Consider the following 922,746-nt stretch of genomic DNA (forward strand, 5'->3'; position numbering starts at 1 on the left):
AATTGTTAAAGAACCGCGAATCCTAAAATTCTTTTCCGCTTCACTCTTCCGAGTTTCGCTTCGCATCGTTGTGTGCGTCAGCAGCAGAGAAACGAGATTATGAAGCACTTCGCATTCACTGTCAACTCCCTTCACCCTTTCGCTTCGCTTTTTCTTCTCAGCTTCCGCATTTTGTTGTGCGGACACCAATCGGATCACTTGGCATGACTTCGGCCTGTTGACTGTGTCTTGCTGCATTCTTAACTGCAGCGCTTCACTTTCTACCTCCGCTTCTCAGCGGGAGCCGAACTATAGCAAAACCACTCCGTATTCGCAAGAAATACGGATAATTATTTTAATGAATAAGGGTTTAATGTTTAAGACACGGAAACCGAAGGCTGTTCAGCCAGCTTGCTTCTCAAGTATTTCAGCCGATTTAAGTACAGCCTGAACGGCTCGGTCTATCAGAGGGGCATTTTCAACAAACGTCAGTGCTCCATTGCCAGAATAATGGGAGAAACTTTCGTCGCTGATAATAACGGGCTCAGCTTGTTGATTCAGACTCAATATCAGGTTGCTCATATTTGGGTTGACCCAGGCAATGCAGCCTCGCTTAATGAGGTTATCAATTGCGAGTTCTATTGGCGCCCCACTGTATAAGCGTTGCTGTATTTCCGAAGATTTACTTTCTTCCTGCGTCATTAGTACCGGCAAAGCATCTTCATTTGTCAGGGGAGCTTGTGTTTTGCTGGCTTCGACGAAGACAACGTTCAACTGCAATTCTGCGAGCACCTCATGCAGATGCTTTTCAACCTCGTGATACTTATTTTTCTCGATGGAATCAGACAAAACTACCGCTGGCTGCTCCAAAAAATTTAAAAATATCTCTCGAATCTGCGCTAACGTCTTAGCTGTTGAAAATTCCTGCGCGGGCAGCAATACCCCACGATGCCTTTCATGCAACCAGTTCAATAAGGCATTCTGTTTAAACTGAGTCCAATCCAACATTGCAATACCGCGCCTGAGATCAGTCAACATCCCAGGCAGCAGCGCGGAAAGCTGACTTTGTTCGTCTTGAGAATTTTTTGGCTGAATGCTCCATATCAGGTCCGGCACAAGTGCGCGCAAATGGGAAGCCAGTGATGGCTCAGTTCGCTCGGCGATGTTAATTGCCCGCACCCACTCCGTCGCCAGGAAATTAGCGAAATGCTGGGGCACATCCAGCTTCGCCAAGCCGCCCATCAGCAGCGAGGAAGTTTGTTCCGCGCGCAGATAACGGATTTGCGCTTCTTCTATTGACTTCACCGTACGCCTGATGAACTTATCCTGCGTTCTTAATTCTGTAGAAATAAACGTATCAAATCGGTTATATATCCGCTCAAATAGTTCTGGCACACGACAATCATGTCGGGATAAGGTTTTAAATACCCTGGAAATTTCTTCTTCAATTTTGCGCTGAGTCGCAGGTAAATGCTGCGTTCCAAGCAATACCGATGCGATCCGGTTCAGCAGCAACCGGGCAGCTTGATGCTGGTTACTCAAAAACGTATGGTCACTCAAAGCCAACTGCAACAATAGAAACTGAAGGCGTCCCAACTGCTCTCGTAATTCTTTCGAAAGCAAATCATCGAATAGTATCGACTCGAACAACATCGCCAGCACATCAATAATCATGAGCTCCTCTGTCGAGCGAGCTAATGCTGAAAATGCCTCACGTTGTTCACGAATCAGATTACGCACATCGCCGCGGTCATTCAGAATACTCAGATCCGGTTTCATCGACAGGTGCAAATAACCTAGCGTACGAATCAAATCCTTTTCAATCAATAACTCATCTAACTCAGAAGGCGCAGCGTTAATTTGTACGGGAACAGGTAAATGACTAAAGCGCTCGACCAAACCCCGAATCGCAGATTGCGCCATCTCTGCGCTTGGTAAAGGTGCCTCCGGTTGCGCTTGCTGGCTTGCAAGATCAAAATCCCTTCCGCGTTGTGAAGGACGTGATTGCCCAAAAGTTTTTCGCAACAGCTCAGGCAAATCGGATGTATTGGCAAGCCATGCGGGTGACGAAGAGTTGTCTTGCGGCGCAACACTCGGGCTATACCCGGAAAATGCGGTTTTTTCTCTACCGCGCAAAACCTGAAACAACTGGTCTATGTTAATGGACGGATTACCGATCGAAGATGGCGGCAGCGATCTGGCATCCTCCACCGCAGGAAAATCGAACTGATTAAATGCCGGAAAAGCGTTATTGATCTGTTGGCTAGCAACAATATTCTGCGGCGTCCCGACGCTGCTACTTCTGGGATACAACGTTTCTGCTGATTTATTTATTTTTAAGGAAAGATGCGCATGCACACCGTGCTTCTCTAATTCGGCGTTGGTTTGCTGATAAATACCCGGAATATCCACCGTCAGGGTTTCGCCCAGCTGCATCGCCAGTATCGAAAACATTTCCTGAGTGAGGCGCAAACTTTCTACGGCGAGAAAAATGCAACGGGTTATCAGGTAAGGCCGGAAAGGATTTTCCCGCTCGCGTATATCGTCCTGACCAAACAAAACAGCGATACGGATATTCAGATCAATCAACTCTTGCTCTGCGACATTCCGGAACAGCTGTGTGACTTCATTAAAGCGCAACGAACTCTCAAATGCCGATGAATCAAGCAGACTCAGATTATCGGCAGAGATGGAAAGCGCGGATAAATTGGGGCGAAAGTTCTGATAGGTCGTTTCCATGCTCCTATCAAGCAACTGTTGCATATTTTTCGTCAGTTGCAGTTCAATTTCGTGGCGATGCTCCTGCAACAACAGTTGAGCACGGACGACGTCAGCCTGTTCTATCGGGCTATTTTCTGAATTTACCTTAGAAAACAAAGCCTCCACTGTACGTGGAACCAGAGTTGTGGCGGCATTTTGAAAGGCATTAAAAAATTCTCTGCGTGCGCTCGACAGTATTTCAACCAATGCCATATATACCTTATTGCAAGAAAATCATTTCATACAATATACCGAAGGAATGGCATCTGCCGCAACTTAAAGCGGAACAGATAAACACAGTAATAGCTGACTTCGCGCAATATCAGGCGGTTTTTTTCTTCCTGACCGCTGCTTTTTTAACGGGTTTTACCGCCTCATCAGCAGGTGCCGCCACTTTTGCTTTGCTAGCGGCAGGTGCCTTGGCTTTGCGTTCCTCAAATTCGAAACTCACTTTACCGTCTTTCGCCTTGACCAGGAATGCTTTAAACGGACGACGTGTACGCTGAGAAATAAAGCCTGGCAATAAATCAGTTTTGCCATCCACCAATAATTTAGTCATCTGTTCAGGCAAAATCTCTTGCTGCAAGATGATGCGGCCACTACGGAAATCACATGCTTTAGGCTTGGCAACAGTCTTTTCACAGACATAAGCGAGGCCCATTTCAAAAACGCCGCTGCCACATTTCGGGCAAGGGCCTAATGCAGTCTGACCAGTGAAATCAACGCCCTCACCATCCTCGCCGTCGTCCTGATTCTGACCAAAATCAAATTCAAGTTTTAAATTATTGTGTTCGGTGTCTGGAACAATCTTCAAAATAGCGGCAAACGGTCTGCCCATTTTTGAGCGGAACCCTTGCAGAGGGCCAATTTCGCGCTTGCTTAATAATTCTTCGACCTCTGCCACTTCAAACTGACGGCTACCAGGCGTTTTGCTCATAGAGAATTCACACTTAGTACAGGCAAAACGACGGTAATTCTCTTTGACTACACCGCCGCAATGCGGACAAGGTGTGTGTAGCGTCGCATAATCGCCAGGAATCGTGTCGTTGTCGTACTCTTTAGCGCGTTTGACGATGATTTGCGTCATCTGGGCAATTTCGCGCATGAATTCTTCACGACTGATTTTGCCCTTCTCCATTTGCGATAACTTGTATTCCCATTCGCCAGTTAATTCCGGTGACGTCAGTTCGTCCACGCCTAAACCACGCAACAAGGTCATTAATTGGAATGCTTTGGCCGTCGGCATCAGCTCCCGACCTTCGCGCAGCAAGTATTTCTCGGTGAGTAAGCCCTCAATAATCGCCGCCCGTGTTGCAGGCGTACCAAGCCCCTTACCCGCCATCGCTTCGCGCAATTCTCCGTCATCCACCAATTTGCCGGCACCTTCCATCGCCGACAATAACGTCGCCTCGCTGTAGCGAGCCGGTGGTTTTGTCACCAGGCCATGCGCTTCAATTTTATCGGCCAGCACTTTTTCACCTTTAGCAACCGGAACCAGCGTGCCTTTGCCTTCGGTATCTTTCTCTTCCAGTGCTTCTTTACCGTAAATGGCCAGCCAACCAGCATTGGTCATGACTTTGCCTTCGGTTTTGAAGTGGTGCCCTGTCACTTCCGTGATACGCGTTGTCACCTGAAATTCAGCTGCAGGGAAAAATACGGCCATGAAACGACGCGTCACGAGGTCGTAGAGTTTTTGCTCGGGCTCAGACAAATTTTTTGGTGCCTGACCAGTAGGAATGATCGCAAAGTGATCGCTGATTTTCGTATTATCGAAAATACGCTTGTTCGGCTTGACCCAGTTATTTTTCAGAATCTGGCTGGCAAACTGATGATAATTATTACTTTCCGAAACCGTTTCCAATGTCTGCTTGACCGTGTCGAGATAATCTTCCGGCAAATGGCGGGAATCCGTACGTGGATAAGTCAGCACTTTGTGTTTTTCGTACAAAGCCTGGGCAAGGCCTAAGGTATTTTTGGCAGAAAAGCCAAATTTGGCATTCGCCTCACGTTGCAGACTGGTCAAATCAAACAATGCAGGTGCCATCTGAGTCGCAGGCTTAGACTCTTCGGTGACATTGCCCTGACGTCCGCGGCATGCCGCGACGATGGACTCGGCGGCAAGCTTACTCCACAGTCGTTCCGCTTTCTTCTCAGGATCATGTTCATCTTTTTTGAACTGCTGATCCATCCAGCGTCCTTCGTAAATGCCTGCAGCACAAACGAATTCGGCGCGAACCTCCCAAAAATCACGGGAAACAAATTTCTTTATTTTTTCTTCACGCTCGACGACGATAGACAACGTCGGTGTCTGTACCCGTCCGACGGTCGTCAGATAAAATCCGCCTTCTTTGGAGTTGAACGCCGTCATGGCGCGGGTACCGTTGATACCTATCAGCCAATCTGATTCTGAACGGCAACGTGCAGCGTCTGCCAAAGGCATCATTTCTGCATCACTGCGAAGCTTTTTGAAGCCGTCACGGATCGCTGCCGGCGTCATCGATTGCAACCACAAACGTTGTACCGGTTGCTTGGCTTTGGCGTTTTGCGCAATCAGACGGAAAATAAGCTCACCTTCACGGCCCGCGTCACATGCATTAATCAATGCAGAAACATCTTTACGCTTGATCAGTTTATTCAGCACCTTCAGGCGTGTTTCGGTTTTGGCGATAGGATTCAGTGCAAAATGCGGCGGTATCATCGGCAAATGCGCAAAGCTCCATTTACCGCGTTTGACGTCATATTCCTCAGGAACGGTGATTTCCAGCAAATGACCTACTGCGGAAGATAATACATACTCATCCGACTCGAAATAGTCATCATGCTTAGTGAAACCTCCAAGCGCTTTCGCGATGTCAGCGGCGACAGAAGGTTTTTCGGCAATGATGAGCGTTTTTGTCATTTCGGAATTCTCGAATGTTTTTTGCACAAAAAATGATTAACAAGCAACATTTTTTGCTAAATAAGCGTAAGACTAACCTAAGTTAGTGCGGAATGATAAACGTGCAAACGCAAAACCCGCAACCAAGCTGCGATTTTTGCCAGAAATCTTCTGTTTATGAAACGATTAATGCAAAAGACGGGGCCTATTGTCGTCATCTGACAACAACAGTTCGTCAAACATCAGCATATCTGGCTCAGCGCCCTGGCTCCACAGCATCATCAGGACAATGATGCGCAGTTTATTAAGAGGCAGCGGTGACTCGTTCACAGCCAACGCACGTTCGATAACGATTTCACGTTGCAAAGAGGACAATAACCCTGCTGACTCAAGAAACTGAACAAAACCAACCGCCTCTGTACCGAGGGCGGCAAGCTCAACTCCAGCATAGACCCGGAAACCACTTGAACTTAATGGTGATGGCAACGACTGATCCGTTGTATTTGCCAAACCGGTGAGCCAATCCAGCGCCTCAGAAATTTCGTCTTCAGGGAAACCAACAGCGGAAAGTTTTTTGACCAGAGCGGCGGTATCCGGACAGGCGTCAGGACGATAATAAGTTTCGTAGAGGTAAACAAGAATATCAAACATGTCGGTACTCTATCTGCTGAAACAGTTTCAAACAAGTCCCGTCCTGAGATATCCCCGCGGTTTTTTGAGATTTTTAACTATTTCGGGGCAGTATCTGCATTTTTTGCCAGAAAGTCTCTGTCAATACTGGGCTTTTAAATATACTCCCCCCGAGTATATTTAAAGCCAACACCAGGTTGAGCACATGATTTTTGCATCGCCTAATGAAGACGGCGAAACATTCCACCCGGCAAAGACTCAATCTGCCCGCACAACTCAAGTTCGAGTAACTGCCCGGTTAAACTTGCGACATCCAGAGCAGCACGTAATGCCAACACATCGAGCGGAACCGGATCATAGCCCATCAGCGCCAGCAAGCCTGCGGATGCATCAGCCGTCGCTGCTAGTGGAGGCGAACTCGCTGCAATAGCTGCTTGCGGTAAGCTGAGTTGCAACTCCTCTAATATATCCTGCGCAGACTCGACCAGTTTCGCGCCTTGCCTGATCAGCTGATGGCAACCTTTTGCTAACGGCGAATGGATGGAGCCGGGAATCGCGAACACTTCCCGCCCCTGATCAGCCGCCATCCTTGCCGTAATTAACGAGCCAGACTGAGCAGCGGCCTCTACCACTAACACTCCTTTCGTCAACCCAGAAATAATCCGGTTGCGACGCGGGAAGTTAGATGCAATCGCCGGCGTTCCAAGTGAGTATTCACTGACAATGCAACCCTCTGCAGCAATCTGATGTGCCAGAAGGCGATTTCTGGCGGGATAAACAATATCCGCACCTGTGCCGATCACAGCGATTGTCGAACCGATACCGCGAAGTGCGCCTTGATGTGCCGCGGTATCAATACCTGCGGCCAGACCGGAGCTAATCGTCAATCCGGCATGACTTAAAACTTCAGAAAATTGTTCCGCATTTCGTATCCCCTGAGCCGTCGCGTTCCGGCTACCCACCACGCCTATCCCTGCTTGTCGCAGTATTTCCGGCCGCCCTTTCACATACAACATCAGCGGTGGGTCAGGAATTTCCAGCAATGCCGGTGGATACAGCGTATCGGCAAGCGTGACAACATAGTTGCCTGGCTGCATAGCCCAGTTCTGAGTAATCTCAACCAACCTGAGAAAATCTTCTTGCGGCGGGAGTAATAAAGCGCGGGCGATTTTTGGCGAGACGACAGGACACAATGCCTCGTAGCTTGCTGTAAAGATATGCTCAGGTAAACCAAAGCCAGCAAGCAACTTACAGGCAGTGCCAGAACCAACGCCCGGCGTTTGTTCCAGCCTTAACCAAGAGAAGAAGTCCGGCAACAATTCCAGACCTCCATTTGATTATTGAGGTGATCTGGCGACGTCGCCAACTTTGACAAAATCAGTGACCTGCATCACCAAGCCATAAGAGATATTGTCAAACAAACGGAAAATAAACACATGACCATATTGCTCATCCGGTAATTTTATCTTGCGGTTACCATCAGTGCGATCCGTGATCACTTCACCGTAGCGTTGCAGAGACAACACCGTACCAAGATCAAGGCCGTGCTCTTTGCCGCGGTTAATCGTAATGATCTGATTTTGTCCGGCAACCGACACACCGCCGTAAACACTGACGACACGCGCACGGATCTCATCTTCCGGCGGATGAGGCACATAGCTGAGAATCGGAGTCGGCGTTACTGGTAACAACCTGTCACCGACAGACATTTCCAGTTTTGAATTAACAACGTTGAAAGTATAAACGTCGTTATTATCATCTGGCTCGCGCGCCAGCTTTACTGTGCCGACAAAAGCAGCTTCGTAGCCAATGATGTTGCCATTATCAGGGTCTTTCAATGGAACGCCAGGACGAAATACTTGAAATGAGGTACCACCATCAAGATCACCGCGAACATAGGTTTTTTCGCCCTGCCCCATATTCACTTTACTTTCCGGTGCCGCGACGATGCGCGGAGTACGCTCCAGTGTATTGACCTCAACGATCATCGGATGTACGAGGAAAGGCTCAATCGCTGATGCAGGAATAGCCGGAATTGCATTCGCCCCTAATCCCTCAACACGGGATCTAGGTGACAATTTGACAGTAGGAACACCACCGACAACACCGTTACCGGAAACATTCCCGAGGCGCAGGCGCTGATTCGCACGGTCAAAATAAACAATCTGCCCTGGATAAATCCAGTGCGGATTACGAATTTCTTCTTTGTTCATGCCCCACACTTGTGGCCAGCACCAGGGATTTTGCAGAAATTTAGAAGAAATTCCCCACAAGGTATCACCGCTGACAACGACATGCTTATCCGGAGCATCTGGCAGAAAAGCACATTTGCTGCTGCGAGCCACAGCCTGAGCCTGCGCAATCGTCGCTTCTCCCGGAGCTGCAAACGCAGAGCTGGAAGCGAATGGCAGACTGCCAACGAGGATGGCAGCGATTGTGCTAAACTTTTTCATAAACAATATCCGATACGAGATGCTGTCATACAGCAAACAGGCAAGCAAGCATGCAATCTGCTTATAATAATTGCCAAATTGGATCAAATTCTGCCCATAAATCCTTGAACTAGCAAGAAAAACAGCGCAAAAGCTAAACCAGCTTGTTGCGAAATGTAATATGCCCATACTAAATATACTGCGTTATCCCGACCCGCGCCTCCACAAAGTGGCAAAACCGGTAACTTCCTTTGATGCACGTCTTAAGCAACTGATTGCGGACATGGCTGAAACAATGTACGACGCGCCAGGCGTCGGTTTGGCGGCGTCACAGGTTGATGTACATGAACAACTGGTTGTCATCGACATCTCCGAAACCAACGATCAGTTACAAGTATTCATTAATCCCGAAATTATCTGGGCCAGTGAAGAAAAAAAAGTCTACGACGAAGGTTGCCTGTCGGTACCGGGTATTTATGACGGTGTCGAACGACCTGCCGAAGTCAAAGTCAAAGCACTGGACGCCAATGGCAAAGAATTCGAAATTCATGCCAAAGATTTACTTGCGGTCTGCATACAACACGAAATGGATCACTTAAAAGGTAAAGTCTTCGTTGAATATCTGTCGCCGCTGAAGCGAAACCGCATCAAAACGAAACTGGTTAAGGAAGAACGTGAAATGCAACGCCATTCCGGGAATCGCAAATGAAAGTCATATTTGCCGGGACGCCAGAATTCGCCGCCACCGCCTTAGCAGCCATACATAAGGCAGGCTTTGACATTCCTCTGGTGCTCACGCAACCAGACCGGCCTGCCGGCAGAGGCATGCATTTGCATGCATCCGCAGTGAAGCAATACGCACAGGAACACAACATTCCCGTTGCACAGCCCATCTCATTGAGATTAAACGGCAAATATCCGGATGTTGCGGCAGAAGCGCACGACTTGCTGCACAACACGGAACACGATGTCATGGTGGTCGCTGCTTACGGCCTGATATTGCCAATGTCTGTGCTGGAAATTCCACGTTTAGGCTGCCTGAATATTCACGGCTCGCTCTTGCCTCGCTGGCGTGGAGCAGCGCCTATTCACCGAGCCATTGAGGCTGGCGATACCGAAACAGGCATCACGATCATGCAGATGGAAGAAGGTTTAGATACCGGCGCGATGCTGTTAAAACAGAGCATCAGCATTAACAGCACCGAGACCACAGGCAGCCTTCACGACAAATTGGCAGCGATGGGCGGCGAGATGATCGTGCAAGCTTTACACCAGTTAGAGCAAGGCCCCCTGACCGCGACAGTGCAGCCGGAACAAGGTACGACGTACGCCGCCAAAATCAGCAAAGAAGAAGCTGCTCTCGACTTTCACCAGCCTGCAGAGGTACTGGCAAGAAAAATCCGCGCCTTCAATCCGTTTCCCGGTACACATGCTCAGTACGGCAACAGCACGATCAAAATCTGGGCTGCACAAACGGTCACAACGAATAAAACCGGCGCAGCTCCGGGGCAAATTCTGACGGCATCCGCTCAGGAAGGCATTCTGGTTGCCAGTGGGGAAGGCGTACTGAAACTGACCGAACTACAAAAGCCAGGAGGAAAACGTTTACCTGCTGCAGAATTCCTGCAAGGCTTTCCCCTGACTCCGGATATGCAATTCAATCGAACCTGAACCGATTGAATGTGAAGCAAAAAAACGACAAATCGGGGGACTTTTATACACAATTCCCACATTAAGCAGGAATTATTCCGATTCACTGTTGGTTACAAGTAAATTCTTTGTTGCTCTGCGAGACTTGTTGTATTCTCTTACGCTAACTAATGGTGTGCGCTGGATTTTGCCGCCCAAATCCCTGACCCGAACGCTAGAAAAGGAAGTGCATGAAACAAATCGTTCCCGTTGCTGTTACCGTCATGCTGATGGCCGGTTGCTCAACCCCATTGAATAACACTAACGCGTCATACAATAACAACACTAAGACCGCTGCTACTGAACTTCAAGTCGTCTCAAATTGGTTATTGATCGCCAAGGATGTTGCTGACCAGATCAAATCAGGCACCGATAAAATTGGTGCTCCAGTATTTGTCACTCCGCCGCAAAATTCTAGTAAATTCAGTCAGGCGTTTTACACTCAGGTAGTAACGTCGCTGGTCAATCAAGGTGTGACCGTCAGAAAATTCAATGATGGTACAGCGCAAATCGTCGATATCGATACTCAATTAGTGCGCTTCTCAACTGATCGTCAAGTCAACCGCCGTTTTGTTTTCGGCCCGTCAACGACTAGCACAACATCGGTTTATGAAGTAATTGTGACGACGTCACTGATAAAAAACGCACAATACGTAGCACGAAGGACTGATGCGTATCCCGTCAATGAATATGACGCGTCTTTATACAATAAAGAAACTGAATTTAATTTTAAAGTGATCGGGGGCTAATCATGGTAAAGAAAATTGCACTTGCAGTAAGTTGTGGTCTGTTATTCAGCGCTTGCTCAAATATGAATCTCACCGGAGCCAGCACATCGACATCGACAGCCGCCTTGTCCTGGAAAGAAGCTGAAACGAACGAATTTATCCCGACTAATCAGAAAGCAGCAACAGCCCTGATCGCTGCGGCCGGTAATTCTCTGGATAAATCGCGCCCGCTGATCGTTGCCACGCTGGCGAATATCAATGTGCTGGAAGAGTCCTCTCCATTCGGACGTATTGTTGCTGAGCAAGTTTCCGGTCAGTTTTCCCGCGCTGGATATCAAATGCTGGAAATGAAATTCCGTGACAAAGTACTGATCAAGCAAAATGTCGGTGAACTGCTGCTGACGCGCGAAATTAAGGAAGTTGCACAAAATCATCAGGCACAAGCCGTCATCGTCGGCACGTATGCGGAAAGTGAAAAACTGGTTTTCGTTAACCTGAAACTGATACGCCCGGTCGACAATATTGTCCTCAGTACGTATGACTACGCTGTCCCTATGGATCGTACTGTCAAATCGCTGCTGGGTCGTCGCTGATCAAACATCAGTGTAAAGTATTAGTAACACAGCCTTAAAAAAGCACCTGATTTCTCAGGTGCTTTTTTTCTCGTTGCTATAGCAAACCCCATATGAGTTCAAGGCACCGTTTGCTTCCGGATTATTTTCCTGGTGAAAATGCTTGCACCCAGTTCTGCTGCGCAGCCTGACTGATGGCCAGCACTGCTGGATGAGTCAATTTACGCTGCACAGATATCGCGTAAAACTGCTCCTGAATGGCCTGCGTCTGACCAATCAGCTCAACGTCATACTGACGTATCACACGGTCAACGATGACAGTCGGCGCAGCAAACACACCGGCACCGGCCTGACCGAATGCGCTCATCAGCGCGCTGTCGTCAAACTCACCGGTAATCTTTGGATGCAATTGTTGCTGATCCAGCCATTGCAACAAACGTCCGCGCAGCGCAGCATCTTCGCCCGGCAATAACAGTGGCGCACCATCCAGCAGTTCAGGAAATGCGCCAGTCAAGCGAGCTCGCAATTCGCGCGTTGCAAAAAAACTGATGCCGGATTCGGCCAGCAAATGACTATAGCCACGAACATTCGCTGTCACCGGCATGGGGCTATCGGATAACACGACGTCCAGTTTATGCATCGCCAGCTCCGCTAACAGCAATTCGAGTTTACCCTCGCGACAATTAATTCTTAAGGTCTGCGGCAGAGTCATCGCGGGCTCCAGTAATTGATACGCGACTGTCTTCGGCACTGCATCCGACACCCCGACACGCAGTTGCACCGTGCGCGCCGTCGGCCGGTGATGCAGCACTTCTTCCAGCTCCCGCCCCAGTGCGAATATATCCTCTGCATAACTGAGCACCAAGCGGCCAGCCTCTGTCAGTTCCAGATTTCGCCCCTGCTTACGGAACAAAGTCTCGCCCTGCATTTCTTCAAACAGCGCGAGCTGTCCGCTGATAGTTTGCGGTGTCAGATGCAATTGTTCACTGGCACGCGCAATACTGCCTGACTTGGCGACCATCCAGAAATAATGCAGGTGTTTGTAATTCAGTGCGGGCATAAAAGAAAGATCGACTATAAAACATCGGTTTTTACGAAGTATTCATCAATTATATTCGACTTTTCTTTCAATTCTCTTGCCACTAGACTGTTTCCACCTTCTGTTGAGAAGGGGAGGTCCTGTGTCTTTTCATCAGACTTCAACATTTCAGGAGAAAAGCATGAAAATCTTGAGTCGCTCTACTGCACATGATGTGCAAACCGTTGACTATATCGACACCACAGCCAGTGACAGTCAGAAAGTCTTACGCAACACATATATGTTGTTGTCGATGACTTTATTGTTTTCTGCATTGACCGCTGGTGCGACCATCGCTTTCGCGATTCCGGGTCCGGGTATCTTTCTGACCCTGATCGGCTATTTTGGATTGCTGTTTGCCACCAACAAACTGCGTAACAGCGCCTGGGGTATTGCCAGTGTGTTTGCACTGACTGGTTTCATGGGTTACACCCTCGATCCTATCCTCTCTCATTATCTGAAAATGCCAGGCGGCACTTCCATCGTGATGACAGCAATGGGGATGACTGGTCTGATTTTCATGGGTTTATCTGCATACGTACTGGTCAGCAAACGTAATTTCAGCTTCATGGGCGGTTTCCTGATGGTCGGCATGATCGTCGCACTGGTAGCAAGTCTGGGCGCGATTTTCTTCCAGATTCCAGCCCTGTCGATGACGATTTCTGCAGTCATGGTATTGCTGATGTCCGGCATGATTTTGTTTGAAACCAGCAATATCATCCACGGTGGCGAGACCAACTACATCATGGCGACCGTGAATCTGTACGTCACGATCTTTAATCTGTTCACCAGCCTGCTGCAATTGCTGGGATTTATCGAAAAAGAGTAAATCATGTTGCATACCGTCGCTCAACCCTGGATGTGGGTCGCGTTTATCGCATTTGTCTTAGCGATGTTAGCCATAGACGTCGTGGCGCTGGGTGGTTCGCGCGCCCACAAAGTCAGCGTCAGGGAAGCGGCGGCCTGGTCCGTTGTCTGGGTCAGCCTGGCGCTGGCATTTGATTTTGGTCTGTGGATGTATCTGACGGAAACCGTCGGGCGTGAGATCGCTACCGCCAAAGCCATGGAATTCCTGACCGGTTATGTCATCGAGAAATCTCTGTCGGTCGATAACATCTTTATCTTCCTGCTGATTTTCGGCCATTTTGCAGTACCGCCGCAATATCAGCGCAAAGTTTTGCTGTACGGCGTTCTGGGTGCGATCGTCATGCGCGTCATAATGATTCTCGCCGGTAGCTGGGTTGTCACGCAGTTTGCATGGGTGTTGTATCTGTTTGGCGTATTCCTGCTGATCACCGGTTTCCGCATGTTGGTGTCGACAGAAGCAGAGCCGGATCTGGATGCCAATCCGGTATTGAAACTGGCCAAGAAATTACTGCCATTTACCAAAGAGTTTCACAAAGAAAAATTCAGTATCAAGGTCGATGGTAAGCGCGTCTTTACGCCGTTGCTGCTGGTCCTGATCCTGATTGAAGTATCCGACGTGATCTTTGCGGTCGATTCGATTCCGGCGATTTTTGCCGTGACAACCGATCCGTTCATCGTGTTCACCTCTAACATTTTCGCGATTATGGGTTTGCGGGCATTGTATTTCCTGCTGGCCGATATGGCAGACCGTTTCCACTTACTGAAATTCGGTCTTGCGTTTGTGCTGATGTTTGTCGGTATCAAGATGCTGATCGTGAAATGGATGCATGTACCGACCGATGTTTCACTGATGGTGATTGGACTGATTCTTGGCGGTTCTATTATTGCCAGCCTGATCGCCACCCGCCATAAAAAGCATTAATCGCACACGTTTCAACACTGTAAATTTAATCGTTACACGTATTCCCTTTGTATTCCCTTTGGGCATATCTCTCATTTGAGGATATGCCCTTTTTTGTTAACACTTACGCAAAAAAGTGTCGTCCTCAGACGGTCAGCATATATCGATCTAACCACAATGTATAAGCAAAACCCGGTAAAAAGCGGCAACCACGGCGCCAAGTCCTTGATCTGACGTATAATTTCACTTCCCAGCGCCGATTTGAGATTCAGATTGCGGGCGCGTAATAAGTGCTGCTAAAAGGACGTCGCCCGATCCGCCTGCATGCATGAGCCGATCGGGTTTTGTTTTTCTGGACTGATGCAACATCGCCCCGGCGGCGTAATGGCTTCTGGTCGTACTAATGTACTGCCTGCGTCGCCATGCCTTGCCGGAACAATGTTGCATCAGTCCTATTGATACGACGATGCGAGTAAAGATCATGACCAGAACCCTGCCTGTTTCCGCCACCGAAACCCGTTTGCGCGAATTGCTGCAACAACGCATCCTGATCCTGGATGGCGCGATGGGCACCATGATCCAGCGTTACAAGCTGACGGAAGAAGATTATCGTGGCGAGCGTTTCAAGGATTTTGCGGTTCCGGGTAAGGAATTATTCGTCAAAGGCAACAATGAATTACTGACCCTGACACAACCGCACATCATTCAGGAAATTCACGAACAATATCTGGCCGCCGGTGCCGATCTGATCGAAACCAATACCTTTGGTGCGACGACCGTCGCACAAGACGATTACCACATGGCGCATCTGGCCTATGAGATGAACGTGCAGGCGGCAAAAATCGCCCGCGCTGCCTGTGATAAATACAGCAGCGCCGACAAACCGCGCTTCGTCGCCGGTGCGCTGGGGCCAACGCCAAAAACCGCCTCGATTTCACCCGATGTGAATGATCCGGCAGCGCGCAATGTCACGTTCGATCAACTGGTGGCTGCCTACCATGAGCAAACCCGTGGTCTGGTAGAAGGCGGCGCCGACGTGCTGCTGGTCGAAACGATTTTCGATACGCTGAATTGCAAAGCGGCGTTGTTCGCGATTGATCAGTATTTTGAAGAAACTGGCAAAACCTTACCAATCATGATTTCCGGTACGGTAACGGATGCATCGGGCCGTATTTTGTCAGGGCAAACCGTACCTGCATTCTGGAATTCCGTGCGTCACGCCAAGCCGCTGACCATCGGTCTGAACTGCGCACTCGGTGCGGCGCTGATGCGGCCGTATGCAGAAGAACTGTCCAAAATCGCCGACACCTTCGTCTGTATTTATCCGAATGCCGGTTTGCCGAATCCTATGAGCGATACCGGTTTTGATGAGCTGCCAGCCGACACTTCCGCCTTGCTGAAAGAATTTGCTGAAGCCGGTTTCATCAACATCGCCGGTGGTTGCTGCGGCACCACGCCGCCGCACATCAAAGCGATTGCCGATATCTTGCAAACCCAGGCGCCACGCGTCGTTCCTGAGATTGCGCCGGCCTGTCGTTTATCTGGTTTAGAGCCTTTCACCATCGATGAACAATCTCTGTTTGTGAATGTCGGTGAACGCACCAATGTCACGGGTTCGAAAGCCTTTGCCCGTTTAATTTTGAACGAGCAATACGATGACGCTTTAGCCGTCGCCCGCCAGCAAGTGGAAAACGGCGCACAAGTCATCGACATCAATATGGATGAAGCGATGCTCGATTCGCTGGCAGCCATGACACGCTTCCTGAATCTGATCGCGTCGGAACCGGATATTGCCCGTGTACCGCTGATGATCGATTCGTCGAAATGGAGTGTGATCGAAGCTGGTTTGAAATGCGTGCAAGGCAAAGCCATCGTCAATTCGATTTCGATGAAAGAAGGCGAAGCAGAATTTCTGCGTCAGGCTAACTTGTGCAAGCGTTATGGCGCAGCGGTGATCGTGATGGCGTTTGATGAAAAAGGCCAGGCAGACACCTATCAACGCAAAATCGAAATCTGCGAACGCGCTTATCGCCTGCTGGTTGATCAACTTGATTTTGATCCGCAGGACATTATTTTCGATCCGAATATTTTCGCGGTCGCCACCGGTATTGAAGAACACAATAACTACGCGGTCGATTTCATTGAAGCGACACGCTGGATACATCAAAACTTACCCGGCGCAAAAATCAGCGGTGGTGTCTCGAATGTGAGTTTCTCTTTCCGTGGCAATGATCCGGCACGCGAAGCGATCCACACCGTCTTCCTGTATCACGCGATTCAGGCTGGTATGACGATGGGTATCGTGAATGCCGGTATGGTCGGCGTGTACAGCGAGCTTGATCCCGAATTGCGTGAACGCGTGGAAGACGTGGTGCTGAACCGTCGGGAAGATGCCACCGAACGCATGATCGAATTTGCAGCGACACTGAAAGCGGGCGGCAAGAAAGAAGAAGCCACACTGGAATGGCGCAGCGAGCCGGTTGAAAAACGCCTCGCGCACGCGATGGTGCATGGCATCACGCAATGGATCGTTGAAGATACCGAAGAAGCGCGCGCCACGATTATGAACAATGGCGGCCGCCCGATACAAGTGATCGAAGGCCCGCTGATGGATGGCATGAATATCGTCGGTGATTTATTCGGTCAGGGCAAAATGTTCCTGCCGCAAGTGGTCAAATCGGCGCGTGTGATGAAGCAGGCGGTCGCTCATCTGGTGCCGTTTATTGAAGAAGAAAAAAAACGCAGCGGCGACAATAAACCGAAAGGCAAGATCGTCATCGCCACCGTCAAAGGCGACGTGCATGACATCGGTAAAAATATCGTTACCGTCGTGCTGCAATGTAATAACTTTGAAGTCGTGAACATGGGTGTGATGGTGCCGTGTTCGGAAATTCTGGCGAAAGCCAAAGCCGAAAACGCCGACATCATCGGTCTCTCCGGTCTGATCACGCCATCACTCGAAGAAATGGCGTATGTCGCAAAAGAGATGCAGCGCGATCCGCATTTCCGCATGATGAAGATTCCGCTGCTGATCGGCGGCGCCACCACCAGCCGCGCGCATACTGCGGTGAAAATTGCACCGAATTATGAAGGCCCGGTCGTGTATGTGCCGGATGCTTCGCGCTCGGTATCGGTCGCGCAATCACTGCTGACGCCGGAAAGCCGTGATCAGTACATTGGTGAGCTGGCGACGGATTACGAACGTATCCGCGTGCAACATGCAAACAAAAAAACCACACCATTGCTGACGCTGGCGCAAGCGCGTGCCAATAAAATGAAGCTCAGTTTTGATGGTGCGAACGCGCCGGTCAAACCAAAATTCATTGGTCGTCGTGTATTTAAAAACGTCGATCTGGCAACGATTGCGCAGTACATCGACTGGGGTCCGTTCTTCCAGACCTGGGATCTGGCCGGCCCGTATCCCGCGATTCTGACCGACAGCGTCGTTGGTGAAGCTGCCAGCAAAGTGTTTGCCGAAGGTCAGGCGATGCTGAAGAAAATCATCGATGGCCGCTGGCTGACAGCGAACGGCGTCGTCTCTTTGCTGCCTGCGAATAGCGTGCATGACGACGACATCGAAATTTATACCGACGACAGCCGCAGCCAGGTCGCATTCACCTATTACGGCACGCGCCAGCAAACTGAGAAGCCGCTGGTCGATGGCATACAGCGTCCGAATCAATGCCTCGCTGATTTCATCGCGCCGAAAGACAGCGGCATAGCGGACTACATCGGCATGTTCGCTGTCACAGCCGGTCTGGGAATCGAAAAATACGAAAAACGTTTTGAAGACGCGCATGACGATTACAGCAGCATCATGCTGAAATCGCTGGCAGACCGTCTGGCCGAAGCCTTCGCTGAATATCTGCACGAACGCATCCGCACCGATCTGTGGGGCTATGCCGCCGATGAAAAACTCAGCAATCAAGAGCTGATCAAAGAATCCTACCAGGGCATACGCCCGGCACCAGGCTATCCGGCCTGCCCGGAACACACGGTTAAAACCGCGATGTTCACGCAAATGCAATGCGAAGAAATCGATATGCATATCACCGAATCATGGGCGATGATTCCGGGTGCCGCGGTCTCCGGTTTCTATTTTGCGCATCCAGAATCCAAATACTTCAGCGTCGGCAAAATCGGCGACGATCAGGTCATGGATATGGCGACACGACGCGGCGTGGCGAAGGAAGAAGTCGAACGCTGGTTAGCACCGAATTTGTAGCCATTTATCAGAAAAATGGGGGGTATATGGCGTTTTATATCAATTCTCAGCGTATTTACTGGCCTTGTAAAAATACTCCCCCCAGTATATTTAGCCACTGGGAAGCACTCTGTGGCCTTTGCATGCGCCTGCTTCCAGTTTCACCGACATAAGTGCGAGGCGTCAGGGATTGTGACGCCCGCATGAAATCTGATCGGCTGCGCAGTAAAAATGTCGGTATCGGTACAGGTGCTGTCTTACAATAGCGGCTCTATCGTTGCGCAGGAAATCAGATGGTGCTGGATAATTTATCGTATGGCTCAGATCAGTCTGGTTTAATCTGCGGCTACCTGTTTTCCCATGGTCAGGCAGGAAAAACGCTGCACACCAACGAAGCGCTGGCCTGGCTGCAAACGACGCGTGCCGCGAATGACAACAGCTTTATCTGGCTGCATTTCAATCTGACCAATGTCGCAGCTGAAAAATGGCTGCATGAACACGTGCAACTGCCGGAAGAATTCTACGAAACCCTGCACGAAGGTTCGCGTTCAACCCGGATTGAACATGCGGATCATAATCTGATTGCCGTCATCAACGATGTGCTGCACGACTTTGCATTTGAAGCATCGGATATTGCCACCTTGTGGCTGAGTGTGACCAATAACATCATGATCAGCGCGCGCCGCAAGCCTTTGCAGTCGGTTGATCGCTTGCGCAATGCCGTCAATCACGGTGAAATTTTCCATTCTCCCAGCGAGTTGCTGACGCACCTGTTACGCGATCAGGCCGATGTGCTGATCGGCATCGTGCGCAATGTCATCAAAAAAATTGATGACATCGAAGACCATTTACTGGCGGATAGGCTGAACAAAAAACGCGCCAATCTGGGTGAAATCCGGCGCGTGCTGGTGCGCCTGCAACGTCTGCTGGCACCGGAACCTGCGGCCTTATTCCGCTTGCTGCAAAAACCGCCGGTATGGCTGGCAGAAAGTGACGTGCAGGAACTACGCCAATCCACGGAGGAGTTTGCGGTCGTGCTGAGCGACATGGCGTCGTTGCAGGAACGTATCAAGCTGTTGCAGGAAGAAATTGCCGCCAGCGAAAATGAACAAAACAACCGCTCGCTGTTTGTGCTGACTGTCGTCACGGTACTGGCCTTGCCTATCAATATGATCGCCGGTCTGCTCGGCATGAATGTCGGCGGCATTCCACTCGCGCAACACGAATACGGCTTCTGGATCGTGGTGGCGATCGTGCTGACATTTACGGTCATTGCCGGCTGGCTGGCGTTCCGCAAACGGGATGGCGATTAAAAAAAACAGCGCTCTTCTGCTACCATACAACACTCTACAGTTGAGTCGTGTATTCGATAACAACATCGACAAAGAATTAAACCCGCACATGTCATTTTTCGGGAAGATTTCAGTTAGTATTGGAAAAAAATAACGTGGTATTTTTTACAAAAAGCTGTTTTCCGTTAAAAATTTCGCTTTTTAAATGATTAAAATTGAAAATACCACGGGGCTATCCCCTTCCATCTTGCCGGTCTTTTGTCAGCAAACGCGATGACTGACATTCATACCCAATTTATCGAACTATCCGAACTGCGGATAGGAATGTACGTCTATCTGGACGTGGGCTGGATGGATCATCCGTTTCCGATCAGCAATTTCAAAATCAGCACGCAGGAACAGATAGAAACGATACGCTCGTTGGGAATAGAGCGCGTCCGTTATGCTCCCGATAAAAGTTCTGCTGCCGATGCAGCCGCGGATAACACACCGCCTGCCGATACCATTGTCTCTAACGTGACAGAAACACCGGCAGAACACGCTTTACGACGACGCCGGGCCTTGCTTGCCAGTCAGGCCGCCAGTCTGCAGGTCTGTGAGCGGCAATTCAATCACGCTGCGCAGACTTTTAAACAAGTTTCCGAGCATGTGCATGCGCAACCGGGGTTGGCGAAGCAACTGGTCGAACAACTGATTCAAGGCTTTCTCGGGCAGATACTCAGCGAAGATGAGGCTGCCATCCGCCTGTTGTCAGAAAAAGCCGGCGAAAAGACTTCTCTGCATTCAATCAACGTCACCGTCATTTCGCTGTTGCTGGGTAAAGCTCTGGATCTGAATAAGACCGACATGCTCAATCTGGGCGTCGGTGCGCTCATGCACGACATCGGTAAAATCGAATTGCCGGACCGGGTGCGCTGGATCGATGAACATTTCAGTGCCCCTGAGAAACTCGCGTATCAGGAACATGTGATGCACAGTGTGAATCTGGCACGCAAAATGGATCTGGCCCCCAACGCTATGCTGTTGATGGCACAGCATCACGAACACCACGACAGCAGCGGCTACCCGAGTCGTATTCCGGGTGAAAAAATGTCGCCATTGAGCCGCATCGTCGCGCTGGTGAATCAGTACGACAATCTGTGCAATCCGGCGAATCCGGCACTGGCGTTGACGCCACATGAAGCCTTGTCGCAGATATTTACCAAATACAAAACCCGCTTCCACGAACTGACGCTGACGACCTTCATCCGCATGATGGGAATATATCCGCCGGGCTCAGTGGTGCAGTTAAGCGATGACAGATATGCGCTGGTGGTATCCGTCAATTCTGCCCGTCCGATCAAACCAAAAATCATTATTCATGATCCGACGATAGACCGCGACGAAGCGCTGGTGATCAACCTCGAACACGAACAGCTACTTTGCATACACCGCAGCCTGAAGCCATTGCAGTTACCCAAGGCCGCATACGACTACCTGTCGCCACGCAAGCGTTTATGTTATTTCTTTGAGCGCGGACTGGAAGCCCGGACAGGCAAGTCAAACGAAGGTCAGCTATGAAATCGCACCAGCTACAGGCGCTGATTGAGGGCATGCTGGAAGCCGTCATTCTGGTCGATCCGATTACCTTACGCATACTGGCAGCCAATCGCACCGTTCATGGATTGTTAAAAGTGCCGGAAGAAAGTCTGCGTGGCAAAGGTATTGTGGAATTGGCTGCGGCGCCTGAAGATATATTTTTCTGGGAAGATGTTGCGGCGGGTTTGTCGGAAAATATTTACTCTGAAACCCTGCTCGAATGCTCCGATAAAACGGTGGTGCAGGTCGAACGCCGGGTCAGTCTGGTCAGAGTTGGGATGGATAACTCCATTTTTGTGGTTGCGGTAAGAGACCGCACCAGCCAGAAACAGACCGAAAATGAACTGGAAAAACTGATCGCCGAATTGCGGGCGACCCTGGAATCCACCGCTGATGGCATCCTCGTCACCGATCTCGACGGTGCTATCCGCAGCTATAACCATTTGTTCGCCGATCTCTGGGGCTTGCCCGATGAACTGATGACGCAGAGAGACGATGCGGCGATTTATGCATGGATGGATAAATGCATGATAGACGCAGATCGTTATACCGAGCGCCTCGGCACGATCAGCCGTTCACCCTTGATGGAAGCCAGTGATGTGCTGGTACTGCGTTCCGGGAAAATTCTGGAACGCGTGACCTTACCGCAATACGCCCGCGGACGCCCTATCGGCAGGGTATATTCGTATCGGGACATTACGCAAAAACTCGCTGATGAAGCGCGCTTGCAACTGGCGGCAAAAGTGTTTGAATCCAGTACGGACGCGATTTTCATCACCGACCGGGATCAACGCATCATCACCACCAACCCCAGTTTTGAACGTCTGAGTGGCTACACCGAAAGCGAAATGCAGCGAAAGACGCCGCGCGATTTTTTTGCAGCTGAAAGTAACGTTGATCTGATTGATCAGTTACTGGCAAAGCTGGAAAAAGAGGGCTGCTGGGAGGGCGAACTCTGGAATCGTCGCAAAAACGGACATGCCTATCTGTGCATGATCACACTGGTCAAAGTACAGGACGATCACAACAAAACTTTGCACTACATCGGCTTTTTTAAAGACAGAACAGAAACGCACGTCGCCAAACAAAAAATCGAGGAACTCGCCTTTTCCGATGCGCTGACAGGCTTGCCGAATCGTCTGCTGTTATCCGAGCGGATCAAACAATCGATTATGATTTCAGGACGGGACAACAGCAATTTTGCCGTACTGTTTCTGGATCTGGATCACTTCAAACAAATCAATGACTCACTCGGACATCAATTCGGCGACCGGGTGCTGCTGGAAGTAACTGAACGCCTTAAAAAGTGTATACGTCAGGTCGATACCGCCGCCCGTCTCGGTGGCGATGAATTTGTGTTATTGCTGCATGAGGCCGATGCAGCCGGCGCTGAAGTCTGTGCACAGCGCGTGCTGGAAGAATTATCCGTACCGATCAATCTGGAGGGAATGAGCTTTACCGTGACCTCCAGTATCGGTATTGCGCTGTTCCCTGATGACGGCACTAACATGGATGATCTGATCAAAAATGCCGACAGCGCGATGTATCACGTCAAGGAACGTGGACGCTCGGATTTCCGCTTCTATCAGCGCCAGATGAACATCGGTTTGTTATCGCGGATGAAGCTCGATCACGCCATGCGTCAGGCACTGGAACATCATCGCTTCCGTTTGCATTACCAGCCGCAGATCAATCTGAGTACCGGTGAAATCTTTGGTGTTGAAGCCTTATTGCGCTGGAATGATAAAGATCTCGGCGAAATCGGCCCGGCACAGTTTATTCCGATTGCCGAAGAAACCGGCGTCATTGTTCCTATCGGTAACTGGGTCATGCAAACGGCGATCAGTCAGGCCGCACAATGGAATCGCGCTGGTTATTCGCTGCGGATGGGTTTCAATGTCTCCGCACTGCAATTTCAACAGGCGAATTTCGTTGAATCGATTGCAGCGACGCTGGAAGAACATCAGCTAAGCCCAGATAAAATTGAATTGGAACTGACTGAATCCGTGCTGATCCGCGACGTCGAAGAGAATTTAAAGAAACTGGAATCGCTGGCAAAACTAGGCGTGAAATTATCGATTGATGATTTCGGAACCGGCTACTCCAGCCTCAGTTATCTGAAGCGTTTTCCAATTCATAAATTGAAAATTGACCGTTCTTTCATCGATGAATTACCAACTGACGAGAGTGATGTCGCAATTGTGACGGCGATTATTCATCTGGCCCATGCAATGAAGCTGCAAGTCATTGCCGAAGGCGTAGAAACTGAGGAACAGAAAAATTTTCTACTGAATATGCACTGCGATGAATTTCAGGGCTATCTGTTTTCACCAGCGATATCTGCCAGTGAATTTGAAGAAAAATTTCTGTAAGCAATACAGGATTTAAAAATTCAGGATTTGAATTGCCAGTGACGGCTATCTTCCTGAATGGTGGCAATTTGTTCGGCTGTCAGCCCGGTATTCACCAGATCCCGGCTATCGATCGCTTTACTGCCGACATTGATGCTGGCCTTGAGTAAATACTGATATGCCAGCAGAATATCTTTGGGCACACCAGCGCCATACAAATACTGACGACCCAGTTCAAATTCAGCGGACGATAATTCCTGAACAGCGGCAAGTTTGAGCCACGATGCCGCCTGCTTTTCATCTTTCGGCACCCCCCACCCATTGAGATACAACATCGCCAGGTGATACTGTGCGCTCGCATTGCCCTGCTCGGCAGCATCCTGATACCAGGCCGCAGCTTCGCTGTAACTATGCGGCACCAGTGTTCCGGATTCATGTAACGAGCCCAATACTAACTGAGCCGCAGCAAAATCCTGCTCGGCAGCCTGATACAAAAGATCCACCGCCTGCTGCATTTCTTCTGCATTAGTATGACTGGATAAGTACAGCAGACCGAGATTGGTCTGCGCACCGGGATGCCCCTGTTCGGCTGCGCGCTTCAGCCAGAAGCGGGCCTCGTCCACATTCTTATAGCCAAAGTCGCCATTCAGATACGACAACGCCAGAGTATTTTGTGCCTGCATATCGCCGAGTACAGCCCAACGCTGAACCTGTAGTTCATCGTCGTCAAAATCATCATCGCCTGATGCCGTCGCACACGAAGACATGATCGCGAGCGCGCAAAACAAATGTCGCCACTTTTTCATGATTTTCTTCCACTATTGTCGGTAATCGTGATGTTACGTCTTGACCTGATGGAAACATATTTCGCTTCTGTCGATTAAGGTAACAAAATGTAGTCATCCTTGATGACGTGTTCCTGTGCCGGAGTTACACTGGTGGTCTGCCCTTAAGAAAAGGATGAACCGTGAGCTTTACCGTCGCTAAAAAATTGCGTATTGGCCTGATTGCAAACCGCTCTCATCAGGATGCGCAGGATTCCGCCTTAGTTCAACTGCTGCGCGGTTCACGTCAGGCTATCACATTCCTGCAACCGGAGTTTGTCGTCGTCGGCAGAACGCTGGATGCGATGGTGATGCATGGTCTGCTGGATATTTGCCAGCATGTTGAACGTTTTCCCTATGGTCGTGACGGCGGTCTGATGAAGCTGGTCTCACGCGTAGTTGACAGTGATCCGGCTAAAGCGGTGGATGCGGTGATTTATCTGATTGACCCGGTCGATCCATCGTCTGTTTTTCCCGAGGCCGTTGCATTAAAACGGCAATGTGTGATTCACAGGAAGCCATTTCTGGCCACGCTCGCCGGTGCCCGCGAATGGCTGGAACTAGAGGCGACCATCAATGGCGCGCCCGCCGACCCCGCGCTCAACGCCAGCTTTGCATTGAACAACGAAGGTATTGCGCTGATTGCGCACGACGCCATGAAAGAAAAAATGCTGGCACTGGCAGAAAAACATTTCAGCGTGCTGGATAAGTTTGCCTACCGCTATGCAACCGGCACCACTGGCGGTCTGCTGAATCAGTTAGCGAAAAAAATCAAAGGTGAAGCGGCGGGATGTGACTGGGTTCAGCCCTTTCTTTCCGGCCCGCTGGGTGGCGATGCCCAATTGGCGGAACTAGTGCTCGACAGAAAAATACGGCGCATCCTGTTTCTGGAAGACCCGCATGTCGCCCGTCAGCATGAAGCCGATATCCAGTTACTCGAACGTGCCGCCCGCACCGTGACCGATTTCGCGCAGGTCTTCAGCGAAGTGGAAGGTGCCGATCGCTGGCTGACCTTCCTCAGTGAGCGTTCCTCCCTGTGAGCGATGAAAGAGGCCGCCACCGATATTTCCTGCGGTGGGCAACACCTTGATTGCAACTGATTGATAAGCAGATATTGAATCAGTACAATCGCGTACCACTATGCTGCGCCATACGGCCTGGTCACGATCAATCTCCCGGTAATCAAGGACGCACGATGACACGTAAATATTCAGATATGAACCAGCACGATGCACTGTATAAAGTGGCGCGTGCATATCCGGGTGGGCTGGAAGCGCTGGCGCTGCGCATGGATATTTCCGTCAACGTGCTCAGGAACAAACTGGCGCCGGGCATAGACTCGCACTATCCTTCGTTTGAAGAACTGTCGATCATCATCGAACACTGTCATAACGCCGGGGTGAAAGAAGCGCATCTGCCATTGCATGCCTTGCTCGGACGCCACGGCATGGCCGCATTTGTCGTACCGGAACCGGATGAAGTGTTGAAAGATGATCTGTCACAAACAGTGTGCCGCGTCATGAGTCAGGTTGGCGATGTGGCAGAAGCCGTCTCCACGGCGCTGCTAGATGGCGTCATCACCGATGCCGAAGCTGATCTGATTGAGCGCGAATTTCAGGGAGCGTTAACCGCGCTTGGTGAATGGCGCGCCCGCATCCGCGCCCACCGCAAGTCTCAGGAGTGAGTCTCTGCGTTCGCTGCAGCTCTGTTTTACAATAGTGCTCCTGCTGACATTTCCAATACCATGTCCACCGAGCCTCAACCTGCACGTGCACGTCCAACATCTTTAGCAGACATCTTCTTTTCGTTCACCGTGCTGGCGTTGCAGGGCTTTGGCGGCGTTGTCGCGATCGTGCAAAGAGAAATGGTGGAACGCAAACGCTGGCTGACCAACGAAGAATTTGTGGAGGACTGGGCGGTTGCGCAAATCATGCCCGGCCCGAACGTCCTCAATCTTTGTCTGATGATAGGCAATCGCTACTTTGGCCTGCCGGGGGCATTAATGGCGCTGGCCGGCTTATTGATTATTCCCTTGATCATCGTGTTGCTGATGGCCGTGGCATACGCTCAGTTCGCACAACACCCCGGCGTCGCAGGTGCCTTGCGCGGCATGAGTGCCGTCACCTCAGGGCTGATTTTTGCGACCGGTCTGAAACTCGTTCCTGCACTTCACAATCACCCGCTGACCCGGCGTCTGGCCTTGTTGTTCAGTGCGCTGTGTTTTGTCTGCGTTGCCCTTCTTAAACTCCCACTGGTTTATGTATTGCTGGGGCTGGGTGCCATCAGCTGGGCGCTGGTATTCAGGAAGCTGAAATAATGAGCGAAGCAATCCATCCGGTGTTACACATCAGCATGAATTGGGGCGACTGGTTTCATCTGTGGCTGCATTATCTGATGCTGTCCTTGCTGTCGATCGGCGGCGCAGTATCAACACTGCCGGATATGCACCGTTATCTGGTCGATCAGCAACACTGGCTTACGGATGCGCAATTCAATGCCTCGATCGCAATTGCACAAGCCGCACCAGGGCCGAATGTCTTGTTTATTGCTCTGATGGGTTGGAATGTCGGCCTCAACAGCGGCAGCATGTGGGCCGGCTTACTCGGTGTGCTGATGACGATGTCCGGCATCCTGCTACCAAGTACCACGCTCACGTATATGGCTGCCCGCTGGGGTCATGAAAACCGCGATCTGCTCGGTGTGCGCAGTTTTAAACTCGCAATGACGCCTATCGTGATCGGCCTGCTGCTTGCAACAGGTTGGATCATGGCGAGTTCACACAATATTGTGGCGCGTGACTGGCCACTGTGGCTGCTCTCCGCAGCATGTGCCTTCATGGTCTGGCGCACCAGCCTGCATTTGTTGTGGCTGCTGGCAGCGGGTGCGCTTTTGGGTTGGTTCGGGCTGGTTTAAACAAAGCCCAGAGTACGGTTGCTGACGTTGTAATTCGCCAGATTCGGTAACAACATCAGTAAATTACTGTCGGATACACCCAGCCATTTCCCCAATGTTGCGGCGTACTGATCTACCGAAGTGGTCGGCAATAAACGTCCCTGACCGACATCGTCAGGACCATTCGACGCAACGACGGGCGGTGTGCCGAAATAACGCTGACCGTTCACCGCGCCACCCATCACAAAATGCATGCTGCCCCAGCCATGATCTGAACCGTCATTGTTACCACTGAGCGTACGGCCAAAATCAGATGCGGTGAATGTCGTTACCCTATCCGCCACGCCTAACTCCACTGTTGCGTTATAAAACGCAGCCATGCCATCTGCCAGCGTTTTCATCAGACCGGGATGATTCGCCACCAGACCGTCATGCGTATCAAAACCGCCCATAGAAACAAAAAACACCTGACGTTTCGCACCAAGCGTCGTCGCGCTGGAAATCATACGAGCCACTAATTTCAGTTGATCACCCAGACTGTTTTTCGTCGGGAAAGGTGTATTCAGTACAGGTGTGCTGGCCAAAGCCGAAGACAAAATGACGTTCGCATCAATTGCCCGTTTCGTCACGCGGTTATATTCATTTTCAAATAAATGTGTGCGGCTTTGGGTGATTAAATTTTGTAAGGCAGCAGAGCATTCTTTTGAGCCAAACATCGAAGTCTGCAAGGCCGATAACGGCACGGATCCGCTGGTTGATACCTGATACTGCACCGCTGTATTTCCGGATAAATACACCGCGTTTCCGGAGACGTTGATACAGGTAAAGGTGGAATTAGTATTCGCAGCCTGAAACAAATCTCCCATACGACCGCCCCAGCCGGTACGTGCGCCTTCCGCAGAACTCGACTGCCAGACAGATTGCTGATCGTTATGCGAAAACAGTTTCGGTGGTAAAGGTACGCTCTTGTTTGTGTACTGCAATTTAGTGGTCGGTTGTACCAATGTACCCGCATTCAGGATCACGCCCAATTTACCGGCATTGAAGATCGGCATCAGCGGTGCCAGATTCGGTGCCAGCGCATACTGATGGCTGGCACCGGCGCTGTCTTTCGGGTCATTGAGCGAGGTCAGCGCCGTCGCGGTCAGCGCATCCCGCGCATACGCCAGAGTCGGGCGTAAGCTTGAATACGCATTGTAGGAGCTGGTATCGTAAGGCACCAAGGTATTGCCGTAATCGTTACCGCCGTATAAAAATACGCAGACGATGGCTTTGTAATCCGTTGCCGTGGCCGCAGCAGCCTCAGACATCGCCGCCAGATTTAGGGCCCAAGGTGTCGCCACACCGGCCACCGATAAAGCGGAGGCGCGCTGTAAAAATGCCCGGCGGGATGCATTCATCCTGGTTTGATCGGTCATGATGAATTCCTTATTTGATAACAACAAATTCTGGTGCAGCCAGAACCAGGGTCAGTGCGGCATAAATGCGATTATTTTTGCGCGCATCCGTCCCTGTCGGCATAGTGTTAACCGCGCTGGCAATGCTGTTCAGCGTTTCATCGCTGATTTGCCCTGCTGCCAGCACAATATTGATTTCTTTCAGCAGCGCCGATGCGTTTTCAGCTAAGGGCAGCAAGCTGCTGTAATCGGGGATTAAATCGGTGTTACCAAGACTGACCAGGCGCTGCATAAAATTCACATAGCCCACCACAGTTGATTCATTGGTAATCTGAAATTCCGGCGCGACCAGAGATGCCGCGCCTATCGCGCTATTCGGCGGTAAGTAGCCGGGACGGAAAAAATTAAAGACCGATGAAGAACGCGAAGGACTTTGCCCAAGCCGGGTCGCCGGGTCACTGGTATTACCGATACTCCAGTTACCACTGACTGACGATAACTTATATGCCCGTGCCCATGCCAGCAGGCGCAACACCGGTTCGCGCAATTTGCCGGATTGCGGATTACTGAGATTCGCTGCGTTGCGCGCTTCATCATCCAGCAACAAAGCTTTGACCACAGCACCCAGATTGCCTTTCACTCCTTTGCCATCATTCATGAAGACACTCGCAACACGCTGCACATAAGCTGGCGTCGGGTTGCTGGTCACCAGTCGCTGTATCAGCTGACGGCAAATAAATGGGGCAACATTCGGATGCGCAAAAATAATATCCAAGGCCGCTTTTAAACTTTGCGCCCCGTTTAAACCGGCAGGTACTGTTGCTCCCAGAAATGTCGAAGCACCTGTTTCGTGGCGACTATCGACCTGCGTCATCGGACGCCGTAAAAAATCGGGCGTGTCGGTTTTGCTAGTGGATAAATCGAAATCCCAGCCAGTAAAAATTCTGGCAAGACCGGTGATGTCATCAAGGGTATACGTTTCCTGCTGCACGCCATTCACGGTCAGCGGCGTTCCATCTGGATTGAGCTTTAGCAGTCCGATAGAAAACAATTGCATCAGTTCACGGGCGTAATTTTCATCAGGTAAGGCACCGGTTTTGGCGTTGTATTTGGTGTTGCCACGATAGGTCAGGTATTGTCCCATCGCCGCGCTGGTAGAGACGTTCTCCAGCAAAGTACGGAAATTGCCAAAACATTGCGCTTCCAGCAAATCCAGAAACTGGGCCGCAGAAAATGCCTGCCAGCCAGCGCCCACCAGACCATCAATGCCGACCACGATGATTTCTGACAAAGCCAACGTGACGCGCTGACGTAATGTATCGGGCGCGTTAATCAGCTTGTACCAGACCACAGAATCAAAACCGTTCTGGGTAAAAATATTCGCTGCCGCATTAAAGCCTTTGGCCACCAGCCAGTCCCAGCGGGTCTGGGAAGGCACCATCGCTATCTGCTCATCAATCCACGCCGCATAGCCTATCGCGCTGACGCGGGCAATCTGTTCGCGGGTCGCACCGGTCGACGCCTGTGCCAAAAACCGCGATGCCTGAATTTCGGTGACGGGTGGAGCATTGATAACGGGAGCGGTGCTGCCAGTGCCCCCCGTGCTTCCGCCGCCACCGCCACAGGCGCTCAACAGGGTGGCCGATGCCAGCACCGCAGCAGGTAAGCCCACGCCGGAATTTTCATGCAGGCGGGAAGGATCATCCCCGAGAACGATCTCATCTTCAGTTTGAACCAGCATGTATTTCTCCTTCTGTATGCATGCGATGCCAGACACCGTTGGCGAATCCGGAACAGCATAGAAGACAGCCGCTGGATTCGCATACTGAATTTGTATGCGCTCTTCACAAAATGAACGCATAAAACCGCTACAAAAGCAGCGATTTCATAGGAGAATAGCGCAGTCGCTGAAAACCACGACATTAATTCTTGTTACATATTCGTTTCCGAAAACAACTTCATGTAGAGGATGCCTGCTACCAAATCATCAATCTTTGTTACAGTCCGTGCCACAGATTAAGGTATCCTTGCCAACCTGCCATCCAGAAATTCTTGACCGCCATCCATGAAGTTGAGTATCGAAGCACCAGAAAATGACCTTGCCAAGTCTGGCGAAATTCATCTGCATATCCGGTTTCGACCCGCCAATTTCGTAGGTATCGTGATTGTTTTAATCATTCACGCCTTGCTGCTGTACTTCTTACTGAATATGCATCCGGTCAAGAAAAAGAAGCAGGGCGATGACGCCGCCTCACAAAACGCCATCGTTCTGATGCTGGATAAGGCAACCGTCGCAAAAATGGCGGCGCCTGAGCCCAAAAAGCCAGTTGCCAAACCTGTAGTCATTCCGCGACCGAAAAAATCCATCGTCTCACCGGTAACGCCGCCGGTAGCACCGGTTCCGATGGCGCAAACAACTGTCACCCAGCCCACGCCCATCGTTCAGGCACCACCTGAGCAAGATATGATGAGTATGCTGAATGCTGCGCGTGAACGACGCCGTGCACAGGAACAGTCCAGTCAGGAAAATGCGGCAAATCAGCCGGGACGCGGCATGAGCCCACAAGAAGTCGCCGAAGCCAATGTCCGTCGCAGTATGCAGCAAGCAAATGGCCGCGAAGGTACTGGCGGGGTATTCCAGATCACGAGCAAAAGCTTACGCATGGCGACCTTCACTTTCCGCGGCTGGAAGCCAGACAGACAAAACAGCTTCAAGAAGACGATAGAAGTGGATGCAGGTCTTGGCGGCGACATTGAGATCGCCATCATCCGCCGCATGATTGTGTTAATCCGTGAGGAATATCAGGGCGATTTCAGTTGGGAGTCACATCGCCTTGGCCGGGTCGTCACCTTGTCAGCCAGACCGCAGGACACCGCAGAGCTGGAAAATTTTATGATGAAAGAGTTTTTCGGCAGCGGCCGTTAAACCCTACAGACACCGTTGCGCGATCAACCTGGTACACGCCTGCGCAAACTGCGGTGCCACTGGCGAAGAACAAAGGTTTTGAGTGCACGCCAGAATCGAACAACCATACTGGGCTCTGGTAATTGTGTCAGAATCTCGCTGCGCTGCCGGGCCGATATCTGTATCCACCCGCTATGTTCAACAGCATAGACAGCACCTTCCGGCATGTAAATTTGCGTTGTGTAAGCATAGGCATCAACACCGGATGAGGGAATCCGAATAACGACCTGTCCCACACTTAAGTGCAATAAAGTACCGGCAGTAACATATACCTGATACGACTGCGCGGATTGCAAGGTAGTGATATGCATGCTGAGCTCTCATCTGAAGATATGCACACAGAATAGGTCAGCGCCAATATCCGTAACAGACACAAAAACACACAGACTGCATCGGTGCAAACCATAATTCCGGCATCTGTTATTGTGTCTATTCACGCTAACTGTATCTGTTCATCCTGTATGGCGGAGAGGATCATCGTCGTATGCCCAAACACAGCACATTTCAACTGTACAACCCGAATCACGAGCATGATTTGCCTCTGCCTCTATACCGACGGCTGGCCAATCATTATTTATCGGCGATCAAGGCGGGAACGCTGGTGGTTGGCGATCGTATGCCGTCTGTACGCAAGCTGATGCAATTGCATACGGTGAGCTTATCGACCGCTTTACAGATGTGCCGCCAGCTGGAAACCGAGGGATGGCTGGAAGCGCGCCCACGCTCGGGTTATTTTGTGCGTCAGCCAAGGCGCATTAATCTGGTGCCGGCAACTGAGCCCCCCGTCAATGCGCCGATTGACCCGGCGCAGTTCGTCGGTATTCACGAACGAGTGTCAGCCATCATCGCTCAGGGGCAGCGTCCGGTGAACATCAATTTCGCCAGAGCCAACGGTGAGCCGGATATGTATCCACAGGAAGAGTTAAAAAATCTGGCCATACGCTTGCTGCGACAGCGGCCGCAATTACTAACCAAAGCGATCTCGCCGGGTGGTAATAAGGAGCTGAAAGCAGCATTGGCAAAGCGTGCGCTGGGCATAGGCATGAGCATCAAGCCCGATGATGTCGTTGTTACTATGGGTTGTATCGAGGCTTTAAATCTGGCCTTACGCGCAGTGGCGCAAGCCGGTGACATCATCGCGGTAGAGTCGCCGACGTTTTATGGTCTGCTGCAAGTGCTCGAAAGTCTGGGCATGAAGGCGCTGGAAATTCCGACCAGCCCGCAAACCGGGATCTCAATAGAGGCGCTGGAGTTGGCAATGCGAACCTACGACAATATTAAAGCCGTCGTTGTCGTGCCGCATTTGCAAAATCCTTTGGGCAGCATCATGCCGGATAGCCATAAACAAAGACTGGTGGCTCTGTGCGAAACGCAGCAGATTCCCTTGATTGAAGATGATTCGTACAGCGCCTTAGTGAATGCCGACGCGACACCGGTCAGCGCCAAACACTGGGATAAAACTGGCAATGTGATTTATTGTGCTTCGCTGCATAAAATTCTGGCACCGGGCTTGCGCGTCGGCTGGATGGTTGCCGGACGCTGGCACGCCAGAATCAGCATGCTGAAATATGCCCAAACCCGGTATAACGAAGAATGGTCGCAAATCGTGCTGGCCGAATTTATCAACTCCAGCGCCTACGACCGCCACCTGCGGCGGCTGCGCCATAGTCTGACGCAGCAACGCGAGCGCACCGCAGAAGCCATTGCCGCCTATTTTCCTGCCGGTACGCGCCTGACGATACCGGATGGCGGGGTGTCACTCTGGATAGAAATGCCGCATCAGCTTTCGTCGCAAGCCGTGTTTGAGGCCGCGTTAGAACAGGGGATATTAGTGTCGCCCGGCTTACTGTATTCAAACTCGAACCGGTTTGATCATTTTCTGCGTTTAAATTGCGGCAAGCATTTCACGCCGGAATTGGATAATGCGCTGCGCCAGCTGGGACACATCATCACGGCCATGGCACAACAACGTCAGCAACGGCACATCGCTGCTTAACATCATCCGGCCTGAAAATCTGCTCAGGATTCAGCGCCGGTTTTCTGCTCTCCACTACCCGCTTGGCAGATTGGCAATCGTGTGGAAACCCACAATTGCCCGGACTTGCCTATTTTTTGATAATACTTCCGGTTAGAAATCATTGTGATTGTTATGGCGCATGCATTCTCGCCATCAAATTTCACAAAATTATCGGAGACGGCAAATGAATAAGCCACCAATTTACAAATCCCTGTATTTTCAGGTGATCAGCGCCATCATCATCGGCGTTTTATTAGGTCACTATTACCCTGATTCCGGCGCGGCAATGAAACCGCTGGGTGACGGCTTCATCAAGCTGATCAAGATGATGATTGCACCGATTATTTTCTGTACCGTGGTGGTTGGTATCGCCGGTATGGAAGATATGAAAAAAGTAGGTAAAACTGGCGGTATGGCACTGCTGTACTTTGAAGTTGTCAGTACGCTGGCGCTGATTGTCGGGCTGGTCATGATCAATCTCGTACAACCCGGTGCCGGTATGCATATCGATGTGAATGCGCTCGATACCAAAGGAATCGCAGCCTTCACTGCTCCGGGAAAAATGCAGACAACGACCGAGTTTCTGATGGCCATTATTCCGACAACCATTGTCGATGCATTTGCCAAAGGTGAAATTCTGCAAGTCTTGCTGATCTCGGTATTTTTTGGTTTTGCATTGCATCGTTTCGGTGGTCGTGGCACGCTGGTTTTTGACTTTATCGAAAAATTCTCTCACGTCTTATTCGTCATCGTTGGCTACATCATGAAAGCAGCGCCAATTGGTGCGTTCGGTGCGATGGCATTTACTATCGGTAAATTCGGTGTTTCCTCACTGCTGTCACTCGGTTATCTGATGGCGACTTTTTATGGAACCTGCCTGATTTTCATTTTCGTCGTTCTCGGCACGATTGCTAAGTTCCACGGTTTCAGCATCTGGAAATTCGTCAAATACATCAAAGAAGAATTGCTGATCGTGCTCGGTACATCATCGTCAGAATCCGCATTGCCGGGGATTATCGCGAAGCTGGAAAAACTGGGCGTCAAAAAATCAGTCGTTGGTCTGGTTGTTCCAACCGGTTATTCATTTAACCTCGATGGCACTTCGATTTATCTGACCATGGCCGCGGTATTCATTGCGCAAGCAACCGATACACCGATGAGCCTGATGCAGCAAATTACTTTGCTGGCCGTCTTATTGCTGACCTCCAAAGGCGCGGCTGGTATCACCGGCAGCGGCTTTATCGTGCTGGCTGCCACCTTGTCTGCGGTAGGCCACGTCCCGGTTGCAGGTCTCGCTCTGATACTCGGTATTGACCGCTTCATGTCAGAAGCCCGCGCATTGACGAATCTGATCGGGAACGGCGTTGCAACTATCGTCGTGGCGAAGTGGGGAAATGACGTCAACATGCAACAACTGGAAAATGGTCTGAATTCAATCAGCCCGGCAGACAATGATGATTACGAAGCGATGATGGATGTACCACGGCATCGCTGATCGGTTGATGATCATAAAAAAAAGCGGACATCAGTCCGCTTTTTTTATAGGTGCAAATTTTCGTATGCAAATGATAGCGCGCTATTTTTTCAAGTGTCGCGTCGCCAGCAAAAGCGCAAATAATTGTACTGTTGCCGCCATAAAGAACGGCGCACCAAGCATCCAACTACCGCGCGGAAAATGACTCACCTGTGCCAGCAACGCCGTGCCAGTGAGTGTCGCGGCAACGCTCATGATACTCGCCAGTGCGCTTAGTGAGCCCATGGCTAAACCTTGCGAACGCGCATTCACAGCACGCGAAAAAAAAGCCTGTAAAGCTGGCCCGGAAGCAAATGCCAGCATATTGCACAGGATCAGGACATACATCATCCAACCCTGCGTAGCCACGCCGTACAGACTCAGCGCAATACACGAAGACGTGAGGCCAAACAAAACAGCATTCGCATCACCGACACGCTGAATATAACGCGTCAGAAAAACACCTTGCATCAGCACACTGGAAATACCGACCATAAACAGGGAAAACCCATTTTGCATCGGCGTCCAGCCAAAACGTAATTCTGTCGATAAAACCCAGGTCGTTTGCAAAATAAACTGGGCAAACATCGACAACGCATACACCCATACCAATGGTCCCACGCTCTGTAAATGCGCAAGCCCGTTCAGTCCGGCAAATGGGTTGGCCGATAACAGTGAAAAGGCTTTACGGTGTTCCGGCGATAAGGATTCAGGCAAAGAGAAATAGCCGTAGACCACGTTTGCCAGCGACACAACGGCCGCCAGATAAAACGGGTAATGAATATTGGCTTCACCGAGCAGCCCGCCGATCACAGGTCCGCAGATAAAGCCAAGACCAAACATCGCGCCAATTTTTCCCAGCGCCTTGCTGCGATTTTCCGGAGCGCTGACATCCGCAATATAGGCCGTTGCAACTGACAGATTACCCGCCGTCACACCGCCCAAAGCCCGGATAAACAGCAGCCAGTATATGGATGTCGCCTGAGTCAGTAAAATAAAATTCAGCCCCAGTCCGAACACACAGGTCAGCAACACCGGACGGCGACCAAAGCGGTCACTCAGTGCGCCGATCACCGGTGCAAAGAAAAACTGCATCACGCCATAGATGGCGACAATCGCACCATACCAGTATGCCTGCATATCACTCTGCAGAGTGAACGACGCCACCAGCCGGGGCAGAACAGGAATGATCAGACCGATGCCGAGAATATCCAGAAAGACAGTAATCAGCACAAAACGCACATTCGTCGACAAAGACGTTTGCTCAGAAGAATCCGGTGGAGGCATCGGCACTCTCTTTCGATACAATAAAAATTCAGGGATCAATTTGCGGTGTCGCCGTCTTACACGCATTATCAGGCGAGTGTTTGCATAGTATATGATTAACCCTGACAACATGCTTCACGGGAGTTAACATGGCCTTATTTGATCACTTTCTGGTCATTGCTTTGCTGGTTGCGATCAGTGCATTTTTCTCGATGGCAGAAATTTCTCTTGCTGCGGCGAGAAAAATGAAATTGCAGGTACTGGAATCAGAAGGGGAATTGCGCGCAACGAAAGTACTGGAGCTGCAACAGGCACCCGGTCATTTTTTTACCGTTGTACAAATCGGCCTGAACGCAGTCGCCATACTCGGCGGTATTCTGGGTGAACAGGCACTGACGCCGTATTTTTCTGCAGTATTCCACGCATTATTCGGAGATCACAGTTGGGTCGATACTGCGAGTTTTCTGACCTCATTTGTCTTTGTTACTTCCATTTTTATTCTTTTCGCTGATCTGATTCCAAAAAAACTGGCGATGATCGCACCTGAGTCCGTAGCGATGGTAGTGATTACCCCGATGCGTTTATGTGCCGGCGTGTTTAAGCCACTGGTATGGATATTCAATGGTTTATCCAATCTGATTTTCAAGTTACTGAATTTGCCGACGGTTCGCGACGAACAGATCACTTCGGATGAGATTTATGCGATGGTCGATGCCGGTGCTGAAGCAGGGGTATTGCAGGCACGTGAACACCATATGATAGGCAATGTGTTTGAGCTGGAAAGCCGCACCGTCCCGAGTGCCATGTCGCAACGCGACAGCATCGTATTTTTCACCTTGCAGGATACCGATGCCGTCATACGTCAGAAAATTGCAGATAATGCGCACAGCAAGTTTCTGGTCTGCGATGGCCACATCGATAATGTCGTCGGTTACGTCGAGTCTAAGGATATTCTCAAGCGCGTGCTGACCAATCAGGCATTTTCCAAAGTACAGGAACTGTCGATCAGAACTGCGCTGGCGGTACCGGATTCACTGACTTTGTCGGAAATGCTTGAGCAATTTAAAGGGACGCGCGAGGATTTTGCCGTGATCCTCAATGAATACGCGCTGGTTGTCGGTGTCATCACGCTCAATGATGTCCTGAGTACACTGATGGGAAATCTGGTACATCCGTTTCTGGAAGACCAGATCGTCCAGCGCGACACAAACTCGTGGTTGATTGACGGCGCGACAACGATAGAAGACGTATGTCGTGCACTGAACATAGATTCCTTGCCCGGGCAGGGCAGCTATGAGACTATTGCGGGCTTCATGATGACGATGCTCAAAAAGATACCGAAGCGTACCGATTTCGTCATGGTGGACCGGTATAAGTTTGAAGTGGTCGATATCGACCATTACCGTATCGATCAGCTGCTGGTCGTTCTTCAGCAAGAACCGCCGGCAACACCGGAATAACGGCTTCTGTACAGAAGTCACTCATTTTCAGCGCCGCCAGCATCAGGTTGACGGCGTTTTCGTTTTTTTATCAGGATGTTTCATGTCGCAAGCTTGTGGAGTAGATTTTGGTACCTCAAACTCAACTGTGGGTTGGCATCGTGGCGCGCAATCCGTTTTGCTGGCGCTGGAACAAGATAAGCTGACTTTACCGTCGGTCATTTTCTTTAATGCCGAAGAACACGAGGTCAGCTACGGACGTGCAGCGCTGGCAAACTATCTGGCGGGGTATGAAGGGCGCCTGATGCGCTCGATGAAAAGCTTGCTGGGTACCAGCCTGATCGATGGCCAAACGGAAGTGATGGGCAAACCACTCGCATTTCGCGATTTGTTATCGCAATTTATCGGTGAACTGAAAAAACGTGCCGAACTATCCGCCGGACAAGCGTTTGAACATGCGGTATTCGGTCGTCCCGTCCATTTCATCGACGATAACCGCCAGGCCGATCAGATCGCCCAGAACACGCTGGAAGACATTGCCCGCGCAGTTGGTTTCAAAGAAGTGCATTTTCAGTTTGAACCTATCGCGGCCGCCTTCGATTATGAATCGCGCATAGAAAAAGAAGAGTTGGTTCTGATTGCCGATATCGGCGGTGGTACTTCCGATTTTTCTCTGGTGCGTCTGGCACCTGAACGCGCTCATTTACTGGATAGGCATGACGATATTCTGGGTAATGGCGGCATCCATATCGGTGGTACGGATTTCGATAAATATCTGAGCCTGACCCACATCATGCCCTTGCTGGGATTAGGCGGCAGACTGGCGAATCAGACCGATGTGCCATCGAGTTATTATTTTAATCTGGCGACATGGCACACGATCAATCTGGCCTACACGCAAAAAGTCTGGCGGGAATTACAGGATGTATATCGCGACATACAAAGCAGCGATGTGCGTCAGCGCTTTGAACGCTTATTGAATCTGGTCGAAGACCGGGATGGGCACTGGCTGGCGATCAAATCAGAAGAAGCCAAGATTTTATTGTCGGATCAGGATGCCATCAATCTGCCGCTGGAACGTCTGCGCAGCAAACCGGTATCTGTGCCCTGTTCACTGATACTGGAACAAGAAGGCTTGCAATCAGCTATCGGCCATCTGAGCCGCGATATTGCGCAAGCAGTCGCCAACGTATTGCAGCAGGCCGGTATTCGCCCCGATCAGGTGGACACAGTCTTCTTTACCGGCGGGTCCAGTGGCGTGCGCGGTTTGCGTCAGCAAATTGCGGCAATCGTGCCGAACGCACGTAAGGTGGAAGGCGATTTATTCGGCAGTATCGGAGCAGGTCTGGGCTTAGACGCAGCACGGCGATTCGCCTGACGATAGAAAAAATATCGCTTAAAAAATAAAACGGGCACCCGATGAAGGTGCCCGTTTTATTTTGCTTCTGAATGTTTTATGGCTTGTCCATCATACCCGGCGCATCGCCGCGTTTATGCATTTGCCGCGCCATGTGACCCTGCATTTTGTGCTGCAGGCGACGATGACTTTCATCAAAAATCTTTTGCTGTTCAGGCGTCAATGTCGCATAGAAAGTCTTCGTAGCAGCCAGACGATCCTGTAACGCCGATTGATGCTCTTTCATTTTTTCCAGCATTTTTTCCATGCGTTGCGGTGTGGTCAGCTTATCCAGCTCTTTAAAATCTTCGCGCGGCGGCATGGCTTTAGGCGTGACCGATTGTATGAATGTTTTCCACGCGGGCTCCTGTGCTGCCGTAATCTTTAAAGTATCGTGCAGCTCTGCCTGATGCTTGGCAAAACGTTCTTTCATCTGCTCTGGATTTTTACCAGGCTCTCCCATAGGATGTTGCGGACGGGGAGGGACGTCCGGTGCAGTTTGTGCTAACGCTATCGCACTGACGCCACAACAGGAAGTAAGGACAACTGCCAGCAAAGTTTGTTTGAAATTTTTCATCATTAATCTTTCTGAATGCACGGAAAAAGCTCAGACTTTGCAGATACTTTTTCTTTAAACAGGACTGACGCAAAATTGCTCCGGTCAGGAGCCATAACGCCGATGGGGCGGTTTTGCGTCAGTCCTATAAAATAAAACAACTGCAGTTGAGCAACATTGATCTGTCCACATCTTGCCGGGATAACAGTCAACAGTCTCATTGTGCTTGCGTCTTGTATCCGGTAAATATCAATTACGTTCAGGTTTGTATCTCTGTGTAACAACGCCGGAACGAGTGTCCGTCTGATGTTTCGTACTATGTCGGCAAAGCGTTATCATAACAAGACGATACAAACCCACGATGCCTTTCACGGAGACCCGGTTCATAATGAAGACCATGGATACCTCAAATAAAATACTCATTGTTGACGACGACCGCGATATCCGCAGTTTACTGGCGGAATATCTGGATCAGAACGGCTATTCCGCTGTCATGGCGGCGGATGGTACCGCGATGTGGGCGGCATTACAGGAACACCAATTTGAACTGATCGTCCTCGACCTGAATTTACCGGGAGACGACGGTCTGACTTTATGCCGGAATCTTCGCAGCAAATCGACGATTCCCGTCATTATGCTGACCGCGCGTGGTGAACCTTTAGACCGGATACTCGGGCTGGAAATGGGTGCTGACGACTATCTGCCGAAACCATTCGAGCCACGCGAATTACTGGCACGCATACGCAGTGTGTTAAGGCGAACACAAAATAATCAACTGGGTGCCAATAATGACGGTTTACAAAAACTGAAATTTGCCGGCTGGGTGCTGGATATGACTGCCCGTCATCTGATCGCCCCGGACGATATGATTGTTTCCTTGTCCGGTGCCGAATACAGGATGCTGAATATTTTTCTCGAACACCCGAATCGCGTCCTGAACCGGGATCAGTTATTGAATATGACACACGGCCGCGATGCCGATCCTTTTGATCGTTCTATCGATATCCAGATCAGCCGTCTGCGCCAGAAACTGCGGGAAGATGCGCGCTCTCCACAAATCATTAAAACAGTTCGTAACGGTGGCTATGTGCTGGCGGTGACAGTAACGGCAGAGAAGCACTGATGGCGATGTTGTCGTCAATGTGGGGACGGGTTTTTGGCGCGCTTCTGATCGGCGTTTTATTATCCGCTACCCTGACAGTATGGCTGGCTTTTGGCGAGCGCGAAAAAACACTGATGCAATATCGCGAGTCACATTCTATCGACAGGATAGAACAGTTAATCAGTGCGCTCGATACCTTGCCCACAGCGAATCGCGAGAGTTTTCTGGCGACGGCGCCGCGGTTGGGGTTACAGGTCACCACATTACCCGAAAATATCAGCGATACCGGCCCGCGCTCAGAATACGCGCGAGCTGTCAGCGAACGGCTGGGTAGGAATTTCCGCGTACTGTCTCTGCCGACTGATCCGTCAACCTGCCCGCGTCCGCCCAAAAATGCCGTGCTGATGCGAGTGCCATGTGAGGCGCTCAGTATTACCTTGCACGATGGCACCGTGTTACGTCTGACAGTGATGCCACCAAAAACACCAGCGCCACCGCTGCGTGATGATTTCATACAATATTTCTTTTTATTTCTGACCTTCATTGCAGTATTGGCGTTGATTATTGCCAGAATGACGATGCGTCCTCTGCGCCATATGGCAGAAGCGGCCACGGCACTGGGGCAAGACATTAATCGTCCGCCCTTACCTGAAAAAGGTGCCAGCGAGATCGTGACTGCGACACGGGCATTCAATGCGATGCAGGCACGGATACGCCACCATATTTCACAGCGCACACATATGCTGGCGGCGATTACTCACGATTTACAAACACCCTTAACCCGTTTGCGTCTGCGCCTGGAAAAAGTCAGTGATGCTGAATTACGCGAAAAATTGATCGGTGATTTATCCGCTATGCAGATGATGATCAGGGAAGGATTGGATCTGGCACGCAGTATAGAAAGCAGTGAAACCCGCCGACCGCTGGATATTGATTCACTGCTCGACAGCGTTTGCAGTGATGCCACCGAGGCGGGGCAAGACGTCAGCTTTTCAGGATTGCCAGGAATTACGGTCTTAGCCAAACCTCAGGCGCTGCGGCGCTGTCTGACGAATCTGATTGATAATGCTGTTAAATACGGACACTACGCAAAAGTCAGTATGTCAAAAGAAAAAGACGGTGGCAAAGACGTTTTACAGATTTTCATACGGGACGGCGGCACTGGCATCCCAACAGAACTGCAAGAAAAAGTATTCGAGCCGTTTTATCGCATGGAGACGTCACGCTCACGCGAATCCGGTGGTTCTGGTCTCGGGCTGACCATTGCGCAAAATATCGCGCAACAACATGACGGACAACTGCAACTGCGCAACTTGCCCGAGGGCGGTCTGGAAGTACGCCTGACCCTGCCGATTCAGAATCTGCAATAAGCCTCTGCCAGAAAGCCCTATAGTCACATAGTAGCGGGCTTTCCGGCACGCGCCTCAGGATATGAGAACAGTCATCATACTGATGGCACCAAGATCCATACCATCCACAACGATCTCGGTCTTGTCATCACCATTTTTACTTCCCATCACATACAGCAACGGCAAAAAATGTTCAGAGGTCGGCACGGAGAGTGCAGCATCCTCACCGAATTGCTGGTAATTCACCAGCTTTTCGGTGTCATCTTCGAGAATAGCTTTACGCATGGCATTATTGAAGCGGTGCGCCCAGTCAAAGCCGGGTGACTGAAAAGCCATACGGCGTAAATTGTGCACCACATTACCGCTCGCCATCAGCATGATGCCCTCATCCCGCAAAGCCGCCAGCCGCCGTCCTAATTCGAAATGCCAACTGGCCGGCTGGGTCAGATCCAGGCTCAGTTGTAACACCGGGATTTGCGCCTGTGGATACATCTTCACCAGTACCGACCAGGTGCCGTGATCCAGCCCCCATTGCTGATCGAGTACCACAGGTAACGGTGCAAGATGTTCAGCAATGTGCTGTGCCAGCGCCGGATCACCGGGAGCCGGATATTGAATGTCAAACAAGGCTTGCGGAAAACCACCGAAGTCATGAATCGTCTGCGGCTGCTTCATTGCCGTTATCGCCACACCACGCGTCATCCAGTGTGCCGATATCATCAGTATCGCTTTTGGCGTTGGAGAACGTTGCCCCAATGCCTCCCAGGCCTGGGTATAAATATTATTTTCGATGGCATTCATGGGGCTGCCATGTCCGACGAAAATAGCTGGCATGCGCTGTGTCTGAGTCATAAATAAGTCCTGATGTGATCTGGTTTGAATCTATCAACAATATATGCAACCTGAGCTCAATTATTGCAAGCACAAACCGGTATAAGGCAGGCTCACAAGCGACAGATAGTTAACAGTAACGGGCTCTAGGATAGAATATTTTTGAAAAGCAGGTAGGCAAGAACATCAATGCAATTCAGCTACAAGGTAGAATCACGCAAAAATTAGAAAGGAATTTCATGATCAGTCTTCAGCTTGGCGACGTCAGCCATATTATCCAACTCGCGATTGCGCCCGTTTTTCTGCTGACTGGTGTCGGCACGAAACTCGCCGTATTGACCAGCCGTCTGGCAAGGATTATCGACAGAGCGAGAGTGGTGGAAAATTTACTGCAGACAAACGCAACAGTGGGTCTCGAAGAGGAACTGGTTGAATTGTTTCAACGCTCACATCTGATCAATCGTGCAATTACGCTGAGCACAACCTGCGGCTTATTGATCTGTCTCGTGATTGCTGCGCTTTTTGTCGGTGACGCGGTTGGTTTGAATCTTGATAAATTAATTGCAGGTCTGTTCGTGGGCGGTATTTTGTCGCTGATCGGCAGCTTTGTTTATTTTATGAGTGAAATCATCGTTGCAACTAGAACGCTGGATCGCCAACATCAACGCGACAGAATCAGACATTTGCAACGCTGATTCTGTCGACGGAATATCGCTTTCAGTTCTTGGGCTGTACTTGCACCAGTAAATCGACACTGGCACTTCCGGGATTGGCCACCGTAATTGGAAAATAATCTGCCGACACCCGGAAACTCAGGGTTGTCGCGACAGATACGGTCGGCGCGATAAAACCAGCAATCTGCGAATTTGTGCCTACCAGTGTTACCAACGGAGTATTTGTCTGCGTCCAGCTGAAATACAGAGGCGATGATCCGGTGTAATTCGGTGTTTCTGCTTTCAACTGTACGCTGGCTCCGCTCTGTACTACCTGCACCAGATTGTATGAAGTTAATGTAATCGGCGGCAGGGCGCTGACAAAAAACACGACATCTTTTTGTTTAACGGTATCTGCCGAAGTCCCATCCGCCGCAATCGGTGCAGTAGAGGCGTTCAGCGTAAATACATAAGTTGATGTGGTCGTGACGACACTGGGAAAGACAACGCTGGCAACGCTGCTGGTCGGGTTGTAGATCGTCAGCGGAGTAGTGCCCGCCGGGCCGGATTTGAATTTCCACAGATAATAAATCGTACCGCTGACTTCTTTACCAAAGACGTCATACATCGTGGTTTTGCTGCCATCCAGCGCCACCGCAGCGCCAGGTTGCACAGTGCCGCCACTGTAAGAAATGGGGACAATTGTCGGCTTAAGAACAGGTGTGATCGTGATTTTCTGTGTCGCCGTACCAGTCTTTTGTTTATCGTCAGTGACACGGCATTGCAACTTGACGGTTGTGGCATCTTTCACTACGGGTGCGACAAAACTGCTGCTAGCACCGGTCGTGCTCGCCAGAGAAATCGTCAGACCAGCTGCATCTTCGACCACCCATTGATAGGCATAGGCGGTGCCACTGGTGGCAGGCGTACCGCCACTACCAGCGCAACTCAGGCTGACCTTATCACCGGATGTCACGCTCGCGTCAGCACCAGTCTGCGCCACAGGATTATTGGTCACCGAAGCGGATTGCAACACCTTTAATGTCGTCGAAGTGCTGGACGTGTTTCCCTTTGCATCCGTTGCCAGCAAGGTCAGCTTATAAGTGTAGTCGGCGGTCAGTTTTGTGGGAGGTGTCAGTTGCAAGGTGCAACTCGCCGAATTACCTGAGGTCAGCATCGTTTTGCAATCGGCATTCGTGATCGCAGTCAGCGGGTTGGCGCCCAGCGTCAGGGCTTCGGTCTGCCAGGACATTTGCGTTATCTGTCCCGCAGAACTGCTGGCCTGCCCGATAAAGCTGAGTGCATCGCCAACGGATACCGTGGATGCAGAGGGCACGCTGACAGCAACCGGGGTGCTGCCAGTGCTACTGCTGCTAGTACCACCGCCGCCACAAGCGGACAACAGAATGCTGATGGCACTGAAAGTAATTAATCTGCTGAAAACCACGGTAACTCCGATATGAAAATTGAGACTGACAGCACATTGTAACGTCAGCAGTAAAACAGAATATGTTCAAAATTACAAAACTCAGAAATTAGTTCCAATTTTACGAACGATCATGCAATTCCAGCTGAAATATGGCACTCTAAATAAAACACTATTCCAAGGAGACTCTGAATGAATACTGCTCACTACGTCCATTGGCCAAAAGGGCTGCCGCACCATCTGATCGTCCCCTCCATCAGTGTGCATGAAAATCTGCAGATTTCTGCGCAACGTTACCCGGATAAAGCAGCGATCATATTTTACGACTCCGTGCTGACTTATCGTCAGCTACATCAGGAGGTGCTAGCTTTAGCCGGATATCTGCAACAGGTTTGCGGTATTCAGCGCGGCGACCGGGTGCTGCTGGATATGCAGAACAGCCCGCAGTTCGTCATTGGTTTCTACGCGATTCTGCGGGCAGATGCGATGGTTGTGCCGGTCAACCCGATGCTGATGACAGACGAACTTGATTACTACATTAAAGACAGTGGCGCCAAAGCCGCACTGGTGTCGCAAGATGTATTTCCACGGCTAGCGCCACTCGTCGGTTGCGCGGCATTTCAACATGCAGTGGTGGCGACATACTCAGATCATCTGACCTGCGACACCACACTGAAAGTGCCCGACTTCGTTAAAGCCGCAGCCGACGTACCGGCATCACCTCAGATCACTCCGTGGAAAACAGCGATTGCTGCCGGTCTGTCACCCACGGCACATCAGGCAACACCGGATGATCTGGCCTGCATGCCATATACATCGGGCACAACAGGGCATCCGAAAGGCTGCATTCATACCCATCGCTCAGTCATGTTCAACATTGTCGCCAGTCCGACGTGGTCCGGCCCTATCGTGCCGAATAACGTCGCGCTTGCGGTACTGCCATTCTTTCATGTCACCGGTATGCAATCCGTCATGAATGCCTCGCTTTACTGTGGCGGCACGCTGGTGATTTTGCCACGCTGGGATAGAGATGTTGCGGGGCAACTGATTACCCGCTACCACGTCACCAACTGGACGCTGGTGCCATCGATGATGATCGATTTTTTATCGAATCCACGTCTTCCGGAATATGATATTTCCAAGCTGACGCGCGTGTCCGGTGGCGGTGCTGCGATGCCAGCGGCAATCGCACAAAAATTACTGGATCTGTCGGGTCAGGTTTACATGGAAGGTTACGGTTTGTCTGAAACGATGGCACCATCGCATCTGAACCCGCCACAAAGAATGAAACAGCAATGTCTGGGCATTCCCTTTTTCAATGTCGATTCCCGCGTTGTTGACCCCATTACGATGCAGGAAGTCAGACAAGGTGAGAGCGGTGAGATCTGGATACACGGCCCGCAATTATTTCAAGGTTATTGGAATGATCCGGAAAAAACGGCCGATGCTTTTGCTGAACTCGACGGTAAAAAATTTTTCCGCTCCGGCGATCTCGGCTATATCGATGAGGAAGGTTTTTTCTTTTTCACGGACAGGCTGAAACGCATGATCAATGCCAGCGGATTTAAAGTCTGGCCGGCCGAAGTCGAATCCATGATGTATCAGCATCCGGCGATACAGGAATGCTGCATCATCGCAGCACGGGATACGTATCGTGGTGAAACGGTGAAAGCACTGATCGTCAGAAAACCTGGTGCAGTGATTCACCCAGAAGAAATCATCACCTGGGCGCACGAGAAAATGGCTGCGTATAAAGTGCCGCGTCTGATTGAGTTTGTCGAGACACTACCCAAATCCGGTTCGGGCAAAATCATGTGGCGCTTGCTACAAGAAAAAGAAGCCGCCAATAACGCGGCTTAACAGGCTGAGAAACATACGCAGAGATGGTGCACAGACTTAGGCTGTATGCACCATCTGCAAGCCCGCCTCATTTTGGATAAAGTATCATTTGCGTGCATCGGAATAAAGCGATCGTCTTTCCCTCGTATGTCACTTCGGCATCCCATAACTGGGTCGTGCGCCCAAGGTGCGAAGCACTCGCCACAACTTCGATTTTGCCGCTACGGGCCGTCCCGAGATGATTCGATTTTAATTCTATGGTTGTAAAGCTGTGCGCGCCTTCTGGCAAGCTTGCCATGCAAGCGTAGCCACATGCAGTATCCGCCAGCGTGATCACGCTACCAGCATGTAAGAAACCATTCGGTGCCAGTAAATGCGGAAGCACTTCCAGCTCACCATGCGAGCGACCTTTTTCTACCGACAACATCCGTACACCAAGATGACCAGGTAAAAAATTACTGCCCAGCTGATTCAGTTTTTCGGCATGTTCTGCCTGATTTGATAACACTTGTTCCATTGTCGTCTTTCTGTTTTTCGTTTACTGGCAAAGAATTATTAATCGCCGCCACATCCACCACTGCATGATGAGCTGTCACCACCACTATCAGCAACATCGCCAAAAGAAGTGGAATCGCCAAAATCAATACTGTCTCCTGTACTGCCACCAGAATAAAAATCTCCACCGCAGTACACCGTGCCGTCGCCATTTCTGCGTAAGGCGCTGCAATCTGGCTCATAACGAAAACCATCTGCAATATTCCATTTCGCATCCAGCGCAAACAGCAAAGGTAAGCGTGTGGCGCGGCGTGGATTAATGTTTTCTTCAAGGCAGGCAAACCACCAGGTGCGACGCAAACCAATATTACTACGCTGGCTCTCACCTAACACAGCCGCCGGTGTGTGGTGCATGTAACGGCCAAAAGCTTTTTGACAAAAAGCATCGTAGTTTTTTGTGTACAAAATGAATTCGTGCCACAAATCATCCACCACTTGTGACGGCATAGAGATATGCTTGTATCCAGACTTCAGATACACCAAAAAGAATTGTCGCAGCGCTCTGGCCACCAGTTGTCTATCCTTCAAAGATAAGTCTGGACGACGTTGCTGCAAGCGTTCCAACAGGCCCGGCGGGAACATATAACTACGGATATAGTCGGCGCGCATGACCCGTCGTGTACGCAACCAGACAATGAGCAATGCCGCGGCAAGAGCGGATATCAATACGAAAATAACAATCAGGATCATTCTGACAAATTCCTATCTTAGAGGATATGCAACAAAGTGAATGACGGATTCAGAAGCTGAAAGGCTGATATGAACAACACGATGCTTCTGGCATTGCATTTGCTTAAAAGATTGAACGGCATTGAGTGAACGATAAAGTGCGGTTACAGGCAAGACCTGAACCGGATCGATTATTTCACGGACGTTATTTTAGATGCAATCATTTGATTAAAATTACTCAAAGGACGCCAAAATGAATCTCCGCCAACTTCATATAGGAACACGTCTCGCAACTGGTTTCGGCGTTATCCTGGTTTCTTTGATTGCAATGCTCGTTATCAGCAGCGCGCTCAGCGCACGCAACCGGCAACAGATGCTGACAGGCATAGAACTGTCGTATAGCAAAACAGCACTGGCAGCCAAGATGAGAAGCAGTATGCTGGAAGGCGGCATGGCAATCCGGAATATAGGATTGCAGACCGACCTGGCCGAAATCGACAAACAAAAACTAATCGTCAAAAACCAGCAAAACGCATTTAACGAGGCGCGTCAGAAATTGATTGCACTCGGGCTCAACGATGCAGAGAAAAAAATTCTCGATAGCGTGCTCAGCTTAGATCAACAAGTCGATGGCCCGACCAAGGAAGCATTCAAAATGCTGCTGTCGTTTAATGGTGAAGAAGCCGTCAAAGTTATCTCGACACAGATCGATCCTTTGCAACAGAAAGCACTGCAGGAGATCAACAAGCTGGTTGCATTGCAAGATGCCGCCTCGGCGGAACTGGCAGCGCAATCGGAAAGTTCTGCAAATAAAACCATAGGAACACTGGTGCTCATGGCATTGCTTGTTTTATGCGCTGGCATCGCTTTTTCTGTGTTACTCACACGCAGTATCACGTCACCATTACGCGAAGCCGTGGCAATTGCGAAGCAGGTTGCCGCTGGTGAATTATCTTTTCATGCAGAACCTGAAGGCAATGATGAAATCAGCGAACTGCTGCAAGCTCTGAAAGAAATGAACGACAATCTTTATCACATAGTCAGCGAAGTCAGACAAGGCACGGATGCCATTGCGATTGCGTCAGGCGAAATTTCAACTGGCAATGCGGATCTTTCATCACGCACAGAAACGCAGGCAGGCGCGTTGGAAGAAACAGCAAGCTCCATGGAAGAGATCACCGCCACCGTGCGCCAGAACGCCGACAATGCCCGCCAGGCAAACGCGTTGGTGACTTCGGCATCGAATTTTGCGGTCAAAGGCGGCGAGGAAGTCGGCAAAGTTGTGAACACCATGAATTCGATTAAAGAAAGTTCGCGTAAAATAGTCGATATCATCAGTGTGATTGATGGAATTGCATTTCAGACCAACATTCTGGCGCTCAATGCTGCAGTAGAAGCTGCTCGTGCCGGAGAACAAGGGCGCGGGTTTGCCGTGGTGGCAAGCGAAGTCCGGAATCTGGCACAACGCAGTGCCAACGCTGCCAAAGAAATCAAAACCCTGATCGGTGATTCAGTAGAAAAAGTCGGGACTGGCGACAAACTAGTCGAAGCAGCAGGCAAAACCATGAATGAAATTGTCCGTTCCGTCAAACATGTGGCGGACATCATGGCTGAAATCACCGCTGCAGGTCAGGAACAAAGTTCCGGTATTGAAGAAGTCAATCGTGCAATCACACAGATGGACGAAATGACCCAGCAAAATGCGGCACTGGTAGAACAAGCCGCTGCCGCAGCAGAAAGTATGGAAGAACAGGCAGGCAACCTTGCGCGTGCGGTATCTGCATTTAAACTCGACACAGACGGACGTCATCAACGTCCCGTACAGCGGGTGCAGAAAGAAATCACCGACACGCCTACACCCATGTCTCTGCTTTCTGCGACAGCTGGAGCAATTGTAAAAACTCTAGGGATGAAAACGTGACTCCCGCCATCAGAAGTCTGGAAAAACAGACGATAGTCAACAGATATGAAGAAGTCAGCAGTTATAAAGTCAGAAGCATTACGTAATATCGTTGCACAGATCAGCTCGGGCGAACTGGTTTTTCCTGCCAACGTCCGGGCAACTTTAAAAATTCAGGAAGCGCTTGATGAACCGAAATATGGGACAGACGAGATCGCCAAACTGATTATTCAGGAACCCTTGGTCGCCGCCCGCGTTATTGCCGTCGCCAATTCCGTCGCCTACAGCCGTTTCGGCGGTGGCATTACCAATGTCCGCATGGCGATTTCCATTCTCGGATTCAGTACCTTACGTTCTGTTGTCGCCGCCGTCATCATGCGCCAGATATGTCTGGCAATTTCCGATAATGCCATCCGGGAAAAGATGGAATATCTGTGGGTGCATTCCGCAACCGTCGCAGCAATGGCGCATCTGTTAGCACGTAAAGTCAGCAAAATTGATCCTGAAACTGCGCTGTTTGCCGGTGTTGTCCATGAAGTTGGCGGTTTCTATTTACTGTCGCGCGCAGAAGAATTTCCTGCATTATTAGAAAGCGGAACAGAGATCGATTATCCGTCGGCAGACCAATCTCACGAGCTGGAAATCACCCGCGCAGTGCTGCAAAAATTAATGATTCCCAAACGGGTTATGAGCAGCATAGAAAGCTGCTGGCATGGTGCCCCGGTATTTCCACCCGTCAGTCTGGGCGACACTTTATTGCTGGCGAATCACCTGACCGATACGGTCTCTCCGCTGAAACAACCTCATCACACGAAGCAGACAGTGAATACAGGCAAAATCGACTTCATGGTCGGGAACAAGTCTTTACAAGAGATTCTGGATGAGTCGCAAGAAGACCTTGGGTCCCTGACAGAGGCACTGATTCACTGATTTTTTATATCACCAGCCCAGTCAATCATAGCAACTGGCTAAAAATAGACTGGTCGTCTGCACGCTTTGCATTTATTCGGCATAATCAGCTTCGCATGTTTGCCCGACCAATGACTTGAAGGAAGAACAAATGAAAGCATCACATCTGTTATATGCAGGAATCCTTGCTACTGCCAGCGTATTTACGCTCTCCGTCAGTACAGCCTATGCCGCCGCACCTATGGTAAAAACTGCTGCACCTGGCTATTACCGAACCATGTTGGGTGACTTTGAAGTCACCGCCATTTCAGACGGCACGGTACAACTTCCTGTGGATAAGTTACTGACCAACACAACGCCAGCGAAAGTCAACAAAGCGCTGGGTAAATTACACCAGCACAGCCCGTTGGATACCTCCGTCAACACTTACCTGATCAACACCGGCAGCAAATTAATACTGATCGATACCGGCGCTGGCGCTTTATTTGGCCCGACTCTGGGAAAAATGCAGGCCAATCTGAAAGCTGCGGGTTATCAGCCCGAACAAGTCGATGAGATTTACATCACGCACATGCATCCCGACCATGTCGGCGGCCTGATGAACGGCGACAAAATGGTCTTTCCGAACGCCGTGGTACGCGCTGATCAGCATGATGTTGACTTCTGGCTGAGCCAGGCCAATCTGGACAAAGCGCCACAAGAAAGTAAAGGCTACTTTCAAGGCGCAATGGCATCACTGAACCCTTATGTCAAAGCAGGTCAATTCAAATCCTTCGACGGTGCCACAGAACTGGTTCCTGGCATCAAGACAATACCGGCGCACGGTCACACCGCTGGCCACAGTATTTATAAAATCGAAAGCAAAGGTCAGACACTGGTACTGTGGGGTGATCTGATGCATGTGGCTGCGATGCAGTTTGAGAATCCATCCGTCACAATACAATTCGACTCTGATTCTAAAGCAGCGGCTGTTGAACGCAAAAAAGGCTATGCCGATGCAGCACAACAGTCTTATCTGGTCGGCGCGGCACATCTGGCATTCCCGGGTCTGGGCTATGTGCGTAAAGAAGGTAAAGGCTATGCCTGGGCACCTTTGAATTACGCACCACAGCCATAATCAGCTTTGTGCCTGCACCATCGCGGGTCATAACAAAAAAGGACGAATCGCCTCGCGGCTTTCGTCCTTTTTTCCATCTGCGGTATTTTCAGCAACCAGCAATGCTGAGTGAAAATTTAATAATGCGGTGGCCTTTCGTCGACGACGGTATTTTTCTGGCTCGCCATCACCGCCAGTTCACGGATACGGCCTGCCATCGCAGCACACAAAGCTTCCAGCTCATCAATTTTTTTCTGTTGACGATACACCTGCGTATTCAGGGTATCGACCAGATCATCCTGTCGTGACAAACGGATTTCCAGATCAATCAGACGTTCTTCGGTATTCATCATGCGACCACATTATTTGAAAGAGATCGCAGTATGCCATACCCCGGCGACGTTAAAAGAATTCAGTTCCCGGCATGTTTTCAAAGCAAAGTAATCCACTACAAAAATCAGGCGCATCACTTTGTTTTAAAAACGCACCCGCGCTAGTCAGTCGCAACCCCTGATTGCCCGCCATTTTTTAAGAATGCATACATCATCTGTGTTCATCCTCAGATCGCAGTGCGATGACTGTTTTTCTCAGCGACAGATTGTTGCTTGAATTGATTTTGCTGATCTTGCTGATCCATCGCGAGTTTTTGCTCTGTCGTCAGACGTTTCGCAGAAATCACGACAGTTTGTATCCCGTTTTGTTCAGCATCGTAAGCCAGTTTTTGCGCTTCCGTCATTGCCTTCGCAGTGATGGTAACGGTCTGGATTTTATCCTGAGTACCATGATTAACAGTGTGGAAAGCGCTGCTGCTGATAAAGACTGCAGCACACATCGCGACTGCAAAAATGCTGGTGTTTTTCAGTGATGATTTCATTTTATTTCTCCTTCAGTGGTTGGTTGATGTGTGTACTTTAGAAGAACGTTTGTCCAGCTGCGAGCGATATGCGACGAACTGCAGAAACGCGGGATTGAAATTACAAATATCCGGAGTAAAGAATGCATCCTGTGCTTGCCAACACCTGCGTTTCACTGCGGCTACGGGTATGAATCCGCATCAACCGCGCCCAGCGTACAATAGCGGCTTTCTACCTGCTTTCCGCTCCATGACTATCCTGCTGACGACCCTGAATGCCCGCTATGCCCACGCTTCCCTGGGGCTGCGCTATCTACTCGCCAATATGGGAGAATTACAGGAGCAGACAAAGATTCATGAATTCGTCATCGGCGCGCGCAGTACTGACGTAGTGGAAAAAATTCTTGCCTATCGCCAACCTGAACAAAAATTCATCGTCGGTTTTGGCGTCTATATCTGGAATGTGGTTGAAATTACCCAGATCGTTGCGATTCTGAAACGGGTAGCGCCTGAGGTCATTATCATTCTTGGCGGACCAGAGGTATCGCACGAAACTGGCGATCAGGAAATTATCCGTCTTGCAGACTACGTGATTACTGGCTGGGGCGATATCAGCTTTGCGAATTTGTGTCAGCAGATTTTGCGCGGTCCGCAACCTTTAATGAAAATCCATGCGGGGCTGCAGCCGCCGATGAATGACATCCGTCTGCCGTATCAGCTCTACAGCGACCAGGATATCCGCCACCGCACTTTGTACGTCGAAGCCTCACGCGGTTGCCCGTTCAAATGCGAATTCTGTTTATCCTCGCTCGATAAAACCGCCTGGCCGTTTGATATCGATGTTTTTCTGGCAGAGATGGAAAGCCTGTATCAGCGCGGTGCTCGCTTATTCAAATTTGTTGACCGTACATTTAATCTGAATATCAAGACCAGCCTGAAAATCATGCAGTTTTTTCTGGATAAGCTGGCCGCCGCACCGGATGATCCAGTGTTTGCTCATTTTGAAGTGGTTCCCGATCATTTGCCCGACGCCCTGAAAGAAGGAATACAAAAATTCCCCGCAGGCACGCTGCAATTTGAAATCGGTATTCAGAGTTTTAATCCTGAAGTGCAAAGCCTGATCAGCCGCAAGCAAAATAACGACAAAGCGGCCGAAAACATACGCTGGTTATGCGAACACTCGCACGCCCATTTGCATGTCGATCTGATTGCTGGTCTGCCGGGTGAAACGATGCAAAGTTTTGCTGCTGGTTTTAACAAACTGGTTGCGCTCGGGCCGCATGAAATTCAATTCGGCATTTTGAAACGCTTGCGTGGCACACCTGTGATACGCCATACCGACGCATTCGGCTTAGTATTCGATCCGCAACCACCATACACAATATTGGCGAATAAAGATGTGCCCTTCGCCGACATGCAAAAACTGGTGCGCTTTGCCCGCTACTGGGACATGGTGGCGAACTCGGGACGCTTTGCAAACACCCTGCCTGTCATTCTGGCCGACGCGCCGTTTGAAAATTTCCTGGCTTTCTCAGACTGGATTTACACCAGCACCGATGCCACCCACAGAATTGCCCTTGACCGTCTGGCGGGGCTGGTCAGCAAATGGTTACAGGAAGAACGTGGCATGGAAAGAGAAGCTGCGCTGGCACTGGTATCCAGCGATTATGCGGGCGACGCCAAGCACAAACAAAGCAGCAGCAAACCCGCAGCAGAAAAAACGACAGCCAAAGCCACTCCGCAACGTCAGAGCAGACATATCGCTGCCTGAATACGACTCACAGACGCTGATGCTTCAGGCAAACAGCGTCTGTGGCGTTGGTGGGCAACATCAGGCGAATTTTTCTAACAGCGCGGCGAGGCGCTTGCTGCCTTCAATCGCCTCTGCCGTCGTCTTCGCTTTTTCAGCCTGAGTGACGACAGAATCCGTCAGCAAAGTCACAAAAGAACGGTCCAGCGCCTTGCGTGCTGCCGACATCTGTTGCGCGATACCTTCACAATCATCCGCCGTATCCGCCTTCGCAATCAATTTCTGCACACCGCGCAACTGACCTTCGATACGCGCCAGTCTGTGCATCAGATCTTTTTTCTGTGCATCGCTTAACGCATTCCCTGGAACTATCTTTAATGGGGGAGTATCTGCCATCTTCGTTCTCCTGAGTAGTGTTTATATGAGTTATACGGGCATGATTCCCTATACTCTACCGAGTATGCTAACAGCATTCAAGCCAGACAAGGAAACTGTGTCACCTCACGCGACACACGCAAAAATACCGGGCAGCGCTCTGCACAGAAGAACTGATCAGGCTCAGACCAGAGCCGCGGTATCAATGTATCAATTTATTAGAATGATTCATTTTGCGAAGAAAGAGATACATCAAAAGAGAGACATAAGCTCTTTGTGCCGGAATCTAAAATTCCGGCAATGTCCCAACTCAATTCATTGACGTTATACCGCATAATAGTCAGGCTTAGTCATCATTCAATTTTCATGTTAAAGACGCAGAACCCCAGCCTGTTTGCCCGTTTCAGATCAAAGCAGCCGCTTTCCCGGATACTGTCAGTGATACTGATCTATTTTCTCGCTTGCAGCCTGGCAATCTCCATTACTTATCGCGATTCGAATCTCAGCCTGCTCTGGTTGCCTGCAGGTGTTGCGATTGCCGTTATTTTTCGCTATGGCAAAGTGATGATTCCCGCAATTTTCATCGCTATCCTGCTCACGGAGTTATGGTGGAAATTATCCATTTATCAAGCAATCTTACTTGCCATCGGTTCCACGACCGGGCCTGCCGCAACCTGCTGGATGCTTCATAAAAAAAATTTCGACCTGCACTTTACAGCGCGCCGCGATGTACTGTGGTTTACGATGTCTGCGCTCGCCGGCTCGATGATTTCTGCGACATTTGGCATACTGGCTTTAAGCATTCTGTCTGGCAAACCGTTCACCGGCAGCACCTGGTGCATCTGGGTTGCCGGTGACACCGTGGGCGCTTTACTGGCCAGCCCGGTATTACTTGCGATATCGCGACGTTCTTTACATGCACTTGAGCATAAAAAAGAAACTTTGATTTTTCTGATTCTGCTGGCGGCGGCGAACTGGTTCGTTTTTTTGTCACCGTATAACTATCTGCGTCTCAGTTTCGTGATTGTCGCCATGATGATCTGGGCTGCGATGCGATTCAGCCTGCTGGCGGTCAGCAGTATCACTCTGGCATTGGCCATATTTTCGACCTGGGCCGCTTCGAATAATCTCGGCAGGTTTTCCAGTTTTGAAGCGTCCGGCCTGGTTGTGGTCTGGGCGTATGTCACCACGATTGCCTTGATTGCTCTGATGATCAACGCCATGCGATCAGAAAACGCGATCGCCAGTAAAAAAATAAACGAAACCTATCAGCGGCTCAATAAAGTGACGTCCCGTCTGCCTGGTCTGGCAATACAATACCGGGTACGCTCTGACAAGACCACGAGTATTCCTTACGCCAGTATCGGCATCTTGCAGATGTTAGAAGTGACTCATCAAGACGTCAAAGATAACGCGCAACAGCTCGTAGACAGAATCGATCCTCGTGATGTCGAGACAGCCAGACAACAACTCGCACAGGCAACCCGGGAGCTATCACCATGGCAAACGGAATTTCGCTTTTATCGCCTGGATGGCAGTGTGCGCTGGTTGTTTGTCGATGGCCTGCCTGAGCGCGAAGCCGATGGCGCTATGCTCTGGCATTGCTTCCTCAGTGATATTACAGAGCGCAAACAAGCAGAAAAAGATTTGCATATCGCTGCCTGCACCTTTGAATCACAAGAAGGTATTTTCATCACTGATGCCAATTGGAAAATTCTGAAAGTTAATCAGGCATTCACCCGGATCACCGGGTTCACCTCAGAAGACATGCTGGGAAAACGTCCCCCGGTTTACAGAAGCGATGAGCAGGACAGCGCTTTTTTCCAGAGAATTTTTGACTCATTGAAAGAGAAACATTTCTGGAACGGCGAATTATGGAGCCTGCGCCGCAATGGCGAGGCATTTCCGCAAATGCTGACACTGACAGCCATCATGGAAGGTCAGGAAATCAGTAACTACGTTGCGTCATTCACCGACATCAGCCTTTCCAAAAGTTATGAAGCAGATATCCGCAAACTCGCATTTTACGATTCGCTGACGCAGTTGCCGAATCGCCGCCTGCTGATGGATCGCCTCGAACATCTGATTTCTGTACGTCAACGCAACAGCAGTCACAGCGCCATTTTTTTCATCGATCTGGATAACTTCAAAAATCTGAATGACACACGTGGGCACGATGCGGGCGATTTGTTATTGATAGAAACGGCAAAGCGTTTAAGTAGTTGCGTACGCGAAAGCGACACCGTTGGCCGCTTAGGTGGCGACGAGTTTGTTGTCATCCTTGAAGAACTCAGTGCAGACAGAAAAGAAGCGATTATTCAGGCAGATAGAATTTCAGAAAAAGTCCGCCAAGTTTTGAGTGAACCATACCAGATTGCTGATTTTGAACATCATGGTTCCAGCAGCGTCGGCGTGTGCTTATTTCAAGGTGACGAGATCACGGTCAAAGACCTATTCAAGCGAGCCGATACCGCCATGTATGAAGCCAAGACAGCCGGGCGCAATACCGTTCGCTTCTTCGATCCGGCAATGCAGGCGATATTACTGGTGCGCATGCTGCTGGAATCGAATCTGCGCCTGGCATTATCACAGAACCAGTTCCAGCTTTACTATCAGGTGCAGGTGAATGCTGACGGCAAATTCCTGGGCGCTGAAGCGTTGATACGCTGGTGGCATCCGGATCGCGGCTTCATCTCACCGGCTGAATTTATTCCCCTGGCAGAAGAAACTGGCCTGATCATTCCTATCGGTCAGTGGGTGTTAGAAACCGCTTGTGCGCAATTGAAGCAATGGGAAAAATCGGCCGCCACCGCAAATCTGAGCCTGGCAGTGAATGTCAGTGCCAAACAATTTCAACTCACATCGTTTGTCGAAACACTGAGTGAGATCGTTGCTCGGCATCAGATTAATCCCGCGCTGCTTAAAATTGAACTGACCGAGAGTGCCATTCTCGACAACATCGATGCCACCACAGAAAAAATGCGCGAACTGAAAAAACTCGGCATCGCTTTTTCTATGGATGACTTTGGTACCGGGTATTCTTCATTAGCCTATCTGCAGCGACTACCGCTGAATCAGCTGAAAATCGATCAGTCCTTTGTGCGGGATCTGAGCCACGATGAAAATGACGCGACCATCGTTCGCGCCATCATCGCACTGGGCATCAATCTCGGTCTGAATGTGATTGCGGAAGGTGTGGAAACCAGCGCCCAGCGTGCATTTCTGATTAAACACAGCTGCACGGCATTTCAGGGCTATCTGTTTTCCAAACCTTTGCCGATGGAAGAATTTATGTCCTTGTTAGAACAGGAACATTCAGCTCACACCGAGCAAGCGCAAATCGGCTTTACCGGATAACAGCGGCGGACACCAGAAATAACTGCCGGTTTGCGGCTGCGTGAATTGAAACAACGCATCGGTCATGCCATCTTCAGCACCGGACATACGACGCAGCTGCGCTTCAAACGCAGCATAAGAAGTGGCAAAGGCGACGAAATACAAGCCACCATTGGCGCCATCCGACCACGGCATAGAGCGGCGCATCACGAAGGCTTCCGGCTCGAAATTTTCCTGCGCGGTACGTTTCACATGCGCTGATTCCGGTGCATCGTCGAGCTCTTCATTGTCGTCTTTACGCCGCCCTATCATATCGTCCTGTTCCGCTTGCGGCATCGCCTGCAAACGGTCAAAACGGTGTTCCCATTGCTGTATTGCGACGTAGCTGCTGCCATCGGCTGCAATCGCGACCGCCAGCGCCTCATCGCCTTGCGGATTTTCTGTACCATCTTCGTAGCCACTGAGATCGCGACCACCGGCATATTTAAATGCATCGGTTTTTTGCTGCAAAACAAACGCGCCTGCCAGTGCCTGTTGCAGACGGATTTGCTGATGCAACAGCTCGCCGCGTTCATCTTCACGCAACCAGCACCACAAGGCCGCTGGCGTTGCAGGCAAGCGTACTTTGCTGCCCGCTATGCCGGAGAATTCACGCAAGCCAGGTATGCTGGCTTGTAAAAAACCGGCCAGCGAAGCACCGATACCAATCACCAGACGTTCGCCGTCAGCGAGCGTTTGTAATTGCTGCAAAGCCTTGCGTACCGCGCTTTGGCTGACGTTTTCCTGTAAATCAAAACTCAGATACACCGCGTGCAAAGGTAAAGCCTGCACGATTGCTGCCTGATGCTGCGACATAATTTTCCCCGTCTTTCTGTCAAAACCGATCAATGTTCACAGCATAACGCATGCCTCTTTTTTTGACAGTCATCGGCTTACAAAAGCCTTGTGAACATATTGATTTGGTGGGTACAATGAAAAAGGAAGTTCGCGCTTCCACGTCGCTCGGACGGTTCCGGGCGCTACGTTACTCACACACAAACTGATCATGACAAACACACTTACTCCGCCGGGCCGGGGTTCAACGGGTGAAAATACACCTGCATCCACGCCTGCTTCCTCCCCAAAATTTTCGTTCTCCCGCATCAATCGTCTGCCGCCTTACGTGTTTAATATCACGGCAGAACTCAAGATGGCCGCCCGTCGCCGTGGCGAAGACATCATCGATATGTCGATGGGTAATCCGGATGGAGCGACACCAAAACACATCGTCGATAAACTCGTCGAAGTCGCGCAACGGCCCGACACGCATGGCTATTCCGCGTCCAAAGGCATACCGCGCCTGCGTCGTGCAATTGCGCGCTGGTATAAAGACCGTTACGCGGTCGATCTGAATCCCGATTCCGAAGCCATCGTCACCATAGGTTCGAAAGAAGGTCTGGCGCATCTGATGCTGGCGACGCTGGACAAAGGCGACACCGTACTGGTGCCGAATCCAAGCTACCCGATTCACATCTATGGCGCAGTGATTGCGGGGGCAGATATCCGTTCGATACGCATGAGCCCAGACGTGGATTTTTTCAGCGAACTGGAACGCGCGATACGCGAAACTTATCCGAAACCGAAGATGATGATTTTCGGTTTCCCATCGAACCCGACCGCGCAATGTGTGGAACTGGAATTTTTCGAGCGCGTCGTGAAACTCGCCAGAGAACACAATATTCTGGTCGTGCATGATCTGGCGTATGCCGACATCGTGTATGACGGCTGGAAAGCGCCATCCATCATGCAGGTGCCGGGAGCGCGTGACGTCGCCGTCGAATTTTTCACGCTGTCGAAAAGCTATAACATGGCGGGCTGGCGCATCGGTTTCATGGTCGGCAACAAAGAATTAGTCGCCGCACTGGCCCGCATCAAGAGCTATCACGATTACGGCAGTTTCACGCCGGTGCAGGTGGCCGCAATCGCCGCACTCGAAGGCGATCAGACTTGTGTGCATGAGATTCGCGATCAGTATCAGAGCCGGCGCGATGTGCTGGTCAAAGGCTTGCACGACATAGGCTGGATGGTCGATAAGCCGAAAGCGTCGATGTATATCTGGGCACATATTCCTGAACATTACCGCCATCTTGGCTCACTCGAATTTGCGCGGCAAGTGCTGGATAAAGCCAAACTCTGCGTCTCGCCGGGCATAGGTTTCGGTGAATATGGTGACGACTATGTGCGTTTTGCGCTGATCGAAAACGAATCGCGCATCCGTCAGGCTTTACGCGGTCTGAAGCACATGTTCAAAGAAGATGGCCTGATCAGCTAAACTATGATTGATCTGTGACGGATAAAAAAGTAAGAGCAGAGTGCTCTTACTTTTTTTTCAGACAACATCACGAACACCAGCAATTTTTATCTTCACCCGATCAGCGCCCTGTATATCATTTTATGGATAACGCGCGGTCCCACATGAAAAATCATCATGAGCCAATACTGGAGCAAGCTTGTACACACCCTGACACCGTATGTGCCGGGCGAACAACCCAAGCTGCAAAATCTGATCAAACTTAATACCAACGAAAACCCGTATCCGCCTTCGCCGAAAGTACTGGCGGCGATTACGCAAGCGACGTCCGCCGATCTGCGTCTGTATCCTGATCCGGGCTCAGACCGTCTGCGCGAAGTGATTGCTGATTATTACGCTGTCACACCATCGCAGGTCTTTGTTGGCAACAGTTCTGATGAAGTGCTGGCGCATACGTTTCAGGCATTGCTGAAACACGATCAGGCTTTGCTGTTTCCCGATATTACTTACAGTTTCTATCCGGTCTATTGCGGCCTGTATGACATCGCTTACAAAACGATTCCGCTGAATGCACAATTTCAGATTGATATCGAGGATTATGCACAGGCAGATGGCGGCGCGATTATTTTTCCGAATCCGAATGCACCAACCGGCTGCGCGCTCGGTCTGGCAAAAATCACTGAGTTGCTGAAGCAGAACCCGCACTCGGTTGTGGTGGTCGATGAAGCCTACATCGATTTCGGCGGCACCTCGGCGATCAGCCTGGTATCGCAGTTACCGAATCTGCTGGTGGTGCAGACCTTATCCAAATCACGTTCGCTGGCGGGCTTGCGGGTCGGGTTGGCGGTCGGTCATCCTGATCTGATCGAAGCGCTGAACCGCGTCAAAAACAGTTTCAACTCTTATCCATTAGACAGACTTGCCGTCGCCGGCGCGATTGCGGCGTTTGAAGATCAGGCGTATTTCAAGCTGACCTGTGATGCCGTTATCAACACGCGGCAAAAGCTCACGGGACGTTTGCAGGAACTCGGGTTTGAAGTCTTGCCTTCGTCCGCCAATTTTGTGTTTGTGCGCCATCCTGAGCAAGATGCCGCAACGCTGGCGCAACGCCTGCGTGAACGGCATATCATCGTGCGCCATTTCCGGCTGCCGCGCATAGAACAATTCCTGCGGATTTCGATTGGCACCGATGCCGAATCGCAATTGCTGGTTGAAGCGCTGGAAGCATTGCTGGCGTAATCATTCGCTACCGCATTTACTGCAGCAAGCCAACAACAAACGATACAAAAAAGCGGCGTGATTTCCTTATGCAGAAATCACGCCGCTTTTTTTGCAATGACGAACATGATGCCCGCCACTGCTGATTTTTAATCCGGCCACAGCGACATCACCAGTTCTTCGATGTTATCCGGGTTACTGATTTTCTTTCTGGCGGCTGGCCAGTCTGCCGGTTCCGGTACGGCTTTTCTGGTGAAGACTGGCGTATCAATCGCCATCTTCATTGCAAACACAAAGATGCCGGATTTCACCTCTGGTGGCGGCAGTTTCTGCACGATATCGTAAATCTGATTATCAAAATATTCGTGCACCGTTGGCGTCATATCCAGCCATGAATAGGTCGCACCATCGGAGCGGATCGCGATCACGACATAACCGCTGCTGGGTGCGACTTTTGTTTTCTTAAATGCCTTGTAAATCTGTGACTGCAACGCCCGCGTGTAACGGCCAAGGCTATCGACATTGATACCTTTTTGCTGCAGCACACTTTCAGACTGAAAGAAATAAAACGCATCAAAACGCACATCTGCGGCCGACGCCAGCGTCGACAAACTCAGCAATACCGCTGCCAGCAGCCATCTCATGATGTCATCCTCATTTATTCACAAACACACCCGCTGTGCGGTTTTTTTGCACATCGTTCCATGGAAACACTTTGCCGTTCATCGCCACATGCACGCCGGGCGGCAGCAACTGCGCGGCGGCACAGGCAAACCCCAGATTAAACAAAGCGTCGGAATTCGCAATTTCATACGGAATCATCGCGCCGGTAAACACGATAGTTTTTCCCAGATTCGCCGCGCCCAGTACTTCGGCGGTTTCGCGCATGGTGTCGGTGCCGTGAATAATCACGATCGCTTTTTCGGGCGACGCCTGGCAAGCCGCTAATATCGTCTGGCGGTGGCTGTCATCCATATCCAATGAATCCATCAGCATGCAGATGTCCAGCTCGACTGGTACCGTCAGCCGCGCGCGGCGTATCACTTCCGGCAAATGGCTGTCGGCAAAACTCAGCTTGCCCGCGATTTCGTCATAATGTTTATCAAAAGTGCCGCCGGTGGCGAGGATACGCAAGCTCATGGTGTGCCGGAAAATGGTAGTGTCAGAGACAGCCATTGTAACGCGCCAGGCTGCGCGCTGAAAGCTGCTACACTTGCGCCTCATCATCGCTGACCTGTTTTTTCTGTCCCACGCACCATCATGAAAACGATCGCCCCCGGCACTGTTATTTTTCACCGTCATCGCGGCTACGGCGTGCTGACCACGGTGAATCTGCTGACCGGCTGGGTCGCCGCCCGTTTTGGCGATGAAAAGCGCACGCTTGATCTGAACTTATCCACAGACGACATTCAGCATGCCGATGGCAGCGCGATCCTGTTTCGGCGCGATCCGCCGGAACGCATGCCGCAAGCGCGCCTGATGGCGATGGTGCGCGAATTGCACGCCGCCGGTTATCAAAAACTGTATCTGTATATCTGGCCGAAAGCCTCTGGTCTGCACTGGCGCTGGCAGTTATTCACAGGCACCCGCAACTGGATGCAACGCCCCTGCCGCGAAGGCTGGTATGGTTCCGGCGCTGACTATATTTTTAATCCAGTGATGGGCTGGGGCGATGCGCCCGGTGCCAGCAGCGCTGAACTAATTCAGGCGCTGGCCCAGTTCGACCCCGCCGGACTGGCGCAGGCATTAGGCCGCGACGAAGATCACAGCGCCTGGTTTGCCAGCGTCTGCGATGCGCTGTTGCCGGACTACGCCTACAGTCTCGGTGCCGACACCGCCGATAACCCACTGCCGCTGTATCTGCCGGTGATCGGTGTGCGCCAGCGCCAGCCCGCGCTGGAACGGCAATTACCGTATCCGCCCGGCTGGGAACGCACCTGGAGCCCCGACAGCCTCGCGCGCCGCCACCAGCAACGCGCCATCGTGCGCCATGATGTGATACCGTCCGGCTGGAGCCTGCCCATCGATATTTAAACAGCGTTGTAGATATACTCCCCCCTGTTTTTAGTAAAACACCCTTAATCTCAGCGTCAATGCTGGGCTTTAAAATATACCCGGGGGAGTATTTTTCGGTGCTGTTTCTTGCTTTAGTTTCTTGCTTTATTTACTGCCTCACCAACACGTCAGGCCAGCACGCAGAAAAAAGCAGCCGCCCGCAAGTGCCGGAAACGCCAAATTCAGCAGCATCCCCGCCAGAGGACGACCTCTGCGGTTTCTATTTTTTGCAGGGACGACCCTGCCACCGCACAAGGAACACAATATGAACTGGCTCATCCTCATCGCCGCAGGCTTGTTTGAAATCGTCTGGGCCATCGGCCTCAAATACACTGAAGGATTTTCACGCTTCTGGCCGAGCGTCATCACGCTGGCGGCAATGGCAGTGAGCGTGGGCTTACTCGGCATTGCCATGAAAGGCCTGCCAGTCGGCACCGCCTACGCAATCTGGGTCGGCGTCGGCGCCGTCGGCACCACGATTTTTGGCATCATCCTGTTCGGCGAACCCGCAAACCCGGCACGCCTATTCAGCCTCGCCCTGATCGTCTGCGGCATCATTGGCCTGAAACTCTCCACGCCTGCCTGAGTTTGTTTCGTTGCAATGCGCCTGTGCATAACGCCGGATTTACGCACAGGCGCATTAAACCCATCTGGCAAGATGATCGGTGCGTGATAAGGATGCACCTACCCCTAATTGCGTATCAGGCGTAGGAGCTAGCGGGGTATGTTGTGTGAATTAACGTGCGGCCGAATGACGTAAGCACGGAGAGAAGCCAAAATACAGCTTTGAGTCGTCACGTATGACTAAAAGTTTATGCCTTCGTTGGTTTAATATAAATATTAACCATTTCATATAAAAGATGGCTATAAGACATAAGAAACTCTATCAACATTCCAAAGCGGCACACGTAAGTTCGAAAAGATGGATCTGAATTTATAGGGATTTCAAGCAATGCGATAAGATTTCTGTACTTATCTTTGCCGAAGAATTGCTCTACTAACTGTTTGTGTCCGATGAGGATTTTCCCGTTGTTGAAGACACCCGCTTCTTTAGCTACTAAGTCGGTAAAATCTTCGATACTTATGGTTCTGCCACAGTTATGAACTATTAAGTGTCTCAGCTTTTCAATTAAAACAATTGCAAACTCTAAATTTACGTCAAAATAATTTTTCGATTCAATATACTGAAGCTGTGGAAATGATTTTCGAAAAGTCTCTAAGATGCTCTTTGGGGCGCCTTTCTTTTTATTTGCCTGCTGCAAGTGCCAATTGAAATCTAATTTATCTCGCTCGGAGAGTTTTATATTCCCGTAGTCACATAGTGGCCAGAAGTTGGCATCATTGAGGCCGCAGTAGGCATAAACCTTAAACAGATAGTCTTCAAATTCTTCATAAGCTTCGGCGAGCAGCCATTGATACTGCCTATTTTTTCTAAATAGGGCCTCACTCTCTCGATCATCTGCGGACATTGTTCTGTAATGATATGAACTGACCTGACCAGAACGGGCATCGCGAAAGGTCATATTATGTGACGATAAACGCACGCCTTTTAGTTCAGGATATGCCCCTTCATTTTCTGCGTATTGGAGTAGAGCCTTTAGTTCCGCACTAGAAGCACTCTTTACTGCGCGTTGAAACAGCTCGATTTCTGCGATCCGCTCCGAGTAATTCAACCAAATATCTTTGATATTCATAGCTACCTTTAAGTAATCAAGAAAGCTCAAATTGTTTTAAAGCCCAATAACCGATAACTGCTTCTGTGCAGCTGCTTTGAGCAAAATGTGCGTAACACCACGGACTTGTTTGCATCAAGCAAGCAACGTATATCCAACCGTTTGGTTCGCTCTATAACGCTGAAATTCTTCTTAAAGAGGATTATTAAAGGATAACGTTCGACCTCAGATAACTACCGCCAGATTTCACTTTGGCATGCTAACCTCTGTAGACGATAGCTTCATTGAGAGCGGAAACAACTTGATCCAGATATTCTTTCTGATAGGTTGTCAGTGCTTTCGTTTCTCCGCCTGAAGTGCGAAGCATGATGTGAAACATCGTCTTTTGCTTAGACAAGTAATAGATCGAAATTGCTACGAGCGGGATACCGAAGAACGCATTCTGGCTAATAGTGGCAAGACCGAGCAAAAGAAAAAGGATACCTCCAACCCGGTTTGGAACCTGAGTGACTGGATTGACCGAAGTGATATTACTCATAGCAAACGTCTGGCCATCGACAACAAACCTTGCGCTGGAGACTTTCACTCCGTCGTGTTCAAAGAACGTCTTTTCTTCCATTGTTGCTCCCGTTTAAAGTACAGCGTCTGGATAAAACAGATACCTTGCAAAATGTCGAATGCCTGATGTAAGTGGAAAGGGCAAGACCATAGCGCCCTTCCAGCGCAATATCTCTGCAACTCTCTACCTACAGACAAAATTTGCCAGATCGCTCTTGCTTGAGCCGGGTTGCAGCTCAAACCACGTTGTCGGTTTTTCTTTGATGCTGGATGGTGATTGTTCGCTGTAACCCAACTCGCGCATTTGCATGGTGGTGCAATTTGTTTCTGTTAACGTGTAGCCAACGCTGTCGATGCCGACTCGCTTATGCAACGCACGCACAATGTTTCCAAATTTTTTCGATTCAAGAAGAAAGTATTTCCCCTTATCGCCCGCAACACTGCGCGGAATAGTAATTTCAGACTGAGCAGCAGTCAACGCGGTGGTGACAAAAGCAGCAGCAAGCAGTGCCGTGATTTTTAAAATACGCATGAACATTTCCTGTCTGGCTAAGGTAACTGAATTTGCAAAAATAAAGCTTGCCTGTACATTCTCAAAATTTATGCTCGACTGCGGTAAACACACCCATATTCCGCATACTCCCCCCAGTTTTTAACAAAACCCCCTTCTTCTCAGCATCAACACTGGGCTCGCAGAGATACCCGGGGGAGTATATTTCGGTGCTTTGCAGTGTCGGCGTCAGGCAGGTCGCAGCGCCTGCAGCATGGCGATGCGGTTGCCTTCGGTGTCGAGGAAGGAGACGTAGCTGCCGACGCCGGGGATGTGCATGGGTTCGCCGAGGATGCTGCAGTCGGCGCTGATGACTTTGGCGATGGCGGCTTGCATATTGTCGACCGCGATGACGACCGATGGCTGTTGTGCCGGGCTGTCCGGTGTTTGCTCGAAAAAGCCGCCGTTGATGGTGCCGGGCTGCGTAGGTCGTCCATCGGCGGTGTCGCAGGTGTTGACGACCACGTAATTGCTCATCGCGGGGCCGAGCGCCTGTGTCTGCCAGCCAAAGGCGGTGCTGTAAAACTCCGCCGCGCGGGTCGCGTCCTGATATGGCATTTCAAAGTGGATCACCGGATTCATCTTTCACTCCTTCACTCAAAAAACATTTGTGATCTTGATGTTTTTACCGCGTCGCATTTGGCATGAAGCCTGAGCTGCAAATTCAGCGGATGGCAAAAAGTAGCTATTTAGTGATCCGCTGGAATGATTGCTCGGGTTTGTTTCAGAACGGGCTGCGGCTGTTAATCAGGCAGGCGGACAACCAGTTCCAGTTCCACCTGCAGATCCGGTGCTGCCAGCGCTGCCACACCGATGCCGGTCACACAGGGTTGCGCACCTTCAAAGGTGGCCAGAAACGGTGGCATCAGTTCTTCCATGCGTTCTGGCGTCAGGTTGACCAGATAAACACGTGCCAGCACCACATCGTGTGGTGTGGCGCCGACGGCATCCAGTGCGGCTTTGGCATTCAGCGCGACGAGCTGCATTTGCTCGGCCAGCCCGGCTGGCACCGGCTGACCATCTGCCCGCCACGCGACCTGGCCGGATATGTACGCCATGCGCCCCGGCGTAACGATGGATATTTGTGAATAGCCCATATCGCCGGCGTTTGGCAAGGTCGGTGGGTTCAGGCGGACGATGGATTGCGTCATGGTTGCTCCGGAGGGTAAATTTCAGAGGGTGTCGGGCGCATCGCTGCGCCCCGTGTGTGGCGCACGCGCAGTGGATAACCGGGCGCGCGCACAGTGCTGCCATTACTTCATTTGCGCTAATGCGCCGTGCAGATCAGCGTTGCCCCAGTGCTCGGCGTACTGGCCGTTACTGATGCGAACGATGTCGGTCACGTTGATGCGGATGCGGCGCCCGGTCGCCGGAACCCCGAGAAACATGCCCTGGTGCGTGCCGGAAATCGTCTTGCGGGTAACAACTTTGTCGCCTTCGGCGATCTGATCGTGTAATTCGACCGTCAGATCGGGCAGGGCTGGCCGCAGGACGTTTGTAAAAAATGCAGCGAAGCCTTCGCGCCCGTTGGGTGTGCCGGGTGGCGCAGTGTGGTTGATGAAGCTGGCAGCCACCAGCGCATCAAAGGTCTGCATATTGCCTTGTTCTATGACTTCGCGATTGAAACGTGCAACGATTTGTTTGTTTTCAGACAGTGTATTCATGGCAAAATTGAAATTGGTCAGCTAGAACGTTGATTGAATGTAACAAAAGTGAAGCTTATTCAGGGGTATTAAAAAAAGACACTTTTCTTCCAATGCCTTCATAGCGATATAGAAGCTTATGGCAAACAATTATACTGTATTTATATACAGCTCTATTGTATGTAAAAAATCATCATCACATTGTGGATGAACAAGCCGATTTCTACATACTCCCCCCTGTTTTTTACAAAACACCCTTTATCCCGGCGTAAACATTGGGCTTGTAAACATACCCCTGGGAGTATATTTTTACGTTTTGAAGGTGTGGGGCGCGCTGAATTCGATTAACGAGGGTGGACGCGATGATTGTTGAAGTAGGCCAGGGAATTTGGGAGTAACGTCAAAATTCAGCGGCCTCCGTTTGCGGAGGTTCGCTGAGATGCCGTATCAGGCTTTGGGTAGCTCTTCATATATTTGAATAACGTGCTCTGGCCGAAATTCTACGCGTGCACCGCAACGAAGCTCAGTGGTGCAATAGGGATCATTATTCAGCTCTCCAACATATCCATCTGTGAGACGTTCATTGACAATTACCCACATTCGCTCGACGTGCTGACCATCAATGAGCGAGATGCGAAATATTAGTTTTACTAATTCACCGGGGAGTAGATTGTCACGCTCATCTCGCGGCGGTATCCAGAACGTGTCTGGATATTCTCGGTTTAGTTTTTCTCCATCTTCAAGTACGTATTCCATTAAGAAACCTGACGTTAGGGCTGGTGGATGGGTTAGGCTCGCGTTTCAACATGCTCTCGTTTGGAGTCGAGGCTTGCCTTCACTACAGAAAGAAAACTCGATACTTCCATAAGGATGGTCTGCCCGTTCAATTTGATATTGTCAGCCTGTAAAGGATCAACAAATTTCTCAAGCAGCGGGGTAACTTTTAATACGAAGACATCAACTTCCCCCTTCAGAAATACCCCTTTACTTTTGTTTGCCTCAAGGATCAGGTTTTGAACTTCGTCAGCATCTGACTTTGAACGAACACCTCTTACGCTCGTTGAGGCGGAGCTCGGGCCATACTTCTCCATGCACTTGATGGCCTTTTCACAGTGAACCTTGAGTTCGGCCAACTCTGAGGTTTTTCGCTGATTAATGAGTTGCCCTTGAACACGGCTAGCCTCATCAGCAGAAGTTTTAGCAGCTTTAGCTTGCTTCAAAGAGATTGCAGCCCCCCATATCGATGCACCTGTTCCAATTACAGTAATGACTAACCCCCAAAAAGTAGGCGCGTCCATCATGCCTCCAGGAGGTGCTTGATATTTTCAGCCGCGAGATCATATGACTTTCCAAATTCCAACCATTTAGTAAGCATTCGGTCGTATTTGTCCAGCATTGGGCAGTGACTATTGAAGTCAGGATATTCGACGTCTTTGCGAAGCTCGTCGTACCTATCGAGATCAACGATGAAATATCGAGCATATGAAAGATGATGGGATTCGTTGTTTCCGTCGTAGCCGGGAAATTCAACTTGGTGTTCTCCTATGCCGTCTTTGTCTTTCAGTCGTTCATATGAGTATTTGATTGCTCGGTACATCTCCAATGTATCCAGTACTCGTCGGCACTCGGATTCGTCAAGTTCTTCCCAGAGATTTTCAACAATCCAAGGATAGTGAAGTTTGTACCCTTGCTGAAGAGCGATTCGGTGCTTCTCGTAGTAATCGGCGTCATCAGGGTATAGCTTCTCAAGGATGAGGAACTGATTGATGAGAATTAGCCGATCTTTCTTCGTAAGTTCCATGAGGGTTTTCCTGAAGGTAAGTGCCTAACGTTTGAATTAATAAGGGGCGTCGTTAGGCGTTCCGCTTGAATGACGGGTTAGGCATTTAAAGCCCCAAGGCCGCAACAATTAGAGGGATGGTTTCACCACGAGCGATTCTTGATTTAATGTCTTCGATTTGAGCGTTGTCTTTGATAAATGGGAATTTATTGCCCGTGGAGGTAGTAAAAAACAAACGATAGCCACCGTCTTCTGGCTTAGTGTTTCCAATACGATAAAAACCTTCTTCGTTTACTGTTGACTGATAATCTCCATAGGTTCCGTCTGCTGACTTTTTAACCAGAACTTTTGGTAAAAAAGACTGAGTGGTTTTCCCTTTACCATCAGAAATAATCTTTGCGACATAAGGTTGGTTTTGATTTTTATAGTGATGTAAATTAAGTGTGGGCACTATTTTTCCTTATTATTTATAGGTGAATTTGCATTTGCCTAACTTGTTTTAAAGCGTAAAAATCAACATTAACACAATGATGCATATATAACAATTTAGTTTCTATCGCCTTAAAACGCTCGTGAATACTGATTCTGCTTTGTTCTGCTGGGCGTAAATACAGTTTAACGACAGGAATCTGCCTGCATCGCGCTTGCGTTTGTCGCAGCCTCAAATAACCACGGGAAAACATCGTCCTTATGCACAGGTGCATCCAATTACGTGGTATTGGCCTTTGATAACGGCGCGGTCATGGCACGGGTTCTCATTGGCGCGCCTGTCTTCGTCCTCTTCGCCATAGCGAATGCGTTGTTGCTCTGCGCCAGCAATCAGATCTGTGCCGCAACGGCGGCTCTTCGATTCATTGCGGCCAGCCAGCGACGGCCTGGGTGCCGTGATAGCCGATCGATTGCTTTTCTGTCTGCTTCGCTGATCAGTGTCTGAATCAAGCGTCAGCGTGCCAGTGAAGCTGCGTGGTTATGGCTATCATAAAAAGCATCGATTTCTCTGGCGATTCTGCCGATGGCTAACCATACGATGCTTTCCGGGTTGTACGGCAGCAGAGGCTCAACCCGGATACTGGTTTGTTCCAGCCTGAACAGAATATTCCTTCGTTGATCTCCCGGCAGAATCGCAACATGCGCGCACTGTTTGCGAAATGCATTGAAGGGCAAGGTCGGATCGGTGGTGGTGATGTGCTGAGGCACAGCTTCAATTGACGCAGCTCGCCAGGACAACGCTGAAAAAACAGGATCAATACTCTCCGTCAATTCTTTGTAGCCAACCAGAATAAGTAGTGCCGCATTACCGCTCGGCAAAGCTAAGGAAAAAACCGAACCGATCGGTGCCGTGGTACGCACTTTTTGCGGTTTCGGCGGCGCGAATTTAACAGGTAATTCCGGAGGTTGAACGCGATTCAAGCGTGCCTCCAGTGCTTTCAGAACCTTGATTCGTGCGGCAACGTTTGCCGGCGCATCACGTTGCCACACAAAGACATCACCACCTGATTGCAGTAAGGGCAGCGCTTTCGCCTTGAGCGATGCCGACAAACGACCATATTTCCAGGCGGTGTCTGCCAAAGCAAAATAAACACAGCAGGCAATTTCTGGCTGCGCCAAAAGCTGGCCGTAACCATCAAGAATTTTTTGTTCAGCCTCTTCGCTTGCACACCCCTGCGACAAATGCGTGACGTATTCATCGCGCACATCACAGCTTGTGTCGTCCGAATAAAGCCCCGTCCCCCACGCGCCCATCATCGCCCCTAAAGTTAATTGAAATTAACGAAGGTGAAGCTTAATCAGGATTGTTCAAAAAGACAATTTGTTGCTCCTGCTTAAAACGCCTCAGCAGCTTGTGACCATGACGGATGCCTGATGCCGATGCAGTTGAAGCACCACGTTAAAAAGTCGTCGCGCCAAACGCCCACCAACAACCCACATTCTGCATACTCCCCCCAGTTTTTCACAAAATACCCTTTATCCCGGCGTCAACATTGGGCTTGTGGAGATACCCGGGGGAGTATATTTTTGGCGTTTTGAGGGTGTGGGAGGTGCCTCAGATTGCCTGACACCGACGTAAGCACCAACACATCACGCGAATGAAGCTAAGGCGATTATTGCGCGGAGAAGGAAAAATCAGGACGAGAAGCAGATTGGCCTTGAAGATAAACCGGTCCCAATCACCTGTCAGCTTGTTTGCTGACGCTCGCGGGGGTTTTGTGGAAACGTTTGAGTTTACCGACATGCGACAGAGTAGTGTAGCCAACCAAAATAAAATGACGACCGGCGCAGCTACGCCGGAGCATTTCTAGGTGAACGACTGGTTAGGCGTCAGACTTTTCCTTGCCCGTGTCACCCCTTTCCACTACATCGGTACCCGAATCTTGCTTAGATCTTGTGCCGAAGTAGAAGCCAATCACGATGAGGACTACATCCTTGAGGTACGAGAGCCCTGGCAGATTTCCGAGCGCAGCCAGACAGAAGCTAAATACGATGGCGATTGCAATAAAGGTCTGAATATTTATTGAACCCAAGGCAATAGTTGATACCTTGAGCCCTAGTCGAGAAACAAACCATTCACCAAGTGCAAGGACGACAACAAGCTGGAGTAACGGTTGACCAAATTGCCAAGCACCAGTTGAAATCGAGTCAACGACTTCTTGCGCCTGCTTAAGACCGGAGTTCGCCTGCATTGCATCAATGCCCATCAAGGATAGGCCGACTTTTAGAGCAATCAAAAGTGCAGCAAATACAAGTGATAAGGAAAGTAGTGTTCTCATCGAATACCTCTGATATATGTAGGTGTAACGATAAAGGTGGGGTTGATTCTGCCTAACGCAGAAACTCAGCCTCCAGCCTGCCGTAGCGAAGTGTAAACAAAGCGGTCAGCTGGAATGCTTTGTTAGGCCAGTTTTGCGATCAACGAGGCCGCTATTTCTGCGAAGCCGTTTATGTTTTTTATGGCTTGTGCTTTCTGCTGATTGGTTTTGGTCACATCACTAACTAAAACCATTAAGCTAGCTAACGTCTCTTTGCCAACAGCCGCTTCAGCAATTATGTCTGAGACCTGTTGCCTAGTCAGTCGAGCGATGTCCGAAGCTTCCGAGGCAAATTGATCATTTGCAAGTTGATTGGCCTTAGCCCGAAGTGCTGCCCATTCGACGTTATCCATGTTTATCTCCTAAGTTGCTCACTCAGTTGTTAATGAAATTCTGAATTTTATTATTGAGATCAATTGCCTTACCCGCGTCTACGCCGCCTTTTTGAACAAATGAATCAATTTCAGAAAAGACCTTATCAAGCTGTATTTTTCCACCAGTAGCGGACGATACCAATTGAATGCTTTTGTTTGTGGAATCTTTTACGGAAACAGCAGATTGAAGTAAACCGGTAATTGTTGTATTTGCTTGATTAAGAACTAGATAGTTATCTTCGATCTTTGAGACCAGCCCAACTCTCACTTTTTCAAGGGCCTCTTTTGCAGCATCATTTTTGCCATTCAGTGCAATAACGTCACTCGATATATCTGCTAGTTGACTGGCTGTAAGCGTAACGCTCCCTCCGGGAGTGATGGTAGAAAAATATTTGGTAAGCGCTTTCTGTAAAGCGGCATCTAGCTCTTTGCGCTTGGCTTCAAAATATAGATTAATTAAATTTATTTGAGCGTCACTTTGCTTTTTGATTCCATTCCCGATTTCGCTACTTAAGCTCACGGACTCTGGGGGAACGGTAGCACACGCGGAAAGCGCGACCACAAAAATGACAGTGCATATTTTAAAATTCTTCACATCAATCTCCATACTAGTTATGCAAAATATCCTAAGACAACAGGCAGGCCTAACGTGATTTGAGTTTACAAAATTACATATTAACTCAGTATTAAAAAATTAACTAAAATTTATCGAACCACGTTCTTCTTACCTTGCCTGACTGTGCATAGTTATACCGATTAAAGATAGAGCATAACCAGATAGACAAAAACATCGATTCACCAGCATCGTCAAACCTCTGTTTATTGAGTCAGATCTACGACCATTCACATCGTCACCACTTCGCACACAGCCGCTGATTGTGGACATATCCAACCTTACCCACAGCCCTCCTTCACCCCTGCAACAAATTCGTCGGTGTTCCGGCGGCGAAATTCAGGATGTTTTGGAAAGCGGCGGCGAAATAGAGTTCGTAGCTGTCTTGCTCCACGTAGCCGATGTGCGGTGTCACGAGGACGTTTTCACGGTGCAACAGCGGGTGGTTTTGCGGTATGGGTTCGGTTTCAAAGACGTCGATGGCGGCAAAGCCGGGGCGGCCAGCATCGAGTGCGTGGACGAGGGCGTCTGGTGCCAGCAATTCGGCGCGGCTGGTGTTGACGAACAGAGCATCGGGTTTCATGCGGGCCAGGTCGTCTGCCTGCACGATGCCGCGCGTGGCGTCGTTCAGACGCAGGTGCAGGGTGACAATATCACTTTCTGCAAAAAATGCCTCGCGCGAAGCGGCGGCCCGATAGCCGTCTTGCATCGCTTGTGCGCGGCTGCTTTCACTGCCCCAGATGGTAACGTGCATGCCAAACGCGGTGGCGTAACTGGCGATGCGTTTGCCGATTTTGCCGTAACCCCAGATGCCGAGGCGGCGTTGATGTAAGACTCTGCCGAGGCGATTCTGTGCGGGCTGGACGGAGGATGCCTGCCAGGTTCCCTGTTGCAGTAAAGACGCGTAATTGGTGAGGCGGCGCGAGGCGGCCATGATCAGCGCCCAGGTCAGCTCGGCGGGGGCGGTAGCGTCGCCGACACCTTCGGCAATGGCGATGTTTTTTTCTCTGGCGGCGGCGAGGTCGATGTGTCCGGCGACTTTGCCGGTTTGTGAGATGAGTTTTAAATTCGGCAGACGTTGCAGCAGGGCGCGCGGAAAGCGGGTGCGCTCGCGGATCAGCACGAGGGCATCAAACGGGGCGAGGCGTATCGCCAGTTGGCCAATGCCGACAGCGCTGCTGTTGAATACTTTGACGTCATGGTCTTTGAGCATGGCAAAGCACTGGCAATGCCGCACGACATCCTGGTAATCATCGAGGATGGCAATCTTCATGATTTTTTTTCCTTATGCGGTGAAACTGCTGAAACAGTTTCACTTTCAAAAACAGTACTACTGTGATAATAAATCTGATGTGATCTGCACCCAAATGGGCGCGTCCGTGTAGAATATCCGGTTACGTAGCTTTTTGATTCTTCCGTCCGCCTACCGCGCCGACGCAAGCTGGTATCGGGATCATCGTCCCGGTGGCCTATTATCCGACAGAACCGCCGCCATCGTGTTCGCCTTGCTGGAGCTGGGAAATTCCCCATTCATGCTCGCATCGCCTGACTTTCTAATGACGACCCTGCCGCGCTGCTACCCCGGTTTTTTTATTGCAATCTTATTGGAGTCAGTATGAGTCAAACAACCGCCAACGACATCGCGGCAACCGGCGCAACAATTAATGCGCCCGCTTATGTCAAACATCCTAAGCTGATCAGCTGGATCGCTGATATTGCTGCGCTGACGAAGCCAGACAATATCGTCTGGTGCGATGGTTCACAGGAAGAATATGATCGCCTGTGCGCACAAATGGTCGCTTCCGGCACCATGAAAAAGCTGAATGAAGCAAAACGCCCGAACAGTTATCTGGCGTGTTCTGATCCTACCGATGTGGCGCGCGTCGAAGACCGCACTTTCATCTGTTCTGAGAAAAAAGAAGACGCAGGCCCGACCAATAACTGGATGGCACCGGCAGAAATGCGCGCGACGCTGAACCCGCTGTTTGATGGCTGCATGAAAGGCCGCACGATGTATGTGGTGCCTTTCTCTATGGGCCCGCTGGGTTCACCGATTGCGCATATCGGCGTTGAATTGTCTGATTCGCCATATGTGGCGGTGAACATGCGCATCATGACGCGTATGGGCAAAGCGGTGTATGACGTGCTGGGTAGCGATGGTGATTTCGTTCCTTGCGTGCATACGGTCGGTGCACCGCTGGCCGCTGGTCAGCAAGACGTGGCATGGCCATGCAATGCGACTAAATACATCGTGCATTACCCTGAAAGCCGCGAAATCTGGTCGTTTGGTTCTGGTTACGGTGGCAATGCGCTGCTGGGTAAAAAATGCTTTGCGCTGCGTATCGCGTCCACGATGGGTCGTGATCAGGGCTGGCTGGCAGAACACATGCTGATTCTGGGCGTGGAATCACCGGAAGGTAAAAAACATTACGTTGCAGCGGCGTTCCCATCGGCTTGCGGCAAAACCAACTTTGCGATGCTGATTCCAGCAATCAAAGGCTGGAAAGTGACGACGATCGGCGACGATATTGCGTGGATCAAGCCAGGTAAAGATGGCCGCTTGTATGCGATCAACCCGGAAGCAGGTTATTTCGGCGTGGCACCGGGCACCAACACGGCAACGAATTCAAATTGCATGGCATCGCTGACAGCCAACACGATTTTCACTAACGTCGCACTGACTGACGACGGCGATGTCTGGTGGGAAGGCATGACGAAAGAAGCGCCAGCGCATCTGATCGACTGGCAAGGTAAAGACTGGACGCCAGCCATCGGCAAAGAAACTGGCCGTAAAGCAGCCCATCCAAATGCGCGCTTCACCGTCGCTGCAACACAAAACCCTGTGATCGATGCCGCATGGGATGATCCTGCTGGTGTGCCGATTTCTGCGTTCATCTTTGGTGGCCGTCGTTCAACGACAGTACCGCTGGTAACGGAAGCGCGTAACTGGATCGAAGGTGTTTACATGGCGGCCACCATGGGCTCTGAAACCACTGCGGCAGCGGCTGGTCAGCAAGGCGTGGTACGTCGTGATCCGTTCGCGATGTTGCCATTCATGGGTTACAACATGAGCGACTATTTCCAGCACTGGCTGGATATGGGTAAGAAAATCGACGCGATCGGCGCGACTTTGCCTTCGATTTACTGCGTGAACTGGTTCCGTACGGATGAAAACGGCAAGTTCGTCTGGCCAGGTTTCGGCGACAATATGCGCGTGCTGAAATGGATGCTGGAACGTATCGAAGGCAAAGCGAACGGCATCGAAAACGTGTTTGGTGTGACGCCAACGTTTGATGATCTGAGCTGGGATGGTCTGGAATTCACTGAAGAACAATTCCACACGATCACATCGATAGACGTTGCAGCCTGGGAAGAAGAGCTGGTCTTACATACCGAGTTGTTTGAAAAACTGGCCTACCGTTTGCCAGCAGAACTGGAAGCTACCCGCGTGGCCTTGAAAAACCGCCTGAGCATGTAAGTTTCTCAGTGTAATAATCAGCTTGTTATAAAAGCGCGACGTTGTCGCGCTTTTTTTATATCGATGCAAATCAGGCTGTGAGCAGTGTTTATCGGTTCTGATCTGACCAGCGCAGCGTAGCGAATATAGTTGACGCTAACACTGACACTAACGCTGAAGTCGATGGCAGCGAAGCACGTAAAAAAAGCCGCTACGAATAGCGGCTTTTTTCAGACAAAATCGGTTTGGTCAACGTGCGATTAACGTACAATTTTCGGCAGTTGTGGTGCTTTGACTGTTAAGCCATTCTGCACGGTGACTTCATCAGACACTTGCTGTATCGCTGCAATACTGATGCCCTGTGTGCGACGTTTCAACACCGCTGGTTTGCTCAGGCTGCGTGAGATTTTCTGAATCACAGGCAAGGCCATGTAAGCCAGTGGAAAAGCGATAGGCCAGGTTGTCAGCCATGCTTCCATCCACGATGCGAAAAAGTCGCTGGTCAGACCAACCCACAACAGACGCAAAACGGCGGTGACGATCAAAGTCAGCAAACCTGTCATCAGCAGACTTGGCAGCATGGATGCCAGACTTCTGGAACCAGCGACTTCACGCGGTGTTGTACGCTGGTAAGCTGGGGTATAGGCAGACATGGTTAACTCGCTGTACACTGGGCTATGTTGCATTGCAAAATTGTTGATTAACCGCGAGCCGCAAGTGCGCGCAGCTCAGCGGCCATGTTTGGCGAAGTGCTGTCGAGCTCGTTGGCGATATTGCGAACCGCCAGCATGCTGCGCAAATTGCGCATGGCAGATTTTTCTTCGCGTGTTTTGTTTGGGAATACAGCGAGCTTCAATGCGCGCAACATGCCTGTAATCAATGGCTTAAAGACCAATAACATTGTGGTCAGAATGCTCAGGCCGATCAAAGGACGGGCAGCAGCAACCAAAGCGCTGATGGCAACTTCGGCAACAGGGAGTGCGCTGGTGGCAGGGAAAGCGATATTGAGGAAAGTCATGATGATCTCTACTTTTATTTACATTTGGGAATAATCAGATCATATTGCATCGCAACATATAATTCTAATTTCGATTTCCTATAATCAATATATTGTTTGTGAATAATTGCAGATAACGATATTAACGGAGGCAAACAACATGAACTTTTTGACACTGGATCTGAATTTATTGCGGGTGTTTGATGCGGTAATGATTGAGCAAAACCTGACCCGCGCAGCGGATAAACTCGCAATGACCCAGCCCGCCGTGTCAAATGCATTGAAACGCCTGCGCCATTCGCTGAACGATGAATTATTGATACGCACTGCGTATGGTGTGAAGCCGACCCCGCGCGCTGAGGCATTGTGGCCCACCATACGGCAGGCCTTATCCAGCCTGGAATCCGCCATTGCGCCCGGCGCCTTTGATGTCTCGCAAGCGCAGCTGACGTTTCGCATGGCGATGGCAGATGCGACTGCAGCACTGTGGATGCCAACGCTGGTGCGCTCAATACAGAATGATGCGCCCGGTATTAATGTACGCATGATGCCGCTGACTACGCGCGAACCCCGCCCGATGCTGCTGCATGGCGATATTGATATTGCGGTCGGTTTTTTCCCCGGTGTTGTCGCCCAGCTTTCCGGAAGCCAGACTGCTGGTAACAGCGCCATCCGCCATGAACGGCTGTATTCGGGTCACTATGTCTGCGTGATGCGGCAGAATCATCCACTGGCGGGAAAAACCCTGACGGTCGATGATTATTGCGGTGCCAATCACTTACTGGTAAGTTTCTCAGGGCGGGCACATGGGCTGATTGATGAAACTTTAAGCAAAATGGGGCGTGAACGACGCATATTGCTGACCATTAATCAGTTTTTTACAGCAGGCCGCGTGGTTGCGAATTCTGACTTGCTGACGGTCTTGCCAAGACACCTGATTTCAGCCACCGGTATGACCGACGCGCTGATCTGGACAGAGTTGCCGTTTGAAACACCGGCGGTGCATATCGATATGCTGTGGCATGAACGCGATGCCCGCAATCCCGCGCATCAATGGCTGAGAAACAATCTGATCACGATGACGCACTCCAACCTGATTCCGGAATTGCAGCATGACAAACCGGAATAGCTGAAAAGTATCTTATTGTTCTTTCTGATTGCTAAGCGGATTGAAACTTGTTAGGCTGCTTCATCTGTTTAACAGTTTTTTACATTCCGCGTTGATTTTTCGCTTCGTTTCCGTATAGCGACTTACCCGCCCAGAAAGATGCATACAGCCCGCTATCGCCGATTTTTTATTTTCGCCTTGTTGCTGTTATCTTTTTTACTCAAAGGATTAACAGCGCAGGCGGCAGTGACTTTGCTCGAAAAAGGCGAACAGAAAATACCCCTGCATAATAATTTTCAATTATTTGAAGACACCACTGGCAAGCTTGATATTCAGGATATTCTGTCACCGGAAATCGCGCGCCAATTCAAACCGTTGTCAAAAAATCTGAGCGCAGGTTACTCCGAATCGGCATTCTGGCTACGTCTGGATTTACAAAGAAGCAGCGCTGACAGTAATAAGATGTGGTTGCTGGAAATGATGCCCATCATGCTTGACGATATCCGCATGTATCGTCGTGGCAAAGACGGCAGTATGGAAATTCAACGGGCGGGCGATCACATTGCTTTCTCGCAGCAGCAAATCCGGCACCACTATCCTATTTTCAAACTTTATCTGCAGGATACAGAAACAACGACGGTGTATTTACGGATACAAAGCACCAGCTCTGTTTTTTTCCGCGCAATATTGTGGACACCGAATAAATTCACAGAAACCTCTGACTACATCGCCAGCCTGATGGGTATTTATTACGGCGTGATGCTGGCCATGATTATCTACAACGCGATATTACTGATCACTTATCGCGATATTTCCATGTTCTATTACCTGCTGCTGTCATTCGGAACCTTGGCTGCCGGTATGAGTATCAACGGTCACATAGGCATGTTTATCGCCCCCGACTGGCCTTGGCTGGTCGACATCATGCCGGCACTGTTACCGCAATTAATTATTCTCGTCTCATCGTTATTTATCACCAGTTTTCTGCAGCTCAAAGAAACGATGCCATTTTTTTACAAGGCATTCAAAGTCATGCAGGTCATGGTGCTGATTTTTATTGCCCTTATTCTGGCCGGATACAACGCGACCATTGCAGAATTTGTGCAATTAGTCAGCTTGGTTCAGGTCATCTGTTTCTTACCAATCTGCTTTTTGGCAGGTTTGCGTGGCTACCCACCAGGCTATATCGTTTGTGTTGCGTCTGTTTCCTGGGTTGTCAGTATTTTTCTCCTGCCTTTACGCAATCTCGGTATTCTGGAATCCAGCTGGATCACGGATTACGGTTTCCAGATCGGCTCTGCAATGGAAGCCATCTTGCTGGCATTAGCACAGGCTTACAGAATCAGTCTGATTAAAAAAGAAAGCGTCGATATTCAGCGGCAGTTGCTGAAAATTTCGCAGCAGGCTGAATATGAGCTGGAAGCCAAAGTGCAGTTGCGAACCGCAGAACTCGATGATGCGGTTCAACGCATGAAACTGCTGGATAAAGAGAAAGACGACATACTCGGGATAGCGGCACATGATCTCAAAAACCCGCTGACCAGCATTATCGGCATGAGCGATCTGCTGCGTAAAATGCGCCATCAGATTTCCGAAGAACAGCAGCAGCAGTATCTTGAGCGTATCAGTAACAGCGGTCAGCGGATGATGCATATCGTCACCAATCTGCTGGATGTGAATGCGCTGGAATCGGGGCACTTTCATCTGTCGGCACAAACCGTCGATTTCGGTCAATTGTTACGAGACATCATTCAGCAATACGAATCGGCTCTGAAAGCGAAAAATCTGCATACCGTTGTGGATATTGACAGCAGTGTTTTCGTTACCGCCGATCTGAATGCCTGTATCCGTATTTTTGATAACCTGCTATCAAACGCGATTAAATTTTCTACAGCAGAAAAAACAATCTGGCTCACAATCAGTCAGCACAATGGCATGGGCCGGTTCGAAGTGCGCGATGAAGGGCCGGGTTTGTCCAGTGAAGATCAGCAACATTTGTTCACGAAGTTTTCAAAATTGTCGCCGACACCGACGGCTGGCGAACATTCCAGCGGGCTGGGTTTATCTATCGTTAAAAAACTCAGTGAAGCACAAGATGGCTGCGTCCGTTGCGTCAGTACACTGGGTGCTGGCACCAGTTTCATGGTGGAATTGCCGCTAGCGACGGTATCCCCGACACAGATGCAAGTTCTGACCGGCACTTGAACCAGTGGATTAACTAATGGATTAGCTAGCGGATTAAATATGCGACTATCCGTGTAGCTGCATCTGTACTTGCAATTCGCCTTACAATCACGGCTGCTCGCCAATTTTCTATTTACTAAGGACTTACACAAAATTGTCCCTGCAAGGCGCGGCGCCGAAGACAGTACTTTAGTACGGCCAGGTGCCACAACGCTGCAGGGGCGGTTTTGCGTAAGTCCTATTACTTTCGATTGTTATCATCATGTTTACAGGCATCGTACAAGGCATCGCCCGCATCGCAAGCATCAACGATAAACCGGGCTTGCGCACATTTCAGATTGAGTTTCCCGATGGCTTTGCAAACGCACTGGAAATCGGCGCCAGCGTTGCTGTTGATGGTGTTTGCCTGACCGTCACGCAATTGCATGGTGAGCGTGCCGCAGACTTCGATGTGATGCAGCAAAGTCTGGCAATCACCACTCTCGGCAGTTATGCCGAAAACAGCCGTGTCAACGTTGAACGTGCGGCCAAAGACGGTGCTGAAATCGGCGGACATCCTTTATCCGGGCACGTTGATTTCACAGCGCACGTCGCCCAGATCCGTGAACTGGAAAATAACTATGTGATCCGTATCGCGGTTCCGCCAGTCTGGTTACGTTATATCTTCGCGAAAGGCTATATCGCCATCAATGGTGCCAGCCTGACGATTGCTGAAGTCAACCGCGATGAAGCCTGGTTTGAAGTGTGGCTGATCCCGGAAACATTACGCATGACGGTATTTGCAGAGAAAAAAGTGGGTGCTGCACTGAATATAGAAATTGAGCGCAGCACTCAGGTGATCGTCGATACCGTACGCAATATGCTGAGTGAAACGCTGGGCCCTTTGCTGCCAGCGCTCGAATCACTGCTGCAACAACAAGGTGTCAGCAGCGCACATTTGTTGAACAGTATCAAAGCAGAAAAATGACACGCCAAACGCATTTCATCTGTGGCGGTGAAATGCGTTCTTTCCGTTCATGAGGAAGCTGTTGATGAAGCTGTTCTACAGAAAATCCACCATCACACTAATTGCGGGAAAAGTAGAACAAACGCAGAGCAAACACGACTATCCCTTTTTTTTCGGCGCTGCAGGCTTACTCAGCCATTGCACTGCAAGGATGCTGAACAGCACCATCAATAATCCGGCCAACGATAAGCCGCGTATTGTTTGTCCAAGAAAAATCCACCCCAGTAATACTGCAGTCAAAGGACTAAACAGTCCCAGCGAAGATATGGCCACTGCCGGTAAGCGCGCAACACCGCGGAACCACAGAACATACGCCAACAAAGCACCAATTACACACAGATACGCATACCCGGCGATATTCACGGGCATCAGTACCGGTAATGGCGGATCAAACACACAGGCAAGTGGCAGCAAGATTAAGCCACCCAGAAGCAATTGCCATCCGGTGAATGCCAGCACTGGCAAAGCAATGTTCCAGCGCCGCGATAAATAAGTTCCCACTGCCATACAGGCCGTACCTGACAGCGCAGCTGCAATGCCAACCGGATCCCAAACGGAGCCTGGCCCCAGTAATAATGCAGCCATGCCGAGAACGCCGGTGATCGCGGCGAAAATCACTGCTATCGCCGGTTTGCGCTGATCAAACACCCATACCAGCACGATCATCAGCAATGGTTGCAAGGCACCGACAACAGCCGCTAAACCACCGGGTAAGCGATATGCAGCAACAAATAATAAAGCCTGGAAAAATCCTATATTCAGTGCGGCCAATATCAGTAATCTTGGCCACTCAGAAAATTGCGGAAGACGACGCGTCATCAGCAATAGCAAAATACCGGCGGGTAGCACCCGTATCAGCGCTGCGGTAAATGGGCGATCCGGTGGTAAAAATTGCGTAGTGATGATGTACGTACTGCCCCAGATCACCGGCGCGAGTGCAGTAATTAATATGTCGCTCCATGCGACAGCGTTCACGGAAAATTTTTTCATTATTTATCTTGAATTGAAGATAAATAATCTTATCATAAAGAAGATGATCATAAGATATATAATCTTGATATCAAGATAAAAGGAGAATATCAATGAGCAGAATTCAGTCAGATGCTGTCGACATCCTATTAGAACAATGGCACCAGGAAAGACCCGATCTGGATGTCAGCCCAATGGCAATTATTGGCCGACTCGGACGTTGTACAGCGCTGCTACGACCGCAGCTGGACGCGACCTTTGCAGAATTTAAGCTCAGCGCCTGGGAGTTTGATGTGCTGGCGACACTGCGGCGTTCAGGTAAGCCATTTCGCCTGACGCCAACGGCCTTATTTTCCAGCATGATGATTACCTCCGGGACGATGACGCACCGCCTGCAAAGTCTGGAAAACCGTGCGCTGATCAAGCGTCTGCCAAACCCGGCCGATGCCCGCAGTATGCTGGTGCAATTATCCGCCAGTGGCCTGAAGCTGATTGATCGCGCTGTCGCTGCGCATGTGGAAAATGAAAGACGGATACTGGCACCGCTGAAAGCGAGCAGTCAGGCGGCGCTGAACGCGCGTCTGACGGAATTACTTGCAGTGCTTGAAGAACTTAATCAGCAATAACAACCCAGCATGAAAATTGGCCACCTGATGCAGGTGGCCAATATTTTTTACAGCGTTTGTATGTAGCGGGTGTTACTACCGTTGTGACCTCATTACCGGCGTAATACCGGCAACAGCAAGCCACTTATTTGATCGGCAAACAGCTGGTATTTTTTACTTCTTCCATCACGGCGTAGGTATGCGTTTCACGTACACCATTTAATTGCAGCAAGGATTTACCGAGAAAGTCGCGGTAGGCGTTCATGTCTTTTACGCGGGCTTTGACCAGATAATCAAAACCACCGGCAACCATGTGACATTCCAGTACTTCGGGAATTGCCTGCACGCCGCGGCGGAACGCATCAAATACATCGGGAGTGGTTCTGTCGAGCACAACTTCGATGAACACCAGCAAAGCCACATCCAGCAGATGCGGATTGAGTTGTGCTGTGTAACCAAGAATGTAGCCGGACTCCTGCAATTTACGCACGCGTTCGAGGCAGGCAGCCGGGGATAGGTTAACCCGCGTCGCCAGTTCTACATTACTGATACGGCCATCGTTTTGTAATTCGGCCAGAATTCTTTTACTGATTTTGTCTAGCATAAGAAGTCAAAAATTGATCAGAGTGGTGATTAATAATATTCGGGAATATTTTCTCACAAAAAAGAAAATTTCGATATGAGTTCTATTTTCCAGAATTAATCATTGGGCAGCGTCGATACAATGAAATCATATTTGTTTTTATTATTTCTATATGACTGCGACCTCTGTGACTACATCTACACCCCCGTTTGCGGCACTGCATGCCGAGCTGTTAGTGAATATCAGCCCACTCAGAAATGCAATTACCAAGGCTTACCGTCGCAATGAAAGCGAGGCTGTGCAGTATCTGCTGTCACAAGTTAATTCTTACCCCTCGTTACAAAATAATGTTGCAGAACTTGCGCAAAAATTAGTCAGCTCGGTACGCCAGCAACGTACTCGTGCTTCCGGTGTCGATGCGCTGATGCATGAATTTTCTTTGTCTTCCGAAGAAGGTGTCGCACTGATGTGTCTGGCCGAAGCGCTGCTGCGCATTCCTGACCATCAAACCGCAGATCGCCTGATTGCAGACAAAATCAGCAAAGGCGACTGGGCAAAACATCTGGGCGAATCGCCGTCGATGTTCGTCAATGCAGCAACCTGGGGTTTGCTGGTCACAGGCAAGCTGGTAGCAACTAATAGCGAACAAGGCCTGGGTGCGGCGTTGACGCGTCTGATTGCCAAAGGCGGCGAACCTTTGATTCGTAAAGGTGTGGATCTCGCTATGCGCATGCTCGGTAATCAGTTTGTCACCGGGCAAACCATAGAAGAAGCGCTGAAAAACAGTCAGGAAAATGAAAAACGCGGTTACCGCTATTCGTACGACATGCTGGGCGAGGCCGCTCTGACCGCCAAAGATGCAGCCTATTATTATCAGTCTTACGAAACCGCGATCCACGCGATCGGTAAAGCCTCGAATGGCCGTGGCATTAAAGATGGCCCGGGCATTTCTGTGAAATTATCGGCCTTGCATCCGCGTTACTCACGCGCACAACGCGAGCGCACGATGACGGAATTATTGCCGCTGCTAAAAAATTTATTGCTGCTGGCAAAGCACTACAACATCGGTCTGAACATCGACGCGGAAGAAACTGACAGGCTGGAGTTATCGCTCGATCTGATGGAAGCACTGGCGTTCGATCCCGACCTGAAAGGATTTGAAGGCATAGGCTACGTAGTGCAGGGTTATCAGAAACGCTGCCCGTATGCGATTGATTATCTGATTGATCTGGCGCGCCGCAGCGGCAGCAAATTTATGGTGCGTCTGGTGAAAGGCGCATACTGGGATGCGGAAATCAAACGTGCGCAAGTCGATGGCATGAGTGATTTTCCGGTCTACACACGTAAGGTCTATACCGATTTATCGTATCTGACCTGTGCGCAACACTTGCTGGCCGCGACTGATGTGATTTATCCACAGTTCGCCACACATAACGCGCTGACGCTGGCAACGATTTATACCTGGGCAAAAGAAGCAGGTGTCACGGATTATGAATTCCAGTGTCTGCACGGCATGGGCGAAACTTTATACGATCAGGTGGTCGGTAAAGATAAACTGAATAAGCCTTGCCGTATCTATGCGCCGGTCGGTTCGCATCAGACTTTGCTTGCCTACCTGGTGCGTCGCCTACTGGAAAACGGCGCCAACTCGTCGTTTGTGAATCAGATCGTCGATGAAAGCGTCTCTATCGACACACTGATCGCGGATCCGATTGCGATTGCGCGCGAACTCGGTGGTAAACCGCATGCCGGCATCGCTTTGCCACGCGAATTGTTTGGTCATGAACGTCAGAATTCTGCCGGTCTGGATTTTTCGAATGAAAGCACACTGCAGGAATTATCGGCACAGTTCACCGCCGCTGCTAATCAATTCATCGTTGCCACGCCATTATTGGCGAATGATAGCAGCGCCAGCGAACAGCGCGATGTACGCAACCCGGCCTGTCTGTCCGACATTGTGGGCGCAGTGATTGAAGCCAATACGCAAGACGTGCAACAAGCCTTGTACACGGCCGAACACTACGCACTGGAATGGCAAACGACTGCCCCATCAGTACGTGCGGCATGCCTGAAAAAAGCGGCTGATTTACTGGAAGCAAACACAGCAGAATTCATGGCACTGGCCATACGCGAAGCGGGGAAATCGCTGCCGAATGCGATTGCAGAGGTCCGTGAAGCGGTCGACTTTTTACGTTATTACGCAGCACAGGTTGAATCACACGCCGATACCAAAGCACTCGGTCCGGTAGTTTGTATCAGCCCGTGGAATTTCCCGCTGGCGATTTTTATCGGCGAAGTCAGCGCAGCGCTGGCGGCAGGTAATGTGGTGTTGGCGAAGCCAGCAGAACAAACGCCTTTGATTGCTTATCGCGCGATACAGCTGTTACATGAAGCGGGCATTCCGCGTGCTGCTTTACAGTTTTTGCCCGGAACCGGCGAAGTCGTCGGTGCGCAACTGGTGGCAGATGCGCGCGTCAAAGGTGTGATTTTTACTGGCTCGACTGAAGTTGCGCAGATCATTAACCGCACCCTCAGCAAACGTGCGGTTGCAGAAGGTATCGATATACCGCTGATCGCCGAAACCGGCGGGCAAAATGCAATGATCGTCGATAGCAGCGCCCTGCCCGAACAAGTCGTCAACGATGTCTTGACCTCTGCGTTTGACAGCGCAGGTCAGCGTTGTTCTGCACTGCGTATTTTGTGTCTGCAGGAAGATATCGCTGACAAAACGAGAGAAATGCTGCACGGTGCGATGCAGGAATTGCGTATCGGTCAGACCGATAGGCTGGTAACGGATATCGGCCCGGTGATTGATGCAGAAGCACAAAACAATTTACAACGGCACATCAACGCGATGCGCGACCTGGGTAAATCGGTATTCAGCCTGCCCTTGCCGGAAAGCTGCCAGCAAGGCACCTTTATTGCACCGACCGTCATCGAAATCAGCAATCTGGCCGAACTGCAAAAAGAGGTATTCGGTCCGGTACTGCATATTTTGCGCTTCCGCCGCGACCAGTTGCCTGAACTGATTGATCAGATTAACGGCACAGGCTTTGGCCTGACGCTGGGCGTGCATTCACGAATCGATGAAACGATCAATTTCATCACCAGCCGCGCGCATGTTGGCAATATTTATGTGAATCGTAATATCGTCGGTGCGGTCGTCGGTGTGCAACCGTTTGGTGGTGAAGGTAAATCTGGCACTGGCCCGAAAGCGGGCGGTCCGTTGTATCTGAAACGTCTGCAACGCACACCGGATATCAGCCTTGGCGGTCACACTGTTTATGAGCGACAAGAACCGGCTGCGCTGAGCACCTTACTCGTGTGGGCAAAAAACCAGCACATGCAGGAACTGGGCAATCTTGGTGAACAATACAGCCACCAGACGCCGTATAAGATCACGCAGGTGCTGCCTGGTCCGACAGGCGAACGCAATACTTTATCGTTTGTACCGCGTGGCCGTATCTATTGCGCGGCCAGCAGCCTGCCGTGCCTGTTGAATCAGCTTGCAGCGACACTGGCAACCGGTAACACTGCGGTGCTGCCACAACAGGCATTGATGCTGTTGCCAGCCAGTTTTCCGGCTGAACTGCGGCAGCAAATCATCAGTGCTGAGGTGCAGGATTGCGGTGCGCAGATCGCATTGGTCGAAAGCAGCTTGCTGAATATTTACAAACCGGTGTTTGCGGCGCTTGATGGGGCGATTGCATCCGTGATCGAAACTACGCATGCGACTGAGATTCCACTCTGGCGTCTGGTCACAGAACGGGCTTTATGCGTCAACACGACAGCTGCGGGCGGCAATGCCAGCCTGATGGCGATGGCAAGCTGATTACGGCCTGTTCATATGTAAAAAAGCCCGCTGATGTGCGGGCTTTTTTTTCGCTGCATTTGTTCAGAATGTTGTGCAGTGCTTTGATCTTTACTTTGCTTTCTACTTCTCTGCTTTTTCTCTGCTTTGCAAATACGTCGCCTGAGCCGTTTTTAGCGCCGCTGGCAGCCTCAGGACAAGCGATAGCGTCCACGTACCAGAAACTGTCCAAATCCCTGGCTAAGCCAGAATGCAGATGCCTGTGCATCTTTGCTGAGCCAGTTGACTTCGATACTGCCAAGTTTCTGCGTTTCTGCATACGATCTGGCCGCAGCAATCAGTTTTGCGCCCAGTCCGCGCCGCCGCTGTTGCGGATGCACATCCAGATCCAGCAGGTATAAATACGGTGTTTGCTTAAATTCTGGTTCGGGGATCGCGATTTTTGCGGTCAGATAGGCCAGTAAGTTTGCTGTGCTGGCATCGAAAATCCCCCAGCCTACACAAGCTTCAGAGGCCAGATCGGCCCCAATGATCGTCACGTAGGCTTGTTGCGACACTTGCGGTAAATAAGCGGCTTCTGTTTTTCCACTTTCAACCGCGCCCATCAGCCAGAGACCGGCAATATGTAGCGCGTCGGCGGCATCAAGTGGTCGTAAATACATAAATTCTCAGAAAAATAAACCTATGCAACCGTTCAGAAGCAGTGCTCAGCAGGTAAAAAATACTGGGGGGAGTATATTTTAAAGCCCAGTATTGACGCTGAGATTAGGGCTGAAATCAATGATACTCCCCTGAAATGCATAAAAAAATGAAATAAATCAGGTGTTTTTTTTGACGAAGATTTTCGCCGATATCAGCAGAAAAAAAACGAATCAATAAAACAAAGTTAGCTATATTTAAATAGAATTAAACAAATTTTAAACAAAGATAAATCATTTTGATGATTTTTTCTTTTTGTCGATATTCGCAAATTCTTCGTTTAATTCTTTTTGAGCCTGTTTCACTTTTTCAGCCATCGGCTTTAATTTCGCCTGCATTTGCGTCATGGTTTGCTGCATGATTGCCGGAATTTTTTGCACATAGGCTTTGCCGGCAGGCGATTTATAAAATGCGGTAATACCGTCAACGTCTTCCTGTGTCAGCGAATTGGCATAGATGCTGATCAGCATCGGTTCCATTTTTTCCCAGGACAGTTCTTCTTTTTGAATGACAATCATTTTTTCGCGGAATTTATCCAGCGCTTTTTGCTTTTCTTCATCGATTTTCGTACTGCTGGCAGCGTCTCGCATGATGCCGGCAGTCATATTGTCAATTTGTGATTGAACCGATTGCAGTAATTCCTTGCTTTGCGTTGCCTGCAATAACTCTTTGATCGACGCATCGGTCGGTGCAGCAGCGTGCGCTGTTGCGACAAAAAGACTGAACGACAGGCTAAGCGACAAGGTATGCCAAAGTTTCATGAATATCCCCAGAAAAAAAACGAAGCACCTGCAGGAATGCGGTGCTGGATTTCTAAGTAACGGATTCTAAAGGAAATTTTTGCTTGTGGGGGTTTCGGTTTTTTTGCCTGTGGATACCTTTAAAGATAATAACTTTGTATATAAATAGTAGTAGTTGTTAACGCTCTTCATCGGCTGTGGATAAGTCAGTAAACGTCCACAGAATCAATTGTTTAAGCAATTGATAAGGCGGTGCAAAAAGTCTGTATATCCACAGGACAAAATTGGGATAGAAAAGTATCCGGTCTGCATTTACTTGTTTACGCACAATGTATGCAGTGGATATCAGTGCGCTTATCCACAAAAATATTTTCAAAAATCGTGGCTTTTCTGTCTTTTTGCGCCTGTTTTGATAAAAAAATGGTTAGCAAGAATCGTGTTTTACATTGGCATACGGTTTTTGTGGGCAAAAGAACTGACTTTTCAACATGCGCTTATTCATTTTTGCGACGTACAAAAAAAATCAGCTGTTCTTTCAACATGGATGGCTGTTTTTTTAAGTCATTTGGAAACAGGATCAGATTTATAAAATTTTTATATTTAAATCTGTTTGTGGTTTGCGATGAGCTGGAATTTTGAAAAAGATTCAAAACCGGTTTACTTATATAACTTAGTTTATATATACATAGTAGTGATAGTTAACGACGCGATATTTTGTGGATAAGTCCTTATTTATTCACATAAACAAAGACTTAGTGGCTGTATATCTGTTCTGATAAGCCTTGTATCGTTTGATGATAGTTTTGGGATAAATAAAAACCTGGGGAAAAGTCTGACGGTTTTCCCCAAACGATACTGTGGATATGCATAGCCTTATCCACAGGGTTTTAACTCTGATTTTGCATTAATTCTGCGTTGATTTTTGCGCTTGTTGCTGTTTTAGCGGATCTGCATTGAGCTTTATTGCTCGTAATTGTTGTCTTTATTTTTATTCCGGTCTTCAGTAAAACGGCGATGGTGCGTTGTTGATTGATGTCGATTGCTTATGAAGAACGATAAACACATTGCTGAAACAGCGCAGAGAACCATCGGTTGGCGATTTTCTGATGAGCTTGCAGGTGTTGATCGTAAATGGCGGTATATTCAATGGCGCTATGACTGCAGTCGGGAGCGATTTCCAGCTCAGCACTGCAGTGCATGCGCAATTGTTTTTGCTGCGCTTCCCGTACGAATAAGTCATGCAGCAGGCGTTCCGGCTTTACTGACAAGGGCAAGTGTTGATCCCACGCCATTAATGGGGCAGTCAGCCAGCCGCTGTCTGTTTGCGTATAGGTTCCGAGGAGGCCAACCCAGCGTCCTTGCCAACGCAGGCCAGTCAGTTCGACAAAGCCGGTTTCCAGACATAACTCAAAAAATGCGAAACTAAAATCTGTTTGCAGGTGATGGCTTTGCTTCGCTTTGTGCTGCAGATACAGCGCATACAGTTCAAGCAGATCGCTGTTTGTGAGCTGATCCTGATGAACAACCTCAATGTCAGGCTCTGACCATACACCGGCCTGCAGACTTTGCTGCGGGTCTGACAGGACAACGCGACGTGTCGCTATCATTTTCCAGCCCTGATTGCGCAGATGCTGCATCAGTTGCGGGCAAACTTCAGCGCTGAGATGCGGCATCATCAACGGACGCTGCGGATGTGCTGTCTGCAATCGCGTTGTCATTTGCTGGATATCATCGGCATCCCATGCGGGATACAAATTGGTCGGCAGCAGATAATTGGCAACAACGGCGGCCTGATCCAGTTTGCCGGTGTGCATGAGCGCCGATAGCGGGCCATACACCAGGCAGGACAAGGCATCTGCGATGCGGGCGGTGGCTGACGTCGATAGCTTCAGGCGCTGACGATAGGCGCGCAGTAAAGCAGAACGCGGGCTGGACGCGGCGCATTCATGCCAATCGCTGTGTTCAAGCAGGCTGACGGGATGGCTATGGCCGCCAAATTCTATGGTCTGGATCTGGCAATGGGCATTACTGACCCAATGATTGCCGCCGCGCGAACGTGCGGTCAGCAACCAGAGAGCATCAGCCACCAGACGCGGTGGGATGGAAGTATTCAAATCAGGAAAAGACTCAGTTTTTTTGATAAAGATGCATGCCGCCGTATATGGCCGAACGGTCAATCGCGTGCAAAGCACGGTTATGTCCGGTATCGGTATGCCATGTGGATAACAATGCTGTTGGTAATGCCGGTTCCAATGGCGATGACTGTCCAGCGGTACGGAACACGACTCTGGCACCGGGGGCGGCAGTGCGGTTGACTTCTTCCCACAGACTGATGAGTTGCGATTGATCCATCCAGTCTTGTGCATCGAGGAAAATATAGGCATCCATCGAAGCACGTGGCTGAGTGCGCAGGAAATCAGTCAGCGTCAGATGGTGTGCATGCAGGCGGTCGATATTACGGCGCAGGCTGAAAAAATGGGCCTGTTGCAGATACATGGGCAAGGCGGCCTGACGCCGTATGTCATAACGTCGGCCAAACGCCTGTTGCGCGAAACAATTCTGATCGAGTGGAAAATCGCAGGACAGGTGCCGCATTCTTTCTTTGAATAAGACATGCAAGCCTTCTCCGGCATCTTTTTTCAGTGCCGCGAATTGTGAAAGTGGCACACCGAGGCTATACAGCGCCAGGGGTTGTTGCGCCAGCAGTTTAAACAGACTGCTGTCAAATACCGGGGCAATATAATGGTCAAAGATTTCGCGTTGTTCCTGCATGTTGCGAGCTTCCAGCATTTTGCTCATGTCGCCGCCCAGCAATCTGACAAAGTTGTGGGCAACGCTGATGAAGCGGCCAAGCAAACCGTGTTGATATGCCTGATCGGTAAAGTAGTGATAGCGAGGCTTGCCAGTGATCGTGCGGCTTTCCCAGAAGTGACTCGCATCTTCGGATAAATGCTGACGGATATGACGTTTATACCGTTTCAGATTATCCGGATGATTCGCGTCTCCGAGATACGCCAGCACGGCATCATAATCGGGCAGATGTTTGATCGCGGTCTGTTTGATGTTGAGCATCGCCAGGTGCGCGCCATTCAGATCAACGGCATGCACAGCGGCCGGTTCGGCGGATAAATACGCCAGCGCATTACAACCGCCGGAAGAAATCGTGACGATGTTGGCACCGGGATGTAATTGCAGCGCCTGCAGATCAGCTTGCGGGTCTTCCCAGATCTGCGCATGAACCAGGCGGCTGAACCAGTGCGCGAACAGTTTGTCAGCGATGCCTTTCCGACCCTGGGTCGTCGAGTTAAACACCGCGCTGGCGATCAGTGCTTTGCTGGACATATTGTTCTCCGATTATCGTTATGGATAAAGGAGACTGTAGGCTGGGCAGGTGACAGGCTGGTGACAAGCAGATGAAGTTTTGGTGAAAAACGAACAGCGATAGCGGCGTTTCACCAACGGTGAGCTCAGTTTTCTTTGCTATGCCGTATAGATAAACGACGGCGGCGGGCAACGATGAACAGATACAACTGATACGCAAAATAGAGCGAGGCTAAGACGGGCATCGATGCGACCAGAAAAAACAAACCACCTGACAGCGGCACCGGGCCAGACCAGACTTGTGCGGCAGTGATCGGGGCAGATTCTTTTTTCTTTTCCGGTTCCGGCATTTTCGGCGTATCGATCACTACACCGGTCGTTTGCTTTGGTAAATCTTCCGGCGCAACGACGAACACCGATTGCGAGACGGATGGCGCGACTGATTGTGACGTTGGTGCAGCTGGCGCTGATGGAGCGGTATCAGCAGCAAAGACTGAGACGCTGAATAATTGCATTGCCAGAACCAGAGCGCACTTGAGTTTCATGAGTGGGGAGCAGTAAAAAATACAGAGAAATATTAAATGGCGAGCATCAAATGCCGCATTAATCGCAGGTGAAACTTTGCTGCATTCCGCAAAACGAAAGCAGGTCCGGTTCGTTCATCGTCATTGCCGATGACGAACCAGCCTGCATTTTATCCATAAACCGTGTTGACGGTGATGTTATCGACGGCTTGCTGGTTGAGACGGTGATGCTCAGCGTACCCGACCGACAGCGACTTCCCATTCAGCCATCAGCGCTTGTGCCTGCATGCGGCTCATGGTCGGGATAAATTGTCTGTCCATGGTCCAGGTTGCTGCACATTCATCCTGATTCGCAAAAATACCGACACCGAGTCCGGCCAGATACGCTGCGCCCAGGGCGGTGGTTTCCGTTACCTTTGGTCGGATGACGGGAATGCCGAGTAAATTTGCCTGAAATTGCAGCAACAGATTATTGGCAGCCGCGCCACCGTCAACGCGCAATTCTGTGATTGGTGATACCGCATCTTTCACCATTGCCAGCAACACGGCGGTACTTTGAAACGCAATCGATTCAAGCGCTGCCCTGGCGATATGGGCAACTGTGCTGCCGCGGCTCAGACCGACAATGGCGGCTTTGGCGTCGGCCACCCAGTATGGTGCGCCAAGTCCCGTGAATGAAGGTACAAAAACCACGCCGCCGGAATCCGGCACGCTGCTGGCGAGTTGTTCTACATCGGTGGAACGTTGTATCGCCTGCAGCCCGTCGCGCAGCCATTGGACAACGGCTCCCCCAATAAAGACGCTGCCTTCAAGCGCATATTGGCTGGTGACGCCCGTCTGACAAGCACTTGTGCTGATTAAACCATTGTGCGATGTCGCCACTTGCGCACCCGTGTGCATCAGCATGAAACAACCGGTGCCATAGGTGTTTTTTGCCATGCCTGGAGTAAAACACGCCTGCCCGAACAGCGCTGCTTGCTGATCACCGGCAATACCGGCGATGGGAATGGCGCTGCCGAGTAAACCGCAAGTGCCAAATACATGGCTCGATGGCGACACTTCGGGCAATACCGCAGCCGGAATATCAAACAGATCAAGTAATTCCTGATCCCACTGACCCTGATGAATATTCAGTAGCATGGTGCGCGAAGCATTTGTGATATCGGTCACATGCAGTTTGCCTTCGCTGAGTTGCCACGCCAGCCAGGTATCTATCGTGCCGAATGCCAGTTCGCCGCGTGCCGCCCGCTGGCGTGCGCCGGGAATATGATCGAGCAGCCATTTGAGTTTGCTCGCCGAAAAATAGGGGTCGAGTATCAGCCCGGTTTTTGCCTGAATTTTTTCCGCATAACCCTGCGCGCGCAGTTCTTCACAATACGCGGCAGTGCGGCGGTCTTGCCAGACGATCGCATTGTACAAAGGCTGGCCGGTTTTTCTGTCCCATAACACCGTGGTTTCGCGCTGATTCGTGATGCCGATGGCGGCGATGTCATTCGCCTGCAAACGAGCATTGCGCATCGCTTGCTGACAAGTCGCAAACTGACTTTGCCAGATCTCGTTGGCATCATGTTCGACCCAGCCCGGTTGTGGAAATATCTGACGGAATTCTTGTTGTGCCGAGGCGACTATCTGACCCTGTTCATCGAAAATAATACTGCGTGAACTGGAGGTTCCCTGATCAAGTGCGAGCAAATAAGCCATTGATGATCCTGCCGTAAGGAAATTGAAAAAAGATGTAAAACTTTAGCTGAGACAAAACCATTATGTTATTTTGCTAATAATATAAAAAACAAAAGGTCAGATTGTGGCGGGAATCATCAGCTTTTCATTATCTTTATTGGTGATGCTGTTATTTGCGGTGGCGACTTTGCGTCGGTCACGTTTGCTAATGAATTTTTCTTTTGCCGTGATGGTATTGTCTGGCCTGGTTAACTGGTACCAGTTTGTGTTTCCCCAGGGTTTGGAACCCTTGTTTTTTATCGGCACACTGGTCACCGTGCTGGTGGTTTCTTGTTTTTTTTATGCGGTGTATACGTTCGATCCACCGCAGTCGGAACCCCGACAAACCAGCGACCGGGAATAAACGTGTTCAGCCAGGAAAAACGCCAGCAGAGCTGGCGTTTTTTACTTGATTCCGACTAATTCCACGTCAAAAATCAGGGTGGCATTCGGTGGTATGACGCCACCAGCGCCGCGCGCACCGTAAGCCAGTTCCGGCGGAATAATCAAGGTACGTTTGCCGCCGACTTTCATGCCGACAACGCCCTGATCCCAGCCTTTAATGACCTTGCCGGCACCGAGAGTAAAACTGAATGGTGGTCTGCCGGATGAGCTGTCAAACTGGGTTCCATGTTCTTTCGCCGCGAGAGGATCGTGCAGCCAGCCGGTGTAATGGACGAGGGCGGTATTTCCCGCCGCAATTTCTTGTCCTGTACCGGTTTTTACGTCGATTTTTTGCAGGCTGCTACTGACTGTGCTGGTATCACTTTGCATCTGTGCCGTGGCAATATTACCCGTGAAAAGAACAGACAAGCCGAATGCGGCAACTAACAGACGAGATTTCATCACTAAAACATCCTTTTAGAGTAAGCCAGGACAGCAATCGAGACAAACGACAGCCTCTCGATATGCACATCGCGGCGATTAATTATTTTTTTGAATTTTGTAATTTCTGTTCAAACGCCAGATCGAGCTTACTGACTTTTTTCGGCGCCTGTTTTTCGAGAGAATTGACGTAAGCGACGAAGGCATCGATTTCCAGCGGCTCATGTAATACGTCCGGCGTGTTGGTGCCATTCGAACGCGTCAGGAAAAAACGACCATCGGCCATGCTGACCATAGAATAGGCGGCGCCGTTGCTACGGTTTTTCAGTCTTTGTACCGCATTACCGGCTTTTGTCGAGCGTGCCATCAGCGGGTTCCATATTTACGCATCAGTTTTTCCATCGTGCCGTCGTTATCTAATTCGCGATTGATTTTATTAAAGAGATCAATGCGTTGTTTATCCATGCGGATATTACACAACATATTGAGTTCGATGTTTTTGTAGCGGGCAACGCGTACGATGTCTTCGGCAAAACCCAGTTGTTGTGCCAACGACATGCCATGCAATTCAGAAACCACCCAGTAATCGATGCGTTTGTTGACGAGTAAACGCGGGTTGTCATCGTCTTCGCTGGCGAAAGCGACGTGATAACCTTGCTCTGTCAGCTGTATACCGGTCGCTGCATTTTTGTAGGAACCAATAGAGTAAGGTTTGGCATCTTCAAATTTTTTTAATACGCGGCTATCGTTTTTCCGGCCGTACAGTACCCAGTTATCGTTGGTGAGCGGGCCTACCCACTTGAATGAATTTTCTCGTTCCGGCGTGCGGCGAAAAGCAAACAGGCAAGTGTTATCGTCATTCAGCGTCGCGTTCAGCCCGCGTGCGAGTGAGGTACTGCTGATGTCCGGGGTTTCGCCTGCCCGTCGCATAATTTCCATAATTTTATCGGTGACAAAACCACGGATTTCTCCCGTTTTAGGTTCAGTATACGAGAACGGTGCGTATTCTTGTATCAGCAAATGCAGAGTCTCAGCCAGTGCAATCGAGGGCAGAGTAATAAGACCGGCGGAGAGAATAATAAGAGTCTGGGCTTTCAAAACATTTACTTTCAGTGCCGCTTACAGGAGCTACCGGCGTAGGGAATTATTTTTATTCGGGGTAGTCCGGATTGTATACGTCTGCGATAAAAAATTGATGTTGAGAATGACAATAAACGCAGCAAATACAACGTGAATTTGATTTAGAAAAAAGAAAGGGTGACCGCAAATTTTTTTACTGCTTTCTGTCGTCATCTGTTCTGTTGAAATAGCTAAATCAATAATTGCCAGCACTGTTTGATCAGTTCAAAACTGGCGGCGATCATCGCTTCGTTTTTTCGTTTTTCCTGACAAATAATACACAGCTGCGTTTCAACGCTGACGGCATCGGCGATGACTAAACCATGTGCGTGCGCTTCGCGTATCGCAATCGCATCGCGGATCAGGCTCAGACCAACACCTGATTTCACCAGATCCAGCATCGACGGTTCCTGATCGACCAGCGCGACTTTATTCGGCGTCAGATTGTGTTCGGCAAAGATTTTCGTCAACAGCCGGTTGTGGGCGGATTCTGCAGGTGTCCATATCCACGGTAATTGCGCGAGACTTTGCCAGTCCTGACCGAGTACACGCTTATTCCAGCCGCTGGGGGCGACCACGCGATAGGTAAAATTAGTCAGCACCAGACTGAAAACCGGCGTTTTACCATCGTCGGGGGCTTCGCCTATGTAAAAGCCGACATCCAGACTGCCAGCGCGGATTTGCTGTAACACGGAACCAGACATCCCCTGTTGCAGCCGTGTGGATAACTGTGGATAAGTTTCCACCAGTCGTTTCAGAAAAGCACCGAGGCGGGTAAATTCAGGGTCAAGTATCGTTCCTATCGCCAGTTCACCGCTCAGTGTGGAGTGCAAGGAATTCGAGGCCTGACGAAATTCAACGAGACAACTTAAGACGCGTTCTGCATATGGTAGTAATTTGGCGCCGTCATTGGTCAGTGTCATGCCGCTGGCGCTGCGGCTGAATAGCTGTAGATGCAGGCTTTCCTGTAATGCTTTGATTTGCAGACTGACGGCGGGTTGCGTGACATGCAGACGCTCGGCGGCGCGGGTCAGATTGCCTTCTCTGGCGACAGTCACAAAGGCGCGTAATTGGGTGAAATCCATGTTGTCTCCATCAGCGTGGTATATCAACTGGTCAACAGGTGTTGATCACACTGGCACGCAGAATCTTTTGAATATTATAAGCACCTCTTATATTGCTATTGAAAATAATTAATTGGATTTGCTATGAGTAGTCTATTAATCTGCGATTGAACTTCCATTTCTGACTAAGGGTTTCTTATGACATCGTTGATACAGCATTTTATGAATGGCCAGGTAGTAAGCTCAGCCAGTGGCCGTCAGCAGGACGTGTTTAATCCGGCGACCGGCGCGGTGGTGGCGCAAGTGGTGCTGGCGAATCTGGACGAGGTGAATGCGGTGGTGGCGGCGGCGAAAGCGGCAGCACCGGCGTGGGCGGATACCGCGCCGCTCAAACGTGCGCGCATTATGTTCAAGTTCAAAGAACTGCTGGATCAGCATCATAAGGAAATCGCCGAGCTGATCACGCGTGAACATGGCAAGGTCTTGTCGGATGCGATGGGTGAAGTCACCCGCGGTATTGAAATCGTTGAATTTGCCTGCGGCATGCCGCAACTGTTGAAAACCCAGTTTTCCGACAACATCGGCGGCGGTATTGATAACTACAATCTGCGTCAGCCGCTGGGTGTGACTGCCGGTATTACGCCATTTAATTTCCCTTTCATGGTGCCGATGTGGATGGCACCGCTGGCGATTGCGACTGGTAATACGTTTATTCTGAAGCCGTCTGAGCGCGATCCTTCCTGCGCATTGCTGATTGCCGATTTGTTGAAAAAAGCCGGTTTGCCGGACGGTGTGTTTGGCGTATTGCAAGGCGATAAAGTCGCGGTGGATGGCTTGCTGCAGCATCCGGATGTGTCCGCGGTTTCATTCGTTGGCTCGACGCCGATTGCCGAATATATTTACAGCGAAGGCACCCGTCTGGGCAAACGCGTACAGGCGCTTGGCGGTGCGAAAAATCATCTGGTTGTGATGCCGGATGCGAATCTGGATCAGGCCGTCGACGCTTTGATGGGCGCGGCGTACGGCTCTGCCGGTGAACGTTGTATGGCAATTTCTGTCGCGGTGGCGGTGGGTGATGTGGCCGATAAGCTGGTCGCTGCGCTGGTGCCACGCGTAAAAACGCTGATCATTAAAAATGGCATGGAAGCCGATGCCGAAATGGGCCCGGTCGTCACCGCCGTGCACAAGGCAAAAATCGAAGGCTATATTGCCGATGGCATCGCTGAAGGCGCGCAATTACTGGTCGATGGACGCGGCTTTTCAGTGCCTGGCCATGAAGCTGGTTTCTTCCTCGGTGGCACACTGTTTGACCACGTTAAAGAAGGCATGAAAATTCATCGCGAAGAAATTTTCGGGCCGGTGTTATGCATCATCCGCGTGCCGGATTTTGCATCGGCCGTTGAGCTGATTAACCGCCATGAGTTTGGGAATGGCGTGTCTTTGTTTACTTCCGATGGCAACACGGCGCGCGAATTTTCACGTCGTATTCAGGTGGGGATGGTCGGTATTAATGTACCGATTCCAGTGCCTATGGCGTGGCATTCATTCGGCGGCTGGAAACGTTCTTTGTTTGGCGACCAGCATGCCTACGGCGAAGAAGGCATACGCTTCTACACCCGCTACAAATCCGTGATGCAGCGCTGGCCGGACAGCATAGGAAAAGGTGCTGAATTTACGATGCCGGTCGCGAAGTAATTTCCTCTGCTCCCGGAGGCTGATGTTGTAAATTGATGTTGTAAAGAGGTGCCGGGAGCAGCCCGAATCACACTCCGCACCCCGATTGCCTCTGCGGGATGGGGGAGTATCTGTCAGTTCGCATCTGATGTCCTTATAAATAAAGGGGATGACGGGTGCTGTAACTCATACTCCTCCCCAGTATATGAAAGAACCACGATGTTGACGATGAACTCTTTGTGCCCGTATCCGATTATTCAGGCGCCGATGGCAGGTGGTGCGACAACGCCGGAACTGGTGGCGGCAGTATCAGAAGCCGGTGCGCTGGGCTCCCTCGCAGCGCCTTTGCTGACGCCGCTGGCGATCATAGAGCAGGCCGAACATATCCGTCGCCTGACAGATAAACCGTTTGCCATCAATCTGTTTGTACAGACCCGTCCGCAAGTCGATTTTGCCCAGATAGAGGCGGCCAAATTATTGCTGCAACCAGTGTGCGCCGAATTAGGCTGGACGACCCTGCCGACGCCGACGCGTTGGTGCGAGGATTTTGAAGCGCAGTTCGATGCCCTGATTACAGCGCGTCCAGCGGTTGCCAGTTTTACCTTTGATGTTTTGCATGGCAGCCAGGTACAGCGTCTGCACGAGGCCGGAATACTGGTGATTGGCACCGCGACGAATCTGGCGGAAGCGATTGTCTGGCAAGCGATCGGTGCCGACGCGATTTGCCTGCAGGGCACTGAGGCTGGCGGGCATCGCGGCACCTTCATCGGCGCGCAGCAGGATGCAACGCTGAGCACCGCAGAATTGCTGGCAGTTTGCCGCCCGCAGATACAGATCCCGCTGATCGTTGCGGGTGGCATCATGGACGGTGCGGATATCGCCACCGCCCTTGCTGCCGGTGCGCAATGGGTGCAGATGGGCACGGCATTTCTGACCACGAAAGAGTCTGGCATTCATCCGGCTTACAAGCAGCGCTTACTTGATGCCCGCACTGATGGCAGAGATACCACGCGCCAGACCCGCGCATTTTCCGGTCGGTTTGCGCGTGGTCTGGATAACCGTTTCATGCAATTGATGGAATCCGTGGCAGATCAGGTGCCGGCCTATCCTGTGCAAAATGCCCTGACCGGAGCGATACGCTCGGCGGCGGCGGCGAAAGAAAGCAAGACGGAATTCATGTCGCTGTGGTGTGGGCAAGGTGTTGCCCGCGCCCGTGATGTTCATGCTGCGACACTGGTCGCCACGCTGGTGCAGGAAATGCAGGCAGCGACTCGTAAAAGCTAAGGAAAAAATACATGGGATCAACATTACAATCATCTGCAGAATCCGCAGGACAGTTTGATTACATCGTGATCGGTGCCGGCACGGCCGGGTGTGTATTAGCAAATCGTTTGTCGAAGAACCCAGACAAGCGCGTGCTGTTGCTCGAAGCTGGTGGTAAAGACGATTATGTCTGGATCCATATTCCGGTTGGCTATCTGTATTGCATCAATAATCCACGCACAGACTGGATGCTGCGTACCGAAGCAGAGCCGGGGCTGAACGGACGTAGCCTGATTTATCCGCGCGGTAAAGTGCTGGGTGGTTGCTCGTCGATCAACGGCATGATTTATATGCGCGGTCAGCAACGTGATTACGATGAATGGGCGGCATTGACAGGGGACGACAGCTGGCGCTGGGATCAGGTATTGCCGCTGTTTAAAAAGAGCGAAGACCATTACAGCGGTGATGCGGAATTTCATGGTCAGGGCGGTGAGTGGCGCGTAGAAAAGCAGCGCTTGTCGTGGGAAATTCTGGATGCATTTCGCGATGCGGCAGCAGAGGTCGGTATTCCGAAAACCGACGACTTCAATCGCGGCAATAACGAAGGCTGCGGCTATTTTGATGTGAACCAGAAACGCGGCATACGCTGGAATGCATCGAAAGCCTTTCTGAAGCCAGCAGCAATACGCGGCAATCTGACGATCATGACTGGTTGTCAGGTACGGCGTCTGCGTATTGTTGATGGCGAACACGGTAAACGTTGCACTGGTGTGGAATTTATTGGCGGCGGCCGCGAGTGGTTTGCTGATGCGGTTCAGGAGACCGTGCTGGCGGCAGGTGCAATAGGATCACCCGCGATTTTGCAGTATTCCGGAATCGGCGATGGCCGCCATTTGCAGCAAGCTGGTGTGTCGGTGGTGCATGATTTGGCGGGGGTTGGCGCGAATTTACAGGATCATTTGCAGATACGTTCTGCCTTCAAAATTTCGGGTGCAAAAACACTGAACAAGATGGCCAACAGTTTGCTTGGCAAGGCGCGTATCGGTCTCGAATACGCTTTATTCCAGAGTGGCCCGATGTCGATGGCGCCGTCGCAGCTGGGCGCTTTTACCCGCTCTGATGCATCGCAGGCGACACCGAATCTGCAATACCATGTGCAACCTTTGTCGCTGGAAAAATTCGGCGATCCTTTGCATGATTTTCCTGCGTTCACCGCAAGTGTCTGCAACCTGCGCCCAACGTCGCGCGGCTATGTCAGAATCACCGGAGCCGATCCTTTGGCGGCACCAAAAATCGTGCCGAATTATCTGAGTACGAATGAAGACCGTAAGATTGCGGCAGACTCGCTGACGCTGACACGTAAGATTGTTGCGGCACCTGCGTTGAAAAAATATCAGCCGGAAGAAATGAAACCCGGTGCGCAATTCCGCACGGAAGAAGAATTAGCGAAAGCAGCCGGTGATATCGGCACGACAATTTTTCATCCGGTCGGTACGTGCAAGATGGGTCGACGGGATGATACCAGTGCCGTTGTCGACAGCGATTTACGCGTCATAGGCATCGCCGGGCTGCGGGTCGCAGATGCTTCTGTGATGCCGACAATCACTTCAGGTAATACCAATTCACCGACGGTCATGATCGCTGAAAAAGCGGCGCGGTCTATTTTGTCCGGAGAGCGATAAACAAACTTTATTTTTATGTCAGCTTGCGTGAAACTACGTACAGTAGTTATACCGTATTGTTGAAAAATCTGTTTGATAGGTACTATCAAAAATTCAAAGAGACGCTGGTGCTGTATTTGCCGGAAGTCGCATGGCATAACGCTGCAACGCGTTGAACTGCGGCAACATCAGAGATAGCGACTGCCGCTTTTTGAATAAAAAATAATAAATACTTACTGCACGAACAGTAAGTTTGTCATGTTAAAAAACTGGATCCCCAAAGAGGGCCTGAAGCAAGACAATAAGGAGACGCGATGACCAATGTCATCCTCGAGACTAAGCGCTTGACCAAAGAGTTCAAGGGCTTCACTGCCGTAAGCGAAGTGAATTTGCAGGTGCAGCGTGGGCATATCCACGCGCTGATCGGGCCGAATGGTGCCGGTAAAACCACCTGTTTTAATTTACTGACTAAATTCCTGGTACCGACATCCGGTGAAATACTGTTTAACGGGCGTGATATCACGTCTGCCAAACCGGCACAGATTTCACGCCAGGGCATCATCCGTTCATTTCAGATTTCTGCTGTTTTCCCGCACATGACCGTGCTGGAAAATGTACGCATAGGTTTGCAACGCAGCCTCGGCACTTCGTTTCATTTCTGGAAAAGCGCGAAAAGCCTCAGTAACCTGAATGACCGTGCGATGCAGCTATTGGCAGAAGTCGATCTGACAGAATTTGCCGACACCATGACCGTGGATCTGCCGTATGGCCGCAAACGTGCGCTGGAAATTGCCACCACGCTGGCGATGGAGCCGGAGATGATGTTGCTGGATGAACCGACGCAAGGGATGGGGCATGAAGACGTACATCGTGTGACTGAACTGATCAAGAAAGTATCCGCAGGACGCACCATTCTGATGGTCGAGCACAATATGAGCGTGGTGTCCGGTATCTGCGACAAAATTTCTGTGTTGCAGCGTGGTGCAATGCTGGCCGAAGGCACTTACGCTGAAGTATCGAAAAATCCTAAAGTCATGGAAGCCTACATGGGATGCACCAGCGGCGAACTGGAAGGGGCGCACGCATGAGTGGCTCAACGAAACAATCCGGAACAACACCTGCGCTGGAGATCACGCATCTGCAAGCCTGGTATGGTGAGTCGCATATTTTGCATGATGTGAACCTGGTGGTGAATCAGGGTGAGGTCGTGACTTTGCTTGGTCGGAATGGCGCAGGCCGCACGACAACGATGCGCGCGATCATGGGGCTGACAGGCGCCCGCAAAGGCTCGATCAAAATCAATGGTGTCGAAGCGATTCATTTAGCTACGCATAAAGTTGCGCATCTTGGCGTTGGCTATTGCCCCGAGGAACGCGGGATATTTTCTTCCTTATCCACAGAAGAAAATCTGATGTTGCCGCCGCTGGTGTCGCGTGATGCGCAAGGCATGTCGGTGGAAGAAATTTACGACATGTTTCCGAATCTCGCCGAGCGTAAAAATAGCCAGGGTACGCGTCTGTCCGGTGGTGAACAACAAATGCTGGCAGTCGCGCGCATTCTGCGTACCGGCGCGCGTTTGTTATTGCTGGATGAAATTTCCGAAGGTCTGGCACCAGTCATTGTGCATGCTTTGGCACGCATGATTACCACCCTGAAAGCGAAGGGTTACACCATTGTGATGGTAGAACAGAATTTCCGTTTCGCGGCACCGTTGGCGGACCGGTTTTATGTGATGGAACATGGACAGATTGTCGAGACTTTTGCAGCCTCGCAATTGCAGGAAAAAATGCCTGTGTTGAATGAGTTGTTGGGCGTGTAAATTGATGGTGGTGGTTCCTGCAGCCATAGCAATGGCGCGGGCGTTTATAAAAACGATAGGAGAAGACAAATGAACACAAAATTTAAAATTGCCAGTCTGGCTGTCAGTGCGGCACTCGCAGCTTTCGCAGGTACAGCGAGCGCTCAGGTATCGGGCGATGTCGTCAAGATTGGTTTTGTCACAGATATTTCCGGCTTGTATTCTGATATCGACGGTAACGGCGGTGCAGAAGCAATCAGAATGGCGATTGCTGATTTCGGCGGCACGGTGCTCGGTAAAAAGATTGTGCTGGTGACGGCTGATCATCAGAACAAAGCGGATATCGCCGCAAGCCGCGCCCGTGAATGGTTTGACCGCGATGGTGTGGACATGCTGATCGGCGGCACCAATTCCGGCACTTCTTTATCAATGTCGAAAGTGGCGGCAGAGAAGAAAAAAGTATTCATTTCTATCGGTGCTGGCACAGCACGTCTGACCAACGAAGAATGCACACCGAACACCATTCACTATGCTTACGATACGGTCGCGCTGGCGAAGGGCACAGGTTCAGCGGTTGTTAAACAGGGCGGTAAAAGCTGGTATTTCCTGACAGCCGATTATGCGTTTGGTGCATCGCTGGAAAGTGATACGTCCAGTGTTGTGAAAGCCGCTGGTGGCAGTGTTTCCGGATCGGTAAAACATCCGTTATCCGCGTCTGATTTTTCTTCCTTCCTGTTGCAGGCGCAGGCATCAAAAGCCCAGATTCTGGGATTGGCGAATGCCGGTGGCGATACGATCAATGCGATTAAAGCAGCGAATGAATTCGGTGTCACCAAAACTATGAAGCTCGCTGGTCTGCTGATGTTTATTAACGATATTCACTCTCTGGGACTGAACCTGACGAGTGGCATGTATCTGACGGACAGCTGGTACTGGAATCAGAATGACGAGGCGCGTAAATGGTCGCGTCGTTATTTCGAAAAAATGAAAAAGATGCCATCCAGTTTGCAGGCGGCTGATTACTCCGCAACCTTGCAATATCTGAATGCAGTCAAAGCAGCGGGTTCCGACGATACAGATAAAGTGATGGCGAAACTGAAGGCTGCCAAGATCAACGATATCTATGCGAAAAACGGCTACATCCGCGCTGACGGCAGCATGATTCACGATATGTATCTGATGCAGGTGAAGTCACCAGCGGAATCGAAAGAGCCTTGGGATTACTACAAAGTCGCGCAGACGATACCAGGCGACCAGGCTTTCACGACAAAAGCTGAATCGAAGTGCGCTTTGTGGAAATAATGCCGTAGTTTCCCTGCTCCTGTCATTGGAGCAGGGAAGTGCACGCGACTTGTATTGACACATAAATTGATACATGAGTTGATACATGAATCGATACATAAGCCGGATGTTCGTTGGCGTTGCCTGGTAATGATTGAGCGACGCGAAAGTACATCCTTTCCCTGACATCTGCCCGCCGGTTTTGCGGGTTATTTTCTAAAGAGTGCCATGGAAATATTTGGTATTCCGCTTCAGGCGATGCTGAGCCAGCTGTTGCTGGGCTTGGTCAATGGCTCGTTTTACGCGATGCTGTCTCTCGGACTGGCCGTCATTTTTGGCTTGCTGAATGTGATTAATTTTGCGCATGGTGCGCTGTACATGATGGGCGCATTTCTGGCCTGGATGGGCATGAATTATTTTGGCATCAATTATTGGGCGATGCTGATTCTGGCGCCGGTGTTGGTCGGCTTATTTGGCATCGTCATAGAAAAGACGATGTTGCGCTGGCTGTATAAGCTCGATCATCTGTATGGATTGTTGCTGACCTTCGGTATCACGCTGATGCTGGAAGGAATCTTTCGTTCGGTGTATGGCGTTTCCGGGCAACCCTACTCGGTGCCGGATGCCTTGATGGGTGCAACGAATCTCGGTTTTATGATCCTGCCTAACTATCGCGCATGGGTGGTGATTGCTTCGCTGACCGTATGTTTTGCGACCTGGTTTGTGATTGAGAAAACCAAGCTTGGCGCTTATTTGCGTGCCGGTACGGAAAACCCGAAACTGGTCGAAGCTTTTGGTGTGAATGTACCGCTCATGGTGACGCTGACTTACGGTTTCGGCGTCGCGCTCGCCGCATTTGCCGGTGTGCTGGCAGCACCCGTGATTCAGGTATCGCCGTTGATGGGTTCTAACCTGATCATCACCGTTTTTGCGGTTGTGGTGATTGGTGGTATGGGCTCGATACTCGGTTCCATCCTGACGGGCCTCGCGCTTGGCATTATCGAAGGTCTGACACGCGTGTTTTACCCTGAATTATCAGCGACCGTTGTCTTCATTGTGATGGCGATCGTGCTGATGATTCGTCCCGCTGGCCTGTTCGGTAAAGAAAAATAATCGGAGCTTCTATGAATAAGAAAATTGGCTATGGCATTGCACTTGCCGTATTGCTGTCAGCACCGTTTTTTGTCTATCCCGTGTTTCTGATGAAGTTGCTGTGTTTCGCCTTGTTTGCCTGCGCATTTAATTTGCTGATCGGCTTTACCGGTTTGCTGTCGTTTGGTCATGCGGCTTTCTTCGGTGGTGCTGGCTACGTCGCTGGCTGGGCGATCCGTGATGCTGGTTTACCGATGGAACTGGGTATCTTGCTTGGTGTACTCGCCGCTGCCTTGATTGGGCTGGTGATGGGCGCTCTGGCGATACGGCGGCAGGGGATTTACTTCACGATGATCACACTGGCACTCGCTCAGATGTTGTACTTCGTGTTTCTGCAAGCGAAGTTCACTGGTGGTGAGGATGGCTTGCAAGGTGTTCCACGCGGAAAATTGCTGGGGAGCCTGGATCTGACATCAGATCTGACTTTGTATTACGTGGTGCTGGCGATTGCGATTATCGGCTTTGCAGTTGTGGTGCGGGCGATTCATTCTCCTTTTGGTCATGTATTGAAAGCTGTGAAAGAAAACGAACCACGTGCCGTATCGCTTGGTTACGATGTGGATAAGTACAAACTTGTTGCCTTCGTCTTGTCTGCCGCACTTGCCGGATTAGCTGGTGCGACTAAAACGCTGGTGCTGGGTTTTGAGACGTTGACGGACGTGCACTGGACCATGTCAGGCCTCGTCGTGTTAATGACCCTGGTGGGCGGTTTGGGTACCTTGGTGGGGCCGATTGTTGGCGCCATCATTATTATCGCGTTGGAGAATAAACTCGGCGACTTTGGTAATCTGCTGGCGGACTGGACAACGGTTGACTGGTTCCGTAGCCTCGGTGATTCCGTCACGATCGTCACCGGACTGATCTTTATTGTCTGCGTACTGGCGTTCCGGAAGGGAATTGTCGGTGAGTTGAGTGATCGGCTGCAGCGTGTACGTAAAGCGAAACTGAGTTGAGATCGTTCAGATTTTGTCGTCCCGTAAAAAAACACCCCGCAAACGCGGGGTGTTTCATTTATGACATCAATTTTAATTAAATGTAAAAATAATAACGAAATTTATCTTAAACCGAGCCTACACTTGCTTATTTCACGTGGAACATCGATGTTATCCACTCGCCGGATCAACACAAACGTCACTGTAAAAAACGTATGTCTAATATTTATCGGCCTCGCAGCAGGATAATGTGGTGAAACCCGCGTCGTTATTCAGTCTTGTCTTCGCCAATAATTTAATATCAACAACCTACAGCGCCGCAGCATAGATGGCTCTTGCATCGGCGAGGCTGACTTCTCTGGGGTTATTTCTCAGCAAACGCGTCTGCAGCATCGCGTCCGCCGCCAGACGGTCGAGATCGGTCTCAGTAACGCCAACCTGCGTAAGACGAGTTTCTATGCCGGTACGCTCAGCGAGGTCTTCCATCGCGGTAATAAGGGCATTGCTGCGTGCTTCTGCGCTACCCATGGCCTCGGGTGCGATAATCTCCGCGAGTTCTGCATACAGTTCTGCCGCAGCGGGTGCGTTGAACCGTAATACGTGCGGTAAAACCAGAGAATTCGATAAACCGTGTGGAACATGGAATATGCCGCCTATCGGATAGGCCAGCGCATGAACTGCCGCACACGGCGCATTGGCGAATGACTGACCTGCCATCATTGCACCGACCAGCATGGCCTGGCGTGCGGCTAAATTACTGCCATTGTTGCAGGCCTGATCAACGTTATTCCATAATAATTTCAGTGCCTGACGTGCCAGCATGTCAGAAATTGGATTTTTTTTATGGCGTGTTGTGTAGGCTTCAATCGCATGTACCATCGCGTCAATTCCGGTTGCTGCGGTTACTTTCGCCGGCAGCCCTGTCGTCAGTGTTGCATCAAGGATGGCGATGTCGGCGTAGAGCTGTGGTGCGACAACGCCCATTTTGGTGGTTGTACCGGTGGTGACGATAGAGATCGGTGTTACTTCTGAGCCCGTGCCAGCCGTTGTCGGAATTTGTATTAAGGGTAATCGTTCGCCTTTTACATTACCTATTCCATACATTGTCGATAATGGCTGTTCGCTGCCAGCCAGAACGGCGATTAGTTTGGCCACGTCCATGGAACTGCCACCCCCGAGGCCGACCACGAGATCGATACCAAGTTCACGTGCGTTGGCAACAGCCTGCAGGACAACAGCTTCCGGTGGATCTGCAATCACATCCGAAAACACACTGACCCGGATTTGCTGGTTTTTTATGCTCTCGATAGCTGGTTGCACTAATCCGGTTTTTAGAAATCCTGCATCGGTGACGATCAATACATGGCGGGCTTCAGGATAGTATTTACGTATGATGTCGCCACAACGACTGGCCGCCCCGGATTCACTGATGAGGTGGGGAACGGTCTGGAATTCAAAATTATTCATGGCACATGCCTTTCTTGAAGGGCAAAAGATAATTGTGTCGGTGTTACCAAAGACTGCGAAGAATTGTTATTCTCCCTAGCTTGCCAGATGTTGTCTGTATTTTGATTAAGGTTAATAAATTTCATGATGGATATGTTTTTGTTGGGTGTCGCTGCATTTTTTGCAGGATTTGTTGATTCTATTGTTGGTGGAGGTGGATTGGTACAAGTCCCGGCATTGTTTTCTTTCTTTCCGGGCACGCCACCAGCGACCTTATTGGGAACGAACAAATTTGCAGGAGTGTGGGGAACAACCGTCGCGGCACGGAATTATTTGCGTCAGGTGAGGGTGCGATGGCCCATGTTGCTACCTGCTGCACTCATGGCATTCTTTTTTTCTTTTGCTGGCGCGTATCTGGTTACACATATTCCACCTACCCATTTGCGTAAGGCATTGCCGTTTGTGTTGGTTGCAGTTGCTATCTATACCTTTAAGAAAAAAGATTTTGGTTCGGCAGACAAGCCTCTGTTTTCTGGAAACAAAGAAATTTTTCTGGCAATGCTGGTGGGTGCCGGCATAGGTTTTTATGATGGTTTTTTTGGCCCGGGAACGGGTAGTTTTTTCATGTTTCTGTTCGTCAGATTTTTTGGCTACGATTTTTTAAGAGCTTCAGCGGTAGCGAAAGTGTTAAACGTTGCATGTAATGCTGCCGCCTTATCGTGGTTCGGATTTAGTGGGCATGTTTTGTGGATGCTTGGTGGTTTAATGGCGGTTTGCGGTATTGGTGGGTCTTTGCTTGGAACCCATCTCGCCATTAAACATGGCACTGGGTTTGTCAGAAAAATGTTTTTGTTCGTCGTTATCTGCCTGATTTGCAAAACCAGTTACGACGGATTTTTGAGATGATTGTTTCACGTGAAACATAACTTCTGAAGTAAAAATAGACGTTTAATTATTTGGTCCGGTGTTTCACGTGAAACAATCGGGCTAATTTTTTGGCTGTTTTGCTTTGTTGAAAGTGAGTGAGGCGTAAAACAAACTATAATCGAGCCTCGTGCAATCCTTGTTTGTCAGAAGCTAGCTATGTTTTATCCTAAAGAATTCGACGTAATTGTTGTTGGCGGTGGTCACGCCGGTACCGAGGCCGCGCTTGCATCGGCTCGTATGGGACAGTCCACTCTGCTACTAAGTCACAATATTGAGACGCTTGGTCAGATGTCCTGTAATCCATCTATTGGTGGTATTGGTAAGGGGCATCTGGTGAAAGAGGTTGATGCCATGGGCGGTGCTATGGCGATTGCGACAGACGAGGCGGGCATCCAATTCCGTATTTTGAATTCATCGAAGGGTCCTGCGGTACGAGCGACGCGGGCGCAAGCCGACAGGATTTTATACAAACAAGCAATACGCAGTCGTCTGGAAAATCAGCCTAATCTGTGGCTGTTTCAGCAGGCAGTAGATGATCTGTTGGTGGAAGGTAATCGTGTCGTCGGTGCAGTAACGCAGGTAGGTATTCAATTCCGCGCCCGTGCAGTAGTGCTGACCGCAGGTACTTTCTTAGACGGCAAAATTCACGTTGGTCTGAATAATTACTCGGCGGGCAGAGCGGGTGACCCACCTGCGATTTCTTTGTCCGCGCGGTTGAAAGAGCTGGCCTTGCCGCAAGGTCGTCTGAAGACAGGAACCCCACCGCGTATCGATGGGCGAAGTATCGATTTCTCAGTGATGCAGGAGCAACCGGGTGATCTGGATCCAGTGCCGGTATTTTCGTATATGGGTAATGCGAGTATGCATCCGAAGCAGATGCCGTGCTGGATCACGCATACCAATGAGAAAACGCACGATATCATCCGCGCGGGTTTAGATCGCAGCCCGATGTACACAGGGGTTATTGAGGGCGTGGGTCCGCGCTATTGCCCATCGATCGAAGATAAAATCCATCGCTTCGCCAGCAAAGAGTCGCATCAGATTTTCCTTGAGCCAGAAGGATTGACGACAAACGAGTTCTATCCGAATGGTATCTCCACCAGCTTGCCGTTTGATGTGCAGTTGGATCTGGTGCGATCTATGCGCGGAATGGAAAATGCCTATATTCTGCGTCCGGGCTATGCGATTGAATATGATTATTTCGACCCCCGTGGTTTGAAGTCTTCGCTGGAGACCCGGCAAATTCAGGGGTTGTTCTTTGCTGGACAAATTAACGGTACAACCGGATATGAAGAGGCTGCTGCACAAGGCATGCTGGCAGGCTTGAATGCTGCCTTGCAAACGCAGGGCAAGGAGGCGTGGGTGCCACGCCGTGATGAAGCCTACCTCGGCGTGTTGGTGGATGATCTGATTACCAAAGGTGTACAGGAACCATACCGGATGTTCACCAGCCGAGCGGAATTCCGGTTAAGTCTGCGCGAAGATAATGCGGATATGCGGCTGACGGAAATCGGTCGTCAGCTTGGTTGTGTCAGTGATGCGCAATGGCAGATGTTTGAGCAAAAGCGTGAAAGTGTTTCACGTGAATTGGAGCGCCTGCGCTCGACTTGGGTGAATCCGCGTATTCTGGCGGATGTTGAAGCTGAGCGTGTTATCGGTAAGGCTTTAGAGCGTGAGTATTCATTGGCAGATTTGCTGCGCCGTCCCCAAGTGACGTATGAAAGTCTGATGAGTCTGCAAGGCGTGGAAGGGCAGGCGCTGGCTGGCCCCGGCGTTGACGAAGAGGCTGTACGTGAGCAGGTTGAGATTCAGATTAAATACGCAGGCTATATTGATCGGCAGGCAAAAGAAGTGGAGCGCCATGCCCATTTTGAAAACCTGAAAATGCCTGTTGGTTTTGATTATATGGAAGTCAGTGGTTTATCGATTGAGGTTCGCCAGAAGCTCAATAAACATCAGCCCGAAACCTTGGGGCAATGTGGGCGTATCTCAGGTGTGACGCCGGCCGCCATTTCGCTGTTGCTTGTACATTTGAAGAAGCGTGGCTTCAAAGAGTTCGCAGCAACGCTGGATATTGCTGCTGAGACTGCAACAGGGGAAGACGCATAATGAGTGGTGATATTTCAGCATTGCGCAATATGCTTATCAACGGTGTGCAGGAATTACATCTCCCTCTGAGTGATGCACAAATTGATAAAATGATTGCCTATTTGTTATTGTTGTCGAAATGGAATTCTGTTTATAATCTGACCGCCATTCGTGATCCTAAAGAGATGGTGAAGCAACACTTGTTAGATTCCCTGTCTGCGGCACCTGCTTTTAAAGACGCAAAAAACGTATTGGATGTCGGCGCAGGCGGCGGTTTACCTGGGATGATGCTGGCGATTGCGTATCCCGATACCCGCATTTCCATGATCGATACCGTCAGTAAAAAAACGGCTTTTCTGACGCAGGCAAAAACCGAGCTTGGCTTAAGTAACGTGACCGTCTACACAGGACGGGTCGAATCTTTGCAAGTGAAGGAACAATTCGACGTTATTACTTCACGTGCTTTTTCCGAGTTGTGTAACTTCATTAACTGGTCTGGACATTTATTGGCTGATGGTGGCCAGTTTATTGCGATGAAAGGCGTCGCTCCTGCACAGGAGATTGAGCGTCTGCCGGAGGGGTGGCTTGTGACGGGTGTACAAGCGCTGTCCGTGCCTGGTCTGCAGGCAGAACGTCACCTGGTCTTTGTCAAGAAAATTGCAGTCTGAAATTTACACGGAACCTCTATGGCAAAAATATTTTGTGTCGCAAATCAAAAAGGTGGAGTCGGCAAAACGACGACCACCGTTAATCTTGCCGCCGGTCTGGCAAAACTTGAGCAGCGTGTGCTGCTGGTCGATCTCGATCCGCAAGGCAATGCCACCATGGGCGCGGGGATCAATAAGGCAAAGCTGACGGCGTCTGTGTATGAAGTGTTGCTTGGCATGTCCGATGTCGCTACTGCTCGTCAGCGTTCTGAATCGGGTAAGTTTGACGTGTTGCCAGCGAACCGCGAGCTGGCCGGTGCCGAAGTTGAAATGGTCGAGCTCGACAACCGTGACAAACGTCTGCGTGACGCGCTGTCAGCGGTTGCTGATGAGTATGATTTTATATTGATCGATTGCCCTCCGGCATTGTCTATGCTGACGCTGAATGGCTTGTGTGCCGCGCATGGCGTGATTATTCCTATGCAATGCGAATACTATGCGCTCGAAGGCTTATCCGACCTGGCAAATACCATTAAGAAGGTTTCCGCCAATCTGAACCCTGATCTGAAAATCGTCGGTTTACTGCGCGTGATGTTTGATCCGCGCATGACCTTGTCACAGCAGGTGTCCGATCAATTGGAACAACATTTTGGTGACAAGGTTTTCAAAACGCTGATTCCGCGTAATGTGCGCCTGGCTGAAGCGCCATCGTATGGCATTCCGGGTGTGGTATTTGACCCTTCGTCGAAGGGGGCGCAGGCGTATATCGCGTTCGGTGCAGAAATGGTTGAAAGAATTAAACAATTGGATAAATAAGCATGGTCACAAAAAAACAAAAAGGCTTAGGCCGTGGCTTGGACGCATTATTAGGTGGTGCAGGGGATTTTGCAGAAGCAGTACCCACAGTCAGTGGCGCGCCAACCAGCTTGCCGGTAACGCAAATGCAAGCGGGTAAATATCAGCCGCGCACACGCATGGACGAAGGTGCTCTGACCGAGCTGGCAGCCTCAATCAAGGCGCAAGGGTTGATGCAACCGATACTGGTGCGTCCGGTAGGGCAAAGCAACGGAGTGATTCGCTACGAAATTATTGCAGGTGAACGCCGTTTCCGCGCCTCACAAATGGCGGGGCTGGACGAAGTTCCGGTGCTCGTCAAAGACGTTGACGATCAGGCCGCCGCCGCAATGGCATTGATTGAAAACATCCAGCGTGAAGATCTGAATCCTCTCGAGGAAGCGCAAGGTATTCACCGTTTGATTACTGACTTTTCGTTTACGCATGAACAGGCGGCAACCGCAGTCGGGCGGTCGCGCAGTGCAGTGTCGAATTTATTGCGTTTGTTGAATCTGGCAAAACCGGTGCAGACGATGTTGATGGCTGGCGATATTGATATGGGCCATGCACGTTCGTTGTTGGCGACTGACGCGGCGACGCAAATACAACTGGCCAATCAGATTGTCGCAAAGCGCATGTCTGTGCGGGAAGCAGAAAAATTAGTTGCAAAAACAACACTGGAAATGAGCTCTGGCGCAAAGCCGCGCGATAAAGCTGAAAAATCACGCGATATCACGCGTCTGGAGGAAGAGCTGTCGGATGTGTTAGCGACACAGGTCACTCTGAAGATGGGAAGCAAAGGGCGTGGTCAGATGTTGATTGATTTCGCCGATCTGGATTCTCTGGATGGCATTATTTTGAAAATCCGCGGGCAATAAATTCAAAATGAAAATTTTCCTCCTGCCGGGCTTGTACAATTCTGGACCTGGACATTGGCAAAGTTTATGGGAAACATCTTTGCCGGATGTTGAGCGTGTCCAGCAAGCGAATTGGGAGAACCCTGACCGCGACTTATGGCTGCAGACTTTATCTGCAGCAATCAACGCCTGTAATGATGATATTGTTCTGGTTGCCCATAGCCTGGGTTGTGCATTGACGGCATGGTGGGTCGCACAGAATTGCCCCGGTGTTCAGGATAAAAGTAAAGTTAAGGCAGCTCTATTGGTCGCTCCACCAGGTGTGAACCGGGAAAACTTTCCTGCACCCAGTTTCGCACCGATGCCGACGACGAGTTTTCCATTTCCAGTCAAAGTTGTTGCTTCTGAAGATGATCCCTGGTGTGAAATCGACGTCGCTGAAAACTGGGCTCGACTCTGGGGAGCAACATTTCACAATATTGGTGCTTACGGTCACATCAATGGTGACTCAGGGCTGGGAGTCTGGAAGCAAGGCCAAGACTATCTTTCCAGCTTGTTGAGTGAAACAAGGGCAGGGCGGGGAAATAAAAATGTCTCATTCTGATGCATTGCATCAAACGTTTGACGATGTTACGCACTACCACGTATAATTCCGTGGTTTTGATTGGCGAGGATTCGCGCTGCCTGATAATATTTTGTGGCAACTGCTTGAATATCAACAGTCATTTGTAAATAAGTGAGGAAAGCATGGCCCGTATCGTACTGTTGCAGATGGCAACAGCGTTGGTTGTGGCTCTGTTAGCCGGAATTTTTGGTAATACTTCCCTCGCTTTTTCTGCCTTTATTGGTGGAATGTGTTGCTCACTGCCAAATGCGTTTTTTGCGTTACGCCTGTTCATGGGCACCAAAAAACCTGGTGGTGCGAACCCGATGACATTTTTCATCGGTGAATTTATCAAGATTGCACTGACAATTGCGCTGATGGCGGCGGTTGTCTACTGGTACCGCGATGTCAACTGGCCGGCATTTTTGATCGCCTTCATCGTAGTACTGAAAAGTTATTTTATTTTACTATTTAGACAACGACCATGAGCGCAACTGAGCACGCACCAACAGCGTCAGAATATATTGTCCATCACTTAGGACATTTCTCGACCCATCACCAAGATAAAATCGTTGATTTTTCTATTTTCAATATGGACACGATTTTTTGGTCCATATTTTCCGGTATCGTTGGTAGCCTGATTTTGTGGCTTGCTGCGCGTAAGGCGACCTCCGGTGTGCCTGGCCGTTTTCAGGCTGCCGTCGAGATTCTGGTCGAGATGGTAGAAGAACAATCGAAGGGTATCGTTCATGGTGACCGTAGTTTCATCGCCCCTCTCGCGCTGACCGTGTTTGTTTGGGTTGCACTGATGAACTCGCTGGATTTCCTGCCTGTTGATTTGTTCTCTGGCTTGTTTTCCTTGCTGGGCGTAGAACATATTTTTACTCATCACCGTGTTGTTCCGACTGCTGACTTAAATGGCACCTTAGGTATTTCTCTCGGCGTATTGGCTTTGATGCTGTATTACAGTGTCAAGATCAAGGGTCTTGGTGGTTTCCTGCATGAATTGGTGTCTGCTCCGTTCGGTATCAAAATGGCGCCATTTAATCTGATTTTGCAACTGATCGAATTTGCTGCTAAAACCGTTTCTCTGGGTATGCGACTGTTCGGTAACATGTTTGCTGGTGAATTGTTGTTCTTGTTGATCGCTTTGTTGGGTTCGATGGCAACAGTATTTGGTGTGTTTGGTCATCTGGTGGCTGGTTCTATCTGGGCGATCTTCCATATTCTGATTGTGTTCTTACAAGCGTTTATCTTCATGATGCTGACTCTGGTCTACATCGGTCAGGCGCATGAACATCATTAATTGAGTTTTGCAGTAATTGTTTCGATTTGTTTTTTTAGTTTTAGTCTTTTATTATTTTTAACTTTTAAGGAAATGTCATGACTGATTTATCTTTTGTTGCTTTGGCTTGCGGTTTGATCATCGGCTTGGGCGCGATCGGTGCTTGTATCGGTATCGCTATCATGGGTGGTAAGTACCTCGAAGCGTCTGCTCGTCAACCAGAATTGATGAACACATTGCAAACTAAGATGTTCCTGTTGGCTGGTCTGATCGATGCGGCGTTCCTGATTGGTGTTGGTATCGCAATGTTGTTCGCATTTGCTAACCCATTCAAATAATCAGTTTTTCCTTCTACTGCCGGAAGCAATGTGCTTTCGGCTTGATCCATTTAGATAAGGAATTACCGTGAACTTAAACGCAACATTGTTCGTTCAGTTTGGGGTTTTCTTCATCTTGGCAATGTTCACAATGAAGTTTGTGTGGCCGCCACTGATGAACGCGCTCGACGAGCGTGCGAAGAAAATCGCAGACGGACTGGCTGCAGCCGACAAAGCGCGTCAGACTTTGCAAGATGGCGCAAAAGAAGCGCAAGCTGCATTGAATAGCGCCCGTGAAGAAGGCCAGAAACAGATCATCAACGCTGAAAAACGCGCTGCCCTGATCGTGGATGAAGCCAAAAATACTGCCGCCGCTGAAGCTGCCCGCATTATTGCTGCTGCAAAAGCTGATGCTGAAAACCAGGTAACTAAAGCACGCGAAGAACTGCGTGATCAGGTTGCTACGTTGGCAGTGAAAGGCGCAGAGCAAATTCTGAAACGTGAAGTCAATGCATCCGCTCACGCAGATCTGTTGAATCAACTGAAAACCGAGCTGTAATCATGGCCGAACTCGCAACGATCGCTCGTCCTTACGCAGAAGCGCTGTTTCGTGTTGCCCAAACCGGTAACCTGTCCGCCTGGTCGGATCTGGTTGCCGAAATGGCACAGGCTGGTGCGCATCCCGATGTACAAGCTCTTGCACACAACCCAAAAGTCTCGGCTTCGCAAAAAGCTGAGATTTTCCTGTCTGCGCTCAAATCTCCAGTGACTGCTGAAGCGAAAAACTTCATCAATACACTCGCTGACTATGATCGTCTGACTTTGCTGCCCGAAATCGCTTTCCAATTTCATGCATTAAAAAACGCCCACGAAGGTGCGGCAGATGCAGAAGTGACCAGCGCATTTGAATTGTCGGCAGCTCAGTTGAGCGACTTGGCGGTGACATTGGAAAAGAAATTTGGCCGCAAATTGCATCCTACCGTCAAAGTGGATTCTGCTTTGATCGGTGGTGTGCGCATCGTGGTTGGTGATCAGGTGCTTGACACGTCGGTTCGCGCTAAGCTGCAAAAAATGCACTCAGCCCTGACCGCGTAAGAACGTATAAATATTAGGAGTTAGTATGCAACTCAACCCATCTGAAATCAGCGAGCTGATCAAGAGCCGGATTCAAGGCCTTGGTGAAACTGCTGAGATTCGTAATCAAGGTACGGTTATTTCCGTTACCGACGGTATCTGCCGCATCCACGGTCTGTCTGACGCGATGCAAGGTGAGATGCTGGAATTTCCAGGCAACACATTTGGTCTGGCATTGAATCTGGAACGTGATTCTGTTGGTGCCGTTATTCTTGGTGACTACGAGCACATTTCCGAAGGCGACACCGTCAAATGTACTGGTCGTATTCTGGAAGTACCTATTGGTCCTGAACTGCGTGGTCGTGTTGTCAATGCGCTGGGTCAGCCTATCGATGGCAAAGGTCCGATCAATGCGAAATTGTCTGCGCCTATCGAAAAAATCGCGCCTGGCGTTATCGCACGTCAATCTGTTTCCGAGCCAATGCAAACCGGTATCAAGTCAATTGATGCAATGGTTCCTGTTGGTCGCGGTCAGCGTGAATTGATCATTGGCGATCGTCAAACTGGTAAAACAGCGGTTGCGATTGATGCCGTGATCAACCAAAAAGGTCAGAACGTTACTTGTATTTATGTAGCGATCGGTCAAAAAGCGTCTTCCGTTAAAAACGTTGTGCGTGCTCTCGAAGCTCACGGCGCGATGGAATACACCATTGTTGTTGCAGCGACTGCGGCTGAATCTGCAGCGATGCAATACGTCTCCGCTTACTCCGGTTGCGCCATGGGCGAATACTTCCGTGACCGCGGTGAAGATGCATTGATCATCTATGATGACTTGTCTAAACAAGCGGTTGCTTACCGTCAGGTTTCCCTGTTGCTGCGCCGCCCACCAGGCCGTGAAGCTTATCCAGGTGACGTGTTCTACCTGCACTCCCGTTTGCTGGAACGTGCAGCACGCGTGAACCCTGATTACGTTGAAGCATTCACTAAAGGTGAAGTCAAAGGCAAAACAGGTTCATTGACAGCATTGCCTATCATTGAAACTCAAGCTGGTGACGTTTCTGCTTTCGTTCCTACCAACGTGATTTCGATTACTGACGGTCAGATCTTCTTGGAAACATCCTTGTTTAACTCTGGTATTCGTCCAGCGATTAACGCGGGTATTTCCGTGTCTCGCGTGGGTGGTGCTGCTCAGACTAAAGTTATCAAAAACTTGTCCGGCGGTATCCGTACCGATTTGGCTCAGTACCGTGAGTTGGCAGCGTTCGCGCAGTTTGCTTCTGATCTGGATGAATCCACACGTAAGCAGTTGGATCGTGGTGCGCGCGTTACAGAGTTGCTCAAGCAAGCACAGTATGCTCCATTGCCGATTTCTCTGATGGCGGCTTCTTTGTTCGCAGTGAACAAGGGCTATCTGGATGATGTCGAAGTGAAGAAAGTATTGTCTTTCGAAGCTGGTCTGCATAATTACCTGAAGACTAGCCAGGCAGCATTGCTCGCTAAGATTGAAGAAACCAAGCAACTTGATAAAGATGGCGAAGCCACTTTGTCAGCAGCTGTTGCTGATTTCAAAAAATCTGGCGCGTACTGATCTTAACTGGAGCTAAACATGGCCTCAGGCAAAGAGATACGTGGCAAGATCAAAAGTGTAGAAAACACGAAAAAGATCACTAAGGCGATGGAAATGGTCGCCGCATCCAAAATGCGTAAAGCGCAAGACCGGATGCGTGCGGCTCGTCCTTACAGTGAAAAAATTCGTAATATCACCGCGAACTTGTCACAAGCGAATCCTGAGTACACGCATCCTTTCATGGTTCAGCAAGATCAGTCCAAGAAGGTTGGACTGATCGTTGTGACGACAGATAAGGGTTTGTGCGGTGGCCTGAATACGAACGTATTGCGTTTGGTCACCAACAAACTGCGTGAACTAGAAGCTAAGGGTTCAAAGATAGAAGCGGTCGCAATTGGTAATAAAGGTCTTGGTTTCCTGAATCGTATTGGGGCTCCAGTCGTATCGCATGCGGTACAGCTGGGAGATACACCTCATCTCGATAAATTGATCGGTCCGGTCAAAGTTTTGCTGGACGCGTATCAGGAAGGCAAACTGGATGCGGTTTATCTGAGTTATACCAAATTCATCAACACCATGAAGCAAGAACCGGTCATTGAGCAATTATTGCCTCTGACATCGGACAAGCTGGCGACAGATAAAAACGCCCATTCCTGGGATTATCTGTATGAGCCAGATGCAGCGACGGTCATTGATGAATTGCTGATACGCTATGTTGAAGCGCTGATTTTCCAGGCAGTAGCGGAAAACATGGCGTCAGAACAGTCGGCCCGTATGGTGGCGATGAAGTCGGCAAGTGATAACGCAGGTAACGTGATTGGCGAACTGAAACTGGTTTACAACAAAACCCGTCAAGCCGCTATTACCAAAGAGCTCTCCGAGATCGTCGCCGGCGCGGCAGCGGTCTAAACTGAATACTAATTATTGAAGGAACGAACATGGCTAATGGCAAAATCGTTCAGTGTATCGGCGCTGTTGTGGACGTTGAGTTTCCACGCGACGCGATGCCTAAAGTTTACGATGCCTTGAAAATGGAAGGCTCCGACCTGACTCTGGAAGTTCAGCAGCAATTGGGTGACGGCATTGTCCGTACGATTGCGCTGGGTACTTCTGACGGTCTGCGTCGCGGCATGATGATTTCCAACACCGGCAACCCTATCATGGTTCCGACTGGCAAAGCAACGCTGGGTCGTATCATGGACGTATTGGGTAACCCAATTGATGAATGTGGTCCTGTCAGCCATGAGCAGACAGCTTCCATTCACCGTAAGGCACCTGCTTACGACGAACTCTCACCATCGCAAGAATTGCTGGAAACCGGTATCAAAGTTATTGATCTGGTTTGCCCGTTCGCGAAAGGTGGTAAGGTCGGTCTGTTCGGTGGTGCGGGTGTGGGTAAAACCGTCAACATGATGGAACTGATCAACAACATCGCTAAAGCACACAGCGGCTTGTCCGTATTTGCGGGTGTTGGTGAACGTACTCGTGAAGGTAATGACTTCTATCACGAAATGGCTGACGCTAAAGTGGTTGATCTGGAAAATCCAGAAAACTCCAAAGTAGCGATGGTGTACGGTCAAATGAATGAGCCACCAGGCAACCGTCTGCGCGTTGCTCTGACAGGTCTGACAATCGCTGAAGGTTTCCGTGACGAAGGTAAAGATGTGTTGTTCTTCGTGGATAACATCTACCGTTACACACTGGCCGGTACCGAAGTATCCGCGTTGCTGGGTCGTATGCCTTCTGCTGTGGGTTACCAACCTACACTGGCTGAAGAAATGGGGCGTTTGCAAGAGCGTATTACGTCGACTAAAACTGGTTCTATTACGTCCATTCAGGCCGTGTACGTTCCAGCCGATGACTTGACTGATCCGTCTCCAGCGACCACATTTGCTCACTTGGATTCCACCGTTGTTCTGTCCCGTGACATCGCCTCTCTGGGTATTTACCCAGCGGTTGATCCACTGGATTCAACATCCCGTCAGCTGGACCCACAAGTAGTTGGTGCAGAACACTACGAAACAGCGCGCGCTGTTCAGGGTACGCTGCAACGCTACAAAGAATTGCGTGACATTATCGCGATTCTGGGTATGGATGAATTGGCACCTGAAGACAAACTGATCGTTGCCCGTGCACGTAAAATGCAACGTTTCCTGTCTCAGCCTTTCCACGTTGCTGAAGTATTTACCGGTGCTCCAGGTAAATATGTTTCACTGAAAGATACGATCAAGGGCTTCAAAATGATCGCTTCCGGTGAACTCGATCACCTGCCAGAACAAGCGTTCTACATGGTAGGTACTATCGACGAAGCAATCGAAAAAGCGAAAAAACTGGCTGCTGCTTAATTGTCAGCATCGTGGTGCGGCAGAGTTGAATCAACTGGGTCGCACCCCAGCTTTTAGCGAATAAAAAGGGTCGAACATGGCACACACTATTCACGTTGACGTTGTTTCTGCGGAAGAGTTGATCTTTTCCGGTGAGGCTGAATTCGTCGCGTTGCCGGGTGAGGCTGGTGAATTGGGTATTTACCCAAAACATACGCCACTGATTACCCGTATCAAACCGGGCGCAGTGCGCATCAAGGTTCCGGGCAAGACTGAAGACGAATTTGTATTCGTTGCCGGTGGCCTGCTTGAAGTGCAACCAGATACAGTGACTGTTCTGGCAGATACTGCGATTCGCGGTCATGATCTGGACGAAGCCAAAGCCGTAGAAGCCAAAAAACTGGCGGAAGAAGCATTGGTTAATCGTGATTCCAAAATTGACTATGCGCAAGCACAGGCAGAGTTGGCTACAGCGATTGCACAGTTGGCAGCGATACAGAAATTGCGTCAAAAGCGTTAATTCGTTTGCGTTATTAACTATCGCGACGAAGGCAATACAACAAAAAGGCAGCTCTGGCTGCCTTTTTGTTTTACAGGAGCACGGATGAATTCAGTCATGATCAACGACCCCGACGCAATTTCCACATTACTTAAATCAAGCAAAAATATTGCTGTTGTTGGCCTGTCTCCAAAGCAACATCGTGCCAGCTATATGGTCGCGGCGTATATGCAAGCGCATGGCTACCGGATTATTCCCATCAACCCGGGTTATGCGGGGGACTTGATCCTTGGTGAATTTTGCTATCCAGATCTGCTTGAGGCGAGCCGTGAACATTCCATCGATATCGTTGATTGTTTCAGGAATGCCGACGATATTCCGCCGATCGCCGAACAAGCGATGACAATAGCTGCGACATATCTGTGGATGCAATCGGGTATAGTCAATGTCGCCGCAGCGGCAGCATTACAATCGGCGGGCGTATTTGTGGTGATGGACCGGTGTTTAAAAATTGAACACCAAATTCGTCCCAAGCTTTTCTCTGAAACATCAAACAGGTAATTTATGACGGTTGCAGATCAATTCCGGGTGAAATCAGATTTTGTTTTAAAAGAGACCGACGCTAATCGTAAGGTGCTGGGTGCGGCAGTGACCGCGCAACCTGATGCGAAATCTGTCGACAAACTTCAGACCTTTAATCTTGCTGAAAAGATTGCAGATTTGCAAAATGTCTTTGTCGCTTCCAAAGGGCCGAAATTACTAGTCATTTTGCAAGGAATGGATACTTCCGGGAAAGATGGCACAGTCAAAGGCGTATTCGGACAGATTAATCCGCTGGGTGCGAGAACGGTGGCATTTAAAGCACCGAGTCAGGCCGAAAAAGACCGTGACTATTTGTGGCGCATACATCAGGAGGTTCCGGCGAAAGGTGAAATTGTCATTTTTAACCGCAGTCACTATGAAGACGTGTTGATCAGCAAGGTGCACGGCTGGATTGATGACGCAGAATGTGTCAGACGCTATGCGCATATCCGGGACTTTGAACGCATGCTTGCAGAGACGGGAACGATCATTCTGAAGTTTTTTTTGCACATCTCTAAAGCGGAACAAAAGCGCAGATTGGAAGAACGCTTGGCTGATCCTGACAAGCACTGGAAGTTTGACATGCAGGATCTGGCTGAACGCAAGTACTGGGACGCCTATCAGCGTGCTTACGAAACAGCAATCTGTGCCACTGATAGTGAAACTGCGCCCTGGTACGTCATTCCTTCTGATTCCAAGACGCAGCGTAATCTGGCTATCGCCAGTATTGTTCTGGAAAAACTGGAAAGTATGAAACTCAAATTTCCACCGGCTAATCCGGATTACGCAAAAATTAAGGTCGAATAATCCATGCCAGGGTAATAACTTCCTTTTGCTCTGAACCCAGAAAAACAAGCGTAGCAACGAGCTGGAATGCATGCAGTGTACGGGGAAGTAATTATTTTAAAATCTCGTTGACAAGCGGACTTATGCACAAGCTATTAGAAACATGTTTTCGAAGAAATTTTTCTTTATAGCAAGCGATTAAAAATAAATTCAATGAAATCAATAGGTTGAAGGCATATTTTGTTAACTGTATTTAACAATCAAAGCTAAATACTAAAATAGATAAAGCTATCCACAAAGTTATCCACAATTTATATTCATGGTATTACGCTCCTGTTGAGTCAATTGCGCAAGATCAGATGCCGTTCGATGCAGCTTAGGCGATAATGTAAGCTATTCCGAGATTTGCAATGTTTTCCGCATCTTCACAAAATTAAAACAGTGTTCTGAAAGTCAACATGTCCCACAATTTTGCTCCACTCAAAAACGATACCTTCATCAAAGCTCTGCTGCGCCAGGAGACTGAATATACGCCATTGTGGCTGATGCGCCAGGCGGGACGCTATCTGCCTGAATACCGCGCTACGCGCAAAGGCGCAGGTTCGTTTATGAGTCTGGCAAAGAATCCACAGTTCGCGACGGAAGTCACTTTGCAGCCGATAGATCGCTTTGCGTTGGATGCGGCTATCCTGTTTTCCGATATCCTGACCGTACCGGACGCGATGGGGCTGGGTCTTTATTTTGAAGAGGGCGAGGGACCGAAATTTGAACGGCCTTTAAAAGAAGAAAAAGACGTTCTGGCATTAAAAGTCCCTGAAGAAGGTAGCCTGCAATATGTATTTGATGCCGTGACGCAGATCCGCACCGCGCTTGATGGTCGCGTGCCACTGATAGGCTTCTCGGGCAGCCCGTGGACACTGGCTTGCTACATGGTGGAAGGGCAGGGCTCACGTGAGTTCCACACGGTAAAAACCATGCTGTATAAGCGCCCTGATCTGATGCACCACATTTTGCGGGTCAACGCGGATGCGGTTGCCAGCTATTTAAACGCACAAATCGATGCCGGGGCGCAGGCAGTGATGATTTTCGATAGCTGGGGCGGCGCGTTGGCGGATGCAGCTTATCAGGAGTTCTCGCTGAGCTACATGCAGGACATCGTCAATAAATTGCAAAAAGAAAAAGATGGAAAACGTATCCCGGCTATTGTCTTTACCAAGGGTGGTGGCTTGTGGCTGGAAAAGATTGCAGCCATCGGTGCGGATGCTGTTGGTCTGGATTGGACCGTCAATCTTGGACAAGCGCGCGCCCGGGTCGGTGATAAAGTCGCGCTGCAGGGCAATCTTGATCCCGCGATTTTATTTGCGGAACCAGAGCAAATTCGTCAGCAGGTGATACAAACACTGGATAGTTACGGTACCCCTGCGGTGGGTCACGGGCATGTATTTAATCTTGGCCATGGAATTTCACAATTTACCTCACCGGATTCCGTGAGTGTCCTGGTCGATACTGTGCACGAATACAGTCGTAGCCAGCGCCAAAAAGTAGCATAAGTGCTGGATCTTGATACTCAGATTTTGACTTTGCACTTCGAATAGGCATAACAAAATGGATAGAAAAGCAGGCATTTAAAACGTCAATCAATTGACGTTGCCTGTTTTTGCTGATCAGCCCAGCATGTTGCTTTGCAAAACCTTGTATACATGCCCTTTTCAAGCCCAAAAACGATGGAAAACCAAGCCGTATAACGAGATATTGTGTAAAGACAAGCATAATTTATCTTACTTATGCACAAATTCAGGGCAATTGAAAAAAACTTTAAAAAATATTTTTAAGTAAGCAAATGATTTTCCTAACTCATTGATTTTAAATGATAAATTAATTTGCCTTCAGAATAAGCATTCTGTTGAAACCCGCGTAAACCTTAGCAAAAAGCGATGTCAATAGACCTTTACCCACAAAGTTATTCACAGAAATTGTGGATAACTGGCAAACTACTCATAAAATCAATGCTTAACGTTATTTTTTACGACAAAAACTAGACACGTGAACGCCATTTTCCTGCGTGTCGCGTTAGATACACCGCTTGACACTTTCTTTGATTACCGCTGGGTTTCCTCGTCAGAAGAGACGAATGCATACGAGCCGCCACGCGTAGGGCAATTGGTATTGGTACCGTTTGGTCGCCAGGAAATCGTGGGCATTATTGTTGATATAGTAGAAACAACAACAGTGCCCGCAGATAAGTTGCGCGATGTGATCGCTGTACGCGATGCGCTTCCTGCTTTGAACGCTGAATGGCTGGCGTTGATTAAGTTTGCGGCAGACTATTATCAGCGCCCTCTGGGTGAAGTCGCATTACCCGCCTTACCTAAAAATTTAAAAGTCGCCAAAACCGTTTCTCTGGACAGGGCGCTGAAGAAATTAGGTAAATTATCTCTTTCGCAAGATGCCACTGTGCAAGCCGCTCCGGCACTCAATGCTGAGCAACAGGCGGCAGTCAACGCAATAACTCAGACCCGGAAATTCACTCCTTATCTCTTGTTTGGCGTCACAGGAAGCGGAAAAACAGAGGTGTACCTGCAGTCTGCCGCCAAAATTCTCGCGGAGTCGGCAACTGGGCAGATATTGATTCTGGTACCGGAAATTAATCTGACACCGCAATTTGAGGCGCGCATACGCGATCGCTTTCCCGGCTTACACTTGTCAACCTTGCATAGTGGTATGGCCGAGGGCGAACGTTTGCTCCACTGGCTGGCGGCGCATCAGGGACAGGCTCGCATCGTATTAGGGACGCGTTTGGCAATGCTGGCGTCAATGCCCGATTTAAGACTGATCATCGTTGATGAAGAGCACGATCCGTCATATAAGCAACAGGAAGGCTTGCGTTATTCCGCGCGTGATCTGGCGATCTGGCGCGCACATCAATTGCGGATCCCGGTTGTGCTCGGGTCGGCGACACCATCTCTGGAGAGCTGGCATGGCGCACAAAGCAGACGCTATCGCTTGTTAGAGTTGCATGAGCGTGCGGTCAAAGATGCGGTGTTACCGGTTGTTAAAATCGTCAATCTGGAGCGGGAAAAACCCAGTGAAGGTTTAACTCCGCGATTAATTTCCGCGATACGTCGGCGTTTAGAGAAGGGTGAGCAGTCACTACTATTTCTGAATCGGCGCGGCTATGCACCAGTTCTGGCCTGTGATGCCTGTGGCTGGATCAGCAATTGCACGCGTTGTACCGCCAATCTGGTGTTGCACAAAGGTGATCATCGTTTGCGTTGTCATCACTGTGGGCTGGAGCAACGTATCCCGCGTTCTTGCCCGACGTGTGGCAATATTGATTTACAACCGCTGGGTCGCGGCACGCAAAGACTGGAAGAAACGCTGGCAAACATTTTCCCGGAAGCAAGGGTATTTCGCATCGATGCTGATTCGACCCGTCTGAAAGGCAGTGCAGCCGCCGCCTTTGAACGCGTCCACGATGGCGAGGTCGATATTCTGATCGGAACGCAGATGGTTGCGAAGGGACACGACTTCAAGCGCCTGACCCTGGTCGCAGCATTGAATCCGGACGCCGCTTTGTTTTCCCAGGATTATCGCGCCAGCGAGCGCTTGTTTGCACAACTGATGCAAGTATCGGGGCGCGCCGGCAGAACTGCGCAGAAAGAGGGCGGCAGTATCTCTGAGGTGCTGGTTCAGACCCGTTACCCTGATCATCCTTTGTATCACGCGTTGATGGCGCACAACTATCAGAGTTTCGCGACCGATTTATTGCAGGAACGCCAGCAGGCGCAACTGCCGCCGTTTATGTATCAGGCTTTGTTACGTGCAGAGGCGCGGGAATTAGTGACGGCGATAGAATTTTTGCAGCAGGCTGCAAGTTGTACCTTACATACCGGCATCACGATCAATGATCCGATTCCCATGACCATGACCAGAGTCGCGAATGTCGATCGGGCGCAATTATTGGTTGAATCGGTCTCGCGCCCGGCATTGCAGGCGTTCGTTAAAGAATGGATAGCGACTTTGCGGGCAATGAAGAGCCGCGTGAAGTGGTCGGTAGAAATTGATCCTGTGGATATCTGAAGCGGACTTTCCCCGACGATGATGCGATTGAAAATCGATCGCCAGTGTTTCATCAGATTACCGCTGAGCAGGCGTTCATGTTCAGCCGCCACAAAGAAAAAGCCCCCGTTATTGCTAACGGGGGCTTTTATTTAAAATACGCTTAACTCAATGCATCAGAAGCCGAAGCGTAAATCCAGTCGGAAGCTGTTGTTACGATAAGCGTTTGCGCCCATCGAACCCAGCCACGCGAAGTTTGCCTGGAAACCCCGGCGGTTTTTGAAATTCAGCCCTAATCCTAAAGACTGAACATCTTCCGGAATACCTGTCACGATCGCGTTATACGTTGGACCATTCACGCCCATGTCAGTGTAGTACACGGCTTGATTCACATCGCCGCTGGTACGGTGTGACAGTTGCAGCTTCAGTGAAGGCGTTACCTGACCGCTGGCAAAGAAATAGTCTTTAAAGATATCCAGGCCACCAGTGACGGTGGAATTGGTAAAGCTGCTATCTTTAAAGGTTAATGCCATCGGACTGCCTTGTTCTGAATAGCTGTCCAGTTTTACATTGATCACATCAACGCGGCCAAACGGATGCACACGGAACTGTTGCAGAATCAATTCGCGTGTCAGGCTAAGTGAACCGTAAATGACCTTACCTTTGCGGTCACCAGACAACATGACATTATTGTCACCGTCCCAACGGCGATTGTCGTAGCTCACATGACCGGCACCAAGTACGCCATCAATAAACCAATGTTTCTCTGGTTTGTAAGTTGCATACAGCGAGCCAGACCATTGTTTTGCTTTACTTTCACTACCAAGATTATCAAAAGTAGCGTTGTCTTTAGCGTAGCCTAACGAGCCACCGGCAATCAACTTAGAATTGACCATTACGTCCATACCCAGCGTTAAACCTGCACTGGAGAATTTAGTACGAGAGCCATCCTGTGCATCCAGAGAGCCGACGTCGATATTACCCGCAGTCCAGAAACCTGCCGGCATACCGGCAATCCGTGGAACATCATCGCTGATGACCGGTTCCTGATCTGCTTCCTCGTCTTTCGCAATGCGTTTTTCTTTCTGATGGGCCGTACCGTCCTGAGCAAATGGCGCTCTTGCGCGGCGTTGATTTTCCGCAGTTTTCACTGTTCCGAATTCTCCGGCAAGAACATCTTTCTCTTGAGTGCCACTGAAATTATCCAGAATTTTTCCACCGACCAGGCGCAAAGTATCCAGATACGGCACATTCAGACCCGCCCCGAAACGGTTACGGATATTAAAGTCACTATGCAGAATCTGTACGTGGTTATAGATGTTGCTCATCTGAGCCACAGTAAAGCGTTGTGTTGTCGTTGCTTGCGAAACGATATTTTGTTTCACCAGCGGATTGCTTACCGGATCAGGTCGGGCATTGACGTTCACAACAATGGCACCACTGGTGGAGCTGGCCAGATTGGCATCACCAGAATACACCACGGTCAGATTGTGGCTGCCGACGGCGAGAGTACTGGTCGTCAGACTTGCAGCGCCCGCACTGAGATTCACTTTCGCGATCAGAGTCGTGCCATCCATAAAACTGGCGGTTCCCGTTGCCGCGCCTGGATTAACCGTCGCGGTCAGATTAACGCTTTGTCCTAACATAGGATTCAGCGAGGAACTGGCCAGCGTGACGCTGGATGTCGCCATACTCAGTATCTGGATACTGACCGTTGCCGTTGCTGCACTGTAGTTGGCATCTGCTGCCTTAGTCACTGTGACGACGCAGGTTTCTGCAACACTGCCTGCAGTAACCACATTGCCAGCGACTGAGCAAGTACCCGTTGTGACTGCAGTACTGATGGCGCCGGTACCAGAGCCGCCAGTTGTGGTCAGTGTTGCTGTACCTGTCACCTTAAAGATGCTTGATTTATCGCTGACGACTCTGAGTGTCGCTTGCGCATTTTTACCAACCGTCAGCACGTAAGTCTGCGTTGCCTGAGCATTCACCCCTGCGACTGCTGCTTGCGTCGCCGTGATCGTACTCGTACCGGCGCTGACAGTAGTGATTGCGCCATTTGCACTCACGGTAGCCACGGCAGTGTTTGAACTGCTGTAACTGATCGCTCCGTAACTACCACCCGTCAGGGTTGATGTTGCAGGATTAGTCAGCGTACCTCCCATCACGACCGTTGCTGCATTTGGTGTGGTGAAACTCAGGATACCAACCGGCAGAGGTGCAACTGTCAGTGTATAGGTTTGTGTCGCCTGGTCGTTCACACCAGGCACAGCAGCTTGCGTTGCCGTTATGGTGCTTGAGCCGGGGCTGACCGGTGTCACGACACCGGCCGCATTCACCGTTGCCACTGCATTATTCGAACTGCTGTAACTGATGGCACCAAAGCCGCCACCGCTCAAAGTTGAGGTTGCAACGTTTGTGAAGCTCGAACCCATCGTGACGAGTGCTGCGCCCGGTTTGGCAAACGTCAGCACGCCAACTGGCAAAGGACTGATGGTGAACGATTGAGTCGCCGTTGCCGCTGCTGCGAAGTTCGTGTTACCAGCTTGATTAACATTGATGGTACAGACACCCGCAGAGATAGAGGACACAACACCTCCCGGGGTTACTGAGCAAACACCGGGTGTTGATGATGTGAATGTGACCGTTAAACCGGAAGAGGCGCTGGCTGTCAACGTCAATGCCGTACCGAGAGTCTGTGTACCGGGATTGCCAAACGTGATGGTCTGAGGTGCTTTTGGCGTGACTGCGGTAGATGCCGTCGATGCCGCGCCAGTACCTGCCAGATTGGTTGCCGTCACTGTGAAAGTGTATGGCGTTCCGTTTGTCAGGCCAGTGACGACCAATGGGCTGGTCGCACCGCTAACAGACGCACCACCGGGGCTCGCAGTGACCGTGTAACCTGTGATCGCGCTACCACCATTAAATACCGGTGCAGTAAAGGCGACAGACACTTGGGCGGCTCCGGCAGTGCCTACGGCACCGGTAGGCGCACCAGGTACAACAGGATTTACGGCAAATGTTCTGCTGATCGTCGTTGCTACCCCATAAGTGCCATCTCCGGCCTGATCCGCATTAATTATACAAGTGCCAGTCGTGACGAACGTCAACGCACCACCGGAAGTAATAGTACAGACACCGGTTGTTGAGGAGGTGAATGTTGGTATCAGACCGGAAGAAGCCGTAGCGGACAAGGTTGGTGTTGTACCAAAAGCCTGACCACCGGGAGGGTTAAAGGTAATGGTTTGCGCTGCCTTAGGCGTCACTGCCGTGGATGCGGTAGACGCCGTGCCAGTACCTGCCAGATTGGTTGCCGTCACTGTGAAAGTGTATGGCGTTCCGTTTGTCAGGCCGGTGACGACCAATGGGCTGGTCGCGCCGCTGACATTCGCACCACCGGGGCTCGCAGTGACCGTGTAGCCCGTGACGGCGCTGCCGCCGTTGTAAGCTGGCGCTGTAAAGGCCACGGATACTTGTCCACCTCCGGCTGTACCAACGGCACCGGTTGGGGCACCTGGAACAGTCGCATTAACCGCAAATGTTCTGCCGACGGTAGTCGCTGCCAGGTATGTGCCGTTACCAGCCTGATCGGCGTTAATCGTACAAGAGCCTGCCGTGACAAACGTCAACGCACCACCGGAAGTGACTGTACAGACCCCTGTTGTTGTGGAGGTGAAACTCACAGCTAAGGTGGAACTGGCGGTTGCCGTCAAGGTCGGTGTCGTGCCAAAAGTCTGTGCACCGGGAGGGTTAAAGGTAATGGTTTGTGCAGCTTTAGGCGTGACTGCAGAAGACGCCGTGGATGCCGAACCGGAGCCAGCCGAGTTTCTGGCGGTCACAGTAAAAGTATAAGCAGTTCCGTTTAACAGACCAGTGACGTTCAGCGGACTGGCTGCACCGGTAGCCGTGGCTCCGCCGGGGCTGGCAGTGACTGTATAGTCAAGAATAGCGCTGCCGCCATTGGAAGCTGGTGCGGTGAAGGCGACGGAGACCTGAGTGTCTCCTGGTGTACCCACCGCAGCCGTTGGTGCTCCCGGAACAATGGCGTTGACAGTAAAAGTTTGTGGAACCGTTGCTGCTGCTGAAAAGGCAGCATTACCAGCCTGATCGGCATTAATCGTACAAGAGCCTGCTGTAACAAACGTCAACGCGCCACCGGAAGTGATCGTACAGACGCCGGTTGTCGTTGATGTGAATGTCGGTGTCAGACCAGAAGAAGCCGTAGCTGTCAAGGTCGGTGTCGTGCCAAAAGTCTGTGCCCCGGGAGGGTTAAAGGTAATGGTTTGCGGTGCCTTAGGCGTGACTGCAGAGGACGCCGTGGATGCCGAACCGGAGCCAGCCGAGTTTCTGGCGGTCACAGTAAAAGTATAAGCAGTTCCGTTTAACAGACCAGTGACGTTCAGCGGACTGGCTGCACCGGTAGCCGTGGCTCCGCCGGGGCTGGCCGTGACCGTATAGTCAAGAATAGCACTGCCGCCATTGGAAGCTGGTGCGGTGAAGGCGACGGAGACCTGAGTGTCCCCGGCGGTGCCGGCCGCTGCCGTTGGTGCTCCCGGAGCAATGGCGTTGACAGTAAAGGTTTGCGGAACCGTTGCTGCTGCTGAAAAGGCAGCATTACCAGCCTGATCGGCGTTAATCGTGCAAGAGCCTGCCGTGACAAACGTCAACGCACCACCGGAAGTGATCGTACAGACGCCGGTTGTCGTTGATGTGAATGTCGGCGTCAGACCAGAAGAAGCCGTAGCCGTCAAGGTCGGTGTCGTGCCAAAAGTCTGTGCGCCGGGAGGGTTAAAGGTAATGGTTTGCGTTGCCTTAGGCGTGACCGCCGTGGATGCGGAAGACGCAGTACCAGAGCCATTGGCATTTCTTGCCGTGACCGTGAAAGTGTAAGCCTGCCCATTGGTCAGACCAGTGACGTTCAGCGGACTGGCCGCGCCGGTAGCAGTAAAGCCGCCGGGACTTGATGTGACGGTATAGTCAAGAATGGCACTACCACCATCGGAGGCGGGGGCCGTAAAGGCAACCGACGCCTGCGCATTTCCTGCTGTAGCGGTAACACCTGTTGGTGCGCCGGGAGTTGCAGCCGGAATGGTGACAGTTGCAGTTTGCAAAACCACATTGCCATCATAAAACTGGAAGGTATCAGTGGTATTCGATAAGCCAGCGGGAATGGAATAATAAAAAGCGCTGAAATCGTTGGGGCCACCATTGTTTGTCGAGTGAACAAACATATTGTTCGACCCTTTGGCGCTGGATTGAAGCATGATCCCCGCGCTGGTTGTGACGCCGGTGTTATTACTATTACTGGAGCCGTCGGCGTTCGACAGACCAAATACGTCGGCATTGCCGCAATTGGTGCTATCTGCTGCCGAAAATGAGTACTTGTACCTTGCAGGCTGTCCGGCGTATTGACTGTTTGCAGCCTCAAAAGTGACCTGTCCCCCAGCCGCAGCGGTAAAACTGATATTACAAGCGGCAGACGCTTGCCCATAGGCCAGCAAGGAAAAAATCAGCAGCATCAGTTGGACTAAGCTGCGCAGCATCTGTTTTTGTAAGGTGAATAAAAGCAGGCTGCACCATGCGGGATAGCGCATTCTTTCTGCCTGGCTGGCGGGATCATGGCTGGGATATATCGTCATTTTTTCCTCGGGGATGTTCCGTGTTGATTGACTGGTAATAGGTGATGCCGATTGGGATTGAAATATGCTGAAGCAGAGAATCGGATTGCTGATAGTTGCCCAAAATAAACTTTTTCTTGACAAAAAGTGATTTATTAGGCAATTATCAGCGACGGTAATATTTTAGCCACATTGCACAAAAAAAAGGCAAATTAAAAAATGAATTGCCTATAAGTGTGTTCTTTTCGCCTCCTTAGTCTGAATAGATGATTGACGAAAATTTATTTTGAGCGAATTATGGTTGTTGTAAAAAAATAAAAATTGCCAATAGTGGTCAGTGTCAGCACTTTTTTAACCGTCAGCACCTCTTTAAGGAGAAAACTGTGGAGCCGTTTTTAGGTGAGATTAAGATTTGCGCTTTTCCATTTGCGCCGAAAGGCTGGGCATTCTGCAATGGTGCCTTAATGAGCGTGCAACAGAATAATGCGCTGTTTGCATTGCTGGGTGTGCAATATGGCGGGGATGGACAGAATACTTTCGGATTACCGGATTTACGCGGGCGCGTCGCGGTGCATAGGGATGGCAGCACCTATATACAAGGTCAAACCGGTGGTCAGGAAACGGTTGCTCTGCAGGCCGCGAATTTACCGCCGCACAATCATAATGTGGTGGTGGCCAGTTCGCCTGCGACTACCCCGCGTGTCGGTAGTGCAGCGCTGAATGTATTGGCGGCAACGGCGACCAACATCTACGGTACCCCCACTAATCTGGTCGCAATGGAAGCTGGCATGACCTCGACAATAGGTGCCGGCGCTGCGCATGAAAACATGCAGCCATCACTCGTCATCAATTACATCATTGCCACTTCCGGCATTTTCCCATCCAGAAATTAAGGAGAACAGAATGGCAGATCCTTTTGTTGGCGAAATTCGTTTGTTTGCAGGCACCTACGCGCCACAGGGCTGGCTAGCGTGTGATGGTAGTCAGATTCAGATTTCAGAGAACGAGATCCTGTTTACATTATTGGGCACCACCTACGGCGGCGACGGCGTCCGCACATTTGCTTTGCCCGATCTGCGCAATCGCCTGCCCGTCGGGCAGGGTACCGGTCCGGCTCTGTCGCCACGCACCATGGGGCAGACATTTGGGGTGGCAAGTGTGTCACTGACACAAGCGCAACTCCCTGCGCATAGCCACACGATACAAGGCAGTGCGGATAATGCCACTATTGGTGTTCCCGGACCGACGACGGTGTTGGCAACGCTGGCCAGCGGTACTTTGTACGACTCTGGCGTGCCAAATCCCACGCTGGAACGCAAGCTCAGTCCACAATCGATCCCTGTTGTTGGCGGTAGTCTCCCGCATAGCAATCTGATGCCCACAACGGCACTGAATTACATCATCGCAACGGTCGGCATTTACCCGCAGCAAGCTTAAGGAGAACAGAATGGCAGATCCATTTATCGGAGAAATCCGCGCGTTTGGTTTCAACTTTGCCCCTTATCAATGGGCATTCTGTGACGGCGCGCTGGTACCTATCCAGCAAAATTCAACCTTGTTCTCGATTCTTGGCGTCAATTATGGCGGGAATGGCACCTCGACTTTTGGCTTGCCAAATTTAATGGGGCAGGCCGTGATTGGCGCGCAAAATAATCTGGTAGGTGAGCAGCAAGGCGAGAATGCAGTGAGTTTGACCTTGAGCGAAATGACCACGCATACGCATGATATGGTTGTCAATGCAAGCCAATCCGCATCGGCAGGCCCGGGCGGTCATTTAGTTTCCAAGCTGGCAAGCGGCAATTTGTATGCTGCCACGACCGATACGTCTGCACCGACGCTGACAATGCTGTCACCACAGGGCATCAGTGTTGTCGGTCAGGGGACTGCGCATGAAAATCGTCAGCCTTTCAGCGTGCTGAATTTCTGCATTTCATTGTACGGCGTGTTTCCGCAGCGTCCTTAAATTCTGGCCAGAGCTTGCTCTGGCATTTTTTTGTCTGAACATTTCACGATATGACTTTTACCGCTGCACAATTTTTACCGCATGTTGGTTCTCAGTTTTCTATTCCGTTTGGCGATGGTCTGAGCCTGACCCTGACACTGGATGATGTCAAAGACAGCACGACAGCATCTTCCCCGTATCACTTTTTTTCTCTGAATTTTTCCAGCAATGCCAGCACGGCTTTGCCACAGGGAATCTACGCCTTGCAGCATGCCAGCTTAGCGACGCAGGAAATTTTTCTGGTGCCGTTTTCGAAAACAGAACGTGGCGTTTCTTATTCCGCGACGTTCAGTGTGGAGAAATAAGCAGTGCCGTCGGCGATGATTTTCCGGCATCCGCAACTGGCCTTGCGTGCGGTCAGCGACGCCGATCAGGAGTTTTTGCAACGCTTGTATGCGTCTGTGCGCGAGGAAGAGCTGCGCCCCACAGGCTGGCCTGAAGCACAGAAAGCCGCTTTTCTGGCGATGCAGTTTCAGGCGCAACACCGTGCGTATGCGGCTTATTCCGATACTGAGTATTTTATTGTTCAGCGCGGGCAGCAAGACATTGGCCGTTTGTATCTGCAACACCAGCCTGAGACGATATCGATAGTCGATATCTCGCTGATGGCCGACACGTGCGGCCAGGGCATAGGCACCGATCTGTTGCAGGCAGTTTTTGCCCAGGCGCGGGCAGCGCACAAAGCGGTGCAGATTCATGTCGAAAAATTTAATCCAGCGTTACGCCTGTATCAGCGGCTGGGTTTTCTGGAAGTCGAAGATAAAGGCGTGTATCTGCTGATGCGGCGTCCCGCTGAAACGGACTGAGCAGTGCTGAACGGTGCGATGCCTGCGGCCTGAATTCGCAACGCGTTTTGCTGCTTGCACTGCACGGAAATCATCACTACAGGTGTTTTTCAGGCATTTTGGGCTGTAAATATACTCCCCAGAGTATATTTACAAGCCCTTTGTTTATGCCGACATAAAGGCCAAAACGCCAGATACTCCCCCTAAAACAGCAAATAACAGCAAATTTCAGGGTTCAATCTCGTTGGTATTGTGGTCTCATGGCGATCTGATGGAGTCGCTCTGTGGCAAGCTCAGGTGACCGGATTACACCACGCCGTATCACACCACACCGCGCCGCATCACACGCTGTTGATCAGGCGCATTTTGAACTGGCGGCCTTTGATATTCGTGAAGCTGAGTTTCTCTACCGTTTTGGCGGCGATGTGGCGGTCGAGTGCAACATAGGTCACAAACTCAGACACATTGATTTTGCCGACCTGTTCTTTTTTCAGGCCGATATCAGCGGTCAGCGCACCGAGTAAATCACCGGGACGCAGTTTGTCTTTTTTGCCGCCCATGATGCACACCGTCATCATCGGTGCCGCCAGGGTTTGTTCCGGCGCGGCTTCGAGTTCGTTGATATCGGCCCAGGTGACGGCTTCACCCTGATATTCCTCGATCAGCCTGACCCATTTTTTTTCATTCGGTGTTGCCAGGCTGAGTGCCAGCCCTTTTTCACCAGCGCGACCAGTACGACCGATGCGATGAATATGCACTTCGGTATCTTTCGAGACATCGACATTAATCACCGCGCCCAGCGTCTGAATATCGAGTCCGCGCGCCGCCACATCGGTTGCCACCAGCACCGAACAGCTTTGATTCGCAAAGCGGATCAGCACTTCATCGCGGTCGCGTTGTTCCAGATCACCGTGCAAGGCCAGCGCGCTGATGCCCTGCGCCTGCAATTCTTCGGTCAGCTCGCGACAGTGAATTTTGGTATTACAAAACGCAATCGTTGATACCGGCTGATAGTGGTGCAGCAAACGCGCGACGGCTTCATTGCGTTCTTCCGGCGATACCAGATAAAACTTTTGCTCGATGTGATTGGCCGCATGTTGCGATTCGACTTTGATTTCGACCGGATCGCGCAGCAATTGCTCGCTGGCTTTGCGGATATCGTCTGGGTAGGTCGCAGAGAATAACAAGGTCTGGCGGCGCGGCGAGCAGGCCGCAACGATGGTGTAGATATCATCGTAAAAGCCCATGTCCACCATGCGATCTGCCTCGTCCAGCACCAGCGTCTGCACCGTATGCAGATTGATGGTGCCGCGGCTGACGTGATCAATCAATCGCCCCGGCGTGCCAACGACAATATGCGCGCCATGTTCGAGCGAGGCAATTTGCGGGCGCATCGCGGTGCCGCCGCATAAGGTCAGAATTTTGACGTTTTCAATCGCGCGCGCCAGACGGCGTAATTCATTCGCCACCTGATCTGCCAGTTCACGCGTCGGGCAAATCACCAGACCTTGCACCGCAAAATACGTGGGATTCAGTTTCGCCAGTATGCCAAGCCCGAAAGCCGCAGTTTTGCCGCTGCCGGTTTTTGCCTGCGCGATCAGGTCACGTTGCTGCAATACGACCGGCAGGCTTTCCGCCTGTATCGCTGTCATGGTGGAGTAACCGAGACTCTCCAGATTGGCGAGCATGGCGGCCGAGAGAGGAAGCGTATTGAAAGCAGTAGCGTCAGACATGGGAATTTTTTCTTGGAACAGGTAAAAACAGGGGCGAATCGACAACAAAAAACAGGCGCGATGCCAGCGTGGGTGCAGGTTCACGGCCTGATCGGGCAGGCGCGTGAAGGAATGACGCTATTGTAGGCGATAAGCACGGCGGCCGCCTGTTTGTCGCGTCGTTACAATTTTTTTGATCTGATGACGTGAATGCAGATGACGGCATTATACGCAGTGGTCGCCGTACGCATTTGTCTGTGCCAATGCTGCGTTGCAGACCCGGATTGAGGCTGGTTTCAGCACTACGTGGTTTCCACAAAATTTCCATAAAGCAACAAAATAATACTGAAAAATGTTGCGATAGGTTAAAATTTGTTTCATTTTTCATGATGAATTGATCACAGCCACAAGGAATTCATCTCCTGAACTTCTCCTCTTCGCTATGAGAATCTGTGCGCCCTTTTGAATCTCTAATCCAAGCGTGGTTAGCTCTCGGAGCTTACACGCGATTATTTGTTCCCATTACATTGTTGATATTCGTGGTCAGCGGGCTGCGTTACGACCTGTTGATTCATGCGGAAGTCGCCGGGGCAAAACAGCAGATTCTCACGCATGCCGAAAACATGGAACATCTGCTGGGGCCAACGCTGCTGAAATTAAGCAAATCACAGGATCAGGCAGAGATCACCAACACCTTGCGGCGGCAACTGGCAAACGATCCCGATCTGACCCGTCTGACCTGGAGCTATCCTCAAAATAATGTGGACATGACAGGCACATTCACCGTACCCATGCTCGCACCGCACTGGTTTCAGGTGATCTTGCAGATGCCGGCGACGCTGAGTAAGACTATCACGACCGCGGATAAAAATGCCGCCAGAGTCACCGTAGAAATCAGTACGAACAGTGCCGTCAACCGTATCTGGCAGAAAGTGGTCGTGCAGTTGCAGATTTCTGCCATGGCGATCTTTTTTATCTATTTTTTGCTGGGCCTGATATTGCGTGTCAATGAGCGCAGCTGGAAGCGACTGGCGCTGGCAACGAACCGGTTCAAGACCGGTGATCATGGCGTTAGAATGGAAGCCCGCGGTAGTCATGAAGAACGTTTGCTGGCAACGACTTTCAATGGCATGGCCGAAGAAATCGAAAGCATTTTGTTGACGCTGCAGAAAAGTCAGCGCGAACAAAGCGAGCAAATGCATTTCACATTACAACTGCTCAATGCGCTGCCGGTATCGACATTTTTTCAGGATAGCCAGGGCATCTGTCGCGGCGTCAACCCAGCCTGGTGCAAGATGTTTGGCATACAGCAGAAAGACGCCGTCGGTCAGCCCATGTACAAGTTACTGCCTTTCTTAGCGACACTCGATACACGTCATATTTCTTCCGCCGGCTTAGCCATCTATTCTCACAAAACCACTCCTGATATCCCCCGCCAAGTGAATGGCGAACATATTTCTGCGCTGTATTATCAGGCGACATATACCAGCGTTGACGGCAAAGCCTCAGGCATCATCGGCGCGCTGGTCGATATCAGCGAGCGCAAAAAAATTCAGGCTGCACTGGAAGAACAAAAAGAACGTGTGGAAACGACGCTGGATTCAATCGACGACGCGGTCATCAGCGCCGATATTGATGGCCGTATCCTGACTCTGAACCGCTCCGCACAAAAGCTGACTGGCTGGCGCCTCGACGAAGCCTTGTCGCAAGAACTGGCGACCGTCTTTACGCTGGGTGAGCGCAGAAAACAAACGGCATTGAACACTTATCTGGCGAATGTCGCCAGCACCGGTGCGACGTTTCAGGAACACAATCTGGCTTTGTTGTCCCGCGCTGGCAGACAGCTCGAAGTCGATCTCAGCGCGGCGCCAATCCGTCAGCCCGACGGTACTGTCACCGGCAGCGTACTGGTCTTTCGCGATCTCAGTGAAACGCATTATCTGATGCGGCAAATCGCATGGCAGGCCGGGCATGATTTACTGACAGGATTAGCAAATCGCCAGTCTTTATCGGCCCATTTTTCACAAGCCATAGAATATGCGCGCGAACATCAGAAACTGCTGGCGGTGTGTCTGCTCGATCTTGATCATTTTCAGGAAGTGAACGACAAACACGGTAATGAAGTGGCCGACAAATTATTGCAGCAAGTGGCGCGCCGGTTAGAAAGTTGTGTCGGTAAAAATAATCCGGTTGCCCGTCTTGGTGGTGATGAATTTGTCGTATTGCTGCAGAATCAAAGTGATCTGAACGAAGTAGAGTTAAACATTGCTTTGTTGTTGGGGCAACTGGCGCAACCCTATGAATTCGAAAATAAAAAAATGACCATGCGCGCCAGCATCGGCGTTGCGATGTATCCGAATGATGAGCTCAGCCCCGATGTGTTGTTACGCTACGCCGATCAGGCGATGTACCAGGCCAAACTCAGCGGACGCAATCAGTACCACTTGTTTGACCTGCAAAAAGATGAAGAAGTGCGCACCCGCCACAATCAGCGTGCACGGATTCGCGAAGCGTTACTGAAGGACGAATTTGAACTGTACTTCCAACCCAAAGTCGATATGCGGCATGGCCGTATTACCGGCATGGAAGCGCTGATACGCTGGAATCATCCGCAGCGTGGCATCGTCGGTCCTATGGAATTTTTACCGCTGGTGGAAAACACCAACATCATCATCGACATCGGCAACTGGGTGATACATCAGACCTTGCAGCAGATGAGTAACTGGGTTGCCAATGGCTATAACTGGATTGTCAGTGTGAACATCGCGGCGCGCCATTTTCAGCATGCCGATTTTTTAGAAAATCTGCGCAGTTATCTTGCGCAATTCCCTGATGTGCCGCCTGAATATCTGGAAATAGAAATTCTGGAATCAGCCGCCTTGCAAGACGTGCAGCAGGTGCGCGAAGTGATGAGCGCCTGCCAGCAACTGGGTGTGCGTTTTGCGCTTGATGATTTCGGCACCGGCTATTCCTCTTTATCGTATCTGAAACGTCTGCCCGCCAATATTCTGAAAATCGATCAGAGCTTTGTGCGCGATATGCTGGAAGATTCCGATGATCTGGCGCTGATCAGCGCGATTGTCGGTCTGGCAAATGCATTTAAACGTGAAGTGATTGCCGAAGGCGTGGAAACCATAGAACACGGCGTTGCGCTGATGCGTCTGGGCTGTAACTTTGCGCAGGGCTATGGCGTTTCCCGCCCCATGCCTGCATCGAGGGTAGAAAAATGGGCAGAGAGTTATGTACAGCCCGAGCAGTGGTTGCAACAAGCCTGAGGCTGCACTTTTCGGTAAATATATATCTTGTTGTTGGCGGAAACGCTGATGCAATGACATAAAAAAACGGCGGCCATCATTGCAGATGTGCGCCGTTTTTTATTGCTTCACTTGCTGATGCGGTTTATTTTGCCGGGTAGCGTATCGTCATTTCTTTCAGCAGATTATCTGCATGATCGACTTCTTTCATCACCCACAGCATGTAACGAATATCGACATGAATCGCGCGTGTGATGGCGCTGTCGAAGTACCAGTCTTTGGTGATCGATTCATAAGTCGAATCAAAATTCAGCCCAACCAATTCGCTGTTTTTATTCATCACTGCCGAGCCAGAATTACCGCCAGTGGTATCCGCACTGGATAAGAAATTCACCGGCACTGTGCCCAACGCAGTGTCTTTGAAAACACCGTAACGTTTTTCTTTAACAGCGGCCAGCAAGCTTTCCGGCGCATCGAATGGTGTTTTACCAGTGTGTTTCTCAACGATGCCTTCTACCGTTGTGAATGGGCCTTTGCTGACGCCATCACGTGGGCTGTATGGTGCAACAGTGCCGTAAGTCACGCGCAGCGTGGAATTCGCATCCGGATACACAGGTTTGCCCTGCGATTTTTTCCATGCAATCACTGCCTGCATATATTGCGGAATCACCCGTTCCAGATTGCCATCGACTTCTTTGCGGCGCTCTTCCAGAGACAGGCCGATATCATGCAGCTTCACTGCCAGACGGATAAACGCATCGTCTGATTGCTGGAATGCCGCCACATCTTTTTTCAGCCATGCCAGACGCGTCGCCGTGTTGCCGAGTTCTGACTGACGGTACAGCGCCGCGACCGATTCCGGTGTCGGCAGCAAAATATCTAAACCTTGCGGGCGGAATTTGCTATCGAGTTTGTTATACCGTTGCAGTGCTGCGGTATACCGCGCCTGATCCACATTGCTCACATACGACTGTTCCAGACGAGCGAGTCGCGCTGAAATAAACGAGATATCACGTTGCTGATAACCCGCTTTGCGCTCGGCATCTGGCTTGGTGCTTTCCAGCGCAAGGCGATACAAGGTGCGCGCATTTTTCAGCAAATCACTGTTGGTCGCGACGCTCCAGGCGAACTCTTCTTCATTCAATGCCATGTCGCTGGCGATCACCGCATCCAGCTCTTTCAGCAAACTCTGATCGGCATTGTGCTGGCTGAACCAGCTGCGGAATTCAGCGTCCTGCGCGTCTTTAATGGCCGCGATATCTTTACGCGCAAATCCCGCCAGCAAACCCTCGGTTTTCTTCAGACGGTTGTTGATGCTTTTTGCTACGCTCGCATAACGCACTTCGGCATTCGCATTCCCTTGCGTTGCCGCCGCGATGACTGACAGATCCGATTTGTATTCCGCCACGCGTGCCGGGTAGCTCGCGTCCCGCGCAAAGCGGATTTCTTCCGGCAATTTATAACGGCTGGTCGTGCCCGGATAACCTGCCAACAAAATCGGGTCGCCATTTTTCAGACCCTGTGCCGACACCACCAGAAAATCTTTAGAGTGATACGGCACGTTATCCGCCGAAGGATCAGCCGGGCGGCCATCTTTACCGACATACGCGCGCAGGAAAGAAAAATCGCCGGTATGACGCGGCCATTCAAAGTTATCAACATCGCCGCCATAATTACCGATCTTGTCCGATGGCGCATACACCAGGCGCACATCGCGGATCATCATCTGACGTATCCGGTAATATTCCATCCCGCGATGAAAACTCGGCACCGAGCAACGATACGCTTTATCTTGCTCACATTCCGCGATCAGCGCTTTGATGCGGTTCTGCACATGCTCATGGCGCTGCTTGCCCGACATCGCTGGCGTGATACCGCTCAACACCTGCGTCGTCACGTTCTCCACTTTATCGGTGATATACATACGCGAATCCGGCCCGGCAGGTAATTCCTCAGCGCGGGTTTTCGCCAGAAAGCCATTGCTGATGTAATTTTTTTCGGCTGTCGAATTACGTTGCACCGCGCCGTAAGCACAGTGATGATTCGTCACCACCAGCCCGCTGTCAGACACAAACGACGCCGAGCAACCGCCCAGCGATACCATCGCGCTCATCGGATGCTTAGACAAATCCGCGAGCTTTTCTGCCGGAATCGTGATGCCTATGCGTTTCAGCTCCGCTTTTAATTGCGGCAACTGATGCGGCTGCCATTGGCCTTCATCGGCATAGCTCAGCGGGCTGCTGGCCAGACTCAGCCCGGCCAGTGCCAGACTCCATGCATACGATTGTTTCAACTTACTCTCCGTCTATGGTCAAAAGCGCTGGCACAGTGTGCGGCCAGCGCGTTGCAGGTGGGGGCGGGTAACAAACGCCAGAAAATCTGCTGTGTCATGCGTCAGCAATTCCGGGGCAGCAGCAAACTCGCTACCGGAAAAGCCAGTCATCACATCAGAACAGCGCCGTACTCCGCTCATTATTATCGAATCGCGACTCCAGAACCAGACCTGCCGCCGCAGGAAAAGTTCCGGCAAAGAAGGAAATTTGACAGATATCTTTACGACCGTAAAGAAAAATAAGAAAAATTATTTACATTTATGCGGCGTGGCGTTGGTCAGGCAGATGATTGCGGCGATGGCGATGTTGGCGGACGAAAGCTAAGGTGCTTGCTACGAGAGCAGTTCTTCCGTGACTAAGCACAAATTCCGATAAAGCAATCTTCCTGCGTCTGATCGGGTAAACGGGGTTTTATCGATGTCGGTGATGTTTTTGGCAGTTTATTTATACTGTATTTTTAAACAGTATAACCAAATACCGCTAATATCCATGCGGTTTTCAAGGGGATTTGAGCGTGTTGACAGTTTGATCATTGACGGTTAATGTTGCAAAATGAAAATTAAAACACGTTATGCATCAGGAAGCAGCAATGGAATATAGCGAAGTCATTGAAAATTGGAAACATTTCGCAGAAAGAATCAAACTACTTGGTGGCAGTGTTCAGGCGTTCGCTATCGAGGAGCCTGCTACTCAGGATGAAGTAGCAGATCTCGAAAAACAACTTGGTTTAGATTTGCCGACATCTCTTAAGGAAGTACTTCTTGAATTTTCTAAGAAGGTCGAATTTCGTTGGTTTATGGCAGATGATTTTGAGCTAGGTAGTCCGTTTTCTCAAATTTTTTCTGGTGATCGACATTGGTCTTTAGAATGGCTCGTTCAATTCAATAATGCTAAAGACAATTGGAAGAATGAGGTTTTCCCGAACAAAGATGACTCTTACGATGTCATTTGGCATAATAAATTAGCATTCCACGAAGTAGGTAACGGCGATTATTTGGCGATTGATTTATCGGAACCTGATAAAGAACCGATAGTTTATTTAAGCCATGATGATGGCGAAGGGCATGGGGTCGAACTTGCTAGAAATTTTAAAGACTTCCTATTTTTAACGAGTCGTCTAGGTTGTGTTGGTGGTGAGGATTGGCAGTGGCTTCCTTTCATTGAAAATGGCAGGCAGTACCTAAATCCAGATTGTCAAAATGCCGCAAACTTTAGAGAGGCTTTGGGTTTGGATGCATAACAAGACAATCGATCGGACTGGCCGTTATGCGGCTGTGTTCTTTTCTAATTTGTGGACGGCCATCCGTTCATTTCTGCGTTAGACCTCACAACCTATGCACCGCACCCAATTCCTCCTTGTCGCTCTCTTCGTCCTGCTCGGCCTGTTGGCCTGGTCTGGCTGGCATCCTTATGACCGCGGCACGTGGCTGATGGAGGTGCTGCCGATATTCATTGTCGTGCCTGTGCTGATCGCAAGCTACACGCGTTTTCCGCTGACTCAGTTGCTTTACATTTGTATTTTCGTGCATGCTGTTATTTTGTTGGTCGGCGGCGCGTATACTTATGCCAGAGTACCTTTTGGTTTCCAGATCGCCGAGGCGCTTGGTCTGCATCGCAATCCATACGACAAGATCGGCCACTTTGCCCAGGGCTTTGTTCCGGCGCTGGCGGCGCGGGAAATTTTGCTGCGCGGTGGATATGTGCGTGCGGGAAAAATGCTGAGCTTTCTGGTGACCTGTGTTGTGCTCGCCATCAGCGCATCGTATGAACTCATCGAGTGGGCCGCTGCCGTCGCGTTCGGGCAGGGGGCGGACGAATTTCTTGGTACTCAGGGCGACCCTTGGGATACACAATCCGACATGCTGTTCGCGCTCATCGGGGCAGTTGTCGCACAGGCGTTGCTGGCACGAACGCAAGACCGCCAGATCAATCGACTGCAAAACGCTGCATGATCTTCTGAGGTGAACAATGACTAAGAACAGTGCATCTGAAAAAATTCTATGGCTGCCCGATGTTGAGGAGCATGACTATCCGGCAGCGGATTCTTATCTGCGAATTATCTACAACGATAAGAAGGTCGCTGACATGGTCGCTCGTCTCAGAAAGGCGGCGATCGTCGAGTTTAAATCCAAGGATATTTTCAGGGCGTCGCAATTGTCTTTGCTCGGCATCAGCAATTCGCACGTAGAGAAAGACAGAAAGAAAATCGCGAACCGCGTTGCGCTGTCGCCGCTGCTGCTGGTCAGAGATGAAATAAACGGCAAAGTGATTATTGCCGATGGCTACCACAGGCTGTGCGCGATTTATGGATTTGATGAGGATGCGATTATCCGTTGCAAGATCATCTGACGTGTGTGGCGTGTTTCGCATGCACCATTCTGACTGATCACTTTTCCACGTAGACATCACAATGACGTCCTACATTTCAAAGCTAATTCTTGGACGACATGGGGTCGCCTGAATACACATCGGACCTATCATGACTCCAGCACTCAGCGTCATCATTATCTATGCGAAAGAGATGCAAAAAACGGCTGAGTTTTATCAGAAGTATTTTGATTTCGTTTCAACAGGAAAGGTCGTCGATGGCCTGATAGAGTTGACCGCACAGCACGGTGGCGCAAGTATTTTGATTCATCAGGCGGCAAAAAGCGTCAAGCTTGGGCAGGCTGGCGTCAAGCTCATGTTCGATGTGGAAGACGTCGAAGCGTTCAAGAAAAAATCGCTGGAATTGGGTCTGCAGTTTGGAAGTACGCATATTGCGAACGGCTATTCCTTCTCGAATGCGAAAGACCCGGACAACAATTCCGTGTGTATTTCCAGTCGCGCTTTTCGTCGGGGGCAGTAATTTTGCAAAGCACGCCATTCAACACGGTCAGACCATGTGAAGGCGATTCATGTCAGTCTCTTGAGGAAACATCATGCGCAATTTTTCCACTATTCTTGCCACCATTTTTGCAACAGCCTCATGCATTTGTTTGACTGCCTGTGTGGGTTCCCACGTGCCGACGGAACGAACAGAGGTGATATTGCCGCTGAACCGCGCCTGGGTCGATGCACAAAAAGTTGAATACGTCACCACCGACATCTCGGATGCGCAGATGGCAAAAATGGCTGGTGTGAATTATGTTCCCCGTTTGGCGGATGCCGTTTCGCGCAATGGTGCAAAGTCTTTATTGGAGCGTGTGTACAAATTTCCGGGTGACGAGCAAATCAGTATTTTTCAGTCGACGCCACTCCCAACCGGCGCGGCGAATGCCGATATCAATTACAGCCCGCTTTGGCGTATTGTGCTGGTCCGCTGGCTGAAGCGGGATAAGCTGCGTGAGTTGACATCGGAAGCAGACGTACACGCAGCCGAGGACGCGGGCGAAGTGTCTCTGCAGGTCACCGATATCGTCGCTAATTGCCCTGTTGTCCGCGGCACAGACGGGCAGTCACTCAAGGGTGCGCGATAAGGTGTTTCTGTGGGTTTTCGATTGAGAGCATCAGGTTTTCGTACCGGCGTCTGCCGGGGTAGCGTACGTATCGCCCCTATCGCCCCTATCGCACGCTTCGCATACACCAGCAGCTTTCTCAGCGATCCTGTTTCAGCGATATTTTGTAACGCAATATGAATACCCGAACTAATTCATATCGGCACAGTCCATTCCTGTGAACTGAGTTTTCCGGAAAGGTGTTGTCATGCAAAGAAAATGGGACAGACATGAAATTCTGCAGCTACTGACGCTGTCTGCCACGCTGGCGGGTTTGAGCATCACGGCGTTAACGATCTTTAAGAAACATGACGTCGATAAATTCGCCGTCACGATTGCCGACGATATTCTGGCTGCGGTGGCATTGTGTTTTTTGCTGGCGACTTATTTATTTTTCTTTTCTTTGCGCACCAGACATTCATCGCTGGCCGCGAAGCTGGAGTTAGTTGGTGACGTGATATTTCTGGTCGCGCTAACCGGTATGGTCGCCACAGGTTTCATTATTATGTACACCGTCTGGTAGCGCTGTTGGTACGAGTACGCGTCGCGTTTGTCCGTTGTGCCGGTTTATTGTGTCTGCTGTTTTTCATTTGTTTTCCCCCGTTGATGTCCGTGGCCTTCGTGCCACATCAGAAAAAGGAGTAACAAAAATGAGCAACGAAAATCTTTTCCTTCAATTCAATAACGGCACCGCTGCGAGTTATGAGATTGAAATCAGATCGGCGTTACAGAATTTCCAGAATGATTTTCTGACCTACCTGTCAACTGGAAAGCAACCACCGTCTGCGCTCAAACGGTATGAAGTAAAGCAAAACGGCGTGAAGCTTTTTCTGGCGATTGATTTGTCTAAGATCACATCTGTGGCGATCAAAGATGACGGCGGTCGGCCTGCGTAATGGCATAGCGGTCAGGATGTAAAAAAGCGGGCGCCTCAGATGCACCCGCTTTTTCAGAACTCTTCCTACGGATGAGATGCGTTCCGGTTTTACTCCGACAGCAAGCGTAGTCGAGCGACGCATAGCGCATAAATGCCTGTGTTGATTTGTTTAGCTGTTTGTTTTTCACCATTGGTGCGCATGGCGCACCCTACTCCACTGACTCCTTTGGTTCAACTTTTCCACTCTGCATTCAGGTCGTGATAATCGACGGAGCCGCGAACACCTAAAAGAAAGACTGCGATTTGCGTGACATAACCGCCCTATCACTTGTCGCCGCTGCCCAACTACAGCGCGGGGTTCACCAGCCCTACTTGGCTTCTCTTGCTTTCTTTAGAAGCCAACTTCGCCTCCACTTCCGGTACGGTAGGTATATAAGTCCGCTTATTTCCACTTCTAAAATCAATTAAAACTGGATGTGAAACACAATGACTCAAATCATTGTCTAACAACTTTGTTTCAAAAATACTGAGTGTGACAAGCTTCGGCATTTTCTCAATAAATGAAATCGACTTCAAATCCGAACTGTTTGAAATGATTAAATATGAAAGGTTCACAAGCTTTTCTATCGCATCATATGATCCAATTTTTTTACAACCGTCAATCTCTAGCTTAGTCAGAGTTTGGGCACAATGAATCAAGGCATCGATCTTTTCCAGTTTCCGAGCCATCGTTAATCGCAGGTCGACTAGACAGCTCGCAATCTCAAGACCATCCAAAGAGCTAAAACCAGGTTGGATAAGCATAATATTCTTTAGCTTTGCCAAGTTAGGTAATGATCGGATAGGTTTGGAAAATTTTGAACATCCAAATGTATGTAGTAATGAACAATTTTCCAAATTGGTCCAGTATTTCGACCACACTCCGCCGATTTCCTTTAAATTTCTCATTTTGGAAAAATTAAACTCCGTGTTCTCCTCGCCAAAATTAATTTTTTCCAACCATTCAAACGATTCAAATAGTTGAATATTTTCAATATGGCACATGAGATGCAAATACCGAATCTTTATTCGATCAGGATGTGTGGTTATAGCCTCAATCAAATCTTCACTGTAATTTTTACGGCTTAAATAAAGACTTCGCATAGACGAATCGTCAGATATATACGAGAGACATTCGTCAATATTATCTATAGACACGACAATAAATTGATAACCTTTTGCACCTCTAATGATTTCAATCATTTTTCATCCTTCTTTTTTGGAGGCCGGGGCGGAAGCTCACCGTCCTCAACTCGCTTTTTTGTTCCTGGTGTATCGATTTTATTATATAAATTTGACTCTTTGCTTTGCGTAAGGGATCCACCATGGTGGCGTGAACTCAACGTTGACCAGGCGCATGGTTGTAGAGCATGAAAGTTTTTTTCAGCAAGCGTAGGGTGCACCGAACGCACCATCCAATGAGCGACCACAATAGAAAAAGCGTGGACATCAGATGCCCACGCTTTATTGGAATTCATCAGTGTTGACAAAGCGCGTTCGGGTTTTACTCTGCCAGCATTTCGCGTTTCACGCGGCGGGCGATTTCCCAGTCGAGTTCTTTGTCGCGCTTTTTTTCCAGTGCGTCGATGTGGCGCAGTTTTTTGCCTTCGACAAATTCACCCGACAAAATCAGGCGTGGTTTGCTGTCGGCAGAGATCATGCCTTGCTTGGCCCATGCCGAACGCGGCAGGGTGGAGCCAGCGAAAATGCCGTAGTCTTTACCGCAGTGGATGCCTTTTTCACCGATCACCGATTCACCGGCTTTGATATATTTGGCCGCGTATAAGGTGGCGGCGGTGGCGATCCAGCGCCCGGCGTGAATTTCGCCAAACAAGCTGCTGAGTTCGCCTTTGGCGCGGATGCTGCCCCACGCGCTGATGTCGCCCTGACAGCCGATTGCACCGGCGGCGACATTGCCCTGACAGACGATTTCACCGGCAAACAGGCTGCCTTCGACTTCGATATTGGTTTCGCTGAACACTTCGCCCTGGCAATTGCAATCACCGGCAACGTGGATCGCGCTGACCGCCAGATGGCCGCCAACGAATTGCACTTCGCTGGCTTCGAGGTCGTCATCGAGTTGCAGGTTGCCCTGGCAATCAAGGTCGGCGCAGGACAAATAACCCAGGCCCTGAATATCGCCAAAGCCGCCGAACACATCGTTGTGTTGCTGGCGGTCGAGGATCGCCGGATGCACCAGCAGATCGATAAAGTTTTCACCTTCTTTGAGTTTGCGCTGATCGAGTTCGAGCACGCGCGCCATCCATTCGGCATTGCAGCCGGTTTTCACGAGAAATTCGACATCGATATTGCCGCCCGCATCGAGCGTCTGGCCGATGTACAGCGATTGCACCTGAATGTCGCCGGTGACGGTCAGTTTGCCGAGGCAAAACACTTCTTCGGCAATCAGATCGCCATCCACCAGCAGATCACCGCCGACGATGAGTTGCGTCGTGATCGTGGCATCGCCCTGAATATGCACGTCGCCAGTGCTGGCGAATTGCTTGCGCTTGAGCGTTTTGGCCTGAAACGGTTCGGGCGCGGCTGGAATCTCAGCAACAGGTTGAGCGGCAGACTTGGCGGCACGTTTAATCATGATGAACCTTAGAAGGTGAGGGTGGAAACAGAATTGGCGCCATTATCCCAGAATCCGGCGTGCAGACGAAGAAATCCCGCCTGACACGCGCAGGCGAGGCAACAAAGGGGATGATAATTTTGTCGTTGCTGTGTGCCTGATGGGTCATTGCGACGTTGATGCGGAGTCGCTGCATTACGCTGTTTTAGCGTTGCTTAGTCCGCGTCTGGTGCTGGTGGCTATGCTGGTTGTGACCTTGTTGATAGTGGCCTGTTTTGCCTGTTTATACCCAGCAAAAATGAAAAAAGGGGGAGTATCTGCCATTTTACCCATTCATTTCCTTATAAACATTGGGCTTTAAAATATACTCCCCCCAGTATTATTTGGCCTTGCAGCCGCGTTTTGGGGCATCGTGCTGGCTGGCGCTGTCCAATGCCAGCGCTGCGGCGCTTAACTTGGTAAGGCGTCGAGGCGACCGGCTTCGGCGAATTCGCGTATCTGCCGTATCGTGTCGATATCGGCGGCCTGATAGGCAGAGCGGCGATAGTCGTTATACATTTCGTTTTCTTTGTCCTGCGCTTCGTCGGCGCCATCGTCGTATTGAAAGCGCACAAACAGCGAGTCTGGCTGTGGCTCTTCTATCGTCATACGCAATGATGACTGGCGAATTTCACCTTGTGCGGCGATGTCGTAATGCACATGTTCCAGATGCACAAAACGCACGGTGTCGGTGACGCTCAGCTCGCCGTATTTGAGGGTGCGCGTCATGCTGGCTTCGGTGCGGTCTTCGATCAGCGCATCGTCAAGGTAAGACACAAACAGTTTCGGTGACTCGGCACGCAGCACCAGCCCGCGCCACAGTTGTTCGCGGGTGATGACTTCGGCTAAGGGATTCAGGATGTCGTTAATCTCGATTAAATGTTCGAATTTCATGGCAATGCTTTCATGTGGAATGCCCGCTAGTTTACTCTTGTTGTTTGTGGCGGGGTAAAACCGTCGTGGCACTTATATTGTCATCGTATATGTGGCCACATGTGGCGATACATAGGGCTACAATAGCGCCTGATTTGCTTTTCTTCTGACTATGTCCCACGGCCTGAATACTCCCCAACGCAATGCAGTGAACTACATGGACGGCCCTTGTCTGGTGCTGGCCGGGGCGGGTTCGGGTAAAACGCGGGTGATCACGCAGAAAATCGTGAATCTGATCGAGCTGCACGGCTACGAGCCTAAGCATATTGCGGCGCTGACCTTTACCAACAAGGCCGCGCATGAAATGCAGGAACGTATCGCCAAATTATTGGCCGAGCCGCGCCAGGCCAAGCAATTGACGGTCTCGACGTTTCACTCGCTGGGTGTCAAAATTTTACGGCAGGAAGCGCAGGCGCTGGGGCTGAAAGACCGGTTTTCGATTATGGACAGCGACGATTGTTTTTCGCTGGTGCAGGATCTGGCGATCACCACCGATAAGCAATTAATCCGCCGCATACAGACTGCGATGTCGCTGTGGAAAAATGCGCTGATCACGCCTGAGCTGGCGCTGAAACAGGCAAAAGATGATGACGAAGCGACGGCGGCGCGCATCTATGCAAGCTATGTCGCCACGCTGTCGGCGTATCAGGCGGTGGATTTCGATGATCTGATCCGGCTGCCGGTCGAGCTGTTCCGCAGCAACGAGCAGGTGCGCGACAAATGGCAGCGCCGTCTGCGTTATCTGCTGGTCGATGAATATCAGGACACCAATACCTGTCAGTATGAGCTGGTGAAATTACTCGTCACCGGCATCGGTAAAAAGCCGATGTTTACTGCCGTTGGCGACGATGATCAGGCGATTTACGCGTGGCGCGGTGCGACCATAGAAAATCTGAAAACGCTGCAAGTCGATTTTCCTGATCTGGAAATCATCAAGCTCGAACAGAATTACCGTTCCAGCACCCGCATATTGCAAGCGGCAAATGCCGTGATCGGCAATAACCCCAAGCTGTTTGAAAAATCGCTGTGGTCGGAACATGGCCTCGGTGACGCGGTCAAAGTGCTGGGCATGCAGGATGACGAACAAGAGGCCGAACAAGTCGCCATCATGATCTCGGCGCACCGTTTTGAGCGGCGTGCCAACTATTCCGATTACGCGATTTTGTATCGCGGCAATCATCAATCGCGCGTGATCGAACAGGCACTGCGGCGCGAACGGATTCCGTACACCATTTCCGGCGGCCAGAGTTTTTTTGACCGCGCCGAAATCAAAGACATCATTTCGTATCTGCGCCTGATTGCGAATGAAGATGATGATCCGGCATTCATCCGCGCAATCACCACACCGAAACGCGGGGTTGGTCAGGCGACGCTGGAAGTGCTGGGCGCATTCGCCGGGCAATGGCAATGTTCGCTGTTCGCCGCCGTATTCAAAGGTGGCATCGAAGCGAAACTCACAGACCGCCAATTGCGCCCGCTGCGCGAATTCTGCACCTTCATTAATCAGGTTGAAGCGCATGCCCACCGCGAAGGTCATGCCAGCGAATTGCTGGACGATCTGATGAAGGAAATTAATTACGAAGGCTATCTGTACGACAGCTTCGATGACCGCGCCGCGCAAAACAAATGGCAGAACGTGCTTGATTTTACGCAGTGGCTAAAGACCAAAGGCAGCGGCGGTAAAGACGGCACTGACGATCATCGCAGTCTGCTCGATCTGACGCAGATGGTGGCGCTGATGTCGATGATGGAAGGCAAGGACGAAGAGCCTGATGCCGTGCGCATGTCCACCTTGCACGCGTCGAAAGGGCTGGAATATCCGCACGTGTTTCTGGTCGGTGTCGAAGAAGGCATTTTGCCGCATAAAGGCGACCCCGATACGCCGATAGAAATTCTGGCGGCACGCATAGAAGAAGAACGTCGCCTGATGTATGTCGGCATCACGCGCGCGCAACGCAGCCTGCACATCACCTGGTGCAAAAAGCGCAAGCGCGCAGGTGTGCCCGTACATTGCGATCCATCACGCTTTATTAAAGAAATGAAACTCGACGAAGGCGACGCCGTCCCCACAGAAGCCGAAGCCCTGACCCCAAAAGAACGGCTGGCGAATCTGAAAGCTTTACTGAGCCAGCCTAAATCTGAATAAGAGAAAATCTATCATGTCCCTTTTTCATCTCCCGCACCCCTTACTCAAACGCGTCATTGGCGTACTGGCAGGTGCTGCTGTTGCACTTCACGGTCTCGCGCAGGCAGCGGATGATACGCCTGCGAATGGCATTATGTGGGAAGTGAAATCGGCGACGAATACAGCGTATTTATTTGGTTCATTTCACCTCGCCAAAGCCAGCTTTTATCCTTTGCCTGCCGCAGTACAAAGCGCGTATCAACAAGCCGATACCGTTGCGGTGGAGGTGGATGCCAGCGATCCGCAATTCAGCCGCAAGATGATGCCTTTGCTGTCTTATACCGCGCCGGATAAGCTGGAAAATCATGTGCAGAAAGCGACCTGGGAAAGCATGCAGAAATTGTTAGGGGCTTCTGCCGCGCAGTTTCAGAGCCTGAAACCGGCGATGGTGGCGACTGGTCTGATGATAGGTATCGTGGCGCAGCAGGGCTATGATCCGGCGCAGGGCGTTGATCTGCATTTCATCAAAAGAGCAAAGAAAGATGGCAAGCAACTGGTGGAATTAGAAAGCCTGGAATTTCAGGCGCGCATGTTGGGTGGTCTCAGTGATGAAGATGGCGATGCGATGCTGTCTATGACTTTACAAAGCCTGAGTAATGGCGATGCCGTGCGGGATACGGCGCAGATGGTGCAGGCATGGAAAGCCGGTGACGCCGAGGCGTTGGCAACGATGCTGGAAGAAACGGCAAATAAGGATGCCGGTTCGCGTAAGCTCATGAAGCTCTTGCTCGATGACCGCAACCCGGCAATGGCAGAGCAGATCGTGGCCTTGATGAACGCGGGTAAAAAAGTGATGATCGTCGTCGGTGCCGGGCACGTCACCGGCAAAAACAGTATTACGGATCTGCTCAGGCAGCGTGGTTTGCAGGTACGTCAGATGAAGCCCGAAACCGGCGTATCGACGGTTTCATCCGCAACGACAGCACCAAAAAAGTAAGGCATGACATTGAACGCTATTTCTACAGAAAAAAATTATCCTGATCTGCCGTGGATTTCACTGGAATCGGTCAACGATGTCGAGGCCTGGCTGGATTTGTATGATCGCGAATTGCAGCAGCTGGCAGGCAAAAATCCGCAGGCCGGTTATGGTGTGTGTTTTACCTTATTGCATGGTGGCGAAGTCTATCTGCACACCAATAGCGACGGCGATATTTTGCTGGATGTGACACCGGATGCAGCATGGGTGACGCCGGTACTGACCGCTGTAACACAAGTGTCGCCGCCGCGTGGGCAGATCTGGCTGGTGCCGGGGCAGGTGCTGATGCAACTGATACTGGGCTTGAATAGTCTGATCGCTACCAGCCGTCTGGTGGTGCAGCATGAATACCGGATTGTGAAGCGCTGAACTTGTCATGTGGCGTAAAAAAAGCCTGATCTGATGCGATCAGGCTTTTTCATTTCTGCGTCACTAGCATCACTATCGTCGCTATCGTCACTATAACAATCAGCTGACAACGCCGTTGCGATCCACTTTCACGACGCGTGAGCCGCCTGCTTTTTTGACATTCACCTGCGCTTCACAATTACCGGTAACTTTGACGCTGGCGGTATCGAGTAATAAGTCCTGCGCGCGCAGATCACCTGTGCCACTGAGTCTGGCAATCAGTTTTTTTGCGGTGCCGTCGATAGTGACATCACCGCTGCGGGACATCATCAGCTCAGCGAGTGTCGCGTTCTCCAGCGAGGTATGCAGATTGCCTGAGCCTGACAGGTCTGCCTTCAGACTTTGGCGTATGCTGTGTATGCGCAGGTCGCCGCTGCCATGGCTTTCAATGCGTACATTATCGGCACTAAGCTGGTTGGCTTTGACCTCGCCGGAACCGCGCAGATTAAGATTGAGCGCGGCAATATGTCCATGCAAGGCCAGATCGCCGGAGCCATTGAGCTGGATATTTGCCAGCGGTAATTGCGGGCTGTCGACATCGAGATCACCGGAGCCGGACGCATCGACCTGCAACTGTTGCATATCCCCGTGCAGACTGATGTCGCCGGAACTATTGCGATGAATGTTGGCGGAGGCATTTTGCAGCGCATCGACTTTCAGGCTGCCGCTGCCATGCACTTCGGCGACGAGGGCACCGGTCAACTGATGCATCCGGACATCGCCGGAACTACGCATATTGACGTTGGCGCTGCCTAACTGTAATTGCCGCAGATCGATATCACCGCTGCCGCTGACGCTGAGATCGAGTTGTTTGATTTGTCCGCTGACTTTGATGTCGCCGGATGAATTTTGCGTCAGTTCAAATTTATCGGTCTGGATATTGTTCAGCTCGATATCGCCGCTGCCAGATTGCAGCAATTGTTGCAGCTGATTGGCACTGATGCGGATATTGCCTTGCGGGCTGCCGCCTATCGTGACCGTCACATTTTTTTTACGGATGATCAGGCGCTGGTTTTCGACCACGGTTTCTATGTCCGGCAGCAGTTTTTCATCGGCGGTGATTTCCAGCTCCGGTTGTCCGGGCGTAATCACGAGATCGAGAAAACTGCGGTTTTCTATACTGGTAAAGGCGGTCAGCGTCCGTTTTTCGGTGATCGCTTTACCACTGCCGATGGATTTTCCGCTGCTGATATGTTTGCCATCAATCTGGATGTCGCATCCGGCGAGCATCAGAATGAACAGGCTGGTCCAGGTGATAGATTTGAGCATGATATGAATGTGATCAGTAATAGGTCGTACACAGGACATACGCAAAACTACCCGCTGGCGTGACGGTTTGTCGTTGTGCACCAGCGTTTCCGGTGCTGGTTTCATCGCCACATATAGTCGGATCAATTTTGCAACAGGATGCAGTGTAATCTGAAAACTCCAGAGCGCATCAGCTGTTTGCGACAGAATGCAGAATCAGGATTATCAACGGTAAATTTTACAGATAGATTCACATCTGCCAGCCAGAGAAGTACACTATCCGCATAAGAACTTCACCAACGGATTTATCAGGCTCATGACAACCCGCCGCCACATACTCAAAAGTAGTTTAGTTCTGACCACACTTGGTTTATTTCGTGAAACCGCCTTCGCAAACGGCAACGACAGCAACGCCGGAAAATCGACGCAATTAGCACCGCCGCCGGATTTATTCGATTCACAGGCACTCGATCTGGATTTCTGGGTCAAGCCGCGCACCCTCGATCTGGTGCGGCCACAATCCGGCGAACGCAGTAAATTACTGTACTGGAAAGACGGCGAGATGATTGATTCCGCGTATCAGGAATTGTGCCATTTACTGCGCGATGTGAATGGTAAAAAATCGGCACCTATGGATCCGAAATTACTCGAAACCCTGTGGGCGACGCAAGCCTATATCGCGCGTTTCGGGATGACCAAGCCACTCGAAATTTTGTCCGGCTACCGCACGCCGGAATCAAATAAGCGCCTGATAGAGCAGGGTGTGCCGGCTGCACGTAAATCCTTGCACATGGATGGCAAAGCAGCCGATATCCGCATTTCTCAGTTGCATGAAGAAGTGCTGGGCGGTCTGATCAGCAGCTTCCGCCAGGGCGGTGTCGGTTTTTATTATCGTGCAACAGCGAACGGCGGTTGGATACATACCGACACCGGTTTGCAGCGCAGCTGGAAAGGCTGATATAAAAAAATCCCGGTGCAGTGACCGGGATTTTTAATGTGCCATTCGTCTTGCTGTTACCTCGCTGTTACTTCGCCGCTGCTTTTGCTTTGGCTTCATCCAGCGCAATAAACACGCTGATTTTTGAGGGATCAATATAACGGCGGAATGCGGCATTCACCTGTTCCAGCGTCAGCGCCTGGATTTTGTCATCCATCGCCTGCGAGTAAGACCAGTCACGCTGGCGATACAGATAGTGATTCCAGCCACCGGCAATACCACTGTCGCTGGTACGGCTTTGCTGACGTTTTTGCAGTATGCCGGATTTTGCCTTGGCGAGTTCTTCCGCAGTGAAACCGTCTTTCAGTGCTTTACTGAGTTCTTCCTGTATCGCCTTTTCCAGTTTTTCCATATTCTGCGGCGCTGCGGTGGCGCTGATGCCGAAACTACCGACCGGGTCGATATCACCCGCACTCAGGCCGGAACCGCCACCATACGATAAACCGTCTTTCTGGCGGATACGCTCCATCAATCGGGAATTCAGACCGGCACCGCCGAAGATATAGTTGGCGATACTCAGGGCTGGATAGTCTGCATCATCCTCGCGCAAAGCCAGCGTCATTTTGCTGCTGTAAACCGCATTTTCCTTGTCCGGTGTGTTGAACACTTTGCGTATCGCCGGTGGATCAAGGCGTTTGCTGACCATGCGGGTGTAAGGCGCTTTGCTTAGCCAGCCGTCAAACATCTGTGCGATCACGGCTTTAGTACTGTCGGCATCGAAATCACCGACCACGGACAACTCGCCTTTGGACGCACCGTAGAATTCTTTGTAATAGGCTTTCACATCGTCGAGTTTCACTGCCTTGAAATCAGCGATGGCCTCATCGAGTGTTTTTGCTTCGCGGTAATCGCCTTTCGGATACGGATTGAAATATTGCGACATCTCACGCGAGAGTATGCTGCCAGGCTCTTTGCGTGAGGCTTCCAGACCCACCAGACCGCGCTCTTTGGCCTGAGTAAATTCGATTTCCGGGAAACTGGCTTCGCGCAGCACATGCGCTACCAGCGCCAGTGCCGCAGGCAGATTCGCTTTGGTGGTCTGAAATGAGAAAATGCCGCCGCTCATTTTGAGTTTGGACATTTCATCAGAGAGCTGGGCGCGGCTGTATTTGCTGGTGCCCGTGCCTAACAAGCCAGCGGTGATGCCGCTGACAATGGCTTTGCCGCGCAAGCTGGTTTCATCGCCCCAATGCAGGTTCAGCGCGACATTCACGGTTTCACCGCGGGTCTTTTTCGGTAACAGGGCGATTTGCAGATTCCCTGCTTTGCCAACTTGCGTGCGCTGATTAATATTCGCCGGAGAAGAATCAAACGCCTCGCCACTCAGCGTGGACGGCTTGGGTTTGAAATCTTTCATGACCTCGGCCATATCCGGTGCTACCGGAATCTCGGCGCGCTGTGGCTTGTCTTCCGGAATGAACATGCCGATGGTGCGGTTGTCGCGCACCAGATAACGTTTCGCCGCAGCAGCGACGCGCTCGGATGTGATCGCATCAACCGAATCACGCACTTTGAACAGATAGCGCCAGTCGCCGATGGCGATGAATTCCGACATACTGATACCGATGGCTTCGTGGTTGTTCAGCATTTTTTCAAACGCATTGGCCGTATCGCGTTTGATCCTGTCGATTTCTTCCTTGGTCGGCGGATTGTTTTTAAAATCCTCGATGCCTGCCAATAAAGCCTCTTTGGCGGCATCGACGGATTCACCTTTTTTGACGATCGCGCCGATGGTTTGCAAGCCTGTTGCCACCGTTCCGACACCGCCGGAAAATACCTGCACCACTTTGCCGGTTTCCACCAATTGTTTATGCAGACGGCCATGCGGTGCGCTGGTCAGAATACTGCCCGCAAAACTGATATCGTTACGGTCGCCGTGCAGACTGGCAGGGACTTTATAGCCGAGCAAGACGATCTGAATATCACCGCTGCGGCGCACGACAAAACTGCGTTCGCCATCCTGCGTCGGTTCGGTAGTCCAGAATTGCGGCAGTGTACGCGTTGGCTTGGCGATTTTGCCGAACGCAGCGCTGATCCATTGCAACACTTTATCGGTATCGAATTTACCGGCGACCAGCAGCACGGCGTTATCCGGCTGGTAGTACATGCGATAAAACGCCTGCAGGTTTTCTATCTTGACGTTTTCGATATCGCTGCGATTACCTATCGTCGAATTGCCGTAGTTGTGCCAGTCGTAGGCCACGCTTTGCATGCGTTTTTGCAAGACATTGCCGGGCGAATTTTCGCCGCGCTCATATTCATTGCGCACGACGCTCATTTCGGTATCGAGATCTTTTTTCGCGATGAAGGAATTGACCATGCGGTCGGCTTCCATTGTCAGCGCCCATTTCAGATTGTCGTCGTCGGCTTTGAACAATTCAAAATAATTGGTGCGGTCGAGCGAGGTCGTGCCGTTCGAGCGCATGCCGCGCTTGTTGAATTCATCATCGATTTTTGGATTCGACGGCGTGCCTTTGAAAAGCAGATGTTCGAGCAAATGCGCCATCCCGGTTTCGCCATAGTTTTCATGACGTGAGCCAACCAGATAAGTCATGTTAACGGTGACGGTGGGCTTGGTCGCATCCGGCATCAGCAAGACCCGCAGGCCATTCGGCAGACGATATTCGGTCAGACCTTCGACGCTGGTGATCTGGCTCACGCCTTTCGGCAGCGCATCGGCCAGTACGGCCGGCGTGGTGAACAGAATGGCGCCGCCCAGAACCAGCGCGCGCAGTACCGGCGTGAGTGAAAACGGAAATGCAGCAGAACGAGATGACATAGTGATCCTGATAGCAGAAACAACAAAACAGGTGTGAAATATACTGGGTGGAGTATGTTTCACACGTCCTTTAAATGTGCTGACAATAGAGCGATTTCATTTAATCAGAGGGGGAGTATCCTGATTAAATGATAATAATAGCAATAAATTGCAATAATAATCGGCGTAATGATGTCCGCAAGCAAAATTATTTTGCGGCTGACGGTGTGTCGATATTCACTTAACTCTGAATTTTGTTTATCTAATTCTGAACTTTTGGGCGGCTTAGATGACATCTCCCGGCAAGCAGCTATGCCATCCACAAGCATCACTTGTGGGCGGTCCCTCGACGGAATTGTTGGGAGCTCACGGCTTGGCCCCCGGAACCTGAAGAATTCTCTGTGTTGAGAACATGGCTTCACGTACGGCAAAGCAGAAGCTACTGCCACACGAAAACTTCTTGCCAGCCAACGCTCTAGAGCGCAATCACAAGGCCCGCGGCGCGCTTGCGAACTGGTGCATAGCATCAGCGATGCCCTCAGCAACATAATCATCCAGGCATTCTTGCGGCCATTGTGTTTCGGATTTTTAGGAGGCGAGCTCGCTACCTCCGCTGACGCTCAGCACTACTTCTCCGGCCACAATACGAGCCCCCAAACCTTACCAATACGAGAAGCTGACACTGAGCGCACCACGCACTTGCACTGCGGTGGTGATCGGGTACTTCCTGGCTCAAGCGTCCGAAAGAGTGATGCTTATGACGCCTAACGTAGAGCTAACCGGCGCTGCGCAGCTTCATCGCGCAGCGTCCAGCGACTGAAAGGAGCGAGGTTGAGCGCCGGGTTAGCCCTCGACTTCATTTCTTTGCGTCCAATGCAGGACCAACGTCCATTCCGTCATAGCTAGCGATGTCATGTTTCTCAGCGAGTTGTTCCAGTTCTTGATTTCGTTGGTATAGCGTCTTCGGGGTGTGGGTTTCAACCTTCTCTACGTGTAGAACATAGGTTGTTTTGTCGTCAGATGGATAAAGGTTCACGAAGCGATACCCGGACTTCTGCAACTCCGTGGCGATAACCCTGAGTTTTTCAGCGTGTGGGTCGAAGAAGAAGTAACCCCATAGCAAATTACTATCAACGTTCCATTTGGTTTTAGCTCGCATGTTGTTGAACATCGATTCCAGATCTGCGAGAGAAATCATGTTTCGCTTCCTAGTTGGCGATTCCGCCCAAACTGATAGCGGTGCCACAACAACAGTCAATACAAAACCAATGAAACGGCGGCGTGTAGTCATAAGAGGGCTAACGTGATTTAATTTTCATTTTGCAACATTAACTGTCAATGATTAAAATGTCAACGTATTGCAATCCTCTTGAAAGCCGCATGGATATTGGCCATATTTGGTTATACTGTTTAAATATACAGTATAACTAAATGGACAAAAACATCACCCCACAAAAACCGCGTTTGCGGGATCAGGTGCGCGAACGCTGGCGTTATAAATATGGAGGCTGGCTGCCTTTATGCCTTGTTACGTGATATCAGGCGACGCTCAGCCGCGCAATCCGGCCTTGATCATGTCGGCTGCTTTCTCGCCTATCATCATGGTCGGGGCATTGGTGTTACCACCCAGCAGGGTAGGCATGACCGAGGCATCGACGATGCGCAGACCATCGACGCCGATCACCTTCAGTGCAGGATCGACCACCGCCATGCTGTCTATACCCATTTTGCAGGTGCCGACGGGGTGATACACGGTGTCGGCGGTCTGGCGGATGACGGCGCGGATGTCGTCATCGGTATGCACGTTGGCAGTCTGGTAGTCACTGCTGCGGGCATTTGCCAGTGCCGGTGCATCCATCAGTTTGCGGGTCAGCTTAAAGCCTTTCAGCATGACTTCCATGTCGTCCGGATGTTCCAGAAAGCGCGGGTTAATCAGCGGCGTCGCCATAGGATCGGGGCTGGCGAGTGTCACTTCACCTATGCTTTTCGGGCGTAACAGGCAGACGTGGCACGAGTAGCCATGACCAAGATGCAATTTGCGCGCGTGATCGTCTAGCATCGCCATGACGAAATGCAATTGAATATCTGGCGCAGACAAAGACGGATCGGTTTTAAGAAAACCGCCGCCTTCGGCACCGTTTGAGGTCAGCATGCCGCGCCGTTGTGCGCGGTAACGCCCCAGTTCGCGCAGCAGACGCAGGCTGCCAGCGGCAGAAACGCCAAGCAGATCCAGGCTTTTCGCGCGATATTTGAACACGAAATCCGGATGATCCTGCAAATTCTGACCAACGCCGGGCAGGTCGTGGACCACAGGGATTCCCATGCTTTGCAGCGCATTCGCATTGCCGACGCCGGACAGCATCAGCAGTTGCGGCGTTTGCAGGGCACCGCCTGCGAGCAAGACTTCATGCCGTGCGCGCAGGGTTTTTTTCTGACCGTTCTGCAGCATTTCGACGCCGATGGCGCGCTTGCCTTCAAACAGAATTCTGGTGACATAGCAGCCGGTTTCCACGCGCAGATTTGGCCGCTTGCCCATGTGTGGCCGCAGATACGCACGCGATGCACTCCAGCGTTCGCCATTGTGCTGGGTCAGCTGATACAGGCCTATGCCTTCCTGCTCGGCACCGTTGAAATCGGTATTGATGCGAAAGCCAGCTTGTTTGCCTGCTTCGATCAGCAATTGCTGATACGGGTTATCGCTGCGCAACTCGCTGACATGCAGCGGCCCGGCGTTGCCGTGATAGTCGTCGTGATGGGTTTCATTGTTTTCTGAACGTTTGAAATACGGTAAAACCTCGTCATACGACCAGCCGGTGTTGCCCAGTGCTGCCCAGTGATCGTAATCCTGCCGGTGTCCACGCACGTAAATCATTGCATTCAGACCGGAAGACCCGCCCAGCATTTTGCCGCGCGGCTGATAGCCACGGCGGCCATTCAGGCCGGGTTGCGGCACGGTTTCAAACGCCCAGTTATTCAATTTGCCCGGCAGCATGGCAACCACGCCAGCCGGTGTATTCACCACCAGGCTGTCGCCACCGCCACCGGCTTCCAGTACGGTTACGCTGAGATCCGGGTTTTCAGTCAGGCGTCCGGCTACGGCACAGCCGCCGGAACCACCGCCGACCACAATATAGTCGCTGATATGATTCATGTGTCTCTCTCTTTGGATGAGGCTGTACGCAATGGCATCATCAACGTCAGCGTGTTGTTTTATTTTTCCGGTATACGGTACGGCGATATTAGTATGCCGTTTCGGTTAAAGTAAGGACATTTACTGCCACGTTGTCAGACCATCACAGATGAATCAGCCTGCGCCCACCATATCCGCACTCTTGTCGGTACAAGATGCGGTCTTTCCCGCTCATCCGTTCAGCGGAGTGCTGGCGATCGCGCGTGAGCAGGATTGGCGTTGGCAGGAGATGTTTCCGGCATTTGCCGATCATCACGATAACCGCATCAGTTATGCCCAGGCACGCGAAGGCTTGTTGCAGGCGCGGCACCGTGGTGGCGCGGATCTGGGGCTGCGATCCGGTACGCGCAAAGCTTTACCGCAACTGGGTCAGATGGCTACCGGTATGCGTGCGCAGGAAACGCTGGCGCAGGCTTTGCAATTCGGTCTCGACTTTCAGCTGATCGCCGGATCTATGGTGCATCTCCAATGGGAAGCGGGCCCGCAACAATCGGCATTGTTAGCCTCGCCCTTATTCGACGATGCGGAATTGCAGGATTTTCTGGAAGTCGATCATCTGGTCACCGCCATCAATGCGGCGCGCCAATTGTGTGGACATCGCTTTCCGCTGGTCAGGGTGGAACTGCGGTCGCAGTCAGGCGCGAGTCTGAGCGCGTATGAAAAATTCTTTGCCTGCCCGGTGATCGCCGGTGCTGATGTCAGCCGTATCGTGATCGACAACTCGGTGTTGCAGATGGCGTTACCGCAACCGGATGCTCAGCTGGCACACGCGTCGCACAATGCTTGTCAGGCCGAACTGGCGGCGGTTGGTGTCCTTGGGCGACAAAGCCTGCTGCGCACCCTGACGGCGCTTCAGTGTGAATTACACAGCGTCGCACAGACGGCATCTGTTTTAGGTACGAGCGAACGTTCCTTGCATCGTTTGCTGGCGCGCGAAGGAACCTCGTATTTCCAGATTACCGAAACCATCCGCATCGGACGGGCGCGGCAATTACTGCAAACCGGCCTGAGTCTGGAACGCATTGCGGAAGAACTCGGCTATTCCGACAGTCGCAGTTTCCGGCGGGCGTTCAGACGCTGGACGACGCAGACCCCGGCTGAATTCCGTCAGAGTCAGGCGCAGATACATCTGCGTTGAATACCAGGGTTCAGCTGATGGCAGACGCTGGCGGTACGCACGCCGGTAAGCTGAACCAGAATGTTGAGCCTTCGCCGGGGCAACTCAGGAAAAAAATTTCGCCATGCATTTTTTCGACCAGCGCTTTGGTGATGGCGAGTCCTAAACCGGTTCCTCCCTGGCGACGGGTATTGGTGCCGTCAGCCTGCGTAAACGGTTCAAATAATTGCGTCTGAAAATCGAGTGGAATACCGGGGCCGCGATCACTGACGGCAATATGATAATGGCTTTGCTCCCGGTAAATTCTGACGGTCACGCTTTCACCCTCGGGGGAAAATTTAGCCGCGTTCGAGATCAGATTTGCCATTACCTGCATCAGTCTGTCGTGGTCACCGAGGCTCCACGCCTGCATCACTTGCTGTTCCATGATCAGCCCGACGCGCAACGAGCTGGTGTAGGCTTCGTTGGCTTCCATCGCATTGTGCAGCATCTCGATCAGATCGACGGGCTCTGAACGGATATGCATTTTGCCGTTGTTCAGTTTATCGATGTCGAGAATATCGTTGACCAGATTCACCAGGCGCTTGCTGTTATTGTGCGCGATCCGTATCAATTGCCGGGCCGCGTCGGGTAAGGTGCCGCCGACGCCGGATTCCAGCAAACCGAGTGAGCCGCGGATTGAGGTCAGCGGTGTGCGCAGTTCGTGACTGACCATCGACACGAATTCTGTTTTGAGTTGATTAATACGCAAGCGTTCGCTGATGTCCATGACGAAGACGACCCACTCGCGCGGCGAATTTTCCAGATAGCCCAGACCTACCAGCACCGGTATTGCCGAGCCATCCGCACGTCGCAGCATGACTTCGAACGGCGCCGTGGTACCGGTGCTGAGCATTTCTGTATATGCCTGATGTACCAGATACTGATCCGGCTCTGACAACACGACTCGCCACAGAAATTGTTCTGCCAGCAGTTGTTCGCGCGTGTAGCCCGACAACTGACAAAACATGCGGTTCACATCCGTCAGACGGGAGCCGTCACTGCCATACAAAATACCGATCAGGCTGGAATTCATGATGCGCTGTAAGCGGCTCTCGCTTTCGCGTAGCGCATCCAGCGTTTTTCTTTGTCCGGTGATATCTTCTATCATCCAGACCGCCCCTTTTTCATAGGTTTCAGCGGGCAGGGCGCGACCAGCGACGCGCGCCATAAACGACTCGCCATTGGCGCGCCGCAGATACCATTCGAGTTCCACCAGTTCGTCGGCTTCCAGGCTCGGGATTACCGCCTGACCGAAGGCGCGGTAGTCTTCATCGTTGTGGTAAAGAAAAGTGGTTTTTACGCCGATCATGGATTTCGCATCCGGGAAGCGGCACAAATCGGCCAGAGCCTCATTGGCGCGGATGATGACACCATTACTGACGAACATAATTCCCACCGGCGCGTTGGCGATCAGAATTTCCAGCTCACGTGCCAGTTCTTTATAACGGACATTATTCGAGCGCAGCAATTCCTGATTCAACTGCAATTGTTCTTCTGTGCGTTTGCGTTCTGTAATGTCGATGTGGGTGCCGACGATACGCACGGCGCGCTGATTTTCATCCCATTCGACAGCCGCCCCCAGCGACATAATCCAGCGCCATTCGCCTGCCCGGTTTTTCTGTCGGAACTCGGCGTGGTAATCGGTTTTGCCTTTTGAGGCAAAATGGATGCGATAGGCTTCTTTTATTCCGGCAACATCATCCGGATGCACGCTGTGTTTCCAGAAGTAATCCCAGAATGCAAACGGATCGGCAAATTCTTCGATCGAGTGTTCGATCATATTGCTATATTCGGGACTGAAGGTGGCCGCGCCGGTATTGAGATTGATGTCGTACAAACCCTGATTGGAGGCCTGCATGACCAGTCGCCGCTGTTGTTCCGCCGTAATTAAACTGCGCTCGGTCTGTTTGCTGCGGGTCTGATCCATAAAGCAGCCATGCCATAGCAGGCTGCCGTCGGCCTGCAGTTCCGGGCTGGCCTCACCTGCCATCCAGCGTTCTTCGCCACTTCTGAGAACGATGCGGAATTCATGCGTCCAGACGTGCAGATGTTCAGCTGCGGTGCGGACGCTGAGCAGGAATGCAGATAAATCTGCCGGATGTACTTTGCTGAACAGAATATTGATATCTGCGCACAGTTCCGCCGCAGTAAATTCAAACAAGCGTTCGACCGCCTGGCTTACATAATTGAAACAAAAGCGTTCGGCGGAAAAACGTTGATACTGAAAAAAAACGGCTGGCAGAAAGCGCGAGAAATTATTCAGCAAGGCCTGGCTGACTTTCAGTGCGTTCAGCTCTGCTGCCGTGATCTCTGCAGCAGCCGGGTTTGGTGGCGTTGGTGTGACAGACATCAGCTTGCTTAAAAAACAGAAAAAATGGGCAGAAAAATTGGGTGATCAACGCACTACCGATATCATGCCCGTGACCGGCAGCGAGCCGCTGCTGCCGTTGGCGCGTATCTCAGATGACAGCAGTAAGCCTGATGTTATGGGTGCTGCGTGATGATTTGATTGAAGAAATCATACACGCCTTGCTCACTCATTTTGCGTGCATCCGATAATTCACCGCCTTTCGATGCAAACAAGACACTGTTATCTGCTTTTAAAACGACAGCGGCCGGAATGCCTTTCTTAATCGGGTTGCCGTAGCTGTTTGCCAGCACCAGATTTTTATCAAACTGACCAACATCGACTTTGACCAGCACGAATTTGCTGGCGATCAGGGCAGCGCTTTGTCCTTGCATAGAACGATCGAGCTCTAGACAATCTTTGCACCAGTTCGCGCCGAAAATCACCAGCACTTTTTTGTTAGTGGCCTGTGCCTGCGTCAGCGCCTTGGCAACTGCAGCAGGGGCATCGGCCGTTTCGTCATATGGTCTGGCAACATCGGCGTGCGCGACGTTGAGTGCAAGACCAAGAGTGCATGCGGAAATGAGTCTGAAGATAAAGGAGAAAGTTTTTTTCATGCTGAAGCCCGAGGAAAGGAAAACTTTCAGATAGTGACGTAATTTTTGTGCTTTGTCATCGCTGATCTGGCGCAAAACAGGTGTAATTAACTGTATGTTTATACAGTTTTGTGACAGAAAACAGATAAAATAGACAGATTCAGGACAGTGATACGTGGGCTTAACAATTCATTCATTGTGATTCCTGCAAATGTATCCGGCACATGAAAATCAGATGACCAGGATATTGATGTCTTGTCTATCGCAGATGAAATTTTCTTACTGATATTGTCAATATGACGCTGACTCCAACGTTGAATCCTGAGTTGATTCATACGCGCCGCATTGCGCATTTAGATATGGATGCATTTTATGCATCCGTAGAGCTGTTGCGTTATCCGGAACTGAAAGGGCATCCGGTTGTGATCGGCGGGCGTCAGGAGTATGCGCCCATCGTTGATGAAGATGGCAGTCGCCGGTTTTTTTATCTGAAAAATTATGCGGGTCGCGGCGTCGCGACGACTTCCACATATGAGGCGCGCGCACTTGGGGTTTTTTCTGCGATGGGTCTGATGAAAGCGGCGCAATTAGCGCCGGATGCATTTTTATTGCCGGCGAATTTTGATGCGTATCGCCATTATTCAAGGTTGTTCAAAAATGCCGTTGCCAGTATCGCACCTGAGATTGAAGACCGGGGCATCGATGAAATCTATATTGATTTGAGCAGCATTCCTGAAGAGTCGGCGACGCTCGCTGCAAGAATTAAACAAGCGGTTGTCGCGGTAACGGGCTTGTCCTGCTCAATTTGCGTCGCGCCGAACAAGTTATTGGCCAAGATCGGTTCCGAGTTAGATAAACCCAATGGCTTGACGATTTTAAATGCGGCCGATATCCCGCAGCGGATATGGCCTTTACCTGTAAAGAAAATAAATGGCATCGGCCCAAAAGCAGCGGAACAGTTGCTGCGCCTGAATATCGTCACTATCGGGCAATTGGCCGAGGCTGATCCTGAAATGCTACAGAATACCTTCGGGCGAAATTATGCGTTATGGCTGTATAACAGTGCACGCGGTATCGACGAGCGGGAAATCACAACAAGTTCAGACCCTAAAGTGATTAGTCGTGAGACGACTTTTGAGCGTGACTTGCATGCACATCGTGATCGCGAAACGTTGTCGGTCATCTTTACCGATCTCTGTAAACGCTTGAGCAATGATCTCAGAAATAAAGGCTATGTCTGTCGCACGATAGGGATCAAGGTCCGGTACGCGGATTTCCGTATTGCGACCCGGGACATCCGATTGCCAGCGACAACGGCAAGCGCAGAAGTGATCCGCCGGTATGCCGGTGAGTGTGTACGCCGCTTACCTTTGGATCAAAAACTGCGCTTGCTCGGTGTGAAGGCCAGCAGTTTGTCTAAAGCAGGAGCTGATGAAGACAAAACAAAGCAATTGCAAATTGATTTGTTCAACTGATCATCGTCACCTATTCGGATGTATACGCATCAGACGGCCTGACGAAAGCGCTGTATTGCGGCATTGACCATCCCTTCGGTACTGCCACTTTCATCATATTGATGACGAAGATAATGGGCGTCGTTGCCTACATGCGCAATTTGTTCTAAATGCGAGAGCGCTTCCTGGCTGCCGAGCGTTGCAGCATAAGGTTCCATGCGTCGCAGACTGGTTAAAATGTCTTCGCGTAATGAACAACCGACATAAGTCTTGGGATGTACCACGGTTCCATCAAGGCCGAAGCGGCATGCCTGAAAGCGGTTATAGTTGTAGACAAGGTAGTCGTCTTCTTCTGGTGCTGCTTCGCGTTTTTCTAACAAATAGGCACATAGCATTTGCAGATAGGCGGCCAATGCTGCCGCCCGTTCCACTGTCAGTGGCGTATCGCAGACGCGGAGTTCTATCGTTCCGTATTCAGGTTTTGGCCGGATATCCCAATAAAAATCTTTCATGCTTTTGACGACACCGGTCTTTTCCATTTTCGCGAAATACTGATGTTCAAAATCGTCCCACTTCAATAGAAATGGTGCGCGGCCCGATAAGGGAAACGCAAACACCGAGTTCAGCCTGGCGGAATTGAACAGGGTATCGCCGCCCTGAACGTAGGGCGATGACGCCGATAACGCGATGAAATGCGGAACATAGCGGCTCAGTGCATGCAACAGGAACAAAGCGTTGTCGCCAGAAGTGCAACCGATATGAACGTGCTGCCCGAAAATCGTGAATTGTTTGGCCAGATAGCCATACAGTTGCGAAACCTCTTTAAAGCGTGGCTTGGAATAAATTTTCCGGTCGGTCCATTTTTGAAACGGATGTGTACCGCCACCGCAGATACCGATATTGAGCCGGTCTGCTGCCGTTACGAGTGTGTCGCGTATCTCTTGCAGTTGCTTTTCTATGCCGTTGTGATTGCGTTGAACATCGGTACAAATCTCTATCATGCTTTCCGTAATTTCGGGCGTGACGTTTCCCGGAAACGGCGCGCGTTTCAGGAGATGCAATAAATCAGGGCTGGCGGGTGTTAAATCAAAACTCGATAAGCTGATCAATTGCAACTCAAGTTCCACACCGACCGACAAGGCTTCTGAATCGTTGAATATTTCTAATGGCATGTTATTTCTCCGAATGTTCAGGGGTTTCCTGCGCCCAGATCAGTGCGCGTTGTGTTAACAGCGGGCCGATAATTTCCAGCAGTAAGGTCATCGCGGCCAAAGCTGTCAATTCATCGACTAAAGCGATACCCAGATAGCGTGTTTGTTCCAGCATCAGAATGACAAAAACCGAAATGGGTGACAGCGCCAGACCCGTCAGCAGACCTTTGCGATAGGTGATTCCGCTGATGCGGGCAAACGCCGTACTGGCTGCGGCTTTCGTGAGCAGGCGGGCACAAACCAGCAGAATACCCAGACCTGCGCCTGCCCAGACGCGTGACCATTCCAGTGTTGATGCTGCATAAAAAAACAGCATGACTGTCAGCATATCTCCCAGCGCGCCGAAATTGCGCTGCGCCTGATTCAGCGTTACGCGCCGGTGACGCGCCATTAAGCCAAAACTCAGCGTGGCCAGGATAGGTGAAAGTTTCGCGACATGAGTCAGTGCCACCAATGCGATGACGGCAAAGGCAAATGCAATCGTTGCATCGCGCGCCAGACTGCCAAGCTCACGCAACACCAGCGGCAGTAAAATGCCAAACGCTGCACCCAGCAAAGCGGATAAAACTAATACCTGAAGGCTGCCGGTGATCGCTTGCAAGATACTGCCGGAGCTCTGGAATATCCAGAAGGCGACAACCACCTTGAACGTGAATACGGCGAGCACACAATTTATCGCGGTCAAATGCAATATCCGCTCTGTCACCTGACCCGCGCTGCGCTGTTCGTTGATGACGCGCAGAATCCCGGCGGGAGAGGTCGACATCGCCAAGGCGGCAAGCAATAATGCGGTGAAGTTAGTGCTCCCGTACCATTGTGCGATAGCAAACACGACGATAAAGCTCACGCCTGATTCGAGCACTCCGGTAATGCCTATCCACGGATTGGTGCGCAACCAGCGTAAATTAATCCGGTAGCCAAATTCAAACAGAATCAAGCCGAAGGCAACATTGGCCATCAGCAGTAGGGAGCTATTATCCGGCAGCGTTAAGATGCCCCATTGCACATTCGCCAGAGCAAAGCCACATAAGCCATAGCTGCTGATGCGGGGTAAGCCAGTCCATCGATACAGAAATTCCCCAGCCAGCCACGTCAGGGCAATTGCTAAAGGCCACATGAGTTCGGGGGTCATAAAATTGATGTCGGGCATGCTTCCGCCTTTCTTAGGTTTTATGTTGATCGCATCACATCGTTGAACAAATGTTCAGGTATGGATGCAGAGAAAGTCGCCATGTTTCCAGCAACAAGATGTGGGCGGATCACCTTGTCGCTGAAGCCGCAGATGTTCAGTGCCTGTTGACCTGAACCTTACCTGGGCCGGTTCAGATTTGTATCGGATGTCCAGCCAGTGTTGCAGGTGTAGTTGTTGTCGTTTAGCCCGTTAAATTGAGATGCTCAGGCGGGTACCACTGAATTTAAATTAATGGATGACAGCAGATTGCGATGCGGTCGGATGCACGTTGCGCTGACGATTCCCGTCGCTGAGGAGGCAGAGATGCCGGAACAGACGCAAAAGCATCAAATACATTCAAGCAAATTATATTTGCGTAAATATATATATGATACACTTTAAATCGTTGGAGGTTCTTAATGACGAAAAAAGCCATCTCAAAAAAGGCAAAAGTTTTAGTGGTAGAGGAGAGCGATAGCGATGCGCAGGCGCGTCTTGAAATATTAAAAAAAATGCGCATCGTGATTCGTGCTGCTCAACAGCATTCCTTATGGATAGAAAAGCAATGCGGTGTGAATGGCGCGCAGTTATGGCTGATGCAGGAGCTGCATGAAGAACCTGATTCGCGCGTAGGAGAGCTGGCGAAAAAGCTGGCGATTCATCAAACCACGGCGAGCAATTTGCTCGATGGTCTGGAGAAGCGTGGCTATGTGAGCAAGATGCGTGATCCGAAAGATCAGCGGGTGGTCAGAGTCAGTTTGACGGAAGAAGGAATGAATGTATTTTTACGTTCCCCCAGACCGGCACGTGGTTTATTGCCAGAAGCATTGCGGCAGCTGGACACCGAAAAAATCCAGGAATTGAACAGCGGGCTGCAGGGCTTGCTCGACAGCATCGATGCCCTGGATGAAGGATTCGCATTGTTGCCGCTGCCCTTTACGATGTAGTGGAGTAAAAAAGAACAGCCGAAAGCCGAATTTTGCTTTCTGTGATCGCCTCCCCGTTGGGAGGATTTTTTTAGCTTTTTGAAAAATTTGTTAAGCATGGCGCCGGAAAATCAGGGGATGCCGGAGAACATGCTCATTACCCAAAAGCCCCGAATTTACTTCCGAAGGAGATTCAAATGCGCGTTCTTACTCTGGCAAGCAGTTTTACCATCGCGACTGCATTACTTGCCGGTTGCAGCACACCACCGAAAGTGGCAGAAAAACCGGCGGAAGCGCCAGCAACGCCTGTGGTGCAAGACAATCGTGCGGTCGCGACAGTCACGGCGCCCGTGATTGATCCCTTAAATGATCCAAAAAATATCCTGTCCAAGCGCAGCGTTTATTTTGATTTTGATGCGTATGTGGTGAAACCTGAGTATGCGAATATTGTCTCCGCGCACTCAACTTATATCCGCGACGGCAAAAGTCGTAAAGTCCTGATTCAAGGCAATACCGATGAGCGCGGTGGCAGCGAATACAATCTCGCACTGGGTCAGAAACGTGCGGAAGCCTTGCGCAAGGCGATGGTGATGTTGGGTACACCGGACGGCCAGATTGAGGCCGTGTCATACGGTAAAGAAAAACCTAAGGCCACTGGCCACGACGAAGCATCCTGGGCAGAAAATCGCCGTGATGACATCGTGTACACCAGCCGCTAATTCATCATCGTCTGTGTTTCTCATTGGTCCCTACTGCACCAGCGGCAGTGGGGACTTTGATCTTTAAGAATGTGCGTTAACGTGTGTGTTAAAAGTGAGCGTTAAGAGTGAACTACATGTCGCACACTGCAGCAAATATAAAATGATGCGACTACGATATCTGGTATGGATTTTCTTTTTTTGTGCAAGCAGTGCTTACGCGAAGTCATTTGATTCGGAACATATTCTGGTGGTCGATGATGCCAGTGGAAAAGTGATACTGGAAAAAAATGCGAATAACATTACACCCATTGCGTCACTTACCAAGCTGATGACGGCGATGCTGGTGATTGACAGCCATGCCGCCATGGATGAAAAAATCACGGTGGAAGAAGCTGATGTTGATAAGGTCAAGCACAGTTCCTCACGCTTGCCTGTTGGCAGCACTTTAACGCGCGGTGAAATGCTGCAAATTGCATTGATGTCGTCAGAAAACCGGGCGGCTTCCGCGCTGGCTCGTCATTATCCGGGCGGCTATCCGGCGTTTGTGGCCGCCGCTGCGGCCAAGATGAAAGCGCTTGGAATGACGCAGACGGTGATCGTCGAGCCGACTGGTTTGTCGCCGCAAAACGTGTCCACCGCCGCAGATTTAATGAAACTGGCAAAGGCGGCATCTCAATACAAACTGATCCGCGAAGTGACCTCGGATGAGGCTGAGCAACTGCATGTCAGGCGCAGGGATATCGAATTTCATAATACCAACAGCCTGGTCGGCAAAAATGGCTGGAAGATTTTGCTGTCCAAAACCGGATTTACGAATGAGGCGGGCAGTTGCCTGATCATGCAGATACTTATCGCAAAAAAGAAGGCAACGATGGTCATATTGAAGGCCAGAGCCAAATCGACCCGGTTGAGAGATATCGTCAATATTCGTCGCCTGCTGGAAGCCCGTTTTGATGACTGATATTCGCCTCAATGCAATCCTTGCGTGATTCAGAGGCAGGAGTTCAGAACCAGCCAGCCCGTTGCAACGGCATTGCCGGGCTGATTTAGCGGTGATTTGACCGGAAATATACTGGGGGGGAGTATTATTTAAAGCCCTTTAAACATAAGGACATGAAGCCTATTTCATGAAAAAGCAGGGGGAGTATATAGAAATGCCCGCTCTTGCAGCATCGATATAAGCACAAATATCTGTGTAGATATCAGTACAGACATCAGCGCAGATATTTGAGCCGCAGCTTATCAAACAAGCCTGATTGCTGCACTTTTTCAAATGCTTTGCGTAGTTTTTTGACCAGCGCTGGGTCGCTGTTTTTACTCATCGCCAGATAATAATTGCTGCTGCCATCAAGTAAGAGCAAGGGTTCAAGTTCATCCATCGTACGGTTCTGCGATTTCATTAAAAACGCGGCACTCCAGTTCTGAAAAATGGCCAGATCAACGCGTCCCATCAGAAATTTTTTCATATTGGATTCATCGGTGGGAGCGTAGTCGACCGCGCTGTCAGGAAACTGTCCTTTACGCATGAATTCCTTCGCTGACGCCATTTCCCGTACCAGCCCGGTTTTATACGCACTGGCATCGCTCAGTGTTTTGATTTGTATATCGGTGCGGGATTTCAATTTGTAGAGATAAATCTGGCGGTTGCTGAGCACGCCTATCCACTCAAACTGCGCATCACGCTCGGGCGTGCGGGTCATGGAATAAATCAGGGTATTCGGTTGTTGCAGCGCCCGTTGATACGCGCGTGCCCACGGTATCAGTTCTATCGGCGCTGTCAGCCGCGCTTCCTGCAGAACTGCCTGGACGATTTCGGTGGAATAGCCAGTGACGCTGCCGCGCTCTTCGTAATTCAGCGGCGGCAAACTTTCGGTGACCACCGATAACTGACTGGTGCTGGCGTATGCGGGTGCCAGACTGCAAGCGCAGAACAACCAACAACCGGATAACAAAAAATAAGCAATGCGAGGCATACCTGATTTTAACAGTTGGATATGCGTGACGGTGAGTATCCGGCCATCGTTGACGGCTATTATTCACATAGTTACATAGTTACATAGTCACATACTCACATCACAGCGCGTCACATCGTATTTCCTCAGATGGAAATACGATGATATGCATTATGCCGCGGTCACTTTTTGCATCGCTGCGAGCAAGGCATCAATATGTGATTCAGGAGTAAAAATTCCCGGCGTGACTCTGATGCAGCTGCCCGATACCAGGCCGTTACGGGGAACCGTAAAAACACCGTGTTGCAAGGCGAGCTGTGTTGCTAATCCAGTGGTGTCTTCAGCCCTGGTTTTTCCTTTCAGACGGAATGCGCTGATGGCGCTGCTGAGTCGCGCATCAGATGATGCCAGCACAGCTACGCCCTTGATCTGGCGCGCACCTTCGACCCAGCGATTACGCAAATACTGCAGCCGCGCCTGTTTGTTTGCCACGCCGATCGCTGCGTGCAGATCAAGCGCTTTCGGCAGGCTCAGGTAAGCGGCAAAATTCAGTGTGCCGGTGTGTACGCGTGTGCTGATGTCGTCGCCATCTGGCTCACCCAAATACGGGGCAATATCGCGCACGCGTCCACGCTTGATGTACACCGCACCGACGCCGACCGGTGCTCCTATCCATTTGTGTAGATTAATCCCGACGAAATCTGCCTGCAAATCGGGGATGCGCATGTCGAGCTGACCAAAGCCGTGGGCGGTATCGACGATCACATCAATACCGCGTTCGCGCGCCAGCCGGGCAATGTGGGCGACCGGTAAGACCATGCCGTTGCGGTGATTAACATGCGTGAGCAACATCAATTTAAGGCGTGGATGCTGATCCATCGCTGCCACATAGGCGGCGACCACGGCATCGTAAGTGAATGGCTCGGGCATATTGATCTCCACAACATTGACGCCACGGCGTTGCTTTAACCAGCGCATGGTGGTGATCATATTGTCGTAATCGATATCGGCATACAGCACGCTGTCACCCGGATTCAGGCGCTGATAACCTGCAATCAATACCTGTAAGGCTTCGGTTGCTCCGCGCGTCAATACGATTTCATCGTGGTGAACGCCGAGTGCTTCCGCGGTACGTTTACGCGCAGTTTCGAACTCGGCCGGAAAGCGCACCCGTCCGTACCAGGCGTTGCCACGGTTCACCATTGCCAGTTGCTGCTGATAATCGGCCAGCACTAACTTTGACATCGAACCCCAGTATGCGTTGTCGAGCAATATCACTTCGTCCGTGATGTCGTATTGGGCCGCGACTGCATTCCAGTAAGCGTTATCCCGCGCTAGCGCCGCTGGTGTTACGCCCACCGGAGCGACCGGCAAGGCTGTTGAAACCTGTGATGCTGGTGATGTCTGGCTTGCCGCACCTGCGCTACCGGATGCCAGCGGCAGTGCTCCCAGCAGGGCTCCTGAACATAATAAGTGACGGCGTCTGGCATCGACTATTTCTTTGTTTTCCATACTGTGACCACTCAAAATTTCACCTTGTATTCAACGTAAAGGCTGCGACCATCCGTATCATAAGGCGCATTACGTGAGTAAATCAGACCTCGGCTGGCCTGGAAGCTGGCTTCGTCGGGGTATTTGTTAAGCAGATTATCGATACCGGCGCGTATCGATTGCTTCTGACTGAGTTTGTAACTGACAGCGATATCGAGAAACTGAATGCCGCCAAAGCGCTGGAAAATATCGCCGGTCGCATTGCCGGAATTATCGGTCCAGGCACCGTAATAACGGACGCGCGCCAGTGCATCCCAGTTGCCGCTTTCATAGTTACCGCTGATCGTTGCTTTATGGCGTGGCAGACGTTCTTCGAACACCTTGCGCTGTGCCGCATTGGTCGCGACGCTGGATTTTCCGCTGTCAACCGTGGTTGTATTGTAGTTATACGCCAGTGTCAGATTCAGTTTTCCGTCACCCAGCTTACTCAGATGACTACCGACGATATCGATACCGCGTGTCGTGGTGTCGAAGTCATTCGTGAAATAGCTGACCGAGGTGTAACGCAGCGGATTCGCAATGCCTGCTGGCACCGCAAATGAAGCCGAGGTGCTGAAGCGGTCTGTCACTTTAATGTTGTACACATCGACAGAACCGGAAAAGCCCAGCGTATTTTTCCATGTCAGACCGAGCGACAGATTTTGTGATTTTTCTGGCTTCAATGGCTGTGCACCGAGCAGAATCGCGAGCGGATCATTATTCGCCAGACGTCCGCTGGTGAACAGCAAGAGCGTCTTGGTATCCAGACCCTGGCCGGTGCTGTTGGTATTCGATTGCCCCGGTGTCGGTGCGCGGAAACCAGTGGAGTAAGAACCACGCAAGGCCATATCGGGATTCAATGTATAGCGCGCCGACAGCTTGCCGTTGACGGTATTGCCGAACTCTGAAAAATGTTCATAACGTACTGCCGCACCCAGATTCAGCGCTTTGCTGACCGGCGCTTCGACGTCAAGGTAGGCGGCATAACTATCCTGACCCCAGCTACCGGCTTGCCTGTCGCTGAAACCCGGTGCGCCGTTAGAATTCGCGTCCAGCCCTACAGCAGCACCGGGGCCGACGGTATAAGAGGCGACCTCACCGGCTTTGACGCCATAGGTTTCATTCCGGACTTCGGTACCAAACGCGATATTGACTGGTTGCGCCATGGATGCGACGGGTAACTCATAGTTGACGTTCGCATTCAGAATTTTTTCTTCCTGCGACAGACGTCCGAGGTAAAACGCCGTCGGGCTGGCAGGTCCCATCGATGCATTAATGGAATTTGCCAGCTTATAGTCGATGCGGTTGCGACCGTAGGAGGCACTGACATCCCAATTCATGCGTTCACTTGCCTGACCACGCAGGCCAGCAACGAACTGCACATCATCCTGCTCATTCGAATAGCTGGGGCTGAAACCGACAGGGTACAAACGACGCAAATCCCAGCCGGGGAATACGTTGCTGGTCTTGTAAGCACCGGTGCTGGTGTCCGGATTGCGCCAGTTAAAATCAGAAGTGCCGTCACCGCTGCTGTATAAGCCGTAGCTGTACAGCGTCATCGTGTCGCTGAGGTTCATGCTGGCGTTGAAACCGATACGTTTGTTGTCAAGTTCCGGCTGGCCCCAGCGCTGTACCGGATTCGGTACATTCAGTTCCGGGTGCGCTGCCTGAAACGCAATCGCATCTGCCCGCTGGCGGGTGCGTGAGGTTGGATCAGACTTCGCCAGCGCGCCGAAGATCGTCGCTTTTCCGGCGTCGCCAAAGGTGAAGCCCGTTTTCAGATTCACTTCATTACTTTTCCCATCTCCTTCGGAATATTGTGAATGGCGAACCGAGATTTCCGTACCCGGCGTATCGTCAAGAATGATGTTGATCACGCCGGCAATCGCGTCTGAGCCATATTGTGCAGAAGCGCCATCGCGCAGAACTTCTATGCGTTTGATTGCGCTGACGGGAATCTGCGCCAGATCTGCGGCTTGCGCGCCGCGCGACCCGAGCAGTGCACTGCGATGAAAGCGTTTGCCGTTAATTAATACCAGCGTCTGATCAGGTGATAAGCCGCGCAAAGTGGCAGGTCGCACAAACACCTGACCGTCCGCCATCGGCAGACGCTGCACCACATACGATGGCACCAGTTGTGCCAGCACGTTATTCAGATCAGATGAATCGACAGAGCGGATATCTTCCCGGTTAAACACATCGACCGGTGCCATGGTGTCAAACTGGGTACGATTGCTGCCGCGCGTACCGGTGACGATCACCGCCTGCGCCCCTGCATCTTCATTGCTGGTCATGGCTGGTGTCGTCAGATTATTTTGCGCTTGCGCTTGCGGAATCAACAATGCATTCAGGCTGCACAGTAATGCCACGGCTTGTGCGATGCGGGTACGGGATAAAGTCATTGGATACGTTCTCTGAGTTTAAGTCTGTCAGGCAACTCCGTATTTCGCAAAAAATGTTAACAAATTGCAGTAATCATCACGAAGTTAATTTTACTCACATTAAAAGCATTTAAATCTTGCGAATGATGCGAAGCAGTCAGATACTAAGAACGAAATGTTTCTCTGGCGTGACATCTATTATCTATCTCTTTGCGGATATCACGGATAGACAAATCAGATGTGAAATGTTGATGTTTGGCAACAGCGAGGTAAGTGATTTGCCCTCGGAGCACATGTTCCGAGCGGCCAGCGGTATCGCAGAGAGCGGATGCAGTTACTCAGGAAGATCACCTGTGATCAGCACGTTACAGTATTTTTTGAGGCAAAGCCTTCAACTGGCGAATGCAGAAAATAATGCCGGAGAATGAGAGAAAGGAAGTGTGGTGCGCCAGACACGAATCGAACGTGCGACCCCAGCCTTCGGAGGGCTGTACTCTATCCAACTGAGCTACTGGCGCGATGAGGATGTTGCAAGGCCAGCATTTTAACCTAATTTCCGGCGTTTCTTGTAAATCACTTCGCGCTTTTTGTCGCAGATGATCAGCAGATTCGCTGATACTGATCAGAGAAACGCCGCTTTTCGTTCCAAACCCTTATCTTTCGCTCTATAATCAAAAACTTTGATACCAGCCACTTCCAGTCGCTGGCGGGCAACCGGAACGACCATTTCATTTGCAACGAGGAAACCATGAGCGACGCGCACGACGAACACGAATCAGCGATTAAGACACCAAAGCAACTTATCGTTGCGATTCTCGCCGGATTTTTGGTCCCCATTATCGCTATTGTTTTATTGGTTCAATACGTAGCCAATGATAAAAAAGTTGGCGCTGGATCATCTGCGCAAACGCCGGAAGCGATTGCCGCACGTATTCTCCCGGTCGCTGATCAGGGTTTTACGTTCAAAGACAATACCGGTCCTAAACAATTACAGTCGGGCGAAGCCGTCTATAAAATGGTTTGCTCCGCATGCCATGACTCCGGTGCTGCCGGCGCGCCCAAGTTTGCCGATGCTGCAGCCTGGGCGCCACGAATTGCTCAAGGCTACGATACAGTGTTAACGCACGCGCTTGGTGGTTTGCGCGCAATGCCAGCCAAAGGCGGCAACCCAGATCTGGACGATGTCGAAGTTGCCCGCGCTATGGTGCATCTGGCAAATGCTGGCGGTGCTAAATTTAAAGAGCCAGAAGTTAAAGCGGCAGCAGAGGCGGATGCTTCAGCGAAATAAACACTGCAGCGTCATTGGTACGATCAATGATGCGACTAATTAAATGTAATAAAAAAAGCCCTCGTTTTTACGAGGGCTTTTTTGTTTGTTGCCTGGCGCAAAATAAGTCTCTGATGCCAATAGATACGTAAAACATTCATGCTGCGTAAGCGCAGGTCTTAAATATGCAGCTGCTTTTACCTCATTGCTTGCATGCTGATTTATACGAGGTTCATGCTGCAACATTCCGAAAAATATGTTTACTCCGCTTGAATTGCAAATTTCCATAAAATGGTGCAAAAATATTTTTTGCCACAAAATGGTGCAAATAAGTCAAATTTCTTCTCCCCTAGATCTTTTCTCCTCATAAAAGCAACCCTTTCCAGACGTAAATAAAAGTAAATCTATTTGCTATTTTTTAGCTCTCAGCAGGCATTCTTCAGGCATTTGCGATGATTTGATAAATAAAATGCAGATTGAACAAAAAACGACAATCGATCAAATAATTTATATTGCTTTGCACAAAAAAGAAGCGAGAGTCTGACAGACGTTTTTTTATTGAAAAATCGATGTTGTTTTTTTGCGAAGGCAAAAGAAACCGTGATTGACACCATATGTGTCCAGATGTTTTTATGACGAATAATATTTTTTTGACAGAATTATTTACATAAATAGGTTCGTATGAATGGGCTTATTTACACAAAACAAAAGCTATCGCAACGTGTAAAAATCTGCAAAAAATATTTAACGGGGTGTTGGACATTGTGTATTGAAACAAGATTGATTCATTTTTGATCGTAAAACATACACAAAAATAACAAGCGGCAGAGAATGGTGTTTTCCATCGTTTCTTGTTGCTTATTGTTTAATTGGATACTTAGGAACTCACATGTCAAAAAATATAGTATTTAAAAAAACGCTGGTTGCCCATGCGTTGACGATCGCGTTTGGTGTCGCAGCATTACCTGGTATGGCGATGGCGCAAGAAGGTCTGCAAAAAGTAGAAATTACCGGTTCGAGTATCAAACGTACTGAATCAGAAGGTGTTGCAACGACCCAGATACTGAGCCGTAAAGACATCGAGCAAACAGGCAAGACTTCTATCGCTGATGTTGTTCGCAGTATCTCTGCTGACAACAACGGTAGTATCAGTGGCTCTTTCACTAACGGTTTCGCTGGTAGTGCTTCTGGCGTTTCTCTGCGTGGTCTGAGTGTCAGCTCCACTCTGGTGCTGATCAATGGCCGCCGCACGGCACCGTATGGTTTCGGTGATGACGGTCAACGCAGCTTCGTCGATCTGAACTCCATCCCGCTGGATGCAGTTGACCGTATAGAGATCCTGAAAGACGGCGCATCCGCGATTTACGGCTCTGACGCTATTGCTGGCGTGGTTAACGTGATTCTGCGCCAAAACTACGTTGGTCAATCTGTGGCTGCCAATGTCGGCCAGTCTTCCCGTGGTGATGGCCGCAATCTGAGCGCTTCCGCTGCGATCGGTTTCGGTAATCTGCAAGAAGACAAGTACAACGTCTTCATGACGATTGACGCGAAGAAACAGGAAAAAATCTGGCAAAAAGACCGTAGTGACTACATCGGCCAGGCTGATGCACGTCCATGGGGTGGTCGTGATCAACGTGGTGGTTTCATCACTTCAGGTAATGGCGGTGGTTCCAACACGCTGGGTACTGTACGTCCTGTGAATGCTACTGGTGGCACTATTGCTGGCCGTGGCGTTCGGCAATTACCAGGCACTTGCTCCGCTGTAAATCTGGATCCAGTCGGTGGTACATCTCTGGACAATGCAGGCGGTGGTTGCTTGTTTGACCCAGTCGCCTACCAAACTATTCAGCCTGAAACACAAAACTTGAATCTGTATGCACGCGGTACTTTTGCCATCAATGAAAATACCACAGCTTACACAGAACTCGGTTTGTTTAACAGCAAGGCAAAAACCCAGACCACTCCATCCGGCCTGACCGGCGCTGGTTTCGATTTGGTCAATGCCCGTGTCAACAATACTGGTACAGGTCCTGACCAGTTGTTGCTGCCTATCGGCCATCCAGACAATCCATTCACTGATGCACGCGCACGTCCGCGCTGGATTGACGCTTCACGTCCACGTACTGCTGATATGGAAACTACTGTTACCCGTTTCCTGGCTGGCGTAAAAGGTACAGTTGCTGAGTGGGATTACGATGCTGGCTTCCTGTATGCTGAAAGCAAAACAGACAAGACACAAAACGGTTACTACCGTCAATCCGCATTAAAAACAGCGATCAACAACGGTACTTTCCGCATCGGTCAAGGCCGCGTCAATACACCTGAAGTGCTGGCACTTGTATCGCCAACACTGTTTAACTCCGGCGTGACCAAGAACACATCGGTGGATTTCAAAGCCACACGTGAGCTGATGCAGTTGCCAGGTGGTGCTATGGGTATTGCGGTTGGTGCAGAATATCGCAAAGAAGAAACTAACAGCGATGCAACGCCTTACACCAATACCAATGATATCGCTGGTCTGGGTTATTCGGCTGCCAAAGGTTCACGTAACGTCAGTGCGATCTATACAGAGTTGGCTATCCCTGTGCTGAAATCGCTGGAATTCCAGTTGGCTGCGCGTTCAGACAAATACTCTGACTATGGTCGTTCAACAACACCAAAAGTTGGCTTCAAATTCACACCGACCAATACCATCGCGTTCCGTGGTACCTATGCTGAAGGTTTCCGTGCTCCTAGCGCGGCAGAGAACGGTGATTCAGCTGTAGCAGCATTTACCAACATTGCTAGTGACCCAGTTCGTTGCGCTGTGACAAAATTGGCAGCTGATTGCTCTTCACAAAGCGTTGGTGCGATCACGATCGGCAATAAAAACATCAAACCTGAAACATCCAAGAGCTACAGTCTTGGTCTGGTTGTAGAACCGATCAAGAACTTCAGTATCTCCCTGGACTGGTGGAAAATTGTTCGTGATGGCGAAATCGGTGGTTCTGACCCAGGTGCGATTGTTAACAATCCAGCTGGTTACCCAGATGCACAAATCGTCCGCGGTGAGCCAACAACCAACTTCCCTGGCTTGGTAGGTCCTATCCTGATGGTAAAAGCGCCTTACCTGAATGCTGGTAAGACACAAACTTCCGGTCTGGATCTGGATATGCGTGCGAAGTACGACATGGGCTCTAGCGGCAAGTTGAATGCCGGCTTGGTTGTGACTTACATGAACGAGTTTAAGAGAACTGATGCCGATGGTACTACGCATGAATTTGCTGGTACTCATGGTGATGTGAACCTGTCTGGTGATGGCGGTACTCCACGTACTAAAGTCAGCGTCAGCATGGGTTGGGAACGTGGTCCATGGACATTGTCGGGCAACGTCAATTATGTATCGAGCATCAGCGACACCAATGAAATCGGCGGTGACTGCCTAGACGTTGATGCCAACGGTAAGCCTTACCTCGGTTGCCGTGTAGCTTCTTTCACGACAGTTGATGTGTTCGGTAAATGGAAATACTCCAAAAACCTGGAGTTCACAGCATCGATCACTAACTTGTTTGACAAGATGGCACCTTTGGACGTCCAAACTTATGGCCGTATCAACTACAACCCATCCCTGCATCAGTCCGGCGCAGTTGGCCGTTACTTCAATGTTGGCGCACGTTATACATTCTGATAAGGATGTAGACGGCGGATATCTGTAAAAAACTGCCCATGGCTGTTGCTACGACGGACAGCATGGAGAGCGGTGAAGTGCAGTATGTTGTCATTGAAAAATCCCGCAAGCTTGCTTGCGGGATTTTTTTATTATGGCTTCTCAAAAACAGTCAGCCCTTGCTTCATATTGAAGAAGCATTAATTATGCGAGCGACGTCTCCCCTCATTTGAGTAGCACACGGAATTAGATTCTAATCCCATCCAGTAAGGAGATTAGACATGAAGAAGCCTTTTTCAGAAGAACAGATCAACGGTTTTTTGCGCGAAGCGGAAGCTGGATTACCACTCAAAGAGCTATGCCGACTGCATGGATTCTCAGAGGCAAGTTTCTATTTTTGGCGCAGCAAGTTTGGCGGCATGAGCGTATCCGACGCCAAGCGACTCAAGGAATTGGAAGCCGAGAACGCGAGACTTAAGCGCATGCTGGCGCATTCCTTGCTGGAAAATGAAATCACGAAAGAGGCACTGCAAAAAAAGTGGTGACCGCACCAGCACGACGTGATCTGGTGCGGCATATGGTTCAACGAGGGCTAAGCGAACGCCATGCTCTGCGCATTGCAGACATGAGTGCCAGCGCGTTGCGTTACGAGCTTCGTCCGGATAAAAATGGTGCTCTGAGAGATCGCATCATCGGACTCGTCCACCGCCATCGCCGTTACGGCTCCGGGATGATCTATTTGAAGCTTCGTCAGGCGGGCTTGCAAATCAATCACAAGCGTGTTGAGCGACTCTATGCGCAATGCGGCCTCCAGGTAAAACGTCGCAAGCGCAAGAAGGTGCCGGTATCTGATCGGCAACCATTGATTCGGTCGGATGCTGCCAATCAAGTCTGGTCAACGGACTTTGTCTTCGATCGGACTGCCGAAGGCCGTGCGATCAAGTGTTTGACCATCGTGGATGATGCTACGCATGAGTCGATTGCTGTCGTGGCAGAACGCGCTATCGGAGGATATCCTTTGACACGGATGTTGGATCGGTTAGGTTTCAAGCGAGGTCTTCCCAAGATCATTCGAACTGACAACGGCACAGAATTCTGTGGTCGTGCCATGTTGACCTGGGCACACCGTAGAGGAGTGCAACTTCGACAGATTGAGCCGGGCAAACCGAATCAAAACGCGTACATCGAGTCATTTAATGGAAGATGACGGGATGAATGTCTCAACGAACACTGGTTCGTCAGCTTAGCCCATGCCCGCACTGTAATTGAACGCTGGCGGAGGGAATACAAAGAGGAACGACCGAAGAAATCCTTGGGTAGGCTGACGCCGTCAGCCTACGCTAGGCAACTGGCCACGAAAGCGGCTATATTAACCCCTGACTCTAAAGCCGGTTGCTACTGAATACGGGGAGACGTCGATTTGAGCCCTATCTATCCAAAAGCCCTGACCCATATCGGACAGGGCTTTTTTTTTGGGGGGGGGATATAGCTGATACTCAGGTTAAATCTTATAGATTCTCTTTAACGCGGTTGCTTGCTTCGTAAGTCGCCGCAATACTGCGCTCATCTCCCAATAACGCCAATGCAAACAGCAATTCTTCCAATGAATCACAGCTGGCAGTACGACGTTTCAGAAGTGGTGTGGCTTGCGGGTCGAGTAGGATAAAGTCTGCTTCTGCACCGGCCACGAAATTACCGATACAGCCTTCCAGTTGCATGCTGCGTGCGCCGCCTAAGGTGGCGAGATAAAACATCCTTGTTGCGGGCAGATAGGTGTTGCCCATACGGGCCACTTTGTATGCGGCGTTCATCGTTTGCAGCATAGAAAACGAGGTGCCGCCACCGACGTCGGTGGCTAGTGACAGTGGGACGTTTTGGGCTTCGGCTCGCTGAAAATCAAATAAACCGCTGCCCAGAAACAGATTGGACGTTGGTATCAGAGGCGTGTACCAATCCATTTGAGTTGTATTTAGAATATGTACTGAACGATTAAATGAAATAAAACTAATGCAAAACACGTTGTACTTAATTCTGCGAGTAGCCGTTGTGAACGGCTAACAACCGTTCGTTACGGGGATGCATTGATTCATAATGATGCAATGATTTGTAAATGCAGATGAGTCCACAAGTCAACGGACACCTTGCTCGTGGACTCATCCTTTGAACACAGCATAATCAAACATCAATCCGACCAATTGAGGTTTCAGTTTGCTATTTGCAGCTTAAGGATTCTTACCTATATATTTATCAAGGAAGCGAACCACTGTTTCACCCCATAAGATGCGGTTACTTTCTTTGGCCCAACCGTGACCCTCGCCGGTAAATACCATCCATTCGACTTCATTACCCTGAGCTTTCAGCTTATCGCGCATTTTTTCACCGTGTATCAGAGGCACACGTCTATCTTCACTGCCATAAGCCATCAATACCGGAGCTTTGATTTTATCTGCATTGCCGATCGCCGAAACCTTTTTGAAGTACTCTTCATCCGTTTTAGGATCACCGTGCATTTTTGTGCCGATATTATCCATCACTGGGCCACTCATATCTGACCAGGTCACGGTGAACAGCATTTTTACATCGGTCACCCCAACCCAGTTAATTCCGCATTTATATTGATCAGGATCTTTAATCAAACCATACATCGTTGCGTATCCACCGTAACTGGCTCCAATAATGCAAACCCGATTTTTATCGACGATGCCTTGCTTGATCAAATGTTGTACGCCATCCGAAACATCATCCTGCATCGCCAGGCCCCATTGTTTCCAACCCGCCGTATGATGTTTCCAGCCAAAGCCGGTAGACATACGGAACTGCGGTTGCAACACTGCGTAACCGCGTGATGCCATCAATTGCAATAGCGGATCAAAGCCTTGAGAGTCTCGGGCATGTGGTCCGCCATGTACATATGCCACTAATGGCAGATTTTTCGCTGGTACACCCTCTGGTAAAGTCAGATACGCAGGTATATTTAAACCGTCGCGCGCGGTGTAATTGATGACTTGCTGTGCAGAGAGTTTTTTACCTTCCAGCTCAGGTTTCAGGCTGTAAATTGGCTCAAGACTTTTCTTCGTTATATCGTAGAGATACACTTTACCGACATTTTGATCGCCTGAAACAAAGACAACAATATTATTGCCTGACCAAGAAAAATTCACTTTTTGTCCTGGGAAACTGGCTTTTAAAGTAGCGTCGATTTTGGCATAGTCTTCATCGAAGTAAATCATTTCTGAAGTCATACCTTCCGCCAGAGTACCGACGATCTTTTTGCGTTTTTCATCAACGATGACGCCATTCAAGTCAGCCACCGGATGATCTGCGATCATTTCTCCCGCAGTCTGTTTTGCAAAATCCCAAGTGTAAATCGCTTCTTTGTCCTGTCCATTAAAACGTCCGGCGACTAATAGATTTTTATTATCAAAATCAAAAGTCAGAGGATTAATGGTATTTCCCTCGTCATGATAAGCCTGGTAAATTTGCTTCCAAGGCTGGCCTTCGCCGTCGCGATAGTGAACGGTTTGTTTAATCCGCTTATTATCTGGGTCTACGCTATTTGAGGAAGCGACTCGCACCACTAAATCATGATCGACTACCCAAGAACCCACTTTGCCAGGGTTGTCAAAGGTTAATAATTTAGTGCGTCCCGTTGTAGTGTCCAGTCGGAACAAATCGCTGGCGCCCAAAGCAGCATCGTTACCACGCTCGTTATTTACAACGATTAAATCATTACTTTCATTACTGACGCGTTTGACTACACTAAATGGCTTGTAGGCTTTTTGCCCCGTTTTTGCTTCCTTAATTGTCATCAACAATTTACGGAAGTTTGTGCCGTCAATATTTACTGCGAACAAGCCGCCACCATCCTGATCTTCCATGACGACATCGCTGCCACGCGTGACACTAAATGCCAAACGTGAATTATTAACCCAGAAGGGTCTGCCAATATCCCAATCCGGATCAGAGGCAATCACTTTTGATTGACGACTCTCTAAATTAATTACGGCAAGTACGAAGCGTCCATTGCGCGGGGTTAGCACTGCGATGTTTTTACCGTCAGGGGACAGTATCGGAGCACCGCCATATTGTGGTTTCTTAAAAAAATCTGCGACCGGAATCGACTTATCTGCGTACGCAGGAAAACATACTCCCCCAAGTGCAGCAATAGCGGCAGAAATTAATGCCAAACTTATCTGTTTTCTCATGACTTTTGTCCTCTTTCTAGTAACCTTTTTATTTCATCATTAGTAACGAAATAAAAAATGCCGGAACCCTGAGATTCCGGCATTCAGTCTGCGCGCTATTATTTAAATTTGTAGTCAACAGTTAATTGGAAGTAGCGCCCCATGCGATCATGCAAAGGATGTACCGCCAGGTTCTGCGCACTACTTGGGCTAGGTGCAAACGGAGGCATGCGATCAAATACGTTGCGGACCGCGAAACTGAGCTTCAGGTTTTTGTACAAACCAGAATAGCTACCACCCAGATTCACTGTCGTGAATGAAGGAATATCACGGCATAAAGCTTCATAGCCTTGAGTTTTGAATTCGCAAGGCTGAGTGAAGTCGCCAATTGCCGAGAAGTGACCGATGTAATCAGTATCCAGCGATGCTTTCCATGCGGCTTTTTCCCATCCCAGACCAATGTTTGCAATTACACGAGGCTGACCACGACTGCCAGCGTACTCGATCAAATCAGCTTCTGGTGAAGGAGCAGATTTGTACGACTGGTTGTAAGTCATCGTCATTTGTGGCTTGATTTTTCCGTATTCACCGAGGTTGAAATTAGTCTTGATGTCAAGGTCAATACCACTCACCTGTGTTGTTGCGACGTTAGTCAGTAACATTTTGAGTAGAGTAATTTCTCCAGCTGTTGCTCCGGCAGTTCTATCCGCATCAGTCAATGCAGCACGAGTGATTGCAACAGCAGGGTTCCCCGCATAGCGAGCTGGATTCGACAATACGGTTTTGACGTCAAAGGTACTGATTTCGTCGTTACGTTTGATTCTCCAATAGTCCAGAGACATATTGAACCAGTTGCTTGGCTCCCAGACGACACCCAATGTATAGCTCTTCGCTGTCTCAGGTTTCAGGTCAGGGTTCGAACCGCTGATATATGCGCTGTTCCATTGGCAGCCACCTTTGAATTTATCGTTACAACGCGCTGGATCTTGGTAGCTGAGGAACGCATTTTGGTTCGAGCTGGAGTTTTCAACCAAAGTCGGAGCACGGAAGCCCGATGCATAAGTACCACGCACGAGGAACTGTGGTGTCACGTTCCATTTCAAACCAACTTTTGGTGTTGTTGAGCTACCGTAGTCGGAATAGCGATCATGACGCACAGCCATCGAGGCTTCAACCGTTTTGAAAACCGGAATAGCCAATTCTGCGTATGCCGATTTGATATCGCGCGAACGTTTGTACCCGGGTTGCGATTGCGCACGATGATAGAGTTCACCTTCGACCGATAAAGGATCAGGATTGATATCCAGAGTTTCACGACGCAATTCAGCGCCAAACGCTGCAGTTACTGCGCCTGCGGGCAATTGGAATAATTCACCAGATACTTTGGCATCCCACAACATCATTTCAGACTTGAACTGATCGTAAGATGGAGCCATCAGTGAGTTGACCAATGCTGAATTGCTGCCAATCTGACCAAAAATGAGCTGACCTTTTTTATAAGCGTCAACCAAGGGAGTCACTAACAGGCCAGAAGTTGCGCGTGAGTCAACTTTGCTGGAGTTGTACATCATCGCGGATTCCCAGTCCCAGTCTTTGAACGTTCCTTTCAAACCAGCGAGATAACGACCAAAAGTCACTGTATTGTCTAAACCCTGGCCAGGTAAATCAGTTAACGACGCACGTACACGCACGGTGCCATTGCCACCGGCTAAGGTTTTGCCAGTAACTGGATCAATCAAATCCTTAGGATACTGTGGATGTGTGATAGGTAAAGCACCGGTAATCTGACCATTCTGACCAGCGAACCAATGCGGCACACCTTGCAGATTGGCTTTAGTTTGATTGATCATCACTTCAGCAAATGCAGTCGTATCGGCATTGATTTGCCATGTACCTTTGCTGGTTATGCCAATACGATCAGATTTTGCACTGGAGTTATATGTTGAATCCTGGAAATCATCGTGCACACAAGCCTGTCCTTGAGTACCTGCGCCAAATAAGTTTGATGCTGGCACTAAACGATCTGGACGGCAGTTACCTCCTAATGGACGTACCACGAATAAATTTGTCGCTTTATCCGTCCAATAAATATTGCCAGGATAGGTGTACAGTGTGCGGCCGTCTGCATAGCCCCAGGCACGCAAATCCTGAGTTGACATGTAACCATCACGGTTTTTGATCAGCGTTGGTTTGCGTTGACGAACGTCCAAAGTTGCATAGACGTTATATTTATCTTCAGCCAGATTACCGAAACCGTAGCTACCAGTGACACGCGTTTGTTCACCATCATTTCTTTGGGATTGTGCGTAAGAAGACGAAATCTCAGCGCCTTCAAAGCTGTTGCGCAAAATGATATTGACCACACCGGCAATCGCTTCTGAACCGTAAATTGCAGAAGCGCCATCTTTCAAAATTTCGATACGTTCCACTGCGCCAACTGGAACTGAATTCAAATCGACAAAAGTAGTTTGATATTCAGGTTGCGCGTAAGGAGCCAGGCGGCGGCCATTGATCAGCACCAATGTTGCCTGACTGCCGATGCCACGCAAATTCAGCCCCGATGCACCAGCGGTAAAGCCACCAGTGCGGTTTTCATCAACACCACCCAGATTGGAGGACACATTACGCAAGACTTCAGTCAGCGAGGTTGCACCTCCACGAGTCATTTCTTCGCGAGTAATCACCTGTACTGGTGATGCAGTCTCATAATTCACGCGCTTGATTGAAGAACCAGTCACGATGACTTTTTGTACCTCTTGTTTTTTATCTTCTTCCTTTTTCACGGCTTCTTGTGCAAAGCCTTGCTGCGCAAGTGTCAGCAAGCCAACGCCGGATAATGCAATCGCCAGTCGATTCAACTTCATAAATTACCCCTGTATTTTTATTTAAATGGCAGCTTCCCACTCACTAAGTTGCATACAACTGCGCGCAGTTTTGGTTATCTTCTTTCATAAACCGATATGGCATATAGCAACTCAATAGTGGTTTGGTAATTATGTTATGAGTCAATTTGTTATGACTAGAAATTTTATACATTTCGATACAATGCTAAAGACAAACCTATTGACCTGAAAATATATTATTTTGGTAATTCTTAATTTGTAAAAAATTTATTCATTTTTTATGATGGAAATCAAAACATAAACTTATTGTGATGCATTTTATGCAAAATAATTTTTATTATCTGCTTTGTTGCATTTTGATTACAAAGGTCAGATTTATGACTTTTTCAATGAATATTTTTTTAATTTTTTATGAAATTAACAAAACTAAAAAATACTAAAATGCGCTCTTTACATGTCAGAATGAATTCATTGCTGCAACATACAGAGTTGAAATAATTTGATTAATAGACAAAAGACAGGGATTACCTTCAGACTTGGCTCAATTCAAACACAATCCCAGATTTCACTGAGGGCTGCATCTTAGATTACGGGCGATACACATTAGGTTAAACGTGTATGTTTTTGATCTGGTTGTGATCGCAGGTTTCTTTATTTCGTAGAGATCTTTGGCGATACCGAAGGCTCGCTCGCAATTGCTTCAGTGTTGAGTTGATCTTGTTTTACTCGACATTAAATATTAAAAAATACTCGCTTCGCTCGGTACTTTCATTCCGGATACCCGTTTACCCGCCGCATAAGTCGCCGCAATACTGCGGTCATCTCCCAATAACGCCAATGCAAATAGCAATTCTTCTAATGAATCACAGCTGGCAGTACGACGTTTCAGAAGTGGTGTCGCTTGCGGGTCGAGTACGTTAAAGTCTGCTTCTGCGCCGGCCACGAAATTACCGATACAGCCTTCCAGTTGCATACTGCGTGCGCCGCCTAATGTGGCGAGATAAAACATCCTTGTTGCGGGCAGATAGGTGCCTCCCATACGGGCAACTTTGTATGCGGCGTTCATTGTTTGCAGCATAGAAAACGAGGTGCCGCCACCGACGTCGGTGGCTAGTGACAGCGGGACGTTTTGGGCTTCTGCGCGTTGAAAATCAAATAAACCGCTGCCCAGAAACAGATTGGATGTTGGGCATAAGGCGACTGCGGATCGGGTGGCAGCCATACGCGCGCGGTCTTCATCGTTGAGCCAGATACAGTGGGCAAACATCGCACGCTCCCGCATCAGCCCGTAGCGATCATAAATATCAAGATAACTGCGTGCTTCAGGAAACAGTGAGCGCGCCCACGCGCATTCATCCTGATTTTCTGCCACGTGTGTCTGAATAAAGGTATCTGGGTAGGCACGCGCTAACTCACCCGCAAGCTGCATTTGTGCCGGGCTGGAAGTCGGCGCAAAACGTGGGGTGATGGCGTAGAGCTGGCGACCGTGCTTATGCCATTTTTTGATCAGGGTTTCGCTGTCGCGGATGCCATCTTCTGCGGTGTCGCGTAAAAACTCGGGGCAGTTTCTGTCCATCAGCACTTTCCCCGCGACCATGCGCAAATTGCGTGCGGTGCTTGCCTCAAAAAAAGCATCGACTGATTCCGGATGTACGGTGCAATACACCATCGCAGTGGTGGTGCCACAACGGACTAATTCATCCAGAAAAAAATCAGCCACTTCCCGCGCGTGCAGAGGGTTTTCAAACTGTCTTTCGGCTGGAAACGTATATTGCTCCAGCCAGGGCAACAGCCCAGGTGCCGGTGAAGCAATGATGTCGGTTTGCGGATAATGAATATGCGTATCGATGAACCCGGGAGTAATGATTTTGCCGGGAAAGTGTTCGATAACGACATCGGCAGGCAGCGTCGATTTTAACTGTTGATAGTCCCCCGCAGCCTGCACCAGGCCATCATTGACGATCAGCAGCCCATCTTCGTGCCGATGTGTTCCGTCCGGATTATGCAGAGGGTCATCGGTAAAGTGCAATAAGCTCGCACGGTAGGCTTGTATTTTGTGAATAGTCATCTGTTTCTGTCGGACAGAGATTTGATGCGGCCTGCAGGGCTAATTCGCCCGGGAACCCGCATCAATATTGGGTGATTGTTTGAAAAAATGTACTCTTAATGCGCGTATCTTAATCGCGAATCGCATTTACTGCGCGCAGAATTGCTTCACTGGTTGCTGGCGCTGGTAAGGGTGGATGCCGCTGATGATCAGCAACGCTGGCAATCGCATCACGGATCGCAAAAAACACCGAAAACGGCAATAACAGCGGTGGCTCACCAACGGCTTTTGATCTGTGTATGCTGTCAGCGACGTTCTTATTCTTAAACAGGCTGACTCGGAAATCTTCCGGGCAATCTGATATTGCCGGTATCTTATACGTCGATGGTGCATGCGTGGTTAATTTGCCGCTGGCATTCCAAACCAGTTCTTCCGTTGTCAGCCAGCCCATACCTTGTATGAATGCGCCTTCTACCTGACCTTTGTCGATCGCCGGATTGAGCGAATTACCTGCATCGTACAACACATCGGCACGTAGTAATTTCCATTCGCCCGTCAGGGTATCGACGACCACTTCTGATACCGCCGCACCGTAGGCGTAATACGAAAACGGATTACCCTTCATGGACTTGCCATCCCAATGTAAATCCGGTGTCGCGTAAAAACCGTCAGACCACAATTGCACCCGCGCCAGATAGGCTTTTTGCACCAGTTCAGAAAACAAAACCGTGTTGCCGCCTGAACTGATGTTGCCATCTGAGAAGCTCACTTCGCTGGCAACGCCACCCAAGGTGGTTGCCGCATATGTGGCTAGCCGATCGCGTATCTGGCGTGCAGCAGCCTGCGCCGCCTTGCCGTTCAGATCGGTGCCGGTCGATGCTGCGGTGGCTGATGTATTGGCGACCTTCGTGGTATCGGTTGCCGTGATTCTTACTGCGCTTAGCGGCACCCCTAGTTCGTGCGCCACCACCTGTGCGACTTTGGTGTTGAGTCCCTGGCCCATTTCTGTGCCGCCATGATTGACCAGCACAGAACCATCCAGATACACGTGCACTAAGGCACCAGCCTGATTCAGATGTGTCACGTTGAAGGCAATACCGAATTTGTGTGGCGTCAGTGCCAGCCCTTTTTTCAGTACTGGGCTGGTTGCGTTGAATTTTGCAATTGCAGCCCGGCGCGCCCGATAGTCGCTGCTTTGCTCTAATTCCGCAACCAGCTCGTGTATCACGTTATCGACGACTTTCTGACCATAGTGGGTAACGTTTCTGCCTTCGTCGTCGTTGCGTCCGTAAAAATTCAGCCGCCGTACGTCCAACGCATCTTTACCAAGATGGCGGGCGATATCGTCGATGATATGTTCTATCAGTATTGCCCCTTGCGGACCACCGAAACCACGAAACGCGGTATTCGATTGCGTATTCGTTTTGCAGCACATGGCGCGGATATCGACATCGGACAGAAAATAAGCGTTATCGAGATGACAGACCGCACGGGTCGCGACAGGCCCGGACAGATCAGCGGAAAATCCAGCGCGCGAAAGCATCTGTACTTTGACGCCGAGAATCAGCCCTTCATCGTTATACCCGGCTTCATAGTCATAATGAAATTCGTGGCGTTTTCCCGTGACCAGCATATCGTCGTCGCGATCTGCACGGAGCTTGACCGGTCGCTGCAGTTTGAACGCGCACAGAGCGGCAACGCCAGCCCATAACGCTGATTGCGATTCTTTACCGCCGAAGCCACCGCCCATACGTCTGCATTCAACCTGCACACTGTGCAATGGAATGGCCAGCGCATGTGCGACAACATGCTGCATTTCACTCGGATGCTGAGTAGAGCAGGCCACGTACATGCCGTCAGCTTCTTGAGGAATCGCATAGGCGATCTGGCCTTCAAGATAAAACTGTTCCTGACCGCCGACCTGCCACTCGCCGCTAATGCGATGCGGCGCATTAGCGATGGCATGCTGTGCATCGCCACGCGTCAGTGACATCGGTGGCAGCACGTATGATTGTTGCTCGTGCGCGGCGCGTGGATGCAAGATAGCAGGTAGTGTTTCGTAATCGATTTTTGCCAGCCTAGCGGCGCGGCGTGCCAGTTCATGGCTGCGCGCGACCACGGCGAATAACGGTTGCCCGACATACTCGACCACGCCATCCGCCAGTATCGGGTCATCTTTGATGATGGGGCCGCATTGGTTGCTGCCGGGGAAATCACGCGCAGTGAACACAGCAATCACACCCTGCGCTTGACGCACGGCATTCAGATCCATATGGCGTATCAGTGCATGCGCTTGCGTTGATAAGCCGAGTGCTGCATGCAGCGTGCCCTGCGTTTCCGGCATGTCGTCGGTGTAATTTGCCCTGCCACTGACGTGTAATACCGCAGATTCATGCGGATGTGATTTACCCACTTCCGCCCACGATGTTTCGTTTTGTTTGGTCATATGGACTCCTCTGCTGAGCTTGTGCCTGCCGCAGCAAATGGATTGAGCCAGGCTGCCGGCAGCGGGCTGTCTGCCCGGGTTTCCAGCCAGAAGCGGCGCAATAGATTTTGCGCCGTCTGCAAGCGATATTCTGACGATGCGCGCATGTCGCTGAGCGGTGCGTAATCATCGGATAAGGCGAGCATCGCCGCTTGCAATGTCGCTTCATTCCAGACTTGTTGCTCCAGTGCGGCTTCGGCACGTGTCGCCCGTTTCGGTGTCGCCGCCATCCCGCCGAAGGCGATTCTGACTTCTGACAAGATCCCGCTTTCTAATTGTGCTGAAAAGGCCGCACAAACAGCTGAAATATCCTGATCAAAACGTTTCGCCAGCTTATAGGTACGGAAAATTTTCCCGGTGCGCGGCAAAGGAATTCGTATCGCAGCGACAATCTCGTGCGGACGTAAATCTTTTTGCTGATAACCGAGATAGAAATCTTCGAGAGCCAGCTCGCGTTCGCCATCAGCGCTTTTCAAGACGATGCGACTACCCAGCGCAATCAGCCACGGCATAGAGTCGCCTATCGGTGAGCCATTGGCGACATTGCCACCCAGTGTGCCCGCGTGGCGTATCGGTAATGAGGCAAAACGCTGCCACAACTCGCTTAATTCCTGCGGATAATATTCACACAATACGCGGTAGGCGTCGTCCAGCGTGACTGCGGCGCCGATCTCTAGGGTGTCATTCTGTGCGGTCACCGTGCGCAGTTCTTTGACTTGTCCGAGATAAATGATATTGCCCAGTTCGCGGAATTGTTTGGTGATCCACAAGCCAATATCTGTGCCGCCTGCGAGCAGACATGCCTGCGGATGGGCGGCCCGCAAGCGGACTAATTCCGTTATTGTTCGTGGCGCAAAAAAGTGTTGTCCCTGATAGATATATTCCAGTGTTTCGTTGCGAGCCAAGCTGACCAGTATGGCTGCTAACCCGGCCTGATCGAAATCCTGACGCGGTAATTCTTCCATACGATGCGCGGCGTCAATGATGGGGCGGTAACCGGTACAGCGGCACAGATTACCGGACAGGGCAATATCAATCTGTTTGCGTTGCAGTGGCGCTGACGCTGGGCTTCTTTGCAAATACAGATCCCATAAAGACATCACAAATCCCGGCGTACAGAAGCCACATTGTGATGCGTGGCATTCCACCATCGCTTGCTGCACCGGATGCAAAGACGCCCCCTGGTTCAGATCTTCCACCGTGAAAATAGCCTTGCCATCGAGCGTAGGCATGAGCTGCAGACAGGCATTGACGGATTTCATTTCGACTTTGCCATCCCGCAGTTCGCCGGTGACAACGGTGCAGGCGCCGCAATCACCTTCGGCGCAGCCTTCTTTGGTACCGGTGCAATGCAGGTCTTCGCGCAAATGCTGGAGCAGGGTACGGGTGGGCGGCAAATGATCTGCCTCGTGAATTTGTCCCTGGAAAAAATAACGTATCAGTCCAGACATGAGAATCCCGTGTAGAAGTGTTGTGAAATTGCACGCAGCAGTCGAGAGTGACGTGAACCGTGAAGGTTAGCATTCAGATAAATTAAATTTATATCGAAATGATGATGCTGACTATCAACAGCAGAATTTATGCCAGCGAATCGATAAAAAGAAGGGGAATAGCAAAGAAAGTTCTGAGCACGGTGGCTCTCACAAAAGCATAATTAGTTTGCACAAAAATAGTGCGGGCTGCATTAGTTGCCAACGAATAAATGGAAACTATTTATTTCGCAATAGTTATTGAACGTGCGTGAAAAAAAAGTGTAAAAAAATGTTTCCATCTGGAAAAATTACAGTATATTTCCTAACTGAATGTTACAAAGTGCGAGTTGATTCTAAACAAAATCAGGACTTGCAAACAGGGGACAGGCACATAAGTTGCTGAAATTTTAGCGCTTTTGAATGTTTTAATTCTTTTTCAAAGTAGTGGCGTAAATGAATCTATCAAAAATGACTGTTGGTAAACGCCTGGGGCTGGGATTTGCTCTGGTTTTAATATTTTTGATCGCACTGACGATCGTCGGTGTTTTCCGGATGTCGCAAATTCAGGGGCGTCTCGAAAAAATCGTGAATGTCAGTAACGTCGAAACCCGTCTGGCGCTTGATATGCGCGCGATCGTCTATGACCGTATGGTGGCTTTACGCAACCTGACCTTGCTCAACGACGAAGCGGACATGGAAAAGGATCTGAAGAACATCGCCGAACAGTCAAAAAAATACGCGGAAGCGAGTGAAAAACTGATCAAGCTCGCGCAATCGGCCGATGTCGTTTCGGGTGAAAAGAAAGCCATATTCGACAAATTGAAAGAGCGCGAAACAGCCGCGGCTTCTTTGCCTGACAAAGCCAAGGCACTTGGTCTGGCGAACGATCAGGAAATGGCGACCATCACCCTGATTAAAAAACTGCGTCCGGTACAGCAAGGCTGGCTCGATACCCTGGATGAATTGGTTGCATTGGAAGACAAACTGAATTCTGAAGTCGCCAGCGAAGCAAACTCAGCATTTAAATCGGCGACCAGCCTGATGATGATTCTTGGCCTGATGGCATTAGCAGGCGGTATTGCGGCGGCGTTTTATATCAGTCGCAGCCTGATCCGGCAACTCGGTGGCGAGCCTGATTATGCGGCGCAGATTGCTGGTCAGATTGCTGCCGGTGAACTGAGCGCACCGATCGATGTCAGAAATGGTGATCAGTCCAGTCTGATATTTGAAATGAAAAACATGCGTGACAGTCTGGTCAATATCGTTGCGCAAGTGCGCTCCGGTACCGACACAATCGCCACGGCCTCCAGTGAAATTGCGACTGGTAACCTGGACCTTTCTTCCCGTACTGAGCAACAGGCAAGTTCGCTGGAAAAAACGACGTCGTCCATGCGTGAGCTGACTATCACCGTCAAGCAAAATGCCGACAATGCACGTGAAGCAAATCAACTGGCTGCCTCTGCTTCGGAAGTCGCTCGTCAGGGTGGCGCAGTGGTTGCTCAAGTGGTTGAAACCATGGGTGACATCAACACGTCCTCAAACAAGATCGTTGACATTATCAGCGTCATTGATGGCATCGCATTCCAGACGAATATTCTGGCGCTGAATGCTGCGGTAGAAGCCGCGCGTGCTGGTGAACAAGGTCGTGGTTTTGCTGTCGTGGCGGCAGAGGTTCGCAATTTGGCGCAGCGTAGTGCTGCTGCTGCAAAAGAAATCAAAACCCTGATTGACAATTCCGTCGAAAAAGTTGAAATCGGTGCGCGGCTGGTGGGTCAGGCTGGCGTGACGATCGATCAGGTTGTTACCAGTGTTAAACATGTGACCGAGATCATGACCGAAATTACGGCGGCAAGTCAGGAACAGAGTGCCGGAATTGAGCGTGTGAATCACGCGATTATCGAAATGGACGGCGTGACACAGCAAAATGCAGCGCTCGTAGAGCAAGCTGCAGCGGCAGCTCAAAGCTTGCAGGATCAGGCTGCTGAATTGGCAAATGTGGTGGGCGTTTTCAAACTCGACAAAAATGAAGGTCTCTTATCATTTCAGTCAGCACCAGCGAAACCAGCAGCACCGGTTGTGAAACGCATAGAGCCAGCGATGAGAGCGGCAAAATCCAAGGCGAAAGCCAGTCCGGTGAAGTCTTTACCCGCCGCAAAACCTGCTGTGAAAAAAGCTGCATCCGCTGCCAGCGATGACGGTTGGGAAGAGTTTTAATCTTCAGACTAAGCACCAGAATCAGCAGTAATAAGGTACAAGCACCACATTTTTATATTGATCAGAAATGAAAAGAAATACCATGATGAAATCCTCCCGTTCTTTCCTCCTCTCAGCCATGTTGTGCGTGGCTGCTTCTTCGGTGATGGCTGCTGAAACAGCACCTGTAATGGATAATAAATCCTGCGACCCACCGAAGTATCCGAAAGCTGCTTTGATGAACGAAGAGAGCGGCACGGTGACGATGGGATTTCTGATTTCTGCCGACGGTAAAGTCGTCGAATCGAAAGTAGAGAAATCCAGCGGTTCCCGTAGTCTGGATAAGGCAGCCATCGGTGCTTTGAGTCAATGCAAATTCAAGCCTGGTACAAAAGACGGCAAAGCTGAGCAGGCATGGGTGAAAACCGATTTTGTCTGGAAACTGGAATAAGTCAGCGATAAATAAAAAAGGGGGAAGACGCGATGTCTTCCCCCTTTTTTTATCTACTGGTAAGACCCGCAGGTCTTACCGGTTGCTGGCTTTATTTTAAGCCGCGACGTATCAGCAATGGGTCGATTTTTGGATCGCGCCCGCGGAAGTTCCGGAATGATTCCATAGGATCGATACTGCCGCCGCGTGACAGTAATTGCTGACGGAACCAATCGCCATTTTTCCGCGTCAGGCCGCCATTTTCCTTAAACCATTCAACGGTATCAGCGTCCAGCACTTCACTCCACAGGTAAGCGTAGTAACCAGCTGAGTAGCCGCCGCCGAATATGTGTGAGAAATACGTAGAGCGATAACGCGGCGGTACCGGTGCAAAATCAACGCCAGCTTCTTGCAAGGCAGTTTTTTCAAACGCAATCGCATCGCTTGGTATTTGCGCTGGTGTCAGCTGATGCCAGCGCTGATCAAGCAAAGAGGCCGCCAGATATTCTGTGGTCGCAAAGCCTTGATTGAACTTGTTGCTGGCGGTGATTTTATCGACCAGTGCCTGAGGAATCACTTCCCCTGTTTTGTAATGCTTAGCGTAGTTTTTCAGGACTTCAGGCCAGGTTGCCCACATCTCGTTGACTTGCGAAGGATATTCAACAAAATCGCGCGGCACATTGGTACCGGAAAAACGTGGATAGTGTACTTGTGAGAACAGACCGTGCAGCGCATGGCCGAATTCATGGAATGCTGTTTTTACTTCGTCGGCCGTCAGCAAGGTGGGTTCACCTTTGGGTGGCTGAGGAATATTGAGGTGATTCGCAATGACCGGTTTTTTGTTGAACAGCGTCGATTGTTCGACATACGAGTTCATCCACGCGCCGCCACGTTTGCTGTCGCGGGCGTACATATCGGCGATAAACAAGGCCATCGATTTACCGTCGGCATCAAAGACTTCGAAAACCCGTACGCTTGGGTGATAGACAGGCAAATCTTTACGTTCTTTAAAGCTGATGCCGTACAACTGATGCGCGGCAAAGAACACGCCGTTTTGCAATACGCTGTCGAGTTCAAAATACGGGCGTAACTGGGTATCGTCAAACGCATATTTTGCGGTACGCAATTGCTCCGTGTAGTAGGCCCAGTCCCATGCCGCCAGCTTAAAGTCGCCATGATTGGCATCGATGATTTTTTGCAATTCAGCGGCTTCATTTTTCGCATTGGCGACTGCAGCCGGTGCCAGCTCGCTCAGCATTTTATTGACGGCTGTGGTGGTTTTGGCTGTTTCGTCTTCGAGGCCGTAGGCGGCGTAATTCGGATAACCCAGCAATTGCGCACGTTCTGCGCGCAGACGGGCTAATTGCAGCGCTGTATCGCGGTTATCGAAATCACCGCCGTGGCTGCCACGATTGACCGAGGCTTCTTGTAAACGCTGACGCACAGCACGGTCTTCGAGGCTCGCCAGATAAGGTTGCCCGGAGGTATTCATCAATGGAATCAGATATTTTCCATCCAGGCCTTTGGCTTTTGCCGCTGCGGCTGCGGTACTGATTTCACCTTCAGACAAACCTTTTAACTGCTCTTTATGTTCAACGATGACGGCCGATGCATTGGTTTCTTTCAATACATTCTGGCTGAATTTCGTGCCTAACGATGCCAGCTGGGCATTGATCGTTTTGAGTTTAGCTTTATCGCTGTCGGATAATTTTGCACCGGCCCGCACGAAATCGGTGTAGTAGCGATCCAGCAGGCGATTAGATTCGGCGTCGAGTTTCAGTTTATCGCGCTGACTGATGATGGCGTTGATGCGTTTAAACAGTTTCGCATTCATCAGAATCACGTCCTGATGAGCAGACAATTTCGGTGCCAGATCGGTGGACAGTGCTTCCAGTGTCGGGTTGGTGTTGGTGGCGATCTGATTGAAAAAGATCGTGCTGACGCGGTTCAGCGTCTGCCCGGCGCGTTCCAGCGCGACTACCGTATTCTCAAAAGTTGGTTTGGCGGCGTTGTTGGCAATCGCATTGATTTCGGCCAGATGCAAACGCATGCCCTCTGCAAACGCTGGCGCATAGTGTTCGTTTCTGATCTGATCGAAGGCTGGATATTCATACGCCAGAGTACTGGCTGCCAACAGGGGGGTGGCTGCAAGCGCTTTATTCATAAGGGGTTTGCTGGTCGGTGCTGAAGTGACGGAGGTATCTGCGGCAACGCTGGATTGTATTGCCAGCGCAGAACACAGCAGCATGAGCATGGATTTGTTCATGGGAATCAGATCTGAAAAATAGGAGTTGAAAAGAATAACATCAGACTCCGTACGCAGAAAATAATTCCTTAAAATTATCTAAATCAATCAGCAGAACCGATCAGCTGAGCCGATCGGCTCTAATGAATAGTCAATGAGTCAGCAAAGCACAAAACGATTGGCGAGATCAAGCACAAACCCAGGCTGCAGATAGGCCAGAAACGCCACTGCCAGCACGAGTAGCAGCAACAGGAACAGAGACAGCTTCCACAATGTCTGGCGCAGTTTCATTATCGTTATGCCGTTGCCGTCTGACGTTCAACCGGGCTTTCATTCACCGGCAGGTTGATCAGTGCCGCAAAAATACCGAGTGCCAGCGTAATGCCCCAGACGAGGTTGTAATTGCCCATCAGCGTGTAGATATAGCCGCCGAGCCAGACACCCATAAAACTGCCGACCTGATGCGAGAAAAATACAAAGCCAGACAACATGGAGAGATATTTCAGTCCAAAGATGCTCGCGATGACGCCATTAGTCAGTGGTACTGTCGATAACCATATCAAGCCCATAGCCGCGGCGAATATGTACACCGAATAGGACGACAGTGGTGCCAGTAGAAACAGGCTGATCACAACCGTGCGGGACAGATAGATGGACGACAGCAGGTAACGTTTCTGGAACATGCCACCGAGCTTACCGGCGTAATACGAGCCGAAAATATTGAACAAGCCTATGAGGGCGAGTGCCAACACCGCCACGTTAGGGTCGAGTATGCCTTTGTCTTTCAGATAGGCCGGCATGTGTACGCCGATAAAAACCACCTGAAAACCACAGACAAAATAACCTGCGACTAAAAATAAGAAAGGCTTATGAGAGAACGCTTCGTGGATAGCCTCTTTGATACTTTGCTGCGGGCCATGACTATGATCAACCGGAGGTTCGCGCAGTTTCCAGGCCATCGGTAACATGACAGCGATCAGTAAGCCCGCCAGCAGATAAAACGCCGTCTGCCAGCCGCTGTGGGTAATTAATTGCTGCTCGACCGGCATCATCACAAACTGACCAAAAGAACTCGCGGCGGAAGAAATGCCGAATGCCCATGAACGTTTATTCGCCGGTGCGGTGCGCCCGATAATGCTGCTGACGGCACCAAAAGCGGTACAGGCGAGCGCCGCCCCTAATAACGCGCCGGAACCGATAACAAACAGCAGCGGATGACTGACCGTTGCCATCCACAGCAAACCCGCCGCATACATCAGCGCGCCGAAGATGACAACCCGTGTAGTACCGAATTTATCGACAGCCATACCGGCGAATGGCCCGAATACGCCCCATAACAAATTCTGGATTGCCATCGCCATCGAATAGGTTTCGCGGGTCCAGCCATGCGCTTGTGAAATCGGCTGCAACCAGAAGCCAAAGCCATGACGCACGCCCATGGCGAGCGTTAATACAAAGCCGCTGGCGATGAGGACGGTTTTCAGATCGGGAGATTGCTTGATGGTCATGGCTTATGCTTTCTGCACATATATTTATAAGATCAGCTAGGGCCTGTTAACATTTAAATTACGAGATGCGTTCAAGCCAAAACGTGGGCTGGCAAGGCGTGTGTCGCAGTCAGGGCTGGTGCCCCTGACAAGACGCGCAACGCAGTCCAGCGCGCGTTTTGGCTTGAACCCAGAGGGAAAGGGGTAAAACAGCCGCATGGCGTTGTTGCATCCCGCTGACAGTGATCACACTGCTGCGCGGGCTGCGCCTAGCCCTGCAACTGTTTTACCCCTTTCGCACACGTAATTTAAATGTTAACAGGCCCTAGTGTAGTGGAAACGTCTAATTCATGTGGCCTGCCGGTTTTACCATGACGCCTGTGCTGGCCATGGAACAGGGATAAGTGGCGTCGGCAATAATTCGCATGTCCGGAAATGGCTAGATCTGGCGCCGGTCAACGCGTATAAAGAGCACATACGTACCGATAACGACATCACGATGAATACACCAGAGACCAACCCGGGCAGGCTGACGCGCGAGGCACATCATTACTATCGTGCGCTCGCCGCAAAAGACAGCCGCTTTGACGGCGTCTTTTTTACCGGCGTAAAAACAACAGGGATATATTGCCGCCCGGTTTGCGCGGTCAGGACACCGCGTGAAAGTTCCTGCGAGTTTTTTTCGACGGCAGCAGCTGCAGAAGCGGCGGGCTATCGTCCTTGTCTGCGCTGTCGTCCTGAGCTGGCACCGTATGCGATACAACAGAATCTCGCGCATGCAATCTGGAAAAAAATTGCTGACGGCGCTTTGAATGCAATGAGTGTCGAAGTTTTCTCGCAACAGATAGGTTTGTCGTCCCGCCAGCTCAGGCGCGTGTTATTGCAGGAATTCGGTGCCAGCCCGGTCGAACTCGCGCAAACCCAGCGGTTGTTATTTGCCAAAAAACTGCTGCAAGAAACCAGCCTGCCCATGACAGATATCGCGTTTGCCGCTGGTTTTGGCAGCGTCCGACGTTTCAACGCTCTTTTTTTGCAACGTTATCAGATGGCACCAGGCTCGGTGCGACGTGCGGCAGATGGGCGTGGCGAAAGTATTTCTTTGCGCCTCGCGTATCGTCCGCCGTATGCGTGGGATGCAGTCATCAGCTATTTACGCGGACGTGCTATGCCGGGAATGGAAGCCGTCATTCATGAAGGTCAGGAAGGTGATCAGGCCACCTACGTGCGCAGCGTACGCATACAAGGCATTTCAGGCTGGCTGAAGGTCAGTCATTTGCCGCAGAAAAACCAGTTATTACTACAACTCGCGCCGCAACTGACGCCGGTATTGATGCCAGTGCTGGCACGCGTGCGGCAGCAATTTGATCTGGAAGCGAATCCCGCATTTATTCAAAGCCACTTGCAACAAGATGCGCTGCTGGCCGCGCAGATACAGGCAACACCGGGCTTGCGTGTGCCGGGGGCGTTTGACAGCTTTGAACTGGCGATCCGTGCGGTGCTGGGGCAGCAGGTCAGCGTGGCGGGTGCGACGACCGTTGCCGGTCGTCTGGTGCAGCGCTTCGGCGATACGGTCGATACGCCGTTGGCGGCGATTACGCGTCATTTTCCGAAGCCGGAAACGATTATCGCGCTACCCATCAATGAATTGGCGGGGATAGGGATTCCAGCAACGCGTGCCCAGACCTTGCAGAATGTCGCCCGCTTCGCACTGGCGGGTGGTTTTGAACGCTTACTGGATAGCACGCAGGTGACGATGCTGGACAACATGAAAAGCGTGCGCGGTATCGGTGAATGGACGGCGCAATATATCGCGATGCGTGCTCTGCGTTTTCCCGATGCTTTTCCTGCCGGTGATCTCGGTTTGCAAAAGGCAGCGGCACAATTATCACCACTGGCGGCGTCCCCTGCCCAGATGCGCTGGACGGAAAAGCAGTTGCTGTTGCAGGCACAAGCGTGGTCACCCTGGCGCGCTTATGCCGCGATGTTGTTGTGGCAGTCGCTGACCACGATGGACCGCCCTGGTGAGTGCAATGCAGCGAGCAAAGCGACAGAAAAATAAGGGGAAGTGATGAAATATACAGAATTCAACAGCCCACTCGGCGTGCTTTGTGTGGCTACGAGCGACATGGGGCTGAGCGGTGTCTACTTTGAACAGCACCAGCATTTCAAGGGCATACAGGGCTGGCAAGCCGCACCGGCGCATCCGCTATTGCAACTGGCAACGCAACAACTGCGAGAATATTTTGCCGGTCAGCGCCAGCATTTTGATCTTCCGCTCGACATGTCGTCGGGCACACCATTTCAGCAAAGTGTGTGGCGGGCGTTGCAGCAGATCCCTTTCGGTCAGACCTGCAGTTACGGTACTCTTGCCGCCAGCATCGACAAACTATCGGCGGTCAGAGCGGTTGGCGCGGCTAACGGGCGCAATCCCTTGTCAATTATTGTTCCTTGTCACCGGGTGATCGCGGCGAACGGTGCGCTGACCGGCTATGCTGGCGGCTTAAAAAATAAGCAGGCTTTGCTACAATTAGAGGCATATCAATCGCTGCATCAAGCCCCGCTATTTACCTGAGTCTCAGCCCGAAACAGGCTGGAAAGCCTGATGGGTATTAGGGGTTGCATTTTTTAAATGATATCATTTACATCATTTTGTTGCGATGCACAAAAAAAAGCTTGACGTATGAAATATGCCGTGTAGAATTGAACTTGTTGCGGTGCACCATTTAAAGAAGTTGTGGAAGGCGCTGCCGATTATTAATCCCCTTTAACGGAGAATGCCATGTCTACATCACCAGAACAATTTATTGCTGCAACTAAAGCCAACCTCGAAGCGCAGTTTGCTTCCCTGACGGCATTGAACAAAAAAGCGTTTGAAGGTCTGGAGCAATTGTTTGCCCTGAACGTGAACGCTGCTAAAGCCAGTATCGAAGAAGGCACTGCTGCTGCGAAACAACTGTTGAGCGCAAAAGATCCTCAGGAATTTTTCACACTGACAACAGCGCAAGCACAGCCAACTGCAGAAAAAGCACTGGCATACGGTCGTCATCTGGCCAGTATCACTTCTGCTACTCAGCAAGAGTTCACAAAAGCAGTGGAAGCGCATATCGCTGAAACAAATACTAAAGTGATTTCCCTGATCGATGAAGTTACCAAAAATGCACCAGCGGGTTCAGAACAAGCTGTGACAGCCTTGAAATCTGTGGTTGGTAACATCAACGCCGGTTACGAGCAATTGTCCAAAACGACCAAGCAAGCGGTAGAAACATTGGAAGAAAATCTGGCAAAAGCAACACAACAGTTCACCCAAGCTGCTGAAAAAGCGACGCCAAAGAAAAAATAAGTAACTTAAGTTACTTAAGTAAAGCAAGGACAAGTTCGCTATGAACTTCGCCTGAATCAAAAAGCTCCCAGCAATCGGGAGCTTTTTTTTTGCTCAAAATTTATGCTGGATGAACATCAACAGGCAAGCTGGTGTAATCTGACCACTACCGGATCAGACAGAATAGGCATTTTGTCTGACGCACCTTTTTTTATAACAGGAGATTCAACATGCAAGACGTCGTCATTGTTGCTGCTGGTCGTACAGCGGTAGGTAAATTTGGTGGTTCCCTGGCTAAAATCCCGGCCGCCGAATTGGGTGCGATAGTGATTAAAGGCTTGCTCGCCAAAACGGGTTTGAGCGGCGACCAGATCAACGAAGTTTTGCTTGGTCAGGTGTTGACGGCAGGCGTTGGGCAGAATGCAGCACGTCAGGCCGTCATCAAAGCGGGTTTGCCTGTGATGGTGCCAGCGATGACGATCAATAAAGTCTGCGGCAGCGGTTTGAAAGCAACGCATCTGGCGGCGCAGGCCATTAAAGTCGGTGACGCGGACATTATCATCGCTGGTGGTCAGGAAAATATGAGCGCTTCGCCGCATGTGCTGAATGGCTCGCGCGATGGTTTCCGTATGGGTGACACGAAACTGGTCGACACCATGATCGTGGATGGTTTGTGGGATGTCTATAACCAATACCACATGGGTATTACCGCTGAAAACGTCGCTAAGAAATACAGTATCAGCCGTGAAGAGCAGGACATATTCGCGCTTGCCTCACAAAACAAAGCGGAAGCGGCACAAAAAGCTGGCAAGTTCAAAGATGAAATCATACCGGTAGAAATCGTGTCGAAAAAAGGCACGGTCGTCTTCGATACTGATGAATTCATCAAACATGGCGCTACTCTGGAATCCTTGTCTGCACTCCGTCCTGCCTTCGACAAAAGCGGTACCGTCACCGCAGGTAATGCTTCCGGTCTCAACGATGGTGCGGCGGCGGTAATCATGATGTCGGCAAAGAAAGCGGAAGAGCTGGGATTGCCAGTGCTGGCGCGGATCAAGGCGTATTCGTCGGCAGGCGTAGACCCATCCATCATGGGCATGGGCCCTGTGCCCGCTGCACAACTGTGCCTGAAAAAAGCTGGCTGGACGCATGCTGATCTGGATTTAATGGAGATCAACGAAGCGTTTGCCGCGCAGGCCATCGGTGTGAATAAAGAAATGGGCTGGGACACCAGCAAGATCAACGTGAATGGCGGTGCGATTGCGATTGGCCATCCTATCGGGGCCTCTGGTTGCCGTATTCTGGTCAGCCTGATTCATGAAATGATACGCCGCGATGCTAAAAAAGGTCTGGCGAGTTTGTGTATCGGTGGTGGTATGGGCGTGGCGCTGGCAATCGAACGTTCTTAATAAATCTGAGACAGAATCTTGCTAAGATTTGTCGGAAATAGTTAAAAAAAATCCCCGCTTTTGGCGGGGATTTTTGTTGGGGCGGATACTCTAGATTAGTTGATCCCGTGCATTTTCTTTGCCATCCATTTATTCATCAGCATCAGAACAATGCCGGCAGAAATCGGGATGATGGTGAAGATCAGGAAGAAAGTCGACATCGAATACGTGTTCGAAATCTCGTCAATATAACTACCCGTCAGACCCGCCAATTTATTGGCGATGGCGGTATTCAGGAACCACAAACCGAACATTAGACCGAGCAAACGCGGAGGTGCGAGCTTACTGATGTAAGACAAGCCGACTGGTGACAGGCAGAGCTCACCCATCGTATGGAAGAAATACGCCAGAATCAGATAGACCATGCTGATCGAGGCAGTCTTCGCACCGGCTGGAATAGTGGACGAGCCATAGGCCAGTGCCGCAAATCCGATACCAAGCAGAACCAGACCCGTACCGAATTTAACCGGGCCGCTAGGATCCCAGTATTTGTCCCACATTTTGGAAAACATCGGTGCCAGAATCACCAGGAAAAACGAGTTCAGCACACCAAACCAGGTCGCTGGAACGCTGGACTGATCCAGCGCAAATTCACGCTGCAGCATCCACAGAACTAACGCCCAGATCGTACCCAGACAGACGACCAACAACAGATTGGATACCAGATAGTTCTTAGCGGTACCGGCGAACAGCTTCACCAGCAGCCAGCTGAGAATCATGGTCGGAATCACCGTCATCAGGCTGTTGATAATTTTAAAGGTGGTACCTGCGGTGCCCACCAGATTACGGTCGGTGTAGTCGGCCGCGAAGATCGTCATTGAGCCACCGGCTTGTTCAAATGCGAACCAGAAGAAAATCGTGAAGAAAGAGAAAACGGCAATTGCTTTAATACGATCAGCAACGATGTTGGCCGCTGGTTCTTCGACGACGACTTCAACAGTGTTGGTCGCCGCTCTCTGATCTTTCGATAAACCGATGTTACCGAAAATGCCTTGTCCCAGATAAAACTGGATCGCGCCTAACAGCATAAATATACCGGCGAGTCCAAAACCATAAGACCAGGAGATTTTTTCACCGATATAACCGCACAGCAAAATACCGAAAAACGCGCCGGAATTGACGCCCATATAAAACAGGGTGTAGCCGGAATCGCGCAAGTGTTCGTTATCTTTGGTGTACAACTGACCGACAATCGCAGAAATATTCGGCTTGAACATCCCGGTACCGGCAACGATCAGTGACAGACCAACGTAGAACATGGTTGGCGTATCAAACAGCAATGATGCATGACCTGCCGCGATGATGAAACCGCCGAGTACGACTGCGCGACGGCTGCCGAGGAATTTATCGGCAATATAGCCGCCGATGATCGGTGTCAGATAGACGAGACCGGTGTACCAGCCATACAGATTGGCGGCATCTGCGCGGGTCCAGCCCCAGCCGCCTTTGGCTGTTTCTGTGACCAGAAACAAGACCAGCAATGCACGCATACCATAATAAGAAAATCGTTCCCACATTTCTGTGAAAAACAGAACAAATAAGCTATCGGGGTGTCCGAGGATAGTGTTCACCCCTGGATTTTGAATTTTGTTCAAATTGCTCTCCGTTGTTGGTTTAATTGGATGATGATTCGCCAGCAAATAAATTTTCAAGCCTGAGGCAAGAATGATTTGAATTGAATCAATTCGGCGCGTAGCTTACCACGATGAAAAACTCATATAGAAAGACATATTGTGCGTTGCAGCAAATGTTGTGCCAACGCAGCGAATGAGTGTGGATAAGCCTTTGCGACGCCATCCGCGAGGCATCCGACAGGCAATCGGGACGTGGTTCTGAGAATGGCAGGTTTGCCCAAGCGTGAATTTGTGCGATCCTGATGCGCATTTTCGATAAAAATGCAGGCGATGCTGCTCGTTTTGGTGCGGCTTTTTAATATAGTGATGAATATACGAATGATGTTTTTTACTTCCCGATTTCCTTCCACGGTGATCATTGCAGGCGCGGTGGCACTGTTGTCCGGCATCCACATCCCGGCCGTTGCCACCTCAGGCACAGCGCTTCCTGTCACTGCCGCAGAAGGCAATTATCGTTTGCCGCCGGCGGAATTACAGGCCATCGTTGACGCACCGCGTGGGCCGGTGTTTAAACTCGGGCCACAGCGCAAAACAGCATTGCTGGTCGGCTTGCCGGGTTTGCCGGGTATCGCCGAAGTCGCGCAGCCTGAACTCAAACTGGCGGGTTTGCGTATCAATCCCCGTACCCACGCTGCCAGCCATTTTGATTTTGGTAACAGCCTGAGTCTGCTGGACGTGGCAAGCGGGAAAATCCGCGAAGTCAGCGGTTTGCCAGCGAAGCCACGGATTGCTGAAACACTGTGGTCGCCGGATGAAAAATGGTTGGCGTTCAGTCGCTGGACCGATGATGGCGTAGAACTCTGGTTGCTGGACGTGAAGAAAGCACATGCACAACGGCTGATCGACGAAAAACTGAATGCCGTCGCCAGCGCCGGATTCGCCTGGAGCAATGGCTCCGAGCAATTGCTGGTGCGCTTACTGCCTGCCCGCCAGAAACCAGCACCGAATCTGACGCAAAAGCCGCTGGGGCCCAATATGCTGGAAAGTAAGGGCGGCAAGCTGACGCAAAACCGTACTTATCCCGACATGCTGAAAACAGCAGCGGACGCCGATATGCTGGATTGGCAATTGCAAACACAACTGGCATTTGTCAGCATCAGCGGCGATCTGCGCCGTGTCGGCCCTGTCATGACGCTGACCAAAGCGCAGGCTTCGCCCGATGGCAATCTGATTCTGACGACACAATTACGCCGCCCTTATTCGACGATGCTTCCGGTGGATCGTTTTCCACAATTGATCGAATTGTGGGATGAGAATGGCAAGAAAGTGAAAACCATCGCCGAACGTCCTATGCGTGAGCGTTTGCCCACCGGGAATGATGCGGTACAGGCTGGGCCGCGTGATTTTGCCTGGCGTAATGATAAGCCCGCTACCTTGTATTGGCTGGAAGCACAGGCCGGTGGTGACCCTGAAGCGCCTGTGAAAGTACACGACGTCCTGATGCAACAGGCCGCACCGTTTGATGCGCCACCACAAAAACTGATGGATCTGGCGTGGCGCTTCAATAATATTCAATGGGGTAATGACGGCCTGGCGCTGTTGACGGAAAGCTGGTGGAAAACCCGTGATACCCGCATTTGGCGGATACGTCCCGGCGTCGTCGACAGTAAACCGGAACTCTTGTTTGCCCGTAAATCGGAAGATCAGTATGCGCATCCAGGGCAGCCCGTGATGACGCAAAATCAGTATGGCCGCGCAGTGCTGCGCGTGGCACCGGATGGTAAGTCGATTTTCATGACCGGCAATGGTGCCAGCCCGGACGGTGATCGCCCGTTTCTGGACCGGTTTGATCTGAATAGTAAGCAAGCGGTACGCATGTTCCGCTCGCAGGCGCCGTATTACGAAGAAGTGCTGGGTTTGTTGAATGATAAAGGTACCAGCATCGTCACCAGCCGCGAATCAAACGAAGAACGCCCTAATTATTTCGTCCGCGATCTGGCACACAATGAAGTAGCGCGGGCGTTGACGCAGTTCCCCCATCCTTTGCCGCAATTCAAGGGCGTGAAAAAGCAGCAACTGCGTTATGAACGTGAAGATGGTGTTGATCTGACTGCGACCCTGTATTTGCCGCCAGGCTACGACCCGAAACGGGATGGCCCGCGTCCCATGATTATGTGGGCGTATCCACGGGAATTTAAAACAGCGGAGGCAGCCGGTCAGGTGAATGGTTCACCGTATAAATTCAACCGGATTTCCTATAACGGTCCGCAAGTCATGCTGGCACGTGGTTATACCGTGCTGGATGGCCCGACCATGCCGATTATCGGTGAAGGGAAGAAAGAGCCAAACGACACTTACCTCGAACAACTCAAAATGAGTGCCGAAGCCGCGATCGACGAAGTCGTGCGGCTTGGTGTTGCCGACCGCAACCGCATCGCGATCGGCGGTCATAGCTATGGCGCTTTCATGACGGCCAATCTGCTGACGCACACGCGTTTGTTCCGCGCCGGTATTGCCCGTTCCGGTGCTTATAATCGCACCCTGACACCGTTTGGTTTTCAGTCAGAAGAACGCAATTTCTGGCAGGCACGCAAGACGTATCAGGAAATGTCACCGTTTAATTTCGCGAATCAGATCAAAGATCCGATACTCTTTATTCACGGTGAACAAGATAATAACCCCGGCACTTTCCCTATCCAAAGTGAACGCATGTATCAGGCTTTGCAAGGTCTGGGCGCGGTGACGCGTCTGGTGATGTTGCCGAATGAAAGCCATAGCTATCGTGCGCGGGAATCGGTCCTGCACATGCTGTGGGAACAGGATCGCTGGCTGGAAACCTATGTGAAAAATGCGAAAGGTGAAGCCGGAGAGAAAGACTGAATATCTGCCATTGAGGGCATCTGACGATACTTAGATTGCATGGTGCCCACATAGCCGGATGTGGCTTTTTCCGCCTTTTTCCCCTTACTTAATGTTTTACATTAAAGTTTTGCATTAAGATGCAAATTGCTTTTATCTTGTCAGGTTTTCTATGCTCAAAGCCGTTATTCTGGACGCGAATGCGATTGCCCGCAATTTACTGACTTCCGTACTCAATAACGGCGGCCACGAAGTGATTGCTGACGCTAATCTCGCCCCCGCCAGCCTCGCACGCGTGATCCGGCTCAGGCCGCAGATTGTTTGCATCGATCTTGGCGAAACAGATGAAGCTGGTTGGGCCATCGTCACCCAGCTACGCACCGAGCTGCCAAAGTCGCTGCTGTTTCTGGTGTCTTCCGGCATTAACGCCGGGTTGATTCAGGAAGCGCAGCAGCGCGGCGTCCATGGTTTTATCGTGAAACCTTTCAATTCCGTCGCCGTTCTGACTTCCATCCGCAACACCATCCTGCGTATTGCCAAACAACAGCGTGCGAATGCCGAAGCCGCCGGCAGCGGTGGCACTGAACCGGCCTGAACAGTTTCATCCGGTACGACAGCTGTTTTATCCGCCCTGATCTGCATTCGTCGCATGCTCACGCAATCCCATGATGCCCGCGTAGACTGCATTCGTCTGTGAAAAGGAAGATCATGTCAGCCACACCTGCAAGCCATATGCCGCCATCAGCGAATGAAGAAATATTGCCACCGGAAGTCTCCGCCCGAAGCGAATCCTGGCTGACCCGGGCGCGCAATTACCCGGTGTTTTCACGCACCTGGTATCGCTATCGTGCCCGTGCCTGGGTAGGGACACTGATTCCCGCGCTGCTGCTGATTTTTCTGATCGATGCGGCGCGCGGCGCTGACTGGCGCACCCTTTTTGTTGTCTGGATACCGCTGTCTCTTGCCGGTACCGCGATGCATCTTGGTGGTGCTGCGCTGGCGGTCTGGATGCGACAACGCGGCTACGCAGAAAAAAAAGAATGGCGTTGTCTGATCACGGTTTTATGTGCCGGATTATTGTGCAGTCTGTTGCTATTTTTTGCAGCGAGGCAGGCGACACAGCAATTATTGCATTACGAGGCACCGATGCTGACCGCGCTGAAATTGCATTATTCTGGTTCGCCGGATTCTGCAAAAACAACCGCGGCCACGCCTGCGGGAAACTGGTTATCTGAATTCAAAGCCGGATTTGAGCAGGGCTTGCAGGATGGCAAACAAAACCGCACGCCACATCCACCTGATATGTCAGGCGCGGATTTCTGGAAAGGCTTTTATATCGGTTTGGTATTGTCTTCAGTCTGTATTTACCTCAGCGGTGGTTACGATCTCTGGCTGTTTTCTCGTCAGCGCAATATGTTGAAAGTCGCTCAGAGTAAGCGCGCATCAGAACAGGCGCAGGCGATGCAAAGAGAAACCGAATTACGCTTGTCGGTATTGGCTGCGCAGGTGGAACCGCATTTTCTGTTCAACACGCTGGCCGGTGTGCGTTCGGCGATCAGCACTGAGCCAGCGCGGGCGGTCGCGATTGTCGATCATCTGGTCGATTATCTGCGGGCGACCATACCGCAGATGCGCGACGACGGCGGCTCGGTGCAGTCGCGTTTAAGCAAGCAACTTGACGCCGCACATGCGTATCTGAGCCTGATGCAGGCGCGCATTCCGCGCCTGAGTTTCAGTGTCGAGTCACAGATTGCTGACGCCGCAGTGCCGCCGCTGATGCTGATTTCGCTGGTGGAAAATGCGATCAAACACGGCATAGAACCCAAGGTCGGCGCGGCGCACATCGCCGTGACAGTGCGTGTCATCGAAACACAAGAAACGCAAGAAACTCCAGAGCCGCGCATGTTGGAAATGCGCGTTGAAGATGATGGCGTCGGCTTCGGCGGTCACAACAGCGGCTCTGGCATTGGCCTGGCGAATATCCATCAGCGGTTAGCGGCGATGTACGGCGACCGCGCCAGCCTGCTGTTGAAAGCCCGTCCCGAGGGCGGGGTTGCTGCCATCATCACGATTCCTTTAGAAAAACAGACGGAGGCTGCATGATCACCGCCATCATCGCTGAAGATGAAGATTTACCACGTAAGGAATTGCGCCGCATGCTCAATGAGTTATGGCCGGAACTGCAGATTATCGCCGAGTGCGAGCATGGCGCTGATGCGCTCGATGCAATTTATACCCACCAGCCCGACATCGCATTTCTGGATATTCGCATGCCGGGCATGTCGGGGCTGGATGTCGCAAATGCCGTCAAAGGGCGTTGTCATGCGGTGTTCACCACTGCGTATGACAATCATGCACTCGATGCGTTTGCCGCCGGTGCAATCGATTATCTGTTGAAGCCAGTGGCGCAGGCGCGGCTGGCGGAAGCAATTGCGCGTCTGAAAGCGCGTCTTGCCAGCAAACAAGTCGCACCCGATCTGAGCCAGTTGATGTCGGAACTCGACAAGCGCATCCGTGGCAATGCGGCCGAGCGCATACGCTGGATCAGCGCCAGCGTCGGCGATACGATCAAGATGTTCCCGATAGAAAAAATTCTGTTTTTCAGTTCCGATGAAAAATATACCCGTGTCGTGTGCGGGCATGACGAAGCGCATGTGCGCAAGCCGCTGAAAGAATTGATGGAAGGACTCGACCCCGATATCTTCTGGCAGATCCATCGCGGCACGGTGGTGCGCGCCGATGCGATTGCACGCGCGCAGCGTGACGACATGGGGCGCTATCTGGTGGAGCTGCACGGCAGCCCGGAAAAACTCAAAGTCAGTCAGGCCTATGCATGGCGCTTTAAGCCGATGTAGACACCGATTAAATGCCGATTTGACGATGAACGTTGACACCGCGTCGGCACGTGATGACCGGAAATAGCCAGCGGCGCTGACGCTAATTTGTTAAGCTGGGCGTTTTTCATCGATACGGAAAACCGCATGCGCAGTGTTGATCTTCTTCGCCTTTTATCGCTGGCTGCGATCTGGGGTGCTTCGTTTCTGTTCATGCGGGTGCTGGCACCTGTCCTGGGCGCATTATGGACCGCAGAAATCCGCGTTGGTCTGGCGGGGCTTGCCTTAACTTTATTGATGCTGGCGACGCAAAAGCCGATCGATATCCGGCGTCACTGGCGGCAATATCTGCTGCTGGGTCTGGTGAATTCGGCGCTGCCTTTTGCCTTGTATTCGTTTGCCGCGATGCGTATGCCTGCTGGTTATTCTGCGATTGTGAATGCCACCAGCCCCTTATGGGGCGCAGTGATGGGCGCGATTTTTCTGAGTGAACGTTTCACCGGCCGCAAAATGCTGGGCATGTTGTGCGGCGTGGTCGGCGTCGGTTTTCTTGTGCGTCTGGGGCCTGTCGCATTCACCAGTGATTTGTTGCTCGGTGTGCTGGCTTGCGTCGGCGCGACGATCTGTTATGCGCTGGCAGGCATCTATTCCAAAAAAGTATCCGGCGCGATGAATTCCATGCAAATGGCGACCGGCTCGCAAGTCGGTGCCGCTTTCGTGTTGCTGCCGTTTCTGCCGCTGGCGCCGGTACAAGGTGAAATCACCAGCCAGATTCTGCTGCTGGGCGCAGCGCTGGCGCTGTTATGCAGCGCAGTCGCCTATCTGATTTACTTCCGCCTGATGACAGATGTGGGGCCGACCAAAGCGCTGACGGTGACTTTTCTGATACCGCTGTTTGCCTTGTTGTGGGGACATTTGTTTTTGCATGAAGCCATCACCATGAGCACATTGATCGGTTGCGCGGGCGTGGTACTGGCGACGTGGCTGGTGGTGTTTGCACCTAAAAGCTCTTGAAAACGCCTCAAAAGCACGAAAATATACTGGGGGGGAGTATTTTTTAACGCCCTTTGTTTATAAGGAGATTAAGCATTTTTTGACACATACTCCCTATAAAATGGAAAAAAGCCCGGAAATTCCGGGCTTTTTTTATTGTCATTTCTGTCGGTAATTATCGCTGCCCGTGTCATTCGCCCGGCGCAGGCAAGACCTTCACCCGCAGCGCACTCGCCTGATTGCTGCTGTGATAAACGCGATGCGTGGCTTTAACGAAATCGCTGTCTTTGGCCGCGTAAATATTCGGCACAAAAGTTTGCGGATTGCGGTCGATGAACGGGAACCAGCTTGACTGCACCTGCACCATGATGCGGTGACCGCGCTGAAACGTATGCAGTACATCGTTGATATTGAACGCGACCTTCGTCACTGCGTTTGGCGTGAAGGGTTTCGGCGTTTCAAAGCCATCGCGGAAGCGCGCGCGGAAAGGTTCACCGCGCACCAGCGTTTGCTGATTGCCGCGATTGATCTGCCCGTCCCGCGCATCGGGCGGCGACACGTCGATCAGCTTGACCACGAAATCGGCATCAGTGCCGGTGACGCTGACAAATAAATCGGCATTCAGCGGCCCCGCCAGCGTCACATCTTTATCCAGCACCTCGGTTTGCCAGGTCAGCACATCCGGGCGGCGGCTGGCAAAACGTTGGTCGGCGGCGATATATTGTTTGCTCCAGCCGTTCAGAATCTCGGTTGTATACGGCACAGGCTTGGCCGGATCGCTGACGTATTCATCAAAGCCACTTTCGTTTGCTGTGTTTGCTGTTGGCGCTGTGAAACTCAGCTTGCCGTTTGCATGGAAATACAAAGCCTGTTCTTTGCTTTCTTTCGGCGGCCAGGCATCGAAACCACGCCAGCGATTCGCGCCGGTTTCAAACATCCAGGCTTCCGGCAACGCTGGTTTCTCGCCGCCTTTCAGATGGTGTTTAAAGAACGCGAATTCGACCGGCTGATAATTGCGCACCGTCTTGAAACCGAAATTCGCATCGCCAACCTTGTCGCCATCGCCACGCGTCCAGCCGCCGTGTGTCCATGGGCCGATCACCAGCGTATTTTGTATGCCCGGATTTTGCTTTTCTATCGCGCGATAGGTTTGCAGCGGGCCGTATAAATCTTCGGTGTCATACCAGCCACCAACCGTCAGCACGGCGGCTTTAATATTTTTCAGATGTGGCAGCAGATTGCGGCTTTGCCAGAACTGATCGTAATCGGGATGCGCAACGATCTCATTCCAGAACGGAATCCCGTTTTTAAAATATTTGTCGTTTGCATTCGCAACCGAACCGAGTTCGAGAAAAAACTGATAGCCGTCAGGCGTGCCGTAATTGAATTCTTTCCAGCCGCGTTTGTCGGTCGGTTGCGGGCGCGGCTGTCCAAAGCTGTTAAAGAAACCGAAAGCCATCTGCAGATTGAACGCGCCGTTTCTGTGCATATCGTCGCCACGGAACCAGTCCGCAATCGGTGCCTGCGGCGAAATCGCCTTCAGCGCCGGATGCGAATCAATCGCGCCAGCCGAAGTGTAAAAGCCAGGATAAGAAATACCCCACTGACCAACCTTGCCGTTATTGTGTGGCAGATGTTTGATCAGCCAGTCTATGCTGTCATAGGTGTCGCTGCTTTCATCAATATCCGCCGACGTTTTTTTGACATCCAGATGCGGCCGCATATTGACGAATTCGCCCTCCGACATATGCGCGCCGCGCACATCCTGAAACACGAAAATGAAGCCTTCTTTTTCATACTCGGCCGTCGGCCCCAGACTGCTTCTGTAATTGTCCGCGCCATACGGTGCGACCGAATACGGCGTGCGCACCAGCAGTATCGGATAGGTTTTTTTCGCACTCGCGTCGTTCGGCACATACACCGACGTGAACAAGGCCTTACCATCGCGCATCGGAATCCGGTATTCAAATTTGCTGTAATGCTCGCGGATATAGTCGGCATGCTGCTTCATCGCATCGGCGCGGTTGTCCAGACTGACGACGGATTGCTGCGCAGCAGACACCGGCAACGCCGTACCGGTCAATACAAATGCGGCCAACAGACTGGCCAGCAGGGGAGAGAGTTTCATGGAGAATCCTGAGTGGGCTGAGGCATGAACAAGGTAAGTGCAACTGCGTTCGAAACACGACGCAGCTGGTACAGGTTTAGTACGCGATATTTGTCAGAAGTTCCGCGAACTGATGGGAAATGTTTCCAAATAATCTGAGTTTCAGAAAACAAGCTTATTCATCGTCTTCCGGGTTGTATTCCGGTAGTGGTAATTCGGCTTCCGCAATACTGTCGCTGCCTTTGGCTTTGGCGGTGTTTAAAGCAGAGGTGGCGCGTGCCAGCATGATGTCGGCAGTGTCTTTGATGGCGTTGGTGGTCAGGCCGGTTGAAAACGTCACTTGTAGGCCGGGGGCTACGGCATTCCAGTCGCAGTCCGCGACGCGTTTTTTGAGGCGGGCGATGGCTTTCAGGCTTTGATCCAGCCAGGTCGTTGGCATCACGATCGCAAATTCATTGGCGGCGACGCGACCGAAAGAATCGAGTGTGCGCAGCATATCGAGCGCTTCTTTGGCGACCATTTGCAATACCTGACGGGCAACGGCCTGACCGTGTTGCTCCAGAATTTTTTCGAGATGATCGACGCTGATCACGGCAAATGAAAAAGTGTGGCCGGTGCGATATGAGCGCGCTAATTCGCTGTCGAGCATATTCAGCAAAGTGCGGCGATTCAGTGCGCCAGTCAGCTGGTCGTGCTTGGTCAGACTTTCTAACTGCGTCAATACGGTTTGCAGAGTCGGCAGCAGATTGTCTTGCTTGCCGTTTTCTTTAATTTGTTTGATTAACTGTGTCAGCTGTTGTCTGGCATTCGCCAGTGGCTGATCTCCATCTGCAGGCATGTACTCTCCAACTTCATTGAATATTCAGTGCGGCCAGTGTGACCCACGCGGCAATTGCTTGTTGTGACATAAGTCAGCCCGGATGCTGACAACCGGCGATACAATACTGGCGAATTAAAACCCTGGCATTGCTGTTTTTCCTACGATGTCATCGCCTTCGTCGTATCGTCTTACCAGAGCAATTTTGCATCGTCTCCGACAATATAATACTTTACCATCAGGCAATAAAAACAATATTGTGTTTTCTGCTCCTTTTTCTCCTTGCCAACCGGTACACAGCAGCTTGTTTCCGCAGATGAATTTGTGGATCAAGCGTGATGATCTGTTGCATCCGCAGGTGTCGGGCAATAAATTCCGTAAGCTGAAATATCCTTTGCAGGCACTGGCGGGTCAGCCTGTGCATCTGGTCAGCATGGGCGGCTTATGGTCTAATCATTTGCACGCGCTGGCGCATGCCGCGGCGATCGCCGGGTTTCCGGCGACGGCGCTGGTGCGTGGGTCTGAAGGTATGAACAGCGCGATGCTGGACGATTGCCGTGCGCTGGGCATGCACATTCGCTTTGTTTCACGCGAGGCGTATCGCGCTTTACGCGACGACACTGAAGCATGGCGTCAGCATTTGCCTGATAGCATTGTGCAGCATGTCTGGTTGCCCGAAGGTGGCAGTGCAGCGACTGCATTACACGGTGTTGCCGAGCTTGTCAGCGAGCTGGAATTTACGCCGGATCTGATGGTACTGGCTTGTGGCACAGGTGCGACGATGGCAGGCGTGCTGGCCGGATTGCGCGGGCAGGGCAGGGTAATCGGGGTGGCGGCATTCAAAAATGCGGAATATCTGCATGCCGAAGTTGCCCGCTTATTGACGGCGGCGGGCTACCCCGCACATCAGAATTATCAATTGTTAACTACCTTCCACCACGGTGGATACGCTAAAGTGAGCGCGGAGCTCAGCAGGTTTTGCGATATTTTTTTTGAAGATACCGGGATATTGCTGGAGCCGGTGTACACCGGAAAAATGCTGTTTGCCCTGCGCCAGTTGTGGCTGAGCGGGCAGATCGCGCCGGAAAGTAAGGTGGTGGCGGTGCATACCGGTGGCTTGCAAGGCTTGCGTGGCTATGGGAAAACACCGTGAGATCAGAACAGACAGAAAGCAGATGCAGTGACACGAGTCGTAACAAAAAAAGTAATACCAGCGGCAGCAAATCATGGCCGTTGCGTTTTTCAGGTGGCATGTTTGGCAGTGACTTTATGTGTCGCGTCGCAAGTGCTGGCACAGGATCAACTTAAAATTGCGGGTTTTGAGACGCTGAGTGATCCGCTGATCATCTTTGATAAACAGCATCAACTGGTTGGCGGCCTGTTGAAAGACTACACCGATGCGATTGCCCGAGGGTTGGATGCGAAGCCGGTTTATTTGCCTTATTCCCGTCGCCGGATTGAACCTGCGGTCGTCAGCGGTGAAGCTGATCTGGTCTGTTATCACAGTCCGCAATGGGTGGATCAGCCGACTGATTTTGCATGGACTATTCCAAATTTGCCGCAAATAGAACGTGTGGTGGTACGCAAGGAAACGGTCGTGCCAAGCGAGTTTCCTGATGATTTACAGGGTAAAAAAATCGCGACCCAGATCGGTTATCACTATCCTGCAATTGCACCGGATCTGGCTGCTGGCCGGGTAAGCCGCGTTGACATGACCGATGTGCCGAGTATGTTTCGCTTGCTCGCGCTGGGTGGTGCCGAAGCACTGATTACCTCGGAGTCTGAAATTGCCGGTTATTTCAAAAAATTTCCGGATAAGCATTCTTTGTACAGTGTGTCGAAAACCCCGTTTTCTGTCGTGTATACCCAGTGTGCTTTGTCGCTGAAATCGCCGTGGAAAATAGAGCAGATCAATCGGATAGTGCATCGCTTGCAAGAGAACGGCACACAAGACAGGTTGATGCGCAAATACGGTTTGTCTGAGAAATAAGCGATCTGTCAGATCAGCAAGCGGACTGCCAGACCGCTCACTAACTGGTCTGACATTGCCGAAAAGAACAGAGGCATTGCATGCCTGTCATCAGTGCTTAGCTTTTTATCTTCGCTTTGCTTAAAAAATGTGCAAAATTGCCCGTGGTTTCTCCCTGAGTGGATGACAACAGGGTAAACTACGCCCCAAATCTAGTCGCATCCTGCGATATGAGTGAAATAAGCGAGCATCGCATGTCTGAATCTACTTCCCCCATCTCTTTTTCCGATCTGCAACTGAGTGCGCCTTTGCTGCGCGCCTTGCAAGATGTCGGCTACGAAACCCCGTCACCTATTCAGGCGGCGACCATCCCTTACCTGATGGATAACCGCGATGTCCTCGGGCAGGCGCAAACCGGCACCGGTAAAACGGCCTCATTTGCCTTGCCTATTCTGTCGCGTATCGATATTCGTCAGACCACACCGCAAGCACTGGTGCTGGCACCAACCCGCGAGCTGGCGATTCAGGTTGCCGAAGCATTCCAGACCTATGCGCGCCATATTCCCGGCTTTCACGTGTTGCCAATTTATGGCGGACAAAGCTATGGCCCGCAATTGTCGGCACTGCGCCGTGGTGTGCACGTGGTTGTCGGTACGCCGGGTCGCGTGATTGATCACCTCGACAAAGGCTCACTCGATTTATCTGCGCTCAAAACGCTGGTGCTTGATGAAGCCGATGAAATGCTGCGTATGGGCTTTATCGATGACGTCGAACGCATTCTGCAGGAAACACCGGAAAATCGTCAGACTGCCTTGTTTTCGGCAACGATGCCATCGGCCATCAAACGCATTGCCCAGACTTATCTGAACAAGCCTGCCGAAGTCACGATTGCAGCTAAAACCGGCACCGCCGACAATATCCGCCAGCGTTACTGGCTGGTATCCGGTATGCATAAACTGGATGCCTTAACCCGTATTCTTGAAGCTGAAACCTTTGACGGCATGATCATCTTCGCGCGTACCAAACTCGGCACCGAAGAACTCGCCGCCAAACTCGATGCCAGAGGCTTTTCTGTGGCTGCGATCAATGGCGACATCAATCAGCAGCAACGTGAACGCACAATCCAGCAACTGAAAGACGGCAAGATCGATATTCTGGTAGCGACTGACGTTGCCGCACGTGGTCTGGACGTAGAACGTATCAGCCACGTCATCAACTACGATGTACCGTATGACCCTGAAAGCTATACGCACCGTATCGGCCGTACCGGTCGTGCGGGACGCAGCGGTGAAGCGATACTGTTCATTACACCGCGTGAGAAAAATCTGCTGAAAGCGATAGAACGTGCGACCCGCCAGCCAGTGTCACCATTGGAATTGCCGACGATACAGACTGTGAACGATGTCCGTATCGCCCGCTTCAAAGATCAGATCACTGCGACATTGGCGCAGGATGGCTTGCAAGAATTCACTTCGCTGATCGAAGCTTACGAACAGGAACACAATATTCCTGCCATCGAAATCGCAGCTGCCTTAGCAAAAATGGCGCGCGGCGATGAACCATTGCTGCTGGATAAAAATCGTCGTGAAGTTAAAAACGATGATAGCTGGCGTGATGAACGCCCAGCTCGCAGCGATCGCGGTGAGCGTCCTTCACGTGATCGTGGTGATCGTGGCGAGCGCGGCGACCGTGGCGACAGATTTGAGCGTGAAGACCGTGGTTCACGTCGCGAACATAGCCCGCGCGTTGCCGAACCTGGCATGCAAACCTACCGCATCGCGGTTGGCCATGAGCATGGTGTAAAGCCCGGTAATATCGTTGGTGCGATTGCGAACGAAGCGAATATCGAATCGAAATTTATTGGCCGCATCGATATTTACGACGATTACACGATTCTCGATCTGCCTGATAATTTGCCAGCAGACATGCTGGATCATCTGAAGTCTGTGCGGGTGGCCGGTCAGTCTTTGCGTATCAGTGCCGAAAAAGCGGGTGCCGCCGCTGCACCTGCCGCACGCCCTGCACGTGCTGAAACTCGTGCCGAACCGCGTGCTGAGCGCGCACCGCGTATCGTTGACAGCGCACCCGGCAGCCGTTTGAATCAGGTGGTCGATCGTGCTTTTACTAGCAAAGAAGACGACGAACCACGTCCGGCTAAATCGAAAAAAGACAAGGAAAAAGTCAGCATTCCTATGCAGACTTATCGTATTGAAGTCGGCAAGGCGGATGCCGTCACGCCAGCGAATATCGTCGGCGCGATTGCTAACGAAGCGGGGCTGGAAGCGAAATACATCGGTCGCATTGCTATTTTCGACGATCACAGCACACTGGATCTGCCGGATGGCATGCCTAAGGAATTATTGCAGCAGCTCAAGGATGTCTGGGTCGCCGGTAAACAAATACGTATCAGCGCAGTCGGCCCATCCAGCGGCGGTATCGCGGCAGACTTCCCTGCCGGTCAGAAACGTGGTGGCGGCGATCGTCGCGTTGCGGAAAAAGCGCATGGCAAACCAGGTTTTAAATCGGCTAAACCCGGTGAACGTCGTCCATCGAAGTTTGATAAAGACAGCGGTACCACGCGCCGTAAGTCGGGTAAATAAGTCAGCTGAATAAGCGTAATAATCCCGTTATTATTACGGGATGAAAGCATAAAAAAAACCGCCACAATGGCGGTTTTTTTTATCGCTGAGCAGAGTGTCGCAATTATTTTTTTGCTGCTTCTGCTGGTGCTGCAACAGGCGCTGGCGTTGCAGCAGGGCTTGCTGCCGCAGCGGAAGCCGGAGCGGCTGGTACGACAGCGGTGATTTCAATTTTTGCTTTGGCTTTCAGATCGTCAAAAGTCTTTTTCAGGTTTTGCTGTTGCAATTGCTGTGTCAGCGCACCCTTCACGTCTTCCAGAGCTGGTACAGCCAATGGGCGGCTGTCGTCGAGAATAATGACGTGGTAGCCGAATTGCGATTTGACTGGCGTTTCAGTGAACTTGCCTTTTTCCAGTTTCGCAACGGCTTCGCCGAATTCCGGCACCATGCTGCGTGGATTAAACCAGCCCAGATCGCCGCCTTTCGCTTTGGAACCAGGGTCTTGTGATTTTGCTTTTGCCAGACCGTCGAATGCTTTCACGTCTTTCTTGATTTTGGCGATGATGTCTTTGGCTTCTTCTTCGCTGGCGACCAGAATATGGCGCGCTTTAAATTCTGTGCCGCCGGCCGTAGTTTTGAATTTATCGTATTCCGCTTTCAGTGCTTCATCGCTGACGGTCGCGGTTTTCATGTAGTCTTTAACGTAGGAATTGGCGAGGATAGACAAACGCGCCATGTCCAGTTGTTCTTTGACTTCAGGTACTTTATCCAGACCTTTGTTCGTTGCTTCCTGCGCGACCAGAATTTGCATTGCCAGTTGGTCGATCACCATTTTGCGTGTTTCTTGATTATCCGGCATGCCTTGCGCTGCCTGCTGCTGCATGATCTGATCCAATTGTTTTTTGCTGATAGGCGTGCCATTCACAGTCGCGGCGACTGCTTCTTTGCTTTCCGCAGCGGCAGAAGCCGGGGCTGACGCTGAAGCGGCTTTATCCTTATCATTACAAGCGCTGAGTGCGAACAGAGCGATAGCGCTACCCAAAACTACACGGGATTTGATCGACATGAAAATTTCCTTAAATGTGAACTGCGGTTGAAATTCGTTTCAGCTGCGATGCAACTTAGTCACGATTTTGCAGCAGACGATAATGTCTGATGCTTCCAAAATAAAATTGCCGCTGAATTTTACCCGCAATGCGGGACGAGCTGTTAGTTATTCATTTTTCATGACTTCCTCAGGATTTTCTTCTTTGAGCAATGTTCTGCCAACGGCACAGAAATGCAGATAAATACGTCCATTTCAAGGTGTATTGTTTTCCAACTGCGCGACAGGCAGCATACAATGCAAGCTGATTCTATACAGTGAGCATGCACCATGAGCGATACCAGCAAAGATACGGTTCCTGACAATCTCGCCGAAATGCTGCCGGTCGGCATGATTAATGGCGGCGGTACCGCAGCAGCGGCGATGGCACAAGTTGCGCAGCGCAAGCGCGGCGTGCCGGGTTGGGAGGCCTTTCATTACGAGCGCATTTCACCGACAGAATTTGAAGTGACAGGCGGCGTTGCGGTGAATATCGGCGGTGTCAAAAAATTTCAGACCACGGATGACGCGTTGACGGTGACAGAAGCGGAAGTGCTGGCGGCGATGCGCGCTGTACAGGAAGTCGTGCCGCCCGTGCCACAGGCTTTACTGGAACAGGATTTGCTCGCCGCGGATATTGGCAAAACCGTCAGCGGTACTGAACAGCAGTTCTTAAAAGTAGTGTTTGCCTTGCCCGCCGATGCTGCTGGCAGACAAAGAATCTTGCAGGCATTTCAGTTGCAGGCGAATTTTTTTGGCGCGAAAGTACAAGCCTGTTCTTTACATGAAACGCAGCCTTACAACTGATTTTTGCAGCGATTTTTGTGGCTTTGTATTTTCCCCTGAATGCATGTCCGCATAAAATAAGGCCTGCAGGCGTAAAAGCGGCTGTAAGCCTTATTGATCAAGGAGTTTGATCTGAGGTTTGATTTTATGTTTGATTTTACGTTGAATGCTTATTCACTCTCCCTGACGCGCAGGAAGGTCGCAAATTTCGGTATGCCATTTGCACTCAGATCGCGGTAACGATAGGTGACCGTGCTGCCGATGGCGGGCGGTGATTGCCGTTGCGCGTCGCTCAGACCGCTACCGAGCCGGAAGCGTTGACCTTCCGGCGTTTGCACCAGCAAGGCACCGAGTAAACCCTGATATTTTCCACGCCCCGGTTCGTGGCCGATGACCACCGCTTCCGCATCCAGATGCAATTTCAGTTTCAGCAGCACATCCGAGCGGCCGGTCTGCCAGACCGCATCCGCCTGATGCAGCATCAGGCCTTCCGCTCCCTCACTGACGATTTTTTTCAACAGCGCCTGCAGTTCGGTGTGGTCGCTGACGCGCTGCTGCGGCAATACCTGCAACCAGGGCACCTGACTGCGTGCGACGCTATTTCTGAGCGTCACCAGACGTTCGCTGAAACTACCCTGTGCTTCGGGTAGTTCATAAATCTGATAGCTGATTTGCCGCCATTCGGCCTCGTCCGGGAGCTGTCGCCGGACTGCTGCTGACAAGGCTTCAAAACGGCGTCGCCCCATCCATAATTCACCATCCAGCGGATGTGTCGGCAGGCCGGCGATGAACCATGCAGGTGCCTGTATCAGGCGGCCACTGCGGAAACGCAACTGCTTACCATCCCATATTGCGCGCACACCATCGAGCTTTTCACTGACCAGATATGCCGCCGGATTCACCTTCGCATGGTAATTGCGTGCCAGCAGTATCGCTGGTGCCTCGATGTCAGTGGCTGCGATGGTGCTACTTGGCAGCAATGCCAGTGGTGTAACGACACCGGCGAGGCACAGGCTCAGAACGAGCGCGCGTAAGCGCGGCAGGGGCAAGCGTGGAGGCAAAGGATTGCAACGCATAATGAGCTTTCTGTCGAATGAATCACCAGTGAAAAAAGAGAGGACTGAGAACGGATACAGAGTACTGATCAGAGTGCAGCGTCACCATTGGGCTGATTCGCCTTTATTCATCGCTTCATAGCTGCTTTTCCCAATAACCGACATCAATCCAGCGACCAAACTTAAAGCCGACTTCCTTGAAGTGAGCGACCTTTGTCATGCCAAATTTTTCATGCAGCGCCACGCTGGCCGGATTCGGCAGGGAAATACCCGCAATGACCGAATGCATGCCACGCTGCTGCAGATCGTCGATCAGATGCGCGTACAGTTGTGAGCCTATGCCGCTGAGTTTGCGTTCGGGGCTGACGTAAGCGGATATTTCAACCGAAAACCGATAAGCATGGCGGGTTCGCCAAGGGCTGGCATAAGCGTAACCCAGAATGACGCCATCTTCCTCGCAGACATACCATGGCAAACCCGCTGCAAATACGGCACTGATACGTTCCGCCATCGCCGGTGCGCGCACGGTGGTGTCTTCAAAGCTGATGGTCGTGTTCAGAACGTAGCGGTTATAAATGGCGCAGATTGCAGCGGCGTCGTCAGCGTTGGCTAAACGGATCACAATTCATCCTTTAACAAAATCAATGTGCGGCAGGGATTCTTATTGGAGAAAGAAACATAGGGGCTTATTCATGTTTCTCATCCTTATTCGCAAAAGCCTCAAAATTCGAATTGATTATGATATTTATTTATCATTTTGTCTTGTGGCTTTTGCATCATATTTATTCTTTGTTATCGTTGTTCCGGCCGCTCGCTGCAGGCAAAACAGACTTCGCTGATAATAGGCATCCCAAGCATTGCTTGTCTGAGTCCGGGAATCGCCCGCCACAAGCTTTGCATCACAGGCAGACGATATGGCTCTACTTTCTATTCTTGATCTTTCCCCGATTGCACAAGGGACAGAACCCGCGCAATCCTTTAAAAATTCGCTCGATCTGGCGCAACACGCCGAACGCTGGGCGTATCACCGTTTCTGGCTGGCAGAGCATCACGGCATGCCTGGCATTGCCAGTGCTGCCACGGCTGTCCTCATTGCGCACGTAGCTGGCGGGACGCGGAGCATCCGCGTCGGCGCTGGCGGCATCATGCTGCCGAATCACTCACCTTTAGTGATTGCCGAACAATTCGGTACGCTGGAATCGCTGTTTCCGGGTCGCATTGATCTTGGTCTGGGTCGTGCGCCGGGTTCCGATCAGCGCACTGCACGGGCGTTGCGGCGACACCTGAGTTCCGATGCTGATGAATTTCCGCAGGATGTCGCGGAATTACTCGATTATTTTTCTGATGAGCCTCACTCTGCCGTGAAAGCGGTACCGGGAGCGGGCTTGCATGTGCCGGTGTGGATACTCGGCTCCAGCTTATACGGTGCGCAACTGGCGGCAGCAATGGGCTTGCCGTATGCGTTTGCGTCGCATTTCGCGCCGCAGCAGATGATGCAGGCAGTGGAGATTTATCGTGCCACGTTCCGGCCATCAGCGTATCTGGCAAAGCCGTATGTGATGCTGGGATTCAATGTATTTGCCGCCGATACCGATGACCAGGCGCATTTGCTGGCAAGCTCGGCGCAGCAGGCTTTCGTGAATTTACGCAGTGGCAGGCCGGCGAAAATTCCACCGCCAGTAGAAAATTTCATGCAACAACTGGGTGAAGGCGAGCGCGCATTGCTGAACCAGATTCTGGCCTGTTCAGCCATCGGTTCGCCAGCGACGGTAACCCAGCAGATGCGCGATTTCATTGCCCGCACCGGTGCTGATGAACTGATGATCGCCTCGAATATTTTTGAGCATCAGGCACGCCTGCATTCGTATGAAATCGTGGCAAAAATAAGTTCTGCCTTGACATAAAAAAAGCCTGCCAATTTTCGGTTGGCAGGCTGTAAAAAATGCTGGAGGATACTTAGGAGAAAGCCCCAGCATCGGGGATAACTGTTGCGGCTTGCCCTTTATTTCATCTGATCTGCACCTGACAGGCTGGTTGCGACAATGCCTGTGCTGCTTTTGCGCCCACTGATCAGCCGCCACAACTTCAGCAGGCTGCGATAAATCAGGCGGACAAAGGTCAGCGTGAAAAATGCTTCCAGCATGGTGACGATAAATGCCAGCGACGGATGATAACGGGTGCCACGCGCATGCATTTTGTCCATCATGCGATCTTTCGCAATTTCTATGCTGTCGTAGAAAGTCGGTACGACCAACAAGGTCAGCAAGGTTGAGGTGATGGTGCCGCCGATAATGGCGATCGCCAGCGGACGGTAAAATTCACCGCCTTCACCCAGCCCCAGTGCGACCGGCATCATGCCAGCGATCAGCGCAAACGTTGTCATCAGAATCGGACGCAGACGCACGCGGCCCGCCTGCATCAGCGCTTCTTCGCGGTTCATGCCTTCTGCTTCATTTTTACGTGCCGCATCGAGCAACAGAATCGCATTTTTCGCCACCAGACCCATCAGCATGATGACGCCGATCAGACTCATCAGATTGATTGTGCTTCCGGTGATCAACAAGGCCAGAACGACGCCGATCAGCGATAAAGGCAGCGACAGCATCACTCCCAGCGGCGCAGTGAATGAGCCGAACTGCATTACCAGAATCAGATACATCAGACCGATACCGGACAACAATGCAATCATCATCGCGCCGAACACTTCTTCCTGATCCTGACCCGAGCCGGTAATGTTCAGACCGTAGCCTGGCGGATAGTTAAACGACTCCGCCAGTTTCTTGGCATCGGCAATCACTTCACCATTCGAGCGACCCTGTGCATTGGCAGAAACGGTGATCGTGCGCTTGCCGTTGCTGTGCTCAATACCCGATGGCCCTTTGCCCATGCTGATGCTGGCGATCTGATCCAGCGGCACCATCTGGTTAGTTCCGGTGATGGCGATCGGCAGGCGTTCGATGTTTTCCTTGCTGACACGGTCATCCGGATGCAGGCGCACCGCAACGTCACGGGTTTCACCGGTAGGATCGACCCAGTCACCGACTTCGATACCGGCAAATGCAACGCGCAAAGCCTGTGCTGCATCATTCGAAGAAATGCCCATAGAATTTGCCAGACCGCGGTTCAGTTCTATCTTCAGTTCTTTTTTCGGATCTTGCTGAGACAAGCCGATATCGACCGCGCCCGGCACGTTCTGCAGTTTTTCCATGTAAGCACTGGTAATTTCCAGCAGCTTGCGTGAATCCGGGCCGGTAAATTCTATCTGTACCGGTTTGCGGGCACCGTTGTTCAGATCATCCAGAACCGTGTATTCAGCACCGACTAATGGTTTGATTTTATTTCGCAATTCAACGGCAATTTCTTTGGCGCTGCGTTTGCGTTCAGTCCGCTTACCGATGTCGACATAGATACGGCCACCCGACGGTGTGATATTGCTGTTAGTGTCTTTGGTCTCAGAGATTGTGCGTGCAATGGCGGCTGCTCTTTCCATTTTCAGGCGCGCATATTCCAGAGAAGACGAAGCCGGTGTGCGCACTTCTATCATCAGGTTGCCGGAATCGGCGGTCGGCAAAAAGCTGGTGCCGCCCCATTTGATTTGCAGACCGAGAGCCGTAATCAGGCTGACCAGCGCAATCGTCCCCATCCAGCGGCGATGATGTAACGCCCAGGCAATCACCCGGCCATAACGGTCAGCCTGATGATCAAACCAGTTATTGAAACGTTCCAGTATTTTTCCCAAACCTTTTTTCGGCGCGGTGTGATGATCTGGCGGATCGCCCCAGTAAGCCGACAACATCGGATCCAGCGTGAATGAAATACCCAGACTGACCAGTACCGAGCAGGTTACCGTCAGCGCGAACGGCCGGAACCATTCACCTGGCATCCCCGGCATAAAGGCGACCGGAATAAATACCGCAATAATCGAAAACGTCGTTGCTGCCACTGCCAGACCGATTTCTGCTGTGCCTTCCAGCGCCGCAGTGCGGCGGTCTGAGCCCATTTGCATGTGCCGCACGATGTTTTCACGAACCACGATCGCATCATCGATCAGCACGCCAATCGCGAGTGACAGACCAAGCAGGGTCATGAAATTCAAGGTGAAGCCACACAACCATACCGCGATAAAGGCCGCAACCACCGAGGTTGGTAAGCTGAGTGCCGTAATTAGTGTGGAGCGCCAAGAGTTCAGGAAGGCATACACCACAAAAATCGTCAGACCGGCACCGAGTACCAGCGATTCAATCACATTATTCAGGCTGTTCTGTGCGTCTTTACCGCCATCGCGCGTGATTTCAAGCTTGGTGCCCGGCTGATCTTTTTCGAAACCAGTATTGATTTCTTTCACCATTTCGCGCACGGCGGTCGCAACGCTGACCGTGCTTGCTTCGCGCGATTTCGTGATTTGCATACCCACATTCGGTTTGCCGCTGCGTATGCTTAAACCATTGATGTCGGCAAAGCTGTCTTCAATAGTGGCGACCTGCGCAAGACGCACGATCTGATCGCCATTCCGTTTCACGACGATGCCCTGAAATTCTTCTGGCGATTCGATGCGTCCGACCAGACGTATGCTCTCTTCATCCAGCTTGCCGCGAATTTTTCCGACCGGTGCGTTGGTATTCTGATTGCGTAGGGCATTGACGACTTCGCCGACGGACACGTTAAATTCGCGCAGCTTTTCAGCACGGAGTAAAACCGATAATTCGCGTTTCAGCGAGCCATTCACAACTACTGTGGCAACACCGGGAACGGCGCGGAATTTATCTGCCAGCAGATCTTCCGCCATCCGAGAAATTTCGGCATGACTCAGTTTGCTTGATGACAGCGCCATGTTGATGATGGGTTGGGCCGATGGATCCCAGCGTTTGATAACAGGCTCCCGCATCTCCGTCGGCATTTTGTAGCGCACCGCAGAAATCACATTGCGCACGTCATCACTGGCTTCGATCATGTTCTTTTTGAACACGAACTCAATGTCGAATTCAGCAAAGCCCTCGTTTGCCGACGAATACAGGGCTTTCACACCCTGTACACTTTGCAGTGACTTTTCGAGACGGTTGATAATCTCCCGTTCTGCCGTATCTGGCGAAGCGCCGGGATAAGTGATGATGACCGATAAGCCGGGAACTTCAACGTCCGGATTCTGATTGACCCGCAATTTGCTGAGTGCCAGCAAACCCAGTGCCATCAGGGCGATGATCATCACGATGGTGGCGATCGGTCGCTTGATACTGAAATCAGATAAAAACATAATCAGTTGCCTCCGCTGGCGATAGTGGTCGATGCCGGCAGATTCGCACCGATCGCCACATCGACTTTTGGTGTTGCTGCCATTTCGATTGCCTGTCCGTCTCTGAAGCTGGAATTCGGGCTGCGCATCACGACATCACCCTCAGCCAGCCCACTGCGCACTTCGTAGTGACCAGAGCGTTGATCGCGTTTTCCTATATTCAGATCAACCCGTTTCAGGGTTTTTCCATTGATGCGCCAGGCATAGGATTTATCTCCTGCTTTCACTAATGCGCCTTCTGGTAGCGTGAGGGCATTTACTGTCGTAGATTCGATATTGCCTTCGGCGTACAGGCCTGATACGCGCGGCTGATTACTGTCGGCAAATGCCACCAGCACTTCCACCTGACGCGTGACATCGTTCGCCGCCGGGTCAACACGAGTTACTTTGCCGCGGAATTCCTGGCCACCATAACCATTGATGCGGAAGCTGACCGGTTGACCGATTCTGACCTGGGCAATTTTGTCCGCCGAGACGCGCCCGGTAAAACGCATGCTGGTCGGATCGATGACTTTGACCAATTCTTTTCCAACCGCTGCGGTGTCACCGGCAGAGACTTTGCGCTCGCTGACGACACCGTCAAACGGTGCCCGCACGATTGTGCGTTGCAATTGCTGGCGCGCGGTACTTGCACGGGCACGGGACGCGGATAATTCGCTGCGTGCCGCGTTGACTTTGACTTCCGCCTCGTCGAGTGCCTGTAATGAAGTCATTCCTGAGGCGCGTAAAGTTTTCAGACGCTGCAGGGCGCGATCTGCCTGATCCAGTGCGAGCGCTGCGCTGCGCGCATTGTCTTCGGCTGAATTCAGATTTTCCCGGATCGAAGTTTCATCGAGTCTGACCAGTACGTCTCCGCGCTTGACGACATCCCCGTTCTCTTTCAGTACCTGCAGCACGATCGTGGACACTTCTGCTCGCAGATCTGCTTTACGTTCAGGCTGTATTGAACCGGTAACGACCGGGCCGGATGCCAGTGCGTTGCTTTGCACCTTCATGATGTCTTCCGGAGCGATGATCAGTTTCGGCGCTGCCGCGGTATCCTGCTTTTCTGCTTTGCTTGTGGCGCTGCTGGCAGAAGCTGCATTTTTTGGTTTATCTGCTTCTTTATTGCTGCAAGCGGTGAGCGTTGAGGCAATAGCGAGGACAATAAGTGTTTTTCGTAACATGAGAGGTCTCTTGCGCAAGTGAGAGGGACGGGATGATACTGAACCGGAAGTATTCCGAAGTCGCCGTGCTTGGACAAGGGGCAAGGATTTAAGTTGCCATTTTTGATGGATGAAATGCTAATTTCAGGGGATGAAATGCATTCAGGGATGCAGCAACGTGGAATACCAGCGATGGATTTGGGACAGACGAGAGTACTTACTATGCAGTGATGCTGTGCCCGGAATGTGCGGAATATCCGTACAACAGGTTATTTGTGTCGACCCGTCAGTGTAAAGGTCTTTGCGGCTTACTTTTGCAAACGGGCAACCAATCCTTCGGATGCGTCTTCAATGTAATCCAGCACCAGATCAAAGCCGCTGACGCCGCCGTAATACGGGTCGGGCACTTCTTCCGCCTGAGTATGCTGGGCGTAATGCATTAACAGATCCAGCTTATGCTGATAGGGTTCAGGACACGCCGCCTGCAGTAGAGCGAGATTACTTTTATCCATCGCCAGCAGCAGATCGAAGTTAACGAAGTCTTCCGCTTTTATCTGGCGCGCCCGTTGCTGTGACAAATCAAATCCTCGTTTAACTGCAAAACCATGTGAGCGCGCATCGGGCGGTTCGCCGATGTGATACGCATGTGTTCCGGCGGAATCGATCACTAATTGTTCTGATATCCCCGCCGCTTTCGCTTTGGCGCGAAATACCCCCTCCGCCGTCGGAGAGCGGCAGATATTCCCCATGCAAATGAAGAGAATAGAAGTAACTTTAGGAGGGTTCATCTTAGCGCAACGGCCAATAGCTGCTATTTGTAACGAGCGGGGGACTGATGTTAACACGCTGGGAAAGGTAAAAAACCGTTTACCGGGCGGGTAAATGTCAACGATTTATAAATTTACTTATCCCATTCTTTATTGGGGAAGTAGTTCAGCGATACAAATTTCTGACATTGCCAGAATGCACAGAAAAAGAATGCCGCAAATCACTACGGCTTATCGCAGCATGTCTGCTCCAGCCTGCTTATTCGTTACGATAGATGTATAAGGCCGCACATAGTATCGTGCCAGTCGCATACAACCAGCGCGTATCGCTGCCGGTGAGGTAAGGGTAGAGCATCAGCGCAATTCCCAGCCATTTACACTTCGTCTGTTCCATCTTTTTGCCGTAGCGATACGCCGCAAAGCCGATGATGCCAAAAAGAAGCGCACCAAAAATATACGCGGGCGTTGGTAACATGCTGAATAAAGTGGCCTGTAATTCCTGTTCATCCATTATCTGTTCCTGTGATTGAAAGATAGTTTAAGACATCAGTAAGATTGCGATATTCACCGCAACCCCGGCGGTCCAGACCAGACTGCGCAGATTGCTCATATTTGCCAGGTATGTCGCGACGTAGATCAGCCGCAGACCGATAAATATCATCGCCAGCGTATCAATGCGTCCCTGATCTGCATGCGCTTGCTGCGCGAGAACGACTGCCGCGATAAACAGTGGCAGAGCTTCCCAGCCATTTTGTTGCGCGGCATTCGCGCGTTGTCGCCAGCCCTCTAATTGCAGCGCCCACAAGCGCGGTTGCTGATTGTTGTAGCGACCGTCTTCCGGTTTCATCTTTGCCGATCCTGCCTTTGCTAATCCCACTGTGATGACCGGTAACAGACATGCTGTCAGTACACACCAGTTTGCTAAAGTCATGAAGTTTCCTTTTTCTGAATTTTAAATTCGTCACGTCGCATGCGTGGCAGATAGTATTCCTGTTTCGGCAAAACGTCACAGCGTGCAGCATAAGATGCGATCAATACATGCAGCATCGATCAACGAAATAAATTCTCTTTATTTTTGCGACGTAACAATTGGCTACAATTCTGCGGCAAATATCGTGTCAACAGAAATCAAGCGGGCTGCGTTCTTGGCTTACGTAGATTGACTACGCAAAATAAACTCAACGAAAGAACAGGACCTATCATGAAACAAGTTATCGCCGCTATCATCGCAACTACTTTCGCAATGGGTACAGCGTTCGCCCAGACACCAGCAGCCCCAGCTGCTCCTGCCAAAGCAAGTGCGCCAGCCGCTGCAGTTAAAGCCGAAGCGAAAGCAGAAACAAAAGTAGCGCCACCAGTAGCGGCTGCAGAGGCAAAAGCAGCCAGCGCTGCAGCAGAATCAAAAGCTTCAGTACCGTCAGCAGAAAAAAAATCTAAGCATGTGAAGCACATGAAAAAAGAAGCGAATGCAGAAGTTAAAACGGATGCAAAAGCAGAAGTAAAAGCAGATACAACAAAAGCGACACCAGCAAAATAATGGTTTGATTTTGTTGCCTCTGAATTGAGGTAAAAGACCGGCGTAACATCATTGATGTGCGCCGGTTTTTTTATACGAAAAAATATGAAAATGAAGTACAGAAAAAATTATTCGGCAGATTATTTTTAATAAAAATTACTGCGACAGAAGATCGGAAAATAAAAAAATAAATACTTCAATTTTTTTTAAAAAACCTGTCAACACAATGTAGCAAGGTCGCGTTATTAGCTTACGTAGATTGACTACGCAAAACAAACTCAACGAAAGAACAGGACCTATCATGAAACAAGTTATCGCCGCTATCATCGCAACTACTTTCGCAATGGGTACAGCGTTCGCCCAGACACCAGCAGCCCCAGCTGCTTCTGCCAAAGCAAGTGCGCCAGCCGCTGCAGTTAAAGCCGAAACGAAAGCGGAAACAAAAGTGGAAACAAAAGTGGCACCACCAGCACCAGTAGTAGAAGCAAAAGCAGCGAGTGCAACCGCAGAGAAAAAAGTAAAGCATGTAAAACATGCGAAAAAAGAAGCAAAGACAGACGTTAAAGCAGATGCAAAATCAGAAGTGAAAACTGAAGTCAAAGCAGAAGCAGCGAAGACAGCTCCAGCTAAATAATTCAGATTAAAAAAAAGGCGGCGCATATCAAATGATATGCGCCGTTTTTTTTAATAGCATCGTGTGAAAAATATGGAATTCACATAAAAATTTTTTATATTTATTTTTAAAATTTTTTCTTTAACAGATTGAAGCGAATGAAGGATATAAAAAACTTCATCTGTTTTAATTCTTCTTCATTCTTAAAGTAATCCGATTTTTTTCAGTGAATTTTTCAGTTCTTTTATATTGCCCTGTTCCGGCCAGCCGGTAACCTTGCTGCTGAGTTTTCCATCTTTAAAAAAATAAAATGTCGGCGTTCCCCAATGGTCAATGTCTTTCCATTCCTGTCTTTGATAAACCATGGTCATTTGAAAGTTGGGAAAAGAACGATTCCACTTCTGGATATCGTGAAAGTAACTGTGGCGCGTTTGCGGAACCAGCCATTTTCCATACTTACGAAACACCGTCATCATGGCAGGATCTTGCGAAATATCGCGTACTGCATTTCTGGAAAAATGGCATCCTGGGCTGGATGCCACAATAATTTTTATTCCCTTATCGATGTCAACATTTCTTCGTAATAAAGATAAGCTGTTTGCTTCAATCAACCATTCTGTTGGCATCTGAGCGGATACATCAGGTGCTTCCCGATGTGGAGGCAAAGCATCATTCACTGATAGCCTGCGCTGTGCAAGAAGTGCGTCTGCCTCTTTCAGCATTCTGACTTGCAAGAACGCGAAATATAACTTTTTATAGTGCTCTTCAGTGATCAGTTTGCGCTCTTCTAATACCTCGGAAATACGCTGCAGATATTTAACATATTTCGTTTCCTCGCTATAAAAAGCGGTCATATCTGCCGCACGAAAAAGAATGTTTAAATCAGATGACGAGGTTGATTTGATTTTTTCTGCGTCCAGAAACGGCAGCATAAGGCGATCAAAAGCATTTGCCACCGCGACTGCTTTGGCCGACGTTGTTTTTGTCGTGGCGTTTGCAATGCTATCCAGATCGGCAGATTGTTGTTCCAGTGTTTGCGAATACGCACCGCTCGTACTGAGTATCGTCACAAAAAATATGAGCGTCAGCTTGTGTTGGAGTGAAAACAAATATTGCTTCATAAAATGTTAGAAAAAATTACTCAACGGTGGAAATGGAATGCGTCAAAATGATCCGGCAAAGATACGCAGATCTGAGTCTGCGTTTGCGTACCGTAGTGATCAATAGATTTATCCTGGTTGACTAAAGAATATCTGACACGAATGAATTTGTTAACGTTAACTTCTCTTTTTGTGGGGCGTCTTGTATCACAAAATTCTTCTTGCAGATTGAAAACGAAATAAACGCTGATATCGTGGTTTCTTGCGCACGGGGATGCGGTCAAGATGTGGTTAAATGTAAGTTCAATATTTATCGCCACTGACTGACTTCAATGTATGAAGAAACAAGGGTTTTGCTTACTTGGATTGTTTTGCGCATGGCAGGCATCTGCAACGGATTTACGCGTAGCGATATGGGAAAGTGCTGCGCCATATAACGTGAAAACGGAAGGCGGCTGGAAAGGGCCGTGTGTTGATGTTTATCGTGCGATAGAAGCGATTGATCCGCAGTTGCACTTTGTGCTGGATGACGATCCTATGCCGATTCGCCGTATCGAATATGAGCTCAGCGCAGGGCGGCGTGACATTATCTGTGGTGCCAGAAAAAATGCATCGCGTGAAGCTGCTGGTATGCAGTTTCTGAAACAGGGTTTACATACGACGGGTTACCGGCTGGCAGTCAGAGCCGGTGATGTTGTTGTCGTAAATAACTGGGATGATGTGAAAAAACTGGGTAAGGCTGGCAAAGTGCTGATCATGCAGGGGCATGCAGAGATAGAACGTTTGCAGCAGTTGGGTGTGATCCTCGATAGCGGCACACCGACCGCCGAACAGAATCTGATCAAACTGGAAGCAGGACGCGGTAGATTTTTTTATCACCGCGATTCTTTTTTTAAGAGCGGTGCCTACTCACCGAAAAATCATCCGAATATCCGGTTGTTGCCGGTCATACTGGATCCCAGCCCGGCGTATATTGCGGGTGGAAAAATGGTTCCCAAAGAAGTGATGGCACAGATTGATACTGCCTTCAGCAAACTGGTGCGTAACGGCGAATTAAACCGCATCATCAAAGCAAACGCTCTCGATTAAATTTCATTCGCAACATCGCTGAACGCTTTGTCCTGCGCTGATTGTTTCAGCGCTCTCCCATATAAATCACACGTGGGCACGGTGATTGTGGTGATATCTGCGGGCACCAGAATGACACCGTGATCGACCAGCGCCGACAGGAGATTTCAACCAGATCCGCGGTGTTTCCCATGCCCATATTGCAGGTCGATTGCAATGCTGCATCGAGCGATTTCGCCTGAAAATAACCGTAGGTGCTGATGGTTTGTATCGCTTCCGTTGCGCGTTGCGGTGGCACAGTTCCTGGTCGCACAATCAGTTTGCGCTGCTTCAACGGCACGATTGTCTCCACCTCCGCCGCGCCACAACTCCATTGTTTACCATCGCGCCCGCATTGGGCAACGTAATATAAAGGCTGGGTCTTGAGCTGCGCATGCGGACGGCATTTTACATCGGCGTAATTTGCCTTATCCGCCTGAGCGCTGAAAGCGCGCGCGTCAATCTCGGCAACGCCGACACCGAATGGATCGCCGCAGACCAGTTTTTCTAACAAGAGATGTTCGTTGCGACTGAGCCTGACAGGAAAGGTTTGCTCATCCGCGTTCGCATAGGCGTTGGCGGTCAGCATTGTGGCCGATGCCAGGAAAGACAAAGGCATCATCCGACGCCGCCAGCCCGCTGTGTTCATGCGCTGTGTGGCGCAAAAGTGGCCAGACAAGCGCATGAATACGGGGACTTTTTCTTTGAGAGACATGTAATGACAGAGGCAGACGCCATCGTCAGACTCGCGTTGGCGCAGCCGGTATCAGCGATAAAACGGCTCGACCTGACCTTTGACTTTGATCATCAGCGGATTACCTTTGCGGTCACGCGCCTTGCCTGCCGGCACGCTGATCCAGCCTTCGCTGATGCAATATTCTTCGACGTCCAGACGCTCTTTACCGTTGAGCTTGATGCCAACTTCGTGTTCAAACACGGCGGCGACGTAGTAAGGGCTGCGCGGATCAACCGACAGGCGATCCGGTAATGGGGGGAGTTGTGTAGTATCGTTCATAGGCCGAATTATCTACCAGATGCGCTGTCTGTTCAATGCTGCTATCGATTTTGCTGACCGTGATGGATATTTCGCGCCAGTTTTATCGTGTCATCAGATCTGTGGCGTTGATGCTGACGCGGCCGCCAATGCCCGCAAACGCTGATGAAACGCGTCTTCCCGGTCCACCTTCAATTGCTGTTTGGCGCGCAGATAATGTTCGCTAAACACATCCAGATACGCTTCCAGCGTTTGGGCGGCAAACACATCACCGGCCAGTTGCAGGCATAAACCGGCGACTTCCGATGTGCACAAATGTTCATCGCGACGCGAACGGCGCAGGCGATAGCGCGATAATTGTTCCGGCAGCAGACTTAACACCGGAAACTGTTCCAGATACGGGCTTTTTTTGAATATCTTGCGCGCTTCCGGCCAGGTCGCATCGAGCAGAATAAACAGTGGCCGTTTTTTTGTGTTTGCGTTTGCCGGTGCGGTGGAATCTGTAATGTCCTGTGCCGGTAGTAATTGCGTAATGACCCGCTCCGGCGCGACAAATTCACCGGGAAACACCACATACGGCTGCCATTGCGGGTCGGTCAGCACTGCCAGCAAGGCGGGGTCAACTTCGGTGCGGGCCCAGCCAAATGCCATCGTATCCGGCACCACATCTGCGATCAGCCAGCCTGTGTTGCTGGGCTTGAGTGCTTCGTGTTCTGCCATGATCAGACACACACCGGCACGCGTCGGTACCACAGGACGCAAGGCACAGATGCAATGGCTGAGTATCAGGCGGCAGCCGCCGCAACGCTCGCCATGCGGCCCGCCGCGTGCCAGAAACGGACGTGTGCTGCGTGCCAGACGGGCGGTACGTAAGCGGGAAACAGCATGCGGTGGGTAAGTGGTATTCATCAGGGGAACTTCGGTGTGACGGGCGGTTGCCGATTTTTCATTCAGACAGGGCGCGTATCTTGGCATGCCCCACGCCACATTGCAAACCCCGCATCAAATGGACTTCTGCCGGGTGATGCTGCCAACAGCCAATATCTATGCGGGGATACAGGGGTATGCCTTGGAAACCCGCATGAACATTAGGGGGTATTTTCAGCAAATCGGCTGAAAAAGCCTTTTTGCCAATAAAAAACGCCACGTAAGCCATATCGTTACGTGACGTTCTTTATTTTCAGACTGGCTGTTGCATCGATTGAGCGCAGATCAGCCACAGACGCTGATGCTTACATGCCTAAGGAACGCAACAGTTCATCGCTTTCGTCATCTACCACTGGTGCTGCCGCAGCTGGTGCAGCTTTGCTCAGATCGGCTTGTTCCATATCCAGCAAGGCATCCGGATCGATGATTTCGCTGGAATCAAAATCATGCAATTTAATGAATTCAGTGCGATCAATCGCGAGCTCGAGATAGAAAATATTATTATTTTCAGTGAAAAACGACACGCGACGGATTTCAGGGCGATCCAGCGGCGTATCCACACTCAGCATCACCTGCTTATTCAGCACCAGCATTTTTGGCTGATTCTGGGTGATGTTGGTTTGCAGTTCCCGGCGTATTTTGCCGGTAAAGTCCCCGACGATCTGATTCATTAGTTCGCCGAGGATATTTGACACTTCGTCCGAGCTGAATGACGAGGCCAGTTCTGATTTCGGCATGCCCATGCTGAGCATGTATTTTTCGTAAATTTCCAATGCGGCGTTGCCTGCAAAATTCAACACCACCAGACCGGAAAATCCACCGTCAAATAAGACGAAGCAACCGATATCCGGCTTCAGACCGATTTTGGTAATTCTTTGCACCATCGCAGAGTAATGAATCTTGCTTTGCGTCGCTACGTTCAGTACTCGCGTGACCGAATTACATAAACTGGTCAACAGATCTTCTGTTCCGTAGACAACTCTTTTTTCTTCGTTACTCATGACCAACTCCTGAATTAGGTTTCTTGAAATGATTGTTATCTATTGTTATTTTGTCCGCGCAGTGGCCGATGCGCTATGACCAACACGTTGGCTGACACATTCGCAGACACATCGTTTCGCCCAGCGCCGGGAGTAATGTCGTGCCGTCGCGCTTCGCTGGTAAATACCACACGAAACAGGGCGATACGGCTAAGCAGGTTGACTATCGGTTCTCGCAAATCCGTTTGCGGTGACAGGGCGAAGCCAGACATGATTTTCTCCTCTGCGTGGCAGTGTTACCGCAAACTCAGGGCAGCGTCAATCGCCGCACGCAGAACACTTGTACCATGGAAATAGATAAGAATATTCAATGGTACACGCTGCGTCCAGATGTTTCACGTTTTCTGTGCGATTTGGGGCAGGCAAACGCTGGTAAAGACGGGCGGTTTTATCGGATTCCCAAGTTTCTGCACGTTTTCTTAGCTTCATGATGTAAAAGAAGCAAAAAATATCCGCAATGAAGGCCGCGATGGCGGCTAACTTACAAACCGGTTGCTGAAAAAGTAGCACCTCATGCTTCTTTCAGGCGCAATCGCTGCACCTTTGTTATCACCGGAAATAAAGGCGTGTTGCAAGTCAGCCGGATAGATTGTTGAAACGTTAAGTTCAAACAGTGGTGATGGCCTGCCACTCGCGCCGGCATGTCGGGAACCAAGCAACAGCATGCCGGTCTACCAAATGACGAAGCGACCAACAACATGTCTGCTTTGCTAAACTAAATCAATCTGAGAGTGAGACTATGAAAAAAATCCTGCATATCCTGAGTCTGGTCGCTATCGTTGCCAGTTTAAGCGCCTGTATTTCTGTCAGCGAAAACACAGTCGAAGCTGGCAAACAAATCAGCGTGATGTCGCAGCAAGCCATCGCTACTTGTGGTCAGGGTAATGTCGATAAAGTGACCACGACCAGTTTTACTTGCAAACAAAACAGCCGTTAAGCAATACGCTGACACATAAAAAAACAGCCGGTATCAATACCGGCTGTTTTTTTTGAAGCGGCGAAAGCGGCGGAAAAAATCGCACGACAATCTGCGTCTGCTTTCAAGGTCTGAGATTCCATGCGCCTGCTGGTAACATGTCATTCATCTTTTTGCTAATTTATTGAGCAAATTTCGCGTAATACGCCTGCACCGCAGGCAAGGCCGCGACGCGCTGATTATGCGCATTCAGCGCCGGTGCCACTTGCGCCACCAGATCGGTCGGCACATGATCCAGACGACCAGCATTCAAATTGCGGATATCCACAAACACCTTCAGATCGGCGATCGTCAGGCGGCCATCAGCAAAATATTCGCCGCCTTGCGCCAGTAAACGCTGCTCCAGCCAGCGCAGATAAACCGGCATAGAACCGTTCACCAGTGCCAGACGCGCTGCCTTTTGCTCATCCCCCGTCATGCGGAAAGTTGGCCCCATTTTGATGCCCGCTTCTTCCACCACAAAGCTCACCTCGTCGCAGTACAAAGCCTGCAAAGGATCTTGCGGATACAGCCCCGCCAGCTTGCCCGCATAACGCAGGATCGCATCACACTGGGTCAACTGCACACCATCCACCTCCAGCACCGGCACCTGCCCGAACGGCGTCGCTTTGCGCACGTCGGCAAATTCAGGATAGCTGAAACGATGATCTTCAAACGCCACCCCACCTAGCGCTAACGCCAGCCGTGCTGGCTCGCCACGGCCACCATGAAAATCGAAATAAGTCAGTTTAAGTTGAGGCATGTTGTCTCCTGAAAGCGAATAAAAGCGGAACTAAAAAATTGGCAGCTTTGGGTGCGTGACGAACCCAAAACCCGCGCCATCATAGCAGGGTCAGTAAGGGTTGGCAGAATACCGGATTTTATGTGTGTCCATCTGACTTGCTTGAAACAGCATGTCGATATTGATGCTACCAGACATACTAATTCAGTCAGAATGAAATAATGTGACTCATCGTCCGTAGATCAAAGCATATGGCAGATCTAAACTCAAACAACCAGTTAAATTCACTGTCACCTTTGCCGGAGAAGAGAATAATCGGATATATCGAGGAAGTGATTGACGACATAGTGATATGGATAGAGCCTGATCCAGACTATTTTCGGGGTGGGTACGTCTGGTCAGTGAGCCGGAATCAGACTGAGCTTGATTGCGGACTAAGCTACTCACCAGAAAGTGCAAGAAGTGACGCAGATAAAGTGGTTTTCGCCTTATTTCACAGACGCTCCGCTGATTTCAAGACTCTTTGAATTGCTATTAATGATCCAGTCTTCCACATAGTCGATCAGATAATCTGTGCTGAATCGGGTTTTTCCTTTTAGGGCACATTCCCAGATAACCGCGTAACGCCATTCAGATGCCAGCAACTGAGTCTGACGCCGCATCACCAATTTTGGGCTAGAGATAGAGCGGTGATGTTATAGGCTTGGGCTGCTTGATCAAACCGTCGTCAGAGGACTATCGTTCAATGATTTGACCCATTCAACACATCTACTATGCAGAGATTTCTTCAAATAGAGATGGGTTTTTGGATTTCTGACGAGGTTTCTGTACCGGATCTGCTTCTGTTTTCGATTCTTCAATCTGATTTAACAGTCGTACCAAAGCGCGTCCCATCGCATGTGCTAAATTCACTGGCACCGCATTACCAATCTGCTTGTATTGCGCAGATACCGGGCCGGCAAATTGCCAATCATCGGGAAAGGTCTGGATACGTGCGTATTCTCGGACGGTGAGTGGGCGAGTTTCTTCAGGATGGCAGCGCTCGGTTTGTTTTTGTGCCGGAGCGCAGGTTAAAGTCAAACTTGGTTCATCCCATGATAAGCGACGCGCCATGCCTGTTTTACCACCACCAAGGTAATAGCTCTTCATCATATATTCGCGTTGAATATTATCAGGCAAGTCGCGCCAGTAACCGCCTGGCGGCACCATTTTCAAGATTTCTGCTTTGCGTTTCGGATAAGTTTGGCCTTCCGATGTCGGCACATCGCAAGGATATAGCTCACCTTTTTTCAGCGCATCACGCATCGTCAAAATACGCTTGTACGAAGAAGGCCAAGCGAATTTCACTTTGTCTGCCAGATCATTACGGATGCCGACCAAAAATAGACGTTCACGCTTTTGTGGTACTTGATAAAACATCGCTTTGAGTACATGCGGTTCGACCAAGGTATAGCCCAAGTCGCGAATAATATTGCTGATGGTTTTTAAAGTTTCGCCATTGTCGTGATTAAGCAAACCACGCACGTTTTCACCCAGTAGCACCTTAGGATTGGTCTCACGCACAGCGCGGGCGAACTCATAAAACAAAGTGCCACGTGTATCTTCAAAACCGAGTTGCTTACCCGCATAGGAAAATGATTGGCAAGGAAATCCGCCAGAGAGAATATCGATTTGATCGCGATATTGAGTGAAACTGATTTTAGAAATATCGCCCTCAACCACATTCCAGTCAGGGCGATTTTTGCGCAGCGTATTGCACGCATGCTTATCTAGCTCGTTGAGCAAAACAGATTCAAATCCAGCACGCTCCATTCCAATCGCCAAACCGCCCGCACCCGCGAACAGCTCCAACAACTTATAACTGCGATTTGGCTTGGTCACGAATTCTGCATCCCAAGCATTTTTAAACATGTGCTGCGTGTTCTCAAAAAACTCTAATTGTGACTTGTGATAAACGCGGTAGTTATTCGACTCCACGCGCTGCGCCACCATCGTGCCATTCTCATCCCAACGGCGTAAAGTCTCTTTCGTTACGCCCAAAATATCCGCCGCCTGGGCGATAGAATAATACTCAGCACGATCTTCCATGTTTCATCCTTTTACTCAAACCTTATACATGGTTACCACTGTATTTTTATTCAGTAAATCTGTCAACCTATTTTTGTAGAGGACGTAAAAAAGAGAGGGAATACGACGTGAAACGTCGCCATGCCGATCAAGACAAATCATTGTAGCGACTGATTAACAAACTCCCTTCTCCCGCGGGCGGGAGAAGGGCTGGGGATGAGGGCGGCTCAGCAATTTGATAAAAATTTAACCGGGCAAAATCAACCAACAAATGCAATTCAAAACAAAACCTACTAAATTTGCGACAAACGAATAATCTCATCATGCTGAGCCAGCTCATCAATAATCTTATTCAGCTCCTGACTATAATCAGCCTCAATCGCCACCTCACCAATCGCAGTAACCAGCTCACTGTAAAAACCATCATCGCCAGTTAAGCGAAACCAAAAATCATGCGCTGCCAACACCGGATAGTTATATTGCGACGTAATCCGTTTGTAATGTGCACTCAACTGATGCGCCTCACCATAAATCAAACCCACCACCATGTCGTCATAGCTCACGCGCAAGCCATTCACCTTGGCGAGATTAATCACGCCCTTAAAGTGCCCAGCGATAGTTTCCACATCATCTTTATTGATCGTATTCGGCCCCGCTTTGAGCTGGCAATATTTACGAACACCATCAACCTGATCAATAAACTCAATATCAATACCACTAGTCGTACTAGCAAAGCCATCTAACACATCCGAAGCAAATTTCTGAATATTTGCCCCAAACGAAGTCGTGATCGAGTTGCCCAAAACCCGTGGATAGATCAGTGCCTTGGCGACACTTTGCGGTGAAGAATTACCCGTCAAAAAATTCGCCAAATAGACTGTCAAGAAAGGATTGATGTTGAACTCTTTGGGATCAACGAGTTTTTGAGAATTGCCCGCATGATTGATGACGATGGTTTCACGAAACCAGGCTTTTGCTTTGGCTAGGATGGTGTCTTTGTTTTCGATCATTATGGTACGTTGTTTAACTTTTTATCTTGAGTGAAAAAATCGATTGATTTTTAATTTAAATTTTGGACGATAATTTCTTCATAGTTCCCACGTCCAATGTTCGATCCAGCAATAACACTCGCGCGTTTAACTACGCTGATTCGAAAGATATCTTCGTACAATTGAATAACAGATTCGTGGCATGCGTTTGTAAGTAAAATTTTTACTTTACGATTGGCTGCTCGAATTAGCGCATCCCGAAGCCTTATTTGATCATCCCAAGCGAAGAGATTTTCATTGTACTTAACGAATCCGTTATAGTTATGTTTTACAGTGTGAGGTGGGTCGATAAAAAGAAAATCTCCAGCGACAGTACGATCAATGGTGTTTTCAAAATCGTCATTGTTTAGCTCTGCATTTTGTAATAGTTTCGATATTTCAAAAAAACTTTCTTCAGCGTGAATGACTTTAGTTTTTGTGCCGATTGGAACGTTGAACTTACCTTTGAGATTGATTCGGTATAAACCGTTCCAACAGGTTCTATTTAGATAAATCAGTTTTGCTGCTCTAGTGAATTCCGAATTACAATTTTTTTGCCGTACTTCGTAATAGTAATCTTTACTATGATTTCGTTGATGGAGGACTAAATGGTCAAATACTCTCTGCCAATCATTCTTACTCATGATTTTTCTCAACATTTTTTACCACCGCTTCCAGCATTTGCAAATCGTCAGCGTCTGCAGTCCTTGCTTCCGCTTCACGCCTTGCGGCATCAAAACTATCGTAACGTGTTTTCGCTATCTGCTTCATTTGATCGTTGCTGATTTTCCCCGCATTGCGCAAGATCGGCTTGTCATTAAATTCCAGAAGCTTATCGACGTTGCTACGCCAAAAATCTAGGCTTAGTTCTTTGCGGTCTTTGACGCGTAGTTCTGCTTGTTCTAAAAAGATGACAACGAGGCGGTTGAGTGTATCGACTTCATCGGCTGTTAAATAATTCTTTGCAACCACAACATCGTGTTTGCGTACATGTGCGCCGCTCCAGGTCGTGAGTGCCATATTGGGTGAGGAGGGGGCGGCACGGGCTACGATGATTTCAGCAGCAGTTTGCTGTGTGACGGCGTACAGGAGTTTATTTTGTACTTCGGCAAAGAACACTTGTGCTGTGCTGTCACTGCTTTGATAGTCGCGACTTAGAGCAAATAGATCGCGAACCTTTTGATAAAAACGCTTTTCTGAAGCACGAATATCACGGATGCGAGCCAGAAGTTCATCAAAATAATCCCACCCGCCAGGGTTTTTCAGGCGTTCGTCATCTATGACGAAACCTTTAAGCAGATATTCTGAGAGGTGAGCGCTAGCCCATTGGCGAAATTGATTGCCGCGTGGCGAACGGACACGGTAGCCAATGGCCAATATCATTGGCAAACTGTAGAACGTGGTGCTACGTTTAACTTGGCGATTGCCTTCGGTTTGAACTGTCAAGGATTCCTTGACAGTTGCCTTCTCGTCTAATTCTTTGTCTTCAAGAATGTTCTTTGCGTGCAAGCTGACGTTTTGCTTGGTGGTAGCGAATAACTCCGCTATCTCTAACTGGTTCAGCCATACATTACCATCTTCGGCTCTGAGTTGAATTCGAACTAAGCCATCTTCTGTTTGGTAAAGAAAGAGTTCACTCATGCTGAGACATCCTTGGTAAAGTTACACGTCAATATTCCCCGCCCTCAATGCATTGCTTTCGATGAAAGCGCGGCGGGGTTCTACGTCGTCGCCCATCAGGGTGGTGAAGATTTGGTCAGCGGCGATGGCGTCTTCGATTTGTACTTTCAGCAGGCGGCGCACCGTTGGGTCCATGGTGGTTTCCCACAGTTGTTCCGGATTCATTTCACCCAGACCTTTATAGCGCTGTTTAGAGACGCCGCGTTCGGCTTCGTCGCGTAGCCACAGCATGGCGTGGTGGAAATCTTGTACGGCGATTTCTTTGACGCGTTCGCCTTCACCACGGCGGATGAATGCGCCTTCGCCTAACAAGCCTTTAAATGTGGCCGCTGCGTTTTCCAACACTTTGTAATCGGCGCTGACAACGAAATCAGATTCGATATTGCTGACTTTAATGTTGCCATGATGCAGGCGTTCGACGCGCAGACTACGGGTGTTGCTGGCATCGTCGATGACGGCGACGACTTTAACCGCCGGATCATTGATAGCGGCGGTCATGAGTCGGGCAGTTTCTTCGGTGCTTGCTACGCTTTCAAAATTCAGGGTGACGCCGGTCATGATCGCTGTCAGTGCAGCGCGGTCTATCAGGCGCGTCAGGCGGGTCATGATGGCGTTGGCCAGATTGTATTGGCGTACTAATTCGGCCAGCGCGTCACCTGTAATCGGCGCAGCGCCTGTGCCTGGTATCAGCGATGCGTTGGTCAGTGCCACGGTCATCATATATTGCGCTTCTTCGGCATCGTCTTTTAGGTAGCGTTCATCGCGGCCTGCTTTGACTTTGTAGAGTGGTGGTTGCGCGATGTAGATGTGGCCGCGTTCGACCAGTTGCGGCATCTGGCGATAGAACAGGGTCAGCAACAAGGTGCGGATATGGGCACCGTCGACGTCGGCATCGGTCATGATGATGATGCGGTGATAGCGTAATTTATCGGCGTTGAATTCGTCAGGGCCGATGGATGTGCCAAGCGTCGCGATCAGGGTGGTGATCTGTTCACTCGACAGCATTTTTTCAAAGCGGGCTTTTTCTACGTTCAGCACTTTACCGCGCAATGGCAGAATCGCCTGGAATTTACGATCACGGCCTTGCTTCGCAGAGCCGCCCGCAGAGTCACCTTCGACGATATACAGTTCACTCAGCGCAGGGTCTTTTTCCTGGCAGTCCGCGAGTTTAGAAGACAAGCCTAAACCATCCATGACGCCTTTGCGACGGGTCAGTTCGCGGGCTTTGCGGGCGGCTTCGCGCGCGCGTGAGGCTTCCACGATTTTGCCGCAAATGATTTTGGCGTCGTTTGGTTTTTCAGCCAGATAATCCGTCAACGTTTTTGTGACGATTTCTTCGACAGGGCCGCGCACTTCTGAAGAGACTAATTTGTCTTTGGTCTGTGAGCTGAATTTTGGTTCAGGTACTTTGACGGACAAGACGCAGGTGAGGCCTTCGCGCATGTCGTCACCGGTGACTTCGACTTTGGCTTTTTTAGCGTATTCGTGTTCGTCGATATATTTATTGATGACGCGCGTCATCGCTGCGCGCAGACCGGTCAGGTGCGTACCGCCGTCGCGTTGCGGAATATTGTTGGTGAAGCACAGCACTTGCTCATTGTAGGCATCGTTCCATTGCATGGAAACGTCAACGGTGATGTTGGTGCCCTGATCCGACATTTTTTCGCCAGTCGCCTGGAAAATGGTCGGATGCAACACCGATTTATTTTTGTTGATGTATTCAACGAAACCGCGTGTGCCACCTTCGAACGCAAATAATTCTTCTTTACCAGTGCGGTGGTCATTCAGTTTGATGCGTACGCCATTGTTCAGGAAAGAGAGTTCACGAATACGTTTCGCCAGAATTTCGTAATGGAATTCTACGTGTGTGAAAATTTCTTCATCGGCCCAGAAATGCACTTCGGTGCCGCGTTTGTCTGTTTCACCGATCACTTTGATCGGTGATGTCAGCACGCCATCCACGGTTTCGAGTTCACGGTTTTGTACTACACCTTTGGCAAATTCCATGGTGTGCACTTTGCCATCGCGGCGTATCGTGAGTTTCAGTAATTTTGACAGACCATTCACGCAAGAAACGCCCACACCGTGTAGACCGCCGGATACTTTGTAGGAGTTCTGATCGAATTTACCGCCCGCATGTAATTCGGTCATGACGATTTCAGCGGCGCTGCGTTTTGGCTCGTGTTTATCGTCCCATTTGATGCCGGTAGGAATACCGCGCCCGTTATCGGTAATCGAGATGGAATTGTCAGTATGAATCGTGACGTTGATTTCGGTACAGTGACCCGCCAGCGATTCGTCAATCGAGTTATCTAAAACTTCGAATACCAGATGATGTAAGCCGGTGCCGTCCGATGTATCGCCAATGTACATGCCGGGGCGCTTACGCACGGCTTCCAGGCCTTCCAGAATCTGGATGGAGGATGCGCCGTATTGCGCTGAACTGGCGGCTTGGGCTGGAGTATTGTCTTGGTTGTTATCGGACATGGCTACCTTCTGTTGTGTTTACTGCGTGTTCAAGGGTGTTAACGCCCTCTTGCGTAACTGTAAGAGGGGGAGTGAAGGGCGTGTTCTTTTCAGATCAGAGTCGCAACCGGGGCAGATGAATGCCTGATTGGTGGCGGAATGACGCTGGCTTCACTCCATCCCGTTTCCTGCAAACAGGAAACGGGGCAAAGCATATTAGATCCGCATTGGCATGACGACGTATTTAAAGTCAGCGTTATCAGGAATCGTAATCAGCGCAGATGAATTGGAATCACCTAAAGCAATGTTAACTTGCTCGCATTTCAGGTTATTCAACACATCCAGCAGATAGCTGACATTGAAACCGATATCGACATTATCGCCACCGTAGTCGATTTCAATTTCTTCCATCGCTTCTTCCTGATCGGCATTCGTTGACAGGATTTGCATGCTGCCGGGCGTGATGACGCAGCGCACGCCTTTAAACTTGTCGCTGGTCATGATGGCCGCACGTTGTAAAGAGCGCAGTAACTGTTCGCGACCAAGCGTGAAATTGTTTTTGTAACCTTTAGGAATCACACGGTTGAAGTCAGGGAATTTGCCTTCGACCAGTTTGGAAATCAATTCGATATCAGCAAAGGTCAGTTTGACCTGGTTATTCGCGATGTCAATCTGCACAGGATCATCTTTGTCTTCCAGCAAACGCTGCAATTCAATGATGGTTTTGCGCGGAATGATGACTTCGTGGCGCGGAAATTCCTGTTCAACCTCGACCTGGCAATACGCCAGACGGTGACCGTCAGTGGCAACCGCGATGACGTTTTTGCCATCGACCACCAGCAACAGGCCGTTCAGGTAATAACGGATATCTTGTTGCGCCATGGAGAAGTGCACCATGTTGAACAAGTGTTTCAGGGTCTTTTGTGGCAGATTCACGCTGGCATTGAAGTGCTCAGCCTGCGCGACGGTAGGAAATTCTTCTGCCGCCAGTGTCTGCAATGAGAAACGGGATTTGCCCGATTGCACACTCATGCGCTTGTTATCCAGTTTCAAGACAACATCATTGTCATCCGGCAGGGCGCGCAGAATGTCGAGTAATTTACGTGCAGCGACGGTAGTGGCGACGTTGTCGCCGCCAGAGCCGATTTCTGCTTTGGTCGTGATCTGCACCTCGATGTCCGTCGAGAGGAACGACACTTGTTCGCCATCTTTGCGAATGAGGATATTGGCCAAAATCGGCAATGTGTGCCGACGCTCGACAATACCACTCACAATTTGCAAAGGCCGGAGCAGGGTATCCCGGTGGGTTTTAACCAATTGCATTTGAATATCCTCACTTATGTTGTTGATAAGGAACCTGATTTGTGGGCGCCTCAGTTAAGTTCACTGGCAGTTGTATCTTGCTTGTTGTGCTGCCTGTGACTTTATCTGTTTCGTCTCTTATTACTTTTTATGTACTGCCTGACTACTTAAAAACTCAATACTTAAAAACTCAAGCCTGACCGGAAACGCGGGCGAGGCCTTTATACTTTGATTGCTGCGGTCACTTCTGCGTCCTGATGGTTCGGTTATTTTAGCCCGACCAGACTTTCAAGCTTCAGCGATCAGCCCTTGAGCGTTTGTTCCAACACATGCAGCTCGTGGTTGCACTCAGGGTTTTTCGCGCGATCAGCCGTGATCTTGCGTACCGCATGCAAGACCGTGGTGTGATCGCGTCCGCCAAATAATTCGCCAATCTCAGGCAAACTCTTTTGCGTCAGTTCTTTTGCCAGATACATCGCAATCTGGCGCGGTCTGGCGATATTGGCCGGACGTTTTTTCGAATACATATCGGCGACTTTGATATTGAAAAAGTCAGCCACGGTTTTCTGGATGTTCTCTACCGAAATCTGGCGGTTTTGTACTGACAATAAATCTTTCAGCGCCTCTTTCACGACATCAATCGTGATTTCTTTGCCGTGGAAGCGGGAGTAAGCAAGAATCTTGCGCAGTGCACCTTCCAGCTCACGCACATTTGAGCGCAGATGCTTGGCAACGAAAAACGCGACATCGTCTGAAAAATGCACACCTTCGGAATGCGCTTTTTTGAGCAGAATTGCGACCCGCATTTCGAGTTCAGGCGGTTCAATCGCGACGGTTAAGCCGGAATCAAAACGTGAAATCAGGCGGTCATCCATACCAGTGATCTCTTTGGGATAAGTATCACTGGTGATGATGATCTGTTTTTTTGCAGCGATCAGCGCTTCGAACGCATAGAAAAATTCTTCCTGTGTACGGCTTTTACCGCCAAAGAATTGAATATCATCGATCAGCAACAGATCAAGCGAATGGTAATAGCGTTTGAATTCATCGAAACCCTTGCGCTGATAAGCCGTGACAACGTCGCGTACATATTGCTCCGCGTGGATGTAGCGGATTTTCGCGTTTGGGTTGTCCACCAGAATCTGGTTGCCGATGGCATGAATCAAGTGCGTTTTACCGAGTCCGACGCCGCCATACAAAAACAGCGGGTTGTAAGATACGCCAGGATTATTCGCCACCTGTATTGCTGCAGCACGTGCCAGTTGATTCGCCTTACCCGTTACAAAGCTGTCAAAAGTCAGTTCGACATTGATGCGGCTCAGGTCGCGTCGTGGCGATGCTTCTGGTGCAGCTACTGCTTCCTGGACAATTTCGACATTCGCCGTGGATTGATCACCATCGCTGCCACTGCTGCGAGGAGCTGGTGCCGCTGGTTTTTTACCGCCACGCGGGTCGAGTACAAACTGCACTTCGACTTCATCATCCCAATATTGATTGGCCAGTTCTGAAATGCGGTTAGCGAACTGAGCTTTGACCCAGTCGAGTTTAAAACGGTTGGGCGCAGCAATGCGCAGCTTGCCTTCTTCGAAGTCGAGCGGTACGAGAGGTTTGATCCAGGCGCTGTATTGTTGCGGTGGAAGCTCTTGCTCAAGTTGGGACGAACAGGCTTGCCAGAAATTTTCCATGTATGACTTTAATCTATTAAATGCAAATGCGCGGTACCGAATCTATGAAGCGATTGCGAAATTGGTTTGCCATCCGGAAGCCGGAACGGCGGGCGTCGCTGACTGAACATAGACGAATTTCGCAACAGTTTCTATTATCCTTTTTGAACTCATTGTAGCTGAGTCAGATCAAAAAAGTTGCCTTAAAGGCATAAACCGGTGCCGCGCTAATCCTCTATTTTAACCGCGACTGCAAGAGTTATCCACAGCCTTACGATTAAATTTATTCTTCCCAGTGCCGGCACGGACGTAAACGGGGTTTGATTAAAATTTGTGCTAAGTGATTGACACGTAAGCTAAAAATGGTGTCTAATTCAGGGTTCCCTACCCTCTTTTATTGGATGGTGCATCGTTTTTACGACATGCAACAAGCCATGAGCAGCGGTTTTGGGGCAGTAAAGGTGAAAAGCCTGACGTCAATTAAACGCAAGCCTTTACCCGTAATTCCGATTTTTTTTATTGCTCAAATAGCGAGACCAACATGAAACGTACTTACCAACCTTCCGTCGTTCGCCGCAAGCGCACCCACGGTTTCCGCGCACGTATGGCAACCCGCGGTGGCCGCGCTGTTCTGAACGCACGCCGTGCCAAAGGCCGTAAACGCCTGGCAGCTTGATTTTAAATTGTTGGTCTGCGGCAGCTTTGGCTGAGATCGCATGATCAATCATTTAACTGACCCAGTTCAGGCAGATGCAGGCGGTGCAGATTTTGCCCGCGTTCGTCGCATCGTTAAAACGGATGAGTTTTCATCCGTTTTTCGTTTGCGCCCCGTACAAAAAACGCCGCATTTTGTGCTGTATGCCCGAACCAATGATTTGCCGCACGCTCGTCTGGGTGTTGTTGCTGCCAAGCGCTTTGCGCCACGGGCGGTGACACGCAACACGATTAAGCGCGTCACGCGCGAGATTTTCCGGTGCTCAGCGTTGCAAAACGTGGATTGTATTGTGCGCTTATCCAGACCAGTGAACAGCAAAGACGGTCCTGCGACAACTGCCCAGCTCAAACGTGAGCTGCGGGCGGAAATCGTGCGTCTGTTCGCTGCGCCTGCTTGTAAGGCTGGCTGACATGAAAACACTGCTGCTCCTGTTGCTACGCTTTTATAAGTATGCAATCAGTCCTATGCTGGGGCAGAATTGTCGTTTTTACCCCAGTTGTTCCGAGTATGCGGCAGAGGCGATTCAGCTGCATGGTGCCGTCAAGGGTAGTTATTTAGCAGGCAAACGCTTGTGCAAATGTCATCCCTGGCATCCTGGTGGCGTGGATAATGTTCCACCTGCCGGTGAAAAAAATAAGACCGTCCCCACATCCGACAAGTGTTGCCACGATCATACTGGCGACACTGGTCATTCCTCACACCTTTCCTGACATACACAAATGGATATCAAACGTACCGTCCTGTGGGTTATTTTCTCTATGTCGTTGTTGCTCCTGTGGGATAACTGGATGCGCCACAATGGCAAATCGTCCATGTTTTTTCCTTCCACGACCACACAGCAAAGTAAAAATGCCAGTGCCTCGGCTTCTGCCTCCGCTGTGGCTGCACCAGCACCGGCAGTCAGTGCAAATGGCGCTCCGGTTTCTGCAAACCCTGCCGTTGCTCCTGTCAAGAGCGAGATCATCACGATCACGACTGACGTGATGAAGGCCGATATCGACACGCTGGGTGGTGAGGTTCGACGTCTGGAATTGTTGAAATACAAAGAAGACGCCAAACACGAGCATTTCTACACACCGTTTCTGGAAGCCGTTGGTCTGAAACAAAAAACAGAAAATCACAAAAATGTTGTTCTGTTTGATGCAGGTGAAAAGCGGATTTATCTGGCGCAGACTGGCCTGATCAACGGTGCATTTCCTAACCATAAATCTGTGTTTGTTGCGAAACCAGGTAAGCGTACGCTGGATGCAGATAGCAGCGTGCAATTGGTGCTGGAGTCAGAACAGAATGGCGTGAAACTGACTAAAACCTTTACCTTCAAAAAAGGTGATTACGCAGTCGGCGTGCAACATACGGTCAGCAACAACAGCACTGCGGCGATTACACCATCGCTGTACTTGCAGTTAATTCACGACGGCACGAAACCAGAGGGCGGCTCTATGTTCACCGGCCCAAGTGAATTTTATGCGCCGGCAGTCTATACCGATGCTGAAAAATTCCAGAAACTGGATTTTGAAAAGATTCATAAAGCCGAAAAAGAACTGGCTGGCAGCAGCAACAACAGCCATGCAAAATCAGCCGATAACGGCTGGGTTGCAGTGATACAGCATTTCTTTGTTTCTGCATTTGTACCGCAAGACAAGGGCGCGCGTGAGTTCCGCACGGAACAAGTGAAAGAGAATGTCTTCTCAGTCAGCACCGTATTGCCGTTGGGCAGTATTGCTCCGGGTGCAAGCAAATCTAGCGATGCCGTTTTATATTCTGGTCCGCAATCGACGGCCACATTGGAAAAAATTGCCCCAGGTTTAGAGCTGGTGAAAGACTACGGCATCCTGGCAATTATTGCTAAACCATTGTTTGGACTGATGGAATTGATACACGGTCTGATCGGTAACTGGGGCTGGACTATCGTTGCCTTCACGATTGCCATCAAACTGGCCTTGTTCCCATTGTCAGCAGCTGGCTATCGCAGTATGGCGAAAATGAAAGTCGTCACACCGAAGATGCAGGCAGTGCGCGAGCGTTATAAAAACGATCCGCAAAAAATGAATCAGGCAATGATGGAGTTGTACAAAACTGAGAAGATTAATCCGCTCGGTGGCTGCTTTCCTATCCTGATTCAGATGCCGATTTTCCTGGCTCTGTACTGGGTATTGCAAGCCAGTGTGGAAATGCGTGGCGCGCCATGGATGGGCTGGATCACTGATCTGACCGCACCTGATCCACTGTTCATTTTGCCGGTGATTTACGCGATCTCGATGTACATCACAACCAAGCTGAATCCGGCACCGGCAGATCCTATGCAAGCGAAGATGATGATGTTCATGCCGTTAGCGTTTTCCGTCATGTTCTTCTTCTTCCCATCCGGTCTGGTACTGTACTGGGTCGTGAATAATATTCTGTCGATAGGTCAGCAATGGGTGATCAACAATAAATTGATTCCACCTGAGCACAAGGCTTAACGTCACACCAGAAAAAAGCCCGCGTTGCGCGGGCTTTTTTTATCGCTGCAACAATGTTCAGGCGGCAAGACGTACCGCCAGCCTGTCGCATTTCAGTCACAGCTATTCAGACAATTCTGCACTTAATGAGTGCAAGCACAGATAGAATTTCAACATGACTTACGATCCTATTCCCATCGCCGCCATTGCCACTGCCCCCGGACGCGGAGGCATCGGAGTCGTGCGGATTTCCGGTAAAAATCTGGCTGCCGTGATGACAGCGCTGTTTGGCAGCACACAGTTAAAGCCCCGTCACGCAACCTATCTGCCTTTCACACAAGCCGATGGCACGGTCATCGATCAGGGCATCGCCTTATATTTTAAAGCGCCGCATTCGTATACCGGCGAAGACGTGATTGAGTTGCAAGGTCATGGCGGCCCGGTCGTCATGCAAATGTTACTGAGTCGCTGTCTGGAAGCTGGTAAAGAATCTGGTCTGCGCTTGGCAGAGCCGGGTGAATTCACACAACGCGCTTTTTTGAATGACAAACTCGATCTGGCGCAGGCAGAGGCGGTTTCCGATCTGATCGAAGCATCGACCGAAGCTGCCGCAAAATCGGCTTCGCAATCTTTGTCCGGCGCATTTTCTAAAGTGATTTGTGCTCTGGTGGAGAAGGTCGTCCATCTGCGTATGCTGGTCGAAGCGACACTGGATTTTCCTGAGGAAGAAATCGATTTTCTCGAAAAGTCGAATGCGCGGGGTCAGCTATCGCAGATACAGACTGCGTTACAAAAAGTGTTCGAGCAGGCAGCACAGGGCGCTTTACTGCGTCAGGGCTTGAATGTGGTGCTGGCTGGTCAGCCCAATGTCGGTAAATCGTCTTTACTGAATTCGCTGGCGGGTGATGATGTGGCCATTGTCACACCGATCGCCGGTACGACACGCGATAAAGTGACGGAAACCATTCATATCGAAGGCATACCGCTGAATATTATCGATACCGCAGGCATACGTCATGAACATGACGATACTGAGCCGGGTGGCATCGTGAATGCGATTGATACCGTTGAGCGTATTGGTATTGAGCGCACCTGGGCCGAGGTTGAAAAGGCCGATGTGATTTTGCATTTACTCGATGCCAGCCGTGGCCCGACGCGCGCTGACGAAGCCATCGTTGCCCGCTTTCCTGATGGTGTTCCGGTGATTCGCGTCTGGAACAAAATCGATCTCTCCGGTCATCATGCCAGCGTTGATTCTATGGAAGACGCGACGCATATTTATCTGTCCGCCTCCGAGCATGTCGGCATCGATCTGTTGCGCAAGGAGTTATTGCGTATCGCGGGCTGGCAGCAAACCGGAGAATCTTTATATTTGGCTCGTGAACGGCATCTGATTGCGTTGAAACAAGCCAACGAACATCTGCAAAATGCAGCTGAATACGCCGCGCAAAATGATCAGTCACTCGATTTATTTGCCGAAGAACTACGCCTGACGCAAGACCGTCTCAACAGCATTACCGGTGAATTCACGTCGGACGATTTACTCGGCGTGATTTTCTCGCGTTTTTGTATAGGAAAGTAGATCGGCAATCGTTAAGGGAAGAGGCTCAGTAATCACTGTGTCGGGGCAATTTGTGCTGATACGACGTTAAAAAAGCTGACCAAACGGTCAGCTTTTTTTATGGTGATGATAGGAATGGCATTGTCACGCTGCCGCAATGTCGCTGAGCAGGGTATCAAAGCTGGTGTCGAGCGCATTACTTCTGAGCAGACGGCTTCCCTGTTCATCGCTGATAATCAACGCAGGTACTCCTTGCACGCCGAAACGGTGCATCATTTCCTGTGCGTTACGGATGCGCGTCCGGTGACGGTCGCGCAGGGCATCATCGGGAGATGCCAGACTATCTGCCGCGCGATTGAAATTGTTATTGCGTAAAACAGTGGCCACGACCGACCAATCGCAGGTGTCCTGAGCGTACAGATAACGGGCTTCCTGTACCAGCCTGAGCGCGTCGAGTTCCCTTTCCGGTGCGCTCATCGCAACCGCACTGAGCGCCATCGTTGTTGCTGCCGAATCGAACCGGCCGCCTGGCTTACCCAGAATGTGCGAGCGGTATTCCGGAGTAAAACGTTGTCCTGTGAGTTTTTCGATGCGCTGATCATTTGACCATGCGTATTCAGCAAATGCGGCATCCATCACACGCCCGCCGCTGTCCGAAAACAGGCCGGATGGTGCCAGCACCAGCGTGATATCACTGTGTCCGCTCAGTTTTCCTATCATTGGCGCAGCACCGTAACACCAGCCGCACAAAGGATCAAACAAATAGGTGACCGTCGTTTTCATGCTGCGTTCTCCTTACCACTTCATTTCGCCTTTGTTGACTTTAGCGCCGATGTCCAGCGACATACTACCAGCGCTGATCTGCGGGTAGGCCTGCTTCATTGCATTGATCAACTCTGCACTGTTGTTGCTGACAGCGAGTTTTTTTTCAAACGTTTGCAGGTAATCTTTTGTGAACGTGATGTTGCTGATATCGAATTTTGTGCCTGATTGCATGTGGCTGGGAACGACTATTTCAGGTTTCAGCGCTGCCATTTCATCCAATTGTGCGACCCAGGCGGCACGCTCTGCTGCGGTTTGGGTGTCTGCCGTCCAGACGTGCATCTGACCAAACACACCGATATTACCAACGATGGCTTTGATGGATGGAATCCAGGTATAAGGGCGGTGCGCGAGCACGCCCTGTGTGCCACGAATTTCAATCGTCTGCCCTTCCAGCGTCAGCGTATTACCAGCTAACGCACGCGGCACCACCGGCTTGTGCGGTGCATTTGCTCCCATTTTAGGTCCCCAGAATGCGACTTTACCGGCCAGTTTTGGCATCAGTTTTTCCAGCACAGCCGGGGTCGTTACGACATCCGCTTGCGGAAAGATTTCTTTCAATGTTTCCACACCAAAGTAGTAATCAGGATCAGCCTGACTGACATAGATGGTCGTCAATTGTTTTCCACTGTCGAGCACATTGGCGGCAATACGCAGTGCATCTGCGCGGGTGAATCCGGCGTCGATGACCATTGCGTCTTTCTCGCCATACACCAGCGTGGAATTAACGTTAAAACTATTGCCATCAGCGTTGTATACCTTCACTTGCAGCGGTTGTGCCGCCTGTGCGGAGGTAAATGCGATGGCGAGAGACGCGGCGATCAGGGAAGTGCGGATCATGATGAACTCCTGTTGAGTATAAAAAAGCTGTCTGGCAGCACAGGTAGTAACTATAGTTTCAGTATTTGTACAGATAAATACGATAAAGTGCACATAACTGTTTCATAAAGTGAGCGAATGATGGATAGGCTGATTGCAATGCAAGTATTTACCGAGGTGGCAAAGAGTGGCAGTTTTACGGCGACGGCTGACAAGCTTGATATGTCACGTGCGATGGTCACGCGCTATGTCAGTGAACTTGAACAATGGCTGGGCGCACGTCTGCTGCAACGAACGACGCGACGCGTGACGCTGACCGATGCAGGTGAAAACTGCTTGCGGCGCAGTGAGCAAATGATGGCGCTGATGGAAAACATGGAAGAAGAAACCGGTAGCCACGATGGCGAATTGCGGGGGCAGTTGCGCATCACTTGCAGCATGTCATTTGCCTATGCGCAGATCGCGGCAGCGATTGTGGATTTCTTGAAACGTTATCCGCAGCTCAAAATTGATCTGAACATCAGCGAGGGAGCATTAAATCTGGTCGATGCCCGCATCGATCTGGCGATCCGCATCAGCGCCGAACCTGACCCCAGCCTGATAGGGCGGGTGCTGGCGCCTTGCTCTTCCGTGTTGGTCGCGTCTCCCGCGTATCTTCTTGTTCACGGTATACCACAGACTCCAGCCGATCTGGCGGCTCACCGTGGCCTCAGTTATGCCAATTTTGGTAAAAGTGTGTGGACTCTCAGTCGTGGGAAAGAGCAGGTGTCTGTCAGAATCAGCAGCTATTTCAGCGCCAACGAAGCAACCGCATTGTTACGCGCCGCACAGGCTGGCGGCGGCATTGCCCTGCAACCTGTGTATTTAGCGAAACCGCATCTGGAAAACGGAACTCTGCAAGTTGTGCTGCCCGAATGGCAATTGCCCGACATGTCTATTTATGCGTTATATCCGTCGCGCAAACATTTATCGCCAGCGGTAAGGGCGTTACTTGATTTTCTGGCGGAGCGTTTCGCAGAAGTGCGATGGTAGGCAGTTTTATTGATTGAGGTACTTATCTGGCTTTCCTGACACAAAATTCTTCATCTGAACAACGCGAGCTGAAAGGCATAAACAAGTTCGCCTATGTTAAGGTGTGCGGATACCGAATTTTTCTGTTTGCATCATGTGTCAATTACTAGGAATGAACTGCAATACCCCGACCGACATCGTGTTCAGTTTCACGGGATTTGCAACGCGTGGCGGGCGTACCGATGAGCATAAAGATGGCTGGGGTATCGCTTTTTTTGAGGGCAATGGCGTACGTCATTTTGTCGATCATCAGCCCGCAGTCAGCTCACCGGTGGCTGATCTGATCAAGCGCTTACCGATACAGTCAAAAAATGTGATTGCGCATATCCGTAAGGCGACACAAGGTGAAGTCATGCTGGAAAACTGCCATCCGTTTGTACGTGAATGCTGGGGACGTTACTGGGTATTTGCCCATAATGGCGACCTGAAAGCATTTGCGCCCGAACTCGACGGCAGTTTTTTACCGGTAGGAACGACGGATAGCGAACGCGCTTTTTGCTACATTCTGCAGCAAATGCGTCAGCGGTTCGGGCGAACCTTGCCTGCATTGTCCGAGCTGACTTCTTTTCTGCGCGGCATTGTCAGCGAAATCGCCGCTTACGGCACATTCAATATGATGCTGTCGAATGGTGAGGCCTTATTCACCCACTGTTCGACCAAATTACATTACATCATCCGGCAGTATCCGTTCACGACCGCGAATTTATCTGATGAACAGGTGACAGTCGATTTTGCAGAAGTCACCACACCGGATGACAGAGTGGCGGTGATCGTTACTGAACCACTGACCAGCGACGAAATCTGGACCCAGTTTGCTCCGGGTGAAATGAAAGTGTTTGTTGATGGCAAAGTGCTGGCGGAGTTACCGGCATGAGTGCGCGTCCGGTCGATCAGCTTGATGCGAATCTGCTGCGGGTGCTGCATACCTTGCTGAGTGAACGCAGCGTCACGCGTACTGCAATGAAGCTGGGGCAATCTCAACCTGCCATCAGTAACATGCTGAAACGCTTACGCGATATCACTGGTGACGCAATTCTGGTCCGCGGTAAAAACGGCATGACGCCGACTGAACGCGGGCAGGAGTTACTGGTGCTGGCAGGGCGAGGGCTGAGTTTGCTGGAAAGTATCGCCAGCCCGCCACCGGCATTTGTCGCGGCGACCAGCGCACGGGTATTTCATCTTGGTGCGCCCGATTACCTCAGTGTTTTACTGATTCCTCTGGTCATGGAAAAAGTGCGGGAACTCGCGCCCAACGCGGTTCTGGTTGTGCATGCACTGAATGCCGGTTTTGATTATGCCGCCGCGCTGGAAAGCGGCGAACTGGATTGCGTGATCGGTAACTGGCCGGATTTACCACCGCATTTGCATATTGCACAGTTGTTTGAAGACGATGTCGTTTGCATGGTGAATCGCAAGCATCCTGTGGTCAGCAAAGGATTGTCGCTGAAATACTATCTCGAAATGGCACATCTGGCACCAACGCCTTACATGGTGGGACATCGCAGCATTATCGATACCGCCCTAGCAGAACAGGGGCTGAAACGTAAGATACAGATGACGATACCGTATTTCGGCATGGTGCCGTATATTTTGTCGAAAACGGATTTGATTTTCACTACCAGTCGCAGTTTTGCCGTTCAGTGTGCGAAAGACTGGCCGATAGAAATATTAGCGATGCCGATTGCGATGCCGAAGATGCAGTTCTTCATGTTATGGCACGAGCGGGTACATGCGGCAACTGAGGTGCAATGGCTGCGTCGTATAGTGGCCGAGGCCGCTGGCGAAGTCTATGCCTGAGACCGGGCACAGATAAAAAAACGTCGCCTGGTGTGCTACCGGGCGACGTTTTTTTTAACTATGTGAGCGGAAGCAGATCAGCCTGGTACTTTGCCATCCACGCCTTCAACATAGAATTTAATTTCATGCAGGAATTTGTCGTCAGCAACGACATCTTTACCCAGCACTTCTTTGCCTGTGTTGTCTTTGATCGGACCTTTCCAGATTGGCGCTGTGCCATCAATTACACCCTGACGTTTTTCAGCGATGAGTTTTTTCACATCATCGGATAAATTCGCGTTGAATGCTTTCAGGTCTATCATGTTTTCTTTCAGACCCCACCAGGTGGTTTCTGATTTCCATTTGCCTTCCATCGCTTCGCCAACGCGTTTGATGTAGTAGCCGCTCCAGTCGATCACCGACGCTGCAGCATGCGCTTTCGGACCGAATTTAGTCATGTCGCTATCCCAACCGAAAGCCACCACGCCTTTTTCTTCGGCTGTCTGTACAACTGCTGCAGAATCCGTGTTTTGCATCAGTACATCAACACCCTGACCAACCAGTGTCGTTGCTGCTTCGCGTTCTTTGCCCGGATCAAACCATTTGTTAACCCACACAACCTTGGTCGTTGCTTTAGGATTCACGGCACGTGCACCGAGCGTAAATGCGTTGATGTTACGCAGCACTTCTGGAATTGGTACAGAAGCGACCACGCCCAGTTTGCCGGATTTACTCAATTTACCGGCAGCGATACCCGCCAGATAAGCGCCTTCATACGTGCGGACGTCGTATTGCGCCAGATTGTCTGCGGTTTTGTAGCCCGTTGCGTGTTCAAATTTTACATCAGGAAAATCTTTCGCCACTTTCAGCATCGCTTCCATGTAACCGAAAGTGGTGCCGAAAATCACTTTGTTACCTTGAGTCGCCAGATCGCGAATCACGCGTTCAGCGTCAGCAGCACTTTCCGGTACGTTTTCGACAAACGTGGTTTTCACTTTGTCGCCGAATTTTGCTTCGACCTGTTTGCGTGCTGCATCGTGCGCATATGTCCAGCCTGCGTCGCCGACCGGGCCAACATAGATGAAGCCGACTTTTAAAGGCTCAGCCGCTGCTGTTGCGGCAACCGTGCTCGCTGGCGCGGCTTCAGGTTTTGCTTCTTCTTTTTTACCGCAAGCAGCAAGGCCAAAGACGGCCAGTGACATTGCTGCCACCAGTGTTTTTCTACGGGAAATTATCATAATGAGCTTCCTTCGGTGAACAAAAAATAAGGTTTTCAGAAAACGGTACAGCGTGATCCATCTGCCCGGTTCATGGGCGGAAAGGTTTTCCCAGCGATGCAGGCATATTCAGGCGTATCCAGTCCGGATTGCGCGAAATCAGTACCAACACAAGTATCGTGGCTGCATACGGCAGCATCGATAAAATTTGTGAAGGGATCGCGATACCGATGGCCTGAAAATGAAACTGCAGGATAGTCACACTGCCAAACAATAAGGAACCCAGCAAGACGCGTGCCGGACGCCAGGTTGCGAATGTGGTCAGTGCAAGGGCAATCCAGCCGCGTCCAGCGACCAGACCTTCCACCCACATCGGTGTGTAGACGACCGACAGATAGGCACCAGCGATACCGCAGCAGGCACCACTGAATAACAGCGCACCATAGCGGATTTTTCTGACGGGATAACCGAGAGCATGAGCCGATTCCGGCGATTCACCAACCGCGCGCAACACCAGCCCGGCGCGGGTGCGATATAAGAACCAGATGATGCCGGCACATAACAACAGGCTGAAATACACCACCCAGTGTTGGTCAAAGAACGCCTTACCCAGAAACGGCAATTCCGATAAAAACGGGATGCCATGCGCGCCTGCCGGTAAGGATTGACCGACGAAAGATTGCCCGATAAACGCCGATAGTCCTGCACCAAAAATCGATAATGCCAGACCCGTCGCCACCTGATTGGTGGTCAGTACCAGTGTCAGCCATGCAAACAGGCTGGACATCAGCATTCCTGCGAGCGCTCCTGCGACAAAACCAAGAGCAGGAACATTGGTCTGATGAGCCACCGCAAAGCCGACAATCGCCGCGACCAGCATCATGCCTTCGGCACCAAGATTGAGCACACCTGCACGTTCATTGATCAGCAAACCCAAGGCCGCGATCAACAGCGGCGTACCAGAATTGATTGACGCAGCAATCAGAGCAGCAAAATTTTCCATGCTTATTTCTTCCAGCGCAGGCGGTAATTGATTAAGGTGTCACAGGCCAGCAACATGAATAACAGCATGCCTTGAAACAAGCCGGTAATCGCCGAAGGCAGACCGAGACGCGACTGCGCCATTTCGCCACCAAGGTAAAACAGAGACAGCACCAGTCCGCCGAAAATGGTGCCGATAGGATTTAAGCGACCGATAAAGGCAACGATAATGGCGGCAAAGCCATATCCGGGCGAAATCGACGGCAGCACCTGACCGATAGGTCCCGCGACTTCAAATGCGCCAGCCATGCCCGCGAAGCCGCCAGAAATCAACAATGAAGTCCATAACGCTTTGCGACTGGAAAAACCTGCGTAGCGTGCAGCCAGCGGCGCCAGACCGCCGACGGTCAAGCGAAAACCGGCGAAACTGCGATAGATAAAAAGCGCCATGCCACCGCTGGCGGCCAGCATCACCAGAAAGCCGATATGCAGCCGGCTGCCGTGGAAGATATGCGGTAACAGAAATTCGCTGGAAAAAACTTTTGATTGCGGAAAGTTCATCCCATTCGGATCTTTCAGCGGGCCATTGACGGCATACATCAGCAATAACTGGGCGATATACGTCAGCATCAGCGATACCAGAATTTCATTGGCGTTAAAACGATCACGTAATAAAGCCGTGACTGAAGCCCATGCGGCGCCACCGGCAATACCCGCCAGCGTTGCCAGTAACAACACCAGACCGCCCGAAATATTCGACATGCCAGGCGTGCCCTGATCGAAAAAAAGTATGGTGGCGCCAGCGGCCAGGCCGCCAGCGATCAACTGACCCTCGGCACCGATGTTCCAGATATTTGCTCGGTAGCAGACCGACAGTCCAAGCGCGCACAGCACCAGTGGCGTAGTTTTCAGTAATAAATCGGCGATGGTTGAAGCGTTACGTAAAGGTTCCAGCAAAAATACCTGCAACGCAGTCAGCGGATTTTTACCAAGTGCGAGAAACAGCAGACCACCAAAAAAGACCGTCAACAACAGGGCGAATACTGGTGAAAAATAAGCCATCACCCGTGATGAGGCCGGACGTAATTCCAGTTTAAACATGACCGGCCTCTTGCATCGCTGTCACCGGATCTTCCCATAAACCACTCATCCATAATCCTATCTGTTCTCTGCTGGCGTCTGCCGTTGCCACTGAGGGTGACAAGCGCCCTTTGGCAATCACATACATGCGATCGCACAAATCAAATAATTCATCTAATTCTTCGGAAATTACCAGTACCGCGCAGCCTGCCTGTTTCAGCTGACGGATTTCTCCGTGAATCTGAGCGGCAGCGCCGACATCCACACCCCACGTGGGCTGTGCCACGATAAACACATCGGGGTGACGCATGATTTCGCGACCGACAATAAATTTCTGCAAATTCCCACCGGATAAACTGCGTGCAGCTGCCGCAGGCCCTGAGGTTTTCACGCGAAAGCGGGCGATGATGTCGCTGGCAGCTTGTATAGTATGTTTAAAATTGATCATGCCGTGGCGTACAAATGGCGCTTTTTGCTGCGACAACAGCATGTTGTCGGTCAGGCTGAGCTCAGGTACTGCGCCACGTCCCAGGCGTTCTTCCGGCACCAGACTTTGTCCCAGTTCGCGCCGTGCTTCCGGGCCGTAGCGGCCAACAGCCTTGCCTTTGAGTTGTATCATCTGCGCCGCCGGGCGGCGGTCTTCACCGGACAAGGCTGCCAGCAATTCCTGCTGACCATTACCGGAAACCCCGGCGATACCAACGATTTCACCACCAAACAAGCTCAGATCAATTTGTTCTAATGCCGTCGCAAATGCATGCGCTTTCGGCAGGCTGAGCCGCTCGATCTGCAGTCGCAACGGTCCTTTTTGTATACTTGCATCATGCGGGTGATGCAGGACAGCGTCACCGATCATCATACGCGACAGGCTGGCTGCGGTTTCCTCGCGTGGATCGCAATGGCCGGTGACTTTGCCCATGCGCATGACGGTCGCCGAATGACACAGTTCACGGATTTCATCGAGCTTATGGCTGATATATAAAATGCTGCAACCTTCTGCTGCAATTTTGCGCAGGGTGACAAATAATTTCTGTACCGCTTGCGGCGTCAGCACTGAAGTTGGTTCATCCAGAATCAATAACTGCGGGTGTGTCAGCAGGGCACGCACAATTTCCACACGCTGACGTTCACCGACCGATAAAGTGTGAACATGCCGTTGTGGTTCCAGCTCCAGTCCGTAATTTTCACCAGTCTGACGGATTTGCTCTGCCAGTTGCGCCATATCCGTCGCGGCATCAAGCCCGAGCGCGATATTCTCTGTCACGGTTAACGTATCAAACAGGGAGAAATGCTGAAACACCATCGAGATGCCGAGTTTACGTGCATCTTGCGGCGTTGCTATTTTTACTTCCTGACCATTCCACAGCACCGTGCCAGAGTCTGGTTTGACAGCGCCGAAAATGATTTTCATCAGTGTTGATTTGCCTGCACCGTTCTCGCCCAGTACCGCATGGATTTCGCCGGGAGCAACGCTGAGATTAATATGATCGTTGGCGACGACCGAAGGATAGCTTTTACAGATATCAGACAGTGCTAATCTCGACGATAGCGGTGCTGCGATAGAAGTCACAATGACCTTTCTATGGAAAAAACGGTTGGGGCGCTGGTGAACATGGACATAGTTTTTATAAATCCTGCACGAATGATGGATGACGAGACCAGCAGATGTCGTATTGTCATCAATAGCACGTCGTTATTGATTTACCATCCTCTGCGCCATTTGCTACATCAGGAATGCTTCATGAATACTCTTTTTAAGCAAGAACAATGCCCTCAGATTAAGAGGCTTGTTGTGCAGGAATTATCATGAAAACCGCATGTTGAGTATTCGGCCGACATTATAAATGCGACTGCCCCATTCACAAAACCAAAATTACTCTGAAATCATTGACATTCGTGCGTGTTGGCCCGCTGACGATCAAATCGCCCAGCGCCGAAAAATAACCATAGCCGTCATTGTTTTCCAGCATGTGCTTTGGCGATAAATTGAGCGCTATTGCCCGCTGCGCAGATGCCGGTTCATAGTAGGCGCCGGCGTTGTCTTCCGAGCCATCAATACCATCAGTGTCACAGGCCAGTGCGTAAATGCCGGGATGACCGTTGAGCGTCGCGGCCAGACTCAGTAAAAATTCTGCGTTACGGCCACCGCGACCATTGCCGCGTACCGTTACCGTGGTCTCGCCGCCGGACAAAATGACGCAAGGTTTGGGGAACGGCTGGCTTTTACGGGCGACCTGCAATGCCAGCGCTGCATGCATGAGGCCGATATCGCGCGCTTCGCCTTCAATGCCATCCGATAATATGTGGGCAGCAACACCCATGGTTCTGGCCTGATACGCTGCAGCATCCAGCGCATGCTGGGCAGTAGCGATGATGTGGTGTTCGTGGCGGGCAAAGCGCGGGTCGCCGGATTTTGGCGTTTCACCATGCCTCGACTGCAGATGCGCTGCGATATTGTCAGGAATCGCAATCGCATATTTTTGCAAAATTGCGAGGGCGTCGGCGCAGGTCGTGTCATCCGGTAGCGTCGGGCCGCTGGCGATAATACTGGCGTCATCGCCGGGCACATCCGAAATCATCAGAGTGATCACTCTTGCGGGTGCACAGGCCAACCCCAGTCTGCCGCCTTTGATGGCAGACAGATGTTTGCGCACGCAATTCATTTCACTGATGGCGGCACCGCTTTTCAGCAGCGCTTTGTTGATCGCTTGTTTTTGCTCCAGCGTGATGCCTTCGGCCGGAAGAGCGAGTAAAGCAGAGCCTCCGCCGGAAATCAGGCACAGCACCAGATCATCTTTCGTCAGCCCTTGCACCAGGTCTAAAATCCGCGCCGCTGCTTGCTGTCCAGCGATATCAGGGACAGGATGGGCCGCTTCGATGACCTCAATTTTCTTGCACGCGACACCGTGACCATAACGCGTCACGACCAGCCCTGATAATTCGCCTTTCCAGTGTTGCTCAACCGTGTGTGCCATCGCTGCCGCGCCTTTGCCTGCGCCGATCACGATGGTACGGCCATGCCGTGGTGGTTCCGGCAAAAAAGCAGGCAGACATTTTTCTGCGCTGACGGCATCGACCGCTGCCTGATACAGGGAATTCAGAAATTCGCGTGGAGATGAGATAGGCATAGTGTTGAGTAGTAAGATGGCGGTTCGACGATAAAGCACTTTGCATAACCACTCGCAAGTGCCACTGAACAAAATACATAAAACAGAAAAATCATCATAAACGATATGGCTTACGATTTCGGTGAAGTAAATTCAACAATGCAGCAATATGTGGACCGTCAGATACTGGCGGGGGTATCAACAGCAGTGCTGGTGGGGCGTGATCTGGTGCACGAACACCATGCCGGTTGGGCGGACATCGAGAACCAGATTCCTCTGCGCGGTGATCATTTGTTCCGGGTTTTTTCGAATACCAAGCTGATCACATCAATGGCCATCATGTTGTTAATCGAGGACGGCAAAATCGCTCTCGATGATCCGCTTGAAAATTATTTGCCGCAATTGGGCAAGCGTCGCGTGTTGAGAGCCGGAGCGAGCAGCCTTGACGATACCGAACCGGCACGTTCATCGATCACTATCCGTCATTTGCTGAATCACACGTCTGGTTTGAGTTACGGATTGCTCGATCATGGCAGCCTGATGTACAAAGCCTATAACGAACGCAAAGTGTTGAATGCTTTCGAGACGTTGGCGGAAATGATCGATATTCTGGAAGAATTGCCGCTGAGTTTTCACCCCGGTGAAGCCTGGCAATATTCAATTGCCACCGACGTGTTGTCGCGCGTGGTCGAGGTCGTTAGTGGCAGAAATTTTGATCAGTTCCTGCGTTTGCGGATACTCAATCCGCTGGGGATGGATGACACCAGTTTCTATGTTTCGGAAAATAAACTGAATCGACTGACTGCTTATTACGGTGGTGCCGATCCGGCGAATGTGTTGCAGCGCGGTTTGCGCCGGCTGGATAAGTCGCCGTATCCCGGCGCATTTACCAAACCGGTGCCGCGTTTGTCCGGTGGCGGTGGGTTGGTATCTAGCATGCACGATATGCTGGCGCTGATGCGCAGTTTTATGCCAGATGGCGATCATTTATTGAAGCCGGAAACGCTGCATCTGATGATGCAGAATCAGTTACCAGCGGGCGCAGGCATAGCTTTTCCGGGTGTCGGTGATGTGCCGGGCAAGGGTTTTGGATTCGGTGGCGCGGTGACCTTGCTGCCATCATCCATCGACCCGGTCGGTTCGGAAAGTGAATTTGAATGGGGTGGTATTGCAGGTACTCATTGGTGGATAAACCCGCGCCACAATATTGCAGGGATACTGATGACGCAAAGATTAATGAGCTTCTGGCATCCGTTTTCATTTGATTTCAAACGCCTCGCGTATAAGGCAGTCGGGGTGAAATAAATAGTTGTTGCGCCCAGAAAAAGCAATTCATATTGCCGACACATCCATTGCTTAGCATGGCTCCAGATTAAAAATAGTGTGAGGAAAAATGACTACCTGTTCAATTCGTTCTGTCATGTCGTCAGTGCTGCTGTTGCCGGTCGCCACGGTGTTGACTTTATCCGCTTGTAGTACGCCCCCCCAACTGTCTGCGCAACAAGATGGCCTGCAACAAGCGTGGACTGTACTTGGTGAACAGGGACAAGCCGTGGCACGTGTGGTGACCACGGATACTGTTTGCCCGGTGTTGATGCAAGATGGTCAAGCGCAAATGATGACTGCGCGGGCTCCCGCCGGGACTATCTCACAGCGCAAGACCGCGAGTAGTGCGAATGACTCTAAACCATCCGCATTTCCAGTGCTGACTTGCGAGGCGACATTATCGCCAGCCACCAAGTCTGCCAGCGTTAGCGGTCGCGAGTTGCCATTGCCGCAGCCGGTCGCAAAAAAAATTGTCGTGATCGGAGATACTGGTTGTCGGCTGAAGCTGGCTGATCACTATTTTCAGTCTTGCAGCGACAGCGAGAAATGGGCCTTCCGATCAATGGTGGAAGCTGCCGCCAAAACAAAGCCCGATCTGGTGATTCATGTCGGTGATTATCATTACCGCGAGAATGCCTGTCCGGAAGGGAATAATGACTGTGCAGGCAGCCCTTGGGGTTATGGCTGGGATACCTGGAAAGCGGATTTTTTTGACCCGGCACAGGCATTATTGAAAGTCGCACCGTGGGTCATGGTGCGCGGCAACCATGAAACCTGCACCCGTGCCGGACAAGGCTGGTGGCGCTTCCTTGATCCCCGCCCTCTGCAAAGCGGACGTGATTGTAATGCCGAACGCGATGATGCGAGCGGAGATTACAGCTCGCCTTACGCGGTACCCTTAGGCCGTGTCGGGCAAGAAGCGGCGCAACTGATCGTGTTTGATTCGTCGAAAGTGCCGAACAAAGCGCTAGGCAAAAATGATGTGCCGTATCAGGTTTACATGGAGCAATTCAAAATAGTGAATCAGTTGTCTGATGCAGCCGACTTTAATATTTTCATCAATCATCATCCTATTCTTGGTCTGGGTGCTGGACGGAATAAAGAGGGTGGATTAACGATCTGGCCGGGAAATGCCGCCTTACAGGGCGTGATGAATGATATTAATCCGACGCGCCTGTTTCCTTCCAAAGTGCAGGCGACACTGGCCGGCCATGTCCATTTATTCGAGGCGCTGACATTTAACACTGATCATCCGGTGCAGTTTGTTTCAGGCAATGGCGGTTCCTCACTTGATTCGCCGCTGCCTGCGGTTTTACCAGCGGGAACCACGCCGTATGCCGCAGCAGAAATTGCGCATTTCAGTAATTCCAACGACGTTGGTTTCATGGTGATGGAACGTGAGCTGCAATCCTGGAAAATGCAGGCATGGAATAAGAACGGTAAGCTAATGATCGAATGCCGTACTCAAGGCAAGAAGACCCAGTGCGTATCTGTTCCGTAACACGCACGTTCCGTGTTTCAGTCAAGATGGTATCCTGAAAGGATGGGATACAAACCCCGCGGATGCCGTCATTCTGTTGTCATGTCATCGGACTGTCAGGTAAATTCATCCTGATGTCATACCGCCTGCCTAGACTTGTGAGTTTTCTACCCACCAAGTTCAATGGAAGGCAAGATGATGTCCCGGCACAAGCAACAAATTACGCAACAAATTACGCAACGAATTCAGCAACAATCCCAACAACAATTGACACGCAAGCTGATCTCAGCACAGGTTGTGTTCGCCATCACGCTGATGGTTGCGCACCACGCTCAGGCGCAGTCAGTGCCTAAAACTGAAAGCACAGTTGAATCTGATTCAGCGCTGGATGCGGAAGCGATCAAATCACGGGTTGTGATCAGTGGTTCGAGTGTCGGTAATCGTGCTCCGGTACAAAGCTCACTGAAGGCGACGCAGCCACAATCGATTATTACGGCGACGTTTATTGAACAATCGGTGACCGATCTGGCTGATTTCAATGCCGTTGCGCGGATTGCGCCGAGTGTGGGTTCCGGCGTGTCTGCGAATGGTCCCGGTCTTGCCGAATCCAAAGTCACGTTACGTGGTTTTCAGGATGGCGAATACAACATGACGTATGACGGTGTCCCTTTCGGTGATACGAATAATCCTACGCATCATTCAACGTCTTATTTCCCGGCACGTATCATCGGCGGCATGGTGATTGAGCGCGGCCCGGGCAATGCCAGCAATCTGGGGCAAGCGACGTTTGGTGGCTCTATCAATTTGTTCTCTAAAGAATTAGCGTCAGATTTTAATTTCACCCCATATTCGACGTTTGGCTCATGGAATACCCGCATGTATGGTGCGCAGGTTGACAGCGGTTTGTTGTCGAACTTTGGCAATGCGCAGATGATGTTTAATGCCTCGCGTCTGACATCCGATGGTTATCTGACTTACAGCAGCGTTACCGAAGATAATTACCAGTTTAAATTCCAGCGTAATCTTGGTCAGGATACTGTGCTGACAGTGTTTTCCACCTATAACAAGATCAATAGCTATGTCCCGGATAAAGCGGGAGTGACGTTGAATCAGGTTGCTCAGTTTGGTAAAAACTATGCTCTGAACAATGATCCTACGAGCCAGAATTATTACGGCTATAACTTCAACTACAAAACCACGGATTTTGACTATATCCGTTTGCAATCGAAGTTCGCTGGCTGGAATATCGACAATACGCTCTACACCTATTCGTATAACAACGATACCTATTCCGGTCAGGATGCCAGCGGTGCAACCGCTAATGGCACTAAAGCCGGTGCTACTGGAAATAAGAATGTTCCGGGTTACAACAAGCTCAATGCGTATCGTGTGAACGGCGATATTTTCAAAGCCACTAATCAATTTGATGCGGGTTTATTGCGTGCCGGTGTCTGGCTGGAAAGTTCCAATACCAACCGCCATACTTATGATCTGGACTGGACTCTGGGCTTGCCCAATCCTAAAGAATCAACTGCACCGAAAAGCGTGTCTTACGAACAGCGTTCTTCGTGGAAGCAGTATCAGTCCTTCGTTGAATTTGAATGGAATGCCGCACCAGATTTAACGATCACACCGGGTGTGAAATACATGCATTTCAAACGCGAAATCGATGCCCCTGTGAATCAGGGCACACGGATTGCAACGACTGCAGAGCAAACTTACACCTCAACCTTGCCATTCCTGACCGCGAATTACAGCGTGAATAAAGAATGGTCTGCATATGCGCAGATCGCCAAAGGTTTTCTGGTGCCGGATCTGTCCATGTTTTATGTGAACAACCCAAACCTGAGCACGCCGAAAGCGCAGACCTCAACGAATTATCAGCTGGGTACGGTGCATCAGTCGCGTAATCTGACGCTGGATGCCGACATTTACTACATCGACTTTGACAATAAGATTGCCTCCACTGGCAGTGGTAATGATCTGGTGTATTACAACCAGGGCGGCGTTGTTTACAAAGGTATCGAGGCAGCGGCTACGTATTACATCGGTAGTGGCTTCTCGGTGCATGCTAATGCGTCGCTCAACAGTGCGAAAGCGAAGGACACAGGCTTGCAAGTGGCGAAAGCGCCGGAGAGCACCAGTGCGCTGGGGCTCTTGTATAAAGCCAATGGCTTGTATGGTTCGCTGATCGCTAAAAATGTCGGCACGCAATACGCAAAAGACGGTGAGCCGGCTGCTTACAAAATGCCTTCTTACATGACGACCGATCTGACGATAGGTTATCGCTGGAAAGCCGTTGGCGCATTGGTCAAAAACGTCAAGGCACAATTAGGAATCAATAATCTGTTTGATCAACAGGATGTGACTGCGGTCTCAGCCAATAGCAAAGGCGTCGCTTTCGATCAATACACTTTCCAGCCTGCACGCAGCTGGAGCTTGTCTGTCAGCGCTGATTTTTGATCAACATTCTCTCCGTATTTTTACTTTTAAATCCGTGGCTTATTTCTCGTTTTCTGTGTAGAGAATAAGCAACGGATTTGTAAGAAATCGTGAAATGGAAATATCGCTCTAATCGGCTTTTTTGATTTTGCAGCATCCCTGTTCAAGCCATCTGAACTGCTCTTCACCATAGGGAAAAAATCTATATTTTCGATGTTTCTATTAAATATTGGCGCTAAATTGGTACGATGATTGGCTAATTTTCATCATTTTTGCTTCTTTGTGGAAATAATTCTGAAGGCTAGAATTATTTCATTACGAGGAGGAAACATGAAATTAAAAACTTTAACTGCCTTAGTGGCAATGTCAGTCGCAGCATCCGCTGCATGGGCTGACGACAGTTCTAATGTAACGATCAGCGGCTTCGGTACCGCGGCTCTGACACGCACGAATACATCGGATGCAGAATTTGCGCGCCCGAATCAATTGGCTGGTGTGACAACAGGTGCAAAAACAGGCGTGGATTCCAATTTCGGGATTCAGGTGACGGCAAAAGCAACTGACTGGTTGTCTTTTACTGGTCAGGGGCTGGTACGTAAAAACGTGACCGATAATTTTGGTGCAGAGCTGGCATGGGCATTTGCCAAAGCCAAAGTGAATGATCAGTTGAGCGTGCGCGTTGGCCGCATGGGCTTACCTGTCTACATGATTTCTGATTATCGCAATGTTGGCTATGCCAACACGATGTTGCGTCCACCAGTCGAGATGTACACTCAGGTTTTGCTGGAAAGCATTGATGGTGTTGATGCGACTTACCAGACTGCCGTTGGTGAAACCAACATTTCTTCGCAACTGGCTTACGGTGTGACCGAAAACGAAAGCCCAGGTTACAAAGCGAAATTTAAAAAGCTTTCCAGCTTCAACGTGACACTGGAAAACGGCCCGTTCACGGTGCGTTTTGGTCGTGTTGATACAAACGTGTCTGTTGATAATTCTGTCAATCTGAACACACTGGTCAGCGGCCTGAATAAATATGGCTACACCAGCGCCGCGAATGCGATTGCGGTAAAGGATACTAAAGCGTCGTTCACTTCTCTGGGCTTGGGCGTGGATTGGAAAAACGTCGTTGTGCAGGCGGAATACGGCAAGCGTAAATCCGGTAGTCTGGCTGTGGCAGACACGACTTCGTGGTACACCATGTTTGGTTACCGTACAGGCAGTTTCCTGCCGTATTTTGTGCATGCTTCAGCAAAACAGGATAGCGCCAGAACGGTTGCCGGAACACCGACATCCGGTCCTTTGCTGGCTTACACAGCAGGTGCAAATGCACTGGCTTCCGCTTCCCCGATTCAGACCAGCAACAGCATCGGCGTACGCTGGGACTTCCATAAATCGGCGGCATTAAAAGTGCAATTTGATCGTATGTCTCCAGATAACGGCAATGGCGTATTCATCAACGCAAAACCTGGCTTTAAAGGTCCGGTAAACGTGTTTGCTGCTGCAGTTGATTTTGTATTCTGAGGAGATGGCGATGACAACATTTTTGAAAAAAGTCATGCTTGCCGCAGCGTTTTCCTCTGTTGCAGCGAGTGTGTGCGCCTCTGATATCGTCGTGATCGTGAATCCGGCGAACCCGGCGACGGCGATGACGGCAGCACAGGCATCACAGTTCTTTCTGGGAAAGTCCCCGATGTTTACACCGGTTGATCTGCCAGAAAATTCACCGGTACGCGCCGACTTCTATAAAAAAGTAGCAGGTAAAGATTTATCTGAAGTGAAAGCGATCTGGTCCAAGCTGGTGTTTACGGGTAAGGCCGCTGCACCAAAAGAGTACCAGTCTGCAGCTGAAGTGAAAAAAGCGATTGCGGCTAATCCTACCGGCATTGGCTATATCGAAAAATCGGCAGTCGATTCCACGGTCAAGGTTATTACTACCTTGCAATAATCGTCGTCTGAATTGAAAAAGGGGAAAAGCATTGTTGCTTTTCCCCTTTTGCTTTTTTAGTCACTAACAGTTAGTCTCTTTTCTGTGTGTTGAAAAAGCGCTGGAGCGCATCGCGGTTTTTTTATTCCAGCGTTACTTCTTCCAAATTTCACACAAAGTCTTTTCGATATTTGTCGCAATTTTGATGTCTGATCCTGTTCCGGAGCTTCGCATGAAATTGTCCCGCAATACAAATATGCTCCACCAATGTGTCAGGCGAACAGTTGTTTTGTTCGTCTGCCGTTCTTCAGTCCTTGTCGTACCTGACTTGCATTTTCCGTTGTACTGATTCATCGCGGCAGACGCATTCTGCATTTGCTGCGCGCCATATCAACATTACTTCCGGAGTAAGCTATGTCGTTTTTTTATGATCTGAAAATATCTGTCAAGCTCTTAATCAGTTCGCTCTGTTTGTTGTTGATCACAATTTTCATCGGCATTTTTTCTGTGACTGAACTTGCGCAGGTCAACACAGCAGCCAGAGACCTGGGGGAGAACTGGATGCCCAGCGTCAAAGCGGCGATGGGCATCAAGGAACGTGTCTCGCGCATACGTTCGCAAGAGGCGCAAATGGTGTTTGCCGAAAATCCTGAGGAAGTTGAAAAATACATTACCAGAACAAAGGAAGCGATTAGCGGATTGCGCGAGATCGAAGCGGATTACAGCCGCATGATGACGAGTGCGGCAGAGAAGGCAAATTACGATGAATATGTAAAGCTGATGGCGGGCTATTTGCAGATCACCGATAAGATGATTGCCGCTGCCAAAGCCGGCAATCAGACTGAGGCCGTCAGCCTGCTACGCACGGCCTCATCGAAAGCGAATACGCTGTTGCGTGATCATGTCGATAAGATGGTGAAAATTCAGTCTGACGGCGGCATCGCTGCGTACGAACATAGCACGCAGGTGTATGAAACGGCTCGCTCGCTGATTTTAGTCGCGCTGGCAATCTGTGTTGTACTGGGGTTGGCATTGTCTTTCTGGATCGCCCGTCTGGTATCGCGACCACTGATGAATGCGGTAAAAGTCGCGCAGACGGTTGCGTCTGGCGACCTGACCAGTCACATTGAAGCCAGCAGTAAAGACGAAACCGGTATGTTGTTGCAAGCCTTAAAAGACATGAACGACAACTTGCTGAAGGTGGTCAGCGAAGTGCGGCAGGGAACGGATCACATCACCATTGCTGCGACAGAAATCGCGCAAGGCAATCTGGATTTGTCGGGGCGTACCGAAAGTCAGGCGAGTTCGCTCGAAGAAACCGCGTCCTCCATGGAAGAAATCACTTCAACGATTCACCACAATGCAGACAATGCGCGCCAGGCGAATCAGTTATCGGATTCCGCTTCGGCCGTGGCGCAAAGAGGCGGCGACGTGGTTTCGCAAGTGGTGCAGACCATGGGGTCGATCAACGAGTCCTCACGCAAGATCGTCGACATCATCGGCGTGATTGATGGCATCGCGTTTCAGACGAATATTCTCGCGCTCAATGCTGCGGTGGAAGCGGCGCGCGCCGGTGAGCAGGGGCGCGGCTTTGCGGTGGTCGCGTCGGAAGTGCGCAATCTGGCGCAACGGTCTGCCAGTGCGGCGAAAGAAATCAAAGAGCTGATCAATGATTCTGTCGATAAAGTCGCACAAGGTACGCGGCTGGTGGATCAGGCGGGCGACACGATGACCGAAGTGGTGGCCAGTGTGCGGCGCGTCAGCGACATGATCAGTGAGATTACGGCAGCCGGTCAGGAACAAAGTGCTGGTATCGCGCAGATCAATGACGCGATTACCAATATGGATACGCTGACGCAGCAAAATGCGGCGCTGGTCGAAGAAGCCGCCGCTGCCGCTGCCGGATTGCAGGGGCAGGCCGAAAAACTCAGCAGTGTCGTCAGCGTGTTCAAATTAGATCAGAGTCAGACGGCGGCGCCGAACGCATCTGCGCTGCTGGTCAATCGCAATACCGCCGATGCGGCAAAAAGGACGATGGCAAAGCCGGGCAAAAAGGAAGTGCACAGCACGGCCATCAAACCTGCGCCAGCCAGTCTCAGGCAAAGTCCACAGCGAACAGCGAAAGCAGTTGAAAAAACCGGCGACACAGCAGACTGGGAAGAGTTTTGATGTTGCTTGGGCTTGTACTGGCAGGCACAGCCGTAGCGTAAAAAAAGCAGGGTGGAGCATATACTCCCCCTGCTTTTTTAGTATTTACCTCTTATCTCCTTATATTTAAAGGGCTTCAAAATATACTGGGGGGAGTATATTTACCCCCCTGAGAAGCCCGCCAACCTAAGAAATAAGATGCGCGGCAATTAAGCGATGTCGCTTTGTTTGACGATGGTGCGTGAGATCAGACCGTATTCCAGTGCTTCTTCTGCGCTCATCCAGTAATCGCGATCGATATCATTCGTCACGCGTTCCAGCGTCTGACCGGATTCACGCGCGATCAATGCCGAGATACGTTCACGCACTTTGACGATTTCGCGCGCCTGAATCGCGATATCTGTTGCCTGCCCGCCGCAGCCGCCGCTAGGTTGATGAATCAGGAAACGTGTGTTCGGCAGGCAGACACGGCGTTCTTTTGGCACAGACAGGAAAACGCTGACGGCAGCGCTGCCGACCCAGCCGGTACCCACCATATTCACTGGCACATCGATGAATTTGACCATGTCGTGAATCACGTCGCCGGATTCAACATGACCGCCTGGTGAAGAGACCAGCAAAGTGATCGGGTCTTTCGACTCAGCCGCCAGCGCGATCAGGCGCTTGCTGACATCGGCCGCGAGTTTATCGTTGATCGTGCCGAAAACCAGCACGGTGCGGGATTTAAATGCTTTCTCTTCGAGGAAGGGGCTGCGTTGTACGTCGTTATTGTCTTTTTCGTCTGCCATGTGAAATCGTGTCCGGTTATGAAGGTTGAAATTGTAGCTTGTCTGCTGTCTCAGATGGCTGCGTCGGTGGCTTTTTTCAAGTAGGTTTCTGCCAGCCTGACCCAGTAAGTCGCGCCGATAGGCAGCAGATCATCGTTGAAATCGTAACTGGGATTATGCAGATTGCAGGGGCCGAGGCCATGACCGGCATCGCGATGATCACCTTCGCCGTTGCCGATGAAGACGTAGCAGCCCGGTTTCGCTTGCAGCATGAACGCGAAATCTTCCGCGCCCATGGTCGGCTCGGTCTGCGCATTCACGCGCTCATTACCGACCACAGAACGCAGTACTTCTGCTGCAAATGCGGTTTCCACCGGATGGTTAATCAGTGGCGGATAATTGCGCCGGAATTCAAAATCAATCTCGGCATCGAATGCCGCCGCCGTGTGTGTCGCAATGGCGCGCATGCGTTGTTCAACCAGATCAATCATTTCGTTGCTGAAGGCCCGCACCGTGCCGACCAATTGCACATCGTCGGGAATCACATTGGTGGCGCTGCCGGCGTGAATTTGCGTGACTGACAGCACCACTGATTCCAGCGGGCTGGCATTGCGGCTGACAATGGTTTGCCAGCTTTGCGCAATCTGTATCGCGATCATGATCGGATCTATGCCCTTATGCGGTTGCGCTGCATGTGCGCCTTTGCCTTTGACCGTGACATAAAATTCATTTGATGAAGCCATCATCGGCCCTGGTGTCACTCCGAACGAGCCAGCGGGAATTCCCGGCCAGTTGTGCATGCCGAACACCGCTTCCATAGGATATTTTTCAAACAGGCCGTCATTGATCATCGCCGAAGCGCCGCCGCCGCCTTCTTCTGCCGGTTGGAAAATCAGATACACAGTGCCATCGAAATTACGGTGCTGCGCCAGATAATGCGCGGCACCGAGCAGCATCGCGGTATGCCCGTCATGGCCGCAGGCGTGCATTTTCCCTTCGTGCTGAGAGCGGTGCGCGAAACTGTTGATTTCCTGCATAGGCAAGGCATCCATGTCGGCGCGCAAACCAATCGCCCGCGTACTGCTACCGTTGTTAATGATGCCGAGAACGCCGGTGCCGCCTAAACCTGTGACAACGGGAATGCCCCACTGTTGTAATTGCCGCGTGATGACGTTGGCGGTGCGGTGTTCTTCGTAACACAGCTCGGGGTGGGCGTGAATATCGCGGCGGATTTGTTGAATTTCTGCCTGGAATTGAACAATAGGATCTATCAGTTTCATACGAGTCTCCGGATCGCGTCGCTGGAGTGCTGGCTGCTATCGAAATAAATGGACTGAATCGTCAGCCGCCGCAGAACGCAATTTATTTTTTTGAGGTGTCTGTCGCTGCATAGGCTGCAGCACGCACATCAGAGAGAACGATACCAGATTCCAAAGAGGCGGGCATCAGCACCGACGTGTAATTTGAATAAAAACAAGCAAAGTGCTCCTGAGACGTTCAGACGCCAAGGCTGCTGACTGATCCTGAGTCGGGGAAGGGTGTGTTGTGCTGATGTTTCACTCATCCGCATGCGGTCGGAATAAGCAAACATCTTCAACGAACATTCGCAGCGCATGGTGTGCAGATATTCTTTGCGGTGATGATTGATATATCGAAAATAAAGCAGACATGTTTGCTGCACTGCAGTAAAGTTGCACCTGTCTCCTCCAACACCTCCTAAGGTTTGGATTTAACCCGCAACCGCAAGGTCGCGGGTTTTTTTTGTCTTTTTTTCCGGTGAGTGCCGAAAAATTCAATAAAAGCGATAAAAAACCGGATTGGAATTTCTTCTAGGTAATTTGTTATCGTTTTCAGATATCTGATTTGTGAATGTTTGATATGCAAAAATAGTCGTTTGCGTATTTGTTGCGGTGCGATATAGTTACACCTGTCTCCTCCAACACCTCCTAAGGTTTGGATTTAAGCCCGCTCTTAGCGGGCTATTTTTTTACCTGCGTTTTTGTTAGCACCTTTCCTCTGATGCGCGAAAAGAATAGCGCAGGGTGCGACTAATGTTGATTGAATGCGCGGTGCGTGAAATTCTCAGGCCAGCACCCAGCTGCCATCCAGCGTGATTTCATCGCAGTTGTGACCGTGGCCGATGCGATCCATGACGATGAAGTCGCTGATTTTATGCAGGGCGATCAAAGGATGATGCCAGACACCTTTGGCGTAGTTCACGCCTTGCAAGCCTTTGCACAGAAATGCCTGCATCTTGTTTTCATCAAATTCCCCCGCCGGTGCGACCACCACCAGATATTCGTCTGCCTCATTTTGTGTCAGCGGCACGAAGGCCTGACTGCCGAGCGGGTGCCTTTCCATAATGGTGATTGGCAGCGGTAACTGACGTGGCTGCGCGCGAAACAAGCTGAGTATAGTTTGCCCATTTTCGCTATGCGTATCAGCGCAGGCGAGGGCATGAAAACGTTCGGTTGTGCCCTGATTAATTGGGTAATGGTGCGCGCCGTCCGTCATGATGACTTCGCCAAACGGCGCAAACGCCGCCCGTGTCAGGGGGGAAATACAAAGTTTTTTCATGTCGTTGGCGGCGTAATTTTATGAAAATTATCAGGCGATTTTACTGAACAGGCGCAAACGCGAGACACCGCCGTCCGGGAAAATATTCAGACGAATATGCGTGATCGCCCCCAACGATTGCAGCTCTTCTGCAAAATAATGCTGATGATCCATCTGCAGTTTTTGTTGCGGTAATAGCGTAGGCCAGAACATCGATTGCGTGATCAGCGAAGTGTCGGTGCCACCTGCCATCGACGCTGCCTGTATCGAGCAGCTGTCGGGATAGTTGCCTTTGAAATGGCAGGTATCGACTTCGATTTTTTGCACGATCCCGGCATGGGCCAGCGCGATGATGCACCAGTCATTGCCAGGCTCGCGCCGGCGTCGCGTTTCCCAGCCGTCGCCCATATTCACGCCGCGCCCCGGCATCAGCAGATTGGATGCCAGCCCGAAATGCTGGTTGTTTGTCGCTACTACATAACCGCCGTTTTCCATCGCGATCAGATCGTGTAGCGCATGCGGATCGGTGTTGGCCCAATCGTTGACCGGCTGTGCATACACGCGCAAACGAGCGACGCCGCCATCCGGATAAATGTTCAGGCGCAGGTGGCTGAATATTTGTGTGCTCTGAATATCGTGGTAATGATGGCTGTTGCCTTGCAGGTTCACAGACGGTAATACTTCTTGCCATACCGTGTTCGCATCTGGCTCGCCACTGGCGAGAAATACGCCTTCAATCGCCGCAGCCGGCGGGTAATTACCAGTGAAATGGCTGGTGTCAATATCGACACCTTTGAGTATCCCGGCGCGGCCGAGTTTCAGTATGCACCAGTCATGGCCATTCACCCGTTTGCGACGGGATTCCCAGCCATCCATCCATTTGCCGTTGGTATCGTACTTGCCGGGAATGAAGACAGCGGGTTCAGGATTGAGCATGCGCGCCATCTCGGCAAAAAAATCATCGCTGCAGGCCAGTGTTTTTGCGCCCAGCCGCGGATCTGCGAGATTCGGATAGCGACGGGTAAATTCAGGAGCATTCGGGTCGAGTGTGATGATGGCCATAGTATGTCTTTCTCGATTACTTTCTTGATTATTTTGCGGCAGCAGTATTTGCCGCGCCGTTTTCTACCCAGCGCGCGATGACAGCGCGTTCGTCGTCGGTGATGTGCGTCAGATTCCCCAGTGGCATCAGCTTTTGTTGTACCACTTGCTGATAAATCAGTTGCGATGCCGCCCTGATCTGCTCAGGTTTATCGAGCATTAGTCCTTTGGCAGGAAATTCCATCAGGCTCGGGTGCTCTGCATGACATTGTATGCAGCGTGCTTGTACCACTTGCTGAACCTGGGCAAACTGCGCTGCCGGCGATTCTTTTGTACTGCTGACAGGCGCGGATTTTGGTGCCATCCACGCCGCCAGCGCAGCAAGTATGACGATTGCCAGCAACGGATAGACGGGGCTGGTTTTGCCTTTATGACGCAGGATAAAAAATTGTCGTACCAGTACGCCGACAATCATGATCAAGACCAGCACCAGCCAGTTTTGTGCGTGGTTATACGTCATGCTGTAATGATTCGACAGCATCGCAAACAAGACCGGCAGCGTGAAGTAGGTGTTGTGCACACTGCGTTGTTTGCCGCGCTGACCGTGCACCGGATCAACCGGGGCTCCGGCTTTCATCGCCGCCACGACTTTGCGCTGTCCCGGAATAATCCAGAAAAACACGTTGGCACTCATGATGGTGGCGATCATCGCGCCGGTAATCAGAAATGCAGCGCGACCGGAAAATAAATGGCAGGCAGCCCAGGCGGCGGCGATGACGTAAGCGACAATCAATGCCGACAACAGCTTTTCATTCTTGCCGAATAAGCGACACAACAAGTCATACACCAGCCAGCCGAGTGCCAGAAAACCTAAGGCTGCTGCAATTGCGACGGCAGGCGTCAGGTTGGCAACCGATGGGTCGATCAGATAAGTGCGCGCATTAAAAATATATACCAGCAAAAACAGGCTGAATCCCGACAGCCAGGTGCTGTAAGACTCCCAGTAAAACCAGTGCAGATGCTCCGGCAATTTCGGCGGGGCACCCAGATATTTTTGTGGGTTGTAAAAGCCGCCGCCATGTACCGCCCATAATTCACCGCCGACACCTTGCGCCCGGAGTTGCGGATCACCAGGTGCAGTCAGATGGTTGTCGAGCCAGACGAAATAAAAAGATGAACCTATCCAGGCAATCGCAACGATGACATGCAGCCAGCGCAGCAACAGATTGGCCCAGTCGAATAAATATGCTTCCATTTTTTTCCTATAGGACTGACGCAAAATCGCCCCAGCGGCGTTATGGCTCCTAGCCGTACTATTCGTACTGTCTTCGTCGCCATGCCTTGCCGGGACAAATTGCGTCAGTCCTGTCCCGGATTATTTTTCCCAGATGAAGAGGCATTATCAGCATTGCCAGGAGGCTGTTGAGTCTGCCACCTCATCTACCAAATTAACTGCCGCGATAGGTCGAATAACTCCACGGCGTTGCGACCAGGGGCACGTGGTAATGCGCCTGTGCGTCGGCAACAGAAAAGCGCAAAGTCACGATGCTCAGAAACGGTGGTTGCGGCAGATCGGGTACCAGTCCGGCGAAATAAGTGCCGATGTCGAAATCGAGTTCGTAGGTGCCGGCTTGCATTGCATCGCCGTCGAGTAAAGGCTGATCGCAGCGGCCATCGGCATTGGTGACGCGTTCGCAAAGCAGGCTGCGTTGCTGCTGGCTGATACGATACAGCGCAACGCTTATGCCCCGCCCGGGCTTGCCGTGGGCAGTGTCGAGTACATGTGTGGTCAGGCGTCCCATGTGTTCCTTATTCATAGGACTGACGCAAAGCTGCCCCGATGGTGTTTGGCTCGCGGCAGCACCATTTGTACTATTTGTACTGTCTTCATCACCATACCTTGCCGGCATCACTTTGCGTAAGTCTTGTTTCATTGATTTGAAAATATTGTCGACAATCTTAATTGCCATAATTTAAGCCTGTCAAATGAAAATAAATAAAATTGAATAAAAACAGTTATTTATGTAATTGATTGGGTAAAGGATACGACTGCATATTTAATATTGTCGACAATCATGATTAAATACACCTCATTATTTCTATTTTTCATCCAGTATGAATGCATCTGAAACACGTCACACATCGACACTGGCGGAGAAGGAAGAACACATGTATCGCGATATTTACGATGCGATCATGGATCATCGTTTACCGGCACGGACCAAACTGACTGAGCAATCTCTGAGCCAGATTTACCAGATGGCCAGACACGGGGTGCGCAAGGTACTGAGTCAGCTGGCATCGGATGGGCTGGTCGATCTGGAGCCCAACCGTGGTGCGTTTATTGCCAGCCCGGGCGAAAAAGAGGCGCAGGATATGTTTGAATTGCGCCAGACACTGGAACAGCTGGCGCTGGAAAAAGTTCTGCAACAGGCGGATGCCAGCGCGATCGCAGAACTGCGGCGCATGGTTGAACGTGAGCGGGATGCCTACGAAAGCGGCAACCGGCCGCAATGGATACGTTTGTCGGCCGATTTTCATATTGCCCTCGCGCGTCTGAGTGGCAATGATTTACTGGTCGATATGCTGCGCCGCCTGGTATCGCGCACGACGCTGATGATTTCCAGCACGGACGTAGCGACAACGCGCCCCTGTTCCTTTGACGAGCATTTTCAGGTGCTGACGGCATTGGAGCGTCAGGATAAAAAAGCAGCCTTGCACGCAATGGCACAACATTTGCATCAGTGTGCGTGTCGCACGCCGAAAAATGCTGGCAAGGGTTTTGATTTAAAAGCCGTTCTCGGGCATTCACGGAGTCACTAATGATGAATATGACAGCAGCTTATCCACGCGACCTGATTGGCTACGGAGCGCAGGTACCGCATGCGCAATGGCCGGGTCAGGCAAGAATTGCGGTGCAATTTGTTCTGAATTACGAGGAGGGCGGTGAAAACTGTGTGCTGCATGGCGACCAGGCATCCGAACAGTTTTTATCAGAAATCGTCGGTGCCGCTGCATATGAGGCGCGGCACATGTCGATGGAGTCGATTTACGAATACGGTTCGCGCGCCGGTGTCTGGCGGATTTTGCGCGAATTTGAAAAACGCGGTTTGCCGCTGACGGTGTTCGGCGTGGCGATGGCGTTGCAGCGGCATCCCGAACTGACGCAGGCATTTGGCGCGCTCGGGCATGAAATCGCCTGCCATGGATTGCGCTGGATACATTACCAGAATCTGGATGAGGCAATCGAGCGCGAACACATGCAACAGGCGGTGCAGATCATGCGTGAACTGACAGGCACCGCGCCGCTGGGATGGTACACCGGGCGCGATTCGCCGAATACGCGGCGCTTGCTGGTTGAGCACGGTGGCTTTACTTATGACGCTGATTACTATGGCGATGATTTGCCATTCTGGACCGAAGTCAGCATCAGTAGCGGTGCGCGGCAGCCGCATCTGGTAGTGCCTTATACGCTGGATAGTAACGACATGCGTTTTGCCACGCCGCAGGGATTTAATACGGCTGAGCATTTTTATACGTATTTAAAAGATAGTTTTGATGTGCTGTATGCAGAGGGCGATCCGGATGGCGATAACGCGCCGAAAATGCTGTCGGTCGGCATGCACTGCCGCTTGCTGGGGCGGCCCGGGCGTTTCCGCGCTTTGCAGCGTTTTCTGGATTACATACAGGAACACGACAAGGTCTGGATCTGCCGCCGCATCGATATTGCGCAGCACTGGATGAAGACGCATCCTTACCAGCCAAAAGCTGCAGACGCTGCAGGAGCGGCAGCATGAGCAAGACTTACAGTATGGATGAACTGAACCAGTGTTCGGCACAGGTATTTGTCGATGTGCTGGGCGGTATTTTTGAACATTCGCCGTGGGTGGCAGAGGCAGTTGTCGCGCAGCGGCCATTTGTCAGCAGCGCGGCCTTACATCAGGCGATGGCAGAAGCAGTCAGAACCGCGGCGGAAAGTGCGCAACTGAAACTGATCCGCGCGCATCCTGAATTAGCGGGAAAAGCCGCGGTACGCGGCGAGCTGACGGCGGAATCCAGCCGTGAGCAAAGCGGTGCCGGCCTGACTCAGTGCAGCGCAGAGGAATTTGCGCAGTTACAACGTTTAAATGCCGAATATAACGAAAAATTCGGCTTTCCGTTCATCATCGCTGTACGCAATCATGACCGGCAAAGTATTATCCGCAACTTCACGCAACGTCTGGCTGCCAGTCGCGCCGACGAAATGCGGGAATGCATAGAACAGATTATCCGTATCGGGGAATTCCGGCTGGCTGATCTCATCAGCTCCTGAAAACACCGCAAACCCGCTGTACAGGGCGCGACGCTGATTGCCAGTCACCGCATACGAAACAATTTTTTATCACATCAATTAAGGAAAACCGATGAAATTTCAATTGAAAAGTATGGTGTTGGCAGTGTCTTGTCTGCTTGCCGGTGGCGCCTATGCACAATCACAGGTTTCCGTCGAAGGTCTGCTCGACGTGACTCTGGGTTCCGTTAAATACAGTGGCGACAGTGGTCGTCAGGCTGTCGTCAACAGCGGCGGCATGACCACATCGTGGATCGGTTTCAAAGGCGTTGAAGATCTGGGCGGTGGTTTGAAAGCTGATTTCGCATTGACCAGTTTCCTGCAGGCAGATACCGGCGCCTCTGGCCGTTTCAGCGGCGACACCATGTTTTCACGTGATGCGAACGTAGGTTTGTCTGGCTCTTTCGGTAAAGTATCGCTGGGTCGCGGTCTGGCACCAAGCTTTTTGCCTACCGTGATTTTCAATCCGTTTGGCGACTCTTTCGCCTTCTCGCCACTGGTATTGCATACCTGGGTTTCCAGCGGTAATTATGCTGCCCGTACTTGGGCAAATTCAGCAGCAGGTGACTCTGGCTGGAGTAACGAGATCGTTTACACGACACCGAATTTTGATGGTCTGAGCGCGAATGTGCATTACCAGTTTGGTGAAAAAGCAGGCAGCACCGGTACTAAAAACGTCGGTATCAATGCCTTGTATTTCAATGGCCCACTTGCTCTGGGTGCTTACTACCATCAGGTGCAGGTCAGCAATCCACTCAGCGGTGGCGCGATCATGGACGCGACAGCAGCTCCTGTGAATTATGCGTCGATCAACAATCAGAAAACTTACTTTGTTGCCGGTAGCTATGACCTGACCGCAGCAAAACTGTTTGCGACCTATTCTTCCAGCAAAGATGACACGACCAGCCCAAAATCGCTGGACGACAAAACTTATAGTCTGGGTGTGAAAGCACCGGCTGGCGGTGGCGACATTTTGCTGGCGTTTGCGAATACCAAACGCACAGGCAGCCTGGTTGGTGCAGATCTGAAGCGTGATACTTTCTCTGCAGGCTATGATTACAACCTGTCGAAACGCACTGATGTCTATGCTTTAGTGATGAGCGACAAACTCAATACGGCTGACCGTGCAACCAGCGTTGCTGCCGGTATCCGTCATCGTTTCTGATGTTCAGTCGTCAGGTATAAAACAAAAAAACCGCATGAATCATGCGGTTTTTTTTATGGTGATGCGATTGAGCAGCAAGCCTGCTGCACACCTTGTTTAACCCGGGCTTTGATAGATCACTTTATCGAGTTCCGGCAGACCATACACATCTTCATTACTCAGAAAGTCATCAAACGGGCCGACCTTGCTGACCTGGTTGCCATGTTTGAAGACGATTTGCAAACCATCTTCCTGATTCCAGTCGCAGTCGCATTCGAATAACACATACACCGCGCGGTCACCATTGCTGCGGCGGCACACCAGCGCTTCATGACCAAATTGTATGTGCTGCCAGATCTCTTCCGGATTGGTGATTTCTACGCAGGGCAGACCTTCCGCTTTCGCCAGACGTGCCCAATCGAGATAGTAGTTAAAAACCGGCGTTTCTGCAGCCTTCAGCGCGCTGCTATTGAGCGTGATGAAATTGCTGATCGCGTCAGAAAAATCTTGGGGATGCGGATCGGTTTCATAGCCTTCGATCAGAAATTCACATGGCGTATTGTTGAACGCCGCGATGTTAAACGCGTCGCTGATCAGCCAGTCATTTTCTTCGTCTTTGATCAGTGTGCCGAGTGGAGGGATTTGCATAGGGATTCCATAAAAACAGGCGTGAGGTGCAGCGCCTACAGATGCCGTGGCGCTGATCAGTCCGGGCGACGCATTTTATCAATATATCCACCCGGACGGTGAGCTAATTCGCGCGTGGTTGATGCAGGACAGAGCTGGTCGGCGGCAAGAAAATGCCTGCATTTGCCGGTAGCGGCGTTCACTGAAGACGCGCTGCGTGCGCCTTGAAAGCCGCCAAACCGGGGTTTTACGCCTGAAATATACTCCCACCAGTATATTTTAAAGCCCTTTATTTATGGGGAGATGAAGGTGATTTTCACACATACTCCCCCATTTTTCTGTTTTTAAGGATGTTTCAGGCAGCTTTCAGATAGGCATCGAGCGCGTCGTACCAGATTTTTTTCTGCGCATCTGAGACGAAGGACGCTTCAAAACTATTCCGCGCCAGTTGCACCAGTTCTTCGCGACTCAACTGCAGTGCGTCGGCGGTGGCGATGAAATTGGCGTTCATATAGCCGCCGAAATACGCCGGGTCATCCGAATTGATCGTCACACATAAGCCATCACGCAACATGCGCGCCAGATTGTGTTCGCGCAAATCCTTCACGACGCATAATTTCAGATTCGACAGCGGGCAGACCGTCAGCGGAATGCGGCTGGTTTTTAAACGCTGCATCAGCGCCGGATCTTCTTCCGCCCGTACACCGTGGTCGATGCGTTCGACTTCCAGCACATCCAGCGCGCTGTGGATATACGCTGGCGGGCCTTCTTCACCGGCATGGGCGACCAGCCGGAAACCCATCGCCTGCGCGATTGTGAATACATGGGCGAATTTTTCCGGCGGATTGCCGACTTCGGCGGAATCCAGACCGACGCCGGTCCAGACGTCGGCGTACGCATCGCGCAGCGGCAGGGCGGCTTCCAGTGTAGAGAGCGCGCTTTCCTCGCTCAGATGGCGCAGGAAACACAAAATCATGCTGCCGGAAAAACCGTATGCTGCTTTCGCTTCACGCAAGGCGCGGGCAATACCGGAAAACACCGTTTCTATGGCGATGCCGCGTTCGGTGTGGGTTTGCGGATCGAAAAATAATTCGACGTGGCAGACATGATCGGCGCGGGCGCGCTGTATGTAAGCATGGGTCAGATCGAAGAAATCCTGCTCGGTCTGCAAGACGGCGGCACCGGCGTAATACAGATTCAGAAACGATTGCAGGTCTTCAAAGTCGTAGGCGGCACGTACTTCTTCGACACTGGCATACGGCAGGCTGACACCGTTTTTCCCTGCCAGCTCGAACATCATTTCCGGCTCCAGCGAGCCTTCGATGTGTAAATGGAGTTCGGCTTTCGGCAAGCCGCGGATAAAGTCGTGTAAAGAGTTACTCATGCTGTTTATTCCGCTGTGTGAGTGATGGAGGCGAAGTCCGGCAGTGTAGGTGTCTTCGCCCAGAGTTGCAATAACTGTGCCGCAATCGCAATGGCGATGACTCCGGGTTCTTTGCCAGTGATGCCGTCAATACCGACCGGACAGACCATGGTCGCCAGCCGGGCGGCGTTTATCTGGCGCTCACGCAAACGATGCTCAAAGCGGGCGCGTTTCGTTTGCGAGCCGATCAGACCGAACCAGGCGACATCATTCTTACGCAGGATGTGTTCGCTCAGCAGAAAATCCAGACCGTGGTGGTGGGTCATAACAAGAAAGTAAGCGCCTGCTTCGGCGTGAACGACGACAGCTTCCGGGCAGTCAGTGGCTTCCGTTTGTACCGATAATGGTAAATACGCCGGAAACAAATGGTCGCGCTCATCGACCCAGGTAATGCGGCAAGGGGTTTGCTGTAATACATTGACCAGCGCGCTACCGACATGACCGGCACCGAACAGGTACAGATGCGGTAATTGCGCTTGCTGTTGTTGAAATTCGGCATAGCGCGCCAGCTTTTGTTCGGACGTCCAGCTATCGGTGCGTTCGAGCATGATGCTGACCGCGCCGCCACAACATTGACCAAGACTGGGGCCAAGCGCCAGATCGAGATGGCGGGTGGTGGAATTATGCGCAGCGCTTTCCGCCAGCCACAGACGCGCATGCGCAATGGCTTTCCATTCAAGATGACCGCCGCCTATCGTGTCGTACTGCTGCTGCGCCGTGACCAGCATGCGCGTGCCGGTGCCGCGCGGCGTCGAGCCTTTGGCGGCAGTGACTGTGATCAGGACCGCAGGCGCATTCTCTGGCAGCGCTTGCAGACTTTCCAGCCAGCTTGTATGCGTGTTCATGGGCATGACCAGGTTATTGGGTGGTATTGGGTGGCGCTGAATAGCAAAAACAGCAAAACAGCAAGATAGCAGCTTGCCGGGGTACGGATATACACGGCATCTGATGCCGTGTATAGGCGGGGGGATATTACGGTGGGTCAGTGCAGCAGAACGCTTTGCCGCATATAGCCATCAAATTGACCGAGAAAATCGTCGATTTCTTCTATGCTGGGTTCGCTCGCGATCAGCTCGGTGACGCCGTGCCGGAAATTCAGCGCCTGCGGACCACCGATAAACCATTCGCGACGTACTGCTTTGTCGGTAATTTCATAGCCGCCAAAACGCAGAGCCTCGTGCTCAGCATCTTCACTGTATTCAACGACGCTGTAATTTTCGCTGTTATAAATAAGATTCATTTTGCATCCTTTCTGGCTGGAGAAATGACTTCCTCATATAAACCGGACATGGTGCTGACGGTAGCAAATTTCAAGTAAGCAAAAAACGTGCTGCCTGATAGAGGTTACGGTGCCGCGATGAATAGCTTTAGTTTATTCCGAAAATTTACAGGGCAACAGATTCTTCTGTTGTCAGTAACTGATCGTAGGGTGCTTGTTGTAAAGTCAGCCTGAGATTGTCGAGATGCTCACTACTGGCAACGCCGAGATAAATGTGTTGGGGTCTTTGCCGGAGCGCCCGGTTGAGGCTGACCCGCATGGTCAGATTACCGATACAGCAAAAACAGCCGGGGGCAATTCTTTGTAAATGGAGTTGTTGTGTATCGCTCAGCAGCAGATCGCCTTCAGGCAAACCTTCCAGCAGGACGGCGATGCGGCCGATGCTTTCCGCATGTTTCTGATCGTGGCCGATACAGGCAGCGATCCGTGCTTCCCGCTGGCGATAGCTGCCACCGCTGACGAGCGTCAGCGGCACGGCAGTTTGCAGATTATTCGCCGCGTTTGGCGTATTTGACAGACTCGACACCGAGTTGTTTGAGTTTGCGGTAAAGGTGGGTGCGTTCGAGGCCGGTTTTTTCAGCAACGCGCGTCATGCTGCCGCCTTCGCGATTTAAATGATATTCAAAATAAATCCGTTCAAACGCATCTCTGGCTTCGCGTAAAGGTAAATCAAACGACAGACTGGCGAATTGATTGGCCGGCGCACTCGCTGCGGCCGGTGCAGCATTGAACTGGCGTGATTCAAAGGTGCCGCTGCTTGCCTGTATGCCGCCCTGCGTCAGGCTGGGGTGGTTGTGGTCGCTGCTGATGACGCGCAATGCTGGCGCTGCAGGGCGCACAGGTTCTGGTGTACGGGTCAGCCCTTGTTGCACGGCTTTGAGTAATTTTTGCAGCGCAATGGGTTTTTCCAGAAAGTTTAACGCACCGATACGGGTTGCTTCGACAGCTGTATCGATGGTTGCATGACCCGACATCATGATCACCGGCATGGTCAGCAAACCGTCGCGCTGCCACTCTTTAAGTAAGGTGACGCCATCGGTATCCGGCATCCAGATATCCAATAACACCAGATCGGGTTTTGCTTCCTGTCGGGCCAGTCGTGCCTGCTGCGCGTTTTCCGCGAGTTGCACCACATGTCCCTCATCTCCCAGAATTTCCGAGAGTAATTCCCGGATACCCATTTCATCATCTACGACCAGAATATTTGCCATAAATCTACCCTATTACTGCCCTTGTGGTTTTTGTCTTTCTTATTTCCGCATTACTCTTCCGCATTAATCTTCGTTAATGTCGAATGGAAATCAGCCTGTTCATGCTGTTTTTGAGTCTGGTGCTAACTTTAACAGCAAAATCGCTACTTTTGCACCGTTTGTATCACTACGATTCTGAATATCGATACGACCACCGTGTTCGTCGATGATTTTCTTCACCATGGCAAGTCCTAATCCGGTTCCGCGCGGTTTCGATGTGGCATAAGGTTCGAATGCACGCGCCAGAATTTTGCTGGAAAATCCGGGGCCGTTATCGATAATTGACAGCTTCACTGCGCAGCAGACGTCCTGCGCTTTGCTGCTGTAATGAACGACTTCGGTGGTCACATCGATGCGTGGCGGCACGTCGGACTGCGGATGATCGGCAACGGCATCCTGTGCATTTTGCAACAGGTTATGGATGACCTGGCGCAGTTGCGTTGCGTCGCCCATAATTTTCGGTAAATCCGGTGCCAGATGCAGGCGGATGATATCGCGGTCATCGCCCGCCAGATACAGATGCAGCACTTCATCGATCAGCTCACCGAGATCCAGTTGCGACAAGACGGCTGGCGGTGTTTTCGCATAATCGCGGAAGTCATCGACCATGCGCTTCATCGATGACACCTGATTCACTATCGTCGTTGTGCTCTTATTCAGAATCGCGACATCCGCTTCGTTGAGCTTGTCCTGCAATTTCATTTGCAGACGTTCTGCGGATAATTGTATCGGCGTCAGTGGATTTTTAATTTCGTGTGCCAGCCGTCGCGCCACTTCGCCCCAGGCAATGGAGCGCTGCGCGGAGATGATGTTGCTGATGTCATCAAACACAATGACATAACCGTTGCCTGCGCCGACCGGCAAATGTGAGCCACGGGCGAGCAGCGTAATCGTCTGTTTATCGTCATTTGGCATCGCGCCCGAGGCTGGCTCTGCTGTTTTGACTGCATCAGGACGCGGCACTTCAATTTGTTGTTGCCAGTGTTCCTGTTGCTCTTTACCACCGGCGGCCGATTGTGCGTGCTGTTCTGAAAAGGCTTTGTCGATGGCATTGGCAAATTCATGCATGCCATTGATATCCACCAGCGGCTGGCCGATCTCTGCTTCTAATGGCCGTTGCAATATGCGTTCGACGGATTCGTTGCACGTTACCAGATGACCCGCCTGATCCAATACCATCACGCCTGCCGACATATTGGCCAGCACCGATTCCAGATAGGCTTTGGCATTTTCCAGTTCACTACGGTTTTTTTCGACAGCGGCACGGGCGTCGAATAACTGGCGTGTCATGGTGTTAAACGATTTCGTCAGGCTGCCCAGTTCATCCGTGCTGGTGACGATAGGGCGTGGTGAAAAATCCCCTTCGGTGACGGCTTTCGTTCCTTCCGCCAGCAACAGCAAGGGACGCGCAAGCTCGCCGGAAATCAGGAAGGCACTGGCAATAGCGGCAAAAATAGCCAGTAACAAGGTCAGCGTCAGCGTAAAAATATACATTGTTTTCAGGCTGCCCCGGCCCAGCGAACGCAACTGATATTCGGTCGATGCATTGCGCAGAGCTTCGGCATGCGCTGCCAGATTTGAGGGAACCGGTTGTATCAGCTGCAGAAAATAGGTTTCCCGCTGCAACGACAGCGCCATATCACTTGCCTGCAACTGTATGACCACACGCGAACGCAGGGTTTTATTGTTCTCCGGTGGAAGAATCGGACGTTTTGCGTCGCTCAACCCGGTATTTTTATTCGCCTCGGCGGGGTCCGGCGTATTAATTTTTTCATCGATGGCAGCAAAGATGCGCGAATTACGTGCTTGCCGCAGCATGTCTGACGTTGGCAGCTCCGGCACCAGCCGTCCAAAATTCTGGCTGGCGGTAGCAACCAGTCTGCCGCGGCTGTTAACGATCGTGGCTTCCTGCACCAGCGCCCGTTCGCGCAGGCGCGATAATTTGATAGATAAAGGCGTGTCTGACGGTGTTGATAACTCACTCGCCATTTCACGTGCTTTTGCCTGCAGATCGGCCAGCAGAAAATCGAGTGCTGCCAGACCGAGATTTTTGCCGGAATCCAGAGCAGATTCTACTTTGACGTCAAACCAGGATTCTATTGAGCGCGACACGAAAGTGACGGATACCGCATAGATGACTGAGCCCGGCAGTATGCCGACCAGCGCAAACAGCAATACCAGCCTCGTCATCAGTTTGGAACCGAATTCACGGCTGCGGAAACGGCTGAATAAACGCCATACCAAGGCGGAGATCAGCAGTAATAAAGCGGAGGCGACGACGGCATTGGCACCAAGCAGCCAGCCATAGTAAGGCTCAAAATTGGCGGAATTTTCAGAAGCGGTCGTCAGTAAAAACAGCAGGATACTCATCAGAGCACCGCCGATAATCAAGGCATACCGCAAAAATCTTGTCACTTGTCTTCAGCCTTGAAGGTAAAGCGTTTCCAGTCTGAAGAGAAGCGCCAGTCGCTGTTATTGAGCGAGGTAATCAGGAAGGTCTTGGGCAGATAACTCAGATCGAGCTTCAGTTTGACGGCGACGTTGTAGACTGCACCGGCGGTCAGTGTGCCTTTATCGGCGACGACCCAGCGTCGTGGCCGCAGTACCAGCGCGAGCGCGTCTTCGAGCGTGGCAAAATTCTGTTGCAAGCCCTGATTAATCGTGGCGGTGTATTGCCTTGTCCAGGGGTTGTAGCCGATACGGACAGTTTGCACCGCGCGTATGGTTTTTTCATCAAACCAGTACCAGCGGGGACGGGTCAGCTCGACTTCTGTGGTGAATGAGATCGGAATTTCTTTGGCGATCGCATCGGTCAGCGCATGGCTGAGTTCGAACGAAAAGCTGGCTGCCAGACGGTAGCCTTCATCACTTGCTTCGATTCTGGCTGAGGTAACTTCGGCTTCTGCCGCATGCACCGCCGGGACGATGAGCAACGCCAATAGCGCTAACACAAGTGTCAGCGCTAAGCGGCGTAGGTGATCGTTCAGACGAAGGAGCATGCAATCAGGAAATAAAAATCGTAGCCCCAATGATAACTTGAAGCGTGTGTTTTCCGTTAGCTTTGCCCGGGTTTTTGAAACAAGGCATAGAACAAACCGTCATGTTCGTTGTTTGCATCGGACGGATTGGCCATAGTTGGCAATAATTGACCTGGTGCATCAAGCCGGATGGCGCCATGCCGTGCGACAAAGGCGGCAGCCTGTGCTTCCGATTCGGCTGGCCAGATTGAGCAGGTAACCATCAGCATTTTGCCGCCGGGTGCCAGCATACGCCACAGATTATCGAGAATACGCGACGATAAGGCGGCGAGTTGCGCGGTATCGGTCTTGCGGCGTAACCAGCGGCTATCCGGATGACGGCGTACGACGCCCGACGCGGTGCAGGGGACATCGGCGAGTATCCGGTCAAATGCCTTGTTATCCCACCAGCCAGAACGGCTGGCATCGCCTTCTTTGATGGTCGCTGATAATTTCAACCTGCTCAGATTTTCCTGTATGCGTTTGACGCGCAAAGGATCGATATCCAGCGCCAGCAGATTGACATCGGCGAGTTCCAATACATGGCAGGTTTTACCACCCGGTGCCGCACAGGCATCGAGCACCCGCATCCCGTCTTGTACGTCCAATAGCGGTGCGGCGAGTTGTGCTGCTGCATCCTGCACCGAAACCATGCCGTCTTCGAAGCCTGGAATACTGCTGACTGGCAAAGGCTTGGCCAGACGCACCGCAAACGGCCCAATCTGTGACGCCTCAATTTGCTGTTCCGCCAATAATTGCAAATAGGCGGCGGTGCTGGTGAGACGGCGGTTCACGCGCAAGGTCAGCGGCGGGGCATGGTTGCCGGCCGTTAAGATCGCTTGCCAGTCATCCGGATAGGCTGCTTTGGTCTGGTCTACCCACCACTGCGGATAATTCCAGACCGCCGCCGGTTGCTTCATGACGAGCTTGAGTAATTCTTCTTTTTCACGCAGATAGCGGCGCAACACCGCGTTCACCATGCCTTTGGCAAATACCATGTGAGCATTGGCGCTGGCGGCAGTGACGGCCTGATCAACCACTACAAAATCTTCATACGGCGCGTCTTCACCTTCATTTTTCACCAGCAAAGTCAGGGCGCAGCAGAGCAAGCCGTACAACAGCGCCGGTTCTGGCGCTTTATTTGTCATGGCTTTGAGCAGAGCATCCACCCGTCCGACCTGACGCATCGTCCGGTAAGAAATATCCTGCATCGCGCCACGCGCCTGCGGCAATGCATTGGTTTGTAGAAAAACTTTTGCTAAGGCCTGTGGCAGCGCCATGCCTTCGAGCACATAAGCAACCGCCTGAGCCGCACCGGAAAGGCTGAAAGCCAGTGAATCCGGCTTCAGCTCCAGCAGTGGCGCTGGTGGCTGAGCTTCAGGCGCCGCAGCGACTGTACGAGCAGGTTTGATGGCAGGTTTGCCGAGGATTTTTCTTGGTTGTTCGTGCATATTATTGTTTGGTGAGTAGCAATTTGATTCCCAGACCGACAAATGCTGTTCCGACAAAGCGCTCCAGCCAGAGTTTGTAGCGGGGATTCTGACTTGCGCGGCGCGCTAGTGTACCAGCCAGAAAGGCCGTACCGCTATTCCAGAGCGTACTCATCAGGACGAAGGTGGCGCCGAGCAGCAGAAATGCCGATGTTTTGTGATTCGCATCGGTTGAAACAAATTGCGGAAAAAACGACAGAAAAAACAGCACTACTTTCGGATTGAGAATATTGGTCAGTACCGCTTGCCAGAAAATTTTCTGCAGCGGGCGGCGCTCCGGTTCGGTTGAACGTGCAATCAAGACGGCTGGTTTGCTGAACAACATCCTGACACCAAGGTAAATCAGATAGGCACCGCCTGCCAGCTTAATGATGGTGAAGGCGAGCGCCGAGGTGGCAATGATTGCGGTCAGGCCGAATGCTGATGCGAACGCGTGAAACAGGCAGCCAACCGAGATGCCGAGCGCAGAAATGAGGCCTGCTGTGCGACCCTGAGCGATACTGCGCCCAACGATGTAGGCGGTATCAGGCCCGGGCGTTGCATTGAGCAACATCACTGCCAGACAAAACAAACCAAAATGAATGATGCCAAATTGTTCCATACTTATTTCCCAGGTGATTCAGTTGGCGGCTCAGGTTTCTGTTGTATGGGACATTGCTGTGAGCTGCGTCAGATGTTGTTGCTCCAGCCATGTACGCAGATCGTCAAAGACCGGTGTCGCATCAAGCTCATTAAAAATTTCGTGATAAAAACCGTCGTAATAATGTGCTGTCATTAGCGCTGGGGATAGCGCTTCTTCAAAGCGACGGCTGCCATCGGGATCAACCAGATGATCTTCTTCAGCGACCAGCAGCAGCACAGGAACCACAATATCCCGGACGTGCTGATGGGTAAACGCCATGGCTGCCTGCATGCTGCGCAGCAGACGAGCGCTGATTTTTGGGTGTACCAGCGCATCATTCTGATACGCCTGAACCACTTCGGCATCATGTGACAGATAACGGGTTTTCAGGCCATTCGGCAGCCCTGTCCCAGGAAACAGGGCTAACGCCACTTTGGCCAGTTGTTGCTCAAAACCGGACATACGAATTGCCAGAGCCGGGGATGACAGTATCAGTGCCCTGACCGGTGCCAGATTTCCGGCAACAAAACGGGCGGCGAATAAGCCACCCATGCTGTGTCCCAGCAAAATAGGTGGTGCCGCCAGTTGCTGACTGAAATCCTGAATGATAGTTTGCGCATCTCTCAGTATGGCGTCGTCGTCAGGGACATCTCCGGCATTGCCAGAGGATTTGCCATGACCACGGTGGTCATAAGTGCGGACCGCAAAACCGAGGGCATTAAAAAACCGGGCAATGTGCGCATAACGGCCACAGTGTTCGCCTAATCCGTGCATGAGCAGCACACCTTGCGGTAATGAACCTCCGCTGGTGGTGAGCGGCCAGTCACGCACGAACAGGCGGGCGCCATCCTGCATCGATAAATCAAATTCCCTGGTATTTTCGATATGAGCCGTCATGAATCAGACACCCCACACCACGTCTTTTTGCATTTTTTGTGCAGCCTGCAGCATCTCCAGCACAGGAAATGCCCGTGTGGCGAATGACACCGTTACCGGTTTTTCATGTTCATTTTCGTCGTCGGTTGCATTGTGATGCATGTTGACATCGTGTGCGACTTCAGTAGAAACAGAGTGGATTTTGCTCTCGGCAATGGCCGCTTCGATGCTGGCGATAGCTGCCGGTAATTCAGCGGTCGTGATGATGCCTTGTTCTACATCCTTGTGCAGCAGATCCAGAATACGTCGTGCATGTTCTTTGTACATGACGATTTCTGCGGCTGCTTTTGATTTGAATGTGATCAGCATGAGGGTCTCCTTTTTTGGAGTGTCAGAGAGATGGTATCAGACACGGCGTTCACGTATGGTTTGCTGTTGCTGCGGAAAACTATGCCGGGAAACAATGGCAGAGGATAGTAAATATGGTTGAAGCTATCATAATCGCAATTGCCGTATTTTTGTGATTTGTGGTTTAGTCGGTTTTGAATGAGCTCATGTAAGTATCGATGATGTCCTGTGTCAGTTTTTTTGCCGGACCGATCGCAATCACCTGATATACCCTTGATCCGCGGATGATGAAACGGGCAGCCATTGTGACCACACCGCCATCGGGTAATTTTCCCTGCATTTCAACGATACCGTCGGGGCTGCTGGCCGCTTGTGTGATCTGCCCATGTATGTTTTTCAGCATCCCATCTTTCATCGCTTCTGCAACGATGCCTGCTTTGCCGGGGTCATCCAGTTTGACGCTGCCGACTGCGAAATTAACGCCTGCGGCATCGGCGGCGGTCATCTGCATGTTCAGCGTCAGCCCGGTGAGTTGCATGTCCCGGCTAAAACTGGCCGGCTTTGCCGGCATTAGTACCCGAAATGGAGCATCGCTGCCCCTGACTTCGCGCCAGTCAAACTGCGGACTGCATGCCAGCAGCATCAGTATCGCGGCAGTGCTCAGAATTTTTTTAGTCAACATGGTTCACCAACAGATCGTCGAAATAGGTAGAAATAGGGGAGTATCACTCCTGCTTACTCTGGAATCCGCGTAAAGCAAAGGCGACACCAAGGCAAAGTAATAATACTCCCAGGAGTATCTGCGGAGCAGGAACAGTCTGGCGCAGTATGAATGCATACAACAGCGCCGCCAGAGTTTCAAACACAATCAACTGTCCACTGAGGCTGGTGGCTAATTTCTGACTCGCGCGATTCCATAGCAGTGTACCCAGCCAGGATGCCAGTAATCCCAGTATCAGCATACCGACGATAAATTTACCCGGGTTGCTGCCGAATGGGAAATCATAGACGGGCGTTGGCCGCATCGTCTGCACCAGACCGTAGAGCAGAAAACCACACAAGGCGAGCGGCAAGGTTGCTAATCCCTGTGCGGTTGCCCAGGTGCCGGATTGAATCTGCGGGTTATTTTTCAAATAGCGGCTGTTCATGATTGGATACCAGGTCCATGCAGCGACTGCAATCAACGCCAGGCCAGCCCCTTTCAAGTAATCGCTGATGGAGCGTCGCCCATCAAGATGACGTAATTCTTCGCTGTTGACCAGCATGATGCCGCAAAAAATCAGCAATAGTGGCAGCACGAGTTTTTTCCACGCGATGGATTCAGACGGATGATGCGGCGACCAGTTTGCAAAGACCGCGATCATCACCGGCAAGGTGCCGATCAACATGGTTGGCAGCGGCGCATCGGCAAGCTGAATCGCACTGGCCAGCGCGGCGTAATAAATGATATTGCCGACTGCCGCCAGTTTCAGTGCGCTGTGCCAGTCAGTTTTGCTGAGGCTAAGAATACGGCGGCGGTCAAACCATGCAGGAATAAGAGCAATCAGCCCAAATGCCAGGTAGCGGCCAAATGACAGCACCACGCCGGGATAATCCGGCAATAACAAAGGGGTAATAAAGACCAGACCCCATAATAAACCTGCACCCAGCGCAGCGAGGACGCCGCCTATCATCTTGCCACACTCGTCAACACACTCATCAAATATCCCGCTTATTTACTCAAGCTGACATCATAGTGGGTTTGATATTGTTACAGGACATATCGGCACAAACACAACAAAGTGCATGCTTTTACCGTCGGATACATCTCTATGGTTTTGTGATGACAGTGGGGTATCATAGGAAACGGTAAAACTGCTTCGTCTGTTGCTGACGAAGCTTACGATTTTCTCTTTCTTCATTGGTGCTGCGATGTCGCTTCGTCATTCTGTCCTGTTGGCTTTGTTTCCTTTATTTTTGTTGAGTGCATGCGAACGTCTTGGTATTGCTGACCCGGCGAAAGAAGCGGCACAAAAGGAATCTGATGCGCGTGCGACCGGCAGTGCCTGTCGTCATGCCGGTCGCGCGATTGAAGACTGTTATGCGCTCAATCCTGATGCTGCGCGATCATCTGTGTACGCCGGATGGAAAGAGATGAATGACTATATGCGTGAAAACAAGATAGATAACGTCAAACCAGAAATTGCGTCAAACGCGCCGCCAGTGAAAGATGATGCGAGTGCCTCGGAGTCGGCATCTGCATCTGCTTCGGAATCCGCGTCTGCCAAATCAAAAAAATAGCTTGGCGCCGTATGTCGTTACAAATTCGTTTGATGCGTGAGCAGGATATCGCTGCGGTATTCGAGGTGCAGACGCAGGCCTATGTGAGCGCGATGGTCGAGGCGGAGAGTATTTTTCGTGCACGACTGAGAGCGGCGCCTGTTACCTGTTGGGTTGCAGAGGATGCTGAAGTGGGCGTCTGCGCGTATCTGATGGCTTATCCCTCAAGCCTTGGGAAGATTTCATCTCTGGGCAGTGATTTTGATCCGGCAAGGGATGCCGATAGTCTGTATCTGCATGATCTTGCCGTTGGTACGGCGATGCATGGACGTGGTGTTGGCGTGCAGTTGGTCGAACATGCGCAAGCATACGCGCGCAGTACCGGTTGGACGACACTGCATCTGGTCTCAGTACAAAGTACGAAATCGTTCTGGCAAAAGCAGGGATTTGTTGAAGTGACGGCGTTATCGCCAGAGCAGACATCGGCACTGATGACGTACTCTGGCCCGGCTTATTACTGTATGAAACAGTTATAGACGAATAGAAGAGACGGTTTATTCTTCAGTTTTTTTCTTGGTTTTCTGTTTTTGGTAAATGATTTTTTTGCTGCCACCTTCACAGACCCCGACGACGCGCAACTTGGTTTCTGTGTCTTTTGGTACGACTTTGAGAGAGTAATCACTGACCCCTTTGCCTTCTAACTTGGCATTGATTTTGTCCATGATCGCTTCGCATGGCGTGACTGCCGCCCAGCTCGATGCGCTGCATAGCAGTAAGCCTGATACCAGACTTTTAGTAAAAATAGGATTCCTCATTTTGTCTTCTCCTTTTCCATGGATGATTTGCTGTTATAAGAACTCATTTCATCAATAGGGGTGAGATACGTTTGCTTCATAACGCAGTCCGGCACGCGTTATGAGGCAAACCCTCCGGGAGCGGGCGATTCAGGCGCATTGCTATGTTGCGCCGCTTGCTAAGGCGCCAGCCTTGGCTGCACGTCACGCCTTGCACTACATCCCGAATCACCTTGCTCGCACTCATCCCTATTGCTGAAATGAGTTCTGGTTAAAAGCTGGTGATAAAACCGTACCATTTCCAGATAGTTTTTAACAGAGATGCGTTCATTTGTTCCATGAAAACGTGGTAAATCCTCACTAGTTGCCCTGACCGGTGAAAATTTAAATATATTCGGACTCAGTTTTTCAAAATGTCTTGAGTCGGTTGCGCCCAGCATTAAGCCTGGCGCAACGATGGTATTGGCGAAAACTTCACGTATGGTCTTGTGCAGCATCCGGTATGCGTCAGAGTCCACTGGTGACACTCTGGATGGTTCAGAGTTACCGTTGAGAGAGTTGATTCGGATCGCATCATTGCCAATCGTGGTTTTGATGTGTTCCATCACGCTGGCCTGCGTATCGCCCGGTAATGTACGGAAATTCACGGTTGCCTGAATTTGTCCGGGCAGGACATTATCTTTATTCCCCGCATGTACCATCGTCAGTGCGGTAGTTGTTCTCAGCGTTGCGTTCGTGCTGGCGCTTTTTTCAAGTTCATGTTGTACCAGCGGTGCGAATAACCACAAATTCGATAACAAGATGCGGTTCAGGCCGTGCATTTCAGGCGCGATGGTTTCAAACATATCGAGCGCAACACCGCGGATATTAGCGGGCAACTGATGTTGTTCGAGTTTGCTCAGCGCGTTGCTCATCATCCCTATCGCTGTTTTTTGTGGCGGCATAGACGAATGACCCGGCGTTGTATCCAGGCTCAACTGCATGCTGGCATAACCTTTTTCGGCAACGCCTATCAATGCGGCAGACTGATCCAGACCTTTTAAGATGCCTTCAGTGACCAGCATTCCTTCATCCAGTATGAATTCGAAGCGGATATTGCGGTTTTCCAGTAACGCGGCAATCGCTTTTGCACCGTGCAGGCCGCCGACTTCTTCATCATGACCAAAGGCCAGATAAATTGTCTGACGGGGCTGAAAGCCAGCGCCCAGCGCCGTTTCTATCGCTTCCATGATGGCAAACAAATTGCCTTTATCGTCCCACGCACCACGTCCCCAGATGTAGCCATCTTTTACTACGCCGGCAAATGGCGGTTCTTGCCACAAGTGCTCAGTGCCGGGTGCCACCGGTACGACATCCTGATGCGCCATCAGCAAGATCGGCCTGGCATTTGCATCCGTACCTTGCCAACGATACAGCAGACTATGTTCTGCGACATTTTCGCGTTGTAATTTTGAGTGAACCAAAGGAAAGGACTTTTCCAGTAAGGCGTGTAACGCGTTAAACGCTGCTGATTGCGTTTGCATTTTGTCGGCACTTGCTATCGTTGGCAGACGCAAGGCGCTTGCCAGGCGTTGAGCGGCGGCCTGCTCGTCAAGCTTGATGATGGCTGCTGGTTGTACAGGTATTTGTCTGGAAGACTGACGCAGCGTATTTGCTCCAATGACCAGAACGACTCCCAGCAAGACAATGATGAGGAATAAAAAAATCCGCTTGATCATGGTACTTTCTCATTGAATAGGATAAATTGCCAATTTAGACAGCCTATCATTTCACAAATTTCAGATTCCAGGTGAGTTACGCAAAGGATGGATGAACGTTTTTGTTTTGATGCGAGCATGACGACCCTGAATTTACCCGGGCTGAGATTCGATTTTTGATTAAGACTGATTTCCAACATGATACAAACGGGACTACACACCAGTCGTATTGCTAAAACATTTGCAATCAGTCTGGTGGTGGCAATTGTGCTTGCGGCCGGGGTATTTGTCTGGACGCTGCGTTTGCAAGAAATACATAAGTGGGAAAAGCAGACGGAAACCTTCAGCGTTGTGCTGGCAGAAAACACCAGTCAGCAGATGGATTTTGCTTACACTGCCCTGGGTAATATCGCTGAACGCATACAAGACCGTTGGAGTATCAGCGCAGAATACCTGTCATCCAAACTTGGTACCTACGATTTCCATCAGTTTCTGAAAGAAAAGGTCGCCCTGTTTCCGGCAATCGAGGTCATATCTATTCTCGACGTAGATGGGAATGTCATCAGTACCTCCAGGAATTTCCCGTCACCCGCCTATAACCTTGCTGATCGCGACTATTTTCAGGTGCAGCGCGATCATCCTACGCAGGGAATTTATCTCAGTAATCCTGTGCGCAGCAAAACAACCGGCGACTGGATATTTTTTCTCAGCCATCGTCTGACTGGCAGTGACGGCGAGTTTATTGGCGTTGCCATCATCGGCATCTCACCGAAGTTTTACACCAAATTTTATGAAAAACTGAACGTTGATGGCCATGTCTCCATTTCACTGCTGAGAGACGATTTTACTTACCTCGCCCGCTGGCCGGACACTGACGCGGTCATGGGAACGAAGCATGCTGCTGCCAGCATTCATCATCGCAGTATCGATGCAGATGATAAAAAATCGCTTGTGATCACCCCCGATACTTCCGCTTTTGAATACGGTAAGTCCAGCATAACGGCTATCCAATATCTCGAGAAATATCCATTGATTGTTTATTTTTCTGTGGATGAAAATCTGTATTTATCTGACTGGCATGCGATCAGCCTGGCGGTTGCAATAGTGGCCGTTGCTGCCATTGCTGCCGTGATCGCTGCATTTCGCGTATTGATACAGTTATTCATACAAAAAGAAAGTGATATGCAGGTGATGACGGAGCTGAAACGTGAGGCTGATGTCATTAACCGAAACCAGACCAGACTGTTGCAAAATCTGACGGAACAGCAAAAAGCACTAAAGGAATCATCCGATCGTTTGCAGGCGATTTTCCAGAATGCTGCTGATGGTATTGTGATGACGGATGATGCCGGCATTGTCGAAGCGATTAACCCTGCTGCTGTTGCTATCTATGGCTACTCATCAGAGGAAGTAGTGGGCAAGGCAAATCATTTGTTCTCGCCTGATGGCAAGCTCGATATGCTGGAAATCGCGATCAATAACGACGATTTTCAGCAAACAAGGCGTTTGCGTATAGAAACGGAACGCTTACGCAGAGATGGCAGCTTGTTTCCGGCGGAATTGTCGATCAGTGAATATAGTCTGGCAGGAAAACGTAAGCTGATCACCATCGTGCGGGATATCTCTGAACGTCGCAAAATAGACCGGATGAAGAATGAATTCATTTCTACGGTCAGCCATGAATTACGCACGCCTTTGACCGCAATTCGCGGCGCTCTTGGCTTACTCGTCGGAGGGGCGGCAGGAGGAATACCGGAAAAATTGCAGCCTTTAATTTTGATGGCACATAAAAACAGTGAAAGCCTGACGCGCCTGATCAATGATTTACTGGACATCCAAAAAATTGAGGCGGGGAAAATGGATTTCGCATTTGAACGCCTGAATTTACTCAGCTTGCTCGAACTTGCTGTGCAACAAAATCAAAGCATTGCAGAGGGACTCGGTATCCGTTTAGAAATTGATGTGGATTTGCCAAAGATACGGCCCATTGAAATTAATGTTGATCAGGGACGTTTCCAGCAGGTACTCGCCAATCTGATTTCTAATGCCTGCAAGTATTCACCGGAGGGTGGTGTTGTGCGTGTCATTGCTTTAGTTGTCAGCGCATGTACGGTACGTGTTTTGGTCACTGACCAGGGCGGCGGTGTACCAGAAAACTTCAGAGACAGGATCTTTAAGAAATTTTCTCAGGCTGATTCGTCTGATACGAGAGCCAAAGGCGGAACCGGTCTGGGATTGGCAATTTCCAAGGTGATTATTCAGCAAATGCACGGTGAAATCGGTTTTTATAACTTGCTCCCTGAGCAGGGCGGCGGCGCGCATTTTTACATTGATTTACCGATTGTGGCGGCGTCGCAATCGCTTATATCAAACCTAAGTCCTGTCCTTTGACTCCGTTGAAAACGGTGTCGAGTTGCCGGGGATTGAGTCCATATATACGACTGAACAGTCCGCCAAGTACGGCACGATATTCATTCAATACCGGATAGTCGCGATTTTGAAATAATTGGCCGGGTGTCAGTGCTACCTGTTCGCCGTAAATCTGACCACCGCGTATGCCTCCACCGAGTACCCAATAGACGCTGCCATGCCCGTGGTCAGTGCCACGTTTTCCATTTTCACGGAATGTACGTCCGAATTCACTGATTACAACAACAGTCGTGTTACGCCACTGGTCGCCCATGGCATTTTTGTAGGCGAGCAGACCGCGTCCGAGTTCCTCGAACTTATTTGCCAGCACGCCTGTTTCAGCGCCCTGATTCACGTGCGTATCCCAGCCACCGACATCAATGAATCCGAGTGCATATTTTTCCCGCATCATTCTGGCAATGCGCTGCGCTTCCAGCTCAAATCCTTTGGTGCTGATCGCATTGCGGTTGGCGGCGTTCATTTCTTCCTGCATTTCTTTCACCACTTCCTGGCGAACAGCAAAGCCTTCATTGACTTGCTGCGCCAGTGCAGTCTTGCGATACATTTGTTCTATCAATTGATTCTGATGTTCGTTCAGACCGGATTTTGCAATGCTTTTTAACGCGGTGTTTCCGACTTGTACATTGCCTTGCAGAATAAGTGGCAGTTGGTCGGTGAACGCCATAGCTGGTGCCGATTTTCCGTCGTTTTTCCCGCCATTGATGACGGCTGCCAGACGGTTTAAAAAGCCTGAATGAAAATTCCGGGTGGTATTGAGCGCTTGCCCGAGTTCTATGCTGTCCTGCGTTTCAAAATGACTGCGCGATAGATCGTCAATACCGGCAAAAGGAATAAAGGCGATTTCCTTATTCTGATACATAGGGTAGAGCGTGTCGCGCAATGCGGGATGTAAGCCCCAATCGGCATTCAATGCGATAGCACTGCCGGGTTCGTTGCCGGGACGCCTGATCGCAATAGTCGGACGGGATTCATAATAAAAATCGCTGGCCGTCGGCACCAGAAAATTGCTGGCATCGTAAGCGCCGCGTAAAAATACCAGCAACAGACGGTTTTGCGTGGCCGGTGCCGCAAGTAGCTGACTACTGTAAGTAACACCCGGCAACGCAGCCATACTGGCCAGGCACTGCAATAATTGGCGACGGTTCATATTGATTTTCATCCGGTGTGTTTGTTCATCATTCGGTCAGTTATCGATGGCGGTACCCGTTTGTAATTGCTATCGGCGCATCATTTCCGGCGAGGCGAGAAATAAGGTACTCCACTCTCCGGGTGTAGCTGCCTGCTGCAATGTCTGTTGTGTGTCCGTGCTGAATGTCTGTACCCAGTTTTTGACATACAACGAACTTGCAATGGCCGGCGTACGCGGTTTTTCTGCTGAAACCTGCTGATCTGTTTTGAAGAGTGCAGGTGTGCCATAGGCGATATTGCGGGCAACATCAAAGCGAACAGTCATTTGTCCCGGGCTCGCCCAGGCACTTTCTGTCATGGCGTATCCGTCCGGCGTCTGCCGGCCGTTGAGTGGCTGACCCATCATGTTGAGCCAACTGATAATCGGAGCTGCGTTGACAATGCAACTCCCGTCGTACGCAAGCCGCAAAGAGGAAACCGCGTAGTGCACGGGATCTTTGAGCTTGTGTCCTAAAGAAGCAATAAATTCCTGTGAGTCAAACATTGTGCGCAAGGTGACTGGAATATCACCATCGCTTTGCAGAAAGCTGTTGGCCATCGCTTGTATCAGCGTTTCTGATGGCGTGTCAGAGACAAAATACGTTGCCAGTTTCCGGCTGATAAAGCGCGCCGTCGCTGGTTGCCGGCTCAGCAGTGTCAGTGTCTCCTCAACCTCATTGATACCGCGCCCTTTGATGTTGTTACCTAATATCTGCTTGTTGCCAAAGTCGTGTCGCTGCGGATTGAATTCAAACAAACCTTTGCGCAGATAAAATTTACTTAATTCAGTCTTCATTCGAGGTGTGTCTGTACCCAGATTGATACCGACGCCAGTAAGAACCCGCGCCAGTTCTTGTACATCTTTCTGGGTATAGCCACTATTGACGCCCATCGTGTGCAATTCCATTAATTCACGGGCATAGTTTTCGTTAATGCGACCATTCGCATTATGTTCGTTATCAAGATAGCGCAGCATCGCTGGGTGATATACGGTGGCTTTGAGCAATTCGCGGAAATTACCTAAGGCATGCGGACGTATCGCATGCTCCTCAAAATCACCGACCATGGCCCTCAGATTATGTTTGCCTGCATGAATATTGAAATGATTCATCCAAAACCAGGTCATTTGTTCCTGCAACTGATTCGGCGAATAGATATCGCGCAAGAGCGAGCGTGTTGCCGCTTCTTTGGCCAGACGGTTTAGCTCTTGCTGATACTCTTTCCGCAGGCTGTCGTCAGTGCCTTTTTGCTGGTCGGCGACGATGCGTTTGTGTTCCAGTTCCCTGACGATATTTTCTACAGGTTGCTGTGAAATCGTCATCGCACCGATTTGTGCCTGTACGGTTGGTGGCACGACGCTGGCCCGTCCGCGCAGCTGCTGATCAAGGAATTTGTCCATGCCAACCGCTTGCAATTGTTGATAAGCAGAGAAGTTGCTACCCCAGGTCAGCCGATTGAGCAGCAGCTCTGGCTGGACGTTCGCTTTTGCAAAAGTATTGCTGCTGGGGGGAAGAAATCTGGATGGTCCTGCATCCGTCACCCGGTTTGGCGCGGGTGACGTCGTGCATCCTGACATGGTAAAAATAAGGATGAAAACCGGGCTTAAAGCCAGCAGACGCTGCAAAGGTGAGTCGCTCAACATGGAAGTCACTTCTCCGGGCACTATTGATGACCATCAGCATACAACGTATTGTCCGGTGATTGGATGACCTGTAAGTGACGAAATGCAACCGAGTGTGAGCGTTACCTCAGAAAAAGTAACAGATCAGATGATATCGCCGCTCTCGTCTGACAGACTTTCCAGTGGCGAGCTGTCGGCCTGATCCTGCTCAAAATAGCCGGGGAGCAGCCCGCCGTCAGCATGGGTAAGATTGGTCGCTGAGGCGTTATCTGTCATTGCCTGATGCGAATTGCCGTTCATCAGATGGCTGATGCCCTGAAACAAAAAGGCGCCGGCAGCCACACTGGCGGCTGTTGCGGCAACGGTTCCAAGCATGCTGCCACCCGTATTACCGAAAAAACTGCTTGCTGGCGCTGTCGCAACGGCAGTTGGCTGGCTGACTGGCACGGCTGCCATTGCCGGATAGGCTGCTAACGGGGCGCCAGTGACTGAGGTGCTGGTACTAGATGGAATATTTAACGGACGACTGCTGGCGCTGTTGCCCCAGTTACTTGCGGCAGGATCGAGGAATTGTGTTGGTGTCGTCCGATTTTGTGCAGCATTGAGTGCCTGTTGCTCATGCAAATCTGCCTGCAGGCTGGCAATCTGGCTGTTTGCATTTGCCAGTGCCTGTTCTAGCAATAATGCCCGTTGTACTAATAAGTAGCTTGCATCCGGTTGCTTGCTGACTGCCTCGCTGATCACGCTGGCGGCTTGTGGGTCTTTGGCAACGCCTTGAACCTGAACCAGTTGGGCGAGAAAATTCTGTAAAACCTGCATTTCTTGTGGTGACATATTTTTCTCCTGAAATAAGCGCTAGGCATACTATCTGGTCATGCCACGGCTTTTTTCAATGCAGGTCTCTCTTAATGCTCGCGCAGTGCGCGCCGGTACTGTATTGCTTCCGCAACATGGGCTGAACTGATGTGATCTGCACCAGCCAGATCGGCAATCGTACGCGCGACTTTCAGCACACGGTGATAGGCGCGGGCCGACCAGTTAAATTTGCTCATGGCATTTTTCAGCAACTGATCTGCATTCCCATCCGGGCGGCAGTAGGTATCAATTTCTGTGGTGGAAAGTAAATTATTGACCTTGCCTTGCCGCCGTTGCTGGCGTTCAAATGCGGCTTCTACCCGCTGCGCCACGACTGTGCTGGATTCTCCGCTTGCTTGTTTCAACAGATCCTCGTGCGGTAGTGCCGCTACCTGAATCTGTAAATCGATACGGTCCAGCAAAGGGCCGGAAATTTTATCCTGATAACGAGCGATAATATCCGGCGTGCAACGGCATTTGCCATTACTGTGGCCGAAGTAGCCGCACGGGCATGGATTCATGGCGGCGATGAGCTGAAAGCGGGCCGGAAAGTCTGCTTGCCGGGCAGCGCGGGAAATAGTGATGTGCCCGGATTCCAGTGGTTCACGTAATACTTCCAGAACCCGTCGATCGAACTCTGGCAGTTCATCAAGAAATAAAACACCCTGATGAGCCAGTGAAATTTCGCCCGGACGTGGCGTACCACCGCCACCAACCAGTGCAACGGCGGAGGCTGTGTGGTGTGGTGCACGAAAAGGGCGCGATTTCCATTTATCGATAGAGAAACCCGACGTCAGGGATTGTACTGCTGCTGATTCCAGTGCTTCCTGATCGGTCATGGATGGCAGTATTCCCGGGAAACGGGCAGCCAGCATCGATTTTCCTGTCCCGGGTGGGCCGACCATCAGTACCGAATGATTCCCGGCAGCGGCAACCTCAAGTGCACGTTTTGCTTGCAACTGGCCTTTGACTTCGGAAAAATCAGGGTAGGTGCGACGTTGCATTGCGGCCTGTGGACGATGCCTCTGCAGCTTGTTTTCTTCGTCAACGGCGGCGAAGTGCGCACAAACCTGAAGCAGGGAGTCGGCCGGATAAATCGCCGCATCCGTTACCAAAGCAGCTTCATCGGCGTTGGCTCTGGGTAAAATAAATGCGGGTTCTGTGTGTCCGTCAGCTGTGCTTTTGCAGATCGCGAAGGTCATCGCCAGTGCACCACGGATGGGGCGTAATTCACCCGACAATGATAATTCGCCAGCGAATTCGTATTGTGCGAGTGCGTCTGCGGGTATCTGTCCGGATGCTGCCAGTATGCCTAAGGCGATAGGCAAATCGAAACGGCCGGATTCTTTGGGCAAATCTGCCGGCGCCAGATTGACCGTGATTCTTTTCGCTGGAAATTCAAAACGGGCATTTTGTAATGCTGCTCTGACGCGGTCCTTGGACTCTTTTACTTCAGTTTCCGGGAGACCAACGATAGTAAAAGCGGGCAACCCATTCGCCAGATGGACTTCCACCGTCACTTGTGGAGCATCCATCCCATTGAGTGCGCGACTTTTAAGTACCGCCAGCGACATATCCGGAGCGCCCTGTTATTCCGTTATCTGTGCTTCTAAAGCCGCGACACGTGCTTCCAGCGCTTCGAGCTTAGTGCGTGTCTTGGCCAGTACTTGTGCCTGTATATCAAATTCTTCCCGGGTGACCAGATCCAGTTTAGAGAAACCCTGAGTCATGATGGCTTTGACGTTTTTTTCTATGTCTTTGGCTGGAGAGTTTTCCAGCGCCTGACTGATTTTTGCCTGTACATCACTGAAGAAATTTTGCTTATCCATCATATCCCTGCCTGTATTTGTGAGTGAGTTTGCGATTGCACATTACTAGTGCGAAAAAAGTGCAGCCATAAAACACATTGCATATCCCGCGTCAAAACGGTGCGAGATGGAGCGCCAGTATTTTATTTACCACTTCGCTATTAAACGGAAATCATAGCGTAAAGCTGCGGATGTGCCCACCAGCGTATTCATTTGATTGTATTCCTATACCTGATTGTTATACCTCTTTGACTGCATTACAGACAGGCTGTATGTGAAAAAGTACAGTTGGCACGACTTCTGCTAATAGTGAAGCGTTCGTAACTTTTCGAAGTTCATTTCCTGCAAGGCCACGAACGATCTTCTGGCTTTGCGTACCGGTGGTTGATGAAGTGAGTTCAGTCCAGTTTCTTATACAAATCGATGTTTACTATATATAAACAAGGGGAAGCATAATGAAAAAATCAGTACTCGCCGCTGCAGTGACCGCAACATTGTTAAGTAGTTTCGCTTACGCAGATGAGCCAAAACCAGACAATGAATTGAGTTTTAACGTTGGCGTTGCCAGTGAATATCGTTATCGTGGGATCGCGCAGACACGCCTGGATCCAGCATTACAAGGTGGCGCTGACTACACTCACAATCCTAGCGGTTTTTACGCCGGTACGTGGTTATCGACCATTAAATGGGTAAAAGATGCCGGTGGTAGCGGTGATGTTGAGTGGGATATTTACGCCGGTAAAAAAGGCGAGATCACCAAAGATATCAGCTATGACGCCGGTGTCCTGACCTATGTGTATCTGTCCAATGGTTTGGATAAGATTCCGGGTTTTGTTGATGCGAACACGACTGAAATCTATGGTCAGATCGGTACTGGTCCTGTGTACGCGAAGTATTCTCACTCCGTGACAAATTTGTTCGGCTTTGTGAATAGCAAAAACAGCGGCTACCTGGATCTGGGGGCAAACATTGAGTTACCGGATGCGTACACGCTGAATTTGCATGTCGGCCGCCAGATGATTAAAAACAATTCGGCGTCTTCGTATAACGACTGGAAAGTCGGCGTGACAAAAGAATTCTTTGGTGTGAACTTCAGTCTGGCCGCAGTCGGTACTAATGCAGACAAAAAACTGTATGTCACACCAGCGGGCAAATTTACCGGCAAGACCACCTTGTTGTTGACCGCCGTAAAAACTTTCTGAAATGAGAGAACAACATGAAACTGATTACTGCCATTATTAAACCGTTTAAGCTCGACGAAGTCCGTGAAGCTTTATCAGAAATGGGTGTGCAAGGAATTACTGTGACTGAGGTGAAAGGTTTCGGTCGTCAGAAAGGGCATACCGAGTTGTATCGCGGTGCCGAGTATGTCGTCGATTTTTTGCCAAAAACAAAAATTGAAGCAGCCGTGGACGATGCGATTGTGGATCGTGCAATTGAAGCGATTGAAAGCGCTGCACGTACCGGAAAAATCGGTGACGGCAAGATTTTCGTCTATGACTTGCAACAGGTTGTGCGTATTCGTACCGGTGAAACCGGCAACGACGCACTCTGATCCGCACACTAGGGAGTTCATATGAAAAAAGTACTGAAGAGCATGCTGGTTGCGGGAGCATTTCTCGCCTCCATAGGGATGACAGCGACGGCGTGGGCTGACGATGCTCCAGCCAAAGCAGATGCCATTGCCGCATCTGCAGTCGCCACCAGTGCCTCGGCACCAGCCGTGACGGAGGCTGCGGCTGCTTCGGCGGCGGCACCAACTGCACCAACGGTAGCTCCAGCCGCAGCGGCCGCTTCTACGGCAGATGCTGCACCGGTGGCAGCAGCACCCGTGCCAAATAAAGGCGACACTGCATGGATGCTGGTTGCTACCTTGTTGGTGATTCTGATGACGTTGCCAGGTCTGGCATTGTTCTATGGTGGTCTGGTTCGTTCTAAAAACATGTTATCGATATTGGTGCAGGTTTTCATGATTTTTGCCGTGATCATCGTTTTATGGTGCATCTATGGTTATTCGCTGACCTTTACCGAAGGTGGTAAGTTTATCGGCTCGTTCGACCGTCTGTTCCTGAAAGGGATCTGGGATCCTGCTAAGGCGACCTTCTCCACTGCCGCAACATTCAGCAAAGGCGTTGTGATTCCTGAGTTTGTGTATGTCGCGTTCCAGGCAACTTTTGCCGCAATCACTTGTGCGCTGATCATCGGTGCATTTGCTGAACGTGCGAAATTTACAGCGGTCTTGTTGTTCGTCGTGCTGTGGTTCACGTTCAGCTATCTGCCAGTCGCCCACATGGTCTGGTTCTGGACTGGTCCTGATGCGATTAAAGACGCAGCAACGCTGGCAACAGAAACAGCCAAAGCGGGTTTCCTGTTCCAGAAAGGTGCGTTGGATTTTGCTGGCGGTACAGTGGTACACATTAATGCCGCAGTTGCTGGTCTGGTTGGTGCTTTCCTGATCGGTAAACGTGTTGGTTACGGCAAAGAATCGATGGCGCCGCATTCTCTGACGATGACCATGATAGGTGCGTCTTTGTTGTGGGTGGGCTGGTTTGGTTTCAATGCTGGTTCAGCATTGGAAGCAGGCGATATCGCAGCGCTGGCATTCATCAATACTTTGCTGGCAACTGCAGCAGCGACAGTATCCTGGGTCTTTGGTGAATGGATGTCTAAAGGTAAGCCATCCATGCTGGGCGGCGCATCTGGTGCGGTTGCTGGTCTGGTTGCGATTACACCAGCATGTGGCTTCGTTGGACCGATGGGTGCGTTAATCATTGGTTTGCTGGCAGGTATTGTCTGCTTGTGGGGCGTGAATGGTCTGAAACGTCTGATCGGTGCGGATGATTCTCTGGATGTCTTCGGTGTGCACGGCGTCGGCGGTATTCTCGGTGCTTTGCTGACAGGCGTATTTGCTTCGCCATCCTTAGGCGGTCAGGGTATTTTTGATTACGTTGCTAACAAAATGTCTGCCGATCCTTATTCCATTATCGATCAGGTGACGACACAGGCAACAGCGGTCGGCGTCACCATTCTGTGGTCGGCAGTGGTTTCCGTAATCGCGTACAAACTGGTTGATCTGGTGGTTGGTTTGCGTGTCCCTGAAGATGAAGAACGTGAAGGTCTCGATATCACCAGCCATGGTGAGTCTGCCTACCACTCTTAATGCAGGAATGAAATTGTTGTAGTAAAGCTAGTATCCTCAGTGCATGAAACAGAGCGCATGCGACTGATTTACAAGCGGTTTGGCCACACAGCCAGACCGCTTTTTTTTGTTTGTAAAAGATGAAAAACGATGGTGTCACGCTGCAAAAAAAAACACCGGCAAATGTGCCGGTGTTTTTGATTCGAATGAAGTCTGCTTTTTATTTTGCTTCAGCAGGACGAACGTAAGTCCACAGGCGGGCAAGATCAGCAGCGCCATCTGTACCCTGAATGGATTTGAACACTTCCAGCGCTTTATCGCGATTGCCTGATTGCAGGTAAGCCATACCGAGGTGAAGTTTTGCTTCTTCCATCGATTTCAGACCACCCTTGGCAATGCCTTGCTCCATCAGTGCAATGCCTTTTTCTGCCTGTGCATTGATCACGTAGTTGTAACCGATGTTCACCAGGCCTGTGCCTGTTTTGGCATTTTTAGCAGAAGTCTCACCGGCATCCAACGTTTTAATATCTTCTGCCGCTTGCTTGTACACGCGATCACGCAATTGCTTATGTTTCGCAGCTTCTTTTCCTGTGCCCAGCAAACCAGAAGCGTAGCCAGCGTCTATCGTCGTTTTTGCTTCTGCTGGCAAACCTGCGAGCAAGGCCAGCTCGGCCATTTCTACGTATTGTCCGGCATCATCGATATTTTTTGTGACTAACAGCAGGCGGTACAAGTCAAGACGCAGGCGATCAGAGAAACCTGGTTTGTGTTCAGTACGGTAAATCAGATCACCCCAGTATTCTCGGGTCGGATAGTGCTGAACCACGCGCTCTAATACTGCCGCGTAACCAGCGGTATCTTTCAGTTGCTGGTAGCTACTGGCCAGCAGACGCAGATTTTCTTCCGATGGAATACGCTTTGCACTTTCATCTTCGGCCAGCATGACGTTCAGTTGCTTGATTGCGCTGTTGAAATCATTTTTCAGATAGTAGCCGCGGGCCACCATATTTTTGACCTGCGCATTGCTGTTATCTTTTTCGAGATAACGTTTTGCCCACAGGATGGCCTGATCATATTTTTTTTCGTTGTAATACGTACCGGCAAGGCCCTCGATCAGACGCAGTTTTTCAGCATCTTTCAGAAATTCTGAACTGACCATTCCCTCAAATGCTGTCGCCAACTGATCGGTATTGTTGGTACCGGAAGCAATGACCGCATTCAGGCGATGCAGAGCAAAGGTTTCATAGGCAGTTTTGTTCTCAAAGGCATTCAGTTCATTCACTTTATCCTGCGCTTCTTTGTACTGCTTTTTCTCAAGCAATTCCTGGACTTCAGTTAATGGTTTCACCATTTCTTTACGAACAACAGACTTTTTGGCCAGTTCCGCAGCTTTGTCGGCCGCTTCATCTGCATGCGCTACGCCAGCGGTGACTGGGGCAATGCCTGTGCCGAGTGCTGCAAACATCATCGCAGCGAACAGAAAAGAGATTTTTTTCATGAAATATCCGGTAAAAAATGAACATGACCGCATGGACACGGTTATTACTTAGCATCACTCTCAGCCATTCATTTTGTCTGGCTGTGGATGGGGCGAACAGCGAATTATAACTGAGCCTGCGATCGTGCTCACCACTTGCAGCCGGTATCGACGACAGTGCTGACGGCGAGCGGAATAATCGCCAGCAAACCCACGCCTGAATAGGCTTTCAGGCAGTCTTTACGTTCGGCTTTTTTGGTGCCGTCGGCCAGCTTCTGTTCAAAACCCTCGTCACGTCGATGACTTTGCTGGATTTTTTCTATGGTTCCGGCTTGGCGCTGTTTGTCGATCGCTAATGCGGATCGTTTCAAATCGTCCAGATTCAGGCGCGGTTCTTCGGCGCTGGTGACGGCTGGCGTGCTGACGCTTGCGTTACTCTCTGCGGCAGGATTCAGCGTGATCGCATTGGCCTTTTCAGGCGTTTTATTGAGCGGTATGGGATTGATGCGTTTCGGTGCTGTCGGCAGATTTTTTTCTGGCGGCGCTGAACTTACTTCGGGAATGCGCGGTGTTTGTAGGTCAATCAATTGCAGATAACGCATTTCGTTTGCTTCGGTGCGACCTCTTATCCAGTGCTGATGTTGCCAGCCGAGCCACAAGACACCATGTACCAATAACATCAGCACCAACGCGACTGCGCGGCGGGTGAAGGTCAGGGGTTTGTGCAGCTGAAATTGCATGGCATTTCCTGTTGCATTGAACATGGCACTCAGACCAGCCGCTTTTAATAAAAGTTCAATAGTCTTATATACCGGGGGGAGTATCTGTGAAGTTGCCTCTGAAGGTCAATTAATATAAAGAGAATTCTATGTTGATGGGTGATACTCCCCCATTTTTAAGATGTGCGGTGTTGCACCAGTATCCAGGGCTTGACTACGACCGTCCATAATTCCAATTCATTTTCCAGCCAGACTTTGGCTTGCTCATCGCTGACTTTATACAAGCGGCCTGTACTCAGGAGCGACTGAATTTCGGATGCATTATCGTTTGCCATGTGCAGCGCAACTTCGACTAAATCGAGATCCGGTGCAATGGCAAGCACGTTACCGGAGGCAAAATGTTTAAGGAGTTCGCTCCAGGGAAAAAGCGCTGTTTCCTGATTGATTTTTGTACGCAGAGGGTCGGTAGCAGAAGACATAAGAATGGAAAACGGTAAAAAATATTTAGAAATGCGATTCAGAAATGTGCTTCAGAAGTATGGTTCAAAAGTATGGCATCAGCTCGGGTGTCATGATACCTAAACTGTCGCTGTGTCGGCACCATCGTTTGAAACACCGCATCAGGAGATGATATGAACCTGGCCTTTCAGCATTTCGGTCAGCTCATCGATAAACGAGGTGATCTGTTTTTCTTTCATGCTGAGCTGCATTTGTGTGGATTCGGTGTAGCTGACCTCAAGCACTTGCGCCTGATATTTTTCAATCAAGCGCCGCACCTGAGATTCATCTGCAAATGCAATACTGAACATGATGTCTGCCATCGTTTCGACGGCGATCAGTTGCGCAGTTTTAAATGCATCGGAAATTGCCTGTCCATAGGCGCGCGTCAATCCCCCGGCACCTAATTTGGTACCGCCCCAGTAACGGACAACCACCGCAAGCACGTTGGTGACATCTTTGTGTACCAATACGTTGTACATCGGTTTGGCGGCGGTACCCGATGGTTCGCCATCGTCATCCAGACCTGAGTCGCCTGTACAAACCAGCGCCCAGCAGACATGCACGGCACCCGGATGCTGCGCGCGGATATCCGCCAGACGGGCGCGCGCTTCAACACGGGTGTGCAGTGGATACAACTGACCCAGAAAGCGGCTTTTTTTTATTTCTATCTCCGCGAAAGCGGGTGCTGCCAGTTGATACATGGAATTGACGAAGAAAATGAAGACAGAAACTGAATACTGGAACTGTCAGCAGAAAACGACAGCAGTTTTTGTCAGTGCTTACTATGCGCAGAAGCGCAGCAAAGACCAGCTGCTTTCGTTTATTGAATCACAAAATTAACAAAGAAAATATCTGTCACGCCATCGTGTTCTTTGACGTCGAGTACACGATTAATTCTTTCCTTGATTTCATCGATCAGCTCATTTTTACCTTCGGCGGTCTGAATCTGTGTCGATTCTTTTCCGCTGAGTAACATGATCAATGAATGACGTACGACCGGCATCATCAATTTAACTTTGTCAGCGATTTCAGGTTTCGCTAATTGCAGAGTAATGCCGATTTGCAGATAACGGTCAAAGCTAGATAGATTGACGATGATAGGTTCCAGCGCGGCGGTTGCTGCACCGGCAGACGCACTGGCTTCTTTGCCGCCGGAATTGGCGATCGCATGGCCGGATAACAGCGTGAAAATACAAAAAATGCTGGTGAAAATCGCTTTTGATAAAAAAATGGAGCGTCTGTTATTGGCCATAATGAAATTCCGGAAATCTTGTTTTTATAAGAGGACAGCAATTCGGTGTCTGCTGTCCTCTGGTGCTGTTACACCGTCAGTGGTTTGTAGCGAATGCGCTTAGGTTTGGCACCTTCTTCACCCAGACGTTTTTTCTTGTCGGCTTCATATTCCTGATAGTTGCCGTCGAAGAACGTGACTTGCGAGTTACCTTCAAACGCCAGAATATGCGTCGCAATACGATCGAGGAACCAGCGGTCATGCGAGATCACCATGACGCTGCCAGCGAATTCCAGTAAAGCGTCTTCCAGCGCGCGCAGGGTTTCCACGTCCAAATCATTTGATGGTTCATCCAGCAGCAGAACATTGCCGCCTTGCAGCAGGGTTTTGGCCAGATGCAGACGACCACGCTCACCACCGGACAAATTACCGACGATTTTTTGCTGATCACCACCTTTGAAGTTAAAACGACCCAGATACGCGCGCGATGGCATTTCAAAGCGGCCAACGGTCAGAATGTCAGCGCCATTGGCGACATCCTCAAACACGGTTTTGGTATTGCCCAAATCTTCACGCGACTGATCGACCAGCGAGATTTTAGCAGTCTGACCGAGTACCACTTCGCCGCTGTCTGGTTGTTCCAGCCCTTTGATCATTTTAAACAGCGTCGATTTACCGGCGCCGTTAGGGCCGATGATACCGACGATGGCGCCGGGTGGGATTCTGAAGCTCAGGTTGTCGATCAGCAGGCGATCGCCGAAGGCCTTGCTGACATTTTTAAATTCGATGACTTCGTTACCGAGGCGTTCCGCGACCGGGATGAAAATCTCCTGAGTCTCGTTGCGCTTCTGGTATTCGTGTTCGCTCATTTCATTGAAACGTGCCAAACGCGCCTTGCTTTTGGCCTGACGCGCTTTCGGATTCTGGCGTGACCATTCCAGCTCTTTTTGCAGTGCTTTCTGACGTGCTGATTCGGTCGCTTCTTCCTGTTTCAGGCGGGCTTGTTTCTGGTCTAGCCAGGAAGAGTAATTGCCTTTCCAAGGAATACCGGCACCACGATCCAGTTCCAATATCCATTCCGCAGCGTTATCAAGGAAGTAGCGGTCATGCGTGATCGCTACGACGGTGCCGGGGAAGCGCAACAGGAATTGTTCCAGCCAGTCAACAGATTCTGCATCCAGATGGTTGGTTGGTTCGTCGAGCAGCAACATGTCGGGTTTTGACAACAGTAAACGACATAAAGCAACGCGGCGTTTTTCACCACCTGACAGCACGCCGATTTTGGCTTCCCACGGTGGTAAACGCAGTGCGTCAGCGGCCATTTCCAGTTGCAACTCAACATTGTCACCGGCGGATGCCGAGATGATGGCTTCCAGACGCGCCTGTTCTTCCGCTAAAGCATCGAAATCGGCATTTTCTTCAGCGTAAGCCGCATACACTTCTTCCAGTTTTGCTTTTGCTTCAAATACCTCGCCGAGTGCAGATTCGACTGCCTCACGTACGGTTTGCTCAGGATCGAGTTGCGGTTCCTGTGGCAAATAACCGATGTTCAGGTTCGGCATCGGTACGGCTTCGCCCTGAATGTCTTTATCAATCCCCGCCATGATTTTCAGCAGCGAGGATTTACCTGAACCATTCAGACCAAGCACACCAATTTTGGCGCCCGGGAAGAAGGAAAGTGAAATATCTTTCAGGATTTGACGTTTCGGCGGAACGATTTTTCCGACACGATTCATGGTGTAAACGTAATTAGCCATTATTTCTTTGTTGTTAAATGTAGACAATGCCCGCAAGGATACCTCATGCGCGCCGAGACAAACGTATTTTGCCAAATTTCACATAAATTTGTGCCTCGCATCAAATTTGATTTAGCGCAAATTGCGAGGCCTATCGCAGAACTACACTTCATCCATCAACTTAGACAACCGAGGAAAACAAAATGAAAAAGATCGTTATCGCTCTCTCTTTAGCTGCAATGGGTTTAACAGCAACTCAAGCTATGGCTCAACAAAGCCCATGGCAAGTACGTGCCCGCGCAGTGAACATCAGCCCAGATAATAAATCTGATGCTATCGCTGCTTTGGGAGTTGCAGCAGATGCTATCCACGTCAGCAACAAAACTATTGCTGAAGTTGATATCACTTATTTCGTTACACCAAACTGGTCTGCAGAGCTGATCCTGACTTACCCACAAAAACATGATGTGACATTGAATGGTACTAACATCGGTACATTCAAACATCTGCCACCAACACTGACAGCGCAATACCACTTCGCTCCTGACGCACAAGTAAGCCCATATCTGGGTGCTGGTGTGAACTACACACGTATTTCAGATGTGAATCTGTTAAAAGGTACTGCTGATCTGGACAGCAACAGCTTTGGCTTCGCGATTCAAGCTGGTGTTGATTTCAAACTGGATAAAAACTGGTCTTTGAATCTGGATGTGAAAAAAGTACAGATTCGTAGCGACGTTACTGCGGGTGGTGCAAAAATCAGTAATGTGAAGGTTGATCCATGGCTGGTAGGCGTAGGCGTAGGCTATCGCTTCTAAGCAACAGCAAGTTGTTCTTGTAAAAAAGCCGGTCGGTTGACCGGCTTTTTTATTTGCTGAAATTTTTTCTCAGCATCAGTGGGGTGTGTGCATTGCTGGTTCGCGGACAAGCTGCTCGTAGACTGGACGTGGTGCCGACAGATCTATCGATATTGATGCACGGACTCCGCATGGGTCGTGGTGCCCGCATACGCGAAAAATCAAGCCGGCCTATAATCAGCGCGCTTGATCAGCTTTGATTTCATGCGGCTTTTGTCAGCCATTAACGGAGAACCCCACCATGACGATTTCTATGTATGCAGCATCAGTGCCCGTATTCACCCAAATGCTGGATAGTCTCAGCGAAGTTTTAAAGAAAGCCGAAGAGCACGCGGTAGAAAAAAATATCGCGCCGGAGATTTTATTGCAAGCGCGTTTATTTCCAGACATGTTCGCGTTGATACGTCAGGTGCAGATTGCGGCTGATTTTGCAAAAGGCGTTGCCGGTCGTCTGGCAGAGACTGAATTGCCAGCGTACGAAGACAATGAGCAGACTTTTGCCGATTTGCAGACACGGATAGCGAAAACCAAAGCATTTATCAGTTCTTTAGACGCGGCAAAATTTGCGGGTAGCGAAGAACGTGAAATTATTTTGCGTCCCGGTACACCTAAAGAAAAAAAACTGAACGGCCAAACTTATTTACTGCAATACGGTTTGCCACAGTTCTTTTTTCACGTCATAACGACTTACGCCATTTTGCGCCACAACGGTGTCATGCTTGGTAAAAAAGACTTCATGGGTGCTTATTAATTAAGCAGTAAAGTGAAATTGGAAGAACACCCAGACCTCATTGCGATGATGGATTCAGTTGGGTGTTGTTTTTTTCCGAAAATAATTTTCCAGGATGTGCATTGCCCTATGCGATCCGACAGAGGCATCGGTTTCATTTTCGTATAACAATATCCCGTTTCATCGGAGCCAGCCTGGCGATCAGTTTGTTTTGTACCGACGATGAAATGTTAAGTCTCTCCATCGCGATCTGTACATCTTCTGCCAGGGCATTGAACTGTGCGCTGCTGACATCCTGCCCCTCATGTGTGAGTTTCATATCGTCGCCGCTATAGCGACAGGGGCCGCCGCTGATTTCGCAGAATTGTTCCTTCAGCAATCCGGCCAGCCGTTTCATGTTAACGTCTTTAAACGCTTCTTTGATTCGCGGGTCTTGCAAGACTATGAGTAAGGTGTCGTCAACAATACGGCTGATACCAGCGTCGCTGCCTAGTTCCTCATACAAGCTTCCGCTTGAAGTTTGCGCGGTGGCGGTGCCGCTTAGTCCGCTCAGTACGATTGCCAGCACGATCGCTACAGTGTGGAAAACAGAGTGTCGTTGCATGTTTAATTCCCGACCTGAACTGAGACATACCAGCCGCGCTGGCTTTTAGGATTGAAAACCGTAATGTCACCGAGATTCGCATAAGCGAGTGTCAGCGATATGGTCTTATTCGGAAACCAGGCGACAAATGCATCGTAATAGGCTTTCTCGTCGTCGACACTAAGATTGTTTGGCTTCCGTCGATATTCGAGACCGGCGACTAGCTTACGATTCAGCAGATAGGCAACCGAGGCTTCGGGCATGATCTGGTACTGGTCTTTTTTGTCTCCGCCAAAACCCAGCAACCCCATCTGGTTTGCTTTAGTCAGCCTGAGTGTTCCGTTGACGAGCAAGCTCTGCGCAAAAAATAGTTTGCTCGCGGACGCATAGTAATCGATACCGGTATCACTCTTGGCACCGAGTTGCTTTACATTACTGACGCCGAGAGCATCCAGCCCTTGAACGCCCTGATGACGTTTGACCATGGCACCGATGGCAAGTTGAGGTTTCCAGTTATCCTGATCGGCAATGAGATCACCAGATATTCTGAATTTGATTCCCGCGATGTCTTGTTGCAGTGAAAGCTGATCCAATGGCGCTTTGCTACCGGTAAACTCCTGTTTTCCCAGCGATAATTCGAGCTTGTCAAAAAGCCCGATGGCGACACCATAGCTCTTCAGGCGGTAGTCCTGAGTTGAGAGTACGGTCAGGTAAGCATTGGCGCCATAACTGTCTTCTGTGCCATAGCCAGTAATTAATGCCCATGGCACTATCCCACCTCCGCCTGCGCCTTCCACTTGTCTGACGCCAGCTGTCGCCAGGAATTTACCACTGTCTGGCGCAGCGATCTGTGAATAGGCATTTTGCTGCGTAAACAATAGCAGTACATTGGTGATGAAGAGAAAATGGATCTTGGCTGACATAAATATCCTTCATCCGGGAAACGAATAAGCAAAATTGAAAACAATAAACTCGCTTCTGATATTTTCTGAACTTATCAGTGCAAACAGAAAATAGCAATATGTTGCTTTACGGGCGCAATATACTGTCATTCACGGCTCCACGTTATCTAAGCCATCGTTTCACAATTACTCCATTATGATAGGGTCTGCAATGAGCAGATAATTGCGCTTAGTGCATGTGAAAATTCTAAAACCAACTTGTTGTAATGACTGACCTTCTATTGGGCTGCGATAATAAAATTTTTGACCTGATAACAGAGTAAGCGCTCTATCGACACGCATGCAGTTCATAGTATGCTGCACGAATACGGTATTTTTTTATTCCATCTTTTGAATATGACAGTGGCGTAGTTGAGTGAATGAGATCTTATCGCTCCGCCGCACATTACTTTTTCCTACTTTTGTCGTTTAGCCTGAATCTGATATGAGTCATTCGTCTCTGCGCCGCCAACTTGTGATTCCGATTACCTTATTGGTGATCGGCGTTTCGGCTGCGATCGGCTGGGTATCCATGAAGGCAGGTACAGACGCGGTGCATACGCTCACGCAGCGTATGCTGGTTGATATGGTCAATCGCATCAACCTCTCGACTGAAAGACATATAGAGGGCGCTTTGATCGCACTGGAATCGGTGGCGCCCAGTGCAGACCGTATGCCGAAAGAGCATGTATTTTCCATGGATATGCATACTTTGGAAGACAAGTTCTGGGCCGCCAGTGGCTTGTTTATGGATGTGAATAATTACGTCTATTTTGGTGGCAAAGACGGGCGTTTTGTCGGTGTCTACCGAATATCCAAGCGAGATGTCCAGTTATTCTGGCGCGAACCGGAGGCCAGCCGTCGGGATGTCTATCATGTGACGGGGATTGGTGATCGTTCGGAACTGATCCGTAGTGATGAATTTGATCCGCGCAAAAGACCCTGGTATCAGACGGCAATGCGCTCTGAAAAACCAGTATGGTCCAAGATTTACAACAATTTTTCGTTTAATTTTCCGACAATTACGCTGGCGAAGGCTGTATTCCAGAAAAATCATGAGTTTGCAGGCGTGTTGGCGACTGATATGACCTTGATGGAGTTATCGAATTTTTTACGAAAACTGGAAATCAGCAAAAACAGCGTTGCCTACATTGTTGATGCCGATGGTTATATCGTTGCGACTTCCGGCGAGGAGGTGCCACAGCGTACCGTCAATGGCGTACCCGAACGCATGCGTGCGGTCGATATGAAAACGCCATTGATCAGAGAGACTTTCTCGAATATTGGCAAGTCAAAAACGGTAGAGCCAGAGGTATTGGCGATGGATCTCAGCGGCGGCGCCGTGGATGTCGCCATATCTCCACTCGGTGGCAGACAAGGGTTGAACTGGCAGACGATTGTCGCGGTGCCACGTGCCGATTTCATGCGTGAAATAAACAAAGGTTTCATGCAAAGTGTTGTGATTGCTATCGCATGTATTATTTTTGCACTGACGATAGGATTGACCATTGTTGAACGAGTGGTTCGCGATATACGAAAACTCACTGCAGCGGCAGAAAAATTCGGTAATGGCGAGCCTATGCCTAAGTTACATATCCGTCGTCAGGATGAGATAGGCATATTGACGCAGACCTTTGTTGATATGGAAAAAAAGCTGCGATTTGACAAACTGACGCAAGTCGCAAATCGTGAGTCATTGTTTGCAAAAATCACTTACCTGCAAAAAAACTCGAAAGAAAACCCGGACGAAGAAAACGGCTTCACTTTACTATTCGTTGATCTGGATCGTTTTAAACAGGTTAACGATAGCCATGGTCATGATGCTGGCGATCAGGTGTTGATGATTACCGCCGCACGACTTTTGTCCGCGATCCGCGATACCGATGATGTTGCCCGTTATGGTGGTGATGAATTTGTATTGCTGTTGAGGGACACCAAAAATTCTATTGATATTCACAACATGGTGGAGAAAATCTCCTCTCTGGTCGAACAGCCTATCGCGTTAGATAGCGCGGTCGTTGAAATTGGCGCATCAATAGGCTGGGCGTGTTTTCCCGAGGATGGTGATGAGTATGTGCAATTGCTCAAGATTGCCGATAGCCGTATGTACAATTCCAAGCGCGACCGCAAATCAGGACAGCTGATTCATATCGTCTGATGCTGCGACCAGGTCAGCAGCCATGGTTGCAACTCACTGGCCGGCATAGGTCTGCTGATGTGATAGCCTTGCCCTTGATCGCATCCAAGCTCTTTTAATAAATTCATCACTTTCGCATTTTCTATGCCTTCGGCAACAACTCTCAACCCCATGTTGTGTCCGAGATCGATAGTTGATTTGACGATTTTTGTGTCGTCAATATCCTGTTCCATTTTTAATACGAAGGATTTATCAATTTTCAGTTCATTCACTGGCAGTCGCTTCAGATAAGCCAGAGATGAATAACCAGTACCGAAATCATCGATTGATAACTCCATCCCCATCGCATGTAATTTATCCAGCGTCAGATGGGCACGTACCGGGTCATCCATGATGGCACTTTCCGTAATTTCCAGACAAAAATCGGCAGCTTGTACCTGATGCAGTGAAAGGATATTTGCAAATTTTTCTGGCAGCTCCTGATCCATCAGATCACGTGTCGAAATATTGACTGATATTTTCAGATGAATCCCGGCATTTTTCCATTCGCGGCAAGCTTGTGCTGATGCGTTCATCATCCAGTGTGTCAACTGACGGATGAAACCTGTCTGCTCAGCGAAGGGAATGAACTGATCCGGATAGATGAAATTGCGTTCCGGATGCAACCATCGGACTAAAGCTTCGACCGCAACGACCTCACCGTTGGTCAGCGAGACTTTGGGTTGTACGTAGAGACGGAAATCGTTGCGCTCAAGCGCGGTGCGCATTTCGCTCAGCAGCGATAAACTTTGCTGGCTGGATTTGTCGATGTCCGGCGCGTAAATCACCGCGCCGTTTTTTGCCTGCTTGGCCGCATACATAGCTACCTCGACGCGGCTTAATAGTGTGGCCGCATCAGCGGCATGCGAGGGAAAACCAGCGATGCCTATACTGGCACCGATATCGACGGTCTGATCCTCTATCGATATCGGATGTTCCAACGCATGTAGAATCTTTTCTGCAATCTGTAGCGCCACCTCCTCTGTCGTTTCTGGTAGCAGCACAGCAAATTCATCACCGCCGAGACGTGCAGGTTGAATGTTGCCTGCACCTAGTTCCACTTTCAGGCGATGGGCGACTTCTTGCAGCAAAATATCGCCGAAGCTGTGGCCCATGACGTCATTGACGTGTTTGAATCTGTCCAGATCCATCATCAGCACATAGCATGTGCTTAAGCGGCTTTTGGCCAGTGTGATCGCCTCGTCCAGCATCTCTCTGAATAAGGCGCGGTTCGGCAATATTGTCAGCGTATCCCAGTAAGCAAGACGCCTGATTTCTTGTTCACGTGAAGCGATGGCGTCACGCATATGCGAAAAGCTGTTGGCCAGATCACCGATTTCATCTGTTCTTTCGACCTTGATGGGCGTCAGATAATCGCCAGTACCAAGACGACGGGCGGTATCGGCAAGCTGTCTGACGGGTTCGATGACGCGTCGAGCAGTGACCGCGCTGATGATGCTGGCAACAATACATCCGAGTACGGTCAGTATCAGCAGATTTCTCTGTAATTTTTTATAGGGAGCAACAGCCTGATCAATCGACAATTGAAGCACTGCAACCGCACTGTTATTGCCGTTGCTGGCCAGCGGCAACACATTCGTACGGTAATGATTGTCGCCGATTTCCATATCGCGCATGAGCCTTGGCCCAGCCTCATCTTTTGGCAAAGCACTTGCCAGTTGCAAGGCTTCTTGCTGCTCCAGCGTGGAGACGTTCATTTTCCACGGTGAACGGTTTTGCGAGGTGAGCAAGCTGATTTGCATCTTCGATAATTCACGCATATCGCTGACCAGCGTCTGATCCAGCGGAATCGCCATGACAACCCAGCTGATAGTGACCGGAGCTAACACCGGAACCATCACCATCTGATAAGGCTTACCATCAACGATATCAATATTACCGGCGCTGCCTTTTTCAGTGGCAGTCTTGATCATGGAAGAAACAGATTGCTGCAAGCCATGCGCCAGCGTATCGCTGCTGGCTGCTGTGATTTTTCCATCCAGATCAACCAGCATGGTTAAATCTGCACCTAAGCGCTGACCATGATTCAATAAGGTGGAAACGATGGTTTCAGTGTCATGCGTGCCGATGGCTTCACGAAATGCATAATCTTTCGAGAGCAGCGTTGCACCTTGTATCAGTTTTTGTGCATTCTGATCCAGTAAGCGCGAAAAAACTTTTGTGCTGATTTTCAGTTCAGATTCAATAGCGCTGCGGGCATTAGTATCAATGGCGTTTCCAATCGCAAAATAAGCGACCAGTTGCAAGGTCAGAAGCAAGCTGATGAATAAGACGACAACCCGGCTTTCCAAACTGTGAAAACGCATTTTGTATTTTCCTTTTACTTCATTACTTACTTTTTTGAATGGAACAGGTAGCGACTTTGTTGAATTCAATGCTGTTTTGTTTAGCTGGCTTTGACGTTCAGCCGTATAGTCAGCGGTACATTTTCTGCGCCGACCTGTAAAACTTGTTCTTTAATTTCTGCTCCAGGAGCCTGTAGATAATGCCAGACCTTCAGCGTGTATTTCCCCGTTGGAAGATTGTTCAGTCTAGCCACACCTTTTACATCTGTTTTTGAAAAATACGGCGTGTTCACCACATGAATATAAGCCACCATCTGATCGTGAATATTGCAGCCGACGACTACCGTGCCTGGCTTATCGAACAACACCGGCGCAGACGGTTTTCCCGAATATAGTTTTAATTCAAACTGCTTCGGTGCTGAGAATGAATAGGCGTGATGTTTTACCTTGTCGTTGTTCGGAAATGCAACCGAAGTACCGGTTTGTATGACAGATACCAGTGGAATAAATTTTTTATCTTTTTGTTCAATTTCCGCGCTGCCGGGTTTGCTCGTGATGGCGAGGCCGGGCGCTTCTGCATACACGACGGCATTTTCCAGGGGATTACCGGCACTGTCGATAACATGAATGATGGTATCGTTCGCGCTCGCCTGAACGGCAAACAACATGCTGACAATAGCAAGAGGAAAAATGGATAAGCGCATACAGACTTTCTTGCACAGTTGGCGGCGATCTAAGTAAAGGATGCCGGGGAAACTTAGCTTACCATTTTTCGATTGGGAGTATGAAAATCAGCGCGGCAGGCGGTGTTCGTTGTCGTTTCATAACGATGCTTGATCTGGATGCCGCGCAGTGCCAATAAACTGTTTTGTTATTTACTGGTCTGACGTGCCGTGGTCAGCAAAACCACGCTGCCAAGTATGACGGCCATGGCCAGCATGGCTTTGAAGGACAAATGTTCACCGCCAAACAAAACACCAAGTGCAACAGCGATGACAGGATTCACATACGCGTAGCTGGCAGCGAGCCCGGTGGACACTTTCGACAGTAAATACATATACGCAGTGAATGCCAGTAAAGAGCCTGCGACGACCAGATAGGCCCACGCCGTCAGCGCTTCAACAGTGACGGGCCCTGTCATGCTTTCGCCTTTCAACAGACTGACAATCACCAGAAACAAACCGCCGATCAGCATTTCACTTGCGAAGCCCATGCCGCCAGCCGCCATTTTGAGTTTTTTCTGCGACAGGATAGAGCCGACATCCCAGCACAAGATCGCACCGAGCAGAAACAAGACACCGATAGGTTTCGCGGCAAAATCACCATCAGACGCCAGCAACATCGCACCAATGAAACCGGCGAATATTCCTATCCATTCGCGGCGTTTAGGCCAGTCGCCGAATAGTCCTGATAAGCCCGATAAAATCATCGGAGAGCAGGCGATAAATACGGCTGTCAGCCCCGAAGACACATATTGCTGCGCGCAGGCGGTCAGCCCTGTGCCGCCGCCCAGCATCAATATGCCGACAATGCCACCGTCCCGCCACTCGCTGAGTGTCGGGTTCGCTGCGCCACGCCATTTTTGCCAGGCAAATAAAATCGCGCCAGCGGCCAGAAAGCGCGTGCCTATCATCATGAAAGGTGGAAACGCTTGTAAGGCAACTTGGATGGCGAAATAGGTAGAGCCCCAGACAACATAAACGGTGAGCAGAGCAGTTAAAACGGAGCGGGGCAAGTGGCGCATGCAAATGGATGAGAATGAGGAAAATAGCTGAATGTGGAATAGTGTAAGGAACTCTGTCTTGTTTTTAAATGGATAGTTCAAGGTAAATCAGGTACATTTCTTTTAAATTAATTGAAAAAAGACGATTTCACCATGAAGATTGAATTGGACATGATGGACGCCAGAATTCTCGACATTCTGCAGGCAGATGCTCGGGTGACGTTGGCCGAAATTGGGCGACGCATCCATTTAAGCCAGCCAGCAGTAGCGGAGCGCATCAAGCGCATGGAAGTCGCAAAAGTCATTACGGGCTACCACGCCCACGTCAATCCGGACGCCTTAGGTTATGGCATCACCGCCTTTGTGCGGATAGCAAGTCGTTCCAGTGATATGCCTGTCGTTAAAATTGCTGAGCAGGTGCCGGAAGTGGTCGAATGCCACGCGATTACCGGTGAAGATTGCGTGATCGTTAAAGTGGTCGCTTCATCTGTCCGCGAATTGGAACGGGTGATTGCCAGCCTGGCACGCTGTGGCGTGACATCGACTTCGTTGATTTTGTCTTCATCCATAGAGCGACGTGCTATCAAGCCGGTGGAGTAAGCATGGAACTGCGTCAGTTACGTTATTTCATCGCGATTGTGGATCATGGTTCCTTGTCACGTGCAGCGAAAGTGCTGCACATCGTCCAGCCCGCATTGACGCAACAATTACAACATCTCGAAGAAGAACTGGGCGCTACCTTGCTGCACCGGTCAGCGCAGGGTATGCAAGCGACTGATGCCGGTAAGCTGTTTTATGAACATGCGCAAGCCATACTGAAACAGGTCAGCGATGCCAAATCAGCGGTGACACAATCAGCCGATAAGCCCAGCGGTACGGTCGCTTTGGGCATACCTCAAAGCGTTTCCGGTGCGCTTGCTTTCCCTTTGCTAACGGCGGTGCGTGCTGCATTTCCGGATATCGTTTTTCAACTCACAGAAGAGCTGACCGGCAATCTGACCGAGCAGTTGAAATCAGGTCGTCTGAATCTGGCGATTCTGTTCGATGATGGACAACTGCAAAATCATTTCGCATGCACACCGCTGGTTGAAGAAGAAATGATGTATATCACCCGCGCAGATTCGCAGTTTGCTTGTAAACGCAAAAGCATCAGTCTGAAAAAGGCGTTGCAGACGCCGTTGATCCTGCCGAGTATTCAGCATGGCGTGCGGCCCGGAATAGAAAAAGTGGCGCGTGAACACGGACTGGAAATCGAGCAAGTGATTGATATCACTTCAATTGCCATTCTGAAATCGGCATTGCTGGCGGATATGGGCGCGACTATTTTGCCGGCCGCGCCTATGCTGGCGGAAATCGAACGCGGAGAGTTGCTGGCGTGGCCTGTCAGCGATGTGAAGTTGTCGCGTACCGTGACGCTGTGTGCCTCCAAAAATATTCCGCTGACAAATGCGGCGATGGCAGTCGAAAAACGAGTGCTCGACGTCACCCGGCAACTTTGCCTGCAGCGGGTCTGGCCGCATACGCGTAATCTGATGTCGTAAGCCCCGCCGTTGTTGTTCAGATCGCCGCTAAGGCTTGCGCCAGATCCGCTTGTAAATCATCCGGATGTTCAATACCAACCGACAAGCGCAGTAAATTTTCACCTATTCCTCTTTGAATGCGCAATGCTTCTGGTATTGCTGCATGTGTCATCGACCATGGATGGTTAATCAGGCTTTCCACACCGCCAAGGCTTTCCGCCAGCGTGAATAATTTCAGTGCCGCAACGAAGCGTCGCAAGCCAGCGATATCGGTGTTGAGTCTGATGGAGATAACGCCACTTTGTCCTTTCGGCAGCAGCCTTTGTGCAAGTGCATGTTGCGGATGCGAGGCGAGGCCGGGATAAATCACATCGCTGATTCCGCTTTGCTGTTGCAGCCATCTTGCCAGCGTCAACGCATTGCTGCTGTGTCTTTGCATACGCAAAGCCAATGTGCGTAAGCCGCGCAATGCGAGAAAGCTGTCGAACGGTGCCAATACGGCACCAACCGCATTTTGCAACCAGCGCAATTTATCTGCCAGTGCCGGATCTTTAACGATGACAGCACCACCGATCACATCAGAATGACCGTTCAGATATTTGGTGATGGAATGCAGCACGATATCGGCACCAAATTCCAGTGGTTTCAACAGGTAAGGGGTGACGAAGGTCGCATCAACAACGGTCAAAGCGCCAACGCCGCGGGCGATTTCCGTGATGGCAGCGATATCCGGAAATTTCAGCAGTGGATTAGTCGGTACTTCCAGCCAGACTAGTTTAGTGGCGGGTGTGATTGCTGATCGCAAAGCGGTCAGATCGTCGGGCGCAACATAGCGTACTTTTAAACCAGTACTACGTGCTTTGACCTGTTCAAATAAGCGCCACGCACCGCCATATAAATCGTCGACCGCAACGATTTCGCTACCGGCTTCCAGTAATTCCATTACGGTAGTCATGGCACCCAGACCGGAAGCGAAGGCGAAACCGGCAGTGCCGCCCTCTAATTCTGCCAGCGCCTGCTCGAAAGCCTGACGGCTGGGATTGCCGCTGCGCCCATATTCAAAGCCACTGTGCTCACCCGGTGCGCGTTGTGCGTAGGTGGAGCTCAGATAAATCGGCGGCATGACCGCGCCAGTGCTATCTGGCTGGTAACCGGCATGTACGCTCAGGGTATCGGGATGAGACATATTTATTTCCTAAAAATGAATGAAGACTGTGGCACTGCGATGCATCGCGGTGGCCGGATTAATGGCGTTGCCAGTAATTGATCACGTCGGTTTGCGTAATCAGGCCGAGGAAATTGCCGTCATCGATAACGGGTGCGACCTTGTTTTCGCGGAAGATAGCGAGCAGGTTTTCCAGCGGGTCGTGTGGATGCAGTGTCAGCAGATCCTTACTCATCACCTGGCGCACTGGTTGCGTAAAGTTGGCTTTATCGGCGCGCAGCGCCTGCAAAATATCCCACTCGTCAATAATGCCGACCAGCTGTGCATCGCCTGCGATGACTGGCATTTGCGAAATATCATGACGGCGCATTTTCTGATACGCGTCTGCCAGTGTGTCTTCCTGCCGTGCAAAGACAGTGGCACCACGCTGATGAGGTCGCGTAATCAGATCCGTCAGATTGTCGTGTTGCTGCTGTAACAGCAAACCTTGATCAACCAGCCAGTTATCGTTGAATTGTTTGGAAAGATATTTGTTGCCGCTGTCGCAGATGAAAGTCAGTACACGTTTAGGTTCTGTCTGCGCACGGCAGTAGCGCAGCGCGGCGGCAACCAGCGTGCCGCTCGAAGAGCCCGCCAGCAAGCCCTCTTTTTCTAACAGGGCGCGGGCGGTGAACAGACTTTCTTCATCGCTGATCCGATATGCAGTTTTCACCATGGAAAAATCTGCCAGTGGCGGGATGAAGTCTTCACCTATGCCTTCCACGCGCCAGCTGCCTGCGTTGCCGTAGCTGCCGGTTTCAACGTAATCAGCGAGTATCGAACCTTGCGGGTCAGCGAGCACGAATTCCAGTGCTGGCGCGACGCCTGAAAAATACGCGCTGAGTCCAGACAAGGTGCCGCTGGAGCCGACACCGACGGCGATGGCGTCAAGCTGGTGTTCCATCTGTTGCCAGATTTCTGGCCCGGTACCGGTTTGATGCGCGAGTGGGTTCGCAGGATTATTGAACTGGTCGATGTAGAACGAACCCGGCGTTTCATCAGCGATGCGGCGGGCATAATCCTGATAGTAAAGAGGATGGCCTTTGCTGACATCTGAACGTGTCAGCAATACTTCCACACCCATTGCTTTGAGTTGCTGGATTTTTTCTGTACTCATTTTATCCGGCACCACCAGCTTGATTTTGTAACCTTTGCGGATTGCCACCAACGCCAGCCCTAATCCGGTATTACCCGCTGTGGCTTCAATGATCGTTCCGCCGGGTTGCAGTTCACCACTGCGCTCGGCCGCTTCTATCATGGAAAGGGCGATTCTGTCTTTAATAGAACCGCCGGGATTCTGGTTTTCCAGTTTGACATACAGTTCGCACAGACCGGTATCCAATGACTGGATGCGGACAACTGGCGTATTACCTATGAGTGTGAGTACGGGATCGAAAGACATATTTTTGGGGTGTTCAATAGGGTAGAAGATTGCAATTTGGCAATCTGAGGCGTGGAATCTTAGCAGTGCAGCCGGAGTTCAAAGAAAGAATGAATTCGTACTAACAAATGCAAAAAATGCATACCGTCAGAAGTGGCACGCTTATTTTTGGAATTAATAGCAGGGGAGAAATTCGGCTATCAATTTTTGTGATACCCGTATTTGAATTCAGTATTTTCTATAATCCATCTGGCGCTCTACACTGTGAACACAGCAGATTTCAAAGGAAGTCGGGAAAGCGCTGCAGCGATAATTTCGAAAGCTTTCTTTGAACTCTTTCCGAATCTGGACAAAAGACGGTACTGCAAATAACTGCGTCATCAATCGTGTTTCCGGTGGCGACGTATATAGCATTGCCGTGGTGATAGCTGCTCTGGCTATCGAGTTTTGTCCCGGATTCGCATAAAATGGCTGCTATCTCAGCCAACGCAATTAACCTGTACCCGATACCTCGCTACAGGTGACGAACAAATTTGTGTCTTACCGGACGCTTTGCATGTTCTTTGCGATCAAAAATCACAAATTTTGGAGCCACTATGTCAACCGACACCACGATGGGGTCTGCTGGACTTTCGTCCGCCTCAGGCGCAAGCCCGTCCACCACAGCAGCATCTGCCCAGTCCGCACCTTCAGTTAATCCTGCCGCCACACCGATTTTGCACGATGTGAAGCTCGACGATAAATACACGTCCAACAGCGGAACGATTTTCCTCTCAGGCATACAGGCCTTAGTCCGTCTGCCGATGATACAACGCCAGCGCGATTTGGCCACAGGGCTGAATACGGCCGGTTTTATTTCCGGTTATCGCGGTTCGCCGCTCGGTGGTCTCGATGAGACTTTGTGGAAAACCAAAAAATTACTAGAACAAAATCACGTCCGGTTTGTTCCCGGTGTGAATGAAGATCTGGCCGCAACTGCGGTCTGGGGCACCCAGACCGTCGATCTGATTGGCCCGGCTAAATACGATGGCGTGTTTTCTATGTGGTATGGCAAAGGCCCGGGCGTGGACCGCTGCGGCGATGTGTTCAAACACATGAACCATGCCGGTACCGCCAAACATGGCGGCGTCTTGCTGGTGGCCGGTGATGACCATGGCGCCTATTCGTCAACCTTGCCGCATCAGTCCGACCATATTTTTTCTGCCTGCATGATTCCTATGCTGTATCCCTGCAATGTGCAGGAATACCTGGATCTGGGCTTGCATGCGTGGGCGATGTCGCGGTTTTCCGGTTGTGCCGTCGGCTTCAAGGCGCTTGCAGACACGGTGGAATCCACCGCTTCGGTTGATGCTGACCCGTTCCGTTTGCAGATACAACTACCGCAAGATTTCGTGATGCCCGAAGGTGGCCTCAATACCCGCTTGTCGCTGGACACGCTGGGCATACAGGCGCGTAAGCAGGAAGCGCTGATGCAGGATTACAAAATCTATGCAGCGCTGGCGTATGCGCGTGTCAACAAACTCAATCACGTAACGATAGACAGCCCGCATGCCAGACTGGGTATTGTCGCGTCGGGCAAATCTTATCTGGATGTGCTGGAAGCACTGGAAGAACTGGGCATCGATGAACAATTCGCCGCCGAGATCGGTATTCGCCTGTATAAAGTGGCGATGCCGTGGCCGCTGGAACCGGATGGCATACGCGAATTTGCACAAGGGCTGGATGAGATTCTGGTCGTCGAAGAAAAACGCCAGATGGCTGAATACCAGCTCAAAGAACAGTTGTATAACTGGCGCGACGATGTGCGTCCGCGCGTGATCGGTAAGTTCGACGAAAAAGGCGAATGGGTACATCCGCGTGGCGAATGGCTGCTGACGTCCAAGGCAGATTTTTCTGTGGCGCAGATTGCACGTGTGATTTCTTCACGGATTGCGCGCTTCCACACCAGTGATCTGATCAAGGCACGTCTGGCTTTTCTGGAAGCGAAAGATGTGGTGCTGACCAAGCAGGTGAATACCCCGGCGCGTCCGGCGTACTATTGCTCAGGCTGCCCGCATAACACTTCGACCAAAGTACCGGAAGGCAGTCTGGCGCTGGCCGGTATCGGTTGCCACGTGATGGCGACCGCGATTTATCCTGAACACAACAAGCTCACGACCCACATGGGTGGCGAGGGCGCACCGTGGATAGGTCAGGCGGCGTTTTCCACATTACCACATGTGTTTCAGAATCTCGGCGACGGCACGTATTTCCATTCCGGTTATCTGGCGATACGCGCGGCGGTGGCCGCCAAAGTGAATATCACCTACAAAATTTTGTATAACGATGCAGTCGCGATGACTGGTGGCCAGCCGGTTGATGGCACCATTACCGTGCCTATGATGGCGCAACAAATGGCAGCCGAAGGCGTGCAACGTATCGCGCTGGTGACGGAAGATTTGTCGCGTTACAGCGATCGCTCGCAATTACCTGCCATGGTTACGCTGCACGATCGTAAAGATATGGATGCGGTACAGCGCGAATTGCGTGAAATCGCTGGCTGCAGCGTGCTGATTTACGATCAGACCTGCGCCGCTGAAAAACGTCGTCGCCGCAAAAAAGGTGAATTCCCTGACCCTAATCAGCGTCTGTTTATCAACGATGCCGTATGTGAAGGCTGTGGTGATTGCGGCGCGCAATCTAACTGTACCTCGCTGATGCCACTGGAGACAGAATTTGGTCGCAAACGCGTGATCGATCAGTCTTCCTGCAATAAAGATTATTCTTGCGTCAAAGGCTTTTGCCCCAGCTTTGTCACGGTAGAAGGCGGCAAGCTGCGCAAATCAAAAACCGGCACCGCAAAGAATGATGATTTTGGTGCTTTGCCCGAGCCACAACTGCCAGCTTGCAGCAGTGCATACAACATCCTGCTCAATGGTATCGGCGGTACCGGTGTGATTACCGTTGGTGCCTTGCTCGGCATGGCGGCGCATCTGGAAGGCAAGGGCGCATCGGTGCTGGATATGACCGGTATGTCGCAGAAAAACGGCTCGGTGACTTCGCATATCCGCATCATCGAACAGGCTGGCAAACTGCGTGCGCAACGCATCGCCACCGGTGAAGCGGATCTGATCCTTGGGTGCGACATCCTGACCGCTGGTGCGCATGATGCGATTTCCAAAATGCGGGCCGGCCGTACCCGTGCCGTGGTGAATACCCATGAACAGCCGACTGGTGCGTTCGCCAAAAATGCAGACTGGCAGTTCCCGCTGGAGTCAGTTGAACATCTGATCAGCGAATCAGTTGATGGCAAGGTCGATTTTATCAATGCCACCCGTCTGGCCACCGCGCTGATGGGTGACTCAATTGCGACCAATCTGTTCATGCTGGGTTTCGCTTATCAGAAAGGCGCGATCCCGGTATCGGAAGCCGCGCTGATGCGGGCGATTGAACTCAATGGCGTGGCGGTTGAAGCGAATAAAAAGGCTTTCCTGTGGGGCCGTCGCTCAGCGGTCGATCTGGCGAAAGTCGAAAAAATTGCGATTCCGGCGCAGAACATCGTTGTCAGCCTGCCGCCAAGTCTGGATAAGCTGATCCAGCGTCGCGTTGATTATCTGACGGCATATCAGAATGCTGCCTATGCCGCCCAATACAGCGATCTGGTCAGCCGGGTCCGCAGCGCGGAGAGCGCAATGGGCCAGGGGAACCGTCTGAGTACCGCGGTGGCAAAATATTATTTCAAACTGATGGCGTACAAAGATGAATACGAAGTTGCGCGGTTGTACACCAATGGTGAATTTACCGACAAACTTAAACAACAGTTTGAAGGCGATTTCAGTCTGAAATTCAATCTGGCGCCACCTATTTTTTCGAAGACGGATGGACAAGGACATCTGGTCAAAGCGCAATACGGCTCATGGGTCTGGCAGGCATTCAAACTGCTGGCGAAATGCAAAGGTGTACGCGGCACTGTGCTGGATATCTTTGGTCATACCGCAGAACGTCGCTCTGAGCGAGCCCTGATTACCGACTACCGCGATCTGATCCTGATGCTGATTTCAGGTCTGAATCAGGACAATCTGGAACAGGCGGTGGCGCTGGCAAGCTTGCCTGAGCATATCCGCGGTTTCGGTCACGTCAAGGAAAAATCGGTACAGGCCTACTATGCTGAAAAAGCTGCATTGCTCGATCCGCAAAAAGCGACGGTAACTGAACTTTCCCGCGTCGCCTGATGCTGACAAGCGTGCCTCTGCCGTTGTTGGCAGTGGGCGCGCTTGTGATCGATAAATAATGAGCCGAGAAGCGAATATTTTTCAGACACCTAATCTGCATCGGTATGCTGAGCCATTTTTGCTCTGCAAGCCGCGCCAGTATTGAGTGTCGCGTTTTTTACCTGCTTACATATACTCATTGACGTTTACGTTAACGTCATATAACTTAGCTGCATAATTCATTAGCAAAGGAAATCCGCCGTTCAGAGCGAAAACCTTTGCCATACCTTGTTGAGGAAGACATGACTGACCTGTCCGTAGCCCAGAATCTGACCGAATATAAACCTGCGAATAAAGTCCGCTTCGTGACTGCCGCGTCCCTGTTCGACGGCCATGATGCCTCGATCAATATCATGCGCCGCATCTTGATGGCGAACGGTGCCGAAGTGATTCATCTGGGGCACAACCGCTCGGTCGAAGAAATCGTCACTGCCGCCTTGCAGGAAGACGCGCAGGGCATTGCGATTTCAAGTTACCAAGGCGGGCACGTCGAGTATTTCAAATACATGATCGACCTGCTCAGACAGCGTGGTGGTGCGCACATCAAAGTGTTCGGCGGTGGCGGCGGTGTGATCGTGCCGGAAGAAATCGCTGATCTGCATGCGTATGGCGTAAGCCGTATTTTCAGCCCGGAAGACGGGCAACGCATGGGCCTCGTCGGCATGATATTGTCCATGATCCAAGCGTGTGATGTGAACTTATCGGGTTATGCGCCGACCTCGCTGGATGTGCTGACGGAAGGTGACATTACGACCCGGCATCGCCCGCTGGCGCAGCTGATTACCGCACTCGAAAACGATAGTGTGCAACCGGAACTACGCGCAGAATTATTGAAAGCCGCAGAGCAAACCACCGTGCCAGCGTTCGGCATTACTGGGACTGGTGGCGCGGGTAAATCTTCGCTGACTGATGAATTAATCCGCCGTATCCGCCTCGATCAGGACGATCAGCTGAATATCGCACTGATTTCTATCGATCCTTCGCGTCGCAAATCCGGTGGTGCCTTGCTGGGCGACCGCATTCGCATGAATGCGATCAACCCGTGGGCGGGACAGGTGCGTGTGTTTATGCGCTCGCTGGCAACGCGCGAAGCCGGTTCAGAAATTTCCCAGGCGTTGCCGGATGTGATTGTGGCCTGCAAAGTGGCGGGCTTTGATCTGGTGATCGTCGAAACCTCGGGTATCGGGCAGGGCGATGCGGCGATCGTGCCGCATGTGGATGTGTCCATGTATGTGATGACACCGGAATTCGGTGCTGCTTCGCAGCTCGAAAAAATCGACATGCTGGACTTTGCTGATTTCGTTGCGATCAATAAATTCGACCGCAAAGGTGCGCAAGACGCTTTACGTGACGTGGCTAAACAATATCAGCGCAACCGCGAACTGTGGAGCAAAAAGCCTGACGAGATGCCGGTCTATGGTACGCAGGCATCGCGCTTTAATGATGATGGCGTGACGGCGCTGTATCAGGGCTTGCTGCCAGCACTGACCGCCCGTGGTCTGAAAACGATCCCCGGCAAACTGGCGCCAGTAACGGTGAAATTTTCCAGCGCTAAAAACGTCATCGTGCCACCGGCTCGCAGCCGTTATCTGGCGGAAATTGCTGACACCGTGCGCGGCTATCATAAGCATACCGGCAAGCAAGTGGTGCTGGCACGCGAACGTCAGCAGTTGCACGAGTCGGCACGCATGCTGCACGAGCATCTGCAGGCGAATGGCCGCGCTCCGGTGCTTGTCCGTCCACAGGCAGAGCAGACCGGGTCAGCAGAATTGCAATCCCGCCTGCGCGAAAACGATATTTTATTTGAACTGAATCAGCTGGCCAGCGACAAAGACGCCCAGCTTGATGCTGAATCCAAAAAACTGATCAGCATGTGGCCTGATATGCAGCAGGCGTATTCGGGTGATGAGTATGTCGTCAAAATCCGCGATAAAGAAATCCGCACCCGCCTGACTTACAAATCTTTGTCTGGCACGACAATACGCAAAGTATCCTTGCCACGCTTTGTCGATCACGGTGAAATCCTGCGCTGGCTGATGCTGGAAAATGTGCCAGGTTCTTTCCCTTACACCGCCGGTGTGTTTGCGTTTAAACGCGAAGGCGAAGACCCGACCCGTATGTTCGCCGGTGAAGGCGATCCTTACCGCACCAACCGCCGCTTTAAACTGGTGTCGCAAGGCATGGATGCCAAGCGTTTGTCGACCGCGTTTGACTCGGTCACGCTGTATGGCGCTGACCCGGCAATCCGTCCTGATATTTACGGCAAAATCGGTAACTCCGGCGTTTCCGTTGCGACGCTGGATGATATGAAAGTGCTGTACGACGGTTTTGATCTGTGCGACCCGGCGACCTCAGTGTCGATGACGATTAACGGCCCTGCACCGACGATACTCGCCTTCTTCATGAACACCGCGATTGATCAGCAAATGGATAAATTCCGTGCGGATAACAAGCGCGAACCGACCGCCGACGAAGCCGCGAAAATCCGTGCGTGGGTATTGATGAATGTGCGCGGCACGGTGCAAGCCGATATTCTGAAAGAAGATCAGGGGCAGAATACCTGCATCTTCTCGACTGAATTTTCACTCAAGGTGATGGGCGATATTCAAGAGTATTTCGTGCATCATCAGGTGCGTAATTTCTACTCGGTATCGATCTCTGGTTACCACATCGCCGAAGCCGGTGCGAACCCGATTTCGCAGCTCGCATTCACGCTGTCGAACGGTTTCACTTTCGTTGAAGCTTACCTCGCACGCGGCATGCACATCGACGATTTCGCCGCGAATCTGTCGTTCTTCTTCAGCAATGGTATGGACCCGGAATACACGGTGCTGGGTCGCGTCGCACGCCGTATCTGGGCGGTGGCGATACGCGACAAATACGGCGCGAACGACCGTAGCCAAAAACTGAAATACCATATCCAAACTTCAGGCCGTAGCTTGCATGCACAAGAGATCGACTTCAATGATATCCGCACCACACTGCAAGCGCTGATCGCGATCTACGATAACTGCAACAGCCTGCATACTAATGCCTACGATGAAGCCATCACCACGCCGACCGACGAATCGGTACGTCGCGCGCTGGCGATACAGCTGATCATCAACCGCGAATGGGGTCTGGCGAAAAACGAAAACCCGATACAAGGCAGCTTTATCATTGAAGAATTGACGGACTTAGTGGAAGAAGCAGTCTTGCAAGAATTCGAACGCATCGCAGAACGCGGCGGTGTCTTAGGCGCAATGGAAACCGGCTACCAACGTGGCAAGATTCAAGAAGAATCGATGCACTACGAACATCTGAAACACGACGGCACGCTGCCTATCATCGGCGTCAACACTTTCCGCAATCCAAAAGGTGGCGAAACCGTACAGAAGATCGAACTGGCGCGTTCAACCGAAGAGGAAAAACAATCGCAACTCACGCGCCTGGCAGACTTTCATCAACGTCATGCGAACGTCGCACCACAAGCACTGGCAGCGTTGCAGCAAGCCGCGATCAACAATGAAAACGTGTTTGCCAAACTGATGGATGCCGCACGGGTATGTTCGCTCGGCCAGATCACCACGGCCTTGTTTGAAGTGGGCGGGCAGTATCGTCGCAATATGTGAGTCGATTGGCGGACTTTGTACACCAATAAAAAAATCCCGGACTGGCTCCGGGATTTTTTATTGAAGCAAACGCTCCCAGCTAGCGTCTCGTTGCCAGCATCGTCAAAAACGGTTCTACTTCAGGTGCCGCCAAGTCTCTGGGATGGCGCAATCCTGACCAGCGTATGAAAAATCGGATCCATTAGAGATACAGTTTTTCAGTGGCGAGGCTGTCATGCTTGCACCGCAAACTATTCCGGATTTGATCCAGGAGTTTAGGGGGGAGCGTTCATGGCAGGTTACTGTTGTTATACTGCGTATTTAATCAGTTCAAAGAAGAAAAAAACTATACCAGACAAGGACTTGCGACACATTAGAATTTGTTGCTTATTTTTCATTCATCTGTTATTTTGCCAATTTGCACTTTAAAACAAGTTAGACCTCATGGCACGCAGCACATATCAATTCGATCGCTGGAAGCCGCGTGAAAAGTCTACGTGGGTCTTTCGGGTCTTCAAGAAGCACAACATTGAGTTGCTGCGCATGTACACCGCGTTCGAGACCTCGAGGCGGTACACGTACTCTCATTTGGGCAAGACCGCGCAGTGGACGGATCAACCCAGTAAGCACTTTGCTTTCGTGCGCCCGCTTGGCTACGATCAGTTTGAAACCATGCGCGAATGGTCAGGTGCCTACAACGACCTTGAGAATTGGGTCAATCTCAATGCTCTTGTTGCAGTAGCGTCAAGCCTGGAAACCTACTTCGCGACCGTTATTCCGTTGGCCCTCGCCTCTGATGTGGGCACGCTCTATGGAACATCGCGTCGAATTGACGGCATCCAGATACTGAAGCATGGCCACGCTAACGCTCTTGATTTCGAACAGCATGTGATCGCGTGCACAAAAGGCGACTGGTCGAGTCGTCTAGCTGCATATGAGAAGCTGTTTGGACGCGCCCCGAAGTTCTTTTCTTCCAACATAGCAGACTTGGAGCGAATTCGAATCCTCCGCAACAATGCAGCGCATTCATTCGGCCGTGACATCGAGGCCTCACGCGAACGCCAGCAGGTTAAGACGCTGCCGATGGAAGCACTGTCACGCTCTTCGTTTCTCAATTTGCAGAAGACCACCTGGAAGCTCGCGAAAGCGATTGATGTTCATCTTCATCAGTTTCATATTGGTGAGTTTCAGGCGCTTGCGTTCTACCATTCGATCTTTCCAACTCTGAGGCATGACCTTCACGTCGGCGAGCGAGCGATGCAACTCAAGAAGTGCATTGGCGGATTCGGAGCCGTTTCTGGCAAGGACTTTTGCCGTGGTCTCGCCGAGTACTATGAAGCCCTGTGAGATGTCGGCGGTGAGGTCTAACAAGTCGTTCGACGCGGACGTTCTGTCGGCGGGCGCTGCCCGCCTACTGTCCGCCGGTCATCTCCAACGTTAGAGATCACGATGGCAAACGACGACTATCTCCCATCGAGCACTGTCCTATGTTTCGAAAATTTCAAAGATGCATCGCTGTACTTTGATCGCGTGCTTCCTTTGAACATGGGACGGATGCGTGGCGACTCCGCTGTTGGCGACATTCTGGTGGGCTATCCAGAGGAAGTACCATCTGCTGCCCTTTCCCACCTTATTGACGGGATCGAAGGAAACACAGTTACTTATAGCCACGCCACCCGCGTAATGGAATTCACCACTAATAGGTGGGTCGAATTCGCTAAAGAGGTGGAGCCATACGCAAGACTATGGTCACCGGACCCTAGGCACTCCACCGATGACGACGTTCGGAACCAATACCACAAGCTCCAAGAGGCCTATTTCGCAGATGCGTCAATTTCTGGGATAACTCCGATTCGGGAGGCATTTCGCCGCTACGCGAAGGGTCTCGGGTTTGATCGTTTCTGTGTTAATGTTCCTTCGGCAACCGGAACCGGTGGAAGTCAAAGCGACCCGAGCATTACCCTGTCGAAGCTAAACCTTATCGATTCTAGCCAAGCCGAATGGCGGCAAATCATTGAGCTTCGAAAAGACATTGAATCGCATCGGAAGTTAGCGAGATTGCGGCTGTTCATTCATAAGAATTACGTAGACTGCTCATTCGCCTTCATAGAGGACGATCTTTCACAGCGCATCGAAGAGTATGAGCGCGTGACGAAAAAGTTCGGATTAAAAACCACTTTATCCTCACTGTCGCTACTGCTTGACGCTAAAGCTCTTCAAGCGTCCGTTGGGGCTGGCCTTGTAGTGGGGCTGTTTGGCGGACCACTTGTTGGGTTATCAGCAGCCGCGGCCATTGAGATCGGAAAGGTTGCAGTGAATATTGCGGAGAGGCACCACGACCTGAAGGATTGGCAGTCAGGTCATGAACTCGCGTTTATCTTTGATACCAAGAAGGCTCTGTCTTGAGCTACGGCGTGATCTCTAACTCTGCGTTCGAGGCGACCTGCGCGAAAAGCCGCGCAGGCGCCTCAACTCGCACGTAAGGCTACACATGCCATTAAATGTCATAGCTGAAACGATCCTTCAGCCAATAGTAGAAGCGGCAATGCAGTTGATCTGCTGTAGAACAGCATGCCTGATTATCCCCATCTTTACTCTCGGAGAAGTTTATGTCGAGCCATCACCGCTGCGAGTGTTTGTAAAGTCCGGTCTTTATACTTCCATTTTCATGGCCTGAACTGGTAGCGAGCTTCACGTCAAGCCGCAGTCAGTGCCGCATGCACACGTCCACGCCGTGCGAGCCTATGGCTAAATGCGAAGAACTCAAAAGAGAAATGTCTGAAAATTGCGTTGCGCGTGGCGCACCCTGTATGGCTTAATCCCGGTGTTATAAGATGGCATTGTCGCAAACGCCAAGGGGAAATCATGCTGGCATTATCTGGAAATTCAACAGGATGAACGTCATGGAAAAACAATCTGCATCCCGCGCTGGTGCTGCTATCGGTGCCATGATTTTTTCGGTCTTCGGCTCAGGCTGGCTGCTCGCATGGGCTATCCGAAGTTTTGCACAGGCTGCTTTGATGTGTGCTTTGATTGGTGGCTTGGGGCTGGCTTTGTTTATCGCGGCTTTTCGGCAGTACCGGCGCAATCGCGAGGCACATGCGGCCGTTGTTGAGACGCCTGAAAGTAAAAAAGGGAAGCGCATTTTTAACATCGTCAATATCGCTCAGGGCGTCGCTATTTTTCTGGCTGTGAATATTGTGAATAATATCGGGCACCCTGAATGGTTTGTGCCTGCCTTTATTTTTATCGTCGGTGCGCATTTCATACCGCTGGCCAAAGTGTTTCATTCCTGGCGACATACGGTGATTGGTGTGGCGATGATGGTGTGGGCATTGGCGTATCCTCAGTTTGCGCAGAGTGGCGCTGCTGATCCGGTCGGTTGTCTGGGCGCGGGTCTGATTCTTTGGGCGAGTGCTCTTTCTGCGTTGTTATTGCATTCTTCTGCGCAGCCCGACGCAGTGCCCGGACAGTAATTTCCAGTAATGTACGTAAGGCAGGCTGGCTGCTTGTCGAGGATTGATTCCAGGAGTATCTGATATGACAGATGACGGGCGCTGGCCTTTATCACGGTTTTTGCTTGTTGGCGTGACTATTGCTATTGCAGCGTGCCTGCCGCTGCAGCTGTATATTATTTTCGGGCCGTCTGACGGCAATCCTATTGGTCTGGGGTTACTGGCGGCCATGGGAATTTTGCTGGCGCTGATCGTGTTTGTCACTGGTCTGATTAAACGCTTGATCCGTTATTTTATGGAATGATGGAGCTTGGCTGCTTCAATAAACTGTAAAGAGGCTATTGCTCGTCTCAGTGCTGATTCATGAGCGAGCGTCTGCTGGTGCTATCCGCGATCAGCAGGCCAGGGCGAACCCTGATGTTTGAACTGCTTTATAATCTAAGCCCTCTTCACTCAACACTGGGTCTGCGTTCGCCGCATCAGCTACCGATAGCTGGATAAGAAGGCGGCATCACGAAAATCCGGTAGCACTGTATCTGACAACGACATACCGACGGCAGTCAGCACTGCCAGCCTCCACGAGTTACAAGATTCCCCAACTTCATCTTCAAATAAGCATCATGTTCAAATTGTTATCGCTTTGCCTCATCTTCTCTTTCCACTTATCCGCCTTAGCCGAAAATACCATTAGCGGTGCCGGGTCTTCAGCGGCTGCACCTTTATATGCAAAATGGGCCGATGCGTATAACAAAAAAATGAAAATTGGACTGGCCTATCAGGCGGTCGGTTCTTCTGCCGGTATTAAGCAAATCAAAGCGAAGACCGTTGATTTTGCTGGCAGTGATGTGGCGATGAGTGTCGCAGATTTAAAACGTGATGATCTGATCCAGTTTCCATCTGCGATTTCCGGCGTTGTGCCGGTGGTGAATCTTCCTGGTATTCCGACCGGAAAACTAAAGTTGACCGGTGATTTACTGGCAGACATTTTTGCCCGCAAAATATCGCAATGGAACGATCCAGCTATCGTTGCGCTGAACCCCGATTTAAAACTTCCAAAGAAAACAATCGAGGTAATCGTGCGTCAGGAGGGTTCGGGAACCACCTATAACTTCACTGATTACCTGTCCAAAGTGAATGCCGAATGGCAAAGTAAATACGGCAAAGATTTCACGATCAAATGGCATGCCGAGCTGATTCAGGTTAAGGGTAGCAGCGGTGTTTCGGCGGCGGTAAAAAGCACCCCGTATGCCATCAGTTTTATTGATTACAACTATGTCCTTCAGGATAATCTGAGCTACGCGATTCTGAAAAATCGTGACGGTAAATTTGTCTCGCCTTCTGCCGAAGCATTTGCTGCCAGTATGAATAACAGCGGCTGGAAATCGAATGGGCGATTTGAGGAAATGCTGACCGATAAGCCGGGTTCGAATAGCTGGCCTATCGCTATGGGTACATTCGTGATCCTCCAGAAGACTGCCACCGACACAGAAAAATCGATTGCGGCATTAAAGTTTTTTACCTGGAGTTTCATGAACGGTGATCATTTGGTGCGTACCGTTGATATGGTTCGTTTGCCGGACAGTATTCAAGCCAGAATTTTCAAAGAAATGACTACGGTGACCGATACCAAAGGCAAGCCGTTGCAATGGATGAATTTTCCATGATTCAACACTTTTGGCTGCCGGAGTGAAAATGACTGAGCGGCCGGTCTTGTTTGTGTATTTCCACGATCCCGATCAGAATCTGATCGAAGTTTCGAACTATTTTCGGGAACTGCAATCTGAGCTGGCATCGCAATAGATGTTTGCGTGTACCGGACATGCAAAGTGCCAGAGGCGTGCTTGTGTCTGGTGTCATTGTTGATGGCGCAGTGTTTTATTAGCTTGTTTGTTTGAATTTTGCTGGAAACAAGGGGGTTTAATGAGTACATTATCCCGTCGGGAGCTGGCGTTGCAGATACTGAGCAAAACGGGGATGCCTGTGTCTGGCTATTCGTCGCCGGCAGTCCGGCTGTTGTGGCGTATGGGTATTGATTGTCCACCGCCACATTTTGCGCGATTCTGGCCGGTATTTTTTATTTGTGGAATCTATTTTGGCGTGACGTTGGGGCTGTTGATGTGGCTAGCCACGTTATATCGACCACTCTTTTTATCATCGTCTATTCCGTTTGGTGCGGTGATAGGCGGGTGTTGTTTTGGTTTTTTTATGGCAAGCTACTATGCGATTGGGCGCCGTAAATACCAACTACCAAGGTGGGAAGAAATTGGTGGCAGCACCGAACACTAATCGGCACACATCAGCACACGCCAGATCATTTTTATCAATCTCAGGAGTTTTTATGAAATTCATTACCGTGGCCGCTTTTGCTGTCGGCATGTTGTCTTTGTCGTCGGTGTATGCGCAGAAGACCGATAGCGTTACTCTGGCTCAGACAGCAGCAACGCAGTGGCTTGAGGTGGTCGATGGCGGTGATTACGCTGCCAGTTGGGATCAGGCCGGCAGCGTGTTTAAGGGAATGGTCGAGAAATCGAAGTGGCTTGATGCGATACAAGGTATCCGCAGCCCTTTAGGTGCTGTCAAATTTCGCAAAATTAAATCAGCTGATTACAAAAAAAATATTCAAGGTGCACCAGAGGGCGAGTATGTGACTGTGCAATTTGAAACCACATTCGAGAATAAGAATGGGGCAATTGAGGTCGTGACGCCGATGAAAGACAAAGACGGCACCTGGCGCGTTACGGGTTATTTCGTTCACTAAGCCTGATTGACGGCGCGACAGACCAGAACCCACCGGGCGCTGTCTGACGTATGCATTTTTGTGTACGCAAAACAGTGTTGTTTGTCGCGTCAAAAAGTCGCCCGCTGTTTGCCAGCATTTACCTGAAAGCTTGACGCTGTGTCTGAAGCCACGCCACACTATATCGTCATCACTGTGGGCACCAACGGTGATTTGCATCCGATGATGCGCATCGCGCAAACCTTGCAATCGCTTGGGCGGCAGGTGACTTTCGTCAGCCATTCTTACTATGAGAACATGGTGCGGGATGCGGGGCTGGCGTTTATCGGCCTTGGCACAGATGAAGAATTTCTGCGTATTCTGCGCAATCCGGACATCTGGAATCCGCGCAAAGGTCTTGCGGCATTGATGGCGAATTATGGTGAAGGTCTGCAACAGACTATCGCCAGCATACGTTCAATTTCCACGACTGCACCGAAAATGGTGATCGCTCATCCATTCGCAGTTCCCGGTGCCATCATCGCCCGTGAGTTAGGTTTGGTGACATCGGTGGCTGCGGCTTATCTGGCGCCGTCGAATCTGCGGACTTGCCACGACCCGCTGACGATCGGTGATGTTTCTGTGCCGCGCTGGGTACCGATGAGCTGGCGACGGGCGCTATGGCGTCTGGTGGAAAAGAAATGGGTAGATCCGGTTGCGCTGAGCCACATTAATGCGGTGCGTCTGCCTTTGGGTTTATCTGCAGTCGATTCTTTTCTGACGCATATCAGCCAGACGCCGGATTTGGCGCTGACACTTTTTCCGTCGTGGTTTGCACCAGCGATGCCTGACTGGCCACATCCCTTGCTGGAAGGCGATTTTCAATTATTTGAAAGTAGCAAACAAGACGGTTTATCGCCGGATTTATCGGCATTTCTTGCCGCAGGTGAAAAACCGCTGGTATTCACGCCGGGTACGGGCAATCTCCATGCCGTGGATTTTTTCAAGCACGCATTGGCGGCGATACAAAGCACTGGTCGGCGGGCAATTTTTCTGACGCGCGAGCCCGCGCAAATACCATCGAAGCTGCCCGCTTCTGTGATCTGGCTGGCGTATGTGCCGCTGAAGGCTTTGCTGCCGCATGTCGCCGCGTTAGTACATCATGGCGGCATTGGCACTACCGCTGAAGCGCTGCGCGCAGGTATCCCGCAACTCGTCGTTCCGTTTGCCTGGGATCAGTTTGATAACGGTGCCCGCATTGCCGCGATCGGCGTAGGCCAGGTCATTCCGGCGAAACGCTTGCGGCCTCGCAAACTGGCGCACCGCCTGCAACATCTGTGCACCTCTGACACCGTGCGCGCGCAATGCGCCACCGTTGCCTCACGTTTCACCCCCGCATTTGATGCTTTCGCCTTTTGCCAGGAAATCGAGCGCCAGTTACTTGCTGCTGGTCATGGAGTTCGTTTGCTGAACAAGAATGACTGACATTCGTTGTCGTAAATTTAAAAACTAGCCTGCAGATTGAAAAAAAGCACTGTTAATTTTTTATAATTTCAATGAGGTAATTTTTGAAGCTGTTCGATGCCATTGTCCGCGTGACGCCGATTACTGTATACGATGAAATTTCATTTTTTTCTTTTAAAATCCTTACTCAGAGTTAACCGGAAATGCGTTCTTTGCAAATGATCTGGATCGATAAGATCACGGTGAATATGGGGAAATGACAAAGAGTTGTCTTGATTAATTGAATTTTTACTGTGTCCGACAAACGATATTTTAGTCATTGGAAGAATCACATGAGCAGACATTTTCATACAGGGTTACTGCCGTTAGTATTTGTCACAGTGACTACTTTAACCGCTTGCGCTTCTGCTCCACTTTCCTTTCTCCAGGGAACGCCGCAAACTCTGACAGATTTTACGCTTTACCCCGTGCGCATCGTTTCAGTTGATGGGGGCATACAGTTCGCCAGCCCCAGTAGGCCGATTCAGATATCTCCGGGATCACGCTCTATCGTGTTCGAGGCTGCGCCAGGTTCCGGTGCGAGAAACGGTGTACAGAAGTCGTTTGCATTGAAGGTTGAGCCATGTACTCGCTACTTCCTCGCGGCCAGACGACAATTAGCTATGGATGCTGATTGGTCGCTCGTCGTGGATAAGACTGAGGCAGTACCAGGCTGCAATATTGAGGACGAGTTACAAAAAGCGGCAGTTGCTGCGAACAGCCAGAACAATTGAGCGGCTTGAGTTTTTACATATGTAAAACAAGGAAGGAAGCAGATATGGAAAACATCATGATGTTGGCGACAGCGCTGGGTATCGTTGGTGGTGGCTTGTGTGCATATATGGCCTGCAAGTCACTCGTTCTTGTTTGGCCTCAGTTATTCACTCCACCCCATTTTGTAATGGCGGGGGCAGTCATCGGAGCATTGATAATTTTATTACCGTCAGTTTTTTTTGCATTGGTGGTCGGCGGCAATCTTGGCGGTGCCTTGGGCGATATCGCGGAATCGGCTGTGGGATGGGGGACCGGTATTGTTCCCGTTGGCTTAGCGCTTGGAATTGCCGCAGCCTTCAGTGGCAGTTTGATTGCCGGAAGCCTGATTGGGAGTTTTTTAGGTAAGGCTCTTACCTTATTAATTTCCTATTCAATGCCACGCTGAGCATTGATATACCGATGCATATAATATTGGAGAGGTTGTAGTAAATACATAAAAAACGCCAAGCACCAATATTTTCATTCTGATAATAGTTATAATTTAATACTTTAGACTAATCAGAATTCATATGAGCCACAATTCCAGACATGCAATCTTTACGCTGTTGCCTATGCTGCTGGCGTCTTCTCTTGGATTGGCGCAGGACGTTAAACCTCAATATTCCATTAAAGATGAAGTGCGTACAGGTTCTAATATCCGGCGTGACCAGGTCACTGGTTCTAAGGTCGCGATGAATTTGCCGTTTGAGAAGTTATCCGCAGCCGATAGAGCGCAACTTAATTCTTCCTATGAGCACATTGCAGAAGGTGATGAGCCACCGTTTCCGCTGAACGGCCTGCAGATGATCTATGAGCCCTTGCGGGAAGCAAATAATAAATTGTATGACCGGGGACAGCTCAGTATGTTCGCGACGGTGGATGCTGAGGGAGCAGTTAAAGAGGTTAAGCTTCTGCATTCACCTAGCCCGGAAATGACTAGATTCGCGGCAAATCTCTTGTACCTGATACGCTTTAAACCAGCAAAATGTGGAGGACAAGCCTGTGTCATGGATTTTCCTGTTCGCTTGTTGTTTGAGTGATGTGCTCTTGCGTCAGAACAGACATAAAAAGTGGTTGTGCTGCGACCAGCCGTGTTGCGCCAGATTGTCGCATAGGCGGCATGAACAGTATCGTTGAGCTGGTTTCGCGTTGAAGAGAATGCGTACGGTGCAAAGATGATCACAGATGTCTTTCAGGGGGAATACGTGCGCGGCAAGGCATTAACCCTAGAGAGACGGGGAGTGTAGCTGGTATTTTGCGGAACTCAATGTACGCACATAAATGTGCAGCCTGACCAGTATTGATTACGTTACCCTGCTTGTCAGACAAATGCGAGCTGATTCTAGCTCTTTGCTGTGAGACTGCGTATTCCAGTTTAAAACCAGCCAACCATTCTCGTTCAATGGCGGCCAGTGATTCCGATCAGGAGTAGTCCAGTGATTCCAGTCGGGTACCGACACGTCAGGACGTGATCATGTGAATTTGGAATGATGAATTTTTATATGACCGGCGGCTTTCGCCCCACAAGGGACATTCGACCAACAGCGGTTATTCAAAGTAGTCAACGCCTTTGGTAGGATCTGCCGCCTGCCTCCACCAGCCTTATATCATCACGAAGCAATGTCACCATATCTTCATGATGAGCTCTTATCTGCTTATCACCCCAGCTATGCTGTGAGTGATTCTGGCCATTTCTTTTAGCTTGGGACTTTGAAGTTCAATCGTATCCTTGAAGTTTTCGGCCTTCGCTTTGGGCAGGCTATTACTGAACTTCGAGTTCGCACTAATGCTTACAAGCGCGAGGTTGCTAAGCAAGTTAAGGCTAGAATCCGAAACAATCGCAACCCCTCAGGCAGTAACTGCGCGGAGCCAGTCAGCCTGATTCAGCCTGTTTTAAGCAAAAAAATACTGGGGGGAGTATTTTTTAACGGCCTTTGTTTATAAGGACATTCAGCGTAAAAGTGCACATACTCCCCCAATTTACTGAAATTGATGGTTCATTTCCGGGCCGTTTCCGGTTTTGCTGCGGATCTGAGACGGTTTGACGTTGCCGGATGTCGTGCCGTACGCTTGTTGCGCCGCTGCTGTTGCAGGCGGAATTCAGGCGGACTGGCTTCATCCGTTTCTGCCTTCGTGCTAGTATCAAGTGCCGGTATTAGTTTCGGTGGCGAGGCTGTTACTGACCAATTTTGGGTGTAATGCTTAGCCTTCGTTGTGGATTAATTTTTTCGTGAGAAATTGTATGAGCGCATCTCTGTTTATCAGCTCAACGCCGTTCGATCTGGCGTTACACAGAAATAAAATAGCTGAGGCCATGTCACAGGGAAAACCAGGTTCGCCTGCGTTGACAGTGGTGCAGGCATCGCCGGAAACAGGACTGGCGGAGCGGCTGCGCATGGTGCGCCAGGCTGCTGCGTATGTGGGCGTGTTCGGTATGGTGTATGGCAACGTGGATGCGGCCACCGGCAAGTCACTGGTGCAGCTGGAATACGAAGCGGCACTGGCTGCGGGCTTACCTGTACTGATTTACATCATGGATGAAGATGAGCATCTGGTATTGCCGAAACATGTCGATACCGGAACCCCGGCGCTGTCGCTGAGTGAATTAAAGTCGCACTTGAGTCAGACGCAGGCCGTGCGTTTTTATGAATCGGCAGACGATCTGGTCGCTAAATTAGAAAACGATTTATTGCGTATTTTTGCGCCAACTGCACCGCTATCTGCGCCAACGCCAGTGGCTGTTGCGGTTGAAGGCACGAAAGCAGATCCTGTCGCTGAATCCGTAGCCGGGGCGAACGAGGCACCCTCAGGTCTGACAGGCACAATGGCATCAAAACGTTATGCGCTGACACCACCGCGATTTGCCTTCTTTAAAGAGAAAGTCGCTCACCTGTTTCAGCGTGAAATGCCGGATGCAGTATTGCAGGATGTGATTGAATATCTGCTGGCGGGAAATACGATGTCGGCCGCGTCGGCGCTGCGTCGTGGCGCCGGAATTTCACTCGAAGACGCAATTGAAGAAGTCAGGAAAACGGAACTCGTGATTGTCGATACGGTGCAGCGCCATCAGGCACAAACAGGTGCCGTTAAATAGCTAGTGTGACTGGATATGAGTGGTGTGCTGATATCCTCTGCTGTTGATTGCAAGGCAGGCCGCATAGTATGCTGCCTGCCTTTATTCTTTCTTTTTCTGCCATGACTATCCAGATTGCTAAAGAATCGCGCAAAGAAGCGATTGCGTCGATAGAGCGCTATTGCCGCGAAAATTTTCCTGAACCTGTCAGCGGTCTGGAAGCGGATGGTTTGCTGAGTTTTTTTCTCGAAGAAATCGGCCCCCTGGTTTATAACAAAGCCGTTGCTGATGTGCAGGAACGTTTGCAGGCGCGGGTGATGGAAGTTGATATCGAGGTTCATGAAGAAGCGTTTCAATACTGGCCAAAACAAGGCAGACGCCGCTGATTTATTTTAGCGCCGTCCCGACACTATCGACACAAGGAAAAGACATGTCTCTGTCGCATCAAATGCAACATCGATCACAACAGCAACGTCGTCGTTATCTGTCTTTATTACTGGCGGCAACCTGCGCTTTGCCGCTGGCAGTTCAGGCTGAAGATAAAAAAACGGATGGCGCGCAGGTTCCGTCGATTGCTGAATTATTTGATGAAGACCATGTGCTGATGTTTTACCCGTCGGCGCCGGGCGCGCAATTCCGGCTAGGCAAACGGAATCCTAACAGCACACGCGGTTTCGTGATTGAAAAGAAAACCAAAGCAACCGCAGGCAAGGATGGTGCGCTTGAATTCTGGAATCTGCCGTCGCACCCGCTGAGTTACGCCAGTGGTGGAGATGGCTGGAGCAGCCGTTTGCACATTTACGCCAGCGGTGGTCAGCAAAAATTTAACTGGAAAAACCAGCGCGGTTTTCTGAGTCATCCGGCGGAGCTGAAAAATCAGGAAATGACAATTTTTATACGGGTGCATCAGATACTTGATCCGGAGCGGGCACAGATTTCGCTGAAAATCAGAGGGGGGGCACATAGCGATAAAAATCCGGATGCGGCTTCCTGCGTCATGCTGACTTTGTCACCTGAAGGACATGGCAGCGTAACGCGTTTCGGTAAAGAGCTGCGTCATCCGCGTTACGATTACGTGACGCTCAAACCTGAATTCAGCGCCGCTTTGCAAGAGAATGTCTGGATAGGCATGAAGCTGATCAGCTGGAATGATCCGCACGATACACAGCGCGTGATACACCGCTTGTATCTCGATACCGACCCTTTCGATCTCAGCACCGGTCTGCCCAAAAACAACTGGCGCTTATTCAGCGAATACATCGACGTGGAGGGAAAACGCACCGGCCAGTACAGCAAACTGGTGAACTGGGGCGGTTGGGAAACGACCTTCCGCACAGATGGCTTTCACGATGTGGACTTCGCTTTTCCATCGGTACGAGAGATTGTTGTACCTCAATAACGCCGATTTTACGGGTTGATCGGATATAATACGCGGTACTTATCCGCAATTGTTGAAAGAAATTATGTCCAGCTTACCCGCCTGCCCGCAATGTGGCATGGAAAATACCTACCCTGACGGCGAAAACTATGTGTGTGCCGATTGTGGTCACGAATGGCCTATGGTTGCCGCCGCCAGCGCCGATGATAATGATGAGCGTATCGTCAAAGATTCAAACGGCAATGTCTTGTCTGATGGCGACGCCGTCGTGGTGATCAAGGATCTGAAAGTGAAGGGTTCTTCCACAACCCTGAAAATGGGCACCAAAATCAAGAGCATACGCATCGTTGGCGGCGACCATGAAGTCGACTGCAAAACCGATAGCGGCAGTTATATGCTGAAAGCCTGTTATCTGAAAAAAGTTTGATTTCTTCAGACGCAGCAAAGCCCGGCGCTGATCACATCACGCCGGGTTTTGTTTTTGTAAGTGCCTGAGCGCGGTAACAACGTCGGCAATCACCGATTCCCAGTCATGCATCGCTGGCTGGCGGAATAAGCGCATTACTTCCGGATACCACGGGCTGTCAGTGCGCTGACTGAGCCAGCGCCAGTCAGGCTGATAATAGGGCAGCAGCACCCAGCAGGGTTTCGCCATTGCGGCTGTCAGATGCGCTACTGCCGTATCGACGCTGATAACCAGATCAAGCTGCTGTATCAGTGACGCCGTATCAGCAAAATCATGCAGTAAAGGCGCCGCATCAACGACAGGCAGTTGCGCTTGCAACGCGCGGAGTTGCTCATTTGTTGCGCCTTTTTGCAGGCTGATGAATTGCACATCGCTGACCGCAGACAGTGGATGCAATATGTCCGGCGTGACGATGGAGCGCGCCGCATCGTTATCGAATAAATGATTTCCCTGCCACACCAGACCGATACGCAAACGGCCGTCAGCCGCGAGGCCGGGTAACGACAGTACGCGCCCTGAGTCGGCGTGCAAATATGGCAGGTGGGCAGGAATGTTGTGCAAACGGGTCTGACACAGAAACGGCAGACTCATAGGCAGTACCCAGTAATCCCAGCCGCTGTGAGGGACATCATCTTCATACGAATAAATCTCGTTGATCTCTTGCAGACTACGCATCAAGCGCGTGAGTGGAGGGTGGCAAACCAGACTGACACTGGCAGCACCGGCTGCTTTGAGCAGACAGGTATAGCGGCAGAATTGCATCATGTCGCCAAAACCGCCTTCATACGCAATCAGTATGCGCTTGCCATTGAGCGCTTCGCCCTGCCAGCGCGAAAAATGAAAATAGGCGTTCAATACCGGATCCTGCGCACGTGATTCCAGCCTTTGCCAGCCTTCTTCATAACGCCCTTGTCTGAGCAGGATATAACTCAGGTTGAAACTGGCTTTCTGATAGGCAGGATCGCAGAGCAACGCATTGCGATAACATTCTTCCGCCTCGGCTTCACGCTGTGTGCTGGCCAGTAAAACGCCGAGATTCGACCAGGCCGCCGCTGATATCGGTGCGATCTGTAAGGCTTGCCGGTAATGTGTTTCGGCTTCATCAAAGCGGTACTGCAGCATCAGTAGGGCGCCGTAGTTCAGATGGATCTGTGCATTCTCCGGCAATAAGTCCAGGGCGCGTTGGTAATAATCTCCGGCGATATCGTATTGTCGGAGCTGCGTTTTCAGATAAGCGAGATTCGCCATCGCTTCAGCGCAGGCAGGATCGGCTTGCAGTGCTTCTTGAAATAAATGCTCTGCCTGCGATAGCTCACCGGCCGTCATCGCCTGATTGGCTGCCACGAAATACTGTTCGGCAGAAAGATAGTCAGCAGACATAAGTGCAAAGTAATGAGCGTCGATAGCCCACATCATAGCGCTGTGTGCGGTCTGTTGCGGATGAATTCAGCCTGTCTGTTTGCCAATCGCCCATTTTCAACGAATGCATGGATCATGCGCATGTTAAAATTTCATTGTTTCAGTGCGTCACAGATGCGCGATTTCTTCATTCAACTTTTTTCAAGCACGCCTACTTATGAACGTCGTTATTCTCGCTGCCGGTATGGGCAAACGCATGCAATCGTCTTTACCTAAAGTGCTGCATTCTGTGGCCGGAAAGCCTTTGCTGAAGCATGTGATCGATACCGCGCGCAGCCTGAATGCGGGCAGTATCTGCGTTATATACGGTCATGGCGGCGATCAGGTATTGACGGCGGTCGCTGCCGACGATTTACGTTTTGCCAGACAAGAGCCGCAACTCGGCACCGGCCATGCGGTAGCGCAGGCGATTCCCGTACTCGATGAAAGTCAGCCGACGCTGGTGCTGTATGGTGATGTGCCACTGACGACGACGGCGACCCTGCAACGTCTGATCAGCGTTGCTGGTAACGACAAGCTGGCGATACTGACCGCGGAAATGGCTGACCCTACTGGTCTGGGGCGTATCGTCCGTGAAAACGGCGAGATCCGTCGTATCGTTGAACAAAAAGATGCGACCGAAGCAGAACGCCAGATTACCGAAATTAATACCGGCATCATGATCGTTCCGACTGTGAAACTGAAAGAATGGCTGGCGACTCTGTCGAATAACAATGCGCAGGGCGAATACTATCTGACCGACATCGTCGCCCGTGCAGTGGCAGATGGTGTGGCGGTGGTATCAGCGCAGCCCGGCGCGATCTGGGAAACGCTAGGTGTGAACAGCAAAGTGCAACTGGCGGAACTTGAGCGGGTGCATCAGGCAAATATCGCGCGACAATTGCTGGAACAAGGAGTGACTTTGCTTGATCCGGCCCGTATTGATGTGCGTGGCACGCTGGTCTGCGCGCGCGATGTCAGCATTGACGTCGGTTGCGTATTTGAGGGCAATGTCACACTCGAAGATGGCGTGACGATTGCTGCGAATTGCGTGATCAAAGATGCGCACATTGCCGCTGGTGCGACGATCAAAGCGTTTTGCCATATCGAAGAAGCGAAAGTCGGCGCGCAATCGCAGATCGGTCCGTATGCGCGCCTGCGTCCCGGAACTGAGCTGGCAGAAGACGTGCACGTAGGGAATTTCGTGGAAATTAAAAACAGTCAGATCGCTGCGCACAGCAAAGCCAATCACCTGGCGTATGTCGGCGATGCAACTGTTGGCAGCCGTGTCAATATCGGTGCCGGTACGATTACCTGTAATTACGATGGTGCAAATAAATTCCGCACCGTGATCGAGGACGATGCCTTCATCGGCAGCGATACGCAATTGGTGGCGCCGGTGCGCGTAGGCAAAGGCGCAACGCTGGGTGCTGGCACCACGCTGACGAAAGATGCGCCGGAAGGAAAGCTGACTGTCTCAAGAGCGAAACAAATCACGATAGACAACTGGCAGCGGCCGGTGAAGCAAAAGAAATAAACCTCATCTGCGTCACAAGAATCGCAAGCGTTGAATATGCAGCCAGCCTGATATCAGGCTGGCTTTTTTTATCGGCAGAATTTCGTCTGCATGGATGCTATTTAAACTTATTTCAAACCGGAACCCTGCACTCGCCATGTATACTTCGTCGCAAAGGAGTACGCATGACGATGTCTGATATGCAGCTTGATTTACCCAAGATACGCGACCAGAAGCGACGCAGCCTGATGCGCGGTGCGCGCGATACGATACCAATGCTGATCGGTGCCGCACCGTTTGGCATGATTTTCGGCGCACTGATTTCCACCAGCCCGATGCTGCCTTGGCATGGGCAACTGATGTCGATGTCGGTGTTTGCCGGTTCCAGTCAGTTCATCGCGACCGGGTTGGTTGCAAGTCATACCGGTATGCTGGTGATCTGGCTGACGACATTGATCGTCAATCTGCGCCACATGTTGTATGCCGCGACGCTGCTGCCGCATGTCGCTCATTTGTCTGCCCGCTGGCGCTGGTGTCTGGGTTTCCTGCTGACGGATGAAACGTTTGCCGTCGTCGCTGGTTATCATCAGCAAGCATTGAGCAGCGAAGAGCGCCGCTATTCGCACTGGTATTTTCTCGGTTCCGGCCTCGCGATGTACGCAAACTGGCAGGTGTGGACGCTGATTGGCTTACTGTTCGGCACACTGTTTCCTGCTTTGCAGACGCTGGGTCTGGACTATGCGATGGTGGCAACCTTCATCGCGATTATTGTGCCGCAGCTTAACCGGTTTCCACAATTTTCCGCCGCACTTGCCGCCGGTAGTTGTGCTTATCTGTTACAGGGCTTGCCGTATAAGCTGGGCTTGCTGAGTGCGGTAATGACAGGCGTGATCGTTGGTATGGCATTGACGCGCTTCGCTATCCGGTCAAAGGAGTCGGTATGAATTACGTGCTGATGATAGGTGGTATGGCGCTGGTGACGGTGCTGATTAAAGCCTTGTTTTTTATTCTTGGTGACAGGCTGGTTTTTCCACCGTGGCTGAATCTGGCATTGAGTTTTGTACCGGTAACCGTGCTGACAGCAATTATCACGCCGATGATACTGGCGCCGCATGGCAAGGGGCCGGAACTGCACTGGCGGAATCCGCAATTACTTGCGTCACTAATTGCCGTTATTGTTTGTGTGCTGAGCCGCAGACAGTTACTGACGATCGTTGTCGGTCTGCTGAGTTTTTTCTTTTTGCAGTGGCAATTCTCGATGTAATTCGCGCTGCTCGATTGATGTTGAAATCAGATACAGAAATCAGACGTTAAAAATGCCGGAATATTGTCCGGCATTTTTTATGGTGTTGCGAGATGGTCGAAAGCAATTTCATTGAGGTGGACGTACTTCTTTTTTCAGCGCTGCCATGGCGAGCTTTTCCACCAGACCGGGCGCGATCAGTTTCAGCCAGCGACCGAGTTTTCCTTTGCCTGTCATGACCACTTCACGTTTTCCTTGTTGCATACCCTGAATGATCAGGTGTGCACATTCTTCTATCGACATCGCATCGTCTTCTTTCAAACCGCTGCTGCCCGCCGCGTTTCCGGCCGCGTTGTAGCCGTGATAGCGGATGCGGGTTGCCACCACGCCGGGATAGGCGAGCGTAATCCGTATGCCTGCTTCCTTGACTTCGCTGCGCAGACTTTCAAAGAAGCCATTCATCGCGAATTTACTGGCACTGTACGCAGTACGACCCGGCACACCTATCAGTCCGGCCAGCGAGGAAACCGCAACGATGTGCCCGCGTGATTGCTTCAGGTAAGGCAGCGCCGCATGTGTGCACCAGACACTGCCCCAGAAATTAATCCGCATTAATTCCTGATACCAGCCAAGATCCGCGACCTCGCTGAATAAGGCTTGCGCAGATTTACCGGCATTGTTGATGAGCGCATCTATCCTGCCGAATTTTTCTGCTGCCTTAGTGATCAGTTGGTGGCACTCGCTTTCGATGCCGACATCGGTTTTGACGACCAGACATACGCTGCCATAGGTCTGACATTCAGCTGCTACTTGTTTTAAGGCGTCTTCGTTACGTGCAGCCAGTACCAGTGAGGCTTGGCTGCCGCCGGATTTCGCCAGTTGCCTGGCGATTTCTGCACCGATGCCGTCAGACGCACCGGTAATGATGATGACTTTATTTTGCCCGCTCATGACTGATAGCTTTCATCCGTGCGGTTAAGCTTGCGTATCAGTGAAGGCCAGACGAATGCACCGCCGAGGCCACCGGTTTGTACCCGCATCGACTCTGCAACACCTTGCACGATCTGCGGGTTGACATGAATCAGTTCACCACCGGCCTGCGCCGCCAGTTGTATCTGGCAAGTGGCTTCAAACGTGTACATGGACAAAAATGCGTCAGCAATACTTTTACCGACAGTGAGTAGCCCGTGATTGCGCAGCACCAGGAAATTCGCGTTCCCCATGTCCGCTTGCAGACGCGGTTTTTCATCATCGCGGAAAGCCACACCTTCGTAATCATGATACGCAAGCGAAGCGAGGACGAATGTTGATTGCTGCGATAGCGGCAAAATGCCGCAGCGCTGGGCGCTGACCGCAACACCTGCTTTGGTGTGGGTATGCAGTACGCATTGCACATCTTCGCGCGCGGCATGTACCGCGCTGTGAATAACAAAACCAGCCGGATTCACTGGGAAAGGCGAATCAATCACCTTGTTGCATTGCTGATCGACTTTCACCAGCGAGGACGCAGTGATTTCATCGAACATCAGGCCATACGGATTGATCAGAAAATGATGCTCAGGTCCCGGAATGCGCGCGCTGATGTGTGTAAACACCAGATCACTCCAGCCGTAAGCGGCAACGAGGCGGTAACAGGCAGCCAGATCCACCCGTAACTGCCATTCTTCGGGGCTGACTTTATCTTTAAGGGAAGGTATTTGCATGATGTCTCCTGTTAGTTGTTATTGATATTGCTATGTCGTTATTTGGCTATTTCGCTGGAACAGCGGCCTTGTAAATCGTATTTTTTGGATGAGATAACAAGCGCTTCAGCATGGGCTCAAACTCTATCAGTGGAAAAGTTTCTGCGTGCGGATCGAACGAAGGATTGTCATACAGTGCGCAGAATTCCGCAGTGCGTTCAAAGTGCGGATGGCCGCGGAATTGTTCGCGCATATCTCTATCCATACCCAGATGGTGAAAGAAATAATGCCCTTGAAAAATGCCATGATGTTGCACCATCCACAGATTTTCTTCGCTGACAAACGGTTTCAGGATTGCCGCTGCGATATCCGGATGATTAAAACTGCCCAGCGTGTCGCCGATATCGTGCAGCAAAGCGCAGCAGATATATTCCTCGTCACGACTATCGCGCATCGCACGGGTGGCGGTTTGTAACGAGTGCGCGTAACGATCAATCGGGAAGCCGCCGTAATCACCTTCGAGTAACTGCAGATGTTGGATGACACGATCAGGCAATTTTTGCGCGAATTGCATGAATTCGCCGCCGATCAGTTGCCAGTCTTGTTGCGTACTGTCTTCCATACGTTGGAAATGAGCGCGATGAGGCATTTTTGTCTCCTGTTTAATTTTTGTATTCTCACCATACAGGCGCACTACGCAGCAAACTGTCAAATATTTTACAATTGACCGTATCGATTTTGTCATCACCAAACACGAACCCCGCCTATGCCGCCATCTTCTGTACTCAACTCGCTTGCCGGTGACGACTGGTTTGCGGCATTGCCCGCAGCGACACGCAAGGAAATGCTGGATTGCAGCGAAAAACAATATCTGCAACCGGGTGAAATGTTGTTCCGGCAGGGCGATCCGCCAGCCGGGTTTTATGCATTGCTTAGCGGTAAGTTGAAAATGTCTACTTTGAGTGAAGACGGGCGCGAGGCGATCCTGACCATACTTGAGCCTGGCACCTGGTTCGGCGAAATTTCCCTGATTGACGGCAAACCGAGAACGCACGATGCAACGGCGATCGGGCGTGCTGAAGTGCTGATGATGACCCCGGCCTGTTTTGATCATCTGATGCAAGGTGCAGACTTTGCGCTGGCGGTTGCGCAGATGCTGGCGCAGCGTATTCGTTTGTTGTACGGCATTGTTGAAGACGCGCATTTACGCTCAGCCAGAGCGCGGGTCGCCAGACGTCTGGTATTGCTGGCGAATAGCGAAAAAGAGCAAGGCGAGTCAGAAAAGATGGAAATTCCGGTATCGCAGGAATCGCTGGCAATGATGTTAGGAATGAGTCGTCAGAGCCTTTCAAAAGAATTAAAATTTTTTGAGCATGCTGAGTTGATCCGGCTCGGGTATCGTTCCATCCGCATTTCATCGCTGGATAAACTGCGCGCGTTGTGTGAAAAAGATTAAAGCCGGAGATAAGCGAAAGATAATGTAATTAAGGCTATATTAATCAGTTGATACACTATTTTTTGGTTTTGTTTTCCTTGTCATTCTTTGTAAAATCCAGCACTATAGTTTTGATTTCACGTCACAAAAAATAGCTTCGTATTTAGTACTTATCCCGCTTTTCCACAGGCTCTTCTATGCGAATTCTGCACAAGACAGTGTGTTTTTGTTTAACGATTATTTTTGCCGGCACTTCCGTAGCGTATGGCAATTGTTCTCGTACCATGAAGGTTCCCCTGGCGGTGACAGGCTTAAGTGTAATCGTCAGCGGAGAAATTATTTCTGGGGTGTATCCTGAAATACTGAGCGATTTAACTGCAAAAGAAAAATGTAATTTTGAACTTTCAATTGTGCCGCGTGCCCGGCTTGAAATGATGTTTGAAAATGGCCATGCAGATATTCTTATACCGGCAACGCGCACGGCCAGGCGCGATCAGCTGGGTTATTTTATTCCACTCATTTCTAATCGGGCGATGCTGATTTCTGTTCGCGAGCAAAGTATTTCTGTGAAAAATTTCAAGGAACTACTGGAGCAGAAAGCAGCAAAAATAGCGGTAGTACGCGGTTTTGATTATGGTGAAAAGTATCAGGCGTTTCTGAAAGAATTACAGAAGCGGAACCGGCTTCGCTTTGAAGCTGATCCGGTCTCGGTTGCCCGGCTGTTGAAGTCAGGTGCTGCCGATTACACCCTGATGGCGCCATCGATTTTTGCGGGTTCAGTACAGATTGATGAACGCGTTACTGATCTCGAAGATAAATTGCAATATCAGCCGCTGCAGGAATTAAACTGGGGTGAAAGCGGCGTTTATTTTTCTAAAAAATCATTAAGTACCGCGGATGTTCAGGAACTACAGGAGATTTTTGAACGTGCCGCAAGTGATGGTTTGATCTGGAAAGGCTTTCAGCGTTATTACAAAAAAGAATTTCTGAAAGATAGTATCCGTCCACGCGATACTTTGCGCACTTCAGGTCAGGTTCCTAACTAGATGGCAATTCTGGTTTCAAATTTACTGCGCAGAATTGAAAAGAAACTTCTGACGTTTCTGATATTGCTTTGAGTTGCAAACAGCTGATGCGCTAACGCATGATATGCCGTCATATCAGCAACCTGAATGATCAGAATAAAATCCGGCCCCGGGGATACCCGGTAGCACTGTTGCACGGCGGGCTCAAGAGCGACCCTCTGTTCAAACTCGATCAGTCTTTCTGTTGCTTGCTGATCCAGCGTTATTTCGACAATCGCAGTTAATCCCGCGCCTACTTTTTCCGGTGCCAGAATCGCTACCTGACGCGCGATCACACCTTCTTCAATCAGACGCTTTACCCGCCGCATGCACGTCGGCGCGGATGCGTGTACCCGCTGCGCCAATTCGTGATTGGTCAGCGACGCATCTTGTTGTAATTGCTGCAAAATGCGTTTATCAAGTTCATCTAAAGTCGTCATTTATTGAAATAAATAGTTGTTAATTTGTTTTATTTGAAATAAAAAATCGATGAGGAATTTTATTTTCTATAAATTTCATATTAAATCAAATTTTGAAATAAATAGTCAATCAAATTACATTAGCATAGCTGCATTCTCTTTTCTCATTCGCGAGGTCATTATGTGCGGTATCGTCGGTGCAGTTGCTCAGCGTAACATCACGCCCATCCTGCTTGAAGGGCTCAAGCGCCTTGAATACCGTGGTTATGATTCCTGCGGTATTGCCTTACATGTCAATGGTCAGTTGCAGCGTTCACGCAGCACATCCCGCGTGGCCGAATTACAGGCGCAGGTAGAGCAGAGTGGCTTATCCGGCTTTACTGGTATCGCGCATACCCGTTGGGCGACTCACGGCGTTCCTTCTTCCGCCAATGCCCATCCGCATTTTTCACGCGACCGGATTGCGCTCGTGCATAACGGCATTATCGAAAATCATGAAGAATTACGTACCGAATTAAAAGCACTCGGCTACGTTTTTGAAAGCCAGACCGATACCGAAGTCATTGCCCATCTGGTGGATCATTTATATCAGGGCGATTTATTTGAGACAGTGCAGCAAGCAGTGAAACGCCTGAGGGGCGCATATGCGATTGCGGTGTTTTGTCGGGACGAGCCGCATCGTGTGATCGGCGCACGTCAGGGTTCGCCTTTAATTGTTGGTGTCGGCAAAGGTGAAAATTTTCTCGCGTCAGATGCGATGGCGCTGGCAGGTACCACAGACCAGATCATTTATCTGGAAGAGGGCGATGTCGTTGATCTGCAATTGCAACGTTGCTGGATTGTGGATGTGCATGGCAAAGCAGTGGAACGCGAAGTGCGCACCGTTCACGCCCACAGCGGTGCGGCAGAACTTGGCCCGTATCGTCATTACATGCAGAAAGAAATATTCGAACAGCCACGCGCCATCGGTGACACGCTTGAAGGTGTCACCAGCATCATGCCGGAATTATTCGGCGATAAAGCCTACGGAGTCTTCAAGCAAATTGATTCGGTGCTCATCCTCGCTTGTGGCACCAGCTATTACGCGGGGCTTACCGCCAAATACTGGCTGGAGTCAATTGCGAAAATTCCTGTTAATGTAGAAATCGCCAGCGAATACCGTTATCGCGACAGCGTGCCGAATTCGAATTCACTGGTTGTCACCATCTCGCAAAGCGGTGAAACGGCAGACACGCTGGCCGCCCTGAAACATGCCCGTTCGCTGGGGATGCAGCACACGCTGACGATCTGCAATGTCTCCACCAGTGCGATGGTCAGAGAGTGCGTTTTGTCGTATATCACCCGCGCTGGTATCGAGGTCGGCGTTGCGTCAACTAAAGCATTTACTACGCAACTGGTCGCGCTTTTCTTACTGACGCTGACACTTGCTCAAAGCAAAGGCAGGCTCAGCGATGTGGATGAGGCAGAACATATCAAAGCCCTGCGCCATCTTCCATTAGCTGTCAGTGCCGTACTTGCGCTGGAACCGCAAATCATCGCCTGGTCAGAAGAATTCGCCAGAAAAGAAAATGCCCTTTTCCTCGGTCGCGGCTTGCACTATCCAATCGCGCTTGAAGGCGCACTCAAGCTCAAGGAAATTTCTTATATTCATGCAGAAGCGTATCCCGCAGGTGAACTGAAACACGGCCCGCTGGCGCTGGTGACCAAAGAAATGCCGGTGGTAACGGTGGCACCGAATGATGCACTGATTGAAAAACTCAAATCTAATCTGCAGGAAGTCAGAGCCCGTGGTGGCGAGCTGTTTGTATTCGCGGATGCCGATTCGCACATTACTTCCAGCGAAGGCGTACACGTCATCCGTCTGCCAGAGCACTACGGGCAGCTATCCGCGATCCTGCACGTCGTACCACTGCAATTACTCGCCTACCACACGGCGCTTGCTCGCGGTACCGATGTTGATAAGCCAAGAAATTTAGCGAAAAGTGTTACGGTCGAATAGGAGAAATCAGCAATTTTTTGACTGTTGTCGATGAATAAAAAAGTTCGACACAAAATAAAAATGTTCAATACTAAATAAAAAAGTTTGACACAAAATCGAAAAGGTAAAAAGAGAGCCAATATGTGACTCCTTTTTCCTGACCTTCAATTATTGTAGTGGTCAACTTATCCCATACTACGTTAAGTTTTTCTTCGGCTATCGACTTTGTAAGCTTTTCTACTAGATTCACGCGGAGCTGACGAACCTATTCATGCTGGATCCGACCACTACAAAAAGGCGGGGGTCATTCTCAGCGAGATAAGCAACGTATCGGTGTATCAGGCAGATATGTCGCCTCAGTACCAGAAAGACTTGAACTCATGCAAACGCTGGATAGGATCAATCAGCGTTATGGCAAGGGCACGCTAAAGCTAAGCCGGGATGGTTCCATGCATTCATGGAATATGCGGCGGGAGAAAAAGTCGTCGGAATATACGACAAACTGGAATGAATTACCTGTTTACGACTAAGATAAAACTTTTTCTTCAAGATCGCCACATGTGCGTCAACTACACCCCTACTCGCAAAGAAAGTCTCGCTGAATTTGGCATCAACGGCCATCACTTGGACGATTACAAAGCAGAGACATGCAGGCTTATGCCGCGCCGATTATCCGGCACAGTCATCATGGGGAGCGCGAGGTTATGCTGGCATCCTATGGCATGATTCCCAAGGAAAAGATGTCAACTGGAGCGAAGCGGTATTCAACGATGAATGCGCGGGCTGAAACCATCGGTCAGTTGCGTACCTATGCAAAGCCATGGAGAGAAGGAATGTTGTGCCTGGTGCCAATGCAACACTTTTTTGAACCCTGTTACGAGTCAGGTAAAGCAGAGCGCTGGAAGATCGGATTGAGAAACGAGGCTGATTTTGCCGTCGCCGGGATCTATAAAGAATGGGATGAAATTGAGGGTGCCCAAAAAAGTTACTCATTCACCCAGATCACCATCAATGCCAACGATCATCCGCTGATGAAGCGCTTCCATAAACCAGGAGATGAAAAACGCTCACTGGTCATTGTCCACCGTCATCATTATGACGATTGGCTAAGTAGTAAGAATCCGGAATTTGCCCGCTCATTCTTTCATTGTTACCCAGCCTCAGAAATGGACTTCCCCTAATTCAGTAGACATTTAATAATGTCAACAACATCGAAGTTACCCACATCCCAGACGTAAAATAGTAACGAAAAGGGTGGGTCAAAATTCAATGCAAATGCTTGATCAGTTTTAAATGCAAATCGACAAGTGAGAGATGACTTGTCGATTCCTATCCAGTGAGTTTGACCCTAACGCACCCGCAACGGTAAGTCCACTCATGCCTGATAAAGATTCAGGCATGGATCTGCATTATTGATCTAAGTTTAAGCTATGTGACTTATCGAGTTCAGGATGCTTTGATAGATATGTTTTACTTTCTGCTGCTCTTTCGCTTCCCGGAAACTGCAAAGGCTTGATACAGATGTAGAAGCAGCTGGCTCCTGAGCTACAGAGGGCCATGTGCTACTACGCCGACTAACTATTGTGGCGCCTTCCACGGTGCGGCTGAATTGTGGCGGGATAGCCTCACTCTCGCTATTGCTATCAAAATCCAGACTAAGTTGCTGTGGAGGAAGTTTGTCCATTTTGCTCATCCTGGGGAAGAAGTTTCTTCTGCATCAACGATGCAACTACAATCGCCTCACGCGAAGGCAGTGATTCTAAACTTTTTTCGATTCGCGGCCTAGCTTTCTTTAAAGGAATTCTGATCAATTTTCCTGATTCTTTGCGCGAATTCGATGGTACCCGGAATAGTGATAAAAATTTCGAAGGGGCAACACCATCATATGCTAAAACGCGAACCTTTTGTGAGTCTAGCTCTAGCTCCGAAATCGCGTCGCCATGAAGCTTGATAGCCAAACTCTTGCGATATGGCTCTATGTAATAGACTTCTTTTATGCCCGCAGCGATGATGTGTCGAGCACATGAATGGCACGGATAGGTAGTTACAAAAATTTTACCGCCTACCAGCTTATCGCCAGCGATCCGCCCAGCGCTGAGAATGGCATGCATCTCTGCGTGAATTGCGCGCGAAAACTCTATTAGTCCTCCGAGCTTGCCACTTTTGCGTAGAATTTCCTTCGCGGTTTGTTTACTTTGAGTGGGAATGATGTCCTTGAGAGATTCGACCAGTTCGTTAGCAAAGAATTGCTTCTCTTCATCGTTAAAGCACTTCCCTCCGCCGTGGTTCCAGCAGCGACTGTCGTCATTACCTTCCAGATAGAGGCCGCCGCCGAACTTGGGGACGTCATTCCATCCAGTGCTCAAAACATGTTCGTTGGAGTCTGTTACCGCGGCACCAACCTGTCTAGAAAGGCATCCAGAGTGTGCGCTAGCCATGGCTGCTGCATACATTGCTGATTCTGCTGATGTTGGGGTGATAACTTTAGTACCCAAAATTAGATGCAAAAACCTCTCTACACGCTTGGTTGTCTCTGAATCAGTGGTTTTGTCGATGCGCAAAAAAAAATCGCTTTGTGGGAACGTATCAGAAACCGTTTGACCTGCTTTGGACTCCTCTCCCGAGTCGCGATCGATAAGAGTATGAACATCCCCACCCTTTAGGTGATTTCTTTGGGCAATGTTTGACTCACGGACAGAGAGAGGGGAAAAAACACCCATGACATATAGCATGTCGCGATACACAAGTTTGAGCAAGGCTAGCTCTTCCTTGTTCTTCACCGAATCAATGATGTGACAAATCCTGCGCGGAGCATAGTTCTGAGCACCGATTTCTTGTTTGAATTCTTCCCGCTCGAAACGGATTTTTTCTACGGCAAGCTCGGCCAAGATACTCAAGCCAAACTCCTCTCGAAGTTTGTTGCCCGCGTCGATTTGTGCCGTAATTCGTTCAAAAGAATCATTTGCAGGGATTTCTACCTGTACCTTTGATGCATGATCTCTGATGAAGTCACTCAACCGAATTATTTCAGCTTTGTCGTAGCCGAACGTGTCCTTGATCATGCGTTGAATTTCTTCAGCTACGGCGTGAAGTGGGGAGCCAATGGGGCCACAGAGAGCTATTACGAGCTCATCCGTATGAGTTTGTGCAATTTGTTCAGTAGTGGAGCCTTTGCCGGTCAAAACTGATGTGGCCAAGGATGTTGAAGTAGCTAGTACAGGCTGCGTTGCCATATTTTGGATGTGGAAATTATTGATTTAATAATAGCATTAATTTACAACGATTTTTCGGTGGCAACAAGGACAATTAAATCCGTTGTAAATTTGGGAATTACTTGATTTGTGGGGAACTTTAGCCGTCAGAACGTGCTGTGCGAACTTGAGCGTCATGGCGGCCAATACGCCACATCGAACCGCCGCGACCAGTATTCTAGCGAGTCCCGACGTAGCTTTTTCTCGGCCAGTCTTAATGACCTAGTTTTCCGTGCTGTCGCACACGCATCGCCATTGGAGCGATTCCTGAAACTGTACCATTTACTTGAGATTGACTTCGATGTTCAGATGGTCAACGTTGCAGAGTATTCTGGTGTGATGCCAACTGTTTCGCGCCACCGGAAAGGTAGATGCTGCTTGATAAGGATAAAGATCAGAGCACTTTTTTGGGGAACTGATGCAGCATAATAATAGTCTCGTCGGCATTGCCTTGCATTGGATAGATATTTATCCGGCGCCCTCGTGACTCTTGCGCCACTCACTCGGTGAGTTTCCCGTTTGCGTACGAAATGCACGTGATAAGGCTGCCTCGCTGGAGTAGCCCACGTTGTCGGCAATCTGGCGCATTGAATGTCCCTCTAAGAGTAGCTTTTGCACCAGACCAACGCGCCAATTTTGCAGATACTGTACCGGCGTTACGCCGACGATATCTCGGAAGGTATTGGCGAACGAAGTCCGTGACATCCCGGCCTCGGCTGCTAAATCAGGCAAAGACCAGTCGCGTTTTGGCTGGTCATGCATAGCAACCAGAGCCCGGCGTAAACGCGGATGTCCCATCCCGGCCAGCATGCCGGACCGTACAACGTGGTGTTCCATGAGTTCGCGGAGAATTTGTATCAGAAGCACTTCAAACAGGCTGTCCAGCATCTTTTGTCGTCCACAGTTACTGCCTGCCGCTTCGGCAAAAAGTAAATCCAGCACGGGTTGACTATCGCGCAAACTTGATAAGGGCAAGCAGACAAATGCAGGTAGTGCGGCCCTTACAGGATTGGCCTTCCCACCTTCGAAACTGAGGTCGGCACAGACGAACTCTGCCCCCTTTGCTTTATCAGTCAAAAAACGTCGGGCGAGCGGTTGTGCGTACAGCAGCAGACTGGGCTCATTGATGTGGGCAACGAGCTCGGTGCCATGCATGACCTTGACGTTACCTTGTCGTATCAAGTGCAACTGGCCCAGCCCCTCACTACCGGTCAATGAGTTGATGCCGCATAAGGCACCGGCATGAAAAGTTTTGGCGCTGATACTGAAGCGCGAGAGTAGCGAAGCCAAACGATCAGTCATATCTATTATCTTTGAACTATTTGCAAAATAATGTGTACTTAATGCAGCATATAATACATTAAACACAGGCAAACTTTGTTCTGCCGATTGGCAAACAAACTTACAGATTCGAAAGTAGACATCATGAAAGCCTTCAAAAACATCTTCCTCGCTTCAAGCATCGCAGCTGCTAGTCTGACTGCAATATCTGCACCTCACACCGCCATTGCGGCACCAACTGTGAGCCAGCCGTCTTCCATGTTCATCGCGGCCAAAGACGGCACGCCGCTGTATTACAAAGACTGGGGCCCAAAGGAGGGCAAAGTCGTGGTCTTTAGTCATGGATGGCCGCTGAACTCCGACAGTTGGGAATCTCAAATGCTGTTCCTGGCCGAGAAAGGCTACCGCGTGATTGCACATGATCGCCGCGGCCACGGTCGCTCGGGACAATCATGGAATGGCAATAATATGGACCAGTATGCGGATGACCTGGGAGTCGTACTAGAAACGTTAAATGTGAATGAAGCGACACTGGTGGGTTTCTCGACTGGCGGGGGCGAAGTGGCACGTTATGTCGGCCGCCACGGCAGTAAGCGCGTCAGCAAAATCGTTCTGGTGAGCGCGGTGACGCCGTTGATGCTGAAAACCGAGGAGAACCCGAATGGTGTTCCACTGGAAGTGTTTGACGGCCTGCGCAAAGGATCAACCGCGAACCGTTCGCAACTATACAAAGACATTGCCAGTGGTCCTTTCTTTGGCTTTAACCGCCCAGGCGCAAACGCTTCCGCTGCTTTGATCGATGCCTTCTGGCTGCAAGGGATGACGGCCTCACACAAAGGAACTTTTGACTCGATCAAAGCGTTCTCTGAGACCAATTTTGTAGAAGACTTAAAACGTATCGACGTGCCTACCCTGGTCATTCATGGCGATGATGATCAAATTGTTCCGATTCAAACCTCAGGACGAGCGACCGTTAAATTAGTCAAAGGAGCAAAAATCATCGAGTATCCGGGTGCGCCTCATGGCATCACAGACACGCACAAAGATCGCTTGAATCAGGATTTGTTGGATTTCATCAGCCACTAATCTGATACAGATGCAGTAACGGACGACTAATGGGAAATTTCTCTGAAATGAACTCGATTTGAAAGCAAAATTTTCTCCTTACAAAAAGAGGAAGTCACTTTTTTCGGAACCCCAGATTATCCAAATTGTGAAGCAGACTGAAGCCAGCACGCCAGCACCGAAACCCTGTCGTTAGCATGACATGAGTTCGGTGCTGTTTTACAAGTGGCAAATTAAGTATGCCGGCATCAACGCCCGACGATACCGCGCTGGTGTCACGGCTCGCAACCACCGTAACGACAATGGGAAGCAAATCGATCACGATGGAGGCTATCGCTATCCCGCCAAGCTGTACTGCCCGTGCCAGTAGCGCAATATAAATGATATTGCCTGTCAGGCCGATCCACACTAAGCCATAAGCAATGTAACGGCCTGAAGATAAGGTCATTCAGATTGATGGCAAACAGCCTTTGGCATTCCTTTTCTTTTTATAATCTGCGGTTAATTGGTTTGCAAGACCGCAAGTGTCGCGATAACGGCGGCATGCGCGCTCTGCACGCCTGCTTCCTTGATCTGTGGGCTTTTTGACATACCTTCTGCACGAATGAAGTGAACGTTGCGAATTCCCAGAAAACCGAAGAAGGTCTTGAGATAGCTTTCCTGGTGGTCCATGTGGACGAGTCCACCTTCCGCATAAAAACCGCCGCGTGCGGACGCGATCAATATCTGCTTACCGCTGACTAGTCCGACTGGTCCGGCCTCGGTGTATTTGAAGGTCCGCCCGGCTTGCGCAAGTCTGTCCAGCCAGGCTTTTAATTGGCTAGGCACGGAAAAGTTATACATCGGGGCACCGATGACAATGACATCGTGAGCGAGAAATTCACTGACTAATGCGGCGGAAAGTTGATGTTCTTGCCGTGTCTTCTCATCAAATGCATCGAAGCCAGTCGGTCTGAAACCTGCTGCGACAGCGCCGGTCAGGTGGCTGATTTCATGCTTGACCAAGTCACGGTAAGTCACGTTGGCATCAGGATGAGCGGCTTTCAGTTGTTTGACGATGGCAGCTGATAATTCACGGGTGACGGAGTTGCTTTCCAGAATACTGGAATCAATGTGCAGAATGTTCATGTTTATCTCTTTGTCAGTGGGGGGCGGGGTTGGGTTTTAATGTGTCGCAGATTTTGCCGCTTCTCGTGCGGCACGGTCTATCCACGCTGATACGGCAAGCGGGCGTGAAATCATCGAAAGGTGGCTAGCGGGAACACTTTGTACGCGCGCTCCTATCTGTTGCGCCATGGTTTTTTGCGCGGCAAGCGGTAGCGCCTGATCGCGAATGGTCAACAAATACCAACTAGGCTTGGTGCGCCAGGCTGCTTGGGTGACAGGTTCCGCAAAACTATGTGCGGCCACGGGTTGTTGTACCGCGTAGAGCAGACGTACACGGTTGAGCGGTAAATCATCCGCCATGATTTTCTTAAATTGCTTGGGGTGATCAAGCCAGATCAGGCCCGCTTCGTCTGGTGTCAACCCCGTCATTTGAACGTTCAGTCTTTGCAGCAACTCAGTCACAGATTCACCACTATCAGGCGTGAGAGCCGAGATATAGGCCAGGCCTGCGACATTTGGCGCGTTACCGGCCTGGCTAATTACCGCACCTCCCCATGAATGACCAACTAGCAATACCTTGCCGGCTTGGCGGCGCAAGACTTTTTCAGTCTGGGTGACATCATCTGCCAGCGAGGTCAGATGATTCTGAACGGCGGTGACGTGATAACCCATCGTTTGTAGTCGGGAAATAACAGGTGCCCAGCTGGAACCATCCGTAAATGCACCGTGTACGAGCACAATGTGCTGGATTCTGTCTTCGGCAGCAGCGGTAACTGGCAGGTGTCCCAGCGTCAAGGCCAGACTCAGCGCAATCGCGAGTTTGCCGAACATAGGGGTGGTGAATGGCATTTTAGGTAAAATTTTCATATCTGAAACGTCTGCAAAATTAATGCTTCCCAGTCTAGAGGGAGTGTTTGCTTTGCGTCAGATGGCAAATCGGTCATACTTCATGCAAAGTTCGCCAACTATTTCCGAGGCTATGCATGCGTATCGCGATTGTTGCAGTGGAGGGCAGCCTGCTATCAGCTATCGCGGGTTTGTCCGATTTGTTCTGGATTACTAATCAGGCTCTGCGGACACCGCCCGAGGGTATGGCGAAGGAACTGTCGATTCCGCCTGGGCTGGCATTCGAAACCCGCATCGTCAGTGCAAATGGTGAGCCTATATGTGATCCTCAGGGGCGTCTGATTCCGGTTGATGATAGCTTTACCATGACGGATGTATACGATGCTGTTCTGGTTACAGGGATGGCGCTGGATGCGAACGGATTACCACCGATGTCGGAATCTGTCCGGCAGGCTGCGAACTGGATTCAGCATAACTATCAGCAAGGTTCCTGGGTTGGTGCTGCATGCGCGGGCACTTTTGTTCTGGGGGAGGCGAGTCTGCTGGATGGTCGTCGTTGCACGACAACGTGGTGGTTGCATCATGCTTTCAAACGGCGGTTTCCCAAAGCACATGTAGCATGGGGCGCTGCGATTGAAGAACAAGATCGTATTGTGACGACAGGAGGACCACTATCTTGGATTGATTTGGCTTTGCACATGATTCGCAGATTGGCTGGCCCCGACGTTGCCAAACTTGCTGCTGATATCTCGGTGGCCGATAGTCAGTCGTTACCACAAATGCTTTATGCCCCTCGGGGTTTCGTCAACACCACAGACCCTTTATTGCTGCAAGCCGAGCAAATCATTCGCCATGATGAGCCGGGTATGACTGCCGAACGGTTAGCAAAGGCGTTGAATCTGAGTGAAAGAACCTTGCATCGTCGCTTACGGAATCTGGTCAATGAGTCACCAAAAGCATTCATCACCCGCGTCAGAATCGAAACTGCCTGCATGCTTCTGGATACTCCGGGTGCAAGCATTAAGCAAGTCGCCACTCAATGTGGCTATAACGACGATACAGCATTTCGCCGTGCATTCGCTCAGTTAGTCGGGATGTCGCCGGTCGATTACAAGCGTTGGTCAAACAACCGCAATTCGCGCCCATTTTGAGACGGCGTGAAGTACGGAACAGTCCGCGTCACGCGATAGCGTCTTCTGCTTCAACTTACCCCTGATCGTAACTAATCACCACTAACGCTGATGCTTGTTGCTTACTGGCAGATCGTAAGCAATGCGGCAACAGGGCATTGAAATAAATCGCATCGCCTTTCTTAAGTTGCTCGCTATGGTCGGGGAATTGAATTTCTATGCTCCCCGTTAATACGTATAAGAATTCTTCTCCCGCGTGCCCGCCAGCATGCGGGCCGTCTGATAGCTCACTGGGTGGATACACAATAAAAGGTTGCATGCGTTTGTTGTTGATTTCTGCCGCCAGGGCTTCCATGCTGCTGCCCTCACCAGTTGCTCTGACGATGCGTAGGCGCTCGTTGTGTCGCACCACGGAAAGCATTTCGCTACTGCTTGTCGGGCTGAATAACTGGCCGACATCAACTTTGAGTGCCGCTGAAATTTTTATAGCGGCGGCAATCGAAGGTACACATATTCCACGTTCGACCTTTGATAAATAACTCTTGGTCAGTCCGCTGGCATCTGCCATATCTTGCAGGCTCATGCCCATTTGCTGGCGCAGCATTTTAATTTTTTGCGACATTTTTGTTTTCCGTTTCTTATTTTTTGCCTGACCTGATGAATCTTACTGAAATTCCAGGACTGGAAAATTAAATGACAATTAGTGTAGTATATGACACGATGTGTCATTTTAATTTGTGAAATTTATTCTATTTTGCTAGTTGGGGGTTGAAGATGAAAACGGCGTTAATCATCCATCATGTCGCATTTGAAGATGCGGGTAGCTTTCATATTTTTCTGAAGGAGCTGAATTTTTCTATCAAGGAGGTCAACGCCTGCAACCATAACTGGGCTGGACTCAACCCACTTGATGCCGATGTTTGTATCGTGCTGGGCGGGCCTATCGGTGCCTATGAAGATCACCATTTCTCATTTTTGCTGCAAGAAGTACATTTTTTGCAGCAGCGCCTGCATGCAGACTTGCCGACACTGGGGATATGCCTCGGCGCACAATTGATGGCGCGGGCATTGGGTGCAAGTGTGTATCCGGCTAAAACTAAAGAGCTAGGCTGGTATCCGCTAAAGATCACTCAGGAAGGGAGGCATACGCCGGTGCGATATTTTGATGAAAGAGATTGCACGATGTTCCACTGGCATGGCGACACCTTCGATTTACCGTATGGTGCGCAACTGCTGGCGTCAAGTGATGCCTGCCAAAATCAGGTGTACCAATGGGGAAAACACGCGCTGGCGTTTCAATGTCACCCAGAAGTCACTGCGTCCGGCCTGGAAGGCTGGTATGTCGGGCATGCCTATGAAATGCAGCATGAAAAATACTCGCCGCCGCTGATGCGTCAACAGGCAGGTACCTATGGCACAAAACTGGCACAACAGGCGCGTTTGTTTTTTGCTGAATGGCTTAACGTGTGTGGACTATGAAGCAAATTAACCAAAGCATCATTGATGCAATCTTTGTCGGCCAGGCGCGTGCTTTCGGGCCCAATGGTGAAGTCAGCGCCATACAAAAACAGCAGGTCTGGGATGCGGTATCAGTCACTGTATCTGGCCTGCTGGGAGACGAACAGGGAGACAAGGTATATCACGGCGGCCCGGATAAGGCTGTGCACCACTATCCGTCTGAACATTATGCTATCTGGTGCGCACAATTCGGGGGCGATGCAGTGTCAGGCTTTCGGCCCGGCGGTTTTGGTGAAAATATTTCTACCTCAGGCTGGACTGAGCATACGGTTTGTATCGGCGATGTCTTTATCCTGGGCACTGCAATACTGCAAGTGACGCAAGCGCGTCAGCCTTGCTGGAAACTGAATCTCCGCTTTGAAAACAGTCATATGGCCAGCATCGTGCAAAACAGTTTGCGTACAGGTTGGTATTACCGTGTTCTGCAAGCAGGTTCCGTTGCGCCGGGCGACAGCTTGCGTCTGCTTGAACGTAGGCAACCGGATTGGTCGCTGGCACGTTTGCTACACTATCTGTACGTCGACACGATGAATGTACCGGCAATGCAAGCTATGAGTGAACTTCAGGAGCTGACGCCCTCGTGGCGAAAAATCGCGCAAGACAGATTAAGCAAAGGCAGTGTTGAAGATTGGCAGCGCCGCTTGCAAACACCTGCGATCGTGTGATGTATCAATCACGACTGGCGGACTTCATCACAAACAATTGTCTACGCTCAGATTTTTGAGGGCGCATATTTTTGCGAATAGTTGAATGTCCGGGCAATATATTTGTGTCTTCCCTTAGCCGGATTCAGATCACTGCTATTTCTTCGGGACGCAGCGTCAAAACCTGTACCCCGTTACGTGTTACAGCTACCGTATGTTCGAACTGCGCGGATAATTTTCCATCAGTCGTAACGACCGTCCAGCCATCTTCTTCCGTCTCAACGGTATGACGCCCTTGGTTAATCATTGGTTCTATGGTGAACACCATTCCTTCCTGCATTGTCATTCCGGTATGAGGCCTTCCCCAATGCAGCACTTGAGGTGGCTCGTGCATTTCACGACCGATCCCGTGACCGCAATACTCTCTGACCACTGAATAGCCATTTTGCCGGGCGTAACGCTCGATAGCATGACCGATATCACCGAGCCGGGCGCCTGGACGGACAACGTTGATTCCCTTCCACATGGCTTCGTAGCAGACCTTGACCAGCCGTCTGCCAGCATTCGATACATCGCCGACGAGATAGGTTTTGCTGGAATCAGCAATAAAGTTGTTTTTCTCTAATGTGATATCGAAATTGACGATATCTCCGTTCAGCAAGATATCCGAGGTTGAAGGAACACCGTGGCAAACGACGTTGTTGCGGGAGGAATTCAGCGCGTAAGCGTAGTCGTATTGACCTTTGCTCGCCGGACGTGCCTTAAGTACATTCACGATATAGCTATCGACCAAGTCATTTACCTGCATGGTCGACATGCCGATCAGGCTCAATTTATTCAGATAGCTAAATACCTGCGCGAGCAGTCTGCCCGACTCCGCCATTAAGGCGATTTCTTCCGGCCGCTTGGTCATGTGGATGCTCCTGCCATAGTTGCTCCGGCGTGAGCATTCCTGTGCACCCGGGTAAAAATTTCAGTGAAAGTCTGTGATGGCGTGATATCACTCAAACTACCAATTTTCATTCCAGCAGATTTTTTATTCATGGTGGTGATCATCATCGTGTTGGCTGTGTATATCTGCGTGTGCAGATTATCGGAGGTATTAAAAATGTTTAAAATGAAAATATACGTTATATATATTTATTGTATATATTTCGTATATTTTGAGCAAGTGGCATTTTTTCTCTGATAGCCTGATGTGGTACCGTTGCGATTACTCAAAGCGACCGGCAACTTACCTGACTTGTTGGTTAAGAGCAGGGTGCTACTACTAAATTTGGGATGGAAAATTTATGCAAATCGTCAGTGGTGATGAAATCAGTGTCGCGTTGAATCAGGAAAAAATGCATGTCGTGATCGATATCAGTTCAGATGCAGACGAAAAAAATATACGACTCATACGTTTGTTGCCCGCAGAAGCACGTCAACTGGCCGCACACTTAGTGACAATGGCAGATCAATGTGAATCGCAATCACCGGTACCTGTTCAGCCTAACGTTTCCGCCAATGTGAAGCACGCCGGACAGCTGGCGCCGCAAACGGCAGCGGACTACTTCAATGGCGTAGCCAATCTGGCGCTGGCCAGTCAAACTATCTTGCTGAAGAAAATGACAGAAAGGTTGGAGAGGGGAGAGTTGGATAAGGGAGACGAAGACGCGCTGCGCCAGCAGATGACCGATCTGATCAATGAGGCTGCGGCGGTTGCAGGTAACGCGACGGCAGAAACGGAAACTGCTCTTTCAGCGATGAATAAGACAGACCATAGCCTGAAAAAAATCAGATGTTGCTCGATCAGATCGATGCGAAGAGGTGACTGATAGCCGGCCTCATATTGACTTTGATGTTTCAAGCTGATATCTAAGTATCGTTCTGTCACAGGCGCCTTCCCAGAGCGCAACAACGATACACACCACGACATTGCTGATCGTGCTGGTGACGGCGCGGGCTTCCGACATGAATCTGTCGATGCCAAGCAATAAAACAGCGCCAGCCAAAGGCAGATCCGGAATGATCGTAAGTGTCGCCAACAGTGTGACGAAGCCGCTGCCACTGACACCAGCGGCGCCTTTTGACGTCAGCAACATAGTGGCGATCAGACTCAGGATCTGACCGTTGCTGAGTTGTATGTCGCAGGCCTGGGCAATAAACAATGAGGCGAGTGTCAGATAAATGGCGGTGCCGTCCAGGTTAAACGAATACGCCATCGGTAACACCAGTCCGGCGACATCTTTTTTGCAGCCGAGTATTTGCAATTTTTTCATGAGTGGCGGCAGCACCGGCTCTGATGAGGATGTGCCCAATACGACGAGCAACTCTTCACGGATGTAACTCATCAGCTTCCACAAACTGAAACCATGCAGTTTCGCCAGACTTCCAAGAATGACAATGACAAATACCGCGCAAGCGATGTAGAAATTCAGAATCAGATAACCAAACGCAGCTACAGACTGTATGCCAAAACGCCCTACCGTATAGGCGATAGAGGCGAACGCCGCTAATGGCGCCAGTTTCATGACGTAATCAAAAACGTTAAAACACAGGCGGCTCAACTCATCAATTGTTGTCAGCATACGATCACCGGGGCGTCGGCTACGGGCGATCGCAAAGCCGCTTAGTACCGCAAGCAACAAGACTGGTAAGACCTCGGCCTGAGTAAAAGCACCGACATAGGAATGCGGGATGATGTGGAGGATGAAATCGGCGAAGCCCTGATATTCGGCATGACCTAACATCGGCGACAGAGTATTTTTGTCGATGGCGGTCGGGTGAAAATGCCAGCCAGCACCCGGATGCATGAGGGATGCTGCCAGCCATCCGGTTAACAATGCCAGTAAAGTCAGCAAATAAAAAATCAGCATCGCTTTGATAAGCGTGCTGGTGACTCCGCGGCGCTCATTCAGGCTAGCGATGCCGCCAGCGATCGTAAAGAACACGAGCGGTGCCAGCATCATTTTGACCAGTTTGATGAATGCGTCTCCGACAGGCTTTAATTCGGTTCCCAGTGCTGGCCAGAAATGACCAAACCCTATGCCTAAAAACACGGCAAGCAAAACTTGCAGATACAAACGTTTGGTCAGAAATGAAAAGGGCAAGGTCATTTCGGCTGCACTGATTTATCCGTTTTGCTGCTTTGCACCAACATGTCGAACAAGGTCCTGGCTGCTGGTGGCATGATGCGGCCGCGTTTAGAGATCAAGCCTAAGGTTCTGTGGATGGAAGGGTTGACTAAGGGAATGCCGACCAGCGTTGCGTCCATATATTTCGGCAGCGACAGGCGAGGAACAGCGGCTACTCCCATACCTGCTTCAACCAGTGCCAGAATGCCAGCGACATGGTTCACTTCATAAAAAATGACGGGGTGTTTTTCTACGCCGGCCAACGCATTGTCGATCAAGCTGCGGTTACCACTGGACTTGGAGACCGAGATATAACGCTCGCTGGCAGTTTCTTTCCAGGATAATTTTTTGCGTTTTGCCAGTGCGTGATCATGGCGCATCGCCAATACATAACTCTCTTTGTAAATAGGAAGGAAATCAATTTCCGGGTCTTCAGCACCGGCAAAGTTAATACCAAAATCTGCTTCTCCGGCCAATATCAGATTCAGCACGTCTTGTGCGCTCTCATCGAATATGCGCACGCGTATTTTTGGGAAGCGCTCGGTAAAACCCTTTAATACATCGGGCAAAAAATAATGCACTGCCGATGGAACGCACGCCAGAGTAACGATACCGGTGCGGTGTGCCGCCAGATCCGACATATTCAGTATCGCGCCTTCCAGTTCATCGAGCGCAGTACGGACGTTGCTCAGAAATACTCTGCCGATATTAGTCAGTTGTACGCGTCGCGTGGTTCGTTCAAATAATTTGACGCCCAGCATCTCTTCCAGCTTTTCAATGCGACGGCTTAATGCCGGTTGCGATAAAAACAGATCTTCCGCCGCCTGTTTAAAACTGCTGCGTTCTGCGACGGCGACAAAGGCCTGCAGTTCCTGTAAATCGAAATTGATGCGTCCCATGCATTAATCTTAATAAATATTGCAATTCACAAATTATGCCATGTGGCGGATGATGCAGACCAAATAAAAAGTCGGCGATACGTGAATATTGACCGGCTCAAACCAAGCATTACAGACATTTCAAGGCCTCATTAAGAAGGCAATACCTCGGAGACCACATGAAACCTTCTTATCTCATCGTCTTGCTGGGCATCAGCAGCGGCGCCTTTGCCCAATCCACTGTCACACCCTATGGCATTGCGGATCTTGGCGTGCATTACAGTAACGGCATCAATGCCAGCAATGCGCCAGTCGTATCCGGTTCCACCGGCTCCGTCAGCAGCGGCGTCAATAATACCAGCCGCTGGGGCTTCAAAGGACAAGAGTCTCTTGCTCCTGATATGACTGTTCTTTTTCAGCTTGAAGGCGGCTTAAACATCGATACCGGCGCATCTGCAAAATCAGACAAGCTATTTGATCGGCTCGCCTTTGTCGGAATTAAAACCGGTTATGGCAGCCTGACAGCTGGCCGTCAGGCAACGATATTGTCGGATGCGATTTCGACGGTCGATCCGCTGGGAATGCGGTATGCAAGTCTTAATCCTAATATTAATGTCACGGCACTGAGTAATACCGCGTTTGGTACCCATGCGTTTGGCGTCCAGTATGGTACCAGCGGCTACAACGACAATTACTATCGTCTGGACAACATGCTGAAATACACCGGTGACTTTGGTCCGCTGGTGGCGCGTGCGTCATATTCATTTGGTGAGGTCGCGGGCAATAGCAGCGCTTTGTCGACCATGGGTGTCGGCCTTGCATATCAGCAAGACGGATTAAATATCTCTGGTGCCTGGATGAAGTTCAAGAACAGCGCTGACTTTGATTTACAGGCGTATACCTTGGGGGCTGCTTATCAATTAGGTAGCGTGCAACTGAAGGTCAATTTTGGTCAGAACCGTGCTGACACCAGTACGACGAAACAAACTCGCCAACACATCGCCTCTGGCGGTGCTGCGTTGGCATTAACTGCCGATCTGACGCTGACATCGGCGTACTACCGCGTCCGCCGTGAAGCCACCGGCTTTGCTGACGATGGCTTTGATCGCAGCTTTATTTATCTGGAAAAATCCCTGTCAAAACGCAGCACTGCGTATATCGAAACTGATTATACAAACTGGAAAGCTAATGCTGCCGGTGTGAGCGGTAACAAAGCGAACAGCAGTAACGGTTACGGTCTGACGATAGGTCTGATGCACAAATTCTGAGTAATGAAAGGAATCACTATGTCGAAGTTTACACTTCGCTTCAACACGATTGCAGCGGCGCTGGCACTCAGCGGCTTGTTTGCTACCAACCTTGCAGTAGCGGAGGACATCCGCGTCATTAGTTCGGGTGGTTTTGCGCAAGCATACAAAAATCTCGCTTCTGCATATGAAAAGAGTAGTAGCGATAAGCTGATATCGGGCTGGGGACCATCGATGGGGACGACCACAAATGCGATCCCGGTGCGTATGGCTCGTGGTGAGAATATTGATGTCGTCATCATGGTTGGTGATTCTCTGGACACACTGATGAAGGAAGGGAAACTGGTGGCCGGTAGCAAAGTGGTGCTGGCAAATTCACTTATCGCCTGCGCAGTAAAAACGGGAAATGCCAAACCTGATATCAGCACCGTTGAAGGTTTGAAACAAGCATTTTTGCAAGCGCGTACTGTCGCTTATTCCGACAGTGCCAGCGGTGAATACATCAAACATCAATTGATGAAAAAGCTGGGCATTGCAGAGCAGATGCAGGGCAAGGCAGCACAAATTCCTGCCACGCCTGTCGGAGAAATCATTGCTCACGGCGAGGCTGATTTCGGTTGTCAGCAACGTAGTGAATTATTGCCGGTTGCAGGAATTGATATTGTCGGCTTGCTGCCGCAGGAAGTGCAACTGAGTACACCTTTCTCTGCAGCGATAGTCAGCGGCAGTAAGGTGCAGAAGAACGCACAGGCACTGCTTGATTTTCTGTCGTCGGAAAAAAATGCAGGTGTGATTGCAGAGACTGGCTTGGAGCCGGTTGCTGCTAAAAAATAAGACGCTGATTCAGCACGAATCGTTGTTCGTTTTATTTCTCTTTATTTTGTTTTGACGGGTTGGGCTGTGCATCTGCATGGCCACCGATTAAAAAGGTCAGATCGTATGTCCAGCACAACTTCTAATGCGGTAAGCAACGTCCATCAGGATGGTGGCGTTGCGGCAAAGCGCCACTCGAAATTTTCTACCGTCATCCGTGTGACGAGTGGAAATTTCATCGAAATGTATGACTTCTTCCTGTTTGGATTTTACGCAACCTATATCGCTAAAGCATTTTTCCCCGCCAGTAGTGAATACGCGGCGCTGATGATGACGTTTGCGACTTTCGGCGCAGGATTTTTCATGCGACCGCTGGGTGCGATTATTCTGGGCAGTTATATTGACCGCATCGGTCGTCGCAAAGGTTTGGTGCTGACGCTGGGCATTATGGCATCCGGTACCGCCATGATCGCTTTTATCCCCGGTTATGCCACGATCGGTTTGCTGGCGCCTTTGCTGGTACTGATTGGTCGTTTGCTACAGGGTTTTTCTGCCGGGGTTGAACTGGGCGGCGTGTCTGTCTATTTATCTGAGATGGCAACGCCGGGTCACAAAGGCTTTTATGTCAGCTGGCAATCGGCCAGTCAGCAAGTGGCCGTTATTTTCTCCGCGGCGTTGGGATATTTTCTGAATGAAACCTTGAGCAAGGAATTCATTGCGGACTGGGGCTGGCGCATACCTTTCTTCATCGGTTGCTCCATCATTCCGGTAGTCTTCTTCATTCGTCGCTCTTTGCAAGAGACAGAAGAATATCTGGCACAGAAAACGCATCCTACGTTCAGAGAAATGCTGAAAACTATTTCTCTGAACTGGCCGCTGGTTGTGACCGGTACGATGCTGATTGTGATGACCACGGTGTCGTTTTACCTGATCACCGTTTATACGCCGACTTTTGGTAAAACCGTACTGAAGCTAACGACCGTTGAGAGTCTGGTCGTGACTCTGTGTGTGGGTGTATCTAACTTTATCTGGTTGCCGGTGATGGGAGCTTTGTCTGACCGTATCGGCAGATGGCCCATCATGGCACTGTTTTCCGCTCTGACTGCGGTGACGGCTTATCCGCTGTTGTCATGGCTGATCGCCAATCCGAGTTTTGAGCACATGTTAATTGCGGAATTATGGCTGTCATTCCTGTACGGAAGTTATAACGGTGCGACGATTGTTGCTTTGACAGAGATCATTCCTGTTCGTATCCGTACTACAGGTTTCTCACTCGCATATAGTCTGGCAACAGCCTTGTTTGGCGGTCTGACACCGCTGGTCTCAACCTGGTTGATAGAAACCACGGGTGATAAAGCATCGCCAGGATACTGGATGGCAATGGCTGGCAGTGTTGGCTTGCTGGCGACTTTCCTGATTTATCGCGGTGTAGTCAAGGAACGTTAATCGCTCAGACGAGCAATTTAAGTCAGTTTTTCGAAGTAAAAAGGCATGGCAGATAGTGAGTGGATCACTACTGCCTGCTTTTTTATTATTTGTACGAGTTTTAAGAAAGCGCATGACTGTCAATTTACCGATCTGTATCTCTGGCTGGCAACATTTTGGAGAAACGGAGTTCTGAGTCGCTTCTTATTGTTTGCCATGCTGTCGGCTCTTTTTTCTTAGTAACGTCAGGATGCCCAGTCATTGGATTCTGTGCAGAATCAAATTCTGGCCCTCCTTCATGCAAAGAGCATTTGAAAATGAATCCATTACTTCGTTGCGGGAAAACGTCGTTGTTAATAGCTTTAAAGGAGCTGATATGAGCTGGTTTTTGAATCTGAAGATTGCGTATAAATTACTGCTTTCTTTTTTTATTGCCCTGAGTCTGACCCTGGCAACAGGCATTTTTGGCATCGTTCAGACCGCGCGCCTGAATGCTGCGTCGACGACGGTACTCAATAATACGTTGCCGGGAGTGCGTTATGCGCTGCTGATGAAGGCAACGCTGAACCGTATGCGTGTATCGGAATTGCAGCATATTCTGTCCAGCGAAGAGTCGGATTTCAGCTATTACGAAAAGAGTATTGAATCCCGTACTTCAGAATTTACGGGATATGAAACGAAATACCGCTCTCTGGTCAACTCGGCAGAAGAGAAAAAAATATTCGATACCTTAGATCAGTCGTTTATATCGTATCGCAATGCTGGCAAAAAAGTGCTTGAGCTATCCCGTGCCGGAAATCAGGATGAGGCGCGGAAAGCGATCCGTGGTGACTCCGTAAAATTATTTCGATCTGTGAATGATCTGGTTGATAAACTGGTGGAGATGAGTCAGGCGGAAAGCGAGCGTGCACTGGTCACCAACGATGATTTGTTTTCGTCTTCACGTGCCTGGATTATCGGAATAATGACAGTGGCAATGGTGCTCAGCGTGATTCTGGCTTTATGGATTGCACGCCTGATCAGCCGACCACTGCGGGCTGCAGTCAGTATGGCTGAAAGTGCAGCCAGCGGTGATCTGACGGTCTCGATTGAGGCTGAATCAGACGACGAAATCGGTCAGCTGTTGCGAGCGATGAAAACAATGAATACAAGCCTGCAGAGACTGGTGGGACAGGTTCGCGCGGGGACGGATGCAATCAATACTGCTTCTCAGGAGATTGCTACCGGTAATCTTGACTTGTCTGCGCGTACTGAACAGCAGGCAGGATCTCTTGAAGAAACCGCATCCGCGATGGAAGAGTTAACGTCGACGGTAAAGCAGAATGCAGACAATGCGCGACACGCCAATAGTCTGGCCGGTTCTGCCACAACGGTCGCAGGCAAAGGTGGAGAAGTCGTTGGCGAAGTGATTGCGACCATGAGTTCCATCAACGAGTCTTCGCGCAAAATTGTCGACATTATCAGCGTGATTGACGGTATCGCGTTTCAGACGAACATTCTGGCACTGAATGCTGCAGTCGAGGCGGCTCGTGCCGGAGAACAGGGGCGCGGCTTTGCGGTGGTGGCGAGTGAAGTCAGGAATCTGGCGCAGCGCAGTGCCGCTGCAGCTAAAGAAATCAAGGATTTGATTAACGATTCAGTAGAAAAAGTGGCGGCTGGTAGCAAGCTGGTGAATCAGGCAGGAAGCACCATGGATGAAGTGGTTGATAGCGTGCGTAAAGTCAGCGATATCGTCAATGAAATCAGTGCGGCGACACAAGAGCAAAGTATAGGAATTGAGGAAGTGAATAACGCCATCATCAAGATGGATGAGGTGACTCAGCAAAATGCTGCATTGGTGGAGGAGGCCGCAGCAGCGGCACAATCCATGCAGGATCAGGCCGTGCATCTGACGAATGCCGTGAGTGTCTTCCGGTTGGATGCGACTTCAGTCAACCGTGTTACCCGCAGGCTGGGACAGTAATTGTCTGACTCTGCAGCGCGGCTGACTTTGTTTCAGCCGCGCGCTATGATAGATGATCTGTTGCAGAGACGTTCTTCAGAATTTATGCATCAGACCCAGGGTAAAGCCATATCCATTGGATTTATTTGCCTGCGTTCCGGTTGTGCCAGTTGCATTACCATTCCATTTGGTTGAATCAAGCTCGACATATAAAGTGCTGCGCTTTGACATTTCCTGTTCAAGATAGGCAACGACGCGATCAAACCCATCTGAAGTAAAGCCGGTGCTGTCGCGTCGTACACGATAATACGCGGCGGTCAGCGACAGGCCGGGACGAATCACAAGGTTGCCGCCGCCTGAATAGATGCTTTCTTTTGTTTCCTTATTGATTGCCGTTTCTGCTTTGTTATTGCCATAATTGGCTTTGAGTGTGAATTCACCAAAGTTATAGGCAGCGCCCAGCGTATAGGCATCTAGGCTGAAACTGGCACTGTTTTTCAATTTCATATACGCGCCAGATATAGCCAGACCATCTTGCTGATAGCTCAGACCCGCGCCCACGGTTGACAACGCGCTGGTGTTTCCCGCCACTTCACCAAATGAATAGGAGACGCGAGTTGTCACCGGACCGAAGTCACTGGTGAATTTCAGCATATTATCCAGACGATAGTAATTGTCGTTGTAGCCGCTGGTGCCGTATTGCATTCCAAAGGCATGAGTGCCAAAAGCCGTATTACTTAATGCGGTTACGTTGATGTTAGGGTTGAAACTGGCAAAGCGCATTCCTAAAGGATCGACCGGCGATATTGCGTCCGATAATATCGTCGCCTGACGCCCGGCCGTCAGTACGCCAGCGCTGGTCTTTAAGCCAACAAATGCGATCCGGTCAAACAATTTATCCGATTTGGCGGAACCACCCGTATCAATATTCAGGCCGCCTTCAAGCTGGAAAAGTGCTGACATATCATTTCCCAGCGTCTCCTGACCTTTGATGCCCCAGCGACTGGTATTGTTGATGCCGCTGCTCAGAGCCGTGGTGGAATTCGATGCTGTAGGAGCATTGCTGGCGTTTAATCCATTACTGTAATGAATGCCAAGGTCTGCGATGCCATACAGCACGACATTCGATTGTGCTGAAACAGTTGGTGAAAAGGCAGACATTCCTGCCAGACTTATTCCGGATAAAAATAAACGCGTTTTCATGGTGTCCTCTTCGTATATTGTTGAGTTCAGGCCTGCGATTACTATCGACGTTTCTTTTCTTCTGACACACGGGGTGAAACACACTACTGATGAATCTGCTGCGTAAAAGCACTTTTTTATCTGACTGTAATTCAGCTACAATTTTTCACAGGAAGTGTCGCTGTTGCGTTGTCGTTTTTCATTTGCTCAGATTCTGCAGTCGTTGCCAGTCGCTGCAATTCTCCAGTTGCCGCGAGCTGACTGATCGTTGTGGCCAGACTCGCTGCTAACGCTTTATGTTTGATATTCAGATAGTGGTGAGCGGGTTGTACCAGCAAGACGATTTTTTCCGAAACAATGTCATTGATCATTGTTTTTTTCATTGCCCGATCTGCGCTATATCTGGAGTCCACCGCGACATCAATACGACCAGCGGTCAACATTTTGAATAGACTTTCTGATGTATCGGCAAACGTAATGTCGTTTAGCCCTTCGGTCGCATTTTGTGCATTTATAATTCCGCGCACGACACCAGTTCTGAGTGGCTTTAAATCGTTTTTTTTCTGAATAGTCAGATTGCGTGTTTTTAATGTGTACGCCAGAGTTTCAACGACGATATAGGGCGGATCAATACGTATCAGTTCAGGATGCGATGCTGCGTAATTGGGGGGGCGCAACACTTCTCCGTCTATGTTTCCAGCCTTGGCTTCTTTGGTTGCGCGCAGTGGCGGCAGGTTAACAATACAAAACTCCAGCTTCGTCTGTTTGTATACTTCGCGAAGTATGGATGCCGCAATCATGCCAGTGGCAGAGTCGACGTTGACAGAAATATGTAAATTTCCAGGTGTTTCAGCCGCAACACTTGTTGAAATTAACGCCGTCATTATCTGCATCAACAAGTTCATCGTTTGTCTCATACCTGAACGCGTTATGTTTAGAATAGTAAGCAATCCCGGATACGTGTGAGCAATTGCAGAGCATTGTATTGTTGACGCAGTCGATTGTCGTCTCGTAATTCGACTTGCCCTTTATTGCTATGAATGTTGCCACATTCCTTCGTGTATGGCTGTGGCGTCAGTACAAATTTTTCTGTATCTGTTTATATAGTTACCGCAGGCAAGATTTGCACACACCAGCTTCCCGCTGTCTTTCTTCATGCCTATGTTGATATATCCGCAGGCTTAGATGTCTGCTGCCAGAAGTCATTTTTTTATCTCGAAAAACTGACTGGAAGTGCGTATTACAGTGGCGACATGCCAATCAGCACAGCATGAGCAATATCGTGGCGCTGCTAAATTTTTCGTATCAATCAGTTGAACGACGAGTTTTTTGACCCTGATCAATGATTTTAAAAAAGCATCAGCCTTTGTTTGACTGCACTATATTTAGTAATTATTCTTAATTTAACTACTAAATATTGTGTATTTGGATGACGATGATGACTGAGCAATTTTGTGAATCGCAGACACAGGTAATCAAGCGGGATGGCAGCATCAGCGCATTTGATGCAAAGAAAATTGAATTTGCCCTGCAGCGCGCTGGTCAGGCGAGTGGTGAGTTTGATTTATGTGTGGCGAATGATTTGTGTGCTCAGGTCATGCAAAGCGACGGGATGGTAAACGCGGCGCCGTTACTGCATATCGAACAGATTCAGGACATAGTCGAATCAGTTTTATTTGAGTCCGGTTATCGCCGGACCTTGCGTGCCTATATTGTGTATCGCGAACAGCATCAACGTTTGCGTCATGATCAACACACCCTCGTTGACGTTGAATCATCTATCAACGAATACCTGCAGCGTCAGGACTGGCGTGTCAACGCAAATGCCAATCAGGGATATTCGCTCGGTGGTCTGATTCTGAATGTGTCCGGCAAAGTCATTGCAAATTACTGGCTGAGCCATGTGTATCCGCCAGAAGTCGGTATGGCACACCGGGAAGCGGATCTGCATATTCATGATCTGGATATGCTGGCTGGTTACTGTGCCGGATGGTCTTTACGTACCCTGTTGAACGAAGGTTTGAACGGTGTGCCGGGTAAGGTCGAATCTGCGCCGCCAAAACATTTATCGAGCGCGGTCGGGCAGATCGTGAATTTTCTCGGGACATTGCAAAATGAATGGGCGGGTGCTCAGGCATTCAGTTCTTTCGATACCTATCTGGCGCCTTTCGTGCGCAACGATGCTTTGAGTTACGTCAGTGTTAAACAGTGTGTGCAGGAGCTGATTTACAACCTGAATGTGCCGTCACGCTGGGGCACACAGACGCCTTTTACGAATCTGACTTTCGACTGGGTGTGCCCGGCTGATTTGCGTGAACAGATACCTGTGATTGCAGGTATCGAAATGCCATTTTCCTACGGTGAATTGCAAGAGGAAATGGATATGATTAACCGCGCATACATCGAAGTGATGATGGCCGGCGATGCGAAAGGGCGCGCGTTCACCTTTCCTATTCCTACCTATAACATGACCGAGGATTTCGACTGGTACAGCCCGAACGCCGAACGTCTGTTTGAAATGACGGCACGTTATGGCTTACCGTATTTTCAGAATTTCATTAACTCTGAACTCAAGCCGAACATGATACGTTCCATGTGTTGCCGCCTGCAGCTTGATCTGCGTGAATTACTGAAGCGTGGTAACGGTTTGTTTGGCTCTGCTGAACAGACCGGTTCGCTCGGCGTGGTCACGATTAACTGCGCCCGTCTTGGTTATCGTTATCGTGGCAACGAGTCTGCTTTGCTGGCTGCACTGGATCATTTGCTGGAACTCGGAAAGACCAGCCTTGAAATCAAGCGCAAAGTGATACAGCGGCACATGGATAACGGCCTGTTCCCTTATACCAAGCGCTATCTGGGCACCCTGCGCAATCACTTTTCGACGCTGGGTGTGAACGGCATCAACGAGATGATCCGTAACTTCACTGCCGGTGAAGACGACATCAGCAGCGCGGCCGGTCATGCAATGGCGGTTCGTCTGCTGGATCATATCCGCGCCAGAATGCTGGAGTTTCAGGATGAGACCGGTCATATGTACAATCTGGAAGCAACACCTGCGGAAGGAACAACTTATCGCTTTGCGAAAGAAGACCGTAAGCGTTTTCCGGATATTATGCAGGCGGGTACGGCGGAGATGCCCTACTACACAAACTCGTCACAACTACCCGTCGGCTATACAGAAGATCCATTTGAAGCGCTGGAGCTGCAAGATGATTTACAGCGCAAATATACTGGCGGCACCGTACTGCATTTGTACATGACCGAAGCCTTATCCAGCGCCGAAGCATGCCGACAACTGGTACAGCGCTCGCTGAGCCGTTTCAGGTTGCCGTACATCACAGTGACGCCGACTTTTTCCATTTGTCCTAAGCACGGATATCTGCAAGGAAGCCATCCATTCTGTCCGAAATGTGATGACGAGATCATTGCCCGCAAACGCATGGCTGCCACGCAAACTACCACCAACTAATCAGGAGTCATTCATCATGTCACAACTTCATCAAGCTCAATCAATCGAAAAACATGCGTTTGTACTGACTGACGCGGAGCGTCAGCCATGCGAAATATGGACACGGGTGATGGGTTACCATCGTCCGGTCAGTTCTTTCAACACCGGGAAAAAAGGTGAGTTCTGCGAGCGTACTTATTTCACCGAAAATGCCGCTCACCTGCGATAAGCGTGGCATGCGGAACAGCCTGAGAATTGGCGGGTTTACTCCATTCAGTGCAGCAGATTATCCGGGCAAACTTGCTGCTGTCGTTTTTGTGCAAGGATGTCCCTGGCGTTGTTCGTATTGTCATAATCTACATTTACAAGAACGCGGAACCGCAACGGAGTTGACTTGGGACGCTATCCGCGGTTTTTTGTCGCGCCGAACCGGATTGATTGATGCGGTCGTTTTCAGCGGCGGCGAAGCAACAATGGATCCCGCTTTAGCATTGGCAATGAAAGAGGTTCGCGAACTTGGTTTTCTGGTGGGTTTGCACACTGCCTGCATCTATCCCAAACAATTAGAGCGCGTGTTGCCGTTGCTGAACTGGGTTGGCTTCGATGTCAAGGCACCGTTGGAGGACTACGCAGCTATTACCGGAGTGCAGGGCAGCGGACGTGCAGTGCAGCAATGCGCAGAAATGATACTTGCCAGCGGTGTGGATTATGAATGCCGGACTACCATACATCCGTCCTTACTCAGTGAACAAAAAATAATGGCGCTGGCGCTGGAACTGTCGGCAATCGGTGTGCAACATTACGTACTGCAAAAATTCCGTACACAGGGATGCCAGACAAAGGCTTTGAACCAAGCGCTGATCGCCGATTATCCTTCGCTGGCATTGCAGGAAAAAATACGTGCGCTTTTTCCCTCATTGCTGATCCGTGCGTAAACGGGGATGCTGGCGTCACTCCGGCTGGTGACGCTTATGATTCAGGCGTTTGCGCAGCAGCAGGCGCATTTCCGGGTGCCAGGCAGCGGTCTATCGTTAACAGCAGGGAATTGATTTCCAGAGGTTTAGTCAGGTAAGAATGGAAACCGGCGTTGAGCCCCTTTTCAATATCCTGGCTCATTGCATTCGCCGTCAATGCAATAAATGTCGTACAACGTAAATGGGTATCGGCTTTCATCTGATGTAACACCGCATAACCATCCATTCCGGGCATGTTAATGTCGAGCAGCACAATATCCGGCTGATGCTGGTGCGCCAGCTCAATGCCCGCTTGTGGTGTTTGTGCCGTCAGTAATTGCATGCCAGATCGTAAGCCGAGGATTTGTCTGACCAGTTTCAGATTGACCGGACTATCGTCGATATACAGGATGACCGCATTATTTCCCCAGGCGCAGACAGGTTCGTCAGACAGTTGCGGTACAAATGGTATAGGCGTAGCAGGAACTGTGTCGCCTGGAAGCTCAATCCAGAAGCAACTGCCGTGATTTAATTTACTCTCCACGCCGATTTTTCCATGCATCAGTTCGGTCAGCTTTTGCGTGATCGTCAGACCAATACCTGTGCCTTCGGTATTTCCCTGTTCTACGCCAAGCCGGTTGAATGCCTGGAACAGTTCACTCATCTTATCCGGATGGATGCCTATCCCGGTATCCGTCACAGACAGCCGCATATTCCCTGATATTTCTATTGCGGCATCGACCTGCACGTTACCACCGGTGTAGTTATATTTGATGGCGTTGGACAGCAGATTCAATACAACCTGTTTTAAGCGGACACGATCGGCACGCACAGCAACTGGCGATGCAATCAGCGATTGCATCGATATTTTTTTCTCTGCCGCTAACGGGCGGATCAGATCGAAACATTCTGTAATCAGGTCTTCAAGGTTGACAGGTTCCAGCGACAGGCGCACATGGCCACCTTCTATTTTGGCCAGTTCCAATACTTCATTGATGAGCTCCAGCAGATGTTGTCCACCTTTCAGAATTTCCTGTACGTGATCCTGTTGGGCTGGTGTCAACGGAGCTTCGTAGCCCAGCATCTGCGCGAAGCCGAGAATAGCGTTCAAGGGCGTACGCAATTCATGGCTCATGCTCGATAAAAATTCTGATTTTGCCTGATTTGCTTTATCAGCCGCTTCTCGCGCCAGGGCGAGTTCGTTTCTGCGGGAGATTTCCTGGCTGAAATCAGTCCATATATTAAAGATGTATTGAATTTCGCCAAGATCATTTTTGATAAAACCGATGTTGCTCATGGTGATGAAAACGGAACCATCTTTGCGACGGTGCGGCAATTCCCCTACCCAGTTTTTACCGTTTCGTATGCACCTGCCGACTTCCTGCGTAATCTCCTTTTCCTGTCCTTCTGCTAAAGCAAAACTGAAATGCTGTCCGATTATTTCTGCGTCGGTATACCCCAGCATTTTTTCCAGCGCATGATTCTGATACAGCAGATAGCCTTTGCCATCGCAGATGCCGACACACTGATTACTCGCATGAAAAACGCGGCGGAATAACTCCAGACGGTCTTCTATCGCCTTGCGTTCAGTGATGTCGGTGATAAAGGCAGTGAAATAAAAATGGCGCCCTAATTTGTGATGAGTGAAGGTCAGCTCAACCGGAAATTCTGTACCGTTTTTATGCAACGCGCTTGTCTCTATGCGTTTATTCAATATCAGCCCTTCACCTAAGGCCAGAAAGCGTTTCATTCCGTACTGAAAATACTCGCGGTTTTTGGGTGGCGTAATGGTGTCATTTAATACCAGCCCCAGCGCTTCGGCTCTGGTCCAGCCCAGCATTTGTTCTGCTCGCGGATTCCAGTCGGATACTCGGCCACGGGAGTCGATGGTGATAATCGCATCCTGCGATGAATTTAAAATTCCCCGCAGCTGAAACTGCGTCTCATAGATAGTGCGGGCAGACTGATTTGAGTAGTAGCCCACGGCGATAAATGCCATGCTGCTGGCCAGCAAGATCAGAATCAGCATGAGTTCCTTGCTGTCACCGGACAGCCATATCGCAACGACAGGAGGCAGCAGATTGGCGACAATAAATCCGCGCATGGCATGAAACTGTTTTGCTACCGTACTGACTGCAACAGCGCTGACGCACAATAAGATACCGAGAAAAAAGGCTGGCAGAACGCCGCTGCTGTGAGGGAGCAATAACACAGGTCCCAGAGACCAGGCGGCACCATGCGTCGTTGCCTGCACAAAAAATATTTTTTGCCATTTTTTGATGGCGGAACCGGACGGTACTGCCTTTTTAAAAAACTGGTATTGCACATGTCCGAGCGCAGCACTTCCTAGTACCGCGGCGATCCAGAGTGATAATTGCGGGGCGGGAACGATGCCCCAAACGATAGAGCCTCCAAAGATTGCAGTAATCACAGCCATCGTATGATTCAACGGCTCCTGGCTGTATGTTGCGTACAGCAGGTGCGCCTCAACATCACATTCCTGATCGTCAGCGGGGCGCAAAGTATTGATTAAAAGATTCTGCATGCCTGTTCTTTGTATTTTCGGATCGGAGGTTTATTGATCCGATTTTCATGGGCGTTAGTGTGTATGTGCCACACATCGTTCCATTGTAATTCTTTAAAATAATTGCCAATGTGAAATTTGGTCAAAAAAGCAGTAGCCGGAAACGCAACGTCGTCATATCCCGGTATGATCAAGTGAAAATATCAGCAGATGTGCAGCTCAAGGTGATCGCTTGTCCGCCCGTGAGGCCGAGGTACACCTTTTTTGAAATAGGCTGATCTGTCTTTTTAAAAATGTTATAAATGCAAAACGGAATGACGACAGCGTGCAGTGAAGACATTGCTTGCGTCTGAAAAATAAAATAAATCGGAGACCTATATATCCTGTATCTGTGGATGGCAGCAGCGCTCAGTGCTTGCCGTGAATAAATGAAGGTGAGAAATTTTCCCCAAATACAACAGATACACTGCGTGACCTCCATTTATTATTCTTCCGGTATCTTGCTTTGTTTTAGTCGTCGATAGTCAGTGTTGCAGCAGTATCTGGTTTCAGGCATTTGCTGTCAGGAGCACAACTGGTATGTGCGCTGACAGTTGGTAATTTTTCTCAGATTGATGGTCGGAGTTTTTTGCATGTCTGTTATGAAGACAATCATCAGGTACAGCCTTGATCTGGTACTCGGATCGGGAAAGGCAATGCGCATCCGTACCAGCCAGTTTGTGCTTGCCGCATTGCTGATGCTGGCGAGTATTGGTGTTTTGTTCTTCATGAAATCGGTGGGTATTGGCGGGATGGGGGACGTGCGATTGTGGGCCGCCTGTTCAACCGCAGGCCTGATGATCGTGTATGCGCTGATACGCAGTGGCTATTCCTTGCGCTGGGCTGACCCTTCGTTGGCATTCTTGCAGATGCTGTTTGCGATTGCCTGCAATGCTGCAGCGTTCGCACTGGCTGGTGATGGGCGGGGGGTGACTTTACCGTTGCTGGCCGTGATTCTGATGTTCGGCATGTTCGGTTTATCCATACAGCAGGTGATGACCGTTGCTGTGTACGGCCTGATGCTGTTTGCGGAAGCGATTCTTTTTTCTCTGCTGCGGGAGACAGAAAGAACGACCTACCTTTTGTATGGTGCCTACTATTTCATGGTGGTAATTGTGCTCGCCAGTTCCACTTTCCTGACCTGGCGGCTGTGCGAAATGCGCGAACACATGCGTCATCAGAAGCAGCAACTGACACAAGCGCTGGAAAAAATTCAGCAAACCGCCAACTATGATGAGCTTACCGGTGCAGCAAACCGGCGGCATATGCTGCAACTGATACAGTATGAAAGTCAGCGTTCAGACCGTTCCGCTAATCCTTTGCTGATCGCGATGCTGGACATTGATTATTTCAAACGTATCAATGATACCTATGGCCATCAGGCCGGTGACGTCGCTTTGCAGAAATTTACCAAAACAGTACAGGAAAAAATCCGTGTTACTGATACTCTGGCGCGCTGGGGCGGTGAGGAATATCTGATTTTACTGACAGAGACTGAACTCGATCTTGGACTGATTTGCCTTGAACGTGTGCGTGCTGCAGTCGCAGCCGATCTCGTCAAATTCGCTGGTTCATGGATCAGCCTGACCGTCTCTATCGGTGTGACCAGATACCAGCCAGGAGAGGCGTTCGAGAAAACCATCACCCGTGCCGACGAGGCATTGTATGCAGCAAAAGCACGGGGCAGAAATCAGATCGTTTGTCTGGAGCAATCGGCAGATACGGCTGACTCTCTGCTTGATATAGGCGCAGTGAAGGCTGGGTAAAATTCACTGGTAAGTCTGACCACCACTAAAGGCACGTCGTTATTTCCAATGCTTTTTTAACCGGTATAAAAAAAGCTGCGACTGTCTTCTTCATCTATTCGATTGCTACATTTACTCGCGGAAACGAGCCGTTTTCCAAGGCGGAAAACGGCTCGTTTCCCGGCCAACTGCTTGCCCCTCCTTTACGCTGATAGTTCACTTTCAAGTTTCCTGTTCTGATTTCTGCATATCGACGTAGTCCGTGCAATGTCTGCATTCGCTCCCTTTTAACCCAAATTTTTACAGTTTGTTTACAGCTTCACCCCCGAGTTTTAACAGAATTCTTAGGACCTTTTATCTATTCTTCATGGTGTGGAAAAACCGGGAGAGAAGTGATGGAGTTGTTGATGGACTTTCTTTATGCAGGCGGGATAGTCATCTGTTTTTTGATGATCTGGATCCTGATGTTGGTATGTGAAAAATTAGGAGCGAAGTCATGAATGTGTTTTATATCGGCGGTACGGTCGTTGCCGCAGGCTTGTTGGTGTATCTCGTGATCGCGTTATTGAACGCAGAGGAACTGTGATGACGACACAAGCGCTTATTCTACTCATCGTATTTTTAGTTGTATTACTGATGTTGTCGTATCCATTAGGGATACTGATTGCAAAAATTGCTGATGGCAAAGCACCAGTGCCTGGAATGAAATGGCTGGCATGGTTAGAGAGAGGTATGTACAAACTTGCGGGCGTTAAAGCAGACGAAGGGATGACATGGAAAGGGTACACCTTAGCTTTGCTGGTATTTAATGTACTCGGTACCTTTTTTGTTTATGCGATACAGCGATTGCAGTTATGGTTGCCGTTGAATCCGCAAGCGATGCCAAATATTAGTGCTGACTCGTCCTTTAACACAGCGGTCAGCTTTGTCAGTAACACGAACTGGCAGGGATACGTCGGGGAAGGAACGATGAGTTACCTGACGCAGATGCTGGCGTTGGCCGGGCAGAATTTCTTTTCAGCGGCGACCGGGATTGCAGTGGTCTTTGCCCTGATACGCGGTTTCTCTGCGCACTCATCCAAATCCATAGGTAATTTCTGGGTCGATCTCACTCGCTCGACCTTATATCTGTTGCTGCCACTGTCCTTGATCTTCGCCATTTTTCTGATGGGACAAGGAGTGGTGCAGAATTTCTCGGCATATAAAGATGTGCAGTTAGCCGATGCCGTGACCTATAGCATGCCTAAGACTGGTGCGGATGGTCAGCCCTTAAAAGACAGTAGAGGCGCACCTGTAACGGAAGAGATGACAACTCGCACACAGACGCTGGCGATGGGGCCGGTTGCTTCGCAAGAAGCCATCAAGTTGTTGGGGACAAATGGTGGCGGCTTCTTCAATGTTAACTCCGCGCATCCTTACGAAAATCCTACGCCTTTGAGTAATTTCTTTCAGATGATCGCGATTTTTCTGATACCGGCAGCATTGTGCTTTGCATTTGGCCGCATGGTCGGTGATCAGCGACAAGGTTGGGCGGTGTTGGCGACGATGACATTGCTGTTCGTTGTGATGACGGTTGGTGTGATGGTGGCCGAGCAGCAGACACATCCTGCGTTGGCAGCGATGAATGTTGATCAGGCCAGTAGCGCCCTGCAGTCAGGTGGCAACATGGAAGGCAAGGAAACCCGCTTCGGTATCAGTGCATCTTCACTGTTTGTCGCCGTGACCACTGCTGCTTCTTGTGGTGCGGTGAATGCGATGCATGACTCATTAATGCCACTCGGCGGTCTGGTCCCTGTCGCTCTGATGCAATTCGGTGAAGTCGTATTCGGCGGTGTTGGCTCGGGTTTGTACGGCATGCTGATTTTTGCCATTCTCGCGGTATTTATTGCCGGCCTGATGATAGGTCGTACACCCGAATATCTGGGTAAAAAAATCCAGTCGTATGAAATGAAAATGACCTCGGTCGCCATATTGGTCACGCCTGTACTGGTGTTGGCAGGCACCGCGATTGCCGTCATGACTGAGGCAGGTCGTGTCGGCATTCTGAATCCCGGAGCGCATGGGTTTTCTGAAGTGCTGTATGCATTCACTTCCGCCGCCAACAATAACGGTAGCGCGTTTGCCGGTATCAGCGCCAATACCCCTTTCTACAACATCATGCTGGCGATTGCGATGTGGTTCGGGCGTTTTGCCATGATCGTGCCCGTATTGGCAATTGCCGGTTCGCTGGCAGCCAAAAAACGTCTGGAGGTGAATGCCGGCACGATGCCTACGCATGGCTTGATGTTTATTGCCTTACTGGCAGGCACCGTGGTTCTGATCAGCGTATTGAACTATGTGCCAGCGCTGGCTTTAGGACCGGTCGCCGAACATCTGCAAATGTTGCACCACGCTAAGAATTGAGGGGAAATATGATGTCCAGTACTAATGTCCAAAGAAGTTCTGATAACAAAGCCGGTTCCGCCGATCACAGCAATGATCTCACCGCCGATGCGGTACTAACTGGTGGCAAGCCCCGTCTTCCGCTCTTTGATGCGAGTCTGATCGGCCCGGCAATTGCCGACTCGTTCAGAAAACTTAGTCCACGTACGCAATTGCGCAGTCCGGTCATGTTCGTTGTGTATGTCGGCAGTGTGATGACGAGTCTGTTGTTTCTGCAATCTCTGTTTGGCGAGGGGGAAGCCAGTACAGGATTTATTCTCGCCATTTCCGTTTGGCTATGGTTCACCGTTTTATTCGCCAATTTTGCCGAGTCGCTGGCAGAGGGACGCAGCAAAGCACAGGCGGCATCATTACGGGCGCTGAAGCAAACGGTCATGGCTAAAAAACTGGCTATTCCTCAACATGGCACCACCTGGCTGCCAGCGGCAGTGGAAGATCTGCGTAAAGACAACGTTTTTTTAGTCGAAGCCAACGATATCATTCCGTTGGATGGCGAAGTGATAGAGGGTGTTGCTACAGTAGACGAGAGCGCAATCACAGGCGAGTCTGCTCCGGTGATACGTGAATCTGGCGGTGATTTTTCTGCCGTGACGGGCGGTACCCGGGTGTTGTCTGACTGGCTGGTGGTGCGCGTGACGTCGAATCCTGGTGAGGGCTTTATCGATCGCATGATCGCCATGGTCGAAGGTGCGAAACGTCAGAAAACACCAAACGAGGTTGCCCTGACTATTTTACTGATCGCCTTAACCATTATTTTTCTGGTGGTGACGGTAAGTTTGTTGCCGTTTTCATTGTTCAGTGTCGATGCGGCAAAAGCACTCGGAATGACTTCACAGCCGATTTCTATCACGGTACTCATTGCGCTATTAGTGTGTCTGATCCCAACCACCATCGGCGGATTGTTGTCAGCCATTGGCGTAGCGGGCATGAGCCGCATGATGCAGGCAAATGTCATCGCGACTTCAGGTCGCGCGGTTGAAGCTGCCGGAGACGTGGATATCCTGTTGCTCGATAAAACCGGCACGATTACCTTAGGCAATCGTCAGGCATCCGAGTTTTTCCCTGCCCCCGGCGTGACACCTTCCGAACTTGCCGACACTGCGCAACTCGCGTCGCTGGCCGACGAAACACCTGAAGGCCGCAGTATCGTGGTGTTGGCAAAACAACGCTTTAATTTACGTGAAAGGGAAATGTCGCCACTCCACGCACAGTTTGTCCAGTTCACTGCGCAAAGCCGTATGAGTGGCGTCGACATCGGAGAGCGCGTTGTACGCAAGGGCGCTGCTGATGCTGTCAGAAAATTTGTCGAAGCGATGGGGCGTTCCTTTCCGCTGGAGGTCGCGAAAACCGTCGATGACATTTCCCGTCGTGGCAGTACGCCGCTGGTCGTGGTGGATGATGGTCGGGTGATGGGAACGATAGAGTTGAAAGACATCGTCAAGGGGGGCATCAAGGAACGCTTTGCCGAGTTGCGTCGTATGGGAATTAAAACCATCATGATTACCGGCGACAATAAACTGACGGCAGCAGCGATTGCGGCAGAGGCGGGTGTCGATGATTTTTTAGCAGAAGCCACGCCGGAAGATAAGCTCAAGCTGATACGCAGTTATCAGTCCGACGGTCGCCTCGTCGCTATGACTGGTGATGGGACTAATGATGCGCCTGCATTGGCGCAGGCGGATGTGGCGGTGGCAATGAATTCCGGTACGCAGGCCGCCAAAGAGGCGGGAAACATGGTCGATCTGGATTCGAATCCAACGAAGTTGCTGGAGATCGTGGAAATCGGTAAACAGATGCTGATGACGCGCGGCTCTCTGACGACTTTTTCCATCGCCAACGATATCGCTAAATATTTTGCGATTATTCCGGCCGCATTTGTGGCGACTTATCCGGAATTAAAAACACTGGACATCATGCATCTGACCAGCCCTTCGTCAGCCATCATGTCTGCGGTGATATTCAATGCATTGATCATCGTATTTCTGATTCCGCTGGCGCTCAAAGGCGTGAAATACCGTGCGATCGGTGCATCGCTGTTATTGCGTCGCAATCTGTTGATTTATGGCCTTGGCGGCATTCTCTTGCCATTTGCCGGTATCAAACTGATCGATATGATTCTGACCGCATTGCAATTGGCTTAACGTAGAAATTGAGGATAATCATGAACTCTGTTAGTAACTCTTTCACTCACACTCTGCGTCCTGCATTCATGCTGTTTTGCAGCCTGTCAATTCTGGTTGGCGTGCTCTATCCGGTTGCACTGACCGGCGTCGGTAAGATCGCTTTTGCAGATAAAGCGGAAGGTAGTCTGATCCGCAAAGACGGAAAAATAGTTGGTTCTTCTCTGATAGGACAAGCTTTCAGTTCGCCACAGTATTTTTGGGGACGTCCTTCGGCAACTGGCCCTATGCCAAACAACCCGCTTGCTTCCAGCGGTAGCAATTTTGGTCCTAGTAATCAGGCTCAGACGGATGCCGTCAAAGCCCGTATCGATGCGCTGAAAGCAGCAGATCCTGCAAACACGGCCAAAATACCGGTTGATCTGGTGACGGCGTCTGCCAGCGGGCTCGATCCTGACATCAGCCTTGCTGCAGCGTATTATCAAGCATCCCGTGTGGCGCATGCGCGGCAGATAGGGGCAGATCAGGTGCGCAACCTGATTGATGAACTTGCCGAACATCCGGTGATCGGTCTGTTTGGTGAAGCACGGGTCAATGTTCTGGCGTTAAACCTGGTGCTGGATCAGAAGAAAAAATAAGTAGTGCCACATGTTGCAGAAATTTGATGTGATATGGACGTGCGCGAATGCTGCGCTTCCGTCAATTCTGTCACTCAGCTGCTTTGACTGATTTTCAAGAGAAATACAATAACGATGGCCATCAATAGCGATCAGCGCCCTAACCCCGATATGTTGCTGGCACATGTGCAGGCGCAGGAGCGCCGCGCCGCGCGTGGCAAGTTGCGCATCTACTTCGGCGCGTCTGCCGGTGTTGGTAAAACCTATGCAATGCTGACCGCCGCGCGGAAAATGCTGGCAGATGGGCGTCAGGTATTAGTCGGTGTGATAGAAACTCACGGCAGGGAAGAAACCGCTGCCTTGCTGCATGGTCTGGATGTTTTGCCGCTGCGGAATATTCCTTATCGCGACAAAGTGTTGACCGAGTTTGATATTGACGCAGCGCTCGCGCGGCATCCCTCATTGATACTGATGGATGAGTTGGCACACTCGAACGCATCCGGCTCCCGCCATCCTAAACGTTGGCAAGATGTCGAAGAATTGCTGGATGCCGGCATCGATGTCTACACGACCGTGAATGTCCAGCATTTAGAAAGTCTGAATGATGTGGTCGGCAGTATTACCGGAATACGGGTGGCAGAAACCGTGCCGGATACCGTGTTTGATGAAGCCGATGAAGTGGTGCTGGTGGATATTCCTGCTGATGAGCTGTTAGCCAGGCTGAAATCAGGGCGGGTATATCAGATACCGCAGGCAGAACGCGCTGCGAAGAATTTTTTTCGCAAAGGAAATCTGATTGCCTTGCGTGAGCTGGCCTTGCGCCGCACTGCTGACAGGGTAGAGGATGATGTCCGCGCCTATAAAATTGAAAAATCGATCAATACCGTCTGGAAAACGGATGCCGCATTGCTTGCTTGTGTTGGACCTGGACGTGGTGCGGATCACCTTATCCGCAGTGTCGCCCGACTGGCAGGACAAATGAATGCGGTCTGGCATGCGATTTATATCGAAACACCTGCATTGCAAAAGTTACCGGCAGTGCAGCGTGAACGCATTTTAAAAAGTCTGAAGCTGGCGCAGGATCTGGGTGCGAATACGGCGGTGTTATTCAGTAATGATATTGCACAGGCGATTGTTGATTATGCACACGGACAGAATTTTTCACGTGTCGTGATGGGGCGGCAGTCACGCCTGTCAAGTCAGTTACCGTGGACGACGTCATATGCGAGGACGGTTGCTGCATTAGCGCCGCATATTGATCTGATAGAAATTGGTCGCGCCGCATCTGATCATGAGGATTCGCTGTCAGAGATGGCGGCGGAATCTGTTGCGATTCACTCACCGGATAAACGCATCCCGGTTGCCAATCGATACCAGATACGGAGTTATCTGCTGGCCGCACTGGCAAGTATGGCGACAGCGCTGGTGGCGACTCCCTTGCTCGACATTTTTAATCTGGTCAATATTGCGATGTTGTTTTTATTGACTGTCGTGCTGGTCGCCGTGCGTTTTGGTCGGGGGCCATCCGTACTGGCAACGGTGGTGGGCGTATTGGCGTTTGATTTCTTTTTTGTGCCGCCGCGTTTTTCATTTGCCGTCAGTGATCTGCAATTCGCCATGACGTTTGTCGTCATGCTCGTGGTCGGGCTGATTACCGGACATCTCACGGCGGGTTTGCGGTATCAGGCAAAGGTTGCCTCACGCAGAGAATCCCGCTCCCGTGCTTTATACGAATTTGCCCGTGATTTATCCGGCGTTTTACAGGGCGAACAGATCTCTGATAAAACGCAGGCCATCATACAGCGTGCGTTCCGGGCGAACGCGACCCTCTTGTTGCCCGACGATGAAGGTCGCCTACAGCCACCTTCACCCGAAGTCGCAGGTTTAGATATGGGAATAGCGCAATGGGCTTTTGATAAAGCCGAAACCGCAGGTATCGGTACCGACACTCTGCCTGCCAGCAATTTCTTTTATTTGCCGCTGGTGGCGCCTATGCGTACACGTGGATTGCTTGCGATACAACCTGATAATCGTCGCTGGATACTCATACCGGAACAAAGGCAGCAGCTGGATACATTTGCGGCGCTGGCAGCGATTGCACTGGAGCGTCTGCATTACATTGAGGTGGCGCAGAATGCACTGGTGCACATGGAGTCCGAGCGTTTACGCAATTCCTTGCTGGCTGCTCTGTCACATGATTTACGTACACCGCTGACCTCGCTGGTAGGAATTTCCGAATCGCTGACGATATCAATACCGCCACTCAGTGATCGCCAGAAAGAGATGGCGCACGCCTTACATGATGAAACCCTGCGTATGAGTGCGTTGGTCTCCAATCTGTTAGACATGGCGCGCATACAGAGTGGTGAAATCAAACTCGATCTGCAATGGCAGCCGCTGGAAGAAGTAATCGGCAGCTCTATCCGTATCTGCGCACCACAACTGAAAGAGCATCAGGTGCAGACGATCATGGCAGCGGATTTACCGTTAATACATTTTGATGCCGTGCTGATAGAACGTGTGCTTTGTAATCTGCTGGAAAATGCGGCGAAATATACACAGGCAGGTTCCCGTATTACCCTCAGTGCCGAAACCAGCGGAGCCGACATCAGTATCAAGGTATTTGATAATGGGCCGGGTCTGCCACAGGGCCGAGAAGAGGCCGTGTTTGAAAAATTTACCCGTGGTGAAAGAGAGTCTTCTAAACCGGGTGTGGGGCTTGGGCTGGCCATCTGTCGCGCTATCGTTGAAGCCCATAAAGGGCGTATCCATGCTGGTGTGTCGCCTGACGGCGGTGCCTGTATTATCATTTCTCTGCCATTAGGAAATCCGCCAGATATGTCCGATATGCCGGACATGGAAATCATGAGTCTCATGAATCACGAAGCACAAACCATCGGCAGCAACAATCCTATACGACCATTATCCGTATGAATACATCAGCACCGACGCCGCCTATGTCAGAAAACAATGGCACTCTGCCCACCGCTTTGCTGGTGGAAGATGAACCGCAAATCCGCCGCTTCGTCCGCAGCTCTTTAGAAGAAGGTGGCTGGCAGGTGTTTGAGTCCGGCACTTTACAACGCGGGCTGATCGATGCCGGCACCCGCCAGCCTGATCTGATTATTCTGGATCTTGGTCTGCCTGATGGTGACGGTATCGACTTTATTAAAGACGTGCGCAGATGGTCGGGTGTCCCTATCATCGTGTTGTCAGCCAGAGTCAGCGAAGCGGAAAAAATTAAAGCGCTGGATGCCGGTGCCGACGACTATCTGACGAAACCATTTGGTGTCGGTGAATTACAGGCGAGGGTGCGGGCAACTTTGCGGCGTCAGCGTCAACCCGGTAGTACACCAGATGGCGTCGTTCAGTTTGGCGACGTTAAAGTCGATGTGCAGGCGCGTATGGTCATGAAAGCGGGCGTCATCGTCAAACTCACCCCGACTGAATTTCGTCTGCTGAGCGCACTGATCAATAGTGCTGGCCGGGTCGTGACGAACCCACAATTATTACGCGAAGTATGGGGACCATCGCATACAGAAAGTGGCCATTATCTGCGCATTTACATGCGCTATCTGCGGCATAAATTAGAAGATGATCCGACCCAGCCACGTTATCTGCTGACCGAAACAGCGGTTGGTTACCGATTGTTATTACCTAGCTGATTTTCCATTTTTTCTCTGAGTATCCGGCGTCAGAATCTGTCCGCCGGAGGGGCTTCTGCACGCCTGAAATTTAATTTTTATATGTTTTTCATCACTCAGCGAATTGAAATTTGCGGCGGACGATGAACATCAACCAGAACGACATTGTCGTTATCATGAAAGGAAGTACTATGAAAAAAATACTTGTGGCAGCAATTTTCCCGACCGTATTTTCTGTGGGCTATGTCCAGGCGCAGGAAGTCAAACCTGAAATGAAGTCAGACAACGAAATCAGTTTTAATGCTGCGCTGACTTCCGACTACCGTTATCGCGGTATTTCGCAAACACGTCTGCAAGCGGCTTTGCAAGGTGGCGCTGATTACGTTCACAATCCGAGCGGATTATATGCGGGCGCATGGTTTTCCAGCATTAAGTGGACGAAAGATGCTGGCGGCGGCGGTAATCTTGAAGCGGATCTGTATGCTGGTCGCCGTGGTGAGATCAACAAAGACATCAGCTACGACATCGGTGTGCTGAGCTACGTCTACCCCTCTAACGGATTGACTACTGATGCGAATACCAGCGAGGTTTATGGACAACTGACCTACGGCCCGGCCTACGTGAAGTATTCACATGCCGTCACCAATTTATTTGGTATCTCCGACAGTAAAAATAGTGGCTATCTCGATCTGGGGGCCAACATCGATGTCGCCGCAGGGCTGACGTTGAACATCCATGCAGGGCGTCAGCAGGTGAAAAATAACAGTGCCAGCAGTTATACAGATTGGAAAATCGGCATCACTAAAGATTTTGGTGTCTTGACAGGCGCTGTGGCAGTGGTTGGCACGAATGCCAGTGAGACGAGCTATGCGTCCCCCGCAAACGGGAAGTTTCTTGGCAAGACAGCCCTGATCGTCAGCTTCAGCAAAACGTTTTAATGGTGGATCAGTGCGCCAGGCAGTTAGTAAAGAGCGGCCTTGCAGCCGTTCTTTACTCATCTTATTTCAGTAAGCTATGCAAGCCTTCATAAGCCAGGTAGAACCCGACCAGTAAAATCACTGCACCGGATAAATATGGCGCTTTGCGGGCAAATGTGCCGAAGCCGCTCCAGCGTTTTGAAATGTGTTTGATGCTCAACGCGGCCAAGACACCAGACATGACCATGGTCAGTGCCAGGCCAATACTGAAGCAGAGTACCAGAGTTGCACCCAGTGCGACTTTCTTCAGTTGCAGGCAGAGCAGCAAGACCGTGATCGACGCCGGGCAGGGAATCAGGCCGCCGGTTAAACCAAACATGACAATTTGTCCGGTTGTCACTTCGCGGTTGGTGAAGCGACGACGTATGTCGTTCGCATGGGCGAGTGCATGCGCGTCCTGATACTCGTCACCGGCCACGTCCAGGCCGTCTGACTCTGCATGATGATGTTCATGTTCTGCGAAATGCACGACATATTCATGCGAGTGACTGCCGTGACCTAAGTGCAAATGGGCAGAAAACTCGTGTGGCTCAGGGATGGTCTGTTCCGATTCTATGAAACCTTCTCGTTGCACAAACCTGAACGTTTGGCGCTCTTTCTGATTGCGCACCGTTTCCAGCGTCAGCTGATCTGCTGTCCAGACGTGATTGCGCTGCTTGTCCTGATTGTCTTGATACAGCCGGAACCGTGGTGGTACTCCGTCTTCAAATATCTCCAGTCGCACAATGCCATGCCCCGTATCGATCTCTTGCATATCGTCATGATGATGGTGGTGAGCATGATGCTGATCGCGCCAGGTACGCCACATCATCCAGACCGCGATGCTGATAATCAAAATTGCAGACACCACCTGTAAGTAAGGTTCGCTGGCTTCGGCATTCCATTGCTGACCGAAATACATACCGGCCAGGGCAATGATCCAGACAACGACGGTATGCGACAGGGTTGCCGACAAGCCCAGCAAAACGGCCTGTGTCAGCGTACCGCGGACAGCGATGATAAATGCCGCCATCATGGTTTTTGAATGACCAGGTTCCAGCCCGTGTAAAGCACCGAGCAGGATGGCGCTGGGAATAAACAGCCAGGCGTTTGTTGCGCCCTGTTGCAGTAGCGTTGAGAATTCAATCATGTTGAGCGCTTTATTTTAAGTAACTTCTCACCACATCGATCAGCTGTTCGCGTGCGTCGGTGTGGTCTTCATGGTGTTCAGTGCTGTCATGCGGTGCGTCGATCAGATGCGTGCGTATGTGATCTTCCAGTACCGTCGCGAGCAGCCCATTCATTGCGCCGCGGCAACTGGTGATCTGATGCAGAATTTCCATGCAGCCTTTTTCCTCTTCCAGCGCCCGTTCTATGCTATCGAGCTGCCCACGGATACGACGTACCCGGTTCAGTAGCTTTTGCTTGTCTTTAATCGTGTGGCTCATAACAAATAAAATAGGGTAGGGGGGTATACTATACATCATTCAGTAAATACATAGAAAATCAGTCTTACGCCTGAATCGGTGCGTTATTTTTCGCCGCAGCCTGCATGAAGTAAACAGTGTCACAGGGATGACATACGCCCCCCTTATAGTGAGCGCCCGTATTCGATTAGTTCGATTCGTTCGACCCACCCAACTCACTGTGTATAGAAAATGATAGAAAACTCATTTCCGCTACGTACGATTTCCGCCGTACTGATTTCTGGCTTCATGTTCGTTGCTTGTGGCGGTTCTTCCGATCCTGTCGTGGCGACGGCTCCACTCGTTATTCCGGATGCGCCGAAAGGTTCCGGTGTTACCGACAGCGCACCAGTTGCTGACGAAAGTAAAGTGCTTCCTTACGTTGATTTTGCCTATACCAATCAACGCGGCGATGCACGCTATGCGACCTTGCAGACCAATGCCGGTGTGCGTGTGGTTGCTGGCTTTCTGCAACTCTGGCAACCGCGCAGCTTGTTGGTGGATGCGGGCTCTCCGGCCGCAGCGAGCGGTAGTTTTCCAGCAGTAACAGCATCGGATTGGACGGGTATTCCAGGCGATGCGACCGACGGCAAAGTACTTAATACAACGATACACAACGCCAATATTCAGTACGTAGTCGATGCGACCAAAGCACGCACACCAGATCAGGAACTTGCCGCTTATCTGGATGATCGCCGCAACAAGGGATACAGCATCAGTGATGGTATGGGGCCGTTGACGCAGGCATGGCGTAACAGTGCGCAGCAAACCACGACGATCACCAACATTGCGGCAGATGCGACATCCGTGCGCTATGACGATAAAGGCAACGATACCGGCGTTGGCAGCAGCACCAATACCAGCTTTGGCCTGGCGGTCGATTTTGTGAATAACATCGGTGAAAATGGTTCTACTGAACCGGCTAAACGCTTCTTCAAATACGCCCGGCCATGGCGTTGGAGCAGCAATGTCAAGGTCGTCGCGGCGCTGGAACCAGCGAAAAGCACCACTCCGGCAACCGACGGCGGTTATATCAGCGGTCACTCTGCTGAAGCGGTACGCAAAGCGATTGCGATGGCTTATCTGGTGCCGCAACGTTATCAGGAAATGCTGGCGCGCGGTCTGGAACTCGGCGAAAACCGTATCCTCGCTGGTATGCATTCTCCGCTTGATGTGATCAGTGGCCGCGTACAGGCGCAGGCCGTGGCAACAGCGAGTATTGCCACCGGTGCAAATGCAAAAAATGATCTGAAAACGCAGGCATATCAACAGGCACAATCCGGCTTGCAAGCAGCTCTGCAACTCAGTAATGTTGCCGCTTTGCAGACCTATGCCCATAGCGCCACCACGGCGAACGACCGGTTTGCTGACTACCAGATTAATAAGGCAAATTATCTGCGTCGTCTGACCTTTGGTATGCCGGCAATCGGCGATACCAGCAAACCAGCCGTCGTACCAAAAGGTGCGGAAGTTCTACTGGAAACGCGTCTGCCTTATCTCGATGCGAATCAGCGCCGCGTCGTATTGAAAACCACCGCCTTGCCATCTGGCTATCCGATTCTGGATGATGAAGAAGGCTGGGGTCGCTTGAATCTGTTCGCGGCGGCAGATGCTTACGCTGCATTCAACGGCGATGTCAGTGTCACGATGGATGCAACGAAAGGTGGCTTTTTTGCGCAGGACAGCTGGAGAAACGACATCAGCGGCATTGGTCGCCTGACTAAGCTGGGCACGGGCATCTTGCGTCTGAGTGGCAATAACACGTACAGCGGCGGCACGATTATCAGCGCTGGTACGCTGGCGGCAGACAGCAATCAGGCCTTCGGTAAAGGTGATGTCTATCTGAATGGTGGCAAGCTGGTGCATAACAGCCAATTGCCTTTACAACTGCTGGCGAATTACACGCAAATCAATGGCAGTGCGCTGGAAATCGTGGCTAACAGCAGTAACCTCGGAAAAATTCAGGTCGCAGGTGCCGTTGCACTGGATAGTAGCGCTACGCTGAACCTGAAATTTGCAGCCGATTACAAACCTGCTGTAGGAACCGTGCTGACAGTACTGAGCGCCAAATCGGTTGGTGGCAAATTCGCAACCGTGACAGTTGATGGTTTTCCTAAAGCGACGGTCACTTACAACGCAGATTCGGTCACTGTCCGTTTAGATGTCTGAGTGATTATTAGTCACTTTGCTCGTGACTTATCGGTCGTAACAATAAAAAGCACTGGCTCGCGAGCCAGTGCTTTTTTTATGCGCCATCAGAAAAAATTATTGGCCGGTATGTTCGCGCAGATTAAGTTTCTTGTAGCTTGCGATACAGCGTCTGGCGGCTGATGCCTAATTCGCGTGCTGCCGCTGAGACATTGCCATTCGCATTGGCAAGTGCCTGCCGTATCGCTTTCATCGAACGTGCATGCAAGCTGAGCTGCGGCTCCGCGGTGGTGTCGGTTGCTATTGCGGTTGATGCTGCTGTCGTTGATTGCGATAATGCTTGCGCCTTCAGTTCAGTAACTAAATCATCGGCCAGATGTTCCCAGCTGATGCAGTGCTGATCATCGTCTCTTAAAGCGACCGCAGCACGCAGCACGTGGCTGAGCTGACGCAGATTGCCTGGCCATTGAAAGGCTTTCATCGCCGCCAGCAGATCAGGCGCAATGTGCAGATCACTGTCCGGTGCAAATTCTTGCAATAGTCGCCCGCATAAAAACTCGAAATCCGTGCGCGCCCGTAACGCAGGCAGACAAACCGTTAAACCATTGATACGGTAAAACAGATCTTCGCGGAAGCCGCCCTTGGTAATACTGTTTTTTAAATTCTGATGGGTGGCGCAAATCAAATTGAAATCGACGGCGACCGGCGTGCTGCTGCCCAGTGGTGTGACCTGACGTTCCTGCAAAACTCGCAATAATCGTGTTTGTAAGCCCAAAGGCATATCGCCAATTTCATCCAGAAATAAAGTACCGCCATGCGCTTCCCGCAAACGACCTTGTGCCCCTTGCTTAGACGCACCGGTGAATGCTCCTGCGACGTAGCCGAATAATTCGGCTTCGATCAGATGTTCTGGAATCGCCGCGCAATTCACTGCCACGAAGGGCTTATTCCGGCGCAATGAGGCATGGTGTGTTGCCTGTGCAAACAATTCTTTGCCAACACCGGATTCGCCCGTCACCAGTAAAGGAATCGCCTTGTCGATAACCCTGCGTGCTTTCTCGCTTGCGGCCAGCCATTGAGTATCTTCATTTGTTGCCGCTGTGACCGTCGTTGCTGGTATTGGCGTTGCCGGGGCAGATTTCGTATGCACGCTCAGGGCTTGTCGCGCCAGGCTGTGACTATGCACCTGCGCAAACAACATGCTGCCATCTTTGGTTCGCAGCGTTTCAGGCCGTATTACTGCGCGCTGGTGAAATGACAGTATGTGTTGAAATTCTTTCTCGAATAAATCCGACCAGCAGGTGGCCGCGATGTCGTTGTAACGCAATTTCAGTAACGCCAGCCCCTTACGATTGGCGCCGGTCAGCCAGCCATCTTCGGAGAACGCCAGCATACCTTGCGCTACCGAGCCTAAGCCTTCGGCGCGCGGATGCAATTGCACGATAATCTGATGCTGACAAGCGCTCAGTACCATGCTGTTTTCTATCATTTGTGCTGCCGTTGAGACCAGGCCCAGCGTATGTGGATGGCGGCTGCGATGATCACCGGAAATATCCAGTATCCCCATCAGGCTACCTCGTGCGGACAAGATAGGCGCCGCAGCGCAGGTCAGAAATTCATTGTGCTCAAGATAATGTTCCGCGCCGTGAATCTCGATTTCGTTCGCCTCTGCGACTGCCGTGCCGATCGCATTTGTACCACGCTGGTTTTCTGCCCAGGTGGCACCGCATTTCAATGCGACACGGTCTGCTTTACTCAGAAAATCCAGATCACCCAGCGTGTGCATCAGTACACCTTGTGCATCGGCCAGTATCACCATGCTATGGCTGTGTCGCACCTGTTCAAACAGATATTCGATGACCGGCTCTGAATGGCAGATCAGCTCATGATTAAAGTGGCGCGCATGTTGTAAGTTACTGCTGCTGAGATTGTCTTCGCATTCGACCCGGCCCACCGGGAAAAGTCCCGCCGACAAGCTGCGCTGCCAGGATTGTGCAATGCGATCATCAATACCCGGCGCCGGATGTATGCCATATTCGACCAGTTGCAAACGGGCTTGTTTCAGATGTGATGATGGCAGAATGGCGTGGTTGCGCATGAACTTGTCTCCTGCGGCATCGGTATTTGCCGCTGTATTTGTCGCTATGTTTGCTGCTGTTTTTACCGCTGTGATACCTGTCTCATTTTGTGTCAGGTGTCACAGGCATCTGTGGACAGTTGACAACTATCTTAGCAGGAATCCGCCTGTAAAAGTGTGTACGTCAACCTCGTCAGCCATCTCGTACAGGCGACGCCAGACGGGCGGCAGAAAAATTATCTGCTCGCCCGCAGTTGGCATGGCTTTTGCGAATAGTGCTGCCGACCAGCGCAAAAAAGCTTTGTGACTGTCAATAACAATTAACCGAAGGAGACAATCTTGATCTATGAAGCCCCCGGTGCTGCAGGCGCCAAAATCCAATATAAATCCCGTTACGACAACTTCATCGGCGGCAAATGGACTGCCCCTGTGAAAGGCGAGTATTTTGATGTCATTACCCCGATCAACGGCAAAGTCTATACACAGGCTGCGCGTTCTACGGCAGAAGATATCGAGCTGGCGCTGGATGCCGCACATGCCGCCGCCGATGCCTGGGGCAAGACCGATGCCGCCACACGCTCCAATATCCTGCTGAAAATTGCCGACCGTGTTGAGGCGAATCTGGAGTTGCTGGCCTATGCCGAAACCGTCGATAACGGTAAAGCGATTCGCGAAACGCTGAATGCAGATATTCCACTGACCGCCGATCATTTCCGTTATTTCGCCGGTTGCGTGCGGGCGCAGGAAGGTGCTTTGTCGAATATCGACGAAACCACGGTCGCTTATCATATTCAGGAACCACTCGGCGTCGTCGGGCAAATCATTCCGTGGAATTTCCCGATTCTGATGGCAGCATGGAAACTGGCACCGGCGCTGGGTGCAGGTAACTGCGTGGTGCTGAAACCTGCTGAATCCACACCGATTTCTATTCTGATTCTGGCCGAGCTGATTGCTGATCTGCTGCCACCCGGCGTGCTCAATATCGTCAATGGTTTCGGCCGCGAAGCCGGTATGCCGCTGGCGACCAGCAAACGTATCGCCAAGATTGCGTTCACTGGTTCCACCAGCACAGGCCGCGTGATTGCACAGGCTGCTGCGAACAACCTGATTCCAGCGACGCTGGAACTGGGCGGCAAATCGCCGAACGTCTTCTTTGCGGACATCATGGATAAAGACGATGAATTCCTCGACAAAGCCATCGAAGGTCTGGTCTTGTTTGCATTCAATCAGGGTGAGGTTTGCACTTGCCCATCACGTGCGCTGATTCAGGAATCGATTTACGACAAATTCATGGAACGCGTATTGAAACGCGTTGCTGCGATTCAGCATAAAAATCCGCTGGATACCGACAGCATGATGGGCGCGCAGGCATCCAAAGAACAACTGACAAAAATCCTCTCGTATCTGGATATTGGCAAACAAGAAGGTGCCGAAGTGCTGGCAGGTGGCGGTCAGGCACATCTGGGTGGCGATCTGGAAGGTGGCTACTATGTGCAGCCGACGCTGTTCAAAGGCCACAACAAAATGCGCATCTTCCAGGAAGAAATTTTTGGCCCTGTGCTGGCAGTAACTACCTTCAAAGACGAAGCGGAAGCCTTGGCCTTGGCCAACGACACGCTGTATGGTCTGGGCGCCGGTGTGTGGAGCCGCAATGGTAACGTCGCCTATCGCATGGGTCGCGCGATCAAAGCGGGTCGCGTCTGGACTAACTGCTACCACGCATATCCAGCGCATGCGGCATTCGGTGGCTATAAAGAATCCGGTATCGGACGTGAAACCCACAAAATGATGCTTGACCATTACCAGCAAACCAAAAACCTGCTGGTCAGCTACAGTGAAAATAAACTCGGCTTCTTTTAATTTCTATTGAGAGTTAATTCGCTGATGTGGACGGGTGACGCGTCACCTGTCCATGATGTTCCCCGTAGTGTTGATTGCATATTTAAAAAAATTAAGGAAATCGTAATGGGCGTTTCACAATTTTTTATGCCAGGTAAAAACATTCTTGGTTTGGGTGCGTTAGATGAGGGAATTGCTCAAATAGGGCAAATGGGTTTTAAAAAAGCCCTGATCGTCACGGATGGTGCTTTATCCAAAATGGGTTTAGCAAAAACCGTCACCGATAAATTAGCGACCCAAGGTATTTCGGCAGAGATATTCGATGGCGTGCAACCCAATCCAACCGTTAGTAACGTCAATGCCGGTCTGGAAAAGCTCAAAACTGCGCAAGCAGATTTCATTATCTCTTTAGGCGGTGGTTCGTCGCATGACTGTGCGAAAGGCATTGCGCTGGTTGCGAGCAATGGCGGAAAAATTGAAGATTACGAGGGATTAAATCAATCCAAAGTGCCACAAATGACGCTCATCGCCGTCAATACAACGGCTGGAACCGCGTCTGAAATGACGCGCTTTACCATTATCACAGATGGAACCCGGCACGTTAAAATGGCGATTGTCGACAGCCATGTGACGCCATTTTTATCCATCAACGATTCAGGTTTGATGGAGGCGATGCCCGCTGGCCTGACTGCGGCCACCGGGATGGATGCACTGACACATGCGGTGGAAGCCTATGTCTCAACGATTGCCACTCCCCTGACAGACGCTTGTGCCGTCAAGGCAATAGAATTAATTGGTCGCTATTTACCAACGGCAGTCAAAGAACCTAAAAATCAAGACGCACGCGAGCAAATGGCCTATGCGCAGTTTTTAGCCGGCATGGCATTTAACAATGCGTCGCTGGGTTACGTTCATGCGATGGCGCACCAGTTGGGCGGCTTTTATGATTTACCGCACGGTGTGTGCAATGCACTCCTTTTGCCACACGTGGAAACGTTTAACATGCGTGCCGCACAAGAGCGCTTAAATCAGATTGGCGGCATTTTAAATGCGAGCAATCCAGATCTGGCGGGTTTGGGCGTCATTGACGCCATTAAAAAATTAGCAGATATCGTGGGCATTCCAAAATCGCTTGAAGAATTGGGTGTGAAGCAAGAAGATTTTGATGTCCTGGCACAAAACGCGCTCAGAGATGTGTGCGGCTTAACTAATCCGATTCAAGCATCGCATGCTGAGATTGTCGGTATATTTGCCTCAGCTTACGGCAAGCGCTCATAAAGATTGATTGGAACAAGGGTGGCGGACAAAACCGCCATGCCCTATTCATCACAAACCACCGTCTGTCTCTGCAAAATAGAGATAGACAGTTTTGGAGAGGCGAATATGGTTGAGCGAGTCACCGCTACCCCTGCCGCATTGGCACTGATTGCTGAACTCAAAGCGCAATATGGTGACATCCAGTTTCACCAGTCCGGCGGCTGCTGTGACAACAGTGCCGCCAATTGCTATTTACCCACCGACCTGACCATAGGCTCCTACGATGTCAAATTAGGCGAAGTCGGCGGCGTGCCGTTTTACATCGGCAAGCTGCAATACGATTACTGGAAACACACCCAGCTGATTCTTGATGTGATCGACGGCCACGGCGGCACTTTTTCACTCGAAGGCGCAAGTGGCAAGGCGTTTCATACCCGCTCCCGTTTATTCACCGACGAGGAATGGGCGCAGATCGCAGATCAGGTGGCGCAGGATCTGGCCTGATTTTCTCTGTGTGCATGTCAGTCTGGCGATCAACCAGCAACGCGTACACGGTCTTCTGCGACCAGCGTCAGCAATAGCAACCGGGACGTTAAATTTAACGCTCACATTAAAAAAGAATCGTATTCCTGAATAATTCATTTGTCAGTGAAGCGGATTTCCATTTTAATGAATGCATGAATACTCCCGCATTGCATCCTGCTACCCGTCCGCAACACCTCGCCATCCTCATCGCTCTGGCCGCCATGTTGTCTTTAGCGCTGGCGATGGGTATCGGTCGTTTTGCATTCACGCCTCTGTTTCCCTTGATGTTGCGGGATGGCATGTTGCGCAGCGATGCAGGTGCGTGGCTTGCCGCCAGTAATTATCTGGGTTATCTGATCGGCGCGCTGTGTGCCAGCCGGGTGCGCTTGCAGCCCGCCAGATTGCTGATGCTCAGCCTGATTTGCATTGTGATCGTCACCGCAGCGATAGGCCTTACCTCGTCTGAGTGGATCTGGTTGATCTTGCGTTTTCTGGCTGGTCTGTGCAGTGCATGGGCTTTGATTGCGACCAGCGCGTGGGGCTTGGGCTGGATGGCGAATCTGGCCAGGCCCCGCCTGGCGGGGCTTATCTATGCGGGCGTTGGGCTGGGTATCGTCGCGGCGGGCATTTTTTGTTTGTGGGCGGCAGAAAAAATGCCTGCCCGCATGATGTGGATAGTCTTAGCTTTTCTGGCGGCGCTGCTTGCTCTATTGCCACTGATCGTCAGCTTTTACTTTCCTTTACCGCTTGCCGCAAACAACGTCGCCGCACCTGTGAGTGTCACGCAAGTACCAGCATCAACATCAGCATCCGGTGTGACGGCGCTGATTATCTGTTACGGCATGTTTGGTTTCGGCTACATTTTGCCGGCGACGTATCTGCCCGCACAGGCAAGACAATTACTGGATGACCCGCAAATATTCGGCTGGGCATGGCCGGTATTCGGCATGGCGGCTGCCGCATCGACCCTGATCGTTGCAGGTGTGCTCGGCAAATGCAATCGCCTCCATGTGTGGGCAACGTCTCATGCGCTGATGGCAGTCGGCGTGATCTTGCCCTGCCTCTGGCTTTCCATGACTAGTATCGTACTGGCTGCTTTGCTCGTCGGTGGCAATTTCATGGTCATCACCATGCTGGGAATGCAGGAAGCACGCGCCCGCGCCACCGCTAACCCGACCGCCGTTCTGGCACGCATGACCGCCAGCTTCGCGTTTGGTCAATTGCTCGGCCCCGTCGTGGTGGCTTTGATGGATACATTTGCCGCCGATCACGCAAGCGCACTCCGCTACGCACTGCAACTCGCAACCGCCTGCCTGGTGGTAAGCGCCATTTATTTATGGCGCAAAGCCGAATCGGCGTAAGGTCGTTGACTGCAATTCGGTTCGTAAAATTGTTCGTATAAAGGCGAAAATTTTTGCCCGCAACTCGCTCATGCTGTCACGCGCAACACCGCCGCTAATCACGCGAATTTTCTCAATTCCAGCCCGTAGAGGGGCTAAATATACTGGGGGAGAGTATTTTTAAATGCCCTTGTTTTACGCTGAGAATAAGCTATTTTTGGCACATACTCCCCCTATTTTTATAAAAATGAGGATTTTTAAGCGGTAATTTTTTGTTGTTGCAGTTTGTTTCAATGGCATGTTAAAAATTGTCTTTTTTAACACTTCGAGTTAAGCTGAATTTCCGTCAAATAAAATTACACTGGACACCATCATGTACCTCTGGAATACACGCTCCCTTGTCGAGGACCTCAAGCGTGGCCCGTTGCCGGAGCAAGAGCAACTCAAGTATTTTCTTTTCTCATCGGCTCTTGCCGCGATGAGTGCCGCTACGCCTTCCGATGCAACGCAAGCGACCCTCCTTCCGGCATGGGCTGCCATAGTGACTGAGATTTCGTTTGTGATGCTTGGTATCATTTGGTGCTACCGATCCAACGCTGCTGGTGACAACAGAGACTTTGTCGCACGTTTCCTTGCGCTGCATGTGCCTATTGGCTTACGGCTCTCTGCGCTCATTTTTGTCGTCAGTATCCCGTTGGTGGCAATCCTGGGTCCGGCATTTCTTATTGATCTCTACGAGAAGGCGGGCGCAGTCGGCGTGGTCGCAACCGGAGCACTTTTTTCTTTCATATTCTATTGGCGAGTCAATGTACGAATCAGGGAGATATCCCATGTTGGCTAAGCGTTCCTGTCAGGCCGCATCCCTCAGCACAACAAGCTAAGCCATATTGGCTATCCGGCATCCGACGTTGAAGCAATGAAGATACAGATGACGTTTTCTCATTTGCGTGCGATCAGCCGTACCGCCCGGATGCTACACTTCAGCAGGCAATGCACTAACAAGGAGGCATCATGTCAGCCGAAAAAACATACTGGTTTCCCGCAAAGCGTTACGGCTGGGGCTGGGGTATTCCCAACGTTTGGCAAGGTTGGCTGGTGTTGTTTGCGTTTCTTTTGCTGGTCGTCGCTGGTGCTGTCGTCGTGCTGCCAACGCAGGGGCAATTGATATTTAATCTCTACCTCGTCATCATCTGCGCCGCGCTGATTGCGGTTTGTCTGCTCAAAGGGGAGCCGCCGCGCTGGCGCTGGGGTGGGCGTTAACACTTTCGTGCAGTATTTGTGCCGTCAGGCGGACATCTTCAGCGGTGCACATCAACAAGACGGCATGGTCCTCATTTATCATCAGAATTTTTCATGAAGCAATTTTTATCCGCAAGCGAATACATCGATTTTGAGCATCCCGCCGTCCGGCAAAAAGCGCAGGAACTTACGGCATCCGCTGGCGCGACCAACACGCATGCATTGATACGCCACATCTTTCATTTTGTGCGCGATCAGATCAAACACAGCTCAGATTACAAGCTCAACCCAGTGACTTGCAAAGCGTCTGATGTGCTGCTGCACGGCACCGGTTACTGCTACGCCAAAAGCCACTTGCTCGCCGCGCTGCTGCGCGCGAACGGCATTCCGACCGGGCTGTGCTACCAACGCTTATCCGTCACCGGCGACGGCGCGCCTTATTGCCTGCACGGCCTCAATGCGGTGTATCTGCCGGAACACGGCTGGTACCGGATCGATGCACGCGGCAACAAACCCGGCGTGGCAGCAGAGTTTCACCCACCGCAGGAAGCGCTCGCATTTCCCGTCATCGCATCGCACGAACGCGATCTGCCCGAAGTCTGGAGCGAACCTTTGCCCGTCATCGTTACCGCGCTGAGCAGCTACGACACTTACGATCAGGTGTTGGAAAATCTGCCCGATGTTCAGCTATACGCCTGACCCGCCGCAAAGCGCATGGCGCTGATGGCGTGGGCCGTGCCAATCGCGTCGTTTACCTCAAATTTTGCCTGTAAAAGGGCTAAATATACTGGGGGGAGTATTTTAAAATGCCCTTGTTTTATGCCGAGAATAAGGTGTTTTTGGAACATACTCCCCGATTTTTGCCAAAATGATCGTTTCAAAGCAGTGATTTGAGCGCTGTTGTCAGCACAGCAGGAAATACAAATCCGCAGCGCCATCCAAACCCTCGCTCCCACCATTCAAGCCGTTCTTATTTACGGTAGTTGACGCAGACAAGAACAAAGCAAACCAATCCAATCCAGCCTCAATGTAGTTAACGTTTTTCAGTGGCGAGAACGTCATACTGGCACGGCAAGCTATGCCGGACTTCATCGAGGAATTGAGTGGGGATGCGCGTTCATGTCAGGTTCCTGTTGTTATACTGTGTATTTAATCAGTGTAACGAAAAAAAACGATACCAGACAAGGACTTGCGACGTATTGGAGCTTGTTGCTCATTTTTTATCTATCTGTTATTTTGCCAATTTGCACTTTAAAACAAGTTAGGCGTCTTCATCCCGGTGCACTCGCATCTATAACCAATAAAGGACTTTGAAATGGTCACAGAAGAACTCAATGAGTACGTGTTTGCCAGCATGGTTATGAAGTCGGCTTGGTCTATCCGTTGCCGCCGAGTAGATTCCTTAGAAAAGTCCGGAGAAATCACGGAAGAACAGGCCCGAGACATGCCGCAGACCGTTGCTGATGTTCGAGAAGCCTTGAAAGTGATTCGGCACAACAAGAAAGTAGTTTTTGACACTCTTGCAGAGATCGAGTCTGCGCCCGCTGATTCTCAAGTACCGGATCAAGAAGCGTCTTGAGTTCTTCAGTAGTCGTTTTCATCGTCATGTCCTCTAAAAAGTTGGCCTTGGTGCTACGGCGCGGCGCTGCCAGAAGACGCCGAACCCATCATTCCACCGGCCTGCGCGAAAAGCCGCGCAGGCCGGTGAATTCAAACGTTAAGTATCAAATATGGACGACTGCGCTTTTACTAAACTGATTGAGCTCCTGCAAATAGTGCCTGCTGTTAGTGGTGCTGTTGGGCACGGCACAAATGAAGATGGAAATTGGTGGGTGAAATTTGAAATTGACATTCACCATCGATTTGCGTGGCAAACAGTTCAGGAGCTTGGACATGTCTTGAACTATTTATCGCTGAATGAACGTTTACCGACTTCTTTTTATCCAGTCTCACCACCGCCCTATATGAATGGTGGTCCAAACGAATTTCTATCTTGGGTAATTGAGTCAAAGGATAAGGAGTTTAAACCTGGAACATGTGCAGAATGGTTGGAGGGGCGTTTGCCAAATCCGGTAAACGATATTGAACAATGGGTGGCGAATGAAGACACTTAACTGGTCGTTCGAGAAGCGCGCGCGATTGTGCGGCTTTACACATTCTACTTTTAAGGCGCGCGCCTTTCAACTCAAACGTTAGGCATCCCCATGAGCGAACAACTCAATGTCAGCCAGATGATTTGTCCTATTCATGGGACTCAACGTGTGTCGTTTATCTGCCATCACTTGCAATATGCTGAAAACATCGGCTTCTATATTCCAGACGAACCCCCAACAGATGAGGATCCAGACCTCATGGCTTGGTGCAGCGAGTGCGAAAAGACCCGAATAGCTGAGCGTGGTTGGAATGATCGCTCTGAGGCGTTCGCCAATATTATTGCTATTTGCGAGGGCTGTTTTGCGACAATCCGTGCCCGGAATGCCTAACCAGGAAGGGTGCTGACGCTCACTTTTCAACACCCATTTTTCAAAATCACCAGACAGATTTATTCCGGAAAACGGACGAGTTTTTTACTCTCTTTGGGCACTTGATATTGTGCGACATTGAGCTGCATCGCCAGCAAAGAATAATAGGCGTTGATGCCGGTTAAATCGACGACGCCTTTTTTGCCAAAACGTTTTTCGGCACGTGCGAAGGTGGCGTCCGAAACGCGTTTATTTTTATGCAGCTCGGTCGAAAAGTCATACACAATTTCTTCATCCGCAGTCATGCCGACAGGGCGCGTGCCATCGGCGATGGCGTTGGCGATTTCTGGTTTGATGCCCATTTTCAGCGCGATAGGATAATGCACGTACCATTCAAAATCCTGCGTCCATTCGCGCGCGGTGATTAAAATTGCCAGCTCGCTTAAGGTGTTGCCTATCGCTGAGTTATAGCGCAGATAATCGCCCATCGCTCTGGCCTGCGACATGACTTGCGGGCTGTGCATCAGCGGCTCAAACGGGCCAAATACAGGCACCTTACGCGTCGCCAAAAACTCTTCCGCAGCTTTTTGTTGTTCCGGTGTGTATTGATCGGGCGGTATGGTCGGAAGCCGGTCAGCGGCGTAAGCGGAAGTCGAAATCAAACCGGCAGCGATAGTGGAACAAAGTGTATTTTTCATGAAGTCTCCTCAGGGATGAACGTAAAATCGAATCAGATAAACAGGCTCAGACATTAGTCAAAAAGTGCTCAACTGAATGATGAGTTGAAGTCGATGTCCCATTATCCTTCAGCATCAGAATGCCTGTATAGAGATCAAAAAAACTGACACCACTACTCGCTCTCGCATTCAAGCCCCCTTTATTTTCGGTCGATGACGCAGACCAGTGCAAAGCAAACCAATCCAGCCTCAATGCAGTTAGCGTTTTTCAGTGACGAGGACGTCATACAGGCACTGCAAGCTATGCCGGACTTCATTGAGGAATTGTGGGAAAAGAGCGCGCATGGCGGACATACTGTGTACTTCATTGGTATAACGAAAAGCCCATACCAGATAAGGACTTGCGACGCATTGGAATTTGTTGCCTATTTTTTATTCATCTGATATTTTGCCATTTTGCACTTTAAAACAAGTTAAGCTTCTCAATCCCCCGCCATGGAGCATCATATCAAATGCAGAACAACAATCGTCTTGACGCGGAATGGGTAACCCTCAACGCAGTAAGAGGGATGGTCAAGATTGCCGCAAATGGAGATCTTGCAAAGGCGACCTATGACAATGCACTAGAGTTTGGTGGAGAGCTGTACCCAGCGCTGCTTGGGGCCGACTCAAGCATACTGAGACGCGAACGCGAAAGCGACACCGTCAAGGAGTACCGACAGAAGGCACAGCTCAAGTCCATCAAGCAGGCCAAGGAAGTCACCGCCCTCACTCTTCTACAGGCGGATATTGCCGAACTAAAGGATTTGCTGGAGATCTCGAGGTCGAACAAGAAGGAACGGGCAAAAACGGACCAACTCAAGCGGCGCTTAGCAATATTTGTGTCCGCAGAGGTAGAACTAAACCCAGTTCCGCACAGTGAGAATCAACTGATCTTCAGAGATGCTCTGTCGGTAGAAAGAACTGTCCCACCGTTGCGATCAGGCAAGTCTTTCAGGGACTTCGAACTACCTGATTCGAGTATCCTGAGAATTCGTGTCCTTCATCCAGATAAACCGGAGCATGTAACTGGCGCTGACATCATATATGAACGCCATCTTCCGTCCGAAGACAAAGCTAGCATAGTCGTCGTGCAGTACAAGATCTGGGAAGACAAGACGATGCTCATGACCGACCCCAGGATGCTTGGTCAAATTGACCGACTTCGTGCGTTTACTTGTGAGGACCAAGTCTGCGAACCTGACGACACCACCAACCCTTTCCGCTTCCCCTGCTGCGCTGCATTCTTGCGGCCAACGGACAAACTTCAACGTCCAGATCAAAGTTTCATGTCAACGGGCGAGCATATTCCCCTTTGCAGAATTAGTGACGCTTGCTCGAAAAGTACGCGAGGAAAACCTCAACTCGAATATAAGAAGATGCGTGACATCTCCTTGTCCAGTGAGATGTTCGAGCAGTTGTTCAACAAGGGCAAAATTGGCTCACGTTACCTAACGTACTCCGAACTGACGGATATCTACACACAGAACGCCATCGCCGAAGATGAGAATACTGTCATCATCTACGCTCAGGAGTTCAGCGATATTGAGTAGAGAGAAGCCTAACCATTCGTATATGGACTCCCCAAAAAGTACAGGAAATTAATCAATAGTTTTGGTGCATGGAATAAGCCTGCAGTCGACTATCCGGCATCTGATGTGGAATCTATGATGTGCCGTGCCGACATGGAATCTGCGTGATCATTGCGCCACTCGCTAGTTATACAAAATCAGGCAGGCGTGATGCTGCCGGAAGCCTAGTTGATCCGCCTTCGGCGTTAGACCGAACCAACTGGCGAAGTGTTGTGCGTCTTTGAAATGTGCAACGCTGCCACAGGCATCCGCTCACCAAAATGCTGACTATCGACGTCTCTGTTTCCTGCCGCTTTTCACTTCACCATTTTTCTGATCTGCTCCGCTGTATTTCCATCTGATATGGTTTTTCATCCATTTCTGCCACTGTTTTTTGCTTCTGCTCCGTAGCACACTGGCACCGTCAATACCAGTGGTGATAGTTCATGGTGGGCGGTGTGGTGATGGGTGTTCTGCATTGGTTTTATCTGAACTGTCTCTTTTTATATCCACAGGACTGACGCAAAACCGTTGTGGTGGTGTGCTGCAGGCGTTCTGCTAAGCCATAAGATGCCATGCCGGAACAAGTTTGCGTCTTTCCTCATCCGTTGTCGTGTGTACTGTGCGGTGGCGGGGATTAATTTCTGTTTTTCTATTGAGTGAAATGATGAGTCAGGCAGACGCACGCGTATCCGTAGTGAGTATTTACAGGAAGTTTGATGACATTTATGTCCGGCAGTCTAAGGGGCGGTATACCAACTGGCGCTGGTTTTTTGTCTGGCTCACGCAATGTGTATTTTATTGTTCGCCGTGGATGAGCTGGAACGGGCGGCAGGCGGTGTTGTTTGATCTGGCGGCGCGTAAATTTTATCTGTTTGGTCTGGTGTTGTTCCCGCAGGATTTTATTTTTCTGGCGGTGTTGCTGATTATCTGCGCTTATTCCTTATTTCTGTTCACGGCCGTGACGGGGCGGGTCTGGTGTGGGTTTTCTTGTCCGCAAACGGTGTACACCGAGATTTTTATGTGGATAGAAAACAAGATCGAGGGGCCGCGCAGTGCGCGTATGCGGCTGGCGAAGCAGGCGATGAATCTGGAAAAATTCACCAAAAAATTCAGCAAGCATACGGTGTGGGGATTGGTTGCTCTCTGGACTGGCTTTACCTTCGTCGGCTATTTCATTCCTGTGCATTTGCTGGGTAGTGAAGTGCTGAGTTTTTCTTTGGGGCGCTGGGAAGCTTTCTGGATTTTGTTTTACGGCTTCGCGACTTATGGCAACGCCGGTTTCATGCGTGAGCAGATGTGCCGTTACTTGTGTCCGTATGCGCGCTTTCAGGGTTCGATGTTTGATAAAGATACGCTGGTGGTCAGTTACGACAAAGCGCGCGGCGAGCCACGGAATGTGTTGAATAAATCTGACCCTGTGATGATCGCGAAAGGCGGTTGTATCGATTGCTCTATGTGCGTGCAGGTTTGCCCGACGGGTATCGATATCCGCAACGGCTTGCAGCATGATTGCATCGGTTGCGCGGCCTGCGTCGATGCTTGCGACAGTGTGATGGATAAGATAGGCTCACCGCGCGGCCTGATTCGTTTCACGACGGAAAATGCAGTGCAAAATGGGCTGACGACCAGGCAGATCATGCGCAATATTCTGCGCCCACCGGTGCTTATTTATAGCCTGATTCTGATGTCGATGGTTGGCGCATTTGCGTATACGTTGACGACACATGTGCCGTTAAAAATGAATGTGATCCGTGATCGCGGTAATATGGGGCGGATAGTGAATGATGGCGCGGTAGAAAATGTGTATCGCCTGCATATCATGAATTCGGATGAGCGGGAGCATCGATATCAGATTCGTGTCAGCGGCATGCCGAATATCATGCTGGAAACCGCCAATGAAGTGACGCTGAGCCCGACAGAATCCAGGATCGTACCGGTCACGGTGCGGGTGCCGCACGGTGACGGTGTAAATGGCTCGAATCCTATTCATATCGAATTGCAGGCGCTGGATAATGAGCAGGTGCGCATTTCTGAGAAAGCGACGTTCTTCGTTCCACGCCAGTAGTCTGCTTAGTGTGCTTAGCGTGATTGTAGCGGTGATGTGCTGATGAATTAACGTCGCAATGCGCAGGCCAGCATCGCTGCAATTCAGGTATGACGTTGTTGAAAGATGGCTGTGCGGATAAAAAATATATGAAATTGTATGAGACTCTGGCGGAAGATATCGCCCAATCCATCCGCACCGGAGTGATGAAACTCGGCGATAAATTGCCATCGGTGCGTGAGACCAGCATCAGTCGCAGTGTCAGCCCGTCTACTGTTTTTGAAGCTTATTATTTACTGGAAGCACGCGGCCTGATACGAGCCAAAGAACGCAGTGGCTATTACGTGATTGCGGGCGCAAAAAAACTGCCGCCGGAACCGGAACGTGTTTCCAGCCCGGCCAGCAGTTCGACCGAAGTGGATGTCAGTCGGCTGGTATTTGATATTCTGGAAGCGTCCAAAATGCGCGATGTTGCGCCTTTTGGTTCGGCGTTTCCCAGCCCTTTATTATTTCCGTTTGATAAGCTCGCGAGTTCAATGACTGCCAGTATGCGGGTGATGGACCCGTGGAGCACGGTCGATGATCTGACGCCCGGCAGCATTCATCTGCGGCGGCAAATCGCCTTGCGTTATCTGGTCAGCGGTATGCATGTGCACACCGACGACATCATCATCACCAGCGGCGCGCTGGATGCGCTGAATTTGTGTCTGCTGGCGGTGACCAGGCCGGGCGACGCGGTGATTATTGAATCGCCCAGTTTTTACGGTGCTTTGCAGGCACTCGAACGTCTGGGCTTGAGAGCGATTGAAGTGCCGACGCATCCGCGCGAGGGTGTTGATCTGAATGCGCTGGCGCAGGCGATAGAACAGCATCAGCCGAAAGCATGCTGGCTGATGACGAATTTTCAGAATCCTCTCGGCAGCCAGATGCCGGACGAAAAAAAGCGCGCGCTGGTGGAACTGATTACCCGCTACGAATTGCCGCTGATCGAAGATGATGTGTATGCGGAATTGTATTTTGGCGAGCGTCGCCCGTTGCCAGCGAAAGCCTTTGATAGCAAAGGGCTGGTCATGCATTGTTCCTCGTTTTCTAAATCGCTGGCACCGGGGTTTCGTGTCGGCTGGGCGATGCCGGGGCGGTTCACCAGTGCGGTTGCCAGACATAAACTGACGACGACCTTATCGGCTTCCGTTCCGGCACAAGAGGCGCTGGCGGATTATCTGGCGAAGGGCCAGTTTGATCGCCATCTGCGGCAGTTGCGGCATGTATTATCGGTGCAGCAAAGTGCGGTGATCGAGGCGATAGCGCGTTATTTTCCGGCAGAGACAAAAGCGACGCGGCCGGGAGGCGGCTATTTTTCGTGGGTGGAATTGCCCGCACATGTGGATGCCTTGGAGGTGCATCGCCGCGCATTATCATTGGGCATCAGCGTTGCGCCGGGGCCGATGTTTTCTGCACAACGGCATTTCAAAAACTGTCTGCGTATCAATTATGGACATCGCTTTGATGCCCGCATGGATGCGGCCTTGCAGACATTGGGGAAATTAGTGATCAGCCTGATGTGAGCATCGCGGCAGCGACGACGGTGACTGCGATGAGTGACGCACGCAAGATCAGGGAAAATTCGAGCTCAGATAGGCAGGCACCATCGTTGAAACTTCAATAGAATACGGTGGCGGTATTTTCTGGTTATGCGAGTACAGGTTGCGCTGATAACCGACTGATCAATCATCACACTGAAATTTCTTCCATGAAGCTGTATACCTATTTCCGCAGCTCGGCTGCTTATCGTGTCCGCATTGCGCTGAATCTGAAACAACTGCCGTATGACGCCGTGGCTGTGCATTTGCTGCGCGATGGTGGGCAGCAGAAACAGGCAGATTACAAACAGAAAAGCCCGTTGGGCATCGTGCCCGCACTGGAGACTGAGCACGCGGTGCTCACGCAGTCACTGGCGATTATCGAATGGCTGGATGAAACTTATCCGCAGGTTGCCTTGTTACCGGACGATGCCGACGGACGCGCCCGCGTCAGAGCGATAGCGCAGACGATTGCCTGTGATATCCATCCTCTGAATAATTTGCGGGTACTGGCTTACCTGACAAAAAATATCGGCATCACTGAAGAACAGAAAAATGACTGGTACCGGCATTGGGTGAATGAGGGGCTGGCAGCGGTTGAGCAATTGCTGGCTAACGATCCGCGTACCGGTATTTTCTGCCACGGCGATACGCCGGGACTGGCGGATTGCTGCCTGATCCCGCAAGTATTCAATGCCCGCCGTTTTCAATGCCCGCTGGACGATTTACCCGTGATCAGCCGCATCGTTGCTGCCTGTGAATCGCTGCCAGCATTTCAGCTGGCATCACCGGCGCAGCAATTTGATGCGGAATAGTTTGCCCGTCATCGCTCAGGTCCAGAACAGGCGCTGGGCGGCAACGCTTGCCGCGCTTATGGTAATATATGAATTGTTTATGTTTCATATATAAGAAAAAGCCATGGGCATCGTAAAAATTTCCGAACAAATGCATGAGAATCTGCGTGTTGCCAGCAACGCGCTCTCCCGTTCTATCAACGCGCAGGCTGAACACTGGATGCGTATCGGCATGCTGGCCGAAATCTACCCAGATCTGGATCATCGCGATATCTGTCAGTTACTGATTCGTGCCGAACAGGCCGGGGGCTTCGATCTGGCGACCTTGTCGTCTATCCGTACAGCCGGGCCGGGTACAGGCACCGTAGTCGGAGGTGTGCAATGAGAGGCGCTAAAGTCAAAATTCACACGCCGGACGAAATTGCGATGTCACGCGCCGCTGGCAAACTGGCAGCCGCTGTACTCGATATGATCACACCGCATGTCAAACCCGGCGTCAGTACCGAAGACCTGGATAAGCTCTGCCACGATTACATCGTCAATGAATTGCAGGCGATTCCGGCCAATATCGGCTATCACGGTTTTCCGAAAACGATTTGTGCTTCGGTGAATCACGTGGTTTGTCATGGCATTCCATCGACGACAAAAATTCTGAAAAAAGGCGACATCGTTAACATCGACGTGGCCGTGATCAAAGACGGCTGGTTTGGCGATACCAGCCGCATGTATTTTGCCGGCGAACCTAACCCACAGGCGCGCCGTCTGGTGAATACAACTTATGAGGCCTTGCGGGCGGGGATCATGCAGGTGCGTCCGGGGGCGACACTGGGCGATGTCGGCCATGCGATACAAAGCATTGCGCATCGCGATGGTTTCAGTGTGGTGCGTGAATACTGCGGTCACGGTATCGGCAAAATTTATCATGATGAACCGCAGGTGCTGCATTATGGCAAACGCGGCGAAGGTCTGCGCCTCGAAGAAGGCATGATATTCACGATAGAACCGATGATCAATGCCGGCAAACGTGGTGTCAAAGAATTGCAGGATGGCTGGACTGTGGTGACACAGGATCATTCCTTGTCAGCGCAATGGGAGCACATGGTGGTCGTGACTGCCAACGGTTTTGAAGTGCTGACACCGTGGCCAGACGGCACCGGTTCTTACGAAGCGATTGCCTGATTGGCATAAGATCAACCCCGTGTGCCAGATGGTGGCGCGCGGTTGTTGTCTCGATGTTCACGATTTTTTCGGATAGCTGCGCTGTTATCCACACGACATGACGTCATCAGCGGCTCGGGTAACAGACAGACCGCTGATGTCAGCTTATCAACCGACAGGCGCGCTGGCAATGGGTTTCCGGCTGATTGCCTGGCCTGCACGAACCACACTTCCTTGAGCATATTCTGACTCGGGATATGCTTTCTCCTCAGACACAGATGACGTATTTTTTCCTGTGACAACTTCTTTTGCAGATTGTGACTGCATTGGTACAACTTAATTTTGCCTTAAGTTTTACTGCACATACTTTTGCCGACAGTCTGATCAGTTCTCTTTCGATCTGCTGTGTTAGTCACATTCACAACATAAGACAAAAGGAGAATCCAACATGATCAGGTCTTCAGGTTTTACTCGCCAATGGCAATCCCGAATTCAATTAATGACGACCAGCGCTGGTGCGTTGCTTGTGCTGACCGCTTGCGGTGGTGGCGGTAGCAGCGCATCGGTGTCATCCCCGCCTCAGGCAACAGTTAATCCTTCGCTTGCAGTGAGTACCTATACCGGGCCGGTGGCGGGTCTTGGTTCTATCATTGTGAATGGCGTTCGCTTTGAAACTGTCGGCGCATTTGTGCATGATGGTGATGATCCGTATGGTTCGGCGAAATATCAATCGGTGATCGGGCTTGGCACGACGGTCGCGGTGGCGGGAAATGTAGATGAAAAAAGCGCTGCTGGCAGCGCTGCAGATATCCGTATTGTGGGTGGATTGCGCGGAAAAATTACCGCGATTGATCTGCAACTTGGCACGTTGCAGCTGAACGCTCAGTTGGTGAAGATTACGAACAATACGGTGTTCGATGGCAATACAACGTCACTTGCCGGGTTACTGGTCGGTAATCAGATTGAGGTATATGGCCTGCCTCAGACCGATGGCAGTTTTGTTGCAACACGGATCGAGTCTTATACAGAAACATCCGGCGCATTCAATGGTGTTGCAGTACGCGGAATCGTTGCATCAACAACTGCGGGCGATGACAGTTTTACGCTGGCCAATGGCATCAGCGTTTCTTATAGCGCTGACAAAGTTGTTCCTAAGGGTGCGTTGATCCGGGTTGGCTCTGACGTCCGGATTATTTCCGCTGCGGCACCTGTCAGTGGCAAACTCCTTGCAACGAAAGTGCTGGTATTGGGCGCCGGTGAGCTGACTTCCGGTAGTTCTACATATACCATTGGCAGCATCGTTAAAATTAAAGGCATTGTTGATTCGGTGAGCGGCAGCAGCATGGTCGTCTCTGGTACCAAAGTTGACATTGGTAATTTGCCTGCTCCGGCAATTGGTGCTGTGGTTGAGGTGAAAGGTAGCCTGTCGTCGACCGGTACTATTGTTGCCAGCCAGATTGAGCTCGAGGGTAATGGCCGCAGCGTGGACGTATTGGGCGTCAATGGTCAGGTTACTTATACTGGTAACTACAAGCAGGAACTGTACGGCATAGTAGGGAATTATGTGTCTCTCTCCAGCTTTACGGTACAGGGCGTACAGGTCGATGCAAGTAAAGCCCGCTTTGAGTATGGCGTCAGCAATCTGGCGAACAATAGTTATGTCGAGATCAAAGGCAATCTGGTGAACGGCATACTGGTGGCGACGAAGGTGGAGCTGAAAGGAGCAACGACCGGTATTTCAACCGGAACCGGTAATAGCAGCGATTTGTCGAGTGGCAATCGTAACTTTGAAATTTATGCGACTCTGAACTGCACCAGCTACCCCGCAACTTGCTCGTTGACTGGCAGCTCGGTATTGAACGCAAATTTGTCGGCAGCCCGTTGGGAAGATGGTGGTCAGTATGTGAATGGGATGTATGTCGAGGCGAAAGGTTATCTTGATGCGAAAGGTGTTTTCCAGGTCATCAAGATCGAAGCTAAGAAAAAGCGCTAAAAAAAACGCTGTAACTTTATCTGTATTAAAACTGCCTTAGCACTGAAAACAGATCGCCCGACTATACATCGGGCGATCTGTTTTTTTTCTTAATGAGAGTGTGCCGTGTTGCTGGTTGTGCCTGGGGCGAAACGATCCAGAACGTGGCTGGTCATGCCCTTGGCTAATTCTTCTTCACCAAAGAATACGGAACCGATGCCCTCGTTATGCAACAGGACCGATTCTTCTTCGTTGTGGGTACGCAGAATGATTTCGATGGCCGGATTGAGCGTGCGTGCCGTTTCCGCCATTTGGCGGACGTTGATCGTATCCGGTGTTGCCACTACCAGCATCGCTGCATTGGCGATATGTGCCTGAATCAGCACAGCCGGATCACCTGCATTGCCTGACACGGCGGCGCGGCCATTTTTACGCAAATCTTCCACCACTTCGCGGTTTTGTTCTGCCACAACGTAAGGAATACCGCGTTCATCCAATGCTTTTGCAATGCGTCTGCCGACACGACCGTAACCGACCAGCACCACTTGTCCTTCCAGATATTTACGCTCGGTCGTCATCGGCAATTCGGCGTAAGGATCGAGATTCACTTCCAGGCGACGTGCCAGTGCTGAGCGATCCAGTATCCAGCGGCGGAACGGTGATATCGCGGTAAAGACGAAGGAATTCAGTGCGATAGAAATCAGTGCACCGGCCAGAATCAGATTGACGCCTTCGGCCGGTAACAAGCCGATGGATTTTCCGAGCCCGGCCAGAATGAACGAAAATTCACCGATCTGGGCGAGGCTGGCAGCAATTGTCAGCGCTGTATTCAGCGGATATTTAAAGACCAGTACCAGCGTGGCCGCCGGGATGGAGTTACCCAGCAGGATAATCGTCACCACGCCAAGTACATGCAGTGGTTTATCAACCAGCACCGACGGATCAAACAGCATACCGACCGAGACGAAAAACAGTACTGAGAATGCGTCACGTAAAGGGAGCGATTCTTCTGCCGCACGATGGCTGAATTCAGATTCGCGCATGACCGAACCCGCAAAAAATGCACCGAGTGCGAATGACACTTTGAATAATTCGGCCGCACCATAGGCGATACCAATCGCCGTCGCAATGACGGACAGCGTGAACAATTCACGTGAACCGGTGCGCGCAACCTGCCACAGCATCCACGGCAGCAGGCGTCGTCCAACGACCAGCATCAGCACAATAAATGCGGTGACTTGCAGCAGTGTCTGACCGATTGTTGACCACAAAGAACTGCTGTTGGCGACTGCAGTATGACTGCCGAGTATGCCAGCCAATGCAGGTAGCAACACCAATACCATGACGGTCACCAGATCCTGAACCACCAGCCAGCCCACTGCGATCTTGCCATTCATGGTATCGAGCAGATTGCGAGCTTCTAATGACTTCAGCAACACTACTGTACTGGCGCAGGATAAGGACAAGCCGAATACCAGCGCCGCCCCAAATGACCAGCCCCACCACGAGGCAAGCCCGATACCAAGTAAAGCGGCACATCCCATCTGCACGATGGCTCCCGGCACCGCGAGACGTTTGACCGCAAGCAGGTCGGCAGGAGAAAAATGCAAGCCCACGCCGAACATCAGCAACATGATGCCGATTTCCGAAAGCTGCGAAGCGATATTGACGTCGGCAACAAAGCCTGGCGACGCCGGTCCGATAATGATGCCCGCGACAAGATAACCAACTAAGGCGGGTACTTTAATCCGTTCAGCGATGAAGCCAAGAATGAGTGCGACGCCAAAAGCGGCCGCGACAGTGGTGATCAGAGATACGCCGTGATCCATTCAATCCCTTTCTTCAGACAGCCCGGTGAGCATGACTGATAATGTTACTGAGGTGATACCAGTGCAGGCACTGGCGCAGAAGCTTTCCTGGTCACTGCCGTGACTGGCAAGACGGTACGCAGCATGTGCGTGGAAAGTTAGTGTATCGCAGAGCGTGTGGTTACCATTCGATCAAACTCAATGGTGGTGTCTGCGTGTGAATTTTTTCTATGATACTTTGCTATGCCTGTTTCAGACAAGCAATCAGCGTCTATTCAGAAAAATGAAACGATTGAAGTGATTGCGTTCGCAGTCGTCGCATACAAACGGCGTGAGCTGAAATGCGGTTGGAAGTGAGGATGACCAGCCTGATTGCAGCAGTTCGTCTATCTGCAAATGCTCAGGCCGGTTATTCATTTTATTCGGGCTTGCTGATCTGTACTGTATGATCCCGGTCCGGGCGCTTCCACGGATCGATGTGTGTCATCAGGTTCAGTACGCGGTGGCGTAACATTACACGTTGTCGGGCTTCAACAGCAATGTCGTGTCCTTCCTCCACCGTAATCGTTGCATCGACTTCTATGTGTGCATCGACCACGATCATGTCGCCCATCTTGCGGGTGTGCACATCATGCACGTCAATCACTCCCGGGGTTTCGAGTAGCGTCTGACGTATTGCCTGTACTTCCTGATCATCGGCAGCGCGATCCATCAGATCATGCAGCGCTTCCCAGCTGAATTCCCAGCCCATCTTCGCTACCATAAAGCCGACAATCAAAGCCGCAATCGGGTCAAGAATAGGGTAACCAGCCAGATTGCCGATAATACCCAAGGCGACTACCAGCGAAGACGCTGCGTCTGAGCGGGCGTGCCAGGCATTGGCCACCAGCATGCTGGATTTCACTTTTTGCGCAATGGCCAGCATGTAACGGAATAACAGCTCTTTGGAAATCAACGCGCTGCCAGCAACCCACAAAGCAATGCTGTGCACCTGAGGCACGCTTTCCGGTGATTCCAGCTTTCTGAATGCCGACCATAACATACCGATACCAACGGCTAACAATAACATCCCAAGAATCAGCGACGCTGCTGTTTCAAAACGCTGATGTCCATAAGGATGATCTTCGTCCGCATCTTTTTTACTGTGATGACTGGCAAACAGAACGACGAAGTCGGCCACCAGATCGGATAGCGAGTGGATGCCGTCAGCAATCAACGCCTGAGATTTTCCGAATATACCGACGCTGATTTGCAGCGTGGTCAGCGCAAGATTAACTACAACGCTGGTCCAGGTGCTGCGTGCAGCAGCGGCGTTGCGTTCCGTCGCAGTTTTATAGTCATCTTCTGTGTCGTCATGCGTATCGTTGTGCATATTGTTGTGGATCATCATAAATTTGATTGGACATTTCCTGAGCTGATCAGCATCGCACGGATGAAACTCTCAATGAAATGGCGTTCTGTAAAAATACTATTTTTAATAGGATAAACGATCTGTCTTCTGGGTAAATTCAGCAGCGTGGATATCTTGCTGTATCTGACTTCCGATCAGAGATGATCTGGCAAGGGTAAGGCAAAGTTTTCGTCTCTGAACATACGCGCACAAACAGCAACATATTCAGCATCTAACTGTTTACCTGCAAGCAGTTCAATTTCATGCAGTGCTTTTTCTATACCTAAGGCCTGTCGATAAGGCCGATACGAGGCCATCGCTTCGACGATATCAGCGATCGCCAGTACGCGTGCTTCCGGCAGGATTTCATTTCCCTGCAATCCACGCGGATAGCCGGAACCATCTATTTTTTCGTGATGCTGATAAACAATTTCTGCAACAGGCCACGGGAATGGTATGTCTTTCAGTATCGTGTAGCCAGTGTACGGATGTTCGCTCATCAATAGAAACTCAGCATCACTCAGGCGCTTCGGTTTGGTCAGAATTTCAATCGGAATTGCAATTTTTCCTATGTCATGCACGACTGCTGCCATTTGCAGTGCTTGCAAACGATCGCTACTCCAGCCCAGCCGCTGCGCAATGCCACAGGCAATCACAGAGACCCTGTCCTGATGACCTGACGTATACGGGTCACGATTTTCCATTGTTTTTGCCATCGCACGGATTGCCGCGCCCAGGGCATTCGACAAGTTCAACTGTGCTGCTTCACGCTGCTGTCGTTCGCTATCGATGACGGCATTCTGAGCAAATTTATTCAGACCGTGCGCAATTTCTCCCGCCAGATGCTCGAATAATTCCAGCATGGTTTTACCGAAGGTTTCAGGTTCTGATGAGTAAACCGTTAAGGCACCATGTTGATCGTGTTGATACTTAAATGGAACGGCAACGCTGGCACGAATGTTTTCCTGCTTTGCTTTTTTACTCCATGGTGTAAAGCCTGGACTGGTTTCAGCATCTTTCATCATCTGGGTAAGTCCACTTCGTATCGCCAGCCCGGTCGGGCCTTGTCCCCACGGACTGTTTTCTGCCCAACTGACCGACAAATCAGTCAGATAGTTTTTGCTGCAACCGGATCCGGCTGCAATACGCACACGTTTGTCTGCTGTGTTTTCGGCGATACCAACCCAGGCAAGAACGTAGCGATGTTCGTGCGTTAAGGCTTCGCATACCAACTGCATTAATTCTTCTGCTGAACTCGCCTGGGACAGTGCCAGCGCGGCGCTGGCATACGCTGATAATTCCCACTTTTTTGCCGCCAGTTCGCATTCTGTATCAGCGATGGTTTGCAGATTTCTGAAACTGCCTATCAGCTGGTAACTACCCTGGTTTTCAAACGTCGTTGCCAGTGAGACTTCCACTGGTATCAGTTGCATCGTTTTTGTCTGTATATATAGATCTTTGAGAACAGCAGGTGTTGATACAGTGAGCAGTGTCGTGCGCAGGGAACTGCGCTCGTTTTCTGGAAACAACAACTGATATGACATGCCTATTAATTCTGCCCGATCATATCCGGTCAGTAATTCACTTGCCCGGTTCACATCAAGCAACTGACCAGAAGCCATATCTATTGCAAACAGGGGAAACATTGAGTGATTCCAGGCCATCGTATGTAAGTCTTCATTATTTGCCGCATTTTTTACATCGGCCAAAGAGATGTCCATATTTGAATAATCACTAATTTTATTGAATAACATGCAGAGCTTTGTGACCGATATCCGTTATCTGATCCCGAAAGGAGATGGATATAACGCGTCACACAGGGGTGTCCGCATTGTAATAGATATGGCGGTAATTAACTAAATCCGCGGGATGACAATTATTGTTAACGATGATTCCGGGGCAGGCGAATGTCTGCTGAAACAGCGGCGGTAGTGAGCACCATGAGTGTGCAGAAATGATCAAATATAAAAAAAGCCCGCAGTCATAAGAGTGCGGGCTGTTCTGGTTAGTGTTGAGTTCGTCGTATTGAATCTAAGTGTTTCGGCAACAGATTCGGATCTTCGTAGACCAGATTTCGTGGCCTGTCGCTCATCGTATCTTTACGGACAATTTCTTTGACCGGCTGCATTGTCGGCAATACTGCACCGGAATTCACACCTTGGAAAGTACGCGCTAATGGCAACACCAGATTATCCCAGTCGTTGTAATCCTTGAGCACTCTCAGGCTTGTCGTTGTATCGGGATTGTGGATGTTGTACGCAAATGTGCCGCTCGTCTGGCTATTGCTGTTGTCCCAATCCGCATAAGCGCCAGCAACTGCGCCACGGCCGATATTCAGAGATTCGTTCAGGTTATTTTCATCCAGATCGATACTGCTGCCGTTCGAATAATCCATGATAAAGCTGTTACCGCAAGGCGAATTATCGATATTGCAGATGTTCAGACCACTAGCCTTGGCGTAGGTTTTGTTGGTCAGATAAAAACGGTTGGCTGCCTGAGTACTACTTGGGTTTGCGCTTAAGCCTGGGAAACTATACATGTAGTTCATGATGCTGTAATAGTTGGGCTTGTAATTGTTGCTTTCATTGCCGCCATGTGAAAGGCCCAGGTTATGACCAAACTCATGCATCAGCGTTGCAGCTTGGGCATTAATCAGATAGGTGACTTGTGTGCCGGCAGTGGTTTTGAAGCCGCAATTCCCTAATGTGATAATAAAATCATTGCCATTGACTTCACCCAGGCCGCTGGAACCGCAACTGCCATCTACTTGCTGAGACTGACCCATAATGACGTAATGGAAAATCAGCTTACGGCGTACATCAAGGTTAGCCCGTTTTACATCGTACAGATTGGTACAGCCTGAGGTCGTGACCTTGTCATATTCCATTACCAGACACGGTGTGTAAGGTACGGATTTACCACCACCGAGGTTGAATGCTCCCGGATTGATGGTCGCGGAGAATAAATTACCTGCATCGATATGCAAGGCAATTTTTTTCCTGCCGGCACTGTAGACTTTATTGGCAAAAGTATCGACCAGTTTTTGCGCTGCTTCCGGGCGCAGAATGATGCCAGGATCATTGCTGTTCATACTGTCAATTTGCATGAACACATCACGTTGACCCGGGCGAGCACCCATGGCGTAGAGATCCAGCCCGGCAAAAGTTTTACCATTGATTTTTGCACTGTCAGGAATGCCGTCGCCATCAGAGTCAACCACGCCGACACCGACATCATTCGGGCCTGCTGGAGTAGCAAAGTTCACCGAAGACCAGTCCGAGCCGGTATTGGTATCCGTCATTCCGGACGCAGCAAGGCGGACAATAGAGTAGCCATACTGGTTCTTATCAAAAGGAAGCGCTGGTGCATTGGCGCCTGTCCACGCGCTGGCAGTTGTTGGACTAGCATTGTTGTTACCAAAACGAACGACATCAGCGGTCTGACCACCTTTGATCAGCTCCAGGAAGCCAGAAGATGTCCAGAAAGGTTTTTGTGCGCTGTTGCCAACATAGACAATCTGTTTGCTATCGACCGGGTTATCCACGGTTCTGCTTGAGACTACCAGATACGATTTTGGTGGAATAGTAACTGACGGCATTGGGAAAGTCGTCGGCGTTGAATAAATCGATCCCTGATCCAGATAGGTGCTACGCAATGTATAGTCGGCCAGATTAATACTAGTAGTTGCATTCGGGTTATAGACTTCGAACCATGTGGAACCGTTACTGTAATAGTCGGAAGAGACTTCAGAAATCAGCAGATTTTTTGCTGTTTCCGCTGCGACAGGCTCTGTGTTAAAGACAAAACGCTGCACATTGATTTTGTTGCCATTTGTGAGTGTCATGACGCCAGTGGTATTGCTGGTCATCTCGAAGCTGACCACGCCCGGGCCGTTTGGCGAGAGTGATGCTGCCTTATAGCCACCAAACATGGATTGACCGTTAGAGTAAGATTCCAGAGCGCCACTGATCAGATTCGGCGCCAGTAATTTTGCGCTGCTGACATACCATGTAGGTAAGCCATTGTCCTGGTACATGAAACTGCCAATGAATGCTTGTGCTCCTTGTGCTTCGATAAAGAAACCACGACCGCTTTCATCAGGATTCCACCACCAGCCACTCTGAAACTGGTCAGTAGACGGCTGGAATGCGGTCGGTGTTGAAATCGGAAAAGCCTGAAGCGCGATCACCGTTGTCGCATTGCTGCCAGAACTGGTGACGCTTAACTGGCCGGTTGTGCTGCTGTCGAAAGAGGCGGTTGCCGTTGCGTAGGTCGTCGGTTGCGCTTGTTTATAAGTGCCCAGCAGCGACTGACCACCGGTATAGCGCAGGAAATCGCCACGGTAACTACCATCAGCCTGTTGATTCATGGTGCTGACATACCAGGTTGATTCCCCCGTTGTTTCATACATGAAACCGGCAACGAACAACTGGCTACCCTGACGTTCAATCGCAAAACCCCGGCCACCTTCCGCCGGATTCCAGAACCATCCGGTTCTGGGTTGAACATAGTTTGCAGCCATCGCTTGCACGGAATTTCCGGCGGCGTTGTTGCTTTTGGTTGAACTTGTGTCCGGCGTACTGCCGCCACAAGCAGCCAGCGTGGCGATCAGCACGCTGCACACGAAAGACTTAAGTAAATGACTGAGCATAATGTGTCTACTTTGATTTAAGAATAAGCTAAGTTCTGGTAGCGGATGTGATTTCGTACTCTGATCCACGCTTGAATCTTAGTTTTTACAAAAAAGGGTGTTACGGGCAGAAACAGAGGAAGTATTGTTCAACATCTGTCTTTATTCAATCCCGAATTCAGTTGATACAAGGTATGAATTTTAAAGAAGTATGAATCTTTGCATGACCTTGACTCAGATGAAGGAATTTTTACACATTTTACATTGTTGAGATCAAAAAAGTTGCATATTGATAATAACCGCAGATATTTCAGATGCTGCGAACTTTATTGTGTTTTTTTATACACAAAAACGGTGTTCTTTGCCTGATAGCTCAAATGAAAGAATAGATAAATTCAACGCGATCTGGCACCCAAATCCGGCATTGTATGAACGATCCTGCGTCATGGCATAGAATCATGCCCTCAGCTCAGGAAAGTATATGAAACGCAATCTGCATCTCCTCCTCATTGACCCGCAAAATGATTTTTGTGATGTTCCCGCCGATTATCTGACGATCGATCCTGTCAGCCGACGAAGCCTCACTCCCGCTTTACCTGTGGCGGGGGCGCATGCCGATATGTTGCGAATTGCAGAGCTCATAGAACGTGCTGGTGCAGGTTTGTCTGACATCAGTATCACACTGGATTCCCATCATAGGTATGACATCGCACATCCGCCTTTCTGGATGGATGCCAGCGGAAACGCGATTGCACCGTTTACCGTGATTTCCGCGCAGGATGTCAGGGCCGGGCGCTATCTGCCACGGCAATCGCAATCACTGCCACGCACACTCGCGTATCTGGAAAGTCTGGAAACAAACGGGCGGTATCAACTGATGGTGTGGCCGGTGCATTGCGAAATCGGTAGCTGGGGACATAATGTTCATGCGGATGTGCGAACAGCTTATGGTCGTTGGGAAGAGACGGGCAGTCGCGTTGCGATGAAGCTGATCAAAGGCAGCAATCCCTGGACTGAACATTATTCCGCGGTGATGGCAGAAGTTCCGGACCCGCAAGACCCTGCAACCCAGCTGAACCGCAGCTTTATCGACAGGCTGGCCAGTGCTGATCAGATCTATATTGCGGGTGAGGCGGGCAGCCACTGCGTCAAAGCGACGACAGAACACATCGTTGAACACTTTGACCCAACGCAGTTATCAAAGCTGGTATTGCTGAGTGACTGCATCAGCCCGGTAGCAGGGTTTGAGGCGCAATATGCCGGTTTCCTTCACGATATGCAGCAACGCGGTGTGCAGATTGCCACCGCAGCCGATGTATTGTCCGATTTAATCGCGAATCAGGCGCGCTGAATGTCATTCACCAGCATCATGCTGGTGTCGATCAATTACTGTAAAGAACTTCAAATGAAGCCAGTTGTACAAAGCTTGCTGGAAACCGATTTATATAAATTCACGATGTGGCAGGCTTTGCTGCACAGTCATCCGAATACGCAGACCGAATACGCGTTTGTGTGCAGAAACACGCCAATTTATCCGTTGGCGGAATTAAAAGACGATGTTGAGCGTGAGCTTGATCATTTGTGTTCATTACAGTTCACCGAAGATGAACTCGATTATTTACGGTCCTTACGCTTCATCAAAAGTGACTTTACCGATTTTCTGGCTCTGTTTCATTTTCAGCGCAAGTTCATCAAAGTCAGTACCAATGGCGAGCAGCTGGAGATTGTCGCCACAGGTCCGCAGGTACATGTTTCGGCTTTCGAGATTTTTGTGCTGCACATCGTCAATGAATTGTACTTCCGCCGTTTGCAAACCGATGCAACGTTGCCGGAAGCAAGGCGGCGACTGGCTGCAAAGCTTTCACAATTACAGGCGTTTGCGCAGGAACCAAAAAAATTCCATCCTTTTGAGTTTTCTGATTTTGGCGTGCGCCGCCGTTTTTCCGGAGCCTGGCATGATGAAGTCATCACTACGCTGGCGCGCGAAGTACCGGAATTTTTCAAAGGCACATCGAACGTCTATCTGGCTAAAAAACATCACCTCGTACCGATGGGAACGATGGCGCATGAATACTTGCAGTCGTATCAGTCTTTTGGTGTGCGCTTGCGCGATTTTCAGAAAGCGGCGCTGGAAGACTGGGTGCAGGAGTATCGCGGCGATCTCGGTATTGCATTAACCGATGTCGTTGGTATGGATGCTTTTCTTGCTGACTTTGATCTGTATTTCGCCAAGTTGTTTGATGGTTTGCGGCATGATTCCGGCGACCCTATAGTTTGGGGAGAAAAGGCTTTGGCGCATTACGCGAAACTCAGAATCGATGGTAAAACCAAGCGTCTGGTGTTTTCCGACGCACTCGATTTTGATACGGCGTTCAGAATTTACCGCCACTTTGCTGATCGTACGATGCCTGCCTTTGGCATCGGTACCAACCTGACCAACGATACAGGAATCCCACCGTTGAATATCGTCATGAAGCTCATGTCATGCAATGGTCAGCCAGTTGCCAAGTTATCGGATTCCGCCGGTAAAACGCTCTGCACAGACGAGACCTTTCTGGCTTACCTGCGGCAGGTATTTCATCATCCTGCAATCTGAGGATGTCACTATGCATCATATTGACGTTGCTGTCCTGATTGGACGTTTTCAGCCATTCCATCAAGGTCATGCCAGTTTATTGACGCTTGCGCTGTCGAACGCGGACAAGGTGATCGTTGTGCTCGGCTCGGCGTTTTGCGCCAGAAGTGTCAGGAACCCGTTCACCTGGCAAGAACGGGCGGCGATGATCAGTGCAAGTTTGTCTGAGGCCGATCAGGCGCGTGTCAGTTTTATTCCGGTGCGTGATTACTACGATGATCTGCGCTGGGCCAATGCCGTGCAGAACAAGCTTGCGCAAGCCATTGCCGGGCGGGGTGATGCGGCTTTGCAGATCGCGCTGATCGGCTATGTAAAAGATGCATCCAGCTATTATTTGCAGCACTTCCCACAATGGCAATGGATAGAGGCAGAGCGGGTTGTCGCAACAGACGCGACGCAGATACGGCAGCACTTGTTTGCAGCGGAAGATATACCGGCGACCTTGGATGCGGTAGCAGCGTTCCTGCCCTTGTCTGTACTACGTTTTATCCGTGAGTGGGTGTTGACACCTGACTACGCTGGGCTGCGGCAAGAGCACTGGCAACTGCAGAAGTACCAGGATGTCTGGAAAGCCGCGCCGTATCCGCCGGTATTTTGTACCGTGGATGCCGTGGTGAAAGTTGCCGACCATATTTTATTGGTGCAACGCGGAGGGTTTCCGGGCAAAGGTTTATGGGCCTTACCGGGTGGTTTCCTTGATCAGCAGGAACTTTTACTGCAAGGTGCGATCCGAGAATTAATCGAAGAGACGAATCTTGCGGTATCCGAACCGGAGCTCGAAAAGGCGCTGGTTGATGTCAGGGTATTTGATCACCCGGCCCGCAGTCAGCGCGGACGCACGATTACGCATGCGCATTTCTTTGATCTGCCATCGACAACATTGCCCGGGATTGTTGCTGCCGACGATGCTGCGCGGGCGGCATGGTTTCCGGTGAGCGCATTGTGTGCAATGGAAGAGCAGTTTTTTGATGATCATTTCCATATTCTTGATCAATTTTTACAACTGATCTCGGCAGGAAATTAATTGATGCGGGGCAGCTTGCCCTTTTTTTTAAGGTGAAATGTGATTAAGATTTTTTCTCAACAAGGCTTTATCCGGGCGGTTTGCGCGGCATTGGTCATTGGTGTTACAGGCTGCGTACAACCGGTAAAGCAAACGCCGGTTTCTGCTGCGACTGCGCAGTCAGCACGGCCGCCGGTGATTCTGGTATCGATCGATGGCTTTAAGCCTGAATACCTGCAACGCGGCGTCACGCCGAATCTGAATGCCTTAATTGCAGACGGTGTGCGTGCAGAAAAGATGCTGCCCTCATTTCCTTCGATTACCTTTCCTAATCATTACACGCTGGTGACGGGCTTGCGGCCTGATCATCACGGTATTGTTGGCAATACGATGATAGATCCGGCAATTCCCGGTGTCCGTTTCAGTCTGGGTAACCGCGATGCCGTCATCGATCGTCGTTGGTGGGATCAGGCCGAGCCGGTCTGGGTGACCGCAGAAAAAAATGGTGTCCGTGCTGCCACTATGTTCTGGCCAGGCTCAGAAGCCGACATTCATGGCATACGGCCGACAGAGTGGCGCGTATTTGACGGTAATTTACCCCCAGAAAAACGCGTTGATACGCTGCTCGGCTGGATCAATCAGCCAGCAGAAAAAAGAGCGGGCTTTCTGACCTTGTATTTTGATGACGTGGATCATGCAGGCCATGAATTCGGGCCGGATGATCAGCACACCACAGACGCTGTTGCCAGCGTTGACGTGGCGATCGGCCGTCTGATGGCCGGTCTGCGCTCGCGTCAGGTGCATGCCAATATTGTAGTGGTGTCGGATCACGGGATGGCCGCCACCAGTGCAGAGCGGGTTATTTATCTGAATAAAATCCTGCCATCTTCGATTTTTAAGGTGGTGACAGCAGGAACCTACGCCGGCATTGAAGTCGCCCCCGGACAAGAGACGCTTGTACAGCAACAGCTGTTGAAAAAACATGAACATATGGAATGCTGGAAGAAAGCCGATATCCCTGCGCGCTACCACTTTGGCAGCAATGCCCGAGTGCCATCCATCGTTTGTCTGGCGGACGTAGGTTGGCTGATTTTTGGTGAGGAAAATATCAAAAACCGTACGAACGGCGGCGCGCATGGTTACGACAATACGGCACCGGAAATGGCGGCGACTTTCGTTGCCAATGGGCCAGCATTCAAAAAAAATACAGTGATTCCCGCGTTTGACAACGTTGATGTATATCCTTTGCTGATGAAGCTGATCGGCGTTCCCGCCTTACCTTCGGATGGAAGTGAAAAATCAACCGCAGCAGCGCTGAATTAAGAGTTGATTACAGTGTTCCGGAGTGCGGTCATCTGACCGTGCTCCGTTTCTTTTTCACTTCCCGTTTTTCTAGCCGACTTCAGCCTGAATTTGGCTGTCTGTGGTGATGGCTTTCATCCTGTTCAGATACTTGAGCAAAATTCTGTAAGTATCACGATCAAAACGCGGTTTGCCGCGTGTCAGCAAATCCTGAATATCCGCTTCACTCTTCGCCTTGCCCAGATAGCACCAAGCTTCGATCACATGATGGACATTGCCTTCTTTGAGTATCGCGGGGCCAGAGAATGGCCATGCCTTTAATTTCATTGCCCCGAGCGCCTCTGCCAGCCGCAGATTATGTTGCAGTGGCGATTCTGCGCCGACGCATGCTCCCTTGCATTGCTTCAGTTGGCGCGCAAAACAAGGCTTGCCTGCGCCGCCTTTTTCTAATCCCAGCGTGGCGGCACATAGTTGAAATTGCTTCACTGCCTGCAATAAAAATTCGCGGGCGCTGGCGCCGCTTTTAAACAGACCATATAACTGCTCTTGTCTGCCGAGATCCAGATCACGGGCGTAAACGAGTTGTGGTTGTAACAGGCCGCTACCCATATCCTTCAGACGCCACGAGCAGAATTCTGTGTTGCGGCGTAACTGACGATTCAGCGTCGGCTGCATTTCTTTGACCAGTCTGGCTTCGGTAATCAGTGCGTCAATTTCACCCTCGCACTCTATCCACTCGATATCACGCACCTGCTGCGAGATGCTCATTTCTTTGGCAATCGCATGATCCGAAGAAAAATGCGATAACACCCGCTGGCGCAGGGTATTACTTTTGCCAACATAAATTGGCAATCTGTTTTCTCCAAAAAACAGATAGACGCCATAGCCTTTTGGCAGTTGCTCCACAATATCCGCATCCAGATGCGGTGGCAGACTGGGGCGTGCTGTTTGTTCTTGTACCGCCGCCTGCAAGGTTTGCGCGGGCAAAGTCGTCTGTAGATCGCACCAGAACTGGTAAATCGCATCGGCATCGGTCAAGGCGCGATGCCTGTCACCAGCGCTGATCTGATGGCGCTCGATCAGACAATCCAGATTGTGTTTGGCAAATTGCGGAAACAACTGGCGCGATAGTTTCAGCGTACACAGCACCGTCGCTCTGAAAGTGAGACCAAGGCGCTTGAATTCATTTTTCAAAAATCCATAGTCAAAGCGCGCGTTATGCGCAACGAAGATATGTCCTTGCAGGCGTTGCAAAACGTCCTCTGCAATATTGGCAAACACAGGCTGATCAGCGACCATCGCATTACTGATGCCAGTCAGTTGCTCAACAAAGGGCGGTATTACTGCTTCGGGGTTTAATAGTTGTGACCAGCGTTCTGTGTGCTCGCCGTCGAACGTGACGATAGCGATCTCAGTGATACGGTCGCGGGTTGCGATGGTGCCTGTGGTTTCCAGGTCGACGAAGGCAAGAGGGCTTGCAAGTAGGCTCAAAATCTGACTCAGTTGGTGCGTATATAGCCCGCCATTGTATAGGGGATCAGCGCTTTCTGATGTGACCTGAACTGTGTAGCTCGTCTTTCGTATTTCCGATGCCACTCACGCAGGTAAGTGCAGAATTAATGAGCCTGATGCAACAGATCGTCTGATTTTGATATTCGACAGTGCCGGATTATCGGACAATGCATGGAAAATCTCTCACAAAAACATCATGTCAACTACTTCTCAGCCAGCTGATTTTCCAACGTTGCCAACGGCGCCGGATGCGCTGGTTGATGCGTTTGGTCAGGTTCATACCGGAAAATTTGCCGGAGCCGTCTCTGTGATTGACTGGTCTGCGCTTGCGGCGCCTTTCCGGCGCGGTGTCGTATGGCGACGCTTTCATCACAAGCACTGGCAGTATGCTGCACTGGTGACGGATCAGATATTCTGCGGGATCGCGATTGTGGATGTTGGCTGGACCAATACCGCATTCGCTTATGTGTTTGATCGCCAGCAAAAAAAGCTGTTGGCAGAATTTTCGCAGGATGGCATACCCGGGCTGACTGCGTATCTGAATTCGCACCCGACTATCGGCGCTGAAAGCTGGTTTCGTTTTCCCGGGCAGCGGCTACATTTTCATCATCAGCCCGCCAACAATGCTTACCGTATTCAGGTGTCGTTTCGCGATTGCCAGATCGACGCTGAATTACATTTGGCTGATGCCGCACCAGAATTACTGGCGGTTGGCAACGTCATCGGTGGCAGTGTGCATGCCACAGTCAAATCTGGCGGAATGTGCTTGAGCGGAGAGGTGAACGTCGGACAACATTGTTTCAGCCTTGCCGGTGGCTGTGGCAGTGTTGATCACAGCAATGGTTTTCTGGCGCGTGAAACACGCTGGTTATGGGCGTCGGCACACAGTCTGGAGATGGGGTTCAATCTACAATCCGGCTATTTCGGCGATCAGGAAAATGCTTTGTGGCTGGACGGGCAACTGATTTCTCTGAGCAGCGCTCACTTTGAATATGACTCTGCGAATGTGCTGGCACCGTGGCATATCCACACCAGCGATGGCTTACTGGATTTGTATTTTCAACCGGAAGGTGTGCGCAGTGAAAACAAGAATCTGCTGATTGCCGCGAGTCGCTATCAACAACCGGTGGGACGCTTCAGCGGCTGGGTCAAGGCGCATGCAGATGCCAGCCCACGACCTGTCAGCCAGTTAGCAGGCGTGACGGAGGAACATTTCGCACGTTGGTAAATTTTCTTGATCAGAGTCAATGCAGCGTCGGCGCGGGTGCTGATTTGTGCCATTCACGCCGCTTGAAGCTGAGGCAAACGGGTTTTCTGCCAAAAGTTTGATCTGTCCGGTATGAGGCTGAGATTCTTCATGCTACAAGACAGTTTTACTTACTTATCTTCATTTTTGCCATGTTAACCCTCACGCTCAGTGAATTTTCTCTCGATGATTTTTTAGCTAATTACTGGCAGCAAAAACCGGTACTGATACGTCAGGGCTTTCCTGCATTCAGCGATCTGATCTCACCGAATGAGCTGGCGGGGCTGGCATGTGAGTCGCAGATAGATTCTCGTCTGATTTACAGACAATCCGGAAAATGGCAGGCCGAAAATGGCCCGTTTGAAAGTTACGAACATCTTGGTGAGCGCGACTGGACGCTGGTGGTGCAGGCGGTTGATCACTGGTCGCCGGAAGTCGCCAGCCTGGTAAGGGCATTTTCCTTCATCCCGAAATGGCGACTCGATGATGTGATGATCAGCTTTGCCGCGCCGGGCGGTGGTGTCGGGCCGCACATCGATTTGTATGATGTGTTTATCTGTCAGGGCTCAGGCAGCCGTCGCTGGCGCGTCGGTGATCGCGGTAACCATCGTCAATTCGCTGCGCACGCCGCTTTATTACATACCGATCCTTTCGAGCCCATGATAGACGCGGTGCTGACTGCGGGTGATATTCTCTATATTCCACCCGGTTTTCCACATGATGGCGTGTCACTTGAGAGTTCCATGAGTTTTTCAGTGGGCTTTCGCAGCAAATCAGCCAGCGATATGCTGAGTGGATTGGCGGACTATCTGATCGACAATGAACTCGGTGGCACCCTGATCAGTGATCCGCAACGCCGTATGCATCAGCATCAGGGGCATATTAACGCTGGTGACTTTGCACTGATTAAACAGCAAATGCAGACGATACTGAATGATGACGAAATCATGATGAATTTTGTCGGCTGCCATTTATCGAAAACCAAATGCGAACTCGATTTACAGGTGCTGGATTTCCCTATCAATGAAACCGAGTTACGCAAGAATTTGCAGCAAACCGATCTGATTCGCACAGGTGGCTTGCGTTGTTTCTATCTTGACGACAGCATCAGTCAGGGGATTTGCTATGTCAACGGCGAGCGGTATGAATTTGGCGCAGATTGCAGTGCGACCGTGCTGGCGCTGTGCGATGAAGACAGTCTCAGTCAGGCTGCGTTGGAACAAGGTTTGCAGCACGCCGCTTTCGTCAAAGCGCTGACGCAATGGGTGAATGACGGTTATTGGTATTTCTGAAGAGCGCGTTGATTTGTATCCAGAGTACCAGTATTGATGCGGCTGACAGCAGTATTGTGCGCTGTCAGCCGCATCAATATTGAGAGTAGATCATGAAAATGTTGATAGTCAGCATAGTCAATATAGTTGGCTTAGGTACTCAATCAAGACCCGCTCGGACTAAAACAGGGTACCTTTTGTTGACGGACTGAGCTTATAAAAAAACGCCAGTGTTTTCTGATTGCGAGTCAGGAGAGCACTGGCGTTTAGCGTTGGAGCAGGTGTTACTTATTCAGGCAATGCGTCAGGTAAGGCGATCTTGTTATCGGTGCTGAACTGATAGTCACGGAACACATGTTCGGCGCTCAGGATCTCGTAAGTGCCATCCGCCAGTTTGCGCGTAGTGTCTTTCAGACGATACGTGGTCTGACCGCAAGTCCAGCAATTGAAGTTACGCATGTGGGTACACAGGCAGGTCTTGTCCATGACGGAGATTTTTTTTGCATCTGGATGCAGCGCAACTTCACGGTTGTATGACGTGATGTAAGCGCAATTGCCATTCGCATCCAGCAGATAACCATACGACTCACAGCCAGGGCGAATGCCATCGCCAATTGCTGGCGTATTTTTTAGCATACGCATAGGGTAGCCGGTCGGTGAAATATGATTGACTTCAATATCTTCTTCGCTGGCTTTGAAGTATTCCTGCTTGACACTATCCGGCAAACCGCATTCTTTCGTCACCGTGAAACGGGTTGCCACCTGTACGCCGGAGGCACCGTTTTCGAGGAAGGAAACGGCATCGCTGCCGGTAAAAATACCGCCCGCTGCAATGATAGGAATATCCAGTTGTTCCGCTTTCAGATACTCAGACACTTCGGTCACTATCGTCTGTAAATCGAATGCGGCCCAGTCATCACCAAAACCCAGATGACCACCCGCCAACGGACCTTCAACGATCACGTAGTCAGGCAGACGGTCTAATTTTGCGTTCTTCCGCAGGAATAACTGCAAGGCGCGGACTGACGAGACGATGATGCCGAGCTTGGCTTCACGGAAACGCGGGTGATCTGCCATCAGACCGAAGGAGCTCAGATGCAGACCAGCGCTCAGCGTGATGCCGTCAATACCCGCATCCAGTGCTGCTTCCAGACGCACTTTCAGCGTTTCACGCGGGCCGTTCATGGTCAGCTTTTCCATGCAGTTCACAAAGATCATGCCCGAGCCTTGTTTGGCTTCCATCGTACGACCAATGTGCAGACGTGTCGCCGCTGCCAGATCCTCAAGATTGAATTTGATATTCGTCTTGTCGGTATTGTTGATGTTGTATTTGTAGAATTTGGTTTTTTCCTTGATGTAGCTGGTACCAAAGCGGCGATCCGACACATCATGCACCAGTGCGTCAGAAATATGGCCGATACCACCCAGACGGGCGGCAACTAACGCCAGCTCCGCAGTCGAAATATCGACACCCATCCCGCCTATCATGATGGGAACCAGTTCATCTTTGCCTAACTTCAGGCGGAAATCATCTACTCGTTTCATTGCAATCCTTGACACATTGAGCTGTAAGTCGCACCCGATGGCGAAATCTCGTTACTGAGTGAGGCTGTTATTCAACATAAGTTTGTCAAATATGTTCACAAAGCTATTTTATAAAATAACAGCGCCCCAGATTGTAAGCCAGGCTAGCTATGCGCTGTGAATAATTTCGTCTCGCAAATCTTCACATTTATGCCTAAAAAAACAGCAAATTTAAGTGCAAAAAAATTGTCATTAGCATCATTTTTATGATTTTGCATACAGCTAGACGACAAAGGGAGGGAAATAATCTGAATTAAGCTATTTTTCTTTTACACAGGTATTAATAAAAACATCATTTTTATTTTTTCTGTTCCCGGAAAATAATTGTCGTCAGCTTTATTTTTTTGCAGCTTGTTGATATCCCTCAAATTCGTACTACCGCGTAGTGGTTTTATTGACGCCTCAATGTGCCTGACGACTGTTTCAGGGACATGACAAATGCGGCTCGCGCGTAACATTGTCGCATTAGCCGACACTTTTTGCAGAAGGCACACAGGCCGCAGGCATAACGTCAATGGAAACAAGTGCTGAAATTGAATACGCAACGTCTCAACCCATGCATCAGCCGCACACGCTTGTTTTATTCACTTTACATAAGGCTGTCTCAGAAAAAAACAATGGCCTTCTGATGCTGATTTCTGATCGCTTTTATCAGTCTCCGGTATCGTGTAAATGGAATGGCGCCTGGCATCACAGAATTTCGTCAGGCGTTCACCAGCGTAATTTTTTCCAGGCGGCTTGTTGCGCAGGCGTCAAAAAAGTCCATGCCAGAAAACGGCTTTGTTTATTGCCCTGACTCATGGCAACTTCTTTGATTTCCAGCGCCTTAACCCGCTTGAGTGCGGTTTTCAGCGCAGGTAAGTTTTCTGATTTTGATACCAGTGTGGTGAACCAGAAGCATCGTCCTGGTATACCAGCACTTTCGTTGATCATGCGCTCGATAAAAGCAAATTCACCGCCAGGGCACCACAGTTCCGCATCGCGGCCACCGAAATTCAGGGTAGGAGCAGTTGCATCGGCGAGCTTTGCCTTGCCGAGATTATTCCATTTTCGTTGCGTGCCAGCCTGTGCTTCCGCCATAGATGCGTGAAAAGGTGGATTACACATGCTGAGATCAAACCAATCATCTTCCCCCACGATGTTCTTGAAAATAGCGTTTGCCGATGGTTGCAGAAGCAGGCTGATTTTGGCAGCGAGCTTGGGGTTTGCATCGAGTATGCGTTGTACATTCGCCAGCGATGCCGGATTGATGTCGCTCGCGGTAAATTGCCAGCCGTATTCGCTGACACCGATCAGAGGATAAATGCCATTCGCACCCGTGCCGATATCGAGCACACTCAGTAAATTTTTTTTCGGGAGCACACCTTTATTCGTCGATATCAGCAAATCCGCCAGATAGTGCAGGTAATCAGCGCGACCCGGCACCGGTGGGCAAAGCTGCTGTTCCGGAATATTCCATTCTTGAATCCCGTAATCATTTTTCAGTAAAGCGCGGTTCAGCGCTTTTACGGCTGCCGGATCAGCAAAATCGATGCTGGATTCACCGTAGTCATTACACGTCACAAATCCTGCTAATGCGCTGTCGCCCGCGACAAGCCGGGTGAAGTCATAGCGCCCCTGATGGCGATTACGCGGATGGAGTTTGCTGGATTGTTGCGCGGAGCTGGAATGCGGACGTGGCATGCGTTGATGAAGCGGTCTGGTGGAGCCGGCATTGTTGCACAAACTGCGGCGAAATTACGACAGTGGTATTTTTTTGAAAAAATTACCACGGTCATTTGCAAATCTTGAATCTATACTTCGCATGTTTTTTCAATAACGAGATAAAGACATCATGAAAAATATTCCTGCTATTGCGTCCGTCATTATTGTGATTTTGCTGTTACTGGTTCTGAATCCCTTTGCCACGATACAAGCGGGGCATCGCGGTGTGTTAACGACGTTTGGTAAGCCGTCTGATGAAGTGTATAGCGAAGGTATCCACTTCGTCTGGCCGATCGCGCAACGCTTGCATAAAGTGTCGGTGGCGATACAAAAAGGCGAGGGTGACGGCGATGCCGCTTCGAAAGATCTGCAAACCGTTCATACAAAAATTGCGATCAATTACCACGTCAGACCTGATGCCGTTGTTTCTGTATTCCGTGACCTCGGTAATGAGCCGGGTGAGCGCATCATTATCCCCAGTGTTCAGGAAGCCGTGAAAGCGGTGACTGCACGATTTACTGCAGAAGAGCTGATTTCCCGTCGCTCTCAGGTTCGTGATGAAATTATTGTCGCGCTTAAAGAACGTATGGCCAGACACGGTCTGGTGGTCGACGAATTTTCCATCGTCAACTTTAATTTCAGCCGTACATTCAACGAAGCGATTGAAGCGAAAACGACCGCAGATCAGTTAAAAATGAAAGCGGAACGCGATTTGCAACGTATCGAAGTCGAGGCCAAACAGAAAGTGTCGCGTGCGCGTGCTGAAGCGGAAGCGTTGGCTTTACAACGCCAGCAAGTGACACCTGAGTTGCTGCGTCTGCGTGAGACCGAAAATCAGGCAAAAGCGATAGAGAAATGGGATGGTCGTCTGCCGACCACAACTGGCGGTGCGATTCCGTTTTTGAACATCAACAGTAACGGCAGCAATAAGTAAGTAATCTACATAAGTAAAAAAAACCGTTGTCTGGTAATCGTGCCAGACAACGGTTTTTATTGATCACTGCCGCGGTGGTGACAGGTGCCATAGAGCCGGCACCTGATTTTCCGGCAGAAATTATTGCGAGTGATTACGCAATACTGACCGCGCTGGTACCACTGTTAACGGTGGCTGTGGTTATGCGGGCGATCACATCTGTCGGCGCTGTCATCGTACCGTTATTGACCAGCTTATTCACCTGCTTGAACTGTGCGACCAGTTTGCCCGGTGTTAATGTCACCACCGTGTATCCCTGTGCATCGGAATTGATGTACTTCATCCACTGATTATTTCCGAGAGTTGCCAGTTGCTGTGCCAAACCCAGCAGGCTGGTATTGAAGTCGCTATTTGTTTTCAGGCTGGACAGAATTGCCTGGACTGTGCCGGTCAGAGTTGCGCCTTCAGGTACGCCTTTGGCTGTCAGTGCGCCTGTCAGTTGCACGCGGATTTGTTCCAGCAGACCATCGACCGTCGGCGCTGCTTTGCCCATCGTGTAATCGAGCATGTTGACGTTGATCGTGATCGTGCCGATATTCGGAACAGGAATACTCAGCGGGTAAAAGATGATTGTCGCCAGACCTGTCGAACCTGCACCATCTTTCATATAAGTGAAGAAAGAGTCGGAGCTGATGCCAGCGCTGACCAGATCCACCATTGCGGGTGTGCCGCCACCCGGCGCATCAAAATCGTCGTTGACGGTGCCGGCAAAGAAGCCGTGAATATCGCCTGTCACAGAGACCACGTTACTGATTTTATTCGTCAGCAAATGTTGCATCAGCGCTTTACGTTCGCTGTTATAACCATCCCACTGATCGCAGTTCAGTAAAAACTTCGTGAAGAATGATGACAGCGCGGCCTGCTGACCGGAAGCGATGACGAAGCTGGAATTTTGCTTGTTGGTCTGCACATCCGGTTTGATATAACCAAAGGCGATGGTTTGCGCAGCGGCGCCGATCTGCGTTGCTGTTCCCGCTGCCGTAGCAGCTTTCGCGGCGTTGAACGTGGCTACGGCAATACCTGCCTGCGCAGCAGTCAGGCCTGCTGTTGTGGCGGCGCTGGTAAGATTACCGCCAGTAGCAGCCGCCGTCGCGATGGCTGCAGCGCCTGCACTGGCAATAGCTTGTGATGCACCGGCAGTCATTGCTGCCACCAGCGTCGCAGCGACCAGCACGTTACCACCGAGTGCAGGATTACTCAGCGCAGTGGTGATATTCGTCGCCAGTGTGGAGATGGAATTCAGCGCAAGCAGTGTTGCGATCGCATCTGTACCATTCAGACCCATACGCATCAGGCAGACTTCATTACCCCAGATTTTCCAGGTATTGGTCGAAGTCTGCATTTTGTTTTTCCACCAGTCGCGCTGGGTTTTACCCAACATACTGACATCCGACAATGGATCGCCGGTCATGGCAGTGGCGGCGGTAATTTTTTGTGCTTCCACCAGATTGAAAACATCTTGTGGCACCACATAACGTGTGCCCATGCTGCTGTTCAACGCTTTACCTGTCGCTGGGTTGAACAGACTTTCCGGGACGATATGATCGGAACGATACAAGCGTTCATCAGTCATTACCAGTTGCATCAGCTTACCGAACTGGAAGTCACGGTAAATCTGAATATTCTGGAAGCCGGTATTGGCCGCATCCAGACTGACATCGGCTGGCATGAATTCAAACCATGCCTGATTCGCTGTACGGCGGCGGCTGGTCTGGTGAATATTATTGCCGCTTGAATCTAGGCTGTTGTTTTCGTAGGTGACGGCATCTTTCCAGGCATCATCAGAAAACTCATGATCGTCCCAGATCGCGATATAGGCGAAACGTTCGTGTATTGCTTGCTGACGTGGGTCGCTGCGATACATTTTGTAGAGGTAGCGGTAATCAGCAAGCGTGGTTGCATATTTGGCTTTACCGGTCGTGCCGTCGGCATTCAGCAATGCGGTACCATCAGGTAATTGCAATGCGGTGTGGCGCGCTTCTGCATTCCCTGTCTGGAATGCCGCACCGACTGTTTCATAAATATAGTCGCCGAGGTGAATGATGAAATCGAGGTTTTCATTTTTGGCGATGTAGTCCATCGCACCCCAGTGATTAACGCTCCAATCCTGGCAAGTCAGATAGGCGAACTGTAATTGGGCGACATCTGCATTGGCTGCTGGCGCTGTTTTGACGCGGCCGACATTCGAGCGCACATCACCGGCGATAAACTGATAGAAATAAGTCTGACCTGGCTGCAAGCCGGTCACTTTATTGCGAACTGTGTTATCGAAGCTGGCAAGGACAGACAAACGGGTATCGACGACAGTCGTGCCAGTCAGTGCTGCATTGCTGCCGAGCAGAGCCGTGTTATCTGTGGCTGTCACGATCAGACGTATTGCAACATCGTTGCCCGTTGGCGCGACTGCTGCGACACCCAGCGATGCCGGAGTCACACGTGTCCACAGGATAACGCTGTCAGGACGAGGGTCACCGGAAGCGACACTTTGCGGGAATTTCCAGCTTGCGCCGGTGGCCAATGGCAATTCAGATTGGTCGCTGGCAACGCTGCTGCTACCGCCGCAGGCACTCAGACTGCCGGTGGCGACGGATACTGATAAAAAGCCGCTGTATTTCAAAAACTGTCGTCTATCCAATTTCATCTCCCTGGAGTTGGCGGTTGAGCAGACTGCTGTTGACGTATCGCATGAACATACAAAGAGCCAGATGTCATGCGTCGATGTGACAGACGATGCTGCGTCAGACCATATTGCTGGCGTACGCGAAAAGCAGCACGCAACAACAAGCTAAAAACCAGAAAGACTAGGGGGTGGATATGTCATCGTGATGACATTGGTACTAGGGTGTTTACTCTATTCGTCAGCTGAAATATCTGCGCTTCCGATGCGCTGGGAAAAGAAAAAAGAGATGGCCGGCGGTCTTTGTCATGGTTGTAAAACCGCTGCCATCTCCGGAAGTTTTGCGCTGAAATATGTTGCTACGCGGCTTGCGTAGTCAGTGAAAACTTCATTATTCTGGGCTTAGTTACTGTAAAAACAGCGACCGCAGACATGGTGATAACGTTCGTTGCCGCCGATATCGATTTGTTCCCCGCTGCGGGTGCGCTTGCCTTGCTCGTCAACGCGGATATTCATCGTTGCTTTCTTGCCGCAGCTACAGATGTTTTTGAGTTCTTCTATCGTGTCTGAAAGAGCGAGTAAATATGTGGAGCCGGTAAATGGTTCACCCAGAAAATCACTGCGCAGGCCATAGCAAATGACCGGCACACCGCGCACATGCGCGAGCTGATGCAATTGCTTCACCTGATCGGCAGATAAAAACTGTGCTTCATCGACCAGCACACAACTGACTTGCGGCGCTTCTTTAAAAAAATCAAAAACGGCATCAAATACGGCAGCATCACGTTGTGGGCCCAGGCGCGAAGTAACTTTGCCCTGGCCGTAGCGATGGTCAATCGCGGCCGTGTATAAACAAACTTGTTGGCCTTGTTCTTCGTAATTGTGCGCGACTTGCAGAAGTGCGGTCGATTTTCCTGCATTCATGGCGGAATATCTGAAATAAAGCTTTGCCACGGTGTTCCTTAAAAATGAGGTCGAGGTAAATAGTGACGGTCTTAGGTGATTTCAAGAGCGTCGAAACCGCTATTGTAGAGAATCATCACGTCTCGGGTCACGAAAAAAATAGATGCAGATTTTTCTCTTGAAAAGCTTTTGACGCACCCTATCTTTGACTCAGCAGATGCTCACCTGAGGTCTGCGGAAATTATTTATATCGCTTCTATAAAAAAGGATATCACCATGCGTAATTTTGACTTTGCCCCTCTGTATCGTTCTGCGATTGGTTTTGACCGTCTCGCACAGTTATTTGATGACGCGCAGCGCAATGATGCTGCACCGAGTTACCCGCCATATAATATTGAACTGATTGCAGAAGATAAATACAACATCACGATGGCGGTGGCGGGATTTGACCGCAGCGAACTCGATATCGAAACCGAACGCGACACATTGAAAATCGTCGGTCGCAAGCAAAAAGATGAAACCCAGAAAAACTATCTGCATCGTGGCATCGCCTCACGCGATTTTGAACACCGTTTCCGTCTTGCCGATCACGTGAAAGTGGTCAGCGCACGTCTGGATAACGGTTTGCTGAGCATAGAGCTGGTGCGCGAAGTGCCGGAAGCCTACAAACCACGCCGTATTCTGATTGATGGCGACAACCTGCAACTGGTGCAGTCACAAGCAGCATAAGCACAACGTTTATTCTGATACGCAAAAAAAAGCATGGAATTTTTCCATGCTTTTTTTATGACACTTGATTCAATTTACTTGCGGATGATATTGCTCAGATTCACTTCGCGGATATCTTTGGTGCCGGTCAGTGCCATGCTGACATCCAGCTCTTTTTGCAAAATTTCCAGCATCGTGGTGACGCCTTTTTCACCCATCGCACCCAGACCATACAGAAACGCGCGGCCTATCATGCTGCCCTTCGCTCCGAGTGCCGTGGCTTTCAGAATATCCTGACCCGTGCGGACGCCACCGTCAAACCAGACTTCGGTCTGATGACCGACGGCATCCACAATCGCCGGTAAGGCTTCAATCGACGACATTGCCCCATCGAGCTGGCGGCCACCGTGATTGCTGACGACAATCGCGTCGGCCCCGGCAGCCACTGCCAGTTTGGCATCTTCGACATCCAGTATGCCTTTCAGGATCAGCTTGCCGCCCCATTCTTTTTTGATCCAGGCCACATCGTCCCAGTTCAGGGTCGGGTCAAACTGGCTGGCCGTCCATTGGCTCAGGGTCAGGATGCCATCGCCGCCTTTAACGTGACCGACCAGATTACCGAAGGTTTTACGCCCGGCCAGTGCGCGCAGTGCCCACGAAGGCTTGGTCGCCAGATCCAGAATATTGGCGAGTGTCAGTTTTGGCGGCACCGACATACCGTTTTTTAAATCCTTGTGACGCTGACCGAGAATTTGCAGATCCAGCGTCAACACCAGCGCCGAGCATTTGCAGGCTTTGGCGCGCTGTATCATTTCTTTCACGAAACCACGGTCGCGCATCACGTATAACTGAAACCAGAAAGGTTTGGTGGTCACGCTGGCAACATCTTCAATTGAGCAGATACTCATGGTGGACAGGGTGAACGGAATGCCGAATTTTTCTGCCGCAATCGCGCCCAGCATTTCGCCATTCGCCCACTGCATACCGGTCAGCCCGGTCGGTGCGATGGCGACTGGCATCGTCACCTCCTGACCTATCATCGTGGTGCGCGTATTGCGCTGATCCACATTGATGGCGACGCGCTGGCGCAGCTTGATTGCAGCCAGATCGCTGCTATTCGCTTTATACGTGCTTTCCGTGTACGAACCGCTGTCCGCGTAGTCATAGAATGCTTTCGGTACGCGCTTTTTGGCGAGTAAACGTAAATCTTCTACACAGGTAATGACGGGCATGCTGATTCTCCGGTGGACTAATGAATAGGCAAAAGTGTAGGGGAAATTGACTGTCTGATGGGGGAAAACGTTTCAGTTTTGCGGTGAAGTATTTTCAACTGAGCGTTTCCGTTTCGACAAAACGTTCGCAAATAAACTGGCGCAGCCATTGATTACCGGTGTCCTGGTGATAGCGGCGGTGCCAGAACAGATTTGTTTGCAGCGCCGGCAAACGCAGCGGCGGCTTGATATACGTCAAACCAAAAGGGGCAGCGGCCCGTTCTGCCAGCTTACGCGGCACGGTTACCAGCAAATCATTACTGCTGACGATATACGGAACAGCAACAAAGTGCGGCACCTGAAACTGTGCTTTGGGATTAATGCCCGCTTTTTCCAGACGTTGATTAATACTGATGTACGGCTCTTCTTGCGAAGCGACAATCAGATGGTGTGCCGCGACAAATTCCTTCATTTCCAACGGCTTGCCGACCAGCGGATGCGTTTGCCGCAACATGCAGACATAGTTTTGCCGGAATAAACGGCGTTGAAACCAGGCATCCGATAAATCATCAAACGCGCCGATTGCCAGATCGACCCGACCCGATTCCATCTCTGTTTTCAGGTCAATACTGCCGGCACGTACCGTCGATATTTGTATCTGCGGTGCTCGCCGCAGCAATTCCTCCACCAGCAAAGGCATGAAATAGACTTCCCCCACGTCCGTCATGGCGATGGTGAAGTGGCGTTTCGAGCTGGCTGCGTCAAAGCTATTTTCGCTATTCAGCGCCTGCGTGATATGGCTGAGTGCGAGTGTGACGGAATCCGCCAGCTGTTCGGCGCGTGGCGTTGGCTGCATACCGTTGGCAGTACGCACAAACAGTTCATCATCAAAACTGCGGCGCAGCCTTGCCAGCGCATTGCTGACCGCCGGTTGTGACAGGCCAAGCTGACGCGCCACCAGCGAAATCTGTCTGCTTTCAAAAATATGCTGAAACACCACCAGCAGATTCAGGTCGATATCCTTGGCTTCTATCATGCGTGTCTCTTATTATTGATTTGATGAATGGTCTGTATTTCTGTATTTATATCGTAAAAAACACCTGCGTGCAGTAGAGTGCCGGAAATTCCCCTATTTTCTGACAGGATGGCGCTATGAGCATGCAAGATATCCTTCGTTACCAGACTGGTTTCGCGAACGAATTTGCCACCGAAACACTGGCTGGTGCGTTGCCGGAACACCAGAATTCACCACAACAATGTGCGTACGGTTTGTATGCCGAACAGGTTTCCGGCACAGCGTTTACCGCACCACGCCACGCAAACCGCCGTTCGTGGTTGTATCGCATACGCCCGGCAGCGATGCATCAGCCGTTTCATCAAGTCAGCAATGGCAATATGACGAATGATTTCAGTCAGATGCCGTCGACACCGAATCAACTGCGCTGGGACCCGCAACCCATGCCGCAGACACCCACCGATTTTATTGATGGCTGGCTGACGATGGCGGGCAATGGTTCTGCCGATGCGCAGAGCGGCTGCGCAATTCATCTGTATGCGGCGAATTGCGACATGAGCACGCGTTTCTATTACAACGCAGATGCCGAATTACTGATTATTCCGCAGCAAGGACGCCTGCATATACGCACCGAGCTGGGCCTCATGAATATTGAGCCGCAAGAGATCGCCGTGATTCCGCGCGGCATCCGTTTTCAGGTGCAGTTACCGGATGGCGAGGCGCGTGGCTATGTCTGCGAAAATTTTGGCAGCATGTTCCGCTTGCCTGATCTTGGCGTGATTGGTTCGAATGGTCTCGCCAATCCGCGCGATTTTCAGACGCCGGTCGCCTGGTATGAAGATAAGGAAGGTGATTTTGAATTGCTGGCCAAATTCAGTGGCAATCTGTGGTCGGCAAACATCGACCATTCGCCGCTTGACGTGGTCGCCTGGCATGGCAATTTCGCGCCGTACAAATACGATCTGCGCCATTTCAACACCATCGGTTCGATCAGTTACGACCATCCTGATCCGTCGATTTTCCTTGTGCTGCAATCGCCCAGCGATACGCCCGGCGTTGATACCATCGATTTCGTGATTTTCCCGCCGCGCTGGCTGGCTGCGGAAAATACCTTCCGTCCGCCCTGGTTCCATCGCAATATCGCGAGTGAATTCATGGGGCTGATTCATGGTCAGTACGATGCGAAATCGACCGGTTTCCGACCTGGCGGGGCCAGTCTGCACAACTGCATGAGTGGTCACGGGCCGGATGCGGCGACATTTGAAAAAGCCAGCAATATTGACACCAGCACACCGCACAAAGTCGCCGATACGATGGCGTTCATGATAGAAACGCGTAACATCATCAAACCGACCCGCGCCGCCATGACTTCGCCGCAATTGCAGGCGGATTATTACCAATGCTGGCAAGGCATCAGAAAAAATTTCAATCCGCAATAAGTGTAAAAATAAGCGTAAAAATAAGCGTGAAAGACAGCATCATCATGACGATACAATTGAATGAAACCCACAGTCCCGAGCTGCGCAGCTGGGTTGTATCAGCGAATCAGCCTGACAGTGATTTTCCTATCCAGAATCTGCCTTTCGGCGTATTTCGCCGCCACGGCAGCCATCAGGCTTTCCGCATTGGTGTGGCGATCGGTGACCAGATTCTTGATCTGGCCGCAGCCCATGCAATACACGCATTTGCAGGCTATACCGAATTGCAGGGCGGGCATTTTACGGCGGCAGTCAATGCACCACATCTGAACGCGCTGATGGCACTTGGCGCGCCGGTCTGGTCGGCACTGCGTCTGGCTTTATCACGTGTATTACGGGCTGATGCGAAACATCTGGCGGCATTGCAAAACTGTCTGCTACCGCAAAGCGCGGCGGAATATGCCTTACCTGCGCAGATCGGCGATTACACCGATTTTTACACCTCGCTGCATCACGCTACCGCCGTCGGCAAATTATTCCGTCCCGATAATCCTTTACTGCCGAACTACAAATGGGTGCCGATCGGCTATCACGGACGCGCTTCGTCGATAGGCGTGTCCGGCCAGCAATTTCGTCGCCCGGTCGCGCAAACCAAACCGCCGACAGCAGAGACACCGGTATTCGGTCCGGCCAAGCGCATGGATTACGAACTTGAAATCGGCATTTTCATTGGTCAGGGTAACGCGCTGGGCGATGTGGTTGGCATGGATCAGGCCGAAGCGCATGTGTTTGGCCTGTGCTTGTTGAACGACTGGTCTGCTCGTGATGTGCAGGCCTGGGAATATCAGCCGCTCGGCCCTTTCCTTGCGAAGAATTTTGCCACCACGATTTCACCCTGGGTCGTGACGCTGGAAGCACTGGCGCCATATCGTCAGGCATGGCAACGCGATGCAGCTGACCCGCAACCTTTGCCGTATCTGGACGCACCCGATCTGCGCGACAGCGGAGCGTTTGATATTCAGCTCGAAGTTTTGCTGCAAACTGAAAAAATGCGGGCGGACGGCGCCGCGCCGCAACGCCTGTCCACATCGAATTTCCGCGACTCTTACTGGACGGTCGCGCAACTCGTCACGCATCACACGGTGAATGGTTGCAACCTCAATCCCGGCGATCTGCTCGGCTCCGGCACCCAATCCGGCCCGGCACCGGAAGAAGCAGGTTCCCTGCTGGAACTGACCGAAGGCGGCAAAAAGCCGATTGCACTGAACAATGGTGAACAAAGGCTGTTTCTGGAGGATGGCGACACCATCATCCTGCGCGGCTGGACGCAAAAACAAGGCCTGCCACGCATAGGTTTCGGCGAAGTCAGCGGAACTTTGTTGCCAGCCAGAAGCTGAGGTTTTGGTGCAGATCGTATTCGTCGGGCGCGTGTCGTCGTGTTCACTTGTCAGCCGCCAGTGTCAGCATTGTTTGTAATGCGGTTCCGAAACTGATCTGAAACCAATTACTGCTCATTTGGCTGATCTGTGCTTATACTAAGCAAGGAAATCTGGTCAGATCCTGAATGTATGGGCATTCAGGCGTTTAGTAGCTTAGTTGAGGAGATGATGATGGGATTATTCGATTCAATCGCAGGACAGGTGTTGGGCTCGTTGACGCAGTCCGGTCAGGCAGGCGCAACGCCGCATGCGGGGTTGTTGGAGGCGATAGGCGGTTTGATGAATAATCCGCAGATTGGCGGTCTGAGCGGGTTGATCACCATATTTCAGGAAAAAGGGCTGGGTGGCGTGGTTTCCTCGTGGGTCGCAACCGGTGAAAATCTACCGATATCTGCTGAGCAGTTGCAGTCAGTACTTGGCAGTGAACAGGTGCAGGCGATCGCTGAAAAATTTGGGTTTTCCACTGAGGAAGTGTCAGGTCATCTGGCCGAGCTGTTGCCTCAGGTCGTCGACAAGTTAACCCCGGACGGCACTGTGCCTGAAGGCAATGCGATGGGCGATACGCTGGGCAGTGTGTTGGGAATGTTAAAGGGCATGAGCCGCTGAGCGCATTTGGCTGACTGATCTGCCGCCCCGTGTTTTTTGCGTAGGGGAAATTTTGCACAATATGAGCCTGTGAATCGTTGATCGTTTCACAGGCTCAGTTATTTTCAGTGTCAGGAGTGAAAATATACTGGGGGGAGTATTTTTAACAGCCCTTTGTTTATAAGGAGATAAAGGCAAAATTGCCATATACTCCCCTTGAAACCTCATTTTTTCAGGTTTTTTGTGTATTTTTAGACTAAGTTTTCGGCGGACAAGCCCCGGCAAATTGCTGTTGCAAGGCATCCAGAAAAACGCGGGTGCGCGCTGGCATCAGACGGCGGCCGGGGAACACGGCCCACAGTTTGATATCCGGCGATTGCCAGTCGCCGAGGATGCGCATCAGTTCGCCCGACTTCACATAACATTCGGCAAAATTATCCGGTAGCATGATGATGCCATCGCCGTTGCGCGCGAGGCGGGTCAGCAGTTCCGGCGAATTTGCACTGGCGCGTCCGGGTGGAATGCCTTCCCATTTTTCTTCATTGCGGCTCAGTTTCCACGGCGTTGCTTCGCCATTGCGCGCCAGCAGGAGCAAGGCATCGTGTTCCATCAGCGCTTCCGGTTCGCTAGGAATGCCATGCCGCGCGATATACGCGGGCGACGCATACAGGCCGACTGTGAATACCGCCAGGCGGCGCGCTGCGAGCGAGGCATCGTCCGGCAGATCGCCGGCGCGGATCGCGACATCATAGTTTTCGCCGATCAGGTCAACACGGCGCGGCGACAAATCAATTTCAAACGCAATCGCCGGATGCGCAGCGATCAGCGCAGATAAAAACTGGCTCATTTCCTGATTCGCAAAATCGGCGGGCATCGAAACCCGCAGGCGTCCCGATGGTTCGGCCTGGCGATGCTGGGTCAGCGCCAGAGTTGCATCGACTTCTTCCTGCACATGCTGCGCGTGCTGCAAGACATGCTGGCCAAATTCGGTGACGCTGAGTTTGCGTGTTGTGCGCAGCAGCAGCCGTTCACCGAGTTGCGATTCGAGCGCCGTGATGCGGCGTGACAAAGTCGATTTCGGCACAGCTAAACGGGCAGCCGCTTTGCTGAAACTGCCTTCGGCCACAATGCGGGCAAACAGTAAAAGATCATTCGCTTCCAGTTGCATCGTCGTTCTCTTTTCGCCTGAATTTTGTGTGTGAATTTTTGGGGGGAACTGGCTGATAACAATACTATTGTTCCATATTTGGGATAATGATATCCAATTTATGGTCTTCTGAAATGTGATTGGAACATATAAAGTACGTTCATGGTCATCTGATCCTTAACTACTTTATCGAAGGCAAGAAAATGAAACTCTTACAAGTCAATTCCAGCGTCCGTTCCGAAGGTTCCCATTCCAACCGTTTGTCTAAAGTGCTGGTCGAGCGTTTGCTCGCAGCCAATCCCGGTGCAGCCCTGACCGTGCGCGATCTGGGTCATGCGCCACATCCGGCACTCGACGAAGCAGCGTTGCAAGCCTTGTTCACACCGGCCGATCAGCGCAATGCAGTGCAACAGGCCCGTGTCGCTCAGGATGATGCGCTGATCGCAGAAATTCAGGCAGCAGATGTGGTCGTGCTCGGCGCACCGATGTATAACTTCGGTATTTCGTCCCAGCTGAAAAACTGGATCGATGCGATTTCCCGTGCCCAGGTCACGTTCCGCTATACAGCGAATGGTCCAGAAGGTTTGCTGACCGGTAAAAAAGTGTATGTGGTGCTGACCCGCGGTGGCTTGTATCGCAATACGCCGAACGACACACAAATGCCGTATCTGAAAACTTTCTTTGGCTTCCTCGGCATGACCGATGTGGAATTTATTTACGCTGAAGGTCTGGCGATGGGCGCAGAGGCAGAAGCGGCAGCGATCGCTTCAGCGACACAGCAAATTGAAGATGCACTGAAAGCCTGATTGCTATCCGGCGTATCAGTTAAAAGAGGAGAATCAGGATGAGCACTGTACATACAGATCTGCAGACAGAAAACGTCAGCCTGTCAAGGGTGGTGGAACAACTGGTTGCCGGTCAGGCGACCTCCGATGGTGCTGGCGTCAAACTGACGCGGGTACTGACCCAGCCGTTCCAGTATCGTCTTGATCCTTATCTGATGCTGGATGCGTTCGGCAGCGACGAGGCGGATGATTACATCGGTGGTTTTCCCGATCATCCGCATCGTGGCTTTGAAACCATCACCTATATGCTGACCGGGCGCATGCGTCATCGCGACAGTGCCGGGCATGAAGGCTTACTGCAAAACGGTGGTGTGCAATGGATGACCGCCGGGCGCGGCGTGATTCACTCAGAATTGCCGGAACAGGAAGAAGGTCGCATGGCGGGTTTTCAGTTATGGCTGAATCTGCCTGCCAAAGACAAAATGATAGAGCCGTGGTATCGCGATATACAGAGCGAGGAAATTCCTGAGTTGCTGACCGCAGAAGGCGTGAAAGCGCGCGTGATTGCTGGCCATAGTCATGGCGTTGCCGGTGCGATGCAACGCGAAGTGACGCAGCCTTTGTATCTCGATATTCATCTGCCTGCCGGTACGCAATTCCGCCAGCATTTAAGCGCGACCGCGAACGCGTTTTTGTACGTGTATGAAGGTGAGCTGGAAGTCGCGGGCAAAGCCGTACCGCAGCAAAGAATGGCGATCCTGAAAAAAGCAGCCGATGCGGATGGTGTTGTCATCAGCGCCGCCACGGCTACCCGGGCCTTGTTAATTGCCGGTGAGCCGCTGGGTGAAACGATAGTCCAGTACGGGCCGTTTGTGATGAACAGTCAGCAAGAAATCTTCAAGGCGATCAGCGATTTCCGCGAAGGAAAATTTGCCTGAAACGAACGCAGCAAAGAAAATAAAAAAGCGGACATGAATTGACTTCATGTCCGCTTTTTTGTCAGGGAAAAAGACTTAATCGTCCTGATCCAGATGCAGTTGAATCACGCCGCTGGCTGGCGTAGCGCATGGTTCTTCGTCAAACGCGATATCACCGTCAGGATTGGCTTCGCCACTCATTTGCAGATCGGTGAAGTTGAACAGATTTTTATCCATCAGATGAGAAGGCACCACGGTTGATAAGGACGAGAAAATATTCTCTACGCGACCCGGATATTTTTTATCCCATTCACGCATCAGATTTTTGATCTGTTTGCGTTGCAGATTTTCTTGCGAACCGCACAGATCGCAAGGAATGATAGGGAAATTCTTGACCTGCGCATAACGCTCGGTATCGGCTTCTTTGACATACGCCATTGGCCGGATCACGATGTGTTTGCCATCATCGGATTGTAATTTCGCTGGCATGCCTTTGATTTTTCCACCGAAAAACATATTCAGGAAAAAGGTTTCCAGAATGTCGTCACGGTGATGGCCGAGCGCGATTTTATTCGCGCCCAGTTCATCGGCAACGCGGTACAAAATGCCGCGACGCAGGCGTGAACACAGCGAACAGGTGGTTTTGCCTTCCGGGATCAGGCGCTTGACGATGCTGTACGTATCCTGATTTTCGATGTGATACGGAATACCGATTTTTTCCAGATACGCCGGTAAGACATCGGCCGGAAAGTTAGGCTGCTTCTGATCCAGATTCACCGCAACGATATCAAAATGGATAGGCGCGCGTTCACGCAGCGTCATCAGGATATCAAGCAGCGCATAACTGTCTTTGCCACCCGACAGACAGACCATGACTTTGTCACCGTCTTCTATCATATTGAAATCACCTATCGCCTGGCCAACCTGACGGCATAGACGTTTGTGCAGCTTATTGTTTTCGTAGGTGATTTTTTCCTGCGATTTAGTCGCAGCGTTATCTGCCGCTTGCTTGCTGTCGGCAGCCTGCTCATTGAAAGAGACGTTAGTTACTTGCATGGGATGACTCAAATTTCTGTTTTGATCTGGAATACTTCAACACCGACGCCTTCGCAATCGGGATACACATCTGGCTTCATGGTCGACACACGCACAGCGCGTACGCGCGGATGTGCCAGCATGATGCGAGCCACGTCGTCACATAGCGTTTCCTGCAAATGCACATGACCCTGCGCAACGCGGGCGGCAATCGTGCCGCGCATGAAATCGTAATCGACGACTTCATCGAGCTGATCGTCTTTCGGTGTCGAGAGTGCCAGCGGAATATACAGATCGACATTAATCATGACGCGCTGTTCGCCTTTTTTCTCGAACTCGTGCACGCCGATATTGATCGATACTTCGTAATTCCGCAAAAACAAGCGGCGGCAGTCGGCGAGTTGTGGGTGGTGCAAAATGGATAGCATAAGTAGCCTGATAAAGTAAAAACGTGATTCTGGATAGCGTATTGGCGGGTAAGCTGCGGCAAGCGTATCGCCAGGCCGACGTATTATTCGTATTAATCTTAGTTCGTATTATTCGCAGTGGCGACAAACATCACATCGCGCTGCAAAGGAATTAAATGCTGGCCGCCATCAACCAACAGGGTCGTGCCTGTCATGGCCGGGCTGTCAGCCACAAAACAGACTGTGCGCGCAATATCTTCCGGTGTACTGGAGCGACCCAGCGGCGTGACTTGATGCGCCTGCTGAAAATCGGCCTCGCTCTGATGACCGGACACCATCGTGATTCCGGGGGCAATCCCAACCACCCGTACTTTCGGCGCCAGCGCCTGCGCCAACGTCGTGGTCGCGCATTGTAGTGCAGCTTTGGACAGGGTATACGATAAAAAATCGGGATTCAGATTAAATAATTTCTGATCGAGCAAATTAATCACGCAGGCTTGTTGACCTTCAGCAGTGGCGGCGTGCAGTGCCTGTGCCAATATCAGCGGTGCGCCCAGATTGGCGTGCATGTGGCGGTCGAGCGCGGCATAAGTAAAACTGCTGGCGCTGTCTTCGGCAAACAGGGACGCGTTGTTCACCACACAATGCACCGCCCCCATCGCGGCAATCGCTTGCGGTAACAAAGCGCGCGTCGCGGCTTCATCGGCCAGGTCGCATTGCAAAGCCACTGCGTGTCGCCCCAGCGCCTGAATTTCCTGCACCACGCTGGCGGCATCAGTGGCTGACGTGCCGAAATGCACAACGATATCCCAGCCTTGTTGCGCCATCGTCAGGGCGATATGCCGCCCTATGCGTTTTGCACCGCCGGTAACGAGAGCAACACGCGCTTGGGTATTGCTGAGCTTGGTCTGGGTCATGGAAATTCTTTAACGTGACTACGGGGTTTTTACTACAATGCCGGTATGCAAAAATTATCTCTTCCTATTCCAGCGCCGGAGGCACTCGCGGCTTCACAAGCACTGCAACAGCTCATCATTGACGACATCAGGCAACATCAGGGCTGGATCCCTTTTTCGCGCTACATGGAACTGGCCTTGTATGCGCCGGATCTGGGTTATTACAGCGGCGGTGCCACAAAATTAGGCAAAGACGGCGATTTTACAACAGCCCCGGAAATGTCTGCTTTATTCGGTGCAACGCTGGCAACGCTGGCAGGTAAGCTGTTCACACAAAGCACCGCGCAAGTGATGGAATTCGGCGCTGGTACCGGCAAACTCGCCAAAGACTTTTTAACGGAGTGTCAATTATCCGGCATCGCGATAGAACGCTATTTTATCGTGGAATTGTCTGGCGAATTGCGCGCCCGTCAGGAAGATTTGCTGAAAGACTTTCCGCAGGTGGTCTGGTTGCAGCAAATGCCGGCTGCGTTTTCCGGTGTCGTGCTGGGCAATGAAGTGCTCGATGCGATGCCCGTCGATCTGGTGCGCAAGACCGCTGATGGCTGGTGTGAGATCGGCGTGGCGCTGGCGGATGATGCTGCTGCGCCTTTGCAATACTGCGAACGCGCTTGCGACGCCGCAATCTGCACGCAGATTCCAGATGCGGACGAGCTGCCCGTTGGCTACCTGACGGAAGTGCATGCGGTCGCTAACGGCTTCATGCGCAGCCTGGCACAGATGCTGAATGCCGGTTGCGCAGAGACCGGTAAAGGTGGCGCGGCGATCCTGATCGATTACGGTTTTCCTGCGCACGAGTATTACCATCCGCAGCGCTCGCAGGGCAGCCTGATGTGCCACTACCGCCATCACGCGCATCCCGATCCGTTTTATTTGCCAGGCTTGCAAGACATTACCGCTCATGTTGACTTTACTGCCATGGCACGCGCGGCGCTGGAGGAAAATTTGTGTGTATTGAGCTACACCAGTCAGGCCGGTTTTTTACTCGAATCCGGCATTGCAGACATCCTCAGCCGTACCTCGCCGGAAGAGGTGAAGGCATATCTGCCGCAGGCCAACGCATTGCAAAAACTGATTTCTCCGGCAGAAATGGGCGAGTTGTTTAAGGTCCTTGTGATCGGCAGCGGGGTTGATCTTCCTGACAACTTACTGCGGCACGACCGCAGCCATCGACTTTGATCGCGTACAGATGTGAAAATAGGCGTCAAATATACTGGGGGGAGTATATTTTGAAGCCCAGTGTTTATAAGGACATAAAGGGGTTTTTTATGAAAACAGGGGGGAGTATCTGATGTTTCGCTGGGTATTGACGATATTTCTGGCCGTCGTGGTGTTTTCCAGCCTGCTGCCCTGGCTGGAAAAACTGGGCATAGGCCGCTTGCCCGGCGATCTTCGTTTTCGCTTATTTGGCCGTGATTTTTCTTTTCCGTTTGCCTCGACGATATTGATTTCGCTGGTCGTGTTGTTGCTGGCGCGCGTCTTCAAGTGACAGCAACAGCGCAGAAAAAATGCCGCTTTTACACTGTTTGAGCCGTCTCAGCCGATTAAAGTTTTTACGCTATTGCGCCGTCACTTTAATATAATGAATCGAAAGATGTGGCAGCAATCAGGCGCTTGCCGCACTTATATATCAGCATTGCTATCTGATATGTCTTACTAGCGATTACAAACAAAAAATTACGCTAAAGGTAGAAATGAGCGAACTCAGCGAAATCAGGGCATTGCTCATTGAGCCGCATCAGGGAATGCGGGTCAGTTTGCACAACATGCTCAATCTGTGTGGCATTACAAAAATCGAGCACTCGCTGACTGCCGGTACGGCAGTGCGGACCATACAGGCAAAAGTATTCGATTTGATTCTGTGTGAATACGATCTCGGTGTCGGTCAGGATGGTCAGCAATTGCTGGAAGACATGCGCCATCACAAGCTTGCGCCTTTATCGACCATCTTTATCATGGTGACGGCCGAGCGCTCTTACGCCAAGGTCGTCAGCGCCGCTGAACTTGCCCCGTCTGATTATCTGCTCAAGCCATTTACTGCCGACATGCTGCTGGAACGTGTGGTTCGCGCTCTGGAAAAACGCAAAGCCTTTGTCGATGTGTATAACCTGATGGAACAGGGCGAGGTGAGTGAAGCCATTACCGCTACCCATCACGGTGAACGTGAATATCCACGCTATCTGATTGATTTCATGCGCCTGCGCGCTGAACTTCATGTGGTGCTGGGCGAAGCCGCAGAAGCCGAAGCGCTGTACACCCAGCTGTTTGAAATGAGAGCGGTTGCCTGGGCGCGCCTGGGTCTGGCGAAAACCCTTTACATGCAAGGAAAATATCAGGAAGCGGAAAGCATCCTGAAAAATCTGGTGGAAGAAAACAATAAGTACATGGACGCGTATGACTGGCTTGCCAAGACACATGAGATGGTCGGCCAGCTTCCCGAAGCGAAAGAAGTGCTGGATACGGCGGTCGCTGTCTCGCCGCATGGCGTACGCCGCTTACGTAATCTGGGGCGGATTGCAATGGAAACCGGCGACATAGAAACTGCAGAAAACGTATTTAAAAAAGTCGTCAGCAAGGCGAAATTTTCTGAATTCCGTGATCCTGAAGATCACATGAATCTGGTGGATGCGCTGGTCAAAAAAGGCGATACCGATCAGGCCAAATCGGTGATCCGCGACATGGACAGAAGCATGGTCGGACTGAAAAAGACTGCGGCCTGCCGCGCGATTTCAAATGCGATGGTGCATGCCAAAACCGGTGACGCGAGATTGACCGAAGAACTCGGTGCCGCCGTTGAAGCCTCACGCGAAGACATCGGTTTATCGACCGGTGCCAAGATTGGTCTGGCGAAGAGTTGCCTTGATAACGATAATGAAGACGCGGCTTCCGAAATTATTCTCGACGTGATGAAAAATGCGGCGAGTAACCAGCAGGTCATGAACAAGGCAATGGGCGTGTTTGAAAGCGCCGGCAAAGGGCATCTGGCGAAAGAGCTGGCGCAGCGCAGCCAGAAAGAAGTCATGGATCTGGTGGCGCTGGGTGTGCAAAAAGCGAAGCAGGGCGATTTCCGTGGCTCTGTCGAGCTGATGACGGCCGCTGCCCGTAAATCACCGGACAACTCACAGGTGGTGATGAATGCCGCGCTGGCAGCATTGAAATGTCTGGAAAATCTTGGCTGGGACAATGCGATCGGCGAGCAGGCAAAGGCGCTGATCGAATCTGCACGTCATCTTGATCCTATGAATCCGCGTCTGAAAGCGATTCGGGGCTTATATGATGAACTGCAGAAGAAATACGGTTTGAGTATCAGTCGTTTTACAAAAAATTAGATCGATTGCCATATCTGCCAGCCGTATCGGCGATTGATCGAACGGCAGGCAGGAGTCGCACAGTATCTTGTCGAATTCATTGGCTGCACACGCAGGAACTATGGCAACTTATCCAACAGCAGGTTTTTCTCAGATTCCCCTTGAGTCGCATCGCGAACGCTTATTAAAAAAAATCAGAGACGAAAACGATTTACCGACACTGGGTGTCGCGATCGCGAAAGTCGTTGAAATTACTTCGTCTGGCGAAGATTCGGTGTCGCGTCTCGCGCATTTTGTTTTGTCGGATGTCGGCCTGACGCAAAAAATCTTGCGATTGGCGAATACGGTGCAATACCGGACTGCGGCTGGTGCCGCGGTGACGACCATTTCACGCTCGATATTTCTGCTCGGATTTAATACCGTTAAAACCAGCGCACTGGCGATGTTGCTGGTCGATTTTTTCAAAGATCAGGCGCAGGCGATCAGCGTACGTAAAGAGCTGATTCATTCTTTGTGTGCCAGTATTATCGGCCGCGAAATAGCGCAGCGCGGGCGTTTTCAGGATGGCGAAGAAGCGGCGGTTGCTTCCTTGTTCAAAAATGTCGGCAAAGTTCTGATTGCCTCGTTTGACCACGGATTATTTTCGCGTATCCAGAATGTTGCTGCCACCGGGGAAACCAGTGAGGATGCGGCATCGGTCTTGTTGCTCGGCTGTAGCTTCGAGCGTTTTGGTGAGCTGGCGTTGCAAGGCTGGAAAATTCCGGACGCGATTATTCAGGCGATGGCACCGTTGCCCTCAGGCGAGCTGCGCAAGAGCACGCAACGTAATGAATGGCTGAAACAAGTGGCGAGCTTCAGCGATGCGCTGGCCGGTATTCTGATTTCGGGTGTCGGTGATAAATCTGCCCGTTATGAAAAATTGCTGAAGCGCTTCGGTAAAGTGCTGGAGCTGGATCAGGCGATGCTGGACGATTTGTTGCTCAAAGTCGAAGCTGAGACCCGCCAGATGGCGAAGAGCATGGATATTGCGTTACCAGAGACGGGCCAGGAAGCGCCAGATTTATTGAAAGCACAGGGTGTTCCGAGTGAATTTTTGCTGAAGACCACCGATGTTACGCCCGCGCAGGAAGCGATTCGTTACCCCAGCGGGAAACCGCACAACGCGCGCGATCTGTTGTTGACCGGCGTGCAGGATGTGACGCAGATGCTGACCTCCGACGACTATAAGCTCAATGATCTGATCTTGCTGGTACTTGAAACCTTGTACACCAGCATGGGATTTCGTTTTGCCACAGTCTGTTTGCGCGATGTCAGCAGCGGGCGTTATGTCGCGCGCCTGGCGGTTGGTGAACATTATGCCGAACGACAAAAAAACTTTTTCTTCGGCGCTAAATCCGAATCTGATTTATTTGCGCTGGCCTTAAATAATAATGCTGACGTAATGATTTCGGATGCGATGGTGCCAAAAATCCGTAGTCTATTACCAGTATGGCATCAGGAGTTATTGCCGGACGCGCGTAGTTTTATTATTTTGCCGCTGGTCATACAAAAGAAGCCTTTAGGCTTGTTTTATGCGGATCGTGCGACCACCGCGGATGAAGGCGTACCGCCAGATGAAACCGCTTTGATCAAGACCTTAAAAAGCCAGTTACTCGCCGCGATGATGCGTGGCTGAGTTTTTTATTCGACGATCTGCGGCTGATTGCGGTGCAGCGGCTACAATAGTTTTTGTATTTTTTTAGCAGTTTAATTTCAGCGCTTGTCGCTATTGATGATCATGACTTTTTCTACCTGGTTTGCCTTTCTGATTGCCGCTTGTGTGATCGCTATTTCCCCTGGTTCTGGTGCGGTGTTATCGATGTCGCATGGGCTGAATTACGGCGTCAAAAAAGCCAGTACAACGATACTGGGCTTGCAGGCTGGTTTGTTGCTGATTCTGGCGATTGCAGGGGCAGGGGTGGGCTCGATTCTGTTGGCGTCAGAATTCGCGTTTAACATCGTTAAAATCGTTGGTGCGCTATATTTGATTTATCTTGGATTTAATCAATGGCGTGCGCGGGTTGAAGTGGTGAAGGAAGAAGAAAAAAACCTCACGCTGACGCAGTTGCCCACTGCACGCCGACGTTTCCTGACAGGATTTTTTACAAATACGACGAATCCTAAAGGCATCATTTTTATGGTGGCGGTGTTACCGCAATTTATTTCGCATGATGCACCGTTGTTGCCGCAGCTTTGCATACTCGGCGTGACTATGTGCGGGGTCGATCTGATCGTAATGCATAGTTATGCGTATGCTGCCTCGACCATGCAAAGATATTTCAGCGATCCGCGCTGGTTAAAAAGCCAGAACCGCTTTTTCGGCGGGATACTGATGGCGATTGGGGCTGCGCTGTTTTTCGTCAAACGCAGCCCGTCCAACTGATTATCCAACTGAGTATCGAACTGATTTGCGTCAGTTCAGCTCTATACCTTGTTTCTTGGCGAGAGAGTCAATGTCTTGCCAGATGGTCATCTGATTTAACAAGCGGGTTGCCGGGTCCAGCATGGCATTCAGATTAAAGAAGCGCTCCAGCGATGTTTCATCAAATTGACTGCGCTGAGAGAAATTAATTCGACCATATTGCTTGTTAAACGCATTCAGCAAATCTGCCGGTGTGTCTTTGTGCCACGATTGCATCAGGCCGCCGACCATCAGTGCTGTATCGGTGGTTTGTTCCAGACTGCGTGGATTTCTGGCCGTGCTGATATCACGGTAATCGAGCAATCGTGGAAAATAAAATTGCTTGATCCAACTCGCCGGAATCCCGCCTTCTCGTTGCAAAGAACCACTGCGCCAGAGTTTCCAGCTTTTTTCAGCTTCGCCTTCACTGACGAAATGCATGTCTGCCTGCACGACACAATCTTCCCCGAGCACAATTTCCAGCACGACCGGTAAGCCGGTTTCACTGGCAATATTTTCCAGCTCGGGCATTTGTGGCTTCTCGCCCAGCTCAGTCTGCAATGCCTGCACAAAAGCTGCCATGATGTCCTGATGTGCGTGATGGACAGCGCCGGTGTTATTGCAGAAATCTGCGCACGCCGCGAAGTAGGCCATCAACTCGCCTATCATGATGCCCGGTGTTGCTGTGGCAGCAGCATCTTGCAAACCCTGGCGCACGCTAGTCATCGCGATACCATTTCTTAACATCGGGTACAGCTGTGTTGTCGTGCAGCCGAATTTGACGATACTGCCAGCGGCAAGTTTAAATTCACTCATGTGATGACATTTCCTTAAATAGATCCAGCACTTGCTCTGGCGGACGCCCTATGACCGCCTTTCCATTGAATGTCGCGATAGGACGTTGCAGTAACTTAGGGCATTCCACGATGGCTTGCAGAGCGGTGGCAACGTCGGCGCTTGCTAAATTTTTAGCGACATATTCTTCTTCGGTATTACGCAGCATCTGTTGCACATTGCCGCCGAGTTGTTCCAGCAGCATCGTTAATTGTTCGATGGACAGTGGTGTTTTTTGGTAATCAATGACCTGCAATTCCTGCGCGTGTTCAGCGCAGGCAGATTCAAGTATCGCAAGTGCTTCGCGGGATTTTGAACAACGCGGATTATGATAAATCGTCAGCATTTCTTTCTCTTTATAAAAAACGATCGCCGATACCCATCAGCACCAAAACGCCAAGAATAGCGAATACGCCCGCAGCTATCCAGCGGACTATTTTGAAGGGAAAATTCGGCGCTGCGATTTTCCCTAAAAATACCGCAGGAATATCTGCAATCAGCATACCCAGCGTGGTGCCGGCGATGACCAGAGTGAGATTCGAGTATTTTGCTGCCAGTGCGACTGTTGCCAGCTGTGTTTTATCACCAATTTCCGCTATAAAGAATGTGATGCAGGTCAGCGCGAAGACACCGTATTTTCCTTCACTCAGGCCTTCATCTTCCATTTCATCAGGTTTCAGTGTCCAGGCCGCAATCGCCAGAAAAGATAAACCCAGCGCCCAGCGTAACAAAGTGGATGGAATATTAGTGGCAACCCATTGGCCCAGTAATCCGGCCAGAGCATGATTGGCTAAGGTCGCAATCAATATGCCGAGAATGATAGGGATGGGTTTTTTATAGCGCGCTGCCAGTAATAAGGCGAGCAATTGTGTTTTGTCACCAATTTCGCCAACGGTGACGGCCAGAGCAGAGACGAGGAAAGCTTCCATGATTTTTATTGAGATCGGGCGCTGATAACCAATGACAGCAACACTCCGCCCGATCTCCGGTAACAGAAGTGCAACCATCAAAGGTCTTGCCAAATCCCGCGCAGATCATCGCTGATCCATTGCTGATAACAGGATCAATCGCACCATGACTGTTGAGTCAAGTATGTTGATGCGATTTCTTCAGCAACGCTGAAGCAGGCTACTCCCCAATGAATGTGAGCGCGAATTATACTGCATAGTCGCTTGCGGATGATAGGTTTGAAAAAGGGAACTGATTTTTACCCGGATATCCTACACAGGTAGCGTAAATTGCTTTCCGCCGCAGACTGATCGTTGATAAACTAAAAAATGATTTACATCATTTGTGGGGCGTTATGGGAAGTTACCTGAGTCATTTCATGAGTTTCTGGTCGCCAGCTGAGCTGAACGCCAACATCATCATCTTCTTAAATCTGGCTGGCGCGATGTTACTGGGATTCGTCGTTGGTTATGAGCGCTCTTATCATGGACGTGCCGCAGGTATGCGGACTTACGGGTTGGTATGCATGGCTTCCGCAGCGTTGGTCGTGATTGCTGGCTACCCTGACTTCTGGTACGGCGGCCGGGCGATAGTGCCGGTCGCGCTTGATCCGACCAGGATTATTCAGGGAATCGTTACCGGTATCGGTTTCCTCGGTGCCGGTGTGATTATGAAGGAAGGATTCACTATCAGTGGCTTGACGACGGCGGCTTCGGTCTGGGCGTCATCCGCAATCGGTGTTTTAGTCGGAGTAGGTTTTTACGCTGCGGCAATCCTGTTGGCACTTTTGTCGGCCGCTTGCATGGTGTGGGTACATCGTCTTGAATCGTGGTTACCTTCGCAAGCGGCAATTGTGATTACGATACGCTTTAAAAAGGGATTTTCGCCGGAGGAGAAAACAATGGCTGAAATGGCCTTGAGGCGCGGTTATGAAATGGCCAGTGGTACGTTGGCGATTGCACAGAGTAACGGTGCCCTCGAATGGCGTTTTGTTGCCGTCGCAATGGATAAAAAGCTTGCGCTGCCAATCAGTGTCTTATCTCAGGACTTCGAAAAATTTGACGGTGTTGAGTCTTTCCAGTTGTCACATGCACGGAATTGACTATTTTCGACAATTTTTTTAAATAGCTCTTGACATCAGAGGTTCGGATCTCTATAGTTCTGAGTTCCCTATGGAGGGGTGGCCGAGTGGTTAAAGGCGACAGACTGTAAATCTGTTCTCTCTGAGTACGCTGGTTCGAATCCAGCCCCCTCCACCATAGGAAAGAATTTGTATTGCGGCTGAAGTGGTAGCCCCTGCGGGTGTAGCTCAATGGTAGAGCTGAAGCCTTCCAAGCTTATGACGAGGGTTCGATTCCCTTCACCCGCTCCAGTTATTTTGCATGGCTTTGTGCAGACTAAGCTGCCCTTGTAGCTCAGTGGTAGAGCACTCCCTTGGTAAGGGAGAGGCCACGTGTTCAATCCACGTCAAGGGCACCATGTAAGCTGGTGTTTCAAGTCTGAAGTCGTCGGGCGCGTGCCTGAGTATCTCATAAAATCGTTAGGAGTCCAAAATGGCAAAAGGTAAGTTCGAACGCACCAAGCCGCACGTCAACGTAGGTACAATTGGTCACGTTGATCACGGTAAAACAACATTGACAGCAGCGATTGCAACAGTATTGTCTGCAAAATTCGGTGGCGAAGCGAAGAAATACGACGAAATCGACGCAGCACCAGAAGAAAAAGCACGCGGTATTACAATTAATACTGCCCACGTTGAATACGAAACAGCAACACGTCACTACGCTCACGTTGACTGCCCAGGCCATGCTGACTATGTTAAAAACATGATCACTGGTGCTGCTCAGATGGACGGCGCGATCTTGGTTTGCTCCGCAGCAGACGGTCCAATGCCACAAACACGTGAGCACATCCTGTTGGCTCGCCAGGTTGGTGTTCCATACATCATCGTTTTCCTGAACAAATGCGACATGGTTGATGACGCTGAATTGCTGGAACTCGTTGAAATGGAAGTACGTGAATTACTGTCCAAATATGAATTCCCAGGCGACGATCTGCCGATCATCCAAGGTTCCGCAAAACTGGCGCTCGAAGGCGACAAAGGTCCATTGGGCGAAGAAGCGATCCTGAAACTGGCTGATGCATTGGATACTTACATCCCAACACCAGAACGCGCTGTTGACGGCGCCTTCCTGTTGCCAGTAGAAGACGTCTTCTCCATCTCTGGTCGCGGTACAGTGGTAACTGGTCGTATCGAACGCGGTATCATCAAAGTTGGCGAAGAGATCGAAATCGTCGGTATCAAAGACACAGTCAAAACAACATGTACTGGCGTTGAAATGTTCCGCAAATTGCTCGACCAAGGTCAGGCAGGCGATAACGTCGGTGTTCTGCTGCGTGGTACAAAACGCGAAGACATCCAACGTGGTCAAGTGTTGGCAAAACCAGGTTCAATCAAACCACACAGCCATTTCACAGGCGAGATCTACGTTTTGTCGAAAGATGAAGGCGGTCGTCATACACCATTCTTCAACAACTACCGTCCACAGTTCTACTTCCGTACAACGGACGTGACTGGTTCGATCGAGTTGCCAGCAGACAAAGAAATGGTTATGCCAGGTGATAACGTCTCGATCACAGTCAAACTGATCAACCCGATCGCGATGGAAGAAGGTCTCCGTTTCGCGATTCGTGAAGGTGGTCGTACTGTTGGTGCGGGTGTTGTTGCTAAAATTATCGAGTAATTTTTAAAGTTCATTCGAAATAAGTATTGTGGCTTGCCAAGGTCGCAGTACTTATCAAGTGGTTCTAAGATGTAGGGGTGTAGCTCAATTGGCAGAGCGTCGGTCTCCAAAACCGAAGGTTGTAGGTTCGATTCCTACCGCCCCTGCCACCGTCAAGGCCGCAGGGCACCGAAAGTAAATCAAAAGTATGTCTAATCATTCCGTACAAACAGTAAGTACCTCCAATGACAAATATAAAGTCATTCTGGCTGGTGCTGCAGTCGTTTCTGGAATTGCTGCTTTTTACATTCTCGCTGGTCAGTCGACTTGGGTTCGTGTTATTGCACTTCTTGCGGGATTAGCTATTGCGGTTGGTCTGCTTGCGATTTCCGAAGTTGGTCGTAATTTTTTTGATTTCGCAAAAGAATCTGTTCGTGAAACAAAAAAGGTTGTCTGGCCTACGCGCAAAGAAGCCGGTCAGATTACGGCAGTGGTGTTTGGTTTTGTATTGGTCATGGCGATCTTTCTCTGGGGGACGGATAAGTTTCTCGAGTTTGTGCTGTATGACCTAATTCTTGGATGGAAAAAATAATGAACGATAACATTCAGGAAAACGAGCAAGGTACAGCACCTGAGGTGTCTGTACCTAAAAGCGCTAAAAGATGGTATGCAGTTCATGCCTACTCAGGCATGGAAAAAAGTGTCCACCGTGCTCTGGTGGAGCGTATTGAGCGCGCTGAAATGCAGGACCTGTTCGGTCGCATTCTTGTGCCAACAGAAGAAGTAATTGAAGTTCGCAATGGTCGTAAAGTAGTGACTGAGCGCCGTTTATTTCCAAGCTATGTGTTCGTTGAGATGGATATGACGGACGACACATGGCATCTGGTGAAGAATACCAGTAAAGTAACTGGCTTTATTGGCGGTAAGTCGAATAAGCCTGCGCCGATTCCTCAGCATGAAGTAGATAAAATTCTGCAGCAAATGCAGGATGGCGTTGAGAAGCCAAGACCAAAAGTATTGTATGAAGTTGGTGAGGTTGTGCGTATTAAGGAAGGTCCGTTCACTGATTTTAATGGAAACGTTGAAGAAGTGAATTACGAGAAATCCAAAGTGCGTGTAACAGTGACGATTTTCGGTCGTGCTACACCAGTTGAGTTGGAATTTGCTCAGGTTGAAAAAGTCTGAGAATAGCAGTCGTTGATCAGTACGAAAAAAAAGCAATTTTTTGAAACTGAGAAGTAAGCAGAGGAGCCTGGCTTAGTGAATAGCCTTGTCAGGCGCTAACACTCAATTAATGAAGGAGCCAACATGGCAAAGAAAATTATTGGTTTTATCAAGCTGCAAGTGCCAGCTGGTAAAGCAAATCCATCCCCACCAATCGGTCCAGCTCTGGGTCAACGTGGTTTGAACATCATGGAATTCTGTAAAGCATTTAATGCGCAGACTCAAGGTGTTGAGCCAGGTATGCCAATTCCTGTCGTGATCACTGCATTTGCAGATAAGTCTTTCACTTTCGTGATGAAGACTCCTCCAGCAACTTACATGATCAAAAAAGCTGCAGGTATCACTAAAGGTTCAGCTAAGCCTCACACTGATAAAGTTGGTAGCATCACACGTAAGCAAGCTGAAGAGATCGCGACTACTAAGCGCGCAGATCTGACAGCAGCCGATATGGACGCAGCAGTGCGTACTATCGCTGGTTCCGCTCGCTCTATGGGCATCACGGTGGAGGGTCTGTAATGGCTAAGTTATCTAAAAAAGCAAAGTTGCTCGCAACTAAAGTAGATCGTCTGAAAGTGTATCCATTTGACAATGCTATCGCGTTGATCAAAGAATGCGCTACTGCAAAATTCAACGAATCTATCGACGTTTCTGTGCAACTCGGCGTTGATCCTAAGAAGTCTGACCAAGTTGTTCGCGGTGCAGTTGTATTGCCAGCTGGTACAGGTAAAACAGTACGTGTAGCGGTATTCGCACAAGGCGCAAAAGCTGAAGAAGCTAAAGCAGCAGGTGCAGATATCGTTGGTATGGAAGATTTGGCAGAACGCGTTAAAGCTGGCGATATGCCATTTGACGTTGTGATCGCATCTCCAGATACTATGCGTATCGTTGGTACTTTGGGTCAGGTTCTGGGGCCACGCGGCCTGATGCCAAATCCAAAAGTTGGTACTGTGACTCCTGACGTTGCGACAGCAGTTAAAAATGCTAAAGCAGGTCAAGTGCAATACCGTACAGACAAAGCAGGTATCATTCACACCACTATCGGCCGTAAGTCTTTTGCCGATGGCGATCTGAAATCCAACCTGGTTGCGCTGATCGATGCACTGAACAAAGCTAAACCAGCGACAAGCAAAGGTGTTTATCTGCGTAAGATTTCTATCTCATCTACGATGGGTGCGGGCGTACGCGTTGATCACGCTAATCTCGGTTAAGTAAAAAATTAAGTCCTCATGCTGTATTGCATGAGGCGTATCTTTGGGCTGGATATTTTGAGTAATCAGGATATCCAGAGTGTCAAAGACCGTTGGGCTTGTTACTTTGTTTCAAGTTAAACATCTGCAAAGCAATTTGCAGAACCCAACGCAGATGGTGTACCCGAACAAGTTTTGTAGTGATTACTGGTCCCCCAGTGAAACTCCTAACTTCGGACGCCGTGTTCGAAACGATGTGAGGGAAGTGCATCATCCTGATGTGCAGACTGAATATCATTAATGGAGGTTGACCGTGAGTCTCAATCTGAATGACAAAAAAGCCGTCGTCGCTGAAGTCTCTGCAAAAGTAGCAACTGCTCAGACTATCGTCGTGGCTGAATATCGTGGCATCCAGGTCGGTCATTTGACGCAATTGCGTGCTAACGCACGTGCTCAAGGCGTATACATGCGCGTGTTGAAAAACACACTCGCACGTCGCGCTGTTGAGGGAACTGCATTTGCCAGCCTCGCTTCTGAAATGACCGGTCCGTTGATCTACGCGATCTCGGAAGATGCTGTTGCTGCTGCTAAAGTCGTTCAAGACTTTGCAAAAAGCAATGACAAACTGGTTATCAAAGCGGGTAACTATGCAGGCAAATCGCTGGATAAAGCTGGCGTTGTTGCATTGGCAAGCATCCCAAGCCGCGAAGTATTGTTGGCGCAAGTCGTAGGTATGATGCAGGCTCCTGTATCTGCTTTCGCACGTGCTCTGGCAGCCGTGGCAGCAAAGAAAGAAGCAGAAGCTGCTTAATGCAGTAATGTTTCCGTCAAATACCGTATCAATGTAATTAATTAATTGGAGTTTCAAATGGCAATTAGCAAAGACGATATCCTGGAAGCCGTAGGCGCGATGTCCGTAATGGACCTGAACGATCTGGTTAAAGCTTTCGAAGAAAAATTTGGTGTGTCCGCTGCTGCAGTTGCAGCTGGTCCTGCTGCTGGCGGCGGTGCTGCTGCAGCTGCTGAAGAACAAACAGAATTCAACGTAATTCTGGCTGAAGTTGGCGCGAACAAAGTTGGCGTCATTAAAGCAGTTCGTGAAATCACAGGTCTGGGCTTGAAAGAAGCTAAAGATCTGGTTGATGGCGCACCTAAAGCAGTTAAAGAAGGTGTTGCTAAAGCTGACGCTGAAGCCGCTAAGAAAAAGCTTGAAGAAGCTGGCGCTAAAGTCGACGTTAAGTAATACAGTATTAAGGCAAATCTACGGATTTGCCGAAGTCAAAGGCAGGAATCCTCTCGAAAGAGAGGGTTCCTCTTTGGCTTCTTTGTCGTTCAGGGTTGTTTAGCTGTTTATTAAGACCGAGGGCTGAGACTTGAGGTTTTTTGTCGCAGAGTTGAATTAATATTGTGACAGGAATCCTGAATTCTCCATCCTTCCTTGTCACTCACGGAGTGTCCATGCACTACTCATTTACTGAGAAGAAGCGTATTCGTAAATCTTTTGCGAAGCGCGCCAACGTCCACAACGTTCCGTTCTTATTGGCGACTCAAATCGAGTCGTACCAAAGCTTTTTACAAGAAGACAGAACAGCGGCAAACCGCAAAAATGAGGGCTTGCAGTCAGCCTTCACTTCGATTTTTCCTATCGTTTCACACAATGGATTCGCTCGTCTCGAATTCTTATCCTATGTTTTAGGTGATCCTGCTTTTGACGTCAAGGAATGTCAATTGCGTGGTCTTACCTATGCTTCACCATTGCGTGCGAAAGTACGCCTGGTGATCCTGGATAAAGAATCGCCGACGAAGCCTGTCGTTAAAGAAATGAAAGAACAGGAAGTCTACATGGGCGAATTGCCCTTGATGACGACCACGGGTTCTTTTGTTGTTAACGGTACCGAGCGTGTGATTGTTTCCCAGTTGCATCGTTCGCCAGGTGTGTTCTTTGAACATGATCGCGGCAAAACGCATTCTTCAGGTAAGTTGTTGTTCTCGGCACGTATCATTCCTTACCGTGGTTCATGGCTGGATTTCGAGTTTGACCCGAAAGATATCCTGTTCTTCCGTATTGACCGTCGCCGTAAGATGCCTGTGACGATTTTGTTGCGCGCTATTGGCATGAGCAACGAACAAATCCTGGCAAACTTCTTTGTTTTCGATAACTTCAATCTGCATGCTGATGGTGCGGAAATGGAATTTGTCGCTGAACGTTTGCGTGGCGAAGTTGCTCGTTTTGATATCGCTGATAAGTCCGGCAAAGTGATTGTTGCCAAGGATAAGCGTATCAATGCCAAGCATGTACGTGAAATCGAGGCGGGTGGAATCAAGCATATTTCTGTACCAGAGGATTATCTGCTCGGTCGCGTATTGGCGAAAAATATTATCGATGCAGATACTGGTGAAGTGATTGCGAATGCCAACGATGAGTTGACAGAGGAATTGCTGGCGCGTTTGCGCGATGCACGTGTGACAGATATTCAGACTCTGTACACAAATGATCTGGATCAGGGCGCTTATATTTCTCAGACTCTGCGTACTGACGATACTTCCGATCAGATGGCTGCCCGTGTTGCGATTTATCGCATGATGCGCCCTGGCGAACCTCCGACAGAAGATTCCGTTGAAGCATTGTTCAATGGTTTGTTCTACAGCGAAGACCGCTATGATCTGTCCGCAGTCGGCCGCATGAAGTTCAACCGCCGTATTGGTCGTGATGAACTGACAGGTGCGATGACACTGTCGAACGAAGATGTGTTGGCCGTGATCAAGATTCTGGTTGAACTGCGCAATGGTCGCGGTGAAGTCGATGATATCGATCACTTGGGTAATCGTCGTGTACGGTGCGTTGGTGAATTGGCTGAGAATCAGTTCCGCGCTGGTCTGGTCCGCGTTGAACGTGCAGTGAAAGAGCGTCTGGGTCAGGCTGAAGCCGATAACCTGATGCCGCACGATCTGATCAATTCCAAGCCTATCTCTGCAGCGATTCGTGAGTTCTTCGGTTCTTCACAATTGTCCCAGTTTATGGATCAGACCAACCCATTGTCCGAGATCACGCACAAGCGTCGTATCTCCGCACTGGGACCTGGTGGTTTGACACGTGAACGTGCCGGCTTTGAAGTCCGCGATGTGCATCCAACTCACTATGGCCGTGTTTGCCCGATTGAAACTCCTGAGGGACCAAACATTGGTCTGATCAACTCGCTGGCTTTGTATGCGCGTTTGAACGAATATGGCTTCCTGGAAACGCCGTACCGTAAGGTTGTTGACAGTAAAATCACCAACCAGATCGATTACCTGTCTGCGATTGAAGAAGGTCGTTACATCATCGCTCAGGCGAATGCGACGATTGACGGCGAAGGCAAACTGATTGATGAACTGGTCTCTGCCCGTGAAGCTGGCGAAACGATCCTGGTATCCCCAGAACGTATCCAATACATGGACGTGGCAACTGGTCAGGTCGTATCTGTGGCGGCATCGCTGATTCCGTTCCTCGAACACGATGATGCGAACCGTGCGTTGATGGGTGCCAACATGCAACGTCAGGCGGTTCCTTGCTTGCGTCCGGAAAAAGCATTTGTTGGTACAGGTATCGAACGTACCGTGGCAGTTGACTCCGGTACAACAGTTCAGGCACTGCGTGGCGGTAAAGTTGATTACATCGATGCGGGTCGTATCGTTATTCGTGTGAATGATGCTGAAGCACAGGCTGGTGAAGTCGGTGTGGATATTTACAACCTCATCAAATACACACGTTCTAACCAAAATACAAATATCAACCAACGTCCTATCGTTAAAGTCGGTGACGTGGTTGCTAAAGGCGACGTACTGGCTGACGGCGCATCGACAGATATGGGTGAGCTGGCTCTTGGTCAGAACATGCTGGTCGCGTTTATGCCATGGAACGGTTATAACTTCGAAGATTCGATCCTGATCTCTGAAAAAGTTGTTGCTGATGATCGCTACACATCGATTCATATCGAAGAGTTGTCGGTTGTTGCCCGTGATACGAAGCTGGGTGCCGAAGAAATCACACGTGATATCTCGAATCTGGCAGAAAACCAACTGGCTCGTCTGGATGAGTCCGGTATCGTCTACATCGGTGCTGAAGTAACAGCCGGTGATACTCTGGTCGGTAAAGTGACACCAAAAGGTGAAACTCAGCTGACACCGGAAGAAAAACTGTTGCGTGCGATTTTCGGTGAGAAAGCATCTGACGTTAAAGATACATCGTTGCGCGTGCCTTCAGGCATGGTAGGTACAGTCATCGACGTGCAAGTGTTCACTCGCGAAGGCATCCAACGCGACAAACGTGCACAGCAAATTATCGATGATGAATTGAAGCGTTATCGCCTCGATCTGAACGATCAGTTGCGTATTGTTGAAGGCGATGCGTTTGAACGTCTGGAACGTATGCTTGATGGTAAGATTGCCGACGGTGGCCCTGCCAAGTTGGCAAAAGGCACGAAACTGACCAAAGAATATCTGGCAAGTATCGACAAGTACCACTGGTTCGATATTCGTCTGGCATCGGATGAAGCAGCGAATGCGCTGGTCGCAATCAAAGATTCTATCGCTGAGAAACGTCACCAGTTTGATCTGGCTTTCGAAGAAAAACGGACCAAATTGACGCAAGGCGATGAATTGCCGCCAGGCGTACAAAAAATGGTGAAGGTCTATCTGGCTGTTAAACGTCGCCTGCAACCTGGTGACAAAATGGCGGGTCGTCACGGTAACAAGGGTGTGGTTTCCCGTATCGTGCCTATCGAAGATATGCCATATATGGCCGATGGTACTCCTGCAGACATCGTGTTGAACCCATTGGGTGTTCCATCACGTATGAACGTGGGTCAGGTTCTGGAAGTGCATCTGGGTTGGGCCGCAAAAGGTCTGGGCTTGCGTATCGGCGAAATGCTGAAGGCAAAAGCCAAGGTCGAAGAGCTGCGCGAGTTCCTGAAAAAGATTTACAACGAATCCGGCAAAACAGAAGATCTGGACAGCTTCACAGATACAGAAATTCTGGAATTGACGAATAACCTGAAAAACGGTGTGCCGTTTGCGACGCCAGTGTTTGACGGTGCGGATGAAGAAGAAATTCGTCGTATGCTGGATCTGGCTTTCCCTGACCATATCGCTCAGCATCTCGGTATGACACCATCGAAGAACCAGGTTACTTTGTACGATGGCCGTACCGGTGAAGCGTTTGAACGTAAAGTCACACTGGGTTACATGCATATGTTGAAGCTGCATCATCTGGTTGATGATAAAATGCATGCCCGTTCGACTGGTCCTTACTCTCTGGTGACTCAGCAGCCACTGGGCGGTAAAGCACAGTTCGGTGGTCAGCGTTTCGGTGAGATGGAGGTTTGGGCTCTCGAAGCATACGGCGCGTCTTATGTCTTGCAAGAGATGTTGACCGTCAAGTCCGATGACGTGAATGGCCGTACCAAAGTGTACGAAAATCTCGTTAAAGGCGATCACGTGATCGATGCAGGTATGCCGGAATCGTTCAACGTTCTGGTGAAAGAGATCCGCTCTCTGGGTATCGATATCGATCTCGAACGCGATTAATTGTAATTAAGTAGTAAAACCATCGCCCGAACGAGTTTCGGGCGTTGGTCATTCAGCTAGCCAGCAGTTTGGAAGCGAGTTCGTTCCCGGTATGAGCGGAACCAGTGTCGACAGACCTGGCTCTCCCGCTGATGCGAACAGGGTAAGGCGAAAGACCTTCTGTTGCAGCACCATTCAGCCACCAAGCGTGAATTTCAAAGTAAATTGCGCGCTTCACTGGAGTGATATACATGAAAGCCCTGCTCGATCTATTCAAGCAAGTCCAACCTAACGAACAATTCGACGCGATCAAAATTGGTCTGGCGTCTCCTGAAAAAATTCGTTCCTGGTCCTACGGCGAAGTTAAAAAGCCGGAAACCATTAACTACCGTACTTTCAAGCCTGAGCGCGACGGTTTGTTCTGCGCCAAAATTTTTGGACCAATCAAAGATTACGAATGCCTGTGCGGTAAATACAAACGCCTGAAGCACCGTGGCGTGATTTGCGAAAAGTGCGGCGTTGAAGTCACACTGGCGAAAGTGCGTCGTGAACGCATGGGTCACATTGAACTGGCGTCGCCAACAGCGCACATCTGGTTCCTGAAATCTCTGCCATCCCGTCTGGGTATGGTGCTCGACATGACATTGCGCGATATCGAACGCGTTTTGTATTTTGAAGCATACGTTGTGACCGATCCTGGCATGACGCCGCTGAAAAAATGCCAGATCATGTCGGAAGACGACTATGCTGCTAAATACGAAGAATACGGCGATGAATTCACCGCATTCATGGGGGCAGAAGGTATCCGTGAATTGCTGCGTTCGATTGATATCGACCGTGACGCTGAAACTTTACGTGTTGAACTCAAAGAGTCCAAATCTGAAGCCAAGATCAAGAAATATGCAAAACGTCTGAAAGTGCTCGAAGCGTTCCAACGTTCCGGTATCAAACCAGACTGGATGATCATGGAAGTGTTGCCAGTGTTGCCGCCAGAGCTGCGCCCATTGGTACCGCTGGATGGTGGTCGCTTTGCGACTTCCGATCTGAATGATCTGTATCGCCGCGTGATTAACCGTAATAACCGTTTGAAGCGCCTGATGGAATTGCGCGCTCCGGAAATCATTACGCGTAATGAAAAGCGTATGTTGCAAGAAGCGGTCGATTCATTGTTAGACAATGGTCGTCGCGGTAAAGCAATGACTGGTGCGAACAAGCGTCCATTGAAATCTCTGGCTGAGATGATCAAAGGTAAGGGCGGTCGTTTCCGTCAGAACTTGCTGGGTAAGCGCGTCGATTACTCTGGTCGTTCCGTTATCGTGGTTGGTCCGCAACTGAAATTGCATCAATGTGGTCTGCCAAAATTGATGGCCTTGGAACTGTTCAAACCTTTCATTTTCAATAAACTGGAATTGATGGGTCTGGCAACAACGATCAAGGCAGCGAAAAAACTGGTTGAAATTCAAGAGCCAGTCGTCTGGGATATCCTGGAAGAAGTGATCCGCGAACATCCGATTATGCTGAACCGTGCGCCAACTTTGCACCGTTTGGGTATTCAGGCGTTTGAACCAGTCTTGATCGAAGGTAAAGCGATCCAGTTGCATCCACTCGTCTGCGCGGCTTTCAATGCCGACTTCGACGGTGACCAGATGGCGGTTCACGTTCCTTTGTCTATCGAAGCGCAAATGGAAGCCCGCACACTGATGCTGGCGTCTAACAATATTCTGTTCCCATCCAATGGCGAACCGTCTATCGTGCCTTCTCAGGATATCGTGTTGGGTCTGTACTACGCGTCTCGCGAAGCCATTAACGGCAAAGGCGAAGGCATGATGTTCCCTGACGTTTCAGAAGCGATCCGCGCCTGGGACAACAAGGAAGTCGAGCTGGCTACCCGTGTGACTGTCCGTATTACTGAATATCCGAAAGATCCGGCAACTGGTGAATTCGTTAAAACGATCAAACGTTACGAAACCACAGTTGGTCGTGCGATTTTGTCAGAAATTCTGCCAAAAGGTTTGCCATTCACCGTGCTGAACCGCGCGTTGAAGAAAAAAGAAATTTCCAAACTGATCGATACGTCATTCCGTAAGTGCGGCCTGCGCGCTACCGTTGTGTTCGCCGATCAACTGATGCAAATGGGTTTCCGCCTCGCGACACGCGCCGGTATATCTATCTGTATCGACGATATGTTGGTACCACCACAAAAAGTAACTTTGCTGGCAGCGGCTGAGCACGAAGTTAAACAGATCGAGCAGCAATATGCGTCTGGCCTGGTGACTGCGGGTGAGCGTTACAATAAAGTGGTCGATATCTGGGGTAAAACCGGTGATGAAGTCGGTAAGGCCATGATGGAACAACTGAAAGTTGAACCAGTCACACGCCGCGACGGCACCGTTGGTACACAAGAATCGTTTAACGCGATTTACATGATGGCCGACTCCGGTGCGCGTGGTTCTGCTGCGCAGATTCGTCAGTTGGCCGGTATGCGTGGTCTGATGGCGAAACCGGATGGCTCGATTATCGAAACACCGATTACGGCGAACTTCCGCGAAGGTCTGAACGTTCTGCAGTACTTTATTTCCACTCACGGTGCGCGTAAAGGTCTGGCTGATACGGCATTGAAGACAGCGAACTCCGGTTACCTGACACGTCGTCTGGTTGACGTGACACAGGATCTGGTCGTGGTTGAAGACGATTGCGGTACAAGCAATGGTTCTTCCATGAAAGCGCTGGTCGAAGGCGGTGAAGTTAACGTGCCTCTGCGCGACCTGATCCTGGGTCGTGTTTCTGCCAACGATATCGTGAATCCTGAAACACAGGAAACACTGTACGAAGCAGGTACTTTGCTGGATGAAGTTGCAGTTGAACGTATCGAAGCACTGGGCATTGATGAAGTGAAAGTACGCACACCACTGACTTGTGACACGCGTTACGGTCTGTGCGCAATGTGTTATGGACGTGATCTGGGTCGCGGTATGATGGTGAATGCTGGTGAAGCAGTCGGTGTTATCGCTGCGCAGTCCATCGGTGAACCAGGTACCCAGTTGACGATGCGTACGTTCCACATCGGTGGTGCAGCGTCCCGTGCAGCAGTCGCATCTTCTGTTGAGGCAAAATCCAACGGTACGATTCGCTTCACAGCGACGATGCGTTATGTGACGAACGGCAAAGGCGATCAGATCGTGATTTCCCGTTCTGGCGAAGTGTTGATCACGGACGATCATGGTCGTGAACGTGAACGCCATAAAGTACCTTACGGTGCCACGCTGATCGTAAAAGACGGCATGGTGATCAAAGCTGGTACAGCACTGGCAACATGGGATCCGCTGACACGTCCTATCATTACCGAATACACCGGTACTGTGAAGTTCGAAAACGTTGAAGAAGGCGTGACTGTTGCGAAACAGGTTGATGAAGTAACTGGCTTGTCCACTCTGGTGGCAATCGATGCGAAACGTCGTGGTAGCGCTGCTGGTAAGTCTTTGCGCCCACAAGTGAAACTGTTGAACGAGCAAGGTGAAGAGGTCAAGATCTCTGGTACCGAGCACGCAGTGACGATCGGCTTCCAGGTTGGTGCGCTGATTACCGTGAAAGACGGTCAGCAAGTACACGTTGGTGAGGTTCTGGCGCGTATCCCGACTGAATCACAAAAAACCCGTGATATTACCGGTGGTCTGCCACGCGTTGCTGAGCTGTTCGAAGCACGTTCACCAAAAGACGCTGGTATGCTGGCGGAAGTGACTGGTACCGTTGCGTTTGGTAAAGAAACCAAAGGTAAGCAACGTCTGGAAATCACCGACATGGACGGTGAGAAACACGAGTTCCTGATCACCAAAGATAAACAAGTCCTGGTGCATGACGGTCAGGTTGTGAATAAAGGTGAGATGATTGTTGACGGCCCAGCCGATCCACAAGACATCCTGCGTTTGCTGGGTATCGAAGCGCTGGCACGTTACATCGTTGACGAAGTGCAGGACGTTTACCGCTTGCAAGGCGTGAAGATCAATGACAAGCACATTGAAGTGATTGTGCGTCAGATGTTGCGTCGTGTGGTTGTGGTTAATCCAGGCGATGCGAACTACATCGTTGGTGAACAAGTTGAACGTTCTGACCTGTTAGGTGAAAACGATCGCGTGGTCGCTGCTGGCGGTATTCCTGCAACGTATGAAAATATCTTGCTGGGTATTACCAAAGCGTCTCTGTCGACCGATTCCTTCATTTCGGCAGCGTCCTTCCAGGAAACAACCCGCGTTCTGACAGAAGCAGCGATCATGGGCAAGAAAGATACCCTGCGCGGCTTGAAAGAAAACGTGATTGTTGGTCGTCTGATTCCTGCCGGTACCGGTCTGGCATTCCACCGCGCCCGCAAGTTGAAAGAAACATGGGAAGCGGATGAACGTCACGCTTTGCTGGAAGCAGAAAAAGCAGTTTTTGCTCCAGCACCAGAAGCAACAACGACGGATGTACATGAAGGCGACGCGTAAGCCTAGCTGATAGTATAAAAACGGCACCGAAGCTTAGTCTCCGGTGCCGTTTTTTTATAGAGAACGAGATTCAGCACAGCTCCTCGCAGCGTCAGCTGTTACTGCAATCTTTAAATTTTTACGACGAATACAGACTCATGCCAGATCAAGGACTAACCACAACGACGATCGCCAATTGCGCGGATGATATTCAGACGCATATCACTGCAGAGAAAATACTCGCAAAGCGTGATGCTTTCGGCATGTTGGCCGATGTTGAAGTCGTTGCGGAAACCGGCTCGACGAATGCCGACCTGCTGTCCCGATTGGGTGAATTGACTAAGCCGCTGTTGCGCGTTGCCTTACATCAGACTGCCGGGCGCGGGCGCGCCGGTCGCAGCTGGCAATCAGTGCCGGGCGGCATGTTGATGTTTTCGCTTGCCTGGCCTTTGAGCCGGGAGACACACGCGTTGATGGGCTTGCCATTGGCGGTTGGCGTTGCGATTGCAGACGTGTTGCATGCACTCGATTTACCGGTGCAATTGAAATGGCCGAATGATATTTTGCGCGACGGAAAAAAGCTGGCGGGCATACTGATCGAAAGTGCCGCTAACAAAAATGGTGGTACCTGGATTGTGGCTGGCGTTGGTCTGAACCTGCAGTTGCCCGAGACATTTGAAGCCAATCTGGGGCGTGCTGTTGCCGATGCGCCGTGGCTGGCAAGGATGGATAGAAATACCTTGCTTGCGCATTTGCTGAACGCCCTCGCAAAGGCTTTCGAGCAGTTTGACCAGCACGGCTTTTCTGCGTTTCAGGCGCGTTGGAATGCGCTGCATGCGTACGCGAATCAGGAAGTACAGATCATCGACCATGGCCAGATACTGCAGCGTGGTTTCGCTGTTGGCGTTGATGTCAGCGGCCGTCTGCTGCTGCAAACTGCCGCTGGACAAATACCTGTGTTGGCGGGTGACGTATCATTAAGACCTGTCGATGCGCTTTGATATCCGCATAGCGATTGCATAAAAATGAAAGAAGAATACAAATGCTATTACTGATTGATGCTGGCAATACACGCATCAAATGGGGTATTCCCCGGCTAACGACAGCGTCGACTAACGTTGTGCCTGAATGGCAGGAAATCGATTCTGTCACCCACGCAGAAATTACGGCACTGGCTGAATGCTGGAAGCAATATCCGGTCACCCGCGTCTTGATTTCGAATGTTGCAGGCGACGGCGTTAAAGCGCAGCTCAGTGCGATACTGGCGCGTACTTTCCCGGCGTTGCAAGCTTACTGGCTGACGTCGCAAGCAGAGTTGGCCGGTCTGCAAAACCATTATCGTCATTCGCAGCAATTGGGCTGTGATCGTTTTGCTTCGGCGATTGCGGCGCATTATTTGTATCCGCAACACAATCTGATTGTGGCAACCTGCGGTACTGCAACGACGATCGATGCGATCAGTGCGAATGGTGTGTTCACCGGTGGCATGATTTTGCCGGGGTTGAAATTGATGGCGGAATCACTGGCTCGCAATACAGCGCAATTGCCCCAGGTGGCTGAAAGCATCAGCGTCCATCAGCCATTTGCCGACAATACAGATCAGGCGATCGTCAGCGGTTGCATTCATGCCCAGACTGGCGCAATTACATTCGCTTATCAAGCCTTTGCCGCGGAACAGAAAACAGCCGTGACGTGCCTGATTTCCGGCGGTGCCGCGCCTTATCTGACGCCCCATCTGGGTTTTGATTGTCAGCATATCCCCAATCTTGTCTTGACTGGATTGTATGTCGTGGCACAATCAAACCCGAACTGAATTCACCTTAATTATCATCATGCTGCGATTTTTTTTCTGGAGTTTATTGGTCTTGAACGCATTTGCGCTGGCGTTCAATCTTGGCTGGCTGGGGCATTGGTCATTGGAGACGCATGAGCCGGAACGCCTGAAAAAACAGCATCATGTCGATGAACTGGTACAGATTTCCGCCAGCGCAGCGACGACCGCAGCAGAGCCTCCTGTGCCAGAAAAAAAAGCTGAAATCATCGCTTGTCTGGAAATCGGGAATTTCCCTCAGGCTGAGGCACCGAAGATAGAAGAAAAGTTAAAAACGCTGGCCTTGGGCGATAGACAGTCGCGTCTGAATGTCAGCGATATCGGTACCCATATGGTGTACATCCCGTCTCAGGGCAGCAAAGATGGCGCGGATAAGAAAGTCGGAGAATTGCGCCGTATCGGCATTACTGATTTTTTCGTGATACAGGAACAGGGCACCTTACATTGGGGAATTTCACTCGGTATTTTCAAGACAGAAGAAGCGGCGAAACTGCATCTGGCCAATCTGAACAATAAAGGGGTGCGCACCGCCCGTATCATGCCGCGTACCGTGACCACCTCTAAATTTGCCTATCAGTTGCGGGCACTGAATGGGGATGAAAAGACGAAGTTTGATGCGATCAAGGCGCAATTCCCTGCACAAGAAACCCGCAATTGCCAGAATACGGCGTACAGCAAGAGCTGAGCATCATCGGTATTCTGAGATGGCCGATATCACCTGATCAAGCGCCCGTTGCGGCGCTTTTTCTTTTTCCTGATAAAAAAATTTTACTTTCTATTCTCATGATGAGGGAATGGATGCTTGATATTCCAGAATCAGCTGTTAGCATGGCATAGCTTATTTAGATATGTTTGCAATGATACTGTCATGACCAACTTGCTTTCTTCTGCTCCCGGTGTTGCCCCATTGCCCGATGCCAGACCAGACGTGCCATCCGGTGAGCGGGTGTTGCAGGTGCTGGCTTGCATTGCGCGGGCAGGGCAGGCACTCAACGCCAGAGATTTGGCAGCACAAACCGGGATACCGCTGAGCAGCTTGTACCGGCACGTTGCCATGCTCAAAAAATGGGGGCTGCTGCAGGAACATGCGCATAACGGGCAGGCAGCTCTAAGCGGATTATATGAGCCCGGGCCAATGGCAGTGCAGCTCGCCTGGGGCTTCGATCATCATTCCCATTTGATGCAGCAGGCGCGCGAAGAAATGCAGCAATTGCTCGAGCGTTCCGGTGAAAGCGTGGGCTTACTGATTTATCTGCATGGGCAGGTAATTTGTCTCGATATGCTGGAAAGCCCGCAGGCTTTACGCTGTTCGTTCACGCGCGGCAGCACAGGGCCGACGGTGCGTGGTGCGTCGGCCAAAGCCTTATTGGCCAGCTTGCCGCCCGCCGTGCTGGATGCGCAACTGGCGGCGCAGCAGCTCGACGAAGCGAGCATCGCGGAGCTGAAACAACAACTGCAACACATCGCCTTGCAAGGATATGCCGTCAGTCAGGATGAGGTTGACATTGGCGTCTGGGGCGTCAGCGTACCGGTGATGTCCGGTACGACGAAGGCCGAGGCGACCTTGTCACTGATGGCGCCGACCAGCCGCGCGATACCGCGCAGTGACGAACTGATACGGCTGACGCAGGCGGCTGCGGCGAAGATCAGTCAGCGTCTGCGTATCGAAAGTCACCCCTGAATCTGAACTAACTATATCGACAGCGCCGTCATCATCGCTAACATTACTTCTGTTGCCTTAGCTCATTTTTGAAAGAGATCTATGCATCCCGCATTCCATTTTCAACCAGGCAGCGTGCCCTTACTGATTTCCATGCCTCATGTCGGAACGACGATACCGGCCGAAGTCGCCGCGCAGATGCTGCCCGTGGCGCAAGAGAAAGCGGATACCGACTGGCATTTGCCTTTGCTGTACAACATGGCGCAAGAGCTCGGTACATCGACGCTGATCGCGGAGCATTCGCGTTATGTGATCGATCTGAATCGTGCGCCGGATAATGCGAATCTGTATCCGGGGCAGGATACGACTGGTCTGTGTCCGGTCGATACGTTTGCCAAACAGCCTTTGTATCTGCCGGATCAACTGCCGACGGAGAGTGAAATTCAGCGGCGTATCAGCGCGTACTGGCAACCATATCACCAGCAATTGCAGGCGGAACTTGCGCGTTTGCAGCGGCAGCATGGCAGAGTGGTGTTGTGGGATGCGCATTCGATTGCATCGGTCGTGCCGCGCTTTTTTGATGGCAGATTACCAGACCTGAATTTTGGCACCGCCGATCAGAAATCCTGTGCGGCGGCACTGCAACAAAGGTTGGCCGATTGTCTGCAATCAGCAGGGGATGCACAAAGCTACAGCCATGTATTCAATGGTCGTTTTAAAGGTGGCTACATCACGCGGCAGTACGGTCAGCCAGCACAACACATACACGCGGTGCAATTGGAAATGAGTCAGCGCGTATATATGAACGAAGCTGCACCGTATGCGTATCGTCCCGATCTGGCACAGCAGGTGCAGGGTCTGTTGCGGCAATTGCTGCAGCAGTGCATAGACTGGGCGAATGAAACGGAGGCAGCATGACCACGCTGTTTGTGCACAACGCGTTTTTACCAGAAGGCTGGACAAAGAATATCCGTCTGCAGTGGGATGCGAAGGGCGATATTCAAAGCATAGAAAACGACGTCAGCGTTAGACCCGGCGAACCGCAGGCGACTTACGTCTTGCCGGGCATGTGCAATCTGCATTCACATGCTTTTCAGCGCGCGATGGCTGGCATGACCGAAATCGCGGGCGACAGCAAAGACAGCTTCTGGACCTGGCGCGATCTCATGTATCGCTACGCGCTGCACATCTCGCCGAAACAGATGCAGGCGATTGCTGCACAACTGTATGCAGAATGTCTGCGGCATGGCTACACCGCAGTGTGCGAATTTCATTATCTGCATCGCGACCCTGCGGGCAAGATGTATGCGAATCCGGTCGAAATGGCGCAACGCCTGATCGCTGCTGCCAGCCAGAGCGGCATCGGTATCACTATGCTGCCGGTGTTGTACAGCTATGCCGATTTCAACGCGACGCCGCTACGCGAGGATCAGCGGCGTTTTACAACGAATGTCGATGAAATTCTGCTGATGGTGCAGGCACTGGAAGCCAGCCGCAGTCATCAGGTGGAAGTTGGCGTGGCGCCGCATTCCTTGCGCGCGGCCAGCATCGATCAGATACGTGAGCTGCAACAAGCAATGCCTGCCGGGCGGCCAGTACATATTCATATCGCGGAGCAGATCAAAGAAGTCGAGGCATGTCTTGCTGCCAGCGGCAGGCGCCCGGTTGAATTACTGCTAGCTAGCGGTTTTGTCGATCAGCGCTGGTGCCTCGTGCATGCCACGCATCTGACGCCCGGTGAAGTGGCAGGCATTGCAAACAGTGGCGCTGTGGCCGGAATTTGCCCGACCACCGAAGCAAATCTTGGCGATGGCTTTTTCGATTTGCCGGATTACATCGCCGCCGGTGGACGTTTCGGTATCGGCAGCGACAGCCATGTTTCGCACAGCGTGGTCGAAGAATTGCGCTGGCTGGAATATGGTCAGCGCCTGCGTTTGCAAGGCCGCAATATTGCCGGCAACGCGCAGCAAAAAAAGGTCGGTGATTTTCTGTGGCAGTCCGCGTTGCAAGGCGGCGCGCAAGCCAGCGGGCGCAGGCTGGGAAAACTCGCCCCCGGTTACCGCGCCGATCTGGTCGTGCTGGATGATACGCATCCGAATTTGGCCGGACTTCCCAGCGGTGATGTCCTGAATACCTGGATCTTTGCAGGTAACGATACGTTGGTGCGCGATGTCTATGTCGGCGGCAAACAAGTCGTCAGTAATGGCCGCCACTGCCAGCAAGCGCAAATAGAGAGCGCCTACATCAACTGCATGCGTGAGTTGCGCACGCTGTGATTGGGCATTTTCCGTTGCTGGAAGCGAAAAATATACTGGGGGGAGTATTTTTAGGCCTCCTTATTTTCCGCTGAGATTCAGAGTATTTTTGTACATACTCCCCCATTTTTAGAAAATAAATAAGGTCGACGTGCAATCAATCTGCCATTATTTTTCAGGGCAAATGTCCGTCGCGACAGGCGTTTACTCCAGCACCAGACGCATTGTTTGCGCCAGTAAAGTGGAATCCGGACGCAGCGGTTCAGGTGAGCCAATAGCCCGAAATCCCTCGCGGAGGTAAAGTCGAATTGCTGCGCTGTCGCCGCATGTCACCCCTAATTGAACAAGCTTCGCGCATCTGGATCGCGCCCAGAAAATTGCTTCTCTGAGCAGCTTCGTGGCAACACCTTGTCCGCGATATTCCGGTGCTACCCACATCTGAAAAATATTGACGACGGAAGTGTCAGTGGCATCCTCTTTCGCCCACAGCAAGCCAGCAAATGCATTGTTATCGCCTGAATTAACGCCTGAAATTTTCGCTATTAATGGGTAATCTTTACCTGAGCTTGTTGCCAGCAAGAGCCGTGTTGCCCATGCTTCGTCAGACCGATCTTTTTCTGCCGCAAAGGTGCTGCCAAAAGCGTTTGGATAGTCGGCAAGAGAGCGCAGTCTGATCTGCCTGTATTGTTGCCATTCTTGTGCGGTTAAGGGGCGTATCGTGTAAGACGTGGGTGAAGATGTCATCGGTTGATCTCAGGAGCAAGGGATGTGTCGCTGGATGGTTTTTCGTGCGAAGCCGCCGCGTATGCGCAGGTTAACGTATTCCTGCCAGACGAAACCAATCTGCTGGCAAGCGGCGGAGCCGAAGTAAGCGAAAGTCAGGTTAATCAAGCCAGCGCTAAAGCGCTTCTGGCTCACTATCTCGTCGCTAAAGAATAAATATACTCCCTCCCAGTATTTTCAGACATCCTTATTTCATAAAGAGATAAGGATGAAAACGCCACATACTCCCCATTTTTATCGATATTGTCGATGAATTTCAGTGATCTTTTTGAGGGTGAATTCGAGCTATTTCATTTATCACATTCTGCGTTTCATCGGCGTATTCATCATTTCGTCACAAACTCTCGCAAAACAATGAAAATTTGTTATGCTTCATTTCTCGTTTAATAAGAAAACAAGCATTTTCTGTCTTAACGGAGTGCATGCAAAACTGCCTTTCCGGCGTGATGATGCTTCGTGGTACTGATCGCTGTCATCGATGTTACCTTGGCATCAGAGATCGAGATCAGAGAAATAGAAGTGAAATAAAAGAGAAAAGTTCAGAAGTAGTGAAGTTGACCGTTTAACGACTAATGGAATAAATCAATGAAACTCAAACCAATTTGCCTTGCATTTGCCCTCGCGTTTACTGCTGCGACTGCGATGCCTACCCTTGCAGCAGCGCCAAAAGCGGTTGTTGCAGCAAAAGCGACTGCGTACACCAGTGTGGAAGGCATCACGGAATACCGTTTGCCGAACGGCCTGCGTGTTTTGCTGGCACCGGATGCATCAAAGCCAACCACGACCGTCAATGTGACTTATCTCGTAGGTTCCCGCCATGAAAGTTACGGCGAAACCGGTATGGCACATTTGCTTGAGCACATGGTGTTCAAGGGTACCAAAGACCGTGGCAACATCATGCAAGAGCTGAGCAAGCGCGGCATGCAGTTCAATGGCACCACGTTTTACGATCGCACCAATTACTTCGAAACTTTCCCAGCCAGTGAAGATAATCTGAAATGGGCGCTGGAAATGGAAGCGGACCGCATGGTCAATTCCAAAGTCGCACGGGTTGATCTTGATACCGAATTTTCCGTCGTTCGCAATGAAATGGAAATCGGTGAAAACAATCCATTTGGCGTACTCTGGAAGCAGCTGAGTGCCGCCACTTTCGACTGGCACAATTATGGTCACAGCACCATCGGCGCGCGCTCTGACGTCGAAGGCGTCAAAATTACTAACCTGCAGGCGTTTTACCGTAAGTTTTACCAGCCGGATAATGCCGTGCTGATGGTGGCTGGTAAATTCGATCCTGCAAAAACGCTGGCGCTGATAGAAAAATCCTTTGGTGTTATTGCCAAACCGACCCGCGAACTGAGCAACACATGGACCCGTGAAGCGCCGCGCGATGGTACGCGTGAAGTGACCGTGCGCCGCGTCAGCGACCAGCAACTCGCGGCCGTGCTGTATCCGACGTCATCAGGCAGTCACGCTGATGCAGCTGCTGTATCTGCGTTGGGTGAGATTCTTGGTTCTTCACCAAACGGTCGTTTGTATAAAAAACTGGTGGAAAGTAAAAAGGCAGTGAGTGTCGGTGAGATTACCTTCCAGTTGGCAGAGCCTGGCTATGCGATGTTCCTTGGCGTCATGAGCAAAGATCAGAATGTCGCGGATGTGAAAGCAAGCCTGATAGAAACCGTTGAAGGGCTGGCACAAGAACCGGTCACCGAAGCAGAATTGAAGCGTGCTAAAACCAATCTGTTGAATGCGTTGGAAAAAACCATCAATGATCCGCAGCGTCTGTGCGTCAGCATGTCGGAATCAATTGCATTGGGTGACTGGCGCATGTTCTTCGTTGAACGTGATCGTATCGAAGCACTGACCGTGGCAGATGTGCAGCGCGTCGCACAAAATTACTTTAAAGCCGATAACCGCAGCTACGGCCAGTTCCTGCCAGTCGCCAAACCTGATCGCGCCGAAATCCCGGCTGCACCGGATGTTGCAAAACTGGTTGAAGGCTACAAAGGCCGTGCGACTGTGGCCGCAGGCGAAACCTTTGATGCGACTGCAACGAATATCGATAAACGCACGGAAAAACTGACGCTGAAAAACGGTGCAAAAGTCGCGTTGTTGAGTAAAAAAACGCGCGGCGAAACTGTGAATGGCAATCTGAGCCTGCATTTTGGCGATGAAAAATCCCTGTTCGGCAAAGTCGCTGTTGCCGATCTGACGGCTGATATGCTGATGCGCGGTTCGGGTAAATTCACCCGTGCCGAACTCGATACCAAACTCGGTGAGCTGAAAGCCAAATTACGTATTTCCGGTGCAGGTCAGAATCTGAATGTCAGCTTTGACACCGTGCGCGCTAATCTGCCTGCGTTGCTGGATCTTTTGCGTGAAGTGTTGCGTGCGCCGACTTTCCCGCAATCTGAATTCGACTTGCTGGTCAAAGAAAATCTGACGCAGATAGAATCTGGTAAAAACGAGCCACAAGCGGTGGCAACACGTGCGATGGGCGCGTTGAAAAACAGTCTGTATAAAAAAGGCGACGTCCGTTATCAGTCTTCTTTCAATGAAGCGATGGAAGAATACAGCGCTGCAAAACTGGATAGCGTTAAAGAGTTCTACAAAACCTTCTATGGTGCAAACAGCGCCGAGTTTTCTCTGGTCGGTGATTTTGATGCAGCAGAAGTCAAAACGAAACTCGCCACGGTGCTTGGCGACTGGAATAGTCCAGCGAAATATGTTCGCGTTCCCAGCCTGAATCTGAATGCAAACGGACAAGCGAACAGCATAGAAACACCGGACAAAGCGAATGCGTTTTATCTGGCATCACTGCCGTTTGAACTCGATGACCAGTCGCCTGATTATCCAGCGTTGCGTGTTGCCAATAATATTCTCGGTGGTGGTATCAAATCACGTCTGTTCAATCGCCTGCGTCAGAAAGAGGGCATCAGCTATGGTGCTGGCAGTTCACTCAGCGTGCCGAGTCTGGACAAAAACGCAGCGGTTGTTTTGTACGCAATGTACGCACCGCAAAATCTGGCGAAATTACAAACCGGCGTGAAAGAAGAGCTGGCTTTGTTAGTCAAGGATGGCGTGACGGCAGCAGAATTGGCGGATGCGAAACAATCCATCGCACAGGAAGGCAATATCCGCCGTGCACAAGATCCGGCATTGGCAGGCAACCTGCGTGGCCAGTTATATGTTGGTCGCTCGATGGCATTTGACGCAGAGGTCGAAGCGAAAATCGCCGCACTGACACTGGATGATGTGAATGCGGTGATTCGCAAATACGTGAAACCAGACAGTTTTGCCCATTTCTATGTCGGCGATTTTGCTGGCGCAGCGAAAAAAGCAGCCGCTGCGAAGTAAGTCTTTTTGAGGACATAACGCGGCAGAAGATTCTGCTCGCGTAGCCTTTATTGGAAATATAAAAAAAGCGCAGTGTGATGATGCACACTGCGCTTTTTTACATGCTGAGCCAGATTATTTCTGACGCAATCTGGCGGCGGCTTCGCGCAACATGTTTTCTGTCGTGCTCCAGTCCACACAGGCATCGGTCACGGAACAGCCGTATTTCAGTTGCGATAAATCGGTAGGAATCGCCTGATTGCCCGCAACGATATTCGATTCGATCATCACACCGACGATAGCGTCGTTGCCATTCGCAATCTGGTTCACCACATCCGCCATCACCAGCGGTTGCAATTCCGGCTTTTTGAAGCTGTTGGCATGTGAGCAGTCAACCACGATGTTCGGCGGCAGTTTCGCTTTCACCAGCGCCTGCTGCGCCATCGCGACCGATACCGTATCGTAGTTCGGACGATCACCACCACCGCGCAATACGACATGACCATACTGATTGCCACTGGTGCGAACTATCGACACCTGTCCCTGACTGTTGTAGCCGAGGAATGAATGCGGATGCGAGGCGGACAGAATCGCATTAATGGCGATACTGATGTCACCATCGGTACCATTTTTGAACCCGACCGGTGTTGAAAGACCGGACGACATTTCACGGTGAGTCTGCGATTCTGTCGTACGCGCGCCTATCGCGGTCCAGGCGATCAGGTCGCCGAGGTATTGCGGTGAAATCGGGTCGAGTGCTTCGGTGCCGGTTGGCAGGCCGAGTTCACAGACGTCCAACAAAAACTGACGGGCTTTTTCCATGCCCTCATCGACACGGAAAGAATCATCCAGATACGGATCGTTGATATAACCTTTCCAACCGGTCGTGGTACGTGGTTTTTCAAAATAGACCCGCATCACCAGCAACATCACATCGCTGACTTCTGCTTGCAACGCTTTCAGACGACGCGCGTAATCCAGACCCGCCACCGGATCATGAATCGAGCAAGGCCCGACAACGACGAACAGCCGTTTGTCTTTGCGGTCAAGGATATTGCGCAGGGTTTCGCGGCTTTGTTCGACGACATTACCTGCCGCTTCCGTGAGCGGCAAACGGGCGTGCAGCTCTTCCGGCGCAGGCATATGGTCAAACGAGACGATGTTGATATTTTCGAGTGCAGTAGTGGTCATGTTTGGAGTCTGAAGTGAAAGCCTGATGCCTATTATGACTTAATTTGCTGCTCTGCCGCAAAACTTGCCTTTTTTCGCGGCAACGCGAAGTTCAGTGCGTGGCACAATAGTGCTTTGCACTTTTTGAAAATTGGCAATAACAATGCTTAGTTATGATCAGATTCAAGAGTTTCAGACTCAGGGTTTTTTAGTTTTACCAGGATTGGCAACGCCGGATTTTTGCGAACAAGTGATTCGCTTTGCAGAGCAACAATTAACTGATGACGTACAGCCCATAGAATACGAGGCGGACACCCGCTATCCCGGCGCACCGGCGTCGCGCGAGGCCGAAGGCGGGCACACTGCGCGCCGTTTGTTGCAGGCGTATGCACGCGATCCAATGCTGACAAAGTGGGCGACCGGCGCGGCACTGGCGCAGCCATTGTTGCAATTACTTGGTGATGGCGCGCTGATGTCGCAAGCGCATCACAATTGCATCATGACGAAGCAACCACAGTATTCCACTGCGACTGGCTGGCACCGCGACAGCCGCTACTGGCATTTTGCAAGGGCCGAGCTGATTTCAGCGTGGCTGGCTTTGCGCAATGAAACGGTGGAAAACGGTTGTCTGTTGGTGATACCGGGCTCGCATCAGCTTCAGATAGATGCATCGCAATTGGATGCGGCCCAGTTTTTACGCACTGATTTACCGCAGAATCAAGCCTTGCTGGCGCAGGCGCATCCGGTGGTTTTGCAGCAAGGTGATGTCTTGCTGTTTCACAGTAATCTGTTTCATGCGGCGGGAAAAAATCTGACCACCGCAGGAAAATTCTCGATGGTGTTCACTTACCGGGATGCGGCAAATGTGCCGGAAGCCGATTCCCGTTCGGCGGGTTTGCCTGAAATTCCTTTGCAATAGAACTTACGCAAAGCCGCCCCAGCGGCGTTATGGCTCCTCGCCGTACTATTCGTACGGTCTTCGTTGCCATGCCTTGCCGGTACAACTTTGCGTCAGCCCTTTATGATGTAAAAAGTGTATAGTCAGCCTTTGCTGTGCTTCACAAGCCCTTACAGAACGTTGTTGTATGCGGGCAATGGCTTTCTTTCACCTTTGTTTCACCTGTCATTCAACCTGAGGAGACACCATGTTATCGAGAATGAAGCTGAGTCTGATGGCGGTAAGCCTGATCACTGGAATAGCGCAGGCACAAACCGTGGAATTAAATTTTGTTGATGCGAGCGGCAATCTTGCTGCTGCGGGCAAAGTGACGCTGGAAGATACCGCCTATGGTTTGCTGATCACACCCGATTTAACCGGGTTGCCAGCAGGTGTGCACGGCTTTCACGTACACGCAAACCCTTCTTGCGCGCCAGCGGCAAATAATGGCGTAGCAACTGCCGCCTTGGGCGCCGGTGGACATTGGGACCCTGAAAAATCAGGCGCGCATCTTGGCCCGTATGGCAAAGGCCACAAAGGTGATTTACCAGCGTTGTATGTGAATGCGGAAGGCAAGGCGAATTATCCTGTGCTGGCACCGCGTCTGAAAGCGGCCGATCTGAGCGGACATGCGCTGATGGTGCATGCCGGTGGCGATAATCACAGCGATCATCCTGCGATGCTGGGCGGTGGCGGTGCACGCATGGCGTGTGGTGTGGTTCCGTGAGCTGCAAACATATGAACAGCTTTTGTGTCGTGATATAAAAACCTTGCGTCTGACGTGAGGTTTTTTTCTTCATACATTATTTTTTAATGGCTTTTTATGCTTCTGCGTTTTTGTTTTTCTTTGTTGATTCTGGTGATATTCATTCATCCGGCGCAGGCTGCAACGACCGCAGCGATGCCGGTATTGCAAACCGTCACCGCTTGCGGCAATGACGTACCGCTGAAATTTGATGTGCTGCCAGCGACCAACGCATCGCCGCCGTACTCTGCGATGATCGTGGTACACGGCGGTAGCTGGCTCGGTGGTTCCCGTACGGATTTACACGGTTTGTTGCAGCAATTATCACGCATGGGTTTTGTCGCGATGAGTGTGGATTACCGTTTGGCACCAGCAGCACGGTTTCCGGCGCAGATAGAGGATGTGAAATGTGCAGTGCGCTGGTTACGCAGCCATGCAGTTGAGTATCAGATCAATCCAGAAAAAATTGGTGCATTTGGTGTTTCTGCCGGTGCGCACCTGCTTGCACTGGCAGCGGTGACACCGGGAAAATGGGAAAACGCGGGTGGTTATGCTGGTATCAGCAGTCAGTTGCGGTGTGCGGTTTTACATGCGCCGCCGCTGGATTTTGTCGATTGGTGGCAAACTGCCGACCCTGCAATACGTGGCCCCATGTCACCGCGTGTGATGCTGAAATCGCTGCTGGGTGAAGATTTTTCCGCATCAGCGAAGATATACCGAGACGCCAGTCCTGTCAGTTATATCCCGGCATCAGGCAAACTGAAAAATAAGATGCCATCACTATTGCTGTTGCAGGGCGAGCTGGACGCAACCGTACCTGTGCAGCAGGCAAGGGATTTTACAAAGAAAATGAAAGCAGCCGGTGCGTCGGTGGAGTTAATGACGATTGCCGATGCTGATCATTTTGCTTTTGGTTCTCAGGGGCGTCAGGTGTCGGCAAAAATTCAGGAGTTTCTCGGAGCTTGTCTGAAATAAAAAAAGGCGCAACAGCATTAGCTGTCTGCGCCTTTCGTTTTCATCGCAATGGAATGCAAGGTATTACAGCTCTAAAGCGATGAGTTCCTGTATGGTCTGACGACGGCGGATTTGTGTGATTTTATCGCCGTCGACCAGCACTTCCGGAATCAGCGGACGCGAATTGTAATTCGACGACATGCTGGCGCCATAAGCACCCGTATCGTGAAAGACAAACAGATCGCCGATCTCGCACGCAGGTAAATCCTGCGTTGTCACGACGCCGCCGTCTTCCTGCGTGAACACATCACCGGATTCACACAAAGGACCTGCGACCACGGTTGGCTTCAATGCGGTCGTGCGCGGTGTTCCGTCCGCGGTGTGTGCGGTGATGCGATGGAAGCTACCATACATCGCAGGCCGTGCAAGATCATTGAAGCCGGCATCGACCAGCACAAAGAAATTATTACCGACCTGTTTTTGTGCGCGTAATTCAGAAATCAGGATGCCCGACTGCGCAACCAAAAAGCGTCCCGGTTCGATTTCCATGCTGATTTTGTGGCCGAGATGCGCTTCAATTTCTTTACGCGCTTTATCCCAGATCTGGAAATAATGATCGGTATCGACCACGGCTTCGTCGCCACGATAAGGAATCGATAAACCGCCGCCGATGGAGATCGCCTGCAAGTCACGATTCGCGGTTTTTACCTGTGCAATCATTGCATCGCAGACGCTTTGCAAATGGTCGTAATCAACGCCTGAGCCGATGTGCATGTGCAGGCCAATCAGTTGTAGGCCATACTGGTCAATGATCTTCAGCGCCTCCGGCAATTCTTCAAACCAGATACCGTGTTTGCTTTGCTCGCCGCCGGTATTGGTTTTGCGGCTGTGACCATGACCAAAACCGGGATTAATACGCAGCCAGACCGGATGCCCGCGATGTGCCTGCCCAAGCTGCTCCAGCATTTGTGGGGAGCCACAGTTCACCGGAATATTCAGCTCGACGACGCGTTTCAATGCGTTGCGATCCAGCAGGTCGGCAGTGAAAACGATAGAGGCATGGGTCTGATCCGCATTCGCGGTGGGCGCATACCCGGCCGCGAGCGCACGTTCAACCTCACCGAGAGAAACAGAATCCACCATCACCCCTTGTTCGCGCATCAGGCGCAGCAGATGAATATTGCTGGATGCTTTCTGCGCAAAACGAATCACATCAAACTGTTTAAGACGGGCGATTTGCTGACGAATGATGCTGGCATCGTATGCCCAGCAAGGGGTGTGAAATTCGTTGGCGATCTGCGCGATCTGGGTGTTGCTGATAGTGGTCGTCATGATGATCTCTTGAACCTTAGCGGGTTTAGTGTAAGCTATACTTTAACAAGCACTTCGTCAGGCTTAAATAGGATTCCATAAGCAATTCAACCGTGATTGATGGAATTCAACGGAAAATTCTTTTGTCTCCTTATGAATCCAAAAATAGATAATTTTGATCAGAAAATCCTGAGTTTATTGCAACAGGATGCACGCATGTCGCATGCGGAAATTGGCCGTCAGGTGCATCTGAGTCAGCCCGCCGTATCCGAACGCATCAAGCGTCTGGAGGCGGCTGAAGTCATACGTGGCTACCGCGCAGACGTGAATCCTAAGGCGCTCGGTTATCAGATTACAGCCATGATACGGCTATCGACGCAGCAAGGCAGACCTTACGCGCAGTATGTCGCATCTTGTCCGGAAATTATCGATTGTTATACGGTTACCGGCGAAGACGGCGCGGTGATGCGTGTGCTGGCAACCGATGTGGAGCATTTGCAGCGCATTATCAATGAGCTCAATGCCTTCGGGTCGACATCAACGGCGATCGTGCTGACGACGCATGTCGCCGGAAAGACGATTACGGCACCAGTCCAAGAAGGAAGCTGAGATGAAAAACAAGAGATTTTCCGCTACGAGAGCTGCGGGTATCCAACATATCAAGCGTATCAAACGCGTCAGCTTAGGGTTGTTGGCTGCTAGTATCAGCCTTCTGGCGAACGCCGCAGAGCAGGACGATGCGCCGATTACGCCGTATCGGCCGTCGGTATCGAACTCGGCACAATTACCTTTTCCAGGTCAGCTCGAAGCGGAGTTCGGTGTGTTATCCGGTAAATCGGGAGACGCCAGGCGCGACAGTTTGCCCTCATTGTTGAAACTCGCTTTTTCCGAGCAATGGGGCATCTTATTGGGTGGTGATCTGCGGGTGATGAATGACGATGGCGCCGGGACGCGTGTGCGTGGCATGGGTGACGTGAATCTGGTGCTGAAGCAGGCGTTTCTGATCGACAGTGAGACTGCTTTCGGATTGGAGCTGGGCGTGAAACTGCCAACCGCAAAACAAGCGATAGGTACAGAAAAACGCGATTACACCCTGAACGGTATTTACAGCAAAGACCTGGGTGACTGGCATCTGGATCTGAACGCGAACGTGACGAAAATGGGATGGGTGGATGACGGCGTATCCCGCTGGCAAACGGGACTGTCTTCGGCTTTTTCGTATAGTCTCAGCGAGGCTCTGGGCGTCACCGCCGAATGGTCGGGAACGAAAAGTAAAGGCAGTCTGCCGCAAAATCAGGTCTTGCTGGCGCTGACTTATAGCCCGAACAAACGTTTAACTTTTGATATAGGACTGAGCAAAGGCATCAGCGCGACGGCTACTGATCGCGCTTTCTTTGCTGGCGTTGTTGTGCCGGTCGGCAGATTATTTTAGCGGCGGGAGTGTAGCCGTTTGACGAAAGTCAGACAGACGGCAGTCAATCCGGCGCGACATGGATGACACACTGCCGATATCACGCGTAAGCCGTATAATGCCCGCTTATCTCTGAACTATTGAGGAAGTCCTATGCTGGCGCCGTCTTCTCCACGTAAATTCGCTTTGTTTGCCGCTATCGCCGCAATAGCGCTGGCTGTGCTTGGTTTTCTCTTTTATCAGTCGGTCACTGCCAAACCGGCGATGCCACAAGTGACGTTCACCAATCTCAAAGGCGACAAACTGACGACGCAGGATTTGCGCGGCAAAGTCGTTATGGTGAATTTCTGGGCGACTTCCTGTTCTACTTGCATCGCTGAAATGCCGCGCATGATAGAGACCTATAACAAGTACAACAAGCAAGGTCTGGAATTTGTTGCGGTGGCAATGAGCTATGATCCACCGAATTATGTGGTTAATTACGCTGAGACCCGGCAACTGCCATTTCACGTTGCATTAGATGTGCAGGGCAAGCTGGCGCAGGCTTTCGGCGATGTAAAGCTGACGCCAACCACCTATGTGATCGACAAGCAGGGCAATGTTTTAAAACGCTATGTCGGTGAGCCTTCATTCACTGAATTGCATGGTTTATTAGAAAAAGCGTTAGCTGGTTGATGTGTATCTGAGACTCAGATCAGGATATGCGGCGCTGTCTGTATCGGTATGCTTTGACTGCTGCGATCAGGCCGACACAAAACAGGGCCACTGCGGCGCTGGTCAGCACCTCGGATAAAGCCGGTTGCCCGAAGTGAAACAATGCGCTGATGGCCGGTATGCTCAGCGCAAGTAGCAAGATGGCTGATGCCGTAGCGACCACCCACCACAATGCCGGATTTGGCAAACGCAGACTGTGGACGATGTCTGACGACACACTGCGATGAATAAAAATCAAACCGATATTTCCTATCACCATAGCCGTGAACGCCAGAGCGCGGGCTTCTCCGGTATTTGGGTAATGCTGCAACGCATACCCGTAGATACCAAGCACCGTCAGTAGCAACGCGGTGCCATGTAACAGGCCGGTGCGCAGTACAGCTGCATCAAAAATACTGGCGTTGACGGAACGCGGTGGTCTGCGCATGACATCGGGCTCTTCTGATTCGGCTTCGAATACCAGTGAACAGGTCGGGTCAATAATCAGTTGCAACACCATAATATGCACGGGCATCAGCACCAGCGGCCAGCCTGCAAGTACCGGAATCAGCGACATACCGATCACCGGAATATGGACTGCAATAATGAAACGTATGGTTTTGCGTAAATTATCGAAGATGCGCCGACCTGAGCGTATGGTCGCAACAATCGCTGTGAAGTCGTCATCGAGTAATACCAGTGCTGCCGATTCGCGTGCCACATCGGTGCCGCGCTTGCCCATTGCGATACCGATATGAGCGGCCTTTAATGCAGGCGCATCATTGACGCCGTCACCGGTCATCGCGACGATCTCGCCATTCTTTTTCAGCACGTTGACCAGTCTTAATTTTTGCTCCGGCGATACGCGGCAAAAGATACTCGTTGTCTTGATACGTTGGCTGAGTTCCGCATCGTCAATCGCATTTAATTCGGCGCCGGTCATGATGCCGGAGGACGTCGCAAAGCCGCATTGTTGAGCGATGTTTTGCGCGGTGGCGGGATAGTCGCCGGTAATCATGATGACTCTGATGCCGGCAGTCTGACAATCTTGTATCGCCGCGGGTACGCCAGCCCGGATCGGGTCGGCGAGCGCGATCAGGCCGATGAACTCAAACTCGAAATCATGCTGGATAGGTGGTAGTTTTTTATCTGTATTTTCAGTTGCAGACAGTGATACCGGGCTGAATTGCGCTTTGGCGACCCCGAGTACACGTAAGCCTTGTTTCGCCAGCAAATCAACTTCCTTGTGTAATGCGTCTATCTGTTCAACGCTGAGATGACAAAGATCAGCAATGGCTTCCGGCGCGCCTTTGCTGGCGATCACAAAATGGGCCTGATCTGCTGATTGCCATACGCGTGACATCGCCAGTAATTCTTTAGAGAGCGGATATTCATCGACCAGCATCCAGCTATCGTGCAGATGTTCGGTTTGCCCCAACATTGATTTTCCGAATTCCTGAATCGCCACTTCCATAGGATCAAACGGCGAGCGATGACTGGCCAGAATCGCGTATTCCAGTACCTCGTGAAATTCTTCGTCCAACACCTGCAGCTCAGCATCGGGCACGGTACAGCAATAGTGGCGGCCTTGCGCAAACAGGCGCGCGACGGCCATTTTATTTTGTGTCAGCGTGCCGGTTTTATCCACGCACAGCACCGTTGTTTCACCGAGCATTTCAATTGCCGGTACGCGTCGGGTCAGCACCCTTTGTCGCGCGATTCTCCAGGCGCCGAGTCCCAGAAAAAGAGCCAGCACGACGGGTAATTCTTCCGGAATCAACGCCATTGCAAATGTGATGCCAACCAGAATACCGTTTAGCCAGTCGTGGCGGCTGAAGCCATAGAAAATCGTCAGCAGCAGCGCCACCATCAGGCTGGCGAAGGCGATCATTTTAACGACCTTGTCCATCTCGGTCTGCACGCGCGTTGGTTCCTGTTGGACGCTGGCCAGCGCCTGGCCGATTTTTCCTATTACTGTGCGGCTGCCGGTTGCCATCACGCGCGCAATGCCTTTGCCTTGCACCACCAGTGATCCGGAAAATACGAACGGCATGTGTTCGCCGCCAGCTTGCCCCATCGCTAGTGGAGCCGGATTTGTCAGCGCTTTCTCAACAGCTAATGATTCTCCCGTCAGCAAGGATTCGTCCACGCTCATATTCATGCACGACATTAATATGGCATCAGCAGTGACGCGGTCGCCTTCAGATAAAACCAGCAAATCGCCGCAAACGACTTCCCGGCTGGCGATGTTTTGCTGCGTACCGTCGCGTATCACGATGGCTCGTGGGCTGGATAAATCACGCAGTGCTTCGAGCGCACGTTCGGTTTTATGTTCTTGAAACAGACTGATGCTGACGATGATCAGGATAAAAAATACCAGTACGACAGCGCCGTGTGTATCGCCAAGAATCAGATAGACACCACCACAGGCAAACAGCAACAACAGCATGGGCTCACTGATAACTTTCCATATCATGCTGGCGATGTTGCGTGGTCTGGCGGAGGGCAATTCATTGGCGCCCTCTGCAGCCAGGCGGGTGGCTGCTTCTGTAGCGCTGAGACCGTTCATTGCGTTCACTTCGGATACCATGTACTGAACCTTTTCACGTGAGCTGGCAGGTGAGGCGTGTGCAAAAAACACGTGCTCATAGTAGCAAACAAACCCGTCAGATAAGCTTGTGCAATAGCAAGTCCGGTGACTGGTTTGTCATGGCTTGCAAACTACGGTCGCAGTATGAAGCGTCGCTGCGGACTGAGGTCTCGTCCTTATTTCCCGAAATATCGTAGAAAAAAATTTCTAGACAAAAATTTCTAGAACATTTATTCTGCATTCATTCCTGATTTCGAGGTTATTCATGAACTCTGTTCCTAAATCTGCATCGTCCACATCCGCCATCCCCAAGCCCACCGCCTCGGAGCTGAATTTGCTTAAGATACTGTGGCAGCAGGGCCCGATGAATGCCAAGCAGGTACATGAGGCTGCCCATGCGGAACGTCCTGATCTTGCCTATGCAACGGTATTGCGCCATTTGCAAATCATGCATGGGAAGGGCATTTTGACCCGCGATGAAAGCCAGCGATCGCATGTCTATGCACCGTCCCAAGAACAAGACTCACTGCAAACTAATCTGCTCAAGGATCTGATACAGAAAGTCTTTGCCGGCTCTGGCAAGGCGCTGGTACTGGCAGCCCTGCGTGGTCATGTCAGTGCCGCAGAGCGCAACGAGATAGAGCAAATTCTGCAGGAAGAAAAAAAATCATGATATCCGCAGACATCATGACGCGCAGCATGAGTGAGGTGTTGGGCTGGCCTTTACTCAATTTCGTCTGGCAGGGCGCTTTGATCGCCAGCATCAGCGCTATCTTGTTTGCGCTATGCCGCAATGCCCGCCCGCATTTACGTTATCTGATTGCCTGTGTCGCTATGTTGCTGTGCTTGTTATGGCCAGTTCTGAGCATAGTCCAGCAATGGCAGGCACCTCAGACGGTCAGTCTGGAGGCGGCATTACAGATGGCAACAAACACGGCCGTCGCTCTGGATCTGGTGTGGGTGAAAGAAAGTGCTTTTGTTGCTGGAATCGGCGCCTGCCTGCCCTTAATTGTCAGTGTCTGGAGTCTCGGCGTCGCGATCATGATGCTGCGTCTTGGACTGGGTTTGCTATGGGTACACAAGTTGGGAACGCAGCATGCCAAGGGCAGCTTAGCTGATGCGTCAATGACATGGCAGTGTCACGCCGATCGACTGGCGAACAAATTTGGTATCCAACGTCAGGTAAGGCTGCAATTTCGTCAGCAATTATTCAGCCCGATTACTTACGGTTGTTTTAAGCCGGTGATACTCATGCCTGCGTCGCTGCTGAGCGGTATGTCTTACGACATGATAGAAGCCTTGCTGGCGCACGAGCTTGGCCATATCAAACGCTGGGATTACGCCGTCAATTTATTGCAAAATCTGGTCCTGTCTTTGCTGTTCTACCATCCTGCTGTCTGGTGGTTGTCGCGGCGTATCAATGCAGAAAGAGAATTGATTGCCGATGATCTTGCAATCAGTGTCGTTGGTCACGCCCGTCCTTTGGCATGTGCATTGCAAGCGCTGGATAAACTCGAGTCTGGTGTGCTTTATCGCCCCGGGCTCGCAGCGAATGGTGGTGATCTGCTGTCACGTATCAGACACCTGATACGCCCTGACGCGCAACCATGGCACTGGAAAATGGCTAGCCCCGTGTTGGGGATTGGAATGGCATTACTGCTGTTGATGCAGATGCCGATAATGGCAACGGCGGACGCGACTATGCCAGAACATCCTGCCATGCCGACCGCAATCGATGGCGATGCCAACACGGCCAACACTGCTAACAACGCTGCACCTCGCAGGACTGTATATGTCCGCACACAGTCTGAACACGTGCTTGTGATGGAGGAGAAAACCGGGCAGATACTGATGGACAAAGATGCGGACACCGTCGTACCTATCGCCTCTTTATCCAAACTGATGACGGCCATGCTGATCATCGACGCAGGCTTGGACAGACAGGAAAAAATCACGATTACAAAAGATGATGCAGCAGTCTGGAATACCCGTCAGATTATGCTGAAGCCCGGTCAGGTACTGACGCGGCAAAGTTTGCTGGAACTGGCGCTGACCGCCTCCAGCAATATCGCCGCCAAGGCGCTGGCCAGAACTTATCCCGGTGGTGAGCCCGCATTTACCGATGCGCTACAAAAGAAAATAAGTCAGCTCAAACTACAGCAAACACAATTAGTCGAAGCGACCGGCATTTCAACCCAGAATCGTTCCAGTGCTAAAGACATTGCCAGACTGGTGATGGCCGCTGCTGCATATCCAGAGTTAAGCCGTCTGAGTAGCCGTAGTGAAGGTGCTGTTTTCATCGACGGTACGCTGCAAAAATACCAGAGTAGCAATGCACTGACGGCCAACCAGAATTGGAACATCAGTCTGTCTAAAACTGGTTATTCCAAAGCGGCTGGTCGCTGTCTCGCCATGCGCATGAATATCGGAGGCAAGCCCGTCATCATGGTATTGCTGAATGCCAGAAACCTTGATGCGCGCGATAGCGACGTAATGCATATTCGGGCTGCCATGCAAGCAACGACAAGCAGCTAAATAGCTTCAGCCAGTCGGTACCGCTGGCAAGCACGATTCCCCCATACCTGACATATTGCGCCGGAGAGGTGCAAGGACAGGTCGCGTCCACACACAACAAAAGAAAGACACAGCATGCGATTTGCACGTGACATTTTGAGCAGTAGCTTACCCCGACTAAAGGTGTTGGCCGTCGCTGTGATCAGCCTGTTTGCCAGTAAAGCTACGTTCGCACAAGAGACGAGCCAGCAAGTCGACATCACAGGCAAAACAACGGCGGTGCGCGAGCGTCAGGACGACATCGGTATGCGTGGCATTTATGGTCGTGATGAAATAGAAAAATACGGCGATACCAATCTTAGCGAAGTGCTGAAACGTTTGCCCGGCATCAGCGTCAGCGAAGGGGTGGGAAAAGCACCTGAAATACGCATGCGCGGCTTAGGCAATGGTTATACCCAGATACTCCTCAATGGTCAGGCGACACCAGGTGGCTTTTCCATCGATAACATTGCCCCCGATTTGATAGAAAAAATCGAGGTTATGCGTGTTGCTAGTGCGGATATCAGTGCCCAAAGTATTGCCGGCGTCATTAACATTGTCCTCAAGAAAAAGAGTCGAAATCAGGTGAGCGAATTTAAGACCAATGCCAGCCTGCAAGCAAACAGGTTGTCTGGTAACGTGTCCTGGAGCCTCGGGGCGCAGGCTCCGGAAGGATGGGGGGACATTTCTTACGTCTTGGCTGGAAATGCTGAAAGTAATACCAATGATATCAACATCAGCCTCGCAGAAAACGTTGCGACTTATCAGCCAGCGAATGGACAATGGCAAACACAAATCCGCAGGCAACTACAACAGTCGCAGCAAAACCGTAAAGATGTCTTGAATTTATCTCCCCGCATTCAATGGAAAATCGATGCAGAAAACAGCCTGAACTGGCAAGGCAACATGAATGTCAGCAGACTGGAGCAGGCAAAGCATGAGCAAGACGATAGTGATACAACAGACTTCCCGATGAACAATAGTATCTGGGCGGCGCATGTGCTGACATCGCGCAACGATCTCAGTTGGGAACGTCGTCTCGATGATAGCGCCAAACTCAGCATTAACTTTGGATGGAACAGGCTGGAACGTGACGCGAAATTCAAGTTCTGGGGCAAAGATAATCAGGCGAATTTGCAGGAAATGCGCTACGTCAACGGTGCTGCACTGGAAAATGAATATCGCCTGTCAGGTAAATATCTTGCACCGTATTCGGCTAAGCATGTTGTCAGTCTGGGCTGGGAAGTCAGCCATGTGTTGCGTAATGAAAATCGCTTTGAACGCGATGTACGAGTCAGCGATAGCAGCGTGATCAGCGATGCGCATATCTACCAGGCACGCATCAATAAATTCGCCGCTTTTCTACAGGATGAATGGAGTATCAATAAAGCCTGGTCGGCATATCTGGGCTTGCGTTGGGAACGCATCACCAGCGGCAGTAAAGAGCTGGCCGCAGCTGACGGATTTGATTTCAATAATGTTGCGACCATGGCCAGTCCTATATTGCAAATGGTATGGAAGCAAACAGAACAGACGCAGTGGCGGCTTGCCATGAACCGCAGCTTTAAATTACCCAGCGTTGCCAATCTGGTGCCGCGCCGTTTTCGCGTGGATAACAACAATACGCCGCTTAATGCAGACTTTCAGGGTAACCCACAACTGCGCCCTGAACGTGCGTGGGGTCTTGAGCTGGCGTATGAACATTATTTGGGTAGCACCAGCCTGATCAGTGCAAATCTGTACCGGCGTCAGATTGATGACATCATCATGGAGCAGCTGAGTCAGAGCGGCGGCAGCTGGCTGAATGTGTTGAGTAATCATGGCCGTGCCAACGTGATGGGTCTGGAAGTCGAGGTGAAAACAAAGTTGACAGAATTATCCGGCGATTTCCCGGACATGGAATTGCGCGCAACGCTTAACCGCAATTGGTCAAGGCTGGACAATGTTCCCGGTCCCGATAATCACTTATCGCAACAAGTGCCTTTGCTGATCAGTGCAGGGGCAGATTATCAACTGCTGCCTCGTTTGCGTGTCGGTGGGGACTATCATTTTCAGGCCAGCAATACGACACGCGAATCAGAATATATGCGGGTTCATCGCAACCCAAAACGCCACCTTGATCTCTATCTGGCATGGAAGCAAAACCCTAAGAGTCAGCTAAGAATGTCTGTCAGCAATATTCTGCAACAAGACAGCGTCGATAGTGATACTTACGCCACGCCGACCGCGCGCTGGAGCGACAATAGTCGTCAGCAATCAGCGCGCACGTGGCGTCTGGTGTGGGAGCTTAAGTTGTGAACTAATCCGACAAACCCGGGAGCCCGGGATTGATCAGAGCTTCTTCACCAGCACACAGCCAATCGAATAGCCAGCGCCAAAAGAGCAGATCACGCCGACGCTACCGGTGGTCAGATCATCCTGATATTTATGGAACGCGATAATCGAACCGGCAGAGGATGTATTGGCGTAAGTGTCGAGTATCGTTGGTGATTCTTCCGGAGTTGCGTCGCGCCCCAGTATCATGCGGGAAATCAGCAAATTCATATTCAAATTTGCCTGATGCAGCCAGAAGCGTTTGACGTCCTGCAGGGGGACACCGGTTGATTCTATGGTGGAAGTGATTGTTGCCGCCGCCATCGGGCACACATCTTTGAAAACTTTGCGACCTTGCTGACGGAACAGTTTGTCTGCCTTGCCGATACCAGATTCGTCGGCACGGTTCAGGAAACCGAAATTGTTACGGATGTTATTGGAGAACTGAGTTTTCAGTTTCAGACCCAGGATTTCAAACTGGTGTTTTGATGTTGCCAGATCAGCGCGTTCTAACAGAATGGCAGTACAGCCATCGCCAAAAATAAAGTGGCTGTCGCGGTCACGCCAGTTCAAATGGCCACTGGTGATTTCCGGGCTGACGACCAGCACCGCACGGGCTTGTCCGCTTTGAATCGCACTGACTGCGGCCTGGATGCCAAACGTGGCAGAAGAGCAGGCGACGTTCATGTCAAAGCCATAACCATCAATGCCCAGCGCATTCTGAATTTCGACTGCCATCGCCGGATATGCCCGTTGCATATTTGATGCGGCGCAGATGACAGCATCCACGTCTGCTGCAGTGCGACCAGCGCGCTCCAGCGCTTGCTGGCAGGCCGCCATCGCGATTTCGCACATGACTGAAGGTTCGTCATCACTGCGCTCAGGAATGCTTGGCACCATGCGGTTAACATCCAGAATGCCATCTTTGTTGATGACGTAGCGCGATTTGATGCCAGATGCTTTTTCTATGAACGCGACCGAAGATTCTTCGAGTGCTGTGACTTCACCGGCGGCAATGGCGGCGGCGTTTTCCTGATTGAATTTCTGTACGTAAGCATTAAAACAAACGATCAGTTCTTCGTTGGAAATGGATTCAGAAGGAGTGTAAAGGCCGGTGCCGCTGATGACTACTTTGTTCATCGTTTTCTTTCTTATGCTGGGTGCCGTGTTTCCGCTACGGAATATTGTGCCGGACGCATGGTGTGCGCTACATCGGTGACGATAATCTGAATGTGAGGGATAGCGGCGCCCTAATGTTGGTCATGTGAATGCGTTGTGAGCGCGACGTTGTCGTCCAATTTTACACAAAACTTCGTCAAATTTATCTGATTAGCGATAGAAATAGAGTTTTTATGCTAGCCAGTAGTGCAAAAAAGGAATGAGGAACAAGCATTTAATTGTAGCGGGAGGGATGTGCAGTCAACACGGAGGAGAGGATGAAGCATAGAGTGTACGGTGCTTCATCCAGTCACAAAATCAGGCGCTCAGCTGATTTTTATGGTGCAGTAAATGGTCTTCGATAAAGCTGCTGATGAAGTAGTACCCGTGGTCATAGTTGGCATGCCGACGCAAAGTCAGCGGCTGCCCTGCTTTTGCACAGGCTGTTTCAAATAAATGCGGGTATAACTGGCCGGCCAGAAACTGATCTGCCTCGCCCTGGTCGATCAGTATGCCTTGTGGAAAAGGTGGCTTCGTTTGTTGTGCCATCAGCAGGCTGGCGTCATGCTTTGCCCAGGCGGCATGGTCGTTACCGAGATAGCCCTGAAACGCTTTTTGTCCCCATGCACATTCGGTCGGCGCGGCGATCGGTGCAAAAGCCGACAGGCTTTTGTAGATGCCGGGATGGCGCAAGGCCAGTGTCAGTGCGCCGTGCCCACCCATGGAATGCCCCATGATGCCGATCCGTTCTTTATCGACAGGTATCAACTCATTCAGCAGCGCACGTAGCTCGTGGACGATGTAGCTTTCCATGCGGTAGTGCGCATTCCACGGTGCTTCGGTGGCATCCAGATAAAAGCCCGCGCCGACGCCGAAATCCCAGGCATCACTGTCACCTGGAATATTCGCACCACGCGGACTGGTATCCGGCGTGATCAGTATCAGTCCTTCACGCGCCGCGACGCGTTGTGCACCGGCTTTGATCATGAAGGTTTCTTCGGTGCAGGTCAGACCCGCCAGAAAGAATATCGCCGGACATGCAGCGCCTGTTAGTGCCTGCGGCGGCAGGAAAACGGAAAAGCGCATCGGCAGTCCGATTTCTGTGGATGCATGGCTGTAAAACTGCTGCAGCCCGCCAAAACACGCATGCTGGCTCAGCAGTTCCACACCTTCAGGCAGCGCCTTCATCGTGACGTCCGTCATCATCAGTACAGCACAACAGAACGGATAGATTCGCCGCTCTTCATCAGATCAAAACCTTCGTTGATCCTTTCCAGTGGCAGGCGATGAGTAATCAGATCGTCGATATTCAGCTTGCCTTCCATGTACCAGTCAACGATTTTCGGCACGTCGGTACGACCACGCGCACCGCCGAAGGCAGAGCCTTTCCATTCACGGCCAGTCACCAGTTGGAAAGGACGGGTGCTGATTTCTGCACCGGCTTCTGCCACGCCGATGATGAACGATTGTCCCCAGCCTTTGTGGCAGCATTCAAGCGCCTGGCGCATCACTTTGGTATTGCCTATACATTCAAATGAGTAGTCGACACCGCCATCTGTCAGTTGAGTGATGTGATCCACCACGTTTTCAACTTCATTCGGATTTACAAAGTGCGTCATGCCGAATTTGCGAGCCATTTCCTGACGTTTTGGGTTGATATCGACACCAATGATTTTGTCTGCACCAACCATTTTGGCTGCCTGAATCACGTTCAGACCAATGCCGCCCAGACCGAAAACGGCCACATTCGCACCGGCTTCCACTTTGGCGCTGAATACGACAGCACCGACACCGGTAGTCACGCCGCAGCCGATGTAGCAGATCTTGTCGAAAGGCGCGTCTTCGCGGACTTTCGCAACGGCGATTTCCGGCACAACGATGTAGTTAGAGAATGTCGAAGTACCCATATAGTGGAACAGCGGTTTGCCATCCAGCGAAAAACGTGATGTGGCATCTGGCATCAGGCCGCGACCCTGAGTCGAGCGTATCGCCTGACAAAGATTAGTTTTGCGTGACAGACAGAATTTGCATTGGCGGCATTCTGGTGTGTACAAAGGAATCACGTGATCGCCTTTGCGCACGCTGGTAACGCCCGGGCCGGTATCAACGATGATACCGGCACCTTCATGGCCCAGAATAGCTGGAAACAGACCTTCAGGATCAGCGCCGGACAGCGTGTAGTAATCCGTGTGACAGATACCGGTGGCCTTCACTTCAATCAACACTTCACCCGCGCGTGGCCCTTGCAGATCGACTTCTTCGATGGTCAATGGTGCTCCGGCTTTCCAGGCAATGGCGGCTTTGGTTTTCATGTTAATCCTTTAAAGAGGGAACGCCGGGAGTGGCGCACTTCAGATGTGATGCCGCAGATTGTCGTGGATAGCACGCGTGCTTGCATCGCTTATTGCGTAGTGTGGCGCAAAACGTCTGAAGAATGGCTGAATCTGACGGCATTCCCGTTCGCGATTATGATGTCGTTGTTAAGTTAACCGGATGTGTTTGATGAAATCAGAAAAGCACCACTTGCCGAGAGCTGTGGATATTGTGATTTACCCCGGTTTTAAATCACTGGAAGCCATCGGTCCTATGTCCGTTTTTGAATATGCGAATATTCATTTACAGCGCCAGGGCAAGCCTGCGGCATATGACGTAAAAATTGCCGCTACACAGATCGGTCTGGTGCGTTCCGATACGCTGATGTGTCTGGAGGCGACAAAGGCGCTCAGTACGCTGGCATTGCCTGACGATGCGATTATCGTCGGGTCCCGTCACATCAATGCCGCGTTGACCGACAATCCGATAATCATCGATTGGGTGTCGGCGGTCGCACCCAAAATCAACCGGCTGGCGGCCTTGTGTTCTGGCGCATTTTTTCTGGCACAGGCAGGATTGCTGGATCGCAAACATGCAACCACGCATTGGAGTGTTGCCGCGCAATTACAGCAGGATTTCCCAGCGGTTCAGGTCGATGCCGATGCGATTTTTATCCGCAGCGGCAATCTCTGGACGTCAGCAGGCGTGACCGCCGGGATTGATCTGGCGCTGGCATTTGTTGAAGCCGATTGCGGTCATGCGCTGGCGCTGGAAGTCGCGAGTGATATGGTCGTGTATCTGAAGCGGCCGGGTGGACAATCGCAGTTCAGTACGCATTTATTGAGTCAGAAAACAGCGCAATCGAATATCCGCGATGTGCAGCAGTGGGTCATGGCAAATCTGCATCAGCGTTTGCCGGTGGCGCAATTGGCGAAGATGGCCGGGATGAGTCTGCGCAATTTCAGTCGCCTGTTTCATCAGGAAGTCGGTGTCAGCACTCTGGAATTTATTGAAGCGGCACGCGTCGAATTTGCCTGTCAGTTATTGGCAGACAATGCGGAAAAAAATGCACCCGTCAAAGCCATTGCAGCGCGTTGCGGTTTTTCCAGCGATGATCATCTGCGCCGTGTTTTTCAAAAACGTTTGCGCTGCTCGCCGACCGATTATCGTGCCCAATTGCGTGCGACGAAGTGATCACATCGCCATGTAACGACCGGGGCGGTGATTCAGGCTGATTGCCAGATTCAGCGCAAAAGCGCCGAGTATCGAAGCAGCCAATGCAAGTGGCGTGACGACGGCGAGTGACGCCAGCACAATCACGAAGTCCAGCCCCATTTGTATTTTTCCGGCGCGGATACCGCGTGTCTGTTGCAGGTACAGCGCCAGAATATTAATTCCGCCAAGGCTGGCCTGATGGCGGAACAGGACGATAAATCCAACACCCATCAGTAAGCCACCGATCAGAGCAACATAAAACGGTGTCAGCATATTCACGTCGACCAGATGTAGCAGTTTCGGATGCAACCCGGAAAATAAAGACACCAAGGCGACGGAGCAAAAAGTCTTGAGTGTAAAACGCCAGCCCATACGTTTCCAGGCGAGCCAGTAAAACGGCAGATTCACCAGAAAAAAGACAGTGCCGAACGACAAGCCTGTGCGGTAATGAATCAGGAACGCCAGACCCGCCGTACCTCCGGTTAGTAATCCGGCTTGATTGAAGAGCGCGATCCCTAGCGAGACAAATAGCGTGCCGGTCAGAATCGCCAGCACGTCTTCCAGCAAACTGTGCGGAATAAAGCGTTTGGATGGTGTGGGCTGCGTTGACATGATGGGAAGCGTCGGAACCGGAAAGGACGCTTATTGTACCTGTTGATTCGGCGCGCGCAGCAGCTTCACGATGCTTGGAAACTGCTGCGAACCAGATACTTGAGTTGCATCAATAACAGACCCAGAAGAGGCGCCTTAATGTTGCTGATCGCGTTGTTCTGATGCTTGATTTTCCGCATGTGGTTCTTTGCCGGGAAAGAAAAAATCCCTGCCACCGGAACGGAACCTGCGCCACAACAAATGCACCAGCGTACTGCCGCGACCAAAACTGACCCGGCGTGAGCGCAGCGCAACCAGCATCGCCAGACTGAAACTGACGCCAAGATTAACGACACCGATCAACAAGATGCCGAGTAATGAATACAGCGCCAGTTGCCAGCTGATCTGGTGATCCAGACCGACTAATGCAAAAGCAAAATTGGCACTGGAAAAAGTGATGTGGCGGATATCAACCGGTAGCCCGAAGAAAACGCCTAACTGACCGATGGTGCCGAGCATGATGCCGAAGAAAAAATTCCCCGCCAGTGCACCCAGATTGTCGCCGATATAATCGGTAACGCGGTGCAGACGTTCTTCGCCCAGTATTTTTCTTGGCCAGGCGAGTTGTCGTAAGCGTGCTGGAATATGTCCGTAGCTGGCTTTGTTATCGTAGTAGCCTGAAATTAATCCCGATAAAAATAAGCAGACACCGGCAATCGCGGCATGTGGCAGTGCGAGGCTGCTGACAGGATCAAGATCGTGCAGCAGATGTTCAGCTTTTTCCGGTGTGACCAAATGGCTGCCGGTCACCCACAGCCAGACCCACGCAATCACGTAGGCGGTTGGTATCGCCAAGCCGACATTGCCTATGATGGCGATGAACTGTGAGCGGAATACGCGTACGATCAGTTCGACCAGCTCATCCAGTTTCTGCTTACCTTCGTCAATTGCACGGGCAATCAGCGCGGCAGTCATCGCCGGTTGTTTGGTCGCAATCGTAAAATGTAGCACGTGCACCAACATGAATCCTGTTGAATAATTCAGGCTGAAGAGAACCGCATATCCAAACGGGGCAAGCGCTAATTTACTGAACAGAATTTTTATTGTCGCCATGAAGCCGACGATAAAGCCCGCACCGAGCGCCGAGCGCAGCATCGCCATCCATTCACTGCGATTATTGGTCACATAATGTTCACCGCTTTTCCCAGCGCGTTCTGTCACTTGCAGCGATAGTAATTCGGTATTTGTCTGCATCAGGTCGGTCAGGCTGTGACGTTTGTTGTCGGCACTGACGAGTTCTTTGAATAAGCGTATGCCGATTGCAGACACTTCGTGCGCGTCTGTGCTATCGAGTAAATCCAGCAGGCTGCGCAACCGATGCATGCTTTGCGTCAGGCGCAACAGCAAGCGGGTCAGACTGACAGAAACCCCGCTGACAGCGGCGGTCTTGCGTATCCGGTTGACGATGTCATCACACTGCGACAGCAAGACTTCGATATGTTTATTGTCTTCACGCGCTGTTGTGCAGTCGTGTAACCACGTGCGATAGCTGATCACGTAATTATTGATTTCATCATTTTGCCGGAGAAACGGGGACTCGAATCGTTCGATTTCAGGATAATTACGTACAAGCTCTGCTTCGAGTCCGATATTGGTGATCCGGTATGACAATACCTGTACGGCGCTCAGAATTTCGTTGGTCAACGCCGCATGCGCCTGCCGTGCTTTTGAGGTACGAAAGCCGATACTGTCGAGCAGATCTTGCCAGGTACTTTCATCCAGCTGATTCACCCAGACGTGATCGGAAGGGTGATCAAAGATTTGTCCGAAAATGTCTTTCACATAATCGTTGTTGACTAAGGGCGGCAGAAATTTATTGATCAATCTTTGCCAGGCGGCACCCCAGAAGCCGTTGTTTAAAGTGATGCCGGTGTCCGTCAGTAAATGGACCAGAGTGCGGGTGCTGATAACTTGCAGCATATATTCGCGCAGCGCCTTGCGCCATGCCGGATGCTGGCGTAACACAAAGCACAGCGCGCGTATGTTATCGGTGGCTCTTTGCTTGTCGGTCGCGTGCCGCGGCCGTATTTGTGCCACCAGACGGCGCAGAGGACTGATGTCGTTATATGCCGGTGTTAATGCAAGGCTGGACTTTATTTCTGCCAGAATCAGATCAAAAGACATGTGATTCTCCTTAATATTTTTGCTGACAACTTGTAGCGTACTTTGCACGATTTGTCATGTTGCCGGGTTCATCTCTTGCTATTCACGATGAACGCCAGACTATGGAGGAGGAAGATGCCGGTGCCGGCGGCCGGTTCAATACTTGAATGAACCGGCTTTACCTGTGAGGTGTGAAAGGATTGACCGGGAAAAACCAGGAAAAGTTCCAATTTTTGTGTGACCCACAGGCATTTGTATGCAAATGTATGCAAATTAGTCTAAAGTAATGCCGTGTTCGTAACTAAGGTTTCGTGTTGGATAATTTATTGTTAGTGATAGCTGCGCTGTTACTGGTGTTGTTAAACGGTTTTTTTGTGGCAGCCGAATTTGGACTGGTGAAGTTGCGCCAGACCCGTATTCGCAGTATTGCCAAATCTTCGGGCTTGCGTGGCAAATTATTAGTCACGGTACATCAGCATCTCGATACTTATCTCTCTGCTTGCCAGCTTGGTATTACGCTCGCCTCACTCGGGCTGGGCTGGATAGGCGAACCTGCGTTTGCAAATTTATTGCAACCTTTGTTCCACATTCTGGGGGTAACGTCGGCTGAAATTATTCACGGGGTTTCCTTCTTTTTTGCTTTCTTCGTTATTTCTTTCCTGCATATTGTGGTGGGTGAACTGGCACCGAAATCAATGGCAATCCGTATGCCAGAAAAAGTATCTTTGTGGACGGCTCCCGCTTTATATGCGTTCTACTGGCTGATGTATCCGGTGATCTGGGTGCTCAACAGCAGCGCGAATCTGGTACTGAAATGGGTGGGACTGGATGTCGCGCATGGTAGTGATAGTCATTATTCACCGGAAGAGCTGAAGCTGATTTTGCGCGGTAGTCACGGCGGCAGCAAAGAAATCCGCGATGAATGGAGCATCATGGCGCAGGTGCTCGATTTCGGCGGTCTGGAAATTTCTGATCTGATGCGCCCGATCAATGAAGTGGTGGCGATGTACAAAAGCGCCAGCCTCGAAGAAAACATGGAGACGGCAGCACGCAACCGTTTTAGCCGCTATCCGTATTTTGATGAAGATGAAAAAACGGTGCTGGGCATGTTGCATCTGAAAGATTTATTTCTGGCGCAGCAATCTGGCAAACCGCTGGATGATCTGAGTAAACATTTGCGTCAGGTAGAATTTGTGCCGCCGAATATGCCAGCGCTGGAGCTGTTTCGTCGCTTTCGCAAAGGAGCACCCCATTTCGCGATCGTCGGACACAAAGGCAGTAAGCCGGTTGGTTTCTTAACATTGGATAACTTGCTGGGTGCGCTGGTCGGTCAGATTCGCGACGAATTCCGGCAGAATGAAAATGACTGGACATTGCTGGATGATGGCACGCTGATAGGCAAAGGCAGCTTGCCCTTGTACACGCTGGGCATGGCGTTGCGCTTTGATCTTGACAGCGATGAAGTCGAATCGATCGGTGGTTTGATTATGCAAAAATTAGGTGATTTGCCGGTCGAAGGGCAGAAAGTGGAATTCGACCGTTTTGACGCCGTGGTCAAAAAGATGAATGGCCCACGGATTGTTCTGGTCAGGATTTACCCCAAAAAAGAGCTTGCCGTATCGTGATACAAGTCGCATCAGCAGTCTCCGACATGCTGATGCGAAGTCGGATACAGTAATAAATTCAGTCGCCGAGACAGATATTCAGGTCACGCGCGGTCTGCACAATATCACCATTGAGTGGCACACTTTTCATCCGTCCTGCCACTTCTTCCAGTGCGACATAATTCACGTCCGGATAGGCCAGTGCCACCATGATGCCGGAATGTCCTTCATCTAATGCCCGGACTGCGGCAGCACCAAAGCGCATCGCAGAAACGCGGTCGAATGCACTCGGACTGCCACCGCGTAACAGATGACCGAGCACGACGGCGCGGGCTTCTTTCCCGGTTTTTCTCTGTAATTCTTGCGCCAGATTTTCGCCTATACCACCCAGTCTTTCCACATAACCGGCTCCGCCTTTTTCATGTAGCACGCGTTCGCCACCCAACGGGTTCGCGCCTTCGGCCACGATCACGATGGAATAGTGATGACCGGCGCGGTCTCTGGCGCTCAGGTGAGCCGTCAGTTTTTCAATATCGTAAGGAATTTCCGGGATCAGGATCGCGTGTGCATTTGCCGAAATACCTGTGTGTAATGCGATCCAGCCGGCATAGCGTCCCATAACTTCTACTACCATAATCCGTTGATGGCTACCGGCAGTGCTATGCAGCCTGTCTGTACATTCGGTCGCAAAGGCGACGGCGGTGTCAAAGCCAAACGTAGTAAAGGTTTTATCGAGATCGTTATCAATGGTTTTCGGAATACCGACGACGCGCATTCCTTGCTGATGCAACACATTGGCAATCGTTAATGTACCGTCACCACCGATGCAGACTAAGGCATCAATCTCCATTGCCTTCAGCGCCGCGTGTATTTCTCCGCTGCGATCGGTTTCCGTCACGCTGCCATCGGGCATGGTCGTTGCGAACTTAAGAGGATTCCCATGATTGGTGGTTCCCAGTATTGTTCCGCCAAGATGACCGATGTGATCGACCTGAGCCATCGTCAGTCTGGTAATGCCATCCACCGGATAGCGATCGGGTCGTAATATGCCATTGAAACCTTCGCGGATACCGAAACATTCCCAGCCGCGTTTTTCAGCGGCAAAAACGACAGAACGTATGACCGCGTTTAAACCCGGGGCATCACCACCGCCCGTGCTGATGGCAATACGTCGTATTGGATGTAACATGAATTTCCTCAGTGAGATCAATAAAGCGGATCAGATTGTGCTCAGATCACTATTTGCCTCTGATTGATCCCAGCAAAGCGGCTTGCGCATCAAGTTGTCGGGCCACATTGCCGCAGACCAGATCACATAAGTCATAAACGGATTGATCAGCGATCTGGTAGAACACCGTTGTGCCACGACTCTGACGTTCAACCAGCCCGTGTTTTGCCAGCGTCGATAAATGGCGTGAGGCATTCGCCTGAGAGCATTGGCAGCGTTCCGCCAGTTCACCAACATTCAGTTCGCCATCGCGCAGACAATTCAGAATGCGCAAACGCGTTGGCTCTGCCAACGCTGAGAAATACTGCGCGACTTGCGTCAACGCTTGATCTGACAAGCCTTCCATCACAGTAGCTAGCTCCGCTTCTAAAGCGTCAATCATACCATTTCAATGCGTGATGCAGGCGCCCTGCAAGAGTAGCGAATGCCGGTCCGACTATAGATCAGCACGAAAGCACCGTGCCGCGGTCATTCAACGCTGTCAGGCTGTTAAAATAGCCTGACTCATACTTTTCATCTGCAACATGTGCGCTACCCCATTTACTGTGAACGTTCCGGTCGAACAACTGTGTGTCGGCTTGTACGTTCATCTGGATATTTCCTGGCTTGATCATTCCTTTGCGCTGAACAGTTTTAAGATAAAAAACGAACAGGAAATTCTGGCTCTTCGCCAGTTAGGTTTGAAAACGATCAGGGTGAACCCATCCAAGTCGGATTGTCGGCCTTTACCGCCGCCGCCAGCAAATACCGCCGTTGCAGAAGTTGTTCTGCCGACGCCTGAAGAGCTTGAAAAAATCAAAGAAAAGCGTGCGCGGATTGATCGTCTTCTGAAAGAGCGCAATGCGATTGCCGAGTGTGAAAAGGAATTGCTGAAAGCAGCGGGAACCTTAAAAAATATTACCAAGAATCTGTTTGCGCGTCCGCAAGAATCCGTCCGGCAAGCAGAAGAACTGGTACAGCAAATGCTGGAATCGTTGCTGGTCGATAAGGATATTGCTATCCATCTGATGAATGACAAAATCGCTGGCGAAGAGGCTTATTACCATTCGCTGAATGTGACCGTACTGACGATGATGCTGGCGAAAGAGCTCTCTTTTTCTGCCGACGATATCAAGTTGATGGGAATCGGATGCCTGTTTCACGACATAGGAAAAATGGAGATTCCTGACCGGATTGTGAATAAAGCTTTTGAACTGACGCGTGCCGAGCAGAATTTATTACGACAGCATGTTTTTTATGGTCAGCAAATCGCTGAAAAATTACATTTGCCAAAACAAGTGCTGGATATTATCAATCAGCATCACGAACACATGGATGGAAGCGGTTATCCGGGGGCTTTGCCGGGCGATAAAATTTCTCCACTGGCGCGTATTGTGACGATTACGAATGCTTATGATAATTTGTGTAATTGCCCTAATCCCGCAGATTCCATGAGCCCTTACGAGGCGATGGCGCATATGTTTGGTCATCTGCGCAAGCAGTTTGATCCTGCCGCTTTGAATCTGTTTATCCGTAGCATGGGGATTTATCCTCCCGGAACGATAGTCCGACTGTCTGATGGCACTTACGGTATGGTCGTCGCTGTCAATTCCGGCAAGCCTTTGCGCCCCAGCGTATTGATCTATGATCCGAGTGTCCCTAAATCCGAGGCGATTATTCTTGATCTGGTTCATGAGCCGGTTCTCGAGATTGAGGCCAGTCTCAAACCCGCGCAACTTGCACCTGAAATCTATGAATATCTGAGTCCACGCAAACGCATGACTTATTTCTTCGATACCCAGAAAAACGCCAGACAGTCATCCTGATACGTCTGTCAGACGAGACTGATTCCTGGTTGCTCACACAGCAGCAAGAGCGACAAATTTATCCGGATAAAGACATGACCAGTTATCTGCAGGCGACTGCCCGGCAACGCATAGACGGCATCATTGAACGTTTTCAGGAGTTGTTACCCGCATCACCTGCATGGGGCCGTCCGCATTTGCCACACCTGAATACTCCGGTTGCATTTGATGACGGCGTCATCATCGGGTACGGGAATCTGTGTGAAAAAATGGTATTCGCTGCTGCGCAGGACGGTAATTTCATGGGTGGCGCGATAGGTGAGGTTCATGGTGCCAAATTAGTTGCTCTATTGCGCAAAGCGCTGCAAGAGAGACCTGCCGCAGTGATACTGCTGGTTGAGTCTGGTGGTGTGCGCTTACAAGAAGCCAACGCGGGTTTGATCGCAGTTTCTGAGGTGATGCGGGCAATGTTGGCGGTGCGTGCAGCTGGCATTCCTGTCATCGTACTCAACGGTGGCCGGCATGGCTGTTTTGGTGGCATGGGCATCATTGCCAATTGCGCGGATACTCTTATCATGTCGACCGAGGCGCGGTTGGGCATGTCCGGGCCCGGAGTCATTGAAACTGTGCACGGCGTCGATGAGTTTGACTCCAGTGATCGTGCGTTGATCTGGCAAGTCAGCGGTGGCGAACACCGCTATCGCAGTGGTGATTGTCAGATGCTGGTGGTGGATACGATTGCTGCATTTAAAGCAGCGGCGGCACAGGCAATGACGATCACCAGCCAGACTGTGGTGGACTTCAGCGCACTTGAAGCCGAACATGCAATGTTAACGCAGCGCTTAGCGACATTCCCGCCAGCGACTGGCGAAACCGCTTGTGCTGATACTGGTAGAGCAGAGCAGCTTGAAGCGGAATGGCTTCCTTTGGTGGCACAGCTGTTTCCTGAAGGATGCGACATCATCGAAGAAAACTCGGTGTTATCAGGCACTGCGCAAATGAATGGCACTACGATCAGCGTCATCGGTACGACAAACCACACCGAAATTGGCGTCGAAATCGCCCTCCAGCAGGCGCAACTGGTATTGGCGACGGTGCGCGATTATCCGGGGCGGCCGATTTTGTTATTGGTCGATACGACAGGACAGCGTTTGCGTCGTAGGGACGAAGTGTTGGGTATACAGCGCTATATGGCGCATCTGGGGAAATGTATAGCGTCAGCCCGGCGAAACGGACATAAGATCATCGCTTTGGTTTATGGACAGGCCTTATCTGGTGGCTTCGTCAGTAGCGGCATGATGGCAGATGCTTGCTACGCACTATCGACGTCAATCATCAGAGTCATGGATTTATCTGCGATGGCGCGGATTATTAAAATCCCACTGGAAACGCTCACTGGACTTGCACAGTCGCATCCAGTTTTTGCGCCGGGCCCTGAAAACTATCTGCGCATGGGTGGCATACAAGAAATCTGGAAAAATAATCTGGCATCTTGTCTGATAGCCGCATACGCAGATCTGCCCGCTGAAGATTTACGGATGTCGCATGGCACTGCGAGAGGTGGGCGTGTTATGGCACAAAAAGTCGTTGATGCCGTATTATTCGCAGATATTAAATGTTAAGGCAGTATTGAATTGGATCAGATTGAACAATTTCAGCGTCATGATCTGGTGTGGTTATCTGATCAGGCATGGAGCGAAATTTTTTCCAAGCAAACGCAAAATAGCGCGGGTTTGCAACGCTGGCAACGAGAAGAGTGGCCAGCTGTGGTGTTGCGCCGGGATGCGCAAGCCGCCGATGATGAAGTCTGTATAGGATTTGATCTGTCGCTGACAGATGAGATGAGGCCATACGTATTTGCCAGAACCCGAGTTGAGAACATCATAGAACATCAGTCGAGTTTATCGCTGAGTACGGTCGTTCCGGTAGCACCTGTTGCCTGGCAAATCGCATTACGAGAGCTGAATCTGGAGGCAACGGCGGCCGGTGTGCGCTTACGCGTGTATGGCGCACTCGCATTGCAGTTTCTGACGGGATTAAATTATCTCGATACGAATGCCAGGATTGACATTCTGTTTCGCCCGCAAGACCATAAACATCTTGTTGCCGGACTGACTTTATTGCAGCGTTATCGTGAGCAGATGCCGCTGGATGGCGAAGTCATTTTTCCACGCGGGCAGGCAGTCAGTTGGAAAGAATGGTTATTATCCGATTCGGTGCCGGACGCTGCGCAGGATCAGTTGGTTCTGGTGAAAGACATGTATCAGGCCCGGCTACTTCCCAAACATGTGCTGACAGAAAGTCTGCATGAAACTTAGCCTTACCGGAATGGCAAAACACAGACATGATCAAAGCTAAGACTGATTCGGTTTTGAATGCACTCATCACTTGACGAGTTGATTACCTGGATCAGTCCGGTCAGCTTATTTCAAAGCACCTGCAGTTTAATAGCGACGGCGTGGCTGAGCAGAACCTGAGCCGCTGTGTTTTTCAATATGGCGGAAAGTGATGCGGCCTTTAGTTAAATCGTAAGGCGACATTTCCAGCGTTACTTTATCTCCCGCAAGAATGCGGATGTGATGCTGACGCATTTTTCCTGAGGTGTAGGCGATCAGTTGATGTCCATTTTCCAGATTCACTCTGAAGCGGGAATCCGGTAAAACTTCTTCAACCAGACCGCTCATTTCTAACAGTTCTTCTTTTGCCATTGTGGGTTCACATTCAAGTTAATGATTAGATACTGTCGCTGTTGCGGCAGTTGATATAGCCCTGCAATAACATTCATTGCAGGAACTGGCGTTACTTATTGTTCGTACAGCGTATCCGCTGCATGAAAGAGAAAAAGATCGTTATGCTGGCCATACTTGTATGGCATTTACGTCAGAACGTAAAGACATACCCGGAAAATCAGCACAGGCAAGAGCCACCAATTGACGCAAAATTACAAAGCGGATGGAAGAGGACAACAGATGCCGGAAAATTTGTTTGGTAATTGGACTAACTCACTTTAACGGGAAATTATACCCTGATTAGGTGATTACAGTCGCTTCTCAGGTTTGCCTTTTCATAATCATTACCTTATTGTTCTTTTCAGACAGAGCTGAGGTCGATCATAATTTTCACATCTAAATAGGCAATGCGAGGAATCGTTCTCCTTTCTTTGCGAGCTGGAGCATTCAGGCCGGTGTCAAGTTCCATGATGTCGGTGTATGATTCTGTCATTATAAATAATGTAATTTTTATGAGTGATTTCTCATCTTTTTCTGCGGAAGTGGGTGTAAAACAGAATAACAGTCTGTGGCGCCGGTGGAACAGAATTGCCACTATAGTTTTTTTACTGACAGCTGTATTGTACGTTGCTAACACTTGGTCACCATCTTCTTACGGTATCGCGCTGGAACATTTTTTTGGTTATTCGGGAAGTGGTCCCGACCTAGGAACACCGCGCGTTATTCGTAGTGATGAATGGGTGGTGGCAACGCCGCTGACACAGGCGACAGTAAATAATCATTTCCAACGTTATAACCAGACTTCGTTATACAAAGAAGATTTACGCATTAATTACGGTTTACCAATAATGGATTGGGGCATTATTTTTAAGCCCACGATGTGGTTGTACAAATTTGTGAATCCTGCTTATGCATACTCATTTCATTGGTACGCTATCTTTAGTTTATTTATTTTTGGTTATGCATTTTTATTTCGCCAGGTGGGAGCAGATCCGGTAATCGCTTATGGTTTGTCTTTCAGTTTGTATTTCACCGGTTTTTCACAATTTTGGTGGAGCGAGAAAGGGCCGATATTTGCCTTCTTTCCATGGGTGATTCTGCCTTTGTTTGCGCGCATCCCAGTCTGGATAAAAGCATTGCTGCTTTACTGGCTGGCGGTTTGCTGGCTACTGGTTGATTTCTATCCACCTATACAAATTTCGCTGGCGTTTACCGGCGCGGTACTTTTACTGGCGTACAGGCCAGAATTATTCAAATTTAAAACCTGCGTGATTCTGATTTTAGTTGCAGGCCTCGCCTCCTTAACGACCGCAGCGTATCTTTGGGATTATCTGCAGGCAACAGCACAAACAGTGTATCCCGGTGGGCGCAGCGTAGGGGGTAATCATACGTTTGATCGTTTTTTTCTTTCATGGTTTTTCCCTGCATTGAATTTTCAATGGGGATATGAGCCGACTATCGCTGCCAATATTTCTGAGTTGGGTACGGTTGGGATGTATTACTACTTGCTGATCGCTTGTTTTCTGGATTTCAGTAACTGGCGAACTCCATGGAGTGATCAAAAAACTCGTTTGCGTTTATTGATACTGGGGGCCGGTTTTTTAATGATGGCAGCATGGATGTTATTACCTCTGCCTGATTGGGTTGGTAAGCCGTTGCTGTGGAATCATGTGCAGGCTGCACGGATGCAGTTCGCTGGGGGGGTATTGCTGACTTGCCTGATGTTTGTTGCCGCGAACAGTTTCGGCTTGAAATTGTCGTTTCTCCGGGGTGTGATTCTGAGTGCGATGGTCTTGTTCACCTGGTACTACATCAAACGCCTTGAAGACCGGAGTATTTTTGAAGAACTCGTATTTTTGTTCCTGGTGGTGATGATCTATGTTGGTGTTCGCCGTCAATGGTTTAAGCCTCACCCCGGATTCGTTGCTATTTCTCTGATACTTGCGGCATTGCTATTTGGACGTTTCAATCCGTTGCAGCCAGCATGGCCGATTTTTAATCACGAAAAAAATGAAATAATCCGGAATTATGATGCCTTAGCGTCAGCAAATAATGGCGTGCTTGCTGTTCAGAATTTACCTGGTGCCACGGCAAATGGGATGGGCTTTCTTTCTGTAAGTCACGTTACTCCGGTTCCTCATTTGGAATTCTGGCGCAAGCAATTTCCAGATCTATCCGCTACGGAGCTAAACCAGATTTTTAATCGCTATTCGCATATTCATCTCACTGGTGAGATTGATAAACCTGACTCCCCTCAACTGGACGTGATAAGGGTGCCGTTCAGTCACTTCAGTAGTGCTGGTCGTTTACCAGCTCAATACGTTAATTTCAGTTCTTTGCCCGTTAAAAAAGATGGTGAATTTAACGTTGAAATTAAGGATGATAAGCAACTTGTGCTCAAAGGATGGGCACCGTGGCAAGGACCGTTGCAAGAGCATGCTCTGGAGATCATGATTACGCCTGCAACCATTGGCGAGCCCAAAAATGAAATAATGATGCGTCCGGATCTGCCGATGAATACCAATCATCAGGTCTCCGCATTAAATGGGTTTACGCTACGCATACCAGTGAATGGTAACGTCTCCTCGCTGTGCATCGTATCACTTGACATCTCGACTGGCCGTCGGGTCTTGTTGAATAACCCAGTAGATTTACCTTATTGCGAATTGAAAAAATGACCAAATTGTTACCCCGGATAGCTATTCTGATACCGTGCTACAACGAAGAATTAACGGCACCAAAGGTGATCCGTGATTTTCAGGCTGCGGTTCCTGAAGCCAGTATTTACGTGTTTGATAATAACTCCCGTGATAAAACGAAAGAGGTGGCTGCTGCGGCAGGTGCAATCGTGGTGGATACACCTTTGCAAGGCAAAGGCAATGTCGTGCGCCGCATGTTTGCCGACGTCGAAGCAGATGTTTATCTGATGGTCGATGGCGATGCAACTTACGATGCCAGTTGCGCCAAAAAATTAATAGCAAAGCTGTTGAATGAGCATCTGGATATGGTTGTCGGTTGCCGCGTCGATCAGGGGCAGGCAGAAAACTATCGCCCAGGGCATCGTTGGGGCAATCAGTTGTTAACGGGCGCTGTCAGGAGTGTGTTTGGCGGTAAATTCACTGATATGTTATCCGGATACCGCGCATTTTCCAGACGCTATGTGAAGTCCTTCCCTGCATTGACTAAGGGCTTTGAAATTGAAACTGAACTGACGATACACGCGCTGGAATTGCGTATGCCATATGGCGAGGTCACGACTCCCTACGGTGCCCGCCCGGAAGGATCAGAGAGCAAACTGTCTACCTACCGAGATGGCTTTCGTATTCTGAAATCCATTATCCGTTTTTATATGATGGAGCGGCCATTTGCATTTTTTGGCATCATCAGCCTGCTCTTAACAATGCTGTCTATAGGCTTGATTGCCCCTGTCGTTATGGAGTTTTATGAGACCGGATTAGTGCGCCGGTTGCCGACCGCTGTGCTGAGCGTAGGTGTGATGTTGTCTGGCCTCTTATCACTTCTGTGCGGCTTGTTACTCGACAATGTCACCCGGGGACGGCATGAAATGAAACGCCTTGCCTATCTGTCGGTCGCCCGTTTTACTGAGCGGTACGACGCGTAATGGTAAAAAAAGAATTACTGCGTTTTGCGATTGCCGGTACTGTCGGCTTCGTCGTTGATGCCGGTGTTTTATATCTGGTAAAAGACAACCTTGGTTATTACCTGGGGCGTGCACTGTCATTTTTTCTGGCAGTGTTTTGTACCTGGTTATTGAACCGGCAGTTCACGTTTCATGAAAAGGCCTCAGGCGTCTCCCCCGTTCTTGAATTTATCCGTTATTTTTGGCTGATGCTAGGTGGCGGAGCGATCAATTATCTGACGTATGCAGCATTGATTCACTGGTTTTTCTATATGCAGAAATACCCAGTGTGGGCGGTAGCTGCGGGCAGTGTCGCCAGTATGACGATTAACTTTCTCTCCCTGAAATACGTGTTGTACTCGAAACAAAAAAAGCACACGTAAATTCAATACGCGAAATCAAACAAGCGTTCCGTGGTTGCATGGAGAGTCGGATCCGGTACTGAGCGAGTAACGTGGACGGTACAATCACAGCGTAGGGATGGCAGCGTTGCGCGTATTGACCGGCTTGGAAAAACGACTTTTCTGAACCAGTTAATACGCCATATTTCTTCATCCTTCGGTAAGGCTGAAATCGATGGTAGTTGCTTGAAATTATGAGAGTTATTGTCCAAATCAGTGCTTGTTACACTATTGATTTTTCTCACTAACTGCTAAATTTTCTCATTATCTATTAACTTTTCACATCCGTTCCAACACCATGCGCTTGCTGATCTGCGTGGTATGAAGAGCGTACCATTGCGCCGACGGCGGCGTGTGCGAAGCCCATTTTGTAGGCTTCTTCTTCATACATTTTGAAGACATCAGGATGCACATAACGGCGTACCGGCAGATGATGCCCGCTTGGTGCCAGATACTGGCCTATGGTCAGCATATCGACATTGTGAGCGCGCATATCGCGCATCACTTGCAGCACTTCTTCATCGGTTTCGCCGAGACCCACCATGATGCCGGATTTGGTCGGTGTGTTTGGATGTTGTTCTTTGAAACGCTTGAGTAAATTCAGTGAATATTCGTAATCTGAACCGGGGCGGGCTTCTTTGTAGAGGCGTGGTGCTGTTTCCAGATTGTGGTTCATCACATCGGGTGGTGCCAGGTTCAGAATTTCCAGCGCTCTATCCATGCGGCCGCGGAAATCCGGTGTCAGGATTTCGATGCGCGTGGCTGGCGACAATTCGCGGATTTTCGTAATACATTCGGCAAAGTGGGCTGCGCCGCCGTCGCGCAGATCATCACGATCCACCGAGGTAATGACAACATAACTGAGTTTGAGATCAGCGATGGTTTTGGCCAGATTCAATGGCTCATTGACATCCAGCGGGTCCGGGCGGCCATGGCCGACATCGCAGAACGGGCAGCGGCGTGTGCACTTGTCGCCCATGATCATGAAGGTCGCAGTGCCTTTGCCAAAGCATTCGCCGATGTTCGGGCAGGACGCTTCCTCGCACACCGTGACCAGTTTGCTGGCACGCAGAATATCTTTGATCTCGTAGAAGCGGGTGGTTGGTGAGCCGGCTTTAACACGTATCCAGTCAGGCTTAGGCAAGCGTTCCATTGGTACGATCTTGATAGGGATGCGCGCAGTTTTACTGGCACCTTTCTGTTTTTCAGTTGGATCGTAAGCAGCAGTCGTGGTGTCGGGGGATACGGGTGTGTTGTCGGTTGTCATGATACGGATCGGTTCAGAAAATCAGAAAGCGTTTATGGAGAAACGGTCAAAAGGTGCTGCAAATGTTGTGCGAGCGTCGCCTGTACCTCGGCCAGCGGAACACTGACTCCCAGTGTCTTCATATCCACTGTGGCCAGTCCCGCGTAGCCGCAGGGATTGATCCATGAAAATGGCGTCAGATCCATGGCTACATTCAGCGAAACCCCGTGATAAGTGCAGCCGTTGCCGCGCACTTTGAGTCCCAGTGCGGCAATCTTGGCACCTTTGTAGTCGCCATCGCAGACATAGATGCCTGGTGCGCCAGCTTTGCGTTCGCCGGCGAGATTATACGCTGCCAGAGTATCGATCACGGCCTGTTCTATTTTGTGTACAAATTCACGCGCAAATAAACGGGCTTTCGGGTGGCTGCGTCGCAGATCTATCATCAGATAAATCACGACCTGACCCGGGCCATGATAAGTAACTTCGCCACCGCGATCGGTCTGCACCACCGGAATATCATGCGCCGCCAAAACATGCGATTGATCTGCGCCGAGGCCGAGTGTGTATACGGGAGGATGTTCAACGATCCAGAATTCATCCGGTGTCTGCGCATCGCGCGCATCGGTGAATGCGCGCATCGCATCAAAAGTGAGCTGATAAGATTCAACGCCGCGATGGATGACGCGAGGGGAGATGGAATTAGACTGAGCTGCTTGCATAGAACGCTAGTGTAACATCGCTGCGGGACGAATTCTGCTTTTAGCGCGGCCGGCAATTGCGGCATGTATTGCGTGGCGTGGCATGCTGAGGCGTCTCAGCGAACGCGTTTCGGCAAGTTAATGTGTTTGATGTGTTCCCAAAAAATAAAGATCACGCGGTCATCCCGGTGATCTTTATGCTGAAACATTGGCGATGTTGATCAGGCAAAAACGTGGCTGATTTTTTTTGTCAGTTTTTGCCATTGGAATGGGAATCCGGCATTTTTTGCTGGCGCTTGTTGTGGCTGGATTGCTGCCACGGATGCGACGCTGCTGTTTTGCTGATCGGCTTCAATCACTACCAGACGGTGCGCTGGTACTGTCACAGATTCGCCAGCGCTCAGCCAGAAATCTTCGTCTTCACCGGCAATCGTCAGCCAGATACGACCCGCTGTCACGGTGAATGTTTGTGCTTGTTCACTTTGGCCGGAAACGGTGTCGCCAGCGGCGATAGTGAAAGATGGTTTTGCGAAATTAATTGTCATTTCCAGACTCCTTGCGATTGCTGCATAAAGTTAAATATGCAGCAATTTATCTCTGGGAAGAGCAATCCTGCATTACGACGTCAGAATTGTAGTCGTTAAAAAGTAAGATGCAAAACGAGTAATTTTGACTTTCCTTGCTAATTAAATTCACAGTAATATGCGTTATCGAAATAGGAGATATAAGCAAAATGGATTTCCGCCGTCTGCCGAATCTTGCTGCTTTGCGCGCGTTTGAAGCGGCTTCCCGCCATGAAAATTTCTCGCGTGCGGCTGATGAAATTCACCTGACCCACGGCGCGATCAGCCATCAGGTCAGGGCGCTGGAAGAAGAGCTCGGTGTGGAGTTATTTGTCAGAAATGGCAAGCGCATCCGCATCACGCCCGATGGCGAACGTTTCGCCAGCGCGATCCGGCGCTCCTTGCAAGAGTTGGCGGATGCGGCCGATGTGCTGCGTGACCGCAATAAACAAAAACGGTTGGGAATCACCTCGCTGCCTTCATTTGCGGCGCGCTGGTTGTCGCCGCGTCTGGGGCGTTTCATCGAACACCACCCCGACCTTGAAGTCAGCCTGCAATCGAGTTCGTCGCTGGTCGACTTTACTCGTGAGCAGGTGGATATTGCGATACGTTTTGGTCTCGGACATTATCCGGGGCTGGTCAGCGAACTACTGATGGGTGATGAATATTATCCGGTTATCAGTCCCACTTATCAGGCCGATAAAGTGCCGCAGACGCCAGCGGAGCTGGTGGGGGCGCATTTGCTGCGTTGTGACGAAGAGCCCTGGTTGCCGTGGTTTCGGGCGGCCGGGCTGGAGGCGGACGAGCCCAGCGGCGGGCTGATTTTTCAGGATTCTTCTATGCTCGCCAGAGCGGCGGTCGATGGACAGGGAATCGCGCTCGGCAGGCATGCGATCGTTGAGTCGGATATTCAATCCGGTTTGCTGCGACGCTTGTTTGACATCAGTATTCCTTGTCCGGTGTCGTATTACCTGGTGTATCCGGCAAGTTCTATGGATAAACCACAGGTCCGGGCGTTCAGGGAGTGGTTGCTGGCAGAAGTGCGCTCGGCCGGAACCTGATTTTGCATACTCCCCCCGTTTTTAATGAAAAAGCCCTTTATGTCCACAGAAATAAAGGGCTTTAAAAAATACTCCCGGGGAGTATTTTTAAGACGAAATATCGCTTATAGCACGACCTTGACCATAGGATGACCAGAGAGCTCGCGGTACAGGTTGTCGAGCTGTTCGCGGCTGGTGGCGCGGACCGTGACGGTTAATGACAGATACGTGCCTTTGCTGGATGGGCGCATATCCATTTTCCCGGCGTGAAACGTCGGGTCGTGCAGCGTGACGACTTCCACCATGGTCTGCGCGAACGCGTCGTGCATCGCACCCATGATCTTGATCGGAAAATCACTGGGATATTCGATCAGGCTTTCTTCTGGCGGGATAGGTCTCATTTCCATGCTAATTCCATTTCTTCATCGTGCCGGACGGCGCTTTGCATTCCTGAGTTCATGAAGAAATGGAAATGCGCTGTGCTTACGCCGCTTTGGCTAATTGGTATGCTGCATACAGTTGCTTGTAAATGGGGCCGGGCAGTCCATTTCCAATAGTCTGATCGTCAAGTTTGACGACGGCAAGCACTTCTTTGGTCGCGGACGATAACATGACTTCATCCGCGGCAAACACTTCATCACGAGTAATGCGGCAGGCTTTGAACGGAATATTCTTAGCTGCGCAGATTTCCTCGATCAGCGCATAGCGTATGCCTTCCAGAATCTGGTTGTCTTTCGGTGGTCCCATCAGCACGCCGTCTTTGACGATCCAGACATTTGACGACGAGGCTTCGGTCAGATAACCGTTACGGAATTGTATGGTTTCCGTGACGCCATGTTCAGCGGCATTCTGCGCGGCAAAAACATTGCCGAGCAGGGAAATTGATTTGATCTCGCAGTGCAGCCAGCGCAGATCTTCCATCGAAACACAGGCGACGCCATGTTCGCGCGCTTCTGCCGATGGCATCACGATAGGATTGGTCATGATGAACACGGTCGGTGTCACGTCTTTTGGGTAAGCATGGGCACGCTTGGCCACACCGCGCGTGATCTGCAGATACACCATCTGATCATCAGCTTCATGCGCATCCATGACCTTGGCGATCAGTGCCAGCCATTCCTCTTTGCTGTGCGGATTGCTGATGCCAATCGCATCGAGGCTGCGGAACAGGCGCGCCAGATGCTGGTCAGCGCGGAACATCTTGCGACCATAGACGGGAATGACTTCGTAAATGCCATCGCCAAAAATAAAGCCACGGTCCAGTACGGAAATTTTAGCTTCGGAGAGGGGCGTCATTACGCCGTTCAGATAAACCAGAGGATCATTCATGATGTCATTGCCTGTGAGGAGAAAAACTTATTCTCACACAGATCATGCACACAGATTATGCAAATATCGCATACGACGATACCTGCGGGTTATTTGTTAATGCCGTAACTGGTGTGAGGATCACCGGCATCAGTTGCACTGCGAACGTAAAAAAGCCACGCAAGCCGGGTTGGCGAACGTGGCTGTTGAATGTGACTGATGAACGTGGCTGGCGAATGAGCTTTAACGGGGCATGATGAACGATGCCCGCGTCAGTGTCGTCCGGCTTATTTGAACATCAGGCGAACCGAATCCCAGGCGCGGCCAAAGATGCTGGCCTGATCGACTTTTTCTAAAGCGAGTACCGGAAATTCAGCAATCGCTTTACCATCGAGCATCATTTTCACTGTGCCGACCTTACTGTTCTGTGCTATCGGTGCCACCAGCGGATCTTTGCGTTCCAGTGCCGGTTTCAGTTTAGCTGCCGAGCCTTTCGGTAATGTCACGTACAGGTCGCGATCGAAACCGATTTTGATCTGTGCCTGCGAACCTTTCCAGATTACCGGCGTGTCGATGGCCTGGCCTTTGGCATACAGCTTGACCGTATCGAAATTCAGGAAGCCCCAGTTCAGCAATTTCAGGCTTTCCTGTGCTCTTACCTGATCGCTGGCGGTGCCGGTGACAACAGAAATCAGGCGGCGCTGACCTGTGCCATTTGGACGATTCGCCGAAGAAACAAGGCAATAGCCTGCCGCTTCGGTATGGCCAGTTTTCATACCATCGACGGTCGGATCCAGCCACAACAAACGGTTGCGGTTAGGCTGGGTAATTTTGTTGTAGGTATAACTTTTGGTGCTGTAATAAGTTTTGTAATACTCAGGAAAATCGCTGATCAGACGTGCCGCTACCGTGGAAAGATCACGTGCAGTCGCATAGTTTTCCGGGCTGGGCAAACCATGTGGATTAGCGAAGTGGCTGGACTTCATACCGATGCGTTCGGCTTCGCGGTTCATCTGTACCACGAAGGCCTCTTCGCTGCCTGCGACGGCTTCCGCCAGCGCAACGGCTGCATCGTTACCGGATTGCACGATCAGACCGTACAGTAATTCATTGATGGTGACCGGCTTGTTTGGCTCAATGAACATCTTCGAGCTGCTGGCATCGACTTTCCATGCGCGGGTAGAGACATTCACGCTCTGATTCAGATCGAGCTTTTTCTCTTTGAGCGCAGAAAACACCATGTAGGCCGTCATGATTTTCGTCAGCGACGCAGGTTCTATGCGCAGATCAGGGTCTTGCGCAGCGATCACCTGATTACTGGTGGCATCCAGCAGTATCCAGGATTTGGCAGCAACGGTCGGTGCGGGCAGTGTTTGTGCCATCGCTACTGACATCGTCAGTAGTGAGGCGGCAATAGTAGCAAGGAATTTTTTCATTGGATGAGACTTAAAAAAACAAAAAATAAAAGCAAAAAGAGAATATCAGCGTCAGGCCGGCTTATCCCACATGCTGGTGACCAGCTGTTTGATATGGTGCAGGCGACGATGGAAAAAATGATCTGCGCCAGGAATCACGGTGACCGGAATATCTTGCGGGCGCAGCCAGTCGAGGACGGCGGACAGCGGTATCGTGTCATCCTGCTCGCCGTGGATCAGTATGGTGTTTGCCGGAATCTCAGGCATGGCCCATTTACCGGCGGCGGCACCGACGAGCACCAGACGTTCTGCCGGTGTGCCTGCCTGTATCAGCCTTTGTTGCAAACAAGCTTGCACAAAAGTGCCGAAAGAAAATCCTGCCAACGCTAATGGCAACGTGGGATAACGTGTGCGCATGTGTGCCAGCAACAATGCCATGTCGTCGGTTTCGCCGATGCCCGCATCATGTGTTCCGGCAGACTGGCCGACGCCGCGGAAATTCATACGTACGGCGGCGTAGCCTAGACCAGTGAAGGTGCGTGCCAGCGTTTGTGCGACCTTGTTATCCATCGTGCCGCCATACAGTGGATGCGGATGCGCGACCAGTGCCAGACCGAGCGGTGCTGCGAAAATTTCAGGATCAGGTAAATCGAGCGCGCATTGCAAAGGGCCGACGGCGCCCGGAATCAGAAAATGTTCAGTTTGAGCGTTCATGCGTAAAAATCAGGTGTTCGGTAATTGCAGGCGTTTGACGATGCCGCCGCCGACCAGATCCACATCAATGATTTCATCAATATCCGTCTGATCAACAAAGGTGTACCAGGTGCCTTGCGGATAGATCACCATCACCGGCCCTTCATCGCAACGATCGAGGCAACCCGCTTTATTGATGCGGATTTTTCCCTGACCATTCATATCCATTTGCTTGATGCGTCGTTTGGCGTGTTCCTGAGCTGCTTGCGCGCCGTGATCGGTGCAGCAGGGGCGACCATCGTCGCGTTGATTCATGCAGAAAAACACATGTTTTTGGAAATAGAGAGGTTCAGACATGATGAGCAATTCTTTAGCTTCTGGCAGTTAATCTGACTCCGGATGGCTATCCGGTGATAGCGGTCAGGCGAAGGGCGAACGGCTGTGCCGTCAAGCCGCTATGATACTGCAACTTGCGCAGCCGCCGGTTTGGGCTTTCGTAACAAAGTCCACAACGCCATCCATGGCCAGCACAGTGATAAGAACTGCGCAGCACCGTTAAAGTTCAAAAATTTTCCCTGCACCCAGGTTTGCATGGTCGCGGCGAAGTAGGGATTGTCCGGTAACAGATTCAGCACCACGAGCGAAATCAGCAGCAGTAAAAAAGCCAGTCGCTTCTGCGCCCGCACCGGCGCAAATGAAAAACCGTACAACATGATGGCGCTGATCAGTAAGCCGCCGATCGCGCCTGGCGTCATCCATGCATACGCATATTCGGGCTTGAACAGCAAAGCGCTGGCCAGTGTTTTGGCGATCAGCGTCATACTCAGCAGCAGCATACCTAGCGGAAATTTTGGCGCATGGCGGTTGAATAAACTCAGGCAAATCAGTATCGCGCCGGTACAACCGCTGGCAGTGATGAAGGTTTCCGCCAGCAGATATTCATCGGCACTGAATTCCATTCCTTGCAGAACAAATGCGCCGATATCGATATCCATGTCGAACAAGTCGCTCAGGTGTTGCGACAAGATCGGCAGCAGTTGCCCCAGCCCGAACAGATAGGCCTGCGGATACAGTTGTGCCATCGGCCATAAACCCAGTAAGACGATTTCCCAGCTCGAATCCTGATAGGTCCATTGTTTGCGCAATAATTGCAGTCGCCCTTTTTCCAGTATCAGTGGTGTCAGCAGCGCCCCTAAGATCGCCCCGAGTACCGCGCCGCTGCTGTTGGTCAGAAAATCGAGCAGCGAAGTGACGCGGCTCGGCAAAAAGTATTGCACCAGCTCGGCGACTGCAGAAATCAGGGCACCGCCAAAGCAGGCGATCAGCGCCGCCCACCAGCGATTCACCAGCGGGTACAGTGCAAAGACGATCAAGGTGCCGAACGGGACATAACCAACAATATTGATGCCAGCATCAAATTTGGTCCAGTAACGCGGCCATTGCCGGATCACGTCAGGCAATGCCGACAAATTATTTGCCTGCCAGCCGGTAAATGGATACCAGCTTGCGTACAGAATCAGCACGGTATAGGCGAGCAGGCAGACCCGTGCGAAAGGGGAGCTGTGTAAATGACTGACCAGATCACTGGTCGCACCTGTATCTGGTGACGGAGTGTGCTTGTCCGGCAGGGGGTCGCTCATGGTGTAAGTTAATTCAGAGCCAGGCTATGGAGCCATTTCTGCATGTCGTTGATCATATTGTCGACCGCTGTTTGCATGGCCTTTGCGCCGCTGGCGGCATCGGCGCTGGCAGTCGGTATTTGCAGCAGAAAATTCCGCGTGCCGATAATGTTATGTCCTTTAACCACGATACCGCGCGCATAAATGTGTGCATGGCTGGTGTTTGGCGCGGTGAATACCTGAGAAAACTCATCGAGTTCCAGGCGTAAGACCGGCAAACTTCCTGCGCTATCAGCGGTGTTGGTGACCACCGCGCCGCGCGAGTTCAGCACCAGCTTGATTCTTTGCGCGACTAACTGGGCGGGTGGCATACTCCAGCGCGCTTGCGCATACGGCTTCAACTGCTGCGCGTTGTCGTATTGCAGGCGGTACAGCATCGCATTACTGTCGAGGGCGGCCGGAACCTGAATCTCGGCGAGCGCAATTTGCATTTTTGTATTCGGCAGCGAGATTGTATTGAACGGGCCGAAATCGTATTGCTGGCGTTGTGCCGGAGCCGTGCTGCTGCAGGCGCTCAACAGACTGATGCTGAATATCACCAGCGGCAGAAAACGGTAGTGAGTAAGGCGATAGAGTCGTTGCATACGATGTCCTCAGGTAGTCTTCTCTGTTATTTATTTGGGCGCGACAAAACCGGCTTCACCGGGGCCGGGCGCGGCAGGCGGATTGCCAAACAGGATGCTTTGCGGCCTGTCGTTCAGATTTTCCGTGGTGCGGTTCAGCGAACGCAGGCTGCTGCGAGCTTCGCCGGTCAGGCTCTGGATGCGCGGCAGTGTTTCCATCGTCACGCCGTTGCTCAGTTGATCTAATGCCAGATTAAAGCGGGCGATCGGGCCATCGGCAGACTGCAATTGCGTACTGAGTTGATTCAGATTATTGGTGAAGCGCGATGCGTCTTTAGATAACACACTGACGGTGTTCAGGGTATTTTGTGTCTGATCAATCAGCCCTGGCAATTTATCCAGGCTGGGGTTGAGTTTGTTCGGCAATGCCTGCCACGCTTCTGCCGCTTTGTTGATATTGTCGACGGCGCTGATCATGGTCTGACGATTTTTCGGGTCGAGCAGGCTATTGATGCGGCGGGTCAGTTCTTCAGTTTGCGTCAAAATTGCCAGCCCGCGTTCCTCCAGATTCTGCATGACACCGGGACGCAGCGGAATCCGTTGCGTGGTACCGTCCTGCGCTAACGGGGCAGAAGCGCTGGCTGTTTTATCTTCATCGAGCTGCACAAATGCAATGCCGGTCACGCCCTGATAGGCGAGAGTCGCGAAGGTGGCGCTAGTGACCGGCGTATCCGGAATCACTTCCAGACGCAGTATCAGTTGCCCCGGATTTTTATCGTCAAAATCGATGTCAGTCACATTGCCGACTTTAATTCCTTTGTAGCGCACTGCCGCTTGCAGGTTAAGGCCGGAGACCGCTGATTTGGTCACGATTTCATACGGCGTGCGCTGAATTTTGTCGCGCCCCAGCCAGATCGCGATAAAAATAGCGAGGATCAATAAGGCGATGGTGAAGAATCCAGCAATTAAGGCGTGTGATCGGTTTTCCATGGCTTTCCTATGGTGTAGCGGGTGTCAGCACTTCCATGGCGCGTTTGCCGCGACCACCGAGGAAGAAGCTGCTGATGAACGGGTGCTGGAAGCGGACGACTTCCTGCGGTGTGCCGACGACGATGACTTTTTTTTCAGCCAGCACCGCAATACGGTTCGACAGTGCAAACAGGCTGTCGAGATCATGCGTGACCATGATGACTGTCAGGCAAAGTTGCCGGTGCAGTGACTGTATCAGTTCGACAAAACTGTCGGAGCGATCCGGATCAAGTCCTGCGGTCGGTTCGTCGAGAAACAGCAATTCAGGGTCAAGTGCCAGGGCGCGCGCCAGGGCGATCCGTTTGATCATACCGCCGGATAAATCTGCCGGCATTTTCGGTGCATGTTCAAAGGCGATGTCTACCATCTGTAATTTCAGATACACCAGATCGGTGATCAGGGATTCCGGTAATTTTCTGAGTTCGCGCATCGGCTGGGCGATATTGTCGAACACGCTCAGCGCTGAATACAAAGCGCCATGCTGAAACAGCATACCCGAACGTTTGCGCAGATAATCTAGATGACTACTATCGGATACCTGCAAGTCTTCACCGAAGACTTTGATGCTGCCGCGACGCGGCGTTTCCAGCCCCAGCATCTGGCGCACCAACACAGTTTTTCCAGTGCCGGAACCGCCGACGATGGATAAAATTTCACCGCGCCGCACCGATAATTCCAGATTGTTATGGACGAGGGCACGCCCGAATTGGGTGCGTAAGCCCTGAATTTCGATTACGTTATCGGTCGTCATCAATAGCCCACTTTGCTGAAAATAATCGCAAAAATCGCATCGGCAATGATCACGACGGTAATCGCAATCACCACAGAATTAGTGGTGCCGTGCCCCAGGCTTTCCGTATTCGGTTTAATGCGCAAACCATAATGGCAGGCAATCAGCGCAATCAGGATGCCGAAGGCAACACCTTTACCCAGACCTATCCAGTAATTCAGCAGTGGCACCGCATCCGGCAATTTATAGACAAAAAATTCCGGGCTCATGCCGAGCAGTGCCTGTGCCGAAATCATGCCGCCTATCAGTGCCATCACATCGGTCCAGATCACCAGTAGTGGCATCGCGATGGCGAGTGCCAGCACCTTCGGCAGGATCAGGCGCGAACCATGCGGTATGCCCATCACCAGCATCGCATCCAGCTCTTCGGTGACCCGCATCACACCGAGCTGCGCCGTGATGGCTGAGCCCGAGCGACCGGCCACCAGAATCGCGGCCAGCAAGGGACCGAGTTCGCGGATGATGCTCATGCCGAGGATATTGACGATAAATAAATCGCCGCCAAACGTCAGTAATTGTTGTGCGGACAGATAAGAAAGCACGATTCCGATCAGGATGCCGACCAGTGCCGTGATCCCCAGCGCCTGCGCGCCCATGCGATACAGGTTGGCGGATAATTCTTTCCACGGGCCTCGCAGCGGATGGCGTATAAAACCAGCCAGATCGATCATCAGTTGACCGAGCAAGATGCTGAAGCCGTACAAGTGCTCAAAGAAGCCGAGCACGATGTCGCCGAGTTGCATGATGCTGTAAAAGAGCGGGCGTTTTGCGCTGACCAGATTGACCTGACTGGCTTCTGCCACGCGCTGAAACAAACCTTCATGCACCGGCTGCAACACCAGATGTTGCGGTTTTTTCTTGCCCCAGGCACGCCACAATATTTGTGCCCCGACATGATCCAACGCGCTGATCTGGCTTAAATCCCAGTGAATATCGTCGCGCTGCCCCTTGTTGGTCAGCTCTGTCTGCAAATCATGCAAGCGGCGGCCTTCAGACAAGGCGTGCACCAGCCACGCGCCAGCGACGCGAATCGTGGTCTGATCTGCATGGTTGACGGTCAGGGTGGGAGGGCTAACTGGAGGCATGTCGTCAGTGTAAACGAGATAACTGTTTTGCTGCAATGAAGCAAAGCATACATTGACTGATGTTGATCTTCATTAAAAGAAATATACCATCCGGCATCTGAGCTAGATTGCTAGCGGCTGTCTGAGGTAGGCGTTTTGCAGTTCGTAAATGGGCTTATTTAGCCCGTTAACAATGGCATATAGGGGGAGTATATTCAAAAATCAGGCTATTCTCAGCATAAACATTGGGCTTTTAAATATACTCCACCCAGTATATTTAGTGCTTAACAGGCGTTTCTGGCGCATGACGGGGATGCAGCACCGGGGCTGTCATCCGGCGCAGCGCTTATTTTTCCTGCCGTACCGGCGTTTTTTTATCGATCACTTCGCGGCAATCGCCCTTCAACGTCGCATTATCGTAATCAGACCAACCGTAACTATCGACATAGCGCGTGTGCGCAACCAGTTGCGGGCTGAGTATGCTCCAGTTCAGCCTTTCATCGGGATAGCGAATATTGCCCATGTCGAGCAAGGTATGAAACACGTTTTCCGTCGATAGCCGGAATTTCTGATGGCGTTTCAGCTGCCGGATTTTCTCTGGAAATAATTGCTGATAGTCGTCCGAATACCAGATGAAGGCCGGGATGTGGAATTCATATTGCGTATTGTGGCCGTGAAACGCCAGACCGCAAGTGCCGTCATACAAGGTTTGTCCATGATCTGAGATATACATCATCGAGGTGACTTGCTGGCTTGCCTTCAGGCGCTGTATGACTTCCGACAATATCCAGTCGGTGTACAGAATTGAATTGTCATAGCTGTTGCTGAGTGCCGGTTTATTCTTCAGCTCGGTATAGGCGGGGTTATCGACGCCGAACAGCGAGGGTTTCCAGTGATCGTATTCTTTCGGGTAGCGATGGCTATAATTCCAGTGGTTGCCCAGCGTATGTAAAACGATCAGCTTTTTAGGTGCGGCATCGTTCATCGCACGGCTCATGGGATCCAGCAGGATGTCGTCGAAACTGGAACTATTGGTGAATCCGCCCAGATTCAGAAATTGCGTGACATCGGCTTCTTTGGCGAACACCGAGATCGGCGTGTCGAACTGACCAAAGCTCATTTGGTTCGATATCCAGAAGGTTTTGAATCCCGCTTCTTTAAACGCTGACAAAAACGATTTTTCAGAAAATCCGGCTTTCAGGCTTTGTGCCGCCGGCTTGCGCGACACAATGACCGGCACCGACAGGCGAGTCGCCGCAACGGCCGTAATCATGTCGCTGAAGCTCACCAGATTGTCTTCCAGTGATAATAAGGGATTGGTTTCACGTTCGTAGCCATTCAGGCTCCAGCGATCGTAGCGTGATGATTCACCGAGCACTACGACGATAGTTTGCGCTAACTTTGGGTCGCCTCCGAGGGTGGCGTTGAAGCGGAAGTTGCGGCTTTTTTCAGACAGCTTCGACAGATATCCGCGTTCGCTCCAGAAATCTGCGACACGCACCGCCAGTCCGAAAGGCCAGGTGCTGGTGAAGACATCCTCGTCGTAATGTATTCCGGCCCAGGATGGCAGTGGCCCGAGTAGTTTGCTTAATGTCTGACGCTGATGTTCCAGCCACGCCTGCGGGATCACTTTGCCCGTTGATTGCGCGCCCGCAGCTGGTGCCGGCGTATCTTCGTCGTCAGCGCTATCGCTGATGCTGGCAGTCACGGTTGGAGGCGCTGCCCGCACGCCGACATATTCGCCGTAACCCCAGATGCAGAACCCCATCATTACCATACTGATCAGGGCCCAGCGGCTCGGATGTTGCCAGTGCAGTGCTGGCGTATTCAAGGCAATTTTCAGCAGGCTCCACCACCACGCCGTAATCATCAGCGTCAGAAACAACAGCAGCCAGACTTTCTGTCCCAGAAATTCAATCGCTTCTTTGGGGCTGGTTTCCAGCAATATACCGAGGTGATGCGTTGAAATGCTTTGTCCAAAATACAGTCGCAGATAAATCTCTATGGGTATCGCCAGCATTGCCGGTAGTAACAGGAAATGAAACCAGCGCGGATGCTTGAAGACCGCCCATAGTACTGGCCAGCAAATAATCTCCATCGCCAGTAACTGCCAGCCTTTTTCTATCGGCTTCCCCAGCATCAGAGAGAAAAACGGAATCGCTGAGAGTAGCAGATAACTGAATAGCAGAAAGAGAGGGCTGGGACGTAATAAAGAGCGCATCGGGATAGTGGCAGGCTGGCTTGCGGTTGTTGCAGCGTGACGGAACGTCGCCGCTTATCGCAACATAGGGTGGTCACTAAAACAGTTCAGGTCGACAATATAAATGATTTGCGAAAACACCGGGTGCTGCTTCAGGCAGTTGTCAGCGAAATCTATTCGAGAAACTGAAAAAACTTAATCAAAATAAAACAAAAGGGATGGAGATACTTGATTTTTCAGAGAAATTTCCTACCCTGACTTGCCATCTTGAAGTAATCAGAGCGCTCAGCGACGCAACGAAAAACGTTGACATGTCTGGATCAAGCGACATAAAATTGCGAGTTCTCGATTTTGGGTTTGCAGTTTTCAACATGTTTCTAGCTGTTTTTTGCGAAAAAATATGCTTAAAAAGCAGGCAGATATTGGGCTCGTCTGAATAATTCGGACGTAAAAAATGATTTTTAGTGCCCGGGCAACCGTTTCCGGGTTTGTGTTTAACGTTGTATTTTGTTGGATTAAAAACGATGCCAACCATCAATCAACTGATTCGCCAACCACGTGTTTCTGCAGTGGTTAAGAGCAAATCGCCGGCGCTGGAAAACAGCCCGCAGAAACGTGGCGTTTGCACCCGCGTTTATACTACAACTCCCAAAAAGCCTAACTCGGCTTTGCGTAAAGTTGCCAAAGTTCGCCTGACTAATGGTTTCGAAGTTATTTCGTACATTGGCGGTGAAGGCCATAACTTGCAAGAACATAGCGTAGTCCTGCTGCGCGGTGGTCGTGTAAAGGATTTGCCAGGTGTTCGTTACCATATGGTTCGCGGTGCTTTGGATACACAAGGCGTTAAAGACCGTAAGCAAGCTCGTTCCAAATATGGTTCTAAGCGCGCTAAGGCAGTGAAGAAGTAATTATCTCGTAATTTAATCTCCGTAAAGTATTACGGATCAGTGTCGGTTCGGAATGAGCCGAGTAAGTGACTGGCTATGATGGCCTGTCGCGAGTGTCGGGTGAATTGTTGCTCAATGCTCAACTGAAGATTGAAAGGAATTGAAATGCCACGTCGTCGTGAGGTCCCGAAACGGGACGTATTGCCAGATCCAAAATTTGGTAATGTTGAAGTAGCAAAATTTGTTAACGTATTGATGTTGTCTGGCAAGAAGTCTGTTGCTGAAGGCATCATCTACGGTGCGTTTGATCACATCCAGCAAAAATCTGGTAAAGATCCTCTGGAAGTGTTTGCATTGGCAATTAACAACGCCAAGCCACTGGTTGAAGTAAAATCCCGCCGTGTTGGTGGCGCGAACTATCAGGTGCCTGTTGAGGTGCGTCCAGTTCGTCGTCTGGCTTTGTCTATGCGTTGGTTGCGTGAAGCTGCAAACAAGCGTAGTGAAAAATCCATGCCACAACGTTTGGGCGGTGAGTTGTTAGAAGCCGCAGAAGGCCGCGGCGGTGCAATGAAGAAGCGTGACGAAGTTCATCGTATGGCTGAAGCCAACAAGGCCTTCTCTCACTTCCGCTTCTAAGAGTAAGAGTAAGGAGCCTTTGTATGATGATTATGCAATGGTTCTGGCAAGTATTTTGAATCAGGCCGGGCGCGATTTTCACAAAAAATTGCGCTCGGTTTTGTCCATTAAAAGATTTAGGATTATCTATGGCCCGTAAGACCCCCATTGAGCGCTACCGCAATATCGGTATCTCGGCTCACATTGATGCAGGTAAAACGACGACGACAGAACGTGTTCTGTTCTACACCGGTGTCAACCACAAAATCGGTGAAGTGCATGATGGCGCTGCTACCATGGACTGGATGGAGCAAGAGCAAGAGCGCGGTATTACTATTACTTCTGCAGCGACGACTTGCTACTGGAGTGGTATGGCGAATAATTTCGCTCCGCACCATATCAACATTATTGATACACCAGGTCACGTTGACTTCACTATTGAAGTTGAACGTTCTATGCGTGTTCTCGATGGCGCCTGCATGGTTTACTGTGCGGTAGGTGGCGTTCAGCCTCAGTCTGAAACTGTATGGCGTCAGGCTAATAAGTACAAAGTTCCTCGTCTGGCATTCGTCAACAAGATGGACCGTACTGGCGCGAACTTCTTCAAAGTGTATGAACAAATGCGTACACGTCTGAAGGCAAATCCAATTCCTATGCAAGTGCCTATCGGTGCTGAGGACTTGTTCGAAGGCGTTATCGATCTGGTCAAAATGAAAGCGATTATCTGGGATACAGCATCTCAAGGTATGAAGTTTGAATACGGCGAGATCCCAGCGAATTTGCTGGCTGATGCTAAGAAATGGCGCGAAAACATGGTGGAAGCGGCAGCTGAAGCCTCTGAAGAATTGATGAACAAATACCTTGAAGAAGGTGATTTGTCTGAAGCCGAAATCAAAGCGGCGATTCGTCAGCGTACCATCGCGAGTGAAATCGTTCCGATGATGTGCGGTACTGCCTTTAAAAACAAAGGCGTGCAGGCGATGTTGGATGCGGTCGTTGAATTCCTGCCATCTCCAGTGGATATTCCACCGGTACCAGGTACAAACGAAGATGAAGAGCCAGTAGTTCGTCAGGCAAAAGATGATGAAAAATTCTCTGCTTTGGCGTTCAAAATCGCAACGGATCCATTCGTTGGTCAATTGTGCTTTATTCGTTGCTACTCCGGTACTTTGAATTCTGGCGACACAGTTTATAACTCTGTCAAAGGTAAAAAAGAGCGTATCGGACGTATTGTTCAGATGCATGCGAATCAGCGCGAAGAAATCAAAGAAATGCTCGCTGGTGATATCGCCGCGGTTGTTGGTCTGAAAGACACAACAACTGGTGATACATTGTGTGATGACAAAGCGATTGTCGTTCTGGAACGTATGGTTTTCCCTGAGCCAGTTATTTCTCAGGCTGTTGAGCCAAAAACCAAGGCTGACCAAGAGAAAATGGGCTTGGCGCTGAATCGTCTTGCTGCTGAAGATCCATCTTTCCGCGTACGTACTGATGAAGAATCAGGTCAGACAATTATTGCCGGTATGGGTGAGTTGCATCTGGATATTATCGTTGACCGCATGAAACGTGAATTCAACGTTGAAGCGACAGTTGGTAAGCCACAGGTTGCATACCGCGAAACTATTCGCAAAACTTGCGAAGAAATCGAAGGTAAATTCGTTAAGCAATCCGGTGGTCGTGGTCAGTATGGTCACGTTGTTCTGAAGATCGAACCACAAGAACCAGGTAAAGGTTTTGAATTCGTTGACGCGATCAAAGGCGGTACCGTTCCACGTGAATACATCCCTGCAGTTGAAAAAGGTGTTCGCGAAACGCTGACATCCGGTGTGTTGGCTGGCTACCCAGTGGTTGACGTTAAAGTAACTCTGTTCTTCGGTTCTTACCATGACGTTGACTCCAACGAAAACGCGTTCCGTATGGCGGGTTCGATGGCATTTAAAGATGGCTGCCGCAAAGCAAGTCCAGTTATTCTGGAACCAATGATGGCAGTTGAAGTTGAAACGCCAGAAGATTATGCTGGTACGGTCATGGGTGATTTGTCCTCCCGTCGTGGTATGGTTCAGGGTATGGATGAAGTTGCTGGCGGTGGCGGTAAGATCATTAAGGCCGAAGTTCCTTTGTCTGAAATGTTTGGTTATTCCACTTCATTGCGTTCCGCAACACAAGGTCGCGCAACGTACTCTATGGAATTCAAGCATTACTCCGAAGCGCCGAAAAATGTTATCGACGCAATCGTGACATCCAAAGCTAAGTAATTCGTAATCTGAAAGCCTGCTCCTTGCCCGGAGCAGGCATCTTATTGATAAATCGTTCTTTTTGAAGGAAGAATAAAATGGCAAAAGGTAAGTTCGAACGCACCAAGCCGCACGTCAACGTAGGTACAATTGGTCACGTTGATCACGGTAAAACAACATTGACAGCAGCGATTGCAACAGTATTGTCTGCAAAATTCGGTGGCGAAGCGAAGAAATACGACGAAATCGACGCAGCACCAGAAGAAAAAGCACGCGGTATTACAATTAATACTGCCCACGTTGAATACGAAACAGCAACACGTCACTACGCTCACGTTGACTGCCCAGGCCATGCTGACTATGTTAAAAACATGATCACTGGTGCTGCTCAGATGGACGGCGCGATCTTGGTTTGCTCCGCAGCAGACGGTCCAATGCCACAAACACGTGAGCACATCCTGTTGGCTCGCCAGGTTGGTGTTCCATACATCATCGTTTTCCTGAACAAATGCGACATGGTTGATGACGCTGAATTGCTGGAACTCGTTGAAATGGAAGTACGTGAATTACTGTCCAAATATGAATTCCCAGGCGACGATCTGCCGATCATCCAAGGTTCCGCAAAACTGGCGCTCGAAGGCGACAAAGGTCCATTGGGCGAAGAAGCGATCCTGAAACTGGCTGATGCATTGGATACTTACATCCCAACACCAGAACGCGCTGTTGACGGCGCCTTCCTGTTGCCAGTAGAAGACGTATTCTCCATCTCTGGTCGCGGTACAGTGGTAACTGGTCTTATCTAACGCGGTATCATCAAAGTTGGCTAAGAGATCGAAATCGTCGGTATCAAAGACACAGTCAAAACAACATGTACTGGCGTTGAAATGTTCCGCAAATTGCTCGACCAAGGTCAGGCAGGCGATAACGTCGGTGTTCTGCTGCGTGGTACAAAACGCGAAGACATCCAACGTGGTCAAGTGTTGGCAAAACCAGGTTCAATCAAACCACACAGCCATTTCACAGGCGAGATCTACGTTTTGTCGAAAGATGAAGGCGGTCGTCATACACCATTCTTCAACAACTACCGTCCACAGTTCTACTTCCGTACAACGGACGTGACTGGTTCGATCGAGTTGCCAGCAGACAAAGAAATGGTTATGCCAGGTGATAACGTCTCGATCACAGTCAAACTGATCAACCCGATCGCGATGGAAGAAGGTCTCCGTTTCGCGATTCGTGAAGGTGGTCGTACTGTTGGTGCGGGTGTTGTTGCTAAAATTATCGAGTAATTTCGTAATTTTGTAGTACACTAGTCGGCTGTCGCTGTTTTTTAAAGCGACAGCCGCTTTTTTTTTTAGTATTCGCTCTTTGTAAAAATGCCACTCTCACTGAGTTTGTGGCTCGTTCTTTAGGAAATGTTATGTCTACACAAAATCAAAAGATCCGCATTCGTCTGAAAGCATTTGATTATAAATTGATCGACCAATCTGCTTTGGAAATCGTTGAAACAGCTAAGCGCACTGGCGCTGTTGTTAAAGGCCCAGTGCCTTTGCCGACTCGCATTCAACGTTTTGACGTTCTGCGTTCACCACACGTGAACAAAACTTCCCGTGATCAGTTTGAAATTCGTACACACCAACGTCTGATGGATATCGTTGATCCAACAGACAAGACAGTTGATGCTTTGATGAAGCTCGATTTGCCTGCTGGTGTTGATGTTGAAATCAAATTGCAGTAATCAGATTTTTATCAATATCTGATTTGATTGAAAATCAGATAATTGAAAAAATTTGACATACCACAATTCTTCGAATTTTCAAATAATTTGCCTTGTAAATAAAAATTTTGCGGGCTATAATCGAAGGCTTAAATGTGGGTCGGCTTTTGCTGACCTTTTCGTTTAAGTTTTTTAAACATCAGCCTCGCCCAATCGTAGGTGAGAATGGAGAAAATAATGAGCTTGGGCCTAGTTGGTCGCAAGGTTGGCATGATGCGCATCTTTACAGATGACGGGGATTCAATTCCTGTTACTGTGCTGGATGTGTCCAACAACCGCGTGACGCAAGTCAAAACTCCTGAAACAGACGGTTACTCTGCTGTTCAGGTTACTTTCGGTCAGCGCCGTGCATCCCGCGTAACTAAAGCGGCTGCCGGTCACCTCGCAAAAGCAGGTGTTGAAGCTGGTACTGTATTAAAAGAATTCCGTGTTGATGCTGCTAAAGCTTCTGAACTGAAGGCTGGCGACGTTGTGCCTGTCGGTTTGTTCGAAGCTGGTCAAAAAGTTGACGTGCAAGGTGTGACGATTGGTAAAGGCTATGCCGGTACTATCAAACGCCATCACTTCGCTTCTGGTCGCGCTACTCACGGTAACTCCCGTTCCCATAATGTTCCAGGTTCTATCGGTATGGCGCAGGATCCCGGTCGTGTTTTCCCTGGTAAGCGTATGACTGGTCATCTGGGTGACGTTAACCGCACTGTGCAAAATCTGGAAATCGCTCGCGTTGATGCAGAGCGTCAGTTGTTGCTGGTGAAGGGTGCTGTACCGGGTGCAAAAAATGGTCAGGTGATTGTATCTCCTGCTGTTAAAGTTAAAGCTAAGAAGGGAGCCTAATCCATGGAACTGAAGCTCCTAAACGAACAAGGTCAAGCTGCTGCGAATGTCGCCGCTCCTGATACTATTTTCGGTCGTGATTACAACGAAGCTCTGATTCATCAGGTTGTTGTTGCATATCAGGCAAATGCTCGTAGCGGTAACCGCAAGCAAAAAGATCGTGAAGAAGTCCATCACACAACCAAGAAGCCTTGGCGTCAAAAAGGTACTGGTCGTGCACGTGCTGGTATGTCTTCATCTCCTTTATGGCGTGGCGGTGGTCGTATATTCCCGAATAGCCCGGATGAGAATTTCTCTCACAAAGTTAACAAGAAAATGTATCGCGCAGGTATCTGCTCTATCCTTTCTCAGTTGGCTCGTGAAGATCGTTTGAGTGTGGTTGATGCTGTAACGGTTGATGCTCCAAAGACTAAGCTGTTGACTGAAAAGCTCAAAGCATTGGGTTGCCTGGATTCCGTTTTGATTATCACTGACGAATTCAATGAAAATCTGATGTTGGCAGCACGTAATCTGGTAAATGTTTTGGTTGTTGAGCCACGTTACGCTGATCCAGTTTCTTTGGTGTTCTACAAGAAAGTGTTGATCACCAAGCCAGCACTGGCAAAGATTGAGGAGATGCTGGCATGAGTGCATTAATCAAACATAGCGAAGAACGCCTGATGAAGGTGTTGCTGGCTCCTGTGATTTCTGAAAAAGCAACGATGGTTGCTGAAAAGAATGAACAAGTGGTTTTCCTGGTTACTCCAGATGCAACCAAGCCAGAAATTAAAGCTGCCGTCGAATTGCTGTTCAAGGTTCAGGTTGAATCTGTACAAGTAGCAAATCGTCAAGGTAAACAAAAACGTACCGGTAGATTTACTGGCCGCCGCAACCATACAAAACGTGCTTTTGTATGCTTGAAGCCAGGTCAGGAAATCAACTTCACTGAGGGGGCATAATAATGGCACTCGTTAAGATGAAGCCAACCTCACCAGGTCGTCGTGGTATGGTGAAAGTAGTAACTGAAGGCCTGTTTAAAGGTCGTCCGTTTGCTGCTTTGTTGGAAAAGAAATCCAAAACTGCTGGCCGTAACAATAACGGTCACATCACTACGCGTCACATCGGTGGTGGTCATAAGCAGCATTACCGTGTTGTTGATTTTAAACGCAACAAAGATGGTATTCCTGCAAAAGTTGAGCGTATTGAATACGATCCTAACCGTACAGCACACATCGCTTTGTTGTGCTACGCGGATGGTGAGCGTGCGTACATCATCGCTCCTAAAGGTGTTGCAGTAGGTGATCAATTGATCAGTGGCTCACAAGCTCCGATTAAATCTGGTAACTGCTTGCCTATCCGTAATATTCCAGTCGGTACAACTATGCATTGCGTAGAGATGTTGCCAGGAAAAGGCGCGCAGATTGCGCGTACAGCGGGTGCCGGTGTTGTTCTGATGGCACGTGAAGGTACTTACGCTCAAGTTCGTCTGCGCTCTGGCGAAGTTCGTCGTATTCATATCGAATGCCGCGCAACCGTTGGTGAAGTTGGTAACGGCGAACACAATCTGCGTAAGATTGGTAAAGCTGGTGCGATGCGTTGGCGTGGTATTCGTCCTACCGTTCGCGGTGTGGTAATGAATCCGGTTGACCATCCTCACGGTGGTGGTGAAGGTAAAACTGCAGCAGGCCGTCATCCAGTTTCTCCATGGGGTCAACAGACCAAGGGTAAGAAGACACGTCGCAACAAGCGTACTACTTCGATGATCGTCTCACGCCGTGGTAAGAAATAAGGGATAAAACATGACACGTTCATTGAAAAAAGGGCCGTTTTGCGACGCTCATCTGGTGAAGAAAGTCGAAGCTGCTCAGGCAAATAAAGACAAGAAACCAATCAAGACTTGGTCCCGTCGTTCGACAATTATGCCGGACTTCATCGGTTTGACCATTGCGGTTCATAACGGTAAGCAGCACGTACCAGTTTATGTTTCCGAAAACATGGTTGGTCACAAGCTCGGCGAATTCGCGCTGACCCGTACGTTCAAGGGTCACGCTGCCGACAAAAAGGCTAAGAAATAAGGACCGATGATGGAAACTAAAGCTAATCTTCGCGGTGTGCGTCTGTCCGAGCAAAAAGGTCGCCTCGTGGCAGATCTGATCCGTGGTAAAAAAGTTGATCAGGCATTGAATATCCTGGCCTTCAGCCCTAAAAAAGGTGCTGCAATCATCAAGAAAGTGTTGGAGTCTGCAATTGCAAACGCTGAACACAACGATGGCGCAGATATCGATGAGTTGAAAGTAAAGAGTATCTATGTCGAAAAAGGTGCGATCCTGAAGCGCTTCACAGCACGCGCTAAAGGTCGTGGTGATCGTATCTCTAAACAATCCTGTCACATCTACGTGACTGTTGGTAACTAAGGAGTCACGATGGGACAGAAGATACATCCAACCGGTTTTCGTCTTGCGGTAACACGTAACTGGTCTTCCCGTTGGTATGCAGGCAATGGCAACTTTGCTTCTATGCTCGGTGAAGATCTGAAGGTACGTGAATACCTGAAGAAAAAACTGAAAAACGCATCTGTAGGCCGCATCGTTATTGAGCGTCCTGCGAAAAACGCACGTATTACCATTTACAGCTCCCGTCCAGGTGTTGTGATCGGTAAAAAAGGCGAAGACATTGAAGTATTGAAAGCTGACTTGTCGAAAATGATGGGCGTGCCAGTTCACGTCAACATCGAAGAAATTCGTAAGCCAGAAATCGATGCGCAATTGATCGCTGATTCTATTGCTCAGCAGCTCGAAAAACGTATTATGTTCCGCCGCGCGATGAAACGTGCGATGCAGAATGCAATGCGTCTCGGCGCGCAAGGTATCAAGATCATGTCCGGTGGTCGTTTGAACGGTATCGAAATCGCTCGTAAAGAATGGTATCGCGAAGGCCGCGTGCCTCTGCATACTTTGCGTGCTGATATCGACTACGGTTTTGGCGAAGCATCCACAACTTACGGCATTATTGGCGTAAAAGTGTGGGTCTACAAAGGTGACCGTTTGGCAAATGGCGATGCGCCTGTAATCGAATCGACTCCGGAAGACGACAAAAAACGTCGTGGTCCACGTCGTGACGATGGCAAGCCAAGCAGCCGTCCACGTGCTAAGCGTCCTGAAGGGCAAAATACATCTGGCGCAGCAGCTCCAGCTAAGCGCGTACGCGCAAAAGCTGATGCTGCACCAGCTGAGAAAGCAGGAGAATAATCATGCTGCAACCAGCACGCAGAAAATATCGTAAGGAGCAAAAAGGCCGCAACAAGGGTATTTCGCATACTCGTGGTACAGCTGTTTCCTTCGGTGAGTTTGGCTTGAAAGCGGTTGGCCGTGGTCGTATCACAGCGCGTCAGATTGAAGCGGCGCGTCGTGCAATGACTCGCCATATCAAGCGCGGTGGTCGTATCTGGATCCGCGTTTTCCCGGACAAGCCAATTTCCCAGAAGCCTGCAGAGGTTCGTATGGGTAATGGTAAAGGTAATCCTGAGTACTACGTTGCCGAGATTCAACCAGGCAAAATGTTGTACGAAATGGATGGCGTTGATGAAGCGCTGGCACGCGAGGCGTTCCGCTTAGCAGCTGCTAAATTACCATTGTTGACAACGTTTGTCGTACGTCAAGTCGGCACTTAATAGGGAGTTGTAAATGAAAGTATCTGAACTCCAAGGCAAAGACTCTGCAGCTTTGACGAAAGAACTGAATGATCTGTTGAAGGCACAGTTCAGCCTGCGTATGCAAATCGCTACACAGCAACTGACTAATACTTCACAGTTGAAAAAAGTTCGTCGCGACATCGCACGCGTTAAAACCGTCATGAATCAGAAGGATGCCAAATAATGAACGATCAAGTTAAAGTGGCTCTGAAGCGCACATTGATTGGCAAGGTTGTGTCTGACAAGATGGACAAAACAGTCACAGTACTGGTTGAACGTCACGTTAAACATCCTTTGTATGGCAAGATCATCGTACGTACTGCAAAGTACCATGCACACGATGAAGCTAACCAGGCAAAAGCTGGCGACACAGTTGAAATCCAAGAGGGTCGCCCAATTTCCAAGACTAAAGCTTGGACATTGACTCGTGTGGTTCAAGTAGCACAAGTCGTATAAAGTTATTGCACAAAATTTTTTTTGATGTAATAATGATGGGCTGTCATTTGCGTAGTAAGCAAATGACAGCCTAAATGTCTTTCGCAACACCCTCTCGTTGTGAAAGTGGTTAAAAAATCGTCCACCTAATCAGTTGGCTCGTGCATTGCAGGTTATGTAGGGGTTGGCTGGCAGGACCAAGACTGACTACAAGCTCGCATTGTGCAAGTTGTGTGGATTAAGTTGGGAAAGAGAACATTATGATTCAAACAGAAAGCCGGCTGGAAGTGGCTGACAATACTGGTGCGCGTGAAGTTCTGTGCATTAAAGTGTTGGGCGGCTCCAAGCGTCGTTATGCGGGTATCGGTGATGTAATTAAAGTCACTGTGAAGTCTGCTGCTCCGCGCGGTCGTGTAAAAAAAGGTGAAATTTACAACGCCGTGGTTGTGAGAACAGCTAAGGGTGTTCGTCGTCAAGATGGCTCGTTGGTCAAATTTGATGGCAATGCTGCAGTATTGTTGAATGCAAAGCTTGAGCCTATCGGCACTCGTATTTTCGGCCCAGTGACACGCGAACTGCGTACTGAGCGCTTTATGAAAATCGTGTCTTTGGCTCCAGAAGTGCTGTAAGGAGTCGTGATGAATAAAATTCGTAAAAACGACGAAGTCATCGTCTTGACGGGTAAGGACAAAGGTAAGCGCGGTCAGGTGCAGTCATGCATCGATAGTGATTACGTTGTTGTTGCTGGTATTAATGTCGCTAAAAAAGCGGTTAAGCCAAACCCAATGACTGGCGCAGTTGGTGGCATCGTTGATAAATTGATGCCGATTCATGTTTCCAATGTGGCGTTGTTCAATGCTGCATCTGGCAAAGCAGACCGTGTAGGCTTCAAGGTAGTGGATGGTAAAAAAGTCCGTATCTACAAGTCGACTGGCGAAGTTGTGAAGGCATAACGTCATGGCCCGTCTACAAGCATTATATAAAGAAAAAATCGTCGGTGAATTGACTGAAAAGTACGCTTATAAGTCAAGCATGGAAGTTCCGCGTATCTTGAAAATCACCCTGAACATGGGTTTGTCTGAAGCAGTTGCAGATAAAAAGATTATCGAGCATGCAGTTGGTGACTTGACGAAAATCGCCGGCCAAAAGCCAGTTGTGACCAAAGCTCGTAAAGCGATCGCAGGTTTTAAAATCCGTGAAGGTTATCCAATCGGCTGTATGGTTACTTTGCGTGGCGCTCAGATGTATGAATTCCTGGATCGTTTCATTACCGTGGCTTTGCCTCGCGTACGTGACTTCCGTGGTGTTTCTGGTCGTGCGTTTGATGGTCGTGGTAACTACAATATCGGCGTCAAGGAACAAATTATTTTCCCTGAAATCGAGTACGACAAGATCGACGCATTGCGTGGTATGAATATCAGCATCACGACAACCGCAAAGACCGACGAAGAAGCGAAAGCACTCCTCGCCGCATTTAAATTTCCGTTCAGAAACTGAGGTCGCCATGGCAAAACTGGCACTGATTAATCGTGAGCAAAAGCGTGCAGACTTGGTGAAGAAATTCGCTGGCAAGCGCGCCGAATTGAAGGCCATCGTTGATGACCAATCAAAAACTGAAGAAGAGCGTTATGTTGCTCGTCTGAAGTTGCAGGCTTTGCCACGTAATTCTAATCCGACACGTCAGCGTAATCGTTGCGCTTTGACAGGTCGTCCGCGTGGCACATTCCGTAAATTCGGTTTGGGCCGTATTAAACTCCGTGAAGTCGCCATGCGTGGTGAAATCCCGGGTATGACTAAAGCCAGCTGGTAATAGGAGAATAAGCAATGAGTATGAGCGATCCTATCGCCGATATGCTGACCCGCATTCGTAACGCACAAGTTGTTCAAAAAACTGTTGTTGCGATGCCGTCCTCTAAAGTAAAGATTGCAATTGCAAACGTACTTAAAGACGAAGGTTACATTGAAGATTTCGCAGTTTTAGAAACTGCAGGGAAGTCCGAATTAAAAATCGGCTTGAAATATTATGCAGGACGTCCAGTTATTGAACGTTTGGAACGTGTTTCACGTCCAGGTCTTCGTATTTACAAAGGTAAAGACGAGATTCCAAATGTGATGAACGGTTTGGGTGTAGCGATTGTTTCTACACCAAAAGGCGTCATGACTGACCGCAAAGCGCGCGCAACCGGTGTCGGTGGCGAAGTAATTTGCTACGTCGCCTAAGGAGTGAAAGATGTCTCGAGTAGGTAAGATGCCAATCGCTTTGCCGGCCGGTGCAGAAGTTGCAATTTCAGCAGAGCAGATTACAGTAAAAGGTCCTATGGGCGTGCAGACACAAAGCCTCAACGGCTTAGTGAAAGTTGCGAACGACAACGGCACTTTGAGTTTTTCACCAGCCAATGATGGCCGTGAAGCTAATGCAATGACTGGTACTTTACGTGCCTTGGTCAATAACATGGTTACCGGTGTTACTAAAGGCTTTGAAAGAAAACTCACTTTGGTCGGCGTTGGTTACAAAGCGCAAGCTCAAGGTGATAAGTTGAATTTGTCTTTAGGTTTTTCACATCCAGTTGTACATCAAATGCCAGAAGGTATTTCTTGTGCTACGCCAACTCCTACTGAAATCCTGATTAAAGGTGTTAATAAGCAGGTAGTAGGTCAGGTGGCAGCTGAAGTCCGTGCATACCGCAGCCCAGAGCCTTATAAAGGCAAGGGTGTCCGTTATGCGGACGAAGTGGTTGTGATTAAAGAAACCAAGAAGAAGTAATAGGGGTTGACGATGGACAAGAAACAATCACGTCTGCGCCGCGCACGTCAAACCCGTGCCAAGATCGCAGAACTCAAAGTGAACCGCCTGGCCGTGCATCGCACCAACCTGCACATCTACGCGAACATTATTGGCCCAGATGCCAAAGTGTTGGCGTCAGCTTCCACCGTAGAGGCGGAAGTACGTGCAGAATTGGCTGGCAAGTCCGGAGCTGGTGGCAACACCACAGCCGCGACTTTGATCGGCAAGCGTGTAGCAGAGAAGGCAATCAAAGCAGGGGTTACCGAAGTTGCGTTTGACCGCTCCGGTTTCCGTTACCATGGCCGCATCAAGGCGCTTGCAGAAGCTGCCCGTGAAGCTGGCCTGAAGTTCTAAGGAAAATTTGTCATGGCAAAAATGCAAGCAAAAACAGCAGCCGACAAGCCGGATGATGGCATGCGCGAAAAAATGATCGCGATCAACCGTGTAACCAAAGTGGTTAAGGGTGGTCGTATCATGGGCTTCGCTGCATTGACAGTTGTAGGCGACGGCGATGGCCGTATCGGTATGGGTAAAGGAAAGTCGAAAGAAGTTCCTGTTGCCGTACAAAAAGCGATGGAAGAAGCACGTCGTAAGATGATCAAAGTGACTTTGAAAAACGGTACTTTGCAGCACACCGTTACTGGTAAGCACGGCGCGTCTTCCGTCATGATTTCTCCTGCAAAAGAAGGTACTGGCGTTATTGCCGGTGGTCCAATGCGCGCGATTTTTGAAGTAATGGGTATTGTTAACGTTGTTGCTAAATCCAATGGCTCAACAAATCCTTACAACATGGTTCGTGCAACTTTGAATGGTCTGGCTAAGATGAGTACTCCATCTGAAATCGCTGCAAAGCGTGGCAAGACCGTTGAAGAAATCCTCGGTTAAGGAGAGCGCGATGACTAAGACAGTAAAAGTGCAATTGGTCAAAGGTCTGATCGGCACACGCCAGGATCACCGTGCTACCGTACGTGGTCTGGGTTTGCGTCGTGTTAATTCAGTTTCTGAATTGCAAGACACGCCAGCAGTACGCGGCATGATCAATAAAGTCTCGTATCTTGTGAAGGTTGTAGCGTAAGTCGTCAGACTTATGTTCGGAGCAAATTATGGAATTGAATAACATACAACCTGCTGATGGCGCTAAACACTACAAACGTCGTGTTGGTCGCGGTATCGGCTCAGGTTTGGGTAAGACAGCGGGTCGCGGCCATAAAGGTCAAAAATCTCGTTCCGGCGGCTTTCATAAAGTCGGTTTCGAAGGCGGTCAGATGCCTTTGCAACGTCGCTTGCCAAAACGTGGTTTTAAATCACTGGCAACACCGTACAAAGCAGAAGTTCGTCTGACAGACTTGGAAAATTTGCCAGTCACTGAAATTGACATCCTTGCTTTAAAGCAAGCTGGTGTTGTTTCTGAGCTCGCACGTGTAGTTCGTGTGATCTTGTCTGGTGCGATTACTAAGAAAGTAACTTTGAACGGCTTGATCGTCACTAAAGGCGCTAAAGCTGCAATCGAAGCTGCTGGCGGTACGATCGCTTAATTCACTGCAGACACCGGAGCAATAATTGGCAACATCTCCACAACAAGCTAAAAGTGCAGCAAGCGGATTTCCATGGGGACGACTCTGGTTCCTGCTTGCAGCACTGGTTGTCTACCGGATTGGTGCTCATGTACCTGTTCCTGGTATAGATCCAACTGCATTGGCAGATCTGTTTAAGCAAAACCAAGGCGGTATCTTGGGGATGTTTAACATGTTCTCCGGTGGTGCATTATCACGGTTCACCGTGTTTGCACTCGGCATCATGCCGTATATCTCGGCATCGATCATCATGCAACTGATGTCTATCGTTTCTCCGCAACTGGAAGCACTGAAAAAAGAAGGTGAATCCGGTCGCAGAAAAATAACTCAGTACACACGTTATGGAACTTTGTTACTGGCGACAGTACAGGCATATTTCATCGCGTTTGGTCTGGAGGCGCAACCAGGGCTCGTTATTGATCCTGGCCTTGCTTTCAGATTCACTACTGTAGTGTCATTGGTGACAGGTACGATGTTTTTGATGTGGCTGGGCGAACAAATCACTGAGCGCGGTTTAGGTAACGGTATTTCTATCATTATCTTTGCTGGTATTGCTGCTGGTTTGCCAGGTGCCTTGGTAAGTTTGTTTGAGTTGGTTCGCACTGGATCTATGCATCCTGCGTCAGTATTGTTGATCTGTGTTATCGCGGTGGCTGTGACGTTTCTGGTGGTATTTGTGGAACGTGGTCAACGTAAGATTCTGGTTAATTATGCGAAGCGTCAGGTCGGTAATAAAGTGTATGGCGGGCAAAGCAGTCATTTGCCGCTGAAGTTGAATATGGCTGGTGTCATTCCTCCTATTTTCGCTTCATCGATCATTTTATTCCCAGCGACGATTACCAGCTGGTTCACCAAAGGTGCAGATTCTTCAACGAGTGGGTTTATCACCTTCTTGAAAGATCTGGCTGCATCAATGGCACCAGGTGAACCGATTCATGCGTTGTTGTACGCTGCTGCGATTATTTTCTTTTGCTTCTTTTATACCGCTCTGGTATTCAACAGCAAAGAAACAGCTGATAATTTGAAGAAGAGTGGAGCGTTTGTTCCTGGTATCCGTCCAGGTGATCAGACTGCCCGCTATATCGACAAAATTTTGATGCGATTGACGTTGGCTGGTGCGGTTTATATCACGCTGGTCTGTTTGTTACCTGAATTTTTGATTGCCAAATGGAAAGTTCCTTTCTATTTCGGTGGTACATCCCTGCTGATTATCGTGGTGGTGACCATGGATTTTATGGCTCAGGTACAAAACTATGTCATGTCGCAGCAATACGAGTCGCTGCTTCGTAAAGCAAATTTCAAGGGCGGGATTCCTTCGCGGTAATTTGCTGAAGGGACAGCAGATCGAATGGCAAAAGACGACGTTATACAGATGCAGGGCGAGATTCTGGAGAATCTTCCGAATGCAACATTTAGAGTTAAGTTGGAAAACGGGCATGTTGTACTAGGCCATATTTCCGGGAAGATGCGGATGAACTATATCCGTATTCTTCCAGGTGATAAGGTGACAGTGGAATTGACGCCTTATGATTTGAGCCGGGCGCGAATAGTGTTCCGAACCAAGTAAATTAAAAGTGAACAAGAAGGGAAGAGGGCAAAAATGAAAGTTCTCGCATCAGTTAAGCGGATCTGCCGCAACTGCAAAATCATCAAGCGCAAAGGTGTTGTTCGTGTTATTTGCACAGAACCACGCCATAAACAGCGCCAAGGTTAATTTAACGTTATTGAACGAGGAATAACGAATGGCACGTATCGCAGGGGTTAATATCCCAAATCATCAGCATACCGTAATCGGCTTAACAGCTATCTATGGTATTGGCCGTCCACGCTCACAGAAAATCTGTGAAGCAACAGGTGTTTTGACCAATAAAAAGGTTAAAGATCTGGATGACAACGAACTCGAGAAGCTTCGCGACGAAATCGGTAAATTTATCGTCGAGGGTGACTTGCGTCGTGAATTGTCCATGAACATCAAGCGCTTGATGGACTTGGGTTGCTATCGCGGCTTGCGTCATCGTAAAGGCTTGCCTTGCCGTGGCCAACGTACACGTACTAATGCACGTACACGTAAAGGTCCACGTAAAGCAGCTCAATCTTTGAAGAAATAATCCAGGCTAGCCCGGATCCAAGGAAATCATTATGGCAAAAGCACAAAACAACGCAGCAGCAGCACGTGCTCGTAAGAAAGTTAAAAAGAACGTTGCTGAAGGTATTGCACACGTTCACGCTTCTTTCAATAACACCATCATCACGATCACTGATCGTCAAGGCAATGCTCTTTCTTGGGCAACTGCTGGCGGTGCTGGTTTTAAAGGCTCACGTAAATCTACTCCGTTCGCAGCTCAGGTTGCAGCGGAAGCAGCAGGTAAAGTTGCTGTTGAATGCGGTATCAAAAATCTGGAAGTTCGCATCAAAGGCCCAGGCCCAGGTCGTGAATCTTCAGTACGCGCATTGAACAATCTCGGCATCAAGATTTCTTTGATCCAAGACGTAACTCCAGTGCCACACAACGGCTGCCGCCCTCCAAAGCGTCGTCGTATCTAAGCAGTAGCATTTGCTGCTGGTGTTCTGACGGTTTTTCCGTTAGAATGCAAGCCCGCCATTTTGTTGGCGGGTTTTGTGTTGGGAATTTTATTTCAGGTATGAAGCGATTCGCTTTCGCCTTTAAGACCACTGTCTGATAGCAAGCAGATCAGACTAGCGCAGCTAAGTTCTGCGTCATTTATAAAAGGAAAATATTGTGGCACGTTATATCGGACCAAAAGCTAAGTTATCCCGTCGCGAAGGCACGGATCTGTTTCTGAAAAGCGCACGTCGCTCTTTAGATTCAAAATGCAAATTAGATGTAAAACCAGGTCAACACGGTGCTAAATCTGGCGCACGTACTTCTGACTTCGGTAATCAATTGCGCGAAAAGCAAAAAGTTAAACGTATGTACGGCGTTCTGGAACGTCAGTTCCGTCGCTACTTCGCTGAAGCTGATCGTCAAAAAGGCAACACCGGCGAAACACTGTTGAAGTTGCTGGAATCCCGTCTCGACAACGTTGCATATCGCATGGGCTTCGGTTCTACACGCGCTGAAGCACGTCAGTTGGTCAGCCACAAAGCATTCACAGTTAACGGTATCGTTGTCAACATCGCTTCTTACCAAGTTAAAGCTGGTGACGTTGTTGCTGTTCGTGAAAAAGCGAAAAAACAAGTTCGTATCGTTGAAGCTCTGTCGTTGGCTGAGCAATCCGGCATGCCTTCATGGGTAGCTGTTGATGCGAAGAAAATGGAAGGTACTTACAAGTCCATGCCAGATCGTAGCGATATCGCTCACGATGTCAACGAATCCCTGATCGTTGAATTGTATTCTCGTTAATTTTAGTTTCATCGCCTGCCTGTTTTACGACAGGCAGGCTTTTTCTTTAATGCCGTCAGCCTTATCGGTGTAACGAACCGAGGGTATTGAAAAGGACATTTCATGCAAAACAATCTGTTGAAGCCACGTATTATCGATGTGGAAATGCTGGGTGCTGGTCACGCTAAAGTCGTGATGGAACCTTTTGAACGTGGCTATGGCCACACACTGGGCAATGCGCTGCGTCGCGTATTGTTGTCGACGATGGTTGGTTATGCACCAACTGAAGTAGTGATTGCTGGTGTTGTTCATGAGTATTCTTCCCTCGATGGCGTTCAAGAAGACGTCGTTGATATTCTGTTGAACTTGAAGGGTGTTGTATTCAAGTTGCACAATCGTGAAGAAGTGACACTGACATTGAAAAAAGATGGCGAAGGCGCAGTGTTAGCGTCCGACATCGAGTTGCCACATGATGTGGAACTGATCAATCCAGACCACGTCATCGCGAATCTGACAGCCGGCGGTAAGCTGGACATGCAGATCAAAGTTGAAAAAGGCCGTGGCTATGTGCCAGGTAACGTTCGTCGTTTGTCTGAAGATGCAAACAAAACGATAGGCCGCATGATTCTGGATGCGTCGTTCTCTCCAGTGCGTCGTGTTTCTTATTCCGTTGAGTCCGCTCGTGTTGAACAGCGTACCGATCTGGATAAGCTGATCATTAATATTGAAACTAATGGCGTGATCACTCCAGAAGAAGCAATTCGTCAATCTGCCCGCGTGCTGGTTGATCAATTGAATGTCTTCGCTGCTCTGGAAGGTACAGAAGCAGCTGCTGAAGCACCATCCCGTGCACCAGCGGTTGATCCGGTTCTGTTGCGTCCGGTCGATGATCTGGAACTGACAGTACGTTCAGCAAACTGCCTGAAAGCAGAAAACATTTACTACATTGGTGATTTGATCCAACGTAGCGAAAATGAACTGTTAAAGACACCAAACCTGGGGCGCAAGTCTTTGAACGAAATCAAAGAAGTGTTGGCTTCCCGTGGCTTGTCTTTGGGTATGAAGCTGGAAAACTGGCCACCTGCAGGATTGGAAAAATAATTAGTCGGAATGAACGGTTTTAAATAAAGCCGTTCATTTTTTTATCGTAGTAAAAATAATTACCGGCCCGCGACAATGTCTGTCGATAGAAGAGCTGGCAATGAAATCTGAAAGGAAATACCATGCGTCACCGTCACGGCTTACGTAAGCTGAATCGTACTTCATCCCACCGTCTGGCTATGTTGCGCAACATGACAGTATCCCTGTTGCGTCACGAAGCAATCAAAACAACATTGCCAAAAGCAAAAGAACTGCGCCGCGTTATCGAGCCGATTCTGACTTTGGGTAAAGTTGATACATTGGCTAACAAACGTCTGGCATTTTCCCGTCTGCGCGATCGCGAAATGGTTCTGAAACTGTTCGCGGAACTCGGCCCACGTTACGCAAATCGTAACGGCGGCTACCTGCGTATTTTGAAAATGGGTTTCCGCGTTGGCGACAATGCTCCGATGGCTTATGTTGAATTGCTGGACCGTCCAGAAGTCACTGATGTAGCAGATGCTCCAGTAGCAGAATAATTTAAGAATAAATTTCTTAAATAAAAAGGCCCGGTTTATCCGGGCTTTTTTTTCTTCATTTGTGTGCTCGTTATTAACTCGTTTATATTGGGAACTCTTCAGCTTAGCTTGCTCGCGATCATCGTACTCTTGCTAAAATGAGCGCTATGACGATAAATGACGAAAAAGTTTTACTGGTAATGACGAATTGTCCGGATAAGACCGTTGCGCTGACGATCGCCCAAAATATATTAGAAAATAATTTGGCCGCATGCGTGAACGTCATGCCCGAAATTATGTCTCTGTACACGTGGAATGGTCAGCAGGAAGTGACTACTGAAGTACCATTACACATCAAGACGACAAAACAAGCGTATCCAGATTTGCAGGCATTGATTCACTCAATGCACCCTTACCAAGTACCGGAAATTATTGCTATTCCCGTGGTCGATGGCTTACCTGCTTATCTGCAATGGGTACAAGAACAAACAGGACTTCAATGAACACGCATCGCATCGCAAGGCTCTCACCGCAAAACAGTTTCATTTGTGTATTACAAACGCTGTTAATGAGTGTATTTCTGTTTCTTAGTGCTCAGGTCTACGCTGACGAGTTTCTCGATCCAGAAGTTGCGTTCAAGGCGTCTGCAACGATGGCGGAGCCCGGCGTCGCTGAAGTGACGTTAAGCATTGCTGATGGTTACTATTTATACCGTGAAAAATTGAAATTCAGTGCGACCGGCGCTGAGCTCGGCGAAGTGATACTGCCTGCCGGCAAGGTAAAGTTTGACGAGACATTCCAGAAAGACGTAGAGACTTATCGTAAGTCTGTGGTGATCAGGGTTCCGGTGCAGGCTGCGGGAGACTTTGTACTGAAAGTCGGCAGACAAGGATGCGCAGATCAGGGCTTGTGCTACCCGCCATTGGAAAGCGAATTCAGACTGAGCATTTCAGCCTCTAATGCCGCTGTTTCCACCTCATCGGGCAGTGCAGACCAAAGTAGTACCGATGCCGCGCCGGATGCGGAAAGCAGCAGTATCAGTGCTGCATTAAAGAGCGGTAAGTTATCCGTGATTCTGCCTTTGTTTTTCATTCTTGGTCTGGGCTTATCGCTGACACCTTGCGTGCTGCCTATGGTGCCAATTTTGTCTTTTATTATCGTTGGTGAAGGCGCGGGTGTCAGTCGTACGCGTGGATTCATGTTATCGCTTGCGTACGTACTAGGAATGTCTCTGGTGTACACAGGAATGGGTGTTGCTGCCGGCCTCGCCGGTGAGGGCTTGGCGGCGACCCTGCAAAACCCTTGGGTATTGGGCGCATTTTCTTTATTGATGGTGTTCTTCGCGTTGTCGATGTTTAACGTCTATCAATTGCAAATGCCCGCGGCATTGCAAACTAAGTTAACTGAAATTTCCGAAGGTCAGCGCGATAGTAAATTAGGAAAATTAATTGGTGTGTTCCTGATGGGCGCGATTTCTGCGTTGATCGTCGGACCATGTGTCACCGGCCCACTGCTTGGCGCGTTGGTCTACATCAGTCAGACGCGCGATGTGATCGTCGGCGGTGCCGCGATGTTCGCGATTGCGATCGGCATGGGCGTGCCTTTGCTGTTACTCGGTATCTCTGCTGGCAGCTTGTTACCACGCGCCGGTATCTGGATGGAAAACATCAAACGCTTCTTTGGCGTGCTGATGCTGGCGATGGCGTTGTGGATGATCTCGCCAGTGATTCCGGTCTGGCTGCAGATGCTGGGATGGGCATCGCTATTGATTACGTATGCTGGTTATCAGTTATTTTTTCATCGTTCAGGTTTGCCAGGCAAGCTCGTTGCAGCGGCGTTCGGTGTACTCGGCTTATTGCAACTGGTTGGTGTCGCTACCGGCGGTCGTGATATCTATGCGCCGGTCGCTCATTTGTTCGGCACGCAGACGCATGGTGCAGTGTTTGTCCGTGTGCGTAATGTTGCTGAGCTGGATGCAGCATTGGCGCAGAGCAAAGGAAAAACCGCGATGCTGGATTTCTATGCTGACTGGTGCGTCTCTTGTAAAGAAATGGAAAAACTGACGTTCATCGATGCCAAGGTAAAGGCAAAGATGGATGCAATGTTGCTGCTGCAAGTCGATGTCACTGCGAACAATGAAGACGATAAAGAAATGCTGAAACGCTTTAAATTATTCGGACCCCCAGGCATTATTTTCTTCAATAATCAAGGTACGGAAATTCCCGACAGTCGCGTCGTTGGTTTCCAGAATGCCGATAAATTCTTACAGTCATTATCAAGAATTGAAGGTAAGTAATTAACCCGGATCAGCGTTTTATTTTTGCAGCGCTGATCCTGCGTTCCCGCATCATCTCACTTATATAACTAAGCCGATATAAGCTTGCAACTTCTCTGTTCTTGAGAAGTTGAAAGAGGCGAATTATAGTCAGACTCTACTTTTTTGGGAGAGTAAGATGACTTTACGTTTAGGCGATATTGCACCGGATTTCGAGCAGGACTCCTCTTTAGGCAAACTGAAATTTCACGAGTGGGCGGGTAATTCCTGGGTGGTTTTATTTTCCCATCCGGCGGATTTCACACCGGTCTGCACGACAGAACTCGGCCTGACGGCGAAGCTCAAGCCAGAGTTTGATAAACGCAATGTTAAGGCGATTGCCTTATCGGTGGACGGTGCGGATTCACATCTGCAATGGATCAAAGATATTGAGGAAACGCAGCAGACCGTGGTTGGTTTCCCCATCATTGCTGACGCTGACCGCAAGGTCGCTGCTTTGTACGACATGATTCATCCGAATCAATCGGAAACAGTGACAGTGCGCTCGCTGTTCATCATTGATCCAAATAAAAAAGTCCGCCTGATCATCACTTATCCGCTGACCACCGGCCGTAATTTTGATGAAGTCTTGCGTGTGATCGATGCCCTGCAACTGACTGATGGCTATACCGTGGCAACACCAGGTAACTGGCGTGACGGTGACGATGTGATTATTCCTTTGTCGATCAAAGATGAAGAAGTGATCAAGCAGAAATATCCTAAAGGTTACAAGGCGCCGAAGCCGTATCTGCGCATTACGCCACAACCGAATAAATAAGCGCTGTCTGTTTGTTGCGCCTAATTGCCCCGGTCTTTGCGCCGGGGTTTATTATTGGTAGCGAGATGCGTAAGCCAGTTCACCGGATGCAGCTTGTTTGTTGGTATCAGGCATTCTGCGAGGCTTCCCATTCGCTGCGCAACAAAGCATACATCTTGACATCAACAAAGCGTCCGCGATTGTATGCCGCACCGCGTGCGACACCTTCAAATTGAAAATGGTTATTGATCGCGACTTTTTCGGAGCCGGTATTCCCCGCTTCCATGTGAATTTCCAGACGGTTCAATAAAGTCGTTTCAAACAGATAGCGTGTGAGCAGTGCTACCGCTTCACTCATGATGCCTTTGCCGTGCAGCGCGGTAGAAAATAGCGAGTAACCGATTTCGCGCGACTGAAAATACGGCACTGTTTTGAAATGGAATAGCCGACCCAGTATCTGTTCATCGTCGCCAATGATCAGAAAGTATTCCATGTTCTCTTTGGTGCTGTGTTGCTCTTCAAAGCGTTTTTCGAGCTGACCCGGCAGCATCAGTTCGGTTGTTAGCCACGGGCCACGGACATCCAGATTATTGAGTAATTCTATGAGTTGCGGAATTTCTTCTTTTTTAGGATGGCGCAAATAAAAGCAGCTACCTCGTATCATTGTGACTCCATAAAATTAATTTGAACGTCTGCATCATCATGCGCTGTATCACAGGCAATACCTTGGAAAAGCGCATGAATACTCAGCCTCCGCAGGACAACTGTCTTCAACGCATCGGCGTAATGTGCTCGGCATAATCATACAACGCACCGAGTATCTCTTCGGCGCGTTCATCGGCGTCTTCTGATAACAGATCGATGCGCTCAAAAAATTGTTCCACCGTCATCGCATTGCATAGCCCTTCGTGCAGGCGTGCGGCGCGGTGTTGTTCCCATGTTTCTGCTTCGTCCGCATTTAGCGTTGCGGGGAAATTTCTGGCGCGATAGCGGAACAGCAGTTCCTCCAGGCGGTTATCCTGAAAATGGGCTGACGCTTGCGCCAGTTGTTCCGCTGGCAGTGCCCGCAGCTCGTTCAGTAAGCGGCGGTCGCCGTTGCCGATGAAGCCATTGTATAAATCTTCGTCAACATCATTGTCCGCTGACGAGCTGTTCGCCGCAGAGCGGTCAAACACTGCTTCCCAGATTGCGGCCATGTCCGGTGCATTGGCTGCGCTGGCAGCGTGGGTCATTACTGCAGTCATATCAATGCCCCAATGTGCGGCGCGTTCCGCAGACAGGGTTTTCAGATTGCTGATGACGATCGGAGACTTATTGATGTGGATGGTTTTGATTGGCAAACGGCTCACACCCTCAGGCAAATCGCTGCTCTTGCTGAACATGCGCTGCTGAATTTCTGCACTGCTGAGCGAAAATAATTCAGACGGATCGGCGCTCAGATCCCAGACGATGATTTCATTTTTATTAGTCGGATGCATCGCCAGCGGCCACATCACGCTGATGCATCCGCGCTCTGCCGGAATCATGCCGGTGATGTGCAGAAATGGCTTTTGCACGGGCCAGCCTATCTCTTCCATGACGCGGTCTTTTTTGCGCAGACTCAGGCAGAAATCAAACAGCCGCGGATTTTTTTCTTTCAGCAAACGCGCCATCGCAATCGTGGCGCGCACATCGGATAAGGCGTCATGCGCGGCTTCGTGACTGAGACCGTTGGCGGCCGTCAGATGTTCGAGGCGAAAGCTGACTTTACCTTCTTCGTTGCGCGGCCACGTTATGCCTTCCGGGCGCAGCGCGTAGGCCGTACGCACGACATCGAGAATATCCCAACGACTGCAATTATTTTGCCATTCGCGGGCATACGGATCGATCAGATTGCGCCAGAATAAAAAGCGGGTGACTTCATCATCGAAACGTATCGTGTTATAGCCGACGCCGATGGTGCCGGGTTGGGCGAATGCAGCTTCGATTTGCTTTGCGAATTCGTGTTCCGGGACGCCGAGTTGCAGGCAAGTTTGCGGCGTGATTCCGGTGATCAGGCAGGCTTGCGGATCAGGCAGAAAATCTGGCGCGGGCTGGCAATACAGCATTAGTTCGTCGCCGATTTCATTGAGTTCCGCATCGGTGCGGATAGCCGCAAATTGTGCCGGGCGATCGCGGCGTGGCACGGCGCCGAAAGTTTCATAGTCGTGCCACAGAAAGGTCAGTGCTTGCATGGAATCGTCGGGAAGGGCTGCAAAAGTGAAAGAAATATGTCTAAAAACAGATGAAATATACTGGGGGGAGTATTTTTAAACGCCCAATGTTTATAAGGACATGAAGGGTATTTAACCACATACTCCCCCTAAAACGTGTTACCGACGGGAATTACGCAGGCGATCTTCGAGGTAGCGCTGGCTGCGGAAATATATCAACAGCAGCACGACGATGAAGCCCATCGCACCCATCGTGATCCAGAAACCGGAGGCGTTTTTGAGCAGCGGCATGACTTCAAAATTCATACCGAAAATGCCGGTAATCAGCGTCAGTGGCATGAACAAGGCCGTGATGACTGTCAGGGTGCGCATGATTTCGCTGGTGCGGTGCGCCATCGCAGAAAAGTGTATTTGCACCGCCGATTCCAGCGACGCTTCGAGGCGGCGCGCATGATTCAGCACGCGGCTGATGTGTTCCATCACATCGGTGGTGCGAACCAGCAGTAAATCTTTTGCACGGCTTTGCGCATCGTTGTTGCCATCATGCGTATCGACGATATGGTCACGCAATTCCTGCAAGGCGTCGCGTTGTTCTTCGCACAGATTATCGAGCTTGCGTAATTCCAGACGCGAATCGAGCAAGGCCATCCAGTTATTGAACGGGCGGCGCGGGTCCAGCAGCGCGTGCTGCCAGCGATCGAGTTGTTGTGTCAGTGGCTGGCGCAATTCCAGATACTGATCGACCATCGCATTGAGTAAGCGCAGCATCAGATCTTCGGGCGACGCTGGCAAGCGACCGTGGCTGCCGCCATCGGCTTTGGCCTTGTAATTCAGCAAGCGGGCGCGGGCATTGTCGATGGTTTTACTGTTTGCTGCGCGGACAGTGACGAGCGCATGACCGAAGACAAAAAACGACACCGGAACGGTCAGCAATTTATTCAGGGCAGCCGGCATTTTTCGTTTTTCTGTGGTGTCGGTCGCGACTGCTTCGCCATTCAATGCAAGCTTGCGGAAGACCACCAATTCGTAATCATGCGTGTTATCGAAATACGAAGGATGGCTCAGATTGACGGCATCGCTCAGATGCAGATCGTAAATATGAATGCCGGTAATCCGTTCGACTTCTGCCTGCCATGCCTCGGCATTATTGCTGACTTCATCGTGGGTCGCATCCAGCCACAGAAAGCCTTGCGGCGTGATGGCGGAATCCGGATTGAGTAAAACCTGATTGTCGTTAATATGAAAGATATCCATGCGGTTTCGTTTTAAAAATCAGTAAGAGCGCCAGTAAGCAAGCCGCGCAGGCCGCAATGATGCAGGCTTGCACCGTGCCGGTGAGGGCGGTGATGCCAAACCAGCTCGCGCTGGACAGCACCATCGCGGCGCAAATCGCGATTCTGAATGCTTCCAGTAACACGAAGAATTTTTGTTGTTGCATCAGACCGCCGATGATCCAGAAACCAGCCAGCAGCCACAGCGCATAGAGCACCAGCGAAACGCCACCAGCGGTATTTGCGCTAAGTAAAAAATGCGTCGTGATGTTCAGTCCCAACGCGAACTGCGCGAGACAGTACCACATCAGCGCGCCACGCAATGGCGGATTATATTCTGGCCGTTGCAGATCGAATGTGGTGGGCGCTGAGCGTGCCGCCAGATCGGTAGGTTGCCATCCCGGTGGCATCAGCCAGATCTTGAATTTATCCACCCAGCGGCGGGTGCTCAGCGCGTCTTTCAACACGGCGGCATACACTTCCGCATTCGCCCAGAATGGATTCCAGCTACGCAAGGGTTTGCGCGTGCCAAACACAACAGGATGCGCATCCTGCTCTTCGATGAAGGTGCCGAATAGCCTGTCCCAAAGTATCAGGATGCCGCCGAAATTTTTATCGAGATAGATATCATTCACCGCATGATGCACACGATGATTTGACGGCGATGCAAACACGCGGTCAAACCAGCCCAGCTTGCCGATTTGCTGTGTGTGTATCCAGAATTGATACAGCAAATCGATAAGTCCCACGGCAATGAACACTTCCGGCGGATAACCCAGCAATGCCATCGGTAAATAAAATATCCAGCCGAATAAATGACCGCTGCTGGTTTGCCGTAACGCGGTGCTCAGATTGTAATGTTCGCTCTGATGATGGACGACATGCGCCGCCCACAACAGGTTCGTCATGTGGCCCATGCGATGCAGCCAGTAATATAAAAAATCGTATAGCAATAAGCCGCTCAGCCAGACCCAGGGTTGATCTGCTGGCAGCGTGGTGATGGCAAAGTGCTGCGCGACCCAGACGTAAATGCCGATAGACAGCAACTTCAGAAAGACGTTAATGATTTGGCTCATAACGCCGAGGCTGAGGCTGTTGATCGCATCATTGACGCGATATGCATGGCGCTGCCTGCGCATGGCGATGAAGGCTTCAAGCGCGATCAGCAGAAAAAATATCGGGCTGGCAAACGTGATGACTTTTTCTTGCATGCGCTTCACCATCAAAAGAGAAAGGAAGCAGTGATGCTACACGGCTCAGGACATCTTGGGAATGCCTGTAACCGTGATGCAGAATGCTGTCGCGCAGCATCGCTGGCGGCAACATTCTGTGTTGGCAGGACACCGGCTTCACCGGTGCAGTGGTTCAGGCGTGTCGCAACAAGCGTGCGATGTCGCGGGCGAAATAGGTCAGTACGCCGTCGGCACCGGCACGTTTGAATGCCATCATGGATTCCATCATGGTTTTGTTGTGATCGAGCCAGCCGTTTTGCGCCGCCGCTTTAATCATCGCGTATTCACCGCTGACCTGATAAGCGAAGGTCGGCACTCTGAATTCGTCTTTGACGCGACGCACCACATCCAGATAAGGCATACCGGGTTTCACCATCACCATATCGGCGCCTTCGGCCAGATCCAGCGCGACTTCGCGCAAGGCTTCATTGCTGTTGGCAGGGTCCATCTGGTAGGTTGCTTTATCGCTCTTACCAAGATTGGTCGCCGAGCCAACCGCATCACGGAAGGGACCGTAGAAAGCCGATGCATATTTGGCGGAGTAAGCCATGATGCGGGTGTGAATGAAATTGTGTGCTTCGAGTGCATGACGAATCGCACCGATACGGCCATCCATCATATCGCTGGGGGCAACAATATCGGCACCAGCGCGGGCATGGGTCAGCGCCTGACGCACCAGCATTTCTGTAGTTTCATCGTTCAGCACATAACCGTTTGCATCGATCAAGCCATCCTGGCCGTGACTGGTGTAAGGGTCAAGTGCGACATCGGTGAGTATGCCGAGTTCAGGAAAGCGGCTTTTCAGTTCGCGAATCGCGCGCGGCACCAGACCGTCAGGGTTAGTCGCTTCGATGCCGTCCGGCGTTTTTAAACCGGGATTGATCACCGGGAATAAAGCCATCACCGGAATGCCGAGTGCGACGCAGTCTTCTGCAACGCCCAGCAGCAGATCGACGGAAACACGTTCCACGCCTGGCATCGACGCCACTTTTTCGCATTGATTGACACCATCCAGTATGAATACCGGATAAATCAGATCAGCAGATGTAATGGTATTTTCGCGCATCATCGCGCGTGAAAAAACATCCTTACGCATGCGACGCATACGCACGGCAGGGAAAAGATTGGGTTTGTTTTGAGCCATGATGAATTAAAAAATATTTGTCAGGTAAATGAAACTTTTTTGGTCTGGTCACATCTTAACGCACAGGTTAGGGATCATGATCTCCAAGCCTACCGCTTCTCCTCCCTGAGCGGGCACCGTTCGTCCCTATTCGTATCGGTGTTATTTCGCCCCGGCAAATGCCGGGGTTTTTTTATTCGCCGTCCGGCAATGCTTCGATTTCAGCCAGTTCAGCAGGGCGATCCAGACCCAGCAGGCGCTGTATCGTCGCATCGGCTTCTTCTATGCCGGTGCGTTTCAAGGCCGAAAATAACTGCACGCTGTACGGAAACAAAGGACCTTCATCATCCGCGTAGCTGGCGAGGATGTCTTTGGCCTGGCGCAAAGCATTCGCAGATTCAGTTTTATTTAACTTATCGGATTTCGTCAGAATGCAGTGGATTGGTTTGCCACTTGGTGCAAACCATTCGAGCATCTGAATATCCAGATCGGTAAACGGGCGACGAGCATCCATAATCAGTACTAACGCTGCGAGCTGCGTCCGGCGTTGTATGTAGGAGCCGAGTAACTGGTTCCAGTGATTTTTCGCCGCGCCGGGTACTTCGGCATAGCCATAGCCGGGCAAATCAACCAGCAGCGCACGGATCTCATCAACCCGGGTTTCATCTTTGCGATGCATAGCGACGTGGGCGCCGCCGATAGAAAAATAGTTGATATGCTGGGTGCGACCAGGAGTCTTTGATGCAAAACAAAGCTTTTTCTGGTTGCATAGGGTATTAATGGCAGTTGATTTGCCTGCATTGGAGCGACCGGCGAATGCGATTTCCGGTACATGGGTACGCGGCAGATCACGTAAGTGATTAACCGTTGTAAAGAAGCGGGCTTGCCAGAGGATAGACATAGAGGAAAGGAAAAATTGAAAAATGCAACAGTCAGCAGTAAAAACGCCTGAAAGCTATTGTACAATAAGGGGTTCGGTAACGGGCGGTAGCAGCATCGTACTGACCCCTTCTGGTTGTTTCCAGGGTTTGATTCAACTGAATTCAGATCAAGCCAGTAGCTACGTGTCGCCATCAGGGCAGATTTCTATTATTTAGTCTCAGGGTGTTTGAATGAACCGTGCTTTCTTACCATTTTTGAAGTCCATCAGCATCGCTATTCTGGCGTTGTCCTCGATTGCTTCCGCGTATGCCAATGAACCAGCCAAGGCTGCTAAAGCAGATCCGGCCAAAGGCGAGGCGCTGTTCACTAACGGCGACCCGGCGCGCGGCATCGTTGCCTGCGCATCCTGTCATGGTGCCGGCGGCAATTCCACGATCACCGTCAACCCTAAGTTGTCTGCACAGCACGATGCGTATATCGTGAAGCAGTTGCAAGATTTTACTGGTGCGGATCGTAACAATCCGGTGATGACAACTTTTGCGAAAGCGATGACGGCAGACGATATGAAAAACATCGCTGCTTATTTGTCGAAACAAAAATCTCAGCCAGGTGCAGCAAAAAATAAAGATATCGTTGAACTGGGCAAGCAAATCTATCGCGGTGGTATCGCTGAGAAAAATGTACCTGCCTGCGCAGGTTGCCACAGTCCTAACGGTGCCGGTATTCCAGCACAATTCCCACGTATCGCTGGCCAGCATCAGGATTACACGATTGCGCAGTTGACCAATTTCCGCACTGGTGCACGTAAAAACAGCGCACAAATGGTTACCATCGCCAAAAAAATGTCAGACGATGAAATGAAGGCAGTCGCAGATTACGTAGCCGGTTTGAAATAACTGATTACTACAAGCTAAAGACAACAGGAGGGGGTGGCGCAAAGCCATCCCCTTTTTTTTCAGGTTTTTCTCGGAGCAGTATGGAAAACAAAACAGAAACCGGCATCGTGGATGATCCGGTGGCCGACACTGGCGGTATACAGATTGCCAGCAGCAAGTTGTGGCTTGCCGATGCGATAGAGTTAATATCGTCTATGCGCTTTGCGATCAGTTTGCTGACGCTGATTTCGATTGCGTCGGTGATCGGCACCGTGCTCAAGCAAAATGAGCCTATGCCGAATTACGTGAATCAGTTCGGGCCGTTCTGGTTTGAGGTCTTTGGTAAATTCAGTTTGTATTCTGTGTATTCTGCCTGGTGGTTTTTGTTGATCATGGCGTTTCTGGTCTTGTCGACCAGCCTGTGCCTGATCCGTAACGCCCCTAAAATGCTGAAAGACATGCGTAGCTGGCGCGACAATGTGCGCGAGCAATCATTGCGTAATTTCCGTCATAAAGCAGAATGGGCGTCAACGCGTCAGCGTTCGCAACTGCTGGCGGATATGACGCAACATCTTGCGCGTATCGGTTATAAGTTCAAAGTCGTGGAAAAAGAAGGTGCGACCCTGATCGCCGCCAAGCAAGGGGCGGGAAATAAATGGGGTTATATTTTTGCGCATGCGGCGATCGTCATTATCTGTATCGGCGGAATGCTTGATTCGGAGCTGCCGATCCGTTTTCAGCAATGGTTTATGGGGAAAGTGCCGTTTGACGGTAACGGCATTATTGCCAACATCCCGCAGCAACACCGTTTATCGCTGGCTAATCCTACCTTCCGTGGCAATACCATGATTCCTGAAGGGGCGAGCAGTAATACTGCAATTATTCCGCAGCAAACCGGTGTCCTGATTCAGGATTTGCCGTTCACGATTAAGCTGAATAAATTCACGATCGATTTTTACAGCAGTGGTATGCCGAAGCTGTTTGCCAGTGATGTCGAGGTCACTGATCATGAAACCGGTAAAAAATTCAATTCCACGATTAAGGTAAATCAGCCTTTGATATACAAAGGCGTGGCGGTTTATCAATCGAGTTTTGAAGATGGTGGCAGTCGTCTGAAGTTAGCTGCATTCCCTATGTCCGGCGCCACGGCGACCAGCTTTGAAATCGCTGGCGAAGTGGGCGGAAATACGCCGCTCAGCGGGCAGGGCGGCAATGCTTACACCATAGAATGGTCAGGATTCCGGCCGTTCAACGTCGAAAATATGACACGCAATGGTGCCGATGTACGCGCAGTTAATACCGGCAAATCCTTTAATGAAAAATTCAGTGCCGACCTCGATAAACATCTTGGTTCTGCTGCAAAAAATGCGAACAACAAGGATTTGAAAAACGTCGGCCCCAGCGTGCAGTACAAATTGCGCGACAAAACCGGGCAAGCGCGGGAGTTTCATAATTACATGCAGCCATTGCTGGTGGATGGCGATTACATGTTTCTTGCCGGTACCAGAGACAGCCCGGCAGATACCTTCCGGTATTTACGCATTCCTGCCGACGATAACGACAGCGTGAATGAATGGATGCGTTTGCGTGCAGCGGTCGCCAATCCGGCTTTGCGCGAGGCTGCCGCGCAGCGTTATGCCATCAGAGCTTTGCCCGCCAAAATGGCTAATGCATCGCAAATGCAGATGCAACTGGCAGAGTCTGCAAAGAAAAGTCTGGGCATTTTTGCAGGTGATGGAAAGCAAGCAGGTTTCGTGGCTATTTCGAAATTCTTAGAACAGATTCCCACTGCAGATCAGGGTAAGGCGGCGGATGTATTCATGAAAATTCTGAATGGCAGTCTGTGGGATCTGTGGATGCTGGCGCGTGAGAAAGACGGTCTGCCAGCGCTGGAACTGAATGAGAAACATGGACGTTTCCTGCAATTGTCGATAGGTGCGATGTCGGATGCTTATTTCTATGGTGCGCCGGTGTATCTGCAACTCAGAGGCTTCGATGAAGTTAAAGCATCGGTATTGCAAGTGACCCGCTCACCAGGAAAAAATATCGTTTATCTCGGCTGCTTATTTTTAGTTATTGGCGTGTTTGCGATGTTTTACATCCGCGAACGACGTTGTTGGATCTGGCTCAAAGACGATGGACACGGGACGAATACACTGATGGCCCTGAGTTCACAGCGCAAAACCCTGGACTTTGAAAAAGAGTTCGACGAACTGAAGGCGCAGTTGGGTCAGATGATGGGCAATGGCCAGACCTAAAAATGTAATCAGAACAATTTGCAACGAATAGACTACACTGACGACCGGGATATTTTCCTTTTCTGGCTCGGGGAGAAATGATGGAAATGACACAAAATTACACGCCCTACCAAGGTTTTTTTAAGCGTCTGGGTGTGCTCGACTGGCTCTATGCTGTTGCGCTGTGCATGGCTTCGCTGTTTGCGCTGAATCGTTTCGGTGCTTATATGGATGTCTATGAAAAAGGTATTTTGTTATTAGCTGCCCCGACATTTGCATGGTTGGGTTGGCATTGGAAGCCGGTGCGCCCGTTGATCGTGCTGCTGGCGCTGCTGAGTTTCTTTGCCATTCATTTGTACGCCGGTTCATTGGAAATGGCGAACCAGAAATTTTTCCTGAAATATCTGCTGTCGAGCCAGTCGGCGATTCTGTGGATGAGTACGCTGTTCTTTTTATCGACTTTATTTTACTGGGGCGGTTTAATTGCCCGTTCTGATTTCGGTGCTTCGGTCGGCTCTGTGTTGTGCTGGGCGGCAGTCGTCATGGGCTTTACCGGCATGTTGGTGCGCTGGTACGAATCGTATCTGGTTGGCGCGGACATCGGTCATATTCCAGTCTCGAATCTGTATGAAGTCTTCATTCTGTTTTCACTGATTACGGCATTGTTTTATCTGTATTACGAACAGGAATACAAAACCCGGCAATTAGGCGCATTTGTGTTGCTGGTGATTTCTGCTGCGGTTGGCTTTTTGCTATGGTACACAGTCAGTCGCGATGCCGCAGAAATTCAACCGCTGGTGCCAGCATTGCAAAGCTGGTGGATGAAAATTCATGTCCCTGCAAACTTTATCGGTTACGGCACATTTGCGCTGGCGGCGATGGTCGCCATGGCGTATCTGCTGAAATCGAAAGGTTATCTGGCGGATCGTCTGCCTGCACTGGATGTGCTGGATGACGTGATGTACAAAGCGATTGCGGTTGGTTTTGCCTTCTTTACGATCGCGACGATACTCGGTGCGTTGTGGGCGGCCGAAGCCTGGGGCGGTTACTGGTCGTGGGACCCGAAAGAAACCTGGGCGCTGATCGTCTGGCTGAATTACGCTGCATGGTTGCACATGCGTCTGATGAAGGGCTTGCGGGGCCAGGTTGCCGCCTGGTGGGCATTGATGGGCTTGCTGGTGACGACATTTGCTTTCCTCGGCGTGAATATGTTCTTGTCCGGCCTGCATTCCTACGGCACGCTGTAATCAATCAATTTTCCTCGCTCAGCAGACTTTTGCGACTCGTGAGAAACTAAACGACAAAACGGTGTGTCTTACAGTGTGACTTAAGTGCACATTGTTTTGTCTGGCGTTTCAACCCTGGAGTCTGTCATGCTGATCAAATCCCATCCCAGTGGCAAGCATTTGCCACTTTCATCTGAAATTACCCCAAAAGAGGTGTTTGAATCGCGTCGCGATTTCATCCGCCAATTAGCCGTTGGAACGATTGCCGGCGGTAGCCTGCTAGAAATGGCCAGCCGCGAAGCCTTTGCGCAAACACCCGCGGCACAAAAACTGGCGGCGAGTCTTAATCCGGCATACGCGCTGGTAGAGAAAAAGACTGCGTATAAAGATGCCACGACCTACAATAATTTCTATGAATTCGGTACGGATAAAGCAGATCCGGCCGTCATGGCTGGCAGCTTGAAAACACGTCCGTGGACAGTGGTGATCGAAGGTGAAGTCAAGAAGCCCGTCACGCTGGATCTCGATAGTTTGCTCAGGCTGGCACCGCTGGAAGAGCGCATTTATCGTCTGCGTTGTGTCGAAGGCTGGTCGATGGTGATTCCGTGGATAGGCTATTCTTTATCGCATCTGCTCAAAAAGGTAGAGCCGACAGGCAACGCCAAATACGTGGAATTCATCACGCTAGACGATAAGAAACAGATGCCGGGTTTGCGCAGCCCCGTGCTCGACTGGCCATATGTGGAAGGCCTGCGCATGGATGAAGCGATGCACCCGCTGGCGCTGCTGACATTCGGCATGTATGGCGAAATATTGCCGAATCAGAACGGTGCGCCGGTGCGCATGTCTGTTCCCTGGAAATATGGTTTTAAATCCGCGAAGTCGATTGTTAAAATCCGCCTGACCAAAGAGCAGCCGCGTACAGCGTGGAATCAATCGGCGCCAAATGAATACGGTTTTTATTCGAATGTGAACCCGCAGGTTGATCATCCGCGCTGGTCGCAGGCAACGGAACGACGTATCGGTGAAGATGGCTTATTTACCCGCAAGCGCAAGACCCTGATGTTTAATGGTTATCCTGAAGTTGCCTCTATGTATGCGGGCATGGATCTGAAAAAATTCTTTTGATATGGCGATGTCTCAGCGACAGATGGCGGTGATCAAAACCATCGTCTTTATTCTTTGTTTGTTGCCCTTGGCGAGGCTTGTAGGCTTTGCCATGCTGGATCAACTGGGTGCGAATCCTCTGGAATTTATTACCCGCAATACCGGTGACTGGACCTTATATTTTTTATGCGCCACCCTCGCAGTGACGCCCATACGTAAGATTGCTGGCTGGAGCTGGTTACTGCGCTTGCGGCGCATGCTGGGCTTGTATGCGTTTTTTTACGCCAGCCTGCATTTTCTGACTTTCCTTTGGTTCGATCACTTTTTTGATCTGGCGGAAATGTGGGCCGACGTACTGAAACGTCCGTTTATCACCGTTGGCTTTCTCGCCTTCGTGGCATTGCTGCCGCTGGCGCTGACCAGCACGAATGGCATGATCAGACGGCTTGGTGGCAAGCGCTGGCAGCTTTTGCATCGCCTGATTTATCTGATTGTGCCTGCCGGTGTCTTGCATTATTACTGGATGAAAGCCGGCAAGCATGATTTGTCGCAACCGCTGATGTTTGCGGTACTGGTCGGCGTGCTGTTGTTAATGCGTGTGTGGTGGCGCTGGTTCGCCAGCCGTAACGCGCTTTCGCAGGGACGCTGAAAATGCCGGACAAATGGCTTAAAAACGCCAAGCCATACCGATGCCGATTTGCCGTTCTGTGGACAGCGTTTTCTTCTGATATTTGAAGCCGATATCCAGATCCAGATTCGTTGCCGGTGAATAAATCACGCCAGCGATCAGATACGGTTGCCAGTAACCGTCATTTTTCTGATCGGCTTGCGCGATTCCTGTATCGGCAAGTAACTGCGTTTGTGGCGTGATCGCACGCAATACTGCAAGCGACGAGCGCCATACTTGATCGCGTTGTTGAGCATCTGCCAGCGCCTGGCGGTGCTGACGTATATTCAGGCTGAGATTACTGTGTATCACCCAAGGTCCGGCACTTTCCGTGCGCACCAAAGTCAGGGCGAGATCATAGCGATCACTGCCAAATGTCTTCGCGCCAGTCGGGAAAAAGACTTCGGTTTTCCAGGCCCAGTTGGTATTTTCTTGCGACGAAAACAGGTATTTGCTACCGACTGACAAATCGCCGAGCGCACCGGGAGAAGACCAGCGCACCGGGCTGGAAAAGAATACATCGAGCTGATCGCTGGCACCGTAGGTATAAGTCAGATTGCCGATCTGGCTATGTGCTCTTGAGGTTGACCAGTGATCACCATTCAATTCAATTTGCTGTTTGCCAGTGGTTTGCAGATTGGCGTCTTCTGTCACCAGTGGATGGGCGGCATGTGCTGCGTTCTGCGTCATCAGTGTGCAGGCGATCAGCAGCATGGTTTTGCGTAATTTTTGCATCTCTATTTTTTCCACGGCATAATGCTCGGCACAATTTTCAGCACATCGTACCGTTGAATTATGACAAGCTATCTACTTAAAAAGGACCAGATGCAAACGCTGACGCAGCGCGTGGCGTTGCGCCTGTTAACTTGCATCGGATGGAAGGTGCATTTCCGTCCCTTGCCCGGTCCCCGGGGCATCATCATCGTTTACCCACATACGTCAAACTGGGATTTTCCGATTGGTGTTCTGGCAAAACTGGCGATGGGCATGCCATTTTATTTTATTGCGAAGTCTTCTCTGTTCGAAGGCTTCACTGGCGCGACGATAGGTCGCATGATCCGCGCTTTGGGCGGTGAACCTGTGGAGCGCGGCGTCTCGACTGGTGCGATTTCCCGGCTGGCAGAAAAAGTGAATCAGTCTGATTGGTACTGGATGGTGATCGCACCGGAAGGCACCCGTAGTCGCAAACCTTACTGGCGCAGCGGGTTTTATCACATCACTTGCGCGGCCAGGGTTCCATTAGGCTGCGCCTATTTTGATTTTCGTCGCAAAGAAATCAGTCTGGTGGACTATCTTGAATTAAGTGGCGACGTCGATGGCGATCTGACGAAGATACGCGGCATTTACGATGGCGTGCAGGGGTGTCGTCCGCAACTTGCCAGCCCGATACAGTTTCGCCCCGATAACGCTGATAAATAGGGAGTATATGCCAAAAATGCCTTAATCTCTACGAATATAAAGGGGCTTAAAATATACTCCCGGGGAGTATTATTTCGCCGTAGAGAGCGTCTGGGCACTCGGTTTATTCGGTAAATACAAAGGTGCTTTTTGTCCGCAGGCGGAGAGCAGGCTGAGGAGTAACAGGGAAGAAATCAGGGTACGCATCTTGAAATGTCTGACACCGTATAAAATGGCGTTTTAAGTGTGAATCAATGCGAGGAGTGTAGCATGACTGAATCTGATTTCCTGACTCTGGCGGAATCTTGCCTGAACCAGGTGGAAGAGATGTTTGAAAAAGCGTTCGACAATGATGAGCTGGATGTCGAATGCAGTCGTACCGGGAATGTGCTGACGATAGAGTTTGTGAACAACGGCTCAAAAATGATCGTCAATAGCCAGGCGCCGATGCAAGAGATGTGGCTGGCTGCGCGCGCTGGTGGTTATCACTATAAATACGATGGTCAGCAATGGCGCAATACGCGCGATGGTTCGGAATTATTTTCGACCTTGTCCGCGCTGGCGCAAGAACAAGGTCGCTGAATTTACCGAATTTACTGAGCTTGCTCTTTCGGTTCTTCAATCACCGGCGGCGTGCTCAGATCGCTGATCCCGGTTCCGGGCGGATTCTCTGCATAATAGAAATCGCCATTCACAGAAATGATGCCATTCGGAACCGGACGTTCTTCGATAGGAATATCTTTCAACGCTTTTTGCATAAAGCCTATCCAGATCGGTAATGCCAGACCACCGCCCGTTTCACGATTGCCGAGATTTTTCGGCTGATCAAAACCTATCCACGCAATCCCCACGATCTTAGCTTGGTAACCAGCGAACCACGCATCGAAAGAATCATTCGTCGTTCCCGTTTTACCTGCCAGATCCGGACGCTTCAGCACCATGGCTTTGGCGGCCGTGCCATAGCGCACCACGTCTTTCAACATGCTGTCGATCAGGAATGCATTGCGTTCATCGATAACGCGGTTGCTTTCGTCGCCCGCCTTATCCGGTTTTGCAGTGACCAGCACATTGCCGTTGTTGTCGGTAATTTTGCTGATCAGATAGGGGTTAATTTTGTAGCCGCCATTCGCAAACACCGCATACGCGCCTGCCATCTGCAATGGCGTTACCGCACCAGCACCGAGAGCGAGTGTCAGGTAAGGTGGATTTTTCTCAGGAAGGAAGCCAAAGCGGCTGGTGTATTCCTGTCCATATTTCGCGCCTATCCGGTTCAGGATGCGAATCGAAATCATATTTTTCGATTTCGTCAGCCCCTTACGCATGGTCATCGGACCTTCGTATTTACCGTCGTAGTTTTTCGGTTCCCACGCCTGACCACCGGTCTGACCTGCGTCAAAACTGATGGGTTCGTCATTGATGATGGTGGCCGGTGATAAACCTTTTTCCAGCGAAGCGGAGTAAATAAACGGCTTGAAACTGGAGCCCGGCTGACGCCATGCCTGTGTCACATGGTTGAATTTATTCAGGTCAAAATCAAAACCACCAACCAGCGCTTTGATCGCGCCATCGGTCGTGCTGGCGGCCACGAACGCCGACTGCACTTCAGGCATTTGCGTGATGACCCAGTTTTTTCCTTCTTGCATCACACGGATGACGGCACCGCGCTGTATACGTTTGTTGGCAGGCGCTTTGGCTGACAAGCCTGAAGCAGCAAAGCTGATACCAGCTTCATCCATGCGGATTTCTTCACCCGAAGCGAGGATGGCGCGTACTGATTTCGGCGTTGCATCGAGCACCATCGCCACCTGTAAGTCATCGCTGTTCGAGTGTTCGGCAAGTGCTTTTTCAATCGCGTCTTCTGCCGCTTCTTTTCCTTCCGGTATGCTGATAATTGCTTCTGGCCCGCGATAACCATGGCGCTTTTCGTACTCCATCACGCCGCGGCGCAAAGATAAATAAGCCGCATCCTGATCTGGCTTCGTGATCGTTGTGTAGACGTTCAGTCCGCGTGTATAGGTATCTTCTTTAAACTGCTCATACACCAGTTGGCGCGCCATTTCAGCGACATATTCCGCATGTACACCGAATTCGCTGCTGTCGGTTTTTGTGACCAGTTCTTCGGCCTTGGCTTGTTCATACTGATCATTGGTGATGTAGCCGAGTTGCCGCATCCGCTGCAGAATATATTGCTGACGTGCAGTTGCCCGTTTCGGATTAACGACTGGATTGTACGCAGAAGGCGCCTTAGGTAAGCCAGCCAGCATCGCTGCTTCAGCGATCGTGAGGTCTTTCAGGTTTTTGCCAAAATAAATTTGTGCTGCGGATGAAAAGCCGTAAGCGCGTTGTCCCAGGTAAATCTGGTTCATATAAATTTCAAGAATCTGATCTTTAGTCAGATTTTGTTCTATCTTCCACGCGAGCAGGATTTCGTAAATTTTTCGTTTAAAGGTTTGCTCGCTCGATAAAAAGAAATTACGCGCGACCTGTTGAGTGATGGTTGAGGCACCTTGTTTGGCGCCGCCAGTCAGATTGTGCAGGGCTGCACGTGTGATACCCAGATAATCAACGCCGCCATGTTCATAGAAGCGATCATCCTCGATTGCAAGAACCGCTTTTTTCATGATGTCAGGGATTTGATCGAAACGGACGACATTGCGTCGTTCCTCGCCAAATTCGCCAATCAGAACATTGTCCGCAGAAAAAATGCGCAGAGGCATTTTCGGTTTATAACTGGTGATCGAATCGAGTTCAGGCAAATTCGGATAGGCCATGGTTAAGGCAAAACCAATGACAAGCGCTAAGGCAACACCTAAACCCAACAGTGTGCCTACGGTAACAATGACGATACGACTGGCAAGGCTGCGTTTTGCGCCTGCCTTATGGGTGTTCTTTGGAGAGAGTTCTTTTTCGTTATCCGTCATGTGTTTACTCAGTAACAATCGCGGCAGACATTATAACGGTTGTCACCTCGACAGCTGTTGAAACCTGATTCCCGGTTTGAGCCCGGACATGAAATTTGCCTGAGCGTGGGGATTTGGCAACGGATTCTGAATATGCCCTTAGGAAAGTTCTTTACCAATACTGGCGATGTTGCTAGCATTTCACGTAGGCTTTTATAAGTGTCTCCTAAATAGCGGTTTTTAAAGAGATTTTTCGGTTTTCATTGATGGGTTTGTTTCAATTTGTAAAAAACGAACACTGAAGTGTTTAAAAAACGAACACTGTCGTGTTTCAAAATTCGGATGTGTTCATGAGGGGGTATTCTTGGCTTTAGATCTTGCTTCACTGCTCGGCAGAAAAAATCCGCCTCTTATCGGGTTGGATATCAGCTCGTTTGATATCAAACTGGTCGAACTTTCTGAGGGTAGCGATAAAGAATACCGGCTGGAACGCTATGCTTCCGAGCCTTTGCCTAAGGGCGCGATTCTGGACGGCAATATCGAAAACATCGAGCAGGTTTCTGACACGATTAGAAAATTGCTGAAGAAAAGCGGTTCCAGTTCAAAGAATGCTGCGGTTGCCATGCCAGCTGCAGCGGTCATTACAAAGAAAATATTTTTACCTGCGACGTTGAGTGATCAGGCTCTGGAAGTGCAGGTTGAATCTGAAGCAAGCCAATACATTCCGTTTTCTATGGATGAGGTCAGCCTTGATTTTTGTGTGATCGGCCCGGCCGCAAATCAGGAAGACGTCGAAGTCATGCTGGCGGCCTCGCGTAAAGAAAAAATTGAAGACCGGGTGGCTGTTGTTCAGGCGGCGGGATTGCAGGCAAAAGTAATGGACATTGAGTCCTATGCGGCTCGCGCTGCAATGCAGCGCCTGATTGAAAAGCAGGCCAACGAGGGACGTGATCAGGTTTTTGCCATTTTCCAAATCGGTACCAAACGCACTTATATCTACATCATGTTCAATGGCGAAGTGGTTTATGAACGTGAGCAGCAATTCGGCGGTGGCCAGCTGACGCAGGATATCGTCAGGAATTACGGACTTTCTCAAGAAGAAGCCGAAATTAAAAAGAAAAACGGTGATCTTCCTGATAGTTATGAAATGGAGTTGCTTGAGCCGTTTTTAGAAAATGCTGCGTTAGAAGTAACCCGCGCAATTCAGTTTTTCTTTACGTCCACTCCTTATACAAGAGTTGATCAGATCTTTCTGACTGGCGGTTGTGCCGTTGTCGCAGGACTTGTTGATATTGTCGCCGAGCGTACGAAAATTTCGACCGCGGTTATCAGTCCGTTTAAGGGGATGGAATTGGGTACAGGAGTAAATGAAAAAGCTTTGCGCAGTGAGGCACCTGCTTACACCGTTGCTTGTGGTCTCGCGCTGCGGAGATTCGACTAATGATAAAAATTAATCTTCTCCCTCATCGAGAGGAAAAGCGTAAACAGCGGGTTAAAGACTTTTATTCCCTGTTGCTGTTGGCAGTGATTATTGGTGCGTTAATTGTTGTGGTGGTTGGTGTATTTAATGCGCGAGAGCTTGCTATACAAACAGACAGGGTGAATTTCATCAAGAGCGAAAATGCAAAGCTCGACGAGAAAATTAAAGAGATCGCTACTTTGAAGCAAGAAATCGATTCGCTGAAAGCGCGTCAGCAGGCCGTAGAAGATTTACAGAGTGACCGGAATCAGCCAGTATTTTTATTGAGTGAGTTGGTCACGCATACTCCGGAAGGTGTTTATTTGCGTGCATTGAAACAGGATGGGCAACGTGTGACCTTGAATGGGTATGCGCAATCGCAAGAGCGGGTTGCCGAATTTATTCGCAATCTGAGTAATAACTCAGAATGGATGTTTAAGCCGGAGTTGATCGATATCCATACAACAGGAATCGGCCAAGGCAGGGACGCTAAAAAAGTTTCAGACTTTACTGTGAATGTTGGCATTAAACGTCCGCGTGAAAAAGAAGAATCGGCATCCGGTGTTGCGGCTACCCCGGCAAAAAATACGAGTGCTCCGAGTCCTGCTCGATAATGTAAAAAAGGAAGATCAGGAATGGCAACAAATGTAAAAGAAATTTTTGACGGGATCAGTGAGCAATTCCGTGACCTGAATGGATTACATCCTGGTTTGTGGCCTATCGCGCCACGAGTCGCTATGGCTTTCGGCTTGATGCTAGTGGTTCTGGTGTTAGGTTGGTTTTTTTATTGGGATGGACAAACAGAGGAAATAGACCAAAAACTGCAGGAAGAAGTCAAGTTAAAGCAGGACTACCGCGACAAAATGCAGCAAGCGATTAATCTGGATGCTTTGAAAGATCAACGTGGGTTGGTGTTGCAATATGTTGCTACGATGGAAAAGCAATTACCAAGCAAGGCCGAAATGTATGCGTTGCTGTCGGATATTAATCAGGCGGGAACAGGGCGAGGCTTGCAATTTGATTCGTTTAAACCTGGCGTTGTTATCGTCAAAGATTACTATGCTGAGTTGCCAATTGATATCAAGCTTGCTGGCAGTTACCATGATTTAGGTGAATTTGTTGCTGACATTGCAAAATTACCGAGGATCGTTACTTTGAATAATTTGGCTCTGACAAGCAGCAAAGACGGAGGGTTGACTTTGGATGTTGTCGCTAAAACATTCCGCTATCTGGATAAGGATGAAGTTTTAGCCCAGGCTAACCTGAAAAAGGCAGCAAAGAAATGATGTTTAGATATTTTAAAATACTAATACTGCTGTTACCCGCAGTTTTGCTTGCTGCTTGTGGCGACAATGGTGTTTCTGAGCTGACAGAGTGGATGAACTCGGTGAAGAAAGAGACTAAATTGTCGATTCCTAAGCTGAGCCCCCCTAAAGTGTATGTTCCTGTTGCTTATTCTGGTGCAGCGGACATTGATCCATTTAATCCCGCTAAGCTTCTTGTTGTGCTGGCACGAATGAGAGATTCAAGTAATGGTTTCAAACCTGATATGGACAGACGGAAAGAAGCTTTAGAGGCATTCCCTCTTGATGCATTGAAAATGGTTGGTGTGATTGAAAAATCCGGTGTTAAGCAAGCTTTGGTGCAAGCAGATAAAACCGTTTTTCAGGCGAAAGCTGGTGGTTACATTGGACAAAATTTTGGCCTGATGACACGAATTACTGATTCTGAGATTGAAATTAAAGAAACCATTCAAGATGCATCAGGGGAGTGGGTTGAACGTAACGTTAAGCTTGAGTTGCAGGAGAGTAAGAAATGAACGCGTTGATAAATATAAGTAAAAGGGGCGCCATGTTTTTTAAAGCCTGTATCTTCATGATGCTTGGTATTAGTCAGTTTGCTTTTGCCCAATCGAATAGTATCGAATCAGTGGTTGCTAACCAACAAGGCTCCAATATTGTTGTGAAAGTTGGTTTGAAAAATCCAATCACAAAATTACCTGCTGGGTTTTCTATAGCGAATCCAGCTCGCATCGCACTTGATTTTGCTGATGTTGCGAACGCAACGGGTAAGACAACAGTTGATGTCAATATTGGCGATTTACGCACAGTGACTCTTGTCGAGGCCTCAGGTCGGTCCAGGATGATATTCAATCTGAATAAACCTCTGAACTACGCAACCGTGATTGAAGGTAAATATCTGATTGTTACCATTGATGGTTCTGGCGGTGTTGCAACTGCAGTGAACTCACAAGGACTTCCCGTTAATACTGAGAGTCCAATAGCGACAAAGCCACAGATACGTGATATTGATTTCCGTCGCGGAGTTACTGGCGATGGTCGGATCGTTGTTGATTTGCCTCTAAATCAAATCGCTGTGGACGTGCGCCAACAAGGGCAAAAGATTTTGGTCACCTTCCAAAAAGTTGGTTTGCCTGAAGTCTTACGTAAGCGTTTAGATGTCGCTGACTTCGGTTCCCCCGTGCAGATCATTACGACTACTCCCGTTGGCGATAACGTGCAGATGGTGATTGAGCCAAAAGGATTATGGGAGCAAAGTAGCTATCAAAGTGACACACAGTTTGTGCTTGAAGTGAAGCCTATCAAAGAAGATCCGAACAAACTGACACAGGGTACACAAGGTTACAGAGGTGAACGCCTGTCATTTAACTTCCAGAACATTGAGGTTCGGGCAATTTTACAAATTATCGCCGAAGTCAGTGGCCTGAATGTTATCGCTAGCGATACCGTAACCGGAACTATTACTCTGCGTCTGAAAGATGTTCCTTGGGATCAGGCATTGGACAATATTATGCAAATCAAGGGTCTTGATATGCGTAAGAACGGTAATGTTATCTGGATTGCGCCTAAAGATGAATTGTTAACAAAAGAGAAATTGGAGCTGGAGCAAAAAGCGCAGATTGCAGAGTTGGAGCCGGTGAAAACTGAATCTTTCCAGTTAAATTATCAAAAAGCCGAGGCATTTAAGCAGGTCTTTGGTGTCGATGGTGCGTCTACAAATCGTATTTTGTCTAAACGTGGTAGTGCGGTGATCGAACCTCGCACCAACCAGATATTTGTTACTGATATTCCTTCAAAGCTTGAAGAAGTGCGGAAGTTGATTCAAAAAACAGATATCGCTTCAAAGCAAGTGTTGATTGAGGCAAGGATTGTTGAAGCAGATGATAAATTCAGTAAAAATCTAGGTGCAAAACTAGGGTTCACGGATCTGCGTGGTTTACGAGGTGGCGATACCGGGTACTCCGTCAGTGGAAATCAACGAGTTGCTTTGACTGGTAATTACCTAGGTGTTGGTGAGCAAACCGGTCAGGCTAAAATTACCGATGGAAGTTTCGTCCCTAACTCACAGTTTGTCAGTCTGCCTGCTAGCGGCATTAATGGATCAACTCCAGGTAGTTTAGCTATCAGTTTGTTCTCTGCTGCGGCAAATCGTTTCTTGAATTTGGAATTATCCGCGTTGGAAGCCGATGGTAAAGGTAAGATTATCTCTAGTCCTAGGGTTGTTACCGCTGATCAATTGAAGGCTTTAATAGAGCAAGGTACTGAATTACCATACTTGGTGGCAACTTCCAGTGGTGCTACATCGATTTTCTTCCGTAAAGCAACTTTGAGATTGGAAGTGACACCTCAGATTACCCCTGATGGCAACGTCATACTGGATGTTGAAGTGCATAAAGACAGCGTTGGTCAGGAAACACGTATGGGTTATGCAATTGATACTAAAGAAGTGAAAACGATGGTCTTGGTTGAAAACGGCGGTACCGTTGTGTTAGGAGGGATTTTCCAGCAGACCGAACGTGATAATATTACGAAAATACCATTTTTTGGTGATATTCCGCTGTTTGGTAACTTGTTTAAGAGTACCGGTCGCACAAATGACAAAACTGAATTGTTAATTTTCATTACGCCTAAAATCGTAACTGATAAGTTTAGTGTGAAGTAAAACGGAACTTAGACTAACAATCAGGTTTGATAATTCTTAGCTTAACTACAGGTGGTACATGAAGACGTTTTTTAGGATGGTTGCTGGCATATTCTTGCTCTCAATATTGTCGGCGTGCGGTGGTGGCGGTGGATCTGGTGGAAGTAGTGCGTTTGGCACCGATTCCGGAACCGGTTCGACCCTGAAGACGGGAAAAATGGATGTTACTCTGTTTGATAGTAATGCTAATCCTACGAATGTAATTAACAATGCTAACGGATTGATTGCCCGAGCGAGGGTGTACAACAATAATGGAACACCAGTTGCTGGCGTTGTGGTGACGTTTACTATTGACAATGCCAATATCGCAACTTTGTCGCCGAGTTCAGGTTCAGCTCTGACAAATCAAAACGGTGTCGCTGAAATTGCCATTAAAGCCGGTAATCCAGGCGCGACTACCATAACCGCTAACGCAATATGGACAGGATTTGCAGCAATTTCCGCAAAAGCATCGTTCTCCGTTGGCTCGCTTCCTGACGCAGTTCCATTTGCCGTTAATTTTGTTTCTGCAAGTCCTAGCAATAAGTCGATTGTGATCAAAGGGGCTGGCGGAAATGGTCGCACCGAAATTGCATTGTTGACCTTCAAAGTTGTTGATAGTAACAACGTTGGCATCGCTAACAAAAAAGTCAACTTTGTTGCGAGAAGTTCTGCACTTGTCAATTTAGCGACCACTTCAGCGACAACCGATTCAAATGGGAATGTGGTTGCAACCGTTTCTTCTGGCACGCAACCTACATCTGTCATAGTCAGTGCAACAGTTGATGGAACCAGTATCACAACAAGTTCTGATACGGTCGCCGTGACAACAGGTATAAGTACCCAAGATAGCTTTACTTTAGCTACAGAGAAAACCAACGTTGAAGGATTTGATTTTGCAGGTATTACCAACCAATTAACTGTGTTTTTGGCAGATGTAAATGGTGGTGTAGTTTCGAATGACGCGGCAGTTGTTTTTACAACTAATAGTGGTGCTATCGTTGGTGATGCCGGTAATTCTGATACGGCTAGGTGTTTAATAAAAAATGGTAGTTGTTCTGTGATCTGGCGTAGCCAAAATCCATCATTGTCATTGGTGACCGTGATAGCAACAACCGTTACTGCCGCAGGAAATTTATCTACCAGTGTCTCTTTTACCAATAGTGCTTCCTGGAACCCTATCATTGTCGGGTTGCCATCCAGTGTGACCTTCGCAAGTGGTTCATGCACTGCGAAGAGTTTTAACGTCACCATTTCAGATCGAAATGGTTATCAGTTGCCAGCAGGTACTGCATTGAGTTTCGCTGATACAAATAATGTGACTGTAACAGTATCTCCATCCACTATATCGGCTTTAAATGTCAAAGGAACAATCTCAACTTCTCACACATTGACTTTTACACCAACTGACAAATGTCCTCCAGGAACTGGTACTACAAATTTCCAGATTGAAACATCTAATAAGGTTAAGCAGTCCTACAATATTCCTGTAGTTTATAATTGATCCGCGCTCTTAAATCTTGAATTCTTTATGCAAAAACTGGCATCAAGTGTCGTCATGTTTGTCGTGTCGGGCTATTGCCTTCGCAGTTGAATAGTTGTTGTCGATTTAGACGCAATACGAGCCGGATGTTAGCTAAAAATAGCTAGCCGGTTCGTGTCGCATTGGTCTTATGCATTATCTTCCTTCTCTGGCATAGGTCTGCAGCGAATAAATAGTAAAGGTGTTGCTCAATCTAATGTGCAGGCACACATTAGATTGAGCAACACCATTGATTTTTTCGTGTTAGATCAACATTTGGAATGTTCAATATTCATCTATATTGGAATTGAAAAAAATAGAATTGAACGTACACATCAGACTGCCACTTTGATATGAGAACAGAATGTATATGTTCGATTGACGTAATACAGTTAGGTTGTCGAAGCAGTGTCTAATCAGTGTGGTAGATTGTGTACAATATGAGTATCCCCGATTTGCTCCCGTGAAGAACATAGCTTGGGACATTTCTTTCTTTTTGATTTTGTGCAGAAGGTATTGGGGCAATGAGTGACGGTAGTATTTTTCTAATAGGTTTGATGGGCTCCGGCAAAACAACAGTTGGCCGGGCCTTGGCAAAGAAGCTTAATAAACGTTTCATTGATTCAGATCACGAAATCGAGGCGCGTACAGGCGTTTCGATTCCGGTGATTTTTGAAATTGAAGGTGAAGTCAGTTTTCGTCAGCGAGAGGCTGAGGTGATACGTGACTTAACCGCGCAAGACGGTATCGTGCTGGCAACAGGTGGAGGTGCTATTCTGAATAATGATAGCCGCCGCTATCTGCAAGAGCGCGGTACCGTTATTTATTTGCATGCGAGTGTAAATAGTATTCTCCAGCGTACCCGTAACGATAAAAACCGCCCCTTGCTTCGTACCGCAGATCCGCGTAAAAAACTCGAAGAACTTGAATCTCAACGTCACCCCTTATATCAGGAAATTGCTGATTTGGTCATAGAAACCGGACGCCCGAATGTTCAGCATCTGGTACAGAACATTCTGGACAAGTTGCCACGGTCCAACGTCAGCGAACGATTCCCTCAGAAACATCTCAGTATGCATAAAACAGAAGCCGGATTTCACACACTGAATGTTGAATTAGGCGATAGGTCTTACCCTATCACTATCGGTGCTGGTGTATTAAATGATGCATCCGTGTTGGCAGATCGCATCAAAGGTAAAAATGTCGTTATTGTCACCAACACCGTTGTCGCACCCTTGTATTTATCTAACCTGGAAAAAGAACTGCGCAACCTTGGTAAGGTAACTAGTGCCGTGATTCTTCCTGATGGTGAGGAGCACAAACACTGGGGCAGTCTGATGATGATTTTTGATCATTTACTGTCGCAAAAGTGTGATCGTAAAATCACTTTGATTGCGCTTGGCGGTGGCGTGATCGGCGATATGACAGGATTTGCTGCCGCTACATACATGCGCGGTGTTCCATTCGTGCAGATTCCAACGACATTATTATCTCAGGTAGATTCGTCGGTCGGCGGTAAGACCGGCATTAATCATCCGCTCGGCAAGAATATGATCGGCGCGTTTTATCAGCCTCAGGCCGTTATTGCAGATACCTCTACTCTGGATACGCTACCGGATAACGAATTATCTGCAGGTCTGGCCGAAATCATCAAACATGGCGCGATCATTGATCTGGCATTTTTTGAGTGGCTGGAAGCGAATATGCAGAAGCTCCGGGCAAGAGATGAACAAGCCCTAGCTTACGCTGTTATCCGCTCATGCGAGATTAAAGCCGATGTGGTCAGGCAGGACGAGCGGGAAGGTGGTTTGCGCGCAATTTTAAATTTTGGGCACACCTTTGGACACGCGATTGAGTCTGGCCTGGGATACGGAAAATGGCTGCATGGTGAAGCAGTTGGCTGCGGCATGGTCATGGCCGCGGATCTTTCCTGCCGTTTAGGCTATATTGATTTTGTGACTAAAACCAGAATTAAACAGTTGGTTGAAGCTGCGGGTTTGCCGGTCATTGCGCCTGACCTTGGTGAACAGCGTTGGTTAGAATTAATGGAAGTGGATAAGAAAAATGAAGGTGGGCAAATCAAATTTATTTTGCTAAAACCTTTAGGTCATTCCGTCATTACCAATGTGCCGGAAGAATTACTATTACAAACTTTACGTCACTGTATTCTTGACCATAAATGAATTTCACAGACGATCATCTGGCACCATACGCCGCCCAATCAGCAACATCACGAGGGCGGCTTTTTATTGAGCCGTCATCCGGTTCACGCACTGAGTTCCAACGCGACCGGGATCGTATCATTCATTGCTCGGCATTCCGGCGACTGGAATATAAGACCCAGGTGTTCGTGAATCACGAGGGTGATTTGTTCAGGACGCGGCTGACACATAGCCTGGAAGTCGCCCAGATAGGTCGTTCTATCGCGCGTAACCTGCGGCTAAACGAAGACTTGGTAGAAGCGATAGCACTCGCGCATGATCTCGGTCACACGCCCTTCGGGCATGCAGGGCAGGATGCCTTAAATGCCTGTATGCAGCCTTATGGCGGCTTCGAGCACAACCTGCAAAGCCTGCGTATCGTCGATCAACTCGAGGAACGATATGCCGGCTTTGATGGATTGAACCTATGCTTTGAAACTCGCGAAGGTATTCTCAAACATTGTTCCGTGACAAACGCCGCTGCGCTCGGTGATGTCGGGCAGCGGTTTATTAATAAAACCCAGCCCGGCCTTGAAGCGCAACTGACCAACCTCGCGGATGAGATTGCCTACAATAATCACGATATTGATGATGGATTGCGCTCCGGTCTGTTGACCGAGGCTCAGATGATGGAAGTCGATTTCTTCGCCCGCCATCGTGCCGAGGTCAGTGCGGCGTATCCGGGTGTACAGGGCCGTCGGGCAATTTCAGAAACCATACGACGGATGATTAACACCCTGATCACGGATCTGATAGAAACCTCTGCCGCACGTATCCGTGATTGTGCTCCCCAGTCTGTTGATGATGTCAGAAACAGCAGCAAACTGATCGCTTTCTCGGATGCCAAATTCGAAGAAGCAAAGTTGCTTAAGCAATTTTTACATCACCAGTTGTACCGGCATTATCAGGTCAACCGTATGACCTCGAAGGCGCGCAGAATCATTAAAGAATTATTCGATGCAATGATAGCGGAGCCTAACTTGCTGCCGCCGGATTATCAGGTGGGGCATGAATCGCGTAGTAATGATAATGGCGACTTGCAGGCGCGAAAAATTGCCGATTACATCGCCGGCATGACGGATCGTTATGCAATACGTGAACACAGACGTCTGTTTTCCATGCAGGAAATTTAATCTGCTGCTGTATCAAATCTATTGTGGAGTTAGTTATGTTTTCTGATCATTCCTTATCTAAAAGACGCTTTTTGCTGGCGGTTTCGCTGACGACGATAGCGATGTCTGTCCACGCGATTTCTTTCAGTGATTTAAGTAATAAAGACGCAAGCACTGGCTTGAAAGCGGCGCTGGATAAGGGGAGTGTCGCCGCGGTCGCCAAACTTGGCGTGGAAAACGGTTTTCTGAATAATGAGAAGGTCAGAATACCGCTGCCATCGGTGCTGGAAAAAGCGCGACCAATATTGAAAATGACCGGAAAGTCGCAGCAGCTTGATGAGCTTGTGTTGTCAATGAACCGTGCCGCAGAATCAGCCGTGCCATTGGCGAAGCCCTTGTTAATCAACGCGGTCAAATCAATGACACTGACTGACGCTAAAAATATTCTGACTGGTGGCGAGACATCGGTCACTGATTTTTTCAAAGAGAAAACAGCGGCACCGTTAGCGGTCAAATTTTTGCCTCTGGTGAAGAATGTAACGGATAAAGCGGGCTTATCTTCCAAGTACAACAATATGATGGGGCAGGCACAGAAATTCGGTGTCGTCCCGGCGCAAGAGTCAACGGTGGAGGGTTATGTGACGCAGAGAGCATTAGATGGTCTGTACCTCATGATTGCGGAAGAAGAAAAGGCGATACGCAAAGATCCACTTGGTTCCGGCAGTAAAGCGATCAGTCAGGTTTTCAGTTTGTTGAAATGATTCTGGTCGTGTTGCATGTTGATTGTCTCTTTTTGCGCTCTTGACAAAAATCAATTCTGATCAGAATTGGTGAAAAAAATTTCGTCTTTTGATGAAACGGATTTGATGAAAAATTCTTTTCTCTGCGGAAACCCAGAAAACATGAGGTCTTCAACGGGATTGTGAATGTCGCGTGTTAACAGAAAATAGCTTGCGTAGTTTTACTTAAGTAGCTTTTGTTGCAATGCAAAAAGAATTTTCTGGTAATTTGTATGGGTAGTACGTCGAAAAGCAAATATTCAAATTCATACAAATAATCTGGAGACCGACATGTCATACAAAATGAAAGCTGTTATTGCATCTGCACTCGTAAGCTGGTCCGTGGCAGGTATTGCTGCCGAACCAATCAAGATCGGCGTTTCCGGCCCGCTGACCGGCGGCTCTGCACCGATGGGTGTTTCGATGCGCGACGGCGTCAAAATTGCTGTTGCTGAAATCAATGCTAAAGGCGGCGTACTTGGTCGTCAGTTCCAACTTGTTGAACGCGATGATGAAGCAAAAAATGAGCGCGGCGTTCAAGTCGCTCAAGAGCTGATCAATAAAGAAAAAGTGGTGGCTACCGTTGGCTACGCAAACACTGGCGTGGCTCTGGCTTCACAGCGCTTCTATCAGGAAGCCAAAATTCCGGTCATGAATAACATCGCTACCGGTACTGCAATCACCAAGCAGTTCGTTGCACCAGAACACAAAGATAACTACATCTTCCGTATTGCCGCCAGCGATACGATTCAATCCGCAATGATCGTCGAAGAAGCGATCAGCAAGCGTAAATTTACCAAAGTGGCGATTCTCGCTGACTCCACCAATTACGGACAATTGGGCCGTGAAGATTTGGAAAAAGCGCTGACAGCAAAAGGCATCAAGCCGGTTGCCGTTGAAAAATTCAACATCAAAGATGTGGATATGACAGCGCAATTGCTGAAAGCCAAGCAAGGCGGCGCCCAAGCAATTCTGACTTATGGTATTGGCCCAGAATTGGCGCAGATCGCGAATGGTATGGAAAAGCTTGGCTGGAAAGTGCCGATGATCGGCAGCTGGACATTATCGATGGGTAACTTCCTTGATAACGCTGGCAAAAATGGCGATGGCGCACGCATGCCACAGACCTTCATTCAAGATGCGACAACACCGAAACGCAAGTCCTTCATTGACGCCTACCAAAAGGCTTACAAGGTTGACCGTATTCCTTCTCCGGTCTCTGCTGCACAAGGCTATGACTCTGTCTATGTGCTTGCTGCTGCGATCAAACAGGCCGGTACTACTGACGGTGTGAAAGTTCGTGAAGCACTCGAAAATCTGACTGAAAAAGTAGAGGGCGTGGTGACGACTTACAGCAAACCATTTACCCACGACGATCACGAAGCGATCAAAACTGGTATTCCAGTGATGGGCGAAGCCAAAGGCGGTCACATCGTTCTGGCTAAATAAAACATCATTTTTTAGCTGTCATCAGAGTCAGGTCTGCGGCAATTTAAGCAAGATCTGACTCGTTTCTCTGTACTGCATCATCAAGACCACATCGCTTGCATAGACTGGCCCGGCCATGTCTGCGGCTGTTATGTGCGTCTTGTGTCGTGCTCTCCATTAGGTAAATGAAAATGGAAATTTTATTACAGTTAGTGTTCAGTGGTATCGCTCTTGGCATGATCTACGCGGTCATTGCATTTGGATATCAACTGACCTTCGCTACTTCCGGCACGCTGAATTTCGGTCAGGGTGAATCATTGATGCTGGGTGCGCTGGTTGGCCTGAGTGTGGTCGGTAATATTCATGGCGGCCCTTACATGAATTACTGGCTGATGATTCCTATCGTCATCGTCTTCGGTGGCTTACAGGGGATGTTCGTTGAATGGATAGGTGTCCGTCCGGCGATCAAAATCAAGTCTGAGTTTGGCTGGATTATGTCCACGATTGCGCTCGCGATTATTTTTAAAAACGTCGCAGAAAATATCTGGGGTAAAGACGATCTGACTTTCCCTTCACCATTGTCCGCAGCACCGTTTCAAATTTTTGGCGCGAATGTGCAGGCAATGCAAATCGTCGTTGTCGTTGGCGCGCTGGCGATCATGCTGGCGGTGGAATTATTCAATCGTAAATCGATCTACGGTAAAGCCGTGGTCGCAACGTCGAACGACCGTGATGCAGCAGGTCTGATGGGCATTAATACCAGCCTCGTGATCACTTTTTCGTATGCCTTATCGTCGGCTACAGCGGCGTTTGCAGGCGTACTGGTGGCTCCGCTGACACTGACTGGTGCAACGATGGGTTCTGCACTGGGTCTGAAGGCATTTGCGGTGGCGATTATCGGTGGCCTGACTTCCGGTGTCGGCGCGATTGTCGGTGGCCTGATTTTAGGTGTGGCCGAAACGCTTACCGGTTTTTATATCTCGACAGGTTACAAAGAAGTACCTGGCCTGGTATTGCTGTTGCTGGTTCTGGCATTTAAACCTGCTGGTCTGTTCGGCAAAGCAGCAATCAAAAAGGTGTAAGGAATAAACATGAACAAGAAAACCTTAGCTTTTTCCATACTCGGCATTGTTGCGCTGATTCTGTTTCCGACCGTTGTACACAATCCTTACTACATACATCTCGCCGAAACGATTTTAATTTATGCGATTTTATTGTTTGGTCTGGACATTGTTGTCGGTTATACCGGCCAGGTATCGTTAGGACATGCAGGTCTGTTCGGCATAGGGTCGTACACCACAGGTGTGCTGTACTTCAAACTCGGTCTGCCTATTCTGGTGGCGCTCCCCGCCAGTATCGGTGTGACTGCTATTTTTGGTGCCTTGCTGGCCTTGCCAGCGTTGCGCGTTACCGGTCCTTATCTGGCGATGGTGACACTGGCATTCGGTACCATCATTCAGATTCTGATCAACGAAATGACATTCCTGACCGAAGGCCCGATGGGGCTCAAAGTCGCGAAGCCAATTTTGTTTGGTCAGAAGCTCGGAGAGGTCGGCTATTTTTATCTGGTCGCCGGCATGATGGTATTGGCACTGATCGTGGTACATCGCATTTTGCGTTCGCATCTCGGCCGCGCTTTTCAGGCTTTGCGTGATAGTCCGATCGCGTCGGATTGCATGGGCGTTTCCGTTTATCGTTATAAAGTGTATGCGTTCGTGATCAGTGCTGCACTGGCTGGTCTGGCAGGTAGCTTGTATGCGTATTCCGAAGAATACATTTCACCGAATACGTATAACTTTGAACTGACCATCATGTTCCTGCTCGCAGTGATCATGGGCGGCCGTAAATCACGTATCGGTTCTTTGCTGGGCGCTTTCATTGTGGTGATGCTGCCATCGTTGCTGGCGGATATTGAACTGTTCCGCAAGATCGCGACCGTTGCTGCTGTGATCGGTCTTGCCGGTGCGGCCTTTACTATCGCTAAAGGACGTAAAACGGCGAAAGAACTGCTGGTGCCGGTGGCAGCGGTGGTCGGTATGGCGATCTTCTCGTACAAACTGGAAAATATTACCGACTGGCGTTTGACAGTGTTCGGTCTGATGACGCTGTTCGTCGTGTATTACCTGCAGGATGGCATCGTCGGTTTCGTCAATTCTCTGCTCGGAAAAGGCCCACGCCACTTACTGGCAAAAGCCGGTGAGTTGAGTGGCGGTGAAGATCTGGCGATTGTCAAAGCGAACGGCGAACGTGTCGGCGTGTTGTTGAGCGCACGTCAGTTGCTGATGCAATTTGGCGGTCTGAAAGCCTTGAATCAGGTCGATCTGCAAATCGCCAAAGGTACGGTACATGGCCTGATCGGACCGAATGGTTCCGGGAAGAGCACCATGATGAACGTGCTGACCGGTATCTATAAACCGACCGATGGCGTCGTCGAGTTCAGTGGCAAAGTCATTTCCGGCACGACACCTTCAGAAATCGCGCTGGGCGGCGTGGCGCGGACTTTCCAGAACGTGCAATTGTTCGGCGAAATGACGGCAACAGAAAACGTGCTGGTCGGCTTGCACAATACCTTCCGCAGCAATGTGTTCGATGTGATGATACACAGCCCGCGTTATCTGCGTGAAGAGCGCGCAGCGCGTGCACGCGCAGCAAGTATTCTCAACTTTGTCGGCCTCGCTGATCTGGCAAACGAAGAAGCGCGGAATCTGCCTTACGGCAAACAACGCCTGCTGGAAATCGGTCGCGCACTGGGTCTGAATCCACAGTTGCTGTTACTCGATGAACCTGCGGCTGGCCTCACCGCACCGGACATCAAAGACCTGATCGCGATCATTCGTAAAATCCGCGAGCACGATATCACCATCATTCTGATTGAACATCACATGGACGTCGTGATGTCGATTTGCGATACCGTGACTGTGCTCGATTTTGGTCAGAAAATTTCTGAAGGCAAGCCAGCCGAAGTGCAGGCAGACCCGAAAGTAATCGAAGCGTATCTCGGTGGCAGCGTCAGTGAAGACCTGGGGACATCTGCCCCATCGACCGCCACCGCCTGAGGAGATCAGTATGTTAAGTATTTCAAATTTACACGCGGCGTATGGCAAGGTGGAAGTCTTGCATGGTATTTCGCTGGACGTGCCTAAGGGCAAAGTAGTGACGCTGATCGGCTCGAATGGCGCTGGTAAAACGACGACCATGCGCGCGATTTCCGGCATGCTGAAACCGAAACAAGGTACAGTCACTTTGCATGGTAAAGACGTGACTGGCTTGGATTCGCATAAAATCGCACGCGCTGGTCTTGCCCATTCACCCGAAGGTCGCCGTGTGTTTGCGACGATGTCGGTGACGGATAATTTATTGCTGGGCGCATTTCCACGTTTCACACGTTCGCGACCGCGTGGCGATATCGAAAGCGATCTGCAACAGGCGATGGAATTATTCCCGCGCCTGCGTGAACGCCGCCATCAACTGGCCGGTACTTTATCCGGCGGTGAACAGCAAATGCTGGCAATGGCGCGCGCCGTTATGCTGAATCCGGAAGTGATATTGCTGGACGAGCCATCGATGGGGTTGGCGCCGATTCTGGTCGATGAAGTGTTCCGCATCATCCAGCGACTCAAGCAGGAAGGGCGCACCATGTTGCTGGTCGAGCAGTTTGCGGCAGCCGCACTCGCGGTTGCTGACTACGGCTATGTATTAGAAAACGGTCGCATCTCGGTGCACGGTCCAGCCGATAAATTGCAAAACGATCCGGCGGTGAAGGCCGCGTATCTGGGTGGTGGCTCACATCATTAATCATTAAATGATGTAAGTCAGAAATGAGTCAGAAACGAAATTGAAAGAGGGGGAGTTCATATACTCCCCCTCTTTTTTTATTAAAACTGCCTATTGTCTGCAGAAAATAAGGGAGGTTTACATATACTGGGGGGAGTATATTTGACGCTCAGAATGTGCTGATACTTCGTTGCAGAATGTGTGGTGATCTGATGTGGATGTACGGATACTGCATCAATACAGCTGCATTGTTTAAACGGCGTTCTATGAAAAAGCGCATATCACTTTTTAGCGTGATATGCGCTGCTGTGCGGATGCCGGAAACTATCTGCTGGCAAATGTGTCAGTGGCTGTGGATAGAAACCAGCGCGATATTATCCTTGCAAATGTCGTAGCGGATGCGCGTATGCTGGCCACACTTCGGCAAAGAATTGAGCAACCTGTTCCTGACTCACATCGCGCAGATGCGCAGGTGACCATCGCGGCGTATTGTCTTTATCAACCACCAGGGCGCGCACGCCTTCCAGCACTTCTCCGTGCTTGAAACAATGACGCACCATGTTGCGTTCCATGCGCAGACAGTCCGCCACATTCTGACCTGCGCCGCGCCGCAGTTGTTCAAGAGTGACGCACATCAGTAAAGGTGAACGTTTCCCCATCGTCGCCAGCGCCTGCTGGGTAAAGGCATCGCTGTTGTTGCTTAATTTTTCTGCGATGGCAGGCACATTATTCCCGCTGAAAAGCTGATCGATCAGTGGTCGTTGCGCAGCCAGTTTGCTGTTGGCAGGGGTGGCCTGCGATGCGAATGGCGCAGCAAATTCACGTATCGCCAACCGTATATCTGCCGCTTCGGTATTCTCCAGCATGGCCAGTAATGCTGGCAGTTCAGATGTTGGGATATAGACGTCAGCGAGGCCTGCATATAAGGCATCTGCAGCGGCGATGATGTCGCCAGTCAGACCGAGATAAGTACCGATTTCACCCGGGGTGCGTGACAGGAAATAACTACCGCCGACATCAGGAAATAAACCGATGTTCACTTCCGGCATCGCCATTTTGGTACGTTCGGTAACGATACGCAGACGACAATCTGGACCTGCTTGCGCAATGCCCATACCGCCACCCATCACCACACCATTCATTAATGCGATGTAGGGTTTGGGGTAAAAATGTATCAAATGATTTAACGCATATTCTTCGGTAAAAAAATCTTCAAGCAGGGCGCTGTCACCGCTTGGTGTGGCTGTGCCGACATCATAAAAAAAACGGATGTCGCCACCGGCACAAAATGCTTTTTCGCTGCTGCTGTGTATGAAGACGGCACGAATGGCCGCATCGTCGCGCCACGCCAATAACGTGGCGGTGAGTGCGCGCACCATCTCCAGCGACAGAGAGTTCAATGCTTTCGGGCGGTCGAGAGTGATGTAGCCGATCTGATTTTTAACGGAAGTGATTACGTATTCGCTCATGTAGATACCATTAACATAGTCGTGACAGGGCATTCATTTTATTCCTGTTTGCGCATCGTCAGTACGACAAAAATAACAAAAAAAAGATAACAAAAAAGGACGCTGTTGCGTCCTTGTTTTGGAGTCCCGTTCAGCGCGGGAGGGGGCGATTATGCCGATGCAGGATCAGGGATATGTTTGATCGCATCGCGATCGTGACCCTGGACTTTATCTTTATGTTTTATCACCTGACGATCCAGTTTATCAATCAGTGTGTCAATGGCTGCGTACAAATCATGCGCCAGACTTTCAACATGAATATCCTTACCACTGATATGCAGGTCAATGTCGGCTTTGTGCCGTTTCTCTTTTTCGCTCAGTTTGTCGACGGTCAGCGTGACGGTAATGTCAATGACCTGATCAAAGTGGCGCCGGATGCGTTCCAGCTTGGTATGTACATATTCACGAATGGCAGGAGTGACTTCGACGTGATGTCCACTGATGGTGAGATTCATACTGTGCTCCTATAGTGATATTACTTGCTATTAACAATAAGCTCATTTGGTTTCTACTGCGTTGAGCTAAATCATATATAGCAATTCAAACCGTGATTACAAGGACTGCTTACAAAGATTTACGCAAACTCACTGGTGGAATTTTCAGGGCTTCACGGTATTTGGCAACGGTCCGTCGGGCTATTACCATGCCCTGTTCGCCCAGCATGTCTGCAATTTTGCTATCAGAGAGTGGGCTTTTCTGGTCTTCTGCTCCTATCAACTGCTTGATGAGTGCACGTATCGCGGTGGAAGATGCTTCACCCCCTGTTTCCGTCGCGACATGGCTGCCGAAAAAATATTTCAACTCAAACATACCATGCGGGGTCAGCATGTATTTCTGGGTCGTCACACGAGAAATAGTGCTCTCGTGTAGACCTAGTGTATCAGCTATTTCGCGCAAAACAAGGGGGCGCATCGCGACTGCACCATGCGTAAAAAAGTTACGTTGTCTTTCAACTATCGCTTGCGATACACGCAAAATAGTATCGAAACGCTGACGCATATTTTTGATCAGCCAGCGTGCTTCCTGTAACTGCGTTCCCAGTCCTGCTTCGCCACGGTTTTGCCGCATGATATTGGCGTACATACTACTGACGCGCAGTTTCGGCATCACATCCTGATTCAGTAAAACCTGCCAGCCATTACCACTTTTTTTGACGATCACATCAGGCACTGCATAGTCCGAACTGCTGGTGGCAAATGTGATGCCGGGACGTGGTTCACACTGTCGTATGACTGCTTGTGCCTCACGTAAATCTTCGTCATCGCAGTTGAATATTTTTTTTAATTTAGTGAAGTCTCGCTGTGCAAATAAAGTCAGCTGAGTCTCCACCACGGACAGTGCAAGACGACGTGTGACAAAAGGAATTTTTGGCAGACGCCTGATCTGTAGCGCCAGACATTCTGATAAATTTCTGGCACCGACGCCGGGCGGATCGAAACTCTGCAGCATCTTCAGCGCAAACGATAATTCATCTTCTTCAATCAACAACTCTATCGGCAGACCAGCATGAATTTCTTCCAGACTTTCTGTCAGATAGCCGTTGTCATCCAGTGTGTCGATGATCAGTTCCAGCAACGCACGATCACGCGGTTCCCTGAGCGTCAGACGCATCTGTTCGAGCAAGTATTCGCGTAAGCTGATGTGCGCCGCTTCCAGTTGAGGACGTCCCTCATCTTCGTCGCTGTTAGATGCACCGGAAGGCGCGTCGTTAAAACTCCATTCTTCCTCGTTAGCGCTGACGCTGTCGTTGACCGGCACATCGGCGTCGGCTGTCGCTTCTTGCGGCGTATTGTTGTCAGCCTGAGCGGCGCTTTCCATGCCTGCATCCGGTGTCGTACTTGTGTTGTTGATCGCACCGTCGGCCAGTAAGCGAACCGCATTGTCCATAGGATCGTCGACACGCTCCAGCATAGGATTTTCTATCAGCAGTGTTTCCAGCTCCTGATGCAGTTCCAGCGTTGACAGTTGCAACAGCCGTATTGATTGCTGCAGTTGAGGTGTCAGTGCAAGATGCTGTGAAGTACGTAGTTGCAGGCTTTGTTTCATAATGCGTCCCGTTACATCCGGAAATGTTCTCCGAGATAGACGCGTCGCACGGACTCATTCTGAATGATATCGTCGGGTTTGCCGCTGGCTAATACCGAGCCTTGATTGATGATGTAGGCGTGGTCGCAAATGCCCAGTGTCTCGCGCACATTATGATCTGTGATTAACACGCCGATGCCGCGTTCTTTGAGGAAGCGGACAATCCGTTGAATCTCAATGACGGCGATAGGATCAACACCGGCAAAAGGTTCGTCGAGCAGAACAAAACGCGGGTTCGTCGCGAGTGCGCGCGCAATCTCAACCCGGCGTCGTTCACCGCCCGATAAAGCAAGCGCCTGACTGTCGCGGATTTTTTCTATCTGCAGATCAGTCAGTAAACTATCCAGACGTTGCCGGATTTTTTTCTCAGACAAAAATTTTCCTTCTTTGTCCCTTTGCAGTTCGAGCACGGCGCGGATATTTTCTTCCACCGTCAACTTGCGAAACACCGACGCTTCCTGCGGCAGATACGACAGACCGAGTACGGCGCGCTGATGTATCGGTAAATCAGAAACGTTCGTATCGTCGATATTGATTTCACCGGAATCCGAAGGCACGAGTCCGACGATCATGTAAAAAGAGGTGGTTTTACCTGCACCGTTCGGCCCTAACAAGCCGACGACTTCACCGCTTCTCACCAACAGAGAGACATCACGCACCACTTGTCGCGCGCCATAGCGTTTTTGCAGACCTTTGACGGTCAGCGTACTGTCTTTTGATGCCATCTTAATTTGCCTGTTTTTCAGTTCTTGGTTGTATCGTGGTTTTGATGCGACCACCACCTGAAACTGACTGACCTGAGCTGGAATTGACGCCAACAAAGACATCGTTTTTACTGTCGTAAGAGAGGAATTCACCTTCTTGCTGCTGAGTGACTTTGCTGCCATCAAGATAGCGTATCTGCGCTTTTGACAGAAATTTTACAAACTCAGTTTTTTCATCGTATTCGGCTTTTTCTGATTCGCCTTCGACCCACAGATCCGGACCGCCATCGCGTTTTTGGCGAAAACTGATTTTGGCACCGGGTTTGGCAGTCAGCACCACGTGCTGGAATTCATCCGCACTTTTTGTCACGACGGCTTTTTCTGCTTTGACTTTCAGCGTACCGCGTACTACCACGACATCGCCTGAAAATGTACTGACATTGGTTTTACCATTATTTAAAAACTGATCTGCTTCTATCGTCATTTCTTTGAGACTGTCTGCTTTTTCAGCATGAACGCCGGACGCTGACAGCAAAGTCACAAGGGCTAACGTCCATGAGTTCAGTACCAGATAAACTGATTTTTTTTCGGGGCGCATGTTTTACTCTCTGACTTGTTGATGTTGATGAAGTGAATAAATATCTTTGTGCATGTCTTTATTTATGTTTTGACAGGCGCGCATGTACTTTACTGAGCAGGCGTAATTCCTGATTCGTATTGTTAGCCATCATGCCGGTGGCAAGGGTTTCGCCATTATCCGTAATCAGCTTAATGCGTTGATCGGTCTTCACGATGTCGGCATCGGGCAGTAATTGCAGATATTCAGTTTCCACCCGCATGAAACTGGAATTGATGCCCTGCGGTCTTTCGACTGTGACCTGATCATAAAGATGCACCACGTCTTCTGTACGTTTGGGTGTCAGCACCTCAGATTTCTGTTCCACAACCGCGCGTCCGGCATTGATCGTAATCGGTGTGCGCTGCGCATCAAAACTGCTGATGCGCGGCTCTTTGATGTCGTATTGATCTGTGCGCGGTAAATGAATCAGATTTTTTCCGGTGACATGATAATTCGCTTTACCGTTATTCGAGAGTTTGATGAAATTGAAATTCTCTACGTAATAATCCGGTTCCAGACGTGCCGATGCCCGGTTGTAGTCATCAGCACCCTGACGACGCACCGTGTCATACAGCCAGAAACTGCCAAGTGCAACGACGCCGACAGCAGCGATCGCCATCCAGATGCGTGCACGGTCGATAGTGATTTGTGCCTTCATGCGAGGTATTCTGCCAGAACGCTGTCGTACTTGTTTTGCGCACGTAAAATGAAGTCGCAGACTTCCCGCGCCGCGCCTTTGCCGCCGCTGGCGGTCGTCACATGATGCACGCGCTGGCGGACTTCGGCGTGTCCGTTTGGAACGCTGGCCGCGAAACCGACGCGGGTCAGAACCGGCAGATCGATCACGTCGTCACCGATGAAGCCGCATTCGTCTGCGGGTATGCTGAGCTCATTCAACAACTGCAGAAACGCCGTCTTTTTATCATGGATGCCCTGACGTACATGGGTGATACCGAGGTCAGCGGCACGCCGCGCAACGATCGGTGATTGCCGGGCGCTGATGATGGCGGTGGCGATGCCTGCATTTTGTAGCAGGCGTATGCCTTGCCCATCGAGCACATTGAATGTTTTCAGTGCTTCTCCGTCTGCACCGAAGTGTAGGCTGCCATCGGTCAGAATGCCGTCGACATCAAAGATCATCAGTCTGATTTTTGCGGCTCTTGTGCTTGCGTCGGACATTAAATCACCTTGGCGCGGGTCAGATCGTGAATATGCAGGGCGCCGACTAATCTGTCATGCTCATCCGTCACCAGCAATTGGTTGATGCGATAAGTTTCCATGATGTCGACGGCTTCGACAGCCAATTGATCGGCGCGTATGCTGCGTGGATTTTTGTGCATCACGTCAGCAATCTGAATTTGCGTGAAATCGCGCACATCTTCCATCAGGCGGCGTAAATCACCATCGGTGAAAACGCCGATAATTTTTCGTTCGGCATCAATGACTGCCGTCATCGCCATGCCTTTTTTGGTTATTTCCAGCAATGCCGTGGTCAGCCGGGTTTCGGGTGTTACACATGGCACCGCGTCACCGGTGCGCATCACATCTTTGACATAGGTCAGCAAACGGCGTCCCAGCGCGCCACCCGGGTGGGAACGTGCGAAATCTTCTTCGCGAAAGCCGCGCGCATCCAATACTGCGACGGCCAGCGCATCGCCTAAAGCGAGCGTCACCGTGGTGCTTGCTGTCGGCGCCAGATTCAGCGGGCAGGCTTCTTTATCGACGTGCAGATTCAGATGTACATCGGCCAGTTTCGCCAGACTCGATTGCGGATTGCCTGTCAGTGAAATCAGTTTGACGCCAAGGCGCTTGATGATAGGCAAAATAGAGATTAATTCCGCCGCCTCACCAGAATAGGAAATCGCGATGAACACATCATGTTTGGTCACCATGCCCAGATCACCGTGCGCCGCTTCTGCCGGGTGGATAAAAAACGACGGTGTGCCGGTGGAGGCGAAGGTGGCTGAAATCTTGCGGGCGATATGGCCGGATTTACCGATGCCGGAAACGACCACACGACCGTTGCATGAAAGCAGCATCTTTACTGCAACGGCAAAACTCGCAGCGTCTTCAGAATTAAGCCTGTTTTGTAAGGCAATCAGCGCGTCTGCTTCGATTTGCAGGGTCGTGGATGCCAGTTGCACCGCGCGTTGCGCGGCGATCGAGGACGCATCGTCTGCAGTCGTCTCGTTAAATGGGGTTGCGTTCAGATCATTCATGCCTGAAGTATAAACGAAATCCTATAAGCAAAAACTCTGCCAGACGTAACGAAATGCATATTCAGTCGATATTGTTAACGATATATGACGGAAGCATAGGCATAAATCGGCAATAATGTCCTTTATGAACGCCCTTGATACTACTCTGTCTCTGTTAGCTGCCGCGGTTCTCGGGGTTGTTGTTTTTCGTCTGTGGCAATTGCCGCCGATTCTGGGTTATCTCGTGGTCGGCGTGCTGATCGGTCCGTTTGGCCTCGGGTTTGCCGATGACGGCGCAGTCACGCACGAACTTGCCGAGTTTGGCGTGGTGTTCCTGATGTTTTCCATCGGGCTGGAATTCTCTTTACCCAAGCTGATGACGATGCGCAAGGCGGTATTTGGCTTAGGGATGGCACAGGTATTCGTGACGATCGCGGTCAGTCTGGTGGCGGCACGCTTAGCAAGTATCTGGTTGCCGCAGTATTTTCAGATCGGCTGGGAAGCCGCTTTTGCGCTGGGTGGTGCGCTGGCAATGTCGTCGACGGCCATTGTCTCCAAAATGCTGACCGAACGGCTGGAGTTAGAAAGCCTGCATGGGCGGCAGATTATCAGCATCTTGTTGTTTCAGGATCTGGCGGTGGTGCCGCTGCTGATCCTGATTCCAGCGCTGGCTTCACATTCTTCTGATCTGCTGCAAAACCTCGCCTGGGCCAGCGCGAAGGCAATTCTGGTCTTGATTTTATTGCTGGTCGTCGGACAAAAAGTGATACGCGCCTGGTTTCGTGTCGTGGTGAAACAGCGTTCGCAAGAGTTATTCATGCTCAATCTTCTGCTGATTACGCTGGGGGCGGCATGGCTGACTGACAAAGCTGGCCTCTCAATGGCACTGGGGGCATTTGTGGCGGGTATGCTGATTTCAGAGACCGAATACCGCTTGCAGGTGGAGGAGGATATCAAGCCTTTCCGCGACGTGTTGCTGGGGCTGTTTTTTATCACTGTTGGCATGCTGCTGAATTGGCGACTGGTAGTGGAGCATCTGTGGTTAGTGTTGTTGCTATTTATCTTGCCGATGGTTGTCAAGCTTCTGCTGATTGCCGGTCTGGCAAAATTGTTCGGCAACTCGACCAGTATTTCTTTACGCACCGGGCTGGCGCTGGCGCAGGCGGGTGAGTTTGGTTTTGTTTTATTAAACCAGGCCGGTGATCTGCATCTGATACCAGCGCAATTGTTGCAGGTAATACTGGCGGCCATGGTGTTATCTATGCTGGTATCGCCGTTTATTCTGGCGAAATCGGATGCGATCGTGATGAAGTTTTCCGCCAACGAATGGATGATGCAATCTTTAGCGTTGACACAGATTGCAGCCCGTACGATGAATGCGAAAAAGCACGTGATTATCGCGGGTTTCGGACGTAGCGGGCAAAGTCTGGCGCGTTTATTGGAGGAAGAAGGCATCAGCTATCACGCGCTGGATCTGGATCCGGATCGTGTGCAGGAAGCGCAGATGGCGGGCGCAAATGTTTCGTATGGCGATGCGGCGCGCCGTGAGAGCCTGACGGCAGCTGGCATCAATCGCGCGGCCGCATTGGTCGTCACGTATACCAGCACGGCCTCGGCATTAAAAATTCTGCACTTCGTGAATGAGCTTAATCCTTCCTTGCCGGTGATCGTACGCAGCCATGATGACACTGATTTGGATAAACTCAGAGCCGCCGGTGCCACCGAGGTGGTACCTGAACTAATGGAAGGCAGTCTGATGCTGGCATCGCATGCGCTGGTGATACTCGGCGTGCCGCTGCGCCGTGTTGTGCATCGGGTGCAGGCGGCGCGCGATGAGCGTTATGAATCGTTGCGGGGGTTTTTCCGTGGCGCCAGTGATGCGTCCGATAGCCCGGAAGCGATGCAGATCCGTTTGCATACGATAGTCCTGAACGAGCGCGCGACGGCAGCAGGAAAGTCGCTGCAAGAGATGCACCTGACGGAAACGGGGGCGGATGTGCATGTGGTGCGTCGTGGTCGGCAGCGTATAGAGCACGCCGAAGCAATGATTTTGCAGGCAGGCGATGTGATTGTCGTGCGCGGAACATCAGAAGCAGTCGCAAGAGCAGAGCAGCGGCTGCTAAAATAGCGGGTTATTTTAAAAATTGAAGGTCATCCGGCGATGATAAATCCATCCGAGTACATTAAAGAACATATCCGCACCGTGCCAAACTGGCCGCAAGAAGGCGTGATGTTCCGCGACATCACCCCTTTGTTGCAAAATCCTAAGGTGTTTCGCGTTTTAATCGACATGTTTGTGCATCGCTACATGGATCAGAAGATTGATGTGATCGCCGGTCTGGATGCGCGCGGCTTCATCATCGGTTCGGTGCTGGCGTATGAATTGAATCTGGGTTTCGTACCGATTCGTAAAAAAGGTAAATTGCCGTTTCACACTGTGTCGGAAGAATATGAGCTGGAATACGGCAGCGCAACCGTTGAGCTGCACGCTGATGCCTGCAAAAAAGGTGAGCGCGTGGTGCTGATCGACGATCTGATCGCGACTGGCGGCACCATGATGGCAGGTAAAAAATTGCTGGAGCGTCTCGGTGCGATCGTAGTCGAAGGCGCGGTGATCGTTGATCTGCCTGAACTGGGCGGCTCGAAGCTGATTAAAGAAAGTGGCCTGCCGCTGTTTACCGTGTGTAATTTCGACGGACATTAATGCCGACAAATTGATTCGCTGCTGAACGCAGTGCTGAATTGATGACGTGATGACCGCGTTAAAAAATGCATGAAAAGAAGAACAGACTGGTTCTTCTGACCCTGAAAAAAGCTGATACGCTGATTGCGATCAGCTTTTTTTATGCCGAAATTGTGAGGATAAAGTATGCGTGTTTTAGAAGTGCAGGGTGTTACGCTGCCGACGTATGCGGCGCAGTTGAATCTGCTGTTGCAGCAATGTGTTGCTGCCGGTGCCAGCATCGGTTTTATCGCGCCGCTCACTGCTGAAAAAGCGGCGGCTTTCTGGGCTGATGTCCATCAGTCCTTACAGGCTGGCGAACGTCGCATGGCGCTGGCGCTTGATGACGATGGTCGGGTGCTGGGTACCGTGCAGCTTGTGCTGGATATGCCGCAAAACGGGCAGCATCGGGCGGAAATCGCCAAACTGATGGTGACACCGGATGCGCGACGGCGCGGTATTGCGCGCAGCTTAATGCAGTGGGCGGAAGGTGTTTGCCGCGAGGAACAACGCAGTCTGATCGTGCTCGATACCCGAACCGGCGATGCCGCAGAACCTTTGTATTTGTCGCTGGGTTTTCAGCTGGCGGGGACCATTCCCGCTTACGCCATGTCCGATGCGGGAGCGCTCGACAGCACTAGCATTATGTATAAACAATTGTTACGCGGGTAAACGTAAAAAGCGTGTGCAACGGTTTTTTTGCCGACGCCGACGCCAACGCAGCGTTGTTGTGCGTTGCGCCACGTATGCTGACGTGCTTTTTCTCTCAGCGAGCATTTTGACGTCAAAATATACTGGGGGGAGTATGTAAAAACCCCCTTGGTTTTATTGAGAGAATAGCGTGGTTTTTGAATATACTCCCGTAAAAATCAGATTTTGACAGAAATTTTCCGGCATAAAATGGTATCGGCTGGCACTGGGAAAACAGGTATGAGTGGCTGATTTTTCGTTACCGGGTTTCGTCCACTAAACAGTTTTATCCGGGCAAGATGCGCGAGCACAGGTATTGTTCTGAAGTTTTTACATCGCCAAAAAACAGGCTTCTGCGTTATACTTCAGGTCTTCCAAGGAGCGCTGCGACAAGATCTTGCTATCTTGCCAGGCTTGGAATCCACACAACTGCGCTCACGTTACTTTTTTCAATCAGAAAGGAGGGCGTGATGAACGCCACTGTAACTTCCGCACCATCAAATACATCCCAGGATTTTCTCATTGCCGATATCAGTCTTGCTGACTGGGGTCGTAAAGAAATCCAGATCGCTGAAACAGAAATGCCGGGCCTGATGGCGATCCGCGAAGAATTCGCCGCCAGCCAGCCGTTGAAAGGCGCACGCATCACCGGTTCGCTGCACATGACAATTCAGACTGCCGTTCTGATCGAAACTCTGATCGCGCTCGGCGCGCAGGTGCGCTGGGCATCCTGCAATATTTACTCGACACAAGATCACGCAGCGGCAGCGATCGCTGCGGGCGGCACGCCGGTCTTTGCATTCAAAGGCGAAAACCTCGATGAATACTGGGAATTCACACACCGGATTTTTGAATGGACTGACGGTGGTTTTTCCAACATGATTCTGGACGATGGCGGCGACGCGACTTTGCTGCTGCATCTTGGTACCCGTGCAGAGAAAGATATTTCTGTGCTGGCTAATCCTGGCTCTGAAGAAGAAATCTGCCTGTTCAATGCGATCAAATCGCATCTGAAAACAGAACCAGACTGGTATTCCAAACGTCTGGCCGCGATCAAAGGCGTGACCGAAGAAACGACGACAGGCGTGCATCGTCTGTACCAGATGCATAAAGAAGGCAAACTCGCTTTCCCTGCAATCAACGTCAATGATTCCGTAACGAAATCCAAGTTCGATAATCTGTATGGCTGCCGCGAATCGCTGGTGGACGGTATCAAACGTGCGACTGACGTGATGATCGCCGGTAAAGTTGCAGTGATCGTCGGTTATGGTGACGTCGGCAAAGGTTGCGCACAAGCGATGCGTGCATTGTCGGCACAGGTCTGGGTAACGGAGATTGATCCTATCTGCGCATTGCAGGCAGCGATGGAAGGCTTCCGCGTCGTGACGATGGAATACGCCGCAGAACATGGCGATATTTTCGTAACGACAACGGGTAATTACCACGTCATCAATCATGCGCACATGCTGAAGATGAAAGATCAGGCGATCGTTTGCAACATCGGTCACTTCGACAATGAAATTGATGTCGCTTCGCTCAAGCAATACACCTGGGATAACATCAAACCGCAAGTGGATCATGTGATTTTCCCTGACGGCAAACGTATCATTTTGCTGGCAGAAGGTCGCCTGGTGAATCTGGGTTGCGGTACCGGCCATCCTTCGTATGTGATGAGTTCTTCGTTTGCGAATCAGACGATTGCGCAAATTGAACTGTTCCTGAACAACGATCAATACCCGGTTGGTGTGTACACCTTGCCTAAGCATCTGGATGAAAAAGTCGCCCGTCTGCAATTGAAAAAACTCAATGCGCAACTGAGTGAACTGACCGATGAACAAGCTGCCTATATCGGTGTGAAAAAAGAAGGCCCTTACAAGCCTGAACACTACCGTTATTAATCACGACTGACTCCCCGCCTGGCTTTGCCAGCGGGGAGTTTTTCTTGACCATTAAAAAGGAGTCCGTATGCGTCTGCTTGCTATCTGGTTGGTCAATGCGCTTGCTTTGCTCGCCATTCCTTATCTGATGCACTCTGTTGCCATTGATAGTTTCGGCACAGCCCTGCTGGTGGCGCTGGTGCTGGGCTTGGTGAATACCATCCTGCGGCCGGTGTTGCTGGTGCTGACCTTGCCGGTAACGATGCTGACGATGGGCTTGTTTATTTTTGTCATCAACGGCTTGTTGTTCTGGGCTGTGGCGAACGTGGTTGATGGCTTTCATGTCGCAGGATTCTGGGCAGCAGTCGGCGGTGCTTTGTTGTACAGCGTGATTTCCTGGACACTGTCGACTTTACTCTTTCAACAACGATGAAGACGCATAATTTCAGCATAGAATTTTTCCCGCCAAAGACGGCGGAAGGCACTGAGAAATTACGTGCAACCAGAGCAAAACTGGCTGAGTTGCAGCCTAAATATTTTTCCGTGACATTTGGTGCCGGTGGCACGACGCAGCAAGGTACGCTGGATACCGTTCTGGACATTCGCAAAGAAGGCTATGATGCCGCGCCGCATTTGTCTTGTGTCGGCGGCAGCCGTGAATCAATACGCGACATTCTGCAGCAATATCAGGCCAACGATATACGACGGTTGGTGGCGTTGCGTGGTGATTTGCCGAGCGGCTATGGTATGGGGGGCGAATTCCGCCACGCCAGCGATCTGGTCGAATTTATCCGTGCCGAAACCGGTAACTGGTTTCATATCGAAGTGGCGGCTTATCCGGAAATGCATCCGCAGGCGCGTTCACCGCAGGACGATTTACAAAATTTTGTCCGTAAGATGAATGCCGGAGCCAATGCCGCCATCACGCAATATTTTTACAATGCGGACGCTTATTTCCGCTTTGTGGATGAAGCACAGAAGGCCGGTGTGACCGCACCTATCGTGGCTGGCATTATGCCGATTACCAACAGCAGCCAGTTGTTGCGTTTCTCTGAAATGTGCGGTGCCGAGATCCCACGCTGGGTACGCTTGAAGCTGGCGAGTTTTGGTGACGACACAGCGTCGATTAAAGCCTTCGGACTCGACGTGGTGTCATCCATGTGCGAACGTTTGTTGGCGGGCGGCGCGCCCGGGTTGCATTTCTATTCATTGAATCAGGCTGCGGCAACAACGGCCATCTGGCAACGTCTGGTCTGATTGTTCATTTTTTTTAAGCGTGCTGATGCTAATGTCAGCACGCTTTTTTTTGCTTGTGAAAAATAAACAGTTTGTGTCGCCTGAACTCATTCTCCGTTTTTAAGCACAAATTCTTGTCTGTAAGAAAATATTTATTTTGATTCAAGTCAAGAATACAGGTCTTTTTCTGCACTACAATAATTCGTTATATTTAATTTTTCATATTTAAATAACCTTGCCACCGGGAGCAAAATTGGCTATTGAACTTTACAATGACGGCAAACACATCTGCGTGATGTTTAACGATCTGGTGAAAGACGCCGGGGATCATGCCGTTCAGGCCAACCAGTTCCTTGTCGTTTCCGATGGCGAAGGCGCTTTGATTGATCCGTCCGGCCATCTGACATACAACTCGCTGGTACTGGCGATGCACAAATACGTACCGAAGCAGCAGTTGAAGTATATGTTTGCCTCGCATCAGGATCCTGACATTATCGGTTCACTCGACAAGTGGCTTTTCAGTACCGAATGTAATCTGTACGTGTCTAAACTCTGGTCACGTTTTGTGCCGCATTTCTGTAACCTGAACCGTGCTGATGGCCGTATTATCGGTATTCCGGATGAAGGCATGCCCGTGCCTATGCGTGACACCACGATCCACGCAATACCTGCGCATTTTCTGCATGCGGAAGGCAACTTTCAGTTTTACGACTCGAAATCAAAAATCCTGTTTTCCGGTGATATGGGCGCGTCGATGGTGGATGCGAACGATATTGTGAAGCCGATGAGAACCAAAGCGGATTTCCTTGAAGAGCTGCACACCATGAGTGGTTTCCATAAGCGCTATATGGTGTCAAACAAGGTTTGTCGTCTGTGGGCCAACATGGTGCGACAAATGGATATCGAGATGATGGTGCCGCAACATGGTCGTTATTTTGTCGGTAAAGAAGCGATACATGCATTCCTCGACTGGATAGAAAACCTGCAGTGCGGTATCGACCTGTTCACGCAGGAAAATTACCGCTTCCGTGGCTGATCAGCCCGCTTTTGGTGTTTTCACTACCGCATAGTCGAGAGGCAATGCGGTAGTACTCTTAATCACTTCCATCACAAAACTGGAGCTGACATCCTGTAAGTCAGCGACTTTAACCAGTTTCTTGTAGACCAGATCAAAACCTGCCATATCCGGCACGTGGACCTTCAGTAAATAGTCGATGTCGCCGCTCATGCGCAGGATCTCAACGATTTCGCTGATGTCTTTGACGCCTGCAATAAACTTCTGCATCCATTTCTCGTTATGCTGCGCCGCTTTCAGCGCCACCATCACGGTTAAACCGAGATTCAGTTTGCCCGGATCGCATAAAACAACCTGAGCGCGGATGACGCCATCCTCCTGCAGTTTCTGCACCCGCCGCCAGCAAGGCGTGACGGAAAGATGCACTGCCTGAGCCAGGTCTGCCAGAGCAATCGAGGCATCTTTCTGCAAGAAATGCAGTATTTCAAGATCTTTTTTGTCCATAATTTCTATTTGTTAGTAATTTTTTCTAAAAATAGCATATGCGCATGAACAAATGAGTAAAAATTTTCGCGCTATGATTGTTACGATGACGGTTATACCATCGCCTACAGTCACCTGAATGCGATACCTGAAAATTCTGCTTCTGGAGAACGTCATGCAGCAACACTCACCTGAATTGCAAACGGCAACACGCCTGACCCATGCCGGACGCAAAGGAAAAGAGCATCATGGCCCCGTCAACCCGCCCGTGATTCGTGCATCGACGATGTTGTTTCCCGATTGTGCGGCTTTGCAGGAGGCCAATGGCACCCGTCGCTCGTATGCGCGCCATGCAACCGAAACCACGCTGGCGCTGGAACAGGCATTGTGCGCCGCCGAGGGTGCTGCTGCCTGCATGCTGACGTCGTCGGGTTTGTCGGCGATTACAACGACCTTACTGGCTTTGCTGAAGCCGGGCGACCATCTGCTGATGGTCGATACTGCTTACGATCCCACACGCCAGTTCTGCGATGGTTTGCTGAAGCAGATCGGCGTTCACACAACGTATTACGACCCGCTGATTGGCGCAGGAATTGCGGGCTTGATGCAGCCGACCACCAAAGTGGTTTTTGTTGAGTCACCGGGTTCGCTGACATTTGAGGTGCAGGATATTCCGGCGATTGCCGCTGCCGCCCATGCTGCCGGGGCGGTGGTGGTTTCCGACAGCACATGGGCTACACCGATAGGCTGGGATTCCTTTGCGCTGGGAGTGGATGTTTCACTACATGCGGCGACCAAGTATATTGTTGGTCACTCTGACGCATTGATGGGAGCGATTTTGACAAATGAAGCGCTGCATCTGCAGATTCGTAATACGTATAAGCAATTGGGTATGTCTATCGGTGGCGATGATGCTGCGCTGGCATTGCGTGGCCTGCGTACGATGGCGGCACGTCTGGCAGTGCATCGCGAAAGTGCGCAGGTCGTAGCTAAGTGGTTACAGGCGCAGCCTGAAGTGGCCGAGGTTTTATATCCACCGCTGGATGGTGCAGCAGGGCATGCCTTGTGGAAGCGTGATTTTCGTGCCGAATACGCATGTGGATTGATGGGCGCGGTGTTTCACTCGAATGTAACTGAAGCACAGGTCGCGGCATTGATCGACCGTACGCAGTTGTTTGGTATAGGTTTTAGCTGGGGCGGATACGAGAGCCTTATTTTGCCGACCCGTCCGGCCGGATACCGGACGATTAATGCGGAAAAATGGAGTGCGCCGATGATACGTTTGCATATCGGCCTTGAAGCAGTGGAAGATTTAATCAGCGATCTTGATGCCGGATTTTCTGCATTAAGAGAACCAGTTGCTATCGCCAGAGCTGCATGAATTCTTAACGTTGTGAATGCCTGGATTCTGTTAATGACTCTGCTCAGCATTGTCATCAACGTGTCATTCACTCTGTTTAAAATGCCGCCATCCTACTGCTTTACCTCCAAAGGTCAGGATATTCACCCGCAGTTTTTTCTGCGGGTTTTTTTTATGGTGGCGGGCTGGCGGCCTCATCCATATCCAGTGTTTTTACGCCGGCACCATTCAGAAATTCCACGTACATCCAGTCACCTTCGGCATTGCTGACACCGTCCGGTGCGCTTCTCTGGCTCTCCGCTTTACCGGCAAGACTCGCACGCATACTGTCTATCCAGATCGGCAAAGCCAGGGTAGCACCAAACTCTCTGCCACCCAGCGATTTAGGATCGTCGTAGCCCATCCAGGCAACCGCGACGACATTCGCTGCGTAGCCAGCAAACCAGCCATCAACGGCATCGCTGGTCGTCCCTGTTTTACCGGCCAGATCATGGCGTCCTAAGCGCGCGCTGGCTGAGGCACCGGTACCGCTGCGGGTGACTTCACTTAACAGGCTATGCATCACAAAGGCATTCCTGCCATCAATCACACGGGCATCTTCCTGCGCAATCGCAGGTGCTTTATTTTCACTCAGCACCTTGCCTTTGGCGTCAACGACCTTGCTGATCAGCCAAGGCGTGATCTGATAACCACCATTCGCAAATACGGCATATCCGGCTGCCAGTTGTACTGGTGTGACAGCACCAGTGCCGAGCGCCATGGTCAGATCGTCCGGATGCTTTTCTTTATTAAAGCCAAAACGCGGCAACCAGTTATGCGCAGTATCGACCCCGATGGATTTCAGTATGCGTACAGAGACCACGTTTTTCGATTGTGCCAGCGCCGTACGCATGCTGATGGGGCCATCATATTTGCCATCGTCATTGCGTGGGTCCCAGCGCAGCAAGGTGCCGGTTGTGGCGGAGAGTTGCACATCATTGATCAGCGTAGCCGGAGAAAAGCCTTTTTCCAGCGCCGCCGAATAAATGAATGGCTTGATGCTGGAACCAGGCTGACGCCAGGCACTGGTGACATGATTGAATTTTTTACGGTTGAAATCGAAACCACCAACCAGCGCACGATAAGCACCGGTTTCCGCATTCAGGGCAACGTAGGCGCCTTCGACTTCAGGCAACTGGCTGATGCTCCAGCGTTTCTTGGCATCTTGTATTACGCGGATTACCGCGCCCGGAACGATTTTCAGACTGGATTTCGCTTTCGCTTGCAAGGCGTTCTCCGCAAATTTTAAGCCGTCGCCATCAACCACCGCGGTGTCACCGTTGGCCAGTTCCGCCTTGATGACTTTGCTGCTGACTTCGGTCACGACTGCGGCTTGCAATTTATCGCTGGAAGGATGTTTGCGCAGCACCTCATCAATCGCATCGTCACGTTCATCTTCGTCCGCGGGCAGTTGGATAAAGGCTTCGGGACCGCGATAGCCGTGGCGCTGGTCATACGCCATGACGTTATTGCGTACTGCTTCATAAGCAGCTTCCTGATCTGCTTTCAGCAGCGTGGTATAGACTTTGATGCCACTGGTGTAGGCTTGTTCTTTGTATTCATCGACGATTTTCTGGCGCACCATCTCGGCGACATAGTCGGCATGAGTGTCATAAATATGTTTGCCGGTGACGGTGATTCTTTCGTGTAAAGCCTGATCGTATTGCGCTTCGGTGATCACGCCACGATTGAGCATAAGTTTGAGCACAACTTCCTGCCTTTGTTTGGCCTTTTGAAAGTTGCTGACAGGATTATGCCGGACCGGATTTTTCGGTATCCCGACCAGCATTGCTGCTTCTGCCAGACTCAGTTCATTCAGTGATTTATTGAAGTAAGTCCGCGCTGCGCCAGCGAAGCCGTGGGTGCGCTGCCCCAGATAAATCTGATTCATGTACAGCTCCAGAATCTGATCTTTACTGAGCGCGGCTTCGATGCGGGTAGTCAGTAGTAATTCTTTGAGTTTGCGATTCACGGTTTTTTCCTGCGACAGGAAAAAATTTCTGGCGACCTGCATCGTGATGGTCGACGCACCCTGATGAAATCCACCGCGCAGATCAGCCAGAACCGCACGACCAGCACCGATAAAGTCGATACCGCTATGTTCGTAAAAGCGCGCATCCTCGGTAGAGAGCAGTGCCGTTTTCAGTTTTTCGGGAATCTCTTTGATGGGTACAAATTCGCGGTGTTCTTCACCGAACTCACCGATCAGCGCGTTATCGGCAGTATAGATACGCAGCGGTATCTTTGGACGGTAATCGGTCACCGCGTCGAGTGGCGGCAGGTTGGGCGCAAGTACCAGAAACACGTAGGCCAGAACGCCCGCAGCAATGATGCCCAGAGATGCCACGATGGCAGCAATCCATTTCATGTCGGTTTAATCCTCTAAAGTTTGCAGCAGATACAGTTTTTGATAAATGCCCTGATCTATCTGCATTAATTCCTGATGCTGACCTTGCTCAGCGATTTTGCCGTGATTCAGAACGATGATGCTGTCTGCATCTCTGATGGTGGAGAGACGATGCGCAATGGCGATGATCGTGACTTTGCCGCGTAATTCATTCAGCGCAATTTGCACGATCTGTTCGGTTTCGCTATCAATATGGGAAGTCGCCTCATCCAGGAATAGGATGCGTGGCTGACCCGCCAGTGCGCGGGCAATCGCAATCAGTTGTTTTTGCCCTGTGGATAATCTGGCGCCACCTTCGCCCAGTGGCGTGTCATAGCCATGTTCCAGTTGCAGAATAAACTCATGTACGTGTGCTGCTTTCGCTGCGGTGATGATGTCCGCCTCGCTGATGCTGCGCCCCATCGCGATATTTTCACGCGCGCTGGCGGCAAGCAAAAAGGGTTCTTGCGGTACGAGGCCGACGCTGGCACGGAAATGCTCATCTGAGAATGCGGCAATGTCATGCCCATCGATCCTGATGCTGCCGGATTGCGCTGAATAGAAGCGCAGCAGCAAGCTCATCAGCGTCGATTTTCCGCTGCCGGTATGACCGACCACACCAAAAAAACTGCCGGCCGGAACGTGTAAATTCACGTCCTGCAATACCGGATGTCCGGCGTTGTATGCAAAGCTCAGATGCTCGATGTTCACGTCGCCTGACAGCATTTGTGCATCGGTACTGGTATTCGCGGTCTGCTGTTCGTGTAACAAGGTGTTGACCCGCGCAGCTGAGACGACGGCTTGCTGAATTTGCCCGAATTGCAGTGTAATCTGAATCAGCGGATCAACAACACGGGCGATATAGCTGACAAACGCATACAGAATCCCGACTTCGACACCCGAAAAACTGCGTTGCCCAAAGCTGTAAATCACAACCACCAGCAGCACGGAATTGAGTAAATCCAGTGCTGGTCGCAGCAACCACGCGTTTGCGCGCAGTTCATCAAGACGGGCGACGTAATGCAATTGGTTAGTGTTGGCAAAGCGCTGGCCGAAACGTTGTTCGGCATTGCTGGCCTGCAGTGCGCTCATGCCACTGATGCTCTCTGCAACCTGCGCGTTGATGTCGCTGCGTAACTGCCGCGCACGGCTGACGGCGGGGGCGCTCCAGCGCTGATAAAACCAGACAATAATCACTACAGCCGGAATTAAGGTGATGACGATCAGCATCAATCGCCAGTCCAGCCAAGCCATTGCCACCAGTGCGCCGAGTACGACGATGGAGCTGTCCAGCATCACAAACAATACCTGCACATACAGATTTTTGACTGACTCGGTATCGTTGGTGACGCGGCTGACGAGCTGACCGGTAATCGCTTTATCGAAGAAGGCCATAGGCAAACGAAGGACATGTCCATACACCTGTTCGCGTAAGCGCCGCACTGAGCGCATTGCAACGCCTGCAAGCCGGGTCAACTGCATGTAGCGTAACCAGGTTGCACCCCAGCCCGTCAGTACATATGCGATCAGCAAGGCGATCACCGCAGGCCAGTCCATCATGCGCGGCAGCAGATAGCGGTCGATAAACGCTTTACCGATTAAAGGGCCGAGTGCTTCCAATCCGGCGGCAATCAATAAGAAAAATATGCCCCAGACGACATGGTTTTTTTCCGGCTGGGCCGCTTGCACCAATAACTGTACGGCTAATTTTTTTTCAGATTTCGGAGTGGTATTTTCTGTCGTACTCATATCACGCGGCATGTAAGCTTGCCTCCAGTTGCTGATAGCGCCATTGCGATGCGTACCATTGATTGGCGTCCAGCAGTTGTTGATGCGTTCCTTGTTCTGTGATTTTTCCATCCCGCAAAACAAGAATGTGATCAGCGTCGACCACCGCACTGAGGCGGTGACTGATGATGATTGCACTGCGTTCGTTTTGCTTTTGACGTAATTCAGCAAGATGTTGCAGGATGCGGGTTTCGGTATCCGTATCGACGGCAGAAAGCGCATCATCCAGGATCAACAGCGGACTGGATGTCAGCAGTGCACGGGCAATTGCGACGCGCTGGCGCTGGCCGCCGGACAGTGTGACACCACGCTCACCGACGGGGGTATCGTAGCCTTGCGGAAAGCGCAGAATGTCATCATGTACTGCAGCTAAAGTCGCGGCACGGATTACCTGCTCACGACTGGCGTCAGGATTCGACAGCGCAATATTGTCTGCGACCGATGCCGAAAATAAAAAAGGTTCTTGTGCTACCCAGTTGATGGCTGTTCGTAAGCTGTGTAAAGGATATTCTGCGATCGCATGGTCGCCCCACCATACCTGCCCATGCGCAGTTTCTATTTGCCGCAACAATAATTTAATGATGCTGGATTTCCCTGCGCCGGTTGGCCCGACGATACCCAGCGTTTTTCCGGGAGCGATGGACACCGAAATATCGGTCAGCGCATTTCTGCTTTGGCCGGGATACGCAAAACTGATGTGGTCGAAACGTATCGTGCCAGATGGCAGGCTGTTCAGCGTGCCTTTGTCCTGAATCGACAGTTCTTGTGACAAGACCGGTTCCAGTCGGCCCCAAGCCGCTTTGCCGCGCTCCATTAACGATAATACCCAGCCCGCAGCGAACATGGGCCAGATCAGTTGTCCCAGATACATAGTAAAGCTGGTGAGTGCGCCTATAGTCATTTCTCCGTGCCACACCAGATACCCACCGACCGCTAGTGTCAGTGCGCCGGCTGCCGTCAGCGTGATACCGACCGCAGGCTCATAAGCGGCTTCCCAGCTTTGCGCCGACAGGCTGGCGCTGGCTGCGTTTTCAGCGAGTTCGGCAAACTGTGCAGCACTGCGTTGTTCCAGACCTAAAGCGCGCAGAGTACGCACACCGGCGAGGGTTTCCTGTACCTGATCGTTGAGTTTACTGAAGCGTTCCAGCGAATCGCGCGAGGCTTCATGTACCTGATGGGTGATATGCCGGAACGCCCACGCCATCAGGGGAAATGGCAATAATGCCGCCACCGCAAGACGCCAGTCCACGCCAAGTAACATCATGCCGATGACGAGGGCGAATGTCATCGAGCCATCAAAACCTGCCAATGCGGCTTCACCGGCTGCAAGTTCTATCGCATCGGCATCATTGGTGCCGAGTGCCATCAAGTCGCCAGTACGTTGTTGCTGAAAAAAATTCTGTCCCTGCAAACTCAGGCGCTGATATAAACGGGTACGGAGTTCGACGCCAAGCTGATACGAGGCTGTGAACAGCTGCATGCGCCAGCCGACACGCAAAAAATAAATGGCGATGCCCATCAACAGTAGCCAGCCCAGCTCGATCAGCATGCCGTGTTGGTCGAGTTGCCCGCTCACCAGTCCATCAATCACGGCGCCAACGCGACGCGGTATTAATACGGTCATCAGGGCGACGGCGAACAGCATACTGGCTGCTGCACAATAGCGTTGCCAATGACGGCGGATAAATGTTTTCAGTAGTTGGAACAGTGTCATGCAAATTCTGAAGTAGGACTTCTGCAAAACTGCCCCGGCGGCGCGATGACTTCTGGCCGTACTATGCGTACAGTTTTCGTTACCATGCTTTGCCGGGGATGATTTTGCATCAGCCCTGTTAAATAAAAAATCCGTTATCCCACAAACAGGATAACGGATTGTAAACGCATTAAACGGATTGTGATTGGATCACAGGCTGATTCGGTTCTCGTCGTCGAATCAGTATCGTTCCAATTTGTTGCAGTTTGCCGTCATCAGTGAATCGCATTTGCGTCGTTGTCGCGTTTTAACATATTCCACAAGAAGCTGTAGGTAATTGCGCTCATATCGGCTCTTTGTTCATTATTTGCTGCACCACCATGTCCGCCTTCAATGTTTTCGTAGTACCAGACATTTTTATGACCCTGATCCAGCATTTTTGCCGCCATTTTACGGGCATGGCCGGGGTGGACGCGATCATCACGGGTTGAGGTGATGAACAGAACGTTAGGATAGCGAACACCTGCTTTGACGTTGTGATAAGGCGAGTAACGCTGGATGTATACCCATTCTTGCGGTACGTCAGGGTTGCCATATTCGCCCATCCAGGACGCACCCGCCAGCAATTGATTGTAGCGCTGCATATCCAGCAGCGGTACCTGGCTGACAACAGCGTTAAACAGTTCCGGATGCTGAGTCAGTGCAACGCCCGCCAGCAGGCCGCCGTTACTGCCACCCATGGCACCAAGATGACGGGGGCTGGTTATTTTGCTGGTGATCAGGCTGTTTGCCACTGCCGCAAAGTCATCATACGCACGCTGGCGGTTTTCTTTCAGTGCGGCCTGATGCCAGCGCGGGCCGAATTCACCACCGCCACGAATATTCGCAACGACATAAACGCCGCCTTTTTCCAGCCAGGTTTTACCTAAGGCGCCAGAGTAGGACGGTGTCATGGAAATTTGGAAACCACCATAGCCGTACAGCAGGGTTGGATTGTTGCCGTCGTATTTGACGTCTTTTCGTTTGACGACGAAGTAAGGAACTTGCGTGCCATCAGCCGAAGTCGCAAATTGCTGAACTGTTTCGTAAGGAGATGCATCAAAAAATGCGGGCGCTGATTTCAATTGTTCGCGTGTATCGTTGCCGGCATGTGCGAGCAGATAGATGCTTGGTGTCAGATAATCAGAATAACTCAGGAAGTAATCATCATTGCCCTCAACGTCAACGGCACTGATGCCCACGGCGCCCATGGTTGGTAACTGCACCTGGCGGGACGCCCATTTCCCATCTGCAAATTTCCATTCCTGCAAATGGCTTTTAACATTGTTGAGTGACTGTACCAGCAGGTAGTTTTTAGTTGCAGTTAAGCCCGTGAAAGACGTGCTGTCTGTTGGCTCAAACAGCGTAGTGAATTGCCGGTCACCATGTTGAAAGGCCTTAAAATCAATCGCGAGAACGCTGCCACTGGCATAGGTTTTTTCACCGATTTTCCAGGTTTCTCGTGGCGTCACGATCATTTGTGTGCTGAAAAAGGCGACGCCGGATTTTTCAGGGATATCGAGCTTCTGTAACTGGCCGCCTTCAAGTAAAAAATTTTCTGCGGTATAAAAAGTGATCTGACGGTGAACCAGATTGTGTTGAATTCCCCCATGCTGCGTACTTTGTGCGGAGACAGCCATGTCGGCTTTTTTACCCTCCAGAATAGTTTTAGCATCGCTGATCGGCGTGCCTCGCTTCCATAATTTGACGATACGGGCATAGCCTGAATCGGTGAGCGATCCGGCGCCAAAGTCGGTGGCGACAAACAAGCTGTCTTTATCGCGCCAGTCCAGTGACATTTTTGCTTCCGGCAGCGAGAAGCCATCTTTTACAAAAGTTTTTGTGTTCAGATCGAATTCACGCATGGTGACGGCGTCGGCGCCGCCTCGGGAGAGTTCAATCAGGCAACGGTCAAACGCGGGTTCGCGGCAATTACTATTTTTGAATACCCAGTTTTCGTTTTCTGCTGCAGCCAGCGCACCGATGTCGAGCACAGTTTCCCATTTTGGTTGTGCCTTGCGATATTCTTCAAGTGAAGTTTTGCGCCAGATACCGCGCGGGTGTTCAGCGTCGGTCCAGAAGTTATAGACGGCATCGCCCATTTTTCGTATGCCGGGGATGCGGTCTTTCGAATTCAGAATGACTTGCAAATCGCTGCGTAATTGTTTGAAACCAGCGTCGTTATCGAGCTTGTTGCGGGTGATCTGGTTTTGCGCCTTGACCCAATTCAGTGCTTTTTCTCCGGTGACGTCTTCCAGCCATTGTTGAGAATCCGTGGTTTGTGCCGCCGTGATGCTGGTTGCGCCGAGCATACAGAGGGTGGTGAGCAGTGCTAACTGTGGTTTCATTTTTTTTGAGTTCTCCGCGGTGTGATTTTGTTGCTCATTTCGTCGCTTATGTTGTGAGCGATATCGTATTGTTTATTTGCGTTATTGTCGCTATACATCGACAAAAAATTATCTGAGTAGTTCCTTGTACGCATATATTTCTTGCTTCCGATTTCTTGCCTCCGTTATTGCGCTTCGTACGAAAATTGATTTGTTATGTGGAGCTGAATTGACGCTTTTATCCCGGCAGGATGTGCAGATCACAGGGCTTTTCGCGGCACTTTCGCGCATTAAAAATCCCGCTCAACTGCATAGCAGAAGGAGCGGGATTTTTTCTCACTCGTTACGAATGAGCGACGGCTTTGTACTTCCGTTTATTGGTAATTTGCAACCAGCGTTGTGCTGCTGACTGCAGCGTATGCGCTGACCAGAACGTAGTATGTTGCCGCTGACGGCGATGCAATAGTCACGGTTTCGGTATTGGTGGAACCGGACGATTTTGCTGTGTACGATGTCGTTGTCGGTGCTGTCGATGCTTTGACATATATATCACCGTCGCCTGTACCACCAGACAATTTGAATGTCAGATTGGTCGCGCCAGCAGGAACAACGATGGAATACAGTTTCGTTGCGCCTTTCGCCAGTGTGATGCCGCTGACAGTCACGCCTTTTGTCAGCGGGGTGGCTGTTGGTGTTGTTGTGGTGCAGCTGACACCAACGCTGGCGAACGCCGCGGTCACATCGGCAGCCGCATAGCCACGGTTGGTCGCTGCTTTTTCAACACCGCAGGCGCCTTGGTTAAATGTGCTGCTGGCCGTCCAGTAGAGACGGTTCGCATCCGCCATGACTTCAAATGCTTTGCGTGTATTCCAGCCCGCTGTTGTCGCCAGCAGGTAGAAAGCTTTGTTGTACACGCCACTCGAATAGTGAACATCGAGACTGCTGGTGTAGTTGCTCGCATTCGCAATGGAGCCGCCATCCAGCGGCGGATTGTACATATAGCGTAACGCACCTGTGGCTTTGAAAATATCGGTACCGACTTTGAAATCATTCGTCCCTTTGACATAATACTCAACTGCTTCACCAGCCATATCGGAGAATGCCTCGTTCATACCGCCCGACATCCCCGAATACACCAGACCGGAGTTTTGTTCAGTGAAGCCATGGCTCACTTCATGCCCGGTTACATCCAGCGCTGTCAACGGATAGAAAGTGGATGCGCCATCGCCGAAATTCATCGAGCTGCCATCCCAGAACGCATTTTCGTAGCTGGAGCCATAATGCACTTTCATGACCAGCTTCTGACTGATAGGGCGTACGCCGAGATAGGTCTGGTACATGTTGAATACCTGGTTACCGAAGTAATGTGCATCATTCATCGGTGAGTAACCACCGTTGATGGTTTTGACGGTATTTCTCGGGCAGGTAAAGGAATGCAAAGTACCTGAACCTGAGGTTGCACTGTTCATGTTGTAGGTGGCAACATTCGTGCTGTTGAGCGTACAAGTAGAGCCGCTGACAGTCACATCGAGAAAGCCGTATCCGGCTGTCGTACCATATTCGTACTGACCAGTTTTCGCATTGCCGCCAGGCCCAGTGCCTGTCGTTGCGTGTGTCAGACCTTCCCATTTCTCGACAACGACACCGGTATTGGCATCAATGATGAAATGTGGGCGGCTGGGTTTTGCCGGATTTGTCGTATCAAGAAATGACACCAGATAGACCAGTTTGCCGACGTTATTCTCATCCAGTTTTACAAATAGTTTTGCTTGTTCATTTTCGCTACTGGATGCGCGGGCCTGGGTTTTTGCCAGAGTAATTGCCTGCGTTGTTGAATAGAACGGCTTTGCATTTGGCACATCTTTGGCCAGATTGCTGATCAGATAGCCTGACAGGGCAGATTGCGCTGCGCCAGCATTGGTGTGCTCAACAATTGCCTCACCCCAGACTGGTACGCCTTGGTGAAATTGTTGGAAGCGCGTTACTACGCGACCGTTAGCATAAGTCTGGCTGCGTGCGGCTTGCAGTTCACTCGTTGTTAAACCCAAAGTGCTGTGGATGCTGGGGGCTCCAGAGCTCGCTTTACCTGTGACAGTGGATGATCTGCTCGCCGCAGATTGAGCTGTCGCCGAAGGTGTCAATTGCTCCAAATTGATTTTGTCTGCTGCTGAGGCGCTCCATGCACAGGCGAGCAACGCTGCCATCATGGTTGGCCGGAATACTAAGCTGGTATTGGAAGTACGTGTCATTTTTGTTTATCCCTAAATTGTTGTTGATGTTATTGAACCTGCTGCCTGAGGCAACTGGCTAAGAGTGGAACTTAAACAAACCAGATCAAAGCGGGAAAGCCTGAAGCAAATGGCTTATCGCCCAGCGAAAACACTGCGATACATGCGAACTACCCGACAAGCGATTGACCGGATAGCGATAAATAGTTAATCAGATAATTTATGAAGGGAAAATGACAGTGTTGCGTATTTTTAATTACTTAAAAAAGTAAATTTTTTACTAACAGAAGAAAATTTCTTTTCAATTAGTAAATATCGAACTTGCTTCATCGAAACACGGGATGTACGAAGCAAACAGGGATATTGCATAACAAATAGTTAAAAATATTTTTACTAATTATTATGTAATAAGTAATGGAGGATGATAGATGGGCTTGACAGCAAAACTATTGTGATTAAATAACTTATTCTGAAGACGGGTGTATTGATTCGGATCAGTCAGAGCTAAGATTCGCTATATCAAAAAAAATTCCCTTTATTTAGAAAAATAATCAATTTATTTTTCTGCATCGAGTTAAGTGGCTACAACTGTTTTTTTGTGATGAATGTGGCTTTATCTGAATACTTGATTTGGCACGTGGAAATGCCGGCTTTCTATTTCCAAAAATATTTTTTGAAAATACTTTTACTTAAGGGGTGCGCGCAGTACGCACTGGCGCCGCAATATTCTGGCGTATCCATTTTTGCATGTCTTGCCAGATACGTTGTACTTCAGCTTCCGGCGGCATCTGCGTTGCGTTGGGTAACTCTATGGTGACAACTGGAATATCTTTGTGCAGTCCGCTGTAATTACCCAGTGAGCCGGGATAAACACCGACACGGTTATAGACCAGTCTGCCAAAGCGATTCGGCGGCTTGCTCGGCCCATCAAAATCCAGCACACCAAATGGCGCATGAACGGAGATGATCACATCCGGTTTATATTTTTCTATGGTGTCATATACCCAGCGACTTTCCGGTTCTGAAATTGGTGCTTTACCGGGATAGCGACGCGGATCTTTTCTTGTCACACGAGCCCAGTAGGCGGGCGCTTCTTTTTCCCATTCCGGCGTGGGGAAGTTGCGGTTCAGGTCAATGCCACGGGCGTTGACCCGACGCGGTTTCGCCGCGAGCAAGCCATCAGGATTCACGACCGGCGCGATTTTCCAATGAAACTCGGTCACGTCATTTTTCTGGATATTTTCCAGCCACTTGAAGACGATGGCCGATGCCGTTTGCTCGTCACCATGAATACCGCCGAGCAATAAGACTTTGATTGCGTTTGGATGTTTAGCATCTGCACGCCAGTCACGTGACAGCAGAGGAAAACCATTCAGTGAATTTGTACCTGCGGGTATCAACTTACTTTTGAGGCAATCGTTGACATTGATTCCCGGTAATTTGAGTGCAAGCGGAGTGCACCAATCCGTGATGGTTTTTATCTTCGTAAGGGGGACGGCAAATACAGAGGGGGTTGATACGGCAGATATCAGCATAGTGCAGGCCAGCGCTGCTTTTTTGCAGGACGATGCAATGACTTTCCTACTCAATAAAAACCACTGCATCGTTACTTCAACTCCCGCTACAAAAATTACAAACCTGCTGCTGCCCGCAAGATCGCTGCTTTATCTGTGCGTTCCCACGTGAACTCCGGCTCTTCACGGCCAAAGTGACCGTACGCCGCAGTTTTTGAATAAATCGGACGCAGCAAATCCAGCATCTGGATAATCCCTTTTGGACGCAGATCAAAATATTCATTAACCAGTGCGGCGATCTGCGCGTCAGGAATCACGCCTGTGCCTTCGGTATAAACCGTGACATTCATAGGCCGTGCCACACCGATCGCATATGCCACCTGAATCTGGCATTGCTTAGCCAGACCTGCTGCCACGATATTTTTCGCAACATAACGTGCAGCGTAAGCAGCAGAACGATCCACTTTTGTTGGATCTTTACCGGAGAATGCACCACCACCGTGAGGGCAGGCACCACCGTAAGTATCAACAATAATTTTACGACCAGTCAGACCGCAATCGCCTTGCGGGCCGCCGATAACAAAGCGACCGGTAGGATTGATCAGGTATTTGGTATCCTGCAGCCATTCTTTTGGCAGCACGGGTTTGATAATTTCTTCAATCACCGCGTCGATGAACGACTGCTTCATCTTGGTTGGTGTTTCGCTTTGATCAGGGCTGTGCTGGGTCGATAATACGACGGTGTCTATGCTGTGTGGCTTGCCATCAACATAACGCATGGTGACCTGGGATTTCGCATCCGGACGCAGGAACGGCAGACGGCCGTCTTTACGTAACTGAGCCTGACGTTCCACCAGACGATGGGCATAATAAATTGGTGCTGGCATCAGCTCAGGTGTTTCGTCACAAGCGTAACCGAACATCAGACCCTGATCACCTGCACCGATGTTCAGATAATCATCGCTCGCGCGATCCACACCTTGTGCAATGTCATTACTTTGCTTGTCGTAGGCGACCAGGACGGCACAACCTTTGTAGTCGATACCATATTCAGTATTGTCATAGCCAATACGTTTGATCGTATCGCGTGCCACCTGAATGTAGTCGATGTTGGCTTGCGTCGTAATTTCACCGGCAAGAACAACTAAACCAGTGTTGGTCAGCGTTTCAGCAGCAACACGTGAGTAAGGATCTTGCTCGAAAATTGCGTCGAGAATTGCATCGGAGATTTGATCCGCGACTTTATCGGGATGTCCTTCAGAAACGGATTCTGAGGTAAAAAGAAAATCATTTGCCATCGCAGGCTCCTGTAAAAATGACCGTAAAAAATTGTGCCGCAGTCGAAAAGAGATCCTGCGACGCTTTAGCGAATTTTATAAACCGCCTCGCAAGTTGTCTGTTAACTCGGCGGTAGCTTGCTGTCAGAACCTCAACAGCTAGCCAATGTGTGATATTTTACGCTCTCTATTCGATTTCTGTCGAATACTCCTCTTTTTTTTACCTATTCTTGAGCAGCGTCATGCTTGTCATTCTATTCCGATTTCTGTCGATTTTTCCGCTCTCTGTACTGCATCTGATTGGCGCGGTATTAGGACGTATTGTGTATTTGTTGTCAGGCTCTTATCGTCGGCGTTTGCGGGAAAATCTCGAACGTGCCGGATTTGCCGCACATTTAAGCGATGCGGTCAAAGAGGCAGGAAAAAATATACTCGAGTTGCCATTTATCTGGTGCGCGAAACCGGATCGCGTTTTACGTACCGCCAGTCTGGAAAACTGGGACTTAGTGCAACAGGCGCTGGATGCCAAAAAAGGCGTGATTTTTCTGACGCCGCATTTAGGTTGCTTCGAAATTGTGGCGCAGTCGATTGCAGTACGTACGCGTTTGACCGTGATGTATAGACCACCCCGCAAAGATGCACTGAAACCTTTGATCGAAGGCGCGCGTGCGCGGGAAAATCTGTTGCTGGCTCCGGCGAATTTGTCTGGTGTGCGCATTATGGCGAAGGCGCTGAAGAAAGGTGAGGCGATTGGTTTGTTGCCAGATCAGGTGCCGCAGGAAGGTGAAGGTGTCTGGGCAAAATTTTTCGGTAAGCCAGCGTACACGATGACCTTGTCTGCCAAGTTACACAGCATGAACGGTGCGCCGATTATTCTGACTTACGCTGAGCGTTTACCGCATGGCCGCGGCTACGTTGTACGTTTTGCTGCGTTTGAGGAAGAGTTGGGCAGCGATCCTGTGCAACAGGCGGAAGCGATTAATCGCGGTATGGAAAAATTGATTGCACGTTCACCAGCGCAGTATTTCTGGAGTTATAACCGCTACAAAAAACCGGATGGCGTCAGTGGTCCCGATACTGAAGTGATAGAGGGACAGGCATGAGGGCGGTGCTGCTGTTGATGTGGTTGTTGCATTGGTTGCCTTTGCCAGTTTTGGGGCGTCTGGGCGAGGGCGTCGGTAGCATATTGTTTTTCCTGATACGCAAACGCCGGCATATTACGCTGACCAATTTACGACTCTGTTTGCCGCATCTGAGTGAGGCAGAAAGAACGCGTATCGCCCGCCAGCATTTTCAGATGTACGCACGCAGTGTGCTGGAACGCGGCATTCTCTGGTGGGCATCTGAACGTCGTCTGAAGCGCCTGATTCAGATTGAACCAGCCGTTCCATTGGATGTTATTCAACAGGGCCTGACGATACTGATGTGCCCGCATTTTGTTTGTCTGGATGTTGCGGGTGTTGCAGTGATGCTGGAGTCATCATTGTGCTCAATATATACAGAGCAGCGCAACAAGGTATTTGATCATGCTCTGCGTCAGGGACGCTCCCGGTTTCGTCCGGTGAAGTTATTTTCACGCGCTGATGGCGTGAAGCCGATTATCCGGGCGATGCATGAAGGTCTGCCGTATTTCATGTTGCCAGATATGGATTTCGGCGCAAAAAATGCAGAGTTCGTTCCATTCTTTGGCGTACCTGCCGCAACGCTGACGGCATTGCCACGGCTTGCCGCATCGACCGGTGCAAAAGTGGTGCCGGTGATTGCAACGATGCTGCCTGAATATCGGGGATGGAAAGTGACGTTTCATCCACCGTGGGAGAACTATCCCGGTGCAAATATCACTGCAGCTACCCGTCAGATGAATGCTTTCATTGAACAGGAAATCTTGAAAACACCGGCGGAATATTTCTGGGCACACAAACGTTTTAAGACACGGCCGGAAGGTGAAGCAGGCGTGTATTGATGTGTTTTCTTATAGATTTCCTATGCTGATACAAATTTGGAAAAAAACGGGTTGGCGCGTGCTGATTTGCCTGGCGCTAATATGTTGTGCGCCGGCCAAGGCGGAGCAGACGTTTGAACTACACCGCGAGCAAAATACGATATTTTTTAAAGGCGAAATTGGAAATGCGTCTGCGCGGGCTTTGATAGAACAAATTCATAGTGGTATCTCATTAATTGTTATCAGCTCTGAGGGCGGAAGCGTCAAAGATGCACTGGAAGTAGCCAGTGCAATTCGTAATCATCAGGTTACGTTACAGGTGCAGGATTATTGTTTATCTAGCTGTGCCAATTATCTGTTTGTAGCAGCAGCGCAGAAAAAGCTCATGCCGGGGGCTGTGCTTGGTTTTCATGGCGGTGCACCAGATCCTGCGGAAAACCAGCATCAGGCTGAGAGCGCGAAGAAAGGGCAGTTAGGATCTGAAATAGATAAGCTGGCAAATGATCAAGAGTTATTTTACCGATCAGTTGGTTTTGACCCGAGGTTGATACATATATCCGCTTTATTGACTATTGCGACTAGCTCACTCATTTATGAGTTAGAGTTTGATGATGATAAGCAAGTGCACACATTTTCCAGCAAGGATGAATTAGCACGCTTTCTTAAGAAATCAATGACGAATAGAAAATTTCATCTCAAAGTTGTTCGACCTACGTCAAAAGTTTATTTTCCCAACGAGAGCATGCTGACGAAATATGGTGTTAAGGGCATCACAGATTATCCTTATCCGGCAGATCAGGCTGCGCTTGATGCGTTGGGTGAAGCACTGGGAATCGAGCTGATTGGTGATTTTGTTAAGTAAGAAACAGTCTGATTGACAATCGCTTTAGCCTGACTTTACAATCGCGGCACAGGTGCCAAGGGGCGCCTGCCCGCACAAGAGGCTCTCACCCTTTATCTTTGCAGCCACAGTATTAATGTCGTTACTGACGATGCTGTTGCTGCCATCTTTTGATGTGATAAGCGAAATTCGTTTGACGTAGCGGGTCGTCAGATAACGAATCGGAGCTCATCATGTTGACCTTGTATATTTCTGCACTATTTTCTTTTATTGTCTGCCTTACTCAAGGAGCGCGGACATGAATGCTTTAATCAACGAACTCAAAACCCGCGCCCGTCTGTGGTTAACACTGCTGCAAAGTGACAATGTTAATGCTCGCAAGCGTGCGCAGGTTCTTTGTCGTCAGCAGCGCTGGGATATTCCTGACGGCTGGCAACTGCGCCATTGTTTTAATCTGGCCGCGGCGGATATTGGCTTTTCTCATTGGGAGCATGCTCGCCACGTGCTATCTGGTCAGGTGCAAGCGGGTGACGATATGGGGGATTTCTGGCATGGCCCGGAAGTCGCTGGTTTGAGTAACCTCTGGTATGCCACTTACGCCGATGCAGAGATGCAACTGCAGGTCGACCCGCATCTCTGTTTGCTTCCTTACCGGCGGCAGTTTTTGCTGGTCAGCACGCATTATCTGGAAGCGCTGCAACTGAATCTGGATGCGGGATTGTGGCATGGTCTGCAAAGAAACCTGATGCTGACGTATGCCAGCCCTGCATGGCAAGCGCTGGCATTACAACGTTTACAAAGCAGTCGTGTTGACCGCTTTGCGCAATAGTGGAGTTGAACGTACACAGTGCTAGCAGGTGTTGAAAAATTTTATCTAGGTTTGAAAACTGGAAAATATTCAGCTATCCACATAAAAAACGCCGGGGAATTACTCTCCGGCGTTCGTGCTTCGCAGGCTTTGTAAAGACAAAGGATTTACACTAAAAGTTCTTTTTCGTCAGGCAACAAGGTATTGGCAGGTAACGCCTGACCTTGTTTCAGTTGTTCATAGTACGGTGCAAAATCTGCCGCAGTACCATCAAATAATTCCTGGAAGCTGTTAATGACAAAGTAGGTTTCCTGATACGTATCGATTTTATATAAGGTATTCAGACACCGTTGTATGTTCAGATGTATATGCCGCGAACTCGTGCCCGGCGTCAGGCAATATTCGACTTCACCACCGGAAGATAAAATACCTGCACCGTAAATACGTAAACCTTGCGGTGTGTTGATCAGGCCAAATTCGACGGTGTACCAATACAGACGCGCCAGTTGTTCAAGGCCACCTAACTTCATCGCTTTTAAGCCACCTTTGCCATACAACTGCATGTAGTCGGCAAATACCGGGTTGAACAACATGGGCACATGTCCGAAAAAATCATGAAACACATCGGGTTCAACGATGTAGTTGAATTCTTCGGGTTTGCGTAGCCAGACAGTGACCGGAAAGCGGCGATTGGCGAGGTGTTCAAAGAAGGTCAGCTCAGGAATCAGGCCAGGAACTGCGACGATAGTCCAGCCAGTTGCTGCAAACAATTCACGCGATGTTTTTTCAAATTCAGGAATACCATCGGCTGCATTCATTTTATGTAAGGCATCAATAAATTCGTCACATGCGCGCCCCGGTAACAGCGACATCTGCCGTTGATATAAAGCGCGCCAGAGATCGTGTTCTGCCTCGGTATAAGCGTGCCAATTTTGTTTGACGACGTAGTGCGAATCCGCATGTTCATAGTCACCGCGCAGCGCTGCTCCGTGAGATTTTTCAGCCACGGTTGCCAGAAATTCTTCATTACTGACGGTTATATTGTTTGTGTCGATGTTGTCCATAGCTTGTCTCTCTTTGACAAAAGGCTGACCAGAAACCGGTCAGCCTTTTGAGGTCATTCACATCACATCCGTACAGAAACTTTATGCTGTCGCTTTGTCGTCTTTCAGTACGCCGCGACGAATCTGATCGAGCTCGATGGATTCAAACAATGCGCGGAAGTTACCTTCGCCAAAGCCCTGATCGCCTTTGCGTTGAATGATTTCAAAGAAAATAGGGCCGATCACCGTTGTCGTGAAAATTTGCAGCAATAATTCACGCGATGTTTCCGTGCTCTTGCCGTCGATCAGAATCCGCAGCTTGCGCAAGGCTTCCAGATTTTCGCCGTGGCCGGGCAGGCGGCGATCAATCAGATCGTAGTAAGTTTCTATCGTGTCCTGGAACGCAACACCACTTGCTTTCATGCCACTGACGGTTGCATACACATCGTCTGTGCCCATGGCAATATGTTGCACGCCTTCGCCCTGATACAGATCGAGATATTCGGCAATCTGCGATTTGTCATCCGACGATTCATTGATAGGAATACGAATTTTTCCGCATGGCGATGTCATCGCTTTTGACTTGAGACCTGTGTGTTTACCAGCGATATCGAAGTAACGGATTTCGCGGAAATTAAACAGCGTTTCATAGAAATCTGCCCATTCTTTCATGCGGCCGCGATGCACGTTGTGGGTCAGGTGATCGATGTAGGTGAGCCCGAGTCCTACTGGATTGGATTCGACGCCGGGAATCGCGACGAAGTCGGCATCATAGATGCTGATATTACCGATCGCGCCGGGTTGCGCGCCATCTTTACCGTGCCAGCGATCTACGAAGTAAATCAGTGAATCGCCGATGCCCTTGATCGCTGGAATGTTTAATTCCATCGGGCCGGTTTTGTTATCAAAGCCCCAGGCACCTAATTCCAGCGCGCGTTTGTAGGCGGCATTTGCATCTTTGACGCGGAACGCGAAAGCGCATACCGACGGACCATGCTTGCGCGCAAATTTTTGAGCAAAAGAGTCTTTTTCAGCGTTGATGATGAAATTCACATCGCCCTGGCGGAACAGCGTGACATCTTTGGTGCGGTGTCTGGCGATGGCGGTAAAGCCCATGGTGACAAATAATTCGCCGAGTGCTTTTGGGTCTGGTGCAGCGTATTCGATGAACTCAAAACCGTCTGTCCCCATAGGGTTTTCCCAAGTCTGGAAAGTCATGCGTGTCTCCTGTATTAATTCGTCCGGGTCTGCATCGGCACGTCGTTATGCGTGTTTTGATGTAGATCAAACGAGCAGTATAGTCTGGCAAATGCGCCATTAAATTTCAAAATAACCTAAGGTATTTCTTATTTGAGCAATAATATGTCTTATTTATTTTAAATATTGGCAAATAATGGCTGAAATTCCTCTCGATAAAATTGACCGTAAAATTCTGGCGATCTTGCAGGCCGATGGGCGGCTGACGAATCAGGAAGTCGCGGAGCGCGTGAATCTGTCACCTTCGCCTTGTCTGCGTCGCATTAAACGACTGGAAGAGAGTGGCGTGATCCGCAAGTATGTGGCTTTGCTTGAGCCCGCCAAGATCGGACTGGGTTTGCTCGCGTACGTGAATGTACGCCTGGAAAAACACAATGATTTACCCGGCAAGAGTGGCTCACGTTCGCCACGGGACGATTTTTCTGCATCGGTAGGGCAATGGCCAGAAGTGGTGGCGTGTTACGCGATGACGGGGGAAATGGACTATTTGTTGCGCGTGCATGTCGAAGACATGAATCATTTTTCGCGCTTCATGATGGAAACCTTATTGCGTCATCCGTCGGTGCTGGATGTGAAATCCAGCTTTGCATTGCAGCAGATCAAAGAGACGACGGCCATGCCAGTGTCAGGCACGGCTTGACGGCAAATCAGCGAGTGTCTGATTCGCCGGGGGGATTATTTTTTTTCAGGGTGGTTACCCATACCCGGTAAGTGTCTGAGCCATTTGACGGCGGCACGGGTATTCGCTTTGATCGAGTAATCAATGGCGGCGACTTGTTCCTGCACCGCTTCTTTCAGCACGCTGACTGCATCGGCTGGTAATAATTTCAGATAGGCATCGGCCTCGCCGTATTCGCGCTGGATTTCCATGCCGGCTTTCTTGGCGATATGGATCATCGTCTGATTTGACGACAGACAATGCATGTACAAGGTATCCACATCGGCATTGCGACAATGAATCGCGCCGCGTTCAAACAGCTTGGCACCAACACCTTTACCACGTGCTGATTTGGTTACCGAAACCCCAAATTCAGCAACCGTATCTTTATCGGTGGCTTCATCTTTTTCACTGCGTGGTGCAAACGCCAGATGGCCGACGCCGACCAGCCGGAAGTTACGACTCAGCACGCCGAATACCTTGTCCCGGGAAAAGTCCAGGCCATTGACATATTTCTCTATCATGGGATCCGGCAGGTAGGTGCCAAAACGCAGTAAACGATCACTTTCTTCCAATGCCAGAAAATGTTTGAGTATGCGGTGCCGGTCTTTTTCAGACAATTCTTTGACGTAGACAGCAGGCTTGTTGCTGCCGGAATGTTCATTGAAATTAATGGGGAAAATATCGGTAGGATTCATGACATGTCCTTACTGCAAATAGAATTTGTGCAGTGCACAAAGCATTGTAGGCGATCTGACCTGATTATTCCAGAAAACATTGTCAATGTGAGAGTGGCATCTGTTTTTTAATCTGTTGCACCGCCGCAATTCTGGCCTCGCGTATGGCTTCCGGGATGCGTTTGGGCTGATCTTTACAGAGCTGTGCAATTTCACCGCCATTCACTTGCTGCGCTGCATTCAGTGCTTGTTCTAAAAACGCCGTTTGTGGAAATTCTGTGTTTGCAAGACCCGCACGACCAAAGCAATCACATTCGGCCGCCCGCAGCATGTCGCTAAACCGTAGTGGCTTACGGAATGCATCATTGCGGGTCAGAAAATCAACGATCGTCGATGCGCGCATATCGAACGCTCGCCCTACATTGCCATGATCGCGCGCGGTCATGTAAGCCAGATCGCGGCAATCTGACGGCACTTTCAAACGTTGGCAAACGATATCCACCAGCTTTGCACTGCGCTCCTCGTGACCGTGGTGTTTAGGCCAGAGTTCCGGCGGTGTCGTACCTTTACCCAGATCATGCAGCAGGGCGGCAAACCGAACCGGCAGCGAATATCCCTGTTGCGCCGCATAATCGACGACCAGCATGACGTGAACGCCGGTATCAATTTCGGGATGATGTTTTTCCGGTTGCGGCACGCCCCAGAGTGCGTCCAGTTCGGGTAGTAGTCGTTTCAGCGCACCGCAGGCGCGCAAGACTTCAAACATACGCGAAGGTTTGACTTCCATCAGGCCGCGCGCCAGCTCTTGCCAGACGCGCTCTGGCACCAGCGCATCGACTTCACCGGCTGCGACCATTTCTTGCATCAGGGCGTTGGTTTCTTCTGCAACCGTGAAATCGTGCGGCGGTAAGGCGAAGCGTGCAGCAAAGCGCGCAACCCGCAATATGCGCACAGGATCTTCCGCAAAGGCGGCAGAGACATGTCGTAATACGCGTCGTTGCAAATCTTGCTGACCACCAAACGGATCAGTAATCTGACCGTTGCTGTCTTGCGCCATCGCGTTCACCGTCAGATCGCGTCGGATTAAATCCTGTTCCAGCGTGACATCGGCATCGGTATGAAAAACAAAGCCTTTGTAGCCCGCTGCGGTTTTACGTTCAGTGCGTGCAAGCGCATATTCTTCATGGGTTTTCGGATGCAGAAAAACCGGAAAGTCTTTACCCACGGCCTGAAAACCATCCCGGATCATTTCTTCCGGGGTACTGCCGACGACGACATAATCCCTATCCTGTACTGGCAACCCCAACAGTGAGTCACGGACAGCACCGCCGACGATATAGATTTGCTTCGTACTCATTTGGGTGGGCGGGCATCATGCCAGGGGGCAGATTCTGTCTCGGCCCTGGCTTCCAATATCCATTGTGCTACAGCCGGGTGCGCGCAGACCCGGTCAGCATACGCTTGCAGTGCAGGTGCTAAGGAAACGCCGTAAGTTTTAAAGCGCGTGACGACTGGCGCAAAATACGCGTCGGCGATGGAGAATGCGCCAAATAAAAATTCATGGGCACCGAAGCGTGCGAGGCAATCTTCCCAGATTTCGCAAATCCGGCCTATATCTGCCTGTGCGCCTGGGGTATGGCCTTTGCCATGCAGCTCTGCGCGGATGTTCATCGGCATGTCAAAACGCAGCGAAGAAAATCCGGCATGCATTTCAGCGCAGATGCTGCGTGCAAACGCACGCGCGGCTGTGTCTTCCGGCCATAAATTTAATAAAGAGAACTGTTCAGCTAAAAACTCGCAAATCGCCATCGAGTCCCAGACGGTAATATCGTTGGCGATCAGCACCGGCACTTTTCCGGCCGCCGAATATTCTGAAATCCTTGCCGTGGTATCTGCCTGATCGAGATGTATGCGGATTTCTTCAAATGGAACACCAAAGGCTTTCATGGTGACCCATGCACGCATGGACCACGATGAGTAATTTTTATTGCCTATCACCAGCACCATACGGGAACGGCGTTCATCCATCAGCGCAGCCAGCGCGGGAAGCATTTCAGTATCTTGCATTGTTTGTAGACTCTTCAGGTATTTCGGCATCGTTGGCAGACATGCCTTTGGGCACGACGATGCCGAGACGGGCTTTCAGCGATTGTGGTTTTTTCTCAAACAATGCCGCGTAATAGGTCGCATTGGATAAGACATTTTTGACGTAGCCGCGGGTTTCTGCAAACGGAATAGTTTCCGCAAAAATGGCACCTTCGACCGGCCGCGTCAGCTTTGCCCGCCACGCGCGCGGACGGCCAGGCCCTGCGTTATAGGCGGCGGACGCCAGCGCCTGTGAACCACCCAGATCGGTCAGCACCATATTCAGGTAATTCGTACCGAGAGCGATATTGGTATCGATATCATTGACCTGATCCGGCACAAAATTACCTAGGCCAATTTTTTTCGCAACATAGCGCGCGGTCGCTGGCATGATCTGCATCAGCCCCGATGCGCCGACATGCGATTTTGCATGCATGACGAACCGCGATTCCTGACGGATCAGACCATACACCCACGCCATATCAAGCCCGAGCGCCTGCGTGGTTTTGTACATGCTGTCATTGAACGGGGTTGGATAACGCTGGTTGAAATCGAATTCGCCCCGGGTGCGGTCGGAGGTATTCACCATGCGATCCAGCATATTGTTTTTACGCGCCAGTTCTGCTGCAGCCAGATGCTGTCGTTCTGTCATTTTGCGTAATTCCCAGTTCCATTCCCGGGTGCCTTCGAGTCGCAGATTCATGGAATAAAATTTCAGCGCACGTTGTAAATTCGGATTGCGTTCCACCGCCGCCAGTTCCTCAGCCGTGACCGGTCTGGAGGTCAGGGGGACGCCGACTTTCTGACCGTTTTCTTCGAGCGCGAGTTGGCCGTAGAAGTGAATCTGATCGGCGATGCTGGCAAATAATTGCCGTGCCTCTTCGTTTTTTCCTTCGGCTTTCAGCGCACGTCCCAGCCAGTAAATCCACGCTGGTTCATTTTTCAGTGAGACAGGCATCAGTGCGATTGTTGTCTTGACGATTTTCCAGTCGCCTTCACGCAAGGCAGTGCGCACCCGCCATTGGTAAGCTTCCTGCGACAAGGTGGCGCCATCTGCGCGCACCCAGTAAGCCAGCGCTTCCGGTTCTAATTTCAGCGCTGACTGTAAGGCAATCTGTGCCCACGCATTCGCGCGCTCGCTGTCGTTGAGTTTGGCGCTGAAGCGGGATAATTTTTCTGCTGCGTCTTCAGGATCTGATTTCGCTGCGCGTCCAAGAGCGATGACAAACAACTCTTTGGAAATCCGGTTATTTTCCGGTCCTGTTTTTAACAGACTCGCCGGTTTTTCCAGTGCCGCGCTCAATTTTTTTTCCGGCAAATCCAGCAATTTCCCCAGACGTTGTGCCAGTGGTACTGCACCGTATTCTGCTGCCATGCGTATCTGTGTCCACAAATCTGCCTGACTGAGCTGGCCGTTCGCCGCCAGATAACTCACCAGACTGTAGCAGCCCTCGCCATAATCACGCGGCGCATTCAGTAAGGCTTTGGCTTCGCTGGCGACTTTCTGCTGTTTATATGCTCTCGATAACAGCGCATAGCAACGCAATTGATTATCGTCAGCGACCACAAACTGCGGATATTGCTGATCAAATAAATCCCATTCGCCGCGCTTGCCTAACAAAGATAACCAGTCATTGCGCAAGCGGTCTGCGATGGCGCTGCCTTCATATTTACTGATAAATTCGCGGAATTCTGTATTCGATGCCCGCTGCAGATGCGAACGCAGGCGGTAGTAATCAACATACGAAGGAATGTCATATTGCGCGAGTGCCGGCGCATGTTGTTCGGCACTTGCCGCATCTTCATGCAAGCCTGCATCGCGTAAGGCCATGAAGCGATCATCATCATTGATGAAACTCTTTTTGGGAGAGGCTGCATACGCACAGGGCAAAACACTCAAACCTGCTAAGATCACGAGGCTACATTGCGCTAATTTATTTTTCACAGACATCTTTGCATCGCTATCAAAATCTATTTCTGACAGTATGACACAGCCACCTCAGAGCGGACACACCAGCCTCGCAGAACTTCACCAGAATCGCAGTGCCTTGCGACGAAATTTATTAGATTACCGTCGTCAGCTTGACGCAGTTGTGCGCCAGCAATGGGACGCACAGATCGCAGATCATTTACTCGCGTGGTGTCGTCAGGAAAAACCCGCCAGTCTGGCCGTTTACTGGCCGATACAGGCCGAGCCGGATCTGCGGTTTTGCTACGCTGCAATTGCGGCGATGGGCATACAACTCGCATTGCCCTGGGTTAGCGCGAAAGACGCGCCTTTGCACTTTCTTGCCTGGCGTGAAGGGGATGCGATGCTGAAGGATGATTACGGTATTCCCTTACCGGCGCAACGCGATCATCTGGTGACGCCAGCCGCATTGCTGATTCCCTGCGTTGGTTTTAATACCGCACGCTATCGTCTCGGTTATGGTGGTGGGTATTACGACAGAACCCTGCCTGGCTTGCCAGATGCTGTCAGCCTCGGCATCGCATATCAATGCGCTTGCGCCGACTTTACGCCGGGCGAACACGACATCCCTATGACGCAGATCATGACCGAAACCGGATGTCTGGCCTGAGTAATATCTGTGGACGAGGCTATTTTCGGCATTTTATGGGCTTTATATACTCCCAGGGAGTATATATTTACCCCCTTATTTTTCGCTGACAAGAGCGTGAATTTGATAAAAATGAGGGGGAGTATGCTGAAAATCGGTGTTTTTGATGATGCGGAAGAGCTGATTCCGCATCTAAACAGGGAAGGCGAGGGCGTAACAACAAGTTGCCTTGATGCGCCCTCGAAGCGCCTCGCGATGCAATCAGCAACGCCGCTTTTTAAAATCCCAGCGCTTTACCATCGGGATTGCGCGAATCAGAAAAACCGTAAAACTTGCCGTCAAGGATTTGTATGGTCTGGGTTTTTCCTATCACCGGCGCTTGCTTCAGATTCTGGCCTTTGTCTGCCAGTATTTTTAAAGTGTCTGCGCTGACGCCTTTTTCAAAATACAGCTGATCCGGCATCCATTGCTGATGGATACGCGGCGCGATCGTTGCCTCAGCGACGTTCATGCCGTGATCAATCACGTTTAAAATCGTTTGCAGCGTGGTGGTAATGATGCGGCTGCCGCCGGGGCTACCGGTAACCAGAAACGGTTTGCCGTCTTTTAACACTATCGTCGGTGACATCGAACTCAGCGGGCGCTTGCCTGCCTGTATCGCATTGGCAGCACCGCCTATCAGTCCGAATGCATTCGGTACGCCGGCTTTGACGGAAAAATCATCCATTTCATCATTTAATACGATGCCGGTGCCGCTGGCGACGATGCCGCTGCCGAAATTCAGATTCAGGGTGTAGGTCGTTGCGACGACGTTGCCGAACTGATCCGCGACGCTGTAATGCGTGGTCTGATCGCTTTCATAGGCTTGTGGCTGGCCCGGCTTGATTTCTGCTGACGGTGTGGCGCGCTCAGGATTAATTTTTTTGACGAGTTCATCAGCGTAGCTGCGCGCAGTCAGACCTTTTTGCGGAACCTTGTAGAAATCTGGGTCACCCAGATATTCTGAGCGGTCTGCGTAAGCGAGCTTCATCACTTCACTGAGCTGATGTAAGGTCTGCGCGCTGTTGGCGCCTTGTTGCCCGAGTGGATAGTGTTCCAGCATATTCAGCATTTGAATGATATGTACACCGCCGGAGCTGGGCGGCGGCATGGAAACGACCTCGTAGCCGCGATAATTGCCTTTGACTGGCTGGCGTTCTATCGCCTTGTAATTCTTCAGATCGCTGGCGCTGATAAAACCTTGATGCTGCTGCACTTCGGCGACGATTTTCTTTGCAATCTCGCCTTCGTAAAATGCTTTGGCACCCTGCGCGGCGATCAGGCGCAGCGAATGCGCAAGATCTTTTTGAACCAGCTTTTCACCCGCCTGCAGCGGTCGTCCATCTCTAAAAAAAATCGCGCGGCTGGATGGCCATTTGCCAAGATGATCACGTTCGGCTTGTAGCAACGTGGCGAGATACGGTGTGACACTGAATCCTTGCTCCGCCAGACGAATCGCGGGGGCGATGACGTCTTTCAGTTTCATGCTGCCGTATTTGCTGAGTGCGAGTTCTAGGCCTGCGACGGTGCCGGGCACGCCTATCGCCAGATGACTATGGGTGGAGCTGCCGGGAATCACGTTGCCGCTGGCGTCGAGATACATGTCTTTGTGGGCTTTTGCAGGCGCGCTTTCACGGAAATCGAGAGCGATCTGTTTTCCTGAACGTGTATCGTGAATCAGCATGAAGCCGCCGCCGCCAATGTTACCGGCGTTCGGCAGCACAACTGCGAGAGCGAATCCGGTGGCGACCGCGGCATCGACAGCGTTGCCGCCTTGCGCGAGTATCTGTGCACCGACTTCACTGGCCAGCGCCTGTTCAGTCGCAACCATCCCATGACGACTGCTGACCGGGCTGATGATGGGGAAATTGGTGTCGTAACGAATATTCGCTGCAATCTGCGCATGCGCCGGGAGCGTGGCGGCGAGGCCGAGAGCGCCGATGCTGGCAGCAAAGAATAGTGACAGTCCCAATTTTTTCTGTAATAACACGCAAATTCTCCGTGATGTCATGTCTGGTGTAAGTGGCATAACGCCCGGACAATAGTGTATCTGCTTAGCCCGAGGGGGACTATATTTCTATTGCATATCGATAGACACTTTTTACACGGTGGCATGCGATCTTGCCGGTATGCGTGAAAGGGCAGGAGACTGAGTCCATGTTGCTGTGAAAATAAAAAAGCCACCTCGTAAGGTGGCTTTTACAGCGTTAAAACGAGAGCAATTCGTGAGAATTACTTCGCTTCAGTACCGGCTTCAGCTTCAGCAGAAACTGCACCTGCTGGTACAGTTGCGATAGCGATAGTGATATCACCACCGTGTACAACTGCTGTTACGCCTTTTGGCAGTTTCAGACCAGATGCGTGGATAGATTGACCAGCTTCCAGTTTGGACAGGTCAACTTCAACGAATTCTGGCAGGTTTGCTGGCAGGCAGGATACATCCAGCTCAACTGCTACGTGGCTGATGACTGCGCCAGAAGTTTTCACAGCTGGGGATACGTCAGCGTTCACGAAGTGCAGAGGCACTTTAACGTGGATTTCTTTGTTTGGATCTACGCGTTGGAAATCAGCGTGCAATACCAATTGTTTGTATGCGTGAACTTGGAAGTCGCGCAACAGAACTTTTTCTACTTTACCGTCAACTTCCAGATCCAGAATGGAGGAGTGGAATACTTCTTTTTTCAATGCATGGTACAGGGCATTGTGATCCAGCGTGATAGCGACTGGTGCTTCAGTGCCGCCGTAGATGATGCCAGGTGTTTGGCCAGCATTGCGCAGGCGGCGGCTCGCTCCGGTCCCCTGTTCTTTGCGTGCAAATGCGATAACTTTCATGGTGTTACTCCAAAAAATGCAAAACGGTTTGTCGTTTTGCGATAAAGAATCCCCGCGACCAGGGATTCATAAAAAAGCGCCGTCAGATAAACGACAGCGCCGAAACCGGTAAAAATTAATCCGTGAACAGGGAGATAACTGATTCGCCTTTGGTAATACGGCGGAAAGTCTCTGCCAGCAAGCTGTCGCAAGACAGTTGACGGATTTTCGGGCAGGCGCGTGCTGCCTCGGATAATGGAATCGTGTCCGTCACCACCAGCTCATCGAGCGGTGATTGGGTAATGCGCTGGATGGCCGGGCCGGATAATACCGGATGCGTACAATACGCCAGCACTTTCTTGGCGCCACGTTCTTTCAATACTTCTGCTGCTTTGGTCAGCGTACCTGCGGTATCAACCATGTCATCCATGATCACGCAGTTACGACCTTCGACTTCACCAATGATGTTCATGACTTCTGACACATTGGCTTTCGGACGGCGTTTATCGATAATTGCCAGATCGCAGCCGAGGCGTTTTGCCAGTGCGCGGGCACGTACCACACCGCCGACGTCAGGTGAAACAACCAGCAGGTTGTCATAGTTTTTCGAGACCAGATCGCCCAGCAAAATTGGCGATGCGTAGATGTTATCTACCGGAATGTCGAAGAAACCCTGAATCTGATCGGCGTGCAAATCCATGATCATGATGCGGTCAACGCCTGCTTCTTCCAGCATGTTCGCCACCACTTTGGCGGAAATCGCGACACGCGCTGAGCGAGGACGGCGGTCCTGACGGGCGTAACCGAAGTAAGGAATGGCTGCTGTAATGCGACCAGCGGAAGCACGTTTCAGTGCATCGACCATCAACATGATTTCCATCAGGTTGTCGTTGGTTGGAGCACAGGTGGATTGTAAAACGAAGACATCTTTACCACGGACGTTTTCATTGATCTCGACCATGACTTCACCGTCAGAGAATTTTGAAACATCTGCTTTACCGAGAGGGATGCCGAGTTGTTTGACGACTCCAGCTGCTAATGCCGGATTGGCATTGCCAGTGAAGACCATCATGTTGTCATTTGCGCGCGCGTTTGCCATGGCGGGACCTATTGGCTGAATTTTGTGAGGACCTGATCTTTTTGCATAGACTTTTTGCAAAAAAACCGAAAGTAAAAACTAAAAAAGCCGCCGCAGAATCTATGCGGCGGCTTTAATTTTAATGGCAGGGGAAGAAGGATTCGAACCTTCGCATGCCGGAATCAAAATCCGGTGCCTTAACCAGCTTGGCGACTCCCCTACTCAACCGTTTGTCTGTCGTCCAGAATCGACCGCTATTTTAGCGTCAAATCGGCATCAGACCAAATCTTTTTTACTTCTGCTTCATTCATCCATAGGATGGCGATTCAGTGCTTTTGCTTTCCACGATGTCCAGCGTTCAGGCATTTGCGCTATCACTTTGTCTGCTGCCGATTCGTCGGCAAAAGCACAAAAAACACAAGATCCTGATCCTGTCATCTTCGCGTTTCCGAATTGTGACAGCCATCTAACCGCTTCGTCAACCTCAGGAAACATTGCGCAGGCAACTGTTTGCAGATCGTTTTTCCAGAACATTTCTGCATTGCTGGAAAAGTCCGCTATTCTGACGATCTTACTGTCTCTTGTCAACTCCTTTGCCGAAAAAATTGCAGGAGTCGGCACTTGCACGCCGGGTTCGATGACAACGAACCAGCGTTCCGGCGTCTGAATTGCCTGTAATTCTTCGCCAACGCCTTCCGCAAAAGCATTTTCGCCAAAGATAAAAAACGGTACATCGGCGCCGAGCTGCAAGCCCAGCGACATCAGTTCAGTTTTGCTCAGGCCTGTGTGCCACAACTGATTCAGCGCCATCAGCGTCGTCGCGGCATCGGAGGAACCGCCGCCCAGTCCGCCACCCATAGGCAGAATTTTATGCAGTGTCAGATTGGCGCCGAGCGGGCATGCGGTTTTTTTTTGCAGCAGTCGCGCAGCGCGCACGATCAGATCGGCTTCTGCTGGCACACCGGGAATGTCATTCGTGCGGATGATCTGACCATCGTTACGAACTTCAACATCCAGCGTATCGCAGCGGTCTATCAGTTGAAACGCAGTTTGCAGCAAGTGGTAGCCATCGGCACGCCTACCGGTCACATACAGGAATAAATTCAGTTTGGCAGGGGCCGGGCAGGCAAGGAGTTGTTGCGTCATGGGTTCTGTGGCGCTTCAATAAAAATGTTCAGGGTTACTTCACCAGCACTCGTGGTGTAGCGATTTAAATCAATGCGTTTGGGTGAATTTGTCGATTCGTGCCAACTGGCGTAGCGGATATTCCAGCCGTCGCTGCTGATGGTCTGGTCGGCGGCAAGCAGTGCAGTTCTGTTGCCGTCAGGCTGACGGACAAAGCCTTGCAGCCAGTCGCGCATACCGGACACCGGCAGCGGCCAGCGCAGAGCATCGGCAAGCAGTTGATCCAGATTGTCGGCCTGCTGCGGCATTTTGCCTTCTTGTTCGAGTAATGCGCCGCGCTCGTTCTGGGTGATTTTGGCGATTGTTTGTCCGACCGGAGAGAACAATGTGATCTGCAAGCTGTTGCCGGTTTGTTCCCACTCGAAACTGCCGGGCAGATTTTGTGGCTTGTTGTTGTGTTCGTAGCGCACCGAGATTTTACCGCTCAGGTGTATGGTTTCCTGATAGTTGCGGCTGGCGCTGTGCAGTCGTTCTGCGCTGTTGGTTGTCGCTGGCGGAAGGCTGCTGCAGGCACTGCTGAGAAGCGTACCGGATATGCCTGTCAGAAGCATGAAAATGCGGGAGTATCTGTTCATGTTGCTCTGAAACCCTTTATTTTATTGGACTATCTTAAAAATAATGCATATACCCCACCGGAGTATATGCATTATCTGTAGGTCTTGACTGAGCGCTTACAGCTTCACATTCAGGCGTTCCAGCGTATTTTTCAGGGAAGTGTTTTTCGGGTCTTTGGTGCGACCTTCACGCCATATTTTGCGCGCTGCATCTTTCTGGCCTTGCGTCCATAACAGCTCGCCAAGATGGGCGGCAATATCGGTATCGGAGCGTAATTCATAAGCGCGGCGCAAGGCTTTTTCTGCGTCATCAAATTGCCCGAGGCGGAATTTCACCCAACCTAAACTATCCAGAATGAACGGATCATCTGGCGATAATTCGTTCGCCTTTGCTATCAGCGTCAGTGCTTCATCAAGGCGGATATTTCTGTCGGCAAACGAGTAGCCTAGCGCATTGTAGGCGTGCTGGCTTTTTGGCTCAATGCTGATCACGCGCCGTAAAACCTGTTCCATTTCCGCATACTTTGATTGTGATTCGAGCAGCATGGCGTAGTCATACAGCAGGTCGGCATTATCCGGATGGGTTTTGATCGCGTTTTGCAGAACCTGATCGGCTTCTGTTGGCAGACCGCTGTCGCGCAGAATCTGCGCTTCGGTTTGTATGATCTGCAGTTGTTCAGACGTATTTGCCGGTTTGAGGTCTTTCAGCAATTGTCGCGCACTGTCGAGCTTGCCATCGCGGGCATATAAATTGGCCCGACGCATCTGCACGTTAAACCACGCAGAATTGCGCCCATCAAAGGATTCAACCTTGCTCAGCCATTCTTGCGCGGCTTTGTAGTCTTTGCGTTCGAACGCGATTCTGGACAGATTCAGCAATACTGGTGTGGTGTCGCGGTCTTCACCTTTGGTTTCGACGATTTTCAGATGCTGCATGAAATATTCTTCGGCTTGTTGCGGCTGCTTTTTCTCCATCGCCAGCAAACCGAGCGTGTAAATTGCGCTTAGATCATCGGGTTTGTCGCGCAGGAGATGTTCAAATTCCGTGCTCGCTTTATCCAGTTGTTTTAAATCGATCAGGATGCTGGCGTAAGCCAGACGGACATCGCGCGCATCCGGGTTTTTGGCAAGAAATGCCGCCATCGCTTTCGCCGCGTCTTTTTGCGAAGATGCCTGCGCGATGGTGAGTATCGCCAGTTGCGAATCGGTTTTGGTTTTCAGAACCAGTTGCGCTTCTTCGACGGCACGCTTGTTGTCACCCTTGCTGTAAGCGCCTTGCGCCAGCGCCAGATGGGCTTCCGGCAGTGATTTGTAGGGCGCTAAGGTTTCTTCCAGAACGTCAAATGCGGCATTTTTATCGCGTCCGCGTGCCAGCAGACGCTGGGTTTGCAACATGATGACGCCGTATTGTTTCGGGTCAGCTTCTTTGAGCTTTTCTGAAAACACTTTCTGGATTTCGCCCAGATTATTATTCATGACCATGAAGCCCAGATAATACTGGGTTGCTTCATTTGAGTTTGGTGCCAGTTCGCGCCACAGACGGATCGCTGCCAGCGCTTCGCCGGGTTGCTTCGCACTCAGGGCGATTTCCGCTGAACGTTTTGCCAGGCGCGGGTCACTGGTTTGCTGCGCGGTGCTCATCAGAGTGATATACGCCGCCTGCCAGTTACCGCGTTGATACGCGATTTCTGCTGTCAGTATTTTGTATAACAACTCGTCTGTCAGAGCGACGGCGGGGAGCTTATCTTTGTTTTCGACAATCGCCGGGCTGGCACCGTTCAGATCCTGATCGGCAGACAGGGCCGCTTTCGCTGCATCGCTGACATGATGGGTGTCTTCGGATTTAAAATTATGTAATCCGCCGATACCGGCACAGGCCGACAGCAGCGCGGCGCAACCGAGGTAAGCCGCCGGACGAAGTACGGATACAATAGATGTGGTGACAAATGCAGAGATAGTTTTCAAGACGAACCCGAAATGAACTGTGGATGGCTGATTTTACGCCGAAGTAGCCAACGCGTGGGAGCTGACACGCCTGACCCTGTTTCAAATTGTACATAGCGATGACGCTGTTCACGCACATGCGCCATCGCCTTACTTTTTGTCTGTACTCTGAAAAATTAGAAACTTCATTGATATAAAAGTTCCAGACTATGCCCGAATTACCTGAAGTTGAAGTGACACGTCGTGGCGTTGCGCCCCATTTAACGGGACAGCGGGTGACCAATGTGATTATGCGGCGCGCGGGCTTACGCTGGCCTTTTCCCGCAGATTTACCTGCCTTGCTGACGGGGCACACCATACTTGCGACAGGACGGCGCGGTAAATATCTGTTGCTCCATTTTCAGCACGGTACGGTGCTGATTCATTTAGGTATGTCGGGGCATTTACGTATTTTGCCAGCGACCACGCCACCAGAAAAACACGATCACATTGATATTGTTGTCGGCGGGCAGGCGTTGCGGATGACGGATCCGCGTCGTTTTGGCGCGGTGCTCTGGCATGCCTTGGAGGATGGTGATCTCGAGCATCACGTCTTGCTGAAAAATCTGGGTGTTGAACCGCTGGAAGATCAGTTCAATGCAGAATTACTGTTTCGCCAGACCCGGCAGCGCAGTGCTGCGATCAAGCAGGTCTTGCTGGCGGGCGATATCGTGGTCGGCGTTGGCAATATTTACGCATCGGAAAGTCTGTTTAAAGCAAAAATTAACCCCAAAATTCAGGCAAAACGCATTAGTCTTGCCCGTTATCGTTTGTTGGCCGAGGCGATACGCGAAACTTTAGCCGCCGCGATACAGCAGGGCGGCAGCACGTTAAAAGATTTCGTCGGCGTTGACGGACAAAGCGGCTATTTTCAGCAAAATTACTTCGTCTATGATCGCGCAGGTGAAGATTGCCGACTTTGCGGGCATACTGTGCGCAAAATATTGCAAGGGCAGCGCAGCAGCTTTTATTGCCCGCATTGTCAGAAATAAATCGCATAGAAATCGCATAGGACTTATGTAAAACCACCCCGGCGGCGTTATGACTCCTGGCCGTACTATTTCGTAATGTCTTCGTCACCGGTGTAACCTGGGTTTCAGGCAACATGTTGCCTGCTGGCGAAACGGACGTCGCTTACCAGCGATGTTTCCCAAAGCAGAAAAAAGCTTTTTAGCCTGGCCAGCACAACTTTGCGTAAATCCTGTCGCATTTGTGTTTCGAATTGTGAGTGAAAGCTGGATTTACGGGTGTTTTTTCGTCCATCCATATATACTTGAACGAATAAGAAATTAACCGAGGGAAACATGAGCAATCTGGTCCAAAAATTCCAAGAATACAGTGAGTGGCGCAAGGGAGTTGTACGTGCACTTGAACAGTATCGCGCCTGGACGAATGGATCGGATATGGCCGATACGGCGACAGACCAGCGACTTGCGCGTCTGATGGAGCGTCTGGTTGATGATAAATTGTCGATCGCTTTTGTGGCCGAATTTTCGCGCGGTAAATCTGAATTGATTAACGCGATTTTTTTTGCCGATTACGGTCAGCGCATTTTGCCGTCTTCTGCAGGGCGCACGACGATGTGTCCGACAGAATTACTGTATGACGATACGATTCCGCCATGCATCCGTCTGTTGCCGATAGAGACGCGTGCCGAGGCGCAGTCCACCAGCGAATACAAAGGCCAGAGCCATGTCTGGAAAGTGCTGCCGCTGAATATCAGTTCCGGTGATGGCATGCTGGAAGCATTCAAGCAAGTCAGTCTGACGAAAAAAGTCAGCATCGAGATGGCCAAACAATATGGTTTGTTTGATGAAGATGACCCGGATGCCGCGCTGGAAATCGACGAAAACGGTATGGTGGAAATTTCTCAATGGCGCCATGCCATCGTGAACTTCCCTCATCCTTTGTTAAAAGAAGGCCTGATCATTGTTGATACGCCGGGCTTGAATGCGATCGGTACTGAGCCTGAACTGACGCTGAATCTGATTCCGAATGCGCATGCTGTCTTGTTCATTCTGGCAGCTGACACCGGTGTCACGAAGAGTGATATTGATGTCTGGCGCAACCATATCGGTGGCGGGCCAGGGCGCATGGTCGTACTGAACAAGATCGACAGCATGTGGGACGAGTTGCGCACACCGGAAGAAATTGAAAAGCAGTTGTCGCGTCAGGTGACTACCGTTGCGCATACGTTGGCGATTGAAGAAAAGCAGATTTTCCCTGTGTCGGCACAAAAAGGGCTGGTCGCCAAGATTAACAAAGACGCGCCTTTACTGGCGAAAACCCGCTTGCCCGCACTGGAATACGCGTTATCGAAAGAGTTGATTCCGGCTAAACAAGACATCATCCGCGCCCAACTGGAATCCGATATCCACGAAATCGCTGCTACGCAACAGGCCATCATTTCTTCGCGCGGCCGGAATGTGGTGGAGCAGATGCTGGAGCTCAAAGGCTTGCGCGGCAAAAATATGAACGTGATCGAACACATGATGAAACGTGTCGACGCCGAGAAAAAAGAATTTGATGCGAGCCTGATCCGTATGCAAGGAACACGTTCCGTCTTCACGCGCTTGTCGACCGAGGTCTACACCAATCTCGGCATGGATATTTTGCGTGAAGAGATACGCAAGACCCGTGAAGCGATGGAGAAAAGTTATTTGTCGCTGGGTTTGCGCGAGTCGATCAAACACTTCTTTGCACAGGTGCGCCTGAATCTGATTGAGTCGAATAAGAAGACTGATGAAATCTCAGAAATGATGGTCGTGATGTACCGTAAATTCTCGACCGAACATGGTCTGGCTTTATCTGCACCGATGCCGTTTTCTCTGGATAAATACATCAAAGAACTGGACGCGATTGAAGTCGTGTATCAAAAACAATTTAACGCGACGACGATGCTGACGAATACCCGCGTCGCCCTGATGCGTAAATTTTTTGATTCCGTTGCTGCGCGTGTGAAGCAAAACTTTTTACAGGCGAATAAAGATGTGGAAGCCTGGCAGAAAGTGGTGATGGCGCCCTTAGAAGCGCAAATTCGTGAACACAAAAATCAGCTGAAAAACCGTATGCAGTCGATACAACGGATACACGTTGCGACCGATAGTCTGGAAGATAAAATTGCGTCTTTCGAAGCGCTGCAGGCTGAGGTTGATGCACAGAAGCAGGGCTTGCAACAGATGCAGGACAACTTGAAAGCAGCATTGAGCGCGGACTTGAAAAACCTGAAGGTCGCGGCATAAGCTGAGAATTAATGAAACGTCGTATTCCGGCGGCTGCGGCCGCCAATTTTATTCATCCCGAATTTGTTGACCCCGATTTTTCTGCGACGGTGATACGGTGGCAGAAACAGCATGGCAGGCATGGCTTGCCCTGGCAGCAAAGCCGCGAAGCCTACCGTGTCTGGTTATCCGAAATCATGTTGCAGCAGACGCAGGTGAGCGCGGTCATTCCGTATTATCAGAAGTTCTTACTCAGCTTCCCCACCGTGTTTGACCTTGCCGCCGCACCCGCCGAGGATGTCATGGCGCACTGGAGCGGGCTGGGCTATTACACCCGCGCCCGCAATCTGCATCAGTGCGCAAAGCAGGTGGTGGAAAAATATCAGGGACAATTTCCGGCGGAGCAGACTTTGCTCGAACAATTGCCGGGCATAGGTCGTTCTACTGCCGCCGCGATTACGGCGTTTTCGTATGGCACGGTGGCGGCCATACTCGATGGCAATGTCAAACGTGTTTTTGCGCGGGTATTCGGTATTGCCGGTTATCCCGGTAGTAAAGTTATCGAGGACAGTATGTGGCAGCGCGCGCTGGCGCTGTTGCCGGAAGAGGGTATTGAAGCCTACACACAAGGTCTGATGGATCTCGGTGCCACCTTGTGTACCCGTAGCAGCCCTGCTTGCGGACGTTGCCCTTTGCAGGCACGCTGCGTTGCTTTTGCCGAAGACCGTACCGCCGAATTGCCAACCCGTAAGCCAAAAAAGCAAGCGAAAGAAAAGCGCGCTGTGATGCTATTGCTGCTCGATCAGAACCGGGTTTTGTTAGAACGGCGTCCCGACAGCGGCATCTGGGGCGGTTTGCTGTCATTGCCCGAAGTTGATGGCATGCAGCCATACGTCCGTGCTGAGGAGGATACTGGCGATACTGCTGCGGCATTCAGGGTGATGACACCCGCCTTGCTGGCGCTGGCTGCGCGTTTTGGTGAGATTGAAATTCGTCGTGAATTGCCAGTGATTGAGCATGTCTTCACGCATTTCAAATTGCATATTCATACGGTGCTCGCCGAGCTGACACAGCATGCGCCGCAAGTGACTGAAGCCAATTATGTCTGGCTGGATTTGCAGCAGGCAGCTGATGCGGGCTTACCAGCGCCGATCAAAACTTTGCTGAATTCTTTGGCACAGGCGGAATTGCAGCTCTGATCAATCATCGTCATTTTGTTGCAGAGTTTTTCTGTACAAATGATTTGTCACTCCACCGCACTATTATTGACTCATCCCTGTGGTCACGGTTTTCGTCGCTGATTTCGTTGTTTTATCGCAAGACGGACTTTTTATATATTGTTCGCTTTACACTACGCTCCTCGATATTGTTTCTTCAGGAGACCACCTTGCGAAAGCATATTTTCCTTGCGGTTTTTGGTATTTTTTCAGCTGGCGCCTCGTTCGCCGCTGATACTGTCACCAGCCCCTGCCGCTTACCTGAATTTCCCCAAGAATTACGATGCGGAAAAGTGCAACGGCCGTTGAATCCGGCTGAGCCGGGAGGCAAAAAAATCGATGTGCATTATGTCGTGTTGCCTTCGCAGGATAAAAATAAACTGCCTGATGCAGTGTTTTTGCTGGCCGGAGGCCCGGGACAGAGTGCAATCAGCGTTGCCGGTTTTGGTCAGGCAATGTTAAGTCGTTTAAATAAGCGGCGTGATCTGGTGTTTGTCGATCAGCGCGGCACGGGACGCAGCGCGTCGCTCGCTTGTCCTGAAATGGAAAATTCTGCCGAGGTTGCCGATGATGTGCAGATGCAAAAGCAATCAGACGCTTGCCTTGTGCGTTTAAAAACCTTGCCACACGGGGATCTGCGCTACTACAGCACCAGCATTGCGGTGCAGGATATCGAAGCGGTGCGCAAGCAACAGGCGTACGACAGAATTAATCTGGTCGGTGCCTCGTATGGCACCCGCGTCGGTCTTGAATTTGCCAGACAATTTCCGCTTTCAGTGAAGCGCATGGTGCTCGATGGCGTAGTGCCGCCGGACATGAGTCTGCCCGCCGCGGATGCACAGGTCGCATTGGATGGAGTGTTTCAGGATTGCGCCCGGCATGCATCGTGCAACGCGGCGTATCCGGCGTTGGCACAGCAATGGAAAAGTTTAAGCACGCGCATGCCGCAATCTGTCAGTGTCACGCATCCGCGACTCGGCACACCGTTGAAATTCACCATGACGCATGACGTTCTTTTGAGTCTGGTGCATAAGACCTTGTATGCACCGACAACCGTCGCTGGTTTGCCGTATGCACTGACGCAGGCGGGGCAGGGAAACTATCAGCCACTGGTGACCTTGAGTGGTGCGACGAATCTGCCGGGGCCGGCGGGAATTAATTACGGGATGCATTTTTCAGTCTGGTGTTCCGAGATGTTCGCTCGTCCTCTGGCAGCACCTAAAGATGAATTTGAAAAGCTGATGACGGATATGTATCAGCGCACGTGTAAAAACTGGCCGCGCGCCAGTATCCCGGCGGAATTTTTCTCTATCCCTGCTGCTCAGTCGCCGGTGTTGCTGCTGAGCGGAGGTATTGATCCGGTCACGCCGATACGTCATGGTGCCGCCGTGGCGAAAGCACTGGGTTCACAGGCCGTGCACATCACGATAGAGAACGCTGGTCATGGTTTGCTGGCACAAGGCTGCGTGCGCGATGTGGTTTATCGTTTTCTGAACGCAAAAGAAAATACCGATGCGCTGAAAGTGGATAGCAGTTGCGTCCGTCAGATTCCACGCCCGTTAGCGTGGCAAGCGCTGCAAGCCGGAAAGGAAGTACAGCCATGATTATCGTCAACGATTTACATAAAACTTTCGTCAGGCAAGGAAAAGCTAGCACAAAAAATGCGGCCGATATTGCGCGTGTGCTGGGGCTGATGAAGAAAAAAAATGAAGTGGTGAATGCTGTGAATGGCGTCAGTTTTACTGCGCAGGACGGTGCGATTACTGGTCTGCTGGGTGCGAATGGTGCCGGTAAGACGACTACCTTGCGCATGGTCGCCGCCTTACTGAATCCTGATCGCGGTGACATTACGGTCGATGGCATCAGGGTGCAGGCGGGCGTGTCGTCAACGCAATCGCAGATGGGCGTGTTATCCGATGCGCGCGGACTCTATCCAAGGCTGACTGCGCGCGAGAATATTCATTACTACGGTCTGTTGCATGGCATGTCTGCAGAGCAGGCAGAACAGCGCACTGAGCAGTTATCGCACTGGCTGGAAATGGGGGCCTTGCTCGACCGGCGCACCGATGGCTTCAGCCAGGGCGAGCGTATGAAAACGGCACTGGCGCGTGCATTGGTACATGATCCCAAGAACATCATTCTTGATGAACCAACCAATGGCCTGGATGTCGTGGCGACCCGTGCCTTGCGTGAATTTCTGCGCTGGCTGCGTTCTGCTGAAGGTGGTGGCAAATGCATTATTTTTTCCACCCACATCATGCAGGAGGTGGAACGTCTGTGTGACGATGTCGTCATCGTGGCGCAAGGAAAAAATGTGGCACGCGGCACTGTTGCCGGCTTGTTACAACAGGCGGAAGAAAATAATTTTGAAGATGCCTTCGTGAAGCTGGCATTTTTGCAGACTGCGAATGTGACGAATAACGTGACGATGGGAGCGCGCGGATGAAAGCGATGTTAACGATTTTTCGCAAAGAGATAAAAGATGCTTTGCGCGACCGCCGTACCTTGATGACGGCCTTGCTGAGTTCCCTGCTCGGCGTTCCTCTGATGCTGTTTATTTTCTCGACGGTGTTATCGCAGGTCGAGTCACAGGAAGAAAAGCGCACGGTGCTGGCGGTGGGTATTGAATATGCGCCGCAACTGGAAAATTTCATTTTGCGGCAGGGATATCAGGTCAAGGCGGCACCGCTGGATTATGAAGCCAAATCGCGCAGTAAAGAGCTGGATCAGCCGGTGTTACTGGTGCCGCAGGATTTCGAAAAGAAACTGATGACGGGCGATAAAGCCATCCTTGAAGTCGCGTATGACAGTAATAACCGTCAGGCCGAATTCGGCTTGCGACCACTCAAGCGTTTGCTGGAAGCCTACACCCAGGAAACCACGCTGATGGGCTTGACCATGCGCGGCATTTCCACCGAATTATTGCAGCGGATCGAGGTCAGAGAACGTCGTTTGCAAAAGCCGGAAGAGCGCAAAGCATCGATCACGGAAATGCTGCCGATGATGGTATTGATGGCGATTATCATCGGTGGCATGTACGCCGCGATTGATACCACGGCGGGTGAACGTGAGCGCGGTTCGCTCGAACCGCTGATGATGAATCCGGTCAGCGGCTGGCAACTGGCGATAGGCAAATGGGGCGCGGTGGCGGCAGTAGGAATGGGCGTGGTGGTGTTGACGATCTTCAGCTTCTTTCCGTCGCAGTGGCTGATTAAAAATGATACTTTGCGCGCCGAGTTTCAATTCGGTATCAAGGATGCGATTGGTTTTCTGATGGTGCTGTTGCCGTTGGCGGCGAGTATGGCGGCGTTACAGATCGCGATTGCGCTCGATTGTAAAAGCTATAAAGAAGCGCAGGTTCGCAATCAGATCGTGACGATGTTCATCCCGTTCGTCAGCTTGATTCCGATTTTGTTTCCGGGGCGCGAACCGGCGTGGTTCAAATGGGTGCCGGTGCTGGCGCAGAATCAGATGATGAATCAGGTACTGAAAGGTGAGGTGCTGCATCCGCTGACGCTAGGCATGGCGCTTGCCACCTGCGTTCTGATTACCGTGATTTGTCTGATGTATATTGCGCAAAAAATGCGCAAAGTCGTGATGGTATAACGCGTATTTCAGAGATACTCCCCCCTCTTTTTAAGAAAACCCCGTTGATGTCCTTATAAATAAACGGGGTTTTTAGATACCCGGGGGAGTATATTTATTGCTCAAAATAGCCCGCGAAGCCAGTGCGGTCAGTGCAGGCGGCGGTGTCTGACCAGCACCTGCTCTGACTGCTGGAAGTGGCGGCTCAGTTTTTCTACCATGTAGACCGAGCGATGCTGACCGCCGGTACAACCGATCGCGATGGTCAGGTAACTGCGATTATCGTCTTTGAACGACGGTATCCATTTCGTCAGGAAAGCCAGAATATCGGCATACATATCCTGCGCCATGGCCTGATTGTCCAGATAGTCAACGACAGGCGCATCGCGCCCGGTCAGCGGCCGCAGTGCCAGATCGTAATGAGGATTCGGCAGCATTCTGACATCAAAGACATAATCGGCATCGAGCGGCACGCCGCGTTTAAACGCAAATGACTCGAACATCAGAGTCAATGGCGCATGCGGCATGTCTATCATGTTCTTGACCCAGCTACGCAACTGATTGGCGCTGAGGTCGGTGGTGTCGATGACATGGGCTAAGGCCTGAATCTCGGCCAGAATTTCGCGTTCTTCCTCTATGCATTCCATCAGGCTCAGCTTTTCGACACAAGCATCTCCCCGGATCAGTCGGTGTGAGAGCGGATGACTGCGCCGTGTTTCTGAAAAGCGAGCGACCAGCGAATCAGTGCTGGCTGTGAGAAAAAGCATTCTGACTTCGTGCCCGGCTTTTGCTAATACTTGCTTGGTATCCAGGACGCCGGTCAGTTGACTCGCACTGCGCGAGTCAATCGCCACGGCTACCTGCGGTTCATTCGATAAAGTGGTGATCAGTTCCGGTAGCAGGCTGGGCGGTAAATTATCGACACAGTAATAACCTGCATCTTCCAGTACATTCAACGCAACCGATTTTCCTGAGCCGGAAATACCGGAGATCAGCAGGATTTGCATGTCAGTCTCCTGCCTCCATCGCACGGCGCTGGCGTTCCATAAAATCTTCCAGGGTATTAATACCGCGCAGCTGCAATATCGTATTGCGTACCGCTGCTTCCAGCAAAACGGCGATGTTACGACCTGCTGCAACCGGAATCACGACTTTGCGTATCGGCAGCCCCAGCACCTCTTCGGTTTGTGAGTCGATAGGCAGACGTTCGTAATTTTCCTCGAGTGTGCTGCGGCGAACCAGATGCACGATCAGTTTCAGCCGCATTTTCCGGCGCACCGCTGTTTCGCCAAAAATTGTTTTGATGTCGAGCAGACCCAGACCGCGGACTTCCAGCAGATTTTGTAAAAGCTCAGGGCAGCGGCCTTCTATCATGTTCGGCGCAATGCGTGAAAACTCCACTGCATCGTCGGCCACCAGACCGTGGCTGCGGGAAATCAGTTCCAGCCCCAGCTCGCTTTTACCTAAGCCGGATTCACCGGTAATCAGTACCCCCACGCCCAGCACGTCCATGAAGACGCCATGCATAGTGATTTTCTGTGCCAGTTTTTTCGACAGATACACGCGCAGATAGTCGATCACCTGCGCCGATGGATAAGGTGTGGAAAACAGGGCGATGTTGTTATCGTCACAGGCAGTCAGAAATTCCGGCGGAGAATCGAGTCCCTGAGCGACGATCAGCGCTGGTGGTTCACCTGCCACCAGTTCGCGGAAAAGGTTGGCGCGGGATGCACTCGATAAGCGTTCAAAGTAGGCTAACTCCTGCGGCCCGAGTACCTGAATACGACCGGGGTGGATCAGATTTAAATGGCCGACCTGATCCGCAGACGAGGCGGCGTCACCGATGATTTGTTTATCGGCACCTGCAAAGCCGGCGAACCAGCCGAGCTGCATGATGTCGCGATTGTCATCGTAAATTTTTTGTATCGTTAATTCAGTGAGTAAGGGCATGGATAAGCAATAAAAAAATCAGACGACAACAAGATGATGTGTCAGGAAACGGCGGAAACGTCCGGACGCCAGGCAAGGATTTTTTCGTGCACAACGCTGGCGCTGGCTTCTGCGTTCAGTTCGTCACGGAAGCTTTCATTCGACAACATCTCGGCAATTTCTGACAGTATTTCCAGATGTTGTTGCGTCACATTGTCTGGCATTAACAGGAAAATCAGCAGTTTGACTGCTTGCCCGTCCGGTGATTCAAACGGAATACCGTCTTTCAGTCTGACCAGCGCTGCGATCGGCGTTTTCAAACCCTTGATGCGTCCGTGAGGGACGGCAACGCCGTGTCCCAGTCCGGTGGAACCTAAGCGCTCGCGCGCAAACAGATTATCAGAGACGGTAGAACGGGCGATACCACAATTATTTTCAAATAACAGGCCTGCTTGCTCGAATGCACGTTTTTTACTGGAAATTTCCAGGTCCAGCAGTACGTTGGCGAGGGGAAGAATTTTTGCGATATTCGTCATAGTGCAAGATCGGGTTACAGCAGAGGGTTGGGTGTGCAAAGGCGAGTCCGGTGCGAACCGAATTATAGGCTGCTTTTGGAGGGGGCGGCAAATTAGCGCAACTTCACTGCTGTCTGTTGTTCTTCAACAGTTTTTCAAACTGCTCAACGGGTAAAGGCTTACTAAAATAAAAGCCCTGCATTTCCTGACATCCTGAGTCGGTCAGGAAAAACATTTGCTCTGCATTTTCCACGCCTTCGGCCGTAATGCTCATACCTAATGCGTTGGCCATCGCAATAATCGCGTGCGTCAGGACAACAGAATCCTGATTTTCCGGAATTTTGCTGATAAACGAGCGGTCAATTTTCAGGTTGTCGATAGGGAAGCGTTGCAAATACGATAAAGAGGAAAAGCCGGTACCAAAATCATCGAGCGAGATACTCACGCCCAGCGCTTTGATTGCGTTAAACATCGGCAACAGGCGATCAATCTCGCCCATCAGCAATCCTTCGGTAATTTCCAGCTGTAAAGCCGAAGGCGGTAAGCCGGATTTTTGCAGGGTTGCGGCAATGAAATCACACAGCGTCACATCCTGAAACTGACGCGGAGAAATATTCACGCTGACCACCAGATCCGGAACCAGATTGTCCCGCCAGTATTTTGTCTGCTGACACACTTGCTCCAGCACCCAGCGCCCTATCGGCAGAATCAGCCCAATTTCTTCAGAAATCGGTATGAACTCATTCGGCGGAATTAAACCCTGGCCTGGCATTTGCCAGCGGATCAGGGCTTCCGCACCGACGATACGCGATGTTTGCAGAGAAATTTTGGGTTGGTAATAAACGAGGAATTCCTGCTCGGCCAGCGCCCGTCGCAGATTGGTTTCCAGCGTGTACCGATGCTGGGCGCGGATATTGAGTTCCGTTGTAAAAAACTGATAGTTATTGCGGCCAGATTCTTTTGCGTGATACATCGCGGAATCCGCGCACAGCATCAGCGTAGAGGCATCTTGTCCGTCATGCGGTGAGATGCTGATACCGATGGAGGTGCCGAGATAATATTCATTGCCATCGATAATGAAAGGATCGCGCATTCTCGCCAGAACGCGTTCGCTGAGGTCGCGCAGGTATTGCACATCTTCGACATTTTCAGCAACGATCACAAATTCATCGCCACCTAAGCGGGCGAGCAGATCTGTGGTGCGTATGCATGAGCTCAGGCGTTTTGCAACATCGCGCAGCAAGCTGTCTCCGGCGGCATGTCCTGCTGTGTCGTTGACGTATTTGAAACGATCAAGATCCAGAAATAATATCGCTACGCGCTGTTTTTTTTGCTGCGAATCAGCGAGCGCCCGGGTCAGTCTTAAATTCAGTTGATGCCGGTTCGGCAGGCCAGTCAGTGCATCAAATGATGCCATGAACTTCAACTGCTGCTGCGTTTCCCTGACTTGGGTGGTATCGGTGAACGACAATAAAACGGCAGAAACGGAAGTACTGCGTTTTTTAAAAATCGGGAAGCAGTTGATGAGTAACCAGACAACAGAACCATCACTTAATTCCACGCTGGTTGATAAATTCAATATCGGTTTGCCGGTGCGAACAACGGTAGATGCCGGATCGTCGCCGAGTCGGATATCTTTCCCGTCCTCGCTCATCAGACGTTTGAAGTAACGGTGGCGGCGACTGATTTTAGTAATATCGTCTATCTTTAAAATTCTGAGTGCGCTGGGGTTACTGGTCAGAATTTGTCCTCCTGGCGCAATCACCATAATGCCTTCGGACAGATTAGTGACAACGGAACGATAGCGCTCTTCGCTTTCTTCCAGCGTTTGCTCCATGTTCTTTTTATCGATTGCCAGGCCGATCAGATCACAGGCATCAATGATCATCGCCTGCTCATCCTCACCCGGGCTGTGCCGGTGCCGGTAATAGACATCCACCGTTCCCAGCACGCTGTTAAAAGCGGTACTGATAGGGTAAGACCAGCATGCTTGCAAACCATGTTCCAGCGCGCTGACTTTGAATTTTTCCCACATCGGACTATGTGCGATGTCCTGGACGATGGTCAGGCGGTTGTAATGGACTGCGGCGGCGGCTGTACAGCTGTCTGTGCCAACTTCAATATTATTAAGCAGGGAAGTGAATGTTTCCGGCAGAGAGGGCGCGGCACCTATCGTGATTTGCTTGGTTGAATGATCAAACAGGCTGATTGCACAAAGTGCGTTGTTGTCCAGCAAGCGCTCCATGCGGTCACAGACATCTTCCAGTATGTGCACTAAGGGTTTGTCCAGCGCGATCATCTCGAGAATCTCTTTCTCGTGATGCAGAGCTTCGTGAATTCTGCTGGCTTTCGCGTCTAAGGGATCATTCCCGTTGCGGCTGAATACCTGAAGACCATGCCGATGCGTTTCACGGGCACTCAGCAATATTGCCGACTGTCCCTGATAGTCAAAGGTGATGCTGCGGACTTCAATTTCTTGTTGTTGGCCATCAAGTGCGATGCATTGATAGAAGTACAGATCGTCGTGATTGCCGGGTGTAGGTATGAGTCCCGCACCGGGTTGTCTGGCGAGTAAGAAGGCCTCAGGCTTTAAGCCCAGCACTTGTACCAGATCAGCGGCTTTTATTAAAGCCAGCCCGGCCGGATTTGCATAAGCGATGCGATTGTCGATCAGGACATAGACGGCGTCAGGATGTTGCTCCAACAAGGTTGCATGCCATTCGTCATCAAGGATGTACGCAGGAATGTTGCTACTCAGGAGTGGTGGAGGCAATTTCACGACAACAATTCTGGAATCTGTTCGAACTTCGGTTGTTGCACTATGGCAATGTACGCCATCAATAATGACAAACTCTTAGTCGCTTCGTCAATTGTTTAGTTCAAATCCAGACGCACAAATAACAACAAGACGTCGCCATTCCCTTTATTTTGCGAGATGCGTGGCACATAAGATGCCATTAATTTACTTTTGCGGGTACCGATGGAGGCAATCGGTAATACTGCCGGAAACGGAACGCCAGAGAAGTAATCGGCGCGGCTGATTAACAAGGCCGTGGCACCAACGCCAACTTCCAGTTTTTCAGACAGCGGTTTCATCCATTGATAGGCATAACCTGCCATCGGCTGCGGTTTGAAATGAGAATCAGAAATTATCATTGCATACAACAATTCTTCATTGTCTTTTTCATTCCGTATCGTTTTCGCAAAACCTAAGCCCCATGCACGTTCATTCAATTCTGCGAGGCGCTCGCGGGTATACGTGTTGCGGCCATGATGAGCGTAACCGGACAGCAGTAAAGACAAATCGCCTTTGTCGAGAATATTTTCAGCTTTCGCTTTGCCGCTGTCCCACCAGCTTTCGTCTTCTTTTTGTTGCGCTTGTGCAGTGCCGCTGAATGAGCTTAACGCCATCAGCAAACCTGATATACAAAAAAAGCGATGTAAAAATGAGATTTTAGAAATAGACATAATCAATGTAGAAAAATATAAAAAAGATGCAAAGTTTCCTGTACGGCGGCTTATTGCCGCGCGTTCCGGTTATTTGCAGGTTTTTTCCCTGTCGAAAAATTACTGCGCCAGGGATTGATATCAAGTCCGCCGCGGCGGGTATAACGTGCATAAACCGATAACTTCTGCGGTTTGCAGTGGCGCATGATATCAACAAAAATACGCTCGACGCATTGTTCGTGAAATTCGTTGTGATTGCGAAAACCAATCAGATAGCGCAACAGGCTTTCCTGATCAATCTGCGCACCGACATAGTGTATCTGTACGCTGCCCCAGTCTGGCTGGCCAGTCACCAGACAGTTGGATTTCAGTAAATGAGAAATCAGCGTTTCTTCAACGATCGCTTCTGCGTGATTGGCACGCAGCAATTCCGGTGCAGGCGTGTAAGAATCGACTTCGATATCAAGTCGGTCGAGCAGCGTGCCGTCCAACTCTGTCATCGTCAGTGAGCCGAAATTGTCGGACAGCGTCAGTTGTACATGCACAGGCGCACCGGCTGCCGCAGACAAATCCGCTTGCAGCAAGCTGATTAACCCGTCGCTGCCAGCCAGTTTGGTCTGATTAAAAGAATTCAGGTACAGCTTGAACGACTTGGATTCGATAATGTTTGGCGAATCTGCCGGCACCGTGACCGTGGCAATCGCGACTTGCGGTTTGCCACGTAAATTCAGCCACGATACCTCGTAGGCATTCCAGATGTCGACGCCAAAGAAAGGCAAGGTATTGCCAACGCCAATTTCTTCGCGCTTACCCGAGCGGGGAATCGGAAACAGCAGCGAGGGATCATATTCTGCTTTGTAGGTGGCGACTTTCCCGAGTAAAGATTGCTCGGGCAGATTACCGGATGTTGATTCAGTCATTGCAAAGTCAGTTTGGCTTTTGGCCTAAAAATAATTGATAGACGGGATTATTGCTTTCATCCCAGTATTGATAGCCGAGTGTCGATAAAAATTCGCGGAAGGCTTTCATTTCTTTTTTCGGCACCTGTAATCCGACCAGAATCCGCGCGTAATCCGCGCCATGATTACGGTAGTGGAACAGGCTGATATTCCAGTTCGGTGCCATGCTATTGAGGAAGCGGGTCAGTGCACCTGGACGTTCTGGAAACTCAAAGCGGTACAGTAATTCGTTTTCTGCCAGCGCACTTTTACCGCCGACCAGATGGCGGATATGCATTTTTGCCAGCTCATCATCGGTCAGGTCTAGGGTTGGAAAGCCGTGCTTTTCAAAATTTCTGGCGATTTTGCCAGACTCGGCGCGACCATTGACTTGTACGCCGACGAAGATGTGCGCGTTTTGCTCGTCGTTGATGCGGTAATTAAATTCCGTGACATTACGGTCACCGACCAGTTCACAAAAGCGTCGGAAACTGCCACGTTCTTCTGGAATAGTCACGGCAAACACGGCCTCGCGCGATTCACCAACTTCGGCACGTTCCGCGACGAAGCGCAGGCGGTCGAAATTCATATTCGCACCGCAGGCGATGGTCACCAGTGTTTCGTTTTTCAGTGGCTTTTTATTCGCTTTGGCACGTTCGATATATGCCTTGCAACCAGCGACCGCCAATGCACCGGCAGGTTCAAGAATGCTGCGGGTATCCTGAAACACATCCTTGATCGCCGCGCAGACGGCATCGGTATCCACGGTGATGATGTCATCGACGTACATTTTCGCCAGCCGGAATGTTTCTTCGCCGACCAGTTTGACCGCGGTGCCGTCGGAAAACAAGCCGACATCGGTCAGTGCCACGCGTTTGCCCGCTTTCAGGCTGCGTGCCATTGCATCTGAATCGACAGTTTGCACGCCGATAATTTTGATTTCCGGACGTATTGCTTTCACATACGCAGCCACACCGGAGATCAGGCCGCCGCCGCCAATGGCGACAAAGATTGCATGGATAGGTGCCGAATGCTGCCGTAAAATTTCCATGCCTATCGTGCCTTGCCCAGCGATCACATCAGGATCGTCAAACGGATGCACGAACGTCAATTTGCGTTTCTTTTCCAGTTCAGCCGCATAGGCTGCTGCGTCTGAATACGAATCCCCAAACAGTACGATCTCGACATTCTCACCACCATGCGCACGAACCGCATCGATCTTAACTGGCGGTGTCGTGGTCGGCATCACGATCACGGCTTTACAACCAACGCGTTTCGCGCTGAGTGCAACCCCTTGTGCGTGATTGCCTGCAGACGCACAGATAACGCCGCGTTTAAGTTGTGCCGGTGTCAGATGGGCGATCTTGTTGTAAGCGCCGCGCAACTTAAAGCTGAAGACACTTTGCATATCCTCACGCTTGAACATAATTCGATTATCCATCCGTGCTGACAGGCTGGGAGCGAATTCCAGCGGTGTTTCAAATGCAACGTCATAGACGCGCGCAGTCAGGATCTTTTTCAGATAATCAGTGCTCATATGCTTGAGAAAGTGAGTGGGATGGTGGGAAACATGGCTCCTATTATAATGGATGTCATTTCAGCTGACCTTTGGAATGACATGATAGAAGCAGGTGTGCAATGGTTGTTTAGCGTATTAGCCCTACCTAAAGTAGGGCTCAGCTCTGTATTTATTATCAGTTTTATTTCTGCGACGCTGATTCCTATGGGCTCGGAACCCGCCGTATTTGCGGTGATTAAAGCGAATCCTGAATTATTCTGGCCTGCGATGCTGGTCGCGACTCTGGGTAACACGCTGGGTGGTGTTGTTGATTATGCGATGGGCTATGCCGCGAACCGGGCATTTCATCATGAACGTCAGAGTTTCTGGTTTGCCTGGTTGCAGAAATTCGGTGCGAAGACGATGTTGCTATCCTGGCTTCCGGTTATTGGCGATCCTATTTGTACGCTGGCAGGGTGGTTGAAGCTCCCTTTTTGGCCCAGCATCGCCTATATGGCGCTGGGAAAGTTCCTGCGTTACCTGACGGTCAGTTTTTTATTGCTCAGTGTGCCGGATGGCGTGTGGCACAGTGTTGCTAAGTTCATTTTTTGATCTGCCGGATTTCATTCAAATTTAATTTTCCTGAGAGTAAACAGCGCTGAGAAGCGCTGTTTAAGCGCAGATTTTTATCTGAAAAATGCCCTCGTTTTACAGGCTTGTCACAATTGTTGAATATGATCGTCAGTCTTCAGCATATCAATGCTTTTTAGCTGACAGATAGTCAGGATTATTTACCTGGCGTTGCGAAATAGGCATGCTCAACACAAGGAAATGAAATGCAAGACCGAGAAAAATTGATAAGCAAGCAACCACGCCGGGGATTTTTGCAAGGATTGGTCGCTACTGCGGCGGGCACCGCTCTCGCTGCCCCAGCGATGGCAAAACCAGCGACGACAGTGGCAAATGTGTATCTGGATGCAGCGAAATGGGCACCGCGTAACCGTGAAATGGTAACAGCGCTGATCGCCAAACATGGCATCGGCAGCAAGACCTATAACCCTAAACGCAAGCCCTATGCGGTGTTCGACTGGGATAACACCAGCATCATGAATGATTGCGAAGAAGCTTTGCTGATGTACCAGATCAACCATCTGGCCTTCAAACTCAGCCCGACAGAATTCTCTGCGGTCATCCGTCAGAATGTTCCAGCCGGGAACTTTGCGCCTGACTACAAAAATGTATCCGGCAAAGTGCTGGATCTGGCAAGTATCTGCGCCGACCTCGACAGCGATTACGCATTCCTGCATGCGAATTACAAAGGCATGGCCGGTAGCCGCACGTTAGAAGAGATCGTCGAGACGTCACAATTCCAAGATTTCCGCGCCAAGCTGTATTTCCTGTACGAAGCGGTCAATGATACGCATGGTGTGAACGTCGGTTATCCATGGGTAATCTATTTCTTCGCGAATATGACCGTATCTGAAGTCAGTGCTCTGACTGAGGCATCAAATGACGCCAATCTTGGCATGAGCCTGAGCAAGACCAAATACACCAGTCCGGCATCATTGCCCGGTGTGGCCGGTGTTGTCACGACAACCCATTTCCACGGCATACGTTTATGCACAGAAATCGCGACACTGATGGATACTTTCCGTCATCAAGGTTTCGACGTGTATGTCAGTACCGCTTCGCTGGAAGACGTGGTTGCGGTATTTGCGACCAATCCTAAGTACGGATATCACGTTAAACGTGAGAACGTTCTGGGTTTGCGTCTCGAACAAAATGGCGATGTTTATAAAAACGCTTACCGTAAAGACTGGCCTTTGAATTGGGGGCCAGGAAAATCAGCTGTCATCAAGCGTGAACTGGTTGCACAAAAAGGCTATGGTCCGGTGTTTGTTGCCGGAGACAGTGACGGCGATTACGATATGTTACGTGACTTCCCGGAAACCGAAATTGGCCTTGTCGTTAATCGCCTGAAAAAAGGGAAAATTGGTGAATTGTCGAAGGCTGCAGCTGAGGCATTGAAAGAAGTCCATCCTCGCTTCTTGCTGCAGGGACGTCAGGAATCGACAGGTAATTGGTTGCCAGTCGAAACTACGCTGAAATTCGGTAAAACTGCTGGCGCATTGTTAGGCTGAGTCAGCTGATAATGTTCGTTGGCTGAACAAAAAAATCCCGGGTGCCAACTGGTTCCCGGGATTTTTTTTGAGATATGTGGTCAGTTAATTTGTCTGACAAGAGAAAAACATTTTGCGATGCCGAATCAATCCGGGCTTAGGGTAAGCTGTATCCAAGGAAAATTTTCCCTAAAAAATGGTTGAATTTTTCCATTGGCTGATTTTGTATGACGATTAAATTTTCATTTATTTTTCTAGAAATTCAAGCTTCAACGAAATAAACTTTGGTGAATAGCCACAAAACAGGGCCATAGCCGTACAAACTTCAAGGCTGTTGCCGCGTGGTGCATCGCAATAAGTTAGAATAAGCCTTTGAGAAACCTCAGACGGATGTAAGGCATTGAGCTGGCGGTGGTTTGCCGGCAGTTTGATTGCGTTGTCTGTCATCGCCAAACCACGCCATACATGAACGCTCCAGTCCAGATACCTCACTTGCATGCTGAGTCGCCGCAGGGCGCTTCGCCTACCCGTGTCCGGGAAATTCCCTATAACTACACCTCATTTTCTGATCGTGAGATTGTGATCCGGCTGCTCGGTGAAGACGCCTGGCAGTTGCTCGACAAATTGCGCGGTAAGCGGCAGACCGGGCGATCTGCCCGCATGTTGTATGAGGTGTTAGGTGATATCTGGGTGGTACGCCGGAATCCGTATCTGCAAGACGATATGCTGGACAATCCCAAGCGCCGTCAGGATTTGATCGATGCGCTGAACCATCGTCTGGGCGAAGTCGAAAAACGCCGTTTGAACACCGCGAACGATGATGATGCGGAGCGCAGCAACAGTGTTGAAACGCTGGTGCAGGCAGCTCGTAAAGCCGTTGCCGATTTTTCGCAGGAATTCCGTGATACCTACGATTTACGAAAAAAGGCGAATAAGCTGTTATCCCGCTATACCGCCAAAGACAATATCAAGTTTGATGGTTTGAGCCGCGTCTCCCACGTTACCGATGCCACCGACTGGCGTGTCGAATACCCGTTTGTGGTGTTGACACCCGACACAGAAGATGAAATGGCCGGTCTGGTCAAAAGCTGTATTGAGCTTGGATTGACTATCATTCCACGCGGCGGCGGCACAGGGTATACCGGTGGCGCTATTCCACTGACACCTTTATCGGCGGTCATTAACACCGAAAAGCTGGAGCAGTTGGGTGCCGTTGAAATGACGCGCTTGCCGGGTGTTGATCGCGACTATGCAACGATTTATTCCGGCGCTGGTGTTGTCACTAAGCGTGTGTCGGATGCGGCTGAAAAAGCTGGTTTTGTGTTTGCCGTTGACCCGACTTCTGCCGAGGCTTCTTGCGTCGGTGGGAATGTGGCGATGAATGCAGGCGGCAAGAAAGCGGTCTTGTGGGGAACGGCATTAGATAACCTCGCATCGTGGAAAATGGTCGACCCGAATGGCGACTGGCTGGAAGTGACCCGTCTCGAACATAATCTCGGCAAAATTCATGATGTCGAAATCGCGAAGTTCCGGCTCGAATGGCGACATCCCGCTGAAAAGCAGCCGTTCAAAACCGAGCAACTGGAGATCAAAGGCCGCGTCTTCCGCAAAGAAGGTCTGGGTAAAGATGTTACCGATAAATTCCTGGCCGGTTTGCCCGGTGTGCAAAAAGAAGGCTGCGATGGCCTGATCACATCGGCACGCTGGATTTTGCACAAAATGCCGAAATTTGCGCGCACTGTCTGTCTGGAATTTTTCGGTCAGGCACGCGACGCGATACCGAGCATCGTTGAGATCAAAGATTATCTTGATGGCGAGACCAGAAAAGGCGGCGCTATTCTTGCCGGGCTGGAGCATCTGGATGAACGTTATCTGCGCGCGGTGGGTTACACCACGAAATCGAAACGCGGCGTGCTGCCTAAGATGGCCTTGTTTGGCGACATCGTTGGCGATGATGAAAATGCCGTAGCGCAAGCAGCATCCGAAGTCGTGCGTATGGCGAATACGCGGGTTGGCGAAGGCTTTGTTGCGGTCAGCCCCGAAGCGCGTAAAAAATTCTGGCTGGATCGCGCTAAGACAGCGGCGATTTCCAAGCATACGAATGCGTTCAAAATCAATGAGGACGTGGTCATTCCGCTCAATCGTATGGGTGAATACACAGATGGTATTGAGCGCATTAATATCGAGCTGTCGATACAAAACAAACTCGCCTTAGTCGCCGCGCTTCAGGATTTTTTCGCGAAAGGCAATCTGCCATTAGGGAAAAGTGAAGATGTTGATGGCGATGATATTCCTGCGACTGAATTGCTGGAAGACCGGGTGCATCAGACGGAAGCCTTGCTGGATGCAACGCGTGCTCGCTGGACCTATCTGCTGAATAACCTTGATAAACCTCTGGCCGAGGCGAAAGCTGAATTGATTGCATTGGGCCTTGATAAGCTGGCCTTTGTGTTTGATGAGCGTTTGCAGCGGCAGCCCGACGCGACCGTGTTTTCTATCGTGCAGGACAGAACAGTCCGCATTTCATGGAAGACGGAAATACGTGCCCAATTACGCCAGATTTTCAGCGGTGTGGCGTTCAAACTCATCCTCGATGAGTGTGTCGCTTTACATAAAAAAATATTGCGTAGCCGCGTCTTCGTCGCTTTGCACATGCATGCCGGTGATGGCAATGTGCATACCAATTTGCCAGTCAATTCCGATGACTATGAAATGCTGCAGGTCGCGCATCATGCGGTTGCCCGCATCATGGTGCTGGCGCGCTCGCTGAATGGCGTGATCTCTGGTGAACATGGTATCGGCATTACCAAACTGGAATTCCTGACCGAAGATGAGATCAAGGATTTCCGCGCCTACAAATTACGCATTGACCCAGAAGGCCGCTTCAATAAAGGTAAGCTGCTGAATTTGCCGGATTTTGCGGCTGATCTGCGGAATGCTTACACGCCTTCGTTTGGCCTGATGGGACATGAATCGCTGATCATGCAGCAAAGCGATATCGGAGCGATCGCGAATAGTGTGAAAGACTGCCTGCGTTGCGGCAAGTGCAAACCAGTCTGCGCTACCCATGTACCACGCGCTAATCTGCTGTATTCGCCACGTAACAAAATTTTGGCGACATCGTTGCTGGTCGAGGCTTTCCTGTACGAAGAGCAAACCCGTCGCGGCGTCTCGATCAAACACTGGGAAGAATTTGAAGACGTCGCAGATCATTGCACTGTTTGCCATAAATGTGTGAACCCGTGTCCGGTCGATATCGACTTCGGCGATGTGTCGATGAACATGCGTAATCTGTTGCGGAAGATGGGGAAAAAATCCTTTAATCCAGGTTCTGCCGCAACCATGTTCTTTTTAAATGCGACTGACCCGGCAACGATCAATGCGACACGTCAGGTCATGATAGGCTGGGGTTACAAAGCGCAGCGCTTCGGTCATGATTTGCTGAAAAAGTTCGCTAAAAAACAAACCCGTATGCCGCCAGCGACCGTTGGTAAAGCACCCATTAAAGAGCAGGTGATTCACTTTATCAATAAAAAGATGCCGGGCAATTTGCCTAAGAAAACCGCGCGTGCCTTGCTTGATATCGAAGATGATAAAGTCATCCCGATTATTCGTGATCCGCAGACCACGACGGCTGATACCGAAGCCGTATTTTATTTCCCTGGTTGTGGTTCAGAGCGTTTGTTTTCACAGGTAGGGTTGGCGACGCAGGCGATGTTGTGGAATGTCGGTGTGCAGACAGTATTGCCACCGGGCTATCTGTGTTGCGGCTATCCGCAGCGTGGTAGCGGCCAGTTTGATAAAGCAGAAAAGATGATGACGGATAACCGCGTGTTATTCCATCGCATGGCCAATACGCTGAATTATCTGGATATCAAAACCGTTGTTGTGTCTTGTGGTACCTGTTACGACCAGCTCGAAACTTATGAGTTTGAGAAAATCTTCCCGGGTTGCCGCATCATTGATATCCATGAATATCTGATGGAAAAAGGCGTCCGGCTTGAAGGTGTTGCGGGTACGCGATATATGTATCACGAACCTTGCCATAATCCGATGAAGTTGCAGGAATCGGTGAAAACCGTGAATGCGCTGATTACAACAGAGGGTAATGTCAAGATTGAGAAGAGTGAACGTTGCTGTGGCGAGTCCGGCTCGTTGGCGATCGCCCGCCCTGATATCTCGACGCAAGTACGTTTCCGCAAAGAAGAGGAAATGCGCAAGGGCTCAGATAAATTGCGTGTAGATGGTTTTGTTGGCGACGTGAAAATCCTTACATCGTGCCCATCGTGTTTGCAAGGTTTATCCCGTTATAACGAAGATGCTGACACGACGGCCGATTACATCGTCGTCGAAATGGCACGTCATTTATTGGGTGAGAACTGGCTTCCGGAATACGTCGCCAGAGCGAATAACGGCGGCATTGAGAGAGTATTGGTATAAGCCATGAATGTATTAATTGATAGTGGTGCCCCGCCGTGTGAATTGTGCAAGGTCGATGGCGGTGAACTCATCGTCAAGACAGACAAGTTACGGGTTGTCTTGGTGGATGATGCGAATTATCCGGGGTTTTGTCGCGTGATCTGGAATGCTCATGCAAAAGAAATGACCGATTTGGCAGTCGAGGACCGTTCCGCCCTCATGCAGGCTGTCTGCAAAACCGAGCAGGCGATTCGTGATGTCATGGCACCACAGAAGATTAATCTGGCGAGTCTGGGGAATATGGTGCCGCACTTGCACTGGCATGTCATTCCGCGTTATACCGACGATCTGCATTTTCCTGATCCCGTTTGGGCATCACAAAAAAAGCCTGCCACTGATGCTGCGGTGCTGAGTGAGCGTCGCGCGCTGTTGCCGACATTACGCGCAGCGCTTGTTTCCTATTTTTATTAGGCAGAAATGATGAGTAATAGTAAGCCACAACCAACCTCACTGAACGCACGTACGCAATCGAAGGTGCTGGAAATTTCTTTTGACGATGGCAAAGAATATTCTTTGTCATTTGAGTTATTACGGGTTTATTCTCCGTCGGCCGAGGTGCGTGGACATGGCGCCGGACAGGAAACGCTGCAAACCGGTAAGCGAGAAGTGAGTCTGGTTGCACTCGAACCTGTCGGTAATTACGCTGTCAAACCAGTATTTTCTGACGAACATAGTTCAGGCATATTTTCCTGGGATTACCTATATTGGCTGGGCGAGAATCAGGCGCAGCTCTGGCAGGATTATCTGGCACGCTTGCAGGAGGCCGGATATCCGGGAGAAAGCGGCAGGGATGCGCCGATGACTACAAAGTCGGGCAGTGCCTGCGGTCACCATCATTAAAAAAATGCGTCTTCGTGACGCATTTTTTACGTTTGCTTACGATAAAAATTTGGCGATTGCTGAGCCTGGCAGTAAGGTGATTCATCATCTCTGATTCCTCGAACAGGAATCTTTTTACCGCAGAATCATCATTAAGCTGGGAACGATAAGCATGAAAATACGCATACTGAGCATGGTCGCCTTTTGTGCGCTGGCCGCTTGCTCTACAAATGAAACTGGCAACAGTATGGGTAAAACTGGGAGCGGCGCGCAATCTGGCAAAACAATAAAAGGAAGTGAACCACTTCCGGCGGCGTCGGCTTCGCGTACTGTCGAAGCGTATAAGGCAGAAGTGGCGCACCGCATCAGCCACTTGCACCGTCAGCAAGTGTATTCCGAAAATCCTCAGCCATTATTGCGGTCAGTCGTTGTTGTACGCTATTCCGTTAACGCAGACGGCACTCTACTGAACGCACAGATTCAGCGCAGTAATAAAGACCATGAAACGGAAAAGACTGCTCTGGCGAGTCTGAAAAACAGTGCACCATTCCCTAAACCACATCCGCAGCTATTGCGCAGCGGGCGTCTTGAAGTATCTGAAACATGGTTATTTAACGATGACGGACGCTTTCAGATCCGAAGTATTGCATTGCCGCAGCGTGCCGGATAAAAATTCCTTCCGGAAAAGCTGGCATTCCTGAGTCACGGCGGATCAGGTCTTTGTTTAAGTACCCCCGCTAGTTTTGATTGCATTTCCCGCTTGCTGACTAAGGTCAGGTTTGCAGGCCTTTTTCAGCCAATCAGCTGCCAAGCCAGTCTCAGTTCCCCTATAATGCGACTTCGTATAGGAGCCTTGAGATCATGAGTAATACTACCCATTTCGGTTATACCACTGTCGAAGAAGACCAGAAGGTGCATAAAGTTGCCGAAGTATTTCATTCGGTGGCCGCGAAATACGACATCATGAATGACGTGATGTCTGCTGGTCTGCACCGTATCTGGAAAATGTTCACTATTGCACAGGCAGGTGTCCGTCCGGGATTCAAGGTACTGGATATTGCCGGTGGTACTGGCGATCTGACGAAAGAATTTGTTAAGCAAGCAGGTAAGACGGGTGAAGTCTGGCACACGGATATTAACGAATCCATGCTGCGGGTTGGCCGCGATCGCCTCTTGAATAAAGGCCTGATCACCCCCACGTTACTTTGTGACGCAGAAAAGCTGCCGTTTCCGGATAATTATTTTGATCGGGTCACAGTGGCTTTCGGTTTGCGCAATATGACACATAAAGATCAGGCGTTAGCCGAAATGCAGCGGGTGTTGAAGCCTGGCGGTAAGTTGCTGGTTTTGGAATTTTCTAAAGTGCCGGAAATTTTGCAAAAGCCCTACGATTTGTATTCATTTAATTTCTTGCCGTGGATGGGGCAAAAAATAGCGGGTGATGCTGACAGTTACAGGTATCTGGCAGAATCGATACGCATGCACCCTGATCAGGAAACGCTGAAAGGCATGATGGAAAAAGCGGGTCTTGAAAAAGTGCAATACTTTAATTTGACGGCAGGTGTGGCCGCATTACACACTGGTATTAAACTTTAAATCGCTGACGAAGCAAAAGGAGTGACATCAATGAAGAAATTTTTACTCGCCATGGTGATGGTTGCCAGCACATTCGCAATGACGATGCATGATGCCGACGCCAAACGTATGGGCGGTGGTGGTTCTATTGGTCGCCAGTCAAGCAATGTCTCGCGTCAGGCCACGCCACCATCGAATATGAACAATGCTAATCAGGCCCGGCCAGCACAAGCTCCGGCTGCAGCGCCTGCAGCAGCGATTCCGCCTAAGCCAGCGAGCCCATGGAAAGGCATCGTTGGTGGTCTGATTGGTGGTGCCTTGTTGGGCGCAGCTTTGTCGCATTTCGGACTGGGTGGCGCGATGGCCAGCATGTTAGGTTCTTTGCTGACATTTGCGCTGATCGCTTTTGCGATTTTCTTTGTTATCCGTTTGTTCCGCGGCAATAAAGCGAATACGAATGCGCCGTCGGCATTTGCTCCGCCAGCTTATGCGGGCGTGCCTTCCTCTGCGACGCCAGAAATTGGTTCGCGTCTGGAGCCACAGGCATATCAGGCGAGTGGATCTTCTTCTGCCGCTGCACCGGCAGCGAACTGGAGCATTCCTGCTGATTTTGATGTGCCAGCTTTCCTGCGTAATGCGAAAACATATTTCATTCGTTTGCAGGCAGCATGGGATAAGGCCGATATTAATGATTTGCGTGAATTCACGACTCCGGAAATGTATGCAGAGTTGAAACTCGAAATTCAGGAACGCGGCGCCACTGCGAATGTGACTGATGTTGTCTCGATTGACGCTGAATTGCTGGGGATAGAAAACATCGGTAGCGATCATCTGGCGAGTGTTAAATTTACTGGCATGATCAAAGAAGCGGCCAATGCACCAGCAGAAGCTTTTGCCGAGGTCTGGAACTTGTCTAAACCTGTGAATGGTCAGGGTGGTTGGGTACTCGCAGGTATTCAACAATTATGATGTCAGCAGGACTTAGCCTGATTCGTATAAGTCCTGATGCAGATCGAACATAACAGGCCGCATATGCTGTTAAACTAAAGACCGCCCGTCATTTTGTCGGGCGGTTTTTTATTAAGAATGACGCAGCTTTATCCGCCGGTATCGTGTCTCGACAAAGTACCTGCCTATTGCACAAAGCTGAGTCAATCTTTTCTCAACGATATGATTTCAACTGCTCCCTTCATTAATCATTTGCTGGCACAGGAAACCTGGGCCAGAAATAAGCTCCTGCCACATGCTGGCAAAATCGCCTGTATCGATTTGCATGCATTTCAATTACGTTTGAAAGTCGGGGTTGATGGCTACCTGGAGTCTGCTGATGCGCAGACATCTCCCGATGTGACTATCCGTGCCAGACTAAGCGATCTGCCATTGATGGTGCAGAATCGTGAACGTGCATTTTCCTATGTCAAGATTGAAGGAGATGCTGATTTTGCGAATACGATTTCCCACCTGAGTCAGGAATTAAAATGGGAAGCCGAAGCCGATTTAAGTAAAATATTTGGTGATATCGCTGCGGTTCGTATCGTCGATGGCGCTAAATCGATGTTTAAAAACGCACAGCAGACGCATCTTAAAATTCAGGAAAATCTGGCGGAATATTTTCTCGAAGAAAACCCACTGCTGGTTCGTCCGGCGGCGGTGCAGGGATTTGCTACAGAAGTGAATAAAACTCGTGATGATGTCGAGCGTCTCATCAAGCGCATCGAGAAACTCGAAAGGACGCGCAGATGATATTGAAGTTTTTACGGCTCTTTAAAATTATTCGCGTGACCTTACGTTACGGGATTGATGAAATCGCCATTTCCGGTCTTAAAGTACCGCGTACTGCACGCCTGATCGAGACGTTGCTATTCTGGCGTGATTTATCGGCTCCCCGTGGTGAACGTTTACGTAAGGCATTGGAAGACCTGGGGCCGATTTTCGTGAAACTGGGGCAGGTACTGTCCACCCGGCGTGATCTGATGCCGCCTGATATCGCGGATGAACTGGCGAAGTTGCAGGATCGCGTCCCTTCGTTTGATCCAGATCTGGCAGTAGCACAAATTACCAAATCTCTGGGCGCACATCCGGATGAATTATTTGCGAGCTTTAATCGCGTGCCGGTGGCATCGGCATCAATTGCTCAGGTGCATTTCGCCACGCTGAAAGATGGTCGTGAAGTTGCAGTGAAAGTGCTGCGTCCCGGCATGAAGGACACGATAGATAAAGATGTCGCTCTGATGCAGGTCGCCGCCGGATGGTTGGAAGCTTTATGGGCTGATGGCAAGCGTCTCAAGGCAAAAGAAGTGGTCGGCGAGTTTGACAAATATCTGCACGATGAACTCGATCTGATGCGGGAAGCTGCGAACGGCAGCCAGTTACGACGGAATTTTCAGAATTCAGATTTGTTACTGGTGCCGGAAATGTATTGGGATTATTGCTCTTCCTCCGTGATCGTCATGGAACGCATGAATGGCATACCGATTTCGCAAATCGATAAATTACAGGCAGCGGGTGTCGATCTGGCGAAATTATCACGTGACGGTGTGACGATTTTCTTTACACAAATTTTCCGCGACGGTTTTTTCCATGCAGATATGCATCCGGGGAATATTCTGGTCTCAACTGATCCGGCCACTTTCGGGCGCTATATTGCACTCGATTTCGGTATCGTCGGCACTTTGAATGATTTTGATAAAGACTATCTTTCGCAAAATTTTCTGGCATTTTTCCAGCGTGACTACAAACGTGTAGCCGAAGCGCATATCGAATCTGGCTGGGCGCCTAAGGATACGCGGGTGGATGAGCTGGAAGCGGCTGTCCGCGCCTGTTGTGAGCCGATTTTCGATAGGCCGTTGAAAGATATTTCTTTTGGTCAGGTGTTGTTGCGACTGTTTCAGACATCGCGCCGTTTCAATGTTGAAGTTCAGCCTCAGCTTGTTTTATTGCAAAAGACTTTGCTGAATATTGAAGGTCTCGGACGTCAACTCGATCCTGAGCTGGATTTATGGAAAACCGCTAAACCATATCTCGAACGCTGGATGAACGAGCAGGTGGGCTGGCGTGGGTTGATGGATAAATTGAAAGCGGAAGCACCACGTTACAGTCACATCTTCCCGCAATTGCCGCGGCTTGCGCATCAGGCTCTGAGCCGGGCTGGCGAACAAAATAATAGTAATGAAATGCTTGCTGCATTATTGTCGGAGCAGCGTAGCACCAATACCTTGCTGAAAGTTATTATCTATTTCGGTGGTGGTTTGTTCGCAGGCGTTATCGCAGCGCAGCTATTGCTTCATTTTTATTTTATCGGCTGAGTCATGGCAGATTTTGTCAGCAGAGATCCGAATAATTCATGCTTTTGGGACGAGCGTTTCAGCAAAAATTTTACGCCTTGGGATAAAGGGGCTGTTCCACAGGATTTGCGCGATTTTGTGCTGACCGCCCCCAGCAAAATGCGAACGCTGATACCCGGGTGCGGTAACGGTTACGAAGCGGCTTTTCTGGCGCAGGCTGGCTGGGACGTGACAGCAATCGATTTCTCTCCGGCCGCTGTGAAAAGCGCGCAGATGGCGATAGGGGAGTGGTCCCGCCATGTTATTGAAGCTGATTTTTTTGAGTATCAACCCGCACAGGCACCAGAGTTGATTTACGAGCGCGCTTTTTTCTGCGCTTTACCACCGGTAAGGCGACAAGAGATTGTCTTGCGTTGGGCTGAACTTCTGTCTCCTGGAGCTTTGCTGGCAGGATACTTTTTCTTTGATACGAATGCGGACGCGAGCAAGAAAGGCCCGCCTTTTTCTATCTCGGATCAGATCTGGCAAGAGTTAATGGCGCCTCATTTCACGTTATTGACAGATCGGGCAGTGAACGATTCGATTGCCGTATTCGAAGGCCGCGAGCGTTGGCAGATCTGGCAGCGGAGCCCGGCGACGAATGCCCGTTAAGCCTTTTTTAGCGATGATCTACAGTGCTACTATCAGCACGTGTCTTATTTGAAATACCCACTTATGCGCTATCTGAATCCCCGTTTGAGCACAGATCAGTTACCCGCTATTCCATTGCAGGCGGATGCGGTCAGAACCTTGTTGGGTGCGGCTGAATACCGGGAAGAATTGCTGAAACAGATCGCCAGTGCAAAACACAGAATTTATCTGTGCAGTTTATATGTGCAAAATGATGAGGCTGGCGCCGAAGTCATGGAGGCTTTGTATACTGCGAAAGCCGCACGCCCATCACTGGACATTGCCGTATTGGTGGATTGGCACCGCGCGCAGCGTGGCTTGATCGGCGAACGCAGACAGGCCGGGCAACAAACCGGAAATGCCGCCTGGTATCAAAAACTAAGCCGGGTGCATGCTGAAGGCGTTCCAGTGTATGGTATTCCGGTACAGACCAGCGAGTTGTTTGGTGTTTTGCACCTTAAAGGTTTTGTTATTGATGATGTGGTGATTTATAGCGGTGCCAGTATTAATAACGTGTATCTGCATAAGCAGGAAAAATACCGGCATGACCGTTATTTACTGATTCAGAATTCTGTATTGGCGACCACGATGGTCGATTTTATACGTCAGCACTTGCTGTTGGCCTCAGCGGTACATCGCCTCGATAAGGCGGAAATTCCTGCCACACGTAGCATACGCAATGACATTCGTCGCTTTCGCGAGCAGTTAAAAAAGGCGCGTTATCAGTTCAATGAACAATTTATCGGGCAGTATTCAGAGACGCCGCCTGCGCTGAGTGTGACGCCATTGGTCGGCGTTGGTAAAAATAATCCACTGAATAAAGCGATATGTCAGTTGCTTGCGGCGAGTAAGTCGCAGATTATTATCTGTACTCCTTATTTCAATTTTCCCCGTGCTGTGACCAGAGAAGTGAATCGCGCACTGAAACGCGGAGTGAGCGTTGATATTATCGTCGGCGATAAAGTTGCGAATGATTTTTTTATTCCACCGGAGCAGCCTTTTAAAGTCATTTCGGCTCTTCCTTATCTGTATGAGGTCAACCTCAGACGTTTCGCCAAAGCGCATCAGCAGGACATTCAAAAAAATCAGCTCAGATTACGCCTGTGGAAAGATGGCGAGAATACCTATCATCTGAAAGGATTGTGGGTAGATCAGTGTTACGCACTGATGACCGGAAATAATCTGAATCCCAGGGCATTCCGTCTTGATCTGGAAAACGCGCTGTTAATCCATGATCCGCAACAAGAGTTACTGGCACAAAGAAATGCAGAGCTGGCGAGCATCGTTGAACATACGACGCTGATCAGTGATTATCGTTCTTTGCAGAAGGTAAAAGATTATCCGGAACCAGTCCGGAAATTACTGACACGCCTGAGTACCATCAGACTGGATCGTCTGGCTTACCGGGTGCTGTAAAAGTTAAGGTTGTGTTGGCGGAGAGAGATGAATGACTTGCATGGGCGGGACTTCGTCAGGCAACCATTTACGATAGATTTTTGCGAAGCTACCGTCTTTCTTGATGGCGCGTAATGCCTCTTCCCATATCTTAATCGTCGAGGCTGGCGTCTTAGCGGAAAACGCCAGATATAGCTCCAGTGCATCAAGCACCATGACAGGCTCAACATCATCGCTGGAGTAGCCTATGTCTTTCAGTATCGAGGGTACAACAACACTGCCTTCCACCCATAAATCAAAGCGTTTGGCCATCAGCATATTGGCGATGACCAGAGGCGATACCGCCAGTTCCAGATTGAAAAAACCTTTTTTACGCGCTGTGTCGGCAAAAATACTGGAGCGATAAGCACCGACTTTCAGTTTGCGGATAGCATCTCCCTGACTCAACAAATTAGCCGCATTTCCTCTACGGGTGTACAGCGTGATGTACGAGATCGCAACTGGGCCCACCAGGTGCATGAGTTTTTCGCGCTCCTCCGAACGTCCTACCGTAAAAAGTAAAACGTTAGGCTCATCCAGTAAAGCTTTGTATCCTCGCGCAAATGGCACTACCTGAATGGCTTGTGTATTCCCTGTTTTTGCCTGTATTGCCTTGACGACCTCTACCGCCATACCTTCGGCTTTCGTATCGTTGCCGAAAGAAATCGGTGGCCAGTTTTCAGTCAGGATCTGTAACTCTTGTGCGTCAGACAAAGAGCAGAAAAATAACAGGCAGATCGCTACGAATTTGCGATAGTGGGTAGTGATTGGTAGGTGACAGTCAATGTGGGACATGATCATCATCGGCAGCAAATTGTTGGCAAATTGCAGTGAACAACAAAATGTGTGTACACATATTGCCAATGTAAACCGTTTCCAGAGTCAGAGCCAGAGGATTTCAGGTAATCACTGTGAATGTAACACATCGTCACAATGATTCTTTTTTTCCACCTGCATCAGCCTGGCTTGTCTTCGTTGGCTGGGCTGAGTTGCGATCGCTGATTATTTCTGATTTTTCTCAAGCGGAAAATCTGCTTTCCGACAAACCTGCGCCACGCGCTGTTTTTGACGCATTGGTACTCAACATAGTTAATTACAGCGGGGCCCCAACGGGTTTTGGATACATCCTCGCCAATTGACAGGTTCAGGCGTTGAATTTTTTGTCCGATCGCCCATTGGATTGCTTCTGCTACTAAGGTTGTCATGACGCTGTATTGCGCATAATCCAGATCGTAGCCTGAATAATATAAATAGAGTTCATCACCCATATTGAATGCCAGTCGCATCGCGACGACTTTGCCATTCAACTCAAGACAAAATAAACACATGCGATCAGCAAGTGGCGTATCAAGCAGATTTTCCAGCAGCGCCTTGTGTTGTGGATGAGAGAAATAATCAGGATGATCTATCGTCTCTTTTGCCGACGCACGCGCACCATGCAGCGCATAAAACATCGGTAATTGTTGAACGATAGCCGCACGACCTTGGAGAACGCGGAAACCCACGTTCAGACCGTCTCGTTTGGGCGAGTTGTAACAGCGGCGCAGGGATTCTTTAATGTTACGCTTTAACCCAGATTTAAAACTATCCCAGTCCTCACCCAGCGTGAGTACGAAGTTAGGAATCGTGCGGTCAGTCAGCGGAAAGAGTGACTTATTATTCTGAATGAAATGATCTGTGGGCGCTTTTGCTCCGATGATCTGAAACTCAGTGAGTCCTAAGGTTTCGCAACGAGTTAAATTTTCCCAGAGTTGCAGAACTTTCTCTGCATATTCCGGCAATGTGAGGGGAACACGTAATTCGGTCAGATTGGGGTCGCCGCCGAAAGGCCGGACGTAGCGGTACAGGAACAGACGATGCAAGCCCACATGCGTGTTCATCAGCGGCATCACTGCAACCAACTGATCGTTATCGTAAACGGCACAAATAGCCAGTTCATGTTGATGAAAGAAGGATTTACCAGAAAATACTTTCCACCATGCGGAGTTCCAGTCGTAGGTTTGAAACGGGAGCAGATAGTTGACTTTCGTCTCTAAAGCTCGCCATGCTGTCGCAAGAGTTTCGAAATCTGTTTTTTGGCTGATGATGATTTGTTTGAGGTTGTGCATCGAAGATAAATGTGGCGAGCTCACAGAAACTAAAATATTGCTTTGATTTAACTTTATCTGTTTGCCTGTTTGATAGGGTACGTTACAAAACGAAACAAGTAACTTATCCCATAAAAGTTATTTTTTTGCAAGGAAGAATGGCCAGTATCAATCAGCTTGTCTTTAGATTGGCAGCATAGATTTCTCTCGTTACCTTGTTGCCTTATCTTTCGTACACATGAAGTGTTCTGAATCTGTTACGGTCGTCCCTTGATACAAATCAACAGCAGACGAGAGTAAGCACTCCATACTTCCTGCAGTAAAAACTTTAAAGGAGAACGGAAATGAAACTGTTAATCGACTTGTTTTCTACTGACTACGGCCTGATGAGTATTGCCGGAATCATTTTTATGATTTGCATGGGGATATTTTTTATTCGCTATTTCTTATCGCACATGCGTGAAGAAGAGCAGCAAGAACGGTAAGCTGCAGATATCTATGAAATTGGTGACCTTGTGCTTTTGGTCACCTTGATTTTGTTTTAGTCGTTACGATAATTATTCAGAATTGCGGCATATTCGCCACTTTGCCGTATCGTTTTCAGTCCTTTATTGAAGTGATCGCGATGTTCACTTTTGTGGAAGCCAAGCAAGCGGGGAGTCGGTTTAAATAAATGATGTACCGTATAACGGTTCGTCGCCTCTGTTTTGCCGTGCAATAACCTCGCGAAATACAGAAAAGCGCGTAAATCCAGCAAGATAACATCTCCCCGGCCGGCATCCAGCATCGGTACCTGAGACGCCTGATCACCTACTTCTGAATATGAACGATGGTTTTTAATAGCCACCGTAAATTCTGGATCAAGCACTTTTTGCGCGTTGCTGAACGCAACGATTTTTTTGCCTGACAGATCAGATAAGGAATTGATCTGTAAGCGTTTATCACTCAGCGTGACAGCCACATTTTCAAACTCGATGACGGTGTCGGAGAAAAAGATTTTTGGGTTATTGACCGGAATTCCAGCAAACCCCGCATCTGCAGTTCCCGCTTCCACCTCAGTTTCCATACGTTTGTTATTCGAGCGGATAAACTTACACTGTATGCCTTGCGTGGCAAAGGCGCGGGTAACAATTTCCGGCACCAGACCCTGACGTGGATCGTCTTTGACATAAGGTGGTAAAGCTGACACATGAAACAATAGTTCCAGTGCTTGCGCTTCCCAGCTCGTCAGCAGACAACTTAGCAATACATATATCCGGAAAAACCTCATGTCAGCCCTTATCACCGTGCTAAATAAAGTCAACGATGTCTCACTAACGGCATCGTCTTCACGATTTAATGTTGGCTGATTCTGATGGGTAATGCAACCAGGAAAGAAAGTGTGGGGAGAATGCCACGTCGTATGTCGAGAAATTGTGGCCAGGCCGCACTTCAGATGTCACCCGCAATAGCACCAACCTGCGTTCCGGCATCAAACTAATGACACCGCTACACAGGCAGGTACTGGCTTAGGTTGCGTTATTTAGCATTCCCAGGAATCGACCATAGGAAATCTACTTGCAGCGTTCCCTTAAAGCGCGGATCGTTTAAACCAAGGTAACGATCACCGGAATAATTTGGTGCGGTCGTCAGGTTTTTAGGATTGAAATTTGCGGCAGCATGACAGCTCATGCAGTTAGTTTGTACGCCAACGTTATTGGCTACGGTTTGTCCCATATATTTACCGGGAATGGAGTCTGGCAAATCACTCGGGCCGAATCCTGCTTCCAGATATGGGTTGTAACAGTAAACGGATTCCCCGACATTTTTGCCGCCAGTCTCAGGTTGTGGTGGAGACAAGGTCTGATAGGCCGCACAATGAGCGTAATGGCGCGGTGCGCCTTGCAATGCGGCAGGGCGCAATTTTGCTATCGCTGTTGAACTCGGTGCTGGCGGCATATCGGGGGCTGGCGTCCACCAGAAACTTTGCCATGTCCATTCGGTAATTTCACGGCTACCGACATGCATAGCGACGAGGACCGAATAATCACCGGCTGCGATACCTTTGAAATTCTCAGTCGATTTGTTCAGTAACTCTGCGTTGGTGGCATCCACTTTAAAGTGAATAAAATTTTTCAGACCATAGGTGTTTGCTGCTGTACGTGACGAACCATCGGCCGCACATTTGTTATCGACACCACCGGATAATTTCTCTGTGCCAGTATCCTGCGTATCGATCCAGACACATGTTTTCCAGTCGGAAGCCGGAAATGAAACCGGAGTTTTTGGCGGACCGGGCCAGACCGATAATTGAAAATATCTTGCCTGAACCAGACTCTTACTTTTTAAAGTCTGAAATACCGGTTTCAGCGAGAGGGACGGCGCAGGAAAAGCCGGAATGCTGGTCTCATTCGCCGCCAGCATTTTGTTTAATGCTGCGATTGAAAACAGATTATTTGCGCGGATATGCGTTGCGGCAATCGGATCATATTTGACAAAGCCGAGCACCGTTTCTTTTCCCTGCGTCGTCTTCAATAACCCTGCATGGTTCAATTGATGAAATGGTGTGAGTACGTTGGGAACACGTGGTTTATTCATTAATGCTTGCGAACTGGCGGTCATAATATCTTCTGGCGTTTCCCAGGTTTCAAAGACCCGCAAAGGCTGCCCCTGATAGGTCTCGCCTGAATTAAGTGTCAACGCCGTCCAGATGCCCCATGCATGTTTTTGTATCTCAATTTGTCCTTTCGGAGATTTTGTCCAGGCAGTAATCGTTTCTGCTGCGACAGGGTAGGTATAACCGGGAATTTTAGGATCTGGTAACGGAACCGGTTTGAATGCGCTGACAATGGCATTGGATTTGCCGCTATCCGCCGGCATCGTTTGTGCCTGTAGCGGTTGACTGCTCAACCAGCCAGCAACTATCGTTGCCGAGCAGAAAATGTGTATCTGCCTGAGCCTGGTCTTCTTGGAATGATCGAATTTCAGATGCGTTTTCATACCTTCTCCCTGAGATGTTACTGCGAACAATGTAAGGTTGATCTGAGGCTTGAAACGGAACCCGATAGCGTGGAGTGTTCAATAGCAGTGCTGACGGGATTGTTGCTTTTTTATCTTACTTTTTATGTAAGATTGTCAGTGTAGCCTGAATGAATGAAATAGCAAGTTAAATAGATTGATCGTTTTCCCTAGCGGGTATCCCGATGGGCAGCAGATGCTTTTCTTAAATCAAACTTGAAGGGTATATGTCTCAAATTTCACGGACGCAGAACATTCCTGGTGCCGGTCAGAAGCTCGCAGCTTTTGCTTATGCGGGGTAACTTATCGCCGCGCGGATACGGGCAAGATCAGCGCAGCGAGTGCTTGTTGGGATGGCGAATCTGCTTTTCAGCAGTTCAATCACGCCGCACAGGATTGCACACCTGCTTAATCAGGCAGAGGTCGTTGATGGATAAGCAGTCAGAATCTGATGTGCTATCAGATCAATGGCGGGGCGGGGTTTTCCTTGCTTATCAACCCAGACTTTCGGTGTCAGAGCGCCGGACAAAGAGACGCTGTCACCATCGTTCAACGCAAGCAAGGCCTGCCGCACCTTGTCATTAAAGGCGATCACATTACACATGATTGTGTCACCATCATCTGTCGCAGCACGCACCTTACAAGTCACATAAGCAGAATCTGCCTGTCCGCTACGTTCTTCGGCGCTGCCATACATGCGCCCGGCGATTAATCCATCTATCATCGTTTTTCTTTTTCAGTCAGTCTGGCCTGTTGCACCAGAGAATTCATGATGAGAAGCGGCGGTTTATCTTCCGGATTACGTCGCGGCTATTTAATTTGCTTCGCCGCCCCGTCTTGTCCCGTCAATTTTTGTACGCCTCTTTTCTGTGCGAAACGAATTAAACGCCGGATGCAGGAATAAAGCAAATAAACGATTCGTCAAACAGATTCATGTGCGGTCAGTGTGGATGTATGAATATCAAAAGTAAAATGCTTATACTGCAAGGCTGCGCAACAACGCAGGCGTGTTATCGTCTCAGCTCTGTCTTCCACACTTACTTTTTTCTTAAACGCCATGACTCTGAATCAGATTGCGGAACACTACGTCAAACTCGTCCTTGCTGTCGGTCAGCATGACAGCACTTATGTTGATGCGTATATCGGACCGCCATCCTGGCAAACCGAAGCACAGCAATCGCCAGCAATTCCCCTGTCAGATTTAGCAGCGCAAGCCGATGCCTTATTGCAGCAGGCCGATGCTTTGCCGACGCCGCCGCAAGACCAGCTTGAACGTCAGGAATTTTTACGTCTGCAGTTACATGCAGTAAGAGCTTTTGTCGTGCAACTGAATGGCAGAAAATTACCATTCGATGCGGAATCAAAAGCTTTATACGATGCTGTTTCCCCATCGTTGACCACCGCAGATCTTGACGTCACGCTGGCAGAACTGGCGGCACTTATACCCGCAGATATTCAAGGCAGCGATCTGAATGCGAGATTGTCTGCATACAACAAGGCATTTGAAATTCCACGCGATAAGCTTGATGCTGTTTTTACTGCCGCTATCAACGAAGCCCGCGCGCGTACCCGGCGTTATATCGCCTTACCGGAACATGAAAGTTTTCAGGTTGCTTATGTGACGGATAAAGTCTGGAGCGCCTATAACTGGTACAAAGGAAACAGCCATAGTCTGATTGAAGTGAACACCGATTTTCCGATGTTCATCAGCCGTGCAATTGATCTTGCCAGCCATGAAGCTTATCCCGGGCACCATGTCTTCAACGTGCTGATAGAAAACGAGTTGGTCAGAGAAAAAGGCTGGATAGAATACGCGATTTATCCACTGTATTCACCGATGTCGTTTCTGGCTGAAGGCAGCGCGAATTACGGTATCGACGTCGCCTTCCCACATGCAGAGCGTATGCAGTTTGAGCGGGAAGTATTATTCCCGCTGGCTGGTATCGATCCGGCCAAAGCCGAACGCTATTACCAGATACAAGCCGTATTACAAAAATTGTCTTATGCCGGCAATATGGTGGCGAAACAATATCTGGATGGCGAAATAGACAAAGAACGCGCGCTGGCAATGCTGATGAAATACAGTCTTTCGGATGCCGCGCGTTCTGCACAGCGGCTGCGTTTTATCGAACATCTGCGCTCGTATGTGATTAACTACAATCTTGGTCAGGATGTGGTGCAGGCGTACATAGAAAAACGCGCAGGAACAGATAATCAGGATTTGCGCTGGCAGGTACTGACCGATCTGTTGCGTCGCCCGAAAAGCGCATCGATGATGATGGATTCCTGATTAGTTTAAGCGAGCACTTTTTTCTCTGTTTAAATAGGGCGGAATGCTTTTGGCAAAAAGCACTGTCACCCACATTTTAGATTTTCCGAATCACCAGCAATAATTGAAAGAGACCGCTATGACAATACCAGGTAGTGCAATATCCCACTCTCCCGGCTTTATTCATCATGACGTACCTGTCGGCAGTGTCGTGGCATTTGCGGGGGATACGACAAAGAATATGCTTGAGTCATCCGGATGGATGGTGTGCGATGGCAGAGCTCTGAACGTTGCGCAGTATCCTTTTTTATTCGCTGCAATCGGCTATCGCTTCGGTGGTAGTGACGGACAATTTCATATTCCGCTGTCAGATGTTGGCACTCGTTCTGCGGTCGAAGACTCAACTGAAATGGGTGCCGCTGAGAGTAGACCCGCAAACATCACGCTGACGCAGTTAATCAAATTTGTCTGATCGTTTTTCAAAATGACTTGCTGCGTTTTGAGCGCATTTTCCCAATCAAAAACTCAGCAATTAATTCAAAAATACGGAATTAAAATCAATCCCCTAATGAACATGCGCCTCGTAAGCCATTGATGGCTGCTGAGGCGCATTTTTATTAAGGGAAAGGCGAACAGCACGTCAATACTGAATACCGCCACTCACTGAGTGTTATTGCTGAATAAGCCGAACCACAAGAGACGGCGCACCATTACCGTCAGTGGTATTGCTGATCAGTGTCAGTAAGCGGTCGATATTCGGATGCTTACCTGGAAACGCTTTAGCGTCGGCAGTGTGTTCCGCATACAAGCGCAGCCCTTTTTCTGCCGCTGCGGCATTGATCTCACCGAACTCTAGGCCCAACGCATGATAGACACGCACACTGCCTGCCGTGCCCGGCTTGTTTTCCAGTCTGGCGACGAGCACCTCACCATCCGATAATTCCAGCGCTGCGATATGATCAATGCTGGGGAGGGTGGCTAAGACTTCACTGAATTGCATGGGGTTTCTTTCAAAAAAATTGTGAACAGAAAAATAGTAGTTGCAAATGTTGGAGAATGTCGGCGTATGCGCGAATGTCGGCATTCTAAGGTCATCCCGGAATCATTTTCAATGTCAGCGGATTTCGGATTACACGATAAAACCTGATCGTTATAAAACTCCCACCAAACTTCGTCCTCCGGCTGTTCTTTGCACCATGATTTTGGTTGCGATGCGTTCGGTCATTTCCTGCACGTGCGAGATCACGCCGACTTTGCGGCCCTGGGCTTGCAGGCTGTCTAAGGCGTCCATCGCGACTCTGAGGGTGTCGGCGTCGAGACTGCCGAAACCTTCGTCGATGAACAGCGATTCGACTTTGACGCGATTGCTGGACAGCGAGGCCAGGCCTAGCGCGAGGGCGAGTGAAACCAGGAAAGATTCGCCGCCGGACAGTGAATGTACCGAGCGGTTTTCATCGCCCATATCCTGATCTATCACCATCAGACCTAAGCTGTCTTGTATGCGTTGCAGGCGGTAACGCCGTGCTAATTGGTGCAGATGCTGATTGGCATAAGCGAGCAGCACATCGAGTGTGTATTGCTGCGCATAATTGCGGAACTTTTTTCCGTCCGACGAACCGATCAGATCGTTGAGTTGCGCCCAGATACGCTGACGATGTTGTTGCTGCTGCATTTCCTCTAACAGACTGGCGGATTGCTGGCGACGCGCATCGTCCTGCGCTTTGGTCAGCTGTCGCTGGCTCAGTTGCTGTTGCGCTTGCTGACGATCGCTTTGCTGTGCGTGCAGACATTGCCGCAAATGCGTGATATGTGCTGCGTTGCTGTTGTCAACGTTGTCGCTGGTTGCTGTTGTGTGTTCGGTGTCTGCGGTATCGTCGGAAGCTGCAACATCTGGCAGCGATAACTCTGGCGGGGCTTGTAACTGATGAGCACTGCTTTGCTGGCGGCGTTCCTGCAATACCGTTGCTGCTTGTTGACGCGCATTGGCGATCGCTTGCAGTGCGCTGCGTTCGGCGTTGATCCATGCATTGTCATGTTCCAGCAGTGTGCGTAACTCAGCCTCGGTGAGGATGCCGCTGCGGCTGGGATCATCATGATCACTTCCGCTGTCGTGATGTCTGGTGTCGGTATTCTGTGCGTTGTAGTGCGCTAACCATGCCGTCAGTTGTGTTTGTGCGTTGATCGCTTCTTGCTGATGCAAGCTGTGCCGCGCTTCTGCCTGGACGAGTGCTTCGATGCTGCGGCTCAGCTGTTGCTGGCTGGCGCTGGTCGCAATCGTTTGTTGCGTGAGCTGGTCTTTTGCCGCTTGTATCGCATTGGCAAAGCGTGCACTGACGATCGCCACGGCTTCGCCCTGAAACAGCGCGCGGCGTTGCTGTTGTTTTTCGCTGAGCGCGCGCTCGCTGTTGCTGAGTGCCAGCGCGATACGTTGCTGCTCATCGTTGGCTTTTTGCTGTTGAGTGCGGCTGCTTTCCAGACTGATATTCAGCGTTGCAATACCTTGTTCGGTTTGCTGATGTGTTTGTTGCTGCTGTTGCCAGTCGAGTGCATGTTGTTTGCATTGCTGCCGGAATGCGGTAGCAGAAACCTGCCAGTGTTCACGCCAGGATACCTGCACATCGTTGTTGCCATCGCTGTCAGTATCCGCAACGGTGAAAGCGGCATCGAGTTCATTCAGCAGGTCGTTAAGCCGGGTCTGGCTGTGTATCGCTTGTTCCGCGATATTCGCGCGCTCAGCGACGGTGCTTGCCATCGCGTTCAACGCAATAGTATGTGCGTCTTTTAAGCTCAGATATAACTGATGTCCTTTATCCCATGCGGCTTGCGCGGCATCTTTGGCCTGCAAGGCCTGATAATAAAGGGCCTCGCTTTTTTGTATTTCTGCGATACGAGTTTGAAGTGCTTGCTGCTGTTGTTCCAGCGATTGCCATATTTGCAGATACGATAATTCTGCTGATGCGGTAGCCGCAAACATGGCGTGTTGTTGCCACTGTGTCTGCAGGCGCGTAATTTGATCGCGCTCGGTGGTCAGTTCCTGCTCCAGTTGCAGCAGTTGCTGGCGGTATTGTGTCGCCAGTGTCTGATGGTGACTGATTTTTTCGCGTGCAGCTTGTTCTTGCTGGCGGCAATCCTGCACCTGCGCTTGCAGTTGCATCAGCAGCGCGTGCAATTGCGGATTGCTGTCAGCCTGCGCATATGGATGCGTCGTTGCCCCACACACCGGGCAGGGTGCTTCGTCCTGTAATTGCGCACGCAAACTTTCTACATTATCGGCACAGGCGGTCTCTGCTGTTCTGAGTGCGCGTTCTGCTTGCTGTAAAGCCGCGCTGAATGCAGGCAATGTCGTATTCACTTGCGCACTCGCATCTTGTGCTGCTTTCAGCGCTGAGTGTGCTTGCTGGTTTTGTGTTTGCAGTTGCTGCAGACGCGTTTCACGTTCTTGTAACTGCGCTAATAATTGCAGACCGCTACTGAGCTGTTCGCGTTTTTCTTCAGCATTTTGTTTGTCGCGACGGAGTGCGACGAAATCGATCAGCGCAAATGCCTGTGCAGTTTGCTGGCGCTGCTGATCGGCGGCGGCCAGTGCTTGTTCCGCGCTGAGCAGACTGGCGGCATGTTGCGCCGCTTGCGCCTGTTGCGACACTTTTTTTGCATCCAGTGCGAGGATGCTGGCTTGATGGCGTTCGTGGTCGGCGCGGGCAACGGTGGCCTGAGAAAATAAGGCATCCCATTTGTCCCAGTGTTCGGCGAGCGCGCGTAGGTAGGTGTGTTGTTGCAACCACTGTGCTGCGTTTGCCAATCGCTTTTGCAACTGCAACAGTTCGTTGTGCTTACTTTCAACTACCGTGTTGGCTTCACGGCATGCGATATCTGCTTGTTCTTTGCTTTGCTGCAAAGCTTGATGCGCAGGCAACATCGTTTCTATACTGGCATCCAGCGCTTTGGCCTGATCGAGTGCAATAGCGGCCGCTGCTTGTTCCTGTTCTTTGCTCTGTAATTCGTTTTGCGCGAGAAGATATGCTGCCTGCGTTTGTTGTTGCGCCTGCTGCGCTTGCTGCAGCTGATGCTGAGCATTTTCTATCGCTGCCTGATCTTGCGTCATCTCGCGTTGCAGGCGGGTGATGTCGGCGATCAGCGGGCGAGCGCTTTGCACCGTATCGATTTGTTGCAGTTTGCGCTGACGCGGAATGCTGGAGGCACACGCCTGCTCGCGTTCCTGCACGTCCGATAACGCAGCCTGCTCGCTTTGTGCGAATTTTTCGGCATCCTGATACCAGCGCAGATGCAGTTCGATAGCGGCGATGTGGACACTCAATTTTTCCAGTGTCGTTTGCGCGGTGGCGATCTGCTGTTCCAACGCTGCGCGTTCTTCATCGCTTAATGGCTGATTGTCAGCGAGGCGGCTGTGAAAACGCTCCAGCGCTTCGCGTTCGTCTTTGGCGCGCTTGAAAGCACTGATCGACAGTGCAGAATAAATATCGCTGCCGGTGAGCGTTTCGAGTAACTCGCCGCGCTCGTTATCATCGGCTTTCAGGAAGCTGGAAAATTCATTTTGTGCGAGCAGAACAGCGCGTGTGAATTGTTCAAATTTGAGACCTATGCGTTTGACGATTTCATCTTTGACTTCGGTTTTCTTGCCACCAATGGCCAGCATTTCCGGCAATTGATGCAGCGTCATCGTGGTTGGTTGCAAGCTGCCATTCGCCTTGTTACGCGAACGGCGCACACTCCAGCGTGCACGATAATTGATGCCATCGTTACCGGTGAAATCCACTTCGGCATAACCTTCACCCGTGCCACGACGCAGCAGGTTACCGGTGTCTTGTTGCGAGATCAGTTCTTTGCCATCCGGCAGGGTTTTATTGCCACCGGCTTTTACCAAGCGCGGCGTATTTTCATACAAGGCCATGCAGAGCGCATCGAGCAGCGTGCTCTTACCGGCGCCAGTCGCGCCACTGATCGCGAATAAGCCAGCGGAACGCAAGGGTTCCTGTTCAAAATCGACGACAAATTCCCCCGCCAGTGAGGCCAGATTTTTACCCCGTAGTGCCAGAATTTTCATGCCTGCACCTCAGGTGTTGCCAGCAATAATTCGGCAAACGCCGCGCTGATTTCCGGCGGTGTTCCGGTCTGATTTTCATCACCGAATTTACTTTGATACAGACGATCAAAGATTTGATCCGGATGCAGCCGTTCCAGTTCGGCTAGCGCAACATCGGATGTTGCACTGACATCTCTGTGCGCAAAGCTGGTTTCGATTTTAGCGAGACGCACGGGTTTGCCTTCGATGGCCTGTTCTATCGCGGCACGCAAGCCTGGCTCAGGCGCATTCAGCCGAACGCGCACTTCCAGAAATGGCATACGTTCGGCGGGCGTATCGTGCGGAATATCGAGTGCGGTTAGTGCCACCAGCACTTGCGCCAGCGGTGCCGGCTTTTCCGGCACGCGCAATAAGGCAACTGCACGCGGCACATACAGCGGCGTAATCGCGCTGACCTGATTGTCTTGCAGTTCGACGCGTAATACCTGATGGCGGTAGTCCACTTCGGCGAAGGACAAAGGCAGCGGGCTGCCGCAATAACGCAGGTGTTCCTGCTTGCCGATTTTTTGCGCCAGATGCAGATGTCCGAGTGCCGCGTAAGCGACGTTGCCGTCGAATATATTTGCTGACAAAGCTTCTGTGCCGCCGATGACGATGCGGCGTTCGGATTCTTCAGAAATTTCGCCGCCCACCATATGGCAATGACCCAGCGCGATGATGGCTTGCCGCGGTGCGCGGATGTCGTTTGCGTGTTGTAAGACCTGACGATATAACAGCGCGATGCCTTCCATATACGGATCATTCGCGTTGTCTATGCGCGGTACATCACCCGGGCGCAGAAACGGAATCGCCATACACCAGGCGGCAATATCACCCTGTGCATTTTTCAGCGGCACCAGCAATGATGCAATGTCGATGCTGCCATCAGCTAAACGCGGTACAAAACCAATGACAGTCACATCCAGACTATCGAGCAAAGGTGCCGGTGCTTCGAGACGCCCCGGCGAATCATGGTTACCCGCAATGATGACGATCTGTAAGTGCGGCAGGCGGTTTTTGCTTTGTTGCAGAAAACGGTAAAACTGTTTTTGGGCGGCCGCCGAAGGATTGGCGGTATCAAAAATATCGCCGCAAATCAGCAAGGCATCAGCCTGCTCGCTGACCAGTGTATCGCTCAGCCAGTCGAGAAAAGCCTGATGTTCAACACTGCGGTCAAACTGATGCAGGGTCTGGCCGAGGTGCCAGTCGGAAGTATGAATGAAGCGCAAGGGAAACCTTTGAATGCGGTAGCAGTGCGATGTCAGTTTGTCCGGACCGCCTGCTTTGCTGGCTTTCCGGGGCGGGTCAGGCATCGCTGTGCTTGTCTATGGTGTTAATTTATAGCGATGACTTTACCAGAGCTGCCTGCAAAATGTCTGATCAGATATTTGAAATCTTGGAAATGAACGCCCTATATTTTATGCGCTTCACAGAGCCAAAATGGCTGGGAAGACTCATATTCATTCAGGGATTCAGCAGCGTTTGCATATCCGGGTGCGCTGTTTGCAACTCTTTGAGAATGCGGGTGCTGTCGCTTAATAATTGCTGGCGTTGTTTGTCGCCGCCAGCATCATGCGGAAATGCTGCCAGCAATCGTTCACGGATATTTCCGTCACAGACACCGCTGTACGCGCATTGCTCGGTCGCCTGCAGGCTGTCAGCGGCACATGGATAACCGAGCTGGCACGCCGCCAGCGTGAATGCTTTTGCACGAATACTGAGTGTTGCCTGTTGTTCTTCATCGAGACTATTGCTGCGCAGGTAGGCATTGACAAAGCCGCGCAAGGATTCCAGCGCCTGTGGGTTGCGCGTCGCTAACGCAGCGTTGGCCGCTTGCATCGCGCCAGCGTACTGCTCTTGCTGCAGCAATTGGCTTGCGCGTTCGCCGGCTGTTCTGACCATGCCATCGGACCAATGTGCTTGCTGTATCTGCTGCTGTTGCCGTATCTCATCCGCAGTGAGCTGATCGAAATTTTTACAACGTTCTGTCAGTTGCTTGTATGCGATTTTTTGTGGGGACGTATCTGCCAGTGTTTGCATTTGTTGGCGCAGGGTATCGCCATCGGCACCTGCAAAATTCGGCACACAGGTGCGCCAGGCGCGATAAGCCAGTTGCTGGCGTGCGGCATCCTGTGCATTCTTGTTTTGTTCAAAAATCGCGCGTAAATCTTTGCTTTGTTCCAGCGGATCGGCAATGACGGTGTTTGTCGTCAGCGTTTCGCCGGGGCGCGTATCGTTTACGTGATTGCTGTCGCCACTTGCTGCCGATGAACTGCCGTGCATGACTAATCTGATCGGCGCATGATCGCTGCCACCAGAATTTTGCGTGGCGAATACCAGCATCAGCACGACGCTGCTGAGAAAGATGGAAAATATCAGCAATTGTTTGTGGGACATGAAATGACTATCGAGGGTGGATTGGCGCTGTATTGTTTTTTTGTTGATGTTTTGTTTGATGCTTTGTTTGATGTTGTATGAAGCGGCTATCCGTCAGACCAGCGGATAGCCGTGTTCATTTTTACCTGCGTCGCATACTGCGTCAGCGTCAACATGACCGTCACCATTACCGTTACCGTAAATTTTTCGGTCTACGACAATTCGACCATGATGAATGCCGTCAGCAACGCAACGCCACAGTTATTATGGTTTGGCGATAAAAATATTCGTGCTTGGGCAGGTGCCGGCCACATTCGCATTCGTAACCAGCGATGTCGATGCCGGGAATTGGCTCAGATTATTTTTATTCAGATTCACCCAGACTTCAGTCAGATAGCTGACGCCATTGGTTTTGGTACATTTCAGCGACACTGCGGACGAGCCGCTGCTGCCGAACGATGTATTTGCGGCTGCCAGCAATTGCGAACGCGACAAAGTTTTACCTACATTGTTCGCGATCAGCGTGTTCAGTGCAGTTTGCCCCAGACGATTGCTCAGACTGCTGGCGTCGCCCCAGTAGTTGTCGGCTGTTTTAGTGCTGCAGCTGCCATGTTTGAACCATTCATGTTTATCGAGGCAGGATTGCACGCCTGGCATATAAGTGCTGAGTACCGACAAGGTAGAACTGCTGGCGCCGTAAGAATCCATGCTGCACCATGCGCTGCTGGCGTCCAGATCGATATCTCTTTGTGGAACATTGCAATATTGCGGATGATTGCCATCGTAGGCGTTTGGCCACAGACCATGCAAAGCTAAATGCGAGGCAGCGTAAGTGCCTTTCAGATTCTGACATTCAGGTTTGCTGCTGTGAGTGACGCAAAAGCCAGGCTGCCATGACGCGGCGAGTAAAACGAAGTCATACGATTGCGCTTGTGCCGCAACGCTGACCAGCATAGAAACACATAGAGCGACTGACGCCTTGATTAATTTAGACAACATAGATTTTCCCTGAGGTTAATGTTTATTTGTTTTTAAATCGACATACACTGAGATGCCAGTGAGGTGAAAGCGCATCGCTGAGACATGAACGCGCCGGATTTATCGCCAGTGTGGCGACTTGAGAAAGTTACCGTCAGGATATGACGACAATGTGACAAATTTGTAATTTAAATATACTAACGATTTGCGCGGCTACGCACCGGGCAATTTGGCCCCGCAAATGTTGTTTTATGACGATTTCTGCGAGATTGTTCGACTGTTGCCAAAGTGCTGCGACGCTGTTCGCAGCGATAGTTTGTATGCAGGGGGCGTTTTCTGTCGAAAAAGCAAAAAAAAGGCAGCCTTATCAGGCTGCCGAATGGATGGTTAATCCGAGGGGAGACGTTCACATGTCTGACGCGCACTATATATGCTGAGTGTTACGTGGGTATGACAGTTACGAACGAAACTGTATGCACTTGCACAGCTGTAAAGCTTGAAGAGACACATAGCTCATGGCGGTGATACCGAAAACTGATGAGTTTCTCTATATAAATAGTGATTATTCACTGTATATTCTGATCTCCTATGTCTTTATAATGCCCGCTCAAAATTCGCGGGTTTTTTTATTGGTTTCCTGACACACGCCACTTCATGAATACACTTATCTGGTTCGTTATCCTGTATTGGGTTATCTCGGTTGGCATAGGCCTGTACGCGGCGCGCTATGTGAATAACTCTAAGGACTTTGCTGTTGCCGGACGCTCTTTGCCGATGTACGTGGTGACTGCCACTGTATTCGCAACATGGTTCGGGTCTGAGGCGGTGCTGGGGATTTCCTCGACTTTCGTCAAAGAAGGTTTGAAAGGCGTGGTGGCAGATCCGTTTGGTTCTTCTTTGTGTCTGGTGCTGGTTGGTTTATTTTTTGCCAAACCGCTGTACCGCATGAACCTGCTGACGATAGGCGATTATTACCGGAATAAATTCGGACGCACGGTCGAAATTCTGGTTACTTTGTGTATCGTGATTTCGTATCTGGGCTGGGTGGCGGCACAGATCAAGGCGCTGGGGCTGGTGTTTAACGTGGTCTCAGGTGGCTACATCGGCATGGAAACCGGCATGATCATTGGCGCAGCCAGCGTGCTGATCTATACGCTGATGGGCGGCATGTGGTCGGTGGCGATTACCGATTTTCTGCAAATGATCATTATCGTGGTCGGTATGGTCTACATAGGCTGGGAAGTGTCCGGCATGGTGGGTGGTGCCGGCGTCGTGATCGAACATGCGGCGGCGGCAGGTAAATTTGAATTCTGGCCGTCTCCGACAGCGAGGGAAATGCTGTGGTTCTTTGCTGCCTGGATCACGATGATGCTGGGGTCGATACCGCAGCAGGACGTTTTTCAGCGCGTTGCTTCATCGAAAAATGAAAAAATTGCCGGTAACGCATCGATACTCGGCGGCGTTTTGTATTTTTGCTTTGCGTTTATTCCCATGTTTCTTGCGTATTCCGCCACGCTGATTGACCCTGGCATGGTGAACAGCCTGATCGATAAAGATTCACAACTGATCTTGCCGACGCTGATCATGAATAAAGTGCCGATGCTGGCGCAGGTGATGTTTTTCGGCGCGTTGCTGTCGGCGATCAAGAGCTGCGCCAGCGCCACGTTGCTGGCACCGTCGGTCACTTTTTCAGAAAATATTCTGAAACCATTTTTCCCAAAACAGTCAGATAAACAGTTCCTGTTGATGATGCGGGTCGTGGTACTGGTATTTACTGCAATCGTGACCATCTTTGCCATGAATACCGAGTCCAGCATTTATAAGATGGTGGAAAATGCTTACAAAGTGACGCTGGTGGCTGCGTTTGTCCCCCTGGCATTTGGTTTGTACTGGAAACGGGCAACGGCGCAGGGCGGGCTGGTGTCGATTATTTTCGGTATTACTTGCTGGGTTGCGCTGGAACTAACCGCACCTGAGGGTTTCTGGCCACCGCAACTGGTCGGCGTTTTGATGAGTATGGCGGGAATGATCCTTGGTTCGCTGTTGCCACAATATCAGGGGCGGGCAAAAACGTCATTGCGCTAATTTCCAGCCTGTGGCGGCGCTTTTTGTCCGCATCCACAATGGTGCCAGCCAGTGACGCAGGCCGGCGTTGAACGCTACTGAGCGCGCCGCTTGTTGATGCAATGCGCAAATTTCAATTGAAAACCTTTATAATTCAGGGTTTTATCAGTTTTTTTAGGGCGAGAGTATGCCGATTTACGCTTACCGTTGTGAAGAGTGTGGTTTTGCCAAAGACGTATTGCAAAAGATTTCCGATGCACCGCTGACAGATTGCCCTTCTTGTGGCAAAGCATCATTTAAGAAACAAGTCACTGCCGCTGGCTTTCAGCTGAAAGGTTCTGGCTGGTATGTTACGGATTTCCGTGGCGGTTCCGGTGGTTCTGCAGGAACATCTGCACCGGCTGTTGCAACTGATAGTGGTAGCGTCGCAGGAAGCGCCTCAACGGTGACAGAATCAGCGGCGACATCAGCAGCTCCGGCCGCTGCCAGTGACAAGACAACGAGCTGATCGTTGTCAACGATGCACATGAAACACTACTTAGACTGAGCTTGACTGAACACTATGCGTAAATATTTTATTACCGGTTTGCTGATTCTGGTTCCTCTGGGCATCACCTTCTGGGTGTTGCACGCCATTATCACAACCATGGATCAGTCTTTGCTGCTGTTGCCGGAGCAATGGCGGCCTGAAGTGGTGTTTGGCACTAAGGTGCCGGGTCTCGGTGCCTTGCTGACAGTGTTAATTGTTTTTGTAACAGGTTTGCTGACACGAAATTTCATCGGCAATTATGTTGTGCGTATTTGGGAAGGCTTGCTGAACCGGATTCCGATTGTGAATTCGATTTACTCCAGCGTTAAACAAGTGTCCGATACCTTGTTTTCGTCATCCGGCAATGCTTTCCGTAAAGCCGTGTTGATTGAATATCCGCGCCGTGATTGCTGGACCATCGGTTTTCTGACCGGTGTGCCGGGTGGCGACGTCGTCAATCATCTGCAAGGCGATTTTGTCAGCGTATATGTGCCGACAACGCCGAACCCGACCTCAGGTTTTTTCCTGATGGTGCCGAAAGCAGATGCGATAGAGTTGGATATGAGTGTCGATGCGGCGCTCAAATATATTGTTTCCATGGGCGTGGTGGCTCCCGAGCATCTCCCCACCGATAAGAAATAAAGATCTTGCAGCCACAAGCTGCCGCTTGATCAACTCATTTTAATTTTGAATACAGACAGGTAAGAAATTATGTCCATGCGTACCCATTACTGCGGCCTCACTACTGAGGAATTACTCGGCCAAACCGTCAGCCTGTGCGGCTGGGTTCATCGTCGTCGTGATCACGGCGGTGTGATTTTTATTGATCTGCGCGACCGCGAAGGTCTGGTGCAGGTGGTCTGCGATCCTGATCGTGCAGATGTGTTTGCGGCTGCAGAATCCGTGCGTAATGAATTCTGTCTGCGTATCACCGGTGTTGTACGCAGCCGTCCTGAAGGTACAGGTAACGCCAATCTGAAATCTGGTAAGATCGAAGTGCTGGCACATAATGTCGAAATTCTGAATGCATCTGTCACGCCACCGTTCCAGTTAGATGATGACAATCTGTCTGAAACCACACGCCTGACTCACCGCGTGCTCGATCTGCGTCGTCCGCAAATGCAAAACAATCTGCGTCTGCGTTACAAAGTTGCGATGGAAGTGCGTAAGTTCCTGGATGCAAACGGCTTCATCGATATCGAAACACCGATGCTGACCAAATCCACACCGGAAGGCGCGCGCGATTATCTGGTGCCGTCTCGTGTGAATGCGGGTAACTTCTTTGCCTTGCCACAATCGCCGCAGTTGTTCAAGCAATTGCTGATGGTGGCTAACTTTGATCGTTACTACCAGATCACCAAATGCTTCCGTGATGAAGATCTGCGCGCTGATCGTCAGCCAGAATTCACCCAGATCGATTGCGAAACATCGTTCATGAATGAGCAGGAAATCCGCGACATGTTTGAAGGCATGATCCGTCTGGTCTTCAAAAATACGCTGGATATCGACCTGCCAAATCCATTCCCAGTCATGGATTTTGCTGAAGCGATGGGCTTGTACGGTTCCGATAAACCAGACATGCGCGTCAAGCTGCAATTCACTGAATTGACGGATGTCATGAAGGACGTGGATTTCAAAGTGTTCTCTGGCGCCGCCAATATGAACAATGGCCGCGTGGTTGGTTTGCTGGTGCCGGGCGGCGCGAACATGCCACGTTCCGAGATCGATGCGTACACGCAATTCGTTGCGATTTATGGCGCTAAAGGTCTGGCCTACATCAAGGTCAACGAGTTGGCAAAAGGTCGTGATGGTCTGCAATCGCCTATCGTCAAAAATATTCATGACGCTGCATTGACAGAAATCCTGGCGCGCACTGGTGCCAAAGACGGCGATCTGATTTTCTTCGGTGCGGACAAAGCCAAAGTGGTGAATGATGCGATTGGTGCTTTGCGCGTGAAGATTGGTCACAGCGAATTCGGCAAAGCCAATGGCTTGTTTGAAGATGTCTGGAAACCATTGTGGGTGATTGATTTCCCGATGTTTGAACATGACGAAGAAAATGATCGCTGGACTGCAACGCATCATCCATTCACCGCGCCAAAAGATGGTCATGAAGACTTGATGGAAAGTGATCCGGGCAAGTGTATCGCCAAGGCTTACGACATGGTACTGAATGGCTGGGAACTCGGCGGTGGTTCGGTTCGTATTCACCGTGCTGATGTACAAAGTAAAGTGTTCCGCGCATTGAAGATTGATGATGCAGAAGCGCAATTGAAATTTGGTTTCCTGCTGGATGCATTGCAATACGGCGCGCCTCCACATGGTGGTCTGGCGTTTGGTCTGGATCGTATCGTCACGATGATGACCGGTGCAGAATCGATTCGCGACGTGATCGCTTTCCCGAAAACTCAGCGTGCACAATGTCTGTTGACACAGGCACCATCGGAAGTCGACGAAAAGCAATTGCGCGAATTGCACATTCGTCTGCGTGCGACAGAGCCAGCAATCAAAGCCTGAGTGATTGCAGATTAAAAAAAGCGCGGATTCCGCGCTTTTTTTTCGCCATCTTTTTTGAAAATTTGAACTATGCTGAATTCGACGATGCAGATTCGCCTTGCCACTCCGGCAGATGCACCGCGTCTGGCGGTCCTGGCAGTGCAGGTCTGGACGCATACCTATGCGAAGCAGGGGATTAATAATGAGATTGCCAGCTATGTCCTGGCGAACCTGACGCCCGCTTATTTTCTGCAATGTATGCAACAGGCCTCGCAGCAGTTGCTGGTGGTTGAACAGCAACAACATTTGTTGGCGCTGGCATTGGTGGATACGGATAGTCCATGCCCGACGTGTGCCGACAGCCACGTTGAATTGAAGACTTTATATGTGCAGGCACATTTTGCTGGCAATGGCCTTGGTACCGCATTATTGCAACGCGCAGTACAGCTGGCCGCGGCACAAGGCAGCCGCTTGTGGTTGAGTGTCAATGCCGAAAATAGTAAAGCGATGCAGTTTTATCAGAAACATCAATACCAACAATGTGGCGAGATCTATTTTGACTTAGGGCAGACCCGGCATAAAAACTGGATCATGTTACAAACACCAGGCACAGCATAAGAGCCAGCGCAGAGACGCGGAGCAATTCAGACATCGCCATGAAACATAAATTGTTACGAATTTTACATATCTGGTTTGGCATTGCTGAGTGCAATTTCGTGTAAATTCGGCGGGTTCATTTTTTGGAAGATTGGGTTCGTAGTGATGAAATATCGTCTGTCTGCATCTCGTTGCGGTGTCTGTGTTGTGCTCGGCTTCTCTGCATTCGTACTGAGTGCCTGCGGTGAAAAAAAGACTGAGCTGGGACAAGGTTCTTCGGAAGTCACTGGTGCTGCGGGCCCGGTTGGTGCAATGGGAGCAAACAAATCGCTGGTGAAGTGTGATACGCCTGTCGCCACGCTGGCGCTGGTGGAAAATCCGAATGGCTATACGCTGCAAAGCTCCTACAATTTGCCGACTTCACCTGTACCGCTGATTCGTTTGCTGGCGCAGCAAAGCGGATGTTTCCGCGTTGTTGATCGGGCGTCAGGTCTGAAGGCTGTGATACAAGAGCAGGATTTGCAGGCACAAGGCATCATTCGCAAGAACACGACGGTGCAAAAAGGCAAAGGCTATGAAGCGCAATACACCATGACGCCTAGCCTGACATTTTCTGAAAGCAAAGCCGGTGGCGTGCTCGGCGTCATTATGGGCATGGTTCCTTTCCTGAAAAACTATACCGGATATGCAGAAAAGGTCAGCTTTAAAGAGGCGCAGGTCGCACTATTGTTAACTGATAATGAGACAACCGAACAAATTGCGGCGTCGACAGGGGCTGCGAAGACGACTGATCTGGGCATCGGCGGACTCAGTTTTGGTGGCGGCATAGGTGGCTTAGGGGCTGGATGGAGCAATACCAACGAAGCCAAAGTGATTGTTGCCGCCTTTCTGGATGCACACAATAAACTGGTACCGCAGATCAGGCAGTTGCAGAGTAAAGAATTGCCACCGGCTGTACCGTTGAAAAAATAATATTTTTTTGCAGGTGGTAAAAATTTCGTATAAGGGTTCGCATAGCGAACCCTTTTTACGTTGTGGCGCGGCTGCATCGTGATTTTCCTGAAATGTACATTCGCGCAGACTCCGCTTACTGCTGAAATCAATTCGCCCATTCTGGCTTGAAGGTGCAAACGCAATACCGATTACGCGAACTGAACACGATTGTTGTGCGAAGCCGGAAACGCATTTTGTCATGCTTAACGTTGGTGCTATATGCCGTCGCAACAACATCGATACGACAATGTGAATTCTTGTTTCTAGATGCAAATAAGCAATAAAAAACTGCTATAACGACAAAGTAGTCACAGGGAATGTTGGTATCTGGTCAGAAAAATCGTTAATTTCAGGGAGTGGAAAATGAGCAGTTTTGTAAAGAAAATCATGCCGGTCGCCATGTTGGCAAGTGTTGCATTGTCGTCGGTTGCGTACGCGGCGGATCATGGGACGGAAGCGGAAGCGCAAGAGATGGTAAAAAAAGCGGTAGCGCTGGTGAAATCGGCTGGTCCGGAAAAAGCCTATAAAGCGTTCACTGAGCATCCCGATGCAACGTTTAACAATAAAGATCTGTATGTCTTCGTGTATGACTTTGAAGGCAACTGTCTGGCACAGGGTGCGAATGCCAAGATGGTTGGTAAAAATCTGTTGTCGATGAAAGACGTTGACGGCAATGCATTTATCAAAGGCATGATCGATACTGTCAAAGCTTCGTCAAAAGGCTGGTACGGTCCGTATAAATTCAATAATCCGGCGACCAAATCGTATGATCTGAAACGTTCGTATTGCGAACGTGGTGCGGGCGATACCGTCGTGTGTGTCGGCACTTACGTTTCCAAATAATCTGCTGCGGAAAGTGCCTGCTGTAAAACGCAGGTTCTGATCTGACAAAAGTAAAACGCTGTTCCGTGAAAGTTTGTTCCGGAGCAGCGTTTTACTTTCAGCGAAAGAAAAAAACGGCAGCTAAAGGCGCTAGAATGGTGCGGTTGATTACACATGTATGTATAAGCATAAGCACCCACGAGCACAATGTCCCAGTATAAAATTCCTGAATCTGTGTTGGTAGTGATTTACACCCCGGCACTCGATGTACTCTTAATTGAACGCGCTGACAAACCCGGTTTCTGGCAATCCGTCACTGGCTCAAAAGATACGCCGGACGAAGCCTTGCTTACCACTGCGATACGCGAAGTGGCTGAAGAAACCGGTATCGACGCCACCCAGTTTGCGCTGCGCGACTGGCAAATATCGAATGTGTATGAAATTTATCCGGTCTGGCGGCATCGCTATGCGCCGGGTGTGACACAGAACACGGAACACGTATTTGGCTTATGTGTCAGCCCGGACGTCACGGTGCGCCTGGCTCCGCGGGAACACGTGCAATATCAATGGTTACCTTGGCAAACCGCGGCGGACCGCTGTTTCTCAGCATCGAATGCAGAAGCAATATTGCTGCTGCCAGAATTTAATCAGAACTGACATCATGAAGCTACGCATTGCGACCTACAACATCCACAAAGGCGTCAGTGCTTTTGGCCGCCATGAGCGCATCCACAGCATTAAAGATGCGATTGCGGCGCTGGATGCCGATATGGTGTTTTTGCAGGAAGTGCAGGGGCAGCATGATATGCACGCCAGAAAACATCTCAGTTGGCCGCAAGAAGGTCAGCATGAATTTCTCGCTGGCGCATCGCATCATGTCGCGTATGGAATGAACGCAGTGTACGAACACGGGCATCACGGCAATGCCTTGCTCAGCCGTTTTCCGATTACCACTCAGGTGAATCATGATGTCTCGGATCACGCGTATGAACAACGCGGTATTTTGCATGCCGTGGTACGGGCAAATCAGGTCGATATACATTGTTTTGTGATTCATCTGGGCTTATTTGCCGCCAGCCGCCGGCGCCAGATTCAGGCGTTGATTGACACGATTCAAAGAGACACGCCGGCCGATGCGCCACTGATCATCGCGGGCGATTTCAATGACTGGAATCAACGCCTCAGTTCGGCTTTATATGAACAGCTGGGCGTGGTGGAAGCGTTTGATGTGGATGGTCAGCATGCTACTGATAAATTCCAGCGCAAAGGCCTGGCACATTTATTTTCGCAGTCTGCCTCCGCCCACGCCCGCACATTTCCGGCGGGCTTTCCGTGGCTTTGTCTGGATCGCGTGTATCTGCGCGGTTTTCACATTGCCGCAGCGAATGTGATGACCGGCGACCCGTGGCGCAAATTGTCAGATCATGTTCCCATCATGGCGCATCTTGAATTGCGCCAGCTTCGCTGATGGTTTGAGGCATGAAAAAGCTGCATTACATCGATGGTAATGATGTTCGGCTATTGCATTCTGGCGGCGAATATTTTTCTGTCTTGCTGGCGGCGATAGCGCAGGCACAACACGAAATCTGTCTGGAAACCTATATTTTTGCGAGCGACGTAACTGCAACGCGGGTGCGTGATGCGCTGATCGCGGCCGCGCAACGTGGCGTCGTGGTGCGCGTGGTGATCGACTGGCTGGGCAGCGGGCGTGATCAGGCTTTGCAACTGACTGCTTTGCTGGTGGCTGCCGGTGTTGAGTGTCGCTGCTTTAACCCGTGGTTCCGGCGCGGCTGGGCGCGTACCCACAGAAAAATTTGTGTGATCGACCGGCAGCGTGCGTTTCTGGGCGGTTTTAATATTATCAGCGACGATATTTCCGATGATGGCTGGGCGGATACCTTGCCGTTTCCACGCTGGGATTTTGCAGTCGCGATCAGCGGCCCGCTGGTCACGCATATTCATCTGGAAGCCGATGCCCAATGGCGGCGCACAGGCCGGCTCGATTTGCTGTCGCGTATAGGTCTGATGCGCGATTTGCGTACCGATGCAAAAGTCTCGCGCAGCCAGCTTCGGCACCTCAGCCGGGCGGCACTGGTGGTGCGCGATAATTTGCGTAACCGCGCCACCATACAAAAAGCTTATTTACATGCGCTGGGCAACGCCCACCATAGCGCGGTGCTGGTGACGCCTTATTTTGCGCCCGGCAGAAAATTCCGGCGCGCGCTGATTTCTGCAGCATCACGCGGCGTGAATGTAACGCTGTTGATCGGCGTGAATCAATTTGTGTTGCAAGACGCGGTTGCGCATTCTTACTATCCGAAGTTACTCAGCAAAGGCGTGCGTATTGTTGAATACAGAAAAACGCAACTGCATGCAAAAGTGGCGGTGATCGATCATGAATGGGCAACAGTCGGCTCCAGTAACTTTGATGCGCTGAGTCTGTTTGTTAATCATGAGGCCAATATCGTGATTCGCGACAAACATTTTAACCAGCGCCTGACGACCGAGTTGCAGCAAGGCATTGACGATGGCGTTGAGGTATTGCTGGAAGACTACGTCAGCCGTGCATGGTACCGACGTGCCTGGTATGGCACTGTGTATCTGCTGTATCGCGGTCTGATGCGCATTGTCACGCTGGGTAGTTACGGATGAGGCTGCACGGCGTTGATTTCACTTCGGCACCGACAAAACGCAAGGCGATTACGATCGCCAGCGGCGCGCTGCGATCTGGGGTTTTATGTCTCGATAGCTTGCAATCCATATCCGATTTTGCCGCGTTTGATGCGTGGTTAAAACATGACGGGCCGTGGCTGGCAGGCTTTGATCTGCCATTTTCTTTGCCACGCGAATTGCTGACGCATCTGCACTGGCCGCAGGAATGGCCAGCCCTGATGCGCCATTTGACGACCATCACGCGCGCAGAGATGCGGCTGCAATTCAAGGCTTTTTGCGATGCCCGTCCGGTCGGTGGTAAGTTCGCGCACCGGGCGACGGATATTCCGGCAGGCTCGTCGCCTTCGATGAAATGGGTCAATCCGCCAGTCGCTTATATGCTGCATGCGGGGGCTCCGCGCTTGCTGGCTGCCGGGGTCAGCATTCCCGGCATGGTTGCCGGTGATCCGCAACGCATTGCGCTGGAAGCTTATCCGGGCATGGTGGCGCGCAGTATTACCAGCGCTTCTTATAAGAGTGATGATAAAGCGAAGCAAACGCCGGAACGCCGCCTCGCGCGTGAACGCATCGTTTCTGCGCTGGAGCGGGGCGCTAGCCCTTGGCAGATTCGGCTGGATGCCGGACAGTTTCGCGATGCGCTGATCGACGATGGCAGCGCCGATCTGCTGGATGCCGTGCTCTGTCTGATGTTGGCTGCATGGGCGTGGCAAAGGCGTGAGCAGAATTATGGTTTGCCGGTATTTGATGCACTCGAAGGTTGGATCGTCGGTGCCTGAATCTGGTTTGGCTGAGGTCTGATTTGCGGCTGATTTGAGCCCAACGTCTGCCGACCTTGTATGACTATCCGGCGTCAGCATCGCAAAGTTGGTAATTCAGCGGTTTTTGATGCTAAATATACTCCCCCCTAGTATATTTTAAAGCCCTTTATTCTCAAGGAGATGAAGGTGTTTTTGATAAAAACAGGGGGGAGTATCTTTAATTTTCCTCTGCGACACCCGCATCGGTGGTGGCGCGTATGCCGCTGCTGATGAATTTCAGCAAATATGGCGCGGCGTTCAGATTCAGCTTGTCGGCGCGCGGGGTGGCTGCCAGACGCGGCAGACTGGTATCTACGACATGATGTAACAACGCCCCCAGCGTGAATTGATAACTCCAGCAAATGCTGTCGGCGCTGGCGTAGGGCAGCGCATCTCGCAGGGCAGCAATAAATTCTCTCGCCATCGGTTCGTAAAAATCTTGATATATCCTTTCGCTGGCCTCGTGCTGGTCGATCGCACCGCGCATGACCATGCGGCAGAAATACTTGCCTTCCGGGTGTTGATTCAGTTGCAGTGTTGGCAGAATGAATGCCGCGATGACGGCGTCGAGCATGGTGTCGTTGCTGGCCTGCTGGCGCGCGTGGCGTAATTTGTCGAGGCGCTCGGCCAGATAACTGCTGTGGTATTCAAAGATTGCGTGGTACAGCTCATTTTTGGCACCGAAGTAATACCCGACCAGCGCGACGGGAACAGCGGCTTCATGCGCAATGTCGCGAATCGACACGCCTTCATAGCTTTGCGCCGCAAAGCATTTTTCGGCAGCGATCAGAATGGCACGCTTTTTTCCGTTTAAATCATCAACTGAGCTCATCACAGATCCCAAGGTGCAAACGTCTATGCCAACAGTAAGGTGTCGTGAATTGTACGGTCGTGCGAATTCTTGTCTATGCGCGCCGCAACATAAGCAACGGAATCCGCCGCTGTTCCTGCGCTGGCAAGATAAATGCCTTGTATTTGCCGTCGCGCTGCAATACATTGCTTCAAAATAGAATGAACGTACGGATTTGGCAGCGGCACCTTTTCAGTCGCCAGTGACACCTGGCACAGGTCTGCCTGCCGTCAGCACAAAATGATAGACATGAGCGACAAGCACGAGAAAAACGACACGAACGGCACTATCCGCATCGATAAATGGCTATGGGCCGCGCGGTTTTTTAAAACCCGCAGCCTCGCCACGCATGCCGTCGAGCTGGGGCGGGTTTTGCAGAACGAACAGCGCATCAAACCAGCACATAGTGTGAAAGCCGGTGATCTGCTCGAAATCGAGCATGGCGAACAAACCTGGCAGGTCGAAGTGCGGCGCGTTTCTGATGTGCGTGGACCAGCTGCGGTCGCGCAAACGATGTATGAAGAAACGGCAGAGAGTCTGGCGAAGCGCAGCAAAGCAGCGGAGGACAGAAAATACTTCCGCGAACCTGCCGCCCAATTGCAGGGGCGGCCGACCAAACGTGACCGGCGGCAAATCGATTTCACCCGCGGTTAATTTGAAGAAAAGCTCTATTGCGGCGCGCCGGAGCAAGCGGGACAGCAATCTTGTGGTGGTAGGAATTTCAGAGGGAAATACGGCAAAAAAGGAGTAAAAAAACGGCAGTCGTCAGGCTGGTAAAACAAGTAGATACTCTCCTCTAAAGACGGAAACGGGTTTGACTTTTAATGCGCTCTGCTTAATAGTACGAGCGTTCGATTAATTCACTGGTTTACATGTTTTATGTAAGCAAGAAGCATTTCAATAAAAACAATGTAATATGAATATGACATCGAAATTCATGCGTAAGGGAGAATTGACTCGCGCCGCCATTCTGGATGTTGCACTGGACGCCGCCAGTCGTGATGGCATCGAAGGTCTGACGATAGGTTTGCTGGCCGACAAGATGAACATGAGCAAGTCCGGCGTTTTTGCTCATTTCGGTTCGCGCGAGGATTTGCAGATAGAAGTGCTGAAGCTGTATCACCATCACTTTGAGCAGGAAGTGTTCTACCCGAGCATGAAAGAAGAACGTGGCTTGCCGCGTTTGCAGTCGATGTTTGCATTGTGGATTAAACGCGTGACGGTTGAAATTGCCTCTGGTTGTATTTATATCAGTGGTGCCGCCGAATACGATGATCGTCAGGGACCTATCCGTGATGAACTGGTCGGCATGGTGAAAGCCTGGCAAGGCGCATTGCACCGCGCAGCAAGTCAGGCGATCCAGCTTGGTCATCTGAATGCCAATGTGGATGCCGATCAGATCGTGTATGAAATGTATGGCCTGATACTCGCACTGCACCATGATGCGCGTTTCTTGCGCAAACCGGGAAGTGTGGATAGAGCACAGGTCGGATTTGAACGAATGATCGAATATTACGCGCCAGCCGCTTCAAAAGTCTGAGGCTGCTGTCGCTGTTGTTGCAAGCCAAATTTTGTTTCTCAATCTAATGTACTAACTTTGCCGTCAGGAGAAAATCATGGGTCAATATATCGCTCCATTGCGTGATATGCAGTTCGTGTTGCACGAATTATTGAATGTTGAATCTGAACTCAAGCAACTGCCTAAGCATGCTGAAGTCGATGCCGACATCATCAATCAGATTCTGGAAGAAGGCGGCAAATTCAGTTCTGAAGTTATCTTCCCGCTGAACCATTCCGGTGACCGCGAAGGCTGCCACCACGACAAAACCAACCACACCGTCACGACACCAAAAGGCTTTAAAGAAGCTTATAAACAGTACGTGGAAGCTGGTTGGCCAGCATTGTCCTGCGATCCTGAATTCGGTGGTCAGGGCTTGCCTGTTGTCATCAACAATTCTTTCTATGAAATGATGAATTCTGCGAACCAGGCCTGGACGATGTACCCAGGCTTGTCGCACGGTGCTTACGAATGTATCCATGAACATGGCACACCAGAACAGCAAGCGTTGTATCTGCCTAAGCTGGTTTCCGGTGAATGGACAGGTACTATGTGTCTGACCGAGCCACATTGCGGTACCGATCTGGGCTTGCTGCGTTCTAAAGCTGAACCGCAGGCAGATGGCTCTTACAAAATCACAGGCGCAAAAATCTTTATTTCTGCCGGTGAACATGATGTTGCCGAAAATATCGTTCACCTGGTGCTGGCACGTTTGCCGGATGCACCGGAAGGTTCGAAAGGTATTTCCCTGTTCATCGTACCGAAGTTCTTGCCAAATGCAGACAGCACACTGGGCGCGCGCAACCCGATTTTCTGCGGCGCGATCGAAGAAAAAATGGGTATCCATGCTAACTCCACTTGCCAGATGAATCTGGACGGTGCAACCGGCTGGCTGATCGGTGGCCCGCACAAAGGTCTGAATGCGATGTTCGTATTCATGAACGCTGCGCGTCTGGGCGTTGGTATGCAAGGTCTGGGTCTGACTGAAGTCGCGTATCAAAACGCGCTGGTCTATGCCAAAGACCGTATCCAGATGCGTAGCCTGTCTGGCGTGAAAGCACCGGACAAAGCCGCTGATCCGATTATCGTTCACGCTGACGTGCGTCGTATGTTGTTCACAGCGAAAGCCTATGCAGAAGCTGGCCGTGCATTCAGCTCCTACGTTGCCTTGCAACTGGATAAAGAACTGAATCACCCTGACGAACAAGTGCGTAAAGACTGTGCTGATGAAGTTGCGTTGCTGACACCGGTCATCAAAGCCTTCATGACAGATAACGCATGGACTGCGACCTCCGAATGTCTGCAAGTTTACGGCGGCCACGGTTTCATCGCTGAATGGGGCATGGAACAATACGTGCGTGATGCCCGTATCAACATGATTTACGAAGGCACAAACACTGTTCAGTCTCTCGATTTGCTGGGTCGTAAAATCCTGATGGACAATGGCGCGAAACTGCGTAAATTCGGCGCGAAAGTACAGGCATTTGTTGAAGCGAATGGTACCGACGAAGCGATGGCAGAGTTCATCACTCCATTGGCTGAAATCGGCGACAAAGTGACCAAGCTGACGATGGAAATCGGCATGAAAGCTTTCCAGAACCCAGATGAAGTCGGCGCTGCTGCTGTGCCTTACCTGCGTGTGGTCGGCCATCTGGTCTACAGCTATTTCTTCGCACAAATGGCAAAAATTGCGCTGGCAAAACAAGATTCCGGCGATACCTTCTACAAAGCGAAACTGGCCACTGCACGTTTCTACTTTGCCCGTCTGTATCCTGAAACAGCGATGCTGATCCGTCAGGCACGTTCCGGCTCCGCTAATTTGTTGTCTCTCGAAGCAGATCTGTTCTGATGCAAAACGCTCTCCCGTTAAACGGAGAGCGTTATTGGTAGCGGATGAAATGATGTCATCAGATTGAAGCTCTTCAGTAGCAGAATACCCACCGGAGTTGCTTCATCTGTCACCCGTTCCCACCCTCTCGCTAAGAGGGGTCATCTGAAAAAATTGCTTTTCGTTGTTTTACGAATTTAACCGAGGTTAAAAATGACCAATTTCATCGTTAAAAAAGTCGCTGTTCTCGGCGCTGGCGTTATGGGTGCGCAAATTGCTGCACATTGCGTCAATGCAAAAGTACCTGTCGTACTGTTTGATCTGCCTGCCAAAGAAGGCCCGAAAAACGGCATCGTTCTGCGCGCGATCGATAACCTGAAAAAACTCAATCCTGCACCGTTTGGCAATAAAGACGACGCTGCGCTGATCGAAGTCGCTAACTACGAAGACAATCTCGACGTACTCGCTGGCTGCGATCTGATCATCGAAGCGATTGCTGAACGTATGGACTGGAAACATGATCTGTACAAAAAAGTTGCGCCACACATTGCGCCAACAGCGATCTTCGCTTCGAATACTTCCGGCCTGTCGATCACTGCTTTGTCCGAAGGCTTTGATGCAGAACTGAAAGCGCGTTTCTGCGGTGTACACTTCTTCAACCCACCACGTTACATGCATCTGGTGGAACTGATCCCTACCGTGGCTACCCGTCCTGAAATCATCGACCAGCTCGAAGGCTTCCTGACGACAACGCTTGGTAAAGGCGTCGTTCGTGCGAAAGACACACCGAACTTCATCGCTAACCGCGTTGGTATTTTCGGTATGCTGGCAACGATTTATGAAGCAGAAAAATTTGGTCTGACGGTTGACGTTGTTGATGATCTGACCGGTAAAAAACTCGGTCGTGCATCGTCCGGTACTTTCCGTACTGCTGACGTGGTTGGTCTCGATACCATGGGTCACGTGATCAAGACCATGCAGGACAACCTGACTGATGATCCTTTCTTCGCAGTCTACAAAACACCGGAAGTATTGGCGAAGCTGGTCGCAGCCGGTGCGCTCGGTTCCAAAACCGGTGCTGGCTTTTACAAAAAAGTCGGTAAAGACATTCAGCGTCTGGACTTCGCGACAGCACAATACGTAACTGGCGGCGCGAAAGCGGATGACGTTGTTGCCCGCATGCTGAAAGAAAAAGATCCGGTCAAGAAAATGAAGACTCTGCGTGAATCGACCAATGTACAGGCACAGTTTCTGTGGGCGATTTTCCGCGATGCTTTCCACTACATCGCTGTGCATGGCGCAACGATTGCCGACAATGCACGCGATATCGACTTCGCAATGCGCTGGGGTTTCGGCTGGCAGGTAGGTCCGTTTGAAACGTGGCAGGCGTCAGGCTGGCAGGAAGTGGCTGGCTGGGTCAAGGAAGATATCGATGCTGGTAAAGCATTGTGTAACGCGCCGTTGCCAGCGTGGGTATTCGATGGCCGCACTGGTGTGCATACAGCCGAAGGCTCATGGTCGCCAGCAAGCAGCACTTATGTACCGCGTTCCAAACTGGCGGTGTATGACCGTCAGGCATTCCGCGCACCTGTGCTCGGCACTGGCGCTGCGACTGGCGCAACAGCAGGTACGACATTCTTCGAAGATGACTCTGTCCGTATCTGGCATCAGAATGATGATGTACTGATCCTGTCCATGAAAACCAAGATGCACGTGATTGGCCCAGGCGTCATCGAAGGCATGGAAAAAGCGATTGCTGAAGCCGAGAAAAACTTCAAAGGTCTGGTGATCTGGAGTGCCGATGCTGCTGATGGCGGCGCATTCTCTGCGGGCGCTGACTTGCAAGCGATGCTGCCGTTGTTCATGTCCGGTGGTGTCAAGGCAATTGAGCCTGCGATTTCTCGTCTGCAAAATGCGCATCAGGCATTGAAATACGCGAACATTCCTGTGGTGGCAGCCGTTTCCGGTCTGGCACTTGGCGGTGGTTGTGAATTGATGATGCATGCAGCAAAACGCGTGGCGTCGATCGAATCCTACATCGGTCTGGTGGAAGTCGGTGTTGGTCTGGTTCCTGGTGGTGGTGGCTTGAAAGAAGCCGCAGTACGTGCAGCGGCGGATGCGAAAGGCACAGACTTGCTGCAATTCCTGAAAAACTACTTCACCAATGCAGCGACTGCGGCAGTATCCAAATCAGCGCTGGAAGCGAAGAAAATGGGTTACCTGTCTGACAGCGATGTCGTCGTGTTCAACCCTTATGAACTGCTGCATGTAGCGAAGGTAGAAGCACGTGCGATGTTTGATGCGGGTTATCGCGCTCCGATGAGAAAACTGGTGCCGGTCACGGGTCGTCATGGCATCGCAACAATCGGCGCACAACTCATCAATATGCGTGACGGTGGCTTTATCTCTGCGCATGACTTCAAACTCGGCAGAATGATTGCAGAAGTGGTTTGCGGTGGCGATATCGATAATGGCAGTCTGGTCAGCGAACAATGGTTGCTCGACATGGAACGTAAGGCGTTTATGGAATTGCTGAATCATCCAAAAACACAGGAACGTATCATGGGCATGATGCAAACTGGCAAACCAGTACGTAACTAATCGGAGTACATAACATGACTAAACAACTTCAAGACGCATACATCGTCTCTGCTACACGTACTCCGATCGGCAAATCCGGTCGCGGTATGTTCCGTAACACCCGTCCTGATGATCTGCTGGTGCGCGTATTGCAATCGGCAGTGGCACAGGTACCTAATCTCGATCCTAAACTGATTGAAGACGCGATTGTCGGCTGCTCATTTCCAGAAGGTGCTCAGGGCTTGAATCTGGCGCGTATGGGTGTGTTGCTGGCAGGTTTGCCTAACACTATCGGTGGCGTGACGATCAACCGTTACTGCGCATCCGGTATTACAGCCGTGGCAATGGCGGCTGACCGCATCCGCGTTGGTCAGGCCGATGTGATGATTGCTGCCGGTGTCGAATCGATGTCTATGGTTCCGATGATGGGTAGTAATCCATCCATGAATATGGCGATTCTGAAAGATGAAAATGCCGGTATCGCTTACGGTATGGGTCTGACAGCAGAAAAAGTTGCAGCACAATGGAAAGTATCGCGCGAAGCGCAAGATGCCTTTGCTTTGCAATCGCATCAACGTGCAATCGCTGCGCAAAACGCAGGCTACTTCGATGCAGAAACCACTTCTGTGGATATCATCGACCGTGTGCCGAATCTGGCGACTGGTGAAATCGAACTGAAAACCCGTACCGTGACACGCGACGAAGGTGCGCGTCCTGATACATCGCTGGAAGGTCTGGCAAAACTGAAAGCCGTGTTCGCCGCCAAAGGCAGCGTTACTGCCGGTAACAGCTCCCAGACTTCCGACGGCGCAGGTGCTTTGCTGATCGTCAGCGAAAAAATTCTGAAGCAGTTCAATCTGACTCCACTGGCACGTTTCGCATCCTTCGCAGTACGTGGTGTTCCACCGGAAATCATGGGTATCGGTCCTAAAGAAGCGATCCCGGCTGCTTGCCGCGCTGCTGGTATCACGCAAGATCAGATCGACTGGTTTGAACTGAACGAAGCGTTTGCTGCACAATCGCTGGCAGTGGTGCAAGACCTCGGTCTCGACCCGGCGAAAGTGAATCCTATGGGTGGCGCGATTGCCTTGGGTCATCCACTCGGTGCAACCGGCGCAATCCGTTCCGCAACCACCATCCATGCCTTGCATCGTAACAACCTGAAATACGGTATGGTGACGATGTGTGTTGGTACTGGTATGGGTGCTGCGGGTATCTTCGAGCGTATGTAAGCGTTAAGCCTGGCCAAAATTAAAACGCGCAGAAGAGTTTTTCTGCGCGTTTTTTTTAAAGGTAAATGAAACGATCTGAAATCCACTCTCTGGATGACGAAAAACTTCATATCTGTTGGCAGCAAGCTTTACAATTACTGATCATGACACCCCACAAAAATAATCGATTTGAAGAGACAAAATAATGGATATCCTGACGCATAAAGAAAATGGCATTCTGACGATTAGCTTCAATCGGCCTGAAAAGAAAAACGCGATTACCGCCGCAATGTATCAGGCGATGGCTGACGCGCTGCGCGATGCTGATGGCGACAATGCCGTGCGAGCGATCCTGATTACCGGCAAACCAGAAATTTTCACTGCCGGTAATGATCTTGAAGATTTCATGAAAAATGCATCTTCACTGGCTTCAGCAGAGGCGCTGCCTCCGGTCTATCAGTTTATGCAGGCATTGAATGAATCTTCGAAGCCGGTAATTGCAGCTGTTTCTGGCGCGGCAGTCGGTATCGGTACGACCTTGCTGATGCATTGTGATCTGATTTATCTCGCCGATAATGCGAAGCTGTCCATGCCATTCACGCAGTTGGGTTTATGCCCGGAATTCGCTTCCAGTATGATTTTCCAGAAAATCGTCGGCTATCAGCGTGCCGCTGAAAAATTGATGTTGGGTGAACCGTTTAGCGCGCAGGAAGCGCTGGAGATGGGCTTTGTCAACAAAGTATTACCGCTGGACGAGTTGTTACCGTATGCGCAGCAAGTCGCTGCAAAAATTGTGGCTTTACCTGCGGCGTCGATACGCGTTACTAAACGTCTGATGAAAGCAAATCAGCCTGCCGAAGTGAGTGCAAAAATGCTGGAAGAAAATAAGCATTTTGCTGCGATGCTGCATGGCCCAGAAGCCAAAGAAGCATTCATGGCATTTTTTCAGAAACGCAAACCGGATTTCAGTCAGTTCAACTGATAGCAGAATCAATTGTTTATCTGGCGTAAAGTGTCACGAAAGCTGAGATTTTTGTCAAAGTAGTTGAACTTGTTAAAATGAAACGGCAGCTTTATTGCTGCCGTTTTGCTTCACCAGCAGACGTTGACAGGTCATCGAATTAGTTTCGCACCAGGTCATAAATGATAAATTGCGCAAAGCGCTCGTTCTGGCAATTCTTTTTGCTGTGGGCGACCTGGCTAGACTTAATATTAAATTGCACTAGAGATTCAAGGAAAGGTGATACCGTAATGAAATTTGTAATGCGCTTGTTGGGTAGTTTGCTGTTTTGTCTCCCATTGCACGCCCAAGTAAGTCAGGGGCATGAACTTGCACCGGATGCACTCGAAAGATGTTTCCAATTGCAGAACGCTACCGCTGTTAACGCGCCTATTGGAACGATCGCACGGACACGTTCACTAAACCTAAGTGCGCAGAAGCCACGCGACGACATTTACGAAGTGCGGATGATTTCTAGTCTTTCGAATGGACAATTGATATTTTTAGGCGGGCCACACGTTACATCGCCGGATCGCAGTCTTTTCAACTTAATCGAAAGCACCTTCGATAAAGAAAAGCCCAGCGAGTCATACATAGAGGTAAATGACGTGTCCTACTTGCGCAAGTTGCCGGAAGAAAAGGAGTCCGTCATAGCAACTCGCGGCGAGCCGAGCTACCTCGGATTTATAGCGAGGGAGCGCAACGTTACCGTACTTCCTTTGGAACCTCGCGATATTGATCTTTATGTAAATCTACGCAAGTACTTTTCCGCGGATCAGATCATACTCACATTGGTTCTACGCGAGGCTCAGCTCGTAAGAGATCGACACAGGGCCTCAGGCGAGAGACTCGAGGATGCGACGTTCGAAAAGCTTAGGATGTGGAATCAAATCGCCAGGGAATTGGACGATGTCGTCTCAATTAAAAACATTTTCGACCTAACTGTCGCAGTTAGAAAGATTTGGCCTGACTTCGATTGGCGTCAAACGCCCGCGACTTGGTTTAATCCCTTGCTATCATCGGAAGACACTGGCGGTCGATTTACGAACGAAATCATAAGACGTGAGAAGACATTCAGAGATTTTCACTATGCGCAACTACTTTTGTCGAAAGTATCTGAAGGGAGGACAGTGATAGCACTTGCTGGCCGCAACCATGCTTATTCAATCGCTTCGGGATATAAATGTCTACTTAATTCTGACAAGTAGTTGTGTTTTCAAGGGTTGGGCCAAGTGGTGTCGTCTACAGTCAATAGAAATTCGAACCGTGGTCATTGTCGTCTTCGTCGTCACCTTGAGAGCGCTACAACATGCAGCCAGACGTCGCGTCCATTCCTATGTGATTCAAGCAAATTCAATTTGCAAAGCGAGTCTCGGAATTGGACGAGGCGACGAACTCAGTTTGAATCTATATTAAGCAACTACTGATACGCACTGGGTAACAAATTATTATTCGGTGATACAGACCTAATCGTAAGTTGGCTGATCGGCGCGCCAAAGAAGAGCGTTGACGCAAATGTCCGCTTTGTGGCGAAGACTGAAATCGGCCAATAACGGTCATTCGACCATGCTCTCAATTGGATGTTATATCATTAACTTTATATAATGATGTATCTGGCCTCTCCTTCAAACCTGACTAGCGAAGTAACGCATGAAATTCATCTGGGCATTCTTATTGTTTGTAACATCTTCATCGTCATTTGCTTTTGTTAGCTATGAAAGTAAATGGATTCCAAAGAAGTCATACGTACTTAATACCGCAGATAAAGATGTTCTAATTGTCGCGAAAAGCTGGGCGTCAAGTCATTACAACGTCAATAAAGAAAAATACGATTTTGAATATTCCGTACGGAAATTAGACGCCGGTTTTAGGTTGGAAATAACTCCACTGCACATAGGGCTAGACGGTAAATATCTTTATATGATTGATGGCGAAATGTGCCTTGACCTCAATCGAGGACGAAAGGTAGTTCTGGTCTATCAATGCTCCTTTCCGCCATTAGAAGCTTTACAAAGGCACTAGTCGGCCAGAAGCGGACGCTCAAATTTTTATGAGGTTTAAAATGCAAATCGCTACTATTTTGATTCTTGTTGGTACTGTTATTGCGAGCGCAGCCTTCGCTTGGCGTAAGCAGTGGGTCTTGTCGTTGGCTTGGTTCTTCTCACTAGCCTACACAGTTTTCGACAAGGTATTTCCGTTTGTCTTACCTGAGCATTTGGTGACCGCATTCCCATTAGGATTTCTGGCATTAGTTTTAATTAGTTGTTGGCAGAATTTTTCTCGCAAAAAAGGTGCCTAGCGGCCAGAAGCGGTCCTTCGCATATTGAGAGAATTACGATGACACCTGAGCGTGAGAATGAATACAAAGAGTTGCTAGCCTATGTGGGGATCTTTTCAACAATTGTTTGGAAGGTTGGTCCTGACGCTGAGATTCATCTCGCCAAAACCATTGAGAAAATTGTCCAGAAATTTGGAAAATCAAAGGCGCTTATTGGGCTGCGCCAAGCCGCCAACGATACTATAGAAGAAACAAGTCATTGGAATTTGGAGTCGAAAGTGAGCCTAGATGAGGCGCTCAAGGCTTCTGGCGTCATCACCATTTCGGAAATTGCGCGTCGATATTCTTCGAGCTATAAACGCATTATTAAACGTGGCCATGTCCGTGACGATACCGAATACTATATCGTCAACGGCATTTTGGTTGACCAAGGAAATGCAATCTCGGACGAAGAGCGGGCACATCTGCAAAGGCTTATTGATGTGTATGAAGCCAAATGCTGATTCCAAATTCGGCCATTAGTAGACATTCGCCATAAAAATCGATGCCAAATTATTCCAAATTTGTCAGTCTTAAGAGCACCATTCGGCTTGCCGTGAACGTTATTGGAGCCCTTGCGTACCTACGCTACTCGATGCCACTTTGGGCACCAGATGAGCTAACCAACATCCCAGGCGTCGGTGCTGGCGACCCTATTATTTGGGGCCTTACCGCGTTTCCAATCCTTATTCTCTTTGCGCTTATGAATTTTTATTGGGCTGTCACAGGCAGCATCTCGTTTTACAAAACAAGGGAATGGAGATTAAACGTCACAGACTTGGTCGGCCCAGCAGTATGGGTAATTTCCGTAAATATTGATTATTCGCATCACTGGCTTCTATAACCTTGCCTCTTCGGAATGTCCGCAACGGGACGAAAGCTGCCGATCATCAAAAGTCGTCATCCTGAATTTACTTGATAATTCCTTGCGGGCGATATCTGACTGGAACCAATGGCCAAATCCGAATCGGAAGTCTTGGCCTGCCTTGAACTGGAGTATGTGACTGGTTTTGACCGGAATACGAGCCAGGAACTGCAGATGTAGTATTTCAGTGCTTATTAGCTGCGTGCTTCATGATTAAACGTGGCTACTTCAGACAATCTCATCTTCCTTGGCAATAATGAGAGACATCTTCTTTTTCAGGGCAATTAGCCTCAAATTTTGTGTCAATTTACGGGTGAAAAACCTGTTCATTGAGATGAACAGGTTTTTTATTTTGCTCCTTACATTCTCTCAGTAAAGAACTGTATGCCGGTACGTTTGACCAGTTCTTCATAGGTGATCGGTTTTCCTGCTTTTGTGTCGTCGATGTTTTCGACCCAGTAAGCCCATCTCTTGTTTTCTGAAGGGTCGTAGACCAGTTTGAAAAGATATTTGGGTACCCAGACTTTGTTCTCACCTATCGTTGTCGGTCTGGCTTCAAATACCGGTCCAGTCAGGACATAGATATCACCACGGGCACGCATGGCATATTTACGTGTCGCATTTTCTATCGATGCCCAGGTCTTCCTATTGTTTTCCGGTGCTTGCGGAACCATGTTTGCGAGTGAAAAACTCTGTGCCATTGCTTCCGGTGTTGCCATATTTCCAGCTGGCGCCATGTGGCCACGATCGTAGCCGGAATTCTTGTAATCGCTGAGTTCTGCGCGTTCAGCGCGCGGCAAACGGGCATCGGCAAAAAACCGATTGGTTCTTTCGTTTCCTTTCGCATCGATGATGGTTTGCCGGTTGAGTTTTTCTGCGACATAAATGGGGGTGTGGCTTTTGGCCGAATGAAGGATCGCGAATGATGAATAGCACAAGGCCCGTGTATTGAGTTCGGTTTCATGCGGGATAACGGGAATCTGTCCTTTAGAAAAAAATTGACGACATTCTGAAAATACAGGGGCAGCAAAACTGGCAGACGACGATAGCGCTAACGCTAAAGCGAAAATAAACTTTTTGAACATGAATTTTATGCGAGAAAATCAAAAGAAAAACAGGTACTGAAAACCGCAACTCATACAACCACGCGGCCATCAGCAAAGCGGGAGAGTGAAGCGAAGAAGAAAGTGCAGCAGCACATTTCCGACATGAATTTTAACGGGAACAAATCTCAGTCGTGTTTATTTATTTGCTTCCGTGCAGTAGAGTCGCACTATCGAACATTGATTTGCTCACTATTTAATCAGGTGTCGCTATCCGTATGGCGAGTGTGCGCTGGCGAGGTGGATACTACCAACACGCGCCTATCATTTTTCAGGGAAATTCATCGATGAAGATCAGGATCAAATTGCCAAAGCCGCGTAATCCTTTGGCGGTATTAGTGAAACAACGTAAAGGCGGAGTGCATGGCGCATCTCAACCGGCGCGGGCAGAACGGAGAAAGTACAAGCAACGCCTGCATGGCGTGTTATCGGGTCGGTCTGGTGGGGACGAGACCGACTGATTGGCGGTGTGTGCCGATGTTGACGTTTATTTTTTTTCAGGCAGTGACGGCGCGTTGCGTGCTGCGTGTACCAACAAACCAATCAGGCTGACGGTGGCAAATGCCGCGCCGGTATAAAAAGTAAAAGTGGAACCCAACTGATCCCATAAAAGCCCTGCCACCACGCTGGCAAGCAATAATGCGATGCCACTGACCAGATTAAAAAAACCGAATGCTGTGCCGCGCAGATCTGATGGTGCGCTGGAGGCGACCATGCTTGCCAGCAGACCTTGCGTCATTCCCATGTGTATGCCCCAGAGCGTGATGCCAGCTAACAAGCCACCCCAGCTCTGGCTGTATCCGAGTATCAGGTCAGACGCAATCAGTATGACTAATCCGCCGGCAAGCATGTGGCGATGAGATATGCGGTCTGACCATTTACCAAATGGGTACGCGGTTGCTGCATAGATGAGGTTCATCGCAACCATCACGAGTGGCACCAGCGCGACAGGAACGGATAATTGTTGTGCCCGTAAGATCAGAAATGCTTCGCTGAAGCGGGCGAGTGTAAACAAACATCCGAGAGAAACCACCCACCAGTATTCTTGCCCCATTCGTTTCAGGTTGTGCTTGCTGAGTGGATTGCCAAGGCTGACCTGTGGCCGGGTATCCGGTTCTGCCACACCAATAAACAACAGCAACATTGCACCCAGACCCGGTATCACTGCAAGCCAGAAAATATGGCGGTAATCGTTTGCCCACAGCAGCATCAACGCAGTGGCCAGCAATGGTCCGGCGACGGCACCTATCGTATCGAGCGACTGCCTTAAGCCAAAGGCCTGGCCACGGATTTCTGCCGGCGTAATATCCGTAATGAGTGCATCACGCGGCGCTCCGCGTATGCCTTTGCCGGCTCTGTCGAGAAGGCGGGCAGTTAGTAACAGTCCCATTCCCTGAGAGAGTGCAAACAGTGGTTTTGAAAAAGCACTGATCCCATAACCAAGCACCGCCAGCATTTTGCGTTTTCCGAGGCGATCACTGAGGGCGCCGGAAAATACTTTCACCAGCAAGGTCGTGGATTCGGCGATACCGTCAATCACGCCCACCACAAACACACTGATCCCCAAGGTTCCGACCATAAACATCGGCAGCAGGCTGTGTATCATTTCTGAAGAAATATCCATCAGCATGCTGACGAAACCGAGTATCCAGATACTTCTGGGAATTTTTGGACGTGTCATCTGTGTTAAGCGAAAGTCATCTGCGCATTGGCGATAAACGTAGGAATTTAATTTATCTGAAACTGATCTGGCCAGTGCTGATTATTTTCCCGTATTACGTGCAGTTTGTCGCAATGTTTCTAGCGTGGCACCGGGGGTGATCAGATTGCCGTCGTAGCGCAGTTCGATCACGGCGGGTAACTGATGCGTGGCCGTATGCACAATTGCGCGTTCCAGCGCAGGGCCGAATTCAGCTGTCGTCAACACGATTTCACCACTCGCCCCATAAGCGCGGGCCAGTGCGGCAAAGTCAGGATTGTGCAATTCAGTGCCTGAGACACGCCCCGGAAATTCACGTTCCTGATGCATGCGTATAGTGCCGTACATGCCGTTATTGAATACGATAATGATGACGCCAGCTCGGTACTGCACGGCGGTGGTCAACTCCTGCCCGTTCATCATGTATTCTCCGTCTCCCGCAAAGGTGATCACGGTGCGTTCCGGTGCGATGAGTTTGGCCGCGATACCGGACGGCACGCTGTAACCCATCGCGCCTGAAGTCGGTGCAAGCTGGGTGCGCAGTCCGGCATAGCGGAAGTAGCGATGAGCCCAGGTCGCGTAATTACCTGCGCCATTGGTGATGATGCTGTCAGCCGGTGCCAGACGCATGATGTCCTGCACCACTCGCCATAGATTGAGCGGCGCATTTTCTTTGGCAAAAATGGCGGGTTCCTGCTGCCAGGCGTGCAGTTCTGCTTTGGCTTCAGCTACGCTGTGCTGCCAGCGTGCCGTATTTTTCAGTTGACCTAACTGTGACAGCGCGTGTGCGAATTCCTTCATGCCGCTGTTGATCAGCAGCGGTGCTTGATACACGCGTCCCAGCTCCAACGCATCGCTGTGTACATGTACCAGCGTTTGTTTTGGCAGCGGCGCTTCGAGCAGCGTGTAACCGCCGGTCGTCATTTCACCCAGACGCGGGCCGATCGCAATCACCAGATCGGCTTGCTGTATGCGTTTTGCCAGTTGAGGGTTAATGCCGATGCCGACATCACCGATGTAGTTAGGGCGTGCATTGTCGATTAAATCTTGAAAGCGGAAAGCGCAGGCGACCGGCAAATGATTCAGTTCCGCGAATTCACGCAGCTGAGTACAGGCAGTCTGATCCCAGCCGCTGCCACCCAGGATCAGCACAGGGCGCGCAGCCGCCTCCAGCATGCTGCGCAGCTGCCTCAGTTGTGCTGGCGAAGGGTAAGCCTGTACCGGCGTGTAATGCAGTGTGTCCGCCACTTCCACGGTCTGGGCCAGCATGTCTTCTGGCAGTGCCAGCACTACTGGGCCAGGACGGCCACTGGTGGCGACCTGAAATGCACGCGCGATGTATTCAGGCACGCGGTCGGCGCGGTCTATCTGCGCCACCCATTTCGCCATAGGACCAAACATGCGACGGTAATCGATTTCCTGAAACGCTTCGCGCTCCACAAAATCATTGCCGACCTGGCCGATGAATAAGATCATCGGTGTCGAATCCTGATATGCCGTGTGTACACCTATCGAGGCATTGGTGGCACCGGGCCCGCGCGTCACAAAACAGATACCGGGCTTGCCGGTCATCTTGCCATAGGCATCGGCCATAAATGCCGCACCGCCTTCCTGGCGGTTGATGATGAAGCGTATCGGGCTGTCATGCAGCGCATCCAGCACTGGCAGGTAACTCTCACCGGGAACACCAAAAATAGTATCGACACCGTGGATTTGCAAAGCATCGACAATTAACTGACCACCCGAGCGAGATTTCAACATGACAGTAATAGCTAAAAAAGGAAAACCCATACGCTAACAGAAAGCTTGCCGAATTTGCAGCGCTATTGATGCGTCACGACGAATTGCGAACGAATTGTGGGTGAGTAGAGTAGAATAGCGCCCGAAGCAGGCCAGACAATCGCTGGTCGCCATAGCAATATGGTGACGGGAGGAAGGTCCGGACTCCATAGAGCAGGGTGACGGCTAACGGCCGTACGTTGAAAGCCGCAAGGTATAAGACGAGGAATAGGGCCACAGAGACGAGCGTATTAAGTTACGGTGAAACGCGGTAACCTCCACCCGGAGCAATTTCAAATAGGCACGCGTTGAGGTGGCTCGCGGAGCGTGCGGGTAGAAAGCTTGAGCGGCGGAGCAATCCGTCGCCTAGAGGAATGATTGTCATAGTCGGTCATAGCAATATGAAAGACCGTAACAGAATCCGGCCTACCGGCCTGCTTTACTTCTTTTTATGACGGTCGTTGCCAGACACAGACGACCGCTATCTGTCAGAATCATCTCTGACACAACTTCAGACACAGCAACATTTCATTTTTCGCAGCATTACGCGATTGCGCTTCTGTTTGTTGTAAATCGGACTAATTCAAAAAAACTGGTGTTACACTCACTTGCGGCAATACAATCCGGTTTATAGCCAGCAGCTTGTTGACTAATATCCTGTCTGATCATTGCAAACGCCTGTTCTGAATACCTATTAACGATAAATTATTCCAGACTCATGGAAAACCGAGGCAAAAATAAAGAACGGATTATTCCCCTGAAGATATTTGCCTTTTGCACTTGTCTGATTCTTGCCGTCATTGTTGCGCAGAGCTGGTGGTCGATAGCTGAGGATAAAAATCTGACCTTGTCTGACGCCCAGCAGGATAGTTACTTCACCGTCCGTATTCTCGAAGAGCATGCCAATCGCGCTTTAAGTGAAGTTGTTCAGTTGATGGATGCGATCAGTGAACAGATCGCGATTTACTCACCTGAAAAAGATACCCAAAAAAATACGTTTGAACAGATTTTAGCGAACCAACGCCACCATTCTCAGCTATTGAATGCGGTGTCGCTGTTCGATGCACAGGGGCAGAATCTTGCGTCTGATTCTGTCGATAGTTCGTCTCAGCAGCTTTTGCCAACATCATCGTTATCGCCGCAGCTGCATGTGACATCGCTCATCAATAATCCCAACGATACGCAATTAAGAGTGGGAGCCGCAATCAAGTTGACAGGCTCTGATCAATGGATATTGCCGGTTGCGAAAAACGTGATGGGGCTGAATGGTGAGCGTGCTGGCATTCTTGAAGTGCAAATGCGCCTCAACTATCTACAAGAATTTTATGAACTGGTTGCACGCGGCAGCGTGGCATCGGTTTCACTTCATGATTTGAACGGAATCGTGCTGACCGGGGCACCAGCTGATAATTATATTTTTAATCGTAGCCTTAAGCAGCCAGCTTTATTGTCGGCGATCGTCGATGGCTCCAGAGAGGGATCACTTTATGGCGGTGCGTTGCAGGATGGCAGTGGCGAGTTTTTATACACCTATCGGAAAGTCGCAGGATTTCCACTGACGCTGTTATATGCACGCAATGTCGAGAATATTTTGTCAGACTGGAAGAACAGGGGCAGGCATAAAATACTGTACACGTCAGCGACGCTTATTCTTATCCTTATTCTGATCTGGCTCTTATTACGGCAGGTGCGGCAGTTAAATCACTCCCGTCTCAGGATAGAGGCAAGTGAGGAGCGATATCGGTTGCTGTTTAGCGGTGCTGAAGATGCGATTTTTCTGATCAATCAGGATCATCATTATGTTGATTGTAATCCTGCTGCCGTCAGGTTGTTTGGCGTCAGCGGTGTTGCTGATATCATCGGGCGCAAAGCGGGCGAGTTTTCATCAATATTGCAAGCGATACCGGGCACGCCGCAAACTGACGGCGATACCTTGCTCGATCAATTCATCGAACGCGCATTTGATGGTGTTCCTCAGCGTTTTGAATCGATCATGGTAAGAGAGGGAAATACTCTGTACAACGAAGTTACTCTCAGCCGGGTTGAGTTAAATGGCGAGAGTCTGTTGTTTTGTACCGAGAGAGACATTAGCGCCCAGAAATATTCAGAGCAATTGCTGGAGGCTCAGAATCATCTGTTGCAACTGATCGGTGCGAATGAAGATCCGCTGTTTATTTTGAGTTCAGTCTGTGATTTTGTCGAAAAATTACGGCCATTCTGGTGTGTGGGAATTCAGTTGCTGGCCGATGATCAGAGAACTTTTATTCAAAGTGTCGGGCGCAGTTTTCCTGACATATTATCGAAACAGATTGTCGACATGCCGGTTGCGCACGGCAGTGGCATCTGGAGCGAAGCGGTATTAGTTGCTTGCCCGGTGCAGCTTAGTAATTTTCAGCAAGCGCCATCGATGCAGTTCGTCAATGATCTGGAGGCGCTGGGTAAAATAAATGCGGGTAGTGCATGGCCGTTGATGGATAAACATGGCCATATATTAGGTAGCTTCACGGTATTGCTGTCGGAATCGCAAGAATTAAGCGATGACGATATGAGTTTAATTGGCATCATGATCGAGATCGCTACGATCGCGATTGAAGGCCGTCGCTCCGAGAAAAAAATACTGCAACTCGCGCATTATGATGAACTTACTGGTTTACCTAACCGGTTTTTATATCATCAGCATCTCGCCAAAGCTTTGGCTCTGGCAGAACGAAACAGCTGTCAGCTTGCGGTGCTCTTTCTCGATCTGGACCGATTTAAAAATATTAACGACACCTTTGGCCATGATGAAGGTGATCGTGTCTTGCGCAGTATCTCTCAGCGCTTCCGACAGGTCTTAAGGGAATCGGACATTATTGCCAGAGTTGGCGGTGACGAGTTCATTTTACTGATTGATCAATTCAGTGATCCGCGTGATTTGGGGGACGTCGCTGACAAACTGTTATTCGAAGCATCGCAACCGTTTGAAATTCATGGTCAGGAATGCCAACTCAGTGCCAGCATTGGTATTGCCACTTTCCCTGCAGATGGACACGATGCGCAAACTCTGCTGAAAAATGCGGATATCGCGATGTACCGGGCCAAAAATAAGGGCAAGGACAATTACCAGTTTTATGCGTCTGAGATGAATACGCATACGATCGAGCAGTTGGCGTTTGAGGCGCGTTTGCGTAAGGCTTTAGAGCGACTGGAATTTGTTGTGTATTATCAGCCTAAGGTTTCACTGCAGACCGGAAAGATCGTCGGAGCAGAAGCCTTGGTTCGCTGGGACCATCCTGAGCGTGGAATTCTTTATCCCGGAGATTTTATTGGATTGGCGGAAGAGACTGGCTTAATCAGCCGGCTCGGCATGCTCGTGCTTGATATTGCCTGCCGCGACGTGCTGAGCTTCCGCCAGATTGACAGTGATTTTGGGCGGATTGCGATTAATTTATCAGGCTCGCAATTTAATGATCCTCAGCTTTTAGACGAAATTAAGGGCATCGTCGATTTCTGGCGAGTGCCTGCCGATGCGATTGAATTTGAGATCACGGAAAGCATGGTGATGCATAACCGAGAGCAGGCGATAGTGTTGATGGATGGCTTCAGGTCGGCCGGTTTCAGCCTTTCCATTGATGATTTTGGTACCGGTTATTCTTCCCTGGCTTACCTGAAACGATTTCCTGTTGATAGTGTGAAAGTGGATCGCTCATTTATTAAAGATATCCCGGATGACCCGAATGACACCGCGATCGTATTGGCGATTGTCGCGATGGCGCACACCTTGGGGCTGAAAGTCATTGCCGAAGGCGTTGACGCGCAGACGCAACTGGCAATTCTGACTGATTTTAAGTGCGATGAATATCAGGGCTTTTATTTTAGTAAAGCAGTGCCTGCAAAAGAATTTCTTCAACTGCTACAGCAGCAAGTGAATTAAAGCTATTGCCTCATTCAAGAGGCGATCTTTACTTGCTGTGTCTCCCATTTCATCTCCGCCGCTGGAAATGCTGGCGAACGTCGGCATACACGGCCGCAACATCCTCAAAATTACCTTAAGACTTCCATTGATGCTGGATTTTAAGCGCTTTATTCCTCTGCGTCTTACAAGCCACTTTCACTATCTTCTGTAACTCATTAATTTTATTCAGTTATTTGAATAAATTGACTTTCTCGTTAGTTGCGCTAAGTCATTGACTTTATTAAAGAAAGTGCTGTTTTTCTGAGTAATTTCACTTGACCATGTTGATAGCATCCTCTAAAGTGGGAAACAGTGTGAGAAAGTGTAATTTTGTGGGATAAATGCCCAATTTTCATTTATCTTCGCAAACTGAGTCATATCCATCCAAGTCCAGGTAAAAGGTAAAAGCGTGTTCCAGGGTCCATCCGCACTCAATCTCGATGCGAAAGGCAGAATGTCAATTCCTGCCCGCTATCGCGATGCCCTGAGCGAACAATACGAAGGTCACATCACCCTGACCCGCCATCCGGATGGGTGCCTGTTGCTGTTTCCGCGCCCGACCTGGGAATCTCATCGTGAGCAAATCGCCGCCTGGCCGATTCAGGCGCGTGACTGGAAGCGTATTTTTCTGGGAAATGCATTTGACGTCGATATGGACAGTGCTGGCCGTATTTTGCTGGCACCAGAGTTGCGTAATGCTGTTGGTATTCAGCGCGACATCATGATGCTGGGCATGGGTAGCCATTTTGAAATATGGGATGCCGGCAAGCTTGCCGAAAATGAAGCCAACGCGAAAGCGGCTGGCGCTCCTGACGTATTAAACAATTTTACTTTCTGATCGCGGGCAATGACGATACAGCAGGCGACAGAATATACCCATACAACTGTGCTCTTGAATGAGGCAGTGGATGCGCTCGGCATATCCGGTGAACGGGCAAATGGTATCTACATTGACGGCACGTTCGGGCGAGGTGGTCATAGTCGCCTGATCCTGCAACAGCTTGGCCCACAAGGGCGTCTGATTGCTTTTGATAAAGATGCGCAGGCGATTGCCAGTGCCGCTGAAATCAGCGACCCCCGTTTTCATATTGTGCATGACAGTTTTGCGGCAATGACCGCTGCGCTGGAAGAACTCGGCGTCAGTCAAGTGGACGGTATTTTGATGGATCTGGGTATTTCATCGCCGCAAGTGGATGACGCGAGCCGTGGTTTTAGTTTCCGCTCAGATGGTCCGCTGGATATGCGGATGGATACCAGTCGTGACATGTCTGCAGCTGAATGGCTGGCAGTGGAAGAAGAAGAAAAAATCAGGGAGGTGATAAAAAATTATGGGGAAGAACGGTTTGCTTTTCAGATTGCAAAGGCGATTGTTGCTCGCAGGCAAACGGAGTCCATTACTGGAACCCGACAGCTCGCCGAACTTGTCGCGCACGCCGTCAAAACTCGCGAGAAGGGCAAGGACCCGGCAACTCGCACCTTTCAGGCTATACGGATTTTCGTCAATAAGGAGCTTGAAGATCTCGAGATAGGGCTTGATGCAGCTTTTGCTGCGCTCTCTCCTTTCGGGCGGATGTCTGTGATCAGTTTTCATTCTCTTGAAGACCGGATAGTGAAGCAATTTTTTGCTTCTAAAGTAAAACTTGAGCAGCCAGACCGGCGCTTGCCTATCCGTCACGTCGATTTGCCGCAAGCGCAAATGCGTTTGTTGAACCGGATTAAGCCTTCCGAAGCCGAGGTGGTCGCCAATCCTCGTGCGCGCTCGGCGATCTTGCGTATTGCTGAACGTTTGCCAGAGGTGGTGAAATGATCACGCGTGTGAACATTTTTCTGGCAATCGCATTGATCGCCTGCGCTTTGTCTCTGATTAATTCTCAGTATCAGGCGCGACGTTTGTTTATTGAGTTGGAGCGTGAGCAAAGTCTCAGCAAACAATATGAATTGCAATGGACGCAATTGAAACTGGATCAATCCACTTTTGGTAAACACTCGCGCATTGAGGAAACCGCGAGCAAGGAACTGAACATGGTGCCGGTTACGCCGGCGCGTACCCAATATCTGAAAGCGGCGGAGCTGAAATGAGCCGTGCTGGGAACATGTCGCGCACAGCTGCTTCACGCGGCGTTTCATTTTCTTCCAATCCGGTGTTGGAAGTGAAATTGCCTATCTGGCGTTCCCGTCTGGTCTTGTTTTTATTATTCGGCGCTTTTGTTGCGCTGATCGCCCGAGCTTTGTGGCTGCAGGGAATGACAACTGACTTTTTGCAGAAGCAGGGGGCCAATCGATATGCCCGCACATTAGAGTTACCGGCAACCCGCGGAAAAATCACAGATCGGAATGGCCAGGTGCTGGCATCGTCGGTACCGGTAAAGGCGATATGGGCGATCCCCGACGATGTTCTGGAAGCGCCCAAAGATAAAATCCGACAACTCGCAGCCTTACTCGATATGAGTGAGGCTGAGTTACGTAAGAAACTCGATTCTGATCGCCAGTTTGTGTATCTGAAGCGGCAGGTAGAACCGCAGATATCCGACAAAATTCAGGCGCTTGCTATTCCTGGCGTCGAAACCCGCAAAGAATACAAACGTTTTTACCCGGAAGGTGAGGTCATGGCGCACGTCGTCGGCTTCACGAATGTGGAAGATATCGGGCAGGAAGGAATCGAGCTTGCCTCGGAAAAAAATCTGGCAGGTAAAACGGGTAGCCGTCGCGTCATTAAAGATCGTCTTGGTCGTATCGTAGAAGATATCCGTGCTATTCGTGAACCGCATGATGGCAAAGAACTGACCTTGTCGCTGGATAGCAAGATTCAGTATATCGCTTACACCCATTTAAAAGATGCAGTAGAAAAACACAAGGCAAAAGCTGGCGGCGCGGTTGTACTTGACGTGCACACTGGAGAGGTTTTGGCGCTGGTGAATTTACCTAGCTATAACCCGAATGACCGCTCGGTATTGACAGGTGCGCAGTTACGTAATCGTGTTATTACCGATACGTTTGAGCCGGGTTCGACCATGAAGCCGTTCACCGTTGCGTTGGCGCTTGAGACAGGACGGGTTACGCCGGATACAGTATTTCAGACCGCTCCGGGATACATGACGATAGGCCCGGCTGTGATTCATGATGCCCACAAAGAATCTGCGTTGACCGTGGCGCAGATTATCCAGAAATCCTCGAATATCGGCGTCGCCAAAATGGCGTTACAAATGCCACCTAAGGAAATGTGGGAGTTGTTCACCACCTTGGGTTTTGGTCAGCAGCCGAAAATTGGTTTCCCCGGCGCAGTTGCCGGTCGTTTGCGTAATTATAAAAATTGGCGACCCATCGAGCAGGCGACGATGAGTTACGGCCATGGTCTGTCGGTGTCCTTGCTGCAAATGGCGCGTGCATACACGATTTTTGCGCGCAACGGCGACATGATCCCGATCACATTTCAAAAAACTGCCGAAGCTCCGGCAGCGCAGCGGGTCATTTCAGACAAAACAGCGCAGCAATTGCGCATCATGATGGAATCGGTAACGCAGCCAGGTGGTACCGCAACGCAGGCGCGTGTACCCGGCTATCGCGTTGCTGGGAAAACCGGTACTGCACATAAGATAGAAGGTGGTCGCTACGTGAATAAATATGTCGGCGACTTTATTGGCTTTGCTCCGGTATCGAATCCACGCGTCATCGTTGCTGTGATGATTGATGAACCAAGCGCTGGCGGTCATTTTGGCGGTATCGTCGCTGCCCCGGTATTTGCTGCAATTACCGCGAACGTATTACGCTCAATGAACGTGCCACCGGATTCATCTGTCACCAGCATCATTCCTGACAATAGCGTGCAGGAGAGCATGTAATGACCAATAAAAAAATATCCATCAACGAAATCGTTAACTGGCTGCGGCAAGTCGCACCTGAGGCACAGTTGTGCTCAAATTCGGCAAAAATCCTGACTGGCGATGTATTTTTTGCTGCCCGCACGCATCATGGCGATGGTCGTCGATATATTCCTGACGCAGTAGCCCGTGGTGCCGTTGCGATTGTCTATGAATCGGCTGATAACGACACTTTTGTGTGGGATGAGCAGATTTCTGTTCCGCACTTTGCCGTGCCGGATTTATCGCAGCAACTTGGGTTGATCGCCAATGAGTGGTATGGCAATCCAGACCGGACTATGTTCAGCATCGCTGTGACCGGTACCAACGGTAAGACATCCTGCAGTCAGTGGCTGGCAAAAGCTTTGTCAATGGAAAAGTGTGACACTGCGGTGATCGGCACACTGGGTACCGGCATTTATCACCAGGGTGTATTAGGGCAGTTATCGGAAACTGGCTTTACGACGCCGGATGCGATCAGTTTGCAACGCGAATTGTCTGTGATGCAGAAAAACGGTGCAGAGGCACTGGCGATAGAAGCATCGTCGATTGGTCTCGATCAGGGGCGGCTGAATGGCTTGCATATTGACGTCGCTTTATTCACTAATTTGACACGCGATCACCTTGATTATCACGGTGATATGGATGCCTATGCAACTGCCAAACAACGCTTGTTTGATTGGGATGGATTAACAACGGCTGTTATCAATCTTGATGATGAGTTCGGGGTTCATCTGTTAACGCATTTGCAGCAGACACGGCCAGATGTGCGTCTGATGGCTTACTGCTTAGAAAAATCAAGTTGCGACGGCGCTGCTTTACTGAGCGCCAGTAATTTGAAAACAACGCATGCCGGAACCAGCTTTCATCTTGAATCACCGTTTGGCTCCGGTCTGGTGAAAACACAATTGATAGGCCGGTTTAATGTCAGCAACATTCTTGGCGTCCTCGCTGTGTTGTTGAGTAAAGACATTACTTTGCCTAAAGCGCTGGCGCTGATAGAGAAATTGCCGCCAGTGCCAGGTCGCATGCAATTAGCCGGTAGCGCCGGACATGTGATGGTCGTGATTGATTACGCCCACACACCGGACGCCCTGGAAAAAACTCTTGAAGCTTTGCGTCTCGTCGCAGACGAGCGCGGTGGAAAACTATGGTGTGTCTTTGGTTGTGGCGGTGATCGCGACCCGGGCAAGCGCCCACAGATGGGGCGGATATCAGAGCAGGCCGACCAGGTGATCGTCACCAGCGACAATCCACGCAGCGAAGATCCTACTCATATCATCGGGCAGATTGTGGCAGGGATGAGCAAAACTCCCCACATCATCGAAGACCGGGCAAACGCAATTTTGTACGCAATCAAACATGCCGGTGATCAGGACGTGGTGCTGCTGGCAGGCAAAGGCCACGAGACCTATCAGGATATCAATGGTAAAAAATGGCCATTTTCAGATGAAGAACATGCTGCGCTTGCGCTGGCAACTGTCGCGACCAGCGGCAACATGAAGAGGGGGAACTGATGCAACTGACTCTTCAACAATTACAGCCAGTGTTGACATCCGCGATCATGACTGCGGACGCAACGGTCACCGGATTAACCACCGACAGCCGCAAAATTACGGCAGGAGATTTGTTTGTTGCCTTGCGTGGCGATCATTTTGATGCGCATGATTTCCTTGCGCAGGTTGCCGGTTCAGGTGCCGTTGCTGTCGTGGCCGAGCGTGTGCCGGAGCATTTCGCTTTACCTGCGTTGATTGTGCCGGACACTAAACTGGCATTAGCTGAGATCGGCCGATACTGGCGACAACAGTTTATGTTGCCGGTAATTGGTGTGACAGGTAGTAACGGTAAAACTACCGTTAAAGAAATGATTTCATCGATTCTGGCTGCTGCATTTGGCGCGGAACATCGTCTGGCAACCAGTGGCAATCTGAATAATGAAATCGGCGTACCGCTGACTATCCTGGGACTCAACACATCACATCGGGCTGCAGTGATAGAGATGGGTATGAATCATCCGGGTGAAATTGCCTTGCTGGCTTCAGTCGCGCAGCCGACTGTCGTATTGGTCAATAACGCACAGCGTGAACATCAGGAATTCATGCAGACGGTGCAAGCGGTTGCCGAAGAAAACGGTGCTGCGATAAAAGCGCTACCCGATGATGGCGTCGCCGTTATTCCGGCAGAAGATGAATATTGTTCTTTGTGGCAGCGCTATGCGGCAGAACGCGGTCAACGTAAAGTCATTCGTTTTGGATTCAACAATGAGGCCGAAGTAAATGCCAGTTTTATCGCCACCCCGTTCGGTAGCGAAGTCAACATGCATATTGCGGGCCGGTCGTCCGAGCTTCGTTTGCAGGCAGCCGGACAGCATAACGTATTGAATGCGCTCGCTGCTGCCGCATGCTGCCATGCGATCGGAATCTCTGATGAATTAATCGTCGCCGGTCTGGAAAATTTCAGTCCGGTGAATGGACGTTTGCAGCGTAAGCAAGCCAGTTGTGGCGCGATGGTGATTGACGATACCTACAATGCCAATCCGGATTCAGTTCGCGCTGCAATCGATGTGCTGACGCAGATCGGCGGCGCTACTGTTCTGGTACTGGGTGATATGGGGGAAGTCGGCGAAAACGGCGCTCAGTTTCACAAAGAGATCGGCGAATATGCCAAAGCTCAGGGTGTTACCGAGCTGTATTTACTTGGGGATCTGGTCGCCCATACGGCAACTGCATATGCCAGCGCACACTATTTCACCGATATCCAGGATTTATTCAGAGCCTTAGACAGCAGTATTCATCAGGAAAAAACAGTACTGGTCAAGGGTTCACGTTTCATGAAAATGGAACGCGTTGTCAGCCATTTGTTGGTGGCGGATGACGGCACTTCAACACAACAAAAAATAACAGGAACTCATTAGCATGTTGCTCTGGTTGGCAGAAATTTTTAAACAGGATCTGGGACTGCTACGCGTCTTCGGTTTTATTACGTTCCGCGCAGTATTTGCGACCATGACCGCGTTGGCGATCGGCATTTTTGCCGGGCCTGCGGTGATCCGTATGCTGACTCGCCTGAAAGTCGGTCAGGCCGTGCGCTCGTATGGGATGGAAACGCATCTGGTGAAGTCCGGCACGCCAACGATGGGCGGTGTATTAATTTTGATTTCGATTGCGGTGTCGACGCTGTTGTGGGCAGACCTGAGTAATCGTTTTATCTGGGTCGTGCTGATCGTAACGTTGGGTTACGGTGCGGTCGGTTGGGTGGATGACTATCGCAAGGTTGTCTACAAAGACCCGGAAGGCATGCGTTCGCGTGAAAAATATTTCTGGCAATCACTGATCGGTATCGCTGCTGCGTTTTATCTCGCGTTCTCAGTATCTGCACCAAGTAATTCTAAGATTCTTGAATTGCTGTTTGCGTGGGTGCAATCGGGGTTCAGTATGGATTTACCACCGAAGGCAGATTTGATTGTGCCATTTTTTAAATCAATCAGCTATCCACTCGGCGTCTGGGGCTTTATCGCACTCACGTACTGCGTGATTGTTGGTACCAGTAACGCAGTGAATTTCACCGATGGACTCGATGGTCTGGCCATCATGCCGGTGATTATGGTTGGTACCGCGTTGGGTTTGTTTGCCTATTTGTCCGGGCATATCGGTTACTCGAAATATTTATTGATTCCGCATATTCCGGGCGCTGGCGAACTGCTGATTTTCTGTGGTGCGATGACCGGTGCTGGTCTGGCATTCTTGTGGTTTAACGCGCATCCGGCACAGGTGTTTATGGGCGATGTCGGTGCATTGGCTCTGGGTGGCGCACTTGGCACGCTGGCGGTGATCGTCAGACAGGAAATCGTTTTGTTCATTATGGGCGGCATTTTTGTCGCAGAAACACTGTCGATTATTTTGCAGGTGTCTTACTTTAAATTTACTAAAAAACGATTTGGTGAAGGCCGCCGTTTATTTTTGATGGCACCTCTGCATCATCATTTTGAGAAAAAAGGTTGGAAGGAAACGCAGGTGGTCGTGCGTTTCTGGATCATCACGATGTTGCTGGTACTGGTTGGCTTATCTTCACTGAAGTTACGTTGAAGTCTGGTTTTGTTATTTTCTGGCAGAAGTAAGGGTTTATGAATTTTTCTGAAAAACACGTATTAGTCCTGGGGCTGGGAGAATCCGGTCTCGCAATGGCACGCTGGTTGTTGCGTGCAGGGGCTCGCCTGCGTGTTGCGGATACCCGTTCTGCTCCCGAACGTTTAACGGCATTGCGAGCGTTGAGTGATCAGATTGAATTCGTTGCCGGTGAGTTTTCGACAGATTTGCTGAACGATATTGATTTTGTCGCCGTCAGCCCAGGTCTTGCTCCCGCACGCGAACTGCGTGACATTATTCCCGCTGCGGCTACGCAGAATATTCCGCTGTGGGGCGAAATCGAGTTGTTCGCACAAGCTTTGTTGAGCCTTAAAGAAGAGCGTGCGTATCAGCCGAAAGTGATTGCGATCACCGGCACGAATGGCAAAACGACCGTGACGAGTCTGGTTGGCTTACTCTGCGAACGCGCTGGTTTAACAACCCGAGTGGCTGGCAATATCAGTCCGGCAGTTCTTGATGTGTTGTACGAAGTGATAGAGCAGGATGCACTGCCACAAGTATGGGTACTAGAATTATCCAGTTTTCAGTTGCACACCACATTCAGTCTGAATGCGGATGTTGCTACCGTGCTCAATATCACTCAGGATCATCTTGACTGGCATGGCAGCATGCAAGCTTATTGCGCCGACAAAGCGCGGATTTTTGGTGAGACCACGATACAAGTCCTGAACCGTGACGATGCTCTGGTGATGTCTATGTTGAAGCCGCAGGCAGCGGTAATCAGTTTTGGTGTTGATGCGCCTGAGCATATTGGTGACCTTGGCCTGTTGAATGAGCATGGCATGGGCTGGCTGGCGGTATCTGTTGCGGCGGAAGACGTTCCTGTCGTCACTGGTCGCCGCAAGAAAAAAGAAGCCGAAGAAATTCCGGGCATGATCACGCGTCTGATGCCAACGGATGCACTGCAAATTCGCGGCCAGCATAATGCCGCGAACGCGCTTGCCGCGCTGGCATTGTGTCGTGGCATCGGTCTTTCATTTGCGCCTTTACTACACGGCTTACGTGAGTATAAGGGCGAGCCGCATCGGGTCGAACTCATCAATACCGTTGGCGGTGTTGATTACATTGATGACAGTAAGGGAACGAATGTCGGCGCAACTGTCGCCGCCTTAAAAGGCTTGGGACAGCAGATTGACGGATTCGATAAACGCATCATTCTGATTGCTGGTGGCGAGGGGAAAGGACAAGACTTTTCGCCATTGGCAGATGTGGTCGGACGATATGCGAAGAGTGTGCTGCTGATTGGTAAAGCGAAGGACGAGATTCGTCAGGCGACTTCTGCCACCCGGGTAGAAACTCAGGAATTTGAGACTCTGGAGCTTGCGGTACAGGCGGCGGCTGATGCCGCGAAAGAGGGGGATATCGTTTTGCTGTCACCTGCCTGCGCGAGTTTGGACATGTTCCGCAATTATGCACACCGGTCCGAGGTCTTTGCTGATGCAGTGCGTGAAGTAGCATTGTCACGTGGGGAGATTTGCTGATGAAGCAATTGCTCCTGCCAATACAGCGATGGCTGCCATTTTCGGCTCCGGGTCCGGAGACGCAACTGGTGAACCGCTCGAAAATGATGAACTACGACCAGCCATTGGTATGGGTCACCATGATCCTGATGTTGTTCGGTATGGTCATGGTGTATTCGGCATCCATTTCTCTGCCTGATTCGCCTAAATATGCGAGCTATAAGAATTCGCATTTTCTGGTGCGGCAGGCGATGTTTGTAATGGTTTCGGTGATCGCAGCTGCACTCGTATTTCGTATGCCGGTATTGACCTGGCAAAAGCTGGCGCCGTATTTGTTCGTTTTCACGCTGATTTTGCTGGTCGCGGTTCTGATTCCTGGACTTGGAAAGGGCGTGAATGGGGCGAAACGCTGGCTTTCATTCAAGGTATTCAATTTGCAGCCATCCGAATTCATGAAGTTATTCATGGTGCTGTATGCAGCTGACTATACGGTGCGCAAACAAGAATATATGCACAAGCTGACCAAAGGCTTCGTTCCTATGCTGGCAGCTGTGGGCGTGGTCGGATTGTTGTTACTGCTGGAGCCCGATCTTGGTGCCTTCGGTGTGATCGTTTGTATTGCAATGGGCATACTTTTCCTGGGCGGGATCAATGGCATCTGGTTCGGTGGTATTGCCGCGACCCTGGTTGGCATATTCTCAATGGTTATTCTGTTGTCGCCGTGGCGGCGCGAACGTATCTTTGCCTATTTGAGTCCGTTTGACGATGACCACGCGCTTGGCAAAGCGTATCAACTGACGCATTCGCTGATTGCATTCGGGCGTGGCGAGTTGTTTGGCGTCGGCTTGGGTGCCAGCGTTGAAAAATTACATTATCTGCCCGAGGCGCATACCGATTTTTTGTTGGCCGTGATAGGTGAAGAGCTGGGTTTCGCCGGCGTGACTGTCGTCGTTTTACTGTTTTATTGGATCATCAAACGTGCATTTGAAATTGGCCGGCAAGCGATTGCGCTGGATCAGACTTTCGCTGGTCTGACCGCGAAGGGCATCGGCATCTGGATTGGTGTGCAGGCATTTATCAACATGGGTGTGAATCTCGGCTTGTTGCCAACCAAAGGTCTCACTTTGCCGTTGATGAGCTATGGTGGTTCTGGTGTGTTAATTAATTGTGTGGGGCTGGCTATTTTGCTGCGGGTTGATTACGAAAATCGAGTGTTGATGCGTGGAGGCCGCTTATGACTTCAGCCTTTCCGAAAAAACTCATGATTATGGCGGCGGGTACTGGCGGCCATATTTTCCCAGGTCTGGCCATTGCAGAATTGATGCAGCAACGCGGCTGGGAAGTAAGCTGGCTGGGAACTATGACTGGCATGGAGTGCCAGATTGTTCCTAAACATCATATTCCTATGGATAGTCTGGACTTCACCGGGTTGCGCGGCAAAGGCTGGAAACACAGTGTGACAGGGGCGTTTAAACTGATCGCCAGTTTTTTTCATTGCGCACGTATTTTCAGTCAGCGTCGTCCTGATGTAGTGCTCGGCATGGGCGGGTATGTGACGGTGCCAGGCGGTGTTGCCGCTGCCTTGCGTGGTACGCCGCTGGTACTGATGAATGCAGATGCAGCATTATTGTTGTCGAATAAAGCGTTGAAACCTTTTGCCAGCAAACTCTTATTTGGTCTGCCATCTGAGCATTTATCCGTCGATAAAAAAATTGCTTTGACCGGTAATCCTGTGCGCCAGGAAATTACGGCTTTGCCTGCACCTGCTTCGCGTTATGCGCAGCGCGCTGGTGCTTTACGTATTCTGGTTGTAGGCGGCAGCCTTGGTGCAAAAGTGTTGAATGATTGCCTGCCACAAGCACTGGCATTGATGCCCGAAGCGCAGCGCCCGATGGTTACTCATCAATCCGGTAAACAAAATATCGATGCTTTGCGCGCGAATTACGCACAAGCTGGCGTGCAGGCCGAGATCCTCGATTTTATTGATGACATGCCGCGGCGTTATGCCGAGGCAGATTTGGTGATTTGTCGAGCGGGTGCCATTACTGTATCGGAGTTAACAGCGGCAGGTGTTGCCAGCATACTCGTGCCCTTTATGGCTTCCAGTACGTCGCATCAAAAAGAAAATGCCACGTGGATGGCGCAGCAACAGGCTGCAGTTTATCTGCCGCAGTCAGCACTGACACCGGCACTGTTGGCCGAAAAATTACAGGCGCTTGATCGCCACCAATGTTTGCAAATGGCAGAGAAAGCGTATGCGCTCGGTCAACGCGAAGCGAATGCAAACATTGCAAAAATTCTGGAAGCATTAGCATGAAACATAAAGTTAAACATATTCACTTTGTCGGTATTGGCGGCTCAGGCATGAGCGGTATCGCCGAGGTCTTACTCAATCTCGGATACTCCATTTCAGGTTCAGATCTGAGTAGTAACTCTGCGTCGCAGCGTTTATCCAGCCTCGGTGCTGACGTGAAGATCGGGCATGCGGCGGAAAATATTGAAGGTGCAGATGCGGTTGTGACATCAACGGCAGTGAAAGCAGATAACCCGGAAGTGATCGCTGCCAGAGCAAAGCACATTCCTATCGTGCCACGTGCGCTGATGCTGGCCGAGCTGATGCGTCTGAAGAGCGGCATTGCGATTGCTGGCACACATGGCAAGACAACCACGACCAGTCTGGTGGCGAGTGTGTTGGCGCAAGGTGGTTTTGATCCTACGTTTGTGATTGGCGGACGCCTCAACAGTGCCGGAGCCAATGCGAAATTAGGTAGTGGCGATTTCATTGTTGCCGAGGCGGATGAGTCCGATGCGTCATTCCTGAATCTGTTGCCCGTGATCGAAGTCATCACGAATATCGACGCAGATCACATGGAAACCTATGGACACGATTTTGCGCGGTTGAAACAGGCGTTCATCGAATTCACGCAGCGTCTGCCATTTTATGGTGTTGCGGTGTTGTGTGTGGATGATTCGAATGTGCGTGAAATTATGCCGTTTATTTCTAAACCGGTCGTCACTTACGGTTTTCGGGAAGATGCAGATGTCCGCGCGATTGACGCGATTGCCGCTGATGGCAAGATGCATTTCACGGTGGTGCAGGATGGTTATGCGGACATGCGCGTGAGTTTAAATCAGCCAGGTATGCATAACGTGCAAAACGCCTGCGCTGCGATTGCGATTGCGCGTGAAGTCGGTGTTGCTGATGAAGCGACACAAAAAGCGTTGAGCGAGTTTAATGGTGTGGGCCGTCGCTTTACCCGTTATGGCGAGATCGCGCTGACTGGTGGTGGCAGCTTCGCGCTGGTTGATGACTACGGTCATCATCCCGTCGAAATGGCGGCAACTCTGGCGGCCGCGCGCGGCGCTTATCCCGGGCGCCGTTTAGTTCTGGCATTTCAGCCGCACCGCTATACCCGGACACGCGATTTGTTTGAAGATTTTGTCAAAGTCATTTCTACTGCCGACGCCGCCGTGCTGGCGGAAGTGTATGCCGCAGGCGAAGCGCCGATACTCGCCGCTGACGGGCGCTCACTGGCACGCGCCTTGCGGGTGATGGGAAAAATAGAGCCGGTATTTGTTGAGGAAATACAAGAGATGCCGGAAAGCTTGTTGCACGTCTTGAAAGATGGTGACGTGTTGATTGTGATGGGTGCGGGATCGATCAGTGCAGTGCCGGCAAAACTGGCACAGGCAAAATAAATGAAGTGATAAAAAATCATGAGCGAAATTGATTATAAATCTTTAGGTAAAGTCGGCGTTTTGTTTGGCGGGCGTTCTGCTGAGCATGATATCTCCATCATGTCTGGCAGCGGTGTACTGGCAGCGCTGAAAAGCAAGGGTGTCGACGCGCATGCCTTTGATCCTGCTGAACGCAGTATTGCAGAATTAGCTGCTGAAAAATTTGACCGCGTGTTTATCGCATTGCATGGCCGCTATGGTGAAGACGGCAGTATGCAAGGTGTGCTGGAACAATTGAATATTCCGTATACCGGTAGCGGAGTTATGGCTTCGGCGATTGCCATGGACAAAATTTTTACGAAGCGCATCTGGCAAACCCATGGCATCAGTACGCCGGGTTATGCCGTGTTGAATGCGCAATCTGATTTGCCAGCGATTACTCAGAACCTCGGTTTGCCACTGATCATGAAGCCGCCGCACGAGGGCTCGACGATAGGAATTACCAAAGTGAATACTGCTGCTGAAATGCAGCAGGCTTATACGCTCGCAGCGCAGTTTGATGAAGTCGTGCTGGCGGAGGAATTTATTGAAGGTCGTGAATTCACTGTTGCCGTGCTCGGCAGAGGTGAGCAGGCGTATGCGTTGCCCATCATTGAAATCGTTGCACCGGATGGTAACTATGATTATCAGAACAAATATTTTACCGACGATACGCAATACCTGTGTCCCGCACCATTGGATGCGACACTGACAACCGCGATTCAGCAAATGGCGGTCGAGGCTTATCGCGCATTAGATTGTGAAGGCTGGGCAAGGATAGACGTGTTGGTACGCAATTCGGATCAGCGTCCATTTTTGCTGGAGATTAATACCTCGCCAGGCATGACCGGGCATTCGCTGGTACCGATGGCTGCCAAAGCAACCGGGATGAGTTACGAGAACCTGTGCGTCGAAATTTTAAAAACAGCGCGTTTGAAAATCCGCACTGAAACAAAGTAAAAAAGGAATAACTGATGTGGCATGACGTCAAACTGATGAACAACACGGCAAATGCCTTATTCGGCATGGTGCTGTTCATCCTGATGATGTCTGGTGTCTGGTGGGTGATACAACGCCCGATGTTCACATTGACCTCGATTCGTGTGGAAGGCATGAGTTCTCAAGCCTTAAAACATGTGAATGCGCTGACGATTAAAAATTCAGCCATTCCACGAATCAGAGGAAATTTTTTTACGGCGAATCTGGATGCTGTCCGCGGTGCTTTCGAAAGCGTGCCGTGGGTAAGAAAAGCGAGTATTCAGAGAGAGTGGCCGAATAAGCTGATTGTGAAACTGGACGAGCATGTTGTATTGGGCACCTGGGGGGACGACGGTCGTTTGATTTCTGTGAATGGCGATGTGTTTACCGCCAACCTTGCCGAAGCAGAAGAAGATGCTGATCTGATTAACCTGAGTGGCCCGGATGGCAGTGAAAAAGAAGTGCTGACGCAGTATCAGGAATTTAAAAAATGGTTCTCCAGAATTAATCTCGAACCGGACGAAGTTAAATATTCCAGTCGTTATGCATGGAGCGTCAAATTAAATAATGGCATGCAGGTAGAGTTGGGCAGGGTGCAGGACGGTAAGACTTTGCAAGATAGAGTGGATAAATTGATGACGGTATATCCACAATTGATATCGAGTCTGGAAGATAGTATTCAAAGTGTAGATATGCGTTATCCAAATGGATTGGCGTTGAAGTCCAGCCACAGTTCCATGGGATTGAAAAAGCAAACAAAAGCAAGTGGAAAGACATGACAAAAGACGCAAAAAATCTGATCGTTGGTCTCGATATCGGAACCTCCAAAGTGGTGGCGGTTGTCGCTGAAGTCATGCCGGATGGCAGGCATGAAGTGATCGGCCTGGGACAGCACGAATCGAAAGGCCTGAAAAAAGGCGTGGTCGTGAATATTGAGGCGACCGTCGAATCGATACAGCGTGCGCTTGAAGAGGCCGAGCTGATGGCGGACTGTAAGATCAGTCGCGTCTATACCGGCATTGCAGGTAGTCATATCCGCAGCTTTAATTCCAGCGGCATGGTGGCGATTAAAGATAAGGAAGTCACCGCCGCCGACGTGTCGCGTGTCATCGAAACGGCAAAAGCGGTCAACATTCCGACTGATCAGCAACTGCTGCATACCTTGCCACAGGAATTCATCGTCGATAGTCAGGATGACGTGCGAGAACCGATAGGTATGAGCGGTATTCGTCTCGAAGTCAAAGTACATATCGTGACCGGTGCGGTTTCTGCGGTCCAGAATATTGTGAAGTGTGTGCGCCGTTGTGGACTGGAAGTATCTGATCTGATTTTGCAACCGATGGCATCGGCAGAAGCGGTACTGACGAAAGACGAAAAAGAACTCGGCGTTGTTCTGATTGATATCGGTGGCGGCACGACAGATGTGGCGGTCTTCAGTGAAGGTGCAATTCGTCATACGGCAGTGATTCCGATTGCAGGCGATCAGATCACGAATGATATTGCGATGGCTTTGCGCACACCGACTTCGGAAGCAGAAGAAATCAAAGTGCGTTTTGGTGTTGCCAAACAAGTACTGGCTGATCCTGCGGATACGCTGGATGTACCGGGGTTGGGTGATCGTGGTCCGCGCTCTTTGTCACGTCAGGCGTTGGCGGCAGTGATTGAACCACGTGTTGAAGAATTATTTGCGTTGGTGCACCAGGTGGTACGTGAATCCGGTTATGAAGATGTGCTCTCGTCGGGCATCGTGTTAACAGGTGGATCGTCAGCGATGCCAGGCATGGTTGAGATGGCTGAAGACATATTTTTAAAGCCAACGAGATTAGGGATGCCAGCGTACAGCGGACAACTTGCTGATGTCGTCAGAAGTCCGCGTTATGCCACTGTTTTAGGGTTGTTGTTGGAAGCGAAGAAGCAGTATTTGCGCGGTCATCTTGTGACAAGGCAGGAAGGTTCAGCAAAAGCAGTCTGGCAGCGCATGAAAGAGTGGTTTTTGGGGAATTTTTAAGTAGCTTTTTGTATCGTAATTGGTGTACTCATTTTATAATGGTTTGATCTACAGTTATTAGTCGCTAGTCGTCACATCTTGTGATCATTAGCGACTGGTAACTGCCTATCTGGAGGAGTCATGATGGAGTTCGATATGGTTGATAACGCCACACAAGGTACTGTAATCAAAGTGGTTGGCGTGGGTGGTGCCGGCGGCAATGCTGTTCAGCACATGATCAATAAAGGTGTTTGCGGCGTTGAATTCATCGCTGCAAATACGGATGCGCAAGCATTGCTGCAATCCAAAGCGCATAACGTGATTCAAATCGGTGAAACCGGTTTGGGTGCAGGTATGAAACCGGACGTTGGTCGTAAGTTGGCAGAGGATTCACGTGCCCGCATCGAAGACGCATTGCGTGGTGCGCATATGGTCTTTATCGCTGCCGGTATGGGCGGTGGTACTGGTACCGGTGCTGCACCGGTCGTGGCACAAGTGGCGAAAGAGCTTGGTGCGTTAACCGTTGCGGTCGTTTCCAAACCTTTTTCTTACGAAGGTAAGAAATGCATGGACATCGCCGATGAAGGTCTGGATGCGCTGACACAGCACGTTGATTCGCTGATCATCATTCTCAACGAAAAACTCGAAGAGATTTATGAAGACGACAGCATGATCGAATGGCTGCAACACGCTGACGATGTGCTTAACAATGCCGTTGCCGGTATTGCTGAAATCATCAATGTACCGGGTCATATCAATGTCGACTTTAACGACGTGAAAACGATCATGGGCGAGCAAGGTAAAGCAATGATGGGTACAGCGACAGCATCCGGTGTTGATCGCGCGCGCATCGCTGCTGAACAAGCTGTTGCATCACCTTTGCTGGATGGTATTGATCTGTCGGGCGCACGTGGCGTGTTGGTGAATGTAACTGCCAGCCGCAGCCTCAAAGGTAAAGAAATTAAAGAAGTCATGGCAGCTGTGCGCGCATTCGCAGCACCGGATGCATCGATTGCTCAAGGTATCGCCTACGACGACACTATGGGTGACGATATCCGTGTGACTGTTGTTGCGACAGGACTGGGACGCGGTAAGAAAAATATTCAGCTGGTGCAAACACCGATGCTGCGTACCGGTACCAATAATGAGCCGATGATGGCAGCTGCGATGGCGACAACGACAGTGTCGAATGGTATGGCAAGCGCTGCACCGGCATTTGACGGATTGAGCAAGCCAGCAGTATGGCGTCGCGAATCTGCATCTGACACAGTGCGTGCGTTGGAAAAAAATGGCATGGAAACCTATGACATTCCAGCATTTTTGCGTAAGCAGGCAGACTAATTTTTCTGTCGAACTCATAAAAAAAGCCCGCATACAATGCGGGCTTTTTTATTTTCTGCGAAATTAATCAAAGCATGCCCCGATACCTCCAGGGCATTATTTTTTAATTTCCGCTGGCTGCTTTGACGGCTGCAGCCGCATCAATGATACCAGCACCGCAGCCGGGACAGTTTGCTGGTGCCGGACGAGCGGTTTTGATCAATATGCTGCGTACCTGCGCGGATGTTAGTTTAGGATTAATCGCCATCATCAGCGCGATCACACCTGCCACATGCGGTGTCGCTTGTGAGGTACCCGCCATCAACCCATAGGTAGTGTCATCGGTCGCGACGGTTTTTCCACTTGGCAGCGTTGAGAGGATTCGGTCCGCTGCTGTCGTAAAACCGCCACCCGGTGCGGTGACGCTGACAGTTGCTCCGTAATTTGAATAACTTGCACGGCCACCGGTGATCGAGTTTGATGCGACGGTAATCACACCCGGGCAGTTCGCCGGACTCGACAAGCGTGCGTCAAGTGCTTCATTGCCGGCAGCGACAACAATCACTGATCCATTCGTGATCGCACTTTGATAGGCTGCAGCATTAGTTTTACCGCCGACATCCTGATCGCCAAATGTCACCACAGTCCCGTCACCTTTCAATAAAGCATACGCACCCTCGGTCGAAGCCTGCGCTTTGACGTCGCACAGCAATGCCAGCGTGACAGGGTTGAGACCTGTTTTCGCGTCACCGATATAGCCATCTACGCCATCGGTAATGCCACGGAAATTTCCCCAGGCGGCAATCGAGCCGTCTTTTTTTGTTACGAAATAGGCGAGTCTGCCTGGCATGACGGTAGCGACGTTGGTCAGTGGGCTAGTCGCGATTGCGCCTGTTGCCGGATAGACTAAATTCGGATCGCTGACTGCAACATAGCTGCTGCCCCAGGCTTTGATAGTATTGTCGCTGAGCAGCGCTGCAAAGCCGCGCTCGGATGCGTATAACTGAGAAATACCAGTGGTTGCCGCAGCAGTGCTGGTTTGTCCGCCCCAGACCGGATTGCCCCAGGCCACAGCGCTGCCGTTTTGCAGTACCGCAAAAGCGGAAAGTGCCGTATGCACGGAATTTGCTGCGAGCTTTTGACTAGCAGTGGCGCGTCAGTGCTGCTGACAACCGCGGTTAACAGCGCGCCGCGCGCGCCGAACACATCGATACTGACGGTTGGTGGTGTGGGGGGGCGACCGCCGCCGGAGCACTACTGCCGCCACCACATCCTGAAAGCCTGTAACTGACGCCGATGCTGATTAGTGCGCTTGCAAGATATTTCCTGTGAATACTACCATTTGCCTTGGATTGCTTCATTTGTATGCACCCCTCCATGTAATGGGAATTACCAGTCTAAATTATTAATATTTAAGTAATTAATTGGGCTATCCTAGCATCTGTATTGCACTTTTGGAACTTGCTGTTGGGAAAATACATATAAAAATGTAAAATTTTTAAAATAGAAACATTTACGGCGTCGCTTGCCCGGTTTTAACTTTATGGCGCCGTCAGCAGCTTTTCGGCAGCTCAGGCATACTGCGAACTTGATCGCCGGATTGGTCTGGCGTAACGGGCTATCGCAAGATAGTGAATGAGTTGAATTAAACGAAAGGAATGATGATGAGCATACAAATTGGCGAACATTTACCGGCAGGCAGCCTGGCAGAATTTGTCGAGGTAGCTGGCGAAGGTTGCAGTATTGGCCCGAATACTTTCCAGGTTGCTGATCTGGTCAAAGGAAAAACGATTGCCATTTTTGGTCTGCCAGGTGCATACACGCCAACTTGTTCGGCACAACATCTTCCTGGCTACATCGCGCATGCTGCTGAATTAAAAGCCAAAGGCGTTGATGAAATATGGTGTGTCTCCGTGAACGACGCGTTTGTTATGGGCGCGTGGGGTCGCGATCAGAAAGCCACCGGCGTCGTGCGTATGATGGCCGACGGTAATGCTGCATTCAGCAAAGCGCTGGGTCTGGACGCCGATTTCAGTAAATTTGGTATGGGTATTCGTTCCCAGCGTTATTCTTTGCTGGCAGTTGACGGTGTCGTCAAGCAACTGAACGTGGAAGCCGGCGGCAAATTTGAGGTATCCAATGTGGAAACTTTGTTAGCACAACTCGCTTAATTGTCAGTTTCCCAGAGAGCAGCGCCGCCATTTACTGGCTGGCGCTGTTTTTTTATATCAGTGTTTTTTAGCGCTCGTTTGCAGCTTATCTGTTTTTGCAACAGCGAATGGCAGCGCCAGCACATCGGCTTGGTGTGACTCGTTATAATACTAAGATGTTAAAGCAAATCACTATCAAACAAGAAGTCAGAACCATAGGCGTGGGTCTGCATTCCGGCACCAAGGTCGAGCTGGTTTTGCGCCCGGCACCGGTGGATACCGGCATTGTGTTTACCCGTACGGATCTGACGCCGCCATTAGTTTTTCCTGCCAACGCAACCGGTGTCGGCGACACCCGCATGGCATCCACTTTATCGAACGGCGACGAACGCGTTTCTACCGTTGAGCATCTGTTATCCGCGTGCGCTGGACTTGGTATCGATAATCTGTACATTGATGTCAGCGCTGAAGAAATTCCGATTATGGATGGCTCCGCGTCGTCGTTCGTTTACTTATTGCAGGAAGCTGGTTTGCAACAGCAAGACGCAGCCAAGAAATTCATCCGCGTGCTGAAACCCGTGGAAATCCGCGAGGGCAAAGGGGCTGCTGAAAAATGGGCAAGACTGGAACCGTATAACGGTTTTAAGCTGCATTTTTTTATTGAATTCAATCACCCCGCAGTGGATGGCACGGTGCAGACCGCCGAGGTCGATTTTGAAAAAGTCTCGTTTGTCAAAGATGTCGCCAGAGCGCGCACTTTCGGTTTCATGCAGGATGTAGAAATGCTGCGCGGTATCGGGCTGGCGCGCGGCGGCTCTATGGAAAACGCGATCGTGATGGATGAATACCGGATACTGAATTCAGATGGTCTGCGTTTCGATGATGAATTCGTGCGGCATAAAATACTCGATGCCATCGGTGATCTGTATCTGATCGGCCATCCTTTCCTGGCCAGCTACACCGCACACAAATCCGGACATGGGTTGAATAACCAATTGTTGCGGGCTTTGTTGGCACAACCGGATGCGTACGAGATTGTGACCTTTGACGATGTGCAGAATGCGCCCGTCAGCTATGCCGGACAAGCCACACGCGAATGGGTTGCCGCCTGATTTCAGGGGAGTATGTCGTAAAAAACGTTATTCTCAGCGTAAATAAAGGGGTTTAATAGATACTGGGGGGAGTATATTTAGGCTCTCGGGGGCTTCGATTTGCCGCTATTGACGTCTGGGATCCATCCGCCGATCTCAAGCAGGCAAAAAAAATGGCTACTGCATGGTAGCCATTTTTCGTTGATCGCGCCGTTGCCGGTAATCAGGCTGCCTGCGCTGGTGTTGCTGTGGCGCTGAGTTTAAAGCGTTCGCGTATCGCCTGCACGATGCCATTGCTATCGAGCCCGCACTGGCTCAATAACAATGCCGGATCGCCATGATCGATAAACTTGTCCGGCAAACCGAGGATCAGCAAAGGTTTGCAGATGCCAGCCTCGGCCAGCGCTTCAGCCACGGCTGATCCGGCGCCGCCCATTTTGCAACCTTCTTCTACGGTCACCAGCACATCATGCGAGTCAGCAAGCGTTTTCAGTAATTCGACATCCAGCGGCTTGATGAAACGCATATTCGCCACGGTGGCATCCAGAACATCGGCGGCCTGCAACGATGCTTGCAGCATAGAGCCGAACGCCAGAATCGCGATCTTGTTGCCCTCGCGTCTGACTTCGCCTTTACCAATAATCAGACTGCTTAATTCAGTCTCAGGTTTGACGCCGATACCGGCACCGCGTGGGTAGCGTATGGCAGCAGGGCCGGGATAGTTGTAGCCGGTTGTCAGCATCTGGCGACATTCATTTTCATCGGAGGCCGCCATCACAACCATGTTAGGAATACAGCGCAAATAGGCGATGTCGTAATTGCCCGCATGGGTGGCACCATCGGCGCCGACCAGTCCGGCGCGGTCCAGCGCGAATGTCACATCCAGATTTTGCAGGGCCACGTCGTGGATCAACTGATCGTAAGCGCGTTGCAGGAAGGTGGAGTAAATCGCGACAACAGGTTTCAGGCCTTCGCAGGCTAGACCGGCGGCAAATGTGACGGCATGCTGTTCAGCAATGCCAACGTCGTAATAACGTTTCGGAAATTGTTTTTCAAATTCCACCATGCCTGAACCTTCACGCATCGCGGGCGTGATCCCCACCAGTTTTTGGTCGCTGGCGGCCATATCGCACAGCCATTGCCCGAAAACCTGGGTATAGGTTTGTTTCGCCGACGTGCTTGGTTTGATGCCTTCGGCCGGATTAAATTTGCCCGGGCCGTGATACAACACAGGATCGGCTTCCGCCAGTTTATATCCCTGACCTTTTTTGGTGACCACGTGCAAAAACTGCGGCCCTTTGAGTTGCCGGATATTTTGCAGCGTGGGGATCAGTGATTCGAGATCGTGACCGTCGATCGGGCCGATGTAATTGAAACCGAATTCTTCAAACATCGTGGCCGGTACCAGCATACCTTTTGCGTGTTCTTCAAAGCGCTTGGCGAGTTCCAGTACAGGTGAAGGCAGTACAGATTTGCCGACGTTGCGCGCTGCTGCGTAAAACTTGCCGGACATCAGGCGTGCCAGATAACGATTCAGCGCACCGACCGGAGGCGAGATCGACATATCATTGTCGTTTAACACCACCAGCAGGTTGATGTCTTCATGCACACCGGCATTGTTCAGCGCTTCAAAAGCCATACCGGCAGTCATGGAGCCATCACCGATAATGGCGACCGCATGCCGGTCTTCACCTTTCGTGCGGGCGGCCAGCGCCATACCTAAAGCTGCTGAAATCGAGGTCGAGGAATGTGCTGTGCCAAAGGTGTCGTATTCGCTTTCGTCCCTGCGCGGGAAGCCGGAGATGCCTTCCCATTGACGCAAAGTGTGCATGCGATCACGCCGGCCGGTCAGAATTTTGTGCGGATAAGTCTGATGACCGACGTCCCAGATCAAACGGTCTTCCGGTGTATTAAATACGTAATGCAGCGCCAGTGTCAGCTCTACCGTGCCGAGATTAGATGACAGATGCCCGCCGGTTTTGGAAACGGAATCGATCACGTATTGGCGCAATTCATCCGCCAGCGGTGCTAACTGATGGCGCGACAATAGCCGCAGATCGGCAGGAGAGTTAATTTTTTGCAGTAAATTCGTCATAGTAGATGCTTGTTATGCTTGTCGCTGCACGATCAGATCGGCCAGATCCCGGAGCAGTTGTGCTTTGTCGCCAAAGGAATCCAGCGCGCTGTGAGCCTCGCGGCAGAGTTGCCGGGCTAATTCCTGGGATGCAGCCAGACCCAGCAGGCTGACATACGTCGGTTTATTGTCTGCGGCGTCTTTACCGGCTGTTTTGCCGAGTGTTGCAGAGTCAGCTGTCGCATCGAGCACGTCATCGACGACTTGGAATGCCAGGCCGATTGCTGCTGCATAGGTATGCAGCGCAGCAGTTTCTTCCGGATTTAATGTTTTGCCGCAGGATGCACCCAGCAGTACCGAAGCCCTCAGCAAAGCGCCGGTTTTTAAGCGGTGCATTTGTTCCAGCTGTTCGCGTGTTAGTGCCAGACCTACACTGGCGAGATCAATGGCCTGACCACCGCACATACCGACCGAGCCCGAGGCATGCGCGAGCAGACGCACGAGTCCGAGTCTGGTTTCTGCACTGGCATTTCCTTCGGAAAGAACCAGAAATGCCTGTGCTTGCAAGGCATCGCCAACCAGCAGGGCGGTTGCTTCGTCATATTTCACATGTACGGTCGGTTTGCCACGGCGCAGCGCATCATCATCCATGCATGGCATATCATCATGTACCAGCGAATACGCGTGAATCATTTCGACTGCAGCAGCAGCACGATCCAATGCTTCCTGCGGCGCATCGAATAATTGCCCCGCCGCATAGACCAGTAATGGACGAACGCGCTTACCACCATCCAGCGCGGCATAACGCATAGCTTCGTGCAAATGACCTGGAACAACGGAGGCTTGCGGGATGAAATCCGCTAGCGCTCGTTCGCATTGATCCTGTTTTTGTTGCATCCAGACACGGAATTGTTGGCTCATGAGAGATCCTCATCCCCATTGTCTGCATGGAAAGATTTCAACATTCCGGCTTCCAATACTTTGACTTGTTGCTCCACTTTATCCAGCTGTGAAGTACAAAATTGAATTAATTCAGCGCCACGCTGATAAGCAATGACAGAGGCTTCCAGTGGCAGATCCCCAGCTTCCATTTTTGCCACCAGTCCGGTTAGTTCATTCATTGCGGCCTCAAAAGAGACTGGCGTGTTGGCGGGATCCGGCTGGTTTGCGCCAGCGTTTTTTTTAGGCATATTGATATTCAATGACTAACAGCGCGTGAAATTACGCAAAAAAGAAATGTAACGTTCTATTTTAGAGCAAACAAGTCAGCTTGGCGGTGATTCTGCTTTTTTAGTCCCGATGTTTACTTACAATTTGAAATAATTGTTTCAGTTGGGAAACCGGTGTGCTTATGCGTAGGGATTTATACTGAACGCAATCTGAAATTGCATTCAAAACATTTCCATGTGGAAAATATGCGTATATAGTGTGCTCAATGGCCTTTTTATTGACTGTATATTGCATCGTAAGTCACTGATCTTGTTGAAATAATCAGATTTCATCCGTGATACGCGCAATTCCTCAACTTCCACTATTGAGTGCCGTAATTATGAGTCTCATTTTCTACATTTGTTGCATCTGATAAGGTTTTCTTTTCAATTATGAGCGGTCTTCATCCATTACACGCAAAAACAGCGACGGGCTCTGCCGCCGCTGAGGATGTGTTGCGTGGATTGATTCCGCTGGCAACGCATCTGGTTGTGTCACAACTGGACGCATTTTCTTCTCGTTTGTCGAATGCTTTCCTGGCGATGTCTGAGCAAAGTATGGATTCGCGCGAAGCAAATCTGAGTTTCAATGCCGGGCAGATACTGAAAAAAAATGCGTATGCGTTTTATCATTTATCGTCTGCCGAGGTAGAAAAAGCATTTCGCCAGGAAGTGGATCTGCTGATTTCACCCAAGCAATCTGGAAGCAGAGTAAGTACGGCAACGGATGCAGATCTGAGTCTGATCAGTTATGAAGAAATGGATAAAAAGCTGGCTCTCAGCAGAGTCAGCCGCGCAATCGAACTCGACAGCGCGGAGCAATATGCCGCGTTGAACATGCGGCTGTCGCATTTGCTCGGTCGCGAGACATTAAGTATTGCCCAGAACCCGTTCCGCCCGGATATTTTGCTGAATGCTCTGTACTCAGCATGGTGTCAGTTTGATCCTGAGGTGGGAACGCACGAGATGGTACTGCCTTTGTTACGTGCAGATATTTTGTTTGATCTTGAGCCGATTTTGTATGAAATCAATTCGGCTTTGGTGAAGAAAGGAATCCTGCCTGATTTACAGGATTCTTATAAAATTCGTCGCAATCAAAACAAGACGACCACCTCGGCGGATGATGAAACTGAAGCTAAAAACGCGGAACAGGAAAGTCATTCACAAGACATAGCGCAAAAGCTGAAGCGTTATTTTTCCGGTGCGCAGAGTCAGCAACAAGCACCACGCAGTAGCGGAAATTACTCTGACCATTCCGGATTTGCATCTAATCCTGCTGAGTCCCGCCTGTTTCAGCATCTGGCGGAATTTCAGCAGAATCTGAAACTCAATCAGATGATGTCCGGCGCAGGCGAGGTCATGCGCTTGTCGCAAATGCGCGAACATGTTGCAGACGTAGCGACGACCGGCGTTGAAAAACATACGCTCGATTTGTTGTCGCAGGTTTTTGATAATGTTTTCCGTAATCAGGCAATTCCTGCACCGGTAAAAGAACTGATTTCCGTTTTGCAGGTACCGGTATTAAAAGCGGCATTAATTGATAAAGAATTTTTCTTTAAAGATCAGCATCCGGCGCGTCGTCTGATTGATCTGTTGTCTCGTTACAGTTTGTCCTTGGATCAGAACAAAGGTGCACAGGACCCTCTGTTCCAGACGATGAAGCGTAATGTCGAGAGAGTGTCGCAAGAGTTTGATCAGGAAATTGCCTTGTTTGACGAGGTCGTTACCGATCTTGAATCTTTCATAGAAAAAGAAGAACAGGCAAATGCGCAAGCATTAGAAGCACCGATCAAGAGTGCGATCCGCAAAGAAAAAATTAAGCAGGCGAGCATACATGCGAATCAGGAAGTGGCGATCCGTGTTGGTTCCGGCGAAGTCGTCGCTTTTGTTGAGACTTTTCTTGAAAGCCGATGGATTAAGGTATTGACGCTGGCTTACAGTGTTAAAGATGAAAAGCCGCACGCAGTGCAAGATGCGATTAAAACGATGGATGACCTGATCTGGAGCGTGAAACCAAAATTCACCTTGCAAGACAGACAGGAATTATTGAATCGCCTGCCAGCGATTCTGGCACGTCTGAATAAATGGCTGAGCCTGATTAAATGGGAAGATGCCGATCGCGTACAGTTTTTTGCTGAGCTTTCTGAGTGTCACGCGTCTATTGTGCGCGCACCGTTAGAGTTGTCGCCAGACAGACAACTGGAACTTGCCGTTGAAGCCGCGCAGCAAGCGACCGAACGTCGCTTGGAAAAACGCGCCGAAGCTGAGAAAAATGCCGCGCATGAAGAACTTGTCACTGACGATGAGTTTGTCGATCTTGTGCATCAGCTGGAACGTGGTATCTGGATAGAATTCACCCAGGAGAATGCGCAGATCGTCAGAGTCAGGCTCGCATGGGTCAGCCCTATGCGCAGCCTGTATATTTTTACCGCGAGTGAAAAAGAAAAAAGTTTTTCCGTCTCCGCAAAAAATCTGGAACAGGCGTTCCGTGAAAAACGTGCGCAGATTTTACAGTTAGATAAAGTCGTTGACCGCGCATTGCAAGAAGCGCTGGCGACGTTGCCCGACTCGCCAGACGAACAGATGGAAACACGTGAGACCGCAGCCTGATTGATTGTTGCTCAGACTGCGGTGTCAGGCCAGTTTCATCGGATATTTTTATTCATACGCCGCCAGGCGATTTTGTTCCTGAATATTGAAATACCGATCCCGCAATTGTTGTAGTGCTGTGTTTTTTTCAGTCGTATTTTTATTGTCATCCCTGCTCAGCAACTGTCTTCTTTGCTCAAGATAGCTTGCGATCCGCGTTTTCCATTTTGCTTCTTCCCGGTCCAGATCAGCTAGTCTGTTGGCTGCCTCAGGGCTGACAGCGGCTGCCCGCATCCGGTAAATGTCATCCTCGCTCGCACCGCTGGAACGTAATTGCTGAGCCTGTTCTTCGAGCCGTATGATCTGATATGGAGCGCTCTTCGCTTCGCGGAGCTCCTGTGACATCGTGGCGTCTAAGGCTTGAAGTTTTTCCTGTTTTTGTTGATCGCTGTAAGCAGGGTTCTGACTGATCTCTAACCGTGCCAGTGCATCCATGTCGTAAGCATCATCAAAACCAAACAGCGCCTGATTGTCTTTGGCGCTAAAAAATTGTAAGCGCAATTTCTGCATGCTTTGCCATCGCTTCTGCATCGCTGCGATCATGTCGTTGCTCATGTTATTTGTGTGACTTGTGGCTGATGCTCCGCTATTTTTCTCCAGATCGAGCAATGCCTGCTTATACCCAAGGTAGCGTGTCAGTAATTCTTTTGCCTGCGCTGCTGCATGCGGCTTAAGTTTCTGATCGAGTACGTTTTCGATTTCGCGTTTAATATCCGGAATGCTTTTTTCGCCGGTGGCAGCTAGGTAATAATCAAACATCAGTCTTAATTCAGCGTTGACGACCAGATTTCCATCGTCTGCTTGTGTTGCTTGTCCATCTACGCTAGTACCTTCCATCGATCTTACGAATGAAAACATGCGGTCTGGTGGTGTCAGTCTGATGGCTTGCTCTTCGCGACTACCTTGTTTCGACATGAGGGAAAAAGAGGCGACGATCAGAGTGAGCGTCGCTGCCAGAAAAGTCAGATTTCTTGTTTTCATAAAATCCCGATCCGGTATATTCAGAAAATCTTCAGCGCTGGTGTTTCTGCTTACAAGCCGCTATTTTTCAAGCGATTTGCATGCTGCCGGTATATCGTTACCGGATTCGTTTCAAAAATATTGACCAGGCCTATGGTCTGATTCACTTCGTCAAGATGATTCATCGCGTAGTCATCGCGAATAACCTTGCCGAGATGGGATGAGCAACTGCTGACCAGCCCGTCGTTTTTGCTGCCGCCAAAGGCCAGCGAGGTCAGAGAGAGGGCCGGATCAACGACATCAAGAACATTAGTGTACGGTTTGGCACCGCTCCACGAGTAATACGCAACGTTGTTGACGTTATATGCACCTTCACCGCAAGCAGTGGTCGGTACGCCTTCCGGATGTTTGCTATTGAATTTTAGCGACCCAGCAGTGCTGAGGGAATTTGCCGCCGCCAGCGCATCTTGCGACAAATTCGGTTGCCCCGATAAGAAGCTGATGACTTTCGCCAGACCGTTAGTCACAGAAACAAGCACGCTGTTCGTCACAGAGCCCGGTGGTGCGATACCCAGAATAATATCTGCCACGGCGGAACCCCGGTTGACGCCACCGACTGATGTGACTGATGCGACCAGATCTGGCCTGACCGATGCCACATAGCGGGTCGTTGGCCCACCGTGGCTGTGACCGATCAGATTCACTTTGCTGGCACCGGTGACTGCAAGAATTTGCTTGACCTGCGTCAGCAATTGTTCACCACGGACTTCTGTACTGTTGGCTGCTGCAACTTGCGTGACATACACCCGCGCACCGTCTGAGCGCAGGGCCGATGGAATACCGTACCAATAGTCAACCGGGCCAATATTGTCAAATCCAAATAAGCCGTGGACTAACACAATAGGATATTTTGTCTCCGTATACCCTGCCGCCCATGTCTGAGCGGGCAGGGCGCAGATGGCAAACAAAATCGCCATCAGCTTTGTTATCAGTGTTTTTTTCATGTTGATTCTTTCGAATAAGTTAATTCAAATGAAACCGGATGGGGGCGTGTTTGCACTGAACTTCTCCGAGTTCTGGTCAAATCAGCCAGAATCAGGCTAAGTTCAGAGAAAGGTGAAGACAAGCTGCTATGCAGCATAAAAGTTGGATTGAGTTAATAGAATTAATAATTTTCATCATATATTTGCACTTGCAGCAAATTTTCTTCAGAGTGAGGCTGGCGGTAAGTGCTGTGTTTGATGCGGCGAAAGATAGAAATTAGACGGTCGCGTCTAAAAAGCATTGATGTTGTTTGTTTGCCGATGCGAGATGTTTGCGTTGGGACGAACGCCGTATCGTTTTAATTATTTGATTTTTCTCAGGAAATCATTGCTTGCAGGGCGAACCTACGACGATTCGGGTATAATCCGCGGTTCTGTCCAAAATTTCCTCTTCAAGTCGTTTGATCGTTTGAACTTTCGCCTGGATTGAAAACCCATGCGAAAACAGGTTTTTGTGGATTCTTTCTCTCTTAGGTTGGTGCAAATTAATTTGGGGGGTGGGGATGTCCGATCTGGCTTCTTTGTCTACACTCGCGCGTTCTGACGCGCAACTTCCGGTGCATGTCTATTTTGATGAAACGCTGTTACAGCGCGAAATCAAAGACTTGTTCCACTCTGGTCCTCGTTATGTCGGTCACGAGTTGATGGTGCCGAATCTCGGTGACTTTGCAACTTTAGCGTCCGAAAACGAAGGACGTATGCTGGTTCGCAGTGCTCAGGGGATCGAGCTGATGTCTAACGTCTGTCGTCATCGTCAGGCGCTGATGTTCAATGGGCGCGGCAATGCAAATAATATCGTTTGTCCGCTGCATCGCTGGACTTATGATCTCAAAGGCGAACTGATAGGGGCGCCGCATTTTTCAGATACACCTTGTATGAATCTGAAGCGCACGCCATTGCAGAACTGGAATGGCTTGCTGTTTGAGCAGAACGGTTACAACGTCATGGAACGCATGGCGCAGCTCAGCGTTACCAAAGATCTCGACTTCACCGGCTACATGCTGGATCACGTCGAGGTGCACGAATGTGATTACAACTGGAAGACGTTCATCGAAGTCTATCTGGAAGATTATCACGTCGAACCATTTCATCCTGGTCTTGGCAGTTTCGTTACCTGTGACGATCTGCGCTGGGAATTTGGCGAAGATTACAGTGTGCAGACTGTTGGCGTGAACAGCGGTTTGCTGAAATCAGGTTCCGAGAAATACAGAATCTGGCAAGAGCAGGTGCTGAAGTACCGCAACGGCGAGCCGCCGAAGTACGGCGCGATCTGGCTGACCTTGTATCCGAATATCATGGTCGAATGGTATCCGCATGTGCTGGTCGTTTCTACCTTGTGGCCGACTGCCACCGGCAAGACCAGAAATGTTGTTGAGTTTTACTATCCGGAAGAAATCGTTTTATTCGAACGCGAATTCATCGAAGCTGAACGTGCCGCCTATATGGAGACATGTATCGAGGATGATGAAATTGGTGTGCGTATGGATGCCGGTCGTAAAATCCTGCTGGATCGCGGTGAAAACGAAGTCGGGCCTTATCAGTCACCAATGGAAGACGGTATGCAGCATTTCCATGAGTGGTACCGGAAAAAAATAGCAATCTGAGATCGTACAGATAGTTGAAGAGGGGAGGCGCGTGCCTCCCCTGTCTTTTGGAGTCAGGTTTTTATGCAGTCTTTGTGGATGTTGCTTGCCAGCTTTTTGTTTTCCATCATGGGTGTTTGCGTCAAACTGGCCTCGACGGATTATTCTACATCTGAAATCGTCGCTTATCGCGGCCTGATCGGGATGCTGATGATGGCCATGCTCGCCAGAATTCAGGGCGTGACCTTGAAAACCCACATGCCGTCTCAGCATCTGGTGCGCGGTGCGGTGGGTGTGCTGGCCTTATGGTTATGGTTTTATTCTATCGGTAAGTTGCCGCTGGCGATGGCCGTTACTCTGAATTACATGTCACCGATATGGATCGCTGCGATGATGCTGATCGGTGCCTGGTGGCATAAGCAGCGCGGTTTGACCTGGCAACCTGTTGTCGCTATTTTGCTGGGGTTTGTCGGCGTGGTTCTGTTGTTACGTCCAAGCATACATGCGGATCAGGTGCTGGGCGGCATTATCGCGCTGGTTTCTGGCATGCTGGCCGCATGGGCGTATATGCAAGTCAGAAAAATGGGATTGATGGGGGAGCCGGAATACCGCGTGGTATTTTATTTTTCCATGACCTGCGCGATTGCCGGCGTGCTCGGTACTTTGATTGCTAAATCCGCACAAGCCTCTGCGCAAGAAATCGTCTGGCATCATCTGGATAGCCGCGGCATACTCTTGTTGCTGGCGATAGGTCTTACCGCCGCGTCAGCGCAGATGGCGATGACCCGTGCTTATCGCTTGGGTAACACGCTTGTGACGGCGAATCTGCAATATGTAGGTATCGTGTTCTCCAGCTTGTGGGACATGTTGTTATGGGATGAGAGTCTGGCATGGTTAAGCTGGGTCGGCATCGCTGTGATTTTATGCAGCGGCCTGATTGCCACTTTTTATAATGCCAGAGCAGACCAGTCACCTATCCGCAGAGATGCGATTTGCTCGGAATAAAGTTACCTGTTTGTCCGCGATGTATTTTTTAGGAGAAGACGATGTACACCACCTTGATCAGTGCTACAGATCTGGCCAGCCAACTCAGCGGTGATGCAGGCCGTAACTGGATCGTGCTGGATTGCCGCCATGATCTGATGAATTCAGATGCCGGGCAGACCGCATATGATGTGGGGCATTTGCCCGGTGCACAATTTGTTCATCTCGATCAGCGTTTATCTGCACCTAAACTCTCCGCCGATGGTGTGTTCCGTGGTCGTCACCCGCTGCCGGAAAAAGAGGTGTTTATTCAGACCTTACGGGATTTGGGTATCAATCAGGATAGTCAGGTAATCGTGTACGACGCGCAGGGCGGAATGTTTGCCGCACGTTTATGGTGGATGTTGCGCTGGGTCGGACACGCCGCCGTGGCGGTGCTGGATGGTGGCTTTCCGCTGTGGACAGCGCAGCAATTGCCGGTGACAACAGAGCTGCCTTCTGCACGTCAGGGCAATATCAGCATTCAGCCTTCTTTAGTCGGGCAAGTGAATGCCGGGCAGGTATTGGCAAATATCGACACCCGGGAATGCACGCTGATTGATGCCCGCGCAGCCGATCGCTATCGCGGTGAAAATGAAACGATAGACTCGGTCGGCGGACATATCCCCGGCGCGCTGAATCGCTTTTTCAAAGACAACTTGCAAGCAGATGGCCGTTTTAAAACAGCCACAGAGTTACAGGCAGAATGGCAGGCGATCCTGCCGAACCCCGCCAAAGCGATTATGCAGTGTGGCTCCGGCGTGACGGCTTGCCATAATCTGCTGGCGCTGGAAGTGGCCGGATTACCGGGCGCTGCCTTGTATCCTGGCTCCTGGAGCGAATGGTGTGCCGATGCTGCACGTCCGGTTGCTCGCTGATGTTTGCGCTGCTTCATTGAAGGAATAAAAAAAGGAGCTGATCAAGCTCCTTTTTTTATCATGGTCGCGTTTAGTGATGGCGCGTGACAAACAGCACCAGCAAGATTCCCAGCGTCACCAGTATCACCTGCACTATTGTTTCTCTCATCGTTGCGCGGCGCTGCATTTGCGGCATCAGATCGCTGACCGCAATATAAATAAAGCCCGACGATGCCATCACTAATACATACGGAATCAGGTTGTTCGCACGTTCGAGTGTGAAGTAACCGATCACGCCGCCCAGCACGCCCATCATGCTGCAGGCGAGGTTGTACATATACGCGCGCATACGGCTGAATCCGGCATTCAGCAGAATAATGAAGTCGCCGATTTCCTGCGGAATTTCATGCGCAATAATGGCAAATGCGGTGACAAAGCCTAATTCCGGATTGGCCAGAAATGCCGCTGCGATCAGAATGCCATCGGTAAAATTATGCATCCCATCGCCGACCAGTATCATCCAGCCCGCTTTGCCTGCTTCGTGCGCATCATGTCCGTGTTCATGATGATGACCATCGCCCTCGTGATGATGCGAGTGGCGTAAAACAGCAAATTTTTCCAGCAAAAAAAATCCCAGTAAGCCCGCCAGCAAACAGGCGAATAAAGAACGCGTATCGGCTTTTGAGTCAAATGCTTCCGGTAATGCGTGCAGCAGGGAAGTCGACAACATAATGCCGACCGACAGGCTGACCATGCGCTCGACCATTTTGGTCAGCAACGAAAACGAGAAAATAGCCGCAGCAGAAATACTTAATACCCCGGCAGCCGCAGTGGTAAATAAGATGGATAACAGCGTGGAGTGAATTTTGAACCTCAGGGATAATTTGCAACCAAGTTGCAAATTAAAGCACAGGCTGGCGATTTATGCAAATGTACGCCTGCTTTTGCGGATTGCATCGATGCCAATGAGCATGGTTGCAACCCGCATTTTTGCCGAAGGAATCAGGCGACGCCGTTCGCTTTCATCCATGCGACGCAACGGTTCCAGCCGTCTTTCGCATCGGCTTCCACGTAGCTGGCTCGATAATCTGCATGGAAAGCGTGGCCGGAATTTTCATAGATATTAAATGCAGAGTGACTATGACCTTGCGCCAGCGCCGCCTCCATTTTCTTGACTGATTCCACGCTGATGCCCGTGTCTTTCGCCCCGTACAAACCGAGTACCGGCGTTTTCAGACTGGCTGCGATATCCATAGGATGCTTAGGCGTGAGTGCGCTGGCCTCACCGCTCAGGCGGCCATACCAGGCCACACCGGCTTTGATAGCAGGGTTATGCGCGGCATACATCCAGGTGATACGACCACCCCAGCAGAAGCCGGTGATACCCAGACGTTGCAGATCGCCGCCATTCTTGCCCGCCCAGGCAACAACCGCATCCAGATCACTCATGACTTGCGCATCCGGTACTTTGGAAATGACTTCCTTCATTAGTTCCGCAATCGACGCATATTTGCTGGCGTCACCCTGACGGATAAAGAGTTCCGGCGCCAGCGCCAGATAACCCAGTTTTGCAAAGCGCCGCGCCACATCCGCGATATGCTCATGCACGCCGAATATTTCCGAGATCACCAGTATCACCGGCAGATTAGTTTTACCTTCCGGCTGCGCGTAGTAGAGCGGTACTTTCTGCCCTTGTATGTCGAGCGAAACCAAACCTGCGCTCAAGCCTTTGGTATCGGTTTTAATCACGCTTTGCGCAAACACCGGCAGTGCTGCTGCCGCAAAGCCGACGCCGACTGCTGTCTGAATAAAATTTCTGCGATTGATGCCTTCATCAACATCCGTATGCCCGATCAGGCTGCGGCAGTCTTGTTCAAGTTGCATGGTGATCTCCGTTGGTTTTTGGTGGAAGCTGCAAACGGGTGAGCAGCTGCGCAAAAGATATTAACCTGAAAAGAAAAATTATTCTGAAGCCGCCGCGGTTACTGCAAGCACATCAATGAGTGCAGGCATATTTGGCGTTTAGGCACTTCAGAAGCACGCTATGACATCAGCGCGGCGTCGCATGATTGCTTATTGCGGCTTTGCCGTGTGCAAAGTGGCGGCTTTAACAAGGCAGCTTTAATACGGCAGCTTTAACAAGACATCTTTAACTAAAGCGCAATTCTGTTTTAAGGAACGTATCGAATTATTCAACAATAGTTGAAAATCATTTCATGTGTGCAGTGCGGAAACTGCGCAGTTTCCTGTCGTACTATCGCCGCTATAGCGGCAATTGTCCGCAAGCGCTTTTAAAACAATGGAGATAGAAATGGTCTGGAGTCAGGTTTATGACCCGCTAGGCAATATATGGTTGTCCGCCCTCATGGCGGCGATACCTGTGGTTGTGATGCTGGGATGTATTGCATTTGGTCATATGAAGGCGCATTACGCTGCGGGTCTTGGTTTAGCGAGCGCGCTGGCAGTGTCGATTTTTGGTTTCGGTATGCCCGCCGGACTGGCATGGAATGCCGCCGGTTTTGGTGCGGCATTCGGCCTGCTGCCGATTGGCTGGATCGTGTTGAATATTATTTTCCTGCACCAGCTGACCATAGAAAACGGTTCATTTTCTGTATTGCAGGATAGCCTGACCGGTATTACCGATGATCGCCGCATACAGTTATTGCTGATCGCCTTCTGTTTCGGCGCTTTCTTTGAAGGCGCGGCAGGTTTTGGTACGCCAGTTGCTGTGACAGCCGCGATCATGATCGGCCTGGGATTTTCCCCGTTGGCAGCATCGGGTCTGTGCCTGATCGCGAATACTGCGCCAGTGGCATACGGTGCGCTTGGCACGCCGGTGATTGCGCTGGCGGCGGTGACTGGTATCGATCTGATGCAGTTGTCCGGCATGATCGGTCGCCAATTACCCTTATTTTCTTTGCTGGTGCCGTTCTGGCTGATCTGGGCATTTGCCGGTTTCCGCGGCATGCTGCAAATCTGGCCTGCGATTCTGGTCGCCGGTCTGAGCTTCGCGATTCCGCAATATCTGGTGTCGAACTTCCACGGCCCGTGGCTGGTGGACGTGGTCGCGGCGATTGTCTCTATGGTCAGCCTGATCCTGTTCCTGAAAGTCTGGAAACCGAAAAAAATCTGGACCTCGACCTCGCTCAAAGGTCATGAAACGGACTCCGGCGAACCTGATCTGGAAAGTGAAAAACCGCATGGTCATGAAGCCGATGTGGCGGCAGCGATTTTCAACAAACACGATACCCGCGCGCTGGTGCTGGCATGGATGCCGTGGGTGATCTTAACCACGCTGGTGTTTGTCTGGGGCGTTCCGGAATTCAAAAAATGGGTCGATGGTATTTCTGTATTCAAGATTCCATTTACCGGTTTGCACAACATGGTCGAGAAGGTTGCACCGGTCGTCGCCAAGCCGCATAAAGAAGCAGCGGTATATACGCTGAACTGGCTGTCGGCTACGGGTTCCGGGATTTTCCTCGCGTCCGTGATCAGTGGTTTGCTGATGAAATACAAGTTGATTGATCTGGTCAAAATTTATTTCCGCACGATCTGGCTGGTACGTTATTCGCTGCTGACCATTGTGCTGATGCTGGCGCTCGGTTATCTGACACGCTACTCCGGCACCGATGCCACGCTGGGTCTGGTGTTCGCACATACCGGTGCTTTCTATCCTATCTTCGGCACCTTGCTCGGTTGGCTGGGTGTAGCGCTGACAGGTTCGGACACTGCTGCCAATGTGTTGTTTGGTGGTCTGCAAAAAACCACCGCAGAGCAACTCGGTTTAAGCCCTGTGCTGATGGCGGCGGCCAATAGTTCTGGTGGCGTAATGGGCAAGATGGTGGATGCGCAGAGTATCGTCGTCGCCAGTACGGCTACCCGCTGGTATGGGCATGAAGGCACGATTCTGCGCTTCGTGTTTTTCCACAGTCTTGCGCTGGCGGTGCTGGTTGGCTTCTTCGTGTTCATGCAAGCCTATGTTGCGCCATTCACCTCACTAGTACATTAATAGGACTCACGCAAAACCGCCCCAGCGGCGTTATGGCTCCTAGCCGTACTATTCGTACTGTCTTCGTCGCCATGCCTTGCCGGGGCAACTTTGCGTAACTCCTGAGACGCAACAAAAAACACAGGGGCGATTGCCCCCTGTTGTATGAAAAAAATCCCTGCCACAGCGCGCTGTGAGCAGGGATTTTTTTTCAGTGCGTCGCTGTTTTTTGTGGATGGCAATACGGAGCCAGATCGATGCTGTCGGCCGTCTGTGGCAGGCTGACTTCACCAGTTGGCAGCAGGCGCGCAAAGCTGCGCATGACTTCTTCTTCACCATGCACCAGAAACGTATGCTTGGCATGCGTATGCTGATGCCAGGCGAGTAATTCATCACGGTCGGCATGCGCTGAAAAACCGTTGATGGTATGAATGCCAGCCCTGACGGCGATCTCTTCTCCAAGCACACGCACTGTACGCGCGCCGTCGATAATCTCCCGTGCCAGCGTTCCTTTCGCGGCAAAACCGACGAACACGATGCTGGCGTTTTGCCGCCATAAATGATGCTTCAGATGATGCTGGATACGGCCGCCGGTACACATGCCTGCGCCCGCCATAATCACCGCGCCGCCGGAAAAACGATTGATCGCCATGCTGTCCGCCACATCCCGCGTGAAATGCAGGCCGGGCAAATCAAACGGATCATGCGCATTGCTGAACATCGCTGCCGTTTCGGCGTCATAACAACCGGTGTGCTGGCGGAAAATATCTGTCGCCGAGATCGCCATCGGCGAATCCAGAAACACCTGCATCGAACGCGGCAAACGATGCTGCTGCACACCTTCGCGCAGGTAATACAGCAACTCTTGCGCACGTTCCAGCGCAAAGGTCGGAATCACGACATTGCCACCGTGGCGGAAGGTGTCGGTAATGACCTGATACAGTTCCTCGATCGACAGATCCAGCGGCTTATGCAGACGATCGCCATACGTGGTTTCCATCACCACCACATCGGCTTTCGGCGGCGTTGTCGGGTTGCGCAGCAGCTTTCTGCCATTGCTGCCGATATCGCCGGAAAAAACGAGGCGGCATTTTTTGCCGTCTTCCGTCAGATTCAGCACGACGGAGGAAGAGCCCAGAATATGGCCTGCATCGATAAACGTGGCGGTGATGCCGGGCGCGATTAACAGTTCCTGATCGTAATGCACCGTCTGGTTAAAGTGATCCAGCATATGCAACACATCATGCGTGTTGTACAGCGCTTCGGTGCGTTTGTCTTCACCGCGCCGCGCACTTTTCTTGTTCTGATATTCGGCTTCCGATTCCTGCAGATGCGCCGAATCGAGCAGCACGATACGCGCCAGATCGCGGGTCGCTGCAGTGGCGATGATATTGCCACGGAAGCCGCGCCGCACCAGCAAAGGCAGGCGCCCGCAATGATCCAGATGCGCATGCGTCAGCAATACATAATCGATCGACGCCGCATCGAAGCCAAAGGCCTCGGCATTTTCTTCATTCAGATTACGGCTGCCCTGATACATGCCGCAGTCAATCAGTATGCGCACACCATCGCATTCCAGCAAATGGCAGGAACCGGTCACACCAAGATCGGCACCATGAAATGAAAGTTTCAATTGAATTTCCTCACTGAATAATCAGGGCATTATGCTTACCGCTGCGCCGCCCGAGGCATCAAGTATAGCCAGAGTGATGCCATACAGATAGCATTCGCCGTACCATCATCGGCGAATGGCGCAATGAATGCACGCATGCTGAGACAGCGCAAACTTCATGCGTCGCCTGATCCGCTTTCGCGTTGAGGATGGTTGCGGCTTTTGGGCGCTGCATACTCAGAAAACAGGATACTCCCCCCATATTTCATGAAAAACGCCATTATCTCAGCAAGAATAAAGGGGCTTAAAACATACTGGGGGGAGTATATATTGGGCTGTTTGAGGGATTTATGACGCTGGATGCAGTGATGAGGCGAACAGCGAGAAACTTTGGTGTTGCTGGCTTGCCCGTAAATGGAAAATATCAGGCTTTGGGATGGTCGGAATAGTGTGGCTAATTTTACATTGGTATGTTAATTTTGATTTCTTTCACTAAAACCAAGTTAGACATTTAGTATATGAGCAATGAGAAAGATTCTCTGAAATTAATTGGCGTAGCGGCATCTCTTGCGACATTGTCTGTTCCATTTCTCTACATTTTTGGCTATGCATATGATCAAGGCTATCTACATGGTTACGGCATAAGCAACGAATTTTTCGCAAGGTCAATTCAGGAATATCTTGTCTTGTCGTTTTACGCTTTGTTGTGGATAGCTATTAGCGTCATCGATTTTGCAACCAAAAACCAAGGCCTATTTTGGGGAATTGGGACATGTGTTTTCATTACAGGTGTAGCAATTAGATTTGTAACACTGCACCACTTTGATAAGCGACTGAAGGATTTTGCGACAGCATGTAAGCAGCGCCGTATATTCGACTACATTTTCCTTCCTTTAATTACTGCTTTGATCACCACATCCGCACCATTTTTCTTAATTGTACTTATTGCTGCGGTCTTGTTGATACCAACCATGGCTTATTTTAAAGGGGAAAACGTTGCGAGAGAGCAAATTCTAAAAGCAAAGGTTTGTTCCTCCGATTCAATTCTCAGTGGCGATTGTGTATATCTCGTGGAGAATAAAAAGCCCATAGCTTATGGAATATTTGTAGCGCGTAGTTCAACGCATCTTGCGCTCTTCAATAATGGGAAAACATCAATATTTCCATTGAAGGAACAGATCGTCGAAGTTGTACCGAAAAATTTAGTGCCTAAACCTACGCCTGAGAGGATACAACGCGAGAAATCCGCTTCCCCTTTACCTTAAATTTTGATTTAATAAAAAATCCCCGACAAATCAGACGATCTGTCGGGGATTTTTTATTGGGTAAAAACTTATTCCGGTTGCAGATAAAACGCGTCCGGTAATTGTGCGCCGGCGGTGGTGGTTTTGATGTCGCCTTTGGTGTTGGTCAGCACGACTTCGAGTTCCGGGCCGCCGAGTTCGATGATGACCTGACGGCAGGCGCCGCAAGGGGCGATCGGGCCATCGGTGTCGCCGGTGACGGCGATTTGTTGAAAATCACCGGGGCGATAACCCGCGGCGACGGCGCTGAATAAGGCGGTGCGCTCGGCGCAGTTGCACAGGCCGTACGACGCATTTTCCACATTGCAGCCGTGGAAAACTTTGCCATCTTTGGTCAGCACTGCCGCGCCGACTTTGAATTTGGAATACGGTGCATACGCGCGTTCGCGCGCCAGTTTGGCTTCAACGATTAGTTCTTCTGTATTCATGTCTTTCTCCATTTAAAAAGGCACGCCGGTCAGCATGCCTCTTCGTTATTCATGTTCATCCCTTATATCTGCTGCGCTTATTTGCTGCCTTTCAGCGCATTGTTGCCCTGAAAGGCGCAGCGGTATTGGGAGATTATTTTTTGACGCCCAGTTCGCGCAAACGTTCCTGCAGATAGCTGCCGGATGTATGACGTTCAGACAGCACGACATCCGGACGCGGATGCAGGAACAGTGGCAATGAAATACGGGATTTCTTCGCTTCTTCGCCAGTCGGATTCAGCACGCGGTGAATGGTCGAAGGGTAATATCCTTGCGAGGCTTCATCGAGCATGTCACCGATATTAACGATCAGCATGCCAAAGTCGCACGGCACATCGTGCCACGCATTGTCTTTGCCCAATACCTGCAAACCGGCCTGGGTGGCGGCTGGCAGCACGGTCAGCAGATTGATGTCGCCATGCGCTGCTGCCCGCACTGCATCCGGCTCTTCATCGCCGGTCAGCGGTGGATAGTGCAACACGCGCAGCAGGGTCAGATCGCTGTCAGTGATCATGTCAGACAAGGGCATCGAATATTTGGCCTTGATGTCTGCCGGTGTGTGATCTTCTACCCATTGCAGCAATTCAGTGGCGAGTTTGTTGCCGTGTTCGTAGTATTCCAGCGCCGCCTTGGAGACTTCGGACGGATATTGTCCCCATGGGTAAACGTGGTAAAACTCTTTCAGATCGCGCTTGGCATAACCTTTGGCGGTTTCGGAAATTTTCGGCGAAAAATAGCCGTCCATTTTTTCCGTAAACGCGTATTTGTTTTTCGCATCGGTCTGGAAAAACTCGTACCATTCCTGATAAATGGTGTTGAGCAGATTTTGCGATAAAGGATGATTGGTCAGTACGCCAAAGCCGGTGTTGTGCAGGCTTTCGGTGAATTTTCTTGCCGCATCCGGATCACGGTAATCAACTGGTTGTATCAGCATGACGGTTCCCCTTATTTTGCCAGTGCTGGTTTCAGCCAATCGCCGGACAAGGTCTGGTCGATCAGCTTAGCGCAGGCTTCGGCATCCACTTTCATGCAGACGCGGGTTTCTGGTTTGCTGGCTTCCCAGCCTGCTTGCGGGTAAGGAATCGCCAGTTTCGCCATCATGGTCTGACCATTGCCTATGCCTTCTTTGGCAACGCGCACACGACCGTTTTGTGTTTCAAAGATTTCCGGTGCGACCAGCCAGACAAATGCCAGCACATCGTGACCGTAGCAAGCGTGGCCGAGGTCAGGACGTATGCTTTGGTAGAAATTCGCGTAGAAATTCACTGCGTGCGACAGAGTATCCATCGCTACGTGTTTGTGTTGTCCAGCCAGACGCGCAAAGAAGCTCGATGGCAAGACCACGCGGTGGGTCACATCCAGACCAACCATGGTCAGATCCCAGCCTGCAGTAAAGACCAGATCGGCGGCATCCGGATCATTCCAGACATTCGCTTCTGCGACTGGTGAGACATTGCCCGGCTCATCAACCGCACCAGCCATCAGCACGACTTTTTTCAGCAGCTTAGGCAGTTGTGGTTCCATTTTCAGTGCCAGACCCAGATTGCCCAGCGGGCCAACTGCAACCAGTGTGATTTCACCCGGATGCTGACGCGCCATCTTGACGATGAATTCCGCCGCGCTTTCTACTTCAGCCTGACCGCCAACTTCGATACGGGAAGGCAGATTGCCGAGGCCGTCTGCGCCGTGGATGAAGTCGGGCGGCGTACCTGCTGCTTTCGCGAATGGCACATTGACGCCTTGCGCCACTGGGATAGCACGGCCCGCGATACGGGTCAGGTACAGCGCATTGATGGTCGCTTGTTCGACATAGACATTGCCGAAGGTAGTGGTGATACCGACTACATCGATATCAGGATGGGCCAGCGCGAAATACAAGGCCATTGCGTCATCAACGCCAGGGTCCGTATCGAAAATGACTTTATGTTTTGCTTGCATGAAAATACTCCAAGAAATAACTTCAACTGGCCATTGAACAGAACCCAGTTTGAAGCAATTTGTTGTGTTTGACCTGGTTCAAGGAGGCCGTTATTAACGTTGTCGATTTAAAAAATAAATCACCGGCAGCCAGTACGGGACTAGCCCGTAAGGACGACCGGCAGGTTTTATAGTCTTTTATCGTGACTTTACAAACGGCACGCCTATCGCCTTCGGCGCGACGGATTTCGCCATCAGGCCCGCAAGAACGACGACGGTGACTACATACGGAATCATCTGTATCAATGATCCCGGTACTTTTCCCAAGCCAGGGAAGACAACGCCTTCGATCTGGACTTGCAGAGCAGTGAAAAAACCGAACATCAGGCAACCGAGCGCCGTTTGCAGTGGCCGCCAGTTACCGAACACCAGCGCGGTGAGCGCCAGATAACCATTACCAGCGGACATATCGCGCAGGAAAAAACCGCTTTGTACGATGGACAGATAAGCACCGGAGAATGAACACAGCACACCGGCGCACAGCATCGCCATAAAACGGGTGCGCTCGACATTGATGCCAGCGGCATCGGCAGCATGCGGGTTTTCCCCAACGGCGCGCAGACGCAGACCGAAACGGCTGTGATACAAGACCCAGTTCACCAGAGGAATCAGGGCAAACGCCAGATACACCAGCGCGCTGTGACCACCGATCAGCTTGGTGTAAAACCAGCCCAGAAACGGAATACCGGCCACCGCATCTGAACCCGGTAACACGATATCGAACAGACGGGCAGAGCCGAGGTCAGGCGTGCGCCCGCCTTGCATAAAGAAGAACTGGGCAAGCACAAAGGTCAGGCCGCTCAGGGCGATATTTAAGGCAATGCCAGCCACCAGCTGATTACCTTTTTGCGTGATGCTGACAAAGCCCTGCAATAAAGCGATGACAGCAGAAATGCCGACACCGGCGAGTATGCCGAACCACGGGTTTTGCGTCGCAAAGGCGACTGCTGCTGACACAAATGCGGCTGCCAGCATTTTCCCTTCAAGTGCCAGATCGACCACGCCGCTGCGTTCAGCGAACAGACCGGCCATCGCTGCAAACATTAATACCGGTGCATTGCGGATGGTAGAGACCAGAATGCTGGAAAATTGAAAATCATCAAACATCATTTTTCCTTACGTTTGAGCAGGGCAGAGATCGCCGGGGCATACAGATTTTCCATCGCGCCGCAAAACAGAATGATCAGTCCCTGAATGAAAATAAAAGTTTCGGTAGGAATATTCGGTTTTTCCAGCGACAGATCAAAGCCACCCTGGATCAGCGCGCCAAACAGTATCGACGACAGCAAAATACCTATCGGGTGCTGGCGACCCATCAGTGCGACGGCAATGCCGATGAAGCCTGCGCCGGCGGGGAAATTCAGACCCAGATAATGCGTGGAGCCCATTACAGAATTGACGGATGCCAGACCAGCCAGCGCGCCGGAAATCATCATCGCAATGATGATGGTTTTGCTGATGGAAATACCCGCATAGTGTGCGGCATGCTGGTTCAGACCGGTGGCGCGTAACTGATAACCCCAGGTCGTGCGCCATACCGCAACACCGTAAATGACCAAGGCCAGCAAGGCCATGATGAAGCTGATATTCAGCGGTGTTTCGCCCAGCACCGGCAGCATGCCATTCAGCTTAGGCAGCCATGCGCTATCGGCAAAGACGCGGCTGGCGGTGTTTTGTTCACCCGCAGGAATCAGAAAGCTGACGATGATGTAGTTCATCAGGCTGGCCGCAATGAAGTTGAACATGATGGTCGTCACAACTACGTGGCTGCCACGTTTTGCCTGCAGATAACCGGGTAAAAAAGCCCATGCCGCGCCGAAGATCGCGCTGCCGGCTATCGCCAGTGGTATCAGCAACCATGCCGGTAAGCTGGCATCAAAAGCCAGCAGCACCAGTGTCAGCCCGAGACCGCCCAGATACATCTGACCTTCGCTGCCGATATTGAATAAACCTGCCTGCATCGCAATCGATACTGACAATCCGGTGAAGATAAATGTGGCGGCGTAGAACAGGGTGTAGCCCAGCCCTTCGGGGTTAAAGACGGCGGCATTCAGCAGTATGCCCAGCGACTCCACCGGGCTTTCACCCAGCAGATAAATCACACCAGCTGCCACCAGCAGGGCGGACAGCAAGTTCAGTAAAGGCAGGGCAAAGGCGGTGGCCCAGCGGGGAAGATCGGCTTGATTCATACGTGGTTCGTCGCTTGTTTGTTCGCTTATGGTCGCTTATGTTTGCTTTTTTTCCGGCTGCTGCTTAGTGTTTGTGTAATCCACCCATCAGCAGGCCGATGCGGGTCGCATCAAATTCTTCTACTTTCAGCTCGCCAGTGATGCAGCCGCCGGACATGACCAGAATGCGGTCAGCCAGGGCGCGGACTTCTTCCAGTTCCACTGACACTAACAGGATGGCGACGCCGGCATCGCGCATCGCCAGCAGACGTGCGTGCAGACTTTCTATCGTGCCGATATCGACACCGCGTGTTGGCTGGCCTACCAGCATCAGTTTTGGTTCTGATGCCATCTCCCGCGCCATCACCACTTTTTGCTGATTACCGCCGGACAGCAGGGCAATCCGTAAATGCGGATCAGCCGGGCGTACATCAAACTTACTCAGCAGTTCGTTGCAGGTTTTCAGGATGGCTTTGTAGTCGAGCAGACCAAAGGCTTTGCCCAGCTTTTTCTGGTAACCGAGAAAGCTGTTCATCATGACCGAGAAATTTTTCACGACCGCATCGCGCAGCCGGTCTTCCGGCACGTGTGCGATGCCGAGTTCGCGGAAAGTCGCTGGCAAACCATCGGCATCTTTGCGACCCGCAAATGGCAGCGGCTTTCCTTGCATCGTCACTGCGCCGCTGCTCGGTAAGCGCATACCGCTCAGCACTTCCAGTAGCTCGCTTTGTCCATTGCCGGAGACGCCAGCGATGGCGACGATTTCTCCGGCGCGGATATTGAAATTCAGATCTTTAAGCAAGCTGACTTGCTGGGCGTTGATCAGATTGAGTCCCTTCACATCGAGCACTGTTTCACCCGGCGCATATGGCCCACGCGGCAGATGTGTTTCGATAGGGCGACCGACCATCAGCTCGGCCAGTTGTTCTTTATTGGTGTTGGTGGTTTGCACAGAACCGACCACTGTACCTGCGCGCATCACGGTTACTTCGTCGGTGATGTCGAGAATTTCCTGCAGTTTATGCGTAATCAGAATAATTGTTTTGCCCTGCTCTTTGAACAGGCGCAAGACGGCAAACAGCGAGGCGGTTTCCTGTACCGTCAGCACTGCCGTTGGCTCATCCAGAATCAAGATATTCGCGCTGCGATATATCTGTTTCAGAATCTCAACGCGCTGCTGTATGCCGACCGATAAATCCTGAATTTTGGCGAGTGGATCAACGTCGAGCGAATAACGCTGACAAATCTCACGCAGGCTGGCTTCGACTTGTTTGCGATGGGCGGCAAGGCGGAAGCCACCTTCAGAGCCGAGCATCACGTTATCCAGCACCGTCATGTTTTCGACCAGCATGAAATGCTGATGCACCATACCGATGCCCAGGTCTATCGCTTCCTGACTGTTACGGATTTGTTGTGGCGTGCCATTGATCAGCAACTGACCGCCGTCGGCACGGTAGTAGCCGTACAGGATACTCATCAATGTCGATTTGCCTGCGCCATTTTCGCCGATGATGCCGTGGATGGAACCGGGTGCAATGGAAAAACTCACATCGCGATTCGCCTGCACTGCGCCAAAGCGTTTGGATATGTGTTGAAATTCGACGGCAGCTTGCATACGTTCGGGATTCTCGGTGTGATCGAGTCAGGAATAGGGGTAAAAATTTCGGGGCGCCTATGTTGGCGCCCCGATCATGGTGAGTTTTATCTTAAATCGGGCACTTATTGGCATCACGGAAATCGACGACTTTGATTTTTCCGTTAATGATGTCTTGTTTCGCCGCATTGACACGTTTTTCAACTTCGGCACTGACGACACTGCGATTGTCTTTATCCAGCGCCCAGTCCACGCCGCCTTCTTTCAGGCCTTTGTAGACGGTGCCGCCTTGCCATTTGCCATTTTTCAATTGCATGAAGCTGTCATAAATCGCCTGATCTACACGTTTGACCATCGATGTCAGCATATTGCCCGGATGCATGTAGTTCTGATTCGAGTCAACGCCGATGCCGAGTTTGCCTTTTTCTTTGACTGCCTGCAGTGTGCCCATGCCGCTGCCACCTGCTGCTGCAAAGATCACATCGACGCCACGTTCAAACTGCGCGCGCGCGAGTTCGCCGCCTTTGGCCGGATCGTTCCATGCGGCGGTCGTGGTACCAACCATATTCTGGATCACTTCAACTTTGCTATCGGTGGCCTTTGCACCTTGTGTGTAGCCGCAGGAGAAATTACGAATCAGCGGAATATCCATGCCGCCGATGAAACCAATTTTTTTGGATTTGCTGCTGAGCGCCGCTGCGACACCGACCAGGTAAGAACCTTCCTGTTCTTTAAATAAAACCGAGCTGACATTGTTGCCCGCAGCAACGCCGTCAATCAATACGAATTTTGTTTTCGGAAATTCTTTGGCGATATTTTGTACTGCCTGCGCTTGTCCAAAGCCGATTGCGGCGATCAGATCAACGTTTTTACGTGCCAGATTGCGCAGTACTTGTTCTGTTTGCGTGTCGCTGGCGACTTGTACTTCCATGAAGCCGATTTTCGTTTCTTTCTTGAAGCGCTCTGCACCTTCAGAAGCGGACTGATTGAAAGACTTATCAAACTTACCGCCTGCGTCGTAGATAACGGCAAATTTCGGGTCTGCAGCATAAGCGCCGCTTGCAACGAGCAAGCCAGCCATAGTCAGGCAGAGTTGTTTGAGTTTCATGAGAGCTTCCTTATTCGTATATCTTGTGTGATTGCGTTCGTGATCGCTATTCGCTGACGGCAAGTCGCAAGTGGCATCACTCATTATTTATCGGCACTAACTGACATCAGACTACCACGCGTGACCAGCGAGTCTGGCTGTAAGGTCAAAATTCTATCAAATCCTGCCATCTTGTATCCGTATTCAATCGCAATCAGGCGACTTTCCGCGCTTGCATGAAATCCAGAACTTCATGTCGATGGGGAATCGAAGTCTGTGCTCCCAATTTCGTCACGGTCAGGGCAGCAGTATATTGTGCTTCACGGCTGGCGTCTGAGACGCTGAGCCCGTTCGCGATACCCACTGCAAACGCGCCGACAAAAGTATCACCAGCGGCGGTGGTATCCACTACATCGACTTTAATCGCCGGAATAAATTCGCTACCGCCCGCTTGTGTGATTAATGCCCCGTCGCCGCCCATCGTCAGCAACACAGTTCCGACCCCGAGATCCAGTAAGCGTTCTGACGCTTGCTGTGCGCTGGATTGGCTGGTCACGCTGATGCCGCTGAGTTGTGATGCTTCGGTTTCGTTCACGATCAGGTAATCGACTTGCTTTAATAATGCAGGGTCTAGTTGTTGAGCAGGAGCTGGATTTAACACTACTTTGACACCCTGAGCGTGCGCGATGGCGATGGCGCGGGTCACGGTATCAACCGGTGTTTCTAACTGGCAGAGCAATAATTGTGCCGCAGCTATCGCACTTGTTGCGGCCTCGATCTGATTGACGTTCAGCGTCGCATTGGCGCCTGCAGCAAGCACGATGCTATTGCTGCCATTGTCTTCCACCAATATCCCGGCGACACCCGTGGCAACACCGGCAACACGCGCCAGGTGGTGGATGTTGATGCCTTCTTTCGCCAGACATTGCTGCGAAAAATCACCAAAACCGTCATCGCCGACTGCACCGATAAAGCTCACATCGGCACCCTGACGTGCAGCAGCCACCGCCTGATTGGCACCTTTACCGCCGGGAATCTGACGGAATTCATGACCCAGCAAGGTTTCTCCCACTGCGGGCATGCGCGGCGTGCGGAAAACTAAATCCATATTGACGCTGCCGACTACGGTAATGCGTGGCTTCATGATGCTTTTTTCTCGATAAAATAATGATGCGCAATCGTTTGCGCAATCGATTTCGTATTTAACTATGGCCTACTTCTGCTAGTCAAGCGCATTCTCAAATTTTGATGAAATTTTATGCAATTTCCGGACAGGCAAAACCTTGAGGCCGAGCAGTGATTTGTTTTATTGTTTTGATATTGATTAATGCCGAGCGAGATTGTGCTGTGGATAGTAACTGCTGTCAAATCGGAATTGCAGACGACACAAGGGCTGCCACACGGTTTGATTCAAACAATGGTGATAGTCGGGTGTGTTAATATTTGAATGTAAAAACAAATGTTTCTAAATAAAACATTTGTCTTGTTTTGTGTGTTTGATCTTCGTATTTGATCTTAGTATTTGATTTGTGCGTCGCTGCTGCATATCGTTGCTGTAGGTTACTGCGTGTTGCTGTACTTTTTAAACGCGGCGATAGGTTGACTACCGTTGACGACAGCTTGATTGTTATTTATCGGATGCCGGACGGCCATTCTGGTCAGGAAGTGTTGGTGGGGAAAATGACGTGAGTAAGCCTTTGTCAAAAAAAGAGCAATTATTTGCGCTAGTGAGTGCGAATCCTTATGTATCGCAGCAAGAGCTGGCGGACGCATTGCAATTATCGCGGTCTGCAATTGCAGGCCATATCGCCGCCCTGATCAGGGAAGGGCGTATTCTCGGGCGGGCATATACGTTTCCCGGGACGCGCGCGATACTTTGCATCGGCGGCGCAAACATCGATCGCAAATTAAGGACGTTGGCGGCCTTGCAAATGGGTACGTCAAATCCTGCGAGTCAGACTGAGTCTTACGGCGGCGTTGCCCGTAATATTGCAGAAAATCTGGCGCGGCAGGGCGTGCCCGCGGCTTTAATCTGCGCAGTTGGTGATGACGTCAGCGGTAAGGGTTTGATGGCGCATGCAGACAGCGCAGGAATTGACACCAGTGGCTCTTTACACGTTTCAGGCGCTTGCAGCGGAACCTATACGGCGATTCTGGATCATGCCGGTGAATTGGTGCTGGCGCTGGCGCATATGGAATTGTGTGAGTTGCTCGATCGTGATTATCTGGCAGGCTGCCGTCCGCAACTGAATGCGGCTGCGATGATCGTTGCTGACATGAATTTGCCCTCCGACAGTATTCAGTTGCTGATGAATGAGGCAGTTTTGAATAACAAACCGCTGGCGATCGTCGCCGTTTCCCAGCCGAAAATGGCGCGTCTTCCCGCAACGTTAAAAGGAGTGCGTTTATTGATTCTGAATCAGGCCGAACTCGAACAGCGGCTAGCGACTAAACTCACTGATACCGGCGCGATTATTGACGCGTGTGCGCAACTGCAGGCACAGGGTGTGACCGACGTTATCGTTACCCTCGGCGCAGACGGTGTCATTTTTACAGATTCAAAACGCAACGCGCCAGCACAATACTTACCCGCACCAAAGGTCGCGGTCGTTGATGTAACGGGGGCAGGTGACGCATTTTCCGCTGCCGTCTGCGGGTCTTTGTATCACGCGCCGGAGGATATGTTGCTTGCCTGTCAGCGTGGTTTGCAATTGGCGGCGCTGACTATACAAACCAATACCAGTGTAGTGCAAACACCGCATACAACAATTTTCAATGAGGAACCATCATGCAATCCTATTTAGTTTTTTCTGAAGAAGTACGCGCCGCGAGAGTTGCTGGCAAACCTGTGGTCGCACTGGAATCCACGATTATTTCGCATGGCATGCCTTATCCGCAAAATGTGCAGACTGCACGCGAGGTTGAGGCGATTATTCGCGAACACGGTGCGGTTCCCGCCACGATTGCGATTATGAATGGCAAGATACACATAGGCTTGTCAGACGCAGAGCTGGAGCTGTTGGGGCAATCGGCCGATGCGCTGAAAGTCAGTCGCCGCGATTTACCGTACGTCATTTCCAGCAAAAAATTGGGCGCAACAACGGTTGCCGCGACGATGATTTGTGCCGAACTGGCGGGTATTGCCGTGTTTGTGACGGGCGGAATCGGTGGCGTGCATCGTGGCGCAGAGACCAGTTTCGATATTTCTGCCGATTTGCAGGAACTGGCGCGTACCTCCGTTGCCGTTGTTTGCGCCGGTGCGAAATCGATACTTGATCTTGGTCTGACGCTGGAATATCTGGAAACCCATGGTGTTCCTGTTATCAGCGTCGGTCAAGCTGAATTCCCGGCATTCTTTACCCGCGACAGCGGTTTTCGCGCAGATTTTCAACTCGACAGCGCCACTGAGCAGGCTGATTTTATCGCCACAAAGTGGACGCTGGGTTTGCGGGGCGGCGTCGTGATTGCGAATCCTGTTCCTGTGGCGGATGCAATGCCGCGTGCAGAGATCGAGGGCATCACTCAGCAAGCATTGCAGGAAGCTGCGCAACAAGGCGTCAGTGGCAAAGCCGTGACGCCGTTTTTATTGGCAAGAATTAAGGAGTTGACTGGTGGTCGCAGTCTGGTCAGCAATATCGCTTTGGTGAAAAATAATGCAAAAGTCGGCGCGCAACTGGCGCACGCACTGGCTGCTCATAAAAAATCCTGATACGGATGAGTTGTGTCCTGCTGCACTGGTAGTCATCCTGCGATGGCTACCGGTGTATGTCATGGATAAAAGGCACTGACGTGATAACCGGACGCTTTCAGCTTGGGCAATTCAAAATACAGTATGATGTTTTTTTCCGAGCTTGGCGGAAAACCTTTTGCTATCTCAGCTGGCTCGCTCAGATAGTCTTTCGGGGCGAAGGCTTTCTGTAACACTGGTTTGTCTTTCGCGTCATTCAGTACTAACTCAACCATAGGCCATGATTGCACGGTATTACTGCGGTTCTGCAACTGCATGACCAGCGAAAACGTCTTTTTTTCCGGTGACAGTGTCTGTAATTCATTTGACTCTATCGTGATGTAGTCAATTTGTGCCGGAAGTGAAATCTGGCAACGCAGAATGCGGCAGGCTTGTTCCAGTCCGGCACGAGTTTCCGGGTAAGCTGCTGCGATCTGATTTCTGAAGACATAGCCGGCTTGCGCTATCAGTGCCGGCAGTAAAATCAGACTCAGCAAGATCATGGCAATGCTGTACAGTCGGCCGCGTTTTTCTGCTTTTTCTGCCTGCAAGACAAATTCAGGTTTGTCTTCTTCGCTGACACCTGTGCCGGTATCACTGACGGAGTCTTCGGCTGCAGTTGCCAGTTGCTCTAACGCCGCTTCCGTTTCGGCAATCGCGACATCATCTGTTGTATCTGGCAGATACGGTTCCTGAATTGTATCCACCACTATCGTGGTCGGTACAGGCTCATCTGCTTCATCTGCGTCCGGTTCTGAGATTTGCCCGGCACCGGTGTTGCTGACTTCATCTGCCACTGACCAGTCTATGCTGGGCTCTTCGAAGATTGCTGCTTTTGTTTCCAGTTGGATTTGAGCTGAGACTGTTTCCGGGGGAGTGGCTGCGATTTCAGCAAAAGGATCATCTTCACCGAAGAAAAAATCCAGTGACGCGGATGATTCTGGCGCTGGTGCTGGTGTCGGCTCAGGTGCAACCGCAATCGGCTCTTCCGGTTTGCGTGTCGTTGTGGCTGCCAGAACCGACTCCAGGTCTTCCGGCAATTCATTCGTTTTTTCGCGAATTTCAATATCGTCAACGATAGCCTGAGCTACGGCTGTTTTTGCCGCCGGAGGAAATGCTGCTTTCTCTATTGCCGCTTCATCGATGATGATCTCAATCGGACTTGGAGCAACGACAGGTGCTGGCTGAATAGCCATTTTTTCGGCAGGTATTTCTGCCGATGCCTGAGCTTGCTGTGCTTGAGACTGAACTTGCGGTTGGACTTGCGGCTGAACTTGCGGCAGTTCTTGCGCCGTTGCGTTGTTTGCAGCGATGTCAGGTTTAAGCTGAGCCGGTTTTGCTAATTCATGCGGTGGAACCAGATGTTCAACGCCATTAAACGTCTGCTGGCAAGAGCCGCAACGTACCAGCCCCGCGTGCAGCTTCAGCTGGTCATTCGCCACGCGGAAGATGGTCTGGCAGTGAGGGCAGCGTGTGGCGAGAGCCATGACAGATTAACCTGGCAATTGTCCTGAGAGCGCGACCCAGCCTTCGTGCTCTGCCCAGACGCTGAGTTGGATGAACGGCGCGTAAGCTGCTGCCACTTCTTCTGCCTGACGTGCGAGCACGCCGGACAACACCAGTGAGCCGCCTGCTGCAACGCGTCCCGCCAGCATCGGTGCCATCAGTTTCAACGGACTGGAGAGAATGTTCGCCACGACGACATTGAATTTCTCAGATGAAGGATGATCGGTACCAAATTTTTCCGGCAGAGCAAATTCAATGTTGCAATGATTACGTTCGGCATTGAAGTTCGCAGATTCAATCGCTTGCGGATCGATGTCCACACCGATGACTTTGCCAGCGCCGAGTTTGCTCGCGACCATCGCCAGAATGCCCGAACCGCAGCCATAATCAAGCACCGTCAGGTTGGCCGGTGCATGTGCTTCCAGCCATTCCATACACAGTCGTGTTGTCGGATGGCTGCCAGTACCGAATGCCAGCCCCGGATCAAGTTCCAGTATCAGTGCATTGGCATCCGGCGCATCATGCCAGCTTGGTACGACCCAGATATTTTTTCCGATGTGAATCGGCGCAAACTGGGATTGCGTTAAGCGCACCCAGTCTTGTTCTTCTACTGAACGGGTGGTGTAGGACGGTGTCGAAGGCAGTCCGATGGATTGCGCCGCTGCGGCCACTATCGCCGCATGATCGCTGTCGGTATCGGTGAGTGCGACTACACGGCTGCGATCCCATGCGGCTTCTTCAGGCTCCATGCCCGGTTCGCCAAACAATGGTTTTTCGTCCGCCGTGCCTTCGTCCGCATCTTCGACAGAAACTGACAACGCGCCAGTATCCATCAATGCGTCTGATAATGCTTCCGCATGTTCACGTGCCACTTCGATAACAACTTCTATCCAACCCATATTGCTCTTTCTAAAAGATCTTGCGCCATTTTCATAACGCAAGATCCGAGGTGATAATTATTGATGTTTCTTTGCCAGATCCGGCATGTCTGCCAGTTTATGTTCGAGGTAATGAATATTGGTGCCACCCTCGATAAAGCGCGCATCAATCATCAGTTCGCGATGCAGGGCAATATTGGTCTGTATGCCTTCCACTACCATTTCCGACAGCGCAATCTGCATACGGCGGATCGCTTGTTCGCGTGTTTCACCGTAGGAAATGACTTTGCCTATCATCGAATCGTAATAAGGCGGCACGAAGTAGCCTGCATATGCGTGAGAGTCAACACGGATGCCAGGTCCACCTGGAGCGTGCCACGATGTAATGCGGCCTGGCGACGGTGTGAACTTAAATGGATCTTCTGCATTGATACGGCATTCGATCGCATGGCCTTTGAGGGTGATATCGCTTTGTTTGAAGCGCAACTTCTCATTGAATGCAATGCGGATTTGTTCCTGCACAATATCCACGCCAGTAATCATCTCGGTGACCGGATGTTCAACCTGAACACGGGTATTCATCTCGATGAAATAAAACTCGCCGTTTTCGTACAAAAATTCAAATGTACCCGCGCCACGGTAGCCTATCTTGCGGCAGGCGGCTGCACAACGGTCACCGATTTTTTCGATAATCTTACGTGGAATGCCTGGCGCAGGCGCTTCTTCTATTACTTTCTGATGGCGACGTTGCATGGAGCAATCGCGCTCACCCAGCCAGACCGCGTTACCATGCTGATCGGCCAGAATCTGGATTTCCACGTGACGTGGATTTTCCAGGAATTTTTCCATATACACTTCAGGATTGCCGAATGCAGCACCAGCTTCGGTTTTCGTCATTGCCACCGCATTGATCAACGCGGCTTCTGTGTGGACAACGCGCATACCGCGTCCACCACCACCGCCTGCTGCTTTGATGATGACTGGGTAACCCACTTTACGGGCTGTCTGCACAATCGCTTTCGGATCATCAGGCAAAGCGCCTTCTGAACCCGGTACGCAGGGAACGCCTGCTTCTATCATCGCGTGCTTGGCCGAGACTTTATCACCCATCAGACGGATGGATTCGGCACGAGGGCCGATGAAAACAAAACCAGATTGCTCTACGCGTTCAGCAAAATCGGCATTTTCTGACAAGAAGCCATAACCCGGATGGATTGCCTGCGCATCAGTCACTTCAGCGGCACTGATGATCGCTGGCATGCTGAGATAACTTAAATTGGAAGCGGCAGGACCGATACAAACAGATTCATCGGCGAGTTTGACGTATTTTGCTTCGCGGTCGGCTTCGGAATGCACGACCACGGTTTTAATGCCCATCTCGCGGCAGGCGCGCTGAATACGGAGCGCGATTTCACCACGGTTGGCGATAAGAATTTTTTCAAACATGATTTAACTTTGCTGTGGCAATGGTTGCTGCTATGAGTGCAGTGACATCTGGCACGTTGCCGGAATTAGCCAATGACGAACAGAGGCTGGCCGAATTCAACTGGTTGGCCGTTTTCCACCAGTATTTGCTTGATCGTGCCTTCAAAGTCACTCTCGATTTCGTTCAGCAATTTCATTGCTTCGATAATGCACAGCGTATCGCCTTTGGAGACGCTTTTGCCGATATCCGCAAAAGGAGCGGCGCCTGGAGCGGATGAGCGGTAGAAAGTACCGACCATCGGCGATTTCACGATATTGCCTTCTGGTACAACCGGTGCGGCTGCAACGACTGGTGCGGCGGCAACAGGCGCTGCACTTGGTGCCATCTGTTGCTGTTGTGGCTGCTGCATCATGACCACTTGATTCTGAGGTAATGCCGAAGATTTAACGATACGGACTTTGCCTTCACCTTCTGTGACTTCGAGTTCTGCGATATCCGATTCTGCAACGAGGTCGATCAGGGTTTTGAGTTTTCTTAAATCCATGTGGAATCCCCTAGAAAAAAGTAGTTCTGAATTAATGAGAGCGCGCAATATAGAACGTTTCTGACGTTCCTGCAATGCCGGAAAAAAAGAGATTGTACATTAAATTAAACGAAAATATTCGTTAAATGCACGAAGAAGAGCGAAATTAGATATTTTTTAGAGAAAAATCAATAGCCAGTCGATAGCCGTCGGTACCGAGGCCGCAAATCACTCCTTTGGCGATGGCGGACAGAAAAGAATGGTGACGGAAGCTCTCGCGCTGATGAATATTCGAGATGTGAATTTCGACAAAAGGGATGGCAACCCCTGCCAACGCATCCCTCAGGGCGACGCTGGTGTGGGTCAGTCCACCGGGATTAATGACAATCGCATCGACTTGTTCTGCGCGCGCAGCGTGTATTCTGTCGATCAGGGCGCCTTCGTGATTACTTTGAAAGCTGACCAGTTCAGCACCAGCGGCGGCGGCTTGTGCCTGCGCTGCTGACTCAATGTCGGCAAGCGTGGTCGAGCCATAAACGGCAGGCTCGCGGGTGCCTAGTAAATTCAGATTGGGGCCATTCAGCAGCAATAGTTTGCGCGCCATAGTCACATTCAATTTGACGAAGATGGCCGCATTTTGCCGCTAATGCGCGCAAATTGGCAAGGAAAAATCAACTTACTTCGCCTTTTCCGCAGAAAATTTGGCGATATCGGCGCGCAGCTCATTCATCTTCAGGCGGCCCAGATAGCTTTTCAATACCTTGCCATCGGCGGAAATCAGCACCGTAAATGGCAGTCCGCCCGCCTTATTTCCGAGCTGGCGCGATAATTCGCTGCCATCGAGTCCTGCTACATATAACGGGTAGCTGACATTCAGTTTTTTGGCAAATTCGCTGATATTGGTGGGGCTGTCTATGCCAAGGCCAAGGATTTGCACTGGTTTGCCTTTCAATTCCTGCTGTAATTCGGATAATTCCGGCATTTCCTGTACGCAGGGTGCACACCAGGTTGCCCAGAAATTCACTACTAACAGGCGTTGATTCCATTGTGCTAAGGCTTGTTGCTTACCATTGCTATCCGGCAAAGTCTTTGCCATTAATTGTTTGACGGCATCGCTTTGCGGTGAGTCGGGCGTGGTCTTCAGATTCCCAGCGTAAATACCCAATGCGCCGAATAAGCTGCCGCACAGCAGGGCAAGAGAGATAAATCGTTTATTCATATCAGGTCTTTCTTTCCGGTATGTTCGCTATATTGCTCTGCGGTTTCTTGCATCAAAGCTTTTAATGCCTGTAAATTGGCGCGCTCCAGACTTTTACCGCCGCCGTTACGGATCGCATCATGGTCATGCAAGACGAGATGAACACCCTCATTTTCATGCAGGAAACTCAGGGTTTCCACGCTTTCATTGCGATTATTAAAATGCTCTGAGACTTCAAACTGAATATCTCTGTTCAGCAAATAAATAGCGACGTCTTTGGTATTGTCTGTATATAAATGCAGATAGATATCGGTATGGTTGCCCGCCGTTCCATTCAGCACTGCGCCCACCAGATACGGATGAAAGCGCGCCAGCTCTTCCATCAGTCCGGCAGCCAGTTGTCTTAAATGGTGCAGCCTTTGCGGCTGAGTGTCGCCAAAGAAGATTTCATTGTATTCACGGACTTCCTGCTCGATCTGCGCATTGTCTGGCAGAACATCGCCCTTGATTTTGCGGTTACCCAGTAACTGTTTGGCAGCCTTGCGCTTGGCCGTTGCATAGTCCGCGCCGTCTTCAGCGATCATGCGCGCCGCCAGCATAGCGATTTCAGCCCGCAGGGCTTCGGCTTCATTGGGAGTGTGAATCATCATGGCGGCATCATAACCCAACATCTGCGCTTTTGTGCATAGGGAAACACGGGCGCAGTCAGGTAGAATTGCGGGATTCTGAAATTTAGTTAAATTATGCACATTCATATCTTAGGTATTTGCGGCACTTTCATGGGCGGGCTGGCTGTGCTGGCAAAGGAAGCCGGACACACCGTGACAGGCTGTGATGCCAACGTTTATCCACCGATGAGCACGCAGTTAGAAGCGCAGGGTATTACGCTTACGCAGGGCTTTGGTGCCGAACAAATCGCGCTGGAGCCGGATCTGTACGTGGTTGGTAACGTCGTGTCGCGCGGCAATCCTTTGATGGAAGAAATCCTGAACCGCGGCTTGCCGTATGTTTCCGGCCCGCAATGGATGGGCGACCATATCCTGCGCCATAAGTGGGTACTCGCGGTCGCTGGTACTCACGGCAAAACCACGACCTCGGCAATGCTAGCCTGGATACTGGAATATGCGGGTTACGCTCCTGGTTTTCTGATCGGTGGCGTGCCTTTGAATTTCGGCATTTCTGCGCGTTTGCAAGGCAATCATGCCTCGGATTTTTTCGTGATTGAGGCTGATGAGTACGATACGGCCTTCTTTGATAAGCGCAGCAAATTCGTGCATTACCACGCCAAGACGGCGATTCTGAATAATCTTGAATATGATCACGCCGATATTTTCCCTGATGTCGGTGCGATAGAAACGCAATTCCACCATCTGGTGCGTACGGTACCAGGTGTCGGGCGTCTGATCGTCAATGGTCAGAATGAATCCCTGCAACGCGTGCTGCAACGCGGTTGCTGGAGCGAAAAAGAATTTTTCGGCAATGGGCAGGAATGGCGCATTGTTTTGAAAGACAGCGAAGATTTCGACGTCTTTTTCAACGATGAATGTCAGGGCACGGTGCAATGGCAATTGAATGGCGAACATAATCGTCAGAACGCTCTGGCCGCGATTGCCGCCGCCCGTCATGTCGGCGTCAAACCTGAGATTGCCATCGAAGCGCTGGCGCAGTTTGTGAATGTCAAACGACGCATGGAAGTGCGCGGTGTCGAAAACGGCATTACCGTGATCGACGATTTTGCCCATCACCCGACTGCAGTGGCGACGACCGTTGCCGGCTTGCGCCGCAAGGTCGGCAACGCTCGTATTCTCGCTGTGCTGGAACCGCGCTCCAACACCATGAAACTTGGCACCATGAAACAAGCCTTGCCCGGCAGTCTGGCGGAAGCGGATCTGGTATTTGGTTTCGGTGCGCATGAAGGCAAAGATGCACTGGGCTGGGATCTGGCGGAAACGCTGGCGCCGCTGGGCAACAAGCTGGCGACTTTCTCCGTGATTCCCGAGCTGGTTGAGTCTATCGTCCGTCAGGCGCGGCCTGGTGATTATGTGCTGATCATGAGTAATGGCGGCTTCGGTGGCGTGCATCAGAAATTACTCGATGCGCTGAAAGCGCGTGCACAGGCTGAGGTTGCGGCAGCATGATTGTTTACCTGCATGGTTTTCGTTCCTCCCCGCAGTCTTATAAAGCGCGGGTGATGCAGCAACATATGCAGGAGCTGGGACGCGCGGATGAATTTTTTTGCCCGGCATTATCACCATCACCGGCAGAAGCAATCGCACAGGCCGAAGCCATCATTGCGACAGCGGATCCGGCACAACGCGCAACATTGACGGTGATAGGTTCCTCGTTAGGCGGCTTCTATGCGACCTGGCTGGCGGAAAAATATGCGTGCAAAGCCGTGCTGCTGAATCCTGCCGTTAAACCACCGCGCGATCTGGAAAGTTATGTCGGCGTGACGACGTATTATCACAGCGACGAAGTCTTTGAGTTCAAAGCGGAATACGTCGCCCAATTGCGGGCATTGGCTGTAGAAAAAATTACCCGGCCGGAACGTTATTTTTTGCTGGCAGCAACTGGCGATGAAGTGCTCGACTGGCGCGAAATGGTTGCGCATTATCCGGGCGCAAAACAGAAAATCATCGAGGGCAGCGATCACGGCATTGCAGAGTTTGCGGATTACCTCGGTCTGATCATGGCTTTTTGTGATGATGAGGTCTGACGGTGCGTGATTCTGGTGAAGCCGTTCTGCGTTCCGCATTTCGTCATGCCGCGCTGGCGCACTGGGTTGAGCATGTCAACACCGTCGACCGGCGGCCGGCGATGCAGGACTGGCTGACTAACCGCGATTCACTGACGGCCAGACTGACTGCGCGTTGTACGCAATTCCGCGTGCAGCGTTTGTCGCAGCACAAGGCAGTGTGTCTGCCGGATGAGTACGCTGTGATCGGATTACCGCAACGGCGTCAGGTGCATGAGCGCGAAGTGATACTGCGTTGCGATGGCGAAGCAATGATTTACGGCCATACCGTGGTGCCGCTGAGTGCAACGGCAACGCAATGGCCATTGTTTCAGGGGTTGGGAGAGCGCTCTTTAGGCAGTACCTTGTTTAATGATCCGCAGGTGGTGCGCGGCACATTATCGTATGCCCGCTTGCATCAGACGCATCCGCTGATGCGTCGCATCGTGCGGGTATTGCCGGGGCTGTCGGCAGAACGCAGTCTGGCGGCGCGGCGCTCGTTGTTCTGGCGTAAAGGTGCCTGCCTGCTGGTCACTGAAGTGTTTTTGCCCGCAGTGCTGACATTGCCGCACAAGCTACGCTGACGCTGAAAACAGGGCAAAACCGTAAAAATATACTGGGGGGAGTATTTTTAAAAGCCTTTTAAATACAAAGACATTAGGCCGAAAATACAAGATACTCCCCCCGATTGATAAAAATACAGACGTAAAAATGAAGAAAAGAAGTCTTGCATGAATTTATTTTTTGAAGAATCGGGCGATTTTAAAGCGGGCAGCATGATGTCGCAGGCAGGCGAGGCCTATCAGGTCGAACTGGCGAGCGGTAAGCGCAGCAAAGTCAAAGCCAAGGATGTGCTGTTGCAATTCGCAGCGCCTGATCCGGTCACACTGATTGAGCAGGCACGCGCCGCTGCTGCAGATATTGACCTCGAATTTTTATGGGAAGTCGCGGGTCAGGAAGAGTTTGGTTTTGCTGAACTCGGCGCTGAATATTTCGGTCATGCACCGCAACCAGTCGAAGCCGCCAGCCTGATTTTTGCATTGCATTCGGCACCGGTGTATTTCTACAAAAAAGGCCGTGGCCGTTACAAGGCTGCGCCTGAAGCTGCGCTGAAAGCAGCACTCGCCGGTATCGAAAAGAAAAAACAGCAATTGCTGATCCAGGCTGGTTATGTCGAAGAGCTGAAACAGCATCGTTTGCCGGAAGCGATGAAACCACTCGCTTTGCAGCTCTTATTCAAACCCGATAAAAATACGATCGAATACAAAGCGCTGGCAGAAGCTTGCGATGCGTTGCAAATGTCGGCATCGCGCCTGATGCTGGCGACCGGTGGCATCCGCAGCCCGAAAGAGCTGCATCTGGCGAAATTTTATTTCGAGCATTTCCCCAAAGGTCTGGGCTTTCCGGCGATTACGATACCGGCCTTACCGACCGATTTACCGGTTGCCGATGTGCAGGCATTTTCGATTGATGACGTCACCACGACCGAAATTGACGATGCGTTTTCCGTTGTTGATCTGGGCGATGGTAAGCTGCGCGTCGGTATCCATATTGCCGCACCTGCTTTAGGTGTGGCACGTGGCGACGCGATTGATCAGCTGGCGCGGGCGCGCATGTCAACCGTGTATATGCCGGGCGACAAAATCACCATGTTGCCGGATGAACTGGTCGACACCTACACGCTTGGTGCCGGGCAAACCCGGCCAGCATTGTCACTGTATGCGACGCTGGACACCACGGACTGGTCTGTCATCAGTACGGAAACGAAAGTCGAAGCGGTACCGATGGCGTCAAATTTGCGCCACAACGATCTCGATGCGCTGGTGACCGAAGAAAATCTGGCGAACGATGCTGGCGATTATCCGCATAAAGCCGAGATCGCAAAAATCTGGAAATGGGCGCTGGTGCTGGAACAAGGGCGTATGGCCAAGCGTGAAAGTTTCGGCATGAAGCCGGAACAAACCAATCGCGTTGATTTCAATTTTTATGTCGAAGATGACGTCGTTAGTATTGTCCGCCGCAAACGTGGTGCACCACTCGATAAGATGGTGGCGGAGCTGATGATTTTCGCCAACAGCACCTGGGGTAAATTGATGGCGGATCATGGCATCCCCGGCATTTATCGCGCGCAGGGTGTGGCCGGTGGCCGTGGTCAGGGTGGCTGGGCGGGCCGCATGCAAGTCCGTATGCTGACGCACGCCGCGCCGCATCAGGGCTTGGGAGTGGATCAGTATGCGTGGAGCACATCACCGCTGCGCCGTTACACCGATCTGGTGAATCAGTGGCAGATCATCGCTTGCGTACAACACGGCGTGACTGCGCCGCTGGTGGCACCGTTCAAACCAAAAGATGCCGATTTATTTGCGATCGTTTCGGGCTTTGATGCAGCGTATTCTGCCTATAACGACTTCCAGACCAATATGGAACGTTACTGGTGTCTGCGCTGGCTGCAGCAGGAACAGGCACGTCAGGTTGATGCGGTGGTCTTGAAAGATGAGATTCTGCGTTTGGTGGAGATTCCGCTGGTGATCCGTTTGCCAGGCATGCCGCAGACCGCCCGCGGCGCGCAAGTCCGACTCGATATTTTGCGCTGGGACGAAGTCGATCTCAGTGTTGAAGCGCGCATACTGGAAGTGTTGGGAACAGTGACTGAGATCGGTGAAGACGAAGTGCTGGAAGCCGAAATGGATGCCGAACTCGAAAATGCACTGGAAGATGCGGTCGATGCCTTGCCGGATGATGGCAACGCTGCAACCGGCAATCAGGATGCGGCAACAGAGGCAAACGGTGCCAGCGATGACGATAGCGACGATAGCGACGATAAACGCGAAAACAATAACATTCAGCCACAAGCCGAGTAATGAACAGCGCGACAGAAAAGACAGATAGCATGCCCATGAAATCCGTGTTTGATAATTTGATACTCACGATTGCGGTGACCATTTCCGTAGTCGTTCATGCGGCATTGCTGCTGGTTCATTTCGTCGCGCCCAAACCCGCAGAAACGCAAGCGGCAGACCCCGGGCTGGAAGTGATTTTGGTTAATTCCAAACATGACAGAAAGCCGCTGAAAGCAGATGCGCTGGCACAAGCCGATCTTGACGGCGGCGGCGCGCATGACAGCGGTCGCAGTAAATCGCCGTTGCCGGATATGAACCGAAGCGAAGATGGCGACAATATCCGTACCGCCACCAAACGCATAGAAGAGCTGGAACAGCAGCAACAGCAATTGCTTGATCAGGCCAAACGTAAAGAAAATTTCCGCTTGCCGCAGCAAGAAAAGCGTCGCCTTGATGACAGCCGTACGCCAAATAAAGGCAGTGATGATCTCGATACCAGCAAAGCTTTAGCCCGGATGGCAGCAGAGATTTCACAGACTATCGAAGATCAGAATAAACGTCCGCGTAAAACCTTCATCACGCCAAGTACGCAAAAAGTTGGCTACGCGATGTATTACAAAGAGCTGCAAAAACGCATAGAAGATTTCGGCACCCTGAATTTCCCGCAAAAAGACGGGAAGAAACTGTACGGTGAATTGATTGTGTATATCCCGATTTTTCAGGATGGCACCATTTATGAAAAAGAAGGCGGCCCGCGCATAGAAAAATCGTCCGGTAATAAAGCACTTGATAAAGCCGCGTTGCGTATCGTGCGCAGTGCCGCACCGTTTGGTAAGTTTCCGCAAAACATGCGCTCAGACGATAAAGACGATTTATGGGTGGTGATTACCCGTTTCAAATTCACGCGCGATCAACAGTTAGAGACAGAATTGCGCGGAGGTAAAAAATGACGCAGGCCGCAACACCAGATCACTATGTCGTGATCGGTAATCCTGTTGCGCATAGTAAGTCGCCGTATATTCACGCCGCTTTTGCCGCACAAACCGCTCAGGCGCTGGACTATCAGCGTTTGCTGGCGCCGCTGGATGGCTTTGCCGCAAGCGTGCAGGCGTTCAGGCAACAGGGGGGCAAAGGTGCGAATGTGACTGTGCCATTCAAACTGGATGCCTGCGCGCTGGCAACGCAGTTAACGACGCGTGCCGCCGCTGCAGGTGCCGTCAATACTCTGCGTTTTGATGGCGATAAAATTTTAGGCGATAACACGGATGGCATCGGACTGGTGACTGACATCGTCCGTAATGCGGGCGTACAGTTGCAAGGCAAACGTATCTTATTACTTGGTGCCGGTGGCGCAGCACGCGGTAGCTTATTGCCTTTACTGGAGCAATTGCCGGCAGAGCTGGTGATTGCCAACCGCACCTTATCGAAGGCGCAGGAACTGCAACAACTGGCACAGCAATATGTGACTCAGATTCCGGTTTTCGCGCGCACTTTTTCCGATGTTGATGGCCATTTCGATGTGATCATTAATGCGACTTCTGCCAGTTTGCAGGATGATGTGCCGCCGCTTGCTGGCAGCTTGTTTGATGCCGGGACGCTGGCTTACGATCTGATGTATGCCGCGCAGCCAACGGCATTTCTGCGTTTTGCAGCGACGCACGGCGCACAATGTCGCGATGGTCTTGGTATGTTGGTAGAGCAGGCGGCGGAAGCTTTTTTTATCTGGCGCGGAGTGCGGCCTGACACATTAACGGTGCTGGCTGATTTGCGACAGGCATTGAATCCCACAGCGGAGGCGTAATGAAATTATTACGCCGATTGCTGTTCTGGCTGGTTGCCGTGCCGTTGTTGTTGGTGATTTTGCTGCAAGCGTATTTTCTCTTGCAGATTTGCTGGTGGATTAATTTCAATCCTTCTTCCACCAGTTTTATGCGCCAGCAACTCAGCGTGTTGCAGGAAAAAAATCCGGATGCGCAGTTACAGCATAAGTGGGTGCCGTATGACCGGATTTCTTCGCATCTGAAGCGCGCAGTGATTGCATCGGAAGACGATACTTTTGTGGATCATGAAGGTGTCGATTGGGAAGCCATGCAAAAGGCCTACGAAAAGAATCAGAAAAAAGGCAAAGTTGTTTCCGGCGGTTCCACGATCACGCAGCAACTCGCAAAGAATCTGTTTTTATCTGGTCAGCGCAGTTATCTGCGCAAAGGACAGGAACTGATCATCACCTATATGCTCGAAGCCTGTATGAGCAAGCGCCGGATATTAGAGATTTATCTGAATTCGGTCGAGTGGGGCGTTGGTGTATTTGGTGCCGAAGCAGCGGCTCAGCATTATTACCGCATCAGTGCAGCCAATCTGGGTGCGGCACAGTCGGCGCGGCTGGCGGTGATGCTGCCGAAGCCCCGCTACTTTGATAAAAATCAGGGATCGGGCTATTTGCAGAGACGGACTGAGTTAATTTTAAAACGTATGAATTACGCGGAGGTACCATGAATTTACAACGACAACGTGGTCTGAGTCTGATCTGGATATCTGTTTTGTTTATGTTACTGGGCTTAGTATCGATGGGCTTTTTATATACGATACGCTACGGGCATTTACCTATGCAGGATGTCTGGTCGAAATGGGGCAAGTCGGCGAACGTGATTGGTAACGAATTAAAAAATGTGACGGGCATACAGGAACTCAGTCTGCCGGGGCAGAATAACAGCGGTGTGCGCCAGGCAGCCACGGTTGAGTCCGGTGTACGTCGTTGTACGATTGATGGCAAAACCGTATATTCAGATACCGCCTGTCTTGACAGTAATCCGACCAGTAAAAATATCAAGCTTAATGATACGAAGGGATTCGTGAAACCTCCGCCACCGGTTGAGGAAGCGTCTGCCAGCAATGCTGAGCAGGACTTGCGATTGAAAGCATTGGAAAAAGCCTTGCAAAAGGCACAGCGCTGACAGTTGTAGCGCACATATCGAGCGCACGTTTTTATTGTTTGCGCTGTTCGCAGAATGGATGCGAACGAAAAAATTTAAGTCAGGCCGGGTTTTGCAGTAATCAGTTCTATGCTGACCCGACCTCATTCTTAGCAGCTTCTACCGGAATTGCCCATGATTAATGTTTTCGTTTTACACAATGGACGGCTGAGTCAGATTAATATTGAAAATCGTGCCGATCTTGAAAATACTTTGCCGGTGTGGGTTGATCTGACAGACCCGAATGAAGAAGAACGCGAATGGGTCAAAAGTATTTACGGCGTGACTTTGCCGGGCGAAGACGAAGTCAAGGATATTGAAGCCTCTGCGCGTTATTACGAAGCTGATAGCGGTGATCTGCATTTACGCACCGATTTTCTGATCGATGAAAACGAAGACGATGAACCAGCGCGCACGGTGACCGTCGCGTTTATTCTGGCGCGCGATATTCTCTTTTCTGTACACAATACCGATTTGCCTGTGTTCCGTCTGGTCCGCATGCGTGCCCGTTCACGCCCCGGTTCTATTAACGATTACAAAGATGTACTGCTGGATTTGTATGCGACCGATGCCGAGTATTCTGCGGATGCACTGGAAGGCATTTATCAGAATCTGGAAGATGTCAGCCGCGCTGTGCTGCAAAAAGATTTCAGCGATCAGGACGCCGCTGCTGCATTGAATTCGATCGCGCAAGAGGAGGATCTGAACGGTCGTATCCGCCGCAATATGATGGATACGCGCCGTGCCGTCAGTTTTCTGATGCGTGGCCGTTTGCTGAATGCAGATCAGTTTGAGGAAGCGCGCCAGATTTTGCGCGATATCGAATCCCTCGATGGCCACACCTCATTTCTGTTCGATAAAATCAACTTCCTGATGGATGCCACCGTCGGTTTCATCAATATCAATCAGAATAAGATCATCAAGATATTCTCGGTCGCCAGTGTGGCTTTCCTGCCGCCGACATTGATCGCCAGTATTTACGGCATGAACTTCAAAGGCTGGTTTCCGGAACTGGACTGGGAGCTTGGCTATCCATTCGCTCTGCTGCTGATGCTGGCATCAGCGATTACCCCATTCTGGTATTTCCGCCGGCGCGGCTGGTTGAAATAAGCGCTTTGGGATAGCAGCGCAGCTCAATCCTCTGAGCGCTTGTTCGCATGACTACATCAGCATTGAGTTCAGGGCGGTGGCGTTTGCCACCGTTGTTCTATCTTCGCATACGTTCCGTTTGCTCTGATGGCAACCAAGCCACTGTCGAGTAATTGCGCATAGCGGGTGGCACCCGGCCAGGATTTTGAAAAGCTGACAAACAACTTGTCTTCCAGTGCAACCCCGACCTGCTTAATTTTTCCCTGAAATTCTTGCGGATGTGTGACGCGGAGATGATCTGCAACTCTGGTATAGACCAGTGAATAATCCGACCTTCCGCGTAATAATTTACGCAAATTTGACAGATCAGACGGCGCGGTTTCCCGGATTATTCCAGCATCATTCTCGATGTCGCTGCCGTAGGTATAACCATGCGTGACGCCTACTTTCTGTCCGCGTAAATCCAGTCTGCTGATAGCTGGTGGCTTATCGTTTTCTCTGGCATAAATTCCGATGACGGCCTTGAATATTGGCTCTTTATGAAAGATAAACAGCGACGCAAGTTTGGCATCTTGCAAGCTGTCGAAGCAGCCGAGTGCCTGACCAGTTTGTGCCAGCATCAGGCAACGTGAATAAGGAGCAGATGCAAATCTGACCTGAATACCACCAGCGGCATACGCAGCTTCAATGACATCGGCAGCAAAGCCGCGAATCCTGCCATCTTTTAGTCCGGAATAGGGGTACCAGTCATCCTCACCAATCAACGTGATCGTTTCAGCCCTTGCGGAGGTCAGGCTGTTGCCAGTGATAAAAACGAACAACAGCAGCAAACGTAAAAAACGCAAAAAATGTAAAAAACGCACACTGATGTTGCTTGTACTACGGATCGTCATGCAGATATGGTGGGAGATAAAGAATGATCATTATTGATCATCATATTGACGTATTTTGATGGAATTACATAGACCTGATTTTCACTTTTCCTGCCCGCTGTATTTTTTCACAATTCAAAGAATTAATACTCGATGACGTTTACATCACTAATATCACTCATTAGTGACGATCATCGCGTCCATGGGTTATGTATAAAGATGGAAAAAAAGGAAAACCCACGCCAGATTAGTCCGGATGCGCGGGCTTTCCAGGGGAGGTGGTGCTCAGCTGAGCTGTTCTATCTGTGCAACAGACTGACGGTTTTTCACAGATGTGGAACGCGGTACCGCTTTTGTGCGTGATTGCTGAGCATATGAAGCGTGTTTCGCTGATGTCTGTGATGAACGATGAGTCAGCTTGAAAACTGATAATGCACTGACCAGCGTTGTGGTCTGGGTTTCCAGGCTCGCCGCTGCGGCGGCTGCTTCCTCTACCAATGCGGCGTTTTGCTGTGTCACTTCGTCCATCAGCGTAACCGCGTCATTGACTTGCAATATGCCTGCACGTTGCTCTTGTGAGGCTGAGGCAATTTCCCCCATGACGCTCGTAACTTTTTCTGTTGTGGTGATAATTTCCCGCATGGCACCGCCGACATTACTGGTGAGCGATGAACCTGTCTGAATTTTTTGCATGGATTCATCAATCAGTTCTTTAATTTCTTTTGATGCAGAGGCGCTACGCTGCGCGAGATTTCGCACTTCCGATGCCACGACGGCGAAGCCGCGTCCCTGTTCGCCTGCGCGGGCTGCTTCGACCGCAGCATTCAACGCCAGAATATTCGTTTGAAACGCGATACCTTCGATAATGCCCGTGATCTCTATCATGCGCTTCGAAGAATGGCTGATGTCATCCATCGTCGCGACCATCTGATCTGAAATTTTCCCACCGCTGCCAGCGATATGTAAGGCCTCGTTCGCCATGGTGCTTGCTTGTGTTGCATTGTCAGAGTTTTGCGATACGGTGGAAGCAAACTGTTCCATGCTGGCGGCGGTTTCTTCAAGCGAGGATGCCTGTGATTCGGTTCTGCTGGATAGGTCCAGATTGCCCGCCGCAATTTCTTTGGTTGCCAGCCCGATTTTTTCTGCATTCTTGAGGACATCGCCGACGATAGAGTGCAGGTTAATTCTTAACTGTCTCAGCATGCGTAACACCTGTCCCAGATCGTCGGTACGGCTGGTGTTGATTTCGCCGGTCAGATCGCCGCCAGCCATAATTTTGCAGGCTTCCAGCGCCCGCCGGCTGGGAACCGTGACGGCCCGGTGAAAGTTGTACCAGGATGACAGTGCGCTGAAAGTGGACAGAAACAGCAGCCCTGTCAGCCATTGACTTTCAGTCGCCGGGTTTATCGTCACAAAATTGCAGATCAGCGTAAAAATAAAAGAAGTGACCATCAGCGCCGCGGTCAGGGCGAGGTGATGATTGATGGAGAACCTGAAGCGAGAACGTAAGCGGGCAATAAAATTATTACTGCGAGCGCCACCCTGATGCAGGCGGATATTATTCGGGTTGCCGTTTTTCAGTTCTGCATACAATTTTTTTGCATCACTGATTTGTTGGGGCGAGGGCTTGGTACGTACAGACATATAGCCTACCGGCTTACCATCTTCAATTACCGGTGTGACATTTGCACAGACCCAGTAATAGTCACCATTTTTGCAGCGATTCTTGACGATACCAGTCCATGGTAAGCCGGATTTGACTGTGCTCCATAAGTCGGCAAAGGCTTCAACGGGCATGTCAGGGTGACGAACTATATTTTGTGGTGCACCTATCAGTTCATCTGTTGTAAAACCACTGACTTCAATGAAATAAGGATTGGCGTAAGTAATGTTTCCTTGTAAGTCGGTGGTCGAGACAATTGATTCTGTATCACTGATAGGATGTTCATTCTGACTGACAGGCATATTTAAACGCATGGTATTCCTCTTTCATGAACTGAGCGGCTGGAATCTCCGCATCCTGTTTGGTTCAACACAAATTCCCAGTACTGCTTTTACAGCTTGAGACGTAGTGAAAGATTCAATATCAATCTGCGTATCTGATAGAAAAGAATGATGTCACTGACAGGTTAGTGTCAAAGATCAGAGTAACTAAGCAGACGATATGCATTAAAAAAACACTCAGAAAGTCAGAGTGCGAAACATTTTCAGTGATCAAAAATTGCTCTTTATCGACTCTACGCCAAGAAAATATTGCTGACAATAAGTAAATTTTTCTGCTGGCAAATGGAAAGTTGCTCTGTGGATATGTCACAATTTATTGCGTCGTTATTTACGTGCAAAGTTAAACGCAGTTGAAGGAAGATGGGAGAGTGCAGTGGCAATCTTTGTTTTTCACAGGCAGGAATGAGTCTTATTTTCTACAAACAAAATGGACTGACTTAACTTTAATTAACGTTTCACGGCACGTGATGGGCTTAACGTATGACGTTAATCAGACAAAGTGGGCATGCTGTCGTTGACCTGAGGTAAACAATGCGTCCGCAGCAAACGCAGTATCAATAGTCGGCGATTGCGGTTAACTATTATTGTTGGCTATGTTGGCTAAATATGCGGCTGCTGGCACGAAATGCTGCCAGCCGCCGCATATTTAAAGGAGGTGTCGCAGAAATTAATGCACTTTAATGTGCTTCTTCCCAGTTTTTCCCGATACCGACTTCCGCCAGCAAAGGTACGTTCAGCTGCGCCACATTCGCCATCAGTTCTGGCAATTTTTTGCGTACCAGTTCGAGTTCAGATTCCGGTACTTCCAGCACCAGTTCATCGTGGACTTGCATGATCATCTTGGATTGCAGGCGATCGTTTTCCAGCCAGTTTTGCACCGCAATCATGGCGAGTTTAATCAGATCGGCAGCAGTGCCTTGCATCGGCGCATTGATCGCTGCACGTTCAGCGCCCTGACGACGTGGTCCGTTCGGGCTGTTGATTTCTGCCAGCCACAGACGCCGTCCGAACACGGTTTCGACATAGCCGTGTGCCTTGGCTTTGGTGCGGGTGTCGGCCATGTATTGCGCAACGCCGGGATAGCGCTGAAAATATTTGTCGATATAGCTTTGCGCCGCCGCACGTTCTATGCCGAGGTTCCCAGCCAGTCCAAATGCGCTCATGCCGTAAATCAGACCGAAATTAATCACCTTCGCGTAGCGTCGTTGCTCACTCGTGACATCATCAAGCGCAACACCAAAAATCTCAGCGGCAGTCGCTTTATGCACGTCTTCGCCATCGGCAAAGGCTTTCAGCAAGCTGGCATCACCGGAAATATGCGCCATGATACGTAATTCGATTTGCGAGTAATCGGCGGAAATAATCACATGCTCAGGTGCGGCGACAAAGGCTTCGCGGATACGTCTTCCTTCTGCCGTGCGTACCGGAATATTTTGTAGATTCGGATCATTCGATGCCAGCCGGCCAGTCACGGCAACCGCCTGCGCATAGTTGGTATGCACACGACCCGTTTGCGCATTCACCATTTTTGGCAGTTTGTCGGTGTAGGTCGATTTGAGTTTTGCGAGGCCACGGTATTCCAGCAATACTTTGGGCAGCGGGTAATCTTCCGCGAGCTTTTGCAAAACTTCTTCATCCGTTGAAGGGGCCCCGGATGGCGTTTTTTTGACGACGGGTAAGCCCAGTTTGCCAAAGAAAATTTCACCGAGCTGTTTGGGGGAGTTCAGATTGAACGGTTGCTCTGCGAGTTCGTAGGCGTTTTGTTCCAGCTCCAGCAAGCGCTTGCCGATTTCATTCGACTGCGCGTTGAGTAAGTCTTTATTGATCAGGACGCCGTTGCGTTCTATCTTTTGCAGGACGACCGAAGTGGGTAATTCTATGTCGTGATAAACGCGTTGCAAGCTGGTGTCTGTTTCGATTTCTGGCCACATCGCCAGATGTAATTGCAAAGTGATGTCGGCATCTTCTGCGGCATAGTCTGTTGCCCGTTGCAGCTCCACCTGATCAAAACAGATTTGCGCTGCACCTTTGCCGCAGACGTCTTCAAAACTGATGGTTTTTTTGCCGAGATGGCGCAGCGCAAGGCTGTCCATGTTGTGTGATTTATGCGACTCAAAAACGTAAGATTCGAGCAGGGTGTCATGCACGATGCCGCGCAGTGCGACGCCATGATTTGCAAAAATATGCGTATCGTATTTCAGGTTTTGTCCGACCTTGGCTTTGCTGTCATTTTCCAGCCATGGCCTGAGTTTTTCCAGTACCAGTTCGCGCGATAATTGTGCCGGTGCATCGGCATATTGATGTGCTACCGGGATGTAGCAGGCATGACCAACTTCACAGCACAGAGAAATCCCGACCAACTGCGCGGTCATCGGTTCGAGCGAGGTGGTTTCAGTATCGACTGCGGTCAGGCTCGCATTATTGATGCGGGTGATCCAGGCGTCAAGCTGGGCTTCGCTTAACACCGTTTCATAATTGCTGATAACAGCCGCAGGTATTGCGCCGTCATCATTGAATAAGCCCGCCTGTGCTGGCGTATTCCCTGAACCAGCAGCGGCTTTTGTTGTTGCGCTTAACGGTGTCGCGCCCGCTGTTGCATCGCCGGATAATTCGCGTAGCCAGGTTTTAAAACCATAGCGTTTGTAGAACGCCAGCATCGCTTCTTTGCTTTCTTCTTGCGCGACCAGCGATGCATCGATAGAAATATGATGTGCTGATAAATCGCAATCTGTTTTGACGGTGATCAGTACGCGACCCTGCGGCAACCAGTCTAATGCTGCTCGCAGGTTATCGCCGACCACGCCTTTGATTTTGTCTGCATTGGCGATCACGCCATCCAGACTATCGTATTCACTCAACCATTTGACCGCTGTTTTGGGGCCGCATTTGGTCACACCTGGAACGTTATCGACGGTATCGCCGATCAGCGTCAGATAATCGATGATACGCTCAGGCGGTACACCGAATTTCGCCAGCACGCCTGCTTCATCGAGTTTTTCATTGCTCATGGTGTTGATCAGGGTGACGTGGGGATTCACCAACTGAGCAAGATCTTTGTCGCCGGTAGAAACAATGGTATTCAGGCCGCGCGCCGTTGCTTCGACAGCGAGAGTGCCGATCACGTCATCGGCTTCGACGCCTTCGACCATCAGGATGGGCCAGCCCATGGCTTTGACGGCTTCATGTATCGGTTCTATCTGCAGACGTAAATCATCGGGCATGGCCGCGCGCTGCGCTTTGTATTCGGGATACAAGTCGTCGCGGAAAGTTTTGCCTTTTGCATCAAATACGCATGCCATGTATGCTGCCGGATAATCACTGCGCAAACGGCGTAGCATGTTGATGATGCCGTAGATGGCGCCGGTTGGCTCTCCTTGCGGATTGCGCAGATCGGGCATGGCGTGAAAGGCTCGGTACAGATAACTTGAGCCATCAACTAATAACAGGGTATTTTGCATATGAACGGAAACGGAAACAGAAAAGATGTAACGAGGTTGCGCCAGATTATCGACAGAGATAAGGCGACCGCCTTAAAAGCGCGTGAATCGTGGCATATGTTCACGATTATGGCAGAGTTTATCGAGTCCACCGAGCGCCTTTCGACGATACGCCCGGCGGTGACTATTTTTGGTTCAGCCAGAACCAAACCGGAAGACAAATACTATCAGCTCTGTGTGGACCTTTCCCGGCGCTTGTCAGATCAGGGCTTTGCCGTCATTTCCGGCGGTGGTCCCGGTATTATGGAGGCCGCGAATAAAGGCGCTTACGAAGGTGCCTCGCCCTCGGTGGGACTGAATATCGAATTGCCGCACGAGCAGCGCACGAATCCGTGGCAAAACATCAGCCTCAGTTTCCGTCATTTTTTTGCCCGCAAAGTGGCGTTTGTTAAATATGCCGATGCGTATGTCGTGTTTCCTGGCGGCTTTGGCACGATGGATGAAGTCAGCGAAGTTTTGACGCTGATCCAAACCGGCAAGACGCGGCATATTCCCGTAATTCTGGTGGGCACCAGTTTCTGGAGCGGCTTACTGGAATGGATCCGGGTACAGATGGCGGGCAATGGCATGATTGCGCCATCAGACCTGAATCTGGTGCATCTGATTGATGAGCCTGCAAATATTGTCGATGCGATTTTTGCCTTCTACGAAGCCCGCGATATCGAGCCTTCTGAAGACGAACGGCAACGTATGTTGTACTTGTAATCACCTGCCATAAAATTTCCGGCGGCAATAATGCCAGACAGAAAAACGCAATGAAACAAAATCAAACGAATAAATCAAATAAGCCGCATCAGATGATGTGGCCGATGAGCGTGCTGTTGCTGGCGACGCTTAGTGTGAACGCTGCGGCGCAGACTCACTGTGTACAATTGGAAAACGATGCAGAACGACTTGCCTGCTACGATCAGTTGCATAACAGGAATAAGAGTGTGGCGGATGCACATGCCGTCAATACTGCGACTGGAATGATGGCGGAAACTGTTGTTTCACCTGTTGCACCGCTTGCCGTTGTGGCTGAAAGTGAGGCGCCGCGCTCGTTTCTGAGTGAGCGGGTGGATGGCTTAACTGAGCGCTGGGATCTTGATCCGTCGAATAAAAATCCACGGTTTTTACCGCGTTTGTATAAACCTGTGTACATCTTGCCGGCAACCTACAGCAGCCGGATCAACAAAGCGCCTTACTCGCCGACACCTGGTCATCAGTCCGATGCTATTGGTCTGAGTCCTGCTGAAGCGAAATTCCAGTTGAGCTTTAAATCCAAGATCTTTGATGGTTTGCTGGGCGACAGAGCGACGATCTGGGGCGGTTATACGCAATCATCGCGCTGGCAAGTGTACAACGACGATTTGTCGCGGCCATTCCGTGAAACGAATTATGAGCCCGAGCTGATGGCGGTCTTTTCCACCCCGTTTGAAGTCATGGGCTGGCATGGGCGCATGGCATCGGTCAGTTTAAATCATCAGTCGAATGGCCGTTCCCTGCCTTTATCCCGCAGTTGGAATCGTGTGATTGGTGAAGTCGCCGCCGAGCGTGGCGACTGGAGCCTCAGTCTGCGTCCCTGGTGGCGCATCAAGGAGGCGGCTGGCGCAGATGATAATCCTGGCATTGAAAACTATATTGGCCGGGGCGAGTTGTTATTGACCCGCAAAACCGGCGAGCATATTTTTACTTTTCAGGGGCGGCATAGTTTGCGTTCCCGCAAAGAGTCCCGTGGTTCCATTCAGCTGGAATGGGCGTTTCCGCTGGTTGCAGGTTTGCATGGATATGCCCAGATATTCAGCGGTTATGGCGAAAGCCTGATTGACTACAATTTCCGCCAGAACAGATTTGGTCTCGGCATTTCCCTGGTCGAGTGGCGTTAAAAAAAGAGCCCGTCGTTGATAATTGACGGGCTCTTTTTATTGATGAGTGACGGAACTGCAGGCTCAGGCTACATTCAGCAGTATCAGACCGAGCAAGGCGGGCAATGCCTGAATGTAGAGAATTTTTTTACTGGCAGTTGCCGCACCGTACAAACCAGCAAGCAGAACGCAAGCAAGAAAAAACACCTTCACGTCATGTCCGGCGCTGCCGAGGCTGAGTCCCCAGAATAAGCCAGCAGCGAGAAATCCGTTATACAAACCCTGATTTGCTGCCAGCACTTTGGTGGCGGCGGCGGATTCTTTGGTTTGCCTGAAGGCTTTCAGTCCCGCTGGTTTTTCCCATAAAAACATTTCCAGTATCAGAATGTAGACGTGTAATAACGCAACCAGCCCAACGATGACGTTTCCGATTAAAGACATGCAGATGCTCCTTTTATATTATTAATTATGATGATCATAACGGATCTTGCATTTTTGAGCATCAGTCCAGCCAGTTAACGCGATTGAATTTGTTTTTAAACTCTTCCGGCATAGGTACGACTTTTCCGAGTTGGTAGTTAAAAAACACAAAACCTGATTTTGCCATTGCAACCTGCGCCTGATCTGCGGGACGGCTGATGCGGAAAGTAATGTCGCCACCGTATTTATTAAAATCCATCACACCGACTTCAAACAGCAACTGGTCACGCGCATGTCCTTCGGCTTTGTAGGTGGTCGCTAAGTCGGTAACGATAATACCGATGCCATCTTGAGCCGTTTCCCGGATACCGAATTCAAATAGAAAACGCGCACGCGCTTCAGAAATCATCGAAATCATAGAATCGTTGCCGAGATGATTGGCACCATTGATATCCGTGACGCGAACGGTGAGTTGAGTGGAATAGTAATACTGGTCTTCAGGGAAGTGCAGTTGCAGGCGAGCCATGGGGATGTTGAAAAAGACGTAAAGTCTGATTGTAGCCGTTTAGCCGTTCTGAGGCGATCTTGGCGCGCTTCCTAAGTTGAAGAACCAAGCCGCCAGGATGTCTTAATGCATGAAATCGTTACCTGCTGCGGTAACCACAAGACATCGCTCGCATGCATCATTCCGGATTCCGTGACCGTCAGCCTGACGGCTGGCGGTTTGCCAAGGACAGTCAAACCCGCGTAAAATGGCGGTTTCGCGGGTGTAGTTCAATGGTAGAACGGCAGCTTCCCAAGCTTCATACGAGGGTTCGATTCCCTTCACCCGCTCCAATGAAATCAACAGCTTAGCTGATTTTATTCGGTCTCAAATTTCCGCAATTCTGAAATATTTCCGCAATTCTGTTAAGAAATGAAGTTTTTATTACTCAATCCTTAATATTCACTAGTTGAACGACTTACTCAAATTTTTCGTTATGTTTTACAAACATAACTTTTTGGTCTTTTAATATTGGTGAAAGGGAGTCGTCAGGCGCGACTACGATCACGTCGCGGTAAACTAATCGGTATAAATTAATTTGGCGCATTAACTCGCCAAGTGATGGCAATGTCGATTTAACCTCTACCAGAATAGAATACTGACTTCCAGTAATTTGCCAACACTTATCTTGCACATCCCACACTGCCGACGGAGTTGACCAAGAAATAAGTGCGTCTGCATACCCCAAGATTCTCGGTAAAATTCGCCCGTTTTCTGAGTGTTGCTGAATAACCTTTTCCAATGTAACGCGATAAACTAGGTTGGTCGGTTTTTCGGGCGGTAGCGGCAAATTTATTAGCTTCTCTCCCGCAGGTATGCGGAGCTCGCTTGATGTCCAATTTGCTTGAAGTACGTCGTGATGATAATCTGGTAAAAATTCTTTTATATATTTCCGAGCCAACATCTCAGCGTTTGCATGCACCCACAAAACAATTTTATCGTGCGATACATTTTTAACTTCGTCATCCCAAAAACCTAGTTGTTGAACCTTATCTCTTGCAGTTGCCATTAGAATATTCTCATTCAGTAACATTTATCAATCAACGATTAATCGGTGTCCATCATTAACTAACCTGTGATTTTTAGAAAATAGCGATGCTTGATTAAGGTAAGGTAAATTTGACACATCACAAAAGAATTATAGATGAGAACTTATTTTGTAGGACTAACAATTTTTCCTCTGCGTAAATAATGTCTTTTAGTGGTCTTGACACTATCGTGTCCAAGCAGATCACTTGCTGCCTGATCGCCGCGAATATCTGAAGTATCATCGGCTGCCTTAGCTCTAAGGTCATAAAACCAGAAATTCTTAATTGCTTGTTCCATATCAGGATCGGATGCGATTGCTTTTCTTCTGGCTTCAGTAAAGTGGTTACGAAGAACAGCAGGAGTCATTTTTTTTCCATGTTCATTAACAAGCAAAGCTGGGGTAAAAAATTTAAACCCTTCTTTTCGTTTGTTAATGCGATTAATGGTTTGTTTTAATTTTCCAGAGATCACTATGCGCAAAGGCTGTTTCGTCTTTTCTTGCGCAATAAATAAATGTCCATCGATAATATCGTCATCTGCCATTGAAAGTGCATCACCTGGGCGCTGGCCCGTCAGATAAGCTAAATCCATGGCATCGCGTAAAGGCTGGCTCGCTTGCTTGTAAACGACATTGAATAAATCATCTGAAACATAGACCATTCGTTTATCAAGAGCATGCCCGCGAATACCCTCGCAAGGATTTTGTGCATCCGTATATCCCCAGCCACGGGCATGATTAAATATGTTCGAAAACAATCTTTTACATCGATTTGCAGTCGTCGGTTTGTCACGATGTTTGTCTAAAAATTTCCGAATATGTACAGGCCGGATCTGATCCAAAGGAGCAGTTCGAAAATATGCCTCGACGTGTTGAATATCGTACCTGAAAATTTTCTGAGTACTTTTTGCAAGCTTAGGGACTTCATTTTTTTTATAGCGATCAATAGCATCACCAAATGTCGGTGCTTGAATTTTCTCAGTACTATTTAATTCAGCATATTTTGCCAGTGCACCAATGTAATCACTACCCAACGGTATTTCCTTACGTGGCTTTCCACCTGTATCAAAAAAATAGTAAACAAGCTCGCCACGAATACGCTTGCGCATGTGAGGGGGCAAATTTAAATTAACAGACGGTTTTCTAGCCATTTACTCTTCCGGTGGATTCCATTGCTCAATAACTTGTTTTTCTTCTTTTCTGCCTTCGATTGCAGCAACCGGAACAACTGGTTTTCCGCATGCGTTTACAAAGAATTTGATTCCCATTTTCCGAAGAGCTTCTATCTGCTTTGATTTGACTTTTCTACCAGTCAAAATAGCCAAGTCATTTGCTTGCAAAAATGCACTCATAAGGTCACCGTCTAAATTGTTGGTGCGGTCGCTACCCAGCACACGCCGAGCGCCTGATTCGAGAAGAAGGTCATGCCATCGTTGTTATGGTCAGCCGCCAATTGCATGACGTGAGAGAACGCTGCAAACGCATCAGTGCCGTAAGGTAATTGGTAGTAATTTTTTTCTGGAACACGAATGCCCCGTGAAGACCAATAGCGTTTTTTGTTCAAGTCGTGAGTTTCCATATCTTTGGATATGTACTTGCTGATGTAGCCAGCCAACTTATGCGCACCATGTTTACCGAAACCAAATTTATTCGGGTCTCGGACATTGATTTGACCGCCCGGCTTTCCGTCTTCAGTCAAACCAACGATTTTTTGCCATATATAGCGAATTAGTTGGTAGAACTGGCGACCGTGCACAGCGACGTGTATATGAAATGCGCCACGTTCCTGGCGTTCAACCGTCGCCACATAGTGAAACTGTTTGTATTTAGCCATGCGGCGCCTAAACGAATCCCAATCCTTCAAGAGTCTATTCCAATCCATCATATTCTCTCGATAAGTAAGAGTGATCATGCGATCAGCGGAAATCGACTTACACCGCAGCCGTACAGCCTGTTTGGCACGTTTTGCGCTATCCTCGTTGTTCTGCTCTTTCTTTTCTGAATCACCGCGCTTGGCGCGGTTTTGATTTGGTAGCGCGCCTTTTATACGCACAAAGCGTGAAGCGCTGATTTCCCGCTGACCATCTGCAAACTGCCTGTCATGTACAATCCATGTGGTTCTCAGTACCGGACCGTCATCCAGTAGCCAATTTGCGGTTTCATCGTCAGTTGCAGGGCGACAGTCTTCAAAATCGAATTCAAAATCGTTGATAGAACTAATTGAATCATCTATATTGCTAATCATTGATGCAGCTCCAAGGTAAATGCGTCAATCAAGGAGACGAACACTTGCAGGTGTTGCGTCTCTTTTTTATTCTCTAAACAGTTTTAGAGAAAAGGGGTAAATAACTTGTCTCAGCGAACGTTAAGTATCTTGTTTTCCGTTAAGTGTCCCTAATACAAGTTTAGGCGCGCTCCGCGCGCTTCCGTCCTCGCTGTCGCTGCGGGCGTTGCGCTGCTCACTGCGCCTCACTGCAACGTCAAAAACTTCAAACAATACTGTGCGATCTCCCCGCGCTTAAACATGCTTGTTTGCGGGATACGCTGTTCGCTTCGCGAAGGTCTACCGACCCGGCAGCTACCGCAAACATCGGACGATAAAACTGTCCGACCGCTTCATGTTTAAGAAATGCCTATTTCGTTATTTCACCGCCGAATGGTCTGCATTACTTAATGCTCCGCCACGGACTCGGCCTGAATACCGCGCACGGCTTCGATTACCTCATTGAACTTTCCAAACTAATTTTTGAGACCTGTAGCAACAGCAAAATCTCCGTTCTCGATCCTGTATTGTTTTTCGAATGCAGGAATTGAGGCAGGAACGGCAGGCCAGAATGCGTGTCGGTATTCTTATCTTGTGTAAGACCGCCAATGAGCACCAGCTCACCATCGCTAATACTCACGGTCGTTGATAGTTGGCGTTTCGTGAGCGTCGGAGAATTATTAACGCCGGTTTCTGTTTTGGCGAAATCACTGATCTGTTGATCGATGGTCATATCGACCGTGGACTCTCTGACGGTTGGAGACAAGCTCAGAATGACACCAGAAGATCGATACTCGACGGATTGAACGGGTTGAGAGCCGTTTTGAGAATAGGTAACAGCACCGAGTGTAGGCACGTCCTGACCGACAGTGAAACGTGCTTGTGCGCCGGATTTAACGCGAACCTGTGGCGTTGATATCGCCTTGAATCGGGTATCCCCGGATAGCGCAGAAAATGCGGAATCGATACTCGCAGATTTGATCGAAACCGAATCGGCCAGTGTTGATCCGCCACCAATGGACAAGCCCAGTTTTCCACCTAAGACATTGAGCGCAAGGCCAAATGCCGAACCTTCAGAATTTCCGGTTGTGACCTCATAGACGACTGCTTTCACGACGACTTCACCAGTAGCAGTATCAACCTGTGGAAGGATTTTATTTAACTTGGCCAGTTCATCTTGCGTACCTTGAAAAACGAGCGTATCGCTGTCCTGGTCAATCATTGCAGCGGCAGATCCCGGCGGCGCATCACTCGGACTGCTTTTAGCACTGACCGGTGCACGTACTGTCCGGTTGACGGTAAAGCTACCGGCAGTAAATAACGGCGTCAACAATCCAGTGAGATAAGACACCTGCCGATATCTGGGGTGATACACCAGTACATCTAATGCGGGGGCGGTTGTTTGCACTGGCTTTTTTACCGTCACGTAATCGACACCATGACGTGACTCGATACTGATCTCCAGTGAATCCAGAAAATTTTGCCAGAAGGTTTTAAGGTCGCCGGTACTGGCATCAAACCGGAATGACACCAGACGTTCGTCCCTCAGCACGGCGGGATCAATGACGTAAGGCTGCTTCAAGGCTTCCAGATAAACGAGACTGATGATCTGCGCGACATTCACTGACTGAAAATCAAATTTGATTGCCGCCTCATTTGTAGATGTGCCGATCGACACTGGCCGCAATTTTTGCGGTGAACTGGGCGCGGCATGGACACCAGCCACAAACAGCAAAGGGAGTAATCCGAAAAGACGTTTCATTTTGCGACTGTTCCCGTCGCTTGTGATTGTGTTTGCGTTGCTGGCTGATTATTCGCACCTGACCAGCGTGTAACTCGTTCGCCATCGATGTCACCAATGGCCGTTGCACCTTTGCCGTGAAACATGGACGGGGATTCCAGCCGCAGACGACCAGCAGGATTGGCGACAATCACCCAATGTATGTCGGCCATATCCAACTGGCCAACGATCTTCCAGCTATCAGAAAAGCCGCTTACTGCGCTTTGTGTAGTCTTAGTCGAATTGGATGGTTCGTTCGATTTAGCTGGTTGCGCAGCAGTAGTCGAAGATGTTGCAGTAACTTTATGTTGTTTCGGATCTGGATGAAAAAATTTCCAGGCATTTGTTGCCGCGATCGTCATCATTACAATCGTTCCGACTGCAAAAAACCAAAGCCGTTTATTTGCCAAAATGTTTTGTCGGCTATCAATCGCTTTCTCCATACCTTGCCCACCGGTATAGCTTTGATACAACGGGAAAATCTCAGCGTTGTATTTCTTCTGGCGATCATCAATGCGCGTTTTGGCGTTCAGCTTCCAGCCTTCATAAATTTCCACCCGATAGCGCTTTGAGAAACCCAGAGATTTGTGCTTGTGCATCTTGAATGCGAATTCAATGACGTTTTTAACTGAGCGATGCAGACCGGTGATGTCTTGCGTCATCAGTACCACGTCGCAGGCGACTGCTGTATCTGGATGGATATAGTGGCGGTGCATGCGAAAGAACTGCATGTGTTCATGACTCAGTTTGCCGCTATCTGTTCCCCAAAAACGCCATGCTTCATCGATTGCGACTAAGTTTCCACCTTTGACGATGGAGTCTAATTCTGGTTTTTCTTCGTCGGGAAAAAACTGTGGTTGCATGATGCGATCATTTTCTATATGAATGATCTCGCCTAATTTTTTTGGGTCAGCATCGCGCTTGTTGACCAGGTATTCATGAATCCGGTCTTCATTGATACCTGCCACATTGGTGACAACACGACGGCCATGAGCAACAGCATCCAGAATGACGGATGAAACGACCTCGTAACTTTTACCTGAACCTTGCAGGCCAACGTATGCATTGATCGCCATTGCGTTATCCGATCACTGGAATACGGCGAATGATGAAGCGTGTCACATAAGCCGAGAGCACCATGCTGACACCCATAGAAAAATTCATCAGATCAAGAAAATACCAAACAGAACTGGGGATGCTGGCGAGCGCATTACTCAACGCAGATGCCTTACTTGATCCCGAAAAAAATCCGTACGAAGTCAGTACAGGAACAAACTCTCTGACCACGAAATAAATCCCAAAAAACACAACGAACTTGACGACGACAGAGCGGAGTACAAAAGCGAGAACACTCTGCAACGCCGATAAAAGAATTCCAAACAATGCAGCAGGCATAACAACCTCACGCAGACAATAAAATTAAGATACTGACGAGCATCCAGACCACGATCATGATGGAACCAATTGCCAGCCGGTGTTGTTCTGCGAGTGTGCAATGTGAATCCATCGTGATCGTTTTGCCGAATACGTCAAATTGTGGTTTCGGGCATCCACTCGCATGCTGTGGTGCTTGATAATTCTTCAGCTCTGGAAAAAGGGTGAACAGCGGATACAGAATTTCCAGAGCGCCCGGCGTAGTTTCCAGCGTAGGTGCTGCGATGTTGGGATTGGGACCAAGATCTACACGCGGCACATTCACGATATTGACGTTATAAATAGCGTTCGGATCTGGTGTCGGATTGGTTGTCGGATTCGGGTTAGGATTTGTCGTTGTGCTCGTTACCGAAATAGGAACGGTTGACGTATTCGGTAAGCTTGCGGGCGCGAGTAAATCATTGAGTGATGGCATGCTGGTTGGATTCTCTGCCTGCCAAGTCGCAACATCTGTTGCCGTCACCGGCTGAGTCGCACTATAAGGTAGCCCTTGATAGCCCGGCTGTGCTGCGGCGTTTTTCCAAGCTTGATCGGCAATTCTTGCAACAGTATCGTTAGATAATGGTTGCGTCTTTGCACTCTGGGCAATGTCTGGATATGCTTCATCAAGGCTCTTATAAGTTCGGCTGCCCTCAACTTGTCCGATGTCAATCGCGGAAGTAGTCGAATCCCAATTCGATGTTCTGGAGGATGAAGTGCATGAACCCGAAATGCAATTAGTCGTCGTGGTGTATGTCGCTACAAGCTTGAAAGAACCATTATCAGAGTAAGCAAAAGATGGGCGTGTAACCCAATTCCAGGTGATGTTTTGTGTGCTATCGGAAGTGGTTTGTGTCCAACTCTGACCGGCTTTGTGTTTTAAGATCGGAAAACTATCGATCAAATCCTGCAGGCTAAAAAAGACAACAAATGCCTGTCCTTGCGTGTTGTCGCCAATATTCGGATTCCATGTATAAGGGCGTGTCCCGGATGGCAATAATGGATATGCATAACAAAACTGGCTCTGAACACAGGACGCATCGCGATAAACTCGCAACCCCAGTGCCGCAAAATCGCTGTATCGGTCATTCGCAACAATTGATGGCGGCGTATAGGTAGGTGCTGCTACGCCTGATGTCGTTGAGATTACCAATCCGCCGTTTTGCAATGACAGTGTCGAGATACCAGCAACAATTGCAGCACCGACCGCTAATACGCCAAGTCCGCCAGCGACAGTGATCCATACCGGAGCGCCTGCAATGGCCAAACCAACACCGGCAACGGTTGATGCGGTGTTCACCGCGGTTAACGAAGAACTGACGCCCAATAGTGTTGTGGCAATCCTTGGATCATTGGCAGCAAAACCACGTGCAACAGCGACTCTTGTCAGTACGCCTGCAACCGCACGATTCATCACAAAATTTGCAGCCGGTGCTACGGGGAGTGCTTGAGAGGATGCTTGCTGCTGGAAAAGAATGGATGCGATGAGAAATAGGAAAAAGCACTTTTTCACCATCAACACGATGAAGAGCTTTTTCATGAAAATACTCCCTGAAACCAGTTGTAGGCTTTTACAAGTGCAACGGGTATTCCGATCAGTACAGAGAGAAATAAAATAACGAAGGCAATGTCTTTCCAGTACGCATAGATAAGTGCAAATGGTGTCAGCGCAGCATATACAAATGGTTCCCACCATTTTTTACAGCCTTCCATTGCAATTACGAAAACGAGAAAACAATAAGCTGATAACAGCAATATCGGTACGACTGAACTTAAAAAATTGGTCATGGCGCATTGTCCTGTTATTGATTATTGATGCCGTTCACCACCGCCCAGCCACATGCAATGCCCCAAGCGAAAATAATTAAGTACCAAAGCTCATTGATCGTCATGTTTTTTCCAAAAAAATTCGCAAGGGATAAAAATAAAAAAGGGGCGGCCACCCCCTTTTCTTTGATCACGCTTATTTACCTTTGATCATGCCTACTACGGTTTTTGCACCTTTGATCGCGATGTAGACACCCATCAGCGTGGCAGAAATCGCCATGATCGCCGTAATCACGGTGCCGAAATCAACGGCAGAAGTCAGTGTCGAAAAATCAGGACCTGTACCTGCTGCCATCGCAGAGCCAGAAACAGCAATTGCGCCAACCAAAGCCAAACCGCGTTGAATGTTTTTGTTCATGTTGAAACTCCATGTTTAAAATACTGGGGAAGCGCCCAGTCGCACCATCAACCCCGGCGTACCATGCCGAGAACTTGACCGATTCCGTGTGATACAAAATAGAGGCCAACAACCATGCTGAATGCCAACGACCACAGGCCGGACGCATAGGCATAGTCGAAATCTCCTAAAGCTGCATCGATATTGTTTTGCTGGCTAGGATCAAGCAGATAGGCTTGCACTTTGGTCGGTACATAAAACTGAGTCCCAACCTTTGGGCAGACTGCTTGCTGCGCTGTGCTTGCCGTTGTGGACGGTGTGCAAACCAGCACTGATTGTGTTGATCCCTTAGCCATGAGTTAAGCAGCTTTTTTTTCTGCTTCTTTTGAACTTGGTCGAACACTGGTCGCGTTCTGGCCAAATGGGTGGAGATGAGTTAATCGAGCCGTTACACGCAGATCTTTCCCCACCGACAATTCGAACTCAGCCAGATATTCACCAATTGGAGTTTCATTGAGATGGCGCGGCATCAACAATTCGCCTACTACAACTTGCTGACCTTTTTCTGCGCTTTCTGACGTAAGGATGCACTGCGCCAGTTTCATTTGTCCTGGTACGCCTGTTACTTTATTTTTGAAATCAATTACTTTGAATCCGACGATGCGGACGTGGTGTTTTGAGTCTACGGACATGATTTTTCCTTCTTGAAAGGTGGCTATTAATATAAAAATTGACGTAAAAATAATATTTATGAGATGCAGAACCAATCATTTGGTATATGTTTCAAGCTAGTAAAATCAGATTAAGTCGTTGATAATTAAAATAATTAATAAAAATTGACTCAAAAACATGAAAAGTTAGATCAAATGACATTTTTAGACTCAAAAGAGTTATATCTGACTCAATTGACACATAATATCTAAAAAAATTCCTGCGATCAAGGGCTGTTATTATTTTTAAAGGATGACAATGTCAAACTTCCCTTCAAATTACGAAAATATTCGTTCCAGAATGATTTCAATTGTTACGAAACACTTTCCAGAGAAAGGACGTTTTGCGTGGTTGGAAGAGCAGACTGGTATAAGCAGAACTACATGGAACACCTTTTGGAGAAGGGAATCAGCGACTCCCAGCGGTGAAATGGTTCAAGCGATAGCTCGCTTATATCCTCGATATGCCTTCTGGCTAGCAAGTGGCATGACAGACCAAGAATATGGGCATCGCTATCCCCAAGGTAGTCCACTAGCCAAAAATTACCCTGAAACAAGGTATGTTGAAGAATTGAACAAATTTGATGAATATTTCGAGCATTGCAAAGAAATGCAAATGAGACAATATGACAACGACACCAAAGGCTACAGCCCAGAAGAACATACTGAAGCAATTGAAACACTAGAATATTTGTCTTGGCAGCGTAGGATCGAGTTAAATGGATTACAAGATAAATCTATTGAGACAATTAAAGCAATGGTTGCTGACAGGAGAAAAAAAATGCATGAAAAAGAAATGCAAGACAGAATAAATCAACACGATGAATGATCAAAAGCGTTTGCCGTAAGTCTTGTTGATGTTTACTTGCAGAATTTTCTTGAAATAAAAAAAGCCACTTTAAAATGGCTTTTTTTTTTATATTTCTAAAGATACTGTGGCAGATTAGTAGCTATATGACGGTGATTTGCTTGTGGTGAGTAAGATGAAAATTTAGTGGAAGGTTTTCCCAAAATTTCACTTTCGAATCTGCTTTTGAATTGGGCTTCCTAGTTACATTTTTCTTTGTCCACACTCCAAAAACAACAACATCATCATCAACTTTAAGACCGTCTAAAAATCTTTCATCGTATACAGTAATCGCCATCGAGGTTTTGTTCACCACGCCATTCTCATCAGGCTTTTCATATGGCTGATCTAACGATATCAACCAATAATAGGGTGAGCCATTTTGATACTTCGATTCTAAGCGAGTTATCTTGTCTATTTTTCCTGATACAGCAACCGGGTAAGGATCAGTCATTTTACCCAGAATACGATACAACCTCTTATAGTCAGCAATCTCAAAAAAGAAATCTTTCCAAAAAACCTTGGAAGTACCAAATTTCAATATGAGGTGATTCTCAATTTCTGAGTTTTCCTCACAAAAGGCTCTTAATTTCATGACTCGAGCAGCAGTATTCAAATACGCATTCAACCGACCTACGCTTACATACTTCTTTTCAGTGACAGGCCGCGCTTCCGTGGCGTCAGCACCCTCCGACAACTTCGAATCCACTTCCCGCTTTTTATCATTCTCTTCTGGTAACAGAAGTCGCAGTTCATACACCCCATTATTAAATTGGCCAATAAACTCCGGCGTCGATTCAGCAGCAGCAATGGTCTTTACCTGTCCCAAAACATTGAAAGTGCATGTGTCCTGATGCACAACATTTTTTTTCAACTTGAAATAATGAGGGACAACAACACTGCGCCCGTTTCTTTCGGGATTTGATCCAGCGTTATATACAACCTCAGAACTACAATTAGCGCATTGGCGAAATGCACGAGGATTAAATTGCGCTTGCTCCAATGAGACGTCGTTACCACTTGCATCCCTTGCCTTAGACATCTTTACGCCCATAATCCCCTCATTAAAAAAATATTTCCATGTGGAATCTTATTCTACAATTTCTGACGGGACTGTCAAAAGAAAATGCTTAAATTGCTATTGGCAAAGTACGTTGAAAATCAAAAACAGACTACATCATTTTTCGTTGATCTTCAGTACACATAAAAGCCAACTAAGGAACACATTTAACCAATAAATTACTCTTCCTCAATACCTTGGCAACAGGTCCAGACGCCCCTTTAATTGCTTTGACTCGTGCGGGCGCACTCCCACCCTTTTTTCTTGGATCATAAAAATCAATATCTTCAGTAAAAAATTCACATGTTTTATTTATCTTTGCAACCGCGAGCCCTGTTCTTACATAAACAATGTCACGGCCTGACGGAAACCCCAAAGCAGTTATTTTGCTTTCCACACCATTGTCTCTAATCGGTTCTATTATCGCGATATTTCCAGTGACGTATTGTGTTGCGAGCCATTCATTAAACCATTCGCGCTCAACTACATTGCCCCATTCGTGTTCGATAATTTTGCCGGTATCGTGGTAAATAGGTAACGTTGATGAAGCAGAACATATCAGTGTTTTTGGACATCCGCAAAGGCTATGGGTATGCCCAATTTCAACCTGAAAAAATCCTTTAAATACATTTGCATCAATCAACATTTTTTACCTTTAAATTTTTTTTGAGGGTTTTAAGGCAAGCGAATATTTATTTCACTATTTAAGTATTTTTCTTGTTCGTGAAATAACAGATTTTTCCTTTTCAACAGATACGTTAAATTTGTCTAGAGGACTTGCTTTTTCAACCGTATTTGATGTCGACCTAGCAATAGCCAAATCTCGCGCCTCATTTAAACGCTCAGGGAAAAAACCACCTGGCCAATCCTGCTTAAACATACCCTTCGAGTCCATTTCAAGTCGGATGATTTCTTTACCGTTTGGAGTTGGATTAACGTAATAAATATAAATATCTTTCGGGTTTAACACTCTCTCGGCTATTCTTTTTTGAAGGCGAAGAATCATATGTTCGCTATGAGTTTCGACTATTGACTGAACTCCCTTGTTGTTTAGCTCAATAAAAAAATCTCCTAATTCTGCCTGAGCCTTGGGATGCAAATGAATTTCTGGCTCTTCAACAATAAGTGTATCCTCGGAATCACAATTTAATCCGGCGACTAAAATTGGAATAACCTGACTATTTCCATACCCAACATCCGCAAAGTTTTCATACTCTTTCGTAATGGGATGTTGTATGTGAATTTCAAAATAACGATCAGATAGCGAAACAACTTTTATGTCCGATGCTATTCCAGCTCTTGAAAGCCATCCAATGACATGCTGAAGTATTCCCTTCGTTTTACTCCCTCGGCGCATCGAGTCCATTACTAACATAGACAAAGCGTGCTCACCATTCGCACCGACTTTCCGCCGCCGCTCTCCTGTATATAAATAAGTTCGAGAAGGCGGCATTCGCATCGCACCGACATATTCAATTGATTGGAGATATTTATTAGTAACAAAAGCGTCCCGTTGTACTTGTAGCATCTCTTTCGCAAATAACACTCCCAATCGATCGTCATCGTTCATGTACGAGGCGCCTAGCATACGAGGTAAAAAATTTTTAATATTAAATCCTCTAAATATCCTAGAGCCATTAAGGGATGGACTAATTGTTTCATCGGCTATTTTTCGTATTAGAAATTTTTCAGAGTCCTCATTTAACTCCGCTGTAACACGATGCTTATTATTAGCAAAACACTCGATACGCTTGAGAATTATTTCTTTGATTGCTGAACGATATTTATATTTCAATTTGAAGGCAATTTCCTTGCCAGAAGCGACTTGAGGATGAAGCCTATTATTTAAAACAGTAATTGAAACATCTAAATTACGCCGAATTTCATTTTCATGTATCAAGTCCTTGTATGTTCCAAAATCTCCCAATGGTCCATTCAATAACAGACGCACGTTTGGGTCGTTACTATCTGCAGTTTGACTTAGCAATCTAAGAATAGAAACAATCGAAGATTTTCCGGAATTATTTGGACCAACAAATAGTGTTATCGGTGCTAATTCTATTTCCAAATCTTTGAAACTACGATAATTTGTAGCCGACAAAATTTTAAACATGAGGGAGTCCTTCTTCAGAGAAGCACGCCTAAAAAATATATCAAATCTTTTTTGACGTGTTTTATATTGCTTATTATCTAAATACTTTATTTAATGAAAACTTAAAATTAGCAGACTATTTCAATAGGAGAATACAAATTACACCAACGAATACTTCTCATCAGTGAATAATTTTTATAGTCCATCACAGATTGATTAATTGAAGAATTTCGATAGAAAGTGGCAAACTTTTCTTGAAAACGATAGTTTGGAAGACTTTATATTAATATAGAATACATAAAATATTATCGAAATAATATTAAATTTTCTACCTTAGCAGGAAAATCAGAATAGGCACCGAAGACTTGAATCAACAACAATCAAACATACTATCGATCTACTATTCAATAGACCACTATGTTTGCTAAGGCCATCAAGTAACATAAAAATTATATTTTTGTAGAATATTCTACCCTTAATCACTTGATTTAATTCCGAAATATAGATATTGAAAATCCTTGGCGAAAATGCAGAAAGTGCGTTCCGCAAAAGGTGAATGTAGGGCAATTTTAAAGGGCTAGATACTCTGTTAAAATAGCGCTTTTGCGGAACTGAAACGCCGTCGAAACCCGCGTAGATATTAGAAATCTAATAGAGCTTCCCAAGCTTCATACGAGGGTTCGATTCCCTTCACCCGCTCCAGTAAATTCTTCCTATAATTTCCCGTATGTCTGATTCCAAGCCTGCTGACAGCAGCAAACCGCTGTTTTATGATCCTACTGAGCGCCGCATCCGCAGCTTTGTGACCCGCGCCGGACGTTTGTCTGATGCGCAGGCGCGTGCGATTGAAACTCTGGGGCCGCGTTTTTGTATACCGTATAAAAAAGAGCTACTCGATATTGACGCGGCTTTTGGTCGTCATGCGCCGACGGTATTTGAAATTGGTTTTGGCATGGGTGAAACCAGTGCCAAGATTTCTGCCGGCATGCCTGAGAAAAATTTTATCGGTGTTGAAGTACACACGCCGGGTGTTGGCAGTTTGCTGAAACTGACCGATGAGATGGGCTTGCAAAACCAGCGCATTATTCAGCATGATGCATTCGAAGTCTTAACCAATATGATTGCGCCAGCGTCTTTGCATGGTGTACACGTATTCTTTCCTGATCCTTGGCATAAGGCACGTCACAATAAGCGCCGCCTGATACAGGGACCATTGGTGCAATTACTGGCGTCACGACTGGCGCCTGGTGGTTATCTGCATTGTGCGACTGACTGGGAAGAATATGCTGTGCAGATGCTCGAAGTGTTGAGTGCCGAGCCAGCGCTGGAAAATACGGCAGACGGCTATGCGCCGCGTCCTGATTATCGTCCTGTGACTAAATTTGAGAACCGCGGCCTGCGTTTAGGGCACGGTGTCTGGGATCTGGTGTTCCGTAAAAAATAAGTTCAGCAGCGAGATAAGTAATGGCAGCCAGTTAGTCTGAGCTGCCTTTTTTATGCCGGTGATTTACTGATAAAACGCACCTGGAGTTTACCGAGCTGCCCGAAACTGACGTTGATATCTTCATGTAAAGGAACATCGGGGCTGCCAGCATAAGAGCCGGTAATAATGGCCTGACCTGCCTGCAAATCCTGACCACGATTACGCAGAAATTCAATCAGCCAGTACAGCGGCGCGCGTGTGTTACCTGCCGGATGCACACCAGAAAATTCTTGAAATGTTTGTCCGGCAAGGCTGATTGTGATCGGCATCGTTTGCAAGTTTGTCGCGTTGTCAGCTTGGATCACCGGGCCGAGATACAAGCCCTGATTAAACAGTCCATCCGCAAGATGTTCGGCAAAACTGGCCGCGTCGGGATCGCTGTAACGCGTGCCTATCAATTCCAGCGCCAATCGTGTTTCTTTTATCGCAGCATCGATTTCGGCTACCGTATAAGACGCTGCGCGAGCTGGTAAATCATGCCCGAGAATAAAGGCCAGTTCAGGTTCTATGCGTGCGCATTGCTGATCGCTCCAGACTTCGCAGGTCTCCGTTTCCTGAAACACGGTGCTGGCATAAATCGGTGCAAGCACGACCTTGTCTGTGCCCGGCATTCCGCATTTCCATGCCGCTATTCTGTCTGCAGATTGTATGCTGACTTCCGCTTGTATCGCCAGTGCCTGATCCAGATTTTGCGGGCGACAGGATTGTGGTAATCGTTCGCCTTTGCTGCCGTTACGCCGGCGTTCGAGCAGGATAGCGCCTGCCTCAGAAATGCGCTGCTGATCAGTGTGAAACGAAGGCATATGCAGATTACTCCAGTGTCATGTCAGGCAGCGTGCAGTTCTGCAATCAGTTGCAGGATTTCAGTGCCGTAGCTGTCGAGTTTTTTATCACCGACGCCGGAAATCGCGCGCAGCGCAGTCAGTGTTTGCGGGGCGTTGCGGGCGATCTCGCGCAATGTCGCATCCGGGAAAATCACATACGCCGGAACATTGTGCGTGCGCGCTGTTTCGACGCGCCACCAGCGTAGTTTGTCAAACAATGCCTGTTCCTCTGCACCGAGCTCGGTTTCCGCATAATCTTTCGCAGACTGGCGTTTATGTTTCACCGCTTTTTCTGCTTTTTTGTACTGACGCAACTGCACTTTGGTTTCACCGCGTAAGACAGCGCGCGAGGCTTCGGTCAGTTTCAGCGCGCTGTAATTTTCATAGTCAACGGCAATCAGGCCGAGCGCAATCAGCTGGCGCAGAATAGCGCGCCATTCGGCTTCGCTTTTGTCCGATCCTATGCCATAGGTTGATAATTGTTCGTGGCGCCACTGTTGCACGCGTTCGGTATCGATACCGCGCAAGACATCGACAATGTGACCCGCAGCAAAACGCTGATCGACGCGGTAAATGGTGGACAGTATTTTTTGCGCCGCGATCGTGCCATCGAATGAGGTCGGTGGGCTGAGGCAGGTGTCGCAGTTACCGCAAGGTTCGGATGGCTGGCCGAAATAATCAAGAAGTTGCACGCGGCGGCAATTCAGGGTTTCGCACAGCGATAACATCGCATCGAGCTTGGCGCCCTGCACGCGTTTATATGTATCGTTGGCTTCCGATTCATCGATCATGCGGCGCTGCTGCACGACATCTTGTAAACCGTATGCCATCCAGGCATTCGCGCTCGCACCATCGCGCCCGGCGCGACCGGTTTCCTGATAATAACCTTCGACGCTTTTGGGGAGATCCAGATGAGCAACGAAACGCACGTCCGGCTTATCTATCCCCATGCCAAACGCAATCGTGGCGCACATGACGATACCGTCTTCCCGCAGGAAACGCGCCTGATTGCGGCTGCGCTCCGTCATGTCCATACCGGCATGATAGGGCAGGGAGGTGATGCCGTTTTCATTCAGAAAGTCTGCCGTTTCCTCGACTTTTTTGCGCGACAGGCAATACACGATACCGGCGTCACCTGCATGTTGCGCCTGTATGAAATCCAGTAACTGTTTGCGCCCGTTTGCTTTCTCGACGATCTGATAGCGTATGTTCGGGCGGTCAAATGAAGACACAAACTGCAGCGCATTTTCGAGTTGCAGGCGATGGATGATTTCATCGCGGGTCTGCTGATCTGCGGTGGCCGTCAGCGCAATCCGTGGTACCTGCGGAAAGCGTTCGTGCAGTATCGACAGGCGGATATATTCAGGGCGGAAATCATGTCCCCATTGCGATACGCAATGCGCTTCGTCAATTGCAAACAAAGCGATATCGACGATTTCCAGCAATTCCAGACAGCGTTGTGTCAGCAAACGTTCGGGCGCGATGTAGACCAGATCGAGCTCGCCTTCGCGCATCTTTTTTTCGACCGCAAGTATCTCGTCAAAACTCTGGGTGGAATTCAGAAAGGCTGCACGCACACCGACTTCGGCCAGCGCATCAACCTGATCCTGCATCAGCGCGATCAGCGGAGAGACAACGATGCCAACGCCGTGCCGGATCAGCGCCGGAATCTGATAGCACAGCGATTTACCGCCACCGGTGGGCATGAGTACCAGTGCATCGCCACCGTGGACGACGTGTTCTACGATCTGGCCTTGTTGCGAACGGAAAGCGGGATAGCCAAAAACGGTTTGCAGCAGGTGCAGCGCCTGATCAACCGTATTGGCGGGATAACTTGCTGATGACACTGCTTAATCAACCCATTGAATCATGCCGGTATATGCGGTGATCAGAATCATGATGCCGAACGCGATACGATACCAGGCGAACACATTGAAATTGTGCGAGCTGATGTAGCGCAGCAGCCAGCGTACGCAAAAGAACGCGGAAATAAACGCCGCCACGGTACCCAGACTGAACATCGGCAAATCTGCCATCGACAATTCGTTTCTGGCTTTGTAGAGCGAATAAACCGTAGCGCCCAGCAGCGTTGGTATCGCCAGGAAAAAGGAGAATTCGGTTGCCGCTTTGCGTGACAGTCCGAACAACATGCCGCCGATAATGGTAGCGCCGGAACGGCTGGTGCCCGGGATCAGTGCAAACGCCTGCGCGATGCCGATTTTGAGCGCATCGAGTGGCGTCATGTCATCTACGGTCTGTATCCGCGCATGGCTGTCGTCGTGCGTGTCGGCACCTTTCTGATTGCGTTCTACCCACAGAATAATCAGACCACCGACGATGAAAGCGAGCGCCACTGGCACCGGGGCAAACAACACCGCTTTGATGTGTTTGGAAAACAGCAAGCCCAGAATGGCTGCCGGAAAAAAGGCGATCAGCAAATTGAGCGTGAATTTGCGCGCTTTGGGATCGCTTCCCAAGCCAGTCAACACCGCAGCGATTTTGGCGCGGTATTCCCAGCACACGGCGAAAATAGCGCCGGCCTGAATCACGATTTCAAAGACTTTTTGCGTCTCACCGGTGAAGTTCAACAGGCTGCCGGTCAGGATCAGATGACCGGTGGAAGAAATAGGCAAAAATTCTGTCAGACCTTCGACGATGCCCATGATGATAATTTTAACGGCGAGCAGTAAATCCATAGCGTTTGTCACTTGTTTAATCGATGTAGAAGCGGGCGATGTTGAACCGGGCAATGTTGAGCCGGACGGAAACCGCAGTTTTAGCAGGCACGAAGCTTAACATGCCAGACGCGACTCAATTCTGGTTTTTGCCGTCCGTGCCCGGCGAAATAGGAGCGGAAATGCATACTCCCCCCCTATTTTTGAATAATACGCTTAACCTCAGCGTATTTGCTGGGCTGTTTTTGATACTGGGGGGAGTATATTTTTGTCTGTGTAACCCGGTTTAGACAGTGAAATCACTGCCGTGCAGATATTGCTACGCGTAGTATCGGAATTTAATACTTAATTAAAAATTATTGTTGTTCGTGTGTGGTTTAAAGATACTTTGCGCATCCATCGTGATCGCCTTGTTGAGTGATGAGATGGAAAACGAATGCAGATACCTGCACATCATTGCCAGCGAGGAGAGATCACCATGCAAAAATCCGGCATACAAACCAGCGCTTCCCTGAAGCCGCAAGCAAATTCAGAGGCGTATTTTCAGGATTTTCCGGAAACCGCAGAAATTGCGGCGAAGGTGCCGACAAATATGGGGCCGTATCAATTTGTCGTGAAGCCATCGCGGCCAACCAAAGGTGCGGTGATGGAAGTTGATCATCAGGGCGCGCGGATTATTTCGGCGCATTTACCAACGCCATTTGCACGCGGACAGATACTGAGCGCCAGCATGAATGTGCGCGGCAGTGAGTATTTATTTCTGGCGGCCCGTTCGGTCTCTAAGCTGATTTCCAATAGCAAATGCTGGTTCGGAATTTTCCGCGCCGATGGCAAGAAAATCTATGCAACGGTGCTCGAACAACAGGTTGATCTGGTGAAAGCGCACGACGACGGCGTATCGCTTTTCTTTCTGAATGGCGACACCATGCGTATGCGCCTGCTGTAATCAGAAATCAGCTGGCGCTGCTGCTACTTAATTTTTCGTCATTCTATTTTTGGAATGACGTTCTTCATCGTTTTATTCTTCAAATGCATCGTCAATTGTTGACGGTGCATTTTCTTTTGCCGATGCAAAATCGTAAACACATTTCTGTCTATTTTTGACGACTAAATGTCAATCATTGTGTCAATGGTTTGATATCGCCTGAGTTTCCGCAAAGATAGAGTTTTTGCTCTGTTCTGTTTCGTCAGTAAATCGCTTATTCTGAACTTAGTTGCACGTGTTGAGGTCAACGCGTGCGAAACAGAAAGCTACCGATGTGAATGCCCGGTAGTTGAAAGCATGATTAAAATGATATCCAGCAGAATTTTCCCCCGTCACCGTGTATTTTTACGTCCCTTCATTGCGATTGCGCTGGCATTATTGTTGTGCGCATTGTATTGGGCGCAGTTGCTGCGTTATCAGGCATCTGAATTAGAAGACAACAAATATCAGACGCGTTTGCGGGCAGTGCAAATGTCGGCCGCGATGGTGACGCAGGTCAGCTCATCGATCGCCAGCCTCGAATATCTGGCGCACACGCTCGCAACGAAATTCGTGACTGACCGTGCAGCGGATTTTCCGCATTCAGTTGAGACCGCGCTCAAGACTTTTCCGCCTGACAGCATCTTGCAAATTGCCGTCGCTGATGCCAATGGAAATCTCATTTATTCGAGTTTGTCCGGTTCGCAGGGCGCGGCACCTAAAGTGTCGATTGCGGACCGTGAGCATTTCCGGGTGCATACGCATGGCGGCCCTGCAAAATTATTTATCAGCCGTCCGATAATGGGGCGCGTTTCCGGCAAATGGTCGCTTCAGTTTTCCTATCCAGTGGAGCGTGCCGGTCAATTTGCCGGTGTGCTGGTGCTTTCCATCTCACCCGATTACATTTCCAATTATTTCCGTGAGGTGTTTTCCGGCGGCAGCGATGTCGCATTTGTCGTGCGCAACGATGGCAGCTATCTGGCGCGCTCGGTCATGCAGGATAAGGCGATGACGCAATGGGTATCGCCGGAACGTGAATTTGTACGGATGCCAGAAAAAAGCCAGGGGGAATATCACGTCAAGGCAAAGGTTGATGGTATCGAGCGTTACTACGCCTGGAACCGCTTGAAAAATTATCCGCTCGTCGTCAGCGTCGGTCTCGATAGTGAGCGTGCACTGGCCAATTTGCAAGAGGCGATTTCTGACAGTCGCTGGAGAAATGCGCTCGGTACGCTTGTTATTCTGGCTGCCGTGTTGTGGATTGTTTCCTTATTCGAGCGTGTGCGTCGCAAACAGATTTTGCTACAAGAGAATATGCAGCGTTTCGAGATGGCGCTGGAAGGTGGTGCATTCGGTGTCTGGGATTGGGATCTGAGTAACGATCATATGAACATCGATAGTCGTATTCATTTCATATTGGGTATCAGCTCGGACGATCTTGAACAGAGTATTGAGGGAATCCGGCGTTTGATTCATCCGGATGATTGGCCAGCGGTGCGTGCCGAATTGGAACAGGTACGCCAGGGTAAAACCGATAACTTTGAGAACGAACACCGAATGCTGCGCAGCGATGGAGAATGGTGTTGGATCAGTGCGCGCGGCAGGGTGATTCTGCATGATGAAGATGGCCGGGCACGCAAGGTGTTTGGTATTTTCACCGATATTTCCGCACGGCGTGAAGTCGAGGCTGCACGCATAGAATTGGAGCAACGCCTGACCAAACTGGTGGCGCAAGTACCGGGTGTTGTTTATCAATATCGCCAACGCCCTGATGGTAGCGGCTATTTCCCGTATGCGAGTCCGCATATCGTGGATATTTACGATACAACACCGGAAGAAGCGGCCAAGGATATTACTTTTCTGCTTGAGCACGTTCATCCTCTGGATCAGCCGCAACTGCGCGCCAGTATTGACGAATCCGCCCGTTCGCTGACGCCCTGGTTCAACGAATATCGCTTTGTCCGTGATAACGGTGAGATACGCTGGTTATCCGGATGTTCTAATCCTGAGCGTGAAGCGGACGGCAATACCTTGTGGCATGGTTATATACAAGACGTAACCAAACAGCATGCAGAGCATGAAGCACTGCAACAAAGCGAAGAGCGTTTACGCCTGACCGTATTGGCAGTGCAGGACGGTCTTTGGAACTGGGATCTTACCAGTGGGCAGATGCAACTCGATGCGCGTTGTCAGGAAATGCTGGGCTATCCGGCACACGACGATACGATTCAATTTGATGACTGGTGCCAGTGGCTGCATCCGCACGACAGAGCGAGCGTGATACTGCAATTGCAGACACAAGTGGAGCGCAGTGAGCCGTTTCATGTTGAAACCCGTCTGCTGACGTCGCAAGGTGATTGGTGTTGGGTAGAAATACGCGGCCAGATTACGCAGGAACTCAATGGCAAAGGACAACAGGTTATAGGAACGCAGACGGACATCAGTCAGCGCATGGCTGATACGACGTTGCGCCGTGCCTTGCTCGATAACGCGGCAGCGGCTTTGTTTGTGACTACTCCGCAGCGCATTATCCGTCTGGCAAATCAGCGTGCAATTGATACGTTTTCTGAAGATGGATTAGCATTAACCGGCAGGAGCATGCGCATCATCCATCCTGATGATGATTCTTTTGATACCTTTGGCGGCTATTACAGAACGGTGCGGCAGGACGGCGGTATTACTATTGATTACCAACAGTTTATCGTTGGTGGCGAGTTACGCTGGTTTGCGGTTCGCGGTAGTTTGCTCGATCCCGATAATTCTGAGGGTGATCTGATATGGACGATGGTGGATACTACCGAGCGCCGGCGCATAGAAGATGCATTACGCAGTACCCGTGCGCACTTATTCGAAGTCATACAACATTTTCCGGGTGGCGTTCTGGCGCAAAATCAGAATGGCGACGTTGTTGTGGCGAACCGGGTGATCTGTGATCTTCTGGGCGTGCAGACGCCTCCTGTGGCGCTGACCGGAATCAACCGGGAAGCCTTTCGCAAAATGATTTCGCAAGACATTCTGGATGCATTCAAAGAATCTGTCGAAGATGGCGAATACAGTTTGCCGGATGGTCGCACCATCAGAATTAATCTGATTCCGCTGAAAAACGGCGATGACAATATTGGTCGCCTGATGATCGTCAGTGATGTCACCGAGCGGCGACGCCATGAGCAGAATCTGGAGTATTTAGCGACGACAGATGCGCTGACGGGATTGGCGAATCGCCGCGCCTTCATGGCGCGTCTGCAGGCAGAGCTGGCATTGATCGCACAAGGTGGAAAAGGCGGCATGCTGATCATGCTCGACCTCGATCACTTCAAGCATGTGAATGACAGCTTTGGTCACCCTGCCGGCGATGCAGTGCTGGTCTACCTTGCGGGACTATTGCACGGTAATACCATGCGTAAAGACGATCTGGCTGGCCGTCTGGGGGGCGAGGAGTTTGCTGTGCTATTACCGAATACCAGCGCTGAAGATGGCATGATGGTCGCTGAACGTTTACGTATTGCCTTGGAAGACAGTAATATCAATTCCGGTGAAGGCCATATCGTCAGAATCACTTTGAGTGGAGGCATCGCACCGCTGAGTGGCAGCCCCGAAAGCATTTTAGCGGAGGCCGATGCAGCGCTGTATCGGGCTAAAAACGGCGGACGCAACCGCATCGTCCAGGCGTAAAAATAACAACAGTGCGGGATTCAGCATTTGCATGATTTGTTCATCGCGGCGCGGTCGCTTTTTCCAGTTCATGCAACCATAACATTGCGTGTTCACGATTTGTTCCGCACATGTCAGGCGATGCCTGCAAGCCCGAACAGCAGGCTGGTCGCTCCGGCTTACCAAAAATCAGACATCGCAGATCATCTGCCAGTTGTATGCATTTAACTCCCGCAGGCTTCCCTTCGGGCATGCCTGGTATGGGGCTGGAAATCGACGGTGCGATACAGCATGCGCCACACGCATCACGACATTGCATGGATCACATCCTTTTTTTGTGATAAGGCAGACTGGCCGGATATGGTTCTGTGGAATGCGTTAACAGCGTTTCCTGAATATGCGCGTGTTGGCTTGCGACTGTGAATTCTTTTCATACTTACTTAGACATCGAATGATTAATGAGCCGGGGCGCGATGGCCTTGCGCTTAGTAAAACGGCTAGTACCCGCGTGCAGGTGATACCGTCAATTCAACATTTTAAGTGCAGATTTTGGCATTTTGTCGCATTTGCCTGGTTTTGCTGCTGTCTTTCTTGCATGATGCGCAGGAATCGCTGCTTGACGCTATCTGGACGGCGGATTACATTGCTGACTCATGGGTAAGTTATTTATACTTACAAAGGCAGTGTGCATCACTTAAAGGTTGTCATGTTTGTATATGACCTGACGGTGTGCGCTGTATTGAGATTCAGTGAAAAGTTATCGTTATGATGTCATGTCCGTTTAAACCGAAATGGGAGCGCCGCAAAGAAGCTCGTCCTCAGGAATTGCTTGCTGCTGCGTTAAATCTGTTTGTTGAGCGCGGTTTCGCGGCAACCCGTCTGGATGATGTTGCGAAAGCTGCGGGCGTCTCTAAGGGAACCTTGTATTTGTATTTTTCAAGCAAGGAAGATTTGTTTAAAGCAGTCGTGCGCGAAAACATCGTGCCGTTGCTGGGTGAAGCTGCGGGAATGATCACGGCTTTTGAAGGTGATACAGAAAGTCTGTTCCGGGAATTGACGCTGAGCTGGTGGCGAAATGCCGGAGAAACTAAGTTATCCGGTTTACCAAAACTGATGATGGGGGAAGCCGGAAATTTTCCCGAACTTGCACGGTTTTATCAGGATGAAGTGATTGCGCGCGGTGAGGCGTTGTTGGCATCGGTGCTGGCGCGGGGAATGCAGCGTGGTGAGATACGGAATATCGATCTGGAAATCGATACCAGATTGTTGATAGCGCCGGTAATCATGATGATGATGTGGAAGCACTCGTCATGCGTGTGTCAGATTGAGCCAGAAAAACTCAATGTTTATCTGGAACATTACATCCAGATGGCCTGGAATAGTTTATTGATACGGCAGGGATAAATGTAGCCCGGCTGATGCGCCAATTGTGGCCTTGGTGATTTACACCAGGCTGAATGATTCCGGTGTCTACTTAAACAGAAAACGGCGTACTGAAAAGACATTAAATATCGCTGAATACCGGAATCAAACCGGCATACAGAGCAGTGCTTTGATAAAATGCGGGTTCCTTTAATTTATGCAATCGAGTGAACAAATGAATATCGAAAAAGCCCGTTTCAACATGATTGAACAACAAATACGTCCTTGGAACGTGTTGGATAAGGATATTTTGGATATGTTGATTGTGGTGAAACGGGAAAATTATTTTCCGCAAGACCAGAAAACACTGGCTTTCTTTGACACAGAGTTGCCATTGCCGGACGGCTCTAAAGCAATGAGCCCGAAACTGGAGGCGCGCATTGTTCAGGAACTGGGCCTCAAAAAACAGGAATCCGTGCTGCTGATTGGCGCTGCATCCGGGTATCTGGCGGCTTTGCTGGCGCATATGTCCAGCCACGTGACTGTTTTGGAAACATCACTCGCGCTGAAAGAACTCGCTGAAAAAAATCTGGCGGCAGATGGCGTACGGAATGTCAGCGTTTTACTGGCGGATGGATTATCCGGTCAGCACACAGGTTCGTATGATGTGATCGTGATCGCCGGTGCCGTCGAAGCTGTTCCTGAAACACTGAAAAAGCAATTAAATGTTGGTGGCCGTTTGCTGGCGATTGTTGGTCGCTTGCCAGTCATGCAAGCAGAACTGATCACCCGCTCTGCTGACGCTGCATACGACACTCGCAGTGTGTTTGATACGGTGGTTGCGGCAGCACCGGGTGCCGTACCTTCCTCACAATTCAAATTCTGATTCTGTTAGTCAAAATAGATAACGTATGCAACACATCACCGCACAAGAACTGGCTCAATGGCTGACTGATAGCAGTAAAAAACCTCCGCTTTTACTCGATGTCCGGGAACCTGGCGAGTATGAAACTTGTCATATCGAGGGTGCTCAACTGATGCCTATGCAAACAGTTCCTGTGCGCTTGAATGAGCTGGATGAGGATGCGACGATTGTTTGTATTTGTCATCACGGTGGTCGCAGTATGCAAGTCGCTCATTTCCTCGAACACCGGGGATACAGCAAAGTGATTAACCTGACTGGTGGTGTGCATGCGTGGGCACAGCAAGTCGATCCGGCTATGCCGACCTATTAACTAACTTTTATTCGGAGTGTTTCATGCGTAATCCAGTTGTTGCTGCACTGCTTGCAAGTGCTTTCCTGTCGCTGAGTGCGAATGCTACTGATTTGCTGCAAATTTATCAGGATGCGCTCGCCAACGACCCTCAATATGCGAGTGCCCGTTCCTCGCTGACGGCAGGTCAGGAAAAGTCAGTGCAGGGACGCGCTGGTTTGCTGCCAACGATAGGTCTGAACGGGAGTGATACCCGTTCACGCGTCGAATCACAACCCGATATCGCGAATGCGGATCGCAATTTTACGACCTTCTCGAATACATGGTCGCTTGCCTTGTCGCAGCCTTTGTTCCGCTGGGCAAACTGGCAACAATACGAACAAGGTAAATTGTCTGTCGTGATCAGCGAAGCCCAGTTTGCGCAGGCAAAACAGGATCTGATCGTACGTGTCGGTCAGGCATATTTCGATGTGCTGGCCGCACAAGATACGCTGGCAACATTGCAGGCGCAAAAAGTGGCGATCTCAGAACAACTGGCATCCGCGAAACGCAATTTTGAAGTCGGTACTTCAACCATCACCGATACGCATGAAGCGCAGGCACGTTACGATCTGGCAACGGCGCAGGAATTCGCTGCACAAAGTGATCTGCAGGTGAAGCGTTCAGCTTTACAACAAATCATTGGTAAAGAAACGGGTGAACTGGCGACACTGAAAGCCGGTGTAAAACTGAATTCACCGCAGCCCGCGGCGGTGAATGAGTGGGTCAGCTCAGCCGAAAAACAAAACTTCAATGTTGTCGCGTCCGAAGTGGCTGTTGAAGTTGCGAAACGTGAAATTGAAAGAAACCGCGCCGGACATTATCCGACGCTGGATCTGGTGGCAAGTACCGGCCGTACCGCAACAGGTGGCGCTTCTTCCACCGGCACCGGCGTTGTAAAACCGACGACGATCGGTGTGCAATGGAGCATTCCATTATTTGCCGGTTTTGCAGTCGACAGCAAAGTTAAAGAAGCCGTTGCTTTGCAAGAAAAAGCCCGCAATGATCTGGAAACCAATCGTCGCAGCGCAGCGCAGGGAGCGCGTCAGGCTTATACCGGCGTGACCAGCGGTCTGGCACAGGTTAAAGCATATGAGGCAGCAGAAATTTCCAGTCAGTCTGCGTTGGATTCCAATAAACTCGGTTATCAGGTTGGTGTTCGCATCAATATCGATGTGCTGAATGCGCAACAACAGTTGTACACCACGCGTCAGAATCTGGCGAAAGCACGTTACGACACCATCATGAATGGCCTGCGTCTGAAGTCGGCAGCAGGGACATTGAAAGAAGAAGATTTATCTGAAGTGAATACCTTGTTGCAGCGCTAAAAACGACAACAAGTCGATTTGAGAACAATCGTTCGACAACAAAAAAGCCCGCCGAATGCGGGCTTTTTTGATTTTGATCATGCCAGTTTGTTGCATATCAATTTGTATTTCAGTGCAGGGTAAACACTGACGTATCATAGGAGCTGATCGCTGGTACACCGATGTTGTCGTCCAGCTTGGCTACTTATTTATTCATGAAAGTCATTTATGGCGTTACCCGGGTTTTTGAATAAGCGTTGGCTGATACCAGTCTTTGTTCTGGCAGGATTCATCTTGCTGTCGGGCCTGATTTTTTCTTCCGCGCTGTTTGGTCCCCGGTTGGAGGTCTTTACTTTGCAACGCGGTGAATTAGTACAAACCGTGGTTGCCAGCGGCAGGGTGGCGACACCAGCAAGAGTGGATATCGGTACGCAAATTACCGGGCGCGTCGCTGCTGTTCCCGTCAAAGAAGGGCAGACTGTGCGAGCCGGGGATCTGTTGATAGAGCTGGCTGCTGCCGACGAAAAAGCAGCACTGGAGCTGGCGCAGGCGAATATCCGGCAAGCAGAAGCCAGACTCAGGCAGTTGCAACAGCTGACGCAGCCAACCTCGGAGCAAGTGCTGGTACAGGCACAGGCTAATCTGATCAACGTCGAGAAGCAATATCAGCGCACCCGCGAGCTGGTGACACAGGGCTTTGTCGGTAAGTCGCAGCTCGATGAGTCACAGCGTGCGCTCGACGTTGCGCGAAGTCAGTTAAAGAGTGCGCAATTCCAGCTGCAATCGAGTAAGCCCGATGGCAGCGATTATCAACTCGCCGTTGCCGGATTACAGCAGGCGAAAGCGAATCTGGCAGCAGCGCAGGCCAAACTTGAGCACACCAGAATCACGGCGGTGGTCGATGGTGTGCTGATTGCCAGAGATGTAGAACGTGGCGATATCGTACAACCGGGCAAAATCCTGATGGTGTTATCACCCGCAGGAATCAGCCAGTTGGTGGTGCAGATAGACGAAAAGAATCTGCGTTACATCCGCATGGGGCAGCCTGCTTTCGGCGTGACTGATGCCTATCCGGGCCAGAAATTTCCGGTACAAGTCGCGTATATTAATCCCGGTGTTGATGCCCAACGCGGCTCAGTGAATGTCAAATTGAACGTATTAAAGTCACCGCTGTTTCTGACGCAGGATATGACGGTATCGGTAGAGATAGAAGTCGCCCGAAGCCGCGATGCTTTATCGTTGAATGTGGAAGCGATCCGCGATGCCAGTACGCTGCATCCGTGGGTGATGGCGGTGGTGGATGGGCGCGCAGTGCGGCGTCCTGTGACGATAGGCATACGCGGCGATAAAAGCGTGGAGATTACTTCCGGGCTGAATCCGCATGATGTTGTGCTGCCAGCGACGAATATGACAATAGAGGCGGGGCAGCGGGTACGTCCTGTCGTCACGAAAAATCCGCAGTCATGAATCGCTGGCTTCCTTTTGAGTGGATAGTCGCCACCCGCTTTCTGCGCGAGGGGCGCATGCAATCTCTGTTTATTATTCTCGGGGTTGCGATCGGTGTTGGCGTCATTGTATTTATGTCGGCCTTACTGGCTGGCTTGCAGGCGAATTTATTTCGCCGCGTATTAAGTTCGCAGCCACATATCACGCTAGAAAGACCGAAGCAACAGGCCACGCCGGCATTGCTTGCGGCACCGGGACAGCAGATCGTGACGACCATACAAAAACCATCGCAGCGTGTGAATACCATCGACCAGTGGCAAAAAATCCGCGATCAGGTCGAGGCGCGTAACGACGTTGTGACTGTCTCGCCAACCACAACTGGGCCGGCACTGGTGGTGCGCGGCAGTGCCACGCAATCAGTGTCGGTGATCGGCATTTTGCCCGAGCAATACAACAAGATCGTGCCGCTCTCAGAAAAAATAACCGCCGGCGTTTTTCGCCTGACGAATACCGACGTCATGATAGGCACGCAACTGGCGGAAGACATGGGCGTTGGGCTCGGCGATAAATTACGCCTCAATTCAGCGGCTGGCACCAGTCTGATTTTGAATATTGTCGGCATTTTTGATTTGGGCAGTCGCGCTGCTAATCAACGTAATGTGTATGTGCTGTTATCGACTGCACAGAATTTATTGAATATGGTCGGTGGCGTGTCGAACATAGAATTAACGGTGCATGATCCTTACAGCGCGGAGGATATTGCGCAATCTATTGCCAACAGTACGGGGCTGAACGCACTGAGCTGGATAACGACTAACAGCCAGTTTTTTCTGGCGATGCGGGCGCAGACCTATTCCAGTTTGTTGATCCGTGTTTTTGTTGCGCTGTCGGTCGCAGCGGGGATCGCCAGCGTCCTGGTAGTGTCGGTTGTGCAGCGGCAAAAAGATATAGGCATCCTGCGGGCGATGGGCGGCAGCCGCGGGCAGGTGCGCCGGATATTCCTGATACAAGGGGCGCTGGTTGGTTTAGCAGGTTCTGTCATTGGTTCCATGATGGCGGTTGGTTTACTGGCGATGTGGAAAATCGTCGCCAGAAATCCGGATGGCACGCCTATGTTTGTGATTAACGTCGATTGGCAGTTTTTTGTCTGGAGCGCATTGCTTGCTATGCTGGCTGGTGTACTTGCTGCGGCGACGCCAGCGGTACGTGCCGCGCGCCTTGATCCTGTGGTGGCGATCCGTGGCTGATACTGTCCTTCTTCTTCAACAAGTCTGCAAATCGTATGCGGTTGGCACACCGGCAGAAACCCAGGTGTTGTTTGATATTGATCTGCATCTGCAACAAGGTGAGTTTGCTGCATTGATCGGCCCTTCCGGTTCCGGCAAAAGCACCTTGCTCAATATCATAGGCTTACTGGATCGTCCCAGTGGCGGGCAACTGATCATGACCGGTCAGGATACCGGCAATCTTGATGAGGCGCGGCTGACGCAGTTACGCGGGCAGGCTATTGGCTTTGTGTTTCAGTCGCATTATCTGCTCACTGCGTTCAGCGCGACAGAAAACGTGATGATGCCTATGCTGATGCAAAATGGCCGCCCGGATGATCGTATGCGTGAACGGGCACAGTATTTGTTAGCGGAAGTGGGCTTGAAGCAATGGCAGGATAGTCTGGTAGGGAATATGTCGGGTGGTCAGCAACAAAGGGTAGCGATTGCGCGGGCGCTGGCACTGAATCCCCCGTTGATACTCGCAGATGAGCCGACCGGTAATCTCGACACCAAATCCACTGATGCAATTTTTGAGCTGATGCGTAAGGTGAATGCCGAACAACACACCACGTTTCTGATGGTGACGCACAATATGGAGTTGGCAGAACGTTGTGATCGCACTATAGAGCTGGTCGATGGCAGGATCGCTCCGTCGATTTCTACCAGCACCTGAGCTTAATACCGGTTCTGCTGATTCTGCTGGTTCAGACAGAGTTCAGCTGAACCAGTTTCTGACATTGAGACCGATAAAATGTCCGAAGACAACGATGAGCATGAATGGCACCAGTGCAAAGCAGGCCTGCGCAATGACTTTCCAGAGTAACCACAACTGACGGGAAATCAATGGCGTGACCGCCCATACGCAGGTCAGGTAAACCAGCACCAGCGAGCACATGAACAGTATCAATAAAAAACCTTCGGGGCGATACGGTGCTGCAAACGCAATAATGGCGCTCCAGGCAATCCACGCAGAGAGTGCCGACAGCATGATTCTGTGCGCAAATTCCATGACAGGTAATGATCTCATCGGATGATTTCCTTCTGCGTAAGTGTGCCGGAGAATCGGCACTCCCCGGTCTGAACTGTCTTATCAGGGAAGTGCTTTATTCGTTTTTCTGTAAATGATTAATCAATTGATGTAAGCCCGCGGTCATCGCTTGCACGGAACCCAGCATATCCCACTGATCATCGCCGATTTTAACGTAATTTGATACTGCCCGGAGTTCCAGACATTTCTGTTTTTCCAGTTGGCAGATATGGAAAAAAGCGGCACCTTCCATGTTTTCGATATCACATTGGCTGTTGTCGATAAACGGCGCCATTGCTGCATTGACGGAAATGCCGTGTGCCAGCGGAAATGGCTGTCCGGCGGGGATATGTTCGCAATGCAAGGTATGGCGGCGTTCAAATTCCATCTCTATTGGCAGATGCGCCATGTGGACAAAACCTGTCGGCGTGAAAAATCCGAGATCGGCTTCCACTTCACTTTCGACCAGCACAACATCGCCGATCTTGAAACGCGAATGAGGAAAGACGCCGGCAATACCGGACAAAATCAGCATATCCGGGCGGTGCTCATGTATCGCTTTGACGGTTGCATACGTGGTTGCCGTCAGGCCGACGCCGGAAACAATACTGATCACATCATCGCGTTGAAACAGGCTGGCTTCGGTTTGAGTAGGGAACAGAACAATGATCTTCATAGGAGGAGAGTCGGATTCAAGGGAAAAACGGGTAAGGTATTGCGTATCCTGATCGGCTGCCATGTCGCACATCAACAAAATGCTGTAAACCTTTTTCTCCGCAGCACGTTATAGGGAAAGCAGGCATTTTCAACTCAACCGCATCGAAATAGTATGATGGCGCGTGTCTGGTTGCCATTTATTTTGCTGTCAGCAGCAGAGACAATTACAGAGCTTATATGAAAAAATTTATTTTATTCGCGGCGCTTGCGTCCTCATTGCTGAGTGCTGAATCCGCATCAGCGCAGAATGTTAATTTATCGGTGCAATTTGGTCAGCCCGGTTTTTACGGACAACTGGATATCGGAAATTTTCCGCAGCCGCAATTAATTTATCGCGAACCTCGCATTGTTTATCGCAGCCCCGCGCCATTACCGCCGCTGTATCTGGTCGTGCCTCCCGGTCATCGCAAACATTGGGATAAGCATTGTTCACGCTATGACGCTTGTGGCCGGCCGGTTTATTTTGTGACCGAGAATTGGTATAACACCCAGGTAGTGCCTCGCTATCGTGATGGTCAATATCGTGAACCGCATCGCGACTATAACAACGGACCAAACCGCGGTTACGATGGCCGCGATGACAGAGATCATCGTGAACACGGTCGCGGCAGAGATAATGACCGTGGTCAGGAAAATGGGCGTGGTCACGATAATGGTCGAGGCAGAGGACCGCATAACGATTAATCTGCCTGTGGTTTTGGCGAACGATGTCTGTAGCGGTTTTAGCGCAGACATTGTGCCCGGGCCTCCGGAATGGCCTCAGGAGGTCAGAATATACCCCCGGGAGTATATTCTGACCTCCTTTGTTTATAAGGACATCTGGCATGTTTTGGCTGATACTCCCCATTTTTATGAAAATCAGGGGATATTTTCAGTGTCAAAGACGGGTTTTCAGCGTAACTGCAGCTCAACTGCATCGCTACTGATAACCAGCTTTGCCGCAGTCATACTGGTCGTTTTCATTGTTCTGCAAAAGCAGCGGCGCTCGCTGAGATTGACTTACGGAAAGCTGCGCAAGTAGGCCAGAAGATCAGCGATTTTCTTGTCGTCGCTCATGCCATAAAAGCGCATTTTTGTGCCGGGCACAACATCGTCCGGCGCTTGCAAAAAGGCGCGCAGATTTTTTTCTGTCCACACCAGTTTTGCATTTTTCATTGCGGGCGAATATTTAAAGTCCGTTGTCGAACCCGCCGTTCTGCCGATCACGCCGTTCAGTTGCGGCGCAAAGCCGCCGTGTGCGGACGTGCCGATCTGGTGGCAGGACGCACAGCGCGATGTAAACAGCAACTTTCCTGCCTCAACATTTTCTGCGCCGACCGCTAACGGCGCAACCATCGCCATCAGCAGAAGCAGGTGGTGTTGCTGCATCAGGCGCATGTTGTCTGCGCCGGTTTTTGCGGTGCATAGGCCGCCATAAAAACATCGATGGCTCTGGCCGTCATTGCTTTGATGTCTGCTTCACTGACATGCTCCAGCAGCTTGAACAGAAATGGATTAATCAATTCTGCTTCCAGCAAACCATGTAATTGCAGAGTGGCGACTGCCGCATCTCCCTGGCGCAGTTTTCCTTGTGTCATGGCGTCTTGCAGAAAGTTTGTGAGGATGCTCTGGCTGCTCAGAATGCCGCGTTCATACAGCAGTTTGCCAAGTTGCCCCGGCGCGGTGATTGCCATGTGCCTTTGCGCCATGATTTCTGGCGAATACAGAAATGACAGCAGATGTTCGCCAAAGTAACGCAAGGCTTCGGTGATATCCGTGTTGGTCTGGTCGAACGCATCGAACATTGCCTGGCGCTTGGTCTCGGCAGACTTGTACATGATTTCAAAAAATAACTCTTCCTTTGACGCGAAGTAGTTATACAGCGTTGCTTTCGAGCCGCCCAGCCGGGCGCAGATTTCCGACATCGACGTCCGCTCAAATCCCAATTCCTGAAAAGCCTGCGCTGCCACGCTCAGTATGGCCTGCCGTTTTGCTTCGGTTTTCATTTTCATGTCAATAGCATCTCTCAAAAATAAATAACTGTACCGACCTGTTCATTTTAGCACGAGGTTGCTATAATTCGTAAAACGTACTGTACGGTACAGTAATGAACGAAAGAGAGAATTTCTTATGTCTTCTATATCTTCACCCGGGGTTTTACCGCAGATCAAGCTCAGCAGAGCTTTGCTGGCGCTGACTTTGGCGCTGGGCGGCTGTGCCCAGTTGCCGCAGTCAGAGCCAACTTTATCGATGAAAACAGGCGCTGATTTTCCGGCTGCAAAAGCGTTCGCAGCGACTACCTCCGCTACCAGCATCTGGCCCGATGAACGTTGGTGGCAGGCATATCAGGATGCGCAACTGAATGCGTTGATAGACGAGGCCTTGCAGGATGCACCGGACATGAGCGCTGCTGCCGCACGACTGGCAAGAGCAGAAGCCTTCAGTCAGGTCAAAAATGCGGCGACGAAGCCGCAGGTCAGTGCCAATGCCTCGATCACAGAGCAAAAGATGAGTTACAACTATCTGACGCCGAAGTCGATGACGCCGAATGGCTGGAATGACTACGGCCGCGCGACCTTAGATGTCAGCTGGGAGCTGGATTTCTGGGGCAGAAATCGCGCTGCACTGGCGGCGGCGACTTCACAGGAGCAAGCCAGCCGCGCCGAATACGCACAGGCGCGGCTGACGCTTGCCGCAGCGATCGCCAGTCAGTATGCCGATCTGGCGCAATTATTTGTACTGCGCGACACGCTGCAACGTTCGGTCGAGATCCGTCAGAAAACTGTCCAGATGTTTGCCGACCGGTTTGCCTATGGCATGGAAACCAAAGGCGGTCTCAGTGAAGCGAAAGTGCGGCTGATCAGCGCCGAAGCGGAGTTGTTAGCAAACGAAGAGCAAATTGGTCTGCAGCGCTATCGGATTGCTGCATTGCTGGGCGCAGGGCCAGACCGTGCGCTGGCGATTTCCCGTCCCACCGTGAATTTGCAGATGCCCACCGGTTTGCCTGCGGAACTGGCGACAAATCTGTTAGGACGCCGTCCCGACATCGTTGCGGCTCGCCTGCAAGCCGAAGCCAGCGCGCACAGCATAGATCAGAAAAAAGCCGAGTTTTACCCCAACATCAATCTGTCGGCATTCATCGGTGTGCAATCGCTGGATCTGAATATGCTTAGCAAAAGCGGTTCGTCCACCGGCAGTATTGGCCCCGCAATTTCTTTACCGATCTTCACCGCTGGTCGCTTACAGGGAGAGTTACGCAGTAGTACCGCCAGCTATAACGAAGCCGTGGCGAACTATCACCGGACTATCAGCCAGGCCTTGCAGGAAGTGGCCAGTGCGGGTCTCAGCCAGCAGGCATTAAGTGCGCAACTGATGAAAAGCAAACAGGGTGTTGACGCCGCGACCGATGCCTACAGCGTTGCAAAAAATCGCTATCAGGGTGGTCTGGCAACGTATCTGGAAGTGTTGTCGGCGGAAGACAGTCTGCTGATCAACCTGCGCGCACTGACGACGCTGGAGGCGCGTGCCTTCACTCTCGATGTCGCGATGAAACGCGCGCTCGGTGGCGGCTATCAGTCAACTGCCAATACTTAATTTAAAAAATTATCTGAAGGATTTTTACCATGTCTGAAACGAATCTGAACGCAAATAAAGTACAAAGACGTAATAAATTACTCGGCGGTGTAGCCGGTGTTGTGGCCTTATCCGCGATTGCCGCAGGTGTTTACTGGTTCACATATGGCTCGCATTTTGTCTCTACCGATAACGCTTACGCCGCCGTCGAAGTGGCGCAGGTGACATCGGCCGTCGGCGGCACGATTAACGAAGTGTTGGTCACGGATACCCAGGCCGTGAAAAAAGGTCAGATCCTGGTCAGGATAGACCCTGCAGATGCGCGCCTGGCGCTGGCGCAGGCCGAGGCTGATCTGAATCGTGCTGTGCGCCGGGTCCGAGGGTTTGTCGCCAATGATGCCAGTTTGAAAGCGCAGATCACGGCACGCGAAGCCGATGAGAAAAAAGCAGCGGCGCAGTTGCGTGCGGCGGAAGCTGATTTCGAGCGGGCAAAAATTGATCTGCAACGCCGCGAGGCATTGGCTGCCTCAGGCTCGGTTTCCGGTGATGAGCTGACCCGTGTACAAAACGCGTTTACAACAGCGAAAGCGAATCTGGAAGCGAGCCGCGCCGCCGCTGCGCAGGCGCTGGCAAACCAACATATGGCGCTGGGCTCGCGCGAGGCCAACGCAGTCCTGATAGCGAATGTCAGCGAAGAAAATAATCCGGAAGTTGCGCTGGCCCGCGCCCGCCGTGATCAGGCTGCGCTTGATCTGGAACGCACTGTCGTGCGTGCGCCGGTTGACGGCATTGTTGCTAAACGCCAGGTTCAGCTCGGTCAGCGCGTCTCGTCCGGCGTGCCATTGTTATCGGTTGTGCCTGTGCAAGAGATGCACGTTGATGCGAACTTTAAAGAGGTGCAACTGGAAAACGTCCGCGCCGGTCAGCCTGTTGCATTGCAGGCGGATATCCACGGTAGCAGCGTGACTTATCACGGCATAGTGGAAGGCTTTTCGGGCGGCTCCGGCGCTGCATTCGCCGCCATTCCGGCTCAAAATGCGACGGGTAACTGGATCAAAGTCGTACAGCGTTTACCGGTACGTATCAAGCTTGATGCCAAAGAACTGCAAGCGCATCCGCTGAAAGTTGGCCTTTCCATGAGCGCCCGCATTGATACCCGCGAGCAGCAACGCTAAGGAGGTAATATGAAAGCGAATGCTTTGCAGAGCGGAGCACCCACTACACCGCCGGGGAGCACACCGGAAGATGCGCCGCTGACCGGCGGCATGCTCTGGTTCGCTGCCATCATTCTGGCCGCTGCTAATTTTATTGCCGTGCTGGATATGACTATTGCGAATGTGTCCGTGCCAACGATCGCCGGCGCAATGGGCGCGACCAGCAGTCAGGGCACCTGGGTGATTACCTCGTATGCCGTGGCAGAAGCCATTACTGTGCCGTTGACCGGCTGGCTGGCTGCGCGTTTTGGTGCTGTGCGTGTATTCACGATAGCGATGGCAATGTTCGGCATTTTCTCCGGTCTGTGCGGTCTCGCCAATTCTCTCGGCATGCTGGTCTTCGCGCGTATCTGTCAGGGTTTTGCGGGTGGCCCGTTGATGCCGTTATCGCAAACACTATTGCTACGGATTTTTCCAAAAGAAAAAGCACCGGCCGCGATCGGTTTATGGTCGATGACGACCTTGGTCGCACCGGTGCTGGGGCCGATACTTGGCGGTTATCTGTGTGATGATTTTTCCTGGCCGTGGATCTTTTATATCAATCTGCCGATTGCCGTTTTATGCGCTGCGATGGCGTGGCAATTACTCAAACGCTATGAAAAAAATCCAGTCATCAATCCTATCGACAAAGTCGGGCTGGGATTGCTGGTGATCTGGGTCGGTGCTTTGCAACTCGTGCTGGACGAAGGAAAAGAGCTGGATTGGTTTGCCTCTACAGAAATCGTGCTGTTAAGTCTGGTGGCGGCGGTCGGCTTTGTCATCTTTCTGATCTGGGAGTTTCATGAAGAGCATCCGATTGTCGATTTGCGGGTGTTCCGGCATCGCGGATTTTCTGTCAGCGTACTGACGATCAGTGTGGCGTTTGCGGCGTTTTTCGCAGCCAATGTATTGACGCCGCAATGGTTGCAGTCCTTCATGGGATACACCTCAACCAAGGCAGGTATGGTCACGGCATGGACAGGTATTTTTGCTGTCTTTGTCGCCCCCGTAGCGGCTGGTCTTTCATCTAAAACAGATCCGCGCCGGTTGGTATTTGGCGGTGTTGCCTGGCTGGGTCTGATGACCTTGTGGCGCACTTTTGCCACGACAGATATGGGCTACTGGGATATCGCCATGCCGTTGATGTTCATGGGTTTAGGTTTGCCATTTTTCTTCATACCGACAACCGGGTTGGCGATGGCCAGCGTTGAGGAACGCGAAATGGATTCTGCTGCAGGTCTGATGAATTTTTTACGGACTTTATCCGGTGCGTTTGCGACTTCCATGGTGACAACCGTCTGGGATAATCAGATCTCCCGTAATCATGCCGAACTGGTCGGGCTCACCGATACCGATCTGAGCGTGCAGAAAATGCTGGAAAGCTCAGGAATGGCAATCGATGTGGTGCGGGGAACCATTGATTCTTTGGTCACCAGTCAAAGCGTGATGCTGGCGACGAATCAGTTAATGATGGGGATCGCTGTCGCATTTCTGGTTGCTGCATCGGTGATCTGGCTGGCGCCGAAACCAAGCAGGGTAGTCGAGCCGGGGGCAGGTGGTCATTAGACAACAAGGTTCATCGCGCGACTGACCGGCGTAGCGTATGCCGGTCAGCCAAGTCATTTCACTTCTCATGGATATCAGGAGAATTCTCATGTTCAAACATATTCTTGTTCCCACGGATGGCTCTGCACTGTCGCAGGCAGCCTTAGAAAAAGCAGTGTTGTTTGCGAAAGAGTCTGGTGCTCGCATCAGTTTTTTCTGCGCCGCGCAAGCCGCCACCATGTATGACGGGCTGGGTGGTATTTTTTCTGCACAGACACCTGCAACTTTGCGCGATATCGCGAATGACATCAGTCAGGAAATTCTTGCTGCGGCAGAAAAGCAGGCGCAGATGCATGGTGTTTCGTGTACAACGCTGTCGCAGATTGCAGAGCAGCCTTATGCTGCAATTATCGAGGCAGCGACGCTGCATGGCTGTGATTTAATTTTCATGGCCTCCCACGGCAGACGCGGGCTGGATGCCTTGTTACTCGGCAGCGAAACGCAGAAGGTACTCACACATTCAACTATACCGGTATTGGTTTGTCGTTGATTTAATCGTCGCCTGTCATGCAGGCACACCCAGTATCACGCTCGAGGCTTTGAATATGCCGGTGGCAGCTGTGCCGGTCTGCAAGCCCAGCGCGGTGCAGCTTTCATTAGTGATGATGGCGGCCAGTGTGCTGCCGCCGTCCATCGTGATGATGATTTCTGTATTCACGGCACCCGGTTGTATGCGTGTGACGATACCGCTTAACTGATTGCGCGCCGATAAGCGGGCATTCTGATTTTCTGTCATGACTATGATGGACGACGATTTGATCAGCGCAAATGCTTCGGCACCCGGTTGCAAGCCTAGCTCTTCCGTACTTTCATGGGTAATGACGGCGACAATTTTTTGTCCGCCAGCAATCGTCAGTTCTATTTCGTCGTTCACTGCGCCCAGTCGGATGTGCGTGACTTTGCCCAGATAATGATTGCGGGCGCTGGTTTTCATATTCATTTTTTTGATGAGTAAAAAATCGTCGGCGATGCCATCTGCTTGTTGACTGAGTTGCCGGATAAAATCGCGATGTTCCTGTTCGATAATGTGAAAGTTATCGACCAGTCGCTGACCGCGTTGTGTGAGCCTGGTGCCACCACCGCCTTTGCCGCCAGTCAGTCGTTCAACCAGCGGTTCGCCCGCCAGATTGTTCATGCTGTCGATCGCATCCCAGGCCGCTTTATAGCTCATCTTCATGGCTTTGGCAGCTTGTGTGATCGAGCCACACCCGGCGATTTGCGCCAGCAGGGCAATCCGGCCTTTGCCGCCAAAATTTTCCCCGTCAACCGTCATCCAGACTGAGCCATGTAAGGCGATCGTTTTTTCTTTGCTCGTCATACAAACACCTGTCTTAAATATATTTTCCGGAAGCGGGTGGCATAGGCAGTATAGGCAGTATCGGCAGCAGCGCTGAAGTCACGTTGCCTTTTTTCTTCGTCAGTTCTGATAAAGCCATTCTTCATGCGCATTGGCTGAGTACGACCGGTGCATCGTGCTGGCGAATTTTTCCATCGCGCAAATGCACGACATGATCGCCAAAAACATGGGCATCTTCCGGGTCGTGCGTGATCAGTATCATCGGTACTTGCAATGTACGTTGCAAAGTATCGAGCTCGTTGCGCATCAGAATACGCAGGGAAGGATCAAGCGCAGCGAATGGCTCATCCAGTAACAAAGCCCGGGGTTCTGCAACCAGTGCCCGTGCCAGCGCCGTACGCTGTTTTTGTCCACCCGAAAGCTCATGCGGAAGCTGATCGGCGACTGCTTGTAAATCCAGCGCAGCTAACCAATGATCGACTCTTTCATTGCTGCGTTGCCGGTCCGGATTACGCCAGCCCTGCGTCAGCCCGAAGCCGATATTCTGGCGCACGTTCAGGTGTGGGAATAAAGCGTATTCCTGAAACAGATAGGCAATATTCCGCTTTTGCGGCGCCAGATGAATGCGCTGCTGATGATCAAATAAAGTCGTTTCGCCGAGGCGGATATGGCCGCGATCCGGCGTCAGTAATCCGGCGATTGCTTTCAGTGTCAGGCTCTTGCCTGCGCCGGAATCGCCAAGGATGACGACGCGCTGCTGATCGCTGGTGAACTGAATATCGAGCTCAAACCGGCGTGTGCCCGAGATCAGTGTTTTCTGGATGTGGAGATCAAACTGCATAGGCCATTCCATTATGAAGAGCGGTGGGCGATGCGCCCCGGCGCCAGTTTTCCTGCCAGCAGTAACACGCTGATGCAGACGACCGAGGTCAGTAACACCAGCGTATTGGCGACATCGTCCTGCCCGGCCTGCACGGCTTCATACACGGCGATGGACAGGGTTTGTGTTTTGCCAGGGATGCTGCCGGCGATCATTAAAGTGGCACCGAACTCACCTAATGCCCGGGCGAACGCCAGTAAGACCCCGGCCAGAATCCCGCGCCATGCGAGCGGCAGCGTCACACGAAAGAATATGCCTATTTCCGAAATCCCCAGCACGCGCGCGGCTTGTTCGAGCTGACCATCGATTGCTTCGAATGCAGCTCGCGCCGGTTTAAAGACTAAAGGAAACGCGACGACGGCAGCGGCAATGACGGCGCCTTGCCAGGTAAAAATCAGACTGATGCCAAGATGATCCTGCAGCCATGCGCCAAGCCAGCTGCGGCGTCCCAGCAAGACCAGCAGATAATATCCGAGCACTGTTGGTGGCATCACCATCGGTAAGGTCAGCAAGGTGTCGAGCAGATCGCGCCCGGGAAAGCGAACGCGTGCCAGCAGATAGCCGACCGCGATACCCGCAACCAGATTCAGTGCGGTCGCCCAACCGGCAACTTTCAGCGACAGCAGCAGCGCGTTCCATGCGACATCCATATCAGACGATCAGCCTTTCTTAAATCCGTATTTCGTCAACACTGTCTGCCCCGGTGCGGACAACAGATAGTTGATGAAGCGCTTCGCTTCTTCAGCATTCGGGCTATTTCTGATGCGCGCAACCGGATAGCTGATTGCTGTGGCAGTCGGTATTTCCAGCACGACTTTGACTTTGTCTTTCATGATCGCGGCATCGGTGGCATAAACGAAGCCAGCATCGACCTCGCTGCGGGCAACGTAATCGAGAGATTGCCGCACGTTTTGCGTACTGATGGTTTTGCTTTCGAGTGCTGGCCACAGTTTTGCAGTTTCCAGCGCCTGCATGGTATAGCGACCCACGGGCACACTGGCCGGATTGCCAATCGCAATCCGTTTGATATTTGCCTGATTCAGATCGTCGAGTCGTTTGATGGCGATTTTACTGTCGACAGGTTCAATCAGAACGAGGGCGTTCCGTACAAAATCATGACGTTCACTCGCCATTACTAAGCCCTGTTTTTCTGCTGCATCCATGGTTTCCTGGTCTGCCGAGGCGAACACATCGACCGGTGCGCCTTTGGCGATTTGCTGCAACAAGGCACCTGATGCCGCAAAGTTCAGGGAGACTTTGGCTTCCGGGTATTGCGCCTGATAATTCTGTGCAATTTCTTTGAACGCATTGGTCAGACTGGCGGCTGCCGAAACTGTAATTTCTGCTGCGCAGGCGAGATTCGACACCCCGACCAGTACAGCTGCCGACAGCAGGCGTTTCAAGGTTGTCGTTTGCACGTGACAGCTCCGGTGAGTTGAACAGAAGTCGTAATATACACTTATATATAACGCTATCAAAGAACGAGCCCAGATAATCTTGATTCAGGTCAGGAATCTTTGCTAAGCGGCAATCTGAGCGGCAATCTATCTAAGCGGCAATATATGCGGGTAATGCGGAAGCAGGTATACAAAAAAGCCCACCAAACGGTGGGCTGAATTGTGGCGAAGGCGTTAATGCTCAGCCACAAGCGCCGACGTAGCCGCAGGAAACACAACGGCTGCAGCCGTCGATTTTTTGCAATGCATATGCACCGCAATCCGGGCATTTTTTGCCGCTCGGGATATACGATACAGGCGCAGTTTCCGCGACGTAGGTCAGATCATTGACGCCATATTGTTGCAGGCGGGATTTAAATTTCTCGGCCAGCACATGCACCGGAATCTGATTGCCAGAGGCATCCAGAAAACCGCGTTTCATCAGGATGCGCTGCAAGGCGTAGCCGATGGCGGCGACTTCGGATTCGTGGAACAGCGGTGCTTGCGAGCCATCGTCTTTGGTCAGCATGCCGCAACGGACGGTGCCTTTATCCCACACCACTTCGCGCATATCCGCCAGTGCTTTAGCGATGGAGCCCCCCGAGCGTGCCGCCATCGACAGCAGACGCATGCTGGCGGAAATCCATTGCTGACCGTCGTTTTTCTGACCGGCTGGCATAAAGAATTCAAACGGACGTTCTATCGTGATCATTTCGCCGCCGACCATACCCTGTACGTGTATGAAGCTGACGGTCAGGTACACCGTTTTTTTACCTTCATAAGTGGTGTACTGTACTTTAGAGGTGATCGATTCCAGATCGCCGAAAGGACGCCCCTCAAACTGTTTGCGCAACAAATCTTCATCATGCTGCTGATGCGCGACCGTTGTGGCCACTTCGGTTTCCGGTGTGGCGCTGGCGACCGATAAAACGCTGCCTAGTATGCTGTTTGGCCGATAGGTTGCCAGACCTTTGAGTCCGGCACGCCATGCGTCCATGTACAGATTCTGGAAGTCTTCGTAAGGATAATCGGCCGGGACGTTAACTGTTTTCGAGATCGCCGAATCAATATAAGGCTGTACGACCTGCAGCATTTTCATGTGGTCGCTGGCTGACATATTCAGCGCAGTGACGAACTGATGCGGTAATTTGCTGTCGTCGGACACATCGTGACCCATCGCGCGGTATAAACGCCAGGCGTGATCTGCGACTTCATAGATACGTGCATCGCCAACGGCCATGCGTTTTTTACGGTTATAGACCCATGAAAATGCAGGTTCGATACCGTTCGATGCATTGTCTGCAAAAGCCAGTGTGATGGTGCCGGTTGGTGCAATCGACAGAAGGTGAGAATTGCGCAGTCCATTTTTTTCTATGGCTTTACGAACTGCTTTCGGCAAACGTTGCGCGAACGAACCGGACAAATATTTCTGACTATCGAATAAGGGGAATGCGCCTTTTTCCTTTGCCAGTTCGGCGGAAGCGAGATACGCCGTATCGCGCAGAACTTCTGATACCTGACGGGCGAATTCGCGGCCTTCGTCAGAATCGTAGCGTATGCCCAGCATCACCAGTGTGCTGCCGATGCCGAGAAAACCCAGTCCGACGCGGCGTTTCGACATCGCTTCAGCTTTTTGCAGGTCCAGTGGCCATGCGGTGGCGTCCAGCACATTGTCGAGCATACGGGTTGCCACCGTGATGACTAATTTAAATGCTTCAAAATCAAAGCTGGTGCCGAGCGAGAATGGATTTTTGACGAAGCGTGTCAGATTGATAGAACCGAGGCAGCAGCAGCCATAATCTGGCAAAGGTTGTTCGGCGCAAGGATTGGTCGCTTCGATTTTTTCGCAGTAATACAGATTGTTTTCTGTATTCATGCGTGACAGGAACAGAATGCCCGGCTCTGCATGGTCGTAAGTCGATTTCATGACGACTTCCCACAGGTCGCGGGCGCGCAGTGTTTCATAGACCCAGAGTCCATCTTCGCGCTGATACGCGCCGGCCGCTTTGCGGTCTTCGCTCGGCTCGGCTTTGTGTACCAGACAGAAATCTGTATCGTCAGCGACCGCCTGCATGAACTCATCGGTGACGCCGATGGAGATATTAAAATTAGTCAGGCCGCCTTCGTCTTTCGAGCGGATAAATTCCAGAATATCGGGATGATCGCCGCGCAACACGCCCATTTGTGCACCGCGCCGCGCACCGGCAGATTCGACGGTTGAGCATGAGGCATTGAACACCTGCATGAAAGACACCGGGCCGGAGGCGCGCGAACGTGTACCGCGCACCAGCGCATCTTTAGGACGAATGCTGGAAAAATCGTAGCCAACACCGCCGCCGCGTCGCATGGTTTCCGCCGCGTCTGCCAGTGCCGCATAAATACCGGGTTTTCCATCGGTCGGGCTGGATACCGAATCACCGACCGGTTGCACGAAACAGTTAATCAGTGTCGCATGTAAATCCATGCCAGCCGCGGAATTGATACGGCCAGCCGGAACAAAACCGTTTTTTTGCGCCCATAAGAATTTTTCTTCGTAATAGGCTTGCACGTCCGCTTGTTCAACGCTGGCGAGTGCCTTGGCGACGCGTGCCTGCACATCATTAATAGTGGCTTCTTCGCCCTTCGCGTATTTTTCTAATAAAACATCGAGAGAGATTTCTTGTGGCGCCATGTCAGTGATTCCCGGGAGTTGTACGTTCGCATTCATTATCAGCTTAATTTCTCAGTGAGGATTACAGATTATCGTATCGATTATTGTCTTGAAGCCAGCGCCACTAAGTTGGGCAGCGCTTCAGTATATGGGGCAGGGGCTGATTTGCCTTGATGGGTATCAAGGCAGACAAAATCCCTGCCTGTTCAGCATTTCTTGTGTCAGTTCTTACTGATTCAGCAATTTTTTCAGTAAGTAATTGCTATGCCGGAAAGCTTCTGATTTTGTGACTTAGCTCAGGTAAGGTGCCAGAATCGCCATGGTGCGGGCGGTTGCACCCTGATGCTGTAAAAAAAACGCATGTGCATGTTGCCCCATAGCTTTGCGTTTTTTATCATTACCCAGTAAAGCAAGCGCTTCACGTAGCATACTCCGCGCGCCGTCCACCCGCAAAGCGGCGTCGACCGCAATGGCCTGATCGGTGATTTCGGAAAAGTTAAAGGTATGCAGCCCTGTTAGTACGGCTTTACCCATGGCGCAGGCTTCGATCAGATTATGTCCGCCCAGCGGCACCAGACTTCCGCCGACAAAAGCGACATCGGCAGCGGCATAGTACATATACATTTCACCCATGGTGTCGCCCAGCAATATCTGTACATCACCGGCTATCGGTGCGATCGTTGCATGATCGATGCTTGAGCGGCGCACATACGAAATGCCACGTGCTTCCAGCATGCCCGCGACCTGATCAAAACGTTGCGGATGGCGTGGCGTGATGATCAGCAGCGGCTTTTCTGTCAGCAAGGGAAATTGTTCCTGAAACGCGGCGAGGATCAGTTCTTCTTCACCGTCGCGGGTACTGGCGCACAGGATGACCTGACGCTCGCCAAAACTGCGGCGTAAAGCGATGCCGCGTTCTGCCATCAGTGCTGGCGGCGTGACATCAAATTTCATATTCCCTGTGACTTGCGGTTCGCTGATACCGAGTTTACGCAAGCGCTCCGCATCCGGATTCGATTGTGCAGCAACAGCGCTGATTGCGTGCGCTGCCGGCAGCATCAGGGCGGACAAACGACGTGCTTTGTTCAGCGATTTTGCGGATAAGCGCGCATTTACCAAGGTGACCGGTACCTGCAATTCTTTGCATTGAGCGATCAGATTCGGCCAGACTTCTGTTTCTATCAGTATGCACAGGCGCGGAGAATAATGCCGCAGAAAACGGCGCATCATCCAGTTAATGTCATACGGCAAAAATGCCTGCGTCAGCCGCGACGATACATCGGCAAACAGCTTGCCGCCGGTTTCACGTCCGGTCGCGGTCATGTGTGTCAGTAACAGATGATGCTGCGGATAGGTGTCCAGCAACGCCCGTATCAAAGGTTCCGCAGCGCGTGTTTCACCTGCCGACACGGCGTGTACCCAGATCGTTGCTTGCTTTTGATAAGCCGGAAAAAATCCCAGGCGTTCGGCGATGTGCTGGCGGTAACCTGGCTCGCGACGACCGCGCCACCAGAGGCGGAAGACGGCGAAGGGCAGCGATAAACCCCAGACGAAAGAATAAAGAAGGCGCATGGATTAGTTTTTTCTGAAATTCACCAGCACGATACCACTGAGTACCATCACAGCGCCAATCGCAAAGCGCGGGCTGACAACATCATTCATCAGCACGACACCCGCCGCGACACCGAACAGCGGCGTCAGAAACGAAAACGCAGACAGGCGCGATGCCAGATAGCGACGCATCAGCCAGAACCACGCCAGATAACTGGCGAAAGCCACCACCACACTTTGAAACAACATGCTGATCCAGGCGGCTTGATCCCACGCTGCAAACACATTGTCGCCCTGCGCATAGGCAATAGCGGTTAAGGCAACAGCTGCCCCGGCGAGCTGATAAAACAGCGTGGTCGTCGGCTCTGCTTCAGATAAGCTCGATTTACGTATCACCACCGTTGTCGATGCCCACAGCAGTGCCGCCAGAATACCGAAGCTGTCACCGATCAGCATGTCATGCATGGCACGCGGGTTATTGCCAAACGCGCCGGAAAACGCAATCGCGACACCGCCAAAGGCCATCAGTATCCCCAGCCATTGCCGCGCCTGCAGGCGCTCTGCCGGAATCAGCCAGTGCAGGGCGAGCACCGTGAAGATAGGCGCGGTATATAAAAACACCGACATATGTGATGCCGTCGTGAAATTCAGTCCGTACGATACCGCCAGAAATTCGCCAGCGAACAGCAGGCCCGCCAGCAAACCCGGGCGCAGATGCGGCCCCGTCAGCGCGAATGGAATTTTTCTGATTGATATTAAAGCGAGCACTAACACAGCGGCAATGCCTGAGCGCAAGCCGAGTTGTAGTGTGGAACTGATGGCATGCGCGGCCATTTTGACCGCCACTTGTTGTAAACCCCAGCACAGGCAGAGCAGTAACATCAGACCGATGGCGTTGCCGTCGAGGCTCTTGCGGATAGTCATGTGGTAAAAAAGAAAATAATGCAGAAATTTGAAGAAGCAGGACTATACCCTAAGTCGCGCGGCGGCTGAGTTTCTTGTTCAGCAAGCGCCAGATATGGCTGATGCTGGCGACCCGCTGCGACTGAATTGCGCGGCGTTTGCGCCAGGTATCCGGCAAGCCGTACAAGGCGTCACGCTTGGCGCGCAGAATGACCTTGCCCTGACCGGCTTTGATGAAATAGGCAACCGTGATCAGATTCAGTAATACATGCAAAGGCAGGCAAAGCCAGAACAGGATGCCGGGCATATTTTTAACGAAAGTCCAGACCAGATTACGGTGGCCGTAATACACAGAGAAATCGCTGCGTTTGCCAGTCAGCGCCGAGCCGACATGATTGGCAACCGATTCCGGCACATACAAACAGCGGTGGCCGAGCAACTGGTAGCGAAAGCCGAGATCAATATCTTCGACATAGCAAAAATAATCTTCATCGAAACCACCGATCGCATCGAACACATCGCGCCTGTATAAACCCGCGGCGGCGCAGGTCGAAAAAATTTCCCGGCGTTCTAAAAACGATGGCTGCAATGGCTGCCCGTGCGCCTCGCGCCAGACCAGCCCGCTGACGTGATAAGCATCACCGACGCCGTCGAGCAGGGTGCCGGTATTGGCATCCATCAGACGGCTGCCGAAGATCGCAAATTCAGGTTGCGCAACGGCTGCATCCACCAGGGCTTTGAGCCAGTCCGGTTCAGGAAACGCATCCGGATTCAGCAAAGCGATCCATTCGCTGTCGGGCGCTGCCAGTTTGACGGCGAGATTATTCCCCGCCGCAAACCCGAGATTGCTGCCCGCGTGTATCACTTTGACCTGCGGAAATGCCTGTTCGATTGCATGACCAGAGCCGTCGCTACTGGCATTATCGACCACGATGATTTCATGCGGCTGGTAGCTTTGCGCGCACAGATCGGTGATGCAGCGTTGCAGCAAAGCACCGCCATTCCAGTTGACGATGACGACGCTGACTTTGGGTGAATGTTTTGATGAGGCGGCTTGCATGCAGTGGTATTCTTTTCAGTTCAAATTGCCGGAGGTGCTGACAGCGGCTGCGTTGTCATAGTAATTGCCGTATCGCCTGTTCGACTTCAGCGACGGCGGGCGGTGCGCCATTATCACCGAGGTTGATGATCTTCGGTGACCAGTTTCCTTCGGTTTTCCATTTCGGTGAAGCGCAGTAAATTTCTATGGTCGGTGTTTCATACGCGGCCGCGATATGCGTCAGACCTGTATCGACACCGATCGCCAGTGCGGCGGATTGCGCCAGTATCGTGGCTTCTTGCATGGAGAGCGCCGGTAACACCGTGGCATTCGGTATTGCTGCCGCCATTGCTACTGCTTCAGCTTTTTCGGCCGGGCTACCCCACGGCAGCAGGATCGGTAACTCGTATTGTCGCAAAAAGGTGGCAATCGCTATCCAGTTGTCCCGCGCCCATTTTTTTGCCGCACCGGCAGTGCCGTGGAAAAAGACCACGTAAGGTGTCGCTGGTTTCCAGCTGGTGTCGCCGGTTGGCACGCGTAAGCCGAAACTGGCTGGTGTGTCGACAACATAGCCGGCCGCAGCGGCCGCGACCAGACGACCGCGCAAAACAGCATGCGTGTGCTTGTCAACCGGTACGCTCAGATCATGAAATAGTCGCGAAATGCCTTCGTAACCTGAACCCTCGGTACCATTCGCCAGACCAACTTTTTTCCCGTTTGGCGTCTTGCGCGCCATGCCCATGATGAGTCCGGTTTTCAGCAGCCCTTGCGTGTCGAGGATCAGATCGTAGGCGTCATGCCGTAACTGGCGGTAAAAGCTCGCGATTTCTGCGCGGGTCGCGGCCGAGCGCAGACTCTTGCGCCAGCGACGTAAGGCGAAGGGAATGATGTGCCGCACACCGGGATGCAGACGCACCAGATTCACATAGGCTTCTTCCACCACCCAGTCGATTTGCGCACCGGGAAAATGGCGCAGCAGATCATCAACAACCGGCATGTTATGCAGCACATCGCCAAGGGAAGAAACACGGACCAGCAGAATTTTCACGGAATTGTCAGTCACAAAAACAGGGGCAGATTAAACGAAGAACAGCGTCGCCAGGCGTCGGAATTTGCTGCATTTTTCATATACTCCCCCCCATTTTTAGTATTTCTGCCTTCATGTCCTTATCAACATTGGGCTGTAGAAAATACTGGGGGGAGTATATTTGAGGCATTTGGGCGGTCTTTTTTACCTTCACTACTCATGCTCAGAGCAGTGAAGCAGCAAGCGCTTTAAAACGGCAGCGCAGCGTCAGGTTTGACTGCGAGCACCGCCTGCTTCATCGCCGCCTGTATGCGCGCCAGCGCGGCTGGTGTTTCCGCTTCAAAACGCATCACGATCACCGGTGTCGTATTCGAAGAGCGTGCCAGACCGAAACCGTCCGGATATTCGACCCGCAGACCATCAATCGTGATGATTTCATCGGAACCCGGGAAGCTGGCATTCGCCTGCATTGCGGCGATGAGTGTGAAATTCTCGCCCTCGGCTAATTTCAACTGCAGCTCCGGTGTTGATGCTGATTGCGGCAAGTCATTCAGGGTTGCGGTCATGTCCGCGACGCGGCTCAGAATTTCCAGCAAACGGGCACCGGCGTACAAGCCGTCATCAAAACCATACCAGCGGTCTTTGAAGAAAATATGCCCGCTCATTTCTCCGCCCAGCGGTGAGCCGGTTTCACGCAATTTTGCTTTCACCAGCGAGTGCCCGGTTTTCCACATCAGCGGTACACCGCCGCGCGCTTTGACCCACGGTGCGATATGGCGCGTGCATTTCACGTCATACAGAATCTGTGCGCCAGGATTACGGGTCAGCACATCTTCGGCAAACAGCATCAACTGGCGGTCAGGGTAAATGATCTGACCGTCTTTCGTCACGACACCGAGGCGGTCACCGTCGCCGTCAAAGGCCAGTCCGATTTCGGCATCGGTCGTTTGCAGACAATGAATTAAATCCTGCAGATTTTCAGCATGCGCCGGATCAGGATGATGATTCGGGAATGTGCCATCGACTTCGCAGAATAATTCGATCACTTCGCAACCCATGCCGCGATACAGATCGGCCGCAAACGCACCGGCCACACCGTTACCGCAATCGACCGCGATTTTGATCGGGCGCGCCAGTTTAACGTCGCCGATAATGCGCTCAAGATAGGCCGCTCTGATATCGTGGGTACGGTAGCTGCCGCTGCCCTGTGCAAATTCTCTTTTCAGTATGGTCTGATACAGAGCCAGAATCGCATCGCCATAAATCGCTTCCCCAGCGAGCACCATTTTGAAACCATTGTAATCCGGCGGATTATGGCTGCCGGTCACCATGATGCCGGATGCCGCACCGAGCACATTGGTACCGAAGTACACCATCGGTGTGACAACCACGCCGAGGTCGATCACATCGACGCCGGTCGCTTGCAAACCTTTGGCGAGTGCGGTGATCAGATCGGGGCCGGACAAGCGGCCATCACGACCAATCACTACCGTTTTTTCACCCTTGGCAACGGCGGCGCTACCGAAGGCCTGACCAATCAGGTAAGCAACATCGGCATCAAGTGTTTTGCCAATAATGCCGCGGATATCGTACGCCTTGAAAATACTGGGAGAGAGTAGGGACATAACAACCTTGCTGATCAAAAGAGGTGATGATGGAATGAGAAAAATTGCTTCAATACAGATTAAATACAGAACTTAATGCAGAACTTAATGCAGAACTTTGGCGCCGCTCACGTTGTCTGCGGCGGCATGAGATGCCTGCCAGATCAGATCTTCGATACCGCATTGCGGCTGGTATTCTGCCACCGTTTTTAACAACAGCGTACGTATTTGTTCATAGTCAAATGCGGTGCAGGCCTGCTCAAGCGCGGTCAGCGCCAGGTTTAATTGCTCCCAGGGAATTTCATTTTCCTGCGCGCGCATAATCAGCGGGTGGCTGGTACCTTCAACGTTGTCACCGATCAGCAATTCTTCGTACAGTTTTTCACCAGGGCGCAGGCCGACGTGCTGTATCTCTATCGTTCCCTGCGGCGTGCTTTCTGATTTTACCTCCAGCCCGCTCAGATGCACCATGCGCCGCGCCAGATCGATAATGCGTACCGGTTCACCCATATCCAGCACAAAGACATCGCCGCCTTCGCCCATGGCACCTGCCTGCAATACCAGTTGCGCCGCTTCCGGAATGGTCATGAAATAGCGCGTGATGTCAGGGTGCGTCAACGTGATCGGGCCGCCTGCCATGATCTGTTTGCGAAACAGAGGCACGACGGAACCCGACGAGCCCAGTACATTGCCAAAGCGCACCATACAAAAACGCGTGCTGTGCTGACCGTGCGAAAACGCTTGCAAAATTAATTCTGCGAGCCGTTTGCTGGTGCCCATGACGTTTGTCGGGCGCACCGCTTTGTCGGTGGAAATCAGCACAAAGTTAGCCACTTTCGCCAGGATCGCCGCTTGCGCGACCGCCAGCGTGCCGAACACGTTATTCCGTATGCCTTCGACCGGATTGTGTTCGACCAGCGGCACATGTTTGTAAGCCGCAGCGTGATACAGCGTATCAATGCTGCAGGCTGCAAAAATTCTGTCGAGCTTGGCAGTATCAAGCACAGTACCGAGAAACGGCAGTATCTCGACATCAAGATGAAGCTGTGCGCGTAGCGACAGCAATTCATGTTCGATCGCATATAAAGCGTATTCGGACATTTCCAGTAACACCAGTTTTTTTGGGCGCTGACGCAGAATCTGGCGGCATAGTTCTGAACCAATAGAGCCGCCCGCGCCGGTGACCAACACATGTTTGCCGGTGATGCAGATACTCAGTAAGCGGCTGTCCGGTTCAACCTGATCACGCCCCAGCAAATCTTCAATTTCAACATCGCGCACATCCTGAACACGCAGTTCACCATTGACCAGGCTTTGTATAGAAGGAGTGACTTTAATTTTCAGTTTCAGATGTTCGAGCTGATTCAATATCTGTTTTTGTCGGGTTTTGCTGGCTGACGGTATCGCCAGCAGAATCTGCTTGATACCGAGTTTACCGACCAGCGCATCAATTTCTGCCGGGCTGTAAATCTGTATACCAGCGATCGTTGAGCGGTGTTTTTTTTCATTGTCATCAATAAACGCGACGCAGATATGTTCACCGCCAGCCCGCAATGCCGTAGCGAGTTGCGCCCCGGCTTTCCCTGCGCCGTAAATGCAGACATGAATCACGTTGTCTGCCATATCGGCGCGCAGAAACCAGCTGCGTGCGAGAAAACGGCTGGCGCCCAGATACAGGATAGAACCTGCCCAGAAAAAGCCGAAGATCGCGCGCGAAATTGGCATGATATGCAGCATCACGCCGATGAAGGCCAGCAGCAGAACGGATGTGCTGGCTCCGATAAAGATCACGCTGATAATTTTCTGATCAATAAATCGAATGACAGCACGATACAGACCGATACGAATAAAAATCGGGATGGAGACAAAAGGGATAGAACAAATCAACCAGAAATAATGCCGGAATAACTCGGCGTTAAAACCATCGTAACGTAACCAGATCGCCAGGATGAAGATCAGCGGCAGACACAGCGCATCAAGCGCAGCGGCCATGATTTGCTTCTGCAGGCGGGGGAGATGGAGTAGTGTTTGCAGCATAAGCGTGGTCCTAATGCGTGATGCCGTCGCGACGCAATACCTTGAAAAAAGTCATCAGCAGTATGCGCATATCCAGCAGAAATGACTGATGTTGCAGGTAATAGGCATCGAGCTCCACTTTCACCGGAATCGGTAATTCATCACGACCATTAACTTGCGCCCAGCCAGTTAACCCGGGAGGAATCGTATGGACGTTTTTTTCAGTACGTAAGGCAATCAGATCATGCTGATTGTACAGCGCCGGGCGCGGGCCTACGAAACTCATATCGCCGTTCAGGATACTCCACAGTTGCGGCAATTCATCCAGACTGGATTTTCTGAGAAACGAACCTATCGGCGTCAGATACTGATCCGGGTTACTCAACAAGTGCGTGGCGACAGCCGGTGTGTCTATGCGCATGCTGCGGAATTTCGGCATCTTGAAAATGACGTTATTCCTGCCAACACGATCCGACCAGTAAACGGCAGGGCCGCGCGAAGTCAGCTTCACGCACAAGGCGGTGATCAGTACGGGCAATAGCAAAATAAGTGAGGCACATACAGCGAGCAACAGGTCAAAGCAACGTTTCAACATAGTGTTATGGTAATTGTGTCACGGTAGCGGCCAGTCCCTGTTCCACAGTATAGGGCGGAGTCCAGCCAAGTAAGGTTTTTGCTTTAGTGATATCGACTTGCAATGATAAACAGAGGCGATCAGCAACCGTTTTTTTTCCGAGCAGCGTGGCTGCCAACGTGAGTAAAGATGGTGGACACGGCAGCAAGCGTGACGGTACCTGCATGGCTTTGGCACACGCCTGCAATAACTCAGCGGTCGATAAATCCTGACCGTCGGAGACCAGAAAAATTTCTTGCCCCGCATTTGGGTGATGCAGGCAGGTATCGATCAGGCTGATCAGATTGCCGAGATAAACAAAGCTGCGTTTGTTTCTGGTGCTTGCCAGCGGCAGCGGTATACCTTTTTTGACCCAGCGCAGCATGCTTAAAAAATTCGCTTTCACGCCCGGCCCATAGATCAGCGGTGGCCGGATGATCGTTACTGCCATACCGGTTTGCTCACCCAGCTGCAACAGGGCAATTTCTGCTTCGCACTTCGATATACCATACGGATCTTCGGCAAGAGGCGCATCTTGTTCGCAGAACGGTTTACCCGTCTGCGTCAGCTCACCGTTGACTTTGACGGAACTGATAAAAATGAACTGGCGCACGCCTGCCGCCGCCGCTTGTCTGGCCAGCGCCAATGTGGCATCAACGTTGACGCGACGGAACAAGGCCAGCGGATCAGCCGCGGACTCGTGCATCACATGCACACGGGCCGCGCAATGTATGACCGCGTCAACCTCATGCAAATGAACAGTCCAGTCGAGATCAGGCGTCAGTTGCTGAACCAGCGGATTTGCCATCAGCGGTGATTGATAGCTGAGTGGCTGACGGCTTGGGCAAATCAGTGGGCGATTTTGTGCAAGAAAATATCTGGCGACTGCCTGTCCGACAAAGCCACTCGCACCGGTAATGAGAATACGCTGAGCCATATCAGCGTGCACCACTTGTGCGACGTGGATAGACAAAATATTTGCGCGATAAAAATTTCAGAAAACTGCGGATAAACCAATTCGCGTGCGGTGATAACAGACTGCGGTTTTTATGGGCCGCAAAATGGATCGCTCGCAGTTGCGGGTAATAACGCACGCCTTTTCCCAGCATCAGATACGAGCGGTAGCAAAGATCGACATCTTCAAAATACATAAAATAGCGATCATCGAAACCCTGCAGCGCTTCGTAATGCCGCGCATCGAACGCTAAAAATGCGCCCGAAGCCCAGTCTGCATGAAACGGCGCTGTGATTTTTTCTTTATCGTAGGACTGCGTCAGCGAGCGTATGATCGCCATGCGCAAAGGCGAAAGAAAATCCGGGAACAGGCGGATATTCGCGTCGGTCCTGAGGTGATTTTCATCTTTAAACAGATTCAGGGTTGCCAGCGGAAACTGATCGCGCTTCATCTCATCAACCAGTTGTCTGAGCGTATCCGGTGTGATGGAAATATCCGGATTCATGACGACGAATATGTCACCCGCGCGGAAACCGACACTATTTTGTATTTGCCGGAACAGAAAATTATTATTCGCACCGAAACCCATCCCGGCAGAGGCATCGGTATAAGAAACGCCGTTCTGATGACAGTAATCTTTTAATTTTTCAGATGGCAGATTATCTTTCAGCCACAGATGGATATCGTCATGCTGGCCGAGTAATCCGCCCAGCCGGGTGGAGATCAGCAGATCTTCATGTCCATGACTGATGATGGCAACATGAATCATAAGTGAACGATTCCATTCATATTTGGGTGTGAGGACATGCTTACTGGTATCTGCTTTACTGTGCTGTCACGGAGCGCGGCGTATGCGATTACTGGCGTACAGAGTAACAGCATTCGCTTTGCCCGCGATGAACTATTCCTTATCAGTATCTATGCCAGACTATCCGTCAACGCCGTTTGCCACGATGGCAGCGTCAATCCGAAAGTGCGGCTGATTTTATCGGTATTCAGACAGGAATTAACCGGTCTTGTTGCTGGTGTCGGATATTCGCTGGCAGGAATTCCATGCACGACGGGTGCCGGCTTGTTCAGCAAACCACGGCCAGCCGCCTGACGCAGAATTTCTTCGGTAAAGCCACACCAGCTTGTGTGTCCGGTGGTCGTCAGATTATATAAGCCCTGATATTGCGACCACCATTGTGCGCTGTCCGGTGCGGCCAGCAGTTGCGCCAGAATTTGACAAGTGGCATCGCTGATGGCTTTCGCCGATGTGGGCGCACCCCACTGATCGTTGACGATACGAAGTTCGTCACGTTCATTTGCCAGCCGTAACATCGTCAGCAGGAAATTTTTACCGAAGCGCGAATAGACCCAGCTGGTGCGGAAAATCAGGTGGCGGCAGCCACTGGCGATAATGGCTTGCTCACCTGCCAGTTTCGTTGCGCCATACACATTCAGTGGATGAGTGGCTTCTGTTTCTGTATAACTTTTTAAACCGGCCTGGGCATCGCGAAGACTGCCGTCAAAGACATAATCTGTCGAATAATGTATCAGGCCAATATTGTGTCTTTTTGCCGCCGCCGCAAAAGCTGCTGGCGCTGCCACATTGATTGCTGCTGCCAACCCAGCTTCTGATTCTGCTTTATCGACCGCTGTATAGGCGGCCGGGTTGATCATCAGATTTGGCTGTATCGCATCAACATATGCAGTAATCGCGGCCGCATCGCTTAAATCGAGCGCACTGCGATCAGGGGCGATCACCTCATGCTGGGCACTGAGTTGCTGCTGCAAAGTATGGCCCAGCTGTCCGGTGACGCCGGTCAATAAAATTTTCATTCAAATACCTCGGCATCAGCGAGCAGTTTTCCTTGCTGATCTTTAGCAGACATCACCGGCTCACCCTGAATCGGCCATTCAATACCAATTGCAGGATCATTCCATTGCAAAGAGCGCTCGTATTCCGGTGCCCAGTAATCCGTGGTTTTATAGAGAAATTCTGCTTTATCGCTGAGCACAACGAAACCATGTGCAAAGCCAGGCGGAATCCAGAGCTGACGCTGATTTTCTGCAGACAGAACGACGCCGGTCCACTGACCGAAGCGTGGTGAGCTCTTGCGGATATCAACAGCCACATCAAACACTTCGCCGGTCACGACGCGCACCAGTTTTCCCTGTGCCTGTTTGATCTGATAGTGCAGACCACGCAGGATATTTTTTGCGGAAAGTGAATGGTTGTCCTGAACAAATTCAACGTCGACACCCGTCAGCTCAGCAAATTTTTTTGCATTGAAGCTCTCGAAGAAAAAACCGCGTTCGTCACCGAATACTTTCGGTTCTATGATCATGACTTCCGGCAGATTGGTAGGAATAGCTTTCATGGTTTAAAACGTCTTTTTCTCTAAGAGTTGCAACAGATAACGGCCATACTCATTTTTTTTCAGCGGCTGCGCCAGCGTTTCGAGCTGCGCGGCGCTGATGTAGTTGCGGCGGAAGGCGATTTCTTCAGGGCAGGCGACTTTCAAGCCTTGACGCTTTTCTATCGTCGCAACAAACTGACCTGCTTCCAGCAAGGATTCGTGAGTGCCGGTATCGAGCCATGCCATGCCTCGCCCCATCAGTTCCACGTTGAGTTCACCTTGTTTCAGATAAACGTTGTTGACATCGGTAATTTCAAGTTCACCACGTGGCGACGGTTTGATATTGGCGGCGATGTCGCAGACTTGCTGATCATAAAAATACAGGCCGGTTACTGCGTAATTCGACTTCGGTTTTACTGGTTTTTCCTCGATGCTGAGAGCTTGTTTGTTCGCATCAAAATCAACCACGCCATAGCGTTCAGGATCATGCACGTGGTAAGCAAACACGGTTGCGCCCTGATTTCTGGCGTCGGCTCTGCGTAATTGCGGTTCGAAATCGTGACCGTAATAGATGTTGTCACCCAGAATCAGCGCGGAAGGAGAATTACCGATAAATTCTTTACCAATAATAAATGCTTGCGCCAGACCGTCAGGTGACGGTTGCACCGCATATTGCAGGTTGATGCCCCATTGCGAGCCGTCACCGAGCAATTCAGAAAAACGTGGTGTATCTTGCGGTGTCGAGATAATCAGGATGTCACGGATACCTGCCAGCATCAGCGATGTCAGCGGGTAATAAATCATTGGTTTGTCGTATACCGGCAGCAATTGTTTGGAGATTGCCTGTGTGACCGGGTAAAGGCGTGTACCGGAACCACCGGCCAGAATAATGCCTTTGCGGGTACTGGATGTAAAACTCATGCTTGTTCCTTGTTACTGTATTGCAGATCAACCCACTTCATATAATCGCCGGATTGTACCTGCTCGACCCATGCATCATTGGCGAGATACCATTCCACTGTTTTGCGCAGACCAGTCGTAAAAGTTTCAGCTGGTTTCCAGCCAAGTTCACGTTCGATTTTGCGTGCATCAATAGCGTAGCGACGATCGTGCCCTGGGCGGTCGGTGATGTGTTTAATCTGATCGCGGTAACTGCCTTGCGCTTTGGGTTGCAATTCGTCCAATAAATCGCAAATCGTATGAACAACGCTGAGATTGGTCTGTTCGTTCCAGCCGCCGACGTTGTAGGTTTCGCCCAGGCGCCCATCTTCAAGGACGCGGCGGATTGCCGCACAATGATCTGTCACAAACAACCAGTCACGCACTTGCTGACCATCGCCATATACCGGCAAGTCTTTACCTGCTCGGGCGTTGGTAATAATCAGTGGAATCAGTTTTTCCGGGAAATGATAAGGGCCATAGTTATTTGAGCAGTTCGTCGTTAAGACTGGCATGCCATAAGTATGGTGATAAGCCCGAACCAGATGATCGGAAGCTGCTTTCGATGCGGAATACGGGCTGTTCGGCGCGTAAGCTGTTGTTTCGCTGAATGGCGGATCTTCCGAACCCAGCGTTCCATACACTTCATCGGTTGATACATGCAGGAAACGGAAGTCCGTTTTTTCCTGAGCTTCGAGTGAATTCCAGTAGGCACGCGCTGCCTCTAACAGGCTGAAAGTACCGTTAACATTGGTTGTGACGAACGCTGCCGGACCATGAATCGAGCGATCTACGTGGCTTTCTGCCGCAAAATGCACGATCGCACGTGGCTTATGCTCTGCAAACAAGGCTGTCAGTTTGTCGCCGTCGCAGATGTCACCCTGAACGAAAATATGCCGGTTATCGTGACGTAAGCTTGTAAGATTGTTTAAATTGCCAGCATAAGTCAGTTTGTCATAATTGAGCACAGTCTCATCAGATTGTGCCAGCCAACTTAATACAAAATTAGCGCCGATAAATCCCGCGCCGCCTGTGACGAAAATCATAACTAACCCCTGTCTGAACCGCTTATTTTTAATACCCAACCCGCGATTTTACTTGAGATAAGCCCGAAGTCGTTCTATTTTGTGATGATTTAACGCTGTAAGTTTGGTAACAATTATTTGCATTAATGCAGTTTTGACATGTTGGAAATCGTGTTTATTTCATGTCTGTCCGCATTTCAAGCTTTCATTTTGCTGATCAGGCTACCTGGGTTTTGATTTTCTACTGATGTATATATATTCGTATGCGGACATTGCCGTTTGCGATGTGCATCGTCGATTTGCGGTATCAGGTATCCCTTGAAATAATCAGAATCAGCCCTATTTACGGGTGTAATGTGTATTTGAATGGAGAAACAGGATGCAAGAACAAGAAAATTATCAGGCTGAAAACCCTGCTACGACAGTTGAGAATGCTGAAATTACAGCGGCAGAGGCTGTTGTAGAGCCGCAAAATGCCTCTGCGGATGACGCTGTAGCCAAAATTGCTGAGTTAGAAGCGCGGGTTGCTGAATTGCAGGATGCTTTTATGCGCGCCAAAGCTGATGGTGAAAATATCCGCCGCCGTGCGCAGGAAGATATCGCGAAAGCACATAAATTTGCGATTGAAGGTTTTGCGGAAGCGATGGTGCCCGTCAAAGATAGCCTGGAAATGGCCTTGAAAGTGGAAACGCCATCCATTGATTCTTTAAAAGAAGGCGTGGAAATTACGCTGAAGCAATTGAATTCTGCATTTGAAAAAAATCGCTTGCTGGAAGTGAACCCGGCTCAGGCGGAAAAACTTGATCCGACCAAACATCAGGCTGTCTCTATGGTTCCGGCAGAACAAGAGGCCAACACTATCGTGACCGTACTGCAAAAAGGCTACACGATTGCGGATCGTCTTTTGCGTCCGGCTTTAGTGACTGTTGCGCAAGGAAAGTAAGAAAAACGTAAAAAAACCGCATAAAACGCTTGAAAAGCGGGTTTTTTACCTTATATCCGGAACAGACGAGTTGGTTTTGCTGCTAAATTCAGACCGACTCACCAACATTGACAAATAAAATCTACATTCTAAGGGAAATATCATGGGAAAAATGATTGGTATTGATTTGGGTACAACCAACTCTTGCGTTGCAATCATGGAAGGCGGCCAGCCAAAAGTGATTGAAAATGCAGAAGGTGCGCGCACGACACCATCGATTATCGCGTATCAGGAAGACGGCGAGATTCTGGTCGGCGCCTCTGCAAAACGTCAGGCAGTAACGAATCCGAAAAACACTTTATTTGCGGTCAAACGTCTGATCGGTCGTAAATTTGAAGAAAAAGAAGTACAAAAAGACATCAGCCTGATGCCTTACACGATTTCCAAAGCAGACAATGGTGATGCTTGGGTTTCTGTGCGCGATAAAAAATTAGCGCCACCACAGATTTCCGCTGAAGTTTTGCGCAAAATGAAAAAGACCGCCGAGGACTATCTCGGTGAAGAAGTGACAGAAGCAGTTATTACCGTTCCTGCTTACTTCAACGATGCACAACGTCAGGCAACGAAAGATGCTGGTCGTATCGCTGGTCTGGATGTGAAACGCATCATCAATGAACCAACCGCAGCGGCATTGGCGTTTGGCCTCGATAAAAAAGAAAAAGGCGATCGTAAGATTGCTGTGTATGACCTTGGTGGCGGTACTTTCGACGTTTCCATTATTGAAATTGCAGACGTTGATGGCGAAATGCAGTTTGAAGTGTTGTCGACGAACGGCGATACTTTCCTCGGTGGTGAAGATTTTGATCAACGCATCATTGATTACATCATCACTGAATTTAAAACGATCAACGGTCTGGATTTGTCGAAAGACCCTATCGCTTTGCAACGTATCAAGGCTTCTGCTGAACGCGCAAAAATTGAACTGTCAAGCGCACAGCAAACTGAAATCAATGAGCCATATATCGCGATGGCGAATGGCGCACCGGTGCATCTGAACTTGAAAATCACGCGCGCCAAATTGGAAGCGCTGGTCGAAGAGCTGGTTAAGAAAACTATAGAACCTTGCCGTCTGGCGATTAAAGATGCTGGCGTTAAAGTATCTGATATCGATGACATCATTCTGGTTGGCGGTATGACCCGTATGCCTAAGGTTCAGGAACTGGTCAAAGAGTTCTTCGGTAAAGAACCACGTAAAGACGTGAATCCGGACGAAGCAGTTGCGGTCGGCGCAGCAATTCAGGGTTCCGTATTGTCTGGCGATCGTAAAGATCTGTTGTTGCTGGATGTGACACCATTGTCTCTGGGTATCGAAACTCTGGGCGGCGTGATGACCAAGATGATTCAGAAAAACACGACGATCCCGACCAAGTTCAGTCAAGTGTTTTCAACCGCTGATGATAACCAGCCAGCGGTGACGATCAAAGTGTTCCAGGGTGAACGTGAGATCGCTGCCGGTAATAAAGGTCTGGGCGAATTCAATCTGGAAGGTATTCCACCAGCAGCACGTGGCACGCCACAAATTGAAGTCACGTTCGATATCGATGCGAACGGTATTTTGCACGTGGGTGCGAAAGACAAAGCAACCGGTAAGGAAAACAAAATCACTATTAAGGCAAACTCCGGTTTGACTGAAGAAGAAATTCAGAAAATGGTGAAAGATGCTGAGCTGAACGCGGAAGAAGACAAAAAGGTCAAAGAACTGGCTGAGTCCCGCAATCAGGGGGATGCATTGGTGCACTCAACCAAAAAAGCGCTGGCTGAACATGGCGACAAACTGGACGCAAGCGAGAAAGAAAAAATCGAAGCTGCGATCAAAGAGTTGGAAGATGTGTTGAAAACCGGCGACAAAGTTGAGATCGATACTAAGCTTGGCGCTTTGACGACTGCAGCTCAGAAACTGGGCGAAAAAGTCTATGCGGATATGCAGGCACAGCAAGCTGCAGCAGGTGCAGCGGGTGGTACTGCGGACGCTGATGCAAAAGCGAAAGATGACGATGTTGTCGATGCCGACTTTAAAGAAGTAAAAGACAATAAGTAATCCCCAGTCTGACGGGCTTGCCCGTCATCACTCGCCGGGTGGCTCGCGCTTGCGTTGCTGGCCCGGCGTTTGCGCTTAATACAGAGGTTAACAAGAGATGGCGAAGCGTGATTTTTATGAAATTCTCGGCGTCGGTAAAAACGCTTCAGAAGACGAAATTAAAAAGGCTTATCGCAAGCTGGCGATGAAGTACCATCCGGATCGTAATCCGGACAATAAGTCTGCCGAAGAGAAATTCAAGGAAGCCAAAGAGGCTTACGAGATGCTTTCCGACAGCCAGAAACGGGATGCCTACGACCGTTACGGTCATGCCGGTGTTGATCCGAATATGGGTGGCGGTGGTGGTGGCGGTGCAGGTGGTTTTGCGGATGCGTTCGGCGATATTTTTGGTGATATTTTCGGCGGTGGTCGTCGTAGTGCGGGTCCGCAGGTGTATCGCGGTGCTGATTTGCGATACAACCTTGAAATCACACTCGAGCAGGCCGCGAACGGGTTTGATACGACGATACGTGTGCCTAGCTGGGATGAGTGCGACACTTGCCACGGCTCGGGCGCAAAACCCGGTACGTCACCGGTAACGTGTACTACTTGTGGCGGCCACGGTCAGGTACGGATGCAGCAAGGTTTGTTCAGTATCCAGCAAGCTTGTCCTAAGTGTCATGGCACAGGGAAAATGATTCCTGATCCATGTACCGCTTGCTCAGGTGTTGGTCGCATCAAGCGCAATAAAACCCTGGAAGTTAAAATTCCGGCGGGGATAGACGATGGCATGCGTATCCGTTCATCGGGTAACGGTGAGCCTGGCGTCAACGGCGGGCCTCCGGGTGATTTGTATGTAGAGATACATATCAAGCAGCATCCAGTGTTCCAGCGCGAAGGCGATGATTTGCATTGCGAGATTCCAATTTCCTTTGTGAAAGCGGCTCTGGGCGGTGAGATTGAGGTACCGACGCTGAGTGGCAAAGCATCGTTCACTGTACCGGAAGGAACACAGTCAGGTAAAACTTTCCGTTTGCGCAGCAAAGGCGTGAAGGGCGTGCGTTCGGGTTATGCCGGCGACTTGTTCTGTCACGTTGTGATAGAAACGCCAGTCAAGCTGACCGAAAAGCAAAAGCAGCTGTTAAAAGATTTTGAGCAGTTGACGGTAGAAGGCGGGGCGAAGCACAACCCCCAAAGTAAAACCTGGATGGATAAAGTAAAAAAATTCTTTGAATAATTTTGCTAAAGAAAAGCCCCGTTGATGTTGAACGGGGCTTTTTCACGTTGACTACCTGTGTTGACGGACGATGGTATTTTAAAGCAGGCATCAGGCAGATAAATTTGCTGCAAAATTAGAGAGCAGACTCCAAAATCAGCGCTGACGATACGCGTCTGAATCGGTTAAGCTAAAGAGCCAATATAAAAACTACATTATAAGTAGCGGTACCCGGATTTATCAGCGACAGCATCTCATCTGCCAAGCCTGATCAATCTGGAATCAATAAAATATCAACAGGAGACAAAAATGCGTTGGAATCAATATAAATGTTGGTTAGCCGGGCTGGGTCTGACCCTGCTCAGTACAGCAAATGCCGGTACCGTAGATATAGCAGGTGCCAAATTTGAAGATACGGTACATGTCGCAAACACCGATCTGAAATTGAATGGCGCAGGGATCCGCTACAAAGCTATTTTCAAAGTGTACGCAGCAGGTCTGTATCTCAAAGACAAGAAAAATACCGTACCTGAAGTCCTTGCCTCGCAAGGACCGCGTCGGGTCACGATCGTGATGCTGCGCGATCTCAGTAACGAAGATTTTGGCCGCGGCTTTATGCAAGGTATACAACAAAATACAGACAAAGCAGAAAAAGTGAAATTCACTTCGCAGTTTCTCCGTTTCGGCGAGTTGTTTGCATCCGTTCCTGAATTGAAAAAAGGGGATGTCATGGTGAACGACTGGGTTCCCGGCGTTGGTACCGTGGTGTATTTAAATGGAAAAAAAATGGGTGAACCTTACCCTGACATTGGATTTAACAACGCATTGTTGCGCATCTGGTTAGGTGAAAAACCCGTTGACAGCGGCTTGAAGAAAGCGATGCTGGCAGAGCCTGACGACAGAAGTATGTATCGTTAATTTGCCTTGATTTGAAACAGAAAAAGCCGTACCTGCCCGGGTACGGCTTTTTCTGTTTATGCAGCTTACCTGCATAAAGGTTAGAATCACGCCTGTTTTCAATATCAGGACAGGATGATGACCGAGAAAAATCGTGCCGAATTAACTCCGGAACAGTTATTTGAAAATAATCGTCAATGGGCGCAGGCAATCTCCAACCGCGATGCTGATTTTTTTAAAAAACTCGCAGCCCAGCAAAATCCTGAATATCTCTGGATAGGCTGCTCTGACAGCCGCGTCCCTGCCAATGAGTTACTGGGACTCTTACCTGGTGAGTTGTTTGTCCACAGAAATATCGCTAACGTTGTCGTTCATTCAGATTTAAATTGCCTCTCCGTGCTGCAGTTCGCGGTCGATATTCTGGGCGTCAAACACATTATCATTTGTGGTCATTATGGTTGCTCAGGCGTACATGCCGCGATGACCGGACGGCGTGTCGGTCTGGCCGATAACTGGCTGCGCCACGTGCAGGATGTGCACCAGAAGCATGAACGCTATCTTGGTGAGACACTGAACACAAAACAGCGTGCAGACCGTTTGTGTGAACTGAACGTGATCGAGCAAGTCGTCAACCTGTGCCAGACCACCGTGATTCAGGATGCGTGGGAACGCGGTCAGACATTGACTGTGCACGGTTGGGTCTACGGGATTCAGGATGGCTTATTAAATCCACTGGGAATGGCGGTCAGTTCACCGGAAATGCTCGCCACCCAGTTTGCCGCGAGTTTGACCCGGTATCAGGAATAAACAACGTATTTCGTTCATTCAATTCTGATGGCCAGATCGCGTCCAGATATGGCCACATTGCCAGCATAGTCCGCAGCAAAAATCCGCAGAACATAATCACCGGCAGCCAGTTTATCTAAAGGCAGGTGAGCATTTCTGGCGTAGCCATCACGCACCACATTACTGGCCTGATACAAAAAGCGGGTTTTCGCGTTGCCATGCACGGTAATGCCACTGCCCTCTGCATAGGCGACTTTGACGGATGAGCGATCAGGCGGCAACTGATTAAATTCTATCGTTACCACAGCCTGCTCATAACCGGCGACGGCTGTGCCATTCGCATGCAGGAATTGATAGCCTATCTTGTACAAGCCCAGTCGCCTGCGCGACAGATTGTCATCGCTCTGATCATAGGCATCGACAAGCAGATTCAATGGCGGGCTCTGGCGCGGGATGAGGAGGCGATTATCCTGTTTCTGTTTCAATGGTTTGCCCTGATCGTCGGTGATTTGCATCGACTCAATCACTGGTTCTGTTTCATCTTTAAAGCCGGGGAAAGGCAAAGCTAAGGGATTGATTTCGCCGCTACCGAGGCTGTAATTCAGATGAACATGGTACATGCGGTTGATGCTGCCTAAAGCATCGCCGGTTTTGAATTTTGTGCCGCGCGGAATTCTTACTGCAGTTGGCTTTCCCTGCATATCATTTAAGATCTGAAAGCGCCGGACATCGATCAGCAGGTTGTCGCGGTCGGGTCCTGCTTTCATGTGGATGTAAGAAAAATGATCGATATTGATTCCTTCATTCAGCGTGCCATATCCCCACGCAGTGACAGGATGACGCACCTTTTCGTCGGCAACGGCATATACGGTCGCGCCGAGATTGCCTTGTATATCCAGCCCGCTATGAAAATGATCGCGCGCTTCACCATCCGTTTTTCCTCGCACTTCTCCCATTGTGCCAACCACTTCGTGTGCTGTTTGGAATGGTTTGATGGGCCACGGAAAAGTCTGGCCGGCAAACATCGTTTGCAGGTCCGGGCGGGTCAGCGGGAATTTGCTTTGTTCCGGCGTCGTTGGCGGCGCTGACGTTAGATGGTAAATCGAAGTCGTGCCCGAATCTGCGATCATGATGTCACCAGTCGCTGTCACCAGCAAACCGGTCGGTGAAGATAGTCGTAAAACCTGTTCATCACCGGCGACAAAATCAACATCGATGCCTGTGACGCCTCTGAGCAAGCCGTCCGGTGTCAGATGCAAAATCCTGCCTTCGCCACTTTCACCGATATAAACATGATCGTCATGTGTGACTGCCAGCCCGACCGGGCGTCGCATCAGCGCATTTTTGTCGTTGCTGGCGGATTGCTGCAAGGTGCTGACAATCCCCGCTGTCGTCAGCTTGCGAATCGCGTTATTGCGGGTATCGGCAATGATCAGATCATTATGTGAATTAAGTGCAATGCCAGACGGTGTATCGAATAAGGCATCGCTGGCAGCGCCATCCAGCAAGCCATTTTGCTTACCGCCAGCGATGGTGCTGACTTTGCCGTCGGTCGATATGCGGCGAATTTTATCGTTATAGGTATCGGCGACATAAACATTGCCATCGGCGTCGACGGCGACGGCCAGAGGTGCATTCAGTTGCGCCGAAGTGCCATCACCATCACGATCACCCGCTTGCCCGTTGCCAGCCAAAGTCGTGACTTGTCCCTGAACCGAGATTTTGCGTATCGCGTGATTGCCTGTATCGGCGACATACAGATTGCCCTGTTTGTCGATGGCGATGCCGGACGGTGTATTGAATGCTGCCTGCATACGTTCGCCATCGGCGAAACCTTCCTTTCCCCCGGCGTAGATGCTGACCTGACCATCGGCGGTGATACGGCGTATCACATTATTATCGGCGGCATCCGTCACATACAGATTGCCTTGCTGATCCTGCACTATGCCGAAAGGATCTGCAAAACGGGCCTGCAATGCCGCGCCGTCACGTTTCCCTGCAGTGCCATCGCCCGCGAAACGTAATACATGCGGATGCCAGTCCGTGGACGTTGGTTGCAGTCGCGGCTTGCCCCTCAGTTTTTTGCCGATGTCTGCTATCAGGCTATCACTGTGCTGGTTGCCGGAGGATGGTGAAAAAAAGTAAGCGGCGCTGCCAAGCAGCAGCGTAGTTACCAGCGTAATCACCAGCGTTGTGATCAGTGCCGGTTTCGGGAAATGCATTGCCACCTGAGATTCCAATACGGGGAGATGAGTGTCGCAGCTTAACGTATTTACCTGCAGATCACCAGCCATGCGGTGCTGACAGCGGCAGGCGGAAATTCATGCCAGAATGCAGTCTGATTTTGTAAGTAGCGTACAACCAAGATCAGCATCAGTGTTGGCTTCTGGCTGCTTTTCGTGCCAGCAGGCGCATGTTATCTGGGGCATCTGAAATGAATACCTTATTGCGGCGAAATGAGATGAAGACAATGAAAATCAGTGTGCAACCAAACAAGCTTTTACTGTCGAAATGGACGGCGGTACAAGTCGTCGCAAAGCAAAAGCATTTCATTGTCAGCAAAGTGATTCTGCCTGAGCCAGGCGCGCCGTCTGATGCCTTGCCGGAAATGGTCGAAATTGAAGCGGTGTATAGCAAAACAGCGAGCAAAGCAGTGCGTCAGATTCCGTGGCGCGAGTTACAGGATGAACGTCTGTGGAAACGGGGCTGGCACTGAAATTGACGCAGACGCTGACTGCTTGTTTATGCGGCGGTGGTGCGGAGTTCCAGTTTACCGTCGCGTAATTTCAGTCTGTGCATGTCGGGCAGGGCGATCAGCTCGCGGTCATGACACACCACCACGACACTGCTACCGGCCTGCGTCAGCGTCGGGATCAGGGCGATCACCTGTTCACGTGCTTCGCCGTCCAGATTAGCGGTCGGCTCGTCCAGCAACAGCAAACGTGGCTCCAGCACTTTGGCACGCGCCAGCGCTACTCTTTGTTTTTCACCGCCGGATAAATGTCGTGCATCGTGATCACTGAGATGCAATATGCCAGCCCAGCACATCGCGAGTGCGGCTTGTTTTTCGATATTTTCTGCTTTTCTTAAACGCAAACCGTAGGCGATGTTTTCGGCGACTGTGCCGGAAAACATCACAGGGTGTTGGTGTACGTAGACGATATCGTTACGTAAGTGGCGCGGATAAGGCGAGAAAGTCGTTGCATTGTCTAGGTACTTTATTTCGTCTGTCTGCGCCGATTCCAGCCCGGACAAGATGCGTAATAGTGTGCTTTTGCCGCTGCCGTTCATACCCGTCAGCACGTAAGCGCGTGATTGTTCGATGTTGATTTCGGCGATGTCGAGCAGGTGTCGCTGCCCGAATGATTTACGTAAACCGCGTACTTGTAACAGCGTGCTCATTGCAGTTGCTCCGCATTCCGGGTGTCACCTTGCAACAGCATCAGCGCCGCATTCATGACCAGTGCCAGTGCGATCAAGACCATGCCGAGCGCAATGCCCTGCGCAAATTCACCTTTACTGGTTTCGAGGGCGATGGCTGTTGTGATGGTGCGGGTTTCACCGGCGATATTGCCGCCGACCATCATGGCGCAACCGACCTCGGATAACACCCGCCCAAAGCCATTGATCAGCGCTGCCATGACGCCGAAACGCACTTCATGCAACACCGTCCACATCACCTGGCGGCGATTCGCGCCCAGCGTGATCGCGGTTTCCGCCAGCCGCGGGTCGGCCGATTGCACCGCGCTCAGGGTAAATGCCGTCAGGACTGGAAATGCAATCACGGCTTGCCCGGCAATGATGCCCGTCTGGCTGAACAACCATTGCCATGAGCCGAGCAAGCCCTGCCGGCTTAACAGCAGATACAGTAATAAACCGATCAGCACCGTTGGCAGCGAGAGGGCGGCCTGCACCAGCCAGATCGCGATACGGCGGCCGGGAAATGCGTGACTGGCAATGGTATAGCCGAGCAGCAGCGCCGGTGGCGTTGCAAAGGCTAAACCGACCAGCGAAGTTTTGAGCGAGACCCAGACAATATTCCACAGCGTTTCGTCGCCGCTGAACAAGAGGGAAAACGCGTCCTGAATCGCGATGCTGATATTCATCGTTACCGATCAGAAGCAGTGTTCCGGTCCGGGGAAAGACTGATCTTTCACTGCCGCGACATATGCCGTCACTGCGGCGTCAATGCTGGTCTGACCTTCCATGAAATTTTTCACAAAACGTGCTTTACGGCCAGGGAAAACGCCGAGTAAATCATGCATCACCAGCACCTGACCGGAACAATCCGCACCAGCGCCGATACCGATGGTTGGTATCGTCAGCGAGTCGGTGACTTCTTTGCCGAGCGCAGCAGGAATCGCTTCGAGTACCAGCAGGCTGGCACCGGCGGCTTGCACCGCGAGTGACTCCGCCTTGAGCAAATCGGCAGCCGCTGAGGTTTTACCCTGGACTTTATAACCGCCGAGCTGATGCACCGATTGTGGTGTCAGCCCCAGATGCGCGCAGACCGGAATGGCGCGCTCAGTCAGAAATTTGATGACTGGCAGCAACCAGGTACCGCCTTCAATTTTCACCATCTGCGCGCCAGCCTGTATCAGCGGCACCGCATTGTTATACGCTGCTTCCGGCGTTGCGTAGCTGCCGAATGGCATGTCGGCGACGATCAGCGCTTTCTGATTGCCGCGTGCGACTGAGGCAGTGTGATAGGCAATGTCCGCAATTGTCACTGGCAGGGTCGATTGGTGTCCCTGACAGACCATGCCTAGCGAGTCACCGATCAACAATATTTCGACACCGCACCGGTCCATCAAAGACGCAAAGCTGGCATCGTAGCAAGTCAGCATCGTGATCTTATTGCCTTGCTCACGCATAGACATTAAGCCGGGAATGCTGACTGCTTTACGGTCCTGCAAATATTCCGCCATGTGTTTCTCCAAAGGTAAGGCTGTCATCTGTTATCTCTGACAGCGTCATCAGGCGCTTAAGTCCTAGTTCCTGAAAATAAAATAAACAGCGCCGACCAGACATAAGCCGGCCCAGACGTAATCGAGTTTGAACGGTTGCCCCATATAAAACATCGCAAACGGCACGAACACGATCAGCGTCAGCGCTTCCTGCAAAATTTTGAGCTGTGCCAGACTGTACTGAGTGTAACCGATACGATTCGCCGGCACTTGCAGCAGATATTCAAACAGCGCAATGCTCCAGCTGATCAGCGCGGCGATCCACCAGCTTTTGCTGGATAAATTCTTCAGATGACCGTACCAGGCGATGGTCATGAACACATTCGACATGATCAGGAGGCCGGTTGTTTGTACGATAACTGGTATTTGCATGGGAGTATCCCGTAAAAACGGCTTAATGTCCTTGATTTTAAAGGGGCTTAAAACATACTGGGGGGAGTATATTTAAGCCGATTTAGCTCGCTGGTAACCTGAAAATAGCCTGCTGAGCGACTCCGGTAACAAAGGTCTGTGCTGACCCGTGGCCAGGGATGTTGATTTCCGGCGCGATTTCCAGCAGCGGCAACAGCACAAATGCACGTTCCGTCATGCGCGGATGCGGCACGCTGAGTTGTTCGGTCGCGATCTGCTGATCCGCATATAACAACAAATCCAGATCCAGCGTGCGCGGTGCATTCCGGTATGGCCGTTCACGACCAAATGCCTGCTCGATGTCCTGCAAGGCCAGCAATAAATCGCCGGCGCTCAGGCTGGTGGTGACGGCTGCCACCGCGTTCACATAATCGTCACCGCTGGAGTCAATCGGTGCGCTGCTGTACAGCGACGAAGCGCGTTGCAACTGCGTCGCCGGAATCCGGCCAAGGCGGGCGATGGCTTGTCGCACCGTCTCCTGTGCATCGCCCAGATTCGCACCGATACCGATATACGCCAGCATCATTCTTGTGCTGCTGCCTTGCGTGGCGCACGGCGGCGTGGCTTGCGCTTTTTCGCTGCACTGGCACCTGCCGGTGCTTTCGGTTTGCTGTTAATCAGGCGCTCACGTTCATCGGCATCGCCATTGATGAAGGCTGTCCACCATTCACCGATTTCGGCATCGATCTCGCCCGAGGCACAACGTAGCAACAGAAAATCATAGGCAGCCCGCATGCGCTGATGTTCGAGCATTTTGTAGGGCGTTTTGCCGACGCGCTTTTCAAAACGCGGCTGCATCGCCCAGATATCACGCATATCCGCGCCGATTTTGCGTTGAATCGCGAGTGCATCGGTTTGCGTATTCAGCACATCATCGGCCGCCAGATGCAATGCCGGAATCGGAAATTCGCCAGCAGCTTTGTAGGCTTCCCATTTCTCCAGCACCTGATGCCACAACAGCGAGGCGAACAGGAAACTTGGTGAAACGCGTTTGCCCTGTTGTATGCGTTCATCGGTATTCGCCAGTGCAAGCGTGATGAATTTCTCACCCATAGGTTGTTCCAGCACCACGTCCAGCAAAGGCATCAGGCCGTGATGCAGGCCTTCTTTGCGCAGTTCCTGCAGACATGCCATGGCGTGACCGCTGGTCAGTAATTTCAGCATTTCATCGAAGACGCGTGCTGCCGGTACATTATTAATCAGCGGCGCCATCACCGCGATCGGTGCCTGTGTGGCCGGGTCTATCGTAAATTGCAATTTCGCCGCAAAGCGCACCACGCGCAGCATACGCACCGGGTCTTCGCGGTAGCGTGCTTCAGGTACGCCGATAATACGCAGGATTTTTTTACGGATATCTTTGATGCCGCCGTGGTAATCCAGCACCGTTTGCGAGGCTGGATCGTAGTACATCGAATTGATAGTGAAATCGCGTCGCGCCGCATCTTCATGCTGCTCGCCAAAGGTATTGTCGCGCAGCACGCGGCCATGTTCATCTTTTGGTGCAGCGTCATTTGATGGACCGCGGAAAGTCGTGACTTCAAGCAGATCCTGACCGAACATTACGTGCACGATCTGAAACCGGCGACCGATGATAAAAGCGCGACGGAACAGGCGTTTGACTTGTTCTGGCGTGGCGTTGGTGGCGATGTCAAAATCTTTCGGCTTTACACCCGTCAGCAGATCGCGCACGGCTCCGCCCACGATAAATGCTTTGAAACCATTGTCCTGCAAGGTCTGGGTGACGCGAATTGCATTCGCCGACACCAGTTGCGGATTAATGCCATGCTCTTTCGCGCTCAGCACGGTCGGTTTGCGATTGCTGACGGCAGCTACGGTAGCTTCCGGGGCGCTTTTCACGCCGAGTATTTTGCGAATAAATTTCTTGATCATTGTTTGTCGAACAGCTGGATTTGAGGCCATCCTTTTGCCAGCGCATGTGCGCTCAATCTGGCATTCGGATTGGTGGCGACAGGATGTGTCACGACCTCGAGTAAAGGGATATCGTTGTGGGAGTCGCTATAAAAATGGCTGCTGCCAAAATCGCTGAGTTGTTTTTCTTGTTTTGCTAACCAGTTCTGTAAATGGATGACTTTGCCAGCGCCCGAAGTCGGCACGCCCAGCAGTTTACCAGTGATGTTGTTGGCGGCATCAAGCTCAGGCTCGGCCGCCAGTAAATGCGATACGCCCAGCGCCTGTGCAATCGGGGCGGTAACAAAGCGATTGGTTGCCGTGATAATCGCGATCAGGTCTTCCTGATCCTGATGCTTTTTCAGTAAATCAAACGCTGCCGGTAACAAAGCAGGCTGTATGACTTCGTGCATGAACTGCTGATGCAGCTCATCGATTTTCTGGCGTGGAAACTGCGCCAGCGTACCGAGTGCAAATTCCAGATACTCCACCGGATCAAGAGTGCCAGCCTGATATTGCGCAAAAAAATCGGCATTCCGCCTGGCAAATGCTTCGGCATCCACCGCGCCGACGCGGCATAAAAATTGGCCCCATTCGTAATCGGAATCGATAGGAATCAGGGTATGGTCGAGATCAAATAAGGCAATATTGGGCATGCTGTTGTATTCCGGATTCAGGGCTGTTGTTGCAGCATCAGTTCACGCAGGAGCGGCAGGGTAATTGGGCGCTTGGTGACCAGCGAATAGTGATCGAGCTGATCCAGCATCGCGGTTAATGAACTCATGTCGCGTCGGTAGTGCGTGATCAGATAGGGTAACACGCCTGCCGATAACTGGATGCCGCGTGCCTGCGCTGCACGTTCCAGAGCATCGATCTTATCTTCGTCGGTGAGTTCATGCAGCTGGTAAATCAGCCCCCAGCCAAAGCGGGTACGTAAATCATCGCGCACATTCAAGATCATCGGCGGATGGTTGCCCGCCGCCACCAGAAAACCGCCGCGCGCCCGGGCTTCATTAAACAGATTGAACGCCGCTATCTGGTTTAGCGGTGACAATTGTTCGCAATCGTCGAGCAGGTAGAGGCTGACTTCATCGCTGAAATCAAATGCTTCTTCCGGCGCATTAGCGGGAATGTAGCGGGAACCGGGATGATCTGCGAGGGCATGCAGCAGATGGGTTTTTCCGGCACCGGCTTCGCCCCAGATATAGACCGAGCGTTCGCCATACTGACTTGCAATACGCTGCGAGAATAAACCCAGCAATTGCGCCAGTTCGGCATTTTGTCCGACCACAAAGGTAGCAAGGGATGGCAGCTTTTGCGCATCCAGATCGAGTAAAAGTTGCCTCATGGCTGGCGATAAAAAGGACTGTTCAGGTAAGAGCTGCGTATATGTTTGACGGCAACCGAGATGATTGCCGACGCCGGTAACGCAACCAGAATACCGATGAAACCAAATAACTGGCCAAACGCCATCAGCGCAAAAATCACGGTCAGCGGATGCAGACCGATGCGTTCACCGACCAGGCGCGGCGTCAGTATGAACGATTCTAAAAATTGTCCGAAGCCATAAATAATGCCGACGTAAATCAGGCCACTCAGATCATTGAACTGTAAGACCGCACCGATCAGCGCAAGCGCCAGCCCTATGCCGTAGCCGAGATAAGGAATAAACACCAGAAAGCCGGTGATGATGCCGACCGGCAGCGCCAGATCAAAACGGGCAATGCTCAGCGCGATTGCGTAGTAGGCAGCGAGCACGATCATGACCAGAATTTGTCCGCGCAAATACTGCGCCAAAATATCGTCAACCTCATTCACGGCATTATTCGCGCCATGCACCCAGCGGCGCGGGATGAAATGCGCAATCCTGTGGATCAGCGCGTGCCAGTCCAGCAACAGATAAAACAGCACTATCGGAATCAGCAATAAATTCGCCAGCAGACCGAGCAGGGCAGTGCCGCCAACGCGTATCGATGATAAAACTGCCTTGCCGATGACGTCGCCGCTGCCTGCCATTTGCTCGGTCAGCAAGGCTTTAATCCCGGTACTGTCGAGGCGTATCGTGAATCCGTAATGCGCCAGAAACGGCGAAATCACTTGGTCGAACTTGTCAAAAAAACGCGGTATCTGTTCTTGCAACTGCGGCGCTTCTTTTTGCAGAATGGGCACAATAATCAAGACCATTGCCAACGCCGCAGCGATGACGAAAATAATCAGCAGTGTGGCGGCTACTGTGCGCGGCAGACGCAGATTTTTGTATCGCAGCGCACACAGTTTATCGACCCAGGGGTTGAGGACATACGCGAGGATGGCGGCGACGATGAATGGCATTAACACCGGACCAAGCAACGACAGCAATAGCAGAAACGCTGCACCGACGAGGATCCAGAGTAGGGATTGCTTTTGTTCCGGCGAAAAAGAAAATGGCATTTTCAGATGGTGTGCTTGCAAATAAGTTGTCGGCTTGTTACGTATCGCCCAAAAATAGGTCAATACGCAGTCATTTTGTTAAAATAGCGGTTTTGCCGGAGTTTTCTGGCAATTTTCCTATTTTACCGCCTCAAGCCCCCTACTGACGAATATCATGAGCACTTCTACCCCTGTTTCTCTCTCTTACGCCGACGCCGGTGTCGATATGGTTGCTGGCGACGCGTTGGTCGATGCGATCAAGCCTTTTGCAAAACGCACGATGCGCGAAGGCGTCATGGCCGGTATCGGTGGTTTTGGCGCGATGTTTGAAGTCAGCAAAAAATTCAAAGAGCCTGTGCTGGTTTCTGGTACCGATGGCGTTGGCACCAAGCTGAAACTGGCATTTCATCTGAATAAGCATGACACGGTCGGTATCGATCTGGTTGCGATGAGCGTCAACGATATTCTGGTGCAGGGCGCTGAGCCTTTGTTCTTCCTCGATTATTTCGCTTGCGGCAAGCTGGATGTGGCGGCCGCCACGGACGTCATCAAAGGCGTGGCTTTCGGTTGCGAACAAGCTGGCTGCGCACTGATCGGTGGTGAAACTGCTGAAATGCCATCGATGTATCCGGATGGTGAATACGATCTGGCTGGTTTTGCGGTCGGTGCGGTTGAAAAATCCAAAATCATCGACGGCAGCAAAATTCAGCCGGGTGACGTGATTCTGGGTCTGGCTTCTTCCGGTATTCACTCCAACGGTTTTTCGCTGGTGCGCAAAATCATTGAAGTGGCAAAACCTGACCTGAATGCCGATTTCCACGGACGCAGCCTGGGCGATGCACTGATGGCACCGACACGTATTTACGTCAAACCTTTGCTGGCGCTGATGGAAGCGATGGAAGTCAAAGGCATGGCGCATATTACCGGCGGTGGTCTGGTCGAGAATGTACCGCGCGTGCTGGGTGACAAACTGACTGCGGTCCTGCATAAAGATGCGTGGACTCTGCCGCCATTATTCACATGGCTGCAACAACACGGCGGTGTGGCAGATGCCGAAATGCACCGCGTATTCAACTGTGGTATCGGCATGGTGGTGATTGTGTCTGCTGAAAATGCAGATGCCGCGATGGCACAACTGAGCGCCGCTGGCGAATCGGTGTATCGCATCGGTGAAATCCGTGCCCGCGAAGGCAATGAACATCCGACTATCGTTGTTTAAGCATAGAACTTACACAAACTGCCCCAGCGGCTTTACGGCCGCTGGCTGTAAATAGGCATCGTGTAGCGCGCTGTAACTCGCGGAGACAAATTGCATCAGTGTTGAATCAAACAAAAGGTGAATCAGGGGAATAGTTTGAGTCCCAGATTTTCCGCGACTTAATAAATTTAATAATCAACTTGCTCATTTTCAATTAATTAAATTACACTTTATTTACTGTTGTTCGGTGCAGAATCTGAAACTGGATTTTGTTAAAGACCACTTAAATGTTAATTAATTAAAATGAAAAAAATAATTTCACTGAGCTTGTTGAGTATGTTGGCTGGATGTGGCGGCGGAGGCGGTAACAGTGGCGATAGCACCACTACGCCACCGGGTAATTCAGGTTTTTCGCCATCTTCCACGCTGGCAAATCTTTGCGCCAATCCCCGCGCGAATACCAGCGACCGTCAGGGGACCGTCGAGAACGAAAAATCCTATTTGCGTTCTTTTGTCGACGAAACTTATCTCTGGTATGCCGATATACCTTCTAATATCGTGGCTGCAAATTATGCGACGCCACAACTCTACTTCGATGTACTGAAAACAAACGCCAAGACTAATTCTGGCGCAAGTGTTGATCAGTTCCACTGGTCGCAAACGACCGCATCCTGGAACGCGTCGTCATCAGGTATTGCTCAGGATTACGGTATCAAATGGATGGCAAAAGGTACTGCACCATCACGCATTTTTCTCGCCGCTGATGTCGCACCGGGCTCCCCGGCTGCACTGGCAGGAATCAAGCGCGGCGATATCATCACTTCGATTGATGGCGTGGTTGCCACAGAGGCGACAGTTGACGGCGTTGCCGCTTTGAATGAACTTCTCTCGCCAACCAAAGTGGTTGCTCATAAATTAGGATTCAATGGCGCTGCCGAGATCAGCCTGACACCGGCGACCTATTCCACGTCAACTGTGCAGAATGTGAAAACTATTCCAACGGCATCCGGTACGGTTGGCTATTTTATATTCGATACGCATATCGCGAAATCCGAAGCTGAGCTGATTGCCGCCATCAAGCAACTGAAAGCAGCGAACGTGACGGATCTGGTCATCGATCTGCGTTACAACGGCGGTGGCCTGTTGTATGTTGCGAGTCAACTGGCATATATGATTGCCGGACCTGCTACGACAAACGGACAGATATTTGAAAAGCTGACGTACAACGATAAGCTCACCGCAAAAAATACGGTATATCCGTTCTATGCGGTCACCACGGCGAATGAGCAGCTCCCTTATCTGGGCTTAAAACATGTCACCTTGCTGGTCACACGTAATACTGCGTCCGCCAGCGAATCCATTATTAACGGTTTGCGCGGAGTCGATGTTGCGGTTGATCTGATCGGTGATCTGACACGTGGTAAGCCTTACGGTTTCGTGCCTCAGGATAACTGCTCTTACACCTATTTCGCGATACAGTTTAAAGGTGTGAATCAAAAAGGGTTCGGTGATTATGCTGACGGCTTTGCACCGACCTGCAAAGCGTCTGACGATGTTACTCATCTGCGCGGCGATGCAAATGAAACGATGTTGAAAACGGCTTTATCTTATCGTCAGACAGGTTTGTGTCCGGCTAATTCTGCTGGTGCCAGTGTTCCTGGCGCTGAGTCAGCTTATGAGTTGATACGTCCGGCAAGTCAGGAAATGCGTATTCTCGCGACGATGCCACACTGATGAAATATCCGCTTACATTTGCCGCCAGTATTCTGATGCTGTCGGCATGTCAGTTCACTGCCGCTTCCCCAGATAAAGCGGCAGTGTTGCAGACATCCGATGCCGTAGTGATGCGGGAGTTAGGTGCCGCAATCAGCAGCATGAGTGGTTTTTCTGAAGTCGCTTTATCTGCTTCTGATTTCATGCATAGCAGCGAAGTGATCATAGAGCGCAAGCATCAGACGAACCAGCATGGTGAGCTGATACAAGGGCGCGACTTGGAAATGCCGCATCGCTTCAGGCTTGAGACGAATGGCACGCAATGCTGGCTGCTTCATTTGAACTCGGGACAACGTCGCCTTTTGAATACAGCCCGCTGTCAGGCGAAATAAATCAGGTAATGAGAACATCAACTTCCGCGCATCTCCGGCCGGAAGTTGATGATCGATGTGCCAACCGATCACTTGCAGATTGGAAAACGAAAGATGAACGTCAAACGCTGCGCCTGGGCAAATTCTGCCAATCCTTTGTATCTCGATTATCACGATAACGAGTGGGGACGGCCTTGTCATGATGAAAACCGCTTGTTTGAAATGCTGAATCTGGAAGGCGCTCAGGCTGGGTTAAGCTGGGAAACCGTCTTGAATAAGCGCGCCAGTTATCGCGTCGCTTTTGATGACTGGGACGCAAAAAAAATCGCGCAGTACGATGCCGAAAAGGTCGCTGAACTATTGGCCAATCCCGGCATCGTGCGTAATCGTTTAAAAGTGGCGGCGACCATCAGTAATGCCAAAGCGTATTTGCAACTATGTGAGGAGGTCGGCAGTCTGGACAAGTATCTGTGGGCATATGTGGATGGCAAACCGATACTGAATCACGGCGAGCGGATAGTCACGACAGCTTTGTCTGATCGCATTTCCAAGGATTTGCGTCAACGCGGATTTAAATTTGTCGGTTCAACGATTATCTACGCGTATATGCAGGCGATAGGCATGGTGCAGGATCATGCTGCAGACTGCGACTGGCGTCAGTCCTCAGTCTGATCAATAACTTTTAGCGAAAAATAAAAAGCGTATCAGTGTTGATGTGGATTGCTGCATTGTTCCGCGAAGGATTGCAGATTGCCGATTGTGGACGTACCGGAAGTTTTATCCGGATGCGCAACCATCACAGGCTTGTGAGCACTGGCGACTGAAGTGGATGGATGATGTCCGCTCAGGCTGTTTGCAGACGCATTGATATCCCAGACCGGTGCTTCTATTCCCTCGAAGACGGCTTTTAATTGCTGCCCCCAGCTATTTCTGATCATTTGAAAATACTGATTTTTTTCATCAATGGTGACGAAGCGTGATACTGCCAGATGATTATTTTCATAGACCAGCAGATCCAATGGCAAGCCAACAGAGATGTTGGAACGCAGCGTGGAATCCATAGAGATCAACGCGCATTTTGCGGCATCGTCAAGACTGGTTGCCGTATTGATGACGCGGTCAAGAATAGGCTTGCCGTATTTGGCTTCGCCGATCTGAAAGTAAGTATTTTCGTTGTGCGCCTCAATAAAATTACCGGCCGAATAAATCTGAAACAGGCGGCAACGTTCGCCTTGGATCTGTCCACCAAACATCAGGCTGACATTAAAGTCGATGCCAAATTCAGATAAGGCTTTGGCGTCGCGCTGATGTATGACGCGCACGGCTTCGCCAAGAATGCGGGCAGCGTCGTACATACTCTGGACGTTCCAGATCGTATTGCCATTTGCATCCTGATACTCAGACAGTAGCTCGCGGATGGACTGCGAAATCGACAAATTACCCGCCGTCATCAATACCATCATGCGTTCACCGGCTTTCTCAAAGACGGACATTTTTCTGAATGTACCAACCTGATCTACGCCCGCGTTTGTGCGTGAGTCAGAGAGAAAAACCAGCCCGGCATCGAGGCGTATGCCTACACAGTAAGTCATATTAAATCTTGAGTAGAGTATTTTGATTAGGTATCAGTCAGGATTTTACCTCAGGACATCATTGAACTGTCTCGCACCACGCTATTGCGGCGTTACCTGTACGCTGACTGTTAATGTTTCAATACCACCGCCACGCCGTATGCCACGAACCGGTGCCGCCGTATCGTAATCCCGTCCTACCGCAAGGCGGCAATAAGCATCCGTCATCAGTCTGACGTGGGTCACATCGATGCTGATCCAGCCGTGATAGTCATGGTCTTGCGCCCAGACATCGACCCAGGCGTGGCTCTCAGCGTGATCGCTGGACTCAGGATCGATATATCCGGAGACATAGCGGGCAGGTATCCCCATCACATGACAGCAAGCGAGAAATAAATGTGCATGATCCTGACACACGCCTTGCCCCATGACTAAGGCATCGTTGGCAGTAGTGGTGACGACCGTGCTGCCGGTTCGATAAGCAACCGCGTTCCTGATCTGATCTGCAAGAGAGAGAAGTTCATGAGTAGAGGCTGACTGCTTTCGTGGCAACGAACGTTTTGCCAATGCCTGAATCGATGAACTGCTTTCCGTGAGGCGGGTAGGGATTGTGAAGATTAACGGTGACCACGGTTCGCTGTCGATAATACGTCCTGCCTCGGGACTTCTGACATTAACAATGCCAGCCGCCAGTATATTGACCTCCAGATGCGGTTCAGTAATGGTCAGTGTATGCGATTGATTGCCATAGGCATCGGTGTATGCATGTCGATGTCCGGCAGCGACAATGTTCCACTGCGAAATATGTTGATGCAACTCCGTGCGTGGCGTCAGATGCAATTGCTGTATCGTGTATGACGACGGTGCGGAGTAGCGATATTTAGTCTGATGCCAGATATGGAGTTGCATAATGAATATTGGTGCAGTCAGGCAGCCAGAGGCACTAAAAAATCACGACTGATGCGATTTCCTAATTCAAAAATACGCTCCAGAAATTCTGTCAGTGTGTTGTGTAGTCCGGCGTTCAGAATATCTTCAATTGTGGCGAACTTTAATTCTGCATGCAACTTTCCGGCGAAGCGCTCTGTGTCTGCCGAGACATCATTACTGACCACCGCAAGATTGGCAACGACTTCATCCATACACGCCAATAAAGAGCGTGGCATATTACCGCGCAACATGAGTAATTCAGCCACGCGTTCCGGCGTGATCACATCGCGATACACCTTGCGATAAATCTCGAATCCGGAAACAGAATGCAGCAATGCTGCCCAGTAATAAAAATCTTTTTGTATACTGTCTTTCGATTGGCCTTTTGTTTTCGTACCGTGGAATTTCACATCCAGAATACGCGCTGTGTTATCTGCCCGCTCCAGAAACGTTCCTAGGCGTATGAAGTGAACCGCTTCATCTTTCAGCATGGTTCCCAGTGTCACGCCGCGCGATAAATGTGAACGGTATTTGACCCATTCAAAAAACTGGCTGGGGTCTTGTTCGACGATGCCGCTGGCAAGTTTTTCCTGCATCGATAACCAGGTCGCGTTCTGGGTTTCCCATACTTCGGTTGTCAGTGTGCCGCGCACCGCCCTGGCATTTTCTCTGGCCTCTTTTAAACAGGACGCAATCGAAGATGGATTCATCGGGTCGCGCACCATGAAATCCAGCACATCTTTTTTGGTCAGGATGCCGTAGTGGAAATCAAACGACGATTGCAACTCCGAAATACCCAGCATGGCACGCCAGCCATTTTCTGCGTGTTCGGCAGATTGTGGCAACATGGATGTCTGCACATTCACGTCCAGCATACGGGCGGTGTTTTCGGCGCGCTCTGTGTAGCGCGCCATCCAGAATAAATGATCAGCAGTTCTGCTCAGCATGTCAGTTCTCCAATACCCAGGTATCTTTGGTGCCGCCACCTTGTGACGAATTCACGACTAAGGAACCTTCCTCCAGCGCGACCCGCGTCAGTCCGCCGGGCGCCATCGATATCGTCTTGCCAGATAATACAAATGGACGTAAATCGATATGGCGTGGCGCAATGCCGCTGTCAACAAAGGTCGGGCAGGATGACAAGGCGAGTGTCGGTTGCGCGATATAGCCTTCTGGCTTGGCAAGCAGACGCAGGCGGAAATCTTCAATTTGTTGTTTGCTGGAAGCTGGGCCAACCAGCATCCCATAGCCACCTGCGCCATGAACTTCTTTCACGACCAATTCTGGAAGATGGGCGAGGGTATAGGCAAGGTCATCCGGTTTGCGACACTGATACGTCGGCACATTATTCAGTATCGGTTGCTCAGACAGATAAAATTTGATCATATCGGTGACATAAGGATAAATCGATTTATCATCCGCAACGCCGGTACCGATCGCGTTGGCGAGGGTTACGCGTCCGGCGCGATAAACCGATAACAGACCTGGTACGCCAAGTGATGAATCCGGGCGAAATGCGAGCGGATCGAGAAAGTCATCATCGACCCGGCGATAAATCACATCCACCCGTTTTGGTCCACGCGTGGTGCGCATATACACGGCGTTATCGTCGACAAACAGATCTTTACCTTCGACCAGTTCAACCCCCATTTGCTGCGCCAGAAATGCATGCTCGAAATAGGCAGAGTTATACATGCCCGGCGTCATGACAACGATGGTCGGATTATCGATTCCCATCGGTGCTACCGAGCGCAAATTATCCAGCAACATATCAGGGTAATGATCTACCGGCGCAATCTTGTTTTTGGCGAACAATTCAGGAAATAGCCGCATCATCATCTTGCGGTCTTCCAGCATATAAGAGACGCCGGATGGTACGCGCAGATTATCTTCTAATACGTAAAATTCACCTTGCCCGGCACGCACAATATCGACACCGGCGATATGCGCATAAATATCTGAGGCAACAGAAACGCCCTGCATCTCAGGCCGGTACTGCGCATTTTTGTAGATCTGTTCAGGCGGAATAATTCCGGCTTTAATGATGTTCTGCTCATGATAGACGTCATGAATAAACATATTCAGCGCCTTCACACGCTGCACCAATCCGGTTTCTAATAACGCCCATTCCTTCGCCGGAATAATACGGGGAATGATGTCAAAAGGAATCAGGCGTTCCGTGCCCGCGTCGTCGCCATAGACTGCGAAAGTAATACCGACACGACGAAAACTGAGATCGGCTTCGGCGCGTTTGCGTTGCAGACGTTCCGGCGATTGTTTTGCTAACCAGTGATGGAATTCGCGATAATGCTCACGCGTCGAATCCGCTGTGACGGAGGTGTCGGCCGTCATTTCATTAAAGAATTTTGCCATGTCCCGTTCCACGATTACTGAGTCAACTTAGCTATATCAAGAAGCGTGCCAAGCAAACTCAATCGTGTGAATCAGGGCGCGCGGATATAGTCAATCAGCTCCGTTGTATGTTGATCGGGCGCTGGTGTCATCAGGCTGGCGATTACCATGGCAATGAATCCGGCAGGAACACCGAATACGCCGGCCGATATTGGTGCGATATGCCACCATTGATTCGCAACACTGCCGCCAAATAAAGGGTGGGTGAATACCATATAGAACACACAGATAAAAAAGCCGGTGATGATGCCAGCAACAGCACCCTGGCGATTCGCGCGCTTCCAGAATATGCCCAATATCAGTGCAGGAAACAGCGTTGACGCGCCGACAGAAAATGCTGCACCAACAAGCGACAAAATATCAGCGGGTTTGAGCGAAGCCACATAGGCTGCGACCAGCGCTACCACCAGCAGCAGTAATTTTGAAATCGTTACCCGCTTTTGTGTCGATGCCGTGGGGTCAATGATTTTGTAATAGATGTCGTGTGACAAAGAGTTTGAAATGGTCAGCAGCAATCCATCTGCGGTTGATAGCGCTGCCGCCAGCCCACCAGCAGCGACCAGACCGGAAACAACGTAAGGTAATCCAGCAATTTCAGGCGTGGCGAGAACGATGATATCGCCATCAAGCACGATTTCTGCAAGTTGTACGATGCCGTCTTTATTGATATCGGTGATACTGACCAGCGGGTTGAGCTTATCGATGTTGGCCCAGTAAGTAACCCACGAAGGCAGTTTTGAAAATTCGCTGCCGACCAGTGAGTTATAGATATCGTACTTAACGAGTATCGCCAGCGATGGAATCGTGATGTACAGCAGCATGATGAAAAACAAAGACCAAAATACGGAGTCTCTGCTTTCTGTGACTGAGGGCGTCGTGTAATAGCGTGTCAGCACGTGAGGCAGGGCGGCGGTGCCCATCATCAGGCACAACACCAGTGCCATGAAGTTATTACGTTTGATATCGGATTCAGCCTTATCTTTGGCGGCATAAGGCGTGTATTGTGCAAAGCCTGGCCTCGATTTCAACAGATAGGAGTTGCGTGCTTCCGCCCAGCTATTTCTTGCGTCAGCTGGAGAGGCTGGATAGTTTGCCAGTGCACGGCTGGCGGTTTTGATTGCGATTAATGAGCCATTCCCGGCTTTTAATTCTTCCAGATTTTTTTGCAGCTCGGCGCGCCCGGATTCCCATGATTCAGGCAGTTGCTGAATTTTTTTATCGTATTCGTCAGCACGTAATTTATAAATGTCCCTGACTTCTTTTTCCTTGGGGCTGTTATCGAATTGGGCTTCTTTTTTTGCCAGCTCAGGCAGAAATGCGCCGTAGGATATTTGCGGAAATGGATTATCCGTATGTTTGGCTGACAGCCATGCGACCGGTATCATGAATGCGATCACGATGATGATGTATTGCGACACCTGGGTCCATGTGACGGCACGCATACCACCCAGAAATGAACACACCAGTATGCTGGCTAATCCAAGAAAAATGCCGACCGAAAAATCGACACCGGTAAAGCGCGACGTGATCAGACCAACGCCGTAAATCTGCGCCACGACATAGATGAAAGATATGAACACCGTCGCCAGTACTGCCAGAATGCGTACGGTACTGGTATTGGGTTTGCCTGAAAACCGCGTCGCCAGAAAATCTGCAATCGTGTATTGACCAAATTTTCTGATGTACGGTGCGATCAGCATGGCAACCAGGCAAAACCCACCCGTCCAGCCTATGATGTAGGCCAGTCCCTCAAAGCCTTGTAAATACAGGCCTCCGGCAAGACTTAGAAAACTGGCGGCAGACATCCAGTCCGCCGCGGTCGCCATACCATTGAATACCGCGGGCACCCGTCTTCCGGCGACATAGTATTCCGCAATGTCCGAGGTGCGGCTGACCAAGCCTATGCCCGCGTAAATAACGATGGTGGCGAACATAAACAGATAGCCTATCCAGACTCGTGGCACACCTTCTTTTTCCAGTATCGTCAGGACGATCAGAAAGATAAAAAAGAGTAAGGTATACCAAAGATAGTAGGACGTTAATCTCTGTGTAAATCGTTTTTGTGGCGACATGTGTTTATTCGTCTTTATCGTTTTTATCGTCTTGTTGGGGGCGTTGTATCCAGCGCATGCCGACCGAATAAATTGCGAGAATCAGAACGTAACTCAGCGTCAGTCCTTGCGCTGCCAGATAAAACGACAGTGGCCAGCTAAAGAAATGCCATTCGGATAGTTCCCGCGCAAAAAACAGACTGAAAAAACTGAGCAATCCCCAGCATAACAACAGCACCGTGGTGAGCCTTTTGGTGCGTCGCCAATAATGACGTGGCGCAGACATTTTTTCCGGTGTTGGTGTTGATGGCGTCTTCATTTCACGCTTCGCCAATGAATTCATCAAAGGGATTTAATCGGAACGAAATACGGAAAACGGTACCAGGGAATTGTGGATCCTGCGGATGCGGATTATCGAGGATTTCTATCTGTGCGCCATGTTGCTGTGCGATTTCCCTGACGATGGCAAGGCCAAGTCCACTACCTTGCACATTGCTGCCGAGGATGCGGTAAAAACGTTCAAACACATGTTCACGTTCAGTGACCGGAATGCCGGGGCCGTTGTCTTCTACCTCGATGATCGCCAGCGCCTGCTGTTCATTCATGCTGACTTTGACTGTGATGCTGTGTTCTGCCGGGGTATACCGGATTGCGTTGTCGATCAGATTGCTCAGCATTTCCCGCAGCATTAATGGATTTGCAAAAATGATGACGGGAAATTCGGGTTGTTCAAAACCCAGATCAATTTTTTTTGCGAAAGAAGCCTGTATCCAGTCTCGAACTACATTCATTGCCAGCTCATTCAGATTCACTTGTTCCAGGGGGCGCGTGGCTGGCGTCTGGTTTTCAGCGCGAGCCAGTGTCAGCAATTGATTGATGAGGCGGGTTGCGGCTTCCGAGCTGGTTGATAACTGCAATAGCGAGCGCCGGATTTCTTCCTGATCAGTTTGCCGTAAAGCCAGTTCCGATTGCATACGCATACCTGCCAGCGGTGTTTTCATCTGGTGCGCAGCATCTGCGATGAAGCGTTTTTGAATGTCTATCGTTTGTGCCAGACGCGCCAGCATGTCATTTAAGGAATTCACCAGCGGCGTGATTTCTTCAGGCACCTGACGTGAGTCGATAGGGCTGAGATCATCAGGACGGCGGGCGCGTATGCGTTGCTGCAATTCAGCCAGTGGTGATAAGCCCCGGCTCAGCGCGAACCAGACCAGTGCCAGCGCAATTGGTAGAATAATGAATTGTGGCAGCACCACACCTTTAATAATTTCATTCGCCAGAACTGCACGTTTTTCCAGCGTCTCTGCCACCTGTATCATGATCTGCGAGGACTCGGGATTGATTGTTTTCTTGGTCGGTGGCGTTAAATCGATATAACTGTAGGCGATGCGGTAATCGATACCGCGCAAACTCAGATTTCTGAATTGAATATTTCCGGCAGCAGGTCGCTCTTCATCAGCAGGTGGAGGAATATCCTGATCACCATCGATCAGATCCCCCTTGGCATTTTTTATCTGGAAATGAATATTATCGAGATCGTCAGCCCGCAAAATATCGCGTGCCGGTTTGGATAATTGGGTAATCGCCTGACCATCAAATTCTTTGACCTGTTGTGCGAGCACGAGCACCTTGTCTTCCAGCGCACGGTCGAAAGGCTGGTTTGCAATCGACTTTGCCACCAGATAGGTAATGGCAATACTCATAGGCCACAGCAGTAAGAGTGGGGCCAGCATCCAGTCGAGAATTTCGCCAAACAACGAGCGCTGGATCTTTTCTTCCGGCTGTTGCAACAATATATTTTCTGACGCAGCGGGCGCAGAATTCGAAGTATCAGCGACGCTGCTGTCTGTACTCATTATTGTCCGGCATCTGGATTGGCTGGTTTCGCTGACGGCGCGACGAAGAATTTTTCAAGGCAATAACCTAATCCCCTGACGGTCGCAATTCTGACGCCATCGACTTCGATTTTTTTACGCAGACGATGCACATACACTTCGATTGCATTGTTGCTGACTTCTTCGCCCCATTCGCAAAGATGATCGACCAGTTGTTCTTTCGAGACCAGACGTCCGGTTCTTTGCAATAACACTTCCAGCAGGCCGAGTTCGCGCGCGGATAAATCCAGCATCTGTTCGTGGATATACGCAATTCTGCCAACCTGATCGTAACTCAGCGGACCGTGTTTAATAACGGTGGGGCCGCCACCGGCACCGCGTCGTGTTAAAGCTCTGACGCGGGCTTCGAGTTCGGACAAGGCGAACGGTTTCGCCATGTAATCGTCAGCACCTAAATCCAGCCCTTTTACTCTTTGCTCTACTGAGTCGGCCGCAGTCAGGATCAGTACCGGGAGGTGTGAATTGCGGGCGCGCAAACGGCGCAGCACTTCCAGCCCACTCATTTTGGGCAGGCCGAGATCCAGAATCAGTAAGTCAAAGTCCTGAGTCGATAACGCAGAATCCGCTTCCTGTCCGTTGCTGACGCAGTCAGTTGCATATCCTGATTGCCGCAGTGAGCGGGTCAGGCCATCTGCCAGCACACTGTCGTCTTCTGCTAATAAAATACGCATAATGAATATTCCAAACCTAGTTGATTCTGCTGGGGAATTGATAAAAGGTATCCGCGCCACCGACCAATTTTTCTGATTTTTTTTTGATAATGAAAGGTTCAGCGCTGTTACAAAGGCGATTTCAGATAACATGCTTTGCAGCTATCTCTGTCGCCAATCCCAGTCATTAATATTAGCTCAACTTTAGCCCAATTCAGGTCTGAGTAGATTTAAAGGCACAATAAATTTTTAATATATCTGGATTTCTATCTATCCTCTCAAGCGCACCGCTGAATGTGGTAGGTTCAGACTGTATCGAAATCAGACTCAAGTGAGTTTGTTTGCCTGAGTCGGATCTGACAGCAATCAAGACTAGCCCAGAACAAATTTTGCCGCGTTCATATAAACGGGAATCCCTAGCAAAATATTCAGTGGAAAAGTGATGCCGAGAGACATCCCGAGATAAAGCGATGGCGAAGCCTCTGGAATAGCGTAACGCAGTACCGCCGGAACCGCGATATATGAGGCGCTTGCAGCCAGTACCATCAACAATCCTGCATCGCCGTACGGGATTTTCAGCAATACAGCAAGCATTAACGCAATAGCAGCGTGGCAGATCGGGGCGAGAACGGCATAGCTGATTATGAAGGGCGAGTTACCTTTGATGTTACCGAGGCTTTTAGCTGTCATCAGTCCCATATCGAGCAGGAAAAAAGCAAGCATTCCTTTAAATAAATCACCGGAAAAAGGCTGCATGGCCGCCTTTCCTGCATCGCCAGAGATGATGCCAACCACCATCGCACCTAACAGTAGCAGTTGCGCGCCATCCGTCAGCGATTCATGCAAAACACCTTTGACCGAAGACAGTGTTCCCGTTTGCGTTGATGTTGCCTTACGCCGGATCGTATTCGACAAAATGACGGCAAAAATAATGGCAGGCGATTCCATTAACGCCATCGCTGCTGCCATATGGCCGCCATATTCTATGTGTCTGCTTTCGAGGTATTGAACTGCAGTTATAAACGTAACTGCACTGACTGAACCATACGTGGCAGCGATTGCGGTAGCGTCGAGGCTTGGAACAAGCCGCTTCAGAAAAAAATATCCAAGTGCCGGGGTTAGCAATGCCAGAAACACTGCACATCCCAGGCTGCTGATGATTTGTAAATTTAATCCGGAATGATTCAGCGCAAAGCCACCTTTGAGACCGAGCGCCATTAAAAGATACAGCGATAAAAACCGTGAGATATGTGTAGGAATACTCAGATTAGACTTAATGAGGCCGGCAAAGATACCGAAGATAAAAAATAAAATAGCTGGATCGCGCAAACTGGACATATATTTCCCTTCAAAATTCTGGCGCCATACTACCTAGACTAAATCATCAGGTAAAATCAATTTTTATCACTATAATCATCAGTAAAAATCTATGAACGTCACTTTCCGTCAATTACGTTTGTTTGCAGAACTGGCTGAACAGCTCAGTATCAGTGGCGTTGCGCGCAGCTTTCATGTGACGCAGCCAACTGTATCTATGCAGCTACGTGAGCTGACGGAGGAAATCGGTTTGCCATTGTATGAAGTCATTGGCAAAAAAATCTTTCTCACCCAGGCCGGTGAAGAGCTCGCGAAAACCGCACGCACCTTAGCGGATGAGTGGTCTTCTTTTGGACAGCGTATCGATAGCCTGAAAGGCTATCAGCGTGGACGTTTGAGGGTGGCGGTAGTCAGCACGGCAAAATACTTTATTCCCCGTTTATTGGGGGCTTTTTGTCGTGATTTTCCAGAGATTGATATCGCATTGGAAGTGCAAAACCGTGATGGTGTTTTGCAGCGCTTACGCGATAACCGCGATGACATCTATATTATGTCTGCCCCGCCGAAAGATATGGACGTTGTACAGCAGGTTTTTTTACCAAATCCGCTGGTTGTGATTGCGCCTTTGTCGCATCCTCTGGCTCAACGTAAACGGATTTCGCTGGAGAACCTTAGCCAGGAGCGATTTATTTTGCGTGAAAAGGGATCTGGCACCCGCCTCGCTTGCGATCAGCATTTTTCTGCGCAAGGCTTTACTCCGCTCGTGCGACTGGAGTTAGGTAGTAACGAGGCCATTAAGCAAGCGGTCGCTGGAGAAATGGGACTGGCGATTTTATCGACGCACGCGTTGGGTGAGCATTTAGTTGATCAATCGCTGACAGTACTGAACGTCAGCAGCTTTCCGGTGCATTCCAGCTGGTATATTGTTTATCTGAAAGGAAAAAGATTATCGCCAGTTGCAACTTCGTTCCTCGAATATTTGCAGGCACATGCGCAAGATTGAAATAGCTGCTTGCATGAGCTTATTTTTCAGTTTTGCTTGTTGTCAGTTGCGCACGTCATTCAGTATTTCTTCATTCAACGGCTATTTTCCTATACTGACAGCGTTGACTATTGAGGGTAAGGCTGAACCACTATGTTATGCTTTGCTCCTTTGTAATAAAGTTCTCTAAAGTCATGAATACCAAAAGCAAGTCCATTCCCGTTTCTGATGCGCAAGCCCTGTTGAGCACCTTAAAAGAGACATTTCCGGTGTTTCTCAATAATGAGCCTTTGGCGATCGGCATCGACAAGCAAATCCTTGCCAGATTGCCGGAGACCCCGCGCAAAATTTTACGGATGGTGCTTGCTTATCATACGAAATCGACCCGTTATCTGCAAAAGACCATTAAAGCGACAACACGTTTTGATCTCGATGGTAATCCCGCTGAACCATTAGACGAAACACATAAAACGCATGCAGAAGAAATGCTGAGAGAGCGCGCAAAGAACAATGCTGAACGTGCGAAGGCTGAAGCAAAACTTAAACGCGAACAGCAAGCAGCCGCAGAGGAAGCAGAGAAACTGCAAAAGAGAGCAGAAAAAATTAACCAGCTGGCGCAGAAATTCGCAAAGTAATTATTTCGAATTTCCATACTGGTCACATCGGGAGGCAACAGCATCAGCTGTGCCTCCTTTTTTATGTCTGCGTAATCGCAGTGTTGTTGTCACTTCAAAACTTTGATGCCGCTTATACTGCACATGTGTTTGCAAGCTGGGGCAAGTATGATGGTTAAAAACAGCTGACATAGCACTTGCATCCGCCTGCCACTTATCCCTTCCACGGCGGTGCAGTGATCAGATCCTGATCGTCACTGATCTGTTCAAACAAACCTTGGTCCCATCGCTGTGCCGCTGCCGCAATCCGGCTGCGATCGGTTGAGACAAAATTCCACCACATCCGTACTGGTTTTTCTAGTGGTGCTCCGCCGATGACAACCAGGCGTGCGCCGGACTGCCCCGCACGCAGCTTGACCGGCGCTTGTTGCAGCACGACCAGTTGTTGCCCGGTGATCTCCTGATCATCAATCATTACGGTGTGTTCAGGGCTATATAGCGCCATTTCGGGTGCCAAAGCCGGGAGTGTGAATTCATGTCCGGGCGACAGATAAACATCGAGATATAGCGTGGCAGACAGCGTTTTTACCGGGCTTGTTCTGTCGAAAGCGCTGCCGGCCAAAACTCTGATCTGCACGCCACCTTCCAGTTCAAGCAGTGGTAAATCAGCGGCGGCCACGTGCTGAAATGATGGTGCAACAGTTTCCTGATCTGGTGGTAGCGCAACCCATAGTTGCAAACCATGCTGACGGCGCTCTTTTCCGCGTTCAGCGTCCACAGTGCGCTCACTATGGACAATTCCCCGGCCTGCTGTCATCCAGTTGATAGCACCGGGCGTAATCGTCTGTACCGTACCCAGACTATCCCGATGTAGCAGACTGCCTTCAAATAAGTAAGTGACGGTCGCTATCCCGATGTGGGGATGAACTCCGAGATCACTATTGGTCTCTGCTGCGAGTGTGGTGGGGCCGAAGTGATCGAAGAAAATAAACGGACCGACGGAGCGTCTGGCGGCCGCTGGCAACAGACGGCGAACAGGAAATTCATCGACAAGATGCGTGACCCTGCCGGGAATACGAAGTAAATCGTTCATGGTGGGGTTTCTCCAGACTATGCTCGGATTCAGATTTTCCAACTCAGTGACTGCTGGCACGTTCTATACGACGATCAGGAATGAGCCACATCAATGCCACCAATACGTAGATTCCTTGCGCAATCCAGTGTACCCAGAATGATGCTGCAATACCGGCCGCATACAGAATCATGGACGCTTTTCCTTTGCGGTCGCGACCTAGTACCTTTTTTAAAGGCGATGCCGAACCTTCGTTGGCAATAATCACTTGTTCAAGAATGAAATAGGCAACTGCGGCCATAAATAACACCACGCCATATATTGCGGTGGGGTCACTGGCAAAATGATTTTCGCCCATCCAAGCGGTAGCGAAGGGAAATAATGACAACCAAAATAATAAGTGCAAATTTGCCCAAAGTACGCCGCCAGTCACCTTCTGTGTCACATGCATTAAATGATGATGATTGTTCCAGTAAATCGCGACGTAAATAAAACTCAGTACGTAATTCAGGAATATAGGAATAACGGGAAACAGTGCAGTAAAGCTCTCACCATGCGGTGCTTTCATTTCCAACACCATGATGGTGATAATGACGGCGAGAACGCCGTCACTGAATGCTTCCAGGCGATTTTTTCCCACAGGTTCTCCAGATAAAATTAAGTATTCATTTTGAATGAAACGTCAGTTTGGATGAACCGTTTCACGTCTGATCAGGCTGATGCTGACTTATCTTACTGCAAACGCGACATTGTGTTTTAGCTGCAGCGATTCACTGTCGTGGAAATGCTGTATCGATGCGCTGAAAGCAGCTATATCGCTGTGCGCAAATTGTTGTTGATGACCTTTAACTGCGGCCATGTTTCCAGCCATCTTTTTTCGGTGATTCTGGCGTGGAAATCTGCCGCCTTTGGACGCTTATTGTTGAGTGTGATTGTCAGTTGAGTCAGCTCGTTCAGCCCGAATGGCGCAAGTATACGCAATTCACCTGTAGCGCTTAACTGCACACCAACCGCGGTTTCAATTTCTACCCAGTACGACATCGCATCGAGAGTATTCAGGTAGGGATGATCGTTATTCCGTAAGTGCATTCTGGCTTGATTTTTAACTGACCAGTTCAGTGCTGATCGTGAGCGTAATGACGCCTCAAAAAACGCATCCCGTTCAGGATATATATCCGATGGATCAAAGTAAATCAGGTCAATATCTGATAAAGGCGTTGGTTGCGGGTAATGATGCAGCTTATCCCAGACTAAGTTGCGCACAAAACCCGCCGCCAAACACCAGTCTTTCAGCTCTAACTCAGCAGCAATTTCTAATGCCTGCCAACGCATAGGATCGGCCTTGATCCAGTCGCGTATTTTTGTATTGATATTCATATTGCCGATGCTATCGATTGTAGGTAATGCCAATGGCAGAACGTAAATGGGAAGGTGCCGGAGTTTTATTTGTTTTGCACTTTGTTGCGCGAAATCCAAAGAAAAAGAGAGCAAATGAATTTTAATAGCGCTATCAGTATTTCACTCACATTGCCAGAAAGAAATCTGTTATTGTTTTTTGCGTGACAGAACACTTTGTTAAGCAAGCAGGTATATGCTGAGATATTTTCTGGCATTCAGCATTATTCGCCTTGCTGCGCAGCAGAGATGTCCGAGCACATCAACTTAAAATACATATAACGGAGTCAATATGAGACAATTTTTTAAAAGTATTCTTTTCGCCTGTTCCTTGTCATTGCTGGCTCACGGAGCCGCTGTCGCCGCTGATCGTGCAACCGCTCAGGAAGCAACTGAGATGATCAAAAAGGTCGTCGCTTTTTATAAAGCCAATGGCCCTGAAAAAACCTATGCTGCAGTGAATGATCCTAAGGGGCAGTTCATTTACAAAGATCTGTACGTTTTTGCAGGCTCGGTGAAACCGGGTGGTGTAACTTTGGCGCATGGCGGCAATCCTAAATTATTGGGTAAGCCGTTGGGAGAGTTACGTGATGGTGACGGTGTTTTCTTTGTAAAAAAAATTAATGATGTCGCCGCCAGTAAAGAAGGTAAGGGCTGGGTTGATTACAGATGGCCAAATCCGGTAACTAAAGCATTGGAACAAAAAAGTACTTATGTTGAGCGAGTCGATGACGTGTACTTTGCCTGCGGCATTTATAAATAATTCTGCCACTTCTTCGTCTGGTTTTTCTCATTCGTCATACTGTAGTTGTTCCTTACTTCTTATCAGACTGGCCGTCAATTTTGCGGTGCATCAATGCGGTCAGTCTGATGCCTCAAGTTCTTTTCAATACCCCAAATTCTTCAGTGAATTTTGAGAATAGAAACGCTTCCCGATAGCCCACGCTGTTTCTCTTGACGGGCACTGGCAGTGCCGCATTTCGCTCTCAGTCTGAAACTGAATTTCCTCACGCCGCGTCATCGTTAATTTGAGTTTTCCTGATGCAGAGAGTTTTCACTTTTGCTTATCCGTTACGCTGGTCGTATAAAATTAAAGTGACATTGTTTCGTATCGCTTGTCGTAAAAATACACAGGAAGAACAGACGTTTGTTTGATGTTTGCACGTATTAGTTTTTTATAGCGATATCAAGGCGTAATATGAGCAATGACAGTGAACCTGTTGGCGTTGTAGTCCGCTCAGTCGTCAGTTTTTGTAATCAGTTTCGCTCTGCTCAGTTAACTTGTGAGGACAAGATGAAAATTAAAGATCTGCCTATCGGTACGCGACTTGGTTTCGGTTTTGGGATAGTACTTTTATTGGCAACAATATCTTCATGCATCGGTCTTTGGCGGCTGAATGAGGTGGCGAGTAGCACGAGGGCGATGATGCAAGAGCCTTTAAAAAAAGAGCGCTTAACTGAGGAGTGGTACAGGGTTACTGTTGCGGGCTTAAAGCGTACTTTGGCTGTTGTTAAAAGTTCCGATGAATCATTAGGCGATTTTTTTGCTGCTGACGTTAAGACATCAACTACGCGCAATAATGAAATCCAGAAATACCTGGAAAGTAACGTCGATACGCCAGACGAAAAACAACTTCTGGAAAACATCGTTGTTGTACGCAAGGCCTATGTCAGCACCAGAGACCAGATTTTAAAAGCCAAAAAAGAAGGCCAGACTGAGGAGATGAATAAGCTGTTTGAGAAATTCATACCAATGTCCGACGCCTTTCAAAAAGCCTTACTCGATTATCTTAATTTTCAGAAGGAAGAGGTCGATCATCTCAGTAAGGAAGTCGATGCAATTGCAGCCAGCAGCCGTATCCTTGTGACGACTCTGATCGTCCTGTTTCTGCTGATAGGTAGTTTTTGTGCATGGTATCTGACCATCGGTATCACCCGGCCATTAAATTCAGCAGTAGTGCTTGCACGCCGCGTGGCAGATGGGGATCTGACGAGTGATATTCGTATCGATTCCAGCGACGAGACAGGTCAGTTGGTGATGGCATTAAAAGATATGAACGAGGGTTTGCGGAAAATTGTGGCCGAGGTTCGTGATAGCACGGACACCATCGTCACTGCTTCTACCGAAATTGCCAGTGGGAATATGGATCTTTCTTCCAGAACAGAATCACAGGCCGGATCGCTTGAGGAAACGGCATCTTCTATGGAGGAGCTGACCAGCACGATGCAGCAGAATTCGCAGAATGCACATGACGCAAATCAACTCGTCCATGCAGCGGCAGATGCAGCGATTCAAGGCGGTACGGTTGTTTCGCAAGTCGTTGGCACGATGGGTGACATCAGCACGTCATCGAAAAAAATTGTCGATATTATTGCGGTCATTGATGGCATTGCGTTTCAGACGAATATTCTCGCGCTCAATGCCGCTGTGGAGGCTGCACGTGCAGGTGAGCAAGGGCGCGGATTTGCCGTAGTGGCGTCAGAGGTCCGCAATCTGGCGCAGCGTTCCGCCAGCGCAGCGAAGGAAATCAAACAGCTGATTGATGACTCTGTTGATAAAGTGAACCAGGGAACGAAGCTGGTTGATCAGGCCGGAGCAACGATGACAGAAATTGTCGATCGCGTTAAGCATGTGACCGGCATCATGAGTGAAATCAACAACGCCAGCAAAGAACAATCGGCAGGTATTCAGCAAGTGAATCAAGCCATTATTCAAATGGACAACACGACGCAGCAAAATGCCGCATTGGTGGAGCAGGCCGCAGCTGCAGCACAAAGCTTACAAGAGCAGGCCGCGAATTTATCGGGTGTTGTCAGCGTTTTTCGCCTTGAACAGCATACTGCGCACCCCGTTCGCAAGGAGGCTGGAAAACCCGCTAGTGTTGCGCAGAAACAGGTGATGCATCTGAAAGCCTGAGTGAGTAATGGGTGCTATCAATAGCTGCTGCAATATCAGGAAGTAACATGGCACTCATCAAGCTTTTATTTGCCATAACCCTTTTTTGGGCTCACTCAGAAAGTAGTGCGGGCTTCGTTTTCCGCACGGCTGCACAAGAGGGTTCTGAGCCTAAATTTCTGCATATTAATACAGCTGCTGGTCCCGCAATCGGCGGGGTTTGTGTGGACATAATGAGGGCGATAGAAAAGGTTTCTCCGGATATACAATTTGTCGGTGATCAGGTGTGGATGCCTCCGGCACGTATTGACGCCAGCGTGAAGTCAGGCAACATTGATGTGGTTTGCGGGCTCTTGGGCGTAACAAGCAATATTAATAAATACCATCTTCTGAGTACGCCATTATTTGAGGTGACTTATTTGTTGGCGGTACGTGCAGACGATAATCTTGACGTGCAAACCTGGGATGACATTCGTCAATTAGGCGACCATGGCGTGATTTTGGCGCTACGTGGATTTGGTATCGTGGAAATTTTGCAGCAGATGGGACACCTTAAAATCGACGCGAGCGCAACGTCATCTCGTTCAAATTTAAAAAAACTCATTGCGCGGCGAGGCAGATTTTATTGTCACCGGTCACCTGGAATTAAACAGGCAATAAAGGATTCTGGTCTCGGAGAACAAGTCAAATTATTAAACAGACCTCAATTAAATGGAAAGTTTTATATGGCATTGTCGAAGTCAATCCCCGATATTCAGGCAAATAAAATAAATGCTGCATTAATGCTTCTTGAGCAAAGTGGAGAATTAAATCGCATTTTCAATCGATATAAAGAATGAGTTTTTCTATTGGCTGCAACTAGTCACTATCCGTATCTTGCATATACAACGTGATTGCTGTTTGACTTACTCAACAAGTTTGTCCGCAATGACCTTAGAGTTTGCTGTTGAAAAACTACCTGCATCGACAGCGGAGCGCGCGTCTTCGGTACCTCGTCAATGATATGCAAACAAAATAAAAATCCCGCTTGCATAAATCACTGTTTTTTTATACAGTACTGTCAAACGCAGTTAATATTAATTGCGGTTTGACTTTCCACCCGCTGCTTATTGAATGAAAGAATGTATGGACGATAAGAAACCTGAAAACAGCTCAGAGAAGAGCAAGGCGCTCGCCGCAGCATTGGCGCAGATCGAGAAGCAATTTGGTAAGGGTTCGGTCATGCGTATGGCCGATGGCGCTGTGGTGGAAGAGGTACAGGTTGTTTCTACTGGTTCTCTCGGTCTGGATATTGCCTTAGGTGTCGGCGGCTTGCCACGTGGGCGTGTGGTTGAAATTTATGGCCCGGAATCTTCAGGTAAAACCACGTTGACCCTGCAAGCGATCGCTGAGATGCAAAAGATTGGCGGTACTTGTGCGTTTATCGATGCCGAGCATGCGTTAGATGTCGGTTACGCTCAAAAACTGGGCGTGAATTTAAATGATCTGCTGATTTCTCAGCCTGATACAGGTGAGCAAGCGCTGGAAATCACTGACGCATTGGTTCGTTCCGGCAGTGTCGATCTGGTCGTAATTGACTCGGTCGCAGCATTAACCCCACGTGCTGAAATCGAAGGTGACATGGGCGATTCTTTACCAGGTTTGCAGGCTCGTTTAATGTCTCAGGCTTTGCGTAAGCTGACAGGTAGTATTAAACGGACGAATACGCTGGTGATTTTCATTAATCAGATCCGTATGAAAATTGGCGTCATGTTTGGTAGTCCTGAAACGACAACTGGTGGTAATGCATTGAAATTTTATGCGTCTGTAAGGCTGGATATTCGCCGTACCGGTTCCATCAAGGCTGGTGACGAAGTAATCGGTAATGAAACAAAAGTCAAAGTTGTCAAAAATAAGGTTGCTCCCCCATTTAAAGAAGCCCATTTTGATATTTTGTATGGAGAAGGAACGTCTCGCGAAGGAGAGATTCTTGATTTGGGTGCGGATGCCAAAATCATTGAAAAAGCCGGTGCATGGTATAGCTACAATGGCGAGCGCATTGGTCAGGGCAAAGATAACGCCCGTAACTTCCTGAAAGAGCGTCCGCAACTTGCGCATGAGATCGAAAATAAGGTGCGTGAACATCTTGGTGTGCCTTTGTTGCCTGCGATCAGCTCTGATGCAGTGTAACGATACTTACCGATAATCGATTCAGGATAGAACAACAGCCGATAAGCCCTCTGTTAATGGGTTTATCGGCTTTTTTAATCGTGATGAAACAAAAAATAAGTCTTAAAGGCAGGGCACTCAGGTATTTATCTATGCGTGAGCACAGTCGTGCTGAATTATTCAGAAAACTATCTTCACACGCAGAAGAAGGGGATGATGTCGATGTCATTCTTGACTGGCTTGAAGTAAATAATTTTCTATCTATAGAAAGATTTTCAGATTCGTTGGTCAACAGACGTTCGGGGCGCTTTGGAAATCATCGTATTCTGGCGGAGTTGCAAAGTCACAACGTAGATGCCTCAGAAATGGGCCGGATTAAATCCGAATTAGCAGAGTCAGAGACATCCAGAGCCGTTGAAGTATTGTTCCGCAAATTTCCTCACCCGCCCTTGAATCAAAATGAACGCCTCAAGCAAAGTAGGTTTTTACAACAAAGAGGTTTTTCCGGTAAGTCAATACAACTTGCCCTGAAGACTGAACGCACAGCCAATGATTAGCAAAAGTGAATCTCGGTTTCGGCATGCAAAAAAAAATGAGGCGAGATACGAGTTGCTTAATTAGCTGTGCTAGAATCCGCAGGTTTTTTGCAGCGCCGCAGGAGCGGCTGTTACCGTAGAAGCTGCGGTAGCGACACGCAATTGTGGCTAATTTAAAGTAAGCCGCTTAAAAGGCATGATGCCCTTATCTACTCCCAATATACAACGCACGTTGAAGCATACGCGTGCGATCAGCATATCCGCGTTCGCCCGGGACGATGGATTATGGGATCTTGACGCACGTATCACTGATCATAAGACCCGTGATATTACTCTAGCGTCCGGCGTCAGGCCGGAGGGTATGGCTTTGCACGATCTTCAGTTGCGAGTCACTATCGACTTGCCGCTAACTATTGTCGATGTGCAAGCGCTTTCAGCAGCAGTTCCTTATCCTGGTTATTGTGAAGCGATAGAGGCGGACTATAAAAAGCTTATTGGACTGAACCTGATGCAGCAATTTCGTCAGGGCGTCAAAGAGCGCATGTCAGGTGTTAATGGTTGCTCTCATTTAACTGAACTTGCTTTAGTGCTTCCAACTGCTGCAATACAGGCTTTTGCCGGCGATGTTATTGACACTCGCGATGGCGCCAGTAGCTCAACCGAATCTCAACAACCATTTCAGCTTGACCGTTGCCACGCTTTGCGTTTGGATGGTCCGGCTGTCGTTCAGTATTACCCGCGTTGGGCGAAATCTGTACCCAACGCAAAATCACCCAGCTAGTTTGTTTTTTAATTATTTATACCTCAGTGTCTGAAGGGAAGTCGTATGAAAATTCATGAGTATCAGGGTAAAGAAATCCTCCGTAAATTCGGAGTGACCGTACCACGCGGTATCCCATGCATGTCCGTTGAAGAAGCCGTTAAAGCGGCTGAAACTCTGGGCGGGCCAGTCTGGGTAGTCAAGGCGCAAATCCACGCGGGTGGCCGCGGTAAAGGTGGTGGCGTGAAAGTCGCAAAATCTCTGGAGCAAGTGCGTGAATACGCAGATGCGATCATGGGTATGCAACTGGTGACACATCAGACTGGCCCTGAAGGTCAAAAAGTTCGTCGCTTGTTGATCGAAGAAGGTGCCGATATCGCGAAAGAACTGTACGTCAGTATGGTAACTGACCGTATCAGTCAACGCGTTGTATTGATGGCATCGTCTGAAGGTGGTATGGATATCGAAGAAGTTGCAGAAAAACATCCAGAACTGATTCACTCGATCGCGATCGATCCAAGTGCTGGCTTGCAAGACGCAGAAGCAGACGATATCTCCCGTAAAATCGGTGTACCAGAAGGCTCTATCGCTGATGCGCGCGTTCAATTGCAAGGTTTATTCAAAGCCTTCATGGAAACAGATTGTTCTTTAGCTGAAATCAATCCTCTGATCCTGACTGGTTCAGGCAAAGTAATTGCACTTGATGCGAAATTTAACTTTGACGCGAACTCTTTGTTCCGCCAACCTGAAATCGTTGCTTACCGCGATCTGGATGAAGAAGATCCAGCAGAAATCGAAGCGTCTAAATTTGACTTGGCTTATATCTCACTCGACGGCAATATCGGTTGCCTGGTGAACGGCGCTGGTCTGGCGATGGCAACGATGGATACCATCAAATTGTTCGGCGGTGAGCCAGCTAACTTCCTCGACGTCGGTGGTGGCGCGACAGCGGAAAAAGTAACCGAAGCATTCAAAATCATGTTGAAAAACCCAGGTCTGAAAGCGATCTTGGTCAACATCTTCGGTGGCATTATGCGTTGTGACGTGATTGCAGAAGGCGTGATTACAGCGTCTAAAGCAGTGTCATTGCAAGTGCCTTTGGTTGTACGCATGAAAGGTACAAACGAAGATATCGGTAAGAAGATGTTGGCTGACTCTGGTCTGCCTATCATTTCTGCAGACACGATGGAAGAAGCAGCGCAGAAGGTTGTCGCCGCTGCTGCTCAAGCTTAATTATCGCAAGGAATCACTATGTCCATCCTGATTAATAAAGACACTAAAGTTATTACCCAAGGTATCACTGGTAAAACTGGCCAGTTCCATACACGTATGTGCCGCGACTACGCAAACGGTAAAAACTGTTTCGTCGCAGGTGTAAATCCAAAGAAAGCTGGTGAAGATTTCGAAGGCATTCCTATTTACGCGAATGTCTCTGAAGCGAAAGCTGCAACAGGCGCAACTGTTTCTGTCATCTATGTCCCACCAGCAGGTGCAGCAGCTGCGATCTGGGAAGCGGTAGAAGCGGATCTCGATCTGGCAATCTGTATCACAGAAGGTATCCCTGTTCGTGACATGATGATGTTGAAAGACCGCATGGCTAAAGCTGGTAGCAAAACAAAATTGCTCGGCCCTAACTGCCCAGGTCTGATCACACCAGATGAAATCAAGATCGGTATTATGCCAGGCCATATTCACCGCAAAGGTCGTATCGGCGTGGTGTCACGTTCCGGTACTTTGACATACGAAGCAGTTGGTCAATTGACTGCACTCGGCTTGGGTCAATCTTCTGCGGTTGGGATCGGTGGCGATCCTATCAATGGTTTGAAACACATCGACATCATGAAGATGTTCAATGATGATCCAGATACAGACGCTGTGATTATGATTGGTGAAATCGGTGGCCCAGATGAAGCGAATGCATCTTACTGGGTACGCGACAACATGAAGAAACCTGTCGTTGGTTTCATCGCTGGTGTGACAGCTCCTCCAGGAAAACGCATGGGCCATGCAGGTGCGTTGATTTCCGGTGGTGCTGATACTGCGCAAGCAAAATTGGACATCATGGAAGAGTGCGGTATCAAAGCAACGAAGAATCCGTCAGAAATGGCGCGTTTGTTGAAAGCAATGCTGTAAATTTTTCTTATATTCAAAATAAAAAAACCGCGATTTTCGCGGTTTTTTTTCGTACTCACACTTTGCTTTTGAGTATATGAAGTGCAAACTCAATACCTTAATGTTAAGCTAGCAACGATAGGCAATATTAAATAAACTAAACTTCCTTGGTTTGTGCCCAAGCCTGTAATCAATGAGCGCCATTTATCGATGTCACATCAGTATGTATTAGAATTTGCTGCACTGTCTGATATTGGACGAGTCAGGAAACATAACGAAGATGCGATCGTTGTCTGTTCTGATTACGGCTGTGCTGTACTCGCAGATGGTATGGGAGGATACAAAGCCGGAGAAGTTGCCAGTGCGATGACGGCGAAGATCGTTGCTGACTACCTCTGCGCAAAGCTAGATTCAGCCTGGTATACGAAGTTTGGTTTCCAATCGATTCATTTGTCTCGCTGGATATCAGATGCCATTCATTTAGCAAATCGTCAGGTCGTACAGACTTCGCAAGAAAATCCGGAATGTTTTGGCATGGGAACAACAGTGGTTGTAGCATGTTGTACTCAAGATAAAATTTTATTTGCGCATGTTGGCGATTCCAGAGCATATCGCTATCGTAATCATGCGCTCGTAAGAATGACAGAAGATCACTCGGTGCTCCAGGAGCAAATTAATGCAGGTTTAATTTCAGAATCGCAGGCGCGGTTTTCAACGATTAAAAATTTAATTACACGAGCGGTAGGAACCCAGGACAATATTGAGGTAGACCTTAGCGTGCACCAGGCAGATGACACCGATGTCTATATGCTCTGTTCTGACGGATTGACTGACTTGCTTGCTGACGATCAGATACAGGACATATTGCGGCAGTACGAAGGTGATTTGCCGACATGCTGCAGGGCATTAATTGATTACGCAAATGTGGCTGGGGGCTTTGATAACACTTCTGTTGTTTTGTTTAAGTTAAAGGCGGTATCGGGTCCGTCGTGGATGAAAAAGTTACTATTCCGGTAATTTTTTGAAAATTGAATGAGTGAGAGATGATTTATGGCGAAAATAATCGTCACCTTTAATGGATTGGTGCAGCAAGAAGTTAGTATTAACAAGTCTCGTATTACGATAGGTCGGCGTATTGGGAACGATATCGTCATTGATCATTTGACTGTCAGTGGTCAGCATGCTGCTATCGATACCACGTCAAACGGTTCTTTCGTTCTTGATCTGGGGAGTACCAATGGCACTTTGGTTAACAATCAGCCAGTCAAAAAGCATTTACTTCAGCATGACGACGTTATTGACATCGGTAAGTACAAATTGCGCTTTCAGGTAGAGAAGAGTGCTCAGGTCACTGCGGTTTCCTCGGTTGCCTCAAATCCTGCGACGACACAGGCTCCGGCAAAAATAAAAGTGATCAATGGTGCTAATGCAGGTAAGGAGTTGGTGTTGACAAAAGCTGTGACAACAGTGGGGAGTCCCGGAACGCAGGTTATTGCGATTGCAAGGCAAACCGACAGATATATTGTCCGTCATGTTGAAGGTAAAGAGTTTCCTAAAGTAAACGGACAGTTGCTAACAGATCAGCCGCATACATTGCAGCATGGAGATGTGATTGATATCAGTGGCACTCACATGCAATTCAGTATTTAGCCGTTGGTAAGGTGGATGTTTCTGACTTGGAGTGTGAATGGCTGACAAAAAATGTCACCAACTAACATTTTGCGTCACTTTTTCCACGTATATGAAGCTCGCTAACGCGAATTTACTCTTGCGACTTAATTTTACATAGCTGGCATACAGTTTGCTGTGAGAAGTGCAGGGTCATCCTTTTTAATTGTTATCCGGAGAACTATATGAAATCTATGAAATTGGTTAAAAAAGTACAACAAGGTTTTACTTTGATCGAATTGATGATCGTTGTGGCGATTATTGGTATTCTGGCAGCAGTGGCATTGCCAGCTTATCAAGATTACACAACACGTGGTCGTGTTACTGAGATTTTGGGTTTGATGGCTGGTTTTAAGCCAACAATTTCTGAAAATATTGCTTCTGCAGGTGGGCAACTTGACGCTACAGCTTGTAATGGTGTTACTAATATTACAACTGCAACAACGAATACTGCTTCTGTTTCATGTTCTAGTGGTGTTTTAACAGGTACTGGTACAGCTAAAGCACAAAACGCTGTTTTAGTATTGACACCTGTAGTCGGTAGTGGCGTGGTTACTTGGAAATGTACTACAACCACAGATAAAAAATACGTTCCTGCTGAATGCCGTTAATCTGGAAAATGTTGTAAAAAACCCGCCTTTTGGCGGGTTTTTTTATTGTGTTACGCTTGTAGTAAAGTATACCGATATAGTTCGTTTTTATTTTTTATACGCAATGAATATCTACCGTCTTAAATTCAAAGCTTTTTCTTACCACGCTATCATATCTCTAATTATCGCTGCATTAGTCACATCGGTAGTGAAATTAGTCTGGTATCCAGCTCCTTATGATCAGCTCTGCGGAGGTTTAAATTTATTATTTTTAGTGATAGGTGTTGATCTTGTTCTTGGCCCTTTATTGACATTTGTCGTGTTTGACTTAAAAAAGAGCAAGAGCGAATTAGTAAGAGACTTGGTGATTGTCGGACTATTGCAATTAATTGGTTTGCTATATGGGATGTACATCGTTTTTTTGGCAAGACCAGTCGTAGTTGTATTTAACGGAAAACAGTTCGATGTTGTCACGCAGGTTCAAATTACTGAAAATAAACTACCTGATGCTGCGCCTGATTTCCGTCGATTATCAATGACAGGCCCTCGATTGTTAAGCATGCGTGCCGCACAAAGTGAAAGTGAGCGTACGGAGTTGATGGTGTTATCTGTGACGGGGCAGTTAAAAGGTGTAATGCCAGCATTTTGGCAAGACTATGCATTATCAAAAAATCAGGTTGTGCGTGAAGCTAGTAGTGTTGATGATCTGTATAAACAATATCCGGCAGATGATGTGTTAATTGACGCCCAGATAGCTAAATCTGGTCTTAATAGGAGTCAGGTGGTTTTTCTCCCAATTGTCTCTGCTCGCAATAGTTGGACCGTTTTATTGAATAAAGAGACTGCTGAAATGATCGGTTTTGTTCCCAAAGACGCATCCTTTTAGAGAAAATTTTAATCTTTTTTTGCTTGTTTTAACTTGTGATATGAGATGATATTTTTCAATATGAATGATGTTGTCTAATTAAATTTTCGAGGGAAGGAAGAATGTTTTATGTTGTTTGATTGGTTCAATGTAACTAAGTCGAAAGAGTTCGGTATTGCGTTAGCAAATTTTTACGCTGAACGTGAAAAAAAAACAGAATCAGGTAACAAAGGTAAAAAAGAATTTGAACGCAGACAAAAAGAACTTCTGCTGAAAATGGAACAAAAAGTTGCAGAATTCAAGCGGCAAAACAAATTGAATGTGTATAAAAAAGCGCAGTTAGGTAACGTCTTTAAGTGGCAATTGTTGGAAATTGGTTATACCGATCAATATGTCGATGATTTGACCCAGTGGTTGATGCATCATTTGAAATAATTGAACTCAAGAATCATTCGACAATATCAGAGCTCTCAATGGAAAAAAACGGTTTTTTACAACGAATCAAAAGTATTTTTGGAACACGTTCTGACGCAGAAAATACTGTAAAGGCAGGCGATGACGGAGCCAAATTAATTCTAAAAAAGGGAAATGATTTGGAGGATCAGGGTAGCTTTGATCTGGCCTTATCCACTTATGAGCATCTGTTGACTATCCATCCTCAAATGGCTAGAGCGCACCTGAATAAAGGTAATGTGCTCATGAAAATGGAGCGTTTTTCTGAGGCTCTATCATCATATAACGCAGCTATTGAACTTGACCCTTCTTATGCCGCAGCGCACTACAATAAAGGTAATGCGTTGGCAAAGCTTGAGAATACGCATGAAGCCATAGATGCTTATAACATTGCAATCAGATATAACCCTGTTTTCTTTCAGGCATTGGTAGCCAAAGGAAATATCCTGGTTGATGTAGATAAGCCTGAAGAGGCAATAGAGTGCTATGAGCAAGCATTAAAACTGAACCCACAATCGACAGACATTTATCGTAATCTGACGAGTGTGTTACTGCAACTGAAAAAGCATGATAAGTTTATTGAAATAATAAAGAATGCGATTAAGTCGAATCCTGACGATGCGAATTCATTTTTTTCCTTGGGAAATCTTTACCTGGCTAGCGGAGATATTGTTAATGCTCAGACAGCATTTCGTCAGATTGTAAAAATACCATCTGTTAGCGCTGAGTTGTTAAATGAGGTTGGACGTGAATTAAATAGCCAAGGCGATTATGTAAATGCAAAAAAATCTCTTTTACGTGCTTTAGCCAATGACGATAGCGTCGCTGATGCTCATAATAATTTGGGCTTAGCTTACTTGGGTTTATTGCAACTAGATGATGCATTAAAAAGTTTTAAGGCTGCTGTATTTTACTCAGGTAATACACCAGATTACTTTGTAAACATTGGAAATGTTTACGCTGCCCGTGGCGACCTTGATCGCGCGATTGAATCCACAAAAGAAGCATTAAAAATAAATCCTGAATTTTATCTGGCAGTCAACAATTTAGGATCTTATTATAAAGATAGCGGACAAATTGATAATGCGGTTGAAAGCTTCAAAAAATCAGTAGAGCTAAATCCAGAGTTTAATGGTGCATATAGTAATTATTTATTTTGTTTAAGTCATAAAACATCGGTGACTGCAAATGAATTATTTAATGAACATTGTTTATTTGGAACTCAATATGAAGCATCCCTTAGTGATAAGAAGTTTGAGTACGATAATACTGTTGATACTGAACGATTTTTAAAAATAGGTTTTGTGTCTGGAGACTTATTTAATCATGCTGTAGCGTCTTTTTTTGAACCAATTCTGGTATCACTCGCAAAAAAAACAAAATTACATATCTACGTGTATAGCAATAATCCTGTAGAGGATAACGTTACGCAACGGATGAAAGCGTATGTGCGCTCTTGGCTGAAAGTGGCTAATTTATCTGACGATAAGCTTGCAGAAATGATTCATGCCGATAAGATTGATATTCTGATTGATCTCTCCGGTCATACTGCATTGAATAGACTTCTGACGTTTGCAAGAAAGCCTGCCCCGATACAAGCAAGCTGGATCGGATATCCCGGGACAACGGGCCTGACATCGATGGATTATTACATCGGTGATCGTTACTTTATTCCGCCAGAAAAGGTAGCGCAGCAATTTGTCGAAAAGCTGGCAATTATTCCAATTTCAATTACGTTTCAGCCACAGCATGATGCTCCAGAGGTCAACGCTTTGCCTGCTTTAAGCAATGGCCACATAACGTTTGGTAGTTTTAACCGGATCGATAAGATCAATCGGGAAGTGATCGCGCTTTGGGGTAAATTATTGAGAGCGATACCAGAATCAACAATGATTTTTGGTGGATTACCCGCAAGAGAAAGTTGCCAGCAGTTGTTGACGTGGTTGGAGGAAGAAGGAATTTCTGAGGATAGATTGACGCTGTATCAGCGTACTAATATGCGAGACTACCTAGCACTTCATCACAAAGTTGATGTCTGCCTTGATACTTTTCCTTATACCGGTGGTACGACGACGAATCATGCATTGTGGATGGGTGTTCCCACGCTAACAATGATTGGCTCAACAATTTCAGGACGACAAGGAGCTAGCAATCTTTCCCATGTTGGTTTGCAGTCAATATTTGTTGCTGAAGGGCCTGACGATTTTGTCAGCAAGGGTAGTGCTATTGCCTTGCAACTTCGGGAACTGTCGGAAATTCGCATGGGATTACGACAACGCTTTCTTGATTCTGCCTTTTGTCAGCAGGGATTGGTTGCGGATTCTTTCGAATGCGCTTTACGACATATGTGGAAACGTTGGTGTGAAGATCAAGCACCTGCAACATTTGAAGTAGTTAAGAAAGATACTCATTTTGATATCAAGGAATTTATCTGATGCCGAAACATAGTGTCACCTCTATTTATGTGACCCGACCCGAGTTACCTCCTTTGGATGAATTTATTCCTTATCTGGAGAAGATGTGGGATAGCCGGATTTTGACTAATTGCGGACCATTTCATCAGCAGTTGGAGGCGGCTTTGTGTCAATACTTAGCGGTGCCCTATATCTCTTTGTTTGCCAATGCGACGATCGCTTTGCTCGCTGCGTTTAAAGCACTTCATATTGAAGGTGAAGTTATTACGACGCCTTATTCTTTCGTCGCCACTTCGCACGCGCTTCTGTGGAATGGCCTTACGCCAGTTTTTACAGATGTTGATCCGGTGACTTTAAATCTTGATCCTGACAAAATCGAGGCGGCGATTACTGAAAAGACCTCTGCGATCTTAGCTGTGCATTGCTATGGACATCCTTGTGACGTCGAAAAAATTCAGAAAATTGCTGATAAATATAAATTAAAAGTCATTTACGACGCTGCCCATGCATTTGGTGTTGTGGGAGATCATGGCAGTGTTCTGAATGAGGGGGACCTTTCCGTTCTGAGTTTCCATGCAACCAAAGTGTTTAATACATTTGAGGGGGGGGCGATTATTTCAGCCGATCCCGCAATGAAAAATCTGATTGATGATCTGAAAAATTTTGGGTTTGAGGATGAAGTCAGTGTGATTTCTACAGGAATCAACGGCAAGATGAGCGAAATGAACGCTGCGCTTGGCCTGCTGCAATTAAAGTATGTTGATCAGGCAATTGTAAAGCGAGGACAAATTGATGCGCGTTACAGGGAAAAATTAAGTTCAATCAAGGGTGTCAGATGTCTGGATCGTAATGGACAACAACGCTCTAACTATTCATATTTTCCTGTGTTAATCGACGCTCACTTCCCCTTGAGCAGGGATGCACTGTATCTGAAATTGAAGTCTTTTAATATTCACCCTCGACGCTACTTTTATCCATTGATTTCTGAATTTGAGATGTACAGCAAACTGGCTTCCGCAGATAAAGCAGGCTTGCCCATTGCTCACCATGCCTCCGAAATGGTGCTTTGCTTACCTATTTATCCAGATTTATCATTGTCAGATGTCGACAATATTGTCGATATTATTGCTGATGTAACATAAGTTCAGATGATGTATCAATGCACTGCATATTGCTGATGCGCAACATATGCAAGGACAGATGAAGAGCGCCTCCAACTATTGACCAACCTAATTAATTGACAAGTGATTCATCAACATCGTTTTCCCATATTGCTACTGGCTATGGGCGTGGTAATTTCATTTCTGATTCCTTACCATCTACATCCACTTCGTTCTTACGTGAATGATGTGGCAATCATCGTTTCCTTCATTGTGGCGGGTGCCGTATTAGCGAGGGAAAATGCATTTTTCTGGCATGGACATGCAATAACAAAATTGTTTCTGAGCTTTCCTTTATTGATGTTGATTCAATATTTGTTTTTTCAACATCAATCTTGGGCAGATTTATTATTGCCAGTAGCTTATTTTTTTCTTGCTGCTTTAGCCGCTGTGATTGGTACGTCTCTCTCGCAGAGTAGAAAGGAGAGGGATCATTTGGCGCTGATGATGGCGAGTGCATTTTTTATCGCCAGCCTGTTGTCTGTGGTTATTCAAATTCTTCAGGTTTCTGGACTGTCTTTGGCACCTGTCGTAATGTACATGGGGAAAACAATGATTTTTCCTCGTCCTTACGGTAATATTGCGCAGCCTAATCAGCTCGCATTAATACTTTGCTTTGGCTTGGCGGGTATGATTTTTTTATATCGAGTACAGCGGTTATCCAACATACCGAGTGTTATCAGTGCAATCATGTTATTGCTCGGTTTGGTCATGACGCAATCACGCATAGGTTGGATTATCATTCCAGCCTATGCACTCCTCTTATTGCGCAAAGATGAGCATCCTAAGACTATTCCCAGCGCTATTTTGTTGGGCTATGTATGTCTCTATTTTTTTCTCGTATTTTTTGAGTCTCATATAGTTGGATTATTAGGATGGCAGGGGGGGTCTGTGATTGAGCGCATTGGTGGTGCCCGTTCAGAGCGCGCTGCTTTGTGGCAACAAGCGTGGCATATAGCATCGCATCACCCGTGGGTAGGGATTGGATGGTTTGGTTTTGGGGAAGAGCAGGTGCGTATTGCCGCTAATTTCCCCTCATCTACTTATGCTGAACACAGTCATAATGTGGCGTTGAATCTTGCAGCAGAAATGGGCTGGCCGTTCACTATTATTCTATTGGCATTTCTATCTTGGTGGGTATACCAAACATGCGTTTTGAGTGGGCAAAGTTTGGCTGTGCGTTTTGCCAGCTTTTGCTTATTGGCAGTCATGGTGCATAGCATGGTGGAGTTTCCACTTTGGTATGCCTATATTTTGTTACCTGTCGCTATGCTAATGGGTATGCTGCAACAAAATCGCTGGCCGGCAAACGGCGTGGTATTACCTTCAGTGTTGATTATCAGTGGAGCATTGATGACATTGGTGCTTATCGTGGTTTTGAGCTTGGATTATCGTCGAGTAGTGCAGGCATTTGATGTATTAAGATCTGAGGGGGCTAAAAATCAGAAATCGTTACAGCAACCTGCTATCACCATATTTCCCCAGTTTTACGATTATTTTAAATTGATGGGTATCGTTCCCGCAGAAGGGATGAATGACGATGAAATTGCTTTTATAGAGCGAGCTACGTACCGGTTTGGTTTTATGCATAATTTAAACAAACTAGCAGAGGTGTGTGTTCTGAATGGCCGACACGATCAAGCTATTCAGGTAATGCGGACATTACAACGCTTGCATCCAGATGGTTACCCTGAATATTTTGACTACTGGCGTGCTAAAGCAGAATTGGATCCGCGATATATGAATGTGTTTAAAAAAATGCTGCCACGTAACTCCCCATAAATTTTCTATTGACTCAATGCCACCAGAACCAAATGTTCTCTGGATTCATCCGTTACAAGAGACAGAAACTGTGGGCGGTCATTTTTACTGGTATTCACATGATCGTAAAAATGACTTTGACAAAAATGAGTAGCGCAACAGCACGCAGGGGAACGCATACTGAATTAGTTTTCCCCTGCATCATCAATCAGACTGATCCAGTCGCCAGATTTGCCCCCATGCTTCTCCATAACACGTATATCGCTCATTACCATCCCGCGATCAACCGCTTTGCACATATCATAAATGGTGAGTAAGCCTATCTGCGTGGCGGTGAGTGCTTCCATTTCGACGCCGGTTTTCCCGACGGTTTCTACCTGAACAATGCACTGAACCGAAGAGGTCTTTTCTGCAATGTTAAAATCCACATTGACTCTGGTAAGAGCGAGTGGATGGCATAGCGGAATCAGGTCACTGGTTCGTTTTGCTGCCATAATTGCAGCAATGCGCGCAATGCCAAGGACATCGCCTTTTTTTGCTGAGCCTTGTTGAATAATGGCGAGTGTCTCTGGTTTCATTCGTATATTCCCTGCCGCGATGGCAGTACGATGCGTGTCTTTTTTTTCTGCGACGTCGACCATATGTGCCTGACCTGTTTGGTTAAAATGTGTCAGACCAGAATTCGGGGCTTCAGTAGTCATATTTAGGGTGAAAAGTTGAAGATATTCGGAGTGTTTCCATTAACGGATCATGATAGCACCGCGGAATCAAAAAATAACCACATGAAGAAAAAGCTGTTCTGCTACGCTACGCTGACTTTCACTTTGTTAATGCCAGCATCATTTCTATCCGTGTCTGCAGCGCAAAATTTGCCGACCTTGGGCGATACTTCCCGTGAGGAGTTGTCGCCACTCATGGAACGTAAGTTGGGTGAGCAAATCATGAACAGCGTCCGACGTGACCCGGATTTCATGGATGATGGACCTGTTTCTGAATATCTGAACCGCTTAGGTAACAAAATGCTGGATGCGCGGCCTGATGCGAGGGGAGAGACGACCTATGATTTCGAATTTTTCGCAGTACGCGATCCGGTACTGAATGCATTTGCATTTCCAGGTGGATTTATCGGCTTTCACTCTGGCCTGATTTTAGCGGCGCAATCGGAATCCGAGCTTGCTTCAGTCATGGGGCATGAAATAGGGCATGTTGCGCAACGTCATATTGCCCGCATGCTGACCAGCCAGAAATTTGACTCTTATATTCCTTTAGCTGCATTGGCTCTGGCAGTGCTTGCTGCCCGTACCAGCCCTGACGCGGCAATGGCGGTTGCGATGGGCGGGCAGGGGTTGGCAATACAGCGCCAGCTCAATTTCAGTCGTGAAGCGGAACGGGAAGCTGACCGGGTTGGTTTTCAGATTTTAAATGACAGCGGTTTTGACACTGCTGGCATGGTGAGTTTTTTTGGTCGCTTACAAGCGTCTATGCGTAACTACACCGATAACGCACCAGCCTATCTGCGCAGCCATCCCTTAACCAGTGAACGGATCGCCGATATTCAGGCGAGAATGTTGGGGCAGCGCTACAGGCAGCGGGCAGATAGTCTGGAGTTTTACCTGACCAAGGCGCGAATCCGGGTGTTGCAGGATTCGACCATACAAGGCTTGATGGACGCGAAAGTATTCTTCGAAACACAAATCAGATCAGAGAAAGAAGAAGACAAAATTGCCGGCACTTATGGTCTCGCATTTGTTGCCTTTAAACAGCTGGATTTTGCCAAGGCCAGCACCTTGCTGGAACAAGCAAAGGGCAGACTTGAGAAATCGCAGGTCGATAAGACCATACTGAATTCCAGCAGTATGTTTGCCAGTCTGGCGATCGACATTCAACTGGGAAACAAGCAATTTGAACAGGCTGCAGCGAACGCAGAAAAGGCGATACAGCAGTTGCCTTTGTCGCGCGGTCTGGTGTACCAATATGTTGAGGCCTTATTGTCGGCTAAGAAAGATGAGGTTGCCGGTGCATACCTGCGGGATCAGGTTGTGATGTATCGGCAAGATGCAAAATTGCAGAATTTACTGGCAAAGGTCTACGCTGCCCAGGGTAAGCAAGCGCTGCAACATATTGCCCTGGCCGAAGCCTATGCGATTCAGGCGAATTGGAGAGCCGCGATGCAACAGCTGGATATCGCAAGACGTGAAAAGGACGCTCAATATTACGAGCAATCCGTCATTGATGCACGTGAACGAGAATGGTCGGTTTTACATAAAGAAGAACTTGTTGATGAAAAACGAAAAAAGATAGGGATATAAACGTCGTTTACGTTCTTGCTTACCTATGAATCATAATGAGCTAAAAATTACTAGGAGAACAGATGTGAAAGTCGGGATAATGCAGCCATATTTTTTGCCTTATGTCGGTTATTTTCAACTGATTAGCGCTGTCGATATATTTGTTCTTTATGATAATATCAAATACACAAAAAAAGGCTGGATCAACAGGAACCGGATGTTACGCAATAATCAGGAAGTAATTTTTTCTTTGCCACTCAAAAATGCATCTGACCAAACTTACATTGCCGATCGTTTGATCTCTGACGAATTTGATGGGCAAAAACTGTATCGGCAATTTGAGGCTGCATACAAAAAAGCGCCATATTTCTCTGCCGTACAACCTTTACTGCAAGAAATTTTAAGTAGCAAAGAAAAAAAATTATTTCAGTTTCTCTCCGCATCCATAAAAATCATATGCCGCTACTTAGAAATTTCCACACCTATTTTGACTTCTTCAGACTTTGAAAGTCAGCCTCAGCTCAGCAGTCAAGATCGTGTTATATCGATCTGCAAAGACTTACAGGCAACGCAATATATCAATCCTATTGGTGGTATCGCTCTGTACAGCAAAGTTGCATTTATGGAGCAAGGAATTGCACTACATTTTCTTCAATCGCGTTATCCTTCTTATACACAATTCGGTGCCGATTTTCTGCCTTGGTTATCAATAATTGATGTTTTAATGTTTAATTCCAGAGACAGTCTGATGTCTCAATTACCAACAGGGTTTGAGTTGATATAACTATGCTCCAATGGATCAAAAAAGGTAAGATATTTACTCCTCAGCAAGTGATTGGCCTGGATTGGCTGAAGGAGTTTGCGCAAGCACCCTCAACGCTTATTCTGGATGATGTCGTCAGAGTCTATTTTTCTTGTAGGCCATTGCCAGATGTGAACGGGCAGTATGTCAGTCATTCTGCTTTTGTCGATCTGGACAGAAAAAATTTATATAAAATTGTCCGCATTTCGGATCAACCGATACTTCCAATGGGAGATGTCGGTGCTTTTGACGAATTCGGTATCTATCCTGTATCTGTCATAAAAAAAAATCAAGGTTACATGGCCTATTATGCTGGATGGACCCGCTGTGAATCCGTTCCTTTCAATGTGGCGATTGGCTGTGCTGAGAGTGATGACGGAATGCATTTTAAAAAAATAGGATCTGGTCCTGTGTTGGGATATTCCCTTCATGAACCATTTGTCATTAGCGGACCTAAAATCCGCTATTTTAATGGCCGCTGGTATCTATTTTATATTGCTGGAACCAAGTGGAAGATCGTTGCAGGCAGACCCGAGCCAGTCTATAAAATCCGTATGGCAGTGTCTGACGATGGTTTAAATTGGGATAAAAATAATCGAGATCTGATTGAGAGCCGTATTGAGGACGACGAGGCTCAGGCAAGTCCGGATGTGATTTTCTCGAACGGGAAATACCATATGTTTTTTTGTTACAGACATAGTGAAAATTATCGAAGTAAAGAGTTTGGATACCGGATTGGTTATGCATCAAGTGAAAATTTGATTGACTGGACCAGAGATGACGAAAAAGCTGGGATCAATGTTTCCGATCATGGTTGGGATACTGAAATGGTCAGTTACCCACATGTTTTCGAACTAGATGGAAAAATCTATATGTTTTATCTTGGGGACCAGGTCGGAAAATTTGGTTTTGGTATGGCGGAGTTGGATGGAATATTAGGGTGAGACATGAGATGGCGTAAATTAGGAAAAATTTTTGATCCTACGCAACATCATGTTGTTGATAATGGAATCGGATTTGCTCAGTCGCCACAAACTTTGATATTTGACGACTTTGTCAGGATTTATTTTTCAACTCGCGTAGAAGATGCGTCAGGAAAATTTCTCAGCAAGATTGCGTTTGTAGATATGGATAAAACGCTGAGCACTGTTTTGCGTATTTCCAGTGATGATGTGATCGCCCCTGGGAAGCTAGGATGCTTTGATGAACATGGTATTTTCCCGATGAATGTGCTAAGGGTGGGGAAAGAAATTTATGCTTATACCTGCGGTTGGAGTCGGCGAGTGGCTGTTTCCGTCGAAACAGGAATTGGAATTGCTATTAGTCGAGATGATGGTTTAACTTTTCAGCGTGTAGGTGATGGCCCAATTCTGAGCAGTTCATTACACGAGGCTTGTCTGATTGGTGATGGTTTCGTACTAAAAAATAATGATCAGTTCCATATGTGGTACATTTTTGGTCGAAACTGGAAGCGGTACAGTGATAGCGCAGCACCTGAGCGTATATACAAGATTGGACATGCTGTTTCAGATGATGGCATTAACTGGCATAAAGACGGCGGGCACCAGATTATTCCTGATATTTTAGGGGAAGACGAATGCCAGGCATTACCAACAGTTTTGCAAATAGCCTCTCGATATCATATGTTTTTTTGTTATCGTGAGGCAACTGACTTTCGTACTAATAAGGCACGTGGTTACCGTCTCGGTCATGCTTGGTCAGATGATTTACAAACCTGGGAACGAGATGATCAGGCTTGCCCTTTACCAGGTGCTGCTGGAGAGTGGGATAGTGACATGCAATGTTACCCGCATATTTTCCAATGTGATGAAAAAATTTACCTGGCATATAACGGTAACCAATTTGGTAAATTTGGATTTGGAATAGCGCAACTTGAACTCTGACGAGCACTTGCAATTATCTATAAATGGGTCAACAGTTATGCAGGTGTTGGTGCATTTACATGCTTGTGATCGTTGTTTCATACCTCCGTTAAACAACCGGGTTGATTTATTGGAGTATGCGGAAAAAATAGCCTTGCGCGCGACCAGATTTGAGGCGTGGACCGGCGGAGAGTTATCTGCGCTGCTAGCTTGCTATACCAATGATCTTGCTCGTACAAATGCCTTTATTACTAGCGTCAGTGTCATTCCTGCGGCTCAGGGACAAGGGCTGGCTGATGCCTTGCTTACAGCTGCGATCAATTATGTTCGTGATCAGCGATTTGAGACAATTGAGCTGGAAGTCGCTAGTGAGAATGTCGCTGCGAGAAATTTGTATATCAAGGCTGGATTTTTCATGGTAAGCGAGCACAACGGCACTGAGACGATGAGACTAGCATTGCAAGAAAAATTTGAAAATGGCAATTTATGACGAGAAATTACAATCAAGAGACACAGGATGTTCAAGAAAGGCAGTACGCCTATAGCTTTGACTTTGATGTGATGCATCCATTCATGATCCGGACATTTTCCCCTTTTTTTAAAGTTGGGAAAATGCTGGAGTTGGGGAGCTATCAGGGGGCTTTCAGCTTGCGTTTGCTTGAACACTTTTCTTCTCTTACATGCGTGGAGGCGTCAGAAGATGCGATTCACATGGCTGCAAAGCGTCTAGAAGGTCGTGCCAAGATAATTCATTCCACTTTTGAAAGTCTTGTATTACCTGAAAAATTTGAGAATATAGTCATGACACATGTGCTGGAGCATCTCGATGATCCCGTTCGTGTTTTGAAGCGTGTCAATAATGAATGGCTTGCAGATCGTGGGCGCTTTTTATTAGCATGTCCAAATGCCAATGCTCCTTCACGACAAATTGCTGTCAAAATGGGATTGATTTCTCATAATGCCGCGGTCACGCCGGCCGAAGAAGTACATGGACATCGGCGAACGTATTCACTTAACACAATGGAAAGAGATGTTGTTGAGGCAGGCTTTCGAGTTGTTCACCGGACAGGTGTATTTTTTAAAGCTTTGGCTAATTTTCAATGGGATCGCTTATTGGCGACTGATGTAATATCTGCTGAGTATCTTGAGGGATGTTATCAACTCGGGCAACAATATCCAGATTTATGTTCCAGTATTGTTTTGGTTTGTGAGCGTCAATCGGAATGACTTGTGTGATTGCTGAATTCAGTTCTTATTAGTAATAGAAATTTCTTATGGAGTAAAGGTGCTTTCGCGTTCATCAGTAAGTTGAATTTTATTGCGATGTTTTTGCGCCTAGTAAGTTGTTTGTAATTTTAGACATCAGGTCTAGGATGAGCCTGGATACCGCAAAGTTGGCGTAAATTTTGTAGTTTGCCTTTTTTTAAAGGCATATTCAGTTCTTTGTAATGCAACATGAGATCGATCGGATTACTGCATTCATCCAGACAGCTGGTAAGCATTTCGTCATCAGCCGGCTTTGTTCCGCTCCAAATACAAGGTAATACTTCGACTAAATCTCTATCGTCGATTTGCGCCAGCCGATGACCAGACCTGAATACTATATTTCCTTCTTCAACTATATATGCATGGTCAATGTCAGTAAATGCTTCAGACGTTTGTGTCTGCATACCCAGTATGCCTGTACGTAAAATATACGGCGTCGTTTCCAAATCAACATATACTCGTTGAGGCCCATTCTGAAAAAACCAGCAGCCGCGTTCATCAACGGTGTAGTTGCGGTTGATGAAGTTGGTCAACGCAGAATGGCGGATGATGTCGCCCGGCAGATTCAGTGCCTGGCAGCGTGCATCGCGCATGCGCCAGTTACCGCGCGCATCCAATGCCAGCCAGCCATAACAATCGGGCACATCGGGCCACTTTGCCATTGCTGCTTTGACGATGTCATCCATGTGTCGCCTTGTCAAAAAAGTGAAGAATTTTTTGTGGCAGCCAGTCAAGCTGGCCGGGGATTTTTCCATTGACGAAACCGACGTGCCCGCCATGCTCAGGATAGTCGAGCTGCACACAATTCGCCGCATTCAAGGGCAGATACCGGCCTGGAAGAAACGGATCGTTTTTAGCATTCAGTACCAGCGTTGGAATAGTAATGTCGTTCAGCACATGTTTTGCACTGGCCCGGTGCCAGTAATCATCTGTATCCAGATAACCATGCAAGGGGGCGGTGACGACATTATCAAATTCGTATAAATTTTTTGCTTCAAGTAAGCGATTCCTGTCAAACAATCCCGGGAATTGTTCCAGTTTTTTTAAGCATTTGGGTTTCAGTGTTTTTAGAAACATGCGGGTGTACAGCATGTTGATGCCGCTGGATAATGATGCACCGCCTTGGGTCAGATCTAGTGGCGCAGAGACCGCGCAGGCGGCATGAATAATTTCTGCCTGCTGCTGCGACTCACCCAGCCAGCGTAACAGGGCATTGCCGCCCAAGGATACGCCAGCGACGAACAAGGGCGCGGCCGCATTTGTTTTCCGATGCTTTGCATGCAGGCGACGAATGACCCAGTCAAGTTCTTCGGCATCGCCGGAATGATAAAACCGTGGTGCCTGATTCAGTTCACCTGAACAACCGCGAAAGTGCGGAATCGCACCGGACCAGCCTCGTGCCTGAACTGCCGCCATCAGCGCGCGTGCATAGTGGCTATCGCTCGAGCCTTCCAGCCCATGAAACAAGACAACGAATGGTTGTCCCGCTTTGCCATCGATAAAGTCAACGTCGATGAAATCTTCATCTGGCGTCTGCCAGCGTTCACGGCGGAAGCTGACCACTGGTTTGCTGACGCACGTGGCCGGATAAATCGTTTGCAAATGACCGCCGGGTAGCCAGGCTGGAGCCAGATATTTCATCTCAATATTTCAATACAATTTCAATGCAGAACACTGGCTTTAAATAAATCCAGAGGTGCTTTGCCCGCTGCAACTGAGGCGTGATGCATGGTAATGCGCCAGCCGTGCGGTGTTTTGAGATAAACGTTAGTCGCCAGAATGTGAACTTCCGGCATCGCGTCGCTGGTTTTCGTGACTTGTTCAATCACGCTATGTACGGCTGTCGCCATCGTATGCGTGGCATGCAATTGTGTTGGATGAATCTGTACGCTACCCCTTTCAAAGATAGTCTCAAAAGATGTGCGTATCGCTGCATGCCCGATCAGGCGCGGAGCACCGGGGTGAATGCAGACGATTTCTTCGTCATCCGCCCAGAGCGCCATCAGTGCGTCGAGATCGGCGCGGGCGAGGGCGGCATAAAATGCTGCCTCGGCTTCATCTGCACTACCGTTAAATTGCTTTTTGGCTGGCATAGCTGATGGTGCTGATCAATGTCCTTTGAGGACAGTACCAGGCGCTAATTTATATTGCGTACCGCAGTATGAGCAGGTTGCTGAGCCGCTATGCGACAGATCCAGAAAAACGCGTGGATGTGAAGACCAGAGCGGCATCGCAGGGTTAGGGCAATAGGCAGGCAAATCTTTGGCTTGCAGCTCGACTACGTTATTCGCGGTGTTAGATGTGGTCATGATGATTCCATAAAGTTAAAACGCCAGACGAGAATTTTAACGGATTCCTGCCGCTTGCTGTCGCCTGATCAGCGTGCTTTTTGATTCAACGGTAAAATCGCGGACTTTTCTATTGCAAAAAATCTCATGTCATTTGAATCTGATCAAGCTGCGACCAAAGCCGCGCTTA

The 922,746-nt window shown here is 50.3% G+C and carries 833 protein-coding genes, 7 tRNA genes, 1 other RNA gene, 4 pseudogenes and 2 riboswitches (1 of these 847 only partly in view); of the genes and pseudogenes, 466 read left to right on the plus strand and 379 right to left on the minus strand.

Features of this window, described 5'->3' with window-relative positions; genetic code table 11:
- The 6 genes from KDM87_RS00005 to KDM87_RS00030 all read right to left on the minus strand — a co-directional run.
- Nucleotides 1–237, minus strand: a 237-nt coding sequence (locus KDM87_RS00005; protein WP_212677214.1) for a hypothetical protein, incomplete at its 3' end; no start/stop codon positions are given.
- 144 nt (nt 238–381) lie between these two features.
- The gene (locus KDM87_RS00010; protein ID WP_212677215.1) at nt 382–2,952 is read right to left on the minus strand and encodes a DUF1631 family protein; all 2,571 of its coding nucleotides are present in this window, start codon (nt 2,950–2,952) and stop codon (nt 382–384) included.
- A gap of 109 nt (nt 2,953–3,061) precedes the next feature.
- Nucleotides 3,062–5,638, minus strand: coding sequence for a DNA topoisomerase III (locus tag KDM87_RS00015; protein WP_212677216.1), 2,577 nt, complete (start codon nt 5,636–5,638; stop codon nt 3,062–3,064).
- A gap of 165 nt (nt 5,639–5,803) precedes the next feature.
- Nucleotides 5,804–6,268: a Smg family protein gene (locus KDM87_RS00020; protein ID WP_212677217.1), complete on the minus strand. Its 465-nt coding sequence runs from the start codon at nt 6,266–6,268 to the stop codon at nt 5,804–5,806.
- 200 nt (nt 6,269–6,468) lie between these two features.
- Complete coding sequence (gene dprA / locus KDM87_RS00025; RefSeq protein WP_212677888.1) at nt 6,469–7,572, minus strand: DNA-processing protein DprA; 1,104 nt, start codon at nt 7,570–7,572, stop codon at nt 6,469–6,471.
- A 12-nt stretch (nt 7,573–7,584) separates the two neighbouring features.
- A complete protein-coding gene (locus KDM87_RS00030; protein WP_212677218.1) occupies nt 7,585–8,700 on the minus strand; it encodes a LysM peptidoglycan-binding domain-containing protein in 1,116 nt (371 codons plus the stop codon).
- A gap of 160 nt (nt 8,701–8,860) precedes the next feature.
- On the opposite strand from KDM87_RS00030, the gene def reads away from it, so the two are divergent.
- From def to KDM87_RS00050, 4 genes are all read left to right on the plus strand, one after another.
- Nucleotides 8,861–9,388, plus strand: coding sequence for a peptide deformylase (gene def, locus KDM87_RS00035; RefSeq protein ID WP_212677219.1), 528 nt, complete (start codon nt 8,861–8,863; stop codon nt 9,386–9,388).
- Nucleotides 9,385–10,350: a methionyl-tRNA formyltransferase gene (gene fmt, locus KDM87_RS00040; RefSeq protein ID WP_212677220.1), complete on the plus strand. Its 966-nt coding sequence runs from the start codon at nt 9,385–9,387 to the stop codon at nt 10,348–10,350. The genes def and fmt overlap by 4 nt, the downstream gene beginning before the upstream one ends.
- Before the next feature lie 209 nt (nt 10,351–10,559).
- Nucleotides 10,560–11,117 (plus strand): hypothetical protein, encoded by a 558-nt coding sequence (locus KDM87_RS00045; protein ID WP_212677221.1) that lies wholly within the window; start codon nt 10,560–10,562, stop codon nt 11,115–11,117.
- Nucleotides 11,118–11,179: 62 nt separating this feature from the next.
- On the plus strand, nt 11,180–11,689 hold the full coding sequence (locus tag KDM87_RS00050; protein WP_212677222.1) for a FlgO family outer membrane protein: 510 nt from the start codon (nt 11,180–11,182) through the stop codon (nt 11,687–11,689).
- 121 nt (nt 11,690–11,810) lie between these two features.
- Here the strand turns inward: KDM87_RS00050 and nhaR are convergent, their stop codons facing one another.
- Nucleotides 11,811–12,728 (minus strand): transcriptional activator NhaR, encoded by a 918-nt coding sequence (gene nhaR / locus KDM87_RS00055; RefSeq protein ID WP_212677223.1) that lies wholly within the window; start codon nt 12,726–12,728, stop codon nt 11,811–11,813.
- A gap of 160 nt (nt 12,729–12,888) precedes the next feature.
- On the opposite strand from nhaR, the gene KDM87_RS00060 reads away from it, so the two are divergent.
- The 6 genes from KDM87_RS00060 to KDM87_RS00085 all read left to right on the plus strand — a co-directional run bounded on the left by KDM87_RS00060 (nt 12,889) and on the right by KDM87_RS00085 (nt 23,960).
- Complete coding sequence (locus tag KDM87_RS00060; protein ID WP_212677224.1) at nt 12,889–13,575, plus strand: Bax inhibitor-1/YccA family protein; 687 nt, start codon at nt 12,889–12,891, stop codon at nt 13,573–13,575.
- 3 nt (nt 13,576–13,578) lie between these two features.
- On the plus strand, nt 13,579–14,535 hold the full coding sequence (locus KDM87_RS00065; RefSeq protein ID WP_212677225.1) for a TerC family protein: 957 nt from the start codon (nt 13,579–13,581) through the stop codon (nt 14,533–14,535).
- Between the two features lie 460 nt (nt 14,536–14,995).
- The gene (metH, locus tag KDM87_RS00070) at nt 14,996–18,739 is read left to right on the plus strand and encodes a methionine synthase (protein ID WP_212677226.1); all 3,744 of its coding nucleotides are present in this window, start codon (nt 14,996–14,998) and stop codon (nt 18,737–18,739) included.
- 272 nt (nt 18,740–19,011) lie between these two features.
- Nucleotides 19,012–20,031: a transporter gene (locus KDM87_RS00075; protein ID WP_212677227.1), complete on the plus strand. Its 1,020-nt coding sequence runs from the start codon at nt 19,012–19,014 to the stop codon at nt 20,029–20,031.
- 252 nt (nt 20,032–20,283) lie between these two features.
- Nucleotides 20,284–21,570: an HD-GYP domain-containing protein gene (locus tag KDM87_RS00080; protein ID WP_212677228.1), complete on the plus strand. Its 1,287-nt coding sequence runs from the start codon at nt 20,284–20,286 to the stop codon at nt 21,568–21,570.
- Nucleotides 21,567–23,960, plus strand: a complete 2,394-nt coding sequence (locus tag KDM87_RS00085; protein ID WP_212677229.1) for a sensor domain-containing protein — start codon at nt 21,567–21,569, stop codon at nt 23,958–23,960. The genes KDM87_RS00080 and KDM87_RS00085 overlap by 4 nt, the downstream gene beginning before the upstream one ends.
- 20 nt (nt 23,961–23,980) lie before the next feature.
- Here the strand turns inward: KDM87_RS00085 and KDM87_RS00090 are convergent, their stop codons facing one another.
- Nucleotides 23,981–24,745, minus strand: a complete 765-nt coding sequence (locus KDM87_RS00090) for a tetratricopeptide repeat protein (protein ID WP_212677230.1) — start codon at nt 24,743–24,745, stop codon at nt 23,981–23,983.
- Nucleotides 24,746–24,906: 161 nt separating this feature from the next.
- Here KDM87_RS00090 and KDM87_RS00095 point away from each other — a divergent pair, with 161 nt between their 5' ends.
- The 4 genes from KDM87_RS00095 to KDM87_RS00110 all read left to right on the plus strand — a co-directional run bounded on the left by KDM87_RS00095 (nt 24,907) and on the right by KDM87_RS00110 (nt 27,676).
- Nucleotides 24,907–25,803 (plus strand): methylglyoxal synthase, encoded by an 897-nt coding sequence (locus KDM87_RS00095; RefSeq protein WP_212677231.1) that lies wholly within the window; start codon nt 24,907–24,909, stop codon nt 25,801–25,803.
- A 155-nt stretch (nt 25,804–25,958) separates the two neighbouring features.
- On the plus strand, nt 25,959–26,447 hold the full coding sequence (locus KDM87_RS00100) for a phage regulatory CII family protein (protein ID WP_186884161.1): 489 nt from the start codon (nt 25,959–25,961) through the stop codon (nt 26,445–26,447).
- 60 nt (nt 26,448–26,507) lie between these two features.
- Complete coding sequence (locus tag KDM87_RS00105; protein WP_212677232.1) at nt 26,508–27,080, plus strand: chromate transporter; 573 nt, start codon at nt 26,508–26,510, stop codon at nt 27,078–27,080.
- Complete coding sequence (locus KDM87_RS00110) at nt 27,080–27,676, plus strand: chromate transporter (RefSeq protein WP_230407525.1); 597 nt, start codon at nt 27,080–27,082, stop codon at nt 27,674–27,676. The genes KDM87_RS00105 and KDM87_RS00110 overlap by 1 nt, the downstream gene beginning before the upstream one ends.
- Here KDM87_RS00110 and KDM87_RS00115 read toward each other — a convergent pair.
- Nucleotides 27,673–29,073 (minus strand): DUF1501 domain-containing protein, encoded by a 1,401-nt coding sequence (locus KDM87_RS00115; protein WP_230407526.1) that lies wholly within the window; start codon nt 29,071–29,073, stop codon nt 27,673–27,675. The two genes, KDM87_RS00110 and KDM87_RS00115, sit on opposite strands and share 4 nt — an antisense overlap.
- 10 nt (nt 29,074–29,083) lie before the next feature.
- Nucleotides 29,084–30,793, minus strand: a complete 1,710-nt coding sequence (locus KDM87_RS00120; protein WP_212677233.1) for a DUF1800 domain-containing protein — start codon at nt 30,791–30,793, stop codon at nt 29,084–29,086.
- A 324-nt stretch (nt 30,794–31,117) separates the two neighbouring features.
- Here KDM87_RS00120 and KDM87_RS17665 point away from each other — a divergent pair, with 324 nt between their 5' ends.
- The gene (locus KDM87_RS17665; protein ID WP_230407527.1) at nt 31,118–31,978 is read left to right on the plus strand and encodes a hypothetical protein; all 861 of its coding nucleotides are present in this window, start codon (nt 31,118–31,120) and stop codon (nt 31,976–31,978) included.
- Between the two features lie 23 nt (nt 31,979–32,001).
- Here the strand turns inward: KDM87_RS17665 and KDM87_RS00130 are convergent, their stop codons facing one another.
- The gene (locus tag KDM87_RS00130) at nt 32,002–32,328 is read right to left on the minus strand and encodes a hypothetical protein (protein WP_212677234.1); all 327 of its coding nucleotides are present in this window, start codon (nt 32,326–32,328) and stop codon (nt 32,002–32,004) included.
- A 173-nt stretch (nt 32,329–32,501) separates the two neighbouring features.
- On the opposite strand from KDM87_RS00130, the gene KDM87_RS00135 reads away from it, so the two are divergent.
- Both KDM87_RS00135 and KDM87_RS00140 read left to right on the plus strand, forming a co-directional pair.
- On the plus strand, nt 32,502–34,013 hold the full coding sequence (locus KDM87_RS00135) for an aminotransferase-like domain-containing protein (RefSeq protein ID WP_212677235.1): 1,512 nt from the start codon (nt 32,502–32,504) through the stop codon (nt 34,011–34,013).
- Between the two features lie 205 nt (nt 34,014–34,218).
- Nucleotides 34,219–35,529, plus strand: coding sequence for a dicarboxylate/amino acid:cation symporter (locus KDM87_RS00140; RefSeq protein WP_212677236.1), 1,311 nt, complete (start codon nt 34,219–34,221; stop codon nt 35,527–35,529).
- Between the two features lie 81 nt (nt 35,530–35,610).
- Here the strand turns inward: KDM87_RS00140 and KDM87_RS00145 are convergent, their stop codons facing one another.
- Complete coding sequence (locus tag KDM87_RS00145) at nt 35,611–36,834, minus strand: TCR/Tet family MFS transporter (RefSeq protein ID WP_212677237.1); 1,224 nt, start codon at nt 36,832–36,834, stop codon at nt 35,611–35,613.
- A gap of 128 nt (nt 36,835–36,962) precedes the next feature.
- Between KDM87_RS00145 and paeA the strand changes: the two genes are divergently transcribed.
- Together paeA and KDM87_RS00155 are read left to right on the plus strand one after the other, a co-directional pair.
- Complete coding sequence (gene paeA / locus KDM87_RS00150) at nt 36,963–38,273, plus strand: polyamine export protein PaeA (protein ID WP_212677238.1); 1,311 nt, start codon at nt 36,963–36,965, stop codon at nt 38,271–38,273.
- Between the two features lie 82 nt (nt 38,274–38,355).
- On the plus strand, nt 38,356–39,630 hold the full coding sequence (locus KDM87_RS00155) for an Hsp70 family protein (protein WP_212677239.1): 1,275 nt from the start codon (nt 38,356–38,358) through the stop codon (nt 39,628–39,630).
- 76 nt (nt 39,631–39,706) lie between these two features.
- Here the strand turns inward: KDM87_RS00155 and KDM87_RS00160 are convergent, their stop codons facing one another.
- Nucleotides 39,707–40,228 (minus strand): Spy/CpxP family protein refolding chaperone, encoded by a 522-nt coding sequence (locus KDM87_RS00160; protein ID WP_212677240.1) that lies wholly within the window; start codon nt 40,226–40,228, stop codon nt 39,707–39,709.
- 373 nt (nt 40,229–40,601) lie between these two features.
- Between KDM87_RS00160 and KDM87_RS00165 the strand changes: the two genes are divergently transcribed.
- Nucleotides 40,602–41,327 (plus strand): response regulator, encoded by a 726-nt coding sequence (locus KDM87_RS00165; protein ID WP_212677241.1) that lies wholly within the window; start codon nt 40,602–40,604, stop codon nt 41,325–41,327.
- Nucleotides 41,327–42,676, plus strand: a complete 1,350-nt coding sequence (locus KDM87_RS00170; protein WP_230407528.1) for an ATP-binding protein — start codon at nt 41,327–41,329, stop codon at nt 42,674–42,676. Before KDM87_RS00165 ends, KDM87_RS00170 begins: the two co-directional genes overlap by 1 nt.
- A 54-nt stretch (nt 42,677–42,730) precedes the next feature.
- Here the strand turns inward: KDM87_RS00170 and ygiD are convergent, their stop codons facing one another.
- Nucleotides 42,731–43,507 (minus strand): 4,5-DOPA-extradiol-dioxygenase, encoded by a 777-nt coding sequence (gene ygiD / locus KDM87_RS00175; protein WP_212677242.1) that lies wholly within the window; start codon nt 43,505–43,507, stop codon nt 42,731–42,733.
- A gap of 218 nt (nt 43,508–43,725) precedes the next feature.
- On the opposite strand from ygiD, the gene KDM87_RS00180 reads away from it, so the two are divergent.
- Entirely contained in the window at nt 43,726–44,181 is a 456-nt protein-coding gene (locus KDM87_RS00180) for a DUF2721 domain-containing protein (RefSeq protein ID WP_230407529.1), read from the plus strand.
- Nucleotides 44,182–44,203: 22 nt separating this feature from the next.
- Here KDM87_RS00180 and KDM87_RS00185 read toward each other — a convergent pair whose 3' ends face one another.
- On the minus strand, nt 44,204–45,586 hold the full coding sequence (locus KDM87_RS00185; protein WP_212677243.1) for a hypothetical protein: 1,383 nt from the start codon (nt 45,584–45,586) through the stop codon (nt 44,204–44,206).
- A 171-nt stretch (nt 45,587–45,757) separates the two neighbouring features.
- On the opposite strand from KDM87_RS00185, the gene KDM87_RS00190 reads away from it, so the two are divergent.
- Nucleotides 45,758–47,425: a long-chain fatty acid--CoA ligase gene (locus KDM87_RS00190; RefSeq protein ID WP_212677244.1), complete on the plus strand. Its 1,668-nt coding sequence runs from the start codon at nt 45,758–45,760 to the stop codon at nt 47,423–47,425.
- Between the two features lie 67 nt (nt 47,426–47,492).
- On the opposite strand, the gene KDM87_RS00195 is transcribed toward KDM87_RS00190, so the two are convergent.
- Both KDM87_RS00195 and KDM87_RS00200 read right to left on the minus strand, forming a co-directional pair.
- A complete protein-coding gene (locus tag KDM87_RS00195) occupies nt 47,493–47,921 on the minus strand; it encodes a PaaI family thioesterase (RefSeq protein ID WP_212677245.1) in 429 nt (142 codons plus the stop codon).
- A 38-nt stretch (nt 47,922–47,959) separates the two neighbouring features.
- Complete coding sequence (locus tag KDM87_RS00200) at nt 47,960–48,649, minus strand: glycine-rich domain-containing protein (RefSeq protein WP_212677246.1); 690 nt, start codon at nt 48,647–48,649, stop codon at nt 47,960–47,962.
- A gap of 232 nt (nt 48,650–48,881) precedes the next feature.
- On the opposite strand from KDM87_RS00200, the gene KDM87_RS00205 reads away from it, so the two are divergent.
- The 3 genes from KDM87_RS00205 to KDM87_RS00215 all read left to right on the plus strand — a co-directional run bounded on the left by KDM87_RS00205 (nt 48,882) and on the right by KDM87_RS00215 (nt 52,554).
- Nucleotides 48,882–50,549, plus strand: coding sequence for a methyl-accepting chemotaxis protein (locus KDM87_RS00205; protein WP_212677247.1), 1,668 nt, complete (start codon nt 48,882–48,884; stop codon nt 50,547–50,549).
- A 45-nt stretch (nt 50,550–50,594) separates the two neighbouring features.
- Nucleotides 50,595–51,458 (plus strand): HDOD domain-containing protein, encoded by an 864-nt coding sequence (locus KDM87_RS00210; RefSeq protein WP_212677248.1) that lies wholly within the window; start codon nt 50,595–50,597, stop codon nt 51,456–51,458.
- A 130-nt stretch (nt 51,459–51,588) separates the two neighbouring features.
- A complete protein-coding gene (locus KDM87_RS00215) occupies nt 51,589–52,554 on the plus strand; it encodes an MBL fold metallo-hydrolase (RefSeq protein ID WP_212677249.1) in 966 nt (321 codons plus the stop codon).
- Nucleotides 52,555–52,670: 116 nt separating this feature from the next.
- Here KDM87_RS00215 and KDM87_RS00220 read toward each other — a convergent pair whose 3' ends face one another.
- On the minus strand, nt 52,671–52,886 hold the full coding sequence (locus KDM87_RS00220; RefSeq protein WP_329604874.1) for a SlyX family protein: 216 nt from the start codon (nt 52,884–52,886) through the stop codon (nt 52,671–52,673).
- Nucleotides 52,887–53,092: 206 nt separating this feature from the next.
- Nucleotides 53,093–53,407, minus strand: coding sequence for a hypothetical protein (locus tag KDM87_RS00225; protein WP_212677250.1), 315 nt, complete (start codon nt 53,405–53,407; stop codon nt 53,093–53,095).
- A 229-nt stretch (nt 53,408–53,636) separates the two neighbouring features.
- On the opposite strand from KDM87_RS00225, the gene KDM87_RS00230 reads away from it, so the two are divergent.
- Nucleotides 53,637–55,157 (plus strand): B12-binding domain-containing radical SAM protein, encoded by a 1,521-nt coding sequence (locus KDM87_RS00230; RefSeq protein ID WP_212677895.1) that lies wholly within the window; start codon nt 53,637–53,639, stop codon nt 55,155–55,157.
- A 60-nt stretch (nt 55,158–55,217) separates the two neighbouring features.
- On the opposite strand, the gene KDM87_RS00235 is transcribed toward KDM87_RS00230, so the two are convergent.
- Nucleotides 55,218–55,532, minus strand: coding sequence for a metal-sensitive transcriptional regulator (locus KDM87_RS00235; RefSeq protein WP_186895925.1), 315 nt, complete (start codon nt 55,530–55,532; stop codon nt 55,218–55,220).
- Between the two features lie 417 nt (nt 55,533–55,949).
- Between KDM87_RS00235 and KDM87_RS00240 the strand changes: the two genes are divergently transcribed.
- Entirely contained in the window at nt 55,950–58,868 is a 2,919-nt protein-coding gene (locus tag KDM87_RS00240) for a bifunctional diguanylate cyclase/phosphodiesterase (protein WP_212677251.1), read from the plus strand.
- Here the strand turns inward: KDM87_RS00240 and KDM87_RS00245 are convergent.
- Nucleotides 58,827–59,702 carry a Dyp-type peroxidase gene (locus KDM87_RS00245; protein ID WP_212677252.1) on the minus strand — a complete coding sequence of 292 codons (876 nt, stop codon included), beginning with the start codon at nt 59,700–59,702 and terminating at the stop codon, nt 58,827–58,829. The two genes, KDM87_RS00240 and KDM87_RS00245, sit on opposite strands and share 42 nt — an antisense overlap.
- A 190-nt stretch (nt 59,703–59,892) precedes the next feature.
- Here KDM87_RS00245 and alaC point away from each other — a divergent pair, with 190 nt between their 5' ends.
- A complete protein-coding gene (gene alaC, locus KDM87_RS00250) occupies nt 59,893–61,158 on the plus strand; it encodes an alanine transaminase (protein ID WP_212677253.1) in 1,266 nt (421 codons plus the stop codon).
- A 156-nt stretch (nt 61,159–61,314) separates the two neighbouring features.
- The gene (hisC, locus tag KDM87_RS00255) at nt 61,315–62,376 is read left to right on the plus strand and encodes a histidinol-phosphate transaminase (protein ID WP_212677254.1); all 1,062 of its coding nucleotides are present in this window, start codon (nt 61,315–61,317) and stop codon (nt 62,374–62,376) included.
- 128 nt (nt 62,377–62,504) lie between these two features.
- Here hisC and KDM87_RS00260 read toward each other — a convergent pair whose 3' ends face one another.
- Both KDM87_RS00260 and KDM87_RS00265 read right to left on the minus strand, forming a co-directional pair.
- Nucleotides 62,505–62,999 carry a hypothetical protein gene (locus KDM87_RS00260; RefSeq protein ID WP_212677255.1) on the minus strand — a complete coding sequence of 165 codons (495 nt, stop codon included), beginning with the start codon at nt 62,997–62,999 and terminating at the stop codon, nt 62,505–62,507.
- Nucleotides 63,000–63,009: 10 nt separating this feature from the next.
- Complete coding sequence (locus tag KDM87_RS00265; protein ID WP_212677896.1) at nt 63,010–63,495, minus strand: asparaginase domain-containing protein; 486 nt, start codon at nt 63,493–63,495, stop codon at nt 63,010–63,012.
- A 120-nt stretch (nt 63,496–63,615) separates the two neighbouring features.
- Here KDM87_RS00265 and KDM87_RS00270 point away from each other — a divergent pair, with 120 nt between their 5' ends.
- Both KDM87_RS00270 and sugE read left to right on the plus strand, forming a co-directional pair.
- On the plus strand, nt 63,616–64,389 hold the full coding sequence (locus KDM87_RS00270) for an L-asparaginase (protein ID WP_230407530.1): 774 nt from the start codon (nt 63,616–63,618) through the stop codon (nt 64,387–64,389).
- Nucleotides 64,390–64,675: 286 nt separating this feature from the next.
- The gene (gene sugE / locus KDM87_RS00275) at nt 64,676–64,996 is read left to right on the plus strand and encodes a quaternary ammonium compound efflux SMR transporter SugE (RefSeq protein ID WP_212677256.1); all 321 of its coding nucleotides are present in this window, start codon (nt 64,676–64,678) and stop codon (nt 64,994–64,996) included.
- A gap of 226 nt (nt 64,997–65,222) precedes the next feature.
- On the opposite strand, the gene KDM87_RS00280 is transcribed toward sugE, so the two are convergent.
- The 15 genes from KDM87_RS00280 to KDM87_RS00350 form a co-directional block, all read right to left on the minus strand.
- Nucleotides 65,223–66,104, minus strand: coding sequence for a hypothetical protein (locus tag KDM87_RS00280; protein WP_212677257.1), 882 nt, complete (start codon nt 66,102–66,104; stop codon nt 65,223–65,225).
- 238 nt (nt 66,105–66,342) lie between these two features.
- Entirely contained in the window at nt 66,343–66,702 is a 360-nt protein-coding gene (locus KDM87_RS00285) for a DUF6232 family protein (protein WP_212677258.1), read from the minus strand.
- 123 nt (nt 66,703–66,825) lie between these two features.
- The gene (locus KDM87_RS00290; RefSeq protein WP_212677259.1) at nt 66,826–67,173 is read right to left on the minus strand and encodes a hypothetical protein; all 348 of its coding nucleotides are present in this window, start codon (nt 67,171–67,173) and stop codon (nt 66,826–66,828) included.
- A 207-nt stretch (nt 67,174–67,380) separates the two neighbouring features.
- A complete protein-coding gene (locus KDM87_RS00295) occupies nt 67,381–67,773 on the minus strand; it encodes a VOC family protein (protein WP_212677260.1) in 393 nt (130 codons plus the stop codon).
- A gap of 161 nt (nt 67,774–67,934) precedes the next feature.
- Complete coding sequence (locus KDM87_RS00300) at nt 67,935–68,342, minus strand: RidA family protein (RefSeq protein WP_212677261.1); 408 nt, start codon at nt 68,340–68,342, stop codon at nt 67,935–67,937.
- 102 nt (nt 68,343–68,444) lie between these two features.
- Complete coding sequence (locus tag KDM87_RS00305; RefSeq protein ID WP_212677262.1) at nt 68,445–68,855, minus strand: ester cyclase; 411 nt, start codon at nt 68,853–68,855, stop codon at nt 68,445–68,447.
- Nucleotides 68,856–69,281: 426 nt separating this feature from the next.
- Nucleotides 69,282–69,590: a DUF2314 domain-containing protein gene (locus KDM87_RS00310; RefSeq protein ID WP_212677263.1), complete on the minus strand. Its 309-nt coding sequence runs from the start codon at nt 69,588–69,590 to the stop codon at nt 69,282–69,284.
- Nucleotides 69,591–69,622: 32 nt separating this feature from the next.
- Nucleotides 69,623–70,135: a hypothetical protein gene (locus KDM87_RS00315; protein ID WP_212677264.1), complete on the minus strand. Its 513-nt coding sequence runs from the start codon at nt 70,133–70,135 to the stop codon at nt 69,623–69,625.
- Entirely contained in the window at nt 70,132–70,635 is a 504-nt protein-coding gene (locus tag KDM87_RS00320; protein WP_212677265.1) for a YfbU family protein, read from the minus strand. Before KDM87_RS00320 ends, KDM87_RS00315 begins: the two co-directional genes overlap by 4 nt.
- An 85-nt stretch (nt 70,636–70,720) precedes the next feature.
- Nucleotides 70,721–71,065, minus strand: a complete 345-nt coding sequence (locus tag KDM87_RS00325; protein ID WP_212677266.1) for a hypothetical protein — start codon at nt 71,063–71,065, stop codon at nt 70,721–70,723.
- Between the two features lie 491 nt (nt 71,066–71,556).
- On the minus strand, nt 71,557–72,360 hold the full coding sequence (locus KDM87_RS00330) for a hypothetical protein (protein ID WP_212677267.1): 804 nt from the start codon (nt 72,358–72,360) through the stop codon (nt 71,557–71,559).
- A gap of 566 nt (nt 72,361–72,926) precedes the next feature.
- Nucleotides 72,927–73,382, minus strand: a complete 456-nt coding sequence (locus KDM87_RS00335) for a hypothetical protein (protein ID WP_212677268.1) — start codon at nt 73,380–73,382, stop codon at nt 72,927–72,929.
- 122 nt (nt 73,383–73,504) lie between these two features.
- On the minus strand, nt 73,505–73,774 hold the full coding sequence (locus tag KDM87_RS00340) for a hypothetical protein (RefSeq protein ID WP_212677269.1): 270 nt from the start codon (nt 73,772–73,774) through the stop codon (nt 73,505–73,507).
- A gap of 22 nt (nt 73,775–73,796) precedes the next feature.
- Nucleotides 73,797–74,390: a hypothetical protein gene (locus tag KDM87_RS00345; RefSeq protein WP_212677270.1), complete on the minus strand. Its 594-nt coding sequence runs from the start codon at nt 74,388–74,390 to the stop codon at nt 73,797–73,799.
- A gap of 316 nt (nt 74,391–74,706) precedes the next feature.
- A complete protein-coding gene (locus KDM87_RS00350; RefSeq protein WP_212677271.1) occupies nt 74,707–75,681 on the minus strand; it encodes a D-2-hydroxyacid dehydrogenase family protein in 975 nt (324 codons plus the stop codon).
- A 342-nt stretch (nt 75,682–76,023) separates the two neighbouring features.
- Between KDM87_RS00350 and KDM87_RS00355 the strand changes: the two genes are divergently transcribed.
- Nucleotides 76,024–77,886 carry a phosphoenolpyruvate carboxykinase (GTP) gene (locus tag KDM87_RS00355; RefSeq protein ID WP_212677272.1) on the plus strand — a complete coding sequence of 621 codons (1,863 nt, stop codon included), beginning with the start codon at nt 76,024–76,026 and terminating at the stop codon, nt 77,884–77,886.
- A gap of 239 nt (nt 77,887–78,125) precedes the next feature.
- On the opposite strand, the gene KDM87_RS00360 is transcribed toward KDM87_RS00355, so the two are convergent.
- Complete coding sequence (locus KDM87_RS00360; RefSeq protein WP_212677273.1) at nt 78,126–78,518, minus strand: DUF2798 domain-containing protein; 393 nt, start codon at nt 78,516–78,518, stop codon at nt 78,126–78,128.
- A gap of 47 nt (nt 78,519–78,565) precedes the next feature.
- On the minus strand, nt 78,566–78,883 hold the full coding sequence (locus KDM87_RS00365) for a hypothetical protein (RefSeq protein WP_186884124.1): 318 nt from the start codon (nt 78,881–78,883) through the stop codon (nt 78,566–78,568).
- Between the two features lie 139 nt (nt 78,884–79,022).
- On the opposite strand from KDM87_RS00365, the gene KDM87_RS00370 reads away from it, so the two are divergent.
- The 3 genes from KDM87_RS00370 to KDM87_RS00380 all read left to right on the plus strand — a co-directional run bounded on the left by KDM87_RS00370 (nt 79,023) and on the right by KDM87_RS00380 (nt 83,121).
- Nucleotides 79,023–79,991 (plus strand): LysR family transcriptional regulator, encoded by a 969-nt coding sequence (locus KDM87_RS00370; RefSeq protein WP_212677274.1) that lies wholly within the window; start codon nt 79,023–79,025, stop codon nt 79,989–79,991.
- Between the two features lie 138 nt (nt 79,992–80,129).
- Complete coding sequence (locus KDM87_RS00375; RefSeq protein ID WP_212677275.1) at nt 80,130–82,175, plus strand: sensor histidine kinase; 2,046 nt, start codon at nt 80,130–80,132, stop codon at nt 82,173–82,175.
- Between the two features lie 241 nt (nt 82,176–82,416).
- Complete coding sequence (locus KDM87_RS00380; RefSeq protein WP_212677276.1) at nt 82,417–83,121, plus strand: riboflavin synthase subunit alpha; 705 nt, start codon at nt 82,417–82,419, stop codon at nt 83,119–83,121.
- 138 nt (nt 83,122–83,259) lie between these two features.
- On the opposite strand, the gene KDM87_RS00385 is transcribed toward KDM87_RS00380, so the two are convergent.
- Complete coding sequence (locus KDM87_RS00385; protein WP_212677277.1) at nt 83,260–84,150, minus strand: EamA family transporter; 891 nt, start codon at nt 84,148–84,150, stop codon at nt 83,260–83,262.
- A 92-nt stretch (nt 84,151–84,242) separates the two neighbouring features.
- Here KDM87_RS00385 and KDM87_RS00390 point away from each other — a divergent pair, with 92 nt between their 5' ends.
- Nucleotides 84,243–84,755: a MarR family winged helix-turn-helix transcriptional regulator gene (locus tag KDM87_RS00390; RefSeq protein WP_212677278.1), complete on the plus strand. Its 513-nt coding sequence runs from the start codon at nt 84,243–84,245 to the stop codon at nt 84,753–84,755.
- A gap of 124 nt (nt 84,756–84,879) precedes the next feature.
- On the opposite strand, the gene KDM87_RS00395 is transcribed toward KDM87_RS00390, so the two are convergent.
- Nucleotides 84,880–85,338 carry an Lrp/AsnC ligand binding domain-containing protein gene (locus tag KDM87_RS00395; protein WP_110254407.1) on the minus strand — a complete coding sequence of 153 codons (459 nt, stop codon included), beginning with the start codon at nt 85,336–85,338 and terminating at the stop codon, nt 84,880–84,882.
- Between the two features lie 151 nt (nt 85,339–85,489).
- On the opposite strand from KDM87_RS00395, the gene putA reads away from it, so the two are divergent.
- Nucleotides 85,490–89,149, plus strand: coding sequence for a trifunctional transcriptional regulator/proline dehydrogenase/L-glutamate gamma-semialdehyde dehydrogenase (putA, locus tag KDM87_RS00400; protein WP_212677279.1), 3,660 nt, complete (start codon nt 85,490–85,492; stop codon nt 89,147–89,149).
- Nucleotides 89,150–89,319: 170 nt separating this feature from the next.
- On the opposite strand, the gene KDM87_RS00405 is transcribed toward putA, so the two are convergent.
- The 6 genes from KDM87_RS00405 to glpK form a co-directional block, all read right to left on the minus strand.
- Nucleotides 89,320–89,790 carry a GNAT family N-acetyltransferase gene (locus KDM87_RS00405; RefSeq protein WP_212677280.1) on the minus strand — a complete coding sequence of 157 codons (471 nt, stop codon included), beginning with the start codon at nt 89,788–89,790 and terminating at the stop codon, nt 89,320–89,322.
- Between the two features lie 270 nt (nt 89,791–90,060).
- Nucleotides 90,061–90,588 carry a DUF2059 domain-containing protein gene (locus KDM87_RS00410; RefSeq protein ID WP_212677281.1) on the minus strand — a complete coding sequence of 176 codons (528 nt, stop codon included), beginning with the start codon at nt 90,586–90,588 and terminating at the stop codon, nt 90,061–90,063.
- Between the two features lie 1,022 nt (nt 90,589–91,610).
- Nucleotides 91,611–92,681, minus strand: a complete 1,071-nt coding sequence (locus tag KDM87_RS00415) for a hypothetical protein (protein WP_212677282.1) — start codon at nt 92,679–92,681, stop codon at nt 91,611–91,613.
- A 13-nt stretch (nt 92,682–92,694) separates the two neighbouring features.
- Complete coding sequence (locus tag KDM87_RS00420) at nt 92,695–93,909, minus strand: BtaA family protein (RefSeq protein WP_212677283.1); 1,215 nt, start codon at nt 93,907–93,909, stop codon at nt 92,695–92,697.
- Nucleotides 93,910–94,034: 125 nt separating this feature from the next.
- A complete protein-coding gene (locus KDM87_RS00425) occupies nt 94,035–94,433 on the minus strand; it encodes a hypothetical protein (protein WP_212677284.1) in 399 nt (132 codons plus the stop codon).
- Nucleotides 94,434–94,643: 210 nt separating this feature from the next.
- Nucleotides 94,644–96,113 carry a glycerol kinase GlpK gene (glpK, locus tag KDM87_RS00430; RefSeq protein ID WP_212677285.1) on the minus strand — a complete coding sequence of 490 codons (1,470 nt, stop codon included), beginning with the start codon at nt 96,111–96,113 and terminating at the stop codon, nt 94,644–94,646.
- Nucleotides 96,114–96,216: 103 nt separating this feature from the next.
- On the opposite strand from glpK, the gene KDM87_RS00435 reads away from it, so the two are divergent.
- Nucleotides 96,217–96,495 carry a hypothetical protein gene (locus KDM87_RS00435; protein WP_212677286.1) on the plus strand — a complete coding sequence of 93 codons (279 nt, stop codon included), beginning with the start codon at nt 96,217–96,219 and terminating at the stop codon, nt 96,493–96,495.
- Between the two features lie 41 nt (nt 96,496–96,536).
- Here the strand turns inward: KDM87_RS00435 and KDM87_RS00440 are convergent, their stop codons facing one another.
- From KDM87_RS00440 to KDM87_RS00455, 4 genes are all read right to left on the minus strand, one after another.
- Nucleotides 96,537–96,977, minus strand: coding sequence for an FKBP-type peptidyl-prolyl cis-trans isomerase (locus KDM87_RS00440; RefSeq protein ID WP_212677287.1), 441 nt, complete (start codon nt 96,975–96,977; stop codon nt 96,537–96,539).
- An 82-nt stretch (nt 96,978–97,059) separates the two neighbouring features.
- Nucleotides 97,060–97,323, minus strand: coding sequence for a hypothetical protein (locus KDM87_RS00445; protein WP_212677288.1), 264 nt, complete (start codon nt 97,321–97,323; stop codon nt 97,060–97,062).
- Nucleotides 97,323–98,054, minus strand: a complete 732-nt coding sequence (locus tag KDM87_RS00450; RefSeq protein ID WP_212677289.1) for a substrate-binding periplasmic protein — start codon at nt 98,052–98,054, stop codon at nt 97,323–97,325. The genes KDM87_RS00445 and KDM87_RS00450 overlap by 1 nt, the downstream gene beginning before the upstream one ends.
- Before the next feature lie 212 nt (nt 98,055–98,266).
- Nucleotides 98,267–99,160: a LysR family transcriptional regulator gene (locus KDM87_RS00455; protein ID WP_212677290.1), complete on the minus strand. Its 894-nt coding sequence runs from the start codon at nt 99,158–99,160 to the stop codon at nt 98,267–98,269.
- Nucleotides 99,161–99,337: 177 nt separating this feature from the next.
- Here KDM87_RS00455 and KDM87_RS00460 point away from each other — a divergent pair, with 177 nt between their 5' ends.
- The 8 genes from KDM87_RS00460 (at nt 99,338) to KDM87_RS00495 (ending at nt 108,921) form a co-directional block, all read left to right on the plus strand.
- Complete coding sequence (locus KDM87_RS00460) at nt 99,338–100,834, plus strand: CoA-acylating methylmalonate-semialdehyde dehydrogenase (protein ID WP_212677291.1); 1,497 nt, start codon at nt 99,338–99,340, stop codon at nt 100,832–100,834.
- Nucleotides 100,835–101,032: 198 nt separating this feature from the next.
- Nucleotides 101,033–102,097, plus strand: a complete 1,065-nt coding sequence (locus KDM87_RS00465; protein ID WP_212677292.1) for an NAD(P)H-dependent flavin oxidoreductase — start codon at nt 101,033–101,035, stop codon at nt 102,095–102,097.
- An 11-nt stretch (nt 102,098–102,108) separates the two neighbouring features.
- Nucleotides 102,109–103,758: a GMC family oxidoreductase gene (locus tag KDM87_RS00470; RefSeq protein ID WP_212677293.1), complete on the plus strand. Its 1,650-nt coding sequence runs from the start codon at nt 102,109–102,111 to the stop codon at nt 103,756–103,758.
- A 293-nt stretch (nt 103,759–104,051) separates the two neighbouring features.
- Nucleotides 104,052–104,825 (plus strand): ABC transporter ATP-binding protein, encoded by a 774-nt coding sequence (locus KDM87_RS00475; RefSeq protein ID WP_212677294.1) that lies wholly within the window; start codon nt 104,052–104,054, stop codon nt 104,823–104,825.
- Complete coding sequence (locus KDM87_RS00480) at nt 104,822–105,556, plus strand: ABC transporter ATP-binding protein (RefSeq protein WP_212677295.1); 735 nt, start codon at nt 104,822–104,824, stop codon at nt 105,554–105,556. Before KDM87_RS00475 ends, KDM87_RS00480 begins: the two co-directional genes overlap by 4 nt.
- A gap of 69 nt (nt 105,557–105,625) precedes the next feature.
- Nucleotides 105,626–106,837, plus strand: coding sequence for an ABC transporter substrate-binding protein (locus tag KDM87_RS00485; RefSeq protein ID WP_212677296.1), 1,212 nt, complete (start codon nt 105,626–105,628; stop codon nt 106,835–106,837).
- A 207-nt stretch (nt 106,838–107,044) separates the two neighbouring features.
- Nucleotides 107,045–107,929: a branched-chain amino acid ABC transporter permease gene (locus KDM87_RS00490; protein ID WP_212677297.1), complete on the plus strand. Its 885-nt coding sequence runs from the start codon at nt 107,045–107,047 to the stop codon at nt 107,927–107,929.
- Between the two features lie 11 nt (nt 107,930–107,940).
- Nucleotides 107,941–108,921, plus strand: a complete 981-nt coding sequence (locus KDM87_RS00495; protein WP_212677298.1) for a branched-chain amino acid ABC transporter permease — start codon at nt 107,941–107,943, stop codon at nt 108,919–108,921.
- A gap of 288 nt (nt 108,922–109,209) precedes the next feature.
- Here the strand turns inward: KDM87_RS00495 and KDM87_RS00500 are convergent, their stop codons facing one another.
- Nucleotides 109,210–110,367 carry an iron-containing alcohol dehydrogenase gene (locus KDM87_RS00500; protein WP_212677299.1) on the minus strand — a complete coding sequence of 386 codons (1,158 nt, stop codon included), beginning with the start codon at nt 110,365–110,367 and terminating at the stop codon, nt 109,210–109,212.
- 123 nt (nt 110,368–110,490) lie between these two features.
- Between KDM87_RS00500 and KDM87_RS00505 the strand changes: the two genes are divergently transcribed.
- From KDM87_RS00505 to KDM87_RS00595, 19 genes are all read left to right on the plus strand, one after another.
- Entirely contained in the window at nt 110,491–111,252 is a 762-nt protein-coding gene (locus KDM87_RS00505; RefSeq protein WP_212677300.1) for a sulfite exporter TauE/SafE family protein, read from the plus strand.
- Between the two features lie 177 nt (nt 111,253–111,429).
- Nucleotides 111,430–113,382: a tRNA uridine-5-carboxymethylaminomethyl(34) synthesis enzyme MnmG gene (gene mnmG / locus KDM87_RS00510; protein ID WP_212677301.1), complete on the plus strand. Its 1,953-nt coding sequence runs from the start codon at nt 111,430–111,432 to the stop codon at nt 113,380–113,382.
- A complete protein-coding gene (rsmG, locus tag KDM87_RS00515; RefSeq protein ID WP_212677302.1) occupies nt 113,382–114,029 on the plus strand; it encodes a 16S rRNA (guanine(527)-N(7))-methyltransferase RsmG in 648 nt (215 codons plus the stop codon). Before mnmG ends, rsmG begins: the two co-directional genes overlap by 1 nt.
- 18 nt (nt 114,030–114,047) lie before the next feature.
- Nucleotides 114,048–114,824, plus strand: a complete 777-nt coding sequence (locus tag KDM87_RS00520; protein ID WP_186884094.1) for a ParA family protein — start codon at nt 114,048–114,050, stop codon at nt 114,822–114,824.
- A gap of 2 nt (nt 114,825–114,826) precedes the next feature.
- Nucleotides 114,827–115,720: a ParB/RepB/Spo0J family partition protein gene (locus KDM87_RS00525; RefSeq protein WP_212677303.1), complete on the plus strand. Its 894-nt coding sequence runs from the start codon at nt 114,827–114,829 to the stop codon at nt 115,718–115,720.
- A 7-nt stretch (nt 115,721–115,727) separates the two neighbouring features.
- A complete protein-coding gene (locus tag KDM87_RS00530) occupies nt 115,728–116,303 on the plus strand; it encodes an RBBP9/YdeN family alpha/beta hydrolase (RefSeq protein WP_212677304.1) in 576 nt (191 codons plus the stop codon).
- A gap of 143 nt (nt 116,304–116,446) precedes the next feature.
- On the plus strand, nt 116,447–116,791 hold the full coding sequence (locus KDM87_RS00535) for an ATP synthase subunit I (RefSeq protein WP_186884091.1): 345 nt from the start codon (nt 116,447–116,449) through the stop codon (nt 116,789–116,791).
- Entirely contained in the window at nt 116,788–117,609 is an 822-nt protein-coding gene (atpB, locus tag KDM87_RS00540) for a F0F1 ATP synthase subunit A (RefSeq protein ID WP_186884090.1), read from the plus strand. The genes KDM87_RS00535 and atpB overlap by 4 nt, the downstream gene beginning before the upstream one ends.
- A 77-nt stretch (nt 117,610–117,686) precedes the next feature.
- Nucleotides 117,687–117,926 (plus strand): F0F1 ATP synthase subunit C, encoded by a 240-nt coding sequence (gene atpE, locus KDM87_RS00545; RefSeq protein ID WP_162019491.1) that lies wholly within the window; start codon nt 117,687–117,689, stop codon nt 117,924–117,926.
- A 67-nt stretch (nt 117,927–117,993) separates the two neighbouring features.
- Nucleotides 117,994–118,464 (plus strand): F0F1 ATP synthase subunit B, encoded by a 471-nt coding sequence (locus KDM87_RS00550; RefSeq protein WP_186884089.1) that lies wholly within the window; start codon nt 117,994–117,996, stop codon nt 118,462–118,464.
- Between the two features lie 2 nt (nt 118,465–118,466).
- Complete coding sequence (locus KDM87_RS00555) at nt 118,467–119,000, plus strand: F0F1 ATP synthase subunit delta (RefSeq protein WP_212677305.1); 534 nt, start codon at nt 118,467–118,469, stop codon at nt 118,998–119,000.
- Between the two features lie 25 nt (nt 119,001–119,025).
- Nucleotides 119,026–120,567, plus strand: coding sequence for a F0F1 ATP synthase subunit alpha (atpA, locus tag KDM87_RS00560; protein WP_212677306.1), 1,542 nt, complete (start codon nt 119,026–119,028; stop codon nt 120,565–120,567).
- A gap of 18 nt (nt 120,568–120,585) precedes the next feature.
- On the plus strand, nt 120,586–121,455 hold the full coding sequence (gene atpG / locus KDM87_RS00565; RefSeq protein ID WP_186884086.1) for a F0F1 ATP synthase subunit gamma: 870 nt from the start codon (nt 120,586–120,588) through the stop codon (nt 121,453–121,455).
- 29 nt (nt 121,456–121,484) lie between these two features.
- Nucleotides 121,485–122,891, plus strand: a complete 1,407-nt coding sequence (gene atpD, locus KDM87_RS00570; RefSeq protein WP_212677307.1) for a F0F1 ATP synthase subunit beta — start codon at nt 121,485–121,487, stop codon at nt 122,889–122,891.
- Nucleotides 122,892–122,967: 76 nt separating this feature from the next.
- Nucleotides 122,968–123,390 carry a F0F1 ATP synthase subunit epsilon gene (locus KDM87_RS00575; RefSeq protein WP_212677308.1) on the plus strand — a complete coding sequence of 141 codons (423 nt, stop codon included), beginning with the start codon at nt 122,968–122,970 and terminating at the stop codon, nt 123,388–123,390.
- Between the two features lie 84 nt (nt 123,391–123,474).
- Nucleotides 123,475–123,930 (plus strand): CoA-binding protein, encoded by a 456-nt coding sequence (locus tag KDM87_RS00580; protein WP_230407531.1) that lies wholly within the window; start codon nt 123,475–123,477, stop codon nt 123,928–123,930.
- Nucleotides 123,931–123,933: 3 nt separating this feature from the next.
- Nucleotides 123,934–124,758, plus strand: a complete 825-nt coding sequence (locus tag KDM87_RS00585) for a PPK2 family polyphosphate kinase (protein WP_212677309.1) — start codon at nt 123,934–123,936, stop codon at nt 124,756–124,758.
- 437 nt (nt 124,759–125,195) lie between these two features.
- The gene (gene hemE, locus KDM87_RS00590) at nt 125,196–126,287 is read left to right on the plus strand and encodes a uroporphyrinogen decarboxylase (protein WP_212677310.1); all 1,092 of its coding nucleotides are present in this window, start codon (nt 125,196–125,198) and stop codon (nt 126,285–126,287) included.
- A 493-nt stretch (nt 126,288–126,780) separates the two neighbouring features.
- Nucleotides 126,781–128,817, plus strand: a complete 2,037-nt coding sequence (locus KDM87_RS00595) for a primosomal protein N' (protein ID WP_212677311.1) — start codon at nt 126,781–126,783, stop codon at nt 128,815–128,817.
- A gap of 155 nt (nt 128,818–128,972) precedes the next feature.
- On the opposite strand, the gene KDM87_RS00600 is transcribed toward KDM87_RS00595, so the two are convergent.
- A complete protein-coding gene (locus tag KDM87_RS00600) occupies nt 128,973–134,435 on the minus strand; it encodes a fibronectin type III domain-containing protein (RefSeq protein WP_212677312.1) in 5,463 nt (1,820 codons plus the stop codon).
- Nucleotides 134,436–134,797: 362 nt separating this feature from the next.
- Here KDM87_RS00600 and KDM87_RS00605 point away from each other — a divergent pair, with 362 nt between their 5' ends.
- From KDM87_RS00605 to KDM87_RS00625, 5 genes are read left to right on the plus strand one after another with little or no spacing between them, the layout of a single operon-like run.
- On the plus strand, nt 134,798–135,307 hold the full coding sequence (locus KDM87_RS00605; RefSeq protein ID WP_212677313.1) for a phage tail protein: 510 nt from the start codon (nt 134,798–134,800) through the stop codon (nt 135,305–135,307).
- A 10-nt stretch (nt 135,308–135,317) separates the two neighbouring features.
- Nucleotides 135,318–135,851, plus strand: coding sequence for a phage tail protein (locus KDM87_RS00610; RefSeq protein ID WP_186884078.1), 534 nt, complete (start codon nt 135,318–135,320; stop codon nt 135,849–135,851).
- Nucleotides 135,852–135,861: 10 nt separating this feature from the next.
- Entirely contained in the window at nt 135,862–136,377 is a 516-nt protein-coding gene (locus KDM87_RS00615; protein WP_212677314.1) for a phage tail protein, read from the plus strand.
- A 50-nt stretch (nt 136,378–136,427) separates the two neighbouring features.
- On the plus strand, nt 136,428–136,721 hold the full coding sequence (locus KDM87_RS00620; protein ID WP_186884076.1) for a DUF6916 family protein: 294 nt from the start codon (nt 136,428–136,430) through the stop codon (nt 136,719–136,721).
- Nucleotides 136,722–136,736: 15 nt separating this feature from the next.
- Nucleotides 136,737–137,222 carry a GNAT family N-acetyltransferase gene (locus tag KDM87_RS00625; RefSeq protein WP_186884075.1) on the plus strand — a complete coding sequence of 162 codons (486 nt, stop codon included), beginning with the start codon at nt 136,737–136,739 and terminating at the stop codon, nt 137,220–137,222.
- Nucleotides 137,223–137,542: 320 nt separating this feature from the next.
- On the opposite strand, the gene dbpA is transcribed toward KDM87_RS00625, so the two are convergent.
- On the minus strand, nt 137,543–138,934 hold the full coding sequence (gene dbpA, locus KDM87_RS00630) for an ATP-dependent RNA helicase DbpA (RefSeq protein WP_212677315.1): 1,392 nt from the start codon (nt 138,932–138,934) through the stop codon (nt 137,543–137,545).
- Nucleotides 138,935–139,365: 431 nt separating this feature from the next.
- On the opposite strand from dbpA, the gene KDM87_RS00635 reads away from it, so the two are divergent.
- The gene (locus tag KDM87_RS00635) at nt 139,366–142,188 is read left to right on the plus strand and encodes an EAL domain-containing protein (RefSeq protein ID WP_212677316.1); all 2,823 of its coding nucleotides are present in this window, start codon (nt 139,366–139,368) and stop codon (nt 142,186–142,188) included.
- Between the two features lie 124 nt (nt 142,189–142,312).
- Here KDM87_RS00635 and KDM87_RS00640 read toward each other — a convergent pair whose 3' ends face one another.
- Nucleotides 142,313–144,436 carry a S46 family peptidase gene (locus KDM87_RS00640; protein WP_408058681.1) on the minus strand — a complete coding sequence of 708 codons (2,124 nt, stop codon included), beginning with the start codon at nt 144,434–144,436 and terminating at the stop codon, nt 142,313–142,315.
- Between the two features lie 42 nt (nt 144,437–144,478).
- Nucleotides 144,479–144,610: a hypothetical protein gene (locus KDM87_RS17845; RefSeq protein WP_268977407.1), complete on the minus strand. Its 132-nt coding sequence runs from the start codon at nt 144,608–144,610 to the stop codon at nt 144,479–144,481.
- Nucleotides 144,611–145,089: 479 nt separating this feature from the next.
- Between KDM87_RS17845 and KDM87_RS00645 the strand changes: the two genes are divergently transcribed.
- The 7 genes from KDM87_RS00645 (at nt 145,090) to KDM87_RS00675 (ending at nt 148,872) form a co-directional block, all read left to right on the plus strand.
- Nucleotides 145,090–145,740 (plus strand): SMI1/KNR4 family protein, encoded by a 651-nt coding sequence (locus KDM87_RS00645; RefSeq protein ID WP_212677317.1) that lies wholly within the window; start codon nt 145,090–145,092, stop codon nt 145,738–145,740.
- Between the two features lie 94 nt (nt 145,741–145,834).
- On the plus strand, nt 145,835–146,452 hold the full coding sequence (locus KDM87_RS00650) for a DUF2238 domain-containing protein (RefSeq protein WP_212677318.1): 618 nt from the start codon (nt 145,835–145,837) through the stop codon (nt 146,450–146,452).
- A 16-nt stretch (nt 146,453–146,468) separates the two neighbouring features.
- Complete coding sequence (locus KDM87_RS00655; RefSeq protein ID WP_212677319.1) at nt 146,469–146,849, plus strand: hypothetical protein; 381 nt, start codon at nt 146,469–146,471, stop codon at nt 146,847–146,849.
- Nucleotides 146,850–146,979: 130 nt separating this feature from the next.
- Nucleotides 146,980–147,348 carry a VOC family protein gene (locus KDM87_RS00660; RefSeq protein WP_212677320.1) on the plus strand — a complete coding sequence of 123 codons (369 nt, stop codon included), beginning with the start codon at nt 146,980–146,982 and terminating at the stop codon, nt 147,346–147,348.
- A 73-nt stretch (nt 147,349–147,421) separates the two neighbouring features.
- Nucleotides 147,422–147,958 (plus strand): DUF7482 domain-containing protein, encoded by a 537-nt coding sequence (locus KDM87_RS00665; protein WP_212677321.1) that lies wholly within the window; start codon nt 147,422–147,424, stop codon nt 147,956–147,958.
- Between the two features lie 226 nt (nt 147,959–148,184).
- Entirely contained in the window at nt 148,185–148,499 is a 315-nt protein-coding gene (locus KDM87_RS00670) for a hypothetical protein (protein ID WP_212677322.1), read from the plus strand.
- Nucleotides 148,500–148,626: 127 nt separating this feature from the next.
- Complete coding sequence (locus tag KDM87_RS00675; RefSeq protein ID WP_212677323.1) at nt 148,627–148,872, plus strand: hypothetical protein; 246 nt, start codon at nt 148,627–148,629, stop codon at nt 148,870–148,872.
- Between the two features lie 326 nt (nt 148,873–149,198).
- On the opposite strand, the gene KDM87_RS00680 is transcribed toward KDM87_RS00675, so the two are convergent.
- The 3 genes from KDM87_RS00680 to KDM87_RS00690 form a co-directional block, all read right to left on the minus strand.
- A complete protein-coding gene (locus KDM87_RS00680) occupies nt 149,199–150,095 on the minus strand; it encodes a hypothetical protein (RefSeq protein WP_212677324.1) in 897 nt (298 codons plus the stop codon).
- A 301-nt stretch (nt 150,096–150,396) separates the two neighbouring features.
- The gene (locus tag KDM87_RS00685) at nt 150,397–151,488 is read right to left on the minus strand and encodes a polymer-forming cytoskeletal protein (protein ID WP_212677325.1); all 1,092 of its coding nucleotides are present in this window, start codon (nt 151,486–151,488) and stop codon (nt 150,397–150,399) included.
- A 429-nt stretch (nt 151,489–151,917) separates the two neighbouring features.
- Nucleotides 151,918–152,400: an SRPBCC family protein gene (locus KDM87_RS00690; RefSeq protein ID WP_212677326.1), complete on the minus strand. Its 483-nt coding sequence runs from the start codon at nt 152,398–152,400 to the stop codon at nt 151,918–151,920.
- A 151-nt stretch (nt 152,401–152,551) separates the two neighbouring features.
- On the opposite strand from KDM87_RS00690, the gene KDM87_RS00695 reads away from it, so the two are divergent.
- From KDM87_RS00695 to KDM87_RS00705, 3 genes are read left to right on the plus strand one after another with little or no spacing between them, the layout of a single operon-like run.
- Nucleotides 152,552–154,585 carry a UvrD-helicase domain-containing protein gene (locus tag KDM87_RS00695; protein ID WP_212677327.1) on the plus strand — a complete coding sequence of 678 codons (2,034 nt, stop codon included), beginning with the start codon at nt 152,552–152,554 and terminating at the stop codon, nt 154,583–154,585.
- Nucleotides 154,586–154,598: 13 nt separating this feature from the next.
- Nucleotides 154,599–155,561, plus strand: coding sequence for a TraB/GumN family protein (locus tag KDM87_RS00700; protein WP_212677328.1), 963 nt, complete (start codon nt 154,599–154,601; stop codon nt 155,559–155,561).
- A 3-nt stretch (nt 155,562–155,564) separates the two neighbouring features.
- The gene (locus KDM87_RS00705; protein ID WP_212677329.1) at nt 155,565–155,969 is read left to right on the plus strand and encodes a hypothetical protein; all 405 of its coding nucleotides are present in this window, start codon (nt 155,565–155,567) and stop codon (nt 155,967–155,969) included.
- Between the two features lie 99 nt (nt 155,970–156,068).
- Here KDM87_RS00705 and KDM87_RS00710 read toward each other — a convergent pair whose 3' ends face one another.
- On the minus strand, nt 156,069–157,382 hold the full coding sequence (locus KDM87_RS00710; RefSeq protein ID WP_230407573.1) for a GIN domain-containing protein: 1,314 nt from the start codon (nt 157,380–157,382) through the stop codon (nt 156,069–156,071).
- Nucleotides 157,383–157,572: 190 nt separating this feature from the next.
- Here KDM87_RS00710 and KDM87_RS00715 point away from each other — a divergent pair, with 190 nt between their 5' ends.
- Entirely contained in the window at nt 157,573–158,214 is a 642-nt protein-coding gene (locus KDM87_RS00715) for a YcbK family protein (RefSeq protein ID WP_190476627.1), read from the plus strand.
- A 67-nt stretch (nt 158,215–158,281) separates the two neighbouring features.
- Here KDM87_RS00715 and KDM87_RS00720 read toward each other — a convergent pair whose 3' ends face one another.
- The 3 genes from KDM87_RS00720 to KDM87_RS00730 form a co-directional block, all read right to left on the minus strand.
- Nucleotides 158,282–161,032, minus strand: coding sequence for a M16 family metallopeptidase (locus tag KDM87_RS00720; RefSeq protein WP_212677331.1), 2,751 nt, complete (start codon nt 161,030–161,032; stop codon nt 158,282–158,284).
- An 835-nt stretch (nt 161,033–161,867) separates the two neighbouring features.
- On the minus strand, nt 161,868–162,209 hold the full coding sequence (locus KDM87_RS00725) for a ribonuclease E inhibitor RraB (protein WP_212677332.1): 342 nt from the start codon (nt 162,207–162,209) through the stop codon (nt 161,868–161,870).
- A gap of 351 nt (nt 162,210–162,560) precedes the next feature.
- On the minus strand, nt 162,561–164,162 hold the full coding sequence (locus tag KDM87_RS00730) for a GMC family oxidoreductase (RefSeq protein ID WP_212677333.1): 1,602 nt from the start codon (nt 164,160–164,162) through the stop codon (nt 162,561–162,563).
- Nucleotides 164,163–164,310: 148 nt separating this feature from the next.
- On the opposite strand from KDM87_RS00730, the gene KDM87_RS00735 reads away from it, so the two are divergent.
- Nucleotides 164,311–165,339, plus strand: a complete 1,029-nt coding sequence (locus KDM87_RS00735; RefSeq protein ID WP_212677334.1) for an AraC family transcriptional regulator ligand-binding domain-containing protein — start codon at nt 164,311–164,313, stop codon at nt 165,337–165,339.
- A gap of 10 nt (nt 165,340–165,349) precedes the next feature.
- Here KDM87_RS00735 and KDM87_RS00740 read toward each other — a convergent pair whose 3' ends face one another.
- Entirely contained in the window at nt 165,350–167,710 is a 2,361-nt protein-coding gene (locus KDM87_RS00740; RefSeq protein ID WP_212677335.1) for a PAS domain-containing sensor histidine kinase, read from the minus strand.
- Here KDM87_RS00740 and KDM87_RS00745 point away from each other — a divergent pair.
- The gene (locus tag KDM87_RS00745; RefSeq protein ID WP_212677336.1) at nt 167,700–167,861 is read left to right on the plus strand and encodes a hypothetical protein; all 162 of its coding nucleotides are present in this window, start codon (nt 167,700–167,702) and stop codon (nt 167,859–167,861) included. The two genes, KDM87_RS00740 and KDM87_RS00745, sit on opposite strands and share 11 nt — an antisense overlap.
- On the opposite strand, the gene KDM87_RS00750 is transcribed toward KDM87_RS00745, so the two are convergent.
- Nucleotides 167,845–168,324, minus strand: coding sequence for a thioredoxin family protein (locus KDM87_RS00750; RefSeq protein WP_212677337.1), 480 nt, complete (start codon nt 168,322–168,324; stop codon nt 167,845–167,847). The genes KDM87_RS00745 and KDM87_RS00750 overlap by 17 nt on opposite strands.
- A 275-nt stretch (nt 168,325–168,599) precedes the next feature.
- On the opposite strand from KDM87_RS00750, the gene dinB reads away from it, so the two are divergent.
- Nucleotides 168,600–169,778 (plus strand): DNA polymerase IV, encoded by a 1,179-nt coding sequence (gene dinB / locus KDM87_RS00755; RefSeq protein WP_212677338.1) that lies wholly within the window; start codon nt 168,600–168,602, stop codon nt 169,776–169,778.
- Nucleotides 169,779–169,807: 29 nt separating this feature from the next.
- On the opposite strand, the gene KDM87_RS00760 is transcribed toward dinB, so the two are convergent.
- On the minus strand, nt 169,808–170,929 hold the full coding sequence (locus tag KDM87_RS00760) for a YbdK family carboxylate-amine ligase (protein ID WP_212677339.1): 1,122 nt from the start codon (nt 170,927–170,929) through the stop codon (nt 169,808–169,810).
- Nucleotide 170,930: 1 nt separating this feature from the next.
- Nucleotides 170,931–172,118, minus strand: a complete 1,188-nt coding sequence (locus KDM87_RS00765) for a cation:proton antiporter (RefSeq protein WP_212677340.1) — start codon at nt 172,116–172,118, stop codon at nt 170,931–170,933.
- A 440-nt stretch (nt 172,119–172,558) separates the two neighbouring features.
- On the opposite strand from KDM87_RS00765, the gene KDM87_RS00770 reads away from it, so the two are divergent.
- From KDM87_RS00770 to KDM87_RS00780, 3 genes are all read left to right on the plus strand, one after another.
- Nucleotides 172,559–173,086, plus strand: coding sequence for a MarR family winged helix-turn-helix transcriptional regulator (locus tag KDM87_RS00770; protein ID WP_212677341.1), 528 nt, complete (start codon nt 172,559–172,561; stop codon nt 173,084–173,086).
- Between the two features lie 176 nt (nt 173,087–173,262).
- The gene (pal, locus tag KDM87_RS00775; protein WP_212677342.1) at nt 173,263–173,784 is read left to right on the plus strand and encodes a peptidoglycan-associated lipoprotein Pal; all 522 of its coding nucleotides are present in this window, start codon (nt 173,263–173,265) and stop codon (nt 173,782–173,784) included.
- 142 nt (nt 173,785–173,926) lie between these two features.
- Nucleotides 173,927–174,727, plus strand: a complete 801-nt coding sequence (locus KDM87_RS00780) for a serine hydrolase (RefSeq protein ID WP_212677343.1) — start codon at nt 173,927–173,929, stop codon at nt 174,725–174,727.
- Between the two features lie 253 nt (nt 174,728–174,980).
- Here KDM87_RS00780 and KDM87_RS00785 read toward each other — a convergent pair whose 3' ends face one another.
- From KDM87_RS00785 to KDM87_RS00800, 4 genes are all read right to left on the minus strand, one after another.
- The gene (locus KDM87_RS00785) at nt 174,981–175,739 is read right to left on the minus strand and encodes a substrate-binding periplasmic protein (RefSeq protein WP_212677344.1); all 759 of its coding nucleotides are present in this window, start codon (nt 175,737–175,739) and stop codon (nt 174,981–174,983) included.
- A gap of 150 nt (nt 175,740–175,889) precedes the next feature.
- On the minus strand, nt 175,890–177,245 hold the full coding sequence (locus KDM87_RS00790; protein ID WP_212677345.1) for an aminotransferase class V-fold PLP-dependent enzyme: 1,356 nt from the start codon (nt 177,243–177,245) through the stop codon (nt 175,890–175,892).
- Complete coding sequence (locus KDM87_RS00795; RefSeq protein WP_212677346.1) at nt 177,242–179,650, minus strand: TonB-dependent receptor plug domain-containing protein; 2,409 nt, start codon at nt 179,648–179,650, stop codon at nt 177,242–177,244. The genes KDM87_RS00790 and KDM87_RS00795 overlap by 4 nt, the downstream gene beginning before the upstream one ends.
- Nucleotides 179,651–180,070: 420 nt before the next feature.
- Nucleotides 180,071–180,147: transfer RNA gene (locus KDM87_RS00800), tRNA-Arg, on the minus strand.
- 230 nt (nt 180,148–180,377) lie between these two features.
- On the opposite strand from KDM87_RS00800, the gene KDM87_RS00805 reads away from it, so the two are divergent.
- The 4 genes and pseudogenes from KDM87_RS00805 to KDM87_RS00820 all read left to right on the plus strand — a co-directional run bounded on the left by KDM87_RS00805 (nt 180,378) and on the right by KDM87_RS00820 (nt 185,944).
- Nucleotides 180,378–180,917, plus strand: coding sequence for a c-type cytochrome (locus KDM87_RS00805; RefSeq protein ID WP_212677347.1), 540 nt, complete (start codon nt 180,378–180,380; stop codon nt 180,915–180,917).
- An 868-nt stretch (nt 180,918–181,785) separates the two neighbouring features.
- On the plus strand, nt 181,786–184,563 hold the full coding sequence (locus KDM87_RS00810; protein WP_230407532.1) for a TonB-dependent receptor: 2,778 nt from the start codon (nt 181,786–181,788) through the stop codon (nt 184,561–184,563).
- A 38-nt stretch (nt 184,564–184,601) separates the two neighbouring features.
- Entirely contained in the window at nt 184,602–184,775 is a 174-nt protein-coding gene (locus KDM87_RS00815; RefSeq protein ID WP_212677348.1) for a hypothetical protein, read from the plus strand.
- Nucleotides 184,776–184,823: 48 nt separating this feature from the next.
- Nucleotides 184,824–185,944, plus strand: a pseudogene (locus tag KDM87_RS00820) (IS3 family transposase).
- Nucleotides 185,945–186,050: 106 nt separating this feature from the next.
- Here the strand turns inward: KDM87_RS00820 and KDM87_RS00825 are convergent.
- The 6 genes and pseudogenes from KDM87_RS00825 to xdhA form a co-directional block, all read right to left on the minus strand.
- Nucleotides 186,051–186,482: pseudogene (locus tag KDM87_RS00825) on the minus strand (amidohydrolase family protein); the annotation flags it as partial.
- A 282-nt stretch (nt 186,483–186,764) separates the two neighbouring features.
- On the minus strand, nt 186,765–188,747 hold the full coding sequence (locus KDM87_RS00830; protein WP_212677349.1) for a S9 family peptidase: 1,983 nt from the start codon (nt 188,745–188,747) through the stop codon (nt 186,765–186,767).
- A 98-nt stretch (nt 188,748–188,845) separates the two neighbouring features.
- Nucleotides 188,846–191,590: a TonB-dependent receptor plug domain-containing protein gene (locus KDM87_RS00835; RefSeq protein ID WP_212677350.1), complete on the minus strand. Its 2,745-nt coding sequence runs from the start codon at nt 191,588–191,590 to the stop codon at nt 188,846–188,848.
- 718 nt (nt 191,591–192,308) lie between these two features.
- Nucleotides 192,309–193,637, minus strand: a complete 1,329-nt coding sequence (gene guaD / locus KDM87_RS00840; protein WP_212677351.1) for a guanine deaminase — start codon at nt 193,635–193,637, stop codon at nt 192,309–192,311.
- Nucleotides 193,638–193,746: 109 nt separating this feature from the next.
- Nucleotides 193,747–196,062 carry a xanthine dehydrogenase molybdopterin binding subunit gene (xdhB, locus tag KDM87_RS00845; protein ID WP_212677352.1) on the minus strand — a complete coding sequence of 772 codons (2,316 nt, stop codon included), beginning with the start codon at nt 196,060–196,062 and terminating at the stop codon, nt 193,747–193,749.
- On the minus strand, nt 196,059–197,552 hold the full coding sequence (gene xdhA / locus KDM87_RS00850; RefSeq protein ID WP_212677353.1) for a xanthine dehydrogenase small subunit: 1,494 nt from the start codon (nt 197,550–197,552) through the stop codon (nt 196,059–196,061). Before xdhA ends, xdhB begins: the two co-directional genes overlap by 4 nt.
- 489 nt (nt 197,553–198,041) lie before the next feature.
- Between xdhA and KDM87_RS00855 the strand changes: the two genes are divergently transcribed.
- Nucleotides 198,042–199,787 carry a methyl-accepting chemotaxis protein gene (locus KDM87_RS00855; RefSeq protein WP_212677354.1) on the plus strand — a complete coding sequence of 582 codons (1,746 nt, stop codon included), beginning with the start codon at nt 198,042–198,044 and terminating at the stop codon, nt 199,785–199,787.
- Nucleotides 199,788–199,869: 82 nt separating this feature from the next.
- Nucleotides 199,870–200,217 (plus strand): energy transducer TonB, encoded by a 348-nt coding sequence (locus KDM87_RS00860; RefSeq protein ID WP_212677355.1) that lies wholly within the window; start codon nt 199,870–199,872, stop codon nt 200,215–200,217.
- A 91-nt stretch (nt 200,218–200,308) separates the two neighbouring features.
- Here KDM87_RS00860 and KDM87_RS00865 read toward each other — a convergent pair whose 3' ends face one another.
- The 3 genes from KDM87_RS00865 to KDM87_RS00870 form a co-directional block, all read right to left on the minus strand.
- Nucleotides 200,309–202,462, minus strand: coding sequence for a M3 family metallopeptidase (locus KDM87_RS00865; protein ID WP_408058669.1), 2,154 nt, complete (start codon nt 202,460–202,462; stop codon nt 200,309–200,311).
- A gap of 138 nt (nt 202,463–202,600) precedes the next feature.
- Nucleotides 202,601–202,732, minus strand: coding sequence for a hypothetical protein (locus KDM87_RS17850; protein WP_268977432.1), 132 nt, complete (start codon nt 202,730–202,732; stop codon nt 202,601–202,603).
- A 5-nt stretch (nt 202,733–202,737) separates the two neighbouring features.
- A complete protein-coding gene (locus tag KDM87_RS00870; protein WP_212677356.1) occupies nt 202,738–203,949 on the minus strand; it encodes an MFS transporter in 1,212 nt (403 codons plus the stop codon).
- 331 nt (nt 203,950–204,280) lie between these two features.
- On the opposite strand from KDM87_RS00870, the gene KDM87_RS00875 reads away from it, so the two are divergent.
- The 4 genes from KDM87_RS00875 to KDM87_RS00890 all read left to right on the plus strand — a co-directional run bounded on the left by KDM87_RS00875 (nt 204,281) and on the right by KDM87_RS00890 (nt 208,656).
- A complete protein-coding gene (locus KDM87_RS00875; protein WP_329604875.1) occupies nt 204,281–205,987 on the plus strand; it encodes an AlkA N-terminal domain-containing protein in 1,707 nt (568 codons plus the stop codon).
- Nucleotides 205,988–205,996: 9 nt separating this feature from the next.
- A complete protein-coding gene (locus KDM87_RS00880; RefSeq protein ID WP_212677357.1) occupies nt 205,997–206,500 on the plus strand; it encodes a methylated-DNA--[protein]-cysteine S-methyltransferase in 504 nt (167 codons plus the stop codon).
- A gap of 207 nt (nt 206,501–206,707) precedes the next feature.
- Nucleotides 206,708–207,268, plus strand: a complete 561-nt coding sequence (locus KDM87_RS00885; protein ID WP_186884033.1) for a phasin family protein — start codon at nt 206,708–206,710, stop codon at nt 207,266–207,268.
- Between the two features lie 209 nt (nt 207,269–207,477).
- Complete coding sequence (locus KDM87_RS00890) at nt 207,478–208,656, plus strand: acetyl-CoA C-acetyltransferase (protein WP_212677358.1); 1,179 nt, start codon at nt 207,478–207,480, stop codon at nt 208,654–208,656.
- Nucleotides 208,657–208,751: 95 nt separating this feature from the next.
- On the opposite strand, the gene KDM87_RS00895 is transcribed toward KDM87_RS00890, so the two are convergent.
- Complete coding sequence (locus KDM87_RS00895) at nt 208,752–210,290, minus strand: peptide MFS transporter (RefSeq protein WP_212677359.1); 1,539 nt, start codon at nt 210,288–210,290, stop codon at nt 208,752–208,754.
- A gap of 357 nt (nt 210,291–210,647) precedes the next feature.
- On the opposite strand from KDM87_RS00895, the gene KDM87_RS00900 reads away from it, so the two are divergent.
- The 5 genes from KDM87_RS00900 (at nt 210,648) to KDM87_RS00920 (ending at nt 216,976) form a co-directional block, all read left to right on the plus strand.
- On the plus strand, nt 210,648–213,149 hold the full coding sequence (locus tag KDM87_RS00900) for an alpha/beta hydrolase family protein (protein WP_230407533.1): 2,502 nt from the start codon (nt 210,648–210,650) through the stop codon (nt 213,147–213,149).
- 151 nt (nt 213,150–213,300) lie between these two features.
- Nucleotides 213,301–213,723: an ANTAR domain-containing response regulator gene (locus KDM87_RS00905; protein WP_212677360.1), complete on the plus strand. Its 423-nt coding sequence runs from the start codon at nt 213,301–213,303 to the stop codon at nt 213,721–213,723.
- Between the two features lie 113 nt (nt 213,724–213,836).
- On the plus strand, nt 213,837–215,231 hold the full coding sequence (locus tag KDM87_RS00910) for a sensor histidine kinase (protein WP_212677361.1): 1,395 nt from the start codon (nt 213,837–213,839) through the stop codon (nt 215,229–215,231).
- Nucleotides 215,228–215,983, plus strand: a complete 756-nt coding sequence (locus KDM87_RS00915) for a LytR/AlgR family response regulator transcription factor (protein WP_212677362.1) — start codon at nt 215,228–215,230, stop codon at nt 215,981–215,983. Before KDM87_RS00910 ends, KDM87_RS00915 begins: the two co-directional genes overlap by 4 nt.
- A gap of 126 nt (nt 215,984–216,109) precedes the next feature.
- Nucleotides 216,110–216,976 carry a DMT family transporter gene (locus KDM87_RS00920; protein WP_212677363.1) on the plus strand — a complete coding sequence of 289 codons (867 nt, stop codon included), beginning with the start codon at nt 216,110–216,112 and terminating at the stop codon, nt 216,974–216,976.
- A gap of 169 nt (nt 216,977–217,145) precedes the next feature.
- On the opposite strand, the gene KDM87_RS00925 is transcribed toward KDM87_RS00920, so the two are convergent.
- Both KDM87_RS00925 and KDM87_RS00930 read right to left on the minus strand, forming a co-directional pair.
- Complete coding sequence (locus KDM87_RS00925) at nt 217,146–219,083, minus strand: CocE/NonD family hydrolase (protein ID WP_230407534.1); 1,938 nt, start codon at nt 219,081–219,083, stop codon at nt 217,146–217,148.
- Nucleotides 219,084–219,237: 154 nt separating this feature from the next.
- Nucleotides 219,238–219,900 carry a GGDEF domain-containing protein gene (locus tag KDM87_RS00930; protein ID WP_212677364.1) on the minus strand — a complete coding sequence of 221 codons (663 nt, stop codon included), beginning with the start codon at nt 219,898–219,900 and terminating at the stop codon, nt 219,238–219,240.
- Between the two features lie 301 nt (nt 219,901–220,201).
- Here KDM87_RS00930 and KDM87_RS00935 point away from each other — a divergent pair, with 301 nt between their 5' ends.
- From KDM87_RS00935 to KDM87_RS00945, 3 genes are all read left to right on the plus strand, one after another.
- Nucleotides 220,202–221,032, plus strand: a complete 831-nt coding sequence (locus KDM87_RS00935) for a 1-aminocyclopropane-1-carboxylate deaminase/D-cysteine desulfhydrase (protein WP_212677365.1) — start codon at nt 220,202–220,204, stop codon at nt 221,030–221,032.
- Between the two features lie 108 nt (nt 221,033–221,140).
- The gene (locus KDM87_RS00940) at nt 221,141–221,869 is read left to right on the plus strand and encodes a substrate-binding periplasmic protein (protein ID WP_329604891.1); all 729 of its coding nucleotides are present in this window, start codon (nt 221,141–221,143) and stop codon (nt 221,867–221,869) included.
- A 233-nt stretch (nt 221,870–222,102) separates the two neighbouring features.
- Entirely contained in the window at nt 222,103–224,448 is a 2,346-nt protein-coding gene (locus KDM87_RS00945; RefSeq protein ID WP_212677367.1) for a DEAD/DEAH box helicase, read from the plus strand.
- A 103-nt stretch (nt 224,449–224,551) separates the two neighbouring features.
- On the opposite strand, the gene KDM87_RS00950 is transcribed toward KDM87_RS00945, so the two are convergent.
- Nucleotides 224,552–225,493 (minus strand): peptidylprolyl isomerase, encoded by a 942-nt coding sequence (locus KDM87_RS00950; protein WP_212677368.1) that lies wholly within the window; start codon nt 225,491–225,493, stop codon nt 224,552–224,554.
- 309 nt (nt 225,494–225,802) lie between these two features.
- Between KDM87_RS00950 and KDM87_RS00955 the strand changes: the two genes are divergently transcribed.
- Nucleotides 225,803–226,318 carry a hypothetical protein gene (locus tag KDM87_RS00955; protein ID WP_212677369.1) on the plus strand — a complete coding sequence of 172 codons (516 nt, stop codon included), beginning with the start codon at nt 225,803–225,805 and terminating at the stop codon, nt 226,316–226,318.
- A gap of 149 nt (nt 226,319–226,467) precedes the next feature.
- Here KDM87_RS00955 and KDM87_RS00960 read toward each other — a convergent pair whose 3' ends face one another.
- Entirely contained in the window at nt 226,468–227,373 is a 906-nt protein-coding gene (locus tag KDM87_RS00960; protein ID WP_212677370.1) for a DNA ligase, read from the minus strand.
- 115 nt (nt 227,374–227,488) lie between these two features.
- Nucleotides 227,489–227,974 carry an arsinothricin resistance N-acetyltransferase ArsN1 family B gene (locus KDM87_RS00965; protein WP_212677371.1) on the minus strand — a complete coding sequence of 162 codons (486 nt, stop codon included), beginning with the start codon at nt 227,972–227,974 and terminating at the stop codon, nt 227,489–227,491.
- 292 nt (nt 227,975–228,266) lie between these two features.
- Here KDM87_RS00965 and KDM87_RS00970 point away from each other — a divergent pair, with 292 nt between their 5' ends.
- On the plus strand, nt 228,267–229,256 hold the full coding sequence (locus KDM87_RS00970) for an LLM class flavin-dependent oxidoreductase (protein ID WP_212677372.1): 990 nt from the start codon (nt 228,267–228,269) through the stop codon (nt 229,254–229,256).
- Nucleotides 229,257–229,354: 98 nt separating this feature from the next.
- On the opposite strand, the gene KDM87_RS00975 is transcribed toward KDM87_RS00970, so the two are convergent.
- The 5 genes from KDM87_RS00975 to KDM87_RS00995 all read right to left on the minus strand — a co-directional run bounded on the left by KDM87_RS00975 (nt 229,355) and on the right by KDM87_RS00995 (nt 235,485).
- Nucleotides 229,355–232,603 carry an efflux RND transporter permease subunit gene (locus KDM87_RS00975; RefSeq protein ID WP_212677373.1) on the minus strand — a complete coding sequence of 1,083 codons (3,249 nt, stop codon included), beginning with the start codon at nt 232,601–232,603 and terminating at the stop codon, nt 229,355–229,357.
- Nucleotides 232,604–232,605: 2 nt separating this feature from the next.
- On the minus strand, nt 232,606–233,808 hold the full coding sequence (locus KDM87_RS00980; RefSeq protein WP_212677374.1) for an efflux RND transporter periplasmic adaptor subunit: 1,203 nt from the start codon (nt 233,806–233,808) through the stop codon (nt 232,606–232,608).
- Between the two features lie 287 nt (nt 233,809–234,095).
- Nucleotides 234,096–234,575 carry a low molecular weight protein-tyrosine-phosphatase gene (locus KDM87_RS00985; RefSeq protein ID WP_186884014.1) on the minus strand — a complete coding sequence of 160 codons (480 nt, stop codon included), beginning with the start codon at nt 234,573–234,575 and terminating at the stop codon, nt 234,096–234,098.
- A gap of 238 nt (nt 234,576–234,813) precedes the next feature.
- Nucleotides 234,814–235,065, minus strand: coding sequence for a hypothetical protein (locus tag KDM87_RS00990; RefSeq protein WP_212677375.1), 252 nt, complete (start codon nt 235,063–235,065; stop codon nt 234,814–234,816).
- Between the two features lie 27 nt (nt 235,066–235,092).
- Entirely contained in the window at nt 235,093–235,485 is a 393-nt protein-coding gene (locus KDM87_RS00995; protein ID WP_212677376.1) for an MAPEG family protein, read from the minus strand.
- Between the two features lie 270 nt (nt 235,486–235,755).
- Here KDM87_RS00995 and KDM87_RS01000 point away from each other — a divergent pair, with 270 nt between their 5' ends.
- Nucleotides 235,756–236,091 (plus strand): hypothetical protein, encoded by a 336-nt coding sequence (locus KDM87_RS01000; RefSeq protein ID WP_212677377.1) that lies wholly within the window; start codon nt 235,756–235,758, stop codon nt 236,089–236,091.
- 280 nt (nt 236,092–236,371) lie between these two features.
- Nucleotides 236,372–236,704 (plus strand): hypothetical protein, encoded by a 333-nt coding sequence (locus tag KDM87_RS01005; RefSeq protein ID WP_212677378.1) that lies wholly within the window; start codon nt 236,372–236,374, stop codon nt 236,702–236,704.
- Between the two features lie 182 nt (nt 236,705–236,886).
- On the opposite strand, the gene KDM87_RS01010 is transcribed toward KDM87_RS01005, so the two are convergent.
- Nucleotides 236,887–237,639: a hypothetical protein gene (locus KDM87_RS01010; protein ID WP_212677379.1), complete on the minus strand. Its 753-nt coding sequence runs from the start codon at nt 237,637–237,639 to the stop codon at nt 236,887–236,889.
- A gap of 480 nt (nt 237,640–238,119) precedes the next feature.
- On the opposite strand from KDM87_RS01010, the gene KDM87_RS01015 reads away from it, so the two are divergent.
- A complete protein-coding gene (locus tag KDM87_RS01015) occupies nt 238,120–238,872 on the plus strand; it encodes a substrate-binding periplasmic protein (protein ID WP_212677380.1) in 753 nt (250 codons plus the stop codon).
- A gap of 46 nt (nt 238,873–238,918) precedes the next feature.
- Here the strand turns inward: KDM87_RS01015 and KDM87_RS01020 are convergent, their stop codons facing one another.
- From KDM87_RS01020 to KDM87_RS01040, 5 genes are all read right to left on the minus strand, one after another.
- Nucleotides 238,919–239,605: a hypothetical protein gene (locus KDM87_RS01020; protein ID WP_212677381.1), complete on the minus strand. Its 687-nt coding sequence runs from the start codon at nt 239,603–239,605 to the stop codon at nt 238,919–238,921.
- 51 nt (nt 239,606–239,656) lie between these two features.
- Nucleotides 239,657–239,905 (minus strand): DUF3297 family protein, encoded by a 249-nt coding sequence (locus KDM87_RS01025; RefSeq protein WP_186884008.1) that lies wholly within the window; start codon nt 239,903–239,905, stop codon nt 239,657–239,659.
- 93 nt (nt 239,906–239,998) lie between these two features.
- The gene (locus KDM87_RS01030; RefSeq protein WP_212677904.1) at nt 239,999–240,793 is read right to left on the minus strand and encodes a tRNA-uridine aminocarboxypropyltransferase; all 795 of its coding nucleotides are present in this window, start codon (nt 240,791–240,793) and stop codon (nt 239,999–240,001) included.
- A 323-nt stretch (nt 240,794–241,116) separates the two neighbouring features.
- On the minus strand, nt 241,117–241,812 hold the full coding sequence (locus tag KDM87_RS01035) for a DUF3334 family protein (protein WP_186884006.1): 696 nt from the start codon (nt 241,810–241,812) through the stop codon (nt 241,117–241,119).
- Between the two features lie 35 nt (nt 241,813–241,847).
- On the minus strand, nt 241,848–242,063 hold the full coding sequence (locus KDM87_RS01040) for a hypothetical protein (RefSeq protein WP_212677382.1): 216 nt from the start codon (nt 242,061–242,063) through the stop codon (nt 241,848–241,850).
- Nucleotides 242,064–242,590: 527 nt separating this feature from the next.
- On the opposite strand from KDM87_RS01040, the gene KDM87_RS01045 reads away from it, so the two are divergent.
- Entirely contained in the window at nt 242,591–242,788 is a 198-nt protein-coding gene (locus KDM87_RS01045) for a hypothetical protein (RefSeq protein WP_212677383.1), read from the plus strand.
- A gap of 160 nt (nt 242,789–242,948) precedes the next feature.
- Here KDM87_RS01045 and KDM87_RS01050 read toward each other — a convergent pair whose 3' ends face one another.
- From KDM87_RS01050 to dnaA, 8 genes are all read right to left on the minus strand, one after another.
- The gene (locus KDM87_RS01050; protein ID WP_212677384.1) at nt 242,949–243,569 is read right to left on the minus strand and encodes a glutathione S-transferase; all 621 of its coding nucleotides are present in this window, start codon (nt 243,567–243,569) and stop codon (nt 242,949–242,951) included.
- Between the two features lie 750 nt (nt 243,570–244,319).
- Nucleotides 244,320–245,636, minus strand: coding sequence for a DNA (cytosine-5-)-methyltransferase (gene dcm, locus KDM87_RS01055; RefSeq protein WP_212677385.1), 1,317 nt, complete (start codon nt 245,634–245,636; stop codon nt 244,320–244,322).
- Between the two features lie 272 nt (nt 245,637–245,908).
- Entirely contained in the window at nt 245,909–246,625 is a 717-nt protein-coding gene (locus KDM87_RS01060) for a PmeII family type II restriction endonuclease (RefSeq protein ID WP_212677386.1), read from the minus strand.
- A gap of 50 nt (nt 246,626–246,675) precedes the next feature.
- A complete protein-coding gene (locus KDM87_RS01065) occupies nt 246,676–247,287 on the minus strand; it encodes a DNA adenine methylase (protein ID WP_212677387.1) in 612 nt (203 codons plus the stop codon).
- A complete protein-coding gene (locus KDM87_RS01070) occupies nt 247,280–248,284 on the minus strand; it encodes a virulence RhuM family protein (RefSeq protein ID WP_212677388.1) in 1,005 nt (334 codons plus the stop codon). Before KDM87_RS01070 ends, KDM87_RS01065 begins: the two co-directional genes overlap by 8 nt.
- Before the next feature lie 21 nt (nt 248,285–248,305).
- On the minus strand, nt 248,306–250,810 hold the full coding sequence (gene gyrB / locus KDM87_RS01075; RefSeq protein WP_212677389.1) for a DNA topoisomerase (ATP-hydrolyzing) subunit B: 2,505 nt from the start codon (nt 250,808–250,810) through the stop codon (nt 248,306–248,308).
- A 195-nt stretch (nt 250,811–251,005) separates the two neighbouring features.
- Nucleotides 251,006–252,112 carry a DNA polymerase III subunit beta gene (dnaN, locus tag KDM87_RS01080; protein WP_212677390.1) on the minus strand — a complete coding sequence of 369 codons (1,107 nt, stop codon included), beginning with the start codon at nt 252,110–252,112 and terminating at the stop codon, nt 251,006–251,008.
- Between the two features lie 281 nt (nt 252,113–252,393).
- The gene (dnaA, locus tag KDM87_RS01085; RefSeq protein WP_212677391.1) at nt 252,394–253,776 is read right to left on the minus strand and encodes a chromosomal replication initiator protein DnaA; all 1,383 of its coding nucleotides are present in this window, start codon (nt 253,774–253,776) and stop codon (nt 252,394–252,396) included.
- A 520-nt stretch (nt 253,777–254,296) separates the two neighbouring features.
- On the opposite strand from dnaA, the gene rpmH reads away from it, so the two are divergent.
- From rpmH to mnmE, 5 genes are all read left to right on the plus strand, one after another.
- Complete coding sequence (gene rpmH, locus KDM87_RS01090; protein WP_061535510.1) at nt 254,297–254,431, plus strand: 50S ribosomal protein L34; 135 nt, start codon at nt 254,297–254,299, stop codon at nt 254,429–254,431.
- A 40-nt stretch (nt 254,432–254,471) separates the two neighbouring features.
- Complete coding sequence (gene rnpA / locus KDM87_RS01095; protein WP_186883995.1) at nt 254,472–254,879, plus strand: ribonuclease P protein component; 408 nt, start codon at nt 254,472–254,474, stop codon at nt 254,877–254,879.
- Nucleotide 254,880: 1 nt separating this feature from the next.
- Nucleotides 254,881–255,180: a membrane protein insertion efficiency factor YidD gene (gene yidD / locus KDM87_RS01100; protein ID WP_186896068.1), complete on the plus strand. Its 300-nt coding sequence runs from the start codon at nt 254,881–254,883 to the stop codon at nt 255,178–255,180.
- Between the two features lie 9 nt (nt 255,181–255,189).
- Nucleotides 255,190–256,932 carry a membrane protein insertase YidC gene (yidC, locus tag KDM87_RS01105; RefSeq protein ID WP_212677392.1) on the plus strand — a complete coding sequence of 581 codons (1,743 nt, stop codon included), beginning with the start codon at nt 255,190–255,192 and terminating at the stop codon, nt 256,930–256,932.
- Between the two features lie 154 nt (nt 256,933–257,086).
- Nucleotides 257,087–258,493 (plus strand): tRNA uridine-5-carboxymethylaminomethyl(34) synthesis GTPase MnmE, encoded by a 1,407-nt coding sequence (mnmE, locus tag KDM87_RS01110; RefSeq protein WP_212677393.1) that lies wholly within the window; start codon nt 257,087–257,089, stop codon nt 258,491–258,493.
- A 123-nt stretch (nt 258,494–258,616) separates the two neighbouring features.
- Here mnmE and KDM87_RS01115 read toward each other — a convergent pair whose 3' ends face one another.
- Both KDM87_RS01115 and KDM87_RS01120 read right to left on the minus strand, forming a co-directional pair.
- The gene (locus KDM87_RS01115) at nt 258,617–259,255 is read right to left on the minus strand and encodes a DsbA family protein (RefSeq protein WP_212677394.1); all 639 of its coding nucleotides are present in this window, start codon (nt 259,253–259,255) and stop codon (nt 258,617–258,619) included.
- A gap of 12 nt (nt 259,256–259,267) precedes the next feature.
- A complete protein-coding gene (locus KDM87_RS01120; protein ID WP_212677395.1) occupies nt 259,268–260,134 on the minus strand; it encodes an MBL fold metallo-hydrolase in 867 nt (288 codons plus the stop codon).
- A 120-nt stretch (nt 260,135–260,254) separates the two neighbouring features.
- On the opposite strand from KDM87_RS01120, the gene KDM87_RS01125 reads away from it, so the two are divergent.
- The 3 genes from KDM87_RS01125 (at nt 260,255) to KDM87_RS01135 (ending at nt 262,981) form a co-directional block, all read left to right on the plus strand.
- Entirely contained in the window at nt 260,255–261,145 is an 891-nt protein-coding gene (locus KDM87_RS01125; RefSeq protein WP_212677905.1) for a LysR family transcriptional regulator, read from the plus strand.
- 133 nt (nt 261,146–261,278) lie between these two features.
- Nucleotides 261,279–262,058, plus strand: a complete 780-nt coding sequence (locus KDM87_RS01130; protein ID WP_212677396.1) for a class II glutamine amidotransferase — start codon at nt 261,279–261,281, stop codon at nt 262,056–262,058.
- Entirely contained in the window at nt 262,055–262,981 is a 927-nt protein-coding gene (locus tag KDM87_RS01135) for a LysR family transcriptional regulator (protein WP_212677397.1), read from the plus strand. The genes KDM87_RS01130 and KDM87_RS01135 overlap by 4 nt, the downstream gene beginning before the upstream one ends.
- 77 nt (nt 262,982–263,058) lie before the next feature.
- Here KDM87_RS01135 and KDM87_RS01140 read toward each other — a convergent pair whose 3' ends face one another.
- The 5 genes from KDM87_RS01140 to KDM87_RS01160 form a co-directional block, all read right to left on the minus strand.
- Nucleotides 263,059–264,198 (minus strand): BMP family ABC transporter substrate-binding protein, encoded by a 1,140-nt coding sequence (locus tag KDM87_RS01140; RefSeq protein ID WP_212677398.1) that lies wholly within the window; start codon nt 264,196–264,198, stop codon nt 263,059–263,061.
- A 70-nt stretch (nt 264,199–264,268) separates the two neighbouring features.
- Nucleotides 264,269–265,180, minus strand: a complete 912-nt coding sequence (locus KDM87_RS01145) for an ABC transporter permease (protein ID WP_212677399.1) — start codon at nt 265,178–265,180, stop codon at nt 264,269–264,271.
- A 2-nt stretch (nt 265,181–265,182) separates the two neighbouring features.
- Nucleotides 265,183–266,259, minus strand: a complete 1,077-nt coding sequence (locus KDM87_RS01150; protein ID WP_212677400.1) for an ABC transporter permease — start codon at nt 266,257–266,259, stop codon at nt 265,183–265,185.
- On the minus strand, nt 266,252–267,799 hold the full coding sequence (locus KDM87_RS01155) for an ABC transporter ATP-binding protein (protein WP_329604892.1): 1,548 nt from the start codon (nt 267,797–267,799) through the stop codon (nt 266,252–266,254). The genes KDM87_RS01150 and KDM87_RS01155 overlap by 8 nt, the downstream gene beginning before the upstream one ends.
- A gap of 298 nt (nt 267,800–268,097) precedes the next feature.
- Nucleotides 268,098–269,366 (minus strand): glycerate kinase type-2 family protein, encoded by a 1,269-nt coding sequence (locus KDM87_RS01160; RefSeq protein ID WP_212677401.1) that lies wholly within the window; start codon nt 269,364–269,366, stop codon nt 268,098–268,100.
- A 105-nt stretch (nt 269,367–269,471) separates the two neighbouring features.
- Between KDM87_RS01160 and KDM87_RS01165 the strand changes: the two genes are divergently transcribed.
- The 6 genes from KDM87_RS01165 to KDM87_RS17905 all read left to right on the plus strand — a co-directional run bounded on the left by KDM87_RS01165 (nt 269,472) and on the right by KDM87_RS17905 (nt 278,686).
- The gene (locus KDM87_RS01165; protein ID WP_212677402.1) at nt 269,472–270,650 is read left to right on the plus strand and encodes a serine hydrolase domain-containing protein; all 1,179 of its coding nucleotides are present in this window, start codon (nt 269,472–269,474) and stop codon (nt 270,648–270,650) included.
- 88 nt (nt 270,651–270,738) lie between these two features.
- On the plus strand, nt 270,739–272,172 hold the full coding sequence (locus KDM87_RS01170) for a metallophosphoesterase family protein (protein ID WP_230407535.1): 1,434 nt from the start codon (nt 270,739–270,741) through the stop codon (nt 272,170–272,172).
- 174 nt (nt 272,173–272,346) lie between these two features.
- Nucleotides 272,347–274,614 carry a TonB-dependent receptor gene (locus KDM87_RS01175; RefSeq protein WP_212677403.1) on the plus strand — a complete coding sequence of 756 codons (2,268 nt, stop codon included), beginning with the start codon at nt 272,347–272,349 and terminating at the stop codon, nt 274,612–274,614.
- A 309-nt stretch (nt 274,615–274,923) separates the two neighbouring features.
- Nucleotides 274,924–276,114 carry a hypothetical protein gene (locus tag KDM87_RS01180; RefSeq protein WP_212677404.1) on the plus strand — a complete coding sequence of 397 codons (1,191 nt, stop codon included), beginning with the start codon at nt 274,924–274,926 and terminating at the stop codon, nt 276,112–276,114.
- A gap of 10 nt (nt 276,115–276,124) precedes the next feature.
- Entirely contained in the window at nt 276,125–276,538 is a 414-nt protein-coding gene (locus KDM87_RS01185; protein ID WP_212677405.1) for a type 2 periplasmic-binding domain-containing protein, read from the plus strand.
- Nucleotides 276,539–276,931: 393 nt separating this feature from the next.
- Nucleotides 276,932–278,686: a methyl-accepting chemotaxis protein gene (locus KDM87_RS17905; protein ID WP_212677406.1), complete on the plus strand. Its 1,755-nt coding sequence runs from the start codon at nt 276,932–276,934 to the stop codon at nt 278,684–278,686.
- 188 nt (nt 278,687–278,874) lie between these two features.
- On the opposite strand, the gene KDM87_RS01195 is transcribed toward KDM87_RS17905, so the two are convergent.
- From KDM87_RS01195 to uraH, 6 genes are all read right to left on the minus strand, one after another.
- Nucleotides 278,875–279,453 carry an ATP-dependent Clp protease proteolytic subunit gene (locus KDM87_RS01195; RefSeq protein ID WP_212677407.1) on the minus strand — a complete coding sequence of 193 codons (579 nt, stop codon included), beginning with the start codon at nt 279,451–279,453 and terminating at the stop codon, nt 278,875–278,877.
- 50 nt (nt 279,454–279,503) lie between these two features.
- Nucleotides 279,504–280,712 carry a M20 aminoacylase family protein gene (locus KDM87_RS01200; RefSeq protein ID WP_212677408.1) on the minus strand — a complete coding sequence of 403 codons (1,209 nt, stop codon included), beginning with the start codon at nt 280,710–280,712 and terminating at the stop codon, nt 279,504–279,506.
- A gap of 802 nt (nt 280,713–281,514) precedes the next feature.
- Nucleotides 281,515–282,009: an ureidoglycolate lyase gene (locus KDM87_RS01205; RefSeq protein ID WP_212677409.1), complete on the minus strand. Its 495-nt coding sequence runs from the start codon at nt 282,007–282,009 to the stop codon at nt 281,515–281,517.
- Nucleotides 282,010–282,039: 30 nt separating this feature from the next.
- A complete protein-coding gene (gene alc, locus KDM87_RS01210) occupies nt 282,040–283,050 on the minus strand; it encodes an allantoicase (RefSeq protein WP_212677410.1) in 1,011 nt (336 codons plus the stop codon).
- A gap of 28 nt (nt 283,051–283,078) precedes the next feature.
- Entirely contained in the window at nt 283,079–284,284 is a 1,206-nt protein-coding gene (locus KDM87_RS01215; RefSeq protein WP_212677411.1) for a urate hydroxylase PuuD, read from the minus strand.
- A gap of 193 nt (nt 284,285–284,477) precedes the next feature.
- Complete coding sequence (gene uraH, locus KDM87_RS01220; RefSeq protein ID WP_212677908.1) at nt 284,478–284,831, minus strand: hydroxyisourate hydrolase; 354 nt, start codon at nt 284,829–284,831, stop codon at nt 284,478–284,480.
- Nucleotides 284,832–285,144: 313 nt separating this feature from the next.
- Between uraH and KDM87_RS01225 the strand changes: the two genes are divergently transcribed.
- From KDM87_RS01225 to KDM87_RS01240, 4 genes are all read left to right on the plus strand, one after another.
- Complete coding sequence (locus KDM87_RS01225) at nt 285,145–285,852, plus strand: GntR family transcriptional regulator (RefSeq protein ID WP_212677412.1); 708 nt, start codon at nt 285,145–285,147, stop codon at nt 285,850–285,852.
- A gap of 8 nt (nt 285,853–285,860) precedes the next feature.
- Entirely contained in the window at nt 285,861–286,826 is a 966-nt protein-coding gene (puuE, locus tag KDM87_RS01230) for an allantoinase PuuE (RefSeq protein WP_212677909.1), read from the plus strand.
- On the plus strand, nt 286,823–287,341 hold the full coding sequence (gene uraD, locus KDM87_RS01235) for a 2-oxo-4-hydroxy-4-carboxy-5-ureidoimidazoline decarboxylase (protein WP_212677413.1): 519 nt from the start codon (nt 286,823–286,825) through the stop codon (nt 287,339–287,341). The genes puuE and uraD overlap by 4 nt, the downstream gene beginning before the upstream one ends.
- Nucleotides 287,342–287,432: 91 nt before the next feature.
- Nucleotides 287,433–288,524, plus strand: a complete 1,092-nt coding sequence (locus KDM87_RS01240) for a porin (RefSeq protein WP_212677414.1) — start codon at nt 287,433–287,435, stop codon at nt 288,522–288,524.
- 96 nt (nt 288,525–288,620) lie between these two features.
- On the opposite strand, the gene KDM87_RS01245 is transcribed toward KDM87_RS01240, so the two are convergent.
- The 14 genes from KDM87_RS01245 to KDM87_RS01310 all read right to left on the minus strand — a co-directional run bounded on the left by KDM87_RS01245 (nt 288,621) and on the right by KDM87_RS01310 (nt 301,108).
- Complete coding sequence (locus tag KDM87_RS01245) at nt 288,621–289,151, minus strand: DUF6985 domain-containing protein (protein WP_212677415.1); 531 nt, start codon at nt 289,149–289,151, stop codon at nt 288,621–288,623.
- 334 nt (nt 289,152–289,485) lie between these two features.
- Complete coding sequence (locus tag KDM87_RS01250; protein WP_212677416.1) at nt 289,486–290,514, minus strand: adenosine deaminase; 1,029 nt, start codon at nt 290,512–290,514, stop codon at nt 289,486–289,488.
- 5 nt (nt 290,515–290,519) lie between these two features.
- Nucleotides 290,520–291,398, minus strand: coding sequence for a xanthine dehydrogenase accessory protein XdhC (gene xdhC, locus KDM87_RS01255; protein WP_212677417.1), 879 nt, complete (start codon nt 291,396–291,398; stop codon nt 290,520–290,522).
- A gap of 137 nt (nt 291,399–291,535) precedes the next feature.
- On the minus strand, nt 291,536–291,793 hold the full coding sequence (locus KDM87_RS01260) for a BTH_I0359 family protein (RefSeq protein WP_186883964.1): 258 nt from the start codon (nt 291,791–291,793) through the stop codon (nt 291,536–291,538).
- Between the two features lie 145 nt (nt 291,794–291,938).
- Entirely contained in the window at nt 291,939–292,358 is a 420-nt protein-coding gene (locus tag KDM87_RS01265) for a GTPase (protein ID WP_329604876.1), read from the minus strand.
- Nucleotides 292,321–293,043, minus strand: coding sequence for a response regulator (locus tag KDM87_RS01270; RefSeq protein WP_212677418.1), 723 nt, complete (start codon nt 293,041–293,043; stop codon nt 292,321–292,323). The genes KDM87_RS01265 and KDM87_RS01270 overlap by 38 nt, the downstream gene beginning before the upstream one ends.
- A gap of 99 nt (nt 293,044–293,142) precedes the next feature.
- Complete coding sequence (locus KDM87_RS01275; RefSeq protein ID WP_212677419.1) at nt 293,143–295,497, minus strand: sensor histidine kinase; 2,355 nt, start codon at nt 295,495–295,497, stop codon at nt 293,143–293,145.
- Complete coding sequence (locus KDM87_RS01280) at nt 295,494–296,081, minus strand: DUF4390 domain-containing protein (RefSeq protein ID WP_212677420.1); 588 nt, start codon at nt 296,079–296,081, stop codon at nt 295,494–295,496. The genes KDM87_RS01275 and KDM87_RS01280 overlap by 4 nt, the downstream gene beginning before the upstream one ends.
- A 56-nt stretch (nt 296,082–296,137) precedes the next feature.
- The gene (gene rsmB / locus KDM87_RS01285) at nt 296,138–297,550 is read right to left on the minus strand and encodes a 16S rRNA (cytosine(967)-C(5))-methyltransferase RsmB (RefSeq protein ID WP_212677421.1); all 1,413 of its coding nucleotides are present in this window, start codon (nt 297,548–297,550) and stop codon (nt 296,138–296,140) included.
- A gap of 1 nt (nt 297,551) precedes the next feature.
- Nucleotides 297,552–298,190, minus strand: coding sequence for a LysE family translocator (locus KDM87_RS01290; RefSeq protein ID WP_212677422.1), 639 nt, complete (start codon nt 298,188–298,190; stop codon nt 297,552–297,554).
- 30 nt (nt 298,191–298,220) lie between these two features.
- Entirely contained in the window at nt 298,221–299,108 is an 888-nt protein-coding gene (locus KDM87_RS01295) for an alpha/beta hydrolase (protein WP_212677423.1), read from the minus strand.
- 3 nt (nt 299,109–299,111) lie between these two features.
- A complete protein-coding gene (locus tag KDM87_RS01300; protein ID WP_212677424.1) occupies nt 299,112–299,456 on the minus strand; it encodes a DUF1840 domain-containing protein in 345 nt (114 codons plus the stop codon).
- Between the two features lie 163 nt (nt 299,457–299,619).
- A complete protein-coding gene (locus KDM87_RS01305) occupies nt 299,620–300,117 on the minus strand; it encodes a hypothetical protein (protein WP_212677425.1) in 498 nt (165 codons plus the stop codon).
- Nucleotides 300,118–300,160: 43 nt separating this feature from the next.
- Nucleotides 300,161–301,108 (minus strand): DMT family transporter, encoded by a 948-nt coding sequence (locus tag KDM87_RS01310; RefSeq protein WP_212677426.1) that lies wholly within the window; start codon nt 301,106–301,108, stop codon nt 300,161–300,163.
- A 238-nt stretch (nt 301,109–301,346) separates the two neighbouring features.
- On the opposite strand from KDM87_RS01310, the gene KDM87_RS01315 reads away from it, so the two are divergent.
- Both KDM87_RS01315 and KDM87_RS01320 read left to right on the plus strand, forming a co-directional pair.
- Nucleotides 301,347–301,715, plus strand: coding sequence for a hypothetical protein (locus KDM87_RS01315; RefSeq protein WP_212677427.1), 369 nt, complete (start codon nt 301,347–301,349; stop codon nt 301,713–301,715).
- 11 nt (nt 301,716–301,726) lie between these two features.
- The gene (locus KDM87_RS01320) at nt 301,727–302,230 is read left to right on the plus strand and encodes a GNAT family N-acetyltransferase (protein WP_212677428.1); all 504 of its coding nucleotides are present in this window, start codon (nt 301,727–301,729) and stop codon (nt 302,228–302,230) included.
- An 18-nt stretch (nt 302,231–302,248) separates the two neighbouring features.
- On the opposite strand, the gene KDM87_RS01325 is transcribed toward KDM87_RS01320, so the two are convergent.
- Both KDM87_RS01325 and KDM87_RS01330 read right to left on the minus strand, forming a co-directional pair.
- Nucleotides 302,249–302,509, minus strand: coding sequence for a DUF1161 domain-containing protein (locus KDM87_RS01325; protein WP_212677429.1), 261 nt, complete (start codon nt 302,507–302,509; stop codon nt 302,249–302,251).
- A gap of 158 nt (nt 302,510–302,667) precedes the next feature.
- Entirely contained in the window at nt 302,668–304,206 is a 1,539-nt protein-coding gene (locus KDM87_RS01330; protein WP_212677430.1) for a M20 family peptidase, read from the minus strand.
- 177 nt (nt 304,207–304,383) lie between these two features.
- On the opposite strand from KDM87_RS01330, the gene KDM87_RS01335 reads away from it, so the two are divergent.
- On the plus strand, nt 304,384–306,576 hold the full coding sequence (locus tag KDM87_RS01335) for an ATP-binding protein (protein WP_212677431.1): 2,193 nt from the start codon (nt 304,384–304,386) through the stop codon (nt 306,574–306,576).
- Here KDM87_RS01335 and KDM87_RS01340 read toward each other — a convergent pair.
- The 5 genes from KDM87_RS01340 to KDM87_RS01360 all read right to left on the minus strand — a co-directional run bounded on the left by KDM87_RS01340 (nt 306,548) and on the right by KDM87_RS01360 (nt 312,087).
- On the minus strand, nt 306,548–307,762 hold the full coding sequence (locus KDM87_RS01340) for a DUF1501 domain-containing protein (RefSeq protein WP_212677432.1): 1,215 nt from the start codon (nt 307,760–307,762) through the stop codon (nt 306,548–306,550). The genes KDM87_RS01335 and KDM87_RS01340 overlap by 29 nt on opposite strands.
- Nucleotides 307,763–307,831: 69 nt before the next feature.
- Nucleotides 307,832–309,424: a DUF1800 domain-containing protein gene (locus KDM87_RS01345; protein WP_212677433.1), complete on the minus strand. Its 1,593-nt coding sequence runs from the start codon at nt 309,422–309,424 to the stop codon at nt 307,832–307,834.
- 123 nt (nt 309,425–309,547) lie between these two features.
- On the minus strand, nt 309,548–310,237 hold the full coding sequence (locus KDM87_RS01350) for a DUF2076 domain-containing protein (RefSeq protein WP_212677434.1): 690 nt from the start codon (nt 310,235–310,237) through the stop codon (nt 309,548–309,550).
- Between the two features lie 71 nt (nt 310,238–310,308).
- Nucleotides 310,309–311,832, minus strand: a complete 1,524-nt coding sequence (locus tag KDM87_RS01355) for a YifB family Mg chelatase-like AAA ATPase (RefSeq protein ID WP_212677435.1) — start codon at nt 311,830–311,832, stop codon at nt 310,309–310,311.
- 15 nt (nt 311,833–311,847) lie between these two features.
- Nucleotides 311,848–312,087 carry an accessory factor UbiK family protein gene (locus tag KDM87_RS01360; RefSeq protein ID WP_212677911.1) on the minus strand — a complete coding sequence of 80 codons (240 nt, stop codon included), beginning with the start codon at nt 312,085–312,087 and terminating at the stop codon, nt 311,848–311,850.
- A gap of 434 nt (nt 312,088–312,521) precedes the next feature.
- On the opposite strand from KDM87_RS01360, the gene KDM87_RS01365 reads away from it, so the two are divergent.
- Genes KDM87_RS01365 through KDM87_RS01375 form a run of 3 tightly spaced genes read left to right on the plus strand, consistent with a single transcriptional unit; the run spans nt 312,522 to nt 315,226 of the window.
- Nucleotides 312,522–313,268: a TorF family putative porin gene (locus tag KDM87_RS01365; protein WP_212677436.1), complete on the plus strand. Its 747-nt coding sequence runs from the start codon at nt 312,522–312,524 to the stop codon at nt 313,266–313,268.
- Between the two features lie 14 nt (nt 313,269–313,282).
- Entirely contained in the window at nt 313,283–313,621 is a 339-nt protein-coding gene (locus tag KDM87_RS01370) for a P-II family nitrogen regulator (RefSeq protein ID WP_186883931.1), read from the plus strand.
- 21 nt (nt 313,622–313,642) lie between these two features.
- Entirely contained in the window at nt 313,643–315,226 is a 1,584-nt protein-coding gene (locus KDM87_RS01375; RefSeq protein ID WP_329604877.1) for an ammonium transporter, read from the plus strand.
- 199 nt (nt 315,227–315,425) lie between these two features.
- Here KDM87_RS01375 and KDM87_RS01380 read toward each other — a convergent pair whose 3' ends face one another.
- From KDM87_RS01380 to ettA, 6 genes are all read right to left on the minus strand, one after another.
- Nucleotides 315,426–316,703, minus strand: coding sequence for a tetratricopeptide repeat protein (locus KDM87_RS01380; protein ID WP_212677437.1), 1,278 nt, complete (start codon nt 316,701–316,703; stop codon nt 315,426–315,428).
- A gap of 128 nt (nt 316,704–316,831) precedes the next feature.
- Nucleotides 316,832–317,422: a hypothetical protein gene (locus tag KDM87_RS01385; RefSeq protein ID WP_212677438.1), complete on the minus strand. Its 591-nt coding sequence runs from the start codon at nt 317,420–317,422 to the stop codon at nt 316,832–316,834.
- Between the two features lie 155 nt (nt 317,423–317,577).
- Nucleotides 317,578–317,880 carry a DUF2288 domain-containing protein gene (locus KDM87_RS01390; protein ID WP_212677439.1) on the minus strand — a complete coding sequence of 101 codons (303 nt, stop codon included), beginning with the start codon at nt 317,878–317,880 and terminating at the stop codon, nt 317,578–317,580.
- A 141-nt stretch (nt 317,881–318,021) separates the two neighbouring features.
- A complete protein-coding gene (locus KDM87_RS01395; RefSeq protein WP_212677440.1) occupies nt 318,022–318,603 on the minus strand; it encodes an IMPACT family protein in 582 nt (193 codons plus the stop codon).
- Between the two features lie 119 nt (nt 318,604–318,722).
- On the minus strand, nt 318,723–319,154 hold the full coding sequence (locus KDM87_RS01400; RefSeq protein WP_212677441.1) for a flagellar basal body-associated FliL family protein: 432 nt from the start codon (nt 319,152–319,154) through the stop codon (nt 318,723–318,725).
- Nucleotides 319,155–319,222: 68 nt separating this feature from the next.
- Nucleotides 319,223–320,890 carry an energy-dependent translational throttle protein EttA gene (gene ettA, locus KDM87_RS01405; RefSeq protein WP_212677442.1) on the minus strand — a complete coding sequence of 556 codons (1,668 nt, stop codon included), beginning with the start codon at nt 320,888–320,890 and terminating at the stop codon, nt 319,223–319,225.
- Nucleotides 320,891–321,072: 182 nt separating this feature from the next.
- Between ettA and KDM87_RS01410 the strand changes: the two genes are divergently transcribed.
- Together KDM87_RS01410 and KDM87_RS01415 are read left to right on the plus strand one after the other, a co-directional pair.
- Entirely contained in the window at nt 321,073–321,687 is a 615-nt protein-coding gene (locus KDM87_RS01410) for an OmpW/AlkL family protein (RefSeq protein ID WP_212677443.1), read from the plus strand.
- 280 nt (nt 321,688–321,967) lie between these two features.
- Entirely contained in the window at nt 321,968–322,477 is a 510-nt protein-coding gene (locus KDM87_RS01415; protein WP_212677444.1) for a DUF1993 domain-containing protein, read from the plus strand.
- Nucleotides 322,478–322,610: 133 nt separating this feature from the next.
- Here the strand turns inward: KDM87_RS01415 and KDM87_RS01420 are convergent, their stop codons facing one another.
- A complete protein-coding gene (locus KDM87_RS01420) occupies nt 322,611–323,060 on the minus strand; it encodes a group I truncated hemoglobin (protein ID WP_212677445.1) in 450 nt (149 codons plus the stop codon).
- Between the two features lie 2 nt (nt 323,061–323,062).
- Complete coding sequence (locus tag KDM87_RS01425; protein ID WP_212677446.1) at nt 323,063–323,962, minus strand: DUF3034 family protein; 900 nt, start codon at nt 323,960–323,962, stop codon at nt 323,063–323,065.
- Between the two features lie 463 nt (nt 323,963–324,425).
- Here KDM87_RS01425 and KDM87_RS01430 point away from each other — a divergent pair, with 463 nt between their 5' ends.
- Nucleotides 324,426–326,138, plus strand: coding sequence for a sensor domain-containing diguanylate cyclase (locus KDM87_RS01430; RefSeq protein ID WP_212677447.1), 1,713 nt, complete (start codon nt 324,426–324,428; stop codon nt 326,136–326,138).
- On the opposite strand, the gene KDM87_RS01435 is transcribed toward KDM87_RS01430, so the two are convergent.
- The 3 genes from KDM87_RS01435 to yedA form a co-directional block, all read right to left on the minus strand.
- Nucleotides 326,126–328,483, minus strand: a complete 2,358-nt coding sequence (locus KDM87_RS01435) for a bifunctional diguanylate cyclase/phosphodiesterase (protein WP_212677448.1) — start codon at nt 328,481–328,483, stop codon at nt 326,126–326,128. The two genes, KDM87_RS01430 and KDM87_RS01435, sit on opposite strands and share 13 nt — an antisense overlap.
- An 80-nt stretch (nt 328,484–328,563) precedes the next feature.
- Nucleotides 328,564–329,166, minus strand: a complete 603-nt coding sequence (locus KDM87_RS01440) for a methylamine utilization protein (RefSeq protein WP_212677449.1) — start codon at nt 329,164–329,166, stop codon at nt 328,564–328,566.
- Nucleotides 329,167–329,333: 167 nt separating this feature from the next.
- Nucleotides 329,334–330,206: a drug/metabolite exporter YedA gene (gene yedA, locus KDM87_RS01445; protein ID WP_212677450.1), complete on the minus strand. Its 873-nt coding sequence runs from the start codon at nt 330,204–330,206 to the stop codon at nt 329,334–329,336.
- A gap of 132 nt (nt 330,207–330,338) precedes the next feature.
- On the opposite strand from yedA, the gene KDM87_RS01450 reads away from it, so the two are divergent.
- Together KDM87_RS01450 and KDM87_RS01455 are read left to right on the plus strand one after the other, a co-directional pair.
- Nucleotides 330,339–330,785, plus strand: coding sequence for an Lrp/AsnC family transcriptional regulator (locus KDM87_RS01450; protein WP_212677451.1), 447 nt, complete (start codon nt 330,339–330,341; stop codon nt 330,783–330,785).
- 2 nt (nt 330,786–330,787) lie between these two features.
- On the plus strand, nt 330,788–331,726 hold the full coding sequence (locus KDM87_RS01455; protein WP_212677452.1) for a LysR substrate-binding domain-containing protein: 939 nt from the start codon (nt 330,788–330,790) through the stop codon (nt 331,724–331,726).
- Nucleotides 331,727–331,742: 16 nt separating this feature from the next.
- Here KDM87_RS01455 and KDM87_RS01460 read toward each other — a convergent pair whose 3' ends face one another.
- Both KDM87_RS01460 and KDM87_RS01465 read right to left on the minus strand, forming a co-directional pair.
- Nucleotides 331,743–332,891, minus strand: a complete 1,149-nt coding sequence (locus tag KDM87_RS01460) for a trans-sulfuration enzyme family protein (RefSeq protein WP_212677453.1) — start codon at nt 332,889–332,891, stop codon at nt 331,743–331,745.
- Nucleotides 332,892–332,949: 58 nt separating this feature from the next.
- Nucleotides 332,950–334,311 carry a pyridoxal-phosphate dependent enzyme gene (locus KDM87_RS01465; RefSeq protein WP_212677454.1) on the minus strand — a complete coding sequence of 454 codons (1,362 nt, stop codon included), beginning with the start codon at nt 334,309–334,311 and terminating at the stop codon, nt 332,950–332,952.
- A gap of 575 nt (nt 334,312–334,886) precedes the next feature.
- Here KDM87_RS01465 and KDM87_RS01470 point away from each other — a divergent pair.
- The 17 genes from KDM87_RS01470 to KDM87_RS01550 all read left to right on the plus strand — a co-directional run bounded on the left by KDM87_RS01470 (nt 334,887) and on the right by KDM87_RS01550 (nt 355,435).
- Complete coding sequence (locus tag KDM87_RS01470; RefSeq protein WP_212677455.1) at nt 334,887–338,501, plus strand: indolepyruvate ferredoxin oxidoreductase family protein; 3,615 nt, start codon at nt 334,887–334,889, stop codon at nt 338,499–338,501.
- A gap of 281 nt (nt 338,502–338,782) precedes the next feature.
- Nucleotides 338,783–342,151: a fused isobutyryl-CoA mutase/GTPase IcmF gene (icmF, locus tag KDM87_RS01475; protein ID WP_212677456.1), complete on the plus strand. Its 3,369-nt coding sequence runs from the start codon at nt 338,783–338,785 to the stop codon at nt 342,149–342,151.
- A 423-nt stretch (nt 342,152–342,574) separates the two neighbouring features.
- On the plus strand, nt 342,575–343,477 hold the full coding sequence (locus KDM87_RS01480; protein ID WP_212677457.1) for a hypothetical protein: 903 nt from the start codon (nt 342,575–342,577) through the stop codon (nt 343,475–343,477).
- Nucleotides 343,478–343,579: 102 nt separating this feature from the next.
- The gene (locus KDM87_RS01485) at nt 343,580–344,536 is read left to right on the plus strand and encodes a hypothetical protein (RefSeq protein WP_212677458.1); all 957 of its coding nucleotides are present in this window, start codon (nt 343,580–343,582) and stop codon (nt 344,534–344,536) included.
- A 497-nt stretch (nt 344,537–345,033) separates the two neighbouring features.
- Nucleotides 345,034–345,606, plus strand: a complete 573-nt coding sequence (locus KDM87_RS01490; RefSeq protein ID WP_212677459.1) for a hypothetical protein — start codon at nt 345,034–345,036, stop codon at nt 345,604–345,606.
- 64 nt (nt 345,607–345,670) lie between these two features.
- Complete coding sequence (locus KDM87_RS01495) at nt 345,671–345,889, plus strand: hypothetical protein (RefSeq protein WP_212677460.1); 219 nt, start codon at nt 345,671–345,673, stop codon at nt 345,887–345,889.
- Nucleotides 345,890–346,205: 316 nt separating this feature from the next.
- Complete coding sequence (gene pstS / locus KDM87_RS01500; RefSeq protein WP_212677461.1) at nt 346,206–347,249, plus strand: phosphate ABC transporter substrate-binding protein PstS; 1,044 nt, start codon at nt 346,206–346,208, stop codon at nt 347,247–347,249.
- A gap of 256 nt (nt 347,250–347,505) precedes the next feature.
- Nucleotides 347,506–347,871 carry a DUF6404 family protein gene (locus tag KDM87_RS01505; protein ID WP_212677462.1) on the plus strand — a complete coding sequence of 122 codons (366 nt, stop codon included), beginning with the start codon at nt 347,506–347,508 and terminating at the stop codon, nt 347,869–347,871.
- A gap of 52 nt (nt 347,872–347,923) precedes the next feature.
- A complete protein-coding gene (locus tag KDM87_RS01510) occupies nt 347,924–348,343 on the plus strand; it encodes a DUF4019 domain-containing protein (RefSeq protein ID WP_212677463.1) in 420 nt (139 codons plus the stop codon).
- Between the two features lie 138 nt (nt 348,344–348,481).
- A complete protein-coding gene (locus KDM87_RS17910) occupies nt 348,482–349,786 on the plus strand; it encodes a glycosyltransferase (protein WP_212677464.1) in 1,305 nt (434 codons plus the stop codon).
- Nucleotides 349,787–350,232: 446 nt separating this feature from the next.
- Nucleotides 350,233–350,538, plus strand: a complete 306-nt coding sequence (locus KDM87_RS01520; RefSeq protein ID WP_212677465.1) for a hypothetical protein — start codon at nt 350,233–350,235, stop codon at nt 350,536–350,538.
- A 44-nt stretch (nt 350,539–350,582) separates the two neighbouring features.
- Nucleotides 350,583–350,963 (plus strand): hypothetical protein, encoded by a 381-nt coding sequence (locus KDM87_RS01525; protein WP_212677466.1) that lies wholly within the window; start codon nt 350,583–350,585, stop codon nt 350,961–350,963.
- A 124-nt stretch (nt 350,964–351,087) separates the two neighbouring features.
- Nucleotides 351,088–351,597, plus strand: a complete 510-nt coding sequence (locus KDM87_RS01530; RefSeq protein ID WP_212677467.1) for an energy transducer TonB — start codon at nt 351,088–351,090, stop codon at nt 351,595–351,597.
- Nucleotides 351,598–352,799: 1,202 nt separating this feature from the next.
- Nucleotides 352,800–353,651, plus strand: coding sequence for a DUF4062 domain-containing protein (locus tag KDM87_RS01535; RefSeq protein WP_212677468.1), 852 nt, complete (start codon nt 352,800–352,802; stop codon nt 353,649–353,651).
- Between the two features lie 101 nt (nt 353,652–353,752).
- Nucleotides 353,753–354,016, plus strand: a complete 264-nt coding sequence (locus KDM87_RS01540; protein ID WP_186884193.1) for a DUF2164 domain-containing protein — start codon at nt 353,753–353,755, stop codon at nt 354,014–354,016.
- A 44-nt stretch (nt 354,017–354,060) separates the two neighbouring features.
- Entirely contained in the window at nt 354,061–355,029 is a 969-nt protein-coding gene (locus tag KDM87_RS01545; protein ID WP_212677469.1) for a hypothetical protein, read from the plus strand.
- Between the two features lie 64 nt (nt 355,030–355,093).
- Entirely contained in the window at nt 355,094–355,435 is a 342-nt protein-coding gene (locus tag KDM87_RS01550; RefSeq protein WP_186883899.1) for a zinc ribbon domain-containing protein YjdM, read from the plus strand.
- Between the two features lie 36 nt (nt 355,436–355,471).
- Here KDM87_RS01550 and KDM87_RS01555 read toward each other — a convergent pair whose 3' ends face one another.
- Nucleotides 355,472–356,890, minus strand: coding sequence for a tetratricopeptide repeat protein (locus tag KDM87_RS01555; RefSeq protein ID WP_230407537.1), 1,419 nt, complete (start codon nt 356,888–356,890; stop codon nt 355,472–355,474).
- A gap of 160 nt (nt 356,891–357,050) precedes the next feature.
- On the opposite strand from KDM87_RS01555, the gene glmU reads away from it, so the two are divergent.
- The 3 genes from glmU to KDM87_RS01570 all read left to right on the plus strand — a co-directional run bounded on the left by glmU (nt 357,051) and on the right by KDM87_RS01570 (nt 359,652).
- Entirely contained in the window at nt 357,051–358,409 is a 1,359-nt protein-coding gene (gene glmU / locus KDM87_RS01560) for a bifunctional UDP-N-acetylglucosamine diphosphorylase/glucosamine-1-phosphate N-acetyltransferase GlmU (protein WP_212677470.1), read from the plus strand.
- 179 nt (nt 358,410–358,588) lie between these two features.
- The gene (locus KDM87_RS01565; protein ID WP_212677914.1) at nt 358,589–359,332 is read left to right on the plus strand and encodes an AzlC family ABC transporter permease; all 744 of its coding nucleotides are present in this window, start codon (nt 358,589–358,591) and stop codon (nt 359,330–359,332) included.
- Nucleotides 359,329–359,652 (plus strand): AzlD domain-containing protein, encoded by a 324-nt coding sequence (locus KDM87_RS01570; RefSeq protein WP_212677471.1) that lies wholly within the window; start codon nt 359,329–359,331, stop codon nt 359,650–359,652. Before KDM87_RS01565 ends, KDM87_RS01570 begins: the two co-directional genes overlap by 4 nt.
- 108 nt (nt 359,653–359,760) lie before the next feature.
- Here KDM87_RS01570 and KDM87_RS01575 read toward each other — a convergent pair whose 3' ends face one another.
- Genes KDM87_RS01575 through KDM87_RS01585 form a run of 3 tightly spaced genes read right to left on the minus strand, consistent with a single transcriptional unit; the run spans nt 359,761 to nt 361,962 of the window.
- Nucleotides 359,761–360,582 (minus strand): SDR family oxidoreductase, encoded by an 822-nt coding sequence (locus KDM87_RS01575; protein ID WP_212677472.1) that lies wholly within the window; start codon nt 360,580–360,582, stop codon nt 359,761–359,763.
- Nucleotides 360,579–361,334, minus strand: coding sequence for a class II aldolase/adducin family protein (locus KDM87_RS01580; protein WP_212677473.1), 756 nt, complete (start codon nt 361,332–361,334; stop codon nt 360,579–360,581). Before KDM87_RS01580 ends, KDM87_RS01575 begins: the two co-directional genes overlap by 4 nt.
- Before the next feature lie 46 nt (nt 361,335–361,380).
- Nucleotides 361,381–361,962 (minus strand): HD domain-containing protein, encoded by a 582-nt coding sequence (locus KDM87_RS01585; RefSeq protein WP_212677474.1) that lies wholly within the window; start codon nt 361,960–361,962, stop codon nt 361,381–361,383.
- A 117-nt stretch (nt 361,963–362,079) separates the two neighbouring features.
- Between KDM87_RS01585 and KDM87_RS01590 the strand changes: the two genes are divergently transcribed.
- Nucleotides 362,080–362,769 (plus strand): Crp/Fnr family transcriptional regulator, encoded by a 690-nt coding sequence (locus tag KDM87_RS01590; RefSeq protein WP_212677475.1) that lies wholly within the window; start codon nt 362,080–362,082, stop codon nt 362,767–362,769.
- 263 nt (nt 362,770–363,032) lie between these two features.
- Nucleotides 363,033–363,794 (plus strand): substrate-binding periplasmic protein, encoded by a 762-nt coding sequence (locus KDM87_RS01595; protein WP_212677476.1) that lies wholly within the window; start codon nt 363,033–363,035, stop codon nt 363,792–363,794.
- Here the strand turns inward: KDM87_RS01595 and KDM87_RS01600 are convergent.
- Nucleotides 363,791–364,252 carry an Lrp/AsnC family transcriptional regulator gene (locus KDM87_RS01600; RefSeq protein ID WP_212677477.1) on the minus strand — a complete coding sequence of 154 codons (462 nt, stop codon included), beginning with the start codon at nt 364,250–364,252 and terminating at the stop codon, nt 363,791–363,793. The two genes, KDM87_RS01595 and KDM87_RS01600, sit on opposite strands and share 4 nt — an antisense overlap.
- A 160-nt stretch (nt 364,253–364,412) precedes the next feature.
- On the opposite strand from KDM87_RS01600, the gene glmS reads away from it, so the two are divergent.
- From glmS to KDM87_RS01615, 3 genes are all read left to right on the plus strand, one after another.
- Nucleotides 364,413–366,230: a glutamine--fructose-6-phosphate transaminase (isomerizing) gene (glmS, locus tag KDM87_RS01605; RefSeq protein WP_212677478.1), complete on the plus strand. Its 1,818-nt coding sequence runs from the start codon at nt 364,413–364,415 to the stop codon at nt 366,228–366,230.
- Nucleotides 366,231–366,589: 359 nt separating this feature from the next.
- Complete coding sequence (locus tag KDM87_RS17990) at nt 366,590–366,739, plus strand: DUF4113 domain-containing protein (RefSeq protein ID WP_212677479.1); 150 nt, start codon at nt 366,590–366,592, stop codon at nt 366,737–366,739.
- A gap of 117 nt (nt 366,740–366,856) precedes the next feature.
- Nucleotides 366,857–367,390, plus strand: coding sequence for an SOS response-associated peptidase family protein (locus KDM87_RS01615; RefSeq protein WP_212677480.1), 534 nt, complete (start codon nt 366,857–366,859; stop codon nt 367,388–367,390).
- A 474-nt stretch (nt 367,391–367,864) separates the two neighbouring features.
- Here KDM87_RS01615 and KDM87_RS01620 read toward each other — a convergent pair whose 3' ends face one another.
- Nucleotides 367,865–369,442 (minus strand): anti-phage dCTP deaminase, encoded by a 1,578-nt coding sequence (locus KDM87_RS01620; RefSeq protein ID WP_212677481.1) that lies wholly within the window; start codon nt 369,440–369,442, stop codon nt 367,865–367,867.
- 486 nt (nt 369,443–369,928) lie between these two features.
- Nucleotides 369,929–370,762, minus strand: coding sequence for an AraC family transcriptional regulator (locus KDM87_RS01625; protein ID WP_212677482.1), 834 nt, complete (start codon nt 370,760–370,762; stop codon nt 369,929–369,931).
- A gap of 123 nt (nt 370,763–370,885) precedes the next feature.
- Here KDM87_RS01625 and KDM87_RS01630 point away from each other — a divergent pair, with 123 nt between their 5' ends.
- On the plus strand, nt 370,886–371,827 hold the full coding sequence (locus KDM87_RS01630; RefSeq protein WP_212677483.1) for an alpha/beta fold hydrolase: 942 nt from the start codon (nt 370,886–370,888) through the stop codon (nt 371,825–371,827).
- A 94-nt stretch (nt 371,828–371,921) separates the two neighbouring features.
- Here the strand turns inward: KDM87_RS01630 and KDM87_RS01635 are convergent, their stop codons facing one another.
- Genes KDM87_RS01635 through KDM87_RS01645 form a run of 3 tightly spaced genes read right to left on the minus strand, consistent with a single transcriptional unit; the run spans nt 371,922 to nt 373,780 of the window.
- Nucleotides 371,922–372,254, minus strand: a complete 333-nt coding sequence (locus KDM87_RS01635; RefSeq protein WP_212677484.1) for a hypothetical protein — start codon at nt 372,252–372,254, stop codon at nt 371,922–371,924.
- A 53-nt stretch (nt 372,255–372,307) separates the two neighbouring features.
- A complete protein-coding gene (locus KDM87_RS01640; protein WP_212677485.1) occupies nt 372,308–372,934 on the minus strand; it encodes an FMN-dependent NADH-azoreductase in 627 nt (208 codons plus the stop codon).
- 36 nt (nt 372,935–372,970) lie between these two features.
- Complete coding sequence (locus KDM87_RS01645; protein ID WP_212677486.1) at nt 372,971–373,780, minus strand: alpha/beta fold hydrolase; 810 nt, start codon at nt 373,778–373,780, stop codon at nt 372,971–372,973.
- Between the two features lie 116 nt (nt 373,781–373,896).
- On the opposite strand from KDM87_RS01645, the gene KDM87_RS01650 reads away from it, so the two are divergent.
- Nucleotides 373,897–374,910 carry a GlxA family transcriptional regulator gene (locus KDM87_RS01650; protein WP_212677487.1) on the plus strand — a complete coding sequence of 338 codons (1,014 nt, stop codon included), beginning with the start codon at nt 373,897–373,899 and terminating at the stop codon, nt 374,908–374,910.
- Between the two features lie 55 nt (nt 374,911–374,965).
- On the opposite strand, the gene KDM87_RS01655 is transcribed toward KDM87_RS01650, so the two are convergent.
- On the minus strand, nt 374,966–375,511 hold the full coding sequence (locus KDM87_RS01655) for a helix-turn-helix domain-containing protein (RefSeq protein WP_212677488.1): 546 nt from the start codon (nt 375,509–375,511) through the stop codon (nt 374,966–374,968).
- A 152-nt stretch (nt 375,512–375,663) separates the two neighbouring features.
- On the opposite strand from KDM87_RS01655, the gene KDM87_RS01660 reads away from it, so the two are divergent.
- Together KDM87_RS01660 and KDM87_RS01665 are read left to right on the plus strand one after the other, a co-directional pair.
- Complete coding sequence (locus KDM87_RS01660; RefSeq protein ID WP_212677489.1) at nt 375,664–376,368, plus strand: glutamine amidotransferase; 705 nt, start codon at nt 375,664–375,666, stop codon at nt 376,366–376,368.
- A complete protein-coding gene (locus tag KDM87_RS01665; protein WP_212677490.1) occupies nt 376,365–377,072 on the plus strand; it encodes an MOSC domain-containing protein in 708 nt (235 codons plus the stop codon). Before KDM87_RS01660 ends, KDM87_RS01665 begins: the two co-directional genes overlap by 4 nt.
- A gap of 124 nt (nt 377,073–377,196) precedes the next feature.
- Here KDM87_RS01665 and map (KDM87_RS01670) read toward each other — a convergent pair whose 3' ends face one another.
- Both map (KDM87_RS01670) and KDM87_RS01675 read right to left on the minus strand, forming a co-directional pair.
- On the minus strand, nt 377,197–377,964 hold the full coding sequence (map, locus tag KDM87_RS01670; RefSeq protein WP_212677491.1) for a type I methionyl aminopeptidase: 768 nt from the start codon (nt 377,962–377,964) through the stop codon (nt 377,197–377,199).
- Entirely contained in the window at nt 377,961–378,110 is a 150-nt protein-coding gene (locus tag KDM87_RS01675) for a hypothetical protein (protein WP_212677492.1), read from the minus strand. The genes map (KDM87_RS01670) and KDM87_RS01675 overlap by 4 nt, the downstream gene beginning before the upstream one ends.
- Nucleotides 378,111–378,343: 233 nt before the next feature.
- Here KDM87_RS01675 and KDM87_RS01680 point away from each other — a divergent pair, with 233 nt between their 5' ends.
- On the plus strand, nt 378,344–378,868 hold the full coding sequence (locus KDM87_RS01680; RefSeq protein ID WP_212677493.1) for a hypothetical protein: 525 nt from the start codon (nt 378,344–378,346) through the stop codon (nt 378,866–378,868).
- A gap of 9 nt (nt 378,869–378,877) precedes the next feature.
- Here the strand turns inward: KDM87_RS01680 and KDM87_RS01685 are convergent, their stop codons facing one another.
- Together KDM87_RS01685 and KDM87_RS01690 are read right to left on the minus strand one after the other, a co-directional pair.
- Nucleotides 378,878–380,149, minus strand: a complete 1,272-nt coding sequence (locus KDM87_RS01685; protein ID WP_212677494.1) for a cation:dicarboxylate symporter family transporter — start codon at nt 380,147–380,149, stop codon at nt 378,878–378,880.
- Nucleotides 380,146–381,066, minus strand: a complete 921-nt coding sequence (locus KDM87_RS01690; RefSeq protein WP_212677495.1) for a LysR family transcriptional regulator — start codon at nt 381,064–381,066, stop codon at nt 380,146–380,148. The genes KDM87_RS01685 and KDM87_RS01690 overlap by 4 nt, the downstream gene beginning before the upstream one ends.
- 158 nt (nt 381,067–381,224) lie before the next feature.
- On the opposite strand from KDM87_RS01690, the gene KDM87_RS01695 reads away from it, so the two are divergent.
- From KDM87_RS01695 to KDM87_RS01710, 4 genes are all read left to right on the plus strand, one after another.
- A complete protein-coding gene (locus KDM87_RS01695; protein ID WP_212677496.1) occupies nt 381,225–382,313 on the plus strand; it encodes a porin in 1,089 nt (362 codons plus the stop codon).
- A gap of 18 nt (nt 382,314–382,331) precedes the next feature.
- Nucleotides 382,332–383,126, plus strand: coding sequence for a substrate-binding domain-containing protein (locus KDM87_RS01700; RefSeq protein ID WP_212677497.1), 795 nt, complete (start codon nt 382,332–382,334; stop codon nt 383,124–383,126).
- A 105-nt stretch (nt 383,127–383,231) separates the two neighbouring features.
- On the plus strand, nt 383,232–384,551 hold the full coding sequence (gene tcuC / locus KDM87_RS01705) for an MFS transporter (RefSeq protein WP_212677498.1): 1,320 nt from the start codon (nt 383,232–383,234) through the stop codon (nt 384,549–384,551).
- Between the two features lie 355 nt (nt 384,552–384,906).
- On the plus strand, nt 384,907–386,493 hold the full coding sequence (locus tag KDM87_RS01710; RefSeq protein ID WP_212677499.1) for a methyl-accepting chemotaxis protein: 1,587 nt from the start codon (nt 384,907–384,909) through the stop codon (nt 386,491–386,493).
- Nucleotides 386,494–386,568: 75 nt separating this feature from the next.
- Here the strand turns inward: KDM87_RS01710 and KDM87_RS01715 are convergent, their stop codons facing one another.
- Together KDM87_RS01715 and KDM87_RS01720 are read right to left on the minus strand one after the other, a co-directional pair.
- Nucleotides 386,569–387,675, minus strand: coding sequence for a porin (locus KDM87_RS01715; protein ID WP_230407538.1), 1,107 nt, complete (start codon nt 387,673–387,675; stop codon nt 386,569–386,571).
- A gap of 131 nt (nt 387,676–387,806) precedes the next feature.
- Nucleotides 387,807–388,559, minus strand: a complete 753-nt coding sequence (locus KDM87_RS01720; protein ID WP_212677500.1) for a substrate-binding periplasmic protein — start codon at nt 388,557–388,559, stop codon at nt 387,807–387,809.
- Nucleotides 388,560–389,083: 524 nt separating this feature from the next.
- Here KDM87_RS01720 and KDM87_RS01725 point away from each other — a divergent pair.
- From KDM87_RS01725 to KDM87_RS01735, 3 genes are read left to right on the plus strand one after another with little or no spacing between them, the layout of a single operon-like run.
- On the plus strand, nt 389,084–391,123 hold the full coding sequence (locus tag KDM87_RS01725) for a ribonucleoside triphosphate reductase (RefSeq protein ID WP_408058672.1): 2,040 nt from the start codon (nt 389,084–389,086) through the stop codon (nt 391,121–391,123).
- Between the two features lie 16 nt (nt 391,124–391,139).
- Nucleotides 391,140–391,331: an anaerobic ribonucleoside-triphosphate reductase gene (gene nrdD / locus KDM87_RS01730; RefSeq protein ID WP_212677501.1), complete on the plus strand. Its 192-nt coding sequence runs from the start codon at nt 391,140–391,142 to the stop codon at nt 391,329–391,331.
- 7 nt (nt 391,332–391,338) lie between these two features.
- Nucleotides 391,339–392,037, plus strand: coding sequence for an anaerobic ribonucleoside-triphosphate reductase activating protein (locus tag KDM87_RS01735; protein WP_212677502.1), 699 nt, complete (start codon nt 391,339–391,341; stop codon nt 392,035–392,037).
- 34 nt (nt 392,038–392,071) lie between these two features.
- On the opposite strand, the gene KDM87_RS01740 is transcribed toward KDM87_RS01735, so the two are convergent.
- Nucleotides 392,072–394,600, minus strand: a complete 2,529-nt coding sequence (locus KDM87_RS01740) for a PAS domain S-box protein (RefSeq protein WP_212677503.1) — start codon at nt 394,598–394,600, stop codon at nt 392,072–392,074.
- Nucleotides 394,601–395,211: 611 nt separating this feature from the next.
- Between KDM87_RS01740 and KDM87_RS01745 the strand changes: the two genes are divergently transcribed.
- The 8 genes from KDM87_RS01745 (at nt 395,212) to KDM87_RS01780 (ending at nt 406,124) form a co-directional block, all read left to right on the plus strand.
- Nucleotides 395,212–396,384: a GGDEF domain-containing protein gene (locus KDM87_RS01745; RefSeq protein ID WP_212677504.1), complete on the plus strand. Its 1,173-nt coding sequence runs from the start codon at nt 395,212–395,214 to the stop codon at nt 396,382–396,384.
- A 475-nt stretch (nt 396,385–396,859) separates the two neighbouring features.
- Nucleotides 396,860–396,949, plus strand: coding sequence for a K(+)-transporting ATPase subunit F (kdpF, locus tag KDM87_RS01750; RefSeq protein ID WP_212677505.1), 90 nt, complete (start codon nt 396,860–396,862; stop codon nt 396,947–396,949).
- On the plus strand, nt 396,949–398,766 hold the full coding sequence (kdpA, locus tag KDM87_RS01755; protein ID WP_212677506.1) for a potassium-transporting ATPase subunit KdpA: 1,818 nt from the start codon (nt 396,949–396,951) through the stop codon (nt 398,764–398,766). Before kdpF ends, kdpA begins: the two co-directional genes overlap by 1 nt.
- Nucleotides 398,767–398,774: 8 nt before the next feature.
- Nucleotides 398,775–400,946: a potassium-transporting ATPase subunit KdpB gene (gene kdpB / locus KDM87_RS01760; RefSeq protein WP_230407539.1), complete on the plus strand. Its 2,172-nt coding sequence runs from the start codon at nt 398,775–398,777 to the stop codon at nt 400,944–400,946.
- 20 nt (nt 400,947–400,966) lie between these two features.
- Nucleotides 400,967–401,563, plus strand: a complete 597-nt coding sequence (gene kdpC / locus KDM87_RS01765) for a potassium-transporting ATPase subunit KdpC (protein WP_212677507.1) — start codon at nt 400,967–400,969, stop codon at nt 401,561–401,563.
- A gap of 114 nt (nt 401,564–401,677) precedes the next feature.
- Nucleotides 401,678–404,476: a two-component system sensor histidine kinase KdpD gene (gene kdpD / locus KDM87_RS01770; RefSeq protein WP_212677508.1), complete on the plus strand. Its 2,799-nt coding sequence runs from the start codon at nt 401,678–401,680 to the stop codon at nt 404,474–404,476.
- A complete protein-coding gene (gene kdpE, locus KDM87_RS01775; RefSeq protein ID WP_408058674.1) occupies nt 404,473–405,207 on the plus strand; it encodes a two-component system response regulator KdpE in 735 nt (244 codons plus the stop codon). The genes kdpD and kdpE overlap by 4 nt, the downstream gene beginning before the upstream one ends.
- Before the next feature lie 170 nt (nt 405,208–405,377).
- The gene (locus KDM87_RS01780; RefSeq protein WP_212677509.1) at nt 405,378–406,124 is read left to right on the plus strand and encodes a TorF family putative porin; all 747 of its coding nucleotides are present in this window, start codon (nt 405,378–405,380) and stop codon (nt 406,122–406,124) included.
- 61 nt (nt 406,125–406,185) lie between these two features.
- Here the strand turns inward: KDM87_RS01780 and KDM87_RS01785 are convergent, their stop codons facing one another.
- Together KDM87_RS01785 and KDM87_RS01790 are read right to left on the minus strand one after the other, a co-directional pair.
- Nucleotides 406,186–407,292, minus strand: a complete 1,107-nt coding sequence (locus KDM87_RS01785) for a nickel/cobalt efflux transporter (protein ID WP_212677510.1) — start codon at nt 407,290–407,292, stop codon at nt 406,186–406,188.
- A 10-nt stretch (nt 407,293–407,302) separates the two neighbouring features.
- Complete coding sequence (locus KDM87_RS01790) at nt 407,303–407,590, minus strand: metal/formaldehyde-sensitive transcriptional repressor (RefSeq protein ID WP_212677511.1); 288 nt, start codon at nt 407,588–407,590, stop codon at nt 407,303–407,305.
- A 210-nt stretch (nt 407,591–407,800) separates the two neighbouring features.
- On the opposite strand from KDM87_RS01790, the gene KDM87_RS01795 reads away from it, so the two are divergent.
- Entirely contained in the window at nt 407,801–409,777 is a 1,977-nt protein-coding gene (locus tag KDM87_RS01795) for an autotransporter-associated beta strand repeat-containing protein (RefSeq protein WP_212677512.1), read from the plus strand.
- Nucleotides 409,778–409,898: 121 nt separating this feature from the next.
- On the opposite strand, the gene KDM87_RS01800 is transcribed toward KDM87_RS01795, so the two are convergent.
- On the minus strand, nt 409,899–411,854 hold the full coding sequence (locus tag KDM87_RS01800; protein WP_212677513.1) for a sigma-54-dependent Fis family transcriptional regulator: 1,956 nt from the start codon (nt 411,852–411,854) through the stop codon (nt 409,899–409,901).
- A 318-nt stretch (nt 411,855–412,172) separates the two neighbouring features.
- On the opposite strand from KDM87_RS01800, the gene exaC reads away from it, so the two are divergent.
- From exaC to KDM87_RS01835, 7 genes are all read left to right on the plus strand, one after another.
- A complete protein-coding gene (gene exaC / locus KDM87_RS01805; RefSeq protein WP_212677514.1) occupies nt 412,173–413,693 on the plus strand; it encodes an acetaldehyde dehydrogenase ExaC in 1,521 nt (506 codons plus the stop codon).
- Nucleotides 413,694–413,798: 105 nt separating this feature from the next.
- Nucleotides 413,799–414,950 (plus strand): iron-containing alcohol dehydrogenase, encoded by a 1,152-nt coding sequence (locus KDM87_RS01810; protein ID WP_212677515.1) that lies wholly within the window; start codon nt 413,799–413,801, stop codon nt 414,948–414,950.
- A gap of 105 nt (nt 414,951–415,055) precedes the next feature.
- Nucleotides 415,056–415,433, plus strand: coding sequence for a DUF779 domain-containing protein (locus KDM87_RS01815; RefSeq protein WP_212677919.1), 378 nt, complete (start codon nt 415,056–415,058; stop codon nt 415,431–415,433).
- Between the two features lie 173 nt (nt 415,434–415,606).
- On the plus strand, nt 415,607–416,815 hold the full coding sequence (locus KDM87_RS01820) for a YbfB/YjiJ family MFS transporter (protein ID WP_212677516.1): 1,209 nt from the start codon (nt 415,607–415,609) through the stop codon (nt 416,813–416,815).
- 352 nt (nt 416,816–417,167) lie between these two features.
- The gene (locus KDM87_RS01825; protein WP_212677517.1) at nt 417,168–417,635 is read left to right on the plus strand and encodes a hypothetical protein; all 468 of its coding nucleotides are present in this window, start codon (nt 417,168–417,170) and stop codon (nt 417,633–417,635) included.
- Nucleotides 417,636–417,805: 170 nt separating this feature from the next.
- The gene (locus tag KDM87_RS01830) at nt 417,806–418,054 is read left to right on the plus strand and encodes a hypothetical protein (RefSeq protein ID WP_212677518.1); all 249 of its coding nucleotides are present in this window, start codon (nt 417,806–417,808) and stop codon (nt 418,052–418,054) included.
- A 93-nt stretch (nt 418,055–418,147) separates the two neighbouring features.
- Nucleotides 418,148–418,732: a transglutaminase-like domain-containing protein gene (locus tag KDM87_RS01835; RefSeq protein WP_212677519.1), complete on the plus strand. Its 585-nt coding sequence runs from the start codon at nt 418,148–418,150 to the stop codon at nt 418,730–418,732.
- On the opposite strand, the gene KDM87_RS01840 is transcribed toward KDM87_RS01835, so the two are convergent.
- Nucleotides 418,717–418,971, minus strand: coding sequence for a hypothetical protein (locus KDM87_RS01840; RefSeq protein WP_212677520.1), 255 nt, complete (start codon nt 418,969–418,971; stop codon nt 418,717–418,719). The two genes, KDM87_RS01835 and KDM87_RS01840, sit on opposite strands and share 16 nt — an antisense overlap.
- 377 nt (nt 418,972–419,348) lie before the next feature.
- Between KDM87_RS01840 and KDM87_RS01845 the strand changes: the two genes are divergently transcribed.
- The 3 genes from KDM87_RS01845 (at nt 419,349) to KDM87_RS01855 (ending at nt 420,516) form a co-directional block, all read left to right on the plus strand.
- Nucleotides 419,349–419,612 (plus strand): hypothetical protein, encoded by a 264-nt coding sequence (locus KDM87_RS01845; RefSeq protein WP_212677521.1) that lies wholly within the window; start codon nt 419,349–419,351, stop codon nt 419,610–419,612.
- A gap of 151 nt (nt 419,613–419,763) precedes the next feature.
- Nucleotides 419,764–420,147, plus strand: coding sequence for a hypothetical protein (locus tag KDM87_RS01850; protein ID WP_212677522.1), 384 nt, complete (start codon nt 419,764–419,766; stop codon nt 420,145–420,147).
- A gap of 90 nt (nt 420,148–420,237) precedes the next feature.
- Nucleotides 420,238–420,516 (plus strand): hypothetical protein, encoded by a 279-nt coding sequence (locus KDM87_RS01855; protein WP_212677523.1) that lies wholly within the window; start codon nt 420,238–420,240, stop codon nt 420,514–420,516.
- Between the two features lie 59 nt (nt 420,517–420,575).
- Here the strand turns inward: KDM87_RS01855 and KDM87_RS01860 are convergent, their stop codons facing one another.
- On the minus strand, nt 420,576–421,193 hold the full coding sequence (locus KDM87_RS01860; RefSeq protein WP_212677524.1) for a carboxymuconolactone decarboxylase family protein: 618 nt from the start codon (nt 421,191–421,193) through the stop codon (nt 420,576–420,578).
- A 491-nt stretch (nt 421,194–421,684) separates the two neighbouring features.
- Here KDM87_RS01860 and KDM87_RS01865 point away from each other — a divergent pair, with 491 nt between their 5' ends.
- Entirely contained in the window at nt 421,685–422,764 is a 1,080-nt protein-coding gene (locus tag KDM87_RS01865; RefSeq protein ID WP_212677525.1) for a hypothetical protein, read from the plus strand.
- Nucleotides 422,765–422,926: 162 nt separating this feature from the next.
- Here the strand turns inward: KDM87_RS01865 and KDM87_RS17995 are convergent.
- A pseudogene (locus KDM87_RS17995) lies at nt 422,927–423,031 on the minus strand (transposase); the annotation flags it as partial.
- Nucleotides 423,032–423,449: 418 nt separating this feature from the next.
- Here KDM87_RS17995 and ccoG point away from each other — a divergent pair.
- From ccoG to KDM87_RS01900, 6 genes are all read left to right on the plus strand, one after another.
- Nucleotides 423,450–424,850 carry a cytochrome c oxidase accessory protein CcoG gene (gene ccoG, locus KDM87_RS01875; protein ID WP_212677920.1) on the plus strand — a complete coding sequence of 467 codons (1,401 nt, stop codon included), beginning with the start codon at nt 423,450–423,452 and terminating at the stop codon, nt 424,848–424,850.
- 128 nt (nt 424,851–424,978) lie between these two features.
- The gene (locus tag KDM87_RS01880) at nt 424,979–426,394 is read left to right on the plus strand and encodes an aminotransferase-like domain-containing protein (protein WP_212677526.1); all 1,416 of its coding nucleotides are present in this window, start codon (nt 424,979–424,981) and stop codon (nt 426,392–426,394) included.
- Nucleotides 426,395–426,579: 185 nt separating this feature from the next.
- A complete protein-coding gene (gene maiA / locus KDM87_RS01885) occupies nt 426,580–427,224 on the plus strand; it encodes a maleylacetoacetate isomerase (protein WP_212677527.1) in 645 nt (214 codons plus the stop codon).
- Nucleotides 427,225–427,327: 103 nt separating this feature from the next.
- The gene (locus KDM87_RS01890) at nt 427,328–427,588 is read left to right on the plus strand and encodes a ParD-like family protein (RefSeq protein ID WP_212677528.1); all 261 of its coding nucleotides are present in this window, start codon (nt 427,328–427,330) and stop codon (nt 427,586–427,588) included.
- A complete protein-coding gene (gene map, locus KDM87_RS01895; RefSeq protein ID WP_212677529.1) occupies nt 427,585–428,382 on the plus strand; it encodes a type I methionyl aminopeptidase in 798 nt (265 codons plus the stop codon). The genes KDM87_RS01890 and map (KDM87_RS01895) overlap by 4 nt, the downstream gene beginning before the upstream one ends.
- 427 nt (nt 428,383–428,809) lie before the next feature.
- Nucleotides 428,810–430,354 (plus strand): DUF5666 domain-containing protein, encoded by a 1,545-nt coding sequence (locus KDM87_RS01900; protein ID WP_212677530.1) that lies wholly within the window; start codon nt 428,810–428,812, stop codon nt 430,352–430,354.
- An 89-nt stretch (nt 430,355–430,443) separates the two neighbouring features.
- Here KDM87_RS01900 and KDM87_RS01905 read toward each other — a convergent pair whose 3' ends face one another.
- The 4 genes from KDM87_RS01905 to KDM87_RS01920 all read right to left on the minus strand — a co-directional run bounded on the left by KDM87_RS01905 (nt 430,444) and on the right by KDM87_RS01920 (nt 438,182).
- Nucleotides 430,444–432,162 (minus strand): cation:proton antiporter domain-containing protein, encoded by a 1,719-nt coding sequence (locus tag KDM87_RS01905; RefSeq protein ID WP_212677531.1) that lies wholly within the window; start codon nt 432,160–432,162, stop codon nt 430,444–430,446.
- A 397-nt stretch (nt 432,163–432,559) separates the two neighbouring features.
- On the minus strand, nt 432,560–433,513 hold the full coding sequence (locus KDM87_RS01910) for a cation diffusion facilitator family transporter (RefSeq protein ID WP_212677921.1): 954 nt from the start codon (nt 433,511–433,513) through the stop codon (nt 432,560–432,562).
- A 173-nt stretch (nt 433,514–433,686) separates the two neighbouring features.
- Nucleotides 433,687–435,285, minus strand: coding sequence for an HD domain-containing phosphohydrolase (locus KDM87_RS01915; RefSeq protein WP_212677532.1), 1,599 nt, complete (start codon nt 435,283–435,285; stop codon nt 433,687–433,689).
- Between the two features lie 251 nt (nt 435,286–435,536).
- Entirely contained in the window at nt 435,537–438,182 is a 2,646-nt protein-coding gene (locus KDM87_RS01920; RefSeq protein WP_212677533.1) for a hypothetical protein, read from the minus strand.
- Between the two features lie 460 nt (nt 438,183–438,642).
- On the opposite strand from KDM87_RS01920, the gene KDM87_RS01925 reads away from it, so the two are divergent.
- Genes KDM87_RS01925 through KDM87_RS01940 form a run of 4 tightly spaced genes read left to right on the plus strand, consistent with a single transcriptional unit; the run spans nt 438,643 to nt 443,122 of the window.
- A complete protein-coding gene (locus KDM87_RS01925; protein WP_212677534.1) occupies nt 438,643–439,512 on the plus strand; it encodes a cysteine hydrolase family protein in 870 nt (289 codons plus the stop codon).
- Nucleotides 439,513–439,566: 54 nt separating this feature from the next.
- Nucleotides 439,567–440,757: a nicotinate phosphoribosyltransferase gene (gene pncB / locus KDM87_RS01930; protein ID WP_212677922.1), complete on the plus strand. Its 1,191-nt coding sequence runs from the start codon at nt 439,567–439,569 to the stop codon at nt 440,755–440,757.
- Between the two features lie 10 nt (nt 440,758–440,767).
- Entirely contained in the window at nt 440,768–441,820 is a 1,053-nt protein-coding gene (locus tag KDM87_RS01935; RefSeq protein ID WP_212677535.1) for a bifunctional nicotinamide-nucleotide adenylyltransferase/Nudix hydroxylase, read from the plus strand.
- Between the two features lie 39 nt (nt 441,821–441,859).
- Nucleotides 441,860–443,122, plus strand: a complete 1,263-nt coding sequence (locus KDM87_RS01940) for an alkaline phosphatase family protein (RefSeq protein ID WP_212677536.1) — start codon at nt 441,860–441,862, stop codon at nt 443,120–443,122.
- Between the two features lie 69 nt (nt 443,123–443,191).
- Here KDM87_RS01940 and KDM87_RS01945 read toward each other — a convergent pair whose 3' ends face one another.
- The gene (locus tag KDM87_RS01945) at nt 443,192–444,592 is read right to left on the minus strand and encodes a 3'-5' exonuclease family protein (protein WP_230407540.1); all 1,401 of its coding nucleotides are present in this window, start codon (nt 444,590–444,592) and stop codon (nt 443,192–443,194) included.
- A gap of 217 nt (nt 444,593–444,809) precedes the next feature.
- Here KDM87_RS01945 and KDM87_RS01950 point away from each other — a divergent pair, with 217 nt between their 5' ends.
- Both KDM87_RS01950 and KDM87_RS01955 read left to right on the plus strand, forming a co-directional pair.
- Nucleotides 444,810–445,841, plus strand: a complete 1,032-nt coding sequence (locus KDM87_RS01950; protein WP_212677537.1) for a DUF2804 domain-containing protein — start codon at nt 444,810–444,812, stop codon at nt 445,839–445,841.
- Nucleotides 445,842–446,011: 170 nt separating this feature from the next.
- On the plus strand, nt 446,012–447,151 hold the full coding sequence (locus KDM87_RS01955) for a cupin domain-containing protein (protein WP_212677538.1): 1,140 nt from the start codon (nt 446,012–446,014) through the stop codon (nt 447,149–447,151).
- A 267-nt stretch (nt 447,152–447,418) separates the two neighbouring features.
- Here the strand turns inward: KDM87_RS01955 and KDM87_RS01960 are convergent, their stop codons facing one another.
- Together KDM87_RS01960 and rlmF are read right to left on the minus strand one after the other, a co-directional pair.
- Nucleotides 447,419–448,675, minus strand: a complete 1,257-nt coding sequence (locus KDM87_RS01960; protein ID WP_212677539.1) for a nitronate monooxygenase — start codon at nt 448,673–448,675, stop codon at nt 447,419–447,421.
- A gap of 750 nt (nt 448,676–449,425) precedes the next feature.
- Nucleotides 449,426–450,397, minus strand: coding sequence for a 23S rRNA (adenine(1618)-N(6))-methyltransferase RlmF (gene rlmF / locus KDM87_RS01965; RefSeq protein ID WP_212677540.1), 972 nt, complete (start codon nt 450,395–450,397; stop codon nt 449,426–449,428).
- Nucleotides 450,398–450,548: 151 nt separating this feature from the next.
- Here rlmF and KDM87_RS01970 point away from each other — a divergent pair, with 151 nt between their 5' ends.
- On the plus strand, nt 450,549–451,352 hold the full coding sequence (locus KDM87_RS01970; RefSeq protein ID WP_212677541.1) for a prohibitin family protein: 804 nt from the start codon (nt 450,549–450,551) through the stop codon (nt 451,350–451,352).
- Between the two features lie 133 nt (nt 451,353–451,485).
- Here the strand turns inward: KDM87_RS01970 and KDM87_RS01975 are convergent, their stop codons facing one another.
- Together KDM87_RS01975 and KDM87_RS01980 are read right to left on the minus strand one after the other, a co-directional pair.
- The gene (locus KDM87_RS01975) at nt 451,486–454,026 is read right to left on the minus strand and encodes an alkaline phosphatase D family protein (protein ID WP_230407541.1); all 2,541 of its coding nucleotides are present in this window, start codon (nt 454,024–454,026) and stop codon (nt 451,486–451,488) included.
- Nucleotides 454,027–454,410: 384 nt separating this feature from the next.
- Complete coding sequence (locus KDM87_RS01980; protein WP_212677543.1) at nt 454,411–454,962, minus strand: thymidine kinase; 552 nt, start codon at nt 454,960–454,962, stop codon at nt 454,411–454,413.
- Between the two features lie 225 nt (nt 454,963–455,187).
- Between KDM87_RS01980 and KDM87_RS01985 the strand changes: the two genes are divergently transcribed.
- Complete coding sequence (locus tag KDM87_RS01985; RefSeq protein WP_212677544.1) at nt 455,188–455,640, plus strand: Hsp20 family protein; 453 nt, start codon at nt 455,188–455,190, stop codon at nt 455,638–455,640.
- 74 nt (nt 455,641–455,714) lie between these two features.
- Here KDM87_RS01985 and KDM87_RS01990 read toward each other — a convergent pair whose 3' ends face one another.
- Together KDM87_RS01990 and KDM87_RS01995 are read right to left on the minus strand one after the other, a co-directional pair.
- Nucleotides 455,715–456,851 (minus strand): alpha-hydroxy acid oxidase, encoded by a 1,137-nt coding sequence (locus KDM87_RS01990; RefSeq protein ID WP_212677545.1) that lies wholly within the window; start codon nt 456,849–456,851, stop codon nt 455,715–455,717.
- Between the two features lie 94 nt (nt 456,852–456,945).
- Complete coding sequence (locus KDM87_RS01995; protein ID WP_212677546.1) at nt 456,946–457,866, minus strand: LysR family transcriptional regulator; 921 nt, start codon at nt 457,864–457,866, stop codon at nt 456,946–456,948.
- Nucleotides 457,867–457,982: 116 nt separating this feature from the next.
- Between KDM87_RS01995 and hmgA the strand changes: the two genes are divergently transcribed.
- The 3 genes from hmgA to KDM87_RS02010 all read left to right on the plus strand — a co-directional run bounded on the left by hmgA (nt 457,983) and on the right by KDM87_RS02010 (nt 461,308).
- Complete coding sequence (hmgA, locus tag KDM87_RS02000) at nt 457,983–459,284, plus strand: homogentisate 1,2-dioxygenase (protein WP_212677547.1); 1,302 nt, start codon at nt 457,983–457,985, stop codon at nt 459,282–459,284.
- Nucleotides 459,285–459,328: 44 nt separating this feature from the next.
- A complete protein-coding gene (fahA, locus tag KDM87_RS02005) occupies nt 459,329–460,660 on the plus strand; it encodes a fumarylacetoacetase (RefSeq protein WP_212677548.1) in 1,332 nt (443 codons plus the stop codon).
- A gap of 213 nt (nt 460,661–460,873) precedes the next feature.
- Nucleotides 460,874–461,308 carry a YidB family protein gene (locus KDM87_RS02010; RefSeq protein WP_212677549.1) on the plus strand — a complete coding sequence of 145 codons (435 nt, stop codon included), beginning with the start codon at nt 460,874–460,876 and terminating at the stop codon, nt 461,306–461,308.
- A 235-nt stretch (nt 461,309–461,543) separates the two neighbouring features.
- Here the strand turns inward: KDM87_RS02010 and KDM87_RS02015 are convergent, their stop codons facing one another.
- Entirely contained in the window at nt 461,544–462,455 is a 912-nt protein-coding gene (locus tag KDM87_RS02015) for a LysR family transcriptional regulator (protein WP_212677550.1), read from the minus strand.
- Between the two features lie 182 nt (nt 462,456–462,637).
- On the opposite strand from KDM87_RS02015, the gene KDM87_RS02020 reads away from it, so the two are divergent.
- Nucleotides 462,638–463,240, plus strand: coding sequence for an FMN-dependent NADH-azoreductase (locus tag KDM87_RS02020; RefSeq protein WP_212677551.1), 603 nt, complete (start codon nt 462,638–462,640; stop codon nt 463,238–463,240).
- Nucleotides 463,241–463,278: 38 nt separating this feature from the next.
- Nucleotides 463,279–464,157, plus strand: a complete 879-nt coding sequence (locus KDM87_RS02025) for a pirin family protein (protein WP_212677552.1) — start codon at nt 463,279–463,281, stop codon at nt 464,155–464,157.
- A gap of 75 nt (nt 464,158–464,232) precedes the next feature.
- Here the strand turns inward: KDM87_RS02025 and ttcA are convergent, their stop codons facing one another.
- The 3 genes from ttcA to KDM87_RS02040 all read right to left on the minus strand — a co-directional run bounded on the left by ttcA (nt 464,233) and on the right by KDM87_RS02040 (nt 466,495).
- Nucleotides 464,233–465,192 carry a tRNA 2-thiocytidine(32) synthetase TtcA gene (ttcA, locus tag KDM87_RS02030; protein ID WP_212677553.1) on the minus strand — a complete coding sequence of 320 codons (960 nt, stop codon included), beginning with the start codon at nt 465,190–465,192 and terminating at the stop codon, nt 464,233–464,235.
- A gap of 8 nt (nt 465,193–465,200) precedes the next feature.
- Nucleotides 465,201–465,599, minus strand: a complete 399-nt coding sequence (locus KDM87_RS02035) for a dihydroneopterin aldolase (protein ID WP_186896232.1) — start codon at nt 465,597–465,599, stop codon at nt 465,201–465,203.
- Nucleotides 465,600–465,697: 98 nt separating this feature from the next.
- Nucleotides 465,698–466,495: an SDR family oxidoreductase gene (locus KDM87_RS02040; protein WP_212677554.1), complete on the minus strand. Its 798-nt coding sequence runs from the start codon at nt 466,493–466,495 to the stop codon at nt 465,698–465,700.
- A gap of 45 nt (nt 466,496–466,540) precedes the next feature.
- Here KDM87_RS02040 and KDM87_RS02045 point away from each other — a divergent pair, with 45 nt between their 5' ends.
- The 5 genes from KDM87_RS02045 (at nt 466,541) to KDM87_RS02065 (ending at nt 472,264) form a co-directional block, all read left to right on the plus strand.
- A complete protein-coding gene (locus KDM87_RS02045) occupies nt 466,541–467,713 on the plus strand; it encodes a class I SAM-dependent methyltransferase (protein WP_212677555.1) in 1,173 nt (390 codons plus the stop codon).
- Nucleotides 467,714–467,825: 112 nt separating this feature from the next.
- The gene (locus tag KDM87_RS02050) at nt 467,826–468,023 is read left to right on the plus strand and encodes a DUF2905 domain-containing protein (protein ID WP_186883809.1); all 198 of its coding nucleotides are present in this window, start codon (nt 467,826–467,828) and stop codon (nt 468,021–468,023) included.
- Between the two features lie 205 nt (nt 468,024–468,228).
- The gene (locus tag KDM87_RS02055) at nt 468,229–469,863 is read left to right on the plus strand and encodes a tetratricopeptide repeat-containing response regulator (protein WP_212677556.1); all 1,635 of its coding nucleotides are present in this window, start codon (nt 468,229–468,231) and stop codon (nt 469,861–469,863) included.
- Nucleotides 469,864–469,963: 100 nt separating this feature from the next.
- Nucleotides 469,964–471,517 carry an HDOD domain-containing protein gene (locus tag KDM87_RS02060; protein ID WP_212677557.1) on the plus strand — a complete coding sequence of 518 codons (1,554 nt, stop codon included), beginning with the start codon at nt 469,964–469,966 and terminating at the stop codon, nt 471,515–471,517.
- Nucleotides 471,518–471,619: 102 nt separating this feature from the next.
- Complete coding sequence (locus KDM87_RS02065; protein ID WP_212677558.1) at nt 471,620–472,264, plus strand: LysE family transporter; 645 nt, start codon at nt 471,620–471,622, stop codon at nt 472,262–472,264.
- Between the two features lie 30 nt (nt 472,265–472,294).
- Here KDM87_RS02065 and KDM87_RS02070 read toward each other — a convergent pair whose 3' ends face one another.
- From KDM87_RS02070 to KDM87_RS02080, 3 genes are read right to left on the minus strand one after another with little or no spacing between them, the layout of a single operon-like run.
- A complete protein-coding gene (locus tag KDM87_RS02070; RefSeq protein ID WP_212677559.1) occupies nt 472,295–473,098 on the minus strand; it encodes a hypothetical protein in 804 nt (267 codons plus the stop codon).
- Nucleotides 473,091–473,462 carry an arsenate reductase family protein gene (locus KDM87_RS02075; protein WP_212677560.1) on the minus strand — a complete coding sequence of 124 codons (372 nt, stop codon included), beginning with the start codon at nt 473,460–473,462 and terminating at the stop codon, nt 473,091–473,093. The genes KDM87_RS02070 and KDM87_RS02075 overlap by 8 nt, the downstream gene beginning before the upstream one ends.
- Nucleotides 473,463–473,472: 10 nt before the next feature.
- On the minus strand, nt 473,473–474,123 hold the full coding sequence (locus tag KDM87_RS02080; RefSeq protein ID WP_329604878.1) for a TMEM165/GDT1 family protein: 651 nt from the start codon (nt 474,121–474,123) through the stop codon (nt 473,473–473,475).
- Nucleotides 474,124–474,136: 13 nt separating this feature from the next.
- Nucleotides 474,137–474,265, minus strand: a riboswitch (yybP-ykoY riboswitch).
- A 178-nt stretch (nt 474,266–474,443) separates the two neighbouring features.
- Between KDM87_RS02080 and KDM87_RS02085 the strand changes: the two genes are divergently transcribed.
- The 20 genes from KDM87_RS02085 to KDM87_RS02180 all read left to right on the plus strand — a co-directional run bounded on the left by KDM87_RS02085 (nt 474,444) and on the right by KDM87_RS02180 (nt 494,969).
- The gene (locus KDM87_RS02085; RefSeq protein ID WP_212677561.1) at nt 474,444–475,166 is read left to right on the plus strand and encodes an MgtC/SapB family protein; all 723 of its coding nucleotides are present in this window, start codon (nt 474,444–474,446) and stop codon (nt 475,164–475,166) included.
- A 72-nt stretch (nt 475,167–475,238) separates the two neighbouring features.
- A tRNA-Tyr gene (locus KDM87_RS02090) sits at nt 475,239–475,323 on the plus strand.
- 39 nt (nt 475,324–475,362) lie between these two features.
- Nucleotides 475,363–475,436, plus strand: a tRNA-Gly gene (locus tag KDM87_RS02095).
- A gap of 32 nt (nt 475,437–475,468) precedes the next feature.
- Nucleotides 475,469–475,543: transfer RNA gene (locus tag KDM87_RS02100), tRNA-Thr, on the plus strand.
- Between the two features lie 74 nt (nt 475,544–475,617).
- Nucleotides 475,618–476,808 carry an elongation factor Tu gene (gene tuf / locus KDM87_RS02105; protein ID WP_186896239.1) on the plus strand — a complete coding sequence of 397 codons (1,191 nt, stop codon included), beginning with the start codon at nt 475,618–475,620 and terminating at the stop codon, nt 476,806–476,808.
- Between the two features lie 73 nt (nt 476,809–476,881).
- Nucleotides 476,882–476,957 (plus strand) — tRNA-Trp (locus KDM87_RS02110).
- Nucleotides 476,958–476,995: 38 nt separating this feature from the next.
- Nucleotides 476,996–477,379 carry a preprotein translocase subunit SecE gene (gene secE, locus KDM87_RS02115; RefSeq protein ID WP_212677562.1) on the plus strand — a complete coding sequence of 128 codons (384 nt, stop codon included), beginning with the start codon at nt 476,996–476,998 and terminating at the stop codon, nt 477,377–477,379.
- Nucleotides 477,379–477,972, plus strand: a complete 594-nt coding sequence (gene nusG / locus KDM87_RS02120) for a transcription termination/antitermination protein NusG (protein WP_212677563.1) — start codon at nt 477,379–477,381, stop codon at nt 477,970–477,972. Before secE ends, nusG begins: the two co-directional genes overlap by 1 nt.
- Nucleotides 477,973–478,095: 123 nt before the next feature.
- Entirely contained in the window at nt 478,096–478,527 is a 432-nt protein-coding gene (gene rplK / locus KDM87_RS02125) for a 50S ribosomal protein L11 (RefSeq protein ID WP_186886082.1), read from the plus strand.
- Nucleotides 478,527–479,219 (plus strand): 50S ribosomal protein L1, encoded by a 693-nt coding sequence (gene rplA, locus KDM87_RS02130; RefSeq protein WP_186886083.1) that lies wholly within the window; start codon nt 478,527–478,529, stop codon nt 479,217–479,219. The genes rplK and rplA overlap by 1 nt, the downstream gene beginning before the upstream one ends.
- Before the next feature lie 292 nt (nt 479,220–479,511).
- The gene (gene rplJ / locus KDM87_RS02135) at nt 479,512–480,009 is read left to right on the plus strand and encodes a 50S ribosomal protein L10 (RefSeq protein ID WP_212677564.1); all 498 of its coding nucleotides are present in this window, start codon (nt 479,512–479,514) and stop codon (nt 480,007–480,009) included.
- Nucleotides 480,010–480,066: 57 nt separating this feature from the next.
- Entirely contained in the window at nt 480,067–480,441 is a 375-nt protein-coding gene (rplL, locus tag KDM87_RS02140; protein WP_186886085.1) for a 50S ribosomal protein L7/L12, read from the plus strand.
- A 215-nt stretch (nt 480,442–480,656) separates the two neighbouring features.
- Nucleotides 480,657–484,763, plus strand: coding sequence for a DNA-directed RNA polymerase subunit beta (gene rpoB / locus KDM87_RS02145; RefSeq protein ID WP_190477074.1), 4,107 nt, complete (start codon nt 480,657–480,659; stop codon nt 484,761–484,763).
- 230 nt (nt 484,764–484,993) lie between these two features.
- Nucleotides 484,994–489,223 (plus strand): DNA-directed RNA polymerase subunit beta', encoded by a 4,230-nt coding sequence (gene rpoC, locus KDM87_RS02150; protein WP_186886088.1) that lies wholly within the window; start codon nt 484,994–484,996, stop codon nt 489,221–489,223.
- A 137-nt stretch (nt 489,224–489,360) separates the two neighbouring features.
- Nucleotides 489,361–490,203, plus strand: a complete 843-nt coding sequence (locus KDM87_RS02155; RefSeq protein WP_230407543.1) for a biotin--[acetyl-CoA-carboxylase] ligase — start codon at nt 489,361–489,363, stop codon at nt 490,201–490,203.
- A gap of 41 nt (nt 490,204–490,244) precedes the next feature.
- A complete protein-coding gene (locus KDM87_RS02160) occupies nt 490,245–491,015 on the plus strand; it encodes a type III pantothenate kinase (RefSeq protein WP_212677565.1) in 771 nt (256 codons plus the stop codon).
- Nucleotides 491,016–491,067: 52 nt separating this feature from the next.
- Nucleotides 491,068–491,718 (plus strand): SPOR domain-containing protein, encoded by a 651-nt coding sequence (locus KDM87_RS02165; RefSeq protein ID WP_212677566.1) that lies wholly within the window; start codon nt 491,068–491,070, stop codon nt 491,716–491,718.
- Between the two features lie 183 nt (nt 491,719–491,901).
- The gene (locus tag KDM87_RS02170) at nt 491,902–492,714 is read left to right on the plus strand and encodes an IclR family transcriptional regulator (RefSeq protein ID WP_212677567.1); all 813 of its coding nucleotides are present in this window, start codon (nt 491,902–491,904) and stop codon (nt 492,712–492,714) included.
- An 81-nt stretch (nt 492,715–492,795) separates the two neighbouring features.
- On the plus strand, nt 492,796–493,611 hold the full coding sequence (gene hutG, locus KDM87_RS02175; protein ID WP_212677568.1) for an N-formylglutamate deformylase: 816 nt from the start codon (nt 492,796–492,798) through the stop codon (nt 493,609–493,611).
- A complete protein-coding gene (locus tag KDM87_RS02180; RefSeq protein WP_212677569.1) occupies nt 493,608–494,969 on the plus strand; it encodes a formimidoylglutamate deiminase in 1,362 nt (453 codons plus the stop codon). Before hutG ends, KDM87_RS02180 begins: the two co-directional genes overlap by 4 nt.
- A 183-nt stretch (nt 494,970–495,152) precedes the next feature.
- Here KDM87_RS02180 and KDM87_RS02185 read toward each other — a convergent pair whose 3' ends face one another.
- A complete protein-coding gene (locus KDM87_RS02185) occupies nt 495,153–495,692 on the minus strand; it encodes a GNAT family N-acetyltransferase (RefSeq protein WP_212677570.1) in 540 nt (179 codons plus the stop codon).
- 24 nt (nt 495,693–495,716) lie between these two features.
- Between KDM87_RS02185 and KDM87_RS02190 the strand changes: the two genes are divergently transcribed.
- Both KDM87_RS02190 and KDM87_RS02195 read left to right on the plus strand, forming a co-directional pair.
- Nucleotides 495,717–495,887, plus strand: a complete 171-nt coding sequence (locus KDM87_RS02190; RefSeq protein WP_212677571.1) for a hypothetical protein — start codon at nt 495,717–495,719, stop codon at nt 495,885–495,887.
- A 429-nt stretch (nt 495,888–496,316) separates the two neighbouring features.
- On the plus strand, nt 496,317–499,085 hold the full coding sequence (locus KDM87_RS02195; RefSeq protein WP_212677572.1) for a M16 family metallopeptidase: 2,769 nt from the start codon (nt 496,317–496,319) through the stop codon (nt 499,083–499,085).
- 114 nt (nt 499,086–499,199) lie between these two features.
- Here KDM87_RS02195 and KDM87_RS02200 read toward each other — a convergent pair whose 3' ends face one another.
- Entirely contained in the window at nt 499,200–500,255 is a 1,056-nt protein-coding gene (locus KDM87_RS02200; protein ID WP_212677573.1) for a 3-deoxy-7-phosphoheptulonate synthase, read from the minus strand.
- A 142-nt stretch (nt 500,256–500,397) separates the two neighbouring features.
- Here KDM87_RS02200 and KDM87_RS02205 point away from each other — a divergent pair, with 142 nt between their 5' ends.
- From KDM87_RS02205 to KDM87_RS02215, 3 genes are all read left to right on the plus strand, one after another.
- A complete protein-coding gene (locus tag KDM87_RS02205; RefSeq protein WP_212677574.1) occupies nt 500,398–501,153 on the plus strand; it encodes a phytanoyl-CoA dioxygenase family protein in 756 nt (251 codons plus the stop codon).
- 226 nt (nt 501,154–501,379) lie between these two features.
- The gene (gene sodC, locus KDM87_RS02210; protein WP_408058675.1) at nt 501,380–501,898 is read left to right on the plus strand and encodes a superoxide dismutase [Cu-Zn] SodC; all 519 of its coding nucleotides are present in this window, start codon (nt 501,380–501,382) and stop codon (nt 501,896–501,898) included.
- Nucleotides 501,899–501,994: 96 nt separating this feature from the next.
- The gene (locus KDM87_RS02215) at nt 501,995–502,891 is read left to right on the plus strand and encodes an alpha/beta hydrolase (protein ID WP_212677575.1); all 897 of its coding nucleotides are present in this window, start codon (nt 501,995–501,997) and stop codon (nt 502,889–502,891) included.
- 63 nt (nt 502,892–502,954) lie between these two features.
- On the opposite strand, the gene lysA is transcribed toward KDM87_RS02215, so the two are convergent.
- On the minus strand, nt 502,955–504,202 hold the full coding sequence (gene lysA / locus KDM87_RS02220; protein WP_212677576.1) for a diaminopimelate decarboxylase: 1,248 nt from the start codon (nt 504,200–504,202) through the stop codon (nt 502,955–502,957).
- 132 nt (nt 504,203–504,334) lie between these two features.
- Between lysA and KDM87_RS02225 the strand changes: the two genes are divergently transcribed.
- The 3 genes from KDM87_RS02225 (at nt 504,335) to KDM87_RS02235 (ending at nt 506,267) form a co-directional block, all read left to right on the plus strand.
- Nucleotides 504,335–504,790, plus strand: coding sequence for an Lrp/AsnC family transcriptional regulator (locus tag KDM87_RS02225; RefSeq protein WP_212677577.1), 456 nt, complete (start codon nt 504,335–504,337; stop codon nt 504,788–504,790).
- Between the two features lies 1 nt (nt 504,791).
- Nucleotides 504,792–505,613 carry a transporter gene (locus KDM87_RS02230; RefSeq protein ID WP_212677578.1) on the plus strand — a complete coding sequence of 274 codons (822 nt, stop codon included), beginning with the start codon at nt 504,792–504,794 and terminating at the stop codon, nt 505,611–505,613.
- Between the two features lie 132 nt (nt 505,614–505,745).
- Nucleotides 505,746–506,267, plus strand: a complete 522-nt coding sequence (locus KDM87_RS02235) for a TlpA family protein disulfide reductase (protein ID WP_212677579.1) — start codon at nt 505,746–505,748, stop codon at nt 506,265–506,267.
- Nucleotides 506,268–506,286: 19 nt separating this feature from the next.
- Here the strand turns inward: KDM87_RS02235 and KDM87_RS02240 are convergent, their stop codons facing one another.
- Entirely contained in the window at nt 506,287–508,854 is a 2,568-nt protein-coding gene (locus KDM87_RS02240; RefSeq protein ID WP_230407544.1) for a cation-translocating P-type ATPase, read from the minus strand.
- A gap of 286 nt (nt 508,855–509,140) precedes the next feature.
- Here KDM87_RS02240 and KDM87_RS02245 point away from each other — a divergent pair, with 286 nt between their 5' ends.
- The 3 genes from KDM87_RS02245 to KDM87_RS02255 all read left to right on the plus strand — a co-directional run bounded on the left by KDM87_RS02245 (nt 509,141) and on the right by KDM87_RS02255 (nt 513,726).
- Nucleotides 509,141–509,548 (plus strand): BlaI/MecI/CopY family transcriptional regulator, encoded by a 408-nt coding sequence (locus KDM87_RS02245; RefSeq protein ID WP_212677581.1) that lies wholly within the window; start codon nt 509,141–509,143, stop codon nt 509,546–509,548.
- Nucleotides 509,545–511,410, plus strand: a complete 1,866-nt coding sequence (locus tag KDM87_RS02250) for a M56 family metallopeptidase (RefSeq protein WP_212677582.1) — start codon at nt 509,545–509,547, stop codon at nt 511,408–511,410. Before KDM87_RS02245 ends, KDM87_RS02250 begins: the two co-directional genes overlap by 4 nt.
- Nucleotides 511,411–511,524: 114 nt before the next feature.
- Nucleotides 511,525–513,726, plus strand: coding sequence for a TonB-dependent receptor plug domain-containing protein (locus KDM87_RS02255; RefSeq protein ID WP_212677583.1), 2,202 nt, complete (start codon nt 511,525–511,527; stop codon nt 513,724–513,726).
- A 33-nt stretch (nt 513,727–513,759) separates the two neighbouring features.
- On the opposite strand, the gene KDM87_RS02260 is transcribed toward KDM87_RS02255, so the two are convergent.
- The 3 genes from KDM87_RS02260 to KDM87_RS02270 form a co-directional block, all read right to left on the minus strand.
- Nucleotides 513,760–514,881, minus strand: a complete 1,122-nt coding sequence (locus KDM87_RS02260) for a beta-ketoacyl-ACP synthase III (protein ID WP_212677584.1) — start codon at nt 514,879–514,881, stop codon at nt 513,760–513,762.
- A 336-nt stretch (nt 514,882–515,217) separates the two neighbouring features.
- On the minus strand, nt 515,218–516,102 hold the full coding sequence (gene fghA, locus KDM87_RS02265) for an S-formylglutathione hydrolase (RefSeq protein WP_230407580.1): 885 nt from the start codon (nt 516,100–516,102) through the stop codon (nt 515,218–515,220).
- A gap of 2 nt (nt 516,103–516,104) precedes the next feature.
- Nucleotides 516,105–517,211, minus strand: coding sequence for an S-(hydroxymethyl)glutathione dehydrogenase/class III alcohol dehydrogenase (locus KDM87_RS02270; RefSeq protein ID WP_212677585.1), 1,107 nt, complete (start codon nt 517,209–517,211; stop codon nt 516,105–516,107).
- A gap of 190 nt (nt 517,212–517,401) precedes the next feature.
- Here KDM87_RS02270 and KDM87_RS02275 point away from each other — a divergent pair, with 190 nt between their 5' ends.
- On the plus strand, nt 517,402–518,406 hold the full coding sequence (locus KDM87_RS02275; protein ID WP_212677586.1) for a GlxA family transcriptional regulator: 1,005 nt from the start codon (nt 517,402–517,404) through the stop codon (nt 518,404–518,406).
- Here the strand turns inward: KDM87_RS02275 and KDM87_RS02280 are convergent, their stop codons facing one another.
- Nucleotides 518,407–519,039, minus strand: coding sequence for a YitT family protein (locus tag KDM87_RS02280; protein ID WP_212677587.1), 633 nt, complete (start codon nt 519,037–519,039; stop codon nt 518,407–518,409).
- A gap of 135 nt (nt 519,040–519,174) precedes the next feature.
- Entirely contained in the window at nt 519,175–521,202 is a 2,028-nt protein-coding gene (locus KDM87_RS02285) for a site-specific recombinase (protein ID WP_212677588.1), read from the minus strand.
- A gap of 293 nt (nt 521,203–521,495) precedes the next feature.
- Between KDM87_RS02285 and KDM87_RS02290 the strand changes: the two genes are divergently transcribed.
- The gene (locus KDM87_RS02290) at nt 521,496–522,806 is read left to right on the plus strand and encodes a hemolysin family protein (RefSeq protein WP_212677928.1); all 1,311 of its coding nucleotides are present in this window, start codon (nt 521,496–521,498) and stop codon (nt 522,804–522,806) included.
- A 58-nt stretch (nt 522,807–522,864) separates the two neighbouring features.
- On the opposite strand, the gene KDM87_RS02295 is transcribed toward KDM87_RS02290, so the two are convergent.
- Both KDM87_RS02295 and KDM87_RS02300 read right to left on the minus strand, forming a co-directional pair.
- Nucleotides 522,865–523,974, minus strand: a complete 1,110-nt coding sequence (locus tag KDM87_RS02295) for a 6-phosphofructokinase (RefSeq protein WP_212677589.1) — start codon at nt 523,972–523,974, stop codon at nt 522,865–522,867.
- A gap of 49 nt (nt 523,975–524,023) precedes the next feature.
- Nucleotides 524,024–524,359, minus strand: coding sequence for an ArsR/SmtB family transcription factor (locus tag KDM87_RS02300; RefSeq protein ID WP_186886138.1), 336 nt, complete (start codon nt 524,357–524,359; stop codon nt 524,024–524,026).
- 178 nt (nt 524,360–524,537) lie between these two features.
- On the opposite strand from KDM87_RS02300, the gene KDM87_RS02305 reads away from it, so the two are divergent.
- The 3 genes from KDM87_RS02305 to mdcG all read left to right on the plus strand — a co-directional run bounded on the left by KDM87_RS02305 (nt 524,538) and on the right by mdcG (nt 528,115).
- Nucleotides 524,538–525,818, plus strand: coding sequence for an HD-GYP domain-containing protein (locus KDM87_RS02305; RefSeq protein WP_212677590.1), 1,281 nt, complete (start codon nt 524,538–524,540; stop codon nt 525,816–525,818).
- Nucleotides 525,819–525,892: 74 nt separating this feature from the next.
- Entirely contained in the window at nt 525,893–527,419 is a 1,527-nt protein-coding gene (locus KDM87_RS02310; protein ID WP_212677591.1) for a biotin-independent malonate decarboxylase subunit beta, read from the plus strand.
- 12 nt (nt 527,420–527,431) lie between these two features.
- Complete coding sequence (mdcG, locus tag KDM87_RS02315) at nt 527,432–528,115, plus strand: malonate decarboxylase holo-[acyl-carrier-protein] synthase (protein WP_212677592.1); 684 nt, start codon at nt 527,432–527,434, stop codon at nt 528,113–528,115.
- 126 nt (nt 528,116–528,241) lie between these two features.
- On the opposite strand, the gene infA (KDM87_RS02320) is transcribed toward mdcG, so the two are convergent.
- Complete coding sequence (gene infA / locus KDM87_RS02320; RefSeq protein ID WP_186896270.1) at nt 528,242–528,505, minus strand: translation initiation factor IF-1; 264 nt, start codon at nt 528,503–528,505, stop codon at nt 528,242–528,244.
- A gap of 428 nt (nt 528,506–528,933) precedes the next feature.
- Here infA (KDM87_RS02320) and KDM87_RS02325 point away from each other — a divergent pair, with 428 nt between their 5' ends.
- Genes KDM87_RS02325 through KDM87_RS02335 form a run of 3 tightly spaced genes read left to right on the plus strand, consistent with a single transcriptional unit; the run spans nt 528,934 to nt 532,549 of the window.
- The gene (locus tag KDM87_RS02325; protein ID WP_212677593.1) at nt 528,934–531,204 is read left to right on the plus strand and encodes a DUF7657 domain-containing protein; all 2,271 of its coding nucleotides are present in this window, start codon (nt 528,934–528,936) and stop codon (nt 531,202–531,204) included.
- Nucleotides 531,201–532,148, plus strand: coding sequence for a glycosyltransferase (locus tag KDM87_RS02330; protein WP_212677594.1), 948 nt, complete (start codon nt 531,201–531,203; stop codon nt 532,146–532,148). Before KDM87_RS02325 ends, KDM87_RS02330 begins: the two co-directional genes overlap by 4 nt.
- Complete coding sequence (locus tag KDM87_RS02335) at nt 532,148–532,549, plus strand: GtrA family protein (protein ID WP_212677595.1); 402 nt, start codon at nt 532,148–532,150, stop codon at nt 532,547–532,549. The genes KDM87_RS02330 and KDM87_RS02335 overlap by 1 nt, the downstream gene beginning before the upstream one ends.
- A 289-nt stretch (nt 532,550–532,838) precedes the next feature.
- On the opposite strand, the gene lipA is transcribed toward KDM87_RS02335, so the two are convergent.
- The 3 genes from lipA to KDM87_RS02350 all read right to left on the minus strand — a co-directional run bounded on the left by lipA (nt 532,839) and on the right by KDM87_RS02350 (nt 535,059).
- The gene (lipA, locus tag KDM87_RS02340; RefSeq protein WP_212677596.1) at nt 532,839–533,834 is read right to left on the minus strand and encodes a lipoyl synthase; all 996 of its coding nucleotides are present in this window, start codon (nt 533,832–533,834) and stop codon (nt 532,839–532,841) included.
- A 32-nt stretch (nt 533,835–533,866) separates the two neighbouring features.
- The gene (lipB, locus tag KDM87_RS02345) at nt 533,867–534,535 is read right to left on the minus strand and encodes a lipoyl(octanoyl) transferase LipB (RefSeq protein ID WP_212677597.1); all 669 of its coding nucleotides are present in this window, start codon (nt 534,533–534,535) and stop codon (nt 533,867–533,869) included.
- Nucleotides 534,536–534,735: 200 nt separating this feature from the next.
- Nucleotides 534,736–535,059 carry a DUF2917 domain-containing protein gene (locus KDM87_RS02350; protein WP_212677598.1) on the minus strand — a complete coding sequence of 108 codons (324 nt, stop codon included), beginning with the start codon at nt 535,057–535,059 and terminating at the stop codon, nt 534,736–534,738.
- Between the two features lie 188 nt (nt 535,060–535,247).
- Here KDM87_RS02350 and gcvA point away from each other — a divergent pair, with 188 nt between their 5' ends.
- Entirely contained in the window at nt 535,248–536,138 is an 891-nt protein-coding gene (gene gcvA / locus KDM87_RS02355) for a transcriptional regulator GcvA (RefSeq protein ID WP_212677599.1), read from the plus strand.
- 104 nt (nt 536,139–536,242) lie between these two features.
- Here gcvA and KDM87_RS02360 read toward each other — a convergent pair whose 3' ends face one another.
- The 11 genes from KDM87_RS02360 to KDM87_RS02410 all read right to left on the minus strand — a co-directional run bounded on the left by KDM87_RS02360 (nt 536,243) and on the right by KDM87_RS02410 (nt 546,879).
- Nucleotides 536,243–536,524, minus strand: a complete 282-nt coding sequence (locus KDM87_RS02360; protein WP_212677600.1) for a DUF493 family protein — start codon at nt 536,522–536,524, stop codon at nt 536,243–536,245.
- Nucleotides 536,525–536,600: 76 nt separating this feature from the next.
- Complete coding sequence (locus KDM87_RS02365) at nt 536,601–537,446, minus strand: D-amino acid aminotransferase (RefSeq protein WP_212677601.1); 846 nt, start codon at nt 537,444–537,446, stop codon at nt 536,601–536,603.
- Between the two features lie 266 nt (nt 537,447–537,712).
- Nucleotides 537,713–538,861, minus strand: coding sequence for a D-alanyl-D-alanine carboxypeptidase family protein (locus KDM87_RS02370; protein WP_212677602.1), 1,149 nt, complete (start codon nt 538,859–538,861; stop codon nt 537,713–537,715).
- 51 nt (nt 538,862–538,912) lie between these two features.
- The gene (locus KDM87_RS02375) at nt 538,913–539,554 is read right to left on the minus strand and encodes an alpha/beta hydrolase (protein ID WP_212677603.1); all 642 of its coding nucleotides are present in this window, start codon (nt 539,552–539,554) and stop codon (nt 538,913–538,915) included.
- A gap of 9 nt (nt 539,555–539,563) precedes the next feature.
- A complete protein-coding gene (locus KDM87_RS02380) occupies nt 539,564–539,890 on the minus strand; it encodes a (2Fe-2S) ferredoxin domain-containing protein (RefSeq protein ID WP_212677604.1) in 327 nt (108 codons plus the stop codon).
- A gap of 98 nt (nt 539,891–539,988) precedes the next feature.
- Complete coding sequence (locus KDM87_RS02385) at nt 539,989–541,173, minus strand: VanZ family protein (RefSeq protein WP_212677605.1); 1,185 nt, start codon at nt 541,171–541,173, stop codon at nt 539,989–539,991.
- Nucleotides 541,174–541,181: 8 nt separating this feature from the next.
- Entirely contained in the window at nt 541,182–541,796 is a 615-nt protein-coding gene (locus KDM87_RS02390) for an ABC-type transport auxiliary lipoprotein family protein (protein ID WP_212677606.1), read from the minus strand.
- A gap of 30 nt (nt 541,797–541,826) precedes the next feature.
- On the minus strand, nt 541,827–542,765 hold the full coding sequence (locus KDM87_RS02395; RefSeq protein ID WP_212677607.1) for an MlaD family protein: 939 nt from the start codon (nt 542,763–542,765) through the stop codon (nt 541,827–541,829).
- Nucleotides 542,766–542,772: 7 nt separating this feature from the next.
- Nucleotides 542,773–543,555 (minus strand): ABC transporter ATP-binding protein, encoded by a 783-nt coding sequence (locus KDM87_RS02400; protein WP_212677608.1) that lies wholly within the window; start codon nt 543,553–543,555, stop codon nt 542,773–542,775.
- On the minus strand, nt 543,555–544,679 hold the full coding sequence (locus KDM87_RS02405) for an MlaE family ABC transporter permease (RefSeq protein ID WP_212677609.1): 1,125 nt from the start codon (nt 544,677–544,679) through the stop codon (nt 543,555–543,557). The genes KDM87_RS02400 and KDM87_RS02405 overlap by 1 nt, the downstream gene beginning before the upstream one ends.
- 325 nt (nt 544,680–545,004) lie before the next feature.
- Nucleotides 545,005–546,879, minus strand: coding sequence for a phosphoethanolamine transferase (locus tag KDM87_RS02410; RefSeq protein WP_212677610.1), 1,875 nt, complete (start codon nt 546,877–546,879; stop codon nt 545,005–545,007).
- Between the two features lie 503 nt (nt 546,880–547,382).
- On the opposite strand from KDM87_RS02410, the gene rpsL reads away from it, so the two are divergent.
- The 36 genes and pseudogenes from rpsL (at nt 547,383) to KDM87_RS02590 (ending at nt 569,702) form a co-directional block, all read left to right on the plus strand.
- Nucleotides 547,383–547,766 carry a 30S ribosomal protein S12 gene (rpsL, locus tag KDM87_RS02415; RefSeq protein WP_186886132.1) on the plus strand — a complete coding sequence of 128 codons (384 nt, stop codon included), beginning with the start codon at nt 547,383–547,385 and terminating at the stop codon, nt 547,764–547,766.
- A 144-nt stretch (nt 547,767–547,910) separates the two neighbouring features.
- Nucleotides 547,911–548,381: a 30S ribosomal protein S7 gene (gene rpsG, locus KDM87_RS02420; RefSeq protein ID WP_162039546.1), complete on the plus strand. Its 471-nt coding sequence runs from the start codon at nt 547,911–547,913 to the stop codon at nt 548,379–548,381.
- 128 nt (nt 548,382–548,509) lie between these two features.
- Nucleotides 548,510–550,615, plus strand: coding sequence for an elongation factor G (fusA, locus tag KDM87_RS02425; protein ID WP_212677611.1), 2,106 nt, complete (start codon nt 548,510–548,512; stop codon nt 550,613–550,615).
- A 77-nt stretch (nt 550,616–550,692) separates the two neighbouring features.
- A pseudogene (tuf, locus tag KDM87_RS02430) lies at nt 550,693–551,883 on the plus strand (elongation factor Tu).
- A 131-nt stretch (nt 551,884–552,014) separates the two neighbouring features.
- Nucleotides 552,015–552,332, plus strand: a complete 318-nt coding sequence (gene rpsJ, locus KDM87_RS02435) for a 30S ribosomal protein S10 (protein WP_110255911.1) — start codon at nt 552,015–552,017, stop codon at nt 552,330–552,332.
- Nucleotides 552,333–552,548: 216 nt separating this feature from the next.
- Nucleotides 552,549–553,205, plus strand: a complete 657-nt coding sequence (rplC, locus tag KDM87_RS02440; RefSeq protein ID WP_186884623.1) for a 50S ribosomal protein L3 — start codon at nt 552,549–552,551, stop codon at nt 553,203–553,205.
- A 3-nt stretch (nt 553,206–553,208) separates the two neighbouring features.
- Nucleotides 553,209–553,832: a 50S ribosomal protein L4 gene (gene rplD / locus KDM87_RS02445; RefSeq protein WP_186884624.1), complete on the plus strand. Its 624-nt coding sequence runs from the start codon at nt 553,209–553,211 to the stop codon at nt 553,830–553,832.
- The gene (gene rplW / locus KDM87_RS02450; protein ID WP_186884625.1) at nt 553,829–554,143 is read left to right on the plus strand and encodes a 50S ribosomal protein L23; all 315 of its coding nucleotides are present in this window, start codon (nt 553,829–553,831) and stop codon (nt 554,141–554,143) included. Before rplD ends, rplW begins: the two co-directional genes overlap by 4 nt.
- Nucleotides 554,144–554,145: 2 nt before the next feature.
- Nucleotides 554,146–554,973, plus strand: coding sequence for a 50S ribosomal protein L2 (gene rplB, locus KDM87_RS02455; RefSeq protein ID WP_186884626.1), 828 nt, complete (start codon nt 554,146–554,148; stop codon nt 554,971–554,973).
- Between the two features lie 10 nt (nt 554,974–554,983).
- Nucleotides 554,984–555,259: a 30S ribosomal protein S19 gene (gene rpsS, locus KDM87_RS02460; protein ID WP_124574225.1), complete on the plus strand. Its 276-nt coding sequence runs from the start codon at nt 554,984–554,986 to the stop codon at nt 555,257–555,259.
- Between the two features lie 6 nt (nt 555,260–555,265).
- Nucleotides 555,266–555,598: a 50S ribosomal protein L22 gene (rplV, locus tag KDM87_RS02465; RefSeq protein WP_186884627.1), complete on the plus strand. Its 333-nt coding sequence runs from the start codon at nt 555,266–555,268 to the stop codon at nt 555,596–555,598.
- A gap of 9 nt (nt 555,599–555,607) precedes the next feature.
- A complete protein-coding gene (gene rpsC / locus KDM87_RS02470) occupies nt 555,608–556,432 on the plus strand; it encodes a 30S ribosomal protein S3 (RefSeq protein ID WP_186884628.1) in 825 nt (274 codons plus the stop codon).
- A gap of 2 nt (nt 556,433–556,434) precedes the next feature.
- A complete protein-coding gene (rplP, locus tag KDM87_RS02475) occupies nt 556,435–556,854 on the plus strand; it encodes a 50S ribosomal protein L16 (protein WP_186884629.1) in 420 nt (139 codons plus the stop codon).
- Between the two features lie 13 nt (nt 556,855–556,867).
- The gene (gene rpmC / locus KDM87_RS02480) at nt 556,868–557,059 is read left to right on the plus strand and encodes a 50S ribosomal protein L29 (protein ID WP_186884630.1); all 192 of its coding nucleotides are present in this window, start codon (nt 556,868–556,870) and stop codon (nt 557,057–557,059) included.
- On the plus strand, nt 557,059–557,331 hold the full coding sequence (rpsQ, locus tag KDM87_RS02485; RefSeq protein ID WP_186884631.1) for a 30S ribosomal protein S17: 273 nt from the start codon (nt 557,059–557,061) through the stop codon (nt 557,329–557,331). Before rpmC ends, rpsQ begins: the two co-directional genes overlap by 1 nt.
- A gap of 239 nt (nt 557,332–557,570) precedes the next feature.
- Entirely contained in the window at nt 557,571–557,939 is a 369-nt protein-coding gene (rplN, locus tag KDM87_RS02490) for a 50S ribosomal protein L14 (protein ID WP_006464924.1), read from the plus strand.
- 9 nt (nt 557,940–557,948) lie between these two features.
- The gene (gene rplX, locus KDM87_RS02495; protein WP_186884632.1) at nt 557,949–558,263 is read left to right on the plus strand and encodes a 50S ribosomal protein L24; all 315 of its coding nucleotides are present in this window, start codon (nt 557,949–557,951) and stop codon (nt 558,261–558,263) included.
- Nucleotides 558,264–558,267: 4 nt separating this feature from the next.
- A complete protein-coding gene (gene rplE / locus KDM87_RS02500; RefSeq protein WP_186884633.1) occupies nt 558,268–558,807 on the plus strand; it encodes a 50S ribosomal protein L5 in 540 nt (179 codons plus the stop codon).
- Nucleotides 558,808–558,814: 7 nt separating this feature from the next.
- Nucleotides 558,815–559,120, plus strand: a complete 306-nt coding sequence (rpsN, locus tag KDM87_RS02505) for a 30S ribosomal protein S14 (protein ID WP_186884634.1) — start codon at nt 558,815–558,817, stop codon at nt 559,118–559,120.
- Nucleotides 559,121–559,134: 14 nt separating this feature from the next.
- The gene (gene rpsH / locus KDM87_RS02510; protein ID WP_186884635.1) at nt 559,135–559,530 is read left to right on the plus strand and encodes a 30S ribosomal protein S8; all 396 of its coding nucleotides are present in this window, start codon (nt 559,135–559,137) and stop codon (nt 559,528–559,530) included.
- A gap of 10 nt (nt 559,531–559,540) precedes the next feature.
- Entirely contained in the window at nt 559,541–560,074 is a 534-nt protein-coding gene (rplF, locus tag KDM87_RS02515; RefSeq protein ID WP_186884636.1) for a 50S ribosomal protein L6, read from the plus strand.
- 12 nt (nt 560,075–560,086) lie between these two features.
- Nucleotides 560,087–560,449, plus strand: a complete 363-nt coding sequence (gene rplR / locus KDM87_RS02520) for a 50S ribosomal protein L18 (RefSeq protein ID WP_186884637.1) — start codon at nt 560,087–560,089, stop codon at nt 560,447–560,449.
- 12 nt (nt 560,450–560,461) lie between these two features.
- A complete protein-coding gene (rpsE, locus tag KDM87_RS02525; RefSeq protein WP_110255927.1) occupies nt 560,462–560,980 on the plus strand; it encodes a 30S ribosomal protein S5 in 519 nt (172 codons plus the stop codon).
- A gap of 10 nt (nt 560,981–560,990) precedes the next feature.
- The gene (gene rpmD / locus KDM87_RS02530) at nt 560,991–561,170 is read left to right on the plus strand and encodes a 50S ribosomal protein L30 (RefSeq protein ID WP_186884638.1); all 180 of its coding nucleotides are present in this window, start codon (nt 560,991–560,993) and stop codon (nt 561,168–561,170) included.
- 28 nt (nt 561,171–561,198) lie between these two features.
- A complete protein-coding gene (gene rplO / locus KDM87_RS02535; protein WP_186884639.1) occupies nt 561,199–561,630 on the plus strand; it encodes a 50S ribosomal protein L15 in 432 nt (143 codons plus the stop codon).
- A 25-nt stretch (nt 561,631–561,655) separates the two neighbouring features.
- Nucleotides 561,656–562,993, plus strand: coding sequence for a preprotein translocase subunit SecY (gene secY / locus KDM87_RS02540; protein WP_190477132.1), 1,338 nt, complete (start codon nt 561,656–561,658; stop codon nt 562,991–562,993).
- Between the two features lie 24 nt (nt 562,994–563,017).
- Nucleotides 563,018–563,236 (plus strand): translation initiation factor IF-1, encoded by a 219-nt coding sequence (gene infA, locus KDM87_RS02545; protein WP_005663428.1) that lies wholly within the window; start codon nt 563,018–563,020, stop codon nt 563,234–563,236.
- A gap of 33 nt (nt 563,237–563,269) precedes the next feature.
- Complete coding sequence (gene rpmJ / locus KDM87_RS02550) at nt 563,270–563,383, plus strand: 50S ribosomal protein L36 (protein WP_014004415.1); 114 nt, start codon at nt 563,270–563,272, stop codon at nt 563,381–563,383.
- A 28-nt stretch (nt 563,384–563,411) separates the two neighbouring features.
- On the plus strand, nt 563,412–563,777 hold the full coding sequence (rpsM, locus tag KDM87_RS02555; protein ID WP_186884641.1) for a 30S ribosomal protein S13: 366 nt from the start codon (nt 563,412–563,414) through the stop codon (nt 563,775–563,777).
- Nucleotides 563,778–563,808: 31 nt separating this feature from the next.
- Nucleotides 563,809–564,213, plus strand: coding sequence for a 30S ribosomal protein S11 (gene rpsK / locus KDM87_RS02560; protein WP_110255932.1), 405 nt, complete (start codon nt 563,809–563,811; stop codon nt 564,211–564,213).
- Nucleotides 564,214–564,409: 196 nt separating this feature from the next.
- Nucleotides 564,410–565,033 carry a 30S ribosomal protein S4 gene (gene rpsD, locus KDM87_RS02565; RefSeq protein WP_186884642.1) on the plus strand — a complete coding sequence of 208 codons (624 nt, stop codon included), beginning with the start codon at nt 564,410–564,412 and terminating at the stop codon, nt 565,031–565,033.
- Nucleotides 565,034–565,135: 102 nt separating this feature from the next.
- The gene (locus tag KDM87_RS02570) at nt 565,136–566,113 is read left to right on the plus strand and encodes a DNA-directed RNA polymerase subunit alpha (RefSeq protein ID WP_186884643.1); all 978 of its coding nucleotides are present in this window, start codon (nt 565,136–565,138) and stop codon (nt 566,111–566,113) included.
- A gap of 122 nt (nt 566,114–566,235) precedes the next feature.
- Nucleotides 566,236–566,631 (plus strand): 50S ribosomal protein L17, encoded by a 396-nt coding sequence (gene rplQ, locus KDM87_RS02575; protein ID WP_212677612.1) that lies wholly within the window; start codon nt 566,236–566,238, stop codon nt 566,629–566,631.
- Nucleotides 566,632–566,768: 137 nt separating this feature from the next.
- The gene (gene cutA / locus KDM87_RS02580; RefSeq protein WP_212677613.1) at nt 566,769–567,113 is read left to right on the plus strand and encodes a divalent-cation tolerance protein CutA; all 345 of its coding nucleotides are present in this window, start codon (nt 566,769–566,771) and stop codon (nt 567,111–567,113) included.
- Nucleotides 567,110–568,906 (plus strand): protein-disulfide reductase DsbD, encoded by a 1,797-nt coding sequence (dsbD, locus tag KDM87_RS02585; protein WP_212677614.1) that lies wholly within the window; start codon nt 567,110–567,112, stop codon nt 568,904–568,906. The genes cutA and dsbD overlap by 4 nt, the downstream gene beginning before the upstream one ends.
- A 157-nt stretch (nt 568,907–569,063) precedes the next feature.
- Complete coding sequence (locus KDM87_RS02590) at nt 569,064–569,702, plus strand: peroxiredoxin (protein WP_212677615.1); 639 nt, start codon at nt 569,064–569,066, stop codon at nt 569,700–569,702.
- A gap of 106 nt (nt 569,703–569,808) precedes the next feature.
- Here KDM87_RS02590 and KDM87_RS02595 read toward each other — a convergent pair whose 3' ends face one another.
- The 6 genes from KDM87_RS02595 to yihA all read right to left on the minus strand — a co-directional run bounded on the left by KDM87_RS02595 (nt 569,809) and on the right by yihA (nt 576,400).
- On the minus strand, nt 569,809–570,345 hold the full coding sequence (locus tag KDM87_RS02595; RefSeq protein ID WP_212677616.1) for a GNAT family N-acetyltransferase: 537 nt from the start codon (nt 570,343–570,345) through the stop codon (nt 569,809–569,811).
- A gap of 106 nt (nt 570,346–570,451) precedes the next feature.
- Complete coding sequence (gene sbcB, locus KDM87_RS02600) at nt 570,452–571,894, minus strand: exodeoxyribonuclease I (RefSeq protein ID WP_212677617.1); 1,443 nt, start codon at nt 571,892–571,894, stop codon at nt 570,452–570,454.
- 138 nt (nt 571,895–572,032) lie between these two features.
- Nucleotides 572,033–573,127 carry a magnesium transporter CorA family protein gene (locus KDM87_RS02605; RefSeq protein ID WP_212677618.1) on the minus strand — a complete coding sequence of 365 codons (1,095 nt, stop codon included), beginning with the start codon at nt 573,125–573,127 and terminating at the stop codon, nt 572,033–572,035.
- Nucleotides 573,108–574,355, minus strand: a complete 1,248-nt coding sequence (locus KDM87_RS02610) for a sterol desaturase family protein (protein ID WP_212677619.1) — start codon at nt 574,353–574,355, stop codon at nt 573,108–573,110. Before KDM87_RS02610 ends, KDM87_RS02605 begins: the two co-directional genes overlap by 20 nt.
- Nucleotides 574,356–574,509: 154 nt before the next feature.
- Nucleotides 574,510–575,520 carry a porphobilinogen synthase gene (hemB, locus tag KDM87_RS02615; RefSeq protein WP_212677620.1) on the minus strand — a complete coding sequence of 337 codons (1,011 nt, stop codon included), beginning with the start codon at nt 575,518–575,520 and terminating at the stop codon, nt 574,510–574,512.
- A gap of 172 nt (nt 575,521–575,692) precedes the next feature.
- Nucleotides 575,693–576,400: a ribosome biogenesis GTP-binding protein YihA/YsxC gene (gene yihA, locus KDM87_RS02620; protein WP_212677621.1), complete on the minus strand. Its 708-nt coding sequence runs from the start codon at nt 576,398–576,400 to the stop codon at nt 575,693–575,695.
- 211 nt (nt 576,401–576,611) lie between these two features.
- Between yihA and KDM87_RS02625 the strand changes: the two genes are divergently transcribed.
- The 5 genes from KDM87_RS02625 to KDM87_RS02645 all read left to right on the plus strand — a co-directional run bounded on the left by KDM87_RS02625 (nt 576,612) and on the right by KDM87_RS02645 (nt 582,475).
- Complete coding sequence (locus KDM87_RS02625; protein ID WP_212677622.1) at nt 576,612–577,277, plus strand: c-type cytochrome; 666 nt, start codon at nt 576,612–576,614, stop codon at nt 577,275–577,277.
- Nucleotides 577,278–577,357: 80 nt separating this feature from the next.
- A complete protein-coding gene (locus KDM87_RS02630; protein ID WP_212677623.1) occupies nt 577,358–579,514 on the plus strand; it encodes a cytochrome c biogenesis protein ResB in 2,157 nt (718 codons plus the stop codon).
- Nucleotides 579,515–579,594: 80 nt separating this feature from the next.
- Complete coding sequence (gene ccsB, locus KDM87_RS02635) at nt 579,595–580,740, plus strand: c-type cytochrome biogenesis protein CcsB (RefSeq protein ID WP_212677624.1); 1,146 nt, start codon at nt 579,595–579,597, stop codon at nt 580,738–580,740.
- Nucleotides 580,741–580,866: 126 nt separating this feature from the next.
- A complete protein-coding gene (gene msrP, locus KDM87_RS02640; protein ID WP_212677625.1) occupies nt 580,867–581,847 on the plus strand; it encodes a protein-methionine-sulfoxide reductase catalytic subunit MsrP in 981 nt (326 codons plus the stop codon).
- Nucleotides 581,848–581,854: 7 nt separating this feature from the next.
- Nucleotides 581,855–582,475, plus strand: coding sequence for a protein-methionine-sulfoxide reductase heme-binding subunit MsrQ (locus KDM87_RS02645; protein ID WP_408058676.1), 621 nt, complete (start codon nt 581,855–581,857; stop codon nt 582,473–582,475).
- An 18-nt stretch (nt 582,476–582,493) separates the two neighbouring features.
- Here the strand turns inward: KDM87_RS02645 and KDM87_RS02650 are convergent, their stop codons facing one another.
- Complete coding sequence (locus KDM87_RS02650) at nt 582,494–583,228, minus strand: transporter (protein WP_212677627.1); 735 nt, start codon at nt 583,226–583,228, stop codon at nt 582,494–582,496.
- 90 nt (nt 583,229–583,318) lie between these two features.
- Between KDM87_RS02650 and KDM87_RS02655 the strand changes: the two genes are divergently transcribed.
- Nucleotides 583,319–583,912, plus strand: a complete 594-nt coding sequence (locus tag KDM87_RS02655; RefSeq protein ID WP_230407545.1) for a 1-acyl-sn-glycerol-3-phosphate acyltransferase — start codon at nt 583,319–583,321, stop codon at nt 583,910–583,912.
- 69 nt (nt 583,913–583,981) lie between these two features.
- On the opposite strand, the gene lptM is transcribed toward KDM87_RS02655, so the two are convergent.
- Nucleotides 583,982–584,098 (minus strand): LPS translocon maturation chaperone LptM, encoded by a 117-nt coding sequence (gene lptM / locus KDM87_RS18000; RefSeq protein WP_186884661.1) that lies wholly within the window; start codon nt 584,096–584,098, stop codon nt 583,982–583,984.
- A gap of 63 nt (nt 584,099–584,161) precedes the next feature.
- Between lptM and cyaY the strand changes: the two genes are divergently transcribed.
- Nucleotides 584,162–584,473, plus strand: coding sequence for an iron donor protein CyaY (gene cyaY / locus KDM87_RS02665; RefSeq protein WP_212677629.1), 312 nt, complete (start codon nt 584,162–584,164; stop codon nt 584,471–584,473).
- 11 nt (nt 584,474–584,484) lie between these two features.
- Here cyaY and KDM87_RS02670 read toward each other — a convergent pair whose 3' ends face one another.
- Entirely contained in the window at nt 584,485–586,812 is a 2,328-nt protein-coding gene (locus KDM87_RS02670; protein ID WP_212677630.1) for a penicillin-binding protein 1A, read from the minus strand.
- A gap of 343 nt (nt 586,813–587,155) precedes the next feature.
- On the opposite strand from KDM87_RS02670, the gene KDM87_RS02675 reads away from it, so the two are divergent.
- The 13 genes from KDM87_RS02675 to KDM87_RS02735 all read left to right on the plus strand — a co-directional run bounded on the left by KDM87_RS02675 (nt 587,156) and on the right by KDM87_RS02735 (nt 603,068).
- The gene (locus KDM87_RS02675; protein WP_212677631.1) at nt 587,156–588,232 is read left to right on the plus strand and encodes a pilus assembly protein PilM; all 1,077 of its coding nucleotides are present in this window, start codon (nt 587,156–587,158) and stop codon (nt 588,230–588,232) included.
- Complete coding sequence (locus tag KDM87_RS02680) at nt 588,232–588,864, plus strand: PilN domain-containing protein (RefSeq protein ID WP_212677632.1); 633 nt, start codon at nt 588,232–588,234, stop codon at nt 588,862–588,864. The genes KDM87_RS02675 and KDM87_RS02680 overlap by 1 nt, the downstream gene beginning before the upstream one ends.
- Nucleotides 588,865–588,885: 21 nt before the next feature.
- On the plus strand, nt 588,886–589,536 hold the full coding sequence (locus KDM87_RS02685) for a type IV pilus inner membrane component PilO (RefSeq protein WP_212677633.1): 651 nt from the start codon (nt 588,886–588,888) through the stop codon (nt 589,534–589,536).
- Nucleotides 589,533–590,069 (plus strand): pilus assembly protein PilP, encoded by a 537-nt coding sequence (locus KDM87_RS02690; RefSeq protein WP_230407546.1) that lies wholly within the window; start codon nt 589,533–589,535, stop codon nt 590,067–590,069. Before KDM87_RS02685 ends, KDM87_RS02690 begins: the two co-directional genes overlap by 4 nt.
- A 32-nt stretch (nt 590,070–590,101) precedes the next feature.
- A complete protein-coding gene (gene pilQ / locus KDM87_RS02695; protein WP_212677930.1) occupies nt 590,102–592,213 on the plus strand; it encodes a type IV pilus secretin PilQ in 2,112 nt (703 codons plus the stop codon).
- 58 nt (nt 592,214–592,271) lie between these two features.
- Nucleotides 592,272–593,735: an Ig-like domain-containing protein gene (locus KDM87_RS02700; RefSeq protein WP_212677634.1), complete on the plus strand. Its 1,464-nt coding sequence runs from the start codon at nt 592,272–592,274 to the stop codon at nt 593,733–593,735.
- Between the two features lie 542 nt (nt 593,736–594,277).
- Entirely contained in the window at nt 594,278–595,936 is a 1,659-nt protein-coding gene (gene aroKB, locus KDM87_RS02705; protein ID WP_230407547.1) for a bifunctional shikimate kinase/3-dehydroquinate synthase AroKB, read from the plus strand.
- Nucleotides 595,933–597,087: a deoxyguanosinetriphosphate triphosphohydrolase gene (locus KDM87_RS02710; protein ID WP_212677635.1), complete on the plus strand. Its 1,155-nt coding sequence runs from the start codon at nt 595,933–595,935 to the stop codon at nt 597,085–597,087. The genes aroKB and KDM87_RS02710 overlap by 4 nt, the downstream gene beginning before the upstream one ends.
- 35 nt (nt 597,088–597,122) lie before the next feature.
- Nucleotides 597,123–597,827 carry a DUF4197 domain-containing protein gene (locus KDM87_RS02715; protein WP_212677636.1) on the plus strand — a complete coding sequence of 235 codons (705 nt, stop codon included), beginning with the start codon at nt 597,123–597,125 and terminating at the stop codon, nt 597,825–597,827.
- Between the two features lie 309 nt (nt 597,828–598,136).
- Nucleotides 598,137–599,294: an ABC transporter substrate-binding protein gene (locus KDM87_RS02720; protein ID WP_212677637.1), complete on the plus strand. Its 1,158-nt coding sequence runs from the start codon at nt 598,137–598,139 to the stop codon at nt 599,292–599,294.
- A 170-nt stretch (nt 599,295–599,464) separates the two neighbouring features.
- Nucleotides 599,465–600,355 carry a branched-chain amino acid ABC transporter permease gene (locus KDM87_RS02725; protein WP_186884673.1) on the plus strand — a complete coding sequence of 297 codons (891 nt, stop codon included), beginning with the start codon at nt 599,465–599,467 and terminating at the stop codon, nt 600,353–600,355.
- A gap of 9 nt (nt 600,356–600,364) precedes the next feature.
- The gene (locus KDM87_RS02730) at nt 600,365–602,329 is read left to right on the plus strand and encodes a branched-chain amino acid ABC transporter ATP-binding protein/permease (protein WP_212677638.1); all 1,965 of its coding nucleotides are present in this window, start codon (nt 600,365–600,367) and stop codon (nt 602,327–602,329) included.
- Between the two features lie 10 nt (nt 602,330–602,339).
- Complete coding sequence (locus tag KDM87_RS02735) at nt 602,340–603,068, plus strand: ABC transporter ATP-binding protein (protein WP_212677639.1); 729 nt, start codon at nt 602,340–602,342, stop codon at nt 603,066–603,068.
- A gap of 353 nt (nt 603,069–603,421) precedes the next feature.
- Here the strand turns inward: KDM87_RS02735 and KDM87_RS02740 are convergent, their stop codons facing one another.
- The 8 genes from KDM87_RS02740 to KDM87_RS02775 all read right to left on the minus strand — a co-directional run bounded on the left by KDM87_RS02740 (nt 603,422) and on the right by KDM87_RS02775 (nt 610,182).
- Nucleotides 603,422–604,516 (minus strand): enoyl-CoA hydratase/isomerase family protein, encoded by a 1,095-nt coding sequence (locus KDM87_RS02740; RefSeq protein ID WP_212677640.1) that lies wholly within the window; start codon nt 604,514–604,516, stop codon nt 603,422–603,424.
- A gap of 149 nt (nt 604,517–604,665) precedes the next feature.
- Nucleotides 604,666–605,010 carry a ribosome hibernation-promoting factor, HPF/YfiA family gene (hpf, locus tag KDM87_RS02745; protein ID WP_186884677.1) on the minus strand — a complete coding sequence of 115 codons (345 nt, stop codon included), beginning with the start codon at nt 605,008–605,010 and terminating at the stop codon, nt 604,666–604,668.
- 109 nt (nt 605,011–605,119) lie between these two features.
- Nucleotides 605,120–606,601, minus strand: coding sequence for an RNA polymerase factor sigma-54 (locus tag KDM87_RS02750; protein WP_212677641.1), 1,482 nt, complete (start codon nt 606,599–606,601; stop codon nt 605,120–605,122).
- An 11-nt stretch (nt 606,602–606,612) separates the two neighbouring features.
- Nucleotides 606,613–607,365: an LPS export ABC transporter ATP-binding protein gene (gene lptB / locus KDM87_RS02755; protein ID WP_186884679.1), complete on the minus strand. Its 753-nt coding sequence runs from the start codon at nt 607,363–607,365 to the stop codon at nt 606,613–606,615.
- A 1-nt stretch (nt 607,366) separates the two neighbouring features.
- Nucleotides 607,367–607,942, minus strand: coding sequence for a lipopolysaccharide transport periplasmic protein LptA (gene lptA / locus KDM87_RS02760; protein WP_186884680.1), 576 nt, complete (start codon nt 607,940–607,942; stop codon nt 607,367–607,369).
- Nucleotides 607,943–608,000: 58 nt separating this feature from the next.
- Nucleotides 608,001–608,621 carry an LPS export ABC transporter periplasmic protein LptC gene (lptC, locus tag KDM87_RS02765; RefSeq protein ID WP_186884681.1) on the minus strand — a complete coding sequence of 207 codons (621 nt, stop codon included), beginning with the start codon at nt 608,619–608,621 and terminating at the stop codon, nt 608,001–608,003.
- Nucleotides 608,618–609,142 (minus strand): KdsC family phosphatase, encoded by a 525-nt coding sequence (locus KDM87_RS02770; RefSeq protein ID WP_186896313.1) that lies wholly within the window; start codon nt 609,140–609,142, stop codon nt 608,618–608,620. Before KDM87_RS02770 ends, lptC begins: the two co-directional genes overlap by 4 nt.
- Complete coding sequence (locus KDM87_RS02775; RefSeq protein WP_186896314.1) at nt 609,142–610,182, minus strand: KpsF/GutQ family sugar-phosphate isomerase; 1,041 nt, start codon at nt 610,180–610,182, stop codon at nt 609,142–609,144. The genes KDM87_RS02770 and KDM87_RS02775 overlap by 1 nt, the downstream gene beginning before the upstream one ends.
- A 124-nt stretch (nt 610,183–610,306) precedes the next feature.
- Between KDM87_RS02775 and KDM87_RS02780 the strand changes: the two genes are divergently transcribed.
- The 7 genes from KDM87_RS02780 (at nt 610,307) to KDM87_RS02810 (ending at nt 617,722) form a co-directional block, all read left to right on the plus strand.
- The gene (locus KDM87_RS02780; RefSeq protein ID WP_408058677.1) at nt 610,307–612,289 is read left to right on the plus strand and encodes a monovalent cation:proton antiporter family protein; all 1,983 of its coding nucleotides are present in this window, start codon (nt 610,307–610,309) and stop codon (nt 612,287–612,289) included.
- 33 nt (nt 612,290–612,322) lie between these two features.
- A complete protein-coding gene (locus KDM87_RS02785; RefSeq protein WP_186884685.1) occupies nt 612,323–612,865 on the plus strand; it encodes an adenine phosphoribosyltransferase in 543 nt (180 codons plus the stop codon).
- Between the two features lie 165 nt (nt 612,866–613,030).
- Nucleotides 613,031–613,555: a GNAT family N-acetyltransferase gene (locus KDM87_RS02790; RefSeq protein WP_212677643.1), complete on the plus strand. Its 525-nt coding sequence runs from the start codon at nt 613,031–613,033 to the stop codon at nt 613,553–613,555.
- Between the two features lie 388 nt (nt 613,556–613,943).
- Nucleotides 613,944–614,017, plus strand: a riboswitch (S-adenosyl-L-homocysteine riboswitch).
- Nucleotides 614,018–614,043: 26 nt separating this feature from the next.
- Nucleotides 614,044–615,471: an adenosylhomocysteinase gene (ahcY, locus tag KDM87_RS02795; protein ID WP_212677644.1), complete on the plus strand. Its 1,428-nt coding sequence runs from the start codon at nt 614,044–614,046 to the stop codon at nt 615,469–615,471.
- A 67-nt stretch (nt 615,472–615,538) separates the two neighbouring features.
- Entirely contained in the window at nt 615,539–615,883 is a 345-nt protein-coding gene (locus tag KDM87_RS02800; protein ID WP_186884688.1) for a phage holin family protein, read from the plus strand.
- Entirely contained in the window at nt 615,880–616,707 is an 828-nt protein-coding gene (gene metF, locus KDM87_RS02805; RefSeq protein WP_186884689.1) for a methylenetetrahydrofolate reductase [NAD(P)H], read from the plus strand. The genes KDM87_RS02800 and metF overlap by 4 nt, the downstream gene beginning before the upstream one ends.
- 232 nt (nt 616,708–616,939) lie before the next feature.
- Nucleotides 616,940–617,722 (plus strand): oxygen-binding di-iron domain-containing protein, encoded by a 783-nt coding sequence (locus tag KDM87_RS02810; RefSeq protein ID WP_230407548.1) that lies wholly within the window; start codon nt 616,940–616,942, stop codon nt 617,720–617,722.
- On the opposite strand, the gene KDM87_RS02815 is transcribed toward KDM87_RS02810, so the two are convergent.
- Nucleotides 617,723–618,205, minus strand: coding sequence for an Lrp/AsnC family transcriptional regulator (locus KDM87_RS02815; protein WP_212677645.1), 483 nt, complete (start codon nt 618,203–618,205; stop codon nt 617,723–617,725).
- A gap of 154 nt (nt 618,206–618,359) precedes the next feature.
- Here KDM87_RS02815 and metC point away from each other — a divergent pair, with 154 nt between their 5' ends.
- Nucleotides 618,360–619,565 carry a cystathionine beta-lyase gene (metC, locus tag KDM87_RS02820; protein ID WP_212677646.1) on the plus strand — a complete coding sequence of 402 codons (1,206 nt, stop codon included), beginning with the start codon at nt 618,360–618,362 and terminating at the stop codon, nt 619,563–619,565.
- A 151-nt stretch (nt 619,566–619,716) separates the two neighbouring features.
- Here metC and KDM87_RS02825 read toward each other — a convergent pair whose 3' ends face one another.
- The 7 genes from KDM87_RS02825 to metK form a co-directional block, all read right to left on the minus strand.
- Nucleotides 619,717–621,951 (minus strand): penicillin-binding protein 1A, encoded by a 2,235-nt coding sequence (locus KDM87_RS02825; protein ID WP_212677647.1) that lies wholly within the window; start codon nt 621,949–621,951, stop codon nt 619,717–619,719.
- A 6-nt stretch (nt 621,952–621,957) separates the two neighbouring features.
- Nucleotides 621,958–623,718, minus strand: coding sequence for an ABC transporter ATP-binding protein (locus KDM87_RS02830; protein WP_230407549.1), 1,761 nt, complete (start codon nt 623,716–623,718; stop codon nt 621,958–621,960).
- 1 nt (nt 623,719) lies between these two features.
- Nucleotides 623,720–625,471, minus strand: coding sequence for an ABC transporter ATP-binding protein (locus KDM87_RS02835; RefSeq protein WP_212677648.1), 1,752 nt, complete (start codon nt 625,469–625,471; stop codon nt 623,720–623,722).
- Between the two features lie 254 nt (nt 625,472–625,725).
- Nucleotides 625,726–627,837, minus strand: a complete 2,112-nt coding sequence (locus tag KDM87_RS02840) for a prolyl oligopeptidase family serine peptidase (RefSeq protein WP_230407550.1) — start codon at nt 627,835–627,837, stop codon at nt 625,726–625,728.
- Nucleotides 627,838–628,190: 353 nt separating this feature from the next.
- The gene (locus KDM87_RS02845; protein ID WP_230407551.1) at nt 628,191–630,065 is read right to left on the minus strand and encodes a M4 family metallopeptidase; all 1,875 of its coding nucleotides are present in this window, start codon (nt 630,063–630,065) and stop codon (nt 628,191–628,193) included.
- A 668-nt stretch (nt 630,066–630,733) separates the two neighbouring features.
- A complete protein-coding gene (locus tag KDM87_RS02850) occupies nt 630,734–631,579 on the minus strand; it encodes a M14 family zinc carboxypeptidase (protein WP_212677649.1) in 846 nt (281 codons plus the stop codon).
- A gap of 95 nt (nt 631,580–631,674) precedes the next feature.
- Nucleotides 631,675–632,856, minus strand: a complete 1,182-nt coding sequence (gene metK / locus KDM87_RS02855) for a methionine adenosyltransferase (RefSeq protein WP_212677650.1) — start codon at nt 632,854–632,856, stop codon at nt 631,675–631,677.
- A gap of 221 nt (nt 632,857–633,077) precedes the next feature.
- On the opposite strand from metK, the gene KDM87_RS02860 reads away from it, so the two are divergent.
- The 4 genes from KDM87_RS02860 (at nt 633,078) to KDM87_RS02875 (ending at nt 636,447) form a co-directional block, all read left to right on the plus strand.
- Entirely contained in the window at nt 633,078–633,938 is an 861-nt protein-coding gene (locus KDM87_RS02860) for a lysophospholipid acyltransferase family protein (protein ID WP_212677651.1), read from the plus strand.
- Nucleotides 633,935–634,798, plus strand: a complete 864-nt coding sequence (locus KDM87_RS02865; protein WP_212677652.1) for an LpxL/LpxP family acyltransferase — start codon at nt 633,935–633,937, stop codon at nt 634,796–634,798. The genes KDM87_RS02860 and KDM87_RS02865 overlap by 4 nt, the downstream gene beginning before the upstream one ends.
- A 22-nt stretch (nt 634,799–634,820) precedes the next feature.
- Nucleotides 634,821–635,639, plus strand: a complete 819-nt coding sequence (locus tag KDM87_RS02870; protein ID WP_212677653.1) for a hypothetical protein — start codon at nt 634,821–634,823, stop codon at nt 635,637–635,639.
- A 277-nt stretch (nt 635,640–635,916) separates the two neighbouring features.
- Complete coding sequence (locus KDM87_RS02875) at nt 635,917–636,447, plus strand: hypothetical protein (RefSeq protein ID WP_212677654.1); 531 nt, start codon at nt 635,917–635,919, stop codon at nt 636,445–636,447.
- A 146-nt stretch (nt 636,448–636,593) separates the two neighbouring features.
- Here KDM87_RS02875 and phhA read toward each other — a convergent pair whose 3' ends face one another.
- Both phhA and hppD read right to left on the minus strand, forming a co-directional pair.
- Entirely contained in the window at nt 636,594–637,490 is an 897-nt protein-coding gene (gene phhA, locus KDM87_RS02880) for a phenylalanine 4-monooxygenase (RefSeq protein ID WP_212677655.1), read from the minus strand.
- An 81-nt stretch (nt 637,491–637,571) separates the two neighbouring features.
- Complete coding sequence (gene hppD / locus KDM87_RS02885; protein WP_212677656.1) at nt 637,572–638,687, minus strand: 4-hydroxyphenylpyruvate dioxygenase; 1,116 nt, start codon at nt 638,685–638,687, stop codon at nt 637,572–637,574.
- A 175-nt stretch (nt 638,688–638,862) separates the two neighbouring features.
- On the opposite strand from hppD, the gene KDM87_RS02890 reads away from it, so the two are divergent.
- The gene (locus KDM87_RS02890) at nt 638,863–639,366 is read left to right on the plus strand and encodes an Lrp/AsnC family transcriptional regulator (protein WP_212677657.1); all 504 of its coding nucleotides are present in this window, start codon (nt 638,863–638,865) and stop codon (nt 639,364–639,366) included.
- Between the two features lie 35 nt (nt 639,367–639,401).
- On the opposite strand, the gene KDM87_RS02895 is transcribed toward KDM87_RS02890, so the two are convergent.
- The 4 genes from KDM87_RS02895 to KDM87_RS02910 form a co-directional block, all read right to left on the minus strand.
- Nucleotides 639,402–640,082, minus strand: coding sequence for a GNAT family N-acetyltransferase (locus KDM87_RS02895; RefSeq protein ID WP_212677658.1), 681 nt, complete (start codon nt 640,080–640,082; stop codon nt 639,402–639,404).
- An 82-nt stretch (nt 640,083–640,164) separates the two neighbouring features.
- The gene (locus KDM87_RS02900; protein ID WP_212677659.1) at nt 640,165–641,418 is read right to left on the minus strand and encodes a multifunctional CCA addition/repair protein; all 1,254 of its coding nucleotides are present in this window, start codon (nt 641,416–641,418) and stop codon (nt 640,165–640,167) included.
- Nucleotides 641,415–642,128, minus strand: a complete 714-nt coding sequence (locus KDM87_RS02905; RefSeq protein WP_212677660.1) for a glutathione S-transferase family protein — start codon at nt 642,126–642,128, stop codon at nt 641,415–641,417. Before KDM87_RS02905 ends, KDM87_RS02900 begins: the two co-directional genes overlap by 4 nt.
- Nucleotides 642,115–644,097 (minus strand): lytic transglycosylase domain-containing protein, encoded by a 1,983-nt coding sequence (locus KDM87_RS02910; protein ID WP_212677661.1) that lies wholly within the window; start codon nt 644,095–644,097, stop codon nt 642,115–642,117. Before KDM87_RS02910 ends, KDM87_RS02905 begins: the two co-directional genes overlap by 14 nt.
- A 34-nt stretch (nt 644,098–644,131) precedes the next feature.
- Here KDM87_RS02910 and KDM87_RS02915 point away from each other — a divergent pair, with 34 nt between their 5' ends.
- The gene (locus KDM87_RS02915) at nt 644,132–644,725 is read left to right on the plus strand and encodes a 5-formyltetrahydrofolate cyclo-ligase (protein WP_212677662.1); all 594 of its coding nucleotides are present in this window, start codon (nt 644,132–644,134) and stop codon (nt 644,723–644,725) included.
- A gap of 256 nt (nt 644,726–644,981) precedes the next feature.
- On the opposite strand, the gene ggt is transcribed toward KDM87_RS02915, so the two are convergent.
- The 7 genes from ggt to KDM87_RS02950 all read right to left on the minus strand — a co-directional run bounded on the left by ggt (nt 644,982) and on the right by KDM87_RS02950 (nt 652,336).
- Entirely contained in the window at nt 644,982–646,754 is a 1,773-nt protein-coding gene (ggt, locus tag KDM87_RS02920) for a gamma-glutamyltransferase (protein WP_212677936.1), read from the minus strand.
- 221 nt (nt 646,755–646,975) lie between these two features.
- Nucleotides 646,976–647,575 carry a 50S ribosomal protein L25/general stress protein Ctc gene (locus KDM87_RS02925; protein WP_186884708.1) on the minus strand — a complete coding sequence of 200 codons (600 nt, stop codon included), beginning with the start codon at nt 647,573–647,575 and terminating at the stop codon, nt 646,976–646,978.
- 115 nt (nt 647,576–647,690) lie between these two features.
- Nucleotides 647,691–648,653: a ribose-phosphate pyrophosphokinase gene (locus KDM87_RS02930; protein ID WP_186884709.1), complete on the minus strand. Its 963-nt coding sequence runs from the start codon at nt 648,651–648,653 to the stop codon at nt 647,691–647,693.
- Nucleotides 648,654–648,775: 122 nt separating this feature from the next.
- A tRNA-Gln gene (locus KDM87_RS02935) sits at nt 648,776–648,852 on the minus strand.
- Nucleotides 648,853–648,935: 83 nt separating this feature from the next.
- The gene (gene ispE, locus KDM87_RS02940; protein WP_212677663.1) at nt 648,936–649,778 is read right to left on the minus strand and encodes a 4-(cytidine 5'-diphospho)-2-C-methyl-D-erythritol kinase; all 843 of its coding nucleotides are present in this window, start codon (nt 649,776–649,778) and stop codon (nt 648,936–648,938) included.
- Nucleotides 649,775–650,392 carry an outer membrane lipoprotein LolB gene (locus KDM87_RS02945; protein ID WP_212677664.1) on the minus strand — a complete coding sequence of 206 codons (618 nt, stop codon included), beginning with the start codon at nt 650,390–650,392 and terminating at the stop codon, nt 649,775–649,777. The genes ispE and KDM87_RS02945 overlap by 4 nt, the downstream gene beginning before the upstream one ends.
- Nucleotides 650,393–650,488: 96 nt before the next feature.
- Entirely contained in the window at nt 650,489–652,336 is a 1,848-nt protein-coding gene (locus tag KDM87_RS02950) for a tetratricopeptide repeat protein (RefSeq protein ID WP_212677665.1), read from the minus strand.
- A gap of 188 nt (nt 652,337–652,524) precedes the next feature.
- Between KDM87_RS02950 and mutM the strand changes: the two genes are divergently transcribed.
- The 6 genes from mutM to KDM87_RS02980 all read left to right on the plus strand — a co-directional run bounded on the left by mutM (nt 652,525) and on the right by KDM87_RS02980 (nt 660,398).
- Nucleotides 652,525–653,346, plus strand: a complete 822-nt coding sequence (gene mutM, locus KDM87_RS02955; protein ID WP_212677666.1) for a bifunctional DNA-formamidopyrimidine glycosylase/DNA-(apurinic or apyrimidinic site) lyase — start codon at nt 652,525–652,527, stop codon at nt 653,344–653,346.
- Between the two features lie 312 nt (nt 653,347–653,658).
- Nucleotides 653,659–655,596, plus strand: a complete 1,938-nt coding sequence (locus KDM87_RS02960) for a dynamin family protein (protein ID WP_190477221.1) — start codon at nt 653,659–653,661, stop codon at nt 655,594–655,596.
- Between the two features lie 11 nt (nt 655,597–655,607).
- Entirely contained in the window at nt 655,608–656,774 is a 1,167-nt protein-coding gene (mutY, locus tag KDM87_RS02965; protein ID WP_212677667.1) for an A/G-specific adenine glycosylase, read from the plus strand.
- Nucleotides 656,775–656,962: 188 nt separating this feature from the next.
- Nucleotides 656,963–658,396 carry an alpha/beta hydrolase gene (locus KDM87_RS02970; RefSeq protein ID WP_212677668.1) on the plus strand — a complete coding sequence of 478 codons (1,434 nt, stop codon included), beginning with the start codon at nt 656,963–656,965 and terminating at the stop codon, nt 658,394–658,396.
- Nucleotides 658,393–659,238, plus strand: coding sequence for an ABC transporter ATP-binding protein (locus tag KDM87_RS02975; protein WP_212677669.1), 846 nt, complete (start codon nt 658,393–658,395; stop codon nt 659,236–659,238). Before KDM87_RS02970 ends, KDM87_RS02975 begins: the two co-directional genes overlap by 4 nt.
- A gap of 5 nt (nt 659,239–659,243) precedes the next feature.
- Complete coding sequence (locus KDM87_RS02980; RefSeq protein ID WP_212677670.1) at nt 659,244–660,398, plus strand: ABC transporter permease; 1,155 nt, start codon at nt 659,244–659,246, stop codon at nt 660,396–660,398.
- A gap of 128 nt (nt 660,399–660,526) precedes the next feature.
- Here the strand turns inward: KDM87_RS02980 and rapZ are convergent, their stop codons facing one another.
- The 7 genes from rapZ to ilvA all read right to left on the minus strand — a co-directional run bounded on the left by rapZ (nt 660,527) and on the right by ilvA (nt 668,743).
- Nucleotides 660,527–661,384 (minus strand): RNase adapter RapZ, encoded by an 858-nt coding sequence (gene rapZ / locus KDM87_RS02985; RefSeq protein ID WP_212677671.1) that lies wholly within the window; start codon nt 661,382–661,384, stop codon nt 660,527–660,529.
- Nucleotide 661,385: 1 nt separating this feature from the next.
- On the minus strand, nt 661,386–662,327 hold the full coding sequence (gene hprK, locus KDM87_RS02990; RefSeq protein WP_212677672.1) for an HPr(Ser) kinase/phosphatase: 942 nt from the start codon (nt 662,325–662,327) through the stop codon (nt 661,386–661,388).
- A gap of 41 nt (nt 662,328–662,368) precedes the next feature.
- Nucleotides 662,369–662,842 (minus strand): PTS sugar transporter subunit IIA, encoded by a 474-nt coding sequence (locus tag KDM87_RS02995; RefSeq protein WP_186884721.1) that lies wholly within the window; start codon nt 662,840–662,842, stop codon nt 662,369–662,371.
- Between the two features lie 103 nt (nt 662,843–662,945).
- Nucleotides 662,946–665,600, minus strand: coding sequence for a putative bifunctional diguanylate cyclase/phosphodiesterase (locus KDM87_RS03000; protein ID WP_212677673.1), 2,655 nt, complete (start codon nt 665,598–665,600; stop codon nt 662,946–662,948).
- A gap of 95 nt (nt 665,601–665,695) precedes the next feature.
- Complete coding sequence (locus tag KDM87_RS03005) at nt 665,696–666,232, minus strand: hypothetical protein (protein ID WP_230407552.1); 537 nt, start codon at nt 666,230–666,232, stop codon at nt 665,696–665,698.
- A 107-nt stretch (nt 666,233–666,339) separates the two neighbouring features.
- Nucleotides 666,340–667,188 carry an NADPH-dependent 7-cyano-7-deazaguanine reductase QueF gene (gene queF / locus KDM87_RS03010; RefSeq protein ID WP_212677674.1) on the minus strand — a complete coding sequence of 283 codons (849 nt, stop codon included), beginning with the start codon at nt 667,186–667,188 and terminating at the stop codon, nt 666,340–666,342.
- A gap of 7 nt (nt 667,189–667,195) precedes the next feature.
- Entirely contained in the window at nt 667,196–668,743 is a 1,548-nt protein-coding gene (gene ilvA, locus KDM87_RS03015; RefSeq protein WP_212677675.1) for a threonine ammonia-lyase, biosynthetic, read from the minus strand.
- Nucleotides 668,744–668,824: 81 nt separating this feature from the next.
- On the opposite strand from ilvA, the gene KDM87_RS03020 reads away from it, so the two are divergent.
- Together KDM87_RS03020 and KDM87_RS03025 are read left to right on the plus strand one after the other, a co-directional pair.
- Complete coding sequence (locus KDM87_RS03020; protein WP_212677937.1) at nt 668,825–669,316, plus strand: YqaA family protein; 492 nt, start codon at nt 668,825–668,827, stop codon at nt 669,314–669,316.
- A gap of 224 nt (nt 669,317–669,540) precedes the next feature.
- On the plus strand, nt 669,541–670,845 hold the full coding sequence (locus KDM87_RS03025; RefSeq protein WP_212677676.1) for an HAD family hydrolase: 1,305 nt from the start codon (nt 669,541–669,543) through the stop codon (nt 670,843–670,845).
- Between the two features lie 225 nt (nt 670,846–671,070).
- Here KDM87_RS03025 and KDM87_RS03030 read toward each other — a convergent pair whose 3' ends face one another.
- Entirely contained in the window at nt 671,071–671,271 is a 201-nt protein-coding gene (locus tag KDM87_RS03030; RefSeq protein ID WP_212677677.1) for a hypothetical protein, read from the minus strand.
- An 18-nt stretch (nt 671,272–671,289) separates the two neighbouring features.
- Between KDM87_RS03030 and KDM87_RS03035 the strand changes: the two genes are divergently transcribed.
- From KDM87_RS03035 to pssA, 10 genes are all read left to right on the plus strand, one after another.
- Nucleotides 671,290–675,264 (plus strand): DUF3683 domain-containing protein, encoded by a 3,975-nt coding sequence (locus KDM87_RS03035; protein WP_212677678.1) that lies wholly within the window; start codon nt 671,290–671,292, stop codon nt 675,262–675,264.
- A 3-nt stretch (nt 675,265–675,267) separates the two neighbouring features.
- Nucleotides 675,268–675,714 carry an HIT family protein gene (locus KDM87_RS03040; protein ID WP_212677679.1) on the plus strand — a complete coding sequence of 149 codons (447 nt, stop codon included), beginning with the start codon at nt 675,268–675,270 and terminating at the stop codon, nt 675,712–675,714.
- A gap of 6 nt (nt 675,715–675,720) precedes the next feature.
- On the plus strand, nt 675,721–676,143 hold the full coding sequence (locus tag KDM87_RS03045; RefSeq protein ID WP_408058678.1) for a gamma-butyrobetaine hydroxylase family protein: 423 nt from the start codon (nt 675,721–675,723) through the stop codon (nt 676,141–676,143).
- 151 nt (nt 676,144–676,294) lie between these two features.
- On the plus strand, nt 676,295–676,792 hold the full coding sequence (locus tag KDM87_RS03050; protein ID WP_230407553.1) for a TonB family protein: 498 nt from the start codon (nt 676,295–676,297) through the stop codon (nt 676,790–676,792).
- A 191-nt stretch (nt 676,793–676,983) separates the two neighbouring features.
- The gene (gene ubiE / locus KDM87_RS03055) at nt 676,984–677,718 is read left to right on the plus strand and encodes a bifunctional demethylmenaquinone methyltransferase/2-methoxy-6-polyprenyl-1,4-benzoquinol methylase UbiE (protein ID WP_212677681.1); all 735 of its coding nucleotides are present in this window, start codon (nt 676,984–676,986) and stop codon (nt 677,716–677,718) included.
- A 30-nt stretch (nt 677,719–677,748) separates the two neighbouring features.
- Complete coding sequence (locus KDM87_RS03060) at nt 677,749–678,666, plus strand: Tim44 domain-containing protein (RefSeq protein WP_212677682.1); 918 nt, start codon at nt 677,749–677,751, stop codon at nt 678,664–678,666.
- Between the two features lie 201 nt (nt 678,667–678,867).
- A complete protein-coding gene (locus KDM87_RS03065; protein ID WP_212677939.1) occupies nt 678,868–679,440 on the plus strand; it encodes a ubiquinone biosynthesis accessory factor UbiJ in 573 nt (190 codons plus the stop codon).
- Nucleotides 679,437–681,002 (plus strand): ubiquinone biosynthesis regulatory protein kinase UbiB, encoded by a 1,566-nt coding sequence (gene ubiB, locus KDM87_RS03070; protein ID WP_212677683.1) that lies wholly within the window; start codon nt 679,437–679,439, stop codon nt 681,000–681,002. Before KDM87_RS03065 ends, ubiB begins: the two co-directional genes overlap by 4 nt.
- 3 nt (nt 681,003–681,005) lie before the next feature.
- Nucleotides 681,006–681,632: a methyltransferase gene (locus KDM87_RS03075; RefSeq protein ID WP_212677684.1), complete on the plus strand. Its 627-nt coding sequence runs from the start codon at nt 681,006–681,008 to the stop codon at nt 681,630–681,632.
- Between the two features lie 48 nt (nt 681,633–681,680).
- Entirely contained in the window at nt 681,681–683,066 is a 1,386-nt protein-coding gene (pssA, locus tag KDM87_RS03080; protein ID WP_212677685.1) for a CDP-diacylglycerol--serine O-phosphatidyltransferase, read from the plus strand.
- A gap of 3 nt (nt 683,067–683,069) precedes the next feature.
- Here the strand turns inward: pssA and KDM87_RS03085 are convergent, their stop codons facing one another.
- Both KDM87_RS03085 and KDM87_RS03090 read right to left on the minus strand, forming a co-directional pair.
- Complete coding sequence (locus tag KDM87_RS03085) at nt 683,070–683,879, minus strand: substrate-binding periplasmic protein (RefSeq protein WP_212677686.1); 810 nt, start codon at nt 683,877–683,879, stop codon at nt 683,070–683,072.
- Between the two features lie 161 nt (nt 683,880–684,040).
- The gene (locus tag KDM87_RS03090) at nt 684,041–685,216 is read right to left on the minus strand and encodes a GNAT family N-acetyltransferase (RefSeq protein WP_212677687.1); all 1,176 of its coding nucleotides are present in this window, start codon (nt 685,214–685,216) and stop codon (nt 684,041–684,043) included.
- Between the two features lie 299 nt (nt 685,217–685,515).
- Here KDM87_RS03090 and KDM87_RS03095 point away from each other — a divergent pair, with 299 nt between their 5' ends.
- The gene (locus tag KDM87_RS03095) at nt 685,516–685,656 is read left to right on the plus strand and encodes a DUF3149 domain-containing protein (RefSeq protein WP_186884739.1); all 141 of its coding nucleotides are present in this window, start codon (nt 685,516–685,518) and stop codon (nt 685,654–685,656) included.
- Nucleotides 685,657–685,712: 56 nt separating this feature from the next.
- Here KDM87_RS03095 and KDM87_RS03100 read toward each other — a convergent pair whose 3' ends face one another.
- The 3 genes from KDM87_RS03100 to KDM87_RS03110 form a co-directional block, all read right to left on the minus strand.
- The gene (locus KDM87_RS03100; RefSeq protein WP_212677688.1) at nt 685,713–686,417 is read right to left on the minus strand and encodes a substrate-binding periplasmic protein; all 705 of its coding nucleotides are present in this window, start codon (nt 686,415–686,417) and stop codon (nt 685,713–685,715) included.
- 272 nt (nt 686,418–686,689) lie between these two features.
- Entirely contained in the window at nt 686,690–688,150 is a 1,461-nt protein-coding gene (locus KDM87_RS03105) for a hypothetical protein (protein WP_212677689.1), read from the minus strand.
- A gap of 430 nt (nt 688,151–688,580) precedes the next feature.
- A complete protein-coding gene (locus KDM87_RS03110; RefSeq protein WP_212677690.1) occupies nt 688,581–688,892 on the minus strand; it encodes a single-stranded DNA-binding protein in 312 nt (103 codons plus the stop codon).
- 333 nt (nt 688,893–689,225) lie between these two features.
- Between KDM87_RS03110 and KDM87_RS03115 the strand changes: the two genes are divergently transcribed.
- Both KDM87_RS03115 and KDM87_RS03120 read left to right on the plus strand, forming a co-directional pair.
- Complete coding sequence (locus tag KDM87_RS03115) at nt 689,226–690,458, plus strand: hypothetical protein (RefSeq protein ID WP_212677691.1); 1,233 nt, start codon at nt 689,226–689,228, stop codon at nt 690,456–690,458.
- Between the two features lie 118 nt (nt 690,459–690,576).
- A complete protein-coding gene (locus KDM87_RS03120; protein WP_212677692.1) occupies nt 690,577–690,909 on the plus strand; it encodes a phage tail protein in 333 nt (110 codons plus the stop codon).
- A gap of 198 nt (nt 690,910–691,107) precedes the next feature.
- Here KDM87_RS03120 and KDM87_RS03125 read toward each other — a convergent pair whose 3' ends face one another.
- The 5 genes from KDM87_RS03125 to KDM87_RS03145 all read right to left on the minus strand — a co-directional run bounded on the left by KDM87_RS03125 (nt 691,108) and on the right by KDM87_RS03145 (nt 698,892).
- Nucleotides 691,108–691,437, minus strand: coding sequence for a DUF2322 family protein (locus tag KDM87_RS03125; protein ID WP_212677693.1), 330 nt, complete (start codon nt 691,435–691,437; stop codon nt 691,108–691,110).
- A gap of 150 nt (nt 691,438–691,587) precedes the next feature.
- Entirely contained in the window at nt 691,588–695,499 is a 3,912-nt protein-coding gene (locus tag KDM87_RS03130) for an AAA family ATPase (RefSeq protein WP_212677694.1), read from the minus strand.
- A complete protein-coding gene (locus KDM87_RS03135) occupies nt 695,496–696,746 on the minus strand; it encodes an exonuclease SbcCD subunit D C-terminal domain-containing protein (RefSeq protein ID WP_212677940.1) in 1,251 nt (416 codons plus the stop codon). The genes KDM87_RS03130 and KDM87_RS03135 overlap by 4 nt, the downstream gene beginning before the upstream one ends.
- Nucleotides 696,747–696,981: 235 nt before the next feature.
- Nucleotides 696,982–697,914 (minus strand): hypothetical protein, encoded by a 933-nt coding sequence (locus KDM87_RS03140; protein ID WP_212677695.1) that lies wholly within the window; start codon nt 697,912–697,914, stop codon nt 696,982–696,984.
- A 243-nt stretch (nt 697,915–698,157) separates the two neighbouring features.
- A complete protein-coding gene (locus KDM87_RS03145) occupies nt 698,158–698,892 on the minus strand; it encodes a ribonuclease T2 family protein (RefSeq protein ID WP_212677696.1) in 735 nt (244 codons plus the stop codon).
- A gap of 633 nt (nt 698,893–699,525) precedes the next feature.
- Between KDM87_RS03145 and KDM87_RS03150 the strand changes: the two genes are divergently transcribed.
- The 11 genes from KDM87_RS03150 to KDM87_RS03200 all read left to right on the plus strand — a co-directional run bounded on the left by KDM87_RS03150 (nt 699,526) and on the right by KDM87_RS03200 (nt 709,821).
- A complete protein-coding gene (locus KDM87_RS03150; RefSeq protein WP_212677697.1) occupies nt 699,526–700,956 on the plus strand; it encodes a high affinity choline transporter 1 in 1,431 nt (476 codons plus the stop codon).
- 166 nt (nt 700,957–701,122) lie between these two features.
- Nucleotides 701,123–701,443: an FmdB family zinc ribbon protein gene (locus KDM87_RS03155; protein WP_212677698.1), complete on the plus strand. Its 321-nt coding sequence runs from the start codon at nt 701,123–701,125 to the stop codon at nt 701,441–701,443.
- Between the two features lie 54 nt (nt 701,444–701,497).
- Complete coding sequence (locus KDM87_RS03160) at nt 701,498–702,106, plus strand: DUF502 domain-containing protein (protein WP_212677699.1); 609 nt, start codon at nt 701,498–701,500, stop codon at nt 702,104–702,106.
- Between the two features lie 69 nt (nt 702,107–702,175).
- Complete coding sequence (aspS, locus tag KDM87_RS03165; RefSeq protein WP_212677700.1) at nt 702,176–703,981, plus strand: aspartate--tRNA ligase; 1,806 nt, start codon at nt 702,176–702,178, stop codon at nt 703,979–703,981.
- 69 nt (nt 703,982–704,050) lie between these two features.
- Entirely contained in the window at nt 704,051–704,578 is a 528-nt protein-coding gene (locus KDM87_RS03170; protein ID WP_212677701.1) for a GNAT family N-acetyltransferase, read from the plus strand.
- 144 nt (nt 704,579–704,722) lie between these two features.
- A complete protein-coding gene (locus KDM87_RS03175) occupies nt 704,723–705,529 on the plus strand; it encodes a CsgG/HfaB family protein (RefSeq protein ID WP_212677702.1) in 807 nt (268 codons plus the stop codon).
- A gap of 384 nt (nt 705,530–705,913) precedes the next feature.
- Nucleotides 705,914–706,393, plus strand: a complete 480-nt coding sequence (locus tag KDM87_RS03180; RefSeq protein WP_230407554.1) for a cache domain-containing protein — start codon at nt 705,914–705,916, stop codon at nt 706,391–706,393.
- A 186-nt stretch (nt 706,394–706,579) separates the two neighbouring features.
- Nucleotides 706,580–707,029 (plus strand): dihydroneopterin triphosphate diphosphatase, encoded by a 450-nt coding sequence (nudB, locus tag KDM87_RS03185; RefSeq protein ID WP_212677703.1) that lies wholly within the window; start codon nt 706,580–706,582, stop codon nt 707,027–707,029.
- A gap of 4 nt (nt 707,030–707,033) precedes the next feature.
- Nucleotides 707,034–707,840, plus strand: coding sequence for an endonuclease/exonuclease/phosphatase family protein (locus KDM87_RS03190; RefSeq protein WP_212677704.1), 807 nt, complete (start codon nt 707,034–707,036; stop codon nt 707,838–707,840).
- Between the two features lie 11 nt (nt 707,841–707,851).
- The gene (clsB, locus tag KDM87_RS03195; protein WP_212677705.1) at nt 707,852–709,024 is read left to right on the plus strand and encodes a cardiolipin synthase ClsB; all 1,173 of its coding nucleotides are present in this window, start codon (nt 707,852–707,854) and stop codon (nt 709,022–709,024) included.
- Nucleotides 709,021–709,821, plus strand: coding sequence for a DUF429 domain-containing protein (locus KDM87_RS03200; RefSeq protein ID WP_212677706.1), 801 nt, complete (start codon nt 709,021–709,023; stop codon nt 709,819–709,821). The genes clsB and KDM87_RS03200 overlap by 4 nt, the downstream gene beginning before the upstream one ends.
- Before the next feature lie 199 nt (nt 709,822–710,020).
- Here the strand turns inward: KDM87_RS03200 and KDM87_RS03205 are convergent, their stop codons facing one another.
- Nucleotides 710,021–710,674 (minus strand): TetR/AcrR family transcriptional regulator, encoded by a 654-nt coding sequence (locus tag KDM87_RS03205; protein ID WP_212677707.1) that lies wholly within the window; start codon nt 710,672–710,674, stop codon nt 710,021–710,023.
- A gap of 267 nt (nt 710,675–710,941) precedes the next feature.
- On the opposite strand from KDM87_RS03205, the gene KDM87_RS03210 reads away from it, so the two are divergent.
- From KDM87_RS03210 to KDM87_RS03255, 10 genes are all read left to right on the plus strand, one after another.
- On the plus strand, nt 710,942–711,346 hold the full coding sequence (locus KDM87_RS03210; protein ID WP_212677708.1) for an RNA-binding S4 domain-containing protein: 405 nt from the start codon (nt 710,942–710,944) through the stop codon (nt 711,344–711,346).
- A 283-nt stretch (nt 711,347–711,629) separates the two neighbouring features.
- Nucleotides 711,630–712,232, plus strand: a complete 603-nt coding sequence (locus KDM87_RS03215) for a TetR/AcrR family transcriptional regulator (protein ID WP_186884960.1) — start codon at nt 711,630–711,632, stop codon at nt 712,230–712,232.
- Nucleotides 712,233–712,308: 76 nt separating this feature from the next.
- Nucleotides 712,309–714,099: an acyl-CoA dehydrogenase C-terminal domain-containing protein gene (locus KDM87_RS03220; protein ID WP_186884762.1), complete on the plus strand. Its 1,791-nt coding sequence runs from the start codon at nt 712,309–712,311 to the stop codon at nt 714,097–714,099.
- Nucleotides 714,100–714,291: 192 nt separating this feature from the next.
- Nucleotides 714,292–716,679 carry a 3-hydroxyacyl-CoA dehydrogenase/enoyl-CoA hydratase family protein gene (locus tag KDM87_RS03225; RefSeq protein WP_212677709.1) on the plus strand — a complete coding sequence of 796 codons (2,388 nt, stop codon included), beginning with the start codon at nt 714,292–714,294 and terminating at the stop codon, nt 716,677–716,679.
- A gap of 14 nt (nt 716,680–716,693) precedes the next feature.
- The gene (locus KDM87_RS03230; protein WP_190477304.1) at nt 716,694–717,890 is read left to right on the plus strand and encodes an acetyl-CoA C-acyltransferase; all 1,197 of its coding nucleotides are present in this window, start codon (nt 716,694–716,696) and stop codon (nt 717,888–717,890) included.
- 184 nt (nt 717,891–718,074) lie between these two features.
- On the plus strand, nt 718,075–718,851 hold the full coding sequence (locus KDM87_RS03235) for an enoyl-CoA hydratase (protein WP_212677710.1): 777 nt from the start codon (nt 718,075–718,077) through the stop codon (nt 718,849–718,851).
- 269 nt (nt 718,852–719,120) lie between these two features.
- Nucleotides 719,121–720,077, plus strand: coding sequence for a hypothetical protein (locus KDM87_RS03240; RefSeq protein ID WP_212677711.1), 957 nt, complete (start codon nt 719,121–719,123; stop codon nt 720,075–720,077).
- A gap of 442 nt (nt 720,078–720,519) precedes the next feature.
- Nucleotides 720,520–720,891 carry a hypothetical protein gene (locus tag KDM87_RS03245; RefSeq protein WP_212677712.1) on the plus strand — a complete coding sequence of 124 codons (372 nt, stop codon included), beginning with the start codon at nt 720,520–720,522 and terminating at the stop codon, nt 720,889–720,891.
- A gap of 40 nt (nt 720,892–720,931) precedes the next feature.
- On the plus strand, nt 720,932–721,168 hold the full coding sequence (locus tag KDM87_RS03250) for a hypothetical protein (RefSeq protein ID WP_212677713.1): 237 nt from the start codon (nt 720,932–720,934) through the stop codon (nt 721,166–721,168).
- A 38-nt stretch (nt 721,169–721,206) separates the two neighbouring features.
- Nucleotides 721,207–721,650, plus strand: coding sequence for a hypothetical protein (locus KDM87_RS03255; protein ID WP_212677714.1), 444 nt, complete (start codon nt 721,207–721,209; stop codon nt 721,648–721,650).
- A 760-nt stretch (nt 721,651–722,410) separates the two neighbouring features.
- Here KDM87_RS03255 and KDM87_RS03260 read toward each other — a convergent pair.
- Nucleotides 722,411–723,136, minus strand: coding sequence for a DNA/RNA non-specific endonuclease (locus tag KDM87_RS03260; RefSeq protein ID WP_212677715.1), 726 nt, complete (start codon nt 723,134–723,136; stop codon nt 722,411–722,413).
- Nucleotides 723,137–723,441: 305 nt separating this feature from the next.
- Between KDM87_RS03260 and KDM87_RS03265 the strand changes: the two genes are divergently transcribed.
- A complete protein-coding gene (locus KDM87_RS03265; protein WP_212677716.1) occupies nt 723,442–723,615 on the plus strand; it encodes a hypothetical protein in 174 nt (57 codons plus the stop codon).
- 26 nt (nt 723,616–723,641) lie between these two features.
- On the opposite strand, the gene KDM87_RS03270 is transcribed toward KDM87_RS03265, so the two are convergent.
- Both KDM87_RS03270 and KDM87_RS03275 read right to left on the minus strand, forming a co-directional pair.
- Nucleotides 723,642–724,835 (minus strand): MFS transporter, encoded by a 1,194-nt coding sequence (locus KDM87_RS03270; protein ID WP_212677717.1) that lies wholly within the window; start codon nt 724,833–724,835, stop codon nt 723,642–723,644.
- An 81-nt stretch (nt 724,836–724,916) separates the two neighbouring features.
- Nucleotides 724,917–726,614 (minus strand): thiamine pyrophosphate-binding protein, encoded by a 1,698-nt coding sequence (locus KDM87_RS03275; protein ID WP_230407555.1) that lies wholly within the window; start codon nt 726,612–726,614, stop codon nt 724,917–724,919.
- A gap of 123 nt (nt 726,615–726,737) precedes the next feature.
- On the opposite strand from KDM87_RS03275, the gene rnpB reads away from it, so the two are divergent.
- From rnpB to ftsZ, 17 genes are all read left to right on the plus strand, one after another.
- An RNA gene (gene rnpB, locus KDM87_RS03280) (RNase P RNA component class A) lies at nt 726,738–727,077 on the plus strand.
- 273 nt (nt 727,078–727,350) lie between these two features.
- Nucleotides 727,351–730,545: an EAL domain-containing protein gene (locus KDM87_RS03285; protein ID WP_212677719.1), complete on the plus strand. Its 3,195-nt coding sequence runs from the start codon at nt 727,351–727,353 to the stop codon at nt 730,543–730,545.
- A 430-nt stretch (nt 730,546–730,975) separates the two neighbouring features.
- Complete coding sequence (mraZ, locus tag KDM87_RS03290) at nt 730,976–731,404, plus strand: division/cell wall cluster transcriptional repressor MraZ (RefSeq protein WP_186896379.1); 429 nt, start codon at nt 730,976–730,978, stop codon at nt 731,402–731,404.
- 9 nt (nt 731,405–731,413) lie between these two features.
- Entirely contained in the window at nt 731,414–732,373 is a 960-nt protein-coding gene (gene rsmH / locus KDM87_RS03295) for a 16S rRNA (cytosine(1402)-N(4))-methyltransferase RsmH (protein WP_212677720.1), read from the plus strand.
- Nucleotides 732,370–732,645, plus strand: a complete 276-nt coding sequence (gene ftsL / locus KDM87_RS03300) for a cell division protein FtsL (RefSeq protein WP_186884773.1) — start codon at nt 732,370–732,372, stop codon at nt 732,643–732,645. The genes rsmH and ftsL overlap by 4 nt, the downstream gene beginning before the upstream one ends.
- Nucleotides 732,642–734,405 carry a peptidoglycan D,D-transpeptidase FtsI family protein gene (locus KDM87_RS03305; protein WP_212677721.1) on the plus strand — a complete coding sequence of 588 codons (1,764 nt, stop codon included), beginning with the start codon at nt 732,642–732,644 and terminating at the stop codon, nt 734,403–734,405. Before ftsL ends, KDM87_RS03305 begins: the two co-directional genes overlap by 4 nt.
- On the plus strand, nt 734,405–735,940 hold the full coding sequence (locus tag KDM87_RS03310) for a UDP-N-acetylmuramoyl-L-alanyl-D-glutamate--2,6-diaminopimelate ligase (protein ID WP_212677722.1): 1,536 nt from the start codon (nt 734,405–734,407) through the stop codon (nt 735,938–735,940). Before KDM87_RS03305 ends, KDM87_RS03310 begins: the two co-directional genes overlap by 1 nt.
- Nucleotides 735,940–737,337, plus strand: coding sequence for a UDP-N-acetylmuramoyl-tripeptide--D-alanyl-D-alanine ligase (locus KDM87_RS03315; protein ID WP_212677723.1), 1,398 nt, complete (start codon nt 735,940–735,942; stop codon nt 737,335–737,337). Before KDM87_RS03310 ends, KDM87_RS03315 begins: the two co-directional genes overlap by 1 nt.
- Before the next feature lies 1 nt (nt 737,338).
- Nucleotides 737,339–738,508, plus strand: coding sequence for a phospho-N-acetylmuramoyl-pentapeptide-transferase (gene mraY, locus KDM87_RS03320; protein WP_212677724.1), 1,170 nt, complete (start codon nt 737,339–737,341; stop codon nt 738,506–738,508).
- Nucleotides 738,509–738,546: 38 nt separating this feature from the next.
- Nucleotides 738,547–740,049, plus strand: coding sequence for a UDP-N-acetylmuramoyl-L-alanine--D-glutamate ligase (gene murD / locus KDM87_RS03325; protein WP_212677725.1), 1,503 nt, complete (start codon nt 738,547–738,549; stop codon nt 740,047–740,049).
- An 83-nt stretch (nt 740,050–740,132) separates the two neighbouring features.
- Nucleotides 740,133–741,266, plus strand: coding sequence for a putative lipid II flippase FtsW (gene ftsW / locus KDM87_RS03330; protein WP_230407587.1), 1,134 nt, complete (start codon nt 740,133–740,135; stop codon nt 741,264–741,266).
- Nucleotides 741,263–742,345, plus strand: coding sequence for an undecaprenyldiphospho-muramoylpentapeptide beta-N-acetylglucosaminyltransferase (gene murG, locus KDM87_RS03335; protein WP_212677727.1), 1,083 nt, complete (start codon nt 741,263–741,265; stop codon nt 742,343–742,345). Before ftsW ends, murG begins: the two co-directional genes overlap by 4 nt.
- A complete protein-coding gene (gene murC / locus KDM87_RS03340) occupies nt 742,342–743,727 on the plus strand; it encodes a UDP-N-acetylmuramate--L-alanine ligase (protein ID WP_212677728.1) in 1,386 nt (461 codons plus the stop codon). Before murG ends, murC begins: the two co-directional genes overlap by 4 nt.
- 18 nt (nt 743,728–743,745) lie before the next feature.
- A complete protein-coding gene (locus KDM87_RS03345; protein ID WP_212677729.1) occupies nt 743,746–744,705 on the plus strand; it encodes a D-alanine--D-alanine ligase in 960 nt (319 codons plus the stop codon).
- A gap of 14 nt (nt 744,706–744,719) precedes the next feature.
- Complete coding sequence (locus tag KDM87_RS03350; protein WP_212677730.1) at nt 744,720–745,502, plus strand: cell division protein FtsQ/DivIB; 783 nt, start codon at nt 744,720–744,722, stop codon at nt 745,500–745,502.
- Nucleotides 745,499–746,731 carry a cell division protein FtsA gene (gene ftsA, locus KDM87_RS03355; RefSeq protein ID WP_186884784.1) on the plus strand — a complete coding sequence of 411 codons (1,233 nt, stop codon included), beginning with the start codon at nt 745,499–745,501 and terminating at the stop codon, nt 746,729–746,731. Before KDM87_RS03350 ends, ftsA begins: the two co-directional genes overlap by 4 nt.
- Nucleotides 746,732–746,854: 123 nt before the next feature.
- A complete protein-coding gene (ftsZ, locus tag KDM87_RS03360) occupies nt 746,855–748,051 on the plus strand; it encodes a cell division protein FtsZ (RefSeq protein WP_212677942.1) in 1,197 nt (398 codons plus the stop codon).
- A 103-nt stretch (nt 748,052–748,154) separates the two neighbouring features.
- Here the strand turns inward: ftsZ and KDM87_RS17680 are convergent, their stop codons facing one another.
- The gene (locus tag KDM87_RS17680; RefSeq protein WP_212677731.1) at nt 748,155–749,150 is read right to left on the minus strand and encodes a S8 family serine peptidase; all 996 of its coding nucleotides are present in this window, start codon (nt 749,148–749,150) and stop codon (nt 748,155–748,157) included.
- Between the two features lie 544 nt (nt 749,151–749,694).
- Here KDM87_RS17680 and KDM87_RS03370 point away from each other — a divergent pair.
- Both KDM87_RS03370 and lpxC read left to right on the plus strand, forming a co-directional pair.
- Nucleotides 749,695–750,201 (plus strand): peroxiredoxin, encoded by a 507-nt coding sequence (locus KDM87_RS03370; RefSeq protein WP_186896389.1) that lies wholly within the window; start codon nt 749,695–749,697, stop codon nt 750,199–750,201.
- 155 nt (nt 750,202–750,356) lie between these two features.
- A complete protein-coding gene (gene lpxC / locus KDM87_RS03375) occupies nt 750,357–751,292 on the plus strand; it encodes a UDP-3-O-acyl-N-acetylglucosamine deacetylase (protein WP_212677732.1) in 936 nt (311 codons plus the stop codon).
- A gap of 202 nt (nt 751,293–751,494) precedes the next feature.
- Here the strand turns inward: lpxC and dxs are convergent, their stop codons facing one another.
- From dxs to KDM87_RS03390, 3 genes are read right to left on the minus strand one after another with little or no spacing between them, the layout of a single operon-like run.
- Nucleotides 751,495–753,366, minus strand: coding sequence for a 1-deoxy-D-xylulose-5-phosphate synthase (dxs, locus tag KDM87_RS03380; RefSeq protein ID WP_212677733.1), 1,872 nt, complete (start codon nt 753,364–753,366; stop codon nt 751,495–751,497).
- Between the two features lie 12 nt (nt 753,367–753,378).
- Nucleotides 753,379–754,266: a polyprenyl synthetase family protein gene (locus KDM87_RS03385; protein ID WP_212677734.1), complete on the minus strand. Its 888-nt coding sequence runs from the start codon at nt 754,264–754,266 to the stop codon at nt 753,379–753,381.
- Entirely contained in the window at nt 754,263–754,535 is a 273-nt protein-coding gene (locus tag KDM87_RS03390; protein WP_212677735.1) for an exodeoxyribonuclease VII small subunit, read from the minus strand. The genes KDM87_RS03385 and KDM87_RS03390 overlap by 4 nt, the downstream gene beginning before the upstream one ends.
- 411 nt (nt 754,536–754,946) lie before the next feature.
- Here KDM87_RS03390 and KDM87_RS03395 point away from each other — a divergent pair, with 411 nt between their 5' ends.
- A complete protein-coding gene (locus tag KDM87_RS03395; protein ID WP_212677736.1) occupies nt 754,947–757,163 on the plus strand; it encodes a DUF1631 family protein in 2,217 nt (738 codons plus the stop codon).
- 48 nt (nt 757,164–757,211) lie between these two features.
- Here the strand turns inward: KDM87_RS03395 and KDM87_RS03400 are convergent, their stop codons facing one another.
- Nucleotides 757,212–758,183: a lipase secretion chaperone gene (locus KDM87_RS03400; protein WP_212677737.1), complete on the minus strand. Its 972-nt coding sequence runs from the start codon at nt 758,181–758,183 to the stop codon at nt 757,212–757,214.
- 50 nt (nt 758,184–758,233) lie between these two features.
- On the minus strand, nt 758,234–759,166 hold the full coding sequence (locus tag KDM87_RS03405; RefSeq protein ID WP_212677738.1) for a lipase family alpha/beta hydrolase: 933 nt from the start codon (nt 759,164–759,166) through the stop codon (nt 758,234–758,236).
- A gap of 542 nt (nt 759,167–759,708) precedes the next feature.
- On the opposite strand from KDM87_RS03405, the gene KDM87_RS03410 reads away from it, so the two are divergent.
- The 3 genes from KDM87_RS03410 (at nt 759,709) to KDM87_RS03420 (ending at nt 762,689) form a co-directional block, all read left to right on the plus strand.
- Nucleotides 759,709–760,809 (plus strand): aromatic ring-hydroxylating oxygenase subunit alpha, encoded by a 1,101-nt coding sequence (locus tag KDM87_RS03410; protein ID WP_212677739.1) that lies wholly within the window; start codon nt 759,709–759,711, stop codon nt 760,807–760,809.
- A gap of 63 nt (nt 760,810–760,872) precedes the next feature.
- On the plus strand, nt 760,873–761,793 hold the full coding sequence (locus KDM87_RS03415) for a DMT family transporter (RefSeq protein WP_212677740.1): 921 nt from the start codon (nt 760,873–760,875) through the stop codon (nt 761,791–761,793).
- Nucleotides 761,794–761,834: 41 nt separating this feature from the next.
- Entirely contained in the window at nt 761,835–762,689 is an 855-nt protein-coding gene (locus KDM87_RS03420) for a sulfurtransferase (RefSeq protein ID WP_212677741.1), read from the plus strand.
- Between the two features lie 70 nt (nt 762,690–762,759).
- Here KDM87_RS03420 and KDM87_RS03425 read toward each other — a convergent pair whose 3' ends face one another.
- Entirely contained in the window at nt 762,760–763,461 is a 702-nt protein-coding gene (locus KDM87_RS03425) for a ZIP family metal transporter (RefSeq protein ID WP_408058682.1), read from the minus strand.
- A gap of 209 nt (nt 763,462–763,670) precedes the next feature.
- On the minus strand, nt 763,671–764,552 hold the full coding sequence (locus KDM87_RS03430) for a dienelactone hydrolase family protein (protein WP_212677742.1): 882 nt from the start codon (nt 764,550–764,552) through the stop codon (nt 763,671–763,673).
- 427 nt (nt 764,553–764,979) lie between these two features.
- On the opposite strand from KDM87_RS03430, the gene KDM87_RS03435 reads away from it, so the two are divergent.
- On the plus strand, nt 764,980–766,677 hold the full coding sequence (locus KDM87_RS03435) for an L-lactate permease (RefSeq protein ID WP_212677743.1): 1,698 nt from the start codon (nt 764,980–764,982) through the stop codon (nt 766,675–766,677).
- A 190-nt stretch (nt 766,678–766,867) separates the two neighbouring features.
- Here KDM87_RS03435 and KDM87_RS03440 read toward each other — a convergent pair whose 3' ends face one another.
- Nucleotides 766,868–768,289 (minus strand): MBL fold metallo-hydrolase RNA specificity domain-containing protein, encoded by a 1,422-nt coding sequence (locus KDM87_RS03440; protein WP_212677744.1) that lies wholly within the window; start codon nt 768,287–768,289, stop codon nt 766,868–766,870.
- 497 nt (nt 768,290–768,786) lie between these two features.
- On the opposite strand from KDM87_RS03440, the gene KDM87_RS03445 reads away from it, so the two are divergent.
- Complete coding sequence (locus KDM87_RS03445) at nt 768,787–769,533, plus strand: hypothetical protein (protein ID WP_212677745.1); 747 nt, start codon at nt 768,787–768,789, stop codon at nt 769,531–769,533.
- Between the two features lie 68 nt (nt 769,534–769,601).
- On the opposite strand, the gene KDM87_RS03450 is transcribed toward KDM87_RS03445, so the two are convergent.
- The 8 genes from KDM87_RS03450 to rbsK form a co-directional block, all read right to left on the minus strand.
- Nucleotides 769,602–770,000 carry a cytidine deaminase gene (locus KDM87_RS03450; protein WP_212677746.1) on the minus strand — a complete coding sequence of 133 codons (399 nt, stop codon included), beginning with the start codon at nt 769,998–770,000 and terminating at the stop codon, nt 769,602–769,604.
- 133 nt (nt 770,001–770,133) lie between these two features.
- Nucleotides 770,134–770,973, minus strand: a complete 840-nt coding sequence (locus tag KDM87_RS03455) for an isopenicillin N synthase family dioxygenase (RefSeq protein ID WP_186884804.1) — start codon at nt 770,971–770,973, stop codon at nt 770,134–770,136.
- Between the two features lie 11 nt (nt 770,974–770,984).
- On the minus strand, nt 770,985–771,977 hold the full coding sequence (locus KDM87_RS03460) for a nucleoside hydrolase (RefSeq protein WP_212677747.1): 993 nt from the start codon (nt 771,975–771,977) through the stop codon (nt 770,985–770,987).
- A gap of 177 nt (nt 771,978–772,154) precedes the next feature.
- On the minus strand, nt 772,155–773,126 hold the full coding sequence (locus KDM87_RS03465; RefSeq protein WP_212677748.1) for an ABC transporter permease: 972 nt from the start codon (nt 773,124–773,126) through the stop codon (nt 772,155–772,157).
- On the minus strand, nt 773,123–774,205 hold the full coding sequence (locus KDM87_RS03470) for an ABC transporter permease (RefSeq protein WP_212677749.1): 1,083 nt from the start codon (nt 774,203–774,205) through the stop codon (nt 773,123–773,125). The genes KDM87_RS03465 and KDM87_RS03470 overlap by 4 nt, the downstream gene beginning before the upstream one ends.
- Nucleotides 774,206–774,269: 64 nt before the next feature.
- On the minus strand, nt 774,270–775,799 hold the full coding sequence (locus KDM87_RS03475; RefSeq protein ID WP_212677750.1) for an ABC transporter ATP-binding protein: 1,530 nt from the start codon (nt 775,797–775,799) through the stop codon (nt 774,270–774,272).
- A 91-nt stretch (nt 775,800–775,890) separates the two neighbouring features.
- Complete coding sequence (locus KDM87_RS03480) at nt 775,891–776,886, minus strand: BMP family lipoprotein (RefSeq protein ID WP_212677751.1); 996 nt, start codon at nt 776,884–776,886, stop codon at nt 775,891–775,893.
- Between the two features lie 193 nt (nt 776,887–777,079).
- On the minus strand, nt 777,080–778,009 hold the full coding sequence (gene rbsK / locus KDM87_RS03485; RefSeq protein ID WP_212677752.1) for a ribokinase: 930 nt from the start codon (nt 778,007–778,009) through the stop codon (nt 777,080–777,082).
- Between the two features lie 541 nt (nt 778,010–778,550).
- Here rbsK and KDM87_RS03490 point away from each other — a divergent pair.
- A complete protein-coding gene (locus KDM87_RS03490) occupies nt 778,551–779,669 on the plus strand; it encodes a carbohydrate kinase family protein (protein WP_329604883.1) in 1,119 nt (372 codons plus the stop codon).
- On the plus strand, nt 779,654–780,574 hold the full coding sequence (locus KDM87_RS03495; protein ID WP_212677753.1) for a pseudouridine-5'-phosphate glycosidase: 921 nt from the start codon (nt 779,654–779,656) through the stop codon (nt 780,572–780,574). The genes KDM87_RS03490 and KDM87_RS03495 overlap by 16 nt, the downstream gene beginning before the upstream one ends.
- A gap of 59 nt (nt 780,575–780,633) precedes the next feature.
- Here KDM87_RS03495 and KDM87_RS03500 read toward each other — a convergent pair whose 3' ends face one another.
- The 7 genes from KDM87_RS03500 to KDM87_RS03530 form a co-directional block, all read right to left on the minus strand.
- Nucleotides 780,634–782,079, minus strand: coding sequence for a DUF3426 domain-containing protein (locus KDM87_RS03500; RefSeq protein WP_212677754.1), 1,446 nt, complete (start codon nt 782,077–782,079; stop codon nt 780,634–780,636).
- Between the two features lie 6 nt (nt 782,080–782,085).
- The gene (prmA, locus tag KDM87_RS03505; protein WP_212677755.1) at nt 782,086–782,997 is read right to left on the minus strand and encodes a 50S ribosomal protein L11 methyltransferase; all 912 of its coding nucleotides are present in this window, start codon (nt 782,995–782,997) and stop codon (nt 782,086–782,088) included.
- A 57-nt stretch (nt 782,998–783,054) separates the two neighbouring features.
- Nucleotides 783,055–784,422, minus strand: a complete 1,368-nt coding sequence (accC, locus tag KDM87_RS03510) for an acetyl-CoA carboxylase biotin carboxylase subunit (protein WP_212677756.1) — start codon at nt 784,420–784,422, stop codon at nt 783,055–783,057.
- Between the two features lie 65 nt (nt 784,423–784,487).
- Nucleotides 784,488–784,946 (minus strand): acetyl-CoA carboxylase biotin carboxyl carrier protein, encoded by a 459-nt coding sequence (gene accB, locus KDM87_RS03515; RefSeq protein ID WP_186884816.1) that lies wholly within the window; start codon nt 784,944–784,946, stop codon nt 784,488–784,490.
- A gap of 145 nt (nt 784,947–785,091) precedes the next feature.
- Nucleotides 785,092–785,529: a type II 3-dehydroquinate dehydratase gene (gene aroQ / locus KDM87_RS03520; protein ID WP_212677757.1), complete on the minus strand. Its 438-nt coding sequence runs from the start codon at nt 785,527–785,529 to the stop codon at nt 785,092–785,094.
- Nucleotides 785,530–785,601: 72 nt separating this feature from the next.
- On the minus strand, nt 785,602–786,144 hold the full coding sequence (locus KDM87_RS03525; RefSeq protein ID WP_212677758.1) for a TlpA family protein disulfide reductase: 543 nt from the start codon (nt 786,142–786,144) through the stop codon (nt 785,602–785,604).
- Nucleotides 786,141–786,773 (minus strand): hypothetical protein, encoded by a 633-nt coding sequence (locus KDM87_RS03530; protein ID WP_212677759.1) that lies wholly within the window; start codon nt 786,771–786,773, stop codon nt 786,141–786,143. Before KDM87_RS03530 ends, KDM87_RS03525 begins: the two co-directional genes overlap by 4 nt.
- Nucleotides 786,774–786,866: 93 nt before the next feature.
- On the opposite strand from KDM87_RS03530, the gene mpl reads away from it, so the two are divergent.
- From mpl to corA, 9 genes are all read left to right on the plus strand, one after another.
- Nucleotides 786,867–788,261 (plus strand): UDP-N-acetylmuramate:L-alanyl-gamma-D-glutamyl-meso-diaminopimelate ligase, encoded by a 1,395-nt coding sequence (mpl, locus tag KDM87_RS03535; RefSeq protein WP_212677760.1) that lies wholly within the window; start codon nt 786,867–786,869, stop codon nt 788,259–788,261.
- The gene (locus KDM87_RS03540; RefSeq protein WP_212677761.1) at nt 788,258–788,839 is read left to right on the plus strand and encodes a YqiA/YcfP family alpha/beta fold hydrolase; all 582 of its coding nucleotides are present in this window, start codon (nt 788,258–788,260) and stop codon (nt 788,837–788,839) included. The genes mpl and KDM87_RS03540 overlap by 4 nt, the downstream gene beginning before the upstream one ends.
- 2 nt (nt 788,840–788,841) lie before the next feature.
- The gene (locus tag KDM87_RS03545; protein WP_329604885.1) at nt 788,842–789,441 is read left to right on the plus strand and encodes a chorismate--pyruvate lyase family protein; all 600 of its coding nucleotides are present in this window, start codon (nt 788,842–788,844) and stop codon (nt 789,439–789,441) included.
- A 147-nt stretch (nt 789,442–789,588) separates the two neighbouring features.
- Nucleotides 789,589–791,718, plus strand: a complete 2,130-nt coding sequence (locus KDM87_RS03550) for a ribonuclease catalytic domain-containing protein (RefSeq protein ID WP_212677762.1) — start codon at nt 789,589–789,591, stop codon at nt 791,716–791,718.
- Nucleotides 791,719–791,753: 35 nt separating this feature from the next.
- Nucleotides 791,754–792,647, plus strand: coding sequence for a TonB family protein (locus tag KDM87_RS03555; protein ID WP_200178223.1), 894 nt, complete (start codon nt 791,754–791,756; stop codon nt 792,645–792,647).
- A complete protein-coding gene (gene aroE / locus KDM87_RS03560) occupies nt 792,644–793,498 on the plus strand; it encodes a shikimate dehydrogenase (protein WP_212677763.1) in 855 nt (284 codons plus the stop codon). Before KDM87_RS03555 ends, aroE begins: the two co-directional genes overlap by 4 nt.
- The gene (gene mtgA, locus KDM87_RS03565) at nt 793,498–794,193 is read left to right on the plus strand and encodes a monofunctional biosynthetic peptidoglycan transglycosylase (protein WP_212677764.1); all 696 of its coding nucleotides are present in this window, start codon (nt 793,498–793,500) and stop codon (nt 794,191–794,193) included. The genes aroE and mtgA overlap by 1 nt, the downstream gene beginning before the upstream one ends.
- Nucleotides 794,190–794,651, plus strand: a complete 462-nt coding sequence (locus tag KDM87_RS03570) for a hypothetical protein (protein ID WP_212677765.1) — start codon at nt 794,190–794,192, stop codon at nt 794,649–794,651. The genes mtgA and KDM87_RS03570 overlap by 4 nt, the downstream gene beginning before the upstream one ends.
- A gap of 153 nt (nt 794,652–794,804) precedes the next feature.
- Complete coding sequence (gene corA, locus KDM87_RS03575; RefSeq protein ID WP_186884826.1) at nt 794,805–795,779, plus strand: magnesium/cobalt transporter CorA; 975 nt, start codon at nt 794,805–794,807, stop codon at nt 795,777–795,779.
- 68 nt (nt 795,780–795,847) lie between these two features.
- Here corA and KDM87_RS03580 read toward each other — a convergent pair whose 3' ends face one another.
- The 3 genes from KDM87_RS03580 to polA all read right to left on the minus strand — a co-directional run bounded on the left by KDM87_RS03580 (nt 795,848) and on the right by polA (nt 802,092).
- On the minus strand, nt 795,848–796,651 hold the full coding sequence (locus KDM87_RS03580) for a substrate-binding periplasmic protein (RefSeq protein WP_212677766.1): 804 nt from the start codon (nt 796,649–796,651) through the stop codon (nt 795,848–795,850).
- Nucleotides 796,652–796,915: 264 nt separating this feature from the next.
- Nucleotides 796,916–798,607: a methyl-accepting chemotaxis protein gene (locus KDM87_RS03585; protein WP_212677767.1), complete on the minus strand. Its 1,692-nt coding sequence runs from the start codon at nt 798,605–798,607 to the stop codon at nt 796,916–796,918.
- 704 nt (nt 798,608–799,311) lie between these two features.
- A complete protein-coding gene (gene polA, locus KDM87_RS03590; protein WP_212677768.1) occupies nt 799,312–802,092 on the minus strand; it encodes a DNA polymerase I in 2,781 nt (926 codons plus the stop codon).
- Between polA and KDM87_RS03595 the strand changes: the two genes are divergently transcribed.
- Both KDM87_RS03595 and KDM87_RS03600 read left to right on the plus strand, forming a co-directional pair.
- On the plus strand, nt 802,093–802,836 hold the full coding sequence (locus KDM87_RS03595; RefSeq protein WP_186884830.1) for an LOG family protein: 744 nt from the start codon (nt 802,093–802,095) through the stop codon (nt 802,834–802,836). It begins immediately after the preceding gene.
- A 50-nt stretch (nt 802,837–802,886) separates the two neighbouring features.
- Nucleotides 802,887–803,996, plus strand: a complete 1,110-nt coding sequence (locus KDM87_RS03600; RefSeq protein ID WP_212677769.1) for a phospholipase A — start codon at nt 802,887–802,889, stop codon at nt 803,994–803,996.
- A 63-nt stretch (nt 803,997–804,059) separates the two neighbouring features.
- On the opposite strand, the gene KDM87_RS03605 is transcribed toward KDM87_RS03600, so the two are convergent.
- Both KDM87_RS03605 and KDM87_RS03610 read right to left on the minus strand, forming a co-directional pair.
- Nucleotides 804,060–804,416 (minus strand): DUF1304 domain-containing protein, encoded by a 357-nt coding sequence (locus tag KDM87_RS03605; protein WP_186884832.1) that lies wholly within the window; start codon nt 804,414–804,416, stop codon nt 804,060–804,062.
- 61 nt (nt 804,417–804,477) lie between these two features.
- Nucleotides 804,478–804,921, minus strand: a complete 444-nt coding sequence (locus tag KDM87_RS03610) for a thioesterase family protein (protein ID WP_186884965.1) — start codon at nt 804,919–804,921, stop codon at nt 804,478–804,480.
- A 237-nt stretch (nt 804,922–805,158) separates the two neighbouring features.
- Between KDM87_RS03610 and KDM87_RS03615 the strand changes: the two genes are divergently transcribed.
- A tRNA-Gly gene (locus KDM87_RS03615) sits at nt 805,159–805,232 on the plus strand.
- Nucleotides 805,233–805,357: 125 nt separating this feature from the next.
- Here the strand turns inward: KDM87_RS03615 and KDM87_RS03620 are convergent.
- From KDM87_RS03620 to KDM87_RS03680, 13 genes are all read right to left on the minus strand, one after another.
- Nucleotides 805,358–805,972, minus strand: coding sequence for a hypothetical protein (locus KDM87_RS03620; RefSeq protein WP_212677770.1), 615 nt, complete (start codon nt 805,970–805,972; stop codon nt 805,358–805,360).
- Between the two features lie 119 nt (nt 805,973–806,091).
- The gene (locus KDM87_RS03625) at nt 806,092–807,117 is read right to left on the minus strand and encodes a tyrosine-type recombinase/integrase (protein ID WP_212677771.1); all 1,026 of its coding nucleotides are present in this window, start codon (nt 807,115–807,117) and stop codon (nt 806,092–806,094) included.
- A complete protein-coding gene (locus KDM87_RS03630; protein WP_212677772.1) occupies nt 807,118–807,318 on the minus strand; it encodes a DUF4224 domain-containing protein in 201 nt (66 codons plus the stop codon).
- An 11-nt stretch (nt 807,319–807,329) separates the two neighbouring features.
- Nucleotides 807,330–808,211, minus strand: a complete 882-nt coding sequence (locus KDM87_RS03635) for a rolling circle replication-associated protein (protein ID WP_212677773.1) — start codon at nt 808,209–808,211, stop codon at nt 807,330–807,332.
- A gap of 472 nt (nt 808,212–808,683) precedes the next feature.
- Complete coding sequence (locus KDM87_RS03640) at nt 808,684–809,991, minus strand: type II secretion system protein GspD (RefSeq protein ID WP_212677774.1); 1,308 nt, start codon at nt 809,989–809,991, stop codon at nt 808,684–808,686.
- Nucleotides 809,988–811,085, minus strand: a complete 1,098-nt coding sequence (locus KDM87_RS03645; RefSeq protein WP_212677775.1) for a zonular occludens toxin domain-containing protein — start codon at nt 811,083–811,085, stop codon at nt 809,988–809,990. The genes KDM87_RS03640 and KDM87_RS03645 overlap by 4 nt, the downstream gene beginning before the upstream one ends.
- A gap of 4 nt (nt 811,086–811,089) precedes the next feature.
- Nucleotides 811,090–811,404 carry a DUF2523 family protein gene (locus KDM87_RS03650; protein ID WP_329604886.1) on the minus strand — a complete coding sequence of 105 codons (315 nt, stop codon included), beginning with the start codon at nt 811,402–811,404 and terminating at the stop codon, nt 811,090–811,092.
- Between the two features lie 7 nt (nt 811,405–811,411).
- Nucleotides 811,412–812,962 (minus strand): hypothetical protein, encoded by a 1,551-nt coding sequence (locus KDM87_RS03655; protein WP_212677776.1) that lies wholly within the window; start codon nt 812,960–812,962, stop codon nt 811,412–811,414.
- Nucleotides 812,959–813,210 carry a hypothetical protein gene (locus KDM87_RS03660; RefSeq protein WP_212677777.1) on the minus strand — a complete coding sequence of 84 codons (252 nt, stop codon included), beginning with the start codon at nt 813,208–813,210 and terminating at the stop codon, nt 812,959–812,961. Before KDM87_RS03660 ends, KDM87_RS03655 begins: the two co-directional genes overlap by 4 nt.
- Before the next feature lie 14 nt (nt 813,211–813,224).
- Complete coding sequence (locus KDM87_RS03665) at nt 813,225–813,383, minus strand: hypothetical protein (protein WP_212677778.1); 159 nt, start codon at nt 813,381–813,383, stop codon at nt 813,225–813,227.
- A gap of 2 nt (nt 813,384–813,385) precedes the next feature.
- A complete protein-coding gene (locus KDM87_RS03670) occupies nt 813,386–813,607 on the minus strand; it encodes a hypothetical protein (RefSeq protein ID WP_212677779.1) in 222 nt (73 codons plus the stop codon).
- A 47-nt stretch (nt 813,608–813,654) separates the two neighbouring features.
- Nucleotides 813,655–813,942 carry a hypothetical protein gene (locus KDM87_RS03675; RefSeq protein WP_212677967.1) on the minus strand — a complete coding sequence of 96 codons (288 nt, stop codon included), beginning with the start codon at nt 813,940–813,942 and terminating at the stop codon, nt 813,655–813,657.
- A 3-nt stretch (nt 813,943–813,945) separates the two neighbouring features.
- Complete coding sequence (locus KDM87_RS03680) at nt 813,946–814,278, minus strand: cellulose synthase (RefSeq protein ID WP_212677780.1); 333 nt, start codon at nt 814,276–814,278, stop codon at nt 813,946–813,948.
- 277 nt (nt 814,279–814,555) lie between these two features.
- Between KDM87_RS03680 and KDM87_RS03685 the strand changes: the two genes are divergently transcribed.
- Complete coding sequence (locus tag KDM87_RS03685; protein ID WP_212677781.1) at nt 814,556–815,125, plus strand: hypothetical protein; 570 nt, start codon at nt 814,556–814,558, stop codon at nt 815,123–815,125.
- A 121-nt stretch (nt 815,126–815,246) separates the two neighbouring features.
- Here the strand turns inward: KDM87_RS03685 and KDM87_RS03690 are convergent, their stop codons facing one another.
- The 3 genes from KDM87_RS03690 to KDM87_RS03700 form a co-directional block, all read right to left on the minus strand.
- Complete coding sequence (locus KDM87_RS03690) at nt 815,247–816,197, minus strand: hypothetical protein (protein ID WP_212677782.1); 951 nt, start codon at nt 816,195–816,197, stop codon at nt 815,247–815,249.
- A gap of 160 nt (nt 816,198–816,357) precedes the next feature.
- Nucleotides 816,358–816,849, minus strand: coding sequence for a hypothetical protein (locus tag KDM87_RS03695; RefSeq protein ID WP_212677783.1), 492 nt, complete (start codon nt 816,847–816,849; stop codon nt 816,358–816,360).
- Between the two features lie 54 nt (nt 816,850–816,903).
- Nucleotides 816,904–818,316: an AAA family ATPase gene (locus tag KDM87_RS03700; RefSeq protein ID WP_212677785.1), complete on the minus strand. Its 1,413-nt coding sequence runs from the start codon at nt 818,314–818,316 to the stop codon at nt 816,904–816,906.
- A gap of 706 nt (nt 818,317–819,022) precedes the next feature.
- Between KDM87_RS03700 and trmB the strand changes: the two genes are divergently transcribed.
- Nucleotides 819,023–819,739, plus strand: a complete 717-nt coding sequence (trmB, locus tag KDM87_RS03705; protein WP_212677787.1) for a tRNA (guanosine(46)-N7)-methyltransferase TrmB — start codon at nt 819,023–819,025, stop codon at nt 819,737–819,739.
- Nucleotides 819,740–819,789: 50 nt separating this feature from the next.
- Here the strand turns inward: trmB and KDM87_RS03710 are convergent, their stop codons facing one another.
- From KDM87_RS03710 to KDM87_RS03720, 3 genes are read right to left on the minus strand one after another with little or no spacing between them, the layout of a single operon-like run.
- Nucleotides 819,790–820,581: a fumarylacetoacetate hydrolase family protein gene (locus KDM87_RS03710; RefSeq protein ID WP_212677788.1), complete on the minus strand. Its 792-nt coding sequence runs from the start codon at nt 820,579–820,581 to the stop codon at nt 819,790–819,792.
- A gap of 23 nt (nt 820,582–820,604) precedes the next feature.
- Nucleotides 820,605–822,449 (minus strand): DNA helicase RecQ, encoded by a 1,845-nt coding sequence (recQ, locus tag KDM87_RS03715; RefSeq protein WP_212677789.1) that lies wholly within the window; start codon nt 822,447–822,449, stop codon nt 820,605–820,607.
- A gap of 3 nt (nt 822,450–822,452) precedes the next feature.
- Complete coding sequence (locus KDM87_RS03720) at nt 822,453–823,298, minus strand: undecaprenyl-diphosphate phosphatase (RefSeq protein ID WP_212677790.1); 846 nt, start codon at nt 823,296–823,298, stop codon at nt 822,453–822,455.
- A 415-nt stretch (nt 823,299–823,713) separates the two neighbouring features.
- Here KDM87_RS03720 and KDM87_RS03725 point away from each other — a divergent pair, with 415 nt between their 5' ends.
- Nucleotides 823,714–824,223, plus strand: coding sequence for a hypothetical protein (locus tag KDM87_RS03725; protein WP_212677791.1), 510 nt, complete (start codon nt 823,714–823,716; stop codon nt 824,221–824,223).
- 336 nt (nt 824,224–824,559) lie between these two features.
- Nucleotides 824,560–827,913, plus strand: a complete 3,354-nt coding sequence (locus KDM87_RS03730; protein ID WP_212677792.1) for a PAS domain-containing protein — start codon at nt 824,560–824,562, stop codon at nt 827,911–827,913.
- A gap of 40 nt (nt 827,914–827,953) precedes the next feature.
- Here the strand turns inward: KDM87_RS03730 and KDM87_RS03735 are convergent, their stop codons facing one another.
- Entirely contained in the window at nt 827,954–828,211 is a 258-nt protein-coding gene (locus KDM87_RS03735) for a YkgJ family cysteine cluster protein (RefSeq protein ID WP_212677793.1), read from the minus strand.
- A 446-nt stretch (nt 828,212–828,657) separates the two neighbouring features.
- On the opposite strand from KDM87_RS03735, the gene KDM87_RS03740 reads away from it, so the two are divergent.
- From KDM87_RS03740 to KDM87_RS03770, 7 genes are all read left to right on the plus strand, one after another.
- On the plus strand, nt 828,658–829,296 hold the full coding sequence (locus tag KDM87_RS03740) for a TetR/AcrR family transcriptional regulator (protein WP_329604887.1): 639 nt from the start codon (nt 828,658–828,660) through the stop codon (nt 829,294–829,296).
- A 193-nt stretch (nt 829,297–829,489) separates the two neighbouring features.
- Nucleotides 829,490–830,140, plus strand: coding sequence for a protein-L-isoaspartate O-methyltransferase family protein (locus KDM87_RS03745; RefSeq protein ID WP_212677794.1), 651 nt, complete (start codon nt 829,490–829,492; stop codon nt 830,138–830,140).
- A gap of 25 nt (nt 830,141–830,165) precedes the next feature.
- The gene (locus KDM87_RS03750) at nt 830,166–830,489 is read left to right on the plus strand and encodes a rhodanese-like domain-containing protein (protein WP_212677795.1); all 324 of its coding nucleotides are present in this window, start codon (nt 830,166–830,168) and stop codon (nt 830,487–830,489) included.
- A gap of 23 nt (nt 830,490–830,512) precedes the next feature.
- Nucleotides 830,513–831,835, plus strand: coding sequence for a TolC family outer membrane protein (locus KDM87_RS03755; protein WP_212677796.1), 1,323 nt, complete (start codon nt 830,513–830,515; stop codon nt 831,833–831,835).
- Between the two features lie 207 nt (nt 831,836–832,042).
- Nucleotides 832,043–833,281, plus strand: coding sequence for an efflux RND transporter periplasmic adaptor subunit (locus tag KDM87_RS03760; RefSeq protein ID WP_212677797.1), 1,239 nt, complete (start codon nt 832,043–832,045; stop codon nt 833,279–833,281).
- Complete coding sequence (locus KDM87_RS03765; protein WP_212677798.1) at nt 833,278–834,507, plus strand: FtsX-like permease family protein; 1,230 nt, start codon at nt 833,278–833,280, stop codon at nt 834,505–834,507. The genes KDM87_RS03760 and KDM87_RS03765 overlap by 4 nt, the downstream gene beginning before the upstream one ends.
- Nucleotides 834,500–835,201: an ABC transporter ATP-binding protein gene (locus KDM87_RS03770; RefSeq protein ID WP_212677799.1), complete on the plus strand. Its 702-nt coding sequence runs from the start codon at nt 834,500–834,502 to the stop codon at nt 835,199–835,201. The genes KDM87_RS03765 and KDM87_RS03770 overlap by 8 nt, the downstream gene beginning before the upstream one ends.
- Nucleotides 835,202–835,243: 42 nt before the next feature.
- On the opposite strand, the gene KDM87_RS03775 is transcribed toward KDM87_RS03770, so the two are convergent.
- Together KDM87_RS03775 and KDM87_RS03780 are read right to left on the minus strand one after the other, a co-directional pair.
- Complete coding sequence (locus tag KDM87_RS03775) at nt 835,244–835,555, minus strand: hypothetical protein (RefSeq protein WP_212677800.1); 312 nt, start codon at nt 835,553–835,555, stop codon at nt 835,244–835,246.
- 76 nt (nt 835,556–835,631) lie between these two features.
- Nucleotides 835,632–836,294, minus strand: a complete 663-nt coding sequence (locus KDM87_RS03780; RefSeq protein ID WP_212677801.1) for a phosphorylase family protein — start codon at nt 836,292–836,294, stop codon at nt 835,632–835,634.
- A 155-nt stretch (nt 836,295–836,449) separates the two neighbouring features.
- Between KDM87_RS03780 and KDM87_RS03785 the strand changes: the two genes are divergently transcribed.
- On the plus strand, nt 836,450–836,956 hold the full coding sequence (locus KDM87_RS03785; RefSeq protein ID WP_212677802.1) for a hypothetical protein: 507 nt from the start codon (nt 836,450–836,452) through the stop codon (nt 836,954–836,956).
- Nucleotides 836,957–837,271: 315 nt separating this feature from the next.
- Here the strand turns inward: KDM87_RS03785 and KDM87_RS03790 are convergent, their stop codons facing one another.
- On the minus strand, nt 837,272–837,649 hold the full coding sequence (locus KDM87_RS03790) for a c-type cytochrome (protein ID WP_329604888.1): 378 nt from the start codon (nt 837,647–837,649) through the stop codon (nt 837,272–837,274).
- The gene (locus KDM87_RS03795) at nt 837,640–838,263 is read right to left on the minus strand and encodes a TetR/AcrR family transcriptional regulator (protein WP_212677803.1); all 624 of its coding nucleotides are present in this window, start codon (nt 838,261–838,263) and stop codon (nt 837,640–837,642) included. The genes KDM87_RS03790 and KDM87_RS03795 overlap by 10 nt, the downstream gene beginning before the upstream one ends.
- A 118-nt stretch (nt 838,264–838,381) precedes the next feature.
- Between KDM87_RS03795 and KDM87_RS03800 the strand changes: the two genes are divergently transcribed.
- The 4 genes from KDM87_RS03800 to KDM87_RS03815 all read left to right on the plus strand — a co-directional run bounded on the left by KDM87_RS03800 (nt 838,382) and on the right by KDM87_RS03815 (nt 843,112).
- Nucleotides 838,382–839,845, plus strand: coding sequence for an efflux transporter outer membrane subunit (locus KDM87_RS03800; RefSeq protein ID WP_212677804.1), 1,464 nt, complete (start codon nt 838,382–838,384; stop codon nt 839,843–839,845).
- Between the two features lie 29 nt (nt 839,846–839,874).
- Complete coding sequence (locus tag KDM87_RS03805) at nt 839,875–840,999, plus strand: HlyD family secretion protein (protein ID WP_212677805.1); 1,125 nt, start codon at nt 839,875–839,877, stop codon at nt 840,997–840,999.
- Nucleotides 841,000–841,008: 9 nt separating this feature from the next.
- On the plus strand, nt 841,009–842,583 hold the full coding sequence (locus KDM87_RS03810; RefSeq protein ID WP_408058680.1) for a DHA2 family efflux MFS transporter permease subunit: 1,575 nt from the start codon (nt 841,009–841,011) through the stop codon (nt 842,581–842,583).
- 88 nt (nt 842,584–842,671) lie between these two features.
- Entirely contained in the window at nt 842,672–843,112 is a 441-nt protein-coding gene (locus KDM87_RS03815) for a universal stress protein (RefSeq protein ID WP_212677806.1), read from the plus strand.
- Nucleotides 843,113–843,127: 15 nt separating this feature from the next.
- Here KDM87_RS03815 and KDM87_RS03820 read toward each other — a convergent pair whose 3' ends face one another.
- The 18 genes from KDM87_RS03820 to rfbB form a co-directional block, all read right to left on the minus strand.
- Nucleotides 843,128–843,940 (minus strand): TOBE domain-containing protein, encoded by an 813-nt coding sequence (locus KDM87_RS03820; protein WP_212677807.1) that lies wholly within the window; start codon nt 843,938–843,940, stop codon nt 843,128–843,130.
- Between the two features lie 121 nt (nt 843,941–844,061).
- Nucleotides 844,062–844,760 (minus strand): ABC transporter ATP-binding protein, encoded by a 699-nt coding sequence (locus tag KDM87_RS03825; protein ID WP_212677808.1) that lies wholly within the window; start codon nt 844,758–844,760, stop codon nt 844,062–844,064.
- 11 nt (nt 844,761–844,771) lie between these two features.
- Nucleotides 844,772–845,449, minus strand: a complete 678-nt coding sequence (gene modB, locus KDM87_RS03830) for a molybdate ABC transporter permease subunit (protein ID WP_212677809.1) — start codon at nt 845,447–845,449, stop codon at nt 844,772–844,774.
- 9 nt (nt 845,450–845,458) lie between these two features.
- Complete coding sequence (gene modA / locus KDM87_RS03835; RefSeq protein WP_329604889.1) at nt 845,459–846,217, minus strand: molybdate ABC transporter substrate-binding protein; 759 nt, start codon at nt 846,215–846,217, stop codon at nt 845,459–845,461.
- Between the two features lie 220 nt (nt 846,218–846,437).
- Entirely contained in the window at nt 846,438–848,942 is a 2,505-nt protein-coding gene (locus tag KDM87_RS03840) for an adenosylcobalamin-dependent ribonucleoside-diphosphate reductase (RefSeq protein WP_212677810.1), read from the minus strand.
- 234 nt (nt 848,943–849,176) lie between these two features.
- Complete coding sequence (gene waaA / locus KDM87_RS03845; protein ID WP_212677811.1) at nt 849,177–850,457, minus strand: lipid IV(A) 3-deoxy-D-manno-octulosonic acid transferase; 1,281 nt, start codon at nt 850,455–850,457, stop codon at nt 849,177–849,179.
- Nucleotides 850,458–850,460: 3 nt separating this feature from the next.
- Nucleotides 850,461–851,360: a DMT family transporter gene (locus tag KDM87_RS03850; RefSeq protein WP_212677812.1), complete on the minus strand. Its 900-nt coding sequence runs from the start codon at nt 851,358–851,360 to the stop codon at nt 850,461–850,463.
- 49 nt (nt 851,361–851,409) lie between these two features.
- A complete protein-coding gene (locus KDM87_RS03855; RefSeq protein WP_212677813.1) occupies nt 851,410–852,399 on the minus strand; it encodes a glycosyltransferase family 2 protein in 990 nt (329 codons plus the stop codon).
- A 55-nt stretch (nt 852,400–852,454) separates the two neighbouring features.
- Nucleotides 852,455–853,426, minus strand: a complete 972-nt coding sequence (waaC, locus tag KDM87_RS03860; protein WP_212677814.1) for a lipopolysaccharide heptosyltransferase I — start codon at nt 853,424–853,426, stop codon at nt 852,455–852,457.
- A gap of 227 nt (nt 853,427–853,653) precedes the next feature.
- The gene (locus KDM87_RS03865) at nt 853,654–855,030 is read right to left on the minus strand and encodes a phosphomannomutase/phosphoglucomutase (RefSeq protein WP_212677815.1); all 1,377 of its coding nucleotides are present in this window, start codon (nt 855,028–855,030) and stop codon (nt 853,654–853,656) included.
- A gap of 84 nt (nt 855,031–855,114) precedes the next feature.
- A complete protein-coding gene (locus KDM87_RS03870; protein WP_230407557.1) occupies nt 855,115–857,001 on the minus strand; it encodes a polysaccharide biosynthesis protein in 1,887 nt (628 codons plus the stop codon).
- Between the two features lie 55 nt (nt 857,002–857,056).
- Nucleotides 857,057–857,617 (minus strand): sugar transferase, encoded by a 561-nt coding sequence (locus KDM87_RS03875; RefSeq protein ID WP_212677952.1) that lies wholly within the window; start codon nt 857,615–857,617, stop codon nt 857,057–857,059.
- 7 nt (nt 857,618–857,624) lie between these two features.
- Nucleotides 857,625–858,611, minus strand: a complete 987-nt coding sequence (locus KDM87_RS03880) for a UDP-glucose 4-epimerase family protein (protein ID WP_230407558.1) — start codon at nt 858,609–858,611, stop codon at nt 857,625–857,627.
- A complete protein-coding gene (locus KDM87_RS03885) occupies nt 858,577–859,362 on the minus strand; it encodes a glycosyltransferase family protein (protein ID WP_212677816.1) in 786 nt (261 codons plus the stop codon). The genes KDM87_RS03880 and KDM87_RS03885 overlap by 35 nt, the downstream gene beginning before the upstream one ends.
- Nucleotides 859,363–859,511: 149 nt before the next feature.
- On the minus strand, nt 859,512–860,417 hold the full coding sequence (gene rfbD, locus KDM87_RS03890) for a dTDP-4-dehydrorhamnose reductase (protein ID WP_212677817.1): 906 nt from the start codon (nt 860,415–860,417) through the stop codon (nt 859,512–859,514).
- Complete coding sequence (rfbC, locus tag KDM87_RS03895; protein ID WP_186884883.1) at nt 860,414–860,959, minus strand: dTDP-4-dehydrorhamnose 3,5-epimerase; 546 nt, start codon at nt 860,957–860,959, stop codon at nt 860,414–860,416. Before rfbC ends, rfbD begins: the two co-directional genes overlap by 4 nt.
- 3 nt (nt 860,960–860,962) lie before the next feature.
- A complete protein-coding gene (gene rfbA, locus KDM87_RS03900) occupies nt 860,963–861,859 on the minus strand; it encodes a glucose-1-phosphate thymidylyltransferase RfbA (protein WP_212677818.1) in 897 nt (298 codons plus the stop codon).
- Nucleotides 861,856–862,923, minus strand: a complete 1,068-nt coding sequence (gene rfbB / locus KDM87_RS03905) for a dTDP-glucose 4,6-dehydratase (protein WP_212677819.1) — start codon at nt 862,921–862,923, stop codon at nt 861,856–861,858. The genes rfbA and rfbB overlap by 4 nt, the downstream gene beginning before the upstream one ends.
- Before the next feature lie 358 nt (nt 862,924–863,281).
- On the opposite strand from rfbB, the gene grpE reads away from it, so the two are divergent.
- From grpE to can, 5 genes are all read left to right on the plus strand, one after another.
- A complete protein-coding gene (gene grpE / locus KDM87_RS03910; protein WP_212677820.1) occupies nt 863,282–863,845 on the plus strand; it encodes a nucleotide exchange factor GrpE in 564 nt (187 codons plus the stop codon).
- Between the two features lie 142 nt (nt 863,846–863,987).
- Complete coding sequence (dnaK, locus tag KDM87_RS03915) at nt 863,988–865,922, plus strand: molecular chaperone DnaK (protein WP_212677821.1); 1,935 nt, start codon at nt 863,988–863,990, stop codon at nt 865,920–865,922.
- Nucleotides 865,923–866,019: 97 nt separating this feature from the next.
- The gene (gene dnaJ, locus KDM87_RS03920; protein WP_186884888.1) at nt 866,020–867,138 is read left to right on the plus strand and encodes a molecular chaperone DnaJ; all 1,119 of its coding nucleotides are present in this window, start codon (nt 866,020–866,022) and stop codon (nt 867,136–867,138) included.
- Nucleotides 867,139–867,426: 288 nt separating this feature from the next.
- Complete coding sequence (locus KDM87_RS03925; RefSeq protein WP_212677822.1) at nt 867,427–868,035, plus strand: chalcone isomerase family protein; 609 nt, start codon at nt 867,427–867,429, stop codon at nt 868,033–868,035.
- Between the two features lie 117 nt (nt 868,036–868,152).
- A complete protein-coding gene (gene can, locus KDM87_RS03930; RefSeq protein ID WP_212677823.1) occupies nt 868,153–868,821 on the plus strand; it encodes a carbonate dehydratase in 669 nt (222 codons plus the stop codon).
- Nucleotides 868,822–868,835: 14 nt separating this feature from the next.
- Here the strand turns inward: can and KDM87_RS03935 are convergent, their stop codons facing one another.
- Complete coding sequence (locus KDM87_RS03935) at nt 868,836–871,022, minus strand: NHL repeat-containing protein (RefSeq protein WP_230407593.1); 2,187 nt, start codon at nt 871,020–871,022, stop codon at nt 868,836–868,838.
- Between the two features lie 239 nt (nt 871,023–871,261).
- Between KDM87_RS03935 and KDM87_RS03940 the strand changes: the two genes are divergently transcribed.
- Nucleotides 871,262–871,516: a TIGR02450 family Trp-rich protein gene (locus KDM87_RS03940; RefSeq protein ID WP_230407559.1), complete on the plus strand. Its 255-nt coding sequence runs from the start codon at nt 871,262–871,264 to the stop codon at nt 871,514–871,516.
- A 26-nt stretch (nt 871,517–871,542) separates the two neighbouring features.
- Here the strand turns inward: KDM87_RS03940 and KDM87_RS03945 are convergent, their stop codons facing one another.
- The 9 genes from KDM87_RS03945 to KDM87_RS03985 all read right to left on the minus strand — a co-directional run bounded on the left by KDM87_RS03945 (nt 871,543) and on the right by KDM87_RS03985 (nt 878,516).
- Nucleotides 871,543–872,202 (minus strand): ABC transporter ATP-binding protein, encoded by a 660-nt coding sequence (locus tag KDM87_RS03945; RefSeq protein WP_212677825.1) that lies wholly within the window; start codon nt 872,200–872,202, stop codon nt 871,543–871,545.
- Nucleotides 872,199–872,906: an ABC transporter permease gene (locus KDM87_RS03950; RefSeq protein WP_212677826.1), complete on the minus strand. Its 708-nt coding sequence runs from the start codon at nt 872,904–872,906 to the stop codon at nt 872,199–872,201. Before KDM87_RS03950 ends, KDM87_RS03945 begins: the two co-directional genes overlap by 4 nt.
- A gap of 9 nt (nt 872,907–872,915) precedes the next feature.
- Nucleotides 872,916–873,728, minus strand: a complete 813-nt coding sequence (gene panB / locus KDM87_RS03955; protein WP_212677955.1) for a 3-methyl-2-oxobutanoate hydroxymethyltransferase — start codon at nt 873,726–873,728, stop codon at nt 872,916–872,918.
- Between the two features lie 63 nt (nt 873,729–873,791).
- On the minus strand, nt 873,792–874,139 hold the full coding sequence (locus tag KDM87_RS03960) for a DMT family protein (protein WP_212677827.1): 348 nt from the start codon (nt 874,137–874,139) through the stop codon (nt 873,792–873,794).
- 82 nt (nt 874,140–874,221) lie between these two features.
- The gene (gene folK / locus KDM87_RS03965; protein WP_212677956.1) at nt 874,222–874,701 is read right to left on the minus strand and encodes a 2-amino-4-hydroxy-6-hydroxymethyldihydropteridine diphosphokinase; all 480 of its coding nucleotides are present in this window, start codon (nt 874,699–874,701) and stop codon (nt 874,222–874,224) included.
- Entirely contained in the window at nt 874,701–876,068 is a 1,368-nt protein-coding gene (pcnB, locus tag KDM87_RS03970) for a polynucleotide adenylyltransferase PcnB (protein WP_200177995.1), read from the minus strand. The genes folK and pcnB overlap by 1 nt, the downstream gene beginning before the upstream one ends.
- Entirely contained in the window at nt 876,065–876,742 is a 678-nt protein-coding gene (locus KDM87_RS03975; protein ID WP_212677828.1) for a histidinol-phosphatase, read from the minus strand. Before KDM87_RS03975 ends, pcnB begins: the two co-directional genes overlap by 4 nt.
- A 17-nt stretch (nt 876,743–876,759) precedes the next feature.
- Nucleotides 876,760–877,434: a DnaA regulatory inactivator Hda gene (gene hda, locus KDM87_RS03980; protein WP_212677829.1), complete on the minus strand. Its 675-nt coding sequence runs from the start codon at nt 877,432–877,434 to the stop codon at nt 876,760–876,762.
- On the minus strand, nt 877,431–878,516 hold the full coding sequence (locus KDM87_RS03985; protein ID WP_212677957.1) for an AI-2E family transporter: 1,086 nt from the start codon (nt 878,514–878,516) through the stop codon (nt 877,431–877,433). The genes hda and KDM87_RS03985 overlap by 4 nt, the downstream gene beginning before the upstream one ends.
- A gap of 154 nt (nt 878,517–878,670) precedes the next feature.
- Here KDM87_RS03985 and purM point away from each other — a divergent pair, with 154 nt between their 5' ends.
- From purM to KDM87_RS04005, 4 genes are all read left to right on the plus strand, one after another.
- Nucleotides 878,671–879,714 (plus strand): phosphoribosylformylglycinamidine cyclo-ligase, encoded by a 1,044-nt coding sequence (purM, locus tag KDM87_RS03990; protein ID WP_212677830.1) that lies wholly within the window; start codon nt 878,671–878,673, stop codon nt 879,712–879,714.
- A 282-nt stretch (nt 879,715–879,996) separates the two neighbouring features.
- Nucleotides 879,997–881,427, plus strand: coding sequence for a S41 family peptidase (locus tag KDM87_RS03995; protein ID WP_230407560.1), 1,431 nt, complete (start codon nt 879,997–879,999; stop codon nt 881,425–881,427).
- Complete coding sequence (locus KDM87_RS04000) at nt 881,427–881,798, plus strand: hypothetical protein (RefSeq protein ID WP_212677831.1); 372 nt, start codon at nt 881,427–881,429, stop codon at nt 881,796–881,798. The genes KDM87_RS03995 and KDM87_RS04000 overlap by 1 nt, the downstream gene beginning before the upstream one ends.
- A gap of 93 nt (nt 881,799–881,891) precedes the next feature.
- Nucleotides 881,892–882,449, plus strand: coding sequence for a DNA-3-methyladenine glycosylase I (locus KDM87_RS04005; protein ID WP_212677832.1), 558 nt, complete (start codon nt 881,892–881,894; stop codon nt 882,447–882,449).
- Nucleotides 882,450–882,481: 32 nt separating this feature from the next.
- Here the strand turns inward: KDM87_RS04005 and KDM87_RS04010 are convergent, their stop codons facing one another.
- The 9 genes from KDM87_RS04010 to KDM87_RS04050 form a co-directional block, all read right to left on the minus strand.
- The gene (locus tag KDM87_RS04010; RefSeq protein ID WP_212677833.1) at nt 882,482–883,369 is read right to left on the minus strand and encodes a proteasome-type protease; all 888 of its coding nucleotides are present in this window, start codon (nt 883,367–883,369) and stop codon (nt 882,482–882,484) included.
- An 81-nt stretch (nt 883,370–883,450) separates the two neighbouring features.
- Nucleotides 883,451–884,257 carry a transglutaminase family protein gene (locus KDM87_RS04015; RefSeq protein WP_212677834.1) on the minus strand — a complete coding sequence of 269 codons (807 nt, stop codon included), beginning with the start codon at nt 884,255–884,257 and terminating at the stop codon, nt 883,451–883,453.
- Nucleotides 884,258–884,274: 17 nt separating this feature from the next.
- Nucleotides 884,275–885,225, minus strand: coding sequence for an alpha-E domain-containing protein (locus tag KDM87_RS04020; protein WP_212677835.1), 951 nt, complete (start codon nt 885,223–885,225; stop codon nt 884,275–884,277).
- Nucleotide 885,226: 1 nt separating this feature from the next.
- Nucleotides 885,227–886,651, minus strand: a complete 1,425-nt coding sequence (locus tag KDM87_RS04025) for a circularly permuted type 2 ATP-grasp protein (RefSeq protein WP_212677836.1) — start codon at nt 886,649–886,651, stop codon at nt 885,227–885,229.
- Between the two features lie 71 nt (nt 886,652–886,722).
- Nucleotides 886,723–888,762, minus strand: a complete 2,040-nt coding sequence (locus tag KDM87_RS04030) for a sodium:solute symporter family protein (RefSeq protein ID WP_212677837.1) — start codon at nt 888,760–888,762, stop codon at nt 886,723–886,725.
- A gap of 4 nt (nt 888,763–888,766) precedes the next feature.
- Nucleotides 888,767–889,060 carry a DUF4212 domain-containing protein gene (locus tag KDM87_RS04035; protein WP_230407561.1) on the minus strand — a complete coding sequence of 98 codons (294 nt, stop codon included), beginning with the start codon at nt 889,058–889,060 and terminating at the stop codon, nt 888,767–888,769.
- A 1-nt stretch (nt 889,061) separates the two neighbouring features.
- The gene (locus tag KDM87_RS04040; protein WP_212677838.1) at nt 889,062–890,597 is read right to left on the minus strand and encodes a sensor histidine kinase N-terminal domain-containing protein; all 1,536 of its coding nucleotides are present in this window, start codon (nt 890,595–890,597) and stop codon (nt 889,062–889,064) included.
- Nucleotides 890,597–891,307: a response regulator gene (locus tag KDM87_RS04045; protein WP_212677839.1), complete on the minus strand. Its 711-nt coding sequence runs from the start codon at nt 891,305–891,307 to the stop codon at nt 890,597–890,599. The genes KDM87_RS04040 and KDM87_RS04045 overlap by 1 nt, the downstream gene beginning before the upstream one ends.
- A gap of 351 nt (nt 891,308–891,658) precedes the next feature.
- Complete coding sequence (locus KDM87_RS04050) at nt 891,659–892,624, minus strand: sodium-dependent bicarbonate transport family permease (RefSeq protein ID WP_212677840.1); 966 nt, start codon at nt 892,622–892,624, stop codon at nt 891,659–891,661.
- 91 nt (nt 892,625–892,715) lie between these two features.
- On the opposite strand from KDM87_RS04050, the gene KDM87_RS04055 reads away from it, so the two are divergent.
- Nucleotides 892,716–893,606, plus strand: a complete 891-nt coding sequence (locus KDM87_RS04055) for a LysR family transcriptional regulator (protein WP_212677841.1) — start codon at nt 892,716–892,718, stop codon at nt 893,604–893,606.
- Nucleotides 893,607–893,779: 173 nt separating this feature from the next.
- Entirely contained in the window at nt 893,780–894,220 is a 441-nt protein-coding gene (locus tag KDM87_RS04060; RefSeq protein WP_212677842.1) for a ProQ/FINO family protein, read from the plus strand.
- A gap of 193 nt (nt 894,221–894,413) precedes the next feature.
- Here the strand turns inward: KDM87_RS04060 and KDM87_RS04065 are convergent, their stop codons facing one another.
- The 3 genes from KDM87_RS04065 to KDM87_RS04075 all read right to left on the minus strand — a co-directional run bounded on the left by KDM87_RS04065 (nt 894,414) and on the right by KDM87_RS04075 (nt 896,648).
- A complete protein-coding gene (locus KDM87_RS04065) occupies nt 894,414–895,292 on the minus strand; it encodes a pirin family protein (RefSeq protein WP_212677843.1) in 879 nt (292 codons plus the stop codon).
- A 43-nt stretch (nt 895,293–895,335) separates the two neighbouring features.
- Nucleotides 895,336–895,911 (minus strand): TMEM175 family protein, encoded by a 576-nt coding sequence (locus KDM87_RS04070; protein ID WP_212677844.1) that lies wholly within the window; start codon nt 895,909–895,911, stop codon nt 895,336–895,338.
- A 170-nt stretch (nt 895,912–896,081) separates the two neighbouring features.
- Entirely contained in the window at nt 896,082–896,648 is a 567-nt protein-coding gene (locus KDM87_RS04075; RefSeq protein ID WP_212677845.1) for a nucleotidyltransferase family protein, read from the minus strand.
- 310 nt (nt 896,649–896,958) lie between these two features.
- On the opposite strand from KDM87_RS04075, the gene KDM87_RS04080 reads away from it, so the two are divergent.
- The 16 genes from KDM87_RS04080 to KDM87_RS04155 all read left to right on the plus strand — a co-directional run bounded on the left by KDM87_RS04080 (nt 896,959) and on the right by KDM87_RS04155 (nt 914,050).
- Complete coding sequence (locus KDM87_RS04080; RefSeq protein ID WP_212677846.1) at nt 896,959–897,429, plus strand: cache domain-containing protein; 471 nt, start codon at nt 896,959–896,961, stop codon at nt 897,427–897,429.
- Nucleotides 897,430–897,960: 531 nt separating this feature from the next.
- On the plus strand, nt 897,961–899,583 hold the full coding sequence (locus KDM87_RS04085) for a methyl-accepting chemotaxis protein (protein WP_212677960.1): 1,623 nt from the start codon (nt 897,961–897,963) through the stop codon (nt 899,581–899,583).
- A 47-nt stretch (nt 899,584–899,630) separates the two neighbouring features.
- Complete coding sequence (locus KDM87_RS04090) at nt 899,631–900,401, plus strand: substrate-binding periplasmic protein (RefSeq protein ID WP_212677847.1); 771 nt, start codon at nt 899,631–899,633, stop codon at nt 900,399–900,401.
- 286 nt (nt 900,402–900,687) lie between these two features.
- Nucleotides 900,688–901,731 (plus strand): recombinase RecA, encoded by a 1,044-nt coding sequence (gene recA, locus KDM87_RS04095; protein ID WP_186886146.1) that lies wholly within the window; start codon nt 900,688–900,690, stop codon nt 901,729–901,731.
- 83 nt (nt 901,732–901,814) lie between these two features.
- Nucleotides 901,815–902,267 (plus strand): recombination regulator RecX, encoded by a 453-nt coding sequence (gene recX / locus KDM87_RS04100; protein WP_329604894.1) that lies wholly within the window; start codon nt 901,815–901,817, stop codon nt 902,265–902,267.
- Nucleotides 902,268–902,445: 178 nt separating this feature from the next.
- Entirely contained in the window at nt 902,446–903,027 is a 582-nt protein-coding gene (locus tag KDM87_RS04105) for a DUF2889 domain-containing protein (RefSeq protein WP_212677961.1), read from the plus strand.
- Nucleotides 903,028–903,057: 30 nt separating this feature from the next.
- The gene (gene sucC, locus KDM87_RS04110) at nt 903,058–904,239 is read left to right on the plus strand and encodes an ADP-forming succinate--CoA ligase subunit beta (RefSeq protein WP_255423065.1); all 1,182 of its coding nucleotides are present in this window, start codon (nt 903,058–903,060) and stop codon (nt 904,237–904,239) included.
- Nucleotides 904,240–904,257: 18 nt separating this feature from the next.
- A complete protein-coding gene (sucD, locus tag KDM87_RS04115; RefSeq protein ID WP_212677849.1) occupies nt 904,258–905,139 on the plus strand; it encodes a succinate--CoA ligase subunit alpha in 882 nt (293 codons plus the stop codon).
- A gap of 189 nt (nt 905,140–905,328) precedes the next feature.
- Nucleotides 905,329–906,135, plus strand: a complete 807-nt coding sequence (locus KDM87_RS04120) for a Stp1/IreP family PP2C-type Ser/Thr phosphatase (RefSeq protein WP_212677850.1) — start codon at nt 905,329–905,331, stop codon at nt 906,133–906,135.
- Between the two features lie 33 nt (nt 906,136–906,168).
- On the plus strand, nt 906,169–906,768 hold the full coding sequence (locus tag KDM87_RS04125; protein WP_212677851.1) for an FHA domain-containing protein: 600 nt from the start codon (nt 906,169–906,171) through the stop codon (nt 906,766–906,768).
- Nucleotides 906,769–906,971: 203 nt separating this feature from the next.
- Nucleotides 906,972–907,397 (plus strand): pilin, encoded by a 426-nt coding sequence (locus KDM87_RS04130; RefSeq protein WP_212677852.1) that lies wholly within the window; start codon nt 906,972–906,974, stop codon nt 907,395–907,397.
- The gene (gene tfpZ, locus KDM87_RS04135; protein ID WP_212677853.1) at nt 907,330–908,262 is read left to right on the plus strand and encodes a TfpX/TfpZ family type IV pilin accessory protein; all 933 of its coding nucleotides are present in this window, start codon (nt 907,330–907,332) and stop codon (nt 908,260–908,262) included. Before KDM87_RS04130 ends, tfpZ begins: the two co-directional genes overlap by 68 nt.
- Nucleotides 908,263–908,370: 108 nt before the next feature.
- Nucleotides 908,371–908,676 (plus strand): hypothetical protein, encoded by a 306-nt coding sequence (locus tag KDM87_RS04140; RefSeq protein WP_212677854.1) that lies wholly within the window; start codon nt 908,371–908,373, stop codon nt 908,674–908,676.
- Nucleotides 908,677–908,714: 38 nt separating this feature from the next.
- A complete protein-coding gene (locus tag KDM87_RS04145; RefSeq protein ID WP_212677855.1) occupies nt 908,715–911,129 on the plus strand; it encodes a tetratricopeptide repeat protein in 2,415 nt (804 codons plus the stop codon).
- Complete coding sequence (locus tag KDM87_RS04150) at nt 911,129–912,250, plus strand: DegT/DnrJ/EryC1/StrS family aminotransferase (RefSeq protein WP_212677856.1); 1,122 nt, start codon at nt 911,129–911,131, stop codon at nt 912,248–912,250. Before KDM87_RS04145 ends, KDM87_RS04150 begins: the two co-directional genes overlap by 1 nt.
- 207 nt (nt 912,251–912,457) lie before the next feature.
- Complete coding sequence (locus tag KDM87_RS04155; protein ID WP_212677857.1) at nt 912,458–914,050, plus strand: PglL family O-oligosaccharyltransferase; 1,593 nt, start codon at nt 912,458–912,460, stop codon at nt 914,048–914,050.
- Nucleotides 914,051–914,214: 164 nt separating this feature from the next.
- Here KDM87_RS04155 and moaC read toward each other — a convergent pair whose 3' ends face one another.
- On the minus strand, nt 914,215–914,730 hold the full coding sequence (gene moaC / locus KDM87_RS04160) for a cyclic pyranopterin monophosphate synthase MoaC (RefSeq protein WP_212677858.1): 516 nt from the start codon (nt 914,728–914,730) through the stop codon (nt 914,215–914,217).
- 81 nt (nt 914,731–914,811) lie between these two features.
- On the opposite strand from moaC, the gene KDM87_RS04165 reads away from it, so the two are divergent.
- From KDM87_RS04165 to KDM87_RS04190, 6 genes are read left to right on the plus strand one after another with little or no spacing between them, the layout of a single operon-like run.
- On the plus strand, nt 914,812–916,338 hold the full coding sequence (locus KDM87_RS04165; protein WP_212677859.1) for a M48 family metalloprotease: 1,527 nt from the start codon (nt 914,812–914,814) through the stop codon (nt 916,336–916,338).
- A 25-nt stretch (nt 916,339–916,363) separates the two neighbouring features.
- The gene (locus KDM87_RS04170; RefSeq protein WP_230407563.1) at nt 916,364–917,101 is read left to right on the plus strand and encodes a WbqC family protein; all 738 of its coding nucleotides are present in this window, start codon (nt 916,364–916,366) and stop codon (nt 917,099–917,101) included.
- 2 nt (nt 917,102–917,103) lie between these two features.
- A complete protein-coding gene (locus KDM87_RS04175; RefSeq protein WP_212677860.1) occupies nt 917,104–918,063 on the plus strand; it encodes a glycoside hydrolase family protein in 960 nt (319 codons plus the stop codon).
- Between the two features lie 3 nt (nt 918,064–918,066).
- A complete protein-coding gene (locus KDM87_RS04180; protein WP_212677861.1) occupies nt 918,067–919,023 on the plus strand; it encodes a glycoside hydrolase family protein in 957 nt (318 codons plus the stop codon).
- A complete protein-coding gene (locus KDM87_RS04185) occupies nt 919,013–919,492 on the plus strand; it encodes a GNAT family N-acetyltransferase (protein WP_212677862.1) in 480 nt (159 codons plus the stop codon). The genes KDM87_RS04180 and KDM87_RS04185 overlap by 11 nt, the downstream gene beginning before the upstream one ends.
- A complete protein-coding gene (locus KDM87_RS04190; protein WP_212677863.1) occupies nt 919,489–920,229 on the plus strand; it encodes a class I SAM-dependent methyltransferase in 741 nt (246 codons plus the stop codon). Before KDM87_RS04185 ends, KDM87_RS04190 begins: the two co-directional genes overlap by 4 nt.
- A 128-nt stretch (nt 920,230–920,357) precedes the next feature.
- Here the strand turns inward: KDM87_RS04190 and KDM87_RS04195 are convergent, their stop codons facing one another.
- Genes KDM87_RS04195 through KDM87_RS04210 form a run of 4 tightly spaced genes read right to left on the minus strand, consistent with a single transcriptional unit; the run spans nt 920,358 to nt 922,577 of the window.
- Nucleotides 920,358–920,954 (minus strand): DUF2946 family protein, encoded by a 597-nt coding sequence (locus KDM87_RS04195; protein WP_212677864.1) that lies wholly within the window; start codon nt 920,952–920,954, stop codon nt 920,358–920,360.
- Nucleotides 920,947–921,909 (minus strand): YheT family hydrolase, encoded by a 963-nt coding sequence (locus KDM87_RS04200; protein ID WP_212677865.1) that lies wholly within the window; start codon nt 921,907–921,909, stop codon nt 920,947–920,949. Before KDM87_RS04200 ends, KDM87_RS04195 begins: the two co-directional genes overlap by 8 nt.
- A gap of 20 nt (nt 921,910–921,929) precedes the next feature.
- On the minus strand, nt 921,930–922,361 hold the full coding sequence (locus tag KDM87_RS04205) for a YybH family protein (RefSeq protein ID WP_212677866.1): 432 nt from the start codon (nt 922,359–922,361) through the stop codon (nt 921,930–921,932).
- A gap of 15 nt (nt 922,362–922,376) precedes the next feature.
- Nucleotides 922,377–922,577 (minus strand): zinc-finger domain-containing protein, encoded by a 201-nt coding sequence (locus KDM87_RS04210; protein ID WP_212677867.1) that lies wholly within the window; start codon nt 922,575–922,577, stop codon nt 922,377–922,379.
- 126 nt (nt 922,578–922,703) lie between these two features.
- Between KDM87_RS04210 and KDM87_RS04215 the strand changes: the two genes are divergently transcribed.
- Nucleotides 922,704–922,746: the beginning of an AzlC family ABC transporter permease gene (locus tag KDM87_RS04215; RefSeq protein ID WP_212677868.1), read on the plus strand. The gene runs 686 nt beyond the window's last position; the window shows 43 of its 729 coding nt (coding positions 1–43); the start codon lies at nt 922,704–922,706; its stop codon lies off the right edge, out of view.

The sequence above is a fragment of the Cognatundibacterium rivi genome, assembly GCF_018139565.1.
Lineage (GTDB): Bacteria > Pseudomonadota > Gammaproteobacteria > Burkholderiales > Burkholderiaceae_D > Undibacterium > Undibacterium rivi.

What these genes read in the sequence shown, in the direction of transcription:
- KDM87_RS00010 (WP_212677215.1), bottom strand. Translation starts at nt 2,952, where the DNA reads ATGGCATTGGTTGAAATACTGTCGAGCGCACGCAGAGAATTTTTTAAT.
- KDM87_RS00015 (WP_212677216.1), bottom strand. Translation starts at nt 5,638, where the DNA reads ATGACAAAAACGCTCATCATTGCCGAAAAACCTTCTGTCGCCGCTGAC.
- KDM87_RS00020 (WP_212677217.1), bottom strand. Translation starts at nt 6,268, where the DNA reads ATGTTTGATATTCTTGTTTACCTCTACGAAACTTATTATCGTCCTGAC.
- KDM87_RS00030 (WP_212677218.1), bottom strand. Translation starts at nt 8,700, where the DNA reads ATGAAAAAGTTTAGCACAATCGCTGCCATCCTCGTTGGCAGTCTGCCA.
- def (WP_212677219.1), top strand. Translation starts at nt 8,861, where the DNA reads ATGCCCATACTAAATATACTGCGTTATCCCGACCCGCGCCTCCACAAA.
- fmt (WP_212677220.1), top strand. Translation starts at nt 9,385, where the DNA reads ATGAAAGTCATATTTGCCGGGACGCCAGAATTCGCCGCCACCGCCTTA.
- KDM87_RS00045 (WP_212677221.1), top strand. Translation starts at nt 10,560, where the DNA reads ATGAAACAAATCGTTCCCGTTGCTGTTACCGTCATGCTGATGGCCGGT.
- KDM87_RS00050 (WP_212677222.1), top strand. Translation starts at nt 11,180, where the DNA reads ATGAATCTCACCGGAGCCAGCACATCGACATCGACAGCCGCCTTGTCC.
- nhaR (WP_212677223.1), bottom strand. Translation starts at nt 12,728, where the DNA reads ATGCCCGCACTGAATTACAAACACCTGCATTATTTCTGGATGGTCGCC.
- KDM87_RS00060 (WP_212677224.1), top strand. Translation starts at nt 12,889, where the DNA reads ATGAAAATCTTGAGTCGCTCTACTGCACATGATGTGCAAACCGTTGAC.
- KDM87_RS00065 (WP_212677225.1), top strand. Translation starts at nt 13,579, where the DNA reads ATGTTGCATACCGTCGCTCAACCCTGGATGTGGGTCGCGTTTATCGCA.
- metH (WP_212677226.1), top strand. Translation starts at nt 14,996, where the DNA reads ATGACCAGAACCCTGCCTGTTTCCGCCACCGAAACCCGTTTGCGCGAA.
- KDM87_RS00075 (WP_212677227.1), top strand. Translation starts at nt 19,012, where the DNA reads ATGGTGCTGGATAATTTATCGTATGGCTCAGATCAGTCTGGTTTAATC.
- KDM87_RS00080 (WP_212677228.1), top strand. Translation starts at nt 20,284, where the DNA reads ATGACTGACATTCATACCCAATTTATCGAACTATCCGAACTGCGGATA.
- KDM87_RS00085 (WP_212677229.1), top strand. Translation starts at nt 21,567, where the DNA reads ATGAAATCGCACCAGCTACAGGCGCTGATTGAGGGCATGCTGGAAGCC.
- KDM87_RS00090 (WP_212677230.1), bottom strand. Translation starts at nt 24,745, where the DNA reads ATGAAAAAGTGGCGACATTTGTTTTGCGCGCTCGCGATCATGTCTTCG.
- KDM87_RS00100 (WP_186884161.1), top strand. Translation starts at nt 25,959, where the DNA reads ATGACACGTAAATATTCAGATATGAACCAGCACGATGCACTGTATAAA.
- KDM87_RS00105 (WP_212677232.1), top strand. Translation starts at nt 26,508, where the DNA reads ATGTCCACCGAGCCTCAACCTGCACGTGCACGTCCAACATCTTTAGCA.
- KDM87_RS00110 (WP_230407525.1), top strand. Translation starts at nt 27,080, where the DNA reads ATGAGCGAAGCAATCCATCCGGTGTTACACATCAGCATGAATTGGGGC.
- KDM87_RS00115 (WP_230407526.1), bottom strand. Translation starts at nt 29,073, where the DNA reads ATGACCGATCAAACCAGGATGAATGCATCCCGCCGGGCATTTTTACAG.
- KDM87_RS00120 (WP_212677233.1), bottom strand. Translation starts at nt 30,793, where the DNA reads ATGCTGGTTCAAACTGAAGATGAGATCGTTCTCGGGGATGATCCTTCC.
- KDM87_RS17665 (WP_230407527.1), top strand. Translation starts at nt 31,118, where the DNA reads ATGAAGTTGAGTATCGAAGCACCAGAAAATGACCTTGCCAAGTCTGGC.
- KDM87_RS00130 (WP_212677234.1), bottom strand. Translation starts at nt 32,328, where the DNA reads ATGCATATCACTACCTTGCAATCCGCGCAGTCGTATCAGGTATATGTT.
- KDM87_RS00135 (WP_212677235.1), top strand. Translation starts at nt 32,502, where the DNA reads ATGCCCAAACACAGCACATTTCAACTGTACAACCCGAATCACGAGCAT.
- KDM87_RS00140 (WP_212677236.1), top strand. Translation starts at nt 34,219, where the DNA reads ATGAATAAGCCACCAATTTACAAATCCCTGTATTTTCAGGTGATCAGC.
- KDM87_RS00145 (WP_212677237.1), bottom strand. Translation starts at nt 36,834, where the DNA reads ATGCCTCCACCGGATTCTTCTGAGCAAACGTCTTTGTCGACGAATGTG.
- paeA (WP_212677238.1), top strand. Translation starts at nt 36,963, where the DNA reads ATGGCCTTATTTGATCACTTTCTGGTCATTGCTTTGCTGGTTGCGATC.
- KDM87_RS00155 (WP_212677239.1), top strand. Translation starts at nt 38,356, where the DNA reads ATGTCGCAAGCTTGTGGAGTAGATTTTGGTACCTCAAACTCAACTGTG.
- KDM87_RS00160 (WP_212677240.1), bottom strand. Translation starts at nt 40,228, where the DNA reads ATGATGAAAAATTTCAAACAAACTTTGCTGGCAGTTGTCCTTACTTCC.
- KDM87_RS00165 (WP_212677241.1), top strand. Translation starts at nt 40,602, where the DNA reads ATGGATACCTCAAATAAAATACTCATTGTTGACGACGACCGCGATATC.
- KDM87_RS00170 (WP_230407528.1), top strand. Translation starts at nt 41,327, where the DNA reads ATGGCGATGTTGTCGTCAATGTGGGGACGGGTTTTTGGCGCGCTTCTG.
- ygiD (WP_212677242.1), bottom strand. Translation starts at nt 43,507, where the DNA reads ATGACTCAGACACAGCGCATGCCAGCTATTTTCGTCGGACATGGCAGC.
- KDM87_RS00180 (WP_230407529.1), top strand. Translation starts at nt 43,726, where the DNA reads ATGATCAGTCTTCAGCTTGGCGACGTCAGCCATATTATCCAACTCGCG.
- KDM87_RS00190 (WP_212677244.1), top strand. Translation starts at nt 45,758, where the DNA reads ATGAATACTGCTCACTACGTCCATTGGCCAAAAGGGCTGCCGCACCAT.
- KDM87_RS00195 (WP_212677245.1), bottom strand. Translation starts at nt 47,921, where the DNA reads ATGGAACAAGTGTTATCAAATCAGGCAGAACATGCCGAAAAACTGAAT.
- KDM87_RS00200 (WP_212677246.1), bottom strand. Translation starts at nt 48,649, where the DNA reads ATGATCCTGATTGTTATTTTCGTATTGATATCCGCTCTTGCCGCGGCA.
- KDM87_RS00205 (WP_212677247.1), top strand. Translation starts at nt 48,882, where the DNA reads ATGAATCTCCGCCAACTTCATATAGGAACACGTCTCGCAACTGGTTTC.
- KDM87_RS00210 (WP_212677248.1), top strand. Translation starts at nt 50,595, where the DNA reads ATGAAGAAGTCAGCAGTTATAAAGTCAGAAGCATTACGTAATATCGTT.
- KDM87_RS00215 (WP_212677249.1), top strand. Translation starts at nt 51,589, where the DNA reads ATGAAAGCATCACATCTGTTATATGCAGGAATCCTTGCTACTGCCAGC.
- KDM87_RS00220 (WP_329604874.1), bottom strand. Translation starts at nt 52,886, where the DNA reads ATGATGAATACCGAAGAACGTCTGATTGATCTGGAAATCCGTTTGTCA.
- KDM87_RS00225 (WP_212677250.1), bottom strand. Translation starts at nt 53,407, where the DNA reads ATGAAATCATCACTGAAAAACACCAGCATTTTTGCAGTCGCGATGTGT.
- KDM87_RS00230 (WP_212677895.1), top strand. Translation starts at nt 53,637, where the DNA reads ATGACTATCCTGCTGACGACCCTGAATGCCCGCTATGCCCACGCTTCC.
- KDM87_RS00235 (WP_186895925.1), bottom strand. Translation starts at nt 55,532, where the DNA reads ATGGCAGATACTCCCCCATTAAAGATAGTTCCAGGGAATGCGTTAAGC.
- KDM87_RS00245 (WP_212677252.1), bottom strand. Translation starts at nt 59,702, where the DNA reads ATGTCGCAGCATCAGGCAGCAATCGTGCAGGCTTTACCTTTGCACGCG.
- alaC (WP_212677253.1), top strand. Translation starts at nt 59,893, where the DNA reads ATGACAAACACACTTACTCCGCCGGGCCGGGGTTCAACGGGTGAAAAT.
- hisC (WP_212677254.1), top strand. Translation starts at nt 61,315, where the DNA reads ATGAGCCAATACTGGAGCAAGCTTGTACACACCCTGACACCGTATGTG.
- KDM87_RS00260 (WP_212677255.1), bottom strand. Translation starts at nt 62,999, where the DNA reads ATGAGATGGCTGCTGGCAGCGGTATTGCTGAGTTTGTCGACGCTGGCG.
- KDM87_RS00265 (WP_212677896.1), bottom strand. Translation starts at nt 63,495, where the DNA reads ATGAGCTTGCGTATCCTCGCCACCGGCGGCACTTTTGATAAACATTAT.
- KDM87_RS00270 (WP_230407530.1), top strand. Translation starts at nt 63,616, where the DNA reads ATGAAAACGATCGCCCCCGGCACTGTTATTTTTCACCGTCATCGCGGC.
- sugE (WP_212677256.1), top strand. Translation starts at nt 64,676, where the DNA reads ATGAACTGGCTCATCCTCATCGCCGCAGGCTTGTTTGAAATCGTCTGG.
- KDM87_RS00280 (WP_212677257.1), bottom strand. Translation starts at nt 66,104, where the DNA reads ATGAATATCAAAGATATTTGGTTGAATTACTCGGAGCGGATCGCAGAA.
- KDM87_RS00285 (WP_212677258.1), bottom strand. Translation starts at nt 66,702, where the DNA reads ATGGAAGAAAAGACGTTCTTTGAACACGACGGAGTGAAAGTCTCCAGC.
- KDM87_RS00290 (WP_212677259.1), bottom strand. Translation starts at nt 67,173, where the DNA reads ATGCGTATTTTAAAAATCACGGCACTGCTTGCTGCTGCTTTTGTCACC.
- KDM87_RS00295 (WP_212677260.1), bottom strand. Translation starts at nt 67,773, where the DNA reads ATGAATCCGGTGATCCACTTTGAAATGCCATATCAGGACGCGACCCGC.
- KDM87_RS00300 (WP_212677261.1), bottom strand. Translation starts at nt 68,342, where the DNA reads ATGACGCAATCCATCGTCCGCCTGAACCCACCGACCTTGCCAAACGCC.
- KDM87_RS00305 (WP_212677262.1), bottom strand. Translation starts at nt 68,855, where the DNA reads ATGAATACACTGTCTGAAAACAAACAAATCGTTGCACGTTTCAATCGC.
- KDM87_RS00310 (WP_212677263.1), bottom strand. Translation starts at nt 69,590, where the DNA reads ATGGAATACGTACTTGAAGATGGAGAAAAACTAAACCGAGAATATCCA.
- KDM87_RS00315 (WP_212677264.1), bottom strand. Translation starts at nt 70,135, where the DNA reads ATGATGGACGCGCCTACTTTTTGGGGGTTAGTCATTACTGTAATTGGA.
- KDM87_RS00320 (WP_212677265.1), bottom strand. Translation starts at nt 70,635, where the DNA reads ATGGAACTTACGAAGAAAGATCGGCTAATTCTCATCAATCAGTTCCTC.
- KDM87_RS00330 (WP_212677267.1), bottom strand. Translation starts at nt 72,360, where the DNA reads ATGATGGGCGCGTGGGGGACGGGGCTTTATTCGGACGACACAAGCTGT.
- KDM87_RS00335 (WP_212677268.1), bottom strand. Translation starts at nt 73,382, where the DNA reads ATGAGAACACTACTTTCCTTATCACTTGTATTTGCTGCACTTTTGATT.
- KDM87_RS00340 (WP_212677269.1), bottom strand. Translation starts at nt 73,774, where the DNA reads ATGGATAACGTCGAATGGGCAGCACTTCGGGCTAAGGCCAATCAACTT.
- KDM87_RS00350 (WP_212677271.1), bottom strand. Translation starts at nt 75,681, where the DNA reads ATGAAGATTGCCATCCTCGATGATTACCAGGATGTCGTGCGGCATTGC.
- KDM87_RS00355 (WP_212677272.1), top strand. Translation starts at nt 76,024, where the DNA reads ATGAGTCAAACAACCGCCAACGACATCGCGGCAACCGGCGCAACAATT.
- KDM87_RS00360 (WP_212677273.1), bottom strand. Translation starts at nt 78,518, where the DNA reads ATGTCTGCCTATACCCCAGCTTACCAGCGTACAACACCGCGTGAAGTC.
- KDM87_RS00365 (WP_186884124.1), bottom strand. Translation starts at nt 78,883, where the DNA reads ATGACTTTCCTCAATATCGCTTTCCCTGCCACCAGCGCACTCCCTGTT.
- KDM87_RS00370 (WP_212677274.1), top strand. Translation starts at nt 79,023, where the DNA reads ATGAACTTTTTGACACTGGATCTGAATTTATTGCGGGTGTTTGATGCG.
- KDM87_RS00375 (WP_212677275.1), top strand. Translation starts at nt 80,130, where the DNA reads ATGCATACAGCCCGCTATCGCCGATTTTTTATTTTCGCCTTGTTGCTG.
- KDM87_RS00380 (WP_212677276.1), top strand. Translation starts at nt 82,417, where the DNA reads ATGTTTACAGGCATCGTACAAGGCATCGCCCGCATCGCAAGCATCAAC.
- KDM87_RS00385 (WP_212677277.1), bottom strand. Translation starts at nt 84,150, where the DNA reads ATGAAAAAATTTTCCGTGAACGCTGTCGCATGGAGCGACATATTAATT.
- KDM87_RS00390 (WP_212677278.1), top strand. Translation starts at nt 84,243, where the DNA reads ATGAGCAGAATTCAGTCAGATGCTGTCGACATCCTATTAGAACAATGG.
- KDM87_RS00395 (WP_110254407.1), bottom strand. Translation starts at nt 85,338, where the DNA reads ATGCTAGACAAAATCAGTAAAAGAATTCTGGCCGAATTACAAAACGAT.
- putA (WP_212677279.1), top strand. Translation starts at nt 85,490, where the DNA reads ATGACTGCGACCTCTGTGACTACATCTACACCCCCGTTTGCGGCACTG.
- KDM87_RS00405 (WP_212677280.1), bottom strand. Translation starts at nt 89,790, where the DNA reads ATGTATTTACGACCACTTGATGCCGCCGACGCGCTACATATTGCCGGT.
- KDM87_RS00410 (WP_212677281.1), bottom strand. Translation starts at nt 90,588, where the DNA reads ATGAAACTTTGGCATACCTTGTCGCTTAGCCTGTCGTTCAGTCTTTTT.
- KDM87_RS00420 (WP_212677283.1), bottom strand. Translation starts at nt 93,909, where the DNA reads ATGTCCAGCAAAGCACTGATCGCCAGCGCGGTGTTTAACTCGACGACC.
- KDM87_RS00425 (WP_212677284.1), bottom strand. Translation starts at nt 94,433, where the DNA reads ATGAAACTCAAGTGCGCTCTGGTTCTGGCAATGCAATTATTCAGCGTC.
- glpK (WP_212677285.1), bottom strand. Translation starts at nt 96,113, where the DNA reads ATGGCTTATTTGCTCGCACTTGATCAGGGAACCTCCAGTTCACGCAGT.
- KDM87_RS00440 (WP_212677287.1), bottom strand. Translation starts at nt 96,977, where the DNA reads ATGAAATCTCGTCTGTTAGTTGCCGCATTCGGCTTGTCTGTTCTTTTC.
- KDM87_RS00445 (WP_212677288.1), bottom strand. Translation starts at nt 97,323, where the DNA reads ATGGCACGCTCGACAAAAGCCGGTAATGCGGTACAAAGACTGAAAAAC.
- KDM87_RS00455 (WP_212677290.1), bottom strand. Translation starts at nt 99,160, where the DNA reads ATGGATTTCACCCAATTACGCGCCTTTGTGACTGTCGCCAGAGAAGGC.
- KDM87_RS00460 (WP_212677291.1), top strand. Translation starts at nt 99,338, where the DNA reads ATGACATCGTTGATACAGCATTTTATGAATGGCCAGGTAGTAAGCTCA.
- KDM87_RS00465 (WP_212677292.1), top strand. Translation starts at nt 101,033, where the DNA reads ATGTTGACGATGAACTCTTTGTGCCCGTATCCGATTATTCAGGCGCCG.
- KDM87_RS00470 (WP_212677293.1), top strand. Translation starts at nt 102,109, where the DNA reads ATGGGATCAACATTACAATCATCTGCAGAATCCGCAGGACAGTTTGAT.
- KDM87_RS00475 (WP_212677294.1), top strand. Translation starts at nt 104,052, where the DNA reads ATGACCAATGTCATCCTCGAGACTAAGCGCTTGACCAAAGAGTTCAAG.
- KDM87_RS00480 (WP_212677295.1), top strand. Translation starts at nt 104,822, where the DNA reads ATGAGTGGCTCAACGAAACAATCCGGAACAACACCTGCGCTGGAGATC.
- KDM87_RS00485 (WP_212677296.1), top strand. Translation starts at nt 105,626, where the DNA reads ATGAACACAAAATTTAAAATTGCCAGTCTGGCTGTCAGTGCGGCACTC.
- KDM87_RS00490 (WP_212677297.1), top strand. Translation starts at nt 107,045, where the DNA reads ATGGAAATATTTGGTATTCCGCTTCAGGCGATGCTGAGCCAGCTGTTG.
- KDM87_RS00495 (WP_212677298.1), top strand. Translation starts at nt 107,941, where the DNA reads ATGAATAAGAAAATTGGCTATGGCATTGCACTTGCCGTATTGCTGTCA.
- KDM87_RS00500 (WP_212677299.1), bottom strand. Translation starts at nt 110,367, where the DNA reads ATGAATAATTTTGAATTCCAGACCGTTCCCCACCTCATCAGTGAATCC.
- KDM87_RS00505 (WP_212677300.1), top strand. Translation starts at nt 110,491, where the DNA reads ATGATGGATATGTTTTTGTTGGGTGTCGCTGCATTTTTTGCAGGATTT.
- mnmG (WP_212677301.1), top strand. Translation starts at nt 111,430, where the DNA reads ATGTTTTATCCTAAAGAATTCGACGTAATTGTTGTTGGCGGTGGTCAC.
- rsmG (WP_212677302.1), top strand. Translation starts at nt 113,382, where the DNA reads ATGAGTGGTGATATTTCAGCATTGCGCAATATGCTTATCAACGGTGTG.
- KDM87_RS00520 (WP_186884094.1), top strand. Translation starts at nt 114,048, where the DNA reads ATGGCAAAAATATTTTGTGTCGCAAATCAAAAAGGTGGAGTCGGCAAA.
- KDM87_RS00525 (WP_212677303.1), top strand. Translation starts at nt 114,827, where the DNA reads ATGGTCACAAAAAAACAAAAAGGCTTAGGCCGTGGCTTGGACGCATTA.
- KDM87_RS00530 (WP_212677304.1), top strand. Translation starts at nt 115,728, where the DNA reads ATGAAAATTTTCCTCCTGCCGGGCTTGTACAATTCTGGACCTGGACAT.
- KDM87_RS00535 (WP_186884091.1), top strand. Translation starts at nt 116,447, where the DNA reads ATGGCCCGTATCGTACTGTTGCAGATGGCAACAGCGTTGGTTGTGGCT.
- atpB (WP_186884090.1), top strand. Translation starts at nt 116,788, where the DNA reads ATGAGCGCAACTGAGCACGCACCAACAGCGTCAGAATATATTGTCCAT.
- atpE (WP_162019491.1), top strand. Translation starts at nt 117,687, where the DNA reads ATGACTGATTTATCTTTTGTTGCTTTGGCTTGCGGTTTGATCATCGGC.
- KDM87_RS00555 (WP_212677305.1), top strand. Translation starts at nt 118,467, where the DNA reads ATGGCCGAACTCGCAACGATCGCTCGTCCTTACGCAGAAGCGCTGTTT.
- atpA (WP_212677306.1), top strand. Translation starts at nt 119,026, where the DNA reads ATGCAACTCAACCCATCTGAAATCAGCGAGCTGATCAAGAGCCGGATT.
- atpG (WP_186884086.1), top strand. Translation starts at nt 120,586, where the DNA reads ATGGCCTCAGGCAAAGAGATACGTGGCAAGATCAAAAGTGTAGAAAAC.
- atpD (WP_212677307.1), top strand. Translation starts at nt 121,485, where the DNA reads ATGGCTAATGGCAAAATCGTTCAGTGTATCGGCGCTGTTGTGGACGTT.
- KDM87_RS00575 (WP_212677308.1), top strand. Translation starts at nt 122,968, where the DNA reads ATGGCACACACTATTCACGTTGACGTTGTTTCTGCGGAAGAGTTGATC.
- KDM87_RS00580 (WP_230407531.1), top strand. Translation starts at nt 123,475, where the DNA reads ATGAATTCAGTCATGATCAACGACCCCGACGCAATTTCCACATTACTT.
- KDM87_RS00585 (WP_212677309.1), top strand. Translation starts at nt 123,934, where the DNA reads ATGACGGTTGCAGATCAATTCCGGGTGAAATCAGATTTTGTTTTAAAA.
- hemE (WP_212677310.1), top strand. Translation starts at nt 125,196, where the DNA reads ATGTCCCACAATTTTGCTCCACTCAAAAACGATACCTTCATCAAAGCT.
- KDM87_RS00600 (WP_212677312.1), bottom strand. Translation starts at nt 134,435, where the DNA reads ATGACGATATATCCCAGCCATGATCCCGCCAGCCAGGCAGAAAGAATG.
- KDM87_RS00610 (WP_186884078.1), top strand. Translation starts at nt 135,318, where the DNA reads ATGGCAGATCCTTTTGTTGGCGAAATTCGTTTGTTTGCAGGCACCTAC.
- KDM87_RS00615 (WP_212677314.1), top strand. Translation starts at nt 135,862, where the DNA reads ATGGCAGATCCATTTATCGGAGAAATCCGCGCGTTTGGTTTCAACTTT.
- KDM87_RS00620 (WP_186884076.1), top strand. Translation starts at nt 136,428, where the DNA reads ATGACTTTTACCGCTGCACAATTTTTACCGCATGTTGGTTCTCAGTTT.
- KDM87_RS00625 (WP_186884075.1), top strand. Translation starts at nt 136,737, where the DNA reads ATGATTTTCCGGCATCCGCAACTGGCCTTGCGTGCGGTCAGCGACGCC.
- dbpA (WP_212677315.1), bottom strand. Translation starts at nt 138,934, where the DNA reads ATGTCTGACGCTACTGCTTTCAATACGCTTCCTCTCTCGGCCGCCATG.
- KDM87_RS17845 (WP_268977407.1), bottom strand. Translation starts at nt 144,610, where the DNA reads ATGACTGGCTTTTCCGGTAGCGAGTTTGCTGCTGCCCCGGAATTGCTG.
- KDM87_RS00645 (WP_212677317.1), top strand. Translation starts at nt 145,090, where the DNA reads ATGGAATATAGCGAAGTCATTGAAAATTGGAAACATTTCGCAGAAAGA.
- KDM87_RS00650 (WP_212677318.1), top strand. Translation starts at nt 145,835, where the DNA reads ATGCACCGCACCCAATTCCTCCTTGTCGCTCTCTTCGTCCTGCTCGGC.
- KDM87_RS00655 (WP_212677319.1), top strand. Translation starts at nt 146,469, where the DNA reads ATGACTAAGAACAGTGCATCTGAAAAAATTCTATGGCTGCCCGATGTT.
- KDM87_RS00660 (WP_212677320.1), top strand. Translation starts at nt 146,980, where the DNA reads ATGACTCCAGCACTCAGCGTCATCATTATCTATGCGAAAGAGATGCAA.
- KDM87_RS00665 (WP_212677321.1), top strand. Translation starts at nt 147,422, where the DNA reads ATGCGCAATTTTTCCACTATTCTTGCCACCATTTTTGCAACAGCCTCA.
- KDM87_RS00670 (WP_212677322.1), top strand. Translation starts at nt 148,185, where the DNA reads ATGCAAAGAAAATGGGACAGACATGAAATTCTGCAGCTACTGACGCTG.
- KDM87_RS00675 (WP_212677323.1), top strand. Translation starts at nt 148,627, where the DNA reads ATGAGCAACGAAAATCTTTTCCTTCAATTCAATAACGGCACCGCTGCG.
- KDM87_RS00680 (WP_212677324.1), bottom strand. Translation starts at nt 150,095, where the DNA reads ATGATTGAAATCATTAGAGGTGCAAAAGGTTATCAATTTATTGTCGTG.
- KDM87_RS00685 (WP_212677325.1), bottom strand. Translation starts at nt 151,488, where the DNA reads ATGATTAAACGTGCCGCCAAGTCTGCCGCTCAACCTGTTGCTGAGATT.
- KDM87_RS00690 (WP_212677326.1), bottom strand. Translation starts at nt 152,400, where the DNA reads ATGAAATTCGAACATTTAATCGAGATTAACGACATCCTGAATCCCTTA.
- KDM87_RS00695 (WP_212677327.1), top strand. Translation starts at nt 152,552, where the DNA reads ATGTCCCACGGCCTGAATACTCCCCAACGCAATGCAGTGAACTACATG.
- KDM87_RS00700 (WP_212677328.1), top strand. Translation starts at nt 154,599, where the DNA reads ATGTCCCTTTTTCATCTCCCGCACCCCTTACTCAAACGCGTCATTGGC.
- KDM87_RS00705 (WP_212677329.1), top strand. Translation starts at nt 155,565, where the DNA reads ATGACATTGAACGCTATTTCTACAGAAAAAAATTATCCTGATCTGCCG.
- KDM87_RS00710 (WP_230407573.1), bottom strand. Translation starts at nt 157,382, where the DNA reads ATGAAACCAGCACCGGAAACGCTGGTGCACAACGACAAACCGTCACGC.
- KDM87_RS00715 (WP_190476627.1), top strand. Translation starts at nt 157,573, where the DNA reads ATGACAACCCGCCGCCACATACTCAAAAGTAGTTTAGTTCTGACCACA.
- KDM87_RS00720 (WP_212677331.1), bottom strand. Translation starts at nt 161,032, where the DNA reads ATGTCATCTCGTTCTGCTGCATTTCCGTTTTCACTCACGCCGGTACTG.
- KDM87_RS00725 (WP_212677332.1), bottom strand. Translation starts at nt 162,209, where the DNA reads ATGATTTCTCTCGCAGATCTGGAATCGATGTTCAACAACATGCGAGCT.
- KDM87_RS00730 (WP_212677333.1), bottom strand. Translation starts at nt 164,162, where the DNA reads ATGAATCATATCAGCGACTATATTGTGGTCGGCGGTGGTTCCGGCGGC.
- KDM87_RS00735 (WP_212677334.1), top strand. Translation starts at nt 164,311, where the DNA reads ATGAATCAGCCTGCGCCCACCATATCCGCACTCTTGTCGGTACAAGAT.
- KDM87_RS00740 (WP_212677335.1), bottom strand. Translation starts at nt 167,710, where the DNA reads ATGTCTGTCACACCAACGCCACCAAACCCGGCTGCTGCAGAGATCACG.
- KDM87_RS00750 (WP_212677337.1), bottom strand. Translation starts at nt 168,324, where the DNA reads ATGAAAAAAACTTTCTCCTTTATCTTCAGACTCATTTCCGCATGCACT.
- dinB (WP_212677338.1), top strand. Translation starts at nt 168,600, where the DNA reads ATGACGCTGACTCCAACGTTGAATCCTGAGTTGATTCATACGCGCCGC.
- KDM87_RS00760 (WP_212677339.1), bottom strand. Translation starts at nt 170,929, where the DNA reads ATGCCATTAGAAATATTCAACGATTCAGAAGCCTTGTCGGTCGGTGTG.
- KDM87_RS00765 (WP_212677340.1), bottom strand. Translation starts at nt 172,118, where the DNA reads ATGCCCGACATCAATTTTATGACCCCCGAACTCATGTGGCCTTTAGCA.
- KDM87_RS00770 (WP_212677341.1), top strand. Translation starts at nt 172,559, where the DNA reads ATGACGAAAAAAGCCATCTCAAAAAAGGCAAAAGTTTTAGTGGTAGAG.
- pal (WP_212677342.1), top strand. Translation starts at nt 173,263, where the DNA reads ATGCGCGTTCTTACTCTGGCAAGCAGTTTTACCATCGCGACTGCATTA.
- KDM87_RS00780 (WP_212677343.1), top strand. Translation starts at nt 173,927, where the DNA reads ATGATGCGACTACGATATCTGGTATGGATTTTCTTTTTTTGTGCAAGC.
- KDM87_RS00785 (WP_212677344.1), bottom strand. Translation starts at nt 175,739, where the DNA reads ATGCCTCGCATTGCTTATTTTTTGTTATCCGGTTGTTGGTTGTTCTGC.
- KDM87_RS00795 (WP_212677346.1), bottom strand. Translation starts at nt 179,650, where the DNA reads ATGACTTTATCCCGTACCCGCATCGCACAAGCCGTGGCATTACTGTGC.
- KDM87_RS00805 (WP_212677347.1), top strand. Translation starts at nt 180,378, where the DNA reads ATGAGCGACGCGCACGACGAACACGAATCAGCGATTAAGACACCAAAG.
- KDM87_RS00810 (WP_230407532.1), top strand. Translation starts at nt 181,786, where the DNA reads ATGTCAAAAAATATAGTATTTAAAAAAACGCTGGTTGCCCATGCGTTG.
- KDM87_RS00815 (WP_212677348.1), top strand. Translation starts at nt 184,602, where the DNA reads ATGGCTGTTGCTACGACGGACAGCATGGAGAGCGGTGAAGTGCAGTAT.
- KDM87_RS00830 (WP_212677349.1), bottom strand. Translation starts at nt 188,747, where the DNA reads ATGAGAAAACAGATAAGTTTGGCATTAATTTCTGCCGCTATTGCTGCA.
- KDM87_RS00835 (WP_212677350.1), bottom strand. Translation starts at nt 191,590, where the DNA reads ATGAAGTTGAATCGACTGGCGATTGCATTATCCGGCGTTGGCTTGCTG.
- guaD (WP_212677351.1), bottom strand. Translation starts at nt 193,637, where the DNA reads ATGACTATTCACAAAATACAAGCCTACCGTGCGAGCTTATTGCACTTT.
- xdhB (WP_212677352.1), bottom strand. Translation starts at nt 196,062, where the DNA reads ATGACCAAACAAAACGAAACATCGTGGGCGGAAGTGGGTAAATCACAT.
- xdhA (WP_212677353.1), bottom strand. Translation starts at nt 197,552, where the DNA reads ATGTCTGGACTGATACGTTATTTTTTCCAGGGACAAATTCACGAGGCA.
- KDM87_RS00855 (WP_212677354.1), top strand. Translation starts at nt 198,042, where the DNA reads ATGACTGTTGGTAAACGCCTGGGGCTGGGATTTGCTCTGGTTTTAATA.
- KDM87_RS00860 (WP_212677355.1), top strand. Translation starts at nt 199,870, where the DNA reads ATGATGAAATCCTCCCGTTCTTTCCTCCTCTCAGCCATGTTGTGCGTG.
- KDM87_RS00865 (WP_408058669.1), bottom strand. Translation starts at nt 202,462, where the DNA reads ATGAACAAATCCATGCTCATGCTGCTGTGTTCTGCGCTGGCAATACAA.
- KDM87_RS17850 (WP_268977432.1), bottom strand. Translation starts at nt 202,732, where the DNA reads ATGAAACTGCGCCAGACATTGTGGAAGCTGTCTCTGTTCCTGTTGCTG.
- KDM87_RS00870 (WP_212677356.1), bottom strand. Translation starts at nt 203,949, where the DNA reads ATGACCATCAAGCAATCTCCCGATCTGAAAACCGTCCTCATCGCCAGC.
- KDM87_RS00880 (WP_212677357.1), top strand. Translation starts at nt 205,997, where the DNA reads ATGAAATATACAGAATTCAACAGCCCACTCGGCGTGCTTTGTGTGGCT.
- KDM87_RS00885 (WP_186884033.1), top strand. Translation starts at nt 206,708, where the DNA reads ATGTCTACATCACCAGAACAATTTATTGCTGCAACTAAAGCCAACCTC.
- KDM87_RS00890 (WP_212677358.1), top strand. Translation starts at nt 207,478, where the DNA reads ATGCAAGACGTCGTCATTGTTGCTGCTGGTCGTACAGCGGTAGGTAAA.
- KDM87_RS00900 (WP_230407533.1), top strand. Translation starts at nt 210,648, where the DNA reads ATGATGTTTTTTACTTCCCGATTTCCTTCCACGGTGATCATTGCAGGC.
- KDM87_RS00905 (WP_212677360.1), top strand. Translation starts at nt 213,301, where the DNA reads ATGCTCAAAGCCGTTATTCTGGACGCGAATGCGATTGCCCGCAATTTA.
- KDM87_RS00910 (WP_212677361.1), top strand. Translation starts at nt 213,837, where the DNA reads ATGTCAGCCACACCTGCAAGCCATATGCCGCCATCAGCGAATGAAGAA.
- KDM87_RS00915 (WP_212677362.1), top strand. Translation starts at nt 215,228, where the DNA reads ATGATCACCGCCATCATCGCTGAAGATGAAGATTTACCACGTAAGGAA.
- KDM87_RS00920 (WP_212677363.1), top strand. Translation starts at nt 216,110, where the DNA reads ATGCGCAGTGTTGATCTTCTTCGCCTTTTATCGCTGGCTGCGATCTGG.
- KDM87_RS00925 (WP_230407534.1), bottom strand. Translation starts at nt 219,083, where the DNA reads ATGAAACTCTCTCCCCTGCTGGCCAGTCTGTTGGCCGCATTTGTATTG.
- KDM87_RS00930 (WP_212677364.1), bottom strand. Translation starts at nt 219,900, where the DNA reads ATGCCTGCAGATGGAGATCAGCCACTGGCGAATGCCAGACAACAGCTG.
- KDM87_RS00945 (WP_212677367.1), top strand. Translation starts at nt 222,103, where the DNA reads ATGTCTGAATCTACTTCCCCCATCTCTTTTTCCGATCTGCAACTGAGT.
- KDM87_RS00950 (WP_212677368.1), bottom strand. Translation starts at nt 225,493, where the DNA reads ATGTCGATCAAATCCCGTGTAGTTTTGGGTAGCGCTATCGCTCTGTTC.
- KDM87_RS00955 (WP_212677369.1), top strand. Translation starts at nt 225,803, where the DNA reads ATGAGCGATACCAGCAAAGATACGGTTCCTGACAATCTCGCCGAAATG.
- KDM87_RS00960 (WP_212677370.1), bottom strand. Translation starts at nt 227,373, where the DNA reads ATGCGTTGCAATCCTTTGCCTCCACGCTTGCCCCTGCCGCGCTTACGC.
- KDM87_RS00970 (WP_212677372.1), top strand. Translation starts at nt 228,267, where the DNA reads ATGGCTCTACTTTCTATTCTTGATCTTTCCCCGATTGCACAAGGGACA.
- KDM87_RS00975 (WP_212677373.1), bottom strand. Translation starts at nt 232,603, where the DNA reads ATGTTTTTATCTGATTTCAGTATCAAGCGACCGATCGCCACCATCGTG.
- KDM87_RS00980 (WP_212677374.1), bottom strand. Translation starts at nt 233,808, where the DNA reads ATGTTACGAAAAACACTTATTGTCCTCGCTATTGCCTCAACGCTCACC.
- KDM87_RS00985 (WP_186884014.1), bottom strand. Translation starts at nt 234,575, where the DNA reads ATGAACCCTCCTAAAGTTACTTCTATTCTCTTCATTTGCATGGGGAAT.
- KDM87_RS00990 (WP_212677375.1), bottom strand. Translation starts at nt 235,065, where the DNA reads ATGGATGAACAGGAATTACAGGCCACTTTATTCAGCATGTTACCAACG.
- KDM87_RS00995 (WP_212677376.1), bottom strand. Translation starts at nt 235,485, where the DNA reads ATGACTTTAGCAAACTGGTGTGTACTGACAGCATGTCTGTTACCGGTC.
- KDM87_RS01000 (WP_212677377.1), top strand. Translation starts at nt 235,756, where the DNA reads ATGAAACAAGTTATCGCCGCTATCATCGCAACTACTTTCGCAATGGGT.
- KDM87_RS01005 (WP_212677378.1), top strand. Translation starts at nt 236,372, where the DNA reads ATGAAACAAGTTATCGCCGCTATCATCGCAACTACTTTCGCAATGGGT.
- KDM87_RS01015 (WP_212677380.1), top strand. Translation starts at nt 238,120, where the DNA reads ATGAAGAAACAAGGGTTTTGCTTACTTGGATTGTTTTGCGCATGGCAG.
- KDM87_RS01020 (WP_212677381.1), bottom strand. Translation starts at nt 239,605, where the DNA reads ATGTCTCTCAAAGAAAAAGTCCCCGTATTCATGCGCTTGTCTGGCCAC.
- KDM87_RS01025 (WP_186884008.1), bottom strand. Translation starts at nt 239,905, where the DNA reads ATGAACGATACTACACAACTCCCCCCATTACCGGATCGCCTGTCGGTT.
- KDM87_RS01030 (WP_212677904.1), bottom strand. Translation starts at nt 240,793, where the DNA reads ATGAATACCACTTACCCACCGCATGCTGTTTCCCGCTTACGTACCGCC.
- KDM87_RS01035 (WP_186884006.1), bottom strand. Translation starts at nt 241,812, where the DNA reads ATGAGTAACGAAGAAAAAAGAGTTGTCTACGGAACAGAAGATCTGTTG.
- KDM87_RS01040 (WP_212677382.1), bottom strand. Translation starts at nt 242,063, where the DNA reads ATGTCTGGCTTCGCCCTGTCACCGCAAACGGATTTGCGAGAACCGATA.
- KDM87_RS01045 (WP_212677383.1), top strand. Translation starts at nt 242,591, where the DNA reads ATGAAAAAAATCCTGCATATCCTGAGTCTGGTCGCTATCGTTGCCAGT.
- KDM87_RS01050 (WP_212677384.1), bottom strand. Translation starts at nt 243,569, where the DNA reads ATGCCTCAACTTAAACTGACTTATTTCGATTTTCATGGTGGCCGTGGC.
- dcm (WP_212677385.1), bottom strand. Translation starts at nt 245,636, where the DNA reads ATGGAAGATCGTGCTGAGTATTATTCTATCGCCCAGGCGGCGGATATT.
- KDM87_RS01060 (WP_212677386.1), bottom strand. Translation starts at nt 246,625, where the DNA reads ATGATCGAAAACAAAGACACCATCCTAGCCAAAGCAAAAGCCTGGTTT.
- KDM87_RS01065 (WP_212677387.1), bottom strand. Translation starts at nt 247,287, where the DNA reads ATGAGTAAGAATGATTGGCAGAGAGTATTTGACCATTTAGTCCTCCAT.
- KDM87_RS01070 (WP_212677388.1), bottom strand. Translation starts at nt 248,284, where the DNA reads ATGAGTGAACTCTTTCTTTACCAAACAGAAGATGGCTTAGTTCGAATT.
- gyrB (WP_212677389.1), bottom strand. Translation starts at nt 250,810, where the DNA reads ATGTCCGATAACAACCAAGACAATACTCCAGCCCAAGCCGCCAGTTCA.
- dnaN (WP_212677390.1), bottom strand. Translation starts at nt 252,112, where the DNA reads ATGCAATTGGTTAAAACCCACCGGGATACCCTGCTCCGGCCTTTGCAA.
- dnaA (WP_212677391.1), bottom strand. Translation starts at nt 253,776, where the DNA reads ATGGAAAATTTCTGGCAAGCCTGTTCGTCCCAACTTGAGCAAGAGCTT.
- rpmH (WP_061535510.1), top strand. Translation starts at nt 254,297, where the DNA reads ATGAAACGTACTTACCAACCTTCCGTCGTTCGCCGCAAGCGCACCCAC.
- rnpA (WP_186883995.1), top strand. Translation starts at nt 254,472, where the DNA reads ATGATCAATCATTTAACTGACCCAGTTCAGGCAGATGCAGGCGGTGCA.
- yidD (WP_186896068.1), top strand. Translation starts at nt 254,881, where the DNA reads ATGAAAACACTGCTGCTCCTGTTGCTACGCTTTTATAAGTATGCAATC.
- yidC (WP_212677392.1), top strand. Translation starts at nt 255,190, where the DNA reads ATGGATATCAAACGTACCGTCCTGTGGGTTATTTTCTCTATGTCGTTG.
- mnmE (WP_212677393.1), top strand. Translation starts at nt 257,087, where the DNA reads ATGACTTACGATCCTATTCCCATCGCCGCCATTGCCACTGCCCCCGGA.
- KDM87_RS01115 (WP_212677394.1), bottom strand. Translation starts at nt 259,255, where the DNA reads ATGAAAACGACGGTCACCTATTTGTTTGATCCTTTGTGCGGCTGGTGT.
- KDM87_RS01120 (WP_212677395.1), bottom strand. Translation starts at nt 260,134, where the DNA reads ATGATCCGCACTTCCCTGATCGCCGCGTCTCTCGCCATCGCATTTACC.
- KDM87_RS01125 (WP_212677905.1), top strand. Translation starts at nt 260,255, where the DNA reads ATGGATAGGCTGATTGCAATGCAAGTATTTACCGAGGTGGCAAAGAGT.
- KDM87_RS01130 (WP_212677396.1), top strand. Translation starts at nt 261,279, where the DNA reads ATGTGTCAATTACTAGGAATGAACTGCAATACCCCGACCGACATCGTG.
- KDM87_RS01135 (WP_212677397.1), top strand. Translation starts at nt 262,055, where the DNA reads ATGAGTGCGCGTCCGGTCGATCAGCTTGATGCGAATCTGCTGCGGGTG.
- KDM87_RS01140 (WP_212677398.1), bottom strand. Translation starts at nt 264,198, where the DNA reads ATGATAATTTCCCGTAGAAAAACACTGGTGGCAGCAATGTCACTGGCC.
- KDM87_RS01145 (WP_212677399.1), bottom strand. Translation starts at nt 265,180, where the DNA reads ATGGAAAATTTTGCTGCTCTGATTGCTGCGTCAATCAATTCTGGTACG.
- KDM87_RS01150 (WP_212677400.1), bottom strand. Translation starts at nt 266,259, where the DNA reads ATGTTTAAACTGGAATTACGTCCGGCCTCATCACGGGTGATGGCTTAT.
- KDM87_RS01160 (WP_212677401.1), bottom strand. Translation starts at nt 269,366, where the DNA reads ATGCCTATCTCATCTCCACGCGAATTTCTGAATTCCCTGTATCAGGCA.
- KDM87_RS01165 (WP_212677402.1), top strand. Translation starts at nt 269,472, where the DNA reads ATGGCTTACGATTTCGGTGAAGTAAATTCAACAATGCAGCAATATGTG.
- KDM87_RS01170 (WP_230407535.1), top strand. Translation starts at nt 270,739, where the DNA reads ATGACTACCTGTTCAATTCGTTCTGTCATGTCGTCAGTGCTGCTGTTG.
- KDM87_RS01175 (WP_212677403.1), top strand. Translation starts at nt 272,347, where the DNA reads ATGATGTCCCGGCACAAGCAACAAATTACGCAACAAATTACGCAACGA.
- KDM87_RS01180 (WP_212677404.1), top strand. Translation starts at nt 274,924, where the DNA reads ATGAAATTAAAAACTTTAACTGCCTTAGTGGCAATGTCAGTCGCAGCA.
- KDM87_RS01185 (WP_212677405.1), top strand. Translation starts at nt 276,125, where the DNA reads ATGACAACATTTTTGAAAAAAGTCATGCTTGCCGCAGCGTTTTCCTCT.
- KDM87_RS17905 (WP_212677406.1), top strand. Translation starts at nt 276,932, where the DNA reads ATGTCGTTTTTTTATGATCTGAAAATATCTGTCAAGCTCTTAATCAGT.
- KDM87_RS01195 (WP_212677407.1), bottom strand. Translation starts at nt 279,453, where the DNA reads ATGGCAGACGAAAAAGACAATAACGACGTACAACGCAGCCCCTTCCTC.
- KDM87_RS01200 (WP_212677408.1), bottom strand. Translation starts at nt 280,712, where the DNA reads ATGAAACTGATAGATCCTATTGTTCAATTCCAGGCAGAAATTCAACAA.
- KDM87_RS01205 (WP_212677409.1), bottom strand. Translation starts at nt 282,009, where the DNA reads ATGAAAAAACTTTGTATTTCCCCCCTGACACGGGCGGCGTTTGCGCCG.
- alc (WP_212677410.1), bottom strand. Translation starts at nt 283,050, where the DNA reads ATGGCCATCATCACACTCGACCCGAATGCTCCTGAATTTACCCGTCGC.
- KDM87_RS01215 (WP_212677411.1), bottom strand. Translation starts at nt 284,284, where the DNA reads ATGGAAGCATATTTATTCGACTGGGCCAATCTGTTGCTGCGCTGGCTG.
- uraH (WP_212677908.1), bottom strand. Translation starts at nt 284,831, where the DNA reads ATGGGACGCCTGACCACACATGTACTCGACACTGCCCACGGCAAGCCC.
- KDM87_RS01225 (WP_212677412.1), top strand. Translation starts at nt 285,145, where the DNA reads ATGAATGCATCTGAAACACGTCACACATCGACACTGGCGGAGAAGGAA.
- puuE (WP_212677909.1), top strand. Translation starts at nt 285,861, where the DNA reads ATGACAGCAGCTTATCCACGCGACCTGATTGGCTACGGAGCGCAGGTA.
- uraD (WP_212677413.1), top strand. Translation starts at nt 286,823, where the DNA reads ATGAGCAAGACTTACAGTATGGATGAACTGAACCAGTGTTCGGCACAG.
- KDM87_RS01240 (WP_212677414.1), top strand. Translation starts at nt 287,433, where the DNA reads ATGAAATTTCAATTGAAAAGTATGGTGTTGGCAGTGTCTTGTCTGCTT.
- KDM87_RS01245 (WP_212677415.1), bottom strand. Translation starts at nt 289,151, where the DNA reads ATGCAAATCCCTCCACTCGGCACACTGATCAAAGACGAAGAAAATGAC.
- KDM87_RS01250 (WP_212677416.1), bottom strand. Translation starts at nt 290,514, where the DNA reads ATGAGTAACTCTTTACACGACTTTATCCGCGGCTTGCCGAAAGCCGAA.
- xdhC (WP_212677417.1), bottom strand. Translation starts at nt 291,398, where the DNA reads ATGAACACGCATACAAGCTGGCTGGAAAGTCTGCAAGCGCTGCCAGAG.
- KDM87_RS01260 (WP_186883964.1), bottom strand. Translation starts at nt 291,793, where the DNA reads ATGAATCTTATTTATAACAGCGAAAATTACAGCGTCGTTGAATACAGT.
- KDM87_RS01270 (WP_212677418.1), bottom strand. Translation starts at nt 293,043, where the DNA reads ATGGCAAATATTCTGGTCGTAGATGATGAAATGGGTATCCGGGAATTA.
- KDM87_RS01280 (WP_212677420.1), bottom strand. Translation starts at nt 296,081, where the DNA reads ATGCTCCTTCGTCTGAACGATCACCTACGCCGCTTAGCGCTGACACTT.
- rsmB (WP_212677421.1), bottom strand. Translation starts at nt 297,550, where the DNA reads ATGCACGAACAACCAAGAAAAATCCTCGGCAAACCTGCCATCAAACCT.
- KDM87_RS01290 (WP_212677422.1), bottom strand. Translation starts at nt 298,190, where the DNA reads ATGGAACAATTTGGCATCATTCATTTTGGTTTGTTTTGTCTGGCAGTG.
- KDM87_RS01295 (WP_212677423.1), bottom strand. Translation starts at nt 299,108, where the DNA reads ATGACGGCTCATATCGAAAATACCAGGGAATTTGATTTATCGATGCAG.
- KDM87_RS01300 (WP_212677424.1), bottom strand. Translation starts at nt 299,456, where the DNA reads ATGCTGATCACATTCAAATCAAAAGCAGCCGCAGAAATCGTCATGTAC.
- KDM87_RS01305 (WP_212677425.1), bottom strand. Translation starts at nt 300,117, where the DNA reads ATGTTGACTAAAAAAATTCTGAGCACTGCCGCGATACTGATGCTGCTG.
- KDM87_RS01310 (WP_212677426.1), bottom strand. Translation starts at nt 301,108, where the DNA reads ATGATAGGCGGCGTCCTCGCTGCGCTGGGTGCAGGTTTATTATGGGGT.
- KDM87_RS01315 (WP_212677427.1), top strand. Translation starts at nt 301,347, where the DNA reads ATGTCGCTTCGTCATTCTGTCCTGTTGGCTTTGTTTCCTTTATTTTTG.
- KDM87_RS01320 (WP_212677428.1), top strand. Translation starts at nt 301,727, where the DNA reads ATGTCGTTACAAATTCGTTTGATGCGTGAGCAGGATATCGCTGCGGTA.
- KDM87_RS01325 (WP_212677429.1), bottom strand. Translation starts at nt 302,509, where the DNA reads ATGAGGAATCCTATTTTTACTAAAAGTCTGGTATCAGGCTTACTGCTA.
- KDM87_RS01330 (WP_212677430.1), bottom strand. Translation starts at nt 304,206, where the DNA reads ATGATCAAGCGGATTTTTTTATTCCTCATCATTGTCTTGCTGGGAGTC.
- KDM87_RS01335 (WP_212677431.1), top strand. Translation starts at nt 304,384, where the DNA reads ATGATACAAACGGGACTACACACCAGTCGTATTGCTAAAACATTTGCA.
- KDM87_RS01340 (WP_212677432.1), bottom strand. Translation starts at nt 307,762, where the DNA reads ATGAACCGTCGCCAATTATTGCAGTGCCTGGCCAGTATGGCTGCGTTG.
- KDM87_RS01345 (WP_212677433.1), bottom strand. Translation starts at nt 309,424, where the DNA reads ATGTTGAGCGACTCACCTTTGCAGCGTCTGCTGGCTTTAAGCCCGGTT.
- KDM87_RS01350 (WP_212677434.1), bottom strand. Translation starts at nt 310,237, where the DNA reads ATGTCACCACAAGAAATGCAGGTTTTACAGAATTTTCTCGCCCAACTG.
- KDM87_RS01355 (WP_212677435.1), bottom strand. Translation starts at nt 311,832, where the DNA reads ATGTCGCTGGCGGTACTTAAAAGTCGCGCACTCAATGGGATGGATGCT.
- KDM87_RS01360 (WP_212677911.1), bottom strand. Translation starts at nt 312,087, where the DNA reads ATGGATAAGCAAAATTTCTTCAGTGATGTACAGGCAAAAATCAGTCAG.
- KDM87_RS01365 (WP_212677436.1), top strand. Translation starts at nt 312,522, where the DNA reads ATGAAAAAATCAGTACTCGCCGCTGCAGTGACCGCAACATTGTTAAGT.
- KDM87_RS01370 (WP_186883931.1), top strand. Translation starts at nt 313,283, where the DNA reads ATGAAACTGATTACTGCCATTATTAAACCGTTTAAGCTCGACGAAGTC.
- KDM87_RS01375 (WP_329604877.1), top strand. Translation starts at nt 313,643, where the DNA reads ATGAAAAAAGTACTGAAGAGCATGCTGGTTGCGGGAGCATTTCTCGCC.
- KDM87_RS01380 (WP_212677437.1), bottom strand. Translation starts at nt 316,703, where the DNA reads ATGAAAAAAATCTCTTTTCTGTTCGCTGCGATGATGTTTGCAGCACTC.
- KDM87_RS01385 (WP_212677438.1), bottom strand. Translation starts at nt 317,422, where the DNA reads ATGCAATTTCAGCTGCACAAACCCCTGACCTTCACCCGCCGCGCAGTC.
- KDM87_RS01390 (WP_212677439.1), bottom strand. Translation starts at nt 317,880, where the DNA reads ATGTCTTCTGCTACCGACCCTCTGCGTACAAAAATCAATCAGGAAACA.
- KDM87_RS01395 (WP_212677440.1), bottom strand. Translation starts at nt 318,603, where the DNA reads ATGTATCAACTGGCAGCACCCGCTTTCGCGGAGATAGAAATAAAAAAA.
- KDM87_RS01400 (WP_212677441.1), bottom strand. Translation starts at nt 319,154, where the DNA reads ATGGCCAATAACAGACGCTCCATTTTTTTATCAAAAGCGATTTTCACC.
- ettA (WP_212677442.1), bottom strand. Translation starts at nt 320,890, where the DNA reads ATGGCTAATTACGTTTACACCATGAATCGTGTCGGAAAAATCGTTCCG.
- KDM87_RS01410 (WP_212677443.1), top strand. Translation starts at nt 321,073, where the DNA reads ATGAAAAAGATCGTTATCGCTCTCTCTTTAGCTGCAATGGGTTTAACA.
- KDM87_RS01415 (WP_212677444.1), top strand. Translation starts at nt 321,968, where the DNA reads ATGACGATTTCTATGTATGCAGCATCAGTGCCCGTATTCACCCAAATG.
- KDM87_RS01420 (WP_212677445.1), bottom strand. Translation starts at nt 323,060, where the DNA reads ATGCAACGACACTCTGTTTTCCACACTGTAGCGATCGTGCTGGCAATC.
- KDM87_RS01425 (WP_212677446.1), bottom strand. Translation starts at nt 323,962, where the DNA reads ATGTCAGCCAAGATCCATTTTCTCTTCATCACCAATGTACTGCTATTG.
- KDM87_RS01430 (WP_212677447.1), top strand. Translation starts at nt 324,426, where the DNA reads ATGAGTCATTCGTCTCTGCGCCGCCAACTTGTGATTCCGATTACCTTA.
- KDM87_RS01435 (WP_212677448.1), bottom strand. Translation starts at nt 328,483, where the DNA reads ATGCGTTTTCACAGTTTGGAAAGCCGGGTTGTCGTCTTATTCATCAGC.
- KDM87_RS01440 (WP_212677449.1), bottom strand. Translation starts at nt 329,166, where the DNA reads ATGCGCTTATCCATTTTTCCTCTTGCTATTGTCAGCATGTTGTTTGCC.
- yedA (WP_212677450.1), bottom strand. Translation starts at nt 330,206, where the DNA reads ATGCGCCACTTGCCCCGCTCCGTTTTAACTGCTCTGCTCACCGTTTAT.
- KDM87_RS01450 (WP_212677451.1), top strand. Translation starts at nt 330,339, where the DNA reads ATGAAGATTGAATTGGACATGATGGACGCCAGAATTCTCGACATTCTG.
- KDM87_RS01455 (WP_212677452.1), top strand. Translation starts at nt 330,788, where the DNA reads ATGGAACTGCGTCAGTTACGTTATTTCATCGCGATTGTGGATCATGGT.
- KDM87_RS01460 (WP_212677453.1), bottom strand. Translation starts at nt 332,891, where the DNA reads ATGTCTCATCCCGATACCCTGAGCGTACATGCCGGTTACCAGCCAGAT.
- KDM87_RS01465 (WP_212677454.1), bottom strand. Translation starts at nt 334,311, where the DNA reads ATGTCTTTCGATCCCGTACTCACACTCATAGGTAATACGCCAGTTGTC.
- KDM87_RS01470 (WP_212677455.1), top strand. Translation starts at nt 334,887, where the DNA reads ATGTCAACCGACACCACGATGGGGTCTGCTGGACTTTCGTCCGCCTCA.
- icmF (WP_212677456.1), top strand. Translation starts at nt 338,783, where the DNA reads ATGACTGACCTGTCCGTAGCCCAGAATCTGACCGAATATAAACCTGCG.
- KDM87_RS01480 (WP_212677457.1), top strand. Translation starts at nt 342,575, where the DNA reads ATGGCACGCAGCACATATCAATTCGATCGCTGGAAGCCGCGTGAAAAG.
- KDM87_RS01485 (WP_212677458.1), top strand. Translation starts at nt 343,580, where the DNA reads ATGGCAAACGACGACTATCTCCCATCGAGCACTGTCCTATGTTTCGAA.
- KDM87_RS01490 (WP_212677459.1), top strand. Translation starts at nt 345,034, where the DNA reads ATGGAAAAACAATCTGCATCCCGCGCTGGTGCTGCTATCGGTGCCATG.
- KDM87_RS01495 (WP_212677460.1), top strand. Translation starts at nt 345,671, where the DNA reads ATGACAGATGACGGGCGCTGGCCTTTATCACGGTTTTTGCTTGTTGGC.
- pstS (WP_212677461.1), top strand. Translation starts at nt 346,206, where the DNA reads ATGTTCAAATTGTTATCGCTTTGCCTCATCTTCTCTTTCCACTTATCC.
- KDM87_RS01505 (WP_212677462.1), top strand. Translation starts at nt 347,506, where the DNA reads ATGAGTACATTATCCCGTCGGGAGCTGGCGTTGCAGATACTGAGCAAA.
- KDM87_RS01510 (WP_212677463.1), top strand. Translation starts at nt 347,924, where the DNA reads ATGAAATTCATTACCGTGGCCGCTTTTGCTGTCGGCATGTTGTCTTTG.
- KDM87_RS01525 (WP_212677466.1), top strand. Translation starts at nt 350,583, where the DNA reads ATGGAAAACATCATGATGTTGGCGACAGCGCTGGGTATCGTTGGTGGT.
- KDM87_RS01530 (WP_212677467.1), top strand. Translation starts at nt 351,088, where the DNA reads ATGAGCCACAATTCCAGACATGCAATCTTTACGCTGTTGCCTATGCTG.
- KDM87_RS01535 (WP_212677468.1), top strand. Translation starts at nt 352,800, where the DNA reads ATGAGCGCATCTCTGTTTATCAGCTCAACGCCGTTCGATCTGGCGTTA.
- KDM87_RS01540 (WP_186884193.1), top strand. Translation starts at nt 353,753, where the DNA reads ATGACTATCCAGATTGCTAAAGAATCGCGCAAAGAAGCGATTGCGTCG.
- KDM87_RS01545 (WP_212677469.1), top strand. Translation starts at nt 354,061, where the DNA reads ATGTCTCTGTCGCATCAAATGCAACATCGATCACAACAGCAACGTCGT.
- KDM87_RS01550 (WP_186883899.1), top strand. Translation starts at nt 355,094, where the DNA reads ATGTCCAGCTTACCCGCCTGCCCGCAATGTGGCATGGAAAATACCTAC.
- KDM87_RS01555 (WP_230407537.1), bottom strand. Translation starts at nt 356,890, where the DNA reads ATGATGTGGGCTATCGACGCTCATTACTTTGCACTTATGTCTGCTGAC.
- glmU (WP_212677470.1), top strand. Translation starts at nt 357,051, where the DNA reads ATGAACGTCGTTATTCTCGCTGCCGGTATGGGCAAACGCATGCAATCG.
- KDM87_RS01565 (WP_212677914.1), top strand. Translation starts at nt 358,589, where the DNA reads ATGCAGCTTGATTTACCCAAGATACGCGACCAGAAGCGACGCAGCCTG.
- KDM87_RS01570 (WP_212677471.1), top strand. Translation starts at nt 359,329, where the DNA reads ATGAATTACGTGCTGATGATAGGTGGTATGGCGCTGGTGACGGTGCTG.
- KDM87_RS01575 (WP_212677472.1), bottom strand. Translation starts at nt 360,582, where the DNA reads ATGAGCGGGCAAAATAAAGTCATCATCATTACCGGTGCGTCTGACGGC.
- KDM87_RS01580 (WP_212677473.1), bottom strand. Translation starts at nt 361,334, where the DNA reads ATGCAAATACCTTCCCTTAAAGATAAAGTCAGCCCCGAAGAATGGCAG.
- KDM87_RS01585 (WP_212677474.1), bottom strand. Translation starts at nt 361,962, where the DNA reads ATGCCTCATCGCGCTCATTTCCAACGTATGGAAGACAGTACGCAACAA.
- KDM87_RS01590 (WP_212677475.1), top strand. Translation starts at nt 362,080, where the DNA reads ATGCCGCCATCTTCTGTACTCAACTCGCTTGCCGGTGACGACTGGTTT.
- KDM87_RS01595 (WP_212677476.1), top strand. Translation starts at nt 363,033, where the DNA reads ATGAAGGTTCCCCTGGCGGTGACAGGCTTAAGTGTAATCGTCAGCGGA.
- KDM87_RS01600 (WP_212677477.1), bottom strand. Translation starts at nt 364,252, where the DNA reads ATGACGACTTTAGATGAACTTGATAAACGCATTTTGCAGCAATTACAA.
- glmS (WP_212677478.1), top strand. Translation starts at nt 364,413, where the DNA reads ATGTGCGGTATCGTCGGTGCAGTTGCTCAGCGTAACATCACGCCCATC.
- KDM87_RS17990 (WP_212677479.1), top strand. Translation starts at nt 366,590, where the DNA reads ATGCAAACGCTGGATAGGATCAATCAGCGTTATGGCAAGGGCACGCTA.
- KDM87_RS01615 (WP_212677480.1), top strand. Translation starts at nt 366,857, where the DNA reads ATGCAGGCTTATGCCGCGCCGATTATCCGGCACAGTCATCATGGGGAG.
- KDM87_RS01620 (WP_212677481.1), bottom strand. Translation starts at nt 369,442, where the DNA reads ATGGCAACGCAGCCTGTACTAGCTACTTCAACATCCTTGGCCACATCA.
- KDM87_RS01625 (WP_212677482.1), bottom strand. Translation starts at nt 370,762, where the DNA reads ATGACTGATCGTTTGGCTTCGCTACTCTCGCGCTTCAGTATCAGCGCC.
- KDM87_RS01630 (WP_212677483.1), top strand. Translation starts at nt 370,886, where the DNA reads ATGAAAGCCTTCAAAAACATCTTCCTCGCTTCAAGCATCGCAGCTGCT.
- KDM87_RS01635 (WP_212677484.1), bottom strand. Translation starts at nt 372,254, where the DNA reads ATGACCTTATCTTCAGGCCGTTACATTGCTTATGGCTTAGTGTGGATC.
- KDM87_RS01640 (WP_212677485.1), bottom strand. Translation starts at nt 372,934, where the DNA reads ATGAACATTCTGCACATTGATTCCAGTATTCTGGAAAGCAACTCCGTC.
- KDM87_RS01645 (WP_212677486.1), bottom strand. Translation starts at nt 373,780, where the DNA reads ATGAAAATTTTACCTAAAATGCCATTCACCACCCCTATGTTCGGCAAA.
- KDM87_RS01650 (WP_212677487.1), top strand. Translation starts at nt 373,897, where the DNA reads ATGCGTATCGCGATTGTTGCAGTGGAGGGCAGCCTGCTATCAGCTATC.
- KDM87_RS01655 (WP_212677488.1), bottom strand. Translation starts at nt 375,511, where the DNA reads ATGTCGCAAAAAATTAAAATGCTGCGCCAGCAAATGGGCATGAGCCTG.
- KDM87_RS01660 (WP_212677489.1), top strand. Translation starts at nt 375,664, where the DNA reads ATGAAAACGGCGTTAATCATCCATCATGTCGCATTTGAAGATGCGGGT.
- KDM87_RS01665 (WP_212677490.1), top strand. Translation starts at nt 376,365, where the DNA reads ATGAAGCAAATTAACCAAAGCATCATTGATGCAATCTTTGTCGGCCAG.
- map (WP_212677491.1), bottom strand. Translation starts at nt 377,964, where the DNA reads ATGACCAAGCGGCCGGAAGAAATCGCCTTAATGGCGGAGTCGGGCAGA.
- KDM87_RS01675 (WP_212677492.1), bottom strand. Translation starts at nt 378,110, where the DNA reads ATGATGATCACCACCATGAATAAAAAATCTGCTGGAATGAAAATTGGT.
- KDM87_RS01680 (WP_212677493.1), top strand. Translation starts at nt 378,344, where the DNA reads ATGCAAATCGTCAGTGGTGATGAAATCAGTGTCGCGTTGAATCAGGAA.
- KDM87_RS01685 (WP_212677494.1), bottom strand. Translation starts at nt 380,149, where the DNA reads ATGACCTTGCCCTTTTCATTTCTGACCAAACGTTTGTATCTGCAAGTT.
- KDM87_RS01690 (WP_212677495.1), bottom strand. Translation starts at nt 381,066, where the DNA reads ATGGGACGCATCAATTTCGATTTACAGGAACTGCAGGCCTTTGTCGCC.
- KDM87_RS01695 (WP_212677496.1), top strand. Translation starts at nt 381,225, where the DNA reads ATGAAACCTTCTTATCTCATCGTCTTGCTGGGCATCAGCAGCGGCGCC.
- KDM87_RS01700 (WP_212677497.1), top strand. Translation starts at nt 382,332, where the DNA reads ATGTCGAAGTTTACACTTCGCTTCAACACGATTGCAGCGGCGCTGGCA.
- tcuC (WP_212677498.1), top strand. Translation starts at nt 383,232, where the DNA reads ATGTCCAGCACAACTTCTAATGCGGTAAGCAACGTCCATCAGGATGGT.
- KDM87_RS01710 (WP_212677499.1), top strand. Translation starts at nt 384,907, where the DNA reads ATGAGCTGGTTTTTGAATCTGAAGATTGCGTATAAATTACTGCTTTCT.
- KDM87_RS01715 (WP_230407538.1), bottom strand. Translation starts at nt 387,675, where the DNA reads ATGAAAACGCGTTTATTTTTATCCGGAATAAGTCTGGCAGGAATGTCT.
- KDM87_RS01720 (WP_212677500.1), bottom strand. Translation starts at nt 388,559, where the DNA reads ATGAACTTGTTGATGCAGATAATGACGGCGTTAATTTCAACAAGTGTT.
- KDM87_RS01725 (WP_408058672.1), top strand. Translation starts at nt 389,084, where the DNA reads ATGACGATGATGACTGAGCAATTTTGTGAATCGCAGACACAGGTAATC.
- nrdD (WP_212677501.1), top strand. Translation starts at nt 391,140, where the DNA reads ATGTCACAACTTCATCAAGCTCAATCAATCGAAAAACATGCGTTTGTA.
- KDM87_RS01735 (WP_212677502.1), top strand. Translation starts at nt 391,339, where the DNA reads ATGCGGAACAGCCTGAGAATTGGCGGGTTTACTCCATTCAGTGCAGCA.
- KDM87_RS01740 (WP_212677503.1), bottom strand. Translation starts at nt 394,600, where the DNA reads ATGCAGAATCTTTTAATCAATACTTTGCGCCCCGCTGACGATCAGGAA.
- KDM87_RS01745 (WP_212677504.1), top strand. Translation starts at nt 395,212, where the DNA reads ATGTCTGTTATGAAGACAATCATCAGGTACAGCCTTGATCTGGTACTC.
- kdpF (WP_212677505.1), top strand. Translation starts at nt 396,860, where the DNA reads ATGAATGTGTTTTATATCGGCGGTACGGTCGTTGCCGCAGGCTTGTTG.
- kdpA (WP_212677506.1), top strand. Translation starts at nt 396,949, where the DNA reads ATGACGACACAAGCGCTTATTCTACTCATCGTATTTTTAGTTGTATTA.
- kdpB (WP_230407539.1), top strand. Translation starts at nt 398,775, where the DNA reads ATGATGTCCAGTACTAATGTCCAAAGAAGTTCTGATAACAAAGCCGGT.
- kdpC (WP_212677507.1), top strand. Translation starts at nt 400,967, where the DNA reads ATGAACTCTGTTAGTAACTCTTTCACTCACACTCTGCGTCCTGCATTC.
- kdpD (WP_212677508.1), top strand. Translation starts at nt 401,678, where the DNA reads ATGGCCATCAATAGCGATCAGCGCCCTAACCCCGATATGTTGCTGGCA.
- kdpE (WP_408058674.1), top strand. Translation starts at nt 404,473, where the DNA reads ATGAATACATCAGCACCGACGCCGCCTATGTCAGAAAACAATGGCACT.
- KDM87_RS01780 (WP_212677509.1), top strand. Translation starts at nt 405,378, where the DNA reads ATGAAAAAAATACTTGTGGCAGCAATTTTCCCGACCGTATTTTCTGTG.
- KDM87_RS01785 (WP_212677510.1), bottom strand. Translation starts at nt 407,292, where the DNA reads ATGATTGAATTCTCAACGCTACTGCAACAGGGCGCAACAAACGCCTGG.
- KDM87_RS01790 (WP_212677511.1), bottom strand. Translation starts at nt 407,590, where the DNA reads ATGAGCCACACGATTAAAGACAAGCAAAAGCTACTGAACCGGGTACGT.
- KDM87_RS01795 (WP_212677512.1), top strand. Translation starts at nt 407,801, where the DNA reads ATGATAGAAAACTCATTTCCGCTACGTACGATTTCCGCCGTACTGATT.
- KDM87_RS01800 (WP_212677513.1), bottom strand. Translation starts at nt 411,854, where the DNA reads ATGCGCAACCACGCCATTCTGCCATCATCACATCTGAAACAAGCCCGT.
- KDM87_RS01810 (WP_212677515.1), top strand. Translation starts at nt 413,799, where the DNA reads ATGGGCGTTTCACAATTTTTTATGCCAGGTAAAAACATTCTTGGTTTG.
- KDM87_RS01815 (WP_212677919.1), top strand. Translation starts at nt 415,056, where the DNA reads ATGGTTGAGCGAGTCACCGCTACCCCTGCCGCATTGGCACTGATTGCT.
- KDM87_RS01820 (WP_212677516.1), top strand. Translation starts at nt 415,607, where the DNA reads ATGAATACTCCCGCATTGCATCCTGCTACCCGTCCGCAACACCTCGCC.
- KDM87_RS01825 (WP_212677517.1), top strand. Translation starts at nt 417,168, where the DNA reads ATGTACCTCTGGAATACACGCTCCCTTGTCGAGGACCTCAAGCGTGGC.
- KDM87_RS01830 (WP_212677518.1), top strand. Translation starts at nt 417,806, where the DNA reads ATGTCAGCCGAAAAAACATACTGGTTTCCCGCAAAGCGTTACGGCTGG.
- KDM87_RS01835 (WP_212677519.1), top strand. Translation starts at nt 418,148, where the DNA reads ATGAAGCAATTTTTATCCGCAAGCGAATACATCGATTTTGAGCATCCC.
- KDM87_RS01840 (WP_212677520.1), bottom strand. Translation starts at nt 418,971, where the DNA reads ATGGCGCTGCGGATTTGTATTTCCTGCTGTGCTGACAACAGCGCTCAA.
- KDM87_RS01845 (WP_212677521.1), top strand. Translation starts at nt 419,349, where the DNA reads ATGGTCACAGAAGAACTCAATGAGTACGTGTTTGCCAGCATGGTTATG.
- KDM87_RS01850 (WP_212677522.1), top strand. Translation starts at nt 419,764, where the DNA reads ATGGACGACTGCGCTTTTACTAAACTGATTGAGCTCCTGCAAATAGTG.
- KDM87_RS01855 (WP_212677523.1), top strand. Translation starts at nt 420,238, where the DNA reads ATGAGCGAACAACTCAATGTCAGCCAGATGATTTGTCCTATTCATGGG.
- KDM87_RS01860 (WP_212677524.1), bottom strand. Translation starts at nt 421,193, where the DNA reads ATGAAAAATACACTTTGTTCCACTATCGCTGCCGGTTTGATTTCGACT.
- KDM87_RS01865 (WP_212677525.1), top strand. Translation starts at nt 421,685, where the DNA reads ATGCAGAACAACAATCGTCTTGACGCGGAATGGGTAACCCTCAACGCA.
- ccoG (WP_212677920.1), top strand. Translation starts at nt 423,450, where the DNA reads ATGAGTCAGGCAGACGCACGCGTATCCGTAGTGAGTATTTACAGGAAG.
- KDM87_RS01880 (WP_212677526.1), top strand. Translation starts at nt 424,979, where the DNA reads ATGAAATTGTATGAGACTCTGGCGGAAGATATCGCCCAATCCATCCGC.
- maiA (WP_212677527.1), top strand. Translation starts at nt 426,580, where the DNA reads ATGAAGCTGTATACCTATTTCCGCAGCTCGGCTGCTTATCGTGTCCGC.
- KDM87_RS01890 (WP_212677528.1), top strand. Translation starts at nt 427,328, where the DNA reads ATGGGCATCGTAAAAATTTCCGAACAAATGCATGAGAATCTGCGTGTT.
- map (WP_212677529.1), top strand. Translation starts at nt 427,585, where the DNA reads ATGAGAGGCGCTAAAGTCAAAATTCACACGCCGGACGAAATTGCGATG.
- KDM87_RS01900 (WP_212677530.1), top strand. Translation starts at nt 428,810, where the DNA reads ATGATCAGGTCTTCAGGTTTTACTCGCCAATGGCAATCCCGAATTCAA.
- KDM87_RS01905 (WP_212677531.1), bottom strand. Translation starts at nt 432,162, where the DNA reads ATGGATCACGGCGTATCTCTGATCACCACTGTCGCGGCCGCTTTTGGC.
- KDM87_RS01910 (WP_212677921.1), bottom strand. Translation starts at nt 433,513, where the DNA reads ATGCACAACGATACGCATGACGACACAGAAGATGACTATAAAACTGCG.
- KDM87_RS01915 (WP_212677532.1), bottom strand. Translation starts at nt 435,285, where the DNA reads ATGTTATTCAATAAAATTAGTGATTATTCAAATATGGACATCTCTTTG.
- KDM87_RS01920 (WP_212677533.1), bottom strand. Translation starts at nt 438,182, where the DNA reads ATGCTCAGTCATTTACTTAAGTCTTTCGTGTGCAGCGTGCTGATCGCC.
- KDM87_RS01925 (WP_212677534.1), top strand. Translation starts at nt 438,643, where the DNA reads ATGAAACGCAATCTGCATCTCCTCCTCATTGACCCGCAAAATGATTTT.
- pncB (WP_212677922.1), top strand. Translation starts at nt 439,567, where the DNA reads ATGAAGCCAGTTGTACAAAGCTTGCTGGAAACCGATTTATATAAATTC.
- KDM87_RS01935 (WP_212677535.1), top strand. Translation starts at nt 440,768, where the DNA reads ATGCATCATATTGACGTTGCTGTCCTGATTGGACGTTTTCAGCCATTC.
- KDM87_RS01950 (WP_212677537.1), top strand. Translation starts at nt 444,810, where the DNA reads ATGTCAACTACTTCTCAGCCAGCTGATTTTCCAACGTTGCCAACGGCG.
- KDM87_RS01955 (WP_212677538.1), top strand. Translation starts at nt 446,012, where the DNA reads ATGTTAACCCTCACGCTCAGTGAATTTTCTCTCGATGATTTTTTAGCT.
- KDM87_RS01960 (WP_212677539.1), bottom strand. Translation starts at nt 448,675, where the DNA reads ATGAAACGAGTAGATGATTTCCGCCTGAAGTTAGGCAAAGATGAACTG.
- rlmF (WP_212677540.1), bottom strand. Translation starts at nt 450,397, where the DNA reads ATGCCACGTCCGCATTCCAGCTCCGCGCAACAATCCAGCAAACTCCAT.
- KDM87_RS01970 (WP_212677541.1), top strand. Translation starts at nt 450,549, where the DNA reads ATGAAAAATATTCCTGCTATTGCGTCCGTCATTATTGTGATTTTGCTG.
- KDM87_RS01985 (WP_212677544.1), top strand. Translation starts at nt 455,188, where the DNA reads ATGCGTAATTTTGACTTTGCCCCTCTGTATCGTTCTGCGATTGGTTTT.
- KDM87_RS01990 (WP_212677545.1), bottom strand. Translation starts at nt 456,851, where the DNA reads ATGCCCGTCATTACCTGTGTAGAAGATTTACGTTTACTCGCCAAAAAG.
- KDM87_RS01995 (WP_212677546.1), bottom strand. Translation starts at nt 457,866, where the DNA reads ATGATAGAAGCCAAGGATATCGACCTGAATCTGCTGGTGGTGTTTCAG.
- hmgA (WP_212677547.1), top strand. Translation starts at nt 457,983, where the DNA reads ATGAGCATGCAAGATATCCTTCGTTACCAGACTGGTTTCGCGAACGAA.
- fahA (WP_212677548.1), top strand. Translation starts at nt 459,329, where the DNA reads ATGACGATACAATTGAATGAAACCCACAGTCCCGAGCTGCGCAGCTGG.
- KDM87_RS02010 (WP_212677549.1), top strand. Translation starts at nt 460,874, where the DNA reads ATGGGATTATTCGATTCAATCGCAGGACAGGTGTTGGGCTCGTTGACG.
- KDM87_RS02015 (WP_212677550.1), bottom strand. Translation starts at nt 462,455, where the DNA reads ATGCAACTGGAAGCGAATGATCTTTTACTGTTTGCCCGCATTGTGGCC.
- KDM87_RS02020 (WP_212677551.1), top strand. Translation starts at nt 462,638, where the DNA reads ATGAAACTCTTACAAGTCAATTCCAGCGTCCGTTCCGAAGGTTCCCAT.
- KDM87_RS02025 (WP_212677552.1), top strand. Translation starts at nt 463,279, where the DNA reads ATGAGCACTGTACATACAGATCTGCAGACAGAAAACGTCAGCCTGTCA.
- ttcA (WP_212677553.1), bottom strand. Translation starts at nt 465,192, where the DNA reads ATGCAAGTAACTAACGTCTCTTTCAATGAGCAGGCTGCCGACAGCAAG.
- KDM87_RS02035 (WP_186896232.1), bottom strand. Translation starts at nt 465,599, where the DNA reads ATGCTATCCATTTTGCACCACCCACAACTCGCCGACTGCCGCCGCTTG.
- KDM87_RS02040 (WP_212677554.1), bottom strand. Translation starts at nt 466,495, where the DNA reads ATGACCCAGACCAAGCTCAGCAATACCCAAGCGCGTGTTGCTCTCGTT.
- KDM87_RS02045 (WP_212677555.1), top strand. Translation starts at nt 466,541, where the DNA reads ATGCAAAAATTATCTCTTCCTATTCCAGCGCCGGAGGCACTCGCGGCT.
- KDM87_RS02050 (WP_186883809.1), top strand. Translation starts at nt 467,826, where the DNA reads ATGTTTCGCTGGGTATTGACGATATTTCTGGCCGTCGTGGTGTTTTCC.
- KDM87_RS02055 (WP_212677556.1), top strand. Translation starts at nt 468,229, where the DNA reads ATGAGCGAACTCAGCGAAATCAGGGCATTGCTCATTGAGCCGCATCAG.
- KDM87_RS02060 (WP_212677557.1), top strand. Translation starts at nt 469,964, where the DNA reads ATGGCAACTTATCCAACAGCAGGTTTTTCTCAGATTCCCCTTGAGTCG.
- KDM87_RS02065 (WP_212677558.1), top strand. Translation starts at nt 471,620, where the DNA reads ATGACTTTTTCTACCTGGTTTGCCTTTCTGATTGCCGCTTGTGTGATC.
- KDM87_RS02070 (WP_212677559.1), bottom strand. Translation starts at nt 473,098, where the DNA reads ATGAGTGAATTTAAACTTGCCGCTGGCAGTATCGTCAAATTCGGCTGC.
- KDM87_RS02075 (WP_212677560.1), bottom strand. Translation starts at nt 473,462, where the DNA reads ATGCTGACGATTTATCATAATCCGCGTTGTTCAAAATCCCGCGAAGCA.
- KDM87_RS02080 (WP_329604878.1), bottom strand. Translation starts at nt 474,123, where the DNA reads ATGGTTGCACTTCTGTTACCGGAGATCGGGCGGAGTGTTGCTGTCATT.
- KDM87_RS02085 (WP_212677561.1), top strand. Translation starts at nt 474,444, where the DNA reads ATGAGTTTCTGGTCGCCAGCTGAGCTGAACGCCAACATCATCATCTTC.
- tuf (WP_186896239.1), top strand. Translation starts at nt 475,618, where the DNA reads ATGGCAAAAGGTAAGTTCGAACGCACCAAGCCGCACGTCAACGTAGGT.
- secE (WP_212677562.1), top strand. Translation starts at nt 476,996, where the DNA reads ATGTCTAATCATTCCGTACAAACAGTAAGTACCTCCAATGACAAATAT.
- nusG (WP_212677563.1), top strand. Translation starts at nt 477,379, where the DNA reads ATGAACGATAACATTCAGGAAAACGAGCAAGGTACAGCACCTGAGGTG.
- rplK (WP_186886082.1), top strand. Translation starts at nt 478,096, where the DNA reads ATGGCAAAGAAAATTATTGGTTTTATCAAGCTGCAAGTGCCAGCTGGT.
- rplA (WP_186886083.1), top strand. Translation starts at nt 478,527, where the DNA reads ATGGCTAAGTTATCTAAAAAAGCAAAGTTGCTCGCAACTAAAGTAGAT.
- rplL (WP_186886085.1), top strand. Translation starts at nt 480,067, where the DNA reads ATGGCAATTAGCAAAGACGATATCCTGGAAGCCGTAGGCGCGATGTCC.
- rpoB (WP_190477074.1), top strand. Translation starts at nt 480,657, where the DNA reads ATGCACTACTCATTTACTGAGAAGAAGCGTATTCGTAAATCTTTTGCG.
- rpoC (WP_186886088.1), top strand. Translation starts at nt 484,994, where the DNA reads ATGAAAGCCCTGCTCGATCTATTCAAGCAAGTCCAACCTAACGAACAA.
- KDM87_RS02155 (WP_230407543.1), top strand. Translation starts at nt 489,361, where the DNA reads ATGCCAGATCAAGGACTAACCACAACGACGATCGCCAATTGCGCGGAT.
- KDM87_RS02160 (WP_212677565.1), top strand. Translation starts at nt 490,245, where the DNA reads ATGCTATTACTGATTGATGCTGGCAATACACGCATCAAATGGGGTATT.
- KDM87_RS02170 (WP_212677567.1), top strand. Translation starts at nt 491,902, where the DNA reads ATGACCAACTTGCTTTCTTCTGCTCCCGGTGTTGCCCCATTGCCCGAT.
- hutG (WP_212677568.1), top strand. Translation starts at nt 492,796, where the DNA reads ATGCATCCCGCATTCCATTTTCAACCAGGCAGCGTGCCCTTACTGATT.
- KDM87_RS02180 (WP_212677569.1), top strand. Translation starts at nt 493,608, where the DNA reads ATGACCACGCTGTTTGTGCACAACGCGTTTTTACCAGAAGGCTGGACA.
- KDM87_RS02185 (WP_212677570.1), bottom strand. Translation starts at nt 495,692, where the DNA reads ATGACATCTTCACCCACGTCTTACACGATACGCCCCTTAACCGCACAA.
- KDM87_RS02195 (WP_212677572.1), top strand. Translation starts at nt 496,317, where the DNA reads ATGAAACTCAAACCAATTTGCCTTGCATTTGCCCTCGCGTTTACTGCT.
- KDM87_RS02200 (WP_212677573.1), bottom strand. Translation starts at nt 500,255, where the DNA reads ATGACCACTACTGCACTCGAAAATATCAACATCGTCTCGTTTGACCAT.
- KDM87_RS02205 (WP_212677574.1), top strand. Translation starts at nt 500,398, where the DNA reads ATGCTTAGTTATGATCAGATTCAAGAGTTTCAGACTCAGGGTTTTTTA.
- sodC (WP_408058675.1), top strand. Translation starts at nt 501,380, where the DNA reads ATGTTATCGAGAATGAAGCTGAGTCTGATGGCGGTAAGCCTGATCACT.
- KDM87_RS02215 (WP_212677575.1), top strand. Translation starts at nt 501,995, where the DNA reads ATGCTTCTGCGTTTTTGTTTTTCTTTGTTGATTCTGGTGATATTCATT.
- lysA (WP_212677576.1), bottom strand. Translation starts at nt 504,202, where the DNA reads ATGACGACCACTATCAGCAACACCCAGATCGCGCAGATCGCCAACGAA.
- KDM87_RS02225 (WP_212677577.1), top strand. Translation starts at nt 504,335, where the DNA reads ATGAATCCAAAAATAGATAATTTTGATCAGAAAATCCTGAGTTTATTG.
- KDM87_RS02230 (WP_212677578.1), top strand. Translation starts at nt 504,792, where the DNA reads ATGAAAAACAAGAGATTTTCCGCTACGAGAGCTGCGGGTATCCAACAT.
- KDM87_RS02235 (WP_212677579.1), top strand. Translation starts at nt 505,746, where the DNA reads ATGCTGGCGCCGTCTTCTCCACGTAAATTCGCTTTGTTTGCCGCTATC.
- KDM87_RS02240 (WP_230407544.1), bottom strand. Translation starts at nt 508,854, where the DNA reads ATGAACGGTCTCAGCGCTACAGAAGCAGCCACCCGCCTGGCTGCAGAG.
- KDM87_RS02245 (WP_212677581.1), top strand. Translation starts at nt 509,141, where the DNA reads ATGAACTCTGTTCCTAAATCTGCATCGTCCACATCCGCCATCCCCAAG.
- KDM87_RS02250 (WP_212677582.1), top strand. Translation starts at nt 509,545, where the DNA reads ATGATATCCGCAGACATCATGACGCGCAGCATGAGTGAGGTGTTGGGC.
- KDM87_RS02255 (WP_212677583.1), top strand. Translation starts at nt 511,525, where the DNA reads ATGCGATTTGCACGTGACATTTTGAGCAGTAGCTTACCCCGACTAAAG.
- KDM87_RS02260 (WP_212677584.1), bottom strand. Translation starts at nt 514,881, where the DNA reads ATGAACAAAGTAGTCATCAGCGGCACCGGCCTTTACACTCCTTCTGAA.
- fghA (WP_230407580.1), bottom strand. Translation starts at nt 516,102, where the DNA reads ATGACGGACGTCACGATGAAGGCGCTGCCTGAAGGTGTGGAACTGCTG.
- KDM87_RS02270 (WP_212677585.1), bottom strand. Translation starts at nt 517,211, where the DNA reads ATGAAAACCAAAGCCGCCATTGCCTGGAAAGCCGGAGCACCATTGACC.
- KDM87_RS02275 (WP_212677586.1), top strand. Translation starts at nt 517,402, where the DNA reads ATGAAATCAGAAAAGCACCACTTGCCGAGAGCTGTGGATATTGTGATT.
- KDM87_RS02280 (WP_212677587.1), bottom strand. Translation starts at nt 519,039, where the DNA reads ATGTCAACGCAGCCCACACCATCCAAACGCTTTATTCCGCACAGTTTG.
- KDM87_RS02285 (WP_212677588.1), bottom strand. Translation starts at nt 521,202, where the DNA reads ATGTCTTTTGATCTGATTCTGGCAGAAATAAAGTCCAGCCTTGCATTA.
- KDM87_RS02295 (WP_212677589.1), bottom strand. Translation starts at nt 523,974, where the DNA reads ATGTTACATCCAATACGACGTATTGCCATCAGCACGGGCGGTGGTGAT.
- KDM87_RS02300 (WP_186886138.1), bottom strand. Translation starts at nt 524,359, where the DNA reads ATGGAAGGCTTGTCAGATCAAGCGTTGACGCAAGTCGCGCAGTATTTC.
- KDM87_RS02305 (WP_212677590.1), top strand. Translation starts at nt 524,538, where the DNA reads ATGTGCGCTACCCCATTTACTGTGAACGTTCCGGTCGAACAACTGTGT.
- KDM87_RS02310 (WP_212677591.1), top strand. Translation starts at nt 525,893, where the DNA reads ATGACCAGTTATCTGCAGGCGACTGCCCGGCAACGCATAGACGGCATC.
- infA (WP_186896270.1), bottom strand. Translation starts at nt 528,505, where the DNA reads ATGGCAAAAGAAGAACTGTTAGAAATGAGCGGTCTGGTTGAAGAAGTT.
- KDM87_RS02325 (WP_212677593.1), top strand. Translation starts at nt 528,934, where the DNA reads ATGCGAGGAATCGTTCTCCTTTCTTTGCGAGCTGGAGCATTCAGGCCG.
- KDM87_RS02330 (WP_212677594.1), top strand. Translation starts at nt 531,201, where the DNA reads ATGACCAAATTGTTACCCCGGATAGCTATTCTGATACCGTGCTACAAC.
- KDM87_RS02335 (WP_212677595.1), top strand. Translation starts at nt 532,148, where the DNA reads ATGGTAAAAAAAGAATTACTGCGTTTTGCGATTGCCGGTACTGTCGGC.
- lipA (WP_212677596.1), bottom strand. Translation starts at nt 533,834, where the DNA reads ATGACAACCGACAACACACCCGTATCCCCCGACACCACGACTGCTGCT.
- lipB (WP_212677597.1), bottom strand. Translation starts at nt 534,535, where the DNA reads ATGCAAGCAGCTCAGTCTAATTCCATCTCCCCTCGCGTCATCCATCGC.
- KDM87_RS02350 (WP_212677598.1), bottom strand. Translation starts at nt 535,059, where the DNA reads ATGACAATTAATTTCGCAAAACCATCTTTCACTATCGCCGCTGGCGAC.
- gcvA (WP_212677599.1), top strand. Translation starts at nt 535,248, where the DNA reads ATGGATTTCCGCCGTCTGCCGAATCTTGCTGCTTTGCGCGCGTTTGAA.
- KDM87_RS02360 (WP_212677600.1), bottom strand. Translation starts at nt 536,524, where the DNA reads ATGGAAATGAGACCTATCCCGCCAGAAGAAAGCCTGATCGAATATCCC.
- KDM87_RS02365 (WP_212677601.1), bottom strand. Translation starts at nt 537,446, where the DNA reads ATGAATGATCCTCTGGTTTATCTGAACGGCGTAATGACGCCCCTCTCC.
- KDM87_RS02370 (WP_212677602.1), bottom strand. Translation starts at nt 538,861, where the DNA reads ATGAAAAAATTCCTTGCTACTATTGCCGCCTCACTACTGACGATGTCA.
- KDM87_RS02375 (WP_212677603.1), bottom strand. Translation starts at nt 539,554, where the DNA reads ATGAACGCTCAAACTGAACATTTTCTGATTCCGGGCGCCGTCGGCCCT.
- KDM87_RS02380 (WP_212677604.1), bottom strand. Translation starts at nt 539,890, where the DNA reads ATGTCTGAACCTCTCTATTTCCAAAAACATGTGTTTTTCTGCATGAAT.
- KDM87_RS02385 (WP_212677605.1), bottom strand. Translation starts at nt 541,173, where the DNA reads ATGAGCGACCCCCTGCCGGACAAGCACACTCCGTCACCAGATACAGGT.
- KDM87_RS02390 (WP_212677606.1), bottom strand. Translation starts at nt 541,796, where the DNA reads ATGCAACGACTCTATCGCCTTACTCACTACCGTTTTCTGCCGCTGGTG.
- KDM87_RS02395 (WP_212677607.1), bottom strand. Translation starts at nt 542,765, where the DNA reads ATGGAAAACCGATCACACGCCTTAATTGCTGGATTCTTCACCATCGCC.
- KDM87_RS02400 (WP_212677608.1), bottom strand. Translation starts at nt 543,555, where the DNA reads ATGACGACCGATAACGTAATCGAAATTCAGGGCTTACGCACCCAATTC.
- KDM87_RS02405 (WP_212677609.1), bottom strand. Translation starts at nt 544,679, where the DNA reads ATGCCTCCAGTTAGCCCTCCCACCCTGACCGTCAACCATGCAGATCAG.
- KDM87_RS02410 (WP_212677610.1), bottom strand. Translation starts at nt 546,879, where the DNA reads ATGCGCTCTTTATTACGTCCCAGCCCTCTCTTTCTGCTATTCAGTTAT.
- rpsL (WP_186886132.1), top strand. Translation starts at nt 547,383, where the DNA reads ATGCCAACCATCAATCAACTGATTCGCCAACCACGTGTTTCTGCAGTG.
- rpsG (WP_162039546.1), top strand. Translation starts at nt 547,911, where the DNA reads ATGCCACGTCGTCGTGAGGTCCCGAAACGGGACGTATTGCCAGATCCA.
- fusA (WP_212677611.1), top strand. Translation starts at nt 548,510, where the DNA reads ATGGCCCGTAAGACCCCCATTGAGCGCTACCGCAATATCGGTATCTCG.
- rpsJ (WP_110255911.1), top strand. Translation starts at nt 552,015, where the DNA reads ATGTCTACACAAAATCAAAAGATCCGCATTCGTCTGAAAGCATTTGAT.
- rplC (WP_186884623.1), top strand. Translation starts at nt 552,549, where the DNA reads ATGAGCTTGGGCCTAGTTGGTCGCAAGGTTGGCATGATGCGCATCTTT.
- rplD (WP_186884624.1), top strand. Translation starts at nt 553,209, where the DNA reads ATGGAACTGAAGCTCCTAAACGAACAAGGTCAAGCTGCTGCGAATGTC.
- rplW (WP_186884625.1), top strand. Translation starts at nt 553,829, where the DNA reads ATGAGTGCATTAATCAAACATAGCGAAGAACGCCTGATGAAGGTGTTG.
- rplB (WP_186884626.1), top strand. Translation starts at nt 554,146, where the DNA reads ATGGCACTCGTTAAGATGAAGCCAACCTCACCAGGTCGTCGTGGTATG.
- rpsS (WP_124574225.1), top strand. Translation starts at nt 554,984, where the DNA reads ATGACACGTTCATTGAAAAAAGGGCCGTTTTGCGACGCTCATCTGGTG.
- rplV (WP_186884627.1), top strand. Translation starts at nt 555,266, where the DNA reads ATGATGGAAACTAAAGCTAATCTTCGCGGTGTGCGTCTGTCCGAGCAA.
- rpsC (WP_186884628.1), top strand. Translation starts at nt 555,608, where the DNA reads ATGGGACAGAAGATACATCCAACCGGTTTTCGTCTTGCGGTAACACGT.
- rplP (WP_186884629.1), top strand. Translation starts at nt 556,435, where the DNA reads ATGCTGCAACCAGCACGCAGAAAATATCGTAAGGAGCAAAAAGGCCGC.
- rpmC (WP_186884630.1), top strand. Translation starts at nt 556,868, where the DNA reads ATGAAAGTATCTGAACTCCAAGGCAAAGACTCTGCAGCTTTGACGAAA.
- rpsQ (WP_186884631.1), top strand. Translation starts at nt 557,059, where the DNA reads ATGAACGATCAAGTTAAAGTGGCTCTGAAGCGCACATTGATTGGCAAG.
- rplN (WP_006464924.1), top strand. Translation starts at nt 557,571, where the DNA reads ATGATTCAAACAGAAAGCCGGCTGGAAGTGGCTGACAATACTGGTGCG.
- rplX (WP_186884632.1), top strand. Translation starts at nt 557,949, where the DNA reads ATGAATAAAATTCGTAAAAACGACGAAGTCATCGTCTTGACGGGTAAG.
- rplE (WP_186884633.1), top strand. Translation starts at nt 558,268, where the DNA reads ATGGCCCGTCTACAAGCATTATATAAAGAAAAAATCGTCGGTGAATTG.
- rpsN (WP_186884634.1), top strand. Translation starts at nt 558,815, where the DNA reads ATGGCAAAACTGGCACTGATTAATCGTGAGCAAAAGCGTGCAGACTTG.
- rpsH (WP_186884635.1), top strand. Translation starts at nt 559,135, where the DNA reads ATGAGTATGAGCGATCCTATCGCCGATATGCTGACCCGCATTCGTAAC.
- rplF (WP_186884636.1), top strand. Translation starts at nt 559,541, where the DNA reads ATGTCTCGAGTAGGTAAGATGCCAATCGCTTTGCCGGCCGGTGCAGAA.
- rplR (WP_186884637.1), top strand. Translation starts at nt 560,087, where the DNA reads ATGGACAAGAAACAATCACGTCTGCGCCGCGCACGTCAAACCCGTGCC.
- rpsE (WP_110255927.1), top strand. Translation starts at nt 560,462, where the DNA reads ATGGCAAAAATGCAAGCAAAAACAGCAGCCGACAAGCCGGATGATGGC.
- rpmD (WP_186884638.1), top strand. Translation starts at nt 560,991, where the DNA reads ATGACTAAGACAGTAAAAGTGCAATTGGTCAAAGGTCTGATCGGCACA.
- rplO (WP_186884639.1), top strand. Translation starts at nt 561,199, where the DNA reads ATGGAATTGAATAACATACAACCTGCTGATGGCGCTAAACACTACAAA.
- infA (WP_005663428.1), top strand. Translation starts at nt 563,018, where the DNA reads ATGGCAAAAGACGACGTTATACAGATGCAGGGCGAGATTCTGGAGAAT.
- rpmJ (WP_014004415.1), top strand. Translation starts at nt 563,270, where the DNA reads ATGAAAGTTCTCGCATCAGTTAAGCGGATCTGCCGCAACTGCAAAATC.
- rpsM (WP_186884641.1), top strand. Translation starts at nt 563,412, where the DNA reads ATGGCACGTATCGCAGGGGTTAATATCCCAAATCATCAGCATACCGTA.
- rpsK (WP_110255932.1), top strand. Translation starts at nt 563,809, where the DNA reads ATGGCAAAAGCACAAAACAACGCAGCAGCAGCACGTGCTCGTAAGAAA.
- KDM87_RS02570 (WP_186884643.1), top strand. Translation starts at nt 565,136, where the DNA reads ATGCAAAACAATCTGTTGAAGCCACGTATTATCGATGTGGAAATGCTG.
- rplQ (WP_212677612.1), top strand. Translation starts at nt 566,236, where the DNA reads ATGCGTCACCGTCACGGCTTACGTAAGCTGAATCGTACTTCATCCCAC.
- cutA (WP_212677613.1), top strand. Translation starts at nt 566,769, where the DNA reads ATGAGCGCTATGACGATAAATGACGAAAAAGTTTTACTGGTAATGACG.
- dsbD (WP_212677614.1), top strand. Translation starts at nt 567,110, where the DNA reads ATGAACACGCATCGCATCGCAAGGCTCTCACCGCAAAACAGTTTCATT.
- KDM87_RS02590 (WP_212677615.1), top strand. Translation starts at nt 569,064, where the DNA reads ATGACTTTACGTTTAGGCGATATTGCACCGGATTTCGAGCAGGACTCC.
- KDM87_RS02595 (WP_212677616.1), bottom strand. Translation starts at nt 570,345, where the DNA reads ATGATACGAGGTAGCTGCTTTTATTTGCGCCATCCTAAAAAAGAAGAA.
- sbcB (WP_212677617.1), bottom strand. Translation starts at nt 571,894, where the DNA reads ATGCAAGCACTGACCTTTCTGTGGCACGACTATGAAACTTTCGGCGCC.
- KDM87_RS02605 (WP_212677618.1), bottom strand. Translation starts at nt 573,127, where the DNA reads ATGGATATCTTTCATATTAACGACAATCAGGTTTTACTCAATCCGGAT.
- KDM87_RS02610 (WP_212677619.1), bottom strand. Translation starts at nt 574,355, where the DNA reads ATGCAAGAAAAAGTCATCACGTTTGCCAGCCCGATATTTTTTCTGCTG.
- hemB (WP_212677620.1), bottom strand. Translation starts at nt 575,520, where the DNA reads ATGGCTCAAAACAAACCCAATCTTTTCCCTGCCGTGCGTATGCGTCGC.
- yihA (WP_212677621.1), bottom strand. Translation starts at nt 576,400, where the DNA reads ATGTCTATCCTCTGGCAAGCCCGCTTCTTTACAACGGTTAATCACTTA.
- KDM87_RS02625 (WP_212677622.1), top strand. Translation starts at nt 576,612, where the DNA reads ATGAACCGTGCTTTCTTACCATTTTTGAAGTCCATCAGCATCGCTATT.
- KDM87_RS02630 (WP_212677623.1), top strand. Translation starts at nt 577,358, where the DNA reads ATGGAAAACAAAACAGAAACCGGCATCGTGGATGATCCGGTGGCCGAC.
- ccsB (WP_212677624.1), top strand. Translation starts at nt 579,595, where the DNA reads ATGGAAATGACACAAAATTACACGCCCTACCAAGGTTTTTTTAAGCGT.
- msrP (WP_212677625.1), top strand. Translation starts at nt 580,867, where the DNA reads ATGCTGATCAAATCCCATCCCAGTGGCAAGCATTTGCCACTTTCATCT.
- KDM87_RS02645 (WP_408058676.1), top strand. Translation starts at nt 581,855, where the DNA reads ATGTCTCAGCGACAGATGGCGGTGATCAAAACCATCGTCTTTATTCTT.
- KDM87_RS02650 (WP_212677627.1), bottom strand. Translation starts at nt 583,228, where the DNA reads ATGCAAAAATTACGCAAAACCATGCTGCTGATCGCCTGCACACTGATG.
- KDM87_RS02655 (WP_230407545.1), top strand. Translation starts at nt 583,319, where the DNA reads ATGCAAACGCTGACGCAGCGCGTGGCGTTGCGCCTGTTAACTTGCATC.
- lptM (WP_186884661.1), bottom strand. Translation starts at nt 584,098, where the DNA reads ATGCGTACCCTGATTTCTTCCCTGTTACTCCTCAGCCTGCTCTCCGCC.
- cyaY (WP_212677629.1), top strand. Translation starts at nt 584,162, where the DNA reads ATGACTGAATCTGATTTCCTGACTCTGGCGGAATCTTGCCTGAACCAG.
- KDM87_RS02670 (WP_212677630.1), bottom strand. Translation starts at nt 586,812, where the DNA reads ATGACGGATAACGAAAAAGAACTCTCTCCAAAGAACACCCATAAGGCA.
- KDM87_RS02680 (WP_212677632.1), top strand. Translation starts at nt 588,232, where the DNA reads ATGATAAAAATTAATCTTCTCCCTCATCGAGAGGAAAAGCGTAAACAG.
- KDM87_RS02685 (WP_212677633.1), top strand. Translation starts at nt 588,886, where the DNA reads ATGGCAACAAATGTAAAAGAAATTTTTGACGGGATCAGTGAGCAATTC.
- KDM87_RS02690 (WP_230407546.1), top strand. Translation starts at nt 589,533, where the DNA reads ATGATGTTTAGATATTTTAAAATACTAATACTGCTGTTACCCGCAGTT.
- pilQ (WP_212677930.1), top strand. Translation starts at nt 590,102, where the DNA reads ATGTTTTTTAAAGCCTGTATCTTCATGATGCTTGGTATTAGTCAGTTT.
- KDM87_RS02700 (WP_212677634.1), top strand. Translation starts at nt 592,272, where the DNA reads ATGAAGACGTTTTTTAGGATGGTTGCTGGCATATTCTTGCTCTCAATA.
- aroKB (WP_230407547.1), top strand. Translation starts at nt 594,278, where the DNA reads ATGAGTGACGGTAGTATTTTTCTAATAGGTTTGATGGGCTCCGGCAAA.
- KDM87_RS02710 (WP_212677635.1), top strand. Translation starts at nt 595,933, where the DNA reads ATGAATTTCACAGACGATCATCTGGCACCATACGCCGCCCAATCAGCA.
- KDM87_RS02715 (WP_212677636.1), top strand. Translation starts at nt 597,123, where the DNA reads ATGTTTTCTGATCATTCCTTATCTAAAAGACGCTTTTTGCTGGCGGTT.
- KDM87_RS02720 (WP_212677637.1), top strand. Translation starts at nt 598,137, where the DNA reads ATGTCATACAAAATGAAAGCTGTTATTGCATCTGCACTCGTAAGCTGG.
- KDM87_RS02725 (WP_186884673.1), top strand. Translation starts at nt 599,465, where the DNA reads ATGGAAATTTTATTACAGTTAGTGTTCAGTGGTATCGCTCTTGGCATG.
- KDM87_RS02730 (WP_212677638.1), top strand. Translation starts at nt 600,365, where the DNA reads ATGAACAAGAAAACCTTAGCTTTTTCCATACTCGGCATTGTTGCGCTG.
- KDM87_RS02735 (WP_212677639.1), top strand. Translation starts at nt 602,340, where the DNA reads ATGTTAAGTATTTCAAATTTACACGCGGCGTATGGCAAGGTGGAAGTC.
- KDM87_RS02740 (WP_212677640.1), bottom strand. Translation starts at nt 604,516, where the DNA reads ATGAGCGAATACGTAATCACTTCCGTTAAAAATCAGATCGGCTACATC.
- hpf (WP_186884677.1), bottom strand. Translation starts at nt 605,010, where the DNA reads ATGAATCTCACCATCAGTGGACATCACGTCGAAGTCACTCCTGCCATT.
- KDM87_RS02750 (WP_212677641.1), bottom strand. Translation starts at nt 606,601, where the DNA reads ATGAAACAAAGCCTGCAACTACGTACTTCACAGCATCTTGCACTGACA.
- lptB (WP_186884679.1), bottom strand. Translation starts at nt 607,365, where the DNA reads ATGGCATCAAAAGACAGTACGCTGACCGTCAAAGGTCTGCAAAAACGC.
- lptA (WP_186884680.1), bottom strand. Translation starts at nt 607,942, where the DNA reads ATGCGCCCCGAAAAAAAATCAGTTTATCTGGTACTGAACTCATGGACG.
- lptC (WP_186884681.1), bottom strand. Translation starts at nt 608,621, where the DNA reads ATGAAGGCACAAATCACTATCGACCGTGCACGCATCTGGATGGCGATC.
- KDM87_RS02770 (WP_186896313.1), bottom strand. Translation starts at nt 609,142, where the DNA reads ATGTCCGACGCAAGCACAAGAGCCGCAAAAATCAGACTGATGATCTTT.
- KDM87_RS02775 (WP_186896314.1), bottom strand. Translation starts at nt 610,182, where the DNA reads ATGAATGATCTGAACGCAACCCCATTTAACGAGACGACTGCAGACGAT.
- KDM87_RS02780 (WP_408058677.1), top strand. Translation starts at nt 610,307, where the DNA reads ATGAACGCCCTTGATACTACTCTGTCTCTGTTAGCTGCCGCGGTTCTC.
- KDM87_RS02785 (WP_186884685.1), top strand. Translation starts at nt 612,323, where the DNA reads ATGATAAATCCATCCGAGTACATTAAAGAACATATCCGCACCGTGCCA.
- KDM87_RS02790 (WP_212677643.1), top strand. Translation starts at nt 613,031, where the DNA reads ATGCGTGTTTTAGAAGTGCAGGGTGTTACGCTGCCGACGTATGCGGCG.
- ahcY (WP_212677644.1), top strand. Translation starts at nt 614,044, where the DNA reads ATGAACGCCACTGTAACTTCCGCACCATCAAATACATCCCAGGATTTT.
- KDM87_RS02800 (WP_186884688.1), top strand. Translation starts at nt 615,539, where the DNA reads ATGCGTCTGCTTGCTATCTGGTTGGTCAATGCGCTTGCTTTGCTCGCC.
- metF (WP_186884689.1), top strand. Translation starts at nt 615,880, where the DNA reads ATGAAGACGCATAATTTCAGCATAGAATTTTTCCCGCCAAAGACGGCG.
- KDM87_RS02815 (WP_212677645.1), bottom strand. Translation starts at nt 618,205, where the DNA reads ATGGACAAAAAAGATCTTGAAATACTGCATTTCTTGCAGAAAGATGCC.
- metC (WP_212677646.1), top strand. Translation starts at nt 618,360, where the DNA reads ATGCAGCAACACTCACCTGAATTGCAAACGGCAACACGCCTGACCCAT.
- KDM87_RS02825 (WP_212677647.1), bottom strand. Translation starts at nt 621,951, where the DNA reads ATGAAATGGATTGCTGCCATCGTGGCATCTCTGGGCATCATTGCTGCG.
- KDM87_RS02830 (WP_230407549.1), bottom strand. Translation starts at nt 623,718, where the DNA reads ATGAGTACGACAGAAAATACCACTCCGAAATCTGAAAAAAAATTAGCC.
- KDM87_RS02835 (WP_212677648.1), bottom strand. Translation starts at nt 625,471, where the DNA reads ATGACACTGTTCCAACTACTGAAAACATTTATCCGCCGTCATTGGCAA.
- KDM87_RS02840 (WP_230407550.1), bottom strand. Translation starts at nt 627,837, where the DNA reads ATGAAACCACAGTTAGCACTGCTCACCACCCTCTGTATGCTCGGCGCA.
- KDM87_RS02845 (WP_230407551.1), bottom strand. Translation starts at nt 630,065, where the DNA reads ATGACACGTACTTCCAATACCAGCTTAGTATTCCGGCCAACCATGATG.
- KDM87_RS02850 (WP_212677649.1), bottom strand. Translation starts at nt 631,579, where the DNA reads ATGCTGATATCTGCCGTATCAACCCCCTCTGTATTTGCCGTCCCCCTT.
- metK (WP_212677650.1), bottom strand. Translation starts at nt 632,856, where the DNA reads ATGGCAAATGATTTTCTTTTTACCTCAGAATCCGTTTCTGAAGGACAT.
- KDM87_RS02860 (WP_212677651.1), top strand. Translation starts at nt 633,078, where the DNA reads ATGCTTGTCATTCTATTCCGATTTCTGTCGATTTTTCCGCTCTCTGTA.
- KDM87_RS02865 (WP_212677652.1), top strand. Translation starts at nt 633,935, where the DNA reads ATGAGGGCGGTGCTGCTGTTGATGTGGTTGTTGCATTGGTTGCCTTTG.
- KDM87_RS02870 (WP_212677653.1), top strand. Translation starts at nt 634,821, where the DNA reads ATGCTGATACAAATTTGGAAAAAAACGGGTTGGCGCGTGCTGATTTGC.
- KDM87_RS02875 (WP_212677654.1), top strand. Translation starts at nt 635,917, where the DNA reads ATGAATGCTTTAATCAACGAACTCAAAACCCGCGCCCGTCTGTGGTTA.
- phhA (WP_212677655.1), bottom strand. Translation starts at nt 637,490, where the DNA reads ATGGACAACATCGACACAAACAATATAACCGTCAGTAATGAAGAATTT.
- hppD (WP_212677656.1), bottom strand. Translation starts at nt 638,687, where the DNA reads ATGACTTTCCAGACTTGGGAAAACCCTATGGGGACAGACGGTTTTGAG.
- KDM87_RS02890 (WP_212677657.1), top strand. Translation starts at nt 638,863, where the DNA reads ATGGCTGAAATTCCTCTCGATAAAATTGACCGTAAAATTCTGGCGATC.
- KDM87_RS02895 (WP_212677658.1), bottom strand. Translation starts at nt 640,082, where the DNA reads ATGAATCCTACCGATATTTTCCCCATTAATTTCAATGAACATTCCGGC.
- KDM87_RS02900 (WP_212677659.1), bottom strand. Translation starts at nt 641,418, where the DNA reads ATGAGTACGAAGCAAATCTATATCGTCGGCGGTGCTGTCCGTGACTCA.
- KDM87_RS02905 (WP_212677660.1), bottom strand. Translation starts at nt 642,128, where the DNA reads ATGCAAGATACTGAAATGCTTCCCGCGCTGGCTGCGCTGATGGATGAA.
- KDM87_RS02910 (WP_212677661.1), bottom strand. Translation starts at nt 644,097, where the DNA reads ATGTCTGTGAAAAATAAATTAGCGCAATGTAGCCTCGTGATCTTAGCA.
- KDM87_RS02915 (WP_212677662.1), top strand. Translation starts at nt 644,132, where the DNA reads ATGACACAGCCACCTCAGAGCGGACACACCAGCCTCGCAGAACTTCAC.
- ggt (WP_212677936.1), bottom strand. Translation starts at nt 646,754, where the DNA reads ATGACATCACGGAGAATTTGCGTGTTATTACAGAAAAAATTGGGACTG.
- KDM87_RS02925 (WP_186884708.1), bottom strand. Translation starts at nt 647,575, where the DNA reads ATGAAAGTTATCGCATTTGCACGCAAAGAACAGGGGACCGGAGCGAGC.
- KDM87_RS02930 (WP_186884709.1), bottom strand. Translation starts at nt 648,653, where the DNA reads ATGGCAAACGCGCGCGCAAATGACAACATGATGGTCTTCACTGGCAAT.
- ispE (WP_212677663.1), bottom strand. Translation starts at nt 649,778, where the DNA reads ATGACGCAACAACTCCTTGCCTGCCCGGCCCCTGCCAAACTGAATTTA.
- KDM87_RS02945 (WP_212677664.1), bottom strand. Translation starts at nt 650,392, where the DNA reads ATGAACAGATACTCCCGCATTTTCATGCTTCTGACAGGCATATCCGGT.
- mutM (WP_212677666.1), top strand. Translation starts at nt 652,525, where the DNA reads ATGCCCGAATTACCTGAAGTTGAAGTGACACGTCGTGGCGTTGCGCCC.
- KDM87_RS02960 (WP_190477221.1), top strand. Translation starts at nt 653,659, where the DNA reads ATGAGCAATCTGGTCCAAAAATTCCAAGAATACAGTGAGTGGCGCAAG.
- mutY (WP_212677667.1), top strand. Translation starts at nt 655,608, where the DNA reads ATGAAACGTCGTATTCCGGCGGCTGCGGCCGCCAATTTTATTCATCCC.
- KDM87_RS02975 (WP_212677669.1), top strand. Translation starts at nt 658,393, where the DNA reads ATGATTATCGTCAACGATTTACATAAAACTTTCGTCAGGCAAGGAAAA.
- KDM87_RS02980 (WP_212677670.1), top strand. Translation starts at nt 659,244, where the DNA reads ATGTTAACGATTTTTCGCAAAGAGATAAAAGATGCTTTGCGCGACCGC.
- rapZ (WP_212677671.1), bottom strand. Translation starts at nt 661,384, where the DNA reads ATGCAAATCCTGCTGATCTCCGGTATTTCCGGCTCAGGAAAATCGGTT.
- hprK (WP_212677672.1), bottom strand. Translation starts at nt 662,327, where the DNA reads ATGCCCTTACTCACTGAATTAACGATACAAAAAATTTACGATGACAAT.
- KDM87_RS02995 (WP_186884721.1), bottom strand. Translation starts at nt 662,842, where the DNA reads ATGACGAATATCGCAAAAATTCTTCCCCTCGCCAACGTACTGCTGGAC.
- KDM87_RS03005 (WP_230407552.1), bottom strand. Translation starts at nt 666,232, where the DNA reads ATGGCGTTAAGCTCATTCAGCGGCACTGCACAAGCGCAACAAAAAGAA.
- queF (WP_212677674.1), bottom strand. Translation starts at nt 667,188, where the DNA reads ATGACTGAATCAACATCCGGTAATCTGCCCGAGCAATCTTTACTCGGG.
- ilvA (WP_212677675.1), bottom strand. Translation starts at nt 668,743, where the DNA reads ATGAGCACTGATTATCTGAAAAAGATCCTGACTGCGCGCGTCTATGAC.
- KDM87_RS03020 (WP_212677937.1), top strand. Translation starts at nt 668,825, where the DNA reads ATGATAGAAGCAGGTGTGCAATGGTTGTTTAGCGTATTAGCCCTACCT.
- KDM87_RS03025 (WP_212677676.1), top strand. Translation starts at nt 669,541, where the DNA reads ATGCAAGACCGAGAAAAATTGATAAGCAAGCAACCACGCCGGGGATTT.
- KDM87_RS03030 (WP_212677677.1), bottom strand. Translation starts at nt 671,271, where the DNA reads ATGACAGACAACGCAATCAAACTGCCGGCAAACCACCGCCAGCTCAAT.
- KDM87_RS03035 (WP_212677678.1), top strand. Translation starts at nt 671,290, where the DNA reads ATGAACGCTCCAGTCCAGATACCTCACTTGCATGCTGAGTCGCCGCAG.
- KDM87_RS03040 (WP_212677679.1), top strand. Translation starts at nt 675,268, where the DNA reads ATGAATGTATTAATTGATAGTGGTGCCCCGCCGTGTGAATTGTGCAAG.
- KDM87_RS03045 (WP_408058678.1), top strand. Translation starts at nt 675,721, where the DNA reads ATGATGAGTAATAGTAAGCCACAACCAACCTCACTGAACGCACGTACG.
- KDM87_RS03050 (WP_230407553.1), top strand. Translation starts at nt 676,295, where the DNA reads ATGAAAATACGCATACTGAGCATGGTCGCCTTTTGTGCGCTGGCCGCT.
- ubiE (WP_212677681.1), top strand. Translation starts at nt 676,984, where the DNA reads ATGAGTAATACTACCCATTTCGGTTATACCACTGTCGAAGAAGACCAG.
- KDM87_RS03060 (WP_212677682.1), top strand. Translation starts at nt 677,749, where the DNA reads ATGAAGAAATTTTTACTCGCCATGGTGATGGTTGCCAGCACATTCGCA.
- KDM87_RS03065 (WP_212677939.1), top strand. Translation starts at nt 678,868, where the DNA reads ATGATTTCAACTGCTCCCTTCATTAATCATTTGCTGGCACAGGAAACC.
- ubiB (WP_212677683.1), top strand. Translation starts at nt 679,437, where the DNA reads ATGATATTGAAGTTTTTACGGCTCTTTAAAATTATTCGCGTGACCTTA.
- KDM87_RS03075 (WP_212677684.1), top strand. Translation starts at nt 681,006, where the DNA reads ATGGCAGATTTTGTCAGCAGAGATCCGAATAATTCATGCTTTTGGGAC.
- KDM87_RS03085 (WP_212677686.1), bottom strand. Translation starts at nt 683,879, where the DNA reads ATGTCCCACATTGACTGTCACCTACCAATCACTACCCACTATCGCAAA.
- KDM87_RS03095 (WP_186884739.1), top strand. Translation starts at nt 685,516, where the DNA reads ATGAAACTGTTAATCGACTTGTTTTCTACTGACTACGGCCTGATGAGT.
- KDM87_RS03105 (WP_212677689.1), bottom strand. Translation starts at nt 688,150, where the DNA reads ATGAAAACGCATCTGAAATTCGATCATTCCAAGAAGACCAGGCTCAGG.
- KDM87_RS03110 (WP_212677690.1), bottom strand. Translation starts at nt 688,892, where the DNA reads ATGATAGATGGATTAATCGCCGGGCGCATGTATGGCAGCGCCGAAGAA.
- KDM87_RS03115 (WP_212677691.1), top strand. Translation starts at nt 689,226, where the DNA reads ATGACTCTGAATCAGATTGCGGAACACTACGTCAAACTCGTCCTTGCT.
- KDM87_RS03120 (WP_212677692.1), top strand. Translation starts at nt 690,577, where the DNA reads ATGACAATACCAGGTAGTGCAATATCCCACTCTCCCGGCTTTATTCAT.
- KDM87_RS03125 (WP_212677693.1), bottom strand. Translation starts at nt 691,437, where the DNA reads ATGCAATTCAGTGAAGTCTTAGCCACCCTCCCCAGCATTGATCATATC.
- KDM87_RS03130 (WP_212677694.1), bottom strand. Translation starts at nt 695,499, where the DNA reads ATGAAAATTCTGGCACTACGGGGTAAAAATCTGGCCTCACTGGCGGGG.
- KDM87_RS03140 (WP_212677695.1), bottom strand. Translation starts at nt 697,914, where the DNA reads ATGTCCCACAAACAATTGCTGATATTTTCCATCTTTCTCAGCAGCGTC.
- KDM87_RS03145 (WP_212677696.1), bottom strand. Translation starts at nt 698,892, where the DNA reads ATGTTGTCTAAATTAATCAAGGCGTCAGTCGCTCTATGTGTTTCTATG.
- KDM87_RS03150 (WP_212677697.1), top strand. Translation starts at nt 699,526, where the DNA reads ATGAATACACTTATCTGGTTCGTTATCCTGTATTGGGTTATCTCGGTT.
- KDM87_RS03155 (WP_212677698.1), top strand. Translation starts at nt 701,123, where the DNA reads ATGCCGATTTACGCTTACCGTTGTGAAGAGTGTGGTTTTGCCAAAGAC.
- KDM87_RS03160 (WP_212677699.1), top strand. Translation starts at nt 701,498, where the DNA reads ATGCGTAAATATTTTATTACCGGTTTGCTGATTCTGGTTCCTCTGGGC.
- aspS (WP_212677700.1), top strand. Translation starts at nt 702,176, where the DNA reads ATGTCCATGCGTACCCATTACTGCGGCCTCACTACTGAGGAATTACTC.
- KDM87_RS03170 (WP_212677701.1), top strand. Translation starts at nt 704,051, where the DNA reads ATGCTGAATTCGACGATGCAGATTCGCCTTGCCACTCCGGCAGATGCA.
- KDM87_RS03175 (WP_212677702.1), top strand. Translation starts at nt 704,723, where the DNA reads ATGAAATATCGTCTGTCTGCATCTCGTTGCGGTGTCTGTGTTGTGCTC.
- KDM87_RS03180 (WP_230407554.1), top strand. Translation starts at nt 705,914, where the DNA reads ATGAGCAGTTTTGTAAAGAAAATCATGCCGGTCGCCATGTTGGCAAGT.
- nudB (WP_212677703.1), top strand. Translation starts at nt 706,580, where the DNA reads ATGTCCCAGTATAAAATTCCTGAATCTGTGTTGGTAGTGATTTACACC.
- KDM87_RS03190 (WP_212677704.1), top strand. Translation starts at nt 707,034, where the DNA reads ATGAAGCTACGCATTGCGACCTACAACATCCACAAAGGCGTCAGTGCT.
- clsB (WP_212677705.1), top strand. Translation starts at nt 707,852, where the DNA reads ATGAAAAAGCTGCATTACATCGATGGTAATGATGTTCGGCTATTGCAT.
- KDM87_RS03200 (WP_212677706.1), top strand. Translation starts at nt 709,021, where the DNA reads ATGAGGCTGCACGGCGTTGATTTCACTTCGGCACCGACAAAACGCAAG.
- KDM87_RS03205 (WP_212677707.1), bottom strand. Translation starts at nt 710,674, where the DNA reads ATGAGCTCAGTTGATGATTTAAACGGAAAAAAGCGTGCCATTCTGATC.
- KDM87_RS03210 (WP_212677708.1), top strand. Translation starts at nt 710,942, where the DNA reads ATGAGCGACAAGCACGAGAAAAACGACACGAACGGCACTATCCGCATC.
- KDM87_RS03215 (WP_186884960.1), top strand. Translation starts at nt 711,630, where the DNA reads ATGCGTAAGGGAGAATTGACTCGCGCCGCCATTCTGGATGTTGCACTG.
- KDM87_RS03220 (WP_186884762.1), top strand. Translation starts at nt 712,309, where the DNA reads ATGGGTCAATATATCGCTCCATTGCGTGATATGCAGTTCGTGTTGCAC.
- KDM87_RS03225 (WP_212677709.1), top strand. Translation starts at nt 714,292, where the DNA reads ATGACCAATTTCATCGTTAAAAAAGTCGCTGTTCTCGGCGCTGGCGTT.
- KDM87_RS03230 (WP_190477304.1), top strand. Translation starts at nt 716,694, where the DNA reads ATGACTAAACAACTTCAAGACGCATACATCGTCTCTGCTACACGTACT.
- KDM87_RS03235 (WP_212677710.1), top strand. Translation starts at nt 718,075, where the DNA reads ATGGATATCCTGACGCATAAAGAAAATGGCATTCTGACGATTAGCTTC.
- KDM87_RS03240 (WP_212677711.1), top strand. Translation starts at nt 719,121, where the DNA reads ATGAAATTTGTAATGCGCTTGTTGGGTAGTTTGCTGTTTTGTCTCCCA.
- KDM87_RS03245 (WP_212677712.1), top strand. Translation starts at nt 720,520, where the DNA reads ATGAAATTCATCTGGGCATTCTTATTGTTTGTAACATCTTCATCGTCA.
- KDM87_RS03250 (WP_212677713.1), top strand. Translation starts at nt 720,932, where the DNA reads ATGCAAATCGCTACTATTTTGATTCTTGTTGGTACTGTTATTGCGAGC.
- KDM87_RS03255 (WP_212677714.1), top strand. Translation starts at nt 721,207, where the DNA reads ATGACACCTGAGCGTGAGAATGAATACAAAGAGTTGCTAGCCTATGTG.
- KDM87_RS03260 (WP_212677715.1), bottom strand. Translation starts at nt 723,136, where the DNA reads ATGTTCAAAAAGTTTATTTTCGCTTTAGCGTTAGCGCTATCGTCGTCT.
- KDM87_RS03265 (WP_212677716.1), top strand. Translation starts at nt 723,442, where the DNA reads ATGAAGATCAGGATCAAATTGCCAAAGCCGCGTAATCCTTTGGCGGTA.
- KDM87_RS03270 (WP_212677717.1), bottom strand. Translation starts at nt 724,835, where the DNA reads ATGACACGTCCAAAAATTCCCAGAAGTATCTGGATACTCGGTTTCGTC.
- KDM87_RS03275 (WP_230407555.1), bottom strand. Translation starts at nt 726,614, where the DNA reads ATGTTGAAATCTCGCTCGGGTGGTCAGTTAATTGTCGATGCTTTGCAA.
- KDM87_RS03285 (WP_212677719.1), top strand. Translation starts at nt 727,351, where the DNA reads ATGGAAAACCGAGGCAAAAATAAAGAACGGATTATTCCCCTGAAGATA.
- rsmH (WP_212677720.1), top strand. Translation starts at nt 731,414, where the DNA reads ATGACGATACAGCAGGCGACAGAATATACCCATACAACTGTGCTCTTG.
- ftsL (WP_186884773.1), top strand. Translation starts at nt 732,370, where the DNA reads ATGATCACGCGTGTGAACATTTTTCTGGCAATCGCATTGATCGCCTGC.
- KDM87_RS03305 (WP_212677721.1), top strand. Translation starts at nt 732,642, where the DNA reads ATGAGCCGTGCTGGGAACATGTCGCGCACAGCTGCTTCACGCGGCGTT.
- KDM87_RS03310 (WP_212677722.1), top strand. Translation starts at nt 734,405, where the DNA reads ATGACCAATAAAAAAATATCCATCAACGAAATCGTTAACTGGCTGCGG.
- KDM87_RS03315 (WP_212677723.1), top strand. Translation starts at nt 735,940, where the DNA reads ATGCAACTGACTCTTCAACAATTACAGCCAGTGTTGACATCCGCGATC.
- mraY (WP_212677724.1), top strand. Translation starts at nt 737,339, where the DNA reads ATGTTGCTCTGGTTGGCAGAAATTTTTAAACAGGATCTGGGACTGCTA.
- murD (WP_212677725.1), top strand. Translation starts at nt 738,547, where the DNA reads ATGAATTTTTCTGAAAAACACGTATTAGTCCTGGGGCTGGGAGAATCC.
- ftsW (WP_230407587.1), top strand. Translation starts at nt 740,133, where the DNA reads ATGATGAACTACGACCAGCCATTGGTATGGGTCACCATGATCCTGATG.
- murG (WP_212677727.1), top strand. Translation starts at nt 741,263, where the DNA reads ATGACTTCAGCCTTTCCGAAAAAACTCATGATTATGGCGGCGGGTACT.
- murC (WP_212677728.1), top strand. Translation starts at nt 742,342, where the DNA reads ATGAAACATAAAGTTAAACATATTCACTTTGTCGGTATTGGCGGCTCA.
- KDM87_RS03345 (WP_212677729.1), top strand. Translation starts at nt 743,746, where the DNA reads ATGAGCGAAATTGATTATAAATCTTTAGGTAAAGTCGGCGTTTTGTTT.
- KDM87_RS03350 (WP_212677730.1), top strand. Translation starts at nt 744,720, where the DNA reads ATGTGGCATGACGTCAAACTGATGAACAACACGGCAAATGCCTTATTC.
- ftsA (WP_186884784.1), top strand. Translation starts at nt 745,499, where the DNA reads ATGACAAAAGACGCAAAAAATCTGATCGTTGGTCTCGATATCGGAACC.
- ftsZ (WP_212677942.1), top strand. Translation starts at nt 746,855, where the DNA reads ATGGAGTTCGATATGGTTGATAACGCCACACAAGGTACTGTAATCAAA.
- KDM87_RS03370 (WP_186896389.1), top strand. Translation starts at nt 749,695, where the DNA reads ATGAGCATACAAATTGGCGAACATTTACCGGCAGGCAGCCTGGCAGAA.
- lpxC (WP_212677732.1), top strand. Translation starts at nt 750,357, where the DNA reads ATGTTAAAGCAAATCACTATCAAACAAGAAGTCAGAACCATAGGCGTG.
- dxs (WP_212677733.1), bottom strand. Translation starts at nt 753,366, where the DNA reads ATGACGAATTTACTGCAAAAAATTAACTCTCCTGCCGATCTGCGGCTA.
- KDM87_RS03385 (WP_212677734.1), bottom strand. Translation starts at nt 754,266, where the DNA reads ATGAGCCAACAATTCCGTGTCTGGATGCAACAAAAACAGGATCAATGC.
- KDM87_RS03390 (WP_212677735.1), bottom strand. Translation starts at nt 754,535, where the DNA reads ATGCCTAAAAAAAACGCTGGCGCAAACCAGCCGGATCCCGCCAACACG.
- KDM87_RS03395 (WP_212677736.1), top strand. Translation starts at nt 754,947, where the DNA reads ATGAGCGGTCTTCATCCATTACACGCAAAAACAGCGACGGGCTCTGCC.
- KDM87_RS03400 (WP_212677737.1), bottom strand. Translation starts at nt 758,183, where the DNA reads ATGAAAACAAGAAATCTGACTTTTCTGGCAGCGACGCTCACTCTGATC.
- KDM87_RS03405 (WP_212677738.1), bottom strand. Translation starts at nt 759,166, where the DNA reads ATGAAAAAAACACTGATAACAAAGCTGATGGCGATTTTGTTTGCCATC.
- KDM87_RS03410 (WP_212677739.1), top strand. Translation starts at nt 759,709, where the DNA reads ATGTCCGATCTGGCTTCTTTGTCTACACTCGCGCGTTCTGACGCGCAA.
- KDM87_RS03415 (WP_212677740.1), top strand. Translation starts at nt 760,873, where the DNA reads ATGCAGTCTTTGTGGATGTTGCTTGCCAGCTTTTTGTTTTCCATCATG.
- KDM87_RS03420 (WP_212677741.1), top strand. Translation starts at nt 761,835, where the DNA reads ATGTACACCACCTTGATCAGTGCTACAGATCTGGCCAGCCAACTCAGC.
- KDM87_RS03430 (WP_212677742.1), bottom strand. Translation starts at nt 764,552, where the DNA reads ATGCAACTTGAACAAGACTGCCGCAGCCTGATCGGGCATACGGATGTT.
- KDM87_RS03435 (WP_212677743.1), top strand. Translation starts at nt 764,980, where the DNA reads ATGGTCTGGAGTCAGGTTTATGACCCGCTAGGCAATATATGGTTGTCC.
- KDM87_RS03445 (WP_212677745.1), top strand. Translation starts at nt 768,787, where the DNA reads ATGAGCAATGAGAAAGATTCTCTGAAATTAATTGGCGTAGCGGCATCT.
- KDM87_RS03450 (WP_212677746.1), bottom strand. Translation starts at nt 770,000, where the DNA reads ATGAATACAGAAGAACTAATCGTTGAAGCCAAACTGGCGCGCGAACGC.
- KDM87_RS03455 (WP_186884804.1), bottom strand. Translation starts at nt 770,973, where the DNA reads ATGCTGATACAACCAGTTGATTACCGTGATCCGGATGCGGCAAGAAAA.
- KDM87_RS03460 (WP_212677747.1), bottom strand. Translation starts at nt 771,977, where the DNA reads ATGCAAGCAAAACATAAAGTCATTTTCGATACGGACCCTGGCGTTGAT.
- KDM87_RS03465 (WP_212677748.1), bottom strand. Translation starts at nt 773,126, where the DNA reads ATGATGTTTGATGATTTTCAATTTTCCAGCATTCTGGTCTCTACCATC.
- KDM87_RS03470 (WP_212677749.1), bottom strand. Translation starts at nt 774,205, where the DNA reads ATGAATCAAGCCGATCTTCCCCGCTGGGCCACCGCCTTTGCCCTGCCT.
- KDM87_RS03475 (WP_212677750.1), bottom strand. Translation starts at nt 775,799, where the DNA reads ATGCAAGCTGCCGTCGAATTTCAACACATATCCAAACGCTTTGGCGCA.
- KDM87_RS03480 (WP_212677751.1), bottom strand. Translation starts at nt 776,886, where the DNA reads ATGAAACTCAAACAACTCTGCCTGACTATGGCTGGCTTGCTCGTTGCA.
- rbsK (WP_212677752.1), bottom strand. Translation starts at nt 778,009, where the DNA reads ATGAAGCCACGCATTACCGTAGTCGGCAGCGTCAATATGGATTTAGTT.
- KDM87_RS03495 (WP_212677753.1), top strand. Translation starts at nt 779,654, where the DNA reads ATGCAATCCTATTTAGTTTTTTCTGAAGAAGTACGCGCCGCGAGAGTT.
- KDM87_RS03500 (WP_212677754.1), bottom strand. Translation starts at nt 782,079, where the DNA reads ATGGCTCTCGCCACACGCTGCCCTCACTGCCAGACCATCTTCCGCGTG.
- prmA (WP_212677755.1), bottom strand. Translation starts at nt 782,997, where the DNA reads ATGGGTTGGATAGAAGTTGTTATCGAAGTGGCACGTGAACATGCGGAA.
- accC (WP_212677756.1), bottom strand. Translation starts at nt 784,422, where the DNA reads ATGTTTGAAAAAATTCTTATCGCCAACCGTGGTGAAATCGCGCTCCGT.
- accB (WP_186884816.1), bottom strand. Translation starts at nt 784,946, where the DNA reads ATGGATTTAAGAAAACTCAAAACCCTGATCGACCTCGTTGCAGAATCG.
- aroQ (WP_212677757.1), bottom strand. Translation starts at nt 785,529, where the DNA reads ATGGCGCGCAAACTATTGCTGCTGAATGGCCCCAATCTGAATTTACTA.
- KDM87_RS03525 (WP_212677758.1), bottom strand. Translation starts at nt 786,144, where the DNA reads ATGAATAAACGATTTATCTCTCTTGCCCTGCTGTGCGGCAGCTTATTC.
- KDM87_RS03530 (WP_212677759.1), bottom strand. Translation starts at nt 786,773, where the DNA reads ATGATGATTCACACTCCCAATGAAGCCGAAGCCCTGCGGGCTGAAATC.
- mpl (WP_212677760.1), top strand. Translation starts at nt 786,867, where the DNA reads ATGCACATTCATATCTTAGGTATTTGCGGCACTTTCATGGGCGGGCTG.
- KDM87_RS03540 (WP_212677761.1), top strand. Translation starts at nt 788,258, where the DNA reads ATGATTGTTTACCTGCATGGTTTTCGTTCCTCCCCGCAGTCTTATAAA.
- KDM87_RS03550 (WP_212677762.1), top strand. Translation starts at nt 789,589, where the DNA reads ATGAATTTATTTTTTGAAGAATCGGGCGATTTTAAAGCGGGCAGCATG.
- KDM87_RS03555 (WP_200178223.1), top strand. Translation starts at nt 791,754, where the DNA reads ATGAAATCCGTGTTTGATAATTTGATACTCACGATTGCGGTGACCATT.
- aroE (WP_212677763.1), top strand. Translation starts at nt 792,644, where the DNA reads ATGACGCAGGCCGCAACACCAGATCACTATGTCGTGATCGGTAATCCT.
- mtgA (WP_212677764.1), top strand. Translation starts at nt 793,498, where the DNA reads ATGAAATTATTACGCCGATTGCTGTTCTGGCTGGTTGCCGTGCCGTTG.
- KDM87_RS03570 (WP_212677765.1), top strand. Translation starts at nt 794,190, where the DNA reads ATGAATTTACAACGACAACGTGGTCTGAGTCTGATCTGGATATCTGTT.
- corA (WP_186884826.1), top strand. Translation starts at nt 794,805, where the DNA reads ATGATTAATGTTTTCGTTTTACACAATGGACGGCTGAGTCAGATTAAT.
- KDM87_RS03580 (WP_212677766.1), bottom strand. Translation starts at nt 796,651, where the DNA reads ATGACGATCCGTAGTACAAGCAACATCAGTGTGCGTTTTTTACATTTT.
- KDM87_RS03585 (WP_212677767.1), bottom strand. Translation starts at nt 798,607, where the DNA reads ATGCGTTTAAATATGCCTGTCAGTCAGAATGAACATCCTATCAGTGAT.
- polA (WP_212677768.1), bottom strand. Translation starts at nt 802,092, where the DNA reads ATGCAAAATACCCTGTTATTAGTTGATGGCTCAAGTTATCTGTACCGA.
- KDM87_RS03595 (WP_186884830.1), top strand. Translation starts at nt 802,093, where the DNA reads ATGAACGGAAACGGAAACAGAAAAGATGTAACGAGGTTGCGCCAGATT.
- KDM87_RS03600 (WP_212677769.1), top strand. Translation starts at nt 802,887, where the DNA reads ATGAAACAAAATCAAACGAATAAATCAAATAAGCCGCATCAGATGATG.
- KDM87_RS03605 (WP_186884832.1), bottom strand. Translation starts at nt 804,416, where the DNA reads ATGTCTTTAATCGGAAACGTCATCGTTGGGCTGGTTGCGTTATTACAC.
- KDM87_RS03610 (WP_186884965.1), bottom strand. Translation starts at nt 804,921, where the DNA reads ATGGCTCGCCTGCAACTGCACTTCCCTGAAGACCAGTATTACTATTCC.
- KDM87_RS03620 (WP_212677770.1), bottom strand. Translation starts at nt 805,972, where the DNA reads ATGTTACTGAATGAGAATATTCTAATGGCAACTGCAAGAGATAAGGTT.
- KDM87_RS03625 (WP_212677771.1), bottom strand. Translation starts at nt 807,117, where the DNA reads ATGGCTAGAAAACCGTCTGTTAATTTAAATTTGCCCCCTCACATGCGC.
- KDM87_RS03630 (WP_212677772.1), bottom strand. Translation starts at nt 807,318, where the DNA reads ATGAGTGCATTTTTGCAAGCAAATGACTTGGCTATTTTGACTGGTAGA.
- KDM87_RS03635 (WP_212677773.1), bottom strand. Translation starts at nt 808,211, where the DNA reads ATGATTAGCAATATAGATGATTCAATTAGTTCTATCAACGATTTTGAA.
- KDM87_RS03640 (WP_212677774.1), bottom strand. Translation starts at nt 809,991, where the DNA reads ATGAAACGTCTTTTCGGATTACTCCCTTTGCTGTTTGTGGCTGGTGTC.
- KDM87_RS03645 (WP_212677775.1), bottom strand. Translation starts at nt 811,085, where the DNA reads ATGGCGATCAATGCATACGTTGGCCTGCAAGGTTCAGGTAAAAGTTAC.
- KDM87_RS03650 (WP_329604886.1), bottom strand. Translation starts at nt 811,404, where the DNA reads ATGCCTGCTGCATTGTTTGGAATTCTTTTATCGGCGTTGCAGAGTGTT.
- KDM87_RS03655 (WP_212677776.1), bottom strand. Translation starts at nt 812,962, where the DNA reads ATGAAAAAGCTCTTCATCGTGTTGATGGTGAAAAAGTGCTTTTTCCTA.
- KDM87_RS03660 (WP_212677777.1), bottom strand. Translation starts at nt 813,210, where the DNA reads ATGACCAATTTTTTAAGTTCAGTCGTACCGATATTGCTGTTATCAGCT.
- KDM87_RS03670 (WP_212677779.1), bottom strand. Translation starts at nt 813,607, where the DNA reads ATGAACAAAAACATTCAACGCGGTTTGGCTTTGGTTGGCGCAATTGCT.
- KDM87_RS03675 (WP_212677967.1), bottom strand. Translation starts at nt 813,942, where the DNA reads ATGGCTAAGGGATCAACACAATCAGTGCTGGTTTGCACACCGTCCACA.
- KDM87_RS03680 (WP_212677780.1), bottom strand. Translation starts at nt 814,278, where the DNA reads ATGTCCGTAGACTCAAAACACCACGTCCGCATCGTCGGATTCAAAGTA.
- KDM87_RS03685 (WP_212677781.1), top strand. Translation starts at nt 814,556, where the DNA reads ATGTCAAACTTCCCTTCAAATTACGAAAATATTCGTTCCAGAATGATT.
- KDM87_RS03690 (WP_212677782.1), bottom strand. Translation starts at nt 816,197, where the DNA reads ATGGGCGTAAAGATGTCTAAGGCAAGGGATGCAAGTGGTAACGACGTC.
- KDM87_RS03695 (WP_212677783.1), bottom strand. Translation starts at nt 816,849, where the DNA reads ATGTTGATTGATGCAAATGTATTTAAAGGATTTTTTCAGGTTGAAATT.
- KDM87_RS03700 (WP_212677785.1), bottom strand. Translation starts at nt 818,316, where the DNA reads ATGTTTAAAATTTTGTCGGCTACAAATTATCGTAGTTTCAAAGATTTG.
- trmB (WP_212677787.1), top strand. Translation starts at nt 819,023, where the DNA reads ATGTCTGATTCCAAGCCTGCTGACAGCAGCAAACCGCTGTTTTATGAT.
- KDM87_RS03710 (WP_212677788.1), bottom strand. Translation starts at nt 820,581, where the DNA reads ATGCCTTCGTTTCACACTGATCAGCAGCGCATTTCTGAGGCAGGCGCT.
- KDM87_RS03720 (WP_212677790.1), bottom strand. Translation starts at nt 823,298, where the DNA reads ATGGATTTACTGCTCGCCGTTAAAATTATCATCATGGGCATCGTCGAA.
- KDM87_RS03725 (WP_212677791.1), top strand. Translation starts at nt 823,714, where the DNA reads ATGCAGATACCTGCACATCATTGCCAGCGAGGAGAGATCACCATGCAA.
- KDM87_RS03730 (WP_212677792.1), top strand. Translation starts at nt 824,560, where the DNA reads ATGATTAAAATGATATCCAGCAGAATTTTCCCCCGTCACCGTGTATTT.
- KDM87_RS03735 (WP_212677793.1), bottom strand. Translation starts at nt 828,211, where the DNA reads ATGCAATGTCGTGATGCGTGTGGCGCATGCTGTATCGCACCGTCGATT.
- KDM87_RS03740 (WP_329604887.1), top strand. Translation starts at nt 828,658, where the DNA reads ATGATGTCATGTCCGTTTAAACCGAAATGGGAGCGCCGCAAAGAAGCT.
- KDM87_RS03745 (WP_212677794.1), top strand. Translation starts at nt 829,490, where the DNA reads ATGAATATCGAAAAAGCCCGTTTCAACATGATTGAACAACAAATACGT.
- KDM87_RS03750 (WP_212677795.1), top strand. Translation starts at nt 830,166, where the DNA reads ATGCAACACATCACCGCACAAGAACTGGCTCAATGGCTGACTGATAGC.
- KDM87_RS03755 (WP_212677796.1), top strand. Translation starts at nt 830,513, where the DNA reads ATGCGTAATCCAGTTGTTGCTGCACTGCTTGCAAGTGCTTTCCTGTCG.
- KDM87_RS03760 (WP_212677797.1), top strand. Translation starts at nt 832,043, where the DNA reads ATGGCGTTACCCGGGTTTTTGAATAAGCGTTGGCTGATACCAGTCTTT.
- KDM87_RS03765 (WP_212677798.1), top strand. Translation starts at nt 833,278, where the DNA reads ATGAATCGCTGGCTTCCTTTTGAGTGGATAGTCGCCACCCGCTTTCTG.
- KDM87_RS03775 (WP_212677800.1), bottom strand. Translation starts at nt 835,555, where the DNA reads ATGAGATCATTACCTGTCATGGAATTTGCGCACAGAATCATGCTGTCG.
- KDM87_RS03780 (WP_212677801.1), bottom strand. Translation starts at nt 836,294, where the DNA reads ATGGCAGCCGATCAGGATACGCAATACCTTACCCGTTTTTCCCTTGAA.
- KDM87_RS03785 (WP_212677802.1), top strand. Translation starts at nt 836,450, where the DNA reads ATGAAAAAATTTATTTTATTCGCGGCGCTTGCGTCCTCATTGCTGAGT.
- KDM87_RS03790 (WP_329604888.1), bottom strand. Translation starts at nt 837,649, where the DNA reads ATGCGCCTGATGCAGCAACACCACCTGCTTCTGCTGATGGCGATGGTT.
- KDM87_RS03795 (WP_212677803.1), bottom strand. Translation starts at nt 838,263, where the DNA reads ATGAAAATGAAAACCGAAGCAAAACGGCAGGCCATACTGAGCGTGGCA.
- KDM87_RS03800 (WP_212677804.1), top strand. Translation starts at nt 838,382, where the DNA reads ATGTCTTCTATATCTTCACCCGGGGTTTTACCGCAGATCAAGCTCAGC.
- KDM87_RS03805 (WP_212677805.1), top strand. Translation starts at nt 839,875, where the DNA reads ATGTCTGAAACGAATCTGAACGCAAATAAAGTACAAAGACGTAATAAA.
- KDM87_RS03810 (WP_408058680.1), top strand. Translation starts at nt 841,009, where the DNA reads ATGAAAGCGAATGCTTTGCAGAGCGGAGCACCCACTACACCGCCGGGG.
- KDM87_RS03815 (WP_212677806.1), top strand. Translation starts at nt 842,672, where the DNA reads ATGTTCAAACATATTCTTGTTCCCACGGATGGCTCTGCACTGTCGCAG.
- KDM87_RS03820 (WP_212677807.1), bottom strand. Translation starts at nt 843,940, where the DNA reads ATGACGAGCAAAGAAAAAACGATCGCCTTACATGGCTCAGTCTGGATG.
- KDM87_RS03825 (WP_212677808.1), bottom strand. Translation starts at nt 844,760, where the DNA reads ATGCAGTTTGATCTCCACATCCAGAAAACACTGATCTCGGGCACACGC.
- modB (WP_212677809.1), bottom strand. Translation starts at nt 845,449, where the DNA reads ATGGATGTCGCATGGAACGCGCTGCTGCTGTCGCTGAAAGTTGCCGGT.
- KDM87_RS03840 (WP_212677810.1), bottom strand. Translation starts at nt 848,942, where the DNA reads ATGAATGCGAACGTACAACTCCCGGGAATCACTGACATGGCGCCACAA.
- waaA (WP_212677811.1), bottom strand. Translation starts at nt 850,457, where the DNA reads ATGCGCCTTCTTTATTCTTTCGTCTGGGGTTTATCGCTGCCCTTCGCC.
- KDM87_RS03850 (WP_212677812.1), bottom strand. Translation starts at nt 851,360, where the DNA reads ATGACTATCCGCAAGAGCCTCGACGGCAACGCCATCGGTCTGATGTTA.
- KDM87_RS03855 (WP_212677813.1), bottom strand. Translation starts at nt 852,399, where the DNA reads ATGCAAGCCGCCTCATCAAAACATTCACCCAAAGTCAGCGTCGTCATC.
- KDM87_RS03865 (WP_212677815.1), bottom strand. Translation starts at nt 855,030, where the DNA reads ATGTCCCTACTCTCTCCCAGTATTTTCAAGGCGTACGATATCCGCGGC.
- KDM87_RS03870 (WP_230407557.1), bottom strand. Translation starts at nt 857,001, where the DNA reads ATGGCCGCTGCGCTTGATGCGCTGTGTCTGCCGCTGATCTTCATCCTG.
- KDM87_RS03885 (WP_212677816.1), bottom strand. Translation starts at nt 859,362, where the DNA reads ATGATTCATGTTGCCATCATCAGTCATGGACATGAAGATCTGCTGATC.
- rfbD (WP_212677817.1), bottom strand. Translation starts at nt 860,417, where the DNA reads ATGAAAATTTTATTGACCGGCGTCACCGGACAGCTGGGCCATACTTTG.
- rfbC (WP_186884883.1), bottom strand. Translation starts at nt 860,959, where the DNA reads ATGAAAGCTATTCCTACCAATCTGCCGGAAGTCATGATCATAGAACCG.
- rfbA (WP_212677818.1), bottom strand. Translation starts at nt 861,859, where the DNA reads ATGAGTTTTACATCCAGTACCCGCAAAGGCATTATTCTGGCCGGTGGT.
- rfbB (WP_212677819.1), bottom strand. Translation starts at nt 862,923, where the DNA reads ATGATTTTCGTCACAGGCGGCGCGGGATTTATCGGCGCTAATTTTGTA.
- grpE (WP_212677820.1), top strand. Translation starts at nt 863,282, where the DNA reads ATGCAAGAACAAGAAAATTATCAGGCTGAAAACCCTGCTACGACAGTT.
- dnaK (WP_212677821.1), top strand. Translation starts at nt 863,988, where the DNA reads ATGGGAAAAATGATTGGTATTGATTTGGGTACAACCAACTCTTGCGTT.
- dnaJ (WP_186884888.1), top strand. Translation starts at nt 866,020, where the DNA reads ATGGCGAAGCGTGATTTTTATGAAATTCTCGGCGTCGGTAAAAACGCT.
- KDM87_RS03925 (WP_212677822.1), top strand. Translation starts at nt 867,427, where the DNA reads ATGCGTTGGAATCAATATAAATGTTGGTTAGCCGGGCTGGGTCTGACC.
- can (WP_212677823.1), top strand. Translation starts at nt 868,153, where the DNA reads ATGACCGAGAAAAATCGTGCCGAATTAACTCCGGAACAGTTATTTGAA.
- KDM87_RS03935 (WP_230407593.1), bottom strand. Translation starts at nt 871,022, where the DNA reads ATGCATTTCCCGAAACCGGCACTGATCACAACGCTGGTGATTACGCTG.
- KDM87_RS03940 (WP_230407559.1), top strand. Translation starts at nt 871,262, where the DNA reads ATGAAGACAATGAAAATCAGTGTGCAACCAAACAAGCTTTTACTGTCG.
- KDM87_RS03945 (WP_212677825.1), bottom strand. Translation starts at nt 872,202, where the DNA reads ATGAGCACGCTGTTACAAGTACGCGGTTTACGTAAATCATTCGGGCAG.
- KDM87_RS03950 (WP_212677826.1), bottom strand. Translation starts at nt 872,906, where the DNA reads ATGAATATCAGCATCGCGATTCAGGACGCGTTTTCCCTCTTGTTCAGC.
- panB (WP_212677955.1), bottom strand. Translation starts at nt 873,728, where the DNA reads ATGGCGGAATATTTGCAGGACCGTAAAGCAGTCAGCATTCCCGGCTTA.
- KDM87_RS03960 (WP_212677827.1), bottom strand. Translation starts at nt 874,139, where the DNA reads ATGCAAATACCAGTTATCGTACAAACAACCGGCCTCCTGATCATGTCG.
- folK (WP_212677956.1), bottom strand. Translation starts at nt 874,701, where the DNA reads ATGCTGGCGTATATCGGTATCGGTGCGAATCTGGGCGATGCACAGGAG.
- pcnB (WP_200177995.1), bottom strand. Translation starts at nt 876,068, where the DNA reads ATGATCAAGAAATTTATTCGCAAAATACTCGGCGTGAAAAGCGCCCCG.
- KDM87_RS03975 (WP_212677828.1), bottom strand. Translation starts at nt 876,742, where the DNA reads ATGCCCAATATTGCCTTATTTGATCTCGACCATACCCTGATTCCTATC.
- hda (WP_212677829.1), bottom strand. Translation starts at nt 877,434, where the DNA reads ATGAGGCAACTTTTACTCGATCTGGATGCGCAAAAGCTGCCATCCCTT.
- KDM87_RS03985 (WP_212677957.1), bottom strand. Translation starts at nt 878,516, where the DNA reads ATGCCATTTTCTTTTTCGCCGGAACAAAAGCAATCCCTACTCTGGATC.
- purM (WP_212677830.1), top strand. Translation starts at nt 878,671, where the DNA reads ATGAGCACTTCTACCCCTGTTTCTCTCTCTTACGCCGACGCCGGTGTC.
- KDM87_RS03995 (WP_230407560.1), top strand. Translation starts at nt 879,997, where the DNA reads ATGAAAAAAATAATTTCACTGAGCTTGTTGAGTATGTTGGCTGGATGT.
- KDM87_RS04000 (WP_212677831.1), top strand. Translation starts at nt 881,427, where the DNA reads ATGAAATATCCGCTTACATTTGCCGCCAGTATTCTGATGCTGTCGGCA.
- KDM87_RS04005 (WP_212677832.1), top strand. Translation starts at nt 881,892, where the DNA reads ATGAACGTCAAACGCTGCGCCTGGGCAAATTCTGCCAATCCTTTGTAT.
- KDM87_RS04010 (WP_212677833.1), bottom strand. Translation starts at nt 883,369, where the DNA reads ATGACTTACTGTGTAGGCATACGCCTCGATGCCGGGCTGGTTTTTCTC.
- KDM87_RS04015 (WP_212677834.1), bottom strand. Translation starts at nt 884,257, where the DNA reads ATGCAACTCCATATCTGGCATCAGACTAAATATCGCTACTCCGCACCG.
- KDM87_RS04020 (WP_212677835.1), bottom strand. Translation starts at nt 885,225, where the DNA reads ATGCTGAGCAGAACTGCTGATCATTTATTCTGGATGGCGCGCTACACA.
- KDM87_RS04025 (WP_212677836.1), bottom strand. Translation starts at nt 886,651, where the DNA reads ATGGCAAAATTCTTTAATGAAATGACGGCCGACACCTCCGTCACAGCG.
- KDM87_RS04030 (WP_212677837.1), bottom strand. Translation starts at nt 888,762, where the DNA reads ATGTCGCCACAAAAACGATTTACACAGAGATTAACGTCCTACTATCTT.
- KDM87_RS04035 (WP_230407561.1), bottom strand. Translation starts at nt 889,060, where the DNA reads ATGAAGACGCCATCAACACCAACACCGGAAAAAATGTCTGCGCCACGT.
- KDM87_RS04040 (WP_212677838.1), bottom strand. Translation starts at nt 890,597, where the DNA reads ATGAGTACAGACAGCAGCGTCGCTGATACTTCGAATTCTGCGCCCGCT.
- KDM87_RS04045 (WP_212677839.1), bottom strand. Translation starts at nt 891,307, where the DNA reads ATGCGTATTTTATTAGCAGAAGACGACAGTGTGCTGGCAGATGGCCTG.
- KDM87_RS04050 (WP_212677840.1), bottom strand. Translation starts at nt 892,624, where the DNA reads ATGTCCAGTTTGCGCGATCCAGCTATTTTATTTTTTATCTTCGGTATC.
- KDM87_RS04055 (WP_212677841.1), top strand. Translation starts at nt 892,716, where the DNA reads ATGAACGTCACTTTCCGTCAATTACGTTTGTTTGCAGAACTGGCTGAA.
- KDM87_RS04060 (WP_212677842.1), top strand. Translation starts at nt 893,780, where the DNA reads ATGAATACCAAAAGCAAGTCCATTCCCGTTTCTGATGCGCAAGCCCTG.
- KDM87_RS04065 (WP_212677843.1), bottom strand. Translation starts at nt 895,292, where the DNA reads ATGAACGATTTACTTCGTATTCCCGGCAGGGTCACGCATCTTGTCGAT.
- KDM87_RS04075 (WP_212677845.1), bottom strand. Translation starts at nt 896,648, where the DNA reads ATGAATATCAATACAAAAATACGCGACTGGATCAAGGCCGATCCTATG.
- KDM87_RS04080 (WP_212677846.1), top strand. Translation starts at nt 896,959, where the DNA reads ATGAGACAATTTTTTAAAAGTATTCTTTTCGCCTGTTCCTTGTCATTG.
- KDM87_RS04085 (WP_212677960.1), top strand. Translation starts at nt 897,961, where the DNA reads ATGAAAATTAAAGATCTGCCTATCGGTACGCGACTTGGTTTCGGTTTT.
- KDM87_RS04090 (WP_212677847.1), top strand. Translation starts at nt 899,631, where the DNA reads ATGGCACTCATCAAGCTTTTATTTGCCATAACCCTTTTTTGGGCTCAC.
- recA (WP_186886146.1), top strand. Translation starts at nt 900,688, where the DNA reads ATGGACGATAAGAAACCTGAAAACAGCTCAGAGAAGAGCAAGGCGCTC.
- recX (WP_329604894.1), top strand. Translation starts at nt 901,815, where the DNA reads ATGAAACAAAAAATAAGTCTTAAAGGCAGGGCACTCAGGTATTTATCT.
- KDM87_RS04105 (WP_212677961.1), top strand. Translation starts at nt 902,446, where the DNA reads ATGCCCTTATCTACTCCCAATATACAACGCACGTTGAAGCATACGCGT.
- sucD (WP_212677849.1), top strand. Translation starts at nt 904,258, where the DNA reads ATGTCCATCCTGATTAATAAAGACACTAAAGTTATTACCCAAGGTATC.
- KDM87_RS04120 (WP_212677850.1), top strand. Translation starts at nt 905,329, where the DNA reads ATGTCACATCAGTATGTATTAGAATTTGCTGCACTGTCTGATATTGGA.
- KDM87_RS04125 (WP_212677851.1), top strand. Translation starts at nt 906,169, where the DNA reads ATGGCGAAAATAATCGTCACCTTTAATGGATTGGTGCAGCAAGAAGTT.
- KDM87_RS04130 (WP_212677852.1), top strand. Translation starts at nt 906,972, where the DNA reads ATGAAATCTATGAAATTGGTTAAAAAAGTACAACAAGGTTTTACTTTG.
- KDM87_RS04140 (WP_212677854.1), top strand. Translation starts at nt 908,371, where the DNA reads ATGTTGTTTGATTGGTTCAATGTAACTAAGTCGAAAGAGTTCGGTATT.
- KDM87_RS04145 (WP_212677855.1), top strand. Translation starts at nt 908,715, where the DNA reads ATGGAAAAAAACGGTTTTTTACAACGAATCAAAAGTATTTTTGGAACA.
- KDM87_RS04150 (WP_212677856.1), top strand. Translation starts at nt 911,129, where the DNA reads ATGCCGAAACATAGTGTCACCTCTATTTATGTGACCCGACCCGAGTTA.
- moaC (WP_212677858.1), bottom strand. Translation starts at nt 914,730, where the DNA reads ATGACTACTGAAGCCCCGAATTCTGGTCTGACACATTTTAACCAAACA.
- KDM87_RS04165 (WP_212677859.1), top strand. Translation starts at nt 914,812, where the DNA reads ATGAAGAAAAAGCTGTTCTGCTACGCTACGCTGACTTTCACTTTGTTA.
- KDM87_RS04170 (WP_230407563.1), top strand. Translation starts at nt 916,364, where the DNA reads ATGAATCATAATGAGCTAAAAATTACTAGGAGAACAGATGTGAAAGTC.
- KDM87_RS04175 (WP_212677860.1), top strand. Translation starts at nt 917,104, where the DNA reads ATGCTCCAATGGATCAAAAAAGGTAAGATATTTACTCCTCAGCAAGTG.
- KDM87_RS04180 (WP_212677861.1), top strand. Translation starts at nt 918,067, where the DNA reads ATGAGATGGCGTAAATTAGGAAAAATTTTTGATCCTACGCAACATCAT.
- KDM87_RS04190 (WP_212677863.1), top strand. Translation starts at nt 919,489, where the DNA reads ATGACGAGAAATTACAATCAAGAGACACAGGATGTTCAAGAAAGGCAG.
- KDM87_RS04195 (WP_212677864.1), bottom strand. Translation starts at nt 920,954, where the DNA reads ATGGATGACATCGTCAAAGCAGCAATGGCAAAGTGGCCCGATGTGCCC.
- KDM87_RS04200 (WP_212677865.1), bottom strand. Translation starts at nt 921,909, where the DNA reads ATGAAATATCTGGCTCCAGCCTGGCTACCCGGCGGTCATTTGCAAACG.
- KDM87_RS04205 (WP_212677866.1), bottom strand. Translation starts at nt 922,361, where the DNA reads ATGCCAGCCAAAAAGCAATTTAACGGTAGTGCAGATGAAGCCGAGGCA.
- KDM87_RS04210 (WP_212677867.1), bottom strand. Translation starts at nt 922,577, where the DNA reads ATGACCACATCTAACACCGCGAATAACGTAGTCGAGCTGCAAGCCAAA.